Source organism: Pseudomonas sp. ChxA (assembly GCF_030263855.1).
Lineage (GTDB): Bacteria > Pseudomonadota > Gammaproteobacteria > Pseudomonadales > Pseudomonadaceae > Aquipseudomonas > Aquipseudomonas fluorescens_CB.
Map to the genome: position 1 here is coordinate 1,202,672 of NZ_JARPMK010000001.1, position 922,746 is coordinate 2,125,417.

Genomic DNA, 922,746 nt, shown 5'->3' on the forward strand with positions numbered 1-922,746 from the left:
CGCCAAACATGCCGCCGATGAACAGCACCATGAAGATCAGCGCTGCACGTTTCTCGATGCCTTGGGGGATGGCCATGAAACCTTCGACCAGCGACACCGGGCGGGCCACGGTATCGCCGGCCTTGCGTGGCTCCAGCGCGAACAGTTGGCCAAGGCTGTCGTGTTTCTCCAGTACCTGATAAGAGCCGGGTACGACCAGCCCGTTCTGGCGCTCGAACTTGCCCGAGTTCACGGCGTAGGTGAAGGCCACGGCGAGCAAGACGATGCTCAGCAGGATGATGGCCGGGTTGATCTGTTTGCGTTGCGTGGGTTTTTCCACCGCCGCCGCTGTGGAGAAATGCTGTGATTCGCTCATGCTGGCTGCCCCGGCGTTTGCCGTTGTTGTTATGGGGGAGTGACGCGTGTGGAGCGGACACTAGGGCAAAGTTTTGGCGGCGACAACGTTATGCGCAGGGTGGGTCGGGCTATGCGTTTTGTGCGTTCAAGCGCTGCTTGAGGTGCTCGGCAAACGCTGTGACTACTTGTGGGCGTGGCTCATTGGTGCGATAGGCCAGGCCGAAAGCGTAAGGCAGTGCAGGGCGAAAAGGCCGGGTCACGATCGGCAGGTGCAGGAAGTGGCTGGCGAGCAAACCGTTGACGATCGACACCCCGAGGCCTTCGGCGACAAAGCTGCACGCCGCGCCTACCGAATGCACTTCGACCCGCACTTGCGGCGTGAGGTTGGCAGCGCGGAACACCTGGTTCAACTCAGCCCGTAAAGCCCGTTGTCGGCCCAGCATCACCAACGGCACATTGCGCAAGTGCTGCACCTCGATACAGGCGTGGCGAGTCAGTGGGTGGTCGGCGGGCATCACGCATACGCCTTCGGTTTGCAGTACGGGCTCGATGTCGAAGTCGGGAATTTCCGTCGGCAGGCGCACAAAACCCAGGTCGGCGGACCGGTCGAGTACGGCGCGCTCGATCATGTCGTAAGAGCCGGTCAGCAACTCGACCACGATGTCGTCATGGCTCTTGAGAAACTCCGCGACGATCCGTGGCAAAAGCTCTTGGGTCATGCTGGTGGGCACCCCGACTTTGAGCAGACTTTTGCGCGAGCGGCCCACGCGCATTTCGTCTGCCAGGCGTTGGATGCGCTGCATGCCGTCTACCAGGCCAGCGACCTCGGTCAGCAACTCTTCCGCTTCTGCGGTGGCCATCAGGCGACCTTTTTTGCGCAGAAACAACACGAAACCCAACGCTTCTTCCAACTGACTCAACAGACGGCTGACGGCCGATTGCGACAGGCCCATGCGGGTTGCTGCGCCGATGGTCGAACCGGTGGACATGATCGCCTTGAAGGCTTCGAGCTGCTTGAGATTCACCGTGATTTTCCTGTCGGTTGCGAGGGGCAAACGGCGCTTTTCACATAGCCCAATGCGCATCTCGCATAACGTTGTGGGGCTTTCGACGAGCCGTTAGTGTCCGCTCCAACGCGAGGTGCCGTCCAGTGTGTCGCGCGGTGGAACTGCCCATAAAAAACGACAATAAGGCATAGAGGGAACAGCGATGCATAAACTTTTCAATCGGGGAAAATTGGCCTCGGCGTGCCTGTTGGCAGGTGCGTCGCCCATACTCCTGGCCCAGGGTTTCTGGGAGGATTCAAAGGGTCGCCTGACTTTGCGTAATTTCTACTTCAACGACGATTACCGCGACGGCGGCGAGGATCGCAAAGAGTGGGCACAAGGTTTTTTACTCAACCTGCAGTCAGGCTATACCGAAGGCACGCTAGGGTTTGGCCTGGACGCGTTGGGGCTGGCGGGGCTGCGGCTCGACTCCAGCCCCACTCACGCGGGCACGGGTTTGTTGCCGGTGCATGACGATGGCCATGCCGCCAGTGAATTCTCCAGCCTGGGCGTCACCGCAAAGATGCGTTGGGGCGACGCGGTGGTGAAAACCGGCACCTTACTGCCGAAGATTCCAGTGCTGGTGCACAACGATGGACGCCTGCTGCCGCAGACTTTTCAAGGCACTCAAGTAGAGTACAGCGGTATTCGCGACCTCTACCTGCACGCCGGGCACCTGGATAAATTCAAGCAGCGAAACTCCACCGACAGCGTGGCTATTTATCCCCAGGGCTACAGCGGCAAACAGGGCAGTGATTTCGATTTTGCCGGCGCTTCTTATGCCTTCACGCCGCAGCTGCGCGGCACTTGGTATTACGGCGAAATGCGTGAGTTCTATCGTCAGCAGTTTTTTGGCCTTGTGCATAAACAGCCGGTGGGTAACGGCACGCTGACCAGTGATTTGCGTTATTTCATCAGCAGCGATGCGGGTGAGGCGCGCAACGGCAAAGTCGACAGCGACATGTTCAGCGGGTTGTTCACCTATCGCCTGGGCGCACAGGCGCTGGGCGTCGGTTATCAGAAGGTCAACGGCGACACTGCGCTGCCTTATGCCAGTGTCTCGACGGTGTATTCCTTCACTAACGCCGGTGTGGGCAAGTTCATCCAGGCCGGTGAGCAAACCTGGATGCTGCGCTACGACTATGATTTTGAAGCCGTGCTGCCCGGCCTGAGTTTCATGACCCGCTATTACAAAGGGCGCAACGGTGATTACAGAGGGCGTGAGGCGCGGGAGTGGGAGTCGGACACTAACCTGCGCTATGTCATCCAGAACGGTACCGTCAAAGGCTTGGGTGTGGAGTTGCGCAAAGCGACCTATCGTTCCACCTACGCCAGCGACCGCGATAACTATCGGCTGTATCTGACCTACGACCTGGCGCTTTGGTAGTGGGGCAGGGGGCTGATCAGAGGCGGGGCTTGTGTGCTAGTCTGCGGGCCCTTTTAGTTTTGGATGACACGGGAAACCGTGCTGTCCTACAGCGGAGCCTCTTCATGTCCGAAGTTAATCTGTCCACCGACGAAACCCGCGTCAGCTACGGTATCGGCCGTCAGTTGGGCGACCAACTGCGCGACAACCCGCCACCGGGCGTGAGCATCGACGCCATCCTGGCCGGCCTGACCGACGCGTTCGACGGTAAGCCAAGCCGTGTTGACCAAGAGCAAATGGCGGCCAGCTTCAAAGTGATCCGTGAAATCATGCAAGCCGAAGCGGCTGCCAAGGCAGAAGCGGCTGCTGGCGCTGGCCTGGCGTTCCTGGCAGAAAACGCCAAGCGTGATGGCATCACTACCTTGGCTTCCGGCCTGCAATTTGAAGTGCTGACTGCGGGTGACGGCGCCAAGCCGACCCGTGAAGACCAAGTGCGTACTCACTACCACGGCACCCTGATCGACGGCACCGTGTTCGACAGCTCCTACGAGCGCGGCCAACCTGCAGAATTCCCGGTAGGCGGCGTGATCGCCGGCTGGACCGAAGCCCTGCAACTGATGAATGCCGGCAGCAAATGGCGCCTGTACGTGCCGAGCGAACTGGCCTACGGCGCTCAAGGCGTTGGCAGCATCCCGCCGCACAGCGTTCTGGTGTTCGACGTTGAGCTGCTCGACGTTCTGTAAGACCTGTTGATGGTTGCGCCGGGTCCTATGTGGGAGCCGGGCTTGATGTGGCGAGCAAGCTTGCTTGCGCTGGGGTGCGAAGCGCCCCTAAAGGCCTGCGACTGCTGCGCAGCCGAGCGGGAGCAAGCTCGCTCGCCACAACAAATCCAGCTCCCACATAGAGCCGGTGCATTCAGGTTTTGCGCGGTGGTTCATGGATGGAACTTGCCATTGAGCTCTGTGGCCGGGCGCAACGCTCGGGCATAGCAAAACAGGAACAAGTTACGCACCACCTCTTTCAGCACGCCGGGTTCACTTGAGCTCAGGCCGTTCACGTCCAGGTCGCCCTGGTCCTGCAGTTCGCTCAGCGCTTCTTCTTCCAGCACCGCACAGACTTCGCCGGTTTCCCGATGCAGGATCCGCAGGTAAGGGTGTGGGCGGTCCAGCCAGGCATCTATCAAATAAGTCATGGTCGTTCTCCTTGATAAGTTTCAATGAGAATAATTCTTATTCGTAGAATAGCAAGTGCCTATTGGCGGTTTCCTGGTTTTTCTGTGTGGATATTGAGACAGGTCAGCGCAGAGGGCAAAACGCCACCCCGCGGCGGGCGCGGGATGGATGCGGCAGGTTCAGACTTTGCGCACGAACTCGGACTTGAGTTTCATCGGGCCGATACCGTCGATCTTGCAATCGATATCGTGATCGCCGTCGCACAGGCGGATGTTCTTGACCTTGGTGCCGACCTTGACCACCAGGGACGTGCCCTTGACCTTGAGGTCCTTGATCACGGTGATGGTGTCGCCGTCTTGCAGGACATTGCCCACAGAGTCTTTCTTCACGGTTTCGTCGCCCGCCACTTCGGCCTCGCCATTGGCGGACCACTCGTGGGCGCATTCCGGGCAGATCAGCTGGGCGCCGTCTTCGTAGGTGTACTCGGAATTGCATTTCGGGCAGGGTGGCAACGTGCTCACTAAAGCTCCTTGAGAGTCAGGATGGCTAAAAGTCGCACATTATATAGGGTTTATTGCAGGTTGGGGGGGCTTGGAACCTTGTGGGAGTCGGGCTTGCCCGCGATGCAGGCACCGCGGTGTGTCAGCTATACCGAGGTGATGCTATCGCAGGCAAGCCAGCTCCCACACAAGCCAGCTCCCACACGAGCCAGCGCTCGCAGATAGTGCTCAGTGCGTGCGGGCTACCGCAAACTCACTCAGCTCAACCAGGGCATCCCGGTATTCGCTGGGTGGCAGGGCTTCCAGGCACTGGATGGCACGGGCCACATAGTCACGTGCCAGCTGCGCGGTGTATTCCAGGGAACCCGAGGCTTCAACCGCAACACGGATAGCTTCGAGGTCTTCAATCCCGCCTTTCTGGATCGCCTTGCGCACCAGGGCGGCCTGTTCCGGCGTGCCTTCTCGCATGGTGTAGATCAGCGGCAAGGTCGGCTTGCCCTCGGCCAGGTCGTCACCGACGTTCTTGCCCAGGGTTTCGGCGTCGCCCTTATAGTCGAGCAGGTCGTCCACCAGCTGGAAGGCCACGCCCAGGTGATCACCAAAGGTGCGCAGGGCTTCGGCCTGTTCGGCCGTTGCGCCACACAGAGCGGCGGCGCTGTGGGTCGAGGCTTCGAAGAGCATCGCGGTTTTGCCGCGAATCACTTCCATGTAGGTTTCTTCAGTGGTGCTGGCGTCGCGGACCTTGGACAGCTGCAACACTTCGCCTTCGGCGATGATGCGCGTGGCTTGTGAAAGAATCTTCATCACCGGCATCGAGCCCAGTTCGACCATCATTTCGAACGAGCGCGAATACAGGAAGTCGCCTACCAGTACGCTGGGGGCATTGCCCCACATCGCATTGGCCGTCTCGCGGCCACGGCGCATGCCGGACATGTCGACCACGTCGTCATGCAGCAGGGTGGCGGTGTGCAGGAATTCGATGGTGGCGGCCAGCAGGCGCAGGTCATCGCCTTCGCGGCCCAGGGCCTTGCCACACAGCAACACTAATAAAGGTCGCAGGCGTTTACCGCCCGCCGACGTAATGTAGTCGCCAATTTTGGAGACCAGCGGCACTTTAGACGTGAGCTGCTGCTTGATGATGCCGTCGACGGCGCTAAAATCGTCCGCGACCGTGCGGTAGAAAGCTTGGGGTTGCATCAGCGACAGTCGCTCCAGAAGGGTTGCGCGGCATGCTAGGACCCTGACCCGGCAGTGTCAAGGCGCGCCCAGTCACCATGAAAGCTACTACGCTCTGGAATCCTGCGTCAAAAACAGGCTCGGAATGCTCATTTACAACCCGTAAACTCCGCTTCCTCGCCTGTGTTTTTCTTGTCTTCCCTTCGCTCGCTACGCTTTCAAGGCGACTGGCGGCCCCTTGCAAGGCATCTATAGCTTGCGTACAATCGCGCACCCTGAACTTCCTGGGCAGCACCTGCCTTACGCAATTGCATTCGGGACGTCCATCCCATGCAGCCATGCCAGCCAATACCTTTTCTTATAAAGCGCTGGGTGAGCAGGATTATCGGAGAAATACCATGTCGTACGCAGTAATTGTTACTGGTGGCAAGCAATACAAGGTCGCCCCAGGTGAATACCTGAAGATCGAAAAACTGGAAGTCGCTACTGGCGAATCCGTTACCTTTGATCGCGTTCTGTTGGTCGCTAATGGCGATGACGTGAACATCGGCGCTCCAGTTGTTGCTGGCGCTACCGTTGTGGCTGAAGTGATCTCCCAAGGTCGTCACGATAAAGTCCGCATCATCAAGTTCCGTCGTCGTAAGCACCACATGAAGCGTATGGGCCACCGCCAGTGGTACACCGAGATCAAAATCACCGGTATTCAGGCTTAATTTCAGCCTAATTCCTCACTAGGAGAATTGACTCATGGCACACAAAAAAGCTGGTGGTAGTACCCGTAACGGTCGCGACTCAGAAGCCAAACGCCTTGGCGTTAAGATGTATGGCGGCCAGAAAATCATTCCGGGCAACATCATCGTGCGTCAGCGCGGCACCCAATTCCACGCCGGTTACGGTGTTGGCATGGGTAAAGATCACACCCTCTTCGCTAAAATCGAAGGCGTGATCAAGTTTGAAGTAAAAGGCGCGTTCAACCGCCGTTACGTGAGCGTTGTCGCCGCTTAATTGCGCGATCGCTGGAAAAGCCCTGTCTCGCGACGGGGCTTTTTCGTTTGTGGAGTGAGTCTCTTGCAAAGCTGTTTGTGATGGGCTCAGGCGCTGGATGTGCGGTCGTTTTCTGAGGTCGCTGCGCTCATTTTTGCAAGAGTCTTATGTCTTGGTTTCTTAAGCTCGTCCATGCGACGAGAGGCGTTTTGTTATGAAGTTCGTTGATGAAGTTTCCATCCGAGTAAAAGCAGGCGACGGCGGTAACGGTTGCATGAGTTTCCGTCGCGAAAAATTCATCGAAAACGGTGGCCCAAACGGCGGTGACGGCGGTGACGGCGGTTCCATCTACATGATGGCCGACGAAAACCTCAACACCCTGGTCGACTACCGTTACACCCGGCACTTCGATGCCGAGCGTGGCTCCAACGGCGGCAGCACCGACTGCACCGGTAAAAAAGGTGAAGACCTAGTACTGCGCGTACCGGTCGGCACCACGATCATCGATTCCGCTACCCAGGAAGTGATTGGCGACCTGACCAAGGCCGGCCAGAAGCTGATGGTTGTGCAGGGCGGCTGGCACGGTCTGGGTAACACCCGATTCAAGTCCAGTACCAACCGTGCGCCACGCCAGACCACGCCGGGCAAGCCGGGTGAGCAGCGTGACCTCAAGCTGGAGATGAAAGTACTGGCGGATGTGGGCCTGTTGGGCTTGCCGAACGCCGGTAAAAGTACCTTCATCCGCTCGGTCTCGGCCGCCAAGCCGAAAGTCGCCGACTACCCGTTCACCACCCTGGTGCCAAACCTGGGCGTGGTCAGCGTAGACCGCTGGAAAAGCTTCGTGATCGCCGACATTCCTGGCTTGATCGAAGGTGCTTCCGACGGTGCCGGCCTGGGGATTCGCTTCCTCAAGCACTTGTCGCGTACCCGTTTGCTGCTGCACCTCGTCGACATGGCGCCGCTGGATGACACCAGCGCACCGGACGCCGCCGAAGTGATCGTCAGCGAACTGACCAAGTTCAGCCCGGCCCTGGCCGAGCGTGACCGCTGGCTGGTACTGAACAAGTGCGACCAGATCCTCGAAGAAGAGCACGAAGAGCGCGTCAAGGAAATCGTTGATCGCCTGGAGTGGGAAGGCCCGGTCTACGTGATCTCGGCCATCGCCAAAGAAGGCACCGAGCGCCTGACCCGCGACATCATGCGCTACCTCGAAGACCGCGCCGACCGCCTGGCGGCCGACCCGGTCTTCAAGGCCGAACTCGCCGAGCTCGACCAGCAGATCGAAGACGAAGCCCGCGCCCAGTTGCAGGCCCTGGACGACCAGCGTGCCCTGCGCCGCAGCGGCGTGAAGTCGGTCCATGACATCGGCGACGACGATTGGGACGAAGAAGACGTGGATGATGAAGACGGTCCGGAAATCATTTACGTGCGCGACTGATTCGTTGCAGTAAACTTGAACGCCGCTCCCTATGGAGCGGCGTTTTAGTATCCGGGTATAACGTTATGGGGCGCGCTGGGTCGCGCGGCCCTCACTCTAAGGTTGAAGATGATGCGGAGCAAAGTGACAGGTGCGCAGCGCTGGGTCGTAAAGATCGGAAGTGCGTTGCTGACGGCGGATGGCAAAGGTCTGGATCGCGCAGCCATGAGCGTCTGGGTCGAGCAGATGGTGGCCTTGCATGAGGCCGGTGTTGAGTTGGTGTTGGTCTCGTCCGGGGCTGTTGCCGCCGGGATGAGCCGCCTCGGCTGGACCGCGCGACCCAGCGCGATGCACGAACTGCAAGCCGCCGCCGCCATCGGCCAGATGGGCCTGGTGCAAGCCTGGGAATCGAGCTTTGCCGAGCATGGCCGCCATACAGCGCAGATCCTGCTGACCCACGACGACCTGTCCGACCGCAAGCGTTACCTCAATGCTCGCAGCACCCTGCGCGCACTGGTTGAGCTCAAAGTCATCCCGGTGATCAACGAGAACGACACGGTGGTCACCGACGAAATCCGCTTCGGCGACAACGACACCTTGGCAGCGCTCGTGGCCAACCTGGTGGAAGCCGACCTGCTGGTGATCCTCACCGACCGCGACGGCATGTTTGACGCCGACCCGCGTAACAACCCCGACGCCCAGCTTATTTATGAGGCGCGCGCCGATGACCCGGCGCTGGACGCCGTGGCCGGCAGTGTCGGCGGTGCCCTGGGCCGTGGCGGCATGCAGACCAAGCTGCGTGCCGCGCGCCTGGCCGCGCGCTCCGGCGCGCACACCATCATCGTCGGCGGGCGCCTGGAGCGTGTGCTGGACCGCCTCAAGGCCGGAGAGCGCATTGGTACGCTGCTGTCGCCGGAACGCGGCATGCTCGCGGCGCGCAAACAATGGCTGGCCGGTCATCTGCAAACCCGTGGCACGCTGGTTCTGGACGACGGTGCTGTGTCAGCCTTGTCCCAAGGCAACAAGAGCCTGCTGCCGGTCGGCGTCAAGCTGGTGCAGGGCAGTTTCCGCCGTGGCGAGATGGTGGTGTGCGTGGCGCCCGATGGTCGTGAGATCGCCCGTGGCCTGGCTAACTACAGTGCCCTTGAAGCGCAGAAGATTATTGGACAATCCTCCGATGCAATTGTCGGACTCTTGGGTTACATGGCCGAACCGGAACTGGTTCACCGCGATAACCTGATCCTGGTCTGAATAAAGGAAATACACGATGCGTGTCATGAAAGGATTACTCGGCCTGCTGCTGGCCATGCCGTTGCTGGCCTCGGCCGAAGAAATCGGCCAGGTGTCGACGGTGTTCAAGTTTGTCGGCCCCAACGACCGCATAGTGGTCGAGGCGTTTGATGACCCCAAGGTTGACGGCGTGACCTGCTACCTGTCGCGCGCCAAGACCGGCGGCGTCAAAGGCGGCTTGGGCCTGGCCGAAGATCGCGCCGAAGCATCGATTGCCTGCCGTCAGGTTGGCCCGATTCACTTCAAGGGCGAACTCAAGGATGGCGACGAAGTGTTCAAGGAGCGTACCTCGCTGGTGTTCAAGACCATGCAGGTGGTGCGCTTCCTCGACAAGAAGCGCAATACCTTGGTGTACCTGGTCTACAGCGACCGTCTGATCGAAGGCAGCCCGCAGAATGCGGTCACCGCGATTCCGATTTTGCCCTGGCCGACCGCGCAGTAACCGGCGGGCGAGTTTTTCAATCGGCGTCTATGATTGCAGGCTTGTGGTCTGTAATCTCGAACTGCCGCAACGCGAAGAACATGGGATATCTGGAGTTCGTCATGAGTGCTTTCCACGACCTGAAACTCAAAGCTTTGGACGGACAAGAGCTGCCGCTGGCGCCCTTCAAGGGGCAAGTGGTGCTGGTGGTCAACGTGGCCTCCAAATGTGGCTTGACCCCGCAATACGCCGCCCTGGAAAACCTCTACCAGCAGTATAAGAGCCAGGGGTTTACCGTACTCGGCTTGCCGTGCAACCAGTTTGCAGGCCAGGAGCCGGGCACCGAAGAGGAAATTCGGGAATTCTGCAGCCTGAACTACGGCGTGACCTTTCCGTTGGGCAGCAAACTCGACGTCAATGGCCACGATCGCCATCAGCTGTATCGCTTGCTGGCGGGCGAGGGCGCTGAGTTTCCCGGGGATATCACCTGGAATTTCGAGAAATTCCTGCTCGGCAAGGACGGCCGTGTACTCGCGCGATTCTCGCCGCGCACCGCACCGGATGATCCGACGATCATACAGGCCATCGAAAAAGCCCTGGGCTGAGTGCTGGCGAGGGGAGTTGATAGTGCTTCTTGTGGCGAGCGGGCTTGCCCCGCGTTGGGCTGCGTAGCAGCCCCAGTAAGATCCCTGCATTCCTCCAACCGAAAATGCGCTGCCTGGAAGAGGGGCTGTTACGCAGCCCAACGCGGGGCAAGCCCGCTCGCCACAGGTTGGCGGCGCTTAACCGCTCTCACTTTTACCCCTTAATCACCCAGATCAATAGTGCTACCCAGCACGCGGCACAGCTCATATTATCCACATCATAAATCCCTCTTATGTGGAGTGCTCCCATGCCCGTCCAAGCTTTGTTCAAACCCTTCCAGCTCGGTGCACTGCAACTGTCCACCCGTGTGGTCATGGCGCCCATGACCCGTTCGTTCTCGCCGGGTGGCGTACCCAATTCCAAAGTCATCGAGTACTACCGCCGCCGCGCCGCTGCGGGTGTGGGCCTGATCATCACCGAAGGCACGGTGGTCGGCCACCAGGCCTCCAATGGCTACCCGAACGTCCCGCACTTTTACGGTGAGGCCGCATTGGCCGGCTGGAAGAAAGTGGTCGACGCGGTACACGCCGAAGGCGGCAAGATCGTCCCGCAGCTCTGGCACGTGGGCAGCGTGCGCCGTATCGGCACCGAGCCTGACGCCAGCGTGCCGGCCTACGGCCCAATGGAGAAACTCAAAGACGGCAATGTCGTCGTCCACGGCATGACCCAGCAAGACATCAAGGACGTGATCAACGCGTTCGCTCAGGCCGCCAAGGATGCCCAGCGCATTGGCATGGATGGCGTGGAGATCCACGGCGCCCACGGCTATCTGGTCGATCAGTTCTTCTGGGAAGGCAGCAACCAGCGCACTGACGAATACGGCGGCAGCCTGGCTGACCGTTCGCGTTTTGCCATCGAATTGATCCAGGCCACCCGCGCCGCCGTGGGCCCGGATTTTCCGATTATCTTGCGCTTCTCTCAGTGGAAACAGCAGGACTACACCGCACGCCTGGTGCAAACCCCCGAGGCGCTGGGTGAATTCCTCAAGCCGTTGTCCGACGCCGGTGTGGATATTTTCCACTGCTCCACGCGTCGTTTCTGGGAACCGGAATTCGAAGGCTCCGACCTCAACCTGGCCGGCTGGACCCGCCAGCTCACCGGCAAGCCGACCATCACCGTGGGTAGCGTGGGCCTGGACGGCGAGTTCCTGCAATTTATGGTCAACACCGACAAGGTCGCGCAACCGGCCAGCCTGGAAAAACTGCTGGAACGCCTGAATAACGACGAGTTCGACCTGGTTGCCGTGGGCCGTGCCCTACTGGTAGACCCGGACTGGGCCGTGAAGGTGCGCGAAGGTCGTGAGGGCGACATTCTGCCCTTCAGTCGTGAGGCGTTGACGAGCCTGGTGTAACAGGCGTTTGTTCCGACGCCATCGCGGGCAAGCCCGACTCCCACAGGAAAATGCGTTCCAATGTGGGAACCGGGCTTGCCCGCGATAGCGATCTAACGGCCAACACTGGCGTTAGATCAAGCGCGACTGTCCTGCAATCACCGGCCGCTCGCCGCACACCCCGCGCAATTGACGTTCAAACTGCTCGATAATCGCCGGCCAACCCTGGCGGCTTGCATGTTGGCGAGCATTCAAACGCATGCGGCGCAAACTCTCCCCATCCTCCAGCAGCCAGTTGGCGGCGTCACAAAACGCATCCTCATCGCCTGGCATTGCCAGCACGCCGTTGTAGCCATGGCGAATATGCTGGGTAGCGGCTGCCTGGTCGTAAGCCACCACACCCAATCCCGAGGCCATGGCTTCCAGCACCACGTTGCCGAAGGTTTCGGTCAGGCTGGGGAACAGGAACACATCGCCGGACGCGTAGTGCCGCGCCAGTTCTTCACCGCGCAGGGTGCCGCAGAAAATCGCCTCGGGCAGTTCCTTTTCCATCGTCGCCCGTTGCGGGCCGTCGCCGACGATGATCAGTTTCATCTGGCGCAGTGGGTAGGTGTCCTGCAAGGTTTCGAAGCAGCGCTTGAGCAGTCCCAGATTTTTTTCCTGTGCCAGGCGGCCCACATGCAATACGGCGATCTGGTCGCTGTTGAGCGCCCAGCTTTCACGCAGTGCATGATCGCGCTTGGCGGGGTGGAACAACTGGCTGTCGACGCCGCGGGACAACATGCCCAGGCGCTGGAAGTGGCGACGTTCCAACTCCAGGCGCTGGCTGGCGCTCGGCACCAGGGTCAGGGTCGAGCGGTTGTGAAACCAGCGCAAGTAATGGGTGACCATGCGGCTGAGCAGGCTCAAGCCGTACTGGTTTGAGTACTGCTGAAAGTTGGTGTGAAAACCACTGACCACGCTGATCCCCAGACGCCGCGCCGCACGTAGCGCCGACAGCCCCAGCGGCCCTTCAGTGGCGATGTACAGCACGTCCGGACGCTGGCGTGTCCAGCGCCGCAGCAACTTGTGCATCGACGACTGGCCCCATTGCAGCCCCGGGTAACCTGGTAGCGGCCAGCCGCGACACAGCAGCAATCCATCGTCGCTGGGCCGGCTTTGATCGATGCCCTGGCGTGGGCGCACCAACTCGACCTGATGGCCACGCGCGCGCAAACCCTCGCACAGGCGGCCAAGGGTATTGGCCACCCCGTTGATTTCCGGCGGGAAGGTTTCGGTAATCAGGGTGATGTGAAGCGAGGCTGTCGTCATGACCCACAGTGTCACCGTGGGCCATGTCGTCATTGTGACTCTAGGATGATGGATTTATGACTTGGCGACCGCCTGCCGCGCCATCGCCTCGGCACCTTGCTCACGCACCCAGAACAACGTGGCTCCCGCCACCGCCGCCGGCATCATCAGCAGGTTGACCACCGGCACCAGCAGCACCAGATAAACAATGCCGCCAAAGCTCATGCTCTGCCAACGCTTCTGACGCAGCCAGGCGAGCATTTCGTTCCAGCCCAGCTTGTGGTTGTCTGCCGGGTAGTCGATGTATTGGATCGCCATCATCCACACGCCGAACAGCAGCCACAGCGGCGCGGCGATCAGGTTGACCACCGGAATGAACGACAGGATAAACAGGCCGATGGCGCGTGGCAGGAAGTAACCCAGCTTGCGCATTTCCCGCGCCAGGGTGCGCGGGACCATGGCCATCAACTCGCCCCAGCTGAAGGCGGGGAAGTCGTCTGTGCCGCGCACCACTACCTCGACTTTCTCCGAGAGAAAACCGTTGAATGGCGCGGCGATGATATTGGCGAGCATGGTGAAGGTGAAAAACACCATCAACACCACCAGCACCACAAACAAGGGCCACAGGATGTAGCTGAGGAAACTCAGCCAGCCAGGCAGCGTCGGCATCAAGGTGTCGACCCACAGGCTGAACTGATGGCCGGCGAAATAGATCAAACCGACGAACAGCACCAGGTTGATCGCCAACGGCAGCAGCACAAACAGACGCAGGCCAGGGCTCAACACCAGTTTGAGGCCTTCACGCAGGTATTGCGGGCCAGAAAGAGCAGGGGCAGGCATGGAGAACTCCGAGCAAGAAGACGAACGCGCCGACCTTACCGGCTTTGCTTCTTCGGTGAAAGCGGCGACATCAGCGGTAACAACTAGGCAACCAGGGTGTCGATTAACCGCGGCGACTGCATAGAGACCACCTATGAGCTGGATTGTTATTCCGTATTTCCTTAATCTTGCCCCCCTCTATACGCTGCACCCATTATTTTCAGGGCCTGCGAGTTCAAGCCTTCCCCAAGTGCTTCGCGGTCCTTTTTTATTCCAGCTGCCTTGTGGTCCGGGCGGTCGATAGGAGTGAGTCATGTCTGATACCCGTCATTCGCGAGTGATTATTCTCGGTTCCGGCCCTGCCGGTTACAGCGCTGCCGTCTACGCTGCCCGGGCCAACCTCAAGCCGCTGCTGATTACCGGCATGCAGGCAGGCGGTCAGTTGACCACCACCACTGAAGTCGACAACTGGCCGGGCGACGTGCACGGCCTGACCGGCCCAGTGCTGATGGAGCGTATGAAAGAGCACGCCGAGCGCTTTGAAACCGAGATCGTTTTCGACCACATCAACCAAGTCGACTTCTCGAAAAAGCCTTACAGCCTGACCGGCGACAGCGGTGTCTATACCTGTGACGCGCTGATCATCGCTACCGGCGCCAGCGCTCGTTACCTGGGCCTGCCATCGGAAGAAGCGTTCATGGGTAAAGGCGTCTCCGCCTGTGCGACCTGCGACGGTTTCTTCTACCGCAACAAGCCGGTCGCTGTGGTCGGTGGCGGCAACACCGCGGTGGAAGAAGCGCTGTACCTGGCCAACATCGCCAGCACCGTGACCCTGGTTCACCGCCGCGAGACCTTCCGCGCCGAGAAGATCCTGATCGACAAACTGCACGCCCGTGTGGCTGAAGGCAAGATCATCCTCAAGCTCAACGCCACCCTGGATGAAGTCCTGGGCGACAACATGGGCGTGACTGGTGCTCGCCTGAAAAACAACGACGGCAGCTTCGACGAGCTGAAAGTCGACGGCGTGTTCATCGCCATCGGTCACACCCCGAACACCTCGCTGTTCGAAGGCGTGCTTGAAGCCAAAGACGGCTACCTGGTTGTACAGGGCGGCCGTGAAGGCAACGCCACTGCGACCAACATCGAAGGCATCTTCGCCGCCGGTGACGTGGCTGACCACGTGTATCGCCAGGCCATCACCTCTGCCGGCGCCGGTTGCATGGCGGCGTTGGACGCTGAGCGTTACCTCGACGGTTTGAAGGACGCTTCGTTCTAAACCCGTTGAAATGAAAAAACCGGCTGAGAGGCCGGTTTTTTTATACGCACGATTCAAGCCGCACCACAGTGCTGATGTGCCAACCCAATCACTGTGGGAGCTGGCTTGCCTGCGATGGCGGTGTGTCAGTCAACACCGCCATCGCAGGCAAGCCAGCTCCCACATTAAACCGGGGTGGCAGATTAAATCAGCGGCGGGTCAGGGGCTGTGCGGTGAACTTCACGCCGGCCAAGCCGTTCGCAATCAGCGCTCGGATATTGCCGTGATCACTGCCCTCTGGCGTTGCCACCACCGAACGGTAATGCTCACCAAACGCCAGCAGCGCTTCCTGGTCGCTCAAGCCTTCCAGCAACGCCAAGCCCAAGGTCTTGCACGAGCCCTCATTCTGGCCGGCAGCATTTTCTACGCCGCCATTGGTGAAAGCCTGCGGTTGGTAGTCGTAACCGGCAGCCACAAAGGCCAGCGTGTCGGCGAAAGCATGTTCGCCGCTGTTGAGGCTGGCGCGCAGGGTGTTCAAATCAGTCATGGGGTTTTCCTTTGGCGAACGCCGCCTGTTGGTCGGCGCTGGCTTCTTTCTGGTATTGGGCTTTCCATTCGGCATACGGCATGCCGTACACCACTTCGCGGGCGTCATCGAGGCTCAGTTCGATGTGGCGCTCGTCGGCCTCGGCCTTGTACCACTTGGATAAGCAGTTGCGGCAAAAGCCCGAGAGGTTCATCAGGTCGATGTTCTGCACATCCTTGCGGCTGTCCAGGTGGGCCACCAACCGGCGAAAGGCGGCGGCTTCGAGTTCGAGGCGTTGTTGATCGTTCATAAGGCTCACTTAACTATCAGCGGCTGGCTGCGAGGGTTATCGACACCGACTCGGCAAAGCGCAGCGCATGGGGCTTGTCCACTTCGACTTCGGCGTACAGCACCGATTCATTACTCATCACCAGGTCCAGCAACTCTTGCGTCAGGCGTTCGAGCAGCGCAAAGCGATTGCCTTCGACGTGGGCAATGATCGCCTTGGTGATGGTGCGGTAATTCAGTGCGTGGTCGATGTCGTTGTCGCGCACGGCTTCCTGGGCGGCATACAGGATGGTCAGGTTGATCAGCACGTCCTGCTTGTTGTTGATCTCATCTTCATTGATGCCAATAAAGGTGCGCAGGCACAGGTCCTTGACCCGGATGCGCGCCATGCCTGGTTGAAGTTGTGGCATTGCTACTTGCTCCGTCCAATCAGTTGCAGGAACTCCATGCGCGTGGTGTTCGACTCGCGGAACGCGCCGAGCATCACCGAGGTGTTCATGGTTGAATTCTGTTTTTCCACGCCGCGCATCATCATGCACATGTGCTTGGCTTCGATCACCACCGCCACGCCTGCGGCCTGGGTGACCTGCTGGATCGCGTCGGCGATCTGCCGGGTAAGGTTTTCCTGGATCTGCAGGCGCCGCGCGTACATGTCGACAATGCGCGCCAGCTTCGACAGGCCCAGCACCTTGCCGGTCGGTATATAGGCCACGTGGGCCTTGCCGATAAAGGGCAGCAGGTGGTGCTCGCACAGCGAATACAGCTCGATATCCTTGAGGATCACCATCTCGTCGTTATCAGAGGCGAACAATGCGCCGTTGACGATGGTTTCCAGGTCTTGCTCATAGCCATGACACAGGTACTGCATGGCCTTGGCGGCACGTTTGGGGGTGTCGAGCAAGCCTTCGCGCTCCGGGTCTTCGCCCAGGCCTTTGAGGATTTCGCGGTAGTGTTGGGGCAGGGATAAGGTCATACAACATCCTCACAAACGGCTTACTTGATATGCCGCCCGCCGTTGACGGTCAGGGTGGTTCCGGTGACATACGGGTTGTCCAGCAGGTAACGCACACTCTGGTAGATCACCGCAGGCCCAGGCTCGATGCCCAGCGCCGACTTGGCCAGTACCTTGGCGCGGTAAGCCGCATCGTCGCCGGCGTTGAACATCACCATCGCCGGCGCGATGCCGTTGACCTTGATCAGCGGCGCGAACTGCGCGGCAAACGACAGCGTGAGGCTGTCGAGGCCGGCCTTGGTGGCGCAGTAGGCGATGTGCTGACGGCTGCCCTTGCGCACCACGTCATCGCTGATATGCACGATATCGGCCGGTGTCGAGCGTTGCAGCAAAGGTGAACAATGCAGGTTGATCAGGTACGGCGCAAGCATGTGCACGCTGAACATGTCGGTAAAAGCGCGGCTTTCGTCGCCGGGTGTTTCGGCAACCCACGCCGACGCGTTGTGGATGATCGCGCGCAGGCTGTCGGTATGGGTTTTCAGCTCGGCGATAAAGGCCAGAATCCCGGCTTCAGTGGAGAAGTCGGCAAACACGCCGAGCGCGCCACGTTTGCGCAAGGCCTCAACGCCCGGGCGCTCACTGCGGTAGCTGAAAATCACCGCGTGGCCTTCGTCCAGCAGGCGCTCGGCACAATAAAGGCCGACACGCTGGCCGGCACCGGTGATCAGGATCGGGGCGTTGGTTACCGTCATGGGAGGCTCGAGTCGCTGGCAGGGTGAAACTATACCAGCGACCGGCCACAGCTGTACTCAAGCAGCGGCTTGGGTAGCCTTGGGCGTCGGCGTTGGATGCAACCAACTCGCCAGCAGATGGGTCGAGAGCGGGATAAAGAAGTAAACCATCAGCGGCGTGAGTGCCAGGGTACTGACCAGCACACGCGCGAACATGTCCAACTCGCTGAGCAGCGGCCCCAGGCCGAAGTTGAACAACAGCGACACCGGGAAAAATGCCAGCCAGATCGCCACCGCCTGTTTCCAGCGCGGAGGTCGTGCGCCCACGGCGCCGAACCAGCCATCGATGCCACTGACGCGATGCTCGGACGGGTCGGCAAACAGTTCGCTGCCACGGCTTAGCCAGGCGCTGCGCGAAGCCGAGAACTCCCAGGTGTGCAGGGTTTTTTCATCGGCGAAGCGGAAGATGATCTGAAATTCATCATCATTGGGCGGCGGTGCGAGCACGCCGGAACCCAGGTAGCCGGGGAAGTCAGTGGCCAATTGCTCGCCTTCACGCAGCCAGGCCATCAGTTCTTCATAGCGCCCTTTGGCCACGCGGCGCGCAACCATCAAGGTGACGGGAGAGGTAGACATTGTGTATCTCCAAGTAATCAGGTGCGCTGAGCCGGGTAGGCGGCGCACGTAGGTGTCGACCGGGTAAGGTCATCACCAAAAAACAGGCAAGGATTATTCCTGTTTTTAAGAAATACACCAGTGGCATTGGTCTGACAGGCCAACCCTTGAAAAGGACAAGTCTAAAAGCGTTAAATGGGATTCACACTTGGATGGACGTTTCCGATCTCTGATGCCTGAAATAACTGCTCAAACTCTCGAAATGACTCAGGCTCAGGTCTCTGACCCGGATGAGCTGTTCCCGATCCGTGATGTCTCGAGAATGACAGGTGTCAACCCGGTCACCCTGCGTGCCTGGGAGCGTCGTTATGGGCTGATTCAGCCAACGCGCACCGAAAGCGGGCATCGCCTCTACTCCAACGCCGATATTGTGACCATCAATCGTATTCTCGATTGGATCGAGCGCGGCGTGGCGGTGAGCAAGGTCGGCAAGATCCTCGCACGTGACGATCTACAGGCTTTGGCTATCCATGGCGAGGGCAATGGCGTCGATGAGCAGGAGTGGTCACAGTGGCGGGCGCGGTTGATGCACGCCGTCAGCGCCTTTGACGACCGTCAGTTGGAAAGCCTTTACGGGCAGATTTTTGCCACCTACCCATTGAGCGTGGCATTCCAGGACATCCTGATGCCGCTCTGGAGTGACCTGCTGCGCCACCAGGGCCGTTTCGGCCAAGCCAGTGAGTGGCTTTTTTATGACACCTTCCTGCGCATGCATACGTTTGAGCGCTTAAGGCTTGCCAGCAGTTCACTGGCGCCACGGGTGTTGCTGGTGGCCATGCCGGGCGAATGCCGTAAATTGGAACTGCTGGTGGCGGCGCTGATGCTCAGTCACCAAGACACGCCGGTGAAAGTGCTGGGCATGGGCCAGCTCTTTGATGAACTGACACTGGTGTGTGAAAAGATCCGCCCCAGGGCGCTGGTGATTTTCTCCAACCACTCGCACAACCATGAGCTGGCAGCGCGCCTGAGTCGCCTGGCGCTGACCCTGGATTGCCCGCTGTTCCTGGCCGGTGCTGCTGCGGACCTGGCCGAGGGTGACCTGGCCGGTTCGCCCATCGGTTGCCTGGGCAGCGAAGGGCGCCAGATGCAAAGCCGCTTGCAGCAGTTTCTTACAGGCCGTCTGGATAGCTGATTTCAGGCGTGTACGTGTGGGTGGACCAAGCGGTGCTGATGCAGGATGAACTGGCGTAACCGTTCGATCTCATCTGCGTCACTCTGGCTCAGGCGATAAGCGAACAGGCCTCGCGCGGTTTCCCGCTCCAGCGTGCCGCGCAAGGCAATACGCTCGTAACCGGAAGGGCTGAACCACAGGGAAAAGGTTTTCGGCGGTTTGACCCGGCCGCGAATCTCCACCAGCACACCCTTGAATGACACCTCATGCACCCATAACGCAGCAGGGTTGCCCCTGACGTTCTCCAATGCGACGGGTGTTTCAAGGGCCAGGCGCCATGGACGGATCATCGGCCCGTCTTCAAAAATGCTTGGCACGCCCAAGCGCAGATGCACCGCATGAAACTCGTCTTCCACCAAGTGCAGCGGGAAGGTCAGTTGCTGGTTGTCGAACTGCGCCTGGATGGTGACGTGGTCGTGAGCGGCCAGCCGCGTGAGCAAATCGCGAATCTGCGCACCGCCATTAACCGTCAGGCTCGACCAGGCATCCCGCACGTTCAACTGCGGGTTGTGCTGCATGTCCTGGATAAAATCCAGCTCGTCCTGTGTTAGTAGAGCGTCGCGGTGCATTGATGTAGCTCAAGGATGAGGCATTAAAAAGCCATTATCGCTCTAAAGACTGCATTTTTTACATTTTGTTAATTCCGCTCGTCGCCTTGAGTGCTGCCAGCTCGTTTTCAAGCTTGGTCACCTGGGCTTCCAGCTGGGCGACGCGTTGCTGCGCCTTTACTTGCAGGGTGACGTCTTTTTGCACGCCGACGAAGTAGGTTTGCTTATCGGCCGCGTTGTAAACCGTAGAGAGCGACAGCTCATTCCAGAAGTGCGTGCCGTCCTTGCGGTAATTGCGCAATATTTCCCGGCAGGCACCACCGCTGTCGAGGGCTTCACGAATGGCGATCAGCGCCGGTTGGTCACGGTCACCCGCCTGCAGGAAGCGGCAGTCCTGATACAGGATGTCGTCCAGGGCGTAACCGGTCATGCGCTCGAACGCCGGGTTCACGTAGATCACTGGCTTGTCCTGGCCCTCACGTTCGGCGACGACGATGCCGTCGTTGGAGGCGTTAATCACCAGTTGCATGAGATTGGCGTTGATCATCGAGCAGTCCATGGCGCGTTTTTAGAGTCTGAATTCTATGGCAACTTTTGAATGTTGCACGGTGTGCGCTGAAATATTTACATCAGCTGCTAATATCCCACGCTTTCGCTCAACTACAGGATCAGATTGATGAAAGTCGCCATCCTTTCCGGCTCGGTCTACGGCACCGCTGAAGAAGTCGCCCGCCACGCAGCCGGTATCCTCAACGCCGCCGGTCTTGAAGCCTGGCACAACCCACGCGCCACCTTGGCCGAGGTGCAGGCCTTTGCCCCAGAGGCGTTCCTGGCGGTCACATCGACCACCGGCATGGGTGAGCTGCCCGACAACCTGCAACCGCTGTATTCGAGCATTCGCGACCAACTGCCAGCCGCTTGGCGCGGCCTGCCCGGTGCGGTGATCGGCCTGGGCGACGCCAGCTATGGCGACACGTTCTGCGGTGGCGGCGAGCAAATGCGCGAACTGTTCGGTGAGCTGGGCGTACGCGAAGTGCTGCCGATGCTGCGCCTGGATGCCAGCGAAAGCGTGACCCCGGAAGCTGACGCTGAGCCGTGGCTGGCCGAGTTGGTCACTGCACTGCGCGCTTGACCGGGAATTCACGCAGCAATGCCAGCCACGCCTGGGCGGCTTTCGACAGATAGGCGCCCTCACGCCAGATAAAGGCGATGTCCCAGCGCAGGAAATCGGGCGCCTTGAGTGTCAGGCGCACCACGCCCGGTCGTACCAGCCCTCGGGCGACTACGCTGGGCAACAACACCACGCCTTGGCCGGCCGCGACCAGGGCGACCAAAAAATCCGCCTGGCCGCTGCGCCCGATTTCCCTGGGCGTGAAGCCCAGTTGCTGGCACGCCTGCATCAGCCGGTCATTGAGCACAAAACTGCGCTGGTACATCAGGAACGGCGTGTCCGCCAATTCTTCCAGGCGCACTTGGGCGTTGTCGGCCAGCGGGTGGTCCATCGGTAGCAAGGCATCCAGCGGTTCATCACAGAAGAGTTGCCAGGCGAAAGCCGGGTCGCTGGGCATCAAAGTGCCGCCCACGTCCAGCTCACCGTTCAGAATGGCCTGCTCGATGGTGCGACTGCCGCCTTCTAGCAACTGGATGGAGACCTTCGGGTAGCGACGGCGGTACTCGGCGAACAACCCGGCGAACAAGGTATCGCCCGCGAGCAGCGGCAAGCCCAGGCGCAACTCACCGCGCGTCAGTTGTTGCATGTCATCCAGCTCACTAAGCAGCTCGGTCTGCAGGCGCAACATGGCCTCGGCGCGCTGTAATACCACCTCGCCGCTGGCAGTCAGGCGGATGTGTGAACCGGTGCGCTCCAGCAGCGGTGTGCCGAGGCTTTGCTCCAGTTGCGCGACTTGCTTGCTCACCGCCGATTGGCTGATGTGCAGGGTTTTACCGGCTTGGGTAAAGCCCCCGCGGTGGACCACTTCGACGAAGCTGCGCAGCTGTTTGAATTCCATAGCGTGATTCCAGTTTGGAATAGTATGCAGTCTAACAATTCGCTGTGGGTATGGGGGCGCTCTCATTAAAATGAGCGCCTGCGAGGACCCAAAGCCCATGAAACGTTTCACCTTCAAACATCTCGGCCGCCTGCTCACAGAGTTGGTGGTATTGCTGGCTATCTATCTGCTCGGCACCCAGTTATCGGTGTGGTTCGCGTGGCCGATTCCGGGCGGTGTGGTGGGGCTTGGCCTGTTGCTGGCGACTTTCGCCAGTGGCCTGGTCAAGCCTGCGGCCCTGCAACTGGGCGCCGGCGTGTTGATGGCGGAGATGCTGTTGTTCTTTATCCCGGCCCTGATGAGCCTGCTCGACTACGGTGGCCTGGTGCGTAATGACGGCTGGCGCATCCTGCTGGTGATTGGCTTCAGCACACTGGCGGTGATGCTGGTGACTGCGTTCACCGTGGAGATGGTCTGCCGCTGGAGCCTGCGCCGTGAAGCTTGAACTGATGCCGGTGTTCTGGCTTGCCCTGACCTTGGCCGCCTATGTTTTCAGCCGCTGGATCTATAGCCGCACCGGCCGCTACTTGTTGTCTCCCTTGATTCTGGTGCCGGCGCTGCTGCTGGCGGTGGCGGTGCCGATGAAAACCGCCTATGCCGAATATGCCACCGACACTCACTGGCTGATGCTGGTGCTGGGGCCGGTTACCGTGGCGTTCGCCGTGCCGATCTGGCAACAGCGGCGCTTGTTGGCGCGCCACTGGTCGGCATTGTTGCTGGGCATGGTGGCGGGCAGCGCAGCCTCCATCGGCACCTCGTTCGGGCTGGCCAAGGCGCTGGCGTTGAACAGTTCGGTAACGATGTCGCTGTTACCTCGCTCGATCACCACACCGTTTGCCATGCCGGTGTCCTCGGACCTTGGCGGCGTGCCGGAGCTCACGGCGGTGTTCGTGATGTTCACCGGTGTGTTCGGCGCCATGCTCGGCGGCGTTTTACTCAAATGGTTGCCACTGCGTACACCCTTGGCCCGTGGCGCATTGTTCGGTGTGGGCGCGCATGGCGCGGGCGTCAGCCGGGCGCGTGAAGTCGGCGGTGAAGAGGGCTCGGTGGCGGGCCTGGTGATGGTGCTCACAGGCTTGCTCAACTTGTTCGCCGTGCCTTTATTGGCGGCACTTCTCTGACACCGTTTGTACTATTCTCATGACTGACTCGCTCAGTCATCAAGCTGGCTGCCAAGGCAACTCCTTGCGTCGCGGCGTCTGACTAGACTGGCCCCTCATCCAAAAAAATAATAATAAAGCGAACCAAGGAGGTTGTTGCCGTGAGCCTAGCCCCTGTTCTATCGCCACAGAATGTCAAAGACCAAGTCAGCGCTGCCGAATGGCAGACCCGCGTCGACCTGGCGGCCTGCTATCGCCTGGTGGCGCTGCATGGCTGGGACGACCTGATCTTCACGCATATTTCCGCCAAGGTGCCGGGCACCGATGATTTTCTGATCAACCCCTATGGCCTGATGTTCCATGAGATAACGGCGTCGAGTCTGGTAAAGGTCGATCAGGCCGGCAACAAGCTGATGGACAGCCCTTACGAGATCAACCCCGCCGGCTACACCATCCACAGTGCCATCCATGAAGTGCGCCACGACGTGGTCTGTGTGCTGCACACCCACACCGCCGCGGGCGTTGCGGTATCGGCGCAGAAGCAGGGCGTGCTGCCGATCAGCCAGCAATCCACCTTTGTCTTGTCCAGCCTGGCCTATCACGCCTATGAGGGCGTGGCGCTCAATCCTGAGGAGAAGGCCCGCTTGCAGGCGGACCTCGGTGGTAACAATTTCCTCATGCTGCACAACCACGGCTTGTTGACCTGCGCCGGCTCCATCGCCGATACGTTTTTAATGATGTTCACCTTCCAGCGCGCTTGCGACATCCAGGTGCTGGCGCAAAACGGCGGCGCCGAATTGATTGCCATCGAGCCGCAGATTCTGGCGGGGGCCAAGGCGATGGTGGCGGCTGTCACAAAAAGCGCCCAAGGTATGGGGGGCGCGCTGGCATGGCCGGCGCTGTTGCGTAAATTGGACCTGCAAGATCCCGGGTATAAAAGCTGATGCCACTCGCCGAGATACCGCTCAGAGCCTGGCGCAAACGTGGCCAGGAATTCCTCTTTCGTGGCCACGTGATCCGTTACTGGGTGGCGGGGCAGGGTGAGCCTTTGCTGCTGATTCATGGCTTCCCTACCGCCAGTTGGGACTGGCATTACCTGTGGCAGCCCCTGGCCCAGCGCAACTTGGTGATCGCCTGCGACATGCTCGGTTTTGGCGATTCGGCCAAGCCGTTGAACCACGATTACTGCCTGCTGGAGCAAGCTGACCTGCAACAGGCGCTGCTCGAACACTTGCGCGTGGAGCAGCCCGTGCATGTGTTGGCCCATGACTATGGCGACAGCGTGGCCCAGGAATTACTGGCGCGCCATTACGACGGTCGCTTCCAGATGGCCAGCTGTGTGTTCCTCAATGGCGGGCTGTTTCCCGAGACCCATCGCCCGGCGCTGGTGCAGAAACTCTTGCTCAGCCCGCTCGGCTGGATGATCGGCCGCGCCTTTGGGCGCAATGCCTTGTCGAACAGTTTCAGCCAGATTTTCGGGCCGAACACGCGGCCCAGTGAAAGTGCTCTGGATGACTTCTGGAGCCTGATCGACTGCAATGATGGCCCGCGCATCCTGCATAAGTTGATTGCTTACATCCCCCAGCGCCGGCGTATGCGTGAACGTTGGGTGGCGGCGATGCAACGCGATGAGGTGCCGTTGCGGGTGATCGACGGCGAAGTCGATCCCATTTCCGGCGCGCACATGGTGGAGCGTTATCACCAGTTGGTGCCCAATGCTGACTCTGTATCGCTGGCCAATATCGGCCACTACCCGCAGATCGAAGCGCCGGTGCTGGTGCTCAAGCATTACCTGGGGTTTCGTGAACGCATTGGTCAGCGGGCGCCGCGCTTAGCTTACTCCTGAGGCCAATCCGGGGCAGCTGCGCAGCCCAGCGGGAGCAAGCGCCCTCGCCACAACAGCGATTTAATCATCCCGCTGCCTTATCGAGCACCATTCAGCCTCGGCCGTGTTTATTGTGACCAACGGCTGCGTGCGTGACACTCAACCCATTGCCAATGTCGCCAACGGAGTTCGGTATGAGTGAGTCAGTGCAGTTCCAGGATAAGGTCGTGATCGTCACCGGTGCCGGCGGCGGGTTGGGCCGTGCCCATGCGCTGCTGTTTGCCAGGCACGGGGCCAAAGTGCTGGTCAACGACCTCGGCGGCTCGGCCCAGGGCGAAGGCGCGAATGCCTCGGCCGCCGACCGTGTTGTGGCTGAGATCCGTGAAGCGGGCGGTACGGCCGAGGCCAACCATGACTCCGTAACCGATGGTGACAAGATCGTCCAGCATGCCCTCGACGTGTTCGGCCGTGTCGACGTGGTGGTCAACAACGCCGGCATCCTGCGTGACAAGACCTTCCACAAAATGGACGACAGTGATTGGGACCTGGTGTACCGCGTACATGTCGAAGGTGCCTACAAAGTCACCCGCGCCGCCTGGCCGCACATGCGCGAGCAGGGTTATGGCCGCGTGATCTTCACCGCGTCCACTTCGGGTATCTATGGCAACTTCGGGCAATCGAACTACGGCATGGCCAAGCTGGGCCTCTACGGCTTGACCCGCACCCTGGCGCTGGAAGGGCGCAAGAACAACATCCTGGTCAATGCCATCGCCCCCACCGGCGGCACGCGCATGACCGAAGGCCTGATCCCGCCGCAGGTATTCGAGCGACTCAAACCGGAACTGGTCAGCCCATTGGTGGTGTACCTGGGTAGCGAGGCCTGCCAGGACACCTCCGGGTTGTTTGAAGTTGGCGGCGGCTGGATCGGCAAGACCCGCTGGGAGCGTAGCCTGGGCGTGGGGTTTGACCCTGAGGCCGGGTTCTCACCGGACGACGTGGCGGCGCACTGGGCGCAGATCTGCGACTTCGAAGGCGCCGCGCACCCCAAGGACAACATCGAAGCGTTGAAAGAGATGATGGCCAATCTGCAGAAGTTCAGCCTCTGATCGTTGCTTGAACACGCTTGAATGCTACGGGGCGCTACAGGCGCCCCGTTTTATTTTGTGCATAAAAAAGGCCGCTGCACAGGCAGCGGCCGAAGTAAGACGTTGGATCAAGGAGCGACAAATCAACGTCAGTGAACAGCGGTAATAGATTGAAACATTGGGCCAATCTATGGAATCAGACTTTTCCTGCGATTACGCAAGCGGGCCATCTGCCCTGAAAGTGCGCTAAGAATAGTCGCTTGTAACAAAATGAGTAATAGCAGTTCAGGACAAGGACTGTTGCAGTTTCAGTAACGATCGCTTGCGCCTATCCATCCTCCTGATAATCCGCCATCTACCTAATCCATGGTCGCGCGCAAACCCCGGCCAGAGCGGCTGCTCATCCTTTCGAGCGACACCACGAATACCCCTTTGGTGCGCTTATCGCTCCCGACGGGCGGCAGTAGGGTGGGGCCTTCTGTCACTCACCGGGGAAGACGCATGACAAAAACAACAATGCGCGCCATCTTCACGCCACAGGCGCTGGCCACGGCGGTTGCGCTGGGTTTCTGCGCCCAGGCACAGGCTGTTTCATTCAACATCGGCGAGATCGAAGGGCAATTCGATTCCTCGCTGTCGGTCGGCGCCAGCTGGGGCATGCGCGATGCCGACAAGAAGCTGGTGGGGATTCCCAACGGCGGCACTGGGCAGGCGTCCACCGGTGATGACGGGCGGTTGAACTTCAAGAAGGGTGAGACCTTCTCCAAGATCTTCAAGGGCATTCACGACCTGGAACTCAAGTACGGCGACAGCGGCATCTTTGTGCGCGGCAAGTACTGGTACGACTTCGAACTGCAGGACGAAAACCGCGAGTTCAAGCAAATCAGCAACAACCACCGTGACGAAGGCGCGCGCTCGTCCGGCTACGAGCTGCTGGATGCCTTCGTGTACCACAACTATTCCATCGGCGATTTGCCGGGCGCCGTGCGGGTCGGCAAACAGGTGGTGAGCTGGGGCGAAAGTACGTTTATCGGTAACTCGATCAACAGCATCAACCCCATCGACGTCTCAGCGTTCCGCCGTCCGGGCGCTGAGATCAAGGAAGGCCTGATCCCGGTCAACATGCTGTTCGCGTCGCAAAGCCTGACCAACCAGCTGTCGGTAGAAGGCTTCTACCAACTCAACTGGGAAAACACCGTGGTGGATAACTGCGGCACTTTCTTCGGTAACGACGTGGTGGCACACGGCTGCAACGGCAACTACACGGTCGGCAGCCCGGCGATTGCGCCGTTGCAACCGGTGGCCGCAGCGTTCGGCCAGGGTTTTCAGGTGACCCGCGAAGGCGTGGTGGTGCAGCGCGCCAACGACCGCGAAGCGCGCGATGGCGGCCAGTTCGGTGCGGCCTTGCGCTGGCTCGGCGATGACACCGAGTACGGCCTCTACTTCATGAACTACCACAGCCGCACGCCAACGGTGGGCACGATTACCGCCAATACCAACCTGGCCACCATCGGCCGTATCGTCAGCACTGCCAACGCTATTGCGCCCGGCAGTGGCTCGGGCCTGGCCCAGAGCACCATGCTCGGGCGTGGCCAGTATTACCTCGACTACCCGGAAGACATCCGCCTGTACGGCGCGAGTTTTTCCACCACCTTGCCCACCGGCACGGCCTGGACTGGCGAAATCAGCTACCGGCCGAATGCGCCGGTGCAACTCAACACCACCGACCTGACCCTGGCGCTGGTCAACCCGATTGCCGGCCAAACCGCCTCGCCGATCCGCAGTTCGTTCGGCTCGGATAACTCCGGCTACCGCCGCAAGGAGATCACCCAGATCCAGAGCACCATGACCCAGTTCTTCGACCAGGTGCTGGGTGCCGAACGCCTGACGCTGGTGGGCGAGGCGGCGTATGTGCACGTCGGTGGGCTGGAGGCCAAAACCAAACTGCGCTATGGCCGCGATTCGGTGTATGGCGCCTATGGGTTTGGCGGCGATACCGACGGCTTCGTCACCGCCAACTCCTGGGGCTACCGCGCCCGCGCGATCCTCGACTACAACAACGTGTTCGCCGGGGTGAACCTCAAGCCCAACCTGTCCTGGTCCCATGACGTCAGCGGCTACGGCCCCAACGGCATTTTCAACGAAGGCGCCAAGGCGATCAGCGTCGGCGTGGATGCGGACTACCGCAACACCTACACCGCGAGCCTGAGCTACACCGACTTTTTTGGCGGTGACTACAACACCCTCACCGACCGCGACTTTATCGCCCTCAGCTTCGGCGTGAACTTCTGACTTGGTTTAAGGAAGGACAACAACCTATGCGTAAGCTATTTGCAGTGATGGCCCTGAGTGTATTGGCCGCCCACGTCATGGCCGCGGTCTCGCCCGAAGAGGCGGCCAAGCTCGGCACTACCCTGACGCCAGTGGGTGCCGAAAAAGCCGGCAACGCCGACGGCTCGATCCCCGCCTGGACCGGCGGCATCCCGAAAAACGCTGGCGCGGTGGACAGCAAAGGCTTTCTGGCCGACCCGTTCGCCAATGAAAAACCGCTGTTCGTGATCACCGCCGCCACGGTCGACAAATACAAAGACAAGCTTTCCGATGGCCAGGTGGCGATGTTCAAGCGTTACCCCGAGACCTACAAGATCCCGGTGTACCCAACCCATCGCACGGTCAACCTGCCGCCGGATATCTACGAGTCGATCAAGCGCAGCGCGCTGAACGTGCACGCGATCAACGACGGTAACGGTCTGGAAAACTTCACCGGCAACCGTTACTACGCGTTCCCGATCCCGAAAAATGGCGTGGAAGTGCTGTGGAACCACATCACCCGTTACCACGGCGGTAACCTCAAGCGCATCATCACCCAGGCTACTCCGCAAACGAATGGCAGCTACACGCCGATCCGCTTCGAAGAAGAAGTGGCGGTGCCGCAAGCCATCCCGGATATCGACGCGGCCAAGGCGGCCAACGTGCTGAGCTTCTTCAAGCAATCGGTGACGGCGCCCGCGCGCCTGGCAGGCAACGTGCTGCTGGTGCACGAGACCCTCGACCAGGTGAAGGAGCCGCGCCTGGCGTGGATCTATAACGCCGGCCAACGCCGCGTGCGCCGTGCACCGCAAGTCTCGTATGACGGCCCGGGCACCGCCTCCGACGGCCTGCGCACCACCGACAACTTCGACATGTTCTCCGGCGCGCCCGACCGTTACGACTGGAAACTGGTCGGCAAAAAAGAGATGTACATCCCCTACAACAGCTACAAGCTCGACTCGCCGACCCTCAAGTACGACGACATCATCAAGGCCGGGCACATTAACCAGGACCTCACCCGCTACGAGCTGCACCGCGTGTGGGAAGTGGTCGGCACGGTCAAGCCGAGCGAGCGGCACATCTACGCCAAGCGCCATATGTACATCGACGAAGACAGCTGGCAGGTCGCGCTGGTGGACCACTACGACGGGCGTGGCCAACTGTGGCGCGTTGCTGAAGGCCACGCGCAGTTCTACTACGACCATCAGGTGCCGGCCTACACCGTGGAAACCCTGTACGACATCATCGCCGGGCGCTACATCGCCCTCGGCATGAAGAACGAGGAGAAGCGCAGTTTCGTCTTCGGCTTTGCGGCCAAGGCGGCGGATTACACGCCAGCAGCGTTGCGGTCCGAGGGCGTTCGCTGATCTCCATCTGAAATGCAATCAACCTGTGGGAGCTGGCTTGCCTGCGATAGCATCACCTCGGTATGCCTGTTTGACCGAGGTGTCTGCATCGCAGGCAAGCCAGCTCCCACACAAGCCAGCTCCCACATTTAGTTTTACGCATGCCCCTCAATCACCCCGCTGAATACTTCTTCAACAACCGCCAACCACAGGACTAGGGTGGCGTCAGGTTGCATAACAATAAAAACGCAGGATGCAGCAATGACCGCCATGACCCGCTGCCTGGACCGTCCTGGATTCATGCCACGGCTGTCCGCCCATCACTTATTACGCCCGCAATTGACCGAGCCGCTGCTCGCGGCGCCCGTGAGGGTGAAGTTGCTGTGCGCGCCGGGCGGCAGTGGCAAAAGCGCGTTACTGGCCGAGTGTGCCTTGCAGGCGCCCAAGGGTTGCCAGGTCTATTGGCTGCCACTCAATGGCGCGGCCTTGAGCCCCGACGAGTTGTGCCAACGCTTGGCGCACAACCTGGGGCTGGCGTTTGTCGATGAGGCTACTTTGTTGCTTGACCTCAGCCGCTGGCAGCCCACGGCGTGGTTGTTCCTGGATGATTACTGCCGCCTGCCTGCGCCCGAGCTGGATGCTTTGCTCGACCGCTTGCTCAGTGTCGCCAGCCCGGCGCTGACCTGGTGGCTGGGCGCGCGGCGGCGACCGGCGTGCAACTGGCCGCGCCTGTTGCTCGACGACGAGCTATTGGCACGCAGCGACCTGGACTTCAACCCGGCGCAGGTCCAGCAACTGCTCGGCCCCCAGCAAAGCCTCGACAGCGTGATGCAGTTCAGCGGCGGTTGGTGCGCTGGGGTGCGCATTGCCTTGCTCGGTGATGGCCACCCGGACAAGACCTTGCTCGACTACCTGCAACACGAACTGCTGCGCACCTTGCCGGTGGAGTTGGCTGAGGCCTGGCGGGTACTGGCGCACCTGCCGCGTTTCAACCCGGGCCTGTGCGAGCACCTGTTCGGCGCTGGCGACGGTGACCGCTACCTGCGCGAATTGCAGGCATTGGGCGCCTTTATCCAGCCCTGGGAAGACACCGCCGATTGGCTGCAGGTGTTCCCGCCGCTCGCACGCTTGCTGCGCGATGAGCCCTGGCCGGCCAAACGTTCCTGGCATCGGCGCGCCTGCCAATGGTTTACCACCGAGTGCGATTGGCAAGCCGCGTTTGAGCAGGCCTTGCTGGCCGAAGCGTTTGAGGTGGCGGTGAGCCTGTTGCAACACTTCAGTTTTGAAGACTTGTTCCGTCAACAGAATGCGCAACTGCTGCTGCGTCTGCATGAGCAGCATGGCGATGAATTGCTGCTTGGCTCGGCGCAACTGGTGGGGCTGGTGACGGCCGCATTGCTGTTCGCCGGGCGCTTTGAGCAAGCCGGTGTGTGCATCGACCAGCTTGCCCGGTTTGCACCGCAGCCGACGGCGGCGAAACAGCGGCATTTATTGGCGCGCTGGCAGGCGCAATGGGGCTGGTTGTTGCACCTCAATGGGGATGCCGAGCGCGCCCGCGAGCATTTTCTGGAGGCCTTGCAAGCGTTGCCCGACAGCGCCTGGACATCCCGGCTGATGTGCCTTTCGGGCCTGACCCAGCAAGCCCTGCTGCGCGGCGAGTTGGACGTCAGCCAAGCCTTGAACCGCGAAGCGCTGTGCCTGGCGCGTGCCCATGGTTCATTGGTGCTGGAGGCGCTGCTGGAGCTGGACCACGCGCAATTGCTGGAGCAGCGCGGTGCACCGTATCGGGCGCAAAGCCTGCTGGAAAATGTGCAGGCGATGCTGGCGCGCCAGCGCCTCAAGGCGGGGCCACTGGTAGGGCGCATCGCCCTGCGGCGCGGGCATCTGGCGTTGCGCCAAGGCCAGGACTCGCTTGCTGGTGAATGTTTCGAGAGCGGTTTGAGCCTGTGCCTGCACAGTCAGGACAAGCGCGTGCTCTATGGGTTTCTCGGCCTGGCGCTGCTGGCGGCCAACCAGGGTGATTACGCCCAGGCGTTTATCCAGCTGCGCGAGGCGGAGCGCTTGATGCAGCAGCGCCATGTGCCGGACTCGGTATACCGCGCGGTGCTGCTGTTGGTCAGTGGGCACTTCTGGTTGCAGCAGGGCCGTGCCGAACTGACTGTGGAGGCAGTGCGCCGCGTGCTGCGCCATTTCCGTGGGCCACAGGCCCGGCAGGCGCCACCGGCCACCTTGGAGCTGATTCCACGGTTGGAGTACCTGTTAGTGCTGGCTGAGGTGAAGCTGGGTGTGGCCGTTCAGCCCCTGGAGCGCCTGTATGCCTTGCTCGACACCACCCAGCAACGCGGCATGCTCTGCCTGGAAACCGAACTGCACCTGGTGTTGGGCGAAGTTGCCTGGCAGTTGGGCGACTCGGCCATGGCCCGCCGCGCCCTGCAAACCGGGCTGGAGCTGGCGCAACGCTGCCAGGTGCAGCAGGCGATTCGCGAGCTGCGTTTGCGTGCGCCGGGGCTATTGATTGAGCTGGGCCTGGAAACCCCGGCGGCGCCCAGTGGCGTGGTGGAAAACCCGCTGAGCCAACGCGAACTGGAAGTGCTGCAGCTGATCGCCCAAGGCAACTCCAACCTGGAAATCGCCGACCGGCTGTTTATCTCGCTGCACACCGTCAAGACCCACGCGCGGCGCATCCACAGCAAGCTCGGCGTGGAGCGGCGCACCCAAGCGGTGGCCAAGGCCAAGACATTGGGCTTGATGGTCTAGGCGCAGAACGCCTGGCGGTATTCCCCGGGCGTGGCGCCCATGGCCTGGCGAAAGCGATGGGTAAAGTGGCTGGCGCTGGAGAAGCCGCACCGCCACGCAATCTCGCCAAGGGGCAGGGCGCCGCCGCGCAGCAAGGCTTGCGCACGTGCCAGGCGACGCGCCAACAGGTACTGGTGGGGCGGCAGGCCGAAGCTTTGGCGGAACATCCGCGCAAAGTGGTATTCCGACAGCGCGCACATACCCGCCAGTTGCCCGAGGCTGATCGGGTCTTCCAGATGGTGGTCGATAAACTCCACCAATAGCCGCCGCTGATGCGCCGCCAACCCGCCTTTCAAACGCAGGCCGTCGCGTGCGCCGACTTGGCTGAGCAAGGTGTGGCTGAGCATCTCGTGGGCCAGGCTGCTGGTCAGCAGGCGCTCGGCGGGCTCCTGCCAGTTGAGTGCGATCAACTGGTGAAAGCGTTGGGCCTGGTTGGCGTCTTCGAGGAAGGTGCTTTCACGCAATTGCAATTCGCGCGGCTCGCGGTCAAGCAGCGTGACGCAGCCGAGGGCAAATTGCTCCGGGCTGAAATACACATGGGCCAGGCGAATCTCGCCGTTGATCACCCAGGCCGACTGGTGTTCGGCGGGCAGGATGCAGAGTTTGTCCGGGCCGCCCTTGGTGCCCGGCTGATCGCGCCGAAAGGTGCCGGTGCCGCCGCCGATGTAGCAGGACAAGGTGTGATGGGTCGGCGCCTGGTAGTCCTGCGAATCGTGATGGTTGCTCCACAAGGCCGCAGACAAGCCGTCACCGAGCTCGGCGCAGGCTTCCAGGCGTGCGTTGGGCGAGCGGTTAAGGGCTTGAAAGACTTGCAGGGATTCCAGATCTGGCATGGTTGTGCTCTCCGACGCCTTGCATCCTACTCCCGCCGGCGATGGCTGTGATCCATGCGCCCGACAAAAGCGCAAGAATGTGCAAGAGCGCCGACCGGCTGCCAAGGGACACTGTGGCTCAATCGACGGAGCCCGCTATGAACCTTTTCCTGTATTTACTCACCGTGTTGATCTGGGGCACCACCTGGATCGCCCTCAAGTGGCAATTGGGCGTCGTGGCGATTCCCGTATCGATTGTCTACCGCTTCGGCCTGGCGGCGCTGGTGCTGTTTGCGCTGTTGTTGCTCAGCCGCAAGTTGCAGGTGATGAACCGGCGCGGGCATTTGATCTGCCTGGCGCAAGGGCTATGCCTGTTCTGCGTGAACTTCATGTGCTTCCTGACCGCCAGCCAATGGATCCCGAGCGGTCTGGTGGCAGTAGTGTTTTCCACCGCCACATTGTGGAACGCCCTCAATGCCCGGGTGTTTTTCGGCCAACGCGTAGCGCGCAACGTGTTGATGGGCGGCGCGCTAGGGTTGCTGGGGCTGGGCTTTCTGTTCTGGCCGGAGCTGGCAGGGCATACCGCCAGCCCGCAGACCTTGCTCGGCCTGGGCCTGGCGTTGCTGGGGACCATGTGTTTCTCGGCGGGCAATATGTTGTCGAGCCTGCAACAGAAGGCTGGACTCAAGCCGCTGACCACCAATGCGTGGGGCATGGCCTATGGCGCGACGATGCTGGCGACTTACTGCGCGGTACGCGGCATTCCCTTCGACATGGACTGGAGTGCGCGGTATATCGGCGCTTTGTGGTATCTGGTGATTCCGGGGTCGGTGATCGGCTTTACCGCCTACCTCACGCTGGTTGGGCGCATGGGGCCGGAGCGGGCGGCGTATTGCACGGTGCTGTTTCCGGTGGTGGCGCTGAACGTCTCGGCGTTTGCCGAGGGTTACCAATGGACCGCCCCGGCGCTGATGGGGCTGGTGCTGGTGATGTTGGGGAATGTGTTGGTGTTCAGAAAACCTCGGTCGGTTCACCCAATCTTGAAGGCGAAGGCAATCTAATGTGGGAGCTGGCTTGCCTGCGATGCAGGCACCTCGGTGTATCAGGCACACAGAGTTGATGCCATCGCAGGCAAGCCAGCTCCCACAGTTGCCCTATTTGAGGCCCAGGCGCCTGGCCATGCGGCCGAGGTTGGCGCGGTCCAGGCCGAGTTCGCGGGCGGCGCTGGCCCAGTTGTGCTGGTGGCGTTCCAGGCAAGTGCTGATGATTTGGCGTTGGTAGTGCTCGGTGGCCTGGCGCAGGTCGCCGGTCGCGGCCAGCGGCGCTTGCAGCGGTGCTTCGATAGCCGGCGCGCTGACGTCCGGCAGGTCCAGGTCCTGGGCGCTCAGGCTCAGAATCTTCGGCCGCTCGCGGCAGTTGCCCAGGGCTTTGAGTGCGCTGCGCCCGATCAAATGTTCCAGCTCCCGCACATTGCCCGGCCAGTTGTAGGCCAGCAGCGCGGCCTGGGCGTCGCTGGTCAGGCGCAGGCTGCCCAGGCCCATGCGCGAACGGTTCTGCTCCAGGAAGTAGCCCGCCAGCAGTAACACATCCCGCCCGCGCTCGCGCAGCGCCGGCACTTGCAGCGGGTACACGCTCAGGCGGTGGTAGAAGTCGGCGCGGTAGCGGCCATTGCGCACTTCTTCGGCGAGGTCGCGGTTGGTGGCGGCGATCAGGCGCACATCCACCTGGTGTTCCTTGTCCGAACCGAGGCGTTGCAACTGGCCGCTTTGCAGCACGCGCAGCAATTTGGCCTGCACGGTCAACGACAGCTCGCCGACTTCATCCAGGAATAGGGTGCCACCATTGGCCAACTCGAACTTGCCGCGGCGTTCATTCAACGCGCCGGTAAAGGCGCCGCGCACGTGGCCGAACAATTCGCTTTCCACCAGGGTTTCCGGCAGCGCGGCGCAGTTGAGGCTGATCAGCGGCTTGTCCGCACGCGGTGACGCGGCATGGATGGCTTGGGCGACCAGTTCCTTGCCGACCCCGGTTTCGCCGGTGATCAGCACGGTCAGGTCGCTGCCGCCCACCAGCTTGATCTCCTCGACCAGGCGCTTGTGCGCCTTGCTCTGGCCGATCATTTCCTTGTGCTGCTGGCCGCTGGCCTGGCGGTAGATTTCGGCGCGCTGATGTTCGTCTTCGGCGCGCAACGCCAGGCGCTCGATGCGTTCGGCGACATTGACCGTGGCCGCCGCCAGGCTGGCGAAGGCTTGCAAGGCATCCAGCTCGACGCGTTCGAAACGCTCGGTGTCCAACGCATCGAGGGTCAGTAAGCCCCAGGGCTGGTCGTCGATAAACAGCGGGCAGCCCATGCAGTCGTGGACTTCCAGGTGCCCGTGCAGGCCTTCGACCAAACCGTCGTAGGGGTCGGGCAGTTCGCTGTCGCTGTCAAAACGGGTAGGGCCGGGGCTGCTCAGCAACACTGCAAAGCGCGGGTGTTCGCTGACCTTGAAGCGCCGGCCCAGGGTATCGGCGCTTAAACCGTCCACTGCCAGCGGCACCAGCCAATCGCCGTCCAACCGTAATAACGCGGCGGCATCGCACGGCAGCAGTGCGCGCATGGCTTGCAACAGGCGTCGATAGCGCTCGCCCTCGGGCAGCTCGCGGGACAGGTCGGCCACCAGGGGCAGCAGGGTGGTGAGCAGCGATTGTGCAGTCATAATGACTCCTTGTAGTCCTTATGACTATAAATCCTAAGGAGTCATACTGACTACATAATATTTAACTCGTTGATATATATAGATTAATTAGTTGGCACGAATACTGAGTAGGTAAAGGTAATCAGTAAAAAGACTCAGGAGTCTGCCATGCTTAGTGCCCAAGACCGTGCCATCGTCAAATCCACTGTGCCCTTGCTGGAAAGCGGCGGCGAAGCGCTGATCACGCATTTTTACCGCATGATGCTCAGCGAATACCCAGAAGTTCGCCCGCTGTTCAATCAAGCCCACCAGGCCAGCGGTGACCAGCCTCGTGCCCTGGCCAATGGCGTGCTGATGTATGCGCGGCATATCGATCAACTGGACCAACTGGGTGACCTGGTCGCCAAGATCATCAACAAACACGTGGCCTTGCAGATCCTGCCGGAGCATTACCCGATTGTGGGTGCCTGCCTGCTGCGCGCCATCTCTGAAGTGCTCGGCAGCGAGATCGCCACGTCTGAGGTGATGAATGCCTGGGGCGCTGCCTACGGCCAGCTGGCCGATATCCTGATCGGTGCCGAAGCCGCGATCTACGATGAAAAAGCCCAGGCGCCGGGCGGCTGGCGCGGTGCGCGGCCGTTCCTGCTGGTCAAACGTGTGGAGGAGAGCGACGAAATCATCTCGTTCTACTTTGCGCCTGTGGATAACGGCCGGATCCTGCAAGCCGCGCCGGGCCAGTACATTGGCATGAAGCTGCTGCTGGACGGCGAAGAAGTGCGCCGCAACTATTCCCTGTCGGCCTTGAGCGATGCGGGCCTGTACCGCATCAGCGTCAAACGCGAGGCCGGTGGGCGGGTGTCCAACTACCTGCATGACCAGATGCACGTCGGTGCAACCATCGACCTGTTCCCGCCATCGGGTGAGTTCACCTTGGCGGCCAGCGATAAACCGCTGGTGCTGATCAGCGGCGGGGTAGGCATCACCCCGACATTGCCAATGCTTGAAGCGGCCCTGGCAACTGAGCGCCCGGTGCACTTTATCCACTGCGCGCGCAACGGCGGCGTGCATGCGTTCCGTGATTGGGTCGATGCCCTGGCGGCCAGGCACCCGCAGCTCAAGCGCTTTTATTGCTATGCCGAGGACGATGGCGTGAGCCCGGCGGCGGACAAGGTTGGGCTGTTGAGCCAGGAGCAATTGGCGGCGTGGTTGCCCGAGGAGCGCGACCTGGATGCGTACTTCCTGGGGCCGAAAGGTTTTATGGCGGCGATCAAGCGCCATCTGAAGGCGCTGGGTGTGCCGGAGCAGCAGGCGCGCTACGAGTTCTTCGGCCCGGCGGCGGCGCTGGAATAAGTACATCTACCCTGTGGCGAGGGAGCTTGCTCCCGCTGGATCGGGCTGGCGCTCCAGAGCGCAGCGCTCCCAGGAATTTTGGGGCCGCTTCGCAGCCCTGCGGGAGCAAGCTCCCTCGCCACAACAAGCCCGGCTCCCACATCGGAATGCGATTCCCTGTGGGAGCCGGGCTTGCCCGCGATGGCGTCCGCTCAGCCACAACATTTATCCCGATTAATCCGCAGTTAACCCCTCTCTGTTTTAACCATGCTCTGTGTGTAAACTTGCCGGCATTGGCACAACGACAAAGGGAAAATGGGGATGAGTGACGAATTGCGTTTAGGCAGGGAGCGGCGCTTTCTGGTGTTGCTGGGCATCATCTGCCTGGCGCTGATCGGCGGTGCGCTGTATATGCAAGTGGTGTTGGGCGAGGCGCCGTGCCCGCTGTGTATCCTGCAGCGTTACGCTTTGCTGTTGATTGCGATCTTTGCCTTCATCGGCGCCGCCATGCGCCGCAAAGGTGCGGTCACTCTGTTTGAAGGGCTGGTAGTACTCAGTGCCCTGGGCGGCGTCGCTGCCGCAGGCCACCACGTCTACACCCAGTTCTTCCCGGAAGTCAGCTGCGGCGTCGATGTGTTGCAGCCGATTGTCGATGAACTGCCACTGGCCAAGGTGTTTCCACTGGGCTTCCAGGTCGACGGCTTCTGCAGCACGCCGTACCCGCCGATCCTTGGCCTGTCCCTGGCGCAATGGGCGCTGGTGGCGTTCGTGCTGACGGTGATCCTGGTGCCGCTGGGCATCTATCGCAATCGCCAACGCCAGGCCTGAGCCTGTTCCCCAAAACGCCCCGGTCTTCCTTGAAGGAAGTCCGGGGCGTTTTTGGTTGTAGGGATTTGTGAAAGGGCCGTGACGAGGGGCAACAATAGGTGCGCGCAGCGTGCGACATGTTGTCACACGGACGCTGTCGCAGGACATTTCTGACCCATCAAACCGCCGCCTAAATTTGCACCCGAAGGCTAAATTGTGCTGTCAGTTCATCGTTTGGGCGATGCCGCGAATGTCACGCCGCCCGAGCCATTGGGTGATGTCCGAATGCCTTGTTTTATGGGGGCTTGGATCCGTTTTGCAAGCCCTTACAAGGTGTAAGGGAAGTGGCGTTATGCCCAATAACACGGCAATTTTTGTGGTTTTTGTTGAGAATCGAACACGATAAGATCGCGAACCATTGCAGGTTTAGTGAAGGATTGTTGCTGTAATCGATAAAAATTATTTCTTTATAAGACATGGTTTATACATCGCTAGCTAACTACAATCGCCCGCACTGAATGTCCTGTGCTGTTCAATATTTGAGCACTGGAGCGGTCGAGGGGCAGATGGACGGCTCTGTGCGACCCCAAGGTTCCGGCAGCCTTTCAACTATCCGCACCAAATGGAATTGGTCTGTAACAAGGCCTTTAACCACGAAATCGAATAAGAACTCACCGCAGGTCCGTGAAACGTACAGTTATGGCGTGACGGGCAGGCTCTTATTCAATCGAAGAGAAATGCCAACCCTTGGCAGGGTGAAGTGTTGGCGATCAAAACCCAACTGCATTGCGCAAGCTGCTTTAGAGGTCGTGAGATGAGTAAAAACAGGTACCCCCGATTACTAGGCTTTTTGCCGCTGATTGGCATGCTGTTAATGCTGGGAGGCTGCAAGTGGACCTTGATGGACCCAAAAGGACAGATCGGTCTGGATCAACGAAACCTGATCATCACCGCTACCCTGCTGATGCTGCTGGTCGTGGTCCCTGTGATCATCATGACCTTCGCCTTCGCCTGGAAATACCGCGCGTCGAACACCAGCGCTACCTACGCGCCTAAGTGGTCGCACTCCACCAAGATCGAAATCGCCGTGTGGCTGGTGCCGGTCCTCATCATCATCGCCCTGGGTTACATCACCTATAAGTCGACCCACGAGCTGGACCCGTACCGTCCGCTGGAATCCAACGTCAAGCCGATTAACATCGAAGTGGTCGCGCTGGACTGGAAGTGGCTGTTCATCTACCCGGACCTGGGTATCGCCACGGTTAACGAGATCCAGTTCCCGGAGAACACTCCGCTTAATTTCCGAATCACCTCCGATGCCGTGATGAACTCGTTCTTCATCCCTGCACTGGGCGGCCAGATCTACGCGATGGCAGGCATGCAGACTCGCCTGCACCTGATCGCCAACGAGAAAGCTGAAATGGAAGGCATCTCCGCGAACTACAGCGGCGCTGGCTTCACCGGCATGAAATTCAAAGCGATCTCGACGAGCCAGGAAGACTTCAACGCCTGGGTAGCCGCAGTCAAGGCCGCACCTAAACAGCTTGATCAAGCTGAATACGACGCCCTGACCAAACCAAGCCAGAACAACCCAGTCGCTCTGTACTCCGCGTTTGAGCCGGACCTGTTTCAGAAAATCGTCGACAAGTACGAAGGTATGAAGCCAGGCAAGCCGGTCAAGCACGAGAAGAAAGAAGTGGCCGTGGTTGAAGGTTCTGACACGGGCTCGCATTCAACTGCTGGGGCAGAGGAGTAAACGATGTTTGGTAAATTAAGTTGGGATGCGGTCCCGTTCCACGAGCCGATCGTAATGGTGACCATCGCCATGATCGCGCTGGGTGGTCTGGCACTGTTTGCTGCAATTACGTATTTCAAGAAGTGGACCTACCTGTGGACCGAGTGGCTGACGTCTGTCGACCACAAGAAAATCGGTGTCATGTACGTCATCGTTGCCATGGTCATGCTGCTGCGTGGTTTTGCCGACGCCATCATGATGCGTACCCAGTTGGCCATGGCCACCGAGGGTTCGCCGGGCTACCTGCCGCCTGAACACTATGACCAGATCTTCACCGCTCACGGTGTGATCATGATCATCTTCATGGCGATGCCATTCTTCACCGGCTTGATGAACCTTGCCTTGCCGCTGCAGATCGGTGCGCGTGACGTTGCCTACCCGTTCCTGAACTCCCTGAGCTTCTGGCTGCTGGTTTCCGGCGTGGTGCTGATCAACCTGTCCCTGGGCGTCGGCGAATTCGCCAAGACCGGTTGGGTTGCGTATCCGCCATTGTCGGGCATTCAATACAGTCCGGGCGTGGGTGTGGACTACTACATCTGGGCGCTACAGTTATCAGGACTCGGGACGACATTGACGGGGGTCAACTTCCTGGCCACCGTCCTGAAAATGCGCGCCCCTGGCATGAAACTGATGGACATGCCGATCTTCACCTGGACCTGCACCTGGGCCAACGTCCTGATCGTGGCTTCGTTCCCGATCCTGGCCGCTACCATGGCGCTGCTGTCGCTTGACCGTTACCTGGATTTCCACATTTTCACCAATGAACTTGGTGGCAATCCAATGATGTACGTGAACCTGTTCTGGGCATGGGGTCACCCTGAGGTGTACATCCTGATCCTGCCAGCGTTCGGTATTTTCTCTGAAGTGATCTCGACCTTTACCGGCAAACGCCTGTTCGGTCACCACTCGATGGTTTACGCATCGGGCGCGATCTCTGTACTGGGCTTCATGGTTTGGCTGCACCACTTCTTCACCATGGGCTCGGGGGCCAGCGTCAACGCCTTCTTCGGCCTGGCGACGATGCTGATTTCTATCCCGACGGGGGTGAAGCTATTTAACTGGCTATTCACCATCTACCACGGCCGTCTGCGTATCACCAGCCAGGTTCTGTGGACCCTGGGCTTCATGGTGACCTTCGCCATCGGCGGCATGACCGGCGTACTGCTGGCCATCCCGGGTGCTGACTTCGTACTGCACAACAGCCTGTTCGTGATCGCTCACTTCCACAACGTCATCATCGGCGGCGCGGTATTCGGCTACATCGCAGGTTTCAGCTTCTACTTCCCGAAAGCGTTCGGCTTCAAGCTGCACGAAGGTTGGGGCAAGGCTGCATTCTGGTTCTGGATCTCGGGCTTCTTCGTCGCGTTCATGCCGCTCTACGCTCTGGGCTTCATGGGCATGACCCGTCGTCTGAACGCCACTACCAACCCTGAGTGGGTGCCGTACCTGTACGTCGCCATGTTCGGTGCGTTGATGATTGCTGCCGGTATCGCCTGCCAGCTGATCCAGCTGTACGTGAGTATCCGTGATCGCAAGCAGAACGCCTGTGACTCCGGTGACCCATGGAATGGCCACACCCTGGAATGGTCGACTTCGTCGCCACCACCGTTCTACAACTTCGCCGTGATCCCGACTGCGAACACCATTGATGCGTTCACCGAAGCCAAGGAAGACGGTACTGCGTACCAGAAGCCTAAGCACTACGAGCCGATCCACATGCCGAACAACACCGCCACTGGCGTGGTGATGGGCGCGCTGTTGACCGTGTTCGGTTTCGCGATGATCTGGCACATCTGGTGGCTGGCAATCGTGGGCCTGGTAGGCACCATCGGTTACTTCATCATTCACGCTGCCCGTGATGATCAAGGCTACATGGTGCCGGTCGAGACGATCGAACGCATCGAAGCCGAGCAACACGCTCGCCTGGTAGCCGAGAAGAAAATTCCGGCCAACCGTGTAGAAACCTCGTTGGAACAGGCTTAAACCATGTCGAACTTAGTGACCAATGCTGGACACGCCCATGTCGATGACCATGGGCACGATGACCATCACCACGACTCGGGGCCAATGACCGTATTCGGTTTCTGGCTCTACCTGATGACCGACTGCATCTTGTTTGCGTCGATCTTCGCGGTGTACGCGGTACTGGTAAACAACGTAGCGGGTGGCCCGTCGGGCCACGACATCTTCGAACTGCCTTACGTGCTCGGCGAAACCGCCTTGCTGTTGTTCAGTTCGATCACCTACGGCTTCGCCATGCTGGCCTTCTACAAGGGCAGCAAGAAGGGCGTACTGAGCTGGTTGGCACTGACCTTCCTGTTCGGCCTGGGCTTCATCGGCATGGAGATCAACGAGTTCCACCTGCTGATCTCCGAAGGCTACGGCCCGCACCGTTCCGGCTTCCTGTCCGCGTTCTTTACGCTGGTAGGCACCCACGGTCTGCACGTATCTGCCGGCCTGCTGTGGATGGCGGTGATGATGTATCAGGTCAATAAGCACGGCCTGACCAACACCAACAAGACTCGCCTGAGCTGCCTGAGCCTGTTCTGGCACTTCCTGGACGTGGTCTGGATCTGCGTATTCACCGTCGTTTACTTGATGGGGACTCTGTAATGGCTAATGCACACTCCCATGACCATGACAGCCATGATGCGAGCCACGGCAGCGTAAAGTCTTACGCTATCGGCTTCATCCTGTCGGTCATCCTGACCCTGATCCCATTCGGCCTGGTGATGTACCCAACCTTGCCGAAGTCGATCACCTTGATGATCGTCCTGGCGTTTGCGGTGATTCAGGTTCTGGTTCACCTGGTGTACTTCCTGCACCTGGATCGCTCGAAAGAGCAGCGCGATAACGTGATTGCGTTCGTGTTCGCAGGTCTTGTGATCCTGCTGCTGGTTGGCCTGTCGATATGGATCATGTTCAGCATCCATACGTTCATGATGGCGAAGTGAGGTAAGACCCGATGTCGCTTAAGCACTTTATCCAAATCACCAAACCGGGGATCATTTTCGGTAACGTGCTTTCTGTGGCAGGCGGTTTCTTCCTGGCCTCCAAGGGGCATGTCGATCTGGCCATTTTTCTGGCTGCGATGATCGGCACGTCCCTGGTGGTAGCTTCCGGTTGTGTGTTCAACAACTGCATCGACCGTGACATCGACTTGAAGATGGAACGCACCAAGAATCGTGTGCTGGTGCAGGGCCTTATCTCCCTGAAACTGGCACTGATCTACGCGACCGTCCTGGGTGTTGCCGGTGTGGCCCTGTTGTACAAGGTGGCCAACCCGTTGGCGGCGCTGTTTGCCGTGATCGGTTTTGTTATCTACGTCGGCCTTTACAGCCTGTACCTCAAGCGCAAGTCGGTTCACGGCACGCTGGTGGGCAGTCTGTCGGGGGCGATGCCGCCGGTGATTGGTTATGTGGCTGTGACCAATAGCTTCGACATGGCTGCGCTGGTGCTGCTGGTGATGTTCAGCCTGTGGCAGATGCCGCACTCCTATGCCATCGCGATCTTCCGCTTCAATGACTACCTGGCTGCGTCGATTCCGGTTCTGCCGGTTAAGCGTGGCATTCAGGTGGCCAAGAAACACATCCTGCTCTACATCCTGGCCTTCCTCGTGGCAACCTTGATGTTGACCTTCAGTGGCTACGCCGGCATGAGCTACCTCGCTGTCGCTGCCGCCATGGGCATGTACTGGTTGTACATGGCCTGGACCGGCTACAAGGCGGTGGATGACACCGTCTGGGCGCGCAAGCTGTTCGTGTTCTCGATCTTCACCATCACCGCGCTCAGCGTGATGATGTCCCTGGATTTCCAAGTGCCGAAAGAGCTGTTGCTGACCTACGCACACTGAGTCATCGAGCAACAAAAAGCCCCGCCTTCGCAAGAAGCGCGGGGCTTTTTATTGAGTGGCCTTTAAACTATTCCCACATTCTACAAATGCAGGAAGCAACGTGATGACTAAAAAAGCCGTGATGGTATTCAGTGGCGGGCAGGACTCGACCACCTGCCTGATCCAGGCGCTGGGGCAGTATGACGAAGTGCACTGCATTACCTTCGATTATGGCCAGCGCCATGTCGCCGAAGTTGAAGTCGCGCAGAAGTTGGCCAAGCAGCTGGGCGCCACCGTTCACAAGGTGATGGATGTGTCTTTGCTCAATGAGCTGGCGATCAGCAGCCTGACCCGCGACAACATCCCGGTGCCGACCGTGAACAGCTCGGGCGAAAGCCTGCCGAGCACGTTTGTGCCGGGGCGCAATATTCTGTTCCTGACCCTGGCGGCGATCTACGCCTATCAGGTCAAAGCTGAAAGCGTGATTACCGGTGTGTGCGAGACCGACTTCTCGGGTTACCCCGATTGCCGCGATGACTTTGTCAAAGCGCTTAACACGGCGCTCCAACTGGGCATGGACTACACGCTGCGCCTGGACACGCCGTTGATGTGGCTGAACAAGGCTGAAACCTGGGCATTGGCTGATTACCACAACCAACTGGAGCTGGTTCAGCACCAGACGCTGACCTGCTACAACGGCATCATCGGCACGGGCTGCGGTAATTGCGATGCCTGCAACCTGCGGGCGCGGGGTTTGAATGAGTATTTGCAGGACAAGGCGGGTGTGATGAGCAGCCTGAAGCAGAAGTTGCAGTTGAGCTAGGGACTAGGGAACGTACTCGCTCAACTGTGGGAGCTGGCTTGCCTGCGATAGCATCGCTGCGGTGTTGCAGATGTACCGAGGTGTCTGCATCGCAGGCAAGCCAGCTCCCACATTTAGAGCGCATTACATCAGGCAGCGCTACCGGTAATCCAGCGTTTGAACAACGCACGCGCGCCATAGGCCGGCAGGATATTAAAAAACGCAAAGCCGACTTTGATCGCGATCTGCACGTAGATCATGCTCAAGATGTCGCTGGTCTGCATCGCGCCATAGAACGCAATAAAGCAGAACAGGAAACTGTCGATAATCACCGCAAAGAACGTACTGAGGAAAATCCGCAGGTACAGGTATTTGGAGTTGGTCAGTTCCTTGATCTTGCACAGCAAGTAGGAGTTTATGTTCTCCGACACCAGGAACGACACCGAGGACGCGACCAGTACCGAGGACACCTGAATGATCACATCGTTGTAAGGTCCATCGAGTTTCCAGCCCGGCAACCCTGGCAGAAACGTCGAGCCGTAGAGCAGGATGATGATCATCGCATTACTGGCAAACGCAAACAAAATGGCGCGTCTGGCCAGCCGCAGGCCGAATTGCTCATTGAGCAGATCCACGATCAAAAACGTCAGCGGGTACAGAAACGTGCCCGGTGTGACGATGATGCCCATCGACTCCAGGTAAATAGGCTTGGTCGCGGCAATACTGGTGAAGATATAAAACGTGAACAGCAACAGGTTCAGGATGATGTAGATCATCCAAGAGTTTTCGTTGCGGTCGTTGATGTCGTAGGCCGTCAACGTCCCTCCCTGTGAATAGAACTTCTTGTACATGTTCTTAACTTCCATTTTATTGAGGTTATCCATGATTTCGCTGTTGATGACTTCACTCAGCTTCATCTTGATGACCTTGCCGGTGGCGATCACCATGATCACCGCCAGGCTCTTGTCATTCTCAAAGCCCAGCAGTTTGTATGTGCTGTTTTCGATGCCCGCTTCATACGTTGTCATTGAAGCGCTCCTCAATGATGTCGCCGATCACACACAGGCGCTCTGAGCCGGCGCAGGCTTCAAGGGTGATAAACATCTTTTGGGTGGCCCGGTCGTACACCAGTTTTTCCTTGCCCAGCGTTGACGCGCCTTTTTGCACGATCAACAAATCGCCCGGCTCGTTGATGCCGGGAATACTCCTTTCCAGGCGCACACCGATCAGGTTGTAGGAAGAACCGAAGTAGTAGGTCAGCGGATACAGCGTGGCCAACTCGCCAATGCGCTTGCCCAGGTTTTGGATAACCAGGCTTTCCTTGAGCACCGGCACGGCGGCCGGGTTCATGTTGCCCTGTGGGGAAACACTGCTCTCGATGATTTCCTTGGCTTCAAAATCGAGGGTCTCGATTTCATCGTAAGAGACGCCAAAGAAGTCCGATATTTTGCGCACAGTGGACTGCTGCACGTTGACGACCTTGCCTTCCAGGATGTTGTAGATGGTGGTCCTGGTCAGGCCGGCGGCACTGGATAACGACAGCTGCGTCTCGCCGCGGCTTTTGATCAAGTACTTGATGTTGCTCTTCAAGTGCTCGGTTTTTTCGCGTCTGTGTATCACGTGCTCACCACTTCCTTTTAGTCGTTAACGTCCGTTGTTTGCGCAGCCACAACAGGAGAGCGCCCGTTCCGGGGGCGCTTCTGGTTTTGCGGCGGCGGGAGTGTTGCACGCGACGGGCCTAACAATAAAGTCCGGATGCGCTACTCGCGTGCTTTTGATGGACTTGGCGCAGGAGGAATGAACATTTGATTTGGAAAATGTTTAATTTCCTGTTTAATTAACCCTCTCGGTTCAGGACGGACCGGCACGCAACGCCCAGGAAGGGACCCGCACTGATGGCATTCAATACCGTACCTCTGAAAGACCAGGCCGACCTGCTGCGTCGTGGCCTGGCGGATCTGCGCGCAGAAGACTTCGAACTCGCCAGCCTGCTGGATGCTGAAGTCACTCGCCAGCATCGCACCCTCTCGCTGGTGGCTTCTTCGTGCGCGGTCAAGCCACGCACCTTGGTCGCCTGCGCTTCTGCACTGGTGAACGTGAGCGCCGAAGGCACGCCCGGCAAACGCTATCGCACCGGCTGTGAAAATGTCGATTTGGTGGAGTCCCTGGCCATCCGCAGAGCGCGGGAATTGTTCGACGCGCACTACGCCGGCGTGCAGCCTCATTCGGCGTCCAACGCCATATCCCAAGTGCTGTCAGCGCTGCTTGAGCCAGGCGATACGCTACTGGGCATGGCCCACGACCATGGCGGCGAACTCACCCTTGGCAGTCCGGCGGTATTCACCGGGGCCTATTACAAGGCCATTCGTTATGGCACCACTGGCGCAGGCCTTATCGACTATGAGCAAGTGCGCAGCCTGGCCCTGGCCCATCGCCCACGCATCATTATTTGTGGCGCGGGCGCTTACTCAAGGGTGGTGGATTTTGAGCGGTTTCGCGCGATTGCCGACGAGGCGGGCGCCATCCTGCTGGCAGACATTTCCGCTATCGCCGGGTTGGTGGTGACAGGGCGCCATCCGAGCCCGATCAACGCCGCACACGTCACCATTACCTGCACGCACAAGCAATTGGGCGGCCCACGTGGTGGTTTGATCCTGTGCGGCCGCGACGCCGAGACCAAGGTGCCGGGCCTTAAATCAACGTTCAGCCGCGTGCTGGATCAAGCCGTGTTCCCGCGTATGCAGGGCGCGCCAGCGATGAATATGATCGCGGCAAAAGCGGCGGCTTTGGGGTATGCGAAGTCAGCAGCGTTTGATGCCTGTATGGGGCGTGGCCGAGCGCTTGCCGATGAGGTGGCCCGTGCGTTTGCGGCCCAGGGTTACGACGTGGTGGGCGGGCGCAGTGAGAACCATACGGTGCTGATCCGGTTGCAGGGCGCCATGACTGGCGCCATCGCCGAGGCGGCCCTGGAGTCTTGCGCCATTGTGGTGAGCAAGCACCGCGTACCGGGCGAGACACGTTCGAAGTTGGTCACCAGCGGCCTGTGTATCGGCACTGGTTCCATGGCGCAACGCAAGCTCGACACCGACGGCTGCCGGCAGGTGATTGAGCTGATTGGTCGGGTGTTGGAAAATGTCACCCCGCTGGGCGAACAGGACTATCGGCTTGCGCCTGAGGTGCGCGAGCAGGTGCGCACGGCGGTGGAAGCCTTGTGCATGAATTACCCGATCGCCGACTACCTGGAGGGTTGATCACCGCGCAGGTGGCTAAATCAGCTGAGTGCCTTCTCGTCATACTTCTTTGTACGAACCGTGAGAAACCATCACCCGTCTACAAGGAGTCGCGCCATGTTCAGCGTAAGTCGTCGGTCTCTTCTCGCCTTTGGCGCGGCCCTGCCGGTGCTGGGCCGCCTGGACTGGGCGGTCGCCAGCCCGCCACCGGCCCCGGCGGACACGGTGCGACTCAACTACAACGAAAGCCCCTACGGCCCTTGCGCCTCCGCCCGCGAGGCGATGCAGCGTGGCATCGCCCTTTCCGGGCTGTATCCCTATGGCTACATGTACGGCTTGGCAGAACAGTTCGCCAAAGCGCAGGGGCTTGCCGAAGAACAGGTTGCTGTATTTGCCGGCTCCATGGCCGCGCTGCGCTACGCCGTGTTGGCGTTTACCAGCCAGACCCGTGGTCTGGTGATGGCCACGCCGTCCTATGAAGTGCCACGCCAGGCTGCCGAAGCGTGGCAGGCACCAGTACACGAAGTGAGCCTTAATGCCGAGCATGCCCATGACGTGCCGGCCATGCTTGCCGCCGACCCTCAGGCGGGCATGCTGTACCTGTGCAACCCCAACAACCCGACCGGCACGCTGACGCCCACCGAAGCAATCCGCCAGGCGCTGGCAAACAAACCCAAAGGCTGCGTACTGGTGGTGGACGAGGCCTACATCGACTTCTGCGATGCACAAAGCTGCGTGAGCTGGGTCAAGGACCACGACGATTTGCTGGTGCTGCGCACCTTCTCGAAAATCTACGGCATGGCCGGCGCGCGCCTGGGCCTGGCGATCGGTCACCCGACGTTGCTGGAGCGGCTGGCGGTGTTTGGTGGCGACAATGTGCCGGCGGCGTCCACGTTGCTCGGTGCTCGGGCGAGCCTGCAGGACCTCAAGCTGGTGCCGCAACGCAAGGCGCTCAATGCCCAATTGCGAGACGAAACCGTGGCTTGGCTCAAGGCGCGGGGTTTTACCTGCACAGCGTCGCAAAGCAACTGCTTCATGATTAACGTGAAGCAACCGGCAGAACAGGTTATCGAGAAGCTGGCGGCACAGGGCGTATTGGTCGGGCGGGTATGGAAGGATTGGCCGCAGTGGGTGCGGGTGACGGTGGGCAATAAACAGGAGATGGCGCGGTTTCGCGAGGTGTTCGCGAGTCTTTAAAGCAACACATAACCCAGGTGGGAGCTGGCAAGCCAGCTCCCACCTTTTGAGTACTGAATTACTGCTGCGCGATGCTGTACCCATCAAACGCCGTCTGCTGCTGCAGTGCAGTAATCACACTCTTGCGGCTCAACGGCTGCTCGGCGCCGGCGTTATCCACAAAGCTCTCGGTTTCAAGCTCAGCCTCATCACCTTCACCCACAAAGTTGAAGCCCAAAAACTCGAACGCCTCGCGGTCGACGTTGAGCTTGGAGCGCGGGGTGCGCAGCGGCAGGGTGACGCTGATGCCATCCTTGCTGATCACAAACACTTCGGCTTCTTTCTTGGCCCGTGCAGCCTTGCCCTTGCCGGCGCTCGGGTTGCTGATGGCCTGGTGAGACTGGTTCAGCACTTTGAGGGCCAGGCCGTAGACCAGCTCCTGGAACTCAGGGTCGTCCTTGAAACTGGAGAGGATGCGGCTGATCGAGAATTTACTGCTCAGGTCTTCGAGGGCGATGTTGTCGGCCGCTTCGGCATCCTTGAGTTGCTTGAGCTGGCCCATCAGGTCGTAGGCCTTGTCGTCGTCGAAAGCGTCATGGGCCTGGCGGATGGCCACGCGCAGTTCGCGGATCTGGTCGCTTTCCTTGGAGGTGTGGAACGCGTCCAGCACCATCTCGCTGATGATCTTGGCCGCAGGCACATGCTGTGAAAGATTGATGGCGTTTTCGTACTCGGCCTTCGAGTGCAGGGCGGCTACGGATTCTTCGGCGGCGTGTTCGGTGTAAGAATCAGACATTGAAATTTCACTACTTCAGTAAGCGGGAACAAAAAAACGTCGCGCATTTTCGGCGGCCACGCAGGTCAGGTCAAGGCAGCACACTGCCCTTATCGCGGCGCAATGCGCTCAGCGCCCGCTGCAAGCGCACGGCCCGCCCGCAGAACAGACCAACGGTAAACCCCGACACAGCGCCTACGGCCAGCAACATCTCAGGCGTGCTCAACAGCAGCGGGTGCACGGCCTGCTGATAGCCGAAGTAGTACTTCACCGCAAAGAACAGCTGCGAGATCAGCAGGGTTTTCCAGGTGCCCGCCAGCACCAGTGTTTCGCCATTGGCATCGAGCCGGGCGCCGTCGGCGTTGAACAGCAACATCCCCAACAGGCTGCCCGCCAGCGCACCCGCAACCCAGGCGCCGCTCGACAGGATCGAGGGCGCCAGCGACATCAGCGACCACACCACCAGCACCACCGGCAAAATCATCAATGAGCGGCGATTCTCACGCCCGCCCAGGCAGGCCTTGATGCCGTAATAACAAATCCACAGGTAGATGGCGTACACCCACAGGGGCGTGCCTTGGAGGATATCGAGCATGGGTGCTTCCTTGCGGGGTTTGGTGGCGCTGATAGTCGTTGAGCCTTCATCGTTTTGTCCATCGATTTGGCGCTGACCCACATCAACACCCGCCAGCGCAAAAACCGTTACAACACAAAGGCCTGATGAACCCATAAAAACAACCGCTGGCCTGCGCCGAGGGGACGACTCCACGCCAGGTTATTAAAGGATTAATGCGATGGCCTTTTCCCTTTCCCGCCTGGCCTTGCTGGGGGCGACGCTGTGTCTTGCGCTACCTCTGCACGCCGCCCCAACCCAAATCGAACAGGGTAAATACGTTGCCCAACTGGGCGACTGCATCGCCTGCCATACCGCCAAGCAAGGCCAGGTGATGGCCGGCGGGCTGGAGCTGAGCACGCCGATGGGCACGATCTATTCGAGCAATATCACGCCGGACCGCGACACTGGTATCGGTAATTACAGCTTCGAGCAGTTCGACAAGGTGATGCGTGAAGGCGTGACGCCGGCGGGCATGAACCTATATCCGGCCATGCCGTATCCGTCTTACGCGAAGATGAGCGCAGAGGACATGCGCGCCCTGTACGCCTACCTGATGCAAGGCGTGGAGCCGGTGCAACAGGCCAACCTTAAGGCGGACATGGGCTTCCCGTTCAATCAGCGCTGGGGCCTGGCGCTGTGGAATTTTGCCTTTCTCGACAAGCAACCGTTCCAACCTGACCCGCAACGTAGCGCGGTGCTCAACCGTGGTGCCTATCTGGTCCAGGGCCTGGGGCACTGCGGCTCGTGCCACACGCCACGGGGCATCGCCTTCCAGGAAAAAGCCATGAGCGATGCGGGCCGCAGCGGCCGGCATTACCTGGCCGGTGAAACCGTCGAGCACTGGCGCGCCCTGAGCCTGCGCAACCTGTGGACGGTGCCAGACACCGTGCAACTGCTCAAGACCGGGCAGAACCGCTTTGCCACGGTCGCCGGCAACATGGCCGATGTGATCCACCACAGCACCCAGCATTTCAGCGATGACGACCTTACGGCCATCGCCAGTTACCTCAAGTCCCTGCCGCCGGGCAAAGACGACCTGCCAATGCCATCGGTCGCCCATGCCCCTGCCGCACCGCCAGCCGACCTGTTCACCAGCCGTGGCGGCCTGGGCTATATGCAGTTTTGCAGTGATTGCCACCGCAGTGACGGCGCGGGCGTAAAAGGCCTGTTTCCACCCTTGGCCGGTAACCCGAGCATTGCCTCGAACAACCCGACTTCGCTGTTGCATATCACCCTGACCGGCTGGGAAACCGTGCAAACCGCTGCCCACCCGAGGGTCTACACCATGCCCGGTTTCAGCCGGCTGGCCGATCAGGAAATCGCCGAGATCCTGACCTTTGTACGTACCCGTTGGGGCAACGCAGGCACGCCCATCAGCGCCGCGCAGGTGAAGACACTGCGCGACCAGCTCAACCCTGCCACCACCGATTCGTCGGCCTTCGAAACCCCAAGGCTGGCGGATTTGCTCGCCGCACCGAACGCCGACCAGGTTGTTCGCGGCATGCGCCTGCACCTGCAAACCAAGGCGCTGCTGCCGGATAACGTCGGCAATTCGCTCAACTGCACCAGTTGCCATCTCAACGCCGGCACCGTGGCCGACGGTTCGCCCTTTGTGGGCGTGTCGGCGTTCTTCCCCAGCTACGCGCCGCGTGCGGGCAAGGTGGTCACGCTGGAGGAGCGCATCAATGGCTGTTTCCGCCGTTCCATGAACGGCAAGCCACTGGCGCCGCAGTCGGCGGATATGCAGGCGATGGTCGCGTATTTTGACTGGATGAAAAACAACACCCGCCCTGCAGATAAAGTCGCCGGGCGCGGCGTGGGCAAGATCGACCCGGCGATCAAGCCGGACCTGGACAACGGCAAGCAGGTGTATGCCAAGCAATGCGCGGTGTGCCATGGCGATAACGGCCAAGGCCTGGCGCGTGCCGACGGCGAGCTGGTGTACCCGCCACTGTGGGGCGAGCAGTCGTTCAATATCGGCGCTGGTATGGCGCGGCCTTACACCGCGGCGGCGTTTGTGAAGCGCAACATGCCGATCGGCTTCCACGAGAAATTCCCGTTGGGGCAGGGCGGCTTGTCGGACCAGGAAGCGGTGGACGTGGCGGCATACTTCTCTAGCCAACCGCGCCCGGATTTCCCGGACAAGGTCAAAGACTGGCCCAACGGCGGCAAGCCCCTGGATGCGCGCTATTAAGCCAGCTGCTTAAGGCAGGCCTCGAGTATATCCAGGCCTTGCTCCAGCACCGCAGGCTCAGTGGTCAGCGGTGCCAGCAGGCGGATGATATGCCGCGATTTGCCGCTGGGCATCAGCAGCAAGCCGGCATCGCGCGCCAGGCTGAGCAGTTGGGTCAATTGCTGGGGCGCGGGCGTGCCGTCGGCATGGGCCAGCTCGATGCCGCGCATGGCACCCACGCCGGTCAGGCGGCCCAGATAGGGCGACAGCTGCTGCTCGCGCCAGGCGGTATAACGGCGGACGATGGCGGCCTCTTGTTGTGAACCCCAGGTTTTCAATTGCGCGTCGGTCATCGCATCCAATGTTGCCAACGCCGCTGCGCAGGCAATTGGGTTGCCGGAGTAGGTGCCACCCAGGCCGCCTTTGGGCAAGTTGTCGAGCAGCGCCTTGCGCCCGACCACCGCGCCCAATGGCACGCCCCCGGCGATGCTTTTGCCGAGCAGGATCAGATCCGGTTCAATGCCCAGGCGCGAGAAGGCAAAACGCTGGCCGGTACGCCCGAAGCCGGACTGGATTTCATCGGCAATCAGCAGGATGTTTTTATCATCACAGAAGCGGCGCAGGGCCTGGGCGAACTCGATGTCCAGGGCCAGAAAGCCGCCTTCGCCCTGCACCGGTTCGATGATGAAACAGGCCACATCGTTTACGTCGATTTCCACACTGAACAGGCGGTCCATGGCCTTCAGGGCTTCGGCGCAGGTCACGCCGTTATCGGCGCTGGGGTAGGGCAGGTGATACACCGGGCCAGGCAGCACACCGACCTTTTGCTTGTACGGCGCTACCTTGCCATTGAGGTTAAGCGTGGCCAGGGTGCGGCCGTGGAAGGCGCCGTCAAAGGCGATCACTGCCGTGCGGCCGGTGGCGCCGCGCACGATCTTCAAGGCGTTTTCCGCCGCTTCCGCGCCGCTGTTGGTGAGCATGCCGCTCACCGCGTACTCCACCGGGATAAACGCACAAAGGCGATCCATCAGCTCGATGTAGGGCGCGTGCGGCGCGGCGTTGAAGGCATAGTGGGTAAGCCGCGTGGCTTGTTCGCGAATCGCTTCCACCACGCCCGGGTGACAGTGCCCGAGGTTGAGCACGCCAATCCCACCGACAAAATCGATATAGCGCTTGCCCGTGGTGTCCCACACCTCGGCATTTTTACCGTGGCTGAGGCTGATGGGGTGAACGATGGAAATCGACTGGCTGATGCTTTCGCGGCTCATGAATCGGGGACTCGGCAATGGCGGGCGTGTATTTATCTAAGCCGCGCGCCCGGCCTTGCCGCAAACGAAATAAAGTCGCCGGGTCATTCCAAATCGGAAGGAGCTGTTGCCTAAAGGTCGTTTGTGGCCACGCTGCAAACCTGACAATACTGCCGGACAACCTCAGAAACCGGCGCGGGCAGTGCGGCGCCGAATAATAAAAGATACACAGGGAGTGCCTCGCATGAACCACCTTAAAACTATCCTCGCCGCCACGGCCGTTGCGCTTGCCGGCAGCGCCCACGCGGGTGTGACCCTGGACGCGATCCAGAAAAAAGGTTTTATCCAGTGCGGCGTCAGTGACGGCCTGCCGGGCTTCGGCGTGCCCGACAGCCAGGGCAAGATGACCGGCCTCGATGTAGACGTGTGTCACGCCGTCGCCGCCGCCGTGTTTGGTGATGCGTCAAAAGTGAAGTTCACCCAGTTGACCGCCAAGGAGCGATTCACCGCGCTGCAATCGGGCGAAATCGATCTGATTTCGCGCAACACCACCTGGACCAGCTCGCGCGATTCCGGCATGGGCCTGGTGTTTACCGGCGTGACCTATTACGACGGCATCGGCTTTCTGGTCAACAACAAGCTGGGCGTGACCGCCGCCAAGCAACTCGATGGCGCGACCGTCTGCATCCAGGCCGGCACCACGACCGAACTCAACGTTTCCGATTATTTTCGCACCCACGGCCTGAAGTACACGCCGATCACCTTCGACACCGCCGATGAGAGCGCCAAGGGCCTGGAAGCTGGGCGTTGCGACGTACTCACCACCGACCAATCAGGCCTGTATGCCCAGCGCATCAAGATGGCCCACCCGGATGAGTTCCTGGTGCTGCCCGAGGTGATCTCCAAAGAGCCGTTGGGGCCGCTGGTGCGCAAGGGCGACGATGAGTGGTTCAGCATCGTCAAGTGGACCCTGTTTGCCATGCTCAATGCTGAAGAAATGGGCATCACCTCGCAGAACGTCGAAGAACAGGCCAAGACCACCCAAAACCCGGACGTTGCACGCTTGCTCGGTGCAGACGGCGATTACGGCAAAGACCTGAAGTTGCGCAAGGATTGGGTGGTGCAGATCGTCAAGCAAGTGGGCAACTACGACGAAGTGTTCGAACGCAATATCGGGCAAGGCAGCGTGCTGAAGATCAAGCGCGGGCTCAATGCGTTGTGGAGCAATGGCGGCATCCAGTACGCACCGCCGGTGCGTTGACTGAGCGCTGCCTTAGTGGGAGCTGGCTTGTCTGAGATGCAGACACCTCGGTGTATCAGGTAAACCGAGTGGGTGCCATCGCAGCGGTGCGACGATTCGACAAGCCAGCTCCCACAGTTGACCGAGTATGGCTCTGCTTTTGCTTTTGCTGTTGCTCCGGCCCTTACATCCTTTTCGATGACGAAGTCAGCGGTCTTTTGATCTGCGCTTTTGACCTTGATCTGAAATCGCCCCGTCAAACACGATGGCCGCAATTCGACAGGGATTTGGGGGGTAAACCGGCAGGGATGCCGGTTTAGCCGCGCTGGGCCAAGGATGGCCCATCGCGGCGGCCCCCCAAATCACTGGCGGATTGCGGGCATGCCGAGCCTAAGCGAGGCACCGAGTGTTGGGGCGAAGACTTTTTGGTTACTTTTGTGTCTTTACAAAAGTGACCCGCTGTAAGAGCGGAACCATAGGCCGCCGTTACCTAAATAACGGATATACACACCAACACCAACACCAACACCAGCACCAAAAGCCCGCCATCGCAGGCAAGCCAGCTCCCACATCATTCCGAGGCCACATCCTTGCCCGCCGCCTTGGACCGATACAGCGCTTGATCGGCACGTGCCATCAGGGCGGCGGGCGTTTCGCCCATCCGCCGCTCCACTACGCCCAGGCTCAGGGTGACTTTGAAGTCGCCCACGGCGGGCATCTCGGCGATGGCCTGACGGATACGTTCGGCCATTTGCCTGGCGATGTCCAAGGTGCTTTTGGGCAGGACCACCATAAACTCATCGCCGCCCCAGCGTGCGAGCAAGTCGCCTTGGCGCATACAGACTTGCAGGCTGTCTACCACGCTCACCAGGGTCTGGTCGCCGACGCCATGACCATGTTTGTCGTTGATCGGCTTGAAGTCATCGATATCCATGGCCACCAAGGCCAGTGGTACACGGAAGCGCTCGGCACGGTCGCACTCCTCCAGCAGCACCTTTTCCAGGCGATAACGATTAGCGATGCGCGTCAAGGCGTCCTGTTCGGCCAGGGAACGGTTTTCGTCCAACTGCAATTGCAGTTGCTGATTGACCCGTGACAATTCAAGGGTGCGTTCGGCCACCAACGCTTCCAGCGACTGGTTGCGCTGTTGCAGCTGTTCGATGGAAATTTTGCGTGTATGGATATCGTGGTGCGCGCCGACCATGCGCGCCACCGAATTGTCGGGGTTACGGGCAATGACGTAGCCACGGTCTTCTATCCACAGGTAAGTGCCATCAGCCTTGCGGCAACGATACTCGGCCTGGTAATGGGGCGCGCGTTGGCTGATGTAGTCATCAAAAACGGCCATGACGCGTGGATAATCTTCGGGGTGGATCACGTTCTCCCAGGTGAACACGCTGTTCTCCAGGGAGTGGCGGGGGTAGCCAAGCATCATGTACCAGCCGGGGCTGCGGTACACGAAACCGGTGTTGGCATTCCAGTCCCAGATGCCGTCGCTGACCAGTTCCATCACCGTATGCAACATGTCGGCGTTGAGTTCGGAAAAGTTATTGAGCTGCGGTTTATTGCCGGATGTATCGTTCATCTGTGCGCTTCCCTGCCGATGCTGGCTCCTACGGCCAGTCTTCATTGACGCCGGTACACCGTGGCTGAGGTTACTCTACATTGCGGCTTGCACGCTTTGAATAGGCTGGATGTGCTGCTTTAGTGGTGTGGCGATAGGCCATTAACCGGCAGCCGTAGAGATATACATCGTGCTCGCCTGGCTCGGTCTTTCACACCGTGGCGGGCCTTGCTTGCCTGTTCGGTACCAGGCGTACTTCGACATGTTGACCCAATGCCCTTGCCGCACTGGCCAGGGTGGACAGCGTCATGCCCGCGTCGTTTTGGTCCAGCGCTCGATCGACGGCGGTACGGCTGGTATGCATACGTTCTGCCAGCGCTTTCTTGCTGACCTTCTGCACCTTCATCGCCTCTGCCAACTGCCAGGCAATAACACGCTTCAACGCCCCAGCAGAGACTTCTTCTATGAGCCCATCATCGCTGAGAAAATCATCAAAGTTGGAGCCGATATGCTTATTCATGGAATGTTCCTCAGAGCAACCGCCATTCACGCACGGGCTCGTTGCCAGCCTCGGTTCGGTAAAATGCGACGTGCAACACGAGAGGTAGGTCGTTCACCGAGTGCACCAAAATAGGTTCATTGCGCAATCGGCGATTGAGAAGTGTTTTCGCGAAGATTGCTCAGAGCCTGGCACTTATTTTGTGAGTTGCTGAGGTTGAATGGTTTCAAAAAAAAATCAGTAAAAATATAGAGTTATGAGTTTTCTGAAAGGTGGGTACGAGAATGGTTTGCCGTACGTAAGAAAACTTACTCAGGAGCCACCATGCGCGTTCGCGGCTTGCCATCCGCATTGTGCTGGTAAATCCCTTCCGGCTGGCCCTGCGCATTGAAAAACACTTGGCCGATGCCCGCCGAATTCCACAGCCGTTCACCCGCCTCGGCATGCTCCGGAATATGCGGTACTACCTGCATGGTGCGTCGGCGCGTGAAGCCGTTGAGGGGCGAGCGCGGTGAGTAGAGCCAGCGGTTGAGGCGGTCGAACCACTCCAGCAAGCGTGCCGGGAATTGGTTCTTGATGCCGCTGCTGGTGATCTGCCAGATTTTGGGGCCGGCGCTGCGGTGGCGAATCAGCACCTCATAGACGAACGAGTAATGCACATCGCCCGACAGGATCACGTAGTTACCGGGTGTGCGCGAGTGGCGGAAGATGTTGAGGATCACCTGGGCGGCGCCGCGATGGGCCATCCAGTTTTCGGCGTCTACCAGCAGTGGGTAGCCACACCAACTGAAGACTTTCTGCACCGTCTCGATCAGCTTGACGCCGAAGATCGGCGCGGGCGAGACGATGATGGCCGAGGGGTGGTCCAGCAGGGCCTGCTGCAGTTCGCTCAAAGCTTCCCAGTCCAGCAGGCCGGAAGGTTGCTTGAGCGCAAACTCACTGCGCCAGCGCCTTGTGCGAGTGTCGAGCACTACCAGCGCGGGCGTGGTGGGCAGTACGTAATGCCAGTGCTGAAATTTCAGCAGGGTTTGCAGTAGTTCATCGTGGGCACTGGCGTGCAAGTGGTTGTCTTGAACGTGCGTGGTCAGCGTCTGGGTGTGTTCCAACAGTTTGCCAAACACATCCGGCTGGTTGCCCCAGCCCTGGCACAGCATATAAGCGAGCAGGGCATTGCCGATGATGCGGTTGGAGAATGGATGGCCGTAGGCGGTGGCTTCCCATTGGGCGCTGAGGTTCCAGTCGTCGGTGATGTCGTGATCGTCAAAGATCATCAGCGTCGACAGGTGCGCGAAAACCCGCGCAACGCCGGGCAGGCCGTCACGGAACCGATCGACCTGCACTTGCTCGTGGTCATAGCGCAGTTGTTCCGGCGCGCTTAATGACGGCAGCAGTGGCGCGATCAGGGTCCAGGGTGTGGGCGACCACACCAACAGGTACATCGCCAGTACTTCGGCAAAGGTCACCAGGTGGTTGTCGGCGGTGCTGCTTGTAAAGATCGGTTTTTTCACACCGCCGAAAAACCGTTCGCGCAGGGTCTCATTGCTGTCCAGTGCGGGCAGCAGATCCGCGCGGTGGTAATAGCTGGCGCGATGCCCGTAGAGGCTGGCGCTGTCATCCACCACGGCGCCTTCCAGGTATTCGTCGAACAACCCTAGACGTGCGATCAGCGCATGAATCGCCCGCAGCATGGGCCCGGCCACATCGTCGGCGTAGACTTGGTCACCGCTCATCATTAACAGCGCCGGGCGTTCGGCCGGTGTGCACGCGTCAGCCAGCAGGCGGTCGATGCACAGCAAACCGTCATCGGCGTGGTGATGGGGTTTGCGGCAGGAACCATGCACCAACTGGTGAATGCGGCTGTGCAATACGAAATTTGCAAATGGGGCATCGAGATACAGCAGGTGCGGCGCCCATTGCGCGATGCCACAGCCGTCGACCAGCAGGTCGTAGTCGATGCTCACGTCCAGCGGCAGGGCTTCACTCAGGGTAACGTCGATCAGGTGGATAAAGGCGTGGCGCCCAACGGGCACGACTTGGCACTGCTGGGTGTCCAGATCGATCGTCAGCGTCTGGCCTTGAGGCGCTTGCAGCTTTAAGCACAATGGCAGGACACGGCTGCCCACCAGCCAGATCACCAGGCGCTGGGGTTCCAGGCGCCTGAGCAGTGGGCCGGCAATGACGGCGGGCAGTGTGTCGGATGGCGGCATGAAGCAAGCAGCTCATACAAGGTAGGACTTAAAAGGGTAACGCAGAGGATGTCAGCGTTTTGTTAAAGGCGTGCCGCAGATACCTTGCAGCCGATTACCCTTGTTGTGTTAGAGCAGATGGCCTTGTCCCAGGGATTCCAGGGACGTTCGATAAGGCTTGGGCTTGGGCGGTGCGTTTTGCATCATGGGGTTACTGTCAGGACGTGAGGGCTTTTCAGCGGACTGGATGGCTATTTCAGCCATTTGGTTGGCCAGTTGGAAAGCTATGTTGTACTGAAAGCCGGGGAGCATGTGGACGATATTCATGGGAAAAACCTCTTGCTCAATTGGAGGGATGTTCTCGCATCAATACTCCCTTTGACTGCGCACCCACTCAGTGGCGCTGGCCGGGTTAACGTTCCCGGCCATGGGTTTCTGCATGTTTAATATCCGTAGGACTGAATGCGTTTCAGACAGACTTGGGTACCGTAAACCTGAACTCACTGCCACGCCCCAACTCACTCTCAGCCTCAATCCGCCCGCCGTGGGCCTGCACGATTCCTTGGGTGATATACAGCCCCAATCCGCTGCCGGTGGGGTTGTTTTCGGTCTGGGTCCAGTAGCGATCAAACACATGGGGCAATTGCTCAGGCGCAATGCCCTCGCCGGAGTCACGCACCGAAAACACGATGTCTTCGCCATTGCTCATGGCGCTGATGCCGATATTGCCCTGGCGCGGCGTGAACTTGATGGCATTGCCGATCAGGTTCGACAGCACCTGGAACAAGCGCTCCGGGTCGGCATGGATCAGCAGGCCGGGCTCGGCGTTGAACGACAAGTCGATGCCTTTCTCCATCGCCAACGGTGCGAGCAGCGAATAGGCCTCTTCGAACATCTGGCTAACGTCCAGAGACACCGGTTTGACCACATAACGCCCGGCCTCGATTTTCGAGGTGTCGAGCAGGTCTTCCAGCAGCACATTCATACGCCCGGCGGCCTGTTGCATAGTGTCGATGGCCGAGGAAATGCGCCGCGAGGTATGTGGGCCGTCGGAGCTGAAGGCTTTCTGCATCATGCCGCAGAGCATCGAGATAACTGTCATCGGGTTGCGCAGGTCGTGGGACACCACCGCCACCAGCTCATCACGCGCACGCACGGCTTGCTGTTCGCGCAGCACTTGGCGGGCCAGGTCATTTTCCAGGGCAGAGCGGCGCAGGTCGTTGGCGGCAAACCGGTCGCCGTGGCTCCACTTGGTGGAGATGCCGGCCATCTCGACTTTCCAGATTTCAAACGAGGTGCGTGGGCGCAGGCGCAAACCGGCGTCGGAGCTTTCCAGGTTCAGCGGTTTGTTCGGGTCGCCGCTCCAGTTGATGTTCTCTTTGACTTCCGGGCGAAACCACAACACGCCGTTATCCACAGGCTTAGGCAGGCTCATGGCCAGAACACCGCTGGCCACTGGCTGGAACTCGGCGGCAGGCGGGTACACCGATGTCAGGTTATGGCTGGAAAACACCGGCTCGCCGCTTTCTTGCAGCCACTTATGCAGCGCACGAATCTGCGCAGGCTCGGGGCAATTGCCGTAACGGTGCAGTTGTTTGTCTTCGATGATTGCCACGCCGCCCGACAGGGTCAGGTCCATCAGCACTTGCGGCTGCTGGGCCAGGCCATCGAAGACGTTTTGCTCCGAGGCTTTCATCGCCCGGTCGAGCAGTGCCAGGGCTTCGACTTTCTCTTCGCGCTGACGGCTCAAGTCCAGGGCTTCCATGGCGCTGATCTGCAGCGACAACACCTGGCCGATGGTCTGGCAGGCAACACGCAGGTCGTTGGGCACCAGCAAGGGCTCGCGGTTGCCGCAACTGATCAAGCCCCATAGCTTGTCGCCGGCCATCAACGAGATGCTCATGGACGACAGCACGCCCATGTTCTGCATGTATTGGCAGTGAATCGGCGACACGCTGCGCAAGGTGGCAAAGCTCAAGTCCAGCGGCTGGTCAGTACCCGGACGCAGCTTGGGTAGCAGCGGCACCGGCTCGTAGGCAGCGTTCGGGATGATGCGCAGCCAGTTGGTGCGGTACAGCTCGCGGGCCTGTTCGGGAATGTCGGACGCGGGGAAGAACAATCCGTTGAACAGCTCCATGGACGGCGCCGACGCTTCGGCAATCACCTGGCCGTGGCCTTCTTCTTCGAAGCGATAGATCAGCACCCGGTCGTAACCGGTCATGGCCTGGATCTCAGTCACGCTGATTTCGTACAGCGCCTGCAGGGTTTTCGCCGACTGCAAGCGTTGCAACATCTTGCCCAGGTCACTGGTGCGACCATTCAGGGCGCGAGGTTTGAAATCTTCAAGGCGCGGTTCGAACTCCAGCACCAGCACGTTCTGATGGCGATGCAGCAGGCCTTCATATGGCGCGCCATTGAGCGTGACATGCAGCGCCGGCGCGTCGAGAAACGCGTTGTTTTGAGCGATTGCTTGCACGGCTTGGGCAGGCTCAGCGCCAATTAACTGATGCAACGGCTGGCCCAACAGGGCTTCGGGTGCGTGGCCGAACAAGCTGGCCACGTTGGCGCTGACCTGAGTGATGTGCAGCTCAGGCTCCGACAACGTCAACAGCACACCGTGGGGCTGGATCGCGCCCGGAAAGCGAATGGGTTCGTCGGCACAGTTGGCAAGCAGTTCTTCGAAATCTTCGGTTTTCATAGCAGTACCTCCTGGCTGGCGAGCCATAGCTCAAAGCCACTGAATGTAGAACGGGCCGCATCGACCGCGCGCTGTTTTGCGTCAGCATCCAGCGGCAGGCGGCCCAGGTAATCGAGAAAGTCCTTCCAGCGTCGACCGGTATCGGCGCCGTATACATCCAGGAACGCTGCGCCGTTGTCAGCGTGTATGCCCAGGCGCCGGGCCATTTCCCGGCGCAGTACTTGGCCGCCCAGGGTGGCGCCTTCCAGTACATACAGGGCACCGAGGCAGGCGGCGGGGGTGTCGAAGTTCGGGTGTTGGGTGCAGCGGGGCAGGGCGTTGATGGCGTAATCATTCAAGCCAATGGCGCGCAAGTCGCCCAGCAGCGTGGGTGTTTTCACACGCAGTACGGAGTCATATCCGTCGGGGATCAAGCCACTGTCGTACAGCGCCGCTTCCATCGGCGCATAAAACCCGTAGTACGCCTGGAGCAAGCGCCGATACCAGCCAGCATCCAACTCATCGGAAAAAAACGGCAGGCGCTTTTCCAACGCCACATGCAGCAAAACCGTGCCTGTGCGCAACGCTTCCAGCAATGAGGGCGCACTAACGTCATGGGCCTGTGAATGCATTCAATAAGCTCGAACTGTGGGCCTTAAGGCCATGAATGACGCGTGAAATGGGCGACGATTCTACACAACTCATTGCCGTCAACTGTACGCACAAGGCGAAAAGACTGACCGGCGGATCAGAAAAGTCGCTCCTTGCGTAATGAATGACCACAAGGCACTGCAGCAAGTTCGGTTTAAGTGATGTCGCGGCGCTATTAGTGCATGGAAGCGCCTTGCTGGGTCAGTGCCGTTTGTACGCACTCAACCAAGTGTTCCGCACTCCAGGGCTTGGGTAAAAACCGCACCGAGCCGCCGAGTTGCGCCGCCAGCTTGGTATTGCCAGAAGTGAGCACAACCGGCACCGACGGCCAGCGATGCGCGACCACCTTGCTCAAGTCATAGCCATTGAGTAACCCCGGCATCTGGATATCACTGACGATCAGGTCTACCGGGTCATCGCCACGTTCCAGGTAAATCATGCCTTCATCCGCCGAAGGAAACGACGTCACATGTGCGCCGAAGTCCTCCAATACATCCACCATTAACGCACGAATGATTTCGTCGTCTTCCAATACCAAAATCGATGGCTGAGCCATGATCCTTACTCCTCCATCAGGGTTCAGTAGGGTGGAGTGGGCGCTGATTGAATAGGTTCGATTGGATGTTTTTTAAACGATGGGTGGTCGTTTTAGAGCGGTTGCGCGGGGTTGCCCGCAGCGGCACGCCCAATCGGATACAGGCATAATTGCCGCATCGTTGCCCGCTGTGGAGCCCTGCATGAAGTACGCCTTACTGACCCTCGCCCTGATCCTCAACACCGCCCCGGCCTTGGCGGCCGGCGATGCCGAGGCGGGCGGCAAACTGTTCAGCAAGACCTGCGGCGGCTGCCACAGCATCGGTGAAGGCGCACGCGGCGGCTTCGGGCCTGAGCTGAACGGCATCATCGGTCGACCTGCCGGCACCACCACGGACTATCAGTATTCCGACGCGATGAAAAACTCCGGCGTGGTCTGGACCCGCGACAAACTCGCGGCCTATATCGAGGCGCCGAAGAAGGTGGTGAGCGGTACGCGCATGATCTTCTGGGGTATCAGCGACCCGGAAAAGATCGAAAACATCCTGGCCTACCTGGAAACCTTCCAGCCCAAGTAATCATTCGCGCACGTTCCTGAACAGCATCAACCGCGCACTTTCATGCAGCCCACGGGTCAGCCCCTGCAGGCGCTGAAACTCTTCGGGATGCTGCTCGGCCACATCTTCGCGCGGTGTTTGCGACGCCAGGTCATGCAAGGTCGGTGAGCCGCCGTCGTGCTGCATCTGCAACAGGAAGTGCTGGGTCACGCCGCCGATAATCGGGAAGGTGCCTTCGTGCAGCACCAGTGGCACCACACGTTCGCCTTCCGGTGCCGGCTGCTGGATATCGCGGCCCATCGCGCCGTTGCGAAACGGCACACCCGCCATGCCAGCCACGGTCGGCAGCAAGTCCGCCAACCCCACGGCCTCCTCAATAACGCGTGGCTCAAGCCCCGGCGCGTGGATCAGCAGCGGCACGTTGTTGCTTTCCAGGCCCAGTTGCTCGAAGGCAGGCGCCATGTGCGGGATCTGGCTGATGCGCGTGTTGTGGTCGCCAAAGAACACAAAAATGCTGTTGTCGTACCAGCCACCGGCCTTGGCGATGTCCATCAGGCGGCCGATGTTGTAATCCAGCAGGCGCACCGCGTTGTATTGCTCGACACTGCGTGAGCCGGCGGCCTGGGCTTGTTCCAGCGTTACGTTGTTTAACTGAAAACCGTCGTTTTGTTTTGGAATGGTGAACGGCCGATGGTTGCCGGAAGTTTGCAGGTAGGCAAAGAACGGCTGGCCTTTGGGCGCGGCGCGCAATAACTGGTCGCCTTCCTTGAACAGGTCCAGGTCAGAGATGCCCCACACGTCCACCCGGGGCGAGCGCCAGTGGCTTTCGTCAAACAGTTGCACGCCGTCGATGCTCTGGCGGATCAGTGCGTTGATATTCGCCCAGCCGGCGTTGCCGCCGATCATGTAGAACTTCTGGTAACCCTCGAAGGCGTTGATCAACGTGTGTTGCCGCGTGATCAACGGGTTGCGCGTGGCGGTCTCCTGGCGGGTCACGTCGGGCACGCCGGTGATGCTCGCCCACACGGTTTTGGCGGTGCCGGTGACGGGCACATAGAAGTGTTTGAAGAACCAGCTTTGTGTCGCCAGCTTGTCCAGGTTCGGCGTGGGGTTCAGTGGGTTGCCATAGGCGCCGACCGCGCTGGTGCCCAAGGACTCGAGCATAACGAAGACCACGTTGGGCGGGCGTTCGCCTGCCAGTTTGTAGGGCTGCACACCTTGTTCACGGCTGAAATTCAGCTGTTGCGCGTCAGGCCGCTCAACGCCCAGGTACTCGGCCACTTGCGGGTAATGCCTGCGCACCTGGGCTTCATCGAATTGTGACTGGCCAACCTTGAGCGTGTCGTACAAAAACAGCACAGGATTCAGGCCTACGGCGGCGACCTGGCTGTTGCCGGAGAAGAACGCATCGCTCCAGCGCAGCGGCACCGGGTTTTCCAGGTTGAGATTTGCCACGCGGCCCAGCAGGGCCAGCAGCACCATGACTACACCGATCACGGACAACGACGTCACTGTAAGTTTGCCGATGGTTTTTGGCTCACGATCCAGGGTCAATCGCTCCAGGCACACCAGCGCCCACACCCACACAGCCACTGCCGCCAACCAACAGGCAGTTATCCACAGCACCGGGTAGGTTTCCCACACCATCTGTTGAGAAATCTGCGCGTCTTGCAGGTAGCGCAGCACCGTCGCGTTGATGCGTACGCCGAGGTAGGCATAGTGGCCGAAGTCGATGATGTAGATGAGGCCAACCACGGCCAGTGCAATCAGCAGATAGCCGCGTGCCAGCCAACGCAGGGCGGGCAGGGTGATGAGGTTCCAGCGCGGCAGCCAGGCGAGCACGGCCACGGGTAGCAGGAGCAACACCGCCAGGCGCAGGTCGAAACGCAAGCCGATGCCGAGGGTTTCCAGCAAGCCCTCGGTGTTTAAATCCAGGCCGGAAAAACTGATTAAAAACACCAGCCGCAACGCCGCCAGCAACACAAACACCAACCCGATCGCGCCCACGCCGTAGCGCAGGCGGCGTGATTGCAACGCAGTCATCGTTAACCTTCCCCATTTCAAAAAAACGACGCAGACCCACTGTGGGAGCTGGCTTGCCTGCGATAGCGGTGTGTCAGTGGCTGATGTACTGCCTGAGGCGGCGCATTCGCAGACAAGCCAGCTCCCACAGTTTGAGTTGCATTAACCCGGCGACTGCGCAGTAACCCATCAACAGCGGGTCGACCAGGTAATCCCAATAGTTCTCCGACGCCTTGAGCCGCAGCGCAAATGCCAACGTGCCCACTGCAAGCATCCACACGGCCAACCTGTTGCGCAGCGCCAACATCAACAGTGCCAGCGCACCTACCAATACAATCATTGGCCGAGGGTTAAACCCCCAACGGTATGGATCGAAATACGTCAGCCCCATCGCCGCCGGGTATAGCACCAGGCACAGCCCGCCAAACAGCACCAACAGTTGCACTTGATGTGCCCGGGCAAGCGGTTGCACCAGCCCCAACCGGCACACCGCCACCCACGCCAACAACACCAAGGTGCTGATCGCCAGGTCATCGGTAAAACTGCGCACATACGCCGCCAACGGCAGTTCATTCACCGGGATAAAACTCAACGCCACCAACACCGGCAACAACCATGGCCGCCAGGGCGCGGTAAACCGCAACGTGCTGAGCAGCACAAACCCCAGCAATACAAAACTCAAATGGGCTTGCCACAACGCCATCATCACAAGCGCTCCGCCAGCCAGGCTTCGTTGAAGCTGACATGTTTGATAAAGGTGTTATTCCACGAGTAGACCAAGTGGTACATGCCGTCCGGGCTGCGGCTGAAATACGGGTACTCATACTCAAAATCGCAGCCACGGGGTTTGCACACGCGGTAATCCAGGTTGCTCAGAAAGCGCTGTTCCAGCGGCAGGCGCTTGGCACCGCTGGAGGCGCGGAAGCCTTCGCCGATGATTTCTTTATAAGCTTCGGGAGAGAACGGTTGGCCGAGCGGGTCCGGCGACTCATCCAATTGCACCACCGTGCGCCATTGCGTCATTTGCGCGTCGGTGCCGTAGAGGCTGAGCTTGAAGCGGCCGTCTTGCAGGTCGTTGAGGGCGACGAGTAGGCCATCGTCTTCAGTCCCTACGGCCGCCAGTGATGAATTGGGGTTGGCCGGTTCCAGCGGGAACGGCTCGCTCCAGGTTTGCCCGGCATCCTCGGTTCGGCTGGCGAGCACGCGGTGATGGGTTTCACCGGCGTAACGCAACATCGCCACGGCACGCTGGCCGTCCTGCGCCACGATGGTTGGCTGCAGCGAATGTTTGCCACGGCTGATGCGGAATTTGTCGATCACCGCACCGTCGGCACTCAAGTACAGGTACTCGGCAAATTTGCCCATGAACTCGTGATACACCGGCAGGCCAATCGAACCATCGGCATGGAACACGGGCGCGGCGCGCACCAAGGTGCTGATATTGAAAAACGGCGACGTCACCAATTGCCGAGGCGCCGACCAGTTCGCGCCGAGGTCATCGGAGACCATCACGTTGATCGCACTAGTGGCCCAGCCACCGACTGACACCGACACGTAAAACATCCACAGGCGTTTATCCGGGCCCAGGGCAATTACCGGGTTGCCCAGCTTGCGAATGTAACGCTGGGTGCCGTCGCGGGTGCTTTCCCGCGTGGCCAACACCTGTTCGCCGCCCCATTCGCCACTGCGTGCATCAAACCGCGCCGTGCGCACTTGCACATCGGCGGCGCCTTCGCGGCTACCTGCAAACCACACGGCCATCAAGTCGCCGCCGGGCAGGGCGGTAACGGAGGAGGAGTGTACAAAGTCGGTGAGCTGTGAGGACACAAAGCGGCTGGTGTATTGCGGAGCTGCCGCCACCTTCGCAGGGTTCGGGTTCGCCTGGGCAAACGGCGCCAGTACGTGGGGCGGATGGCTCAGCCAGGCGGCGATAAAGACGCCTAGCAGGCTGAAGATCAGTAAGGCGCAGCGCATAGGGAACCTGTGAGAAGAAAGGATGACGGCGCACGTTCACCCGGCAGGCGCTTCCTGCGGCCGGTGAGCATGCATAACGACAGGTGGTCCCGTACCTGCCGGCACAGTGCAAAACCAACCTTAGTGCAACCTTAGTTGGCAACGAGCCGTAACATCTTTGCCGGAATAGCCCTGCGTAGAACCGGCATGATTCCGCCGTTTCCCACAGAGATTCTGCTATGCGCCTACTCCTCGTCGAAGATGACCGCGCCCTCGGCCAAGGCATTCGCGTGGCATTGGGCGCCGAAGGCTACACCCTGGATTGGCTGCAAGATGGCCTCAGCGCCTTGCACGCCCTGCGCACCGAAAGCTTCGACCTGCTGCTGCTCGACCTCGGCCTGCCGCGCCTCGATGGTCTCGACCTGTTGCAGCAACTGCGCGCCGGGCAGCATGACCTGCCGGTGCTGATCCTCACCGCCCGCGATGGCACCGCCGAACGCATCGCCGGCCTGGATGCCGGCGCCGACGACTACCTGATCAAACCCTTCGACGTCGAGGAACTTAAAGCCCGCGTGCGTGCCCTGCTGCGCCGCAGCCAGGGCCGCGCCCAACCGATGCTCGAACACGCCGGCGTCAGCCTTGATCCGGCCACCCAGCAAGTGCGCTACCAGGGCGATGAGATCATCGTCACCCCTATGGAATACCAACTGCTGCACCAACTGATGGTGCGCCCCGGTAAAGTTGTGACCCGCGAGCGGCTGTCTCGCGCCCTGTATGGCTGGCAGGACCGGGTGGAAAGCAATACGTTGGAGGTGTTGATCCATAACCTGCGCAAGAAGTTATCCACAGAGCTGATCCGCACTGTGCGCGGCGTGGGCTATGTGCTGGCGCTCAAACCATGAGTTCGGTACGCGCACGCATCATTATTCCGGTGCTGGTATTGATCCTGCTCGGCGACGCCCTGATCAGTTGGCTGGTGCTGCGCGACAGCCACCACGAAATCGAAGAAGTCTACGACGCCCAGCTCGCCCAGAGTGCCCGCCTGCTGCAAGGCGTACTGCGCCAGCGCGATCCTGGCGACGCAGACTGGGGCCGCCTGTATGAGGCGTTCGACCAAGCCATGAGCCGCGTGGGCGAGGAGGGCGTGGCCCATCCCTACGAGACGCGCCTGACCTTCCAGGTCTGGCGCAGCGACGGGCAACTGCTCATGCGTTCTGCCGAAGCACCTGTCCTCACAGCACCGCCCACTACACTCGGCGCCCATGACCTGATGGACAACGGTAACGAGTGGTGCGCCTTCCTTCTCGCCGACCCGCAACAAGGCCTGCTGATTTGGGTGGGCGAGCGCGACGACATTCGCCAGAGTGTGATCGAGCGTATCGTGCGCCACACCCTCTGGCCTAGCGTGATTGGCGTGCCACTGCTGACCGTGCTGATCTGGCTGGCCATCGGCTGGGGGCTGACGCCCTTGCGCACCATGGCCCGCAAGCTGCGCGGGCGTAACACCAACGCCTTGCAACCGCTGCACGTGAACCCACTGCCGAGCGAGCTGGAGCCGATGCAAACCGCACTCAACCGGCTGCTGGTGCAGATGGACGACCTGCTGGAACGCGAACGCCGCTTCATCGCCGACGCCGCCCATGAACTGCGCACGCCGTTGGCGATTCTGCGCATTCACGCGCAAAACGCGCAAAACGCTGCGACCGAAGAACAACGGCGTGAAGCCCTGGACTTTTTGGTCAACGGCGTAGACCGCGCCACGCGTATTGGCAGCCAACTGCTGACCATGGCCCGCATCGAGCCACAACTGAGCAACCCCGTGCACAAGCCCGTGCAACTGACGGAACTGGTGCGCGAAGAACTCGCCGAACTTACGCCATTGGCTATGGAAAAAGGCGTGGAGCTGGTGCTGGAAGGCGATGAAGAATGTTGGGTGCAAACCGAGCCGGTGGCGTTGGCGATTGCGTTGCAAAACCTGGTGACCAATGCGCTTAACTTTTCGCCGGTGGGTGGCGAGGTACGGGTGGTGATCGGCGTTAATGGTTTGCGCGTGGAGGACCAAGGGCCGGGGATTGATGAGGCGCAGATGGGGCGCTTGTTTGAGCGGTTTTACAGCCGGGATAACGCCAATGGCGCCGGGTTGGGGTTGGCGATTGTGGAGATGATTGTGGGGAAGATTGGCAGTACGTTGAGCCTGCGAAATTTGGAGCAGGGCGGCTTGTGCGCGCAACTGAGCTTCACGGCTTGCGTGGAAGCACCTGCGGAAATACCACACCGTTGAACGTGTGGGTGCAGCAGTCACAACTGGGCTTCATCTGTTCGGGCGTCAATTTAGGGTTAACCTTTTGCAGCAGGCCTGCCTCGTCGACCCACAAGCCGCTGTAATAGCTGGACTCACCTATTCGCACGTATTCGTCTTTGTCATTTTCATGCAGCGCAACCATCCAGAACACGGGCTCTGGGCGATCCAGGCGGGCGTTGGCTTCACTGAACACTTTGTCCCATGGCTGACCGACTTTGGCTAAGAGAAACCGAAATAGTGGCGTGTAATCGAAGCCGTGTCGTTGATGGCTATGCATTGAGCCGCGGGTGCACAGTGAATTCTTTGCGCTTTTGGTGTGGCGCTCATAGCGATAAGCGAAACAGCCGCCGTGGTGCACACCCTGGGTCCGGGTGTTGACTGAGCGGTAGAGGAGGGGCTTTTTCTCTGAAAGTGGAAGCCTACGCATGAAATTCGGACTCTTTGAATGATTAGCGCAGAATGGCCATTACGCGTCGCATGCTAAATATAGCGACGCATTTTTTGGAAAGACCATTGAGGTAAGTTTTTCGATGCCTTCGATTTGCAGAGGAGTAAGCAGGTAGTCATAGACACATTCGTGTTCATTTTCCCAACCCATGATGGGTAACAAATCGGCAGCGTTCAGGCTGAGTGGAATTTCAGTCGAAATAGTGTCGCTTCCCGTCGGGACTACGTAGATAAGGTGTTTCATGGGTCTATCCTTCTCTTGTCGTTTGCGTCTTTAGTTCGTTCACCTGTTATAGGGTCGAACTCTCCCAGGTGTTTACCTCGCTTGTTGTACATCTCTACCTTGCCCCGTTCGAAGTCCCATTCGTAGATGTAGCCATGTGGCTCTTTCCACCGAGGCCTAAGCTTGCCTCCTCCCTGGACTCCGGATTTGGAGGGAGCACGTACAGCATCTGGAAAGGCGGTTAAAAACTTTGGACTCGGGTGATACTTGTGATCCCCAGCCCGAACACTCACCACCACATAGAGCGGCCGAACCCCCGACTCCACCGGGAACACCAGAATAAAATCCCGATACTCTGGTGGATAAATCGGGTTTACCAGAATCTGCGCCGCCTTCTCCGTCGGCGGATAAATCCAGATCACCGGCGCTTGCGGCGCAGCCTCCAACGCCGGGATCCCCAGCGTGTCACCCGGATCAACCGCAGGCGTCCAGATCAGCTCCACGCCCTCACCCAAATCCGCCACAAACTGATCGCCACGGCTTTGGAACTGCACCACATCAATCATCTGCCAATCGGGGTTGTTGCCCGTGTAAAACCCATATCCCTTGAGTGTGCCGTCCTCACGCTGCTCGACATGCAAACGCATCTGCGACCGCGCCCGTTGCAGCGAGCGTAATTGCTCCTCGCTGTAGAGCGCGCTATCGCCCAACTCAGATGGCCATAACAACGCGACCAACCCACTCAACAGCCCACCGGCGACAGTGCCAACCGCAGTCGCTGCCGACTCCACTGCCGCCGATCGCAACGCCAATTGCCCCAAGCCGACAGGCAGGGCACTGCCGCTGATCTTGCGCAAGGCAACCGCGCCACGGCTGTCTACCTCGTGGCCACCCAACAGGCTGAAATGGCCGTAGTCCTTGATCAACTCCAGCGGTACGTAGCCGGTGGGGTCGTTGTAGCGAATGATGCCGTTGGGCAGTTGGCAGGGTTTTGTGAAGACGCAGCCTGGCGGTTTGGCGGGTGTTGGCGCTGGGGCGGGAGGCGGCTCAAATAAATCAATCGGCGGTGAATAGGGCACGCGCTTCGGCTGCGGCGTCAGGATCCGCCGTTTGAGTTGTTCTTCTTCGGTGATGGGGTACGCGCGTTCTGACATGACTGGCTCACTTCCTTGTGTGGGAGTGAGCCTATGGGGTGGGAGCAGTGGCTGATGTCGGCTTCGTTCGATGGTTGGTGTGGGAAAAGGAGACTGGCGTTTGGTTAGCCATGACTGTTTCGATTATTGCGATTTTCGTTTGTTTCGTTTAGCTTTGGCTCAACCGAATTGCGTAACACCGGAGCTGCATCATGATCACCAATCAACTCCCCAAAACGATCCTGCCGCTGGAAAAGGAAGTCGAAGCCGCCGTGCAAGGCCAGCGAGAGCTGGCATCTTTGCTTTCGACCAAATTTGAAACCCAGCGCATCGACATCTTCGACAAAGAAGACAAACCCCACACACTTGTACTCCCGACCTCAGCCCTGCGCCTGCTGGTCGATATCCTGGGCGAATTGGCTATCGGTAATGCCGTCAAGGTTGTACCGGTGCATGCCGAATTGACCTCGCAGGAGGCTGCCGACCTGCTCAACGTTTCGCGCCCGCACCTGGTCAAGATGCTGGAGGAAGGCGCCATTCCTTTTACAAAAACGGGCCGGCATCGGCGAATCCGGTTTTCGGATCTGATGGCGTTCAAGCAGCGCCGTGACGAAGAAAGCCAAGAGGCAATGGAAGCGCTGGCGCAACAAGCTCAGGTGTTGGGAATGGGGTATGACGGATGAGGTGTTCGCCGTTTACTGCGGTATACGATGCGTGTGTTCTCTACCCGGCGGCACTCCGGGATTTGCTGATGTGGCTTGGTTTGTCGGGACTGTACGGGGTGATGTTGTAGTTTCGAATGCTCGGGCCTATTTGTTGGGCATCACTCTGGTTGGCTTACTTATCTTCTGCCTCCTCGAAAGAACGGGGCCGCTTCGCAGCCCAACGCAGGACAAGCCTGCTCGCCACAACAGCCCACCTACCACAGACTTCGTTTTAACCGGTTGTGTAGATACCTATGGTCATCGCAGGCAAGCCAGCTCCCACATCGGTCGGTGTACATCTGTTGAAGCAGCGTTAGCAATAAAAAAGACCTTGGGACGCCAGGGTCTTTTTTTTCCTGCAGAATCCAGATCAAACGTGTGCGATGTTTGTGTACGGCAGCGAGGCGAAGTCGATCATGTACCTTACCGTGAGTGGTGTATGACGTTTTGCTCGCGGATCTGTATCTAACGCCCTGCTTTTCAACGCCCTACCATGGCACCCAGCACAATACTGCAGGAGTGACACCATGCCCGAACTGTCCAGCTGGCTTGCTTATGGCCTGATCTCCCTCGGCATGGTGCTGACGCCTGGGCCGAATATGATTTACCTCATTTCCCGCTCGATCTGCCAGGGGCGCACGGCCGGGTTGATTTCCCTCGGTGGCGTTGCCTTGGGTTTCCTTGTTTATATGTTCTGCGCAGCGCTGGGGATTACCGCATTGGTGATGGCGGTGCCTTTTGCCTACGACGCGCTGCGGCTCGGTGGTGCGTTGTACCTGGTGTACCTGGCCTGGCAGGCGGTGAAGCCGGGTGGCCGGTCGCCGTTTCAAGTCCGGGACTTGCCCCAGGACAGCCCGCGCAAGTTGTTCATGATGGGCTTGGTGACCAACCTGCTCAACCCCAAAGTGGCGGTGATGTATTTGTCGTTGTTGCCGCAGTTTATTGACCCGAATGGGCATGGCAGTGTGCTGATGCAATCACTGATCCTGGGCTTTACGCAGATTGCTATCAGCGTGAGCGTCAACGCGGTGATTGCAATGATGGCGGGCTCCATCGCCGTGTTCTTCGTCACACGGCCAAGCTGGCAGGTGGTGCAGCGTTGGGTGATGGGCTCGGTGCTGATGGGGTTGGCCGTGCGGATGGCGGTTGAGGGGCGGCGGTAAGAGGGTGGTTACAACGTTGTAGCCAGGGGCAGTCAATAGGAGGTTGCATGCTTGAGGTATGGGGGCGACGTTCATCATTCAATGTTCAGAAAGTCATGTGGCTTATCGGTGAGTTAGGTCTGGCCCACCAGCATATTCCCGCGGGTGGCCAATACGGCATCAAGGATTCGCCAGCGTTTTTGAGCATGAACCCACATGGCCGCGTGCCTGTCATCAAGGATGACGATGGGACAGTGGTGTGGGAGTCGCACAGTATCCTCAGATACCTTGCGGCGCGGCATGGGGAATCTGGTTTCTGGAGTGAGGACCCTGCTCAGCGCTCTCAAGTTGACCGTTGGATGGATTGGTCTCAAACCAGCTTGCAGCCGGCGTTTTTAAATGGTGTGTTTTGGGGCTTTTACCGAACCCCTGAGGCGTTGCGGGATCCGCAAGCTATCGAAAAAAGCATCAGTCTCTGCGCTCAATATTTTGAGTTACTTGACCAGGTCTTGAGCGAGCAGCCCTTTCTGGGTGGGGAACGTTTGTCGTTGGCAGACATTACTGTTGGCACACATCTGTACCGTTACTTCTTTTTAGCTATTTCCCGCCCACTCATTCCTCACGTTGAGGCGTGGTATCAAAGACTCCGGGAGCGTGAAGCTTATCGCGAACACGTCATGATCCCCTTCGAAGAGCTTTTCGGTCGGTTGGATTATTAGCCGAGGGGCATCAGAAGGGGGGGTGAAATTCAGCGCGCCATGACGTTGACGATTACATGCAGGATGAACGCGGGGCTGTAGCAGGGCTGGCCGTGTTCGTCCTCAATTCGCCATATGGAAGTGACTGTACACGTCTCCTTGGGCGCGGCGAATTCCACCGTGATATGCACCGGCTGGCCGGGCAGTGTTTCTGCAATGGGGATTTCGCTGCTCAGGCTGCGTAGGTGTGTGTCCATCACCACTTCCAACGGCGCGCCCGAGGCGGTGCGTCGGGCGATGACGTATTCGCCGTCCACGCGCACCAACTTTCGACCGCGCCAGGGGCGGGTGCCGAGGTTTTGAAGCTCCCAGGTTTTTTGAAAGATTTCACCGGGCAGCACAACGGTTTGGTCGGGGGTGGTCACGTCAGCGTTGAAGACGGCGATGTCACTCGTGTCACGCAGGCCGATTGCTCGGTTGGTGATGGCCATTGAGTTGGCGTCCGTCGGCGCGCCCGCCAGGTCAGCGAAATAGCGGAACAACAGCAGCGGTGAAACCTGTAGCGCTTTGGCCAGCTTGATTAGCGTCCGTACCGAGGGATCTTGTGAAGCGCCGCCCGCCAACCCGTAGAGGTAAGTTCTGGAGATGCCGGCTTCCTTGGCCAATGTGGTCATGGGTTTGCCCAGTTCTCGGCTGCGCCTTACGACTAGAGCGCGGAGGGTGTCGCGAGTCTTGATGCTCAATTTAATTGTTAATCCCTGTCCTTGATGTGTCGTCACTTTGTTCGCCAAAAAGGACAACATGCTCGTCGTCAAGTGTATTCGGCAATGCACACTCACACTTCTGCTGGCGACGTTGTGACGGACATGGAAAGGTCCCTTTTGGGTTGGCTGTATCCAGTGTCGCGGTTTCTCACATGCTTGCGAACCTTGTGTGTGTTGCATTCCTTTACATCAATCTCTGGATATAGCTATGACTCAAATAAAAGCGTGCTGTGAATCCATTGCTCGGTCAGGCTTTGGCACCCTACAAATATCTGATGCGATGCTGCAGGACTACAGAAAAATCGTTGAGGGTTACGCGGCAATTTCTCAAGGCACCAAAGAGTCATTTTCCTTTGCCTATGAAACGGACGGCTTTTTCCCTTTTGGCGCCGAGTATTCGTGTAACGAAGATCACCCTGATCTATGTGAGCGGTTTTGCTACTGGCCCGCGCACGCGCCGAAACGAAAGGCTTTCGAGTTCACTCGAAGCCCTTTCTTCATGGCAGTGGATAGTTTTGAGAGACAGATCAGTGAGGTGGCTCAGGAGTTAATGGATGGCATTTGTCGAGAGTTTGGAGTCGCGCCATTGGCGTCCTTTCGCTCTGCGTCCTACCTGCAGCTCTGTGTCTATGGTGCGCAGGCAACAAATTGCGTGCGTCGATTCGCTCAGGACCCTCATGAAGATGGTCATATGTTGTCGTTTATCAAACCTACCCGCGAGGGGCTGGTTTTGGTGAGGGGGCGTTCATTAGAGCCTGTTCGCCTTCTGGAAGGTGAGATTGCAGTGTTGGCGGGTTCCTTGCTCACAGAACTTTCCGATCATGCAATTCCTGCGGCCTACCATGCTGTTATTGCGCCGCATAAACCTGTTGCTAGAAGCTCTTTGATTTACTTTGCTAATCCGAGCCCGGAGCAGTTGCTGACGAGTTTTTTTCGCAGGCAAGCAATCGATCTTGCCGGTGCTGTGAATGCTCGTCATACCGGCTTCGGTAATCAGCCTATTCAACCCAGCTAGTATCCTTGCGGACACGAACACTCCATGTTTACTAATGTTAGTGCCCTTTACGTCGAAGGCTTGCTTTTGGGCATCGGATTGTTCGCCGCTCCTGGCCCCAAGGACACTTTGGTCATACGCCAAGGTGTCAGCCGTGGCCCTCTCTGGGGAGTGGTCACCATCTGCGTGCTCGCCGACATCCTTCTCATTGCTTTTGGCATTTCAGGATTAGGTTCGTTGTTGGGACATCGCCCAGTGATAATGGCGTTTCTACTGCTATCAGGCGCCGCTTATCTGCTGTGGTTCGGTACCCAGCGCTTACGAGCGTGCATCCGCAATCAATCTATGCCGGACACGCAATGTGGCAATTCGCAACGCGGACTTTTACGCACGGCGATAGTCCTTGGTTTTGCCAACCCCTACGCCTGGCTCGACACAGTGGTGCTGATCGGCTCTATCGGCGCAGCCAAACCCGCAGGCCAACAAGCACTGTTCGCGACAGGTGCCATGACGGCGTCATTAATCTGGTTTGTGCTGTTGGCGCTGGGATGTCAGCAGCTGGCGTGGCTGTTTCGCACGTCCGTGGTCTGGCGATGCCTGGACGCTGGCGTTGCTGTACTGATGGTGTATCTGGCCGGTATGTTGATCACCGACTCACTGGATATCTTTCAGATAGTCTTTGAGAGTAATCAGCGGGGTACTTAGCTCATCAAGGCTGCTGGCCTGTTGCACATCTGTAAACAGTTTGAGCAGTTCACGGCCCAGCACCGTGTCGGCGCAGCCTAGTGCATTTAATGCCTGGGCAATGCACTCATTGAGCTTGCGTTGAATCGTCGCCAAATCCCCCTGGCGTACCAGCAACCCAAACACTTCGCACTCATATCCATCCATCACCAGGTCATCGCGCAGCAACGGGCTCGCGCCGTCCGTCTCATGCACCAGCTTGAGAGCAAAAAGCGCAACAGCTTCCAGCGTCAATTCCATGGTTCCGTTTCCTCGATGTCTGCGTTAGCCCGCACATACTCACTTTTCTGCAGGCGAAAAAAAAGCCCTTGAATTTCAAAGGCTTTCTTCGAGCCTGTGTAAAAGCGGGTTTGAACCGGTTTGATAGTCATGGCCTGAAGGGGCATTGCGCGGCTACGCAAATGTCAGGTCTGTTGATTCGCCGGCCTTTGCTCGTCGCCGATTGCAAACCGGAACGCCTGGGCCAGGTCGCGCGTTTGGAATGGGGCGCGTTGTCAGGCGATCGAGCACTCTATATAGCTGCAACCCTGGCACTGTGGATTAATCGAAAAGAATTTCAGGAAGGGGGTTGACCACATATTTGAATACTGTACTATTCGCCTCCCGCTGACGAGCAGCTTGAAGCCGGTTCTGGTTCAAGTAGTTGATTTTGATAAAGAAATCGCTTGACAGCAAATGAGGTCGCTGTAGAATGCGCGCCTCGGTTGAGACGAAAGATCTTAACCAACCGCTCTTTAACAACTGAATCAAGCAATTCGTGTGGGTGCTTGTGGAGTCAGACTGATAGTCAACAAGATTATCAGCATCACAAGTTACTCCGCGAGAAATCAAAGATGTAACCAACGATTGCTGAGCCAAGTTTAGGGTTTCTTAAAAACCCAAAGATGTTTGAACTGAAGAGTTTGATCATGGCTCAGATTGAACGCTGGCGGCAGGCCTAACACATGCAAGTCGAGCGGTAGAGAGAAGCTTGCTTCTCTTGAGAGCGGCGGACGGGTGAGTAATGCCTAGGAATCTGCCTGGTAGTGGGGGATAACGTTCGGAAACGGACGCTAATACCGCATACGTCCTACGGGAGAAAGCAGGGGACCTTCGGGCCTTGCGCTATCAGATGAGCCTAGGTCGGATTAGCTAGTTGGTGAGGTAATGGCTCACCAAGGCGACGATCCGTAACTGGTCTGAGAGGATGATCAGTCACACTGGAACTGAGACACGGTCCAGACTCCTACGGGAGGCAGCAGTGGGGAATATTGGACAATGGGCGAAAGCCTGATCCAGCCATGCCGCGTGTGTGAAGAAGGTCTTCGGATTGTAAAGCACTTTAAGTTGGGAGGAAGGGCAGTAAATTAATACTTTGCTGTTTTGACGTTACCGACAGAATAAGCACCGGCTAACTCTGTGCCAGCAGCCGCGGTAATACAGAGGGTGCAAGCGTTAATCGGAATTACTGGGCGTAAAGCGCGCGTAGGTGGTTTGTTAAGTTGGATGTGAAATCCCCGGGCTCAACCTGGGAACTGCATTCAAAACTGACTGACTAGAGTATGGTAGAGGGTGGTGGAATTTCCTGTGTAGCGGTGAAATGCGTAGATATAGGAAGGAACACCAGTGGCGAAGGCGACCACCTGGACTAATACTGACACTGAGGTGCGAAAGCGTGGGGAGCAAACAGGATTAGATACCCTGGTAGTCCACGCCGTAAACGATGTCAACTAGCCGTTGGAAGCCTTGAGCTTTTAGTGGCGCAGCTAACGCATTAAGTTGACCGCCTGGGGAGTACGGCCGCAAGGTTAAAACTCAAATGAATTGACGGGGGCCCGCACAAGCGGTGGAGCATGTGGTTTAATTCGAAGCAACGCGAAGAACCTTACCAGGCCTTGACATCCAATGAACTTTCTAGAGATAGATTGGTGCCTTCGGGAACATTGAGACAGGTGCTGCATGGCTGTCGTCAGCTCGTGTCGTGAGATGTTGGGTTAAGTCCCGTAACGAGCGCAACCCTTGTCCTTAGTTACCAGCACGTAATGGTGGGCACTCTAAGGAGACTGCCGGTGACAAACCGGAGGAAGGTGGGGATGACGTCAAGTCATCATGGCCCTTACGGCCTGGGCTACACACGTGCTACAATGGTCGGTACAGAGGGTTGCCAAGCCGCGAGGTGGAGCTAATCCCACAAAACCGATCGTAGTCCGGATCGCAGTCTGCAACTCGACTGCGTGAAGTCGGAATCGCTAGTAATCGCGAATCAGAATGTCGCGGTGAATACGTTCCCGGGCCTTGTACACACCGCCCGTCACACCATGGGAGTGGGTTGCACCAGAAGTAGCTAGTCTAACCCTCGGGAGGACGGTTACCACGGTGTGATTCATGACTGGGGTGAAGTCGTAACAAGGTAGCCGTAGGGGAACCTGTGGCTGGATCACCTCCTTAATCGACGACATCAGCTGCTCCATAAGTTCCCACACGAATTGCTTGATTCATGCGTTTGTCAAAGTACAGAGCTAACTATTCGAGTCGAATAATTAGCTCTGATCTTTTTCAGAACCGTTCTTTAAAAATTTGGGTATGTGATAGAAAGATAGACTGAACGTTACTTTCACTGGTAACGGATCAGGCTAAGGTAAAATTTGTGAGTTCTCTTAATTGAGAAATTCGAATTTTCGGCGAATGTTGTCTTCACAGTATAACCAGATTGCTTGGGGTTATATGGTCAAGTGAAGAAGCGCATACGGTGGATGCCTTGGCAGTCAGAGGCGATGAAAGACGTGGTAGCCTGCGAAAAGCTTCGGGGAGTCGGCAAACAGACTTTGATCCGGAGATGTCTGAATGGGGGAACCCAGCCATCATAAGATGGTTATCTTACGCTGAATACATAGGCGTAAGAGGCGAACCAGGGGAACTGAAACATCTAAGTACCCTGAGGAAAAGAAATCAACCGAGATTCCCTTAGTAGTGGCGAGCGAACGGGGACTAGCCCTTAAGTGGCTTTGAGATTAGCGGAACGTTCTGGAAAGTACGGCCATAGTGGGTGATAGCCCTGTACGCGAAAATCTCTTAGTCATGAAATCGAGTAGGACGGAGCACGAGAAACTTTGTCTGAATATGGGGGGACCATCCTCCAAGGCTAAATACTACTGACTGACCGATAGTGAACTAGTACCGTGAGGGAAAGGCGAAAAGAACCCCGGAGAGGGGAGTGAAATAGATCCTGAAACCGTATGCGTACAAGCAGTGGGAGCCCACTTTGTTGGGTGACTGCGTACCTTTTGTATAATGGGTCAGCGACTTATTTTCAGTGGCGAGCTTAACCGAATAGGGGAGGCGTAGCGAAAGCGAGTCTTAATAGGGCGTCTAGTCGCTGGGAATAGACCCGAAACCGGGCGATCTATCCATGGGCAGGTTGAAGGTTGGGTAACACTAACTGGAGGACCGAACCGACTACCGTTGAAAAGTTAGCGGATGACCTGTGGATCGGAGTGAAAGGCTAATCAAGCTCGGAGATAGCTGGTTCTCCTCGAAAGCTATTTAGGTAGCGCCTCATGTATCACTGTAGGGGGTAGAGCACTGTTTCGGCTAGGGGGTCATCCCGACTTACCAAACCGATGCAAACTCCGAATACCTACAAGTGCCGAGCATGGGAGACACACGGCGGGTGCTAACGTCCGTCGTGAAAAGGGAAACAACCCAGACCGTCAGCTAAGGTCCCAAAGTTATGGTTAAGTGGGAAACGATGTGGGAAGGCTTAGACAGCTAGGAGGTTGGCTTAGAAGCAGCCACCCTTTAAAGAAAGCGTAATAGCTCACTAGTCGAGTCGGCCTGCGCGGAAGATGTAACGGGGCTCAAACCATACACCGAAGCTACGGGTATCACGTAAGTGATGCGGTAGAGGAGCGTTCTGTAAGCCTGTGAAGGTGAGTTGAGAAGCTTGCTGGAGGTATCAGAAGTGCGAATGCTGACATGAGTAACGACAATGGGTGTGAAAAACACCCACGCCGAAAGACCAAGGTTTCCTGCGCAACGTTAATCGACGCAGGGTTAGTCGGTCCCTAAGGCGAGGCTGAAAAGCGTAGTCGATGGAAAACAGGTTAATATTCCTGTACTTCTGGTTATTGCGATGGAGGGACGGAGAAGGCTAGGCCAGCTTGGCGTTGGTTGTCCAAGTTTAAGGTGGTAGGCTGGAATCTTAGGTAAATCCGGGATTCTAAGGCCGAGAGCTGATGACGAGTTAACTTTTAGTTAACGAAGTGGTTGATGCCATGCTTCCAAGAAAAGCTTCTAAGCTTCAGGTAACCAGGAACCGTACCCCAAACCGACACAGGTGGTTGGGTAGAGAATACCAAGGCGCTTGAGAGAACTCGGGTGAAGGAACTAGGCAAAATGGCACCGTAACTTCGGGAGAAGGTGCGCCGGTGAGGGTGAAGGACTTGCTCCGTAAGCTCATGCCGGTCGAAGATACCAGGCCGCTGCGACTGTTTATTAAAAACACAGCACTCTGCAAACACGAAAGTGGACGTATAGGGTGTGACGCCTGCCCGGTGCCGGAAGGTTAATTGATGGGGTTAGCTAACGCGAAGCTCTTGATCGAAGCCCCGGTAAACGGCGGCCGTAACTATAACGGTCCTAAGGTAGCGAAATTCCTTGTCGGGTAAGTTCCGACCTGCACGAATGGCGTAACGATGGCGGCGCTGTCTCCACCCGAGACTCAGTGAAATTGAAATCGCTGTGAAGATGCAGTGTATCCGCGGCTAGACGGAAAGACCCCGTGAACCTTTACTATAGCTTTGCACTGGACTTTGAATTTGCTTGTGTAGGATAGGTGGGAGGCTTTGAAGCGTGGACGCCAGTCTGCGTGGAGCCAACCTTGAAATACCACCCTGGCAACTTTGAGGTTCTAACTCAGGTCCGTTATCCGGATCGAGGACAGTGTATGGTGGGTAGTTTGACTGGGGCGGTCTCCTCCTAAAGAGTAACGGAGGAGTACGAAGGTGCGCTCAGACCGGTCGGAAATCGGTCGTAGAGTATAAAGGCAAAAGCGCGCTTGACTGCGAGACAGACACGTCGAGCAGGTACGAAAGTAGGTCTTAGTGATCCGGTGGTTCTGTATGGAAGGGCCATCGCTCAACGGATAAAAGGTACTCCGGGGATAACAGGCTGATACCGCCCAAGAGTTCATATCGACGGCGGTGTTTGGCACCTCGATGTCGGCTCATCACATCCTGGGGCTGAAGCCGGTCCCAAGGGTATGGCTGTTCGCCATTTAAAGTGGTACGCGAGCTGGGTTTAGAACGTCGTGAGACAGTTCGGTCCCTATCTGCCGTGGACGTTTGAGATTTGAGAGGGGCTGCTCCTAGTACGAGAGGACCGGAGTGGACGAACCTCTGGTGTTCCGGTTGTCACGCCAGTGGCATTGCCGGGTAGCTATGTTCGGAATAGATAACCGCTGAAAGCATCTAAGCGGGAAACTAGTCTCAAGATGAGATCTCACTGGGACCTTGAGTCCCCTGAAGGGCCGTCGAAGACTACGACGTTGATAGGTTGGGTGTGTAAGCGCTGTGAGGCGTTGAGCTAACCAATACTAATTGCCCGTGAGGCTTGACCATATAACACCCAAGCAATTTGTTTCTCGAGAGAGCATCAGATTGCGGTGTGTGAAGACGAGATGAACCGAAAGTTCGACGCTCACAAAACACCGAAAGCTGTCACATACCCAATTTGCTGAAGCGAAGCCAGCTGGCTACGACTCAGTACCCGAATTTCTTGACGACCATAGAGCATTGGAACCACCTGATCCCATCCCGAACTCAGTAGTGAAACGATGCATCGCCGATGGTAGTGTGGGGTTTCCCCATGTGAGAGTAGGTCATCGTCAAGATTAAATTCCGAAACCCCATTTGCGAAAGCAGATGGGGTTTTGTTTTGGGCGCTCGAAAATAGTCCCGCAAGCTATTCCGCGAAAAAGCCCCCATCAATGCGCACTAACGGGTGCACAGCACGCGTCAAAACGCCTCCAGGCGCTCGCCTCCTCGCCCTTCCAAAAGACTGGCTCACTGGTTATCTCTACATGAAAGCCGACACTCTGCTGCCTCCCAGGCTCATCAGGTCGTGAAAGGTGGTTATACAGGTCGAGGGCAGTAGGATAATCGCAATGCTCTGGCGGCCTCTGAAGGCGCTCACGAGGTTTTGAAAGGGGTTATGGTCGTGGGGCTTCTTCTGTAACGATTTTGCCTTCTGGGCGCCATTGCGGCGGCCAGCGCTGGAATCTCACTTTTCTACAGGCGAAAAAAAAGACCTTGAAATTCAAGGTCTTTCTTTAAGATGGTGCCCCGAGGGAGACTCGAACTCCCACTCCTTTCGAAAACGGATTTTGAATCCGCCGCGTCTACCAATTCCGCCATCAGGGCTCAATGGCGGCGAAGTATAGAGATGAGATTACCGTTGGTCAATCACGTTTCATGGTCTATTTTCACTATTTCCGCTAGACTCCCCGGCCCTGCTAGACGAACCCTATCATGCGCGTTGCTGACTTTACTTTTGAGCTCCCTGATTCGCTGATCGCTCGCCACCCTTTGGCCGAGCGTCGCGCCAGTCGACTGCTGACCCTGGACGGGGTGAGCGGTGCCCTCGCACACCGTCAATTCACTGATTTGCTTGAGCATTTGCGCCCAGGCGATTTGATGGTGTTTAACAATACCCGGGTGATTCCGGCACGGCTGTTTGGCCAGAAAGCGTCCGGCGGCAAGCTGGAAGTTCTGGTAGAGCGGGTGCTGGACAGCCATCGCGTGCTGGCCCATGTGCGCTCCAGCAAGTCGCCGAAACCGGGTTCGAGCATCCTCATCGATGGCGGTAGCGAAGCCGAGATGGTTGCGCGCCATGACGCGTTGTTCGAACTCAAGTTCGCCGAAGAGGTGTTGCCGCTGCTGGAGCGCGTCGGCCATATGCCGCTGCCTCCTTATATCGACCGCCCCGACGAAGACTCGGACCGCGAGCGCTACCAGACGGTATATTCACAGCGCCTCGGCGCCGTGGCCGCGCCAACGGCCGGCCTGCACTTCGACCAGCCGCTGCTGGATGCAATTGCCGCCAAGGGCGTTGAAAGCGCCTATGTGACCCTGCACGTGGGGGCCGGCACGTTTCAGCCGGTGCGTGTGGATAACATCGAAGACCACCATATGCACAGCGAGTGGCTGGAAGTCAGCCAGGAAGTCGTGGATGCGGTGGCTGCGTGCAAGGCGCGCGGCGGTCGTGTTGTCGCGGTGGGCACCACCAGCGTGCGCTCGTTGGAGAGTGCAGCGCGAGATGGTGTGCTCAAACCGTTCAGTGGCGACACCGATATCTTTATTTTTCCGGGCCGGCCGTTCCATGTGGTCGATTGCCTGGTGACCAATTTTCATTTGCCGGAATCCACGCTGTTGATGCTGGTGTCGGCCTTCGCGGGTTATCCCGAAACAATGGCTGCGTATAAAGCCGCCATCGATAATGGATACCGTTTTTTCAGCTACGGTGATGCGATGTTTATCACCCGTAACCCTGCGCCGACTGCTCCTAAAGAAGCGGGCCCTGAGGAGCAACTATGAGTCGTATGTCGTTTGAACTGTTGGCCACGGATGGCAAGGCTCGTCGTGGTCGCCTCACGTTCCCGCGTGGCACCGTCGAAACCCCGGCCTTTATGCCCGTGGGCACTTACGGCACGGTAAAAGGCATGCTGCCGCGTGACATCGTCGCTACCGGCGCCGAGATCATTCTGGGCAATACCTTCCACCTGTGGCTGCGCCCGGGTACGGAAGTGATCAAGAAGCATGGCGACCTGCATGACTTCATGAAGTGGCAAGGCCCGATCCTCACCGACTCCGGTGGCTTCCAGGTGTTCAGCCTGGGCGCCACGCGTAAGATCAAGGAAGAGGGCGTGACCTTCGCCTCGCCGGTGGACGGTTCCAAAGTGTTCATGGGCCCCGAAGAGTCGATGCAGGTGCAGCGTGATCTTGGCTCTGACATCGTGATGATTTTTGACGAATGCACGCCTTATCCAGCGGATGAAGACGTGGCGCGTATTTCCATGGAGCTGTCGTTGCGTTGGGCCCAGCGCTCCAAAAACGCCCACGGCGACAACACCGCTGCGCTGTTCGGTATCGTCCAGGGCGGCATGCACGAAAGCCTGCGCAAGCGCTCGCTGGAAGGCCTCGACAAGATCGGCTTTGACGGCCTGGCTATCGGCGGTCTGTCGGTGGGTGAGCCCAAGCACGAGATGATCAAGGTGCTGGATTACCTGCCGGGCCTGATGCCTGCTGACAAACCTCGTTACCTTATGGGCGTTGGCAAACCGGAAGATCTCGTAGAGGGTGTGCGCCGCGGTGTGGACATGTTCGATTGCGTGATGCCAACCCGTAATGCCCGCAATGGGCATCTGTTCATCGATACGGGCGTGCTGAAGATCCGTAACGCGTTCCATCGCCATGATGATTCGCCGCTGGATCCCACCTGTGACTGCTACACCTGCCAGAACTTCTCGCGTGCTTATCTGCACCATCTGGACAAGTGCGGGGAAATGCTGGGTAGCATGTTGAATACCATCCACAATTTGCGTCACTACCAAGTCCTGATGGCTGGTTTGCGCGAGGCTATTCAACAGGGTACATTGGCCGCCTTCGTCGATGCCTTCTATGCCAAGCGCGGGCTCCCTGTGCCGCCCTTGGACTGAGTTTTCCGACCCTAAGATTCACTATTTGCAACTGGAGTGCTAAATGAGCTTTTTTATCTCTAACGCCATGGCTGACGCCGCTGCGCCTGCCGCTGCCGGCCCAATGGGCGGTGGTTTTGAGTGGATTTTCCTGGTCGGCTTCCTGGTCATCTTCTACCTGATGATCTGGCGTCCACAGGCCAAGCGTGCCAAAGAGCAGAAAAACCTGCTGGGCAGCCTGCAGAAAGGCGACGAAGTTGTGACCACTGGCGGCATCGCCGGCAAGATCACCAAGGTTTCCGATGCTTTCGTGGTTCTGGAAGTCTCCGACACCGTAGAAATGAAGTTCCAGAAGGGCGCCATCGCTGCCACGCTGCCAAAAGGCACGCTCAAAGCGATCTGAGTAACAACTTTTACCAATCGACGGGGCGCGCAAGGCGCCCCGCGTTATAAGCGGGCGGCGTGATGCTGAACAAATACCCTCTGTGGAAATACGTACTGATCCTGGCGGTGCTGGCGATCGGTTTTATTTATTCCGCTCCCAATCTTTATCCTGATGACCCGGCGATCCAGATCACTGGCGCCAGCACTACGCTGCAGGTCAATCAGGCTGATCTGGACCGTGCGAGCAAAGCGCTCACCGACGCCGGTATCCAGGTAAAAGCGGCAACCTTGGCGGCTGATGCGAAAGGCGGTTTGTTGCGCCTGACCAAGGCAGAAGACCAATTGCCGGCCAAAGACGTCGTGCGCAAGGCCCTGGGTGACGACTACGTTGTCGCGCTCAACCTGGCACAGACCACGCCAAAATGGCTGCGCAGCATTGGCGCGCACCCGATGAAGCTGGGTCTGGACTTGTCCGGTGGTGTGCACTTCCTGCTGGAAGTCGACATGGACAAAGCCCTCGACGCGCGTCTGAAAGTTTATGAAGGCGACGTGAAGAGCCTGCTGCGCAAAGAGAAGGTGCGTTATCGCAGCCTGCCGCAGCTCAACGGTGCCATCCAGCTGGGCTTCTCTGATGAAGCGACCCGCGAACAGGCCCGTGCCCTGGTTCGCAAGAACTTCAATGATTTCGACATCGTACCGGCTGACCTGAATGGTCAGGCTGTACTGCGTCTGGCGATGAGCCCGGCCAAGATCGCGGAAATCCGCGAATACTCCATCAAGCAGAACTTGACCACGGTACGTAACCGCGTCAACGAGCTGGGTGTGGCTGAGCCGATCGTGCAGCGTCAAGGCGCCAACCGCATCGTGGTTGAGCTGCCGGGCGTACAAGATACTGCTGAAGCCAAGCGTATCCTGGGCAAAACCGCCAACCTGGAATTCCGTCTGGCGGCTGAGCCGGGTGCGACTCGCGCGACTGCTGAAGAATTCGAATTCCGTGAAGGCAACCGTCCTCCAGCGCTGATCGAACGTGGCTTGATCATCACCGGTGATCAGGTAACGGATGCCAAGGCGGGTTTCGATTCGCAGCACGGTACGCCGGAAGTGAACATCCGTCTGGATGGCCATGGCGGTGACCTGATGAGCCGCGCCACGCGCAGCAACGTCGGTCGCAGCATGGCGGTAATCTTCATCGAGCAACGCCCGGTCACCACCTACACCAAGCAAATGGTCGACGGTGTCGAGAAAGACGTGCCGGTGCAGACCTTCAAGGAAGAGAAGAAGATCATCAGCCTGGCGACCATCCAGTCGCCGCTGGGTGCTCAATTCCGCATCACTGGCCTGAACGGCCAGGGCGAATCGTCCGAGCTGGCACTGCTGCTGCGTGCTGGTGGCCTGGCGGCGCCGATGTACTTCGCTGAAGAGCGCACCATTGGCCCGAGCCTGGGTGCCGACAACATCACCAAGGGTATCGACGCTGCCTTGTGGGGCATGCTGTTCGTATCGCTGTTCATCATCGCCATCTACCGCTTCTTCGGCATCATCGCCACCGTGGCCCTGGCGGGCAACATGGTGATGCTGCTGGCCTTGATGTCGCTGCTGGGCGCAACGCTGACCCTGCCAGGTATCGCCGGTATCGTACTCACCATGGGTATGGCGGTAGACGCCAACGTACTGATCTTCTCGCGTATTCGTGAAGAGATCGCGGCGGGCATGACCGTACAGCGTGCAATCAACGAAGGCTTCGGCCGGGCATTTACCGCGATTCTCGACTCCAACTTGACCACTCTGCTGGTCGGCGGGATTCTCTTTGCCATGGGCACCGGCCCCGTCAAAGGTTTTGCGGTGACCATGTCCCTCGGTATCTTTACCTCGATGTTCACGGCCATCATGGTGACCCGCGCAATGGTCAACCTGATCTTTGGCGGGCGTGACTTCAAGAAGTTGTGGATTTAAGGGGCTGCCATGTTACGTACAATCAACTTCATGGGCGTTCGCAACGTTGCGTTCGGCGCCACAGTGCTCCTTACCGTTCTGGCGTTGTTCAGCCTGTTCCATAAGGGCTTGAACTACGGTCTGGACTTCACCGGCGGTACGCTCATCGAGCTGACCTACGAGAAGCCGGCTGACGTTACCCTGGTGCGCGGCGAGCTGGTCAAGGCCGGTTATCACGAAGCTATCGTGCAGAGCTTCGGTGCTACTACCGATCTGCTGGTGCGTATGCCAGGCGAAGACCCGCAGTTGGGTCATCAGGTAGCCGAAGCCTTGCAGAAAGTCGGCGGTGACAACCCGGCGTCGGTCAAGCGCGTCGAGTTTGTGGGCCCGCAGGTGGGTGAAGAGCTGCGCGACCAGGGCGGCCTCGGCATGCTGATGGCGCTGGCCGGCATCATGATCTACCTGGCGTTCCGCTTTCAGTGGAAGTTCGGCGTCGGCGCCATTGTGTCGCTGATCCACGACGTTATCGTCACCGTGGGTATCCTCGCGTACTTCCAGATCACCTTCGACCTGACGGTGTTGGCGGCGGTGCTGGCGATCATTGGTTACTCGCTCAACGACACCATCGTGGTATTCGACCGGGTTCGTGAGAACTTCCGTGTACTGCGCAAGGCTACGCTGGTCGAGAACATCAACATCTCCACCACTCAGACCTTGCTGCGGACCATGGCGACGTCGATCTCCACCTTGCTGGCGATTGCTGCACTGATGATCTTTGGTGGCGACAACCTGTGGGGCTTCTCCCTGGCGCTGTTCATCGGCGTTCTGGCGGGTACCTACTCGTCGATCTACATCGCCAACGTGGTGCTGATCTGGCTGAACCTCAACAGCGAAGACTTGATCCCGCCTGCCGCTACCGGCAAGGAGGTCGACGACCGTCCTTGATGGGTGTTCGTTGATACGCTGTTACAAAGAAGGCACGAGTATTGAACTCGTGCCTTTTTTTTTGCTCCAAGGCTGGGTATAGCGCGGACGTTTCGGTCCGCTTGTGATGGTCAGGAGGTTCACGTGAACAAGTCGTTACTGGTTGGTGCGGTATTGGGTGCTGTCGGTGTGACTGCCGGGGGTGCTGTTGCCACCTACAGCCTGGTAAAAAGCGGCCCTGAGTATGCGCAAGTGCTGGCAGTGCAGCCGGTGAAAACCCAGATCAAAACCCCTCGTGAGGTCTGCAAGGACGTCACAGTGACTCGGCAGAAGCCGGTGCAGGATCAGCATCAAATCGTCGGCACCGTGGTCGGTGCGCTGGCCGGTGGCTTGTTGGGCAACCAGGTCGGTGGTGGTAATGGCAAGAAGCTGGCTACTGTAGCGGGTGCTGTCGGTGGCGGTTATGCCGGTAACAAGGTGCAGGAAGGTATGCAGAACCGCGATACCTATACCACCACCCAGCAGCGTTGCAGCACCGTCAATGACATCAGTGACAAGGTGGTCGGTTACGACGTGCGCTACAACCTGGACGGTAAGGAAGGTTCGGTGCGTATGGATCGTGATCCGGGCGGCCAGATTCCAGTAGATAAGGAAGGTCGTCTGATCCTGGGGCAGAACCAGCAATAAGGCTGAATTCAAGCCAGCTCCCACATTGGATTGTGTTGGCTGCTGAGATACCAAATCCCAGGCATAAAAAAAGCACCCATTAGGGTGCTTTTTTGTGCTCGCTCGCTTAGCGCTTCAGCGAAGCCGGCAGGTGCGGCTGGATCGCCGTCAGTACTGCCTTGAAGCATTTGGTGTTGCCCGCAACTACGTGGCCTTTCTCCAGGAAGTCGTGACCACCGGTGAAGTCGCTCACCAGGCCGCCAGCTTCCTGGATCAGCAAGGCGCCCGCAGCCATGTCCCACTCGGACAGGCCCGACTCCCAGAACGCATCAAAACGACCGGCGGCAACATACGCCAGGTCCAGGCTGGCAGCACCGGCGCGGCGGATGCCGGCGGTCTGGCCAACCAGGGCGCGGAACATGCCCAGGTAGTTTTCCAGGTTGTCCATCTGGTCGTCACGGAACGGGAAGCCAGTGCCCAGCAGGGCGCCGTCCAGGCTGGTACGACCGCTGACACGCAGGCGACGACCGTTCAACTGGGCGCCACGGCCACGGCTGGCGGTGAATTCTTCCTGGCGAACCGGGTCGAGTACGACGGCGTGTTCCAGGCGGCCACGGTATTTACAGGCAATGCTCACTGCAAAGTGTGGGATGCCGCGCAGGAAGTTAGTGGTGCCATCCAGTGGGTCGATGATCCACAGGTAGTCTTCGCCTTCGCCGCTGCCTTTGTGCAAGCCGGTTTCTTCACCGAGGATGCCGTGGGTAGGGTAGGCCTTGCGCAGCGCGTCGATGATTTTTTGCTCGGCGGCGCGGTCCACCTCGGATACATAATCCTTGGCGTCTTTTTCGTCGACCTTGATGGTATCCAGGCGCTCGATGGAGCGGAAGATCAATTCACTGGCGCTGCGGGCGGCGCGCAGCGCGATATTCAGCATGGGCTGCATGGATGTGTCACCTAAGGTTGTTAAAGAAAGCCGGGCATTCTAGCAGAAACTTTCTTCAGGTGAAGGACGACGTTAGCTTTCATGGCATAACCTTAGGCTGTTCTGTAAGATTTGCTCCCCTTTCCCGTGTCCGAGAGCGCCTCCCTTGCTGCATAACATCCGTGTCGTCCTCGTCAATACCAGTCATCCCGGCAACATCGGCGGGGTGGCGCGAGCCATGAAAAACATGGGGCTGACGCGCCTGGTGCTGGTCGAGCCGCGTGTGTTCCCGCACCACGAAGCTGATGCCCGAGCGTCCGGCGCCAATGACATCCTTGAAAAAGCCCAGGTCGTCGCCACGTTGGAAGATGCCTTGGTCGGCTGCAACCTGGTGCTTGGCACCAGTGCGCGCGACCGGCGAATCCCCTGGCCATTGCTGGATCCGCGCGAGTGCGGCACCAAAGTGGTGGAAGAGGCTGCAGGCGGCGCTGAAATCGCCTTAGTGTTTGGCCGTGAAGACTCCGGCCTGACCAATGAAGAGCTGCAGCGATGTCATTACCACGTGCACATCCCATCAGACCCTGAGTTCAGCTCGCTGAACCTCGGGGCAGCGGTGCAGGTGTTGAGTTACGAAGTGCGCATGGCCTGGCTGGCTGCACAAGGCCAGCCGAGCAAGTTCGAGAAGGATGAAGTCGCATCGACCAAGAGTGGCGAGTTGGCCACCATGGACGAGCTGGAGCGATTCTATGAGCACCTGGAGCAAACCCTGGTGGCCATTGAGTTTCTCGATCCGGAAAAACCCCGGCACTTGATGGCACGTCTGCGTCGCTTGTACGGCCGTAGCTCGGTCAGCCGGGCAGAAATGAACATATTGCGTGGCATCCTCACGGAAACCCAGAAAGCGGCCCGTGGTGAGCTTCTTAAGCGGAAGGATTAAAAATGTTCGAGCGTTTGCGAGAAGATATCCAGAGTGTTTTCCACCGTGACCCGGCGGCGCGCAACGCCTTCGAAGTGCTGACCTGCTACCCAGGCATGCACGCGATCTGGATTCACCGCCTGTCCGCAGTCTTATGGGGCATGGGCTGGAAGTGGCTGGCACGGCTGGTGTCGAACTTCGGGCGCTGGTTGACCGGAATCGAGATTCATCCTGGCGCCAAGGTGGGTCGTCGGTTCTTTATCGACCATGGCATGGGCATCGTGATCGGTGAAACCGCCGAAATCGGTGATGACGTGACGCTGTATCAGGGCGTGACCCTGGGCGGCACATCGTGGAATAAAGGCAAGCGTCACCCGACATTGGGCGACGGCGTAGTGGTGGGGGCGGGCGCCAAGGTGCTTGGCCCGTTCACTGTCGGTGCGGGTGCCAAGGTGGGTTCCAATGCTGTGGTGACCAAGGCTGTACCGGCTGGCGCGACGGTGGTGGGTATTCCCGGGCGCATCATCGTCAAGCCGGAGCTCGGCGACGAGCAGGAAGCCAAGCGCAAAGCCATGGCTGAGAAGATCGGTTTCGATGCCTACGGTGTCAGCGAAGACATGCCCGACCCGGTGGCGCGTGCCATTGGCCAGTTACTCGACCACTTGCAGGCGGTAGACGGCAAGCTGGACGGTATGTGCGGCGCGCTCAAAGAGCTGGGCAGCAACTACTGTGCAAAAGATCTGCCTGAACTGCGCGAAGAAGACTTCGCCGAGATCAAGGTTGAAGCGGCCACCACCAAGGCTGGCTAAACCTTAAGCTCGATAAGGTCTCCTGTGGGAGCTGGCTTGCCTGCGATAGCGGTCTGCCAGCTTCCTTAAAGGGTGCCTGCCCACCGCTACCGCAGGCAAGCCAGCTCCCACATTTGGCCTCCATTGGTCTTGAGATTGAGTCGTGACCCCGTTCCCGCTGTTCGTCCCCACCCCACCCTGCTATGATTCGCGCGCCCTTTTTACGGGTAATCCTGACTAAAGTACTAGGTCTTATAGTTGACTTAAATACTCGGGAATCGCATACTTGCTCCCATTCTGAAACACCTTGGTACTTGTCCATGAGACTGACTACAAAAGGCCGATACGCGGTGACCGCCATGCTTGACCTGGCCTTGCACGCGCAAACTGGGCCGGTGTCCCTGGCCGATATCTCCGAGCGCCAAGGCATTTCCCTGTCCTATCTTGAGCAGCTGTTCGCCAAATTGCGCCGTAGCAACTTGGTCTCCAGCGTGCGTGGGCCGGGTGGTGGCTATCAATTGTCGCGCGATATGCAGGGCATTCAGGTAGCCCAGGTGATCGACGCGGTGAACGAATCCGTCGATGCCACCAAATGCCAGGGTTTGGGTGACTGCCACGCCGGCGACACCTGCCTGACCCACCACTTGTGGTGTGACTTGAGCCTGCAGATCCATGAGTTTTTGAGTGGTATCAGCTTGGCTGATCTTGTGACTCGCCGTGAGGTACAAGAAGTAGCCCAGCGTCAGGACCAGCGCCGTTGCAACACCAAGGCGCCGCGTCTGGACAAGATTGAAGCGTCCGCCGTCGAGTGACAGCCGAAGAGCTAACGGCACGCCAGCCAGCCTGATTTAGGAGAAAGTCCATGAAATTGCCGATTTACCTTGATTACTCAGCGACCACCCCGGTTGATCCGCGTGTCGCGCAAAAGATGAGCGAGTGCCTGCTGGTTGACGGAAACTTCGGCAACCCAGCCTCCCGTTCCCACGTATTCGGCTGGAAAGCCGAGGAAGCGGTCGAGAACGCTCGTCGCCAAGTTGCCGACCTGGTGGGCGCCGATCCACGCGAAATCGTCTGGACCTCCGGTGCTACCGAATCCGACAACCTGGCAATCAAGGGCGCGGCGCATTTCTATGCGACCAAAGGCAAGCACCTGATCACCACCAAGATTGAGCACAAGGCTGTCCTCGACACCATGCGCCAACTGGAGCGTGAAGGTTTCGAGGTCACCTACCTTGAGCCAACCACCGACGGTATCGTCACCCCGGCCATGATCGAAGCGGCTCTGCGTGAAGACACCATCCTGGTTTCCGTGATCCACGTGAACAACGAAATCGGCACCATCAACGACATCGCAGCCATTGGCGAGCTGACTCGCTCCAAAGGCATCCTGCTGCACGTCGACGCTGCTCAGTCCACCGGCAAGGTCGACATCGACCTGTCCAAGCTGAAAGTCGACCTGATGTCGTTCTCTGCCCACAAGACTTACGGCCCTAAAGGCATCGGCGCGCTGTACGTGAGCCGCAAGCCTCGGGTGCGCATCGAAGCCACCATGCACGGCGGCGGTCACGAGCGCGGCATGCGTTCCGGCACCCTGGCGACTCACCAGATCGTCGGCATGGGCGAAGCCTTCCGTGTAGCCAAAGAAGACATGGCTGCCGAAAACATTCGCATCAAGGCGCTGAGCGATCGCTTCTACAAGCAGGTCGAGAACCTTGAAGAGCTGTACATCAATGGCAGCATGACCGCCCGTGTACCGCACAACCTGAATTTGAGCTTCAACTACGTCGAAGGCGAGTCGCTGATCATGGCGCTCAAGGACCTGGCGGTTTCGTCCGGTTCGGCCTGTACCTCGGCGTCCCTAGAGCCTTCGTACGTTCTGCGCGCCTTGGGCCGCAACGACGAACTGGCACACAGCTCGATCCGCTTTACCTTCGGCCGCTTCACCACCGAAGAGCAAGTCGACTACGCCGCGCAGAAAGTCTGCGAAGCCGTCAACAAGCTGCGCGTTCTGTCGCCGCTGTGGGACATGTACAAAGACGGTGTCGATATCTCCAAGATCGAGTGGGCGGCACACTAAATATAGAAGCCGCCACCCAAGCTCTGTAAGAACGTGGCGGAAAACGCAGGCGTTTTTACAGGGTTCCAGAGCGGCCCTGATGAGTGAGGATTCAGTACCATGGCTTACAGCGAAAAGGTCATCGACCACTACGAAAACCCGCGCAACGTCGGCAAGATGAACGCGGAAGACCCTGATGTCGGCACCGGCATGGTCGGCGCTCCGGCGTGCGGCGATGTGATGCGCCTGCAGATCAAGGTCAACGACGCTGGCGTTATCGAAGACGCCAAGTTCAAGACTTACGGCTGCGGTTCCGCCATTGCCTCCAGCTCCCTCGCTACCGAGTGGATGAAGGGCAAGACCCTGGATGAGGCTGTCACCATCAGCAACACCCAGCTGGCTGAAGAACTGGCCCTGCCACCAGTGAAAATTCACTGCTCCGTACTCGCAGAAGACGCCATCAAGGCGGCCGTTCGCGACTACAAGCAGAAGAAAGGCTTGATCTAAGCATTTGGCGACGAGTAAGGAGTCAACGATGGCTATCAGCATGACAGAAGCGGCTGCGCAGCACATTCGCCGCTCCCTGAATGGGCGCGGTAAAGGTGAGGGGATTCGTCTGGGTGTTCGCACCACAGGCTGTTCCGGCCTTGCCTACGTGCTGGAGTTTGTCGACGAGGTGGTTGAGGAAGACCAGGTGTTCGAAAGTCACGGCGAGAAAGTGATCATCGACCCTAAAAGCCTGACCTACCTGGACGGCACCGAACTCGATTTCGTCAAGGAAGGGTTGAACGAAGGCTTCAAGTTCAACAACCCCAACGTGCGCGGTGAATGTGGCTGCGGCGAAAGCTTCAACATCTGAGGCTATTCGTGGGTACTCCTTGTCATTTCGCTTTATTCGAGCTGCAGCCGAGCTTTCGGCTGGACCTTGAGCAGCTTGCCGCGCGCTACCGAGAGTTGGCGCGCGGGGTGCATCCGGACCGCTTTGCTGACGCATCCGAGCGTGAGCAACGCCTGGCGCTGGAGCAATCGGCCAGCCTCAACGAAGCCTATCAGACGCTGAAAAACCCGCCCAAACGCGCGCGCTACCTGCTCGCGTTGAACGGTGGTGAGTTGCCGATCGAAGTCACGGTGCACGACCCGGACTTCCTGATGCAGCAGATGCAGTGGCGCGAAGAACTCGAAGACTTGCAGGACGAGGCGGATATAGCCGGTGTCGCGGTCTTCAAGCGTCGTCTGAAAGTGGCCCAGGATGAGCTCAATGAAAGCTTCGCAGCCTGTTGGGATGATGCAGCGCAACGTGAACAGGCCGAACGCCTGATGCGGCGCATGCAGTTCCTCGACAAGCTCACCTACGAAGTGCGCCAGCTAGAAGAGCGCCTCGACGATTAACCCAGTGCTGCCCGTGATGCACGCCTGATAGACAGATAAGACCTGATTACCATGGCCCTACTGCAAATCGCCGAACCCGGCCAAAGCCCTCAACCGCACCAGCGTCGCCTGGCGGTCGGGATTGACCTGGGCACTACCAATTCCCTGGTTGCTGCCTTGCGCAGCGGCCTGTCCGAACCGCTGCCCGACGCCGATGGCCAGGTGATCCTGCCCTCCGCTGTGCGTTATCACGCTGATCGCACCGAAGTCGGTGAGTCGGCCAAGCTGGCAGCGTCCAGTGACCCGTTGAATACCGTGCTGTCGGTTAAACGCCTGATGGGGCGCGGTCTGTCCGACGTCAAGCAATTGGGCGACCAGCTGCCGTACCGCTTTGTCGGCGGCGAATCCCATATGCCGTTCATCGACACTGTCCAAGGCCCGAAAAGCCCGGTGGAAGTGTCGGCCGACATCCTCAAGGTGCTGCGTCAGCGCGCAGAAAATACCTTGGGCGGCGAACTGGTCGGCGCAGTGATCACCGTGCCTGCCTATTTCGACGACGCTCAGCGTCAAGCCACCAAGGACGCAGCGAAGCTTGCGGGCCTGAACGTGTTGCGTTTGCTCAACGAGCCGACTGCAGCGGCGGTGGCCTATGGCCTGGATCAGCACGCTGAAGGCCTGGTGGCAATTTATGACCTGGGCGGCGGCACCTTTGATATTTCGATCCTGCGTCTGACCGGCGGCGTGTTTGAAGTTCTGGCCACTGGTGGCGACAGCGCTTTGGGCGGCGATGACTTTGACCATGCGATTGCCGGCTGGATCATCACCAGCGCTGGTTTGTCGGCTGATCTGGATCCGGGCGCGCAGCGTAATCTGCTGCAAACCGCCTGCGCGGCCAAGGAAGCCCTGACCGATGCCGCTGCTGTTGAAGTTTCCTACGGCAACTGGGCGGCTCAACTGACTCGCGAAGCCTTTGATGCGCTGATCGAGCCGATGGTCGCCCGCAGCCTCAAAGCCTGCCGCCGTGCAGTGCGCGATTCCGGTATTGAGCTCGAAGACGTGGCCGCGGTGGTCATGGTCGGCGGTTCGACGCGCGTCCCGCGCGTTCGCGAAGCGGTTGCCGAGGCGTTTGGTCGCCAGCCACTGACAGAAATCGACCCGGACCAAGTGGTCGCCATCGGCGCCGCCATCCAGGCCGATACCCTGGCCGGCAATAAGCGCGAGGGTGGCGAACTGCTGCTGCTCGACGTGATCCCGCTGTCCCTGGGCCTGGAAACCATGGGCGGCCTGATGGAAAAGGTGATTCCACGCAACACCACCATCCCCGTCGCACGCGCCCAGGACTTCACGACTTACAAAGATGGCCAGACGGCCATGATGATTCATGTGCTGCAAGGCGAGCGTGAGCTGATCAGCGACTGCCGCTCCCTGGCGCGCTTTGAATTGCGCGGCATCCCGGCGATGGTCGCGGGCGCGGCGAAAATACGCGTGACCTTCCAGGTCGACGCCGATGGGCTGCTCAGCGTGGCAGCACGTGAGTTGGCCTCGGGCGTTGAAGCCAGCATCCAGGTCAAGCCGTCCTACGGCCTCACCGATGGCGAAATTGCCAAGATGCTCAAGGATTCGTTCCAGTATGCCGGTGACGACAAGGTTGCCCGCGTGCTGCGCGAGCAGCAAGTCGATGCCCAGCGCCTGCTTGAAGCCGTGCAGGGCGCTTTGGAAGCCGACGGCGAGCGTTTGCTGGATGCCGAAGAGCGCATGGTTATCGACCTGCAAATGCAGGAACTGGCCGAACTGATGAAAGGCAACGATGGTTACGCCATCGAGCAACAGACCAAGCGCCTGTCGCAAGTGACTGATGCCTTTGCCGCCCGCCGCATGGATCAGACGGTGAAAGCCGCACTGGCCGGGCGCAACCTGAATGAAATCGAGGAATAATTAATGCCGCAGGTCATTTTTCTGCCACACGCCGAGCATTGCCCGGACGGTATGGTCGTGGAGGCTGAGACCGGCAAGTCCATCCTCGAAGTTGCCCATGACAACCACATCGAGATCGAAAGTGCCTGCGGCGGTGTCTGCGCCTGCACCACGTGCCACTGCGTGATTCGTGAGGGTTTTAACTCTCTCGAAGAAGCGGACGAACTGGAAGAGGACTTTCTGGATCGCGCCTGGGGCCTTGAAGCGACTTCTCGCCTAAGCTGTCAGGCAAAGGTCGGTACGGAAGACATCACCGTCGAAATTCCGAAATATTCCCTCAACCATGCGGCCGAAGCGCCGCATTGATTCAAGGAAATGTCATGAGCCTGAAATGGGTTGATGTACAAGAAATCGCTATACAACTTGCTGAAGCCCACCCGGAGGTCAATCCTCTGACGGTCAACTTCGTCAAGCTGCGCAATCTGGTGATGGAGCTGCCGGACTTCGACGACATCCCTGACCGGGGTGGCGAAAAGGTTCTGGAGGCGATTCAAGGCCTGTGGATCGAAGAAGCAGACTGAGCCGCCTTTTTACGCAGTTAGGCAATACCCAATAACCCGCGTATAATTCGCGGGTTTAATTTTTCGTAAATTACCGTTTCTGGAGTTACACCATGGCTGTTCAACGTACTTTCTCCATCATCAAGCCTGACGCTGTTGCAAAAAACGTCATCGGCGAGATCACCACTCGTTTCGAAAAAGCCGGCCTGAAGGTTGTAGCTTCGAAACTCAAGCAACTGTCCAAAGCTGAAGCTGAAGGCTTCTACGCTGAGCACAGCGCGCGTGGCTTCTTCGGCGACCTGGTTGCCTTCATGATCTCCGGCCCTGTTGTTGTTCAGGTTCTGGAAGGCGAAAACGCTATCGCTCTGAACCGTGAGCTGATGGGCGCTACCAACCCTAAAGAAGCGGCTGCCGGCACCATCCGTGCTGACTTCGCTGAGTCCATCGACGCCAACGCTGTTCACGGTTCGGACTCCGAAGCCGCTGCTGCTCGCGAAATCTCGTACTTTTTCGCTGCTACTGAAGTAACCGCTCGCTAAGCATCGGCTTAAAGAGTGAGGGTGAATCCATGACTACATCGACTGTTAAAACCAACCTGCTGGGTCTGACTCAACAGGAAATGGAAAAATTCTTCGACTCAATCGGGGAGAAGCGTTTCCGTGCCGGTCAGGTAATGAAGTGGATTCACCACTTTGGTGTCGACGATTTCGACGCCATGACGAACGTCAGCAAGGCCCTGCGCGACAAGCTCAAGGCCATTGCTGAGGTCCGTGGTCCCGAGGTTGTCAGCGAGGACATCTCCACCGACGGCACCCGTAAGTGGGTGGTGCGCGTGGCGTCCGGCAGCTGCGTCGAGACCGTCTACATTCCCCAGGGCAAGCGCGGCACTTTGTGCGTTTCGTCCCAGGCAGGCTGTGCCCTGGACTGCAGTTTCTGCTCCACCGGCAAGCAAGGCTTCAATAGCAACCTCACCGCCGCCGAAGTCATCGGCCAGGTATGGATTGCCAACAAATCCTTTGGCAGCGTCCCGGCGACCGTCGACCGTGCCATCACCAACGTGGTGATGATGGGCATGGGTGAGCCGCTGCTGAATTTCGACAACGTCGTTGCCGCCATGCATTTGATGATGGACGACCTGGGCTACGGCATCTCCAAACGCCGCGTGACCCTGTCGACCTCCGGCGTGGTGCCGATGATCGATGAGCTGGCGAAGCACATCGACGTGTCCCTGGCGTTGTCGTTGCACGCACCGAATGACGCATTGCGTAACCAATTGGTGCCAATCAACAAGAAGTATCCGCTTAAGATGCTGCTTGAATCTTGCCAGCGTTACATGGCGACCTTGGGCGAAAAGCGTGTGTTGACCATTGAGTACACCATGCTCAAGGACATCAACGACAAAGTTGAACACGCGGTCGAAATGATCGAGCTGCTCAAGAACACCCCGTGCAAGATCAACCTGATTCCGTTTAACCCGTTTCCCCATTCTGGCTACGAGCGGCCGAGCAACAACGCCATCCGCCGTTTCCAGGATCAACTGCACCAGGCCGGCTACAACGTTACTGTGCGCACCACCCGTGGTGAAGACATCGACGCCGCCTGTGGTCAACTGGTCGGGCAAGTGATGGATCGCACCCGCCGCAGTGAGCGTTATATCGCCGTGCGCGAACTTAACGCCGCCGAAGATTTGCCGCAAATTGCTGTGAATCGAATCTGAGAGAGGACCTCTATGCCCTTGCGCCTCGCGCTGCTGTTGCTTTTTACCGGTCTCGTGGCCGGTTGTGTTTCATCGGGCCATGACAGCCCCATGCAAACCGGCAAGGGCCGTGACGAGGCGCGAATTGCCTATGTGCAATTGGGCTTGGGTTATTTGCGCCAAGGCATGAGCGAACAGGCCAAGGTGCCGTTGAAAAAAGCCCTTGAGCTGGACGGCGACGACGCCGATGCCAATGCCGCACTGGCGCTGGTATTCCAGGCCCAGGCCGAGCCTGAACTGGCCGACGCGTATTTTCACAAGGCCCTGGCCGTACGCCCTGCCGACCCGCGGCTGCTGAACAACTACGGCAGTTTCCTGTTTGCGCAGCAACGTTACGACCAGGCGTCCCGCTATTTCCAGCAAGCCAGTACCGATACCCTTTACCCTGAGCGTTCGCGAGTGTTCGAAAACCTTGGGGTGACCTCGATACGCCTTGGCCTACGCGACAGCGGTCGTCAGCAACTGGAAAAAGCCTTGCACTTGAACAGTCGCCAGCCACGGGCGTTGCTCGAAATGGCTGAGTTGTCTTACGAAGACAGGCATTATGTGCCGGCACGTGACTTTTACGAGCGTTTTAGCCTGCTCAGCGGGCAAAATGCACGTAGTCTATTGCTCGGTGTGCGCCTGGCGACGGTTCATGAAGAACGCGACACGGCCGCACAGTTTGGCCAGCAACTCGAACGACTCTATCCCGGTACGCCGGAATATCAGCAATACCTGTCGGAGCAATGATGAAAGCGGCGCACCCGGAAGTTGTAGCAGCTAATCGCGTAAACCCAGGCGAGACCTTGCGTCAGGCCCGCGAAAGCAATGGTTGGTCGCTGGCAGAAGTGGCCCTCAAGCTCAATTTGACCGCCACGTCCCTGGGCAACCTGGAAGCCGGCGCATTCGACAAGCTGCCTGGGCATACCTTCGCCCGCGGCTATATCCGCGCCTACGCCAAATTGCTGGGCATCGACCAGACTGTATTGGTCCAGGAGTTCGACCAGTTCACCGGCACCGACTCCCAGGGCAGTAACGTGCATGGCCTGGGCCGCATCGAAGAACCGGTACGGGTTTCCCACACGATTTTGCGGATTGTCAGCCTATTGCTGCTGATTGCCGTGGTGGGTGGCGGTTTCGTCTGGTGGCAAGACCAGGCTTCCCAGCGCACCAAAGACCTGACCAGCAACGCCATGGAGCACGTCGAAGTCGAAAGCGCCGACGGCACCACCCAGATTCATCCGCTGGATGAGCCGGAAGACCAGGCCGTTGCCCAAGGCCAAGCCGCCTCGGAGACGCCGGCCACCACCGAGCAACCGACACCGGAGGCGGGCACTGCACCTGCTGCCACCGCTGCGGTGCCGGCTCCAGCCGTACCGGCTGCCCCGGTTGCCCAGGCGCATACGCCGGCTGTTCCGGCGGCTCCTGCGCAGTCTTCAGCGATCAACGCACCAGTGGCCCCGGCCCCGGCTGCGATTTCGCCTCCCACCACCCCGGCATTGATCGCCGGCGACGGGCATATCCAGATTACCTTCATCGCTGACTGCTGGACGCAAGTCACCGATGGCAATGGCAAAGTGCTGTTTAGCGGTCTGAAGCGTAAGGGAGATACACTTGACCAAGGCGGCAAGCCTCCTTTGACGCTGCGTCTGGGCTTTGCCCGTGGCGCGCAAGTGGCCTATAACGGCCAGCCTGTGGACGTGGCGCCGTTCACCAGTGGCGAGACCGCTCGCCTCAAGTTGGGACAATAGTCATGCACGGCGAATCTCCAATCAAACGTCGCGTATCGCGCAAGATCTGGGTCGGCTCGGTGCCGGTAGGTGGCGATGCCCCTATCGCGGTGCAGAGCATGACCAACAGCGACACCAATGATGTTGCCGCCACCGTCGCCCAGATCAACCGTCTGGAAGCGGCCGGCGTAGACATCGTGCGGGTTTCCGTGCCGGACATGGACGCTGCTGAAGCCTTTGGCCGCATCAAGCAACTGGTCAAGGTGCCGTTGGTCGCCGACATTCACTTCGACTACAAAATCGCTCTGCGTGTGGCCGAGCTGGGTGTGGACTGCCTGCGCATCAACCCAGGCAACATCGGTCGCGAAGACCGTGTGCGCGCCGTGGTGGACGCGGCCCGTGACCGTGGGATTCCCATACGCATCGGCGTCAACGCCGGTTCGCTGGAAAAAGACCTGCAGAAAAAGTACGGCGAACCGACCCCAGCCGCGCTGGTTGAGTCGGCATTGCGCCACGTCGAGCACCTTGAACGCCTGAATTTCCAGGACTTCAAGGTCAGCGTAAAGGCCTCCGACGTGTTCATGGCGGTAGAAGCCTACCGCCTGTTGGCCAAGGAAATCGTGCAGCCGTTGCACCTGGGTATCACTGAAGCGGGCGGTTTGCGCTCAGGCACAGTGAAATCTGCGGTGGGTCTCGGTATGCTGCTCGCCGAAGGGATTGGCGATACTATCCGCATCTCCCTGGCGGCAGACCCCGTAGAGGAAGTGAAAGTCGGCTACGACATTCTCAAATCCCTGCGTTTGCGTTCCCGTGGCATCAACTTCATTGCCTGCCCGAGCTGCTCGCGGCAGAACTTCGACGTGGTGAAAACCATGAACGACCTGGAGTTGCGCCTCGAAGACCTGCTGGTGCCGCTGGATGTGGCGGTGATCGGGTGTGTGGTCAATGGGCCGGGTGAAGCCAAGGAAGCCCATGTGGGCCTGACTGGCGGTACACCGAACCTGATTTACATCGACGGCAAGCCGTCGCAGAAACTGACGAATGAGAATCTCGTGGATCATCTGGAAAAGCTGATCCGCGAGAAAGCAGCTGAAAAGGTTGCGGCTGACGCAGCGCTGATCGCGCGCGGCTAAGAACGAATTTAAGGATTAGATGTGAGCAAGTCTCTGCAAGCCATTCGTGGCATGAACGACATCCTGCCGGAGCAGACGCCACTGTGGCGCTACTTCGAGAGCACGGTCGCGCGCCTGTTGGATAACTACGGTTACAAACAGATCCGCATGCCGATCGTCGAGTTCACCGAGCTGTTCAAGCGCTCCATCGGTGAAGTGACCGACATCGTCGAAAAAGAGATGTACACCTTTGAAGACCGCAACGGCGACTCCCTGACCTTGCGTCCGGAAGGCACTGCTGCGTGCGTGCGGGCCGTGCTTGAGCATGGCCTGACCGGTGGTGGTCAGCCGCAGAAATTGTGGTACATCGGGCCGATGTTCCGTCACGAGCGTCCGCAGAAAGGCCGTTATCGCCAGTTCCACCAGATTGGCCTTGAGGTGTTCAACCTCGATGGTCCGGACATCGACGCCGAGCTGATCGTGCTGACCTGGCGCCTGTGGGGCATGCTGGGTATTCGCGATGCGGTCAAGCTTGAACTTAACAGCCTGGGCACCAGCGAGTCCCGTGGGCGCTACCGTGAAGCCCTGGTGGAATTCCTGTCTGCGCGCCTGGACAAGCTGGACGAAGACAGCCAGCGCCGTCTGAAAACCAACCCGCTGCGTGTTCTGGATACCAAGAACGCCGACACCCAGGCCGTACTGGTCGACGCCCCGAAAATGGCCGACTACCTGGATGACGAGTCGCGCGCGCATTTTGAGGGCCTCAAGGCTCGCCTGGATGCGGCCGGTATTCCCTACGTGCTCAACCCCAAGCTGGTGCGTGGTCTCGACTACTACAGCAAGACCGTGTTCGAGTGGGTCACCGACAAACTCGGCGCCCAGGGCACCGTGTGTGCCGGTGGTCGCTACGACGGCCTGGTTGAGCAAATGGGCGGCAAGCCGACCACGGGCGTAGGTTTCGCCATGGGCATCGAGCGGCTGATCCTGCTGCTGGAAACCCTGGAGCAGATCCCGGAAGAAATCTCCCGTCAGGTGGACGTGTACCTTTGCGCCTTTGGCGAAGCTGCCGAACTGGCAGCTTTGGCCCTGAGCGAAAAAGTGCGCGACCAACTGCCGAACCTGCGCCTGCAGATCAATGCCGGCGCCGGCAGCTTCAAGAGCCAGTTCAAGAAGGCCGACAAGAGCGGTGCGCTGTATGCGCTGATCCTCGGCGATGACGAGCTCGCCCAGCAAGTGATAGGTTTCAAACCCCTGCGTGGCCAGGGCGAGCAACAGAACATTGCCTTTGATGCGCTCGCCGCGCACTTGGCCACCTGCGTCGTGCAGGGTTGAAGCTGTCGAACAGCCGAATTTAGCGATTAAGGAGTATTGGGGTGTCGAGTACTGATGATGAGCAAATGGCCGAGTTCAAGGACTGGTGGCAGCGTAACGGCAAGCCCCTGGTTACTGGCGGTCTGCTGGCTTTAGTGGTGGTGTTTGGCTGGCAAGCCTGGCACAAATATCAGGCCAACCAGTCCCAAGGCGCCTCGATCCTCTACCAGCAATTGCTGGAAACCACGCTGACGCCGGACGGTAAGCCCGATCCAGCCCAAGTGGCGGACCTGGCCGGCAAGCTGAAAAACGAATTTGGCGGTAGCACCTACGCCCAGTACGGCAGCCTGTTCGTCGCGAAAGTGGCGGTCGACACCGGCAAGCTGGATGACGCCGCCACCGAGCTGAAGGCTATCGCCGACAAGCCGACCAACCCGACCCTGGGTGAAATCGCACGTCAGCGCCTGGCTCAGGTATTGGCGGCACAGAACAAGGCTGACGAAGCACTCAAACTGCTCGACGGCGATGCTGACAAAGCATTTGTGGCCACTCGTGAAGAGCTCAAGGGCGACCTGTTGGTCCAATTGGGTCGTACCGACGAAGCCCATGCTGCGTACCAAAAAGCCAAGGCGGCGCTGTCTGATGAAGCGGCGGTCGGTGGCTTACAAATCAAGCTGGACGACTTGGCCAAAGGGGATGCGTGACGTGATCCGTTGGAAACATGCAGCATTGCTGGCTCTGGCCGTTCTGGCCGCGGGTTGCAGCAGCAACAGTAAAAAAGAACTGCCTCCTGCCGAGCTGACCAGCTTCAAGGAAGAAGTGGTCCTGCAAAAGCAGTGGAGCCGCTCCGTCGGTGATGGCCAGGGCGACCTGTACAACCTGCTGCAGCCGGCGATCGACGGCGACAACATTGTCGCCACTGACTCCACTGGCGTAGTCATGGCCATGGATCGCATGAATGGCGACGTGAAGTGGAAGAAAGACCTCGAACTGCCGGTTTCCGGTGGTGTAGGCGTCGGCTACGGCATGGTGCTGGTCGGTACGCTCAAAGGCGACGTAGTGGCTCTGGACTCGGCAACGGGTGAAGAGAAATGGCGCGCTCGCGTGACCAGCGAAGTGCTCGCAGCGCCAGCTACCAACGGCGACGTGGTCGTAGTGCAGACCCAGGATGACCGTGTAATCGGTCTGGATGCCGCTACCGGCAACCAGCGCTGGTTGTACGACAGCACCCCGGCGGTGTTGACCCTGCGCGGTACCAGTGGTCCGATTGTGACCAACAACCTGGCCGTTGCTGGCCTGTCGACCGGTAAAGTGGTCGCCCTGGATACCCAGAACGGCGTGCCGGCCTGGGAAACCCGTGTGGCCATCCCGCAAGGTCGCTCCGAACTGGACCGCGTAGTGGACATTGACGGCGGCCTGCTGCTGTCGGGTGAAACCATTTACGTGGCCACCTACCAGGGCCGTGTTGCGGCACTGGACCTGCAAAGCGGCCGCATCAACTGGCAGCGTGATGCTTCCAGCTACGCCGGTGTCGCCCAAGGGTTTGGCAGCGTCTACGTAAGCCTCGCTTCCGGCACCGTTGAAAGTGTCGACGAGCGTTCCACCACTGCACTGTGGAGCAACGACTCCCTGGCCCGCCGTCAATTGTCGGCACCAGAAGTGTTCTCCAGCTACGTAGCGGTAGGTGACTTCGAAGGTTACCTGCACCTGCTGAGTCAGGTAGACGGTCGATTTGTCGGCCGCGAGCGTATCGACAGCGACGGTCTGCGTGCGCGTCCGCTGGTTGTGGGTAACATGCTTTACGTGTTTGGCAACAGCGGCAAGCTGGAAGCCCTGACCATCAAGTAAGCAACTATGCTTGGGGTAAAACCCAGGCGGCCCCGCTTCGGCGGGGCATGCGGCATTTGACTATGCTGCCCCGAGCACCAGCCGCTGCCTTGCAGCGGCTTTTGTATTTTCTGAAATAACGAAGTGGAGAGCCGCATGGTTCCCGTAATCGCCCTGGTGGGCCGACCTAACGTCGGCAAGTCCACCTTGTTCAACCGCCTGACCAGGACTCGTGACGCCATCGTTGGCGACTTGTCCGGTCTGACCCGTGATCGCCAATACGGTGAGGCAAAGTGGCAAGGGCGCTCCTACATTATTGTCGACACCGGTGGTATCTCCGGTGACGAGCATGGCATGGACGAAAAGATGGCCGAGCAGTCGCTGCTCGCTATCGAAGAAGCCGATGTCGTGTTGTTCCTGGTGGACGCCCGCGCGGGCTACACCGCTGCCGACCAGATGATTGGCGAGCACCTGCGCAAGCGCAACAAGCGTTCCTATCTGGTTGCCAACAAGATCGACAACATCGATCCTGAGGCGGCCCGTGCCGAATTCAGCCCGATGGGCCTGGGCGATGCGATCCCGGTCGCCGGTGCCCACGGTCGCGGCATCACCCAGATGCTGGAAATCGCCCTGCGCGACTTCCCCAAGGATGACGAAGAGGAAGAAGAGGGCGAGGAAGAGATCGTTGCCGAAGGTGAGGAAGCCAAGCGCATTCCTGGCCCGAGCGAAAAAGACGGTATCAAGATCGCCATCATCGGCCGTCCCAACGTCGGCAAGTCGACGCTGGTTAACCGCATGCTCGGTGAAGACCGGGTCATCGTGTATGACCAGCCGGGTACTACCCGCGACAGTATCTACATCCCGTTCGAGCGTAACGACGAGAAGTACACGCTGATCGACACCGCCGGTGTGCGCAAGCGCGGCAAGATCCACGAGGAAGTTGAAAAGTTCTCGGTGGTCAAAACCCTGCAAGCGATCAAAGACGCCAACGTAGTGATCTTCGTGATGGACGCCCGCGAAGGCGTGGTGGACCACGACCTCAACTTGCTGGGCTTTGCCCTGGAAGCCGGTCGTGCCCTCGTAATCGCGATCAACAAGTGGGACGGCATGACGCCGAGCGAGCGCGATTTCGTCAAGATCGAGCTGCAGCGTCGCCTGTTCTTCGTTGAGTTCGCCGACATCCACTTTATCTCGGCACTGCACGGCACCGGCGTGGGCAACCTCTACGCGTCCGTACAGAACTCGTTCAAGTCTGCGGTGACCCGCTGGCCGACCAACCGCCTGACCCAGATCCTCGAAGATGCGGTCGGTGAGCATGCGCCGCCGATGGTCAACAACCGCCGGATCAAACTGCGTTACGCCCACTTGGGTGGTGCCAACCCGCCGATTATCGTGATCCACGGTAACCAGATCGAGAAGGTGCCCAAGTCCTATGTGCGTTACCTGGAAAACACCTACCGCCGTGTCCTGAAACTGGTCGGTACGCCGATCCGTATCGAGTTCAAGGGTGGCGAGAACCCATACGAAGGCAACAAGAACACACTGACTGACCGTCAGGTGAACAAGAAGCGTCGTTTGATGACTCACCACAAAAAAGCCGACAAGAAGCGCCGCGACAAGAAATAAGCGCCGCTTCAAGTTGTAAGCGACACGCTGCAAGAGAGGGCTCCTTTGGAGCCCTTTTTTGTGCGCGTTAGTTTGTCGCTTGACCTGCTTGTAGCTTGCAGCTTAAAACTTGCAGCTCACCCGAAGGGGGCTTCCATGATCACCAGTAAGCTGCCGAATGTCGGCACCACCATTTTCACCACCATGTCGCAACTCGCTGCCGAAACCGGGGCGTTCAACCTGTCCCAGGGCTTTCCCGATTTCAACGGCCCTCAGGGCTTGCTTGATGCGGTGGGCAAGCACATCGCCCTCGGCCATAACCAATACGCACCCATGACCGGCCTGCCGGTACTGCGTCAGCAAGTGGCGGCCAAGATCGCCCGCAGCTATGGCGCCACCGTTAACACTGACAGCGAAGTGACCATCACCCCGGGCGCAACCGAGGCGATTTTCTGCGCGATTCAAGCCGTGGTTCACAACGGCGATGAAGTCATCGTGTTCGATCCCTGCTACGACAGCTACGAGCCGTCGGTCGAGCTGGCCGGTGGCCGCTGCGTGCATGTGCAACTGAGCCTGCAAGGCTTTGCGCTCGACTTCGACAAGATCAAGGCCGCGCTCTCACCGCGTACGCGCATGATCATCCTCAATTCGCCACACAACCCCACCGGCGCGCTGATCAGCCGTGCCGAACTGGACCAATTGGCTGAACTGATCCGCGACCGCGATATCTACCTGGTCAGCGATGAGGTCTACGAACACTTGGTGTTCGATGGCGTGCCCCATGTCAGCGTGCTGGCCCATGCAGAGTTGTATCAGCGTGCATTCGTGGTCAGCTCCTTCGGCAAGACCTACCACGTCACTGGCTGGAAAACCGGCTACGTGGTCGCACCACCGGCCCTGACCGCTGAGCTGCGCAAGGTGCATCAATATGTCAACTTTTGCGGTGTGACCCCTTTGCAGTACGCTTTGGCTGACTTCATGGCCGAACACCCGGAACACGTCGAAGAGCTGCCGGCCTTTTACCAGGCTAAGCGCGACCTGTTCTGCGACCTGCTGGCGCCGTCACGCTTCAGCTTTACCCGGGTGGCCGGCACTTACTTCCAACTGGTGGATTACTCACAGATTCGCCCGGACCTGGATGACGTCGCCATGTCACTGTGGATGACCCGCGAACATGGCGTGGCGACGATCCCTGTCTCGGTGTTCTATCAGAGCCCGCCGCAAGGCCAGCGCCTGGTGCGCCTGTGCTTTGCCAAACGCGAGGAGACGCTGCAACAAGCGGCGGAGAAACTATGCGTGATTTGACTGCATTACCCGACCTGAATATCGCCTTGGTCCAGACCAGCCTGGCGTGGCATGACCGCCAGGCCAACCTTGAACATTTCGAGCTGTTGCTGGAGCAGGCCAAAGGCGCCGACCTGATCGTGTTACCGGAGATGTTTACCACCGGCTTCTCCATGGAGTCGAAAACCCTCGCCGAGCCTGAACGTGGCCCGACTCATCACTGGTTGCAAACCCAGGCGGCCAAGTACAACGCGGTGATCACCGGTAGCGTGATCATCCAGGCAGCCGACGGCAGCCACCGGAACCGCCTGCTGTGGGCGCGCCCGGACGGTGAGGTGTTGCACTACGACAAGCGTCACCTGTTCCGTATGGCGGGCGAGCACGATCACTACACGCCCGGCGAGCGTCAGGTGCAGTTCGAGTTGAAGGGTTGGCGCATACGCCCATTGATTTGCTACGACCTGCGCTTTCCGGTGTGGAGCCGTGATGCCCAAGACACCGACCTGCTGCTGTACACCGCGAACTGGCCGGGTGCGCGGCGTCAGCACTGGAACCGCCTGCTACCGGCGCGGGCTATCGAGAACCTGTGTTACGTGGCGGCAGTCAATCGCGTCGGTACGGATGGCAAAGGCTTTGCCTACACCGGAGACAGCCAGGTGCTGGATTTCCAGGGTGAGACCTTGCTCAGTGCGGGGGAGGCGGACGGGGTGTTTCAGGTGTGCCTGAATGCGGCAGAGCTGGCGATGTATCGCGAAAAATTTCCAGCGAATCTGGATGCCGATAGGTTTCAGTTTGTCTGACAGACCGCTATCGCGGGCAAGCCCGCTCCCACAGGTGAATGCATTCCAATGTGGGAGCCGGGCTTGCCCGCGATGGGGCCCTACAGATCGTTCCCACGCTCCGCGTGGGAATGCAGCCCCGGACGCTCTGCGTCCGCTTTCAGAATTGTGACGCAGAGCGTCACCGCAGGCATTCCCACGCAGAGCGTGGGAACGATCAGGCCCCTGGATTCTCACCCAGGGGCCTTTTGCATTACCGCGACAGTGCTTACGCCGCCTTCGCTTCCAACTGACTCAACGAGCGGTTCAGCGCACTGAACACCGCCTTGAAGCTCGCCGTGGTGATGTTTTCATCGATCCCCACACCATGCACCGGGCGTTCGCCGTTCACACGCAACTCGATGTAGGCCGCCGCCTTGGCATTGGTGCCGGCGCCGATCGCGTGTTCGTTGTAGTCCATGATCTCAACCTTGATCGGCAGCGCGGCAACCAGCGCTTCCAAAGTGCCGTAACCCTTGCCGTTCCAGCGCAGGTTGGTTTCGCCCTGGCCCTTGCCCGAGACTTCCACTTCCACGGTGCTATTACCGTTTTCTTCCTGCAGGCGATGGCTGACCAGCGCGTAAGGCGTGTTGGCTTGCAGGTATTCACGCTGCAACAAGGCGTAGATCTGTGGTGCCGTCATCTCCAGGCCCACGCGGTCGGTTTCGGCCTGTACCACTTGGCTGAACTCGATCTGCATGCGGCGTGGCAAGCTGATGTCGTATTCCTGCTCCAGCAGGTAGGCGATGCCGCCTTTGCCCGACTGGCTGTTCACGCGGATCACCGCCTCGTAGCTGCGGCCGATATCCGCCGGGTCGATCGGCAGGTACGGCACTTCCCACAGCGCGTCGGCTTTCTGCTGGGTAAAGCCTTTGCGGATCGCATCCTGGTGGGAGCCGGAGAACGCGGTGTGCACCAGGTCGCCGACGTAGGGGTGACGTGGGTGAACCTGGATCTGGTTGCATTCCTCGACGACTTTGCGCACGCCGTCGATGTCGGAGAAGTCCAGCTGAGGGTCGAGGCCTTGGGTGTACATGTTCAAGGCAACGGTCACGAGATCGACGTTACCGGTACGCTCGCCGTTGCCGAACAGGCAGCCTTCGACACGGTCGGCGCCGGCCATCAGGCCCAGCTCGGTGGCAGCCACGCCAGTGCCACGGTCGTTGTGGGTGTGCAGGCTGATGATCACGCTGTCACGACGGTTGATGTGGCGGCCGAACCACTCGATCTGGTCGGCATAGATGTTAGGTGTCGCGCATTCAACCGTGGCTGGCAGGTTGAGGATCATCTTGTGCTCAGGCGTCGGGTTCCACACCTCGATCACCGCGTCACAGACTTCCTTGGCGAACTCCAGCTCCGTGGCGCTGAAGGTCTCCGGGGAGTACTCGAAGGTCCACTGGGTTTCCGGCTGCTGGGCAGCGTATTTGACGAACAGCTTGGCCGCGTTGACCGCGATGGCCTTGATGCCGTCTTTGTCCTGGTTGAACACGATGCGGCGGAACGACGGCGACGTGGCGTTGTACAGGTGCACGATGGCCTTTTTGGCACCGCGCAGGGATTCGAAAGTACGTGCGATCAGGTCTTCACGGCCCTGGGTCAGCACCTGGATGGTGGTGTCCTCGGGGATGTGGTTGTCTTCGATCAAGGTGCGCACGAAGTCGAAGTCGGTTTGCGACGCGGCTGGGAACGAGGCTTCGATTTCCTTCACGCCTACAGACACCAGGGTCTTCCAGAAACGCAGCTTTTTCGCGGCGTCCATCGGCTCGATCAGCGACTGGTTGCCATCACGCAGGTCGGAGCTGCACCAGATCGGCGCTTCGGTGATGGTCTTCGACGGCCAGGTGCGGTCCGGGATATCGATGGTCGGGAACGCGCGGTACTTCGAAGACGGGTCTTTGAGCATGCTCATCGGGAAATCCTTTGTAGTAGGGGCCGAGAAAAGGCGGCCTGCCGTAAAACTGTTATTGGGGACGAAACTTGGGACGAGGCAGATCGATTCAGCCTGGCAGTCGTGCGCTGACGAGGCACAGGCTGCGGTGCTGGCGGAGCTGAATGAGGGTGTGAGAGGTTTTCATAAGCTCAACCCTAACCGCAGGGGTGAAAGATGGCAAGCAGTCGGGAAAAATTGAGATAAGTTCTCCCAACTGGCGATGGAGCGAGATTTTATGGCGCTTATCGAAGTTCGCGTTGCTTTTAATTGCGCAGCCTCTCTCGGGCGCGCAATTGTGCTGGCAGACCTGACGCCATCGCGGGCAAGCCCGGCTCCCACAGGGATTCTCGTTTACCTGTGGGAACCGGGCTTGCCCGCGATGAGGCCAGTAGATTCAATATTAATATCAGGGCTGGAACGCACCGATAAAGATCGCCGGGTCGACCCGTGCTTCGTTGAGGCTGATGTTCCAGTGCAGGTGAGGCCCGGTCGCTCGCCCGGTTGAGCCAACCTTGCCGACCACGTCACCGCGTGCCAGCGCTTGGCCGGTCTTCACATCGATCTTCGACAAATGGCAGAACATGCTGATAAAGCCCTGGCCGTGATCAACGAATACGGTATTGCCATTGAAGAAGTAGTTGCCGGTGAGAATGACTTTGCCGGCAGCCGGCGACTTGATCGGTGTGCCGGTGGGTACTGCGAAATCAAGCCCAGCGTGGGGGTTGCGTTCTTCTCCATTGAAAAAACGGCGTACGCCGAACTTGCTGGAGAGCGGGCCATTGACGGGTTTGTCCAGCAGCAGGTTGCTCGGTGTGTTGGGGCTGAAGATGCGATAGGCGCCCAGTTGTAAGGGGATCTCGCTTTCGATGCGTTTGACGTCCGCAGGGTTCGGGTTGACTTGGCGTTTGTTCTTCAGGGTGATGCGTTGTTCGGGGTACTTCTTGTAGCCGACGACAAACGGCAAGGTTTGGCCGCCACTGCTGATGCGTTCGTTGCCCGGTTTGACGGTCAATGGAATGCCGACAATCGCCAGCCAAGTGTCCTGTTCCTTCACCACCAATACCGGTTTGCCCTGGTAGGTGGCTTTCGGGGCAGCAGGCGAGGCGCCCAGGTCAACCACCGCAACGCCACCCGGCACCGGTTTGTTCAGCATCCGGGTGATATAGCTGTCGGCCTGCGCGTTAATGGACAGGCACAACAGCATCAGCAAGCTAAATAAACGTGGCATCAATCAATCCAGTAGCGAAAGGGTGACGGGCGTGAGGTGGTTGTCTTCCACCCGTACCTGCAATTGACCCTCACCCAGGCGTGCGGTCAGGCGCTGGCCGGTGTGGGTTTGCGCGGCGTTGCGGATCGCCTGGCCACGCTCGTCCAGCAGGATGCTGTAGCCACGGCCCAGGGTCGCAAGCGGGCTGACCACCTGCAGCGTCTGCACCTGGCTTTGCAACTGTAGGCGGCGCGCCTTGAGGCCTTCGCGCATGGCGCGGGGCAGGCGTTCGGCAAGGCTATTCAGGCGTTGGCGCAACAAGGCCAACTGGCGGCCGGGGTGTTGGCCGGCGAGGCGGGTTTCCAGGCGGATCAAGCGTTCGCGACGGGTGTTAAGGCTGCGCTCGAAAGCGCGACGCAGGCGCATGTCCAGGTCATCCAGGCGTTGAGCTTGCTGGCGCAGACGTTCGCCAGGGTGGCGCAGGCGGCGGGCCATGCCCTCAAGGCGCAGGCGGTCGTGGCTCAGGCGGTTGCGCATCAGCATCACCAGGCGGCGGTGCAGGTTTTCGACCTGGCGCACCAGGTGGCTGGCGTCCGGCGCGAGCAATTCAGCGGCGGCGGAGGGCGTAGGCGCGCGTACGTCCGCCACAAAGTCGCAGATCGACACGTCGGTTTCATGGCCGACGGCGCTGACGATGGGTGTTACGCAAGCATCTACCGCACGGGCTACGGCTTCTTCGTTGAAGCACCAGAGGTCTTCCAGCGAACCGCCGCCACGGGCCAGGATCAACGCATCGAAGCCACGCGCGTCGGCCAGTTTCAGTGCGCGCACAATTTGTGGAATGGCTTCGCGGCCTTGTACGGCGGTGGGAATCAGTGTCAGTTCAACGTTCGGTGCACGACGGCGGAACACGCTGATGATGTCGCGAATCACTGCGCCCGTCGGCGAGCTGATAATCCCAATGCGCCTTGGGTGCGCCGGCAGCGGCACCTTGCGCTCGGCACTGAACAGGCCTTCGGCGCTGAGCTTTTCCTTCAACGCGTCAAAGGCCAAACGCAGCGCGCCATCGCCAGCAGGCTCCACGGTATCGAGGATCAACTGGTAGTCGCCACGGCCTTCGAACAGCGAGACCTTGCCGCGCACCTTCACCGCCAAGCCGTCCTTCAACGCCTGGCGTACACGTGCGGCATTGTTGCGAAACAGCGCGCAACGCACTTGGGCGCCGCTGTCCTTGAGGGTGAAATACACATGGCCGGAAGCCGGGCGGGCAAGGTTGGAGATCTCGCCTTCGACCCAGATATTGGTGAACACGTCTTCCAGCAACACCCGCGCGCGGCCGTTGAGCTGGCTGACAGTCAGGACTTCGCGGTCCAGGCCCAAACGGGCAAAAGGATCTTTAATCATGGCGGCAGTTTATAGGCATTCGCGTAAGGTTTGGCAGAATTGCTCCACCAGTGCGCTCGGCGCCTGCGCGCAGGCAAGGGCCACGGTACTCAAGCAGTCCGGGTCCGCCAGGGACAAAAAGTGCAGGTTGGCGGGGGCAATTTCTTGCATGGATTTTGGTAACAAGGCAATTCCGAAGCCGGCCTGAATCAGTTGCAACTGCGTGGTTTTGCGCGACATCACCCGCGCGGCCTTGGGGAAAAATCCGGCGCGCATGCACAGTTCAGCTGACAGATAACTCAGGCCACCCCGCTGGGGATGAGGGATTGAAATAAACGCTTCGTCCTTGAGCTGTGCCAGCTCGACGGCTGTATCACTGCGTGCCAGAGGGTGATTGGGCGGCACCGCCAACACCAGTTGTTCGCTATATAAAGGCACCACGCGCACGCCTTCACGCTGGCGCAGCACCGGCAAACGTAAAAGGCCTACGTCCAGGCGTCCGTCGGCAATTTCTTCAAGCTGCGCTTCGGAAGACAGCTTGACGATATCCATCGTCACGCCGGGGCAACGCTGCAGCCAGGTACTGATGCCGTGCAGCAATGGCCCGCTCATCGGCACGGTGCTCGAATGGCTCAGGCGCAGGGTGCCAAGCTGGCCCTTGCCAACCTGGGTGGCCATCTCGCTGGCCTTGAGCAGCTCGTTCAGCAGGTTGCGCGCCCTTGGGTAAAAGGCTTCGCCCGCCGCCGTCAGCCGGGGTTGGCGCGCGGTGCGTTCAAACAGAGGGGTTTGCAGCTGGGTTTCCAGCTCCTTGATCTGTCGGCTCAGGGCCGATTGCGCCACGAACAAACGCTCGGCGGCGGCGCTGAAGCTGCCGCTGTCGGCAATTTCGACGAAGTAGCGCAGTTGGCGAGTGGATATCACGCGTCATGCCTTTTCGAGATGAGTAGAGGGCTTTGAAGATATTAGTCGCAACGCTCGGCGATGGCTAAAGTGATGACTATCTCTTTCAAGGAATACGACATGAGCCCGGTTGAGCTGATGAGCCAGTGGTCGTTCAGTGGTGTCGATTGGCTGGTCATCGGCCTGGGTGTGGTGCTGGCCTACATCGTCTTCGGCATCGCAGGTTTTGGCACGGCGTTGGTGGCGGGGCCGATCCTGATTGTGTTTATGCCGCTGTCGAAGATTATCCCGCTGCTGGTGCTGCTGGATTTTGTCGCGGCCTTTGGCAATCTGCTGCAATCGCGGCGAGAGGTGAACAAGCCCGAGCTGCTGCGGTTGCTGCCGTGCATGGCCATCGGTTGCACGCTAGGCGTGATCTTTCTGCTCAACCTGCATTCGGATCTGTTGCTGCTGCTGATGGGGGTGTTTATCAGCGCCTATGCGATCTACAGCTTGTCGGTGAAGGCGCGTCCCGCTCAACTTTCCAAAAGTTGGTCGATTCCCATGGGCACCGTCGGCGGGCTGTTCGGCGCTTTGTTCGGCAGTGGCGGCTTTTTGTACGCGATCTACCTCAACAGCCGTTTGCCCAAGGACGCGGCGCGGGCCACGCAAAGTGCGTTGATCAGTTGCAGTACGGTGGTGCGCCTGAGCCTGTTTCTGTTCGCCGGGGTGTATGCGGACTTGCCGTTACTGTTGTTGGCACTGTGCCTGTTGCCGGCAATGGCCCTGGGGCTGTGGTGTGGGCGCAGGTTGACGCTGCGCATGTCCCGCGAAGCCTTTGTGCGCTTGGTGACGTGGTTGGTGCTGGCCAGTGGTATTGCATTGATTGGGCGGTATTTGAGTACTTGACCTGTGTGGGGCAGGGATTAAGCTGCCAGGCTTCAAGGCCTCATCGCAGGCAAGCGAGCTCCCACAGGTGAATGCATTCCAAATGTGGGAGCCGGGCTTGCCCGCGATGGCGGCAGTCGCCACACCGCAGGGCTCCCAAGCACCATGAACTCCCAAAGCATCCTTGTCCCCAAAATCTCCACCTTGCCCGTCCACGAACCCCGCGCTCGGGCCATCGTGCGTTGGCTGGTGCGCAAGAACATCATCAAGGAAGAGCTGACCACCTGCGGGCGCACCGGCAACCGCATGGGCTACGCCCTGGCTGACGGCGCCCGCGCTGTGGTGCTGCACCCCGAAGCGCTGCCGTTCAATGAGCCGGTCAATGGCCTGGAAATCATCTACAAGCGCTGCATCTACACACCCGCCAAGGGCTTTCTCGAAGAAGCCGGCTGCCCGGAATGCCTCAAAGAAGTCGGCGAAGCACTGTTCGAAAGCCTCGAAGACTGGATGCCCGGCCACACCGACAACTTCACTTGCCCGTTGTGTGGGCATGAAGATGACATCAATGGGTTTCTATTCCTGCAGGAATGCGGGTTTTCCAACCTGGGGTTTATCTTCAATAACTGGGCGGAGGCAGGGTTCAAGCAGAGCTTTATCGACGAATTTGCCGACTGGCTGGACCAGAAGATGAGTTGGGTCAAAGTCGAGCTTTAATCCGATCGTTCCCACGCTCCCGCGTGGGAATGCATCCCGTGACGCTCCGCGCCACCATTGCGCAATGGTTGAAGCCTTGCGCTGACCCCGGACGCGGAGCGTCCAACGAGGCATTCTCACGCGGAGCGTAGGAACGATCAAGCCGTGAGTTTTATCCATCTATCAGTATTACCAAGTTTGTCAGAGTTTTACATTGAGCCCGACAGGGTGCATGTATATAATGGCGCGCTTCCATTTTCCCGCTCGGGAGCCCCCGCGATGCTGCGTATCAGCCAAGAAGCTCTGACATTCGACGACATTCTCCTAGTGCCCGGTTATTCCGAGGTGCTTCCTAACGAAGTCAGTCTCAAGACCCGCCTAACCCGTGGCATCGAGCTGAATATTCCTCTGGTTTCCGCTGCCATGGACACCGTCACTGAAGCCCGTTTGGCAATTGCCATGGCTCAGGAAGGCGGCATTGGCATCATCCACAAGAACATGACCATCGAGCAGCAAGCTGCCGAAGTGCGCAAGGTCAAGCGTTACGAAGCCGGTGTGGTGAAAGATCCAATCACCATCGAAGCCGACGCCACCGTGCGTGATCTGTTCGACCTGACCCGCCTGCACAACATCTCCGGCGTTCCGGTACTGCACGATGGCGACCTGGTCGGCATCGTCACTTCCCGTGACGTGCGTTTCGAGAACCGTCTTGAAGTCACCGTCCGTGAAGTGATGACGCCTAAAGAGCGCCTCGTCACGGTCAAGGAAGGCGCCGACAAGAACGACGTGCGCGAACTGCTGCACAAGCACCGCATCGAGCGCGTGTTGATCGTCGACGACAAATTCGCCCTCAAAGGCATGATGACCGTCAACGACATCGAAAAAGCCAAGGCATACCCGCTGGCCAGCAAGGACGATCAAGGTCGTCTGCGCGTCGGCGCTGCGGTCGGCACCGGTAAAGACACCGGTGACCGCGTTTCGGCCCTGGTAGCTGCCGGTGTTGACGTGGTGGTGGTCGACACGGCCCACGGTCACTCCAAAGGCGTGATCGACCGCGTGCGCTGGGTCAAACAGAATTTCCCTGACGTACAAGTGATCGGCGGCAACATCGCCACTGGCGCTGCCGCCAAGGCCCTGGCCGAAGCTGGCGCCGATGCGGTCAAGGTCGGTATCGGCCCTGGTTCCATCTGCACCACGCGTATCGTCGCCGGTGTAGGCGTGCCGCAAATCAGCGCCATCGCCAACGTTGCTGCTGCCCTTGAAGGCACTGGCGTTCCGTTGATCGCCGACGGCGGCATCCGTTTCTCCGGTGACCTGTCCAAGGCCATCGTTGCCGGTGCTTCCTGCGTGATGATGGGCTCGATGTTTGCCGGTACCGAAGAAGCGCCGGGCGAGATCGAACTGTTCCAGGGCCGTTCGTACAAGGCTTACCGCGGCATGGGTTCGCTGGGCGCCATGTCCCAGGCGCAGGGCTCTTCCGACCGTTACTTCCAGGACTCCTCGGCAGGCGCCGAGAAGCTTGTACCGGAAGGCATCGAAGGCCGTGTGCCGTACAAAGGCACCCTGAGCGCGATCATCCATCAACTGATGGGCGGCCTGCGTTCCTCGATGGGCTACACCGGCAGCGCCGACATCGAAGAGATGCGCACCAAGCCAGAGTTCGTGCGGATCACCGGCGCCGGCATGGCTGAATCCCATGTCCACGACGTGCAGATCACCAAGGAAGCGCCGAACTACCGCGTAGGTTGAGGCTTCCAGCAAAACGTTAAGTAACCGGGGCTGTTCTTTCAGCCCCGAGTTGTTTCTGATTCATTAGACGAGACTGACTTCATGGCCCTCGACATTCACGCCCACCGCATCCTGATCCTCGACTTCGGTTCCCAGTACACCCAGCTGATCGCCCGCCGCGTGCGTGAAATCGGCGTGTACTGCGAACTGCATCCGTTCGACATGGACGACGAAGCGATCCGCGAATTCGCACCTAAAGGCGTCATCCTTGCCGGTGGCCCCGAGTCCGTGCACGAAGCCAACAGCCCGCGTTGCCCACAAGCCGTATTCGACCTGGGCGTGCCCGTCTTCGGTATCTGCTACGGCATGCAGACCATGGCCGAGCAACTGGGCGGCAAGGTTGAAGGTTCCGAACTGCGTGAATTCGGTTATGCCCGTGTCGACGTGGTCGGCAAGAGCCGCCTGCTGGACGGCATCGAAGACCACATCGACGCCGACGGCCTGTTCGGCCTCGACGTGTGGATGAGCCACGGTGACAAGGTCACCAAGATGCCGGAAGACTTCCACATCCTGGCCAGCACTCCAAGCTGCCCGATCGCCGGCATGTTCAACGACGAGCGCGGCTACTACGGCGTGCAGTTCCACCCGGAAGTGACCCACACCAAGCAAGGCGGGCGCATCCTGTCGCGCTTCATTCTCGACATCTGCCAGTGCGAAGCCCTGTGGACTCCGTCGAAAATCGCTGAAGACGCCATCGCCAACGTGCGTGCCCAGGTCGGCACCGACAACGTACTGCTCGGCCTGTCCGGCGGCGTTGACTCCTCCGTGGTTGCCGCGCTGCTGCACAAAGCCATCGGCGACCAGCTGACCTGCGTGTTCGTCGACAACGGCCTGCTGCGCCTGCACGAAGGCGAGCAAGTGATGGCCATGTTCGCCGAGAACATGGGCGTCAAGGTGATTCGCGCCAACGCCGAGGACCAGTTCCTCAACAACCTGGCGGGCGAAAGCGACCCAGAGAAAAAGCGCAAGATCATCGGTCGTACCTTCATCGACGTATTCGATGCCCAGTCCAACAAACTGGACAACATCAAGTACCTCGCCCAAGGCACCATCTACCCTGACGTGATCGAGTCGGCCGGCGCCAAAAGCGGCAAGGCCCACGTGATCAAGTCCCACCACAACGTGGGTGGCTTGCCGGAAGAGATGAACCTCAAGCTGGTAGAACCGCTGCGCGAACTGTTCAAGGACGAAGTCCGCCGTCTGGGCCTGGAACTCGGCCTGCCGTACGACATGGTCTACCGCCACCCATTCCCAGGCCCTGGCCTGGGCGTGCGGATCCTGGGTGAAGTGAAGAAGGAATACGCCGACCTGCTGCGTCGCGCCGACCACATCTTCATCGAAGAACTGCGCAAAGCCGACTGGTACCACAAAGTCAGCCAGGCCTTCGTGGTGTTCCAGCCGGTCAAGTCTGTGGGTGTTGTCGGTGATGGCCGTCGTTACGCCTGGGTTGTTGCGCTGCGTGCCGTCGAGACCATCGACTTCATGACCGCGCGTTGGGCACACCTGCCGTACGAGCTGCTGGAGACTGTCAGCGGCCGTATCATCAATGAAATCGAAGGTATTTCGCGCGTGACGTATGACGTGTCGAGCAAGCCGCCGGCGACCATTGAGTGGGAGTAATAGGGCACTCGGGCACTGACCAGAGTGCAGCGCTAGATTCGTACTAGCGCAGTAAGGGGGGTTGCCAATGCCAGTCAGTTAAGCTGACTGGCATTTTTGTTTTTTGGGCCGAAAGCTTCGAAGCAAGACCTCTCGTTTCGGTGAGCGGAAAAGGCTGGCACAGGGGTTATAGAAACTGTGATCGAATCAAATCCGTATCGAACGGTGTTATCCCTTGGTCCGGTGCAAACACCGATTGTGCCTTCTGCGGTGACGTTACGCGTTCCCCCCGTGCTCGAACGTGTAAATCGAACAGGGTTTCCATATCCGGCCTGGGTGTATGTACCAGAGCCCGTAGCATCAACGAAACTCCACTGAGGTTGTTCTCGACGTTATTCCACCAGGGAGAGGATGTGAGTCCCAAATCGGCCCAAATCATGCGCCGTTCCTGCAAGTCCATCACAAACGGCAGACAGATCCTTGTGTTTGACGCGATATCGATACGGTCGAATACAGAGCGCGGCTCGAAGACTTCACCCGAAGCCGTGTCTGCGCGAGCCATCCAGCCAGCGAAGCATTCTGGAAGATCGCAGTACGGCTGCTCGGTGTATGAGTTGATAGACGTAACGACATACCGGATACCCTTCTCGACAAGAGCATCAAGGTCGAGGTCGATAAACTCCGAAGCCCCATCGGGTGCATCGACGATGTCACCGCTGTGATAGCCGCCGTACCCCCTCAAGTTGTAATACGCGACCGTTTCCATGAACACGAATTTGGCGTCGAAAAAAGCAGCGGACAAGTCGATGTCCGTGCGTCCAAGGCCGTTCTTCCACCACAGGAACAGGCGAATGAAACGAGTGTCAGGCATAGGCAACCGACTGCCCCGTACCAGCGTACGTAGCGACTTCGAAGAAGCACGCTGCGCCAACGGCACCCTGTATTCGCGTAATGCTGGATCGATAAAGCAGCGGCCTAGTGGCGGCAGCGATGCAAAGCGCTTTACGAGGGCGTCCTCGCAGATTCTGGCGGTACGTTCCAGCACGTCGGGGGTGAGAAATCCGCGTCGATCCTTGATGCCATAAACCTTGGCGAACGAACCTTTCGGCGTGAAGGCTCGCAGGGGGAGGGGGCGTGGTGCACGTACCTGGGCCAACAACTGCAGCAGGAGGGGAGAGGACACCTGTGTTGCAACTGCCTCGAACGCGTCGAGAACCGACTCTGTTTCTGCCGCGCGCCGCAGTGTCGCGTCCAGCCGTCGTGCGAACTCGCCAGGACGGCTCTGTAATAGGGGGGTAAGCGTGGCGATATGACGCTGTGCAAGCAATGTTTCGACACGTGATCCAAATGACTCTGGCGCATCGTTGCGGCGAGCTGCGGTGATGGCGGCTAGCGCTCTTGGGTACTTATCGGCGTAGTCGCCCGGATGCAGTACTTCGGCAAGGCGTTTCCATCGCTCAGCGTGGCGCATCACGTCTTCTGCTGCGTTGGGTATGCGGTTGAGGAGGCGCAATAGCACGCGGCGGATCGAGCGCTTCATCGCTTTGAAGCGTGTCAAAGCTGTCGTCAGTGACACGTCTCCTCTATTCAGCGCAACCGCGAGTCTTAGCACGTCGGTCGCCGTTTCGACGTTTCGCTCCAGGAATGCATCCACTCGTGCGTCGCCGGCTACATGCAGGATTAGTGCGCTGCCAACCTGTGCACGGATCTCCCGGAACGGAATGGCCTCAGGCAGCAGACGGAACGTATCGCTTTTGTACTTTCGGATAAACCAGAGGACATCGGCAGTTTCCTCTTCGGAAAGCGAGGTGCGCGAAGAAACCAGCGGTTCGAGCAGTGACTCAAATTCAGAGATGCTTCCCGGTTCGATTACACGGGATATGAAATTGCCTTCAAGCATTGCAGGTCGAGCATGTTCAGTCGGGGGTAAACGCCAAAGCGTGAGGTAGTGTATGACGGCGTTAAGGTACAACTGTGCCTCTGAGGCTGTCATAACCTGCTCTGGAAAGTCCGGGTAAAACGGCCTGTGGTGTACATGAGCGCCAGTTGCCCGTCGCAGAACTCCGATAATTTCGCGCAGCCATCGCTTGAGCTCTGTCGCTGACAACGTGCCAATTTGTTCAATCAGAGGCTCTGACAGCACGCATCGAAACGCCGCGACTTCCCGAACAGCCGACGCGACCTGAGCGCGTGTGGCACCGCCAGTGCCTATCGGGATGTAAACTTTGCTACGGCGGCGTAGGAACAGGTCCTGATTCATACTTGAATTCTCCTTAGGCCACCGACGTGGATGAGCTGCTGCGTCGTTCTACAACTGATGTAAAAACGCCTGCAGGAAGCAGGCGCAGTGTGGAGAGCGAAACCCCTAGGTCATAGGAGGTTAGAAGGAAGGTGTTCCATAGCCACGAAGGGATCCTACGTCAGGCTGCAGCTGTTTGTCAGGTCGTTGTGTGTCTCAACCGTTACAAGCTGCTTCGCCAGAATAATAGGGGAGATGTAGCAGATGAGTGCCGGATAACAAAAAAGCAGCCCTACGCCGGGAAGTTGTATTTTTTCGTTTAGTAGAAGGAGGGGTTGGAGAATAATCTGCTCTTGCCCATAATCGATTTGAGTAGCAGTGCACCTTTTAAAATTACTTGAGCGAGTTGATGCCGGAGGCCTGTACATGAAGCTGGAAAAACGTATGCAGGCCGCAATCCGTGGCATGCAGGGAAACGTAGTCCTGCGCATTGACGTTGCGGCGCTGGGGGGGCATTCGCAGGTTTCTGTTGCGCTCGATGAGCTTATGCGCAAGGGCGTGATCGTCCGAATGGGAATCGGTATATACGCAAAGGCTTCTCGTAACCCGCATACAGGCGTTGTCACCCCCGCCGCTGATCTTGAAGCTCTGGCCGTTGAGGTGTTTCAGCGACTGGGCGTCAGCGCTTCGGTGCAGATTGCCAAGTCCGGAGCCGGGCATTCGATTGTGTCAAAAGACGCAAAAATCTGCGTAAAAGGCCGCCGCCGAATTCGTCGCAAGCTGTCACTGGGCGGTCGTTCGGTGGTTTACGTCAATGAAGTTGTACCTCCCAGGAAGGTAAAAAACTCCTTTAGGCGCCACCCGAAAACGGGCGCGTTGATCATTCCAACGTCTGGCTTGCGGCGATATGTAATGGACCTGGCGGATGCGTGTCAGGTGGCTTATGTCAGAACTTACGCGGACGAGTGGGCGGAAAGTGTTTCCCGGCTAGCCGGAGACGATGTCCGCACCGATGTCGTCGAAAACCTGGTCATTGCGCTGAAGAAAGAGAAAAAAGTGACCGGTCTTGAGGCGGTTCATTTGCTGACTAATTACTTGAGGGAAAAGCAGCGTGTTTGATCCATTCAAGGATTTTGATACGAGGGGTTACCTCAGGAATGTTGTAGGTGAAAAGGACCTCAATATTGTCAAGCAACTGGAGCATGATCTGTTCACCGCCAACCTTGCAGATGCGATGGATTACCTGGCTAATAAAAGAACGATCACGTATCGCGATTTTCTTCAGGTTCACGGGCTTTTGTTTGGTGACCTTTACCCTTGGGCGGGTAGCGACAGGATGACGACCTCTCCTGACTTGGCCATCTCAAAAGCGGGCACCTGCTTTTGCCTGCCTCACGAGGCCAAAAGAGCGGTTGGAGAGGGACTTCGCCTTGGTCAGGGTAAGGTTTTGCTGAGAAAGTCGCCTGGCTTGGTGATGGGCTTTTTCGCTTACGGCCACCCGTTCCTTGATGGTAACGGGCGAACGATGCTGGTGGTTCACTCAGTCCTCTGTCATCGCGCAGGGTTTTCGATCAACTGGAGCAGAACTGATAAGTCCGACTATCTCTCTGCACTGAGTCAAGAGATCGAGACTCCTGACAAGGGCATCCTGGATGATTACTTGAGAGGTTTCATTGAGCCGCCGCTGGAACCTGGTGCCTGGGAAGCGGCTATTCATTCTGTCAGGGGACTCAACGGCTTGGCGATGACTGACACTGTTGAGGGGCGTTCCGACGATCCTGCCATCTCCCAAAAATATCAGGACTTCGACCAGCGACGAGGTTACACCATCGATTAAAGGGCAGCTTCAAGTCTCAGGCCTTTTATCCCCCAGCACTCTGCGTATGCATCTCACCGCCGCGCAATATCCGAAAAGTAAAACTTATCCAACGTATGCCGCGACTCGGTGTACTCGAACTGCCGCCCATCCTGCAAAAACGTCTGGTTGCTCACCACGATCACATGGCTCTGACCTTCGAGGTCGAGGTGTGTCTGGTCGTCCTTGCCCCGCGGCAACGCCTCGATGGTGCGTTGGGCGTAGGCAATTTGCAGTTGCAAGGTCTGTTCGATAAACGCGTAGATCGACTGCTCGGCAATCGAGCGATCCAGGCCGGGGATCAGGTCAGCCACAAAGTGGTTGATGTCGAGAATCACCCGTTTGCCGCCGATGCGCCGTACCCGTTTGATGCGGGTAATCAGCGTGCCGGGTTCGGCTTCGATGTGCTGCAGCAGCGAGCCTTCCAGTGGGAATTGGCTGAAATCGACCACCTCGGTGCTTACGTCATCGCCCAGGTCGGCGTGGGTTTCGTGGAAGCTGACGATGCCGCCCAGTTGGAACTCAATGGGGTTGGGCGACAACACAAATGTGCCCTTGCCGTGAATTTTTTGCGCAAACCCACGCTCCTGCAACTGCTCGATGGCGCGGCGCACCGTGCCACGGCTGGCCTGGTAGGCGTCCATCAATTCGGTTTCGGAGGGAAGGCGCGTACCGCGTTGCAGGCGTTCGGTAGTGATGCTGGCAAGCAGATCCGTATAGATCTGGTTGTATTTGCTCATGGGGATGGCTCTGTGCCCGGCTTGATGAAGGTGATCGGCGCGTTCAAGGCAGGAACCTTAGTGGCAGAGGTGGGCTTTGTCCATTGGACCTGCGTGGAATTAGGGAAATCTCTGACTTCAAATTCAGAAAAATAAACTTTATGTAACTCGTACAGACGAGTTATTGATTTAACTCGTACATACGAGTACTTTTGCCCACGGCGTGCTGCCAATGACTGCCCTCAAATAAAAAAACCAAAGTGGAAACCAAGCATGAGCCACGACTATTCGAATACTGCCCGCGAGATTCTCGAGAACCTCGGGGGCAGCGACAACCTTGAGCAAGCCGCCCACTGCGTGACCCGCTTGCGCCTGGCGCTCAAGGACCCGAGCCTGGTCAACAGCAGTGCGTTGAACCAGGTCGATCTGGTCAAGGGCTCGTTCTTCACCGGCGGCCTGTTCCAAGTGGTGATCGGCCCCGGCGAAGTGGAAAAGGTCTATGCCGCCCTGCGTGAGCAGACGGGGCTCGCCGCAGCCACCATCGCCGACGTCAAGCAGAAGGGCGCCGACAAGACCAACGCCATGCAGCGTCTGGTGCGGGTATTTTCCGATGTATTCATGCCGATCCTGCCCGCGCTGATCATCGCCGGCCTGCTGATGGGCGTGAACAACCTGATGGGCGCCAAGGGCATGTTCATCGAGGGCCAGACGCTGCTGGAGGCGTATCCCAACCTGGATGGCCTGTGGAGCCTGATCAACCTGATGGCCAACACCTCGTTTGTGTTCCTGCCGGCGCTGGTGGGCTGGTCGGCGGCCAAGCGCTTTGGCGGCAGTGAAATCCTCGGCATCGTGCTCGGCCTGATGCTGGTGCACCCGGATCTGCTCAACGCCTGGAACTACGGCAAGGCCGTGGCCGGGCTCGATGGCCAGAGCCTGCCGTACTTCGATATTTTCGGTTGGTTCAAGATTGAGAAGGTGGGTTATCAGGGGCAGATTCTGCCGATCCTGATGGCGGCCTATGTGATGAGCGTGATCGAGAAATGGCTGCGGGCACGCGTGCCAAATGCCATCCAACTGCTCGTGGTGCCGATCACCACCATCGTCGTCACCGGCGTGCTGGCGCTGGCCATCATCGGCCCGGTGACCCGTCACCTCGGCATCCTGATTACCGAAGGCGTGGTCACCCTGTTTGACCTGGCGCCGATGCTTGGCGGGGCGATTTTCGGCCTGTTGTATGCGCCGCTGGTGATCACCGGCATGCACCACATGTTCCTCGCCGTCGACCTGCAGTTGATCAGCACCCAGGGCGGGACCTTTATCTGGCCGATGATCGTGATGTCCAACCTGGCCCAGGGCAGCGCCGCACTTGGCGTGTTCTACATGACCCGCAACGCGCGGGACAAAAGCATGGCCTCGACCTCGGCGATTTCCGCTTACTTCGGCATTACGGAACCGGCGATGTTCGGCGTGAACCTGCGCTTCAAGTTTCCGTTCTATGCCGCGCTGCTGGGCTCTGCGCTGGGCAGCATCTTCCTGTCGATGAACAAGGTGATCGCCTCGGCCATCGGCGTGGGTGGCTTGCCTGGCTTTATCTCGATCATTCCGCAGTTCATCCCAAGTTTTGTGATCGGGATGGTGATTGCGATGGTCGTGCCGTTTGTTCTGACCTGTGCGTTGAGCATGAAAATTGTTCGGCCTGGATACCGGGTCGCCTGATCAATCGCTATCGCAGGCAAGCCAGCTCCCACACTTGAAATGCGTTCCCCTGTGGGAGCCGGGCTTGCCCGCGATGAGGCCCGTACGGCCAGTACACAATTTAATTGAAGGAACCCACCATGCAAGACTGGCAACGCTCGGTGATTTACCAGATCTACCCTAAAAGCTTCCACAGCCACGCGGGTAACGCCACCGGTGACCTGCTGGGCATCGTGGACAAGCTCGATTACCTCAAGTGGCTGGGCGTGGATTGCCTGTGGATCACCCCGTTCCTGCGCTCGCCGCAACGCGACAACGGCTACGACATCAGCGACTACTACGCCATCGACCCCAGCTACGGGACCATGGCCGACTGCGACCTGCTGATCAGCGAAGCGGCCAAGCGCGGTATCAAGCTGATGCTCGACATCGTGGTTAACCACACCTCCATCGAGCATGAGTGGTTCCAGCAGGCGCGCAGCAGCCTCGACAACCCTTACCGCGACTTCTACATCTGGCGTGACCAGCCGAACAACTGGGAATCCAAGTTCGGCGGTTCGGCCTGGGAGTATGAGGCGCAAACCGGCCAGTACTTCCTGCACCTGTTCGACCACACCCAGGCTGACCTCAATTGGGACAACCCCAAGGTGCGCGCCGAGGTGTTCAAGTTGATGCGCTTCTGGCGTGACAAAGGCGTAGGTGGTTTCCGCCTTGACGTGATCAACCTGATCTCCAAACCCGCCGATTTCCCCGAAGACCACAGCGACGGCCGGCGCTTCTATACCGACGGCCCGAACGTGCATGAATACCTGCAGCAAATGCACCGCGAAGTCTTCGAAGGGCACGAGCTGATCAATGTCGGCGAGATGTCGTCCACCAGCCTTGAACACTGCATTCGTTATTCGAATCCGGCGTCCAAAGAGCTGTCGATGACCTTCAACTTTCATCACCTGAAAGTCGATTACCCGAACCTGCAAAAGTGGGTGAAGGCCGACTTCGACTTCCTGCAACTCAAGCAGATTTTCTCCGACTGGCAACTGGGCATGCAGGCCGGTGGCGGCTGGAACGCGCTGTTCTGGTGTAACCATGACCAGCCACGCGTGGTCTCGCGGTTTGGTAACGACGGCGAGTACCGCGTGGTCTCGGCCAAGATGCTCGCCACTGCGCTGCACTTTCTCCAGGGCACGCCTTATGTGTACCAGGGCGAAGAGCTGGGCATGACCAACCCGGGCTTCAACAAGATTGAGCAGTACCGCGATGTCGAGACCCTGAACATCTTCCGCCTCAAGCGTGATGGCGGTGAGTCCGAAGCGTCGAGCATGGCGGCGATCATGCAGAAGTCCCGTGACAACAGCCGCACGCCGATGCAATGGAACAGCCAAGCCAATGCCGGTTTCACCAGTGGCGAACCGTGGATCGGCATTCCCGCCAACGCGGCGCAGATCAACGTCGAAAGCCAGCTGGATGATCCCGATTCGGTGCTGCATCACTACCGCGCACTGATCGCCCTGCGCCGCCACGAACCGCTGATCCAGAGCGGCGTTTATCGCCAACTGCTGCAAGACCACTTGCAAGTCTGGGCGTACCTGCGCGAAGGCCAGGGCGAGCGCTTGCTGGTGCTGAACAACTTCTATGGCAAGCCCTGCGAAATCCAACTACCCGAAGGCGTCATCAGCGCGGCGACCGAGCAACGCCTGCTGATCAGCAACTACCCCGACTGCCCTGTGCGTGCGAGCACGCTGCTGTTGCGTCCGTATGAGTCGTTTGTGCTGCACCTCAAGGACTGAGACCCGCTGCAACCCCCGTATGGGAGTGCGGGGGCGCTTCATCCAAAAACATAATAAAAATACCGGAGTGCTTCATGAAAATAACAATAAAGCTGGGCCTCATTGCTTCATGTCTTACCGCACCTTTTGCCGTTCAGGCCCTGGAGTTTGCCGGCTACTTGCGCAGCGGTGCGGGGACTTCAACAGGCAGTGGCAAACAGCAATGTTTCCAACTGCCGGGGGCGCAATCCAAATACCGCCTGGGTAACGAATGCGAGCAGTACGCCGAACTCGAGTTGCGCCAGGACCTGCTGACCCTCGACGACGGTTCGGTACTGAGCGTCGATGCCATGGCATCGCTGTACAACAAATACGACCGCGGCCTGAAGTTCCAGGGTGAAGACAACGGCTCGGCGCGCATGCCGCAGATGTATGCGCAGTGGTCCAACCTGCCCAGCCTCAATGGCGGCTCGGTGTGGGCGGGGCGCCGTTACTACAAGCGTAATGACATCCATATCTCCGACTTCTACTACTGGAACCAGAGCGCCACGGGCGGCGGTGTCGAGGACGTCAAAATCGGCGACCTCAAATACAGCTACGCGCTGTCGCGCAAGGACAACCTGTACCAGAAGGAATACGCCACCCGTCACGATTTCAACGTGGCAGGCTTCAAGACCAACCCCGGCGGTGAGCTGGAATTTGGCTTGAGCTACATCGAAAAAGCCGGCGGTCGTGAGGCCAACAGCGGTTGGGCGATCACCGCGCAACACGTGCAAAAACCGTTTCTTGGCGGCAAGAACAAATTCGCCTTGCAGTACGGTGAAGGCCCCGGCACTGGTTTGGGCTATACCGGCGATACCGCCTTGGACAAGAGCAGCAAAAGCTACCGCGCCGTGGAGTTTTTCGACTGGCAGGTAACGCCGCGTTTCGGCGGGCAGGTCGAGGCGGTGTATCAAAAGGATATTCGCCCAGGCAGCCAGGACCAGACCTGGATGTCCATCGGTGTACGCCCGGCGTATGCCATCAGCGAACAGTTCAAACTGGTCACCGAGCTTGGGCATGATCAAGTCGAGGCTGCCGGTGGTACACGCAAGCTGAGCAAATTTACCTTCGCCCCGACTTGGTCGCCCAACGGTCCGGATTTCTGGGCGCGGCCGGAAGTGCGGTTGTACTACACCTATGCAACCTGGAACGAAGCGGCCAAGCGTGCGGCGAATGAACTGGCGGCGGGCTCGGCGTTGTCCGACACCGGCGCCTACGGCACGGCGCGGCATGGCTCGAATGTGGGTGTGCAAGTCGAATACTGGTGGAAATAAACCTTTGGGTGTACGCGACCCAAATGTGGGAGCGGGCTTTTGTGGCGAGCAAGCTTGCTTGCGCTGGGGGGCGAAGCGCCCCCAAGAGCCGGAGACTGCTGTGTAGTCAACGGGAGCAAGCTCCCTCGCCACAGCAAGCCAGCTCCCACACTGGACCGTCGTTCGCCCTATGATTTTTACAGAACAAAACAGCAGGTGAAGTCATGACCACAACTCAACCCCTGGAACTGCTGGCGCCCTTGTCCGGGGTCCTGCTGGCGCTGGACCAGGTGCCTGACCCGGTGTTCGCCAGCCGCATGATCGGCGACGGCCTGTGCATCGATCCCACCTCGCAGACCCTGTGCGCGCCGTTGACCGGGGTGATCAGCAATATCCAGGACACCGGGCATGCGGTCAGCGTCACCGGCGACAACGGTGTGCAGGTGCTGATGCATATCGGCCTGGACACGGTGCAGCTGGCAGGCAAAGGCTTCACCCGCTTGGTCGAGGAAGGCCAGCGAGTCGAGGTCGGGCAGCCGTTGATCGAGTTCGATGCCGACTACGTGGCGCTCAATGCGCGCAGCTTGCTGACCTTGATGCTGGTGGTCAGCGGCGAGCCGTTTGTGTGGCTGACACCGGGCAGTGGCGCGGTGGAAGTGGGCCAGCCGCTGATACAGGTGTCACCCGCAGAGGCCCCTGAAACCGTGGGTGAGGAGGAGGGCGATGCACTGTTCTCCAAACCACTGACGTTGCCCAATGCCAACGGTTTGCACGCCCGTCCGGCCGCCGTGCTGGCCCAGACGGCCAAAGGTTTTAACGCCAGCATTTACCTGCACAAACAAACCCAGAGCGCCAACGCCAAGTCATTGGTGGCGATCATGGCGTTGCAAACCGTGCAGGGCGATACCTTGCAAGTGAGTGCGGCGGGAGAGGACGCCGACGCCGCCATCAAGGCGTTGGTAACCCTGCTGGCGCAAGGTTGCGGTGAGACCGTTGCAGCGTCTGCGGCGCCGGTTGAAACACCAGCCCCCGAGTCGTCGGCAACCTTGTTGCGCGGCGTGTGTGCCTCGCCTGGCTCCGCGTTTGGCCAGGTGTTCCAAGTGGCGGAACCTGAGCTGCACATCGAGGAAAAAGGCGCGGGTGAATCCGTTGAACACGCTGCACTGACCCGCGCCTTACTGGTAGCCACCGAAGCGCTGCAAGTGTTGCAGGACAAAGCGGTTGGCAGCGCCCAGGCGGAAATCTTCCGCGCCCATCAGGAGCTGCTTGAAGACCCGACCCTGTTGGAGCAAGCCCATCGCCTGCTTAGCGAAGGCAAGAGCGCTGCCTTTGCCTGGAACAGCGCCACGGCCGCCACCGCCAAGCTATTTCTCGGCCTGGGCAATGCGTTGCTGGCTGAGCGCGCAGCGGATTTGGCCGATGTTGGCCAGCGAGTGCTGAAGTTGATCCTTGGTATTGAGGACAGCGCCTGGGCGTTGCCGGATCGTGCGATCGTGATTGCCGAACAACTGACCCCCTCGCAAACCGCCGGCCTCGATACGCGCAAAGTGTTGGGGTTCGTCACCGTCGGCGGTGGCGCCACCAGCCATGTGGCGATCCTGGCGCGTGCCCTTGGTTTGCCGTCGCTGTGTGGTGTGCCGTCACAGGCGCTGGCGCTGGCCAACGGCAAGCAGGTGCTGCTCGATGCCGACAAAGGCGAGTTGCACCTTGAGCCCGACCTGGCCGCTGTCGAGCAACTGGCCGCTACGCGCAAGCAACACATACTGCGACGTGAGCGTGAAGTGGCGCAGGCCGCCTTGCCCGGCATCACGCGCGATGGTCACCACGTCGAGATAACGGCCAATGTCGCCTCGTTGCAGGAGGTCGAGCAATCCCTGGCCTTGGGCGGTGAAGGCGTTGGTTTGTTACGTTCGGAGTTTCTCTACCTGGATCGCAATCGCGCGCCCAGCCCTGAGGAGCAAGCCGGCACCTACAGTGCCATCGCCCGCGCCTTGGGCGCCGACCGCAATCTGGTGGTGCGCACCTTGGATGTCGGCGGCGACAAACCCTTGGCCTATGTGCCGATGGAGCGCGAGACCAACCCATTCCTCGGCTTGCGTGGTATTCGCCTGTGCCTGGAGCGCCCTGAATTGCTGCGCGAGCAGTTCCGCGCGATCCTGGCGAGTGCCGACTTTGCACGGTTGCATATCATGCTGCCGATGGTCAGCCTGCTGTCGGAGCTGCACCTGGCGCGCAAGATCCTTGAGGAGGAAGCCACGGCGTTGGGCCTGACCGAGTTGCCAAAGCTGGGCATCATGATCGAGGTGCCGTCTGCGGCCTTGATGGCGGATGTGTTTGCGCCGCACGTGGATTTCTTCTCCATCGGCACCAATGACCTCACCCAATACACCCTGGCCATGGACCGCGACCACCCGCGACTGGCCAGCCAGGCCGACAGCTTTCACCCGTCGGTGCTGCGCCTGATTGCCACCACCGTCAAGGCCGCCCATGCCCATGGCAAGTGGGTCGGCGTGTGCGGCGCCTTGGCGTCCGAAGCACTGGCGGTGCCGGTGTTGATCGGGCTGGGGGTGGATGAACTGTCGGTCAGCGTACCGCTGATCCCGACCATCAAGGCCACCGTGCGCGAGCTCGACCTGGCCGACTGCCAGATCATCGCCCGCCAGGTGCTCGGCCTGGAAGAAGCCGCCCAAGTCCGCGAGGCCCTGCGCCTGTACCACGCGGCTACCGTTGAAACCTCACCTGTCGTGGAGCACTGAGCATGTTCGAGAAATTACAGCGCGCATTCTGGAAAGCCCTGACCCCGGATCTGATAGCCGAAACCGTGGTGGCGCCTGCGCAGGGGCTGTTGTCGACCGAGGTGCTGAGCGCATTGGGCGGTGTGGATAACCTCAAGTCGCAACAGCGCGTGGCACTGACGCGGGTGCGGGTGCAGTTGCAGGATGCAGGGCGGCTGGATGCGCAGGCGCTGAAGGCAGCGGGTGTACCGGCAGCTATGGTATTAACGGGTGGTGTCGTGCATCTGCTCACCGGCCTATAAAACGACGAGGATCAACTGTGGGAGCGGGCTTGCCCGCGATAGCGGTGTGTCAGGAAACGAATATGTTGACTGGCTAGCCGCCATCGCGGGCAAGTCGAATCGTCGCACCGCCGCTCCCACAGGGATATGGGTCGTTTGGGCGGTTGGGTTTACAGCTGCGGGTTATCTTCCGGCGGCTTGGTCTTGTCGATACCCGGCACGTGCAAGTTGCCTTCCACCACCTGGTTGCCTTCCAACTGTGGCTGGGTCACCCAGGTGAGAATGTCGTAATACCGCCGGATGTTCGCCACAAAGTGCACCGGCTCACCACCGCGTGCATAACCGTAGCGGGTCTTGCTGTACCACTGCTTCTGCGACAGGCGCGGCAGCATCTTCTTCACGTCCAGCCACTTGTTCGGGTTCAGGCCGTCTTTCTTGGCCAGCGTGCGCGCGTCTTCCAGATGGCCGGTGCCGACGTTATAGGCGGCGAGGGCGAACCAGGTGCGGTCCGGCTCGGCAATGCTGTCGTCCAACTCATCCTTGATCTTGGCCAGGTACTTGGCACCGCCCATGATGCTTTGCTTGGCATCCAGGCGGTTGGACACACCCATCGCCTGCGCGGTGTTCTGGGTCAACATCATCAGGCCGCGCACGCCGGTCTTGGAGGTGACGGCCGGTTGCCACAGCGATTCCTGATAGCCGATGGCCGCCAGTAGGCGCCAGTCGACCTTTTCTTCCTTGGCATAGGTGCGAAAGTGTTTCTCGTACTTGGGCAGGCGTTGCTGCAAATGCTGGGCGAAGGTGTAGGCGCCGACATAGCCGAGTACATCGACGTGCCCGTAGTAACGGTCTTTAAGCCGCTGCAGGGTGCCGTTTTTCTCGACCTTGTCCAGGTAGCTGTTGATCTCGTTGAGCAGGCTGTTGTCTTCCCCCGGCGCCACGGCCCAGCTCTGGTTGCTGGCATTGCCGAGGTCGAAGGCCACGCGCACGTTGGGGAAATACACCTGGTTCATTGCGACTTCGTTGGAGTCCACCAGGGTCAGGTCGATCTGGCCCTCATCCACCATGCGCAGCAGGTCGACCACCTCAACGGCGTCGGACTCTTCGTATTCAATCGCAGGGTTCTGTTTTTTAAGCGCCGCCAATTGCTCTGCGTGGGTGCTGCCCTTGAGCACCATGATTTTCTTGCCTACCAGGTCTGCCGGGCCGGTGGGGCGCGACTGGCCGTTGCGGTAGATGATCTGCGGCGTGACTTCCAGGTATGGATGGGAGAAACGCACCTGTTGCGCACGTTGCTCGCTGCTGACCAAACCTGCGGCCGCCAGAACCGGACCATTGGGTTTACCCAGTTGGCCGAACAGATCATCGAGGTTATCGGCAGTCTCGATTTCCAGCTTCACGCCCAAGTCATCGGCAAAGCGCTTGACCAGTTCATACTCGAAACCGGTTTCACCGTTACGGTCCTGGAAATACGTGGCCGGGCTGTTTCGGGTAATCACCCGCAATACGCCATCCTCCTTGATTCGCTCGAGCGTGCTGGGCTTATCAACACAGGCGCTGAGCATCAGGAAGAGTCCGGTTGCGATCAGCCATTTGGCGCATCGCGGGCGTAAAGCAGTAGGGGAGAACATCTGCGCAGTATACGCAAACGACCCTCGGCGCCATATCTCGACAGCAGCGGACTTGTCTGCTAGCACCCGCAAAACCGGGCTGCAGCCCGCAGAAACGTGGGTTAGCGAGGGTTTGTGACGGTTAAAATAACTGCAGGCTAACCCCAGTATTTCGCCCCGAAAGCGTGCAATCCCTGCCAACTGACGTTCGGCAGCGGCCAGCCGTGCCGTTTCGGGTGCCGTTGGCGCAGGTTTACGCTAGAATGCACGGCCTCAAAGCACACCCCCTTCCCGAGGCTGTCCCGAAGATGTTGATCCTGCGCGGCGCTCCTGCCCTTTCTGCCTTTCGCCACAGCAAACTCCTTGAGCAACTGAGCCAAAAGGTTCCAGCTGTTACAGGCTTGTATGCTGAATTTGCTCACTTCGCCGACGTAACCGGCGTCTTGACCGCCGACGAACAGCAAGTGCTCGCACGCCTTCTGAAGTACGGCCCCAGCGTTCCCGTTCAAGAGCCGACCGGCCGCTTGTTCCTGGTTCTGCCGCGGTTCGGCACCATCTCGCCCTGGTCGAGCAAGGCCAGCGACATCGCCCGTAACTGCGGCCTGTCGAGCATCCAGCGCCTTGAGCGTGGCATCGCCTTCTACGTGGCTGGCCAGTTCAGTGACGCCGAAGCCGAGCTGATCGCCAGCAGCCTGCACGACCGCATGACCCAGATCATTGTCAGCCAGCTGGAACAGGCTGCCGGCCTGTTCAGCCACGCCGAGCCCAAGCCGCTCACCGCGATTGACGTGCTCGGCGGTGGCCGCGCCGCTCTCGAGAAGGCCAACACCGAACTGGGCCTGGCGCTCGCCGAAGACGAGATCGACTACCTGGTCGACGCCTTCAATGGCTTGAAGCGCAACCCGCATGACATCGAGCTGATGATGTTTGCGCAGGCCAACTCCGAGCATTGCCGTCACAAAATTTTCAACGCCAGTTGGGACATCGACGGCGAAAGCCAGGAAAAAAGCCTGTTCGGCATGATCAAGAACACCTACGTGATGCACAGCGAAGGCGTTCTTTCTGCTTATAAGGACAACGCCTCGGTGATCGTCGGCTCCGTTGCCGGCCGTTTCTTCCCGGACCCCGAAACCCGCCAGTACGGCGCGGTGCAGGAGCCGGTGCACATCCTTATGAAGGTTGAGACTCACAACCACCCGACCGCGATTGCCCCGTTCCCGGGCGCAGCCACAGGTTCGGGCGGCGAAATCCGTGACGAAGGCGCCACCGGCCGTGGCGCCAAGCCCAAGGCTGGCCTCACCGGTTTCACGGTGTCCAACCTGCAGATCCCAGGTTTCGAACAACCGTGGGAAGTGCCGTACGGCAAGCCTGAGCGCATCGTTACCGCACTCGACATCATGATCGAAGGCCCGCTCGGCGGCGCCGCGTTCAACAACGAATTCGGGCGCCCGGCACTCACCGGTTACTTCCGTACGTTTGAACAATCCATCACCACCCCGCGTGGCGATGAAGTACGCGGCTACCACAAGCCAATCATGTTGGCTGGCGGCATGGGCAACATCCGCGAAGAACACGTCAAGAAAGGCGAGATTCTGGTCGGCTCCAAGCTGATCGTACTCGGCGGCCCGGCGATGTTGATCGGCCTGGGCGGCGGCGCAGCTTCCTCCATGGCCACCGGCACCAGCTCGGCGGACCTGGATTTTGCTTCGGTACAGCGCGAAAACCCAGAGATGGAACGCCGCTGCCAGGAAGTCATCGACCGTTGCTGGCAGTTGGGTGGCAAGAACCCGATCAGCTTCATCCACGACGTCGGCGCCGGCGGTTTGTCCAACGCCTTCCCCGAGCTGGTCAACGATGGCGACCGTGGTGGCCGTTTCGAACTGCGCAACATTCCAAACGACGAGCCGGGCATGGCCCCGCACGAAATCTGGAGTAACGAATCCCAGGAACGCTACGTACTGGCCGTTGGCCCTGAAGACTTCGCGCGCTTCCAGGCCATCTGTGAACGTGAGCGTTGCCCATTTGCCGTGGTCGGCGAAGCCACTGCCGAACCGCAGCTGACGGTCACCGACAGCCACTTCGGCAACAGCCCGGTCGACATGCCGCTGGAAGTGCTGCTGGGCAAAGCCCCGCGTATGCACCGCTCCGCCGTGCGCGAAACCGAGCTGGGCGATGACTTCGACCCAAGCACGCTGGAACTGGCCGACAGCATCGAGCGCGTGCTGCACCACCCAGCCGTGGCGAGCAAAAGCTTCCTGATCACCATCGGCGACCGCACCATCACCGGCCTGGTTGCCCGTGACCAAATGGTTGGCCCATGGCAGGTTCCGGTGGCTGACGTTGCCGTCACTGCCACCAGCTTCGATGTGTACACCGGTGAAGCCATGGCCATGGGCGAGCGTACGCCGCTGGCCCTGCTGGACGCCCCGGCGTCGGGTCGCATGGCCATTGGTGAAACCCTCACCAACATCGCCGCTTCGCGCATCGGCAAGCTGTCCGACATTAAACTGTCGGCCAACTGGATGTCCGCCGCCGGCCACCCGGGTGAAGATGCGCGCCTGTACGACACCGTCAAGGCTGTCGGCATGGAGCTGTGCCCGGAGCTGGGTATCACCATTCCGGTGGGCAAGGACTCCATGTCCATGGCCACCCGTTGGAACGAAGACGGCACCGACAAGAGCGTCACCTCGCCGCTGTCGCTGATCGTTACCGGTTTTGCCCCGGTCACCGACATCCGCCAGACCCTGACCCCGCAATTGCGCATGGACAAGGGCACCACCGATCTGATCCTGATCGACCTGGGCCGTGGCCAGAACCGCATGGGCGCCTCGATCCTCGCGCAAACCCACGGCAAGCTCGGCAAGCACGCGCCGGACGTGGATGACGCCGAAGACCTCAAAGCCTTCTTCGCCGTGATCCAGGGCCTGAACGCCGACGGCCACCTGCTGGCTTACCACGACCGTTCCGACGGCGGTTTGCTGACCAGCGTTGTCGAGATGGCGTTTGCCGGTCACTGCGGCCTGAACATTGTGCTCGACAGCGTTGCCGAGGATGCTGCCGAAATCAACGGCATCCTGTTCAACGAAGAGTTGGGCGCGGTGATCCAGGTTCGCCAGGACGCCACCCCGGACGTGCTCGCCCAATTCAGCGCCGCTGGCCTGGACGACTGCGTGGCGGTAATCGGCCAGCCGATCAACAACGGTGAAATCAATATCTCCTTCAATGGCGATACCGTGTTTGCCGGCCAGCGCCGTCTGCTGCAACGCCAGTGGGCTGAGACCAGCTACCAGATCCAACGCCTGCGTGATAACGCCGACTGCGCCGAGCAGGAATTCGACGTGATCCTGGAAGAAGACAACCCGGGCCTGAGCACCAAGCTCAGCTTCGACGTCAACCAGGACATCGCCGCGCCTTACATCAAGAAAGGCATTCGCCCACAAGTTGCCGTACTGCGTGAGCAGGGCGTCAACGGCCAGGTGGAAATGGCGGCCGCGTTCGACCGCGCCGGCTTTAATGCGATCGACGTGCACATGAGCGACATCCTCGCCGGTCGTGTTGACCTCAACGAGTTCAAAGGCCTGGTCGCTTGCGGCGGTTTCTCCTACGGTGACGTGTTGGGTGCCGGTGAAGGCTGGGCCAAATCGGCCCTGTTCAACAGCCGTGCCCGCGATGCGTTCCAGGGCTTCTTCGAGCGCAACGACAGCTTCACCCTGGGGGTGTGCAACGGTTGCCAGATGATGTCCAACCTCAGCGAACTGATCCCGGGCAGCGAGTTCTGGCCGCACTTTGTGCGCAACCGTTCCGAGCAGTTCGAAGCCCGTGTCGCCATGGTGCAGGTGCAGGAATCCAACTCGATCTTCCTGCAAGGCATGGCCGGTTCGCGCATGCCAATCGCCATCGCCCACGGTGAAGGCCATGCGGAATTCTCCAGCGAAGAAGCCTTGCTTGAAGCCGACCTGTCCGGTTGCGTCGCCATGCGTTTTGTCGACAACCACGGCAAGGTCACCGAAAGCTACCCGGCCAACCCGAACGGCTCCCCGCGCGGGATCACCGGCCTTACCAGCCGCGACGGCCGCGTGACCATCATGATGCCGCACCCGGAGCGTGTATTCCGCGCCGTGCAAAACTCGTGGCGCCCGGAAGAGTGGAACGAAGACGGCGCGTGGATGCGCATGTTCCGCAACGCTCGCGTGTGGGTGAACTAAGGCGGTGTACAAGCTCGCCTTCTTTGTGCCCGCCAGCCATGTGGAGACGGTGAAAACCGCCGTCTTTGCAGCCGGTGGCGGGCGCATCGGCAACTACGACAGCTGTGCCTGGCAAGTGCTGGGCCAGGGCCAATTCCGCGCGTTGGACGGCAGCCAGCCGTTTCTCGGGCAGGTGGGCCAGGTTGAAGTGGTTGAAGAATGGAAGGTTGAGCTGGTGGTGGCCGATGAGTTGATTGTGGCTGTTGTGGCTGCGCTCAAGCTGAGCCATCCGTATGAGACACCGGCTTATGAGGTGTGGCAGCTGGCGGATTTTTGATTCGCAGATTGCAAAAACAACAAACCCGCTGCGCCATAAAGGACAGCGGGTTTTTTGTGCCTGGAATAAAGCATTGTGGGTAGGGGGATTTGAGCAGAGAAACCGGAAAGCCCTACAGAGGTGTTGTCGCCAGGAAAGATAGTGTGCCGCTGGGCTGGAGAGCCACAGACAGCACGCCCACATCCGTGTGCGTGTGGATGTCCAGGGCCTAGACCCAGCAGCAAGGTGTCCTATCATGAAGATATTGCAGTGGGTTACAGTCGGTGTTCTGTCAACCATATTGGTTGGCGTCGGCGGCGCGTGGGCCGGTAAGCCCGAGGCCAAGGGCAACGTCCAGTTCTATGATTCGGGGCGTTTTAGCCTGCCGTTTTCCGACGGCGTGCGTGTCGGCAATGTGTTCTACACCGCAGGTGAAATCGGCGACGCTCACGGCTCCGATAAAGTGGTGCCAGGCGGTATCGTGCCGGAATCGCGCCAAGCCATTGAAAACATCAAAACCACGCTTGCGGCCAACGGTTACGAGCTCAAGGATGTGGTCAAGTGCACCGTTTTCCTGGCCGATATCAAAGAGTGGCCAGCCTTCAACGAAGTGTACAAAGAGTATTTCAAAAAGCCGTACCCGGCTCGCAGCGCCTTCGGCGGTAACCAGCTCGCCTGGGATGCCCGCATGGAAATCGAGTGCATTGCGGCGAAGTGATGGATGAGTTTTGAACACAAGAAACCCGCTGGGCCATAACGGACAGCGGGTTTTTTGTGTCTGGAATAAAACATTGTGAGTAGGGCGATTTGACCAGAGAAACCGGAAAGCTCCTACAGAGGCGTTATCACCAGGGAAGATAGTGTGCTGCTGGGCTGGAGAGCCAGAGACAGCACGCCCACATACGTGTGCGTGTGGATGTCCAGGGCCTAGACCCAGCAGCAAGGTGTCCTATCATGAAGATATTGCAGTGGGTTGCAGTCGGTGTTTTGTCGGCCATATTGGTTGGCGTTGGCGGCGCGTGGGCCGGTAAGCCCGAGGCTAAGGGCAACGTCCAGTTCTATGATTCGGGGCGTTTTAACCTGCCGTTTTCCGACGGTGTACGTGTAGGCAACGTGTTCTACACCTCTGGCGCACTCGGCGACGCTCCCGGCACCGACAAGGTGGTGCCTGGCGGTATCGTGCCGGAATCGCGCCGGGCCATCGAGAACATAAAAACCACGCTTGCGGCCAACGGTTACGAGCTCAAGGATGTGGTCAAGTGCACCGTTTTCCTGGCCGATATCAAAGAATGGCCAGCCTTCAACGACGTGTACAAAGAGTATTTCAAAAAGCCGTACCCGGCTCGCAGCGCCTTCGGCGGTAACCAGCTCGCCTGGGATGCTCGCATGGAAATGGAGTGCATTGCGGCGAAGTGATGGGTGAGTTGTGCATACAAGAAACCCGCTGGGCCGGTTTGGCCAGCGGGTTTTTTGCTGCCTGCAAGGGCCAATCGCAGGCAAGCCAGCTCCCACAGTTGGTCGAGCAGTCTGTGGGAGCTGGCTTGCCTGCGATGGCGCCGGGGCAGGCGGCTCAGATATTTTCCACAGGATTTTCAGGTTGTCCCTCGGAACTGGCGGCACTAGTCTTCTCGGGTCGCCGCCAATGTGGCGACCGGGGCTGCAAGCCTGAAATTTATGTAGGAGCCTATTTCTGTATGGAGCTGCGTCCCACCTAGCAGGCGATCAACCAACCGATCAAATCTTCTCCGTACTCTCCAACCTGAACAGCGAAACCCTGCTCGCCAATGCCTCCCAAGACCTGGCATCACTTCAAGCACTGGCAGGCAACTTGGCTTTTGACATCGACGGCCCGCAGCGTGATGCGGTGCTGGGGATTCATCGGATGCTTGTTGGATCTACAAGAAATCCCCATCAGCCACTGAAGACACCCACTCTGTGGCGAGGGAGCTTGCTCCCGCTGGGGTGCGAAGCGCCCCCAAAACCTGCCACAGAGTTCTTTCTGAAAGAATGTGTAGGCTGGGCAAGGGGCTGCTGCGCAGCCCAGCGCAAGCAAGCTCCCTCGCCACAGTGGTTGATCGGTCACAGTGGTGGTCAGGCGTTGATTGGGCGGGTAACCAACCGCTCCAGTGCCTCACCCAGTCCAGTGGCCTTGTCACCAATCAACAAATGCCAAACCCCGCTGTCCAGCTGGCTCACACCTTGGCAACCCAGCGCAGTCAGGTCCGCTTCAGACAGCACTGAATCATCGCCCAATTCCACCCGCAACCGGGTCATCGCCACCGCTTCCAGCTGGCGCACATTCGCCCGACCGCCTAAAGCATTCAGCCACTTCTCGGCTTCCTGCACATTCACCGCAACCGGCTTATCCACAGGCTGGGCGGCCACCGGCGCACTGGCAACAAACGACGGCATCGCCAGGCGAATCTCATCGGCAATGCTGTCGGCCATCGGCCCAACCACCACCTGCAAACTCCCGCCGTTACCCGGCCGAACCACAGCCATGGCGCCGAGTGCTTTCAACTGCGCATCCACCGCCTTGTTGCGATCAACCATGTCCAGGCGCAGACGTGTAGTGCACGCGCCGACACTCAGCAAATTCTCTGCACCGCCGAGTGCGCGGATGTAGGCACTGGCCCGCTGGTTATCGGTCATCACCTCAGCCTGCACCACCTGGATGTCTTCACGCCCCGGTGTCTTCAGGTTGAACTTGCGAATGCAGTAGTTGAACACGCTGTAGTAGATCACCGCATAAGCCAACCCCACCGGGAACACCAGCCAGCCGTTGGTGGACTTGCCCCAACCGAGCACCATGTCGATAAAGCCACCGGAGAAGGTAAACCCGAGGTGGATATTCAGCATGTTGGTCACGGCCATCGACAGGCCGGTGAGCACCGCGTGGATCAGGTACAAAAAGGGTGCGAGGAACATAAACGCGAATTCGATCGGCTCAGTCACGCCGGTCAAAAACGAGGTCAGCGCCATCGACAGGAAAATTCCGCCCATGACCTTGCGCCGTTCCGGCAGTGCATTGCGGTACATCGCCAAGCACGCGGCGGGCAGGCCGAACAGCATGACCGGGAACATACCGGTCATGAACTGGCCGCCTTTCGGGTCGCCGGCAAAATAGCGGGTCAGGTCGCCGGTGACGATGGCGCCGGTGGTTGGGTCGGTAAAGCTGCCGAACACAAACCACGCCATGTTGTTGAGGATATGGTGCAGGCCGGTGACGATCAGCAAGCGGTTGAACACGCCAAACACGAACGCGCCAAAGCTGCCGCTTTCCATCAGCAACACGCCGAAGCTGTTGATGCCGTGCTGGATCGGCGGCCAGATCAAGCCAAAGATCACCCCCAGGGCGACCGCCGAAAACCCGGTGACAATCGGCACAAACCGTCGCCCACCAAAGAAGGCCAGGTACTCCGGCAGCTTGATGTCCTTGAAGCGGTTATACAGCCCACCGGCCATCAAGCCGCTGGCGATACCGGCGAGCATGCCCATGTTGATGGTGGTGTCCATCACCTTGAGCGTGGAGATCATCACCAAGTAACCAATCGCCCCGGCCAAACCTGCCGTGCCGTTATTGTCGCGGGCAAAACCCACGGCAATACCGATGGCGAAGATCAGCGCGAGGTTGGCGAAAATTGCTTGCCCGGCATCGTGCATCACCGCGATGTTCAAAAGATCGGTGTCGCCCAGGCGCAGCAAGAGGCCGGCGATCGGCAGAATCGCGATCGGCAGCATCAGCGCGCGGCCCAGGCGTTGCAGGCCTTCGATGAAATGTTGGTACATGGCGTGTCTCCCTATTCTTGTTGTTTTCAGCTCAGCGGCCAGTGGTGTTGACAGGCTTGGCGAACGGCCTTGGCACTGCTCAGGTCGAGCAGGCCTTGGCTCAATTGCCGGCATTGCGCCGCGTCCAGGTTGCGGACGCGGTCCTTGATTTCTCCGATTTGCGGCGGGCTTACCGACAGTTCACTCACACCCAGGCCAACCAGCACCGGCGTGGCCAGCGGGTCGGACGCCAGGGCGCCGCATACACCCACCCAACGCCCATGCTTGGCGGCGCCGGCGCAGGTTTGCGCGATCAAGCGCAGCAGCGCCGGGTGCAAGGCATCCACCCGTGCGGCGAGGCCCGCGTGGTCGCGGTCCATGGCCAGGGTGTACTGGGACAGGTCATTGGTGCCGATGGATAAAAAGTCTGCGTGTTTGGCGAGTTGCTCGGCCATCAGTGCAGCGGCGGGCACTTCGATCATCACGCCCAGTTCCGGGCGCTGGGTCAGTTCCAGCTCGGCACACAGTTCATCCAGACGCTGACGGATCTGCAGCAATTCATCCACCTCGCTGACCATCGGCAGCAGGATGCGGCAGCGCGCCAATGGGGACACTTGCAGCAGCGCGCGCAGTTGCTGGTCGAGCACGTCCGGGCGCACTTGGGCCAGGCGAATGCCGCGCAGGCCCAGCACCGGGTTGGCCTCAACCGGCAACGGCAGGTAGTCGAGCTGTTTGTCGCCGCCTACGTCGATGGTGCGGATGATCACCGACTTTTCGCCCATGGCATCCAGCACGGCCTGGTAGGCCTGGCGCTGCTCTTGCTCGTCCGGCGCGGTGCGACGGTCGACAAACAGGAATTCGGTACGCAGCAAGCCCACGCCATCGGCGCCGTTTTCAAACGCCACTTGGGCCTCGGCACTGGAGGCGACGTTGGCCGCCACTTCAATGCTCACGCCATCGCGGGTTTGCGCCGCTTGCTGGGCTTGGGCCTGTTGTTGCTGACGGCGCAGTTTCTGCGCATCGCGAATCTGGTGCACTTCGGCGTGGCGCGCATCGCTGGGCGCCAGTTCCAGGCGACCGTTGGCCGCGTCCAGCACCACGCGTTGGCCTTGGGGCACGTCGAGCACTTCGGCGCCCAGCGCGACCACACACGGCAAGCCTTTGCCTCGGGCCAAAATCGCGACGTGGGACGTTGCGCCGCCTTCGGCCATGCAAATGCCCACGGCGTTTTGTGCGCTCAGTTGCAGCAGGTCGGAGGGGGTCAGTTCATGGGCGCTGACAATCGAACCGGCGGGCAATTCGAAGTGCCAGGTTTCGCCCAACAGCGCACGCAGCACCCGTTGTTGCAGGTCGCGCAGGTCGTTGGCGCGCTCGGCAAACAGCGGTTTGCCCAATGCCAGCAACACCGCGCATTGCGCCTGGATCGCATCGCGCCAAGCGTGAGTGGCGGCGCTGCCTTGCTCGATGGCGCCGGTGGCGGCGTCCAGCAGCGTGGGGTCTTCCAGCAGCGCCAGGTGGGCGGCGAAGATGTCTTCTTCTTCAACGTTCTTGCGTTGGCGTGCCTGCGCCAGGGTGCTGCGAATTTCGCCGCGCACTTGCTCCAGCGCGGTGTCCAGGTGCTGCAGTTGTTCGTCGGCGATATGGCTGCCCGTGTCTTGCGGCAGTTCGATACCGGTGAGGCGAAACAGCGGCCCACAGACCAGGCCGGGCGCGGCGCACACGCCTTGCAACACACCGGCTTCGGTATTCGCCCGACGCGGTGCCACGGCTACCGGCGCGTGGTGTTCTTCACTCGCAGCAACCGAGAGTGCGGCCACCAACGCCTGCAACGCCGCCTCGCAATCTTTGCCACGACAGGTGATGCGCACTTCATCACCTTCACCAATGCCCAACCCCATCAAGCCAATCAGGCTATCGCACGGCGCCGACTTACCGGCGAAGTGCAGCTCAGCATGGCTGCTGAAGCCCTGCGCGGTCTTGCGCACCAGCGCGGCGGGGCGGGCATGCAAACCGCCACGGTGGGTAATGCGCACGCTGGCGCGCACTTCGGTGACCGAGTTATCCACAACCGCCTGCAACGGCGCTGCCGAACGCGCGGCAATGTGCAGCAACGGCTCACCGACCTTGACGGTTTTTCCCGCTACCGGCCGTAGCTCAAAACCCTCGCCATTGGTCAGGATGATCAGGCTGACCAGGCTTTTGCACTGGCGCGCAATGCGGTCCAGATCAAATTGCACCAGCGCCTGGCCCTGGCTCACCCGTGCGCCATCCTTGACCAGCAGGGCAAAGCCTTCGCCGTTCAATTCCACGGTGTCGATGCCTACGTGCATCAACACTTCGGCACCGTTGTCGGCGCGAATGGTCAGCGCGTGCCCGGTGCGCGCAACGTGGATGATCACGCCATCACACGGCGCGTGCAGGCAGTCGTTCAGCGGGTCGATGGCAATACCGTCGCCCATGGCACCACTGGCGAACACTTCATCGGGAACGTTGCCCAGGCTCAGCACCGGGCCACTGAGTGGGGCGCTTAGGGTCAATTCATTATTGTTGTAGGACATGGGCACGGTACTCATCAGGAAAACGCGACTCAGTGAGTGCGGGTAACTTTGCTCAGGTGGCGCGGCTGGTCCGGGTCCATGCCGCGGGCCTCCGCCAGGCCTGCGGCCATCACGTAGAAGCTTTGGATCGCCAGGATCGGGTCCAGGCTCGGGTGTTCGGCGCGGCTCAGGGTCAGGTCGCGTTCAACGATATCGTCCGGCGCGGCCAGCAAGACGCGTGCGCCGCGTTGGCGCATATCGGCGGCCAGGCTCAGCAGCCCGGCTTGCTCGGCGCCGCGTGGGGCGAATACCAGCAGTGGGTAGTTCTCATCGATCAAGGCCATCGGCCCGTGGCGCACTTCGGCGCTGCTGAAGGCTTCGGCCTGGATCGCCGAAGTCTCCTTGAGTTTGAGCGCGGCTTCCTGGGCGATGGCAAAACCGGCGCCACGGCCGATCACAATCAGGCGTTGGCTGCTGCGCAGGGCTTCGATGGCTGGCGCCCAATCCTGGGTGGCGGCTTCGCGCAAGCCGTCGGGCAGGGCCTGGCAGGCTTGCAGCAGCAACAGGTCCTGGTTCCAGTGGCCGATCAACTGCGCGCTGGCGCTTAAAGTGGCGATAAAGCTTTTGGTCGCGGCGACACTCTGCTCCGGCCCGGCGCACAGCGGCACGTGGAATTCACACGCGGCTTCCAGCGGTGAGTCTTCGGCGTTGACCATCGAAATGCTCAAAACCCCGCGTTTGCGCAGCAGGCGCAGGCTGTTGACCAAATCCGGGCTTTGCCCAGACTGGGAGAAACCGAACGCCACCTGGCCGCTGACCTTCAACGGCGCTTGCAGCAAGGTCACCACCGACATCGGCAACGACGCCACCGGTATGCCCACGTGCTGCATGGCCAGGTAGGCGAAGTAGCTGGCGGCGTGGTCCGAACTGCCACGGGCAATGGTCATCGCCACTTGCGGCGGCTGACGGCGCAGGCGCCCGGCCACTTCCTCCAGCATCGGGTTGAGGCGCTGCAGTTGGGCCTCAACGGCGTCACAGGAGGCCAGGGCCTCTTCAAGCATTTTTGAAGTCAATGGTTTCTCCTTCGACCATTACGTCGGTGAGTGTCAGGGAGCGGTCCAAGCGCACGCAGTCGGCAAAGCTGCCGGGTTGCAGGCGCCCGCGTTCTTCCAGGCCCAGATAGTCCGCAGGAAATTGCGACAGGCGTTGTGAGGCTTCGCTGATCGGCAGGCCGATCTTCACCAGGTTGCGCAGCGCTTGATCCATGGTCAGGGTGCTGCCGGCCAAGGTGCCGTCGGCCAGGCGCACGCCGCCCAGGCATTTGGTGACGGTGTGGCTGCCCAGCTTGTATTCGCCGTCGGGCATGCCGGCGGCGGCGGTGGAATCGGTGACGCAGTACAGGCACGGGATCGAGCGCAACGCCACGCGCATGGCGCCGGGATGCACGTGCAGCAAGTCCGGGATCAATTCTGCGTACTTGGCGTGGGCCAACGCGGCGCCGACGATCCCCGGTTCGCGGTGATGCAACGGGCTCATGGCGTTATACAAATGCGTGAAGCTGGTGGCGCCGGCGGCGAGGGCGGCAACCCCTTCTTCATAGCTGCCCAGGGTGTGGCCGATCTGCATGCGCACGCCGCGTTCGCTGAGGGCGCGGATCAAGGCATCGTGGCCGGCGATTTCCGGAGCAATGGTGATCACCCGGATCGGCGCCAAGCGCAGGTAGGCTTCCACTTCGGCCATCAATGCGGTGTGGGCAAAGTTGGGTTGCGCGCCGAGTTTTCCCGGATTGATGTAGGGGCCTTCCAGGTGCACGCCGAGGACCCGGGCGCTGCCTGTAGGACGTTGCTCGCAGAACGTGCCGAGTTCGCCGAGCACGCGGGAGATTTCATCCACCGGTGCGGTCATGGTGGTAGCCAGCAGCGAGGTCGTACCAAAGCGCACGTGGGTGCGGGTGATGGTTTCGAAGGCGTCGGTACCTTCCATGATGTCTTTGCCGCCACCGCCGTGAACGTGCAGGTCGATAAAGCCCGGCAGCAAGTAGGGCAGGTCATTGTCGCTCGGGTCGCACGGCGTGCCGTCGATGGCGACTACCTTGCCGTGTTCGTGCACCAGGCGGCCGCGAATCCAGCCGCCGGGCGTGAGGATGTTGTCTTCGGACATGGGCAGTTCTCTAAACTCGCAGTTCAGCGGAGTAGTCATTGCGGCGCAGCTCTGCGACGAAGTCGTAGTAGTCGTTGCGGCAGTAGGTGTCGGTGATTTCAATTGGCGTGTTGTCGGCGGTGTAGCCGACTCGGGTCATCAGCAGCATGGCGGTGCCGGGGGCGATGCCGACCAGCTTGGCGAACTCATCGGAGGCATTGATTGCCTGGATATGTTGCAGCGCACGCACTACAGGTTTGCCAATGCTTTCCAGGTATTCGTACAGCGAGTTGCCGATGGCTTGCGGGTTTGGCAGCACGGAGGCGGGCATGGCGGTCATTTCAATTGCCATTACGGTGTCATCGGCCTTACGCAGGCGTTTGAGCCGCGCCACTTTGTCGGTCGGCGACAGGCCCAGGCGGATCAGTTCTTCGTGGGTCGGCGGGGTGATGTCGCGCTCCAGCCACTGGGACGTGGGCACAAAGCCCTTGAGGCGCAACATCTCGCTGAACCCCGACAGGCGCGACAGCGGCTGTTCCAGACGCGGGGTGATAAAGGTCCCGGAACCCTGGCTGCGGCGAATCAAGCCTTGGGCAAACAGCACTTCCAGGGCTTTACGCGCGGTGACCCGGGAAATACTCAGTTGCTCACTAAGGACCCGTTCCGACGGCAAGGCCTGCTCGGATTTCCACTCGCCGGCATGGATCGCCGCTTCGAGCTTGCGGGCCAATTGCAGGTACAGCGGCGTGGACTGTTTGTCGTCGGGGCGCAGCGCCAGTATGGGATTCATCTGTCAGGTTTCCGATGCGTTATTGGAATGTTGTCGCCCGGTATTGAGCGGAAATTAATACCACTTAAATACCATGTCAATGCAGCCAAAACAGTGCCGACGCCTGTTTTAACGCGCAGTAATGGTGCCTGGTATCAAGTGGTATTAGAGAGGTCTTTAGTGCGCGCACAATTGCGCAGCCCGCGCAGTGAACTGGTATTCACCGGCAGGCGCCGCCATGGGCAGGATTTTTTTTGAATTTTTTTTGACTTATTTTACGAGCGGCAGGCGATTACGGACGAATCTCGATCATGGTGCCGTCTTTGACCAGGTTCCAGACCTCGCGCATGTCCACGTTGCGCATGCCGATGCAACCGTCGGTCCAGTCCAGGGTGTGAAACCACTGTTCCGGGTATTCCTCGGTGTCGGGGGTGCCGTGGATCATGATCATGCTGCCGGGTTTCACGCCTTCGCGGCGCGCGCGGGCCGAGTCACTGATATTGGGGTAGGAGATGTGCATGGCCAGGTTGAAGCGGTCGCTGGTCTTGCGCCAGTCGATCCAGTAGAAGCCCTCTGGCGTGCGACGGTCGCCTTCCATCAGTTTGGTGCCCTTGGGGTTTTTACCGAGCGAGATGCGATAGGTTTTCAGCGGTTTGCCGTCGTTGATCAGTTGCAACTGATGGGCGGACTTGAGCACCAGGATTTTCTCGACCGGTTTGCCACCGATGATTTCCACCGTGGAGGCCCAAGACAGGGTGGCGAACGACAGGCAGATCAGAGCGAGCAACCAACGCATTAAAACGGTTTCCCTTGTAGAAGGTGCTGCCTGGAATTGTTATTTGGCTGGCCGCGTCATCGGCGGCACCGACTCGCTGCGCACCGGGAACAGCTGTTGACTGCGGTCAGCGAAGAAGCATTCTAAGGTACGCCCGACCGTGCGGAAAGCCAGCTCGGACCAAGGGATGTCGGCCTCATCAAACAGCTTCACTTCAAGGCTCTCGGGGCCTGCGGCGAATTCCAGGTCGACCAGTTCGGCGCGGTAGAAGATATGCACCTGGCTGATGTGCGGCACATCGATCAGCGTATAGATGTTCAAGTTGCGCACGCGGGCGCAGGCTTCTTCCAGGGTTTCACGGGCGGCGGCCTGTTCGACGGTTTCGCCGTTTTCCATAAAGCCTGCGGGCAGGGTCCAGTAACCCAGGCGCGGTTCGATGGCGCGGCGACACAGCAGCACTTTATCGCCCCACACCGGCACGGTGCCGGCAACGATATTGGGGTTCTGGTAGTGAATGGTCGAGCAATGATCACACACATAGCGCAGGCGGCCGTCGCCTTCGGGAATGCGTTGGGTAACCGGTTTACCGCACTGGCTGCAGAAGTTCATGCTGGGGTTCCTGGAAAGTGCGTCTATCTTGGCGTGGCGGGCAGGGCGCTGCAAGTTGTCGTTTAGCGACACGCCGGTGGTTTTGGGGTTGGGCGCCTGCCAGCTTTGGTGCATGATGCAAGGTAGCCAACAGACCGAGATGACTCATGCTGGACGAGCTACTTCGCCGGGTAAGCAATCACACCCCCCACACCTTGGAAACTGACGGGCGTTTCCCCGAGGCCGCGGTGTTGGTGCCGATTACCCGCTGCGACGAACCCGAGCTGATCCTGACCCTGCGCGCCAGCGGCCTGTCGACCCACGGTGGCGAAGTGGCGTTTCCTGGAGGGCGGCGTGACCCCGAAGACCCGGACCTGATCTTCACCGCGCTGCGCGAAGCCGAAGAAGAAATCGGCCTGCCGCCCGGCTTGGTGGAAGTGATAGGCCCATTAAGCCCGCTGATTTCCCTGCATGGCATTCGTGTAACGCCCTATGTCGGTGTGATCCCCGATTACGTCGAATACCTGGCCAACGATGCCGAGATCGCCGCCGTGTTCAGCGTACCGCTGGAGTTTTTCCGCCAGGACCCGCGCGAACATACCCACCGCATCGATTACCAGGGCCGCAGTTGGTATGTGCCCAGCTACCGATTTGGCGAATACAAGATCTGGGGGCTGACGGCAATCATGATCGTGGAGCTGATTAACCTGCTCTATGACGACGCCAAGATCAGCCTGCACCAGCCGCCTAAAAGCTTTATCAATATCTAAGCCATCGCTTGAATGGCCAGCCGTGAGGACAAACCATGAAATACCGCCTGGGCGATGCCCGCGTCGAGACGCATCCACAAAGCTGGGTGGCACCGAATGCCACGCTGGTCGGCAAGGTCAAGCTGGAAGAGGGCGCCAACGTCTGGTTCAACGCGGTGTTGCGTGGCGACAACGAACTGATCCTGATCGGCAAGAACAGCAATGTGCAGGACGGCAGCGTGATGCACACCGACATGGGCTACCCGTTGACCCTGGGCACCGGCGTGACCATTGGCCATAACGCCATGCTGCACGGCTGCAGCGTCGACGACTACAGCCTGATCGGCATCAACGCGGTGATCCTCAACGGCGCCAAGATCGGCAAGCATTGCATCATCGGCGCCAATTCGCTGATTGGCGAAGGCAAGGAAATCCCCGATGGCTCGCTGGTAATGGGTTCGCCAGGCAAGGTGGTACGTGAGCTGACCGAGGCGCAGAAGCGCATGCTCGAAGCCAGCGCCGCGCACTATGTGCATAACGCGCAGCGCTATGCGCGTGACCTGGTTGAGCAGGAACAATGAACCCTGTTGAACGCCCCGTCGCCTCGCCCTGCGTGAGCATTTGTGCGCTGGACGATGACGACATTTGTACCGGATGCCAGCGTACTGTAGATGAGATTACGCGCTGGAGCCGCATGGATAACGCTGAACGCCGGGTGGTGTTGGGGTTGTGCCATGAACGGGCGATGGCGAGTGGGTTGGTGTGGATGATGCCCGGCAAATCTGGCGCCTGAACTGTTGGAATGCTTCTTTTTGTGGCGAGGGAGCTTGCTCCCGCTGGGCTGCGAAGCAGCCCCACATCAGGCGACTGCATTTCTTCGGGTACGCCGCAATCACCTGTATAAGGGCCGCTTCGCGCCCCAGCGGGAGCAAGCTCCCTCGCCACAGTGATTGTTTGTGCATTAACCTGTGCGGCATTACCCATAGGTCCTCGCCCCATGCTCTTCCTGATCGCCTACATCAGCAGCGTCGTGCTGATCAACTTCGCATTTTCCACCGCCCCGCACCTGGATGTGATCTGGTCCGCCTGGGGTGGCCTGGTGTTTATCCTGCGCGACATGGTGCAAACCCGCTTCGGCCATGGCGCGATCATCGCCATGCTGGCGGCGCTGGTGCTTTCGTATATCACCTCCGACCCGTCCATCGCCCTGGCCAGCGCCACGGCGTTTGCGGTGTCCGAGTGCATCGATTGGCTGGTGTTCAGCATCACCAAGCGCCCGCTGCACGATCGCCTGTGGATAAGTTCGGCGCTGAGCATTCCCCTCGATACCTTTATCTTCTTCGGCTTGATCGGCGCGCTCACACCGGCAGTGGCCGGCACCGCACTGGTGTCGAAATTTGCCGGGGTCACGGTGGTGTGGCTGATCATGGCCTGGCGCATGCGCAAACGGGCTGTCGTCAACTGAGGCCAATTTTTACAGTTCATGTAAAATGCCGGCCTTTCTCCCCATGATCCGCTCCCCTGAGGACCTGAGATGACCCGAATCGGAACTCCATTGTCGCCAACCGCGACCCGCGTTTTGCTGTGTGGCTGCGGTGAGCTGGGCAAGGAAGTGGTAATCGAACTGCAACGCCTGGGCGTTGAAGTGATTGCCGTGGATCGCTACGCCAACGCGCCGGCCATGCAGGTGGCGCACCGCAGCCACGTGATCAACATGCTCGACGGCGCCGCCCTGCGTGCGGTGATCGAGGCCGAAAAGCCGCACTTCATCGTGCCGGAAATCGAAGCCATCGCCACTGCAACGCTGGTGGAACTGGAAGCCGAAGGCTTCACCGTGATCCCGACCGCGCGTGCTACCTCGCTGACCATGAACCGCGAAGGCATCCGTCGTCTGGCCGCTGAAGAGCTGGACCTGCCGACTTCGCCGTACCACTTCGCCGACACCTTCGAAGACTACAGCAAGGCCGTGCAAGACCTGGGCTTCCCGTGTGTGGTCAAGCCGGTGATGAGTTCGTCGGGCAAGGGCCAGAGCCTGCTGCGCAGCACCGATGATGTTCAAAAAGCCTGGGATTACGCTCAGGAAGGCGGGCGTGCCGGCAAAGGCCGCGTGATCATCGAAGGCTTTATCGACTTCGACTACGAAATCACCCTGCTGACCGTGCGACACATTGGTGGCACCACCTTCTGTGCGCCAGTGGGGCACCGTCAGGAGAAGGGCGATTATCAGGAATCCTGGCAGCCACAAGCCATGAGCCCGATTGCTCTGGCCGAATCCGAGCGCGTTGCCAAAGCCGTGACTGAGGCGTTGGGCGGCCGTGGCCTGTTTGGCGTGGAGTTGTTCATCAAGGGCGATCAGGTGTGGTTCAGCGAAGTGTCGCCGCGCCCGCATGACACCGGTCTGGTGACCCTGATTTCTCAGGACCTGTCGCAGTTCGCGCTGCACGCGCGCGCCATCCTGGGCCTGCCGATTCCGTTGATTCGCCAGTTCGGGCCTTCGGCTTCAGCGGTGATCCTGGTGGAAGGGCAGTCGACTCAGACGGCATTCGCCAACCTGGGCGCGGCCTTGAGCGAGCCGGACACGGCATTGCGTCTGTTTGGCAAGCCGGAAGTGAATGGCCAGCGCCGCATGGGCGTGGCGTTGGCGCGGGATGAGTCGATTGAGGCTGCCCGAGCTAAAGCGACCCGAGCCTCCAAGGCTGTTGTTGTAGAGCTGTAACCCCAACCCGATCGTTCCCACGCTCTGCGTGGGAATGCAGCCCGGGATGCTCTGCGTCCCAAAGCCCAAAGCGTGACGCGGAGCGTCACAAGAGGCATTCCCACGCGGAGCGTGGGAACGATCGGCTTCAGGCCACCTTGTTCAGATCATTATCCCGCGTCTCTTTCAGGCACAGCACAGCAATCAAGCTGAGCAACGCTGCCGCCGACACATACCCACCGACATAACTCAGCCCACCCATCGCCACCAGCTTGGTTGCGAAAAACGGTGCGGCCGACGCGCCGACAATCCCACCGAGGTTATACGCCGCCGACGCGCCGGTATAACGCACGCGGGTCGGGAACAGCTCCGGCAGCATGGCGCCCATCGGGGCAAAGGTCACACCCATCAGGAACAGCTCCAGCGCCAGGAACAACGCCACCGCCCAGGTTGAACCGTGGGTCAGCAGGGGCTCCATGGTGAAACCCGACAAAATCGCCAGCACCGCGCCGACGATCAGCACCGGCTTGCGCCCGTAGCGATCGCTGGCCAAGGCCGCCAGCGGCGTGGCCAGGCCCATGAACAGCACCGCAAAGCACAGTAAACCGAGGAACATCTCACGGCTGTAGCCCAGGGTCGAAACCCCGTAGCTCAGGGAAAATGCGGTGGTGATGTAAAACAGCGCATAGCACACCACCATGGAAGCGGCGCCCAGCAGTACCGGCAGCCAATGCTGGCTGAACAGCTCTACCAGCGGCACTTTCACCGGCGCCTCTTTGGCCACGGCGTTGGCGAACACCGGCGTTTCATGCAACTTGAGCCGCGCATACAGGCCGACCATCACCAGCGCTGCGCTGAGGATGAACGGGATGCGCCAGCCCCAGCTGCGGAACTGCTCGTCGTTGAGGCTCATGGCCAGGATCAGGAACAGGCCGTTGGCCGCCAAAAAGCCGATCGATGGGCCGAGTTGCGGGAACATGCCAAACCAGGCGCGCTTGCCCTTGGGTGCGTTTTCGGTGGCCAGCAACGCCGCGCCGCCCCATTCGCCGCCAAGCCCCAGGCCCTGGCCGAAGCGCAGCACACACAACAGGATCGGCGCCCAGGCCCCGATGCTGTCATAGCCCGGCAGCAAGCCAATCAGCGTGGTACACACGCCCATCAGCAGCAGCGAGGCCACCAGCGTGGATTTGCGCCCGATGCGGTCGCCAAAGTGGCCGAACAGCGCCGAACCCAGCGGGCGGGCAATAAAGGCGATACCGAAGGTCAGAAACGACGCCAGCATTTGCGCGGTGCCGGAGGTCTGCGGGAAGAACACCGGGCCAATCACCAGTGCCGCAGCGGTGGCGTAGATATAGAAGTCGTAGAACTCGATGGCGGTGCCGACGATGCTCGCCGTGGCGACCCGTGCGGTCGAGTTGAGCGGGGCGGCGGTGGCGGCCTCGTTGTAGGTGGTGCTCATTGAGGTATCCCTGGCGGTCATTGCGCGTTTTTACGCGGATTTTTATTGGTCGAACACCCATGGATCAGGGTTGTAAGCGGGGCGGCTCGGGATGGGAGCAAACACCGGTCAGACACGGTAAGGCGGTGCCTGGACGCGCTGAGTGCGGGTAGCACGCGGTCGGGCGGGGCTTGGGTAAGCCGAGCCGATTATAGGAAGGGGTTTGCGGATCCAACAAGGGGGCGTTGGCAGGCAAATAATCTAAATGTGGGAGCTGGCTTGTGTGGAGACTGGCTTGTGTGGGAGCTGGCTTGCCTGCGATTGCATCACCCCGGTTTAGCTGAACGACCGAGGTGCCTGCATCGCAGGCAAGCCAGCTCCCACATTGGACTGAGTAGTGTCAGGGGCGGTTATGCGGCCACCGGCACGCGGCTGGTATGCCAGATCAGCACCTTGCTCACGCGGTTGTCCTCGGTCTCGAGGATTTCCAGGCGATAGCGGCCGATTTTCAGGCAGACCGCGCAGTCCGGAATAGTCTCCAGCGCCTCGGTGACCAGGCCATTGAGGGTCTTGGGGCCATCGCTGGGCAAGTGCCAGCCCAGGCTTTTGTTCAGTTCGCGGATCGAGGCGGCGCCGTCGATGATGTAACGGCCATCAGGTTGCGCTTCAATGTGCGGGTTATCCACCGCCTGATCGCTTTCGAATTCGCCGACGATTTCTTCGAGGATATCTTCCAGGGTGACGATGCCCAGCACCTCGCCGTATTCGTCCACCACCATGCCCAGGCGCCGTTGTTGTTTATGGAAGTTCAGCAACTGCAATTGCAGCGGCGTGCTTTCCGGCACGAAGTAGGGTTCGTGGCAGGCGGCGAGCAAGGCTTCTTTGGTCAGGCTGGCGTCGGGCAGCAAGTGCTGGATCTGGCGAGTGTTGAGCACCGCTTGCACCTGGTTGATGTCGCTGTGAAACACCGGCAGGCGCGTGCGCTGGGACGTGCGTAGTTGCTCGATGATGGCTTCGACCGAGTCATCCAGGTTGATGCCATCCACTTCACTGCGCGGCACCAGGATGTCGTTGACCGTGATGTTGTCCAGGGCGTGGATGCCGGGCAGGCCGGGCGTGCGATTGTCGTTGGCCTCGGGCTCCGGTTCGTCGTCATGCTCGGGCAACGGTTCGTCGCTTTTCTTTACCACGCCGGATTTACGTGCAAACGGGCGCAACAGCAACAGGCTGATGCCGTTGAGCAGCCAGGCCAGCGGAGCGAGGATTTTCAGCGGCACGCCCAGCAGCGTGTTGCCAAAGCCCAGGATGGTGTGAGGGTGACGGACGGCGAGGGCACGGGGCAGGTAGTCGGCGAGCACCAGCAGCATCGCGCAGGAGATCAACCAGCCGAGCCACGGGCCGTTTTGCGCCCAGGCATAAATCGCCAGCAACGTACACAGGATCACCACAGCCGCGCGGCACAGGCTGTTACACAGGATCAGGCTGTTACGTGGGAAGTTCAGGCGGGCGGCGGCCTTGTCGCCTTGGCGTGTGCCAGGGCGTATGGCCAGCAGGTGCTGTTGTGCAGCCTCAATGGCGGTAAACAGCGCCGCCCATAAAATCAGCAGGGCGATTACCGCGAGCATCGGCCCAAGGGGCAAGTTGTCCATTATTGCTGCCCGTCAGATATGCAGGATGTATTCGCGAACCAGCTTGCTGCCGAAGTAGGCCAGCATCAGCAGGCAGAAACCGGCCAGGGTCCAGCGGATCGCCTTGTGCCCGCGCCAGCCGAGACGGTTACGCCCCCACAGCAGCACGCTGAACACCACCCAGGCCAGGCACGCCAGCAGGGTTTTGTGCACCAGGTGCTGGGCGAACAGGTTCTCGACGAACAGCCAGCCGGAGATCAGCGACAGCGACAGCAGCGTCCAACCGGCCCAGAGGAAGCCAAACAGCAGGCTTTCCATGGTTTGCAGCGGCGGGAAGTTCTTGATCAGCCCGGACGGGTGCTTGTTTTTAAGCTGGTGATCTTGCAGCAGCACGAGCAAGGCCTGAAACACCGCAATGGTGAACATGCCGTAGGCCAGGATCGACAACAGGATGTGCGCAAGGATGCCCGGCTCTTCGTCGATGACCTGCACGGTGCCGGTGGGCGTGAATTGCGCCAGCAACACGGTGAGCATTCCCAGCGGGAATAGCAGCACCAGCAGGTTTTCAACCGGGATGCGGTAGCAGGCCAGCAGCGTCAGCGCGATGACGGCAGCGGCGATCAGGCTGGCGGCACTGAAAAAGTCCAGGCCCAGGCCGACCGGCGTCATCAGGTGGGTGAACAGGCTCGCGGCATGGGCCAGCAGGGCGACGACGCCCAGGCCTGCCAGCAGACGTTTGTCCGCTTTAGCGCCTTGGGCCAGACGAGTGCCCTGATAGAGAGTCGCAGCGGCATATAAAAGGGCGGCGGCGAGGCTGGGTAGCAAACTGGGTGACAAGGGGACCATAAATCCTGATAGACAAGCCCGAAAGGCGCTGAGTTTGGCACACACCTGCGCTGCACGAAAGACTCCCGGGCCAGACAGCGCGTGTGCAGCGGCGCAGTCTTCGCTATAATCCGCGACCTGCCCACGCCGCAGGCTTGCTGAGCGCTGTTTTTAATAGCGATTTACCACAGCCTGGGCCGCCATTACCTCGGTCACCACTGCATTTCGATGAATAGGGCCTGAAAGGATCGCGCATGTTTGAAAACTTGACTGACCGTCTCTCGCAGACGCTGCGCCATGTCACCGGCAAGGCCAAGCTGACCGAGGACAATATTAAAGACACCCTGCGTGAAGTACGCATGGCGTTGCTGGAAGCCGACGTGGCCTTGCCTGTGGTCAAGGACTTCGTCAACTCGGTCAAAGAGCGCGCTGTGGGCACCGAAGTGTCCCGCAGCCTGACGCCGGGCCAGGCTTTTGTGAAGATCGTCCAGGCCGAACTCGAAAGCCTGATGGGCGCCGCTAACGAAGACTTGAACCTCAGCGCCGTGCCGCCGGCCGTCGTGCTGATGGCCGGTCTGCAGGGCGCGGGTAAAACCACCACCGCCGGCAAGCTGGCGCGCTTCCTTAAAGAGCGCAAGAAGAAGTCGGTCATGGTGGTATCGGCTGACGTCTACCGTCCGGCCGCGATCAAGCAGCTGGAAATGCTCGCAGGCGAAGTCGGTGTGACCTTCTTCCCGTCCGACCTGAGCCAGAAGCCGGTCGACATTGCCAACGCGGCTATTAAAGAAGCCAAGCTCAAATTCATCGACGTGGTTATCGTCGATACCGCCGGTCGCCTGCACATCGACGAAGAGATGATGGGCGAGATCAAGGCGCTGCATGCCGCGATCAACCCGGTCGAGACGCTGTTCGTGGTCGACGCCATGACCGGCCAGGATGCGGCCAACACCGCCAAGGCCTTCGGCGACGCACTGCCGCTGACCGGTGTGATCCTGACCAAGGTCGACGGTGACGCCCGTGGCGGTGCCGCGCTGTCGGTACGCGCCATCACCGGCAAGCCGATCAAGTTCATCGGTATGGGCGAGAAGAGCGAAGCGCTCGAACCGTTCCACCCTGAGCGTATCGCCTCACGCATTCTCGGCATGGGCGACGTGCTCAGCCTGATCGAGCAGGCCGAAGCCACGCTCGACAAAGACAAGGCCGATAAGCTGGCCAAGAAGCTGAAGAAGGGCAAGGGCTTCGACCTCGAAGACTTCCGTGACCAGCTGCAACAGATGAAGAACATGGGCGGTCTCGGTGGCCTGATGGACAAGCTGCCGAACATCGGCGGTGTGAACCTGGCGCAAATGGGCAATGCCCAGGGCGCCGCAGAGAAGCAGTTCAAGCAGATGGAAGCCATCATCAACTCCATGACCCCGGCCGAGCGCCGTGACCCTGAGCTGATCAGCGGTTCGCGCAAACGTCGGATCGCCATGGGTTCCGGCACCCAGGTGCAGGACATCGGTCGCTTGATCAAGCAGCACAAGCAGATGCAGAAGATGATGAAGAAATTCTCCGCCAAAGGCGGAATGGCCAAGATGATGCGCGGCATGGGCGGTATGTTGCCCGGCGGCGGCATGCCAAAAATATAGTGACCTGCTTCGAGGATAGCTGCTCAATTATGGCGGCGTCTGTTGTCCTCATGCTGCGTTGCCGCTCCTCCCCATAGCTAGCTATGAGTCGTCGCGGCGCCTTGCCTGAGAACAACAGCCACTCGCCAAAATCGAGCGCTATCCACGAAACAGGCCACAAGAATTCGAGCGCAAGCTTGCTTGCGCTCCGACCCACAAGGACGTGGGATCTCCAGCAAACCCGCGGTTAGCGGGAGCTGACTCGCCGTTTTAACCGACGGCTCTATAGCAGATCTGAGTGGCACGCTGATAGGCGCCAGAAAAAGACATTTGCAAAAGTCCGGATATTCCTTAGAATATGCGGCCTTTCGGGCACCTATGCCCGCTGTGCATTTAGATTTGCAGCACCGACTACAGGAACGATGTTCACATGCTAACAATCCGTCTTGCCCTTGGCGGCTCCAAAAAGCGCCCGTTTTACCACTTGACCGTAACCGACAGCCGCAACCCGCGCGACGGTTCGCACAAGGAACAGGTTGGTTTCTTCAACCCTGTTGCTCGTGGTCAAGAAGTTCGTCTGTCCGTGAACCAAGAGCGCGTAGCCTACTGGCTGAGCGTTGGTGCACAGCCATCCGAGCGCGTTGCAAAACTGTTGAAGGACTCGGCTAAGGCCGCAGCCTGAGCAATATGAACGCGACGCCAGCTGTTGCTGATGATTTGATCGTTATCGGCAAGATTTACTCTGTTCATGGCGTTCGCGGCGAAGTGAAGGTGTATTCCTTTACTGATCCGACTGAAAACCTGTTGCAGTACAAAACCTGGACGCTCAAGCGCGAAGGTAGTGTGAAACAGGTCGAGCTGGTCAGTGGACGCGGGAGCGATAAGTTCCTGGTCGCAAAGCTCAAGGGTCTTGATGATCGTGAAGAAGCTCGTCTTCTGGCCGGTTATGAGATCTGCGTGCCGCGCAACCTGTTCCCTGAATTGACCGACGGCGAGTACTACTGGTACCAGCTGGAAGGTCTGAAGGTTATTGATCAACTGGGGCAATTGCTCGGGAAAATCGATCATCTTCTGGAAACCGGCGCCAATGATGTAATGGTGGTCAAGCCTTGCGCTGGCAGCCTGGATGATCGTGAACGCCTGTTGCCGTATATCGAGCAATGCGTGTTGGCCGTCGACCTGGCCGCGGGCGAGATGAAGGTGGAATGGGACGCGGACTTCTAAGCGTGGCTAATTTGCGCATTGAAGTGATCAGTTTGTTTCCCGAGATGTTCTCCGCCATCAGCGAGTACGGCATCACCAGTCGGGCGGTGAAACAGGGGCTGTTGCAGCTTACCTGTTGGAACCCGCGAGACTACACGACGGATCGACATCACACTGTGGACGATCGCCCATTTGGCGGTGGCCCGGGCATGGTGATGAAGATCAAGCCCCTGGAAGATGCGTTGGTCGAGGCCAAGGCAGCAGCCGGGGAGAAGGCGAAGGTAATTTACCTGTCCCCTCAAGGCCGTCAGCTGAAACAGGCTGGCGTGCGCGAACTGGCGAATGAGGAGGCCTTAATCCTGATTGCCGGTCGCTATGAAGGCATTGACGAGCGTTTTATTGAAGCGCATGTCGATGAAGAGTGGTCGATTGGGGACTATGTCCTGTCTGGCGGCGAGCTGCCGGCGATGGTCCTGATAGATGCGGTTACACGACTGCTGCCTGGAGCTTTAGGGCATGCGGACTCCGCGGAGGAAGATTCCTTCACGGATGGTTTGCTGGATTGCCCGCACTACACCCGACCGGAGGTGTATGCGGATCAGCGTGTTCCCGACGTATTGCTAAGTGGCAATCACGCACACATCCGGCGTTGGCGTTTACAGCAGTCCCTTGGTCGGACCTATGAACGACGCGCCGATCTTCTGGAAAGCCGCTCGCTTTCTGGAGAAGAGAAGAAGCTGCTCGAGGAATACATCCTCGCGCGGGACGATAGTTAACAACGTATCGATGGTAGGTCCATTGACTTACCTTAGGAGCACAGCATGACTAACAAAATCATCCTTGCACTCGAAGCAGAGCAGATGACCAAAGAGATCCCTACCTTTGCCCCGGGCGACACTATTGTCGTTCAGGTGAAAGTGAAGGAAGGCGACCGTTCGCGTCTGCAAGCGTTCGAAGGCGTGGTAATCGCCAAGCGTAACCGTGGTGTGAACAGTGCTTTCACTGTTCGTAAAATCTCCAACGGTGTTGGCGTAGAGCGTACTTTCCAGACCTACAGCCCGCAAATCGACAGCATGGCCGTTAAGCGTCGCGGTGACGTACGTAAAGCCAAGCTGTACTACCTGCGTGACCTGTCCGGTAAAGCAGCTCGCATCAAGGAAAAACTGGCTTAAGTCCAGCTTCCCGATGCAGAAAAAAGCAGCCTACGGGCTGCTTTTTTGTGCCTGAAATTTGTCTATTTGCCGGTATTTGTCCATGACCACACGCCTCGAAGAAATCCAGCGCCGCACCGACCTGTCCGTCACCCACGTGACCAAAGCCGTGTTCCCGCCGACCACCAACCACCACAACACCCTGTTCGGTGGCACCGCGCTGGCGTGGATGGATGAGGTGTCGTTCATCACCGCCACACGCTTTTGCCGCTTGCCACTGGTGACCGTGTCCACCGACCGTATCGACTTCAACCACGCGATCCCGGCCGGCTCCATCGTCGAGCTGATCGGCCGCGTAATCAAAGTGGGTAATACCAGCCTCAAGGTCGAGGTTGAAGTATTCGTCGAGAGCATGAGTGCCGATGGTCGTGAAAAGGCGATCCAGGGCGTGTTCAGCTTTGTGGCGATTGATGCTGACAAACGCCCGGTGCCGGTATTACCGGGTTATGCCGACTGAATTATTCGGCTGCGTTGTTTTCTGGTTGAATCACGGCCAGCAAGGTCCAGCCCGCTAAGGGCTTCAAGCTGCTGTCCGGGGTCACCACGTGTACCCAGCCGCCGGTATCGCGGGCAAACAGCAGGGTCGCGCGGTCACCATGCAGCGCCTGGTACTGTTCCCAACTGAAGCCTTCGGTCAGGTTAGTGCTATACAGCTCTGCACCTTGGCCCAGCAGGCTCGCGAGTTTGGTGTAACTCAAGGGTTGGCTGCCCAGCAAATGGCCACGGTGCTCGTGGCTGGCCCGGTGTTTATCGGTGCGACGGCTTTCCTGGCTGCTGGCCAGGGCGAACAGACGGTGCCCAAAGTCATGGCGAAAGCGCATGGCGGCCAGGGTGTTCAGCTCGCCTGAAGGTGAGAGCGCCAGCAAATGCCCAAGGCCGACCAGATCCAGATGCGATTCGGCATGCTGTGATGCCGGGTTGCCGAAGTAGGTGGGCAGCCCTTCCATTCGGCTGGCGCGGATGTTTTCCCAGCTGGAGTCGGTCAGCAGCACTCGACTGCCCAGTTGTTGCAAGGCTTTGCCCAGGATGCGCGCCGGGCCGTTCGCGCCGACGATCAGGAAGCCGCTGGGCGCAGGCTCGGCGACTTTCAGCAGGCGTGCCAGCGGGCGCGCAGTGGCGCTTTGCAGGACAACGGTGCCGATAATCACGGCAAATGTCAGCGGCACCAGTAACAGCGCGCCTTCATGACCGGCCTCATCCAGGCGAATGGCGAAAATCGCCGACACGGCTGCGGCCACGATCCCGCGAGGTGCAATCCAAGACAGCAGGGCACGTTCACGCCAGTTCAGGCCGGAACCAAAGGTCGAAAGCGCGACGTTCAAAGGTCGCGCAATAAATTGAATGATCAGTAGCAGGATCAATACGAACGGCCCCAAGGCAATCAGGGCGTTCAGGTCCAGGCGCGCGGCCAGCAGAATGAATAACCCGGAAATCAGCAGGACGCTGAGGTTTTCCTTGAAGTGCAGGATGTGGCGTACGTCAACGCCCTTCATATTGGCCATCCACATGCCCATCAGCGTCACGGCCAACAGGCCGGACTCATGCATCACCTCGTTGGAGGCGATGAAGATTCCCAGGACGCCCGCCAGCGTCGCCAGGTTATGCAGGTATTCCGGCAGCCATTGCCGGCGCATGATCTGCCCCAACACCCAACCACCGGCGACTCCGAACAGGCTGCCGCACAGGATCACGCCGCCAAAGGTCAGCAGGCTGTGACTCAAGCCGTCGCCTGACGCGCGAGCGATGATAAAGCTGTAGACCACCACGGCGAGCAGCGCACCAATCGGGTCAATGACAATGCCTTCCCAGCGTAAGATATTGGCGATCGAGGCTTTTGGCCGCACGACACGTAACATGGGCACAATCACGGTAGGCCCGGTCACCAGTGTCAAAGTGCCGAAAAGCAGGGCGAGCATCCAGTCAAAACCCAGCAGCCAGTGGGTAGCCAGGGTAATGACGGCCCATGTCGACAGGGCGCCGACCGTGACCAGGCGATGCACGACGCTGCCGATCTCCTTCCATTCCGAAAGGTGCAGCGTGAGGCTGCCTTCAAACAGAATCAGTGCCACGGCCAGGGATACCAACGGCATCAGCAGCGGACCGAACATTTCCTGAGGATTCAGCCAGCCCAGCACCGGCCCCGCCAGGATGCCGCTGACCAACAGAAACAGAATGGCGGGAAGTTTCAGGCGCCATGCCAGCCATTGGCAGGCCAACGCGGCCACGCCAATGCCACCAAATGCCAGCAGAATCTGTTGTTCGCTCATTGAAGCTTCCTGTTCCGTGAAATAGCGGGCTATGAAAGACTAGTGGTCGTTGTCACAGTTCACTAAATAATTTGCGCGAAGCCCTGTGCTGCGCTGCTTGAGTGCCCATGCCCGCCATTGACCACACCCTGATCGACCGCTTCCTCGACGCCCTGTGGCTGGAAAAAGGCCTGTCGGATAACACCCGCCAGGCCTATCGCAGTGACTTGGCTTTGTTCAACGGCTGGTTGCAGGACAAAAACCTTGAACTGATCAATGCCGGCCGTGAGTTGATCCTCGATCACCTGGCCTGGCGCCTGGAGCAGAACTACAAGCCGCGTTCCACGGCGCGATTTCTCTCGGGCGTGCGTGGGTTTTATCGCTATTTGCTGCGGGAAAAGCTGATAGCCGTCGACCCGACCCTACAAATCGATATGCCCCAGCTCGGTAGGCCATTGCCTAAATCCTTGTCGGAAGCTGACGTAGATGCCTTGCTCGCCGCCCCCGATCTGAGCGAAGCCATCGGCCAGCGCGACCGCGCCATGCTTGAGGTTTTGTATGCCTGCGGCCTGCGCGTGACCGAGCTGATCAGCCTGACCCTGGAGCAAGTCAACCTGCGCCAGGGCGTGCTGCGCGTGATGGGCAAAGGCAGCAAGGAGCGGCTGGTGCCGATGGGCGAGGAGGCGATTGTGTGGGTGGAGCGCTATATGCGTGACGCCCGCAATGAGCTGCTCGGCGGGCGGCCCAGCGATGTGCTGTTCCCCAGCCTGCGCGGCGAGCAGATGACCCGCCAGACCTTCTGGCACCGTATCAAGCACCAGGCCAAGGTCGCCGGGATCGGCAAGGCGTTGTCGCCGCATACCTTGCGCCATGCGTTCGCCACGCATTTGCTCAACCACGGCGCGGATTTGCGCGTGGTGCAAATGCTGCTGGGGCACAGCGACTTATCCACCACTCAGATCTATACCCACGTGGCGCGCGCACGCTTGCAGGAGATGCACGCCAAGCACCACCCACGCGGTTGAAAGCCGCCAATTTGTGCCGCCACGGGCTGCCCTGGCGCCCAACTGTGGTAGGCTTTGCCGGTTAGCAAAGGGGACGGCCACTGCCCGCGTTTCCAAGCGGTGTTCCACAGCCGTCCCTGCATCTGCCTTCAGGAGTTCCCATGCGCTTGACCCAGATTATTGCCGCCGCAGCGATTGCGTTGGTTTCCACCTTTGTTGTCGCCGATGACGCCGCCGAACAAACCATTCGCAAGAGTTTGGCGGACCTGAAGCTCGACACCCCGATCGAAAGCATCAGCGCCAGCCCTATGGCCGGCCTATATGAAGTCAAGCTCAAGGGCAGCCGTGTGCTGTACGCCAGTGCCGATGGCCAGTACATCGTGCAGGGCTACCTGTTCCAGCTTAAAGACGGCAAGCCGGTCAACCTGACCGAAAAAGCCGAGCGCCTGGGCGTGTCCAAGCTGATCAACGGCATTCCGGTGGCTGAAACCGTGGTTTACCCCGCCATTGGCGAGACCAAGACCCATATCACCGTGTTCACCGACACCACGTGCCCGTACTGCCATAAGCTGCACGCCGAAGTGCCTGCGCTGAACAAGGCCGGTATCGAAGTGCGCTACGTCGCGTTCCCGCGCCAGGGCCTGGGTTCGCCAGGTGACGAGCAACTGCAAGCCGTATGGTGTTCGGCCGACAAGAAAGCGGCCATGGACAAAATGGTCGATGGCAAGGAAATCAAGGCGGCCAAATGTGCCAACCCGGTTTCCAAGCAGTTCGCCCTCGGCCAGTCGATTGGCGTGAACGGTACACCGGCCATCGTTTTGGCTGACGGCCAAGTGATTCCGGGCTACCAGCCGGCGCCACAAGTTGCCAAACTGGCGCTCAGTGCCAAGTAAACCAGCATCGTCGAACCTTTGACGATCATGGCCCGCCGACCGATCGACGGGCCATCAAATTGAAAGCCGCAGTTGTGCGGCTGTTTTCCACGGCCGACCTAGCGTCGGCCGTTTCATGGGGAGTTCTTCAGTGAAACCGGTCAAAGTAGGCATCTGTGGGTTAGGGACCGTCGGTGGCGGCACCTTCAACGTACTTCAGCGTAATGCTGAAGAAATTTCCCGCCGTGCAGGGCGTGGGATTGAAGTGGCGCAAATTGCCACGCGTACGCCAAAGCCTCAGTTCCAAACGACCGGTATTGCGATTACCAACGATGTCTTCGCCGTCGCCACCAACCCTGAAATTGATATCGTCATCGAGCTGGTCGGCGGCTATACCGTAGCCCGCGACCTGGTGCTGCTGGCCATCGAGAATGGCAAGCACGTGGTCACCGCCAACAAGGCGCTGATCGCCGTACACGGCAACGAGATCTTCGCCAAGGCGCGTGAAAAGGGCGTGATCGTCGCGTTCGAAGCCGCCGTGGCCGGTGGCATTCCGGTGATCAAGGCGATCCGTGAAGGCCTGTCCGCCAACCGTATCAACTGGGTGGCCGGCATCATCAACGGCACCGGCAACTTCATCCTCACCGAAATGCGCGAGAAGGGCCGCACCTTCGAAGACGTGCTGGCCGAAGCCCAAGCCTTGGGTTACGCCGAAGCCGACCCGACCTTCGACGTAGAAGGCATCGACGCGGCGCACAAGCTGACCATTTTGGCGTCCATCGCTTTTGGTATCCCGCTGCAGTTCGACAAGGCCTACACCGAAGGCATCACTAAGCTGACCACTGCCGACGTGAACTACGCCGAAGCCCTGGGCTACCGCATCAAGCACCTTGGTGTGGCGCGCAGCACCCCGGCGGGTATCGAGTTGCGTGTACACCCGACGCTGATCCCGGCGGACCGCCTGATCGCCAACGTCAATGGCGTGATGAACGCCGTGATGGTCAACGGTGACGCCGCCGGCTCCACCCTGTTCTACGGCGCCGGCGCCGGCATGGAGCCGACTGCTTCGTCGGTGATTGCCGACCTGGTGGACGTGGTTCGCGCCATGACCAGCGACCCGGAAAACCGCGTACCGCACCTGGCCTTCCAACCGGATTCGCTGTCGGCGCACCCGATCCTGCCGATCGAAGCCTGCGAAAGCGCTTACTACCTGCGTATCCAGGCCAAGGACCATCCAGGCGTGTTGGCCCAGGTGGCCAGCATCCTCTCGGAGCGCGGCATCAACATCGAGTCGATCATGCAGAAGGAAGTCGAGGAACAAGACGGCCTGGTGCCGATGATCCTGCTGACCCACCGTGTGCTCGAGCAGCACATCAACGATGCCATTGCCGCGCTTGAAGCGTTGCAGGGCGTGGTTGGGCCGGTGGTGCGCATCCGTGTTGAACACCTGAACTAATCGTTTAGCGGCAAGGGCCCCACACGTTCGGCGGCCCTTGTTCAGAATGCTCTAGAGGAGCCAGTCATGCGTTATATCAGCACCCGCGGCCAGGCACCGGCCCTGAACTTCGAAGACGTTTTGCTCGCCGGCCTTGCCACTGACGGCGGCCTGTACGTGCCGGAAAACCTGCCACGTTTCACTCAGGAAGAGATCGCCTCGTGGGCCGGCCTGCCGTACCACGAACTGGCGTTCCGGGTGATGCGCCCGTTTGTTACCGGCAGCATCCCCGATGCGGATTTCAAAAAGATTCTGGAAGAAACGTATGGCGTGTTTTCCCACAGCGCCATCGCACCACTGCGTCAGTTGAATGGCAACGAATGGGTATTGGAGTTGTTCCACGGCCCGACCCTGGCGTTCAAGGACTTCGCCCTGCAACTGCTCGGTCGCCTGCTCGATTACGTGCTGCAAAAACGCGGTGAGCGCGTAGTCATCATCGGTGCTACCTCCGGCGATACCGGCTCGGCGGCCATCGAAGGTTGCAAGCACTGCGAAAACGTCGACATCTTCATCTTGCACCCGCACAAGCGCGTGTCGGAGGTGCAGCGTCGCCAGATGACCACCATTTTCGGTGAGAACATCCACAACATCGCCATCGAAGGCAACTTCGATGACTGCCAGGAAATGGTCAAGAACAGCTTCGCTGACCAGAGCTTCCTCAAAGGTACGCGTCTGGTGGCGGTGAACTCGATCAACTGGGCGCGGATCATGGCCCAGATCGTCTACTACTTCCACGCTTCCCTGCAGTTGGGCGGCCCGGCGCGTTCGGTGTCGTTCTCGGTGCCGACCGGCAACTTTGGTGACATCTTCGCCGGTTACCTGGCGCGCAACATGGGCCTGCCGATCAACCAGTTGATCGTCGCCACCAACCGCAACGACATCCTGCACCGCTTCATGAGCGGCAACCAGTACGTCAAGGAAACCCTGCACGCCACGCTGTCGCCGTCGATGGACATCATGGTCTCGTCGAACTTCGAACGCCTGTTGTTCGACATGCACGGTCGCAACGGCGCAGCCATTGCCGGTTTGATGGACACCTTCAAGAGCGGCGGTGGTTTCAGCGTTGATGAAGAGCGCTGGACCGAAACCCGCAAGTTGTTCGACTCCCTGGCTGTGGACGATGCGCAAACCTGCGAAACCATCGCCGAAGTCTATGCGCAGACCGGCGAACTGCTCGACCCGCACACCGCCATCGGTGTGAAGGCCGCACGCGAATGCCGTCGCAGCCTGGACATCCCGATGGTGATTCTGGGCACCGCCCACCCGGTCAAATTCCCGGAAGCGGTGGAGAAGGCCGGCGTTGGCAAGGCACTGGAATTACCGCAGCACTTGGCTGACCTGTTCGAGCGCGAAGAGCGCTGCACCGTGCTGGCCAATGACCTGAAAACCGTGCAGGCGTTTGTCAGCCAGCATGGCAATCGCGGCAAGCCACTCTGATTCATCAATAGCTGCGTGGCAGAAAAAGCCCGTCTTCGTGACGGGCTTTTTCATTCCGGCGAGCCATACTTGCGCAGGCGCTGGATCCGCACACTCAAGGAAACCCAATCGGTGCATGCAGTAATCCAATGGATGGTGCGTTTGGCATGTGTGCTCTTGCTTGGCCAAGTGCCAATGGGCCTGGCCGCCGTCAGCTTGCCTTTCAAACTGGTACCGGCGTTTATCCCGCTGGAGCCGTTGCCGCTGGCGCCGGCGCAGCAGCAGTGGCTGGCAGCCCATCGGACCTTGAAGGTGGGGATTTCCATTGATGACTATCAGCCGATTGATATCACCCGCGACCGCAATCGCTACCAGGGCATCAGTGCCGATTACCTGAGCCTGGTCGGTGCGCGCCTGGGTGTGTCGATGCAGGTGCTGGGTTTTGCCGAGCGCGCCCAGGCAGTCGAAGCATTACGCAGCGGCGCTATCGACATTCTCACCAGCGCCAATGGCTATGAGCGCGATGTACCCGGTTTGCAGTTTACCCGCGACTACATGCCCGACCGTTCGGTTGTAGTACAGCGTCGCGACGATAGCCAGGGCGACGACCTGACCGGCAAGAAGCTGGTGTTGCTCGACGGCTATGCCAGCGTCAAGAACGTGCATGCCGCTTACCCAGGCAGCCACATCATGCTTGCGCCCAACCTTTACAGCGGGCTGGAGGCGCTCAAGCAGGGCGACGCCGATGCGTTTATCGGCAACGAAGTCATCGTGCGCGCCTACAAGTCGCTGCGGCCTTACCTGGGCTTGCAGATTAAAGAAGAAAGCCGCTTGCCCCCGATCGGCTTCGCGTTTGCCACCCGCCAGGCCGACCCCTTGCTTGGCACCCTGCTGGACAGCGCGCTGGCGAGCATCGATGAGTCGGTGCAGCGCGAAATTCTCGCGCGCTGGACCACCGGGTTGGGAGTCGGTTTTGGCGTTGAGCGCATTGCGCTGTCGGCCTCGGAGCGGGCGTGGGTGTTGCAACACCCGCATGTGGTGGTGGCGGCCCAGCAAATGTCGCCTTACGTGTTCAGGGACAAGGACGACCGTTGGGTGGGCTTGAACGTTGACCTGCTCAACCGGATTTCGCGCATGACCGGTTTGCAGTTTGTCTTCGAGGAGGCGCATTCCACTGCGCAAACCCTGAGCTGGCTGGAAACGGGCAGGGCGGACATGAACACCACCTTGGCCGAGAATCAGGAGCGCCAGGCGCTGCTCAACTTCAGCCACAGCTTCGGTGGCTCTGGCTGGGTGTTTGTCGAGCCTGCCGATGCGCCGCCGCTGAGCGGCCTGGATCAATTGGCCGGCAAGGTGCTGGTGCTGCCGGCGCGGCATGTGTTGGAACCCTACATTCGCCAGGCGTACCCGCAGATCAACCTGCGGTTGGTCACTGATTACACCCAGGCCCGTGACAGAGTAAGACGCGGCGAAGCGGCCGCCACGCTGCAGACCGAAGTGGAAGTGCAGAGTTACCCACAGGATGGCCTGCGCATTGGCCGCAGCGTCGATGGCAAGTGGTCGGCCAATAGCCTGTCGGTGCGCAAAGACCAGCCTGAACTGCTGAGCATTCTGAACAAGGCGCTGGAAGCCTTGCCGGTCGCCGAGTTGAGCGCCTTGCGCCTGCGCTGGATCGGCGCGGTGGCGATTCCCGTACCGGCTTGGCAGCGTGTCCCCGCCTGGGCTTACTGGACGGTGGCCATGGCGATCCTGTTTGTGCTGGTGTCGCTGGTGTGGAACAGCCGGCTCAAGCGCCAGATCCGCCAGCGGCTGGAGGCTGAACGTCGGCTCAACGACCAGTTGGCTTTCAAGCGTGCCTTGCTCGACGGCATGCCCAACCCGCTGTTTGTGCGCGACCTGGCCGGGCGTCTGGTGACCTGCAACAAAAGTTATGAACAGCAGTTGGCAACTCGCCTTGAGAAGATCCAGGGCCTGACCTTGATGGAAAGCGCGGTGATGCCCGAACTCACCGCCGCGCGCCTGCACGCAGGCCATATGGTGCAACTGGCCACGCAACAACCGTTGTTTGTCGACCGGCAACTGGAGTTCAACGGCGGCAGCGTGCATGTGTACCAATGGACTGTGCCGTTCTATGACGCCGAGAACCGTTTGCGGGGGTTGCTGGGTGGCTGGATCGACATCAACGAGCGCAAGGTCCTGGAGCATCAATTGATGGACGCGCGTCAGGCCGCCGACGAAGCGAACTACGCCAAAAGTGCGTTTCTCTCCACTCTGAGCCACGAGATTCGTACACCGATGAACGCCATCATCGGCTTGCTCGAACTGGAGCAGGAACGCTGCCTGGCAGCCGGCCAGCCGGTGTCCGATGCCTTGCAGGTAGCCCATCGCTCGGCCCGTGAACTGATTGCGTTGATGGGCGACAGCCTGGACCTGGCCAAGATTGAGTCGGGCCATATGCAACTGGCACCGCAATCGACTGAGTTGAAGGGCTTTTTCGAAGGTATCCAGCGCTTGTTCGAAGCCACGGCGCAAAAAAAGGGTCTGCACCTGACCCTGGCGTTTGACCCGGCAGCCCAGGGTTATTACTGGTTCGACCCGCTGCGCTTGCGCCAAGTGATGCACAACCTTTTGGGCAATGCGCTCAAGTTTACTCAGCACGGCGGGGTGCGTATCAGTGTCGATTGCCGGCACGATAAGGCTGGCGCCGAATACCTGCATCTGTGCGTGGAAGACAGCGGTCCGGGGATTGGGGCGGATCAGCAAGCGAGGATGTTCAAGCCGTTTGTGCAGATGAGCGCCTCGACCGCAGCCGAGCATGGCGGCACTGGCCTGGGTTTGAGTATCTGCCAACAGTTGGCGGAGTTGATGGGCGGTAGCATTCACCTCAACAGTGTCGTGGGCGCAGGGACGGTGGTGTGCATCGACCTGCACCTGGCGCGGATCAGCACTGACGATGTACCGGCACCTGTGGGTGTTGCATTGCCGCCTGCCGCTGGCAGCCTGTCGGTGCTGGTGGTCGATGACCTGGCGGCCAACCGTCTGGTGTTGGTGCAGCAGTTGGAGTTCCTCGGCCATCAAGTGGTCGCCGTCGACTCAGCGCAAGGCGCGTTGCAGGCGTGGTCGCAGCAACGCTTTGACGTGCTGGTCACCGATTGCCAGATGCCGGGCATGTCCGGCTATGAGCTGAGCCAGGCGATCCGACGGATGGAAGCCAGTGAGCAGTTACCGCGTTGCGCAGTGATCGGTTGCACCGCAAATGCCATGCAGGATGAACAACAGCGTGGTAGGGACGCCGGCATGGATGAGCTGTTGGTCAAGCCGATCACGTTGCAGCGCTGGGCTCAGGTGCTGGCAGAACGGGCGGCGCCACGCTCTTTTGATATCCAGACCCTGCGCACCATGACCCAGGCTGAAGGGCCGGTGCTGCAGAGCATGCTGCAAGAGTTGGCCAGGAGCCTGGACCGCGAGCATGAAGTGATGGGGTTGGCCTTGGGCGAGCAAGACATGGCGCGCCTGAATGCGTCGTTGCATCGGCTCAAGGGTATTTGCTCGCTGGTGGATGCGCTGCCGCTGGCCAAGGCGTGCATGGCCTTGGAAAGTTGCGCACGTGAGGCGCGCGGCCGCGAACTTGAGGCGCCGTGGTCAAGGCTGTCCCAGGCGTTGATGGTGTTCCGTCGCGACCTGCAACCCTACCTGGACGCTCGCATTTAGGGTCATGGCTTTCAGCTGTTTGGCTAATCCCCTCCATTCGAGGACGAACCCTTTCACTGTGGCGAGCAGGCTTGCCCTGCGTTGGGCTGCGCAGCAGCCCCAGCCCGCTACGACTGACGCACCGGATAGCCTGAATGGGGGCGGCTTCGCCACCCAACGCAGGGCAAGCCTGCTCGCCACAGGTTGCCTTTTGCCGGTTCCATTTCTCAATTGCCTTACTTGACTGCGTCAGCCCAAAGACCTTGAACGGCATAACGTTTAGGACACGTCCTATGGGGCGCCCGGCAGCTTTTGGTTACTGTGCCGGTCTTTGCCCGCTGCCGACAGAGTTGCCCATGCGTTCCCTCAAAGTGCTGATCCTTGAAGACAACCCGTTTCAACTGATGGCACTGCACCAGATGCTCAATGCCAACGGCGTATTCAACGTGCTCATCGCCGAAACGGTTGAAGCCGCGCGCCAGTCCCTGGACAGTGCCGGCCCGGTCGACATAGCCATCTGTGACCTCTACCTGGAGCAGGGCGATGGCCTGGAGTTGATCCGCGAACTGGCCGAGCGCAGCCTGGCCCAGGTGCTGATCCTGCTCAGCAATGCCGAACCGGACGTGCTCGAAGGCGTGGCTAATATGGCGCGGCAACAGGGGCTGAATGTGTTGGCGTGCTTGCCCAAGCCGGCGTCGGCCAAGCTGATCGGGCAAGTGTTGACGGATTGCCAGGCGCGCTTGCGAGCGGGGCCGCCGGTGACCTCATGGGCGCGGGTGCGTCACCTGCTCGACCTCAGCGAGCGCGAGCCGTTGCCGCCCTCGGCGGACACAAGCCAGGCCAGCATCGCGCGCTGTGGCAGGGTCTGGTATCAGCCTATCGTCAGCCAGGCGGGCGCGCTGCAACGGGTCGAGGCCCTGGCCCGCTGGCAATCGAATGACAATGAGCTGCTGTTGCCTGACGATTTTTTGCCGGTGCTGGAGTTTGCCGGCATGGAAGAGGCCTTTACCTGGCACGTGCTGGAGCAGGCGCTCGGCCTGGCTGGCCAGCTTATGGGCCAGACCGGCCAACTGCTGCCGGTGGCGGTGAATATTCCTGGGCGCATGCTTGAGCGTGCGCACTTTCCCCAAGTACTCCAAGGCCTGCTGCAACTGCATGGCGTGCCGGCCCATGGGCTGACCCTGGAGCTGGTGGAGACCTCACGGTTGAAAACCGACAGTGCCCACCTCACCGGGCTGCTGCGCCTGCGGATGATGGGGTGCAAGTTGTCCATTGGAGATTTCGGCGTCGGTGGCACCAGCCTGCAGAGCCTGTTGGAGTTGCCCTTCACTGAGCTGAAAATCCCCCCGGCGTTTGCCAGTGGCATGGCCGAGGATGATCGCAAGGCCGCTGTGGTGGCGGGGGCCATGAGCATGGCCGCGCACTTGGGCATTGGCGTGGTGGTGACTGGGGTGGAAAGCGCCGCCGATTATCACGCCGTAGGAGAACTGGGCGCAGCCTGGCTGCAAGGCTGTTTTATCGCGCGGCCGATGGAGGTCGAGGCGCTCAAGCAATGGATCGCGTTTCAGGCTATGCCAGCCCGTGTTCCTGCACATAGATAAACAGCGCGGCGTCGTTGCCCAGGCCCAGCTTGCGCATGGCGCTGACCTTGTGCGCGCTGACCGTCTGCTTGCTGCGATGCAGGTGCGCGGCGATCTCGCCCACCGTCAGCCCGGCGGCCAACAGGCGGATCACCTCCAGTTCCCGAGGTGACAGTTGTTGCTGGGACTGCAGGCGGTCGGCGCCGACTTCCCCGGCCAGGCTCAGTGCCTGGCGAATGGCGTGGGCCACATAAGGGCGGCGTTGGCGCACGTGGTCAATCGCTTGCGGTAGCTCATCGGCCAAGCTGGCCTTGCTCAGCAGGCCCATGACGCCCAGTTCCAGGATGGAGTGAAACAAGCCGGCGTTATTGAGCATGGTCACCACCACAATCGGCAGCTCGGGATGGTGCCGGCGCAGTTGTTCTATCAGGCGCAGCCCGTCGGCCTGGGGCTCGGCGGGCATCATGAAGTCGGTTACCAACACATCACAGTCACAGGTTTGCAGCTGTTCAATCAGGGCTTGGGGTGAATTGGCCTCGGCGACGATGCGCACCCGCTCGTCACGCTCCAGCACGGCGCGCAAGCCAATCAGAAAAATCGGGTGGTCGTCGGCGAGGACGATGCGCAGTGGTGCTTCAGACGCGGCTTTCAAGGCAGGCTCCCAGGATAATCCAGGGATTCTAGCCTGTTGGTGGCTGTTTTCTCTCTGTCATCTTCGCCGTGCATGCTCGGTAGACTCGGGCAGGCGACCACACAAAAGGTCGAACTTTCTGCTGCGGGCACGGGTCACTTGAATGTCAGCACCTTAGTGACATTTGTGTTTTTCGAACCTTTTCGAATGATTGAGTGGTGATCGAGATGGAAAGTATCAGCCTATTGCTCGAAGAAGCACTGAGCCCTTATCAGGTTACGTTGACCACCTCGGGTGTGCAGGGCGAGTGCCTGGTGACCGTGAAGAGCCCGGCTGGCGCTATTGTCGTCGAGCGGGAAGTCGATCGCGCGCAATTGACCGATAAGCGCGTGCTGGTGGATGTGGTCGATTGCCTGCTGCGCGACCTGAAAATCGCCGAAGGGCGCCTGGAACCCTCGGTTATCGCCGCCTTGCGCAACGCGGCACAGACTCGCGGCAGCGCGATCGCATGAAGAATTGTTTAATTGGCGAAACTTCCTACTGCATGCCCGGTCAGATTTTTTAACAGCAAGAGCAAACATTGTGCTCCGGTGTTTGTGGCTTGTTGTACTGGTCTTTGTAGGCCACGTTTAACCCCGAAGTGTCTCCCCACTCTTCGGGGTTTCTTTTTGCCTGGGATTTGCCCAGCGCAGGCTCAAGGCTCGGGTGCGTCCAGGAAAAAGCTCGAGTTATCCAACAAATACTGTTCACGCATTGCCGGGTCCAACCACGAGGCGTAGGACTGTTGCACCTGCTCCTGTGGGATCTCGCTCAGCGCCTGATCGATTCGCTGTATGGCCTGGCGACCTTGCGGCGTGTTGGAGCAGCCGATATGCGTGCGCTGGTAAGGCGCTGAACCCTTGATGGGCAGGAACAGCAGGTCCTGGGCCGCAATCCCTTGTTGCTGGGCGTGATAGAGGATTTCCGGCGGGTAGCCCAGCACCGCCTCCAGCCGCCCCAGGCGCTGCATCTGCAACAGGCTGCCCAGGGCGTCATTGCCATAATGCAGGGCCACGGTGTGCGGGTCGGCGTGCTTTAGCTGTTCATCGACGGCGGGGCCGTAGCTGCGTTCGGCCGTGGCGCCGATGCGCGCCTTATGGGCTTTGAGAAAGGCTTGCAGGTCAAACTGACCCTCGACGATATAGGGCGCCATGGCCGCCTGTTGGCTGCGCTGGATCGTCACCCCATTGCTGACCGTCACGAATGCCTGGGCGGAAAACACCACGTATTGGGCGCGCTCCGGCGTCCATAGCAGCGATGGATCACAGGTCAGAGATTGAGCACGCAGCATTTGAATGCCGCGCGCGCGATTGACGTGCATCACTTGATGCCGATAGCCCGGCAGGCGCTCCCTGAGCAGGGGCAGCAGTTGGTCGAGTGCTCCCTGGTTTTTTTGCGGGCCTGCGAAGATGGTCATTGGCGGCAGGTCGCGCAGCAGCCAGGTCAGCGTGTCCTCGGCCCGCGCCGGCAGCGACCAACTGCCGAGCAACGTGCATACAAGCAGCCAGCGGATGTACGGGCGAACCATCAGATTGCGCCATCCTCACGCAAACGGGTGATGGCGGCGGCGTCGTAACCCAGTTCGCTGAGCACTGTGCTGTTGTGCTCACCCAATTGCGGCCCAACCCATTCACAACTGCCTGGCGTCTCGGAGAGCTTGGGCACGATGCCGGGCATCTTGAAGTCCTTGCCTCCTGGCAACTGCGCCTTCAGGAACATTTCCCGCGCCAGAAACTGCGGGTCGCCGAGCATGTCTTCGGCGCTGTAGATACGGCTGGCAGGCACTTCGGCCTTGTTCAACTGCTCGATCACTTGCTCCAGCGGCAGCGAGTTGACCCACCGATCAATCACCCCGTAAATCTCGTCACGGCGGCTGTCACGCCCGTCATTGCTGGCCAGGGCCGGGTCATTGGCCAGGTCGTCGCGACCGATGGCGCCCATGAAGCGCTTGAAGATGGCATCGCCATTGGCGCCGATCTGTACATGCTTGCCGTCGGCACTGGTATGAATCGAAGACGGCGTAATGCCGGGCATGATGTTGCCGGTGCGCTCGCGGATAAACCCGAACACGTCGAACTCCGGGATCATGCTTTCCATCATCGCGAAGATGGCTTCGTACAGCGCCACATCCACCACTTGGCCGAGCCCGCCGTTGACCTCACGGTGACGCAACGCCATCAGCGCGCCGATCACTGCCCACAGGGCCGCGATGGAGTCGCCGATGGAAATCCCGGTGCGCACTGGCGGGCGGTCTTCGAAGCCGGTGATATAGCGCAAACCGCCCATGGACTCGCCCACCGCGCCAAAGCCCGGCTGGTCTTTCATCGGCCCGGTCTGGCCAAAACCGGAGAGACGCACCATCACCAGCTTGGGGTTCAGCGCGTGCAGGGTTTCCCAGCTCAAGCCGAGTTTTTCCAGCACGCCGGGGCGGAAGTTTTCGATCAGGATGTCGGCGTCCGCCAGCAGTTGCTTAAGAATCGCCAGGCCGTCCGGGTGTTTGAGGTTCAGGGTCAGCGACTTTTTATTGCGCGCCTGCACAAACCACCACAACGACGTGCCTTCATACAGCTTGCGCCACTTGCGCAGCGGGTCGCCGCCGTCGGGGGATTCGACCTTGATCACCTCCGCACCGAATTCGGCGCAGATACGTGATGCAAACGGGCCGGCGATCAGTGTGCCCAGTTCGATGACTTTCAGGCCGGCGAGCGGTTTGGCATTAAACGACATGAGGATCCTTAGCGAGCAGGGGCGGTGGTGTGATGCCTTTTAACATAGGCGAGCGGCCCAGGGATAAGCATGATGCAGCGCAGTATTCGTTCAATGGCTGCCCCATCGGTTAGACTGGCCGCCTTTCCCTGTCTTTAGAAGCCCGTTCATGGCCCAGCCGTCCACGACCTACAAATTTGAACTGAACCTCACCGACCTCGATCGCTCGGTGTACGAGAGCGTCAAGCAGACCATCGCCCGCCACCCTTCGGAAACCGAAGAACGCATGACTGTGCGGCTGCTGGCCTACGCCCTTTGGTACAACGAGCAGTTGGCGTTTGGGCGTGGCCTGTCAGATGTAGACGAGCCAGCCCTGTGGGAAAAAAGCCTGGATGATCGGGTTCTGCACTGGATTGAAGTCGGCCAGCCCGACGCCGACCGCCTGACCTGGTGCTCACGCCGCACCGAACGCACCAGTCTGCTGGCTTATGGCAGCCTGCGCGTATGGGAAGGCAAGGTGGTGCCGGTGGCCAATAACCTCAAGAACGTCCACATCGCCGCCGTGCCGCAGGAAGTCCTTGAGACCCTGGCCAAGGACATGCCGCGCGTGATCAAGTGGGACGTGATGATCAGCGAAGGCACCATTTTTGTGACTGATGATCGTGGCCAGCATGAAGTGCAACTGCAATGGCTGGTCGGCGAACGCGGCTAAAAAGTAAAACTGTGAAAAGCTGGCTTCTGTGAAAGCTGGCTTCTGTGGGAGCTGGCTTGCCTGCGATAGCATCACCGCGGTATGTCTGATGGACCGAGGTGCCTGCATCGCAGGCAAGCCAGCTCCCACACAAGCCAGCTACGCAAACAGGTTCCAGCGTTGATCTGTGTTGATTGCTCAATCGTCGTTTAACCGTTGTATCTGAAGAGAAGCTTCCGTTACCCCATGCGTATCGATCCTCGCCCGTTGCCCGCCGTCCTGCCGTTTCTCGGTGAATTGCCACCGCTGTTGACCCGTCTCTACGCCGCACGCGGGGTGCAGTCGGAGGCTGAACTGGACAAGAGCCTGGCGCGGTTGATTCCCTACCAGCAACTCAAGGGCATCGACGCGGCGGTAGACCTGCTGGTGACGGCCCTGGAGCAGCGCCAGCGTATTCTTATCGTCGGTGACTTCGACGCCGATGGCGCCACGGCCAGTACCGTGGGCACCTTGGGCCTGCGTTTGCTGGGGGCGGCGCATGTCGATTATCTGGTGCCTAACCGCTTCGAATATGGCTACGGCCTGACCCCGGAAATCGTCGCTGTGGCGCTGCAACGCGAGCCGCAGCTGCTGATCACCGTGGATAACGGCATCTCCAGCGTTGAAGGCGTGGCGGCGGCGAAAGCCGCCGGGTTGCAGGTATTGGTCACCGACCACCACTTGCCGGGCGATGAATTGCCGGCGGCGGATGCCATCGTCAACCCGAACCAGCCTGGCTGCGAGTTTCCGAGCAAGGCGTTGGCCGGCGTCGGTGTGATCTTCTACGTGCTGATGGCCCTGCGCGCGCGGTTGCGCAGCCTGGGCTGGTACGACAACAAGCCCCAGCCGAACATCGGCGAGCTGCTCGATTTGGTCGCCCTGGGCAGCGTCGCTGACGTGGTGCCGCTGGATGCCAACAACCGCATTCTCGTGCATCAAGGCCTGGAGCGGATTCGTGCCGGGCGTGCGCGGCCGGGGATCAAGGCGATTCTCGAAGTGGCCAAGCGCGATGCGGCGCGTATCACCTCCACCGACCTTGGTTTTATCCTCGGGCCACGCCTCAATGCGGCGGGGCGCCTGGATGATATGAGCCTGGGCATTGAATGCCTGCTCACCAGCGACGTGGCGGCGGCACGGGAAATGGCCGCGCAACTGGACGGCATGAACCAGGACCGCAAATCCATCGAACAAGGCATGCTGCGCGAGGCCCTGGCCCAGCTCAAGGACTTGCCCGTGGAGTCGATGCCTTACGGCTTGTGCCTGTTCGACCCTGAATGGCACCAAGGCGTGATCGGTATTTTGGCCTCGCGGATGAAAGAGCGGTATTTCCGCCCGACCATCGCCTTTGCCGATGCCGGTGATGGCCTGCTCAAGGGCTCAGGGCGCTCTGTGCAGGGTTTTCATATCCGTGATGCCCTGGCGGTGGTCGCCAGCCAGCATCCCAACCTGATCGCCAAATACGGCGGCCACGCCATGGCGGCCGGCCTGACCTTGCGTGAGGAAAATTTCCCACTGTTTGCCGAAGCCTTTGATGCCGAAGTGCGCCGGCAACTGCGTGAGGAAGACCTCACTGGTCGCCTGCTGACCGACGGCACGTTGGCGGTGGAAGAGTTTCACCTGGAACTGGCACGTGCCCTGCGACATGCCGGGCCATGGGGCCAGCACTTTCCCGAGCCGTTGTTTCACGGGGTGTTTCAGTTGGTGGAACAGCGTGTGGTTGGCGAGCGGCACCTTAAAGTGGTGCTCAAGAGCGAGTGCGGGTCAGTGAAGCTCGACGGCATTGCGTTTGGCGTGGACCGTGAGGTGTGGCCGAACCCGACAGTGCGTTGGGTGGAGTTGGCCTACAAGCTGGATGTGAACGAGTTTCGTGGCAATGAGACTGTGCAGTTGATGATTGCGCATATCGAACCGCGCTGAATCTGAGCCACACCACAAAACAACTGTGGGAGCTGGCTTGTTGTGGGAGCTGGCTTGCCTGCGATGCGCACGCCTCGGTCTATCAGACAGACCGAGGTGATGCTATCGCAGGCAAGCCAGCTCCCACACAAGCCCGCTCCCACATTTTTACTCCGCGAACAGGTCGGATTACTCAGCTTTGTCTTTAGCCTGGTGCTTCACAATGATATCCACCAAGCGCTGAGCCAGCGCCGGGTAGTTCTCATCAAAGTGATGCCCGCCTGGCAGCTTCACCGCCTCGCCCACCGCAGTGGTGTCGGTGCAGCCACTCTCGTTGACTTCTTCAGCACCGTAGATGCACACCACTTTGTCCGCCGGCAGCTTGGCCATTTCCGGGCCGGTGGCGGCTTCTTTGCCGGCATTGCCCAGCCAGCCTTCCACTTCGATTTCAAAGCTGCCGGTGCGTGCGAATGCGAGCAGGATAATCGCGTCGACACGCTGCTGTTCGCTTTCCGGCATGCGGTTGTAGATCGCTGGCAACACGTCGGCACCGAACGAATAGCCGGTCAGTACGAAGCGCTTGGTGCCCCACTTCTGACGGTAGTGCTGCATCAGCTCAGTGAGGTCTTTGGCGCTTTGTTCCGGGGTCTTGTGCTGCCAGTAGTAGCGCAGGGTGTCGATGCCGACCACCGGGTAGCCGATCTTGGCCATTTCACCGGCCACATCGCGGTCCAGGTCACGCCAGCCGCCGTCACCGGAGAGGAACAGGGTAACGGTGTCTTTGGCTTGGCCAGCCGGTACTTCGACCACGGGAATCGCCAGGCCGCCGTTATCCGAACCGACCAATTGCTTGCGCAGTTCGTTGTTCAGCACTTGCGGGTAGTGGATGTCGTAGTCGCTGATGCTGGTAGTCGCGCGCGGTGTATCGCGTACGAAACTGGCGCTTTCATCGTCAGGGTTATCGTTCCACGCCACCAGCCAGTTGCCATGGGCGGAGGTTTTCGGCAGTGGGTCCTTGCAACCTTCCTGCACCAGCGCAAAACCGACGGAGATGGCGTTGGCCTTGTCGTCGTTCTGAGTGGCCAGCCAGCGCCAGGCGAGTGCGGCGCCAGGGCCGATGCCGCTGACCAGCGTCGCCGGGCCTTTAAGCTGGGCCAGGGCGCTTTGCAGGGCTTGTTCCTGCAGCTTGCAGTCATCTTTTGGCAGGATCACTTGCACGATCTGCGCAGAGCCGCCCTGGCTCAGGGCAATCAGCTGGCTGTCGCTCAACGTTTCGTCGGCCATTACAGCCACGGCCACGCGGGCCTTGGCCGAGCCATTAGGGGTCACACGGGTCATCACCGAACCGTCGGCCTGGGGCAGTTGTTCCAGGGTCGGTTGCGGGGCAGGGCGGTTCCAGTACCAAAAGCCACCCGCCGCGATCAGCGCGAGCAGCACTACTAAGGCCAATACATACCGCCAGGAGCGTCGAATCATCAGCGTTTCACCAATCCAGTCAAGCCGCCCGCAATCAGGGCGGCGGTATCGGCCAGTGCCACCAGCGGATCAAGTCCTGCGGGCACGGCCATATAACGGGGTTCCCAGTCAGGCTGGAACTTGTCTTTGAAGCGGCGCAAACCTTGGAAGTTATACAACTGCTCGCCACGGCGGAACACCATCGAGCCCAGGCGTTGGGTCAGCGGTGCACCACGGCGCGGTTGCAGGCCCGACAACGGCACCATACCGAGGCTGAAGCGGGCGTAGTCATGGTTCTTATAATGTTGAATCAGGCCAACCATCATGAATTCCATGGTCAGCTTCGGCGCGTCCGGGTGCGCACGCATCAGGTCGAGACTGGCCAGGTCATGGTTGTAGGTCTCGAGCAGGTTGGCGAAGGCCACCGGGCGCCCTTCGAAGCGAATGATCGCGATGCGAAAGTGCTTGAGGTAGTCGTCGCTGAAACGTCCGAGGGAGAAGCCTTTTTCCCGCACGTTCTTGCCGGTCAGCCAGGCATCGGAGATGACTTTGAGCTCATCCATCGGCGCCTGGCCCGGGTCGCAGATCTCCAGGGACAGGCCGTCCCGGGTGCCACGGTTCCAGGTGTAGCGCAGGTCCTTCATCTCTTTGCCCTTGGCTTCCAGGTCAAAGCGTTTGAGGTCGACGCGGGCTTCTTCGCCCAGCTTGATCGCGGTGAGGCCAATGTCCATGTAGTACGGCAGGTTCTCGGCGCGTACTTGATAGAAGACTGGGCGCGCGTGATGGATATCGCACAGGTCGCGGAACTGCCAGATCATCTCCGCGCGGGGCTGAGTCGGGCCGATCGGGTCGTACAGGGCCACCAGGCTGCGCCCACGACGGGCGTACATCAGGAAGGCTTCATCGTTGGGGTGGAACAGCAACGCCTTGTCGCCGGTCAGCGCAAGGCCGCCGTCGGGTTGCGAGGAGGCCATCAGGATCTTGGTAGCACGCTCCAGTTCATCCGGCGTCGGCAAGTGAATGACCGGGCGTGCGGTGCGCAACAGCCAGGTCAACGACACGATCACCAGCAACACCGCCGCACCCAGCAACGAACGCAGGCCTCGTGGGGCGTTGGCGTCCAGGGTGAACTGCCACCACAGCTGATGGCTGTACGGCACGTCTTGATAGGCAAACAGCAGCAGCCAGATCGAGGCGCCCAGCACGCAGACGCTGGCCACCAGGTACAGCGGCGAGAACGGTAGTTCAGTCAGGCGGCTGGCGCGGTAAAACGAGCGACGGAAGATCGCCAGCAGCACCGCCGTCATGATCATCAGGCTGGCTTCTTCCCAGTCGAAGCCTTTGAGCAGCGAGAGCAGGGCGCCGGTCAGCAGCAACACCATGGTCAGCATCCAGGCCGCCGACAAGCGTCGACGCAGGCCTTGGGCGAGCAGCAGGCACAACACGCCGATCAGGCTGGCACCGAAGTGCGAGGCATCAATCAGGCGGTGGGGAATCAGGAAGCCGATGTTTTCCAGGCGTGAGTCGATTTCCGGCGTGGCGCCGGAAAACAGCAGGACCACGCCGGACAAAAAAACCAGTACGGCCAGCACCGGCGCCGCCAGGCCCGATGCAACCCGCAGGCTTTGCTGGGTCTGGAACAGGCGCTGGGCTTCATTGACCAGCAGAAAGATACAGGCGATCAGCAGTGGCAGCACCACGTAGATCATCCGGTACAACAGCAGGGCGGCGGCCAATGGCGCGGCGCCGAGTTTGTCGGCAAACGCGGCCAGCAGAATTGCCTCGAACACGCCCACGCCACCCGGCACATGGCTGAGTACACCGGCAGCCAGGGCCAGCAGGTACACCAGCAGGAACGGGCCGAACGGCGGCGCTTCCGGCAGCAGCATATAAAGGACGGTGGCGGCAGCGGCCACATCCAGTGCGGTAATGATCAGTTGCAGGAAGGTCAGGCGGCGGCCAGGCAGGCGTAGCGTGCGGCGCCCGGCCTTGACCAGCAGGTTGTCCGGGTAAGGTTGTTCCGGCAGGCGACGGCGATAAATACCGATGCACAGCGCGACCGACAACAGCAATACCGCGCCGGCAATGCCACCGAGAACACCCTGGGACAAATGCAGGTAGGTCGAGGCCGCCGGCAAGTTGCTCAAGGTGGCCAGTGCCGCCAGTGGCGGCAGGGCAGTGCCCAGGGCCAGGCTGGCAAATACGGTCATGTGCGCCACTTCCGAGGCACCGATGCCATGGCGTGCATATAAACGGTAACGTACCGAGCCACCCGAAAGCATCGACAGGCCAATGGCATTGCCGATGGCAAAGGCGGTGAAGCCACCCATGGCCAGGGTCTTGGCCGGCAGCTTCACGCCGGCATAACGCGCGCCGGAGAATTCATAGCCCAATAGAATGATGAAACCTGCGACCGCGGCGGCAAATGCGCCCAGCAAGGCCGGCTTGGGCACTTCCAGGATCGAGTCGTGGAGCGCGTAAAGGTCCAGTTCCAGCAGCAGGTGTCGGCAGGCAATCAGAGCGATAGCGAACAGCAACAGGGTGACGGCCAGCCCAATGGGTTGACGGTATTTGCTCAACAGATCCAGCCAACGCAAACGGGTGGGAGTGATCGGTTGTTCCGCTGTGACGGTGTCTTGTGGTTCAGACGAGTTGGCGCGCATCAATCACCTCGTGGATTGTGCGCGACAGGATGGAGGTATCCAGCCAAGTTACCAATCCCTATGGACAAAATAATTACAAATATTAACGCTTATCGCCGGGTGCGGCGACAGCGGCCATTGGTCGTAGAGGGTCGTGCTTGAGTACTGAGCATAGCTTGCAATGACATGGACTCTACAAACCGTATACGGTTTCATGAAAGATGCCATGCCATTGTTTCAGAAGAACTTTTTCACCGGATACAAAAAAGGCCACTCTTTCGAGTAGCCTTTTTTGATGTTTGGTTGCGGGAGCCGGATTTGAACCGACGACCTTCGGGTTATGAGCCCGACGAGCTACCAGACTGCTCCATCCCGCGTCTGTGGGCGGCATTCTACAGCCCAGCGGCGAGGTGTCAACCGTTAATAGGCTGATGGGTCAAATAAGTGGAAATTAGCCGTCCTACGCCCACCCTGTGCGGTAAGTACAGGGTAGGCAACGCTTTTTCTGTCTTACAATTTTTGTACACGGCTAAAACAGGCACGCACAAAAAAGGCCACTCTTTCGAGTAGCCTTTTTTGATGTTTGGTTGCGGGAGCCGGATTTGAACCGACGACCTTCGGGTTATGAGCCCGACGAGCTACCAGACTGCTCCATCCCGCGTCTGTGTGTCGGCATTCTACAGAGGAACGCAGGTGTGTCAACCTGTGAATTGAAGAAAAGCGCTTGTGGTTCAATCGGTTAGCTCTCCAAGGCGGGCGTAAAACGGTCTCGGAGCCAGTCTGGCCAAGGGTTTCAGCTCTATTGGCGGGCCGATTTCGATTGAGAAAATAAATTTACCTTGGAAATTTCCTACCGCTCAAACGGCAAATTCAAACTACTGGTGCTATATACAGGAGTGAGTGCGATACTGGTCGCCCGTTGGATTACACCCTCTGTTTATATGACGCAGCGCAAAATCATCCACGTCGACTGTGATTGTTTCTACGCCGCCATCGAGATGCGCGACGACCCGAGCCTGGCGCAAAAGCCCCTGGCGGTCGGCGGCTCGGCAGACAGGCGCGGGGTGATTGCAACCTGCAACTATGAGGCACGGGCCTATGGCGTGCGGTCGGCCATGTCATCGCGCCACGCCTTGAAGCTGTGCCCGGACCTGACCATCGTCAAGCCGCGCATGGATGCCTATAAAGAAGCCTCGAAGGAAATCCAGTCGATCTTTCGCGACTACACCGACCTGATCGAGCCGTTGTCGCTGGACGAAGCCTATTTGGATGTGTCCGACAGCCCGCATTTTGGCGGCAGTGCCACGCGCATCGCCCAGGACATACGGCGGCGCGTCTCTAACCAGTTGCACATCACCGTGTCGGCCGGTGTGGCGCCGAACAAGTTTCTGGCCAAGATCGCCAGCGATTGGAAAAAACCCAACGGTCTGTTCGTGATCACCCCGGATCAGGTCGAAGACTTTGTGTCGCAGTTGCCGGTGAAAAAGCTGCACGGTGTCGGCAAGGTCACCGCCGATAAGCTGGCGCGCCTGGGCATCGAAGACTGCCTGCAACTGCGCGAGTGGAACAAGCTGGCGCTGGTGCGTGAGTTCGGCAGTTTTGGCGAGCGGCTTTGGGGCCTCGCCCGTGGGATTGATGAGCGTGTGGTGCAGAACGATAGCCGTCGACAGTCCATCAGTGTGGAAAATACCTACGACGTGGACCTGCCGGATCTTTCAAGCTGCCTGGCGAAACTGCCTGAGCTGATGGAAACCCTGGCGGGGCGCATGGCGCGTATCGACAGCAGTTACCGTGCTGGCAAGCCGTTCGTTAAGGTGAAGTTCCATGACTTTACCCAGACGACGCTGGAGCAGGCCGGGGCAGGGCGGGATCTGGAGAGTTATCAACAGTTGATGACCCAGGCGTTTAACCGGGGCGGGAAGCCGGTGCGGTTGTTGGGGATTGGCGTGAGGTTGCTGGACTTGAGCAGCGGTAACGAGCAGCTTCAATTCCCCTGGTAGAAACCGGATCAAAAAACTGTGGGAGCTGGCTTGCCTGCGATAGCGGTGTGTCAGTCATTGATGCTTTAACTGATACACCGCCATCGCAGGCAAGCCAGCTCCCACATTTAGATCTATAGCGTTTACAGAATCTCAGCGTGCCCCGGGATCTGCGACGAGCCGCCCTGCATCCTTGGTCAGTGCCTGCAGAAATTCCTGCTGCAACTCCGGATCATTGCGCGTCAATTCGATCAGGCTTTGTTCCAGTTCGCTGGCTTCTTCTTCCAGGCCCAGCTCCGACAGGCGTTTGACGCGGTGGACCCACTGGCTCACTTCGTCATCTTCCAGGTCGTCGTAGATCAGGCCATGGGCTTCGAGCAACTTGCCGCGCAGGGTGTTGCTGACCGCCAAGGTCGAGTCGGAATGCACATCGTCCTGGCCATCTTCCACGCTGATCTTCAAGGTGCTGACGCGGTTCAGGTCCTGCTCAGCAAAAGGGCTGTCCAACAGGTTCAGGCGCAGTACGCCGTCGCGGTCGGTGGTCAGCTCATGGGTCTGCTTGCCGGCGGTGACCTGCACCGGGCGTTCGCTCCAGGGCAGGCTCGAATACTCCGTGCGCTTGTCGCGCTGGACTTCATCAATGCCGGCCAGGTTCTGTTGCGCACGGCCGTGGGATTGCACGTTCATGAACGGGTTGATGCCGTCCACGCCATAGCTCAGCCAGTCGCGCGTCATGCTGGTGGGCAGGTTGCCGAGGGCGAAGACATTCACCACGTTGGCGCCCGCACCCGCTACCAGTGCAACGGCACCCAAAGGCATCTCATAGAGTTTGCGCCAGGGTTGGTAGGGGGTGTAGCGATCGTAGCGGCGGGTGACTTCGAACTCGGTGACCTCAAAGGTCTTTTGCTCGTGAATGCGAACCCGGCGTTGCGGCAGTTCGAGCACTTTGGGTTCGCCTACATCGATTTGCAGGCTGTGATCGAGCAACTTTCGCTCTACCCGCTCCTCGTGCTCACTGCGTTGCGACATTTGATTGGCGCAGCCGCTGACCAGCAGGGCGCCGCACAAGGCGGCGCCCCCCAGGGCTCTGGTGTTTCGCTTGAACATGACTTCTCTTGATCTGGTTTTCAGCGACGAATACGCGCCTGAAGGAAAGACAGCACGTCAGCCACCGGCAACGGTTGGGCTTCGGCTTCGGTCCGGCTCTTGTATTCCAGATTGCCATCGGCCAGGCCGCGGTCACTGACCACGATACGGTGCGGGATGCCAATCAGTTCCATGTCGGCGAACTTGATGCCAGGGCTGGTTTTCTTGTCCCGGTCATCGAGCAGCACTTCAAAACCGGCAGCCGTCAGTTCGGCATACAGTTTGTCGGTGGCTTCGCGTACTTGCTCGTTGTCATAGCGCAGCGGTACCAGGGCAATTTGGAACGGTGCCAGGGCGTCGCTCCAGATGATGCCTTTCTCGTCGTTGTTCTGCTCGATGGCAGCCGCAACCACGCGCGATACGCCAATGCCGTAGCAGCCCATGTCCAGGGTGATCGGCTTGCCGTTCTCGCCCAGCACTTCGCACTTCATCGCCTTGCTGTACTTGTTGCCCAGCTGGAAGATGTGCCCGACTTCGATGCCGCGCTTGATTTCCAGGGTGCCTTTGCCGTCCGGGCTTGGGTCACCGGCCACGACGTTACGCAGGTCGGCCACGGTCGGAACCGGCAGGTCACGCTCCCAGTTCACGCCGAAGTAGTGCTTGTCATCGATGTTGGCGCCGATACCGAAGTCGCTCATCAGCTCGACCGAACGGTCGATGATGATCGGCAGCGGCAGGTTCAGCGGGCCGAGCGAACCGGCACCGGCGCCAATGGCGTCGCGCAGTTCGGCATCGGTGGCCATGACCAGCGGGCTGGCCACGCCAGGTTGCTGGGCAGCCTTGATTTCGTTGAGTTCGTGGTCGCCACGGATCACCAGGGCGATCAGCTTGCCTTCTTCTTCGGCGCGCACGATCAGGGTCTTGATGGTCTTTTCAATCGGCAGATTGAATTTTTCCACCAGGGCGGCGATGGTCTTGGTCTCTGGCGTGTCCACCAGGCGCAGTTCTTCAGCCGGTGCTGGGCGGGACGTTTCCCGTGGCACGGCTTCGGCTTTCTCGATGTTCGCCGCGTAGTCGGAACCGTTGCTGAACACGATATCGTCTTCGCCGGACTCGGCCAGCACGTGGAACTCGTGGGAGCCGGCGCCGCCGATGGAGCCGTTGTCCGCTTCAACCGGGCGGAATTTCAGGCCCAGGCGCGTGAACACGTTGCAGTAGGCCTGGTGCATGCGGTCATAAGTGGCCTGCAAGGACGCCTGGTCTGCGTGGAACGAATACGCGTCCTTCATGATGAACTCGCGGCCGCGCATCAAGCCGAAGCGCGGGCGGATTTCGTCACGGAACTTGGTCTGGATCTGATACAGGTTCAGCGGCAGCTGCTTGTAGCTGCTCAGCTCGTTGCGCATCAGGTCGGTGATCACTTCTTCATGGGTCGGGCCTGCGCAGAAGTCGCGGCCATGACGGTCCTTGAAGCGCAGCAACTCAGGGCCGTACTCTTCCCAGCGCCCGGATTCCTGCCACAGCTCAGCCGGTTGGGTGCTCGGCATCAACACTTCCAGAGAGCCGGCGGCGTTCATTTCTTCGCGAACGATGGCTTCGACCTTGCGCATCACCTTCAAGCCCATGGGCAGCCAGGTGTACAGGCCGGAGGCCAGTTTGCGGATCATGCCGGCGCGCAGCATCAGCTGATGGCTGATCACAACCGCGTCGGAAGGCGTTTCTTTCTGTGTGGCGAGCAAATATTGACTGGTACGCATGGTAGGCCGTTGTCGGTTGCTTGGACTTGAAATGACTTGGGATTGTACGGGCGGTTGTCGCTGGAGTACAGGCGTGAGGTCGTGGCGGTGTTTCTGTTGGAGTTGAGCGGGTGTGGGAGCTGGCTTGTTGTGGCGAGGGCGCTTGCTGTGGAGTCACCGGCTTTTTGGGGGGCGCTTCGCACCCCAGCGCAAGCAAGCTTGCTCGCCACAGGGTTACGCGCCGTCGCAACCGTTGGCAAATGGCTGTGCGCTTTGTGTGGCGAGGGAGCTTGCTCCCGTTTGACTGCGCAGCAGTCACCGGCTTTTTGGGGGGCGCTTCGCACCCCAGCGCAAGCAAGCTTGCTCGCAACAACAAGCCGGCTCCCACATTGACTGAGGTGTGTCAGTCCTCAGTGGGAGGATTCAACCGCGCCCGTCGGCTTTCCTGAAACCAGTGCAGCGCAATCAGGAACAGCGTCGGCACACCCAGCAGGCAGGTGATGATGAAGAAGTTGTGATAGCCGAACTTTTCCACCATCACACCCGAGTAACCACCGATCAGGCGCGGCAGCAGCAGCATGATCGAGCTGAGCAGCGCATATTGGGTGGCGGAAAACTTGAGGTTGGTCAGGCTCGACAGGTAAGCGACAAACGCCGAAGTGGCCAAGCCTGAGCTGAAGTTATCCAGGGAAATGGTGAATATCAGCATCTGCAGGTCGGGGCCCATGTCGGCGAGCATCACGAACAGCAGGTTGGTGGCCGCCGAGGCAATGCCGCCGATAAACAGGATCGGCAAGATGCCAAAGCGCACGATCAACAGGCCGCCCATGCCGGCGCCGAGCAGGGTCATGATCAGGCCGAAGATCTTGCTGACCCCGGCGATCTGGTCCTTGGTAAAGCCTTGGTCGATGTAGAACACGTTGGCCATCACGCCCATCACTGTGTCGGACATGCGATAGGTCGCAATCAGCCCGAGCAGCAGCAGCGCCTGCCAGCGGTAACGCAGGATAAAGTCGTTGACCGGCGTGAGCACCGGCGCCAGGCCACGGCGGCCCATGGCCGAGAGGCACAGGGTGGTGAGGATGATGTACAGGATGGCGCGTAGGAACGCGCGGTCTTCCATCAACAGCTCCCACAGGCTCACGCCGTGGAACAGCACGCTGGCGAAATCGGTGTTGTACAGCTGGGTGAACATCGCCGGGACCGACACCAGCAGCACGATCAACACAAATACGGAGACAAGCTGATGCGCAAAGCTGTAGCGCCCGGCCTGCAATTGGGTGCGCAGTGGCACATCGGGTTCACGCATGAAGAAGGTGGTCAGCAGCGCCGGGATCATCAGCACGCCGAACAGCACGTAAGTGCCGGTCCAGGCCGAGTGCTTATAGTTGAAGCCGGTGGAACCGAAACCTTCGGCAAAGAACAGCGCGCCGGCGGTGGCCAGCAGGGCGGCGATGCGGTAGCCGGACATGTAGCTGGCAGCCAGCGCAGCCTGGCGGCTGTCGTCGGCGATTTCCAGGCGATAGGCGTCTACTGCGATGTCTTGGGTGGCCGAGGCGAAGGCTACGATGACGGCAATGGCGATCAGCCAGGACAAGTGCTTTTGCGGGTCGCAAAAGCCCATGCCGATCAACCCGAGGATCACCAGCGTCTGGGCAAGTACCAGCCAGGAGCGACGTCGTCCCAGTTTACCGAGCAGCGGCAGGCGCCATTGGTCGAGCAGCGGTGACCAGACCCATTTGAATGCGTAGGCCAGGCCGATCAGGCTCGCATAACCGATGGTCTCGCGGGCCACACCGGCCTCGCGCAACCACACAGAAAGCGTCGAAAACACCAACATGTAAGGCAAGCCGGCGGCGAAGCCGAGCAACAACAGGACTAACGTCGAAGGGCTGGCATAGGCGGCGAGCGCGGCGCGCCAGGTTTTACGGGGCATGGGCTGGAGTCTGCCTCAGATTTGCGGAAACAAAGCGCGCACTCTAACCGCTGTGCTCTACCGGGCGCCAGCCATGACGCTGAATATCAACGCGATTATTCAGGATACTGACGCCTTCACTGCGCAAACGCGCACGTTGTTCGTCGCCTGAAGCACTGCCCACCGGCAGACTTATCCGACCACCGGCAGCCAACACTCGGTGCCAGGGCAGGCGGGTGTCCGCGGGAAGCTGGCTCAATGTACGCCCGACCCAGCGAGCGGCGCGGCCCAGCCCAGCCAGGTGCGCCAACTCGCCGTAACTCACCACGCAGCCTTCGGGCACTTGCGCCAATGTCAGGTACAAAGCCGTGCGGCGCATTTCTGCGGGGCTTTGGGGGGCGTCTTCGGGTGGGTGGGTCGTGGGCATCGCCAGTGTCTTTATCCAGTCTCTTTATTAAGAGACGTCTTTGTAAGAAATGTCTGTAATCATTCGGGTGAGAATTGAACTCAATATAAATCCTTGAGTCAGTCCAAGCTATCTAACACGATAACGCCCCTTTTTCGCCATTTTCGAGCCTCGAATTCGCTTATGTTGTCCAGAACCCTGCTCTGCCTTGCTGTTTTCAGCGCCTCCACGCCCCTGCTCGCCGACACCGTCTGGTTGAAGAACGGTGACCGCCTGACCGGCAAGATCAAAGTCTTCGACGGTGGCAAATTGCTGATTCAGACCAACTACGCAGGGGCCATCCCGGTGGACTGGAAACAGGTCAAGACCCTGGAAAGCGACCAGGAGTTGCTGGTCAAGCAGGACGCCTACACCGGTGAAAAGGCCAAATCCCTGAAAGCGGCGGAGGATGGCAAGGTCACCCTGGCCAATGGCGAAGCGCCGAAAACCGTGGACTTGGCCAGCATCCAGCAGATCATCAAGCCCAAGCCTGTGATCGAAGACCTGGTGTGGAAGGGCAATGTCGACCTGGCGCTGGACTACAAACGCGCCGACAAAGACACCAACGACTATGACATCGACTTCAAGACCACCGCGCGTCACGGCCAATGGCGGCATACCGCCCAGGGCGAATACAACCGCGAGTTCCAGGATGACGTGACCACCACCGACAACTGGGCGCTGGAATATGACCTGGACCGCTTCATCACCGAGCACTGGTTCTGGCAGGGGCGCCTGACCTACAAGCGTGACAAGGTTGAAGACCTGTCCCGCCAGCGCACTGTCGGTACAGGCCCTGGCTACCAGTTCTGGGACGACGAACTGGGCGCGTTCTCCCTCGGTTCGCTGGTCAACCGCACCGATTACCAATATTCCGACGACCGCAAGACCAACTTCTATTCCCTGGCCATGAAGTGGAGCTACAACCGCTATCTGGTAGGCAAGACCGTGGAGTTCTTCACCAACGGTGAATTGGGCAAGCCGCTGGCCGGGCCGTCCGATTACTCCCTGGATGCGGAAATGGGCCTGCGCTACAAAGTTACAGAGTGGGCGTCGCTCAACCTCAAGGCCGAGCGCGACCTCATTAATGGCGAATCGCAAAGCAGTTTGAACAAGACCCGCTACACCGCAGGCTTCGGCGTGGCTTGGTAATATGGTCTGGTAAATCCTGCATCGGGCACTCTGGCAACCTGCGCGGATATTGATTACCTTGTGTTGAGATTCATTCCCATAGACGCCATAGGCTGTGGGCGGCTGAACACCCGAGGAGTCATACCGTGAGCACGCAGGTTGCCAAGAACGCCCGAGAGCTGTTGCTCAAGGAATACCGTGGAGCGCTCTCCACATTGTCCAAAGCCATGCCGGGCTTTCCCTTCGGCTCAGTGGTGCCGTACTGCCTCGACGCGCAGGGCCAGCCGATTATCCTGATCAGCCGCATCGCCCAGCACACCCACAATTTGCAGAAAGACCCCAAGTGTTCGCTGCTGGTGGGTGAACGCGAAGCCGATGACGTGCAAGCGGTAGGGCGCCTGACCTATCTGGCCGAAGCCGAAAAGCTTGAGGATGAGGCTGCGATTGAAGCCGCCGCCGAACGGTATTACCGCTACTTCCCGGATTCGGCCAACTACCACAAAGCCCACGATTTCGATTTTTGGGTGCTCAAGCCGGTACGTCACCGCTACATCGGCGGCTTTGGCGCGATTCACTGGGTCGACCAACTCGCCTTGGCCAACCCGTTTGCGGGCAAAGCCGAGCGCAGCATGATCGAGCACATGAACAGCGACCACACCAAGGCCATCGCCCACTATGTCGAGCTGACCGGCCTGCCGACCACCGAACCTGCGCAATTGGCCGGTATCGACAGCGAAGGCATGCACCTGCGTATCGGCCAGTCCTTGTATTGGTTGCCGTTTGCCGAATCTTGCAACACGCCGACACAAGTGCGCGAAGCCTTGGTTTCATTGGCTCACGCCGAGGTCTGGCCGAAAAAAGAAGCCGTCAGCGCTTGAATTCACGAAACGGCGACGTCATCTAAGGTGAACTGGCAAGGCATTCTTGCGTTGAGGAACCATTTGATGCGCCCTTTTTTATTGCTCTTTCTGCTGTTCCCGGTGTTGGAGCTGTTCGTATTCGTTCAAGTCAGCAGTGCCATCGGGTTTTTCCCGGCGCTGCTGTTGATTATTCTCGGCTCGATGCTCGGCGTTCTGGTGCTGCGCGTCGCCGGCCTGGCCACCGCGCTGCGTGCGCGTGAAAGCCTGAACCGCGGTGAACTGCCTGCACAGACCATGCTTGAAGGCCTGATGATGGCCTTGGCCGGTGGCCTGCTGATCCTGCCGGGTTTTATCAGCGATGTGGTCGGCCTGGTCATGCTGCTGCCGTTCACCCGCAAGTTGCTGGCCGGCAAGATGCGCCAGCGTGCCGAAGAAGCGGCGATCCGCCAGCGCGCCTTTGCCGCTGACCTGCAACCCCGTGGTGGCCCGGCTCCACGCCAGCCGTTGGGGCGTGAAGGCGATGTGATCGAAGGCGAGTTCGAACACCGCGACAGCAAATAACCGCATGACCTGCACGGCGCCTTTGGGTGCCGTGCTGCTTTTGTCGCCCGGCACTCGTAAAAAATTTCCGTCGCGGCCTCTTGTAATAAGCTTATGCGCCCTTATGTAACGGTCACCGCAAGGTTTCTGGTGGCGACACCAGACAGACTTCCGCGTCTTGCTTGGCGAGGCGCGACCGGCACCGCCGGAATACAACTTGCCGGTATCGATACCGGCCGATGAAAAACACAATTAGGAGAGATCGACAATGAGCAAGCTTCGTCCTCTGCACGACCGCGTCGTAATCCGTCGCAGCGAAGAAGAAAAGAAAACCGCTGGCGGTATCGTTCTGCCAGGTTCGGCTGCAGAAAAAGCCAACCACGGTGTGATCGTCGCTGTAGGCCCAGGCAAAACTCTGGAAAACGGTGAAGTGCGTGCTCTGGCCGTTAAAGTCGGTGAAAAGGTTGTTTTCGGTCCTTACTCCGGCAGCAACACTGTGAAAGTTGACGGCGAAGACCTGCTGGTCATGGCTGAGAACGAGATTCTCGCCGTTCTGGAAGACTGATTCCCCGCTCATTTTCCCGTTACTACAAAGTATTTAAGGAATATCGATCATGGCTGCTAAAGAAGTTAAATTCGGCGATTCCGCCCGCAAGAAAATGCTCACCGGTATCAACATCCTGGCTGACGCAGTAAAAGCGACCCTGGGCCCTAAAGGCCGTAACGTGGTTATCGAGAAGAGCTTCGGCGCTCCGACTATCACCAAGGACGGCGTTTCGGTAGCCAAAGAAATCGAACTGGAAGACCGTTTCGAAAACATGGGCGCGCAGCTGGTCAAAGACGTTGCCTCCCGTGCCAACGATGACGCAGGCGACGGCACCACCACCGCTACCGTACTGGCTCAGGCCATCGTCAACGAAGGCTACAAGGCCGTCGCTGCCGGCATGAACCCGATGGACCTCAAGCGCGGCATCGACAAGGCGACCATCGCCATCGTTGCTGAGCTGAAAAAGCTGTCCAAGCCATGCGCCGACACCAAGGCTATCGCTCAGGTAGGCACCATCTCCGCCAACTCCGACAACTCCATCGGCGACATCATTGCCGAAGCCATGGAAAAAGTCGGCAAAGAAGGCGTGATCACCGTTGAAGAAGGCACTGGCCTGGAAAACGAACTGTCGGTTGTAGAAGGCATGCAGTTCGACCGTGGCTACCTGTCCCCGTACTTCGTCAACAAGCCTGAGACCATGGTTGCCGAGCTGGACAGCCCGCTGATCCTGCTGGTCGACAAAAAAATCTCGAACATCCGCGAAATGCTGCCAGTGCTGGAAGCCGTTGCCAAAGCCGGCCGCCCACTGCTGATCGTTTCCGAAGACGTTGAAGGCGAAGCCCTGGCGACTCTGGTTGTTAACAACATGCGTGGCATCGTTAAAGTCGCCGCCGTCAAGGCGCCAGGCTTCGGCGATCGTCGCAAGGCCATGCTGCAGGACATCGCCGTTCTGACCGGCGGTACTGTTATCTCCGAAGAGATCGGCCTGAGCCTGGAAAGCGCCACCCTGGAAAACCTGGGTAGTGCCAAGCGCGTGACCATCTCCAAAGAAAACACCATCATCGTTGACGGTGCTGGCGTTGAGCAGGACATCCAGGCTCGCATCACTCAGATCCGTGCCCAGGTTGCCGAAACCTCGTCCGACTACGACCGTGAAAAACTGCAAGAGCGTCTGGCCAAGCTGTCTGGCGGCGTTGCAGTGATCAAGGTTGGCGCCGGTTCCGAAGTTGAAATGAAAGAGAAGAAAGCCCGCGTTGAAGACGCCCTGCACGCAACCCGCGCAGCCGTTGAAGAAGGCGTGGTACCTGGCGGTGGCGTTGCGCTGATCCGCGCTCTGGAAGCCCTGGCTGACCTGACCGGCGACAACGCTGACCAGAACGTCGGTATCGCTGTTCTGCGTCGCGCTGTTGAAGCACCGCTGCGTCAGATCGCTGCCAACTCCGGCGACGAGCCAAGCGTTGTGGTCAACGAAGTCAAGAACGGCAAAGGTAACTACGGTTACAACGCTGCGACTGGCGAATACGGCGACATGATCGAAATGGGCATCCTGGACCCTACCAAGGTGACTCGTTCCGCGCTGCAAGCAGCAGCTTCCATCGGTAGCCTGATCCTGACTACCGAAGCTGCAATCGCCGACAAGCCAAAGGCTGAAGGCGCTGGCGGTGGCGGTATGCCTGACATGGGCGGCATGGGTGGCATGGGCGGCATGATGTAACCCAGCCTTACCCGGCTATTAAAAAGCCCCGCCTGCAGTGATGCAGGCGGGGCTTTTTTATGCAGTACTAAAAATGCAGAAGATCCAATGTGGGAGCTGGCTTGCCTGCGATGGCATCACCTCGGTGCACCAGGCATACCGAGTCGCCTGCATCGCGGGCAAGCCCGGCTTCCACATTTTGACCGAGTACAGCTCTGGCTGCCTATGTGGGTCTCAGCCCAATGTACGGCGCCGCAACAGCTTCCTGAAGGTCATGCCCCGTGCCAGGGTTACTTGGGCAGCCGGCACAAGTGCCACGGGTTGCGGTGCAGCAGCTTGGTTGAGTGGGCCAGGGCCAGACAGGTGCGTGAGTTTCTCAGCGCCGGCGGCTCGGGGCCACCTCCGGGATGGTGGGGTGAGGAGCGCATCCTGCGCCGTTGGCCGAGGTGCTGTATGGGCGGTGTGATCGCCAGCGTGTTTGTCTTCCATCCTTGGTGATGGCTTGTCCGTAACCGCCAGGCGCGAGGCCGACGCATTACCCGGCACGAACGCGCCGGTAACGATGCACAGCGACAGCATCAAGGTGGGCAAATGCTTCTTACGGGGATGCATGAACGGGCTCTCCAACCGGGGGATTCAGTTGGCGAGGTTACGGGCGATGCGCAGGCTGCGCTGTCACAGGCTGTAACAGCGCTACAACCGGCGATCCCCTTCAATAAGGACGAACACTGCCACTGTGGCGAGCAGGCTTGCCCTGCGTTGGGTGGCGAAGCCGCCCCAAATCAGGCGACTCGGTGAGCCAGTTATAACGGACTGGGGCTGTTGTGCAGCCCAACGCAGGGCGAGCCTGCTCGCCACGGATTACTGTTCTCCAGTTCTATTTCTGACTCGGCTTACTTGAGCGCATCAGCCCAAAGACCTCGAAAGGCATGGCTCTAAAGAGGCCGCAACGGCAGGATCAGGCTCATGCGGGCGCCGCCCAATGGGCTGCGGGTGACTGACAATTGCCCGTTGTGCCACTGGGTTGCGCGCTTGGCCAGCGCCAGGCCGAGGCCGAAGCCACTGGGTTCGTCGCCGCCCATAGCAAGCCGCACGAAGGGCTCGAAAATCTTTTCACGGTTCTCCGCCAATATACCGGGGCCGTCATCGTCGACGTGCAGCACCAAGTGCTGCTCACCCTGATAAGTGGCGCTCACGCACACTCGATCACGCGCATAGGTGATGGCGTTGCTCAAGAGGTTGCGCACTATCAGGTGCAGCAGGGCGCGGTCGCCGATCAGTTCAAGCTGTGCAGGCTCGGTTTCCAGGCTCAATTGGCGATGGTGCCCATCCAGCAACGCGAACTCCTGGTGCAGCCAGTCACGCAGGTTGATCGGCTCATGCTGCAAATCCGTCGGCGCACCGGCCATTCGCGCAAAGGCCAGGCTGGCGCGAACCAGGGCTTCGAGTTCTTCGACATCGGTTTGCAAGCGCTCTTGCAGGCGCAGGCGGGTCGGCGGGTCTTCGCTTTTGCTCAGTAACGTCAGGGCAAAACGCATGCGCGCCAGCGGCGTACGCAGTTCGTGGGAGACGGCCTGGGAGACTTCGCGATGACGTTCGCTCATGGCGCTGATATCCCGCGCATGCTGTTGCAAGGTCAGCAACAACGGCGTCCATTCCTTGCCCAGGGCGGGCAGCATCACGTTTGGGCTGCGTGCCAGCGTACCCAGGCAGGTGTTGAGTGTGTCCAGGTCCTTGTTATGCCGCCGGTGCGCGCGCAAACCGATGCCGAGCAGCAGCAACACCGGCAAGCCGGCGACGCAGGCGGTGATCCAGAAAATCGGGAATTTGAGCAGGTCCTTGATCTCGGCACTCCCCCACATGGGGCCGAAGCGGATCACGGTATCGTCGTCCAGCGGGAAGTAGCTGATGTCTTCGTCGCTGTTGAGCGCTGGCTGCTGGTGTTCGAGCATCACCATGGCTTCGGGCGGCAATTCGACGTCGTCGTACGGGATAAGCTCTACCGGGTACTGGAAGTGCGCGCGCAGGATGTCCATGCGCGCTTCACGTTTCTCAGCGGGCAAGCCTTTGAGCTGTTCGGCCACCAGGTAGCCTGGGCCGGCCATCAAGCGCAAAAAGCTGTCCTCGCCGACAAACACCGAGGCGTTGGTACACAGCCACAGCAGATAAAGGGTCAAGCTGGTCCAACCCGCGCCCGCCACGGCCACCATCCAGGGGCGCAGTTTAGACATGCTGGGCCTGCTGGGGGATTTCGACAAACAGGTAGCCTTGGGCCGTGATGGTCTGGATGGTCACCGGGCAGGCCAGGCTCATCAATTTTTTACGCAGGCGCGACACACGCATATCAATCGAGCGGTTAAGCCCGTCATATTCCAGGCCGCGCAAGCTCTGCAGGAGTTTTTCGCGGGTCAGCAACACGCCGCTATGGCGGGCGAAAATCGCCAGCAGTTCGAACTCGGCCACCGAGAACTGTAACGGCGTACCGTCGAGCCAGGCGAAATGACTATTGAGGTCCAATCGAAACGCGCCCCACTGATAAGACGCATTGGGCGCCTGGCGGTGACGGCGCAGTAACGAGCGCACCCTGGCCAGCAACAGCAACGGGTCGACGGGTTTGACCACGTAGTCGTCGGCGCCGACGTGGAAACCGGTCAATTGCTCGGCGTTTTCATCCAGTGCGGTCATCATCAGGATCAACCCGGGGTAGCTGTCGCGGATCTGGCGGCACAGGGTAAAACCGTCGATGCCCGGCAACATCACATCGAGGATCAACAGCGCCGGTTTTTCCTCAAGAATGCGCTGTGCGGCGCGATCACCACGGTGCTCTACGGCAACGGTAAAACCTTCGGCGCGCAGGAACTCGGCCGTCAGTGCGGCCAATGGGCGGTCGTCTTCAATCAGCAGCAGGGAGTCGGACATGCGAGGGCGCCATCGCCGGAGAATGGCGCAAGTGTTGCGCCCTTGCCCTGTGGTAGGCAAGGGCCAGAGCGCAGCCGTCAGCGTAGGCTGATCGTCGGGGGCACTTCCTTCGGCCCCTTCCAGCTCAGCAATTGTTGTGTGTAGCCATAGCTGGCCGCTTGGTAGTAGGTGATTGCGCGTTGGATCAACGGATCATCACTGCCCACGCGTAACTCCTGGCTCTCGCCCAGGGCTTGATCGTGGCGACGCAGGCCCTGGCGTGGGCTTAGAATGGCCAAGTCCTTGCCGTCAAACAGCCCCAGATATTGGTAGTTGCCGACCACCACGCGCGGTGGCAACGGGTTGTCCTGCAACAGGTTGCGGCCGAAAAAGGTCGACTCGTAGCTCAGGTTGATCAGGCCCAGCAAGGTCGGCGCAAGGTCGATCTGGCTGGCCAGTTGTGCGGTTTCCCGGGCTTCGATCAGCTTGGGGGCATAGATGAACAGCGGGATCTGGTAGTTGGTGATCGGCAGGTCTTCCTTGCCTGCGCTGCCGGCGGTGTGGTCGGCGACGAACACGAAAATCGTGTTATCGAACCAGGGTTTCTGGCGTGCCGCTTCGAGGAACTCACCGATAGCGTGGTCGGTGTATTTGACGGCGCCGTCACGGCCTTTACCGGACTTGATATCAATGCGCCCGTCCGGGTAGGTGTAGGGGCGGTGGTTAGACGTGGTCATCAGTTGCAGCAGAAAGGGCTGCTGCTTGGCGTAGTCGGCGTCGGCGAGTTTCAGGGTTTGCCGGTAGAGGTCTTCATCAGCCATGCCCCAGGCGTTCTTAAACGAAATTTCCGCTTCAGGCACACTGCTCTGGTCGACGACCCGATAACCGTTACCGCTGAAAAATGCGTTCATATTGTCGAAGTAACCGCGCCCGCCATAGACGAACACGCTGTCGTAACCGACGGCACCGAGTTGTTGGCCGAGGCTTGCGAAACCGCTTTCACGGCCAATGCGCTTGACGATCGAGCGGCCGGGCGTGGGGGGAATCGCCAATGTGATCGCTTCCAGCCCGCGGTCAGTGCGGGTGCCGGTGGCATAGAAGTTATTGAAGTACAGGCTTTGTTTACGCAGCGCATCGAGGTTGGGCGTCAGGTTGTTCTCATCGCCATTGCTGCCCATGTATTTGGCGCTGAAGCTTTCGATGGTCACCAGCACGATGTTGGGTTTACGCAATGTGCCTGGGTTGTCGATAGTGCGGCGGATATCCAGCGGGTCTGTGCCGATAAAGCGCGCATTGGGTTCGCTGAGTTCTGCGCGCAGTTGTTTGGCGACAACATCGGTTGGCAGGCTTTTGTAGAACTGCGTGTAATCGAGTTCGTTATTGCGAAAGGCGGCAAAAAATTGGTAGGGGCCGTTGCTCGCCAATTCGTTCATATAGGCATTGCCGCCTTGGGCACGCGGGCTGTTCTGGCTGATCAATTGCAAACTGAGACCGGCGGCTACCAATAGGCACAGGGCATTCAGCAAGCGGCCGCGCATTGGCGGGAGCGGGGCGTGCATCGCTGCATTGAACGGCTTGCGCAGGGCCAGGCTCACGACTATCGCCAGCATCGCTAACAAACTGAGCAGCTTGCCGATCGGGTAGGACTCCAGCAGGTTGTTCAACACCTCTTTGGAATACACCAGGTAATCGACGGCGATAAAGTTGAAGCGCACACCGAATTCATCCCAGAACAACCATTCAGCGACCGCAGTGAACAGCATGGCGAAGACGCTAACGGTGAGCACCGCTTGCAGGAACCAGCGGTGGCCGCGACGGCGCCACAGCGCGGGCGGGCACAGCAGCAGGTACAGGCCCAGCGGCAAGGCGGCGTATACCAGAAAGCTCAGGTCATAGAGCAAGCCGACGCCAAACACCGGCAGCAAATTGCCACCGACTTCATCCAGATGGGTGATCAGCAGCACGCTGCGGGTCAGCAGGAAAATCACCAGCCAGGTGGCGGTGACGAGCAGCAGAAAGCGCATAGGCGCTGTTTTGAAAAACCCCATGTCCATATTCCTTATATCGATGGGCGCGATGTTCGACCTGACACTGTAGTTAGATTGTGAAGCTATAGTGAAAAACTTGTTGGAATATGTAATTGGTTGAAAACCTTTATCGACGTGGCTTCAAGGTCTATCCCTGAGCCACACTTGGCCTTAAGCTGCGCGAGCCAACAAGGCCGTTACCGCGTACGGAGACACTGCCCATGCGAATTCTATTGGTTGAAGACAACCGCGATATTCTGGCCAACCTGGCCGATTACCTGGGGCTAAAAGGCTACACCGTGGACTGCGCGCAGGACGGCTTGTCGGGCCTGCACCTGGCCGCCACCGAGCATTACGACCTGATCGTGCTCGACATTATGCTGCCCGGTATCGATGGCTACACCTTGTGCAAACGCCTGCGTGAAGACGCCCGCCGCGACACGCCGGTGATCATGCTCACCGCCCGCGACCAATTGGATGACCGGCTGCAGGGCTTCAAGTCCGGCGCCGATGACTACTTGCTCAAACCGTTTGCCTTGTCCGAGCTGGCCGCGCGCATCGAAGCCGTGCTGCGCCGTGCCCAGGGCGGCGGGCGCCGGGCCCTGCAAGTCGGTGATTTGAGCTACGACCTTGATACCTTGGAGGTGACCCGCGAAGGGCGCCTGCTCAAGCTCAACCCGGTGGGCTTGAAGTTGCTCGCGGTGCTGATGCAAAAAAGCCCGCACGTACTGCGCCGCGAAATCCTCGAAGAAGCCCTGTGGGGCGACGACTGCCCGGACAGCGACAGCCTGCGCAGCCACGTTCACCAATTGCGCCAGGTAATCGATAAACCCTTCGCCAAGCCGTTGCTGCAAACGGTGCACGGTGTGGGTTATCGCCTGGCCGAGGGCCGTGATGGAGTTTAAGCAAAGCCTTGCCCAGCGGATCATCATCGCCTTTGCGTTGATGAGTGCGTTGGTGGCGGGGGCCTTCGCCATGGGCATCGTTGCAACCGTGCACCTGGTGGAAGAAAAGCTGATTTCGGCCGGCCTGGGCGGCGACTTGCAGCGCCTGTTGCTGATGGACAGCGTTGAGGACTGGAGCCACCGGCCCGAGCCCGACCAGCTGTTTTACTTCAGCGGCGGGCCTGGAGATTTCGAGCTACCCAAAGACCTGCGGCACCTGGAGCCGGGGTTTCACGAAGTATTCCGCGAAGCGCTGTCGTACCACGCCATGGTTGAAGTGGTGGATGGCCGACGGTATGTGTTGCTGCAAGACCAAAGCGATTTCGAAGAGCGTGAGCGCGTGCTGTTTGCCGTGGTGCTGGTGGGTTTTGTACTCAGCCTGGCGCTGGCGGTGTTCCTCGGTTGGGTGCTGGCCCGCAAGGTGATGGCACCGGTGGTGCGTCTGGCTCGCCAGGTGCGCCATCGTGACCAATTGCTGGGCTTGGCGCCGCCGCTGGCGCCGGACTACGCCGCCGATGAAGTCGGCGAACTGGCCGTGGCCTTCGATGCCACCCTGGGCCGCCTGCGTGCGGCGTTGTCCCGTGAGCAATTGTTTACCAGCGACGTCAGCCACGAACTGCGCACGCCCTTGATGGTACTGGCCAGCTCCTGCGAACTGCTGCTGGAAAACCCGGCCATTGACCAGCGTGGTCGCAACCAGGTGCTGCGAATCGCCCGCGCGTGTGAAGAAATGCGCGAACTGGTGCAGACCTTCCTGATGCTGGCGCGTGCCCAGCACGATGATTCCGGCATGTCGGCTCAAGTCAACCTGACCCAGGTGGCCGAAGATCTGCTCGGCATCTGGCGCGGCCCCATCGAGCAAAAAGGCCTTGAGCTGATCTATAACCCCGGCAATCCCCTGGACACCCGCTACAACACCACCTTTTTGCACGCGGTGATGGGCAACCTGCTGCGCAATGCGCTGCACTACACCGAGCAAGGCTTTATTCGCCTCACGCTCGAACCGAGCGGCTTTATCGTCGAGGACTCGGGGGTCGGCATTCCCGAGGACAAACGTGAAGCGATGTTCGAGCCGTTTGTGCGCGGCAGCGAGAAACGCGGAGAGGGCCTCGGCCTGGGCTTGTCGCTGGTGCAACGCATCTGCGAGAGCCAGGGCTGGAGCGTCAGCCTGAGCACCATGGAGCCCAACGGCTGCCGTTTTCATGTCGAGTTGAGCCAGGTCAAACCCTGAGGGTGGACCTGGCCGTTATCCTGCCAGAGAACCCGCTAAATCGGCGAAGATGGCCCCATGCTATTGCTTGTATCTGTAAAGTCTTGAAATGTATGGGATTGGACAGGACAAGTTTTTCACAACGGGTTGACCTGTTGATCACAGTTTGCTGCTTAAGGTTGTAGGCATCAGCTACTGGAGATCCGTTGATGTCTACCCCGATCAAGCTCGATTTTTCCGAAAAGTACGACGATCAGCACGCGCAGAATTATTTGCTCAAGCATCAGGACAATCTGGCTCGCCGGCTGTCCCACAAACGCGACGAGCAATTGGCGCGCGGCGCGTTGGCCATGGCTGGCGAGCCGGGCCTGGTGCTGGACCTGCCTTGCGGTGCCGGGCGGTTCTGGCCATTGTTGGCGGAGAAGCCCAACCGTGTGATTATCGGGGCCGACAATTCGGCCTCTATGTTGAAAGTCGCCACCATCGCTCAACCGGCGGAGGTGGTGAAGCGGGTACGGCCTTTGCAGACATCAGCCTTTGATATCGATTTACCTGATAACTCGGTCGACAGTATTTTCTGCATGCGCTTGATGCACCACATTGGTGATCCGGCGCACAGGTTGGCAATTCTGAAGGAGTTTCAGCGGGTTACCCGCGACAGCGTGATTATTTCGCTGTGGGTGGATGGCAATTTCAAGGCTTGGAAACGCAAACGCGCCGAAGCCAAACGTCGCAAGAAAGGTGAGCAGGAAGGTTACCAAAACCGGTTTGTGTTACCGGCTGCTACTGTCGAGGCAGAATTTGAGCAAGCCGGTTTCCGGGTCCAGGAATCCCTGGACTTCATGCCGCTCTACGCCATGTGGCGAGTCTATGTATTGCGTAAGAGGTAACAGGATGGCAGTTGAGTGCGTATCAGGCAGTCACGTAGCTCCCGAAGAACGATTTGATTTTTTCTGGCGCCAGCAGGGCGAATGGGTCGAGGAACCCAACCGCCGACGCGGTGGTGAAAGCGGTGTGCAGCGGGTGGTCAGCCCTAATGGCCGCTTGCTCTACAGCAAGCGCCAGACCGGGCATATCTACCGCAGTTGGCTTCACCCATTTGGCCGCCCGACCGTGTTGCGCGAACGTGACGCCCTCAAAGGCCTGCGTTCGCTGGATGTACGCGTACCGGAACTGGTGTTCTGCGGCGCGCGCCGTGACCCCGAGCACCAATGGAAAGCCTTGTTGGTGACGGCGTCCCTCGACGGTTTCGATGAGATCGAAAACTGGTACGCCGCCGGCGGTCGTGAGCAGTACGGCGAGTTGGTTCACGAGCGCATGCTAAAGGAATTGGCGGGCACCCTGGCGCGTATGCACAAGGGCCGCTGGCAACATGGTTGCCTGTACATCAAGCACATTTTTGTACGCGTGACCGGCGAAGGCGACTCGGCCAACGTGGAAGTGGCGCTGCTGGATTTCGAGAAGTGCCGCCAGCGCTTGACCGCTTATCGGGCCGCTTCCCATGACATGCTGCAACTGCGTCGCCATTCGTCGTGGAGCAGTGCCGATTGGGAAAAACTCAGCTACTTTTACGAGACGGCGTTTGGCAGCGCTATCAAGGGTTTAAGTAGATGAAGCTAGAAATAGCACGAGGTGTGTTCCTGGTCGGCGCTTTGGGCATTGCAGCCCTGGCGCTGGCTGCGTGGGAACAACCTCGCACACAAGTGCTCAGTGCGGTGCAGGGCAGCGGGCAATGCCTGCTGCCACGCGTTGCCAAGGCCAGTATGGCGGCCAAGCCGGATCATGATTTGCTGTTGTTCATGTTCGGCATGTCCCAAGGGATGAGGCCGCAGAGTTGAAAAGATTCCACCCCCGACAAAAGGGCCTTGCGATGCGAGGCCCTTTTTTTGTCTCAAATTATCAGGTGCAGATGGTTATCCCAAAGCCCGGAAGGCAACTCCAACGGCTTGGCCACCAACTGCGGCTGGCGGCAATCGTAGAAGCGGCAACGGCCTTGGCCTGAGGTGACGACAAAGCCGTCCGCCACCGCGCCTACACCGGCGCAGTCGGGCAACGGCCCATCCAGACGCAGCGCACCGCTGTCCATGTCCCAGATAAAAAACCGATTACCCCGAGGCGCTGTCAGTGCGACCAGACGCAGTTCGCTGTGTACGGCGACGCTGGCGGTGTAATGCCCCATGGCCTGCAGTTGCTCATCGGCCACCGGGAATGCCACGAATGACTGCCCTGGGCGTTTGATCGCGAGCAACTCGGAGCGCTCCTGGGACGGCCCCATGAACTGCTGCCCGGTGAGGATGGTGCCATCGCTGGCAATCCCCATATGCCGCACGCTGTTCATCTGTTGGCCCAGGGTTTCCTTGCTGATCAGGCTGCCGTCGCGGTGCATCAGCACCAGGCTCGGTTCCATGGCGTTGAGGTTCATCTCCACACGGCTTTCTGCTTCGGTGCGAATGCCGCCGTTGGCCACCACCAGGGTTTCGCCGTCGGGCATCCACGACACCTGATGCGGGCCGATGCCATGGGTGGGGATTTCGCCACTGTGCACCAGCCGCTCGCCTTCGAACTTGTACACACCGAGCAGTCCACGGCCGGGGTCGGAGGTGTCGTTCTCGGTGGCGTACAGCCAGTCGCCGCTTTTGTGGATGACCGCGTGGCCATAGAAATGGCGGTTAGCGTTGGACGTGATGGTTTGCAGCAGCGTGCCATTACGCAGGTCGATCAGGTAACTCTCGGTGCCCGGGCGACGGGCAACGAACAGTGCAATCGGCTGTGTCGGGTGGTTGATGATGTCATGGCAGCGCTGGCCGACCTGGGTGGCAAACACTTGCGTGCCGTCCAGGCGAAAACCCACGGCATAGTGTTTGCCGTCCGCATCATCGCGGGCCGACAGCAGCAGCGGCCCCTGCTTTTTTTGCTTGAACAGCGTCCAGCCACCCAACGTCAGTGCGCTGAGCAGCACACTGCCAACCGCCAAAGCCTGTCGCCTGAGCATCATCAGTCACCGTCGTTGGCGTTAAAGCCCAGTTGGATGCCCAGCGCCTTGGCCAGATCACCTTCGTGCAGGCGATGGACGACGTTGAGGCTGTCGTAAATGTCGTTAAGTTGCTGGCGCCCGGCATCGTCGGCCAACAATTCGTTGAGCGTGCGCTGGTTGCTGGCGAACAGTTTGAGCGAGGCGGCGTAAGCGGCGTCGATCTTGTCGGCCAATGGCTTCTGCTCGGACGGCAACAGGCCGCGCAGGCCCTTGTTGTCGACGCCCACCCACACAGTCTGCGCTGCCGCAAGGCTAGCTTGCAGGCTTTGCAGGGACGACTGGCTGCGCCAGGCATCGGCCTGGAACGGCTGCGCAATACCCTTCGTCTGGCGGCCCATCGGCGTGCCGAGTTTTTTCTTCAAGGTATCCAGTGCGGTGACCTGCACGCGCAGCAGATCAGCGATGGCCTCGTGGGAATCGGCGTAGCGCTGGTTAGGGAACTTGGTCATCTGCGCGAGCATGCCGTCGGTGCTGTTCCAGCTTGCCAGGATCTCTTCGGCCAGGGTTTTCTGGCGCTCACCAATGGCCACCAACAGCGGGCAGTAACGGGCTTTCTGGGCGTCGTCGGCGACGTCGGGCTTGGCGTCGTAGAGGATGTATTCGTAGGCCGACAGGCCTTGCACCACCACGCTGGACTTGGCCAGGGCGGCGCCGTCGATCTGCGGCTGGGCGCTGACCAGTTGTTCGACCTGGCGGCCCACCAGGTTTTTCTTGTCCGGCCAGAACTGCACTTGCCACGAGCGGTTGCCTTCGGCCAGCGGGCCGATCAGCAGCGGTTGCAGTTCAGCCCAGGCTTTTTGCGCGTGCAGGAAGTCGGCGCGGGCCGTCTCCAGGCTTTCCTTGCCCTGGCAGTAGGCGAGGGCGCTGACGGCCAGTTGGCGGTCGGCTTCAACCCAGCGGCTGTAAGTGGGCAAGATCACTTGCTTGGCGATGGCCGCCGAGGTCACCGCTTGCGGGTCCTGGGGCGAGCAGGCGCCGAGGGCAAGGGCGGCAAGGCTAGTGAACAGCAACTTGGGACGGAACATGTCGAGCTCCCTTCTGTAAGTGTGGCAATGCTTATAAAGAATTCAGGAACGCCAGCAACGCAGCACGCTGCTCGGCATTAAAAGACAACACATGCTGCTGCGCCGCCTGTGCTTCACCGCCATGCCAGAGCACGGCCTCGAGCAGGTTGCGGGCGCGGCCGTCATGCAAAAACTGGGTATGACCACTTACGGCCTGCGTCAGGCCAATGCCCCACAACGGCGGCGTACGCCAGTCGCGGCCGCCGGCCTTGAACTCGCTGCGGTGGTCGGCCAGGCCTTCGCCCATGTCGTGCAACAGCAGGTCGCTGTAAGGGCGAATCACTTGGTTGGCCAATTCAGGTTCGGCGGCTGCGGCGGCCGTGGTGAACGTCGGCTTATGGCAACCCTGGCAACCGGCCTGGTAGAACAGGTTTTTGCCGGCAAGCACCTGCGGCGTGTTGACGCCACGGCGCGCCGGCACGGCGAGGTTGCGGGTGTAGAACAGCACCAGGCGCAGGATGTTATCGCTGACTTCCGGCTCGCCATCGGGGCCATTGCCGTTGGGCGCCTGTTTGCAGGCGACTTGGGCATCGGTGCAGTCATCAAAGGGTCTCAGGGACGTGGTGAGACCCATATCACCAGAAAACGCGTGAACATTTTGTTGATTGAGGTTGGGCTGCCCGGCTTTCCAGCCAAAACGCCCGAGTACGGTTTGTTGCTGCGCGTCATCCCAGACCCAATTGGCGCGACCGACGAGGGCTTCCTTGTCGGCGGTTTTCGCGTCGGTGTTGCGCAGAATATCGGCGTCGCTGATGGCTTCGAGCAGACCCAGGCCGATCATCGGTGGCGCAATCCGCGCCGAGAAAAGTGTTTCGGGATGCATCGGGCCGTAGCCCAACTGGGTGATTTGCAGGTTTGGCTTGCGCAACTCGACCACGCTGCCGTCCTTGAAGGTCACGTTGACGGGCGTGTAGTCGACCCGCACTTTGCCTTCAGGCGCTACGCCCGGCACGGCCATGTCCTGCAGTTGCCCACCGTAGACGGGCTCGGGCACCACGCCGATCTGCTCGATGAGCCGGGCATCGACAGGCGCAGGCGGGATCGACAGGCGCACCAGCATCGACACCGCATTCGGCGCGTCGGGCAGCGGCGGATGGCCGCGGCCGTCCTTGATATGGCAGTTCTGGCAAGCATTGGTGTTGAACAGCGGGCCAAGGCCATCACGCGCGGTGGTGGTGGACGGTGCAATCACCCAGGGGCTGCGAAAGAAGCTGTTGCCGACGCTGAAATCCAGACGGCGGGTGGGTGCCAGGTTGGCCGAGGGCAGGGAAAACGCATTCTGGTCGCGCTTGTTCACCGTCGTCGCGCCGCCCGCCCGTGATTCACCTGGCTCAGCCTTGGTAAACCTGGGGGCGTCATCGCAGGCAGTCAGGCTCAAGGCCAGCAATGCTGCGCACAGACGAAGAGGGGAACGGAACATCGAGTTTCCTGCGGCTAAGGCGAAAAATAAAGTCGCAAAGTCTAACAGGGCAGGGCGGATTGAATAAGAGCAATTATCGTTTGGTGGAATCCGATTCATTCCCGCTAGAATGACCGCACATTTTTTTCTGGAGGTGGCCAATGCAGGCTCTCGACGCTTTGCTCAACCGTGTTTCCGTGCCGCGTCTGCTGGAACCGGCGCCGACCCAGGAGCAGCGCGATGTGCTGTTCGCCGCCGCCATGCGCGCGCCCGACCATGGTCAACTGCGCCCATGGCGCTTTCTCACCGTAGAAGGCGTCGCCCGTGAGCAGATGGGTACGCTGCTGGCCGAAGCTGCACGCCTGCAGGACGCTGATGCGCCGCAAGCCGCTATCGACAAGGCTCAGAATGGGCCGCTGCGTGCGCCGTTGGTGGTGGTGGTGATTGCCCGCCTGCAAGAACACTTTAAAGTGCCTAAATCCGAGCAGTTGCTGGCGGCTGCGTGTGCGGCCCACGGTATTTTGCTGGCGGCTTATGCACAGGGGATTGGGGCGGTGTGGCGTACCGGTGAGTTGTCCTATTCGGCCCATGTGGCTAAAGGCTTGGGGCTGACGGCGGATGAGGAGGTGATTGGCTTCCTCTATTTGGGTACGCCGCAGAACCCGCCGCGTACGGCGGCTAAGGAAGATGTGGCGGCGTTTGTTCAGGCTTGGACTGGCCTCTGAATTGGCGCGGGTGTGATTTTTGTGGTTTGCCTAGCGATTAGTCGGTTGGTGTGCATATCCGTTGCTGCGGTAACGGCTACTTAGGGTTCCGCCCTTACGGCGGCTCACTTTTGGAAAGACCCAAAAGTAAGCAAAAGGTCTTCGCCCCACCACTTGGTGCCTCGCTTAGGCTCGGCATGCCCTCACTCCGGCTTGAATCCGTGGGCCGCCGCGATGGGCCATCCTTGGCCCAGCGCGGCTAACCCGGCGTCCTGCCGGGTTACCCACGGATTCAAGCCTGCGTTCGGCCATCGTGGTTAACGGGGCGTCTCAGATCAAAATCAAGATCTACAGCACGGCGGCCTGAAAGCCGACCTGAGTGGTTGAATCAAAAGCTAAAGCGGATTTGCATACACTGAAGAGCTGCTTTTCTGTGGGAGCTGGCTTGCCTGCGATGCAGACACCTCGGTACATCAGGCACACCGAGTTGATGCCATCGCAGGCAAGCCAGCTCCCACCTTTGACCGAGTATGGCTTTGCTGTTGCTCTGCTGTTGCTCTGCTGTTGCTCTGCTGTTGCTGTTGCTGTTGCTGTTGCTCTGGCCCTTACATCCTTTTCGATGACGAAGTCAGCGGTCTTTTGATCTGCGCTTTTGATCTTGATCTTGATCTGAAATCGCCCCGTTAAACACGATGGCCGGAATCTGACAGGGATTTGGGGGGTAAACCGGCAGGGATGCCGGTTTAGCCGCGCTGGGCCAAGGATGGCCCATCGCGGCGGCCCCCCAAATCACTGACGGATTGCGGGCATGCCGAGCCATAGCGAGGCACCGAGTGTTGGGGCGAAGACTTTTTGGTTACTTTTGTGTCTTTACAAAAGTGACCCGCTGTAAGAGCGGAACCCTACTCAGCCGTTACCGCAGCAACGGATATGTACACGGCCTAACATCACTCACAGATGCATCGGCTGACCCACCGCTATCGCAGGCAAGCCAGCTCCAACACGGGATCTTCATTGTTTTGAAAATCGGGTTTATACCTTGAACTGATCCATCAACTTCATCTGCTGGGTCGCCAGCGCATTCAGTTGGCTGCTAATGGCCGCCGACTCGGTGGCCTGGCCGGTGAGGGTTTCGGTCACGGTGCGGATCGCCGAAACGTTGCGGTTGACCTCTTCGGCCACGGCGCTCTGTTGTTCGGCCGCGCTGGCGATCTGCAGGTTCATGTCGCTGATCACTGTTACCGCGTCACTGATCTTGCCCAGCGCCTGCACCGCTTGATGGATCTGCCCGGCATTGCTCTGGGCCTGGTGCTGGCTGGAATGCATGGTCGCTACCACGCCACGGGTGCCGCTCTGGATGCGTTCGATCACCAGGCGAATTTCTTCTACTGAGTCCTGGGTACGTTTGGCCAGGTTGCGCACCTCGTCGGCCACTACCGCAAACCCACGCCCGCTTTCCCCGGCGCGTGCGGCTTCGATGGCGGCGTTCAGCGCCAGCAGGTTGGTCTGTTCGGCAATGCTGCGGATCACTTCGAGCACCGAGCCGATCTGTTCGCTGTTGACCGCCAGCGCTTCAACTTCGGTCACGGCCTTGCTGACTTCTTCGGCCAAGGTGGTGATGTCGCGGGTGCTCTGCTCGATGATCGACATGCCGTCGCGCGCCGACTGGTCCGCGCCACGGGCGGCGCTGGCAGCGTTGGAGGCGCTGTTGGCCACATCATGGGCGGTGGCGCTCATCTCGTTGGAGGCAGTGGCCACCTGGTCGATCTCGCGGAACTGCACCTGCATGCCTTCGCTGGTCTGGCGGGCAATGGCTGAGGACTGGTCCGCCGTGCCACGCGCTTCGGTGATGCTCTGCTTGATCTGCGCAATGGTCGGTTGCAGCTTGTCGAGGAAGCGGTTGAACCAGTTTGCCAACTCGCCCAGTTCGTCCTTCTTGGCGTAGGCCAGGCGCTGGGTGAGGTCGCCTTCGCCGCTGGCGATGTTCTTGAGCATCGCCGCAACGGTGTTGATCGGGCGGGTCACGCCGGTGGCGGTCAGCCAGATCAGCAGCAGGCCGAGCAGGGCAGCGGCGGCGCCGACCAGCAAGGCTTTGAGCGTGGAGGCATTTTGAGCTTTATCGAGTATGCCTTGCAGTTTCAAAGCGTCGGCGAGCATGACGTCCTTGGGCAGCTTGATCACCACGCCCCAGGATTTGGCCTCGGCAATCGGTTTGACTGGATACACGGCGCGAATCGTGTCGTCCTGTTCGCGGATCATGCGCGTGTCACTGGCCAGTAGTTGCACGATGTCTTTGCCTTCGGCGCCGATGGTGTCAATCAGGTTTTTACCGACCTTGTCCGGCTGGCCACTGAAGGCCGCAATCAGGCCGGTACTGGAAAGAATTTCCAGGTAGCCGGCACCGTTGAACAGGTCTTTTTGCGCCGCGTCGGTGGCGGCTTGCAAGGCATTCAAGGCCTGGTCGATACCGACCACACCAATGACTTTGCCATCAACGATCAGCGGCAGCGAAATAGTGGTCATCAGCACTTGCTTGCCGGCCACTTCATCGGAATACGGGTCGAGCAGGCACACCGTGCGCGTGTCTCGTGGGCAGGTGTACCAGATGTTGTAGGGCGTGCCGCTGAGGTTGAGAGTCGTTTTGGTCAGGTCATCCTCGACCATCACGGTGTTCAGGCCTTCGCCGCCAGCGCGGCTCCAGTAACTGGAGAAACGGCCTTTTTCATTGGAGACGCGGGTTTTGTCGTTGACGAAGTCGCTGTCTTTGCCATCCAGGCCATTGGGTTCGAATGACAGCCAGATGCCCAGTACCTTGCTGTTGCGCTCAAAGGCGGTTTTGACACTCTGGTTGAGCTCTTCTCGCAATGCGCCGGGCTCCAGCGCTCGTTTGTTGGCAAGGGCACGCAGGTCTTTGACGTGATCGGCCAGCGCGGTTATCACTACCAGGCTTTCGCCAAAGGTTTTCTGCAGTTGCACGGCTTGTTCGCCGGCCTTGGCCTGCAACAGGTTCTGCACGCTGTTAGTGAGCATTCGCGAGCTTGAATCACTGACCAGGCGGTTGTTCTGATCGGCCTCGTAGAGGTTGATGCCGACGATCAGCGCGATTACCCCCAAGAGGCAAAGGCCCGACAGCAGCACGATTTTCAAGCGGATGGAGAGGGTGTCGAACATAGGTTCACTCGCGATTGGACTTGTTGAAATGCAAGCAGGGCGAGCCAAGTCCATTCGGCGCTATGTCCGGAACATCGGCGTAACGGGATGTTTCATGAGGGAAAGGCGATGAGCGGTAGGAAAAGGACTACGCGCCGCGTTATACGGGGGCTGCAAGCCGTTCCGGGCGTGACCAGATCCACAGGTTGCCCAGGCTCATCCCGGCAATCGCCAGGTAGATCGGCCAGCCGTGATCGAGCATTACCAACATCAGCACGGCGCACAGCAGCATGCTCACGGTGGCGCTGACTTTGGCCCGGCGCGCGATGATCTTGCCATTGCGCCAGTTGAACAGAATCGGCCCGAACAACCGGTGGTTTTCCAGCCAGGCGCTCAGGCGCGGCGAGCTTTTAGTCGCCGCCCAGGCGGCCAGCAGGATGAATTCGGTGGTGGGCAAACCCGGTATGACAATCGCCACCAACCCAATACCCAGGCTGACGTAGGCCAGCAGGCCGAAGAGCAGTTGGGCGATTTTTGAGGTGGATTGGGTTTTGCCGGTCATGCTGAAGTTTATCTGTTGGGGGGTTACACATTATTCGAACTGAAATCCGCTCAAATGTGGGAGCTGGCTTGTGTGGGAGCTGGCTTGCCTGCGATGCGGTCACCTCGGTCTACCTGTCAGACCGAGTCGATGCTATCGCAGGCAAGCCAGCTCCCACACAAGCCAGCGCCCATCGTGGCCTGTTACGCCAGTTCAGGAGCGCTAGCGTACGCCTGTTCCAGCAGTACGGTGAAGCGCACAAACGCATCGATTGCACCTTTCTCCACGGCTGCTTCTTCTTCGGCGTTGAATTCCAGGCCGTCGAGGGTACGGGTGAAGCTCTTCCAGCCTTCCGCGCGGCCACCGGCCGGCTCGCCGAGGTGACGGGCACCGAAGGTTTCGCTCAGGCCCAGGCCCACAGCGCGCTTGATCAGGAACGCCGCGCCCAGCTTGGAGCCTTCGGACACGAACAACCAGCCCAGGGCTTCGGCTTTGCTCGGGTTCTTCACGGCGCCGGCAACCGGTGCAGGCACTTCGGTTTCCAGGTCGGCGAGGTCCAGCTTGGCGGCGTCGGCGCGGCAGCGTGCGGCCAGGTCCGGGACAATCTTGATCAGCTCGGGGTCGTTGTACAGCGCCACCAGTTCCGACTGGAACAGGTACTGCGCCACCACAAAACGCGCGAAATTGGCTGGGGTTTCAAATGGCGCGTGGGCTTTGACCAGCGCGTCGAGCTTGGTGTGTGGCTCGTTGGTGATCTGGTTCAGGCGCTGGGAGCGCAGGCTTGGGCGTTCTGCGGTAGGAGAAGCGGTCATCGAAAAAATCCTTGAGAAGGGGAGCGCCTGGGTGCTCTAAAGAGAGCTGTTATCAACTAGACGAACAAGAAGACGCGGCACAGTAAAAAAACCTCACCTCGCCGCTGATAAAGGGCGGCGAGGTGAGGGCGGCTGTCAGATGTCCCAGATCAGGTTGATCGCGAAGTTGCGACCCGGCTGGGTCAGGCGGTCGAGGTTGGCCGGCGCGGTCACGCCCGCTTCGCCGACGGCGTCGTAGCTGCGCACGTCATCCCAGTTCCAGTACTTCTTGTCGGTGAGGTTGTAGAGGCCGCCGTTGATGGTCACGTCGTTGGTGACTTTGTAGAAACCGGTGAGGTCGACAATGCCAAAGCCTGGGGTCTTGAACGGAGCGCTTGTGCTGCCATCCGGTGCGTGGAAGGTGGTGCTGTCGACACGGTTCTGTTTCTTCACCAGCGTCCAGCTGACCAGCGCGCCGTATTGCTCTTGCTCGTAGCCCAGGCCGAATACGCCTTTAAGCGGGTTGACGCTGTTGAGCGGCTCGCCGTTGTCGTCGTTGCGGCCGTAGGTGTAGCCCACCGAACCCTGGGTGTAGAGGCCTTGCGGCGCACCGAACGCGTCGAGGTTCAGGCGGCCTTTGGCCTCAATCCCCTTGATGGTGGCGTGCTTGATGTTGTTGGCTTCGAAGGTTTGGATATCGCCGCCGGCGACCGAGGCGTCTTCGTCGATAAAGTCGCGGTACTTGTTGTAGAACACCGCGATGTCGAAGGAGCCCTCATCGAACTGGCCACGAATCCCGGTCTCGATGCCCTTGCTGGTTTCCGGCTTGAGGTTCGGGTTTGGCTCGACGGTGTAGCCCAGGTTGAGGTTTTCAAAGCGGCCATACAGCGCCTTGGCCGACGGGGTGCGGAAGCCCTCGGCGTATTGGCCGAACCAGGTGTACTGATCGGTCAGCGCATAGGTCAGGCCGAATTTTGGCGTGACGCGGTGCCAGATTTTTTCTTTGTCGCTGACCGGGTAGGCGCCGGTCGGGTTCACGGTGTTGAGGAATTCCTGGGTCAGCTTGGGCTTGAGCCGGGTGTAGTCATAACGCACGGCAGGCAGGAAGGTCCATTTGTCCCAGCTGATCTGGTCCTGGGCGAACAGCGAGTAGGTGTTGATGGTCGGGTCCGGGAAGTCGCTGGACTTTTTCACGCTGTCGCCGGCAGACGGGCTGGGCGCGCCGATCGCCGTGCAGCCTGAGCCGACGGCGAGGCAGTAGGCCGAGCCTTCGCGCGAGCCGCTGACTTTCTGCTGCTTGAGGGTGGTGCCGTAAGTCACTTGGTGATCGGTTTCACCGAGGCTGAACGCCTTGTCCAGCTGTGCGTCGAACACCCACTGTTTTTCTTCGTACAGGGTGTCACGGGTACGCATGACGCGACGACCTGCTTGGTAGATTTCGGCGGTGGTCTGGTCGGTCTTGGCGATCTGGTAATTAAGGCTGGTCTTGATCTGATCGGCAATCGGCGAGTCGAGGGCGAAGCGGTTTTCGATGCCGAAGCGTTCACGGGTGATGGTGTCGTTACCCGAGCGAGCGCGGTACAGATTCATTCCGCGACCACCGATGAACGGGCCACCGACCGCGTTCTTCAAGTCGACATCGCGATCATCCTTGAACTTCTCGTAGGTCAATCCCAGCCGATTGTCATCGCCATAATTCCAGCCCATTTTCGCCAGGATATTGGTGGTGCGCGCATCTTCCGGGTTGGCGCCGGTGCGGGCCAGGCCGGTGGCGTTGTTGCCGTCGTAGGACTCCATTTCATGACCATTGCGCTGGCTCAAGTGCAGCAAGCCGTCGAAGTCCTGCACGCGGCCGGCGACGGTGCCGGAGGTCAGCCAGCTGTCGTCGGCGGAGCTGTAGCCGGTTTTGAGGCGGGCGCCGACGTCCTGGCCGGGCTTGATGATGTCGTCCGGGTCGAGGGTGAAGTAGCTCACCGCGCCGCCGATGGCGCTACTGCCGTACAGGGCCGAGGCTGGGCCGCGCAGGATCTCGACGCGCTTGACGATTTCCGGGTCGACGTAGTTACGACGGGTCTTGGCGTAAGGGCCGTTGAAGAAGTTGTCCGGCACTTCCACGCCGTCCACTTGAGTGAGGATGCGGTCGCCGTCGATGCCGCGGATGTTGTAGCCGGCGTTGCTGGCGCGGGTGCCTGCGCCGCCGACCGACACGTTGGGCTCGTAACGCACCAGTTCACGGATGGTGTTCACGTTCTGGCGGTCCAGTTCCTCACGTGCATGCACGGTGACGGTGCTTGGCACGCTGTTGACGTCCTGCTCACTGCGGGTGGCGCTGATGGTCACCTGTTGCAGGTTGAGCGTGCTGCCGGCCGGGCGCTTTTCCAGCACGATGTTGTTATTGCCCAGTTTGCGGTAGCTCAGGTTGGTGCCCAGCAACAGCCGGTCCAGGGCTTTCTCCGGCGAAAGTGCGCCGCGCACGCCAGGGGACGACACACCCTGGCCGAGTTCTGCCGGCAGGCCGACTTGCCAACCGGTCACGCTGGTAAAGGCATTCAACGCCGACACCAAGGGCTGCTGTTCGATACTGAAGCTGTAATTGCCGTGGCTGCGCGCGGCAGGTTCGGCGGCAGTGGCGGCCATCACCGGCGCGCTGGCCAGCAGGATGGCGGCGGTCAGCAAGGACAGGACGGGCGAAGAGGACCGGCGGTTGAAACGAGAGGACATCGAGAGCGCTCCGGGGATACGAATCTTATAGTTGCGAACCGAATCAAATAGGAATCAGTTGCATTGGCTATAACGAGACGAACCACCGGTTACTATCGAGTAAAAATAATTCTCATTTAGTTCAAGATGACCAGCGCCGGGTATTCGGAGAGCTTGGCCGAGGTGATGTGCGCCAGGGAGCGCACCACATCCAGCGGTTGGTCGAGGCGGTAATTGCCGGTAACGGCCACGCTTGCGAGCCTGTCGTTGGTGTTGACGATCCAGCCGGGGTAATAGCGACGCAACTCGGCGAGCACTTCGCTCATCGGGCAGTTTTCGAATACCAGGCGGCCCTGGACCCACGCCAAGTCTTTACTGGCATCCAGTTTGGCCGGTTGGCCGAAGCCTTTGGGGCCGATGCGGATACTCTCTCCGGCGCTCAGACGCACGCGGGCATCGTCGAAGGTGTTGCTCAAGTCGACGTCACCGCGCTGCACCTGCACCTGGGCTTCGCCATTGAGGTAGCGCACGGCGAAGTCGGTGTCGCGCACGCTGGCGCGCACCGGGCCGGCGTCAATCTCCAGCGGCAGGCCACGGCTGGGCGCCACCTCAAAAAAAGCTTCGCCCTGGAACAGTCGGGCGACGCGCTGGTGGTCCTTGATGCTGCTGGAAAACGCCGAGTTGGTGTTGAGCAACACTTTTGAGCCGTCATCCAATTGCAGGCGCTGGCGTTCACCGACGACGGTGAGGTGGTCCGCTTGCAGGCGTACCGGCAGGTTGCTGAAGCTGAACAGGCCGATCAGCAGCACAGCGGCGGTAGCCAGGGGTTTCCAATGCGGCTTGATACGTCGCCACGCGCTGGGTTTGCGCGGCACTGCCAGGGCCACTGCGGCGCTGTGTACTGGCGCGCCGCCCCAGGCAGCCTGGGCCTTGCTGAAGGCGAGCAGGTGCGCCGGGTCGCTGGCAAGCCACGCATCGAACTCGGCTTGTTGCCCGGGTTGCGGGCATTGCAAGGCGATCAGCCAATCGAGGGCTTGGTCCATGGCCGTGTCTTGCAACACCTCATGAGCCAGCTCATGGGGGCGCAGTTTATTCGGGTCCGTCACGGTGTTCCTCGGGTCTTCGCCACGTTCTATTCATCGTTCCTACAGGCAGTGTCGACACTTCTGTCGGGTGAAGCTTAAGGCTGATCCAGCCGTTCGGCCACTCCTACACAGATAGCCATGATCAATTTCAGTTCCTTTTGCACCGTGCTCAAGGACACCTGCAACTGATCGGCGATCTCCTGGTAGCTGCAGCCATGCAGGCGGCTGAGGATGAAAATCTGCTGCTGGCGGGCGCTCAACTGGCCAAGGCTGACGCTCAGGTGTTCGAGCAATTGCTCGGCCTGGGTGGCGTCTTCGGGCGTGCTGATCGGCGCGACGACGCTCTGCAGCACGTCCAATGGCACGTCTTCTTGCAGTGTGCGGGCCTGGATGCGGCGCGAGCGCAGGTGGTCCAGCGCCAGATTGCGCGCGGTTTGGTAGACGAAGGGTTCGAGGTGGTCGATGGGCCGCTCGCTGAGCGCCCGCGTGACGCGCAGGTAGGTTTCCTGCAACAGGTCCTCGGCGGTGCTGTGGTTATTCACCATCCGCTGCAGAGTGCGTAGCAGAATCACCCGTTGGGTGAGAAAGACTTGGTTGAAGCGAGATTGGCTCACAGTGATACCAGACCGGTTTGCAGTTAATGATAATGCTTATCATCAACTCAAATGGCAAGTGGCACTTTGAGATGCTGCGTCGACTCCTGTGGGAGCTGGCTTGTGTGGGAGCTGGCCAGCTCCCACACAAGCCAGTCCACACAATGGAACAACCGGGTCGGCTTACTCGGCGTTGCACAGTGCCAGGCAGTTATCCAGCATACGGTTGGAGAAGCCCCACTCGTTGTCGTACCACGCCAGCACTTTGAGCAACTTGCCACTGACCTTGGTGTGATTGGCATCGAAAATCGACGACAGCGGGTTGTGGTTAAAGTCACTCGAAACCAGCGGCAGGGTGTTGTAGCCGAGGATTTTCGAGTGCTGGCTGGCGTCTTTGAGCAGCGCATTGACCTGCTCGGCCGTGGCCTCTTTTTTCAGTGTCACGGTGAGGTCCACCAACGACACGTTGATTACCGGCACACGCACGGCCATGCCGGTCAGCTTGCCCGCCAGTTCCGGCAGTACCAGGCCGACCGCTTCGGCGGCGCCAGTCTTGCTCGGGATCATGTTCTGGGTAGCCGAACGCGCGCGGTACGGGTCGGTGTGGTACACGTCGGTCAGGTTCTGGTCATTGGTGTAGGCGTGAATCGTGGTCATCAAGCCGCTTTCGATGCCCAGTTCGCGGTGCAGCACCTGAGCCACAGGCGCCAGGCAGTTGGTGGTGCACGAAGCGTTGGAGATGATCTGGTGGGATTGACGCAAAATGTCATGGTTTACCCCGTAAACCACGGTGGCGTCCGCGCCTTTGGCCGGGGCCGAGATGATCACCTTGCGCGCACCGGCGGTAATATGGGCGGCAGCCTTGTCGCGGTCGGTGAACAGACCGGTGCATTCGAACACCACATCGATCTTGTGCGCAGCCCACGGCAGGTCGGCCGGGTTGCGAATCGCACTGACGGCAATCCGGTCACCATTGACGGTCAGGCTTTCCTGATCGTGGGCGACCTCTGCTTCGAAAGTGCCATGCACGGTGTCGTATTTGAGCAGGTGGGCATTGATCGAGCTGTCGCCCAGATCGTTGATGGCGACGATCTGCAAATCCTGGCGATAGCCTTGGGTATACAGTGCGCGCAGGACATTACGGCCGATGCGGCCAAAACCATTGATTGCGATACGAAGAGTCATTGGAAAGTGCCTGTCGTCGATTTGTTGTAAGAATTACAAGATTATTCGCATAAAAATAGAAAACAAGCCTTTTTAGTGGCAATATTTTGTTCAATCTACAACGAGTGACCTGAATCAACTGGTCCGATGATTCAAACGACACCCTGCCATCCCATGAGCTGCGGGCGTTTGATCAGCATAGACTCTCAGGTCGCCACATCCGTTAGCCTGGAGTTCTATACATGCATCCCCGCGTTATTGAGGTCACCGAACGGCTTATCGCCCGCAGCCGTGCAACCCGCGAGGCTTACCTTGCGCTCATTCGCGGCGCGGCCAGCGACGGCCCGATGCGCGGTAAGCTGCAATGCGCCAACTTTGCCCACGGCGTGGCGGGTTGCGGCACTGAAGATAAAAATAGTCTGCGCATGATGAACGCCGCCAACGTGGCAATTGTTTCTTCATATAACGACATGCTCTCGGCGCACCAGCCGTACGAGCATTTCCCTGAACAGATCAAGAAAGCCCTGCGCGAAGTCGGCTCGGTCGGCCAGTTCGCTGGCGGCACCCCCGCCATGTGCGACGGCGTGACCCAAGGCGAGCCTGGCATGGAGCTGAGCCTGCTGAGCCGCGAAGTCATTGCCATGTCGACGGCGGTAGCGCTGTCCCACAACATGTTCGATGCTGCGCTGATGCTGGGCATCTGCGACAAAATCGTGCCGGGCCTGATGATGGGCGCGCTGCGCTACGGCCATCTGCCGATGATCTTCGTACCGGGCGGCCCTATGCCATCGGGCATCTCCAACAAGCAGAAAGCCGACGTGCGCCAGCGTTACGCCGAAGGCAAGGCCACCCGCGAAGAGCTGCTGGAATCGGAGATGAAGTCCTACCACAGCCCCGGCACCTGCACCTTCTACGGCACCGCCAACACCAACCAGTTGCTGATGGAAGTGATGGGCCTGCACCTGCCGGGCGCTTCGTTCGTCAACCCGTACACGCCGCTGCGTGATGCGCTGACCCGCGAAGCCGCGCACCAGGTCACGCGCCTGACCAAGGCCAGCGGCGACTTCACGCCGATTGGTGAGATCGTCGACGAGAAGTCCATCGTCAACTCCATCGTCGCCCTCAATGCGACCGGCGGTTCCACTAACCACACCCTGCACATGCCGGCCATCGCCATGTCGGCGGGCATCATCCTCACCTGGCAGGACATGGCCGACCTCTCCGAGGTGGTGCCGACCCTGTCCCACGTGTATCCAAACGGCAAGGCCGACATCAACCACTTCCAGGCAGCGGGCGGCATGTCGTTCCTGATCCGCGAACTGCTCGAAGCCGGCTTGCTCCATGAGGATGTGAACACTGTGGCGGGCAAGGGCTTGAGCCGCTACACCCAGGAACCGTTCCTGGTCGACGGCGAACTGGTCTGGCGCGAAGGCCCGATCGAAAGCCTCGACGAAACCATCCTGCGCCCCGTAGCCCGTGCGTTCTCGCCCGAAGGCGGCTTGCGCGTGATGGAAGGCAACCTCGGCCGTGGCGTGATGAAGGTCTCGGCCGTGGCGTTGGAGCATCAGATCGTTGAAGCACCGGCGGTGGTGTTCCAGGATCAGCAGGATTTGGCCGATGCGTTCAAGGCCGGCCAGCTGGAAAAAGACTTTGTCGCGGTGATGCGCTTCCAGGGGCCGCGCTCCAACGGTATGCCGGAACTGCACAAGATGACGCCGTTCCTCGGCGTGTTGCAGGACCGTGGCTTCAAAGTCGCGTTGGTAACAGACGGGCGTATGTCCGGCGCCTCGGGTAAGATCCCCGCCGCGATTCACGTCAACCCCGAAGCCCAGAGCGGCGGGCCGCTGGCGCGGGTCAAAGATGGCGATATCATTCGCGTCGATGGCGTGAAGGGCACCTTGGAGCTTAAGGTGGACGCCGAAGAATTTGCAGCGCGCACACCTGCCACGGGCCTGTTGGGCAACAACGTGGGGGCCGGTCGCGAGCTGTTTGCATTTATGCGCTTGGCCGCAAGCTCCGCAGAGCAGGGCGCCAGCGCCTTTACCTGTGCCTTGGAGACGCTTAAGTGAAGCTTGCGCTGGTCGGTGATATCGGTGGTACCAACGCCCGTTTTGCGTTGTGGCGGGATCAGGAACTGCATTCGATCCGCGTGCATGCCACGGCGGATCACCACAGCCCTGAGGAAGCCATCAAGGTTTACCTCAAGGAGGAAGGCCTGGAAATCGGGGACATCGGCGCGGTGTGCCTGTCGGTCGCCGGGCCTGTGAGTGGCGATGAATTTAAATTCACCAACAATCACTGGCGGCTGAGCAAAACTGCGTTTTGCAAAACCTTGCAGGTCGATGAATTGCTGCTGGTCAATGACTTCACGGCCATGGCCCTGGGCATGACGCGGCTCAAACCCGATGAGTTTCGCGTGGTCTGCCAAGGTACGCCGGAGCCGTTGCGCCCAGCCGTGGTGATCGGCCCAGGCACGGGCCTGGGCGTCGGTACCTTGCTGGATTTGGGCGAAGGTCGTTTTGCGGCGCTGCCGGGGGAGGGCGGCCATGTCGACCTGCCGCTGAGTAGCCCGCGTGAAACCCAGTTGTGGCAGCACATCTACAGCGAGATTGGCCACGTCAGCGCCGAGACCGCTTTGAGCGGTGGCGGCCTGCCACGTGTGTACCGCGCCATTTGTGCGGTCGACGGGCACACGCCAGTGCTGGACACGCCCGAAGCCATTACGGCAGCGGGACTGGCCGGCGATCCTGTGGCGATTGAGGTGTTGAACCAGTTCAGTATCTGGCTGGGCCGTGTGGCCGGTAACAACGTGCTGACCACCGGTGGGCGTGGTGGTGTGTACATCGTGGGCGGGGTGATTCCGAGGTTTGCCGACTTCTTTATCAACAGTGGTTTCGCCAAGAGTTTCAGCGACAAAGGCTGCATGAGCGACTACTTCAAAGGCATTCCTGTGTGGTTGGTGACGGCGCCGTATTCCGGGTTGACCGGGGCCGGTGTGGCACTTGAGCAGGCTTTTGCGTAGGGGCTGATGGCCTCATCGCAGGCAAGCCAGCTCCCACAGTTGACCGGGTTCCAACCTTGGAATGCAGTCAACTGTGGGAGCTGGCTTGCCTGCGATAGGGCCTCAAACGCAACAAATGATTTAAGCTTGGCCATAACAACAAGGAGGACCCCGTGAGCGTAATCAGTAAATCGATTCTCCTCGTCGACGACGACCAGGAAATCCGCGAATTGCTGCAGACCTACCTCAGTCGCGCCGGCTTCCAGGTACGTGGCGTACCGGATGGCGCGGGGTTCCGCCAGGCGATGAACGAGGCGCCGTGCGACCTGGTCATCCTCGATGTGATGTTGCCGGACGAAGACGGTTTCAGCCTTTGCCGCTGGATTCGCCAGCACCCGCGCCAAGCGCAGGTGCCGATCATCATGCTGACCGCCAGTTCCGACGAAGCCGACCGTGTGATCGGCCTGGAGCTGGGGGCCGACGACTACATCGGCAAACCCTTCAGCCCTCGCGAGCTGCAAGCGCGGATCAAAGCCTTGTTGCGTCGCGCCCAGTTTGGCCAGGAGCGCACGGGCGGCGGCGATGTTCTGGTGTTCGATGAATGGCGCCTGGACATGATCAGCCATCGCCTGTTTCACGTGGACGGCGAAGAGGTGATCCTCTCTGGCGCCGACTTTGCCCTGCTCAAGCTGTTTCTCGATCACCCACAACAGATTCTCGACCGTGACACTATCGGCAACGCCACCCGTGGCCGCGACCTGATGCCGCTGGACCGTATCGTCGACATGGCCGTGAGCCGCCTGCGCCAACGCCTGCGCGATACCGAAAAACCTCCAAGGCTGATCCGCACCGTGCGTGGCAGCGGTTATCAACTGGCAGCCAGCGTGGTTGCCGGCAATGCCCACTGAGCCGCTGACCGAGCGCCGCCGGCGTTTTCCGGTGCCGCGTTCGCTGCTTGGGCGCATGTTGCTGCTGACCTTGCTTGTGGTGCTGTTTGCCCAGGCGCTGTCCAGCGTGATCTGGGTTTCGCAGCTGCGAGCCACCCAGCTCGAGGGCTTGGTGACCAGCGCGCGCAGCCTGGCGCATTCGATGACGGCCAGCGTCAGTTATTTTCGCTCGCTGCCGGTGGCCTATCGCCCGTTGGTGCTCGACCAACTGCGCAGCATGGGCGGCACGCGGTTTGTGGTGACCCTCAACGACCGCCCATTGGACATGCAGATTCTGCCGCAGACCCCGCGCAAGCAGGCGGTGCTGCAAGCCGTGGACGAAGTGCTGCGCCAGACCCTGGGCAGCGACGTGCATATCTCGGTGGAGTTCGTCAGCGCCGAGGACCTGCGTATTTTCAACGCGGGCCTCAAACTCGATGAACTGCCGCGTTCCTGGGCGCATTACGCCCTGACCCTGGAGCCGGTGAACCCGCCGGTGCTGGTCACGCAAATCCAACTGGCACCCGGCGAATGGTTGTACATTGCCTCGCTGCTGCCCGAGCCCTACACCAGTTTGGAAGAGCAAGGCCTGCCGTCGCAGCAAGTGTGGTTTATCGTACTGACCAGCGGTTTCCTGCTGCTGTTTATCGGCCTGCTGGTGCACTGGCAGAGCCGGCCGCTCAAGCGCCTGGCCCGCGCGGCGCGGGACATGTCCCTGGGCGCCGATGTGGAGCCGGTGGCCGAAGGCGGCGGCAGCGAAGTGGTCGAAGTGGGCCGTGCGTTTAATGCCATGCGCGAACGTATCAGCCGCTACCTCACCGAGCGCAGCCAACTGTTCAGCGCGATTTCCCACGATTTGCGCACGCCAATCACGCGCCTGCGCTTGCGCGTGGAGTTGCTGGAAGACGAAAACCTGCAAGCCAAATTCGGGCGCGACCTGGATGAGCTGGAGTTGCTGGTCAAGGGCGCGCTGCAATGCGTCAAAGACACCGACATCCACGAGAACATCGAGCCGGTCGACCTCAATCACGTGCTCGATTGCCTGGTGGAACCGTACCTGGCGCCGAACGGGAACGGCCGTATCACCCAGCACGGCCGGGCGCTGACCCCCTATCCGGGCAAACCGCTGGCGCTCAAGCGCTGCATCGGCAACTTGATCGACAATGCCTTGAAGTATGGGCAGAACGCGCATTTGTATATTGAGGATGATGGCGTGGAGTTCATCCTGCATGTGGATGACGAAGGCCCGGGCGTGCCGGAGCAGCGTTTGGAGCAAGTGTTTGAGCCGCACTTTCGCCTGGCTGGGCAGCAGCAAGGTTATGGCTTGGGCCTGGGCATCGCGCGCAACATTGCCCACAGCCATGGTGGGGAAGTGAGTTTGCAGAATTTGCGCGAAGGCGGGTTGCGCGTGACCCTCCAGTTGCCCCGAACCCTGGACTGACCAACACCATTGATCAAATGTGGGAGCTGGCTTGCCTGCGATGCAGGCACCCTGTTCTTTCAGTCAGACCGCGGTGATGCTATCGCAGGCAAGCCAGCTCCCACACAAGCCGCTCCCACATTTTGATCCCGGTTGAGTCAGATACTCTGGCGCAGCCGGGCCAGATCCCGCAGCGGCGGTGCCCCGAACAACCGGCTGTATTCCCGGCTGAACTGCGAGGGGCTTTCATACCCCACCCGATACCCCGCCGCCGACGCCTCCAGCCCTTCGGCAATCATCAATCGCCGCGCTTCCTGCAGGCGCAGCTGCTTCTGGTATTGCAGCGGACTCATCGCCGTAATCGCCTTGAAGCGATGGTGCAAGGTCGAAACACTGAGGTTCACTTCCTTGGCCAGGTCGTCTATGCGCAGCGGTTGTTCGAAGTTGCCGTTCAACCATTTGATGGCCTGGCTCACGCGATGGCTCTGACTGTTGGCCACGGCGATTTCATACAGCCGATAACCCTGCGGGCCGCGCAACAACCGATAGAGAATCTCGCGATTGATGAGCGGCGCGAGCATGGCGATGTCTTTGGGTGTGTCCAGCAGGCGCGCCAGGCGTAGCACGGCGTCGAGCAGTTGGTTGTCGATGCGGTCAACGTACATGCCACGCGATGTCGGCCGCGAGGGCACGCCCATCGGGCCCGCCTCGGCGATCAGCGCGGTAAGTTGGGCCGGGTCGATATTGATGCGTACCGACAGGTTGGGGTCTTGCGGCGTGGCGTCGATGATCCGCCCGGCGACCGGCATCGCCACCGAGAACACCAGATAATTAAGCGGGTCGTAGGCAAAGATTTCGTCGGCCAGGCGCACTTCCTTGCTGCCGCTGGCCAGGATGCACAAGGCGGGTTCCACCAACACCGGCATGAAATCGCGGGGCGTGTTGTGGCGGTTCAGATACAGCGAGGTGATTGCCGTGCCGTAGGAGCCATCTTCCCAGGTATGACGGTGAACAATGCTGGCCAGCTCGGCGCGTTGTTTTTCCATCTCTGCATCGAGGGGCATTGGCTTGGTTTCGGGCGACGACATAAGGCGTCCTCTGCTGACTGCATGGGTGGGCCAAGCTTAGCGGCGGCTTTTCAAAAAGTGTTACGTCGATTCTGCACAATCCTTGCCTGATCCTGCGGTAGGGCGTGAATCAGGCAAGTGCAGGGCCTGTCATCTGCCTGAAACACTGAGTATGCGCCTGGAATAAATCCTGGGGGCCAGACGTCTTATCTACGCTTCTCGCAGGATTGTGCAATAAGCCTGCAGGAATCGACTAACTGCGCCCGCCTTCGCGCCGCTATCTTTGATCCTGTGGCAACACGCCCTCACAGTGCTTGCCGAGCATCACTTCTCAACGGGAGAGTCGAACATGTCCACCCCCATTCCCGCGAGCCATATGGCCTTTATCCGTGCCCGTACCGGGTGCAGCACCGAACTCGGTGCACGCTTGAGCAGTTTGATCGAACCGGGCCGTCAGGCTCAGGGCTGTCTGCAATTCTCGTTGCAGCATTCCCAGGTCGACCCCGATGTATGGCTGGTCTCGGGCTTCTGGAGCAGCGAGCAGGCGATGAGCGCCTACTTCAGTTCCCCTGCCTTGATGATCTTTACTGAGCTGTTGAACGACATGGTAGTGCGCAGCATGGACTTCCAGACCTTCACCGACGCATCCGCCGCACACGCTTACGGTGAGTACCTGCAACTGGCCGGTTAGCGGTTAGAATGGCCGACTTTCCATTGGCCAGGACCTGCAACATGGCACGTAAACAATTTGCCCACCACGAAGCCGTTTCCGCCGTAGTACCGGGTGAAGGGGGCTACAGCGCTGCCGTCGCCGTCAAGGCACTCGATGGCATGGGCGTCCCGCAGTTTCACAAGATCCTGGATGGCCAGAAGTTCAAGACCGCCTCTGACGCCGACGATGCAGCGACGCTGCAACTTGAATGTTTGGTTGATGTGGACGAGGAAGGTCAACTGACTTGGGCAACAGCCGCAAACTGAAGCCGAACACTTAATATCGCTCAACAAAAACCTAATGTGGGAGCCGGACTTGCCCGCGATAGCGCAGTGTCAGCCACCTGATCAATTGGCTGTCACGCCCTCATCGCGGGCAAGCCAGGCTCCCACAGGGTTTTGTTGTGTGTGTTGGGCAGTGAATCAGCGCGGGCGATGCATCTTGAACAACGCCTCCGGCCCCAACTGGAAATAATCCGCCGGGCCACCGCCGCGCAAAATCGGCTCAGCGGCCGCCGTGTCGTAAACCCCATCCTTGAGCAGCCACTTGGCAATGTGCACAGCAACCACCTCACCGAGCACCAGCCAGCTCGGCACCAGTTGCTTGTCGGCGCGTTGCAGTTGAATGATCTGCGTCACCTTGCATTCAAACGACACCGGGCTTTCGCCCACCCTTGGCACCGCGACGATTTTCGAGGCCACCGGCGTCAGGCCGGACAACTCGAATTCATTCACGTCTGGTGATACGGCCGCGCAGCTCTGGTTCATCTGCTCGGCCAGCGGGCGCGTCGCCAGGTTCCACACGAACTCGCCGGTCTGTTCGATGTTGTTCAGGCTGTCTTTGCGCCCGACACTGGAAAACCCAATGATCGGCGGGATGTAGTTGAACGCATTGAAAAAACTGTAGGGCGCCAGGTTCAGGCGGCCCTCGCCGTCGTGTGACGAGATCCAGCCAATCGGCCGTGGGCCGACGATGGCATTGAACGGATCATGCGGCAGGCCGTGGCCGTTGGCGGGTTCGTAGAAGTGGATATCGTCGGACATGGGCCAGGGTTCCTGCTGCGCGTTGGAGGAGGCCGTCATAGTGCAATCCAGGGCGATGAATTTCCATCGCGCGTATGGAATTTTCATTGATTGCCCACCTATTTTTCACAGCCCCGCGTTCAGTCTGCGCGCCAGGTCGGCACCCCTTTAAGTCGGCCGATTGAAAGACTGAGCTTCGGAGCCTTCTCGCACATGAACAAACTTCCTCAGATCACCCTGGCGTTCTGGGTCATGAAAATCTGCGCAACGACCCTGGGCGAAACCGCCGGGGATTTGCTCTCGATGACCCTTAACGTCGGCTACGCCATCAGCTCGATGATCCTGATCAGCGTGTTTCTCGTCACGCTGCTGACACAGCTCTGGTCGAAAACCTACAACCCGGTGCTGTACTGGATCGTGATCCTGTCCACCAGCACGGCCGGCACCACCATGTCGGACTTTATGGACCGTACGTTGGGCCTGGGCTATGCGGCAGGGTCGATGATCCTGATTGTGATCCTGATGATCATCTTTGCACTGTGGCGCTTGAGCGGCGACTCGCTGAACGTGAACAAGGTCCAGACCTTTCGCGGTGAGCTGTTTTACTGGATGGCGATTCTGTTTTCCAACACCTTGGGCACCGCGTTGGGCGACTTCCTGGCGGACGATTCGGGTTTGGGCTTTGCCGGTGGCGCCTTGCTGATCGGCTCGGCGATTGCGGTGGTGGTCGCACTCAAATACTTCACACAGATTTCGTCGGTGTTGTTGTTCTGGGTGGCGTTTGTACTGACCCGCCCGTTTGGTGCGACCCTGGGCGATTTTCTGACCAAACCCCCTGAAAAGGGCGGGCTGGATTTCGGCACCGTTGGCTCATCGGCGGTGCTGGCAGCAGTGCTGGTGGTGATGATTGCCGGGGCGGCATATGCGCAGCGTCGGTATGGGCGTAGCGCAATAGCGGACGTTTCCTGACACCAAGTGTGGAGCTGGCTTGCCCGCGATAGCGGAATGTCAGCCACTGAATCAAGGACTGATAAACCGCCATCGCAGGCAAGCCAGCTCCCACATTTTTTACCGCGCTAAACCCTTAGTCGGTGGTGATGCGTGAGTGTTTACGGGTGTCTTTCATGGTCACGTAAACCACCAGCGACACCGCGATACACGCGGTCACATACCAGTAGTAACCCGTCTCCATGCCGATGTTCTTGAACCACAGCGCAATCACTTCAGCCGTACCGCCGAAGATCGACACGGTCAGCGCATACGGCAGGCCCACGCCCAGCGCACGGATCTCGGTTGGGAACAGTTCAGCTTTCACCACCGCGTTGATCGAGGTATAGCCACTGACAATGATCAGCGCCGCCATGATCAGGAAGAACGCACCCCACCAGCTTTGGACGGTGTGCAGGGTGGTGAGGATCGGCACGGTAAACAGCGTGCCGAGGATGCCGAAGGCGATCAGGATCGGCCGGCGGCCAACCTTGTCCGACAGCCCGCCAACCAGCGGTTGCAGGCACATGAACAGGAACAGTGTGGCGGCAGAAATGGTGGTGGAATCGGAGATGCTCATGCCGACCGTGTTCACCAGGTATTTCTGCATGTAGGTGGTGTAGGTGTAGAAGGCCAGTGTGCCGCCCATGGTCAGACCGACCACGGTCATCACTTCCTTGGGGTGACGCATCAAGGTGCGCATCGCGCTTTCCTTGGCTTTTTCCTTCTTGGTGAACGACTCGGTTTCTTCCATGCCGCGACGCAGGAACAACGCGACCACTGCGCACAGCGCGCCGATGGCGAACGGGATGCGCCAGCCCCAGGCATACAGCTGCTCGGTGGTCAGGGTTTGTTGCAACACGATCAATACGGCAAGGGCGATGAGCTGCCCGGAGATCAGCGTCACGTACTGGAAGCTGGAGAAGAACCCGCGACGCTCTTTGGTCGCCATCTCACTCAGGTAAGTGGCCGAGGTGCCGTACTCGCCACCGACCGACAGGCCCTGCAGCAAACGTGCAAACACCAGCAGGATTGGCGCGCCGATACCGATGGTGTCGTAGCCCGGCGTCAGCGCGATCAGCAGCGAGCCGAAGCACATCAGCAATACCGAGAACATCAGCGCAGCCTTGCGCCCTTTGTAGTCGGCATACAGGCCCATCAGCCAGCCACCGATCGGGCGCATGATAAAGCCCACGGCAAAGATCGCAGCGGTGTTCATCAACTGAGCGGTTGAGTCACCGGCGGGGAAGAAGGTCTTGGCGAAGTACAGCGAGAAGGCCGCGTAGACGTACCAGTCGTACCACTCGACCATGTTGCCGACGGAGCCACTGAAGATCGATTTGATGCGGCTGGAAGTGGTGCGCTCTTTAGCCGGCGCAGCCGCCGACCCCAGAGGCAGGGCGTTGGAGTTATCCATTGAAGGATCCTTCATCTAGTTGTTTTTATGAAGCCGCACGAACGCAGCCTGGTTGTGGCTATAGCAGGAGCTGTGCCAAACAGATAAAGGCCCGGAATAGAAGGGTTACAAGATTTTTTTGAGCGGAAAGTCGCTGATGGTTTTGCGGTGGTGAGCGGAAATCCGCTTATGGCAGCTGACGTCATCGCAGGCAAGCCAGCTCCCACACGAACGCGCATTCCAACTGTGGGAGCTGGCTTGCCTGCGATGGCGCCTTCGAAAGCGCCATCGAAAATAACTACAGAAACATCTCCCGCACCAACCCATGCCGCTGCATCTTTTCATTCAAGGTGCGACGCGGCAGTTGCAGTTCGGCCAGCACCGCCTTGATATCGCCTTTGTGCCGCGTCAACGCAGCCTTGAGGCAATGCGCTTCGAAAGCTTCCTGCTGCGCCGCCAGGGATTGCCCGGCCTCGATGCCTTCCGGCTCCGGTTCACCCAGGCCCAACACTTGGCGCTCGGCGACGTTGGCCAGCTCGCGCACATTGCCCGGCCAGTCATGGCTGAGCAGGCGCCCCAGTTGCGCGCCGCTCAACGGTTCGACGCTGCGGCCCAGGCGCTCGCCAGCACTTTGGGCAAAGTGGTCGAACAATAGCGGAATATCTTCACGACGCTCGCGCAACGGCGGCAGGCGCAGTTGCGCGACGTTCAAACGGTAAGCCAGGTCTTCGCGAAAACGCCCGGCGCGGGCCTCTTCGAGCAAGTCGGGCTTGGTAGCGGCAATGATGCGCAAGTCCACATGGATACTTTGGTTGGAACCCAGGCGCTCCAGCTTCTGTTCCTGCAATACCCGCAGCAGTTTGACTTGCTGGGCCAGCGGCATGCTTTCGATTTCATCCAGGAACAACGTGCCGCCGTGGGCATATTCCAGCTTGCCGATGCGTTTGCCCTGGGCGCCGGTGAACGCGCCGCTTTCGTGGCCAAACAGCTCGGCTTCAAACAGCTGCTCGGGGATCGCCGCGCAGTTGAGCGCGACAAAGGGCTTTTTGGCCCGTGGGCCAAAATCATGCAGGCAGCGGGCGACCAATTCCTTGCCGCTGCCGGTTTCGCCACGAATCAGCACATTGACCGGCAAGCTGGCCAGGTCCAGCACCTGGCGGCGCAGGGTCTGTAAACCCCGCGACACGCCCAAAAGGCTCGATTCCAACTGCGCTCGATGGTCGGCCTGTTGATGCAGGCGACGGTTTTCCAGGATCAACCCGCGTTTGTCCAAGGCGCGGCGCAGGCTGTTGAGCAGTGCGTCCGGGCTGAAGGGCTTTTCCAGAAAGTCGTAGGCACCGTCACGCATGGCTTCCACGGCCATCGGCACGTCGCCGTGGCCGGTGAGTAAGATCACCGGCAAGTCGGCGTCACGCCGCTGCACTTCGGCCAGCAGCTCAAGGCCGCTGAGGCCGGGCATGCGCACGTCGCTCAAAATGACGCCAGGAAAGTCTTTGGGCAGATGTGCCAGGCATTCTTCAGCGCGGCTGAACAGCTGCACTTCAAAACCCGATAGGCTCAACCACTGTTCGACGGCGGTGCGAATACTCGCCTCGTCATCCACCACAATCACCGCGTTCAACATAGGTCGGGCGTCTCCAGCGCGATAGGCAAGGTCAAGGTGAATACCGCGCCGTCGCCACGGTTGCCGGCGAGCAGGCGCCCGCCCAGTTCATGCACGATGGCATAGGACACGGCCAACCCCAAGCCAAGCCCGTCGCCCACAGGCTTGGTGGTGAAGAAGGGATCGAACACGTTGTTCAAATGGGCTTCGGCAATCCCGCCACCGCTGTCGCTGACGGTCAGTTGCCACAGTTGCTGGTCGGCGTGCAGGCGGATTTCCAGGCGTTTACGCGGTTTGTCGGCCATGGCGTCCAGCGCATTGCGTAGCAGGTTGATCAGCACTTGTTCCAGGCGGATCGCGTCACCGCGTACCCAGGCGGGGCGGCTCAGGTCCAGCACCACACCAATGGCTTCGTCGCGCAGGCGGGCGTCGAGCAGGTGCAAGGATTGGTCGACCACCGTGGCCAAGTCCAGCCGTTCACGCAGGCCGCTGGGGCTCTTGCGGGCGAAGGTTTTAAGGTGGCCGGTGAGCGCCGCCATGCGCGTGAGCATGTCGTCCAGCGGGGTGAGCGCTTTATAGGCATCGTCCACGCGGCCGTGATCGAGCAGCAGGCGCAAGGTCGCCAATTGCATGCGTTGGGTGGTCAGCGGCTGATTGATCTCATGGGCGAGGGCGGCGGACATTTGGCCCAACGCCGCCAGCTTGGCTGACTGCACCAGGCCATCCTGCGCGGTGCGCAGCGCCTGTGTGCGTTCTTCGACAAGCTGTTCCAGCTCTTCGCGGCTGCGCTGGCGCAAACGGGCCAGGCGCCAGCGTTGGTTCAGGAACAGCACCAGAAACACCAGCGCCAGCCATGAACCGGCGGCGGCAAGGCCGGCATTACGTTGATCTTCAAACGCGAACTGCGGTTTGCGCAGCAGGTGCAAGGTCCAGCCTTCGGCCTTGAGCGGCAGGGACTCCCAGATGTAATTGGCGTTGCCGTCGGGGCCGTTGACACGCATCAGGTGGCTGTTTTCGTCAAAGCGCTGCAGCGTCTGCGTACCCAGCGGCTGCAGCTGTTTCTTGTCGTATTGGCGAGTCGCCTTGAGTTCGGCAAGGTCACTGGCCGACAAAGGGCGCAAGTTACGGTAACGCCAGCCTGGCTGATTGGCGATAAACACGATGCCCCGCGCATCGCTGACCAGCAGCAGGTCGTTGCCCTGAGCCCATTCGCGCTCAAGTTCGGGGAACTCCAGCTTCACCACCATGGCGCCGAGGAACTGTTCGTGCTCATCGACCACGGCGCTGGAGAGGAAATAACCCGGAATACCGGTGGTCACCCCTACCGCATAAAAACGCCCGGTGCCCTGGCTCAAGGTCTGGCTGAAATAGGGGCGAAACGCGTAGTTGTGCCCGACATAACTGCTGGGCAGGTTCCAGTTGCTGGCGGCCACGGCCAGGCCGTTACGGTCCATCAGTTCGAGGGTGGAAGACTGTGCGGCGCCGTTGATGCGTTCCAGCTTGCGGTTGAGCAGGTCCTGGGTGGCGGTGTCCAGCGGGGCTTTGAGGGCGCTGATCATTTCCGAATCCAGCGCCAGTACGGCGGGCAGGGCGCGGTAACGTTCGATCAGGGTGTGCAAGGAATTGGCATACAGCGCCAGTTGCTGATTGGCGCGAGCGGCGTCATCCACCAAGGCCTGGCGTTCTGCATGGCGGGTGGCCAAGGCGGCGGCCAGCACGGCGCCGGCGATGATCAACAGCGAGTAGAAAGTCAGGCGCAGAGGGCGAGGGATCACGATCATACGGTGATGAACAGGCACGGTAAGGGCGAGCACCATAGCATGAGCCGCCGCAAACTTGTGGCAAGTGGAATTTCTGTGGGAGCTGGCTTGCCTGCGATGGTTTCACCTGGGTTTAACTGAAAAACCGCGGTGCGGCCATCGCAGGCAAGTCAGCTCCCACCTGAGCGCGGACACAATAAAAAAGGCGACTGGGGCATTAGCCGCAGTCGCCTTTTTCCTTGCGGGGAAGTGCTTACTGCACTTCTACCGCCAGGCTTTCACTGATCTTTTTCTGCCAGATGGCAGGACCGGTGATGTGTACGGATTCGCCCTTGCTGTCCACCGCAACGGTGACCGGCATGTCTTTGACGTCGAACTCGTAGATCGCTTCCATGCCCAACTCGGCGAAGGCAACAACGCGCGACTTCTTGATGGCTTGTGCCACCAGGTAAGCAGCGCCGCCCACGGCCATCAGGTACACGGCCTTGTGGTCCTTGATCGCTTCGATCGCAGTCGGGCCGCGCTCGGATTTGCCGATCATGCCCAACAGGCCGGTTTGCTCGAGGATCTGACGGGTGAACTTGTCCATCCGCGTGGCCGTGGTCGGGCCAGCCGGGCCAACCACTTCTTCGCGCACCGGATCAACCGGGCCGACGTAGTAGATAAAGCGACCCTTGAGGTCTACCGGCAGGGTTTCGCCCTTGTTGAGCATCTCGACCATGCGCTTGTGCGCAGCGTCGCGGCCGGTAAGCATCTTGCCGTTGAGCAACACGGTTTCGCCCGGTTTCCAGCTTTGTACTTCTTCCGGGGTCAGGGTGTCGAGGTTGACGCGGCGGGCCGACGGGCCGGCTTCCCAGACGATTTCCGGGTAGGCGTCCAGCGGTGGTGCTTCCAGCGACGCCGGGCCTGAACCATCGAGCACAAAGTGTGCGTGACGGGTGGCAGCGCAGTTGGGGATCATGCACACCGGCAGCGAGGCTGCGTGGGTCGGGTAGTCCATGATTTTCACGTCGAGCACGGTGGTCAGGCCACCCAGGCCCTGGGCGCCGATGCCCAGTTGGTTGACCTTCTCGAACAGCTCCAGACGCATCTCTTCGATACGGTTCTGCGGGCCGCGCTTTTTCAGCTCGTGGATGTCGATGGATTCCATCAACACTTCCTTGGCCATTACCGCAGCTTTCTCGGCGGTGCCGCCGATGCCGATGCCGAGCATGCCCGGTGGGCACCAGCCGGCGCCCATGGTCGGAACGGTCTTGAGCACCCAGTCGACGATCGAGTCGGACGGGTTGAGCATGGCCATTTTCGACTTGTTCTCGGAGCCGCCGCCTTTAGCCGCCACGTCCACTTCCACGGTGTTACCCGGGACGATGGAGTAGTGGATCACCGCCGGGGTGTTGTCCTTGGTGTTTTTACGCGCGCCTGCCGGGTCGGCCAGGATGGAGGCGCGCAGAACGTTTTCCGGCAGGTTGTAGGCGCGACGCACGCCTTCGTTGATCATGTCGTCCAGGCCCATGGTGGCGCCGTCCCAACGCACGTCCATGCCCACGCGCACGAACACGGTGACGATACCGGTGTCCTGGCAGATCGGGCGATGGCCGGTGGCGCACATGCGCGAGTTGATCAGGATCTGGGCGATGGAGTCACGGGCTGCCGGCGATTCTTCGCGCAGGTAGGCTTCGTGCATGGCCTGGATGAAATCAACGGGGTGGTAATAGGAAATGAATTGCAGGGCGTCGGCAACGCTCTGAATCAGGTCGTCTTGCTTGATCACGGTCATGAGTCGCGCTCCTCTATAAGGGAACATTCAATAAAGGTGGCTTCAGTGTTGCATCGGTCGGCTGAAACCACCTTTCCAAGGCACGCCAATGGTGCAGGCGCGACGCTAAAAAGGCGCGGCAGTATAACCCGACGCGGTGGCCGATACACCCGACTATGGTCAAACTGTCGCAGGCATGATTCCCTGTGCGGGTCCCTTCTGATTGAGCCTTTATATGCCTGAACTGCACGTCGGCGAACGCCACTGGTCGGTAGCCACCGGCAGCAACCTGCTGGATGCCTTGAACCAGGCGGGTGTGGCCGTGCCTTACAGTTGCCGGGCGGGCAGTTGCCATGCGTGCCTGGTGCGTTGCCGTGGTGAGGTGGGTGATAAGCAGCCTGATGCCCTGAGCCCGGCGCAGCGTCAGGACGGTTGGCGTCTGGCCTGCCAATGTGAAGTTGTCGCAGATTTACAGGTTGAAGCATTTGACCCGCTGCATGATGGTTTGCCCGCGCAAGTGGTAGGCGTCGACTGGTTGAACCCCGAGGTACTGCGCCTGCGTCTGCAACCCGAACGTGGCCTGCGCTATCGCGCCGGGCAACATCTGGTGCTGTGGGCAGGGCAAGTAGCGCGCCCGTATTCGTTGGCCAGCTTGCCCCAGGAAGACCCGTTTCTGGAGTTTCACCTCGACTGCCGCCTGCCGGGCGAATTCAGCGATATTGCCCGGCAGCTACAGGTGGGCGACAGCCTGCGCCTCGGCGAATTACGCGGTGGGGCACTGCAATACGATCCTGACTGGCAGTCGCGGCCACTTTGGCTGCTGGCGTCGGGCACCGGCCTCGGGCCGTTATGGGGCGTGCTGCGCGAGGCGCTACGCCAGGATCACCAAGGCGCCATCCGCGTGATTCACCTGGCCCATGATGCCGATGGGCATTATCTGGCCGAACCCTTGGCGCAATTGGCTGCGCAGCACGCGAACCTGACTGTGCAGCTGTGGACGGCGGCTGAGTCGGCCCAGGCATTGGCGCAACTGCGGCTTGTTTCGCGGCAAACTCTGGCCTTACTCTGCGGGCACCCCGCCAATGTTGAAGCGTTTTCCAAACGCCTGTTCCTGGCGGGGTTGCCGCGCAATCAACTGCTGGCCGATGTGTTCCTGCCGCGTGGTTGAGCGCTGACTTTTCCAGCCGCGAGATTCGCCATGACCGACGCCATCCTGCTGCAACGCGAAGGTGGGCTGCTGACCCTGCAGCTCAATCGCCCTGACAAGAAAAATGCCCTGACCCGCGCCATGTATACGCAACTGGCCGAGGCGCTGGAGCAGGCTGATGCGGACTCAGGCATCCGTGCGGTGCTGATCCAGGGCAGCAATGCGTGTTTTACCGCCGGCAACGACATCGCCGACTTCCTCGAACAGCCGCCCAGTGATCTGGACAGCCCACCATTCCACTTCATGAAAAGCCTGCTCAACTGCCGTAAACCGGTGATCGCGGCAGTGGCGGGTGCGGCGGTTGGTATCGGTACGACCCTGTTGCTGCATTGCGACCTGGTGTATATCAGCCGCGATGCACGCTTGCGCATGCCTTTCGTCAACCTGGGGCTGTGCCCGGAATTTGGCTCCAGCCTGATCCTGCCTCGGCTGTTGGGGCATGCGAAAGCGGCTGAATTGTTGCTATTGGGCGAAGGCTTTACCGGCGAGCAGGCGGCGGCGTGGGGGATTGCGACTGAGGCGATGGGTAGCGGTGAAGCGGCGCTGGCCAAGGCTCGGGAGGTTGCGCAGCGTTTTGAAAGCCTGGCGCCGGGAGCGGTGCAGGTCAGCAAACAGTTGATGAAAAGTGTCGACCGTGAACAGTTGCGGCAGGTGATCGAGGAAGAGGGGGCTCTGTTTGTGCAGCGTTTGAAGTCGCCGGAGGCGATTGCGGCGTTGTCGGGGTTTATCACCCGGCGCTGATGACGCTATCGCAGGCAAGCCAGCTCCCACATTGGAATGCGGTCACGTGTGGGAGCAGGCTTGCCTGCGATGAGGCCCTTTGATTCCACACATTCCCAGGCCTTTAAATACAAAAAGCCCCGCCATTCACATGGCAGGGCTTTTGTTTTTCAGCGTGTCACTCAGAACTGCGGGTCGCCCACGTGCAGGATCTTCATGCCATTGGTGCCACCGGTGGTGTGGTAGCTGTCGCCCTTGGTCAGGATGACCCAGTCGCCTTTCTCTACGACGCCACGCTTGACCAGTTCGTCGATCGCCTTCTGGCTCACTTCGTTAGGGGCCAACGAAGCTGGATCGAACGGAATGGTGTAAACGCCACGGAACAATGCCGCACGGGCCTGGGCTTCGCGGTGTGGAGTGAACGCGTAGATCGGTACCGACGAACGGATACGCGACATGATCAACGGGGTGTAGCCACTTTCGGTCAGGGCAATGATCGCCTTGACGCCCGGGAAGTGGTTGGCGGTGTACATGGCAGCCAGGGCGATGCTCTGGTCGCAGCTTTCGAACACTTTGCCGATACGGTGGCTGGAGGTCTTGCTGGTCGGGTGCTTTTCGGCACCGACGCAGATACGCGCCATGGCCTGTACGGCTTCCAGCGGGTAAGGGCCGGCAGCGCTTTCAGCCGAGAGCATCACCGCGTCGGTGTAGTCGAGTACGGCGTTGGCCACGTCGGACACTTCGGCACGGGTCGGCATCGGGTTCTGGATCATCGACTCCATCATCTGGGTCGCCACGATCACGGCCTTGTTGTGGCGGCGTGCGTGCAGGATGATCTTCTTCTGGATACCGATCAGCTCGGCGTCACCGATTTCCACGCCCAGGTCGCCACGGGCAACCATCACGGCGTCGGATGCATTGATCAGGGCGTCGAGGGTTTCGTCATCGGCCACGGCTTCGGCGCGTTCGATCTTCGCTACCAGCCAGGCGGTGCCGCCGGCTTCGTCGCGCAGTTTACGGGCGTATTCCATGTCGGCGGCGTCGCGCGGGAAGGACACGGCGAGGTAGTCCACTTCCATTTCGGCGGCGAGCTTGATGTCGGCCTTGTCTTTTTCAGTCAGGGCTGGCGCCGTCAGGCCACCGCCGCGACGGTTGATGCCTTTGTGATCGGACAGCGGGCCACCGATGATCACGGTGCAGTTCAGCTCTGTCGAGGAGGCCGTGTCGACGCGCATGACTACGCGGCCGTCATCCAGCAGCAGTTCGTCGCCGACGCCGCAGTCCTTGACCAGGTCCGGGTAGTCGATACCGACGACTTCCTGGTTGCCTTCGGTCAGCGAGTGGCTGGTGGAGAAGGTGAACTTGTCACCGATCTTCAGCTCAATGCGCTTGTTGGCGAATTTGGCGATACGGATTTTCGGGCCTTGCAGGTCACCCAGCAGTGCCACGAAGCGGCCGTGCTTGGCGGCCAGGTCACGCACCAGCTTGGCGCGAGCCTTGTGCTCGTCCGGGGTGCCGTGGGAGAAGTTCAGACGGGCAACGTCCAAACCAGCCAGAATCAGCTGTTCGAGGACTTCCGGCGAGTTACTGGCCGGGCCAAGGGTGGCGACGATTTTGGTACGACGGACGGACATGCACAGACTCCTGAGTTCAAGCGCTGGGGAAGGCTACTATGCTCTTTGGTTGTAGTCATTGTTCGTTTGCACTACTTATCGAAGATTCGCTTGTTTTCGCTCCAATTGAATAGATGAACACCCTTGAAGATTTTTGACGCGGGGTCGATACACTGCACAAGACAGGAGAACCCCCATGCGAATTTTGCTCATTGCTGCCCTGGCCGTCAGTGTTGTCGGCTGTACCCGCTGGTCGATGGACCATCATTTGAACAACGCTTACCGCGCCTATGGGGTGGGTGATTGCGAGCGCGTTACCCTGGAATTGTCCCAGGTGGACCGCGAGAGCCGTACCCGTCGGTATGTGCAACCGGAAGTTTCGATGCTCCGCGGGCAATGCCTGGAGCGCCAGAAGCTGTTTGTCGACGCGGTGCAGACCTACCAGTTCATCATTAATCAATACCCGTCCAGCGAGTATGCCTACCGCGCCCGCGCCCGGCTCGACACGCTGCAGCAACTGGGCCATTACTCCGGCGCGAGTGTCGCGCAGCCACGGCCCGCATCACTTTGATGATATTTGCCATTCTATAGCTGGCCCGTCGCCAGTCTTAAGCTATTCTTTAAGTGTCCGTTTGTACAAGTTTATGTCCAAACGAATGGAGTGCTTGGGATTGGTAGCAGTAGGGCGATCAAGCGCACGCTGGATTCGCACCAATTTCGAGGGAGAGCGAACATTTAGTGTTCGTTCCGAATAACTGGCGCGGCCACTGATATGGCCAATGGATGGCGATTTCATCATGTTTACCGACCGAAGGATTCAGCGGCATCAGTTGTCTGGTTTCTTGAAAGTGTTCAACCGGCTTACGGATAAGCCTATTGGCTACTTAGGGAACGTGTCCGAAGACGGGCTGATGTTGATCAGCCAATTACCCATGATGATTGACGTAACGTTTGAGCTACGTTTGAAAATACCTACGGCAGATGGTGACTTCCAGGCCATTGACCTCACGGCGATGTGCTTGTGGAGCCACGAAGATGTCAACCCACAGCACTATGACTCAGGATTTCGCGTGGTCGAAGCGCCCGGGGCGTACGGGCAATTGATCAGTGCCCTGTGCCATTACTTCAGCTTTGATCCTCTGCAGGCTTCCGCCTAGGCCTGGCGCGCTGTCGACCCGGCTCGGATGGGGTAAGCCGAGCGTGTGGTCGTGTGCTTGAGTCATAAAACACCGGCCTTTTTCCAGTTCAGATAACGCGTCACCAAGGCGGCTCCCAGCCCCGACGGTGGCGTATCCAGCACCGATAAACCGTGGGCACTCAAGCGCTCATGCAGATCGTTTCTCTTATTGAGATAGTCGACAGTCCCGCTGTAGGCCAGCGCTTCAGGCAAGGTTTGCACGGGGGACTGGCGCAGTTGGTCGAGTACCTCTTCGCGCAGGCTGGCGACCAGCACCCGGTGTTGCCGGCTGATGCGCTTAACCGCTGCGAGTAATTCCTCATCATCTTCATCGCGAAGATTGGTCACTACGATCACCAATGCCCGACGTTTTTGCCGGGCCAGTAATTGGCTGGCGGCGGCCGCATAGTCGGCAGTGCGTCGGGTGGTATCGAGGTCGTAAACGGCATTGAGCAACACGTTCAGTTGGCCGCTGCCCTTGACGGGCGCCAGGTAGCGCGGCTGGTCGCAGGCAAAGGTGCACAGGCCCACCGCATCGCCTTGGCGCAAGGCAACGTAACTGAGCAACAGGCAGGCATTGAGGGCGTGGTCGAAGTGAGCGAGCTCCGCGTCCTGACTGCGCATGCGCCGGCCGCAATCGAGCATGAACACTATCTGCTGGTCGCGTTCGTCCTGATATTCCCGGGCGATGGGCGTGCGCTGGCGTGCGGTGGCCTTCCAGTCGATCTGGCGCAGGCTGTCGCCTTCGCGAAACTCGCGCAACTGATGAAACTCCAGCCCCAACCCGCGCCGTTGGTGTTGACGAACACCCAGTTGGCTCAACCAATTGTCCACGCCCAACAGCTGTGCGCCGTACAAGCGGGCGAAGTCCGGGTACACACGGGTTGTATCGCGGGCCTCAACAAAACGCCTCGCAGACCACAGCCCCAGAGAGCTGGGCAGGTGAACCTCACAGCGACTGAAAGTGAAGTGCCCACGCCGCAAGGGCCGCAATCGATAGCCCAGTTCGCTTCGCTGGCCTGGGAGCAGTTCGATGGACTGCGGCATATTCTCCACGCTCAGCCCGTCAGGTGCGTGGTCGAATACCTGCACGGTCAGCGGCTGCGGGTAGTCATGTTCAAGGGTCAGGCGTACCTCACCCCAGCGGCCTAGGGCCAGGCTGCCGGGCATCTGCCGTTGCACCCGTGGGCACGCAAGGCGCCGCAGGCGCAGGGCGTCCAGCAGCGCCAATACAAACAGCGCCAGCAGCAGGCCCCACGCCACTTTATGCAGCGTGTCGGGCACGTTGAGCTGGAGCGCCGTAGCCGCGCCCAAGAGGATGTTCAAACCCGCGAGGACACCGAGCCAGATCAGCAGCAGGCGAGTTGGCTTCATGGCCGGGTCACTGCCGAGGTGCCGAAATCTGGTCCAGCAGTTGCTTGAGCACCTGATCCACTTCCAACCCGTCAATGTCCAATTCGGGGGCGATACGCACCCGATGGCGCAGCACCGCCAAGGCGCAGCCCTTGATATCGTCCGGGGTGACGAACTCGCCGCCGCGCAGCAAAGCCCGTGCTCGTGCGCCGCGCACCAGGGCAATGGAAGCGCGTGGGCCGGCGCCGATGGTCAGCCCTGGCCAACTGCGAGTAGCCCGGGCCAGGCGCACGGCGTAGTCAAGTACTTGCTCATCCAGCGGCAGCTCGCTGGCAATTTGCTGCAGCTGCAACACGTCCTCTGCCTGCAGCACCGTGCGCAGTGGCTGCACATCCAACATGTCGGCCCTGGAAGAACGGGTGACTTCGCGGACCATCTCCAGTTCCTGCTGCGCATCGGGGTAGTCCATGCGCACTTTGAGCATGAACCGGTCCAGCTCGGCCTCGGGCAGGGGATAGGTGCCCTCCTGTTCGATGGGGTTCTGGGTCGCCAGCACCATGAACGGTTGGCCAATGGGCAGCGCTTCGCCCTCGAGGGTAACTTGGCGTTCCTGCATGGCTTCAAGCAGGGCAGCCTGGGTCTTGGCGGGCGCGCGATTGATTTCATCGGCCAGCAACAAGTGGGTGAACAGCGGCCCCTTGCGCAGCTTGAACTGCTCACTGTGCAGGTCGTACACGGCGTGGCCGGTGACATCGCTGGGCATCAGGTCCGGGGTGAACTGGATACGTGCAAAGTCGCCACCAAAACAGCGTGCCAGCGCGCGCACCAACAAGGTTTTGCCGAGGCCTGGCACACCTTCGAGCAGTATGTGGCCACCGGCGATCAACGCGGTGAGCACGTCGTCGATCACCTGGTCCTGGCCAATCACCGCCTTACGCAGTTCAACACGCAGAGCCTGTGCCTGCTGGCTGGCCTTTTGAAGGTTTTCGGCAGTCAGGGCGGTGGCCGTTGGAAATTCGCTCATAGGGCATTCCTGAGGGTTTGCAGGCTCGCCACTTGACGGCTGAAATCGGCGCTGGTGAGCCGTTTTGCCGGGAGTGGGTCGATGGCCTGGCGGATGACGTGGGAGGGTTGGCGCGTCAGGCGTTCGAGGACCTGCCACTGTGCGTCGCTGTCGAGGTGTTCAAAGCCTGGGTGACGGCGCCCCGCCGCCCGCTGGATATCACGCTGCAAGGCGCGCAGCAGCGTACCTTGGCCGCTGCGGCGCAGCAGGAAGTCGGCACTTGCGTTCACGTGTTCCTGTAACTGGCGACGGGCCTTTGGGGCGGCCGCCTGGGTCGGCCCCTGGCGCATGCCTGCATGCCAGAGCGCCAGGGCAATCAATGCGCAGAGCGCCACCAGCGCCTGGGGGAAGTTGCGCATTAACAGGGTAAGCAGGTCGTCCACGTCGCTGTTGAACAGCAGCGTTACCTCCGTCCCCCGGTTGAGATACCACAACAGCCAGGCGTTATCGTGTTTGCCGATGCCTGGGGTTTTCCACAGGTCTCTGTCGGTCACAACCGTTACGCTGCCTTGCCCGAAGTTGCGTTGCATCAAATGGCTGGATTTGGCGCTGTTGGCGGAAAACTGTGCCAGGTGCCTGGGGTCGGTGAGGTTGAAGTCGGTATCGAAGCTGAAATAGGCCGGGGCGGTCTCATTGTCGACGTAGAGTTTGGTCAGGTCCGGTACTTTCTTTTTGCGTGGGGAAGCAAGCTCGTCAAGGCCCACGCTGAGTGTTTGGTGGAAGTCCAGTCGATCCAGCAGCAGGTCGCCGCTTTTGCCGGTTTCCTCATCCCAAAGCGCTTCGGCAACCAGCAGCAGATGGCCGCCGGATTTTGCCCAGTCCAGCAGTTGCTCAGCCTGGCGTGGGGTCATGTTGCTGCGCTCGCCCAGCAACACCAGGCTATGTCCTATGGCTGGCAGGTCGGCCAGGTGTTCAAGGCTGTTGGCGTGTTCCACTGCCAGACCCTGCTGGCGCAGGAAGTATTCGGCCGCAAGGTAGGGGTTGGCCGTGGCTTGTGGGGATGGGCCGCGATCGACTATTTCGTCGTAGGGAATCGCTTTGTGCCAAACGTAAAGGCCACCGGCCCCAAGCAGGCAGGCCAGTAGCAGCCCGACCCATAGCAGGGGGCGCTTCATTGGGCGACTCCGGTATTGAACAAGGCGCGCCAATCGCTGCACAGTTGCTGGTGTACCAACGCCGGCGGAAGGCGGTGGCCATAGGCGAGGTTTTGCCAGTGGTGTGTCAGTGCGTCACTGAAGGCCTGCAGTTGTGGTTGTTGCAGCAGGTGGATGCGCTCCAGGACCTGGCCTTCGGTATCGGCGCTTTTCAGGGGCAGGTTGAAGTCGTGCAGCAGCCGGTTGAGCAGCCCGCGATACAGCAGACCGAGGGCTTCCCTGGGGTGGGTGGGCCACAGTTGTTCGGCGGTGCTGGCGATGTCGTCAGGCAAGGTGTCGCTGCCCAACGCCAGGCCGAATAATTGCGCCGGGGCCGCCTTGGCGGTTTTGGCTTTGGCGGGGCCGCGTCGACTGACAAAGGTGTGCAGCCACTCCCTATAGCGCCAGACCACCAGCGCCAGGCCAGCCGCCAACAGGCTCCAGAGCAGTACCTCCAGGCCGAGGGCGGCGTTTCTGAAGGTATCGCTGTTGAATCTGTCCAGTAGCGCCTGAAGCCAGGCCGGAAGTTTACCGTCACCCTTTACCTTGGGTTTCGCGACGTTTTTTTCGTCACCAAAACGATAGCGTGTGACGGTTTCCGGGTTCTTGAACGGGGGGCTGTCCAGCAGCGTCTTGATCGATTGGCTGGCGGCCTGGGTGGTGACCTGCTTGGCCGGCTCGGGTTCGTCCGCCATGGCCGGGTGGCTGAATGGTACGAGTATCAGCACAGCCACCAGCAGCAACGGTGCGACGCTGGTCAGGCGTTGGCGTAACCGGCGGAACACCAGTTCAAGGTCCCAGGCTTCCAGCACGGTGCGGCGGTTGAGGTACAGGCTGAAACCGCAAGCGACATAGATGGGCTCCCAGAACACCAGAATCAGCGCGTAGAAGGCGTTACTCAAATGCTCCAGCCACAAACCCTCTGAGCCGCTTGCCAGTGCCAACCGTTGCCAGTCCCAATCCAGTTCCAGTTGCTGTGGGATGAACAGGTAAAACAGTGCCATGCAACCGAGCCACAGGCCGATTTCCATATGCACGCCAATCGTGGTCAGCCAGCGTGCAGCACCCGCGTTGCGTTGCAGCAGCATCCCCAGGCGTTTTTGACGGGCATCGCCATCCAGGCCTTCGAGCTGGCTCACCGGCATGACAAAGCTGCGGCTCAGGCTCAGTCGCCTCCAGGTCAGGCTGGCCAGCAGTTGGCCTTTGAGCAGGCGCGGCCATTGGCGCACAGCCTGCTTGAGGCTGGGTGTCTCGCCAAACAAGGCCTTGGAGAGGATGTACAGTGGCAATCGGTCAAAGGCCGGTTTTAACCACCAGAACACAAACATGGCCATGGACGGGTAGCGCCACAGCAGCACGGTCAGCAAAATGAATATCGGCAACGTCACCATTGCCCAACTGCTCATTAACAGCAGTCGATATTCCTGGGCCATCAGCACACCCAGGTCCATGGCTTCCCAGGAAGTGCGGGGCCGAATCACTACGCTGGCCTCACTCAGGCGCATGCTGAGTCCGCCCGGCAAGCGTGAGGTAGGCGGCAACCAATAGCCACAGCCCGGCGCCCGTCAGGTATTTGATCCAGGGAGCGATGGTGGTGGAGGAAGACCAGTAGGCTTCAATAAACGCCGCGATCAGCAGCAATAGCATGACGCCGCAGAGCATCCGCACGCTTTTGCGTGCCGCCAGCTGCAGCGATTCGCCGCGTGTCAGGTGCCCGGGAGCAATCACCGCCCAGCCCAATTGCAAGCCTGCCGCCCCGGCCAGGGCGATGGCGGTGAGTTCGAACGCACCGTGGCCGATGACAAACGACCAGAAGGTCTGGCCATAGCCGATCTCGGTGAGATGGCCGGAGATCGCGCCGATGATCAGGCCGTTGAAAATCAGAAAGAACACGCTGCCCAGGCCGAACAGCAAACCGGCGGCAAAGGTCTGGAAAGCAATCCCGGTGTTGTGCATCACGTAGTAGCCAAACATCATCCAGTCTTCACTGGACGCGCGGTCGGCAGCACGCCCCAGGTGGCCAGCATCCGGGTTATACATACTGTGCATCTCGGCCACCTGCGCGGGGCTCACGATGCTGTAGATAAGGTCAGGGAACAGGTAGACCAGCAACGCAACCCCTACCAGGCTGCCAAAGAACAACACACCGGCGATTAACACGAAGCGCGACTGTTCGCGCACCAGGCGCGGGAAACCCGCCAGGATGAAGCCCAGCACATTCGCGCCCAATTGGCTGCGGTGGCGGTACAACTGCTGGTGGCCGCGCAGTGCCAGTTGTTGCAGGGGATCTATCAGGTAGCTGCTGTAGCCACGCTCCTGGGCCAGGGCGAGGTGCTGGCATAGGCGTCGATAATGATGGGGGAAGTCAGACATGTCGCCGGCCTTGGCCTTGCCTTGCTCCAACTGCGTGAGCTGTGCGGCGAAGGCTTGCCACTGCGGCTGATGACGGCTTTCGAACAGGCTCTGCTTCATGTCGGCCCCACTAAACCGCGCGCCACGCCATTGAGTTGCTCTACCGCGCGAGCCGGCGATACGTGCAACGGCGTTGCCAGGATGGAAGCCAGTTCGTGTACCCGATCGGCGGACAACTCAGCTTGGCGCTCAGCGAAAGCCAGTATGGCGCGTTGTTCGCTCAGTTCCAGCGTAAAGGGCAGGCGCAGGGCGGCGGCTTGAGGCACCTTGGGGCGCGCCAGTGGCTGTTCGCGGTAAACCACCAGCGTGCCCGCTGCGAGGTCGCCAAGGCGTTTGAAGTGAGGGTGTTGCAGGCAACTGATGGCGCCGAGGAAGTAGCCAAAAGGCAGCATGTCGACAAAACGCAGCAGGTTGCGGATGAGTGAGGCGGGCCAGCCGATGGGGGTGCCATCGTCCTGAATGACGCGCAAGCCCATCACCTGCTTGCCCGGAGAGCAGCCCTGGTTAAGGACTTCGAACAGCACCATGTACCACCAACTGATCAAGAACAGCAGCAGCGAGCCCAAGCCAATCCCGATATTGCCAAGCAACGCCAGCGGCACGAGCAGGATGCCCATGATCAAGCCGCGCACACCCAGGTCGAAAGCAAACGCCAGTGCCCGTGGCATCAGGCCGGCCGGGCGCAAGGGCAGGTCTATGCCCTCGGGAGTCTCGATCGGGTAGTGGGTATCCAACGGAACTGATGGCATCGCGATCCTTGGCAGTGCGGGTGGCTTGAAGACACGGATGCTAGCAGTGTCGACGATGGAAGCAACCTTTCAAGGTTTTGCTGGATATTTGTACAGCAATCTATCGCTGGCCCCGGGCGCCTTGCAGCGCCTAGACTTTGCCAATCTTCAGTACAGGAACAGCCCGTGACCACCATTTTCTGGTACGACTATGAAACCACCGGCATCAACCCGCGCAGCGATCGCCCGTTGCAGGTCGCTGGTATTCGTACCGACCTCGAGCTCAACGAGGTCGGCCCGCCGGTCAACCTTTATTGCCAGCCAAGCGACGATATCCTGCCGCATCCGGCTGCCTGCGCCATAACCGGTATCACTCCCGGCATTCTGGCGGAAAAAGGCCTGGCCGAAGCCGACTTCATGACCCGCGTGCACGCCGAGCTGGCTGCGCCAGGGACCTGCGGTGCCGGCTACAACACGTTGCGCTTTGACGATGAAATGACGCGCTACAGCCTGTACCGAAACTTTTTTGACCCGTATGCCCGAGAGTGGCAGGGCGGCAACAGTCGCTGGGACTTGATCGATGTGGTTCGCACGGCTTACGCACTGCGCCCCGAAGGTATTGAGTGGCCGCAGCAGGACGGGCGAGTCACCCTCAAGCTTGAGCGTTTGACCCAAGCCAATGGCATTGACCATGGACAAGCTCACGATGCCCTGTCGGACGTGCGTGCCACCATCGCCCTGGCCCGTCTGATCCGCGAGAAACAGCCAAAACTGTATGACTGGCTGTTTCAACTGCGCAGCAAGCAGCGGGTGATGGATCAGATCCGCCTGTTGCAGCCCATGGTGCATATTTCCGGGCGTTTCTCCGCCGAGCGTCATTACCTGGGTGTGGTGCTGCCCCTGGCCTGGCACCCGCGCAATCGCAATGCGTTGATTGTCTGTGACCTTGGCCTCGACCCGCAGGGCTTGCTCGACCTGGACGCAGAAACCTTGCGCCAGCGGCTCTACACGCGCCGTGATGAGTTGGCGCAAGGTGAGTTGCCAGTGCCGCTCAAGTTGTTGCATATCAACCGCTGCCCGGTGGTCGCGCCATTGAGTGTGCTGCGCGCACAGGATCGCGAACGCTTGAACTTCGATATGGACGTGTGTCAGGCACGGGCACTGCGACTAACTGACGCACAGGAAGTTTGGCGCGACAAGTTGGCCGCCGTTTATGCCGAGGAAGACTTTGCGCCGAGCACCGACCCGGAGCAGCAGCTCTATGACGGTTTTATCGGTGACCGCGACCGACGGTTATGCGAACAAGTCCGAGTGGCTGAACCCTCACAGTTGGCTCGTCAGCAGTGGCCTTTTGATGATCATCGATTGCCGGAATTATTATTCCGTTACCGCGCTCGTAACTTTCCTGACACCTTGGACAACGATGAGCAACAACGCTGGAAACTTTTCTGTCAGCAACGTTTGTCGAACCCGGAGTGGGGCGCACCCAATACCCTGTTGGCATTTAAACAGGCGCGTGAGGAGTTAGCGGTTAGTGCTACATCGTTTCAGTGCCAGGTGCTGGATGAATGGCAGGAGTATGCCGACTCTTTAGCCGCTCGCCTGGACCTGTAGTCAGGCACTTGCAGAGTATTCGGACAATAAAAAACGCCAGCAAGCTGGCGTTTTTAATGTGTTACCTAGCAGGCCGTAGCCTGATCAGGCTTAGCCCAGCAGGGTAGCCCAACCTTCAACCACGTCGCCGCCCCACTTGGCTTTCCACTCTTTCAGAGTCTTGTGGTTGCCACCTTTGGTTTCAATCACTTCGCCGTTGTGCGGGTTTTTGTACTGCTTGACCTTACGAGCACGCTTGGTGCCGGTAGTTTTCACAGCGCCACGCGGGGCTTTAACTTTAGATTCCGGATCCAACAGCGCGATGATGTCACGCAGGGATTTGGAGTACTCACCCATCAGGGTGCGCAGTTTGCCTTCGAATTCCAGCTCGGTTTGCAGCTTGTCGTCTTGCGACAGGTTCTTCAAGCGGGCTTGCAGTTCTTTGATAGCTTCTTCGGTGGCGCGGTATTCGTTGATCAGGGACATGTGGACTACCTTATGTAGAGCGCTGATTGACAGTGAGTGGCCTAATAATAGTCAGGCAATTTCCGCAAGTAAACATTTAAGCAAGCATTTATGTGAATTACGTCGAATGTTTGTGGCCCTGCTATGCAATCGAGTTAATTAGTAGGTGGTAGGCATAAAGATAATTCTGTTTTATTTCGGATAATTGCCTGCGTGTGACGGGGGCGCTCATATAACGGCGGTAAAACCTTACGCTATTAAGGGGTGTCACCCGCGCCGGGCGACAGAATAAGGTGCAAGGAATACTGCAGTTTTTCTGCGTAATCGCTAGAATGGCGGCCTTTGCGAAGTTCTGGAGTTTCCCCCTAATGCGCACTTTTCGGCTGGTGATTGCTTGCCCGGACCGGGTTGGCATCGTTGCCAAAGTCAGTAACTTTCTGGCCTCCCACAACGGCTGGATCACCGAGGCGAGCCATCACTCGGACGATCTCAGCGGTTGGTTTTTCATGCGTCACGAGATACGTGCCGACACGCTGCCCTTTGGTCTTGAAGCGTTTCGCGAGGCGTTTGCGCCGATCGCCGAAGAGTTTTCGATGACTTGGCATATCACCGACACGGAGCAGAAAAAGCGTGTTGTGCTGATGGCCAGCCGCGAGTCCCACTGCCTGGCCGACCTGTTGCACCGCTGGCACAGCGATGAGCTCGACTGCGAGATAGCCTGTGTGATCTCCAATCACGATGACCTGCGCAGCATGGTCGAATGGCATGGCATCCCGTACTACCACGTGCCGGTCAACCCACAGGACAAGGAACCGGCATTCGCCGAAGTCTCCCGCCTGGTCAAACAGCACGAAGCCGATGTGGTCGTGCTGGCGCGTTACATGCAAATCCTGCCGCCGGAACTGTGCAGTGAGTACGCCGGCCGAGTGATCAACATTCACCACAGCTTCCTGCCGTCGTTTGTGGGTGCCAAGCCCTACCACCAGGCCTCCCTGCGCGGTGTGAAGTTGATTGGCGCAACGTGCCACTATGTCACTGAAGAGCTCGACGCCGGTCCGATCATCGAACAGGACGTTGTACGCGTCAGACACAGCGACAGCATTGAAGACATGGTGCGTTTCGGCCGTGACGTCGAGAAGATGGTGCTGGCCCGTGGCCTGCGTTACCACCTGGAAGATCGCGTGCTGGTACACGGCAACAAGACTGTGGTGTTCTGATAGCCGCGTTTAAGTTGTAGAAAAAAGGGCCTGGGCGTTAAATCGTCCCAGGCCCTTTTTTTGTCCGCTATGAAGGATTAAGCGATGAGCGATCCACTCGATAAAGCCACCTCCAAAGCCCCGGCGACGCTGGGCGAGGGGTGTTTGAGCCGTTTTGACCCGGATGACCTGGACGCTGAGGACGGCACCGAGTTTCCCGGTGCCGCCGAGTTGTGGCGCCAGGAACACACTAAAACCGATCCCGAGCAAGCCTAGCGGCCCGCCGCCTTAACGCTCGGCGGGCGCAGGGGTCAGATGCGGAAGCTGCCCACCAACTGTTTCAAGCGTGCGGCCTGTTGTTCCAGGTCGGTACAGGCGCGTAGGGTGGATTGCAGGTTTTCCACACCTTCCTGGTTGAGGGTGTTGATCTCGGTGATGTCCATGTTGATCGACTCCACTACCGAGGTCTGTTCCTCAGTGGCGGTGGCCACGGACTGGTTCATGCCGTCGATCTCGCCAATACGCTGGGTCACGCTGTTGAGACGCTCGCCGGCCAGGTTGGCGATCTCGACGCTCTCCAGGCTGTGGCGCTGGCTTTCACTCATGGTGCTGACCGAATCACGGGCACCGACTTGCAGTTCCTCAATCATCTTTTGCACTTGTTGCGCCGACTCCTGAGTGCGGTGCGCCAGGTTGCGCACCTCATCGGCCACTACCGCAAACCCACGCCCGGCTTCCCCGGCCCGCGCGGCTTCGATGGCGGCGTTCAGCGCCAGCAGGTTAGTTTGCTGGGAGATGCTGGTGATCACTTCCAGAATTTGCCCGATGTTCACAGTCTTGCTGTTGAGCGCTTCGATATTGCTGCTGGAGGCGCTGATCATCTCGGACAGCTGGTTCATTGCCTTGATATTACGCTCGACCACTTGCTGGCCGTCTTCGGCCAAGTGCCGGGCATCGCTGGCTTGATGGGACGCCTGGGCGGCGTTACGCGCAATTTCCTGTGCAGCGGCGCCCAGTTCGTTGATGGCGGCGGCCACACTGTTGGTGCGGTTGGCCTGCTCGTCAGAGTTGACCATCGACGAGTTGGAGGCGCTGACCACACGCAGGGCCACTTCATTGACCTGCTCGGTGGCCGAGGACACCTCGCGAATCGAGGTATGAATACGTTCCACGAAGCGATTGAAAGCGTTACCCAGCGTGCCGAACTCGTCGTGATTCTGAATGTTCAGGCGGCGGGTCAGGTCACCCTCGCCATCGGCGATGTCCTGCATGGCGCGGGTCATTACGTGCAGGGGTTGCAGCAGCACACGGATCAGCATGCCGAGCAGCGCGATGATGATCACGACCGCGATAATCGTGGCGATGACGGCCGAGGTGCGAAATTTGCTGAGCATGGCGAAGGATTTATCTTTATCCACCGAAATGCCCAGATACCAGTTCACCGACGGCAGGCCTTTGATGGGGGTAAAGGTCACGATGTTGTCTTTGCCATTGGCCTCGACTTCGCTGAAATCACCACTGATCTTCGGGGTGTTTTTCGGGTACATGTCGGCGAGCGTCTTCATCACCAGGTTCTTGTCCGGGTGCACCAGCACTTTGCCGTCAGCGCTGACCAGGAACGCGTAGCCCATGCCGCCGAAGTTCAGCGCGCCGATGTTATCCACCAGAGTTTGCAGGCTCAGATCGCCGCCGACCACGCCGATGGTTTGCCCGGCTTTGGCGCTGGGGGTGGCGACGGAAATGATCAACTGGCCGGTCGCCGCGTCGATGTAAGGTTCGGTCAGGGTTGAGCCGTTGCTGCTTTGGGCGCCTTTGTACCAAGGGCGCACCCGTGGGTCGAAACCGTCCGGCATCTTGGTGTCAGGGCGAATGGTGAAGGCGCCTTTGCTGTCGCCCACGTAGGTGGCCATGAACGAGGATGTCAGACTTTTCTGTTCGAGCAGGCCAGCAACTACGGCGGGTTCAGGGTTAATGGCGATGTTCTGTGCCGCGTTTTCGACCAGGGCAATACGCCCGGTGAGCCAGGTTTGAATGTTGCTGGCGGTGACATCGCCCATTTCGTGCAGGTAATTATTGAGGTCGTCGCGAATCGCGTTGCGTTGCAGGTAGTCGTTGTAGAGGGTAAACAGTGCAAAAGCGGCGATGACGATAAGGGAGGCTGCAAGCAGGATTTTGTGGCTGAAGCGCAGGTTTTTATTCATGGCTTGTAGGGTCCGCTATGGTCTTAATATCCGAAGCGCGTCCTCGTGGGACGCGCAAAATGACAGCGTCAAAAAAGGTGTGATACTGCTTGTGATAATTCCGGTGGTCCCTGTGAGAACTATCTGACCTATTTTTAGACTTTGTGGGTCTTACCTCTGTCTGTATCGACCTGACGGCACTAAAGATTAACCAAAGGTGACGAAATGCCTGATTCCTCGCAACTCCTTATCGGCGCCGGCCTGGACGGCCAGCCCATTGCCCAGGCCATGCGCCTGGCCAACCGTCATGGGTTGATTGCCGGCGCCACCGGCACAGGTAAAACCGTCACGTTGCAGCGCTTGGCGGAAGCCTTCAGCGATGCGGGTGTGGCCGTGTTTGCCGCTGATATCAAGGGTGACCTGTGCGGCCTTGGCGCTGCGGCCAACCCGCAAGGCAAGGTGGCCGAGCGCATTGCTGGCATGCCCTTCCTTAATTACACGGCCAAGGCGTATCCGGTAACGCTGTGGGATATCCACGGGCAGTCCGGTCATCCATTGCGCACTACCATCAGCGAAATGGGGCCGTTATTGCTTGGCAGCCTGCTTGAGCTTACCGACAGCCAGCAATCGGCACTCTATGCGACCTTCAAGGTGGCCGACCGCGAAGGCCTGTTGCTGCTGGACCTCAAAGACCTCAAGGCCTTGCTCAACCACCTGCGTTATCACCCGGAGCTGCTGGGCGACGACGCGGCGCTGATGACCACCGGCTCCAGCCAGGCGCTGTTGCGGCGTTTGGCGGTGCTGGAGCAGCAGGGCGCCGAAGCCTTGTTCGGCGAGCCGGCCCTGCAACTTGAAGATATCTTGCAGCCGGCCAGCGATGGTCGCGGGCGCATCCACCTGCTGGACGCAAGCCGTCTGGTGCATGAGGCGCCCAAGGTCTATGCGACCTTCCTGCTGTGGCTGCTGGCCGAGTTGTTCGAGCAACTGCCCGAGCGTGGCGATGCCGACAAACCGCTGCTGGCGCTGTTTTTCGACGAGGCGCATTTATTGTTCGCCGATACGCCCAAGGCATTGCAGGATCGCCTGGAGCAAGTGGTGCGGTTGATTCGTTCCAAAGGCGTGGGTGTGTACTTTGTCACTCAATCCCCAGGGGATTTGCCCGACACGGTATTGGCGCAACTGGGCCTGCGTATCCAGCATGGCCTGCGGGCGTTCACCACCAAAGAGCAGAAATCCCTGCGTGCGGTGGCGGACGGTTTTCGCCCCAACCCGGCGTTCGATACCTTGTCGGTGTTGACCGAGTTGGGCACCGGTGAGGCATTGGTAGGTACGTTGCAGGAAAAGGGCACGCCGGAAGTAGTCCAACGCGTACTGGTGGCGCCGCCGCAATCGCGGATCGGGCCGCTGAGCGAAGCCGAGCGCGCCGCGATCATCGCCAGTTCGCCTTTATTGGGGCGCTACGACAAGCCGATTGACCGTGAGTCGGCCTATGAAGTGCTGATGGCGCGCAAGGAGCTTGGCCCGACGGAGGAGGCCAAGCCGATCGCCGAAGAACCGAGCTTTACCGACAAGGCTGGGGCGTTTCTGGGGACTACCGCGGGCAAGGCGCTCAAATCCGCCATGCAGCAGGCGGCCAATCAAATGGGACGGCAGTTGGTGCGCGGGTTGTTGGGCTCGTTGCTGGGCGGCAGCAAACGCAAGTAGCGGATCAGGGCTTGGGCCTGGCGTGGGCGGCCAACCGCTCCAGTGCTGCGCGCAAGCCCGGATCGCTGATGCCGTCGGCCGTGGCTTGAATGGTTTCGGCGGCGTTCTGCGACAGGTCCATGGTGTGGCCCACTGCACCTTGCTGCACGGTGGGCGGCTGCACCTTGAACTGGATGCGGGTCAGGCTCGCAAACTCATCAAATGCCATTAATTGCCGCTGCAAGCGTTTTTGCTGGTAGCGCAGGCGGGTTGCCCAATGCCCGTCGGTGACAATTAACAGTAAATTGCCTTCGCGCCACGACGCCACATGGCAATGTTCGCGTGCGGCAGGTTGCAGTTGGCTCTCTACAAGGCGTTGCAAATGGCCCAAGCGTTGCGCGTGGCCGAAGATGGCTTTCAACGGTTTAGCTTCGCGGAGCAACACGCTGGGCGCGCGGGCTGTAAGTGGGCGAAACGCCATGTCTAGACACCTTAAGTAACAGAGCTGCCATCTTAGCAGAAAGCGCCTGTGCGGCCCCAGGCAAAGCGATAGCAGGGCAATGCGAGTGAAATCAATAGGTAACTTCTGCGCTTGATGGGTTGAAGTTCCGGCAAAAGCCCTTATTTTAAACAAGCCCTCTCACAGCGCCATGCCAGCATCGGGGAATAACGCCACTTTCCTCACCCACGATTCCGGGTAGAATGCGCGTTCGCATGCGGCCGTGAGGGCTGCTCGGGCCACTCACGGTGCGCCCTCCATCCCTATGTGTGGAAGAACCTGCCGATATGTTTGCGCCTTTGTTAAAGAAACTTTTTGGAAGCAAGAATGAGCGCGAAGTCAAACGCATGCTCAAGACGGTGCAGCTGGTCAATGCCTTCGAAGAGCAGATGGTTGCCCTGTCGGACGAGCAATTGCGCGCCAAGACCGAAGAGTTCAAGGCCCGCATAGCCAAAGGTGAAACCCTCGACAAGCTGTTGCCTGAAGCCTTTGCGGTCGCCCGTGAAGCCGGTAAGCGTGTCATGGGCATGCGCCACTTCGACGTACAGTTGATCGGTGGCATGACCTTGCATGAAGGCATGATTGCCGAAATGCGTACCGGTGAAGGCAAGACCCTGGTGGCAACCCTGGGCGTTTACCTCAACGCATTGTCCGGCAAGGGCGTGCACGTTGTGACGGTGAACGACTACCTGGCTCGCCGGGACGCCAACTGGATGCGCCCGCTGTATGAATACCTCGGCCTGACCGTCGGCGTAGTCACACCGTTCCAGCCGCCGGAAGAAAAGCGCGCCGCCTACGCGTGTGACATTACCTACGGCACCAACAACGAATTCGGTTTCGACTACCTGCGCGACAATATGGCGTTCAGCATGGAAGAAAAATTCCAGCGCGAACTCAACTTTGCCGTGATCGACGAAGTCGACTCCATCCTCATCGACGAAGCGCGTACCCCGCTGATCATCTCCGGCCAGGCCGAAGACAGCTCGCGCCTGTACACCGAGATCAACAAGTTGATCCCGCGCCTGGTGCAGCACGTTGAGGAAGTGGAAGGCGTGGTGACCAAAGAAGGTCATTTCACCATCGACGAGAAGACCCGCCAGGTCGAACTCAACGAAGCCGGTCACCAGTTTGTCGAAGAGATGCTGACCCAGATCGGCGAGCTGGCCGAGGGCGAAAGCCTCTACTCGGCGCACAACCTGAGCCTGTTGACCCACGTGTATGCCGGCCTGCGCGCCCACAAGCTGTTCCATCGCAACGTTGAATACATCGTCCAGGACGGCCAGGTCGTACTGGTTGACGAACACACCGGCCGTACCATGCCGGGTCGCCGTCTGTCCGAAGGCCTGCACCAGGCTATCGAAGCCAAGGAAATGCTCAACATCCAGGCCGAGAGCCAGACGTTGGCTTCCACGACTTTCCAGAACTACTTCCGTCTGTACAACAAACTGTCCGGCATGACCGGTACAGCCGACACCGAAGCGTTCGAGTTCCACCAGATCTACAGCCTGGCCGTGATGGTGATCCCACCGAACAAGCCGCTGGCGCGTAAAGACTTCAACGACCTGGTGTTCCTGACGGCCGAAGAGAAGTACGCGGCAATCATCAACGACATCAAGGACGGCATGGCCCAAGGCCGTCCGATCCTGGTGGGTACTGCCACCATCGAGACTTCCGAGCACGTGTCCAACCTGCTCAACAAGGAAGGTATCGAGCACAAGGTCCTCAACGCCAAGTTCCACGAAAAAGAAGCCGAGATCATCGCCCAGGCCGGTCGCCCAGGCGCACTGACCATCGCGACCAACATGGCCGGTCGTGGTACCGACATCCTGTTGGGCGGTAACTGGGAAGTGGAAGTTGCAGCACTGGAAAACCCAAGCCCTGAGCAAATCGCCCAGATCAAGGCTGACTGGCAGAAACGCCATCAGGCGGTGCTGGAATCCGGTGGTTTGCAGGTGATCGCGTCCGAGCGTCACGAATCGCGCCGTATCGACAACCAGCTGCGTGGTCGTGCCGGTCGCCAGGGTGACGCCGGTTCCAGCCGTTTCTACCTGTCGCTGGAAGACAGCCTGATGCGTATCTTCGCCTCTGATCGGGTGAAGAACTTCATGAAAGCCTTGGGCATGCAGTCCGGTGAAGCGATCGAGCACCGCATGGTGACCAACGCCATCGAGAAGGCCCAGCGTAAAGTTGAAGGCCGCAACTTCGACATTCGTAAGCAACTGCTTGAGTTCGATGACGTCAACAACGAACAGCGTAAAGTGATTTATCACATGCGTAACACGTTGCTGGCCGCCGACAACATTGGCGAAACCATCGCTGACTTCCGTCAGGACGTGCTCAACGCCACCGTCAGCGCACACATTCCGCCACAATCCCTGCCTGAGCAGTGGGATGTTGCTGGCCTGGAAGCCGCGTTGAAGAGCGACTTCGGTGTGGACTTGCCGGTTCAGCAGTGGCTGGACGAAGACGACCACCTGTACGAAGAAACCCTGCGCGAGAAGCTGATGACCGAGCTGCTGGCCGCGTACAACGAGAAAGAAGAGCAGGCGAGTGCCGAAGCACTGCGCACCTTCGAGAAGCAAATCGTTCTGCGTGTGCTGGATGACCTGTGGAAAGACCACCTGTCGACCATGGACCACCTGCGTCACGGTATCCACCTGCGTGGCTACGCCCAGAAGAACCCGAAGCAAGAGTACAAGCGTGAGTCGTTCACGCTGTTCTCCGAACTGCTGGATTCGATCAAGCGCGATTCGATTCGCGTGCTCTCCCACGTTCAGGTGCGTCGCGAAGACCCGATCGAGGAAGAAGCTCGCCTGCGTCAGGAAGCCGAAGCACTGGCTGCGCGCATGCAGTTTCAGCATGACGAAGCACCGGGTCTGGAAGCGCCGGAAGTCTTGGGCGAAGAGGTCGATGTGGCCTTGGCTCAAACCCCGGTGCGCAATGACCAGAAGCTGGGCCGCAACGAGCTGTGCTGGTGCGGTTCGGGCAAGAAGTTCAAACACTGCCACGGCGAAATCAACTAAGATTTTTGCCTGACGCTGCAACACCCTGCGCCGCGACCGGCCTTTGCCGTCGCGGCGTTTTGCCATTAATTTCACCGTCGATCACGACGGCACAGACATCACCTATTTTTAAGGAGCGCATTCATGGCTGTTGGTCTTGGTCCTTTGCCCACTTTGCACCCGGTCGCCGGTTTTGAACTCGGTATCGCTTCGGCCGGCATCAAGCGCCCAGGGCGCAAAGATGTAGTGGTGATGCGCTGTGCCGAAGGCTCGACGGTTGCGGGTGTGTTCACGCTCAACGCGTTTTGCGCCGCACCGGTAATCCTGGCCAAGCAACGCGTTGCAGGCTCGATCCGTTACCTGCTGACCAACACTGGCAATGCCAACGCCGGTACCGGCGAGCCAGGCCTGGTTGCCGCTGCGCGCACCTGCGCCAAGCTGGCCCAGTTGACCGGTGTGGATGCCAGCCAAGTGCTGCCGTACTCCACCGGTGTGATCGGCGAGCCGCTGCCGGTGGAAAAAATCGAAGGCGCGCTGCAAGCCGCTTTGGACGACCTGTCTGTGGATAACTGGGCGGCTGCGGCCACCGGCATCATGACCACCGACACCCTGCCCAAAGGCGCGAGCCGCCAGTTTGTACACGATGGCGTGACCGTTACCGTGACCGGCATCAGCAAGGGCGCGGGCATGATCCGCCCGAACATGGCCACCATGCTCGGCTACATTGCCACCGACGCCAAAGTCTCCCGCGACGTGTTGCAGCGCCTGATGCTCGACGGCGCCAACAAGTCGTTCAACCGCATCACCATCGATGGCGATACCTCGACCAACGACTGCTGCATGCTGATCGCCACCGGCCAGGCCAACCTGCCGGAAATCACCTCCACCGAGGGCGCGCTGTTCGCCGCGCTGAAGCAGGCGGTGTTCGAGGTGTGCATGGACGTGGCCCAGGCCATCGTGCGTGACGGTGAAGGCGCAACCAAGTTTGTTACTGTTGAAGTCAACGGCGGCGGTAATCATCAGGAATGCCTGGATGTCGGTTACACCGTGGCTCACTCGCCGCTGATCAAGACCGCACTGTTTGCTTCCGACCCGAACTGGGGCCGTATCCTCGCCGCCGTCGGCCGTGCCGGCGTGCCGGACCTGGACGTCAGCAAGATCGACGTATTCCTTGGCGACGTGTGCATTGCCAGCCGTGGCGCTCGCGCCGAAACCTACACCGAAGCCCAGGGCTCGGCGGTGATGCAGCAAGAAGAAATCACCATCCGCATCGAGTTGGGTCGCGGCGACTGCAGCGAAACCATCTGGACCACCGACCTGTCCCACGAGTACGTGAAGATCAACGCGGAATACCGCACCTGATACCCAAGAGGAGCGCGCGGTGAAACGAGTACATGTAGCAGCAGCGGTGATTCGCGGCGTCGACGGCAGGATTCTGCTGGCGCGCCGCGCCGACACCCAGCATCAAGGCGGCCTCTGGGAGTTTCCCGGCGGCAAGGTGGAGGCTGATGAGTCGGTCGTTGCCGCGTTGTCCCGCGAGTTGCAGGAAGAACTGGGCATCCAGGTCACCACGGCGCGCCCGCTGATCAAGGTGCAGCATGACTACCCGGACAAGCAGGTGTTGCTGGATGTCTGGCAAGTCTCGGCCTTTACCGGCGAGCCCCACGGTGCCGAAGGGCAGCCATTGGAATGGGTGACGCCGCGGGACCTGCTCAACTATGAGTTCCCGGCGGCGAACGCACCGATTGTTGCGGCAGCGCGTTTGCCCGCTGAATACCTGATTACCCCGGGTGAGCTGGAAACCCCAACCTTGTTGCGCGGTATCCAGAAAGCTATTGCCGGTGGCATCAAGCTGATTCAACTGCGTGCGCCCAACGGGTACGACCCTAAATACCGCGACCTGGCGGTGGACGCGGTGGGCCTGTGTGCCGGCAAGGCGCAACTGATGCTTAAAGGGCCGTTCGAATGGCTGGGGGATTTCCCTGCCGCCGGCTGGCACATGACCTCGGCGCAGCTGCGTAAGTACGCGAGCAAAGGCCGACCGCTGCCGAAGGATCGCTGGTTGGCGGCTTCTTGCCACAACGCTGAGGAGCTGGCACTGGCAGAGATGATGGACGTGGATTTTGTCACGCTGTCGCCGGTGCAGCCGACCCAGACTCATCCTGATGCCCAGCCTTTGGGTTGGGAGCAGGCAGCGGAGCTGATCCGTGGGTTCAGCAAACCGGTGTTTCTGCTGGGCGGGGTTGGGCCGGCTGAGCGGGAACAGGCTTGGGAAGCCGGGGCTCAGGGTGTGGCAGGCATTCGCGCGTTCTGGCCTGAGATCTGATGCTGTTCTGACTGGCCTCTTCGCGAGCAAGCCCGCTCCCACATTTAACCGAGTTCCACCTTTGGAATGCAGTCAAATGTGGGAGCGGGCTTGCTCGCGAAGGCGGCAGACCAGGCACCGCGTTTTTTCAGTGGGGCTTCGCCGCCGCCTGCCACAACACTTCCGCGACACCCTGGCGCTTGGCAATCACCCGCGCCGCCACAAACAACACATCCGACAACCGATTGATATACGCAAGCCCCACGCCTTCCAACGGCTCAATCGCATTCAACTGCTGACACCGCCGCTCCGCACTGCGCGCCAGGCTGCGGCACACATGGGCCTGGGCAATCAGCGCTGAACCACCGGGCAAGATAAAGTTCTCCAGCGGCCCGACTTCCTCGTTCCAACGGTCAATCGCTGCTTCCAGTCGGTCGACCTCTGCGGCATTCAACGCTTTGTACACCGGCATCGCCAACTCACCGCCCAAGTCGAACAAGCGGTGCTGGCACGGCGTAAGCACCTCGATCACTTCCTTGAGCTGCGGGTGCTGGCCGCTCTGTTCTTCAAGGTTGGCCAGCAGCAAACCCAACTGGCTGTTCAGCGTATCCACCTCGCCAATGGCTTCCACGCGAGGGTGGTCCTTGGGCACGCGACGGCCATCACCCAGGCCCGTCTCGCCCTTGTCGCCGGTGCGGGTGTAGATCTTCGACAGGCGAAAGCCCATGGTCATTGCTCCAGTTGAGTCAGTTCATAGGGTGGCATCTGGCTGCCTGCCAACGGCAGGCGCAGGGTAAAACAGGTGCCCTGGCCGAGTGTGGAATGCACTTCCATCTGGCCTTTGTGGTTGTTGGTGATGATGAAGTACGACACCGACAGCCCAAGCCCGGTGCCTTGGCCAATCTCCTTGGTGGTGAAGAACGGCTCGAACGTGCGTTTGCGCACGTTTTCGCTCATGCCGATGCCATTATCTTCCACCTGGATCTCCGCCCACGGCGGGTTGAGGCGCGTGCGCAGGATGATGCGCCCTGGCTCGCTGTCGTCTTCACGCAGGTGAATGGCTTGCGCGGCGTTTTTCAGCAGGTTGAGCAGCACCTGTTCCAGCTCGTTGGCGGTACCGGGCACCGGGCCCAGTTGTGGGTCGAACTGGCGGATGATCGCCTGGCCCTTGAAGTCGAAGCCGATGGTCAGGTCGAAGTCGTTACCGGCAATTTCCACGGCCTGATCGATCAGTGCCGGCAAGTCGCACGGCGCCATCTGGCGGTTGCTGCGGCGGCTGAAGCTGAGCATGTGGGTGACGATTTTCGCCGCCCGCGCGCCGGCTTGCTGGATGCCATCGAGCAATTGCGGGACTTCGCGGCTTTGCAGGTAGTGGTTGACCGTCTCCAGCTCGATACCGGCCTGTTCGGCGTGTTCCAGGTTCTTCGGCAGGTCGGGGGACAGGCGCCGGCGGATGTTCTGCACGTTATGCAGGATCGCCCCCAGCGGGTTGTTGATTTCATGGGCCATGCCCGCAGCCAGGCCACCCACGGAGAGCATTTTTTCCGACTGCACCATCATTTCTTCCAGGGACAAACGCTGGGTAATGTCGTCGATACGGATCACCACGCCGCGCCCGGCACCGCCCATCAATGGGTAGAAAGTCAGGGCGTAATGCTTGGGTTCATCATCCTTGACCCAGGTGACACGCTCAATGCGCTCCACCGTGTGCTGCTCCACCGTGGCTTTTATCTGCGGCAGGTACGGTTTGAGCGGCTGGAAGGCGAGGAAGATCGGCTGGTTCAGCGCTTCATCCAGGCGCGTGCCGGAAAGTGCCGTGGCTTCCTGGTTCCATTGGGTGACGTAAAGTTGTTCATCCAGGGCGATCAGCGCCGACGGCATGGAGTCGATGATGCTGTTGAGGTAGTTCTGGAAACCGGTGAGCTTTTTCTCAATCTTGCTGCGCACCTGCACTTCCAGTTCCAGCTTGCGGTTGGTGTGGCGGGTTTCCTCGGCCAGGCCCTGGGCCTGGTCGTAGGCTGCCTGAGAGTCGTCGCGCGCACGTTTGAGCTGTTGCTCGCGGGCTTCGATGCGCGACAACATGGTGTTGAAGGCTTCGGCCAGGCTGCCGATTTCATCATGGTTGCCGCGCCCGGCACGCAGGGCGTAGTTCTCTTCGCGCGTGACCTGGCGTGAGAGTTCTTCCAGCTCATGGATCGGGCGCGTGATCAGGCGTTTGATCTGGCGGGCGATGACCAGCCACAGCAATACGCTGAAAATCAGGATGCCGAGGCTGGCGGTCAATGTGCCGGTATAGAAGGCCACCGGCAACTCACTGCTGGCCACTAACAGCAAATGCCCGGACGGCTGGCCGGCGCGGGGCAGGGTGATGACCTGGTTGCTGCGAAATTCGGTGAGGCGCCAGGCTTCGATATGCCGGTAGTTTTCCGGCAGGTGCAGGCGGTTGCCGTGCTGCATCTGCGCCAGCAAGGTGCCTTCGCCGTCGTACAGCGCGGCGGCACGCAAGGGTGAATAGCTGGTCAACTCATTGAGCAGGGCGTCGGCGTTGGCCGGGGATTCAAGGGCTTCGGCGGCCAGCGACGGGTTAGAAACCAATCGACCGATGGCCTGCAGCGCCTGGGGCGCCATGCTTTCCTGGGAGATCCAATAGGCGGCGCTGATAAACGTCAGGTTGGCCACCAGCAATACCGTGGTCAACAGCACCAGCAGGGCGGCCAGCAGTTTCTGCCCTACCGGTAGGTTTTCTAGACGCTGGCGCAGTGGCATCAGGTTTTTTCCAGGTAATAGACAGGTAGGCAGGGTAGCGCGTGCCTCAGTCGCTGGCCAATCCGCGTGTGTGCAAGTCGTCGACCAGGCGCGCCTGCAACTGTTGCAGATGCGGCAGCACCAATTGATGGCGGGCCGCCGCCTGGCACGCGTAGCCGAGCAGGTAGCTGATTTCGGTGCGGCGGTTGTTGGTCACGTCCTGATACATGGAGGAATAGTTGGCCGCGGTGGCCTGGATCACCCGTTGCACTTCGCTGTGCAGATCCTGGGCGGCGGCAGGTTGGCCGCAGCATTCGAGCAGTTCACTCAGTTCGGCGCACAAGGTCGCCACTTCACAGTGATGGGCTTGCAGGCCACCGTTGCGGCACTGGTAAAGCACGGTCAAAGGGTTGATGGCGCAATTGAGCGCCAGCTTGCGCCACAAGCGCGTCAGGATGTCGGTGCTCCACTCATGGGGAATGCCGGCGGCGTGCAGGTCGTCCAGCCACAGCGCAGAAGTGGGGTGGCGCGCATCCCCCAGCCAGGTGAAGCCATGGCCGGCAAAGACCACGCGCCAATCGCCGTCGCGAAACGCGCCTTCGGTGCTGGAGGCAAAGATACAGCGGGCCTGGGGTAATTGAGCGGCCACTGCGTCCTGGCTGCCAAGGCCGTTTTGCAGCAGGATCAGTTCAGCGTCGGGTGCCAATCGGTGTTGCAGCTGTGCGATGGCGCTTTGGGCGTCGTAGGCTTTGCACGCCACCAGCAGGCGATGAATCGCCCCGGGGCTGTCAGGTGTTTCGCCGATCACCGGGTAAGTGTTTTCTATGCCGTGCTCCACCAGGGTCAGGCCGCCCGTCTTGTGATAGCTGGCCAGGCGCGCGGCATCCCGCACTATCAGCCGCACCGGCAGGCCCGCGCGTGATAGACGCGTGGCCCAGAGAGTGCCCAGGCTGCCCGCGCCGAGAATATGCCAGGTGGTCGACATCAGTTTGTGCTCCGTAGGGTCGCCTGCGATGAATGGTGCGAAAGAACCGCTATAATGCCTCGGCATTTTAGCTTGGGCGCGCTCCATCTCTACTGAGCCCGCCCCTTATATTGGAGATATGACATGCCTTCGTTCGACGTGGTATCCGAACTGGACAAACACGAAGTCACCAACGCCGTCGAAAACGCCGTCAAGGAACTGGACCGTCGCTATGACTTGAAGGGCAAGGGCAGCTTCGAGTTCAAGGAAAAGGAACTGACCGTCAACTTGACCGCTGAAGCCGATTTCCAGCTGGAAGCGATGATCGAGATCCTCAAGCTGTCGTTGGTCAAGCGCAAGATCGACGCACAGTGCCTTGAAATCAAGGACGCCTACGCCTCCGGCAAGCTGATGAAGCAGGAAGCCGTGCTCAAGGAAGGCATCGACAAGGAGCTGGCGAAGAAGATCGTCGCTCACGTCAAAGATGCCAAGCTAAAGGTCCAGGCCGCCATCCAGGGCGAGCAGGTACGTATCACCGGCAAGAAGCGTGACGACCTGCAGGAAGCCATTGCTGCCCTGCGCGCCAAGACCTTCGACATGCCGCTGCAGTTCAATAACTTCCGCGACTGATGGCACATTGGGGAACCTGTGGGGGTTTTTGACGTCCCACGCCCCAGAAACAGTGCCTACACTTGAGCCCTTCGGGGCTCATTTGCGTTTTAAGGCAGTCAATTAAGCCGCACATCCGCGCAACAGGAGAAGATAGATGGATTTAAACGCTGAAGTGGATCACCTGATCAAGACCTCTGAGTCTTGGCTCCCGATGATTATGGAATACGGCAGCCGGTTTTTGCTGGCCCTGGTCACGCTGGCCATCGGTTGGTGGCTGATCAACGTGTTGACCCACCGCGTGGGGCGTTTGCTGGCGCTGCGTAATGCCGACCTGGCGCTGCAACATTTCATCACTAACCTTGCCAACATCGCGCTCAAAGTCATGCTGGTGGTCAACGTGGCCTCGATGATCGGCGTGGCCACGACCTCGTTTGTGGCCGCGATTGGTGCCGCTACTCTGGCCATCGGCCTGGCATTGCAAGGCAGTCTGGCGAACTTCGCCGGTGGCGTACTGATCCTGTTGTTCCGTCCGTTTCGCATTGGTGACTGGATCGAAGCACAAGGCACTTCCGGTACCGTCGACAGCATCCAGATCTTCCACACCGTGCTGCGCACCGGCGACAACAAAACCGTGATCATCCCTAACGGTAGCCTGTCCAACGGTCTCATCACCAACACCAACCGTCAGCCGACCCGCAAAGTGGTGTTTGATGTGGGTGTCGACTACGAAGCCGATCTGCAGAAGGCCCGTGAAGTGCTGTTGGAGCTGGCAAAAGATCCACGTGTGCTGGCAGATCCTGCGGCAGTCGCAGTGGTGTCAACCTTGGGTGACAGTTCGATCACTGTGTCTTTGCGCTGCTGGACCAAAACGTCAGATTACTGGGACGTGGTGTTTATGCTCAATGAAATGGCGCGTGATCGTTTGAAAGGCGCGGGCATTGATATTCCGTTTCCACAGCGAGTTATTCGCGTGATGCAAGAACCGCTTGCCAAATAACTAAGCGACAGGCTGTCGAACTTGGCCAATAGGTCAGGTTCGACGCCTGAGGTAAGTTTAGTTACTTAGCTTGCTAGTTATTTTTGCATTGTAATAAAGCTGAAACAAAAAAGCCGCTCCCTTGCAAAACAGGGGAGCGGCTTTTTAATTAAGGCCCAGACCTTAAATCATCGTTGTAATTAAGTGGCTAATTACAAGATGTTCAGCGGGTATTGCGCGATCAGACGCAGTTCGTCGATCGACGCCGAACCGTAGTACACGCCATCAGACGAACGATAGGTCGCTTGACGAACGCGCAGGCTCAGGTCTTTTGCCGGGCCGCTCTGGATCACGTACTTGGCTTCGATGTCGCGTTCCCACTCTTTGCCGTTCGACGTGGTGGCGGTGTTGGCGCCGCTACCCGACACGTAACGTGTCATGAAGCTCAAGCCTGGCACGCCGAAAGTGGCCATGTTCAGGTCGTAGCGAGCTTGCCAGGATTTTTCGTCTTCAGCGTTGAAGTCGGAACGGGCAATGGAGTTGGCCAGGAAAATCGTGCCGCCGCCGTCTACGCCGTAGCCGTAGTCACCGTCACCGCTGACTTTCTGGTAGGCCAGGGTGAACGTGTGAGCCTGGATGGTGTACGCGCCTTGCAAGCTGTACGCACGGTTATCCAGTTTGGTGGTGTTGTCTTTTTCTGCGCGCTGCAGGCCAAGACCATCGCTTTTGGTGCTGTAGATGTTGAAGTCAACGGCCAGGGACTGTTCGTTGCTCAGCGCGTGAGTCCAGTTCAGGTTGGCGTAGGTTTTCTTCCAGTAGTCTTCAGTCTTCGCGTAGTAGAGGCTGGCGCTGACTTCCGGCGTCAGGGCGTAGACACCACCGATAAAGTCGGTTTTGGTCAGGCCCAGGCTGTCATGGAACGTCTGTGCTTGTGCCACGCTCGAGGTGAAGTGACCGCCTTCGAGTTTCAGGCCCTTGATCTCGTTGCTGGTGATCGAGATACCTTGCGGCAGCTCTGGCAGCAAGCGGCTGTCGTCGGAAGCGAACACCGGCGCGGTGGTGTACTGGTCGCCGACTTTAAGCACGGTGTCGGAGATACGGAACTTAACGGCGCCGCCGCCTTTGGAGTAGTCGTCTTGCGAGCGACCGTCGGCACCGGTAGGGAACAGGCCAGTGCCCGAGCGACCCTTGCCGCTGTCCAGTTTCACGCCCAGCAGGCCGATCACGTCAACACCGACACCGATGGTGCCTTGGGTGTAGCCCGATTGGAACAGGCCGTTGAAGCCCAGGCCGGTTTCGTTGACGCGGCTTTTGCCGGTGTCATTGTTACGGAAGTCGCGACCGAAGTTCAGGAGGCGAGTGTTGATGCTGAAAGTGCTGTCTTCAACAAAGCCCTTGGAATCGTCCTGGGCGGACGCCATTGCGAACTGCGAGGTGCCTGCTGATACAGCCAGGGCGATCATGCTCCACTTCATCACGCGCATCGTGATTTGCTCCTTTGGTTTTAGGAAGAGTACTGCCGTCCCACCTGTATTTTTATCTGGGCGGCTCTTTCTTTTTTGTGTCGGCGCAAAGTTATATCACGCAGACCCTATTGACGATACTGACTCATCTATCCTTTCAGCTTCTTTACGAGGCTGTCGTAAATTGCTATTTCCCTGTCGCAAATTCACAGCCTGAGTGTCACCAGGCTGACAACTAAAGTGCAGTATTCATCCCCCTTGCGAAGTTTGAACTCATCCTTGAAATGCACCTGAACGCTACTGTTTCTTATCGCGTAACACCTGTATCCAAACGGGTGCCGTTGCCGACGATACGGGTGTGAATGCAACAAGCGTGCACAAAGCGGTAACCGAATGTCATTTTTTCGTGAAAAACGTTACGGCCGTGTAAAAACCGCATAAGCACGGGCTTTTTACGTCGTTTGGTTTGGGCTTGACCCACCGTTGAAACACCCGTTGGGAGGTACAAAAATCCTGTGCCAGGGCAAAGCGTTACCGGTTCACCCCTTGAGTGGGTAATTGGCGGATCCCTTTGAGGCATGGGTGGGTCATTTTGGTGCATCCCGCTGAGGCCCGATTTAGCGTAGCTCAAATATTTGGCTGCCTCGAAAGGGTGCGTGCTTTTTTGCCCGGTTGCCTCAACGCTCCCGCATTCGCCGTGAAGCCGTGGGCATTCGAAGGTATGCTGGGCACCTGAAATTGACCTGCCGAACGGAGTGCCGCGTGTTCGCCTTAGACCAACGCCTGCAACAAGACACACTGGCCATTGGGGACTTCCCGCTCTGCCGCCTGCTGCTGTCCAACGACGCCAATTACCCTTGGTTCATTCTGGTGCCGCGCATCGACGGTATCAGCGAAGTGTTTCAACTGGATGTCGCCGATCAGCACCGCTTGTGGCAAGAGACGACCGCCCTGGCGCAGTTGCTCAATGAAGGGCTGGCGGCCGACAAAATGAATATCGGCGCATTGGGTAATGTGGTCAGCCAGTTGCACGTGCATGTGATTGTGCGCAAACGTCACGACGCGGCCTGGCCGGCACCGGTCTGGGGCAAACACCCGGCCCTGCCCTATACCGAAGAGCAAGTGGCGGCGATTCGCAGCCAATTGCGCGGGTTATTGCCTGCCGACTTCATCTTTACCCAGGACTGAATCATGGACCTGCAAGACCGCGTTACCGATCTGGAAAGCCGCCTGGCCTTCCAGGACGACACCATCGAGACCCTCAATGACATCCTGGTCACGCAGCAGCGTGCGGTGGAGCGCCTGCAAATGCAGATGACGGCGCTGCTCAAGCGCCAGGAAGAAATGGGCGGGCAATTCGAGACCTCCGAAGAAGAAGCGCCGCCGCCACATTATTAATCGGCCCTTCGTTAAACAGCCGCGCATAAAAAACCGCGATCCAGCTCAGCCGGATCGCGGTTTTTTTATGCGCTGCGGGTAGGAATCAGCGACGCGGCAAGGCCGCAATCACGTCTTCGGCTTGCAGGCCTTTGTCGCGGTTCATGACGGAGAACTCCACGCGCTGGCCTTCGACCAGTACGCGATGGCCTTCGCCACGGATGGCCCGGAAGTGGACGAAGATATCGTCGCCCGAGTCGCGGGAGATAAAGCCGAAGCCTTTAGAGGTGTTGAACCACTTGACGGTCCCGGTATCCCGGTTGGTCATGTCGTAGTTTTGCGACGCCGCGGCAGGCGACGAACGGTAGAAGCTGATGGCCAGGTGAAGAACGATGGCGACCACAGCAATCACCAGGCTGAGCAGGATGGCCGGGTGGCCGCCCACTTCAGGCATAGGTGCCAGGAGGGTGAGGGTTTGCACGACAACGGTCAGTACCAACAGCGCGCTGACCAGGTTTTGCAGTTGATGACGCGTGCCTTTGTTCCAGTAAGGGATTACCGGTGCGAGCGTCAGGTTAAGAAGGCCCAACAAGGCCAGGTACAGGGCGTCGTGTTGTTCCAGGTACGGCAGGCTTTCAGGTTGCAGACTCGGAATAAAGGACAGCAGCAACGCTGCAACGCCCGTCAGGAGGTGGACGATTTTCAACATTTTGATTAACTCACGTTAAGACGGATCACAAGGAAGAGCTGACTGGCACGGTTCGCTTCTGAACAATGGGAGGCGTTGGGCACGTGCGCGGGTATCAGCCTATGTGGTGCGCCGCAGAAATAAACGGCAACCACACGCCACCTATTTAACAGCAAAGGCTGTGCCTACTCAAATCAAGCATTTCGGGGTGTTGCCAGCGCCATGGCATTTCTGCGTCAAACGCTTGTCCTAGACACTGGCGGGCGTTGTGAGCGGTAATTTTAGCGTTTTCCGACTCGTCCAAAGGTTAGCCCGTTGCTGACGGGCGCAGCCGTGGAGAGGGGCGATATGTCGCACGCTGGCTGCCTGTGCCGGGCTGCACACCGCCCGCACTCTTGCTAGAGTGGTCTTGCACCTGATCAATGAATATTCATCAATTGAAGGGGAAAAACATGGCAATCGATATTGGTATCAGTGAAGAAGACCGTAAATCCATCGTCGATGGGCTTTCGCGGCTGCTCTCCGATACCTATGTACTGTATTTGAAAACCCACAACTTCCACTGGAACGTCACGGGCCCCATGTTTCGCACGCTGCACTTGATGTTCGAGGAGCAGTACAACGAACTCGCGCTGGCGGTGGACTCCATTGCCGAGCGTATCCGCGCCCTGGGCTTCCCGGCGCCGGGCGCCTATTCGATCTATGCGCGGCTGTCTTCGATCAAGGAAGAAGAGGGCGTGCCCAGCGCCGAAGAGATGATCAAGCAACTGGTGGCCGGCCAGGAAGCCGTCACCCGCACCGCGCGCGGTATTTTCCCGTTGCTCGACAAGGTCAGCGACGAGCCGACCGCCGACCTGTTGACCCAGCGCATGCAGGTTCACGAAAAAACCGCGTGGATGCTGCGTTCCTTGCTTGAAAACCAGTAAAAGCACCTCCTGAGTGGCGCCTCCCTGGCGCCGCTTGCTTGTTTCTCCGCACTTCCTGGCGTTGTCCTACAACTTTCCAATCCGCGTCTTCTGGCTGCCCCTCTCGCCCTGCTGTTTTATAGGCTCACTGCCCAATGGGAGAAACCCATGGGCTGCTGTTTGGCAATGGAGTGTCAGGTGTATGTCACGCGGAGTGGGTAATGGAGTGATGGAAACCGCTGGTTTTCACAAGATAAAGGTCGACCCCTTTGCCAAAGGGTTCGACATGGGACTGGCCAAGCCATTGTCCCGGTCGGTCAGGCTCAATGGGTTTTCCACCTGCCTGCGTCTGGAGCAGATCTATTGGAATATCCTTACGGAGATAGCCAGGATCAATGCCTGTTCAGTCAGCGCATTGCTGTCGTATGTCGATCGGGAAGTGCATTTGCGTTACGGGGGAGTGAAGAACTTCAGCGGGTTGGTGCGGGTCGTGTGCGTGGTCCACGTATTAAAAGATCGTGCCAGCGCCACGGGCCTGGATTAAACCGCCGGTTATGAAGCAGGCCCGCCGTCAAGGCGGGCCTGGCTTGGGTCAGAATGCCGGCTGCGCTGTGTCGATTTACCAGATATAATCCCGCGCTTTGCTGCGCGTCCCTGGCTTATCCACAGGGTGGGCGTGGTGCAGTTACGATCTGATCGCCGAGACATCTCCATGCCCATGTACGACTATCAATGTGCTTCCTGTGGTCATCAGTTGGAAGCCATTCAGAAGATCAGCGCCGCGCCGCTGGTCGATTGCCCAGCCTGCCAGGCACCTGAGCTGAAGAAGATGTTGTCCATGCCGGGCTTCCGCCTGAGCGGTGGCGGCTGGTATGAGACCGACTTCAAGACCGGCGCCAAGAAGAATCTGGCGGGCGGCGACAAAGCAGACTGAGTTGAACTCTACGCGCAGGCTCCTGCATTATCCGTCCCCTGCTTAACTGTACGGTGACGAGGCGAGCCTCCACCGAATTTCGAATTACGAGAAGTGAAACCACTACCATGATGCGCAGCCACTATTGCGGCCAACTGAACGAGACCCTGGATGGTCAGGAAATCACCCTTTGCGGATGGGTTCACCGTCGCCGCGACCACGGCGGGGTGATTTTCCTCGATATCCGTGATCGTGATGGTCTGGCCCAAGTGGTGTTCGACCCGGACCGCGCCGAGAGCTTCGCCGCCGCCGACCGCGTGCGCAGCGAATACGTCGTTAAAATCACCGGCAAGGTGCGCCTGCGCCCGGCCGGTGCTGTAAACGCCAACATGGCCTCCGGCGCCATCGAAGTGCTGGGTTATGAGCTGGAAGTGCTGAACGAGTCGGAAACCCCGCCGTTCCCACTCAACGAATACTCCGACGTGGGCGAAGAAACCCGCCTGCGCTACCGCTTCCTGGACCTGCGTCGTCCGGAAATGGCCGAGAAGCTGCGCCTGCGTTCGCGCATGACCACCAGCATCCGCCGCTTCCTCGACGAAAACGGCTTCCTTGACGTCGAAACGCCGATCCTGACCCGGGCCACCCCGGAAGGCGCGCGTGACTACCTGGTACCAAGCCGCACCCACGCCGGCTCCTTCTTCGCCCTGCCGCAATCGCCACAGCTGTTCAAGCAACTGCTGATGGTCGCCGGCTTCGACCGTTACTACCAGATCGCCAAGTGCTTCCGTGATGAAGACCTGCGCGCTGACCGCCAGCCTGAATTCACCCAGATCGACATCGAGACCAGCTTCCTCGATGAAAAAGAGATCATGGGCCTGACCGAGCAAATGATCCGCAACCTGTTCAAGGAAGTGCTGGACCTGGAATTCGGCGAATTCCCGCACATGACCTTCGAAGAAGCCATGCGCCGCTACGGTTCCGACAAGCCAGACCTGCGCAACCCGCTGGAACTGGTGGACGTGGCCGACCAGCTCAAGGAAGTCGACTTCAAGGTGTTCAGCGGCCCGGCCAACGACCCTAAATGCCGTATCGCCGCCCTGCGCGTGCCTGGCGGCGCGAGCATGCCGCGCAAGCAGATCGACGACTACACCAAGTTCGTCGGCATCTACGGTGCCAAAGGCCTGGCGTATATCAAGGTCAACGAGCGTGCCAATGGCGTTGACGGCCTGCAATCGCCGATCGTCAAAAACATTCCGTTGGACAACCTGAACGCGATCCTGGACCGCGTCGGTGCAGTCGATGGCGACATCGTGTTCTTCGGTGCCGACAAGGCCAAGATCGTCAGCGAGGCCTTGGGCGCGCTGCGCATCAAGCTCGGTCACGACCTCGACCTGCTGACCTGCAAGTGGGCGCCGATGTGGGTCGTCGACTTCCCGATGTTCGAAGAAAACGAAGACGGCAGCTTCAGCGCCTTGCACCACCCGTTCACCGCGCCGAAGTGCTCGCCTGAAGAGTTGGAAGCCAACCCGGCCGGCGCTCTGTCGCGCGCCTACGACATGGTGCTCAACGGCACCGAGCTGGGTGGCGGTTCGATCCGTATCCACCGCAAAGAGATGCAACAAGCGGTGTTCCGCCTGTTGGGCATCAACGAAGCGGAACAGGAAGAGAAGTTCGGCTTCCTGCTCGACGCCCTGAAGTACGGCGCACCGCCGCACGGTGGCTTGGCGTTCGGCCTGGACCGTCTGGTAATGCTGATGACCGGCGCCCAGTCGATCCGTGAAGTGATCGCCTTCCCGAAAACCCAGAGTGCTGCGGACGTCATGACCCAGGCTCCGGGCGTAGTGGATGCCAAGGCGTTGCGCGAACTGCACATCCGTCTGCGCGAGGCGCCGAAGGCTGAGTAAGGCTGCGGCGTGAAAGCGCAATAAGGTTTTACGCAGTCAAAAAGGCGCATCTTCGGATGCGCCTTTGCGTTTAAAAGAGGGAACTCCTGCCTGGGGCGGGATTGATAAGGTTTCTAGAGAATTTCGGAGTTGTGTTATGGCTGGCCATTCCAAGTGGGCGAACATCAAGCACCGCAAAGAGCGTCAGGATGCCAAAAAAGGCAAGATCTTCACCAAGTGGATTCGCGAACTGACCGTCGCCGCCCGCCAAGGCGGTGGTGACCCAGGTTCCAACCCGCGTCTGCGCCTGGCGCTGGACAAGGCCTTGGGCGCCAACATGAGCCGCGACATCATTGATCGCGCCGTGGCCCGTGGTGCCGGCGCTGCCGATACCGACGACATGGTCGAGCTGAGCTACGAAGGCTACGGCCCAGGCGGCGTGGCCGTGATGGTCGAGTGCATGACCGACAACCGCAACCGCACGGCGGCCGCTGTGCGCCATGCCTTCAGCAAATGTGGCGGCAACCTGGGCACCGATGGTTCGGTGGCTTATCTGTTCGAGCGCAAGGGGCAGATCACTTTTGCGCCTGGCACCGACGAAGACGCCTTGATGGAAGCCGCGATGGAGGCGGACGCCGACGACGTGGTGACCAACGAAGACGGTTCCATCGACGTGTTCACCTCGTTTGCCGGCTTCTATGCGGTGCGTAACGCGCTGGAAGCCGCTGGTTTCAAAGGCACCGACGCGGAAATCGTGATGCTGCCGACCACCAGTGCCGAGCTGGACCTGGACGGCGCGCAGAAAGTGCTGAAGATGCTGGACATGCTCGAAGACCTGGATGATGTGCAGAACGTTTACTCGAATGCCGACATCCCGGAATCCGTAGCCGAGCAACTCACCTGAGCACAATGAAAATCCCCTGTGGGAGCTGGCTTGCCTGCGCTAGCATCACCTCGGTTGTGCACAAGTACCGAGGTGTCTGCATCGCAGGCAAGCCAGCTCCCACATTTGATTATTGTTGGCCGCAAGAATTGTGTTTACCCAACCCGCAGGCGTTATGACTTTAATCCTTGGTATCGACCCCGGTTCGCGCATCACCGGTTTTGGCGTGGTGCAACACACCCCGCGTGGCTGCATCTACGTCGCCTCGGGCTGCATCCGTACCGGCGCGGGCGAGTTGGCCGGGCGCCTGCAGATTGTGTATCGCGGCGTGCGTGAAGTGATCCAGACCTACGGGCCGGTCACCATGGGCATCGAAAAAGTCTTCATGGCCAAAAACGCCGATTCTGCATTAAAGCTCGGCCAGGCGCGTGGCGCTGCTATTGTGGCCGGTGCGGAGGAGGGCATGGAAATCGCCGAATACACCGCGACCCAGGTCAAACAGGCCGTGGTCGGCACCGGGGCGGCAAATAAAGAGCAGGTGCAGATGATGGTCATGCATATGCTCAAGCTCACCGCAAAGCCGCAAATCGACGCCTCCGACGCCCTGGCCATTGCCATTTGCCATGCGCATACGCGTTCCAGCCTCTTGCCGCATGGCTTGGGCACCGCACGCAGTCGTGGCGGGCGGCTGCGTCTCTGATAGCATCAGCGCAATCGTTATTTCCGGTCAGGCCGTGTTCTGACCCCAAGCTTTAAGGATCTGAACCGTGATTGGACGCTTGCGCGGCACCCTGGCTGAAAAACAGCCGCCGCACCTGATTCTGGATGTAAATGGGTTGGGGTATGAGCTGGAAGTGCCCATGACCACCCTGTATCGCCTGCCATCGATTGGCGAGCCGATCACCCTGCACACCCATTTGGTGGTGCGCGAAGATGCGCAATTGCTCTATGGTTTCATTGGCAAGCGCGACCGCGACTTCTTCCGTGAGCTGATTCGCCTCAATGGCGTGGGCCCTAAGCTGGCGCTGGCGTTGATGTCGAGCCTGGAAGTGGACGAGCTGGTACGCGCAGTTTCGGCCCAGGACACGTCAGCGTTGACCAAGGTGCCCGGTGTCGGCAAAAAAACCGCCGAGCGCCTGCTGGTCGAACTCAAGGACCGTTTCAAGGCCTGGGAAGTGGTGCCGAACATGTTTGCCCTGGTACCGAACCAGCCGGACATGCCGGCCGGCCAGGTCGCCAGTGCCGAAAGCGATGCCGTCAGCGCGCTGATTTCCCTGGGCTACAAACCCCAGGAGGCGAGCAAAGCCGTATCGGCCATCAAGGACAAGAACCTGAGCAGCGAAGACATGATCCGCCGAGCCCTGAAGGGAATGATTTAAGTGATTGAAGCTGATCGTCTGATCGCGGCCACCGGCCCGCGCGACCGAGAAGAAGTCCAGGACCGCGCCATCCGCCCCGTCAGCCTTGCCGACTATATCGGTCAGCCGACCGTGCGCGAGCAGATGGAGTTGTTTATCCAGGCGGCGCGCGGGCGCAACGAGTCCCTCGACCATACGCTGATCTTCGGCCCGCCGGGCCTGGGCAAGACCACCCTGGCGATGATCATCGCCCAGGAGATGGGCGTGTCGATCAAGTCCACCTCCGGGCCGGTACTGGAGCGTCCGGGCGACCTGGCCGCGCTGCTGACCAACCTTGAGCCGCACGATGTGCTGTTTATCGACGAGATTCACCGGCTATCGCCGATCGTCGAGGAAGTATTGTACCCGGCCATGGAAGACTTTCAGCTCGACATCATGATCGGCGAAGGCCCGGCGGCTCGCTCTATCAAGCTCGACCTGCCGCCGTTCACGCTGGTCGGCGCCACCACGCGCGCCGGGATGTTGACCAACCCGCTGCGAGACCGTTTCGGCATTGTTCAACGTCTAGAGTTCTATAGCACGGCGGATCTTGCGACGATTGTCAGCCGTTCGGCGGGCATTCTGGGGTTGCCGCTGGACCCGGAAGGTGCGTTCGAAATCGCCCGCCGCGCCCGTGGCACGCCGCGTATCGCCAACCGCTTGCTGCGTCGTGTGCGCGATTTTGCCGAGGTGCGGGCGAAGGGGCATATCACCAAGGCCGTGGCGGATTTGGCCTTGAACCTGCTGGATGTGGATGAGCATGGCTTCGACCACCAGGATCGACGTCTACTCTTGACCATGATCGAGAAGTTCGACGGTGGCCCGGTCGGTGTGGACAGCCTGGCCGCGGCGATCAGTGAGGAGCGCCATACCATTGAGGATGTGCTGGAGCCGTACCTGATCCAACAAGGTTACATCATGCGTACGCCAAGGGGCCGCGTGGTCACGCGCCACGCGTATTTGCACTTCGGGTTAAACATTCCGTCACGATTGGGCGAGATGCCTGTAGTAGACGAATTCCTCGATGCAGTGGACGATTAATAACTCCACGCCAGACGATTTATCTGAAGTTTGTGCTGTCCTAGTGGCTGGTGTCGTCATTCAGTCGTTAGAAATGCTGAATAGAATGCAAAAACAGTTGCCCAGCCGGATTGGCAACCTGAGGAGTAAGCACTAGAGTATGCGCGCGCAAAACGGGGATCAGTCGTTCGCACATCGCTGTCGCGTTTATTACGAGGACACCGATGCCGGCGGCATCGTTTATTACGTCAACTACCTCAAGTTCATGGAGCGGGCTCGAACCGAGCGGCTACGGGAGCTGGGCTTTGCCCAATCCCAGCTGGCAGGGGAGGACCTGTTATTCGTCGTGCATTCCAGCGAGGCGCGCTACCACGCACCGGCGCGACTGGACGACGAATTGCTGGTCAGCGCTGAAGTTATCGAATTGAACCGTGTCAGCCTGCGCTTTAAACAGCAGGTCAGGCGGGCAACGGATGCAACGCTGCTCTGTGAGGGGCAGTTCCTGGTGGCCTGTGTGCGCACCAATAGTTTGAAACCCCGGGCCATTCCCGAAGCTCTACGTGCGGCCTTTGCCGACGTAAGCGGCGCGGGTAAACAATCAAAGCAGGAGATTTAGCGTGGAACCTACCGTCGTCGACCATTCCTCCATGTGGAGCCTGGTCAGCAATGCCAGTGTCGTGGTTCAACTGGTGATGCTGGTCCTGGTAGCCGCATCGGTTACCTCTTGGGTCATGATTTTTCAGCGCAGCAACCTGCTGCGTGCCGGTCGACGTGCCCTGGAGAGCTTCGAAGAGCGCTTCTGGTCGGGTATCGACCTGTCCAAGCTGTACCGTCAGGCTGGTAGCAACCCGGACCCGGATTCGGGCGTTGAGCAGATCTTCCGCGCCGGTTTCAAGGAGTTCTCGCGCCTGCGCCAGCAACCGGGCGTTGACCCGGAAGCGGTCATGGAAGGTGTGGCCCGTGCCATGCGCGTTGCCATCTCACGCGAAGAAGAAAAGCTCGAGCAAAGCTTGCCGTTCCTCGCCACTGTAGGCTCCGTGAGCCCGTACATCGGCCTGTTCGGTACCGTGTGGGGCATCATGAACTCCTTCCGTGGCCTGGCCCAGGCGCAACAAGCGACCCTGGCCACCGTGGCCCCGGGTATCGCTGAGGCCTTGATCGCCACTGCGATCGGCCTGTTTGCCGCTATTCCCGCAGTAATTGCCTACAACCGTTTTGCCGCTCGTGGCGAAACCTTGATCAGCCGTTACTACACCTTCGCCGATGAATTCCAGGCGATCCTGCACCGTAAAGTGCACACCAGCGAAGAATAAGCAGGTAATTTCCAATGGCTTTAATCGCTCGAGCTCGCAAAAAGCGCAAGCCGGTCGCCGAGATGAACGTAGTGCCTTACATCGACGTGATGCTGGTGCTGCTGGTTATCTTCATGGTGACCGCGCCGATGCTCAATCAGGGCGTGAAGGTTGATCTGCCCAAGGTTTCCAGCGAAGCCTTGCCGCAAGACAACAACACTCAGGTCCTGACCATTTCGATCAAGGCTGACAAGACCTATTACTGGAACCTTGGCAGCGAAGTCGACACCCAGAAACAGCAGGACAAGGCCATGACCTTGCCGCAGATGACGGACGCCGTGACCAAGATCATCCGATCCGGCAACGAAGGCGGCAAGCACACGCAGGTGTTCATTCGCGGCGACAAAGTGGTCGACTATGGCTCCGTCATGGGCGCCATGGGCGGGCTGCAGAAGGCCGGCGTGGGTAACGTTGGCTTGATTACCGAGGCGCCCTGATGCAGCAACAGCGAGAGCCGTCCGCCTCGGAAAGCTACTTCTGGCCTAGCGTCTGGGCAATTGCCCTGCACGTCCTGGTGTTTGGCATGCTGTTTGTCAGCTTTGCCATGACCCCGGACCTGCCGCCAGCCAAGCCGATCGTGCAGGCGACCCTGTATCAGCTGAAATCGAAAAGTCAGGCCACCACCCAGACCAATCAGAAGATTGCGGGTGAGGCCCAGAAGTCGGCTGCGCGCCAGACTGAAGTCGAGCAGATGGAACAGAAGAAGGTCGAGCAGGAAGCGGTGAAGGCTGCTGCGGAACAAAAGAAAGAAGAGGCGGCTCAAAAGGCCGAGGAATCGAAAAAGGCTGACGAAGCCAAGAAAGCTGACGAGGCCAAAAAGGCTGATGAAGCCAAGAAAGCCGATAAAGCTGCCGAAGCTAAAAAGGCTGAAGAGAAACAATTGGCTGATATAGCCAAGAAGAAATCTGAAGAAGAAGCCAAAAAAGCTGCCGAAGAAGAGGCCAAGAAAAAGGCCGCTGAAGACGCCAAGAAGAAGATAGTCGAAGACGCGAAGAAGAAAGCCGCCGAAGACGCCAAGAAAAAAGCTGAAGCAGACGAGGCGAAGAAGAAAGTCGCCGACGACGCGAAGAAGAAAGCTGCCGCCGACGCCAGCAAGAAAAAGGCCCAGGAAGCAGCGCGTAAATCCGCCGAAGAGAAAAAGGCCCAGGCCTTGGCAGATTTGCTTTCCGACACGCCGCAGCGTCAGCAAGCCTTGGCCGATGAGCGTGGCGATGAAGTCGCGGGCAGTTTCGACGACCTGATTCGGGCACGGGCAGCGGAAGGTTGGACACGTCCACCTTCGGCACGCAAAGGCATGACAGTAGTGCTGCAGATCGGCATGTTGCCGGACGGTACGGTGACTTCGGTCAGCGTGTCCAAGTCCAGTGGTGACGGTTCGTTCGACAGTTCGGCGGTTGCCGCGGTCAAGAATATTGGCCGGTTGACCGAGATGCAGGGAATGAAACCAAGCGACTTCGCTCCCTATCGTTCATTCAAGATGACATTCACACCTGAGGATCTAGCCTTGTGAGAAACCTTCTTCGAGGAATGCTTGTCGTTATTTGCTGTATGGCAGGGATAGCGGCGGCGGATGAAAAGAACATCCTGGTCACCAGCGGTAGCGATCGGGCCACCCCGATCGCAGTAGTACCGTTTGGTTGGCAGGGCGGCAGCGTGCTGCCGGACGACATGGCCCAGATCGTCAGCGACGACCTGCGCAACTCCGGCTACTACGCGCCGATTCCAAAAGGCAACATGATCAGCCAGCCGACCCAGGCCAGCGAAGTCATCTTCCGTGACTGGAAAGCCGTAGGCGCCCAGTACCTGATGGTCGGCAGCATCACGCCGGCCGGCGGTCGCCTGCAAATCCAGTACACGTTGTTCAACGTGGCCACCGAGCAGCAGGTCTTGACCGGCAGCGTATCGGGCACCGCCGAACAACTGCGGGACATGGCGCACTACATCTCGGACCAGTCGTTTGAAAAACTCACCGGTATCAAGGGTGCGTTCTCGACACGTCTGCTTTATGTAACGGCTGAGCGTTTCTCCGTAGACAACACGCGTTACACCCTGCAGCGTTCGGACTACGACGGTGCTCGCGCCGTGACCTTGCTGCAATCGCGTGAGCCAATCCTGTCGCCGCGCTTTGCGCCGGACGGCAAGCGTATTGCCTATGTGTCGTTCGAACAGCGCCGCCCGCGCATCTTCGTGCAGCACATCGACACCGGTCGTCGTGAGCAGATCACCAACTTTGAAGGCCTCAACGGTGCGCCTGCGTGGTCGCCGGATGGTTCGCGCCTGGCGTTCGTGCTGTCCAAGGACGGCAACCCGGACATCTACGTGATGAACATGGCTTCGCGCCAGATCAGCCGTGTAACCAGTGGCCCGGGTATCAACACCGAACCGTTCTGGGGTAAGGATGGTTCGACCATCTACTTCACCTCCGATCGCGGCGGTAAGCCTCAAATCTATAAAACAAGCGTAGGTGGCGGTGGCGCAGAACGCGTGACCTTTATTGGTAACTACAATGCCAACCCTAAGCTTTCGGCCGATGAAAAGACGTTGGTAATGATTCACCGTCAGGATGGTTTCACTAATTTCCGGGTTGCGGCCCAGGATTTGCAGCGTGGAACGGTAAAAATCCTCACAGATACCAACCTTGATGAGTCAGCCACTGTTGCGCCCAACGGCACCATGGTAATCTACGCCACCCGCCAGCAGGGCCGGGGAGTCTTGATGCTCGTGTCCATTAATGGACGCGTAAGGCTCCCGCTTCCTACCGCACAAGGCGAAGTCAGAGAACCATCCTGGTCCCCTTACCTGAACTGACGCGGCGCTACAAAAAGAATTGCTTAACACACTGGGGTTCATTAGGAGTTTCACGATGGAAATGCTGAAGTTTGGTAAGTTTGCTGCTCTGGCTCTGGCTCTGTCCGTAGCCGTTGGTTGCTCGTCTAAAGGCGGCGACAATGCCGGTGAAGGCGCAGCTGTTGATCCAAACGCTGGTTACGGCGCTAACACTGGTGCAGTTGACGGCTCCCTGAGCGAAGAAGCTGCTCTGCGCGCTATCACCACTTTCTACTTCGAATACGACAGTTCGGACCTGAAGCCAGAAGCCATGCGCGCTCTGGACGTTCACGCGAAGGACCTGAAAGCTAACGGCGCTCGCGTTGTTCTGGAAGGTAACACTGACGAACGTGGTACTCGCGAGTACAACATGGCACTGGGCGAGCGTCGTGCGAAAGCCGTTCAGCGCTACCTGGTACTGCAAGGTGTTGCTCCAGGCCAACTGGAACTGGTTTCCTACGGTAAAGAGCGTCCAGTTGCTACTGGCCACGACGAGCAGTCCTGGGCTCAAAACCGTCGCGTCGAACTGCGTAAGTAATTCGTCATGCGAACGTGCCGTCGTGCTCTAACTGTATTGGCTCTCAGCCTCGCACCGCTTGCGGTGTGGGCTGCGGTTCCTGTGGAAGATAGCAACTCTGGCTATAACAATAGCGGGAGCAGTTATCCGCCAGCGGGTTATGGCACGAACGGCGCCTATGCTGGGGGGCCGGCAACTGCCGCTCCCTCGGCACAGGGCGAACTGTTCAACCAGCTGCAACGTATGCAGGATCAATTGTCGCAGCAACAAGGCACCATTGAGATCTTGCAGAACCAAGTGAACCAGCTGAAGCAAGAAGGCCTGGAGCGTTACCAGGATCTTGATCGACGTATTGGAGCCGGCGTAACACCTGCCGCAACTCCTGATAATTCTTCTGCCGGTGGTGCGCCAAGCGCCGCCGCCGGTGGTGCAGCAGCAGGCGCAGCGGTGGCTAGCCAAGCGCCTGCCGCCAGCAGCGAACCGGGTGATCCGGCCAAGGAAAAGCTGTATTACGATGCAGCTTTCGACCTGATCAAAGCCAAGGACTTCGATAAGGCCAGCCAGGCCTTTACCGCATTCCTGCGCAAATACCCTAACAGCCAATACGCGGGCAATGCCCAGTACTGGCTGGGTGAGGTGAACCTGGCAAAGGGTGATTTGCAAGCGGCAGGCCAGGCCTTTGCCAAGGTCAGTCAGCTCTACCCAAAGCATGCCAAGGTGCCTGACTCGCTGTATAAACTGGCTGATGTAGAGCGCCGCCTGGGTCACACCGACAAGGTCAAAGGCATTCTGCAACAGGTGGTTGCCCAATATCCGGGTACCTCCGCAGCCCAGCTGGCCCAACGGGATCTGCAGCGCTTGTAAGCGATGCCCCCCGTTTAGAAGAAACCCGCGCCTGGCGCGGGTTTTTTCGTTAGAATCCACGCCCTTTTATGAAACACGCTTTTTGGGGCCTACGCGTTGGCGGGGTTCCTTGAAGTGCCTGACGGAGGCGGACAGCCTGTTTAGCTGTTACGCCCGTGGCGACTATGCAAGACACATTACGTATTACCGAAGTTTTTTACTCGTTACAGGGTGAAACGCGCACCGCTGGCCTGCCTACCGTATTTGTGCGGCTGACCGGCTGCCCGTTGCGTTGCCAATACTGTGACAGCGCCTACGCCTTCAGCGGCGGTACCGTGCGCACCCTCGACGACATCATCGAACAGGTTGCCGGCTTCAAGCCGCGCTACGTCTGTGTGACCGGTGGTGAGCCCCTGGCCCAGCCCAATGCCATTCCGCTGCTCAAGCGGCTGTGTGACGCCGGTTACGAGGTGTCACTGGAAACCAGCGGCGCCCTGGACATCTCCGCGGTCGACGCGCGGGTGAGCCGGGTGGTCGACCTCAAGACCCCAGGTTCCAAGGAAGCGCACCGCAACCTCTACGACAACATGGACTTGCTGACGGCCAACGATCAGGTCAAGTTCGTGATCTGTTCGCGGGATGACTATGATTGGGCGGCCTCCAAGCTGATCCAGTACAACCTCGACCGCCGCGCCGGCGAAGTGCTGTTCTCGCCGAGCCACCATGACCTCAATGCCCGCGACCTGGCCGATTGGGTGGTGGCGGACAACCTGCCGGTGCGCCTGCAATTGCAGTTGCACAAATACCTGTGGAACGACGAGCCGGGGCGCTGACATGACCGAGCAAAAGCGTGCGGTCATCCTGCTCTCTGGCGGTCTCGATTCCGCCACGCTGGTGGCCATGGTCCGTGCCCAAGGCTACAGCTGTTACACCCTGAGCTTCGACTACGGCCAACGCCACCGCGCCGAGCTGAATGCCGCCGAGCGTGTCGCCCGTGAGCTGGGCGTGGTCGAGCACAAGGTGATCGGCCTCAACCTCAATGGCATCGGCGGCTCGGCCCTGACTGACAGCAGTATCGATGTGCCCGAGGCACCCAGCGCAGGCATTCCGTTGACCTACGTGCCGGCGCGCAACACCGTATTCCTGTCCCTCGCGCTTGGCTGGGCCGAAGTATTGAAAGCCCGCGACATCTTCATCGGTGTTAATGCCCTCGACTACAACGGCTACCCGGACTGCCGTCCGGAGTACGTTGAGGCATTTGAGCGTATGGCCAACCTGGCAACCAAGGCCGGTGTAGAAGGGCAGGGCTTTAGCATTCAGGCGCCGCTGCAGAACATGAGCAAGGCAGACATCGTGAAGGCTGGCGTAGGACTTGGCGTCGATTACGCGCTGACTGTTTCCTGCTACCAGGCAGACTATTCCGGCCGCGCCTGTGGGAAATGTGACGCTTGCAGACTGCGAGCAGAAGGCTTCAAAAACGCCGCAATTGCGGACCCAACGCGTTATTTCTGATTTATTTAAAATAAGGTGTTGAATAATCCTTAGAAATCAGTATTATACGCGCCACCACACAGCGGGTCGTTAGCTCAGTTGGTAGAGCAGTTGGCTTTTAACCAATTGGTCGTAGGTTCGAATCCCACACGACCCACCATTTTTGGCGGTTTAGAAAATCCGGAAGGCCCACGCAAGTGAGGATTTCCGGGTTTTTTTTTGCCTGCAATTTGGCGCTGATAAAAAGCCGCCTCCAAGAGACGGCTCCTTGTCCTGCCTCAGCCAAACCGCCCGGTAATGTAGTCCTCCGTCTGCTTCATCTTCGGCGTGGTAAAGATCTGATCGGTCTTGCCATGCTCAATCAATTCCCCCATGAACATAAACGCGGTGCTGTCCGACACCCGCGCGGCCTGCTGCATGTTGTGGGTCACGATGATCACCGTGTACTGCGCCTTCAATTCCGTAATCAACTGCTCGATACGCCCGGTGGAAATCGGGTCGAGGGCCGAGGTCGGTTCGTCCAGCAGCAGCACTTGCGGGCGCAGCGCGATGGTGCGGGCGATGCACAAGCGTTGTTGCTGACCACCGGAGAGGCTCTGGGCGCTTTGGTTGAGTTTGTCTTTGACTTCATCCCACAGCGCGCCGCCACGCAGGGCTTGTTCGACGCGGTCATTCATTTCGCGGCGCGAGAGTTTTTCGTGGTGGCGCACTGCGTAGGCGATGTTGTCGTAGATCGACATGGGAAACGGCACCGGCTTCTGGAACACCATGCCCACGTGGCTGCGCAGGCGGTTCATCGAGTAGCCGGGGGCGAGGATGTTTTCGCCGTTGAGCAGCACTTCGCCGCGCGCTTCCTGCTTGGGGTACATCGAGTAGATGCGGTTGAACACCCGCAGCATGGTGGATTTGCCGCAGCCCGAAGGCCCGATGATGGCGGTAATGCGCTTTTCCGGGATATCCATGTTGATGGATTTGAGCGAGCGTTGGTTGTTGTAGAAGAACTCCAACCCACGCACCTGGATTTTGGTTTTGTCGGGAGCGATGCCAGTGGCGTCCATCAGTGAGACCTATTGCGTAAAAGAATCAGGCGGGATGCCAGGCTGAGTACCAGCACGAACAACGTCAGGACCAGTGCACCGGCCCAGGCGAGTGCATGCCAGTCGTCGAACGGGCTCATGGCGTACTGGAAAATAACCACGGGCACGCTGGCGATCGGCTTGAGCAGGTTGCTGCTCCAGAACTGATTGCCGAAGGCGGTGAACAGCAGCGGCGCGGTTTCGCCCGTGATGCGGGCCAGGGCGAGCAGGATGCCGGTGACCACGCCGGCCTTGGCCGCCCGCAGCACGATTTGCAGCGTCAGTTTCCACTGCGGCACGCCGAGTGCCAGGGCCGCCTCGCGCATGGTGGACGGTTGCAGTTGGAGCATTTCATCGGTGGTGCGCACCACCACCGGAATCACCAGCAGCGCCAGCGCCAGCGCACCGGCGATGGCAGAGAAGCCGACCTGATGATTGGTCAGCAGGTTCAGCGGCAGGATGACCCCGGTGTAAATGAACAAGCCCAGCACAATCGAGGGGGCGGATAGCAGGATGTCATTGATGAAACGCACCGTAGTCCCCAGGCGCGAGTGGCGTGCGAATTCTGCCAGCCAAATGCCGGCCATCAGCCCGATGGGCGTACCGATCACCAGCGCGATAGCTGACATCAACGCGCTGCCATAAAACGCGTTGGCCAGGCCGCCTTCGGTGCCGGGTGGTGGGGTCATCTGGGTAAACAGGCGCAGGTTCAGAGCCTGGAAGCCGTTGATGATGGTAGTCAGCAGAATCCACGTCAGCCACAGCAGGCCGAAGGCGGTGGCGCCGCAACTGAGGAGCATGGCCACGCCATTTTTAAATGCGCGTTTGCGATACAGGCGTTCGTTGGCGTTCATAACCCTTCCTTGCGCGACAAGCGCATCAGCAGCAGCCGCGCCAGCGCGAGCACGACGAAGGTCACGATAAACAGCAGGAAGCCCAGGGCGATCAGCGCAGAGCGATGCAGGTCGGTGTAAGCCTCGCTGAACTCGTTGGCGATCACCGACGCGATGGAACTGCTGGGCATCAGCAACGAGGCGGAAAACTGTTGCGCGTTACCCAATACGAAGGTCACCGCCATGGTTTCGCCGAGGGCGCGGCCCAAACCGAGGAAGATGCCGCCGACCACCGCCGAGCGGGTGTAAGGCAGAACAATGTCCCATACCACTTCCCACGTCGTGCTGCCCAAGGCGTAAGCGGATTCTTTCAACTGCGTGGGCACACTGCGGAACACCTCATGCATCACCGAGGTGATAAACGGCATGATCATCACCGCCAGCACGATCCCGGCGGTGAGCATGCCGATCCCCAGTGGCGGCCCCTGGAACAGCGAGCCCACAAAGGGCAGGGCGCCCAGGTAATCATTGATCAACGGCGACAGATGTTCGGCCATAAATGGCCCGAACACGAACAGGCCCCACATGCCATAGATGATCGATGGGATACCGGCGAGCAGCTCAATCGCCGAGGCCACCGGCATTTTCAGCCAGGGTGGCGCAACTTCAGTCAGAAAAATCGCGATGCCGAAACTCACCGGGACGGCAATCAGCAAGGCGAGAAAAGAGGTGACCAGGGTGCCGTAGATCGGCACCACGGCACCAAAGTGGTTATTGACCGCATCCCACTCGGTGCTGGTGATGAAACCGAAACCAAACGTCTTGAACGCCAGCCCGCCGCCCCACAGGGTCGAGGCGGCAATGGCGCCCAGCAGCGCCAGTACCAGCATGGCGGCGCCGAACATCGAGCGTTTGAACCACAGGTCGTGGCGTTGATCGCGGGCGGCGCGGCGGTCGCCCCCGGTGTCGCTCGCGTGAGTAGTCATAACCAGGGTGTGGACCGTGTCGTTCATATCAGGTGCTCACCGCCTTCCGCGGTTGCCGAGGAAGGCGGTCGTAGGGCGAATCAGTGGGCGAAGTCAGACTTCCAGTAATCTTCGATTCGCGACACCAGGGAGCCCGGCAATGCGACGTAGTCCAGGGCTGCAGCCTGTTCCTGGCCTTTTTCCAGCGACCACTTGAAGAAACTGAACGCCGCCTGGCTCTGCTCGGCATTCTTGGGCTGCTTGTACATGATGATCCAGGTGGTGGCCGTGATCGGCCATGCGCCTTCACCTGGGGCGTTGGTCATGATCAGGTTGAAGTCTTTGGCACTCGCCCAGTCGGCGGTGTCGGCGGCGGCCTGGAACGCCTTGGCGTTAGGCTCGACGAACTTGCCGGACGCGTTCTTCAGTGAGGCAAAGGTCATTTTGTTCTGCAGCGCGTAGGCGTATTCCACAAAGCCGATCGAGTTCTTGATCTGCTTCACGTAGGCCGAAACGCCTTCGTTGCCCTTGCCGCCCACACCGACCGGCCACGGCACGGTGGTGCCGAAACCAATCTTGGTTTTCCAGCTGTCGCTGACTTTGGCCAGGTAGTTGGTGAAGTTATACGAGGTGCCGGAGCCGTCCGAACGGTGCACCACGGTGATGTTCGCGCTTGGCAGTTTCACGCCAGGGTTGAGTGCGGCGATGGCTGGGTCGTTCCAGGCCTTGACGTCACCGAGGAAGATTTTTGCCAGGGTGTCGCCGTCGAGTTTCAATTGGCCTGCGGCCACGCCTTCGACGTTCATCACCGGCACGATGCCGCCGATCACGCTGGGAAACTGACCCAGGCCGCCGGCTTTGAGATCGTCGGCTGACAGTGGCGCGTCGGAGGCGCCGAAGTCAACGGTGGCTGCCTTGATCTGGGCGATGCCGCCGCCGGAACCGATCGACTGATAGTTGATGCGGTTGCTGGAATTCTTGCTGTAGTCCTGCGACCACTTGGACAGCACCGGGTAGACGAAGCTGGAGCCGGCACCGGTAACGTCGGTGGCGTGGGCCATACCGCTCAGGCACAGGGCGCTCAACAAAACAGACAGACTTTTTTTAGTCGGCAACATCACGACAACACCTCAAGGGAAGGGGTAAGTGGGTAGGCCCACCTGTCTAAGACGTGACGATTTAATTCCTGATATGTTGCTGTTTAATGACGGTTTGGCTTTATGAAGAAACATTTAGAAATGTTTGCCTGGGTGGCAGCGAGCCTGGCCGCTGCCACCCAAGCGTTGCTACTTAGCTGCCTTTTTGATCAATCCCCGCCTGTAATTCCTGGCTATCACTGTGCCCGCCAACCCGCAGCGGCCCAAGGTTGAAAGCCTGGTCCTTACGTGTGGCGTCGTCCTGTTTCTGGGTCAGTTCGTCCTTGGCGCCCAGCGCCAGGTTGACCGGCGATTTCGACAGGTTCAGCCCGACATCGGCGCGATAGTCGCTGCCCGCCAACGTGGTTGCCGTCACCTTGGAGCCGCCCAACTCGACCTTGCCGCTTTCGGCGCTGATCCGCGCGCCGGTCAGCCGAGTGTCGCCAGCCACCTCGAGGTTTACGCCCTGAGTACCACGAATGCCCGAGGCCTCAGTCACGCTGTCTTTCACCACATGGCTGACGTCCAGGTTCAGTGTCGGCGTGTAGCTGGTGTTGCCGCTCTTATCACCGAACAGTACGTTTTGCGCGGTATCAGCCACCTTGCTGCCAGTGGTGTCCTTGCCGCTGACGGTGTAGCTGTCGCTGGTTTTTGGCCAGACTTTGTCCTTGAAGCTGGACAAGCGTGTGCCCAGTGCATCTTTCTTGTCCGCGAGGTAGGTCTTGGCCTGGTCTACGCGGGTGCCGATGGCGCCACGGGGTTCAGGATTTACGTCATAGCTGCCACTGCGGCTGAGCTTTTCGCCCAGGCGCTCCTTGGCGTTGACCACGCTGTCCTTGGCCGAAGCGAGGTGCTCTGTGCCCTTGTCGACGACGTTCTCCAACTTCTCCCGATGCTTGTCGAACGCGCCCTCGGCCTTGGCTTGCACTTTGTCCTTGAGCGGCCCGGTGGTCTTGGCGAGCTTGTTGACCACGCCGGGTTGGTTTTTTTCGACGTCAAGCTTGGCGTCGACATTGACCTTGGTGCTGCTGACCTGGTCTTTGCGGCTCTCGACCACAAGATCGCCGCCGACTTTACCGCTGACCTGATCCGCCTCGATCCGCGCACCCGCCAGATGGGTATCACCGGCACTGTTGATCGCCACGCTATCGGCCTTGATCAGGCTGTCGTGCTGGGTGGTGCCTTGCACGTGGTCCACATCGACCTTGGCGCGGGCATTGATGCCGAGTTGGGTCTTGGGTACGTCGTGTTCACCGGCGTCGGCCAACTTGGTTTTACCGCCGCTGCCACCCGCGCCCAGGGTTACGCCCCAGCTGTCGTGAGCCTGGGTGGATTGCGCCGACTCTTGCAGGATGCCGCCGTTTTGCGCATCGAGGGTGACCGTTTTGGCGGCAATCTGCGTACCTTGCAAATGCAGATCATCGGCGCTGGTGAGGCTCACATTACCCTTGCTGTGCAACTGCCCGACGACCACGGCCTGATCGTTTTCCGCCACCTTGCCGAGGTTGAAGTTGGCGCTGAGGCTACCGGTCTTGCCGCTGCTGTCGGCGCTGCTGGTTTTGCCGGCACCGACGCTCAGGCCGCCGCCGAGGTTGCTGCCATTGCTGACATGCGTGCTGGTGGCCGCTTGCAGGTCCAGCTTGCCGCCGGCGTTGAGGCTGATATCACCGCTGCTGTCGATCTGCGTGCCTTGCAGGGTCATGTCGGCGCCGCTGCTGAGCTGAATCGGCCCGCTGCCTTGAAGCGTCGCCACTCGCGCCTGGCTGTCCTGGGTGGCCAGTTGCTTGTTATCCAGTTGCCCACCGGCGCCGAGGTTGACGTTGGTGCCGTTGGTGCCCGGTGCAGTACCCACGGTCAGTGAACCATTACCGCGCAGGCTGTTGCTGGAGGTGCTTTGCGTGTCGTTGGCCTGATCAAGCGCCAACGCGCCGCCCGCCTTGAGGTTGACGCCCGCCTGGCCGCCGTTGAACTGGCTGCCCGCGTAACGCGCATCGCCCTTGGCCGTGATATTCACGCCTTGAGTGCCCGCGTAGCTGCCGACCACTGCCGTGCTGCTGGATTCGCGCACATCGCTGCTGCCGCCTGCGCCGCTACCGCGCACGTTCACGTCTTCACCGGTGGTGGTGTAGACCCGCACGCCCGCCTTGGCGTCCACGCTGTGTTCGCTGCTGCTGTGGGTGTTGGCTGCGGCACTGGCGATATGCTCGCCGGCATCGATCTTCAGCCCGCCATCGGTGGCACGGTACTGAGTGCCTGCATCCTGCAACTTACCCACGACATCGACCTGCACCGTGGCGCCACTGAACTGGCTGACCACCGCCGTAGTGTCCTGCTGGGTGCGGGTCTTATTGGTGTGGCCGACTTCCACGTCCAGCCCGACATTTGGCTGCTCGAAGGCATCGAGCAAACCGGGCTGATGGAATTTGGCCTGGGCCACACCTTCGACGGCTTTTTCGATCGGCCGAGTAATGCCTTTGTACTCGACATTGGCGCCGACATCGGCGGTCCAGCCGTTCTCCTTATGGGTGCTGGTCTGGCTGTTATGCGCCGCCTGGTTATCGACGGTGCCGGCGTTGACCTGCAATTCGGAGCCTGCCTTGACCTGCGCGCCCTGGCTGGTGAGGGTGTTGCCGGCGTTGATGGTCAGTTTGCCGGCCGCTGCGACGTTGCTGGTTTGCGCGGTGGTTTTGCTGCTGCTGTCGTGGCTGCTTTGATGGCTGAACTGTGCGCCGTTGCCGGCCTTGTCCAGACCGCCGGTGTAGTACACGCCACCGCCGGTGGTGGTCTTGTCGGTGGTGTTGCGCGTGCTGTTATCGGTCGCCAGCAACTCGACGTTTTTGCCGCTCAAGGTTGCATCGCCCTGGGTGGCTTGGACGTCGGAACCCTTGATGCTCACATTGCCACCGGCCGTGACCGCCACACTGGCGCCGCTGAGGCTGGAAGCTTGTTGTTTGGTGGTGTCGGTCTTGCTGGTTTGCTGCTGGTCCGCAAAGCTCACGCCAGCGCGGTACTGGCGGGTGCCTTCGGCGTTTTCCTTGGCATAGCCATCAAATCCACGGGTGTGAGTGCTAGTGGTGTCGTGTGTGGTGTTGTCAGCCGAAGCAATCTTGATGTCGCCCTTGGCGTCTGCCTGCAATTGACCTGCGGCCGACACCTTCGAGCCACTGACTTGAATGTCCATGGCGCTTTGCAGCTTGAGGTTGCTGTCCGAGCGCAGGTCGCTGGCCACGACGGTGCTGTCCTTGAGGTTCTTGCGGCTTTCATCCTTGGAGATGCCAAAGAACTTGCTGTCGTTGCTGTAGCTATTGTCGTGGGATGTGTCTTTTACGCCGTCGATCACCAGCGAGCCTTTGTCGCTGATCACACTGGCCTGCTTGCCGCCGCGCGCCTGGCTGCCGCTGATGCGCACGTCGTCGGCCTTGACGAGCAGTTTGCCGTCGGCGTTGACCTTGCTGCCGGTGTTCAAGGTTTTGCCTTTGTCGCCGTCGCCGCTCTTGCCAAAGAAGCTGCCGCCGGTCAGGTCGCCGGAGTAAGCGTTGTCGCGGCTAAGCTGGGTGCGGCTGGCGCTGCTGATCTCCACTTGGCGGCCGGCCAATTGAATATCGCCGGGTGTTTTCAGTTCGGCGCCCTGCAACTGCAGTTTCTGCTGGCTGGTCAGCTCAAGGGTTTTGCCAGCCTTGAGGCTGCTGGTGATGCTGCGTTGTTCACTGCTGGACTTGTCCCAGTTGGCTTTCCACAGATGTTTGCGATGGTTGCCCTGATCGCGGGTTTCATGGGTTTCGGTGGCGGCGTTCACCTGCAGGTCGGCGCCGCTGTTGACACGTAAGGCATTGCCCGCTTCGATTTGGCTAGCCTTGATCTGGGCCTTGGCGCCGGAAGACAGCGTTGCATCCTGTTGCGCAACGACCTTGTTACCGTGCTGGCGCGAATCGTTCTCGGTGGTGGTGCGGTCGTAGGTTTCATAGGTGAACAGGAAGTTGCTGTTGTTCCACTGTTCACGTTTTTCCTGGAGCTTGCGGCTTTCCAGGCTGCTGAGGGTCAGGTTGCGACCGGCGTCGAGCTTGACGTTGCGCCCGTTGACGTCGGTGGCGGCCAGGTTCAAGTCCTTGGCGCTGTGCAAATCCACATCGTCGTGCTGGCTTTGCACGCCGGCGCGGGTGGCTTCCAGGCTGTTGGCGTGGACCTGGCCGCTGATGTCGAGGTCGCCGGCCGAGCTGACGTTGACCCCGTCACGACCTTCCACTTGCACGGCGCCTACGCGCACGCCAGCCCCTTCGGCGGTGCTAATGATATTGATGCGCCCAGCCTGCATCGCGCCGAACAGGCTGGCGTCGATGCGCTGGTCCTGGGTCTTGCTGGCCGGGTCGACCTGGCGCACTTGCCCACTGGCGAAGTCGACCTGGTTGCGGCCTGCGGTGAGGTTCAACTGATCGCGGGCACTCAAGCGTCCGTCGCTGTCGATGCGCGGCGCGATCAGGTTGATCGAGCCTTCGCGGTTTTGCAGGCCCTGGCCGTGTACCGTCAATTGACCGCTTGCGTCGCGGGTGTTCAAGGCTTGCAGCTTGCCGTCATTGAGTTCGGGGCGGCCCACTACCAGGTTGGCGTTCGGCGTGTTGATGAAACTGCCGCCATTCACCGAAATACCGTTGGGGTTGGCCAACACATAATCGGCCGCCTTGCCGAAAATCTCCTGGGCGCCGTTTAAGGTCGAGGCGTTGCGGCTGATCACTTCGTTGAGGATCACGCTCGCCGCCTGGCCCTGGAACTGCGGGTTCGCCGCCAGTTGCCCGGCGAGTTGCGACTGGCCGGCCTGCAGGGCGTTGTTCAGCACTACGCCCTGGCGGTCGACGTTGTAGTCCAGGAACTGGTTATGGGACAGGCCGCCCGCATTCGGCGCGACGATATTGACGATGGGTACGCCTTGCTGGTTTTGCAATTGCGGTATACCGCCAGGCCCTTCGACCACGGTGATGCCGGCGGCCAGTACCAACTGCGGCAGCAGGAACAGGCTGGCGATGGCCCAGCGCAGTTTGCCCTGGGGTGAAAGGTGAAACGTGTGGGTGTCAGTCGGCATAAGTAAGTTCGCTCTGTGTTGGCTGAGCCGCCTCGTGCGTTGTTCGTTGCAACGCTACTGGGGTGGTCAGGTACGGCGGTTGTTTCAGGCTAATCGGGTGTTGGTTTAAATCTGCAAGCTAAGACGTGTCAGCCAGACCTGCGGCTCCGGGCCAAAGCCGGTTGGCGTGTGCAAATTGCGTTGATAATCGACGTCGAGCTGCACGTTCTTCCAGCTCAGGTTGAGCCCGGCACTCGCGCCGCTCAGGCGTTGGCCTGGGGCGCCGTGTTCGCGCTTGACCCAACCGTTGTCCAGGCCCAGGCGCGGGGTGATTTTTACCGGCAGGTCGCTGTTGAGCGGCAGGCGCAAGGTATTGCGCCACACCGCGCCGATGGCGCCCGAGGCACTGTTTTCGCGGTAGCCACGCACAGCGGAATCGTCGGTGCCCAGCAGTTGCTCAATGGCGGGTAAGCGGTCCGGGCTGTATTGCGCAGACAGCTGGCTCTGCCACTGCCAGGGTTGCGTGCGCCATTGGCCGTTGCGCCATTGAGTGAGGTTGGCGCGGTACTTGTGAAACTGCGCCTGGGGCAGGTTTTTCTGCACTTGGTCTGCATCGCGATCAGCGCCGAACCAGGTCAGGCCCTGGGCGTAATTGACGTCCAGGTTCCACACCGCGCTGTTGAGCCAGAACAGATTCAAACCGGCCTCGGCCACGCTCAGCGTTGGGCTCTGAATGCCCAAGCGGACCTTTTGCAGGTAGCTGTCGACGTCCTTGTAGGCCAGTTGCAGGTTGGCGCTGAGTTGATGGCTTTGGTCGCGCCACAGCACGCGGTCGGTGCGCAGGCTGACCTGATCGGTACGGCCGCTGTTGTACAGCGTGGTGCTGCTGACCTTGAGTGGAGAGCGGTATTCGGCATGGCTGGCGAACAGGCTGTAGGTCCAGTAGCCGTAGGGGATCGAATAAAACAGGCTGTTGCTGCGGCTGTAACGCGGGCCGTGGTTGAGCGTGTCGCTGAAACTCAGGTTGAGTGAATCGTTGAGCTGCAGCGGGCTGTCCAGGCTCAGGCTGATGGCGTTGCGATCACGCCCGGTGCCGGCGCTGCCAAGGTTATCCACCCCCAGGCCCAGCCCCCAACGTGAGGCGCTACTGCGCGAACGCAGGATGATGCGCGAGGCACCCGGTTCACTGCCGGGGGCGATATCGGCGGTGAGGTCCACCGAGCGCAGGCGGTTGAGCTGGTCCAGGCCTTGCTCCAGGTCGCGCAGGTTCAGTGGCTTGCCGAGCAGCCCGGGGAAGGCGCCGGCCAGGGACACGGGCAAGCTTTGGTCGGCCAGTTCGATGGCTTCGAGGTAGCCTTCTTCGACATGGATATCCAGCGGTTGCCCGGCGGCCGGGGTGCTGATCAGGTACGGGCGGCTGGCGATATAACCGGCCTCGACGTACAGGCGAGTGATCTCGGCCAGCAGGCGGTTGATCTGGGTGACGCCCATGCACGCGGCCACGTAGGGTTTGATGTGTGTGTTCAGTTCGGTTTTGCTGAACAGTGTGACTCCGGCGACGCGTGTGCCGTTGAGCGGCCAGCAGCGCTCATCCTTGCTGATGTCGGCCGGCAGGGCTGGCGTAATCGGTTGTGTGCCGAAGCTGCCTCGTTGCATTTGCCGCTGGCGTTGTTCCAGTTGCAATTGCTGCAGGTCGCGTTGCTGTTGCTGCTGCAAGCGCAGGGCTTCCTGGCCGGGTTGTGGGCCGTCGGCGGCGGCCACTGGCAGTGTGCAGAGGCAGAGCAGGGCGAGGCCCAGTGTGCGGGTTGGGCGCAAGCGTGCGGTTGAGGGCTGATTCGACACTCGACATCCTTAACGTAGAAATACACATGATTCATGCCGCTGGGCCAGACCGTGGACTCAGTGACTTGCCGCTCTTGAGTCATGTTTAAACGGATTGTTACATCGGCTGTAGGATTTATTACACAAAACGTGATGAATGACGCGTTATTCAGCAAATAAATGCACGGAATTGGTGCGGGATGATGGGCGGCTACTGGGTGAGCCTTGTTTTGCTGGGTTTTGGGGTGGGCGATGTGATGAGAGATGGTTTTGATTGTTGCAGTGGAATCGCTTAATCGGTGTGTTTATGGGGGGGTATTTGTGGGTGGGGGCGCTGGGGGTATATCCGTTGCTGCGGTAACGGCTGAGTAGGGTTCCGCCCTTACGGCGGGTCACTTTTGTAAAGACACAAAAGTAACCAAAAAGTCTTCGCCCCAACACTCGGTGCCTCGCTTAGGCTCGGCATGCCCGCAATCCGACAGTGATTTGGGGGGCCGCCGCGATGGGCCATCCTTGGCCCAGCGCGGCTAAACCGGCATCCCTGCCGGTTTACCCCCCAAATCACTGTCGAATTCCGGCCATCGTGTTTAACGGGGCGATTTCAGATCAAGATCACAAGCGCAGATCAAAAGACCGCTGACTTCGTCATCGAAAAGGATGTAAGGGCCAGAGCAACAGCAACAGCAACAGCAGAGCCATACTCGGTCAAAGGTGGGAGCTGGCTTGCCTGCGATGGCATCAACTCTGTGTGCCTGATGTACCGAGGTGTCTGAATCGCAGGCAAGCCAGCTCCCACAGAAAGGCAGCTCCCAAAGAAAAGCAGCTCTTCAATGCCTGCAAATCCGCAGCCGACCTCATATTCAAAACTGCATGCGATCAACTGTGGGAGCGGGCTTGCTCGCGAATACGGTGGGTCAGTCAATTCATCTGTTTCTGACACACCGCATTCGCGAGCAAGCCCGCTCCCACACTTAAACCGCGTTGCATCAGGTAGACAGGCTTTTGCTTCGCACTTGATCTGGCTTTTGATTCAACCACTCTGGCCGAGCCTAGGCGAGGAACCGAGTGGCGGGGCGACGGAGTTTTCGACTATCGCTACGGCCAATAAGTATTGGAGCCCGTAAAGCGCAAGGGTGAAACTCACCAGTCACGATCAGGTTAAAAAGTCATAAAAGGACACGGAAAATCGGGCAAAGTCTTTGAAAATCCTGAGATTGTCCGACAATCCAGAGCATGAAAAACTCTTCATAAACGCTCCGCTCGAACGTTGGTAGTTTCCCCAGCGCTGCCCAATAATTCGAGTCCTAATAATGAATAACAAAACTCTTAAAAGCGCCTTGGCGCTCTCCATTTCGCTCGCCTCCACACAACTGCTCGCCGGTGGTTTCGCACTCAACGAGCAAAGTATCAGCTCAATGGGTACAGGCTACGCCGGGCGTTCTTCCTCGGCCGACGACGCCAGCACGGTGTTCGGCAACCCGGCCGGCATGTCGCGCATCAAGCACAATGAAGTCAGCATCGGTGCGACCTACCTGGATGCCAAAACCAACATCAAGGACGCCAGCTCCTCTCAAGGCGGCGCCGACAACCCAGGCACCAACAAAGGCGACATGGTCCCCGGCATTGCCGTGCCGATGGGTTATCTGGTGACGCCGATTGATGAACACTGGGCCTTTGGCCTGGGGGTCTACGCGCCGTTTGGCCTGGTGACCGACTATGAACACAGCTTCCAGGGCAACGGCTTTGGTAACAAGAGCAAGGTTCAGGTCCTCACCGTGCAGCCGACGGTCAGCTATGCGTTCAACGACAAGGTCTCGGTAGGTTTCGGCCCGACCTTCAACAAAATCACCGGCGAGCTGGACTCCAAAGTCCCGGCGTTCGGCTTGGGCACCGAGACGGTCAAGATCAAGGGTGACGACACCGCGATGGGCTTCAACGCCGGTATCCTGGTGCAGGCCCTGGACAGTACCCGCGTCGGCGTTACTTACCACTCGCAAGTGGTCTATCACCTGAGCGGCCATACCAACGCCTCGGGCGTGCTCTCCGATTTGCTCGACGGCGGGGCGCAGAAGTACGACGCCAAGCTGAACGTCACCACGCCGTCGTCCGTGGACTTCTCGGTCACGCACCAACTGACCGACGCCTTGACCCTCTACGTGGGCAGCACCTACACGCGCTGGAGCCAGTTGAAGAAGATCACGGTCAACAACTCCGGTGTGTCGGACATTACTGCCGAGCTGGCCGGCCTGGGTTCCATCACCGAAGAGCAGCATTGGCACGACACCTGGTCTCACGCGATCGGCCTGTCGTACCAGCTCAACAAGCAGCTGGTGCTGCGTACCGGTTTCTCGGTGGACCAGACGCCCACCAACAACACCGACCGTTCGGTGCGCATTCCGACGGGCGACCGCACCGTCTTCAGCCTGGGTGCCGGCTGGACGCCCGTCGACAACCTGACCTTCGACGTGGCCTATTCCTACCTCAAGGAAGAGCCGATCAAGGTGCGTGACAACAACCCACAGTTGGCGCTCACCTACGACGCCAAGTATGAAAACAGTGCCAATGGTTTTGGTGGTTCGGTGACTTACCGCTTCTGACCTGTGGATAACGGCAAAGGGCCGTTTTTTTGGCGTGGTCCTTTGCCGTAAGTTTTGACCTCAATGCTGTCAATCGCGGCGTGTCTTGGTTAGATTGAAGGCTAATCAGCTTTTAGGACACGGACTGTCATGACTACACTAACGCCGATCATCGCGACCAATCCCCTCATTCTTCGCGCCGCCACGACCTCACCGCCGGCAGCGCTTGCGAACACCCTCGACGTCTCACCGGCCCGGCCGTCTTCCGTGGTCAGCCTCGGAAATCCCGTGGCCGACGTTATCGATCTCTATTCCAAAAACGGGCAGCTCCCCGGCCGCGAAACCGTGTGGGCCTGGGAAAACGATAATCAGGACGCAGTCACCCAGGCGATCAGCCAACGCTTCGGTTCAATCTCCACGGCTAGCCGTTACGGCGGCCTCGGTGCTGCGTTGGTGGATCAGTTCACCGGGGGCGGCGGGGCGGGGATTTCACAATCGGTGCTCAACACCACGGCAGAGCGTGCCGGTGATATGGGCGGGATCAAGGCCGACCAGGCGGTGTTGCACAGCAAGGCCGACAACCAAATCAGCCTCAGCATCAAGACCGCCAGCGGTAAGACGGTGACGTTCAGCCTGTTCAGTCAGAAAGACGGCTTGGGCGTGCAGGCCACCGTCGACGGCGGCGATTTGACCGCGGATGAACTCAAAGCCGTCGGCCAATTGGGGGCGGCGTTCCAGGCTTCGGTCGATGGGTTGACCGCCGTACCGCCGAAACTCGACCTGAGCAAACTGACCCAGTTCGACACCAGCGTGTTGGCGTCGGTGGACCTCAACGCCAAAGTCAAAACCCAGGGGGGCGAGGACATGAGCCTGGCGTTCCACGCCGACAGCCAAAGCCGCACCACACGTATGAGTGGCCCGGCCGGCGACGTCGACCTGTCTGTGGACCTGAAAAACCGCGCAATCCTGGGTGACTCCAAACAGCAGGCCAAGGCGATGAAAACCTACCTCGCCCAGTTCGACCGGGTGCAACAGCGCGGTAGTGCCAATGCTGATTTGATGGCGATGTTCAAGGATGCGTTCAGCGCCATGAACAGCAACTATCCCCAAGGCGCTGGCGCAACGAATGCATTGAGCAACAACCCGACCGACAAAGGTTTGCTGACAGGGCTGGCGGACTTCAAGGCTTCGATCAAGCAGGCCGTCGGTGCGTCCAACGCAATGCGTCCTACGGAAGTCGACAGCTTCTCCTACACCGTGTCGCAGAAGACCCAGGTCAATGGCCGCAGCAGCGCGGACCGCAGCGTGACCCAGAACCAGCAGTCGGTGCTGTCGGCAAACTTCCACAAAAGCCTCACCGGTGGCGAGCCACCGGTGTTGGATGGCACCCGCGAATCGCAGAACTACCTGTATGTGCAAGTGCAGGACAAGGCCAGCAGCACCGCGAGCTTCTCCTATAAGGATGGCCAACTGGCGAGTGCTTCTGTGTCGCAGTCGGCGGTGCAGAACACCCGGACCCAGAAGTACGAGATGGCCCAGTTGGTGTCAGACACGGTGGTGCCGAAAGAAGGCTCGTCCAAACGCGACTACCTGGCGTTGCTGGAGCACGCAGCCCAGGAGGTTAAAAAGTCCAAGGACGCGCTGGAGCAATCAACCTTGAAGGACGCCCTGGCGGCCATGCAGGATTCGGTGCTGCTAAAGGACTATCCCGCTGTACTGATGCGCTGAGGTTGCGCGCCATGAAAGCGGGAAGGCTCATCACGGGGCCTTCCCGTTTTTTTTGCCCGACAGGCGTGCGCCTGGATGCCAGATTAGGCTTTTGAATCGATTCGATATTCTGTAGCCTTGCGCAGCTTTACCCGTGCTTGATGAACACAATCACTTCGTCCGGCGGCGCCCGAAGGGCTCCAGAGCCGGTGGTACACTCGACTTTCGCGCTTACTGCGCTTGCAGGTCTTGCGAACATGACGCAAATTTCCGAACGCCTACTGGTTCAAGCCCACCTCGACGCCAAGCAGCCCAAGGCGCTGAGTGCCGATGAAGAGGCGAGCCTGCGCAGCGCCATTGCCGCCGAGCTCAAGGCTCAGGACGCGGTGCTGGTGGCCCACTTCTATTGCGACCCGGTGATTCAGGCCCTGGCTGAAGAAACCGGCGGCTGCGTCTCCGACTCCCTGGAAATGGCCCGCTTTGGCGCTGCCCATCCGGCCAAGACCGTGTTGGTCGCCGGCGTGCGTTTCATGGGCGAGACCGCCAAGATCCTTACCCCCGAAAAACGCATCCTCATGCCCACCCTGGAAGCCACTTGCTCTTTGGACCTGGGCTGCCCGGTGGATGAGTTCTCGGCGTTCTGCGACCAGCACCCGGAGCGCACGGTGGTGGTGTACGCCAACACCTCGGCGGCGGTCAAAGCCCGTGCCGACTGGGTGGTTACCTCCAGCTGTGCGCTGGAAATCGTCGAAAGCCTGATGGACAACGGCGAGACGATTATCTGGGGGCCGGACAAGCATCTGGGCACTTACATTCAGCGCCAGACCGGTGCGGATATGTTGCTGTGGGACGGCGCGTGCATCGTCCACGAAGAGTTCAAGTCCAAGCAACTCGAAGACATGAAGGCGCTGTACCCGGACGCTGCGATCCTGGTGCACCCGGAATCGCCGACGGCAGTGATCGAGCTGGCAGATGCGGTGGGTTCCACCAGCCAGCTGATTGCCGCAGCCCAGCGTTTGCCGAACAAGACCTTTATCGTGGCCACCGATCGCGGCATCTTCTACAAGATGCAGCAGCTGTGCCCGGATAAAGTCTTCGTTGAGGCACCGACCGCCGGCAACGGCGCGGCCTGCCGCAGTTGCGCGCACTGCCCGTGGATGGCGATGAACACACTGGAGCGCACGCTGCAGTGTTTGCGTGAGGGCAGTAATGAGATTTTTGTAGAGCCGTCGGTGATCCCGCACGCCGTGCGCCCGCTCAAGCGCATGTTGGACTTCACCCAGGCCGCGCGCCTCAAACTGGCTGGCAACGCCTGAGCCTGAGTTGAACACATAACAAATGTGGGAGCTGGCTTGCCTGCGATAGCGGTCTTTCAGTCACAGCAATATTGACTGATAGGCCGCCATCGCAGGCAAGCCAGCTCCCACACTGTAACTGCGGTGCTCTTGGGTTACTTCTTCTGCTTCGGGATCCGCACCCAGGCCGCGCGCCTCAAACTGGCTGGCAACGCCTGAGCCTGAGTTGAACACATAACAAATGTGGGAGCTGGCTTGCCTGCGATAGCGGTCGTTCAGTCACAGCAATATTGACTGATAGGCCGCCATCACAGGCAAGCCAGCTCCCACACTGTAACTGCGGTGCTCTTGGGTTACTTCTTCTGCTTCGGGATCCGCACCAGCTGCGTATCCGAGTAGATGTCATGCCAGCTACGCTTGCGCTTATCAAACACCGACCAGATAAACCCCAGCCCCACGCACAACCACGACGCAATCGCCACCACAAACCGCAGCAGCGCCTGCCACAGGCTGATGCGCGAGCCGTCGGCGTTCTGTACGCGCACGCCCCACACCTGCATGCCCAACGTCTGCCCCGAATGGGTCCAGAACTTGGCGAAAAAACCAAACAGTACAAAAAACAGAATCGTCGACAGCAGCGGGTCGCCGTCGAGCGCGCCGGACTCGGTGAGCGTGCGCATCCTGGCTTCGCCGATAAACGCCATCCACACCAGCTTGTAGATAAACGCGGTGACGATCAGCAGGGCGGTGCATAACAGGAAGTCATAGAACATCGCTGCCAGACGACGGCCCAGGCCAACGGCGGGGAATTCGCCTTGGGGGCTCAACAAAGGTTTGGGCATGGCCGTCTCTCTTGAGAAAAAAGCCATTTTACGAGCAAACGCACATAAAAAAGCCCCTGATGTCACCATCAGGGGCTTTTTGTCGCAGTAAGGATCAGCCTTCTGCTTGTACTTCGTCAGCCTGCATGCCTTTCTGGCCTTGCACGGCAAGGAAGGTGACTTTCTGGCCTTCTTTCAGGCTCTTGAAGCCGTTGCCTTGAATAGCGCGGAAATGCACGAACAGATCCGGACCGCTTTCTGGAGTGATAAAACCAAACCCTTTCTCGTCGTTAAACCACTTGACGGTACCGCTCTGACGATCAGCCATTTTCTTCTTTCCTTTGACGCTAAAAATTAATGACAGCCCCTTTCACATGAAAGAGTACTGGGCTGGGTTGCAGGAAAGTAAGAGACGTCGAACGGGTTGTAGCAAACTTATGGCTACTGCCCAGGTCCAGGTTCAAAGCGACCCATGCAAACACAGTGGCTAAACTCTACGTCAACTAATACAGAAAAAACAAGCCCCGCAAACCCCCAGGTTTTGCTCGGCCATATGACACTTCGTTGACTAAAAGTGGATCCCACATATTCGATAGCGTTGCTCACTTGTTATAGGCTGGCGCCTAGTAAAAAGACTATCGTCAATGCACTATTTTATGGCGGTTGCGTTACAAATTAGTGCGCGTTAACGCAACCGCGTTACTTATTGGAACAGTCAATCAGCCACGGTAGTAACGTTGCGGTACAAATGGCATTTTACTTACACGTAGTGGCACCTTTTTCCCACGTACCAACGCAGACACTTCGGTGTCCAGTGCGACAAATGCGCTGTCCAGGTAACCCATGGCCAGCGGGCCGCCCAAGGTCGGGCCAAACCCGCCGCTGCACACGCTGCCGATCACCGTGCCATGTTCGTCGACGATTTCTGCACCTTCACGCACCGGGGTCCGTTCCTGTGGCAGCAGGCCCACGCGCTTGCGGCTTACACCGGCTTGCTGCTGGGTGAAGATGCGGTCGGCGCCCGGGAAGCCACCGGCACGTGCGCCATCGGCACGACGGGCCTTGGAGATCGCCCACAGCAGGCTGGCTTCAATCGGCGTGGTCTCGGTGTTCATGTCATGGCCGTAGAGGCACAGGCCAGCTTCCAGGCGCAGGGAATCGCGGGCGCCCAGGCCGATGGCTTGAACTTCGGCTTCGGCCAGCAGGCTGCGTGCCAGGCTCTCGGCATTGGCCGCCGGTACGGAAATCTCAAAACCGTCTTCACCGGTGTAGCCCGAGCGGCTCACGTAGCAGTCCACGCCCAGCAAGCGCAGGGTGGCGAACTGCATGAAGGTCATCTTGGTCACTTCCGGCGCCAGGCGCGCCAGCACTTTCACGGCTGCCGGGCCTTGCAGGGCCAGCAGGGCGCGCTCTTCGAACAGCGGCTCGATACTGCACTGCTCGCCAATGTGTTTGCGCAGGTGGGCCAGGTCCTGGTCCTTGCAGGCCGCGTTGACCACCAGGAACAGTTCGTCGTTGCCCAGGTTGGCCACCATCAGGTCGTCGAGGATGCCGCCCTGGTCATTGGTGAACATGGCGTAGCGCTGCATGCCGACTGGCAGGTCGATGATGTCGACCGGCACCAGGGTTTCCAGGGCCTTGGCGGCATTCGCGCCGGTCAGGCGGATCTGGCCCATGTGGGACACGTCGAACAGCCCGGCTTGATCACGGGTGTGCAGGTGTTCCTTCATTACGCCCAGCGGGTATTGCACCGGCATGTCGTAGCCGGCGAAGGGCACCATGCGTGCGCCCAGCTCGATGTGCAGCGCGTGCAATGGGGTTTTCAACAGGGTTTCGGTGGACATGTTCAGCTCCTGAAAAACGTGCGGACGCGCTGGTGGGCGTCAGCACTCGATAATGTTGACGGCCAAACCGCCACGGGCGGTTTCCTTGTATTTGCTTTTCATATCGGCGCCGGTCTGGCGCATGGTGCGGATGACTTTATCCAGCGAGACGAAGTGCTGCCCGTCGCCGCGCAAGGCCATGCGCACCGCATTGATCGCCTTGACCGAGCCCATGGCATTACGCTCGATGCACGGCACCTGCACCAGCCCGCCAATCGGGTCGCAGGTCAGGCCGAGGTTGTGTTCCATGCCGATCTCGGCGGCGTTTTCCACTTGGGACACGCTGCCGCCCAACACTTCGCACAAAGCGCCGGCAGCCATGGAACAGGCCACGCCGACCTCGCCCTGGCAGCCGACTTCGGCGCCGGAAATTGACGCGTTTTCTTTGTACAAAATCCCGATGGCGGCGGCGGTGAGCAGAAAGCGCACCACGCCGTCCTCGTTCGCGCCCGGGATAAAGCGCATGTAGTAATGCAGCACCGCCGGCACAATCCCGGCCGCACCGTTGGTAGGTGCGGTGACGACGCGCCCGCCGTTGGCGTTTTCTTCGTTGACCGCCAGCGCATACAGGTTGACCCAATCGAGCACCGACAACGGGTCGCGCAATGCCGATTCGGGGTTCTTGCACAGCTGCCGATGCAGCGCCGCCGCACGGCGCTTGACCTTCAAGCCGCCGGGCAAGATACCTTCGTTGCGACAACCGGCATCCACGCAGTCCTGCATCACCTGCCAGATGTTCAGCAAGCCGGCGCGAGTCTCCGCCTCCGGGCGCCAGGCACTTTCATTGGTCAGCATCACCTGGCTGATGGACAACCCGTAAGTGGCGCAATGGCCAAGCAAGTCCTTGGCATGTTTGAAAGGGAAGGTCAGCGGCGTGGTGTCTTCGACAATCCGGTCAGCGCCGGCAGCGTCTTCATCCACCACAAACCCACCGCCGACCGAGTAATACTCGCGGCTGCGGATCTGGATACCGGCGGCGTCGAAGGCACGAAAAATCATGCCATTGGGATGGTAGGCGAGAGGCTTGCGAATCATCGCCAGGTGTTCTTTCTCGTTGAACGCAATGCTGTGTTCGCCGAGCAGGTTCAAGCGACCGTCCCCGCGCATTTGCGCAAGGCGTGCGGCGACGGTTTCGGTATTCACGGTGTCCGGGTGTTCGCCTTCCAGGCCCAGCAACACGGCCTTATCGCTGCCGTGACCTTTGCCGGTGGCGCCCAGTGAACCATAGAGTTCCACCTTGATACCGCTGGTGGCGCTCAGCAGGTTGTCACGTTTGAGGCCTTCGACGAATCGAGCCGCCGCACGCATCGGGCCGACGGTGTGGGAGCTGGAGGGGCCAATGCCAATCTTGAACAGGTCGAACACGCTAAGGGACATGGTTGTTCTCCGGTTTCTTATTATTTTCTGGATGTACTCGGCCTGACTGTGGAAGAGATCCATGTGGGAGCTGGCTTGCCTGCGATAGCATCACCCTGGTCTACCTGATAGACCGAGGTGCCTGCATCGCAGGCAAGCCAGCTCCCACAAAAGCCATCTCCCACATGGACCGAGTTCAGTCAGGTTACGCGTAGCTCTCGATCGACGGGCACGCGCACACCAGGTTGCGGTCGCCAAACACGTTGTCGACGCGGCCAACCGGCGGCCAGTACTTGCCTTCGATCAACGACGCAACCGGGTACACCGCCTGTTCACGGCTGTATGGGTGGCTCCATTCACCGACGATTTCAGCCGCCGTGTGCGGGGCGTTTTTCAGTGGGTTGTCGTCCTTGTCCAAGGTGCCGTTTTCGACTGCGCGAATTTCCTCGCGGATGGCAATCATGGCGTCACAGAAGCGGTCCAGTTCTTCCTTGGATTCGCTTTCGGTCGGCTCGATCATCAAGGTGCCCGCCACCGGGAACGACATGGTCGGCGCATGGAAACCAAAGTCGATCAGCCGCTTGGCCACGTCATCCACGCTGATGCCGCTGCTGTCTTTCAATGGCCGCAGGTCGAGGATGCATTCGTGCGCCACCAGGCCGTTGCTGCCGGTGTAGAGCACTGGGTAATGCTCTTCGAGGCGACGGGAAATATAGTTGGCGTTCAGGATCGCCAACTGCGAGGCGCGCTTGAGGCCCGCGCCGCCCATCATGCTGATGTACATCCAGGTGATCGGCAAAATGCTCGCGCTGCCAAATGGCGCCGCGCACACTGCGCCTTCCTTGCGCTCCATGGCCGCGTGGCCTGGCAGGAATGGCGTGAGGTGGGATTTAACCCCAATCGGGCCAACGCCCGGGCCGCCACCGCCGTGCGGGATGCAGAAGGTTTTGTGCAGGTTCAGGTGGGAAACGTCGCCACCGAACTTGCCCGGTGCGCACAGGCCGACCATCGCGTTCATGTTGGCGCCGTCGATGTACACCTGGCCGCCGTTGTCATGAATGATCGCGCAGATTTCGCGGATGCCTTCTTCGAACACGCCGTGGGTGGACGGGTAGGTGATCATCAGCGCAGCGAGGTGCTCGCGGTGCTCGATGGCCTTGGCGCGCAAGTCTTCGATGTCGACGTTGCCGCGTGCATCGCAGGCGGTGACCACCACGCGCATACCGGCCATGTTGGCGGTCGCAGGGTTTGTGCCGTGGGCCGACGATGGGATCAGGCAGATGTCGCGGCGTTCTTCACCACGGCTCTGGTGGTAAGCACGGATGGCCAGCAGGCCTGCGTATTCACCTTGGGAACCGGCGTTCGGTTGCAGCGAGATCGCGTCGTAACCGGTGGCCGCGCAGAGCATGGCTTCCAGGTCAGAGGTCAGCTCCAGGTAGCCGGCGCTTTGTGCGGCCGGTGCGAACGGGTGCAGGGCACCGAATTCGGCCCAGGTCACCGGGATCATTTCGCTGGCGGCGTTGAGTTTCATGGTGCACGAACCCAGCGGGATCATGGTGCGGTCCAGCGCCAGGTCCTTGTCGGCCAGCTTGCGCAGGTAGCGCATCAGCTCGGTTTCGGAGTGGTAACGGTTGAACACCGGGTGGCTGAGGATCGGCGACTGGCGCAGCAGCGCGGCGGGCAAGGTGCTTTCAGTCGCAGCAAAGGCCGGCAGTGCCTGGCCGTCGGCGAAGATCGCCCACAGGGCTTCGATATCGGCCTGGGTGGTGGTTTCGTCGACCGACAGGCCAACGCGCTCGGCATCGACTACACGCAGGTTGATGCGCTGGGCGCGGGCCTTGTCGTGCAGGGCGGCGGTGTTGGCGCCCGTGTTGAGGGTGATCGTGTCGAAGAAGTTTGCCTGCTCAACCTTAAGGCCCAGGGCGGTCAAGCCTTTGGCCAGGATCGCGGTCAGTTGGTGAATGCGCTGGGCGATCTGGGTCAGGCCTTTAGGGCCGTGGTACACGGCGTACATGCTGGCAATGTTGGCCAACAGGACCTGCGCGGTGCAGATGTTGCTGGTGGCTTTCTCGCGACGGATATGTTGCTCGCGGGTCTGCATGGCCAGGCGCAGGGCCGGCTTGCCGAAACGGTCGACCGACACACCGACCAGACGGCCCGGCATATCGCGCTTGAACGCATCCTTGGTGGAGAAGTACGCCGCGTGCGGGCCACCAAAGCCCAGCGGTACGCCGAAGCGTTGCGCGCTGCCGATGGCCACGTCGGCGCCGAACTCACCCGGCGGGGTCAGCAGGGTCAGGGCCAGCAGGTCGGCGGCCACGGCCACCAGTGCGTTGGCGGCGTGGAAACGCTCGGTCAGTTCGCGGTAATCAAACACGTCACCGTTGCTGGCGGGGTATTGCAGCAGGGCGCCGAAGAACGCGCTGACGTCGGTCAGTTCACGCTCATCGCCCACCACCACGTCGATGCCCAGCGGCTCGGCGCGGGTGCGCAGCACGTCGAGGGTTTGCGGGTGGCTGTGGATCGAGGCGAAGAAGGCATTGCTGCCCTTGTTCTTGCTCAGGCGCTTGCAGAAGGTCATGGCTTCGGCGGCGGCGGTGGCTTCGTCGAGCAAGGACGCGTTGGCGATGGGCAGGCCGGTGAGGTCGCTGATCAGGGTCTGGAAATTCAGCAGCGCTTCCAGGCGGCCTTGGGAAATTTCGGGTTGATACGGGGTGTAGGCGGTGTACCAGGCCGGGTTTTCCAGCAGGTTGCGCAGGATCGGCGACGGCGTGTGGCAGTTGTAGTAGCCCTGGCCGATGTAAGTCTTGAACAGCTGGTTCTTGCCGGCGATGGCCTTGATCTTGGCCAGGGCCTGGGCTTCGCTCAGGCCGTCTTCCAGGCCGAGCACGCTGGTGCCCTTGATGCTTTCCGGGATCACGCTGGCGCTGAGAGCTACGAGGGAATCAAAGCCTAAGCTTGCGAGCATGTGCTGCTCATCTTCCTGGCGCGGGCCGATGTGGCGGGCGATGAATTCGTTGGCGGTGCTGAGATTGATGGTCATGGCGCGCTCCTCAGGCTTCAGCGTTGGCTTTGATCAGGCGGTCGTACGCATCCTGATCCAACAGCTTAGCCACTGCATCGGCGTCGGCGGGTTTAAAGCGGAAGAACCAGCCTTCGCCCATCGGGTCTTCGTTAACCAGTTCCGGGCTGTCGCTCAGCTTGTCGTTCACTTCCAGCACTTCACCGGTCAGCGGCATGTACACGCCGCTGGCCGCCTTGACCGACTCCACGGTGGAGGCTTCGGCGCCCTTGTCGTAAGCCTGCAACTCCGGCAGTTGCACGAAAACCACATCACCCAGCGCATTCTGCGCGAAAGCGGTGATACCCACGGTGACGCTGCCATCGGCTTCGGCGCGCAGCCATTCGTGATCTTCAGTGAAACGCAACTCGCTCATGGAAACTCCTCAGGGCCAGATTCGTCTGGTGGACGGGATTGGAATAATGAGGAGTTACTTAGCAATATCGCGGCCAATGTTATTAAATCTTTATAAATCAAAGGCTTAGTTATTTTGGTTATGATGATATGATTTTCAGCTGTAGCGATTTCGCTACACTCAGGCACACCAAAAAAAGCCTATGTGGATCAAAGCCTTGCATGGCGCGTAAAAAACAGGGTTGTAGCGATATCGTTACGCTGTAGCGCTTTCAGTACACTGGATGTCGTTCTCAGACCAAAATCTGGACGCCTTCCATATGGGAACGGGCTTGTGTGGAAGCTGGCTTGCCTGCGATGCAGGCACCTCGGTCTTTCAGCCAAACCAGGGTGATGCTATCGCAGGCAAGCCAGCTCCCACACAAGCCAGCTCCCACAGGTTGATAGTGTTTAGTCAGGGCTTATTGGGAATGCCGTACTTGCGCAGGCGATGGGCAATTGCCGTATGGGATGTCTGCAAGCGGCTCGCCAGTTGGCGGGTCGAGGGGTAACTGGCGTAGAGGGTTTCCAGCAGGTTGCGCTCGAAGTCTTCCACCGCCTGTTCCAGGCTGTCGACTTCGCCGTCGTTCTGGCGCGCCACCGAGGTGCCGGCGATGTCGAGGTCGCCAATGTCCACCAAGCTGCTTTCGCAGATGGCGGCGGCGCGGAAGATCACGTTCTGCAACTGGCGCACATTGCCCGGCCAGCGGTTGCCGAGCAGCGCCGGGTAAGTGCCGGGCGCCAGGCGGCACACCGGGCGCTGGATCTGCGCACAGGCCTGCTGCATGAAGTAGCGGGCCAGCAGCAGAATGTCCTGGCCGCGCTCGCGCAGTGGCGGCACTTCGACGTTGAGCACATTAAGGCGGTAAAACAGGTCTTCGCGGAAGGTGCCTTCGCTGACCATTTTTTCCAGGTCGCGATGGGTGGCGCTGAGGATGCGCACATTGACCTTCACTTCGCGGTCGCCGCCCACCCGGCGAAAGCTGCCGTCGTTGAGAAACCGCAGCAGCTTGGCCTGCAAATACGGCGACATCTCACCGATCTCATCAAGGAACACCGTGCCCTGGTTGGCCAACTCCATCAGCCCCGGCTTGCCGCCACGCTGTGCGCCGGTAAAGGCGCCAGGCGCATAACCGAACAATTCACTTTCGGCCAGGTTCTCCGGCAACGCCGCACAGTTCAAGGCCAAAAACGGTGCACTGTGCCGCGCGCTGATGGCATGGCAGGCACGCGCGACCAGCTCTTTGCCGGTGCCGGTTTCGCCCTGGATCAACAGCGGCGCATCCAGCGCCGCCACCCGTTGCGCCCGCGCCTTGAGGGTGCGGATCACCGGGGACTCGCCCAGCAGCGCATCAAACCCTTCGGCATGGTCGTGATGCAGCGCCGACAGTTGCTCGCCGATGCGGTTGGGCTGGTACAGCGTCAGCAAGGCGCCGGCGTCGGTGATCGGTGTGGCGTCGAGCAAAAAGGTCTGGCCGTTGACGCTGATCTCGCGCAACGGCAAACGAAAGCCCTGTTCGAGCAAAGTCTCCAGCAGCGCCGGGTCGTTGAACAACGCGCTGATGCTTTCACCCGCCGGTTCGCGGCCATACAGCGCGATCAGCGCCGGGTTGGCCAGCAGGATCTTGCCCGCGCTGTCCAGGGCCAGCACCGGGTCGGTCATGGCCGCCAGCAGCGCGTCAAGTTGCAGGTGGCGGCGTTGGCCGGGGAGGATATCCACCACGGTGACAGCCTGCACACCGTGCACGCTGAACAGCGCATCGCGCAGCTCTTCGAGCACCTCGGCGCTCAGGGTCGGCGCGTCGATGTACACGTTGGGCGGCACCATTTCCACCGCATCCAGGTTGAGATTGCGCCCACCGAGCAAGGCCAGGACTTCCTGGGTAATGCCGACGCGGTCGATGAAGCTGACGTGGATACGCATGGGGCTAGCAATTCTGGGGAACTGGAGGCGGCAAGTATGCCTTGGAGCGCAGGGAGATCAAAATGTGGGAGCTGGCTTGCCTGCGATAGCATCACCGTGGTCTACCTGATACACCGAGGTGACCGCATCGCAGGCAAGCCAGCTCCCACACAAGCCAGCTCCCACATTGGACTTACGGGGTTGTTACTCCAGGTGCTCGGGCTTGACCGGATCGCCAGGCTTCACATCCAGCTGATGCCGTACATCTTCAAACATCAAGTCGTATTGCTTATGCATCTGGCCGTTAAGCGTCGCAACCTTCGGCATTCCATATTTCTGCGCGATGTTCATCGCATGCCGGGCAAAGTCGAAGGCCTGGTCCTTGGGTAAAAAGAATTCCTCCTTGAGGTCCTTGCCCTGCACCGAGCCGTGCAGCTTGAAGAGCATTCCCTTGCCTTCCTTTGGATCCTGGCTGACCTCGTAGTCGATGCACAGGTTGTAGCTGTAGTCCTCCTTGTTGAGCGCGTGGCGTTCGATGTGCAGGTGACCGGGTTCAAAGGTGGCCATAGGCGTTTCTCCTCTACTTCACAGGTAGGTGATGCCAGGTTTTGCCGTGCTGATGCGCGTGCCGGCGCTGCCCTGGACGATGGCTTCGATGTCCGAGAGTGAACCGATGACGGCAGTTTTGCCAGTCTGGCGGGCGAACTCGCAGGCGGCTTGCACCTTCGGCCCCATGGAGCCGGCGGCGAAGCCGAGCTTCTCCATGTCGTCGGGATGGGCCTGGCCGATGGCCTTTTGGGTCGGCTTGCCGAAGTCGATAAAAGCCGCATTGACGTCGGTGGCGATCACCAGCAAATCGGCGTCCAGTTGCGAGGCCAGCAAGGATGAGCACAGGTCTTTGTCGATCACCGCTTCAATGCCGCGCAGCTTGCCGTCGTCGCCATACATCGTCGGGATGCCGCCACCACCGGCGCAGATCACAATGGCGCGTTTTTCCAGCAGCCATTTGATCGGGCGGATTTCAAAGATGCGTTTGGGGCGTGGGCTGGCCACCACACGACGGTATTTGTCGCCATCGGGCGCGATGGCCCAGCCTTTTTCAGCGGCAAGTTTCTCGGCTTCGGCCTTGGAGTACACCGGGCCGATGGGCTTGGTCGGGTTCTGGAAGGCCGGGTCTTTGGCGTCGACTTCCACTTGGGTGAGCAAGGTGGCGAACGGCACCTCGAAGTCCAGCAGGTTGCCCAGCTCCTGTTCGATGATGTAGCCGATCATGCCTTCGGTCTCGGCGCCGAGCACGTCCAGCGGGTAGGGCGAAACCTGGGTGTAAGCCGCTGCCTGCAACGACAGCAGGCCGACTTGCGGGCCATTGCCGTGGGCGATCACCAATTCGTTGCCCGGGTGGATTTTGGCGATTTGTTCGGTGGCGATGCGGATATTGGCGCGTTGGTTGTCCGCCGTCATGGGTTCACCACGGCGGAGCAGGGCGTTGCCGCCCAGGGCTACGACGATGCGCATAAAAATGTCCTTCTAAAAGCGTGGCTGAAGGAACGCGGTTCATGTGGGAGCTGGCTTGCCTGCGATAGCGGTGGATCAGGTATACCGCCATCGCGGGCAAGCCCGACTCCCACATGGGAGCGCATTACCAGCTTGATGGGTTAGATATCCGCCAGCGCCGACACCAGAATCGCCTTGATGGTATGCATGCGGTTTTCCGCCTGCTCAAACGCGATGTTGGCCGGCGACTCGAACACTTCCTCAGTCACTTCCACACCATTGGCCAGGTTCGGATAACGCGCGGCGATGTCCTTGCCCACTTTGGTCTCGCTGTTATGGAATGCCGGCAGGCAGTGCATGAATTTCACACGCGGGTTGCCCGAGGCTTTCATCATTTTGGCGTTGACCTGGTACGGCAGCAGTTGCTCGATACGCTCGTCCCATGCCTCCACCGGCTCACCCATCGACACCCAGATATCGGTGTGGATGAAGTCCACGCCTTTCACGGCTTCTTTCGGGTTTTCGGTGATGGTGATGCGCGCGCCGCTTTCTTCGGCAAACGCCTGGCACTGCTTGATGAAGTCTTCGTGTGGCCACAGCGCTTTCGGCGCGCCGATGCGCACGTCCATGCCCAGTTTGGCGCCGATCATCAGCAACGAGTTGCCCATGTTGTAACGTGCGTCGCCCAGGTACGCGTAGCTGATGTCATGCAGCGGCTTGTCGCTGTGCTCGCGCATGGTCAGGGTGTCGGCGATCATTTGGGTCGGGTGGAATTCGGCGGTGAGGCCGTTGAATACCGGCACACCAGCGAACTTGGCCAGCTCTTCGACGATTTCCTGTTCAAAGCCACGGTACTCGATGGCATCGAACATGCGGCCCAAGACGCGGGCGGTGTCTTTCATGCTTTCTTTGTGGCCGATCTGCGACGACACCGGGTCAATGTAGGTGACGTGGGCGCCTTGGTCATGGGCCGCCACTTCGAACGCGCAACGGGTGCGAGTCGAGGTTTTTTCGAAGATCAGCGCGATGTTCTTGCCCTGCAGGTGCGGACGCTCGGTGCCGGTGTACTTGGCGCGTTTGAGGTCGCGGGACAGGTCCAGCAGGTAGTGCAGCTCGCGGGTGGTGTGGTGCATCAGCGACAGCAGGCTGCGGTTGCGCATGTTGAAAGCCATGATGGATCTCCTTAGGTTTCGGTTATCCCCCTGGCCGCTGCTGGATAAGCAGCGGCCAAGGCCAAAAAATTAATAGTCGATGGGGTCGCGGATGATCGGGCAGGTCATGCAGTGGCCGCCGCCACGGCCTCGGCCCAGTTCACCGGCGCTGATGGTGATGACTTCCACACCGGCCTTGCGCAGCAAGGTGTTGGTGTAGGTGTTGCGGTCGTAGCCGATCACCACGCCGGGCTCCACGGCCACCACGTTGTTGCCGTCATCCCATTGCTCGCGTTCGGCAGCGAAGCTGTTGCCGCCGGTCTCGACCACACGCAGTGCTTTGAGGTTGAGGGCTGCGGCCACGGTTTCGAGGAAGTTGGTTTTCTCGCGCTGGATGTCGATGCCGTGCGGCTTGCTTTCATCCGGGCGCAGGGTGAAGGGCACGATCTGGTTGACCACTTCGGGGAAGATGGTCACCAGGTCGCGGTCGCAGAAGCTGAACACCGTATCCAGGTGCATCGCCGCGCGGGATTTCGGCAGGCCGGCGACGATCACGCGTTCCACGGCTTTGTTCTTGAACAGGTTGCGCGCCAGTTGGCCAATGGCCTGGTGCGAAGAGCGCTCACCCATGCCGATCAACACTACGCCATTGCCAATCGGCATCACGTCGCCGCCTTCGAGTGTGGCGGCCCCGTGTTCCTGGTCGGGGTCGCCGTACCAGATCTGGAAGTCGGCGTTGGTGAACTCGGGGTGGAATTTGTAGATGGCGCTGGCCAACAGGGTTTCCTGACGTCGCGCCGGCCAGTACATCGGGTTGAGCGTCACGCCGCCGTAGATCCAGCAGGTGGTGTCGCGGGTGAACTGGGTGTTCGGCAGCGGCGGCAGGATGAAGCTTGAGTGGCCGAGGAAGTCGCGGAACATCTCGATGGTCTTGCCACCGAAGCTGCTCGGCAGGTCATCGGCCGACACGCCGCCAATCAGGTACTCGCTGATTTTGCGCGGCTCCAGGCTGCGCAGCCACGAGCCGACTTCAGCGACCAGGCCCAGGCCAACGGTGTTGGCGGTGATCTTGCGTTCCAGGATCCAGTCCAGCGCTTCGGGGATGGCGACGATATCGGTCAGCAGGTTGTGCATTTCCAGCACATCAATGTCCCGCTCGCGCATCTTGGTCACGAAGTCGAAGTGGTCGCGCTTGGCCTGGGCCACCCACAACACGTCATCGAACAGCAGTTCGTCGCAGTTGTTGGGGGTCAGCCGCTGGTGGGCCAAACCTGGGGAACACACCATGACTTTGCGCAGTTTGCCGGCTTCGGAATGTACGCCGTACTTCACTTTTTCCGTGGTCATTACAGATCCTCCAGTCAGAATTACAGAGTCAGGAAGCCGTCGTAGAGGCCATAGGCAGCCACCAGGGCGCCAATGACAACTGCGGCAAAAATCAGCTTCTCAACGTTGGTGAAAATCGGTTTGCCCAGTTCATGCTTGGCCTTGGCGAACAGGATTGCGCCGGGTGCATAGAGCAGGGCGGACAGCAGCAGGTATTTGGTGCCGCCGGCGTAGAGCAGCCAGACCGCGTAGATCAGGGCGATGGCGCCGATGAACAGGTCTTTCTTGCGCTCGCGCAGGGCGTTTTCGTAGGTCTCGCCGCGCACCGCCAGCAGCAGCGCATACGCCGCCGACCACAGGTAAGGCACCAGGATCATCGAGGTGGCGAGGTAGATCAGCGACAGGTAAGTGCTGGCCGAGAACAGCGTGATGACCAGGAATACCTGCACCATCGCATTGGTCAGCCACAGGGCATTGACCGGCACGTGGTTGGCGTTTTCCTTACGCAGGAACTCCGGCATGGTGTGGTCCTTGGCGGCGGCGAACATGATCTCCGCACACAGCAGCACCCATGACAGCAGCGCACCCAACAGCGAGATGATCAAGCCGACGCTGATCAACACCGCGCCCCAGTGGCCCACCACATGCTCCAGCACGGCAGCCATCGAAGGGTTCTGCAGTTTGGCCAGTTCCGGTTGGGTCATGATGCCCAGGGACAGCACGTTCACCAGCATCAGAAACAGCAGCACGGTGATAAAACCGATCACGGTGGCCTTGCCGACGTCGCTGCGTTTTTCTGCACGGGACGAGAAGATGCTCGCGCCTTCGATGCCGATAAACACCCACACGGTGACCAGCATCATGTTGCGCACCTGGTTCATCACGCTGCCCAGGTCGGGGTTTTTCACGCCCCAGATATCGGCGGTGAAAATGTCCAGCTTGAACGCGAACAGCGCGATCAATACAAACAGCACCAGCGGCACCACTTTGGCGACGGTGGTCACCAGGTTGATGAAGGCTGCTTCCTTGATCCCGCGCAGTACCAGAAAATGCACGGCCCACAGCAGCACCGAGGCGCCGATTACCGCCGCTGGCGTGTTGCCTTCGCCGAAGATGGGGAAGAAGTAACCGAGGGTGCTGAACAGCAACACGAAGTATCCGACGTTGCCCAGCCAGGCGCTGATCCAGTAACCCCACGCCGATGAGAAGCCCATGTAGTCGCCGAATCCGGCCTTGGCGTAGGCGTACACGCCGCCGTCGAGGTCAGGCTTGCGGTTGGCCAGGGTCTGGAACACGAAAGCGAGGGTGAGCATGCCGATGGCGGTAATGACCCAGCCGATCAACACCGCGCCGACATCGGCGCTGGCGGCCATGTTTTGCGGCAGTGAGAAGATCCCGCCACCAATCATTGAGCCCACGACCAGCGCAACCAGTGCGCCGAGTCGAAGTTTTCCGGGAGTTTCAGACATTGCATGACTCCAATGCAGGAGAAGAGAGACCACAGAATAATTCCGTGCGCTAATCAAACAGCTGACTCAGATCACTTCATTGGCACATTCCATTGTGAATTAATGACTTAGGGGTAAAATCCCGAGGCAATAGTTTGCCCCGCAAAGGCGCTGTCCAGAGCGGCTCCTGCGTTTTGATTAATCATTTAGTCCGAGGTATGGACGTTTGACGCTAGCCCGTTTTGCAGAATGTGCAAACTTTTCTCAATTAAGTGTCTAGAGCTGCACAAACTGGCAAAGTGCCTGCTCTATTTAAATTCTAAATAAGCCTAAACTTTATAAATTGTCATGCCATTGCGTTATGAGCGTGGCGGTTTTATCGCGGTCTTTAATAAACGCTACACTCGCTGAGTTAATTAGTTGAGTGCACGCGTGTTATCTCAAACTATTTTATTTCAGGAGTTTTCATGTCCCAACCGGCCGAGAAACTGCGTCTCAGCGCGTTGATTGCCCTGGTGGTGGGTTCGATGATCGGCGGCGGGATTTTCTCACTGCCGCAGAACATGGCCGCACGCGCCGAAGTGGGCGCGGTGCTGATCGGCTGGGCAATCACCGCCGTCGGCATGCTCACCCTGGCGTTTGTGTTCCAGACCCTGGCCAATCGCAAACCCGAACTGGATTCCGGCGTGTACGCCTATGCCAAGGCCGGGTTCGGTGACTACATGGGGTTTTCGTCGGCCTGGGGTTATTGGATCAGTGCGTGGATGGGCAACGTCGGTTACTTCGTGTTGCTGTTCAGCACCCTCGGCTACTTTTTCCCGGTATTCGGCCAAGGCAATACACCAGTCGCCATCGGCTGCGCCTCGCTGCTGCTGTGGGCCGTGCATTTTCTGGTGCTGCGCGGCATCAAGGAGGCGGCGTTCATCAACCAGATCACCACCGTGGCGAAGATCGTGCCGTTGCTGATGTTTATCGTGATCGCCGCCGTGGCGTTCAAGGCGGATATTTTCACCCGCGATATCTGGGGCCTGGGCAACCCGCAATTTGGCAGCGTGGTCGATCAGGTGCGCAACATGATGCTGGTCACCGTGTTCGTGTTTATCGGCATCGAGGGCGCCAGCGTGTATTCGGCGCGCGCCGAGAAGCGCTCGGACGTGGGCCGCGCCACCGTGATCGGTTTTCTTGGCGTGCTGGCGCTGTTGGTGCTGGTGAATGTGCTGTCCCTGGGCATCATGAGCCAGCCGGAGCTGGCGCAATTGCAAAACCCTTCACTGGCGGGTGTGCTGGAACATATCGTCGGGCCGTGGGGCGCGATGGCGATCAGCATCGGGTTGGCCGTGTCGTTGCTCGGCGCCTTGCTGTCATGGGCGCTGCTGTGTGCGGAAATCCTCTACGCCACCGCCCATGACAAAACCATGCCGGCCTTCCTGAAAAAGGAAAACCCCAACCGGGTGCCGGTCAACGCGCTGTGGCTGACCAACGTGATGATCCAGGTGTTCCTGGTGATCACGCTGTTTTCCCACAGCACCTACACCACCCTGATTTACCTGGCCTCGTCGATGATCCTGGTGCCGTACCTGTGGTCGGCGGCCTATGCGGTGCTGTTGAGCGGGCGCGGCGAAACCTATGCCGGTGCCCAGCGCCAGCGTTATAAGGATTTGCTGGTCGGCCTGATCGCTCTTGGCTATGCCGTCTGGCTGCTGTACGCCGGTGGCTTGAAGTACCTGCTGCTCTCGGCATTGTTGTATGCGCCCGGCGTGATCCTGTTTGCCCTGGCCAAGCGCGAACAGGGCCAGCCCTTGTTTACGCACATGGAAAAAGGCATTTTCAGCTGCGTGATCGCGGGCGCGGGGCTGGCGGCTTATGGGCTGTATAGCGGGGTGTTGTCGTTGTGAGATTGGCGTATGAGCCGCCCTATGACTGGGCGGCAATGCTGGGTTTTTTATCGGCGCGGGCCATCACCGGGCTGGAGACCGTGGAGGCGGGCGTGTACCGGCGCAGCATCAGCGTGAACGGGCTGCACGGCTGGATCAGCGTGGCGCCGGGCGCGGGCGATTGGCTGGAGGTGGGCGTCGAGTTTCCCGACACGGCGGCGCTGCCTGAGATCGAGCGGCGCCTGCGGGCGATGTTCGATCTGGACGCCCGGCCTCGGTTGATCAATGCGCAACTGGCCGCCGACCCGTTGATGGCACAACTGGTGGCTGCCCGCCCTGGCCTGCGTGTGCCGGGGACGTGGGACGGTTTGGAACTGGCGATTCGCGCCGTGCTGGGCCAGCAGATTACGGTGGCCGCCGCTATTCGCCTGGCGGGTAAGTTGGTGGCGCAGTACGGCCAGCCGCTACACACGCCGTATGCCGGTATTACCCATGTGTTTCCGGTTGCCGAAGCCTTGGCGGCGGCGGACCTGGCGACCTTGGGCATGCCCAAGGCGCGGGGCCGTACCTTGTCGGGTGTGGCTCAGGCGTTGCTGGATGATCCAAAGGTGTTTGAGCCCAAGGCCAGCCTCAAGGACGGCATTGCGCGGCTGGTAGCCTTGCCGGGAATCGGCGACTGGACCGCGCAGTACATCGCCATGCGTCAGTTGCGTGAGCCGGATGCGTTTGCGTCGGGGGATATTGGCTTGATCAACGCACTGGCGGCGCTGGAAGGTGGGCCGGTGTCGGCGCGGCAGTTGTTGGCCCGTGCCGAGGCGTGGCGGCCTTTAAGGGCGTATGCGGCGCAGCATTTGTGGACGTCGTTGAGCAGAATGGATTGATGACGTCTTTTAGGGCCTCATCGCAGGCAAGCCAGCTCCCACATTCGACTGTGTTCACACTTTCAAGTGTGAGAGCCAGCTCCCACATTCGACTGTGTTCACACTTTCAAGTGTAAGAGCCAGCTCCCATATTTGACGGTGTTCACACATCCAATGTGGGAGCTGGCTTGCCTGCGATAGCGATCTCAAATCACCACTGAGCCCGGTGCGAGCCCAATTCCCCGGCGGGCAAATCCCACTGCAACGGCGTGCCACTGATGCTCACCGGCGCCAGCAAACGGTGCGCCTGGCCCCAGGCCGTCTGCTCCACCACCAAGCCCTGATCGCCCGGTTCTTCTGCCCGCAACGCCGGCTGCTCGGGCACTTGCCCGGCGTCCACCAGCAACTTCGCCGTGCGCGCCAATGACAAGCGCGCCGAACCACCACGGCCGGTTTTCAGCCGCTCACTCAACGCTTGAATCGCACTGGCCGCCATCAAATACCCGGTCCCATGATCCAGCGCCTGCAACGGCAGCGGCACCGGTTTATCCGCCTGTTTCCAGGCCATGCCGGCGTCGGCAATCCCGCTGCTCATCTGCACCAGGCTGTCGAAGCCGCGCCGGTTACGCCATGGGCCGCTCCAGCCGTAGGCGTTGAGGCTTACGTCGATCAGGCCGGGGGCGAGGTTTTGCAGTTCAGTGGCGGTGTAGCCCAGTTGCTCCAGTGCGTCGGCGCGGTAGCCGTGGAACAGGATATCGGCATCTTTGAGCAGGCTTTCGAACACCTGGCGGTCTTCGGCAGTTTTAAGGTCCAGGCGTGCGCAGCGTTTGCCCAGGGTCATTTCCGGTACTACACCGGGCTCGTTCCAGGTCGGCGAGTCGATGCGCAGTACATCTGCGCCCAAGCCTGCGAGAAAACGGCTGGCCACGGGGCCGGCCAACACACGGGTCAAATCCAGCACCTTGATGCCTGCCAGTGGGCGTGTCACCGAGCCGAGCCAAGGTTTGTCGCAGGGGGTGTCGAAGGTCTGGCGCTGCACCAATGCCTCGGCGTTCACCGCCAACCCTTGCGGATGGGTTTGCCAGGCCTGCCATGTGCGCATCTGCGCCGCGCAACCGCCGGCATCGACGATCGCCTGTTCCAGTTCGGCGGCGTTCCAAGTGGCGACTTTACTGGCCATCTCGGCGCGGTCATTGGCCTTGCCCAGTACGCGCTCGGCGGCGGCACGGTGATGGGGCGCATTAGTGTGCAAACGGATCCAGCCGTCGGCGCTGGCGTAGTCGCCGGCCACCGGGTCCCACAGCGGTGGCACTTGCCAGCCCACCGGGCGAATCGAGGAGGAGAACCAGAAGGAGGCGAGGCGCCGGTCCACGCTCACGCTGGGCAAGCGCCCGGTTTGTTGCTGGATAAGTTGAGCAACCGCCTGGCCGGCAGCGCCGAGGCTGGCGCTGGCCAGTTCGGTCACGGCAAAGGTCGAGGGCAGGGCGCCGGCCTCGGTAAACGTCAGCGGGGTTTGCGGTAAATCGAGTGCGGCTTGGATGGGTGTCAGCAGGTCAGTCATCAAAGGCCCTCCGTTAGAGAAGGGCCACTATAGAAGATCCTCACACGGCTGTGACCACTCCCGGCTCCAACGGCAAGTCGATGCTGGCGATAAAACCGCCGTCCGGGTGATTGCCCAGGATCAGGCTGCCGCCATGGCGTTCGGCGGCGCGACGGGCAATCGCCAGGCCCAGCCCGTGGCCTTGGGCGGCTTGGCCGGGCGCGCGATAAAACGGCTCGCCGAGTTGGCTCAGGTGTTCGGCTTCAACGCCGGGGCCGTGGTCGCGCACGCTGATCAGGATGCGCTCGCCCTGGTGCTGGGCGCTTAGTTCGATCGGCTGGCCCACGGGGTTAAAGCGCTGGGCGTTACGCAGCAGGTTGTCCACGGCGCGCTCGATCATGGTCGGCCAACCCTTGAGGTGCAACTCAGGCCCGGCGCTCAGTTGCACCACCTGTTCCGGCGCACTGAGTTGGGCATCCTTTTGCAAGGTCTTGAGCAGTGGGGTGAGGTCGACGTCTTCGGCGCTGGCGTTGTCGGCATCCACGCGGGCCAGCACCAGAATCTCGCTGATCAGCGCTTCCAGACGGTCGCACTCGCGGGTCAGGCGCGGCCACAGCCGTTCGCGTTCTTCGGGGCTGGCACGTTCGGCCAGGGCCAGGGCGATGCGCAGGCGGGCCAGCGGTGAGCGCAGTTCGTGGGACACATCGCGCAGCAACTGGCGCTGGCTGCCGATCAGGCTTTGCAGGCGCGCGCCCATGCGGTTGAAGTCGGTGGCGAGCACGCCGAACTCATCGCGGCGGTTGGCCAGTTGCGCCAGGCTGTTTTGCTGATAGGTGGTCTGGCCCAGGTCATGCACCGCGCCGCGCAGGCGACTGAGTGGGCGGGTAATGGACAAGGTCACCAGCAGGCTGAACAACGTCAGCACCACCAGGGCAATCGCCAGCGCGCTCAACGGCCACAAAAGGCTGCTGCGGTGCCAGGCTTCCAGTTCCGGGTTGGGGATGCGGTAGATCAGCAGGTACGTGTCCCCGGTTTTTTCACTGGTGTACTCGGCGGTCAGGCGGCGCCAGGGCAGGTGGCTGTCCTGGTTGTCATTCTGGCGGGCTTCGAAGGCGGCGGCGCGACGCGGGAACGTGCCGCGTACCACCGGGTCGCCGCTTTCGTTGAGTACCTGCACGTCGATGTGGTACTGGCGTTTGCGCTGTTGCAGCAAATCCTGGGCGGCGTCCTCACCTTGGGCTTCGTAGAGTTGCGTCCACTCTTGCGCCAGGTTGTTGAGGCCGGGATGACGGCTGAGAATCCAGGCATCCTGGTTAAGCATGTGCCCAAGCAGGATCGACAGCCCGGCAACCAAGGCGATGGCCAGCCAGAAACTGGCCAGGATGCGCCAGAACAATGAACGCACAGGAAACCCTCAAGCAAGAAAAGCCCAGCGGCGCGAACCACTGGGCTGGGGAGGTAACGCTAGAGCATTATTGCGCTTTTTGCGGCTGTTGCGCTTTCCAGGCCTGGAATTCCTTCCACTCGGCGCGGCGCTCGGCTTGCTTCTTGACGATCTCGTCGAATTTCTTCTGTTGATCGGGTTTGAGCACGGCACGGATGTCAGCCTGGGTTTTCTGCTTGGCGGCGGCCATTTCGTTCTTCATGGCCTGCTGGTCGGCGGCTGGCAGCTTGTCCAGGTATTTGCGCACGATCTCTTTGCGGCCGTGCCATTGTTCGCCCATCAGCTTGCCGATTTGCTCGCGCTGTTCGCGGCTCAGGTCGAGCTGGCTGAAGGGGCCGCCTTTGCCACGCGGACCGTGTTCACCGCCGTGGCCAGGGCCACCCATCATATGGCCTTCAGGGCCACCCATCGGGCCTGGGCCTTCTGGCGCTGCAGCCATGGCGATGGTTGGCAGGGCAGCGGCGAACATCAGAGCGATAAGGGTCTTGCGCATGGTGATTCTCCTGTCTCTATTCCGGTGAGTCCGGATGTGAGTAGGTTACGCAGCGCAAGGTCAGCGGCGGTCAGGGGAGGGTAAAGCTTGGGTAAAGAGGGTTTTGATGTGAACTGACAAAACTGTTGGATTGATGCGATCAAGTGTGGGAGCAGGCTTGCCTGCGAATGCGGCGGGTCAGCTACATAGATGCAAGCTGACCCTGCGCTATCGCAGGCAAGCCAGCTCCCACAGAGTAATTCATCGTTCCCCCGCTCTGCGTGGGAACGATCTTTAGAGGCTGTAGTAGTAGCCGCGGCTGCGCAGCGCCACGATCCGTGGACGGCCATCCGGGTGTGGGCCGATCTTTTTGCGCAGGTTGCTCACGTGCATGTCCAGGCTGCGATCGTAAAGGGTGAGCTTGCGGCCCAGGGCGATCTGCGCCAGTTCCTGCTTGTCCAGCGGCTCGCCGGGCTGGCGCAGCAACGCTTCGAGCAGGCGGCTTTCGGACACGGTGAGGGTGAATTCCTGCTCATCGATGCTGACCACGCCGCGCACCGGGCTGAAGCACAAATCGCCCAGTTCCATTTGCGTCGACACGGCCGCCGGGTGGCTGCGGCGCAGCACGGCGCGCAGGCGCGCTGTCAGCTCGCGTGGGTCGCAAGGCTTGGCCAGGTAATCGTCGGCACCCAGTTCCAGGCCGAGGATACGGTCCAGCGGTTCGCCACGGGCCGAGAGCATCACCACCGGCAATTCCGGGTGGTCATTGCGCAATTGCTTGAGCAGCTCCAGGCCGCTGCCATCTGGCAGCATCACGTCAAGCACAACAGCGGCGGGTGCGGCTTCGGCCAGGGCTTTGCGCGCGCTCAAGCCGTCGTGGCAAGCGCGCACCTGGAAACCTTCCTGGCTCAACCAACTGGTCAGCAGCTCACAGAGCTCCTGGTCATCATCTATCAGTAACAGCTCGCTCATGACTCACTCAATTTAGCCATTGTCGACGGCGACGGTGCCCACCGCTGGCGAAGATCCCGCACAGCAAGGCGATCAGTGCGACCGCCGCGCCCGTGACAAACCACTGTTGTTGTTCGGTCAGCCAGCGGGTCAATGCGCCGCCCTGTGTCTCTTTGAGTTGCTGGGCCAGGCGTTGGTTCTCCTGGCGCAAGCGATTCAGTTGAGCGCTTTCACGGGCGGCCTCTGTGCTTTGCAGTTGTTTACTCAGTTCTTCACGCAGCCGTTCGCTTTCTTTCAAGCGTTGCTGCAATTCGGTGATCTGGCTACCGGCACTCAGGGACAAGGGCGTGGAGCTGCCGGTGTTCGAGGTTTCTTCAGCGTGGGCGGTCGCCCCGATCATTAACACTGCCAACAGACACAACGGACGTAAGCGCATCGGAACTCCTGATTCCACACGAATATTCAGAACGTTGTCGGCAGGTTACCGAGAATAATGAGCAATTAGGAGCGCGCCGAACCGATTAGGTTCAGCGCTGCCGGGCTTAAGGCAGGACTTGCTTGAACGGCTTGATCACTACATCAGCGTAGACGCCTGCGCCGATGTACGGGTCGGCGTTGGCCCAGGCCTTTGCGTCGGCAAGGGAGGCGAACTCGGCAATGATCAGGCTACCGGTGAAGCCGGCGGCGCCTGGGTCATTGCTGTCGACGGCCGGGTGCGGGCCTGCAATCACGAGGCGGCCTTCGGCTTGCAGGGTTTTCAGGCGCTCAAGGTGCGCCGGGCGCACGCTCAGGCGTTTTTCCAGCGAATCGGCAACGTCGGTGGCAATGATGGCGTAGAGCATGTCAGTCCTCGGTTTTCGGCGTGGTTGGGGCGGTGTCATGCAGATGGCGCGACAGGTAGATACCTTGGCCGATCAGGAACAGTACGGTCATGCCCAGGCTGCCGAAGACTTTAAAGTCCACCCAGTAATCCTGGAAGGTAAAGGCCACGAACAGGTTGGCGGCGCCGCAGAACAGGAAAAACACGATCCAGGCCACGTTCAAACGCACCCATACCGGCTCCGGCAGGGTCAACGCATGGCCCATGATGCGCTTGATCAACAGGCGGTCACCGATGAAGTGGCTGCCGATAAACACCAGCGCGAACAGCCAGTTCACCACCGGCGCTTTCCATTTAAGGAAGGTTTCGCTGTGAAAGGCCAGGGTCAGGCCGCCGAACACCAGGCAGGCAACCAGGGTCAGCCATTGGCTTTTTTCCAGTTTGCGCTGGGAAATGAAAATGGCGCCGTAGACTACGATAGAACTGACGATCAGCACGGCGGTGGCGCTGTAGATGCCCCCGAACGAGAGCTGGTGACCGGCGATATCAATGACCCTGGGGTCGAGTTTGGTAACGATGAAAAACAGCAACAGCGGGATGAAGTCGATGAATTGTTTCACAGTAAGAGCCAGAAGCTGGATGTGGCGGCATAATAACAAACATCCTTGGTAGCGAAAGCGCCAGCTGACTTGAGGTTACACACTCCCGTGAATGTTGATTTGCACTGCCACAGCACGGCCTCCGACGGCGCCCTGGCGCCCGCGGTACTGGTTGCGCGTGCGTTTGAAAAAGGCGTGCGAGTCTTGTCGTTGACCGACCACGACACCCTCGAAGGCCTCGACGAGGCCCGCACGGCGGCGCATGCGCTGGGCATGCAACTGGTCAACGGGGTGGAATTGTCCTGCACCTGGGGCGGCGCCACTATTCATGTGCTCGGCTACGGTTTCGATCAAAACGCTGCGCCTTTAGTGGCGGCCATCGCCCAATTGCACGATGGCCGTTGGCTGCGGTCCGAAGAAATAAGCCGCAAGCTCAGCCTTAAAGGCATGCCCAATGCCCTTGATGGCGCCCGCGCCGTCCAGCAGGAACTGGGCGACAGCGGCAACGCACCGGCCCGGCCGCACTTTGCTGACTGGATGGTGCGTGAAGGTTTTGTTAAGGACCGCGCCGAAGCGTTTCGCAAATGGCTGGGCGCCGGCAAGTTGGGTGATGTGAAGCAACACTGGCCGACCCTGGAAGATACGGTCGGCACATTGCGCGCCTCCGGAGCCTGGGTCAGCCTGGCGCATCCCTGGCATTACGATTTCACCCGCAGCAAACGCCGCAAGCTGATTGCCGACTATATTGGAGCGGGCGGCCACGCAATCGAAGTGGTCAACGGGCATCAACCCGCTGATCAGGTGGGCAGCCTGGCGATTCTTGCCCGCGAATTTGGTCTGCTGGTCAGCGCCGGCAGTGATTTTCATGGCCCAGGCGGCTGGTCCGAGATTGGCGAGTACCGCCAAGTCCCGGAAGACTTGCCGCTGTTGTGGGGGCGATTCAAGCATGACCCCATTATTGCCACCGTCTGAACAGGTAGAACACGTGAGTCAATTCTTCCAGATTCATCCGGAAAACCCTCAAGCGCGCCTGATTAAACAGGCCGTGGAGATCATTCGCGCCGGTGGCGTGGTGATCTACCCGACTGATTCGTCCTACGCCATTGGTTGCCAGATCGGCGACAAAAGCGCGGTTGAACGGGTCAGACGCCTGCGTGACCTGGACAAGAACCACAACTTTGCACTGATCTGCAGCGATTTGTCGCAACTCGGCTTGTTCGCCAAAGTCGACACCGGCACCTTCCGCCTGCTCAAGGCCCATACGCCGGGGCCGTACACCTTTATTCTCAATGCCACCCGCGAAGTGCCGCGCCTGTTGCTGCACCCCAAGAAGCGCACCATCGGCCTGCGTGTGCCCGAGCATCCGATTGCCCTGGCATTGCTGGCTGAACTGGGTGAGCCGTTGATGAGCGTGTCGCTGATTTTGCCCGGTGAAGAAGAGCCGCTGTACGACCCTTACGAGATGCGCCGTCTGTTGGAAAAACACGTCGATCTGATCATCGACGGCGGCTACGGCGGCAACAAGGCGTCTACCGTGATCAACCTGGCCGACGGCGAGCCGGAAGTGGTGCGCGTGGGCTGCGGCGACCCGACGCCGTTTATGGTTGAGGCCTGAATGTCGGCCGTGGAAACCGCTGATCCCCAGGCCGGCGCCCAGCAGGAACTGCCCTTTGCCATGGTCTATGGCCAGGCCGTCATGGAAATGCCGCTGGACCTGTATATTCCGCCGGATGCGCTGGAAGTCTTCCTTGAGGCCTTCGAAGGCCCGCTGGACTTGTTGCTGTACCTGATCCGCAAGCAGAACATCAATATCCTCGACATCCCGGTAGCGGAGATCACCCGTCAGTACATGGGGTATGTCGAGTTGATGCAGTCGGTACGCCTGGAACTGGCCGCCGAGTACCTGGTGATGGCCGCCATGCTCGCCGAGATCAAGTCACGCATGCTCTTGCCGCGCGCCGAGACCATCGAGGCCGAAGAAGACGACCCGCGTGCCGAACTGATCCGCCGCCTGCAAGAATACGAACGCTTCAAGGCCGCCGCCGAAGGCATCGACGGCTTGAGCCGCGTGGGCCGTGATGTGCTGGTGCCCAAGCTTGACGCCCCGGAAGCTCGGGCGCGCAAGCTGTTGCCGGACGTAAGCCTGGAAGAATTGCTGATGTCCATGGCCGAGGTGCTGCGCCGTGGTGACATGTTTGAAAGCCACCAGGTCAGCCGCGAAGCGCTGTCGACCCGCGAGCGCATGAGCGATGTGCTGGAGCGCCTCAAGGGCGGCGGCTTTGTGCCGTTTGTCGAGCTGTTTACCAAGGAAGAAGGGCGCTTGGGAGTGGTGGTGACTTTTATGGCCATCCTCGAACTGGTCAAGGAATCCTTGGTCGAGCTGGTCCAGAATGAGCCTTTTGCGGCTATCCACGTGCGGGCGCGAGCCGAATAAAGAGCTGAATCGATGAATCTGACAGAACCCCGCGAACTGGCACCCTTGCTGGAAGCCTTTCTACTGGCCTCGGGAAAACCGCAGTCTCTGGAACGCCTGTTCGAGTTGTTTGAAGAGGCCGAGCGCCCTGAACCGCCAGTGTTCAAGAAGGCGCTGGAGATTCTGCGCAAGTCCTGCGACGGTCGCGCGTTTGAGCTGCGCGAAGTGGCGTCAGGTTATCGCCTGCAGATCCGTGAGAAATTTTCCCCGTGGGTCGGCCGCTTGTGGGAAGAGCGCCCGCAGCGTTATTCCCGCGCGATGCTGGAGACCATGGCACTGATTGCCTACCGCCAACCGATCACGCGGGGCGAGATCGAGGATGTGCGGGGCGTGGCGGTCAACAGCCATATCGTCAAGACGCTGCTGGAGCGCGAGTGGATCCGCATCGTCGGCTACCGCGACGTGCCCGGCAAACCGGCGATGTTCGCCACCACCAAGGTGTTCCTCGATCATTTCAACCTGAAAAACCTCGACGACCTGCCGCCGCTTGCTGAACTGCGCGAGATGGAAGCCGAGCCGGTGCTCGACTTCGACGACGCGCCGGTGCCCGCCAGCCTGCAGGAATTAGCCGACGCCACCGCCGAGCCGGAAGAGCCGAAGGACGAAACCAGTTTCCATACCTTGCTGCTTGAACTGGATGACATGGAACAGGGCATCAAGACTGACTTTGATGATTTGTTGCGTGATGGCGGTGCCGAGTCGGAAAACCAACTGAACATTGAAGTCACGCCTGAAGTCGAACAGCCAGCGCCTGAAGAACCAGAGCCAGAGCCTGAAGAAGACATCCTTGGCGTCGCGCAAGCCCGCGAGAAACTTCTGGCAGCCGTCGCCGCACTTGAGCAACCGCCCTTGAGCGACGAGGAAGACGAGGCCCGTGCGTTGGCTGAGGCCATTGAAAACGAGCGCCGCTCGTTTGAGCCCTGATCAGTAAACGGGCCTTGTTATACAGGTCCTACCTGTTAGTTCTGACAGTTGCGTGATGTTGAGTCTCGGCATTAACTCGCTGAACACCATTGAGGCTGAGCTGTTTGATCCGTGGTGGTGTGATCCCTTTTCTTTGAATATGGATGACTCATCATGAAAAGCACTCTTCAACGCTTCTCCCATTCAGTTGGGGTAGTGGTATTGGCAGGCTCGGTGGTTTTTGCCGCTGGTTATGCGGTGGCCACCGTTTATGCACCGCTGGACGGCGATCAAAGCGTGAGCATTGTTGCTGGCGCCGACCCCACCGGCGCTATCGGTATAAGCAAAGGGACGGCGGGCGAGCGCCCCGTGTACTACCGGCCTGCTTCGTCGAAGGCGTTATCGATTGGCGCCTCCAACGCGCTGCCGGTGGGCTGCAAGCCCACGCAATTCACGGACGATGACGGCACGAGTATCCCGGTCCAGGTCAAACTCGACTGTAACGGGCAAAGCTGGCAGGCCAAGCTGTCGCGGACCGGTGAAAAATTCAGCGTTAAACGCTTGCCCTGAACCCAAACGATCGTTCCCATGCGGAGCGTGGGAACGAGAGTAGTATTGATGAGTTCAACCAAAGACCCCTGCATCAGCATCTGCAAATTCACCGACGACATTTGCGTCGGCTGTGGCCGCAGCAAGCGCGAAATCCGTGCCTGGAAGAAGCTCGACAAAGCCGACAAACGCACCGTTCTGGCCGAAGCCGAGCTGCGCCTGCTGGCCCTGGGCGCCACCGGTCGGCGGAAAAGCAAATGACTTGGGCCTTATCGACTAGTCTGTGATGCGAAACCCGCGCCATGCGCGTATGATTCGCGACCCTTTGCCGACCTATTCGGCCAAAGCCCCGCTTTCAATACTCTTCAGGCCACGCCTGAATCGACCCACCGGGAGGTGCTTAAGATGAACGACCAAGACCAGAACGACAGCCAGGAAATCGGCCCAGCAGGCGAAAAACTGCAAAAGGTGCTGGCGCGTATCGGCGTGGGCTCACGCCGCGACGTCGAAGCCTGGATCACCCAGAAGCGCATCAAGGTCAATGGCGTCGAGGCTACCCTCGGCCAGCGCGTCGACCTGCACGATGCAATCACCATTGATGGCAAAGTCATCAAGCGTGAAGAGGCCGCCGAATCGGTGCGCCGCGTGATCATGTACAACAAGCCCGACGGCGAGATCTGCACTCGTGACGACCCGGAAGGCCGTCCGACCGTGTTCGACAAGATGCCCAAGCCCAAGGAAGGCCGCTGGATCAATATCGGCCGCCTGGACATCAACACCACCGGCTTGCTGATGTTCACTACCGACGGTGAGCTGGCCAACCGCCTGATGCACCCGTCCTACGAGATGGACCGTGAGTACGCCGTGCGTGTACGCGGTGAAGTCGATGACGAGATGATCGAACGTCTCAAAGCTGGCGTGGTGCTGGAAGACGGCCCGGCCAAGTTCACCGACATCAAGCAGGCGCCCGGTGGTGAAGGTTTTAACCACTGGTACCACTGCGTGGTGATGGAAGGCCGTAACCGTGAAGTCCGTCGCCTGTGGGAATCCCAAGGCCTGGTGGTCAGCCGCCTGAAGCGCGTGCGTTTCGGCCCGGTGTTCCTCAACTCCGACCTGCCGATGGGCCGCTGGCGCGAAATGAGCCAGTACGAAGTCGACATCCTCAGCGCCGAAGTCGGCCTGACGCCGGTGGCCATGCCGCAGATGAACGCCAAGAGCAAAGACAAGCTTGAGCGTATGCAGCGTAAATCTTCGCGCCCTGTTGCGCGTACTGAGCGTGTTGCCCGCACACTGCGCCCGGCGCTGAATGCACCGGCAACCGGCGGTCGTATCTCGCGCGAGCCGCACATCGAAGGCGAGCGTCGCCCAACCGCGCCATCGCGTCAGGAAGGCGAGCGTGCGCCACGCACCCCGCGTCCTGCCCGTGGTGAAGCGCCAAGCGGTGGTCGTAGCAACCGTGGTGAAGCGGACCGCCCAGCGGACAACGCCAGCACCAAGCGCCCAGCCAAGCCAGCGGCGAACAAGCGCCCCGGCCCGAAACTGGTCGCCGACGAGCCGTCGGGCAAGCGCCGTGGTGCGCCGGCCGGTTCCGGTCAGCGTCCGGGTTTTGGTCGCAAGAAGCCGCAGTGATTTAACCGCTGCATAAAAAACGCCAACCTTAGGGTTGGCGTTTTTTTTGCCCTTGATTTGAAATGCTTTCAAGTGTGGGAGCTGGCTTGCCTGCGATGCAGACACCTTGGTTTACCAGGCAAACCGCATTGATGCTATCGCAGGCAAGCCAGCTCCTACAGGGATCCGCGTTGTTTCAACGAGGTGTGTTTAGAACGCAAATCTGCCATCAAACACCGGCTTGTCATCCAGCGCCAACACACCACTCTCAAAAATAAGATCCAGGTGATGGCTGCCTTTTTGCCCGCCGCCCAAGCCCAGGTGCAACCCGCAATGGCGCTCCTCAAAGCCGGCATTGCGCGCATATAAGTCTTTTACGCCTTCATTGGTGCCAATCCCCAATTCCTCCACACGCCGATTGGACGGGTTGGCATTCAGGTACTTGTTGAAGTCATCCGCCAACCCCGGCACGTCACTGGCCACGCTGCAAACCGTCGAGTTCTCGATCCACAGCTCCAGCGGTGATTGCAGCACGCCGTATTTGCGCGCAAACGGGATGGTGCTGAGGAAGGTGCCAACAAACCGCACCTGGCCATTGATGGCTTCGCTGTGGGTGGCGATTTCGCCTGGTGCCAGGTCGTGGTTGCCGACCCCGTTGATATTGGTCCATTTCTTGATGCTGCTCAGCGGCGCCTCAAGGCGTGAGCCGTGCTTGTCGGTAAAGCTCAGCACGTTGGCCTGGGACATACGCCGGATCAGCGTGGCGTTGAGGTCGGCGATGCGCTGTGGCTCGACGCTGAAAGTGTCGTAAAAATAGTCGCCATAATCCTTGAACAGCAGGGATTTCTTCCAGTGCTCGGCCATTACGCCTTGCAGGGCGCGGATAAAGTCCGGGCCTTCGGCGCGTGGGTTGGGCAGGGTCGAAGAGTCATACAGAAACAGGTACAGGTCGCAGGCTTCGATGGCGTTGGCCAGGGTGTCGCTGGGCGTGAGGTCCAGCCGCTGGCATTGGAAGTTGAAGCGTGCGGCGCTGCTATGGGTAATCGCTTCGGCGATGGCGTCGTAGCGCTCGGTATGGCCCAGCAACACAGTCGGGCGGCTCAGGCCGTTGAGTGCCGGATGGTGTGCGAGGTAGTAAAGAAAGTGTTCGACGGCGCGGGCCTTGTCCATGACGGGTGTCCTTCTGTGCCTTGGGTAAGGGGGCAGATGCAGTGCACTGCATCTGCCGGATGCCTGCCGGGTATTAGAAAGGCCACATCGCGGTGCCAAAGGGCACAACGGCATCGGCTTGCATCATTTCAACGGCGGCCTCATGGGTCGGCGCTTCAAACCAATCGTCGAGTTGCAGTTCGGTTTCCAGGTCGTTTTCCAGCGCTTGCATGGTGTATCTCCTAGAGGACGTTGTTTGAGAACGGCTTGCCAGCGGGCTTCGCTGGCAAGTGAATGAACCTAGGAGAGAGTGTTTCAAAATGCAAAATATTTATTGACACGGTTTCATTTGGATTTTTTCTTCTGTTTTTTCGGAGTGATTTTTTATCCAGAAAAAACAGCACATTGGCTGAACCGATTATTCAGATGCGCCTCACTGACAGCTTTCCGTTAGCTGACGAAAAAGTCTGGCTGTAACGCTGGCTTTCCGGGGTGTAACGATAGTTTTACGGGTTTGCCCCGACATTCCTGAGTGCCGTTGCGCTGTAAGGATTAGCTGACAGTTTGTCGCGTGCACTCTGTTGGGGCGTGCTGAAGCTGTCGAGCGGTGTACAATGCGCCGCGTTTTACTGTGACCCCCTTGCGTATCCACGCAAAAGGCCAAGACCTCAGGGTTTACCCACCCTGATCACTCCGTCCGGCCACGAGTCGGACGGGTTCGATTTCGTCACAGATAAAAACAAACAGGTGACGCATGACCGTTAGAAAGACGCTGTACTCCTGGTGCCTGCGCTGGGGTTTGAGCGGCGCTGCTTGAGTCGGTAATTCAAGGCAGCAGCCTGCATTCGATATTCTCAAACCTTGCGTGAGACCCTTTTCATGAGTGGACCCCAATCTTCTTCAGGCGAGCTGAAACGCGGCCTGAAAAATCGGCATATCCAGTTGATCGCCCTCGGTGGCGCCATCGGCACCGGCCTGTTCCTGGGCTCGGCCGGCGTGCTCAAGTCCGCCGGCCCATCGATGATCCTGGGTTATGCCATCTGCGGCTTCATCGCTTTCATGATCATGCGCCAGCTTGGCGAAATGATCGTCGAAGAGCCGGTCGCCGGTTCCTTCAGCCACTTTGCCCACAAGTACTGGGGCGGTTTCGCCGGCTTCCTGTCGGGCTGGAACTGCTGGATCCTGTACATCCTGGTGGGCATGTCGGAGCTGACGGCCGTCGGCAAGTACGTGCACTACTGGTGGCCGGAGATCCCGACCTGGGTCTCGGCCGCGGCATTTTTCGTGCTGATCAACGTGATTAACCTGGCTAACGTCAAAGTCTTCGGTGAAGCCGAATTCTGGTTCGCCATCATCAAGGTCGTGGCTATCGTCGGCATGATCGCCCTGGGCAGCTACCTGCTGGTCAGCGGCAGCGGCGGCCCGCAAGCCTCGGTGAGCAACCTGTGGGACCACGGCGGGTTCTTCCCCCATGGCGTCGGCGGTTTGGTGATGGCCATGGCGATCATCATGTTCTCGTTCGGCGGCCTGGAAATGCTGGGTTTTACCGCCGCTGAAGCCGACCAGCCACGCACCGTGATCCCCAAGGCGATCAATCAGGTGATCTACCGCATCCTGATTTTCTACATCGGCGCGCTGGTGGTGCTGCTGTCACTGACGCCATGGGACAGTTTGCTGGCGACCCTCAATGCGTCCGGCGATGCTTACAGCGGCAGCCCGTTCGTGCAGGTGTTTTCGATGCTGGGCAGCAATACTGCCGCGCATATCCTCAACTTCGTGGTACTGACTGCAGCGTTGTCGGTGTACAACAGCGGCACCTACTGCAACAGCCGCATGTTGCTGGGCATGGCCGAGCAGGGTGACGCGCCTAAAGCCTTGGCGAAAATCGACAAGCGTGGCGTGCCGGTGCGCTCGATTCTTGCGTCGGCGGCGGTCACTCTGGTGGCGGTGTTGATGAACTACTTTATCCCTCAGCACGCGCTGGAGTTGCTGATGTCGCTGGTGGTGGCCACCTTGGTGATCAACTGGGCGATGATCAGCTTCTCGCACCTCAAGTTCCGCCAGCACATGAACCGCAGCGGCCAAGTGCCGTTGTTCAAGGCGCTGTGGTATCCGTATGGCAACTTCATCTGCATAGCGTTTGTGGTGTTTATCCTCGGGACCATGCTGATGATTCCGGGTATTGACCGTTCGGTGTACGCGATTCCGGTATGGGTAGCGTTCATGTGGGTGTGTTACGTGATCAAAAACAAACGCAGTGCACAAGCAACCTTGGACACAGCGAGGGCGGTTGTAGAGTAGGACGCTTCCCGTAAACAGAAAACCCGGCGCCCTGCCGGGTTTTTTGTTGGCGAGGGCGGGTTAGACTCGCCCCCACCTTTTTCATCGAACCTTGCCCGGAGGCCCCATGCAGTACACCGATATCGACGGCGGCAGCTTGCAGCGCGATGATCTGGAAGACCTGATCAACCAGCACAGTGGGCCCTTGCGCTTGATTGGCGTTGACTTGAGCGGCGCCGATCTGTCGCGAATGGCGCTGGACCACTGGGTGTTCGAGCGCTGCATACTGGCACAGGCTTCCTTGCTGGGGTCGCGCCTGGAAGGCACGCAGTGGAAAAGCTGCCGCGCCGGTCATGCCGTGTTCGAGGCGGCAAACCTGCTTGAAGCGCAGTTCAACAGTTGCGACTTGAACAACACCCGCTGGCAGCGCAGCAAGCTGTCTCAAGCCAATTTCACGCAGTGCAAGCTGACCGGTGCCAACTTCACCCATTGCGCGTCGTTGGGCCTGAGCTTCAGTGAAAGTTTGCTTAACAGCGCGTTTTTATCCGGTTTGTCGTTTGCCCGAACCGTGCTTAATAACCTGGATTTTTCTGACAGCGACTTGTCGGATGCCGACTTTCGCAAGGCTGAACTGATCGACTGCAGCCTGGCCCATGCTCGCATCAACGGTGCCAATTTCGCCGGTGCCGACCTGCGGGGCGCTGATTTGAGCGGGTTTCGTCTCAATGATGCCAAACTGTTCAAAGGCGCTGTGATTTCCAAAGCCCAGGCGTCAATGTTGTTGTCCGAGTTGGGCTTGTCCGTAGCTTAAGGTTTTTGATTGATGCTGGTTATTTCCAACAACGTGCACTTGCCCGATGCCGAGATCGAGCTGACCGCCATTCGCGCTCAGGGCGCCGGTGGGCAGAACGTCAACAAAGTATCGAGCGCGGTGCACCTGCGGTTTGATATCCCGGCGTCGTCGCTGCCGGAGTTCTACAAAGAACGGTTGCTGGCGTTGCGTGACAGCCGTATCACCAGCGAAGGCGTGCTGGTGCTCAAGGCCCAGCAATACCGGACCCAGGAACAGAATCGCGCCGATGCGCTGGAGCGCTTGGTGGAGTTGATACTCAGCGCCACCAAGGTTGAGAAGAAGCGCCGTCCGACCAAACCCACACTCGGCTCGAAAAAGCGCCGGCTGGAATCCAAGACCAAGCGCGGCAATATCAAGGCTGGGCGCGGCAAGGTCGACTTCTAAGCGTCACGTGCCTCGCGCGCCTTGGGCGCTTGGCGGTACAAGTACACACTCAGCAGCAAGCCCCCGACGGCTGCGAGGGCGGCGAACAGGAAGATCGACGCAAAGCCGAAGCCTGCCGCCACCGCGCCCGCCAATGGGCCGGTGATCCCCAGCGACAAGTCGATAAACAGCGAGTACGCGCCTACCGCCGCACCACGGCTAGAGGCTGGCACCAGGTTGACGGCTTCCACGCCCAATGCCGGAAATACCAACGAAAAGCCAAACCCGCTCAACGCCGCACCGGCCAGCGCCCAGTGCGCGTCAGGCGCCAGCCACAGTAGCAGCAAGCCGAGAACCTCTACCGACAGGCAAGCAATTGCCACACGAAAGCCGCCGATCCGGTTGATCAAATTGCCGAACAGCAAGCGTGCGCCGATAAAACTGGCGCCGAACAGGCTGAGTGCCCACACCGCGTTGTCCCAGTTCTGGGTGGTGTAATACAGCGTGATAAACGTAGCGATAGTGCCGAAGCCGATTGAACCCAACGCCAATGCGCAGCCATGGGGCAGCACCCGGCCCAATACATTCATGAATGGCAGGCGCACGCCCACCACTATCGGCGCGGCTTCCTTGTTCCAGGCCAGCAGCAAGCCCAGCACCGCCAGCAAGATGATGCTGGCGCCCATGCTCCACAACCCGAATTGACTGACCAGCAGCACCCCGAGCGGCGCGCCAACGGCCAGCGCTCCGTAACTCGCGATGCCGTTCCACGAGATAACCTTGGCCGTGTTGGCGGCGCCAACCCGCCCGATGCCCCAACCGATTGCGCCAGAGCCCACCAGGCTTTCCGCGCTGCCCAGCACCAGCCGGCCTATCAGCAGGCTGACCAGGCTGACGCTCGGCAGGCTGGAAAACCACGCCGCCAGCAACATGAACACGCCGCTCAGGCCGCAACCGAACAAGCCGATCAGCACCGCGCGCTTGCTGCCCAGGTTATCGATGATTTTGCCGGCATACGGACGGCTCAGCAGCGTGGCCAGGTATTGCACGCTGATCACCAAGCCCGCGATAACCGCGCCATAGCCCAGTTGGCTATGCACATAGCCCGGCAATACGGCCAGGGGAATGCCGATATTGAGGTAGCCGATAAAGGTAAACAGCACGATGGAAACAACTTGCAGCGTGACCGCCATGGGGCGCTGGGTATCTGGCATGGGAGAGGTCCACCGTCGCAGCAGGTAAAGATAGGCTGCTAATGATACCGATGCTTTGGCTTGCGCAGGGCGGTAAAAAGCAAAACGTCAGCTCAAAAACACCTCAGGCTTGAGGTGGAGCCAGCATTTGCGTGGTCACCAGGGCGGCGAGGGCATTTTCCTGGGTGCCGAAACGCTTGAGCAGCAGGGCTTGTTTGTCGGCGCTGAGGCGGTTCCAGACTTCGATCATCTGCAAGGCAGCGTCCAGTACCGCGGCGTCTGGGGTGTCGGGGAGGGTGTCGGTCATGGCGGGGGTCTCGGTGATTCAGGCAGTGTGGAAAGCGCTGAAGGTGCGCTTTCCACACGGTCTGGTACGGCGTCAGTCCTGGCTTTTGCTGTCGACTGGTTGTGCTTCTTTGGCCTCAGGCTGCTTGTCACTGGCCTGCTGCGGTGTTGGCTGCTCAGTTGGGTGCAGGCTTGGGAAGGGGAGATTAGGTATCTCGTGCATCGTCGTCGCTCCTCGCAAGATCTGTTTTATCAATCGCAGGTGATTCCGCGCTCTCAAAAAGCCTTGGCAGGATACAGCACTGAAAATGACAAAAAGAATTTTATGTGGGTGGATGTACGAATTTTCATTTTTTTGCGCAAGTGGCATGGGGTCGCAGGGTGGGTGGCTGTTGGGTTTGGGGGCATATCCGTTATTTGGGTGATGGCTGATATTGGTTCCGCTCTTACAGCGGGTCACTTTTGTAAAGACACAAAAGTAACCAAAAAGTCTTCGTCCCAACACTCGGTGCCTCGCTTAGGCTCGGCATGCCCGCAATCCGCCAGTGATTTGGGGGGGCGCCGCGATGGGCCATCCTTGGCCCAGCGCGGCTAAACCGGCATCCCTGCCGGTTTACCCCCCAAATCACTGTCGAATTCCGGCCATCGTGTTTAACGGGGCGATTTCAGATCAAGATCAAAAGCGCAGATCAAAAGACCGCTGACTTCGTCATCGAAAAGGATGTAAGGGCCGGAGCAACAGCAACAGCAAAGCCATACTCGGTCTAATGTGGGAGCTGGCTTGTCGAATCGTCGCACCGCTGCGATGGCATCAACTCGGTGTGCCTGATGTACCGAGGTGTCTGCATCGCAGGCAAGCCAGCTCCCACAGAAAAGCAGCTCTTCAGTGTATGTAAATCTGCTTTTCGCTTTTGATCTAACCACTCAGGTCGGCTTTCAGGCCGCCGTGCTGTAGATCTTGATCTTGATCTGCTTTTGATTTTGATCTGAGGCGCCCCGTTAACCACGATGGCCGAACGCAGGCTTGAATCCGTGGGTAACCCGGCAGGACGCCGGGTTAGCCGCGCTGGGCCAAGGATGGCCCATCGCGGCGGCCCACGGATTCAAGCCGGAGTGAGGGCACACCGAGCCTAGGCGAGGTGCCGAGTGGTGGGGCGAAGACTTTTTGGTTACTTTTGTGTCTTTACAAAAGTGACCCGCCGTAAGGGCGGAACCCTAAGCCGCCGTTACCGCAGCAACGGATATGTACTCATCGGCCCCCCAAAAACCCACAAAAACCCCGCAGACACCTCAAAAAGGCACCTTCCCCAAAATCATGTCGCGATACATCACAAAATCCCCCAACAAACTGTAAAACGGATGTTGAAACGTCGCCGGCCGGTTCTTTTCGAAGAAGAAGTGCCCGATCCAGGCAAAGGTGTACCCGGCGACCGGTAGGGCCAGCAGCAACCCTATTGAGCCACGGCCAATGGCATAGGCCAGAATCCCAATCACCAAAGTGGTGCCGATAAAGTGCAGCCGCCGACAGGTGCTGTTGGCATGCTCACTCAAGTAGTAAGGGTAAAACTCAGCGAAGCTGTTGAATTGTTTAGCATTTTCCACAGTGTTCGGCCCTTGGGTGGTAATGCCGCCCAACAGATGTTCGGCGGGGAGCTTATTTGAGTCTAGAGTGATCAGTGGTAACAGCCAGTGACAATAGATGCCACTTTAGTATCCTTGGCTTCCTGGCTGCCGTTTAAGCCTGCCTTTTTCAAGAAGACGCCATGAGCGAACGAACAACTTCTGCAAGCTGGGCAATGGGCATCGTCAAGGCATTGGAAATGGACGGCCTGGATTGCCGTGTCTTGTTCAAGCAACTGGGCCTGGACTACGCCGCCCTCAGTGACCCCGACGCACGTTTTGCGCAAGACTCCATGACCCGGCTGTGGCAACGCGCTGTCGAGCTGTCAGGCAACCCCGCGATTGGCCTGAACATGGGCAAGGTAGTGCGCCCGGCGTCGTTTCATGTGGCCGGTTACGCCCTGATGTCCAGTAACACCCTGGCCGAAGGTTTTATGCGCCTGGTGCGTTACCAACGCATCATCGCCGAAAGCGCCGACCTGAGTTTTCGCCTGTTACCCGAAGGCTATGCGCTGATTCTGACGGTGCATGGCGATCACCTGCCGCCGACTCGACAAAGCGCCGAAGCTTCGCTGGCCAGTGCCCTGGCCTTGTGCGGCTGGCTGACCGGCCGCACCCTGCAGCCGCGCAAGGTGGTGCTGCAAGGCGATCAACCGGCCGACCTGGCGCCCTATAAGCAGGTCTTCCACGCGCCGATGGAGTTCAATGCGCCTTACGATGCGCTGATTTTCGAGCAGGCCGACATGGATGCGCCGCTGCCGACTGCCAACGAGGCCATGGCGTTACTGCATGATCGGTTTGCCGGCGAATACCTGGCGCGGTTTTCCGAGAGCCGCGTGACCCACAAGGCGCGTCAGGTGCTGTGCCGCTTGCTGCCCCAAGGCGAGCCCAAGCGCGAAGTGGTGGCGCAAACCCTGCACCTGTCCCAGCGCACATTGCAGCGGCGTTTGCAGGAGGAGGGCACCAGTTTCCAGACGCTGCTTGACGACACGCGTCGCGAACTTGCCGAGCAGTACTTGGCGCAGCCGAGCATGACCTTGCTGGAAATTGCCTACCTGTTGGGCTTTGCCGACCCGAGCAATTTCTTTCGCGCGTTTCGCCGCTGGTTTGATGCCACGCCCGGTGAATACCGGGCGCGGTTGCTGCAAGTATCGACGGTCAGTGGCGCCAAAACGCCGGAATGCACAGAACAAACACTGTAATAATTTCCAGCCTTCCCAACAGCATGCCGAATGACAAGATCCACTTGGCCGCATCCGGCAGGCTGGCGAAGTTACCGGCCGGGCCGATGGTTTCGCCAAGGCCTGGGCCGACGCCGGACACGGTGCTGGCGGCGCCGGTCAAAGCGGTCATCCAGTCCAGCCCCAGCAGCGACAGGGCCAGCGCAATGGCGCAGATGGTAATAGCGAAGAAAAACGAAAAGGTCAGGATCGAGCGCACGATCTCTTCGTCGAGACGGTGGCCGTTGTACTTCTGCTTGATCACTGCGCGAGGGTGGATCAACTGGTTCAAGTTGGCCTTGAGCAGGATATAGGCGACCTGGAACCGGAAGATCTTGATCCCACCCGCCGTCGAGCCCGAACAGCCGCCAATAAAACCCAGGTAAAAGAACAGCATCAGCGAGAAATTACCCCACAGGCTGTAGTCCCCCAGCGCAAAGCCGGTGGTGGTCACCACCGAGGTAACGTTCAGGGCGACATGGCGCAGGGCGTCGAGCCAATGCAAATTGGTGGTCCACCAGTACCAGGTGCCGAGTACCAGCCACGTCACGATCAGCAAACCGAGCAAGCCTTGCACCTGCTGATCCTTGATCAGCGCACGGCGGTTGCCACGCAAGGTGGCCACATACAGGGTAAACGGCAAGCTGCCGAGGATCATCACCACCACCGCTACCCAGTGCACCGCTGGCTGTTTCCAGTGGGCCAGGGATTCATCGGAGGTGGAAAACCCACCGGTGGAAATCGCTGACATCGCATGGTTGATCGCATCAAACAAGCCCATGCCGGCCCACCAGAACGCCAGGCTGCCCAGGATGGTGATGCCCACATAAGCCGCCACGATCAGGCGCGCCACCATGTGCGAGCGCGGCATGACTTTTTCTGAGCGGTCCGAGGATTCGGTCTGGAACAGGCGCATGCCACCAACGCGCAGCAGCGGCAGGATCGCCACCGCCATGCCGATAAAGCCGATGCCGCCCAGCCAGTGCAGCAACGAGCGCCACATCAGGATGCCGGGGGACATGCTGTCCAGCCCGCTCAGCACAGTGGAACCGGTGGCGGTGATGCCCGACATGCTTTCAAAGAACGAGTCGGTGTAGCTGATGTGCTGGGTCAGCAGAAACGGCAGCGCAGCGAAGATGCACACCACCAGCCAGCTGGTGACGGTCAGCAGGTACATGTCCCGGGGCCGCAGGTGTACGTGTTCAGGGCGGCCGGGGATGACCAGCGCCAGGCCGGCCAGGAAGGTGATCATGCTGGCCCACAGGAACGAGGGCAGGTCGCTGGTGCGTTCGAAGATCACCAGGGTGGCCATCGGGATGACCATGGCGATCGCGAGGGTGATCAGGAAGATGCCGATGATGAAACCGATGATGCGTAGGGTCGGCAACGCCATGAAGAAAGCTCGGGTTTTGAGAGAGTGGCGCCATTCTACCTGCGGTGCAGGTCTTGTAAACCGAGGTGTACAAGGCGATGCAGTTCGATTGTGGGAGCTGGCTTGCCTGCGATGGCGACCTGTCATCCAGCCGCTCTGTTGCTGACCCACCGCTATCGCAGGCAAGCCAGCTCCCACCTGGGGCATGGGCGGTCGACAGAGCGTACAAAAAAGGCGACCCGAAGGTCGCCTTATTCAGCGCAGGATCAATCAGAACTCGTGATCAGCGTTATCCGGGTTCAAATCACTGATGCCCAGCTTGCCCGCGGCGGTTTCGATCGCGCCGGTCTGCTTGACCAGTGCCGCAATCGCGTCACGCACGATCTGGTTGCCCTTGTCGTTACCGGCAGCGATCAGTTGGTCGTAGTGCTCACCGGCGTTGGCCTGGTCAACCATGACCTGGATCTTGGCTTCGGTCGACGCCAGGTCGGCCTTAAGGGCCGAGTCGGCGGCTGGATCGGCCTTGGCCACCAGCGACGACAGGCTTGGGCCGGTCATCTTGGTGCCGTCGGTGCGGGTGTACTCGCCCAGGTAGACGTTGCGGATGCCCTTGGCGTCGTAGAAGTGCGAGTTGTGGGTGTTGTCGCTGAAGCAGTCCTGTTCGTCTTCCGGCGAGTTGGCTTCCAGGGACACCTTCATGCGCTCACCGGCCAGTTCGCCCAGGGACAGGCTGCCCATGCCGAACAACATTTTGCGCAGGCCGTCGGTGGCAGGTTCTGCTTCCAGGGTGGCGCGGTAGTTGTCGTCAACCTTGGGTTTCCAGTTGCCGACCATTTCTTCCAGGTCGCTGACCAGCAGTTGGGTCACAGCGCGCAGGTAAGTGCGACGGCGCTCGTTGTTACCGCCGGTGGCACCGTCGCCGGTCATGTAGTCGGATGCCGGGCGGTTGCCTGCACCTGGGCCGGTGCCGTTGAGGTCTTGGCCCCAGAGCAGGAATTCGATGGCGTGGTAGCCGGTGGCGACGTTGGCTTCGGAACCGCCCAGCTCATTGAGGCTGGCGAGTTTTTCCGGGGTGATCTCCTTGACGTCGACCTTGTCTTCGCCCACCTGGATCTCGGTGTTGGCGATGATGTTGGCGTTGGCGCCTGGGTTACCCAGCGCGTGCTCGTAGGATTTGTCTACGTAGTCGATCAGGCCTTCGTCCAGGGGCCAGGCGTTCACCTGGCCTTCCCAGTCGTCGATGATGGTGTTGCCGAAACGGAACACTTCGCTCTGCAGGTACGGCACACGGGCTGCGATCCAGGCGGTGCGGGCGGCTTTGAGGGTGTCGTCGCTCGGGTTGGCGAGGAAGGTGTCGATTGCGGTTTGCAGGGTCTTCGCGGTGGATTCGGCGTCGCTGTACACCGCGAATACCATGTCGGCGTAATGCGCGACAACGGCCTTGGCGGCGGCTTCGTCGACCTGGCCGGCAGGTGTGGCAGCCGCTGGAGCGGTAGTGCTGGCAGCCGGGGTCGGCGCTTGAGGCGCGGCAGCCTTGTCTTTACCTTCGCCGCAACCGGCGAGAGAAATGGCAATGGCCAGCAGACTGGCGGTGGCCAGGGGCATACGAATCATGGCGAACATCCTGCTTCGGTTGTTTATAGGGCGCGCGGGGGAGCGCAAAAACTGCGACATAATGCGAAAGATTTGCATTTTGTGTAAAGGTTTATGCGAGGGAAATATTTAGTATCGATTTGTCGGTTCAGAGAATCGCCGCGTTGTTGCGCTCGGACTGTTTCAAAAACGCCGCCAGCTCACGGGCCTGCAGCGGTTTGCTGTAGTGGTAGCCCTGGCCCTCGTGGCAGCCTTCGGAAATGATGTAGGCCTCCTGCTCGGCGGTTTCCACGCCCTCGGCAATCACCTGCATGCCCAGGCTTTTGCCCAGTTGGATGATGGCGCGCACGATGGTTGCGTCGTCGTCATCATCCAGCAGGTCCTGGACGAAGCTCTTGTCGATCTTGATCTTGTCCAGCGGCAGGCTCTTGAGGTAGCTCAGGGATGAATAGCCGGTGCCGAAGTCATCAATCGCGATCAACGCCCCGGAGCGCCGCAGGCTCAGCAAGTGTTGGGCGGCGGTGCTGATGTCTTCCATCAGGCCGGTCTCGGTGACTTCCAGTTCCAGGCTGCGCGGTGGCAGACGGTAGATCTGCATCAAGTTGTTGACCACCCGCGGCAGCTCGGTGTGGTGCAACTGCACGGTGGACAGGTTGACCGCCATGCGCAGCTCGGTGAAGCCCAGGTCATGCCATTCGCGCAATTGTCGGCAAGCCTGGTCCAGCACCCATTCGCCAATCGCAATAATAGTGCCGTTCTGTTCCGCCAGCGGGATGAACAGGTCCGGCGGCACCAGGCCGTGTTCCGGGTGCTGCCAGCGAATCAGCGCCTCCACGCCCACCACGCGGTGGTCGCGGTAGCTGATCTGCGGCTGGTAGACCAAGTGGAACTGGTCGCGGCTCAGGGCATCGCGCAGGTCTTTTTCGAGTTCGCGGCGGCGGCGCATTTCGCTGTCGACGCTGGCGATATAGAACTGATAACGGTTGCGCGAGCGGCTTTTGGCCAGGGTCATGGTCTGTTCGGCTTTTTGCAGCAGCTTCTCGGTGCTGTCGCCATCTTCCGGGAACAGGGTGATGCCGATGGTGGCGCGCAGGCGGATCTGGTCCTGGTCGAGGGCGAATTCGGCTTCCAGGTCATCGAGGATACTTTGCGCCAGCTCGGCGGCCTCGTAAGGCTGGTCGATATCGGCCTGCACCAGTGCAAACTGGTCGCCGCCCAAGCGGGCGAGAGCGCCAAGGCGGCCGCTGTGGGCGCGTAGCCGGTCGGCCAGGGCCAGCAGCAATTTGTCGCCCGCCTGATAGGTGAACTGTTCGTTGACGCTTTTGAAGTCGTCCAGCCCTACGCACAGCACCGCCACCCGACGCTGCCGGCGGCCGGCGTCGGTGAGGATCTTGTCCAGTTGTTCCTGCAGCTTCTGACGGTTAGGCAGGCCAGTAAGAAAGTCGTACTGGGCCATGCGCAAAAGGCTCGATTCCGCTTCATGCCGCAGGTGCGTATTGCGTTCGATGGACTCGAGCAGCTGGTTGGCGGTGTTGATCCACAGCCCCAGTTCGTTGCGTTCATGGCCCTTGAGCTGGGGGATCTTGTGTTCGCTGGGGCGGTCCGGGTTGATCGAGGTCAAGTGCTCGATAATCCGCGACAGCGGCTTGGTCAAAAGCCAGTGATACACCAGGTACAGCACCAGGCCCATGGCCAGAGCGCGCAGCACGCCGGAAATAAATATGATCACCGAGCTGACAATAAAGCCTTTGCCGTAGGTGGCGGTGTCAAGGGTAATGCTCAGGTCACCGTAATACTCGCTGTAAGGCCCTTTGCCGACCAAGGCAGTGGTGAAGGTGCGTTCCTGGCCAAGAATCAGGTCGGTCAACCAGCGGGTGGAGGACTGCTGCAAGGCGCGGCTTTTTTCCGCCAGCATGGTTTCGTTGGGGTGGCCGATGGAGGCCATGCGCACGGCGTCGTCCTGAAACAGGCCTTCGATGACCTGCATGCCCATCTCACGGTCCAGGCTGTAGACAGCCTGGGTCGAGGGGTCGCGAAACATGTCGAGGATCCGCTGGGCATCACTGGCCACGGCCTGGCGCGTCTTGTAGGCATCAAACACAATCTGCGCAACGCTCAGTGCGACGCCCACGATCAATGCCGAGAGCAGCACAACCCGGAGCAACTTCACCGACAAGCTGTTTTTGAGTTCCAGCTTCAAAGGGTCATTCCTTGTTCCATGCGGGTAGCCTCAATATGCCATGAGTATTGGCAATCTCGTGATGGCAGTCAAAGGAACATTAGGGCATCGGCTGGTGTGAGAACGAACTTGAGGCGGGGCGATGGATCTGGGGCGAGTGGCAAGGCGGATTTAAGTCCGCCTGCCGTTGACAGCGCCCTTGGCTCACAAACAGCGCTTATGGCCGGCGCTGTCCATTTTTAAGCGGCTTTGGAACAGGAACTGGCGCTGATGCTGATGTGGTTTGTCGCACTGCTACTGGAGTTCGAGAAGTTCACTTGATTTTTGTTGTGCATTTGCTCGTGAGCGATTTTGTCTTTTTCGCAGCCATTTTCCTTACCACCGCCAACGCCACCGCCACCGCCTTTATTCGATTGCGATTTGGCCATTTGAGCACCCATTTTAACGAGTTCAGTGCCCATTTTTAATGCTTCGCCAACAAGGCCCATGGCTGGGCCAGCGAGACCAGCTAATGCTCCAATGGTCATATGTAAAATCTCCGACAGGTAAGAGAGGCGAATTCCTCACTGACTACGTGGCAAGATCTGCGCACTGAGTTCCAAGGACCTGAGCACAATTGACGGTCCACAAAAAAGCCCGGCAAATAGCCGGGCTTTCTCTTACAGCAAGCGGTACTTATGCAGTAAAGGCCTTGCCTTCAAACTGCTCAGCCACGAACTTCCAGTTGACCAGGTTCCAGAACGCTTCCACATACTTTGGACGCACGTTGCGGTAGTCGATGTAGTAGGCGTGTTCCCAGACGTCGCAGGTCAGCAGCGGGGTGTCGCCGCTGGTCAGCGGGTTGCCGGCGCCGATGGTGCTGGCCAGGGCCAGGGAACCGTCAGCTTTTTTCACCAGCCAGCCCCAACCGGAACCGAAGGTGCCGACGGACGTCTTGGTGAACTCTTCCTTGAACTTGTCGAACGAACCGAAGGCTGCGTTGATGGCCTCAGCCAGCGCGCCGGTAGGTTGGCCGCCGGCGTTTGGCGCCAGGCAGTTCCAGTAGAAAGTGTGGTTCCAGACCTGAGCGGCGTTGTTGAAGATGCCGCCCGAAGAAGACTTGACGATTTCTTCCAGGGTCTTGCCTTCGAACTCGGTGCCAGGCACCAGGTTGTTCAGGTTCACGACGTAGGTGTTGTGGTGCTTGTCGTGGTGGTATTCCAAGGTTTCCTTGGAAATGTGCGGCTGCAGGGCATCGTGTGCATAAGGCAGCGGCGGCAATTCGAAAGCCATGATGATTCTCCTAATCAGGTCAGTTGCGGTGAGCGCAAGGCCGATCACGGGCGGCCAAACAAGCGCCGGGGAGTTTGTACTCTTTGCGGCGCAGGGTCCGGATCATAGCACCGGGGGTGCGGCAAAACCACGCAACAACTGTGTGGGATAGAGGTTCCAGAGCGTTTTGGAATATTCATCCGGCACTGATCAATTGGTAGGCGACGCTGAACATCATCACCGCAACCAGAAGGTCGAGCAGACGCCAGGTCGCCGGGCGTGCCAGCCAAGGCGCCAACCACGCCGCGCCAAGTGCCAGGGTGGCGAACCACAGGAACGAAGCGCTGGCAGCACCAGCGACATACGCGCCGGGCTCGGTCTGTTGTGCGCCCAGTGAGCCGATCAGCAGCACGGTGTCCAAGTACACATGGGGATTGAGCAGCGTTACCGCCAAGGCACTGAGCAGCACGGCGCGCAATGAGCGTACCTTGAGGTTGGCCCCTTGTTCCAGACTTTGTCGGGAACACGCCCGGCGCAACGCCAAGGTGCCGTACCACAACAGGAACGCCGCGCCGCCCCAGCGGGCAATGGCCAGCAGCAGTGGGTTTTGCGCCAGTACGGTGGCCAGGCCGAATACCCCGAGCGCCACCAGAATTGCATCACACACGATGCACAGCGCCGCCACCGGCAAGTGGTGTTCACGGCGCAGGCTTTGCGCCAATACAAACGCGTTCTGGGTGCCGATCGCCATGATCAGGCCAAGAGCCACCAGCAGCCCGTTTACATAACTTTGCCACATAGCCATTACTCCGCGTTTGTTGCCAGTTGGCGCAATACATCCATGGCTCGCTCGGCATCGGCGCGGCCCACGAACAGGTGGTCGTGATAAAACCCGGCGATGACGTTGCAACTGATACCGGCGCTGCCCAGCGCGCTGGCAAACGCCGCCGTCAGGCCCACGGCTTCAAGGGCAGAATGCACATTCAGGGTGATCCACGCGGCCACATACTCGAAGGCCAGCCCGGCTTGTTCCGCCTGCTGACGCTCCACAATCAGGGTCAAACCTTCCTGCTCGCGAAAGCTGCCGATGATCTCGCAACCTGCCGGGATGCGTTGGTCGGGCAGTGTGCAGAACACGTAGTCGCCCTCATTCAGATGAGGGCTCATGCTGCGCAGCAGGGTTGCCAGGGCGGTTTCGCCAGCCATATGTGAATTCCTTAAATAAAGAGAAGCGATGCTGGTCATTCTCATGTTCATGGATGTATAAGAAAAACAAATATTGCTGATCGCTCATTAGAGAAACTGATGTTCGACTATAAATTGCTTTCCGCCCTGGCGGCGGTGGTGGAGCAGGCCGGCTTTGAACGTGGCGCCCAGGTGCTGGGCCTGTCGCAGTCGGCGATTTCCCAGCGCATCAAGTTACTGGAGGCGCGTATTGGCCAACCGGTGCTGGTGCGGGCCACGCCGCCCACGCCCACCGATATCGGCCGGCGCTTGCTCAACCATGTGCAGCAGGTGCGTTTGCTTGAACGTGACCTGCAAAGCCAGGTGCCGGCGCTGGACGAGGAGGGCATGCCCGAGCGCCTGCGCATCGCCTTGAACGCTGACAGCCTTGCCACCTGGTGGGCCGAGGCCGTCAGCGACTTCTGCGCCGAGCAGCATTTGTTGCTGGACCTGGTGGTGGAAGACCAAACCGTGGGCCTCAAGCGCATGCGCGCCGGTGAAGTGGCGGCCTGTATCTGCGCCAGCGAACGCCCGGTGGCCGGGGCGCGCAGTCTGCTGCTCGGTGCCATGCGCTATCGTGCGTTGGCGAGCCCTGCCTTTATTGCGCGGCATTTTCCCGAGGGCGTGCGTGCCGATCAGTTGGCACGCACGCCGGCGTTGGTGTTCGGCCCGGATGATTTCCTGCAGCACCGCTACCTGGCATCGCTGGGCGTGGACGGCGGTTTCGAGCACCATTTGTGCCCGTCTTCCGAAGGTTTTATTCGTCTGACCGAAGCCGGGCTGGGCTGGGGCCTGGTCCCGGAACTCCAGGTGCGCGACCAGATGAAAACTGGCGAATTAGTCGAGTTGTTGCCAGATAAGCCCATCGACGTGCCGCTGTACTGGCATCATTGGCGCAGTGGTGGGCAATTGTTGGGCCTGCTCACCGATCATTTGGCCCAGGCCTGTGGCCAATGGTTGGTGCCGTTGGAGTGATGGCGGGCGTCAAGGCAACAGCGATGAAAAACGAAAGAACATGGGGTAACAAATGAAAATTCTGGTCACCGGCGCAAGCGGCTTCATCGGCGGGCGTTTTGCGCGTTTCGCCCTGGAGCAGGGCCTGGACGTGCGGGTCAACGGGCGGCGCGCCGAAGGTGTGGAGCACCTGGTAAGGCGCGGCGCCGAGTTTATCCAGGGTGATCTCAATGATGCCGAGCTGGTGCGCGAGCTGTGTCGCGATGTCGAAGCCGTGGTGCACTGTGCCGGCGCCGTCGGGCTGTGGGGCAAGTACCAGGACTTCCATCAGGGCAATGTGCTGGTCACCGAAAACGTCGTCGAAGCCTGTCTCAAGGAGCGCGTTGGGCGCCTGGTGCACTTGTCGTCGCCGTCGATTTACTTTGATGGCCGCGACCACCTGGGGCTGACCGAGGAACAAGTGCCCAAGCGCTTCAAGCATCCTTATGCCGCCACCAAGTACCTGGCGGAACAGAAGGTGTTCGGCGCCCAAGAGTTCGGCCTTGAAGTACTGGCCCTGCGCCCGCGTTTCGTGACCGGTGCCGGCGACATGAGCATCTTCCCGCGCTTGCTTAAAATGCAGCGCAAGAACCGCCTGGCCATCGTCGGCGACGGTTTGAACAAGGTCGATTTCACCAGCGTACACAACCTTAATGAAGCGCTGCTCAGCAGCTTGCTCGCCACCGGCTCGGCGTTGGGCAAGGCTTACAACATCAGTAATGGTACCCCGGTGCCGGTGTGGGATGTGGTCAATTACGTGATGCGCCAGATGGATATGCCCCAGGTCACGCGGTATCGGTCTTACGGTTTGTCCTACAGCGTAGCGGCGCTGAACGAGGCATTCTGTGCGATGTGGCCGGGGCGTCCGGAGCCGTCGCTGTCGCGCCTGGGTATGCAGGTCATGAACAAAGATTTCACCTTGGACATCAGCCGCGCCAGGCATTATCTCGACTACGAGCCCAAGGTCAGCCTGTGGACGGCGCTCGATGAGTTCTGCAGTTGGTGGAAAGCTCAGGATCCGGGGCTGAAATAAGCTCACAACCAGCAACACATCGGGAACCGAATTCAGGGTTCCGGGTCGATCAATGCGGCGCGAACGGGGTTTATACTCCGCTCGCTCGGCTTCTCAGGTCGCCATCTCACCGATTCAGGGTTGATTCATGCGTAACGATGCCAAAGACGATTTCGACAACGTTCCCAGCCTGCGGGCTGACGTCGGGGACGATGATGATTTCGAGCCGACTCCCGCCACCTCCGTGCGCTCGCGCACAACCAAGGTGGTCAAGGTCAAGAGCGCCAGCACCGGCCCCCTGTGGGCCTTGGTCGGCGCGCTGCTGATCGCCTTCGCCGGCCTTGCCTGGTGGAGCTTCCAACAGATTTCGCTGATGGGCCAGCAATTGGTTGCCACCCAGGAAAGCTTTGCACGCATCAGCGAAGAAGCGGCGGGGCGCCTGCAGGACATTTCCGGCAAGGTGGTGGCCAGCGAAGCCAATGTGAACAATGGCAGCGAAGCCCTCAAGTTGCAGATCAAGCAGTTGGAAACGCAATTGCTGGAGCAAGGCAAGCAGCAAGTCGGCGTGGCCGGGCAGGCGACCGAACTCGACCAGCGCCTGGCACAGATGAGCGCCAGCACCACCGAACTGTCGAACGCGAATGCCAGGCTGCAAGGCCAGGTGCAGGCATTGACCGATGCCGTGGCCACGCTCAAGGCGGCGCAGGGTGACGTCAAGGAGCTGTCCGCAGATGTGGCGGCCCTTAAAAAGCAAGGCAACCCGAGCGCGGCCATCGCGCGCCTGGAACAAGACCTGGTAGTGCTTAAAAGCGCGCAGGAAAACCAGCCCGCCAATAGCGATTCGCCGACCAATAAAGAGTTCGACGTGTTCCGTATCCAGACCACGCGCAACATCACCACCTTGCAGAGCCAGGTACAGAACCTTAACCAAAAGCTCAACGCGCCCGCGCGGATTACCCCACTGGGCCAATGATCGTTCCCACGCTCTGCGTGGGAATGCCGCCACGGACGCTCCGCGTCCCGCTCTGGGGCGGTACGCGGGTGGCGCAGAGCGCCACAGGCTGCGTTACCACACGGAGCGTGGGAACGATCAATGTCACAGCTTTGTGACATTTCCCATCCCCTTCGTTACTTGCCCATCCCTCGCCCTTGTTTAGACTCCGGTCATCCCACAAATAATAAAAAGGGCTACCCATGACCACGCAACCACTGCCTGCCAGCAGTTGGCTGAACGCACCTGCCCATCACGCCTGGCTCGCCAGCGAAGGCCAACGCCTGCTGGCATTCGCCAAAGCCTCACGCCTGCCGGACGGCTTCGGCAACCTTGACGACAAAGGCCAACTGCCGGCCGATGCTCACGCCGAAACCATGAACACTGCGCGCATGACCCACAGCTTTGCCATGGCCCACGCCATGGGGTTGCCGGGTTATGCCGACCTGGTTGCCCATGGCGTTGCCGCCCTCAGTGGCCCACTGCGTGATAACGAGCACGGCGGCTGGTTTGCCGCACCCAACGCCCTGGATGGCAACCGTGGCAAAGCCGCTTACCTGCATGCTTTTGTTGCCCTGGCTGCCAGCTCTGCGGTGGTGGCCGGTGCGCCCGGTGCGCAAAACCTGCTCAACGACGCCGTGCATATCATCGACCAGTTTTTCTGGAGCGAGGAGGAGGGCGTGATGCTTGAGTCCTTCGCCCAGGACTGGAGCGGCGTCGAAGCGTATCGCGGCGCCAACAGCAATATGCACGCCACCGAGGCCTTCCTGGCATTGGCCGATGTCACTGGTGAAACACGCTGGCTGGACCGCGCGCTGCGCATTGTCGAGCGCGTTATCCATACTCATGCTGCCGGCAACCAGTTCATGGTGATCGAGCATTTCGACACGCATTGGCAACCCTTGCTTGGCTACAACGAAGACAATCCTGCCGATGGCTTCCGCCCCTATGGCATCACCCCCGGCCACGGTTTTGAATGGGCACGGTTGGTGCTGCACCTGGAAGCCGCACGCCTGCAAGCCGGGCTGGCCACGCCGGACTGGCTGGTGAGCGACGCCCGTGGCCTGTTCGCCAGCGCCTGCGAATACGCGTGGGCCGTGGACGGCGCTCCCGGCATCGTCTACACCCTGGACTGGAAGCACCAGCCAGTGGTGCGCGAGCGCCTGCACTGGACCCACGCCGAAGCCAGCGCGGCGGCCCAGGCCTTGCTCAAACGCACCGGCGAGCTGCATTACGAAACCTGGTATCGGCGCTTTTGGGAGTTCTGCGAAATCCACTTTATCGACCGTATCAACGGCAGTTGGCACCACGAACTCAGCCCGCACAACCAGCCCAGCAGCAAGATCTGGGGTGGCAAGCCGGACCTGTACCATGCCTGGCAAGCGGTTGTACTGCCTGTACTACCCTTGTCACCGAGTATGACCAGCGCGTTGGGCCAAGGGCGTTATGTCACCAAGTGGTGACATTTGTGCGTCCCTTTGTTACCTGCGCGCTAAAAATCCATGTTTAAACTCCGTGCAGCGCAAGCTCTAGACTTGCATGCATAACAACAAGAAAAGGTATTCAGATGAACGCGATTAATCGCCTCGCCGTTGCTATTTCCATTGCCTCGTTGTTTCCCCTCAGTGCATTTGCCGCCGACTCGAAAGGGACGGTTGAAGTTGTGCATTGGTGGACCTCCGGCGGTGAAAAAGCAGCAGTAGACGTATTGAAGGCTCAAGTTGAGAAAGATGGCTTCGTCTGGAAAGACGGTGCCGTAGCCGGTGGCGGTGGCGCCACTGCAATGACTGTGCTGAAAAGCCGCGCAGTCGCTGGCAACCCGCCAGGCGTTGCCCAGATCAAAGGCCCGGACATCCAGGAATGGGCGTCCACTGGCTTGCTCGACACCGACGTGCTCAAAGACGTCGCCAAAGAAGAAAAGTGGGACTCGCTGCTCGACAAGAAAGTCTCCGATACCGTGAAGTACGAAGGTAACTACGTTGCCGTACCGGTCAACATCCACCGCGTTAACTGGCTGTGGATCAACCCGGAAGTCTTCAAGAAAGCCGGTATCACCAAAAACCCGACAACCCTCGAAGAATTCTACGCAGCCGGCGACAAGCTCAAAGCCGCTGGCTTTATCCCGCTCGCCCACGGTGGCCAGCCTTGGCAGGACAGCACGGTATTCGAAGCCGTCGTTCTGTCGGTGATGGGTGCAGATGGCTACAAGAAAGCCCTGGTTGACCTGGATAACGACGCGCTGACCGGCCCGCAAATGGTCAAGGCCCTGACTGAGCTTAAAAAGGTCGCGACCTACATGGACGTCGACGGCAAAGGCCAGGACTGGAACCTGGAAGCCGGCAAAGTCATCAATGGCAAAGCCGGTATGCAGATCATGGGTGACTGGGCCAAGTCCGAGTGGACTGCCGCCAAGAAAGTTGCCGGCAAAGACTACGAATGCGTAGCCTTCCCGGGCACCGACAAAGCCTTTACCTACAACATCGACTCCCTGGCGGTGTTCAAAGTTAAAGACAAAGGCACCCAGGAAGGTCAGAAGGACATCGCCAAAGTTGTACTGGGTGAAAACTTCCAGAAAGTCTTCAGCATCAACAAAGGCTCGATCCCGGTTCGTACCGACATGCTCAATGAAATGGACAAGCTCGGTTTCGACTCCTGCGCCCAGACCGCTGCCAAAGACTTCCTGGCGGACGCCAAGACCGGTGGCCTGCAGCCAAGTATGGCCCACAACATGGCCACTACCCTGGCGGTGCAAGGCGCGTTCTTTGATGTCGTGACCAACTACATCAACGACCCGAAAGCCGACCCGGCCGACACCGCCAAGAAACTTGGCGCTGCGATCAAGTCTGCCAAGTAACGGTTAGCACTGCGTGTCCTTGTGAGGGGAAACCCCCTGACCCCTCACAAGGCTTGCTCCTGTAGTCCTTTTTCCCTGTACTGGATTTTCCCATGAGTTCTGTTGCTGTGTTCAGCAAGGCCTCGCCGTTCGATGCGCTGCAACGCTGGCTGCCTAAACTGGTGCTGGCGCCGAGCATGTTCATCGTGCTGGTGGGCTTCTACGGCTACATCCTGTGGACATTCGTGCTGTCGTTCACCACGTCCACGTTCCTGCCCAGCTACAAATGGGCCGGCCTTGCGCAATACGCGCGGTTGTTCGACAACGACCGTTGGTGGGTGGCGAGCAAGAACCTGGCGGTGTTTGGCGGCATGTTTATCGGCATCACTTTGGTGATCGGCGTGACGCTGGCGATTTTCCTCGACCAGAAGATCCGCCGCGAAGGCTTTATCCGCACCATTTACCTGTACCCGATGGCGCTCTCGATGATCGTGACCGGTACGGCCTGGAAATGGCTGCTCAACCCGGGCATGGGCCTGGACAAACTTCTGCGTGACTGGGGCTGGGAAGGCTTCCGTCTCGACTGGCTGATCGACCCCGACCGCGTCGTGTACTGCCTGGTGATTGCTGCCGTGTGGCAAGCCTCGGGGTTCATCATGGCGATGTTCCTGGCAGGCCTGCGTGGCGTCGACCAGTCGATTGTGCGCGCCGCGCAAATCGATGGCGCCAGCCTGCCGCGTATCTACTGGAGCGTAGTGCTGCCAAGCCTGCGCCCGGTGTTCTTCAGTGCCGTGATGATCCTCGCGCACATCGCGATCAAGAGCTTCGACCTGGTAGCGGCCATGACGGCTGGCGGCCCGGGCTACTCGTCCGACCTGCCGGCGATGTTCATGTACTCGTTCACCTTCAGCCGTGGCCAGATGGGCATGGGCTCGGCCAGTGCAATCCTGATGCTCGGCGCGATCCTCGCGATCATCGTGCCTTACCTGTATTCCGAGCTGAGGACCAAGCGCAATGACTAGTCTCGCCTCCAAACCTGCCATCAGCCTGAGTCGCATCGCGATCTACGCGGTGCTGATCCTCGCCGTGCTGCTGTACCTGGTGCCGCTGGTGGTGATGCTGCTGACCAGCTTCAAAACCCCGGAAGACATCAGCACCGGCAACCTGCTGAGCTGGCCGACCGTGGTCACCGGCATTGGCTGGGTCAAGGCCTGGGCCACTGTGGATGGTTACTTCTGGAACTCGATCAAGATCACCGTTCCGGCGGTACTGATTTCCACCGCCATCGGCGCGCTGAATGGCTACGTGCTGTCGTTCTGGCGCTTCAAGGGCTCGCAGCTGTTCTTCGGCCTGCTGTTGTTCGGCTGCTTCCTGCCGTTCCAGACCGTGCTGCTGCCGGCGTCGTTCACCCTTGGCAAGATGGGCCTGGCCAGTACCACCACGGGCCTGGTGTTTGTACACGTGGTCTACGGGTTGGCGTTTACTACACTGTTCTTCCGTAACTACTACGTGAGCATTCCTGACGCGCTGATCAAGGCGGCACGACTGGATGGTGCAGGATTCTTCACCATCTTCCGTCAGATCATTCTGCCGATGTCGACGCCGATTATCATGGTCTGCCTGATCTGGCAATTCACCCAGATCTGGAATGACTTCCTGTTCGGTGTGGTGTTCTCCAGCGGCGACTCGCAGCCCATTACGGTGGCGCTGAACAACCTGGTCAACACCAGCACCGGGGCCAAGGAATATAACGTGGATATGGCGGCGGCGATGATCGCCGGGCTGCCGACCCTGCTGGTCTATGTGATCGCAGGCAAGTATTTCGTGCGCGGCCTCACGGCCGGCGCGGTCAAGGGGTAATCATGGCTACGCTTGAACTTCGCAATGTAAACAAGACCTATGGCGCCGGCCTGCCCGACACCTTGAAGAACATCGAACTGTCGATCAAAGAGGGTGAGTTCCTGATTCTGGTCGGCCCTTCGGGGTGCGGTAAATCGACCTTGATGAACTGCATCGCCGGCCTTGAGACCATCACCGGCGGCGCCATCATGATCGGCGACCAGGACGTGAGCGGCATGAGCCCCAAGGACCGTGACATCGCCATGGTGTTCCAGTCCTACGCGCTGTACCCGACCATGAGCGTGCGCGAGAACATCGAGTTCGGCCTCAAGATCCGCAAGATGCCCCAGGCCGATATCGACGCCGAAGTGGCGCGTGTGGCCAAGTTGCTGCAAATCGAACACCTGCTTAACCGCAAGCCGGGCCAGCTCTCCGGTGGCCAGCAACAGCGTGTAGCCATGGGCCGCGCCCTGGCTCGTCGGCCGAAGATCTACCTGTTCGACGAACCGCTGTCCAACCTCGACGCCAAACTGCGTGTCGAGATGCGCACCGAAATGAAACTGATGCACCAGCGCCTGAAAACCACCACCGTGTACGTCACCCACGACCAGATCGAAGCGATGACCCTGGGCGATAAAGTAGCGGTGATGAAGGACGGCATTATTCAGCAGTTCGGCACGCCCAAAGACATCTACACCAACCCGGCCAACCAGTTCGTGGCGAGCTTTATCGGTTCGCCGCCGATGAACTTCGTGCCGCTGCGCCTGCAGCGCAAGGACGGCCGCCTGGTGGCGCTGCTCGACAGTGGCCAGGCGCGTTGCGAACTGGCACTTAACGTCAGCGATGCCGGCCTGGAAGACCGCGACGTGATCCTGGGCCTGCGCCCGGAGCAGATCATGTTGGCCAACGGCGAGGGCGACACTGCATCGAGCATTCGTGCCGAAGTCCAGGTTACCGAGCCGACCGGCCCGGACACCCTGGTATTCGTGCAGCTCAACGACACCAAAGTCTGCTGCCGCCTGGCCCCGGACGTTGCACCGCAGGTCGGTGAGACGCTGACCCTGCAATTCGACCCGGCCAAAGTATTGCTGTTCGACGCCAAAACCGGCGAGCGCTTGGGCACTGCTGCTTCACTGCCATCACAAGGGCATGCCGATAATGTGGCCCAATTCAAAGGCCGCTGAAGCAGATAACGTGTTGTTTTAGTTAAAAAAAGTAAACCGCGTTAGATAAAAACAGTTTAATAACAATAAAGACGAGGATGTAGGGATGAAAAAGCAACACAACAACACTCGGCTGATCTGCCAACTGTCAGCAGCAGCAGCCCTGGTATTGTCCGCCAATGCGATGGCAGACGATGCGTTCAGTGCCGATTCCAAGTGGATGACCGGCGATTGGGGCGGCGAGCGTACCAAGCTGATCGAGCAAGGTATCGACATCAAGGCTGACTACGTTGGGGAAGTCGGTGGCAACCTGCACGGTGGCTATAACAACGACAAAACTGCCCGTTACGCTGACCAGTTTGGTCTGGGCGTAGCACTGGATCTGCAAAAGCTGTGGGGCTGGGATAACACCCAGGCCAAGATCCAACTGACCAATCGTAATGGCGCGAACATCTCCAATGACCGTATTGGTGACCCGCGTGCCGGCACCTTGAGTTCGTCTCAAGAAGTCGATGGCCGTGGCCACATGGTGCGTCTGACCCAGTTCTGGATTCAGCACCAGATGTTCGACAACAAGCTGGACGTGAAACTCGGTTACTTCGGCGAAGGCGAAGACTTCAACACCTTCCCGTGCGACTTCCAGAACCTGTCGTTCTGCGGCTCGCAAGTCGGTAACTACGTAAACACCTGGTACAACTGGCCGGTCAGCCAGGCGGCGATCCGCGTGAAGTACAACATCACGCCTGAGCTGTATGCGCAAATCGGCGCGTACAACCAGAACCCGTCGCAGCTGGAGCACGGCAACGGCTTCAAACTCAGCGGCAGCGGCACCAAGGGCACCGTATTGCCGGTGGAATTGGTCTGGTCGCCGAAGGTCAATGGCCTGCCGGGCGAATACCGTGTGGGTTACTACAAGAGCACCGCCGACGCTACCGATGTGCGTGAAGACGTCAACGGTAACGATGCTGGCACCACTGGCGCAGCCTTCCGCGTTCGCAACAGCAAAAGCGGCTACTGGGGCGTTCTGCAACAGCAGCTCACCACCCACAATGGCGACGCTTCGCGCGGCTTGAACATTGCGGCCAACGTGACTTTCCACGACAAAGACACCAACCTGGTCGACAACTACCAGTCGCTGATGCTTGTGTATAAAGGGCCATTTGACGCGCGTACCAAAGATGACGTGGGTATCGGTGTTTCGCGTATCCATGCCAACAGCGACGTGAAGAAAACTGCTGAACTGCTGAATGCTTCAGGCGGTTTCACCGATTACGACCAAGCGGGTTTCTCCCCGCTGCGTAACACCGAGTACAACGTCGAACTCAACTATGGCTTCCACGTCACCAACTGGCTGACCGTACGCCCGAACCTGCAATACATCAAAAACCCGGGCGGTGTGAAAGAAGTCGACAACGCGCTGGTAGCAGGCCTGAAAATTCAGTCTACGTTCTAACGCTGTTGCGATAAGCTCCTTCTCTCTGTGCGCATTTTGCGGGTAGCCATGGCTACCCGCTTTTTTTGGGCAGCACTGCACAACCTTTGTGGGAGCTGGCTTGCCTGCGATCGCATCGCCTCGGTCGTTCAGACAAACCGAGTCGCCCGCATCGCAGGCAAGCCAGTTCCCACAAGGGGAACCAAGGTTTGAGCGACATTGAATTCCAGGACCGTGGCACATGCATGAGCATCCGCTGCAACGCTTTTTCAAATCCCTGCGTGAACAACCGGTGTTCGCCTGGGAGCGCTTTCAGATGCGCGACGTGTTGGTAATCGACCATCCGCTGTGCCAGGCGGTGTTCAGTCGCCAGGGCGCGCAATTGCTGCACTTTCAGCCCCGTGGCCAGAAACCCTGGCTGTGGTGTGCAGCCAAATGGCCGCAGGTCGGTGCCATCCGTGGCGGCGTGCCGGTGTGCTGGCCGTGGTATGGGCGCCATCCGAGCGAAAACGCCTGGCCGTCCCATGGCTGGGCGCGATTGATCGACTGGAAACTGCTCGACAGCAGCACCGACGACGACGGTGTGCGCCTGCACTGGCAATTGCAGCTGTGCGACTGGCAGGTCGACCTGCACGCGCACCTGGGTGAAACCCTTGAGTTGCGTCTGAGTACCGAACACCAGGACGAGTTGCCCTGCCAATTGAGCCATGCTTTGCACGCCTATTGGCGTATTGGTCACGTCGACGAGATAGCGCTGTCTGGGCTGGACGGTGCGCAAGGTTATGACCAGCTCAGTCGCCAGGTTTGCCAGCAGGAAGGTGAGTTGCGGGTGGATGGTGGGTGCCAGCGGGTGTTCCAGCATGACGGTGAATTGCAGCTCAAGGATCACGCCTGGCAACGCGAATTGTGCATTGATACCGGTGACAGCGCCGACACCGTGGTGTGGCATCCAGGCAGCCGGCCGTTGTTGGGCGTGAGCTTTAACGAGGCGTCGGGGTTTGTGTGCGTGGAGTCGGCGATGGCCGGGGCCAGCCTGGCGCCGGGGGAGCGGGCGCATTTGAGTTTGCAGGCGCGGGCTGGGGTTTAGCGGTGGTGCTTATGCTGCCATCGCAGGCAAGCCAGCTCCCACAGAGGAATGCATTCCAAATGTGGAACTCGGTCCACTGTGGGAGCTGGCTTGCCTGCGATAGGGCCGGTACTGCTGGTGGAGATTGCTGCTAGTTAAATTCATCCCCAACCGGATACCGGCTGTCATTCAAGCTCTCTTTGATCTTGCGCAGATGCGGCTGGAAATCCACGCCACGGCGCAGGGTCATGCCGGTGGCCAGCACGTCCAGCACCGTCAACTGAATGATCCGCGAGGTCATCGGCATATAGATGTCGGTGTCTTCCGGCAATGGAATGTTCAGGCTTACGGTACTGGCCTTGGCCAACGGCGAGTTCTCGGCGGTGACGCCCAGCACCGATGCACCGTTTTCCCGGGCTATACGCGCCACTTCCACCAGCTCGCGGGTACGCCCGGTGTAGGAAATGATCACAAACAGCTCGCCGGTGTGCGCCACAGACGCGATCATGCGCTGCATCAGCACGTCGGCATGGGCGGTCACGGCCAGGTTGAAACGGAAGAACTTGTGCAGCGCATCCATGGCCACCGGTGCCGAAGCGCCGAGGCCAAAGAAGTGGATCTGTCGCGCCTGGATCAACAAATCCACGGCCTTGCTGATCAGTGCCGGGTCCAGGGCCTGGCAGGCGCTGTCCAGGGAGGCAATGGCGCTGCCAAAGATCTTCTGGGTGTAGGCCTCAGGGTTATCATCGGCCTCCACGGCGCGGCTGACATACGCCGCACCACTGGCCAAACTTTGCGCCAGCTGCAATTTAAGTTCAGGGTAACCGCTGACGCCGAACGAACGGCAGAAACGGTTGACCGTCGGTTCACTGACCGAGGCGGCTTGGGCGAGGGCGGCGATCGAGAAGCGGGTCGCCTGCTGTGGGTTCAGCAGGATGACCTCGGCGACTTTTTTCTCGGCCTTGTTCAATTCTTCGAGGCGGTTCCGGATCTGTTCCAGAAGATTTCGCACGCGGTCCATTCAGTCTTTCCTTCGGGCGACGATGCAAATAAAGGGCGGTAACCAATCGACGAGTGGCCCTTTGCGGTGGCCTATCCTACTGAGGGTAGCTGAACACCACCACTCGGAATGCGTATTTCGGGAAAATGTTGTGGTTATTACTACATTTTTCCTTGAGTGATGCCTTGAAAAAAGGTATTTGTAGCTTAACTTGATAAAAGAACAAACATCATGCCTTCGATAACCGTAGAACCCTGCACCTTTGCCCTGTTTGGCGCGTTGGGTGATCTGGCGCTGCGCAAGTTATTTCCTGCCCTCTATCAACTCGATGGCGCCGGGCTGCTGCACGAGGATACGCGCATCCTGGGCCTGGCCCGTGAAGCCGGGACCGAGCAGGAGCACCTGGCCCATATCGAAAAAGAACTGCGTAAATACGTCGGCAAGGAACTCGATGAGGTCGTGGTTGCGCGCTTCCTCGCGCGCCTGGCCTATGTCCACGTCGACTTCATGAAAGCCGATGACTACATCGCCCTGGCCGAAAAGGCCGGCAGCGACCAACGCCTGATCGCCTACTTCGCCACCCCGGCGGCGGTGTATGGCGCGATTTGCGAGAACCTCGCCAAGGTCGGCCTGGCGGACAATACCCGCGTGGTGCTGGAAAAACCGATTGGCTCGGACCTGGAGTCCTCGCGCAAGGTCAACGACGCCGTGGCGCAGTTTTTCCCGGAAAACCGCACCTACCGCATCGACCACTACCTGGGCAAAGAAACCGTACAGAACCTGATTGCGCTGCGTTTCGCCAACAGCCTGTTCGAAACCCAGTGGAACCAGCACTACATTTCCCACGTGGAAATCACCGTGGCCGAGCAGGTCGGTATCGAAGGCCGTTGGGGTTACTTCGACAAGGCCGGCCAGCTGCGCGACATGATCCAGAATCACCTGCTGCAGCTGCTGTGCCTGATCGCCATGGACCCACCGGCCGACCTGTCCGCCGACAGCATCCGTGACGAGAAGGTCAAGGTGCTCAAGGCCCTGGCGCCGATCAGCCCGGAAGGCCTGACCACCCAGGTGGTGCGCGGCCAGTACATCGCCGGCTACAGCGCCGGCAAGCCGGTGCCGGGCTACCTGGAAGAAGAAAACTCCAACACCCAGAGCGACACCGAGACGTTTGTCGCCCTGCGTGCCGATATCCGTAACTGGCGTTGGGCCGGCGTGCCGTTCTACTTGCGTACCGGCAAACGCATGCCGCAAAAGCTGTCGCAGATCGTCATCCACTTCAAGGAACCGTCCCACTATATCTTCGCCCCCGAGCAGCGCCTGCAGATCAGCAACAAACTGATCATCCGCCTGCAGCCCGACGAAGGTATTTCCTTGCGCGTGATGACCAAAGAGCAAGGCCTGGACAAGGGCATGCAACTGCGCAGCGGCCCGCTGCAACTGAATTTTTCCGACACCTATCGCAGCGCACGGATTCCCGATGCCTACGAGCGGCTGTTGCTGGAAGTAATGCGCGGCAATCAGAACCTGTTTGTTCGCAAAGATGAAATCGAAGCCGCGTGGAAGTGGTGTGACCAGTTGATCGCCGGGTGGAAAAAATCTGGAGATGCGCCCAAGCCGTATGCGGCAGGGTCCTGGGGGCCGATGAGCTCGATTGCACTGATCACGCGGGATGGGAGGTCGTGGTATGGCGATATCTGAATTGAAACTGCCTCAGGGCGTGACAGCCCATGAGTACCGCACGCCTGTGTTGCTGGCCGATGGCCTGGCCAATGACGTGGCCGAGCAACTGCGCGCGGCCATCAGTGCCCGTGGCGAAGCCACGCTGGTAGTGTCCGGCGGCCGCAGCCCCGTGGCGTTTTTCCAGAACCTGGCCAAGCAAGGCCTGGACTGGTCCAAGGTGACCATCACCCTGGCCGACGAGCGCTGGGTGCCGGTGGAACACGCCGACAGCAATGCCGGCCTGTTGAAGAAGTATTTGCTCCAGGGCCCGGCGGCCAAGGCTAAATTCCTCAGCCTGTACAACGTTGCCGCGAACCTTGAAGACGCCGCCGAACTGGCCGATCGCCAGTTGGCAGAGCTACCCGCTATCGATGTGCTGGTACTCGGCATGGGCGATGACGGCCACACCGCATCGCTGTTCCCCAACAGCCCCAACCTGGGCGAGGCGCTCAAGCCCGACGGCAGCCGCCGTTGCTGGCCGATGCTGGCGCCGACCGTGCCGCACCAGCGCCTGACCATGAGTCGCGCGCTGCTGGCCACGGCCCATTACACCGTACTGTCGATTTCCGGCAGTTCGAAATTGACCACTTTGAGCGCTGCGCTGGCCAGTGACGACGTTGCTGCCATGCCGATTCGCGCGTTTTTGCAACCTACTTTAGAGATTTACTGGTGCCCATGAGCCAAGGATCAGCCGCTATGAAAAGCCCTCAACCGACCGTGTCCATGGCGGATAAAGTTGCCCTGATCGACAGCCTCTGCGCCAAGGCGCGGATCCTGCCAGTGATCACCATCGCCCGCGAACAGGATATCCTGCCGCTGGCCGATGCCCTGGCAGCCGGCGGTTTGACCGCATTGGAAGTGACCCTGCGTTCCGAGTTCGGCCTCAAGGCTATTCAGGTACTGCGCGAGCAACGCCCTGAACTCTGCACCGGTGCCGGCACCGTGCTCGACCGCCACATGCTCGAAGCGGCCGAGGTGGCCGGTTCGCAATTTATCGTCACGCCCGGTATTACCCGCGACCTGCTCGAAGCCTCGGTGCACAGCCCGATCCCGCTGCTGCCCGGCATCAGCAATGCCTCCGGCATCATGGAAGGCTATGGCCTGGGTTATCGCCGCTTCAAGCTGTTCCCGGCGGAAGTCAGCGGCGGCGTGGCAGCGATCAAGGCCCTGGGCGGCCCGTTTGGCGAAGTTAAATTCTGCCCGACTGGCGGCGTTGGCCCGGCCAACATCAAAAACTACATGGCGTTGAAAAACGTGATGTGCGTGGGCGGTAGCTGGATGCTGGACCCTGAATGGGTCAAGAACGGCGACTGGGCGCGTATCCAGGAAGTCACCGCACAGGCGCTGGCGCTGCTGGACTGATCTGATTTACCGAATCGTTGTTGCTGTGCTTTAACGGCATTTTTGCGGTGCACTTGGTCGGTGTACCGCTTTTTTTTGCCTGCAAAAAACCTTGAGGTTCACACAGGTCCAAGTGTGGGAGCCGGCTTGCCTGCGATGGCGGTGGGGCTGGGCGGTCGGGGGGCATATCCGTTGCTGCGGTAACGGCTGAGTAGGGTTCCGCTCTTACAGCGGGTCACTTTTGTAAAGACACAAAAGTAACCAAAAAGTCTTCGCCCCAACACTCGGTGCCTCGCTTAGGCTCGGCATGCCCGCAATCCGCCAGTGATTTGGGGGGCCGCCGCGATGGGCCATCCTTGGCCCAGCGCGGCTAAACCGGCATCCCTGCCGGTTTACCCCCCAAATCCCTGTCAGATTCCGGCCATCGTGTTTGACGGGGCGATTTCAGATCAAGATCACGATCAAAAGCGCAGATCAAAAGACCGCTGACTTCGCCAGCGAAAAGGATGTAAGGGCCGGAGCAACAGCAACAGCAACAGCAACAGCAACAGCAACAGCAACAGCAGGGCCATACTCGGTCAAAGGTGGGAGCTGGCTTGCCTGCGATAGCATCAACTCGGTGTGCCTGATGTACTGAGTTGTCTGCATCGCAGGCAAGCCAGCTCCCACAGAAAGGCAGCTCCCACATTTTTAGTCCGTGCTTAACTCAGTTATTGCGTTGACCAACACATCCATGTCCGCAGCTGACGTCACCAGCCCAGGCGTCACCCGAATACAGCTGCCAAACGCCGCACCCGTGCGGGTGGTGGTAAACAGGTCGTAGTCCTTGAGCAACCGATCCGCCATCGCCGTCTGATCCCGCCCAGTAAACTTGAACCCCGTAATCGCGCAATACAGCCGCGGATCATCCGGCGTCAGCACCTCAATCCCCTGCAACCCACGTACCTGGCTTACCCAGCGATCCCGCAGGTAATTGACCCGCGCGCCCTTGGCCGTCGAGCCGCCGAGGTTGCGATGTTCCTCCAGCACCAGCGGCAAGGTCATCAGCGCCGGAAAATTCGGCGTGCTGTAGGAGGTGCGCGCACGCACGTCGCTGGCCGGGTAGTGAAACTCGCCCATGTCCGGGTCGATATCGGCCAGGCGCTCCGGGGCGATATACAGGAAGCCCAGGGTCAGCGGCGCACCGATCCATTTATGCAGGTTGAACCCGGCGAACTGAATGCCCAGCTCGGCCAAGTTGAATTCAATCTGGCCCAGCGCATGGGCGCCATCCAGAATCACGTCTACGCCATGCTCACGCGCCGCCTTGGCGATGGCCTTGACAGGCATCACCAGGCCGGTGCGGTGGGTGACATGGGTCAGCGGCATCAGCTTGAGGCGCGGGTACTGCACGAACGCATTGCGATAGGTTTGCACCAGGCTGTCGAAACTGGCCGGGTGGGCGTGGGCAAGTTCGACGACTTCCACGCCACGAACACCGGCCAACCAGCGCATGGCGCCTTTGACCGTGTCGTACTCCAGATCACTGATCAGCACCTGATCGCCCGGCCGCAGGCCGTTGTAGTTGCGGATCAGCGATTGCAGAGCCTCGGTGGCGTTGCGGGTGAAGGCGATCGCCTCCGGGTCCGCATCGATCAGCCCGGCCAGTTGCCGACGGATCTCGACGTTTTCACCTTGCTCGAAGCGCTGACGCACATACAGCGAGTTGCTGCGGTTGATAAAGGCTACATGCTCCAGATACTGCGCCCGCACAGCACGGCTCATGCGCCCGAAGTAGCCGTTTTCCAGATTGATCGGGCCGGGCTCCAGCTCATAGCGCTGGGCGATGGCGTGCCAGTGACGTTCGTTGTCTGCATTCCTTGGCATAGCGGGCGCTCTTTAATGACGGGGGGCAGGTTTGCCGTGTTTTACGCGCAGCGGCTCCAGCAGTTCGGACAGGCCGTTGTGGTCGATTTCCTGCATCAAAGCGAGCAAACCGCCCAGCTCGCCGTGAGGAAAACCCTCACGGGCAAACCAATTCAGGTAGGGGCCGGGCAGGTCGGCAATGATCCGTCCCTTGTACTTGCCGAAGGGCATTTCGCGGGTGATCAGCAATTCGAGTTTTTCGGGGTTCATGATCTTCAAGGGCTGGAGTCGACACCTTGGAAAATACAGGCATTCTGCATGAAGGCCAAATGACAGATCATGCAAATAACGTACATACAGATGGTTCAATATTTCGTAAGTTACTGAAATATATAAATAAAATAGTTTTTCAAAAACTGGCACGGGCGCTGCAATCATTAAGACAACCTTCTTAACCCGCACAAGGAATTGAAAAATGACTGACATCAATAAAGAATCGATCTCCGTACTCAACGACCTGATCGAGACCAGCAAAGACGGCCAGAAAGGCTTCGCGACTTGTGCTGAAGACATCAAGCATCCAGAGCTCAAAGCGCTGTTCCAGAAACGCTCCGCCGACTGCGCCACTGCCGCAGCCGAGCTGCAAACAGCCGTGCGTGCCCTGGGTGGCGATCCGGAAGAATCCGGTTCGGTTGCCGGCGCTCTGCACCGTGGTTGGGTCGACGTTAAGTCGCTGGTCACCGGTAAAGATGAAGAGGCAGTACTGAACGAAGCCGAGCGCGGTGAAGACCACGCCCTGAAGGCTTACAAGGAAGCGATCGAGAAGATCAACAAGCACAACCTGCTGGGTATTCGTGACCTGGTTGAGCGTCAGTTCCACGGCGCACAACGCAACCACGACCAGGTAAAAGCCCTGCGTAACCAGGCTCGCGCTAACTCGTAAGCACATTGCTGTAATTGCTTATGCTGTAATTGCTTATGCTGTAACTGCCTATGCTGTAACTGAATGTGGGAGCTGGCTTGCCTGCGATAGCATCACCCCGGTGTAACTGATACACCGAGGTGTCTGTATCGCAGGCTAGCCAGCTCCCACATTTGCTTTGTATTGATTTTGAGATTTCTATCAGCCAATGCTGATCGGCGGCAGCTCAGTCAACGTAACAACCTGCTGCTTGCGCGGCGCAAGAATTTCCGCCTCACCGTCCACCACCAGCTCGTCGCGCTGGTTGAATACGCGGGTGGCGATGCGCACACGAAACTTGGGCAACTTCTCCAGAATTTCCAGGCGCACGGTCAAGGTGTCGCCGATTTTTACCGGCTTCTGAAAGCTCATCTGCTGGCCGATATAGATGGTGCCCGGCCCAGGCAGCTCGCAGGCTACCGCCGCACTGATCAGTGCGCCGCTGAACATACCGTGGGCGATACGCTCCTTGAACATGGTCGCCTTGGCGTACTCGGCATCCAGGTGCACCGGGTTGTGGTCGCCGGACATCGCCGCGAACAGCTGGATATCGCGCTCTTCGACGGTCTTGCTGTAGCTGGCGGTCTGGCCGACTTCGAGGGCTTCGTATGGGGTGTTGGTAACCTGGGTCATCTAAGGGTGCATCCTGTGGCTAATCGGTAATTTAATAGGCTGATTTTAAAGGAAAAAGCTATTCGCAGCGCGCCGGCCTGCGTAACGTCAAGGCCTGGTCGAGCCACTTCAGCACATCCGCTGTCACTTCATCGCGGTTGGTTTCGTTGAATACTTCATGACGCGCCTGCGGGTAGATAGTCAATTGCAGGTTCTGGCAGCCGGCGTCACGCAGCGCATGGGCCAGGCTTTTGAGACGTTTGCCTTCACTCACCGGATCACATTCGCCGCCCATCACCATAATCGGCAGGCCCGGATCGATCTGTGCGAGGTTGGACGCTTTGCTGATCTGCTGCAAGCCGCCGAGCAGGTCTATCCACAGTTGGTTGGTGCAGCGAAAGCCGCACAGCGGATCGTTGATGTACTTGTCGACCTCCAGCGGGTCGCGGCTGAGCCAGTCAAACGCAGTACGGTTGGGCTTGAATGCCTTGTTGAATGAGCCGAACGACAAAAAGTCGATCAATGCACTGCGCCCGCGCAGGCCTTGGCGCGCGCGCTCCAGTCGGGCAATGACGCCGGCGGCGCGGTACAGCGCCACCGGCTGGAAATTCGAACCGCTGAGAATCGCCCCATTCAGGCTCGCGCTATGGTGCAGCAGGTACGCCTGGGCGATATAGCTGCCCATGCTGTGGCCCAGCAAGATGATCGGCAGGCCCGGCTGCTGCTGGCCGATGTGCTGGTTGAGGCTGGCGAGGTCGCCCACCACTTTATTCCAGCCATCCTTTTCGGCGTACAGCCCCAGCGTGCCTTCGTCGGCAGTGCGGCCATGGCCACGTTGGTCCGGCGCGTACAGGCCGTAGCCGGCTGCGCACAAAGACTCGGCCAGGCGTGCATAGCGCGCGCTGTGTTCGGCCATGCCGTGGGACAACATGATCATGGCCTTGGCGGCCCCGTCCGGCAGCCATTGATTGACGTACAGGCGGCTGCGGTCATTCGCGGTCAGCCAGAAGGTGCTGTGGTTCATAGCGCTTCCTTTGCTTAGGGTCGTTGCAGTGTATAGCTCATCTGGCCGGGGCTGGTGTATCTGCCTACACGTTAGGGGCAAGATTCATACAATAAATGACACAGTTGCGCGTATTTGCCTGTTTGGCCATAGCTGCTAACGTCCCCAAAGCTCCGCTTTTTATACCAATGAGAAAGCGGCCGGACACACTCAGGTACGAGGACAAGAATAATGCAACCTGATTTCTGGAATGACAAACGCGCGGCGGGCGTTCCCAATGATATCGACCTCACTACCTACAAATCGGTGATCGAGGTCTTTGAACGCTCCTGCAAGGCCTTTGCCGACCGTCCGGCATTCAGCAACATGGGCATCACCCTGACCTATGCTGAGCTTGAGCGCCAAAGTGCCGCGTTCGCCGGCTACCTGCAAAACCACACCGACCTTAAGCCTGGCGAGCGCATCGCGGTGCAGATGCCCAACGTGCTGCATTACCCGATTGCGGTGTTCGGCGCGTTGCGCGCCGGGTTGATCGTGGTCAACACCAACCCGCTGTACACCCCGCGTGAGATGCGCCACCAGTTCAAGGATGCCGGCGTGCGTGCGCTGGTCTACCTCAACCTGTTCGGTTCGCGGGTGCAGGACGTGTGTACCGACACCGAGATCGACTACCTGATCGAAGCCAAGATGGGCGACTTCATGCCCGCCGCCAAAGGCTGGCTGGTCAACACCGTGGTCGACAAAGTCAAGAAAATGGTCCCGGCCTACAACCTGCCACGTGCGATGTCGTTCAAGCGCGCCTTGCGCATGGGCGCGGGCCAGGCGGTGGTTCGTCATCCGGTGACCCTGGATGATATCGCCGTGCTGCAATACACCGGCGGCACCACCGGCCTGGCCAAAGGCGCGATGCTCACCCACGGCAACCTGGTGGCGAATATGCAGCAGGCGCGGGCGTGCATGTCCCAGGTCACCGATGACGGCCAGCCGCTGGTGAAAGAAGGGCAGGAGGTGATGATCGCGCCGCTGCCGCTGTACCACATCTATGCTTTCACCGCGAACTGCATGTGCATGATGGTGACCGGCAACCACAACGTGCTGATCACCAACCCGCGTGACATCGGCGGGTTTATCAAGGAGTTGAAAAAGTGGCGGTTCTCCTGCCTGCTCGGGCTGAACACGCTGTTCGTGGCGCTGATGGACCACCCCGATTTCAAGAGCCTGGATTTCTCCCATCTGAAGATCACCAACTCGGGTGGCACTGCGTTGGTCAAGGCCACGGCCGAGCGCTGGAAGGCACTCACCGGTTGCTCCATCGGCGAAGGCTACGGCCTCACCGAAACCTCGCCGGTGGCCAGCACCAACCCCTACGGCAGCCAGTCGCGGCTGGGCACCGTGGGTATTCCGGTGCCGGGTACGGCGATGAAAGTGATTGATGATGAAGGGCGCGAGTTGCCCTTGGGCGAGCGCGGCGAGCTGTGCATCAAAGGCCCGCAGGTGATGAAGGGTTATTGGCAGCAACCCGTGGCCACTGCTGAAACCCTTGATGCCGAAGGTTGGTTGAAAACCGGTGATATTGCGGTGATCGACACCGATGGTTTTGTCAGCATTGTCGATCGCAAGAAAGACCTGATTATCGTCTCGGGCTTCAATGTGTACCCCAACGAGATCGAAGACGTGGTGATGGCGCATCCAGCAGTGGCCAATTGCGCGGTGATCGGCGTACCGGACGAGCGCACCGGCGAGGCGGTGAAGCTGTTTGTGGTGGCGCGCGCCCAGGGTGTGAGCGTTGATGAATTGAAGGCGTACTGCAAAACCAACTTCACCGGGTACAAGGTGCCCAAGCACATTGTGTTGCGTGAGTCGTTGCCGATGACGCCGGTGGGCAAGATTTTGCGCAGGGAGCTGCGCGACATCGCCTGAGCTTGAATTAAAATGCAATTAAACATGTGGGAGCTGGCTTGCCTGCGATAGCTATGTATCAGTCACAAGATTTATCGACTGATTCACCGCTATCGCAGGGCAAGCCAGCTCCCACATTGCTATTTATCGCTCCGTAAAGCCCATTCCAGAGCCATTTCTTGGCTTATAGAATCTTTGCTCTAAAAATGACCATTAGATATTCTTGAGTCATGTTTATGACTGTAGGGCCTTCTTTTGGCTCTAGGCGGCCCTTGGCAAAGCTGCTACTCTCGGCGCGCTTTGTGACTTCTCGGCCTGCTTGAAAGCGCCAGACTCACCTAAAAAAACATACACCAATAATAATCGCATCAAATGCGATGATGAATTCGCGTCGCTGAGGAGTGGGCTTCCATGAACGAAGACTTTTGGAAGGATAAGTACCCCGCCGGGATTGCTGCAGACATCAATCCAGACGAGTATCAGAATATTCAGGCGGTACTGAAACAGTCCTGCCAGCGCTTCGCTGACAAACCGGCATTCAGCAACCTGGGCAAGACCATCACCTACGGTGAACTGTACGAATTGTCCGGCGCCTTCGCCGCCTACCTGCAACAGCATACCGACTTGAAGCCTGGCGATCGAATCGCCGTGCAACTGCCCAACGTCCTGCAATACCCGGTGGCCGTGTTTGGCGCCATCCGTGCTGGCCTGATCGTGGTCAACACCAACCCGCTGTACACCGCGCGGGAAATGGAACACCAATTCAATGATTCCGGGGCCAAGGCCCTGGTTTGCCTGGCGAACATGGCGCACCTGGCTGAAAAAGTCGTGCCCAAGACCGCTGTCAAGCACGTGATCGTCACCGAAGTCGCTGACCTGTTGTCGCCGTTCAAGCGCCTGCTGATCAACAGCGTCATCAAGTACGTAAAGAAAATGGTCCCGGCCTATCACTTGCCCAAGGCGATCAAGTTCAATGAAGTATTGGCCAAGGGGCACGGTCAACCGGTCAACGACGCCAGCCCCGCCAGCGGCGATGTGGCTGTGCTGCAATACACGGGTGGCACCACCGGCGTGGCCAAGGGCGCGATGCTCACCCACCGCAACCTCGTCGCCAACATGTTGCAGTGCAAGGCGCTGATGGGCTCCAACCTCAACGAAGGCTGCGAGATCCTGATCACGCCGCTGCCGCTGTACCACATCTATGCGTTCACCTTTCATTGCATGGCGATGATGCTGATCGGCAACCACAACATCCTGATCAGCAACCCGCGCGACCTGCCGGCGATGGTCAAGGAACTGTCGAAATGGAAGTTCAGCGGCTTTGTCGGCTTGAACACCCTGTTCGTGGCGCTGTGCAATAACGAGGCATTCCGCAAGCTGGACTTCTCTGCGCTCAAAGTCACCTTGTCGGGCGGCATGGCCCTGCAACTGGCGGCTGCCGAGCGCTGGAAGGCCGTGACCGGCTGTGGCATCTGCGAAGGTTACGGCATGACCGAAACCAGCCCGGTGGCCACCGTCAACCCGATCCAGCATATTCAGATCGGCACCATCGGCATTCCGGTGCCATCCACAGTGTGTAAAGTCATCGCCGACGACGGCACCGAACTGCCGTTGGGCGAAACCGGCGAGCTGTGTGTGAAAGGCCCGCAGGTGATGAAGGGCTACTGGTTGCGCGACGACTCCACCGCCGAAATGCTCGACAGCGAAGGGTGGTTGAAGACCGGTGACATCGCGATCATCCAGCAAGATGGCTACATCCGCATTGTCGACCGCAAGAAAGACATGATTCTGGTCTCAGGTTTCAACGTCTACCCCAACGAGCTGGAAGACGTGCTGACAACCCTGCCGGGCGTGCTGCAATGTGCGGCCATCGGTGTGCCGGATGAAAAATCCGGTGAGCACATCAAGATCTTTATCGTGGTCAAGCCAGGGGCGACCCTGACCAAGGACCAAGTGATGGAACACATGCGCGCCAACGTCACCGGCTACAAGGTGCCCAAGGCCGTGGAGTTCCGCGATGCATTGCCGACCACTAACGTGGGCAAGATCCTGCGCCGTGAGTTGCGTGATGAAGAGCTGAAGAAGCTCGGTCTTAAAAAGTAACCGATAAAAAACCCCGCTGATGCGGGGTTTTTTATTACCTGGATTGGAATGCAATCCAAGGTGGGAGCTGGCTGGTTGTGGCGAGCAAGCTTGCTTGCGCTGGGGTGCGAAGCGCCCCCAAAAAGCCAGCTCCCACATGTTTTAATCGAGTTGTTACAAGGCGAACTGCGCAAAACCCACACCAGCACCCGCCGGGCGCACATCCTTCAAGAACGAATCCTTATCGGCGCTCAGCTCCAGGGTAATCTCAGGCTTGCGCTTGCCCGCATTGCGCACCACCAGCCCTTCGATGTGTTCGCGCAGGAACGCAGTCGGCACCTTCAGGTGCAGCAACTGGTCAGTCTCGGCGTTGTGCATCAACAAGTGAACCCACTCGTACTGGCCCACACCAATGCGCACCAGCGGCAGGTCGAACCACCAGATGTTGCGTTTGCTGTCCAGGTCGGTGAAGTGGCAGTTGTTGACGCCGAGTACGGCACCGCCCAGTTCCTGGTTTCTGCGGGCGATGGCCTGTGCTTTATTGAGTTTCATAACCTTCCTACGGGATCTGTTATTCAGCGTTATAGCCTGAATGTGCCGGGCATTCTCGTGGGTTGGCGGCAAAACATAAAGCCAAACCTGTCGCCGGCGATGAAATGCGTGATTAAAATAATTGAAACTCTGCCGAACGGCCTCGGGTCAATCTTTAGGTAGTGACCAAAACCCTTGATTGTTCTTTCGGAGAAATACCATGAGCAGCACATCGGATAAGGCAAAAGGTTTGGCCAATGAAGCCGTTGGTAACATCAAGCAAGGCGTTGGCAAAGTGACTGGCAACGACAAACTGCGCGCTGAAGGCGTGGTTCAGGAAAAGAAAGGCGAAGTGCAGAAAGCTGTCGGCGACACCAAAGATGCGGTAAAAAAAGCCGTCAAGTAAGACTGAATCGCCGGCTGGATTCATGCAGCCCGACGGCCATCCACGGATGGCCGTTTTTGTGTAAAACGTGCAACTAAAGTTTGGAAATTGTTTCAAAGTCGCCAAATGGGCTACTTTGATGTAGAAAACGGCCCCTGAGTCGCCCACGACCTCACCCTTTTGCGGCGAAAGGAGACGCTATGATTTTTCCGGTACTAGACGGCCTCAAGCTCCACAAAGTGCTGGTGCGCACCGTCAAGGAATTCGTCGATGACGAAATGCCCACCTACGCCTCGGCACTGGCCTACCAGATGCTGTTCTCGCTGTTTCCCTTCCTGCTGTTCCTCATTGCCCTGATCGGTTTCCTGCACCTGCCGGACTTTTTCACCTGGCTGCGCATGCAGTCGGAACTGGTGTTGCCGCCCCAGGCGCTGGAGCAGGTCAACCCGGTGATCGACCAGTTGCAGCAGTCCAAGGGCGGTTTGCTCTCGGTGGGTATCGTCATCGCGCTGTGGACCGCCTCGGCCGGCGTGCGCCTGATGATGAGCGCGATGAACGCCGCCTATGACGTGGTTGAAGGCCGGCCGATCTGGAAGCGCTTCCCGCTGTCGATTTTCTACACCGTAGGCATCGCCGGCATGCTGCTCGCTGCTGCCGCACTGATGGTGCTCGGGCCGCAGGTGATGGAATGGCTCGCCGGGCAGATCGGCATGCAGGAATTCGTGGTCACCTTATGGACCATCCTGCGCTGGCCCTTGATCGTGATTCTGCTGATGTTCGCCGTGGCCCTCATGTACTACGTGATGCCCGATGTTGAGCAGAAATTTCGCTTTATCACCCCGGGCTCGGTGTTGGCCGTGGTGGTGTGGATCATCGCCTCGCTGGGCTTTGGTTATTACGTTAAAACCTTTGCCGACTACAACGCGATGTATGGCAGTATCGGTGCGATCATCGTCCTGCTCCTGTACTTCTATATTTCCGCCGCCGTGTTGTTGCTCGGCGCGGAGATGAATGCCGTCATCGAACACATGTCGGCAGAAGGCAAGGACCCAGGGGAAAAGGAATTCGATGAAGACAGCCACACGGATGAAAAACAGCACGTCTCAGGCCTAGGCCGGGACCACTCCAAGCCCACTACCGATGAAGTCTGATCGATGATCCGTGAAATCCTGAAAATGGGCGACGAGCGCCTGCTGCGTATCGCGCCACCGGTTCCGCCCGAAATGTTCGACAGCCCTGAGCTGTGGCAATTGATTGATGACATGTTCCAGACCATGGAACACGTCGGCGGTGTCGGCCTGGCTGCCCCGCAGATTGGTGTGGACCTGCAGCTGGTGATCTTCGGCTTCGAGGCCAGCGAACGCTACCCGGATGCGCCGCCGGTGCCGCAGACCATCCTGATCAACCCGCTGATCACGCCGCTCAGCCCGGTGCTGGAAGAAGGTTACGAAGGTTGCCTGTCCGTGCCGGGCCTGCGCGGCGCGGTGGACCGTTACCAGCAGATTCGTTACGAGGGTTTTGATCCCAAGGGCGAGCCGATCGTGCGCGTCGCTGACGGCTTCCATGCGCGGGTGGTGCAACATGAGTGCGATCACCTGATCGGCCGGTTATACCCCTCGCGGATTACCGACTTCAGCAAATTCGGGTTTATCGAAGTGATGTTTCCGGATATGGATCCAAACGCTGACGAGTAACCCTCAGGCACACTGAGATAAAAATGTGGGAGCTGAGCTTGTGTGGGAGCTGGCTTGCCTGCGATAGCATCGCCTCGGTGACACTGATAAACCGAGGTGCCTGCATCGCAGGCAAGCCAGCTCCCACACAAGCCAGCTCCCACATTAGTTATGCGTTGAGTCAGACTATTTAGCCGGTTTGATAAACCGCAACGTCATCCGATCCGACTCGCCAATCGCCAGATACTTGGCCTTATCCTGCTCCCCATACCGCAACGACGGCGGCAACGTCCACACGCCACCCGGGTAATCCTTGGTGTCCTTGGGGTTGGCATTCACTTCGCTCTGCCCAGCCAGCTTGAACCCGGCGTCCGTCGCCAGCTTCACCACTTGCGCCGTGGTCAGGTAGCCGCTGTCCTTGATCGCTTCCAGGTCCGCGCCGTCTTTGGCCCGGTGATCTTCCACGCCCAGCACACCTCCTGGTTTTAGCACCGTGTAGAACGCACTGAAGGTCGCCGGTGCGGTGCCTGCGTCTACCCAGTTATGCACATTGCGAAAAGTCAGCACGGCGTCCACCGAAGCCGGTTTGCCGAACACCGGGGCCTTAGGGTTGAACTCGACGACTTGGGCCTTGGCATAGCGCGCAGGGTCGGCGGCGAATTTGTTTTTCAGGTTCTGTTCGGACGTCGCAGCATAAGCACTGCTGCTGGCCGCTTGCACGGCGGCGATGTAATGCCCGTGGTCCTTGAGCAACGGCGCGAGAATTTCGCTGAACCAACCGCCGCCCGGGGTGATTTCGATCACGCTCTGTTTGGCGCTCAGGCCAAAAAACTCCAGGGTTTGCTGCGGGTGGCGGTAACCGTCACGCGCGCTGTTGGCCGGGTCGCGCCAACTGCCAGCCAACACGCTGGCGTATTGCTCGGCGGTAATCGGCGCATCCGCTGCCTGGCTGAATGCCGGAAAGAGCAGGGCGGTGAGGGACAGAGCTGCAAGCGTGTTTTTCATGATCATCCTGTAAGGGGCCACTGTGCTGTCGAGGCTAGCACGGGCCTTGCACGGGTCGATCACACATTATCCGCAGTGGTCCTTCCTAAAGGTTCTAAGCCCATGGCGATCATTGGCTTGTTGCGTTTGTAGCGCACCAGGCGTTCACCCAGCGATTGAGGCAGGGTGGTTTCCTGGGTGAAACCCATGCGCTGATACACGCTTTCCAGCTCGGGATGACACAGCAACCACACCGTGCCTTCCACATCGGCCACTGCCGCAGCAACCAACCGCGCCGCCAGCCCGTGGCCACGATACGCTGGGTCGACAAACACGCCGGTCAACCATTGCCCACCCACCACCGGCGTCAGGCACAGCCCGGCGACAATCTCGCTGTCGCGCGCCACCCACAAGCGGCCGCCCTTGAGCGCCTTCATCGACGAATGATGGCTGCGGTAAAACTTGTTCAGCAGCGGCCACAGTGGCTCTGCCAGCAATTGGAGGTGCAGATCGGGCATGGTGTGTGGGCAACGTAATCAAGGGCCGCCGATTATAAGCGCCTTCTGCCGGGCAATAGGTGGTATACCCAGTGTTACATCCCCTTCACGTGGAGCATGCATCATGGCCAAAGGTATGGATTCAAAGAAAGCCGCGAAGAAAAAACCGGCAAAGACCGCCGATGAAAAACGCGCCGAGAAAAAAACCAAGAAGTCCGAAGCCGGCCTGTTCGGTCACTGAGTTACAAGCTTAGAACCAAACGATCTGCAAGATTTTTGCGCCTCACTGCACAGAGCAGGAAACACCTGCTCTGAGCTGCCGATGGCCAACTACCTTGATCCGACCCAACGCCGGGAAATCGAAGCCCTGGCACGCAGTTTTACCGCAATCACCGAATGGCCGACCTGGCTATTGCTGGTCGGCGTGTATGCCGGCTGGTTCGCCGTGATCCTCGCCAGCCACTGGCTGGGCCTGTGGCTGAGCACTGTGTTGCTGATTCCGCTGGTGACGCTCTGGCTGTCGGTGCAACACGAATTGCTGCATGGCCACCCCACCCGTTCGCCCCTGATCAACAAACTGCTCGGCTACGCGCCTTTTGCCGTGTGGTATCCCTACACGCTGTACCGCGACAGTCACCTGTTGCACCACAACGACGAAGACCTGACCCTGCCGGGCATCGACCCGGAAAGCCGCTACCTCAATCAACACCAGTGGGATAACAGTTCGTTGCTCAAGCGCGGGGTGCACTGGCTGACCAAAACCCTAGTGGGGCGTTTTCTGCTGGCATCGCCGCTGGCCATCGCCCGATTGGCGCGTCATCAACTCCAGCGCCTGCCCCAGGTGTGGCCGATGTGGCTGGCCCACGGCGGCGTGACAATCCTGATGCTGAGCTTTATCGCTCACTACAGCGCCATTCCGGTATGGCATTACCTGCTGCTGGTGACCGCGCCAGCCTTGTCCCTGGCGTCGATCCGTTCCTACTATGAACACCGCCCGCACCCGCAGCCGGAACAGCGTACGGTGCTCAACGAAGCGTCCTGGCCGTGGACCTGGCTGTTCCTCAATAACAACCTGCACCTGGTGCACCACGACTTGCCCAAGTTGCCCTGGTATCTGCTGCCCACGGTCTACCGGGCACGACGTGAACAATGGCTGGCGCGCAGCGGTGGTTTCCTGGTGCAGGGTTATGGCCAGTTGATCAGCCGCCACGGCCTCAAGGCCATCGACAGCCCAAGGCACCCTTTTGCGTGAGAGACGACCATGAGTGACCACTACGCGGAGTTGTTGATGTACGTCGCGCCCGCAGCCGTGCAACAGGCCAACCAACAATGGCTGGCGCGCATTTTCGAGCGCCTGGGCCTGACGCGCCGCAACGCTGACCACCTCGACCTGCACGGCCTGTGGCTCGCGCCCGAGCTGCTGGTGACGCAAACCTGCGGCTACCCGCTGATGACCCAACTGCGCGGCAAAGTGCGCGTAATCGGCCGCCCGCGCTACGAGCTGGCCCACAGCCGCCAGGGCGAACACTGCAGCCTGCTGCTGACCCGCGAGGACAACCCGCTTAACGAACTGGCGGATTTCTACGACAGTCGCGGCGTGATCAACGGCCACGACTCCAACAGCGGCATGAACCTGCTGCGTGAACGCCTTGCACCGCTGCAACGCGACGGCCGTTTCTTCGCCAGCGTCGGCATCAGCGGCGCCCACCGCGAAAGCCTGCGCTGGCTGCGCGTAGGCCGCGCCGACCTTGCCGCCGTCGACAGCGTGACCTACGACTACCTCGCCCGTTTCGCCCCTGAAGAAGTGGCGGGGCTGCGCATCGTCACGCACAGCGCGCCGAGCCCGACCTTGCCCTTTATCGGCCCGCTGCACTTGAACGATCAGCAAGCGGCGCACATTCGTGAGGTGATGAATCAGGCGTTGCAGGATTTACCGCACGTGGTCGCAACCCTGGGCATCCAGGCAGTTCTGCCTGCCAGCGAAGACGACTACCAAGTCCTGCTGAACTATCAACAAGCAGCCGCCACCGCCGGTTACCCACACCTACGCTGATCGACGCTGATCGTGCGAACAATTGGTTATATAAGAATGCATTTTAAATATTATTAAAGAATAAGCCGCCTTGCTAGGATCGCTCCACCGGAACACCGGACATAACGTGCAACCAACTCAGATGGAGCCACTATGTCCGGCGCCGACACTTCTCACAGCGATTACGTGGGCGGATTGTTCCGCAGTCATTACGACTGGCTGTGCAGCCGTTTGCACCGCCACCTCGATTCTCGCGCACATGCCGAAGACATCGCCGCCGACACCTTTGTCCAGTTGCTGAGTTCGCCCGGCGTGCTGCCGATCCGTCAGCCTCGCGCCTTGCTTACCACCATCGCCCAGCGCTTGATGTACCAACTGTGGCGTCGCCGTGACCTGGAACGTGCCTACCTCGACGCCCTGGACAACGACGAAACGTGCAACGCACCGTCGCCCGAAGACCTTGCGCAAATGCTCGAAGCCCTGCAGGCCATCGACCAACTGCTCGACGGTTTGCCCGCCAAGGTCAAGGCGACCTTTTTGCTCTCGCAACTCAATGGCCTGACCTATCCCGAGATCGCCGCCGAGCTGGGTATTTCCCAACGTTCGGTCAGCGACTACATGGCCCGCGCCCTCAACCGTTGCCTGCGGCTGTGCCTGGAATGAACGACGCCCTGATCGACAGCGCCACGCGCTGGTACGTGCTGTTGCGTTCGGGCCAGGCCACGGCGGCCGACTGGCAGCGCTATCACCAGTGGCGCGCGGCCGACCCGCGCCATGATGCGTTGTGCCAGCAACTGGAAGCGCGCCTGGGCGTGTTTCAGATTCCCCAGGCTCAGGGCATCAGCGGCAAGGTCTTGCAGCAGGCGCTGGATGCGCCTTCCAGCCGTCGCCAGGTGTTGCAGATCGCGTTGGCGGGCGCAGGCGTGGCCATCGGCGCCGTGCTGCTGGCCAAACCCGTAGGCTTGTCGGAACTGACCGCCGACGTCCGCACCGGCACCGGTGAGCGTCGCACCGTCACCTTGGCCGATGGCAGCGAGTTGCTGCTCAATGCGCAGAGCGCGGCGGATATCCAGTTCAACCCGCAGCAGCGCCTGGTGCGTCTGCGCGAAGGCGAGTTACTGGCCAAGGTTGCCAGCGACCGCAACCGCCCCTTTTTGCTTCAGACCGACCAAGCGCGCCTGCACGCCTATGGCAATCGTTTTTTGGTGCGTGAGCGCGACGGGCAGGGCCAAGTCGTTGCGCTCAATGGCGCGGTACATATCGACAGCCAGCGCGGCGAGCGCCTGCAACTCGCCGCCGGCCATGCCGTGCATTTCGACCGTGGCGGTTTCGGCCCGGTGCTGGCCAGTTCCTCCGGCGCCACTGCGTGGGTCGATGGTTTCCTGCAAGTGCGCGACCGCCCGCTGGCGGAAGTCATCGACGCGTTGCGGCCCTATCACAATGGTGTGCTGCGCCTGGACCCTGGCGTAGCCGGGTTGCGCGTCAGTGGTCTTTATCGGCTGGACAACCCGCAGCAAATCCTCGACACCCTGGCGCGCACCTTGCCGATCCACATCACCCGTCGCACCGGCCTGTGGGTGACCATCAATGCCGCCTGACGGATTCACTCAGTCCGTGTGGGAGCTGGCTTGCCTGCGATGGCATCGACTCGGTTCAACGGTCAGACCGAGTCGCCTGCATCGCAGGCAAGCCAGCTCCCACATTGACCGGGTTTTTATTTCTAAACCGGGTTCTAAGGACATAACCAAACGGTCTGCAAGTTTTGCCCCCGCCAACCCACATCACTCCCGTAAGCGCTGCGGGGAGCAGCGTTCTCGAGTTTCCTTGGGGGGAGCCAAAGTGAATCAGTTCAACCGTGTGCCGCTTCGAACCTTTGCCCTGGTGCCGTTGGCCAGCCTGTTTTTGTCCTTTGCCGCCAGCGCCGAAGACGCGCGTCAGGTCTACCACATCGCCCCTGGCCCGCTGGATGAAGTGCTGCTGAACATCAGCCGCCAGAGCGGTCAGGTGATCTCTTTCACGCCGCAACTGGGGCATTATTCGTCGGCTCAGGTTGACGGCTCATTGTCGGCGCAACAGGCAGTGGACGCCGCACTCAAAGGCACCGGCCTGCAAGTGCAAGTCAGCCCGGACGGTGCGTTTATCATCAAGGAAGGCGCGCCGGCCGGCAGTAGCGTGAAGGCCCAAACCAGCGCCGCCCAGGCACCGACCCTCGACCGCGTGGTCGCCATCGGCACCCGGCGCAGCGACGCCACGGCCCTGACCAGCAGCGCCCCGGTGGATGTGATCAACGCCGAAGAACTCAAGCAAACCGGCGCCACCAGCCTCAACCAGGCGCTGTTCCAGTTGCTGCCGTCGTTCAACTTCCCGCAGAACAACAGCGCCACCCGTGGGCAAGACCCCAAGGGTGCGTCGCTGCGTGGCCTGTCGCCCGACCAGACCTTGGTGCTGATCAACGGCAAGCGCCGTCACACCTCGGCGGTGGTGAATATTTCCGGTGGCGTGCCGTTTATTGGCGCGCAGCCGGTGGACCTGGACATGATCCCCATCAGCGCCATCGACCACGTCGAAGTGCTGCGCGATGGCGCCTCGGCGCAGTACGGCTCCGACGCAGTGGCCGGGGTGGTCAACATTGTGCTCAAGGAGCGCGACAGCGGTGGCGGCATCAACACCCAACTGGGCAAATATGCCCAGGGCGATGGCTTCAGCAAGACCACCGACGGCTGGTACGGCATTGGCCTGCCGGGCGATGGTTTCCTGACCCTGAGCTTCAACACCCTGAACAACAAGCCCGACGATATCGGCGACAAATACGTCGCCGACGGCCAGGTGCAAGACCCACGCTGGGGCGGTGCCGGGCGCGATAAATACAACCTGGCCGCCAACGCCGAAATCGGCCTCAATGACCAATGGCGCCTCTACAGCTTCGCCACATTCGGCCAGGACACCTCGGTCAACAACACGCCGCCCTTGCTGGCCAGCAGCCCCAACAATGTGGCGTCGATCTACCCCGGCGGCACCATTCCCAAGTACCGCTATCGCTATGAAGACGGCGCCATCACCGTGGGCACGCGCTATGAAGATGAGTCCATCGGCCGCTTCGACCTGAGCGCCACCTATGGCCGCGACGAGCACGACGAGCTGGCCTTCAACACCGTCAACCCGAGCTACGGCGCCAACAGCCCGACCAAATTCAATGTCGCCACCCTGGTCAACGACCAGACCAACATCACCCTCGACTACGCCAAGGACCTGGACGTGAACTGGTCCAGCCACCCGCTGACGGTTTCGGCTGGTGTGGCGTATCGGCACGAACAATATCGCCTCGAAGCGGGCGATTACGACTCCTACTCGTTTGGCGGTATTGATGGCGTGCAGGTCGGCGCCGTACAAGCCTCCGGCCTGACCCCGGACGATGCCGACACCTTCAAGCGTGATGTAGCCGGCGTGTATTTCGGCCTCGAAAACCAGGTCACCGACAAGCTGCAAGTCGGCGTCGCCGGGCGCACCGAGCATTACTCGGACTTCGGCTCGGCCACCACCGGCAAGCTGTCGGCGCGCTATGACTTCACCCCGCAAGTGGGCCTGCGTGCCACGGTCAACAATGCCTATCACGCACCCAGCCTGGGGCAGATCGGCACGTCATGGACCACCACCACCAACCTCGACGCCAACGGCAACCCGGTGTTGACCCGCATGTTGCCCGCCGACAACCCGGCCGCCCGTGCCCTTGGCGCGCAACCACTCAAGCCGGAGAAGTCGACCAACTATTCGTTGGGCCTGGTGCTGCGACCTGCCGACAACGCCTCGCTGACCATCGATGCCTACCAGATCTCGATTCGCGACCGCTTGCTTTTCAGCGGTGGTATTTCCGGGCCTTTGGCTGAGCAGATTCTCACCAATGCCGGCTATGGCCAGTATTCCTGGGCGCAGTTCATGACCAACGCCGCCGACACCCGCACCCGAGGTGTCGACATTGTCGGCAAGTACAACCTGGACCTCGCGCAGTTCGGCAACCTGGCCCTGTCGGCCGGCTACACCAAAGCGCGCACCACGATTGAGAAGGTCCACGAAAACCCCAACGGTTTTGAAGTGCTGACCCGCGAAGCGCGTGGTTTTGTCGAGCATGGTTACCCCGAAGACAAACTGGTGTTCGGCGCGGTGCACAAAATCAGCCAATGGACCATCGCCCTTAACCAAACCCGCTACGGCAAATACCGCAAATACGCGGCCAGCGAGACCAACGCCCAGTACGACCAGGTCTTCAGCGCGCAATGGACCACCGACCTCGACGTGAACTACGCGTTCACCAAGCAACTGCGCGTGTCAGTGGGCGTGAACAACCTGTTCGACAGCAAACCCGACGACTTCAACAGCCGCCTGCGCCAGACGCCAGGCCAGCAATACAGCTACCTGTCACCGACCGCGCCGGAAGGGGCGTTCTACTACACACGGCTCAGTTATGACTTTTAAAACCTGATCTCGATTGCGGTGCAGATCAACTGTGGGAGCTGGCTTGCCTGCGATGGCATCACCTCGGTACCACTGGAAGAACCGAGGTGCCTGCATCGCAGGCAAGCCAGCTCCCACATTGACCATGCCCACTTTGAGTTTGTTGTGAATCGAATCACCACGAGGCTACGCATGAAAAAACTAAAAAACCTGCTCGGTGGCTCGCTGCTGGCACTCGCTGTCCTGACGCAGCCTACCCAGGCCGCCGAGGCCATCAAACCCATCCACTTCGGCGACATCACCTGGGAAAGCGGCAGCCTGATCACCGAAGTGCTGCGCCTGATCGTCGAGAAAGGCTACGGCCTGCCCACCGACACCTTGCCCGGCAGCACCGTGAGCCTGGAAGCCACCCTGGCCAAGGACGACATCCAGGTGATCGGCGAAGAATGGGCCGGGCGCAGTCCTGCGTGGGTCAAGGCCGAGGCCGAAGGCAAAGTATTCGGCCTGGGCGACACGATCAAAGGCGCCACCGAAGGCTGGTGGGTGCCCGAATACGTGATCAAGGGCGACGCTGAGCGTGGCATCAAGCCCTTGGCGCCGGACCTGAAATCGGTGGCCGACTTGGCGCGCTACAAGGACGTGTTCCGCGACCCGGAAGACCCGAGCAAAGGCCGCTTCCTCAACAGCCCCACCGGCTGGACCTCGGAAATCGTCAACAGCCAGAAACTCAAGGCCTATGGCCTGACCGACACCTTCGTCAACTTCCGCACGGGCTCCGGCGCGGCACTGGATGCTGAAGTGGCCTCCTCGATCCGCCGTGGCAAACCGGTGCTGTTCTACTACTGGTCGCCAACGCCACTGCTGGGCCGCTTCAAGCTGATCAAACTCGAAGAACCACCGTTCAACGCCGAAGCCTGGAAAACCCTGGCCGACGCCAACAACCCGCACCCCATTGGCACTCGCTCGATGCCTGCGCATCTGGCGATTGGCGTGTCGGCGCCGTTCAAGGCGCAGTACCCGCAACTGGTAACGTTGTTTGAAAAAGTCGACCTGCCGATCGACCTGCTCAACGGCATCCTTGCGCAGATGAGCGAGAAACGCGAACAGCCACGCCAGGTCGCGCTGGCGTTCCTCAAAGAGCAGCCGCAAGTGTGGCAGCAATGGGTGCCTGCGGATGTCGCGGCCAAGGTCAAAGCTGGCCTGTAGCTGATCGTTCCCACCCTCCGCGTGGGAATGCATCCCGTGACGCTCTGCGTCACGATTTTAGAGCGGGACGCGGAGCGTCCCTGGCGGCATTCCCACGCAGAGCGTGGGAATGATCGGAGGTAACAATGATGGTTAAGTTTTTCAGTGTGGTCCTGGCTTCACTTGTGTTTTCGGCAGCGGTGTCTGCGGCCGAACCGTCCACCTTGCGCATCGGCTACCAGAAAAGCTCGGTGAGCATGGTGCTGGCCCGCGAACACAAACTGTTCGAAGAGGCGCTGCCCGGCACCCAGGTGCAATGGACCGAGTTTCTCGGTGGCCCGCCGCTGATCGAGGCGCTGAACGCCGGCAGCCTGGACATCGGCAACATCGGCGACATCCCGCCGATCTTCGCCCAGGCCGCCGGCATCGACTTGCAGTACTTCGCTGTCGAGCCCAATGAAGGCAAGACCGAAGCGGTGCTGGTGCCCACAGCCAGCAGCATCCAAAGCGTGACCGAACTCAAAGGCAAGCGCGTGGCGCTGCTCAAGGGCTCCAGCGCGCACAACCTGTTCCTCAAAAGCCTGCTGCGCGCGGGCTTGCAGTGGAAGGATGTAAACGTGGTGTACCTGTCGCCGTCCGATGGCCGCGCGGCGTTCGAGCAAGGCAAAGTCGACGCCTGGGTCGTGTGGGACCCGTACTACTCGGCGGCCGTGGTCGATGGCTCCGCCCGCGTGCTGGGAGACGGCCAGGGCCTTAACCCGGCTGGCAGTTTCTTTGTGGTCAACAGCCCATTTGCCAAACAGTACCCGCACGCCGTCGCCACCATCATCAAGACGCTCGGCAAGGCCCAGCGCCTGTCCCTGGACCAGCCCGAAGACAGCATCGCCTTGATGGCCAAGACCTTGGGCCTGCAACCGGCGGTGGTCAAAAGCTACTTCGAACACCGCTCGCCGGAGCCGATTCGCCCGCTGCAAGCCATCGACATCGCCAACCAGCAACGCACTGCCGACCTGTTCTTCGCCAACGGCCTGATCCCGAAAAAGGTCGATGTGCAGCAAATCGTGTTCAAAGCGCCATAAGCACCTATTTCCTGTGGCGAGGGAGCTTGCTCCCGCTGGGTTGCGCAGCAGCCCCAGAACCATTCACCGCGTACCGCCTGCGAGAACGCGGTGGTCATGATTGGGGCCGCTTCGCAGCCCAGCGGGAGCAAGCTCCCTCGCCACAAAAGCTACCAGTGAGCAGACTATGCAACCGATCTACATCGACTTTCTCAACGGCCTGGACATTGACGAACTGGGTCTCACCAATGACGAAATCCTCAGCGCCATCGAAGCCAGCCTGGGTATCCAGGGGCGCGGTGAGGCCGTCATCGAGCCGCGTACGCACCTGATTCCCGGTGGTGATATCAACGGCCACTTCAACGTGTTGCGTGGCGTACTCGGTGGCGATATCGGCTACGCCGGGGTCAAGGTGGTGGGCGATTTTGTCGATAATTACCGCAAAGGTTTGCCCTCGGAATTGGCGATCCTGAACCTGCTGGACCCGGCCACCGGCATTCCCAAAGCCATCCTCGACGCCTCGGCCATTACCGACATGCGCACCGGCGCCGTCACCGCCATCGGCGCCAAATACCTGGCCCGGCCGGGCAGCAAAGTGCTGGCGCATATCGGCGCGCGCGGCACGGCCTATTGGAATGTGCGCCTGCTCGACCACCTGTTCGACTTCGAGGAAATCCGCGTGCATTCGCGCCGCAGCGAGAGCCGCGAAGCCTTTGCCGAACGCCTGCGCCAGGACCTGGGCAAGCCAGTAATTGTCACCGACGATTGGGAAAGCACCGTGCGCGGCGCCGACATCGTGGTCGAGGCCTCGCGCCTGGATCAGCCCGAGCCGTTGTTGCGCACCGACTGGATCAAACCCGGCGCCTTTGTGGTGCCCTACGGCACCATGAGCGCGGTGCAATTGTCGCTGACCGACATCATGAGCAAGCTGGTGGTCGATGATTGGGGCCAGTGCAAAGGCGGCATGTTCGGCGCCTTGCGTGCCCACGTCGACGCCGGAAAACTCAGCGCCGAAACCCTGCACGCCGAGCTAGGGCAGATCGTTGCCGGTTTAAAAAACGGCCGTGAAAACCCTGAAGAAACCATCCTGTTCTGGCACCGTGGCCTGAGCCTCAGCGACATCGCCCTGGGCCACGCGCTGCTGGAAAAAGCCAAGCGTCTAGGCATCGGGCAGCGGTTGCGTTGGGCATGATTCACTTCGACCCCGAAGGTTTGACGCTGGATGATTTGCTGGCCATTGCCCGCCAAGATGCACCGGCAAACTTCACCGCGCAGGCGCGCCAACGCATCGACGCAGGCCACCGGTTGCTGCTGAAACTGGCCGCGCAAGGCACGCCGATTTATGGCCTGACCACCGGCCTGGGGGCGGCTGTGGATACATCGGTGGCGCCAGTTCAGGCGAGCATTCCGTTGGGGCGTGCAGTGGGCGTTGGGCGTTTGGCCAATCGCCAGGAATTACGCGCGATTACGGCTGCACGCCTGGCTGGATTAGCACAGGGCCGCTCGGGTATTTCACTGGTGGCGGCCGATGCACTGTTGGATTTGCTTAATTCAGGCGCCGAACCCCAAGTGCCATTGCTCGGCTCATTGGGTGAGAGTGATCTGGCGCCGCTGGCGCACCTGAGCCTGGCGCTGAATGTGCGATTGACCGGCAAGGATGGCCTGGCGCTGGTCTCTGCGAACTCCGCGAGCGTCGGCCTCGGCGCTTTGCTGGTTGCCCAGGCGCAGCAAGCAATGCAAGCGTTATTGGCCGCGCTGGCCTTGTCCTGCGAAGGCTATCGCGCCAACCTCAGCCCGTTCCAGCCCTGGGCTTCACGCTTGCGCCCGGCGCCTGGGCAAACCGAACAGTCGGCGGCGTTGTTGCAGTTGCTGGAGGGCGGCGAATTGGCGGAAAGCCCACGGCGCTTGCAGGACCCGTTGAGCTTTCGCTGCGCCACCGTTGTGCAAGGCGCGGCGCAACAGGCGTTGCAGCGATTGCATGAAGTGGTCGAGCTGGAGTTGCGCAGTGGCGCGGATAACCCGGCGTTGATCAGCGAAGAATCAATGGTACTGGCCACTGCCAATTTCGACAGCACGCATTTGGCCCTGGCCGCCGAAGGGTTGGGCTTGGCCCTCAGTCGAGTCGCCGCCTGTAGCGCTGAGCGCATTTCCAAGTTGCTGTCGCCTGCCTCCAGCGATTTGCCACGTTTTCTGATCACCCAACCGGGGCATGTCGGCATGGCGGCCTTGCAGCGCACCAGTTCGGCGTTGGTGGCAGAGATCGGGCATCTGGCCAACCCATTGCCCGCCGTGAGCGTGCCCGTGGCGGATCGGGTGGAAGACTATGCCGGGCAGGCGCTTGCTGTGGTCGACAAGACCCGACGCTTGACCGAGCGTGTGTTGTGGTTGGCCAGTATCGAACTGATTGTGGCTGCGCAGGCGGTGGACTTGCGTGGTGTGGTGCGGCTGGGGCAGGGCGCTCGGCAGATTCATGCGGCGGTGCGCAGTCAGGTGGCGCATCTGGATCAGGATCGGTCGGGTTCGGTGGATGTGTTGGCACTAACTGCCTTTATCACCGATGGCCACCTGAAACCCTTTCTCTAAACCAATGCAGATCTAATGTGGGAGCTGGCTTGCCTGCGATAGCGGTGGCCCAGACAGCACATCATTGCCTGACACACCGCCATCGCAGGCAAGCCAGCTCCCACAGTTAATTGCATTTCAGGTCATGCGGATTCGGCCGCCAGTGCGGCAGTCACCGCAGCCCGTGCGCCCACGCGCTGCATAAACGCTGCCAGCGCTGGCCACTGCTGCAAATCGATGTCATGAAACCCCGCCCAACGCAGCACCACAAACAAATATGCATCCGCCACCGAATAGCGCTCGCCGAGCAAATAGTCCTGACGCTCCAGCGTCTGCACCAGAATCGCAAAACGCTTGTACAACGTAGCCACAAACATCGCCCGCACATCGCCTTGAATCGCCGGGTTGAAGAAAATCGCCAGCCCGCCATGAATCTCGCTGGCGATAAAATTCAGCCATTCCTGCAAGCGCACACGTTCCCAACTGCCGTTGGCCGGGGCCAAATGGGCGGTGGGTTGCAGGTCGGCCAGGTATTGCAGGATCGCACTGGCTTCGGTCAGCACCTGGTCGTTATCCAGTTGCAGCGCGGCCACGTAGCCCTTGGGGTTGATCTGCAGGAAGTCTTCGCCATTGGCGGTGGTTTTGGCCTGGTTATCGACCAGCACCAAATCGAAGGGCAAGGCCAATTCGCGCAACACGATATGCGGGGCGAGGGAACAGGCATTCGGGAAAAAATACAGTTTCATGTTGAGGCGCTCGGTTGAATTTGCGCCAGTCTCACGGGCATGGCACCGTGGGTAAAATTAAACCTTCAGACCCCACCCATAAGGACAGCTACTGCCATGATGAACCTGATGCACTGGCGATTGCTGGTGGCCGTGGCCGATCACGGCAGCATCACGGCGGCCGCCGAGCAGGTGGGCATGACCCAATCCGCCGCCAGCCAGGCCATGGCGTCCATGGAGGCCACCCTGGGTGCGCAACTGTTCACCCGTGAGCCGCGCAAGACCTTGCCCACAGCGCTCGGGTTGAGTGTGATCGAGCAGGCGCGGGTGATGATGGGCGCGTTACAGGCCATACGCACAACCGTCGACGAAGCCCGCCCGTTGTTGCGCGGCAGCATTCGCATCGCCAGTTTCCCGATGGTGCTGGCGACCTTTCTGACGCCGTTGTTGCAGCGTTTCCGTCAGTTGAACCCCGGTATCGAGGTCACCACCCTGGATGTCACCGACAGCGAGGTGCTCACCTTGCTCAACGCCGACCTGATCGACCTGGGCGTGGTGCTCAACCCCAAACCAGAGCGCAACGCCACGGTGTTGGGGCGTGATTACTGGATGGCCGTGCTGCCGGCTGATCATCCCATCGCGCAGCGCCCGGCCAATGCCAGCGTGTCGCTTGAAGAGCTGCTTGAACAACCCTTTGTACTCGCCACCGGCGGTTGCACTGCCAATGCCCGCAGCCTGGGCGCGGCTGCCGGCTTGAGCTTGCGCGATATCCGCGTAGAGGTACGCGAATGGAACAGCGCCTACAGCCTGGTACGCGAGGGCGTCGGCGTGACGCTGGTACCAGAAATGGCCTTGCCGGCCCAGCGTAATGGCCTGCGGGTAATGCCGCTGACGGTGCCGCTGCACCGGGAATTTGCCATGGTCGGCTCCACCACCCGGGCGCCTTCAGCCGCAACCTGCGCATTGTTAAAAATGCTGGCTGACTAGTGGCCTTGCATAGCGCCAAGCCCTGTCTATGCTCACTCAGAACCGTTGATGACGTTTGGCATATAAAGCGTTTCGGATGGTTATTTCCCCATGAAGGTTAGCCAGTACTATCCAAAAAATGAATGGAATGCGCCTTCCAGGCGCCGGGAATCAAGGGTGATCTGACCATGTTCAACCGCCATCACAAATCCGACCTGCAACAAATCGAACGTTTCTCCTGTGCCCTCACCGAAGCCAACGCCAAACTCGCTGCCATCAGCCGGTCCATGGCGATGATCGAGTTCGACCGCAATGGCGTGATCCTCGATGCCAACGACAACTTCTGCAAAGCCATGGGCTACAACGTGGAGGAGATTCGCGGCAAACATCACCGTATTTTCTGCGAAGAGGCCTACACCCACACCGAGGCCTACACCAAGCTGTGGCGTGACCTGGCGCGCGGCGAAGCCCTGAGCGGCACCTTCATGCGCCTGAACAAGCGTGGCGAAGAAGTATGGCTGGAAGCCAGTTATATGCCGGTGGTCGACAGTAACAACCAGGTGCAAAGTGTGATCAAAGTGGCCTCGGATATTTCGGCGCGGGTCCACCATGAGCATGAGAACCAGAGCCTGATCGACGCCATCAGCCGTTCCATGGCGGTGATCGAGTTCACGCCCCAGGGCCAGATTCTCAACGCCAACGACAATTTCTTGCGCACCGTGCAGTACTCGCGTGAGGAAATCATCGGCCAGCACCACAGCATGTTTTGCCACCGCGCCGAGGTTGAATCGCCTGCGTACAAGGCATTTTGGGCCTCGCTCAACCGTGGCGAATACCACTCCCACCGCTTCGAGCGTAAGAACAAGTACGGCAAGACCCTATTTCTGGAAGCGTCCTACAACCCGATTTTCGACACCAACGGGCGCCTGTACAAAGTGGTGAAGTTCGCCAGCGACATCACCGATCAGGTCACCACCCTGCGTACTGCCGCCGATTCGGCGCATGCCACCTCGGTGCAGAACGACGCCTGTGCGCGCAAAGGTTCGGAGGTGGTGCAGCAAACCGTGCAGATCATCGAGGCGATCTCCAACGACCTGAACCAGGCGGCCCAGAGTATCGACGCGATGAGCAAGCAATCGGACATCATCGGCTCCATCGTGCAGACCATCCGCAGCATTGCCGAACAGACCAATATGCTCGCGCTCAACGCAGCCATTGAAGCGGCGCGGGCCGGTGAGCATGGGCGTGGTTTTGCGGTGGTGGCCGATGAAGTGCGCAGCCTGGCCGCACGCACCAGCCAGGCGACGGTGGAGATTGTGGATGTGGTGCGCAAGAACCACGACCTGTCGCTGAGCGCGGTGTCGAGCATGCAGTCAAGCTTGAGCCGCACCGGGCTGGGGGTGGAATTGGCGAATGAGGCGGGGCAGGTGATCCTGGAGATTCAGGAAGGCTCGCGGCATGTGGTGGATGCCATCAGCCAGTTCAACTCGACGTTGCAACTGCAGTAAGGCTGGGGGCTCAAGATCGTTCCCACGCTCCGCGTGGGAATGCCTCACTGGACGCTCCGCGTCCGCTCTTGGGACGCGGAGCGTCCTTGGCTGCATTCCCACGCGGAGCGTGGGAACGATCATCCGATCATCAGGGGTGTCGGTTAGATCGCGGCCAGGGTTTCTTTCACAGCCTGCGCCGGATCAGTGGCTTTCGCCGCTACCTGCTGTTCTTGCTGCTGCTTCACACGGTCTGCCACTTCTTTGGCAATCGCGTCCTGCTTTTCCTTCGGCATCGCCTGCACTTGCGCCTCGGTCAAACCCTGTTCCTTGAGCAACTGCTCGCGGATGCGTTCGGCCGGGGATTTGTTCATGTAGTCGGTGAAGTCGGCGCGTGCGGTGCTGGTGCCCGAACCGGCTGCCGGCACATCCGTCGAGGCCGTTGGGGCTGCGGTGGTGGCTTGCAGCTGCACACGGGTCTTGGCAAAGGCTTCGTCGATACGGTCGTTGGCCTTGTCCAGGTCCTTCTGTGCGGCCGGCACGGTCACACTTTGCTGCGCGGCTTGCAGGGCCCCGCTGTACAGCGTGCTGGCGGCAGCGTTGGCTGGGTCCATGTCGGGACGCTTGAGCTGCTGCACGGTCGATACGGCTTGGGTGTTGTTGTTAATCAGCATGATTGCGCACCTGGGATGTGTTCGGTGCGTCAGCTGGAGCAAATAGCATGCCGGGTGCACAACCCCCAGTTTTATTGGGGATGGCGTGGCCGTCGCGGCAAACTTTGTCCCGCAGGCGGCCAACCGTTGCCGTCAGTGGGCGATATTTTCCAGCGCCAAATTGCGTGTGCGTGGCCCGAACCAACTGATGGTGATCATCACAATCAACATGCTGCTGGCGATAAACGCCAATACACCCGGCGTGCCCAGGTGCTCCAGGATAAAACCGATCAACAAACTGCTGAACACCGTGGACAAGCGGCTGAACGAATAACAGAACCCCACCGCCCGCGCGCGGATGTTGGTCGGGAACAGTTCGCTTTGGTACGAGTGGTAACTGAAACTCAGCCAAGCGTTGCAGAAGGTGATCATCACCCCGCAGATCACCAGCCCCACCGCCGTGGTTTGCAGGGCAAACAGGCTGCCGAAGATCATTGCGCCCATGGCTGAGCCGACGATTTGCCATTTGTTTTCAAAGCGATTGGCCACTTTTACAAACAGCAACGGCCCCAGCGGATAGGCGAGGGTGATGATAAAGGCGTACATCAGGCTGTGGGTCACGCTCACGCCCTGGCCCGACAGCAACGCCGGCAACCAATTGCCGAAGCCGAAAAAGCCGATAGCCTGGAACACATGGAACACGATCAGCATCAACGCACGGCGCCGGTACGGCGGTTGCCAGATATCGGCAAAACGGCCGCTGCCTTGCACGCTGACGGCCTGCGGTTCAGGTTCATCCAGTGGTTTGCCGTGATCCTTCTGGCAGCGCGCCTCCAGGTTGTCCATGATCTGCCCGGCCTCATCAAAGCGACCTTTTTGCGCCAGCCAGCGCGGTGATTCCGGTAAGCGTTTGCGCAGTTGCCAGATAAACAGCGCAAACACTGCACTGCTGAGCACCACCCAGCGCCAGCCGGACACCCCGAACGGCGCCTGGGGCACCAGCCACCATGACATCAACGCCACCGCCGGCACCGACAGAAACTGGATAAAAAACGCGAAGGCGAACGCCGAGCTGCGCATGCGTTTGGGCACCAGTTCCGACAGGTAGGCGTCGATGGTTACCAGCTCGATCCCCAGGCCAATGCCCACCAGAAAACGCATGCCGATAATGCCCAGCGCCGAGGTTTGAATGCCCATCAACACCGTGGCGACCGTGTACCAGATCAACGCAAAGGTAAAGATCGCCCGGCGCCCGAAACGGTCGGCGATGGGACTGAGCAGGCTGGCGCCGAGGAACAGGCCCAGAAAGGTCGCCGAGGCGAACGCGGCCTGGTCCGAGAAGCCGAACACGCCTTCACTGCCGGTGTGGAAGATCCCGTCGCTGATCAAGCCGGGGCTGATATAGGCGGTCTGGAACAGGTCATACAGCTCGAAAAAACCACCGATCGACAGCAGCGCCACCAGGCGCCAGACAGTGGCGACGGCGGGCAAGCGGTCAATGCGCGCGCTGATATGGGCAGCGCGGATCGGGTCGATGCCGTCGGCGGTGGTGAGTGCGGGCATGGGCAGAACTCAATAAGTAATCGGGATTTCAAATGCTTGGAACGCATCGTCGACCGGATGGTAACCCAACACTCGCGTGGTTTCGCTCAGGTCCAGGCGCTTGAAACGGTTATTGGAAATGCCATGGGCGATCAGGTGTTTCACACCTTCGGCTTCCACCGAACGTTGCAGCAATTGCACTGCGTCACGCGGGCTGAGCCAGGCGCTGAGGTCGCGGGCGTTGTTGAGGTCGTGGGTTTCGGCGAACTCAAAGGCGCCGATGCGCAGGGCAATGGTCGACAGCGGGGTTTTCGCTGCGTAGTAGCCGCACAGCGCCTCGCCGTAGCATTTGCTCACGCCATACAGGTTGGCGGGCATTACCTGCATGCCGGGCGTGATCTGCCGGTCCACCGGGTAGCCTTCGATGGTTTGTGCGCTGCTGGCGAATACCAAACGCTTCACGCCGGCGGCTACGGCAGCTTCGAACAGGTAAGTCGTGGCGAGGATATTGTTCGGCAGCAATTCGTCGAACGAAGCGCTGGCGTGAGGGATGCCCGACAGGTGCACGACCACGTCGATGCCGTCGAGCAGCGCGGCAAGGCTGGCTTTGTCGCTGAGGTCGGCGTGGACGAAACGGTGCTCGCCCAGGTCGAACGCCGGCGCGATGCGGTCCGTGAGGGTGAAGCGGTAGCGGTCTGTCGAGGCTTCGAAAAATGTCTTGCCGATTCTGCCGCAGGCGCCGGTAAGCAGTACGTTGAGTCCTTTCACAGTGAGTCCTTGTTTTAGTTATGGCCGTCGAGGGCAAAGGTTTTGAAGCCCTGGCGCTGGCCAAGGCGTTGGTAATACGCCGCAATGGCAGGGTAGGGCGGGCGCTCCATGGGCGTGTTCTGCCAACGGTGCACCGAAAGGCCGATCAGGATATCGGCGAGGGTGAATTCATCTCCGGCCACATAGGCGCCGGTTTTGGCCAACTGTTGTTCCAGCAGGCCCATCTTGTCATTCCAGCGCTGCACGGCGGCGGCAATCTGCGTTGTGTCGAGGTTGTCAGGGTTATTGCGCACCAGCGCGGTGAAGGCGTCGCCCCAGGCGCGGTTAAGTTCCACGGCTTGCCAGTCCACCCATTGCTCGACCCGCGCCCGTGGCGCCGGTTCGGCGGGCAGCAAGTCAGTGCGTTGGTACAGGCCGACAAGGTAGCGGCAGATGGTGTTGGACTCCCACAACACGCCGTGGTCGTCGATCAGCACCGGCACCTGGGCGTTGGGGTTCAAGGCCAGGAATTCGGCTGACTGGGTGGGCTTGAAGCCGATGCCCCAGTCTTCACGCACGTAGTCGATGCCCAGTTCCTGGCAGGTCCAGAGCACTTTGCGCACGTTGATAGAGGACGTGCGGCCGAGGATTTTCAATGAGTGTCCCATGGTGCTTCCCTGACGATGGCGAGCGGTCAATCTAGCAGGGGCAGGACTTTACGGCGATATCTTAAGTGGGCACGGACAACATGTGGGAGCTGGCTTGCCTGCGATAGCGGTGTGTCAGGCAATGATGTGCCGACAGGTCTACCGCCATCGCAGGCAAGCCAGCTCCCACATTTTTAACCGAGTAAGGCTTTAGGTGCGTGGTGTTTGCTGGTCCATGGCTTTGCCGACCATCAAGACTGATAACTCGCTGAGTTGATGAATGGCGAGGGCCACGTCGCGGTGTTTGCCGGTGAGGTCATTGGACAGGTCGAGCAGCAAGGTGCTGACGGAACACACGGTTTCGTAGCTGTTGATCAGTAGGGATTCGATGGGTGTGTCGGGTGTGAGAGTGAAGAGCGTAGTTGGGGGATTGACGCTTTGCATGGTTGAAGTACCTGGTTTGTGCCAACACCCGCATCGCTACTAAACAAGTTGGGTGGCAGCTGTGCGCAGGTTAGTAGACCGGTAATCCCACACAAACCCGGCGCGCCCGAAGGCGCCCTACGCACAGCCGCCATAATTGGCTTGTGCATATTGTGTTGGGAAGTTCGGGCTACTAAACCCGATCACCGAGAAATTCAGTGACCGACCAACCTTAGAGACCACCCCCCAAGCGCACAAGCCGGCGGATTCTGACGTAAGCGTAGGCAACCGGGCAAGGCGCTTACGGCAATGTCAGCCGCTTCCTACAGGCGTCCCACACCACTCCGATCGTTCCCACGCTCCCGCGTGGGAATGCAGCCCAGGACGCTCTGCGTCCAAAGCGTGACGCAGAGCGTCACAAGAGGCATTCCCACGCAGAGCGTGGGAACGAGCACGTCACGTGCTCTCGCGCACCTGCAAAGTCTGTCGCAAGTGGGCTGTTGTGGCGAGCAGGCTTGTCGAATCGTCGCACCGCCTGCGTTGGGCTTCGAAGCAGCCCCAAATCCAGACGCTGAGTTCTTTCAGGAAAATTGCAGTGTCTTTACTGGGGCCGCTTCGCAGCCCAACGCAGGGCAAGCCTGCTCGCCACAGGAGAAAGTGGCTGACTTCAAAAAAGTTGTGTAGATACCTATGCTGCGATAGCGGTAGATCAGTCGGCACTTCATTGGCTGACACACCGCCATCGCAGGCAAGCCAGCTCCCACAGTTTGTTTGTGTTTGGGCTTTGAAAGGTTAAGTACTTTCGCGCACTTGCAATTCAAACCCCATGTCCACCACCGGCTTGGCGATCTTGTTGCCCGCCATGATGGTCAACAAATGCTCCGCCGAGCGCCGCCCGATCGCTTCACGTGGCGTGCTGATGCTGCTCAAGCGCGGCACCATAAAGGAGGACGCCGGCAAATCATTAAAGCCCAGCACCGCCACGCGCTCCGGGACGTTGATGCCGTGGCGCATCGCCTCCAGCAGCGCGCCTTGGGCCAGGTCGTCGTTACCGAAGAAAATCGCGTCCACATCCGGATGCGTCGCCAGCAGTTGCAAAAACAACTCGCCACCCAAGCCCACGGAGGAGGGGCGCGGTGTCAGCAATTCCAGCGCCGGGTCGTACATGCCGGCGTGTTGCAGGGCGCGGCGGAACCCTTCACCGCGCAGCAATGTGCGTTGGTCCAACTGCGCGCCGATATACGCCAGGCGCTTGCGCCCGCGGGAGAGCAAATGCGCTGCCGCTGTCTCGCCTGCGCTCAGTTGCGAAAAGCCCACGCAGTTCACACCGGCATTAGGGTCCAGATCCATCATGTACACACAGGGCACGTTGCTGGCCTCGACCATTCGCCGTGCGCTTTCGGTGCGGTCAAACCCGGTCAGCAGTAAACCGCGTGGCTGGTAAGCCATATAGTTACGCAACAGGTTTTCTTCTTCATCGCGTGAATAGTGCGAGTTGCCGATCAGCACTTCAAAGCCCTTGGGCCGCAGCACTTGGTGGATGGCTTCGAGAGTTTCGATAAACAGCAGGTTGGACAGCGACGGCACGATGACCACCACCGAATGGCTTTGCGCCGAGGCCAGGGCGCGAGCGGCGGGGTTGACGACGTAGTTGAGTTCGGCAGCGGCCAGTTGCACTTTTTCCACCAGCTCGGTAGCAACCGTGCTGACGCCACGCAGTGCGCGGGAGGCGGTAATGGGGCTAACGCCCGCCAAGCGGGCCACTTCATTGAGGGTCGGGCGACCCGTGGTGCGTAATTTTTTATCGTTCTTGGAGGTCATCAGGCTGTTGCCAAACAAAAATCGAGGCACTAAGGTAGCGCTGTCTCCAAACGGCTGCAAATACTTGAACGTTGGGTTGCCTGATCCTGTTCAAACGGTTGGAGAGGATGCACGCGTCACTCCATAAAAATGACAAGTCGGCGCGGGAAAAGCCTGTTTTTGCACTAGCCTTACAGCGTGCAAAGGTAGCGCTATCTGCGTCCTGAGGTGTTTCATGAGTCAACCTGTTACCGCCCTGGTCATCATGGGTGTTTCCGGCTGTGGCAAGTCCAGCGTCAGCGAAGCCCTGTGCCGCCTGAACGGCGCCACCGCGATTGAAGGCGACAGCTTTCACCCTGCCGCCAATATCGAAAAGATGAGCGCCGGCCACCCACTCAACGACGACGACCGCGCCGGCTGGCTCGACATCCTCTGCGATGAACTGCGCCGCTCGCTCAAAGCGGGCGAGCATCCGGTGCTCACCTGCTCAGCCCTTAAAAAGAAATACCGCGACCACCTGCGCGAAGCCGCGCCGGGCCTGGGGTTTGTGTTCCTGGAGCTGACCCGCGCCGTGGCCGCTGACCGCGTGTCCCATCGCCCCGGCCATTTCATGCCGGCAAGCCTGATCGACAGCCAGTTCGCCACCCTCGAATCGCCCGTGGGCGAGCCGCTGACCCTGGCGCTCAATGCCAGCGAAGACAGCGTTGAGGACTTGGCCGAGCAAACCAATGCCTGGTGGCTGCAACACGGCTTTGAACCTACTCATTAATTTTTTGCCGGAAAAGGTAGCGCTACCCCCGGCGAAAGATTCAATACCCGCTTTAATAACAACAACAAACAGGAGAGACCCCCCATGTTTGGCATGTCCCACGAGTCCTACCTGCTGCTAGATGCAGTGGTCACAATCATCGGGTTGATCGTTCTGATCACCAAATTCAAGGTGCACCCGTTCATTGCACTGATCATCGCGGCCGGCTTCCTCGGCCTGACCTCGGGCATGCCCGTGGACAAGATCATCAAGGCGTTCCAGGACGGTTTTGGCGGCGTGCTCGGTTTTGTCGGCATCATCCTCGCGCTGGGCACGATGCTCGGCAAAATGATGGCCGAATCCGGCGGTGCCGATCAGATCGCGCAAACGCTGATCCGCGCCTTTGGCAAAGAAAAAGTCCAGTGGGCCATGATGTTCGCCGCGTTCCTGGTGGGCATCCCGCTGTTCTTCGAGATCGGTTTTGTGCTGCTGATCCCGCTGGTATTTATCGTCGCGCGCCGCACCGGCGTGTCGCTGATCAAGATCGGCATCCCGCTGCTCGCCGGCTTGTCGGCGGTACACGGCCTGGTGCCACCGCACCCTGGCCCGCTGCTGGCCATCGGCGTGTTTGGTGCAGATATTGGTAAAACCATCCTGTACGGCCTGATCGTCGCACTGCCGACCGCCATTATTGCCGGGCCGATTTTCGGTACGTTTATCGCCAAGTACATTCCGGGCAACCCGTCCCAGGAACTGGTTGATCAACTGGCCCGCGAGCCGGAGTCAAAAAGCCTGCCGAGCTTCAGCATCACCCTGATCACCGTGCTGCTGCCGGTGTTCCTGATGCTGCTCAAGACCTTCGCAGACGTCGCGCTGCCGGACGGCCACGCCATCCGCAACTGGATGGACATGATCGGTCACCCGATCACAGCGCTGCTGCTGGCGTTGCTGCTGTCGCTGTACACCTTTGGCCATCGCCAGGGCATTCACTCCAAGCAAATTCTCAAGCTGCTCGACGCCAGCCTGGCGCCGACCGCTGCAATCATCCTGATCATCGGCGCCGGTGGTGGCTTCAAGCAGATGCTGGTGACCAGCGGCGTGGGCGACGTGATCGGCCATATGGCGGTGAACGCGCAGATCAACCCGATTCTGCTGGCGTGGCTGGTGGCGGCGGTGATTCGTGTGGCCACAGGCTCCGCGACGGTCGCGACCATTACCGGCGCAGGCATTGTGGTGCCGGTGGTCGGCATGATTCCAGGGGTTAACCGTGAGCTGCTGGTGTTGGCGACGGGGGCGGGTTCGTTGGTGTTGTCTCACGTCAACGATGCGGGGTTCTGGCTGGTGAAGCAGTACTTCAATATGACCGTGGTCGAGACGTTCAAGACCTGGACGGCGATGGAGACCATTCTGTCGGTGGTGGCGCTGATCTTTATCATGTTGCTGTCGTTGGTGGTCTGACAGGCGCACCACAAAACCTATGGGGTAACCCAATCAAATGTGGGAGCTGGCTTGCCTGCGATGGCGGTGTTGGATTCACCATCGCCATCGCAGGCAAGCCAGCTCCCACATTGATTCGGTTTCTTCAGGTCGTTCAGGATCAGGCTTTATCCGCCCTGAACATCCCGCGAATCCCGCGTACCGCCTGGCGAATCCGGTCCTGGTTCTCGATCAGCGCAAAGCGCACATGATCATCGCCATACTCACCAAAGCCGATACCCGGCGACACACACACCTTGGCCTCCAGCAGCAACTTCTTGGCAAATTCCAGCGAACCCATGGCGGCATACTGCTCGGGAATCTTGGCCCAGACGTACATCGACGCCTTGGGGTTTTCCACCATCCAGCCCAGCTCATGCAGGCCTTTGACCAGCACGTTACGGCGCTGGCGATACTGTTCGGCAATGTCTTTCACGCACTGCTGATCGCCTTCCAGCGCCGCAATCGCCGCCACTTGCAGCGGGGTGAAGGTGCCATAGTCGTGGTAACTCTTGATCCGCGCCAGGGCGTTGACCAGTTCCGGGTTGCCGACCATAAAGCCGATGCGCCAGCCGGCCATGTTGTAGCTCTTGGACAGGGTGAAAAACTCCACCGCAATGTCTTTGGCGCCTGGCACTTGCATGATCGATGGGGCTTTCCAGCCGTCGTAGACGATGTCGGCGTAGGCCAGGTCGTGTACCACCAGCACGTCGTACTGTTTGGCCAGGGCGATTACGCGTTCGAAGAAATCCAATTCCACGCACTGCGCGGTGGGGTTGGACGGAAAGCCCAAAATCATCATTTTCGGCTTGGGGATCGAGCCACGAATCGCCCGTTCCAGCTCGTCGAAGAAGTCCACGCCCGGCACCAGCGGTACCGAACGCACCTGGGCGCCGGCAATCACGGCACCGTAGATGTGAATCGGGTAGCTGGGGTTGGGCACCAGCACGGTGTCGCCCTGGTCCAGGGTCGCCAGCATCAAGTGCGCCAGGCCTTCCTTGGAACCGATGGTCACGATGGCTTCGGATTCCGGGTCGATATCCACTGCATAGCGGTCTTTGTACCAGCGCGAAATCGCCCGGCGCAGACGCGGAATGCCTTTGGACGTGGAGTAACCGTGGGTGTCTTCACGCTGGGCGACGGTGACCATTTTTTCCACGATATGGGGAGGCGTGGCGCCGTCAGGGTTACCCATGCTCAAGTCGATGATGTCTTCGCCGCGCCGACGCGCAGCCATCTTTAGCTCGGCAGTGATATTAAAAACGTAAGGGGGGAGTCGATCTATGCGCGCAAAGCGGCGCGGCGAACCTTGGTCTGCCATTGTTGCCTCGAGGTACGTAAGCGCCCGGAACCGTCCGAGCGACGTCGGCCACTGCGGTGGCCTGCGGGGCAGACAATACGGTCGATGATGGCCAGTTGTCCAGATGCGTAGGAAAAATTTCTACTTGGAGTGCAGCGTGGATATGCCCCTATACTCGACGCGGGTTTGTTCCCTCATAAGAAGGAGACTGTTCGTATGGATCAGCAGACAAAACAACCGTTAGAGCCACGCATGGAAGCCGGTAAAGCCTTGGTAATCGCTGGGGTACAAGGGCGTTATTCAAAGGCCACAGTGGGTGATATCCCAAAGCTGTGGGAGTTATTCAACACCTGCATCAAAGACATCAAAAAACGCGTCGGGGGCGTGACCTATGGTGTGTGCCATAACCCTCACCATGGCGAATTCGACTACATGGCCGGGGTGGAAGTCCCGACTAAAAGCGACGTGCCGAGCAACTTCGAGTTCATCGAAATTGCGCCGCTTAACTATGCCGTGTTCCCGCATTACGGGCCGGTGCAGGCACTTGAGCAAACCTACGAGCGCATCATGTTCGAGTGGTTACCGCACTCGGGCTACAAGGTGATGGGCGCGGATTTCGAGCGCTACAGCGCCGATTTTGACGCGCACAAGGGCACGGGGACGGTGGAGATCTGGCTGCCGGTTGGCGAAAAGGGCTGACGGCGGTGCTGGCGGCGCGGGCAAGCCGGCGCCGCCAGAGGCATCAATACAGCGTGTTTTTGACCCGCTCCGGCATTTCTCGGTCATAGGCCTCGGCATCAAACTGCCCAGCATTGAGCCGCTTGTGAAACGCACCGGCCGACGGCAGTGCCGAGCGGTCCAGGTGCTTCTCGGGGTTCCAGCAATCCGAGCGCACAAAGGCTTTGGAGCAGTGGAAATACGCCGACTCCACTTGCACCAGAATCACCGAGCGCGCCGGTTTGCCATTTACCGCAAAACTCTCCAGCAGTTCGGGCTCGATGGAAATCTGCGCGCGGCCATTCACGCGCAACGTCTCGCCAATGCCCGGGATGATGAACAGCAAGGCAATCCGTGGGTCTTGCAGCAGATTGCGCAACGTATCGACCCGGTTATTGCCCGGCCGATCCGGGATCGCCAGGGTGCGCTCATCCACAATCCGCACAAACCCTGGCACATCACCGCGCGGTGAGCCGTCAATGCCGTCCGGCCCGGATGAACTCACCACCACCAGGGGCGACGCCCGCACCATGGCCTGGTAATCCTCGTTGAGAAACGCGATCTCCTTGCGCACCGCCCGCTCGTGGGGCAGGCCGTAGAGGGTTTCGAGTTGTTCGAGGGTTGTCAGCATATTCACCACCTTGTCCTTGGATGAGTACAGAAGCGTTCAGCCACCGAAGCTCTGCTGGTAGCTCTGGGCGGATTGTCGAATGGCTTTTGCAACGTCAGGCGCTAACCGGCAGTATTCGTCTTCGCGCTTGAGCACGACCTCAAGGGTTTGAAGCAGCGCCTGAATACGCGCCTGAGGTTCTGCAATTTCGCAGGTTCTTGCAAACTCAAGGATGCCCAAGCGTGAGGCAAACATTGATTTGTTGCCGGACAGATCCAGCGCAAGTGTGTCTTCAGGTATATAGGCGGTGGTATTCACGATGTCGTAAGCCGGGGCCAGGCGCGCGTCAAATTTAATCGGGTCACTGTAGAGCACACCGAAGTTTTTCAGGTGAGCATCGCCATTTCCCACGATGCAACTCAAAGCCACGCTATCGAACAATTGGTCCAACGAGCTGCGTTGGTTTTCTGGTGAGCAAAACGCGCGTACAGCCTTGGCGATGGCGGCATAGCTCTTGGTGTATTTCTGTTCGGCAGACAGGCCCATCAGTGTAGTCATGTCTTCGAAACCCAGCGGGTTGAGCTGCGCGTCGCGATCAAAGCGCCGCATGATGAATAGCTTATGGTTCTGCGACAGATAAAACGGCGGCACGGGCAGGCCTGCATCCCGCGCAATGGACATGCACAGGTATTCATTGATGGCCAAGCCCGGAAACTCATCGCGCCCGCTTTTGATAATCAGGTCGTTGGTTTTTGAGGTGAATTTTTGCTCGGGAGTTTGAGGTTTTTCTGGCACGAGCACTTTGGGCTGTACGCCAGAAATGCCCGCTCGCAGAATGTAACGGTCCACCAAGTCGGCGAACAGGTCTTCTGCTCCATCCCACGCGAGAATTTCTGCCAGGTTCTCTCCGTTTGCGGGCGGACCGTTGCGTTGGATCAATTCGTTTATCTGATCGGAAATCACGAAAACCCGGCCAATCGGTGCACTGCTACCTGATAAGGCCAGTAACAGCATCGGATCCACTTTTACCGTTTTAGCCAGACGGTTACGCAATTGTTCCAGTACGTAGCCTTCGGGCAAATTCATTTGAAAGATTGGATGCAATTCGCGGCGGCGATATTCTTCTGCGCGCACGGGCATGGTAAGGCTGATGGCGCTTTGGGCCTGTGCCTTAGCGTCGTAGCGAAACAGGTAATCATCAGCGCCCACCAAGACGCTGCCGCTGTCGCCCTGAGGCGTATGAACGCTAAGAGCGGGGCTATTCATTGAACAAGTCCTCTAACTCTTCAAGTGTCGGCAGAGTCACTGGCACTAATTTGACCTCACTGCCCAGGGCGGCAATCACGCGAGCATAGGCATTCATGGAAACAGAGAGGCTGCCCTTCTCGATTTCGATCAGTTTTTGCCGGGTAACGCCCGCAAGTTTCGCCAGGTCCGCTTGTGTATAGCCACGGTTGAGGCGCATGGAGCGAACTTGTTGGCCTAAGCGTTGGGTGATAATAGAAGTGTCCATGTCACGTATTCATTACTTTTGATTATTTAAGTCATATATACGTTACATTTTTAAGCTGTCAATGCCATCCCGACCAAACACCCAACTCAACCTGCGCTCATACCCAACCCGCCCCTTATACGCCTCCCCGCTGTCCACCCACCCAGCCGCCAGATACAACCCCATCGCCGCCACATTGTCGGTGTCCACCGACAACTCCAGCGCCTTGATCTGCGGCCACGCCTGCAGGGCTGCCGCCGGCAATCCCTGCAAACACGCTTTGCCAAACCCGCGCCCTTGCTGGTGCCGGTCCACCTGCAATGCATGCAGCGTGGCGCTGTGTTCATCGGCCCAATGGGGCAGGCAGGGCGGGCGTTTGAGCAGCAGGAAGGCCACGGGCGTTTCGTCGGCCAGTAGCGCAAAGCCTTTGATCGCACCGGGCTTGGGGTTGACCAGCAGGCTGTTGAGCGCGCAGTAGATATCGCCGGAATACGCCAGTTGCTCGGGGTGTACTTGCAGGGTGTCGAGTTGCTGTTTCTGCACAAGGCTCAGCGTCTCATAGGCGACGAGGCGGGTTTCCATCGGGGGCGCATCCGAAATCCTACAAAGAGGCGGGGATTCTAGCGGGTTTGGCGCAGGCGAAATTATTTTTCAACGGTGTGTCGATTTGCCCAAAGGCCATTCGACTAGGGGTGTCCTTTGTGATTTCCAACCCCCAGGAGTATCGCCATGAGCACTGCAATCAACCGCCTGATCGAGCAATGGAAGCAAGCCGTACTGGCCCGTGATATCGACAAAATTGTCAGCTATTACGCCGACGATATCGTCTCGTTCGACGCCGTTACCGCACTGCAATTCAAAGGTAAAGCCGCCTACCGCGCCCATTGGGATGAATGCATGAAGCATTGCCCCGGCCCGGGTATTTTCGAGTTTCATGAGCTGCATATCGTCGAGGCGCCAGACAGCGCGTTTGCCCACTGGCTGGCGCACTGCGGCGGCGCCGGGCCGGATGGTGTGGTGAAGGCGTGCTGGATGCGCGTGACCGCCTGCTACCAGCGCATCAACGGGCAGTGGAAGGTGGTGCATGAGCACTGGTCGGCGCCTTTCGACATGGAAAGCGGCACGGCATTGTTCGACCTGAAACCTTGACCGCCACGAACTATAGTCAGTAGTCCGAAAACGGAGAGCACCATGAAATACCTCTGCCTGATCTACAGCAACGAAGAGGTGCTGCACACCTCGCCCGACAGCCCTGCGGACCCGGAGTGTCTTGCCTACGCCGAGGCCATCCAGGCCAGCGGCCGGATGCTCGCCGCCGAGCCGTTGGAGTCGGTGAGCACTGCCACCACCGTGCGCATGCGTAATGGCAAGCTGTCGATCACCGACGGGCCGTTCGCCGAAACCAAGGAGCAACTCGCCGGGTTTTACCTGATCGAGGCCAAGGACTTGAATGAAGCGCTTCAGGTGGCTGGCGGTATACCGGCGGCGCGGGTCGGCAGTGTGGAAGTGCGCCCCGTGCGTGAATTGAATCTCTGAACACAACAACCACAAGACAGGAGGTTTACCCATGAATACCCAACCCGCTGAATTTGAACTGTCCATCAGCCGTCTGATCGACGCACCGCCAAGCAAGGTGTTTCGCGCCTGGACCACGCCCGAGCTGTTGCAGCAATGGTGGGGGCCACACGGCATGACCACGCCGGAGTGCGAAATGAACCTGTGGGTCGGTGGCCTGTTTCGCACCTTGATGCGCGCGCCGGATGGCGCCGAGTACCCGACCTCTGGCGTGTTCCTGGAAATCGAAGCGCCGAGTCGGCTGGTATTTACCGATGCCTATGCGCCGGGCTGGGTCCCGTCGGGCAAGCCGTTCATGACCGCCGAAGTGACCTTCGAAGCCGTCGACGGCAAGACCCAGTACACCGCCCGCGCCATGCATTGGAGCGAAGCCGATAAGCAGGCCCACAAAGCCATGGGTTTTCATGATGGCTGGGGCCAGAGCCTCGACCGCCTGGTGACGCTGGTGACCCAAGGCATGCCCGATTGACCCCGCAGGTCGAGGCGATTTACCGCAGCGAATCACGCCGCGTACTGGCCACGCTGATTCGCTTGCTGGGTGATTTCGACTTGGCTGAAGAGGCGCTGCACGAGGCGTTTTTTATTGCGCTGCAAAGCTGGCCGCAAGACGGCGTGCCGGCTAACCCACGGGCCTGGCTGGTTTCTACTGGCCGCTTCAAAGCCATCGACCGCTTGCGCCGACAGGCACGTTTTACCCCGTTACTGCAGGAGCAGGCCGACGCGCTGGAAGCGGCTGACTGGAGTGAGGAAGACGTGGAAGACGACCGCCTGCGCCTGATTTTTACCTGCTGCCACCCGGCGTTGGCGCCTGACGCCCAGGCGGCGCTGACCTTGCGTGAGATCTGCGACCTTACCACCGAAGAAATCGCCCGCGCCTTTCTGGCCACGCCCACCACCATCGCCCAGCGCATCGTGCGCGCCAAGGGCAAGATCCGCGAAGCGAAAATCCCCTACCAAGTGCCTACCCTGGACGCGTTGCCCGAGCGTCTGGACAGCGTGCTGCGCGTGGTTTACCTGGTGTTCAACGAAGGCTATTCGGCGTCCATGGGCGCCGACCTCACCCGCGAAGACCTGACCCGCGAAGCCATTCGTTTGGGGCGTTTGCTGCTGGAGTTGCTGCCAGAGCCGGAAGTGATGGGCTTGCTGGCGCTGATGCTGTTGCATGAATCGCGCCGAGCAACGCGCACCTCGGCCGACGGTGAGTTGGTGTTATTGCATGAACAGAACCGCGCAGTGTGGGACGCGTCCTTGATTGCTGAAGGCTGCGCACTGGTGGAGCAGGCGTTGAACACACGGCGTTTTGGCCCGTATTGCCTGCAGGCGGCGATCGCGGCGGTGCATGCCGAAGCGCCCCAGGCTGAGGACACGGACTGGCTGCAGATTGTCGGGCTTTACGATGTGTTGCTGCGCGAAGTGCCGTCGCCGGTGATCGAGCTGAACCGCGCTGTGGCGGTGGCGATGGGGCAGGGGCCGCTGGCGGGGTTGCAGTTGGTGGAGGGGCTCTTGCAGCGCGGGGAATTGTTGGATTATCACCTGGCGCATTCGGCACGCGGGGAGTTTTGCCGGCAGTTGGGGCGGGTTGAAGAGGCGCGGGAAGCTTACGAAAAAGCCCTGTCACTCACCCAGCAAACGCCGGAAAAACGCTTCCTCGAACGTCGCCTGGCCGAGCTCAAATCCTCCACACAATGAAGATCAAAACTGTCGGAGCTGGCTTGGCTGCTGTGGCGGTTTGTCGGTGTACATATCCGTTGCTGCGGTAACGGCGGCTATTGGTTCCGCTCTTACAGCGGGTAACTTTTGCAAGGACGCAAAAGTAACCAAAAGGTCCTCGCCCCACCACTCGGCACCTCGCTTAGGCTCGGTGTGCCCTCACTCCGGCTTGAATCCGTGGGCCGCCGCGATGGGCCATCCTTGGCCCAGCGCGGCTAACCCGGCGTCCTGCCGGGTTACCCACGGATTCAAGCCTGCGTTCGGCCATCGTGGTTAACGGGGCGTCTCAGATCAAAAGCAGATCAAGATCAAGATCTACAGCACGGCGGCCTGAAAGCCGACCTGAGTGGTTGAAGCAAAAGCCAGATCAAGTGCGAAGCAAAAGCCTATCTACCTGATGCAACGCGGTTTAAGTGTGGGAGCGGGCTTGCTCGCGAATGCGGTGGGTCAGTGACAGATGAGTTGACTGACCCACCGCATTCGCGAGCAAGCCCGCTCCCACAGTTGACGGCATGCAGTTTTGAATATGAGGTCGGCTGCGGATTTGCATGCACTGAAGAGCTGCTTTTCTGTGGGAGCTGGCTTGCCTGCGATGCAGACACCTTGGTGTATCAGGCACACCGAGTGGATGCTATCGCAGGCGAGCCAGCTCCCACCTTTGACCGAGTACGGCTCTGCTGTTGCGGTTGCTCTGGCCCTTACATCCTTTTCGCTGGCGAAGTCAGCGGTCTTTTGATCTGCGCTTTTGATCGTGATCTTGATCTGAAATCGCCCCGTTAAACACGATGGCCGGAATTCGACAGTGATTTGGGGGGTAAACCGGCAGGGATGCCGGTTTAGCCGCGCTGGGCCAAGGATGGCCCATCGCGGCGGCCCCCCAAATCACTGTCGGATTGCGGGCATGCCGAGCCATAGCGAGGCACCGAGTGTTGGGGCGAAGACTTTTTGGTTACTTTTGTCTGGGCCGGCATTCCGGTCTTTACAAAAGTGACCCGCTGTAAGAGCGGAACCCTACTCAGCCGTTACCGCAGAAACGGATATGCCCCCCAACCGCCCAGCCCCAAGACCGCCTCAACGTTAACGTTGTGTAGATACCCATGCTGCGATGGCGGTGGGTCAGCAATAGAAAAGTCGGCTGACAATCCGCCATCGCAGGCAAGCCAGCTCCCACAGTTTTGATCTTCATTGTTTGGAGGTCATCACTCCAGCATCTTGCCCAGCAACCAACTCCCCGCCGGCCCCGGCGGATGGTGCCGTGACCACAGCGCATCCACCGCCACCGAGCGCGGCCAGCTGCGGGCCTTGAGTTCGACCAAGTGGTCGCCGCCAAAACGCTCCACCAACCAGCGCGGAATCGGTGCCCAGCCAAACCCAAGCTGCGCCATCTCCATCAGCATCAAGTAACTGGGTGCCGACCATACCCGCCCGCTCGGGCGGGTTTCAGTCGGGTTGATGATGCTGGCCAGGCGCAGTTCACGGTGTTGCTGCAAGGTCTGCGCCGGGATGTTCTTCAGCTTGGCCAACGGGTGCGTGGGCGCCGCGAACAGGGCAATTTCGGTACGTTCTTCGACCGGGGCACCGGTCAGGTCGGGTGGGTAAGTGTCTTGTTTTTCGATAAACGCAATCTGCGCCCGGCCGCTTTGCACCAGGGCGATCAGGTCTTCGCATTCGGCGATCAGGCATTCCAGCTCAAGGTCCGGGTGGCGCTGTTCAAAGGCTTTGAGGGCGACTTCAAAGCGGTCGGACTGGTAAGTATCGGACATGGCGATGGTCAGCTTGGGTTCCAGACCCTGTGACAACTGACTGGCCGCCAGCTCCAGGCGGCTGCTGGCCTCCAGCACCTGCTCGGCGCGTTGCAACAGCACATGGCCGGCTGGCGTGAGCGTCGGCTTGCGGCTGCTGCGATCAAACAGCACCACATCCAGGTCAATCTCCAGGCTCGCCACCGCCGCGCTGACGGTGGACTGGCTTTTACCCAGCTTGCGCGCCGCCGCCGAAAACGAGCCTTGGGTAGCCGCCTGCACAAACGCTTGCAGCACTTCATTGGAGGCCATGTCTATCGCCTTTATCGATGGTTATTAGTTATGAAGTATCGAGTCAAAGGGTAATCATGGCAACCATCGTCACTCAAGGAGCCGGGTCATGAACCCTACCAAGTCGATTACTGAACGTGTTTGCCAGGCCATTGGTTTTGAAGGGCTGGCCTTATTGATCTGTACACCCTTGCTGGTGTGGATCACCGGCCGGCCGGCCCTGGAAATGGGCGCGGTGACTCTGGGCATCAGCCTGTTGGCGCTGAGCTGGAACGTGATTTTCAACAGCCTGTTCGACCGCCTCAAAGCCCGCCTGCAATGGACCGACGGCGGCTGGACCCGCGTGGTACATGCGCTGTTGTTCGAAGGCGGCCTGATCATCCTGGCGGTGCCGTTGATTGCCGCGCTGATGAAGATCAGCCTGTTGGAAGCCTTCATCCTCGACATCGGCGTGCTGTTGTTCTTCCTGCCGTACACCTACGTGTACCACTGGGGGTATGACGTGCTGCGGGAAAAATTCGTACAGCCCCGCGTGCCTAGCCAAGCTTGAGCGAGGCGACAAACTCCAGAAATGCCCGCACTTTGGCTGCGGGCAAGTGCCGCGACGGGTAATAGGCGTACAACGGGAAACGCTCGTCCGGCCAGTCGGGAAACAGCTCCACCAGGCTGCCGGCCTTGATCGCCGACTCCAGGCCGAGGTCGAGCATCTGCGCCACGGCATGCCCGTGTTCACACACGCTGTATAAGGTGCTGGCGTCGTTGACCACCAAGCGGCCGCTGGTGCGCACAATCGCCTGCTCGCCGGGCCGGTGGAATTCCCAGGCAAACGGGCGACCGGTTTGCGAGTCGCGAAAATCCAGGCACATGTGCCCGGTTTCCAGGTCTTGCGGGATCGTGGGTCGGCCGTATTGCTCAAGGTAGGCAGGGGAGGCCACGGTGAGCACGCGCACTTCCATCAGTTTGCGTGCGATCAGCGAGGAGGATTGTGGGATGCCGAAGCGAATGGCCAAGTCAAAGCCATCGGCCACCAGGTCGCCGAGTTGGTCGCGGGTGTGCAGGTCGAGTTGCAGTTGCGGGTATTGGCGCATGAAGTTGCCCAGCACCGGGCCGAGTACCAGCCGCGAAAAATAAGGGTCGATGTTCACGCGCAAACGCCCGCGCACGGTGAGGGCGCTGTCGGCCGCCGAATGGGCGGCCTCTTCCAGCCCGGCCAACAGCGGGGCGATTTGCTGGTAGAAACGTCGCCCTTCGTCGGTCAATTGCACCGAGCGGGTGGTGCGGTCGAACAGGCGAATGCCGAGGCGTTTCTCCAGGCGGGAAATCGCCCGGCTGACCCCCGAAGGCGTCATCTCCAGGCTGTTGGCGGCGCGGGCAAAGCTGCCGCTGTCGACCACGGCGGCCAATACGCCCATGCCGCCGGCCAAGCCTGGATCAAAACTCATCGGTGATTGCCCGTCAGTGATCTGAAGGCATTGATGCTAACGCAGAATGCTTACAGAAACATGCCGCCCGAGGCTTCAATGCGTTGCCCGGTGATCCAGTTGCTGCCATCGGCCAGCAGAATCGAAATCGCGCCGCCGATATCGTCCGGCAAGCCGGCACGGCCCAAGGCAGTATTGTTGGCAACCATCGCATTCAGCTGTGGGTTATCGCGCACTGCGCCGCCGCTGAAATCGGTGGCAATCGCACCGGGTGCGAGGGTGTTGACGGTGATGCCACGCGGGCCGAGTTCTTTGGCTTGATAACGCGACAGCACTTCCACGGCGCCTTTCATCGACGCATAAGCGGCGTAGCCAGGCAGGCTGAACCGCGCCAGGCCGCTGGAGATGTTGATGATGCGCCCGCCATCGCTGATCAGCGGCAGCAGTTTCTGGGTGAGGAAAAACGGCGCCTTGAAGTGAATGGCCACCAGCTTGTCGAACTGCTCTTCGGTGGTTTCGGCAAAGCTTGCGTGAGCGCCGATGCCCGCGTTGTTGATCAGAAAATTGAGATGTTGCTGGGCGAAAACGTCCTTGAGCACCGTAGCGATTTGCCCGACAAAAGCATCGAAGCTGCCGCTCTGGCTGACGTCCAGTTGCAGCATGGCGGCGCGGCCACCCAGCGCTTCAACCTGTGCCACCACCGCTTGGGCCTCGGTTGCGGCGCTGTGGTAGGTGCCGATGATGTCCACGCCTTGTGCGGCAAGGTGCAAAGCGGCGCTTTTGCCAAGGCCACGGCTGGCGCCGGTGATGAGTGCGATTTTACGAGTCATGCGGTAGTCCTCATGGGTGATCAGTGGGACTGAGTGTATTTGTCCGCCCATAACGTGATAAACAGGCTGATATCGGAATCACTGGCCGGATAAGGCGAACAATCCCATGAACAAACTTGAGCTGTTGCGCACCTTCGTGCGCGTCACCGAGCTGTCGAGTTTTACCCAGGCTGGCGAGAGCCTGGGCCTGCCGCGTTCCACCGTGTCCGAGCATGTGCAGGCGCTGGAAACGTTGCTGGGCGCGCGCCTGTTGCAGCGCACCACGCGCACTGTGCAAGCCACCCAGGACGGCCGCGTACTGTATGAACGCAGCAAGGATTTGCTCGCACACATGGAAGAGCTCGAAGGCCTGTTTCGTCAGGATGAAGCGCAATTGGCCGGGCGCATTCGGGTGGACATGCCCAATGCCATGGCGCGCGGCCTGGTGATGCCGCAACTGCCCTCGTTCATGGCGCGCCACCCGCTGGTGGAGATGGAAATCAGCAGTTCGGATCGCCAGGTCGACGTGATTGCTGAAGGCTTTGATTGCGTGGTGCGCGTGGGCGCGCAACCCGATCAAAGCGTGGTTGCGCGCAAGGTGTGCAGCATGCCGATGGTCAACTGCGTAAGCCCCGCGTACCTGCAACGTTATGGCGTGCCCGAAACCATTGCCGATCTGGCGCAGCATCAACTGGTGCACTACGTGCGCCCGCTCGGTGCGCGCTCGGCCGGGTTTGAATACCTGCAAGGTAACAAGGTGCAGCGCGTGGCTATGGCCGGGCGCGTGACCGTCAGCAGCACCGATGCCTACCAGGCGGCGTGTCTCGGCGGTTTGGGGATTGTCCAGGTGCCGCTGCTCGGTATTCGCGATTTATTGGCCAGTGGCGAGTTGGTTTCGGTGTTGGGGGACTACCTCGCACCGCCCCTCGACGTCTCCATGCTCTACGCCGGCCAACGGCATTTGCCGTTGCGGGTGCGAGTGTTTATGGAGTGGCTGGCGGCTACCTTGCAGGCGCGGATTTAACGCCGCGCCGACAACTGCTGCGGCGCCAGGAAGGCGTCGTGGAAGTAGTCACGAAACGCCTGCATCGCCGGGGTAAATGCACGCTCGCGGTGCCAGGCCAGGCCGACGCTCATGGGCGTGACCGGGTCGGTGACGGTCAGGGTTTCGATGCGTTTGCCTTCCAGTGACCACGGCCGGTGTACCAGGTCCGACAAAATCGCCACGCCGCTGCCATTGGCGACCATGCTGCGCACCGCCTCCACTGAACTGGTGCGCAGCCGCACGTTGGGCGTTTGCCCGGCCTGTTCCCAGTAGCGCATGGCACTGTGCTCGGCTTCGTCGACGGTCAGCAGGATATAAGGCTCTTGCGCCACATCCGCCAGGCTCACGGCACCGCGTTCGCACAACGGGTGATGGCTGGGCAGCCATAGGCGGCGTTCGGAGTTGAACAGGATTTCCGAGACGATATCCGCGTGAGTCAGGTTGGCGGTGAGCACCACGGCCATGTCGAACTGGCCGTCGAGCAGGCCGTGTTCGATGGCCTGGCGCTCCTGCTCGAAGACGTCAATCGTTACGTCCGGGTGCCAGTGTTGCATGCGTTGCAAGTGATGCGGCAGGAAGTAACCCAGCACCGTGTAGCTGGCCGCTACGCGCAATACGCCGCTGGCGCGGTAGTCGGGCAGTGGGCTGTTGAGGGCGTCGTCCACGCTGCGCACGATCACATAGGCGCGGTTGAGAAAATGCCGCCCGGCGTCCGTGAGGTTCATGCCCTGGGCCGAGCGCACGAACAACTGCACGCCGAGCATGGCCTCCAGTTCCTTGATGGCAGTGGTCACCGCCGACTGGGAGATGTTCAGGTGAATGGCGGCCTGGGAAATCTGGCCGATTTCGGCGGTGGCGACGAAGTAGCGCACTTGGCGCAAGGTCAGGGACATGGCTTTCTCCGATCGTTCCCACGCTCTGCGTGGTAACGCCTGTTGTGACGCTTTGGGACGCAGAGCGTCCTGGGCTGCATTCCCACGCAGAGCGTGGGAACGATCTTTACGCTCTTTGGGTATCTGATTTTCAGAAGATGGGCCATCTGATAATAGATCTTCCCAAGGGGTCAAGCCCCAGCCTACTTTCAGCCATCACCTTTTGGCGGAGCAACCTCGATGCGGGCAGTGGATTTCAATTCGGACATGGGCGAAGGCTTCGGGCCCTGGACCATCGGAGATGGCGTCGACTTTGACCTGATGGCCTATATCAGCTCGGCCAATATCGCCACCGGCTTCCACGCCGGCGACCCCGGCACCATGCGTCGCACGGTCGAACGCGCCAAGCAACTGGGCGTGGGCATTGGCGCGCATCCGGGCTTTCGTGACCTGGTAGGGTTCGGTCGTCGGCACATCAACGCCCCGGCCCAGGAACTGGTGGACGACATCCTCTACCAACTCGGTGCCCTGCGCGAAATCGCGCGTGCCCAAGGGTTGGTCTTGCAACACATAAAGCCCCACGGCGCACTTTATATGCACCTGGCCCGCGACGAAGAAGCGGCGCGGCTGCTGGTGCAGAACCTGCAAATCATCGAACCGACGCTGTTGCTGTATTGCATGCCCAACTCGGTGATCTGGCGCGTGGCCAAGGAACTGGGGCAACCGGTGGTGCGCGAGTTTTACGCTGACCGTGAGTACGACCTGAGCGGGTCCATTGTGTTTACTCGCAATGTGCGTGCACTGGACCCTGCAACGGTAGCGGCACGCGTCCTACGTGCTTGTCAGACTGGGCGGGTGCGAACCGTAGAAGGCGAAGACCTGCTGATCGAATTTGATTCCATCTGCCTGCACAGCGACACGCCCGGCGCGCTTGAGTTGGTAGAAGCCACCCGCGAAGCCCTGGATCAAGCGGGCATTGTGGTGACCAACGAGCGCTCCGTGTTGAACGGGCATGTTGGGTGAGTGGGCTTTCTGTGGTTAGCAGACTTGCCCTGATGGGTGGGCTTTCTGTGGTCAGCAGGCTTGCCCTGATGGGTGGGCTTTCTGTGGCGAGCAGGCTTGCCCTGCGCTGGGGCGCGTAGCGGCCCTGAAACCATACGGCCTAGGTTTACCAGTAATTGCACGGTTGGCTGTGATGGGGCCGCTGCGCAGCCCAGCGCAGGGCAAGCCTGCTCGCCACAACAAGCGTGCTCGCCACAACAAGCCTGCTCACCACAATAAGCGTGCTAACCGCAACGCAATAAGCTGACCATCCATTTGATTTTTTGCCTGCCTTTCTACAATGATTCCAAGAGGAACAGACATGGCTGAAACCACCCCCATCCGCTACAGCTTCGGCGGTGATGAACATCTGTTTGCCGAGGTCAGCGACAGCATGTCCCTGGAGGCCTTTTTCAAAGGCATGGCCGTGACCCGCGCCGTGGAGCGCCTGGCGTTGGAGGGCGTGCTGGATGTGTGCCTGGCCAATGCATCGTTCCAGATTCGCTTCGACCCCGACCGTATCGCGCCGCATGTGCTGCTCGACGCGGTGCAAAGCGCCGAAGCCCAGGCGGTGGCCGAGCGCACCTTGCACACGCGCATCATCGAAATCCCGGTGCTCTACAACGACCCCTGGACCCACGAAACCCTGATGCGCTTTCGCGACCGCCACCAAGACCCCAGCGGCACCGACCTGGAATACGCCGCACGTATCAACGGCCTGGCCGATGTAGACGCTTTTATCGCCGCCCACAGTGGCGCGCCGTGATTTGTGTCGATGGTCGGCTTCGTCGCGGGCTTACCGTTCATGTTCCAGATGGTCGAGCGCGAGCGGCAATTGCAGGTGCCCAAGTACCTGCGCCCGCGCACCGACACACCCAAACTGACCCTCGGCCATGGCGGCTGTTTCGGTTGCATTTACTCGGTACGCGGCGCGGGTGGTTACCAGATGTTTGGCGTAACCCCGGCGCCGATCTACGACCCGGCGCAGCAGTTGGCTTACCTCAAGGAACACATGGTGTTCTTCCGCCCCGGTGACATCGTGCAGTTCAAACCGATGGACCGCGACGCCTTCGACCTGGCGGTGGCCGAAGTGGAGGCCGGGCGTTTCGACTTGCGTATCCGCCCGGTGGAATTTTCCCTGGATGCGTTTCTTGCCGACCCCATCGGCTACCCGAAAACCCTGCAGGAGGCGCTGGCATGATCAAGGTGCTTAAACCCGGCCTCGCCACTTCTGTGCAGGACTTGGGCCGTGAAGGTTATTACCACTTGGGCATCCCGCCTTCGGGCGCCCTGGACCAGTACGCGTTGAGTGCGGCCAACCATTTGGTCGGTAACCCAGCCGGTGCGGCGGGTCTGGAATGCACGCTGATCGGCCCGGAACTGGAGTTTCGCCAGGATGCATTGGTGGCGCTCAGTGGCGCGCTGATGTCGCCGCGCCTGGACGGCGAGGTGGTGCATCAGGACACCGCCTTCCAGGTGCGTGCCGGGCAGGTGCTGCGCTTTGAGTTTCCCAAGGCCGGCGCGCGCACGTACCTGGCGGTGGCCGGTGGCATCGACGTGCCGCTGGTGCTCGGCAGCCGCTCGACGTACACCCTTGGCGCGCTCGGTGGGTTTGAAGGGCGGCGCTTGCAGGAAGGCGATGAACTGCCGATCGGCGACGCCAGTGGAACAGGCCGCGCGGGCAATAGCTTACCGATGGCCTTGCGCCGTTCGGTGGGTGGCGATGTGACCTTGCGCGTGGTGCCAGGGCTGTATTACGAGCGCCTGACGGATGCGGCAAAAAGCAGCTTTTTCGCCGAGCCGTGGACAGTAGGCTCCGAGGCGGATCGCATCGGCTATCGCTTCAAGGGCGGCAGCGCCTTGAGTTTTCAGCCGCGCGAACAACCGTTTGGTGCGGGCTCGGATCCGTCGAATATCGTCGACAGTTGCTACCCGATCGGTTCGATCCAGGTGCCAGCCGGGTTGGAACCGATTGTGCTGCACCGCGATGCGGTGTCGGGTGGCGGCTACGCGATGATCGGCACGGTGATCAGTGCGGACCTGGACTTGATCGGGCAGATGCAGCCGAACCAGCGGGCGGGGTTTGTGGCGGTGACATTGGAGGAAGCATTGGAGGCGCGGCGGATCTACAAAAAGCGCTTGAAGGCCATGGCTGGGCTCTTCAACCACTGACATATCCTAAAACCCATGTGGAAACAGGTTTGTGTGGGAGCTGGCTTGCCTGCGATGCAAGCGCCTCGGTCTGTCAGTTGAACCGAGGTGATGCCATCGCAGGCAAGCCAGCTCCCACCGAGGTCAGAACAGTTTGGTGAACAGCCAGTACAGGCTGCCCGACAGCAGAATCGCCGCCGGCAAGGTCAGCACCCAGGCCATCAGCAGATTGCGGATGGTCTTCATCTGCAAGCCGCCGCCATTGGCGACCATGGTCCCCGCCACACCGGACGACAATACATGGGTGGTCGACACTGGTAATCCGAACATATCCGCCGCACCGATGGTCAGCATTGCCACCGTCTCGGCTGAAGCGCCCTGGGCGTAAGTCAGGTGCGTCTTGCCGATTTTTTCGCCCACCGTGACCACGATACGTTTCCAGCCGACCATGGTGCCCAGCCCGAGCGCGATGGCCACGGCGATCTTCACCCACAGTGGGATAAAGCGCGTGGACGCGTCGATCTGGTCTTTGAACAGTTTGAGCTTGCCTTGGGTGTCGGCGTCGAAGTTGCCGAGCTTGTCCTTGTCCATCAGGCGGATGGTTTCACTGGTCAGGTACATGTCGTTGCGCACGTTGCCTACGGCTTCAGCGGGGACTTTGGCCAGGGAACCGTAGCCTTTTACTTCGTCACCAATCTGGCCGGCGAGGGCGGCGAGGGCCGGCACCAGTTCCGGGGTGGCTTCTTTGGTGCGTACATAGGTCGAGAGAATCGGCCGTGGGTCGCCCGATAATACTTGTGGTGCGCTTTTCACCAGTGCCACTTGGGTCACTTCAGCCACCGCAGCAAACTGCAATGACTGCTCGGCGGGCATGGTGCGGTTCAGCGCGTAGGCCATCGGCAGCGTACCGACCAGGATCAGCATGATCAGGCCCATGCCTTTTTGCCCATCGTTGGAGCCGTGTGCGAACGACACACCGGTGCAGGTGGCGATCAATGCACCGCGAATCCACCATGGCGGCGGGGTGTCGCCCTTGGGAGCCTTGTACAGCGAGCGGTTTTTGACAAAGGCGCGCAGCGCCAGCAACAGCAGGGCGGCAAACGCAAAACCGATCAGCGGCGACAGCAGCAGGGCATAACCGATCTTGGTGGCCTGGCCCCAATCCACACCGCTGGTGCCATCCCGTCCGTGCATCAGGGCATTGGCCACGCCGACGCCGATGATCGAGCCAATCAGGGTGTGTGACGACGAGGCTGGCAGGCCCAGCCACCAGGTGCCGAGGTTCCACAGGATCGCCGCGATCAGCAGCGCAAAGATCATGGCGAAGCCAGCCGAGGAACCGACCTGCAAAATCAGCTCGACCGGCAACAAGGCGATGATGCCGAACGCCACCGCGCCGCTGGAGAGCAGCACGCCGAGGAAGTTGAAAAAGCCCGACCACACCACCGCAAAATGTGGCGGCAGCGAGTTGGTGTAGATCACCGTCGCCACGGCGTTGGCGGTGTCGTGGAAACCATTGACGAACTCAAAGCCCAGGGCGATCAACAGCGCCACACCCAGCAGCAGGAACGGCGTCCAGGTGGTAACCACCGTGCCCAGTTCGTGCATGTCATGCATCAGGCTGTAGGCGGTGAACAACAGGCCCATGGCGAGCACGGCGAAGAAAATGATCACCGTGAGCAGGCCGGGTTTTTTATCCAGCCGGGGTTTGGGGTCTGCGTGTGAGGCGGTGTTGGAAGCGGTCAGGGAAGGGGTGGCCATGCCGGAGCATCCAGTGTGGGGAGGATGCTCCTGATGATCATTGCAGAATGTTACAGAGATGCTGCGGTAGGTCAGTGTTTAGGGAATTGAGGCTACCGCTGATCTATAAAACACCAGAAGGCTAATGTCAGAGTGCAATCAATGTGGGAGCTGGCTTGCCTGCGATAGCCATAAGTATCTACACAACCGGTTAACACCAAGTCTGTGGCAAGTGGGTTGTTGTGGCGAGCAGGTTTGTCCTGCGTTGGGCTGCGAAGCGGCCCCCAACCCAGACACTGAGTACGTTCAGGAAAATTGCGGTGTCCTGACTGGGCCGCTTCGCAGCCCAACGCAGGACAAGCCTGCTCGCCACAGGAGAGTGTGGTGGCCTTCAAAAGGCTGCGATAGCGGTGCATCAGGCAATAAAAAGTTGGCTGGTAGATAGCTATCGCAGGCAAGCCAGCTCCCACATTTTGACTGCATTTCAGGGTTAGTAGTCTTTGCGTTTACGGAATGCCCAGCGTCCGGCGATCAAGGTAAACGTCGCCACCAGCGCCACCAGGATCCAGAACCCTTCCGGGTCGGTGGAAAGCGGCACGCCGCCCACGTTCATGCCAAAAAAACCGGCGATGATATTGATCGGCAGCGCCAACACCGTCACCACCGTGAGGGTGAACAGCGTGCGGTTGCTTTGTTCGTTGAGGTTGGCGGCGATTTCTTCCTGCAACAGCTTGATGCGCTCGCCCAGGGCCATGAGGTCGTTGATGATCAGCGCAAACTCCTCGGTGGATTTGCGCAACTCCTTCACGTCCTCTTTTTGCAGCCACTGCGGCGGGCGGTTGAGCAGGCGCAGCAGCGAGCCCGGCTCCAGTGCCAGCAGGCGTTGCAGGCGCACCAGCACCCGGCGCGCAGCCCCCAGTTCAGCGCGGTTGGTGGACAGGCGTGAGGACAGTAACTGGTCTTCGATATGGTCGACGCTCAGGCTGGTCTTGCGCACGATCTGCGTCAGCACTTCACCTTGGTCGCGCAACAGATGCACCAGCAGTTCCAGTGGCGAACGGAAGCGTTCACCGGCCTTCACCGACGAGCGCAATTTATCCACCGAGTGCAACGGTTGCAGGCGTGCGCTCACCAGCAAACGGCTACGGGCGCAGACCCACAGCGTGGAGATATCCGAGGAAACCATGCTGCTGAAATTGAACACCACGTCGTTTACCACCGCCAGCAAGGCCGAGTCGACGTGTTCGATACGCGTGGAGCGCGAGCCTTCATGCAGAGCTTCGAAAAACTCGTCCGGCAATGCGAGGTTGGCCTGCATCCAGCGCTCGCAGGCGGCGTGGGCCAGGTTCAGGTGCAGCCACAGGAACTCATCCGGGTCTTGCGGTGCTTTTAACGCGGCCAGCGCGGTCGCTGAATCAATCTGCTCGCCCTTTTCACCGGGCCGGAAACGAAAACCGTAAAGCAAGCCAAACAGATCTGGATCCTGGTGGCTGTGGTCGATGCTGTGGTTCATGGAGGCTCGCAGAGAAAGCGCCTGTAGGACGTTTCACAGGTTCGCGTGGGCGAATCATTGCAAGGCGGGATGACGATTTTGTGACAGTTTGAAAACTTGCTCAGCGTATTTTCAAACTGAAGGTGAACTGGGTGCCGGTTTGCTCGCAGGACGACACCGTAAGCTGCCCGCCGTGGGCATCGGCAATCTGCTTGACGATATATAAACCCAGGCCCAGGCCGGCTTGCGGGGTGTCTTTAAGCGGTCGCGCATAGGGCTCAAAGAGGCGGGGCAGGGCGAGTGCGTCGATCTGGCCGGGGTTTTTGACGGCCAAGGTGAACTGGTCATGCTCGATCTGCGCCGTGACATGCACCGGGCCGTCATGGCTGCCGTGATGAATGGCGTTGGCCACCAGGTTGGAGAGCAATTGCGCCAGTCGATCGCGGTCACCATACACGCCACGCAGGTCACCGATATCGGCCTGGATCAGCCGCTGCGGGTGAACACTTTGCACTTCGGACACCACATGCTGCAAAGCGGCCTGCAGGTCCTGGCAGTCTTTGAGGTGCAACGGGATGCCACTGCCCATGCGGCCACGGGCGAAGTCCAGCACATCCTCGACCAATTGCGCGGCGCGCCGGCCACTGCTGAGGATATGGCGTATGAGCGTGTCGGTGGCGGGGTCCGGGTGTTTGCGCAGCAAGCGCTCGGCGCCGAAATTGATCGCGAACAGCGGGTTGCGCAGGTCATGCCCCAGCACAGCGATAAATTGCTCGCGCAACTCGGCGGTGCTGCGTTCTTCCTGCAGTTGCGCTTCGGTGTGCTGCAAGGCCTCTTCGGCTTCAATCTGCAGCGACAGTACGCGGGCAAACGACTCCATGGTCGATTGAATACTGCTGCTGCGCAGCGGGGCCGGGTTGGGGTCGAGGGCGCAGATGGTGCCGAAAAAACGCCCGTCGGTGCGAAATACCGGCACGGAGATGTAACTTTCAAAGTGGTACATGCGCGGGGTGCGGTGGTCGTGGTAAAGCGGGTCTTCGCTGGCCTTGTCGATCACCACCGACACGTGGGAGCCACGAATTTCATGGCAAATGGTGGTGGTCAGGTCGAGTTCGCCGCCAACGCCCAGGCCGAACGCCAGTTGGTCGAGCACGGCGCAGGCGGTCCAGGTGTCGTCGGTCACCCGGGCCACGGCGGCAAAGCGCAGGCCGGTCATGTCACTGATGACTTGGAGCATCGCAGGTACCGCACTGATGCGGCCGATGGTGGCGATGTCGGCGGCTTTTTGCCCCATGCAGCGATCTCGATACGAAAGGTGGTGAGCGTTCGGCTCAGGTTAATTAAAGGGATTCTAGCGACCTTGTGCTTTGTAGGTGTAATTTCATTAACTATCTGGATACCTTTTCTGCATTTGGCAGGCGAGCAGGCATAAAAAAACCGCGCCACCCTGAGGTGGCGCGGTTTTTTTCGATCAAATAATCAAGTGTCCAGCTTGTCTTCCAGCACGGCGCCGGTCTTGGCGTCGAGCTTCACTTCAAACCGTTTGCCGGCGGTGTCGGTCAGGTCAACTTCGTACACCAATACACCATTTTTGTGGTCCAGCTCGGTGTCAGTGATGCTGGCACCGGCGTGCTTGGCCACGGCGGCGGCGTTGAGTTTTTCGAACGGCATCACGGCGCCGGACTTGAGCAAACCTTCAATGTGATCCGGGCGAACATCCGCCTGGGCCAAGCCGGCAGTCAGGGTCAGGGCGGTGGCGGCAAACAGGGCAGTCAGGGTTTTCATGGTGTGTGTCCTTCTTCGGTGAGCTGTTTAAGTGGCCTCAGGTTATCCAGCGCAACTTAATTCACCCTTAATTATTTCAAACGGTTGCGCCGTTTGTTCAATTCGCCGCGTGCGGAGGGTTTCATGCTGGGGGCTCACTGGAAGGGAGACTCGGATGAAACGTTTAGTGGCTTGGCTTTATGCGCCTGTATTGCTGGTGGGCTTTTTAGCCTGGGGGCTTTGGCAACCCGGTTGGCTGGTGGTGGTGTTTGCGACAGCCGTCGCCGTGTCATTTGTGATGGAACAATGGCTGCCCTATGAGCCGCAATGGAATCGCAGCCTCGGGGATCGGCGCCGGGATACGCTCCACGCGTTGGTCAACGAGAGCCTTAACGCCCTGGGCCTGTTGATTCTGCCGGGGCTCACGGCCCTGCTGGCGTTCGAAGGCATTTGGCCGCGCAACTGGCCGGTGTGGGCACAACTGCTGCTGTCGATCGTATTGGCTGATGCCGGCATAACCCTGATGCATTACGCCAGCCACCGTATTGCGCCGCTCTGGCGCCTGCATGCGGTACACCACAGCGTGCAGCGGCTCTATGGGTTCAATGGGCTGATGAAACACCCTTTGCATCAGATGCTGGAGGCGACGGCGGGCTTGTTGCCGCTGGTGCTGCTGGGGATTCCTGTTGAGGTCGCGCAGTTGCTGGCCCTGGCGATTGCGATCCAGCTGTTGTTGCAGCACTCCAACGTCGATATGCGTTTAGGGCCACTACGTTGGGTGTTCGCCTGGGCGCCGGTGCATCGCTTCCATCACATGAAGTACGGGCGGGCCGGGGATGTGAATTTCGGTTTGTTCTTCAACCTGTGGGACTGGCTGTTGGGCACGGCGTTTTATCGCGAGCACTATCACATGGGCCCTGGCGACCTGGGCATTGGCAGCCGGCCGGATTTCCCGGTGGCCTATGCGGCGCAGTTACGTGACCCGTTCATGCCGACGCGTCTGAGCCAGGAACCGCGGTTGCCGGACGCGCTACGTTAGCAGCCGCACGTCCAGCTGACGTAATGTCGCGCCGGCCGTCACGCCAAACAACTGCTTCATGGTCCGAGAAAAATGCGCCGAGTCGGCGAACCCCGCAGCGTGGGCGGCCTCGGTCAACGTGCTGCCGCCGAGGGCCACTTGCAGCGCCACACGCAGGCGCCGCCATACCACCAGGCGGCGCACGGGTACGCCCAACTGATGGGTGAACAATCGTTCCAATTGGCTTAATGAAAGGTGCGCGGCGTGGGCTAATGCCTGGGCTGAAACCTTGCCGGCAAGCTGTTGATCCAGGGCCGAGAGGGCACGTTCCAGGCGCGGGTCGACGAGGGCGCGCCGGGGTAACTGGCCCAATTGCAATTGCAGTTTCTCCAGGCACGGCTGCGCATTGAGCAACAGATGCTCAAGGGGCTGGGCCGCAAAGGTGGCAGGTTCGGCATACAACACCAGCACGTCGCCGTCGCTGGCGAGAAGGGCGTGGGGGTGGCGCGAGGGGATAAACAGGCGATGGGCCGTGGTGACACGGCCATCGAGGCTGACCGTGACCGGCTTGCCGGGGCACAGCATCAACTGATGGGCATAGTGCGCATGGGGCGCGGTGCGCCCCAGCTCGCCGAAGATCAGGCCGTAGTCATGCCCCAACCACAGGCGACCTGACCATTCGGGTTTCACTCAGTAGCCGTTGTCCTTGAGCAGGTCTTGCACGCTCGACGAAGGCCAGCGCTTGTAGAACTTCAGCAGTTCGGCGGCGCGGTTGGTGAAGATGCCGTCAACGCCGGCCTTCATGACTTTTTCGAAGTCCACCGGCTCATCGACGGTGTAGACGTGCACCAGCAGGCCTTTGTCGTGGGTCAGCTTGTTCATTTCAGGCTTCACCAGGTCGGTGTAGCTCTGGTCGCCATGGTTGGTCAGCTCGGCCGAAGGGCCGGTGCCGATGGCGCCGAGGCTCTTGGCTTCGTCCACCCATTTTTCGAACTCGGCGGCGTCTTTTGGCTCTTGCTTGGCGTAGTAGGCGGCCTTGGTCGTTTCGCCGGACTCAGCGAAGGTTTGTGCCGATTTAGGCTCAATGCTGCCTGGGCCAACCCACAACAGCAGGATTTTCGGGGTGTTGGGCATTTCTTTTTGCAGCTCTTTCAAGCTGTCTTTTTCAAACGTTTGCAGCACCACGCGGCCTTTGCCCTGGCCCACGCCGGTGTTGCTCTTGCCCAGCTTGGAACCGGCGGAGCTCAACCAGCCTTTATCCAGCAGCTTGTTTTTCAGGTCGGCTTCGATGCCCGGGAACTGCTTGGGCTCCTTGGTCTCGATGTACAGGCCTGGTTTGTGCTGCGGGTTGCCTTCGGCGATCTTGATGATCTCGTCCAGGCTCTGGATTTTCAGGCCAACAAACGCCGGGCGGGCGCGGTCCGGGTAAGCGGCGTTGAACCAGCTGCCGGCGTCCAGGGTGCGCAGTTCGGCCCAGGTGAACTCGTTGGCCGGGGCGTCTTTACGCTCGGGGAACTTGGTGGCCACGTCGGTGGTGCGTTGCAGGTTGTTGTCGTGCAAGGCGAACAGCACGCCGTCTTTACTGCGTTGCAGGTCCATTTCCAGGTAGTCGGCACCCAGGTCGCGGGCGAGCTTGTAGGACGCGGCGGTGGATTCGGGGGCGTCGTAGGATGCGCCACGGTGAGCAATGACAGCCGGGTACGGAATGCCTTCGTTTGTCGCCATTTCAGCCGGGCTGATCGGGTCGGCAGCCTGTGCCTGACCAAGGCCGAGCATCAGAGCGAGCAGCAGGGCGCTCTTGGTAAACGTGACAGGCATATGCGAAGTCCTTTCGTGGAGGTAACTTTGAGAAGGCGTCCTTTTTAACAATTGATTGCGAAAGGCGCTATCACCAAACCGACATTAAGGTACTCACGAGGCATTTTTGTGGGTTTTTTTGTGCTGCGTTGCAGTATTCTTGGCCGAAGCTGCCCCGTTAGAGGGCAGCAATTTCTGCCACGCGTGTAAACCATCTTTCCAGTCCCCATGGGACTTTTCAGTGAGGTTTACCATGCGCATCACTTCCGAGCTTATCTGCCAGGCCGCCGACCAACTCCAGGGTTTTGTCGGCCTGAACCGCAAAACCGGTCACTACATCGTGCGTTTCAGCGAAGACGCCTTCGGCATGGACGTGGCTGATGACGGCATCATCCCCACCGCTGAATTTGTCTGGCTGCCGGCTGCTGACCACACCATGACACTGTCGCGCGAGCGCCTGCAGTTGCTGCTGGATCAGAATATCGATGACCGTATTAACATCACCGAGCCGTTGCGCGTGTATATGCGCCGGGTGGAGATCCCGCAGATCAGTGCGTTGCGCAGTTTGGTGAGCTAGTTCCAGGCGATTGGAGGTCAACCTGTGGGAGCTTGGGTTGCCTGAGATGGCGGCTTGTTGGTGGTGTACATATCCGTTGCTGCGGTAACGGCGGCTTATGGTTCCGCTCTTACAGCGGGTCACTTTTGTAAAGACACAAAAGTAACCAAAAAGTCTTCGCCCCAACACTCGGTGCCTCGCTTAGGCTCGGCATGCCCGCAATCCGCCAGTGATTTGGGGGGCCGCCGCGATGGGCCATCCTTGGCCCAGCGCGGCTAAACCGGCATCCCTGCCGGTTTACCCCCCAAATCCCTGTCGAATTCCGGCCATCGTGTTTGACGGGGCGATTTGAGATCAAGATCAAAATCAAAAGCGCAGATCAAAAGACCGCTGACTTCGTCATCGAAAAGGATGTAAGGGCCAGAGCAACAGCAACAGCAACAGCAACAGCAACAGCAAAGCCATCCTCGGTCAAAGGTGGGAGCTGGCTTGCCTGCGATAGCATCAACTCGGTGTACCTGATACACCGAGGTGTCTGCATCGCAGGCAAGCCAGCTCCCACAGAAAAGCAGCTCTTCAGTGTATGTAAATCTGCTTTTCGCTTTTGATCTAACCACTCAGGTCGGCTTTCAGGCCGCCGTGCTGTAGATTTTGATCTTGATCTGCTTTTGATCTGAGACGCCCCGTTAACCACGATGGCCGAACGCAGGCTTGAATCCGTGGGTAACCCGGCAGGACGCCGGGTTAGCCGCGCTGGGCCAAGGATGGCCCATCGCGGCGGCCCACGGATTCAAGCCGGAGTGAGGGCACACCGAGCCTAAGCGAGGTGCCGAGTGGTGGGGCGAGGACCTTTTGGTTACTTTTGCGTCCTTGCAAAAGTGACCCGCCGTAAGGGCGGAACCCTAAGCAGCCGTTACCGCAGCAACGGATATGTACACCGACAAACCGCCACAGCAGCCAAGCCAGCTCCCACAGAGTTGCGCAGGGATCGCCTGAGGCTGCGTTTCAACGCTCGAAGGTGTAAGCCCGCTCGACCTTGCACACGCGGGTGTGAAACGCCGAATACCAATGGGCGCGGCCTTGCTCGCGCACTTGGCTATGTTCAGCCTGTTGCTTCCAGGCCAAAATCGCCGCTTCGCTTTCCCAGTAGGAAACGGTAATGCCCAAGCCGTCCTCGCGCGCTGACTCAACACCCAGAAACCCCGGTTGTTCGCGCGCCAGTTCCAGCATGCGGTTGGCGGCCTGGCCATAGCCTTGATCGCCTTCGGTACGCAACGAGCTGAATATCACTGCGTAATAGGGTGGGGCGGGTGTGTTGGCGATCATACCGATTGCGCCTGGCAGGCTTTGAGCAGGGCAACCGCCAGTGGCGGCGTAACCCCTTTAAGTGCTGCGCGTTCGGGCTGAAACAGGGTGGCGACGAAAAACGGATGGTCCAGCAGTTCGACGGCGCGCAGATCGCCCGTCGAATCGTGGCCGCAGGGGATCAGGTCGGCTTCGAGCAAGGCGTGGGCGAACGCAGGGTTGATGCCGTAGCTGCAACGGTAACCTTCGTGGGTGTCCAGGCTGGCGTAAGCCTCGGCGATACGCGTGTAGGGCGCCAGGCGGATGCTGCCGGTGGCCTCGACCAGTGAACACGCAAGCGGCGTAATCACCGCGCGCTTGGCCTCGGGCGCCAGTTCGCCATGCTCCGCATCCGTCCAGCACAGCACGTTGCGGGCATATTCGATGACCGCGTGTTGAACCCCCCCGCAAGTGCCCAGGAATGGGCGTTTTTGCTCGCGGGCAAAACGAATCGCCCGCAATGCGCCGTCGGCATCACGGTAGGGGCTGGCGGGCACGCACCAGAAGCCGTCGAAGGTGTGCAGCTCGGTGGCCGGGGTGATCGAGTCCGTATCCAACCAATGCCATTGCACGCTCAGGCCCAAGGCGTCGGCAGCTTGTTGCAGCGCCACGGGGATGGCCTGGTGGGCCGTTACGTCAGGGTTGTAATCACCGATCAGGGCGAGGTGCAGGGTGGTGGCTTTCATCGCGTATATCCCATGGCTTGTGGTGTCCTGGGGCGCACTATAGATTGGCGCTCACGCAACCAAAATTGGCGTTTGCCCACATGCTCAATGCAGCCACGCACTATCAACTCGATTACCCGGACCTGTCGCTGATTCTCGCGCTGGTGCGTGGCGGCACCTTGGCGCGGGCGGCGGCGCTGCTGCGGGTGGACGTGTCCACGGTGTTCCGTGCGGTGCGAAGGCTGGAGGCGGCCCTGGGCCAGACCCTGTTCGAAAAAAGCCGCGCCGGCTACCTGCCCACCAGTTTGGCCAGCCACTTGGCGCAGCAGGCCGAACAAGCCGAGCAGGCGCTGGAGGCCGCGCGCATCGGCGTGGAGCAGGGCGGTGAAGTGATCAGCGGCACCGTGCGCCTGACCTGCACCGACTCGGTGCTACAGGGTTTGCTGTTACCGGCACTGGCGCAGTTCATGCCGGCCTACCCGGCGTTGACCCTGGAATTGAGCACCTCCAATGATTTTGCCAACCTCAGCCGCCGTGACGCGGACATTGCCCTGCGCCTGACCAAGACCCCGCCGGAGCATCTGGTGGGCCGCCGCCTGGGCACCGTGGCCTATCAGGTGTGCGCCAGCGCGGCGTATGCCCGCCAAAACCAAGGGCGCGAGTTGGCCGAACTGGCGTGGATCGCGCCGGATGACTTTTTGCCCGATCACTCCACCGTGGCCTGGCGGCGTGAGCACCTGCCGGGCGTACGTCCCAGTTATCGCTGTAACAGCATGTTGTCGGTCGCCGAGTTGGTGCGGGCAGGGTTGGGCGTGGCGGCACTGCCGGACTTTCTGTTGCAAGCGGGTTTGCAACCGCTCGGCCCCGCACTGGCGGGGCGTGATACGGCGCTATGGCTGCTGACACGCCCGGATTGCCGGGCACTGCGCTCGGTGGTGACGTTGTTCGATGAGTTGGGGCGGCATATTCGGCTGCCCTGAACCGGGCAGCGAGCCAAGGATGAACCGGATACCTGTGGCGAGGGAGCTTGCTCCCGCTGGGGCGCGCAGCGGCCCTGCTTTGGGTGTTAAAGAGCGCGCCTGCTGCGCAGTCCAGCGGGAGCAAGCTCCCTCGCCACAAGAGCTTATTGGCCGGTTTTCAGGGCTTGCGCACAAACTGCTCATGCATCTCGCACGTCAACGTCTCGATACGCTCGGTCAGTTGTTTGGTCATTTCCGTCAGCCGAGTGTTCTGCTCCAGCAGCTCCAGCAACTGTTTGGTGGTTTGCGCGGCCTGGGCCTGGCGTTCGGTATTGGCAATGGCCAGGGCTTCGCGGTGTTGCGCATCAGCGTCGGACTGGGCTTTGTCGCGGGCGGCCTGGCGTGTCTGGGCCAGCAGGATCAGCGGCGCGGCGTAAGCCGACTGCAGGCTGAAGGCCAGGTTGAGCAGGATGAACGGGTACACGTCAAAATGCGTGACGCCGGTGATGTTCAGCACCACCCACAACACCACGATCGCGGTTTGCGCGCCGAGAAAGGTCGGCGTGCCAAAGAAGCGCGCAAAGGCTTCGGCCTTGAGGGCAAAGGTGTCGTTGCCAAAGGTCGGCGCCAGATGGGCGTGGCCGCGGTGAAAGCGCAGGTGATCGACAGGTACGGCTTCTGGCTTGTCGGGGGTCATGGCGGGCTCGAATCCTAAGCGTTAAGACAAGCTAGCACTATAGACCGAGCCCCCCGCCGGGCACATGAAGAACCGGTCAGTTGCTGCCGCGCTCGTTGGCAAATGCGCTCACCGCTTGCACGGCCTCAGTCGTGCCCTCGCGAATCTGCAAAATCACCGTGCCTGCGCGGTTGGCCAGGTCGACCCCCAGCGCCGCGCGGTCGCGGGTGTTATCCATGCTCTCGATGGCTTGGCGGGTTTCGTCCTGGATCATCGCGATCATGCTGGAGATTTCCGCCGTCGAGCCGCTGGTACGGGCTGCCAGTTGCCGCACTTCGTCAGCCACCACGGCAAAACCACGGCCTTGCTCACCCGCGCGTGCCGCCTCGATGGCGGCGTTGAGTGCCAGCAGGTTGGTCTGGTCGGCAATCCCGCGAATGGTGTTGACGATGGCGGTGATCTGCTGCGAACGCTCACCCAGCTTGGCGATCAGTTGCGAGGAGGTGTCGATGTCGGCGGCGATTTCGCGCATGCCACTGGCGGTTTGCTGAATCACCTCGGCACCTTTTTCGGCCACATCCCGGGTATTCAGGGAGATATGGTAAGCCTGGGCCGCGCTGGCGGCGTCAGCAGCGTGCTGTTGCACCCTGGCGGTGACGTCAGAGGCGAACTTGACCACTTTGCACAGGCGCCCGCTGGCGTCGTACACCGGGTTGTAGTTGGCTTCGAGCCACAGGGTCTGGCCGTGTTTATCGACGCGCTCGAACTGGCCGTTGAACAGTTCGCCCTGGTTCAAGCGTTTCCAGAACTCGGTGTATGCCGAGCTGTTGGCCAGCTCCGGCTTGCAGAACAGACGATGATGTTTGCCCTGGATCTGCGCCAGGCTGTAGCCCATGCGCTGCAGGAAGTTGTCATTGGCGGTGATGATGGTGCCGTCGAGGTTGAACTCAATCACTGCCATGGCGCGGTCGATGGCACCGAGCTTGGCGTTGGCTTCGCTTTCGGCTTGCAGGCGTGGGGTGACGTCCATGGCGTACTTCACCACTTTGATCACTTGGCCGGCCTCATCGCGCACCGGGTTGTAGCTGGCTTCCAGCCACACTGACTGGCCATTGCCGGCCACCCGCTCAAAGGTGCCGGACTGGAACTGGCCATTGCGCAGTTGCGTCCACAACTGGTTGTACTCGGCGCTGCGGGCAAACGCGGGTGTGCAGAACAGCCGATGTGACTGGCCCAGGATCTGCTCGGCGCGGTAGCCCATGGTCTTGAGGAAGTTGTCATTGGCACGCAGCACAGTGCCTTGCAGGTCGAACTCAATAACAGCCATGGAGCGCTCAATCGCGTCGAGAAGGCTGGCTTGCTGGGCGTTGGTGTGTTGCAGGGCACTGATAGTTTTTTTATGGGCGTTAAATAGCATGTTCGAGGGCTCGGGGAAGCACGCGTCAGAGGTATCCATGAATAGGCGCCTGACCCCGTATGGCCCTGGGCCTTACGGTTGACTTGCTCATTGTCAGCTTCCTGGTGCTGACAGAGGGGGGCGGAACAAGGGGTTCAGAGTGATCAGCCTGCCAAGAAGTTCGCTGTTAGGGGAGGACCATTATTGGGCAGGCGACCAGTGGCGGCATTATGCTATCGCTGCGAGGCGCGGGCGGAAGATTCAGACGAGGTGTTATCGGACAACTCAAGCGGAATGGGCGACCACGAAATCGCTGACATTCACCCGGTTACGCCCGGTTTCCTTGGCTGCGTACAGGGCGCGGTCCGCCGCGTTGAGCCACATCGCGGCATCGCTGAACAGCGGTTGGAAGTCTGCCAGGCCAATGCTCAGGCTCACGCGCAGTTCGGGAATCTGCGTATTGCGATAGTTGCTGAATGTTTCGCGCATCCGTTCCATGACCTGCGCGGCGTCTGCCAGCGGCATTAACGGCAGAATTACGCAGAACTCATCGCCGCCATAGCGGCCGGCCAAGTCGTTTTCCCGCAGGTGCAGGCGCAATTGCTGGCTGAGTTGGCGCAACACCGCGTCACCGACAATATGACCGTAGGTGTCATTGATCTGCTTGAAGTGGTCGATGTCGATCAGCGCGATGGTGGCGTGGCTGCCTTGCTGCTGGCACTTATGGAACTTGAGGTGGAGCAGGTCTTTCCACGAGCCATGGTTGAGCAGGCCGGTGAGGCTGTCGATACGGCTCAGGGCGCTGAGGGCGCGTTTGTGTTCCGAGAGCTTGATCGCCAGTTGGTAGCAGACCATACCAATGGCCATCGGGTAGAGCGTCAGCATCGGCAGGCAGGTGTAGACCTGGCTGAGGCTGACGTTGGGGTTGAACTTGACCCCGAACAAACCCCACGCCACCGCGATACCCGCCGCTTGCGCCAGCAGCCCGCGCAGAAACAGGCGCCTGCCGCCGGCGGCGACGTTGTTCATGGTCATCATCGACAGCACGGTCACCGCCGTCAGAGGCGTGAACTGGGTGGCAGCGGCCCAGAAGCCACCGAACAACGAGTCATAGAGCAGGTTGCGCTGTTCAGCCTGATAGGGAAACTGCGAACGGGCTGAAAGCTGATACGCCACATGCGCCCAGGCAAAGCCATTAAACAGCATGAACGCCCATACCCAGCCCGGCATCGCCAAGGGGTAAAGGGCGCCGGCCACACTGATACAGCCGATACCCAGGCCGATGATCCTTGGCTTGTAGATACGTCTGGCAAATGAAAGCCCTTTGCCTCGTCTGTTTTCCATAGTGTTCCGGGTCAGCTCTGTTTTGCGGGTACGACAGCGTGCGTCAGCGGGTAAAACCGTTGATCGGATATTAACGGTGAATATTGTCAGTTATTCGCGTGGGAATAATCAGTGTCCTTCCAGGCCATTTGCGCAGCACAGCGTGCGAATACGCCAAAAGCGACCTGGAATGTCGCGCCTGCAACAGGCTTTACTGCGGCTCAGGTGCGCGCACTTCGTAACCGGCCAGGAACAGGTCGATGGCCGATTCAATCACGCTGGCCTGGCAGGCGGCGTCCAGCACAGGTTGGCCGAGGGTGATCTGCGGCCAGAACGCGAAAGCTTTGAGCAAGCTTTGGATCTGGTGGGCAGCGAAGGCGGGGTCGGTGCAGGACAGCCGCCCGTCTTCCTGTGCGGCGCGCACCCACTGGGTAAAGCCTTCTTCGCGCTTGCTCAGGCGGTTGACCATGTCTTGCGCGCGTTCCGGCGAATGGATGGTGGCTGCAATCGCGACACGGGCGAGGTCAAGGAAGTTGGCGTCCGACATCATCAGCATCTTGGCCGCCAGCAGCCCGCGCAATTGCTCGCGCAGCGGGCGGTCGCTGGCGTAGCTGACGTCCAGTTGGGCCACACTGCTGGCCCATAACTGGTGGAGGATTTCGGCAAACAACTCTTCTTTGCTGGGGAAGTGGTTGTACACCGTGCGCTTGGAAACGCCGGCGGTGGCAGCGATTTTGTCCATGCTGGTGACCTCGAACCCATTCGCGCGAAACTCGGCGATAGCGGCTGCCACAATGGCTTCGCGTTTACGGTCGGTGAGGCGCAGAGGTGCAGTCATGGTCGGCTCTAAAAGGAAATTACACTCGGTAGTTTACTTGCTCAGGGTTTTGTTGCAATCTAGAAACTACACTGTGCAGTGTAATTGGTTTGCGCGGTGTATTTTATGAGCCGACCCTGGAGTCACTCTGCAATGGCCACGATTTCAACCCGTCTCGACCCTGCGCCTGCTGCGCCCAAGACTGCGGAGCAGGCGCCAGGGCATTTCAGTAATGATGCCCCGGTGCAGCACGGTGGCTTTGGCAAAACCTTGCGCATTTTCTGGAATATGCTGTTTAACAAGCCGCGCAGCACGCGCCCGGTGGGGAAGATCCCGGTGCAACCGCTGACGCGTGAGCTACTGTTGGCAGCCCCCGACCACAGTGTATTTCGCCTCGGGCATTCCACCGTGTTACTGAAAATGCGCGGCAAGTTCTGGGTCACTGACCCGGTGTTTGCCGAGCGCGCTTCGCCTTTCAGCTGGGCTGGGCCAAAGCGCTTTCATCAGCCGCCGATCAGCCTTGAAGATCTGCCGCCGCTCGAAGCGGTGATCCTTTCCCACAATCACTACGACCACCTTGACCGCAATGCGGTGACCCAACTGGCCAACAAGACCCGCTATTTCCTCGCGCCGCTGGGTGTGGGCGACACGCTGGTCAAGTGGGGTGTAGAGGCCAGCAAAGTCCGGCAACTGGATTGGTGGGCAGGCACCGAGGTTGATGGCATTCGGTTTATCGCTACGCCGGCCCAGCACTTTTCCGGGCGTGGCTTGTTTGATGGCAACCAGACCTTGTGGTGTTCTTGGGTGATGATCGACGGCGCGAGGCGGATCTTTTTCAGCGGCGACACCGGTTATTTCGACGGCTTCAAACGGATCGGCGAACAGTACGGCCCGTTTGACCTGACGCTGATGGAAACAGGTGCTTACAACGTCGACTGGCCTCATGTGCATATGCAGCCCGAGCAAACCCTGCAAGCGCACATCGACCTCAAAGGCCGCTGGCTGCTGCCGATTCACAATGGCACCTTCGACCTGGCCTTCCATGCCTGGCACGAACCGTTCGACCGCATCATGGCCCTGGCCTGGGAGCGCAACGTGTCGATCACCACGCCCGCGATGGGACAGGCGTTCAGCCTGCATCAGCCGGAGCGCGGGCACGCGTGGTGGTTGGAGGTGGAAACTCAAGGCGCGAAAGAACACGCAACGGGTTGAAACGTTGCCGCCTGGAAAAAGGCTTTTGCAGGGTGTTTCAGGGTCGCGACAAACGCCAAAAGAGAGTGCGATGATCCCGGGCAATCAATTGTCGGGGACGGGTTCTGATGGAAAAAGACTGTAGGGAACACTGGCGGTTGGGGATGCCGTGTCGCCTGGGACTTTCCTTGCCCGTGACGGAGGAGGCGGGCAGCGTAGAGCACGTTGCCGAGTCCGTTCATGCTAAACCCGAGAATCTGAGCCGCGCAGGTATCGTCTTCGGCGCGGCGCAAGCGGTGGGCGCGGCGCCCATTCCCGGCTACAACGCGCCGGCCCTACCAGCAAGACCAGCGCGGGATCCCGCGTTATCGCTCGCGGCGTTAAGTGGTATCGACCCCAGGGGGCCGGTCATGGTGGAAGTCCCCCTGGTGCTCAATAACACCAGCTTTACGGCTACCCAGTGGTTATCGGGTTGGCGTATCGGTTTTGCTGACCGCTATGTGCAAGGCGATCATCGCGAAGCCGCGGAACACAGTGAAGTCTTGTGCGCAGCCTTCGACCTGCTGCGCCAGGCCGGTGCGCAATTGGTGCCGGTGGACGCGCGTCGTGAAGACAGCAGCCTGCAATTTTCCCTGCAAAGCAATGAAATCGACGACCTCGTGACTGCGCATCGCCTGGATGCGCTGGTCTCTGACAGCGAGAGTGGCGCGTTTCATCGTGCCTGCGTCAGCGGGTATCCCTCACTCAGCGAACCATTGGGCGATGGGACGACGCTGTGGTTTTACGGTGCTCGGTGGTCGCGTGATGCATTGCCGCTGTTGTTGCATGCCTACCGCCAGGCCGGCGTTTGAACCACTACGGAGCGTGCTGAACCCTCCTACGATGTGAGTGGACATGACCTAAGGCTTTAAGCGACTGGGATTCATAAAATCCATGCAAGGGTCGACCTTGATCCTGCATGATTTCTGAGCCTAGGAGAGGCCTTATGAGTGTTGCTTACGGTATGTATTCAATCATCCGGCAAGCTGTGCAGTCCCTGCCAACGGAGGCGCAGCAGCCAATAGTTGCGAACCCCGTCGCGCCAGGCACTGAGTACGCCAGTGTTCGCGAGCTTGGCGAGCAAATGGCTCGGCCAGGAGGCCTGACCTCGGTTGACCTGGTCAGTTTTCTGCAAGAACGAATCCGAACACTGGACCCTCAATTGCGCTCTGTCATCGAGCTCAACCCCAAGGCGCTTGAAGTTGCACGCGACCTGGACCGCGAGCGTGCCAGTGGCAAGGTGCGTGGCCCGTTGCATGGCATTCCCATTTTGCTCAAGGACACCATCGAAACCACGGGCATGCAAACCAGTGCCGGTGCTATTGGGTTGGTCGGGGTGGCTGCGGGCACGGATGCTCCGATTGTCGGTAACCTGAACGAGCAAGGGGCGGTGATTTTGGGTAAAACCAATCTGACCGAACTGGCCGGTTTTCGCGGGAGCCCCGATGGCTGGAGTAGTCGAGGAGGGCAAACACTTAACCCGCACCGTGCGGGTGCCGATGTCGGCGGCTCCAGTTCGGGGTCTGCCGCAGCGGTAGCGGCCGGGCTGGCACCCCTGGCAGTCGGTGCAGAAACCAATGGTTCGATCATCGTACCGGCGGCGCTCAACGGGGTGGTTGGGCTCAAACCCAGTGTCGGCTTGTTGGATCGCAACGGGATTATTCCCGCCAGCCGCCGACAAGACACACCCGGCCCCATGGCTCGCTCGGTGTATGACGTTGCGTTGATGCTCAATGCCATGTCCGGCAGTGACCCTGGCGATCCTGAAAGCCTGGGCGCGCCTCAAGGCATCGACTACACCAAACTGCTGGTGCCTGGCGCGTTGAAGGGCAAGCGTATTGGTTATCCCGCGACCTTTACCTTCAATGGTGAAAATTTGCCGGTGGACAACAGCCCGCACTTTAGCAGGGCACTGCAAGTACTTCGTGAGCAAGGCGCTACGTTGATACCGATCAACCTGCGGCTGGCAGACGCTTCACGTTACGACGAACTGTTGCTCTCGGATGTGAAGGAAGAACTGAATGCCTACTTGGCCAAGCGTCCCGGCCTGCCGGTCACATCAGTGGCCGAGTTGATAGCATTCAATGAAACCCGTGATGGTACTGAGACGGATCACCAAACTGTACTCAAGGAGGTCAACGCTGCCGCCCTCACGCCGCAGCGCCGCAAAACGCTGTGGGACGCGCTCATCCAGGATTTTCGCAACAGCGTGGATGACCCTATCAAGGCGCAAAACCTGGATGCCATAGTGTCGGACTACGATACCAACAGCTACTTCGGGGTTGCCGCAGCAGGTTACCCAGGTATCACCGTGCCTTCTGGGACGAATGAAGAAGGCTTGCCTACCAGTGCCTACTTCTTCGGCACCCGCTGGGCCGAACCAACCTTGCTGGCAGTGGCTTATGGGTACGAGCAGGCGGCCCAGGCGGCTTCAAAACCTGTGCTTTAACGGATGCGCTGCGCACTGCAAACCTGACCGATTACACTCACTGCCATGGAGGGCAGGCATGGCCTACAAAATTCACATCCTCGGCGCTGCGGGCGCCGGTACCTCGACCTTGGGCCAGGCTCTGGCCAAACGCCTGGGCGTCGCCTATTTCGACTCTGACTATTTCTACTGGCAACAAACGTCAGAACCTTTCACGGTCGCCCGGCCCAAGGATGAACGCATCCGCCTGTTGCAGGAACAGAGTGCCGGCCTTGAGGGCTGGGTACTGTCCGGCTCACTGTGCGGCTGGGGCGATGCGATGATCGCGCAGTTCACCCATGTGGTGTTCCTGCGCCTTAACCCACAGGTACGGCTCAAACGCTTGCAACTGCGCGAAGTGCAACGCTACGGCGAACAGATCCTGGAGGGCGGCAGCCGCCACGCCAACAGCATCGCATTCCTGGCCTGGGCCGCCCGTTACGACGGCGGCAACCACAGCCTACGCAGCCTACGTCGGCATGAAAGCTGGTTGAAACCGCTGACCTGCCCGGTGCTTCGGTTGGACTCTACGCACCATTCGGCTGAGGCGTTGGTGAGTCATTTGATGCCGCTGCTGAGCCCATCAACCGCGAGATGAGGCCAGGTGCGGCGGGCTCGGCTGGGGCGGCCTCAAACCTGCGTGCGCTCATCCCCCAGCCCGGCGCAAACCCTGGAAAAAACACCAGGCCTTCAGCCTCCAGCCGGAACGCGAGGGCTAACCGAGCTTCATCCTCCACCTCACCCAGGCTTTCAAAACGCTGAACCACCTCTACCGTCAACCCGGCCTGGCGGGCCAGGTCTTCACGGCTCCAGCCCAGCATCACACGGGCCTGTGCGCTGTGTTTGGCGGTAAATTGGTGCAGGACGATCTGCTGTTCTACGTAAGAGCTCATTGCCAGAGAGGACATGGGGTTTCTCCAGGTTCGACGGGGGAAGGCAAACTATACTGTGTTTTTGTACAGTTGTTTGTACCGCTCATCAACTGGATTTTTTTGATGGCTGCCAAGCGAGCCATTACTCCAACCCCGGCGCCTCACGAATGATCAAGTGGTCCAGGTTCTCGATATTGGCGCTGAACACCCCGAATGTCTGCTCGGGGTTCTTCTTGCTGGGCACTTGTTTGAGCTCCGGCGTCACGCCGTAAAAGAAGCAATACAAGGCCCGTTCGCTACTCGCTGCCGCCTTGATCTGCTCCAGGAACGCCGTGCGCTTGCGGTAGTTCTCGATGAGTTTTTTGCTCAGGTAGACATTGACTGAATAAGGCTTTTTGTCGAGCCACACCTTTTTTTCGAAGTCGATGCGAAAGCTGCTGGTGTAATCCTTGATCGCTTTGATCTTGCCCCAGTAGATCAGGCCTTTGTTGTCTTGCAGGTATTCGATCTTCTTGAAAAACGTCCAGTACGTCGCGGTGTGCTCACCCACCTTCAGCGGCATGGTCTTGAGCTTGTCCTTGTCGTCGATATTCGACACATAGCACTCGACCGGGTGTGCGAAGACACTGGTTTTGTCCGGGGTAGTGTCGCTGCTGACGTGGGATGAGCGGGTACTTGTTGAAGGTGCTTTCGCCGAATCTTGTAGGGCGCTTCCCTCGCTGCCGACAAGCGCAGTGTTGCGCGCGTACTGACGCCGCGTCAGTACAAATTCCGATGGGAAATTGTCTTCGCGTTCGTCGTCACTTTCACCCGTTGCAGACTTGTGCGTGCTGGCATAGCGGCAGCCGTCGATATGCCGGGTGCTGGTCTTGTTCTTGAAGTGCGGTGTGCGCTGGTAGTTGACGTTTTTCGCGTTGAACGTGCTCAGCGTATTGCCTGCCTCGAAGGCCGCGCGGCACTCATCGTTGGGGCACAGGAAGCTGTCCTTATCGGAGTCGAAGTCTGCGGTTTCGTCGAAATTCAGCTCTCGAACGTCGTAGATCGACAGCTTGTCGTCGAGACTCAGGCTGTAGGCCGTGTCGAATTTCATGGGGCTCGGGTCCGTGAGATGAATGGCTGGATACTACGCAAATACCAGACATTACGGAGAGCAAAATGTGGGAGCTGGCTTGCCTGCGATAGCGCCGTGCCAGTTTGAACATCCTAACCTGACACACCGCTATCGCAGGCAAGCCAGCTCCCACATTAGGTAAGCGGTGCGCCAGCTACACGTCGGCCGCTCAAGAAACACAAAGTGCCGCCCATCGCAGTCAATGCGCCCAACGCATAGAACATGCTGGTTGGCGCAGCGTTGATCAGCAAGTAGCCGCAAATAACCGGGCTCATCGCTCCGCCAAACGCGGCCAGGTTTTGTGCACCGTAATAACTGCCGCGCAATGCGTCTGGGGCGATGGTGTCGATAAACAGGAATTCCGACGGGTAAATGATCATCTCGCCCAGGGTAAACACGAACATCGCCAGGCACCACGTGAGCAGGCTGTCGGCCTGGCTGAAACCGACCAGCCCGGCAATGAACAGCAACGTGCCCAGCACGATCCAGTAACGCAACTGTTCGCGCTTGAGAAACCGGCCAATCTGGTACTGCATCACAATCACCGTAATGGCGTTGCAGGCCAGCACTGCCGATAAAATCTTCAGCGCCTCGGCGGGTTTGTAGGCCACCAGCAGAAACTGCGACAGATACAGGGTGTAGCGCCCGTGGACGATGGTGCTCAACAGGCTGCCACTGGTGAACAGGATCAGCGTGCGGTCACTGCGCAAGGTGCGCAGGGTGCTGAGGAAGCTCAAGGGTTTGTGGCTGTCATCGCGCTGGGTCGGTGGGATGCCGATCATCAGGAACAGGCTGCCAAACGCAATGGCGCTGGCGATCAAGAACGGCGCCAGTTGCATATGCCCGGCAATCACTACGCCGACCATCGGCCCGGTGGCGTAGCCGACGTTGGTCAAGGTGTAACGCAGGGAAAACACCTTGGCGCGATCACCCACGGGCAAGTTCTCGCTGATGATGGCTTTGGAGCCAATCAGGAACAGTGCCGAGGCGGCTTCGGTAATGACCAGAGTCAGGGTGGTGAGATAGAGGTTGCTGGCGAACGTCAGCAATAGAAAACCGATGGAGCTGGAGAGCATGGCCAGGATCAGCAGCTTGCGCTTTTCCAGGCGATCGATGATGTAGCCGCCATACAGGCCCAGCAACGTGGCGATGAACACGGCAATGCCCATCAGCAACCCGATGTCCTGTTGGTTGAGGCCCAGTCGGGTACTCAAGAGCAAGGCCAGCAATGGGCTGGTCATGGCGCGGCTGACCACGATGGTCACCGAGCAGATCATCAGGCGGCGGATTACCAGAGAGTAGGTGGCCACGGTGGGGGCGATCGTCCTTGTTATTTCTTTAATACAACGCAGATCAACTGTGAAAAGAGATCAACAGTGAACACAGAGCCAATGTGAATACAGAGCTAATGTGGGAGCTGGCTTGCCTGCGATAGCGGTGGGTCAGCTTGAATATTTCTTACTGGCCCACCGCTATCGCAGGCAAGCCAGCTCCCACATTCTAGATCGTGTATTTACTGGCCTGCATTGATGGAGATTTTTTCCACCGCACCCTGCTCCAGATCCCACTTCTTGAGGATCTTGCCGTAGGTGCCATCATCAATCATGCCCTGCAGCGTTTCACTGATCGCCGTCACCAGCTCAGTGTTGTTCTTCTCGATCCCCAGCCCCGTGAACTGCTTGGAAATCGCCAGACCCACCGGCTTGTACTTGCCCTTATCCAGCGACATCAAATAAGGAATGGTCTCGCTGCCCTGCATCGCCGCATCCAGACGGTTCTGCTGCAACTGCGCGCGTGCATCTGCCGAGCCTTCGGTGCCGATCACCACAATGGCTGGCTTACCGGCTGCTTCGCAGTTTTCCTTGCTCCATGCGGCAATTTCCGACGGCCAGGTAGTACGGCGGCTGGTGCCGACTTTTTTACCGCACAGGTCAGTCAGTGCCTGAAGGTCTTCACGCTTGGCCAGGGTGTACAGCTGCGGGCCGCTGGTAAAGTAGTCGATGAAGGTCACGGCCTTCTGGCGTTCGGCGGTGTCGCTCATGCCCGACAGCACAATGTCGACGCGCTTGGTGGTCAGGCCGCTGAGCATCTGCTCGAAGCCGGTTTCCTGCCATTTGATCTTCACACCCAGGCGCTCAGCCAGGGCATTGCCCAGGTCAAAGTCCAGGCCGGTGAGTTTGTTGGTGGCGGTGTCCTTGAAATCCATCGGTGGGTAGTTCGGCACGATGGCCGCGCTGATCTCACCCTTGTCCTTGATTGCCGCCGGCAATGCCGCGAACACAAACGTGGAGGCCATCAGGCCTGCGAGCAACGTTGGGATAAATAATTTTTTCATGGGGGCGTTCTCGTTAGTTTTTTAGTTAAGTGCGAACGGCAGAAATAAAGCTTTGGGTACGCGGGTTTTGTGGGCTTATTAGAATTTCTTCGGGGCTGCCGGCTTCCACAATCTGGCCGGCATCCATAAACACCATGCGGTTGGAGACTTCGCGGGCGAAGCCCAACTCATGGGTGACCACGATCATGGTCATGCCGGTGGTGGCCAAATCACGCATCACCGACAGCACTTCTCCCACAAGCTCTGGGTCGAGGGCTGACGTGGGTTCGTCAAACAGCATCAACTTGGGGCGCATCGCCAAGGCGCGAGCAATAGCCACACGTTGTTGCTGGCCACCGGACAATTCCACCGGGTAGGCATTGCGCTTGTCCGCCAGACCCACGCGGGCCAGCAACTCCAGCGCATCTTCGATGGCTTCCTTGGGCGAGCGCTTGAGCACCTGCACCGGGCCTTCGATGATGTTCTGCAACACGGTCATATGCGGGAACAAATTGAAACGCTGGAACACCATGCCGGTGGCCAGGCGCTGGCGGGCAATCTGCGATTCATTCATCTCATGCAGCTTGTTGCCCACCACTCGGTAACCGACCAGCTCGCCGTCGACCCACAGGCCGCCCTTGTCGATTTTTTCCAGCTGGTTGACGCAACGCAGCAGCGTGCTTTTGCCCGAACCGGACGGGCCAATGATGCACATCACTTCGCCTTGCTCGACCTCGATATTGATGTCGCGCAGCGCGTGATACTGGTCGTAATACTTGTTCAGGTTGACGGCCTTGACGATGCTTCTCATGGGGCAAATCTCCTCAACCCAAACTTACGAACGCTTGCCGGCGCCGCGGGCAAAACGACGCTCGAGGCGGCTTTGACCAAATGAAAGAACAGTCACCACCGCCAGGTACCAGATACCGGCCACAATCAGCAGCTCCATGACCCGCGCGTTGGCGTAGTAGATGTTTTGCGCGTTGTGCAGCAGCTCCGAGTACTGGATCACGCTGGCCAGGCTGGTCATTTTCACCATGCTGATGAACTCGTTGCCTACCGGTGGAATGATTACGCGCATGGCCTGCGGCAGAATCACCCTACGCAGTGCTTGCAGGCTCGGCATACCGATAGACTTGGCCGCTTCATATTGGCCGGTGTCCACCGAGAGCAAACCGGCACGCACCACTTCGGCGGTGTAGGCGCCCTGGTTGATGCTCAGGCCAAGCAGGGCGGCCACGAACGGGGTCATCAGGTCGACGGTGTCGATGCTGAACACGCCGGGAATCGCGATCACCGGGAAAATCAGCGCCAGGTTGAACCACAGCAGCAATTGCAGAATCAGCGGCGTACCGCGGAACAGCCAGGTGTAGGTGATGGCCACATAGCGCAGGATCGGGTTGGCCGACATGCGCATGATCGCCGTGATCACCCCGATCACCACGCCCAGCGCCATCGCCAGGATCGACATGACAATGGTATTCACCAGCCCCCAGAGGATGGCTTCAGACGTGAGGAACTGGCCGATGTAGGACCATTCGATCTGGCCATTGGCAAATGCGCGCAGTAGCGCGGCCAGGGCGATCACGATCAACGTGGCAAAAAACATCCGCCCGTAATACCGCCGCGGTACGTGCTCGTATTGCGTGATATCGAACTGGTTCTCGGACAACTTGCGCTCAGCTTCCAAGCGCTCCGCCGGGGTTTGGTTCATGGTGATTCTCCAAAAAATACGTGTTGCTTGATCGTTCCCACGCTCTGCGTGGGAATGTCGCCTCGGACGCTCCGCGTCCCGCTGTTAGTGCGTGGCTTGGCGACGCGGAGCGTCACAGGATGCATTCCCACGCAGAGCGTGGGAACGATCGTCAAAAAACGACTACCGCTGTACTCGGTCCCACGGTTGAAACCCGATGCAATGTGGGAGCTGGCTTGCCTGCGAAAGCGCCAGTCAGCTCACCACACCTACCCAGGCTTAAATCCGAAACCCCTGATAACGCTCAACCCACTGCTGCTGCTCAGCCAACGCCACCTTCAACCGCCCAATCTGCTCGCGAATCCGCTCCGGCGCCGTGCCACCCCAGCCACTGCGCGCCGCAATCGCCGCCTCCAGGGTCAGGCACTCACGCACCTCAGGCAGCAACCGCGCATCCACCTGCGCCAACATCGCCGGCGAGGCTTCCCACAATTCAATCTCATGCTGCTCACAGGCCTGCACCAACGCGCCGGTAATCTCATGCGCCTCTTTAAACGGCACACCACGGGTGGCCAACCAATCCGCCACCTCGGTCGCCAAGGTAAAGCCCATCGGTGCCTGGCGCCGCAGTTCGTCCACCTGCACCTTCATGGTCGCAACCATCCCGGCCATCGCCGGCAGTACCAGCAGCAAAGTGTCGACGCTGTCCAACACACTGTGCTTGTCTTCACTCAAATCGCGGTTGTACGACAGCGGCAAGGATTTAAGCGTCGACATCAACCCGGTCAGGTTGCCAATCAAACGCCCGGCCTTGCCCCGCGCCAGTTCGGCAATGTCCGGGTTCTTTTTCTGCGGCATGATCGAGCTGCCGGTGGCGTAGGCATCGTCCAATACCACCCAGCGAAACTGGCGCGACGACCACAGGCAAAACTCCTCCGACAGCCGCGAAATATTCACCCCGAGCATGCCCGCCACAAACAGAAACTCCGCCACATGGTCACGGCTGGCTACGGCATCAATGGAGTTTTCGCACGGCCCGGTGTAGCCCATTTCCTTGGCCGAATGCTCGGGCTGGCGTGCAATGGCAGAACCGGCCATCGCCGCGGCACCCAACGGCGACAACGCCGTGCGCGCATCCCAATCCACCAGGCGCTGCACATCGCGCAGCATCGATTGCGCGTGCGCCAGCAAGTGGTGGGCGAACACAATCGGTTGCGCCTGCTGCAAATGGGTAAAGCCTGGGCAGATGCTGTCGATGTGCTGCTCAGCCTGCTCCACCAGCGCCTGCTGTAAACCCAACACCTCGCTGGTGATGGTGCGCGCATGGTCGCGCAGGAACAGGCGCAGGTCATTGGCGGTCTGGTCGTTACGCGAACGCCCGGCGCGCAACTTGCCGCCCAAGGCGCCCAGGCGCTCGGTCAATACGCGTTCGATAAAAGTGTGTACGTCCTCGTCATCCAGGGTTGGATGCAGGCGGCCGGCGGCGAAATCGTCACCGATACGGTCCAGGGCTTCCAGGGTGCGCAGGGTTTCCGACTCATCCAGCAAACCGGCGCGCTGCAACTCACGGGCATGGGCACGGGAGCCGGCCAGGTCGTAGGGCGTCAGGCGGAAATAGCGCTCAGGGCAACGCGACAACGCGGCCAAGGCAGCAGACGGGCCGGTCTTGAAACGAGCGCCCCAAAGGCGGTCAGTGGGCTGGGACATCGGTATTCCTCACGCTTGTTTTTAGAAGAGTCGGAGGCAGTAAAAAGCTAAAAAGACCTGATCGTAATGTCAGGTTTTTACGGGTGTTAAATCAGCCTCTGTGTGCTGTTCAACCCGCTATATTCAAGGTTGCCAAGGGCGGATGTTTGCAGCCATTATCGCCGCCTGGCTATGTTCAAGGATTGGGTTGAAGCCTGTTGAATATGGCACTTGAGGTCAACGCGTATTATGGAAACCCCACTTTCCACTTCTGGAAACATGCCGCCAAAACCCGGCACACGACCGCCGCTGCAACTGAGCGGGCTGGACTTCAAACTGCTGCGCGTGTTCATGGCCGTGGTCGAAGCCGGCGGCTTCAGCGCCGCGCAAAACGAGCTGAACGTGGGCCTGGCGGCCATCAGCAAACAGATCTCCGACCTTGAAATTCGCATCGGCATGCGCCTGTGTACACGGGGCCGCGAAGGGTTCGGCCTGACCGAAGAAGGCAAGTTGGTGTATCAAGCGTCCATCGAGTTATTTACCTCGGTAGACAGTTTTCGCGACAAGCTTAGTTCGGCGCAAAACGAGCTGATTGGTGACCTTAGTGTCGGCGTTATTGATAACACCGTGTCCGACGTTAATTCCCCGCTAATTACCGCGCTGGGGAAATTACACAGCGAATCGCCAAAAATTAGATTGCGTCTACATGCCTCGCAACTCGACGAAGTTGAACGCGGCGTGGTGGAAGGGCGGCTGATCGTCGGCATCGTGCCGGTGTACCAACGCCGCGAAGAATTCGACTATTTTCCTCTGTACGAAGAAAAAGCCCACGCCTACTGCGCCGTAGGACACCCGCTGTTCAACGCGAGCGACATCACCCCAGAGGTGCTGCGCCAATACGAAGTCGTCAACCACCGGTACGCGATCCATCGCGACAAGGCCAACTTCGTCACCTACGACAGTCAGTCTGCCTCGGCCTCACAGGTGGAAGCCGTCGCCATCCTGATCCTCACCGGCCGCTTCTTAGGCTTCCTGCCGGAACATTACGCAGCGCCACTGGTAAGGGAAGGGCGCCTGCGCGCACTGTGCCCGGAACAGGTTCACCTGAGCACGGCATTCAACCTGATCCTGCGTCATAACGCCCCGAGAAGCCCGATGGTAAAAGCCTTCGCAACAGCGCTGGGTGTGGACCTGAAGACGCCGGCCTAAGCGTCAACAAAGCTCAAATGTGGGAGCTCTCGAGCCCCAGCGAGGCAGCGATGGGATCGCCTCGGTCCAGCCTCCGAGCACATCCATCTGCATCGACCCCTAGCACCCCATGCTAGTGAGCTTCCCAGCTTGAAGCCGATCCCAATGTGGGAGCTCTCGAGCCCCAGCGAGGCAGCGATAGGATCGACTCGGTTTCCCCGCCGACCCCACCCACCCGCATCACCGCTGCAACTTGCCCTGCTTCTTCTTCGAATGAAAATGCCGAAAATGCGCATCCTGCGCCGCCGCCAGCAACTCCCGATCACCACGCGTATCACCCCAGGCGCGTAACCGATACTCGCCCAAATCCCCATACACCGCCTCAAGGCGCAGCACCTTGTTCTCACAGCGGCAGTTATTCCCCGTGAGCTTGCCCGTCAACACGCCGTCGACCACCTCAAGCTCAGTGCCGATCAACTTGATGCCCAGCCGATTCGCAAACGGCTGCAGCACCAACGCCGGCGACGCCGAACACAGCGTCACCACCGCCCCGGACTTCACCTCATCTTCCACCGACTGCAAGCCCTTGGGGCGCATCAACTTGGTCCAATAACGCTGACAATACGCCTCAGCCTGCTGCTGCACCCACGCCTTCTCCACCCCGGTCATAAAGGTGCGGATCAACTGCGCCTTCAACTCATCCCGGCTGATCTGCTGCAGCAAAAAGCGCAACCCCGGCACGGCGAGTTTGACCATCCGGCCATAAAACTCAACGGGGCCGAAGGCAAATTTGAGGAAGGGCACGAAACTGTCGTGGTGGGTGAGGGTGCCGTCGAAGTCAAAGACGGAGAGTACTTTGGCGTCGATGGGGCCGGCTTCAAGCATGTCTGGGTTCACGGGTTGGCCTCGGTCCTATCTAGTATTTTTTGAGCGTTCATCAGGTGTGACAGCGGGAGTTTACTCTTCTCTCAACCTTTCGATTTTCGAGTAAAGCCCTTGGGTGAACTCTTCCCGATCACTCGACCGGTGACAACGCTGATGGCAATTGGGGCACAAGGCTACAGCATTGGTCGTGCGATCCGAACCCTTCTGGGCCAGGTGCTTGACGTGATGTACTTCAAGAAATGGCAAACCGTCGACTTCGAAAGGTGCGTTAGAGCCGCAGCCTTCGCAAATGCCTTTGGCTTCTTTTAGTACCCAGGCGCGTACCTTTGGATCGCGGACAAAGGCGGTGCTGATGGTCGACACTTTCTGCGGGTTGGCGATACCATCCGGTAGCTTTTGGAAAGGTTGCTGCTGCAGTTTGGATGCGCGGCGGATAAGCGTTTGCTCATCTGCCGTTTGTGCTGCGTCTTCGGATTCGAATACACCCTGCTCGGCAAGCGCTTGGCGGATGCGTTGCTCCACGCCCGTACCCACGTTCTTTGCAGGCTTATAGCCTTCGATACGGTCCCAGCCCATACGCACAAGCACGGTGGAGATGTTTTGCATGCGAAATTCAATGGAACCCTTCGCGCGACCCGCCACCGGGCCTTCGCGCAGGATGCGGTTTTCGAGGGCTTTGTTAAAAGGCTGGCCGTTTTTCTCCCAGGCCAACATCTTCAGGTACGCCTCGACCGCCGCTGCCAACTCCGAGTCGCTCCAGTCCGTTTTGTCTTTCGCAATATCCATACAGCCGCCGAGGGTAGAAAACCCTCGGACGATACTGAGTAGCCATTACTGCGTCTACGAAATCTCCTACGAATCGGTGGGATTTACCGTTCGTTATCTTCAGTACAGTCGCTGCTTAATTCGGAAAATTTGGGTGAGCTTTCGCCACCACGGAGTCTTTGCTGACCCCCTCAGATAGGTCCGATTAACCAGCAAATACGGCATGTCCCGAAGCCGTATCCAGCCCTCATCCTGCCAATGCAGCAGGTTCAACGACATCTCCGGCCAATCCAGCATGCTCAACAGTGGGCGCTCCACCGTGCGTGGCTGCCCCGCGTCCCGCAACGTTGGAACCACTTCATGAGTGAGCCAACTACGCAGAAGGCGATTCCCCGGTGTGTAGTGATAAACCAACAGCGCGTAAGCCCCGGATTCGCTGATCATCAGCATTTCTTCCGGTTGACCGTGGAACAGCAGTTTTAAAGTTCTTCGTTGGTCTTCATCGAGCTTGCGAGTCGTGCGCTCATCCAGAAACCACCCCATCAAACGCCCAAGGTCACGCGCACAGAACCACGCTTGGTTTTCTAGAAGGAGGGCATGTAAATGAAGATTATGACGAGTAAAAACTAAGGCGATTGAAAGCTCGGATGCGGCCATGTCTTTAGCGTCAGGTAAGTTGAGCAGATATTGGCTAGACATTTCCTATGACCTCTACGTGATTTAAGGAAGGGAGTGAACCCAACGTAGAGAGCGGATTTAAGAAACTCCAACTTGCTAGGCCTCGATACAGCATTCATTCCGCATAATTAGTCTGCGGTTTCTTGGCTGTTTGAGTGAGGCTAGCAGCTACGTTGGGCGTTTCTTAGGCACCGGTAGACGAGAATATTTAACATCGAAATTCGTATCAACCTTTCTATGGATGATCCTGGTGTAAGACGGTTCCTAAACAGATCAAGAGGGCATAAAAAAGCCCTGAACAAGTCAGGGCTGATTAAAGACGCTTGGCTAAGGAATCAATCCCAGCTCAGCGCGCCGCCGGTCTGGTACTCGATCACACGGGTTTCGAAGAAGTTTTTCTCTTTCTTCAAGTCCATGATCTCGCTCATCCACGGGAACGGGTTAGTCGTCCCTGGGTACTCTTCTTTCAGGCCGATCTGCGACAGACGGCGGTTCGCGATGAACTTGAGGTAATCCTCCATCATCGCCGCATTCATGCCGAGAACCCCGCGCGGCATGGTATCGCGCGCGTATTCAATCTCCAGCTGCGTCCCCTGCAAAATCATCTGGGTCGCTTCTTCCTTCATCTCGGCATCCCACAAGTGCGGGTTTTCGATTTTGATCTGGTTGATCACATCGATACCGAAGTTCAGGTGCATCGACTCGTCACGCAGGATGTACTGGAACTGTTCCGCGACGCCGGTCATTTTGTTGCGGCGGCCCATGGACAGGATTTGGGTGAAGCCGCAGTAGAAGAAGATGCCTTCCAGGACGCAGTAGTAGGCGACCAGGTTGCGCAGCAGTTCTTTGTCGGTTTCGACGGTGCCGGTTTCGAACTTCGGATCGGAGATCGAGCGGGTGTACTTGAGGCCCCAGGCGGCTTTTTTGGCGACCGATGGAATCTCGTGGTACATGTTGAAGATCTCGCCTTCATCCATGGCCAGCGATTCGATGCAGTACTGGTAGGCGTGGGTGTGGATCGCTTCTTCGAAGGCCTGGCGCAGGATGTACTGGCGGCACTCCGGGTTGGTGATCAGGCGGTACACGGCCAGCACCAGGTTGTTGGCAACCAGGGAGTCGGCGGTGGAGAAGAAGCCGAGGTTGCGCATGACGATGCGGCGTTCGTCGTCGGTCAGGCCTTCGGGGTTTTTCCACAGGGCGATGTCGGCGGTCATGTTGACCTCTTGCGGCATCCAGTGGTTGGCGCAGCCGTCGAGGTACTTCTGCCAGGCCCAGTCGTACTTGAAAGGCACGAGTTGGTTGAGGTCGGCGCGGCAGTTGATCATGCGCTTTTCGTCAACGGCGACGCGGGCGGCGGAGCCTTCGAGCTCGGCGAGGCCTTCGGCGACGTCGAGTTTGTCCAGGGCGGCCTTGGCGCGCACGATGGCGGCGGAGTCGTTGGCGGTGACGGCGCGGGCTTCGATGGCGGCGGCAGCGCCGGCACCGTCGAGGCGGTCCATGTTGGCTTCGGTGGCGTGGCCGGCGTTGGCGCCTACTTCGCCTTCTTCTTCTTTGTCGAATTCGTCCCAGCTCAGCATGACGTGTCGTCTCCTGCGTGAGGGCTCAAAGGTGCCCGTGTGAAACCGGATGGTTGGGTGTTCACACGGCCCTGAGGCCGCGGTGGATCTTAAGGAATCGTTTGTTGCAACAGCTCGCGCAGGCAAATAAACGGAATAGGGTTACGGGTTCTGCTTGAGGCTTGAGGTGCGCAGCAACAGATGCAGGCTCGCGCGGAGGCCTCAGGTCTGGCTCTTCATCCCAGTGTAAAGGGATATTGCAGGCCCGATTTACCCGCGCATTATAGGGAAAAAATCGGCTTTGTGTTGCGGCGGATGGTCACGATTGAGCGCCAAAATGGTGTGGTTTTCGGCCAGAGCGTGTGTTTGCAAGGCTTTGCAGGGGTAGGAATTTTTTGACAGGCGGTGGGATAGTTTTTGTAGGGCTGGGGAGGGGGAATTGGGAAGGGCTGTGTGGGATAGGTTTGGCTGGGATCGCCATCGCAGGCAAGCCAGCTCCCACATTGGGTCCGGGGTGGACATGAGGGCGGTTCTTGGCCGCAAGAACGATTTCTTGCGGCGACCAAGATCCGGGTTTAGATCTGACTGAACAAGTTATTACCCGTTAGAACAACCATTGCCCATGACTTGATATTGAAGAATGTGCCGCTGACCTTGCGAATCTTCATATTCCATTTGTACCGGTACAACCTGGCACACTTCCGGGACGCTGCTCATGGATAAAACTTTGGCGACATCCAAGTGTGTGCTGTAAGTGTAATCCTCAACTACCGGTGCGTTGTGTCCAGCCAGCTCAGTCGGGGCTTCGTCGGCCAGGGCGGCGGTGGCGCACAAGCTGCTGAGGGCCATAACTACTAAAGCTTTCATTTGTGTATTTACCTTCTTCAGGGCGAAAGGGGTCACGGGGCCCTTATGAGGCCGCGTGTGTAACTTAAGAGTTGGGAAGTTCGGATTAACGTTGCCTTCGTGGGGGCTGTTACGGTGTTAATCACAGTGCCGTGTTGGCGGAGTTGATTTTAGGCCTGCGGGTTATATTCATATACCCGTGCTTTTGATAAACACTATTGGCGGTTTTTGTAACAATCCCTTGGTAAAGGTTTTTTCATCAGGCGCCAAAGCCGTGCAGGCCGTGGGCCAGAGCCCTGAAAAGGCATAGCAGGGCAATTTGTAGGGGCTTGTTACTACCATCGTCGAATGGTTCTATGGGGCTGCCCCGGCTACAACAGGGGCCATACAACAACAACTATGTCACCGAGGTAAGAAAGATGAGTGCGGCTTCCCTGTACCCCGTTCGCCCCGAAGTAGCAGCCAACACGCTGACCGACGAGGCGACCTACAAGGCCATGTACCAGCAGTCGGTGGTCAACCCCGATGGTTTCTGGCGCGAGCAAGCCAAGCGCCTTGACTGGGTCAAGCCTTTCACTGCGGTCAAGCAGACTTCTTTCGACGACCACCATGTCGACATCAAATGGTTTGCCGACGGCACCCTCAACGTTTCCTACAACTGCCTGGACCGCCACCTCGCCGAGCGTGGTGATCAGGCGGCGATCATCTGGGAGGGCGATGACCCTTCCGAAAGCCGCACCATCACCTACCGCGAGCTGCATGAAGAAGTCTGCAAGTTCGCCAACGCTCTGCGCGGCCAGGATGTGCATCGCGGCGACGTGGTGACTATCTATATGCCGATGATCCCCGAAGCCGTGGTCGCCATGTTGGCCTGTACCCGCATCGGTGCGATTCACTCCGTGGTGTTTGGCGGTTTTTCGCCGGAAGCCCTGGCCGGTCGCATTATCGACTGTAAGTCGAAGGTGGTGATCACCGCCGACGAAGGCATCCGCGCCGGTAAGAAAATTCCGCTGAAGGCCAACGTCGACGACGCGCTGACCAACCCGGAAACCAGCAGCATCCAGAAAGTCATCGTGTGCAAGCGCACCAATGGCAACATCAAGTGGAACCAGCATCGCGACATCTGGTACGAAGACCTGATGAAAGTGGCGGGCACTGTGTGTGCGCCTAAGGAGATGGGCGCCGAAGAAGCGCTGTTCATCCTTTACACCTCTGGCTCCACCGGCAAGCCTAAAGGCGTGCAGCACACCACTGGCGGCTACTTGCTGTACGCGGCCCTGACCCACGAGCGTGTGTTCGACTACCGCCCAGGCGAAATCTATTGGTGCACCGCCGACGTCGGTTGGGTCACCGGTCACACTTATATCGTCTATGGCCCGCTGGCCAATGGTGCGACCACGCTGTTGTTTGAAGGTGTGCCGAACTACCCGGATATCACGCGGGTCGGCAAGATCGTTGACAAGCACAAGGTCAATATCCTCTACACCGCGCCGACCGCGATCCGCGCGATGATGGCTTCAGGCACTGCTGCCTGCGAAGGTGTGGACGGCAGCAGCCTGCGCTTGCTCGGGTCGGTGGGTGAGCCGATCAACCCGGAAGCCTGGGATTGGTACTACAAGAATGTCGGCCAATCCCGTTGCCCGATCGTCGACACCTGGTGGCAGACCGAAACCGGCGCCACCTTGATGAGCCCGCTGCCGGGTGCCCACGCGCTCAAGCCGGGTTCGGCGGCGCGCCCATTCTTTGGCGTGGTGCCGGCGCTGGTGGACAACCTCGGTAACATCATCGAGGGCGCTGCCGAAGGCAACCTGGTGATCCTCGATTCGTGGCCAGGCCAGGCGCGCACGCTGTATGGCGACCATGACCGCTTTGTCGACACCTACTTCAAGACCTTCCGTGGCATGTATTTCACCGGCGACGGTGCGCGTCGCGATGAAGACGGCTACTGGTGGATCACCGGGCGTGTGGACGACGTGTTGAACGTGTCCGGACACCGCATGGGCACCGCCGAGATTGAAAGCGCGATGGTTGCGCACCCGAAAGTCGCTGAGGCAGCGGTGGTCGGTGTACCGCATGACATCAAGGGGCAGGGCATCTATGTGTATGTCACGCTCAAGAATGGTGAAGAGCCGAACGAAGCGCTGCGCCTGGAGTTGAAAAACTGGGTGCGCAAAGAGATTGGGCCGATTGCCTCACCGGATGTGATCCAGTGGGCGCCGGGCTTGCCGAAGACGCGTTCGGGTAAAATCATGCGCCGGATTCTGCGCAAGATCGCTACGGCTGAGTATGACGGGTTGGGGGATATCTCCACCTTGGCCGACCCAGGGGTGGTGGCGCATTTGATTGAGACGCACAAGACCATGAACGTCGCATAAGGCGGGCTGGGTCAGATAAAGCCCCGTTCGGCGTGAGCCGGGTGGGGCTTTTTTGTGGGGCTTGGTCCGACCTCTGCGGCGAAACCGGATCACTGTGGGGGCTTGCCTGCGATGAGCATGGGTATCGAGACAACTTTTGAAGGCAGCCATTTCTCCTGTGGCGAGCAGGCTTGTCCTGCGTTGGGCTGCGAAGCAGCCCCTGACCCAGACGCTGAGTTCTTTCAGGAAAACTGCAGTGCTTTTACTGGGGCCGCTTCGCAGCCCAACGCAGGACAAGCCTGCTCGCCACAACAGCCCACCTGCCACCTAACCGGTTGTATAGATACCTATGCTGCGATGAGGGCGTATCAGGCACAGGTGGGTTAGCTGACAGGCCGCTATCGCAGGCAAGCCAGCTCCCACATTTGGAATGTGTTTCATGGCCGGAGTCTGATCGTTCCCACGCTCCGCGTCCGTTCTTGGGGCGTGACGCAGAGCGTCACAGGATGCATCCCCACGCAGAGCGTGGGAACGATCTGTGCGTAGGCCAATAAATATCGGTTTCTCTCGTAGGAGGTTTCTGAATGTTACCGGCCACCCTAAATGTGTAACCCCACGCCCAATCCTGAGGCAATGTGCTACGCCTGTGCCCCGAAAACCCGCGTTTTAGACACCCTCAGAAATAAGATTAAACGCCAGACTTGCCGTGCTAGAAGGGTTTGCGAATAATAGGCCCGCAATTTGCAGCATCAACAGGTTTAATATCTTTTGTCTCTGCATAAAATTCAGAGGCTGTCAATGTGCTGGAACCGCTTTCTCGGTGCTTCTGTAAATTGTTGTCGCATTGAGGAAATATCGGCTTCCGGCCTGTCGTTAGAATGCCGATCACTCGCTCGTCGTCTCCTGTATTGATTCGGGGTAGGACGCAGCACCGCTATTCGGTTTCACTTAAGTCGCATCGTGGGCCACGGCTCATTCTGCTTTTTGCCCTATACCGATGGAGTCCCAAGATGAAGAAACTTGTGCTGTTGGGCGCCCTGGCGCTGTCCGTGCTGTCCATGCAGGCCTTCGCTGATGAAAAGCCTCTGAAAATTGGTATCGAAGCGGCTTACCCTCCGTTTGCCTCGAAGGCGCCGGATGGCAGCATCGTCGGTTTTGACTACGACATCGGCAACGCCCTGTGCGCTGAGATGAAGGTCAAGTGCGTATGGGTTGAGCAAGAATTTGACGGCCTGATCCCTGCGCTTAAAGTGCGCAAGATCGACGCGATCCTGTCGTCCATGTCCATCACCGAAGACCGCAAGAAGTCTGTGGACTTCACCAACCGCTATTACCTGAGCCCAGCGCAGCTGGTGATGAAGGAAGGCACCACCGTCAGCGACAGCCTGGATGAATTGAAGGGCAAGAAGATCGGCGTGCAACGCGGTTCGATCCACGATCGTTTCGCCAAGGAAGTCCTGGCCCCTAAAGGCGTCACGGTTGTGCCTTACAGCTCGCAGAACGAAATCTACCTGGACGTGGAAGCCGGTCGCCTTGACGGCACCGTGGCCGACGCCACCCTGCTGCAAGACGGCTTCCTGAAAACCCCGGCCGGTAAAGGCTACGCGTTCGTGGGCCCACAGTTCACCGACGCCAAGTACTTCGGTGACGGCATCGGTATCGCTGTGCGTAAAGGCGACAAGGCCGACCTGGACAAGATCAACGCGGCCATCGCGGCGATCCGTGCCAATGGCGAATACAAGAAAATCCAAGACAAATACTTCGACTTCGATATTTACGGCGCTGACCCTAAGTAACTCGTCGCAGCTGTCTGTCCTAAATGGCGCAAGCAACAGAATTCCTGAGGTTTGCGCCATTTTTTCATCCCCCTTTTCGAGGACCTGAATCATGTTGAACGGCTACGGGGCTGTCATCCTCGATGGCGCATGGTTGACGCTTCAGCTCGCCCTGTCGTCCATGGCCTTGGCCATTGTTCTGGGTCTGATCGGGGTCGCGTTACGCCTGTCGCCGGTGCGCTGGTTGGCTTGGCTGGGTGACTTGTACTCCACGGTGATCCGCGGGATCCCCGACCTGGTGCTGATTCTGCTGATTTTCTACGGCGGCCAGGACCTGCTTAACCGCGTCGCGCCGATGCTCGGCTATGACGACTATATCGACTTGAACCCCTTGGCCGCCGGTATCGGCACCCTGGGTTTCATCTTTGGCGCCTACCTCTCGGAAACCTTCCGTGGCGCCTTCATGGCCATTCCCAAGGGCCAGGCCGAGGCCGGCCTTGCGTATGGCATGAGCAGTTTCCAGGTGTTTTTCCGGGTGATGGTGCCGCAGATGATCCGGCTGGCGATCCCTGGTTTCACCAACAACTGGCTGGTACTCACCAAGGCCACCGCGCTGATTTCGGTGGTGGGCCTGCAAGACATGATGTTCAAGGCCAAGCAGGCGGCAGACGCCACCCGCGAGCCTTTTACCTTCTTCCTCGCAGTGGCGGCGATGTACCTGGTGATCACCAGCGTGTCGTTGCTGGCCCTGCGTTACCTTGAGAAGCGCTACTCGGTAGGCGTAAGGGCGGCTGATCTATGATCTTCGACTACAACGTCATCTGGGAAGCCATGCCGCTGTACCTTGGCGGCCTGGTAACCACCCTGAAATTGCTGGCCATCTCGCTGTTCTTCGGCCTGCTTGCTGCCTTGCCCCTGGGCTTGATGCGCGTGTCCAAGCAGCCGGTCATCAACGGTGCGGCCTGGCTCTACACCTACGTGATCCGCGGCACGCCGATGCTGGTGCAGCTGTTTTTGATCTACTACGGCCTGGCGCAATTCGAAGCGGTGCGTGAAAGCTTCCTGTGGCCGCTGCTGTCGAGCGCCACGTTCTGCGCGTGCCTGGCGTTTGCGATCAACACCAGCGCCTATACCGCCGAAATCATCGCCGGCAGCCTCAAGGCCACACCGAACGGTGAGATCGAAGCGGCCAAGGCCATGGGCATGTCGCGCTACAAGCTGTACCGCCGCATCCTGCTGCCGTCGGCCCTGCGCCGCGCGCTGCCGCAGTACAGCAACGAAGTGATCATGATGCTGCAGACCACCAGTCTGGCGTCCATCGTCACCTTGATCGACATCACCGGTGCCGCACGCACCGTGAACGCTCAGTATTACTTGCCGTTCGAAGCCTATATCACCGCCGGCGTGTTCTACCTGTGCCTGACCTTTATCCTGGTACGCCTGTTCAAGTTGGCCGAGCGCCGCTGGCTGAGCTACCTGGCTCCACGGAAGCATTGATATGGAACGTATCGATCACCTGTTGCCCTGGGGGCACCTGGGCTGCGAGCGTCAGCTGAGCGTATTTCGCTTCGGCAGTGGCGAGCGCAAGGCCTATATCCAGGCCAGCCTGCACGCCGACGAATTGCCGGGGATGCGCGCGGCGTGGGAGCTGAAAAAGCGCCTTGCCGAGCTTGAACAGCAAGGCGCCCTCAACGGGGTGATCGAGCTGGTGCCGGTGGCCAACCCGATGGGCCTGGGCCAACTGCTGCAAGGCAGCCACCAGGGGCGTTTCGAGGTGGGTAGCGGTAAGAATTTCAACCGTGATTTTGTCGAGTTGAGCGCGCCGGTCGCCGAGTTGCTCAAGGGCAAGCTGGGTGATGATGCTCACGCCAATGTGCGCATGATCCGCCAGGCGATGACCGACGCACTCACTGCATTGCCCGCGCCGAGCAGCCAACTGCAAGGCATGCAGCGCATCTTGCTGAGCCACGCCTGCACCGCCGATATCGTCCTTGACCTGCATTGCGACGCCGAAGCCGCGTTGCACATGTATGCGTTGCCGCAGCACTGGCCGCAGTGGCGCTCGTTGTCGGCGCACTTGGGTGTGAAAGTCGGCCTGCTGGCGGAAGACTCCGGCGGCAGTTCGTTTGATGAAGCCTGCTCGCTGCCGTGGTTGCGTCTGTCGCAGGCGTTCCCGGACGCGCAGATTCCCCTGGCGTGCCTGGCGACTACCCTGGAATTGGGCGGCCAGGCCGACACCGGCCGTGATGAAGCGATTTTCCATGCCGAAGGCATCCTCGCGTTCCTCGCTGAGCAGGGCTTGATCACCGGCCAATGGCCGGCGCCGCAATACGAGGCGTGTGAAGGCCTGCCCTTCGAAGGCACCGAATTGCTGTTTGCGCCCCATGCCGGTGTGATCAGTTACCTGCGTAAAGCCGGTGACCGGGTAGACGCGGGCGATGAGATTTTTGAAGTGATTGACCCTCTGACCGACCGCGTCAGCATTGTCTGCGCGGGGACGTCCGGGGTGTTGTTTGCCGTTGAACGGCTACGTTATGCCCAAGCGGGTTTCTGGCTGGCCAAGGTGGCGGGGCGCGAAGCGCTGCGTCACGGGCGCTTGCTCAACGACTGACCACCTGTTTTTGTGAGAACCGACCGCATGTACAAACTTGAAGTCCAAGACCTGCATAAACGCTATGGCAGTCATGAAGTGCTCAAAGGCGTGTCCCTGGCCGCCGCGGCCGGTGATGTGATCAGCATCATCGGTTCCAGTGGTTCGGGCAAAAGTACCTTTTTGCGCTGCATCAACCTGCTGGAGCAACCTCACGCCGGCAAGATTCTGCTCAATAACGAAGAGCTGAAACTGGTGGCCAACAAGGACGGCGCCATGAAGGCCGCCGACCCGAAACAACTGCAGCGCATGCGTTCGCGCCTGTCCATGGTGTTCCAGCATTTCAACCTGTGGTCGCACATGACTGCGCTGGAAAACGTGATGGAAGCGCCGGTGCATGTGTTGGGCATGTCGAAAAAAGACGCGCGTGAAAAGGCCGAGCACTACCTGGCCAAGGTCGGCGTGGGCCATCGTAAGGATGCGTTCCCCGGCCACATGTCCGGTGGCGAGCAGCAGCGCGTGGCCATCGCCCGCGCCCTGGCGATGGAACCTGAGGTGATGCTGTTCGACGAACCGACCTCGGCCCTCGACCCGGAACTGGTCGGCGAAGTGCTCAAGGTGATGCAGGACCTGGCCCAGGAAGGCCGCACCATGGTGGTGGTCACTCACGAAATGGGCTTTGCCCGTGAAGTCTCCAACCAACTGGTGTTTTTGCACAAAGGCATCGTTGAGGAACGTGGCAACCCGCGCGAAGTGCTGGTGAACCCGCAGTCCGAGCGGTTGCAGCAGTTCTTGTCCGGTAGCTTGAAATAATCAAGACTGCTTTTGTGCACCGAGTTAGTGCATGCTGCGCAGCTTTAAGGTTGGCCTCGATCCCCTGTGGGAGCTGGCTTGCCTGCGATAGCGGTGGGTCAGTTTGCCTCTCTGGCGCAGACACGCCGCCATCACAGGCAAGCCAGCTCCCACATTAGATCTCATATGGTTTGAGATTTGTGTTGGTTTCCGGGCTAGCATTGGCCCTTGTCTTCATCACCGTTCTTCGTTTCGGATAGCACTCCATGACCGCCCATAAAATTGGTTTCCTGATTTGGCCCAGCACAAAAGCACTCACGCTTGCGCTGGCTGAGGAGGCTTTGCGCGTTGCTCAGCGGGTGCATCCGGATGTGGTGTACGAACTGTCGTTTTTGCAGGCCGAACCGCGCACCGAAGGTGCCTGGCAATTACCGGGCGAACCGTGGGCCGGCAAGCTTGAAGGCTTTCAGAAGCTGTTCCTGTTGGCGGACGAACCACCTACCGTCATTGCGTCCCAACTCAGTACTGCACTCAAGCAGTTGGTGCGCGCCGGGTGCGTGATCGGCGGGTTGTCGGCCGGTGTGTATCCCTTGGCTCAGTTGGGTCTGCTCGACGGCTACCGCGCCGCCGTGCACTGGCGCTGGCAGGATGACTTCGCCGAGCGCTTCCCCAAGGTGATCGCCACCAGCCACCTGTTCGACTGGGACCGCGACCGCCTGACCGCCTGTGGCGGCATGTCGGTACTCGACCTGCTGCTGGCGGTGTTGGCCCGTGATCACGGTGCCGAACTGGCCGGTGCGGTCTCCGAAGAACTGGTGGTGGAGCGCATTCGCGAAGGCGGCGAGCGCCAGCGTATTCCACTGCAAAACCGCCTGGGCTCCAGCCATCCGAAGCTGACCCAAGCGGTGTTGTTGATGGAGGCCAACATTGAAGAGCCGTTGACCACCGACGAGATCGCCCAGCATGTGTGCGTGTCGCGACGACAACTGGAACGCATTTTCAAGCAATACCTCAACCGCGTCCCCAGCCAGTACTACCTGGAACTGCGCCTGAACAAGGCCCGCCAGATGCTCATGCAAACCAGCAAGTCGATCATCCAGATCGGCCTGTCGTGCGGCTTCTCCTCGGGGCCGCACTTCTCCAGTGCTTACCGTAACTTCTTTGGCGCCACCCCACGTGAAGACCGTAACCAGCGGCGCAGCAGCAGCCCGTTTGAATTGTCGTCGGTGCCGTCCGAGCGCGGTTGAGTAGTCTTTATTGTTCGGTTTCTTCTTCTGATACGTCGGTTGACGACGTTGGGCTTAGTTGCGCGTGCTGCCTGACTTCTGGGATACCGAAGTCCACAGCGGTGCGGTCGTAGTAAGAGGCCAGCAGGCTGATCGTTTCAGGCGAGAACGTGTTGCCACTGAGAACGAAACCATCGGCCCTGTCCGGCTCCACCTCAAACAGGTCGCTGGGCAGCTCAGTTATCCGGTTGTTTCTCAAGTCCAGTTGGTTGAGGGATGCCAAATTGAACGTTCCGTTGGGCACCTCGGTGATGCCGGCGTTCTGGATCATCAAGGTGCTCAGGCCGGACATCTTGCTGACATCGGGTGTGATTCCCAGTGGGTTGTCGCTCAGGTCCAGGTATTCCAGGCCTATCAGGTCACTCAGCGCCGTGACGCTGGCGGGCGTTAGCTCAATACGGTTTTGCCTGAGGATCAGGGTCTTGAGTTTCGACAGGTTGAATGTGTCGACAGGGATATCTTGCAAGGCATAGCGGTAAATCAGCAGGCTTTGCAGGTTGGGGAAGTGCTCGAGAAAGCCCTTGGGGATCGATGCGCTGTCCTCGGCCGTGAGTTCCATTTTTGAAATGTGTTTGAAGTCCACCTTCAGCACCGGTAGATCGCCCAGCAGCGGCACGGCCAGCTTCATTTGGTGGGAGGTCGAGATTGGCCCCAACTCCAGGTTCAGGCTGGTTTCTCGCCGCCAGGCTTGCTCGAGTAAATGCCTGAACGTCTGTCTGAGTCGGCGTTGCTGCCGACTCACCGCGTCGCTGAGCGCGGGGTCCGTGGCCACCTCCACTACCCATTCCTGCAGGTCGGCTTGCAGCCGCTCGTAATCGGCTTTCAGGCGCACGAGTTCAGGTATGGCGTCATCGAGCCCGCCGGGCAGCCGGAAAATAAACTGATTGGCCTCCCCAACGGTGTAGGTGGGGTAAAGCTCCTGGGACAGACGAACTGCTTCAGGGTTGGCAGGCACAGAAAAGTGTTCGCCGGTTTTCTGGCAATAGCTTTTTATCTGCTCAAGGGTAGCCCGTGACAGTGGGTTGCCTGAGAGGTTATAGCCGCTGGCGACCTCGCCCGGCAGGTCGAAGAGGGCGCTGGGCAATCTGCGCAGGTAGTTGTTGCTGAGGTTGGCGCTGGTCAGCCGCGGGCCTCCAGGCAGGCCGCTGGGAAATACGGAAATGTTGGTCTGGCGCAGGTTCAGCGTTTGCAGTTCGGGCATGTTTCTAAGATCGGGGGCGAGCGCCAGGGGGTTGTTGGCAAGGTCGAGGGTTTTAAGTCGGGTCAGTGCGGCAAGCTGCGCGCGGCTCTCAGTGGTCAGGGAAAGGGCGCAGTTACTCAGCGTCAGCGCAGTGAGGTGTGGCTGCGAGAGAATTTCTGCGGGCAGGGTTGTGAGGGGAATACCGCTGATGTCCAGGGCGTTCAGCCTGGGGAAGCGCGCCAAAAAGGCGGGTGCATTGCGGGTGGTCAGGTCGCCCTTGATTTGCAGGTCGCAAATGTGATCGAAGTGGGCCGTCAGCGTTGGCAGTTCACCGTATAACGGGTGGTTGAGCTGCAATTCGCGGCCGTAGGCCACGTCGGGTGACTCAGCGGTTTCATGGCGCCAGGCGCGGATCAGCTGTTGTTTCCAGAACAAGCGATTGCCCTGCTCTGCGAAGAGCCCGGCGTAGCTCAATGGTACTGGGTTAAGCAAAGTGGTTCGCGGGGAGGCTGCAGCCCAAGTCGACAGGTCGAATTCCAGCTGGCGAAATTCGTTCTTCAAATATTCCAGCGTTTGCGCAGGCGAGCCGGGGTGCGAGGACATGGCGTTCAGCGTTTGAGTCACGGCCTCCTGGCTCAGGCTTGGGTACAAGTCGTGAAGTTGCTGCGCCAACGTCGGAGGCCCGCTACTGCTGCTGCCCGAGGTAGGCGGGCTGGCGTCGTAGCCTTGCATGCCGCCTGGCAAGCGCATCACGTTCGGGTCATAGAAAGGTTTACGCACAGGGGCCTGGGCCAGTAGTTGGCCAACGGTTTCGCGGTCGGGGACGTGTTGGCGCAAGGTTTGGCGCAACAGCGGGCCTTGGCCGATATGCAGGTTCAGCGCATCGCGTTGCGCGTCGGGGAGGGCCTGGAGAACGGCGGTGAAAAAGTTGGTTTCACCGAACAGGGTGCCTTTGTCGTCTTCAGGGATATAGTCGCCTTCGATGGTGCGCACCAGTATGCGTTGGATCGGCGCGTCAGGTTCACCAATGCTGTCTCGCAGGCTGCCCGTGCGGTTGAAGTCGCGCACCTCCAGGCGCACCTGCGGTGACCAGCCCGGCAGGTTCTGCAACCCGTGCAGGGCGAGCCGCTGGGTGTCGCTGCTTTCCAGCGAGTCCATGTACAACCCTTCATGTGCCCGGCTGATTCTGACTTCATGGGCAGCCCAGTCTGCACGGTCACGCAGCGGCTGGGGCACGCGGCCTTGATCGATTTCCAGCAGCTCCAGATCGGTGGCGCCGTTCAAGACTTCCTCGGCGGCACTCACAGGCAGGCCGGGCACGGTGTCGATGATTGTTTGCACGCCAGCGTTATCGGTAATCTCCAGCCCTCGGTAGCGCGAGTCAAACATCGCCGCGCGCTTTTCCCCGGCTCGCTCTGCCAAGCGTTTGCGCAGGTTGCCGGCGCGCACGTGGAGTTGGGTGCTGGGCGTGCCGAAGTCTTCTTCAAGCAAGGTTTTACGTTCTGATTCGTCCAGGGTTTCCAGCAGCGTTTCCAGCAGATCGCCCTTGTGCATCTGCGCTTCGTGTATTTGTGCCACGGCCGCGTTTTTTCGGCCTTTGTGCTCCCAGATGGTTTCGCCCTTTGCGTTCAGAAAACGCAGGGTCTTGGATTCGGGCCACAGGCTGGTCTGGCTCAGGAGCCACAGCTGGGTCTGGGGGTCGGCTTTTTTATAGCGTGCCGGGTCGTCGCTGTTCATTTGATCGATGAAGTCTTGCAGTTGCTGATCGATCTTGACGCGCTTGAGTGTGTCGGCCAACAGGGGCGGCGGCGCCTGGCGGTCCATGTACATCTTGCGCAGGTTGGCGTCGTCGGTGCCGCTGATCGTTTGGGCCTGCTCAAGGCGAGCGGCGCTGAGGCCATCGGCTGCCGGCCCGAGGCGCTCCAGCAGTGTGGTGCGATCCCAGGTCAGGGGCCGATCCACCGGCGTCACCCAGGCGCCATTGCCATTGCCCATGACACTGGGGCGATAGGCGTGCGTACGGGTGGGGTGGCGCAGAAAGGCGCTGCCAGCCTGCTGCTCGACGGCAAAATGCTGCCCCCGCAGTGGAAGGATCAGTTGGTCGGCGTGGGTGTGCAAGCCCTCACGATTGGGGCGTGATGCCGTAGGCAGTTGGATGTCATGGGCGTAGGGGCTCAGGTCGGGGTTCCAGAGCCGGGTTTTACCGTCAGTGGTGACCGGCGTGAGCGTTTCGAAGAAGTCCTTGGCGGCCTGGGGCAAGGCCTGTCGCAGCAGACCTTCGGCAATCGGCGCACCGACCGCAAACATGCCCAGTTGGACCATTTGCTCAAGGATCGACATCACATGCTCGACCGCCTGCCTCTTGAGCCCTTCGGCCCAATCCACGATGCCTTCGAAGGTTTCATCGAGCAGCTGATAGGCGGTGTAACCCAGCATCAGCGCGCCCAATGGCGGGATAAACGGGGTGGCGATAAAGGCGGCTACTTCGAGAATGGCTTTACCGATTTTTTGCAGAATGGCCCAACGCTGCCAGCGCGCCTTGCGATCCGCATCGGCGGTGGACACCGCTGTCATGCGTGCATCGTTGAGCAGTTGGTTGAGTTTGCTCTGGTACAAGTGTTCGTACAGGTCACCGGTGATTTTTGTCGCGCAGAACTGCAGGTTGGGGCGCGACACAGGCTCTTCGCGCCAAACGGGGCGTGGATCGCCGGGCACCGGCTGGTGCCAGGTCACCTGTGTCAGGCGGCTGTTGAGGTCTGCGAAAAAGTAGCCACGATGTTCTTGATTGACGAAACGGCTGAAAAACGTTTGGTAGTCAGCGCTGCGCAGCTTGTCGGCCAGGTCCCGCATGAACGCAGTGCCGTTGGCGTAGTATTTGAGCGGTGCCTGCGGATCGCCGGGAATGTAGGCCGCGATGGGCACTGTTCCAGCGTGTGCTTCCAGGTCCGGGGCGATCAGCACAATACCGGTCAGCGGTGCGTTCATCAGGCTCAGGTCATGACTGAACAGTGGCTGGTCGTCGAAACTGATGCCACTGATGCCCTTCAAATGATTCTTGAGCGCCGAAAATACCGAGGTGCTCACATCTTTTTTCAGGTGTGCGAGGAATACGTTGGCTTGCGCCTCGGCTTTCAGGTGCGTAATGAGCTTGTGGCGCAAGGCCGCCTTGACGGCTGCATCTTCGCAACCAAAAAACTCCGTGAGGTAGCGTTGGTAGTGTTTTCCAAGGTCCAGCTCGCGGCATAGCCTCACAAATTGCGCGATGCTGACTTTGTTGCGCACGGCCGGCAATGTGTTGAACTGCCCATCGGCGGATGGCTGGGTGATGAAGGTTGACTCTGACGTGTAAGCATCCGACGCGCTCTCGGCGGCGTCGAAATTATGCAGCGCCGCGTCTACCAGCGACACGGTCCAGGTGCTGTAACCGCCGGTAGGTACGCCGAACAGGGCGGTTGATGGGGTGTACAGGCGCAGGTAGGTGGTGCTGGCATCCGCTTCCACGCCAAAGCGCGTCTGCAGGGCCTGTTGCAGCAACGGTGCAGCGAACTGTTGCGGCGTGTTCAGCGTTGCCAGGGCCGCATCGACCTGGTTTTGCGCCACCCAGTGAGCGTTTATGGTCTGTTTGAACGGGGCTTGTTGTTCGCGACTGGTGTTGGCATACCAATCGGCAAACGTCAGGGGCGCGTTTTTAATCCCCTGGCGCCTGGCATTCGAGGCCTTGCCCAGCCATTGCGGAAGGTTGCCGTAAACCTCGCTCGGTACGCGACTGGCGCTGAGGCTGAGGTGTTGGATGAGTGGGGTTGAGGGGGGAGTGGGCATGCGTCTGATCCTTCAGTGGTTGGGTTCACTGTTATCAGAGCAAGCGAGTTGGCCGAGCAGGCTGCAGATAGTTAATGCGTCTGTTGGCAACTCAGTTGCCCATTCAAGCCTGCCTTTGCAGCGACACACGGTTTAAACTGCGCCATTGCGACGCTATTTGTCGCATTGGCGTAAACCCGCCAAAAACGCGGGTTGGCGCTATAAGAAGTTGTCGCTTGGCGGCAAGGCCGCGCCGAAAACTGTCCTTACAATCCCTGCATCGCCCGCCAGTTCCAGGCAGGCGTTCCTCTTCAGGAGACTCCGATGTCCGTTGAGCAAGCCCCGGTGCAACGTGCCGATTTCGACCAGGTGATGGTGCCCAACTACGCACCTGCCGCCTTTATCCCCGTGCGTGGCGCAGGTTCGCGCGTTTGGGACCAGGCCGGTCGCGAGCTGATCGACTTTGCCGGCGGCATCGCGGTCAACGTATTGGGTCACGCACACCCGGCGTTGGTCGGTGCACTGACCGAACAGGCCAACAAGCTGTGGCACGTTTCCAACGTGTTCACCAATGAGCCGGCCCTGCGCCTGGCCCATAAGCTGATCGACGCCACCTTTGCCGAACGCGTGTTCTTCTGCAACTCCGGCGCCGAAGCCAACGAGGCCGCATTCAAGCTGGCCCGTCGCGTGGCGTTCGACCGTTTCGGCACCGAGAAGTACGAGATCATTGCTGCGCTGAACAGCTTCCACGGCCGTACCCTGTTCACCGTCAACGTCGGTGGCCAGTCCAAGTACTCCGATGGTTTCGGGCCTAAAATCACCGGCATCACCCACGTGCCTTATAACGACCTGGACGCGCTCAAAGCGGCCGTGTCGGACAAGACCTGCGCCGTGGTGCTGGAACCGATCCAGGGCGAAGGCGGCGTATTGCCGGCCGAGCTGGCTTACCTGCAAGGTGCCCGCGAACTGTGTGACGCCAACAACGCGCTGCTGGTGTTCGACGAAGTGCAAACCGGCATGGGCCGCAGCGGCCACCTGTTTGCCTACCAGCATTACGGCGTGACGCCAGACATCCTCACCAGCGCCAAGAGCCTGGGCGGTGGTTTCCCGATCGCGGCCATGCTGACCCGTGAAGACCTGGCCAAGCACCTGGTGGTCGGCACCCACGGCACCACCTACGGCGGCAACCCGCTGGCGTGTGCGGTGGCTGAAGCGGTGATCGACGTGATCAACACCCCGCAAGTATTGGCCGGCGTGAACGCCAAGCACGATCTGTTCAGGGCGCGCCTTACGCAGATCGGCAAGCAATACGGCATCTTCACCGAAGTGCGCGGCCTGGGCCTGCTGATCGGTTGCGTGTTGAGTGACGCGTTCAAAGGCCGTGCCAAGGACGTGTTCAACGCGGCCGAAAAAGAAAACCTGATGATCCTGCAAGCCGGCCCCGACGTGGTGCGTTTCGCCCCGAGTCTGGTGGTGGAAGAGGCGGATATCAACGAAGGCCTGGACCGCTTCGAACGTGCTGTGAAGACGCTGACGCAAGCTTGATGGACCGCTTGGCGTCTGGTGATCAGACGTCGAGCACATATTTCAAATGCCGGACCAGAATCCAATCTGGGAGCCGCTTGTGTGGCGAGGGAGCTTGCTCCCGCTGGAGTGCGAAGCGCTCCCAAAATCTTGGGGCCGCTACGCAGCCCAGCGGGAGCAAGCTCCCTCGCCACACACGTGCGCTTACACCCTGTGTTGATTCAAAACCTGTCCGGCATTTTTCCCTCTGTGAGTTTTTCGAGTTAAGGAGTGACACCATGCTGGTGATGCGCCCCGCGCAAATGGCTGATCTGGGCGAGGTACAGCGTCTGGCTGCGGACAGCCCGATTGGTGTCACCTCCTTGCCGGACGATGTGGAACGCCTGAGCGACAAGATCGCCGCCAGCGAAGCGTCCTTCGCGGCCGAGGTGAGTTTCAACGGTGAAGAAAGCTATTTCTTCGTGCTCGAAGACACCGAGACCGGCAAGCTCGCCGGCTGCTCGGCCATCGTCGCCTCGGCCGGTTACTCGGAGCCGTTCTACAGCTTCCGTAACGAGACCTTCGTGCATGCTTCCCGCGAGCTGAAGATCCACAACAAGATCCACGTGCTTTCCCAGTGCCACGACCTCACCGGCAACAGCCTGCTTACCAGTTTTTACGTGCAGCCTGCACTGGTCGGTTCGCCGTGGTCGGAACTCAATTCCCGTGGCCGCCTGCTGTTCGTCGCCAGCCACCCCGAGCGCTTTGCCGACTCGGTGGTGACCGAAATTGTCGGCTACAGCGATGAGAACGGTGACTCGCCGTTCTGGGACGCCATCGGTCGCAACTTCTTCGACCTCAACTACGCCGCCGCCGAGCGCCTGTGCGGGCTTAAAAGCCGCACCTTCCTCGCCGAGCTGATGCCGCATTACCCGATCTACGTGCCTCTGTTGCCGGACGAAGCCCAGGAAGCCATGGGCCAGGTGCACCCGCGTGCGCAGATCACCTTCGACATTCTCATGCGCGAAGGTTTTGAGACCGACCACTACATCGACATCTTCGACGGTGGCCCGACGCTGCACGCACGGGTCTCGGGCATTCGCTCGATCGCCCAGAGCCGTGTGGTGCCGGTAAAAATCGGCGAGATGGTCAAGGGTGTCGGTCGCCAGTACCTGGTGAGCAACGCGCAGTTGCAGGATTACCGTGCGGTGATGCTGGAGCTGGACTACGCGCCGGGCAAGCCCGTGACCCTGGACCTGGAAGCGGCCGAAGCGTTGGGCGTTGGCGAAGGCGCGAGTGTGCGTCTGGTAGCGGTTTAAATAGAGTTTCGCGGGTGGCTGACAACAGCGGCCCGTTCGAGGAGATAGCATGATCGTTCGTCCCGTACGCAGCAGCGATTTACCGGCCCTGATTGATCTGGCGCGCAGCACCGGCACTGGCCTCACCACCTTGCCGGCCAACGAAGAACGCCTGACCCACCGGGTGGGCTGGGCGGAAAAAACCTTCCGTGGCGAAGCCGGGCGCGGCGATGCCGACTACCTGTTCGTGCTGGAAAACGACGAAGGCCGCGTGGTGGGCATTTCCGCCATCGCCGGTGCCGTCGGCCTGCGTGAGCCTTGGTACAACTTCCGGGTCGGCCTCACGGTCAGCGCTTCCCAGGAGCTGAACATTTACCGCGAGATTCCGACGCTGTTCCTGGCCAACGACCTCACCGGCAATTCCGAATTGTGCTCGTTGTTTCTGCACGCCGATTACCGCACCGGCCTTAACGGCCGCATGCTGGCCAAGGCGCGCATGCTGTTTATCGCCGAGTTCCCGCAGTTGTTCGGCAACAAGATCATTGCCGAGATGCGTGGCGTGTCCAACGAGGCCGGGCGCTCACCGTTCTGGGAAAGCCTGGGCCGGCACTTCTTCAAGATGGAGTTCAGCCAGGCCGACTACCTCACCGGCGTGGGCAACAAGGCGTTTATCGCTGAGCTGATGCCCAAGTTTCCGCTGTACAGCTGCTTCTTGTCTGAAGACGCGCGCAATGTGATCGGCAAGGTCCACCCCGATACCGAGCCGGCGCTGAGCATGCTCAAGAGTGAAGGCTTCAGCTACCAGGGCTACGTTGATATCTTCGACGCCGGCCCGGCGGTGGAATGTGAAACCAGCAAAATCCGTGCGGTGCGTGACAGCCAGTCGCTGGTGTTGGCCATCGGCACGCCGGGGGACGACGCTACGCCGTTCCTGATCCATAACCGCAAGCGCGAGGAGTGCCGCATTACGGCCGCTCCGGCCCGGCTGGCGGCAGGCACTTTGGTGGTCGATCCGCTCACCGCCAAACGCCTGCAACTGGTGGTGGGTGATCAAGTGCGCGCTGTTGCGTTGTCTGCTGCTCGGGAGTCGAAATAATGAATTCGCTGTATATCGCAGGTAGCTGGCTGGCTGGCCAGGGTGAACTGTTTGAGTCGCGCAACCCGGTGACCCAGCAGGTGCTGTGGACTGGCAATGGCGCCACGGCCGAGCAGGTCGAGTCTGCCGTGCAGGCGGCGCGCCAGGCCTTTCCAGGCTGGGCGCGTCGCTCGCTGGAAGAACGCATCAGCGTGCTGGAAACCTTTGCCGCTGCGCTGAAAACGCGCGCCGATGAAATCGCCCGCTGCATCGGTGAGGAAACCGGCAAGCCGCTGTGGGAATCGGCCACCGAAGTCACCAGCATGGCCAACAAGATTGCCATCTCGGTGCAAAGCTACCGCGAACGTACCGGCGAGAAGAGCGGCCCATTGGGTGACGCCACGGCCGTATTGCGTCACAAACCCCACGGTGTGGTGGCGGTGTTCGGCCCGTACAACTTCCCGGGCCATTTGCCCAACGGGCATATCGTGCCGGCCTTGCTGGCGGGTAACACGGTGCTGTTCAAACCGAGCGAGCTGACCCCAAAAGTCGCTGAGCTGACTGTGCAATGCTGGATCGAAGCCGGCTTGCCGGCGGGCGTGTTGAACCTGCTGCAAGGTGCGCGGGAAACCGGCATAGCGCTGGCGGCCAACCCAGGCATTGATGGCTTATTCTTCACCGGCTCCAGCCGCACGGGCAATCATCTGCACCAGCAGTTCTCCGGGCGTCCGGACAAGATCCTCGCGTTGGAAATGGGCGGCAACAACCCTTTGGTGGTCGACGAAGTGGCCGATGTGGACGCGGCGGTCTACACCATTATTCAGTCGGCATTTATTTCGGCTGGCCAGCGTTGCACCTGCGCCCGTCGCTTGCTGGTGCCCGAAGGCGCCTGGGGCGATGCCTTGCTGGCGCGTCTGGTGGCGGTGAGCGCGACCATCGCAGTCGGTGCGTTTGACCAGCAGCCGGCGCCATTCATGGGGTCAGTGATTTCCCTTGGCGCGGCCAAAGCCTTGATGGACGCCCAGGAACTGATGCTGGCCAATGGCGCGGTGGCGCTGCTGGAAATGACTCAGCCGCAGGCTCAAGCGGCCTTGCTGACGCCAGGCATCATCGACGTGACCGGCGTGACCGAGCGCGAAGATGAAGAACTGTTCGGCCCCTTGCTGCAAGTGATCCGCTACGCTGATTTTGCCGGGGCGATGGCCGAGGCCAACAACACTCAATACGGGCTGGCGGCGGGTCTGTTGTCGGATTCCGAAGCACGTTACCAGCAGTTCTGGCTGGAAAGCCGCGCCGGTATCGTCAACTGGAACAAACAGCTGACGGGCGCTGCCAGTACCGCACCGTTCGGTGGTGTGGGTGCTTCGGGCAACCATCGCGCCAGTGCGTATTACGCGGCGGACTATTGCGCGTACCCGGTGGCGTCGCTGGAAACCCCAAGTTTGGTGGTCCCGGCAACGCTGACCCCGGGCATTACGCTGATCTAAAGGTGGGCGCGGGCTTGTGTGGGAGCTGGCTTGCCTGCGATGCAGGCGACTCGGTCTTTCAGTCAAACCGAGGTGATGCCATCGCAGGCAAGCCAGCTCCCACAATTGACCGGGTTAACAGATACAGATCTGCACCAGATGCCTATAAAAACAGATGTTCGTGGAGCCTCGCCGATGAAATCCTATGAAGTCAATTTTGACGGTCTAGTGGGGCCGACCCATAACTACGGCGGTTTGTCCTACGGCAACGTCGCGTCCCAGAGCAACAGCCAGCAGTCTTCGAACCCCAAGGAAGCGGCGTTGCAGGGCCTGCAAAAAATGAAAGCCCTGATGGACATGGGCTTTGTGCAAGGCGTGCTGGCGCCGCAAGAGCGCCCGGATGTGGCCGCCTTGCGCAACTTAGGCTTCAGCGGCACTGACGCCCAAGTGATCCAGCAGGCCGCCAAACAGGCGATGCCTTTGCTGGTGGCCAGCTGCTCGGCGTCGAGCATGTGGGTGGCCAACGCTGCCACGGTCAGCCCGAGCGCCGACACGGCGGATGGTCGCGTGCATTTCACTGCTGCCAACCTCAACTGCAAATACCACCGCAGCATCGAGCACCCGACCACCAGCCGTGTGCTGGGGGCGATGTTCGCTGACGGCAAACACTTCGCCCATCACGCCGCGTTGCCGGCGGTGGCGCAATTCGGCGATGAAGGTGCGGCCAACCACACGCGTTTTTGCCGTGACTACGGCGAGGCCGGGGTTGAGTTCTTCGTGTTCGGCCGCAGTGCGTTCGACACCCGTTACCCGGCGCCGCAAAAGTACCCGGCGCGCCAGACCCTCGAAGCCTCCCAGGCGGTTGCACGCCTGCATGGCTTGAAAGACGACGGCGTGGTGTACGGCCAGCAGAACCCGGCGGTGATCGATGCCGGCGTGTTCCACAACGACGTGATCGCAGTGGGCAACGGTGAAGTGCTGTTCTACCACGAGGACGCGTTCCTCAATACTGAGCAGATGCTCGCCGAACTGCAGGGCAAGCTCGGCAAGCTGGGCGGTAACTTCCAGTCGGTGTGTGTGCCACGCGCCCAGGTCAGCGTCGAGGACGCGGTACGTTCCTACCTGTTCAACAGCCAGTTGCTGACCCGCGCCGACGGCTCGATGCTGCTGATCGTGCCGGAAGAATGCCGCGCCAACGAGCGTGTCTGGCAGTACCTGCAAGGCCTGACCGCCTCTGGTGGGCTGATCCGCGAAGTGAAAGTGTTCGACCTCAAGCAAAGCATGCAGAACGGCGGTGGCCCGGCGTGCCTGCGCTTGCGCGTGGCCTTGAATGAAACGGAACTGGCGGCGGTGAACCCAGGCGTTATCATGACCGCGCCGTTGTACGAGACCCTGACCCAATGGGTCGACAAGCACTACCGCGACAGCCTGCGTGAAAGCGACCTGGCTGACCCGCAATTGCTGCTTGAGTGCCGGACGGCACTGGATGAACTGACGCAAATCCTTAAACTGGGCTCGGTTTATCCTTTCCAGATCAATTAACGCCACCTCTTTTTACACCCTATGGCTGAGAACTATTTATGACCACCGACACCCTGAAACTGATCCTTGAAGACACCGACGGCACCCAGCTGGAAACCTCCTGCACCCGCGTTGCCGTGGTGTGGCAGGGCAAGGAGATCTGGATCCAGCACGACGGCCGTGGCCAACTGCTGATCGGCGTGGACGTGGAAGAAGGTGACGCTGAATACGCCAACCTGCTGATGCGCCCGCTGGCCACCAACCTGATGAGCCTGCAATTGGAAATGGAACCGGCCGACGTTGAAGGTGATGACGACGATCACGTTCACGGTCCTGGCTGCAACCACTAAGGAAGCTGCTTATGCTCGCCCTCGGCAAACTGCTTGAACTGACCCTCGCCGGTCGCGAACCGGCGCAAAAAATTCAACTGACTGTCGACGGCGTGCAGATGCGCTGGCTCAGCGAGGGCGCGCTTGAAGTGCGCCCTCCGCAGGCATTGGACAACGGCAGCGACCTGCTGCTGTCGTCCGGCATCCATGGCAACGAAACCGCGCCGATCGAATTGCTCGACCGCCTGTTGCATGGCATCGCCCGTGGGGAGATCAAACCCCGCAATCGTATTCTGTTCCTGTTCGGTAACCCCGAGGCCATGCGCCGCGGCGAGCGTTACCTGGAACTGGACGTCAACCGGCTGTTCAACGGCCGTCACGAACAAAACATCGGCCCGGAGGCCATGCGCGCCGCCGAGCTTGAGCAATTGGCCCGCAGCTTCTTCAGCCTGCCGGGTCGTTCGCGCCTGCATTACGACCTGCACACGGCCATTCGCGGCTCGAAGATCGAGCAGTTCGCGCTGTACCCGTTCAAGGACGGGCGCCAGCATTCGCGCCATGAGCTGGCGCGCCTGAACGCTGCCGGTATGCAGGCGGTGTTGCTGCAGAACAAAACCTCGATCACCTTCACCGCGTTCACCTATGAGCAACTGGACGCCGAAGCCTTCACCCTGGAATTGGGCAAGGCCCGGCCATTCGGGCAGAACCAGGGCGTGGATGTGTCACGCCTGGAGACGCGCCTCAAGCAGATCATCGAGGGCAATGAACCCGAAACCGAGAGCCTTGATGGCCTGCAACTGTTTGCCGTTTCCCGCGAAGTGATCAAGCACAGTGATGCCTTCCTGCTGCACCTGCCGGCGGATGTGGAGAACTTTTCGCCATTGGCCAAGGGCTACCTGTTGGCCGAAGACGTGGCCAAGACCCGCTGGGTGATCGAGGAGGAGGGCGCGCGCATCATCTTCCCGAACCCGAAGGTGAAGAATGGTTTGCGGGCGGGGATATTGATTGTGCCGACCACGGATGCAGGGTTGGTATAGGTCCCAAGGCGGCCTAGGTCAAATGTGGGAGCTGGCTTGCCTGCGATGGCGGCGGCACAGGCAACAGTGATGTTGACTGACCTGCCGCTATCGCAGGCAAGCCAGCTCCCACACAAGCCAGCTCCCACAGAAAACCCGGCTCTGAGGCCGGGTTTTGCAGTGTTGCTTAGACCGCTACAGCACGCGGCTCGCTACGGCGGATCGCACGCACCTTGTGCAGTGTGTCGGCGCAAGTGCGCGCGGCTTCCTGGCCCTTGTGCACGAAGTGCTCGTAGAAGAAGGTGTGGTGCTCGCTGCCCGCGTGGAAGTGATGCGGGGTCAGGGATACCGAGAACACCGGCACTTCGGTTTCCAGCTGCACCTGCATCAGGCCGCTGACCACTGACTGGGCGACGAATTCATGGCGGTAGATGCCACCGTCCACCACCAGCGCAGCGGCAACGATACCGGCGTAACGGCCGGTCTTGGCCAGCAGCTTGGCGTGCAGGGGCATTTCAAAGGCGCCGCCGACTTCGAAGAAATCGATGTCCGATTCCTGGTAGCCCTGGGCGATCATTTCGGCGAGGAAGCCTTTGCGCGATTGATCGACAATATCCTTGTGCCAGCAGGCCTGGATAAACGCGACGCGCTCGCCGTGGTGGTTTTTGCTTTTGCTGTCGATTGCGGTGGGTTGCATGTTCTGACTCCTGTTTAAGAAAAAAACAGGGCGTTATGAATCGAATGGGATTTCAAGGGTACGAACAGCGGCGTCATGCAGGCATGAGTTCAGCGCGCGGCCCTTGGGTGCCAATCCCGTTCTCTCTTCATCCGGACTATGACCGTCGGCCCCGGGATCACACCGGGTCTGCTGACCTTGTCGCCGTCCTGCGTGAGCAGTTCGAGGCGCCAAGCGCTCGCGGGCTATGCACATTGCGTGCAATTACCGCCGGTGGGGAATTACACCCCGCCCTGAGAACGTTGCCGCCAGAACCCTGGCGGCGGAGAGTTTTTAACATGGTTTTTCAAAAACTGCACGATTGCCGTATCGATAACCTATATCGGTTTGTTTGGTTGGTATTCGATTGAATGCACATGGGGCTTGATATTGCGTGGCTTTGCCCGCAGTAATCGTCACTACGACAACCCTATTCAGAGGCCCCCGGATGACCGTCATAGACCTGCGCAGCGACACCGTGACCCAACCCACCCCCGGCATGCTCGACGTGATGGCCACTGCCGTCAGCGGTGATGACGTCTACGGCGAAGACCCGAGCGTCAACCAGTTGGAAGCCGAGTTGGCCAAGCGCCTGGGCTTCGCCGCCGCGCTGTTCGTGCCGACCGGCACCATGAGCAACCTGCTGGCGCTGATGGCCCACTGTGAGCGCGGCGAGGAATACATCGTCGGCCATCAGGCCCACACCTACAAATACGAAGGCGGTGGCGCGGCGGTGCTTGGCTCGATCCAGCCACAGCCGCTGGAGGTGCAAGCCGACGGTTCGCTGGACCTGGACCACGTACTGGCGGCGATCAAACCGGATGACTTCCACTTCGCGCGCACCCGGCTGTTAGCGTTGGAAAACACCATGCAGGGCAAGGTGCTGCCGCTGGCGTACCTGGCGAAGGCGCGGGCGTTTACCCGTGAACATGGCCTGGCGTTGCACTTGGATGGCGCGCGACTCTACAACGCTGCCGTAAAGCTCGGGGTGGATGCGCGGGAGATTGCTCAGCATTTCGACTCGGTGTCGGTGTGCCTGTCCAAAGGCCTTGGCGCGCCGATCGGCTCGGTGCTGTGTGGCTCCACGGCGCTGATCGCCAAGGCGCGGCGCCTGCGCAAGATGGTCGGCGGTGGCATGCGCCAGGCCGGCTCGCTGGCGGCGGCGGGCTTGTATGCCCTGGATCATCAGGTGCAGCGCTTGGCGGATGACCACGCCAACGCCCAATGGCTGGGGGATGCACTGCGCGACGCCGGCTTTGAGGTGGAACCGGTGCAAACCAACATGGTGTATGTGCAGATTGGCGATCAGGCCCAGGCGCTGAAGGCCTTTGCCGCCGAACGCGGGATCAAGTTGAGCGCCGCGCCGCGTCTGCGCATGGTCACTCACCTGGATGTCAGCCGGGTGCAGATGGAGCAGGTGGTGCAGACATTTGTCGAGTTTTCCCGAAAATGATCGTGCAGACCGTCTAATTGACTGTTTCTATCGCATAAACACGCTGTACCACCGGCAAAGGGCCGATATAATGCGGCCCTTTGCCGTCGCTCCGTCTGATGATGTTGCGCACTGGCCTTTGGCCGCAGACTCCGTGGAAGAACCTAATGAAAAGCGCAGAAATCCGTGAAGCCTTCCTTCGCTTCTTCGAAGAGCAAGGCCACACCCGTGTAGCCTCCAGCTCCTTGATCCCAGGCAATGACCCAACCCTGCTGTTCACCAACGCGGGGATGAACCAGTTCAAGGACTGCTTCCTGGGCCAGGAAAAGCGCGCCTACACCCGCGCCACCAGCAGCCAGAAGTGCGTACGCGCCGGCGGCAAGAACAGCGACCTGGAAAACGTCGGTTATACCGCCCGCCACCACACCTTCTTCGAGATGCTGGGTAACTTCAGCTTCGGCGACTATTTCAAGAAAGATGCGATTACCTTCGCCTGGACCTTCCTGACCGGCGTGTTGAAGCTGCCCAAGGAAAAACTCTGGGTCACCGTCTACGCGACCGACGACGAAGCCTACGACATCTGGACCCAGCAAATTGGTGTGCCGGTCGAGCGCATGATTCGCATCGGCGACAACAAGGGCGCGCCTTACGCTTCCGACAACTTCTGGACCATGGGCGATACCGGCCCTTGTGGCCCGTGCACCGAGATTTTCTATGATCACGGCGCCGACATCTGGGGCGGCCCACCGGGCTCGCCGGAAGAAGACGGCGACCGTTACATCGAGATCTGGAACAACGTGTTCATGCAGTTCAACCGCACCGCCGATGGCGTGTTGCATCCGCTGCCGGCGCCGTCGGTGGACACCGGCATGGGCCTGGAGCGGATCAGTGCGGTGATGCAGCACGTGCATTCCAACTACGAAATCGATCTGTTCACCAATCTGCTGAGCGCGTCGGCGGCCGCCATTGGCTGCGCCAATGACAACCAGTCTTCGCTCAAGGTGGTGTCGGACCACATCCGTTCGTGCGGCTTCCTGATCGCCGACGGTGTGCTGCCGTCCAATGAAGGCCGCGGCTATGTGCTGCGCCGCATCATCCGCCGCGCTTGCCGTCACGGTAACAAGCTGGGCGCCACCGGCAGCTTCTTCTACAAGATCGTTGCCGCGCTGGTGGCCGAGATGGGCGATGCCTTCCCGGAACTCAAGCAGCAGCAGGCCAACATCGAGCGCGTGCTCAAGGCTGAAGAAGAGCAGTTCTCCAAGACCCTGGAGCACGGCCTGAAGATCCTCGAGCAGGACCTTGCTGAACTCAAAGGCACCGTGGTGCCGGGCGATGTAGTGTTCAAGTTGTATGACACCTACGGTTTCCCGATGGACCTGACCGCCGACATCGCCCGTGAGCGCGAGCTGACCATCGATGAGGCGGGTTTTGAGCGTGAGATGGAGGCCCAGCGCGTGCGTGCCCGTTCCGCCAGCTCCTTTGGCCTGGACTACAACACCCTGGTCAAAGTTGACGTGCCCACCGAGTTCACCGGTTACGCGGCGACCGTTGGCGCGGCCAAGATCGTGGCCATCTACAAAGACGGCAAGTCGGTCGACGTATTGAGCGAAGGCGACGAAGCGGTGGTGGTCCTGGACCAGACGCCGTTCTACGCCGAATCCGGTGGCCAGGTAGGTGACTGTGGTTTCCTGAGTTCGACGTCCGGGCGTTTTGAAGTGCTTGACACTACCAAGACCGGCGGCGCGTTCCTGCATCACGGTGTGCTGGTGTTGGGCAACCTGACGGTCGGTGCGCCGGTCGACACTCAAGTCGATGCCGACGTGCGGCATGCAACTGCTTTGAATCATTCTGCCACTCACTTGCTGCACGCTGCGTTGCGCCAAGTGTTGGGTGAGCATGTGCAGCAGAAGGGGTCGTTGGTCGATAGCCAGCGCCTGCGTTTCGACTTCAGCCACTTTGAAGCGATCAAGCCTGAGCAGATCAAGGCGTTGGAAGACATCGTCAACGCCGAGATTCGCAAGAATACCCCGGTTGAAACCGAAGAAACCGACATCGAAACCGCCAAGAAGAAAGGCGCCATGGCGCTGTTTGGCGAGAAGTACGGCGACGAAGTGCGCGTACTGAGCATGGGCGGCAGCTTCTCGGTGGAGCTGTGTGGCGGTATCCACGCTAACCGTACGGGCGATATCGGCCTGTTGAAAATCATCAGCGAAGGCGGTGTAGCCTCTGGTGTACGGCGTATTGAAGCGGTCACCGGTGCTGCGGCCCTGGCCTACCTCAATGCGGCTGAAGAACAACTCAAGGAAGCGGCCGGCCTGGTCAAGGGCAGCCGCGACAACCTGATCGACAAGCTGTCGGCCGTGCTGGAGCGCAACCGCGCACTGGAAAAACAGCTGGAGCAGTTGCAGGCCAAGGCGGCGAGCGCAGCGGGCGACGATCTGTCGGCCTCCGCGCTGGACGTCAAGGGCGTGAAGGTGCTGGCTGTGCGCCTGGATGGCCAGGACGGCAAGGCGCTGTTGGCCTTGGTCGATCAGTTGAAGAACAAGCTCGGCCGCGCAGTGATCCTGCTCGGCGGTGTCCATGAGGAAAAGGTCGTTCTGGTTGCTGGTGTAACCAAAGACCTGACTGGCCAACTCAAGGCCGGTGATTTGATGAAGCAAGCCGCTGCGGCAGTGGGCGGGAAGGGCGGTGGTCGTCCGGACATGGCGCAAGGCGGTGGTGTAGACGCAGGCTCCCTGGACGCGGCCCTGGCCCTGACCGTGCCATTTGTCGAGGCCGGCATTTAAGGCACCGTTAATGAGCCCATGGTCTAGTCATGGGCTCGTTTGGGTGCTGGAAGATTTGTTTATTGGGCGCCCCTTTACGGGCTGAGGCGGCTTAGAAATGGCTTTGATCGTACAGAAATTCGGAGGCACCTCGGTCGGTTCTGTCGAAAGAATCGAGCAGGTCGCCGACAAGGTTAAGAAATTCCGCGACGCCGGCGATGACCTGGTGGTGGTGCTGTCGGCCATGAGCGGCGAGACCAATCGCCTGATCGATCTGGCCAAGGCAATCAGTGGCGACCAACAGCCGCTGCCGCGTGAGCTGGATGTGATCGTGTCCACCGGCGAGCAGGTGACCATTGCCTTGCTGGCCATGGCACTGAACAAGCGTGGCGTGCCGGCAGTGTCCTACACGGGCAGCCAGGTGCGCATTCTCACCGACAGCGCGCATACCAAGGCACGCATCCTGCAGATCGATGATCAGAAAATCCGCACAGATCTGAAAGCCGGCCGCGTGGTAGTAGTAGCTGGCTTCCAGGGCGTGGACGAGCAGGGCAACATCACCACCCTCGGGCGTGGCGGTTCGGACACCACCGGCGTGGCGCTGGCAGCGGCTCTCAAGGCCGATGAATGCCAGATCTATACTGACGTGGACGGCGTGTACACCACCGACCCGCGTGTGGTGTCCGTGGCCCAGCGCCTGGACAAGATCACCTTTGAAGAGATGCTGGAAATGGCCAGCCTCGGTTCCAAGGTGTTGCAGATCCGCGCGGTGGAGTTCGCCGGCAAATACAACGTTCCGCTGCGCGTATTGCACAGCTTCAAAGAGGGTCCGGGCACCCTCATTACTATTGATGAAGAGGAATCCATGGAACAGCCGATCATTTCCGGCATCGCTTTCAACCGCGATGAAGCCAAGCTGACGATCCGTGGCGTGCCAGACACCCCGGGCGTGGCCTTCAAGATCCTCGGCCCGATCAGCGGTGCGAACATTGAAGTCGACATGATCGTGCAGAACGTTTCGCACGATAACACCACCGATTTCACCTTCACCGTGCACCGTAACGAGTACGATGCGGCTGAGCGTATTTTGCAGAACACCGCGAGCGAGATTGGCGCCCGTGAAGTGGTCGGCGATACCAAGATTGCCAAGGTCTCGATCGTAGGCGTGGGCATGCGCTCCCATGCCGGTGTTGCCAGCCGTATGTTCGAGGCGCTGGCCAAGGAAAGCATCAACATCCAGATGATCTCCACCTCGGAAATCAAAGTCTCGGTGGTGATCGAGGAGAAGTACCTGGAGCTGGCGGTACGCGCGCTGCACACCGCTTTTGAGCTGGACGCGCCGGCGCGACAAGGCGAGTAAGGCAATGCCAGGAAGGCGCGGTTTACCGCGCCTTTGATTTTTTTGTGGGGCGCATGGTCTTTTGCGTGGGCTCGACAATACTTAGGCCGTTAGGGCTGCGGCCGTCAGGTTGTGGGCCGAACGCCTTTTTTTTGCAGACTGTTGTTCCTGAACTGAAATGCGTGAGGTGAAAGGTATGCTGATTCTGACTCGTCGTTGCGCAGAAAGCCTGATTATCGGTGATGGCGAAATCACCGTTACTGTGCTCGGCGTCAAAGGCAATCAAGTGCGTATCGGGGTTAACGCTCCGAAAGAGGTAGCGGTCCACCGCGAGGAAATTTACCTGCGGATCAAGAAAGAGAAGGACGAAGAACCAAGCCTTTAATTTTTATCGTTTTTTATGTTTGCAAACGGGGATGAACGTGGTTAATATACGCCCCGTGTTGCGGAGAGCTGGCCGAGTGGCCGAAGGCGCTCCCCTGCTAAGGGAGTACACCTCAAAAGGGTGTCGGGGGTTCGAATCCCCCGTTCTCCGCCATTATTTGCTTAGTACGTTGCAATCTGGTTTTTTCGCTAAGTTGTTGAAATTAAACGAAAAAATAGCTTTACATAGAGATTGAACGGCCTATAATGCGCGGCAACAAATGCACTCGTAGCTCAGCTGGATAGAGTACTCGGCTACGAACCGAGCGGTCACAGGTTCGAATCCTGTCGAGTGCACCATTTAAGAGTCAGTTGCAGCAATGCAGGTGACTTGGCTTCAACCAGTTGTGATCTGGTCTAAAAACACAATCTGCACTCGTAGCTCAGCTGGATAGAGTACTCGGCTACGAACCGAGCGGTCACAGGTTCGAATCCTGTCGAGTGCACCATACAAACAAAAAGCCCGCCTAGTGCGGGCTTTTTGCCGTCTGGGGTTTGTGTAGGATTTCATCTTTTCTCGCGCGCCCATGTGTTTTCCTTTCCGCCTGCGTCGTCGCAGTTCATAGATGCAGCCACTGCTCAGCTTTGGCTCGCAAGCGCTTGTTCTTTCCAGTTTTTTAACGTTTAAAGCGCGCGCAGCGTGTATCATTGCGCCCGTCAGCCCCGCCGGGGCTTGTGGAATACCTCCATGGACTTACCCAGTAGTTGCTCAGTACCCCGTTTTACCAATCATGAATTGACTGATTGATCCTTCCGGCGTGCCCCGCTGCTGGGAGTGGAGTTCGCCTATGACCGAAGTAGAAGTAAAGAAAACACAAGACAGCCTGCAGGATCGCCTGGCTCAAGTCATCGAGCTGCTGCAGCGTCAGCGCGTGGTCGAAGACCTCACGCACCGCCAGGAAGGTCCGCACCACGACCGCGTCGAAAACCTGGTTCACCGGCAAAACCTCGTTGAGCTGCAGCGCAAGCTCGACGACCTGCACTCCGCCGACGTCGCCTATATTCTTGAAGCCTTGCCGCTCGATGATCGACTGACCCTGTGGCAGTTGGTCAAGGCTGACCGCGACGGCGACATCCTCCTTGAAGTATCCGACTCGGTTCGTGAAACCCTGATCGCCGACATGGATGATCACGAGCTCCTGGCCGCCGCCAAGGAGATGGACGCCGACGAACTGGCTGACCTGGCACCTGAGCTGCCGCGTGATGTTGTCCATGAGCTGATGGAAGCCCTCGACAGCCAACAGCGTGAGCGTGTGCGCTCCGCGTTGTCTTATGACGAGGATCAGGTTGGCGCACTGATGGACTTCGAGATGGTCACCATCCGCGAAGACGTCAGCCTCGAAGTGGTTTTGCGTTACCTGCGTCGCCTCAAAGAGCTGCCGGGTCATACCGACAAATTGTTCGTGGTCGACTACGAAGGCATTCTTAAAGGCGTGTTGCCGATCAAGCGTTTGCTGGTCAATGATCCCGATAAGAAAGTTGCGGATTTGATGGCCAGCGATACGGTGAGCTTTCATCCGGACGAAGATGCTTACGAGGCAGCGCAGGCGTTTGAGCGTTATGACTTGATCTCGGCACCGGTGGTCGATAAGAACGGCAAGCTCATTGGTCGTTTGACCATCGATGAAATGGTCGACCTGATTCGTGAAGAGAGTGAAACCGAAGTCCTCAACATGGCAGGTCTGCGTGAAGAGGAAGATATTTTTGCGTCAGTCTGGCGCTCCCTGCATAACCGTTGGGCGTGGTTGGCGGTCAACCTGATCACGGCCTTCATTGCTTCGCGCGTGATCGGTCTGTTTGAGGGGTCGATCGAGAAGCTGGTAGCGCTTGCGGCCCTGATGCCGATTGTGGCCGGTATTGGCGGTAACTCCGGTAACCAGACCATCACTATGATCGTGCGTGCCATGGCGCTGGACCAGGTGAGTACCGCCAACTCCTCGCGCCTGTTGCGCAAAGAATTGGCCGTGGGCCTGATCAATGGCTTGGTGTGGGGCGGCGTGATTGGTGTGGTGGCTTACTTGCTGTATGGCAGTTGGTCGCTGGGCGTGGTGATGACGGCTGCCATGACCCTTAACCTGCTGTTGGCGGCGCTGATGGGCGTATTGATCCCCATGACGCTGGCACGCCTGGGGCGCGACCCCGCCATGGGTGCCAGTGTGATGATCACGGCCATGACCGACAGCGGTGGCTTCTTCATCTTCCTGGGCCTGGCAACGATCTTTCTGCTCTGATCCCCCTGTGGGAGCGGGCTTGCTCGCAAATGCGGTGTAGCAGTCGAAATGTCTGCTAACTGATCCACCGCATTCACGAGCACACCCGCTCCCACACAAGCCCTGCGCGGTGCCCCTCAAATTTCACGCAAAAAAAAGCCAGCATAGCGCTGGCTTCGGCTTTCAGTTGCAGATCAATTGGCTTCTGCGGCCGCCTCAACGTCGTGCGCGATAAGCGAGACGAGAGCATTTTGCTGGCGGTGGGAGAGCTGACGAAAACGCTGCAGCAGTTCGCGTTCGTGCAGTGACAGCTCAGGGCTGTCCAGGCGCATGCTCAACTCTTCGCCCAACGCACCTTCCTGAATAAGGCTTTGCTCCAGGCGCGCGATGATTTCGGAGTTCATGCTGCGGTGATGATTGCGAGCCACCTCGGCAATGCGTTCCCGCATTCCGTCTGGCAGACGTACGACGAACTTGTCAGCCGTACGGCTGGAATAAATTGCCTGTTTCAATGGGCGCATATATTTAACCGGTTAGTTCAGGGGAGCGGTTTTTGGAATTGGCCGCAAGATGAGTGTTAAGACAAGGCTCACGACCAAAGTTCAACCCGAATTGCAAAGAGGCCGCATCATGCCTCAGATTTGACAGTTCCTTGGCGTCAATTCTGTGACAAATATTGAACTGCCTAAAGGCGTAATGCCAGCACTGATTTGTATTTTTGCGGACTGGTTGGAAAACTTTTCAACGCGTCATTCCTCAAGGGAACTTCCCGTAAGTCTTGGCCCGCACAGGGGGTTGAGGCCGCACATCCTAAAGCAAAGTGGCCTTTTGCCCTTATTTTTAAGACTAGTGGCAATTTGCCGATTTGCTAGTGCGGGGCGACATAAGGTCGAGGGAGGAGGTGCAGCGCAGGGGTCAGCGTAGAACAGGGTCGAATTTGATTTTGCGGCCCATGAAAAGCGTCAGCAGAAGCAGGCTCGTAAACACGCCGGCAGCAACCATTGCAGCGGTTTGCCCCTCTTCAGAAGTGACGCCCAGGCCCAACACGGCAGTGACGACAGTCAGGCACAAAAATAGCCAGGCGGATTTGCTCATGAAAGGCGTCCTTAGAAAACCCAATGTTCGGATGCCGGTGCAGTCTGGGTGCCCTGGGTCAGGCGTACCGGCGATTGCGCGTTAGGCGTCATCACCGCCAATTGCGGGCGTTGTTGCAGATGGTGCGGCACGGCCTGGCTGAGTTGCGCAGGATCATTACTGCCGGTGGATTGGAAATGAAACATCACCAGTGCAGCCAAGGCTATGGTGTTGAGGGCTAACAGAAGGGCACTGTTCATGGTCATGTTCTCCGCTAAACGCCGTGGCTGAATGGGTTTGTAGGAGAAGTATTGCAGGTCCCGTGCCAATCTATTATTTCATTAAAATCAATGGCTTGAGTCTACTTTAAAGCACCGCCGGGTTGCAATTTGCAATGATGGCTTTTTGGGGTAATGCATTTTGCACGACGGCGCTCAAGCCCCGTCGTTGCTAGGCAAAGCGGGCCTCGGCGGAACAAGGATCGGCCTACACTCAAAAAGCCCACGGACGACATGACAAAACCCACCTCGGCCGTTAACATGCACGCCGTCCGTCGCTGTGCCCCGTGCCCGATGGCTGTCATTTGTCCCAGTAGCTCAATTGGATAGAGCATCCCCCTCCTAAGGGGAAGGTTGGCCGTTCGAACCGGCCCTGGGACACCATCTTCAAAAGCCCTGCACAGGTTGTCCTGGCAGGGCTTTTTCGTGCTTGCCTGCAACGTCGGTCGAACCTTGCCGCCTGTCAGGGTTCACAGCAGGTGCGCAGTGTGTTTCTCGTCGCTTTTGTACGTTGCATATGTACCTTGCGTGCGGCCAGGCAGCGTCTGAACGATTAAGCAAAATATTCCCCGGAAAACGGCCCGCTGCGTCTGTCCGCTCCCGGCAACCCCGGACTATCATGCTGATAGCCCTGTCCCTCACTGCAAGGAGCCGCTCGGAACGCCGATGCGCCAAATCTGGAAATCTTTTCGAGCCCTTTATTTCGCCTCCTTGATGATGTTGATCGGGTCCGGCCTGCTCAGCACTTACCTGGCCTTGCGCCTTGCAGCCGACCACGTCGACAGCCTGTGGGTGGGTGCGCTGATGGCGGCCAACTACTTCGGCCTGGTGCTGGGCGGCAAGATCGGGCATCGCTTGATTGCCCGCGTCGGGCATATTCGCGCGTATGCCACCTGTGCCGGGATTGTCGGCGCGGCGGTGTTGGGCCATGGCCTCATCAACTGGCTGCCGGCCTGGATTGTGCTGCGGATGATCGTAGGCCTGGGGATGATGTGCCAGTACATGGTTATCGAAAGCTGGCTCAATGAGCAGGCGGACGCCAAGCAACGTGGCGTGGTGTTCAGCGGCTACATGATCGCCTCCTACCTCGGGTTGGTATTGGGTCAGTTGATCCTGGTCATGCACCCGCAGCTTGGCCTTGAATTGCTCATGCTCGTGGCGCTGTGTTTTGCCTTGTGCCTGGTGCCGGTGGCCATGACCCGACGCATTCACCCGGCGCCGCTGCATCCTGCGCCTATGGAGCCGCGCTTCTTTATCAAGCGTGTGCCGCAGTCGCTCAGCACGGTACTGGGGGCGGGGCTCATAGTCGGCTCTTTCTACGGCCTGGCGCCGCTGTATGCCTCGCAGCAAGGTTTGAGTACTGAGCAGGTCGGTCTGTTTATGGGTAGCTGCATTTTTGCCGGCCTGTTGGTGCAGTGGCCATTGGGCTGGTTGTCGGACCGTTATGATCGCGCCTTGCTGATTCGCTGCTTTGCCTTGTGCCTGGCAGTAGCGGCGTTGCCGTTGGCCGTGATGACCCACGTGCCGCTGGAAGTGCTGTTCGTGGCTGGGTTCTTGTGCTCGCTGGTGCAGTTCTGTCTGTATCCCTTGGCGGTGGCGTTCTCCAATGACCATGTGGAAGGTGATCGCCGGGTGTCGCTGACGGCCATGTTGCTGGTGACTTACGGCATCGGCGCGAGTGTTGGGCCGCTGTTGGCGGGTGTGGTGATGAAGCTGTTCGGCAGCCACATGCTGTATGCGTTTTTCAGCCTGTGTGCGTTGATCCTGGTATGGCGGATCCGGCCGAAGGCGGTGACCAACCTGCATCAGGTGGACGATGCGCCGCTGCACCACGTAGCGATGCCGGACAGCATGTCCAGCTCGCCGCTGGTGGCGTGCCTCGACCCACGGGTGGATGAGGCGGTGGTGCAGGAACAAATGCAGACCGTGGTGCCCGACCCGGAACCTGAAGCCGACCCGCAACAACCCGCAGAGGAACCTCCTTTCGAGGGACCGCCGGAGCCTCTGGGGCCGGACGAGCATCCCCACGACTTGAGCAGGGCACGCCCCTGAAAGCAAAAACGGGCAGATCCCATCAGGATCTGCCCGTTTTTATTGACGCGGTCTTTAAAGCTCAAAGGTCGTCGTCTTTGTCGAAGCGCCGCGCTTCACGCTGCAGCTGGTACACAAAACGTTCAACCTGGCGCTGTACCAAGCCGCTCATGTTGTGGAAGCGCACGCCGGCGAAGGTGGTGTTGATCTTGTCTTCGAAGTGCAGGTAACGCAGCTCCACCGAGGTGGTCATGCTGCCAAAGGGCAGGGCGGCGATAAAGCGGTCATAGACCTGGCCCAGTTGCAGGCGATCGGAGATGTCGCCTTCAAAGCGCAGCTTGCAGCCGGTGGCGGAGATGTCCAGCAGCTTGCCACTGATAGGTGCCTTGAGCTTTTCGCCACCCAGCTCGATGCTGACCAATTGCGCGAGCTTCAACGCGGCGCGAAAGGCATTGCGACGCTGATGGTAGACCACTTCGTCGGGCATGCTGCCGGTGTAGATGCGGTGGCCACCTTTTTCACTGATGGTCAGTGTGCCGTTGCTTTCCCAGGCGATACGCACGCCGTCATGGAAGCCTTCGATGCGGAACGGTTCGCCATTCTCCAGGTAGCGTTCACCGTCGCGGGGGATCATTTCGTCCAGGGTCAGCGTTTTGCTGTCCCGCTCGATATCCACCAGATAGCTTTGAAACCGCTGGCTGCGTTCATGGAAAGTAATGATCAGCGGGTCATGGCTTTCTTGCAGCATCCGCAACGTGCTGGCGATTTCCAGAGGCGTGGTGAGCACCTTGGGTGGCTGCGGAGCATCTTCCGCATTAAGGGCGTTGAACACGGTTCTTCCATCTCCAGACAAAATACGACTACACGCAAGAACCGGCATTTTGCCAGCATGTAACGCGCCTTGGATAGGGCGCGCAGTAAACCGGTGTCAGGCTTGGCTGCGGGTGCTTGGCTTGACCAGGCGCGAGGTGGAACCCTGGGCGTTGTAAAGAGCCGGAGGCTCTCCGCCGTGGAGTATACGCAACTGGTTGGCGGTCGTAGCCTGCTGCAGTTGGATCAACTGCCCGTTGAGCAGGTTGGTTTCCTGGCACTGGGCAAGCAATTGATTGAGTGCGGTGCTCTGCGCCAGCAACTGATCGCCTACCGAGGAGTGGCTGGCCAGTTGTGCGAGGCCGTCATGGTCAGCCGGCAGGCCCAGGCTGATGAGAATTTCGCTGCGCTTCTTGCCATGCTGCTCCAGCAGCACGATCAGCGACTGTTTACGCGCCAGGATTTCTTCCAGCAAGCGCATATCCCGGCCGTAGAGGGCCAGGGATTCTTCTTTGAGCAGCTCGAGCAAATGTTGCGTCGGCGCCAGATCATCAATGATCAGTTCAAGCAAATGTTCGTCGTGGTGCATGGCTGGCCTTGGGTTTTAAGCGTCCAAAAGCCCTGCGCAGGCCTTTGCCTAGCGCTCGGCTTCGAAGTTAAGCAGCTTGCTGGCGACACGGTTGCTGTCGACTTTATAGCTGCCATCAGCGATTGCCTGTTTCAACTCGGCCACGCGGGCTTTATTGACAACGGGTTGATCGCTCAGCGAGTCAGTGACCTTCTGCAACTGTTGAGCCTCATTGCTCAGGTGTACCGATTCCCCGCTTTGGCTGGCGCTGGCCTGTTCTGTCTTGGCCGCAGGTGCTGGCTGGGACTTGGCTTCTACGCCATCCTTTGCCCCGCTGGTGCGCGTATTGCCCGGCAAAGCCTGGGTGTTATTTAAACGACTGAAATCAATGACCATGTTAAAAAAACCTCTGGGTATTTGGACGCTTGCCATGTTTTCGGCCATACCCGGACAAACTTTAGGCTCGTTTGACAATAAACCTGTACAGGTCGACATCCCACGCACAGTGTAGGAAAAGCTGGCGTTTCACACCAGTGATCTATAGCGCCACCTCAACCTGGCCTGGCGCGGTCACCTGCGCCTTGATCACACGGTTGGAATTGAGGTTCTTGACCCGAATCTGTTCGCTCATCCCGCCGTTGGACAGCGCCTCCCCCGGCATTTTTACCGTCAGCCCACCGCTGCTGGCGGAAATCACCACCTGATCACCCTTGCGAATCACTTCAGCCTGTTCCAGATGCACCAGCGTAATGACCTGGTCGGTGACCATTGGTCGGGTCAGTTTCTGCCCGATGGCTTGATCCACGGAGGTGAGGTAACCCTGGTTGATCAGGCTGATGTCGCGTTCCCGCAGGGCCACGTCTTCAAAACCAATAATGCCGGTGCGTTTGAGCGGGCGCGTGACGACCACGACGTCGCGGAACAGTTTGACCTGCGCCGGCACGAACACGGTCCAGGGTGAAGCGCCCTCACAGCGCACTTTTACCGTCACACGGCCGATCGGTTGGGCCGGGCTTTCCAGGCTGGCCGTCAATTCCTTGTCGCACATGGGCATGCGCAGGCGCGGGTCCAACTGGTTGACCTGGATTTCATAGCGCCCCGGCGTCTGAGTGGTCGCCAGATAATCTTCTACAGTGAACTCAAGAAAGCCTTGAGTGACGCCGATAAGGAGATCAGGCAAGGTGACATTATCTGCGCGAGCCGTGGTGCCTGAGCCCAAGGCAAGCAGCGCCATCGTGACGCAGAGCAATCTGCGGTAGCGTGGGATGCGTCGGGAAACTGTCGTTTTAAGGTTCATAAACCAATAAATAGCAAAGCTCGTGCCGTTTAGCGTTGGGTGAGCGTCGTTGCCCTTGTAGGTATAGCCAAAGGTTTTAGCGTAGGAGTCAAGGCATGGCAGGAGTAATGGACTCAGTAAACCAGCGCACACAGCTGGTAGGGCAGAATCGCCTGGAACTGTTGCTTTTTCGCCTGGACGGCAAGCAGCTGTACGGCATCAATGTGTTTAAAGTGCGGGAAGTGCTGCAGTGCCCCAAGCTGACCATATTGCCCAAATCCAACCCGGTGGTCTGCGGCGTGGCGAATATTCGAGGCGCGACCATCCCGATTCTTGACCTGGCCATGGCCACCGGTTCGGCAGGTTTGCAAGACCGCGAAAACCCCTTTGTGATCATCACCGAATACAACACCAAGACCCAGGGTTTCCTGGTGCGCTCAGTGGAGCGCATCGTCAATATGAACTGGGAGGAGATCCATCCACCGCCCAAGGGCACCGGGCGCGATCATTACCTCACGGCGGTGACGCGGGTGGATAACCAGTTGGTCGAAATCATCGACGTGGAAAAGATCCTCGCCGAAGTCGCACCCACCTCTGAAAGTATTTCGGTTGGCGTGGTAGACGCCGAAACCGCACACAAAGCGGTGTCGCTGCGCGTGCTGACGGTGGACGACTCTTCGGTGGCGCGCAAGCAAGTCAGCCGCTGCCTGCAAACGGTCGGTGTGGAAGTGGTGGCCCTGAACGATGGTCGACAGGCTTTGGATTACCTGCGCAAGCTGGTGGACGAAGGCAAGAAGCCGGAAGAAGAGTTCCTGATGATGATCTCCGACATTGAAATGCCGGAAATGGACGGTTACACCCTCACGGCCGAGATACGTAACGACCCACGCATGCAAAAATTGCATATCATCCTGCATACTTCATTGTCAGGTGTTTTCAATCAGGCGATGGTCAAGAAGGTCGGTGCCGATGACTTCCTGGCCAAATTCCGCCCTGATGACCTGGCATCCCGGGTAGTCGACCGGATCAAGGCAGCAGATCACGGCTAGGGGGCATTCCCTTGGCGGTCACACGATTTAAGAGGCGGTATCATTGTCTACGGGTAATTTGGATTTCGAACAGTTCCGGGTCTTCCTGGAGAAAGCCTGTGGCATATTGCTCGGTGAAAACAAGCAGTACCTGGTATCCAGCCGTCTCAACAAACTGATGGAACAGCAGGGCATTAAATCCCTGGGTGAGTTGGTCCAGCGCATCCAGGGCCAGCCGCGCAGCGGGCTCAAGGAAATGGTGGTGGATGCCATGACCACCAACGAAACCTTGTGGTTTCGTGATACCTACCCTTTTGAAGTGCTTAAGAACAAAGTACTGCCGGAGGCCATCAAGGCCAGCCCTGGCCAGCGCTTGCGCATCTGGTCGGCCGCCTGTTCGTCTGGCCAGGAGCCGTACTCGATCTCGATGTCCATCGATGAGTTCGAGCGCACGAACATGGGCCAATTGAAGGCCGGCGCGCAAATTGTCGCCACCGACCTGTCCGGCACCATGCTCACCAACTGCAAGACCGGCGAGTACGACAGCCTGGCCCTGGGCCGTGGTTTGTCCCAGGAACGCCTGCAACGTTTTTTCGACCCCAAAGGGGCAGGGCGCTGGGCAGTCAAGGCGCCGATCAAGAGCCGGGTGGAATTTCGCTCGTTCAACCTGCTCGACAGCTATGCCAGCCTGGGCAAGTTCGACATGGTGTTCTGCCGCAATGTATTGATCTACTTCTCGGCAGAGGTGAAGAAAGACATCCTGTTGCGCATTCACGGTACGCTCAAGCGCGGGGGCTACCTGTTTCTTGGCGCGTCCGAAGCGCTCAACGGGCTACCGGACCATTACCAGATGGTGCAATGCAGCCCTGGGATTATTTATCAGGCCAAGTGATGGTGGCTTGAGCATAAAAAACGGGAAGCCTCGCAAAGGCTTCCCGTTTTTTATGGGCGGTGGTCAGGGTTTGCGGGTCATGCGGATATTGCCCAGGAATAGAAGATGGTTCCTGCTGGGGATGGTCTCGTTGAAAATACCTAAATGCACAGTGCCGGTACTGCCTGCAGTAAATGTCCCGGTCCCGGTTTGTGTGGATGTGTTGGTTATGTTTTGTACGTTGGCGCCGATTCGGCTGCCGTTAACCGTCAGGTACAGTGTCGAGCCATCTCCGGTGGCTGTACCACCGTGGACCTCAAAACTGAAATCGTAGGTGCGCCCTGCGACGACCGATACGGGTCGAGTGATGATGTGAGCCCTGGTTACCTGGCTGCTGGGCAGGTCAACGGTCACGCTGTGGTTGACGACGTGCAGCACCCCGCCTACATAAACTGATTGAGGTACCCAGCCTTGGAACGTGCCATCGGCGAAATCCCACACTGTGCCAGGAACAGGCACAACAATGCCCCCCGCGTCGATGGATATGGTTGCATCTGGCGCTGGGTAGGACATGCCACGCCGGAGGCGCAACAGTAACTGAACATTATTGCCTGAGTTGGCAACAACCACGTCTTTTGGAAAGTAAATCTTGATTGATGGGGCGTCATGTCCCACCTCGAAGCTCAGATTGTATGAGCCACCGACGACCGAGCTGATCATGTACACGTTTACAAAGTCCAACCGTTGCACGGCGAAATCACAGAGCAACTCAACTACATCACCCACGATCAGGCTGGTTTTCAGGTTTGGAATGGGTTGTGTTCTGTCTTGCAGGACGAATCTGAGGGGTGGAATAGTCAACATGGTGTGCCTCTGCTTTACGCCTGTAGGGGTTACCCGATGAGGCGCGCAAAGGGGTGGGCGCAACAACTGTCAGAAATGACAGTGCAGACGAGCGGTTAAGGTGTTTTGCGCACTGGGCAGCCTGTTGAAGAATTGCCACCGGCTGTAAAAGCGGCAACCGCTGTTGCCGCTTTACTGGCGCCACGCGGAAGCCCATTGCCGCTTTTCTGGCATTGCCGCCGGAAAAACTGGCGCAAACCGTTGTAATACGGGCCTTCAGCGAATTGGCATGCGCCTTGCTATAACCCAGTTACGAACAGCAGGTCAGCCTAAAGGTTTCCGCCATGAGCATCAGCTTCGATAAAGCGCTCGGTATCCACGAACAAGCCCTGGGCTTCCGCGCCCAGCGTGCCGAAGTCCTGGCCAACAACATTGCCAACGCCGACACCCCGAACTACAAGGCTCGGGACCTGGACTTCTCCGCCGTGCTTGCCGCGCAGCAGGACAAGACCAAGAACGGCACCTTCGCCCTGAACATGACCAATAGCCGTCATATCGAAGCGCAAGGCCTGGGCAATGGTGACGAGTCGCTGCTGTATCGCACGCCGATGCAGCCGTCGATCGATCAGAACACGGTCGACGCCCAGTTGGAGCAATCGGCCTACGCCGAGAACTCGGTGAACTTTCAGGCCAGCTTCACCCTGCTTAACAGCAAATTCAAAGGGCTGATGTCAGCCCTGCGTGGAGAGTAAGCCATGTCCCTCGCCAGTGTTTTCAATATTGCCGGCAGTGGCATGAGCGCGCAGACCACGCGTTTGAACACCGTCGCCAGTAACATCGCCAACGCCGAGACCGTGTCTTCGAGCATTGACCAGACTTACCGCGCCCGTCACCCGGTGTTCGCCACCATGTTCCAGGGCGGCCAGGCCGGCCAAAGCGGCAGCGGCGATTCGCTGTTCCAGAACCAGGACGCTGCCGGCCAAGGTGTGCAGGTGCTCGGTGTAGTCGAAGACCAGAGCAACCTGGAAGCCCGCTACGAGCCTAACCACCCGGCCGCGAACGAAAAGGGTTACGTGTACTACCCCAACGTCAACGTGGTCGAGGAAATGGCTGACATGATTTCCGCCAGCCGCTCGTTCCAGACCAACGCGGAAATGATGAACACCGCCAAAACCATGATGCAGAAGGTCCTGACCCTGGGTCAGTGATAAGGGGCGCCAAATAATGGCCATTGTTGATACCACTTCTACACCCAACACGGCGGTTCAGGACCTGTTCAACAGTAAGGTCAAGACCGCCACAGACAACAGCGGCCTCGATAGTGCCGCCAAGGCGGCCACGGGCAACCAGGCGCTGGGCAAGGATGCGTTCCTGCAACTGCTGGTGACCCAGCTGAAAAACCAGAACCCGCTGTCGCCTCAGGACAACGGTGCTTTTGTGGCCCAGTTGGCACAGTTCAGCAGCCTGGAAGGCATCAACACCCTGAACGACTCGGTGAATGCGATCTCCAGCAATTTCAGCTCTTCGCAGGCGCTGCAGGCGTCGTCGCTGGTCGGTCGGTCGATCATTACCCAGACCGACAAAGCCATGGTTGATACCAGCAAAAGCATGACCGGCTCGGTGGCAGTGACGGCAGCGACGGGCAATGTCTCGGTGAAAATCACCGACAAAGACGGCAACGTGGTACGCACCATCGACATGGGCGCCCAAAGCGCCGGTGATTCCAGCTTTATTTGGGATGGCAAGAACGACAAAGGTGAAGTCGCCCCCGCCGGCACTTATACCTTTGCGGCCAGCACCAAGAATGACAAAGGCGACTCGGTTGCCCTGTTGACGTCGCTGCCGGCAACGGTGACCAGCGTGACGCTGAGCAAGACCGGCGGCGAAATGCTGCTCAACCTTGCAGGCGGCATGGGCAGCGTCAAGCTGTCGCAAATCCAGACTATCGGTACATAGAGCCGGCTAAATACGGCAGAAGGAGAGAAACATGTCTTTTAACATCGGCCTTAGCGGCCTCTATGCGGCCAACAAACAACTGGACGTGACCGGCAACAACATTGCCAACGTTGCGACCACGGGTTTCAAATCGTCCCGTGCGGAATTTTCCGACATCTATGCAGCGTCCAAACTGGGCACTGGCCAGAACAGTGTCGGCAGCGGCGTGAACCTGGCGGCAGTCTCCCAGCAGTTCACCCAAGGTGATGTCAACAACACCGGCGGCTTGCTGGACATGGCGATCCAGGGCGGCGGCTTCTTCGTGCAGAAGGGCAGTGATGGTTCGCTGGAATACACCCGCAGCGGCACCTTCCGTTCGGACAAAGACGGCTACATCACCAACAACACCGGCACCTCGCGCCTGCAAGGCTACGCAGCGGACGCAGATGGAAACATCATCAAGGGCGCGCTGACCGACCTGCAATTGAACCTGTCGAACCTGCCGCCCAAGGCATCCACCAAGGTGGACTCCACCAGTAACCTGAACTCGTCTTCGCCGGTAATCGACCAGACGGCCCACCCGTTCGATCCAACCGAATCCAGCTCGTTCAGCACCCAGTACAACACCACGTTGTACGACACCCAAGGCAACGCGCACCCGATGGTGCAGTACCTGGTCAAAACCGACTCCAACACCTGGAAGTCTTACACTCTGATCGACGGCCGTAACCCTGATGGTTCGGCGCCGACCGGCACAGGCTCGACGCCACCGGTGGCATCGACGCTGAGCTTTGACGGCTCGGGCAAGCTCACCGGGATTGTTACCGGCACCACTTCCAGCACCACCTTGCAGCTGAGCGGCTGGGTGCCCGGCACAGTGACCAATGGTGTGTGGACCAAAAACGGTGCGAATGCCAACCCTGGTGGCATCGCCATCAACATGGGCAACATCACCCAGTACAACTCGGCCACCTACCGTAACCCACCGGTCACCGATGGCTACGCCACCGGCCAGATCACCGGCTTGAACATCGACGGTAACGGCGTGCTGTTCGCCACCTTCAGTAACCAGCAGAGCAAGGCCATTGGTCAGCTCTCCCTGGCCAGCTTCAATAACGAACAGGGCCTGCAACCGTCGGGTGGCACCACCTGGAAAGAGACCTTCGCCTCGGGCCAGCCGGGTTACGACGCCCCGCAATCCGGTACTTTGGGTTCGATCGTGTCCAAGTCCCTGGAGAACTCCAACGTCAACCTGACCAATGAGCTGGTGGACCTGATCAAGGCCCAGAGCAACTACCAGGCGAACGCCAAGACCATCTCCACCCAGAGCACCATCATGCAGACCATCATTCAGATGACCTGATGCGTTTGGCCTGACGCGGCTGCAGATGAAAGCCCCTCAAACGAGGGGCTTTTTTTTGCGTGTAATTTGGCTCGAAATAATTCCCACCCAGCGCTCGATTCCCACCCGACGTGCTTTTGCTGGAACTGACTACGCCGTTCTTTCCACTTATCGGACTCAGAGGTGTTGGTTCTTTCGGGGGATGGGTATGTGGGATTCGTCGATGTCTGGTCATGGGGCTGGAGGTGTGCGTTATGACCAGGGCGGCACAGGGCCGAACCTGTGGCGCGTTAGCCGTTCAGAGGAAAAAAAGGGTGACGTAGAGGCCGATAAAAAAACCGTCACCCAACTGCTCAAAGCGCTTGATGAAGCCGAAAAGGGCAACAAAAACCAAACCGCCCAGGACTTGCGGGACAAGCTCAATGAAAAGCGCAAAGAGCTGGGGGACGAGAAGTTCAAGGAGATCCTTGAGCAGTTGAAGAAGGAGGCGTCCACCGATTTTCTCGCGTTGTTGAAGAGGCTGTTTCCGGATTTATTTGCAGATGAGCCGTCTCCAGCGCCCGATCCTGGACCGTCACCCAATTCTGGTGGTGGTGGTGGTGGTGGTGGTGGTGGTGGTGGTGGCAGCAAGGTAAACCCGAAGGATTTCGGCGGTAGCGAACCCATGAGTAATCTGCCGACTACCGAGGGCTCCAAGCATTTCAACTACAAGCCAGATGAAAGCAACCCAGGTAAAAAGCCGGACAATATCTGGAGTGGGTTCAGCCAAGGCCCTGACGGCAATTGCGTCACCGTTGCCGCGATAAAGGGCGCGATGATGAAGTTTGGTGAAAAACCTACCGACGTCTTCAAGGAGGTGAAAGAGACGGCAGAGGGTTACTACGTAGAAATGCGAGACGGTTTCAAGCTTACTTTGTCTAGGGGTGAGTTAAGGCATGCAGCCGCTTACGCGCAGTTCAAGGGCGATAACCCGGGCACGATTACCCACGCAAACTTCATGTATGCCGCGAGCGCCAAGCGGGCTCAAATGGAAGGCAATGGCTACGATGACAAAAACCCCAATGCTGCAAAACAGAGTTTCGCTCATGCGATGCAAAGTATAAACAATGGCGAAGTGGGTTGTGAGGCGCTGGACCGGCTTGGGCTGAAAGACCACTACGAGAAGTCTACGAGTTCTGAGCTGGCAAGGGGCAGGCTGGGGGTTGTGGGTTATGGCGGCCACTCAATGGCGGTGATTGGCGGGCGCGTAGAATTGTGGGGTGGACGCGGCGGCGGGCCCCGGGAAGGCAGCGCCTACGCATTCACGTAGCAAAAAAAAACCGATAAACCCAAATGCAGCCAGGTTTATCGGTTTTTTACATCCTGGGCGTTCAAGCCCAGGACTCACTCAGCTTATTGGCAAGCTTCGCAATCCGGCTCATCAATCGCGCAAGCCTTTGGCACTGGCGCCGGGCCGGCTGGAGCAGCCAGCACCGAATCATCACCGTGGTTGCCGCTGGAAACAGCGTTGAGCTTACCGGTGTTGATGGTCGACTTCTCGGTGCTGGTCGCGGCCAGGGCACGGAGGTAGTAAGTGGTTTTCAGACCACGGTACCAAGCCATGCGGTAGGTCACGTCGAGCTTCTTGCCCGATGCGCCGGCGATGTACAGGTTCAGCGACTGGGCCTGGTCGATCCACTTCTGACGGCGGCTGGCGGCGTCAACGATCCACTTGGTGTCCACTTCGAAGGCTGTCGCGTAGAGCTCTTTGAGTTCTTGCGGGATGCGCTCGATCTGCTGTACCGAACCGTCGTAGTACTTCAGGTCGTTGATCATGACCGAGTCCCACAGGCCGCGAGCCTTGAGGTCGCGAACCAGATACGGGTTGATCACGGTGAATTCGCCCGACAGGTTCGATTTCACATACAGGTTCTGGTAGGTCGGTTCGATCGACTGCGACACGCCAGTGATGTTGGCGATGGTGGCGGTCGGTGCGATGGCCATGATGTTGGAGTTACGAATACCTTTCTGCACACGGGCACGTACCGGCGCCCAGTCCAGGGATTCGTTCAGGTCAACGTCGATGTACTTCTGGCCACGCTGCTCGATCAGGATCTGTTGCGAATCCAGCGGCAGGATGCCTTTGGACCACAGCGAACCCTGGAACGTCTCGTAGGCGCCGCGCTCGTCGGCCAGGTCGCAGGAAGCCTGGATCGCGTAGTAGCTGACCGCTTCCATGGACTTGTCGGCGAACTCGACCGCAGCGTCCGAACCGTAAGGAATGTGCTGCAGGTACAAAGCGTCCTGGAAGCCCATGATGCCAAGGCCGACTGGGCGGTGCTTGAAGTTGGAGTTCTGCGCCTGTGGCACCGAGTAGTAGTTGATGTCGATCACGTTATCGAGCATGCGTACGGCGGTGTTGACGGTGCGTTCCAGCTTGGCGGTGTCCAGCTTGCCGTTGACGATGTGGTTCGGCAGGTTGATCGAGCCCAGGTTGCAAACGGCGATCTCGTCCTTGTTGGTGTTCAAGGTGATCTCGGTGCACAGGTTCGAGCTGTGGACCACGCCCACGTGCTGCTGCGGGCTGCGCAGGTTGCACGGGTCTTTGAAGGTCAGCCATGGGTGGCCGGTTTCAAACAGCATGGACAGCATTTTGCGCCACAGGTCTTTGGCCTGGATGGTCTTGAACAGCTTGATCTTGCCTGGGTATTGGGACAGGGCTTCGTAGTACTCGTAACGCTCTTCGAAGGCCTTGCCGGTCAGGTCGTGCAGGTCCGGCACTTCGGATGGCGAGAACAGGGTCCACTGGCCGTCATCGAAGACACGCTTCATGAACAGGTCAGGGATCCAGTTGGCAGTGTTCATGTCGTGGGTACGACGACGATCATCACCAGTGTTCTTGCGCAGCTCGATGAACTCTTCAATGTCCATGTGCCAGGTTTCCAGGTAGGCACACACAGCGCCTTTGCGCTTGCCACCCTGGTTAACGGCAACGGCGGTGTCGTTCACTACTTTCAGGAACGGTACAACGCCCTGGGATTTGCCGTTGGTGCCCTTGATGTACGAACCCAAGGCACGCACCGGCGTCCAGTCGTTGCCCAGGCCGCCAGCGAATTTGGACAGCATGGCGTTGTCGTGGATCGCGTGGTAGATGCCCGACAGGTCATCCGGCACGGTAGTCAGGTAGCAGCTCGACAGCTGTGGACGCAGGGTGCCGGCGTTGAACAGGGTTGGGGTCGACGACATGTAGTCGAAGGACGACAACAGGTTGTAGAACTCGATGGCGCGGTCTTCTTTGTGCTTCTCTTCAATCGCCAGGCCCATGGCCACGCGCATGAAGAACACTTGCGGCAGTTCGAAGCGGATACCGTCCTTGTGGATGAAGTAACGGTCGTACAGGGTTTGCAGGCCCAGGTAGGTGAACTGCTGGTCGCGCTCGTGGTTGATCGCCTTGCCGAGTTTTTCCAGGTCGAAGGTGGCCAGGATCGGGTTCAGCAATTCGAATTCGATACCCTTGGCGATGTAGGCCGGCAGGGCCTTGGCGTACAGGTCAGCCATCTCGTGGTGGGTGGCGCTGTCGGCCACGCCCAGGAAGCCCAGGCCTTCGGCGCGCAGGGTGTCCATCAGCAGGCGCGCGGTCACGAACGAGTAGTTCGGCTCACGCTCAACCAGCGTACGGGCGGTCATCACCAGGGCGGTATTGACGTCGGTCAGGGCCACGCCGTCGTACAGGTTTTTCAGGGTTTCGCGCTGGATCAGGTCACCGTCGACTTCTTCCAGGCCTTCGCAGGCCTCGGTGATGATGGTGTTCAGGCGGCCCAGGTCCAGCGGCGCAAAGCTGCCGTCGGCCAGGGTGATGCGGATCGACGGGTGAGCTTGCACGGCTGCTTCTTCAGCCGGGGAGCGCACGGCGCGTTCCTTGGAACGGGCATCACGGTAGATCACGTAGTCGCGCGCCACTTTCTGCTCGCCGGCACGCATCAGGGCCAGTTCGACCTGGTCCTGGATTTCTTCGATGTGGATGGTGCCGCCCGAGGGCATGCGACGCTTGAAGGTCGCGGTGACTTGTTCGGTCAGACGGGCAACGGTGTCGTGGATGCGCGACGAGGCAGCAGCGGTGCCGCCTTCAACTGCAAGAAACGCTTTGGTGATGGCGACGGTGATTTTGTCATCGGTGTAAGGAACGACAGTGCCGTTACGCTTGATCACACGCAGTTGGCCAGGTGCGGTGGCGGACAGATCCAGGTTCGAATCAGCGGCCTGCGGCACGGAGCCCTGCGGGTTCTCGCGAGTTGTGTCGGTTTGCATGGGGGGTTGTCTCCACATTCTATATTTATTTGGGCACCATCACGGTGCCCACCGTTCCGTCCTGAAGCACTTACAACAGGCCTGGGCCTGGCATAACAACTTCGGGACAGGAGGAAGGGAGCTATTCGCGCCGCTTCCATGCCGAAGTCTTCGGTTCGGGGCTTGAAAGAGCCCTTGGCCGTATTCCTGGTGGGTGACAGTTGCTCGCTGCAAGCACTGCAACACCCGTACCGTTTTCTGCCAATTGGGCGGGGAAAACGGTTGCCATCCGCGTGCGCGGTTTGGGCTTTTAAAAAATGCTTTGGTTCAACCAAACAGGAGCAAGAAAGCGCTTGAGTTTCTTGTCTGATTTGTGTTTGGTTTTTCGCTTAAAACCCTACATGTAGGGTTTTTTTAGCGCCGAGGTACAAGATAATGCGTTTTGGGGGGCTTAGCAACGCACTACCTGTGGATAACGCTGTGGGTAAAATGTGTATGAAACGTGGAACGCCCGTGTAGGCCGCAGTACTGCTGGATTACGCCGTTTGTCACCGAATATTCCAACGCAAAAACCGTCTGTTGGTTTTTTGAGGGCGCGAACCCTATCACAAAAAAACGCGATCACCGAATGGATTTCCCGGCTTGTGTTTGAGGGCTGGCCCATGGCTACAATCGGCCTGCATATAGAGGCAGCAGTGTGTTTGCTGCACATGACAATAATGAGAACCGAGGTAGCGCATGGAGCAAGAAGCCTGGCAGATATTGATCGTCGAGGACGACGAGCGATTGGCCGAGTTGACCCGTGACTACCTGCAGAGCAACGGCTTGCAGGTGTCAGTGGAAAGCGACGGCGCCCAGGCGGCGGCGCGCATCATCGCCGAACAACCGGACCTGGTGATCCTCGACCTGATGCTGCCCGGCGAAGACGGCCTGAGCATCTGCCGCAAAGTGCGTGAGCGCTATGACGGCGTGATTCTGATGCTCACCGCCCGCACCGACGACATGGATCAGGTACAGGGCCTGGACATGGGCGCCGACGACTATGTGTGCAAACCCGTGCGCCCGCGCTTGTTGCTGGCGCGTATCCAGGCATTGTTGCGGCGCAGCGAGCCGGCAATACCCGCCGCCGTGGAAAACCAGCGGCGCCTGCAATTCGGCCCGCTGGTGGTGGACAACGCCCTGCGCGAAGCCTGGCTGCATGAGGGCAGCATCGAACTGACCAGTGCCGAGTTCGACCTGCTGTGGCTGCTGGTGGCGAATGCCGGGCGCATCCTGTCCCGCGAAGAAATCTTTATCGCCTTGCGCGGGATTGGCTACGACGGCCAGGACCGCTCCATTGATGTGCGCATCTCGCGTATTCGGCCCAAGATCGGCGACGACCCGATTCACCCGCGGCTGATCAAGACCATTCGCAGCAAAGGCTACTTGTTCGTCCCCGAAGCTGCCGCCGACATGTCGCTGTGAACTCGATCTTCCTGCGCATCTACGGCGGCATGTGCGCGGCGCTAATCCTGGTGGCGTTGCTCGGCGTGCTGGCCCTGCACCTGCTCAACGAAGTGCGCAGCGGCCAGTACCGTGAGCGCCTGGCCCACGGCACCTTTGCGCTGATGGGCGACAACCTGCAACCGATGAGCGCAATCGAGCGCCAGCGCGCCCTGGCGGTGTGGGAGCGCTTGCTCGGCATTCCCCTGGAACTGCGTCCCTTGGCGGACGCGCAGTTGGACCTGACCCAGCGCAATCGCCTGCAACGTGGCCAGGTGCTGGTGGAGCAGACCGGCCCGCATGCCGCGCGCGTGCTGCGCCTGGTCAGTGAACAGTCGCAGCTTGTGCTCACCGGTGAAGTGCAGCAGATCAGCGAGCAACTGGCACGTGCGACGATTTACCTGCTGGCGGATGAACTGGTGCGTTTCCCGGTGGCCGAGCAGCCGCAACGCCTGGCGGACATAAAAGAGGCCAAGGGCTTTGGTTTTGAGATGCACTTGATGACGCTGGATCAGGCCGATATGGATGACGACCAACGCCGCCGCGTCGCAGAGGGCGATACGGTAATGGCCCTGGGCAAGGGCGGTGACTCCATCCGCGTATTCGCCGGCATGGTCGGCACGCCGTGGGTGCTGGAAATCGGCCCGCTGTATCAAATGAACCCGTACCCGCCGCAGTGGCTGATCCTGATCGCGTTGATCAGCCTCACGCTGATCGGCTTGATCGTCTATTTATTGGTGCGCCAGCTTGAGCGCCGCCTCAAAGGCCTGGAGGCGGCGGCCACGCGCATTGCCAAAGGCAACCTGGAAGTGCGCGTACCGGCGCGTGGCGCCGATTCGGTAGGGCGTTTGGCCGCCGCCTTCAATGGCATGGCCGAGCACTTGCAGCAATTGCTGGCGATCCAGCGCGAGCTGGTGCGCGCCGTCTCCCACGAATTGCGCACCCCGGTGGCGCGCTTGCGTTTCGGCCTGGAGATGATCGGCGACGCCGCCACCCCAGAGGCGCGGCGTAAATATATGGAAGGCATGGACAGCGATATCCAGGACCTCGACGGCCTGGTCGACGAAATGCTCACCTACGCCCGCCTGGAGCAAGGTGCGCCGGAGCTGAATTTCCAGCGGGTCGACCTCGATGCCTTGCTCGATCAGGTGATCGGCGAATTATCGCCATTGCGCCCGCAGGTCAGTGTCACCCGGGGTATCTGCCTGTCCTCGGCGCATTGGGATCACGCCTGGGTCGATGCCGAGCCGCGCTACCTGCACCGTGCCCTGCAAAACCTGGTGGGCAATGCCATGCGCCATGCCCAGGGCCAAGTGTTGATCAGTTATCAGGTGGGGCAGGTGCGCTGCCGCATCGATGTGGAAGATGACGGGCCAGGCGTGCCGGAAAGCGCCTGGGAGCGGATCTTCACGCCGTTTTTGCGGCTGGACGACAGTCGCACGCGAGCTTCAGGCGGGCATGGCCTGGGCTTGTCGATAGTGCGGCGGATTATTTATTGGCACGGCGGGCGGGCGTTGATCAGCAAGAGCAACAATCTTGGTGGGGCGTGCTTTAGTCTGAGTTGGCCAAGGGATCAAGATAAGACTTGAGACCGCCATCGCAGGCAAGCCAGCTCCCACATTTTGAATGTATTCGCACATCAAAGGTGGGAGCCGGGCTTGCCCGCGATAGCGATCTATCAGGCGCTGACGGCCACCAGGCTCAACAACTGATCCCCCTCCACCGCAAATTGCCCCTCCAGCTCCTTGCCATCACACCACTCTGCCGACAGATCCGTCAGCAACCGCAACCGCACATGCCCGGCCTGCGACCACTCAAGTACCTCGGCATGCTCAAAGTAGAAGCGCTTGTGCACAATCGGATACAGCGCCTTGAACAGGCTCTCCTTGAGCGAAAACGTCAGCGTCACCAGCAAGGCCAACTGTTCGCGCGGCACTAATGCCATGCGCTGCAATTCGTCGGCCGTTAGAATCTCCCCAGCCAAACGTTCGGCTCGCTCCAGTGACAGCAGATTTTCAAGGTCCATCCCCAAACCGCGCCATTGCGCTTTGTGCCCGACAATGGCCGCCGCGTGCCCGGTGCTGTGGGTAATGGAGCCGCTGATATGCCCAGGCCACACCGGCGCACGGTCGTCGCCGATGGCGGGAACGCAATCCAGTTGGTCAAGCTGTTGCAGCGCTGCGCGGGCGCACAGGCGACCCGCCAGGAACTCCGCCTGGCGCTTGGCCACTGAGCGCTGGATGCTGGCGGGCGGCGGCACGGCGCTGCGCTGGAAGTCATCGGCGAGCAGCAAGGCCGGGTCGAATCGCGTGCTCAAGAACACCGTGCCCGGCAGAGGGATGGGCAGTGGCCAATGGGCATCGAGCGGAGTGCAGCAAGCGGGTAGAGGCGTCATGCGCGGTATTTTGCGTCAGTTGGCGCGCCGGTGGATAGCCCGTAACGGTTCAGGCCCGGTTCAGAGCCCGTTCAGGGGGAGTTCAGGGGCGCCTGCGTAGTCTGGCTTCAACAGCCAAAACGCGTAGAGGTAAGCCCCATGACTGCGATCAAAAAGCTGATTCTGGCCTTAAGCATGCTCGGCGCCACCGCTGGGGTTCAGGCTTCGGACGGTGCTTTTGCCGCTTTCGGCAGCGAGAAAACCAAGAAATCCAGTAACCTGATCCAACGTGTGAGCTTCGAAGAAGTGGGCGGCCACACCGCGCCGTGGGGCCAGTCTTTGGGCATGACCCTGCCGCAACCGGCCTACCGTACTGGCTACGAACACCTGACGGGCCAATACAATGGCATTAAACTGCGCCCGCAAGACTTGCAGGGCCGCTATGATATCCCCCTGTCGGACAGTTGAATCGCCTTGGAGAGCCTTATGAAATTGCTGGTCGTGGAAGATGAGGCGTTGTTGCGCCATCACCTGTTCACCCGCCTGACCGACAGCGGCCATGTGGTCGAAGCCGTGGCCAATGCCGAGGAAGCCCTGTACCAGACCGGCCAATTCAACCATGACCTGGCGATTATCGACCTGGGCCTGCCCGGCATGGGCGGCCTGGACCTGATTCGCCAACTGCGCAGCCAGGCCAAGACTTTCCCGATCCTGATCCTCACCGCGCGCGGCAACTGGCAAGACAAGGTCGAAGGCCTGGCTGCCGGTGCCGACGATTACGTGGTCAAGCCGTTCCAGTTCGAAGAGCTGGAGGCGCGGATGAACGCCTTGCTGCGCCGCTCCAGCGGGTTCACCCAATCGACTATCGTCGCCGGGCCTTTGCTGCTGGACCTCAATCGCAAGCAAGCCTCGCTGGATGAGCAACCGCTGGCGCTGACGGCCTACGAGTACCGGATTCTCGAATACCTGATGCGTCACCATCAGCAGGTGGTCGCCAAAGACCGCTTGATGGAGCAGCTCTACCCCGATGACGACGAGCGTGATCCGAACGTGATCGAAGTATTGGTGGGGCGTCTGCGCCGCAAGCTGGAAGGCCCGGCCGGGTTCAAACCGATCGACACCGTGCGTGGCCTGGGCTACCTGTTCAATGAGCGCTGCCGTTGATTCGCTCGCTACGTGTGCGCTTGATGCTCGCGGCCACCACCCTGGCCGTGCTGTTTATGCTGGGCTTGTTGCCCGCCATGCAAGGCGCGTTCAGCCTGGCGCTGCAGGATTCCATCGAGCAGCGCCTGGCCTCGGACGTCACCACGCTGATTTCCGCTGCGCGGGTCGAAAACAACCGCCTGCTGATGCCGGCGCAGTTGCCGGACGAACGCTTCAACCTCACTGACAGTCGCCTGCTCGGTTACATCTACGACCGTGAGGGCCATCTGGTGTGGCGCTCGCGGGCGACCCAGGAAGAAAACATCAACTACAAGCCGCGCTACGACGGGCGCGGTAATGAATTTGCGCGAATTCGCGAAGCCAATGGCCAAGAGTTCTTCGTGTATGACGTCGAGGTCAAGCTGCTGGGCGGCAAGAGCGCGGCGTTCAGTATCGTCGCGCTGCAACCGGTGCGCGAATACCAATTGACCCTCGAAGGCCTGCAGGAAAACCTCTACCTCGGCTTCGGCGCAGCCTTGCTGGTATTGCTGACGCTGTTGTGGCTGGGCCTGACCTGGGGCTTGCAAGCCTTGCGGCGCCTGAGCCAGGAGCTTGACCAGATCGAAGGTGGCACCCGCGAAAGCCTCACCGAAGAACACCCGCGCGAACTGCTGCGCCTGACTGGCTCGCTCAACCGTTTGCTGCACAGCGAGCGCGAGCAACGGGCGCGCTACCGCGACTCCCTCGACGACCTGGCCCACAGCCTGAAAACCCCGCTGGCGGTGTTGCAGGGCGTGAGTGAAGACATGGCCCAACGCCCGGAAGAGCGCGGCCAGGCCTGGGTGCTGCAATCACAGATCGAACGCATGAGCCAGCAGATCGGCTACCAGCTGCAGCGCGCCAGCCTGCGCAAAAGCGGCCTGGTGCGTCACCAGGTGCGCCTCGAACCGGTGCTGCAAAGCCTGTGTGACACGCTGGATAAGGTTTACCGCGACAAGCGCGTGACCGTGACCTTCGAGTTGCCGCCCGAATGTGACGTGCCGATCGAGAAGGGCGCCTTGCTGGAAATGCTCGGCAACCTGCTGGAAAACGCCTATCGCCTGTGCCTGAGTGAAGTGCGCATCAGCCTGGTGGAAAACCTCGAAGGTACTGAGCTGTGCATTGAAGATGACGGCCCGGGTGTGCCGCCTGATCAGCGTGCGCGAATTCTGCAAAGGGGCGAGCGGCTGGACCGTCAGCATCCGGGGCAGGGTATCGGCTTGGCGGTCGTCAAGGACATCATTGAAAGTTACAGCGCGCGGTTGACCCTTGGGGATTCACCGCTGGGTGGCGCAGCGTTCAAGATTCACTTTCCGGCGGCTTGATCTTTATTGCCCTTGCTGGCCTCATCGCGGCATAGGCATCTACACAGATATTGGCGTTTGTGGTGTTGGGCTGGTTTATTTTGGGGGCATATCCGTTATTTTGGTGATGGCTGCCTATGGTTCCGCTCTTACAGCGGGTCACTTTTGGCAAACGCCCCAAAAGTAACCAAAAGGTCTGTGCCCCACCACTCGGCCCCTCGCTTAGGCTCGGTGTGCCCTCACTCCGGCTTGAATCCGTGGGCCGCCGCGATGGGCCATCCTTGGCCCAGCGCGGCTAACCCGGCGTCCTGCCGGGTTACCCACGGATTCAAGCCTGCGTTCGGCCATCGTGGTTAACGGGGCGTCTCAGATCAAGATCAAGATCTACAGCACGGCGGCCTGAAAGCCGACCTGAGTGGTTGAAGCAAGAGCCAGATCAAGTGCAAAGCCAAAGCCTATCTGAATACACTGAAGAACTGCTTTTCTGTGGGAGCTGGCTTGCCTGCGATGCAGACACCTCGGTACATCAGGCACACCGAGTTGATGCCATCGCAGGCAAGCCAGCTCCCACATTAGACCGAGTATGGCTCTGCTGTTGCTGCTGCTGCTGCTGTTGCTGTTGCTGTTGCTGTTGCTCTGGCTCTTACATCCTTTTCGATGACGAAGTCAGCGGTCTTTTGATCTGCGCTTTTGATCTTGATCTGAAATCGCCCCGTCAAACACGATGGCCGGAATCTGACAGGGATTTGGGGGGTAAACCGGCAGGGATGCCGGTTTAGCCGCGCTGGGCCAAGGATGGCCCATCGCGGCGGCCCCCCAAATCACTGTCGGATTGCGGGCATGCCGAGCCTAAGCGAGGCACCGAGTGTTGGGGCGAAGACTTTTTGGTTACTTTTGTGTCTTTACAAAAGTGACCCGCTGTAAGAGCGGAACCAATATCAGCCATCACCCAAATAACGGATATGCCCCCCGGCCCGACCGCCCACGCTCATCGCAGGCAAGCCCAAGCACTACATCTCTAACTCTCCTGCGCGCGGTAAGCCCCCGGCGTCAGCCCTGTCCACTTCTTGAACGCCCGATGAAACGCCGACGGTTCAGAGAACCCCAACTGTTCGGCAATCTCCTGCAACGACAAATCCGCGCGCCCCAAGTGATAAATGGCGATGTCCCGCCGCAACTCATCCTTGAGCGCCTGAAAACTGCTGCCTTCCTCTCGCAAATGCCGGCGCAGGGTTTGCGGGCTGATGTGCAGGTGCTGGGCGACGGCTTCCAGGTCCGGCCAGGGCGTGCGGTCGCGGCTGAGCAGGCGGCGCAGTTGGCTGCTTAAGCTGTCGCCTTCATCCGGGCGCGACAACAGGTCGGCGGGTGAACGCTCGAGAAAGTGCTTGAGGGTGCGCTCGTCCTGTAACAACGGCAGGCTCAGGTAACGGGCGGGAAACACCAGGCTGCTGTTCGGCGCGCCGAATACCTGAGGGCAGGGGAACAGCAAATCATACTCGCCCGCATGGCCCGGCATCGGGTAGCTGAACGTGGCTTGCTGGAGCCGGATACGCTGGCCGATCAACCAACTGCCCAAGCGATGCCAGATCACCAGCAGGCACTCGCTGAGAAAGTGGTCCGGGTCCCACAGCTGCGAATCGTCCAGGCTCAAGCGGGCCATGTCGCCTTCTCTGGTCAGCTGCCAGCGCGGACCCTGCGGGAATAGGCTATAAAATAATAAGCCGCGTTCCAGAGCCTTCTCCAGGGTGCGGCAGTGAATCAGTGCGTGGCACATCATGGCGAAGGTGCCGCGCTTGCTCGGGCCTTCGGCAAACCCCAGGTATTCGTCGTCCAGCGCCAGCCACAGCATCTGCAACAGCCGGGTAAATTGCTCCGGGGCGATGCGGGCGCGGGGTTCGCTCAGCAGCTCCGGGGTGATGCCCACTTGCAGCAGCAGGCCCGAATAGTCGTAACCCGCGCGGCGCGCACCGCCCAGGGCGGCGCGGGCGTAGTGACTGGCGATGGTACGTTCACGCATGTGAGGGCCTCGTCCATGGAGTGGCGGATGTTAGCCATCACCGGCTGGGGCGACAAGGCGGATATCCGCCAAATTGTAGGACGAGATAGGGTGAGCCGGCGGAATTCCGCCACCTCACCCACAGTGTCGATGGCGTGGTGGTGGTTCTCGGCCCTGATGTCTAAAGGCCTTCAAGGGTTTTGAGCAAAGTGGCACGGCGTTTGCGATAAGGATTACAGCGCAGGCTTGTTCCTACAGGCTTCGCAAACAACAAATCCCTCCAGTGCAGGAGGGTTCGCAATTCAAGTGTCGTGGGCAATGGCGGATCTTTGCCACACGGTGCGATTGAGGAACTTTGCAATGACGACTCGTCAGCCAATCTACAAATCCCTGTATTTCCAGGTGATCGTCGCAATCGTTATCGGTATTTTGCTCGGTCACTTCTACCCACAGACCGGCGTGGCCCTCAAGCCACTGGGTGACGGCTTTATCAAGCTGATCAAAATGGTCATCGCCCCGATCATCTTCTGCACCGTTGTCAGCGGCATCGCTGGCATGCAAAGCATGAAATCGGTGGGCAAAACCGGCGGCTACGCGCTGCTGTACTTCGAAGTTGTTTCCACCATCGCTCTGCTGATCGGCCTGATCGTCGTTAACGTTGTGCAACCGGGCGCCGGCATGCACATCGACGTAGCGACCCTGGACGCCTCTAAAGTCGCGGCCTACGTGACCGCCGGTGCAGACCAGAGCGTGGTTGGCTTTATCCTCAATGTGATCCCGAACACCATCGTCGGTGCCTTCGCCAACGGCGACATCCTGCAAGTGCTGATGTTCTCGGTGATCTTCGGTTTCGCCCTGCATCGCCTGGGTGCCTACGGCAAGCCGGTGCTGGACTTCATTGATCGCTTCGCCCACGTGATGTTCAACATCATCAACATGATCATGAAGCTCGCGCCAATCGGTGCCCTGGGCGCCATGGCGTTCACCATCGGCGCCTACGGTGTAGGTTCGCTGGTGCAACTGGGTCAGTTGATGATCTGCTTCTACATCACTTGCATCCTGTTTGTGGTGGTGGTGCTGGGCGCCATCTGCCGCGCGCACGGTTTCAGTGTGTTGAAGCTGGTTCGCTACATCCGTGAAGAGCTGTTGATCGTACTGGGTACTTCCTCCTCCGAATCCGCACTGCCACGCATGCTGATCAAGATGGAGCGTCTGGGCGCGAAGAAATCCGTAGTAGGCCTGGTGATCCCAACCGGCTACTCCTTCAACCTTGACGGTACTTCGATCTACCTGACCATGGCTGCCGTGTTCATCGCCCAGGCGACTGACACCCACATGGACATCACGCACCAGATCACCCTGCTGCTGGTGCTGCTGCTGTCCTCCAAAGGCGCTGCAGGCGTGACCGGTTCGGGCTTCATCGTACTGGCTGCCACCCTGTCGGCCGTCGGCCACTTGCCGGTTGCCGGCCTGGCGCTGATCCTGGGTATCGACCGCTTCATGTCCGAAGCCCGCGCACTGACCAACCTGGTGGGTAACGCGGTTGCCACCATCGTTGTGGCCAAGTGGGTTAAAGAACTGGACACCGACAAGCTGCACAGCGAGTTGGCATCCGGCGGCACCGGTATCTCCGATACCCGTCCGGAAGATGACCTGGGCGTGGCCGAAGGCCCTGCTCCTGCTATCAAGTAAATTGCCCAGGGTGTGAACAACACCCAAAGCCTGCAAACGCCCCGACTGGTTCGGGGCGTTTGCGTTTCTGACGTGGCGCTTTGGGTTTTGCTTGCTTTACAGTAAGTAAATACTTCATCCGCTGTAGGAGACCTGATGGACAGTGTGGATCTGAATGTCCTGCGCAGCGTGCTCGAATGGCGCCGCGCCGGGCACCGAGTGGTGTTGTACAGCGTGGTCCAGACCTGGGGCAGCGCGCCACGCCCGCCGGGGGCGATGCTGGCCCTGCGCGGCGATGGTGTGGTGATCGGCTCGGTGTCGGGCGGATGCATCGAGGATGACCTGATCGCACGCTTGCAGGACGGCCGCTTACCGGCGGATGGCCCGCCGGTGCAGTTGGTCACCTACGGCGTCACCCGTGATGAGGCGGCGCGTTTTGGCCTGCCTTGCGGCGGTACGTTGCGCCTGACTGAAGAGCGCGTGGATGACTTCGGCTGGGTCTCGCAACTGCTGGCGCGTTGTGAAGACCACCAGATTGTCGCGCGTGAGTTGGACGTGAGCAGTGGCAGCGTCACCTTGAGCGGCGCAGCCAAGACCGATGTCGTGACCTTTGATGGTCAGCGCCTGCGGGCTATCTACGGCCCGCGTTGGCGGTTGCTGCTGATCGGTGCGGGGCAGCTGTCGCGCTACGTGGCCGAAATGGCGCGCTTGCTGGATTTTGAAGTGCTGATCTGCGACCCGCGCGAAGAATTTGTCTACGGCTGGGAAGAGCAACATGGCCGCTTTGTGCCCGGCATGCCGGATGAGGCGGTATTGAATATCCAGACGGATGAGCGCACGGCCATCGTCTGCCTGACGCACGATCCTCGATTGGACGATATGGCGCTGCTGACGGCGCTGGACTCATCGGCGTTCTACATTGGCGCCCTCGGTTCGCGGGTTAATACGCAGAAACGTCGGGAAACCCTGGCGGCGCTGGGGTTGTCGGCGGAGGCGATTGCACGTCTGCATGGGCCGATCGGTCTGCATATCGGTAGCCATACACCGGCGGAAATTGCCTTGTCACTGATGGCGGAAATTGTCGCGATCAAGAATGGCGTGGCACCGATGCAGAAGAAACCGCTGCCGGTGGTGGCTGAGTAATGGTCACGGCGATTGTGCTGGCAGCCGGGCAGGGCAGTCGTTTTCGCGCTGAGGCCGGCGCTGATCAAGACAAGTTGCTGGCCGATTGCGTAGGAATCGATGCTGTGACACGCCCCGTAATCGAACAGGTATTGGTGAACTTGCCCAAGTGCATCGTAAAGCGCTGGCTCGTCACCTCGCCGGACCGCCTGGCCGTTATTCGCTTGGCCAAGGCGTATGGCTGTGAAGTCTTGCTGCTGGACTCGCCAGGTATGGGCGACAGCATCGCGGCAGCTGTCGCAGCCAGTGGTGAGGCCGATGGCTGGTTGGTGGTGTTGGGGGATATGCCGTTTATTCAGTCGTCGACCCTTGAGCGGGTGGTTGATGCGGTCCAGGACGATGGCATCAGTGTGCCGGTGCAGGCGGGTAGATACGGGCATCCGGTGGCTTTTGGCCGGGCGCTTGGGCCGCGACTGATGGCATTGAGTGGTGATCGTGGCGCAAAGCCTTTATTTGCCCAGGCGGTGGTGCGGGAAGTGCAAGTGCAAGATCCCGGAGTGCTTTGGGATGTGGACGTACCGCAGATGCTAAGTTTCAGCACAGGCTAACTGTGGGAGCCGGTCTTGCCCGCGATGCAGGCACCTCGGCGTTTCAGTCACGCTGCGGTGATGCTATCGCAGGCAAGCCAGCTCCCACCTTTGATTTTTACAAGGCTTGATCTCTACAAGGCTTGATCTCCACAGGGCTAAAGTTGAACGCCCATAAAAAAGCCCCGCCTGATCACTCAGGCGGGGCTTTTTAGTGGCGGATGGAATCAGACGAGGGGTTTAGGCTCGTGCTCTTCTTCCAAGGCCTTGTGCTCAACCACGGCTTCAACAACCGGGGCTGGCGCTTCGACTACTTCGGCAGCCGGTGCGGCAGCGGCTGCAGCAGCGGCGGCTTCAGCTTCCTTGCGACGACGACGCACTTCACGTGGGTCGTTCGGCGCACGACCGTTTTCGGTCAGGGCGCTAACGGGAGCAGCTTCAATCACTGGTGCTGCGACCTCGGCAACCACGGGCGCTTCAACCACAGGTGCAGGCTCAACCACAGGGGTTGGTTCGGCAACCACTTCGGCAGCCGGTGCAGGCGCTTCTTCTACCACTGGGGCAGGTGCAGGCGCTTCAACCGGTGCAGTTGGCTCGGCAGTCCACTGGAAGGCAGTCTGTTCTTCGCGAACTTCACGCACTACCGGGGCTGCTTCTTCGACAACCGGCGCTTCAACCACGGCTTCAACCACTGGCTGAGGCTCGGCGACCGGTGCAGGCTCGACAGCAGTCACTTCGACTTCTGGCTGAACATCGCGCACTTCACGCACTTCGCGTACTGGCGAGGCAACTTCCACTTCCGGAACCGCTGGGGCTTCGATCGGGGTAGTGGCTTCAACGACTGGCGCTTCAACAACCGGGGCTTCAACCACTGGCGTCTGGGCAATCGGTGCTTCTACAGCCGCTGTTTCTTCAACAGCTGCGGTAGCGCGTTCAGCTTGCTCATGCGCCTGGGCTTCAGCCGGTGCGCTGATCACACTGCTGGCAACTGCGGCGGTCACCGCCAGGCCGGCAGCCAGTTCGGCGCCCGTCGGCTCTGCGGTTGCAGCTTCGCCGTTTTCGTTGGTCTCTTCCGAGCCTTCGATCACATTGCCGTTGGCATCACGCTGACGCTCACGACGGTTGCTGCGACGACGCTGGCCACGGGAGCGGCGGCGTGGACGATCGCCTTCGGCGTTGTCCTGGCCATCTTCCTGCAGTTGCTCTTCACCGGTCAGCACTTCTTCTTCGCTGGCAGCAGCGGCTTGCTCGGCACGTGGCTGACGCTCTTCACGCGGTGGGCGCGGCTGGCGCTCTTCACGTGGGGCGCGTTCTTCACGCGGCTGACGAGCCGGGCGTTCTTCGCTGACGGTTTCGGCAGCGACGGCAGCTACTGCCGGTGCAGCGTCCAGCGGCTCGCGCAGTTCACGCACACGTTCTTCACGCTCGCCACGTGGCTTGCGGTCTTCACGTGGAGCACGCGGAGTACGCGGCGCGCGCTCTTCGCGCGGTGCACGTTCTTCACGGGCTACAGTTGGGGTTTCTTCACGGGCTTCGCGAGGTGCGCGCTCTTCACGAGGTGCGCGTTCTTCACGTGGAGCACGCTCTTCGCGCGGCTTGCGTTCTTCGTCACGGCGACCGTTGCGGTTACGGCTCTGCTGGCGACCGTTGCGACGTTCTTCGTTACGAGCAGGGCGCTCGGCGGCTGGTTTTTCAACCACAACCGGCGCAGCGGGTTCTTCTTTGCTGGCGAACAGGCTGACCAGCGACTTCACCAGGCCTTTGAACAGGCTTGGCTCAGGCATGGCGGCCGGTGCGGCAACCGGTGCAGCCACTTCAGCTGGGACCGGTGCGTTGGCACGCGCCGGTGCCGTCTTCACGGCTGCTTCCTGGCGAACCAGAGTACGGGTCGCAGCGGCTGGCTGGACTTCTTCCACTTCGGCAGCGGCAGCAGCGATTTCGTAGCTGGACTGGCCGCTGTGGGCTTCAGGGCTGTCATCACGCAGGCGTTGCACTTCGAAGTGCGGCGTCTCGAGGTGATCGTTCGGCAGGATGACGATGCGGGCACGGGTGCGCAGTTCGATCTTGGTGATCGAGTTGCGTTTTTCGTTAAGCAGGAACGCTGCCACCGGGATCGGCACTTGCGCGCGGACTTCGGCGGTGCGGTCTTTCAGGGCTTCTTCTTCGATCAGGCGCAGGATCGCCAGCGATAGCGATTCAACGTCACGGATGATGCCGGTGCCGTTGCAACGCGGGCAGACAATGCCGCTGCTCTCGCCCAGGGATGGGCGCAGGCGCTGACGGGACATTTCCAGCAGGCCGAAGCGCGAGATACGGCCGACCTGTACGCGGGCACGGTCAGCTTCCAGGCATTCGCGGACTTTTTCTTCCACGGCGCGCTGGTTCTTGGCCGGGGTCATGTCGATGAAGTCGATCACGATCAGGCCGCCGATGTCACGCAGGCGCAGCTGGCGGGCGATTTCTTCAGCTGCTTCCAGGTTGGTCTGCAGCGCGGTTTCTTCGATGTCGCTGCCTTTGGTGGCGCGTGCCGAGTTGATGTCGATGGACACCAGGGCTTCGGTCGGGTCGATTACGATGGAGCCGCCGGAAGGCAGTTCGACCACGCGCTGGAAGGCGGTCTCGATCTGGCTTTCGATCTGGAAACGGTTGAACAGCGGAACGCTGTCTTCGTACAGCTTGATCTTGCTGGCGTACTGCGGCATCACCTGGCGGATGAAGGTCAGGGCTTCGTCCTGGGCTTCAACGCTGTCGATCAGCACTTCGCCGATGTCCTGGCGCAGGTAATCGCGAATGGCGCGGATGATTACGTTGCTTTCCTGGTAGATCAGGAATGGCGCGGATCGATCCAGCGAGGCTTCTTTGATAGCGGTCCACAGTTGCAGCAGGTAGTCGAGGTCCCACTGCATTTCTTCGCTGCTGCGGCCCAGGCCTGCAGTGCGCACGATCAGGCCCATGTCGGCCGGTGCGATCAAACCATTCAGCGCTTCACGCAGTTCGTTGCGTTCTTCGCCTTCGATGCGACGGGAAATGCCGCCGGCACGTGGGTTGTTCGGCATCAGCACCAGGTAACGGCCGGCCAGGGAGATGAAGGTGGTCAGGGCGGCGCCCTTGTTGCCACGTTCTTCTTTTTCGACCTGAACGATGACTTCCTGGCCTTCGCTCAGGACGTCCTTGATGTTCACGCGGCCTTCAGGGGCTTTCTTGAAGTATTCGCGGGAGATTTCTTTGAGGGGCAGGAAGCCGTGGCGCTCGGAGCCGAAATCGACAAAGGCAGCCTCAAGGCTTGGTTCGATGCGAGTAATACGGCCTTTATAGATGTTGGCCTTCTTTTGCTCGCGCGCACCGGATTCGATATCCAGGTCATAGAGGCGTTGGCCATCTACCAGTGCAACACGCAACTCTTCGGGTTGAGTTGCGTTAATCAGCATTCTTTTCATGTTGTACCGTCGGTTTCCGGGCTGCCGGAAACGGCGTTCGGCACACACGACTTCTCACGGTCGGTGTCAGGTGCGTCAAGAGTGGTTGGCCACTCCAGTGTCCAGCAATAACGAGCCAATTGGGCCGGTATCGCGACGGACGCGTCCTGCTTGTTAGCGGTGGTGACAAAGGCACCACTTCAACAAAAGCTAAGGTCAGGAGGAGGAATCAACCGGCGACTGTGGACGAGATGAAGCGTCTTATAAGCCTAATGCTACACGGTCCGACGGTTGTGCATCTCCACCCTACACGTATCCCTGATAATTCGGGTGCTGCCGCGCGCAGAATCCGCAGCGGGTTGGCATTTACCGTGTACTCCAATGGGGAGTCCACGCTCATGGCTAAACAAGACTAGGTGTGGGCGACTGCGCTCTCACTCAGCTCTTAACAGGCGTTGTTTCCGAAGCATTCGCCATGGTCTGGCTCAAGACTGACTGCACTTTGTGAACTGGCCGTAAATATCGGCGCAGAACGCGAGTATTCACTCTGCTTTCTGCACTCGCTTCAGGCCTCATGTCACCTGCGCTTGTTACAATCCTGAGCCTTCCAAGGTGGCGAAAGCCCCGTAGGACGGCCTCGCGTCCTGATGAATTGCGATGGTCAGGGCCGGCAGTTTGCCGCAAGTCCTCTGTCCAGGCCGCTTTTGGCGGCGTTCGCGACTATAGCAGCAATGATTAAGTGCTTCAATTCCATAAAAAATTGTTATCATCGCCGCCATGACGACTACCGCCCCCCAGACCCCCAGCGTCCAGCTGCTTGAGGTCTCGCCGGAATATGCCGGCCAACGCATCGACAATTTTCTCCTGGCCAGGCTCAAAGGCGTGCCCAAGACCTTGATTTACCGCATCTTGCGTAAAGGCGAAGTGCGCGTGAACAAGGGCCGGATCAAGCCCGAGTACAAGCTGCAGGCGGGCGATATCGTCCGTGTGCCGCCGGTGCGCGTGCCTGAGCGTGACGAGCCGGTGCCGTTGGCCCAGGGCCTGTTGCAGCGCCTTGAAGCCTCGATTGTCTTCGAAGACAACAAACTCATCGTGATCAACAAGCCCTGCGGTATCGCGGTGCATGGCGGTAGCGGCTTGACGTTCGGCGTGATCGAAGCCTTCCGTCAGTTGCGCCCGGATGCCAAGGAGCTGGAGTTGGTCCATCGCCTGGACCGCGACACGTCCGGCCTGCTGATGATCGCCAAGAAACGCAGCATGTTGCGTCACCTGCACACCGCCTTGCGTGGCGATGGCGTGGACAAACGCTACATGGCGTTGGTACGGGGCAACTGGGCCAGCTCGATCAAGAGCGTGCGCGCGCCGCTGCAGAAGAGCAACCTGCGCTCCGGCGAGCGTATGGTCGAGGTGGACGAGGAGGGCAAAGAGGCCCTGACCCTGTTCAAGGTGCTGCGCCGCTTCGGCGACTTCGCCACAATGGTCGAGGCCAAGCCTGTGACCGGGCGTACCCACCAGATTCGCGTGCACACCCTGCATGCGGGCCACTGCATCGCCGGCGACACCAAGTACGGCGATGAGGATTTCTCCAAGGAAATTCGCGACCTGGGCGGTAAGCGCCTGTTCCTGCACGCCTACATGCTCACCGTGCCGCTGCCTGATGGCGGCGAGTTGAAGTTGCAGGCGCCGGTCGATGAAATGTGGGCCAAGACCGTGGAGCGTTTGAGTGTCGCACCCTGACTACAAGCTGCTGATTTTTGATTGGGACGGCACGCTGTGCAATTCCATTGGGCGCATTGTTGACTCAATGCACGCGGCGTCGACCCGTTCGGGTTTCGAGTTGTGCACTGATCTGGCGGTAAAAGGCATTATTGGCCTGGGTCTGCCTGAGGCGATCCGTACCTTGTACCCGCAGATCAGCGATGCGCAACTGGTGACCTTCCGTGACCATTACGCCGATCACTACATAGCGCTGGAGGCCACACCTTCGCCGCTGTTTGACGGTGTAAGGCAAGCCCTGGAGGCCTTTCGCGCCGAGGGTTATCACTTGGCCGTGGCCACCGGCAAGGCCCGTCGCGGGCTGGATCGAGTGCTCAAGGCTCACGGTTTTGAAGATTATTTCGACATCACCCGTGCGGCGGATGAAACCGCCAGCAAACCTCACCCTCTGATGTTAGAGCAGATCCTGGCGCATTGCGGCGTAACGCCGCGTCAGGCGTTGATGGTGGGTGATGCTTCCTTTGACCTGATGATGGCGCGCAATGCCGGCATGGACAGCGTGGCGGTCAGCTATGGTGCCCAGGCAGCCGAAGCCTTGCAGCCATACGAGCCCAGGCTGACGATTGATCATTTTTCTGAACTGCAGGCCTGGCTCAGCCGGGCGTGATAAGTCTTTGCTGGGGTTAATGGCATGAGTGACGAGTGGAAAGCGCCCGAAAAGGCCGAAAGCGGTGATGATAAAAGCTGGAAGCTGTTGGAGAAGACCCTGCTGGCCAGTGTTCAGGAACAGCGCCGTGCGCGGCGTTGGGGGATTTTTTTCAAGCTGCTGACGTTTGTCTGGCTTATCGCCATGCTGGCGTTGTTCAGCCCGCTGATGGACATGGAAAAAAGCGCCACCCGTGGCAACAACTACACCGCCTTTATCGACGTGAACGGGGTGATTGCCGACAAGGAGTCCGCCAGCGCCGATAATATCGTCGGCGGCCTGCGTGCAGCCTTCGAAGACCCCAAGGTCAAAGGCGTGATCCTGCGCATCAATAGCCCAGGCGGCAGCCCGGTGCAGTCGGGCTACGTGTATGACGAGATTCGCCGCCTGCGCGGGCTGCACCCGGACATCAAGCTGTATGCGGTGATTTCTGACTTGGGTGCCTCGGGTGCCTATTACATCGCCAGCGCCGCTGACCAGATCTATGCCGACAAGGCCAGCCTCGTGGGTTCCATTGGTGTGACAGCGGCCGGTTACGGCTTTGTCGGCACCATGGAGAAGTTGGGGGTGGAGCGTCGCACCTACACTTCAGGTGAGCACAAGTCGTTCCTGGACCCGTTCCAGCCACAAAAGGCCGATGAAACCCAGTTCTGGCAGGGCGTGCTCGACACCACCCATCGTCAGTTCATTGCCAGCGTGAAGCAGGGGCGCGGCGATCGTCTGAAGGACAAGGACCATCCTGAGCTGTTCTCCGGCCTGGTGTGGTCTGGTGAGCAGGCGTTGCCATTGGGCTTGATCGATGGTCTGGGCAGTGCCAGTTCGGTGGCGCGCGATGTGATTGGCGAGAAGGAATTGGTGGACTTCACTGTTCAGGAATCGCCGTTTGATCGCTTCTCCAAGAAGCTGGGTGCCAGTGTGGCGGAGAAGTTGGCCTACTACATGGGCTTTCAGGGGCCGACGCTGCGCTGAAATATCAGCTTTGTGGTAGTTCAAAATGTGGGAGCGGGCTTGCCCGCGATAGCGCCGGGTCAGTCGACATTGTAAGTGACTGGCCCACCGCTATCGCAGGCAAGCCAGCTCCCACATTTGTTTTGGTGGTGGGCCTAGGGGATTTGCACGCCTTCAGCCAACAACATGTCCACCAGTCGAATCAGCGGCAGGCCGACCAGGCTGGTCGCATCCGGCCCTTCGGTACTCTGAAACAGGCTCACACCCAGCCCTTCGGCCTTGAAGCTGCCTGCGCAGTCATAAGGCTGTTCCAAGCGCAAATAACGCTCGATGCGTTCTACATCCAGTTCGCGCATCTGCACGGTAAACGGCACGCAATCTACCTGGCAGTGCCCCGTCTCACTGTTGAGCAGCGCCAGGCCAGTTAAAAAACTCACGCGTTTGCCGCTGGCGGTCAGCAATTGCTCGCGGGCGTTTTCAAAGGTGTGGGGTTTGCCGATAATGCGGCCGTCGAGTGCGGCCACCTGATCGGAGCCGATAATCAAATGCCCTGGATGACTGGCGGCGAGGGCGCGGGCTTTCTCTTGCGCCAGGCGCTTGACCAGCTCTATGGCCGATTCATTTGCGCGATGGCTTTCGTCGATATCCGGCGAGCTGCAGATGAACGGTAGGTGCAGGCGGGCCAGCAATTCCCGGCGATAAACCGAGCTGGAAGCGAGTAATAAAGGCAGCATGGGGGTCTCCTCGAGGCAGCCGCCGATTCTAGCGGGGCGACCAGCTGACGCACAGGGCTGAATTTCCTTTGACATGGCTGGGTGCATCCCTATAATGCTGCGCCTATGTTGAATGACCCGATTCCACCTCACGTTGACCCGCGCAAATTGGCTGATCGTGGCACCACCCTTCAAGGTGAAGTGCTGCTGGCCGATTTGGAGAGACTCTGCGACCCGCTTTCCGACACTGTCGGTACGGTGCAGGCTAAATTCGTTTTTGAACGAGATGAACGTAAATCTGTGGTAATTCACAGCTTTATCGACACCGAAGTCAAAATGGTTTGCCAGCGTTGTCTTGAGCTGGTCACCCTGCCGATCCACAGCGAATGCAGTTATGCTGTGGTGAAAGAGGGTGCGAATACCCAGTCGTTGCCGAAAGGTTATGACGTGCTGGAACTGGGCGAAGATCCATTGGATCTGCATGCACTGATCGAGGAGGAGCTTTTGCTCGCCTTGCCCATTGTGCCTGCTCATCATCCGGAAGAATGCCAGCAGCCGGAGGGTCTCGATGACGAGGCCGAGCCGAGCGAGGACGAGGTAACGCGGTCCAACCCGTTCAGTGTATTGGCGCAGTTAAAGCGTGACCCAAACGTTTAGGAGTTAATCAATTATGGCTGTTCAGCAGAACAAAAAATCCCGCTCTGCCCGTGACATGCGTCGTTCGCACGATGCCCTGACGGCAAGCACTCTGTCCGTAGAAAAAACCACCGGTGAAATTCACCTGCGTCACCACGTATCGCCAGAAGGCGTATACCGTGGCCGTAAAGTGATCGACAAGGGCGCTGACGAGTAATCACTTGTCTGCTCAAGTCATCGCGATTGACGCAATGGGCGGGGACTTCGGTCCCCGCAGCATTGTTCAGGCTTGCATTGCCAGCCTGTCTGCTACGCCCTCGCTGCACCTGACCCTCGTCGGTCAACCCTCCTTACTTGAAGAATTGATTGCCAGCCATCCGGCGGTGGATCGCGCGCGCCTGACTGTTACTGCGGCCAGCGAAACCATCGGCATGGATGAAAAGCCCGCGGCGGCCTTGCGTGGCAAGCCCGACTCTTCAATGCGCGTGGCCCTGGAACTGTTGCGTGATGGCAAGGTGCAAGCCTGTGTCAGTGCCGGCAATACCGGGGCGTTGATGGCGTTGTCGCGACACGTGCTCAAGACGTTGCCGGGGATTGATCGGCCGGCGATGGTGGCGGCGATTCCAACGCAGAAGGGCTATTGCCAGCTGCTGGACCTGGGTGCAAACGTTGATTGCAGCGCCGAGCACCTGCTGCAATTCGCCGTGATGGGCTCGGTCGCCGCTGAAGCGTTAGGTGTGGCCCGGCCACGCGTGGCGTTGCTCAATATCGGCACCGAGGACATCAAGGGCAACCAGCAGGTCAAGCTGGCTGCTGCCTTGTTGCAGGGCGCGCGGGGCTTGAACTACATCGGTTTTGTCGAAGGTGACGGTTTGTACCGAGGCGAGGCGGATGTGGTGGTGTGCGACGGGTTTGTCGGCAATATCCTGCTCAAGTCCAGCGAAGGCTTGGCGACTATGATCGCCACGCGTATCGAAGCCTTGTTCAAGCAGAACCTGGCCTCACGCCTGGTCGGCGCGCTGGCGTTGCCGTTGATGCGCCGCCTGCAGGCTGACCTTGCGCCGGCACGGCATAATGGCGCGAGTTTTCTGGGGCTGCAGGGCATTGTGGTAAAAAGCCACGGCTCGGCTGGTGTGCAGGGCTTTCAAAGTGCGATTGCGCGGGCGTTGATCGAGATCCAGGAAAACCTGCCGCAACGTTTGCACGGGCGTCTTGAGGATCTGTTGCCTTAGGCGAATCGGCCCGGGAGTGCTTAAATGTGACCGGCCAGTTCAATTGACCATCCAATCTGTCAGTTTCGTTCGCGCCCACCGTCGGTGCGAGCATTTTTGACGACCAGATCATTAGGGGCTTGTTACATGTCTACATCCCTCGCATTCGTCTTTCCAGGGCAGGGTTCGCAGTCCCTCGGCATGTTGGCCGAGCTGGGCGCGCAACATCCGCTGATCCTGGAAACCTTCAAGGAAGCTTCCGATGCCCTGGGTTACGACCTGTGGGCACTGACCCAGCAGGGGCCGGAAGAGCAACTCAATCAAACCGATAAAACCCAGCCGGCGATCCTGACCGCTTCGATCGCCCTGTGGCGCTTGTGGTTGGCCGAAGGTGGCGCACGCCCGGCTTACGTGGCCGGTCACAGCCTTGGCGAGTACAGCGCCTTGGTGGCCGCCGGTAGCCTGACCCTCGCTGAAGCGGTCAAGCTGGTCGAGCGCCGTGGTCAGTTGATGCAAGAGGCTGTTCCAGCCGGGCAGGGCGGCATGGCCGCTATCCTCGGTCTGGACGATGCTGTAGTGATCGAAGCCTGTGCCGAAGCGGCCCAGGGCGAAGTGGTCAGCGCGGTGAACTTCAACTCCCCTGGCCAGGTGGTCATCGCAGGCGCCAAAGCCGCTGTCGAGCGCGCCATTGAGGGCTGCAAGGCGCGTGGTGCCAAGCGCGCCTTGCCGTTGCCGGTGAGCGTGCCGTCGCACTGCGAGCTGATGCGCCCGGCTGCCGAGCGTTTTGCCGAGTCTATCGCCGCCATCAATTGGCAGGCGCCGCAGATCCCGCTGGTGCAGAACGTCAGCGCGGCCGTTGCCGCCGACCTCGACACCCTCAAGCGCGACCTGCTGGAGCAGCTCTACAAGCCGGTACGCTGGGTTGAGTCGGTACAGACCCTGGCTGCCAATGGCGCCACTGAGCTGGTCGAGTGCGGCCCGGGCAAAGTCCTGGCCGGCCTGAACAAGCGCTGCGCCGATGGCGTGTCGACTGCCAACCTCAATACCCCGGATGCCTTCGCTGCCGCGCGCGCGGCACTGGCCTGAAACCCTTTAGGAGAAGCCTGCATGAGTCTGCAAGGTAAAGTTGCACTGGTTACTGGCGCAAGCCGTGGCATTGGCCAGGCGATCGCCCTGGAACTGGGTCGTCAAGGCGCGGTTGTGATCGGCACCGCCACTTCCGCTTCGGGCGCTGAGCGTATTGCTGCGACCTTGAAGGAAAACGGCGTACAAGGCACCGGTCTTGAGCTGAACGTGACCAGTGATGAGTCTGTTGCTGCTGTGCTGGCTGAAATCACTGCACAGTTCGGCGCACCGGCTATTCTGGTGAACAACGCCGGTATCACCCGTGACAACCTGATGATGCGCATGAAAGACGACGAGTGGTACGACGTGGTCGATACCAACTTGAACAGTCTGTTTCGCTTGTCCAAGGGCGTTTTGCGCGGCATGACCAAGGCGCGTTGGGGCCGAATTATCAATATTGGCTCCGTAGTGGGTGCCATGGGCAACGCAGGCCAAGTAAACTATGCAGCGGCCAAGGCCGGTCTGGAAGGTTTCAGCCGTGCATTGGCCCGTGAAGTCGGTTCGCGTTCGATTACGGTCAACTCGGTGGCCCCAGGGTTCATCGACACCGATATGACCCGCGAACTGCCGGAAGCACAGCGTGAAGCGTTGCTGACCCAGATTCCGCTGGGCCGTTTGGGCCAGGCTCAAGAGATCGCAAATGTGGTCACTTTCCTGGCATCCGACGGTGCGGCATACGTGACTGGGGCTACAATCCCGGTGAACGGCGGGATGTACATGAGTTAAATTGTGACGGATCGCTTCAAAAAAATGTCATACGAGCTGTCTAAAATCCGTTATAAAGCTGCAACTTAATTTATAGGCAGGTGGCCGGTCGGGTACGAGGGTGAAGCTTTCAGTTGAAAAGCTGAAAAGGCTTTCTATACACTTACCCACTGGCCAGCTGCCTGAATTTGTCCATTAGGAGTTAAACAAGGTATGAGCACCATCGAAGAGCGCGTCAAGAAAATCGTTGCCGAGCAACTGGGCGTTAAAGAAGAAGAAGTGACCAACTCCGCTTCCTTCGTTGAAGACCTGGGTGCCGATTCCCTTGACACCGTTGAGCTGGTGATGGCTCTGGAAGAGGAATTCGAGACCGAAATCCCGGACGAAGAAGCTGAAAAAATCACTACTGTTCAAGCTGCTATCGACTACGTTACTGCCCACCAGGCGTAATAGTTTGTAGTCGTCGCTTGCTGTCAGGGAAAAACCGCACTGCTGTAACGGCGTGCGGTTTTTTCTTTAAGCGGTGATGAAAAAGTAAGCTGCGAAGCAAAGTGTCGTCATTAGAAAAAGGAGAGTGCTGTGTCGCGTAGACGCGTCGTAGTCACCGGTATGGGTATGTTGTCGCCACTGGGTACGGATGTGCCGAGCAGTTGGCAGGGCATTCTGGCTGGCCACAGTGGTATCGGTCTGATCGAACACACGGACCTTTCTGCCTATTCCACCCGTTTTGGCGGCTCGGTAAAGGGCTTCAATGTCGAGGAATATCTCTCGGTCAAAGAATCCCGCAAGCTCGACCTGTTCATTCAATACGGCCTGGCAGCCGGTTTTCAGGCGGTGCGTAATGCCGGCCTGGAAGTCACCGACGCCAACCGTGAGCGCATCGGCGTGGCCATGGGTTCGGGTATTGGCGGTTTGACCAATATCGAAGAAACCAGCCGCACGCTGCACGATTCCGGCCCCCGTCGAATTTCACCGTTCTTCGTGCCGGGCTCGATCATCAATATGATTTCCGGTTTCCTGTCCATCCACTTGGGTGCCCAGGGACCTAACTACGCCATTGCCACCGCGTGCACCACCGGCACGCACTGCATCGGCATGGCGGCGCGTAACATTGCCTATGACGAAGCCGACGTGATGATCGCCGGTGGCGCCGAAATGGCTGCCTGCGGCCTCGGCATGGGTGGCTTCGGCGCGTCCCGTGCGCTGTCGACGCGCAATGACGAACCGACTCGCGCCAGCCGTCCGTGGGACAAGGGCCGTGATGGCTTCGTACTGTCTGACGGCGCCGGTGCGCTGGTGCTCGAGGAACTGGAGCACGCCAAGGCGCGCGGTGCCACCATCTACGCCGAGCTGATCGGTTTCGGCATGAGCGGTGACGCCTACCACATGACCTCGCCGCCGTCCGACGGTGCCGGTGCCGCGCGTTGCATTACCAACGCCTTGCGCGATGCGAAGGTCAACCCCAACCAGGTGCAGTACATCAACGCCCACGGCACTTCGACCCCGACTGGCGACCTGGCGGAAGCCGAAGCCATCAAGTCTGTGTTCGGCGAGCACGCCTACAAGCTGGCGGTCAGTTCCACCAAGTCCATGACCGGCCACCTGTTGGGTGCGGCGGGCGCGGTTGAGGCGATCTTCAGCGTCATGGCCATCAAGGATCAGGTCGCTCCGCCGACCATCAACCTCGATGAGCCGGACGAGGGCTGCGACCTCAACTTCGTGCCTCACGAAGCGCAACCGATGCCGATCGACGTGGTGATCTCCAACTCGTTCGGTTTCGGTGGCACCAACGGTTCCCTGGTGTTCCGCCGGTTCGCCGAGTGATGCACAGCTGGGTCGACGGTCAGCCAGCGGACAGTGTGCCGCTGAAAGATCGCGGCCTGGCGTATGGTGATGGCCTGTTCGAGACCATCGCCGTCAAGGCCGGGCAGCCGGTGCTGCTCGAGCGTCACCTGCACCGCCTGGAAGAGGGGTGCAGGCGCCTCGCCCTGGTTGCGGACCAGCCGTTGATCCGCAGCGAAGTGCTCGCCTATGCCGCTGCCTTGGGCGATGGTGTACTCAAATTGATCCTTACCCGTGGTGACAGCCTGCGCGGGTATGGCATCAATCCCGGCGCTCCGGTGCGCCGTATCTTGCAGGGCAGTCCGCCCGCTGCTTATCCCCTGGCCCATGCAGCCGATGGCATCCGCCTGTTTGCCTGCGCCACTCGCTTGGCCGAGCAGCCGTTGCTGGCCGGTCTCAAGCACCTTAATCGTCTTGAACAGGTGATCGCCCGCGCCGAATGGCAGGATGCCGAACATGCCGAGGGCTTGATGCTGGATAGGTCCGAGCGCGTCATCGAAGGCGTGTTCAGCAACCTGTTCCTGGTGCGCAATGGTTTGTTACTAACCGCTGATCTGAATCGTTGCGGGGTTGCCGGCGTCATGCGCGCGGAGATTCTGGCGCAGGCGCAAACCCTGGGCATCCCGGCGGCCGTGGCCGACATTAGCCTGGCGCAGTTGCAGCAGGCCGATGAAGTCTTCGTGTGCAACAGCGTTTATGGCATTTGGCCCGTACGTGGTTGTGCTGGGATGAGCTGGTCGGTTGGGCCGCTCACCCGTAAACTGCAGGGCATTGTTCGCGCGCTATTGGAAATTTGAGTTGATACGAAAACTGGTTTTACTGCTGCAGATCGGCCTGGTCTCGGCAGGCTTGCTGCTGGGCTTCTCGGCCTGGAAGCTCGACTCTGCGCTGAAGCAGCCCCTGAATCTGACCCAGGAACAATTGCTCGATGTACCTGCCGGGGCCACCCCGACGGGCACCTTCAATCGCCTCGAAACCGAAGGTGTGCTGGAGGGCGCCTTCTGGTTGCGCCTCTACTGGCGCTTCAACCTCGACGGCCAGCCGCTGCACAGCGGTGAATACCGCATGACCCCAGGCCTGACTGCCGAAGGCCTGATCGGCCTGTGGCAGCGTGGTGAAGTGGTGCAATACAGCCTGACATTGGTGGAAGGCTGGAACTTCCGCCAGGTGCGTTCAGCGCTGGCCAAACACGAAAAGATTGTGCAGACCCTGTCGGGCCTGAGCGACAACGAAGTGATGGATAAGCTAGGCCACCCGGGCGTGTTTCCCGAAGGGCGATTCTTTCCTGACACCTATCGCTTCGTGCGTGGCATGACCGATGTCGAATTCCTGAAAAAAGCCTACAACCGTCTGGACGAGGTACTGGCCCAGGAATGGAGCCAACGCGCCGCCGATGCGCCGTACACCGACCCTTACCAGGCGCTGATCATGGCCTCCCTGGTAGAAAAGGAAACCGGCGTGCCGCAAGAGCGCGGCCAGATCGCCGGGGTGTTTGTGCGTCGCCTGAAAATCGGCATGCTGCTGCAGACCGACCCCACGGTGATCTACGGCCTGGGCGAGCGCTACACCGGCAAGCTGACCCGCGCGCACCTCAAGGAAGCCAATCCCTATAACACCTATATGATTGCCGGCCTGCCGCCGACGCCGATTGCCATGGTCGGCCGCGAGGCCATCCATGCCGCCTTGAACCCGGTGGCCGGTACTAGCCTGTACTTCGTTGCCCGTGGCGATGGCAGCCATATTTTCTCCGATGACCTGGATGCGCATAATGCCGCCGTGCGTGAGTTCCAACTCAAGCGCCGCGCCGATTATCGTTCCAGCCCGGCACCGACGGTAAAGCCGCCGGAAGACGCGGCACCACCGGCCGATGCTGCGCCGCTTGAAAAACCCGCCGAACCTGCGCCGGACACCGCTACGCCGCAAAGCCCGCAATGACTCTGACTAAGGACTGCCTGTGACTGGCTTGTTTATTACCCTGGAAGGCCCGGAAGGCGCCGGCAAAAGCACCAACCGCGATTACCTGGCCGAGCGTTTGCGCGCTGAAGGCGTCGAGGTGGTGCTGACCCGCGAGCCCGGCGGTACGCCGCTGGCCGAGCGCATTCGTGAAGTGTTGCTGGCTCCGGGTGAGGAACAAATGAATTCGGATACAGAGTTGCTGCTGGTGTTTGCTGCCCGCGCCCAGCATTTGGCCGAGGTGATTCGCCCTGCGCTGGCACGGGGCGCCGTGGTGATTTGCGACCGTTTTACCGATTCCACTTATGCTTACCAGGGAGGCGGGCGCGGCTTGTCCGTTGAGCGCATCGCCAGCCTGGAAGCTTTCGTCCAAGGCGATTTGCGCCCAGACTTGACCCTGCTGTTCGACCTGCCGGTGGAAGTCGGCATGGCCCGCGCCAGTGCCCGTGGCCGGCTGGACCGCTTCGAGCTGGAAGGCTCGACATTCTTTGACGCAGTACGCAGTGCGTTCCTGCTGCGCGCCAAGGCTGAGCCTGCGCGTTATTCCTTGCTGGACGCAGCCCAACCCCTGGCGCAGGTGCAGCAGGCCATCGATGCTCTGCTGCCCGAACTCTTGGAGCGCGCCCGTGGCTGAAGCCTACCCGTGGCAAGACAGCCTCTGGCAGCAATTGGCCGGGCGCGCTCAGCATGCCCATGCCTATTTGCTGCACGGCCCCATCGGTATCGGCAAGCGTGCCTTGGCCGAGCGCCTGATGGCGAGCCTGCTGTGCAAGCAACCGGTCAACCTGGAAGCCTGCGGCGAGTGCAAATCCTGCCTGCTGCTCAAGGCCGGCAGCCACCCCGACAACTACCTGCTTGAGCCTGAAGAGGCCGACAAGGCGATCAAGGTCGACCAGGTGCGTGACCTTGTCAGCTTCGTGGTGCAGACCGCGCAGATGGGCGGGCGCAAGGTGGTGCTGATCGAGCCGGTGGAGGCGATGAACATCAACGCCGCCAACGCCTTGCTCAAGAGCCTGGAAGAGCCGTCGGGCGACACCGTGCTGTTGCTGGTGAGTCACCAGTCCAGCCGCTTGTTGCCAACCATCCGCAGCCGTTGCGTGCAGCAGGCCTGCCCGCTGCCGAGCGAGGCCATGAGCCTGCAATGGCTGGCGCAGGCGCTGCCGGAATGTTCTGCCGACGAACGGGTCGAGTTGCTGACCCTGGCTGCGGGTTCACCCTTGGCGGCGGTGAAGCTGCAGGCCCAAGGCGTACGTGAGCAACGGGCGCTGGTGGTCGATGGCGTCAAGAAGCTGCTCAAGCAGGAACAGTCCGCCACGCAACTGGCTGAGGGTGCCTGGAAGGATATCCCGTTGCTGCTGCTGTTCGACTGGTTCTGTGACTGGTCGAGCCTGATCCTGCGCTACCAGTTGACCCAGGACGAAAGCGGCCTGGGCCTGCCGGACATGCGCAAAGTGGTGCAGTACCTGGCGCAAAAAAGCGCCCAGGACAAGGTGCTGAACATCCAGGACTGGATCCTGGCCCAACGCCAGAAAGTCCTCGGCAAGGCCAACCTCAACCGCGTGCTGTTGCTCGAAGCACTGCTGGTGCAATGGGTTGGCTTGCTCGGCCGGCGTTAATTTCCGTGGCCGACGGGTGTATCGTCGGCCAGACACTTCCCATGAATTAAGTCGTACTTTCCTATGCTCGTAGATTCCCACTGCCACCTTGATCGCCTCGACCTCGCCCAGCACGGCGGCTCCCTCGACGCTGCCCTGGAAGCGGCACGCCAGCGTGGGGTAGGGCACTTCCTGTGCATCGGCGTGAGCGCCGACAACGCCGCCGACGTCAAGGCCTTGGCTGATCGCTATGCCGATGTCGACTGCTCGGTCGGTATTCACCCGCTGGACCTCAAGCCCGGTGAAGCGCCGGCCCTGGATTGGCTGTTGGCTGAGCTCAATCACCCACGCGTGGTGGCGATTGGCGAAACGGGCCTGGATTACCACTACGAACCTGAAGCCGCCGAGTTGCAGCAAGCCTCCTTCCGCCTGCACCTGCAAGCCGGCCAGCAGACCGGCAAACCGGTGATCGTCCACACCCGAGGCGCCCGCGCTGACACCCTGACGCTATTGCGTGAAGCGGCCTTGCCCCAGGCCGGCGTGCTGCATTGCTTCACCGAAGACTGGGACATGGCAAAGGCCGCGCTGGACCTGGGCTTTTACATCTCTCTGTCAGGTATCGTCACCTTCCGCAACGCCGACGCTTTGCGCGACGTGGCGCGCCAGGTGCCCGCCGACCGCCTGCTGGTGGAAACCGATTCGCCTTACCTCGCGCCGATCCCTCATCGCGGCAAGCCGAACCTGCCGGAATACGTGCGCGATGTGGCCGATTATCTGGCGATGCTGCGCGGTGAATCCGTTGAGCGCTTTGCCGAGCAGACCACCGAGAACTTCAAGCGTCTGTTCCCGCTGGCCCACGTAGCCGGCTGAGACGGCCAAATCGCAGGCAAAAAAAACCCGGGTTCTGGGGGGTGAATCCGGGTTAAGACCATTAGGAGTAAAACAAGGGCACACAGTCCGTCGGTACCCAGGTCGACGCGTCACTTGGGGGAGATGCCACGTCGACAGTTCAAGTATTGATCAGTATCCGATTCAGTCCAGTCGCGATTGGTCGTTTTTTAAACAGATTTGGAATACGCGCGCTTCGCTTGAGTTCTCATTGAGCAGATGCACGGCTGCAGTTGTTGCGTATTATTTCTGACTGATAGCCCCTCATTCGTTGGCGCGCTGAAACTAAAACGCGCGCTGGGTTCACATAGGCGTTGCCCAACGACCGTTCAGTCGGGATAATCCCTCGCATCGGGTAAATCGTATCGCCACGTATCTGTGGCCCTGCGTAACCCTCCCTAATTCCGACCTCTGCAGACCTCTTCCTCATGCACAAAGAACCCCGTAAGGTCCGTGAGTTTCGCCGCCGTGAGCAGGAAATTCTCGACACCGCGCTCAAGTTATTCCTCGAACAAGGTGAAGACAGCGTCACCGTCGAGATGATTGCGGATGCCGTGGGTATCGGCAAAGGCACGATCTACAAACACTTCAAATCCAAGGCCGAGATCTACCTGCGGCTGATGCTCGACTACGAGCGCGACTTGAACGAGCTGCTGCATTCGGCCGATGTGGACAAGGACAAGGAGGCGCTGTCACGCGCCTATTTCGAGTTCCGCATGCGTGACCCGCAGCGCTACCGCCTGTTCGACCGCCTGGAAGAAAAGGTGGTCAAGGGTCATCAAGTGCCGGAAATGGTCGAGGAACTGCACAAGATCCGCGCCTCGAACTTCGAGCGTCTCACCCTGCTGATCAAGGGTCGCATCAGCGAAGGCAAGCTGGAAGACGTACCGCCGTATTTCCATTACTGCGCCGCCTGGGCGTTGGTCCATGGCGCGGTGGCGCTGTACCACTCGCCGTTCTGGAGCAATGTGCTGGAAGATCAGGAAGGTTTCTTCCAGTTCCTGATGGACATCGGCGTGCGCATGGGCAACAAGCGCAAGCACAGCACTGAGCTGCCGAGCGCTGAGCCCAAGAGCAGCGACGCTCCCGCTGTTTAAGCTATTCCCGACAGTGATGGCGCAATGATTTGCTGCCGCTTGCAGTACCCCAGGAATATACTCAGGCAAGGACGCTTGCTAAAAGCTGATTTTTCAGTCAGTTTTTAGCGCGCCAGAACCATCCTCTGCCGGAGTGATCCATGATCGTTGATCGTCAAGGCAGGCGATTTCGCAATTTGCGGATCAGCCTGACCTCAGCCTGCAATTACGCGTGTACCTACTGCGTGCCAAACGGCAAGCGGCTGGTGGCTGCCCAGGACGAACTCTCGGCCGAGGCCATGGCGCGTGGCGTGGCGTATCTGATCGAAGCGGCCGGCATTGAGCGCCTGCGCATTACCGGCGGTGAACCGTTGGTCAGCCCCAAGCTGGAAGCCTTCATGGGCGCCGTGGGCGGCATGGGCCTCAGTGATATCAGCCTGACCACTAATGGCCAACTGCTCGCGCGCAAGCTACCGCTGCTGGTGGATGCGGGTATTCGGCGCATCAACGTGTCCCTTGATACCTTGGATACGGACGCTTTCCGCAGTATCGCCCGTGGCGGCGACCTGGCCACCGTGCTCGATGGCATGGACCAGGCCCGCGCCGCCGGCATCAAGATCAAAGTCAATATGGTGCCGTTGCGCGGGCAGAACCTCGACCAGGTGATGCCGCTGCTCGACTACTGCCTGGAGCGCGGCTACGAGCTGCGCTTTATCGAACTGATGCGCATGGGCCACCTGGCCAAGGATTCCAATGCCTTCCTGCAGCAGTTCGTCAGCTTGCAGCAACTGCTCAGCCTGATCGGCGAACATCACGAATACCTGCAAGCCAACGCGCCGATTGATGCCACGGCGGTGCGTTATGAAGTGCCGGGCAGGGGCTTCTTTGGCGTGATCGCCAACGAAAGCGTGCCGTTCTGCCGCACTTGCTCGCGCCTGCGCTTGTCGTCTACCGGTTGGTTGCATGGCTGTTTGTCGTCGAGCAACCGCCACTATGTGGGCGACCTGCTGGACCAACCGCGCCATCAGGCACTGCCGGCCCTGCAAGGTCTGTTGATGAAGGCCCTCGGTGACAAACAGGAAGTGGCCTTCTCGGGCGGCGCCACGGTCATGAAGATCATCGGCGGCTAATACCGCACACAATCGAATGTAGGAACAGGCTTTTTGTGGGAGCTGGCTTGCCTGCGATTGCATCACCTCGGTGTACTTGATGTACCTGGGTGTCTGCATCGCAGGCAAGCCAGCTCCCACATTTGCTTTGCATCGTTCTTGAATGGCGCGGATTCTGCATTAAGTGCCCATTCGCCGGTTTTCCGTCACCGGCTTCTGGAGGATTAGGATGCGTAGTCTGGTTTTGTTGCTGGCGTCAGTGGCGCTGAGTGGCTGCATGACCGTCAGCGATATGGCCGAAGGCACCCGCTATCAGATGAGCGACGCCGGGCTGCTGGACCACAGTGATACCCGCCGTACCGCCTCGGTGCGCATACAGCCGGACTCCTTTGTGTTTATCGCCCAGGGCGCCTTTGTGCCGCCAGGCAGCGCCTATCCGCGACCTAACGTGGTGGCCGAAGAAGCCTTTAACGGCTTCGTCGAATATTTCCCGATGGTGCGTCGCGCCCGTAAGCCGGAAGGCCTCGAACAGGCCATGGCCGAAGCCCGTGCGGCGGGCGCTCACTACCTGCTGTATTGCCGCTTTGCGGCAGCCGATGACCGGATCGGCAATGCCGATGAGTGGACCGATCAGCAAGCGTTGGACCGTGTCGGCCTCGACAGCGGCGTAATCCAGATCATGTTGATCGAGACCAGCACCCAGTATTTGATTGATACTGCACGCATTCGCAGTCGTGGCGGTTTACTGACGTTCCACGACAACAAGCCAGAAGACTTGATTGCCCGCCCGTTGGCCCAATACGCCCGCGGCCTGTTGGGAATGGGTGATCAATAAAATCCAGAGGAGAACCCTATGACCGATTCCGCCAAGGCCAATGATCTATTGGCCCAACTGCCCAAGGGCAAGGGGCCGGCGCCGGTACACCTGTGGAACCCGGATTTCTGCGGCAACATCGACATGCGCATCGCGCGTGACGGCACTTGGTTTTACCAGGGCACGCCGATCGGACGTAAGCCGATGGTCAAGTTGTTCTCCAACATCATTCGCCGCGATGGCGATGATTACTTCTTAGTCACTCCCGTGGAAAAGGTCGGTATCAGCGTCGATGATGCGCCCTTTGTCGCGGTAACGCTGGAAGTCGAAGGGCAGGGTGAAAGCCAGGTACTGCGCTTTACCACCAACGTCGACGAGGACATTGAAGCGGGCCTTGAACACCCCTTGCGCGTGGTAATCGACCCGATCACTCAAGAACCCGCGCCCTACCTGCGAGTGCGCACCAACCTTGAAGCCCTGGTGCACCGCAACGTGTTTTACCAATTGGTCGAGTTGGCGGTCAGCCGTCCGATCAACGGTCAGAACTGGCTTGGCGTATGGAGCGGCGGGGAGTTTTTCCGCATTGGCCTGGAGCCCTGAGGCCGATTTTTTCATCATCCTGAAATAATTTTGCTTGCTGAGATCGGGCGCTTTCGGTTATCAATTTGTACATGATTAGACATGTCCGATTTGATAAGAAAAAACGCGTCGTCGACGAGCTTATCCGCCGTATCGAGGCTGGAGTGATGGCCGATGGTTTCCTGTTGCCGGGCGAACATCAACTGGCCGAGGAGTTTGCGGTCAGCCGTGGCACCTTGCGCGAAGCCCTGGCGGAGCTCAAACGGCGCAACTACATCGCCACGCAAAGCGGCGTCGGCTCCATCGTCACCTTTGACGGCATGGTGCTCGACCAACGCAGCGGTTGGGCACAGGCGCTGGCCGACACTGGCGCATTGGTCATCACCGACATCCTGCGCCTGGAAGCCGTGACCCGACCGGACCTGCTCAGCCGTTTTGGCAGCGACCAATTTATTGCCCTCGACCGCCGTCGGCGCACCCCCGATGGCACCGCCGTGTCCCTGGAACGTTCGCTGATGCCCGCCACCGGCGGCCTGGAAAGCTTGCCGCGCGTTGGCCTGATCGACAATTCCCTCACCATCACCCTGGCCGCCTACGGCTATGTGGGCGCCGAAGGGGACCAGTGGATAGGCGCCGAGCCCTTGAGCGATGAAGACGCCGAGCTGCTCGGCCGCCCAGCCGGTACGGTGTTTCTCAAAGCCTCGCGCACCACCTACGACCGCCGCGAACGTTTTATGGAGCATGTCGAAAGCTTGCTCGACCCTTTGCATTTTCGCCTGCACCTGCAGTTTGGAGCTTCGAAATGACCGCGCAAAATCGTGCCCTCGGTGCCTTTTACGGCCTGGCCCTGGGCGATGCATTGGGCATGCCCACCCAGTCATTGAGCCGTGAGCAGGTGCAGCAGCGCTTCGGGGCCATCACCGCTCTGCAAGAGGCTGGCGCCGATCAACCCATCGCGCCGAACATGCCGGCCGGCTCCATCACCGATGACACTGAGCAGGCGATTCTGGTCGGTGAGTTGCTGGTGCAGGGGCAGGGCAAGATCGAACCCACGGTACTCGCCCAGCGCCTGATCGACTGGGAAGCGGCGATGCGCGCCAAAGGCTCCCAGGACTTGCTGGGGCCATCGACCAAACGCGCCATCGACATGATCCTCGCCGGCCACACCCCGGAAGAATCCGGGCGCTACGGCACTACCAATGGCGCCGCGATGCGCATCACGCCAGTGGGGATTGCCGCCGACGTCAGCGACCCGGCGCAGTTTATCCAGGCGGTGATCCAGGCCTGCCAGGTCACCCATAACACCAACCTGGGCATCTCCAGTGCGGCGGCGGTGGCGGCAGTGGTCTCGGCGGGTATCAACGGTGTGGATTTGGGCGAAGCGCTGAACATCGGCACTCAGATTGCCCAGCAGGCCGAAGGCCATGGCCATTGGATTGCCGGTGGGCGGATTTCCACGCGCATCAGTTGGGCGCGCACCTTGAGCGTCGGCAGCGGCGACAAAGCCCTGTTTGCCGACCTGCTTTACGAACTGATCGGCACCTCCGTCGCCTCTCAGGAATCGGTAGTGGTGTCGTTTGCCCTCGCCCAGCAAGTGGCGGTGGGTGACATGAATGCCTTCGAGGCGCTGTGCCTGGCGGCCAGCCTTGGCGGCGACACCGACACCATCGCCGCCATGCTGGGTGCGATGTTAGGCGCGTGCCTGGGGATGCAGTGCTGGCCTGAGGCGATGATCGAGCAGGTCAAGCAGGTCAATGGTTTGGATTTGCAGCCACTGGTGCAGGGGCTGCTGCAATTGCGCTGATCACCACCGATCAAAAAATGTGGGAGCTGGCTTGCCTGCGATAACGGCGTGCCAGCCACTGATGCACTCACTGAAAGACCGCTATCGCAGGCAAGCCAGCTCCCACATTAAATCGTGTTTGAGTCAGGACGACCGGTTAAAGCTTTGACTATCTGCCACAACCACAACAATACAGGCACCAGGAGCACCCCTCATGAGCAGCACTTCTTCCGGCCAAAGTGCCGGGCAATTGGAAACACGCGGCATCGAACCGGTCCCCGAAGGCGAGTGCAACGGCCACCCGCTGCAACTGTTCTGGGTGTGGTTCGCGGCTAACATCAGCATCCTTGGCTTGCCACTTGGGGCGACCCTGGTGGCGTTCCGTGGCCTGGCGATCTGGCAGGCGATCATTGTGGCGATCCTCGGCGCCGCCGGCTCCTTTGCCGTGGTGGGCATCATCTCGATTGCCGGCCGTCGTGGCCGCGCACCGAGCCTGACGCTGTCGCGCGCGATCTTCGGTGTGCGCGGCAATATCGGCCCCACGCTGGTCTCGCTGATGTCGCGCCTGGGCTGGGAAACCGTCAACACCACCACCGCCGCCTTTGTGCTGCTGTCGTTGTGTTCGATCCTGTTCGGCTCGCCGGTCGAAGCCAAAAGTGCGCCGGTACTCACGCTGATCTTTATCGCCATCTTCGTGCTGCTGACCCTGTCCGTATCCGGCCTCGGCCATGCAACCTTGCTGGTGATCCAGAAGTGGGCCACCTACGTATTCGGCGCGTTGAACATTCTGGTTGGCGGCTTCCTTTGCGCCACCATCGACTGGAGCGCGGTGTTCAACGCCACCCCGGCGCCGCTGAGCGCCATGATCATCGGCGTCGGCACCATGGCGGCCGGCACCGGTATCGGCTGGGCCAACGCTGGTGCCGACATGTCGCGCTACCAGCACCGGAGCGTCAAGGCCGTGCGCCTGGTGGCGTCTGCCGCGTTTGGTGCGGGCATCCCGCTGGTGCTGTTGATCACCCTCGGCGGCCTGCTGTCGGTGGGCAACAACGACCTGGCGTCGGCCACCGATCCGATCATCGCGATCCGCGACATGCTGCCGACCTGGATGGCCGTGCCGTACTTGATCACCGCGTTCGGCGGGCTGTTGCTCTCCAATAACCTCTCGGTGTACTCGGCCGGTCTCACCACCTTGACCTTGGGCCTCAAGGTCAAGCGCGTGCATGCGGTGATCGTCGATATCGTGGCGATCTTCGCCGGTTCGATTTACTTCATGCTGATTGCCGACAGTTTCTACGGCCCGTTCATCACCTTCATCTCACTGCTGGCTGTGCCGATCACCGCCTGGGTCGGGATCTTCGTGGTCGACCTGATTCACCGTCACTACTACAGCCCCAAAGACCTGCTGGACGTAAGCCCAAGCAGTGCCTACTGGTATCGCGGCGGCGTGGAATGGCGTGCATTCGGCGCCTGGGCCGTGGCGATCGTGTTGGGTTTCAGCTTCACCACCATCGGCACCACCGCCGAAAACATCTGGTTCGCCGGGCCTTTGTCCGACTCCTGGCTGGGCCACAACGGCCTGGGCTGGATCGTCACCTTCGTGGTGGCCGGTGGGATTTATGCGGTACTGGGCGGCGCAGCTGACCGTCGCCCGGCTTTGGTAGAGCGCGCTAATGTCTAGATTGCTGCACACCGGCCAGGTCATCGTCGACCTGGTCATGGCCCTCGACACACTGCCAGCAACCGGCGGCGACGTGCTGGCGCAATCCGCCAGCTTCGAAGCCGGCGGCGGCTTCAACGTGCTGGCCGCCGCACGGCGCAATGGTTTGCCGGTGGTTTACCTCGGCCGCCATGGCAGCGGGCGCTTCGGCGACCTGGCGCGCGCCGCCATGCAGGCCGAAGGCGTGGAGATGGCGCAGGCGGCCAGTACGGGCAAAGACACCGGTTTGTGCGTGTCGCTGACCGAGGCCAGCACCGAACGCACCTTTATTTCGCATATCGGTGCTGAGGGTGACTTGAGTGCCGAGGACCTCGCAGGCGTCGTGCCGCGCGCAGACGATTATGTCTACGTCAGCGGCTACAGCCTGTTACTCGACGGCAAGGCCCAGGCATTGCTCGATTGGTTGCTGGCGCTGCCGCGGGAGATCACCGTGGTGTTCGACCCGGGGCCGTTGGTCAAGGCGCCGGATTCGGCATTGATGGCTGCCTTGCTGCCACGCATCGACATCTGGACCAGCAACGGCCCCGAAGCCCTGGCGTTTACCGGGGCCGGAACGCTGGCCGAAGCGCTGCGCGAACTCAATCGTCACCTGCCGGCTGAGGCATTACTGGTGGTGCGCGACGGGCCGAATGGCTGCTGGGTGAGTCGCCAGGGCAAGGCCGAGCATGTGCCGGGTTTCAAGGTGCAGGCGGTGGATAGCAATGGTGCGGGTGATGCCCATGCCGGGGTGTTTCTGGCCGGGTTGGCCAAGGGTTTGGAACCTGCAGCGGCAGCACGTCGAGCCAATGCGGCGGCAGCGTTGGCGGTTACACGCTGGGGACCGGCAACGTCGCCGGGCACTGCTGAAGTCGACGCATTGCTGACTGACTAAACACAAATAAAAATGTGGGAGCTGGCTTGCCTGCGATGGCGGTGCGCCAGCTAGTACATCTTCTGCTGACACACCGCCATCGCGGGCAAGCCCGCTCCCACACTTGATCTTCGTCCAGCTTAAACCGTGCCTTCGCCTTCCAGCTTGCGAGCCTCATCAACGCCCGAGGCGGTCAGCTTGATCGGCAAGTTCAACGAATATTCACCGGCGTCGTCGGTGGTCACATGCCCATCCTTGATAAACCCACGGTCCTGCAGAAACGCCAGCACACTGGCGACCTCTTTTTCGCCGCGGTAGTTATCCAGCACCTCCTTGCCCAAGCCGTTAGGGTGGGCATGCAGCAGGCGGGTGAGGACTTCTTTCTCAAGGTTTCTATCGACGTTCATGCGTACCTCTTCACTGGGAAATGATCGGGTGTTGGTGCTGCTATCGATGCATCAAGGCGCAGGTTGTTTTGGCGCGCCTGGGATGTTGTTGTCATCGCCCTTGTTGATGGTGGGCTCTTTATTGACGCCAGGGCCCATTTTGCCATTACCGACTGCAGCCGGTGCCTGGCGTTGGGTATCGGCACCTTTGGTGCGCGGGTCTGCACCGTTATCAATAATCGCGCCACCGTTGGTTTCCATCCCTGTGCCCATCGAATCCTGAGACTCCTTGGTAGCAGGGTTGGTGGTGCCGGTAGACGAGGTGGCGGCAACGGCACTCAACGAAGCGGCAGACAGCAGGCCGGTGAGGGCGAGGGCAGCAAATTTGGAATTCTTCATGAGGGTGTCTCCATATGATTAATGTCCTTACCCTTTATTGGTCCGCCCTCATTTGCAGTTCGTGCCTTGATGGCGACGAACGGTCTTATCTCACCTGTAAGATTTTGTGTGCCGAACGCTGGCGCCAGATCAACCGCGCCACCGTGATCAACCAGTTGAACAAGCCCACGCCCAGCACACTTGCCAGCAGCGTCGGCAAGCCGTAATCGACGATGAGCTTGCCCGCCAGCAGCGGAAAGCCGAACACCCCGACAAAGTACGCCAGGCTGAACAACAGCAAGGCTTGTGACGTCGTACCGGGCGGTGCTTCATTGGCCACCAGCCCATTGATCACCGAGTACGTCAGGCCATAACCCACGCCCAGCGTGCCGGCTGCCAACAGGTAACTGAGGTTGCCACTCACGCCAAACGCAAACAGCGCGATCGAGCCGAGCATGATCCCGGACAGCACGCAGGCAGCCCAGTACGCGTCGCGTTTGACCACGTGGCCGGCGATCAACAGCCGGCTGGTAATGGCGGCGCTCAGGAAGCCGCCAAAGAACAGCGAATAGTCCAAGCCATGCGCAGCGGCATAGCTGGTCTGAAACGATGACAGCCCACCAAACACACAGCCGCCCAGGCCGACCATCAGGATCGCAAACGCGGCTTTGGATGACAGCACGCGGCGGCTCGATGCCCAGGAAATCTTCGAGGTCGGCGCATTCGTGTGATGCTTGAGCTGTGCGCCCATTCGCCAGAACATCAGCACGCCGACCAGGCTGGCCAGGCCGGCGATAGAGAAGGCTGCCGTCAGAGGCAGGTCCAGCGCGCCGGCGGCTCTGCCGAGCAAAGGCCCGGCACCGATCCCGCTCAACATACTGCCCGACAGCAGCGCAAAATACCTGGCCCGCTGCGCCGGTTGCACCAGTAGCGTGACGATGATCGGCCCCAAGGTGTAGAACACACCCCAGCCCAACCCCAGCGACAGACCAAACAGCATCAACCCCAGGCCAAACCCCGGCGTCAGGGCAAAACCCAGGCACGCCACCACCAACAACACGCCCATGCCCGCAATCGCGCGCGCTGCACCCACGGCATCGGCCAAGTGGCCGCAGAACACTACCGCCACGAACGTACTGAGCATCGCCATGGAAATCACGCTGCCGGCATCGTGCTCATTGCCGCCGCGCGCGTGGATCAGCAGCGACAATAAAAACGTCGAGCCGTAGGACAGCGACAACAAAAAGCTGGCGAGGCAGAACAGGGCGAACAGCCTGGTGTTTACGGCAGGTGTGGAGGGCATGGGGTAACCTGGAATTTATTAGCGTGAGTTATTGGCGTTATGACGACTGTTTACCATGCCCGCGCGCAGGGTTTGTTCTGTGGTTGGTGGCGCTTGCTTTACGCCAGGCCGGAGTAAACAAATTGCACTGCAATCAGTCATCAAAGCGCCTTAGTATGTGGCCTTTGAAATTGCCCAAGGCCCGCCCATGACCATCGAGATTCGCCCTGCCGTGCCCAGCGATGCTGCGCAGATCCTGACCTTCATCACCGAGCTTGCCGAGTACGAAAAGGCCCGCCATGAAGTGATCGCCAGTGTGGTGGATATCGAGCGCAGCCTGTTCAGCGAGGGCGCCACCGCCCATGGCCTGATCTGTTCACGGGATGGCCTGCCGATTGGCTTTGCGGTGTTCTTTTTCAGTTACTCCACCTGGCTGGGCAGCAACTGCCTGTACCTCGAAGACCTCTACATCAACCCCGAGCAACGCGGCGGCGGGGCGGGTAAGAAGCTCTTGCGCCACCTGGCCAAGATCGCCTGCGATAACGGTTGCGGGCGTTTTGAATGGAGCGTGCTGGACTGGAACGAACCGGCGATTGCCTTCTACAAGTCCATCGGCGCGCAGCCGCAGGAAGAGTGGGTGCGCTATCGCATGGAGGGTAATGCACTGCGCGACTTTGCTCAGGGCTGAAACCGTCATTCAAAAACACTGAAGGCCCACTGTGGGGGCGGGCTTGTGTGGGAGCTGGCTTGCCTGCGAAAGCATCACTTCGGTGTAACTGAAATACCGAGGTGCCCGTATCGCAGGCAAGCCAGCTCCCACAGAGATCGGCACTCACATTTTTTTGCGTCATGTCTCACTATATGGGATGCAAATTTATATATTGAGATATTTTAAAAGATGGGTTTATAGTCGCCTGCATCAGCACTCACTACCAAAAATAAAACAGGTGAAGCGATGCAGTCCCAACCGTTGTCATTACCCGCCGTGCCCGAACCCACCTATGGCGAGCGGCTGAAAAACAAAGTGGTGATCATCACCGGTGCCGCCCAAGGCATTGGTGAGGCGATCGTCGCCTGCTTCCAGGCCCAGCAGGCACGGCTGGTGATTGCGGATATCCAGGCCGAAAAGGTCGAGCAAGTCGCCGCCCATTGGCGTGAGCGCGGCGCTGAAATTGTCGCGCAGGCCGTCGATATCACCTCCAAAGAGCAATGGCAGGCGCTGGTCAATGTGGCCATCGAGCGCTTTGGCCGTGTGGATGTGTTGATCAACTGCGCCGGCGTCAACGTGTTCCGCGACCCGCTGCAAATGACCGATGAAGACTGGCGCCGCTGCTTCGCCATCGACCTCGATGGCGCCTGGTTCGGTTGCCGCACGGTGTTGCCGCACATGATCGAGCAGGGTATAGGCAACATCATCAACATCGCCTCCACCCATTCCAGCCACATCATTCCCGGCTGTTTTCCCTATCCGGTAGCCAAGCATGGCCTGCTTGGTCTCACCCGCGCCCTCGGCATCGAATACGCGCCCAAAGGCATCCGCGTAAATGCCATCGCGCCGGGCTACATCGAAACCCAACTCAACGTCGATTACTGGAACGGTTTCCCTGACCCGCATGCCGAGCGCCAGCGCGCCTTCGATTTGCACCCGCCCAAGCGCATCGGCCAACCGGTCGAGGTGGCGATGACGGCGCTGTTTCTGGCCACCGACGAGGCACCCTTTATCAATGCAACCTGCCTGATGATCGATGGCGGGCGTTCTGTGATGTACCACGACTAACAACAATCAAGAGAGGTGGTTCATGTTCAAGAAGACGTTAGGCGCCGTGGCGCTGGCGATGGCCTTCAGCGGTTTTGCGGCGGCCGAAGAAGTGAAGATCGGCTTTCTGGTCAAGCAGGCCGAAGAACCCTGGTTCCAGACTGAATGGGCCTTTGCCGAAAAGGCCGGTAAGGACCAGGGCTTCACCGTGATCAAGATCGCCGTGCCCGACGGCGAAAAAACCCTCTCGGCCATCGACACCCTCGCGGCCAACGGCGCCAAGGGTTTTGTCATCTGCCCGCCGGACGTGTCCCTCGGCCCGGCGATCATGGCCAAGGCCAAGCTCAACGGCTTGAAAGTGCTGGCGGTGGATGACCGGTTTGTCGATGCCAAGGGCAAGCCCATGGAAGACGTGCCTTATGTGGGCCTGGATGCCTACAAGATCGGCCAGAAGCAAGGCGAGGCCATGGCCGCCGAAGCCAAGCAGCGCAACTGGGACTGGAAGGAAACCTACGCCGTCATCAACACCTTTGACGAGCTGGAAACCGGCAAGAAACGCACCGACGGTTCGGTCGAAGGCCTCAAGGCTGCCGGCTTGCCTGCTGACCACATCCTGTTCAGCGCACAGAAAACCCTCGACGTGCCAGGCAGCATGGACGCCACCAACTCGGCGCTGGTAAAGCTGCCGGGCACCGCGAAAAACCTGATTATCGGCGGCATGAACGACAGCACCGTACTGGGCGGCGTGCGCGCCACCGAAAGCGCCGGTTTCAAGGCGGCCAATGTGATCGGCGTCGGCATCAACGGCACTGATGCGATTGAAGAGTTGAAGAAAACCGACACTGGCTTCTACGGCTCAATGCTGCTCAGCCCCGATGCATCCGGCTACAAAACCGCCACGGCGATGTTCGAGTGGGTCACCAAAGGCACCGAGCCTGCCAAGTTCACCGCGCTGGATAACGTAACCCTGATCACTCGCGCCAACTTTAAGGAAGAGTTGAGCAAAACCGGTCTGTGGAAATGACCGGCGCGGCCTTGCGTTTCAACGGCATCGGCAAGGAATTTCCCGGGGTCAAGGCCTTGGCGCAGATCAGCTTTGAAGCGCGGCCGCACTCGGTGCATGCGCTGATGGGCGAGAACGGCGCGGGCAAGTCCACGCTGCTCAAGATCCTTGGCGGTGCCTACACGCCGAGCAGCGGCACGGTGCAGATCGGCGAGCAGGTCATGGCGTTTAAGAACGCCGCCGACAGCATCGCCAACGGCGTCGCGGTGATTCACCAGGAGCTGCATCTGGTGCCGGAAATGACCGTGGCCGAGAACCTGTTTCTCGGGCACTTGCCGTCGCGTTTCGGCGTGGTCAACGGCGGCCAGCTGCGCAAGCAGGCGTTGGCGTGCCTTAAAGGCCTGGCCGATGAAATCGACCCGCAAGAGAAGCTTGGGCGCTTGTCGCTGGGCCAGCGCCAACTGGTGGAAATCGCCAAGGCGTTGTCCCGTGGTGCCCATGTGATTGCCTTCGACGAACCCACCAGCAGCTTGTCGGCGCGGGAAATCGACCGCTTGATGGCGATCATTACGCGGCTGCGCGATGAGGGCAAAGTGGTGCTGTATGTGTCGCACCGCATGGAAGAGGTGTTCCGCATTTGCGATGCGGTGACGGTGTTCAAGGATGGCCGTTATGTGCGCACTTTTGAGGATATGGCCACCCTGACTCACGACCAGTTGGTGACCTGCATGGTCGGGCGCGATATCCAGGACATCTACGACTATCGCCCGCGCGAACGCGGCGAAGTGGCGCTCAAGGTCAACGGTTTGCTTGGGCCTGGCCTGCGCGAAGCGGTCAGCCTGCAGGTACACAAGGGCGAGATTCTCGGCCTTTTCGGGCTGGTGGGCGCTGGGCGTACCGAGCTGTTTCGTTTGCTCAGTGGGCTGGAGCGCGCAACGGCCGGGCAGTTGGAATTGTTTGGGCAAACTCTGCCATTACATTCACCACGCGATGCCATCGCCGCCGGTGTGTTGCTGTGCCCGGAGGACCGCAAAAAGGAAGGCATCATTCCGCTGTCCAGCGTGGGCGAGAACATCAATATCAGCGCACGCGGCGCGCATTCCACTTTTGGCTGGCTGTTGCGTGAAGGCTGGGAGAAGGGCAATGCCGACAAGCAAATCAAGGCGATGAAGGTCAAGACGCCGAACGCCGAACAGAAAATCATGTACCTGTCCGGTGGCAATCAGCAGAAGGCCATTCTCGGCCGCTGGCTGTCGATGCCGATGAAAGTGCTGCTGCTGGATGAGCCCACACGCGGTATTGATATCGGCGCCAAATCCGAGATTTACCAGATCATCCATAACCTCGCGGCCAGCGGCATTGCCGTGATTGTGGTGTCCAGCGACCTGATGGAAGTGATGGGCATCTCTGACCGCATCTTGGTGATGAGTGAAGGCGCGTTGACTGGCGAGTTGATCCGCGACCAGGCGGATGAAGCGAAGCTGTTGCAACTGGCTCTCCCGCGTTCGCGGGCTTGAAGAATTCGAGGGTGTAGGTATGTCACAGGTAAAAACTGCAAAGGGCTTTTGGCCGGGTTTCAACCAACGTAAATTTCTCGATGATTGGGTAATGCTGCTCGCGGCATTGAGCATCTTTGTGCTCAGCGCGCTGTTTATCGACAACTTCCTCTCGCCGCTGAATATGCGCGGGCTGGGCTTGGCGATTTCGACGGTGGGCATCGCTGCGTGCACCATGCTGTTCTGCCTGGCGTCGGGGCATTTCGACTTGTCAGTCGGCTCGGTGATCGCCTGTGCCGGTGTGGTCGCGGGGATTGTGATTCGTGACACCGACAGTGTGGTACTCGGCGTGTCCGCTGCGTTGGCCATGGGCCTGGTGGTGGGGCTGATCAACGGCATTGTGATCGCCAAGCTGCGCATCAACGCGTTGATCGCAACCTTGGCGACCATGCAGATCGTGCGCGGGCTGGCCTATATCTTCTCCAACGGCAAAGCCGTCGGCGTGATGGACGAGCGCTTCTTTGTGTTCGGCAACGGCCAACTGATGGGTGTGCCGGTGCCGATTATCATCACTGTGTTGTGCTTTGTGTTCTTCGGCTGGCTGCTCAACTACACCACCTATGGGCGCAACACCATGGCCATCGGCGGCAACCAGGAAGCGGCGTTGCTGGCTGGGGTGAATGTCGACCGCACCAAGATCATCATCTTTGCCGTGCACGGCTTGATTGGCGCACTGGCCGGGGTGATCCTCGCCTCGCGCATGACCTCGGGCCAGCCAATGATCGGCCAGGGCTTTGAGCTGACGGTGATCTCGGCGTGTGTGTTGGGCGGTGTGTCGCTGAGTGGTGGTATCGGCATGATTCGCCATGTGATTGCCGGGGTGTTGATTCTGGCGATCATCGAGAACGCGATGAACCTTAAGAACATCGATACTTTTTACCAGTATGTGATCCGGGGTTCGATCCTGCTCTTGGCGGTCATCATCGACCGCATGAAGCAACGCTGAACGCTCGCCCTATGAAGATCCAAATGTGGGAGCTGGCTTGCCTGCGATAGCGGTGCATCAGCCTACAAATAATTAGCTGACCCACCGCCATCGCAGGCAAGCCAGCTCCCACAATGGATCTCCTCTGTTCAGCAGGGCTGCATTTGCCATAATGGCGCCGTTTTCGTACTTCCTAATAGGCCCGATATGCAGGAAAACGCCCACATCCCCGTCAAAGACGCCGCTCCCACCGGCACCCAGACCCTGCTGCGTGGCCTGGGCGTGGTGCAAGCGGTGGCGGCAGGTGCGCGCGACTTGAAAGAGATCGCCAAGCGCATCGGCACCACCCGCAGCACCACTCACCGGCTGGCCAGCTGCCTGGTGGAGGAGCGTTACTTGCGCGTGGTGCCGCAAGTCGGTTACCTGTTGGGGCCCAAGCTGATCGAACTGGGTTTTCAGGCCCGCGACGAGCTGCCATTGGTGACCCTGGCGGTGCCGTACCTGGATGAGCTGTCGGCGCTCACCGGCGACACCATCCACTTGGCGATTCGTGAATACGACGACGTGCTCTACCTGCACAAGAACCCCGGCCGCTACGGCCCGGAAATGCGCTCGCGGGTCGGCCATCGCATGCCGCTGGCGCGCACCGGTGTGGGCAAGGCAATGTTGCTGGATGACTCTGTGCAGGAGTGGCAGCGCCTGTATGAAGCCAGCCTGCCCGCCGGGGGCAAGAGCCAGCAATGGCCGTCGCACCCAGAGCAATCCTGGGCGCAGTTCGAGCAGCGCATGCGCGAATACGTGGAGGGCGGGTATGCGTTCGACCTGGAAGACAACGAACCGTCGATCCGTTGTGTGGCGGCACCGGTGCGTGATGCCAGCCGGCGCATCGTCGCCGGCATCAGCATCGCCAGTACCGTGCCCTACATGCCGCTGGAAAAGATGGCCGAGCTGATCCCTGTGATCAAACAGGTCGCAGCGCGGCTGTCAGCGGAGTTGGGCGCTAAGGCCTGATCAGGCCTTCAAGGTCGCCATGTCGATGACAAAGCGGTACTTCACATCGCCGGCGATCATGCGAGTGTAAGCCTCGTTGATCTGGCGGATATCGAGCATCTCGATGTCGCAGGTGATGTTGTGTTCGGCGCAGAAATCCAGCACTTCCTGGGTTTCGGCAATGCCACCGATCAAGGAGCCGGCCAGCACTTTACGGCCCAGCACCAGCTTGGCGGCGTTCACCGGCGGGTCGACCGGCTCGATCAAGCCGACCAGGATATGCACGCCGTCAAAGCGCAGCACGTCGAGGTAGGGGTTCAGGTCGTGCTGCACCGGAATGGTGTCCAGCAGGAAGTCAAAGCTGCCGGCGGCGGCTTTCATCTGCTCGGCATCGGTGGACACGATCACGTGGTCAGCGCCCTGGCGACGGCCTTCTTCAGCCTTGCTCGCGGAGCGGGTGAACAGCGTAACTTCTGCGCCCATGGCCTTGGCGAACTTGATGCCCATGTGGCCCAGGCCGCCCATGCCCAGCACGCCGACTTTGTCGCCAGCCTTGACGCCGTAGTGCTTGAGTGGCGAGTAGGTGGTGATGCCTGCGCACAGAATCGGCGCGGCGCTGGCCAGGTCGAGCTTGGCCGGGATCTTCACCACGAAGTGCTCGCTGACCACGATGCTGTCGGAGTAGCCGCCCATGGTGTTGCTGCCATCTACCCGGTCCGGGGTGGCGTAGGTCATGGTCGGGCCTTCGAGGCAGTATTGCTCCAGGTCCGCGTGGCAAGCGTCGCAGTGGCGGCACGAATCAACCATGCAGCCCACGCCCACCAGATCGCCGACTTTGTGCGCAGTCACGCTGGCGCCGACGGCGGTGACTTTGCCGACGATCTCGTGGCCCGGCATCAGCGGGTACACGGCGATGCCCCACTCGTTACGCGCCTGGTGGATGTCGGAGTGGCACACGCCGCAGTAGAGAATCTCGATGGCTATGTCGTCGGCGCGCGGGCTGCGGCGTTCGAAAGACATGGGGGCGAGGGGAGTGGTGGCCGACTGGGCGGCATAACCGATGGCGGTGTACATGTAGAAACCTCGCAAAAGGATTGACTAGGGAGGCGGCGCATTTTCCGCGCAAGGCCTGGATGCGGCCATGGCGATTGCTCCGAACCTCATGCCTATTCGTCCGGGAGTGCCTGGTGTTTGGATCCATGGGGCGCCAGACCTGCGATGATGGTCTCATCCCTTTTTTACGAAGTTTTTTGCCATGTTGTTGACCCGCCATCTCGATGCCAACGCCACGCTGGTTGCCTTGATTGAGGACCTGACGCCCTGCGACGGTTTCTCCGCGACGCACCTGCCCGGCGTAAAGGTTTTGCGCGCCAGTTGCGACGTGGCACGCGGCCCGCAGATCTACGAACCGAGCCTGATGTTCGTGGCCCAAGGCAGCAAGGTCGCCTATTTGGGCCCGCGCACACTGGAGTATGGCGCCGGGCACTACCTGATCCAGGCGATGCCCGTGCCGTTCGAATGCGAGACCTTTGCCATGGCGCCCGACGCGCCGTTGTACGGGGTCACCGTGGGGATTGACCGTGTGGTACTCGGTGAACTGGTCATGGCCATGGGCATGCAGGCCGGGCCGCCGCCCACGGCGCAGACGTTGGAATCCATGAGCTCGGTGATGCTCGATGATGCGATGCGCGGCAGTGTCGAACGGTTACTGCAGTGCCTGCACGATCCGCTGGAAAGCCGGATCATGGGCCCGGCACGGGTCAGGGAAGTGTTGTTTACCGCGTTACGCGGGCCACAGGCGGATGTGCTGCGGGCGTTGGTAGAGCAACAGGGGCAGTTTTCGCGCATCGCCACCTCACTGCATCACCTGCATGCCCATTACGCCGAACCGCTGAACATTGAGACGTTGGCCGGTTATGCGCATATGAGTGCGTCGACCTTTCATGAGCATTTCAAGCGTTGCACGCTGTTGTCGCCGGTGCAGTATTTGAAGCGCTTGCGGTTGTTGAAGGCCCAGCAGTTGCTACTGGTGGAAGGCTTGGGCGTGGCGCAGGCGGCGCACAACGTGGGGTATCAGAGTACGTCGCAGTTCAGTCGGGAATATAAGCGTTACTTCTTGCGTAACCCGGGTGAAGAACGGGCGGCATAGGTCAGGCAACACACTCTCTAAATGTGGGGGGTGGCTTGCCTGCGATAGCGGTGGGTCAGTTGAAAACTTATTGACTGATACCCCGCCATTGCAGCATGGGTATCTACGCAACGTTAATGGGCTGACCCGGAGGGTGGGCGTTCGGGGGCATATCCGTTATTTGGGTAACGGCTGCCTATGGTTCCGCTCTTACAGCGGGTCACTTTTGTAAAGACACAAAAGTAACCAAAAAGTCTTCGCCCCAACACTCGGTGCCTCGCTATGGCTCGGCATGCCCGCAATCCGCCAGTGATTTGGGGGGCCGCCGCGATGGGCCATCCTTGGCCCAGCGCGGCTAAACCGGCATCCCTGCCGGTTTACCCCCCAAATCACTGTCAGATTCCGGCCATCGTGTTTGACGGGGCGATTTCAGATCAAGATCAAAAGCGCAGATCAAAAGACCGCTGACTTCGCCAGCGAAAAGGATGTAAGGGCCGGAGCAACAGCAACAGCAACAGCAGAGCCATACTCGGTCAACTGTGGGAGCTGGCTTGCCTGCGATAGCATCAACTCGGTGTGCCTGACACACCGAGGTGTCTGCATCGCAGGCAAGCCAGCTCCCACAGAAAAGCAGCTCTTCAGTGTATGCGGACCCGCTTTTGCTTTTGATTCAACCACTCAGGTCGGCTTTCAGGCCGCCGTGCTGTAGATCTTGATCTGCTTTTGATCTGAGGCGCCCCGTTAACCACGATGGCCGAACGCAGGCTTGAATCCGTGGGTAACCCGGCAGGACGCCGGGTTAGCCGCGCTGGGCCAAGGATGGCCCATCGCGGCGGCCCACGGATTCAAGCCGGAGTGAGGGCACACCGAGCCCAAGCGAGGTGCCGAGTGGTGGGGCACAGACCTTTTGGTTACTTTTGGGGCGTTTGCCAAAAGTGACCCGCCGTAAGGGCGGAACCCTAAGCAGCCGTTACCGCAGCAATGGATATACACACCGACAAACCGCCATCGCGGGCAAGCCAGCTCCCACAGTTGATTTATGTTGTGGCCATAAAAAAAGGCTCCCATCTGGGAGCCTTTTTGGTTCAAACAGCTGACTTACATATTCGGGTAAGTCGGCCCACCCGCGCCTTCCGGTGTCACCCACGTAATGTTCTGCGAAGGGTCCTTGATGTCACAGGTCTTGCAGTGCACGCAGTTCTGGGCGTTGATCTGGAAGCGCTTCTCACCGTCTTCCTTGGTGATCACTTCATACACGCCGGCCGGGCAGTAGCGCTGCGCCGGTTCATCGTAGAGCGGCAGGTTGGTGCCGATCGGGATGCTTGGGTCTTTGAGTTTCAAGTGGCACGGCTGCTCTTCTTCGTGGTTGGTACCGGAGATGAACACCGAGCTCAGCTTGTCGAAGCTCAGCTTGCCGTCGGGTTTTGGGTAGTCGATCTTCTTGCTTTCCTTGGCGAGCTTCAGGCAGGCGTAGTCCGGCTTGGTGTCGTGCAAGGTGAACGGCATTTTGCCGCCGAGGATATTCTGGTCGAACCAGTTGAAGCCGGCGCCGATGATCGGGCCGAACTTGTGCATCGCCGGGCCGAAGTTGCGGCTGGCGAACAGTTCTTCGTAGAGCCAGCTGGCTTTGAAGCTGTCGACGTAGTTGGTCAGTTCGTCGCCGCCTTCAGACTCGGCGAACAGGCGCTCGGCCACGGCGTCGGCGGCAAGCATGCCGGACTTCATCGCGGTGTGGCTGCCTTTGATCTTGGCCACGTTCATAGTGCCCAGGTCGCAACCGATCAATGCACCGCCCTTGAAGACCATCTTCGGCAGCGAATTGATGCCGCCTTTGGCCAGAGCGCGCGCGCCGTAACTGATGCGCTTGCCGCCTTCGAGGTACTGGGCCAGCACTGGGTGATGCTTGAGGCGCTGGAACTCATCGAACGGCGACAGGAAGGTGTTGCTGTAGGACAGATCGACGATCAGGCCAACGACTACCTGGTTGTTCTCCAGGTGATAGAGGAACGAACCACCGGTGTTCTCGTTGCTCATGATGTCCAGCGGCCAACCGGCGGTGTGTACCACCAGGCCTGGCTGGTGCTTGGCCGGGTCGATTTCCCAGATTTCCTTGAGGCCGATGCCGTAGTGCTGGGCGTCGGCGTCGCTGTCCAAGTTGAAGCGCTGGATCAGCTGCTTGCCAATATGGCCACGGCAGCCTTCGGCGAACAGCGTGTACTTGCCACGCAGCTCCATGCCTGGGGTGTATACGCCTTCTTTTGGATGGCCTTCGCGGTCGACGCCGAGGTCACCGGTGATGATCCCGCGCACCACGCCGTTTTCGTCGAACAGCGCTTCCTGGGCGGCGAAGCCTGGGTAGACTTCCACGCCCAGGTTCTCGGCCTGCTGGGCCAGCCAGCGGCACAGGTTGCCCAGGGAGATGATGTAGTTGCCTTCGTTGTGCATGGTCTTGGGCACAAAGAAGTCCGGCACCTTGGTGGAGGCGTCGGGGCTGCGCAGTACATAGATGTCGTCACGCACCACCGGGGTGTTGAGCGGGGCGCCGAGTGCTTTCCAGTCCGGGAACAGTTCGTTCAGGGCGCGTGGTTCAAACACGGCACCGGAGAGGATGTGGGCGCCGACTTCGGAGCCTTTCTCGACCACGCAGACGCTGATTTCTTTACCGGCTTCGGCGGCCTTCTGCTTCAGTCGGCAGGCGGCAGACAGGCCTGCCGGGCCAGCGCCGACGATGACCACGTCGAATTCCATGTATTCGCGTTCCACAGGCTATCTCCTACTCAAGGCTCAACAGGCTTTTTTTTCTAATGGGTGGAGGTTCGGTATCGTCTTGCAGCAACGGCAAGACCCACCTTTCTCTCTAGGTGGCGCATTATATCTACACCACCGGCAGCGTCCAATACAAACGTTTGTTTGAATTGCCCGCAGGCTAGGTAAATCAAAGCAACGCGGCTTATGACTGGCTATTTTGGCGTATTGACCAGAATAGGCGTTCCGGTCAATATACGGTCGGTTTCGCGCTTACCGTAGGCAGACTGCAGGTTTCAAGAGCACGTCCAAAAGCAAGACAGGTGACGCGCGCCCAAACGATGGCGCGCAGTTTACACGCTGCGATAAAGAATGACCTCTCAGTCACCCCTGACGAACGGTCATCATTTCCCGTGAGCAAGGTCATCCGCCGAAGTTTTTGGAGGTGCCCTTGTGTGCCGATGAGCATCAACCGCCAGGTTCGCCTAGGCGACTTTCTTTTCACCGGAGAGTAACGAGGAATCCATGAAGGTTCTTGTAGCTGTCAAACGCGTTGTCGATTACAACGTGAAAGTTCGCGTCAAGGCGGACAATTCCGGCGTCGACCTTGCCAACGTCAAAATGTCGATGAACCCTTTCTGCGAAATCGCTGTGGAAGAAGCTGTACGCCTGAAAGAGAAAGGCGTGGCGACTGAAATCGTGGTGGTTTCCATCGGCCCGACCACTGCTCAAGAGCAGCTGCGTACCGCCCTGGCCCTGGGCGCCGACCGCGCCATCCTGGTGGAGTCGGCTGAAGACCTGACCTCCCTGGCCGTTGCCAAGTTGCTCAAAGCCGTTGTCGACAAGGAACAGCCTCAGCTGGTGATCCTCGGCAAACAAGCCATCGACAGCGACAACAACCAGACTGGCCAGATGCTGGCTGCGCTGACCGGTTACGGCCAGGGCACCTTCGCTTCGAAAGTCGAAGTGAGCGGCGACAGCGTCGCTGTGACCCGTGAAATTGACGGCGGCGCACAGACCGTTTCGTTGAAACTGCCGGCCATCGTCACCACCGACCTGCGTTTGAACGAGCCGCGCTACGCGTCCCTGCCAAACATCATGAAAGCCAAGAAGAAGCCGCTTGAGTCGGTCACTCCTGAAGCTTTGGGCGTTTCCACCGCCTCTACCAACAAGACCGTCAAGGTTGAAGCACCGGCTGCACGCAGCGCGGGCATCAAGGTCAAGTCGGTGGCTGAACTGGTCGAGAAACTGAAAAACGAAGCGAAGGTGATCTGATCATGGCTATCCTCGTAATCGCCGAACACGACAACAAGGTGCTGGCTCCGGCCACCCTGAACACCGTGGCCGCTGCCGCTAAAATCGGTGGCGACATTCACCTGCTGGTAGCAGGTCAGGGCGCTGGCGCCGTGGCTGAAGCCGCTGCGAAAATCGCGGGCGTGAGCAAAGTCCTGAACGCTGACAATGCTGCTTACGCGCATCAGTTGCCGGAAAACGTTGCCCCGCTGGTTGCAGAGCTGGGCGCTGGCTACAGCCACATCCTGGCTGCCGCCACTTCCAACGGTAAAAACATCCTGCCACGCGTTGCTGCGCAGCTGGACGTTGACCAGATCTCCGAGATCATCTCGGTCGAAAGCGCTGACACCTTCAAGCGCCCGATCTACGCCGGTAATGCCATCGCCACCGTACAGTCCAACGCTTCGGTAAAAGTCATCACCGTGCGTGCCACCGGTTTCGACCCGGTTGCCGCTGAAGGTGGTTCGGCTGCCGTTGAAGCTGTTGCTGCTGCCCACGACGCTGGCACTTCCAGCTTTGTTGGCGAAGAGCTGGCCAAGTCGGACCGCCCTGAGCTGACCGCTGCCAAAATCGTCGTTTCCGGCGGTCGTGGCATGCAGAACGGTGACAACTTCAAGCACCTGTACGCCCTGGCCGACAAGCTAGGCGCTGCGGTCGGCGCCTCCCGCGCGGCCGTCGACGCAGGTTTCGTACCCAACGACATGCAGGTCGGCCAGACCGGCAAAATCGTTGCGCCACAGCTGTACATCGCCGTCGGTATCTCCGGCGCGATCCAGCACTTGGCCGGTATGAAAGACTCCAAAGTGATCGTTGCGATCAACAAGGACGAAGAAGCGCCAATCTTCCAGGTGGCTGATTACGGCCTGGTTGCGGACTTGTTCGAAGCCGTACCCGAGTTGGAGAAGCTGGTCTAATCCAGTTGCTTCACTTATAAAGAGCCCGGTCTTGTGACCGGGCTTTTTTTTGCCCGGCTTTTTTGAACATCGGAGAAACCGCCATGGATCTGCGTCCCGTATTGCTGGCACTGACACTTGGATTGGCGCTACCGCCCGGCCTCGCGCTGGCCGCCGGCAAGTGTGAGCGCCTGGTGATTACCGGCAGCCCGGACGCGCCGCCTTTGCTCTGGCGCGACCCTCAAGACCCAACGCACCTGATCGGCGCCACTGCCGATGTACTGCAACAAGTCGGCAAGGACCTCGGCGTTAAAATCGACCTGCTTTACGGCGGCAAACGCTCCCTGGCCCTGGATGAAGTGCGCAGCGGGCGCATGGACATTCTCGCCGATGCGCCGCTGAACCTCGGCGAGCTGGAAACCCTCGACTACATCCACCCGGCGCTGGTGCAAATCGACTACCTGGTGTGGACGCGCAAGGATTCGCCGCTGGTCTACACCACTGCTGACGACTTGCACGGGCATAAAGGCGCGGTCTCCGAACGCGCGCGCTTGAGTGCCGGTTTCGACACCTTCGCCGGTCAACAGCTGAACCTGCAACGCCTGCCCAGCCTGACGCCGGCGTTCCAGAAACTGCTGCTGGGGGAAGTCGACTACGTACTCGCCGGGCGCTACTCGGGCATGGCCATGGCCCAGACGCTGGGCATGAGCAATGACCTGATCGCCCGGGAAATACCCGTCGACCAGCCCGGCCTGTACCTGGCAATTTCCCACAACTCCGCCTGCAACGATCCTTGGCTGCGCGGACAGCTGGCGAAAAAGATGACAGAATTACCCGCGTCCGGAGTCGCGCAAGCCGCTTTGCAGCGCAACCTCGAACGCTGGAAAGCGCAATTGCAGCAACCCGTCGGCACCCCAGCAAAGTAAGGATTTTCAGTGACTCTTCGACCTCTTTTCGCGGCCCTCGCCGTTGTCGCTCTGGCGGGATGTGCAGCTGATCCTGCGCCGAATGAACAAATACGCCTCACCCAGCAAGCCTTGGAACAGGCCAATGCCGTGGGCGCCAACACCGATGAATCGCCTGAACTGAAACTGGCTGAAGACAAGTTCGCCAAAGCCCGGGCCGACATGGCCGACCAATCCTACAAAGATGCGCGCATGCAGGCCGAACAGGCCGAGCTGGACGCGCGCCTGGCTGAAGCGCGGGTATTGACGCGTAAAAGCCAGGAACAACTGAACGTGCTCAACACTCGCATCGCCCGACTGCGCAAACAATTGCAGCTGGGAGAAGCCCAATGAGCGCGCTGATCCGTGGTTTGAGTTGCGTGTTGCTGCTGGGCAGCGCGGCGTTGGGCGGTTGCGCCAGCCATCCCAACAGCGAGCAGGCGCTGCAACAAGCTGGCAGCGACTTCCAGAAGGTCAAGGAAGACGCGAATGTGCTGCGCTTTGCGCCCAAGGACGTGATTCGTGCCGGCGAATCCCTGGCCCGTGCCGATCGCTTGTCCAGCTACTGGGGCAGCGGCCCCGACGTGGTGCACTACGCCTACCTGAGCCAGCGCTACAGTGAAATCGCCCGCGAGCATACCGAGCAGGGGCTCAACGCCGAGCGCGGCACCAAGCTGGAACTGGAACGCCAACGCCTGCAACTGGCCCTGCGTGAAAGCAAATTGGCCAGTGTGCAGCAGCAGGGCAAATGGCTCGAAGAGCAAATCGCCAGCCTGACCACCACCCAGACCAATCGTGGGCTGGTGATGACGTTGGGCGATGTGTTGTTCGACACCGGTGACGCCGAGCTGCAAAACTCGGCCAACCGCACCGTGCTGAAAATTGTGCAGTTCCTGCAGTTGAACCCCAAGCGTGTGGTGCGCATCGAGGGTTATACCGACAACACCGGTGGCGAGCAGGAGAACCTCAAGCTGTCGCGCGACCGTGCGCAATCGGTGGCCGATGTGCTGATGGACCTGGGGATTGATGAGAAACGCATCCAGGTTGAAGGGTATGGCGACCAGTACCCAGTCGAGGCCAACGCCTCCGAGCGCGGCCGTGCGCAGAACCGCAGGGTGGAAATTGTGTTCTCCGACGAAAAAGGCCAACTGGGCGCCGCCCGCTAAAAACCTGCATCGATCAATGTGGGAGCTGGCTTGCCTGCGATGCAGGCGCCTCGGTATGTCAGGCAAACCGAGGCGATACTATCGCAGGCAAGCCAGCTCCCACAGGTTGCCGTGTACACACAGAACCGATCATTGATCGGTTTTTTTATGCACCTTGCCCCTACAGTTTTCTCTATCACTGCCGCCCGCGCTCGACTATTGTGGCAACTGTCCCCGTACACTTCTAAACTGTGCCGGTATGTTTCACACAAAAATAAAATACCCGTGAAATCGAGTGCTGCGTCATGACCAATCTGTTGCTTTACCAACGTATCGCCCAGCAACTGGCTGAGGACATCCGCCGCGGTGTCTATCAACCGGGCGAGCGCGTGCCTTCGGTGCGCAAGATGAGCTCACAGCTCAACGTCAGCCACGCCACGGTGTTGCAGGCGTATGCGAACCTGGAAGACCAGGGGCTGATCCGCGCGCGGCCGCAGTCGGGTTATTACGTGCACCAGACGCCTGCGCTCACGGCGCCGACGCCGGATATCGCCCGGGTTGAGCGTCCTGGGTTGGTCACGCGCAGCAGCATTATCCAGCAGGTGTTGGTCGAGTCGCGCCGCGAAGGCGTATTTCCGCTGGGTGCGGCCGTGCCGAGTGTTGATTATTTGCCGGTGCGCGCGTTGCACCAGCAACTGGCCAAGGTCACGCGCTTCCAAAGCCCGCGGGCCTTCAGCTACATGTTCAGCCCGGGTTTTGAACCATTGCGCCGCCAGGTGGCGATTCGCATGCGCGATGCTGGCGTGGTGGTGGACCCCTCTGAAGTGGTGATCACCCACGGCTGTGTCGATGCGTTGCAGATGTCGTTGCGCGTGCTGACCCGCCCGGGCGACCTCATCGCCGCTGAGTCGCCGACCTATTATGGCTTGCTGCAACTGGCCGACCTGCTGGGCCTCAAGGTCATCGAGATCCCCAGCGACCCGTCTACCGGCATGAGCCTTGAGGCGCTGCAATTGGCGGCCAACCAATGGTCGATCAAGGCCTTGGTGCTGACCACGCGCCTGAGCAATCCGCTGGGCGCGACCATGCCCGAGGAGCGCCAGAAACAGTTGCTGCGCCTGGCCTCGGATTTCGATATTCAGATCGTCGAGGACGATATCTACGGCGAGCTGATGTTCGAACTGGGCCGCACCAAGGCGCTCAAAGCCTATGACCGCCTGGACCGGGTGATCTACTGCTCGAGTTTCTCCAAGACCCTGTCGCCCGGCGTGCGCATCGGCTGGATGATTGCCGGCAAGTACCAGCAGGAAATCCAGCGGCTGCAGATGTTCAGCACCCACTCGGCGTGCAGCGTGACGCAGATGGGCGTGGCGGCGTACCTCGAGAACGGTGGCTATGACCGGCACCTGCGCTACATCCGCCAGGAATACCGCAAGAACCTCAGCGCGTTCCAACTGGCGGTGCAGCAGTATTTCCCTGAAGGCACGCAGATGACCCGCCCGACCGGCGGCTTTATCCTGTGGGTCAGTTTGCCGGGCAGGGTCAATACCCAGGAACTGCACGTGCGGGCGTTGCAGCAAGGCATCAGCATCGCACCGGGAGTTATCTTCAGTAATACGGAACAGTTTAACCACTGTATTCGCCTTAACTGCGGCACGCCGTGGAACCGCGAGGCAGAGCGGGCGCTGATGACGCTGGGGATGTTGGCCAGCCAGTTGTGCCAGGAAACCGCAGCGGGATTTTAAGCCTGAGCTGAGGCGCGTAAAGGGGACACTCATGTTGACGGGCTGATCACCAGGCTTGTCATGCTGCGCTCAAAAAGCGAGCATATGGCCCTCTGCCGTTAATGCTGTAGGCAATATGACCTCTATTTTTCGCGCTGTTGTGGTGATTGGCCTGTTAAGCCTGGGTAACGTCGGCACCGTCCTGGCGGCAGCCCCCGTGACTGAAAGCAAGCCCGCAGCCAGCACCGAACAGAAGACTCCCGCGAAGAAGCCGGCGCCGGCTAAAAAAGCCCCGGCGGCCAAGAAAAAGCCCGCCGCCGTAAAAAAACGTGCACCGGTAGCGAGCAAATCCAAATCTGCCCACGAAGTGGCCCAGACCAAACTGCCACCGGCACAGTTGGACCTGTCCCTGCCCACCGAAATGGTCAGGCACTTACAACCCATCGGCACCATGCCTAAACCCAAGAGCGTGCCGCTGTTGCCGCCGATGTTTGCGGAAAAACCGACCGACAACAGCGCGTTCCAGATCAATGGCCGCTTGCTCAGCAACCAGATGCAATTGCAACTGCGCAACGAAGAGCGCCGCGACATTGAAGGCGCTGCGCTGGATTTCGAATTCAAGCAATAAAATTGCGCGCTTAAGTGACGCACGCCCTCGACCATCTGTCGCAGACTGGTCGGTCACTTTTGTTTTGTGCGAAAAACCCCTGTTAGACCATTTTAAAACGGCTGTTTAAGGGCGTACTCTAGCCCGGCCATCCACATTGAGTCGTCGAGGACCTGCTGGTCATGAAATGCCGTGAAGGCTGTGGCGCATGCTGCATTGCCCCCTCCATCAGTTCACCGTTACCGGGAATGCCCAATGGCAAACCGGCGGGAGAACGTTGCCTGCACCTGTCGGTCGAACAGCTATGCCAGCTGTTCGGGCAACCGGAGCGGCCGGCGGTGTGCAGTGATTTCAAGGCTGACCTTGAGGTGTGCGGCAACGATCAGGCCGATGCGATCCGGCTGATCGGCTGGTGGGAGCAGATGACGGCGGCTTGATGGGCTTTACTATCAGAACTTCAAAAATAAGGAATACAACAATGGGTTCGCTGAAACGATTGGCTGTGTTGTGCGGTTTTACGGTGTTGTTTGCTGCCACTGCCCAGGCTGAAGATTGGCAAGTTGCCAAGGACGAAGACGGTATCAAAGTGTCCTTGAGCGAAATCGCCGGCTCCAAGTACAAAGCTTATCGCGGTGTCACCGTGATCAAGGCCCCTGTCGCCAAGATCCAGGCCCTGCAGGAAGACGTGGCCGGCGCCTGCGCCTGGATCCACGAATGCAAATCGCAAAAACTGCTCAAGACCGAAGGGGACAAGAGCTGGACCTACACCCAGTTCAAGGCGCCGTTCCCGGTGACCGACCGCGACTCGATCCTTGAGATCACCACCTCCAAGGCCGCCGATGGCACCGTGACCCGCAAACTGCTGGAAGTGCCGACCTACCAGCCCGAAGTCAAAGGTTACGTGCGCGTAGCTCAGGTGGACGGCTACTGGAAACTGGTGCCAAAAGGCGATAACCAGACCGAAGTCACCTACCAGGTGCACACCGAGCCAGGCGGCAGCGTGCCATCGTGGCTGGCCAACAAGTTCGTGGTGGACGCACCGTTTAACACCTTGAAAGCCTTGAAAGAACACGCTGAAAAATAAGCGCAGCTGATCCGGTGCCTCAGGCCTTGAGTGGAACGTTTGCCGGCCGCTCAAGGTCCAGATAGATGTGAGCCCACACATGGGCTTTATCGAGGAGGCACCGATGCAAAAGTGGCAAATTACTTTCGTTGATGATCACGGCGAAACGTCCGTTGAGCAGTTCACTTGCGAACAAAAGCCTAGCCTCGAAGATGCGGCACACATGATCCGCAACAAGCTGGTGCCCGTGGCCGCCGAACTTGACCTCAATGACCTGGAGGGCCGCAAGCCCGAGCCTACGGTCAAAATCCTCAAAGATCAGAACAGCATCCAGATCCTCGACATCTCGCCCGCCGCCTGAACATTCCCTGTAGGACTACGAAACCCCTCTGGTGGAGGTGATAGCTTCGCGCTACTCTGCAATTGAGATCAGCGAATGAATCGCTAAGGTCTGGTCTTGTCAGCTACATGCTTGTTTTCCAGCGGTGTTGTATTTGCCGTAGTTCCCGCGCCAGTAGGGCGCGGGCTTCGGGAAGCACGGAAAGTCTATCCATCGGTTTGAGGAGGACGTTTCATGAGCACAGCCTATCAAGAAGACATCAGCACCAACGTACTGCGCCGGATGAAAGAAGGCGGGTTCGACTTCTCGCGTTTTCACCCCATCGAGTTCTACGCCATTTTCCCGGATGAGGAACGTGCGCGCAGGGCTGCGGGTCGCTTTCGTGGGGAATCCCTGAATGCCCAGGTCAGCGCGCGCGATGACGGCGCCTGGTACCTGGAACTGAGCAAAATCATGTTCGCAACCTACGACGGTATAGGAGACTTCGAGCAAGACTTTGAAGCGGTGGTTGAACCGTTGGGCGGCATCATCGAAGGATGGGGCGTCAAGCAGGAGGTGCGTGGGTTACCCATGTAGTGCAATTTTTTATGAGTAAAGCAGCGTATCGGCTGACCTTCGGGTCGGCCGATTTTGTTTCTGCTGTCTGAAGTTTCTCAATCCCGCGGCGCACTTTTCTTGCACCAAAAAAAAGCCACCCAAACAGGGTGGCCCAAAGGGAAGAGCGGTTCGCTGAAGCTGTAGGACGCGTCCTGTTCAGCCGATGGAAGTGATTATCCGCAAGGGTGGGCGGGCAGTGAAATCAACTCTGACTATGCTGTTGATAGTCAAAACCCGCATTAGGATGAAGCGCGAGGCTTGACGACGGGCATTCTGCGCACCAGGAAGGTGCGAGCGGATTCCGTTGTTTATTCAACTCACTGATTTTCAAGTGTTTATGCCGATGGCGCGGGCCTTGCAACACTGCATGCGTCCGAGTGACAAGGAGTACGGCATGACCCGCACTTATTACGATGAAATGTACGACGGGGCAGGGCAGGTCCGGCCCCATTACCGCGAGTTCGCCCGCTGGTTGGCCGACACGCCGGCCGAATTGCTGGCGCAGCGTCGGCGTGAGGCCGATTTGCTGTTCCACCGCGCCGGCATCACCTTCACGCTGTACGGAGACGAGCAGGGCACCGAGCGCCTGATTCCGTTTGACACCATCCCGCGCAGCATTCCCGCGAGTGAGTGGCAGATCATTGAGCGTGGCTGTATTCAACGGGTCAAGGCACTGAACATGTTCCTGGCCGACCTGTACCACGAGCAACGCATCATCAAGGCCGGCATCATCCCCGCCGAACAAGTGCTGGCCAATGACCAATACCAACTGGCCATGCAGGGCTTGAACCTGCACCGCGATCTGTATTCGCACATCTCCGGTGTCGACCTCGTACGCGATGGTGACGGCACGTACTACGTGCTGGAAGACAATTTGCGCACGCCAAGTGGCGTCAGCTACATGCTCGAAGACCGCAAGATGATGATGCGCCTGTTCCCAGAACTGTTTGCGGCCCAGCGCATTGCGCCCATCGACCATTATCCCAACCTGCTGCTCGACACCCTCAAAAGCTCAAGCCCACTGGATAACCCCAGCGTGGTGGTGCTGACGCCGGGGCGTTTTAACAGCGCGTTTTTCGAGCATGCTTTTTTAGCCCGTGAAATGGGCGTGGAACTGGTGGAGGGCGCCGACCTGTTCGTGCGTGATGACCGTGTGTTCATGCGCACCACCGACGGCCCCAAGGCGGTGGACGTGATCTACCGTCGCCTCGACGATGCATTCCTCGACCCGCTGGCCTTCAACCCCGACTCGATGCTCGGCGTGCCCGGCCTGCTGGCGGCGTACCGCTCGGGCAATGTGGTGCTGGCCAATGCGATCGGCACTGGGGTGGCGGATGACAAATCGGTGTATCCGTTCGTTACCGAGATGATCCGTTTTTACCTGGATGAAGAACCGATCCTGCAGAACGTGCCGACCTTTCAATGCCGCAAGCCCGATGAATTGTCCCACGTGCTGGCCAACCTGCCGGATTTGGTGGTCAAGGAAACCCAAGGCTCCGGCGGCTACGGCATGCTGGTGGGGCCGGCCTCTACGGCGGCTGAAATCGAAGCCTTCCGCGCGCGCATCAAGGCCAAGCCCCACGCTTACATCGCCCAGCCGACCCTGTGTTTATCCACCTGCCCGACCTTTGTTGAAAACGGCATCGCGCCACGGCATATCGACCTGCGCCCATTCGTGTTGTCCGGCAAGGAAACCCGCGTGGTCCCCGGTGGCCTGACCCGCGTGGCGCTGCGCCAAGGTTCGCTGGTGGTCAACTCGTCCCAGGGCGGCGGCACCAAAGACACCTGGGTGGTCGAGGATTAAACCATGTTGAGTAGAACTGCCTCGGATTTGTACTGGATGTCGCGCTACCTGGAGCGTGCGGAAAACCTCGCGCGCATGCTCGATGTCAGCTATTCGCTGTCGCTGATGCCCCAGGACGGGCGCGGTGATGGCTTGCATGAACTGGCCATGCCGCTGCTGATCACCGGCACTCTGGACGATTACCACGCGCGTCACGGCGAGTTGCATGCCGAGCGCCTGCTGCACTTTTTCGCGCTGGACGCGGCCAACCCCGCGAGTATCTACAGCTGCCTCGGCGCCGCGCGGGCCAGCGCCCATGCCGTACGTGGGCGGATTACTGCTGACATGTGGGAAAACATTAACGCCACCTGGCTGGATATTCGCGATATCGCCCGGCAAGGGCTGAGTCGTTACGGCATGAGCCGGTTTTGTGAATGGGTCAAGGAGCGCTCGCACCTGTTCCGCGGCGCTACCTACGGCACCATCATGCGTAACGACGCGTTTCGCTTTATTCGCCTGGGCACCTTTATCGAGCGTGCCGATAACACCTTGCGCCTGCTCGATGCGCGCTACGAAATGGCCGGTGACCAAGCCGCCGCCGTCACCGACGGCACGGCCCACGCCTACTATCAGTGGAGCGCCTTGCTGCGCGCCCTGTCGTCGTTCGAGGCCTATACCGAAATCTATCGCGACGCGCCCGGCGCCCGGCAAGTGGCTGAACTACTGTTGCTGCGCGCCGACGTCCCGCGCTCACTAAGGGCGTGCAGCGAAGAGATCGACCAGATCCTCGCCAGCCTGCCTGGCATCAATGGCCGTCCGGCCCAGCGCCTGGCCGCCGAAATGGACGCGCGCCTGCGCTTTACCGCGATTGACGAAATTCTCGAGGAAGGCCTGCACGCCTGGCTGACCGACTTTATCCCCTTGGTGCGCCAGTTGGGCGACGCCATCTACAGTTCCTACCTGGAGGCCGCATGAGACTCTCCATCAGCCACGAAACCACCTACCACTACGAAGACCAGGTGCGCGCCAGCATTCAGTACCTGCGCCTTACGCCCCACGACAGCGAGCGCCAGCATGTGATCAGTTGGCAGTTGGATTTGCCGCGCCCGGTGCGCGCGCAAGTCGACCCGTTCGGCAATATCCTGCACGTGCTGACCCTGGATGAGCCCCACGATGCAATCATCATTGGCGCCCGTGGCCAGGTGGATATCGACGAGTTGCGCGAGGCGGAACACGAGAGCCAGTCAGCGTTTCCGTTTCTGCGCAGCACGCGCCTGACAGAACCTGATGAGGCCTTGCTTGGGTTTGCACAACAGCACTGCCATCAACGTCGCGACCGCAGCGCGTTGATCGACCTGATGCACGCGCTCAACCATTCCATGGTCTACACGCCGGGCGCCACCGAAGTCGACACCTGCGCCGCCCAAGCCTTTGCCGGTCGGGCGGGCGTGTGCCAGGACCACACCCACGCGTTCCTGGCCTGCGCACGCAGCCTGGGGATTCCTGCGCGGTATGTGTCGGGGTATTTGTACACCGAAGACAGCACGCACCTGGCCAGCCACGCCTGGGCCGAAGCCTGGCTGGATGACGCCTGGTACAGCTTTGATGTGACCAACCAACTGGCCCGACCGGAGCGGCATTTGAAGCTGGCGGTGGGTCTGGATTACCTCGACGCCTGCCCGGTGCGCGGCATGCGCAGAGGCGGTGGGCATGAGCAGATGCATGCCAAGGTGTTTGTTGCGCCGACGCCGGTGATTTCGGTGCAGCAGCAATAGGCACAGCACTTTCAGTGTGGGAGCTGGCTTGCCTGCGATAGCGGTCTGCCAGCCAGCACAGGTGTAGCTGACCCACCGCTATCGCAGGCAAGCCAGCTCCCACATTGGATTTGTGATGGGCTTAGGGTTGCTGTTTACGCCCCGCCATATGCTTCAAGTACCCCACCAGCAAATCCAACTCGCCATCGGGCAACACACTGGCGCTGAACGCCGGCATCTTCGCCTGTGGCCAATGCCGCAAACTCTGCGGGTCGCGGATATAACGCTTGAGGAAATCCGCGCTGAAATACTCGGTGGGGTTGTAGGGAACATTCAGGTCCGGCCCCACCTGCGCGTCGCCGGCGCCATTGAGCCGATGACACGCCAGGCAATTCTTCTGGAACAGCGCAAAGCCCTGGTTCACCGGGTCGTTCGCCGCCAGTTTCGGGTCTGGCAACAGCGCCGGGAAGCGTTCAGCCACCGTCTTCAATTGCTTGATCGCGGACACCTGGAACGGCCACTGTTCAGGGCTGATATGCCCGGCCTGCGGGTCGGTCCATACCAGATAGAACGGCCCGGCACTCGGTTTGCCGTCTGCCAGCGCTGGCCACGGCTGGGCCGGGTCCTCCACTGCCAACCAGGCGCGGGCGCCGTGTTTTTCCAGCAGCGGCGCGGCTGTCAGTTCTGCGGCGAACCCATCCAGGGCCACGGCTTGCAGATGGTTCTCGGGCTTGAGGCCCGGTAGGAGAGAGGCCAGTGGCACGGCGCGATAGGTCATAGTGCGTTTGTAGGAAACGTCATCGACGATCTGCACCGTCTGCGCATCCGGGTGCTTGAGCAGGTCAGCGGTCTGCCAGGTCTTGCGGGTGTGCTCGAGTTCGATGGTCAATTGCGCGGCCGTTGCCGGCAGGGCTAACAGCAAAGCGAGGAAGGCAAGGATCGGTTTCAAGGGAGAGCCCGGTTCAAGGTGGCGGTGGCGCCCACGATACCGGAAATCTGCGCGCAAAAAGACAGCCCCTGCAACAGGACCGCTATGCGCAATGTCCCGGCAGGTGCTGCCAAAAGCTGCAGTCCTGGTGCTGTGTGTGCACGGAATCTGGAGGCTGAATCGTCACCCGATAACCTTGGTTAAATTGGGCAAGATCAGAATCAGTGTGGTGGCGAACAGAATAAGTCCCGCCTGACGTACTTTCGAATGTTTAAACATGGCTGACTGCCTTTTGTTGTTATTCCTGAGCGTCAAATGCGTGCCGATGTATTTCAGTATCGCGACGTGACGTTGCACTTTTCTTACAGTTGCTCCAGCAAAACCCGGCAGCAACTTCCTACTGATTCAACCTTAGAGCCCTCGTTCTTTGCGGCTTAGATCCATTTCATATCAGCTAATCATTATTTGCGCTAAAAACGGCATGAGGCTTATTGCCACCTTCGCGCCAGCCCCGAAGCTAGACAGCTAAAACGATTAATCAGCGGTTTCCCATAGCTGCCTACCGTTCGTCCGAGCGAGGGGGTCAAAAGCAATGAGCGCATCGGTCATTGAAACCGTGTCAATCGGGCCTGAAGGTAGGCACACACGCACTGGCTGCTCGAGGATGTCATGACCCAAGCTTTGATCTTTGATGCGATACGTACGCCCCGTGGCAAAGGCAAGGCCGATGGTGCCCTGCACAGCGTCAAACCGGTCAACCTGGTGGCGGGCCTGCTGACGGCGCTGGCGCAACGCAGCGACCTCGACACGCGCCAGGTGGATGACATCGTCCTCGGCTGCGTCACCCCGGTGGGCGACCAGGGCGCCGACATCGCCAAGACCGCTGCGCTGGTGGCCGACTGGGACATCAGCGTCGCTGGCGTGCAGATCAATCGCTTCTGCGCTTCGGGCCTGGAAGCGGTGAACCTTGGCGCAATGAAAGTGCGCTCGGGGTTCGAAGACCTGGTGGTGGTCGGCGGTGTCGAGTCCATGTCCCGCGTGCCCATGGGCAGCGACGGCGGCGCCTGGGTGCTCGACCCGCAGACCAATCTGCACAGCCACTTCACGCCGCAAGGCATCGGCGCGGACCTGATCGCGACACTCGAAGGCTTCACCCGCCAGGACGTCGACACCTTCGCCCTACATTCCCAGCAGAAAGCGGCCAGGGCTCGTGCAGACGGTTCCTTCAACAAGTCGCTGATTGCGGTGCAGGATCAGAACGGCATCGTGCTGTTGGACCATGATGAATTTATCCGCGGTGACTCCACCCTCGAAGGCCTCGGCAAGCTCAAGCCAAGTTTCGAAATGATGGGCCAGATGGGTTTCGACGCCACCGCGCTGCGGGTCTACAGCCATGTGGAGCGAATCCACCATGTACACACGCCGGGCAACAGTTCCGGCATTGTCGACGGCGCTGCGTTGATGCTGATCGGCTCCGAGGCCAAGGGCCGTGAACTGGGCCTGCAACCACGGGCGCGCATCGTCGCTACGGCGGTGACCAGCACCGACCCGACCATCATGCTCACCGGCCCCGCACCGGCGACGCGCAAGGCCTTGGCCAAAGCTGGTCTGCGCGTTGAAGACATCGACCTGTTCGAAGTCAACGAAGCGTTTGCTTCTGTAGTTCTCAAGTTCATCAAAGACATGGGCATCGACGCCGCCCGAGTCAACGTCAACGGCGGCTCCATCGCCATGGGCCACCCGCTGGGCGCCACCGGCTGCGCGATCCTCGGCACCCTGCTCGACGCGCTGGAAGTGCGCCAGCAGCGCTACGGCCTGGCCACCCTGTGTGTCGGCGGTGGCATGGGCATCGCCACCATCATCGAACGCCTCTGAGCCCAAGGAATTTGTCATGACCGAAGCCATTCGTTACGAAAAAGGCCAGGACCAGATTGTGGTGCTGACCCTCGACATGCCCGGCCAGAGCGCCAACACCATGAACGGTGTGTACCGCGAGGCCATGGCGGCCACTGTCACACGTCTTGAGGCGGAAAAGGCCGACATCGCCGGCGTCGTTATCACCTCAGCGAAGAAGACCTTCTTCGCCGGTGGCGACCTCAATGAACTGATCAAAGTCGACAAAGCTCAAGCCAAGGCTTTCTACGACAGCGTGCTGGTGTTGAAGGCGCAACTGCGGCGCCTGGAAACTCTCGGTAAACCGGTGGTGGCCGCGATCAATGGCGCAGCGCTGGGCGGCGGTTGGGAGATTTGCCTGGCGTGTCATTACCGCGTTGCGCTGGATGACAAATCTACCCAGCTTGGCCTGCCGGAAGTCACCCTGGGCCTGTTGCCGGGCGGTGGCGGCGTAGTGCGCATGGTGCGCATGCTCGGGCTGGAAAAGGCCTTGCCGTACTTGCTGGAAGGTAAAAAAGTACGCCCGCAGCAGGCATTGCAGGCGGGTTTGATCAATGAGCTGGCGGCGGATCGCGATGAGCTGCTGGCCAAGTCCCGCGCCTGGATTTTGGCCAATCCCGAGGCCAAACAACCGTGGGACAACAAGGGCTACCAGATCCCCGGCGGCACGCCGTCAAATCCAAAAGTTGCGCAGATGCTGGCCATCGCGCCGTCGATTTTGCGCAGTAAAACCAATGGCTGCTTCCCCGCGCCGGAGAAAATCCTCTGTGCGGCGGTAGAAGGCGCCCAGGTCGATTTCGACACCGCGCACCTGATCGAAACCCGCTACTTCACCGAGCTGGTCACCGGGCAAGTGGCGAAAAACATGATCGGCACCTTCTGGTTCCAACTCAATGAGATCAACGCCGGCAGCTCACGGCCCAAAGGTTTTGCCCCTTATGTCACGCGTAAGGTCGGCGTGCTGGGCGCCGGGATGATGGGCGCAGGCATTGCGTATGTGAGTGCCTGTGCGGGCGTCGAGGTGGTGCTAAAGGACATTAATCAGGCGGCTGCCGAGAAGGGCAAGGCGCATTCTGCCGCGCTGCTGGACAAGAAAGTCAGCCGTGGGCAATTGACCGCCGAACAGCGCGAAAGCACCTTGGCGCGGATTCATCCTACGGCCTCCGATGCCGACCTGGCCGGCTGCGACCTGATCATCGAAGCGGTGTATGAGGACCGTGAACTCAAAGCCAAAGTCACGGCGGCGGCGCAAAGCGTGGTCGGCAGCGAGGCGGTGATCGCCTCCAACACCTCCACCTTGCCCATCAGTGGCCTGGCGACAGCGGTGCCCGATCAAGGCAAATTCATCGGCCTGCATTTCTTCAGCCCCGTCGACAAGATGCCGCTGGTGGAAATCATCAAGGGCGCCCAGACCCGCGACGAAACCCTGGCCCGAAGTTTTGATTTCGTACTGCAAATCAAGAAAACCCCGATCGTGGTCAACGACAGCCGCGGCTTCTTCACCTCGCGGGTGTTCGGCACCTTCACCAATGAAGGCATCGCCATGCTCGGCGAAGGTGTGGCGGCGCCGATGATCGAAACCGAAGCGCGCAAGGCCGGCATGCCGGTGGGGCCGTTGGCGGTGTCGGATGAAGTGTCCCTCAGCTTGATGAGCCATATCCGACAGCAGACGGCGAAGGATCTGCAAGCCGAAGGCAAGCAAGTTCCGGCTCACCCGGCGACGGCTGTGATCGATCTGTTGGTGAATGAGTACAAACGCACGGGCAAGGCGGCAGGGGGCGGTTTTTACGACTACCCCGCAGGCGGGCACAAGCATCTGTGGCCCGAGCTGAAAACTCGCTTTGAACAACCCGGCAAACAGATCTCAGCGCAGGATGTGCGCGACCGTTTACTGTTTATCCAGGCGATTGAAACCGTGCGGTGCGTGGAGGAGGGCGTGTTGATGTCCACGGCGGATGCCAACGTCGGCTCGATCTTCGGCATTGGCTTTGCCGCGTGGAGTGGCGGCGCGCTGCAGTTTATCAACCAGTATGGCCTGAACGACTTCATTGCCCGGGCACGCTATTTGGCGGAGCAATATGGCGAACGGTTCTCGCCGCCAGTGTTGTTGCTTGAGAAGGCTGCACGGGGTGAACTATTTGCCTGATCAAACCGCCCTGTTTTGAATGATGGAGAACCCCTGTGGGAGCGGGCTTGCCCGCGATAGCGTCATATCAGCCGATATTTGCAGTGGCTGACACACCACTATCGCGGGCAAGCCCGCTCCCACAGGTAGTCACGCGGCGGGACTTGCTTTGCTGGGGTGTTTCAAGGCAGGCTCTGGGCTGTGCATTATTCCCATCACCGTGTCAGGTATTTTTTATGTCGCTACGCGTCTGTATCCTGGAAACCGATATCCTGCGTCCAGGCTTGATCGATCAATACCAAGGGTACGGGCAGATGTTCAAGCGCCTGTTCTCCAAGCAACCGATTGCCGCCGAATTCGTCATCTACAACGTGGTGCAGGGCGAATACCCGCCTGCTGACGAGGTGTTTGACGCCTACCTGATCACCGGCAGCAAGGCCGACTCCTTCGGCACCGACCCATGGATCCAGATCCTCAAAACCTACGTGCTGGAGCGCTATGAGCGTGGCGACAAGCTGCTGGGCGTGTGTTTCGGCCACCAGCTACTCGCGCTGCTGCTCGGCGGCAAGACCGAACGCGCCAGCCAAGGCTGGGGCATGGGCATCCACGACTACAAGCTCAACGCCAAGGCGCCATGGATGAGCCCGGTGGTGGAAGAACTGACCTTGCTGATCAGCCATCAAGACCAAGTCACCACGCTGCCGGACAACGCCACCGTGATCGCCTCCAGCGATTTTTGCCCGTATGCCGCGTACCACATCGAAGACCAGGTGCTGTGCTTCCAGGGCCACCCGGAGTTTATCCACGACTATTCCCGCGAGTTACTGGAGATTCTTCAGACAACCCTGGGCGAAAAGGTCTACACCCACGGCGTGGCCAGCCTGGCGCGTGACCACCACGGTGCCACCGTGGCGGAATGGATGATGCGCTTTGTCGCCCACAAGCCAGAGGCTGCGGTTTAAAGCCAGCCCGAGCGTTTAAAGCTGGCCCACAAACTCGTGCAGCCCACCGCAATAAACCCGAGCACCGCAAAATAGCCGTAGTGCCATTGCAGCTCGGGCATGTTCTGGAAGTTCATCCCATAAATCCCCGCCACCGCCGTGGGGAATGCCAGAATCGCCGCCCACGCAGCGAACTTGCGCTGCACCACGCTTTGCCGCGAAGCCTCCAGTAACACACCGATTTCGATGGTCTGGCTGGCGATGTCGCGCAGGGTGGTGAGGTCTTCCATCTGCCGCGTCACGTGGATCTGCACATCACGGAAGTACGGGCGCATATTCTTGTCGATAAATGGGAAGCTGAGCTTCTGCAGCTCCTGGCTGATCTCCACCATCGGCGCCACATACCGTTTGAGCCGCAGCACATCGCGGCGCAGGCCGTGCAGGTTCTGGATATCGCGCTCGCTCAGGGAACTGCACAGCACGTTGCGTTCCAACTCATCAATCTCGGCGTGGATCGCTTCGCTCACCGGCTGGTAGTTTTCGGTGACGAAATCCAGCAGCGCATAGAGTACGAAATCTTCCCCATGCTCCAGCAACAACGGCCGCGCCTCACAGCGCTGGCGCACAAAACCGTAGGACGCCGAGTGACCGTTGCGCGCGGTGATGATGTAGCCGTTGCCGGCAAAGATATGGGTCTCGATAAACTCCAGCTTGCCGTTCTCGCGCACCGGTGAGTAGGTGACGATAAACAGCGCATCGCCGAAGGTTTCAAGCTTGGGGCGGCTGTGTTTTTCCAGGGCGTCTTCGATGGCCAGTTCATGCAGGTTGAACTGGCGTTGCAGGTTGGCCAGCTCCTGGGCGCTGGGCTCTTCCAGGCCGATCCACACAAAATGGTCGGGTTTGGCGGCCCAGGCGGCGCCTTCGTCGAGGGTGATATCCGTGACTTTCTTACCGGCGCTGTAAACGGCTGCCGCAACAACTCTACCCATGGTGCTGATCGCTTCTTATTAGGAGGACAGGTGTTGGGCAGCTTAGCCTGAATGGCGTTCCCTTGTTGCGGTGCAGAGGTCGGCTTTTTGTGGTGAGCAAGCTTGCTTGCGCTGGGGGCGAAGCCCCCATCAATCACAAAGGCGCAGGTGCCCAAGCGGTTTGCAGTTCACGGTCCATCTCGGCAATGCATGCCTCCATCTGCACCTGACACGTCTGCATCAACGCGGGGATGTCATCCGAAGTCAGCCCGACGGTAGGAATCGGCGGCAACGAGCGTATGAGCACCTCACCGCTGTTCCAGCGATTGAGTTGCATATGCTTGACGTAAGTGCTGGCGCACACCTGCACAATAGGTACGCCAGCCGCAATCGCCATATGGAACGCGCCCTTCTTGAACGGCAGCAAGCCGTTACCCAAGTTGCGTGTGCCTTCGGCGAACACCCAAATCGAGGTGTCCTCATGCTGCAAGGTCTGTGTGGTCGTAAGCATCGCCCGGCGCGCCTTGTGCGCATTGCCGCGGTCAATCAACACATTGCCCGCCAGCCAGAACAACTGGCCGAACAACGGCACCCACTTCAGACTCTTTTTAGCGATACACACCGTGCGATGGGGCACCACATTGCCGAATATAAACAGGTCATAGTTGGACTGATGGTTGGCGATGACCACACAGGTGCCGGGTTTGTTACGCAGTGAGTCGACATCGGCCTTCAGGCTCAAACCGAGGATACGCATGGCAGGCAGCGCATACAGGCGCGCGCACAGGCGGCTGTTGTCCGGGTTGAACGGCCGACAAACACCCAACAGCACGCCCAATAACCCGGCGACCATAAAGTGCAGGCCCATCAACAACATACGTAACAGAAAAAGCATCGACACAGCCCATCGGGACAAAAGGTGGCGCAGTGTACGGATGTGCACTGTATTCGGCAATTGCCCCTACAGACGTAGGAGATGGGCGATGTTTAAGCACATGTTTCAACGTATGCCGACATAGCCCGACTAGAGCGGCTAAAGACGTTTCGGATTTATTTGTAAGAAAAAGCCCGACTCAAGGTCGGGCTTTGGCACATCAGCTGTGGGTATCTACACAATTATTGATGGGGCCACCTATTTCTGTGGCGAGCGGGCTTGCCCCGCGTTGGGCTGCGAAGCAGCCCCAAAACCAGGCACCGCGCTCTTTCAGGCGAAACCTCAGTGCCTTTACTGGGGCCGCTACGCAGCCCAACGCGGGGCAAGCCCGCTCGCCACAACAGCCCGCTCAGAACGGATGTTGCCTATAGCTACTCAGCTATAGGGTATTAGCCCAGGTTGTGGCCCTGATCCTGAATGATTGCATCATCCAAGGCTTCCAGCAGTGCCTTACGTACCTTCAGCTTGGTGTGCTTGTGGGCGTTCATATTGATCTTCTTCAACTGCCGCGCAGCCTCCAGGGCCGCTGCGTGCAACTCCTCCGGCGCCACCACCTTATCCAGGAAGCCAGCGCCCAACGCGCCCTGCGGATCAAACATCTCGGCATTGATCACCGAACGATGAAACGCCGATTTACGCAGACGATCCCGCGCCAACTCGATACCGGCGTGGTGCATGGTCATGCCGATCGCCACTTCGTTCAGGCCAATGCTGAACGGACCTTCCACACCAATCCGGTAGTCCGCCGACAACAGCAGGAACGCACCCTTGGCCACCGCATGCCCAGGGCACGCCACAATCACCGGGAACGGGTGCGACAGCAGACGCCGCGCCAACGTCGAACCCGACGTCACCAGGCCAATGGCTTCTTTAGGCCCGGCGGTCATCACCTTCAAATCATAACCACCCGACAGAATCCCCGGCGTGCCGGTGATGATCACCACCGCCCGATCCTTCTCGGCCTGATCCAGCGCAGCGTTGAACTCAGCAACCACTGCTGGAGAAATGGCGTTTACCTTGCCGTTGCTCAAGGTCAGGGTCGCGATACCGTCTTCGAGGTGGTAGGCAATCAACTCACTCATGACGCGGTTCCTTGTAGGAATTGTTATTGATAGGCTGTTAATAGAAGCGCATGCGCAGACGTTACCCACCACGCCCGTCCCGGTAAAGCGCCGTGACTGACTACACAGTCAGACTTTTCCCGCATTCCCAAGGGTAGACGGCCCGCAGCAGCGCACAGCCGCCGCGCCAGACGCCCGCAACCGATGCCCAAGAATGGCAGATTCACCGCCCCTCACCGAGCGAGTCACGGCATAACCTTCTAAGCGCATGAAAATTCTGAAAAAAACCTTTGCCATCAGAAAGGCTTTCGACTACATTAGCGCGCCTCGACAGACTGAACTGGTTTGACGAGATACGGTGAAGTGTCCGAGTGGCTTAAGGAGCACGCCTGGAAAGTGTGTATACAAGAAATTGTATCGAGAGTTCGAATCTCTCCTTCACCGCCACATTAAGTACCTAAAGGCCCCGTTTATCGGGGCCTTTTTGCATTCAGTGGTTTCTATTTCCTCACTCATTTTTTGCGTAGTTTGAGCCTGGAACCCTTAGGGCTCCAGGCTTCATCGTGCAGACTAGTTTTTACCCTGTTCTGCTTCTTCTGCATTGTTATCAAAAGATCAGTTGTCTAAGCTCGTTTCGGCTCATGCTGTTTCGCGAGTTGAGCAAGCTACAACCAGCCCTCCATTCACGTGTTACTCATCCAGCGCGAATGCGATTACGTAATCTCCCCGATCAGGCGAACCACGAGATCCACTGGCGGTTAACACTACAAATTGCTTACCTGACTTTTTGGATAAGTAAGACATTGGGGTGCTTTGACCTCCAACAGGCAGCTTTCCTTTCCAGAGCAAGCGCCCTGTATCTGTGTCGAAAGCTCTTAGGTAGTAGTCCAGCGTGCCACTGTAAAAGGTTATCCCGCTGCCGGTCGTCAAGGAGCCGCCGACTGAAGGCATTCCTGTTTCCATCGATAGGTGCGTCTTCAGTCCTAGCGGGCCGGTGTCAGCCGGCGTGCCAAGTGGAACCTGCCAAGCGATTTTGTGGGTGCTAAGGTCGACTGCGGTCAAGGTGCCCAGCAATGGCGCGTTGCAAGGCACGCCCAGCGGGGAAACGAGGTATTGGTTAATTACGCCGAAAGGCGTGCCTGTCTGCGGGGCATAGCCCGTGTGACCGTCCCCAGCATTTAGTGGCGTCTGATCCCTGGGGACCAGCTTCGATAACATGACGATACGGGTGTCGTTAAGAATCAAGTAGTGGCGCTTCTCATCTAGAGAGGCGCCGCCCCAATTCATGCCCCCTGTATTTGCCGGATATACGAGTGTGCCCTCTACGGAGGGGGGAGTGAAATCACCCTGGTATCGATATTTCTTGAATTCGATCCGGCACAATAACTGATCGAACATCGTCATTCCCCACATGTCCGCTTCCCGCAGTTTTCCTCCACGGATCTGCGGCATCGCTACGGAGTAGGGTTGCGTCGCAGAGAGGCGCTCTCCTTGCGCAGGATCGTTAGTGGGAACGGGTTTCTCTTCCACTTGCGACAACGGCACGCCTGTTCTGCGGTCCAGCATGAAGATCTCACCGCGCTTGGTGATCTGGATGAGTGCGGGAATGTCAGGAGCGCCCTGTTTACCCGGTATGTCGTACAAATTCGGATGCGCGGGCACATCGTAGTCCCACACATCGTGGTGGGTTGTTTGAAAATGCCATCTTTCTTTTCCCGTACGATAATCAACCGCGACAACAGAAGAGCTATATTCATCCGACGCCGCGGTTCTTTTTCCTCCCCAGTAATCTGGAGTCGAATTGCCCGTAGGAAGGAACACCAAGCCCAATTTTTCATCGACGGTTGGAAAAGCCCAAACGTTTGGAGTACCTCGTGTGTAGCTTTCACCTGCGGGTGGAAGTTTGTCGATGCGCGCGTTACCCAAATCCCATGCCCATAAAAGAGCACCGTCTACCGCATCGAACGCCCTGACCACTCCAGAGGGCTCGTCAACCGACATGTTGTCCCACACCCAGCCGGCGATAATTATCATGCCGTTTTCGACCAGAGTAGGCCCTGAGGTTTGCATGTAATAACCAGGTGAGACTTCTCCCATACCAGTCTTGAGGTCAACGCTTCCCTCGTTACCGAAACCGCTGCATGTAGTGCCTTTTTCAGCGTCTAACTCAATAAGGCGATTATCGTAAGTTGACAATACAATTCGGTGAACACAGTTAGCATCGGTTGGCACTGATGCAGGTGCTCGTAAAGTGTTTTTTGAAGTGTCCACGTACGCCAAGCTTCTGCACCGGTGCCAAATGGGTGATTTTGCTTCGCTCTTGAATTCCCATTTTTTTAATCCGCTGTCAGCATCCAGTGCGATAACGTTATCGTCAGGCGTGCAAACATAAACAGTGCCGTCTACTTCCAGTGGCGTATTCTGATCTTCTGCGCCATCTTTAGCGATATCTCCAGTGCGATACATCCAAGCGATCTTGAGATTTTTTACGTTCTTACGATTGATTTCGCTATAAGGGACGTGACCGTATCGCGCGTTGGAGCCTGCAAACTGTGTCCACGGTTGCCCGGCATCGCTGAGTGATTCATCGGCCACAGGGTTGGTATCTTTGGCAATTCCATGGACGATGAACAGACTGCCGAAGTTGAGGCACATAGCAACTGTCAAGACAGAGGCCAGAGCAACGTGAGTGCGCGACCTATACGCTTTAGGGCCCATGCGAGGAAGCCATAAGTGAAGCAGTACGATGGCTAGTGTGGCCGCGATGGGGGTGAATATGCGTGGGAAAAGATACCAGGCATTATTTCCTGATTCCCAGAGGGCCCATGCAACTGTCGCAACGGTACCCACCAAAGATACTTTTACAGTCATGTCAGAGCGTCGTATCAATAGCACAGCTATCGCTATCATGAATACGCCATAAAGCGCGTAATAGTAAGCACCTCCGAGATCAATGAGTTCAAGCCCGAACCAAACCAAAAAAAAGCCCATGGTCAGGAAGGTGAAGCTAACCAGCCCTGCTACGAAAGCTTGTATTCGTGTAGGACTGCTTGACAGTGCAGGCATATGGTTACCCCTAAGGTTGGACGTAAGGCGTCGGAGACCGATCGCGCCTTAGTGAACTTGCGCTTTAGTAATCGAGTGTTGTAATGCGATGAATAGGTTGAGTTTTAGTTTATTAAGCTAACGAGCGTTCAAGCCGTATCGAGTAGTGGGTGATTGCAGAAATGGCTATTTGACATTTGCATTGTTTCACGGCTGAGGATTAATTAGCGGGTTCTCGTCGTTTCAATTATGAAACTCTGCGTTTCGAATTCTTGCTGATCAAGATGTGTTTTGTCGGGTTGTGTTTGGAATATACTGCGATGGCGGAATTGCGATAGGCAGAGGTCGAGCTTGGGCCAGCGCTTCAACTATTATGGTTATTTAAATTAGGCGTTACGGTTTTGTTGTGGTTGGGCAATTTTCGATGATAGGTCTGAAAGTTCTTGTTGTTTGCTGAAGGTGAGGGCATCGACGCCGACTGTCAGGTTTTCTATTAGGTCCGACGTATATTTTAAAGAGGTTTTCAATGTGGGTTATGCTGGATTAAGGCTTTTTTCAATGTTCGCTATGTGTGTAAGCTACTGTTCGGAAGCTTATTTTTTTGTTCCTCAGGAGCATCTTGGCCGAGGTGCTGAAGATATAGGGTTTAGCGAGTTTGTTTTCGCGAAGAATGTTGAATGCAATAATTTTAAAGGTCTTGATTTTAAAAACCGAAAATATAAGGATGACGTCTATTTTTTTGACCGTGCTGGTATTGATGAGAGGCCTTTAAAAGGAGTGGGTGGGCTGTTTAAAAATCACTATCGTGAGTGTGAGACCTCGTTTTCAAATGTTACCTATTTGCGCGGATTTGATTGTAGCAACTGTAAGTTTGCTGAGTGTTTTATTAGTTGCAGTCATTATGATAAGGCCCGTTGTTATTATGAGGGTTTGGTCACGTGTCCGACTGCCCGGCCTGCCGTCTCTTATAAAATAGGCGATCAACTGATCAATGCTGAAGAAATCAAAAAGAGAAAGTGCTTTTTTGAGATTGGCCGTTTGAGCGTAATCAACGTTTTGTGTGCGGCGTGTAACCATAGCCGATCGTCATTGAACGCGTAGACCGCACCCAGCAATTGTCTTGTATGACCGTCGGCGGAACTAGCGTTCTGTACGCGAAAATCCCGATCAAAAAAATCGGCAGTAATGAGCGATGGAGCAATGAACAAAAAGAGCTGGGCAATATGCGAGCACTGCGATGCTGTCTATCCATCCATATTTCTAGAACAGGGGCAAAAAACTTACTGCTTGCGCTGCGGTTCCGTTCTTGAGGTGGCTGGGCGGTTGAACACACAACAAATGCTGGCTCTTTCCATCTGCGCTTTGATTGTCTTTTGCGTAGCTAATGCGTTTCCAGTGATGTCAATCAGCGTGCAGGGCTTAAGTAATGAAGCGACCTTGTGGCAGTCGATAAATGCCCTGGCTCAAGGCCAAATTAGTGTGATCGCTGCCGTAGCCGGCCTGACGATCATATTGGCACCCTTGCTTCAAATATTGTTGCTGTGTTGGGTGCTGAGCTTTGCCGTGGCAGGTGTTGCCGCACCTGGCTTTAGCATTTGTATGCGCGCGCTTGAATACCTTCGTCCGTGGAGCATGCTGGAAGTATGTTTGCTGGGGATTTTAGTAGCAATCATCAAACTTGGAGGGCTGCTCGATGTGCATCCTGGCCTGGGACTTTGGGCATTGACGATGCTGACGTTGTTAATCATCCCTATTTCCGGCAAGAGCATTCGCCGTCTTTGGGAAGAATTTGAAGGTGGGCCTTCGTGAGAAAGTTTAATAATGCCATCGATATGAATTTAATATTATGCCATCTCTGCGGTAATGCCTGCGGTGATGGGGTTCTTCGTTGTCCGCGCTGCCGTTCAACATTGCACCGGAGGAAACCCGACAGTCTGGCACGTACCGCCGCGTTTTTTTTCGCTGGACTGATTTTTTATATACCCGCCAATTTGCTGCCGATGATGTACACCGACATGTTCGGTAGTGGTAGCGAAAACACAATATTGAGCGGAGTGATCGAATTTTGGGAAAGCGGATCATGGGATATCGCACTGTTAATTTTCATCGCTAGCGTGCTGGTGCCGTGTCTGAAATTTCTGGTACTTGGCACGTTGCTAGTGACTTGCCGGCTGCGCAGTCGGTGGGCTATGCGGGAACGCTCAAAGCTCTACCGTCTGATTGAAGTGATCGGTTATTGGTCAATGCTCGATGTACTGGTCGTTGCGTTGGTAGCGGCCCTTGTACAGTTTCGTTCGCTCAGTAGCATCGAACCTCGTGAGGGCATTTTATTTTTTGGTTTAGTGGTGGTGCTAACCATGTTAGCAGCCATGAGTTTTGATCCCCGACTTATCTGGGATGCAGAGGTAGAACATGCCTGATCATCAACGCTCCCATTCAACGCTTTCGAGTCCAGAAGTGAATAGCCGACGCTTCAATGTTTCCATTGTCTGGCTTGTGCCTATCGTTGCTGGCTTGATCGGCTTGTCGATGGTGGTGCACAAAGCCATGTCAGCAGGGCCAAAAATTGTGGTGACTTTTCTCACCGCGGAGGGGCTAGAGGCTAATAAGACACAGGTCAAATACAAGAATGTGGTCATCGGCAAGGTGGTTTCAATTGCCCTAAGTGACGATCGGGCACACGTGGATGCGAACATTGAACTGGATCAATCGGCAGATGCGTTCAGCTCCCGTGGCACGCGCTATTGGGTGGTACGCCCGCGTATCGGTGCCAGTGGCGTGTCGGGTGTGGATACGCTGTTGTCTGGGGCTTTTATCGGCGCCGACCCTGGAGAGTCTGAGGCCCGGGATAAAACATTCATTGGCCTGGAAAATCCGCCTGCGATCATTTACGGAAAAAAAGGCAAGCGCTTCACTCTGCACTCCGCAGATCTGGGGTCGTTGGACATAGGCTCGCCCGTCTATTACCGTCATATACCGGTCGGCCAGGTAGTTTCATATAACCTTGCCGGCGAAGGAAAAGGTGTAGATATCGATATCTTCGTCAATACTCCAAATGATCAGTACGTGCGAAAAAATAGCAGGTTCTGGAACGCTAGCGGAGTGGACGTCAGCCTTGGTGCCAACGGTTTAAAGGTAAATACTCAATCGGTGGCCTCAATTTTAGCGGGCGGTATAGCGTTTATCGAGCCTAATTACAGTGAGGATAAATCTACTGCCGACGAGCGCTCCGAATTCACCTTGTTTGATGATATGGACACCGCCTTGGCCCGGCCAGATGGCCCAGGGTTTTATGTACAGATGCGTTTCGACCAGTCTTTACGTGGCCTGACGGTAAACTCGCCGGTAGAGTTTTTGGGGGTGAATGTTGGTCGCGTGGTTTCGGTGGATCTGGATTACGACGTTAAGGAGGAATCCTTTCCAACGATTATCGGTGTCGTTATATATCCTAATCGTCTAGGCAAGGCTAACGATAAGTTAGTCCAGATGAAAGGTGCAGATGATGCCAAGGGTGCTCATCTCATCTCACAGATGGTCGCGCACGGTCTTCGCGCCCAAGCTCGAAGCGCTAACCTGCTCACGGGGCAGTTGTATATATCAATGAACTTTGCATCGAACGCGAAGCCTGTAGCGTTTGATGCGTCTGCGCAACCGCTGCTTATCCCGACTATCCCCGGAAGCCTCGACAAAGCCCAAGAGCAATTACAATCCCTTCTCGACAAGCTTAGCAAGGTACCCATCGATCAGATCGCAAATAACTTTAATGGCAGCTTGGGACAGTTGAACAAAACCCTGGTTACCTTCAACGGCCAAGTGCTTCCGGAAATGCACGAAACGCTTGTGCAAACTCGAAAAACCCTGGCAACTGTAAATAATAGTTTAGACGATGATTCCCCTCAACGTCGGCAACTTGGCCAAGCGATGTATGAAGTGCAGCGTACTGCGCGTTCGATTCGCGTACTCACCGATTTCCTTGGGCGCCAGCCAGAATCTTTGATCCGAGGGCGCTTGAAAGAGGGTAAACCCGACGCCTATCAGCCAACCTCTTCAGGTTCTCATAAGTTTGATCAGGAATGACCGACATGATTCTGCGTTCTATTGCCCTGTTTTTTATACTGGCTTTATCGGCATGTGGTTCACCGCCGATACGATACTACACGCTGATGCCCACGGCGCCTGAGCAACGCCAGGTAATGAACGCACCGTCAATTCAATTTGAAATGTTGGATGTACGGGTGCCGATGCAGGTAGACCAACCGCAAATTGTGGTGCGCAAGAGCGCAGACGGATTGATGTTATTGGAAAGCGCACGCTGGAGTGCGCCTTTGGCCGATGAATTTCATGACGCAGTGGCCGGGCAACTGGAGTTGAAGTTGGGGGGGCGTAATATCACAGGCTTTACCAAAGCGACCAACACACCGCTTATTTTGGTACAACTCGATATTCGACGATTTGATTCCCTGCTGGGAAATTACGCGTTAGTTGACGCGGTCTGGGGTTTGAGTAAACACGGCGAAGGCAACAAGCTTTTCACTATTACCTGTGCGAGCGTGATAAGGGCGCCAGCAGGCTTGACATTGGACACCCTTGTATTAGCGCATCAAAAGAATATTGGCCACTTAGCCAATGATATAGCACAGTCTTCAAAAACGTGGACCTGCCCAACGTCGTAAACATTAAAAAGTCTAGTAGTAAAAAGATCGCGAATGATAGGGCAGTCAGAGGGCTGAGAGATTTACCAACAAGGAAGCAGTGGCTGGTTTTACCCTAACGCTTAGCTACAAAACTCAATAATAAGATAGCGGAGAAAAGATAATGAAAGGCTTGAGCACAGTCTCTAAAAGCGCTGCAGGACACAAAGAGGGTCCTGTTTATGCTATGGACTCGGCAGTTCTTCTCTGGTATCGTTCAGATTTACCGCGGGAGGCGGCGCGATCCTACTGGAGGGGAGGGCATGCACAAATTGTCGCTCGTAATCCTGCACTGTCAGACTATCGGCAACACCATTTTGCTTACGATTCTAATGGGCTGTGGCCAAATACGGATGCTGTCGAAACAATTATTCCACTTTTTCGAAGAGTTGACGGCATGCCGGAAGTCCGCCTTAAAGGAAGAGTTTCGTTATTTCTCAACAATCAATACAGTAAAAAGATACTGAGTGATGAGGTTAATGTATTCGCTCGTACAATTCTATATATCACATCGAATAGAGGAGGGGCATGGTACAAAAGCGGCTATGATGAACCTGTCGGTTTTCGATGTGTTGCACTCATCAAACGTAAAAAAGGTATTAGCGGTGAACAGTTTGAACGGTTTATCAGCCAGGAGCTCTGTACTGTTTTAAATCAGTCGATGGATATTTTGGAGCTGCGTAGCCAAGTATTTTTGGAATGGAACCAGCGTCAGTGGGATTCTCCCGGTGTTGCGCATGATAACGCAGAAGATGACCAATATCATGCCGCAGTGATTATAGGCGCTCGTTCCAAGGCCGACCTGTTGCACGCTCTGGACCGCGTAACAGATGGCGATTTTCCTTCCAGACAGGCTTGGTTCTGCTCTGCTATCCATGCCTATGAGGTCGAGAGCACTTATACCTATTGCCGCGAAGGCCGTCCGACCCTCCCGCAACTTGCACCAGCGCGAAAAGCCACGATTGAGCCCCTGATGCGGGCTATTACTCCGGCCACTGAGCGCGCCGCGAAATCATCATCCGAGCAGAAAATCACAAAGGCTATAAAATTACCCATATCCGGGTCTACTCCTGAGGACGTCATTGTTGATACTCAAGGTCGACTCATATGTGGAGTGTCCGACGGCCGGATACTACGAATTGACCCTGTAACGCGTTTGGAAGTAACCCTGTGCAGTACGGGAGGACGCCCACTTGGTTTAGAGCTCACTACAGATAACAGGCTGATAATATGCGATGCACACAAGGGCCTGCTTTCTTTCGATTTTCAGACGCAAGTGTTGGTGCCTTTGGTTGAGTTTGTTAATACGTTTCCCCTCAGGTTTTGTTCAAATGCAACAATAGCTAAAGATGGGACCATTTGGTTTACCGAGTCGACCTCCCGTTTTGACTTTGAACAAGCTGCTGGAGCGTTCATCGAGCACCGACCATCAGGACGCCTGCTGCGTCGTGATCCAAACGGTGAAGTTACCGTTGTTTTATCGGAGCTCTATTTTCCGAACGGGCTCAGTTTGAATGATGATGAGAGTGCGGTGCTGTTCGTTGAAACTGCCGCTTACAGGCTCAGCCGTCTTTGGGTGCGGGGCGAACGCGAGGGAGATTGTGAAGTGTTGGCAGATAATCTTCCGGGACTACCCGATAACATGTCGCGTATAAAAAACGGGCGTTTTTGGGTGGCCATGGTTAGCCCGCGTATTGCCGCGCTGGATTCATTTGCGAACGCTCCAGTGCTATTTCGTAAACTCATCTGGGCACTGCCTCAAAAAATTCAACCCAAGCCCGCGCACACAGCGTGGGTGATGTGCTTTGATCAAGAGGGACGACTACTCGAAGATTTGCAAAGTTCCGATTTGAGCTATAGCGAGGTAACGAGTGTTGCGGAGCTGAATGGGCGACTGTACCTGGGGACTGTCGCATCTAATGAAAGGTCGTTGTTGGAAATTGGGCTGGAGTCGTGTGCGTCAAATCAAATAAACAAGTAAACAGGTAAGTATAGCTCATAAGGAAATGTGTTTTTCTGAGTTAATACTGTTTTTTGTATATTTTGAAGTACGAATTCTGTTGGGCGATGCCGGAGGAATTTATAGGGTTGAGTGGATGTGCGTTGCTCATTCAATCGGCTAGACTTATCGAGAGGCAGTCTTGGTGTGACGCATTATGCGATTTTTTGCAATGAGGGTGTCGGCATGACTTCAGATAAGCAAGATGGGTTTGTCATTTTTGCAACGGTCGGTGATGTCGAGTCAATTTCAGGTGCCGCGAGGGCTTTGGGGTTGCCCAAGGCTACTGTTAGCCGCGCGGTTTCGAATTTAGAGTCGGTATTTAAAGTTAAGCTGATTGAAAGAACGGCTCGCAAAAGTCAATTAACTGAAGCGGGAAAGATAATGTATGCTCGATGCTGCAAGATACGTGAAGAGATCGCTGACGTAGGTTCTGAAATTGCCGCCTATCGCGGTGAACCCATGGGAACTCTTAGGGTTGGTTGTCCGAGTGATATTGCTCGAATCATATTGACGCCCTATCTGCATAAATTTCTGGACAGGTATCCTGATATCGATCTGCGTATAAATGTGGGCGAGCGGTTAATGCCGGAAGCGACATCCCTTGATGTTGTACTGCACTCGGGATGGTTGTCTGACTCGCGTTTAGTTGCACGAAAAATGACAGAGATACAAACTATATTGGTGGCCAGCAAGCAATACGTTTCGAACAAGGGCGTGCCACGTTCACCAGAAGAGTTGTCCGAGCACGCGCTAATAGGTAATTATTATCTAGACAGTGATTCAACCAATCCTGGGCGGTTACCCGCCTATGTGCCTAAGCTTGAGCTCATTCAGGGTGATAAGAAGTATGTTTTACCAACATGGAAGCGGTTCGCTTCAACAGACCATCATCAGATTTTGGAGTTGGTAAAAAACGGACAAGTTATTGCACCATTGCCAATAGCGTCAATGATAGAGGGCATTCTTAGTGGTGATTTTGTCCATATTTTGCCTGAATACAAGATCTCAAGCTGCCCAGCGCTCTATGCGCTATACACTGATCGTGTTTCAATGGTGCCGAAATTGCAAGTGTTTCTAGGGTTTGTTGAAGATGTAATCGCCGACCAAAAAGAACGCGCTGGTCGAGTAGTCGACAATTATCTAAAGCAGCAAACTTGATGGTTTAAAGTGCTCTATCGTTTCATTTTTGAAACGCTTCGTTTCTATAGGGCGTCTTTTCCTGCGAGGTCTTAAAGGTGATAGTAGGTCCTGCATAAAAAGGATAATCACTATGACCACTCTGAATATTTCCTCTCGCGCGTTTGTTCGGTTGTCCGAATTGATTGAATTGCACGCAAGTGAATTTCCGTCCAAAAAAGCAATCATTTTGGGCCAGGAAGAAATTGACTATGGGCAATTACATGACAGCGTACTGAAAATCGCATCCGCTCTTGAGCAGGCTAAAATAGCCCGCGGAAGCGTCATTGCAGTAGTCTCAAATACAAATGTTTCGTCGCTATTGGTTTTTTTGGGCGTCGTGACCGCGGGTTGTGTTGTAGCTCCGATTGCGCCGTCAGGCAGCGTTGAGCAGATCGAAGCAATGATTGAAGATTGTGCTGCACCTATCGTGTTTATCGATTCATTTGCGAAAGATAGACTTTCCATAAAAGGTGTGCAAGTCGTTGAGTTGGAATTGCTGGAAGATTGGATTAATACCTGGCCCGAGAATCGGGATTATGTAGCGCCAAGCGTTAAATCCGGTGAGGCTTTCAATATAATTTATTCGTCGGGTACCACGGGTGTTCCCAAAGGGATCGTTCAAACCCACGGTATGCGCTGGCGCCAAATTGCAGGTTACGCCATTGCGGAGTTTTGCGACGCGGTGACGTTGGTCGCTACACCTTTGTATTCAAATACGACCCTGGTTAGCTTGCTACCGACCCTCGCATATGGCGGTACGGTAGTGCTCATGGAAAAGTTTGACGCAAAGACGTTTCTAATAGAGGCCGAGCGAACGTCTGCAACCCATACGATGCTAGTGCCCATCCAATACCAAAGAATCATGAACTTAACTGACTTTGATAACTTCAATCTCGACAGTTTTCGTTTCAAGTCCTGCACGAGCGCGCCCTTTTCGGCTGAGCTGAAAAGAGATGTTGTCAATCGCTGGCCTGGCGTTTTGGTGGAAGTTTATGGCATGACCGAGGGCGGCGGTGCCTGTCTTCTATTTGCTAACGAGTTTCCGGAGAAACTTCATACGGTCGGACGGCCAGCACCTGGACACGATATTCGTGTTATCGATGAGAACGGAAAAGAGTGTGCGAAGGGAGTGGTTGGAGAGGTCGTTGGTCGATCTAATATTATGATGCAAGGTTATCACGGTCGCGCGGACACTACTGAAGCTGCTTTATGGACCGATTCTCACGGGGATATATTTATTCGTCATGGAGACTTGGGTCGATTTGACGAAGACGGGTTTTTAACGCTCCATGGGCGCTCCAAGGACATGATAATAAGTGGTGGGTTTAATATTTACCCGCCTGATATCGAATCAATAATTCGGCAACATCCAGCTGTCGAGGATTGCGCTGTCATTGGTGTGCCTAGTGATGTTTGGGGAGAAACGCCATTTGCTTTTTTTGTTCTAAAAAGCAGAGTGATTGATTCGTTGAGTCTTATTGAGTGGGTTAACTCGAGAGTAGGTAAAACACAGCGTCTGTCTGGAGGCGAGGTCATCGATGAACTGCCGATCAGTCCGATAGGTAAGGTACTCAAACGGGCGTTGCGCGAGCGATATACAACGCGTGTGATTTCAAGCAAAGGGGTTTGATTTTAATGAGTGCAGAGTTGAAAGGTCGCGTTGCTATCGTCACGGGTGCTGGCGCAGGTTTGGGCCGAGCTCATGCCCATTTCCTAGCTCATCGGGGCGCTCGGGTTGTTGTAAATGATGTGGGCGCTGCGGCGCAAAAAGTTGCCGATGAAATTAACGCGCAGGGTGGCGAGGCTATCGCTTTTTTAGGCTCGGTCACTGATGAAGCAAAGATTGCTGAAATGGTTTCACTTACGGTGGAACGATGGGGCAGCATTGATATTTTAATTTGCAATGCGGGCATTTTGCGTGATCGTTCGTTTGCAAAAATGACGCTGGACGACTTCAAAACTGTGCTTGAAGTTCATTTAATGGGAAGTGTTGTTTGTACAAAAGCAGTGTGGGATGTGATGCGTAAGCAGAACTATGGACGCATCGTATTTACAACGTCGTCCTCCGGCCTGTACGGGAACTTTGGTCAAGCTAATTATGGTGCTGCGAAAATGGCGCTGGTGGGGCTGATGCAAACTCTGGCCCTGGAGGGTGTAAAAAACAATATTCTGGTGAACTGTCTCGCTCCTACCGCTTTGACATCAATGACTGATGGACTTCTAGGTCCGCAGGCAAAGCGCGTGCTCAAACCGGAGGCTGTTAGCGCCGTTCTTCTCTCTCTCGTACGCAATGATGCGCCTACTAAAACAATCGTATGTGCGGGTGGAGGCAATGTCGCCCGCGCTTACATAACACTGACACCGGGTGTTTACGTAGGTCACTCCGAAGACGCAGCTGATCGGGTAATCGCCAATTGGGCCGAGATCGGTGATCGCGAAAACCAGTTCGTCCCGGAGTCAGGTTTAGAGCAGTCGCAGCAAGAGCTGATTGCGGCATTCCGCCCAAGAATTGTGTGAAGAAAAAAGGATAATTTTTATGCGCGAAGCCGTCATTGTGTCGACTGCTCGAACTCCAATGTATCCGCTCCACGAACCCCACATTCCAAACGAATAGCTGACAGCTGATGCTGTGCTCCCGATTTCCCTCAGGAGCCCGCAACCATGATGCGTCCCGACGCCAAGGTCGAAAAAGTCTATCTCTACCCCAAACCTGTCGACTTCCGAAAATCCATCGACGGCCTCGCCGCCTTGGTCGAATTGGATATCAAAGTGGCGGTGTTCGACCCCGTGCTTTTTGTTTTTCTGAATCGCCCCCGTAATCGGGTGAAAATACTTTATTGGGAGCGCAACGGCTTCTGCCTTTGGCTCAAGCGCCTCGAATCCGAACGATTCAAAACGTCCCCTGACGATACGGATGAAGCCATTGTCCTGACGGTTCAGGAACTGAACTGGCTGCTCGACGGTTTTGATCTCTGGCGCAACCGTCCGCATCAGGTTTTGACGCCGCGATTCGTCGCTTGATTGGGTATAATCCGGGCCATGATTTCCATGCCCGACGACCTCCCCGATGATCCGGTTCTGCTCAAGCAAATGCTTGTGCAGATGCTCAGTGAGCGTCAGGTGGACAAAGACCAGATTGTTGATCTGAAAGAACAGATCCGGCTATGGCGTGAACGTTTTTTCGGGCGTAAATCAGAACAAACCGTCGATCCGCAGACGCCACAGCTCGCGCTCTTTAATGAACCTGAAAGTCTCGCTGTTCCGGTCTGCGACGAGTCTGACGAAGAAGCCGTTGCGCCTACCAAGCGCCGTGGCAAGCGCAAGCCGTTGTCGACTGACTTGCCGCGCATCGAAGTTATCCACGAACTTCCAGAGCACGAACTGACCTGCGCCTGCGGCTGTCGCAAACACGTCATTGGCGAAGAAACCAGCGAACAGCTGGAGATCGTGCCGATGCAGATCCGCGTACTCAAACACATCCGCAAAGTGTACGGTTGCCGCAGTTGTGAAACCGCGCCGGTCACCGCTGACAAACCCGCTCAGATAATCGAAAAGAGCATGGCCAGCCCCAGTGTGCTGGCGATGTTGTTGACCACCAAGTATGTCGATGGTCTGCCGCTGCATCGTTTTGAAAGTGTACTGAGTCGACACGGCGTCGATATTCCACGGCAAACCCTGGCGCGTTGGGTGATCCAGTGCAGTGAACACTTTCAGCCACTGCTGAACCTGATGCGTGATCGATTACTGGAAAGTCCGGTGATCCACTGCGACGAAACCCGCGTCCAGGTACTCAAGGAACCGGATCGAGACCCGACCAGCCAATCCTGGATGTGGGTGCAAGCCAGCGGCCCGCCAGAGCGGCCAGTGATCCTTTTTGACTACACCACCAGCCGAGCGCAGGAGGTGCCGTTGCGCCTGCTCGGCGACTATCGCGGCTACGTGATGACCGATGATTATGCGGGTTACAACGCATTGGCGTTGCAACCCGGAGTTGAGCGTTTGGCGTGTATGGTCCATGCGCGACGCAAGTTCGTCGAAGCGCAGAAGGTACAGCCCAAGGGCAAGACCGGTCGCGCCGATATCGTGCTGGCGATGATGAGCAAGTTGTATGGCATCGAACGCGAGCTCAAGGATGCTTGCGATGAACAGCGGTTTATCGGTCGGCAGGAGAGAAGCTTGCCGGTACTCGCCGAGTTGAAAAGTTGGCTGGAGAAAACACAGTCCCAAGTCACGCCGCAAAGTGTGCTGGGCAAGGCGGTGAATTACCTGGCGAACAACTGGAGCCGGTTGGAGCGCTATGTGGAGGCCGGCCATTTGCCGATCGATAACAACTTGGCGGAGCGTGCGATAAAGCCGTTTGTTATTGGGCGCAAGGCGTGGCTGTTCAGTGACACGCCTAAAGGCGCCACGGCCAGTGCGCAGATCTACAGTTTGGTCGAGACAGCCAAGGTCAACGGCCAAGAGCCCTATACGTGGCTGCGCCACGTACTGGAGCGATTGCCGCACGCCTCGTCAGTAGAAGATTACGAAGCGCTGCTGCCGTGGAACTGCTCGCCACAGATGCCACGGTAAACCGAGGTTACATCTTGTGGTAGGTGGGGTTTGTGGATCGCACTCACTCCAATCGGTAAGGCCTATCGGGGCGCTTTCAACGCAACACCCTCTGCGACCCTGGCAGGGCATGCGATCAAGCACGCTGTATTAAGAGCCGGTATTGAGGGCGGGGAAGTAGAAGACGTCATTATGGGATGTTCATTGCAACAGGGCGTTTCAGGCTTGAATATTGGTCGTCTTGCTTCCCTCAGGGCAGGTTTGCCGGTTCAAGTTTCCGGAATGTCTATTGATCGTCAGTGTGGTTCTGGCCTTATGGCGATCGCGACTGCTGCAAAACAGATTATTGTTGACGGAGTTACGATAGCAGTTGCCGGCGGTGTCGAATCCATCTCCATGGTACAAAATGAACACCTGCGAATAGAACCGGATATGGAGCTGTTTGCGTTAAAGAAGACCGCGTACATGCAGATGGTCGAGACTGCGGATATCGTTGCCAGGCGGTATGGTATTAGCAGAGATGAATGCGATGAATACGCTCTTCTATCGCAGATGCGGACTTCGGCAGCTCAGAAAAGTAATTTATTTGACGACGAGATTGTGCCCTTCACTTCCATGATGGCGTACCGAGACATTGAAACGGGCGACGTGTCCTACAAGGAAGTCTTTCTTCAGAGAGACGAAGGCAATCGACCCAACACGACGTTGGAAAGTCTCCAGGGGCTCTACCCTGTCAGCGGACCTGGGAAGAACGTTACTGCCGGAAATGCAAGCCAGCTCTCGGACGGTGCTAGCGCACTTGTACTGATGGAGAGACTTGAGGCTGAGCGCAGAGGCCTACAGCCGTTGGGGCGTTATGTGGGAATGGCAGTCTCTGGGTTGGAACCCGATGAGATGGGAATAGGGCCTGTTTTGGCCATACCAAAGCTATTGAGTCTCAACGGCTTGAAGATGGATGACATCGGCTTGTGGGAGCTTAATGAAGCATTCGCAGTACAAGTGTTGTATTGCCGCGAAAGGCTAAGTATCCCGGGAGATAAACTTAATGTGAATGGAGGCGCTATTTCAATTGGCCATCCGTACGGAATGTCGGGTGCAAGAATGACCGGTCATGCACTGATCGAAGGGCGTCGGCGTGGAGTTAAATACGCGGTAGTTACAATGTGTATTGGCGGTGGCATGGGGGCGGCCGGTTTGTTCGAGGTTTTTTAATTGGGTGAATGTCGCGTGTATATAGGGTGCTACTGCCGGTTGTCTTGTGTGGGGTTTATATGCTGAAGCGGAAAACTAAGAGTAAACGAGTAAGTCTTTTACTTTACCTCGCGCGCATTGTTTTTGGTTGGAAAACAAAAGTCATTTGCGACGCCGTAACGGTGTCCAGGCTTGTTGCGAACCGACAGTATCCGAGTGCCGCGCAAATGCCCTCGCAGTTACGTTCAGCGTGCATAGTGGACGAGTGGGAATTTGATGGGCAAAAAGTGCTTACACTCACGCCCAAGTACGGACATTTCAGGGGCGGGCGTATTATCTACTTGCACGGTGGTGCTTATATAAATCCTTTGATGAAGGCGCATTGGGATATTATAGCGGCGCTTATTGATGTTACTGGATTTAGCGTAACCGTACCATTTTACGCCCTTGCACCCGAAAATGACGCGCGTAGGGGAATGTTACTAGTTGATGCTGTTTATGAGAGGGTGTTAGCGAAGTGGCCCGGCGAGCGTATTATTGTTGCGGGTGATAGTGCGGGAGGTAATTTTGCATTAACGCTTGCCATAAGGCGGCGTGATGCCGGGCTTGTGTTGCCTGACAGACTTGTTCTATTTTCGCCGTGGCTGGATCTTGGACTAAGCGACAGCCGTGCTTATGCGTTAGAGGAAAAGGACATTATGTTGAGGGTCGATGCATTACGAGAATGCGGGAAGTGGTGGGCAGGGTTGGAAGATCCATCTTCTGCGCATATGAGCCCTTTATATGCGAATCTTTCAGGGCTGCCGCCCATTAGCCTGTTTCAGGGGGATTACGATATATTTGTGATTGATGCACGGACGTTTTCTGCAAAAGCGACGTTTGCCGGCGTGGAGTTAGTGTATGAAGAGTATCCCGGGGCTTTTCATGTTTTCGTGGCTGCCACCTTCACACGAGAAGCAAAGCACGCGTTTCAGAGTATCGCAGCATCTGTTAAAACAATGCGTCGCGTTAAGTTATAAACAAACGTAACTCCATCTAAAGTACTGATGGAATCGAAATGGTTTAATCTTCGAAGATGATGGCACTGTCGCGCACTGTGTTTACTTGGCATGGGCTACTGTGCCTTCACTGCGGAGGAGGCGATTTGATTCGACTAATCCTTAAAAAAATGCTCTGTCATGCGTTATTGATTATCGCCATGGTAGTTAACGTATCAGCCTGGGCGGGTGAGGTCGATACTGTAAGGCCTGTTATGGGTTTGACGGGGCCGTCTTCCCTGCCAGAAGACGCTGACTTGACGGAGCTTGGACAACAGCTTGACCTCATCCGTCAGAGCGTGCCCCTAAGTACCAGCGACGAAACCCTTGCGGAGTTTCGACGAGGCGCTATACAGGTGCAGGAAAAGGCCGAAACGCTGTTTAAGGTACTTTCTGTCGAGATCGAACGGCTTGATGATCAACTGAAAGTGCTGGGCGAAGCGCAGCCTGAGGAAGCACCTAGTATTAAGGTCCAGCGTGATGCCTTAGCCCAACGAAAGAATAGTTTGCTAGGCAATGGGCGCGAGGCCAAACAACTGGGTCAGATGAGCAGGGAACTCGCTGAACAGATCGTCAAATTGCGACGCAATCTATTCAACTCCCAGGTCACCTCGCGTGCAAATTCGCCTCTTACCCCTTCGTTTTGGTCAATTTTGATTCGTCCCACGGATGAAGATCTCAAGCGACTCGATAGTTTGAAGGATGAGGCCCTTATAGCCCTGCAGAGTGCCGTTATTGCTGAGCGCCGCTGGGCCTTGTTCGGCGTTCTACTAGCGGCTGTAGTCATCTGGAGTGTAGGCAGACGTTTGCTTGAACATGTGCTTACCTGGGCGATGATCAGGTGGCTGCCCGAGGGACGACTGCGGCGCAGTACACTCGCGTTGGCTATTGGTTTGTCGTCCATCCTGACGGTAATGGGGGCCGTCTCACTGGTGCATTGGGGAGTGGAAGGCAATGTCGTTTTAGGCGACACGTTAGCCCGTTTGTTGGACAGCCTCGTTACGGTGGCAACTTTCTGTGCGTTTATTTCGGGCTTGGGGCGCGCCTTGCTGATGTTGCCGCGACCTTCTTGGCGACTGGCGGCCATTCCGGATGAGATAGCCTCCGCTCTAGGGCCGTTTCCAGCGATTCTCGCGGCGGCGCTTATGGTTATGGCCACCGAAGAACGAATAAACACTGTCACCGGCACCAGTTTGGCATTGACTGTAGCGCTCAATGGCTTGACGGCGCTCAGCACGGCGTTGATCTTCGCAGCTGCGCTCTTGCGTTTACGTTATGTACGCAAAACGCACAAGTTGAAACCCCATAGCGGGCTGGCCAGTATTTTGCCTTTTGTTACTTGCGTTTGGATCGTCGCTATTGTCCTGACGCTACTGACAGGGTACCTATCCCTGGCGTACTTCCTTACCCTCAAACTGCTGTGGATCAGTGTTGTGGCGGGCACTGCTTTTATACTCATGGCCTTTTTTGGCGACATTTGCGAAATTCTTCTCTCACCTAAGCAGCCTAGTGGACTGGCGCTAGCCAACGCGCTCGGATTATCGCCGCGGCATCAAGCCCAAGCTAGCACTGTGCTTGCTGGTGTCGGCCGTACCGTGTTGCTGCTCACTGCCATCATGGCTGCACTGCTACCCGCTGGAGCCAGCCCAAGTGACATGCTCCAGAGCGTCGGCCAATTGGGGGAGACGAGTAAAGCGCTGGGTAATTTGCACATTATCCCGCGAGATATCCTCATTGCGCTGGTGACCATCGTTGCTGGTTTATTTGCTGTGCAGACGTTGAAACGCTGGCTGAGTGAGAGGTTACTGCCGGAGACCAACATGGACGCTGGCATGCGTTCATCGCTGGTGACACTGGTGGGGTACATCGGCTTTGTCTTGTTGTCGCTATTGGTGATGTCCACCCTCCAAATCAATCTAACAAGCCTGACCTGGGTGGTCAGTGCGTTATCGGTGGGCATTGGCTTTGGCTTGCAGGCGATTGTGCAAAACTTCATTTCTGGGTTGATTCTGTTAACCGAGCGACCCGTTAAGGTCGGCGATTGGGTCAGTCTGGCGGGGGTTGAAGGGGACATTCGCCGAATCAATGTACGCGCTACTGAGATCCAGATGTCCGATCGCTCAACTGTGATCGTGCCTAACTCACAGTTCATCTCTCAAAACGTGCGTAACGTGACAATGGGGAATGCTCTCGGTGTGGTTGGCATCACTATCACGGTGCCGCTCGATACCGATGTGATAAAAGTTCGCGAATTGTTTATGCAATCGTTTACAGCACACGAGTCAATTCTTGATACCCCCGCACCTTCAGTAACATTCAAGGATTTAGCCAGAGAAGGGCTGATTATCGGTGTCAGCGGTTATGTGAATAGCCCACGTTCGGTGTCTGCTATTCGTAGCGACTTGTTATTTATCCTGCTGGCTCGCCTTCAAGAAATGGGTATTGGATTGTCATCGCCCCAAAGTGTGATGTTGGTCCAGGCGGAAAATAGCCTATCGAGCCCAACTATGCCGTAACGTCCTGCGTGAATAATTGTTCGGTCCAATTATTGGCCGAGTTTGCAAATTTTCAAGGGCTGGTGTCCGCGTATTGTCAAGCTTACGCGATCAGCCTGGTACACGTGTCGTTCACCTCAAGTAAATCAGAGGCAAGGCAATTATCGCCGCGGCTGAACGATGCCGTTTCGAAGTGAAATCACCCTAAATAAAAACAAAAGCAAGGTGTAAGTGTATGGAAAAAGAATCCCTGTGGCATTGCAGTAGGACTAAAAGTGCGCGCTTCTTAACCGGCGCCGCCGCTACTCTTGTTTTGACGGGAGGGCAGGCGGCAGAATTCAAATTAATGGAAAATGAGATTTCTGGCACCCTCATCACGACCGTTTCCTACGGTGAACTTTGGCGCGTACAAGGTCGCGATAAAAATAACAGAGATTTAAATGCGGATGATGGAAGCCGCAACTTTAATACAGGGTTGGTTTCCGAGGTCTATAAAATCACGTCTGACTTGGATGTCGCCTACAAAAACTATGGTGTGTTTGTGCGTGGCTCTGCCTTCTACGACACCCAAATAATGAGTGGTCATAACGATTATTATGACAACAATACCCCAGCCGAGCGCAGCCAACGTTATCCGAATGACAACACGTTTGGCAACGCGGTCAGGAACAAGGCAGGGCGCGATGTCGAACTCTTGGATGCTTACGTGTATGGTAAGTGGGATGTAGAGGGAGTGCCTGTCACCGCGCGCTTTGGTCGCCAGGTTATTGCCTGGGGCACGAGCATGTTTTATGCCGGTGGGGTAAACATTGCTAATCCCTTTGATGTCATTCGTTATAGGCTCCCGGGATCGCTGAATAAGGAAAATTGGACGCCGGTAAATGCGTTGAAGTTCGGGGTGGGGTTGTCTGAGCACTTATCGATGGAGGCTTTTTATCAAATCGATTGGGCAAAAACCCAGTTCAGCCCGGTAGGCACCTACTACTCCGAAACGGATTTGTTTTCGGATGGTGGCAAGGTCGCCTATAGCTCCAACGCAGCTCTTGCACCTGTGCTCGGTGCCTACTCTGCACTCGGCTCAGGGACCGTAGGGAATACCAGCCAGTTGAACGCCGTCAAGGCATCTGGGCTTTACCAGGGGGCTGGAGGACAGAACTATGCCTCCGGGAATGATTTTCGAGTAGCGAGCATAGCGGGTGATCGTAACGCTAAAGACAATGGTCAGTGGGGGGTGTCATTTAAATACATAGCTCAACATCTGCATTCGACAGAATTTGGCGCTTACTTCGTCAACTACCATGCCAAACTCCCTACCGTACGAGGCGAGTTTCCGGGCTACCAAGGTGTTGATATTCAGCAACTGGCCAAGTCACTAGGCGGAGCATCAGGAGGCACACCACTCTGTGCTGGAACAGCGTGCGGCGCCTTGGCGGGTGGAATGGCAACTGTGGATGTTTTGGGCAATCTTGTTGCAAGCCGTGCGTATGCTGAGAACATCCAGATGTATGGCTTCAGCTTCAAAACCAAACTTGCAAGCTCACTATTGTTCGGTGAAATAGCCTATCGTCCCAATAATGTAATCGGCGTGGCCGCGACCGATGATGCTATAAGCGATATAGCCGCGCAAGGGGCTCAGTTTGCTGACAACTCGGGGGCCTTTGGTGCAAAAAGCGGGACGGCACTGGTCGCAGGCCGTTCGCTCACTCGAGACGGTGTGATCGACAACTCTACTCGTGTTCAGACATATAATACTTCATTGGGGGCGATGCAGTTCTTTGGGCCAGTGTTCGGTTTCGATTCGAGCTATGCGGTATTTGAACTGGCCTCGGAGCACTATCGTGGAAGTGACCTGACCTATACAGCGTACGATGGATCTACCCGCCATTATTCCGGACGCCAGAATGTAGGGTATCCTGTTGGCGGTCGGAAAGCACAAATCTACCGAGATGCGTACGGGTATACATTGATGTTAAGTGGTACATGGGATGAGGTTTTTGCCAAATTCAGCCTATCCCCTTTTATAGTTTACAAAAATGATTTCAAGGGTAACTCTAGTCAGGCTGGTAACTTTATTGAAGGTCGTCAAGTCTACACGGCCGGTCTCAAAGGTAAGTATTACAACAGTGTAGAAGGTGAGCTGGCCTACAACAAATTTTGGGGGGCTGGGCAACAAAACGCGTTGCGGGATAGGGATAACGTTGTGATGAGTGTGAGTTACACATTCTAATACGAGTTTGATAGATGGCTCGCACGCTCGATAGGTGCGGCGGTATGAAAGCCGTCGCTTTCTCGTTGAGTGCAAGCTGGTTTATTTTTCTGTTTTTTTTTGTGCGGTTTTTGCACATGTATTGTTTGGCTATGTGCGTTATTCAAACATAGAAGTCTCCTTAAACTCGACGCCACTCACCCCGTCACGGTTTAAGGAAACGCACAAATGACCAACCCCTCTAAACAGACCATCCGCGCAATGTCTGGCGCAACACCCGTCACCCAGCTTGACCCAGCCACCACCGCACTGCTGGTCATCGATTTCCAGAACGAATATTTCAACGGCAAAATGCCGATCCCCGACGGCGGCGCCGCGTTACATAACGCCCAGTTTCTGATCGAATTCGCCGACCAGCACAAGATCCCGGTCATTCACATCCAGCACCTCGCGCCAGCCGGTTCCGCAGTGTTTGCCCAGGACGGCAACACCGTCGATTTCCACCCACTGATGCAGCCGCGCGCTCAAGACACACTGGTGCAGAAGACCAGTGTCAGCGTGTTCGCCAGCACTGACCTGCACAACCAACTTCAGCACCTAGGCATCCGTACCCTGATCATCTGCGGGTTGATGACTCACGCCTGTGTCGCGGGTGCGGCCCGTGATGGTGCGGCGTTGGGCTACGCCATCGTGGTCGCGAGCGATGCATCGGCGACCCGGTCGATTACTCGCGCCAACGGTGAGTCGGTGACCCAGGACCAACTGCATGCCTCGGCACTCGCCGAAATTGAAGACACTTTTGGTGACGTGCTGACCACGTCCCAGGTCATCGGCTTGTCTGTGCGCTAACGGTCGGTCTTTCAGCACCCTAATTCAACTCGTCAAACAGGACTGCATCATGACTTGCACATTCGCCACTCCATCGAGCCGCCTTCTGCCCAAGCTGCTCAAATCTGCCGTCATCGGCCTGGGCTTGATAATGGGCCTCGGCCAGTTTGCTGCCGCCGCCGAGGCACCGGCTAACCCACACCCAACCATTCGCGCCATGTTCGGTGCCAAGCCAACTGACAAACTGGACGCCAAGACCACCGCACTGTTGGTGATCGACTTCCAGAATGAGTACTACACCGGCCGCATGCCGATCCCGGATGGCATGAAAGCCCTGGAAAACACCCAGCGCCTGATTGCATTCGCAGACAAGGAACACATCCAGGTGATCCACGTGCAGCACATCGCTCCAAATGGCGCCGCAGTATTTGCCAAAGATGGCAAGACCGTGGATTTCCATCCGCTGATGAAGCCGCGCCCACAAGATAAGGTGATTCAGAAAACCACCGTCAGCGTGTTCGCCAGCACCGATATTGATGCCCAGTTGAAGAACGCCGGGATCAAGACGCTGATCATTTCCGGCCTCATGACTCACGCCTGTGTCGCCGCTGCAGCCCGCGACGCCACGCCGTTGGGCTACGACGTTGTGGTAGCATCGGACGCTACGGCAACCCGCGCCATCACTCGCGCTAATGGGCGTTCGGTGACCAAGGACGAGCTGCATGATTCGGCGCTGGCCGAGATCGAAGACACTTTCGGTTCAGTGCTGACCACCGCGCAAATCGTCGCCTTGCCGGTTCACTGATCAGCCTGATCACTCATTGGAGTAACGCCCGCTTCATGAACCAGCTATCTGCCATGCGCGCCTTCCGGTGCATTGTCGAGGCCAAGGGCTTCTCTGCTGCGGCAGAGCGGCTGGACACCACCCACTCGACGATATCTCGGCAGTTGCAGCAGTTGGAACTTGAACTGGGCGTTCAGTTGATCAACCGCAATACCCGACGTTTCAGCCTGACCGGCCCTGGGGAGCAGTACTTCGCAGCCTGTGTCGATATTCTTGACCGCCTCGATGCGGCTACCCAGGCCATGGCACAGGGGCATCAGCGCCCCGAAGGCCTGTTGCGGGTCAGTGTGCCGCTGGTGGTGGGCACGCTGGATGTGCCGCACTGGCTGCCGGGGTTTCAGAAGCGTTATCCCGATATCGAACTCGAGCTGTGCTGCGACGACAAATTCGTTGACCTGGTGGCCGAGGGCTTCGATGTCGCCATCCGCATCGCCAGCGCTTTGGGCGATACCACGCTGATCGCCCGCACCCTCACCGTTTCAAAACGCGTGCTGGTGGCGTCGCCTGCCTACATCCACACCCACGGTTTACCGCGCACCGCCCAGGAACTCGACGAGCACCGCTTGCTGAGGTTTGTCGGGGAGGCGTCAGACTGGCAACTCACCTCGGCCCGTGGTGCAACCGTGAGCGTCACGCCCAAAGGCCAATTCAAGACCAACACCATCACTGCCTTGCACGCCGCCACACTGGCCGGCGCCGGCATCGGCTGCTTCACGCATGCGACGGTGCGCAACAACCTGGCGCAAGGGCAACTGGTGCCCATCCTGCCCAACTACTCGATGGGCGAGTGGCGTTATTACGCGCTGTACCCGCAATCCCGGCACTTGGCGCCCAAGGTCAGAGCGTTTGTGGATTACATGGCGGATTTTTACCAGGTGGATGCTAAAGCCGCCGTCTGAGAAAGGAAAAGGACAGATTTATTTGAGTCTCGTCACGCACTCCGTGCGAGGCAATCGAACCCCTGATTTCGGGAGAAACCAGGGGTTTTGTGATCTCTGGAGTTTGAAAATGTGCCGTTTCTAGATCAAGCGCCGGGCATATCCATGCGTCGGCCTATGACGTCCAGCAAATCGCAGCCGTCGCGCAATGGGATTGAACACAGCAAGGCAAAATCACTGAGAACAACGGCATCACTACTGATCTCGCTGCGCAGTGCAAGGTTCTCAAGGACTTGGGTGACGGCACGCAGCCGAAAACTCGCGGCATCGAGGAGGATTTCCAGGGGGACGGTGGTATCGACAAAAAGGGCAGGGGTGGCGCTGTCGTTGCTGGTGAGGGCTATGTATTGGTTCATGCGTTAAGTCCGTTCACTTAGAGGAATATGAGCCACGCATTTGTCGCCAAACAAAAGGTGGCCGCTGTACGCAGGTTGGCGAACCGGTATAAGAACGGACAAAGACCGGCAGACCCGAAGGTCTCCCACGCACAGCAGCCGTTGAGCAGCTTATTGCGTGCAGGCGCATCCCGCAAATCTGCCGGGAGACTTCTGCCGTCTTAATAGTCGAGTCGCCAAACCCGTTCGCCCTGTGGGCGACCGAGTGACTATAGGCTCGACGATTTTGAAGTGCGAGGCCGACGCTTCTGAACGGTTTGTAGGACGTTGCCTGGATTGCTGGGCATGGGCAGTCCTACCTACGAACCCTGCAACCTCGGGAGTGGCAAATCGAGTAAACGTTTGAAATTACAATTGTGCTAGGGAAATTTTTTCTCTAGCGTCCGTCTCCATGGCGACCCTTCGCAGTGAACGAAGCTGGAAATAAAAATCTATCCCGACGACCACGCGCCGCCGCACTTTCACGTGCAGACGCCGGATGGCGAGTCGCTGGTTCAGATAGAAGGGCTTGTTGTGCTCGGTACAGGGGCAGAAACAAAGGCCTTGAAAGCCGCCCTGCTTTGGGCAAAAGCTCATATCGCGGATCTCAAGCGCGTATGGGATGAACAAAACCGGAGGAACTGACTTATGACCAGCAAGCTTCGCATCTCTGCTGTGCAACCAGTTGCCGGCAAGCGTGCCTTACAGATCGAATGGAATAACGGCAAGCGGCATACCGTTGATCTTCTCGATCATATAAATGCCTTTCCGATCCTCAAACCTCTTCTGGATTTGGCTCGATTCGGCCAAGTAGAAGTCGGTGAGTGGGGGTTTGATGTGACGTGGGGTAACGACCTCGAACTGTCAGCTGTCACGCTGCACCGTCTAGCATTGGAGCAATCCGGTGAGGTGATGCTGACACAGGATTTCAGGCAGTGGATGCTCAGTAACAACCTGTCCCTTTCCGTAGCGGCTGTGGAGTTGGGGTTCTCTCGCAGGACCATCACCGCCTATAGCAGCGGCGCTGCTTTGATTCCCAAGCATGTGGGGCTGGCGTGTAAGGGCTGGGAGTACGAGCATAAAGGTTATAAAGGGCACTACGCCTGAACGTAACCGTATTTCGCTAAAAGGGCGGCCAATTAAGCCGCCCTAATACATTTTGTGAACTGCCGGCCCTCAATGCCGATGCCGATGATGCACATCCGGAAAATGCGCATGGCTATGCCGCATCACACTATGAACATGCACATGACTGTGCGGCTGCGCCGGGTCCCACTCAAACCCGTGCTCATGTTGATGATGTTCATCATGCACATGCCGATGCCCATGTTCCGTGGCGTCATGCAGATGCTCATGGGCATGCCGCTCCGTCAGGTGCAGCCACACGCCCACGGCCATCAACGCTGATGCAATCCAGAACGCCACCGTTACCGATTCCCCAAATGCCAGCAGGGCAACAGCCGCGCCGAGGAACGGCGCCGTCGAGAAGTAGGCGCCCGTGCGCGCACTGCCCAACCCGCGTAACGCCAGCACGAACATGACCAGGCTGATGCCATATCCCAAAAAACCAACCAGCAGGATAGGCGCCAGTTGTGCCACACCCGGAATCTGCGCGCCGAGGTAAAGCGCCAGGCCGCCATTCACCAGCCCGGCTATCAATCCCTTGGCGCCGGCGATGAACAGCGCGTCCGAGGCCGAGACTTTGCGCGTCAGGTTGTTATCAATCCCCCAGCATGCGCACGCCAATGCCACGGCAAACGGCCCAGTCCAGTCGTGGCTGGCGCCGCCGCCGTCGGGCCAGGACAACACCACGCCGCCCAGCACGATCGCGAGCATGCCGAGGACGATGCGGCGGTCGGCGTTTTCTTTGAACACCAGCCAGGCGATCACGGCGGTCAGCACCGACTCAAGGTTGAGCATCAGGGAGGCGGTCGCGCCGGCGGTGCGGGTAAGTCCGAACATCAGGGCAACCGGGCCGAGGATGCCGCCGAAGGCGATGGCGCCGAGCAGCCAGGGCCATTCAGGGCGGGTCAGCCCGCTGGGTTTCCAGCCGCGATCACGGATAAGACGCACAAAGGCCAAACCAATGCCGCTGCCGAGGTAGAGCAAGCCGGCAAGGAGTACGGGTGAAAGGTTCAGGCCGAGGCTTTTAGCGAGCGGAGTGCTGGCGCCGAACAGGGCGGCGGCGGCGAGTGCACAAAGAATACTGAGGTTCATGGGCCGTCCTCGAAAGGTTGACCCATGATACGTCGCTTGCGAGGGTCAGCGCCCTGACAACTTGATACTTACTGCGCGGTTTTCAACTTGATCACATCACCGGAAATCTTGGTGGTGTAACCATTCAGTACCCAGGCCCAGAACCATTTTTCCTGCACTTGGGTGTTGATCAGCGCATCGCCGCCTTTGGCCTTGATGGCGGCATCCTGGGCGCGCACGAAGCGACTGTTCTGGCCGATCGGGATGATGCCGAGCAACATCACGCCGGTGGCGCTGCCTTCACTGTGGCCCAAAACGGTGTATTGGCTGCTGTCGTACTGCGGGGATTTGATGGCGGTGCCGGTGCAGCCTGCGAGGGTGAAACCGAGAACAGCGGCTGCAACTACTTTACTGGCGTACTTCACTGTGTAACTCCATGGACTGACCCTCGGGATTCAATTCTCGAGGGGGGGGCTACTTTAATTCCTGCATTGGCAGATTGAAATGAATTACCCGGATGTTTCATTTTCAGGCCGGGCTGTAAGCCCAAGCCGTCAGCCCGAGGCCAACGCCGCTGGCATGTACTGATGACCCGTCACTGTGGCTGCCTGAGCAACGATTGAAAAAAGGGAACCGACTTAGCCACCTGTTCACTCACTCTTTCAGACTTCGATGCGTTCCATCCCAAGTCTGACCAATCAAAATGATGAGCAAGGTGGCTAACGTGTTGCAAGTAAACGCTAATGCAGTATCCCGCTCTGATGGCCTGGGTCACAGTGCCGACGTGAGCGCGTCTAAATTCCATGCTATCGCGTCGTTAGGTGTGAAGCTTGGGACCGGAAGCCAGAAAGATGTTTATCACTCTCAGCAGGATGCCAGGCAATGTGTCTGCCTGATTCGCCCCGGTACGACGGGAAACATCCCTGCGAGTGATTATGCAGAAAAAGAAATGCAACTGACCAAGCAGCTTAAAGACCTGGGCTTTCCAGTGGTCGATGCGCATGCGTTGGTGGCCTATAACGGCCAAGTGGGCCTTACCAAAGACTATATTCACCATGCGCTGGATTCTGAGGATGTGATTCATAACCGCCAGAGCCTTCCGAGTGATGAGAAGTTTAATACCAACGTTCAAAAGGACTGCGATTTTATAATCAACAAGCTCAAAGCTCACCACGTACATATTGAGGACTTGCAGTTCATCATCGATGGTTACGGGCGGGTGCGCATCAATGATCCCCGGGAGGTGGTGAGATCTTCGCCGGACAAAAGTATCAATAAGGTTCGCGAGTTACGGGCCGTTGCATTGAATAACTTGCTCGACGACAGCGACTGACCCACTTGGTGCATGCGCAAGGCAATGCTTGGGGTCATGGCCCGCCCTCGCCAGGTGGCCCATGCTACAACGGCAGGCGGGTTATTGAGCTTGCACGTAAACCCAAGCCGTCAGCCCCGACGCCAGCGCCACGGACACGCGCTTATAGTCCGACACCTCATACGCATCCGCTGCCGCCAGTTCCTGCGCGTTGATCTGAAAGACCATGCCTTCAACGCTGGCAGACTTTTCCTCGGTGGGCGCGACAATCGGGTGGTGGGTCTTGCCGCTGGTGGCCAGCACTTGCGGGTCGGTAATTTCTACCCAGCTTTGCGCATAGCCGAGCATCGCGTCGTGCTGGCCGACCAGTTCCCGGCCGAAGTTGGCCAGTTGCACGGCCTTGTCCTGCAAAGTGCCGTAGGAAAACAGCAGCACGGGAAATTGGGTGGAGAGTTCCATTGATGTTCCTTAAGCGAGTAGGTCTTCGTAAAAAGCGCCGTAGGGCTTGCTCGGGTGGGCGATCTGGATTTCCAGAATCCACAGCCCGGCGTTCGGATAGTGCTCGAAATCGCCCAGGTCGCCGCCGCGATGGATGGCATGGGGGAAGTCGCTGACGCGGTGGCCCTTGATGTCGAGGTTCAGTCGCCAGCCCATGGCTTGGGCTTGCTCTTGGGCATAGCGGTAAAGCTCAAGGCCTGCGACGTGGTCATTTTTCCAGCGCGATTGTACGCGGTCGAACAGCGCTTTGGCGGCGTTGGCGCAGGCGATCATGTCCGCGTCGTCGCCAACGGTAAAGGTGGCACCGGCGTCGCCTTCATGGCCTTGCCACACGGCGCCCATGTCGATGAAGAAAATATCGTTTTCGGCCAACACCGGGTCGCCGTCAGAGCGCTGGTTGAAGGCTTTGAGGGTGTTGGCGCCGAAACGCACCAGCAGCGGGTGCCAGATGCGTTGCATGTCGAGTTCGGCGAGTACCTGTTTGCCCTGTTCGCGGGCTTGGGATTCAAGCATGCCGGGGCGGATGCGTTGGGCGAGGTGTTCGATGGCTTGCCAGGTCATGGCTTGGGCGTAACGCATGGAGTCGATGCTGTAGGCGGCGCCCACGGCTTCATTGGGTTGTGCGGTCACCGGTGTTCCCTCGCATTCAGGCTGTGCTGGTCGTTATGCGTTTTACTATATAGCGATGCGATGGCACAGCCCAAACTCAAAAACACCACAGATCAAATGTGGGAGCAGGCAAGCCAGCTCCCACATGCTGTCAGAAATGCAGCCAGGCCAGGCTACCCAGCACCACCGCGACTCCACCTGCGGTGTAGGACATGCGCTTGAGCCACTCCTTGCGTGTCAGCAGCGTAATCGCCGCCAACGAAATTGCGATCTGAATCGCGGTCATTGCCTGCGCCCAGCGGTGATGCTGGTGCAGTGCTTCTTCGGATTTCTGGTCCCAATCCTTGGATGTCGCCTCAAGCTTCTCGGCCTGTTTGCGCACCTCTTCCTTCTGGCCCTTGTAGCGCTCGATCTCATCCTTGTAATGCGCCGCATCCACTCCCGGAATATGCGTGGCCAGCTCCGCCAGGTTCTGGCGGCTGGATTTGGCCTGGTAGTAGTTCCACTGGTTGGCGGCTTCGGTCTTGATGATGGCGGCGTTGTTCTTGTCCATCGCCGCTTCGCTTTCGGTGGAGCCGGCCTGGTAGCTGAGCATGGCGCCCAGGGTGGCCATCAAGGCGGTCATTACGGCGATGCGGCTGGCGAAATTATCACCGCGCCCGTGCGCATGTTCGGTGGTGTGTTCAATGTGTTTTTCGTGGGGGCTGGGGACTTCGAAGGCTTCGGACATGGGGGCGTCTATGAAGGGACTGAGGGAGACTGATTCTTTACCAGTGAAGCTGTCTCAATCCTGTACGTAACGCTGCAAACCCTGCACCAGCGCGTCGAATGTCACGCGGCAGCGCGGGCTGTTGCGCAGGTCTTCGTGCATGGTCACCCAGGTGTCCAATTTGAGCGCAAAGCCATCGGGCAATACCCGACGCAAACGCGGGTCGCGCTTGGCCAGTTGCACCTGGCAGCCGCCGATACCGGCACCGGCGCGGATCAGCGCCAATTGCGCCAGGTCGCTGTCGCTGCTGATGGCGAAGGCGCTACGTTCAAAGCCCTTGATGGCGAGGCTGCGGATAAACGCGTTTTGCTGGTCGAAACCGATCACCGAATGGCCCGCCAGATCCTCCATGTGTAGCGGCATGCCTTGCAGTTGCAGGTAGTCATCGCGGGCGTGCAGGCCCACTTCGATCAGGCCGATACGCTGCGCCAGCAGTTGCTCTTGGCTGGGGCGGACCATGCGTACGGCGATGTCGGCTTCCAGTTGCAGCAGGTCGCTGAGGCGGTTGGTCAGCACCAGCTCAACCCGCAGGTGTGGGTGTTGGCGGCGCAACTGGGTGATGATCGGCGGCAGCACTTCCACGCCGACCACTTCGCTGGCGGATACGCGCACCACGCCGCGCACTTCCTCGCCGTGGGCAGACGCGGCGCGCTCCAGGGCGGCGGCGGTGCGTTCCATGGTTTCGGCATGGGCGCGCAAGGTATGGGCCACGGCCGTCGGCAGCAGGCCGGCAGGCGAGCGGGTAAACAGCACCACGCCCAGCTCGGATTCCAGCGCAGCAATATGCCGCCCCACTGTGGGCTGCGTGATGCCAAGCTGCCGTGCGGCCCCTGACAACGATCCTTCCTTGAGTACGCCGAGGAATGACCGGTAAAGCTCCCATCCAATTGTCGATGCCATGCATAAATGTATAGCTGCTGGCTGGTCTTCGGCAATTTATCTATAGCGCGTTGGCTCACACACTGGCCTCCATCAACTCACTGCGGGAGGCCAGGCATGAACACGGTATTGGTACTGGGAGCGACAGGCGGGATTGGCGGCGAAGTGGCACGTCAGTTATTGGCCGACGGTTGGCAGGTAAAAGCACTGGCCCGCGATGTGGAAAAAGCCCGCAAGCAAAACACCGATTTCACCTGGGTGCAGGGCGACGCGATGAACCGTTCGGACGTGCTCGCCGCCGCCAAAGGTTGCTCGGTGATTGTGCATGGGGTTAACCCGCCCGGTTATCGCCGCTGGGCCGAACTGGTGGTGCCGATGATCGATAACACCATTGCAGCGGCGATCGCCGAAGGCGCAACGATTGTGCTGCCGGGCACCGTCTATAACTACGGCCCGGATGCGTTCCCGCGGGTCAGCGAAAGCTCGCCCCAACACCCGCACACCCGCAAAGGCGCGATTCGGGTACAGCTGGAGCGGCGCCTGCTGGATGCATCACGTAGCGGTGCGCGCGTGTTGATTGTGCGGGCCGGGGACTTCTTCGGCGCCAAGGCCGCGAACAGTTGGTTCTCCCAGGGCCTGGTCAAACCGGGCAAACCGGTGACTCGCGTAAGTTACCCGGGCGCGGTGGGCATGGCGCATCAATGGGCGTACCTGCCGGACGTGGCGCGCACGATGGTGCAGTTGCTGGCGCGCCGTGAAGGGCTGCCAGCGTTTGCAAGCTTTCATATGGCCGGGCATGTCGATACCGATGGTACCCAGATGGTTGAAGCCATTCGCCGTGTCATCCTGCGTCGGGCAGGCAGCACGCCCGCCGTAAGCGCGTTCCCCTGGTGGCTGCTGAAGCTGGCCGCGCCCTTTGTCGTCACCTTCCGCGAACTGCAGGAGATGCGTTACCTGTGGCAAACCCCGCTGGTGCTGGATAACCGTGAGTTATTGCAAACCCTCGGCAGCGAACCCCACACGCCGCTGGATGAGGCGGTTGAGGCCACTTTGATTGGCATGGGTAACCTGCCTAGCGCCGTCTGATCAGGCGCACATACACCGCGATATTCACCAGCAGCACCACGGCGCCCAGCCCCAGCTGAATCTGCGGGGTCAGCCCGGCCGGGTAGATCAGCGTAAGGAGGTAATGCTCGATAAAACCGCCGCCATAACCGTCCTGCCCGGCGAGGTGGCGCAGCAGGTTTTCCCAGCGGGTCAGCGGGCAGGGCAGGTGGAACACTTCCACCGCCACGCCCCAGGCTGCGGCCGGCAGGTGCAACCACATCACTGGCCGCCACTTGAGCGCCAGCAACCCGCCGAACAGCACGAACAGGATAAAACACAGGTGGAACAGCACCAGGCTGTCGGCGGCAATGCGATAGAACATGAAGAGGTTCGCTTTTATCAGGGCTGCAGTTGTGCTTGCAGGTAGTCGATAAACACCCGCAGTTTTTTTGGCGTGTTACTGCGGTTGAAGTAATACAGATACAACGCGCTGTGGGTGATCCAGTCGCCCAATACTTCTACCAATTCGCCAGTATGCAAGTAGGGCTCGACACTGGAGCGCGCCACGTAGGCAAAGCCGAAGCCGTCGAGCGCGCCGCGAATCATCAATTCGATGTCATTGGTGGCCAGCCGGCCCTTCACAGTGACCCGCATCGGCTTGCCGTCTTTTTCAAAATCCCAGCGGTGCATCAGGCCGGTCTGTGCGCTGCGGTAGTTGACGCACTCATGTTCAAGCAAGTCATGAGGGTGAGTGGGCAGTGTGCGCCCGTGTAAATAACCCGGCGTGGCGACGATCACGAAGCGCAGTTGCCGGGCCACCGGGATCACCACCATGTCTTCGGCCAGCACGTGGTCGTAGCGGATGCCTGCGTCAAAGCCCTGGGCGACGATGTCCACCAAGGCGTTATCCACGGCCACTTCCAGGTTGATCCCCGGATGCTGGCGCAGGAACCCTTGAAGCAGCGGCTGCAGCACCATCCGGCTGGCGGTGGAAGGCACGTTCAGGCGCAAGGTGCCGCTGGCCTCGACGGTGGCGGCGGCGACACTGTGCAGGCTGGTTTCCAGTTCTTCGAGCAGTGGCGTGATTTTTTCCAGCAATTGCGTACCGGCTTCGGTAAGGCTGACGCTGCGGGTGGTGCGATTTAGCAGGCGCACGCCGAGCTGTTTTTCCAGTGCGCCAACGCGCTGGCTCACGGTGGAGACCGACAGGCTCACGGCATCGGCCGCCTGGGTAAAGCTCTTGGTGCGGGCGACCTGCAGGAACAGGCGCAATTGTTGAAAATCAGGCGTGTCCATTGTGTGGTTTTTCCGGAAGGGGCATGTGGATTATGCATCTTTTTCACAGGAACGCCCGCGCGCATACTTTTTTCACACCCACGAGGAAGGCCATTTCATGACCGATTCAACTGCAAAACCTGTCTGGTTTATCACCGGCTGCTCCACCGGTTTTGGTCGCCAATTGGCGGTGCACACTTTGAGTCTCGGCTACCCGACGGTGGTCACTGCGCGCAACCCGCAGCAGGTGGAAGATATTGTTGCGGGCCATGAAGACATCGCCCTGGTGCTGGCGCTGGACGTGACCGATCAGGCCCAGGTCGACGCAGCGGTGCAGGCCGCGCAAGCCCGTTTCGGGCATATCGATGTGCTGGTCAACAACGCCGGTATCGGCTACTTCGGCGCGTTTGAAGAAAGTGACCTGGACGAAGTGCGCCGCATGTTCGAGATCAATGTGTGGGGCCTCAGCGCCATGACTCGCGCTGTGCTGCCGGGTATGCGCGCACGTCGCTCGGGCAGTGTGGTGAACATTTCGTCGGTGGGCGGGATTGCCGCGTTCCCGTCCTTGAGTTTCTACAACGCCACCAAGTTTGCGGTGGAGGGCTTGTCCGAAGCGCTGGCCCAGGAAGTCGCGCCGCTGGGCATCAAGGTGTTGCTGGTCGAACCAGGCCCGTTCCGCACCGACTGGGCCGGGCGTTCGGCCAATGAAGCTCCGCAGGCTATCGACGATTATCGCGATACAGCGGCGGCCCGCACCAGCCGAGTACGTAGCTACAGCGGCAAGCAACCGGGCGATCCGGTGCGTGCAGCGTTGGCCATCGTCAAGGCCGTGGAAGCCGAGCACCCGCCATTGCGCTTGCTATTGGGCAAGGCCGCGCTGGGCTTTGCACGTACCAAAGTCGAGGCGTTGAGCGCCGATTTTGACGCATGGGCCGAGGTGACCGAGGGCGCGGATTTCCCTGAATAGCGCCGCAGGGGAAGGGCCGCAACGGTTGCTTACACAGGCTGTAGGCCGTTATTGTGCTGAATCCTTTTAGTCCTTCCCCCAAGGTTCTGTTGCGATGAATGTACCGCGTACCGCAGTCGGTCCAATCAAGGCCGTGATTTTCGATATGGACGGGTTGTTGCTGGACACTGAAGGCATCTACACCGAAGTCACACAGATCATCGCCGAACGCTACGGCCGCACCTACGACTGGGGCATCAAGCAGCACATTATAGGCCGGGGCGCCCAGGACCTGGCTGACTATGTGGTGAAGGCGTTGGACTTGCCGATCACCCCGGCGGAGTTTCTGGAAATTCGCGAGCCTTTGATGAGCGAGCGTTTCCCCAAAGCCTTGGGCATGCCCGGTGCCGAAGCGCTGGTGCGGCACTTGAAGGCGCACAACATTCCGATTGCCGTGGGCACCAGTTCCTCGCGCAATTCGTTTGGCCACAAGACCACCTTGCACCGTGAGTGGTTTGGCTTGTTCGGCACTATCGTCACGGCCGATGACCCTGAAGTGGGGGCCGCCAAACCCGCGCCGGATATCTTCCTCACCGCCGCGCGCCGCTTGGGTGTCGCGCCCGAGGATTGCCTGGTGTTCGAAGATTCGCCGTTTGGCGTGACCGCCGCCAAGGCCGCCCACATGACCGCCATCGCCGTGCCCGATGAAGCCATGGCCGACAGTAAGTACCAGCATGCCGACCAGATCATCCGCCAGCTGGCGGACTTTGACCTGGCGGCCTACGGCTTGCCGCCAATGTCCTGAGCAAAATACGCTCAAAAAAATGTGGGAGCTGGCTTGCCTGCGATAGCGTCCTCAGATCGCCATCGCAGGCAAGCCAGCTCCCACATTTGGTTTTGCGGTGCGGCAGAAGTTTTAAGCGCTGAAACCACCATCGATGGTCAGGCTTGCACCTGTGATGTACCCGGCTTCCGGGCCAGCCAGATACGCCACGAAGCTGGCAATCTCCTCCACATGCCCATACCGCCCAACCGCCATCAAGCCAATCAAACTCGCTGCAAACTCACTGTCCGCCGGGTTCATATCGGTATCCACCGGCCCAGGCTGCACATTGTTAATGGTGATGCCACGCGGTCCCAGATCCCGTGCCAAGCCCTTGGTCAACCCCACCAGCGCCGCCTTGCTCATTGCATACGGCCCGCCACCGCCAAACGGCATGCGCTCGGCATTGGTGCTGCCGATATTGATCACGCGGCCGCCTTCGCCCATGTGCTTGGCCGCCTCCTGAGTGGCGATAAATACGCTGCGCACATTGATCGCCAGGGTCTGGTCGAAGTCTTCCAGCGTGAAGTCTTCCAGTGGCGCGATGGCCAGCACACCGGCGTTGTTCACCAGGATATCCAGGCGCCCAAAGGCTTTGACGGTGGCGTTGACGGCGTTGCGAATCGCCGAGGCATCGGCACTGTCGGCCTGAATGGCCAAGGCTTTGCCGCCTGCGCTGATCACGCTGTTTTGCAGTGCCTCGGCCTTGGCGGCGGAGCTGACGTAGGTAAAGGCGACGGCTGCGCCTTGCGCTGCCAGGCGCTTGACGATGGCAGCGCCAATGCCGCGGGAGCCGCCCTGGATCAATGCAACTTTGCCGCTGAGGGTGTGTGTGTTCATGTCGATCTCCAAGTAGTTGATGAGCCGAGTATCGGCCTCACCCACCCAAGCCGGTAGACCGTGATTGCTATAGTCTGTGTAAACCAAAAGTTTAGAGTGGTCGGTATGGAGAGCTTTGGCAGTATCGAATGTTTCGTGCGCAGCGCCGAAGGTGGCAGCTTCGCCGAAGCGGCCCGGCACCTGAGTTTGACCCCGGCGGCAGTCGGTAAAAGCGTCGCCAAGCTGGAAGCACGCCTCGGGGTTCGGCTGTTTCAGCGCAGCACCCGGCGGCTGACGCTGACCGAAGCCGGCAAGCTGTTCCTCGAAGAAGTCAGCGCCAGCCTCACCACCATCCAGAATGCCGTGGCCAACCTTGCCAGCGCCGAAGGGCGGCCGGTGGGAACCTTGAAAGTCAGCATGAGCACGGTGGTCGGCTGTTTATACATCGTGCCGTTGTTGGGGGAGTTTCTAAAACGTTTCCCCGATATCAGCCCCGACTGGCATTTTGACAATCGCCAGGTCGATCTGATTGGCCAGGGCTTCGACGCCGCACTGGGCGGCGGTTTTGAACTGCCTCAGGGCGTGGTCGCGCGAAAGCTCGCGCCGGCGCATCGGGTGCTGGTGGCCTCACCTGATTATCTGGCGACACGTACGAGGGTGTTGCAGCCTGAAGACCTTGAGCACTGCGATGGCATCCTGATTCGCTCGCCACAAACCGGCCGCGTGCGCTCCTGGCAACTGACCGGTCGCCACGGTGAGCACGGCCCGTTGAACCTCAAGGCACGTATGACGATGAGCGATTCCCAGGCGGCCTGCGTCGCGGCAGACCAGGCGTTGGGCATTGCGCTGGTGAGCATGCCATTTGCCGTGCCTTGGCTGGCGAGCGGCAAGTTAGTACGCGTACTGCCCGATTGGTATGTCGACGACGGCAACATCTCCCTCTACTACGCCGAACACAAACTGCTGCCCGGCAAGACCCGGGCGTTTGTGGACTTCATCATCGAGCAGTTTGCCGAGCAGAAACTGGGGCAAGCATTCAGCGCGATTTGATCAAGGCGATCTACCGGGTCGCGGCCAACGTCTGTGGTAAGGCGCCCGTTGTGGCGAGCAGGCTTGCCCTGCGTTGGGCTGCGGAGCAGCCCCAAATCCAGGCGCTGAGTACTTTCAGAAGGAACTTCAGTGTGTTTACTGGGGCCGCTGCGCAGCCCAACGCAGGGCAAGCCTGCTCGCCACAGGAGAATATGGATGCCTTCAGCGGTGGCCTGGCCAGCCGATCACTTTCTTCGGCCTTGGCGTTGCATAAGTCCTGATCTTCGACGTCGACAACCCCAGGCGCACCAGCGATTCGGCAATGGTGACCGCCGCCGTGACGCCATCCACCACCGGCACGCCGGTGCGCTTGCGGATCTGCTCATCCAGCCCAGCCATACCACCGCAGCCCAGGCAGATCACTTCGGCCTTGTCGTCGCGGATGGCCAGCTCCGCCTCGCGCACGATGGCTTGCATGGCGGCCAGCGGGTTTTCTTCCAGCTCCAGCACCGCCATGCCGCTGGCGCGTACCGAGGCGCAGCGTTGATACAGACCGGCGAGTTTCAGGCGGTCTTCAATCAACGGTACGGTGCGGTCCAGGGTAGTAACCACCGAATAGGCATGGCCCAGAAACATCGCCGTGCTGGCCGCCGCCTCGGTAATGTCCACCACCGGCACGTTGAGCAATTCCTGCAAACCTTCACGGCCATGTTCGCCGTAACCGGCCTGGATCACCGCATCAAACGGTTGGTCGTAGGCCATCACCCGGTCCATCACGGCGATGGCGGCCAGGTAGCTTTCAAAGTTGCCTTCCACTGATTCCGCGCCGAAGAACGGGGTGAGCCCCACGATCTCTGTGCCCGGTGACGCCACGGCCCGCGCCTGCTGGGCGATGGTTTCTGTGATTGACTCGGTGGTGTTGACGTTGACCACGAGGATGCGCATGGAATGTCCTTGATTAATGACTGACGTTATCGACTGCAATGCTTTCGCCGCTGACATCGGCGTAGAACGCTTGGCGCTTGGCGATCAGCAAGTACAACAGCCCTGCAATACCGGCGCCAAACAGCCAGGAAAACGGTGCGACGCTGGCAAAACCCGGCAACAGCGCCAGCAGAATGGCGATGACCGCCGCAGGAATAAACGCCGCGACCGCGCGTAAATTGACCCCGCGGCTGTAGTAATAAGCGCCATTCGGGTCTTCGCTATACAGCTGCAATACATCCACTTGGCTTTTACGGATCAGCCAGTAATCGACCATGATCACGCCATACAACGGCCCCAGCAGCGCGCCCAGCCCGGAGAGGAAATACACGATCACCAGCGGGCTGTTGTAGAGGTTCCACGGCAGGATCAGCACCGCCACGGTGGCGCTGATCAGCCCGGCACGCCGGAAGTTCAGGTACTTGGGCGCCAGGTTGCTCAGCACAAAGGCCGGTGCGACAAAGTTGGCCATGATGTTCACCGCCACGGTAACGATCAGGAACGCCAGGCAGCCGAGCACGAGGAAGAAGGTATTGGGGATGGCCGCGATGATTTCGGTCGGGCTTTCAATCACCCGGCCATTGAGCTGGAACTGCCCGCCGCAGAGCAATACGGTGATCGCGGCAAACACCAGGATATTCACCGGCAAGCCCCAGAAGTTGCCGACCAGGATGGTCTTGCGGCACGGCGAGGAGCGTGCAAAGTCGCAGAAATTGAGGATCAACGTGCCGTAGATACTCAGCCACAGCGCGCCACCGGCAAAAATGTTGCGCCACATCTCGCCGCCGCTCAAAGGCTCGCGGATCGACCAGGCGATATTGCCGCCGACCTGGAAGTACATCCAGCCGGCCAGCGACGCTACAGTCACCAGAATCACCGGCCCGGCGAAGGCTTCATAGCGGCGCACCATTTCCATGCCGTACGCCAGGATCGCCAACTGCACAAACCAGATCGTGATGAAACACGCCCAGCCCAAGGTCGACAGGCCGAGGATCGAGTTGTGGTCATAGTCGGCAAACCCTGGATGAATCGCCGACAGCAACACACGGAAAACCACCGAGGCCAGGTAGGTCTGGATACCAAACCAGGCAATTGCAATCACGGCGCGAATCAACGCCGGAATCTGCGCACCGTGAATGCCGAAACTGATACGGCTGATCACCGGGAACGGCACTCCAGTCTTCTGGCCCATAAACCCCGACAGGTTCATGAAGAAGTACACCAGCGCCGCGCCGATTCCCAGGGACAGCAGAATCTGCCAGCCGCCGAGGCCCAGTGCATACAAGCCAATGGCAAACGAATAGTTGGCGATGTTGTGCACGTCGTTGGTCCACAACGCAAAGATGCTGTAGCGCCCCCAGCGTCGGCCTTCGGCTTTAGTGGGTGCCAGGTCCTTGTTGTGCAAGCGTGGGCTGAGCACCAAGGGGCCAGGGCTTGTGGCCTTGGGGTTCAGGGCGGAGGAGGGCAGATCCAGTGCGATGTCATTCGAGAGGCTTGTACGCATTCCGGCAGGCTCCGGCGCATCTGCAGGTGCGCTGCAGATGGCAAAGTGTATGTATGTTTTGTATTTATTGTATACAAAGCGTCATTCACCTTAAGCCACATGCGTGCCAGTTTTGGATCTATGAAAATCAGGGTTAATTTCGTTTTTATAGGTCTGTTGAATAAATTGCTGAATTAAAAGCAATATAAATTGACCGGTTGAACAGGTATTTATTTTTTGATGGAGAGGCGCGCTAGTGAAGCGTCGAATAGCGTGGGGAAATGGGTGTTACGTTTTGGTGCGGATGACCCTGGATTGCACACATAAATGGCACTTATGGTTACATTGGTGTGTACATTTTTTATGGGGTCGCGCAAAACAAAATGTGGGAGCGGGCTTGTTGTGGCGAGGGAGCTTGCTCCCGTGCGACAGCGCAGTTGGAGTCGGCTTTTTAGGGCTGCTTCGCACCTCAGCGCAAGCAAGCTTGCTCGCCACAACAAGCCCACATTGACTAATTGCCCGCCAGGGAATCAAGCCTTGCTGATGATATTCCCCGCATGCAGCCCGCATTCCTTCTGCGTTGCCTCTTCCCACCACCAACGCCCTTCGCGCTCGTGCTGGTTGGGCAGTACCGGGCGGGTGCAGGGCTCGCAGCCGATGCTGATAAACCCGCGCTCATGCAGGCTGTTGTAGGGCAGCTCCAGCATGCGGATGTAACCCCAGACTTCCTCGCTGGTCATCTGCGCCAGCGGGTTGAATTTGTACAGCGTACGTTCCGGTGTCGAAAACGCCGTATCGATCTCCAGCGCCGCTACCTGGCTGCGAGTGCCGGGGCTCTGGTCGCGGCGTTGGCCGGTGGCCCAGGCGTTTACACCGGACAGTTTGCGGCGCAGCGGTTCGATCTTGCGCACGCCGCAGCATTCACCATGGCCGTCTTTATAGAAGCTGAACAGGCCCTTTTCCTTGACGAAGGGTTCCAGCTTGCTCTGGTCCGGCGAGATCAGCTCGATGTCGATTTTATAGAAGTCGCGCACCTGCTCGATAAACCGGTAGGTCTCCGGGTGCAGGCGGCCGGTGTCGAGGCTGAACACCTTGACGTTCTTGTTCAGCTTCCAAGCCATATCGACCAGCACCACATCCTCGGCACCGCTGAAGGAAATCCACAGGTCATCACCGAACTGGCTGAATGCCAGCTTGAGAATGTCCTGGGCGGATTTGTTGGCATAAGTCGCGGCGAGTTCAGCGACGTCGAAGGCTTGGTTCATCAGGACGGTTCCTACAGGTCAGTGGCGCTGAGCGCTCTATAGGGGAGCGATGGTATCAAAATCCGCTCTGCGTTGCGGCGCCGCGCTTGAATCGCTAGAGTTCGGCAGTCCTTTTGCTCGCTCAACTAACAACATCCAATAGGAGTGTCTTGTGGAAATTGCCTGTCTCGACCTGGAAGGGGTGCTGGTTCCGGAAATCTGGATCGCCTTCGCCGAAAAAACCGGTATTGAATCCCTGCGGGCCACCACCCGTGACATTCCCGACTACGACGTGTTGATGAAGCAGCGCCTGCGCATTCTTGACGAGCATGGGCTCAAGCTCGCCGATATCCAGGAAGTGATCGCCACCCTCAAGCCGCTGGACGGTGCCATCGAGTTCGTCAACTGGCTGCGCGAACGCTTCCAGGTGGTGATTCTGTCGGACACCTTCTATGAGTTCTCCCAGCCGTTGATGCGCCAGCTCGGTTTCCCGACCTTGTTGTGCCACCGCCTGATCACTGATGAAAATGATCGAGTGGTGAGCTATCAACTGCGTCAGAAGGACCCCAAGCGCCAGTCCGTGCTGGCGTTCAAGACGCTTTACTACCGCGTGATCGCCGCTGGCGACTCCTACAACGACACCACAATGCTGGGCGAAGCTGATCGTGGGATTCTGTTCCATGCGCCGGAAAATGTGATTCGCGAGTTCCCGCAGTTCCCAGCGGTGCATACCTTTGAGGACTTGAAGAAAGAGTTCATCAAGGCGTCGAATCGGCAGTTGAGCCTGTAAGTGACTCAGCGCTGTTGACGGCCCCATCGCAGGCAAGCCAGCTCCCACACTGAATGCGGTCAACCTGTGGGATCTGGCTTGCCCGCGATGAGGCCCGTGCGGCCACTGCCTAAACCCCGGCCAGTAACCGCTCATATGGAATGCTCAAGCCTTCATGCAGCCGCTTGATCATCGACAGGCTCAGCTTGCGCTTGTGGTTCAGCACCTCTGACACCCGCCCACTGGTGCCGATAAAGGGCTCCAGATCACGGGCAGTCATGCCTAATTGCTCCATGCGAAATCTGATCGCCTCCACTGGGTCCGAAGGCGGCATGGGAAAGTGTTCCGCCTCGTATTTCTCAATAAGCACGGCGAGAATTTCCAGCTCGTCACCCTCTGGCGAGCCGATGTCTGCGCCCCAGAGCTGCTCCACACGCACAAGCGCAGCGGTCAGGTCTTCCTGGGAATGAATAGGTTTGATGTTCATCACACGGTCTCCGCGTTTATCTGGTCGTACTGCATATGGGTTCCCACGAAACGCACAAACCCCAGCTGTCGTTGATAGTCGATCGCCATGATCACTCGATACTTGTTGCCGCCCACGTTGAAAACAACCCTGCTGCCCTTGAGAATGCTCGCCGTTCTAAGCTCCGCCTTGAGCGCCTGTGGCGTTGTGTAAGTGGTCCTCTCCATATGGCGATACAGCTCGACCAGCGGTGTCTTGGCATCGGTATAAGCGCGATGGCTTTCCCAGAATGTCCGTAAGGTAGAGAGGGCGATTATCCGCATCGTTGCTCCCTCCCAATTTGGGAGATATTAGGTGGGGTTGGTGTGAGATGCAATCCCGGAAATAATTTCTGACGAGTAGGCATTCGCTTCATGTGATCCTTCACAGGTGGCGGGTGGACGGTCTGAGCCGGACGCTATCCGCCCGCTCATACTGCGTCCACAGCCGTTCTGATTCAGGTTTTTTCAGTCGCTGGGCGCCGGGTGCGAGCGCCAGGAAAGGCGGGGTGCTACAGGTTTTCCAAAGTGTGTAACAAGACCTGCACCTTGGTCAGCGACTCTTGGTACTCCGCCTCCCAGTGCGAATCCGCCACGATCCCGCCACCGCCCCAGCAGTTCACGTGCCCATCCTTGACCAGCAAACTGCGGATGGCGATGGAGCTGTCCATTTCGCCGCGTACATCCAGATACACCAGCGAGCCGCAGTACAACCCGCGCCGGGTCGGCTCCAGCTCATCGATGATCTGCATCGCGCGGATCTTCGGCGCGCCGGTGATGGAGCCGCCAGGGAAGCTGCCGGCGATCAGGTCGAGGGCGTCTTTGTCGTCAGCCAGCACGCCCGTCACGCTGCTCACCAAATGGTGCACATTGGGGTAGCTTTCCAGGCTGAACAACTCCGGCACTTTCACCGAGCCGGTGCGGCAAGTGCGGCCCAGATCGTTGCGCAGCAGGTCGACGATCATCAGGTTTTCGGCGCGATCCTTGGGGCTGGCCAGGAGTTCAGCGGCGTTAGCGGCGTCTTCTTGCGGCGTCAAACCTCGCGGGCGGGTGCCTTTGATCGGGCGAGTTTCGACCTGGCGCTCGCTGATCTGCACGAAGCGTTCTGGCGACAGACTGAGTACCGCGCCGTCATCGGGCAGGCTCTGAAACCCGGAAAAAGGTGTAGGGCAGGCCTCACGCAGTGCGCAATACGCGACCCAGGGATCGCCGGCACAGGGCGCGCGAAAACGTTGCGCAAAGTTGACCTGGTAGCAGTCGCCTGCCTGGATGTAGTCCTGGATTCGCACGATGGCCTGTCGGTAGGCCTCGGGCGTGAGGTCCGGCGCCATGGGACCGTTCAGCTTGAACGTGTCAGACGATTGAGCCGCAGGTTGCTCAAACAGGGCGATCAACCGTAGGCGTTCACTGTTTGCGAATGCGGGGTGAAATACCAACTGGCTGGTCTGCGCCTGGTGATCGCTGATCAGTGCCCAGGCATACAGCCCGAAACGCGCATCCGGCAGGTGCAGGTCATCCACGGCCCAATCAGGCAGTTGCTCCAGGTGCCGGCCAAAGTCGTAACTCAAGTAGCCAATCAAGCCGCCAGCAAACGGTAGCGCATAACCTGCAGGCAGATGCGCTTCGCCTAACTGCGTCAGATTTGTCCGTAAGCGTTGCAGGAAATCACCACCACTTTCGTCAGGCGCTACCGTCAATGTCGCTTGCGGCCAGGCGCTGAGCAGGTCATAACGCCCGCGTTCGGCAGCCGGGCGACCACTGTCGAGCAGCACTGCGCCGGGGGCATGACGAATTGCCGCAAAGTAGTCGGCGGGGTTGGCCCGGTAGGGCAGCGGGTGTACGGAGCAGGTCGACATTGCGGGGTGGATCAGCCGGTGGCGTGGGGGAGGCGATTGTAGTCCCCTGAAGGATTTGGTCCTAGAGGGGATGTCGGTGATAGCTCGATAGAGGTGCTGCGTGTCAGAAAGCTATCGCAGGCAAGCCAGCTCCAACATGATAACGCGATCAATCTGTGGGAGCTGGCTTGCCTGCGATAAGGCCATTAGCCTTCTACCGCAGGAATATGCCCAAACATTTCCTGCACAAACTTCACCCGTTCTTCCGGGGTTTCGGTCACGCCAGCCGCTTTGAGCGCGTCCAGTCGTGCTTCTACCGCGTGGGTACGCAACGTTAAACCGCAGTCGTTGGCGATCTGGATATTCAGCCCAGGCCGCGCATTCAGCTCCAGGATCAACGGGCCTTTTTCCTGGTCCAGCACCATATCCACGCCGATATAGCCTAGCCCGCACAGCTCATAGCAGCCGGCCGCGAGCGTCATGAACCCGTCCCAGTTGGGCAGTTGTACGCCATCCACCGCGTTGGTGGTGTCGGGGTGTTTGGTAATGATGTTGTTCAGCCAGGTGCCGCGCAGGGTCAGGCCGGTGGCGAGGTCCACGCCCACGCCAATCGCGCCTTGGTGCAGGTTGGCCTTGCCGCCGGACTGGCGGGTCGGCAGGCGCAGCATGGCCATCACCGGGTAGCCCATCAGCACGATAATGCGGATATCCGGCACGCCTTCGTAGCTGATGCTCTTGAAAATCTGGTCGGGCACCACGCGGTATTCGATCAACGCGCGGTCGCGGTGGCCACCCAGGGAATACAAACCGGTGAGGATGCTGGAGATCTGATGCTCGATTTCTTCATGGCTGATGATCTTGCCGGACACCGTGCGGTAGCGCCCTTCAAAACGGTCGGCCACCACCAGGATGCCGTCACCGCCGGCGCCCTGGGCCGGTTTGATCACGAAGTCGCTGCGCCCGCCGATGATCTCGTCGAGCTTGTCGATTTCTTTTTCGGTGGAAATGATCCCGTACATTTCTGGTACATGCAGCCCGGCAGCCAGGGCACGTTCCTTGGTGATGATCTTGTCATCCACCAGCGGGTACAGGCTGCGCTTGTTGTACTTGAGCACATAGTCGGCGTTTCGCCGGTTGATGCCCATGATCCCCCGCGCTTCCAGGGCCTTCCAGGTTTTCCAGAAACCAAACATTACGAGTCAGCCTTGAGGAAGGCCTTGAAACGTACCAGTTCGGTCAGGCGATAGCCGCGATAGCGACCCATGGCCAGCATGAAACCCACCAGGATCAACAGGATCGCCGGGAAGGTGAACACAAAGTAGACCAGCTCCGGCACGCTCATGATGATGTGCGCCAAGGCGGCGGCGAACAGTGTGCCCACGGCCACTTTCAGCGCATGGTTGGCACCGCGTTCTTCCCAGGTGATCGACAGACGCTCGATGGTCATGGTCAGAATCACCATCGGGAACAGCGCCACCGACAACCCGCGCTCCAGGCCGAGCTTGTGGCTGAACAGGCTGATGGCTGCAATCAGCACCACCACAAAGGTCAGCACCACCGAGAGCCTTGGCAGCATCTGCAATTTCAGGTGTTCCAGGTACGAGCGCAGCGACAGGCCCAGCGCCGTGATAATCGTAAACAGCGCAATACCGAAGCCCAATTGCGTCTCGCGAAACGCCAGGGCGATCAGCACCGGGGTGAAGGTGCCCAGGGTTTGCAGGCCGATCAGGTTACGCAGGATCAGAATCACCAGCACACCGATGGGGATCATCACCATGATCATGAAGGTCTGCTGGGTTTGCAGCGGCAGGCCGTAAAGCGAGTATTCGAGGAAGTTGGCGTCGGTGTTTTCGTCGGTCAGCTTGGCTAGGCGAATCGCGTTCATCTCACTGTTGTTGAGGCTGAAGGTCACCATGGCTTTCTTGCCGCCCTCCACCGAAATCAGGTTTTCATCACCGGTCCACCACAGCAGGCGGTCGGACGGCAGGCCCTGCTCGCCGGTTTCCGGGTTGAAGTACAGCCAGTCATTGCCATTGAAGCTGCGCAGCCACAGTTCCGGGGTTTGCGGCTGGTCGGCGACGAGCCGGATGGTGTGGACTTTTTCCACCGGCACATGGGCGATGGACAGCAACAGTTCGACGATCTTGGCTTTGTGCGGCGTGGACGGGTCGCCCGCCAGCAGCAGCTTTACATTGTCGTCGTTGAGGTTGTTGGTGCGCTTGATCGCTTCGGTGATAAAGGTCTCGACGTCGGCCGAATGCTGGCGGATCGGTGCCAGCAGGGCTTCGGCGGCGATTTTTTCCGGGCCTTCGACGGCGATGCTGTCGCGAAAGGTCGGGCCTTTGACCTTGACCTTTTCGCCGCTGTAACGCTTGGTCAGCACCAGGCGGTAATACAGCGTCTGGTTGCCCTTGGCGCGGCGCGCCGACCAGGTGACCTTGCGGTTGCCGTCGGTGCGGTTGACGCTCACGCCGTAGTTATTGGAAATAAAACTCTCGTTAAGGCTGACGAAGTCGCGGCTCAGGGGCGGCACGAACATCGAAATTTTTACCGGGTCCTTGGGGTTGGCGACGAACTCGACCTTGGCGTCGATGTTCCACAAGTCGTCGGTGGCGTCTTCGGTGACGGGGATTCCCAGCACGAAAATCTGATAGGCGGTGACCGAAATACCCAACACCACCAAGATGGTGATCAGGATTCTCAGGTGCAGGGTCAGAGAGCGCATTCGGTTTACTCGGCGGTATGAGCGTCGGCGGCGCAGGCGGGTTTGCCCGCTGCGTATTTAAGACTGGGGTCGACCAGCGCATCAAAGCGTTTCAACGCTTCGGAGCCGATCAGCAGCGGGTATTGGAAGGCGCTGCGGTCAGTCAAGTTCACTTCGATGCTACGTAAAGCAGTGCCCATGCAGATATCCAGGGCAATCACTGGGCGGGCGGTGTAGTTCTTGTCCTCATCGGGGTCGTAGTCACCGGCGCGGCGCTTGATCTTGCTGACGCGAGCCAGGGGGCGTTCGATGGGGTGGGAATGGGCGGTGTCGATGGCGAGATAAAAGCGTACCCAGGATTCGCCGTCGCGCTTGAAACGCTTGATATCGCGGGCGCTCAACGAGGCGGTCTTGGCGCCGGTGTCGAGTTTGGCGGCGACTTCCAGGTCGATGCCGGCCAATTTGGCGTATTCATTCAGGCCATACACGGTCTTCTCGGCGGCAACGCCAAGGCCTGGTATGCACAGTAGGCAAATAAGAAGGAAGGGCTTGAGTCTCATAGATCCTGACGCGGTGCAGTGCGATGTTTAATTCAAGGCGACTGGCATTGCTGCGCAAACTCCCTCGTGCGCCGTTTCATCAAGTGATGTCAGGCAAAAGCGGCGGGCATTCTAACATGATGCTTTTCTGGCGCCAGCGCTGGCAGGCGGCCATGCTCCGCGAAGGTGCAGAAGGGGTTATTAGACGATTGTCGACAATGTGGATTTATTCTTTGACTATTAAGGCTTGATTGGCTAGTTTTTGCGGCATTGCTTTTAAAGGTGTCGACAATATGCTGGGTCAGCTGGAAACGCCGCTGGTGTCGCAAGACGATTCCCAGACCATGTCAGAGAACGTCTTTCGGCGTATCCAGGCCGCCATCGTCAAGGGTGAAATCGCTCCCGGCAGCAAGATCTCCGAACCGGAACTGGCGCGCACCTACGGCATCAGCCGTGGCCCGTTGCGTGAGGCTATCCACCGGCTTGAAGGCCAGCGCCTGCTGGTGCGCGTGCCTCATGTCGGCGCAAGAGTGGTGTCCTTGAGCCACGCCGAGCTGATCGAACTGTATGAAATTCGCGAATCCCTGGAAGGCATGGCCTGCCGCCTGGCCGCCGAGCGCATGACCGACGCCGAAATCGAAGAGTTGCGCCAGGTGTTGCACACCCATGAGCGCGACGAAGCATTCCAGGCGGGCCTGGGCTACTACCAGCAAGAGGGCGACTTCGATTTTCATTACCGGATAATTCAAGGCGCCGGTAACCGCACCCTTACCCAAATGCTCTGCGGCGAGCTGTACCAATTGGTGCGCATGTATCGCATCCAGTTCTCCGCCACCCCTAATCGTCCACGCCAGGCCTTTGCCGAGCATCACCGCATTCTTGACGCGATTGCCGATCGCGACGGTGAACTGGCCGAGTTGTTGATGCGCCGGCATATCGGCGCTTCCAAACGCAATATTGCCCGTCACTTCCCGGACGGCGCTCCTTCATCACGAGGTGAGTCATGAGTTCCAACAATAAAACCACTCCAGGCCAGCGTTTTCGTGACGCCGTCGCCAGTGAACAGCCCTTGCAGGTGGTGGGCGCCATCAACGCCAACCACGCGCTGCTGGCCAAGCGCGCCGGTTTCAAGGCGATTTATCTGTCAGGCGGCGGCGTAGCAGCCGGTTCCCTGGGCGTGCCGGACTTGGGCATCACCGGCCTGGACGACGTACTTACCGACGTACGCCGCATCACCGATGTGTGCGACCTGCCGCTGCTGGTAGACGTCGACACCGGTTTCGGCTCCTCGGCGTTCAACGTGGCGCGCACCGTCAAGTCGATGATCAAGTTCGGCGCCGCCGCCATCCACATCGAAGACCAGGTCGGCGCCAAGCGTTGCGGTCATCGCCCGAACAAAGAAATCGTGTCCCGGCAGGAAATGGTCGACCGTATCAAGGCCGCCGTGGACGCCCGCACCGACGACAGCTTTGTGATCATGGCGCGCACCGACGCGCTGGCGGTTGAAGGTTTGGAGTCGGCACTGGAGCGTGCCGCCGCCTGCATCGAAGCCGGTGCCGACATGGTGTTCCCGGAAGCCATCACTGAGCTGGAGATGTACAAGCTCTTCGCCTCAAAGGTAAAGGCCCCGATCCTGGCTAACATTACCGAGTTCGGCGCAACCCCTCTCTACACAGTCGATCAACTGAAATCTGCCGATGTTTCCATCGTGCTGTACCCGCTCTCGGCTTTCCGCGCCATGAACAAGGCTGCCGAGAACGTCTACACCGCGATCCGTCGCGACGGTACGCAACAGAACGTCATCGACACCATGCAAACCCGCATGGAGCTTTACGATCGCATCGACTACCACACCTTCGAGCAGAAGCTCGACGCGCTGTTCGCCGCGAAAAAGTAACGAACGCGCCTCCCTGAATAACTACAAAATTGGAGAAGAACCATGGCTGAAGCAAAAGTACTGAGTGGCGCCGGCCTGCGTGGCCAGGTGGCCGGGCAGACCGCACTGTCCACCGTGGGCCAGGCCGGTGCCGGCTTGACCTATCGCGGCTATGACGTGCGCGAACTGGCCGCCGATGCGCAATTTGAAGAAGTCGCCTACCTGCTGCTGTACGGCGAATTGCCGAGCAAAACCGAATTGGCCGCCTACAGCGCCAAACTCAGCAAGCTGCGCGACTTGCCCCAGGCGCTTAAAGAAGTACTGGAACGCATCCCCGCCGACGCCCACCCGATGGACGTGATGCGCACCGGTTGCTCGTTCCTGGGCAATATCGAACCCGAGAAAGATTTCAGCGCGCAGCACGATGTCACCGACCGCCTGCTCGCCGCTTTCCCGGCGATCATGTGCTACTGGTATCGCTTCAGCCACGACGGCAAGAAGATTGACTGCGTGACCGACGAGCCAAGCATCGGCGGCCACTTCCTGCACCTGCTGCATGGCAAGAAGCCGAGCGCGCTGCATGAAAAAGTCATGAACGTGTCGCTGATCCTCTACGCCGAGCACGAATTCAACGCCTCGACCTTCACCGCCCGCGTATGTGCTTCAACCCTGTCCGATCTGTATTCCTGCGTGACCGCCGCCATCGGCTCGCTGCGTGGCCCGCTGCATGGTGGCGCCAACGAAGCGGCGATGGAGATGATCGAGCGTTTCGGTTCGGCCGAAGAAGCCGTCGAAGGCACCCTCGGCATGCTGGCGCGCAAAGACAAGATCATGGGCTTTGGCCACGCGATCTACAAAGACAGCGACCCGCGTAATGAAGTGATCAAGGGCTGGGCGAAAAAACTCGCGGATGAGGTCGGTGACAAGGTGTTGTTCCCGGTTTCGGAAGCCATCGACAAGACCATGTGGGAACAGAAAAAACTGTTCCCCAACGCCGACTTCTACCATGCCTCGGCGTACCACTTCATGGGCATCCCGACCAAGCTGTTCACGCCGATCTTCGTGTGCTCGCGCCTGACCGGCTGGGCTGCGCATGTGTTCGAGCAGCGCGCCAATAACCGCATCATCCGCCCAAGCGCCGAATACATCGGCGTAGAACAGCGCAAGTTCGTGCCAATCGAACGTCGCTGAGTGGGCTGAACCCGGCACATTGGCCAATGTGCTTTTCTGTGGGAGCTGGCTTGCCTGCGATCGCATCACCCTGGTGTACCTGTCACACCGCAGTGATGCCATCGCAGGCAAGCCAGCTCCCACAAAGAGCCAGGCCAGTGTCGACAGTTCGCCTTGTGAACCTACCGTGACCGAGTCCTGACGATGAACACTGAATTTCGCAAACCGCTGCCCGGCAGCCGCCTGGATTTCTTCGACGCCCGCGCGGCTGTCGAGGCAATCACCCCCGGCGCCTATGCCACCCTGCCGTACACCTCGCGCGTGCTCGCCGAAAACCTGGTGCGCCGCTGCGACCCGGCCACCCTCAACGCTTCCCTGAGCCAACTGATCGAACGCAAACGCGACCTGGATTTCCCGTGGTTCCCGGCGCGCGTGGTGTGCCACGACATCCTCGGCCAAACCGCGCTGGTCGACCTTGCCGGCCTGCGCGATGCCATCGCCCTGCAAGGCGGTGACCCGGCGCAGGTCAACCCGGTGGTGCCGACCCAACTGATCGTCGACCACTCGCTGGCCGTCGAAGCCGGTGGTTTTGACCCGCAGGCGTTCGAGAAAAACCGCGCCATCGAAGACCGTCGCAACGAAGACCGTTTTCACTTTATCGAGTGGACCAAAAAGGCCTTCAAGAACGTCGACGTGATCCCGCCGGGCAACGGCATCATGCACCAGATCAACCTGGAGAAAATGTCTCCGGTGATCCAGGCGCGCGATGGCGTGGCCTTCCCCGATACCTGTGTCGGCACCGACAGCCATACCCCGCACGTAGACGCCTTGGGCGTGATCGCCATCGGCGTCGGTGGCCTTGAAGCCGAGAGCGTGATGCTCGGCCGCGCCTCGTGGATGCGCCTGCCGGAAAGCGTCGGCGTGGAACTGACGGGCAAGCTGCAACCGGGCATCACCGCCACCGACATGGTGCTGGCGCTGACCGAGTTCCTGCGTAAACAGAAAGTCGTGGGTGCGTGGCTGGAGTTCTTTGGCGAAGGCGCTTCGGCACTCACCCTGGGCGACCGCGCGACCATCTCCAACATGGCCCCGGAATACGGCGCTACCGCCGCGATGTTTTACATTGACCAGCAGACCATCGCCTACCTGAAACTCACCGGCCGCGAAGACGAACAAGTCACGTTGGTCGAGCAATATGCCCGCCACACCGGCCTGTGGGCCGATGACCTCAAGGGCGCGCAATACGAGCGTGGCCTGACCTTCGACCTGTCCAGCGTCGTGCGCAACATGGCCGGCCCGAGCAACCCGCATGCGCGCGTGGCGACCAGTGATCTGGCGTCCAAAGGCATCTCCGGTCAGTGGGATGAAGTGCCGGGGCAAATGCCCGACGGCGCGGTGATCATCGCTGCCATTACCAGCTGCACCAACACCAGCAACCCGCGCAACGTGATTGCCGCAGGCTTGCTGGCGCGTAACGCCAACCAGCTTGGGCTGACGCGCAAACCGTGGGTCAAATCCTCGCTGGCGCCGGGCTCGAAAACCGTGGCCATGTACCTGGAAGAAGCCGGCCTTGGCCATGAGCTGGAAAAGCTCGGCTTCGGCGTGGTGGCGTTTGCCTGCACCACTTGCAATGGCATGTCCGGCGCACTCGACCCGGTGATCCAGCAGGAAATCATCGACCGTGACCTGTACGCCACGGCCGTATTGTCGGGCAACCGTAACTTCGACGGGCGTATTCACCCGTATGCCAAGCAAGCGTTCCTGGCGTCGCCGCCATTGGTGGTGGCCTATGCGATTGCCGGCACCATCCGTTTCGACATCGAAAAAGACGTGTTGGGTCTGGATGCCGACGGCAAGGAAATCCGCCTGAAAGACATCTGGCCGAGTGACGAAGAAATCGACGCGGTGGTCAAGGCCTCGGTCAAGCCGGAACAGTTTCGCGCCGTGTATATCCCGATGTTCGCCATCCATGAAGACACCGGTCCTAAAGTCACGCCACTGTATGACTGGCGTCCGCAAAGCACCTATATCCGTCGCCCGCCGTACTGGGAAGGCGCGTTGGCCGGTGCCCGTCCGCTCAAGGGCATGCGCCCGCTGGCGGTACTGCCGGACAACATCACCACCGACCATCTGTCGCCGTCCAACGCGATCATGCTCGACAGCGCCGCGGGTGAATACCTGGCGAAAATGGGCCTGCCGGAAGTCGACTTCAACTCTTACGCGACCCATCGCGGTGACCACTTGACCGCGCAGCGCGCAACCTTCGCCAACCCGAAGCTGTTCAACGAAATGGTCGTGGAAAACGGCAAGGTCAAGCAGGGTTCCCTGGCGCGTATCGAGCCCGAAGGCCAGGTCACGCGGATGTGGGAAGCCATCGAAACCTACATGGAGCGCAAGCAGCCGCTGATTATCATCGCCGGCGCCGACTACGGCCAGGGCTCGTCCCGCGACTGGGCGGCCAAGGGCGTGCGCCTGGCCGGTGTGGAGGCGATTGCCGCCGAAGGGTTCGAGCGCATCCACCGCACCAACCTGGTGGGCATGGGCGTGTTGCCGCTGGAATTTTTGCCGGGCACCGACCGCCACACACTGAAGATCGACGGCAGCGAAACCTATGACGTGGTCGGCCAACGCACCCCGCGTGCGCAACTGACGTTGGTGATCAACCGCAAGAATGGCGAACGTGTCGAAGTGCCGGTGACGTGCCGCCTGGACACCGCCGAAGAAGTGTCGATCTACGAGGCGGGAGGCGTGTTGCAACGTTTTGCCCAGGACTTCCTGGAATCGGCAGCGACCGCTTAAGGGGATAACCATGGCACACGCAGCGCAAATCAAAATCCCCGCCACCTACATGCGTGGCGGCACCAGCAAGGGCGTGTTTTTCAGCCTCAAGGACCTGCCCGAGTCGGCGCAGGTGCCGGGTGCTGCTCGCGATGCCTTGCTGTTGCGGGTCATCGGCAGCCCCGACCCCTACGACAAGCAGATCGACGGCATGGGTGGTGCAACCTCCAGCACCAGCAAAACCGTAATCCTGGCCAAAAGTACCCGTGCCGATCACGACGTGGACTACCTGTTTGGCCAGGTTTCGATCGACAAGCCGTTTGTCGACTGGAGCGGCAATTGCGGCAACCTCTCGGCGGCGGTGGGCTCGTTCGCCATCAGCGCCAGGCTGGTTGACCCTGCCCGCGTGCCGCACAACGGTGTGGCGGTGGTGCGGGTGTGGCAGGCCAATATCGGCAAGACCATCATCGCTCACGTGCCGATCACCGACGGCGCGGTGCAGGAAACCGGCGACTTTGAGCTCGACGGCGTGACCTTCCCGGCCGCCGAAGTGCAGCTTGAATTCATGGACCCGGCAGCGGAAGAAGAGGGCGGCGGTGGCTCGATGTTTCCCACCGGCAACCTGATCGATGATCTGGAAGTTCCAGGTGTCGGTACCTTCAAGGCGACGCTGATCAACGCCGGCATCCCGACCATTTTTATCAACGCCGAAGACCTCGGCTACACCGGCACCGAGCTGCAAGGCGCAATCAACAGCGATCCTAAAGCGCTGGCGATGTTTGAGACCGTGCGGGCCTATGGCGCGTTGCGCATGGGCCTGATCAAACACCTGGACGAAGCTGCCCAGCGCCAGCACACGCCGAAGGTCGCGTTTGTGGCCAAACCCTTGGATTACGTGGCCTCCAGTGGCAAGGCAATCAAGGCCGGTGATGTGGATTTGCTGGTGCGCGCACTGTCCATGGGCAAGCTGCACCACGCGATGATGGGCACGGCGGCGGTGGCGATTGGTACGGCGGCGGCGATTTCCGGCACCTTGGTCAACCTCGCGGCCGGTGGTGTCGAGCGCAATGCGGTGCGGTTCGGGCACCCGTCCGGCACCTTGCGCGTGGGCGCCGAAGCCACCCAGGTGAACGGCGAATGGGTGGTGAAAAAAGCCATCATGAGCCGCAGCGCACGGGTGTTGATGGAAGGCTTCGTGCGCGTGCCCGGCGACGCGTTCTAACCCTTGCGGGAGCTGGCTTGTGTGGGAGCTGGCTTGCCTGCGATGGCATCACCTCTGTGTTTCAGATGAACCGAGGTGATGCCATCGCGGGCAAGCCCGGCTCCCACAGGTGATTCTCTATTTCAAGGCAGACACCCAAGATCTGCTTTCCAATAACCGTAAGCCCGAGGACTAACCCCAACCCACTTTGGAGTACTGCCATGAGCGCCAACGTCGACCAGAACAACCGCCCCGACTACGATCAGGTCCTGCAGGACATTGCCGACTACGTCCTCAATTACCGCATCGATTCGCGCGACGCGTTGGACACTGCACGCAACTGCCTGATGGACACCCTCGGCTGCGGCCTGCTGGCCCTGCGCTTTCCCGAGTGCACCAAGCACCTGGGGCCGCTGGTGGAAGGTACCGTCGTGCCGTTCGGAGCCCGTGTGCCGGGCACTTCATTTCGTCTGGACCCGGTCAAGGCCGCCTGGGACATTGGCTGCATCGTGCGTTGGCTCGATTACAACGACACTTGGCTCGCCGCCGAATGGGGCCACCCTTCGGATAACCTCGGCGGCATCCTCGCCGTGGCCGATCACCTGTCGCAAAAACGCGTGGCCAACGGCGATGCGCCACTGACCGTGCGTGCGGTGCTGGAAGCGATGATCATGGCCCACGAAATCCAGGGCGTGATTGCCCTGGAAAATTCCTTCAACCGCGTCGGCCTCGACCATGTGTTACTGGTGAAAGTCGCCTCCACGGCGGTCACCGCCAAGCTGATGGGCGCCAACCGCGAACAGCTGCTGTCGGCGCTGTCTCATGCGTTTGTCGATGGGCAGGCGCTGCGCACGTATCGCCATGCGCCGAATGCCGGCTCGCGCAAATCCTGGGCGGCCGGCGATGCATCGAGCCGTGGTGTACGCCTGGCGGATATCGCGCTGCGTGGCGAGATGGGCATCCCCGGTGTGCTGAGCGCGCCGCAATGGGGTTTTTATGACGTGCTGTTCAGCCACACCAACAAAGACCTGGCGCTCAAGCCTGAGGACAAGCGCGCGTTCAGCCTGCCTCAGCCGTATGGCACCTATGTGATGGAAAACGTGCTGTTCAAAATCAGCTTCCCGGCCGAGTTCCACGCGCAAACAGCCTGTGAAGCGGCAGTGACCTTGCACCCGCTGGTCAAGGATCGTCTGCATGAAATCGAACGCATCGTGATCACCACCCACGAGTCGGCGATTCGCATCATTTCCAAAGTCGGGAAGCTGGCCAACGCCGCCGACCGTGACCACTGCCTGCAATACATGACTGCCGTGCCGTTGGCGTTCGGCAATCTGGTGGCCGAGCAGTACGAAGATGAGTTCCACGCGGCGCACCCGATCATCGATGAGCTGCGCGACAAGATGGAGATCGTTGAAGACCTGCGCTACAGCCGCGAATACCTGGAGGCAGACAAACGCTCCATTGCCAATGCCGTGCAGGTGTTTTTCAAGGACGGTACCCACACTGAGCAGGTCGCGGTGGAATACCCGATTGGCCATCGCCGGCGTCGGGCAGACGGGATTCCGTTGCTGGAGGACAAGTTCAAGGCCAACCTGGCCACACGGTTTACCGCGAAGCGCAGTGGCGAGATTTTTGCGTTGTGCAAGGATCAGGCGCGGCTTGAGGCCACGCCGGTGAATCGGTTTGTGGACTTGTTTGTGATCTGACAAACACCTCGTACCCACTGTGGGAGCGGGCTTTTGTGGGAGCTGGCTTGCCTGCGATAGCATCACCTCGGTGTAGCTGAAAGACCGAGTTGTCTGCATCGCAGGCAAGCCAGCTCCCACAAAAGCAGCTCCCACACTTGGGCCATTACATGCTGCCTTCCACATCATCCAGGCTAAACGTCTCGGTATGGTCGTCATAGGAGAAAATCTCCGCATAACGCCCCCACGCAATCACGCTCTCCAGGGTTTTTTCTACGAATGCTTCGGTCATTGAGTCTTCCAGCTCCTGCTCAAAACGCACCCGTGGCGCGCGGTGCCCGCTGCGCTCAAGCAACACTTGATGAATCCGCGCAGCCAGCGGCACGTGTTTGATCAAATGCTCGGCGAACAGGGTTTTTCGCTCTTGGGTGCCGTAGTCGGCGAACAGCTTGCCGGCGTCGGTGAGGGTGATGTCCGCACCCTTGAGTTCGGCAAAGCCCAAGTGCTCGAGCATCTCGGCCACCGGGAACAGGTCATCGACTTCGAGCAAGCGCCGTTCGGCCACGGTGGGCAAACCGGCGTGGCCGTTGTAAGGCTCGGCGGCCAGGGTTTCGATCAGGCCGGCCATCAAGTTGGTGGACACCTCCGGCAGCAGGCTGCCCATTTTCAGCTCGGGTATGCCACGGCTGGCATCGGCGCTGCGTCGGTCGGTCATCAGCGCGTAGATGTCATCGACCATTTGCCGGAACGTCGGGTCAAGGCGGTTGCGCGGGTGCGCGAACGGCACTTTGATCTCGGCGACCACGCGGCCGGGGTTGGATGACAGCACCAGGATGCGGTCGCACATCAGCACTGCTTCTTCGATGTTATGGGTCACGATCAGGATCGACTTGATCGGCAGCTGTTTGCCGCTCCACAAGTCCAGCAGGTCGGTGCGCAGGGTTTCGGCGGTGAGCACGTCGAGGGCCGAGAAGGGCTCATCCATCAGCAACAGCGTCGGGTTGACCACCAGGCCACGGGCAAACCCCACGCGCTGGCGCATGCCGCCGGACAGCTCGCGCGGGTAGGCGTTTTCAAAGCCGTCGAGGCCGATCAAGTCGATGGCGGCCAAGGCGCGCCGACGGGTTTCCTTGCGCTCGACTTGCAGGGCTTGCAGGCCGGCTTCGACGTTTTCCAGCACGGTCAGCCAGGGGAACAGCGCAAAGGTCTGGAACACCATGGCCACGCCTTCGGCCGGGCCGTTGAGCGGTGCGCCGTTGTAGCGGACTTCGCCGGAGGACGGCTGGATCAGCCCGGCGATAATGCGCAGCAGGGTGGATTTGCCCGAGCCGGAGCGGCCTAGCATGCCGACGATCTCACCCTCGTGCAGGCTCAGGTCGACGCCGCTGAGCACTTGCAGCTCGTCTTTACCTTTACCGAACACTCGGTTGACGTTTTTCAGCGAGTAGATTTGCGGGGTATCGGCAGTGTTTTCGGTGTAGGTAGTCATCACAGCGAATCCCATCAATTCAGACGAAGTTTGTTTTCAGCGATGGCGTACATCGGCCGCCAGACCGCGCGGTTGAACGCCACCACGAAGATCGACATCACCACCACGCCCAAGGCAATTTTCGGGAAGTCGCCGGCAGCGGTGGTTTGCGCAATGTAGGCGCCCAGCCCATGGGCGACCACGTTGTCCTGGCCCCAGGACACGTACTCGGAGACGATACTGGCGTTCCAGGCACCGCCCGAGGCGGTAATGGCGCCGGTGACGTAATAGGGGAATATCCCCGGCAGCATCACCTTGCGCCACCACAGCCAGCCGCGGATGCGGAAGTTGGCGGCGGCTTCCTTGAAGTCATTGGGGAAGGCACTGGCGCCGGCAATCACGTTGAACAGGATGTACCACTGGGTGCCCAGCACGATCAGCGGGCTCAGCCAAATATCCGGATTGAGGTTGTAGTGCAGGATCACGATCACAAAGACCGGGAACAACAGGTTCGCCGGGAAGGCCGCGAGAAACTGTGCCAACGGCTGGATTTTTTCCGCCAGCGCAGGGCGCAAGCCGATCATCACGCCCAACGGCACCCAGATCAGCGAGGCGATCAGGATCAGCCCGGCCACGCGCAGCAAGGTGATCAGGCCCAGTACAAACACATGGCCGACTTCGGCGAAGGTCACTTCGGTGCCGACGTATTGCACGATGTGGTACAGCGCATACGCGGCCAGCAGCGCAATCAGCGTGCCCCACACCCAGTCGATCACTTTTGACGCCGCCGGCGTTTCGGCCGGCAACGCCTTGAACGCACCGCCCGCCAGGCTGAAGCGTTTGTTGCCGATCCGGCTGAAGGCACGGGTAATGGGGCGCAGGATGCGCTGCACGATGCGCGTGCGCTGGATCAGGTTCAACAGCCAGGATTGTGGCGCAGCGCCCTGGGACGCGGTGGTTTCCATGCGGAACTTGTCAGCCCAGGCCACCAGTGGGCGAAACAGCAACTGGTCGTACAGCAGGATCACCACAATCATCGCCAAAATCACGTAACCCACGGCGTGCAGGTCTTTCTGAGCGATCGCCAAGGCCAGGTACGAACCTACGCCCGGCAGGGTGATGGTCTTGTCGCCGACGGTGATGGCTTCGGAGGCAACCACGAAGAACCAGCCGCCGGACATGCTCATCATCATGTTCCACACCAGCCCCGGCATGGCGAATGGCACGTCGAGCTTCCAGAATTTCTGCCAGCCGGAAAGCCGCAGGTTGGTCGACACTTCGACCAAGTCATGGGGCAGCATGCGCAGCGACTGATAGAAGCTGAACGTCATGTTCCAGGCCTGGCTGGTGAAGATCGCAAAGATCGCCGCGAGCTCGGCGCCGAGTACGCGCCCAGGGAACAGCAGCAGGAAGAACGTCACCGTGAATGAGATGTAGCCGAGCACCGGCACCGATTGCAGGATATCGAGCACCGGCACCAGCAGCTTTTCAGCGCGCCGGCTTTTGGCGGCCAGGGTGCCGTACAGCAGGGTAAACACCAGCGCCGCGACCATGGCCGCGAGCATGCGCATTGTGGTGCGCATCGCGTATTCCGGCAGGTTGGCCGGGTCCAGGGAAATGACTTCACTCTGCAACGTGGCGATGGGCGCCCAGGTTTCCCGAGCCGTGAGGGAGAAAAACAGCAGAAAACCGATCACCAGCGGCAGCGCGACCAGGTCCCAGCGGTTGGGCAGCAAGCGCAGGGTGGATGCCGGTAGGTAATCGCGGAACACTTTGTTCATAGGCATTCAGTCCTGCAGCGTTCAGGTTCAGAGGCGTGGTGGGAGTGAGCTTAGCTGCTGCACGAATGCCCCACCGAGAAGGACGGGCGCTGTTTTCGTGAGTCAGGGGCAACGAGACGTTGCTGGCGGGATTGTACGTTTCTGAATGTTACAAGCACATAAATTTGCTGTCAGTTTCCTGTACGAACTGCGGCTTGGGCATCGGTTTTGCCTGCGTTGATCAACATTCAGGAAAAGACTGATTTTACTGTCGACATAATTAGCTACCCACACATCCTGTATCCCAGGAACCGCTTTCAGATAAATGCCAATCAATGGGTCAGATCACTTGCCGCAGCAAGTCTCTGCCACCCCCCAACTCAGCACTATCTGGATTTGAGTAAGCACCCTATGACTAGCGTAAATACCCGGCCACAAACGAACTATCCTATGGGCTATGAGGCGTCCCAGCATTCGAAGGCACCCCTTCAGGAACACAATGCCGATACCTCAAGTAGTGTCGGCACACAGGGCGATGCTGCAGCTCCTCGGCCCCCCGTAACGCCAGAGCAGCGCGGTCAGTTTTCTAGCCACAACACCCTCGTCAACCAGCCGCAATCGCAAAAGGTCGGCCCACAGGCTGAAACGCTGGAATTGGTGGGCAAAAATACCCAGTTTCTGATTGACTTCAAGGCGTTTATCACCGAGTGCCAGGAGAAAATCGTTAAACTCAAAAATGAGATAGTCGAACTGCGTGAGCAACTGAGTGCTCCGCGCAAAGGTACCCACGAAGCTCCCGCCGCATTGCCTCAAACACCTCAAGAGCCGGTTGAGCCGGTGGTTCAAAACGCTCAGACTTCTGAAGTTGCCCAGGGTCAAGATCTTGAAGATGCAATTAAGCTAAATACGCAGTTGCGCGCAGATATCAGCCAGCTGATGCAGCAGATGACGGAGGCCTTTGAAGCGTTGAGCAAGGAGCTTCAAAATATGACTGAGCACGTCAAGACAATGACCAAACCTGAAACCCAGACGCCAACGGCGCCGGCGCCGGCGGATAAGTCCCTTTTGACCACCAGCGATGAGCCGGCATACCCGACCAACGAGTCACCCACGCAGGCACTGCCCACCGCTGATCAATTCAGGGTAGACAACGCTAACATCGAAGCGGGTATTGCTGAGATGAGGTCCTACTACGGCACCCAGATTTCAATGCTTGAGGAACAGGTTCAGGCGTTGAGAAAACACATCAGTGAGGCGAAGCAGTAGGCCTTAGCTTCACTTCGGCAAGCGTGGGTCTCCAGTGCTCACGCTTAGCCGACGCGCGTACTTTACCCCTCAAACCGCAGGATCACCCGGCGGTTGTGTTTGCTCTTCTTCTCGATTTTTTCGCAGAACACCCGGCCGATTTCTTCGGTGTTGATCACATGGGTGCCACCGCACGGCTGGATATCAATTCCGGCAATTTCAATCACCCGCACCGAGCCCTGGATGACGGGGGGCGCCACCGCCTGGGTACGGGTGATCTGCAGCAAGGTCGAATACTCCGAGGCGGGCATCGACAGGGTCTTCACCGCATGGGCTTGTTCGATCAAGGCATTGAGGTCGCGGGTGATGCTGTCCTTGTCGAGGGTCATTTCCGGTAAATCGAAATCCAGGCGGCCTTTGTCTGCGCTGATGCTGCAGCCGGTGACGGGCGCATCAATGATCGAGCACAGCAGGTGCAGGCAGGTGTGCATCTTCATGTGCTGGTAACGCCGTTCCCAATCCAGGCCGGCATCCACCTGTACGCCGGCCGTCAATTGCTCGGGGCAGTGTTCAACCTGGTGCCAGATAATTGAGCGCAACACCGGGTCGCGCACGGTGCCGGTCACGTTGACCCGTGTCCCGTCGGCCAGGGTCAGGTGGCCGGTGTCGCCTGGCTGCCCACCGCCTGTGGGGTAGAACAGCGTGTGTTCCAGGGCCACGCCCTGTTCGCTGACGGCAATGACTCGGGCGCTGAAGGCGTTCTGGTACGGCGCGCTGTCAAACAGCGCCAGGGTTTCCATGGTATGCACGGACATGTTCAACCTCCGACGATCAGTGGGCTGGCTTGCAGCAGGTGACGCACCATTGCGCTCAAGCCAGGCGGGGAGAGCAGGGTGATTTCAAATTCGGGGCCACAGACTTTCAGGTTCAGCGGCAAGCGTGGTAGATGGTCGCCGGTATCCAGGCGACGCAGGCGAAACTGCAAGTGATGGCGCTCCTTCACCGTGGGCTCCAGTAGCAGCCCGTGCAGGGGATGAAAGTCGGCATCCAGCACGGTGACCTTATGGCTGGCGCTGACTTCGCCGACTACGTGCAAACGCTCATCCAGCGCGAAAGCCCCCAGGTAGTTGCTGTGGTCCGATTCGGCGTTCTTCTGTAATTGAATCTGGTTGACCACCTTGACCTTGGTGCCCGCCGGCACATCCTGGGTGATGACACAGGACGGGCTGATAAACACGTTGTCGCCGATCAGCACATAGCCCAACACTCGGGCGCCGGAGCCGACTTCGACATTGTTGCCCAGGCGCGGGTGGCGTCTGCCGTCCGGGTTATTGGCAATGCCCCGGGCGCCGAGGGTTACACCGCAGAGGATGTAGCAATCGTTGCCGATCTCGCAGGTTTCTCCGATGACGGTGCCAAAGCCGTGGTCCAGCACAAAGCGCCGGCCAATGCGGGCTGCGGGGTGGATTTCGGCGCCGGAGAGGATTTTGCCCTGGTTGCTGAGCTTAAGGGCCATGCGTGAAAACATACCGTCGGCCTGGTCGGGGAAATTCCACACCAAGTGTGCCAACCGGTAGAACAACACGGCCTTGAACGACGCATAGGATTCCAGGATCAACTCGCCACGCCCACGGGACGCCGGGTCGCGATAGGCGTAGGCAATCAAGTCCTCTGCCACGGCCTGGGCGGCATTCTGGATCAATGGCGCCAAATGCGGTTCCAACTGCTTCATCTGCGCAGGCGTCAGGGTCTGGATGAGGTGGGTCAGCAACTCATCGTGCAGCTGTTGCATGTCGATAAAGCCCCCCATGGAGGCACCCCCACAGTCTGGATGGTTGAAAAACCGGTTATTCGAAATTGGGCAGGTAGCTGTCGGCATTGTCGTAGACCATGGTCAACACCACCGTTTCGGGCGGGAGTTCGGGGGCGAGTTGGGCGATGGCCACCATGTTGGCGGCCGAAGACAAACCCAGGCTGATAGCGTCGGTGCGCATGATGCGTTTCATCATGTCGATGCACGCCAGGCGCGAGACCTTGAGCATGCCGTCCAGCACACCCACGTTAAGGATGCTCGGGATCAAGCCGATCGACAGGCCCTGGATGTGGTGCGGTGCGTGCTGGTCCTTGAGCAGGTCGCACTCCTCCGGTTCCACACCCATGACGCGCATCGCGGGCCAGGCCGCCTTGAGGGTTTCACCGATGCCAGTGATATGGCCACCGGTGCCGATGCCGCTGACGAAGTAGTCCACACGCTGCTCGCCGAACGCGCGGAGGATTTCCGGTGCGGTGGTGTCGCGGTGAGTCTGCGGGTTGGCGCCATTACGCTGCTGGTTGAGCATCACGAAGTTGGGGTTTTCCAACTGCAGTTCCATGCACTTTTCGCCGTGGGAATTGTTGCCCAGGCGGCTGTCGGACAGCACCACTTTGGCGCCGTATAAACGCAGCAGTTTCTGCTTTTCGGGGCTGTAGTTATCAGGGATCACCAGCACCACTTTGTAGCCCAGTACATTGCCGGCCATCACCAGGCCAATGCCGGTATTGCCGCCGCTGGGCTCGATGATGGTTTGCCCGGAGTCGCGAATCAGTACGCCGCGGCGTTCTGCGTCGAGGATCATGCCCAGGGCGATGCGCGCCTTGTGGCTGCCGCCAGGGTTGAGGGATTCGAGCTTGGCGTAGACCTCGATGCCGAGGTCTTCGGAAAACTGCGCCAGGCGCACGATCGGCGTATGGCCGATCACGTCGAGAATGGAGTTATGCAACATCGTTCAGCCCCCGGATCAGTACAAAGGCATGTCGGGTTCGACGTCGCGAACCCAGTGTTTCATGCCGCCCTGCAGGACTTTGGTATTGGCGAATCCGGCTGCCAGCAGGGTGCTGGCCGCTTGCTCGGCGCGGGTTCCGGCGTAGCAGATCAGGTAATGGGTATTGTCGCGACTGAGGCTGCCCAATTGCCCGTCCAGTTCGGCCAGGGGGATATGCACCACGCCCGGCAATTTGCACACTTCCAGCTCGCTGGCGTCGCGCACATCCAGCAACACGTCGGCGCTGCGTGGGTGTTCGAGCAGTTGCTTGAGCACGCGTGGTTTGATGTAGCGCTCTTCGGCCAAAGCGGGCTGAGTCGGGACAGCATCCGCGCAAACGGCTGGCGCGACGTTTTCGCTGTGGCGCAGGTCTGAGCAGCATGGGCAGTCGGCACGGCGTTTGAAGCGGATCTCGCTGAACTTCATGGCCAGCGCGTCGAAGCGCATCAGGCGGCCCGACAGTGGTTCGCCGATGCCGATGAGCAATTTGATCGCTTCAGTGGCCTGGATCATTCCGACCACGCCCGGCAGTACGCCGATCACGCCTCCGGCGCTGCAATTGGGCGCCAATTCGGCAGGCGGTGCCGAAGGAAACAGGCAGCGATAGCACGGCCCACCTTTGTAGTTGAGCACGCTGATCTGCCCATCGAAGCGATAGATGGCGCCGTACACCAATGGCTTGCCCAACTGCACGCAGGCATCGTTGACCAGGTAGCGGGTGTCGAAGTTGTCAGTGCCGTCGATCACCAGGTCATAAGCCCCGACCAGTTCCAGCGCATTGTCGGCATTGAGCGCAGTGTCGTGGGCGTTGATCTGGATATGGCTGTTGAGGTCTTGCAGCCGCCGCTTGGCCGACTCGACCTTGGGCATGCCCAGGGTGCTGTTGCCGTGCACGATCTGGCGTTGCAGGTTGCTGCTCTCTACCACATCGAAATCCACCAGGCCCAGGGTGCCGATGCCGGCTGCCGCGAGGTACAGGCTGATGGGCGAGCCCAGGCCACCGGTGCCGATGATCAGCACCTTGGCTTTTTTCAGGTTCAACTGGCCTTCCCGGCCGACGCCGGGCAGGGTGATGTGGCGCACGTAGCGCTGGACTTCTTCGTTGCTCAGTTGCTCGACGTCCATGCCGCCGGAGGTGGCCAGCAGCACTTCTATTTTGGCTTTTTCCGGCAGCGGCTCATCGGCGCCGATCAGTTCTTCCTGGGCGGTGAACAGGAAGTGCTCCTTGAGCTGGTTGTTGTTTTCGTGGAACAGATGCGTGCGCAGCTGTGGGTGGCTGCTGCAGAGGTTTTCAATGACTTCGCGCAATGTCGATCCAGTGCCCTCAAGGGTCGATTCCGGCAGCTTGGCCACGCGAACCAGAATATCGGGGAAAGAGACAGCGTTCATGGACAACTCCGTGTGCAGGTCGTTGAAGGGTTTAAGGGCGAATTGCTTGCCATCCCAGGCAAACAGCTTTGAGCCCAGGGCCTGGCCCTGGCGCGCGTCCACCACCAAGTAGCTGACGGGGTGGATCGGCTCACCCAGGAACAGTGCCTTGTCCTGGTCTTCATCACTGAAATAGGCGCCGACGTCCGGGTGTGAGTGATAGATCACCACCACCGGGTTGTCGCTGCGAAACGCCTTGTTCATCAGCAGGGTGTCGGCCACCGAAAAGGTATAGCCATTGGCCGCGCTGCGCGGGTACATCTCGGGGTTCTTGCGGTGCAGCTCATTCTGGATATTGTTGCCCAGGTACACAGTGCCATCGGCGAAGACAAAACCGCAGCATTCTTCCGGGTAGCTGCGGCTGGCGTGGGCATAGATCTGTTCCAGAGCGGTGGGGCGGAGGACTTCCATGTTTCTCTCGCGTTGTTGTAGTTGTGGTTTAAGGGTCAATTTTTCTTGGCCAGAAGTTTTTCAACCGGCAACTTGGTGATCGCAAAACCGGCGAGCAGGATCGCCGAGTACAGCATCAGGTCACGGGAAATTTCCACGCCCTCGTACCAGGCACCGATGATCACCGCGAACACCGGGAAGATGATGAACACGAACGACAAAATGATCGGGCTCAAACGTTTGAGCAACATGAAGTACACGATAAACCCGCCCACCGAGGCCACCAATCCCAAGTAGAACAAGGCGCTCCACGAACGCAGGGTAATGTTTTCGAACGTCGGTGTTTCAAACCACAGGCCGGCCACGAACAGCATCAGCCCGGCGATGCCGATGGGAAGTGTGTTGTAGGTGATCACACTGATGGCGCTGCCTTTTTGCTTGGTAATGACGTAGCACAAGGCATGCATGATCGCAGCGGTCAGAATCGCCAGCACGCCGAAGAATTCGGCGTGATCCAGGTGCAGGCCCTGGCTCTTGATGATCATGTAGAGGCTGCCGAAACCGATGCCGATGCCGACCACCTGGGAAAAGTAGATGCGCTCGCGCAAAAACAGCGCGGAGAAAATCAGGATGAACACCGGCATGCAGCTGAACAGCAGCGCGGTGAGGCCGGACGACACATGCATCTCGCCATAGTTGAGCAAGTAGTAGGGAATGCTGAAGTACGACAGGGTCACGAATACGAAGAACCAGCGGCTTTCACGCGGGAACAGGATCGGCTCGCGGCGTACCAGGGCAAAACACAAAAACAGCGGGAACGCGATCAGAAAGCGCAGCCCGGCAGACGTCAGCGGCGGCACGCTTTCGACGGCGATCTTGATGCCCAGCCAGGTGGTGCCCCAGCTCAGGCACACGATAAGAAACATCACGCTGGTGACCAGACCGGCCAACCACTGTTTCTGAGTTTTTGTTTTTGTAGTGTTTTCAAGAACGGCGGACATTGGCATCGTTTATTGCTTCCCTGAGCCGGAATTGAACTCTATATTGACTGTGTATTAAGTTGTTTCATTCGGTGATTGAACCCGTAAAAGCACACTATTAGGGCGAATGATGGCTGTCAAAACAAATATTGACATGGTGTCAATTATGCGTGAAGGGTTGTCCAGCGGTCAGGGCGTCAAGTACAAACGCCTGTCCGATGTGATGGAGCGGGGCATCCTTGAAGGTTTGATTGAGCCGGGATGCAAACTGCCGCCCCATCGGGTTCTTTCCGACAACCTCGGTGTGACCATCGGCACCATCAGCCGCGCCTACGGCGAGCTGGAACGCCTGGGGCTGGTGGTGGCGCGTGTCGGTGACGGCACGTTCGTGCGCAAGCGTGGGATGGAGCGCCAGCGCGATGAAGGTTTTCGCAACGTCAGCGAAGAGCCGCGCCAGTACTTCGATATGAGCCGCAACATGCACATTCCTGGGCAAGAGACGGTGTTCCTGGCCCAAAGCTTCCAAACCTTGTCGACCAACGCCAAGTTCCTTCAGGACATCAGCGCCTATACGCCGGACGCCGGTTTGCCGCGCTACCGCGAGGCCGGAGCGCAATGGTTGGTGCAGCGCGATTTCCATCCGATTCCCGAGCAGGTCATCTGCGTCAATGGCGGCCAGCATGGTCTGCTGTGCGCCATGATGGCGCTCTTGCGGGCCGGGGATACGGTGGTCACTGAGCAACTGACTTACCCAGGGCTTATCACCGCCGCACGGATGCTCGGTGTACGGCTGATAGGCCTGGAGATGGATGACGAAGGCGTGCTGCCGGGTGCGCTGGATGAAGTCTGTCGTAATCACCGGGTTTCGGCGCTGTACTGCACGCCGACGATCCAGAACCCGACCACGGCCGTGCTGTCGGTCGCACGCCGGGAAGCGCTGGCCAAAGTGTGCCGCGAGCATAATCTGCTGATTTTGGAGGACGAAGCCCACGGCGTGTTGGTGGAAGACCGCCCGCCACCACTGAGTTTTTTCGCCCCCGAGCGTACGATTTTGATCAGCAGCCTGAGCAAGGCCGTGTCTGCCGGGCTGCGCGTGGGGTATGTGCATGCGCCACCGGCATTGGTCAGCCGTATTTCGGCGGCCTTGCGCTCGACCTGCTGGATGGCCACGCCGGTGACGTTGGAGTTGGCGACCCAATGGATCGAAAATGGCACGGCGGAATACCTGCTGCGCCAGCAAATCAACGAGATCAGCCGGCGCAAAGCCTTGGTGCGCGACCTCTTGGTCGGTTTGGAATACCGCACCCACCTCAACAGCCCGCACTTCTGGATTGAAGTACCTGAGCCCTGGCGGGCGTCGGAAATCGAGGCAGAGCTCAAGCAGAATAATTACCTGATCGCCACCGCTGAGGCATTTGCCGTAGGGCAGACGGCGGTGCCGCAGTTTATTCGGGCGAGTATCTGTAATACGTCAGGCGATGATCAGTTGCTGCGTGAGGGCTTTGATGCGTTGGCCACTGCGCTGGGGCAGGGCGGTGACAGGTTTCAGCTGTAGGCAGGTTTACCGCGTTATCGTTCATCGCAGGCAAGCCAGCTCCCACATTTGGAATGCATTCCCCTGTGGGAGCTGGCTTGCCTGCGATGGGTCCCGTACAGGCGCCGACTATTTGAAGCGGCGCTCCACACCTTTCTCCACCAGAATCTTCGCGGAAATCTCTTCCACCGAAAAATGCGTGGAATTGATGTGTGCAATATTCTCGCGACGGAACAGATTTTCCACTTCGCGCACTTCGAACTCGCACTGGGCGTAGCTGGAGTAGCGGCTGTTGGGCTTGCGCTCGTTGCGGATGGCGGTGAGGCGGTCCGGGTCGATGGTCAGGCCGAACAGCTTGTGCTGGTGCGCACGCAGGGCGGCAGGCAGCGTCAGGTGCTCCATGTCGTCTTCGGTAAGCGGGTAGTTGGCCGCGCGGATACCGAATTGCATGGCCATGTACAGGCAGGTCGGGGTCTTGCCGCAGCGAGACACGCCCACCAGGATCAGGTCGGCCTTGTCATAGTAGTGGGTGCGAGCGCCGTCATCGTTGTCGAGGGCGAAGTTCACCGCCTCGATACGCTCCATATAGTTGGAGTTGTGGCCAATGGAATGGGACTTTCCCACAGAATAGGAGGAATGTTCACTCAGCTCTTGTTCCAATGGCGCCAGGAACGTGGAGAAGATGTCGATCATGAAACCATTGGAGGTTGCCAGGATCTCACGAATGTCTTGATTGACGATGGTGTCGAAAATGATCGGGCGAAAACCGTCTTTTTCAGCCGCCAGATTGATTTGTTGTACCATGGCCCGCGCTTTATCCACGCTGTCTATATACGGCCGCGTAAATTTGGCGAAGGTAATGTTTTCGAACTGCGCGAGCAGGCTCTGACCCAATGTTTCGGCTGTGATGCCGGTGCCGTCGGAGATAAAGAAAGCAGATCGTTTCATTTGAGCCCTGGGCCTTAAGCTGATGGCGAATCTTGGATATGATAGGCGCGATTTTGCCGTCCCGCAGTGGGCCGCATTCTCACTTATTTTCCAGGTCCAGGCCACAAGCGCTGGCGTTTGCTCCTACTGAGCCGCCGGCGTCCTGAGCTTTTCCAACACAGAAAGTGGAGAGATCACCTTGGTAGAGTACGTAGTTTCCCTCGATAAGCTCGGCGTCCATGATGTAGAGCATGTGGGGGGCAAGAACGCATCCCTCGGCGAGATGATCAGTAATCTTGCAGGCGCTGGAGTCTCGGTGCCCGGTGGTTTCGCCACCACGGCCCAGGCGTACCGCGATTTCCTCGAGCTGAGCGGCCTCAACGCCCAGATCCACGCCGCGCTGGACGCCTTGGATGTCGATGATGTCAACGCCCTGGCCAAGACCGGTGCCCAGATCCGCGAATGGATCATGGACGCCGAGTTCCCCGAGAAGCTCAACGAAGAAATCCGTACCGCCTTCGCAGCACTGTCGGCCGGCAACCCGGACATGGCAGTTGCCGTACGTTCCTCGGCCACCGCTGAAGACTTGCCGGACGCCTCTTTCGCTGGTCAGCAGGAAACCTTCCTGAACATCCGCGGCGTTGAAAACGTGATCCGCGCCGCCAAGGAAGTGTTTGCCTCGCTGTTCAATGACCGCGCTATTTCCTACCGCGTACACCAGGGTTTCGACCACAAGCTGGTGGCTTTGTCTGCCGGTGTGCAGCGCATGGTGCGTTCGGAAACCGGCACCGCCGGCGTGATGTTCACTCTGGACACCGAATCCGGTTTCCGTGACGTGGTGTTTATCACCGGCGCCTACGGCCTGGGTGAAACCGTCGTACAAGGCGCGGTTAACCCGGACGAGTTCTACGTCCACAAACACACCCTTGAGGCCGGCCGCCCGGCCATCCTGCGCCGCAACCTGGGCAGCAAGGCCATCAAGATGATCTACGGTGACGAGGCCAAGGCCGGTCGCTCGGTGAAAACCGTTGAAGTCGACAAGGCCGAACGCGCGCGTTTCTGCCTGACCGACGCTGAAGTCAGCGAACTGGCCAAACAAGCGATGATTATCGAAAAGCACTACAAGTGCCCGATGGACATCGAGTGGGCCAAAGACGGTGACGACGGCAAGCTGTACATCGTGCAAGCGCGTCCGGAAACCGTGAAGAGCCGCACTTCGGCCAACGTCATGGAACGCTACCTGTTGAAAGAAACCGGCACTGTGCTGGTGGAAGGCCGTGCCATCGGCCAGCGCATTGGCGCCGGCAAAGTGCGGATCATCAAGGACGTATCCGAAATGGACAAAGTCCAGCCCGGTGACGTGCTGGTCTCCGACATGACCGACCCGGACTGGGAACCGGTGATGAAGCGCGCCAGCGCCATCGTCACCAACCGTGGCGGGCGTACCTGCCACGCGGCGATCATTGCCCGAGAGTTGGGGATTCCCGCAGTCGTCGGTTGCGGCAACGCCACCCAACTGTTGAAAGACGGCCAGGGTGTGACCGTGTCCTGCGCCGAAGGCGACACCGGCTTCATCTTTGAAGGTGAGCTGGGCTTCGATATCAAGCAAAACTCCATCGATGCGATGCCGGACCTGCCGTTCAAAATCATGATGAACGTCGGCAACCCCGACCGTGCGTTCGATTTCGCGCAGTTGCCGAACGCCGGTGTGGGCTTGGCCCGCCTCGAGTTCATCATCAACCGCATGATCGGCGTACACCCCAAGGCGCTGTTGAATTACGACGGCCTGCCACTGGAAATCAAGGAAAGCGTCGACAAGCGCATCGCCGGCTACAACGACCCTGTGGGTTTCTACGTCGAGAAGCTGGTGGAAGGCATCAGCACCCTGGCGGCGGCGTTCTACCCGAAAAAGGTCATCGTGCGCCTGTCGGACTTCAAGTCCAACGAGTACGCCAACCTGATCGGCGGCAAGCTCTACGAGCCCGAAGAAGAAAACCCGATGCTGGGCTTTCGTGGCGCTTCGCGTTACATCAGCGAAGCCTTCCGTGACTGCTTTGAGCTGGAATGCCGTGCCCTCAAGCGCGTGCGCAATGAGATGGGCCTGACCAACGTCGAGATCATGGTGCCGTTTGTACGCACCCTGGGCGAAGCGAGCCAAGTCGTCGACCTGCTGGCTGAAAACGGCTTGTCCCGCGGCGAGAATGGCCTGCGCGTGATCATGATGTGCGAACTGCCGTCCAACGCCATCCTGGCCGAGGAGTTCCTGGAGTTCTTCGACGGCTTCTCCATCGGTTCCAACGACCTGACCCAGCTGACCCTGGGCCTGGACCGTGACTCGGGGATCATCGCGCACCTGTTTGATGAGCGTAACCCTGCGGTCAAGAAGCTGCTGGCCAACGCCATCCAGGCCTGTAACAAGGCCGGCAAGTACATCGGCATCTGCGGTCAAGGCCCTTCCGACCACCCGGACCTGGCCAAATGGCTGATGGAACAGGGTATCGAAAGTGTCTCGCTGAACCCCGACTCCGTGCTGGAAACCTGGTTCTTCCTGGCGGAAGGCCAAGCGTCCGCCTAAGGTCGTGACGTCAAAAGTGCCGGTCACCCAGCCTGGGTGACCGGCATTCTTATCTGTACAGGGCGGAACTCCATCCGGACGCCGCCCTTTTTTGTGCAAGAGCATTATGCAAAGCAGCAGCAACCTATTTCCCGTCGCCTTGATCAGCGCTGAACGTCGTGGCGACCTGAGTGAAGATGTGTACCGCCTCAAACCCGGCAACAGCCCCGACGGCACCGTCGAGCTGGCTGTGACCCGTTTGGGCCTGGCGGATGTCCCGCAAAACCGGGGCACGCCGGTTATTTTATTGCACGGCAGTTTTTCCAATCGGCGCTTCTGGTATTCGCCCAAAGGTATCGGCCTGGGTGCTTACCTGGCGCGTCAGGGATTTGATGTGTGGATCCCGGAAATGCGCGGCCATGGCCTGTCCAAGCGCAATCAGGATTACGCCAGAAACCGCGTCGCCGATTATGCGCGTTACGATTTGCCGGCGATCGGTGCATTTGTCCGTGAGCAAAGCGCACAAATCCCGCACTGGATCGGCCACTCCCTGGGCGGCACCGCCTTGGCAGCGGCCCTGGGCGGTCAGCACCTTGGCGCGCCAGCCGTGGCGTCGGTAGCGCTGTTTGGTTGCCAGGTCAGCCGCACCCACTGGCCGCTGAAAATTCCGCCGTTGGAGTGGACCGGCCGTCTGCTCTTGAAACGTTTTGGTGAAGTATCCGGCGTACGGCTCAAACGCGGCCCCGAGGATGAGCCGGCGGGCGTGATGATCGAAGCGATGCGCTGGAACGGCCTGTTCGGTCGTTTTGGCGAAGGCAAGCAGGACTGGTGGAAGGGGCTGGCCGACGTCGACGTGCCGCTGCTGGCCGTCAGCGCTGCTGGCGATCAACAGGACCCGGACTGGGCCTGTCGAAAGTTGTTCGAACAAGTCGGCTCTGAACATCGCCAATACCTGTGCCTGGGGCGCAAGCAAGGCTTCAGCGGGGATTTCGGGCACGTCGAGATGCTCGTCAGCAAGGCCGCGCAGACTGAAGTGTGGCCGTTGGTGGCGCAGTGGTTGAAAGACCCACTGACACCTTTACTGGCGGCAGAGCCGCAGGTGGTTGCAACGGTTTAGCGCAACCGCTCTGCCAAGGGCGTTTCACTCGGCAGAGGTTGCGGCTAAGATATGACGCATCAAACGCTTCTGGTCATATTCAGTCGCGCAGTCGCTATTGCGTTGCGGTGGTGTGAGTCTGATCATGGCCGCCGCTAACGGGGGAGCGCTTAAAGATCAGCCGTTGTGACGCGTTTTGCTGATGTACACCGTGGGATTGTTCGACCTCTTCTTTGACGACAGGAGTTTCTCGATGAACCATTACGTGACGCCCGATCTGTGCGACGCCTACCCGGAGCTGGTGCAGGTAGTTGAGCCGATGTTCAGTAATTTCGGTGGCCGAGACTCCTTTGGCGGTGAAATCGTCACCATCAAGTGCTTCGAAGACAATTCGCTGGTCAAGGAACAGGCCGACCAACCGGGCGCCGGCAAGGTGCTGGTGGTCGACGGCGGCGGTTCCCTGCGCCGCGCGCTGCTGGGCGACATGATCGCCGAGAAAGCCGCAAAAAATGGTTGGGAAGGCTTGGTGATCTACGGTTGCGTGCGTGATGTCGACGTCCTCGCCCAGACTGACCTGGGTGTGCAGGCGTTGGCGCCTCACCCAATGAAGACCGACAAACGCGGCATTGGCGACCTGAATGTGGTGGTGACGTTTGCCGGCGTGACATTCCGCCCTGGTGAGTACGTCTACGCCGACAATAATGGCGTGATCGTTTCGCCAAGCCCGCTGAAAATGCCTGAATAAACCGCAGTAGCCGAAAGGGGTGAGGATGTTCGAGGAAGAAAACGCGCAATGGGGGCTGGTGCATGCCCTGGTGCTGGACGGTAAAGGCGGTGCGCGTTCGATTGCCCGGACTGAGCTCGACGACTTGCAACTGCAACCCCAGGAAAGCCTGTGGCTGCATTGGGATCGCAGCCATCCACAGACCCAGACCTGGTTGCGTAAATCCAGCGGTCTGAGCGAATTCGCCTGCGACTTGTTGCTGGAGGAGAACACCCGCCCGCGCCTTTTGCCGCTGCCGGACAGCGAATTGCTGTTGTTTCTGCGCGGGATCAACCTCAACCCGGGCGCCGAGCCGGAAGACATGGTCTCGGTGCGTATTTTTGCGGCAGCCAGTCGCGTGATTTCCCTGCGCTTGCGCCCATTGCGGGCTACCGATGAGCTGCTGGTGCAACTGGCTGAGGGCAAAGGGCCAAAAACCGCTTCTGAACTCATCCTTTATATGGCGCAGTACCTGACCAATAAAGTGCAGGATCTGGTCACCGACCTGTCCGAAGTCGTCGATTTAGAGGAAGAAAAACTCGATGCCGACGAACGGTATACCCCGGAGCACGGCAACGTCTTGCAGATCCGTCGACGGGCTGCCGGATTGAAGCGTTTCCTGGCACCGCAGCGGGATATTTTTGCGCAACTGACGCGGATCAAATTACCGTGGTTTTGTGATGACGATGCTGACTACTGGAACGAACTGAACAACAGCCTGACTCGCTACCTGGAAGAGCTAGAACTGACCCGGGAGCGCGTGGGGCTGGTACTTGAGGCCGAAGACCGGCGCTTGAGCGTACGCATGAATCGCACCATGTACCGCTTCGGGATCATCACCGGCATCTTCCTGCCGATGAGTTTTCTGACCGGTTTGCTGGGTATAAATGTGGGCGGGATTCCGTTCTCCGCCAGCCCCTATGGATTCGTGATTGCCTGCCTGTTGATGGTCTCGGTAGCACTGGGGCAATGGTGGCTATTTCGACGATTGCGCTGGGTTTGACCTGAATATGAACTGAACGTAGTCAGGGGTACATGTGACCCCAAGAATTTAACCCTCGTCTTTTAACTCACTTGCGAGAGGTCTTTATGCACGATCCGTTCGAACAGTCTTTGCGTGACATGCTCAATGCGTCGCCATCCAACCGTGATGACGATGCCTGCCTGGGCCGCGTGTTGAAAACCGCCAACCGTCAGGTAGGGGCGGGCGACCTGTTCGGTCTGCTGGGTCGTTGGTTGCCGGCATTGATGATGGCCTTGAACAATGGTTCGGCCCACGTATCGCCGGTTTCGCGTCGTAAACCTCTTGCTCGCACTGCTGATAAGGCTGATTGAATATGGAACTTGATCTCTGGACCCAGAGCCTGGTCACCGCGATGACCGCATTGTGGACCAAGGTGGCGAATTTTATTCCCAACCTGTTTGGTGCTCTGGTTTTGGTGTTGCTGGGCTTTGTCGTGGCCAAGTTGCTCGACACCCTGCTGTCCAAATTGCTTGCAAAATTGGGGCTGGATCGCTTGATGGCGGGCACCGGCCTGACGAAGCTGCTGGGCCGTGCAGGGCTGCAAGTGCCGATCTCAACGCTCATCGGTAAGATCGTTTATTGGTTCGTTCTGCTTATTTTTCTGGTTTCTGCGGCTCAATCCCTTGGACTTGAGCGAGTTTCAGCTACGCTCGACATGCTGGCGCTGTATTTGCCGAAAGTTTTCGGCGGCGCGCTGGTATTGCTGGTAGGTGTTTTGCTGGCGCAACTGGCCAACGGGCTGGTGCGCGGTGCTGCTGAAGGCGTGGGGTTGGACTATGCTGCGGGCCTGGGGCGAATTGCCCAGGGGCTGGTGATCATCATCAGTATTTCCGTCGCGATCAGCCAGTTGGAGGTCAAAACTGACCTGCTAAACCACGTGATTGTGATTGTTTTGATTACCGTTGGTCTGGCAGTTGCGCTGGCCATGGGTTTGGGAAGCCGGGAAATTGCCGGCCAGATTCTTGCGGGAATCTATGTGCGTGAGCTGTATCAGGTTGGGCAACAGGTGCGTGTGGGCGAGGTCGAAGGGCAAATCGAGGAGATTGGCACGGTCAAGACGACGGTGCTGACCGATGACGGTGAGCTGGTATCGCTGTCCAATCGGATTCTCCTGGAGCAGCAGGTCAGTAGCCGCTAACCCGGCAAATCCTGCTAATGTACGCCGCCGCAAACCCGGGAGACCGGGCTGTAGCGGACATTGACCTGACTGTCGGCACGACTTGTTTTGAATAAAGCCCAAACGCTGTCCACGCGCTATGACCCCCGTGAGCTCTCTGATGAGGAGTTGGTCGCGCGCTCGCACACGGAGCTGTTTCACGTAACACGCGCGTACGAAGAATTGATGCGCAGGTATCAACGCACTCTGTTCAACGTTTGTTCAAGGTATTTAGGGAACGATAGAGATGCGGATGATGTCTGTCAGGAAGTGATGCTCAAGGTGCTATACGGCCTGAAGAACTTCGAGGGCAAATCGAAGTTCAAGACATGGCTCTATAGCATCACGTACAACGAGTGCATCACGCAGTATCGTAAGGAACGGCGAAAGCGTCGCTTGATGGACGCTTTAAGTCTGGACCCCCTTGAGGAAGCGTCTGAAGAGAAGGCGCCGGTACCCGAGGAAAAGGCCGGACTTGATCGCTGGTTGGTGCATGTGAATCCGATTGACCGTGAAATTCTGGTGCTACGATTTGTCGCAGAGCTGGAGTTTCAGGAAATTGCTGACATCATGCACATGGGTTTGAGTGCTACAAAAATGCGTTACAAGCGTGCTCTTGATAAATTACGTGAGAAATTTGCGGGCGAGACTGAAACTTAGTGCGTGGCAAATATCTCTTACGTGTAGGCAAGTTCTGTTAGACTTGTCGCCGAGTTGTCCCCCGGTTTGTGGGACTGCTTTACAATCACCAGATGGGGATTTAACGGATGAAACTGAAAAACACCTTGGGCTTTTCCATTGGTTCTCTTATTGCGGCCACTTCTTTCGGCGCTCTGGCACAAGGCCAAGGCGCAGTTGAAGGCCAGCTGTTCTACAAGAAGCAGTACAACGATAGCGTTAAGCACATCGAAGACGGCTTCAACCCTGGCGCAAGCATCGGTTACTTCTTGACCGACGACGTGTCGATCAACCTGAACTACGACACCACCAACCACACCCGTTCGAACGACGGTACTGGTTCCCAGAAGATCAAAGGTGACACTGGCAGCGTAACTGCTCAGTACCACTTCGGTCAGGCTGGTGTTGATTCCCTGCGTCCATACGTAGAAGGTGGTTTCGGTCACCAGAGCCGTACCAACGTACAGGCTGACGGCCACAGCGGTCGCGACCAGACTACTCTGGCAATCGCTGGCGCTGGCGTGAAGTACTACTTCACCAACAACCTGTTCGCTCGTGCTGGCGTTGAAGCTGACTACGGCATCGACAACGGCAAGTGGGACTACTCCGCACTGGTTGGCCTGGGTGTGAACTTCGGCGGCAACGCCGGCGCAGTCGCTCCAGCTCCTACCCCAGCACCAGCTCCAGAGCCAACTCCAGAGCCAGAAGCTCCAGTTGCTCAGGTTGTTCGTGTTGAGCTGGACGTTAAGTTCGACTTCGACAAGTCCGTTGTTAAGCCTAACAGCTACGGCGACGTGAAAAACCTGGCCGACTTCATGAAGCAGTACCCACAGACCACCACCGTGGTTGAAGGTCACACTGACTCCGTTGGTCCAGACGCTTACAACCAGAAGCTGTCCCAGCGTCGTGCTGACGCTGTTAAGCAAGTCCTGGTCAAAGACGGTATCGCTCCTAACCGTGTAAGCTCGGTTGGTTATGGCAAATCCCGCCCAGTTGCTGACAACGCAACTGAAGCTGGCCGCGCTATCAACCGTCGCGTAGAAGCCTCGGTAGAAGCTCAAGCTGCTCAGTAATTACTGAGTGGTAAAAAAAAGCCCGGCTTAGGCCGGGCTTTTTTTCGCCTGTAATTTGCCTTAGGCGCTCGCTGACATGCCAATGCAGGCCGCCTGCTCTGCACCAGCAACACTGCCGATCACCAGGATCGCCGGGCTTTTGAGAGCAAATGCCTGTGCATCGGTATGCATGTGCGCCAGAGTGCTGCGGCATTCGCGTTGCTGAGGCAATGAGGCGTTCTCGATCATCGCCACCGGCATATCCGCTGCCATTGCGCCGTTGAGCAATTGCTGACGAATCTCCTCCAGTTTCGCTACGCCCATATACACCACCAATGTCGTCCCGCCCTCGGCCAAGGCGCGCCAGTTAAGGCTGCTGTCGTCCTGGGTATGCGCGGTGACCAGCGTGACGCCGCGGCTGACCCCGCGCAGCGTCAGTGGAATATCGCAGTTGGTTGCACCTGCCAGGCCCGCAGTAATCCCGTTGACCAACTCCACTTCAATACCACGGTCACGCAACCACAGCGCTTCTTCGCCGCCCCGGCCGAAAATACACGGGTCGCCGCCTTTGAGTCGCACCACGCATTTGCCCTGGCGCGCATAGCGCAGCATCAGGCGGTGGATAAAATCCTGAGGTGTAGACCGGCACCCACCGCGCTTGCCCACGGTGACCACACGAGCGTGCGGGCAGTGTTCGAGCACCACCGGGTTGACCAAGTCATCGATCAGCACCACATCGGCTGCGTGCAGGGCGCGTACCGCCTTGAGCGTCAGCAGCTCCGGATCACCGGGGCCTGCGCCTACCAGCCAGACTTTTGCGCTCATGTTTATCCCCTTACACACTGATTGCGATTGGCAGCGACGCGCTGGCCAAAAGACGTTTGATTTCCGGTACACAGGAGCCGCACTGCGTGCCGCACCCCAGTTCCTGTTTAAGCCCTGCCAGGTCCAGGCCACGGGCGATACCGGCGCATACCGCGCTTTCGCTGACGTTCTTGCAGTTACACACAATCTTGCTGCTGGCTGCCGCGCCGCCCGGTGGTGCACTGAGTGGGGCCAGCAGCCAGCGGCGTAGTTGATCGTCGGCACGGCCTTCCAGCCACAGGCTCTGCAGCCAATGCCGCGCCAGGGTTTCGCCGGCCAGGCGCAGCGCGGTAATGCGGCCTTTTTCGATTTTTACCCGCTTGCCAATCGAACGGCGCGGATCGTCATAGGCCATGACTGGGCCGTCATTGAGGCCCAGCAGTTCGTCGATGCGGGTTAACAGTTGCAAGTCGGGCGCTTCGGTATGGGCTGCGCGCACCAGAAGTGCCGGCCGTTCACGCCCGGCCAGGCTCAAGCTGACGTAGGCAAAGCCCTCACACAGCGGGCGTAGGGCGTCAAAGTGTTGCTGCACATTTCCTTCGATCAGCGCGAACAACTGCCATGGCAGTTGCACAGGCTCCAGGCGCACGCTGCTGTGTTTGAGTTCGGGCTGTTTCGACAAGGGGTCGAACGCCGGCTGGGTAAGGGCATTAACACCGCCCTTGAGAAAGCGATCACCCCAATGCATGGGCAGGAACGCCTGGCCGGGGCGCACGCTGTCATCACTGCTGACAGCGACAATCACACTGCCGCGACGGCTTTTCAGGCTGACCAGATCGCCCTCTTTGAAACGGTGCCGACGCAGCTCATCCGGGTGCAGGCTCAACAAGGCTTCATTGACGTGACCGAACAACTGCGCGGCGGTACCGGTGCGGCTCATGCCGTGCCATTGATCGCGCAGGCGCCCGGTGATCAGGGTCAGTGGGAAGCGCGCGTCACGTTGCTCTTTAGCGGCACGGTAAGGGTCAGCGATAAAGTGCGCGCGGCCGCTGTCTGTCGGGAACACGCCCTCGGTGTACAGACGTGGGGTGCCCGCTTGTGCGTCCACGGGAAATGGCCATTGCTGCGGGCCGAGCTGGTCGAGCAGGGCATGGCTGATACCCGATAGGTCGAGGTCACGGTCGCGGGTCAGTACCTTGTATTCATCAAAGATCTGCGCCGGTTGTTCGAAGGCGAATAAGCTCGGCAACCCCGGGCGCAAGCGTTGTTCCAGGCGTTGTGCGAAATCCACGGTAATCGCCCAGTCCGGCCGCGCTTCGCCGGGTGGGGCGACGGCGCGGCGCACGTGGGAAATCCGCCGTTCGGAATTGGTCACCGTGCCTTCTTTCTCGCCCCAACTGGCGGCGGGTAACAGCAGGTCGGCATAGGCGGCGGTTTCGGTGGTGCGAAAAGCCTCCTGCAACACCACGAACGGGCAGGCCGCTAATGCGGCACGTACGCTGTTCTGGTCTGGCAAGGATTGCGCGGGGTTGGTACAGGCAATCCACACAGCCTTGATCTTGCCGGCCTGGATCTGTTCGAACAGTTCGATAGCGGTCAGCCCGATAGGCGCCGGCAACGCTTCGACGCCCCAATACGCCGCGACTTCGGCCCTGTGCTCAGGGTTGGCCGCCTCGCGATGCCCCGGCAGCAGGTTCGACAAACTGCCGGTTTCGCGCCCGCCCATAGCATTCGGTTGGCCGGTCAGGGAAAACGGCCCGCAACCCGGCCGGCCAATAGTGCCGGTGGCCAAGTGCAGGTTGATCAGCGCACTGTTTTTGGCGCTGCCGGCGGTGGACTGGTTAAGCCCCATGCACCACAGCGAGAGAAAACTGCTGGAGGTGCCGACCCACTCTGCGCACAGGCGCAACTGCTCAACGCTGATGCCGCACAACTGCGTGACCATCTGCGGCGTGTAGTCATGCACCAGTCGCTTCAACTCGACCAACCCATCGGTATGCGCCTGGATAAAGTCGCGGTCGATCCAGTCTTCCCACAGCAACAGGTGCAAGATCCCATGGAACAGCGCCACATCAGTGCCCGGCAGGATCGCCAGGTGCAGGTCAGCCAAGTCGCAGGTGTCCGTGCGCCGTGGGTCGATCACCAGCACTTTCATCTGCGGGCGCCGCGCCTTGGCTTCCTCAAGGCGTCGGAACAGTACCGGATGGGCGTAGGCCATGTTGCTGCCGACGATCATCACGCAGTCACTCGCCTCCAGGTCTTCATAACTGCACGGCGGTGCATCGGCGCCCAGGCTGCGTTTGTAGCCGACCACTGCCGAAGACATGCACAGCCGCGAGTTGCTATCGATGTTATTGGTGCCCACCAGCGCCCGCGCCAATTTGTTGAAGCTGTAGTAATCCTCGGTCAGCAATTGCCCGGAGATATAGAACGCCACGCTGTCCGGCCCATGTTCGGCGATGGTGTCGGCGAACACATTGGCCGCGTGTTCCAACGCGGTGCTCCAGTCGGTACGGGCGCGGGCCAGGTCTTTGCCCAGGCGCAGTTCCGGGTACAAGGCGCGGGCGGCCAGGTCGCCGGTCAAATGCAGGCTGGAGCCCTTGCTGCACAATTTGCCGAAGTTTGCCGGGTGGCTCGGGTCGCCCTGCACACCGAGGATCTGCTCGCCGTCATGCTCGATCAGCACGCCGCAACCCACCCCGCAGTAACAGCAGGTGGACGCGGTGGTCTGGCGGTTCATCAACCGGCGTCCCGCAGGGCCAGCATCACTCGGCCGTTTTCGACGCGGGCGGGGTGATGGTGGGCGCAGCCTATGTCCGGCGCCTGGGCTTCACCCGACGCCAGGTCGATCTGCCAGTTGTGCAGCGGGCAGGCCACGCGCTTGCCGTAGATCAAGCCTTGGGACAGCGGCCCGCCTTTGTGTGGGCAGCGGTCATCAAGAGCGAAAACCTCATCGTCACTGGTACGAAAAATCGCAATATCGCCTTTTGGCCCAGTGATGATGCGCGAGCCCAGGGCGTTGATTTCATCCAGGGCGCAGATATCCAGCCAGTTCATGCCGACACCTCCAGCTGTTTGACGGGGATGACCTCGAATTCCTTTTTCAGCAGCGGCTGTTCCAGGCGTTCTTTCCACGGGTCTTGTTCAAATGACAGCGAGAATTGCAGGCGCTCGTTGAGCGCCTGGCGCCGGGCCGGGTCTTCCAGAACGGCTTTCTTGATGTGCTCCATGCCTACCCGTTGCAGGTAATGCACGGTGCGCTCGAGGTAGAAAGCCTCTTCGCGATACAGCTGCAGGAACGCGCCGTTGTATTCACGCACCTCTTCGGCAGTTTTCAGCTTGACGAAAAACTCCGCGACTTCGGTCTTGATCCCGCCGTTGCCGCCGATGTACATCTCCCAGCCGGAGTCGACGCCGATAATGCCGACGTCCTTGATGCCCGCTTCCGAGCAATTGCGTGGGCAACCGGACACCGCCAGCTTGACCTTGTGCGGCGACCACATATTGAACAGGTCGTGCTCCAACTCGATACCCAACTGCGTGGAGTTCTGCGTGCCGAAGCGGCAGAACTCGCTGCCCACGCAAGTCTTCACGGTGCGGATGGATTTGCCGTAAGCGTGGCCGGAGGGCATGTCGAGGTCCTTCCACACACCGGGCAAATCCTGTTTCTTGATGCCCAGCAGGTCGATACGCTGGCCACCGGTGACCTTGACCATTGGCACGTTGTACTTGTCGGCCACATCGGCAATGCGCCGCAGCTCCGACGGATTGGTCACACCGCCCCACATCCGTGGTACTACGGAGTAGGTGCCGTCTTTCTGAATATTGGCATGGGCGCGCTCGTTGATCAGGCGCGATTGCGGGTCGTCCTTGGCCTCGCCGGGCCAGGTGGAGATCAGGTAATAGTTCAGGGCCGGGCGGCAGGTCGCGCAGCCGTTGGGGGTGCGCCAGTTCAGGTAGCTCATGGTGCCGGCGATGGTCAGCAGGTGCTGGTCGCGGATCGCCTGGCGGATTTGCCCGTGGTTGAGGTCGCTGCAGCCGCAGATGGCTTTTTCGCTTTTGGGTTTTACGTCGGCGGCGCCGCCCACGGTGTTGATCAGGATCTGTTCCACCAACCCCGCGCAGGAACCGCAGGAGCTGGCGGCCTTGGTGTGTTTTTTGACGTCATCGACACTGAACAGCCCGTGTTCCTGAATCGCCTTGACGATGGTGCCTTTGCACACGCCGTTGCAGCCGCAGACTTCGGCGTTGTCGGCCATGCTCATGGCTTTGTCCTGGCCTTGGTGGCCGACATCGCCTAAAGCATTTTCGCCAAACATCAGGTGATCACGAATCTCGCCAATCGCGTGGTTCTCACGGATCTGGCGGAAATACCAACCACCGTCGGCGGTATCGCCGTACAGGCACGCGCCGACCAGGATGTCGTCCTTGATCACCAGCTTCTTGTACACGCCGCCAATCGGGTCGGAGAGGGTAATGGTCTCAGTGCCTTCACCGCCCATGAAATCCCCGGCGGAAAACAGGTCGATACCGGTGACCTTCAGCTTGGTCGAGGTCACCGAGCCTTTGTAAGTGGCAAAGCCCAGTTGAGCCAGGTGATTGGCGCAGACCTTGGCCTGTTCGAACAGCGGCGCCACCAGGCCGTAGGCGATCCCACGGTGGCTGGCGCACTCGCCGATGGCATAGATGCGCGGATCGTAGGTTTGCAGCGTGTCATTGACCAGAATCCCTCGGTTGCAGGGGATGCCGGATTTCTCCGCCAGTTCGGTGTTGGGGCGGATGCCGGCGGCCATCACCACCAGGTCGGCGGGGATGATGTCGCCATTCTTGAACTGCACCGAGCCGACGCGACCGTTGCCGGCGTCGTGCAGCGCTTGGGTTTGTTCGCACAGGCGAAACACCAGGCCACGGCTTTCCAGTTCGGTTTGCAGCAATTGCCCGCTGGTTTTATCCAGCTGGCGCTCCAGCAGCCATTCGCCGATATGCACCACGGTCACGTGCATGCCGCGCAGCATCAGGCCATTGGCCGCTTCCAGGCCAAGCAGGCCACCGCCGATGACCACCGCGTGTTTGTGGGTCCTGGCGGTGTCGATCATGGCCTGGGTGTCGGCGATGTCGCGGTAGCCGATCACGCCCTGCAAGGTGTTGCCGGGGATTGGCAGGATAAACGGCGTCGAGCCGGTTGCGATCAGCAGGCGATCATACTCGGCCTCGCTGCCGTCCTCAGCGATGACGATGCGTCTTACGCGGTCGATCTGCACCACTTTGCGGTTGAGCAACAGCTTGATGTGGTTATCCAGGTACCAATCGAGGTCGTTGAGCACGATCTCTTCGAAAGTCTGCTCACCGGCCAGCACCGGCGACAGCAGGATACGGTTGTAGTTGGTGTGGGGCTCGGCGCCGAACACCGTGATGTCGTACAGGTCGCTGCTCAGCTTGAGCAATTCTTCAAGGGTGCGAACCCCGGCCATGCCGTTGCCGATCATCACCAATTTGAGTTTCTTCATGTCGTTCTCCGCAATGGCTCGACAAATCGTGCGCAAACAAAAAAGGCGTCCCCACCAGTTACCTGGCGAGGACACCTTTGTCCGGTCCCGTTCTCTCGGGAAGCTTGGCCCTTCGACGTTGAAGGGGCGGCTATATGTGAGTTGTTGATGAAGCTAATGCAGCGGTTGTGCCAAGTCGGCAGGCGCCGGTTTTATTGGGATTCCCATCAATATTGTGTGGGAAATTGCCCTTTAGTGGTGCAGCAGCCAGTACAACAGCACCAGATTGACCAGCAGCGACACGGTCGCCAGGGTTTGCCAGACCTTGAGCGGTTCGCGTTCCAGCAAGGGCTTGGGTCGCACGCTCAATTCACGGCGGTCGGCCTGTTCCAGCACCAGCAACCATTCTTCGGCGGTTTCGTAACGCGCTGCGGGCTGTGCGGCCACGGCGCGTTCCAGGCTCAAGGGCAACCAGTCCGGTAAATCGGGGCGGTAACGACTGGCGCTGACGGGCTGGGTGAAACGTGGCCGCTGGAAGGCTTCGATTTCTCCGTAGGGGTAATGACCGGTCAGCAGGTAATAGAGCGTGACGCCGACACTGTATAAATCCTGTTGCTGCGTAGGACGTTCGCCACTGAAAGCTTCGGGCGCGATAAAGCTCGGGGTGCCGGGCAGCAAATGTGCGCGGTCCTCGGAAAGCCCGGGGCAGTAGGCCAGTCCGAAATCCAGCACACGCAATTCGCCATCATCGCCCAGCAGCAGGTTTTCCGGTTTGATGTCGCGGTGCAGGATCTGCCGTCGATGCAGCAGGCCCACCGCCCGCAGCAAACGCTCGGCAATCAACTGCCATTGCGCCAGGGGCAGCGGGCCTTGTTGCTGGAACAGCTGCGCGAGGGTTTGCCCCGAATATTCACGCATCACGTAGTACAAATGCTGACGCCCACTGGCCGCATGCACTTCAGGAAATGCGCGGCCGGCCACTCGCCGCAGAAACCATTCTTCCGACAGCAAGGCTTGGCCGGCGTCGTTGTCATCGTCGCGGTTGAGCGGCAAGGTTTTCAGCAGCCAAGCTTGCTGCTGGGCATCACGCACGCGGTATAGCAATGACTGTCGGCTCTGCGCCAGCAGGCTTTCAACCTGCCAGCCTTCAAAGCGTTGCCCGGCCTTCAGGAGCGGTGGCAGCGGCCATTGCTGCAACTGCACCAGCGCATCGCCCAGGGTCGCGGCGCCGAGCTGGTCGATACGCACCAGCAGCGCGCTGGCATTGTCCTGGCTGGCGGCCAGGTGTGCGGCATTGACCAGCGTGTTCACCGCCGCGTCGAGGTCGGTTTGTTCGCGCAGGATCGCGCTGATGCTGTGGTCGCCCAACGTGGCCCACACGCCATCGCTGAGCAGCAGGAAGCACTCGCCTTCGCGCAGTTCACCGTCGAGAAAGTCCAGCACCAGGTGCTGATCCAGGCCGAGGGCGCGCTTGAGCACATGCTGCATGCCCGGTTGTTCCCACACATGATCTTGCGTGATGCGCTGCAACTCGCCATCCAGCCAGCGATACACCCGGCAATCACCCACATGCGCCAGGGTGAAGCGTTGGCCGCGAAATACCAGGGCGCTGAGGGTCGTGAGCAATGGCTGTCCACCGCCGTTGGCCTGCAGCCAGCGGTTCTGCGCCAGCAACAGTCGCTCCAGTGCCTGGGCCACGCCCCAGGTTTGCGGCGTGGCGTAGTAGTCCAGGGCCAGCGCCTGCAAGGTCGAACGGGCGGCCAGGCCACCGTCGGCGCATTGGCTGACGCCATCGGCGATGGCGCACAGGTAACCCTTGCTCGCGGCCAGTTCCGGCATGGGCGTGACCACCCGCAGGGCGTCCTGGTTTTCTGCCCGCGGGCCGATGGCGCTGGCCTGGGCGACGCTCAGTTGCAGGCTCATCAGACGCGTGCGGCGGTCACGGCGGCCGAGCCCCAAGTGGTTCTCCAGCGACGCTTGACGCCGTGCAGGCCGAACCAGGCCAACACGCCAAGGCTGGCAAACAACCATAAGGCCAACTGATAACTGCCGGTGCTCTGTTTGATTGCGCCCATGCCTGCTGCCAGGGCAAAACCGCCAATGCCGCCAGCCATGCCGATCAGGCCGGTCATCACACCGATCTCACGGCGAAAACGCTGGGGCACCAGTTGGAACACCGCGCCATTACCTGCGCCAAGGCCGAGCATGGTGCAGACGAAAAGCGCCAGTGCGGCGTAGGAACTTGGCAGGTTGAAGCCCACGGCGGCGATGCAGATCGCTGCCACGCCGTACATGCCAAGCAGGGTGCGAATACCACCGAAGCGGTCGGCCAGTGCGCCGCCCAAGGGGCGCATCAGGCTGCCGCCAAACACACAGGCGGCGGTGTAGTAGCCGGCGGTCACCGGGCTCAGGCCGTATTGATCGTTGAAGTAGCCGGGCAGGGCGCTGGCCAGGCCGATAAAGCCGCCGAACGTCACGCTGTAGAAGAACATGAACCACCAGCTGTCGCGGTCGCCCAGGGCTTTGAAATAGTCGGCCATGGATTTGGCTTTCGGGCGCTCGGGCGCATTGCGCGCCAGCCAGGCGAACACGATCAATGTCAGCACCAGTGGGATCAGCGCGAAGCCGAACACATTGCTCCAGCCAAATGCGGCGGCCAATACCGGCGCCAGCAAAGCGGCAAACACGGTGCCGGAGTTGCCGGCGCCGGCGATACCCATGGCTTTGCCCTGATGCTCAGCGGGATACCACTGGGAGGCCAAGGGCAGAGCGACTGCAAAGGATGCACCGGCCATGCCCAGGAACACGCCCAGCAATAGGGCTTGTTCGTAGCTATGGATACCGAGTTTCCAGGCGCCGAACAGGGCTGCGATCACAATCACCTGGCCAATCAGCCCGGCGGTCTTGGGCGACAGCTTGTCGGCCAGCATGCCCATCAAAAAGCGCAGCAGCGCACCCGCCAGAATCGGCGTAGCCACCACCAGGCCGCGTTGCTGGGTGGTCAGGTGCAGGTCGGCGGCAATCTGCACCGCCAGTGGCCCCAGCAGGTACCAGACCATGAAGCTCAGGTCGAAATACAGGAACGCGGCAAACAGGGTCGGGGTGTGCCCGGATTTCCAGAAGCTTGATTTCATCACGCACCTCAACGGTTGGGGGTCTTGTCAGAAGGCCTGTTGGCCCCTATCGCCGGGGCCAAAACGAAAAAAAACGCCGCCATCGAGTTCGCGAGTGCAAACCGGATGGGCGACGTCTTTGTCGTAGAAGGGGCAACCGCCGTTGGCTACCTGTGATGAATGCTTAGCAAGAGCTGCGCCAGTTCAGCCGAGCAGCTCACTCATGGCGATGATCTGCTCGGCCACCTGGATCAGTTTCTGCTGGCGGCTCATGGCCTGGCGGCGCATCAGGGTGTAGGCCTCTTCCTCATTGCAGTGCTTCATTTTCATCAGCATGCCCTTGGCCAACTCGATGCGCTTGCGCTCGGCCAACTGTTGGTCGCGGGCCTGGAGCTGGGCGCGCAGGGCCTGGTCGCTTTCAAAGCGGGCCATGGCCACGTCGAGGATCGGCTGCAGGCGTTGGGCTTGAATGCCTTCGACGATGTAAGCGCTGACCCCGGACTTGATCGCCTGCCGCATCACGTTCGGGTCGTGTTCGTCGGTAAACATCACGATCGGGCGCGGCTGATCGCGGCTGACCAGCACCACTTGCTCCATCACATCGCGGCCGGGTGACTCGGTATCGATCAGGATCACGTCCGGGCGCACCGTTTCGACGCGCGCCGGCAGGTCGATGGTCAGGCCGGACTCATCGATCACCTCGAAACCGGCCTCGGTCAAGGCGGCTTTGAGGCGCCCGACCTTGCGCGGGGTGTCGTTGATCAACAGGATTCGTAACATAGTCGTGGTCCTGTCAGCGCAGTGCCTGGCGGCTGGTGGCATCCGCCAAGGCATGCAGGCGGAAGCTGCGGGCATAGGCGGCCGGGTCGGAGCCGTCCCAGATCTTGCCGTCGATCAACTGGCTGCTGCGCATGTTCTGGGCGGTAGCCGGGACGCCAACGGCAGCAGCGGCTTGGCGATACAGGTCCAATTGCTGCACTTGGCGAGCCACGCCCAGGTAGTCCGGGTCTTCGCGCAGCAGGCCCCAACGTCGGAACTGAGTCATGAACCACATGCCATCGCAGAGGTACGGCAGGTTCACCTCGCCATCAGCAAAAAAGCGCAAGGCGTGCGGGTCTTTCCACTGGTTGCCGAGGCCGTCGTCATAATTCCCGAGCAAGCGGGGTTCGATGCAGTCGAGCGGGGCATCGAGGTACTCGCGGGCGCTGAGCAGTTGTGCGGTGGAGCGGCGGTTTTCCTGGCTTTGTTCGATGAAACGGCTGGCCTCGAGGATCGCCATGACCAGTACGCGGGCGGAGTTTGGGTATTGGTCGACGAACGCCTGGGTGCAGCCGAGCACTTTCTCTGGGTGATTCGGCCAGATCGATTGAGTCGTGGCCAGGGTGAACCCCTGGTTTTGCTGGACCGCACTGGCGCACCAAGGCTCACCGACACAAAAACCGTCAATGCGCCCGGCTTGCAGGTGCGCGATCATCTGCGGCGGTGGCACCACCACACTGTCGACATCTTGCAACGGGTGAATGCCTTGGCTCGCCAGCCAGTAATACAGCCACATGGCGTGGGTGCCTGTGGGAAATGTCTGGGCGAAAGTCAGCTTTGTACGGCTTTGGTGCACGTGGCGGTCGAGTGCCTCAGGAGTGGTCACTCCCTGCTGTTGCAGGCCGTGGGAGAGGTTGATGCTCTGGCCGTTCTGGTTGAGCCCCATCAGCACCGCCATGCCCGTTGGCGCTACGCCGCCAATGCCCAGGTGTACGGCATAGATCAACCCGTACAGGCTGTGGGCGGCGTCCAGTTCACCGCTGACCAGTTTATCGCGCAGGTTGGCCCAGGAGGATTGGCGCTTGAGGTTCAGTGTCAGGCCGTAGGGTTGGGCAAACCCCTGGGTCGCGGCGACCACCAGTGAAGCGCAGTCGGTCAGTGCCATAAAACCCAGGTCCAGGCTGCTCTTTTCCGGGGCGTCACTGCCGTTGACCCACGCCAGCGGGTTATTCACCGGGCTGTTGCCGACCGAATCGTTCATCAACACCTACCTTTTCTTTCAAAAAAAAAGCATCGCTCCTTCGCATGGCCGTGCAAGCCATTGCCGGGTAACGACGCCTTTGTCTGCAAGCCTGCTCCGACGTTGGCGCGGGCTCTGATGCAGAGTCCTTAGCAAGGCACATGCCACGGGGCAGGCGGATGGAGCCTGCCGTCACCTTTCCATCAAGATTGAAACTCGCGTGCCTTTCAGTATGGCCGCTTCTTTGCGCCCGACTGCCAGGAACCCCGACGGTGTGTTTCGATTCCACGAGCATCATGCACGATCATCAAGAGCGACCCCCGATGAGTTACCCACGGCTATGCCGCTGGCTGCTGTGCTGTGCCGTGCTGTGGGCCAATGTTCCCGCCTGGGGGGAGAGCTACCAGGCGCGGGATGAAAGCCTGCATACCTTTTTTACCGCGTTGTCGTTGCCCCTGGGGTTGCCGGTTGTCGTCAGTCGTGAAGTGGCGCGTAAACGCCTCACGGGCACCTTCGATCTGGAGGCCGCGCAGCACACGCTGGTGACAGTGGCCGAGCAACAGGGCCTGATCTGGTACAGCGACGGACAGGTGCTGTACGTGTATGGCGCGGGCGAAGCTAAAAGCTCGGCGGTGGCGCTGCGACACATTCCGGTTGAGCGCTTGCGCGGGTTCATGTGCCGCTCGGGGCTCGATGAATCACGTTATCCCCTCAGGGAGAGTGGTGCGCGCACGTTCTACGTGTCCGGGCCACCGAACTATGTGGATCAGGTGCTGCACCTGGCTCAACTGATGGACCGGCCGCGCTCCGAAGTACGGGTGGGCAAGCAGGCTTTCGGCGTGGTTCAGGTGTTCAACACTCACGTGGCCGACCGTCAGTACGTCATGGGGGACGAGCAGGTCAATGTGCCGGGAATGGCAACGATTATCGAAAACCTGCTGGCCATCGAACAGCGGGACGCCACGCAGCGCCCCCCAGGTCTACTGGCTGACAAGAGCCTTTTGGTGATGGCCTATCCTGACTCCAACAGTTTATTGATCAAGGGCAGCCCTGTTCAGGTCAAGGCGATCGAGGAACTGGTGGCGGAATTGGACAAACCCAAGCGGCCGATCGAAGTATCGCTGTGGCAGGTTGATGTTGACCGCCGAGAATTCGACAAGATGGGCGCGGCCTGGGCGCAGGAAACCAGCACTGGGGCCGCCGTGACGCGCGTATTGGAACCCTTGGACGACAGCCGTTTGATGGCGCAACTGGGTGTGCTGGAGCGTCGGCGCAAAGCCCGGGTCACTGCGTTCCCGGTGATCCTCACCCAGGAAAATGTGCCGGCGGTTTTCCAGGACAACCATACTTTTTACCTGCCCAGTCCCGGCGCCGACAGTAGCGAATGGCAGCCGGTGGGGTATGGCACCGAAGCCAGCGTGTTACCCCGCTTTGCGGCAGCCAATCAGATTGAAATGCAGCTGACCCTTGAGGATGGCCGTCAACTGGGCAGCGCACTCAAGCCCGGCTCGGCGGGGGCAGTGGGGCGAGTAGGTATCAGTACGGTGGTGCGGGTGCCCCAAGGCAGGCGGCTGTGGCTGGGTGGTTTTCCACGTGATGGCGACGCGAGTCAAAGCCGACGAGCCGAAGTCCGGCTATATGTGATCCAGGCCCGAGCGGTTGGGGGTGAACCACGGATGTTGGCCGGTGCCGTTGGGCCGCCGCCACTGACACAAAGCCAGCATGCGCGTGTGCAACGCGCATTCGTGCGTGAAGCCCCTGAAGCCCCTGAAGCCCTTGAAACCCCTGATAGCAACTAACCCTTTTAGCGCCCATCAATGCTTTAACAGGCCTTGGCTGCCGATAGCCAAGAAAAATCCTACGCACTTCCCGCCGAAAGCTTCGATTTCATAGGTTTTTTCCTAACGTTGTTCTGGTGCCGGCTTTTTATAGTCGCGGGGTTGGCGTATCGGCCGTTTCTGGAAGCAAGGAATTCAATGTTAAGTAGTCAGGTGCAGAGGTGGGTATGACCCTCGTGGATGAAGGGTTGCCGGCCGCATGGTTTTTTGCCGGATGGACCTTATATGACGATGGCCGGTTGACCGGGGAGGGTGTGGACATTCAACTGCCGCCCAAGGAAGGCCAGGTGCTGCGGCTGCTGTTGGCGTCCGATGGCGTGCTGATGAGCAAGGATCGGTTGCTTGAGCAGGCCTGGTCCCGAGGTGAGGTCGCGGAGGAGTCGCTTACCCGTTGCATTTATGAACTGCGCAAGCACTTGCGCAAGGACAAAGCCTTAATCAAGACGGCCTACGGCAGGGGCTATCGCTTTACCTGTGACGTTACCGTTCGGCCACGTGCCCAACGAACAGGCCGGGAGCGCGGGCAGCGCATCTGTTCGGCCTGTGGCCAGGTGCAACATGATTAGGCGGCTGGGCAAGGGGTTAGTGTTGAGCCTGCTGATGGGCAGCCATCAGGCCTGGGCCAGTTGCTGGGAGGATGCCGCCCGCCGTTACGACATCGAGCCGGAGCTGTTGCAGGCCATTGCTGTCGTGGAGTCGGGCGCACGCGTTGGCTCGATGAACGAGGTCAATAGTGATGGCTCACGGGATATTGGCCTCATGCAGATCAATAGCATGCACTTGCCTCGTCTGGCCAAGCAGGGGATTACCGAGGAAAGGCTGCTGACTGAGCCATGTTTATCGGTAGAGGTGGGCGCCTCGATCCTGGCCGACTTCATCCAGCGCTTCGGTTACAACTGGACAGCCGTGGGTTCCTATAATGCCGGGCCGGCACCTGGGCGTGAGGCATTGCGCCTGCGTTATGCAGAAAAAATCTGGGCGCAGTATGAAGCGTTGGTTGCACATCGCCAGTGACGAATGGACAGCACGCCTCGCACCCGGCGTGCCACCCCGGCTATAATCGCGCCACCTTTCGCCGCCATCCGAGTCTAGCCCGCCCATGTATACCCTGGCCCGCCAGTTGTTGTTCAAACTCTCCCCGGAAGCCTCCCACGATCTGTCCCTGGACCTGATCGGTGCCGGTGGCCGCCTGGGGCTCAATGGCCTGGTATGCAAGGCACCGGCAAAAATGCCGGTGTCGGTGATGGGGCTCGATTTCCCCAATCCGGTCGGGCTGGCTGCCGGCCTGGACAAGAACGGCGCGGCCATCGACGGTTTTGCGCAACTGGGTTTCGGCTTTGTTGAAATCGGCACCGTGACGCCACGGCCACAGCCGGGCAACCCGAAGCCGCGTATTTTCCGTTTGCCCGAAGCCGAAGCAATCATCAACCGCATGGGTTTCAACAACCTGGGTGTTGATCACTTGCTGTCGCGGGTTCAAGCCGCGAAATACAAGGGCATTCTCGGCATCAATATCGGCAAGAACTTCGACACGCCGGTCGAGCGCGCTGTGGATGATTACCTGATCTGCCTGGACAGGGTCTACGCCCACGCCAGCTACGTCACGGTCAATGTCAGTTCGCCCAACACACCGGGCCTGCGCAGCCTGCAGTTTGGTGATTCGCTCAAGCAATTGCTCGAAGCCTTGCGCCAGCGCCAGGAAGACCTGGCCGTGCGCCATGGCAAGCGCGTGCCGTTGGCCATCAAGATTGCCCCGGACATGAGCGACGATGAAACCGTTTTGGTTGCCCAGGCCCTGGTGGATTCGGGCATGGACGCGGTGATCGCCACCAACACCACCTTAAGCCGCGTCGGCGTCGAAGGGCTGGCCCATGGTGACGAAGCGGGCGGCCTGTCGGGCGCGCCGGTGCGGGACCAGAGCACCCACATCGTCAAGGTACTGGCTGCTGAGTTAGCGGGGCGTTTGCCGATCATCGCCGTGGGCGGTATTACTGAAGGCAAGCATGCAGCCGAGAAGATCGCTGCCGGCGCAAGCCTGGTGCAACTCTATTCCGGCTTCATCTACAAAGGCCCGGCGTTGATCCGCGAGTCGGTGGATGCCATCGCGGCTTTGCGCTGATAGATCAGCCAATTTCCGAGCATTAAAAAGGGCTCCAAAAGGAGCCCCCTGGGCCGAAGCCCGCCGCCCGGATAGGACGTGCGTGGTTAAGTCGTTACAAAATCTTCAAGGTGGTTGTCGGATTAAGTGCCCCGTGTCAGCCGACGGCGTGAAGTTCGTTGAGTCTGTGGATTCCCGCAGTGCCAGTCATACCGTCCCAGTTGTCGCCGCGTCCTTCTCGCCAGCCGTTGATCCAGGCTTGGCGTACCGACGGTAGAGTAAATGGGCAAAGCTCACGGGATTTACCATGAACGCCATATTGATATCCGCGTAAAAATGCTCTTTCCAACGGATCACGCTTAAGTCTTCTCATAGGGTGTTTCCCTCACTTGTTGACTGTCTAGATATCCTTCGGCCCCGCTTGGGGCCGGGCAGGGTTTTCCTGCCGTTGGTGGGCTCGCTGCCGGCGTGGCGAGCCTATGTGTCGGCGTCGTTACGGCGCCAACCTGTGTTGAGTTCTAACCAATAGGTCACATGGATTCAATGATCGTTTTGTCATAAGCACGTAACGATAACGATGCTATAGCCATAAGCTGGGATGGCTTTTCGCCCCATTTATTAGGCAAACCCAGCTATGATGTGCCCTGCATAGAGGATGGGTTTAATCCTTTAGTGAGAATGCCGCCCGTTGCAGTCGGTTATTATTCGACGAAGGGTCGGAATATTTCTTTTTGTTGCACACATTTATCTATCTGCCCCGGCAATTCAGGCTCAAAAGCCCGGCAGCCGGGGTGGAACGGCACATTCGTGCCACGCGAGCACTCTTCAAGAAAAGTGCTTGATTGAAAACCGAGCTGGCGATGCGTCGCCCGTTCATTTATTGCTGAAAAGCCTGGAATGCCCCATGTCGGACCGTTTTGAACTCTTCCTCACCTGCCCCAAGGGCCTCGAAGGCCTGCTGATCGAGGAAGCCGTCGGGCTTGGCCTTGAGGAAGCCCGCGAGCACACCTCGGCCGTGCGCGGCATGGCCGACATGGAAACCGCCTACCGCCTGTGCCTCTGGTCGCGCCTGGCCAACCGTGTGCTGCTGGTGCTCAAGCGCTTCCCGATGAAGGACGCCGAAGACCTCTACCACGGCGTGCTGGATATCGAATGGGCCGACCACATGGTCCCGGACGGCACCCTGGCCGTTGAATTCAGTGGCCACGGCTCTGGCATCGACAACACCCACTTCGGCGCGCTGAAGGTCAAGGATGCGATTGTCGACAAGCTGCGCACCCCGACTGGCGAACGTCCGTCCATCGACAAGATCAACCCGGACCTGCGCATTCACCTGCGCCTGGACCGTGGCGAAGCCATCCTTTCCCTTGACCTGTCCGGCCACAGCCTGCACCAGCGCGGTTATCGCCTGCAGCAGGGCGCCGCACCGTTGAAAGAAAACCTGGCCGCCGCGATCCTGATCCGCGCCGGCTGGCCGCGCATTGCAGCCGAAGGCGGCGCGCTGACGGACCCGATGTGTGGCGTGGGCACCTTCCTGGTGGAAGGCGCGATGATCGCCGCCGACATGGCGCCTAACTTGAATCGTGAGCTGTGGGGCTTCACCACCTGGCTCGGTCACGTGCCGGCGCTGTGGAAAAAGCTGCACACCGAGGCCACCGAGCGTGCCGCCATCGGCATGAACAAACCACCATTGTGGGTACGTGGCTACGAAGCTGATCCGCGCCTGATCCAACCCGCGCGTAACAACATCGAACGCGCAGGCCTGAGCCACTGGATCAAGGTGTACCAGGGCGAAGTCGGCACCTTCGAGCCGCGCCCGGACCAGAACCAGAAAGGCCTGGTGATCTGCAACCCACCTTACGGCGAGCGCCTGGGTGACGAAGCCAGCCTGTTGTACCTCTACCAGAACCTCGGCGAGCGTCTGCGCCAGGCGTGCATGGGCTGGGAAGCGGCGGTGTTCACCGGTGCGCCGGACCTGGGCAAGCGCATGGGCATCCGCAGCCACAAACAGTATTCGTTCTGGAACGGCGCATTGCCGTGCAAGTTGCTGCTGATCAAGGTCAACCCGGACCAGTTCGTCACCGGCGAGCGCCGTACCCCGGAACAGCGTCAGGCCGAACGTGAGCAAGCCGCTTACGATCAGGCCCCGACCGAGCCGGTCGAGCGCCAGTACAACAAGAACGGCAACCCGATCAAGCCGGCTCCAGCCCCGGTGGTTGAGCAGGCGCGTCTGAGCGAAGGCGGGCAGATGTTCGCCAACCGCCTGCAAAAGAACCTCAAGCAACTGGGCAAGTGGGCCAAGCGCGAAGGCGTGGACTGCTACCGTGTGTACGACGCCGATATGCCGGAATACTCCATGGCTATCGACCTGTACCACGATTGGGTGCATGTGCAGGAATACGCCGCGCCGAAATCCATCGACCCGGAAAAAGCCTCCGCACGCATGTTCGATGCGCTGGCGGCGATTCCCCAGGCGCTGAACGTCGACAAGAGCCGCGTGGTGGTTAAACGTCGCGAACGTCAGAGCGGCACCAAGCAGTACGAACGTCAAAGTGCCCAAGGCAAGTTCACTGAGGTCAGCGAAGGTGGCGTGAAGCTGCTGGTCAACCTCACCGACTATCTGGATACCGGCCTGTTCCTCGACCATCGCCCGATGCGCATGCGTATCCAGAAGGAAGCGGCCGGCAAGCGTTTCCTCAACCTGTATTGCTACACCGCCACCGCGAGTGTGCACGCAGCCAAGGGCGGCGCGCGCAGCACCACCAGCGTCGACTTGTCCAAGACTTACCTGGACTGGGCACGTCGCAACTTCTCCCTCAACGGTTTCTCTGACAAGAACCGCCTGGAGCAGGGTGATGTGATGGCCTGGCTGGAAGCCAGCCGCGATGAGTTCGACCTGATCTTCATCGACCCGCCGACCTTCTCCAACTCCAAGCGCATGGAAGGCATCTTCGACGTGCAGCGTGACCACGTGCAGTTGCTCGACCTGGCCATGGCGCGCCTGGCCCCGGGCGGCGTGCTGTACTTCTCGAACAACTTCCGCAAGTTCGTGCTCGAGGACAACCTCAGCGAGCGCTATGCGGTCGAGGAAATCAGCGACAAGACCCTGGACCCGGACTTCGCCCGTAACGCGAAGATTCACCGGGCGTGGAAAATCACCGCACGCTGATCGCCATACTCAAGCTGCACCAAAAAGCCGCAAGCCCGGACTAATCCGGGCTTGCGGCTTTTTTGCGCTGGTCAAACGCCGGCCTCATGGCTATAACTTAACGCCTAGCCAAAGTGACACCCCCCGCACGCTGGCGTTGTGAGTGTTGCCTATGCCGATGCAAGCCGTTCGCCCGAAAATACTAGGCTTTATCAGTGAGCAGGCGTCGGCTTGGCTGGTGGCATTGGTGGTGTTATTGGCAGGTGGCGCGCTGACGGGTATCGTCGCCTGGGCGGCCTCCGACCTCTATCAGCAGCAAGTGCGCCAGCGTTTCCAGTTGTTGGTCAACGAGCGCTACACCCGCCTTCAGGAGCGTTTCGAGGACCAGGAGCAACGCCTGGCCAGCCTGCAGCGCTTCTTCGTCAATTCCAGTGATGTGTCCCGCGCCGAGTTCGATGGCTTCGCCAAGCCTTTGCTTCTGCGCGCCCGTGCCTATGCCTGGGCGCCACGTATATTTCGCGAACAACGCAACGCTTTTGAACAAGAAATCTCGCGTCAGCGTGGTACACCTTTCGTCATTCGAGAGCTGAACGCGTCGGGTGAGCTGGCGCCTGCGCCTGAGCGCGACGAGTATGTGCCGGTGTTGTACAGCCAGACGCAAAGCTTGTTGGGGTCGCCCCTGGGATTTGATCTGTTGGCCCAGCCGCTGCGCCGTTCGGTGCTTGAACGGGTGCAAAAAAGCGGCCGGCCTGCGGTGTCTCAACCCATGCAACTGGTGGGCGTGGAGCCGGCTTATGCCGCCGGCGTTTTGCTGGTGGCGCCGGTGAGCAAGCCTGCCGACACCGAGCCCCATGGTTATGTGATGGCAGTGATCAGCATGCGCCAATTGGTCGCCGATGGTTTGCCCAAGCCCAACCGCGACAACCTGGTGATGCAAATTGTCGACACCTCCGACACGCAACAGCGTGTGCTGTACGCGTCCAGCAACGCGGTAGGCGACAGCAACCTTATCGCCACGCGCCGGCTCACCCTCGGCGACCATGTGTATGCCTTGAGCATTCGCGCCAGCCAGATGTTCGACCAGGCCAATCACTCGTCGATGCACACCATTCTGGCCATGGGCGTGCTCCTCAGCCTGCTGCTCAGTGCGTTGCTGTATGTGTTGGTCAGCCAGCGCCAGCGCGCGCTCAAACTGGTGGAGCAACGCACGCAGCAGTTGCATTTGCGTGAGCAGGAGCTTCGCGCGGCCCACGGGCAATTGCGCAGTGTGCTGAACGCCGCCACCCATGTTGCGATCATTGCCACTGACCTGCGGGGTGTGATCAACACCTTCAATGCCGGTGCCGAGAAAATGCTCGGGTTCAAGTCCGAGGCGGTGGTGGGGCGGCTGACCCTGGAAAGCCTGCACCTGGGCCTGGAACTCGAAGCGCGCGCGGCCAGTTTGAGCGTGACCTTGGGCAAACGTATTCCGCCGAGCCAGGCGATGCTGGTGGAAAGCCCGGACAATCTGCACGAGGCGCGCGAGTGGACATTACTGCGCGAGGATGGCAGCTACCTGACGGTGAATATGCTCACCACCGTGTTGCTGGACGACTATGGCCTGTGGATCGGGCACTTGGCTATTTACCTGGATGTGACCGAACAAAAACGCGCCTACGAGGCGTTGGCCGCGCGCGACCGCCTACTGAAAAAACTCAGTGCCCACGTGCCTGGCGGGATCTTTCAGTTCACCCTCGAACCCAAGGGGAAGGGGCGTTTCATCTATGCCAGCGATGGTATGCGCGATATTTATGAGATCGATACGGGCGTATTGCAGCAAGACGCGGACACCGTGTTCGAACGCATTCATCCGCAGGACGTGGAGCGGGTGCGCCAGTCTATCCGGCTGTCGGCGTTGCAGTTGAGTCATTGGCGCGAAGAGTATCGGGTGGTGTTGCCGCAACGCGGCCTGCGCTGGATACGCGGTGAAGCCACGCCGGAGGAGTTAACCGGCGGTGGCACGTTGTGGCATGGCTACGTGTCGGATATCTCCGATCTGAAGCGTGTCGAGGAGGAGTTGCGCGCGCTGTCGATTACCGACTCGCTGACGGGCATTCATAACCGCCGTTATTTTCAGGATCGGCTCAAGGCCGAAATGCTCCGGCTCAACCGAACCACGGGCACGCTGTCGTTGATCATGCTTGATATTGATCACTTCAAGCGCATCAACGACCAGTTCGGGCACGCCGTGGGCGACGGCGTGTTGCAGGAGGTGTGCGAGCGCATCGGCCAGCGCCTGCGCCGCACGGATGTGTTCTGTCGTTTGGGCGGGGAAGAGTTCGTGGTGCTATGCCCGCATACCGATGCCGAGCAGGCTTACAGCCTGGCGATGGAGTTGTGGCAGTCGCTGCGCACCGAACCGATGGAGGTGGTGGGCGTTGTGACCGCGAGCTTCGGTGTGGCCAGCTGGCGCATCAATGAAGGAATTGACGGGCTGCTGCTGCGCGCGGACTCGGCGGTGTATGTGGCCAAACAGGCGGGGCGCGACCGCGTGGAAGCGGAGCGCCTGCGCGCCTGAAGGTGGCTTATCGTTGCCTGATCGTTGCCTGATCGTTCCCGCGCTCTGCGTGGGAATGCCTCTTGTGACGCTCTGCGTCACGCTTTGGGACGCGGAACGTCCCAGGCTGCGTTCCCACGCGGAGCGCGGGAACGATCAGTTAACGATCAGTTACAAGACGGGTGCAGCGGCTGTCAGCTTCGGCTGGCGATACAGGTCCAGCAGCACCTGATCGAGCACCGACGAAGCACCCCATGGCTTCGAATCGTTGAGGATCGCCACCACTACCCAGGTGTTGCCGTTGTTGTCGCGGCTGAACCCGGCAATGGCGCGCACAGTGTTCAAGGTGCCGGTCTTGACGTGAGCCTCACCGCGCAGGGCCGTGGTTTTCAGGCGCTTGCGCATGGTGCCGTCGGTGCCGGCAATCGGCAGCGAACTGATGTATTCCGCCGCATACGGGCCTTTCCATGCGGCCTGCAGCATGGCCGCCATCTCGCGGGCGCTGACGCGTTCGGCGCGGGACAGGCCGGAGCCGTTTTCCATCACCAGGTGCGGTGCGGTAATGCCTTTTTTCGCCAGCCACTGGCGCACCACGCGTTGCGCGGCCTTGGCGTCGTCGCCATCGGCATCGTTACGGAACTGCGCGCCGAGGCTCAGGAACAACTGCTGGGCCATGGTGTTGTTACTGTATTTGTTGATGTCGCGGATGATTTCCGCCAGGTCCGGCGAGTACGCACGGGCCAGCACTTTAGCGCCATTGGGCACGGGTGCCTGGATATCACGGCCCTGGATGGTGCCGCCCAACTCCTGCCAGATCGCGCGCACGGCGCCGGCGGTGTAAGTGGCGTGGTCGAGCAGCGACAGGTAGGTCTGCGAGCTGCACCCATCACCCAACTGGCCGCTGACGGTCACGGTGACACTGCCATCGGCGGCGGTAACCGGGCTGTAGCGCACGTCGCCGGTGCATTGCTTGGCGTTGGAGACTTTGACTTGGTTGTCGATGCGGATGCTCGCAATCGGCGGCTCGACCGAAACGATCACTCGGCCAGCGTCATTGCGGGTGACAAAACGCAGGGCCTTGAGGTTGACCAACAGGGCGTCCGGCTTGACCAGGAACGGCTTGTTCTCGTCGTTACCGTCGTCATTGAATTCAGGCAATTGCGGCTGGTTGAAGAAGCTGCGGTCCAGCACCAAGTCGCCGGTGACTTGCTGCACGCCATTGGCGCGCAGGTCGCGCATCAGCAGCCAGAGTTTTTCCATGTTCAGCTTGGGGTCACCGCCACCCTTGAGGTAAAGGTTGCCGCGCAACACGCCACCGCTGAGGGTGCCGTCGGTGTAGAACTCGGTCTTCCACTGGTGGTTGGGGCCGAGCATTTCCAAGGCCGCGTAGGTGGTGACCAGCTTCATGGTGGACGCCGGGTTTACCGAGACATCAGCATTGAATACGGTCGGCGTGCCGGGCCCGGTCAGCGGCAGCATCACCAGGGACAGCGAAGTATTGGGTATTTTGGCTTTCTGCAGGGCCTGCTGAACATTCGGCGGCAGAGTGTTGTTGATCGGGGCAGCGGTGACGGAAAAGGCCAGTGGTAGAAGAAAACCGGCAAGTAACACTGAACGAAAAGAATTGATCATAAGAAGTAGAACCCTACTGCTGAGAAGGGTGAAAAAGGCGAGGGGTATGGAAGAAAATCCCTCATTGGTCACGAAAGTGTCGGCATTATGCCCCAAGGTGCATCCAGTTGTAGCTGAACCATAGCCAGTATTACGGGTTTTTTTGCAGACCAATGGCCGCCTGTCCCATAGAGTCGGGCAAAGGTCGCCTTAAACTGCTAAAGTGCCGGCCGTTATTACTTAAGAGGATTGTTCCAATGGCGACTAACCGTTCCCAGCGTCTGCGCAAAAAACTGTGCGTTGATGAATTTCAAGAGCTGGGTTTCGAACTGAACCTGGACTTCAAAGAAGACCTGAGTGAAGAAGCTACCGATGCTTTCCTCGAAGCATTCATCAAAGAAGCCATGGAAGCTAACGGTCTGGGCTATGTCGGCGGCGATGACTTCGGTCTGGTTTGCCTGCAGAAGCGTGGCTCGGTCAACGAAGAGCAACGTGCAGCTGTTGAAAGCTGGCTCAAAGGCCGCAGCGAGCTGAAAAGCGCTGAAGTCAGCCCACTGCTGGATGTGTGGTATCCAGAAAAGCCGATCAACGCGGCTAAGTGATACTAAAAAAAACGGCGACCTTCGGGTCGCCGTTTTTTTATGCCTTGCGCCAGTTCAGAATCAGCAGCGTCAGCACCCCCGCCACAATCCCCCAGAACGCCGAACCGATGGAAAACAGCGTCAAGCCAGACGCGGTTACCATAAAGGTGATCAGCGCCGCTTCCCGCTCCTTGGGTTCATTCATGGCGATACTCAAGCCATTGATGATCGAGCCAAACAACGCCAGCGCTGCAATCGACAGCACCAGTTCCTTGGGCAGTGCCGCGAACAATGCCGCCAAGGTTGCGCCAAACACCCCGGCAATTCCGTAGAAAATCCCGCACCAGACGGCCGCGGTGTAGCGCTTGTTACGGTCTTCATGGGCATGTGGCCCGGTGCAGATCGCCGCGCTGATGGCCGCCAGGTTGATGCCGTGGGAGCCAAACGGCGCCAGCACCAGCGAGGCCAGGCCGGTGGCGGTAATCAATGGTGAGGCGGGTACGGTGTAGCCGTCGGCGCGCAGCACGGCGACGCCGGGCATGTTTTGCGAGGTCATGGCCACTACGAACAGCGGGATGCCGATGCTGATGGTCGCCGCCAGCGAGAAGTGCGGCGTGGTCCACACTGGAGTGGCCACTTCCAGGTGAAAGCCGCTGAAATCCAGCAAGCCCATCAGCCCCGACAACAGGGTGCCGATCACCAACGCAGCCAGCACGGCATAACGCGGTGACAAGCGCTTGATGATCAGATAGGTAAAAAACATCCCCAGCACCAGCCCGGTGCGATGTTGCGCGGCGACGAAAATCTCGCTGCCGATCTTGAACAGAATCCCCGCCAACAGCGCCGCCGCCAACGAGGCGGGAATGCGCTTGACCAGTTTTTCAAAGCTGCCGGTCAGCCCGCAGAGCGTGACCAGCACGGCGCAGGTGATATACGCGCCGATAGCCTCGCCGTAACTCACACCGCCCAGGCTGGTGATCAGCAGCGCGGCGCCGGGCGTGGACCAGGCAATGGTGATCGGCGTGCGATAGCGTAACGACAGGCCAATGCTGCACACCGCCATGCCGATGGAGATCGCCCAGATCCACGAAGAAATCTGCGCCGTGGTCAAACCGGCGGCCTGGCCGGCCTGGAACATCAGCACCAGGGAACTGGTGTAGCCGGTCATCATGGCGATGAAGCCGGCGACGACGGCCGACGCAGAAGTGTCGGCCAATGGGCGCAAGGGCGCTTGAGTGGCGTCGGTCATGGCGAGGTGTTCCTTTTACCTGGGAAAAAGCGAATTCAAGCCTAAACTCAAACGTAACTACTCATTGCAATACAGCCGCCGCCGCAAATAGCCGTACAGTGTGTTGGCGCACTGGGTTGTGTACAATGTGCCCTGTTTTTAGGTGATACTTGCCAGCGACACGCTGTTGACGTATTACCGTTAATTCGCCGCCGTTCTCTAAACCCGAGTGCCCATGAACGAACAGTTGCAACCTCTCAAGAAACAACCGCGAGCCGGCAAGGCTGGTCGCAGCGGAACCCAGGACGATATTGTCTATGCGCATATCTTCGAGGCCATCCTCGAACAACGCCTGGCGCCCGGAACCAAATTGAGTGAAGAAGCACTGGGCGAAATCTTCGGCGTCAGCCGCACCATCATCCGTCGCGCGCTGTCGCGCCTGGCCCATGAAGGCGTGGTACTGCTGCGGCCCAATCGTGGAGCGGTGGTGGCAAGCCCGAGTGTAGAAGAAGCCCGTCAGGTATTCCTCGCCCGGCGGCTGGTGGAGCGAGCGATCACTGAGCTTGCGGTGCAGCACGCTACCGCCGAGCAATTGGCCGAACTGCGCCAGATGGTCAACGATGAGCGCGACAGTTTCTCACGCGGCGATCGCGGTGCCGGTATCCGTCTTTCCGGCGAATTCCACTTGAAGCTTGCCGAAGCCGCAAAGAATGCGCCGCTGATCAGCTTCCAGCGCAGCCTGGTGTCACAAACCTCGTTGATCATCGCCCAGTACGAAAGCGGCAACCGCTCGCACTGTTCCTACGATGAGCACACCCAACTGATCGATGCGATCGAAGCACGCGACGCGGCACTGGCAGTGAATTTGATGATGCACCACATGGATCACATCGACAGCAAGCTCAACCTCGACGAGGAAAGCGCGTCGGACGATTTGCACGCGGTGTTCTCGCATTTGTTGCAGACCAAAAAGCCGGGGCGTTCTTCAGTCAAACTGTAATTCTCCAGGTTCGCCTGGGACTAAAAATGTGGGAGCTGGGCTTGTGTGGGAGCTGGCCAGCTCCCACAAAAGCCCAGCTCCCACATTTGTTTTGTGGTGTTGCTGAAGTTAGCGCTGGTGCACCAACTGACCCGCTGCATATGTCTGCAACACCGTCCGGTCATCCCCCAGCGTCATCAACACAAACAACGTCTCGGCAATGTTATTGGCCTGCTTCAAGCGATAGCTGAGCAGCGGCGTAGCGTTGTAGTCCAGTACCAGGAAGTCCGCATCCGTGCCCGGTTGCAACGTGCCGATCTTGTCTTCCAGGCGCAGCGCCCGCGCGCCGCCCAAAGTGGCCAGGTACAGCGACTTGAACGGGCTCAAACGCGCGCCCTGCAGTTGCATGACCTTGTAGGCTTCGTTCAGGGTTTGCAGCAGCGAGAAGCTGGTGCCACCGCCCACGTCAGTACCCAGGCCGACATTCAGCTTGTGCTTCTCGGCCATCGGCAAGTTGAACAAGCCACTGCCGAGGAAGAGGTTCGAGGTCGGGCAGAACGCCACGGCTGAACCCGTCTCCGCCAGCCGTGCGCACTCGTCATCACACAGGTGCACGCCGTGGGCAAACACCGAGCGCTCGCCCAGCAGCTTGTAATGGTCGTACACGTCCAGGTAGCCGTTGCGCTCCGGGAACAGCTCTTTTACCCACTCGACTTCCTGCTTGTTCTCACTGATGTGAGTCTGCATGTACAGGTCCGGGTATTCGCCCAGCAGTTGCCCGGCCAGCGCCAGTTGCTGCGGGGTGCTGGTCGGCGCAAAACGTGGCGTGACGGCATAGTGCAAGCGGCCCTTGCCGTGCCAGCGTTCGATCAGCGCCTTGCTCTCCTGGTAGCCGGATTCGGCGGTGTCGGTCAGGTAGTCCGGCGCGTTGCGGTCCATCATCACCTTGCCGGCGATCATGCGCAGGTCGAGTTTCTCGGCCGCTTCAAAGAATGCATTCACCGACTGCGGGTGCACGCTGCCGAACACCAATGCGGTGGTGGTGCCGTTGCGCAGCAACTCCTTGATGAAGATGTCCGCGACTTCTTCGGCGTGGGCCTTGTCGGCGAACTGGCTTTCACACGGGAAGGTGTAGGTGTTGAGCCAGTCCAGCAACTGCTCGCCATAGGCGCCGACCATGCCGGTTTGCGGCAGGTGGATATGGGTGTCGATCAAGCCGGGCGTAATCAGCGCATCCTGATAATGGGTCACGTCGATGTCGGCGGGCAGGGTCGGCAGCAAATCGCTGGCATGGCCCAGGGCGCTGATCTGGCCGTTATCGATCACCAGCAGGCCGTCTTCGAAATACTCGTAAGAGGCTTCGATCCCCACTTCGGCGGGGTCGGCGATGCTGTGCAAAATGGCGGCACGGTAGGCTTTGCGAGTCAAAGGCATGGTGATCTCAATATTTTAGATAGCTTGGCTGCGACGCGAGGCCGGCAGCAGTTTGGCAATAGGTTCGGCGCTCGCACTGTGCTGGCCGAAATTCGCGTTATAGGTGGCGATGATTTCGCCGGCGATGGAGATGGCGATCTCCACCGGCAGTTTGCCCTTCACCTCGGTGAGGCCCATGGGGCAGCGCATGCGTTGCAGTTGCGCGGTGTCGAAGCCGCGATCACGCAGGCGGTGTTCGAACTTGACCCGTTTGGTTTTTGAACCGATCAGGCCGAAATAGGCGAAGTCATTGCGCTTGAGCAGCGCGGCCGTCAGTTCCAGGTCCAACGCGTGATTGTGGGTCATCACGATGCAGTAACTGCCCACCGGCAGGTCGGCAATTTCGTCGACCGGCTCTTCGCTGATGATTTTACGCACGCCCTGAGGGATGTGTTCCGGAAACTCCTGATCACGCGAATCAATCCAGCGCACCCGGCACGGCAGGCTCGCCAACAACGGCACCAGCGCGCGGCCGACATGGCCGGCGCCAAATACCGCGATCTGCGCCTGCACCTGGCCCATGGGTTCGAACAGCAACACCGTTACGCCGCCGCAGCACTGGCCCAGGCTGGCGCCGAGGCTGAAGCGCTCCAGGTGCGTATTTTGCTGGCCGCGCACCAGCATGTCGCGGGCGATTTGCATCGCTTTGTATTCCAGGTGCCCGCCGCCGATGGTGTCGAAGGTCTGCGTGGCGCTGATCACCATCTTGGAACCGGCGTTGCGCGGCGTGGAGCCGAGCTCTTCGATGATGGTCACCAGCACGCAGGGTTCACCCTGGTTCTGCAGGTCGGCGAGGGCGCTGATCCAGTTGTTCATAGTCACCTCTTGTGGTGTCTGTGAGGCCGCTATCGCGGGCAAGCCCGCTCCCACATTTGAAGGTATTCACACATCAAAATGTGGGAGCTGGCTTGCCTGCGATGGCAGCACCTCGGTCCTAAAGCGAAGCCATCTCGGTTTCAGTCTCAACGGCTTTTGCAGTGCTCAACTGCCGCATCTGCTCACAGCCCCACAACACCCGCTCCGGCGTCGCCGGTGCATCAATTTTCGGTTGATGGCGATAGTCACCCAGGCTCGCCACGGCATCCTTGATTGCACACCACGAAGCAATCCCGAGCATGAACGGCGGCTCGCCCACGGCCTTGGAATGGAACACCGTGTCTTCCGGGTTCTTGCGGTTTTCCACCAGCTTCACGCGCAAATCCAGGGGCATGTCCGCCACGGCCGGGATCTTGTAACTGGCCGGGCCGTTGGTCATCAGCTTGCCCTTGTTGTTCCACACCAGCTCTTCCATGGTCAGCCAGCCCATGCCCTGGATAAAGCCGCCTTCGACCTGGCCGATGTCGATGGCCGGGTTCAGTGAGGCGCCCACATCGTGAAGGATGTCAGTGCGCAGCATCTTGTATTCGCCGGTCAGGGTGTCGACGATCACTTCGCAGCAGGCCGCGCCGAACGCGAAGTAGTAGAACGGCCGACCCCGCGCCTGGCTGCGGTCGTAAAAGATTTTCGGGGTCTTGTAAAAGCCGGTGCTCGACAGCGAAACCTGGGCGAAATACGCCTGCTGGATCAACGCCTCAAACGTCAGGATCTGATCGCGCACGCGCACGTGGCCATTGTGGAACTCCACGTCCGCTTCACTCACGTCGTACTTGCGCGCGGCAAACTCAACCAAGCGCTGCTTGATGGTTTCGGCAGCGTTCTGCGCGGCCTTGCCGTTCAAGTCGGCACCGCTGGAGGCGGCGGTCGGCGAGGTGTTGGGCACCTTGTCGGTGTTGGTCGCAGTGATCTGCACGCGGTCGATCTCGACCTGGAATATTTCAGCCACCACCTGCGCGACCTTGATGTTCAAGCCCTGACCCATCTCGGTGCCGCCGTGGTTCAGGTGGATGCTGCCGTCGGTGTAAATGTGGATCAGGGCACCGGCCTGGTTCAGAAAGCTTGCCGTGAACGAAATACCGAATTTCACCGGCGTCAGCGCCAGGCCTTTTTTCAGGATCGGGCTGTGGGCGTTGTACAGGCGGATCGCCTCGCGTCTCTCGGCGTATTGGCTGCTGGCCTCAAGCTCGGCGGTCATTTCTTCGAGCATGTTGTGCTCGACGGTCTGGTAGTAGTGGGTGACGTTGCGCTCGGTCTTGCCGTAGTAATTGACCTTGCGCACCGCCAACGGGTCCAGTGCCAAATGGCGCGCGATCGCATCCATGACTTCTTCGATGGCGACCATGCCTTGCGGGCCACCGAAGCCACGATAAGCCGTATTGGACGCGGTGTTGGTCTTGCAACGATGGCCGTTGACTGTGGCGTCGCCCAGGTAATACGAGTTGTCGGAGTGAAACATGGCGCGGTCGACAATCGAGTTGGACAGGTCCGGCGAACAGCCGCAGTTACCTGCCAGGTCCAGATTGATGCCGTGCAGGCGGCCGTTGTCGTCAAAGCCCACGTCGTATTCGATATAGAACGGGTGGCGCTTGCCGGTCATCAGCATGTCCTCCACACGCGGCAGGCGCATCTTGGTCGGCTGGCCGGTCAGGCGCGCGACCACCGCGCACAGGCACGCGGGGCTGGCGGCCTGGGTTTCCTTGCCGCCAAAACCCCCGCCCATGCGCCGCATGTCCACGACGATTTTGTTCATCGACACGTCGAGCACTTCGGCCACCAGCTTTTGCACTTCGGTGGGGTTTTGCGTGGAGCAGTAGACAATCATGCCGCCGTCTTCGGTGGGCATTACCGAGGAAATCTGGGTTTCCAGGTAGAAGTGTTCCTGGCCGCCGATATGCAGGGTGCCCTGGATACGGTTTTTCGCGGTGGCCAGCGCACCGGCAGAATCACCGCGCTGGTGGGTGTGGCTGTCGAGCACAAAGTGCTTCTTGCGAAAGGCCTCGACCACGTCCAGCACCGGTTCCAGGTCTTCGTATTCGATCACCGCCGCCATGGCTGCTTTGCGTGCGGTTTCCAGGTCGCGGGCGGCCACCGCCAGCACCACTTGGCCGACAAACTGCACGGTGTCGATGGCCAGCAACGGGTCGCCGGGCATCAGCGGGCCGATGTCTTTAAGGCCCGGTACGTCTTCGTGGGTGATGGCAATGCGCACGCCTTCAAAGGCGTAGCAGGGCGCGGTGTCGATGCTGATGATGCGCGCATGGGCGCGGTCGGACATACGCGCGTACAGGTGCAACTGGTTAGGAAATTCCAGGCGGTCATCGATGTACTGCGCTTCACCGCTGACGTGCTTGGCGGCGCTGTCATGCTTGACGCTGCGGCCGACCCCGGTGGTCAGGTCCTGGGCAAACAGCTCGGCGAGTTCGGCCTGGGTTTTAACGACGGCGTGATGGTTAGACATAAGCGGTCACCCGAGTCTCGATGTGCGGTGTTTGCAGTTCGATGAAGTATTTGCGCAGCAGGTTCTGCGCGCTGAGCAGGCGGTATTCCTTGCTGGCGCGGAAGTCTGACAGCGGGGTGAAATCCTGGGCGAGGGCGGCACAGGCTTTCTCCACCGTGGCGGCGTTCCAAGTGGCGCCCACCAATACGGTTTCGCAGCTTTTCGCGCGTTTGGGCGTGGCGGCCATGCCACCGAACGCCACGCGGGCGTCGCTGATCACGCCATTGTCGAGCTTCAGGTTGAAGGCGGCACACACGGCGGAAATATCATCGTCCAGGCGCTTGGAAACCTTGTAGGCGCGGAACAGCGCGTGGCCCTTGGGCACGATGATCTTCTCGATAAACTCACTGTCCTGACGCGCAGTGACGCGGTAATCGATGAAGTAATCTTCCAGCGCCAGGGTGCGACGGGTGTCGCCCTTGCACAGCACGATCTGCGCGCCGAGAGCGATCAACAGTGGCGGCGAATCGCCGATGGGCGAGGCATTGCCGATATTGCCGCCCAGGGTGCCCTGGTTGCGGATCTGCAGCGAAGCGAAGCGGTGCAACAAGTCGCCGAAGTCCGGGTACTCGTGGTGCAGCGCGCTGTAGCAATCGGACAGCGGCGTGGCCGCACCGATTTCCAGGCGGTCGTCGAACGACTCGATGCGCTTCATCTCTTCAATGTTGCCGACGTAGATCATCACTGGCAGCACGCGGTGAAACTGCGTGACTTCCAGCGCCAGGTCAGTGCCACCGGCCAACAGCCGCGCCTGCGGGTAGGCGTCGTAGAGGTCGGCCAGGTCGGCCACGGTGAGCGGGACCAGGCAGCGTTTGTCGCCGCTATTGAGTTCACCGGTTTGCGTGGGCGCGATGGCTTTCAGGCGGGCGATGGTGTCGGCCTGGCGGCTGTCGAACTGATCCACCGGCTTGTTGCAGCAGGCCTGTTCGGCGGCGGCCAGAATCGGTCGATAACCGGTGCAACGGCACAGGTTGCCGGCCAGCGCTTCATGGGCTTTTTGGCTGTCGGGAGCGTCGCTGTTCTTTTGCAGGGCAAATAGCGACATCACAAAGCCTGGGGTGCAAAAGCCGCATTGCGAGCCGTGGCACTCGACCATGGCTTGCTGCACGCTGTGCAGTTGGCCTTGATGCTTGAGGTCTTCGACGCTGATCAGCTGTTTGCCGTGCAATGACGACACAAAGGTCAGGCAGGAATTGAGGCTGCGATAGCGAATCTGCTCCGCGCCTTGATCATCGGTGTGCAATTCGCCGACGACCACGGTGCATGCACCGCAATCGCCGCTGGCGCAGCCTTCCTTGGTACCGGATTTGCCCAAATGCTCGCGCAAATAGTTGAGCACGGTCAGGTTGGGGTCCAGGGCGTGCTCGCTACGGAGTTCCTGGTTAAGTAAAAACTGGATCACGGAAGGCCTCGCAGACTCATTATTGTTGTTAACCGCTTTGCGCCGAATCTAGTCATGTCTGACTTTTCGGTCAACGATTTTCTGACCAGAAGGTCAAGAAATTGCGATCACAACCCTTTCAATTATGGTTCACGCTTCTGGAACCGGTGTTTTTGCTGGCTTTTGGCTTTTCAGCGTTGCTTATTTCATGCCAAATTCGCGCCTGTGGGCGTAGCGCCATCAGCCAGCCAATGCGCTACACTGCCGCGCTTGTACCGATAGAAGATTTTGAAGGGAAAACATGACGTTCAAGGCGCCGGACAGTCTCGCCGAGCAAATTGCTCACCACCTCGCCGAACGTATCATTCGCGGCGATCTCAAGCCTGGGGAGCGGATCCAGGAACAGAAAGTCACGCTGGCACTCAATGTCAGCCGTGGCTCCGTGCGTGAAGCTTTGCTGATCCTCGAGCGCCGCCACCTGATCGCGATCCTGCCGCGCCGTGGCGCCCATGTCACCGAACTCACCGCGCACAAGGTGCAGAGCCTGTGCACGCTGATGGGCGAGTTGTACATATTGCTCGGCAATTCGGTGGCTGAGGGCTGGAAGGTCCAGGCCGATATGGCGCCGTTCCTGCAGATCCAGCAACGCCTGATGACCAGTTTCGAACGTGAGGACGTGCGTGCCTTCGTCGAAGAAAGCTTCAGTGTGATGCGCGCCGCGTACCCCTTTGCCAACAACCCGTACTTGCAGGAAACCGTCGAAAACCTGCAGCCGGCGATGAACCGTGCCTATTACCTGGCCCTGGACCAGCGCAAGGCGGAGATGAGTGAGTACCTGGCGCTGTTCGAGCAACTGCTTGCGGCGGTGCTCGCCCGTGATCTGCCGCAGATCCGCCAAGTGCTGTCGGCCTACTGCGAGCGCAGCAGCTCGCTGGTCATCGCTGCGTTGGCGGACGCCTAAACGTGCGGCTCAAGTGCATCAAACTGGCGGGGTTCAAATCCTTCGTCGACCCGACCACGGTGAACTTCCCCAGTAATATGGCAGCGGTGGTCGGGCCCAATGGTTGCGGCAAGTCGAACATCATCGACGCCGTACGTTGGGTGATGGGCGAGAGCTCGGCAAAAAACCTGCGTGGCGAGTCGATGACCGACGTCATCTTCAACGGCTCCACCAGCCGCAAGCCGGTGAGCCAGGCCAGCATCGAACTGGTGTTCGATAACTCCGATGGCACCTTGATCGGCGAATACGCGGCCTACGCGGAAATCTCGATTCGCCGCAAAGTGACGCGCGACAGCCAGAACAGTTACTTCCTCAACGGCACCAAATGCCGTCGACGCGATATCACCGATATTTTCCTTGGCACCGGCTTAGGCCCGCGCAGCTATTCGATCATCGAGCAGGGCATGATTTCCAAGCTGATCGAAGCCAAGCCCGAAGACCTGCGCAACTTTATCGAAGAAGCCGCCGGCATCTCCAAGTACAAGGAGCGCCGTCGCGAGACCGAAAACCGTATCCGCCGTACCCACGAAAACCTTGCCCGCCTGACCGACCTGCGCGAAGAACTGGAGCGGCAACTCGAACGCCTGCATCGCCAGGCCCAGGCGGCCGAGAAGTACCAGGAATACAAGGGCGAGGAGCGCCAGCTCAAGGCGCAGCTCTCGGCCCTGCGCTGGCAGGCGCTGAATGATCAGGTCGGCCAGCGCGAAGCGATCATCGGGACCCAGGAAATCAGCTTCGAAGCGCTGGTGGCCGAGCAGCGTAATGCCGACGCCAGCATTGAGCGCCTGCGTGACGGCCACCATGACTTGTCCGAGCGCTTCAATCTGGTGCAGGGGCGTTTCTACTCGGTCGGCGGCGATATTGCCCGGGTCGAGCAGAGCATCCAGCACGGCCAGCAGCGCCTGCGCCAGTTGCAGGATGACTTGAAGGAAGCCGAACGCGCGCGCCTGGAGACCGAGTCGCACCTGGGCCATGACCGCACCTTGCTGCTGACGCTGGGCGAAGAGCTGGACATGCTCACGCCCGAGCAGGAAATCACCAGCGCCGCCGCCGAAGAGGCCGCCGCCGCCCTCGAAGAAGCCGAAACCACCATGCACGGCTGGCAGGAGCAGTGGGACGCTTTCAACCTGCAATCCGCCGAGCCGCGCCGCCAGGCTGAAGTGCAGCAATCGCGCATTCAGCAACTGGAAACCAGCATGGAGCGCCTGGCCGAACGCCAGCGCCGCATGCAGGAGGAGCGCGCGTTGCTCGCCGCCGACCCGGAAGACGCGGCAATCATGGCGCTGAGCGAGCAACTGGCCGAAAACGAAATGACCCTGGAAGAACTCGAGGCCAGCGAGGAACAGCAAGTGGAGCGCCTGGAGCAATTGCGTCAGCAACTGCAACAGGCGACCCAGGCCCAGCAGCAGGCCCAGGGCGATTTGCAGCGGCTCAACGGGCGCTTGGCGTCGCTTGAAGCCTTGCAGCAGGCCGCGCTGGACCCAGGCACCGGCACCGCCGAATGGCTGCGTGACCAGCACCTGGCCGAGCGTCCGCGCCTGGCCGAAGGCTTAAAAGTTGAAGCGGGTTGGGAGCTGGCGGTCGAGACCGTGCTGGGCGCCGACCTGCAAGCCGTATTGGTGGATGATTTTGGCGGTTTCGACCTGGCCGGCTTCGCCCAGGGCGATTTACGTTTGCTCAGCCCCGCAGCCGATGGCACGCGAGTGCCGGGCAGTTTGCTCGACAAGGTTGAGGCCGCGATCGATCTGGCGCCGTGGCTGGGCCAGGTCAAACCGGTTGAATCATTGGAGCAAGCCTTGTCCCAGCGTGGCCAATTGGGCGCCGGTGAAAGCCTGATCAGCCGAGACGGTTACTGGGTTGGCCGGCACTTCCTGCGCGTGCGTCGCGCCAGTGAGGCCGAGAGCGGCGTATTGGCCCGTGGCCAGGAAATCGTCAACCTGAGCGCCGAACGCGAAGAACGCGAGGCCACCCTCGAAAGCCTGGAAACCGAACTGCAAACCCTGCGTGCCACTCAGCGCCAACAAGAGACTGGCCGCGAACACCTGCGCCGCCTCTTGCAGGACGAAGCGCGCCAGCAAGGCGAATTGAAAGCCCAACTGTCGGCGAGCAAGGCCAAGGCCGAGCAACTGACCCTGCGCCGCACCCGCCTTGACGAAGAAGTGGCCGAGATGGGCGAGCAGCGCGCCCTCGAACACGAGCAGATCGGCGAAGCGCGCCTGCACTTGCAGGAAGCCCTCGACAGCATGGCGCTGGACACCGAGCAGCGCGAACTGCTGCTGGCCCAGCGCGACAGCCTGCGTGAGCGCCTCGACCGCGTGCGCCAGGAAGCCCGTCAGCACAAGGACCATGCCCACCAATTGGCCGTGCGCCTGGGCTCGTTGCAGGCCCAGCACACCTCCACGCGCCAGGCGCTTGAGCGTTTGGAGATGCAGTCCGAACGCCTCACCGAAAAGCGCGAGCAATTGAGCCTCAACCTGGAGGAGGGCGAAGCGCCATTGGAAGAATTGCGCCTCAAACTCGAAGAGTTGCTCGACAAGCGCATGACCGTCGACGAAGAGCTCAAGACCGCGCAGATCGCCCTCGAAGACGCCGACCGCGAACTGCGCGACGCCGAGAAGCGCCGGACCCAGGCCGAACAACAATCCCAGCTGATTCGCGGCCAACTCGAACAGCAACGCATGGAATGGCAAGCCCTGACCGTGCGCCGCAAGACCCTGCAAGACCAGTTGCTCGAAGACGGCTACGACCTGCACGGCGTGCTCAATACCTTGACCGCCCAGGCCAATGAAAAAGACGCCGAAGAAGAACTTGAGCGCATCGCCGCGCGTATCCAGCGCCTCGGCGCGATCAACTTGGCGGCTATCGACGAATACCAGCAGCAGTCCGAACGTAAACGTTATCTGGACGCCCAGGACGCCGACCTGGTCGAAGCGTTGGACACTCTGGAGAACGTGATTCGCAAGATCGACAAGGAAACCCGTAATCGTTTCAAAGATACCTTTGATCAGATTAATGGCGGTTTACAGGCGTTATTCCCGAAAGTTTTCGGTGGCGGCAGCGCCTACTTGGAACTGACGGGCGAAGATCTACTCGATACAGGGGTGACGATCATGGCGCGGCCGCCGGGCAAGAAGAACAGCACCATCCATTTGTTGTCCGGTGGCGAAAAGGCCCTGACCGCATTGGCCCTGGTATTTGCGATCTTCAAGTTGAACCCCGCGCCGTTTTGCATGCTCGACGAAGTTGACGCGCCGCTGGATGACGCTAACGTTGGACGCTACGCTCGGTTGGTTAAAGAGATGTCCCAGACCGTGCAGTTCATCTATATCACCCACAACAAGATCGCCATGGAAATGGCCGACCAGTTGATGGGTGTGACGATGCATGAGCCGGGTTGTTCGCGATTGGTGGCGGTGGATGTCGAAGAAGCGATGGCGATGGTGGACGCCTAGCGGCGAGTTGCAAGCTGCAAGTGTGTGAGGCTATAGCTTGCAGTGTGTAGCTCACAGTTGGCGGCTGGTGTAAGAGATCTTCCAGGTCGCTGAAAGATGGCAAATCGACACATTTCGCGCCAACTGTGTAAAGTTATCGAAGGTCGTGCTAGTTTATTGTCAATTCCTCGTATGCGTGGGCAAAACGTCAGTCAGAACATAGAGTTGGCGCCACGTTTTAAAGCGGTTTGGACGTTGCTAAACCCCTTATTTTTCAGCATTTTTTATTAGAGGCACGGGATTACATGGAAATCGGTCTGCGCGAGTGGCTGATCGTCATCGGCATTATTGTCATTGCCGGTATTCTTTTTGATGGCTGGCGCCGCATGCGCGGTGGCAAGGGCAAGCTCAAATTCCGTCTGGACCGCAACCTGTCCAACTTGCCCGACGACGACGGCAGCGCCGAGCTGCTGGGGCCGCCCCGTGTGCTGGACAACCATAAAGAACCGCAACTGGACGAGCATGACTTGCCGTCGATGAGTGCGCCGGTGCGTGAAGCCCGCGAGCCTTCCTCCAAGCGTGGCAAGCGCGCGAGTGCCGCCGTCGCCGAGCCGCATCAGGGCGACCTGAACCTCGACGTGGATGAAGGCCCGAGCTTCAGCAGCCGCGACGACGATTTCCCGGATGAAAATATCGGCAAGTCATCCAGTGCGCCACGCCAATCGGTCAACGACCAGCCAGCTGCCGAAGAAGTCTTGGTGATCAGCGTGATCTGCCGCGACGCCGCCGGCTTCAAAGGCCCGGCGCTGTTGCAGAATATCCTCGAAAGCGGCCTGCGTTTTGGTGAAATGGATATCTTCCACCGTCACGAAAGCATGGCCGGCAACGGCGAAGTACTGTTCTCCATGGCCAACGCGGTCAAGCCGGGCACCTTCGACCTGGACGATATCGACCTGTTCAGCACCCCGGCGGTGAGCTTCTTCCTCGGTTTGCCAGGCCCGCGTCACCCGAAACAAGCGTTCGATGTGATGGTGGCCGCCGCGCGCAAACTGTCCCAGGAACTCAACGGCGAGCTCAAGGACGATCAGCGCAGCGTGCTCACTGCGCAGACCATCGAGCATTACCGTCAGCGCATCGTCGAGTTCGAGCGTCGCGCCCTGACACAGAAACGCTGAGGATTGGTCTTCAGCGTTGTCAGTAGAATAAGCGCACTAACATATTGAGCAGCTTCGGCTGCTCTTTTGCTTTATGAGAGAACACCCATGACCGCCGCCCACACCCGCATCCTCGAACTGCGCGCTGAACTGGATCAGCACAACTACCGTTACCACGTCCTCGATGAGCCAAGCATCCCGGACGCCGAGTACGACCGGTTATTCCATGAGTTAAAGGCTCTGGAAGCCGAGCACCCGGAACTGGTGACGCGTGACTCACCGACGCAGCGGGTCGGCAGTGCGGCGTTGTCGGCGTTCACCCAGGTCAAGCACGAGATTCCGATGCTCAGCCTGGGCAACGCCTTCGATGAAACCACCATGCTCGAATTTGATCGCCGGGTGACCGAAGGTCTCGACCTGCCGGTGGGCGATCTGTTTGGCGGCGGCGCAGCGGTGGAATACAGCTGCGAGCCCAAGCTGGACGGCCTGGCGGTCAGCCTGCTGTATCAGGATGGCGAGCTGGTGCGCGGCGCCACGCGTGGCGATGGCACCACCGGCGAAGACATCAGCGTCAATGTGCGCACCGTGCGCAATATCCCGTTGAAGCTGCATGGCAGCGGCTGGCCGGCGACCCTGGAAGTGCGCGGCGAAGTGTTCATGTCCAAGGCCGGCTTCGAGCGCCTCAATGCCTCGCAACTGGAAGTGGGCGGCAAGACTTTCGCCAACCCGCGTAACGCCGCCGCCGGCAGTCTGCGTCAGTTGGACTCGAAGATTACCGCCAGCCGTCCGCTGGAATTCTGCTGCTATGGCGTGACTACCGACATCAGCGACACCCATATCGGCAACCTGCAGCAACTCCAGAAGTGGGGCATGCCCATCAGCCATGAGCTGAAGCTGGCCAAGGGCATTCAGGATTGCCTGGCGTACTACCGCGATATCGGCGAGCGGCGTAACAGCCTGCCGTATGAGATCGACGGCGTGGTGTTCAAGGTCAACAGCATTGCTTCCCAGCGTGAGCTGGGCTTCCGCGCCCGCGAACCACGCTGGGCCATCGCGCATAAATTCCCGGCCATGGAAGAGCTGACCGAACTGCTCGACGTGGAATTCCAGGTTGGCCGCACCGGTGCGGTAACGCCGGTGGCGCGTTTGAAGCCAGTCAAGGTCGCCGGTGTAACGGTGTCCAACGCCACCCTGCACAACATGGACGAAGTCGCGCGCCTGGGCGTGATGATCGGCGACACCGTGATCATTCGCCGCGCCGGTGATGTGATCCCGCAGGTGGTGTCGGTGGTGCTCGAACGCCGCCCGGAAAACGCCCGTGCCGTGCCGATCCCCGAAAGCTGCCCGGTGTGCGGCTCCCATGTGGAGCGCACGCAACTGGTCAAGCGCAGCAAGGGCAAGGAAACCGTCAGCGAAGGCGCGGTGTACCGCTGCGTCGGGCGTCTGGCCTGTGGCGCGCAGCTCAAGCAGGCGATCATTCACTTCGTCTCACGGCGTGCCATGGACATTGATGGCCTGGGCGACAAAACCATCGAGCAGTTGGTGGATGAAAAGCTCATCGGCTCGCCAGCTGACCTCTACAAACTCAAATACGAGCAGATCATCGACCTGGAAGGCTTTGCCGACATTTCCAGCAAGAAGCTGATCACCGCCGTCGAAAACAGCAAGACTCCGACCCTGGCGCGGTTTATCTACGCCTTGGGCATTCCGGACGTGGGCGAAGAGACCGCCAAGGTACTCGCGCGCTCGCTGGCGTCCCTGGAGCGTGTGCAGCAGGCCTTGCCCGAAGTGCTGACGTACTTGCCGGACGTGGGTCTGGAAGTCGCCCACGAGATTCACAGCTTCTTTGAAGACAGCCACAACCAAGAGGTGATTGGCGCGCTGCTGTCGCCGGATGAGTGCGGCTTGCAGTTGCAGGATCAGGGTGACCTGAGCGCCGAATTCGCCGCCAGCACCACCTTGGGCGGCTTGCTCGACAAGCTGCACGTACCCAGCGTGGGGCCTGGCGCCGCGCAAAAACTGGCGGACAAGTTTGTAAGCCTCGAAGGCGTGATCAAGGCTGACTGGCTGGACATGCGCCAGGCACTGCCCGAGAAGCAGGCCAAGGCGGTACGCGAGTTTTTTGATAACCCGGACAATGCCAGCCATGCCCTGGCTATCGAGCAGCAGCTCAAAGACTTCGGTATGCATTGGCAGAGCGAGAAAAAGGTCGTCGAAGGCTTGCCGGAAGCGGGGCATACCTGGGTGCTGACCGGCTCCCTGGAGCTGATGAGCCGCGACGTGGCCAAGGACAAGCTCGAAAGCCTGGGCGCCAAGGTCGCGGGTTCTGTCTCGGCCAAGACCCACTGCGTGGTCGCCGGGCCGGGTGCGGGTTCCAAGCTGGCCAAGGCCACCGAGCTGGGCCTTAAGGTGCTGGACGAAGAGGCCTTCGTCGCCTTCCTGGCCAAACACAACATCACTGTCTGACAGCTTTTGTGGCGAGGGAGCTTGCTCCCGCTGGGCTGCGAAGCAGCCCCAAAGCCATTGGAACGATCTTTAACGGTAAATGATCTAGTCTTGGTCACCCAGGGAGAGATCGCCATGTTCCGCTACTTCGAGCAACTCAGCACGCGCATCGCCGCACCGTTCATGGCCGGATCCTCGCGCAGCAGCAAGGTGTGGCAGTGCCGGTGTGGCCAGTCGCTGTTCTTTCGCAACAGCCAGTGCCTGGCCTGCTCGGCCCTGCTGGGCTATCAGCCGCAGCAAAGTCGGTTGTCGTCTTTGCAGCCCGGCCCCGTCGAAGGCACTTGGCTGCAAGACGATAACCTCGACGCCGGCGCCTTCCGCCGCTGCGCCAACCTCGACACCCCGGCCGCCTGCAACTGGCTGATTCCTGCCCACAGCACCGCGACGTTGTGCGTGGCCTGTAGCCTTAACCGCACCATTCCCGACCTGTCGATCCCGGAAAACCCCGAACGCTGGCGCAAAGTCGAAACCGCCAAGCGCCGGTTGGTGGCGCAACTGATCAGCCTGGGCCTGCAAGTGGTGCCAAAAAGTGTTGATGAAGACAGCGGCCTGGCCTTCGATTTCGTCGGCATCGACCTGCAAGGCAACGCCCCCACCACTGGCCACGCCAACGGCCTCATCACCCTCGATATCAAGGAAGCCGACGACGCTCACCGCGAGAAAGTCCGTGTGCAAATGCGCGAGCCGTATCGAACGTTGCTCGGCCACTTTCGCCACGAAGTCGGTCATTATTACTGGGACCGGCTGATCGCCAACAGCCATTGGCTTGAACCGTTTCGACGCCTGTTCGGCGACGATCGCGCCAGTTACGCCGAGGCCCTCGACCAGCACTACCAGAACGGCCCGCGCCCCGACTGGCAGCAAACCTGTGTCAGCGCCTACGCGACCATGCATCCCTGGGAAGACTGGGCCGAAACCTGGGCTCATTACCTGCACATGATGGACGCCGTCGACACCGCGCTGGGCTTTGGCATGAGCGCCCGCGAGATGGACCTGGATTACCAGCCGTTCCCGCTGACCACGCTCTACGACCCCGAACACCCTGGCGGCCCGGCGTTCCTGTCGTTCGTCAACGCCTGGATCGAACTGGCCGGCATGCTCAACGAACTGTCACGCAGCATGGGCCAGCCGGATTTCTACCCCTTTGTGTTGCCGCCGGCGGTGATCGCCAAGCTGCACTTCATTCATTTGGTGATTCAGGAGGAGGGCGGCAGGGCCGATGAAGTCGTACACGCACAGTAATCTGCCCGAGGTGGGAGCTGGCTTGCCTGCGATGGCGGTCTTTTGGCGGTGTACATATCCGTTGCTGCGGTAACGGCTGAGTAGGGTTCCGCTCTTACAGCGGGTCACTTTTGTAAAGACCGGAATGCCGGCCCAGACAAAAGTAACCAAAAAGTCTTCGCCCCAACACTCGGTGCCTCGCTTAGGCTCGGCATGCCCGCAATCCGCCAGTGATTTGGGGGGTCGCCGCGATGGGCCATCCTTGGCCCAGCGCGGCTAAACCGGCATCCCTGCCGGTTTACCCCCCAAATCCCTGTCGAATTCCGGCCATCGTGTTTGACGGGGCGATTTCAGATCAAGATCAAAAGCGCAGATCAAAAGACCGCTGACTTCGTCATCGAAAAGGATGTAAGGGCAACAGCAACAGCAACAGCAACAGCAACAGCAACAGCAACAGCAACAGCAACAGCAACAGCAACAGCAACAGCAACAGCAACAGCAAAACCATACTCGGTCAAAGGTGGGAGCTGGCTTGCCTGCGATGGCATCAACTCGGTGTGCCTGATGTACCGAGGTGTCTGCATCGCAGGCAAGCCAGCTCCCACAGAAAAGCAGTTCTTCAGTGTATTCAGATAGGTTTTTGCTTCGCACTTGATCTGGCTCTTGCTTCAACCACTCAGGTCGGCTTTCAGGCCGCCGTGCTGTAGATCTTGATCTTGATCTGCTTTTGATCTGAGGCGCCCCGTTAACCACGATGGCCGAACGCAGGCTTGAATCCGTGGGTAACCCGGCAGGACGCCGGGTTAGCCGCGCTGGGCCAAGGATGGCCCATCGCGGCGGCCCACGGATTCAAGCCGGAGTGAGGGCACACCGAGCCTAAGCGAGGGGCCGAGTGGTGGGGCACAGACCTTTTGGTTACTTTTGGGGCGTTTGCCAAAAGTGACCCGCCGTAAGGGCGGAACCCTAAGCCGCCGTTACCGCAGCAACGGATATACACCCAAGACGCCAATATCTGTGTAGATGCCGATGCTGCGACTACGGTGCATCAGCCATTGAATGCCCCAACTGATACACCGCAATCGCGAGCAAGCCCGGCTCCCACAACGTTCTGCCCGCTTATCGCGATGGTGGACAAGTGCTTGAGCCCCCTCATATTTTTAATCCGGAACAACAGTTGTAACTTCCGACGAGATCGGTACAATGGCCCCGCTTGCCGAGAGGCCAGCGTCGTTATGGTGACCCCATCGGTCCCCCCGCAACGATTACCCGTGAACCTGGTCAGAGCCGGAAGGCAGCAGCCACAGCGGGAACATTGTGTGCCGGGGTGTGGCTGGTGGGGTTGCCTCCATAACGCTCTTCCTTGTTTTTACCCTCCCTGTTTCAAATCAAACACGTTTTTACGCGCTCATCTGCGATTTTTGCGCAGCGATGACGGCTTTGTGCTGGAAAACCTTCAGCCGCCTGCTAGCTTCAATCATGCAAGCGACACAGTGCTGGAGTAGTAAAGAAGTGATGGCACTCCTTTGATCAACAAGGATGATTGCCATGTCCAGCCTTCCAGTTTTACCCGGAATTATCAGTGCTTCAGTCGGCCCCCCAGGCAAGGCGCAGAATGTGCCCGCTGATGTTCGCTTTATCCAGCATCTGTTTAATCTGATCACACCAGAACCCGCTTCGCGCCTTGCGGAAGACGGAAAGTGCGGCCCGCTGTTGTTGCAGCGCATCAACGACTATCAGGCCAATCGTCTCAAGGTCAGCAAGCCTGATGGTGTGATTGACCCAGCAGGTCGGACGTTCACTAGCCTGGTCGACGATGCTGGCAAAGGCAAAGACAATGCCGTTGTCCCTGCCGACTCACCGTTAGTCACCAGCCCCACATGTGACGGTCATACCGCCCTCACCGAGGCTGACTTTCAGAACGCGGCTGCAGTGCTGGGCAACGGTATTTCGGCGAACCTGATCAAAGCGTTCGCCTCGGTCGAGTCCGGTGGGCGTTCCGGGTTCGGGCCGGCCAACATGCCGGTTATCGCCTTCGAGGGCCATATCTTTCGCAAGTACACTCAACATAAGTACGACAGGGCCTACCCCCTTTTGTCCTACCCCTTCCTGGTCAATGCCGGCCCGCAATGGAAAGCCAATAACAAAACCCAGGCGACTGCGTGGCGGACTCTGGTCGATGCTTACAAGTTGGATCAGGCCGCAGCGCTGATGTCGGCGTCCTACGGTATGTTCCAGGTCATGGGCTTTAACTTTGCCGCCTGTGGTTATAAGGACGTGTTTGAGTTTGTCGCTGCACTGAAGCTTAACGCCAGCCAGCAATTGATGGCGTTCTGCGGCTTTTGTCGCAAGAATCCGGCCTTGCTCAGAGCGATGAAAAGCAAGGACTTTGCCGGCATGGCGCGCAATTACAATGGCTCAAGCTATGGCGACTACGACAGGCGTATCCAAAAAGCCTTTGAGGCGCTGGAAAGGAAAAGGTAGCGGCGTGTGTTGGCTGCTTCACAGCGTTGAGCGTGCGCACTGGACAACCTAAAACCATCTTGTTAGTTTCGCGCAGCCACTTGTTTCAAGTTATGACAAGTGCGCTGCGCTGATATTGAAGTGCTATCGCTTCTTTAATGAACAAGGATGTCCACGATGAAAAGCCTGCAAGGGTTGCCCCGTCTGATCAGTGCTTCAGTGGGCGCGCCGGGTAAAGCGCGCAACTTGCCCACGGATGTTCAGTGCATCCAGTATCTATTTAATCTGATCATTCCCAATATGGGTTTTACGCTGGCCGAAAACGGTAAGTGCGATGGTCAATTGGTGCAGTGCATCAGCCAGTATCAGTTCCGGCATCTCAAGTATGCGCACCCCGACGGCGTGGTCGATCCTACCGGCCGAACCTTCAACAGCCTGATCGAAGAAGCCGTGAAGGTGCCGGTAAAAGCCTTCCCCGGGATGCGCATTCCGAGCTTTCTCAACGTGTTCGGCAATAACGGTGGCGATGCGGTACAGGCCACGGTCAATGTGTACTTGGACCGCATGCGCGCCATGATCGAAGCCGAGCGGCGCAACCGGCAGTTGATGCTCCAGGCTACGTGTGACGGCGGCATGACATTGACCGACACCGACTTTCAGAGCGCCGCCACGCAGTTGGGCAGCGGTATTTCGGTGAATATCATCAAGGCGTTCGCCACGGTTGAGTCCGGCGGGCGTTCCGGATTCGGACCGGCCAAGTTGCCGGTGATTGCCTTTGAAGGGCACTTGTTTCGCAAGTACACCAAGCACATCTACGACCAGGCGCACCCGCTGCTGTCCTATATCTACGTGAGAAAGGCCGGGCCGCAGTGGCAGGTTAATAACAAGGACCAGACCAAGGCCTGGGAGACCATGGCCACCGCGTTTGCGCTGGATCAGGAGGCTGCATTGATGTCGGCGTCCTGGGGCATGTTCCAAATAATGGGTTTCAACTACACCTCCTGCGGTTACAAGACAGTGTTTGAATTCGCCGCCGCCCTGAAGATCAATGCCGGTAACCAATTAAAAGCGTTTATCGGCTTTTGCAGCCAGAGCCCGGCATTGATCAAGGCCATGAAAGATAAAGACTACGTGGCCATGGCGCGTAACTATAACGGCAAGGATTACGGCGACTACGACAGCCGTATCAAAAAGGCCTACGAAGCATTGGAAGGGAAGAAATAAGATGAGCCGTTTTCTAGCGATGAGCGTGTTGTCGTTGTGCGCCTTGGCGCCTACGTTGGCAGGTGCGGCCGAGCTGCATTCCGGCAAGTACGAAGGGCTGATGCTGGCGGTCACGCCTGAACATCAAGTCGAAGGCTACTACGCAGAAGAGTTGGGCGAAGGCGTGACCCGCAGTTGTGCGTTCTACTTGCAAGGCCCGCCCGAAGCGCTCACCACCTGGCTCGACAATGCCTACCCCGGCAGCGTGGTGCCTTCCTCCGACGGCGTGACCTTGACGGTAGAGCAGGGGCGCGAGCACCCCGGCTGCCTCAGTGTATTGATGCCGGAAATCGCCACCGGCCTGGAGTTGACCGAGACGGCCAACACGCAATGGATTGGCCTGGTGACGGTTTCAGCCGACAAGGCCTATCTGTTGGAAGAGCCTGACGCCGACGCGGCCAAACGCCCGTATATCGTCAAGGATGATGTGGTCGGCGTTCTGGCGTTCAAGGACGGCTGGGCCAAAGTCGAGTTTACCAATGCCAAGGACCATACCTACACCGGCTGGATCAGCCAGGACCAGTACGCACGCTTGGCTGCGCCGCAAGCCGACTAACCAAACGTCTCCCGCAGCAGCCCGGCAAACGCATCCCGCGCCAGGTGGCGCTGGGTGTCTGTGTGCCAGAACAGCAGGTTGTCGACGGCCTGCAATTCCTCGAACCGGTAGGACGCCAGTTGATTGGCCTGCTCATAGCGGGCCAGGATGCCTTCCGGCGCCAAGGCCACGCCAATCCCCGCACTGACGCAGCCAATGATCGTGCCCCAACTGGCATAGCTGGCGATGCTCGGCTTGAAGGCGTGCGGTTTGATCCAGTGCTCCAGCGCTGCGCGGTAGGGGCAGCCCGGCGGCCACACCAGCAAGGTACGGCCTGCCAAGTCTTCGGCACTGTGGATTGGCGCGCTGGAGGCGCTGGCGATTAGCACCAGGCGTTCGCTGTAGACCACGCTGTGTTCGAGCTTGGCGCGCTTGCCGCCCGAGGCCACCAGCGCCACATCGAGGCGATGGTGTTGCAGGTCGTCGAGCAGTTGCGCCCAGGCGCCAGTGACCAGCTCCAGGCTGAGGTCCGGGTAGCGCCGGTGGTATTCGGCCAACAGCGGCGGCAGGCGGCCGCTGGCGCTGGATTCCACCGCGCCGATGCGCAAGGTGCCACGCGGAATCGCGTTGGCATCCACTGCGCGTTTGGATTCATCCACCAGCGCCAGGATGCGTTCGCAGTAATCGAGGAAGATCTCACCGGCGGCACTGATGGCCAGCCCACGGCCTGCGCGGATAAACAGCGGCGTGCCCAACTCGCTTTCCAACTGCTTGATGCGCGTCGTGATGTTGGATGGCACGCAGTGCAATTGCAGCGCGGCCTGAGCCACGCTGCCGGTTTGGGCCACGGCGCGCACCATTTTCAGTTGGGCCAGTTCCATTGCTCAGTTCCAATGATTTCAGAAGTCAGAAACGCTTAATTGTCCTACGCCTTGCGCGGCTCAAGACTGTCGGCATTCCCTCTCAGTATCTGGATGCCTTCGATGAATGCCCCGTCACCCGTAAAGCTTACGCTAGTCATCGCCGGCGTGATCCTCTGTTGGGCCTATTCGCCGATTGGCGTGCACATGGGGCTGCACAGCTACAGCCCCGGCCAACTGGCACTGCTGAGGTTTCTGATCGCGTCGGTGTTCATGGGCGGCATCGCCCTGGCGGTAGGCATCGGCCGCCCGCGAGTGCGGGATTTGCCGTGGTTGCTGGTATTGGGCTTTTTCGGCGTGTTCCTGCACCACACCAGCCTCAACTACGGGCAGCAGTGGGTGACGGCGGCGGCATCGAGTGTGCTGGCGCAGTCGGCGCCGCTGTTCAGTGTGGTGATCGCGTTTTTCTGTTTGAAAGAGCGGGTCAGTTTCTGGCGTTGGGGCTGTGTCTTGCTGGGCTTGCTCGGTGTGCTGGTGGTGATCTGGGGCGATCAAGGCGTCGGTGATATCGACCCGCGCGGCTTGCTGATCCTGCTGGCCGCCGTGTCGTGGAGCGTGTATTTCGCCATCCAGAAACACTACGCCCATCGCTATAGCCCGCTGACCATGGCGTGTTACATGGTGTGGGCGGGCACCTTGATGCTCTGTGTAAACCTGCCGGGCTTGCCGGCTGCTGTGGCCCAGGCACCGTTGCCGGAGAACCTCTCGGTGCTGGTATTGGGGATTTTCCCCAGTGCCCTGGCGTACTTGGCCTGGGGTTATGTGCTCAAGCATGTGGACGTCAGCCGCGCTTCGGTCGCGATGTACCTGATTCCGCCGGTGGCGATGTTGATGGCTTCAACACTGCTGGGCGAGCACATTGCCCTGCAAGTGATACTGGGCGCGGTGATCGTGCTGGCCAGTGTCGCCGCCATCAGCCTTGAAGGGCGCTGGCGCTCAATCGCTCAGGCTGAACGCGCGCAGGCGGTGACCGTCGAGGTCCTCGGCGACAAAGGTGTAGCCGAAGTCCAGGTGGGTCGGTGATTGGGTGATGGTTGCGCCGCGCTCTACCCATTGAGCATGCAGGGCGTCCACAGCGGCTGGGTCCGCCAGCGAAAAACCGACCTCACCGCCGCCGCCGGTCAAGTGAGCCGCAGGCTCTACGGTGTGACGCGACCACAGCCCCAGCTTGACGCCGTTGTCGAGAATGAACAGGGCGAACGTCGGGTTCAGTTCCACCGGCGGCTTGCCCAGCAAGCGGCTATAGAAGTTGGCGCTGGTGGCCGGGCTGTCGACGTAGAGCAGGAAATAATGGGCGACGGTGTGCATGCAGGCTCCTTGAGAACGGGCGGTTAACTGAGCCCAGTCTAGGGGACGGCCCTGTCAGTTCTTGTCAGGAGTGTTCTTGTAAGGAGTCTGCAACGGTCGCGCATTCTCCCCGGTGTAGAGTTTGATCAGGTCGTCGATCTCGCCCGACATTTTCATCCGCAGCAGCGTGCGCAAGATCCGTTGCACCGGCACGTCAGGGTCATTGCGCACGATGCAGCCCAGGCTTTGTTCGTCGATCACCGCGACTTTGTGCAGCCGCAGGCTTTCGGGCACTTTCAGGTTAAAACGGTCCAGGGTCCATTCGTTGATCACGGCGTATTCGAAACGCGCGGCCACCAGCTTATGCAGCACCAACTCTTCGCTGCGCGAATCGTCGCGGGTCAGTTGGCCGCTGGCGAACAGCGGTTCGAGCACGGCGTAGCGGTAGTTGAGCACCGTGCCAATGGCCTGCGGTGCCAACGTGGCCACCTGAACCGGCGGTGCGTGGGCACTGGCCAGCACATTGCGCTGCACCATCAAGGGCACGCTCCAGGTGTAGTCGCCGGACAGGTTGCCGACCCAATCCTGGGCGACATAGCAGCGCACATCGACCTCGGCGCGGGCCATGGCGCTGGCCAGACGTGCCCGCGCAAGCACGTGGAACTCGGCCGGCCGCCCGACCTGGGTGGCCAGGCTCAACATCAAGTCATACAAAATGCCCTGGGTGGGCTGGTCGCCATCTATTTGGGCCATGGGCATTGCCCAGCTGTCGGAAACCGAAAAACGCAACGGCGCGGGCGCCGCAAGGCTGACAACGGAAACCATCCATAAAGCGCCCAGGACTACGCGCATACACTCTCCGGGTTCAGGCCTTTGCGGGGCCATTCGTGCAAGCTTAGTCAGATTAGACGAGCGTGCCGGATGCAATTTCCCCCTTGCTCCGCTAGCATTACCGGCTTCCGCTTCCCAGTTGCGACGGTTTTCGATGAGTTATCAGGTTCTTGCACGTAAATGGCGTCCGCGCTCGTTCCGCGAAATGGTCGGCCAGACCCATGTGCTCAAGGCTCTGATCAATGCCTTGGACAGCCAACGGCTGCACCACGCTTACCTGTTCACCGGTACTCGGGGGGTGGGCAAGACCACTATCGCGCGCATTATTGCCAAGTGCCTGAACTGTGAAACCGGCATCACGTCGACACCTTGCGGTACCTGTTCGGTATGCCGTGAGATCGACGAAGGGCGTTTTGTCGACCTGATCGAGATCGACGCCGCGAGCCGCACCAAGGTCGAAGACACCCGCGAGCTGCTCGACAACGTGCAGTACGCGCCGAGCCGTGGGCGCTTCAAGGTCTACCTGATCGACGAAGTACACATGCTCTCCAGCCATTCCTTCAACGCCCTGTTGAAAACCCTGGAAGAGCCGCCGCCCTACGTTAAGTTCATCCTGGCCACCACCGACCCGCAGAAACTTCCTGCAACGATTTTGTCGCGGTGCTTGCAGTTCTCCCTGAAAAACATGACGCCTGAGCGCGTGGTCGAGCACTTGACCCATGTACTCGGCGTCGAGAACGTACCGTTCGAAGACGACGCGTTGTGGCTGCTCGGCCGCGCCGCCGATGGTTCGATGCGCGATGCCATGAGCCTCACCGACCAGGCCATCGCCTTTGGTGAAGGCAAGGTTATGGCCGCAGATGTGCGCGCCATGCTCGGCACGCTGGACCACGGCCAGGTGTTCGACGTGTTGCACGCGCTGATCGAAGGTGACGCCAAGGCGTTGCTCGAAGCCGTGCGCCATTTGTCGGAGCAAGGCCCGGACTGGAACGGCGTGCTCTCGGAAATCCTCAATGTGCTGCACCGCGTGGCCATCGCCCAGGCGTTGCCCGAAGGTGTCGACAACGGCCATGGCGACCGCGACCGCGTGTTGGCGCTGGCCCAGGCGTTGCCGGCCGAAGATGTGCAGTTCTACTACCAGATGGGCCTGATCGGCCGTCGGGATTTGCCCTTGGCGCCAGACCCGCGTGGCGGCTTTGAAATGGTCTTGCTGCGGATGCTGGCCTTCCGGCCCGCCGACTCGGCAGACGCACCGAGACAGCCGCTAAAGCCAGTGGGGATCAGCCAGGCCACAGTTGATTCCGCCAAACCAGTGGCTGGCGCGGCGGTAGTCGCGCCAGTAGTTGCTGCACCTGAACCTGCACCGCCTGAACCTGCGCCAGTTGCGTCGGCGTCGGCGTCGGCACCCGAGCCTGTGGTTGCCGCGCCGGTGGTTGAACCTGCGCCCGTGGTTGAGCCTGAACCTGCTCGCGCGCCGGTGGTTGACCTGCCTTGGAACGATCCGGTCGACGCAGAACCTGAGCCTGAACCTGAAGTCGAGCAAGTACCCGCCGTGGAGCCCGTGCTGGAAACCATCGGCGAGCAGCCCGAACTGACGCCGATGCCCACGCCGACCCCGGACAGCGCGGTGCCGGACGCGCCGGAATGGGTGTCGGCACCGGTTCCCGAGCCGACTGTCGCGCAGGTAGACGCGGCCACGCCGGGCATCGACCTTGATGACGAGCCGCCGCTGGACGAAGATTACATCGAGCCGGACATGGACTCGGCCTACAGCTACTTGGACGACTTGGCCAGCGAGCACACCGCCGAGCCGGCCCCCGAGCCCGAAGCGGAACCCGCTGCCGCCCCGGCCACCGGCCTGGCGTTGCAATGGTTGGAATTGTTTCCGAAATTGCCAATCTCCGGCATGACCGGCAGCATCGCCGCCAACTGCACCTTGATCTCCATCGAGGGCGACCACTGGCTGTTGCACCTGGACCCGGCCCACAGCGCCCTGTTCAACGCCACCCAGCAACGCCGACTCAACGATGCGCTGAACCAGTACCATGAACGCACGTTGACCATCGCCATCGAACTGATCAAGCCTGAGCAGGAAACCCCGGCCCAGGCGGCGACCCGTAAGCGCATCAACCGTCAGCGCGAGGCTGAAGACTCGATCCATGGCGATCCGCTCATCCAACAGTTGATGCAACAGTTCGGCGCGGTGGTGCGTCACGATACTATTGAACCTGTCGAAGCCCCGGTGTCCCAAGCGTCATAAAGCCGGGCTACTAATTGATTGATCCACGTACTTTGAGGTGATTCCCATGATGAAAGGTGGCATGGCCGGCCTGATGAAGCAGGCGCAGCAGATGCAGGAAAAGATGGCCAAGATGCAGGAAGAACTGGCCAACGCCGAAGTCACCGGTAAAGCCGGTGGCGATATGGTCAGCGTGGTGATGACCGGTCGTCACGACATCAAGCGTGTGAGCATCGACCCAAGCGTGTTGCCAGGTGTCGGCGAAGATGACCTGGAAATGCTCGAAGCGCTGTTCGCCGCGGCCGTCAACGACGCCGTGCGCAAGATCGAAGCCAACAGCCAGGAAAAAATGGGTGGCGTGACCGCTGGCATGCAACTGCCGCCGGGCATGAAGCTGCCGTTCTGATCGTGCAGCGTTAGCTAGACTCAAATGCCAGGCATCGCGCCTGGCATTTTTGTTTGTGCTGTGATCGTTCCCACGCTCTGCGTGGGAACGCCGCCCCAAGACGCTGCGCGTCTAATATGAACCCTGGCACGGCACGCAGGGTCTGCACCCTATACCGAAAGATTCGTTAAAGGAGCCCCCATGCCTCAAGAGCCCATTCTTAACCAGCGCATTGTCCTGGTCTCGCGCCCGCAAGGCGCACCCACGCCGGAAAACTTTCGCCTGGAGCGGGTGAACCTGCCGGAATTGGCCGATGGCCAGGTGCTGCTGAAAACCCTGTACCTGTCCCTCGATCCCTACATGCGTGGACGCATGAGTGATGCGCCGTCCTACGCAGCTCCGGTGGAAATCGACGAAGTGATGACCGGTGGTGCCGTTAGCCGTATCGAACAATCGCGTAACCCGAAGTTCGGCGTAGGTGACCTGGTAGTAGGTTCCACCGGCTGGCAGAGCCATAGCATATCCGACGGGCACAACCTGATCCCTGTGCCCAAAGGCCTGGCCAGCCCCTCGATGGCACTGGGCGTCTTGGGCATGCCCGGTATGACCGCCTACATGGGCCTGATGGATATTGGCCAGCCTCAGGCTGGGGAAACACTGGTGGTGGCGGCTGCCTCTGGCGCGGTGGGTTCGGTGGTCGGGCAAGTGGCCAAGCTCAAGGGCTTGCGCGTGGTGGGCATTGCCGGCGGTGCGGACAAGTGCCGTTATGTGGTCGATGAGCTGGGCTTTGACGCCTGTATCGACCACAAGAGCGCCGATTTTGCCCATGAGCTGGCGTTGGCCTGTTTCAAAGGCGTGGACATCTACTTTGAAAACGTCGGCGGCAAAGTTTTCGATGCAGTGCTGCCGCTGCTCAACCCCAAGGCGCGCATTCCGCTGTGCGGCCTGATCGCCGGCTACAACGCCCATGAAGCCCCCAGCGGTCCTGATCGGCTGCCGGCACTGCAACGCACCTTGTTGACCAAGCGCCTGCGCATCCAGGGCTTTATCGTGTTCGACGACTATGGCGATCGCCAGCCTGAATTCCTCAGCGCCATGGCGCCGTGGGTGCGCGACGGCAAGATCAAGTTCCGCGAAGACGTGGTCGACGGCCTGGAACAGGCACCCGAAGCCTTTATCGGTTTGCTCGAGGGGCGCAACTTCGGCAAGTTGGTGGTGCGCGTCGCGCAGGATTGAGCATTTGACGCTAATCCGAGGCGCGGGTATAAACCGCGTCTCGTTGTTTTGTCGGACCCTTCGCCCATGAGCTTCAGCCCCCTTATTCGCCAACTGATCGACGCCCTGCGCACTTTGCCGGGCGTGGGCCAGAAAACCGCCCAGCGTATGGCGCTGCAACTGCTCGAGCGTGATCGCAGCGGCGGCACGCGGTTGGCCCAGGCCTTGAGCCAGGCCATGACCGGTGTCGGCCACTGCCGCCAGTGCCGCACACTGACCGAAGAAGATCTGTGCCCGCAATGCGCCGACCCACGTCGCGACGACACCTTGCTGTGCGTCGTTGAAGGGCCGATGGACGTGTACGCCGTCGAGCAGACCGGCTATCGCGGGCGCTACTTCGTGCTCAAAGGGCACCTTTCGCCGCTCGATGGCCTGGGCCCGGAAGCCATCGGCATCCCGCAACTGGTGACGCGCATTGAGGAGCAGGGCACGTTTACCGAGGTGATCCTGGCGACCAACCCAACGGTGGAAGGCGAGGCGACCGCGCATTACATCGCCCAGTTGCTGACCAACAAAGGTTTGATCACCTCGCGTATCGCCCATGGCGTGCCGTTGGGTGGCGAGCTGGAGTTGGTGGATGGCGGCACGCTGGCGCACTCTTTTGCCGGTCGCAAACCGATCGCGCTTTAAAATGTGGGAGCTGGCTTGCCTGCGATAGCGGAGTGTCAGGCGACATCAATGTCACTGATCCATCGCCATCGCAGGCAAGCCAGCTCCCACAGTAGCTTGTGTTGTCAGGGATATGTTGATAACCAAGCAAGCGCTTGGTAAGTTCTCTCCACCTCACCGTGGAGCTTGCCGATGTCTGCCTATCAGGACTACTTCGACCCCAGCCACCAATTGGTCCGCGACAGCGTGCGGCGTTTCGTCGAGCGCGAGATGTTGCCGGGTATCGAGCAATGGGAGGAGGCGGAGAGCTTTCCCCGCGAGCTGTACCTCAAGGCGGGCGCGGCAGGGATCTTGGGCATCGGCTACCCCGAAAGCCTGGGCGGCAGCCACGAAGGCGACCTGTTCGCCAAGGTCGCCGCCAGCGAAGAGTTGATGCGTTGCGGTTCTGGTGGCGTGGTCGCGGGCCTGGGTTCGCTGGATATCGGCTTGCCGCCGGTAGTCAAGTGGGCGCGCCCCGAGGTGCGCGAACGCGTTGCGCCTCAAGTGCTGGTCGGTGAGAAGATCATCGCCCTGGCCGTCACCGAACCCGGCGGCGGCTCCGATGTGGCGAACCTGCAAACCCGCGCCATTCGCGATGGCGACTGTTACCGCGTCAGCGGCAGCAAAACCTTTATCACCAGCGGCATCCGCGCCGACTTCTATACGGTAGCCGTACGCACCGGCGGGCCGGGCTTCGGCGGCATCAGCCTGTTGCTGATCGAAAAGCACACGCCAGGTTTCACAGTCGGCCAACCGTTGAAGAAAATGGGCTGGTGGGCGTCGGACACGGCTGAGTTGTTCTTCGACGATTGCCGCGTGCCGGTAGGCAACTTGATCGGCGTCGAGAACATGGGCTTTGCCTGCATCATGGGCAATTTCCAGAGCGAGCGCCTGGCGCTGGCGCTGATGGCGAACATGACCGCGCAGCTCGCCCTGGAAGAAAGCCTCAAGTGGGCGAGCCAGCGCGAAGCCTTCGGCAAACCTATCGGCAAATTCCAGGTGCTCAAGCATCGGCTGGCGGAAATGGCCACCGCAGTGGAAGTCTCCCGCGAGTTCACCTACCGCCAGGCCGCCAAGATGGCGGCCGGCAAGAGTGTGATCAAGGAGATTTCCATGGCCAAGAACCTGGCCACTGATACGGCTGATCGGGTGACCTATGACGCGGTGCAGATACTGGGTGGGCAGGGCTATATGCGTGGCAGCCTGGTGGAACGGCTGTATCGGGATAACCGCATTTTGTCTATCGGCGGGGGCACTCGTGAGGTGATGAACGAGATCATCAGCAAGCAGATGGGGTTGTGATTAGTGGTGTTCTTTCAGGCGCTATCGCAGGCAAGCCAGCTCCCACATTTTGATTTGCAAACACAGTCAAAGGTGGGAGCTGGCTTGCCTGCGATAGCGCCGGCCCAGGCAACTTTTAAACTTCGGTCAACCCAAACTGCGTCAGGCAAAACGTCGCAATGCCCATATCCTGCAGGCGCTGCGAACCACCCAGCTCCGGCAGGTCAATGATCGCCGCCGCTTCGAAGATCTTCGCGCCCATGCGCCGCACCAGGTTAGCCGCAGCAATCAAGGTGCCGCCAGTGGCGATCAAGTCATCGAACATCAGCACCGAGTCGCCGTCACACAGGCTGTCGGCGTGCACTTCGAGAAACGCTTCGCCGTATTCGGTCTGGTAACCCTCGGCCAGCACGTCAGCGGGCAGCTTGCCTTGTTTGCGGAACAGGATCAGCGGTTTGTTCAACTGGTACGCGATGATCGAACCGATCAGGAAGCCACGGGCATCCATCGCGCCGATGTGGGTAAAGTCGGCCTCGACATAGCGCTGGGCAAAACTGTCGGCCACCAGGCGCAGGGCGCGGGGCGATTGGAACAACGGGGTAATGTCACGAAAGATCACCCCAGGCTTGGGGAAGTCGATGACGGGGCGGATCAGGGATTTGATGTCGAACGAATCGAAGGTCATCGTCGAAGAGTCCTGGGAGCGGAAAACGGACTCGAAGTATACCTGCGGCCTTGCCGATTGGCGCGGCCGCAAGCGTCTGCCTCAGACTTCCAGCGAGCCCCCGGCCAGCGCGCACAGCTGGATCGGGTCGAGGATATGCACTTCCTTGCCTTCGGCGGCAATCAGCTCGTTTTGCTGGAAACGGGTAAACACGCGGGACACGGTTTCCACCGCCAAGCCCAGGTAATTGCCGATTTCGTTGCGCGACATGCTCAGGCGGAACTGGTTGGCCGAGAACCCACGGGCACGGAAACGTGCCGACAGGTTGACCAAAAACGTGGCGATGCGCTCGTCGGCGGTTTTCTTCGACAGTAACAACATCATCTGTTGGTCGTCACGGATCTCGCGGCTCATCACCCGCATCAACTGGCGGCGCAGTTGCGGCAGCTGCAAAGCCAATTCATCCAGGCGCTCGAAGGGGATTTCGCACACCGAGGTCGTCTCCAGGGCCTGGGCCGACACTGGGTGAATCTCGGTGTCCATGCCAGACAACCCGACCAGCTCGCTGGGCAGGTGGAAACCGGTGATCTGCTCTTCGCCGCTATCGCTGAGGCTGAAGGTCTTCAACGCGCCTGAACGTACTGCATAAACGGAATCGAATTTGTCGCCCTGGCGAAACAGAAACTCGCCTTTTTTCAGCGGGCGACCACGTTTAACGATTTCGTCCAGCGCTTCCATGTCTTCCAAATTCAACGAAAGTGGCAGGCAGAGGGGGGCCAGGCTGCAATCCTTGCAGTGAGCCTGGCTGTGAGCGCGCAGTTTAACTGGCTCGGACATTTCTTAAATCCTTGTGGGAAAACACACATAAGACGTAAGGGTAACGCACCGAGGGTGGCTGAGGCCAGCGTGTACAAAAAAGCAGCAGCGGTATAAAGCTCTGTGTATCGGTGCCGATACATAGGTGTCTCTCTATGAGCTGGAGCTCAGATCATGTCAGTCAGCACAGTCCAAAACCCGCATATCAATTCGCCAGCGGTGTCAGTTTGGAAGGCCGCCGATGCAGCCAGGGATAAAGACGCTGCGGCCAAGGCGGCAACCGAGACCAAGGCGGCTGAACCCACGGTCACTGAAGGTGTGAAGGTGGTCATTTCCGGTGCGGGCATGGGCATGGCCTCGGCTGAAAAGTCCTCCAATAGCGATATTGATGAAAGCAATCTGAAAGACAGCATCAAACAGTTGCTGAAGATGATCCGCGAACTGAAAAAGCAGCTTGCCGAAAAGATGGCTCAGCTTACGGCGGCCATGAATGACACCACGCTGAGCCCGGAAGCACGCCAAGCCAAGGTGGCGGGTTTGCAGGGCGACGTGGCGACGATACAGGCCGGTTTAATGACCGCTCAGGGGCAACTGAGCAAGGCGCTGAAAGATGAGTCGCCTGAGGCTCAGATGGAAGCTATGAGCCTGATGGCGAAATAAAGCCTTTAGATCACCCGCGAGAATCGCTGCCTGTTCTGGTGCTCCAGGTAGGCATCGAACACCATGCACACCGAGCGCACCAGTAAGCGCCCGGCCGGCAAAACGCGAAGGCCGTGCGCATCCAGTTCGATCAGGCCGTCAGCGGCCATTGTCTCCAGCTGTGGCCATAATTCGTCGAAATAGCCGCGAAAATCGATGTTGAAGGCCTGTTCGATCCGCTCGAATGCCAGGCTGAAATTGCAGATCAATTGCTGAATCACTTCGCGGCGCAAACGGTCGTCTGTGGTGCAGACCAGGCCGCGGCTGGTGGCCAGTTGTGCGCCGGCCAGGGCGTTCTGATAGTGATTGAGGTCGCTGCTGTTCTGGCAATACAGGTCGCCGATCTGGCTGATCGCCGACACGCCCAGCCCAATCAAATCGCAATGCCCGTGAGTGGTGTAGCCCTGGAAGTTACGCTGCAGCGTGCCTTCTTCCTGGGCCACGGCCAGTTCGTCATCCGGCAGGGCAAAGTGGTCCATGCCGATGTAGCGGTAGCCTGCGCGGGTCAACTGCTCGATGGTGGTTTGCAGCATCAGCAGTTTTTCTGCCGGCGAGGGCAAGTCGTCGGTGTTGATGCGCCGCTGCGGCATAAAGCGCTCGGGCAGGTGCGCGTAGTTGAACACCGACAGGCGATCCGGTTGCAGGTTGATCACCTCTTCGACGGTGCGCGCAAAATTCAGCGGCGATTGCTTGGGCAGTCCGTAGATCAGGTCGATATTGATCGAGCGAAATTGCAGGGTACGCGCGGCGTCGATCACCGCACGGGTTTCTTCCAGGCTTTGCAGGCGGTTGACCGCACGCTGCACCTCGGGGTCCAGGTCCTGCAGGCCGATGCTCACGCGGTTAAAGCCCAGTTCACGCAGCAGTCCCATGGTCGCCCAGTCGGCTTCGCGCGGGTCGATTTCGATGCCGTAATCGCCGGAATCATCATCGAGCAAGTTGAAGTGCTGGCGCAGGCGGGTCATCACCTGGCGCAGTTCGTCGTGGCTGAGAAAGGTTGGGGTGCCGCCGCCGAAGTGCAGTTGCTCCACGGGCTGCTTCGGGTCCAGATGGCAGGCCACCAGCTGGATTTCCTGCTCCAGGCGTTGCAGGTAGGCCTGCGCACGGCCACGGTCCTTGGTGATGACCTTGTTGCAGGCGCAGTAGTAGCAGATGTTTGCGCAAAACGGCACATGCACATACAGCGACAAGGGCCGCACGGCCTTGCGGCTGTCGCGCAGGGCGTGGAGCAGGTCGAAGGTGCCGACCTGGCTGTCGAATTGTACGGCGGTGGGGTAGGACGTGTAGCGCGGCCCCGCCAAGTCGTAGCGGTGAATCAGATCTGTGTCCCAACGAATGGCGTCGAGCATGCGGGCGGTCCCCCGGATTGGCTAGTGGGCCGAGTCTAGGGGTGCGCTGCAGGTGCCATCTTGATTTGCATCAACGGGGAGCGGCGCTATGCCACATGGCGCTTTAATGGCCCATTAGCCAGTGTTGATGCGGGCCTGGCAACGTCCAAACGCCGAAGAGCATAACCAGCATGCCACCGGCCACACGCACGCTGCGTTTGCGCAGCACCGCAGTGACACGTTCTGCCGCCAGACCAGTCGCCAGTAGTACTGGCCAAGTTCCAAGCCCGAAGGCCAGCATCAGCAATGCACTGTCCAGCGCATTACCCTGGCTCGCCGCCCACAGCAGCGTGCTGTAGACCAACCCGCACGGCAACCAGCCCCACAGCGCGCCCAGCAGTAATGCGCGTGGGAGGCTGGATACCGGCAATAAACGGGTGGCGACCGGCTGTATGTAGCGCCACAGGCCGCGCCCGAGGCTTTCGATACGGGTGAGGCCGCTCCACCAACCGGCCAGGTACAAGCCCATGCTGATCAGCAACAACCCGGCGAGCACGCGCATAAACATCGCCGCCGGGCTGTTGGCCACAGCCCAGCCGGCCAGGCCGATCAGTAACCCGGCAGCGGCGTAGCTGAGGATGCGCCCCAAGTTATAGGCGAGCAGCAGGCGAAAACGGCGGCTGCGTTGTTCTTTGGGGATTGCCAGCGTCAGCGCGCCCATCAGCCCGCCGCACATGCCCAGGCAATGGCCGCCGCCCAGCAGCCCAAGGATCAAGGCCGAGACCAGCAGTGGCGCCAGCTCAAGCATGGGGTGGGTCTTTGGGCGGTTGCTCGGCCCGGTTGGCTTCGTCGACGCCCGCCAGGTGGTTCGGGTCCTGGTCGTCGAACAGCACGCTGTGGGCCGGGCCGTCGAGGTCGTCGTACTGGCCGCTGTCCACCGCCCAGAAGAAAATGTAAATGGCCACGCCGACTAACAGCAGCGCGGCCGGAATCATCACGTAGAGAGCTGGCATCTGTACTCCAGGCCCGCGCGGCTCAAGCCGGCAGCAGGCGGGTGACTAAGGTGGCACTGTTGACCTGCGGGCTTGGCAGGCGGGTCAGGCGCAAGGCGTTGAGCACCACGGTCAACGAACTGAGCGACATGCCGATCGCGGCCCAGATCGGAGTGATCCAACCGAGGGCGGCAAACGGCAGCATAAGGCCATTGTACAGCCCGGCCCACAGCAGGTTTTCAAGGATAACCCGCCGTGTACGTCGCGCCAGGGTAAACGCCTGCACCAACGCGTCCAGGCGGTTGGACAGCAGCACCGCATCGGCGCTGGTTTTTGCCAGGTCGGTGGCCGAACCCATCGCCACGCTGATATCGGCGGCGGCGAGCACGGGCACATCGTTGACGCCGTCGCCGAGCATCAGCACCTTGCGGCCTTGCTGGTGCAATTGTTGCAGCACCTGCAGTTTGTCGTCGGGGCGTAAGCCGCCTTTGGCCTCGTCGATACCAAGCTCCAGCGCGACACTGGCGACCATCGGCGAGCTGTCGCCCGACAGCAGCAGCGTGCGCCAGCCTCGCGCTTTGCAAGCGGCCAGCAGGGCGGGCGCATCGCTGCGCAGGCGGTCGTCGAGCACGAACCAGGCGAGCGCGCCGTTGCCATCGCCCAGCAGCAGCCATTGGCCTGCTTCGTGCGGCGAAGCGGGGATTGCGCAGCCGCTTAATTGGCATACAAAACCTGGTTGGCCGATGCGCAATTGACGCTCGCCTACACGACCTTCCAGGCCCAGGCCGGGAAAGCTCAGGACTTCCTCGGCGGCCAGCGGTGCACGCCCGAAGGCACGCGCAATCGGGTGTTCGGAGCGGTTTTCCAGCGCAGCGGCGAGGCCCAGGCAGTCGTCGCTGTTCAGCGCGCTCAAGGGGTGGATGGCGCGCAGGGCCAAGCGACCTTCGGTGAGGGTGCCGGTCTTGTCGAAAATCACCGTGTCGATCTGATTCAGGCCTTCCAGCACATGGCCGCGGGTCAGCAGCAAGCCGAGTTTGTGCAGCGTGCCGGTGGCCGCGGTGAGGGCGGTCGGTGTGGCCAGGGACAACGCGCAGGGGCAGGTTGCCACCAGCATCGCCAGCACAATCCAGAATGCGCGTGACGCGTCCAGCTCCCACCACAGCAAACCGATCAGCGCGGCCGCGATCAGCGAGCACAGCAGAAACCATTGCGCAGCGCGGTCGGCGATTTGCGCCAGGCGCGGTTTCTCGGCCTGGGCCCGTTCCAGCAGGCGCACGATGGCAGACAGGCGGGTGTCATGCCCCAAGGCGCGCACCTCGACGGTCAGCGCACCTTCGACGTTGAGTGTGCCGGCGGTGACCGCGTCGCCGACGTTGCGCGGCTGCGGCAGGTATTCGCCGGTGAGCAGGGATTCATCAATGCTCGACTGGCCATCAAGGATCAGCCCGTCGGCCGGCAGCACGGCGCCTGGATGCACCAGTACGCGGTCGCCCACGGCCAATTCGCTGAGCAGGATGCGCTCGCTCTGGCCGTCATCTTTAAGCCGTAAGCACGAAGCAGGCAGCAGGTTGACCAACTGCGCGGTAGCGGCGGCGGTGCGCTCACGTGCCCGACGCTCCAGGTAGCGCCCGGCGAGCAGGAACAGCGCAAACATGCCCACCGCGTCGAAGTACAGCTCGCCCGTACCGGTAATCGCGGTCCAGATACCCGCCAGGTACGCGCCGCCAATCGCCAGGGACACCGACACATCCATGGTCAAGTGGCGCGTGCGCAGGTCGCGCAGGGCGCCTTTGAAGAACGGCGCACAGCTGTAGAACACGATGGGTGTGGTCAGAAACATCGCCACCCAGCGCAGGATCACGTGCAGCTCCGGGCTCAGGTCGATATTGAATTCCGGCCAGGTCGCCATGGTCGCCATCATCGCCTGGAACCACAGCAGCCCCGCCACGCCCAGTTGGCGCAGGGCTCGGCGGTTTTCGCTGGCCAATTGTTCGGCGGCGCGATCGGCCTGGTAAGGGTGGGCGGCATAGCCGATATGGCGCAGCTCGCTGAGCACTTGGCTCAGCGGCAATTGGCCGTCGGCCCAGCGCACGTGCAGGCGGTGGTTGGACAGGTTCAGGCGCGCCTCGGCGACGGCGGGCAGGCTGCGCAGGTGCTTCTCGATCAGCCAGCCGCAGGCGGCGCAGCTGATGCCTTCCATGAGCAGCGTGGTTTCAGCCAGTTCGCCCTCATGGCGCACAAAGGGTTTTTGCACGTCGGCGCGGTCGTACAGCGCCAGTTCGTCGACCAGTTGCACCGGCAGCGCCTCGGGGTTGGCCGAGGCTTCGCTGCGGTGCTGGTAATAGCTTTGCAAGCCGCCGGCCACAATCGCCTCGGCCACTGCCTGACAGCCCGGGCAGCACAGTTCGCGGCGCTCGCCGAGGATGTCGGCGGTAAACCGGCTGCCGGGCGGGACGGGCAGGGCGCAGTGGTAGCAGGGGGTTGGGCTGGTCATGGTGTGAAATCTATATCGGCTGGGAGGGCCTCATCGCGGGCAAGCCCGGCTCCCACAGGAGACCGCGATCCACTGTGGGAGCGGGCTTGCCCGCGATGCGCGAAGCGCAAGGGTTTTACTTTTTCAGGTCTTCGGCACCCTGCAACGGTTCATCACCCAGCAGCAAGTCCTTGTCGTGGCTGACCTCTTCTTCTTCGAACAGGCGCCAGGTCTTGTCGCCCTCCACGCCGAGCAATTCCACGAAGCGCCGGCCCTCTACTTTGTCTGTCACCTGGCCGATGTAGCGCCCAGGTTCGCTGTCACTGCGGGTCAGGTTGATCTTGCGATCCTTTTCCGGCTGGGTCGGGGAAATCAGGTTCAGTTCCAGAGTGTTCGGGTTGCTGTAGCCCGTCAGTTGCAACTCGACTTCACCGGTCAACTCGTCCAAGTGCAATTTGCCGCGCAGTTGCAGGGTCTGGGCCAGCCGCTCACGGTCCAGGGAGCGGTTGATGCCTTTGCCAGCCTCGTAGTAGTTGTCGTTGACCAGGTTGTCCGGGTTCTTCACCGCAATGGTCACCATGGACAAGGTCAAGGTCACCGAGCAGGCCAGGATTCCAATGATGATCCAGGGCCAGAGGTGCTTGTACCAAGGGCTTGCGGCAGTAGCTGCGGGCATTGTTGTGCTCTCTTTTATTAGCGGACTTGTGGGCCGATGAATCGGCTCTTGGCTTCAATGTGGACGCTGTCGTCATCGGCATCCTTGAGAATGAATTTGACCTCGTTGGTGCTCGACGGCAACTGCTCGGGTGCGCTGGAAAGCTCTACCGGCATAGTAAAGATTTCCCCGGCGGCAACCTTGATTTCGCGCCGGCCTTGCAGCTTGAGGTCGGGCAGGCCCGAGGCGTCGAGCACGTAGGTGTGGTCGCGCTGGTCCTTGTTCATGATCTTCAGGCTGTAGACGTTTTCGATGCGGCCTTCGGCGTTTTCGCGGTAGAGCACGCGGTCTTTGCTGACGTCGAAGCCGACCAGCGAGCGCATGAAAAATGCGCCGGCCAACAGGCCGATCATCGCCAGCAGCACCAAGGCATAACCGATCAGGCGCGGGCGCAGTTTATGGGTTTTCTGCCCGGACAGGTTGTGCTCGGTGGTGTAGCTGATCAGGCCGCGTGGGTAGTCCATCTTGTCCATGATGTTGTCGCAGGCGTCGATGCACGCGGCGCAGCCGATGCACTCGATTTGCAGGCCATCGCGGATGTCGATGCCGGTGGGGCACACCTGCACGCACATCGTGCAATCGATGCAATCGCCCAGGCCCTCAGCCTTGTAGTCGATGCCCTTTTTACGTGGTCCACGCACTTCGCCACGGCGCGGGTCGTAGGACACTATCAGGGTGTCTTTGTCGAACATCACACTTTGAAAGCGCGCATACGGGCACATGTAGATGCACACCTGTTCGCGCAACCAGCCGGCGTTGCCGTAGGTGGCCAGGGTGAAAAAACCGACCCAGAAATACGACCAGCCATCGGCCTGGCCAGTAAAGAAGTCGAACACCAGTTCGCGGATGGGCGAGAAGTAGCCGACGAAGGTCATGCCGGTGACAAAGCCGATCAGCAGCCACAGCGTGTGTTTGCTGAACTTGCGCAGGAATTTGTTGGCGCTCATCGGCGCTTTGTCGAGTTTGATGCGCTGGTTGCGGTCGCCTTCGGTGACCTTTTCGCACCACATGAAGATCCACGTCCACACGCTTTGCGGGCAGGTATAACCGCACCACACGCGCCCGGCGTACACGGTGATGAAGAACAAGCCAAACGCGGCGACGATCAAGATACCTGAGAGCAGGATGAAATCCTGAGGCCAGAAGGTCGCACCAAAAATGAAGAATTTACGTTCCGGCAGGTTCCACCACACCGCCTGGTGGCCACCCCAATTCAGCCACACGGTGCCGAAGTAGAGCAGGAACAAACCGGCGCCACCAACCATACGCAAGTTGCGGAACAAGCCGGTAAAGGCGCGGGTGTAGATTTTCTCGCGCGAGGCGTAGAGATCGACAGTCTTGGTGTCAGAGCTGCTCGCGTTTTTGGCAGGCGGGCTAACGTCATGTACCGGTATTTGGTTGCTCATCATTGCATCCCACGGCGGTGGAGATTTGCCTCGGCCAGTACGTGCCAACCGGGGTCAAATTGGGGGTGTTGCAGTGGCGTAATGATACGCCCCTGATGCTGCTTAACGGGTGCGACCTTTGGTCGCGTTGGGGAATATCAATCGATGGTATATGTGATCTGGATCAATTGACTTGGCAAGTATGGCCGGTTTTTGCCGGTAAGCAGGTCATTCGTCCCATGGGTTAAGCAATGGAACCCCGCTGGACTTGAAGTCACTGACGTTGCGCGTCACCACGGTGAGCCCATGCACCAGAGCGGTTGCGGCAATCAATGCGTCACTCTCGTTGGCCTGCTCCGGCACATGCAGATGCGCGCAACGCAGCGCAACGGCGGCATCAACCGGCAATATCCTGGCATCGAACGCTGGCATCACATGGCGTTTGAGCCATGTCCGTAACGCTTTCCCCTGAACCGGGTCTCGGCGTTCCATCCGCAGTACAGCGGTTTCCAATTCCTTCAGCGTAATGGCCGAGATGAACATGCGCGCAGCGATAATACTTTTTGCCCAGGCCACTACCCTGGCGTCGGCGTGGGGTTTACGCAGTTCAGAGATTACGTTGGTGTCGAGTAGATACATCAAGAGAGGTCCACGGGTCGGTGAGTGATCACGGCACGTTCGGTTTCGAAATCGATTTCGGCCGCTTCCGGCATCACCAACAGGTCAACGATGTCGACATTCAGACCTGTCAGTTTCTGGTAGTCCTCAATGCTTAGCAGCACATGGGCGGGCTTGCCGCGATCGGTGATAAAAACCGGGCCTTTATTGGCGGCTTTTTTGGCACCGCTTGTGTCCTGATTGAATTCACGACTGGAAATGGTGGTGATGGTCATGGGGTACTCCCCTTGGGTGAGTTCGATGTAGTTACGTTACTACTTGGCGATAACAGGCATCAAGCTTGTCGTTACCAGCGGTCATGCGTCCATTCGGGATTAATCAGTGGAACGCAGCCTGACTGAACATCTGTCTCACCCACTACAGGGCGGTCCGGGCCAGAGGTGTGGCGGCGTGACGCAGTGTGTAAGTCCGTATGTGAGAGCGGAACTGAGGCGTTGAGATAGAACACTCATGCGTCATCCAGCACCCGTGTCGGGTGTGGGATTGCTTACTACTAATGAGATGAAAACTTGAATATTTCTTCGACGCTTCCAACTTATAACGCCTCAGCACCTTCGGCTGTAGACGCCCAATATGCACGTGCAACGCTGCGAGAGATGTCCACTGTGTACGCCAACATGGACAGGTATGAGCTGGGCAAGCTATTGGGTAACCAATTTGAGCGATTTGAAGACCCTGAAAACAGGGGTTTTTTGACGGTAGAATTTTTGGGTTACATCGCCATGGGTATGGCCGGAAACAAATTTACCTCGGCGGACCAAGTGCTCGCTTTGGAAGTGCTCAAGCGTGGCGGTTTCACCGCGTCGATTGATATGGATGACAAAGGCGAGCGCGACGGCAAGTTTGACCGGCAGGACATCCGTGCCTACATGGACGTGTTGTTGAGGGAGCATGAGGAAACAACAGCTGGCGCGGAAGCTCGATAAGTCATATATGGCCGCTGCGTGAGGGTGCCTGATCCTCACAATACAAAAAAGCCCTGCGGATTCAACATCGGCAGGGCTTTTGTGATTTTAACGTATCACTCCGGACTGGCTGGCTCATCGCCATGGGACAAGCTGTAAACATACGCCGCCAGCAGGTGCACCTTGTCATTGCCTTGCAGCAATTCCTGCGCCGGCATCTGGCCCTGACGGCCGTAACGGATGGTCTGCTGCAGTTGCGCAAAGCTCGAACCGTAGATGAATGCACCCGGATGCGTCAGGTCGGGCGCGCCCATTGCTGGCGTGCCTTTACCGGCCGGGCCGTGGCAGGCCACGCAGTTGGCGGCAAAGAGTTTCGCGCCGTTGGCCACGTCGGCCTTGGCGCCTTCCGGCAGTTTGCGGCCATCGAGGTTAGTCACCACAAAGCCCGCCACGTCGGCCACGCCTTGTTCGCCAATGACCTCGGCCCAGGCCGGCATCACCGCATGGCGGCCTTTCATGATGGTTTCCTTGATGGTGGCCGGCTCGCCGCCCCAGCGCCAGTCGGCGTCGGTCAGGTTGGGGAAGCCGTAGGCGCCCTTGGCGTCGGAGCCGTGGCACACCGAGCAGTTGGAGGCGAACAGGCGGCCGCCCATCTTCAAGGCTTGCGGGTCCTTGGCAACTTCTTCAATCGGCATCGCGGCGAATTTGGCGAAGATCGGACCGAACTTGGCATCCGACTTGGCCATCTCCTTTTCCCATTCGTGTACGCCGGTCCAGCCGGTCTGGCCGTTGGCGAACGGGGTTTGCTTGTCGTTGTCGAGGTAGTTGTAGCCCGGCAGCAGGCCTTTCCAGTTGCCAAGGCCGGGGTACAACGCCAGGTAGCCGAGGGCGAAGATGATGGTGCCGACAAACAGCATGAACCACCATTTTGGCAGCGGGTTGTCGTACTCCTCGATGCCGTCGAACGAGTGGCCGACGGTCTCGTCCGTTTGCTCGCTGCGCTGGCCCCGGCGGGTCGACAGCAGCAGCCAGGTCAGGGCGAAAATGGTACCCAGACTGAGGACTGTGACGTACAGACTCCAGAACGTAGTCATTCTTTGTTACTCCTAGAAGCTTGCTCGACGTGCTTGATGGCTTCGGGATCATCTGCAAAGGGCAGCATGGTCGCGTCGTCAAACTCCGACTTGCGGCGCGGGCTGAACACCCACAGCGCCAGGCCGACAAAGGCCACCATCACTACAACGGTGCCCAGGCCACGAATCATCCCGATATCCATGAAGATCACCGTTTGCTTTTGATGATGGTGCCAAGGCCTTGCAGGTAGGCCACCAATGCGTCCATTTCGGTCTTGCCCTTCACAGCAGCGGCTGCACCGGCGATGTCTTCATCGGTGTAGGGCACGCCCAGGGTGCGCAAGACTTCGAGCTTCTTGGCGGTGTCCTTGCCGTCGAGCTTGTTTTCCACCAGGAACGGGTACGCCGGCATTTTCGACTCAGGTACCACGTTGCGCGGGTTGTACAAGTGCGCACGCTGCCAGTCATCGGAGTACCGCCCGCCAACACGGGCGAGGTCCGGGCCGGTACGTTTGGAACCCCACAGGAATGGGTGGTCCCACACGCTTTCACCGGCCACCGAGTAGTGGCCGTAACGTTCGGTTTCGGCGCGGAACGGACGGATCATCTGCGAGTGGCAACCCACACAGCCGTTGGCGATGTAGACGTCGCGGCCTTCGACTTCAAGGGCGGTACGCGGCTTCATGCCTTCGACCGGCTTGTTGGTCACGTCCTGGAAAAACAACGGAACGATCTGGGTCAGGCCGCCGATACTCACGGCGATGACCATGAAGAAGGCCAGCAGGCCGATATTCTTCTCGACTACTTCATGCTTCATCAGTGAGCTCCCACAACGGCGATCTTGGCGGCGGCTTCGGCTTCTACCGGGTCGGAGGCACGCACGGTGCGCCAGACGTTGTAGGCCATCAGGAACATGCCGGAGGCAAAGAATGCACCGCCCAGGGCGCGCACGATGTAACCCGGATGGCTGGCTTGCAGCGCTTCGACGAAGGAGTAGGTGAGGGTGCCGTCATCGTTGATGGCGCGCCACATCAGGCCTTGGGTGATGCCGTTGACCCACATCGAGGCGATGTAGAGCACGGTGCCGATGGTGGCCAGCCAGAAGTGCGCGTTGATCAGCCCGACACTGTGCATCTGCACACGGCCGAACAGTTTGGGGATCATGTGGTACAGCGCGCCGATGGAGATCATCGCCACCCAGCCGAGCGCGCCGGCGTGTACGTGGCCAATGGTCCAGTCGGTGTAGTGGGACAGCGAGTTGACCGTCTTGATGGCCATCATCGGCCCTTCGAAGGTCGACATGCCGTAGAACGCCAGCGATACCACCAGAAAGCGCAGGATCGGGTCGGTGCGCAATTTATGCCAGGCGCCCGACAGCGTCATCATGCCGTTGATCATGCCGCCCCAGCTGGGCGCCAGCAGGATGATCGACATGGCCATGCCCAACGACTGCGCCCAGTCCGGCAGTGCGGTGTAGTGCAAGTGGTGCGGACCTGCCCAGATGTACAGGGTGATCAGCGCCCAGAAGTGCACGATGGACAGGCGATACGAGTAGATCGGGCGTTCGGCCTGCTTGGGCACGAAGTAGTACATCATCCCCAGGAAACCGGTGGTGAGGAAGAACCCCACGGCGTTGTGGCCGTACCACCATTGGATCATCGCGTCAGTCGCCCCGGCATAGGCCGAGTAGGACTTGAACCAGCTCACCGGCAAGGATGCGTGGTTGACGATGTGCAGCATCGCCGTCACCAGGATGAAGGCACCGTAGAACCAGTTGCCCACATAGATGTGCTTGGTCTTGCGCTTGACGATGGTGCCGAAGAACACCACGGCGTAGGTCACCCAGACGATGGCGAGCAAAATCGCGATCGGCCATTCCAGCTCGGCGTATTCCTTGGTGGTGGTGTAGCCCAGCGGCAGGGTGATGATGGCGCCGAGGATCACGGCTTGCCAGCCCCAGAAGGTGAAGGCGGCGAGGCCATCGGAGATCAGTCGCGTCTGGCAGGTGCGCTGCACGACATAGTAGGAAGTGGCAAATAACGCACAACCACCGAAGGCGAAAATCACCAGGTTGGTGTGCAGCGGGCGCAGGCGGCCGAAGGTCGTCCAGGGCAAACCGAAATTCAATTCCGGCCACACCAGTTGCGAGGCGATAAACACCCCGAGCCCCATGCCAAGGATCCCCCAGACCACCGTCATGATGGCGAACTGGCGGACGACCTTATAGTTATAAGCAGTCGGACTGATTGCTGTGCTCATTCTAAGGTTCCACGGTTTAGGTTTTTTTATAGGTAAAATCGGCCGCAAGTATGTAGAAAGCGAGGGGCCATTGCAACGCAATGACTGACCTGTATCAATGCGTTCCGAGCCAGATTCTGCGCCCTTTCCATGTTTTGCGTAGGGACAAAATCGGAAATGGAAAGCTGATCAAGTGGACAGGAATTTTAAGGGGCGCAACGGATACCGTCGCGTAGGCCAGGATTGGTCCACTGTGGGAACAAGCGTAGACCCGAAAGTGAGGAGGGGAAAGTTGGACTTGGGAAGGGTGCGACACTTGGTCGCGTAATTTCGAGAACGAACGCTGAACCTGTGGCGAGGGAGCTTGCTCCCGCTGGAGTGCGTAGCGCTTCCAGGATTTTGGGGCCGCTTCGCAGCCCAGCGGGAGCAAGCTCCCTCGCCAGAGTTAAGCGGGCCTCCCCTGATCAGGGGAGGCAGTCAGCAGTTACTCAGGTTGGCTTTCTGGCGTTGCGCCATCAGCGGTGTGGGACAGGCTGTACACATAGGCCGCCAGCAGGTGCACCTTGTCATTGCCTTGCAGTACATCCTGCGCCGGCATCTGCCCTTGGCGACCATGGCGGATGGTCTGCTGCAACTGGGCCAGGCTGGTGCCGTAGATGAAGCCGGCGGGCTCGGTCAGGTTCGGCGCGCCCATGGCTTCCATGCCGTGGCCTTGTGGGCCGTGGCACGCCACGCAGGTGGTGTTGAACGCGGCTTGGCCGGCCACTAGGTCAGCAGTGTTGTCGGCCGGCAAAGGCAGCTTGGCCAGGTCATGCCGCACATAAGCGGCGACGTTCTTAACGCCGTCCTCACCGAGGATTTCACCCCAGGCCGGCATTGCCGCGTGCCGCCCGCTCATGATCGTGGCCTTGATCGCTTCAGCCGAGCCGCCCCAGCGCCAGAGGTTGTCCGCCAGGTTCGGGAAACCATACGCGCCCTTGGCATCCGAGCCGTGGCACACCGCGCAGTTGGAGGCGAACAGGCGCCCACCCATTTTCAGCGCCTGCGGGTCTTTGGCCACTTCTTCCACCGGCATGGCCGAGAATTTGGCGAAGATCGGCCCGAACTTGGCGTCCGCCCTGGCCATTTCCTTGTCCCATTCCTTGGTCTGGGTCCAGCCGTCTTCATAACCCGGCAATACGCCTTTCCAGTTGCCCAGGCCTGGGTAGAGGATCAGGTAGCCGACCGCAAACACCAGGGTGCCGGCGAACAGCATGAACCACCACTGGGGCAGCGGGTTGTCGTATTCCTCGATGCCGTCGAAGGCGTGGCCCATGGTCTGGTCCACGCTGCCTTTGGTTTCGCCCTTGCGGGTGCCGACCAACAGCCAGGTCAGCCCGATCAGGCTGCCGAGGGTCAATACGCAGATCCATGTACTCCAGAAGGTAGTCATGGCTGGGTGCTCCTTGTTGCAGGCTCTTCTTGAGCGTCGGACGGGGAAGGTTCATCGGCAAACGGCAGCAGGCGGGCCTGCTCGAAGTCCGCGTTGCGCCGGTTGTTGAACACCCACAGCGACAGGCCGATAAAGGCGATGGCGACCACCAGCGTGCCAAGGCCGCGGATCGTGCCCGCATCGAATTCAAATCCCATGGCTCACCTCTTGCTCTTGATGGCAGTGCCGAGCACTTGCAGGTACGAAACCAGCGCGTCCATCTCGGTCTTGCCCTTGAGGCTGGCGACGGCGCCACTGATGTCGTCGTCGGTGTAGGGCACGCCGAGGGTGCGCATCACTTTCAACTTGGTCTCGGTGTGGCTGCTGTCGACCGGCGCGGTGACCAGCCACGGGTAGGCCGGCATTTTCGACTCCGGCACCACGTTGCGCGGGTTGTACAAGTGCGCGCGGTGCCAGTCGTCCGAGTAGCGTGCGCCGACGCGTGCCAGGTCCGGCCCGGTGCGCTTGGAACCCCACAGGAACGGGTGGTCCCACACGCTTTCGCCCGCTACCGAGTAGTGGCCGTAGCGTTCGGTTTCGGCGCGGAACGGGCGAATCATCTGCGAGTGGCACTGCACACAGCCTTCGCGGATATAGATATCGCGACCTTCCAACTGCAGCGCGGTGTAGGGCTTCATGCCTTCCACCGGTTTGTTGGTCACGTCCTGGAAGAACAGCGGGACGATCTGGGTCAGGCCGCCGATGCTTACGGCAAGCACCATCAGCAGCATCAGCAGGCCGACGTTTTTTTCAATCGTTTCGTGTTTCATCATCGACTCCTCAGGCCAGTTGCGCAGTGGCAGTGGCTTCGACGGGTTGCGCCGAACGCACGGTGCGCCAGGTGTTGTAAGCCATCAGCAACATGCCGCTGAGGAAGATCGCACCGCCCACCAGCCGCACGATGAAGCCAGGGTGGCTGGCCACCAGGGTTTCGACGAAGGAGTAGGTCAAGGTGCCGTCTTCGTTGACTGCACGCCACATCAGGCCCTGGGCGATGCCGTTGACCCACATCGAGGCGATGTAGAGCACGGTGCCGATGGTGGCCAGCCAGAAGTGCGCGTTGATCAGGCCAAGGCTGTACATCTGCTCGCGGCCGAAGACTTTCGGGATCATGTGGTACAGCGCGCCGATGGAAATCATCGCCACCCAACCCAGCGCCCCGGCGTGTACGTGGCCGATGGTCCAGTCGGTGTAGTGGGAGAGGGCGTTGACCGTCTTGATGGCCATCATCGGCCCTTCGAAGGTCGACATGCCGTAGAAGGCCAGGGAGACTACGAGGAAGCGCAGGATCGGGTCGCTGCGCAACTTATGCCAGGCGCCCGAGAGGGTCATCATGCCGTTGATCATGCCGCCCCAGCTGGGTGCCAGCAGTACCAGCGACATCACCATGCCCAGCGACTGTGCCCAGTCCGGCAGCGCGGTGTAGTGCAAGTGGTGGGGACCGGCCCAGATGTACAGGGTGATCAGCGCCCAGAAGTGCACGATGGACAAACGATAGGAATACACCGGACGTTCGGCCTGCTTGGGCACGAAGTAGTACATCATCCCCAGGAAACCTGCGGTGAGGAAAAAGCCTACCGCGTTGTGCCCGTACCACCACTGCACCATCGCATCCGTCGCACCGCCGTAGGCCGAATAGGACTTGGTCCAGCTCACTGGCAAGGACGCGTGGTTGACGATGTGCAGAATGGCCACGGTGATGATGAACGCACCGAAGAACCAGTTGCCGACATAGATGTGCTTGGTTTTGCGCTTCATCACGGTGCCGAAGAACACTACACCGTAGGCAACCCAGACGACGGCGATAAGAATGGCGATCGGCCATTCCAGCTCGGCGTATTCCTTGGAGGTGGTGTAGCCCAGTGGCAGGCTGATAGCGGCCAGTACAATTACAAGCTGCCAGCCCCAGAAGCAGAACGCGGCAATTTTCGGCGCGAACAGTTGGGTTTGGCAGGTGCGTTGCACCGAGTAAAACGAGCTGGCGAACAGTGCGCAGCCACCAAAGGCAAAGATCACCGCGTTGGTGTGCAGCGGGCGCAAACGGCCGAAGCTGGTCCAGGGTAAATCGAAGTTGAGCGCAGGCCATACCAATTGGGCGGCGAGAAAAACCCCGAGCCCCATGCCGACGATGCCCCACACCACCGTCATAATGGCGAATTGGCGGACCACCTTGTAGTTATAGGCGGTACTTAAAGTAGTGTTCATGGTTCCCCATCCACGGTTCAACCCAAGCAAATGCGGCACTTGGGCTGGAGTTATAGGCAGACTAAAAAGCGAGGCAAGCATGGGCAAAGAGCACAAGGCCAGTATTGACGGGGATCAATGGGCGCAGTGTGTGCGCGAGCGCGGCTGGTTGTGGGATGCAGCGACCGTGGCTAGCGCACGTATACCTGTGACGCTGATCCTGGCCCACGGGGCTGGCGCCCCGATGGACTCATCCTTCATGAACGATATGGCTGCACGCCTTGCCGGGCATGGCGTGAACGTGTTGCGCTTTGAATTTCCGTACATGGCCCAGCGCCGTTTGGACGGCGGCAAGCGCCCGCCGAACCCGGCACCGAAACTGCTTGAATGCTGGCGTGAGGTGTATGCCGAGGTGCGACGTCATGTCGCTGGGAAATTGGCGGTTGGCGGCAAATCCATGGGTGGGCGCATGGCCAGTTTGTTGGCGGATGAACTGGGTGCGGATGGGTTGGTGTGTCTGGGCTATCCGTTTTATGCGGTGGGCAAACCGGAGAAACCAAGGGTTGAGCATCTGGCCGGCCTGAAGACGCCGACGTTGATTGTGCAGGGCGAGCGCGATGCGCTGGGTAACCGGGCGGCGGTGGAAGGGTATGCGCTGTCGCCGAGCATCGAAGTGTTGTGGCTGGTGGCGGGGGATCATGATTTGAAGCCGTTGAAGGCTTCGGGTCTTAGTCATGAGCAGCATTTGGAGGCGGCTGCGGTGAAGGTGGCTGAGTTTTTGGGCGTTCACTGAAACCGTGGCGAGGGAGCTTGCTCCCGCTGGGCTGCGAAGCGGCCCCAAAATCTTGGGAGCGCTTCGCCCTCCAGCGGGAGCAAGCTCCCTCGCCACAAGGTTCTACCGGTTAAAACGCTCTACCAGCGAATACTGGGTATTCGCCGTATGCGTCAGCTCTTCACTCAATTGCGCCGAGTTCATGGCCTGTTCCGAGGTCTGATCCGCCAACAGCGCAATCGTGCTGATGTTACGGCTGATCTCTTCGGCCACTGCGCTCTGTTCTTCGGTCGCGGCTGCAATCTGCGTGGTCATGTCGGTGATATTGGCCACCGCCTCACTGATGCCCACCAGCGCCTGATCCGCCTCCATCACCCGCGCCACCCCTTCTTCGGCCTGGCGATGCCCCGCGTCCATGGTTTGCACGGCCGCCGCTGCGGTGTGTTGCAGCTTGGCGATCAGCGTATGGATCTGCCCGGTGGACTCCGCCGTGCGCTGCGCCAGTTGGCGAACTTCGTCGGCCACCACCGCAAAACCTCGGCCCATCTCACCGGCACGCGCCGCTTCGATGGCTGCGTTCAGTGCCAGCAGGTTGGTCTGGTCGGCAATGCCTTTGATCACATCGACGACGCCGCCGATTTCATCGCTGTCCTTGGCCAGTTGGGTCACGGTTGCACCCGTCTCGCCCACAGCCACCGACAGACGCTGGATCGCCTCGCGGGTTTCCCCGGCGATGTCGCGGCCGCGACCGGTCAGGCGGTTGGCTTCCTGGGTAGCATCCGCCGTGCGCTGCACATGGCTGGCGACTTCCTGAGTGGTCGCGGCCATCTGGTTGACCGCCGTGGCCACCTGTTCGGTCTCGACACGCTGGCGTTCCAGGCCGCTGGAGCTTTTATGCGCCAGGGTGTTGGACTGCGCCGCTTGGTCGTTGAGGTGTTCAGCCGTGTCTTGCAAGCGGGTCAGACAGGTCTTCAGGCGCGCTTCCTGGCTGAGGATCGACATCTCCAGCCGCGCCTGCGCGCCACGGCTGTCGGTGTACATCTGCGCGATCAGCGGGTCAGACGTGGTCTGCTCAGCCAAACGCAGCAAACGCTTGAGGCCACGCTGCTGCCAGCTCAGCCCCAGCAGACCCAGTGGCACCGACAAACCCGCCGCCAGGGCAAAACCCCAGTGGGAATTGAGCGATGCACCGATCATGAAGCTCAGCTGGCTGACCAGGATAAACGGCAGCCAGTCCTGCAACACCGGCAGCCACTTGTCGCGCTGCGGCACGGCCGACTTGCCCTGGTTGATGCGTTGATAGAGCGCTTCGGCCCGGCGGATCTGCTCGGCGGTGGGCTTGATGCGCACCGATTCGTAACCGATCACCTGGTTGCCATCGAAGACTGGCGTCACATAGGCGTTAACCCAGTAGTGATCGCCGGTCTTGCAGCGGTTCTTGACGATGCCCATCCATGGCAAGCCTTGTTTGAGCGTGGACCACATGTGCGCGAACACCGCAGGCGGTACATCCGGGTGACGCACTAGGTTGTGCGGCGCTCGGACCAGTTCGTCGCGGGTGAACCCACTGATTTCGACGAAAGCGTCGTTGCAGTAGGTAATCACACCTTTGGCGTCTGTGGTGGAGATCAACCGTTGCTGAGCGGGGAAGGTACGTTCGCGCTGGGTAACGGGCTGGTTATTACGCATGGTTGTTCAATCCGCAAGGCTTTCAGGGGTTATCGGCGCTTGCGGGCTTTTATTTAACTTATTTTTGCAATAATCAGCCGGCCAGCATCGGGTAGGTGAACAACCCGAAGTGAAGCAGGTTCAGCCCAAAGTGCGTGGCGATTGCAGCGCCCAACCCACCAAAGCGATACGCCAAGCCATAACCGACACCCGCGATGCTTGCCAGCAATACCCAATGCCAACCTGCGCCCAGGTGCACCAAACCGAATAGCAGCGAGGCCAGCAGCAGTGCCACGTTTTCGCCGTAAGGCAGGTGTTTGAAGCGCTCGCTGAGGCCGCCCTGGATGTAGCCACGAAATAGCGCCTCTTCAATCAAGGTCACCAACAGCAGGTTGTTCAATACCCACAGCCACGCTTGTTCCGGCCATTTGGGTGCCCAACTGATCATCCCCAGCGCCATGGCGCCGCCCAACGCTGCGACTGCCGTCAGGGTCAACGCCAGCGCCGTCACGCATATCGACAGGCGCAAGGACCTGCGCGCCACGATCCAGGGGCAGGCCAGCAGCAGCCAGAAGCCGATCAACGGTTTGTCCTGGTTGAGGTACATCGAGAAGGGCACCGAATCAGGCGTTAAGCGTTGAGGTGCGATGCCACGGCCGTTATAGAAGCCTGGCAACCAATGCATCGCCAGGCCCAGCGCCAGCACGATAAACAAGCCGTGCCCGAGGTAACGCGCCCACGGGTTGCGTTGCTGGCGAACGGCGTAACCCGCGATCAGCAGCATGACCACGGAGACCGCCGCCAGCATGCCCAACTGCCCGTAGGTCAAGGCCAGTACATAGCCAATGGAAAGAAGCACCAGGTACAGCCAGGGCAGAGCAATCATGTGAAATCCTTGAAAAAAACCGGCCAGCATTATAACGACCGGTTTTCGTTGCAGGCATGAAAACTCTTCCACGCAAAACGCCTGGGTGAAGTGATTGCAAAACCGGTTGGCGGCTGGTTATAGTTTGCCGGCCTTAATCCTTTCAAAAAGATCAGCACATGCCAGCTTCCCAGCGCATAGCGGTAGTCGATTCAGCGGTCAACGCTGTGGTCGTGCCGTGCGCGAATAAGCAGCCTGCGCAGATCAGTCACTATCCCCCACCTGTCAGTAGCACGCCGGTGTACGCAGTCGTATCACCGCCGGGTGTTGGCATTACGGGCTGATCAGCGAAACGCTGCTCCCGTCTGCCCGCCTGAAAAAACCTATTGAATCTCAGCGTCTGCTGAATCGGCTTTTTTTGCCTGATGACAGGTGGTAACCATGTCTGTTTTTTCGAAACAATCCGCGGCCGCGGCGGCCTCGACGAGCCTGTTTGTCCTGCTGTGGAGTAGCGGGGCGATTTTCTCCAAGTGGGGCCTGGCTCATGCTTCACCCTTTGCCTTCTTATTGATCCGTTTTGCCATCGCCCTGGCGGGCTTGGTGATCCTGGTGCCGATCCTCAAGCTGAAACTGCCGCGCACCGGCAAACCCATGCTGTACGCGGCGGCGACCGGCCTGGTGTTGTTGGGCGCGTATCAGATTTTCTATCTGCTGGCCCTGGACCTCAGAGTCACGCCAGGAATGATGGCCACCATCATGGGGGTGCAGCCGATCCTCACGGTGGTGCTGGTGGAGCGTCAGCGCTCGTTAAGCCGGTTGTTCGGCCTTGGGCTGGGGTTGGCGGGGTTGATCATGGTGGTCTATCAGGGCATCGGGCTGTCGGGTATGTCCCTGGCCGGGATGCTGTTCGGCTTGCTGGCGCTGGCCAGCATGACGCTGGGTTCGATCATGCAAAAACGTATCACCGACAACCCGTTGGGCACGCTGCCGGTGCAGTACGTGGCAGGGCTGCTGCTGTGCGCGGTGTTTGTGCCATTCCAGCCGTTCCACTTTGAGCAAAGCGCGAGCTTTTACCTGCCGGTGCTGTGGATGGGGTTGGTGGTGTCGTTGCTGGCGACGTTGCTGCTGTATCGACTGATCGCGCGTGGCAATCTGGTGAATGTCACCAGCCTGTTTTACCTGGTGCCGGCGGTGACGGCGGTGATGGATTACCTGATCTTTGGCAATCGGCTTGCGCTGTTGAGCGTGCTGGGGATGGGGTTGATCATTGTCGGCTTGGGGTTTGTGTTTCGTAGGCGCTGAATAAGGCGCTGAGCTGACTGTAACTGGTCAAGTTAATTGTTCCATAAGCGTGCGACTAATTGCCCGTTGCACCTAACAGGTGCAACGCCTCGCTTTAGAGCGTTTGGTGAGCCCTGTGTGGTCGACCATCGGTCACAAGTAAGATTGCTCTTACAGGCCAATCCTGTAATAATTCCGACCTTATTGTGGCCTATATCCTACCTCCCTGCAGGATATGTAGTACGCTCGCAAAGGGATATTGTGTCTATATTCGCATCGCGCAGTCTTTCTAATACTCTCCCGAATGACGTTAGCTTGGCGAACGTTGCGGTGCTGATGTGCTCGTACAATGGTGAGACGTTTCTTGCGGAACAGCTCGACTCCATTGAGCGGCAGAGTCACCATGGCTGGAGATTATTCATCTCCGATGATGGTTCCAAAGATGGCTCGCCAGCGATTTTTCAGCAGTACTGTAATCGTTGGGGCAGCGATCGTTTGAGTGTGGTATCTGGCCCTCAGAAAGGCTTCGTGGCAAATTTCCTCTCGTTGACTTGTCGTTCTGAGATTCAGGCGGATTATTTTGCCTGGTGTGATCAGGACGATATCTGGAACGATGAGAAACTGCAGGTGGCTGTCGACTGGTTGCAAAACCAGCCTTCGAATGTGCCAGCACTTTATTGCGGCCGGACTAAGTTGGTCGGCGATTCGGGCACTGCGCTTGGTTTTTCTCCCCTTTTCGCGCTACCTCCACATTTCTCGAATGCATTGGTCCAGAGCATTGCGGGCGGCAATACCATGGTTTTCAACCAAGCCGCGCGCGAACTGATCATCGAGGCAGGTGCGGATGTCATTGTGCCCTCCCATGATTGGTGGGCGTATCAACTCGTTACAGGCGCGGGAGGTGTCGTTCACTACGATGCTGTGCCTAGAATGCAGTACCGTCAGCATGATGAAAATCTGATTGGCAGCAACTCCAGCTGGGCAGCGCGTCTGGTTCGGCTGCGGATGATCTTTCAAGGACGTTTTTACGAGTGGAACGAACAGAATATTCGAGCACTCGAAGCCATGGAGCATCGTCTTTGCGAAGAGCATCGAACGACCCTCGCACGCTTTAAAAGCGCACGGAGTCAAACGTTATTTAGACGAGTGCTGGGGTTCTGGTCTGCCGGTTTATATCGGCAGACGTTCATGGGGAACCTCGGGCTAATTTTTGCAACACTACTGAAAAAGATCTGACTCAATGACTATCTTAGTAACCGGCGGTGCTGGCTTTATCGGTGCAAACTTCGTATTGGACTGGGTAGCTCAGACAGATGAGCCGGTCATTAACCTGGATAAGCTGACGTACGCTGGCAACCTGGAGAACCTCGTCTCGCTCGAGGGTGACAAGCGCCATGTGTTCGTACAGGGCGATATCGCCGATACCGAACTGGTGCAGCGTTTGCTCGCTGAGCACCAGCCACGCGCGATCCTGAACTTCGCTGCCGAGTCGCACGTCGACCGTTCTATCCATGGCCCGGAAGACTTTATCGAGACTAACGTCGTCGGTACTTTCCGTCTGCTGGAAGCGGTACGTGCCTACTGGAAAGGCCTGGAAGGCGAAGCGCAGCAGTCCTTCCGTTTCCTGCACGTGTCGACTGACGAAGTCTACGGCTCCCTGGCCAAGGACGACCCCGCGTTTACCGAAACTCACCAGTACGAGCCAAACAGCCCGTACTCGGCGAGTAAGGCCGCGAGCGATCACCTGGTCCGCGCCTATCACCATACCTATGGTCTGCCGGTGCTGACGACCAACTGCTCGAACAACTATGGTCCGTACCATTTCCCGGAAAAACTGATTCCGCTGATGATCGTCAACGCACTGGCGGGTAAAGCGCTGCCTGTGTACGGCGATGGCCAGCAAATTCGTGACTGGCTGTACGTGAAAGACCACTGCAGCGCCATCCGTCGTGTACTGGAAGCCGGCACTGTGGGCGAGGTCTACAACGTCGGTGGCTGGAACGAGAAGCCGAACCTGGATATCGTCCACACCGTGTGTGCGCTGCTCGACGAACTGCGCCCTCAAGCGGACGGCAAGCCTTACAGCGATCAGATCGCTTACGTGACGGATCGCCCGGGCCATGACCGCCGCTATGCCATCGACGCGCGCAAACTGGAGCGTGAGTTGGGCTGGAAGCCGGCTGAAACATTCGAAACCGGTATCCGCAAGACCGTCGAGTGGTACTTGGATAACCAGGGTTGGGTCAGCAATATCCAATCCGGCTCGTACCGCGAGTGGGTTGAAAAGAACTACGCCGAGCGTACGGCATGAAGATCCTTCTGCTTGGCAAAAATGGCCAAGTGGGATGGGAACTCCAACGCAGCTTGGCCCCTTTGGGCCAAGTGCTTGCGCTCGACTCCAAAAGCCAGGACTACTGCGGCGACCTCAACGACCTGCAAGGTTTGGCCGCGACCGTGCAGCGCTTCGCGCCTGACGTAATTGTCAACGCCGCTGCCTACACCGCCGTCGACAAAGCCGAGAGCGAGCCCGCCCAAGCCCTGCGTGTGAACGCAGAAGCCCCGGCAGTGCTGGCCGCCGAGGCGCTGAAGCTGAATGCGTTGCTGGTGCACTATTCCACCGACTACGTGTTCGCCGGCACCGGCCACACGCCGTGGCTGGAAAGCGACCCGGTCGGCCCGCTGAGCGTCTACGGTTCGACCAAGCTGCAAGGCGAGCAGGCCATTCAGGCCAGTGGTTGCGCGCACCTGATCTTGCGTACCAGCTGGGTCTATGCCGCGCGCGGCAACAACTTCGCCAAGACCATGCTGCGCCTGGCCAGCGAGCGCGACAGCCTGAACGTGATTGACGACCAGTTTGGCACGCCGACCGGCGCTGACCTGCTGGCCGACATCACCGCCCACGCTATCCGCACGCTCGGTGTGAACCCGCAACTGAGCGGGGTTTATCACTTGGCAGCAGCGGGCGAGACCACCTGGCACCGTTATGCCCGTTTCGTGCTCGAACAGGCGCAAGCGGCCGGCGTGCAGCTCAAGGTCGAACCGGCAAACGTAGACGCGATCACCACCGCCGCGTACCCCACGCCCGCCAAGCGCCCCGGCAACTCCCGACTCAACACTCAAAAACTGCAGAATGCCTTCTCACTGCGCTTGCCTCAATGGCAGGACGGCGTGGCACGGATGCTCGTAGAAATTCTAGAGAAATGAACATGCAAAAACGTAAAGGCATTATTTTGGCCGGCGGTTCAGGCACCCGTCTGCATCCTGCAACCTTGGCGATTTCCAAGCAATTGCTGCCGGTCTATGACAAGCCGATGATCTATTACCCGCTGACCACGCTGATGCTGGCGGGGATTCGCGACATCCTGATCATCTCCACGCCGCAGGACACCCCGCGCTTCGAGCAGCTTTTAGGTGATGGCAGCAAGTGGGGCTTGAACATTTCGTATGCCGTGCAGGCTTCACCGGATGGCTTGGCGCAGGCATTCATCATTGGCGAAGACTTCATCGGTAATGATTTATCTGCCCTGGTGCTGGGTGACAATATTTATCACGGTCATCATTTTGATCAGTTGCTCAAAAGTGCAATGGTCCGCGAGGAAGGCGCGAGCGTTTTTGCTTATCACGTGAACGATCCGGAGCGCTATGGCGTGGTGGAGTTCGATAAGCAGGGCAAGGCAATGAGCCTGGAAGAGAAACCGCTCAAGCCGAAATCGAACTACGCGGTCACCGGGCTGTATTTCTATGATCAGCAAGTAGTTGATATTGCCAAAAGCATCAAGCCTTCGCCTCGTGGCGAGCTGGAGATCACAGACCTCAATCGCGTTTACATGGAGCGAGGCAGTCTTTCTGTCGAGATCATGGGGCGGGGTTACGCCTGGCTGGACACCGGTACCCACGAGTCTCTTCTTGAAGCAAGTCACTTTATCGCCACTCTGGAGCATCGCCAGGGTCTTAAAGTTGCCTGCCCTGAAGAAATTGCGTTCCGTCAGAAGTGGATCGATGCTGAGCAACTTGAACGTCTGGCGGCTCCACTGGCCAAAAACGGTTACGGGCAATACCTCAAGCGGCTGTTGAGCGAGACCATTTACTAATGAAAGCAACGCCATTAGCTATTGCTGAAGTAGTGCTATTTGAACCCAAGGTATTCGGCGACGATCGGGGTTTTTTCTTCGAAAGCTTCAATCACCAACAGTTTGAAAGTGCTATCGGTCGCCCTGTGCAATTTGTCCAGGACAACCATTCGCGATCGGCAAAGTGTGTATTGCGCGGGCTGCATTACCAAATCCAACAGGCCCAAGGGAAGTTGGTACGTGTAGTCCAAGGCGAAGTATTTGATGTGGCTGTGGACATTCGTCGTAGCTCCGCGACTTTCGGCAAATGGGTAGGGACCTATTTGTCTGCCGAGAACAAACACCAGCTATGGGTGCCGGAAGGCTTCGCGCATGGCTTTGTTGTGCTCTCTGAGACGGCGGAGTTTCTCTATAAAACCACGGATTACTACGCTCCTGAGTATGAGCGTAGTATCCGTTGGAATGATCCCGCGCTGGCTATTGATTGGCCATTTGAGGGGGATGTGATATTGGCTGCGAAGGATGCAAGTGCCAAATTCATCGCAGATGCTGAGGTGTTTGAATAAGCATAGGCAATTGTCAAAGGAGAGACGGGTGGGCGTAAACTGAAGTTTTTTAATTCTATTTAAGAGTGAAAGATTAGGTTTTTCCATTCCTCTTTCCGTTCCAGCGCTGCACGTCAATTTGCAGTAATCGAGAATTCCGCAGGCCCTTCGTTCTCCCTCCCTGAAGTTTAAAATTATGTTGGCTGGCTATAATTAAATAGGCAGAATGGCTTTTAAATACGCCTAGAATAAATCCGATACAACATTAATTAGGTTGTTATCCAGGGTTGCCGATTTTTTGATAACCTGCCTTGTTACGCAGTAGGGGGCCGGAATGCATACGGTGAAATACTCTTGTAAAGCTTAGAGGCGGAGTGTACTTGAGTTTAAGTACACCCTCTTTCTTTGCGGAGGTCTGGTCAGCGACCAAGCAGAAGTAAAAAAGCGAAGCCAGGTGCGCGGACTGGATTTTACCGAAGAGATGCTGTTGATATTACTAGCCTTTTCCCTCCCCAATCCGACGGTCCTTCAGCGATCTCATTCAATTTGTTTACATCTTGAAAGTTGGCAATGCCAATTGAAACTGCATTTTTCAAATCAGCTTCCCTAACAGTTATCGTGTTCATCCATGAAAAACCTTTCGCGTGCGATGAACTAGACCTATCAATCACAATATCCCCTACCACGGTGATAATGTTTCCCCCGGCATCGTTAAGGTGGATACCCAAGTGACGATTGAGAGAGATATCGTCGTGGATTGTAAAGTAAAACTTGAGAGTGATCAAGCCGTCTTTAGGCACAGACGAAGTAATGTCGGTCAAGCTAATACCGTTTGCGAAACGGTTAGCAGGAATTACGCTCCCTGCGCCCTCAATGGTATTTTGAGGTCGACTAACGCCGACCACCGTGCTTGGTTGGTAATTAGAGGCCACGGCAGCCCCTGCAACGAGAATAATCAGGCTTAGCCACTGCGGGACACGATAAAGTTTCTTGATAGTGATACGTGGCTTTTTGTCCCACCAGTTGACGATCAGGCGTCTGCACGGATCTTCTACAGTCAAGTGTAGGGCGGCAGCGCTTGTAATACAGATAAGCCAGAAGATGGGCATCCCTAGGTTGCCCAGTTCCTTGAATAAGGGGGAGTTCAAGCTTGCCAAGTTAAAGACGATCATGTGTACGAGATAGAGTGCAAAGCTGATTTCACCCAGAAACACTAGCGGTCGGGTTGATAGAAGCCTCGCCACAGGGCCTTGGCTAGAAGCAAAGACGAGAATCAAGGCGCCCCACAGTAGCCAGATACCTTCCTTGTAAATGTAGTAGCCGAGTCCTGCGCCTGTGTATTGAGATATGACAGCTGGTCTGGCGACCACGTAGAGTGCGTAGCCAATAGCGGCGAGAGCAGACAGCTCAATTAACAGCCAAGTCCAAGGCGAAATATTATTTGTCGCAGGCGATTTCAATTTGTACAGTTTTGCGCAATAAACTCCGAATAAGAATTCCAGCAAACGGGCGAGCGGGTTAGTGTAAAGGGCACCAAACATGCTCACGCCCGGGGCGCCGTCATCTGATGATAACGGGATTGTGGTCGCGGCAAGAATCAGCGCCGCTGTACAAATAGCGCTAAAGGCAAGGCTTATCGGTAGCCGCTTGCTCGGGCTTAAAGCGACAAAGACAAAAACCACATAGAAGAATGCTTCGGTGGAAATGCTCCAAGCCACGCCGTTAAATGAGAGCACGTAAGGCGCGGTAAAGGTCCAAGATTGTAACAATGTCACGTTGGCCAACAGTTTAAGCATTGCCCCCGGGGCAGAAAATTCCATGGAAACTCTAGGCGTTATGAGCAGTATCCATAACAGCAACGCTGCAATGTGCAGCGGCCAAATACGAGCAAACCTCGAGACTATGAACCGCTTTGCCGAATTCCAATCCGGCAGGCTCTCGTAGTTGTAGGCTAAGATGAAGCCACTCAACGTGAAAAAAAACGAGACACCTTGAGAAAGGGAGAAGTTATTGGCAATGCCAAAGGAGCCGAATAGCGGATGGCTATGGCCCAATACGATCATCGCCGCCGCGAAAAATCGTAAGGAGGTTAAGGCGTCAAGCTTTTTCATTGTGTTCAATCACATGGCCTATCAATAAAAATGACTAAAATAACTTGGTGCTAGCGCACCGCCCGCTTTTAAGTTCTACAAAGCCATTCTTTTAAGAGTCTGCCTGTAGGCGGCTGCAAATTGTATACCATCAACCAGACCAATCCTGGCCGATCGCTGATGCAGCGCATTTCCCGCGAGAGTTTGGCTGACTCAAGAGAGGGCACGTTTTTCAGCCGGTTTTAGGTTTATTTTCCATTTGTTTTAGGTACCACGCAATAGTGCTGGTAAGGCCGTCTGCCAGATTATGTTGAGCAGACCAGCCCAATTCCTGTTCGGCTAGGCTGCAGTCCAACACGTTCACGGGTACGTCGAAGGGGCGACCGGGTTTGTACGTGCGCTCAATCGGTTTGTTGACGATTTTCTCAATAACATTAATAAGCTCATTCAACGAAGTACCGGTGCCGGAACCCAAATTGAAAACTTGATGTTTGCCGGTATAACGCAATGCTTTGACGAAAGCGTCGGCGAGATCTTTGATATAGATATAATCACGGGTCACGCTGCCGTCACCCCATATCTCGATGGGGTTGTTAGCTACCGCACGATTGATAAAGGCAGCTACTGCGCCTTGGGCGGTCTCGATACGCTGACGCTCTCCATATGGATTGGCAACCCGCAAGGTAATAGGCTCGATGCCGTGAAGTTGGCTATAGAGGTATAAATATTTTTCGATAGTCAGCTTGCTGATACCGTAAGACACTTCCGGCTCAGTGGGGTGGGTCTCAGGAATCGGCATCTGATGTGGACGACCGTAAACAGTTCCGCCCGACGAAATAAACACAATTTTCTTGATGTTTAGCTCAACCATGGAGTCGAGCATATTCAAGGTGCTGACGACATTGGTTTGAATGTCGTAAATGGTATCTTCGTTGGAAGACTTGGGCAGGGTGGTGGATACCAGATGAAGTATCCCGTCGGTGCCCTCCATGGCACTGTGAAGATTGTGCTTGCTCTGGAAGTCACCGGTGATCCACTCAACCGATTCGTCGTCCGTAAATTTGCGGTAAGGCTCCACACGGGGGCGCTCAAAAATACGCAGGCTGTGCCCTTCTTTCAGCAGTTGATCCGCGATTGTGGAACCAATAAAACCACCGCCACCAAAAATCACATATTTCATAAAATCTCCGTTTTTTCATGAGGCCTTTTAATCAGCCCTATATACGCTTTGTCCAGAGCCTTGGCGTATATTTTTAAGGTAGAGCCTGCAACTCTTGGCGTTCGATGTAGGCCAGTGGTTCCAGACTTGAATGCATTGAGATGGTTTTTCAGCACTTGAGCGAGTGCATGACTGTTACCTGCTGGAAACAATTCAACGGTGTCTTCGCTATTGAGGTACTCCGTGATGCCCGTAACGTCACTGGCGATCACAGGAAGGCCGCTTGCCAAGGCATTCAGGAGCACCAAGGGTGCGTTTTCTCGCCAAATTGATGGAATGACAAGAGCGTCGAGATCGGCCATGACGTCACCGATCAAATCGGGGGCGAAGGTGCCGACGAAATGAACCCGCTGGTCTTCTGCGCACTGTGCCCGTAGTGAAGCTACATAGTCTGGATAATGTTCGGTATCGCCGTAGATTCGGATGTCGATATTTTTGTTGTCGATCATCTTGATGGCGTCCAGCAACACATGGCAACCTTTATGGGTTACTAGCGTGCCTATAAAGCCGATGGTATAGCTGCCTGACTTCGAGTGCTCTCTGAGTATCAATTCCTGCGTAATGACAGGAGGTTCGACCGCGTACTTAAGCGGCTGTATTTTTCTTCCGGAAATTTGATTGGCTTCAAGTAAGGATTCAATTGAGCGCGTCGGCGGCAGGATCAAGTCTGTTCTTGATAAATAGCCAATAATAATTGACTTGCGAATTTTTAGATCGATATACATTCTTCGATATCGAGCCAGCCTTGAAAACGGGAGATATGAGAGGATCTGGAAGAGCAAAGCAATCATCTTTGCGGGTACTATTTTTACCGAGTCCACCAACACTCTCTTATTGGTATTCATCAGAAGATGCTTCAGGCAATTTCCCGCATGGCTGACCGGGCCATTGCACTCCGGAGTTCCCCAAGGTTTCAGCAACTGACAGGTCCTGCACGTCAGCCAATAATCGGTAGGCGTAAATACAGTGGGTATATTTCGCTTAAGGCAGGATTGCAAGCACGATAACGTGAGGTTTTTAAAATGAAAAAAATGCACCAGATCTGGTTCAAATGACTCAAGTATCGCCTCAAACTCAGGCACAATATTTTGATTGTCATACTCCTCCACGACCGTCTCGGCTGTGAATTTCCCCTGCCGATAGGGCGTCCAAATACGATGGACGGTAAAACCTTGAAGCTCGTAGCTATCGCTGGAATAGATCTGAGCTTGAGTCAGGGCGCCCGTCACCACACGCACGTCATAGCCAAGGCTACGCAGCGCTTTAGCGGTAGATAGAGTGAGCACTTCGGTGCCAGCACTGAACGTCGGAAAAAATTGATGGACGCAAAGCAGAATGCGTGGGGCGCTGGAGGGCAAGGATAAGCTGCTCATATGGCCTCGGAGGAAATCGCCATTTACGGCCCTTGCCTTGAATACGGGGTCGACGGAAGGAAAAGCATGCTGCGTGATAACGTACTTCATTTTGGCAACGGCCTGCCATCAAACCTTGCGCGGTGTTGATGGCAGTCGTCGGTTCAATGATCAGACGCCATACATGGCAAAGGTTTCCTTGGCCATCGTTTCCGGGGTCCGATCATAATTTGTGGTAGTGGACATGCCATAGAGTGTGGCCGGCGCCAACACCAAGCTGGACAGCTTTTTATACAAGTCGTCGGCACTTCCTCTGGCAAACGCTAGCCCGTTGACGCCTGGCTCTAGGAACTCGGTCATACCTTGTACATCGGAAACGAGCACAGGAGTGTGTGTTGCCAATGCATTGAGCAATACCAGCGGGCTGTTTTCGTACCATTTTGACGGCACGACGAGCAGGTCAAGATCCTTCAGGATATCGACCATGTCACCTTTGTCAAAGGTGCCTAGGAATTCGATGTCACCACCCGCTGCTTTCGCTCTGAGGTCAGCCATGTAGGCTGGGTCCTGATCCGCTGGGCCATATATCTTCAAGCGCGCAGAGTTTTTTGGTAGCCGTTGGAAGGCGTCTACCAATAGGTCCGTGCCCTTGTGGGGAGCGATCTGACCGATAAAGCCTATGGTCGGGACATGATCGGACGAACGCGTTGGCTTGGCCGTACGATCAATATCAATGCCGAACCAGAGTGCGTGCATAGGCACTTTTACTTCGTTGGCCAAGTAGGCTTTTTTCAGAAACGCCGTAGGCGCGACGGCCCCTTTGTAGCCTTGGTTATAAAGCGAAATCAGTGTATCGGGGCGGCGTGCAATGTCTTCAATAGTGCCGTCAATTTCACCATTTTTGAGCCCTGGCATTTTGCGCAAAAACGTAGCTGAGGTTGCAATGACCTTTGCTGCCGTGGCTGATTTGGCATACCCCATCCAGCCCCCAACCTTGCCGCGAGCAGCTTCTTTTATGTAGCAGGCTACACAGTTGGATCGGCTCCGGGACGGGCCCGCGCAGAGCGCGCCATCTGCGGCTTGCAGTTTATTGTTGAGGCAAAAACCAAAGAAGTCGGTGAATGTGGCGTAAGTCGGAATACCCAGCGCCGTCGTCGCTTCGAGCAGCACAGAAGTGTGATTGATCAAGTGCGTGACATGCACCACATCTGGTTGCAGCTCAGACAGCAGCGACTTGAGAATTTCGCGCATTTCCGGCTGATAGTACGTTTCTTTGATACGGCTGTGCGGAACCTTGTTCTTGTCCAGACAGATAACCTTAATGCCCTCATACTCAAAATGAGAGAGAAGATTTTCTGTTGCGGGCTCGCCCTGAAAAATCGCGCTCACGACAGTAACGTCATGGCCCCAGGCAGCATAATTTTTCGCCAGCTCCAGGGTATAAGTTTCCGTCCCATAGAAATGGTCGGGGAAGAAACAATGTACAAAAAAGACGATTTTCATTTTTTCTTTTCAACCATGATGTCGCTGTAAATATTTTGATAACCCTTAATCATTGCTTGAATAGAGAAATTATTCTGGGCTCGTTTTCTGTGGAGTTCAGCGATTTTCAGGCGACGAGGATCATCTTCAAGCAACGACACAATGATATCGGACAGCGCATCAGAGTTGCCTGGCGGTGCGAGCAGAGAATCGTCTTCAACGATTTCTCCAATAGCGCCGATATCGAAGCCCACCACCGGCACACGCATGTTCATCGCGAACGGGCTGACCTGACCGAAGCTTTCCTTCCAGACGGGAGCGACGAAAATCTTCATGCGGTCGTAAATGGCAGGCAGGGTGTCGTAAGGGACGTAACCGGTGAACTCAAAGTTTTCCGCAACACCGGCCTCTTCAGTAGCCTTCATAAAAGGCTCCATCAGGCTGCCTCCACCCACGATCAATACTTTGATCGATGGCTTTTTCTGGGCGGCGAGAATGAAAGGCATAATGGATTCGGAGTTGAGTTTGTCGCCCTCGAGGCGGTAAACCATACCGATACAGTCTTCCTTAGGCTTGCGGCTATTACGCGACTGGAACATGGCGAAGTCAGAGCCGGGGTAAACCGTGACGTGGTTGGATTGATCTTTCCCGAATACACGTCTTACGTAATCGCTGACGTACACGTAGCGTTTGATCGCTTCCGAATAGTAGGGTGCAACCGGGGTGTTGATGTTTTGAATGACAGGGATGCCCATCACCTCGGCCGCCTGTACCGCCTTCGCGTACCATGGCTCATCACAGTCACCCCAATAGTGCATGTGGATAAAGTCTGGTTGAATGTCTTTAAAAAGGTTTACGAACGGTGCTTCATCGTCGGGGAAGCGAACTTCTTCAACGGGAATTCCAACATATGCCGCTGGTTGAGGAGCGTAGCTGGTGACTATCCTCTGGTCGTACTTTCCGCCCAGATATTCATAAATATCGACTACTAATCGTGATGAGCCGCCGGTCATAAAGTTAGCAATGACATGCACCACAACCGGCCGGGCCGCGGCCAGTTTTTTCGGCTGTTTTACCAGATAGCCGGTCTCAGGAGTCGTACTGACGGCGGTACCCACTTGTTGATTACGCAACCGGTGTACCGCTGGGAGCAGTGCAACACGCAGTCGGTTTCTCAGTGCGGACGGCATGACCAGACTACCACTCAGGTAGATGATTTTGGCTATCCCTCGTAGTGATACGGGGCGTGCCGCGATCGCATCCCGCCAGCGCAGCAGTCGAGTTTGGCGCAATTGGTTAAAGCGAGATTTTTCTTGCTCGATCGCATGAGACCAATTTTTTTGTTCTTCCGATAATTGCACTGCGGACCGTTCCAGCTGTTCCTTCAGTAGGTTGATGACATTATCCTTTTCGTTAATCGCCGCGTTGAGACGATTAACTTCCGTGCTCAGCTCATCTAGCTGAGAGTCATTCTGGCGGATTTGCAAATTGGCCTCGAAAATTTCCTGGTGAGTGTTGGCAAGCAATGAGTCTTTTTCCAATAGCATGAGGTTGAGCTGTTCAACCTCCAGCCCTTGTTCGCTCAATTGGTGTTCCTTATCCTCGCAATGAGCGTTGAGCCGGGATATTTCCCGACCGGTCTCATTGAGTAGCAAGTCTTTTTCGACAATCGCCAAATTCAAGCGGTTTAGCTCAAGCGCCAATTCGCTAAGGTGATTGTCTTTTTGCTCATACTGTTCGTTAAGGTTGGAGAGGGCGTCGCCCAGCTCACTGAGACGCGAATCTTTCTCTGTCATCATCAGTTGCAGACGGTGTACCTCTGCGCCGAGTTCGCCTAGCTGAGTACTTTTTAATTCACTCTGTTCACTGAAAACAACGATTTCGCTACCCAATTCACTGAGGCGTAAGTCTTTCTCTTTAATCATCAGTTGCAGGCGGTGCACCTCGGTGCCGAGTTCGCCTAGCTGGGTGTTTTTTAATTCATACTGTTCACTGAAGCTGGCAAATTCGTTGCCCAGTTCACTGAGCTGAGAGTCTTTCTCTGTAATCATCAGTTGCAGGCGGTGCACCTCGGTGCCGAGTTCGCCTAACTGGGTGTTTTTTAATTCATACTGTTCACTGAAGCTGGCAAATTCGTTGCCCAGCTCACTGAGCTGAGAGTCTTTCTCTGTAATCATCAGTTGCAGGCGGTGCACCTCGGTGCCGAGTTCGCCTAGCTGGGTGTTTTTTAATTCATACTGTTCATTGAAGCTGGCAATTTCATTGCCCAGTTCATTGAGGCGAGAGTCTTTCTCTGTAATCATCGATTGTAGGCGGTGCACCTCAGTGCCTAGTTCGCCTAGCTGGGTGCTTTTTAATTCACTCTGTTCACTGAAAAGAGCAATCTCACTGCCCAGCTCATTGAGGTAAGCGTCTTTTTCGGTCAACAGCAGGTTCAGACGATTGATCTCGATGCCCAGCTCATTGAGTTTAGATTCCTTGTGACTGGTTGTTGAGCTTAGCGAAGCAATTTCCTGACCAACTTCATTCAGGCGCAGGTCTTTTTCAACAATAACATGATCCAAGTGGTTGAGTTTTTGACCGATCTCATTCAACAGGCCGTTTTTAGCCTCGATCAATAAATTCAATCTTTGTAGTTCTAGACCAGATTGGTTGAGTTTCTGATCTTTTTCTACGGTGTGGCTATAAAACGCGTTAACTTCGCGCTTCGCCATTTCAGACACTTCGCCCATTAAAATGTCTTTATTAATGAGGAGCTTATTCAGTCGATCAATTTCAACGCGCATTTTATCGAGCTGGCGCAGCTGTGAGATCCGATCGCGTTGTAATTGGTGCCACCATTGTGGAGTTTTCTGCTCGGCATTTTCTACGTACCTCAAGGCATACGCGCAGGAGGTTGCATACTCAACGATAGCGCCTAGTTCATACAGGCCAAAGTCGCTTGGGTTTTCCAGCGATCCATAGGCGGCTTTCCAATCGAGTTTCAATGCTGCTTCGGCTGCGATTAAGCCTTGTTGCCAGTAGTCTATAGCGGCCTGAGTGTGAGAGCAGCCGGACTCTATCAGCCCGAGATTCAAGAATGCATGAATCTGTTTGGTGATGAGCGTTGGGCTGTAATCAGCACAGTTGAAGGCGGTGCAGGCTACGTAATAAGAGATAGCTTTTTGGCTCTCACCGTATTTTTGCCAGAGCTGCGCAAGCAGATAGCAAAGGGAGACCTGCCATCTTAGTTGCTGAGGCGTTGAAGCGGTCTCTTTCAGGTAAGGCTGGCACTGCCCTTCAAAGAGCTCAACATCAAGCCAGCCACATTCAGCGCTGGCGTACAGCTGATAACCCGACACGCATAGCGCCGCGCCCTGGTCTGGTGTGGTCGCTGGTGCCTCCAGCGCTACCTGCTTGCTGAGGGCGCTGAGTAGTTGGGCATTACTGATGCGATGCCCGATCGTGACCATACCTTTGACCAGCCAAGGGTTGTCGTATTCTTCGAATCGCGTTACGTGCCATTCCGGGTTCTCCGGATACTGGTCATAGGTTGTTTCCGTGTAAGGCACATCAGCGCCTTTACTCGGTGCTTTCATTCCAACCAGCAAGCACCACTCGCACTCTGGATCTTCTGTGGCGAGCGCGTCGACGCTGGTTTGGAAAAGTTGGCGTGTGCCCACCGCCCATTGTTTGTTTTTCTTATATTGATCGGCCGTTTGCCCGAACGCAGCCTCCACCAAAAAGTGTTGTTGTGTTTCCTGGAGGATTTTTTCCCATGTGTAGACATGAAAGTGAAAGGGGTTGGGGTCTTCTCCGGTCTCATCGGACCAGTCCCTGGGAACGGACAACACGATGCGCCCAGCGGGCGTAAGCACCCTGTGGAACTCTGCCATCAAGGCTTTCGGATCCTGGACGTGCTCCAAGGTTTCAAAAGACGTGACCAAGTCGATCGAGTTGTCAGGGATATCAAAGAGTGCTTCTGGAAGCCACCCTTCTTTGAAACTCAGGTGGGTCGACTGCGCTGCGAAGTTTAGCTTGGCGTATTCAATAGCGTATTCGCTGCCGTCAATACCCAACACGCTAGCGGCATCAGAGCACTTGCGTAAAAGGTAGGAGCCGTAACCCAGCCCGCATGCAGCGTCGAGCACGCGATCACCCGGACGTATATAGCGGCTGGCTAAAACGTAGCGAATGATATGAGCATCAGAGCGACTACCTGGCTCACGGGTCATATCCATGTGCAAGTCGCGCTCTTCGACCAACGCAGTCAATGGGTATTTAAGTACGGCCTCGGTGGGAATTTTCTCCAGCGGGATGGCGACCTTGCCTTGTTCCTCTTGAAGCGCCTGGTAGTCGTTTACTCTGTAGTAAGCCGGATGCTTACGCATTCCGGCTTGAAAAAACTGAGCTTCACAGTATTTGCGGAACGCAGAAGCCTGCGAGGGTTCTGGATGGCCCAGATACAAAAATACGTTAGCATTGGAGACACGAATAATCTCTTCTATAAACCGCGTCTCCAGAACGCCCGGTTGAGGGAGTTCGGTGACCAAAACAGTGTTGAACTGGTTATTGGCGAACGGAAACTGCTCACCCTCAAGCTGTTGAAAACGACCGTTTAGCCGGTGTGCACAATAGTCAGTTCGGGCGGGGTCCATTCCCAGGCTGATGACTTGAATACCGCTGGCCAAAAAATACTGAATAAGGGGCAGGTCAGAAAGACCGATATGCAAAAGCGGACCGTTACCGCAACTCCCAAGCAGCTGCTCGGCAACTTTGGACATTTCATCGGACGACATGAAAATCGGTGCGCAGGTTGAGCTGTATTCAATAAGATCAGCAGAATTCAAAGTCATCTGTTCAACCCTTAATCGAAATGGCTTTCATGCGGAGGTCCATTACACCGCCAAAATGGTATTCACGAGGCTTGGTCGCAATCGAGAAAAAAGCAGCCTCATCGCGCCAGTGGATGATGCGCTGTTCTGCATAATAAGGTTTACCTTCGTGCGAAATGGCCGCCTGCACCTCATAAAGGTTTACACCCAGGCTGCAGACAAATTCGAAATCTACGGTAAAAGTTTCGCCCGCGGAGAAACTTTTACCCCAAAAGTGCTCGCCCTCGCAGAGGTTCGCATCAATAGCCATGTCCTGATTCAACGTGCCCCAGGAGTAAATTTTCACGCCTTCTTTGTTGCGCAACCGAATCCCGACGTTGAGGTTGCTAAGGTCTGAGTGACTGACGCACTCTACGCGCAGTACCGCGGTCTCGGTAGGGTAGAAAACTTGTTTCTCCGCGCCGTCCGTATCAAGTACTTTGACCGAAATGACTTCTGCGTCGAAATTGCCGAATGAGAACTTGTCAGGGGCTTTGCCTTTGACGGAGGGCGCTGCCTGAGTCTTGTTTGAAACAACTTTCGTCAGGTGCGCAAGGTAGGCACTTTCTTGGGCGTGCAGGTCTCTCCGGTAATCCAGAATGACTTCTGCCGAAGGCCCAGCGCTTTGAATTCTGCCATTGGACAGGAAAATTGCGCGCTGGGTGAGTGTGCGCACCGACTCCTCATCATGGGATACAAAAAGCAGAGTAGTGCCACTGCTGGTCAGCATTTCGATGCGTTCGTAACAACGCTTCTGAAAGAGGGCGTCACCGACGGCAAGCGCCTCATCGACGATCAGGATATCCGGTTTCAGGTTAGCCTGTACGGAGAACGCCAGCCTAACGAACATGCCACTGGAGTACGTTTTTACGGGCTGATCGATAAACGTACCGATATCGGCGAAAGAGAGAATGTCATCCATCAATTCATCGGTTTGTTGGCGATTCAAGCCGTGAATAGCACAATTAAGGTAGACGTTTTCACGACCGCTGAAGTCTGGATTGAAGCCAGACCCGAGTTCAAGCAAGGCGGCAATCCTTCCGTTCACATTTACTGTGCCAGAGGTGGGGGTTAACGTTCCGCAAATAATTTGTAGCAGCGTTGATTTGCCTGAACCATTCTTGCCAATGATGCCGACCGATTCGCCGCGTGCGATTTCAAAGTTAATATCGTTAAGCGCCCAAAACTCTTTGTGCGTCTTCAACGAGGGTAGAAACATTTGCAACAGACGATCTTGAGCTTTTTCATACATGTTGAAACGCTTGGACAGACCGCTGACACTGATAGCAACATCGTTAGAGTACATCTGCGAAACCTGCGCGAGTTTTTTGAAAGAAGGCGTAGCCCAAGGCGCAAGTGATAACTCCAATCCCGAAGCTTATTGCCAAGCTGTGCCAGTCTGGTAGTTGTCCAAATAGCAAGGTCGCTCTTCCGTTTTCAATAATGGCTGTCAGTGGGTTCAGATACAGCCAGCCTTGATACTGTTCAGGCAGTGCCGATATAGGGTAAAAAACCGGCGATAAAAAGAGTAGCGCCGTCACCGCCATGCCGGTAATTTGCCCGATGTCTCTGATATAAGTACCGAGTGCAGCCAGTAACCATGAAATGCCCATCATCATAAATACCAGTGGTATTATAATTATTGGGAAGTATAAGGCCGTTAGCGGGACCGTATGGTTGAAAAATAGCTGAGTGGCGAGCAGTACGCTTAGGCTAACGGTAAAGTGAAACAAGGCATTCAGTACTGAGGTCATAGTAAGCACTTCAATAGGGAATACCACTTTTTTGACGTAGTTGACGTTGCTCAGAATCAGCTTGGGTGCCGAGTTGATGCATTCTGCACAGAAGCCATGGATGATCAATCCGGCGAATAGCACCAGCGCGAAGTCGACTTTTGACTCAGAACCCAAGCCAGCGCCCCACCGTGCCTTGAAGACCGTCGAAAATACAAATGTATAAATGGTGAGTAGCAGAAGCGGGTTGATAAATGACCACGCCACGCCCATGACGGAGCCACGATAGCGCGAGGAGATTTCTCGTTGGGTCAATTGGGATATCAACTGACGATGTCTAAAACCACTTTTCAGCATCTGCCAAGGGGAAAGTGGTTGAGCGGTATGCATTTCCATTAGTTGATTCTAACCTGATGTAAATTTAGAACGTATTGCTGAATACGGTCATTAATAGAATAGGATTGACCATCGTCCACTACTACTTGTTCAATAAAAACGGTATCGGGTATTTGAATGGACGGCGCTTTCATAGCAGATGCTTTCTCTTCATCCGGGAAAATTGGGTTTTGAGCAGGTATTCAGCAATTAAGAATGAAAAGCGGGTGCAGAGCAGCGTGCGTCCCATAAATTGACCTTTGTCGAGTGCCAAAGGGAGGGGCGATGATCTCTGCAGGCGTCTGATTGGGCCCTTTGACGCTGCCTCTCCAGATCTTGACGTTATGGCGTTCATCGAAATATTTTTGCTTTGGCGGACTCATTCAGACGTTGCTCGGTCGTGTCAAAAAGCGGTACCGATGTCGGCTAAAGCTTCAAAGCGTAGAGTTTAGCTTTATTGGCATTATGGGACTAGCGATAATTTTTTGTGGCCATTCGTCTGGTCCATGGAGCAGTAAGCGGAAGCGCTTGTGCCTGAATTTTGCAACGCTAAGCATCTCGGTACACGCAAACCTCAAGTGAGATGAGGCTTTGCACCCTCCGATCGGTTTCGTCCACGGGCAGTCTTAAGGCCGCGCCTTCCTTGGATCCTCATGTTGCAGTGATCCGACAGGTGGCTGTCCTGGCGAAGGATAAACTCAGGCGGTTGTGTGTCAAAGGCCGGTAATAAAGCTTCCCAGGTCTCGAGATCAACGTGGCGGTGGGAATTTAATTCAACGAAGGGTGGGCAAGGAGATGCAAACGAGAGTGGGTAGCCTTTGGGGGGAGGGGCGCGCAGGCGTTTTCGTTGCTCACTTGCCCTACCAAAGCTGGCTGTACAAAGTTATGATACCGGCCCGTCAAAATGCCGGCCTATAGAGTGTAGAGAAGGCTTTGCAAATGATGCTTTCGAATTCATAGGACCTCTGTCCTTGAAGTAGCCGGTAGTGACCTCGGTGTTCATGCTTCGGGTTAGGCTGTTGATAGATGGTAATAGCCGCGTCAGTTGTTCTTATGGAAGGTCGTAAAGTCATCAAGCAATGGCAGCCAATCCGGTCAAATCTTTTTATGTAAGAGCCGTATTTGTTGCTATCACACTGCCTTTCCTCGGCGTGGGGTTGTTGTAATGCCCCCTGGGGTAGTCGCAGCGTGCCTCCCCTATAACGTGTATTTGTGTCCACTGAATTGTTGTATCCAACTGAATTGAAAAGGAACGTAGCATGAGCAAATTTTGGATTATTCCTGCGGTAGCGGTTGCTGCAATCGTAGCTGGCATCATTTACACGTCGACCGCTACGCAAAGCCCAGTGGCGTCCAAAACAACTGTATTCGCCGATGGTACGACCATCTCGGATCTGCGGTTCGACTCAACCGATTCGTTGGATAAGCATAAGCTTGCTGTGATGAAGGTGGCCCGCGGCAAGGAAAGCGGTCTGTCGTTTGCGGTTCATTTGAATGATGACAAGCAAACTATCGCGGAAAATGTGGGTGATTTTGAGTTGGCTAAATTTTGTACGGGTACTGACGTATTGACTTGTTCCATTCCTCTCTCCCTGAGTGGTTTCGAGCACTCCAAATCGCTGGGCGTTGTCGCCTACAGTACGCCAGGTGTTCAATTGGTAGTGAAGGAAGGCCGTTCGGACTGGGATGGTCATCGCGCTATCTTCCCAACGAACTGAGATAGGGCTTGCTCGGGATACCAGGCCTGAGCATTCTTCATGAGCTGCAAAAGCGTCTATTTTGAAGCACTGGTCCAATTTCGTTGCTGCTTAGGCCGCGATTAGAAGTTCAGAGGCGGATACTGATCCGCCTCTGAACTGTTCGCGGGTAGCGATTTATTAGCGACGCCTTGATTCATCGGGTAGATGTTTCAGGTCTAAAGCGGGCGGCAATCGCTGTATCGATTCACCCGAACCTTTATAGATCAGCTGCGATCAAGCCTGTGGGGGCTAGCTTTTTTCTCCCTTGCGTTGTCCAGCTTCCCAATCCGCAACACCAGCCACAACGCCCCCGCAATCAACACCCCGCCATACAGATGCGCCATCGACAACGGCTCCCCCAGCAACAACGCCCCCCACAACACCCCAAACGGCGGAATCATAAACGTCACCGTCATCGACTTCACCGGCCCAATCGACGACAGCAAACGGAAGTACAGGATGTAGGCAAACGCCGTACACACCAGCCCCAACCCGAGCAACGACGACCATACCTGCCAGCCACCCCAGCTCGCCGGTGGGTGGCTGATGGCGCTGTAGGCAAAGAACGGGAGTAAGAACAGGGTAGCGCCGAGCATGCTCCCTAACGCCGAAAGTCGGCTGTCCAAGCCGCCGCGCTGATCGAGCCAGCGCCGCGCCAGGAACCCGGCAAAGCCGTAGCATGTGGTGGCCAGCAGGCAGGCCAATGCGCCCATCAACAAGTCCCTATCAAAGGCTACCGGCCCGGCTCGGGTCAGGACTCCTACGCCAAACAGGCCCAAACACACACCAGCGATTTTCGAAGGCGTCAGGCGTTCACTGAAGAACAGCCCACCAATCAACACGCCCATCAACGGCGTGGTGGCGTTGAAGATCGCCGAGTAGCCTGCCGGCAGCACCTGGGCCGCCACGGAGTACATGGTGGCGGGAATCCCGGAGTTGATCACGCCGAGCAGTAGCACGGTCTTGAACTTGCCCTGGAAGTTCCAGTTCACGCGCATCACGGTGAGGATGACCAGCAGGCCGGCTGCCGCAATCGACACGCGAAAAAACGCAGTCGGCACCGTGCCGATTTCCGGCGCAATGATGCGCATGAACAGGAAGCTCGCGCCCCAAATGGCAGCCAGCCCCAACAGGTACAGGGTGTCGACAGGTCTCACGGAACACTCCTACATCAATAAGGCGGGGAGTGTTGCCCAGTGGCCTGCACGACACAATCGCTAATTACAGGACAAACCGCGTGACCATGCCGTTGAGGTCCACCGCCAGGCGTGACAGTTCCTGGCTGGCCGCCGAGGTCTGGGTGGCACCGGCGGCGGTCTGGGTCGACAGGTCGCGGATGTTCACCAGGCTGCGGTCGACGTCGCGGGCCACCAGCGCCTGTTGCTCGGCAGCACTGGCGATCACCAGGTTGCGTTCACTGATCTGCGAGATGGCCGCGGTGATTTTTTCCAGGGCGCTGCCGGCGCTGTTGGCTCGCTGCAAGGTCTGGCCGGCGTGCTCGGCGCTGCTGTTAAGCGCTTCGACGGTGCCTTGGGTACCTTGCTGGATGCCGTTGATCATCTGCTCGATTTCTTCGGTGGAGTCTTGGGTGCGTTGCGCCAGCGAGCGCACTTCGTCGGCCACCACTGCAAACCCACGCCCGGCCTCGCCTGCGCGGGCGGCTTCGATGGCGGCATTAAGCGCCAGCAGGTTGGTTTGCCCGGCGATGCCGCGGATCACTTCCAGCACTTTACTGATGTCCTGAGCCTGCACGGCCAAGCCTTCGGCCTTGCTGGACGCGCCGAGCACTTCGTCCACCAGGTTCTGGATCGAGCTGATGGTTTCGCTGATCTGGTAATGACCGTGCTTGCTGTCTTCGTCGGAGGCCTTGGACGCCTCGGCGCTGGACACCGCATTGGCCGCGACTTCGTCCACCGCCGCGCTCATCTCGTTAACGGCAGTGGCGGCCTGTTCGATCTCATCGTTCTGCGCTTGCAGGCCACGGGTGCTCTGTTCCATCACCGAACTCATCTCTTCGGCGGCGGACGCCAGTTGCTGCGCCGACTCGCTGATGCCATGGAGGGTGGTGCGCAACTGGTCCTGCATGGTCGCCAGAGCCGTGAGCAATTGCGCCGGTTCGTCGCTGCCTTTGACCACGACGGGCTGGCTCAAATCGCCACCGGCAATGGTGCGCGCCACGGCCAGGGCCTGGCCGAGCGGGGCGGTGATGCTGCGGGTCAGCAGCCAGGCAAGCAACAGGGTCGCGATCAGTGCACACACAATGATCAGGCCGACCACCCACTGCGCGCTGGTATACATCTGCGCCGCTGCGTCCGCTGCGGTTTCCACGCCTTTCTGATTGAAGGTAATCATGTCCTCCAGGCTTTTATTCAGGACCGTGCCCTGAGGGCCGATGCGTGTGTTGAGCAGGTCGATGGCGTCTTGCTGCTGGTCCTTGTCGACCAACTCCATCATCTGGCTGACGATGCTGTTGTAGGTGTTCACATCGCTGTTGAGCTGCTTGAGCATGGCGCGTTCATCGTCGCTGCTGAGCAAGTCTGTGTGGTGCTCAAGCAGGGTTTTTAGTTCGCTGCGCTGGCTGGCGATCAGGCTTTTGCTGGTGTCGCGGATGCGTGATTCGTCGGTAGTCGCCATGCGCATCGACTCCAGGCGGATGCTGGCGATGCAGGCAGCCGCGTCGTGGATATTCTCGATGCTCGGCATCCACGACTCTTCAATCACCAACGCGCTTTCGCGCAGCTTGGCCATCTGCCCCAGGCCAAACATTCCGACGATCACCAGCATGCTGGCCAACACCCCAAAACTCAGGCTGGCGCGCAGGCCGATCGGCATATTCCTCAATGACATCTTAGTGCTCCTTAGGCGGTTTGAACCGGTTCCCGGGTCGGTCTTCAGACCTTGTTAGGTTGGGAAAGGGCGCGCTATATATCAAAGTGCCATCAAGGTAGTAATCGGGGTTTCCCCTAAGTGGTATCAAGGGTGTTACATAAGTTGTGAATTCACAGGTTGATGCGGTTTCTGCTCGGTGAGCGTATAGCCACGCGGTTTCAAGCCTGTAGCGGTGGTGCCAGTGACTTTTTGGTGTGTTTATTGACCGATTGGTCGAATTGTGAAAACTGAAAACAAATCTACAAATTGGATGATGTTGTACAGTCAGGCCGCGCAAATCATCCTTCTCCTGCCTCGATTCACTGGCTAAGCTCAGGCATCCAGATACCCCTTCGAGGTTGCCCGCATGTCGTCATCCGCCCCTGCCATTGCCCGCATGATCCTCGATGGCTTCGACGATTACCGTGAGCACTTTCGTCAGATCACCGACGGTGCCCGCGAACGTTTCGAAACGGCTCAGTGGCAACAAGGGCAGGCGGCGTCGGCGGCGCGGATCAATTTGTATGAAGAGAAGGTTGCTGAAGTCACGGCGCGCCTGCGGGCTAACTTCGATGCGGCGACATTGCTGGCGGTGGACCTGTGGCCGTTGGTCAAGAGCGCGTACATCGGCCTGATCGACCTGCGTTTTGACGATGAGCTGTCCGAGACCTGGTACAACTCGATCTTCTGCGGGCTGTTCAGCCATGACCTGATCAGCGACGGCTGCATGTTCATCCACACCACGCGGCCCAGCCTGCGCCGGGCGCGTGCGGCGCAAACCCGCACGTATCAGCCTGCGGGCGACCTGGCGGCGACGCTGGCGCAGATCTTCGCCGACTACCGCTTCAGCGAAGCTTACGCCGACCTCGACGGCGACCTGCGCCGCCTCCAGGCGCAGTTGCGTGAAAACCTGCCGGATTGGGTGTGCAAAGACCCAGAGCTGAGTATCGAGCTGTTCTCTTCGGTGCTCTACCGTAATAAAGGCGCCTATCTGGTCGGCCGCATTTACACCCGCGATGAGCAGTGGCCACTGGTAATTCCGCTGTTGCACCGCGAAGGGCGCGGTATCCAGATCGACGCGCTGATTACCGATGAAGCCGACGTGTCGATCATCTTCTCCTTCACGCGCTCTTACTTCATGGTCGATGTGCCGGTGCCGGCGGAGTTTATCGGCTTTCTCAAGCGCATCCTGCCCGGCAAGCATATTGCCGAGCTGTACACCTCGATCGGGTTTTACAAGCACGGCAAGTCGGAGTTCTACCGCGCGTTGATCAACCACCTGGCCACCACCGATGATCAATTCATCATGGCACCCGGCGTGCGCGGCATGGTCATGAGCGTGTTCACGCTGCCGGGTTTTAATACCGTATTCAAGATCATCAAGGACCGCTTTTCACCGTCGAAAAACGTTAACCGCGCCACGGTGATCGAGAAGTACCGGCTGGTTAAAAGCGTTGATCGCGTGGGGCGCATGGCCGACACCCAGGAGTTCGCCGACTTCCGTTTTCCCTTGAGCAAATTCGAGCCCGAATGCCTGGCCGAACTGCTCGAAGTGGCCGCTGGTACGGTGCAAGTGGAGGGCGATACGGTACTGATTCGCCACTGCTGGACCGAGCGGCGCATGACCCCGCTCAACCTCTACCTCGACAACGCCAACCCCGCCCAAGTGCGTGAAGCCCTGGAAGACTACGGCCTGGCGATCAAGCAACTGGCGGCGGCGAACATCTTTCCCGGCGACATGCTGCTGAAGAACTTCGGCGTCACCCGCCACGGTCGTGTGGTGTTCTATGACTATGACGAGATCTGCTTTCTCACCGAAGCCAACTTCCGCCACATCCCCGCACCGCGCACGCCCGAAGATGAAATGGCCTCGGAGCCTTGGTACTCCATCGGCCCGCTGGACGTGTTCCCGGAAGAGTTCCCGCCGTTCCTGTTTGCCGATGCCGGTCAGCGCAAGCTGTTCGACGAGTTGCATGGCGAGTTATACAACGCCGACTACTGGAAAGGCCTGCAGGAAGCGATTCGCGCGGGCAAGGTGATTGATGTGTTTCCGTATCGGCGCAAAGACCCGCTGTAAACGCATATACCGTTTGGGAGGAGGCTTGCTCCAATTTAACAACGTCTGTGCGAAGTGGGCTGTTGTGGCGAGCAGGCTTGCCCTGCGTTGGGCTGCGCAGCGGCCCCAAAAACAGACTCAGAGTTCTTTCAGGAGTATCTCGGTGTCTACAATGAGGCTGCTGCGCAGCCCAACGCAGGGCAAGCCTGCTCGCCACAGAGGAGCGTGGGTTAAGACAGTTGCTCCCACATTTGATCCGGTTTACTTAGCCGTCTGCCAGATCAGCTGCTTTTCTGCCACACTTGCCGGCCGTGCATAAATAGACGACCTGCAAAGTACCTGATGACTGACCAAGCGCCCGCTATCGACCAACTGCTCAAAAACCTCGATCACGCCATGCTCGCCGACCGCCACCGCTTGCGGCGCCAGTTGCTTGAGCTGCGCAAGAAGCCCGACGAGCAGAAGCTGGCGCAGTGGGTTACGCGTATGCAGGCGTCCTGCGCCCAGGTCACCGCGCGGCGTGCCAGCCTGCCGGTGATTCGCTATGACGACAGCCTGCCGATCGCGGCCAAGCGCGACGAGATCAAGGCCGCGTTGCTCAAGCATCAGGTGCTGATCATTGCCGGCGAAACCGGTTCGGGTAAAACCACCCAGTTGCCGAAGATCTGCCTGGAGATCGGTCGCGGCCAGTACGGCCTGATCGGCCACACCCAGCCGCGCCGGATTGCTGCGCGCAGCGTTGCCAGCCGGGTTGCCGAAGAGCTTGCTACGCCCCTGGGCGCGCTGGTCGGCTATCAGGTGCGTTTCGAAGATCAGAGTGACTCCAACACGCTGATCAAGCTGATGACCGACGGTATCTTGCTGGCGGAAACCCAGAACGACCGTTATCTGGAACGCTACGACACGATCATCGTCGACGAAGCCCACGAACGCAGCCTGAACATCGACTTCCTGCTCGGTTACCTGAAAACCCTGCTGCCGCGCCGCCCGGACCTTAAAGTCATCATTACCTCGGCGACCATCGACCTGGAGCGCTTTTCCAAGCACTTCGACGATGCGCCGATTGTCGAGGTCTCGGGCCGCACCTTCCCGGTCGACACCTGGTATCGCCCGCTGACGCTGGAGCAGGACGAGGAGGGCAACCGCGTCGAGGATGACTTGACCGTCGACCAGGCGATCCTCGCCACCCTCGACGAAATTGCCGCCTATGAGCGCAGCGAACGCCGCAGCCCCGGCGATGTGCTGGTGTTTTTGCCGGGCGAACGCGAAATTCGCGACGCCGCCGACATGCTGCGCAAGGCCCAGCTCAAACACACTGAAATTCTGCCGCTCTACGCGCGCCTGTCGCCGGCCGAACAGCAGCGGATTTTCCAGTCCCACCCAGGCCGCCGCGTGGTGTTGGCGACCAACGTCGCGGAAACCTCGCTGACCGTGCCGGGCATTCGCTATGTGATCGACAGCGGCACCGCGCGCATCAGCCGCTACAGCTACCGCGCCAAGGTGCAGCGCCTGCCGATCGAGGCGATTTCCCAGGCCAGTGCCAACCAGCGTAAAGGCCGCTGCGGCCGGGTTGAGCCGGGCATTTGCATTCGTTTGTACAGCGAAGAAGATTTTATCGGCCGCCCGGAATTTACCGACCCGGAGATCCTGCGCACCAACCTCGCCGCCGTGATCTTGCAGATGCTGCACCTGCGCCTGGGCGAAATCACTGACTTCCCGTTTATCGAGCCGCCGGATGGCAAGGCGATCAGCGACGGTTTCAACCTGCTGCAAGAACTCTCGGCAGTCGACCGCAACAGCCAGCTCACGCCCCTGGGCCGTCAGTTGGCGCGCCTGCCGGTGGACCCGCGCATGGGCCGCATGCTGCTCGAAGCGGCCAAGCTTGGCAGTTTGCAGGAAGTGTTGATTGTGGCCAGTGCCATGTCGATCCAGGACCCACGCGAGCGTCCGCCGGAGCGCCAGCAAGCCGCCGACCAGGCCCACGCGCAATGGAAGGATGCAGATTCGGACTTCGCCGGGCTGGTCAATCTGTGGCGCGGCTTTGAAGAACAGCGCCAGGCACTGACCGCCAGCCCATTGCGCAACTGGTGCCGCAAGAACTTCCTGAATTACTTGCGCCTGCGCGAGTGGCGTGACTCCCATCGCCAGTTGAGCCTGATCTGCCGCGATATGCAGCTGACGATCAACAAGGAGCCGGCCGACTTTGCGAAACTGCACAAGGCGGTGCTGTCCGGTTTGCTCAGCCAGATCGGCCAGAAAACCGAAGACGGCGATTACCTCGGCGCACGGCAGCGGCGCTTCTGGATTCACCCATCTTCGGGCATCGGTAAAAAACGTCCGCAATGGCTGATGACCGCCGAACTGGTGGAAACCACCAAGCTTTATGCGCGCATGGTGGCCAAGATCGATGCCGACTGGATCGAGCCGCTGGCCGGGCATCTGATCAAGAAAAACCACTTCGAACCGCACTGGGAAAAGAAGCGCGGCCAAGTGGTGGCGTTTGAGCAGATCACCCTGTTCGGGTTGATCGTGGTCGGACGCCGGCCGGTGCATTACGGGCCGATTGACCCGCTGGTGTCCCGCGAGTTGTTTATTCGTGAGGGTTTGGTACGCGGCGAGATTCAATCCCGCGCCAAGTGCCTCACGGCCAACCAGCAACTGCTGGAACAGCTCGATGAGCTGGAGGCCAAGGCCCGTCGTCGTGACATTCTGGCGGATGAAGAAACCCTGTACGCCTTCTATGACGCGCGCTTGCCGGCAGAGATCCACCAGACCGCCACGTTCGACAGCTGGTACAAGGTCAACAGCCAGAAAGACCCGCAACTGCTGATCATGCGTGAAGAAGACGTGCTGGCCCGCGAGGCCAGTGAAGTCACCGCCGCGCATTACCCGGACACGCTGCATTTGGGCGACCTGGAACTGGCCCTGAGTTACCACTTTGAACCCAACCACCCGCGCGACGGCGTAACCCTGCGTGTGCCGGCGCCGCTGTTGCCGGCGTTGCCGCCTGAGCGTCTGGAGTGGCTGGTGCCGGGTGTGATCGAAGCCAAGTGCATTGCACTGGTGCGCAACTTGCCCAAGGCGCTGCGCAAGAACTTCGTGCCGGTGCCGGATTTCGTCAAGGCCGCCTTGCAACGTATCGAATTTGGCCAGGGTTCGCTGCCCCAGGCGCTGGGCCGCGAATTGCTGCGCATGACCGGCGCACGGGTCAGCGATGAGGCCTGGGCCGAGGCGGCGCAGCAGGTGGAAAGCCACCTGAAGATGAACCTGGAGGTGGTCGACGGCCAGGGCAAGTTCCTGGGCGAAGGCCGCGATCTGGCGGAACTGACCGCACGTTTTGCCGAAGCCAGCCAGGCTGCATTGGCCGTACCGCAAACCGCGAAAAGCCAGCAACCGGTGGAAGCCAAAGTGTTTGCCGCCGTGGCGCAAAAGACCCAGCAAAAGATCGCTGGCCTGTCGATGACGGTCTATCCGGCACTGGTGGAAGAAAACGGTACGGTCAAGGAAGGGCGTTTCTCCACCGCCGCCGAAGCCGAGTTCCAGCACCGTCGCGCCTTGCAGCGCCTGCTCATGCAGCAATTGGCGGAGCCGGCAAAGTTCCTGCGCGGCAAGTTGCCTGGGTTGACCGAATTGGGCCTGATGTACCGCGATCTAGGGCGCATCGACGCGCTGGTGGAAGATATCCTGCTGGCCAGCCTCGACACCTGCGTGCTCGAAGGCGAAGCCAGCCTGCCGCGTGACGGTGCCGGGCTGGCTGCGTTGGCCGAACGCAAGCGCGGCAGTTGGGCCGAGCACGCCGAGCGCCTGGCGCGCTTGACCCTGGACGTGCTGAAACTCTGGCATGGTTTGCAGAAACGCTTCAAAGGCAAGATCGACCTGGCTCAGGCGGTGGCGCTGAACGACATCAAGCAGCAGCTCAGCAACCTGGTGTATCAAGGTTTTGTGCGCGAAACCCCGGCGCAGTGGTTCAAGGAATTGCCGCGTTTTCTCAAGGCCATCGAACTGCGCCTGGAGAAACTGCCGAGCCAGGTGCAAAAAGATCGCGTGTGGAGCACTGAGCTGGGCGGCTTGTGGGCGCAGTACCAGAATCGCCTGAACAAACACGCCCAGGAAGGCAAGCGCGACCCGCAACTGGAGCTTTACCGCTGGTGGCTGGAGGAATACCGGGTGTCGCTGTTTGCCCAGCAGTTGGGCACCAAGGTGCCGATTTCGGATAAGCGTTTGAGCAAGCAGTGGAGCCTGGTCGAGGCCTGAATAACGTAGATCAGCGGCTATTGTGGCGAGCGAGCTTGCTCGCGCTGGGCTGCGAAGCAGCCCCAGCCTGGGCACTGAGGTATTTGTGTTGAAACTCGGTTGCCGGCAATAGGGGCCGCTGCGCGCCCCAGCGCGAGCAAGCTCGCTCGCCACAGGGTTTGTGTACAGCCATTACAGCGGGTGGCGCCAAATCTGCAGGGTTGTGGCAAACTTCGCAGTCATAAAGACCGGTAACGCCGCGAAACACTGTGGCGCGCCGGGATAAAGCGTTGCCAGTTTGCTGCCCGCTGGAGGGCACCGAACGACTTAAAGTTTGGTACGACGGTACCAATTTCTTCTCTGCCTGACAGATTTAGAGGAACGACCGTGCATAACGTCGTCATCAGCGGCACTGGCCTGTACACCCCGGCCAACAGCATCTCCAACGAAGAGCTGGTGCAGTCTTTCAATGCTTACGTGCAACAGTTCAACAGCGACAATGCGGCGGCCATCGAGCGCGGTGAGGTGCAGGCGCTGACCGAGTCCAGCGCGGCCTTTATCGAGAAGGCTTCGGGCATCAAGAGCCGCTTTGTGATGGACAAGGACGGCATCCTCGACCCTCAACGCATGGCCCCGCGCTTGCCTGAGCGCAGCAACGACGAGTGGTCGGTACTCTGCCAGATGGCCATCGGCGCCGCCGAACAAGCTCTGCAGCGCGCCGGCAAGACCGCCGCCGACATCGATGGCGTGATCGTCGCCTGCTCCAACCTGCAGCGCGCCTACCCGGCCATCGCCATTGAAGTCCAGGAAGCCCTGGGCATCCAGGGTTTCGGCTTCGACATGAACGTGGCGTGTTCTTCGGCCACCTTCGGCATCCAGAACGCGGCCAACAGCATCCAGCTGGGCCAGGCCCGGGCGGTCCTGATGGTCAACCCGGAAGTCTGCACCGGCCACTTGAATTTCCGCGACCGCGACAGCCATTTCATCTTCGGTGATGCGGCCACGGCGGTGATCCTCGAGCGCGCTGATCTGGCGTCCTCCGAGCATCAGTTCGACGTAGTGAGCACCAAGCTGCTGACCAAGTTTTCCAATAACATTCGTAACAACTTCGGTTTCCTCAACCGCACCGCCGAAGAAGGCATCGGCGCGCCGGACAAGCTGTTCGTGCAGGAAGGTCGCAAAGTCTTCCGTGATGTCTGCCCGATGGTTGCCGAGTTGATCGGTGTACACCTGCAAGAAAACCAACTGAACGTGACCGACGTGAAGCGCTTCTGGCTGCACCAGGCCAACTTGAGCATGAACCACCTGATTGTGAAGAAACTGCTGGGCCGCGAAGCCTCGGTGGAAGAAGCGCCGGTGATCCTTGATACATACGCCAATACCAGCTCGGCGGGCTCGGTGATCGCGTTTCACACCTATCAGGACGATCTGCCCAAGGGTTCTGTTGCAGTGCTCAGCTCGTTTGGTGCGGGTTACTCGATTGGCAGCGTGATCCTGCGCAAGCGCTAATCTTTGGATCTGGCCCGATTTAATGTGGGAGCTGGCTTGCCTGCGATAGTATCGCCTCGGTGTATCTGAGCTACCGGGGTGTCTGCATCGCAGGCAAGCCAGCTCCCACATCGACCGTATTCCAAGGTAATTAGAGGTAAACAATGGCCGCAGCGGACGACGCGCACCTGCTTGAACGGCTGCTCAAGGGCGAGCAGCGGGCCTACAAGGAACTGGTCACCACCTACCAGAGCGCCATGCGCGCGGTTGCCTATGCCATTGTCGGCCAGCGCCATGCCGATGAAGTGGTGCAAGACGCCTGGCTGTCGGTGGTGCGTAACCTGGCCAAGTTCGAAGGGCGCTCCAGCCTCAAGACCTGGCTGCTGACCATCACCGCCAACTCCGCCAAGGGCCGCTACAAACAGAACCGTCGTGAAGTGTTGCTCGACGATTTGCCTTCGCCCCACGGCACCATTGGTGATGACCGCTTCGTCCCCGACGACGGCCACTGGGCTGTTGCGCCTTACGCCTGGCACCAGGACACCCCGGAAGCGTTGCTGACCGAGGATGAGCTGCGTAAATGCCTGGAGCATACAATTCTGAGTTTGTCGGAGCTGCAAAGCAGCGTACTGGTGCTGCGTGAACGTCAGGGCCTGGAGTTGGAAGAAATCTGTAATCTTCTGACCCTCTCGCTCTCCAATGTCCGTGTGCTGTTGCATCGAGCACGGCTTAAAGTCTTCGCCACGGTGGAGCATTTTGAGGAAACGGGCGAATGTTGACCTGTAAGGAACAAGTGGCGCGGTCCAGTGACTACCTCGATGGGCAATTGACCTTTCGAGAGCGCCTGCTGGTGCGTCATCACTTGATGTTCTGCCCCAACTGCCGGCGATTTATTCGTCAGATGCGCCTGATGCAGGCGACTTTGAAGATGATGCCCGAGGAGCCGGTAAAGGACGCAGATGCACTGGCTGATCGGCTGGTGGCCGAAAGGCTCAAAGATCAGTAACGGCGGGAAAGAGGCAGGCTCGCGTGGGTGAGTCGAACGGATGATGGGGATCGATCCACCTACGCAAGGCTGTTGAAACCACCTCGGGCCGTCCTGGCCCAAGGTTTATTGCACACACATTTAGAACTTGGCTTCAGCATCCAACTGCAGGGTGTTGGTGTTGGCATCACGCTGCGTGCGGCTGGCGTAGTCAGCCTTGGTCAGGAAGTACGTGGCGCCGAGGGCGAAGTTCTTGTCGATGTCGTAGCTGACTTTGAGCTTGTGACCGCGCGAGCCGGTGGTGCCGTTGGCGAAGTCCGAATCGGTGAAGGCGCCGACGACCGCGTCACGCTGAGTATCGCGGTAGTTGTAGTCCAGGTTGAAACCGAACACCTTGGACTTGGCACCGATCAACCAGGCGGTGTCTTGGTCGGTCACTGCATCGTTGTTTTTCACGTACTGGCCGTAGAACGCCAAAGGCACGGCCAGGCCGCCGATGTCGGCTTGGGCAAAGCCTTCATACAGGCGGAATTCGTTGTTGGCCGAGTTGCCGTTGACCGCCAGCGCGCATGGCGTAGTGGTGGTCGTGCAGCGGCTGTCCTTGTCGTTCTGGTAGGCGTAGACGCTGCCGCCCAAGGTCATTTTCAGGTTGTCGGTGAGCGAGAAGCGCGTGCCCAATTGGCCGGACGTCAGGCGCAGGTCGTGGCGAAATTGCACGCCGTCGCCGTCAACGTTGTCCTTGAGGTTGTAGTTACCCAGGCTGCCGAACAGCTCGGCGCTGCCGCCCAATGGGTACTTGTAGGTAACTGCCAGGCCTTCAGGGTTGATGTCGCTATCCCAGATCACATCGCCCATGTTTACCCACGGCTGCAGCATCTTGCCGCCGATCACGTGCAGGTTCTTGATCTGGTCCGGGTGGTAGTCGATGTAGCCCAGGTCCAGCCAGATCGACTTCTTGTCGAAGTAGTTGTCCTGATCCTGGTTGGTGGAGCGCGCGTCGTCGCTGCTGCCGGTGGCCACCCGGATACCAGTGTCGACCTGGGAGTTGATCTCGGTGTAAGCGCCCAGTCGGGCACGGATACGCTGACGGTCTTTGTCGCGGCCGCCATTGTTGGATTCGCCCTGGATTTTCACGGTTTCCTGACGGAAGCGCACATCGCCCTTGAGCTGAGTGCGTGCGGCCCAGGCCAGCTTCTGATCGAAGACGCTGAGGTCGTTGGTTTTTTTCGCGGTGGCCGCGATCTGCTCGTTGGTCTCTTGTTGAGCTTGCTGTGCGATCTGCTTTTCTTTCTGGTCCTTGGCTAATTCCGTTTGCAGTTCAGTGTACTGCGCAGCGGTGATCTGGCCGTTGGCCTTGAGCATGTCGAGCAATTTAGCGTCGACTGCAGCGCTGGCCGGAACGCTCAGGGCCAGCAACAGGCCGCCACACAGGGCCGCCGCAGTTTTAGTGGAAGCAAGACGCATATCAATCTCCGAAAGTGAGGAGGGATGGCAAACCATCCAGGACACAACCGACCGATGGCGGACGGAAAATAGCCGTCTGGTAGAACCAGACGCTCTAAAAACAGGCGTCAGTATCGCGATCGTTTATGACGGAGTAGTGGCTAAGTGATTTCATCTAGATGACAAATTATTTAAGTTGGAACTAATTGTTTCGAGGTTTGTCTCGCTCGTTTCGAGGTGTGCCTCGCGCCGCGATAGGCGATACTCGCCAGGCTTTCACGCCAAGAAACAGTGAGGATGTCGATGCCGCTGCAACGCCTGGACAGCCTGTCCACAATCGCCCCGGAGGTCTGGGATGCCCTGGTGCCGCAAGCCCAACCCTTTGTGCGGCATGCCTTCCTGGGTGCGCTGGAAGACAGCGCCAGCCTGGGCCCACAATCTGGTTGGCAGCCCGAGCATTTGTTGCATTGGGAGGGCGAGCGACTGGTGGCAGCCTTGCCCAGCTACCGCAAGTGGCACTCCTACGGCGAGTACGTGTTTGATCACGGCTGGGCGGATGCCTGCGCGCGTGCGGGCATCGAGTACTACCCCAAGTTGCTGACGGCGGTGCCGTTCAGTCCGGTGAGTGGCCCGCGCCTGTTGGCCAGGAATGCCGAGGACGGGTTTGAACTGCTGGGTAGCCTGCCCGGTTATCTGGAAATCGAAGGGCTCTCCAGTGCCCACATCAACTTCACCGACCCTTTGGCCGACATGGCGTTGGCTGGGCAAGCGGGTTGGTTGCAGCGCCTGGGCTGCCAGTTTCACTGGCAAAATCGCGGCTATCGTGACTTCCAGGACTTCCTCGACGCCTTGAGTTCACGCAAGCGTAAACAGATGCGCAAAGAACGCGAGCAAGTGGCCGGGCAGGGCATCGATTTTGAATGGTTGCAAGGCCATGAGTTAAGCGAGGCGCAGTGGGATTTTGTCTACGCCTGCTACGCCAACACCTACGCGGTGCGTCGCCAGGCACCCTACCTGACCCGCGCCTTTTTCAGCCTGCTGGCCGAGCGCATGCCCGAGGCGATTCGCGTGGTGCTGGCCAAACAAGGCGCACGCCCGGTGGCCATGGCCTTCAGCCTGATTGGTGGTGAGAGTTTTTATGGCCGCTACTGGGGCTGCCTGGCCGAGTTCGACCGCCTGCATTTTGAAACCTGCTTCTACCAGGGCATGGACTATGCCATCGCCCACGGCCTGCAACGTTTCGACGCCGGCGCCCAGGGCGAACACAAGTTGATTCGCGGCTTTGAACCGGTGATCACACGGTCCTGGCACTACCTGCGCCATCCGGGTTTGAAGAATGCTGTCGAAGACTTCCTGGAACGTGAGCGGGTTGGGATTCTGGCGTATGCCGAAGAAGCGAGGGCAGCCCTGCCTTATCGGCAGGGCTGAACCCGTTTGCCTCAGGCTGGCTGCTCCTTGCCCAGCCATCGATAGGTCACGCCGCCGACTACAGCACCGAGGATCGGCGCCAGCCAGAACATCCACAACTGCTGGATCGCCCATCCGCCGACGATCAGTGCCGGGCCGGTACTGCGGGCCGGGTTGACCGAAGTGTTGGTCACGGGAATGGAGATCAAGTGGATCAAGGTCAACGCCAGGCCGATGGCGATGGGTGCAAGACCCGGCGGAGCACGACGGTCGGTGGCGCCGAGGATGATCAGCACGAACATCGCCGTCATCACCAGCTCACAGACAAACCCCGCAGCCATCGAGTAGCCACCCGGCGAATGCTCGCCGTAGCCGTTGGAGGCCAGGCCCGAAGCCAGTTCGAACCCCGGCTTGCCACTGGCAATGAAGTACAACAGCGCAGCGGCGACAGTCGCACCGATTACCTGCGCGACAATATAAGCCGGTAACTCCCTGGCCGGAAACCGCCCGCCCACGACCAGCCCCACTGACACTGCCGGGTTGAGGTGGCACCCGCTGATATGTCCGATGGCAAACGCCATGGTCAGCACTGTCAGCCCGAAGGCCAGGGCCACACCGAGGAACCCGATCCCGACGGCGGGAAACGCTGCGGCCAACACCGCACTCCCGCAACCGCCCAACACCAGCCAAAACGTACCTAACCCCTCTGTGATTGAACGTTTGAACAAAGACATGCGACACGTCCTTGATAGATAGCTCTACCGAATCAGTAAATCAGTGATGCTCCCTGCAGATTTACTTCAGCGCCCTTCTGGGCACTGCACTGATTACAGCACGCTTTTGATACAAATCCAGGCCATAAAAAAACGCCAGGGGCCCGTGTATGAGGGCTTGGCGCTGATTAAAGTTGAGAGCCGGCTTGCCTGCGATTGCGATGTGCCAGATAACCGATTCGGTATTGACGGTGCGCTATCGCAGGCAAGCCAGCTCCCACACTGTTTCGCAGTGGGCTTTTAGTCGATGCCGACAAACCCGCCGGTCTGGTGCTGCCACAACCTGGCATACAAGCCGCCATGGGCGAGCAATTCGGCATGGCTGCCGGTCTCGGCAATCTGGCCTTTCTCCAGCACCACCAGGCGGTCCATGCGTGCAATGGTCGACAAGCGGTGTGCAATTGCAATCACTGTCTTGCCCTGCATCAGGGTTTCCAGGCTTTCCTGGATCGCCGCTTCCACTTCCGAATCCAGCGCCGAAGTCGCTTCATCCATGATCAGAATCGGCGCGTCCTTGAGCAGCACCCGCGCAATGGCAATGCGCTGGCGTTGGCCGCCCGAGAGTTTCACGCCGCGCTCGCCCACGTGCGCATCCAGCCCTGTGCGCCCTTCGGCATCCGACAGCAGCGGGATAAACTCATCGGCGCGGGCTTTGTGGATCGCGGCGTGGAGTTCCTCATCGGTTGCATCCGGCTTGCCGTACAGCAAGTTGTCACGGATCGAGCGGTGCAGCAGTGAGGTGTCCTGGGTGATCATGCCGATCTGTGCCCGCAAGGACTCCTGGGCAACTTCGGCGATGTTCTGGCCGTCGATCAGGATGCGCCCGCCTTGCAGGTCGTACAGGCGCAGCAGCAGGTTGACCAGGGTGGATTTGCCCGCACCGGAAGGGCCGATCAGGCCGATTTTCTCACCGGCCTTGATCTGAAGGTTCAAGCCGCCAATGATCCCGCTCTTTTTGCCATAGTGGAAATCCACCTGCTCGAAACGGACTTCGCCGTGGGGCACTTGCAGGCGCGGCGCGTTTTCACGGTCGGTCACCGCCAGCGGCGCAGCGATGGTTTTCAGGCCGTCCTGCACCATGCCGATGTTTTCGAAAATACCGTTGACCACCCACATGATCCAACCGGACATGTTGACGATACGGATCACCAGGCCAGTGGCGAGGGCGATGGCGCCCACGGAAATCAGCGACTGCGTCCACAACCACAAGGCCAGGCCGGTGGTGGTGACGATCAACAACCCGTTCAGGATCGCGATGGTCACGTCCATGCTGGTCAACACGCGCGCGGCCAACTGGGTTTTTTCAGTCTGCTCGATGATCGCTTCCTTGGCGTATTCCTGCTCATTTTGCGTATGGGCGAACAGCTTCAAGGTGGTGATGTTGGTGTAGCCGTCAACAATGCGGCCCATCAATTTGGAGCGCGCCTCGGAGGAAATCACCGAGCGTTCTTTCACGCGTGGCACGAAGTAACGCAGCGCCAGGCTGTAAAGAACGATCCAGGTAATCAGCGGGATCATCAGGCGCCAGTCCGCCTCGGCAAACAGCACCAGGGCGCTGATGGCGTAGATCGACACGTGCCAGATGGCTTCCGCCGTCGCCACCGCCGAATCGCGCAAGGAGTTGCCGGTTTGCATGATGCGCTGGGCGATGCGCCCAGCGAAATCGTTCTGGAAAAAATTCAGACTCTGCTTGAGTACGTAGCTGTGGTTCTGCCAGCGGATCAGGCTGGTCATGCCGGGGTTGATGGTCTGATGCACCAGCAAGTCATGCAGGCCGTTGAAGATCGGGCGCAGCAGCAGGGCGACCACGGCCATCCAGATCAGCTCGGCGCTATGAATCTGGAAAAAGTTGGCGGGCGGCGTGCCTTGGGCCAAATCGATAATGCGGCTCAGGTAGCTGAACAACGCCACTTCGATCAACGCGCCGATCAGGCCGACCACCAGCAAGGCGGCAAAGCTTGGCCACACCTGGCGCAGGTAGTAGAGGTAGAAGGGCAGGACTTTATCAGGAGGGGCGGCGCTGGGCGCGTCGCGGAAGATGTCGATCAGTTGTTCAAAGCGACGATAGAGCATTCAGTCTGACGCCCGCGCTGCGGGCTCTCCTTTCAAATGCGCACGCGGCGTTGTGGGCCGCGCGCGGAGCTTGCTGCGGACCTCAGTCGATGCGCTTGGCCGACTTGATCACAACAGGATCGATTGGCACGTTTTGCATGCCTTGCTTTGTAGTGGTTTGCGAGTTGACGATAACGTCGACGACGTCCATGCCCTTGACCACTTTGGCGAACACGGCATAACCCGCATCGCGGCCAGGGTCGAGGAAGGCATTGTCGGCCACGTTGATGAAGAATTGGCTGGTGGCCGAATTTGGATCATTGGTGCGTGCCATCGACAAGGTGCCGCGAACGTTATGCAGGCCGTTGCTGGCTTCGTTCTTGATCGGTGCTTCGGTCGGTTTCTGCGACATCTGCGCGGTGAAACCGCCGCCCTGGACCATGAAGCCCGGGATCACGCGGTGGAAAATGGTGTTGGTGTAGAAGCCTTTGTCGACATAGGCCAGGAAGTTCTTGGTACTGATCGGCGCCTTGACCGGGTCCAGTTCGATTTCGATGTCGCCGTTGGTGGTGGTGATCAGGACGTGCGGCGCGCTGGATTTGGCCGGTGCCGCAGGTTTGGCCGGTGCAGCGGCCGTAGCGGCCATCAGGTTGGCGGCGAACAGAAAGGAGCCGGCAAAGAAGGCGATTTTTTTCAGCATGGGTCAGTGATCCTGGGTAGTGGTTTCGACTGTCTTTAGAAAATCGAGCAAGGTAGCGTTAAAGACTTCGGGTTGATCCAAGGGCGTGGCATGGCGGGAATCCTCGATCACCACCAGTCGCGCATCGGGCAGCAGTTTTACATAGTTTTGTTTCTGCGCCACGGGGGTGTAGTCGTGGTCGGCGCTGATGACCAGCGTAGGACAGATAATTCTGTAAAGTTGTTCCTGCACGCCCCAGCCGACAATCGCATCGAAGCTGGCGAGATAAGCACGTTTGTCGTTTTTTGCCCAGCGTTCGGCCATTTTGCGCCGCAGGTCGGCTTGTTCGGGTTTGGGGAACAGCCGATCGCCCAGCGCCTTGCCGATGGTGGCCAGACTGAGCACGCGCGCCAGGCTCCAGCGCTTGGCCCATTGCCAGTAATCATCGGCGCTGCGCACCTTGACCTCGGGCGCGCTGTTGACGATGCACAGACTCTTGACCTGCGCGGGTTCGTCCACCGCCAACTGGAACGCGATCATGCCGCCCATGGACAAACCCACCACATGGGCGGGCGGCAGGTTCAGGTGTTCGATCAACGCCACCAGATCGAAGGTAAAGCCCTGGATGCTGTAGCGCTCGCGGGGTTTGTCGGAGCGACCGTGACCGCGCACATCCACCACGATCAGGCGATAATGCCGGGCCAGCACTGGAATCTGCAGTTCCCAATCCTGGCTGCTGGAGCCCAGGCCGTGGATCAGGATCAGCGGGGCGCCGTGACCGTATTCCTCGTAATGCAGGCTGCAGCCTTCGTGGTCTAACCAGGCCATGGGTGAACTCCGTTTCAGGCTTGCTGGGGGGCCGCGAAAGGGGCGTCCAGGGGAGCGGTGTCAAAGGTGCGCAACAAGTCGATAAGAATCTGCGTGGCCGGCCCCAGGGGTTTGTCTTTGTTCGAGTACAGATAGAAGGTCGGATTGCGGCTGCCGCCTTTTTCCAGTGGCAACTGCTTGAGCAGGCCATCCTTGAGTTCACGTTCGATCAGGTGCCGGGGCAGCCAGGCAAAGCCCAGGCCGCTGCTGACGAAGGTGGCGGCGGTGGGCAAGCTGCCGACGGTCCAGCGTTGTTCGGCGCCGAGCCAGCCGACGTCGCGCGGCTGCTGGCGGCCAGAGTCACGGATCACCACTTGCATCTGGCTTTCCAGGTCCTGGAAGCTCAACTCGCGGTTCAGACGATGCAGTGAGTGGTCAGGGTGGGCCACGGCGATAAATTCCACGTCGCTCATTTCCGTGCCCAGGTAGCCCGGAATGATGAAGCCGCTGATGGCCAGGTCAGCCATGCCGTCCATCAACAGCTCCTCAACGCCCGACAGCACTTCTTCACGCAGGCGCACGCGGCAGCCACGGCTTTGCGGCATAAAGGCGGTGAGCGCACGCACCAGGCGCGCATTCGGATAGGCGGCGTCCACCACCAGCCGTACTTCGGCTTCCCAGCCCTGTTCCATATGGTGGGCGAGGTCTTCCAACTGGCTGGCGTTTTTGACCAGTTGCCGCGAGCGGCGCAACAGCACTTCACCGGCCTCGGTGAGCACTGCCTTGCGCCCGTCGATGCGCAGCAGTGGCACGCCGAGCTGGTCTTGCATGCGGGCCACGGTATAGCTCACCGAGGACTGCGAACGGTGCAGCGCTTCAGCCGCCTGGGCGAAGCCACCATGGTCGACCACGGCCTGCAGTGTGCGCCATTGATCGAGGGTAACGCGGGGCGCTTTCAAGATGAGCTCCTCTTGTCCTAAGCTGGCGGTCCTTATTGGAGACTGCCGAATGAGAAAATTCTGTTGTGTGTTGCTGGCGCTGCTGCCGATGAGCGCGTTTGCATTCAGCACCGATGTGACGAAAGACATTCAGGGTGTGAAGATCGATTACAGCGCGTCGGACGTCGACAGCAATATTAGTTCGATCCAACTGACCAACTACGGCTCAAATGATGCGGAGTGCAAGGTGCGTTTCACCAACGGCCCGGAAGCCCCGCGTACTCGCAAGGTCACGGTTGCGGCGGGGAAAACCACCAACACCACGGTGAATTTCAGCCGCGCCATTATCAAAATGCGTATCGCACTGACCTGCGCCCCAAAATAAACCGGCAGCGGAGCATGCCCACAGCAATACTCCGCTTATAAACAAATTTATAGATGGTTTATAGCAGTTTTTTACGCTTTTTTATCGAATTGGCTCTGTTTAATCTTCACTCCATCGCCTTACAGCATTTACAGATGGAGCCTACCTAGCCATGTCCAATGTTCTGATCATCGAAAGCAGCGCCCGCCAGCAGGATTCGATCTCCCGCCAGCTGACTCAACAGTTCATCAGCCAATGGCAGGCCGCCCACCCGGCGGATCAGATCACCGTGCGTGACGTGGCCCTCAACCCGGTCCCGCACCTGGACGCCAACCTGCTCGGCGGCTGGATGAAACCCGCCGACCAGCGCAGCCGCGTCGAACAGGCTTCCCTGGACCGTTCCAACGAACTGACCGACGAATTGCTCGCCGCCGATGTGCTGGTGATGGCCGCGCCGATGTACAACTTCGCTATCCCCAGCACCCTAAAAGCCTGGCTGGACCACGTGCTGCGCGCCGGAGTGACCTTCAAGTACACCGCCACCGGCCCGCAGGGTCTGCTGACCGGCAAGCGCGCCATTGTGTTGACCGCTCGTGGTGGCATCCACACTGGCGCCACCTCCGATCACCAGGAACCGTACCTGCGCCAGGTCATGGCCTTTATCGGCATTCATGACATCACGTTCATTCATGCCGAAGGCGTGAACCTGAGTGGTGACTTCCAAGAGAAGGGCATCAACCACGCCAAAGCGCTGCTGGCACAGGTCGCTTAACGTTTTAATCGTCACATAATCGCGTGGTGTTTATATCGCTCCACGCAAACCCTTCAAGTACGCGTATCGAACCTCCCTTTGCACTTGTTGCTCCTGAGTGCTCCTACCCGACTGCCGCTATAGCGAGGTCGGGTTTTTTTTGCCTTGAGTTTCAGTAAACGCCGAAAACCTTTAATGTCCCGCCCATTCGAAGCGAGGCGCGCATGGGCTATTTACTGGTTGTCACCCTGATTCAGGCATTTTCCTTCAGCTTGATCGGCGAATACCTCGCTGGTCACGTCGACAGCTACTTCGCCGTGCTGGTGCGCGTGGTATTGGCCGGGCTGATCTTCATCCCGCTGACTCGCTGGCGGTCGGTGGCGCCACCCTTCATGCGCGGCATGTTGTTGATCGGTGCGCTGCAGTTCGGCGTGACGTATGTGTGCCTGTACTTGAGCTTTCGTGTGCTCACGGTGCCGGAGGTGCTGCTGTTCACCATTCTCACGCCGTTGCACGTGACCCTGATTGAAGACACGCTTAACCGCCGCTTCAACCCGTGGGCATTGGTCGCCGCATTGGTGGCCGTGGGCGGCGCGGCGGTGATTCGCTTCGACCAGATCACGCCGAACTTCCTGATGGGCTTCTTGCTGCTGCAACTGGCCAACTTCACCTACGCCGCCGGGCAGGTGATGTACAAGCACCTGGTGGCGCGTTATCCGAGCGACCTGCCGCACTACCGGCGCTTCGGCTACTTCTACCTGGGCGCCTTGATCGTGGTGCTGCCGGCATTTCTGCTGTTCGGGAAAAGCAACTTTTTGCCCGAAGCGCCGCTGCAATGGGGCGTACTGGTGTTCCTCGGGCTGGTCAGCACGGCGCTGGGCATGTACTGGTGGAACAAAGGCGCCTGCCTGGTCAACGGCGGTACTTTGGCGGTGATGAACAACCTGCATGTACCGGTGGGGTTGTTGCTCAACTTGCTGATCTGGAACCAGCACGAGCCGTTGGGGCGCTTGGCGTTGGGAGGTTTGGTGATTCTGGGGGCGGTGTGGGTCAGTCGCTTGGGTGTGCGTCAGCAAGCGGCCTAACGCTGACCCTAATGTGTTAGCGGGATTGCGCTAATGCCAGCCAGTTAAGAGCTAGAACTGACAACCAGTAACCTGTGGCGAGGGAGCTTGCTCCCGCTGGGCCGGGCTGGCGCTCCAGTGCGAAGCGGCCCCTGCTCTTTGCTCTAAAAGCATGGGACTTTAACGCAGTCCAGCGGGAGCAAGCTCCCTCGCCACAATTACCGGCTATGTCTTAACTGACTGACATTAGCGCAAGCCTGCTCCCACAGGGGGTTGATGGCATCAGGCAGATTCGTTTTCCAGCGCCGGTAAATGACTGGCCCCCAACACCGCCGGCAACACTCCGGCACGTAGGTCATTGCCACTCGGCTGCTGATACAGACTCAAGCCGAACTCCGGCAACACCGCCAGCAAATAATCAAAGATATCGCCCTGAATGCGCTCGTAATCGGCCCACGCCGTGGTGCGAGTGAAACAGTAGATTTCCAGCGGCACGCCCTGGGCGGTGGTTTGCATCTGGCGCACCATGCAGGTCATGTTCGGCTGGATGTCCGGGTGGCTTTTCAAGTAGGCCAGGGCGTAGGCGCGGAAGGTGCCGAGGTTGGTCATGCGGCGGCGGTTGGCCGACAGTTGCGCGCTATGGCCCTGGGCTTCGTTCCAGGCCTTGAGTTCGGCCTGCTTGCGGCTGATGTAGTCGGTGAGCAGGTGTACTTGGGTCATGCGCACTTCTTCTTCGTCGCGCAAAAAGCGCACGCCGCTGGCGTCGATATACAGGCTGCGCTTGATACGGCGCCCGCCGGACGCCTGCATGCCGCGCCAGTTCTTGAACGACTCGGACATCAGGCGCCAGGTCGGGATCGAGACGATGGTTTTGTCGAAGTTCTGCACCTTGACCGTGTGCAGGGTGATATCCACCACGTCACCGTCGGCGCCGACCTGAGGCATCTCGATCCAGTCGCCGACTCGCAGCATGTCGTTGCTGGTCAGTTGCACGCTGGCCACAAACGACAGCAGCGTGTCCTTGTACACCAACAAAATCACAGCCGACATGGCACCCAGGCCCGAGAGCAGCAACAGCGGCGAACGGTCGATCAAGGTGGCGACAATGATGATCGCGGCAAACACGAACAGCACCATCTTCGCCAACTGCACATAGCCCTTGATCGAGCGCGTGCGGGCATGTTCGGTGCGCGCGTAGATATCCAGCAAGGCGTTGAGCAGGGCGCTCACGGCCAGCGTCATGAACAGAATGGTGAACGCCAGCGCCACATTGCCGATAAACAGAGTGGCGGTCTTGCTCAGGTCGGGCACCAGGTACAGGCCGAATTGGATCACTAAAGAGGGCGTCATCTGCGCCAGGCGATGAAAGACTTTGTTGTGCCGCAGGTCATTGAGCCAGTGCAGCGCCGGTTGCCGGCCGAGCAGTTTGATGGCGTGGAGGATGAGGTAGCGCGCTACCCGTCCGACCAATAAGGCGACTACCAGCAATATCAGCAAACCCAGGCTGGAATGCAGCAGTGGGTGTTCATCGAGGGCGCCCCAAAGGTCTTGGACGTTGAGCCAGAGCTGTTTGATATCCATGGGTAAAACCGATTCTTCTGTAAGACAACACGGGCCGATTAGAGCATTTATGTGCAACAAAGTTGGTTTTGTGGACAAATCTGCTGACAAAAAAGCAGCTGATTAGCGCCGTTCGCGTAAAGAAACTCGGTTTGAGCGCCCGAAACCGTTACCCTATGCAGCTGATATTTTGTATTTCTTCGAGGTAGCACCCGTGTTTTCCCAATTCGCCCTGCACGAACGCCTGCTCAAAGCCGTGGCCGAGCTTAAATTTGTCGAGCCTACGCCTGTGCAAGCAGCGGCCATCCCGCTCGCGCTCCAAGGGCGTGACCTGCGGGTGACGGCGCAAACCGGCAGCGGTAAAACCGCCGCTTTTGTCTTGCCGGTGCTGAACCGCCTGATTGGCCCGGCCAAAGTCCGTGTGAGCATCAAGACCCTGATCCTGTTGCCGACCCGTGAGTTGGCGCAGCAGACTTTGAAGGAAGTGGAGCGCTTTTCGCAGTTCACCTTCATCAAGTCCGGCATCATCACCGGCGGCGAAGACTTCAAGGTCCAGGCTGCCATGCTGCGCAAGGTGCCCGACATCCTGATCGGCACCCCAGGCCGGATGATCGAGCAACTCAACGCCGGTAACCTCGACCTCAAGGAAGTCGAAGTGCTGGTGCTCGACGAAGCCGACCGCATGCTCGACATGGGCTTTGCCGACGATGTGCAGCGTCTTGTGGCCGAGTGCGTCAATCGTCAGCAGACTATGCTGTTCTCCGCCACCACCGGCGGTTCGACCTTGCGCGATATGGTTGCCAAGGTGCTGAACAACCCTGAGCACTTGCAGGTCAACAACGTCAGCGACCTGAACGCGACCACGCGTCAGCAGATCGTGATGGCCGACCACAACGTACACAAAGAACAGATCTTGAACTGGCTGCTGGCCAACGAGACCTATCAGAAGGCCATCGTCTTCACCAACACCCGTGCAGCAGCCGACCGCATCTACGGTCGTCTGGTGGCTCAGGAATACAAGGCGTTCGTGCTGCACGGCGAGAAAGACCAGAAGGACCGCAAACTGGCCATCGACCGCCTCAAGGCCGGCGGCGTGAAGATCTTGGTCGCCACCGACGTTGCCGCGCGCGGCCTGGACGTAGATGGCCTGGACATGGTCATCAACTTCGACATGCCGCGCAGCGGCGACGAATACGTGCACCGTATTGGCCGTACCGGGCGTGCCGGTAACGATGGCTTGGCGATCTCGCTGATCTGCCACGGTGACTGGAACCTGATGTCGAGTATCGAACGCTACCTCAAGCAGTCGTTCGAGCGCCGCACCATCAAGGAAGTCAAAGGCACCTACACCGGGCCCAAAAAGGTCAAGGCGTCGGGCAAAGCCGTTGGCGTGAAGAAGAAAAAGACCGACGCCAAGGGCGACAAGAAAAAAACCGGCGCCAAGTCGCCGACCAAGCGCAAAATCGCCAACCGGCCGAAGACCGACAACCTGTCGCTCGTCAGCAAGGATGGCATGGCGCCGCTCAAGCGCCGCAAGCCAGAAGCGCCAGCTGCCGAATAAGGCTGCTGATATGAAAAAACCGGACGCTGTCCGGTTTTTTTATGCCCTCATTTAATCGTTCCTGCGCTCTGCGTGGGAATGCCGCCAGGGGCGCTCCGCGTCCCATTGTTGTGGTTAATTTTTCGCTTTGGCGGCCGCCTCATCCAGCTCCTTGAGGCGCTGGTCGATCAGTTGGCACTTGTCCGGCAGATCCGCGCTGGCGGTCTCCAGGTTCATGTGTTGCAACTCATCGTTGATTTCCTTGGCCTTGGCCGGGTTTTGCTGGGTCAGTTTGGTCACTTCCTTGGCCAGTTGCTCGCGTTTGGCCGTGGCCTCTTCCGGTGTGCAGGCCCATGCGGGCAGGGCGCTCAGCAGGGTGGCGGCGATGGCCAGGTTCATCAGGGTTTTCATGGTCGGACCTCCTTGGCAGTGATATTCAGTGGAGGGGGCGAACGTCTGGAAAGTTCAGAGAAATGACGCTCGTCTATTGGGATGAACGGCCAGTGCCCGGTCGTGTCACTACCTATAACGGGCCACTTTTTTAATCTGCCCGCGGGAGGAATCAGGATGACGACTTACAACTGGGATCTGATTGAACGTCTGCTGCATGAAGTGCAGAACGGCGAGGGCAGCTTTGCGCCGCGCAAATACGCCGAGCAGGAAGCCGCCGAGAAGGCTACGGCGGGCGAATCCACCGGTAACTTGGACGCGTTGAAAAAGACCGCCGCCGATTACGAAGCGCTGTTGTTCAAGCGTGGTTTCATTGAATCGCGCCCGGAAGAAGAGGGCGGCAATGGAGAGAACTTCATCCTCACGGCGCTGGGCGCGCAGCTGCTGGCCCTGATCGACAGCTCAATACCGGGCAATGATCACCCGCGCCAAGTACTGGACGAGCAGGCAGACGCGTTGGACCCGGTGACGTTTGCTGAGGTGGCTTCCAAGGCGCAGATTGCGTAAAAAGGCACACCCAGACCAAAATGTGGGAGCGGGCTTGCTCGCGAATGCGCTGAATCAGTCGATGAATCTATTAACTGACACACTGCATTCGCGAGCAAGCCCGCTCCCACATTTTAAGTTGAGGCGGCCTTGAGGCATTTGAGGGCCTTGAAGTCGCTGCGTACGCCGTTGATCTTCTGGGTCAGTTTCAGCCGCTGCTGTTGGGTGCTTTCGGCCATCAAGTCGATGATCAAGCCGCGCGCAGCGGCCTCGGTCTGTGCGTAGGCGGTGCGGTATTGCGGGGTCCACAGGCTTTCCCGATCCACCAGCAATTGCTGGATTTTCTGTGGGAAGTCAGCGCTGTGACGTTGCTGCAAGGCGTCGATAAATTGCGCCTGCCAATGGGCGCGATTACCGATCCATTCCTGATTCTGTTCGCCCAGTGCGATTGACCACGCCGTCACCCGGTTCTGCTGGCTGGCGCTCAACGGTCCCATCCACGCATCCAGGCGTTTGCTCATGCGTTCGGCGCGCTCTTTGATTTGCTGGGCCAGTGGCGGTTTGAGGTATTCGTCCTGGCGCTTGCGCAGGTCTTTGGCCAGCGCATCGACCATGTCTTTGACTTGTTGATCATCCAGGCCCTGCAGCAATTGGATGGCCGACGGCGTAATCTCCCGGGCCACCTCGGCGATTGCCTGATTGGCTTCAACAGTGCGCGCTTGCAGCGCAGCATCAGTGACCTGATTGTTGTCGACCATCTGTTGCAGGCGATCAAGCCAGCCCAGGTAACCCGGTAATTGGGTGGTGCAGTGCCAGGCCAGGTGTTCCTTGAGGGTGTCGTTGAACCAGCTCTTTTGCCCGGCGTTCATGTCCAGGTAGTCGTTGAGCGTCCAGGGGATGATCACATCAAGGTTTCGGTAGGCCAGGCCCACGCGATTGCAGCCGGCGAGCACCAGACTCAACGTCAGTAATACCACCAGTAATTTGAGCCGACGCAGCATGGGCGTGTCCTTGCGCAGAGAGGGTTCATGTATGTGAACCTGCGCGAGGCGCGACAGTTCAGCCCATCAATAAAACGACCGTGCGGCCTTCAAGGTCAACAGGCCGTCGCATTGCGAATTGTGTCCGGAGTAGGCCGAGCAGTCGCCACCACTGAGGCTGGAGCCGCTGTAGATCAGGTCCAAGTCCACGCCTTTCCAGGCGCGCGAGAACTGCACCGACCAGTCGCTGAAGCTGCTGATGGTGCCGCCTTCCACCGCCGCTGGCGTGCCAAGTTGGTGAGTGGTGTACTTCATGCTGACGCCGATGCCGAAAGGCTGTGTACCGCCGAGGTCGGCAAACAGCGTGCTGTCCTGGCGATCGGGGTCGTTGCTGAAGGACACGCCGAAGCGATTGCCCAGCAGGTTCAGGCCGCCGTAGAACTCCTGGCTGTCGAGAGGGCTGAGCTTGGGGTAGCTGTAGTGGATCATGCCCACTTCGTAGCCCAGGGTCTGGTCGAAGGGGCGCTTGAAGCCCATGTAGGAGTCGACTTCGAGGTTGTTGGCCGTGGACAGGCCCATATTGGGCGAAAACTGGCCGAAATACAGGCCGCTGTCGTGGCTCAGGTCCAGGCCGCCATGGAAGGAATCGCTGCCAGGCGAGGTCGGCTTGACCAGACCCTGGGCCATGCTGCGGCTGGGCGTGGTGCCTAATTTGAGGTCGAAGTCACCCAGCTCACGCTGAAAAATCTGCGCGTGTGCAAGAGGGCTTGCCGTAAGGGCTGCGATTAGAAACAAGCAGGGCTTGAGCATGCTTCACTCCATGAAAAGCGAGGAGCAGTTACGAGAAAATCGGACAAATGCCCGTGCTAGACGGGTGCAAGCATACCGGCGAATGCTGCGCGGTGAGCCCCGTTCGTCGATTAGCGCATCAGGAAATGTCGCTGGAGGGTGTTTCAGACTCTAGTCCTGGCGCCTTGGAAGGCAAGACGCTTAGGAGCTAGATGCGACGCGCGGGAGTTACTTTTTACCCAGGCTGATCTGCTTGGACGGGCCGAAAGTCTGGCCGCTCACGCCCTTGGCAATTTGCTGGATTTCGCCGCCGGACTTGAGGAAAGCAGCAATTTGGCTGTTGATCGATTCGCTGGTTTCAACGGCGGGAGCTGGCTTTGCTTTGCTGTTGGATGCTTTTACGCGCATGGCGGCCACTAACCTGTAGAAAATTAACTTGGCCAGGCATCGTACAGGAAATACTTGACAATTGCTTGGCAAATATCCTCCGGGAATAACTCTGGCCGCTGTAATCGGCCAAAGTTTGACCTTGAAATAAGCCGCTAACTTACTGTTTTAACTCGAAACCACAGGGCTTATTCGGCGGCTGGCGAGCAGCAAAATTCGATCGATTGATCAGACGAGCGGGGCGGTGCCATTACGAGGCCACGCCAGCCCGCGATTTTTCCGTCGCACGCGCGTGGCGGGCGCAACTCGGGTAGAATGCCGCCCACGTAACGAAGGTATCTGGAAATGGCTTTAGTCGGGCGCTACAACAGCTTGCAAGTGGTTAAACACACTAACTTTGGTTTGTACCTGGACGGTGCGCAAGATGGCGAAATCCTCTTGCCTAATCGGTATATCCCCAAAGATATTCCCAGCGAAGATGAAGACTGGCTTAACGTTTTCATTTATCTGGACAGCGATGACAAACTTATCGCGACGACTGAAAAGCCGAAAGTTCAAGTCGGCGAATTCGCCAGTTTGAAAGTCGTCGAAGTCAACAGCATCGGCGTCTTCCTCGATTGGGGTTTGCCAAAAGACCTGTTGCTGCCGTATTCGGAAGAAAAACGCCAGATGACCGCAGGTGAATACTGCGTGGTGCACGTCTACCTCGACAAACACACCAAGCGCATCACCGCCACCGCGCGACTTGACCGCTACCTGGATAAGACGCCTGCCAACTACCAAGTAGGCCAGGAAGTCGACCTGCTGGTGGCCGAAGCCACTGACATGGGTTTCAAGGCGATCATCAACAACAAGCACTGGGGCCTGATCCACAAGAATGAAGTGTTCAAGTTCCTGCGCCCGGGCAAGGAAGAGAAAGGCTTCATCAAAGAGATCCGCGCCGATGGCAACATCAGCCTGAGCCTGCAGCCGGTCGGCCAGGAAGCGGCCTCCAGCCTGAACTCGAAGATCCTCGCCAAGTTGCGTGAAAACAACGGCAGCTTGCCGGTCAGCGACAAGAGCGACCCGGCGGTGATCAGCAATTTGTTCGGTGTCAGCAAAGGCAACTTCAAGAAAGCCATTGGTGCGCTCTACAAGCAGGGCCAGATTGTGATTCACGCCGATCGCATTGAACTAAGCTGATCGCGTTTTGCTCTTCTGTAGGTGCCGCTCGGCGCCTACAGAGGCTGCAACCATGACCCGCAAAATACTCTTCGCCTACCTCGGCACCTTGCTCGCATTTCTGGTGCTCGACGGCCTCTGGCTCGGAGTCCTCATGGGCCCGACCTACAGAACCCTACTCGGCTCGCTGATGCTGGATCAGCCCCACCTATTGCCCGCCGCGTTGTTTTATCTGCTGTATGCCATCGGCTGCGTGGTGTTCGTGGTCCTGCCCAGCGGCAGTTGGCAACGTGCAGCACGCCTTGGCGCTTTGCTCGGCCTGGTGGCCTACGGCACCTATGACCTGAGCAACTGGGCCACGCTGAACGGCTGGTCAGCCGGGCTGGCGCTGATGGACATGGCCTGGGGCACCTTCCTGACGGCCGCCTGTTGCAGTGTCGGCTATGTGTGTGCACATCGGGTGCAGCATTGATTGTGTACAGGATTGACGTGCACCGTTGCTGAGCACACCCCTCGCTAATAAGCCCTCCTAAATCCCTTTGGAACACCGTTTCAGAGGGATTGTGTGCCATTGGCACATATTCTGCTGAATACCTCGTATACAAACCAGGCCGCCTCCCGTATGCACACCGTTACGGCAGCGCAGGCCGGTACTTCGAGGAGCAAGCGATGACCGAACAATTGCCCAAAGGCTACAGCCCGCGCCTGTACAACCAGGACCTCGGGCCGCTGCCGCAGAAATGGACCTGGTACAACATTTTCGCCTTCTGGATGAGCGACGTGCACAGCGTCGGCGGCTACGTGTTCGCCGCCAGCCTGTTTGCCCTTGGGCTGGCCAGTTGGCAGGTGTTGATCGCCTTGCTCGCCGGCATTTGCATCGTGCAGTTGATCGCCAACCTGGTGGCCAAGCCGAGCCAGCAAGCGGCCGTGCCGTACCCGGTCATCTGTCGACTGGCATTTGGCGTGTTTGGGGCGAATATCCCGGCGGTGATTCGCGGTTTGATCGCTGTGGCCTGGTACGGCATCCAGACGTACTTGGCATCGAGTGCCTTGATTATCGTAGTGCTGCGCTTTTTCCCGCAGATGGCGGTGTATGCAGAGCCGCACTTTGCGGGCCTGTCCTACCTGGGCTGGTTTGGCTTTCTCAGCTTATGGACGCTGCAGGCAGCAGTATTCTGGGCCGGCATGGAGTCCATCCGCCGGTTTATCGACTGGGCGGGGCCAGTGGTCTATGCGGTGATGTTTGCCCTGGCTGGCTGGATCGTGTGGAAGGCGGGTTGGGCGAACATCAGTTTCACCCTGGCGGAAAAATCCCTGTCGGGCTGGCAGGCGTTTGGCCAAGTGATTGTGGCGACGGCGCTGGTGGTTTCGTACTTCTCCGGGCCGACGCTCAATTTCGGTGATTTCAGCCGCTACTGCCGCAGCATGCACGACGTGCGACGCGGCAATTTCTGGGGGTTGCCGGTTAACTTCCTGGCGTTCTCGCTGGTGACTGTCGTCATCGTTTCGGGCACTTTGCCGGTGTTTGGCGAAATGTTGCATGACCCAATCGCTACGGTTTCGCGCATCGACAACAGCATGGCCGTGCTGCTCGGCGCTTTTGCTTTCGTGACCGCCACAATCGGCATCAACATTGTCGCCAACTTCGTTTCACCGGCGTTTGATTTCGCCAACGTCGCGCCGAGCAAGATCAGCTGGCGCGCGGGTGGCATGATCGCGGCCGTGGCCTCGATCTTTATCACGCCGTGGAACCTGTTCAATAACCCGCTGATGATCCACTACACCCTGGACATTCTCGCTGCGTTTATCGGGCCGCTGTTCGGGATTTTGATTGTGGATTTCTACCTGATCAAAAAGCAGAAAATCGACGTAGATGCCCTCTTCGACGACAGCCCGAACGGCCGTTATTACTACGACGGCGGCGTGAACTGGACCGCCGTCAAAGCCTTGGTGCCAGCGACGCTGGTGGGCGTCGCTATCACCTTCACGCCCGCGTTGCAGGGCATGGCCAACTTCGCCTGGTTTACCGGGTGCTTCCTGGGAGGGCTGTTTTTTCTGGTGCTGGCGCGGCGCGAGCAGGTTCGTGCGCCAACGTCGCTGGTTGCCGGTTGATCAACACCGCGCCCGCCAACACCAAGCCACAGCCGGCGATCACCAGCGCCGGTTGCAGGCCGCCGCTCAAGTGGCTGCTCACCGAGGCCAGCAATGGGCCGCACAATTGGCCAATCGCAAAGCTGGCGGTGAGCAGCCCGGTGCTGCGCTGGTAGCCGTGGGGCGCCACCTCGCGCAAACGCGCCATTACCAGTTGCATGCATGCCAGGAACGGCGCACCACACAGCAACACTCCCAGGGCCAGGCCCCAGCCATTGCCCAGCAGGCAGGCGAATACCCCGGCCGCTTGCAGCCATAACGTCGTCATCAACCAGCGGCGGGTGGTGTCCGGGTCCTTGCGACGCAGGCTCGCCACCACCACACCCAGCGCCGCCGCCAGGCCAAAGCACGGCCAGAACAGGTCGGCTTGCCACGCGCCGTGGAACTGCGCGCTGGCCATCTGCGACAAGAAGGTTGCTGGGATGATGTAGCCCAGGCCATACAAGAAGTAGATCCAGCACAGATGCGCGATGCTGGCGTTGCTGCCCGCGCTAGTGGCATGGGTCACCGTCACGGTCGGTTTCGGTAAAAAGGGTAGGATGGCCAGCAACATCACTAATGCCACCACGCCATAGACCAGCCACAAGGTCGCAGAGTCTTCGCCCAGTAGATTGGAACCCAGTGCCAGCAACCCCGTCAGCAGAATCCCCAAGCCCGGCCCGGCAAATACCAATGCCCCCAAACGTGGACGCCCGGCGGCTATTGCCAGTGGTTGGCTCAAACTGGTGATCATCACCAGCGCCCAGGCGCTCGCCACGCCGGTGCCAAAGCGCAGCAGCAAATGCGGCCAGAACCCATGCGCCCAATACGACCCCAGGGTCAACAGCACGCACAGCCACAGCCCACCATACAACCGCGCTTTTATGTGGTGATGGCTACGGGCAAAGATCGAGTCCACCGCGCCGACGAAATAGCCCAGGTAGTTGGCGGCGGCAATCAGGCCGGCGCCGGTCAGGTCAATCTGCCCCTCGCTGAGCAAATGCGGCATCTGCGGGGTGAGGGCGAAGCGGCCAATGCCCATGGCCATCATCAAAGCAATAAAGCTGGCGGTTAAGCGAATCAGCGGTGACATGTTCAGGTTTCCTACGGGGAAGCGAATGACTTGTAGGCTAAAGCGAATTGACTTTCTGTAAAAATGAATAATAGTGAGTAACTTGTTCAGTTTTGGAGAAAGGTATGGAGTTCAGTCAATTGCGGATTTTCCAGGCCGTGGCGGAAGAGGGCTCCATTACCCGCGCGGCTGAGCGCTTGCATCGAGTGCCCTCGAACTTGTCGACACGGCTCAAGCAGATGGAGGAGCAACTTGGCGTCGAGTTGTTCGTGCGCGAGCGTCAGCGCTTGCAGCTTTCTCCTGCGGGCAAAGTGCTGCTGGACTACAGCACCCGTCTGCTGGCGCTGCATGATGAAGCCCACGGCGCGGTGCAAGGTGGGCAACCGGCGGGCGATTTTGTGCTGGGCAGCATGTACAGCACGGCCGCAGTGCATTTGCCCAAACTGTTGGCGCGCTATCACAAGGCGTATCCGATGGTGAACCTCCAGGTGCAATCGGCGCCCAGTGGCGAGTTGTTGGAAGGCTTGATCACCGGGCGTCTGGATGCGGCCTTGGTGGATGGCCCTATCACCATAGCTTCGCTGGACGGTGTGCCTCTGTGCGAAGAGCGCCTGGTGATCATTTGCGAGGCGGATCACCCGCCCGTGCGTGGCCCCCAGGATGTCGCCGGCCGTTCGGTGTTCACCTTCCGACGCAGTTGCGCCTACCGGGCGCGGCTGGAAACGTGGTTTTCCCACGAGCGTGTGGCCATGGGACGCGCCATCGAGATTGAGTCTTACCAAGGCATGCTCGCCTGCGTGATCGCCGGTTCCGGCGTGGCGTTGATGTCCGAATCGATGCTCGACAGCCTGCCAGGCAAGGACAGCGTGTCCGTTCATCCGTTGACCGGGCCTTTTGCCACTGCCACCACCTGGTTGATGTGGCGCAAGGGCATGCTCGGCGCTAACCTCAATGCATGGATCGATCTGCAACAAGAGGGCAAGGCCAATTTCCTGCAAGACACGCGTGCGATTGCTTGAACGATCCGTCAGGATTCAGATCAATCCTGTAATAGTTCGTTGTGGTTTCGTTCAAGCATTACGTAAGACTTAGAGCTACTATCACTGTAGGAAAAGGCGACAGAACTCCCGCCTAGCCGCATTACCCTCAAAGGGGGCAACCATGAAAGAGAAAATTCAAAACTGGCTCCACGACCTCGGCGTTGCGCTGGGCCTGATTGAACCACCGTTGCAGCCGATTCCGATTCGCACAGATGACGAGCAGCGTCGTCCGCGTTGCCGCTAAGCTCAGGTTGCAACAGGTTTTATAATGTGGGAGCGGGCTTGCCCGCGATAGCAGCGTATCAGTCGATATAAAGTTGACTGACGCACTGCTATCGCGGGCAAGCCCGCTCCCACAGTTGTTTTGTGCAAGGTAAAAAAACGGGCGCGACATCCGACGTTTCTTTCGCGACAACAGCTCTCATAACTCTGAGTGTCGGAACCGGACTACCTGTTCTTCAGAATGGGCTGGCTTATTTCAATCCAAATATGCGCTTAGGTTGCGACCAAGCACGTAGCTTTCCTCGGATTAAAAGTAAGTCAGCGTTCCTGGAGACAAGCAATGAAGCTCTCTTGCGTTCCCCCAGTTGCCGCGTCATTGATCGCCACCGCCGGAAATGTTCTGCACATCGCTCCGGTGTCCAGAGGCTGGAAGGCTGATGCGCCCGCCAACGTCGTATTTTTCCCATCTACACTGACCAAGCAAGCCCTGCTCATGCAGATAGGGCTTTTGCGGCCTTCAACCCTCATTGTCGGGGACCAGATTATTGATGCGGACGTCATCGACCAATGGCGAATATCCCACCCCTTTGGAACCCTCCATTTGGTCCGCAGGGGGACAAGTCTGGATAAGGTGGCACTGGATCTGTGCGCGCTAAACGATATACGGGTGGTCAATACGCCTGGGGTCAATGCGCCGCATGTCGCAGCCTATATCGCCTATTGGTTGACACTGGCTGATGGTTCCATGCCCCGGGATGTTTGCGTGATGGGATATGGCAATGTGGGAAAAGAACTTGTCCGGTTGTTACTTGATCGAGATTCAGATGTTCAGATTAAGGTTATATGCAGACAGGGGCGAGCGCCGGATAACAGCAGCAACACGCTGTGCAAGTCCAGAGTGTCATTTGTCGCAGACTGGCGCGAGGGATTGCATGACGCTTATGCCGTGGCTATTTGTCTGTCCCTGAATGATGAATCTGCTCATCGCATTGATCGGCCTCTCATCCAGGGTTTGCGTAAACACGCTCGCCTTGTCTGCGTCGCCAAGCCGGACGTCTTCAGCGACGATGCCTTGCATAGCCTGGCAACGGGTGAAGATAGGCAACTGGTATTGGACTACGGGCCTAATACACTGGAAGCGTTTCGAATGCGCACCCAAGCGCTCGGCTGCAGTGTCTGCACGTGGCACAAACCGGCGACGCTGACGACCCAGGCCGCAACCACAGAAGCCTGCAAATGCGACCTGGATTACGCGGTCTCGGTTCAGTTGAGCCTGATGGCTCTTCGCGGTTTGGTCAGCCGCAGACTGGCATACTCGATGGCGATCCCCGCCGAGCAGGCAAATGCTGGTGCGCCGCGCGTATCAATCATCGGCCGAGGGATCAACGGCCTGTTCCAAGCCGTGATGTTTCGCCTGGCCAATTATCAGGTTACGGTTTACGGAGGAGATCAGTCCAGTGATGGCGCCAGTCACAAGCCTGTGAACATGCGTCATCTGTCAGCAACCGAGACGACAGCAAAGCCGCTGCATAACGCTTATCTGACGCCCGCTAATCAGCATTTGGCCGTTGAGTGTAATCGCGCAGGCATCGAGCTATTCGAAAAATTCCTGGCCGACAACCCGTCGCTGGCGCAATTCGCGCGGCCGGGGATTGTGCGCGCCTACGGGGATAACGCCAGCGATATAGAGACCGCAATCCGCGAGCAACAGGCTATCGAACATAGGTGCTGGCCAAGCGGCAAGCGGGGAGGTGAAGCTGTCGAGATCAGTCAACGGCAATTTCAGACAAATTATGGAATCCCTGGGATTGGCCGGGCTATTGAAGTATCGGGCTACGAGCTGGAATTTACCCAACTGATGGATGAGTTAGTAACGCTATTGAAGCGCTCTGGGGTTCAGTTTCGACCCGAGTACCTAAATCCTGTCCAAATTGCTGATCTGAGCAGAGAACACTTTGTCGTCACGGCCATGGGCGTAGAGGAACCGGAAGCTATCGCAATCATCGGCTGGTTTTTCAAGCTGCGTGCTGTGGGCGGTGAAGGTGCCGAAATGCATGGACTCAAGCTGCAATACGATCTGCCAATTGGCGTCATGAATTGCCGTCTGGACGAGGGCTGCATTCTTGTCTCCGGCGGGCAGGTTCCTCCCGATTCGACGCCGGAATGCAAGGCGCAGATATTGACGGCATGCCTGGACGCTATTTCTCGGCACTTTCCAGTGTCTTATCGCAGGGCGATCGAAAGAGGCGATTTGCAAATTATCGAATGCGCCAGGCCTGGCACCGCAGACGGTCTCTCAATTGTTCACTGGTCCGCCTACAATCAGATCGTGGCCGGGGCAACGTATGCCGGGGGCACCACGCAGGGATTGTTATGGGCCTCCCTGGTCCAGGAAATTATTCAGGCGAAAGCGCCTGATGGTTGAAGAATAAAAAAACGGGCGCGACATCCGACGTCGCGCCCGCTGAAGAAACCGCTTTAAATCCCGTTACCTGTCAAATCGCCCTGGCCACCGAAGCCTCTGGCCGGGGCGACAACAAACTCACTACTACAAAACTCACCAGCCCAATTGCCAGGCTGTAGTAGATCGGCGTGTTCGCATCCAAGCCGTCTTTGAACATGAACACCAGCGCCGTCACAAAGCCCAATGTCATGGATGCAATGGCGCCGGAGGTGGTGGCGCGTTTCCAGAAAATCGCGCCCATCAGCGGGATCAGCATGCCGCCCACCAGCAGGTTGTAGGCCAGGGTCAGGGCGCTGATCACGTCGTTAACCACCAGCGCGATACCGAGCACGGCGATGCCGGTCAGCATCGTAAACAGACGGTTGATGCTCAGGCTCGATTGTTTGCCGCCGCGCAGGCGTGGCAGCAGGTCTTCGGTCAGTACGGTGGAGGCGGCGAGCAGGCCGGCGCTGGCGGTGGACATCATCGCAGCCAGTGCGGCGGCGATCACCAGGCCGCGAATGCCATCCGGCAGCGAGGCTTTGACGATGGCGGCGAAGGCGTTGTTGACGTTGTCCAGGTTCGGCAGCAGCACATGCGCGGCCATGCCGATCAGGGCACAGGCCAGGCCGTAGAGGATGCAGTAGAAACCGGCGAACGTGCCTGCGTACTTGGCGACCTTTTCGTCGCGGGCGGTGAACACGCGTTGCCAGATGTCCTGGCCGATCAGGATGCCGAAGAAGTAGATCATGAAGTAGGTGATGATCGTGTCCCAGCCGATTTCGGTGAAGCTGAAGTTCGACGCCGGCAGCTTGGCCACCAGTTGATCCCAGCCGCCGACGCGGTACAGGCAGATCGGCAGCAGGATAAACATCAGGCCGACGGTCTTGATCACGAATTGCACGATATCGGTAAGGGTCAGCGACCACATGCCGCCGATGGTCGAATACACCACCACCACGCCACCGCCGAGCAGCACCGAGACCCAGAACGGCAGGCCGAACAGCACTTGCAGCACGGTGCCGATGGCCAGGATCGAGGTCACGCCGATCATCAGCGCGTAGGCCAGCATGATCACTGCACTCGCTTGGCGGGCCATCGGGTTGTAGCGTTTCTCCAGCACCTGGGTGACGGTGAAAATCTTCAGCTTGAGCAGCGGCTTGGCCAGGAACAGGTTCAGCGCGATGATCCCCGCGCCCAGTGCGGCGCACAGCCAGAAGCCGGAAATGCCGTGCACATAACCCAGGCGCACGGTGCCGACGGTGGATGCACCGCCCAATACCGTGGCGGCCATGGTGCCCATGTACAGCGACGGGCCCAGGTTACGCCCGGCCACCAAATAGTCTTCGTGGGTCTTGGCGCGGCGCATGCCGTAATAGCCGAGCACGAGCATGCCGGCGGCGTAGATGAGTACGACGAATAAATCCAAAGCCATGACGGCGGTTCTCCGTTTATTTTTTTAGGCTATTGAGAAGCTTTCTGCAGGAAGGGAGCCTGCTCTGGCGAGGGCGCTTGCTTTGGTGAGGGAGCTTGCTGTGGCGAGGGAGCTTGCTCCCGTTCGACAGCGAAGCTGGAGCCGGCTTTTTTAGGGCCGCTCCGCACGCCATCGGGAGCAAGCACGCCAGCGCGAGCAAGCTCCCTCGCCACAACGGCCGGGCCATAGACTTCGGCCGGTTCCGGGAACACACGCAGCAAGCTCAGGTACACCACCGACGCCAGCCCCAGCGTCACCGGCAGGCTGATATCGATGCCGTCGGCCAGGTTGCCCAGCGGTCCGACAAACTGCCCCGGCAGGTTGACGAAGCACAGGCCCACCAGCGCGCTCGGGATCCAGGCGCCAAGGCCGCGCCAGTTCCAGCCGTGGCTGAACCAGTAGCGCCCACCGGTTTCACCGCGGGTGAACACCTGCAAGTCATCCGGGCAGTAGAAGCCGCGGCGCACGATCAGGCCGATGATCATCATCACCATCCACGGCGTGGTGCAGGTGATGATCAGCACGGCGAAAGTCGACACGCTCTGCACCAGGTTGGCGGCGAAACGTCCGATAAAGATGAAGGCAATCGACATCACCCCGATCAGCAACGTGGCCTTGACTCGCGACAGCAGGCGCGGGAACACGCTGGACATGTCCAGCCCGGTGCCATACAGCGAGGTGGTGCCGGTGGACATGCCACCGATCACCGCGATCAGGCACACCGGCAGGAAGAACCAGTTCGGTGATACGGCCAGCAAACCGCCGACATAGTTGTTGGCCGCGATGTAGTCCGGCGCCTTGATCGCGACGATGGTTGCGGTGGCGAGGCCGAACAGAAACGGGATCAAGGTGGCGATCTGCGCCAGCACCACTGCCAGCATGATGCGCATTTTCGGCGTTTCACGTGGGATGTAGCGCGACCAGTCACCCAGGAACGCGCCGAAGGAAATCGGGTTGCTCATGGCCACCAGCGCCGAGCCGATGAAGGCAGCCCAGAAGCCAGCCTGGCCCATGGCGACGGTGCCGGCGAAGTGGCTGTCGAACGCTGGTGCGAATGCGAAGATGCCCAGCAAAAACAGCAGGCTCGCCGCCCCTACCGCAATGCGGTTGACCCACAGCATGAAGCGAAAGCCATAGATGCACACGGTCAGTACAAGAAGGGCAAACAGGCCATAGGCCAAGCCCAGGGTCAGGTCGGTTTCCGGCAGGCCAATCAGACGTTTCGCACCACCTACCAGCGCATCACCGGAACTCCACACCGACAGTGAGAAGAAGGCAATCGCCGTCAGCAGCGACAGAAACGAGCCGACAATCCGCCCATGCACACCAAAGTGCGCACCGGAAGACACAGCGTTGTTGGTGCCATTGATCGGCCCGAACAAGCCCATCGGCGCCAGGATCAGCGCGCCCACCAACACGCCCAGCACAATCGCCCAGACCCCAGCCTGGAACGACAAGCCGAACAGCACCGGAAACGAGCCCAGCACGGCGGTGGCAAAGGTGTTGGCACCGCCGAAGATCAGGCGAAACAGATCCTTGGGCCTGGCGGTACGCTCGTGGTCCGGGATCTGTTCGACCCCGTTGGTTTCTATTTTGCGAATACTGTTTTCGTTGTTTTTATTATTCATGATCAGCTCCGATCACATTGGCTAAGGGGGCGGCAGCCCTTCCGGCATAGCGGACAAATGTTCGTGACAGGCCAGCCACAGGCCTTGTTGTTCTAGGTGAGACGCTTGCCGCTTGAAGACAATGGTCTCGCGCTCCTGGCTAAAAAATTGCTCCCCGTTCATGCGCAGCTCGGTGGCCACGTCATGAATAAATATCGCCACGTCACCCTGCAGGCTGACAAAGGCGTTGCTTGAGGTGCAGGACAGCACCTCAAACCCCTCGTCCGCACGCCAGCTGTCCCACAACGCCTGGTAGGCATCGCGGCTCAGCAGCGGCTGGGGGAGGGTGTAGAACACGAAGCTGGCATCGGCCGTGAACGCGCCAAAATAAGCCTCGCGGTCATTCGTGGCAAAGGCCGCCACCAGCTCGGCGGCGGCTTTCAATACCTGCTGCGCGCTCATCAGCGGTGCGCCACGCCGGGCAGTACGCAGAGCATCTCGTACAGCAGGTTGGCGCCGAGCAGCGAGGTGTTGCCGGTGGTGTCGTAAGGCGGCGAAACTTCTACCAGATCACAACCAACCAGGTCGAGGCCCTGGCAGCCACGGATAATCTCGATCGCCTGGATGGTGGTCAGCCCGCCGATTTCCGGGGTGCCGGTGCCAGGTGCCCAGGCCGGGTCGATGCCGTCGATATCAAAACTCAGGTACACCGGGCCGCCGCCGACTTTTTCGCGCACTTCGGCCATCAACGGGGCGAGGGAGTGGTGCCAGCATTCTTCGGCCTGGACCACGCGGAAGCCTTGTTTGCGGCTCCAGTTAAAGTCTTCGGCGGTGTAGCCCTGGGCGCGCAGACCGATTTGTACGACGCGGTCGCAATCAAGCAGGCCTTCTTCCACGGCGCGGCGGAAGGTGGTGCCGTGGGCGATTTTCTCACCGAACATATGGTCGTTGACGTCAGCGTGGGCATCGATGTGCACCAGCCCGACCTTGCCGTGCTTTTTATGAATAGCGCGCAGGATCGGCAGGGTGATGGTGTGGTCGCCGCCCAGGGTCATCGGGATTACGTCGTGCTCAAGGATCTCGTCGTAGGCTTCTTCGATGATGCGCACGGCGTCGAGCAGGTTGAAGGTGTTGATCGCCACGTCGCCGATGTCGGCAACCGACAGCGAGTCGAACGGTGCGGCGCCGGTGGCCATGTTGTAAGGGCGGATCATCACCGATTCGGCGCGAATTTCACGCGGCCCGAAGCGGGTGCCGGCGCGCAGCGAGGTGCCGATATCCAGGGGCACGCCGACAAACGCGGCGTCCAGGCCTTTGGCCGTTTGCAGGTGAGGAAGTCGCATCATGGTGGCGATGCCGGCGAAGCGCGGCATTTCGTTGCCGCCCAGTGGTTGGTGGAAAATCTTGTCCACGGGAGTGCCTCATCGTTGTTTTGTTTATTAGGGGCCGATTCTGCGAAAAGCGTTGGGCGGGAAGAATCGGTAGAGGCAAATACTTAGTTTAGATTTTTCTAAACTAATGCTTGGGTTAAACTCGGTCCAAATGTGGGAGCTGGCTTGCCTGCGATGGCGGCGTTGAATTCACTGCTGTCATCGCAGGCAAGCCAGCTCCCACAGGAATTTTGTGTTCCGCGGAGAACAAATGGCCAACGCCTTGCCCGACCTGAAACTCCTGCGCATCTTCGTCAGCGTCGTGCGCCACCAGGGTTTTGCCAATGCCCAGCACGAACTCAACCTGTCGACGTCGGCCATCAGCACCTACATGAGCCAACTCGAATCGGCCTTGGGCCTGGTGCTGTGTCATCGCGGCCGGGGCGGGTTCAGCCTGACCAGCAAGGGCGAGCTGTTCCATCAGGAAACCTTGCGTCTATTAGGTGAGCTGGAGGGTTTTGAGCAATATGCCGCTGCCCTGAAGGGCGAGTTGCGTGGCACGCTCAAGCTTGGTGTGCTGGACTCCACCGTCAGCGACAAGGCTTTGCCGTTCGCCGAAGTGATCGGCGCCTACAGCCTTGAGCACCCGGCCGTACACCTGCATCTGTCGGTGATGAGCCCTTACGAGCTGCAACTGGGCGTGCAGGACAATCGCCTGGACCTGGCCATCGGCGCGTTCTCCAACCGCATGAGCGGGCTGATCTACATGCCGCTGTATCGCGAGCAGCACTGGCTGTATTGCAGCACGCGGCACCCACTGTTCAATGAACGGCGTATTCCTGAGCAGGTGATTACCCAGCAGCGCATGGTCGGTCGTGGTTACTGGAGCCAGGCTGAATTGGCGCGGCATGGTTTCAAACACAGTGCGGCCACGGTGGAAAGTATGGAAGCCCAGTTGATCCTGGTGTTGTCCGGTGCCTATATCGGCTACCTGCCCGAGCACTACGCCCAGGCCTGGGCCGACAAGGGCGACTTGCGCGTTTTGTTGCCGGCAACCTTCGGCTACCAGGCGCCGTTCTCGATGATCATGCGCCGTGGCCGCAGCCGCGAACCCTTGATCCAGACTTTCCGCGATCTGCTCAAAGCGCAGCTCAACCAGGCCTGATAAACCATGTCCAGACCCCAATGCCCTCGCTGTCTCAGGCCCGTTAATCACTGCCTGTGTGCGCTGATCCCCAGCCTCGACAGCCGCACGCGCATCTTGCTGTTGCAGCACCCCAGCGAGGTCAACCACGCGCTCAATACCGCGCGCCTGGCGGCGTTGGGCTTGAACAATGCGCAGTTGGTGGTGGGCGAGGTGTTTGACGACCTGGTCACGTTATTGAATCCACCGGGTTATCAGGCACGCCTGTTGTTTCCGGCGGACGACGCGCAGTCGTTGCAAACCTATACGCCGAGCGATCAACCGCTGTTGCTGGTGGTGCCCGACGGCACGTGGCGCAAGGCGCGCAAGTTACTGCACCTCAACCCGCTGCTGGCCGCATTGCCGCGCGTCACGCTGGCTGGCGAGCGCGTGTCGCGCTATCGGTTGCGCAAGGCCCCCGGCCCCGGTGCGTTGTCGACGGTGGAGGCCATCGTGCAAGCGTTGCAGGTGCTTGAAGCACCGACCTCATTTGAACCGTTACTCAAGCCTTTCGACGCGTTGATCGACGGCCAGATTGCAGCCATGGGCGTTGCGGTCTACGAAAAAAACCACGGCTGACGTCGGGCGATATATAGCTACCGGAGTTGCCCATGCCAGCGGCGTAGGCTGACCTTTTCAGGAATACAGAAATGGTCAGCCCGATTATCAGCAGCGCGCCGCAGGACGAGTTGTCCGACTTCATGGCGGCGCAACCGGGGACATTGTTGGCGGCCCCGCAATGGTCCGCCTTGCAAGCCCTGGATGGGATGCGCGAGAAGTTCGACGGCTTTCTCGACGCGCTCAGCGTGGCGCAAAAGTTTGAGTACGTGCGGTTGCAGCAGGCCTGGATCAATGCGCAGAAAACCCTGGAACAGGCCATCCAGCAACTGACCGAGGACTTCGAGCAAAAGGCCTTGGCGTCATTGTGCGCAGCGTTGAAGACCCTCACCGGGCAGGATATAGACCCAGGCGTTGCGCGCATCCACACTCGCTACCTTCAGGCGCAGTCGCGTGTGCGGCGTGCCGCCGACGGCGACGCGCAGGGCACGATCAAGGTGGCCAGCCTGACCTTGTGGGAAGCGGCCTGCCTCAACTACGACGGCCTCACCGGTTGGAGCTATCCCGGCCGCACCGGTTTGGCTGACGCCAGTTACCTGGACACGGAGGTCAAAACCACGGCGGCCAAGTTTATTGCTTTGGTGCGCCAGCTCGATATCGGTGGGCAACTCAAAACTCAGCTCGATCAGTCACTGCGCGCCAACGCCGCGTTGGGCACCGCCATCATGGGGTTGGCGAGCGCCGAATTTGAATTCGCCTTGATCGAGGCCCTCCGGGATACCTCCGCCAGCCGAGTCGACCAGGCTAAGTATCAGCAGGTAAAACAGGCGCTGGCAGGCGCGCTGCCCTGGGGCGCGATGGAAGAGATGCTGCTGTTCATCCCCCATGGCGTGGACAACATCAGCTGGTTACCCCAACAACTGGGCTTCATCGGTCAACATATGAGCCGGCCGCCGGGGGACAGTCTGAGTGTTCCGCACTTGGTTTTTTCCGTCGATAAGGTCAAGGGGGCATTCAGTTTTTTCCCCGGCCGGCCAGGCGGTGCCTTGCGCCATCATGACAGTCACCGGGAGGCCTGCGAGGAATTTCATGTTGCGTTTCACGGGTTCTACAGCAGGGGGCACGTCGATTGGTTGTACCAGGTCATGTTGCTGCGTGACTGCGCCCGGCTCAAGCAAATCGCCAAGACCACCCCCCCACCACAGGGCCTGGAGGGCCTTGGCGCACTGATTTACAGACTGTCCAGAGCGATTCCCACGCTAAACAATGTTCAACAGATCGGCTACGTGCGCAATCCGGTAACCAAGGCGCCCGTCGTCAGCCTCTGCGATTTTTACCTCAGTCGTTGTCGAGGCAACCTGAAGGAACTGGCCCATCAAACCCCCGGCTTTATGCCGACCATGATCGAGCTGTTCCAGACCGTAATCGGTGAAATCCTTAATGTGTTGTTGATCCCGGTGCCGGGAGCGCTCAAGGGATTGGGGCGGGTACGCACCTTCGCGATGTTCGTTGCCATGGAGCGGGCACTGATCGAGGGCGGCCACCAGGCAATGCAGGGCCAGCCTGGGGAATTGCTCCAGGGGTTTGCTGACCTGGCGGATTTACTCGTCAGCGGCCGGCTACATACGCGCCTGGCCAAGAGTGTGCAGCGTCGCCATCAGCGTTTGTACCACCAACTGTCCCAGCAGCGTAGCGATACGCCAGTGGCCAAGCCTGCGACCAGCGCGGAACTGCTCGAAAGGATGCTCGATGGCCAGGCCATTGCGGCGACGGGATTGGACACTGTGCTTGAGGCAAGCGGCACGTCGCCACAGGCCCTGGATCAGGTCTGGGAGGGCGCGGCGCCGTCGGGCTCGCTGGTGGAGGCGGTGCAGCGGTTCAGGGCCGACAAGCTGATCGAGTGGGTGGCCGCAGCTGGCGAGCCCAGCGCTGTGACTCCAACTGATGCGGTTGCAGTTATCGCGCCTTTGCTGATGCAGTTGGACGCTTGGCCAGCGGACACCTGCTTGAGTATTAATAACCCCCAGGGTGTGCAAATGCGTCGCTACAGCAAGGATGCAGCCCAGCCGACGACGGCGGTGGTCGCGATCACCGCGTTGGAAAACTACCAGTTCGCCTACGCCACGCCACCGCGTATTACCGCACATTTGGCCGAGGCCATTGCGGCGTTGTTGCCGCAGCATTTCCCGCAGGGAGAACCAGCGCTCCGTCAGCAGTTGGCGGAACGCGCCAACGCCTTGAGCATCGACCTGTTTGAGGCCCTCACGCAATTTGCCGGGTCCAGCCGTGCCCTGGCGACCCCCGTAAGGGCGTCGGTACGCAGGTTATTGCCCGACAGTATCAGCGACGGCCAGACCCTTCCGGCGGTGGTTAGCGCACTGCACGCCTTGCACCCCGACGTGAGCCAGGCACGGCTGCTGGCGGTGCTGCGCGAACACCCGTTATCGGCGCACCAGCAGGCGCAGTTGCTGGACTCGAAGCTGCAACCCGAAGCGCTCTACACCGCGCTGCGCAATGCCCGTCAGGCGGCACGCCAAGAGCGCATTGTTGACGCCGTGTTCAATACTCGGCGGTTCAACCGGCAGATCCAGGACTGGGTCAAAGAGTTCGCCGGCCATGTATTGCGGGGCTTGACCGGCCAGGCACTGGTAGTCAGCCCCAAGACGCCCGGCGTGCCTTACATATCACGTGGCGAGCGAGACAGGACCATCGTCATTGTCGATCAGGGCAATGGCGCGTTCTCAGCGTTTAACCACCAGCGCTCCAGCCCGGCTCAGGTGCAGCCTGGTACCCAGGATTTCTATAGCGCTGTCGTGAGCCAACTCGCCGAGGGCGACCTGCATCTGCTGGGGTGGAATGCCCAGCGTGCCAGCACCGAATTTCGTTATGCGGTTGCCAGGGCCTTGCTGCGCAATCGTGCGTCCGATGGCAGGTTTTATCCCTCTCGGCGTGAGATCGCGCACTACGTCAGCACGGCCAATTTACCCGACGCCACGGCCGAGCCCGATGCACGCGGCTTGTACGCGCAGGGTGCGGATCTGTACCTGTTTATCGAGGGGCACCACTTCAAGGTTGTCGCGCCGCAAGGGGCTGAGCCCTGGCGTATTCAACACCCGTTTCTGGACCAGGCGTATGCGCCCGTGCTCACCCACAATGGCGCCGGCGCCTGGCGTCACGAATGGGAAAACCCATTGACCTGGGACGGGCAGCAACCGTTTTATCGCCTGGGGCCTTGGGTACGCGCATTGACACCGGATGCCATCGAGCAGATTCAGCACGTCAGCGGGGTGACGCCGGCGATCCTGCGGCGGGTGCATGTACGTAATGAACGGCCTCCCGTGATCCTGCGCGAAACCGTCGAGCGCTTCACCCTCCATCAGCGGCTCACAACGCACATGGAGGGGATGCAGACGCTAGAGGGCACTGTGGCGGGCCGCGAATTCCTCGATCACATGCTGGAAGAGATAAGCCCGCACAGCGCCGACACCCTGGTCGGGCGTGCGGGGGTTAGCAGGGCGGATCAAGTGTCCGTGCTGGAGAGCAAGGTCATTATCAACAAAGCGTTGATGGAGCGGCTTTTTTTCAAGGCGCTGTGCGAGAAGAACGCGCTGTCGTCGGCGCCTTTTGCGCAGGTGCTGCAGCGAGATTTTCCGGGTCTGACGGCAGCGATTGCCGAAGACTTGGTGAGTAACCTCACGGCTGCCGAGCGAACCAGCCTGGAGGCGGGCCGCATGCCTTTGACGCTCACCCCGTTAGTGCGTTGGTGGCTGCATTACTTGCGCAAGGCGCGGGCGTTGGAAGGGGTCTATCTGCCCGCTGCGGAGAATCAAGACAGCGCGAAATTGATCCTGCACACCCTGCCGGATATCGATGGCTGGCCAAAACACCTAAGGTTTGAGGTGTACGAAAGAGGGCGCCTGATCGACAGTATCGGTGCCATCGACGCACGGCTCAGGCGCGTGCTGGAGGTGTTGGACGGTCAATACCAAGCCTATAACCCTCAAGTTGACGGCGAGCGCCAACCGATCGGCAGTCGCGGTGGGTTCCTGAAGGTTCTACTGGAGGCACTGCCGGCCGCTGAACGCGAAGTATTGGGTTATACCCATGCGGGCGGCGTCCAAGAGTTGACGCAGGAGATTGCCCATCGTCTGGAACCCCAGCAGGCGCTGGGTGACCCCCTGCTACGCATTGGGGAATTGCTCGAAGTGGGGCAACGCCCCTGGTACCGCTTGCCGCAACGCCTGAGTGACGGGCGCGTTGGTTATCCGCTGAGTGGCGTGGGGGCAGTGGGCCGCGCAGAGCGTGGGCAAGTGGCCCGGCTGCGGCTGTTGTTTCCGAGCAAAACCGATGCGCAGGCGCTTGAAATACTCCAGGGCGTGAGCAATTCCGTTCAGGAGTGGAGGGTGGCTATCGATGGCTTATTCCGGGAGCGCAATGCCCTCAATGAAAGCCTTGAGCGTTGGTGCTTGCTGGGCAGACCCGAAAACCTGACGGTACAGCTTGAGGCCGCGACGCGAATTCGGCGCTGCTGGAGTAAAGAGGATTCTACGCGTGGCGTGCCATACGAACTTAATCTGGACGATTTGGCCCTTGAAGATCTTCCGCAGATATCGGCCTATTTTGGGCACGTGCGGGTACTGAGCTGTAAAGGTAATCGCTTATCGGCGATGCCAGAGAACTTCTTGCGAGGCTTTCCCGATCTTCGTTGGCTGCTGTTCGATAACAACAGGCTCGTGCATTTACCCGTGGGCCTGGACGAACTGAGAAACCTTTCATTACTCAACTTGGCGAATAACCAAATCCAGCCCGACCTGTCGGACGTCAGAGGGCTGGCGGCATTGACTGAATTGGTCAAACTCGACCTGTCGGGCAATCCGCTGGGCACCGGGGCCTTACTGAAATTCTACCCATTGAGGGCTCTGAAAGTTCTGATGTTGAGAAATACGGGGCTCAGCCGGTTGCCTTCAGGCGCGGTCACTTTGCGTCAATTGCAAGTTTTTGACGTTCGGGATAACCAGATCAGGGAGTTGGGCGAGCACGATCTTTACATCTATGAAAATGTTCATCGTGCATTGGATCTCAGCGGCAACGATCTTTCCCAGGACACCTATGAGCTTCTAGCGAGCTATCGTCGTCGGCCAAACTATCATGCGGTGGATTTCGGTCTTTCAGCACACTCACCGCTGCCAAAACCCTTCATTGATCGCTGGTTGCCACCGTTGCCGCTGAGCGAAGTGCCGTTGCGCCGAGTGGCCTGGGCAGCGCTGAGTTTCCAGCAAATGGCGGACCGATTTTTCAACGTTTTGTGGAACATCTCAGCGTTTCGGCCGTTGACTGCCCCTGAACATAGCGAGTTGCGCGGCGATATCACTCGCCGCGTCTGGGGGTTGATTGATAACGCCTTGAGTGACGGCCGGCTGCGGCAAATGCTGTTTGATTCGCCCTTGAATTACCGTACCGGGGGTATCGATGGTTGGTTGCTATGTATTAATGACTTGGAATTGCAGATGCTACCGGTACAGATGCTCGCGGGGGATGTGCAAAGTGCCGGGCCGGACTTTATAAACTTCTACCGGGCGCAGAGTCGGCTCGCCTCTATCACCCAAAGGGTTCTGCTAGGGTTTTCCGCCTCTGGCAACGCGACGATTCGCGAGATATGCAGGCATATTTTTGACTATCGAATGGCGCTGGCTGAGACGCTGGATCTGCCTATGCCTTTCCACCAGCGGTTCGACGTGCCAGCTGTGTCGCCTGGCCCTTTTTCGACTAACAGGTTACGCAACTTGATCCTCGCCGAAGAACGTGAGTTCAACTGGCCGGACTTGCTTAAAGGCGCGGAGCATTGGATCGAGTTTCTTGAACTGAAATACCCGAGCCATTTCAAGGCTGCCCTGCATTATTACGACGTTAGAATGACGAATATGTCTCGATTCCTGGATCGTGAAAGCCTTCCAGAGGGGCATTACGTGAAGCTCTTGGACGCACTTAAAGGGCCAAGGGAGGAAGACAGGAAAAGAGTGATAGAGCGATTGACCCAGCTGGAGTGGGCCAGCTTCGCAGCCAGTTGATCCCGTGCTTATGCCTTTAAGCCATAAGCACCACACTTTGCGTGATATGGCCCGCCGGCCTTTCCCGGTATGATGTTCGCCCCCGCAGTCTGGATTGCGAATACGCCATGACCTTGCAGTACCCTACAATCGCCGATTGCGTCGGCAACACGCCCCTGGTCCGCTTGCAACGCATGGCGGGTGAAACCAGCAACACCCTGTTGCTCAAGCTCGAAGGCAACAACCCGGCCGGTTCCGTCAAGGACCGCCCGGCGTTGTCGATGATTACCCGCGCCGAGTTGCGCGGGCAGATCAAGCCAGGCGACACCCTGATCGAAGCCACCTCGGGTAACACCGGCATCGCCCTGGCCATGGCCGCGGCGATCAAGGGTTACAAGATGGTGCTGATCATGCCCGACAACGGCAGTGCCGAGCGCAAGGCGGCGATGACCGCCTATGGCGCCCAACTTATCCTGGTCACCCAGGAAGAAGGCATGGAAGGCGCGCGTGACCTCGCCGAGCGCATGGCCGCCGAAGGCCGTGGCGTGGTGCTCGACCAGTTTGCCAACGGCGATAACCCCGAGGCGCACTACACCAGCACCGGCCCGGAAATCTGGCGCCAGACCCAGGGCAGCATCACCCATTTCGTCAGTTCCATGGGCACCACCGGCACCATCATGGGTAACTCGCGCTACCTCAAGGAGCAGAACCCGGCAATCCAGATCGTCGGCCTGCAACCGATGGAAGGCGCGGCCATTCCGGGTATCCGTCGTTGGCCTGAAGAGTACCTGCCCAAGATCTACAACGCGACGCGCGTGGACCGCATCATCGACATGGCCCAGCGCGAAGCCGAAGACACCACCCGTCGCCTGGCGCGCGAAGAAGGCATCTTCTGTGGCGTGTCCTCCGGTGGCGCTGTGGCCGGTATGTTGCGTCTGTCCAAAGAAGTTGAAAACGCGGTGATCGTCGCGATCATCTGTGACCGAGGCGACCGCTACCTGTCGACCGGCATCTTCGACGAACCCAACTGATGGCCAAGCACGAGAGAGGCCTGCGCTTTCAGCCGACGGGCGGCAGTCGCGCCCCGCAGATTCCGGTGGGCAAGAAACAACGCCTGACCATCGAGCGCCTGGCCAACGATGGCCGCGGCATTGTGTTTTTTGAAGGCCGCACCTGGTTCGTCAATGGCGCGCTGGCCGGCGAAGAAGTCGAAGCACGGGTGCTGGGCGCCCACGGCAAAATCATCGAGGCGCGTACCGAGCGAGTGTTCAAGGCCAGCGAGCTGCGTCGCCCGGCGCCGTGCGCGCACTTTGGCCGCTGCGGCGGTTGCAGCGTGCAGCACCTGCCCCATGACGAACAACTTGCCCTGAAACAGCGCATGCTCGCCGAGCAACTGTCCCGCGTGGCCGGTGTCGAACCGCAAGAGTGGGCGGCACCTTTGAGCGGTCCGGAATTCGGCTACCGTCGCCGCGCTCGCGTGGCGGTGCGCTGGGATGCCAAGGCCAAACAGCTTGAGGTGGGTTTTCGCGCCGTGGCCAGCCAGGACATCGTCGCTATCGATGATTGCCCGGTGCTGGTACAGGCCTTGCAACCGATCATGCAGCGTTTGCCGAACATGCTGCGCCGCCTGAGCAAACCACAGGCGTTGGGGCATGTGGAGTTGTTCAGTGGTTCGTCAATTGCCGTGTTGCTGCGGCACATGGCGCCGCTGTCCGAAGCGGACCTGCAGGTATTGAACGAATTTTGCACCTTCCATGACGCCCAATTGTGGCTGCATGGCGAGGGCCAGCCGGAGCCGGTAGAGCCGGGTCAGGCGCTTGGTTTTAGACTGGCGGCGTGGGATCTGGAACTGGCTTACCGTCCGGGAGATTTTGTCCAGGTCAACGCCGGAGTCAACGATGCGATGGTCGCCCAGGCCCTGGAGTGGTTGGCGCCAAAGGCCGAAGAGCGGGTGCTGGACCTGTTTTGCGGGCTGGGCAACTTTGCCCTGCCACTGGCCAAACAGGTGCGCGAAGTGGTGGCGGTAGAGGGCGTGCAAGCCATGGTCGAGCGGGCGGCGCAGAACGCCGTCAGCAACAATTTGCATAATGTGCAGTTTTTTCAGGCCGATCTGTCCCAGCCTTTGAGCGACGCGGAGTGGGCCAAACAGGGCTTTTCTGCGGTACTCTTGGACCCACCCCGTGACGGTGCCCTGGAGGTTGTGCGCAAGCTCGCCACCCTGGGGGCCAAGCGCTTGGTGTATGTGTCCTGCAACCCGGCCACGCTGGCGCGGGACACGGTTGAGTTGGTCAAGCAAGGCTACCGGCTAAAACGTGCCGGGATCCTCGACATGTTTCCGCAGACAGCGCATGTCGAGGCCATGGCGTTATTTGAAGCGGGCTAGGATGCCCGTTTAATCCGACTGGCCTGTCGTCTCCTGGGCCGTGACCTGTCAGGGAGTGGTACCTAGCCTAATGGTTGCACCGCTAGGGTTACGCAACAGGTCAGCGATGATTTTTGGCGCATTCAAGGTGCGTCGTAGGGAAGGTAAGCAAGATGGTACAGGTGAGAGCACACCAGCCGATCAACACCGACGGCAGTATCAATCTCGAGGCATGGCTGGATCATGCCGTCAGTGTCGACCCGGCACTGGACCGTGAAGCCTTGAAAGCAGCCTGCGAGTTCGCTCGTGAGTCTGAACAGCAAGACAATGCGGCCAAGAACCTGTGGGCCGAAGGCACTTCAAGCTTTCGCACCGGGTTGGAAATCGCCGAGATCCTCGCCGATCTCAAGCTGGACCAGGATTCGCTGATCGCCGCCGTGCTTTATCGTGGTGTGCGTGAAGGGCACATTCCGTTGCCGACCGTCAGCCAGCGTTTTGGCGCCGTAGTGGCCAAGCTGATCGACGGCGTGCTGCGCATGGCCGCCATCAGCGCCAGCCTCAGCCCGCGCCAGTCCATGGTGCTGGGCACCCAGGGCCAGGTTGAAAACCTGCGCAAAATGCTGGTGGCCATGGTCGACGATGTGCGCGTTGCGCTGATCAAGCTGGCCGAACGTACCTGCGCGATCCGTGCGGTGAAGACCGCCGACGACGAAAAGCGCAACCGCGTGGCCCGCGAGGTGTTCGACATCTACGCGCCGCTGGCGCACCGCCTGGGCATCGGCCATATCAAGTGGGAGCTGGAGGATTTGTCCTTCCGCTACCTCGAACCCGATCAATACAAACAGATTGCCACGTTGCTGCACGAGCGGCGGCTTGACCGTGAGCGCTTTATCACCGACGTGATGGGCCAACTGCGTTCCGAGTTGCAGGCCACCGGCGTCGATGCCGACATCAGCGGCCGCGCCAAGCATATCTATTCCATCTGGCGCAAAATGCAGCGCAAGGGCCTGGCCTTCAGCCAGATCTACGACGTACGCGCCGTGCGCGTGCTGGTGCCGGAAATGCGCGACTGCTACACCGCGCTGGGCATCGTGCACACGTTGTGGCGGCACATCCCCAAGGAATTCGACGACTACATCGCCAACCCCAAGGAAAACGGCTATCGCTCGCTGCACACCGCCGTGATCGGCCCCGAGGGCAAGGTGCTGGAAGTGCAGATCCGCACCCATGCCATGCACGAAGAGGCCGAGCTTGGGGTTTGCGCGCACTGGCGTTACAAGGGCACCGACGTCAAGGCCGGGTCCAACCAGTACGAAGAGAAGATCTCCTGGCTGCGCCAAGTGCTGGAATGGCATGAAGAGCTGGGCGATATCGGCGGCCTGGCCGAACAGCTGCGGGTGGATATCGAGCCTGACCGGGTCTATATCTTCACCCCCGACGGCCACGCCATCGACTTGCCCAAGGGCGCCACGCCTTTGGACTTCGCCTACCGCGTACACACCGAAATCGGCCACAACTGCCGGGGCGCCAAGATCAACGGGCGCATCGTGCCGCTCAACTACAGCCTGCAAACCGGTGAACAGGTCGAGATCATCACCAGCAAGCACGGCACGCCGAGCCGCGACTGGCTGAACCCGAACCTGGGCTACATCACCACGTCGCGGGCACGGGCGAAGATCGTTCATTGGTTCAAATTGCAGGCGCGCGACCAGAACGTCGCAGCCGGCAAGACCTTGCTTGAGCGCGAATTGGCCCGCCTGGGCCTGCCGCAGGTGGACTTCGACAAGCTGGCCGAAAAAGCCAACATGAAGATCGCCGAAGACATGTTTGCCGCCCTCGGTGCTGGGGACCTGCGCCTGGCGCAATTGGTCAATCTGGCCCAGCAGTTGGTCGAGCCGGAGCGCGGCAGCGAGCAGTTGGAACTGATCCCACGCAAAGCCACCGGCTACAAGCCCGGCAAGCGCGGCGATATCCAGATTCAGGGCGTGGGCAACCTGATGACGCAAATGGCCGGCTGCTGCCAGCCATTGCCGGGCGATGCCATCGTCGGCTACATCACCCAGGGGCGTGGCGTGAGCATTCACCGCCAGGATTGCGCCTCGGTGCTGCAACTGGGCGGGCGCGAACCCGAGCGCATCATCCAGGTCAGCTGGGGCCCGGTGCCGGTGCTCACCTACCCGGTGGACATCATCATCCGCGCCTACGACCGTTCCGGTTTGCTGCGTGACGTGTCGCAAGTGCTGCTCAACGAGCGCATCAACGTGCTGGCGGTCAACACCCGCTCGAACAAAGAGGACAACACCGCGTTGATGTCCCTGACCATCGAGATCCCGGGGTTGGACGCGTTGGGGCGGTTGCTGGGGCGGATTTCCCAGTTGCCGAACATCATCGAGACGCGGCGTAATCGCACACCTTGATGCGGTCTGAAAATATCTGTGGGCTGCTTTCTGTGGGAGCCGGGCTTGCGCGCGATGCAGGCGACTCGGTCTGTCTGATAGACCGAGTCGAGGCTATCGCAGGCAAGCCAGCTCCCACATTAGATCTTCATTGGTTCCAGACAATGGGCAGAGATTGACCGATGTATTCACTTGAAGACCTGCTGCACCTGATGAATCGCCTGCGAGACCCGCAATACGGGTGCCCGTGGGACATCAAGCAAACCTACGCGACCATCGTGCCGCACACCCTTGAAGAAGCCTACGAGGTTGCCGATGCCATCGAGCGCGGCGACTTCGATCATCTGCAAGGCGAGTTGGGCGACCTGTTGTTCCAGGTGGTGTATTACAGCCAGCTGGCGCGGGAAGAAGGGCGCTTCGAGTTTGCCGGTGTGATCGACAGCATCACGCGCAAGCTGATCCGTCGCCATCCCCACGTGTTCCCGACCGGTGATCTGTATGCGCCGCTGGATATTCCCCAGTTGAGCGAAGAGCAGGTCAAGCAGCGCTGGGAGCAGATCAAGTCCGAGGAGCGCGCAGAAAAATCCGACGCACCCGAGCAACTGTCCTTGCTCGATGACGTACCCACGGCCTTGCCCGCATTATCCCGCGCCGCCAAATTGCAAAAGCGCGCCAGCCAGGTCGGTTTCGACTGGCCGGCTGCCTTGCCCGTGGTCGACAACGTGCGTGAAGAGCTGGATGAAGTGCTCGAAGCCATGGCCGATAACGATTCGGTGGCCATCGCCGATGAAGTCGGTGACCTGCTGTTTGCGGCGGTCAACCTGGCACGCCACCTCAAGGTCGACCCGGAAACCGCGCTACGTGGCGCCAGCGCCAAGTTCGAACGACGTTTCCGATTTATCGAACAGGCATTGCGCGATACGCACAAACCCATAGAAGATTGCACCCTCGAAGAGTTGGACGCCCTGTGGGGCGAAGCCAAACGCCAGGAAAAGAATGTGTCCAGCTGCGGTTGAGCAGTTGCCTAAGTGAGTAAGCACCATGAGCCTTTCCCTTCGCGACCAGTTGCTCAAAGCAGGTCTGGTCAACCAAAAGCAGGCCAAGCAGGTCGGCAAAGACAAACAGAAACAGCAGCGCCTGGTCCACAAAGGCCAGATCGAGGCCGATGACACCCAGGCACGCCTGGCTGCCGAGGCGCACGCCGAGAAGGTCAAGCGCGACCAGGAACTGAATCGCCAGCAGCAGGAAAAAGCCGAGGCCAAGGCCCGCACGGCCCAGGTCAAGCAACTGATCGAAACCTCGCGCCTGCCCAAGCTGACCACCGAGGACTACTACAACTTCGTGGATGACAAGAAGGTCAAGCGCCTGTCGGTCAACACGTTGATGCGCAACAAACTGAGCAACGGCTCCCTGGCGATCGTGCACCACGGTGGCGGCTACGAGGTGATCCCGCGTGAAGCGGCGCTGAAGATTCAGGAGCGCGCACCAGAGCGTATCGTGCAGCTCAATATCCTCACCGAAAGCCAGGTGCCGGATGAGGACGATCCATACGCGGCCTACCAGATCCCGGATGATCTGATGTGGTAAGGCGTTAAAAACAACAAACCCCGCTCAAAAGGCGGGGGTTTGTGTTTTTAACGCGCAGCTTCAGCCGATCACCAATCCACTGCATAACTGACGCTGAAGGTACGCCCTTCAGCGTTCGGGTATGGCGCACGGGCGTTGGCCTGGGCAAACATGTTCTGGTAATTGCGGTTACTGAGGTTGTAGATCGCGCCTTCCAGGCGACCGACTGGCAACCTGACCGAACCGAGCAGGTCGACCAGCGTATAACCTTTGATATCGCGGCCGTTGTTGTCTTTGGCCGCGGCGTCATAGTCGGCCAGTTGCATGCCTTGCAGGCGCAGGCTGTAGTCGCCACGGTCATAGCCGACAAAGGCGGTGGTCTTGGCAGGCGAGATACGTGTGGCGGGCAGGTCGATCCATTTGCCGTTTTGCTGGGTCTCGCCTTTGGCGTAGGCGTAAGTGCCGCCTACCGACCATTGATCGGTGACGTTGTAGGTGAGGCTGGTTTCGATGCCGCGCACGCGCTCCTTCTGGTTGATCAGGCGCAACACACGATCATTGGCATCATAGAACTGGGTGACGTCCGAGGTGTTTTCATACGCGGTGACGTTGGCCAGCCACTTGTCCCAGTTGCCACGCCAGCCGAGCTCGTAGCTGTCGACCTTGAGGGCTTGGGCGTTCAGGTCTTGAATGTCGTACTTGCTGTTGACGTCACGCAGGAAGCGCTGGATATCCGGTAGGGAAAACCCCTGGCTGAAATTGACGAACACATCCTGGTTTTCACTCAGGTGGTACACCGCACCCAGGTTGTAGAGCGTGTCATCGTATTTGAGGGTGCCGCCCGGCAGTGTGGCGCGGTTGCCGGTCTGCACGATCTCGCCGTAGGCAATGCTGTCGGACACTTCGCTTTCGATCCACTCACGGCGTATGCCGCCACGTAAGGTCCAGTCATCGATATTGTAGGACAGCTGACCAAAAATGGCTTTGGTGGCGGTTGCGATGTCCGGGCCCATTTCAAAGGTGGTGCCGGTCTTGGTATAGCTCAGGCCATTGACCCGGTATTGATCGCCGCGTTGGCGCGAGGTTTCGTGGTCATAGTCGGCGCCCCAGACCAGGTTGCCGGTCGCCGCGCCGATGTCCGGCATTTGTGTATCGATCGCTGCCCGCACACCATAGACGTCTTGCACACTGTTGTTGTCCGACACCCCGGCACGACCGCGAGACAGGTCCGGGAAGAACAGTGCATCGGCACGCCGCCAATAACTTTCGACCTGCAAGCCCTGGCCGTAGAAGTCCTTGTCGGCGTAATTGAGGTTGACCGCCTGGTTGTGGGTGAAGGGCTGGTCATCCAGGTCCAGGCCTTTAACCGCGACCGCAGTGCTGGTGATGCGTGGGTTCTTGGTGTAGCGGGTGTCCTGTTCATCTTTATAGTCTTGCAGCGACAGGCTGATCTTCTTGTCGTCATCCAGCTCATAGCCGAAGCGACCTTGCAGGTCGTAGGTGTCGGTGTCCATGTTGCTGCCCTGGGACGTGTCCTGGGGAATGCGTTTGCCGTTACCGTCGAACTGGTCGTTGCGTTGCACCGTATTGCCCGACACGTACCAGTCCACCGGGCCCTTGCGGCCGGTGGCACTTTGGAAGGCTTCGTAGGAGAACCCTTTGTGGCTGAAGTTGTTACCGGCGGTCATGCCGATCTTGCTGCTGAAGGCCAGGTCTTCGCCTTTGTTGCGCTTGGTGATGATGTTGATGATGCCGCCTGACGCGCCGGCGCCATAGACGCTGCTGGCGCCGGAAATCACTTCGATGCGCTCGATGCTTTCCGGTGCCACGCTGTTGAGCTGGCGGAAGTTGTCACGCGTGGCGTTCTGGGACACGCCATCAATCAGGATCAGCGTGTTGCGCCCGCGCAGCGTTTGACCGAAGTTGCTCATGCCACCGCTGGAGGGCGCTATGCCCGGGACCAGTTGCCCGAGGATATCGGCAACCCGACGTCCTGCTGCTGTCTGTTGGCGGATCTGTTCTTCGTTGATGACCTGCACCGAGCCTGGGATCGCGGCAATGCTGGTTTCACTGCGAGTGGCTGAAACGACCGTCGCCTGCAATTGCAGGTTGGTAGCCGCCGCTGGCGCGTCTTCAGTCTGATCAGCCCAGACAGGCACGCTTATCGAACCGAGCAGGGGCAGCAGGACGGCCCATTGTGATTTGTTCATGATCTTGCCTTTGAGTTATTAGAAGTATTGACAGAAAAATCGGTAGTTTCAGGTGTTCGGGTGAACGAACGGATGGCGCGGATACCCAGGGCCGCCAATGCATAGGTCAGTGCCACCAGCCAAAAGCTGTGCGCCAAGCCCACCATTGCCATGCCGAAGCCACCCAACAGCGCACCGCACAACGCGCCACCTTTTGCGGCGCTGTTGCCCAGGCCCAAGGCAAACCCCTGCTGGCTCGGTGCGACGGTATTGGCGATCAACGTGTAGGCGACCGGCAGCAGCGCGCCTTGCCACACGCCCCACAGCAGCCGGCTGGCGAGAAACCCCAGCCATTCGCCGGCCATCGCCGTGAAGGCCAGCGTCAAGGCGCAAAACCAGGTGATCCATTCGATGATGCGTAATGTGTGCGCCGCCGGGTGTCGGTCAAACAGGCGGCCCCATAGCGGCGCGGACAGCGCGAGCGTCAGAGCACTGGCGGCGTAGCTGGCGCCGATCAGCCAGGCAGGGGCGTGCAGAACATCGGCGACGTACAAGGCATAAAACGGTTGGGGCATCATCTTGGCTGCCTGGATCAGCACGATGATGGCGAGCATTGCGCCGAGCCAGCCTTTGGGCAGTGCCGTAGGCGTTGAGGTGCGTGCCGGTCTTGAGCGCGGCGCATCGCTGGGTAAAAACAGGCTGATCAACGCGCACAGCAGGCAAACCGCCGTGGCGCTGTAGCACAGCAATGCGAAGCCGGAAATATCCATCAGCCAGCCACCCAGCACCGGCCCGGCCAGCGAACCCACGGCGGTAGCCGATTGCAGCCGCGCCAGAATGTGCCCGCGCCCACCTTCGGCGCAGTACGCCAGCGCGTAGGCTTGGGCCGCTGCAATAAAGCCGGCCAGCGCACCTTGTGCCACGCGGATGACCACCAGCAGCCACGGATCGGTGGTGACAGCGGCCAGCGCCTGGCATACCGCCAGTGCCAGCAGCGCGCGAATGATCATCGGCTTGTGGCCGGTACGATCACCCAGGCGCCCCCACATTGGCGTGAGGATCATCGCCGCCATCATCGGCCCGGCATACACCAGCGACGACAGCAGGCCGGTGTACTGGGCGTTGGCCACGCCCAGCAGCTTCTGGATCTGCAACGGCCAGAAGGGGCCGCTCATTTCCATGGCGCCCATCGACACCAGCTGAATCACCACCAACAGGCGCAGTGCAGTGTTGTTAGCCGACATTGGCGGCAGTGCTCAGCGGGTTCGGCAGGCGCCCGACGATGTCGGCGTGGCTTTCCATCAGGCGCATGCGCATAAACGACTTGGCTGGCCAGTCCTGCTCCAGCAGCGCGGCACGTTCGGTCTGCCAACGTTGGGGCTCGACCTGGCTGCGCAAATTATCGAAACACTCGCGGACCTGGGCTGACAGCTCGTCCCACAGCAGCGCCTGGGGAATATCGAAATGGCGCGCACTGAGCAATACCAGTTCGCCCAAGTGGCACATGAACACCGTGTGCAGCAACTTGTCGCGCACGAAGCCAGCGTCGTCGTACAAGGTCATCTTCGGGTCGTGCAGTTCGATGTCCAGGCCGTGTGCGTGCAAGGTCTTGCGGTCGATGCGGATATCACCGAAATCACGCAGCAACAGGCGGTTTACTTGCCCGTCTGTGCCCATGACCATAAAGGAGTTCTGCTGATGGGCCTCGAAGGCCACGCCATAACGCAAGTACATGCCCAGCAGTGCCGGCACTGCGATCGATGCATAGTCTTTAAAAAACGCCTGCATGGCCGGCGCGTCGTCGGTGCCTTTGCTCAGGCGTACCCACTGCTTGAGCAGGGGTTGCCCATGCTGATCGATGGCAAACAGGCTACCTACCGGAATGGCCATTTCGCCCGGTTCAAGCAGGCTCTGCGGGTTGTCCCGGTACAGCACGGCCAGGTGTCGCGAGTGTTCGTCATTGGCAGGTTGTGGTTGGAAATGCACGCCGAGTCGTTCGGGCACGATGCTCAGGATTTTTTGAATTTTTGGCTCGCGTGCCAGGATGGTTTGCAGCAGATGGCTGATCCGTGGGCCCATGCGCGCGGAGCGTGGCGACACTGTGCGCTGCACACTGGTCAAGCGCAGCGACACCGGAAGCTTGACCATTGGCGCGTCGCACCGGCCTTCGGGCAACACGGTCCTGAACGACATGGTCGGGTGGGCGGTGAACGCGACGATGTCGGTCAGCACCAGCAGCCGGTCGCCGATTTCATTGGCGAACAGTTGCGGCAGCTCTTGGCGAGCCTGCCAAGGGTGAGCGGGCATCGGCAGGTAGTCGCCGGCCTCAAGGCCTTGAGCGCTTAAGTGCGCTGTCAGTTGGCGGGCGGCCTGCGGGAAGTGGTTTTGCCACCACTGCCAGTAATCTGCAGTACCCGCCAGGCTTTCGACATGGGCGTACTGGCGGTGCAGCGCGCAGAGTAATACCGGGAAACGCGCCTCGAACTCCGGCGAGAATTCAATCACCTGCTCTGTTCCCAGGCCCAGCTTTGTCTTGTAGTTGGGGTGCCATGGATGGCCCAGGGTGCCCCATTGCTCAAGTACTGATGTCGGGTTGGAAATGCTTGGGTTGTTGTTGAGGTAGCTGAGCAAATTGTTTTGATGCGCGGGGGCCATTGCGGCGTGCAGCTCGAGGGTCCACTGCTCGTGGAAAGCGAGGCACAGCGTATCGTTGACAAGGCTGTCATCTATCTCGCTGTTGAGGCGGCTCAAGACGTCGGGGGCGGCAGATGATTCGAGGCTGCTGTTGAGTAATGTCAGCAACTGCGATGGGAATCGGATTGTCTGTTCAGGCTGGCCAGCGCGCAGGGCACTCACCGTGCCGCGCAAATCCCAGCTGGCCATGCGGCCCGGGCGCAGGTGATCGAAGCGTAGGCGGGTGTGGTCGGGCAGCTCCAGCCAGCAGCGATTGTGTTCGTCATAGGTGCGCGTGCCGGGGTTGAGCAGACCTTCACGGAACAATGCCTGGATCAGGCGCTGGAAGCTGCGTTCGGCGGCAGGTGCGAGGGTATCGATCAGGGCATCAAGCGTGACGTGCTTAGCCTGGAATTGGCGAGTGGAAAGTGCTTCACCCCAGCGTTCAAGCAGTAGTTTTTCCGGTGTGGCGACGTGTCCGTGCATCAAGTCGAACTCCTTATCCGTGGGGCTGAGTGAAAAGCGAACGGATACTATCGAGAATCATTACCAAATGTCTATTTGTTGTTACGCTTTTTGCGGAAACGATTATTCAGGGAGTGAAAGGAGGGCGGTTCGAAGACGAAAAGAGCGACCACGCGGGTCCGTAGTCAGGGCTTGAAGCGTCTAAATCAGGCTAGTTCAGTGTCTTTGAGATGACTTGTAATACGCGGCCTGAGGTCTTGTAGGATGTGTCTGTTTTCATACGGTTGTGGCAGAACACGGGAAAACGACGGAGGTGAGAAACGAAAAACCCCGCTCAAAGGCGGGGTTTTTGTGGGCGGGCACACCAGCTGCTGTGTGGGGCTGGGTGGCTACCAGATTTCAGAGTTTCAGGAGCCTTCAGCCTGGCGTTTCATCTCAAGAGATTCGAGCTCGTTTTTATAATTGTGGGCTTCGTTCTCGTTGTGGAACATGCCGACCAGTTGGTCTTGTTGATGTACATCCCAGATGTGAATCCCATGGCCCAGTGCTTCGTGGGACATGTGTGCATCGTCGCGTTCAGTTACTTTTACAGTCATCTGCTTGCTCCAATCTCTGGTTGATCTGCGGCAAGTCGTCGCAGGTCTCTTTTATATGTTTTGTTAGCTTGCTAAGTAAACCGATTTTGCACGCAACTATTTATTGCAGGAAACGCAACAGTGCTGCAGCCCGCGTAAAACGCGACATTGCGTCGCAGGGTGCTGAGTTTTATGACAAAAGTTTCATGTTCGGGTGGGCTTAAAGTCTTGTGGTGACCGTGCTGGCCCCATCGCAGGCAAGCCAGCTCCCACCCTTGAAGTGCATTCCAGGGTGGGAGCTGGCTTGCCTGCGATGGCGGTAGCTGCCTTAACAAAAAACAGCAGGCGAAAAAAAGCCCCGCATTCAGCGAGGCTTTTTTAAATCACATCACGGTATCAGCTACCTTTGATAGCCTGGCCATCAACCGTACCGTCCAACAGCATGATGTTGTATTCCTTGCCGTCGGTTTCCACTTGGCGCAAGGCTACCAAAATGCCACCCAGGTCCTTGGCAAACCACATCTGGGTAATGCGCTTGCTTTGCGTCGGGTCACGTACACGTTCAACCTTGATAGCATCGATGGAGCCGACCTTGGTCTGGACTTTTTCCGGGCCGATTACGCGGAAGTCGTAGGTGTCGGTGTCGGTGCCTTCAACGACGATGTAGCTCATGCTCTTTTTGCCGGCCGCCACGTCACGTTGCAGTGCCAACTGATAGGTCGACTTGTCGAGCATGCCGCTTTGCAGGGGGACATTGACCGGGTCTTTGTTTTCAAAGCCGGTGACTTTCTTGGCCGTCTGGTCGAAGTCCAGGTTGATCTTCTTCGACTTGCCGAGGCCGCCACGCTCGAAGCTGTAGCTCACGGGCTGCAGGGCATCTTTGTCGAGACGGATCACGCTGGTCTCGGTGAGGCTGGCGATCATCATGGATGCCTTGAAATTCAAGGTCCATGAGCCATTGTCATTCTTGACCAGGCTGCGTTCGGCCGAACCACTCATGGGCAACTGTTTCCAGTCGGCGGTGTAGCTGGCGGAGAAAGGGTGAAGGTCTGCCGCTTGCACGGCGGGCAAGGCGAACAGCGCAAAAGCGAAGAGCAGGGCGCGACGCATAAAATCTCCTAGGTTCGAATCAAGTGGCCGCTGGCCGCGAGTAACTGACCGTCCAATAATGCACCCTGTTCGCCGAGAATCAATCGTCCTTCGGCAAACCAGCGAACAGCCAGCGGGTAAATCCTGTGTTCCTGGGTGTGAACCCGTTGCGCAAGTGTCTGCGCCGAATCTGCAGACTCTACCGGAACCACTGCCTGTACGACCAGAGGCCCGCCATCGAGTTCCTCGGTGACAAAGTGCACGCTGCAGCCATGCTCCGTGTCGCCGGCCTCGAGGGCGCGTTGGTGCGTGTGTAACCCTTTGTATTTGGGCAGCAGGGACGGATGGATATTGAGCAGGCGCCCTTGGTAGTGCCGCACGAAATCGGCGCTGAGGATGCGCATGAAGCCGGCAAGTACTACGAGCTTGGGGTTGAAGGCGTCGATCAGTTCGATCAAGGCGCTGTCGAAGGCCTCGCGACCTTCGAAAGCCTTGTGATCCAGCGAGCGGGTGTCGATACCCGCGTCCCTGGCGCGTTGCAGGCCGTAGGCGTCGCTGCGGTTGGAGATCACCGCAGCGATGCGCGCCGGGCTGTCGCCGGTGCGCGTGCTGTCGATCAGGGCCTGCAAGTTACTGCCGGTGCCGGAGAGCAGCACCACGACATCACAGGTCTCAGGCATCAGTGAGCCTTGAGGTTCTTCAGTTCAACCTGGGCCGCGCCTTCCGGGGCGGTCGCGATCTGGCCGATCACCCAAGGCTGCTCGCCCGCTTCACGCAGTACCTTCAGCGCGGTTTCAACGTGCTCTTGCGCCACGCAGATGACCATGCCCACGCCGCAGTTGAGCACGCGGTGCATTTCGGTTTCGTTGACGTTGCCTTGCGCTTGCAGCCAGTCGAACACGGCAGGACGCGTCCAGCTTGCTACGTCGACAATCGCCTGGGCGCCTTTTGGCAGCACGCGCGGGATGTTGTCCAGCAGGCCACCACCGGTGATGTGAGCCATGGCTTTGACGGCGCCGGTGTCTTTGATCAGCTTGAGCAAAGGCTTCACGTAGATACGGGTCGGGGCCATCAGCAGGTCGGTCAGCGGTTGGCCGTCGAGCTGGGTGTTCTCGATGTCGGCGCCGGACACTTCGATGATCTTGCGGATCAGCGAGTAGCCGTTGGAGTGCGGGCCGGACGATGGCAGGGCGAGCAGGGCGTCACCGGCGGCAACTTTGGAGCCGTCGATGATTTCGGCTTTTTCGACAACACCCACGCAGAAACCGGCCAGGTCATAGTCTTCGCCTTCGTACATACCTGGCATTTCAGCGGTTTCGCCGCCGACCAGGGAGCAACCCGACAGTTCGCAGCCGGCGCCGATGCCGGTGACCACTTGTGCAGCGGTGTCCACGTTCAGCTTGCCGGTGGCGTAGTAGTCGAGGAAGAACAGCGGCTCTGCGCCACACACCACCAGGTCGTTGACGCACATGGCAACCAGGTCGATACCGATGGTGTCGTGCTTGTTCAGGTTCAGCGCCAGGCGCAGCTTGGTGCCCACGCCGTCGGTGCCGGACACCAGCACAGGCTGCTTGTAGCCGGCCGGGATTTCGCAGAGGGCGCCAAAACCGCCCAGGCCGCCCATGACTTCGGGGCGCGCAGTGCGCTTGGCGACGCTCTTGATGCGTTCGACCAATGCTTCACCGGCGTCGATGTCTACACCGGCGTCCTTGTAGCTCAGGGAGGGTTGCTTGCTCATGATCCAGGCCTTTAGGGGGGATTTCTGGGTAACGACCGAGCCGGCAGGCGCTTTTGGTAAAAGGCCCAGCCGCTGACGGTCTGCGAAGGCGCGCGATTTTATCAGGCTTGAGGGGCAGCGGCCATCCTCGGGCCGACGGGCAGGGCCATATAGCTTAAAAAAGCCGCTTAAAAAAATGCTAAACGTGCCGGTAATGGCGTGTATTAAGGTATAGCCTTTAACCCGCTATCGTTATGACAGTACAAAAACTGCCATGACCCTGTGAATGTTTTACCGGCTGCTGTGGTCACAGCCTTGCCAAGCCGAGTTCACGCGGTCTGTTCCAGCCGCTAAATTTGTCGTTCGGGAATCTTCCATGCGTCTGTGTAATGTCTTCTTTGTAGGCTGCTTGTCGTTGGTCAGCCTGGCGAGTCATGCCGAAACCCTCAATGGCCTTTATCAAGTACTTGAACCGGTTGCCAGCCAGTCGCCCCAAGAGCGTGACCAGGCCACCCAGCGCGCCGTGCAAACCCTGGTAATCCGCCTGACCGGCGATGCCAAGGCTGCCGACGGCCCAAGCCTGGCGGCGATCCGCAAAGACCCGCAGCAAATCATCAGCCAATACGGCTACGACGCCGGCCCACCGGAAAGCCTGCAGGTGGACTTCGACCCGGTGAGCACCGATCGCGCCCTGCGTGAAGCTGGCCTGTCGATCTGGGGCAGCAATCGGCCGTCGATCCTTGGCTGGTGGCTCAACGATTCCACTGACGGCAGCAGTCTGGTCGGTGATGGCCAGGCGATAGCCGGTGCGCTGCGCCGTGCCGCACAACACCGCGGCTTGCCGTTGCGTTTGCCGTTGGGTGACCTGGATGAGCAAGTCGTCGCCACGGCGCCGAATCTGGAAAGTGCCGATGCCACGCCCTTGCGCGCCGCCTCTGAGCGTTATGGCGCCGACGCATTGCTGGCCGTGCACGCGCGCCAGGAAGGCAACCAGTGGCAGGCCAAATGGCGCCTGTGGCTGGGCGACAAGAGTGAGCAGGGCACCGCCCAGGGCGCTGACACTGGCGCGGTCGCCGATGCCGTAATGTTGGCGGTCAGCCAAAAACTGGCACCGCGCTTTGCGGTCAAGCCAGGTGTGAGTACCGAACAGTTGCTCGAAGTGCAGGGCATGAATCTGGAGCGCTATGCCGCTTTGGGTCACCTGCTTGAACCCTTTGGTGCTCAGCCGCAGCGGGTGGATGGCAATCGCATTGTGTACCGGGTCAACGGTAGTGCCGATCAGTTGCGTACGCAGTTGAGCCTGGCCAAGTTGCAGGAAGTGCCTGCGGGCGAAGCGCCGGTTCAACCGCCGGTAGCCGATGGTACGCAGCCGCCGGCAGCCCCCGAGCCTCAGGCGCAGTTACGTTTTCGTTGGTAGGTGATCTTCCTTCTATATAGATAGAAGGAAGCAAATGAGAGATGGAGTGGTTTATGGCGGATACGCGTCGTTGGGTGTGGCTTGGTGGGGTTGTCCTGCTGTGCGTTTTTGTGTTCTTGCTGCATTCGATCCTGACGCCGTTCCTGGTGGCGTTGCTGCTCGCCTATCTGTTCGATCCCGTGGTGGATCGCCTGGAGAAAGTCGGCATGTCGCGCACCTGGGGTGTGGTGACGGTGTTTGCACTGTTCACGTTGATCATCACGGTGCTGGTGCTGGTGTTGGTGCCGATGCTGGCCAAGCAGCTGTTCCGTCTTTATGAGCTGGCGCCGCAAATGCTCGACTGGCTGCAGCACACGGCTATGCCGTGGGCCCAGGCCAAGCTGGGGCTGGCGGATGGCTTCTGGAAGTTCGATAAGGTCAAGGCTGCGATCAGTGAGCATATGGGCCAGACCACCGATATTGTCGGTGTGGTGCTTAGCCAGGCCACAGCCTCCAGCCTTGCATTGATCGGCTGGCTGACCAATCTGGTGCTGATCCCGGTGGTGGCGTTCTACCTGCTGCGTGACTGGGACATCATGATGGCCAAGATCCGCAGCCTGCTGCCACGCAACAATGAAGAGCGCATCGTTTCCCTGGCGCACGAGTGCCACGAGGTGCTCGGCGCGTTCGTACGCGGCCAGTTGCTGGTGATGCTGGCGCTGGGGATCATCTATGCCGCCGGCTTGATGGCAATCGGTTTGGAGCTGGGACTGTTGATCGGCTTGATCGCAGGCTTGGCCGCCATCGTGCCGTACATGGGCTTTGTGATCGGTATCGGCGCGGCGCTGGTGGCCGGGCTGTTCCAGTTTGGCGGTGATCTGTACCCGATGCTCGGGATCGTCGCGGTGTTCATGGTTGGCCAGGCCCTGGAAGGCATGGTGCTGACGCCGCTGCTGGTGGGGGACCGGATTGGCCTGCACCCGGTGGCAGTGATCTTTGCGATCCTGGCGGGCGGTGAGCTGTTTGGCTTTACCGGCATTTTGCTGGCGCTGCCGGTGGCGGCGGTGATCATGGTGTTGGTGCGCCACGTGCATGATCTGTATAAAGATTCGGATGCGTATACCGGGGTTGAAGACCCGGATCTGTAACCGTTTCGCAACAAACCCGGCCTAAGCCGGGTTTGTTGTTTCTGGGGCGGGGTGTCAAACAATTTGCGCAAATCGCCCCAAGTTAACGCAAACCTTTGATTTTGCTTGTGGTCTGCTGCATTGTGCGCCCGGCTTCACGGGTATAAACTTTGCAAACTTTACACAGAGGCCACTAACGGTTCGTTTGGAGCCGTTCAGTCAGCATGAAACCGATTCAGCTGCCCTTGGGTGTGCGTCTGCGTGACGACGCCACCTTTATCAATTACTACCCAGGCGCCAATGCCGCTGCACTCGGCTATGTCGAGCGGCTCTGCGAAGCCGACGCCGGGTGGACTGAAAGCCTGATCTATCTGTGGGGCAAACACGGCGTGGGGCGTACCCACCTGTTGCAGGCCGCGTGCCTGCGCTTCGAGCAGATGGGCGAGCCGGCGGTATATCTGCCACTGGCTGAGCTGATGGACCGTGGCATCGGCATCTTCGACCACCTTGAGCAATACGAACTGGTGTGCCTGGATGATCTGCAGGCCATCGCCGGCAAGGCGGATTGGGAAGAGGCGCTGTTTCACTTGTTCAACCGCCTGCGTGACAGCGGCCGGCGCTTGTTGATTGCTGCGTCCACCTCGCCGCGTGAGCTGCCGGTGAAGCTGGCTGACCTCAAGTCACGCCTGACTCTGGCGCTGATCTTCCAGATGCGCCCGCTCTCAGACGAAGACAAGCTGCGTGCCCTGCAATTGCGCGCATCGCGCCGTGGCCTGCACCTTACCGATGAGGTCGGGCACTTTATCCTTACCCGTGGCACCCGCAGCATGAGCGCGTTGTTCGATTTGCTCGAACAGCTCGATCAGGCCTCCTTGCAGGCTCAGCGCAAGCTGACCATTCCGTTCCTCAAGGAAACCCTCGGCTGGTAGCCAAGCCTTGTCCAGTGGGGTTTTCGGCAACTTCCAGGCGCCAGAAAACCTGCGTTTGGGCCGGTTTGGCCACGCAACAGGCATGAATAGGGTGTTAAGGGCTTAGATGTCATAGTCCAAACAAGAAGTCACATAGATCACGATTGAATTTGCAAATCGATGTGATAGAGGGCATAGTCTCGACTTCTTTACACATCAGCCACGGTCGTGCCCATGCTAAATCGCTTCGCACCCCTCGTGCCTCTCGCACTCGTTACCCTGTTGTTTGGTTGCGCCACCCACACTCAAAACGTGGCTGAGCAGCACACACCACAGGTTCAAAATCAGGCAAAGTTCGTTGCAGCGCAGTCTTCTACTGTTTATGAAGAAGCTCTTTATAAAGAAGAGCAGGCTACTGAGAAAGAACTGGCTGCCTTCGCCGGCAACAAGCCTTACCAGCTTCCCGTTCTGGCCGACAGCATTCTCGAACGCGGTATGTCCCTGATCGGTACCCGTTACCGTTTCGGCGGTACCTCTGAAGCCGGTTTCGACTGCAGCGGCTTTATCGGCTACCTGTTCCGTGAAGAAGCCGGCATGAATCTGCCACGCTCGACACGCGAAATGATCAACGTGGATGCACCGTTGGTCGCACGCAACAACCTCAAGCCCGGTGATCTGCTTTTCTTTAGTACGGCAGGCCGTGGTCGTGTAAGCCACGCCGGTATCTACTTGGGCGATAACCAGTTTATCCACTCCAGCAGCCGTCGCAGTGGTGGTGTTCGAGTCGACAACCTGGGCGACAGCTACTGGAGCAAAACCTTCATCGAAGCCAAGCGCGCACTCGCCATGGCCCCGACTACGGTTACCGCTAGTAAGTAAAGTTAAAGTGATACTTGAAGTTTGACGTGTAAGCGCTAGAATCCCTGGACATTGTTGTAATCCGTTCGCGCGAGCTTTGCTTGCGCGTTCTGGTTTTCAGCGTTCGGCAGCGAAAGCCGCATCCAGATCAGGATTGTTCTGCCCATGTCGACCTCAGCCCGCCTCATTCTGCTGGTATGTGCCGCGCTCCTCAGCGCCTGCGCAAGCCGTCCACCGCCGCCTGCGCCTGTCGCGGTCAAGCCCAAGCCGGTGTTCAACTATTCCACCCAAAATTTCTCGCCAGCCGCCGAAGACGTGCTCTTCCGTGCGCTGGGCCTGGTCGGCACGCCTTACCGTTGGGGCGGCAATACGCCGGACTCCGGGTTTGATTGCAGTGGCCTGATCGGCTTTGTGTACCGTGACGCCGCCGGCATCAGCCTGCCGCGCACCACCCGTGAACTGATCGTGATGCGCGCTCAGGATGTGAGCGAAAACAACCTGCAAACCGGCGACTTGATCTTCTTCGCCACCGGCGGCGGCTCGCGAGTCAGCCACGCAGGTATCTACGTGGGTGAAGGGCGCTTCGTACACGCCCCGCAAACCGGCGGTACGGTGAAGTTGGACACCTTGTCCAAGGCCTATTGGCAGAATGCCTACCTGAGCGCCAAGCGCGTGCTGCCGGCGAGCCTGGCGCGTAATCCTTAAGTCACTCAGGCCCAAGTGTGGGAGCTTGCTTGCCTGCATTGGTGTACATATCCGTTGCTGCGCTAACGGCCACTTAGGGTTCCGCCCTTACGGCGGGTCACTTTTGCAAGGACCGGAATGCCGGCCCAGTCAAAAGTAACCAAAAGGTCCTCGCCCCAACACTCGGTGCCTCGCTATGGCTCGGCATGCCCGCAATCCGCCAGTGATTTGGGGGGGGGCGCCGCGATGGGCCCGCTGCGATGGCATCAACTCGGTGTGTCTGAGACACCGAGGTGTCTGCATCGCAGGCAAGCCAGCTCCCACAGAAAAGCAGTTCTTCAGTGTATTCAGATAGGCTTTTGCTTTGCACTTGATCTGGCTTTTGCTTCAACCACTCAGGTCGGCTTTCAGGCCGCCGTGCTTTAGATCTTGATCTTGATCTGAGACGCCCCGTTAACCACGATGGCCGAACGCAGGCTTGAATCCGTGGGTAACCCGGCAGGACGCCGGGTTAGCCGCGCTGGGCCAAGGATGGCCCATCGCGGCGGCCCACGGTGAGGGCACACCGAGCCTAAGCGAGGTGCCGAGTGGTGGGGCACAGACCTTTTGGTTACTTTTGGGGCGTTTGCCAAAAGTGACCCGCCGTAAGGGCGGAACCCTAAGCAGCCGTTACCGCAGCAACGGATATACACCCCTACTGCCAGGATAAAACACCCCAACACCCCAGACGCCAATATCTGTGTAGATGCCTATGCTGCGATGGTATCGCCTCGGTTTAACTGAAAGGCCGACGCGATCCCATCGCAGGCAAGCCAGCTCCCACACAAACCCCACATTTAGTCTGAGGCAGGCTCAGGTTCGGCTACTTAGCCGCCGACACCCGCCACACCTTATTCCCCACATCATCGGCCACCAGCAAATCCCCTTGCTGATCAATCACCACGCCCACCGGCCGGCCCATGGCTTTCTCGTCTTTATTGAGGAACCCGGTCAGCACGTCCACCGGCTGCCCCTTGGGTTGCCCACCCTCGAACGGCACGAAGATCACCTTGTAGCCACTGTGCGGTTTGCGGTTCCACGAACCATGCTGGCCAATAAATGCGCCGTTGCTGAACTGCGCCGGGAGTTTGCTGCCCTCGGCAAACGTCAGCCCCAGGGAAGCGGTATGCGGCCCAACGGCATAGTCCGGGGCGATGGCCTTGGCGACCAGGTCGAGGTTTTGCGGTGAGACCCGCACGTCCACATGCTGGCCGTAATAACTGAAAGGCCAGCCGTAGAACGCGCCATCCTTGACCGAGGTGATGTAGTCCGGCACCAGGTCGCTGCCGATCTCATCGCGCTCGTTGACCGCCGTCCACAGCTTGCCGCTCTGCGGTTCCCAGGCCATGCCATTGGGGTTGCGCAGGCCGGAAGCGAAAATCCGGTGCTGGCCCGTGGCGCGGTCGACCTCCCAGATCGCCGCGCGGCCTTCCTCCGCCGCCAGGCCGTTCTCACCGACGTTGCTGTTGGAGCCGACACTCACATACAGCTTGCTGCCGTCCTTGCTGGCCACCACGTTTTTGGTCCAGTGGTGGTTGATGCTGCCGCCCGGCAGGTCGACCACCTTGGTGCCGACCTCCTTGATCGCGGTTTCACCCGGTTGATAAGGGAAGCGCAGCAGCTTGTCCGAGTCGGCGACGTACAGGTCGTTACCCACCAGCGTCATGCCAAACGGCGAATTGAGGTTCTCTAGAAACACCGTGCGCGTCTCGGCCACACCATCATGGTCGGCATCGCGCAGCAGTGTGATGCGGTTCGGGCTTGGCACGCCCGCGCCGGCGCGGCCCATGACTTTCTCCATCACCCAGCCACGAATGCCGGTGGCGTCATCCGGCTTGGGTGGCGAATTGGTTTCGGCGACCAGCACATCACCATTGGGCAACACGTAGAGCCAGCGCGGGTGATCCAGGCCTTCGGCAAACGCCGCCACTTGAGTGCCGGCGGCGGCTGTCGGCTTGGCGCCTTCCGGCCAGCCGATCGCCGGGGCGATGTTGACGGTGGGGATCAGGGTTTTGTTCGGCTCCGGCAGTTTGGGCGATGGCCCGGTGCCGTCCGAGACCTGCAAGGTAGAGCTTTCACCGCAGGCGGCGAGGGTGCCAGCGAGCATGATCAGTAAGGCGAGTCTGGTTTTGTGCATGGTTTTCTCCTTGATACCTGTAAAGGTAGAGAAGCACGGCAGTCGGATGGTTCAAGTGCAAGGCCAGCTTTAATTGACGCTCCACCCCCAACCCACTAACCTTCGCCGCTTGTTCCAGGTGCTCTGTGGCCCATGTGCCGACAGAGTGAAACAGGGAAGCCGGTGAGTGAGCGCGCTTGTACACAGCGCAGCCGCAATTCCGGCGCTGCCCCCGCAACGGTAAATGAGTGAAAACGGTGCATTTTGCCACTGTATCCGCGTGATATGGGAAGGCGCACCGTTGGCCTGCTCGCGCTATAAGCCGAGCGCCACTTATGAGCCCGGAGACCGGCCTGGATCATCCAACAGCATCACGGTGGGCGATGCTTGGCTGTCTGTTTGTGTTTTTCCTGCCCGCCGTTTTTTGTCCAGCCCCAACGGAGAGCTGCCATGACTGATTCCCCCGACCGCGACGAACGCCACCTGGCGCGCATGCTGCGCAAAAAAGCCGTGATCGACGAGCGTATCGCCAATTCCCCCAACGAATGCGGTTTGCTGCTGGTGCTGACCGGTAACGGCAAAGGCAAAAGCAGCTCGGCGTTCGGCATGCTTGCCCGCGCCATGGGCCACGGCATGCAGTGCGGCGTGGTGCAGTTCATCAAGGGGCGCAACAGCACCGGCGAGGAACTGTTCTTCCGGCGCTTCCCCGAGCAGGTGCGCTTCCATGTGATGGGCGAAGGCTTCACCTGGGAAACCCAGGACCGTCAGCGCGATATCGCTGCCGCCGAAGCCGCCTGGGCGGTTTCCCGCGAATTGCTGCAAGACCCGTCAATCGGCCTGGTGGTGCTGGACGAATTGAACATCGCCCTCAAGCACGGCTACCTCGATCTGGACCAAGTACTCAGCGACCTGCAAGCCCGCCCGCCGATGCAGCACGTGGTGGTCACCGGCCGTGGCGCCAAGCCTGAACTGATCGAAATGGGCGACACCGTCACCGAAATGGGCATGCTCAAACACGCGTTCCAGGCCGGTATCAAGGCACAGAAGGGCGTCGAACTTTGAATCAGCCCCGTCATTGCCCAGCCGTATTGATCGCCGCTCCGGCGTCCGGCCAGGGCAAAACCACCGTTACCGCCGCGCTCGCTCGCTTGCACCGCAACCTGGGGCGCAAGGTGCGCGTGTTCAAATGCGGGCCGGACTTTCTCGACCCGATGATCCACGAGCGTGCCAGCGGTGCGCCGGTGTATCAGTTGGACATGTGGATGGTCGGCGAGCAGGAAAGTCGCCGCTTGCTGTGGGAAGCAGCCGGCGAGGCTGACCTTATTCTCATCGAAGGCGTAATGGGGCTGTTTGACGGCACACCGTCAAGCGCCGACCTGGCGCGGCACTTTGGTGTGCCGGTGCTCGGGGTGATTGACGGCACCGCGATGGCTCAGACCTTCGGTGCCTTGGCATTGGGCCTGGCGCGTTATCAGCCGGACTTGCCGTTCGCCGGCGTGCTGGCTAATCGCGTCGGCACCTTGCGTCACGCGCAACTGCTCGAAGGCAGCCTCACTGAAGGCCTGCGCTGGTATGGCGCATTGTCCCGCGAAACCGGGATTGAATTACCGAGTCGTCACCTGGGCCTGGTGCAAGCCAGTGAACTCAATGACCTCGATGCCCGCCTGGATGCCGCAGCCCAGGCGCTGGGCAGCAGCTGCGAAGTGGCGTTGCCGCCACCGGTGACGTTCGCCGCGCCGCAGCTGATTGAAGCTGAGCCGCTGTTGGCTGGTGTACGGATTGCCGTGGCCCGTGATGAAGCCTTCGCGTTCACCTACGGTGCCAGCCTGGACCTGCTGCGGGCAATGGGCGCTGAGTTGGAGTTTTTTTCGCCGATCCACGATCACCAATTGCCCGACGCCGACAGCCTGTACCTGCCCGGCGGCTATCCCGAATTGCATCACCGGGCGCTGTCCGAAAACACCTCGATGCTTGCGGCTATCCGCGCCCATCATGCGGCCGGCAAACCGCTGCTGGCGGAATGTGGCGGCATGCTCTACCTGCTGGATTCGCTCACCGATGTGGAGGGCACCCGTGCCGAACTGGTCGGCCTGCTGCAAGGCGATGCGGTGATGCAAAAGAAACTCGCGGCCCTTGCCCTGCAAAGTGTCGAGTTGCCGGAAGGCGTGCTGCGTGGCCATACCTATCATCACTCCTTGACCAGCACCGAATGGCAGCCGATTGCCCGTGGCCTGAGCCCCAATGGCGGACGCGGGGCGGAGGCGGTGTATCGGCAGGGGCGGATGACGGCTTCTTATGTGCACTTTTATTTTCCGTCGAATCCAACGGCGGTGGCCGCACTCTTTGCGCCTGTCATGAGCAACGCCTTCGCGAGCAAGCCCGCTCCCACAGGAGAATGCATTCCAGATGTGGGAGCGGGCTTGCCCGCGATAGGGCCATGACCAACAACGCCTATCCCCAAGCCGACCGCCAAGCCGTCTACCGCGCCATCGCCGAACGCCGCGACATGCGCCACTTCACCGGCGGCACAGTCGCGCCCCAATTGCTGCACCGCTTGCTCCAGGCCGCTCACCAGGCGCCCAGCGTGGGCCTGATGCAGCCCTGGCGGTTTATCCGCATCAGTGACCGACAACTGCGTGGGAACATCCAGCAGTTGGTGGAGGAAGAACGCGTGCGCACCGCCGAAGCCTTGGGCGAGCGCTCCGATGAGTTCATGAAGCTTAAGGTCGAAGGTATCCACGACTGCGCCGAAGTCTTGGTGGCTGCATTGATGGACGACCGCGAGCGCCACATCTTTGGCCGGCGCACCTTGCCGGAGATGGACATGGCGTCGTTGTCTTGCGCGATCCAGAATCTCTGGTTGGCCGCCCGTGTCGAGGGCCTTGGCATGGGCTGGGTCTCGCTGTTCGAGCCACAAGCGCTGGCCGACCTGCTGGGCCTGCCGCCCGGCGCCAAACCCCTGGCCGTGCTGTGCCTGGGCCCGGTCGCCGAGTTCTACCCGGCACCGATGTTGCAACTCGAAGGCTGGGCCGAACCACGGCCGCTGAGTGACATGTTGTATGAGAATGTGTGGGGAGTGAGTCAATGAGTGTGGCCTTGCTGTGTGTCGCTGCGGTGGCGCTGGATGCGCTGCTGGGCGAACCCAGGCGCTGGCATCCGCTGGTGGCGTTCGGCAATTTCGCCGGGCGTATCGAGCAACGTTTCAACACCGGTGGCCGTGGCTGGCGCAGCCACGGCGTGACCGCATGGTTTATCGCCGTGGTGCCGCTGACGCTGCTGGCCAGTGCGTTGTCATGGGCGCCCTATATCGGCTGGGTCCTGGAAATCCTGGCGCTGTACCTGGCGCTGGGCATGCGCAGCCTGGGTGAACATGTGATCCCGGTTGCGCAGGCGTTGCGCAGCGGTGACCTGGATGAAGCGCGCAAACGTGTGAGTTATCTGGTCAGTCGCCAGACCAGCGAGCTGGACAGCACCGAAGTCGCCCGCGCCGCCACCGAGTCAGTGCTGGAGAACGGCAGCGACGCAGTATTTGCCGCGTTGTTCTGGTTTGTGGTCGCCGGTGTGCCGGGCGTGGTGCTGTACCGGCTGAGCAACACCCTCGACGCCATGTGGGGCTATCGCAACGAACGCTTCGAGCGCTTCGGCTGGGCAGCCGCCAAGATCGACGATGTACTCAACTATATTCCTGCACGGCTGGTGGCGCTGACCTACGCCGTGTTGGGCAAAACTCGCTTGGCGCTCAGATGCTGGCGCACCCAAGGCCCGACCTGGGACAGTCCCAACGCGGGTCCGGTGATGGCGGCCGGGGCGGGCGCTTTGGGCGTCGAACTGGGCGGCGCGGCGATCTATCACGGCGAGCTGCATCAGCGTCCGCAGTTGGGCGAAGGCCCGGCCGCCGATGCCGACGCCATCGACCGTGGCTGGCAACTGGTGCAACGCGGCGTATGGTTATGGCTATTGATCCTCTGCGCGGGGGCGCAATTGTATGCTTGAGCACGGTGGGCGCCTGCGTAAGGCGGTGATTGAGTACGGGATTGCCGAGGCCGATTGGCTCGACCTGTCCAGCGGTCTCGCGCCCTGGCCCTGGCCGATCCCCGAGATCCCGCTGCGGGCCTGGGCGCGTTTGCCGGAAACCGACGACGGCCTGGAAAAGGCCGCCTGCGACTATTACGGCGCCGCCCACCTGCTGCCGGTACCGGGCTCCCAGGCGGCGATTCAACTGCTGCCGCGTCTGCGTCGTTCGGGCAAGGTTGGCGTGTTGTCGCCCTGTTACGCCGAGCACGCCGAAGCCTGGCGCCGCGCCGGCTATGTGGTGCGCGAAGTGCAGGAGCAGGAAGTCGACTTCTTTCTCGACAGCCTCGACGTGCTGGTGGTGGTCAACCCCAACAACCCCACCGGCCTGAGCCTGAGCCCACAACGCCTGCTGGACTGGCACGCGCGGCTGGCCCAGCGCGGCGGCTGGCTGGTGGTGGACGAGGCGTTTATGGACGTTACTCCGCAACTGAGCCTGGCTAGCCACACCCACCACGTCGGCCTGATTGTATTGCGCTCGTTCGGCAAGTTCTTCGGCCTGGCCGGTGTGCGCCTGGGCTTCGTGCTGGCCGAGCGCAGGTTGCTGCGGTTGTTGGCCGAACAGGTTGGCCCGTGGGCCGTCAGTGGGCCAACGCGCGTGCTCGGCCAAGTGTGCCTGCGTGATAGCGCCGGGCAGGTTCGTCAGCGTGAGCGTTGTATCGAAGCGGGTCGGCGCTTGTTTGACCTGCTCGAACGCCACGGCTTTCAACCCCACGGTGGCTGCGCGTTGTTCCAGTGGTTGATCACCCCGCACGCCGAACGCATGCATGAATTCATGGCCCAGCGTGGCATTCTGCTGCGCCTGTTCGTCCACGACAGCAGCCTGCGCTTTGGCCTGCCCGACACCGAGGCAGATTGGCTACGGCTCGACGAAGCCCTGGCTGCCTACAAGGAAGCACCATGAGTACGCTGATGGTGCAAGGCACCACCTCCGACGCGGGCAAAAGTACCCTGGTGACCGCGCTGTGCCGCTGGCTGGTGCGCCAAGGCATCGCAGTGGCGCCGTTCAAACCGCAGAACATGGCGCTCAACAGTGCCGTGACGGCCGAAGGCGGCGAGATCGGCCGCGCCCAGGCGGTGCAGGCCCAGGCCGCCAACCTCGCGCCGCACACCGACATGAACCCGGTGCTGCTCAAACCCAACAGTGACACCGGCTCCCAAGTCATCATTCACGGCCGCGCCGTGACCAGCATGAACGCCGTGGCCTATCACGACTATAAAGCCATCGCGATGCAGGCGGTGCTGGCCTCTCACACACGCCTGAGCGCGGCTTACCCGGTGGTGATGGTGGAAGGCGCGGGGTCGCCCGCCGAGATCAATCTGCGCGCCAATGACATTGCCAATATGGGTTTTGCCGAGGCTGTGGATTGCCCGGTGCTACTGATTGCCGACATCAATCGCGGCGGCGTGTTCGCCCATCTGGTCGGCACTCTGGAATTGCTTTCGCCAACCGAACAGGCGCGGGTCAAGGGCTTCATTATCAACCGTTTTCGCGGCGATATCGCCTTGCTGCAGCCTGGCCTCGACTGGTTGGAAGCGCGCACCGGCAAGCCCGTGGTGGGCGTACTGCCCTACGTGATGGACCTGCACCTGGAAGCCGAAGACGGCATCGACCAGCGCCAGATCGACAAGGCCGCCCAAGTGCTCAAGGTGGTGGTGCCGGTATTGCCGCGCATCAGCAACCACACCGACTTTGACCCGCTGCGCCTGCATCCCCAGGTGGATTTGCAGTTTGTCGGGCCGGGCCAGCCGATTCCGCCTGCCGACCTGATTATCCTGCCGGGCTCCAAAAGCGTGCGCAGTGACTTGGCCTATTTGCGCGCCAACGGCTGGGACACTGCCGTGGCGCGGCACTTGCGTTATGGCGGCAAGGTGCTGGGGATTTGCGGCGGCTTGCAGATGCTCGGCGAGCAGCTGCATGACCCGCTCGGGCTGGAAGGGCCGGCTGGCTCCAGTGAAGGCTTGGGGCTGTTGGCGTTCAGTACGACGCTGGAGGAAGAGAAGCAGCTGCGCAATGTGCGTGGGCGCTTGTTGCTGGAAGATGCCGAGGTCAGTGGCTATGAGATTCACGCCGGGGTGACTTGCGGTGAAGCGCTGGCGAACGCCGCCGTGCGGCTGGATGACGGCCGCAGTGACGGCGCCCAGAGTGCCGACGGGCAGATTCTCGGCACCTACCTGCATGGCCTGTTCGAAAGCCCCGCGGCGTGCAGCGCCTTGTTGCGCTGGGCTGGGTTGCAGGATGTGCAGGAGGTGGATTACCACGCCTTGCGCGAGCGCGATATCGAGCGTTTGGCGGACCTGGTGGAGAACCACCTGGACACCGCGTTGTTGCGCAAGCTATGCGGGCTTTAACAGTGTCCTGCGATCGCGGCCTGACTGACACAACCCGGTCAAAATGTGGGAGCTGGCTTGCCTGCGATGGCGGTTTGTCGGTGTACATATCCGTTAGCTGGGTAACGGCCACTTATGGTTCCGCTCTTACAGCGGGTCACTTTTGTAAAGACACAAAAGTAACCAAAAAGTCTTCGCCCCACCACTCGGCACCTCGCCTAGGCTCGGTGTGCCCGAACGCAGGCTTGAATCCGTGGGCCGCCGCGATGGGCCATCCTTGGCCCAGCGCGGCTAACCCGGCGTCCTGCCGGGTTACCCACGGATTCAAACCTATGTTCGGCCAGCGTGGTTTAACGGGGCGACTGAGATCAAAATCAAAAGCCAGATCAAAAGCAGATCTACCTTTCTGTGGGAGCTGGCTTGCCTGCGATGGCCATGGCTCAGCCACTGCATACCTATCTGACTCACCCCACTCGCCGCTGCACACCCCTACCTCTCCACCCGCCGAACAAGGTGCCACCGCATGCATCAACTAATCCTCGGCGGCGCTCGCTCCGGCAAAAGCCGCCTGGCCGAAAAACTCGCCAGCGACAGCACCTTGCCCGTCATCTATATCGCCACCAGCCAGCCGCTGGATGGCGAGATGAGCGCACGCGTGGCGCATCACCGTGAGCGGCGTCCCGACCACTGGGGCCTGATTGAAGAACCCGTCGAATTGGCCCGCGTACTGCGCGAAAACGCCGCTGCCGGGCGTTGCCTGCTGGTGGACTGCCTGACCCTGTGGCTCACCAATCTGCTGATGCTCGATGACCCTGCGCGCCTGGCGCTGGAGCGTGATCAATTGCTGCAAACCCTGGCAGCACTGCCGGGAGAAATCATTTTTGTCAGCAACGAGACCGGAATGGGTGTCGTGCCGCTGGGCGAATTGACTCGCCGCTATGTGGATGAAGCCGGTTGGCTGCATCAAGCCTTGGCCGAGCGGTGTCAGCGTGTTGTCCTGACGGTTGCCGGCCTGCCCCTGACTTTGAAAGGTACTGCGTTATGACTGACACCTGGTGGCTCAACCCCTGCAAAGCCGTCGACACGGCGGCGCACGAACAAGCGCTGGCGCGCCAGCAACAGCTGACTAAACCGGCCGGTTCGCTCGGCCAATTGGAAGCGGTGGCAGTGCAACTGGCCGGTCTGCAAGGCCAGGTCAAACCATTGGTAGACCAAGTGTGGATCGCCATTTTTGCCGGTGACCATGGCGTCGTCGCAGAAGGCGTGTCGGCGTTTCCCCAGGAAGTGACCGGGCAGATGCTGCACAACTTCGTCACTGGCGGCGCAGCCATCAGTGTGTTGGCGCGCCAGTTGGATGCGCAGCTGGAAGTGGTCGACCTCGGCACGGTGACGCCCTCGCTGAACCTGCCCGGTGTGCGTCACCTGAACATCGGCGCGGGCACGGCGAATTTCGTCAACGGCCCGGCCATGACTGAAGCTCAGGGCCGGCTGGCGCTGCAAGCCGGTCGCGATAGCGCACGCCGTGCATTGGAACGCGGCGCCCAGCTGTTTATCGGTGGTGAAATGGGCATCGGCAATACCACCGCCGCCAGTGCCTTGGCGTGCGCGCTGCTCGACTGCAAGGTCAGCGACCTCACAGGCCCGGGCACCGGTTTGAACGCCCAAGGTGTCAGCCACAAAGTGGCAGTTATCGAGCGCGCACTGGCGCTGCATGCCGGGCAGCGCAATGACGCATTGCACACCCTGTTCAACCTCGGCGGGTTTGAAATCGCCGCGCTGGTCGGCGCCTATCTGGCCTGCGCGCAAGCAGGCATCGTCGTGCTGGTGGACGGGTTTATCTGCACCGTCGCCGCACTGGTCGCCACGCGCCTGAACCCGGCCTGCCGCGAATGGCTGGTGTTCGGCCACGGTGGCGCCGAGCCGGGCCATCGTCACGTACTGCAACACCTTAACGCCGAACCCTTGTTGCAACTCGGCCTGCGTCTGGGCGAGGGCAGTGGTGCGGCGCTGGCGGTGCCGTTGCTGCGCCTGGCGTGTGCGCTGCACGGGCAGATGGCGACATTCGCCGAAGCGGCCGTGGCAGACCGCCCGGCATGACCTTGCACCTGGACCTGTTGCGCCACGGCGAAACCGAGCTGGGTGGCGGTCTGCGCGGCAGCCTCGACGACGCCTTGACCGACAAGGGTTGGGCACAGATGCGCGCCGCCGTCGCAGAGCAGGGGCCCTGGGACCGGCTGATCAGTTCGCCGTTGCAACGTTGCGCGCTATTCGCCCAAGAGTTGGGCGCACGCCTCGATGTGCCGGTGAGCCTGGAAAAAGACCTACAGGAATTGCACTTCGGCGCCTGGGAAGGGCATAGCGCAGCGGCGCTGATGGAAACCGACGCTGAAGGGCTCGGCCTGTTCTGGGCCGACCCCTACAGCTTCACGCCGCCTGAGGGTGAGCCGGTCAGCGACTTTTCCCGCCGTGTCCTCGGCGCCGTCTCACGCTTGCATCAGGCCTACGCCGGTGAGCGCGTGTTGCTGATCAGCCACGGTGGCGTGATGCGTCTGCTCTTGGCGCAGGCGCGAGGTTTGCCGCGCGAGCAGCTATTGAATGTCGAGGTCGGCCATGGCGGGCTGTTCAGCCTGCACGTGGCTGCCGATGGCGTATTGAAGGAAGGAACCTGACGATGCTGCCGTTCTGGATTGCCCTGCAATTTCTCAGCAGCTTGCCGATTCGTTTGCCGGGCATGCCGCAACCTCAGGAGCTGGGGCGTTCGCTGCTGTTTTATCCCGTGGTCGGGCTGTTGTTCGGCCTGCTGTTATGGGCGCTGAACAGCGTATTGATGGGCGCGCCGTTGTTGCTGCATGCGGCCCTATTGCTGACGGCGTGGGTGTTGCTTAGCGGTGGTTTGCACCTGGACGGCCTGGCGGACAGCGCCGATGCCTGGCTCGGGGGTTTCGGCGACCGCGAGCGCACCCTGACTATCATGAAAGACCCGCGTAGCGGGCCGATTGCGGTGGTCACCCTGGGCTTGGTGCTGTTGCTCAAGTTCACCGCGCTGGTGGCGTTGATCGAGCAACATAATGGCGCGGCATTGATCCTGGCGCCGTTGATCGGGCGGGCGTCGATGCTGGCGCTGTTCCTTACCACGCGCTATGTGCGTGCAGGCGGTTTGGGCCAAGCGTTGTCAGACCATTTACCGCGGGTTGTCGGCCAACAGGTGCTGATCCTCAGTGGCCTGGCCTGCATCCTGATCGGCGGTTTCAGTGGCGGCATGGCTGTTCTGACGGCGGCGCTGTGTTTTATCGGCCTGCGCCAACTGATGGTCAACCGGCTGGGTGGCACGACGGGCGACACTGCTGGCGCACTCCTGGAACTGCTGGAAGTCGCGGTGTTGATCGGTTTGGCTCTGTAACACTTTCTTGCATTTCCTTAATCGCGGGTATATACACGTTCGATGCTTGCCTCCCAATGTTTATGCACCAACCTGCGACGTGCCGCCCGTGGCGTCAGCAGGCATTACGACGGCGCTCTCGACGGCTTCGGGATCAACGTCGCTCAGTATTCTTTGCTGTGCAACTTACAGCGTCTCGACCAACCGAGCATTTCCAGCCTGGCCGAAGCCATGGGCCTGGATCGCAGCACCTTGGGCCGCAACTTGCGCGTGCTGGAGGGCGAAGGTTTGGTACAACTCGTCGAAGGCGATGACTTGCGCAACCGCTTGGTGCTGTTGACGCAAGCCGGCGAAGAGCGGCTGGCTGCGGCGTTGCCGGCGTGGGAAGCGGCGCAGCAAAAATTGATTGATCAGTTAGGCGCCGAAAAGCGCGAAACCTTGTTGGCCTTGCTGGATGAACTCGCCTGAGCGCGGGTTTGTTCGACTACAAGCGGGTATATACCCGCGAGCGGAGAATAAGAACATGACCTCGATGTGGCGCACCAGTGGTTGGATCCTTGTGGGGAGTGCGCTGATCCTGGCGTTGTCCTTGGGCGTGCGGCATGGCTTTGGCCTGTTCCTGGCGCCGATGAGCAACGAATTTGGCTGGGGGCGCGAGACGTTTGCCTTCGCCATCGCCCTGCAGAACCTGATCTGGGGCCTGGCGCAGCCGTTTACCGGCGCCCTGGCCGATCGTTTTGGTGCGACCAAGGCGGTGTTTGTCGGCGGTGTACTGTACGCCGTGGGCCTGGTGTTGATGGGCATGTCCGATTCGGCGTGGTCATTGTCGCTGAGTGCGGGCTTGCTGATTGGCATCGGCCTGTCGGGCACCTCGTTTTCGGTAATTCTCGGCGTGGTGGGCCGCGCCGTACCGCCGGAAAAACGCAGCATGGCCATGGGCATCGCCAGCGCCGCAGGCTCTTTCGGCCAGTTCGCTATGGTGCCCGGCACCTTGGGTTTGATCGGCTGGCTGGGCTGGTCGGCGGCCCTGTTGGCGCTGGGCCTGATGGTGGCGCTGATTCTGCCGCTGGTGGCGATGCTCAAGGACAAGCCGCTGCCGGTGGTGACTGGCCAGCAAACCTTGCGCGAAGCCTTGAAGGAAGCCTGTTCCCATTCCGGCTTCTGGTTGCTGGCATTCGGCTTTTTTGTGTGCGGTTTCCAGGTGGTGTTTATCGGCGTGCACCTGCCGGCGTATCTGGTCGACCAGCATTTGCCGGCCACGGTGGGCACTACGGTGCTGGCCTTGATCGGTCTGTTTAATGTATTCGGCACCTACACCGCCGGCTGGCTTGGCGGGCGCATGTCCAAACCACGCCTGCTCACCGGCCTGTACCTGCTGCGTGCGGTGGTCATCGTGTTGTTCCTGTGGGCGCCGGTCACCGAAGTCACGGCTTACCTGTTTGGCATGGCCATGGGCTTTTTGTGGCTGTCCACGGTGCCGCTGACCAACGGCACCGTCGCAACCTTGTTTGGTGTGCGCAACCTGTCGATGCTTGGTGGGATCGTGTTCCTGTTCCACCAACTCGGCTCGTTCCTCGGCGGCTGGTTGGGCGGGGTGGTCTATGATCGAACCGGCAACTACGATTTGATCTGGCAGGTGGCGATTCTGCTGAGCCTGCTTGCCGCCGCGCTGAACTGGCCGGTGCGCGAGCGGCCGGTGGCGCGCCTGCAGGCGCAGATGGAGGCGGCATGAGTGTGACGGTACGGTGTTTGACGGTGGCAGCGCTGGTCGTGCTGGTCGTGCTGATGCTGCTGGCCTGGTGGGGCTGGCAGCGCGGTGGGCTGGCATTGATGCAACTGGGTATGTCGATCTGTTAAGTTCGTGTTCTGAAAATGTTAAGGACTCACGACATGCAGATGCGCTGGCTTGCAGTACCCGTCCTGATGGCCATTGGCAGTGTTGCTATGGCCGCCAATTGCCCGCCGTTGCTTGAGGGCCAATTGCCCAAGCTGCGCGCCAAGGAATCCATCGATTTGTGCCAGCGCTTCGCCGGCAAACCCCTGGTGATCGTCAACACCGCCAGCTTCTGCGGGTTCGCGCCACAGTTCAAAGGCCTCGAAGCCTTGTACCAGCGCTACAAGGGCCAGGGTCTGGAAGTGATTGGCGTGCCATCCGATGACTTCAAACAGGAAGCCAAGACCGGTGAAGAGACCGCCAAGGTTTGTTACGTGAATTACGGCGTGACCTTCACCATGACCGAACCGCAAAAAGTCAAAGGGCCGGACGCGGTACACCTGTTCAAGGTCCTGGCGCAGCAGACCAGCGCGCCGAAATGGAATTTCTACAAGTACGTGGTCGACCGCCAAGGCAAGGTCATTGCCAACTTCTCCAGTCTGACCAAGCCGGACAGCCCGGACCTGATCAAGGCAGTGGAAGAAGCATTGGCTTCCAAACCTTGATCGTCGGCGATTAAAAAGCCCCGCCTCCTGTGCAGGAGAGCGGGGCTTTTTTAGATTCAACTGGCGAGCCGGTCAGGCTCGCGGTGAATCAGAACTTGTAAGTCGCACCCAGGCCGTAACCCCAAGCGCTGTTTTTGTACTCGGCGTTGTAGGCGTTGCCCTTGCCGGTACGGTTGACGTTGACTTCTTCTTCCCACAAGTAGGAGACGGCAGCGTCGATCGTCCAGTCTTCGGTTGGGCTGAAGCCGGCACCAAAACTGACGGCCTTACGGTCGCCAGTCGGGATACGCACCGAACGGTCAGTGTTGTTGGTAGGCGATTGGTCGACCGAGAAACCGGTACGCAGTACCCACTGTTTGTTGACCTGGAACGAAGCACCGATGGCCGAGGCCCAGGTGTCATGCCAGTCTTGTGGCTCGTTGATGCGACCGATCGGGCCAGCCGCGCCACCCAGTGCAGGCGAAACGCCCGAGTTGTTGACGGTGATTTCTTTCAGGCGGCTCCAACGGGTCCATGTGGTACCCGCATACAACGTCCATTGGTCATCCAGCTTGTGGGTGATGGACATGTCGTAGGATTCTGGTGTGGTGATGTTCAACTTGGCGTCAAAACGACCGCCGTTGAAAGGACCAAAGCCCAGGCCGGAAATATCGGTGTGACCGGTGAGGTTGTAGGACACCTTGGAGGTGTACGTCAGGCCGATGTTGGTGCTCGCCCATGGCGTTACCAGGATACCGACTTTGTAGCCCCACGCGGTGTCATCACCCTTGATGTCCACCAGGCCATCATTGCGGCCAAAGGTTTGCGCCAGCGGCGTCGACGAGGTCAGGTTACCGCTGATCTTGTTGAACGTCGGGCCGATACCCACGGACACGTATTCGTTGAACGCGTAGCTGACAGTCGGCTGGATGGTGACGACTTTAACGTCACTCTTCTTGCCGTAGTAACGGCCGCCGAAGCTGTCTTCGTAGTTGGTGATCAGGCCGAACGGCGCATACACGCCCAGGCCGAACGCCAAGTCATCGGTGGCTTTTTTCACGGCAAACAACATCGGGACTTTGGTAAAAGGAACCATGTCGCCGTCGTTGCTGCTGCCGGGTGGGCCACCGCTGGTGTTTTTGATATCGGTCTTGGCGTCGATAGCTGCAACGCCGGCAGTGATTTGATCGCGCTTGAGGCGCGACATGCCGGCAGGGTTGCCTGCGACAGTACTTGCATCATCGGCAGATGAAGAGCGCCCCGCAAAACCAGTACCCATCCCACTGATGCTTTGCTCGTTGAGGGCAAAGCCGCTCGCGAACAGTTGGGTGGAGGCCATTGCAACGGCGAGGCTAAGTGTGGTCTTGAGCATTACTTTTTTCATTATTAGAACTCCGTGGTGATCACCGCTGCGGAAAGTAACAATAAATTTAGGTTAGCGCTATAGGCTGTAATGCAGGAGATAGAGCGGTTTTGTAGGACAATCCGACCAAAATCAACGTATTTAGCCGAATCTTGCAAAACGCCTGATCAACAAGTGACCTGATTCATGGGTGAAACACAGGTTTGCCAGGCTTGGGTAAAATCCCGCAGCCGACCTTGTGGGTGAAAAATTTCTTTCCAGATACGCGCCATCGCCAGTACATCGCCCGGCGCCGGCAGGGCAGGCCGGTGTTGCTCCACCAGCAGCCAGGCAATGGCGGTGGCGTAACGCAGGTTGACGGTCAGCTCAAGCTGGGGCGCACTGAGGAATGCATGCTGGCTGGCCAGCCCGCGTACCAGGCTGGCGCGCTCGGGGTCGCGCGCCAGGTAGTGGTCCCAAAGGGCGCGGTGGCGCGGCTCGGTGATGCTGTACAGGCCGTGGCCACGCCGGTCATGCAGCGCCGAGCCGAGTTCCGACTGGCTGGCCGCAATGCCCAGCAGCAGGGCTTCGGCTGTCGCGTCATGGCGGCCGAGGTAGATCAACGTCGGCCGGATCACATAACGACACAATTCGCTGGCGGCGATACCCATACAAGCCTCGGTCCATGAAAGTGGTCGACGGTGCCTGAGAGGGGGCTTGGCAGCTATGAATCGGATCTCAGGCCCGTCGCAAGCGGATCATGCCGCTTGAGTTGAAGTGTAGTGTCATATTCACGATGTAAAGGACTGTTTTTAAAACATCTTCTTCATTTAGTTATAACGTTTATATCTATTTGAACTTAGCAAAAATGTTTCAACGGCGAATTTCAGGCAATAAAAAACCCTGCTTTTTAAACAGGGTTTTTGTGTTTCAGCGACTCGGGTCGATCAGGCAGTCAGTGCCTGACGGGTACGCTCGATCACGGCCTGCAGCGGTTCTGCGCTGGAGTATTGATCGGGGTACAGGCGTTCGCTGTGACGAGCGATGCCGTGTTCGTTGACCAGGGTGAAGCTGAAGCAGCCTTTGCGAGCGGCCATGATCAGGCAGTTCATTGGTGCAAAAGCGTTGGTGAGGGTGCGAATGGCATCCTGAGTGTGGATTTGAGTGTTCATATTATTGGTGTTCCTACAAATGACACGGATAAGAACCGTGCAGCGTTAAAACGTTCCAGTAACGTTGATCACCATTGATCAAACGAAGAGCCCGACTGGAACAAAGCAGCCAGTTTGAAGCGCTATTAAGTTGGCGCGCTTGGGCTGGCAGGTAGGTACTTAGGAGGGCAGGCAACACAACAGGGGCAAAGGTTCTGGGCCCGGGGTGAAGATCCTGATCAATTTGCAGGTTGGTTCGGTCAGAGTATTGAGACTTCGCGACACCCTTTGCATGTTCAAAGGCTGTGTCGTCGCAAGTGATACCTGGAAACCATCGAGGTGGTCGCTCCCGTGTTGTTCAGGGGATTGGTTCGACCAGAATTGACTTTCAGCTTGGTACTAACGCCGCGGATAGTAACGGATCGAAACCGGGAAGGGAAGCGGCTAAGCAAAAAAGTTTCTTCAGCCGCCGAGCAGGCCACGATAGACCAGCACCGTTGCGGCTGCCGCCAGTGAGCAACCCAGCCCGTAGGCGGCGAGGGTCAGGCGCCAGGAGCGGCCGGCCTCGATCGCCTTCATCACGTCGCGCATGTCATTGATCCGGCCGTCTCCCAGCTCGATGCACAGGCTGACGGCAGTAAAGGCCGCCGATACCAGGATGGCGATGGCGAACAACGCCCCGTCAGGCGAGGGCAGTGCTGCATTGATGCCCAGTGAGGTCGCGCAGATGGCGAGCAGCAACACGGCAAACAACAGGATTCCTTTCATCAGCGCCTACAGGAGGGTTACGTCGATGGGGCATGAGTGTGGCGAGCCGAGGCGGATTTGAAAAGTACTCTGTTCCTGCAGGTCGGTAACATTTTCGAACAGGTTGAAGCAAAAAACCTCGGTGATATAACCGGCGGGTGGGTACTTGTGCACATTAGTTGCGCGGTGTGTAACCACTCTGTCAACTGCCCGAAAGCGCCGTTGTTTGCCTGTAACGAAAATTTAAGTCAATGAAAAACATCACTTTTTTTTATTGGTGAAAAAATCGTCAGTTTGACTGCGGCCCCCGTTTCATGGGCCTTTGCGCGGGTTCAAGGTGGGTTGTCCACTGAGTTATCCACAGCTTCTGTGGATTGTCCCGAGCGCTTGCTCTAGAACGGGCATGTAGGATTTTTCCAGCTTTACCTGCGCGAAAAAAAGAGTAGAGTGGCGCGCCTTCCGATCTGTCCCGCAGTGCTTTATGAAGTTTCGCTCAGTATCACCTTCTGTTACCGATACCCCTCAAACTGTTACCGCACCCAAGCGCTTTTCCTTGAAAGTTGCCTTGTGGCTGCTCGACAGCCCGCGACTGGGGCACAACGTCAACGTCAAGCACTTCGCCGGGCGCTTGCTCAAGCAGCCGGCCCGCGATGGCGTCGTTGCCGCCCAAAGCCGGCTGGGCCAGTTAATGTGCCGCGAGTGCGGCAACGCCCGCGACCGCCGCATCGGCCATGACCTGCTGCGCCTGGCCGCCCGCGCCGGCGACCGCCGCGCCCTGCGCGAGTTGGGGCAGGTCGAAGACTGAGCTGTCCTCAAGCCCCTGGCTTGGTTAACCTTGCTCCTTTTCGGTGATGGCAGAAATGGCTATGGTTTTTGACTGGACCAGTATTGCCTTGGGTCTGGCGGGTGCAGCGGTGCCTTTATTGGCCCTGTGCTGGCAGATTCAACGACGACTGACCGCGCGCATGACCGGCTGGGAGTTGCTCGAAGAGCGCCTGGCGACCGCGCAACTGGCCCAGGAAGGGCTGGCCGCGCAACTGGACGCCAGCCGCGATGAAATCAGCGACCTCAGCCAAGCCAATGCCGCGAAACAGGCCGACCTGGCCGCCATGCGCCGCGAAGTCGAACTGCTGCAAATCGACCGCGATAATGCCCGCGACGCCGCACACGCCTGGAACCTCGACCGCGGCGCCAAGGAGACCGAGCTGCGCCGCCTCGATGCGCTGTCAGCCGCCTTGCGCGCCGAACTGCGCGAGCAACAGGACAGCCATCAACAGCGCCTCACCGACCTGCAAGGTTCGCGCGATGAGCTGCGCGCGCAGTTTGCCGAGCTTGCCGGAAAGATCTTCGATGAGCGCGAGCAGCGTTTCGCCGAAACCAGCCAGGAACGCCTGGGCCAATTGCTTGACCCACTGAAGGAGCGCATCCAGTCCTTCGAAAAACGTGTGGAAGAAAGCTATCAGAACGAAGCCCGCGAGCGTTTTTCCCTGGCCAAAGAGCTTGAGCGTCTGCAGCAATTGAACCTTCGCCTGTCGGACGAAGCCACCAACCTGACCCGCGCCCTCAAGGGCCAGAAAACCCAGGGTAACTGGGGTGAACTGATTCTTGAGCGGGTGTTGGAGCATGCCGGGCTGGAGAAGGGCCGCGAGTACCAGACCCAGGTGAGCCTCAAAGGGCCGGATGGTGAGCGCTTCCAGCCGGATGTGCTGATCATGTTGCCGGGCGACAAGCAGGTGGTGGTCGACTCCAAGGTCAGCCTCACGGCTTATCAGCAATACGTGGCGGCGGATGATGAGGTGATCGGCCAGGCGGCCCTCAAGCAGCATGTATTGTCCCTGCGTAACCACGTCAAAGGCTTGGCCGGTAAGGATTACAAGCGACTGGAAGGCCTGCACAGCCTGGATTTCGTGTTGCTGTTCGTGCCGATTGAGGCGGCTTTTTCCGCCGCCTTGCAGGCTGAGCCGAACCTGTTCCAGGAGGCGTTCGACCGCCATATCGTGATTGTCAGCCCCACCACCTTGCTCGCCACCCTGCGGGTGATCGACAGCCTGTGGAAGCAAGAGCGTCAGAGCCAGAACGCGCGGGAAATTGCCGAACGGGCCGGCTGGCTGTATGACAAATTCGTGCTGTTCATCCAGGACCTGGATGAAGTGGGCAACCGTCTGCAACAGTTGGATAAGGCTTACAGCGCGGCGCGTAACAAGCTCACAGATGGGCGTGGGAATCTGGTCAGCCGTACCGAGCAATTACGCTTGCTGGGCGCGCGTGCGAGCAAAAGCCTGCCGGCGGATTTGCTCGAACGCGCAATGACCGATTCCGACGGCGTGGCGCATCTGCCTGAGTAATGCACGTTCAAATGTGGGAGCTGGCTTGTCGAATCGTCGCACCGCTGCGATGGCATCAACTCGGTGAACCTGATGTACCGAGGTGTCTGCATCGCAGGCAAGCCAGCTCCCACAGGGTACCGAGTACACGCTGTTTAAAGCGGCAAATGCCGACTCAACAACGCCCGCAACGCCGCCGGTTTCACTGGCTTGGCCAAGTAATCCAAGCCCGCCGCATGCACCTCGGCGACCATCTCCGGTCGCCCATCGGCACTGATCACCACCCCGGGAATCGGCTCCGCTAACTGCGCCCGCAGCCAGCCCATCAGCTCCGTGCCCGTCTCGCCGTGGTCCAGGTGGTAATCCACCAACGCCAACTGCGGTCGCACACCTTCAGCCAGCAGTGCCGCGCATTGCGCCTGGTCGGTGGCGGTCCACACCTCGCAGCCCCAGCGCGTCAGCAGGCTGCGCATGCCGATCAGGATGCTTTCTTCGTTGTCCACGCACAGCACCTGCGCGCCGCTTAATGGCAGCCCATTGTCTTGTGCGATCTTGACCTGCGGGCTGGCCTGGTTGCGCGCCAGCGGCACGCGCACGCTGAACACGCTGCCTTGGCCCGGCCACGAGCGCACGCTCAACGTATGCCCGAGCACGCGGCACAGGCCGTCAGCGATTGCCAGGCCCAGGCCCAGGCCTTTCTCGGCGCGGGTCTGGTGGCTGTCCAGGCGCTTGAACTCTTCGAAGATGACCTTCTGTTTATCCAGCGGAATGCCAGGGCCACGGTCCCACACTTCCAGGCACAGTTCGCCCTTACGCCTGCGCACGCCCAGTAACACGGGGCCGTCGGCATAGCGGAACGCGTTAGTGAGAAAGTTCTGCAGAATCCGCCTGAGCAACTTGATGTCGCTGTCCACCCGCAACCGGCTGCCGCGCAGACGGAAACGCAAGCCCTGCTCCTGAGCCAGCGCCTTGAATTCGGCGCCGAGGGTGTCGAACAGCTCGTTGAGCACAAAGGGTTGGCGCTGCGGATTGATCTTGCCGTTTTCCAGGCGGGAGATATCCAGCAAATCGCTGATCAAGTCTTCGGCCGAGCGCAGCGAGCTGTCCAAGTGCTGCACCAATTGCCGGGCGTCGGCAGACAGACCGTCGTGCTGGTGGGAGAGGGCAGCCGAGAACAGGCGTGCGGCATTCAAGGGTTGCATCAGGTCGTGACTGACCGCCGCAAGGAAGCGGGTCTTTGACTGGCTGGCGGATTCGGCCACGCCCTTGGCGTCGGTCAATGCGACATTGAGCTGGGACAGCTCATGGGTGCGCTCGGTCACCCGTTGCTCAAGGCCTTCGTTGGCTTCGGTCAGCGCCTGCTCGGCCTCCCGGAACGCAGTGATGTCGGTAAAGCTCATGACAAACCCACCGCCGGGCATCGGGTTGCCGATCAGCTCAATCACGCGGCCATTCGGGAATAACCGTTCGGAGGTGTGCGCGCGACCTTGGCGCATCCAGTGCAGGCGGCGCGCTACGTGCACTTGAGCCTCACCCGGTCCGCACAGGCCGCGCTCGGCGTTGTAGCGAATGATGTCGGCAATCGGCCGGCCCACGCTGATCAGGCCTTCGGGGTAGTTGAACAGTTCCAGATAGCGGCGGTTCCAGGCCACCAACTTGAGGGACTGGTCGACCACACTGATGCCCTGGGTGATGTTTTCGATCGCGCCTTGCAGCAACGCGCGGTTGAACTGCAACACCTCGGAGGCTTCATCGGCGATGCGTACTACGTCCTCCAGCTGCATCTCCCGGCCTTCAATCGCGGCTTTTACCACTGCGCGTGTCGAAGAAGCGCCGAGCACGCCGGCCAGCAAGCGTTCGGTGTGGGCGATCCAGTCGTTATCTGCGTTCTGGTTCGGGTTAAAGCCTTTGCCTTGGCGATAGGCGAAACGGATAAAGCTCTGCTGGGCGCGTTCCTCGCCGACAAAACGTGCCGCGAGGCTGAGCAGGTCACTGATCTGCACCGACAGCATCGAGCGCGCATTGGCGCGCTGACTGATTTCCTGGCCAATAAAGCGTCCGGCCTGCCAATGCTCGGACACCCGTGTGCGCGACAGCATCGACACCCACACGAACAGCGTGAAGTTGCCCGCCAGGGAAAACACAGTGCCCAAGGTCAACGAGGTGACAGTGAAACCAAAGGGGTGCGAATGCATCCACGTCAGGCCGGGGAAAAGGCTCAACGACCAGCCCAGGCTTTTCGCCGTCACCGGTAGGACCAAGGTGTAGAACCACAGGAAGGTGCCCGCCGCCAAGCCGGCAAACACACCGCGTCGGTTGGCCTGCTTCCAATACAGCGCGCCAAGCATCGCGGGCGCCAGTTGGGTAACGGCGGCGAACGCGATCTGGCCGATGGTCGCCAGGCTCGCGCTGGAGCCGAGCAGGCGGTAACTCACGTAAGCCAGCAACAGGATGATCACAATGCTCACGCGGCGCACCGACAGCATCCAGTGGCGGAACACTTCGAACGGCCGCTCGGCACTGGAGCGGCGCAACAGCCACGGCAACAACATGTCGTTGGAGACCATGGTCGACAAGGCAATGCTCGCCACAATCACCATGCCGGTCGCCGCCGAGGCGCCGCCGATAAACGCCAGCACGGCAAGGGCCGGGTGCGCTTCGGCCATGGGCAGGCTGATCACGTAGGAATCCGGCAATACCGAGGCGGGCAAGAGCATTTTGCCGCCGAGGGCGATAGGGATGACGAACAGCGCGGCAAGGATCAGGTACGCGGGGAACACCCACTTGGCCAGGCGCAAGTCCTGCGGGTCGATGTTCTCCACCACGGTGACGTGAAACTGCCGGGGCAGGCAGATGATCGCCATCATCGCTACGCCGGTCTGCACCACCATCGATGGCCAGTTGATGGTTTCTGTCCAGTATTCTTCAAGGCGCGGGGCGAGCATGGCCTGGCTGAACAGATCGCCAAAACCATCGTACAGGCCGAAGGTCACGAATGCGCCGACTGCCAGAAAGGCGAACAGCTTGACCAGGGATTCAAACGCAATCGCCAGCACCATGCCTCGGTGGTGTTCGGTGGCGTCGAGGTTGCGGGTACCGAACACAATGGTGAACAGCGCCAATACCAGCGACACGATCAATGCGGTGTCCTGGGCGCGGGTGCCGGTGGTGTCGGGGCCGGAGCCGATCAACAGGTTCACGCCCAGCACGATGCCTTTGAGTTGCAGGGCGATATAGGGCAGCACGCCGACCAGGCAGATCAGCGCCACCACCACGGCCAGGGATTGGGATTTACCGTAGCGAGCGGCGATAAAGTCGGCAATGGAGGTGATGTTTTCCTGCTTGCTGATCAGAATCATCTTCTGCAGCACCCAAGGTGCCAGCACCAGCAGCAGAACAGGTCCCAGGTAGATCGGTAAAAAGGCCCACAACTGCTCGGCGGCCTGGCCTACGGCGCCGAAGAAGGTCCAACTGGTGCAGTAAACGGCCAGCGACAGGCTGTATACCCACGCACGCATTCGCGGCGGCAGCGGCGCGTGGCGGCGATCACCGTAAAAGGCGATGGCGAACATAATGGCCATATAGGCCAGGGCAACGGCGGCGATCAGCCCGCTGGACAGCGTCATGGTAACTCCGAGCATAAGAACACCCGGGCATTCCGAGCCCGGTGGGACAGTCTCGCATGATGCTGGGGGTTAGTCAGTGTCGACCAAGGTCGTGTGAGGGCGCGCGCGGGGTGGGGTGTACATATCCGTTGCTGCGGTAACGGCGGCTTAGGGTTCCGCTCTTACAGCGGGTCACTTTTGTAAAGACACAAAAGTAACCAAAAAGTCTTCGCCCCAACACTCGGTGCCTCGCTTAGGCTCGGCATGCCCGCAATCCGCCAGTGATTTGGGGGGCCGCCGCGATGGGCCATCCTTGGCCCAGCGCGGCTAAACCGGCATCCCTGCCGGTTTACCCCCCAAATCACTGTCAGATTCCGGCCATCGTGTTTGACGGGGCGATTTCAGATCAAGATCACGATCAAAAGCGCAGATCAAAAGACCGCTGACTTCGTCATCGAAAAGGATGTAAGAGCAACAGCAACAGCAAATCCATACTCGGTCTAATGTGGGAGCTGGCTTGCCTGCGATGGCATCAACTCGGTGTGCCTGATGTACTGAGGTGTCTGCATCGCAGGCAAGCCAGCTCCCACAGAAAAGCAGTTCTTCAGTTTATTCAGATAGGCTTTTGCTTTGCACTTGATCTGGCTCTTGCTTCAACCACTCAGGTCGGCTTTCAGGCCGCCGTGCTGTAGATTTTGATCTTGAGAGGACCTTTTGGTTACTTTTGACTGGGCCGGCATTCCGGTCCTTGCAAAAGTGACCCGCTGTAAGAGCGGAACCAATAGCAGCCATCACCCAAATAACGGATATACACACTCACCGCCGCGGCAAGGTCTTCTGGCGCAAAATATAAATCGTCACCAACACCGCACTGATCAGCATAAAACCACGTGCCCAAGGCAGCGGCACCAAGTAGCAGGAAAACCCAATACTCAGCCACATCAACCCAATGGCATACACCTTGCCCTTGAGCGGAATACCATTGCCATCCAGATAGTCACGAATCCACGGCCCCAGGCGCGGATGTTCCACCAACCATTGGTAGAAACGCGGGGAGCTTCGAGCGAAGCAGGCGGCGGCGAGCAGGAGGAAGGGGGTGGTCGGCAATACCGGCAGGAAAATCCCAATCACACCCAGCGCTACGCTCAGCCAGCCGATGGCCAGCAGCACGTAGCGCAGGAGCAGTGAGCGGTTGCCCATGGGCGTCATGGGCAAACGACTCAGTGGTGACGTGGCTTGAGGATCGCCGGTTTTTCGTCAGGTGCGTTGCACAGCAGGTACAAGGCGGTGAGGGCTTCCGGGATTTGTACGATCATGTCGTCCATCAGGTTGGCATCGGCGGCGATGTCGGAAAATTCCGGCTGGTCGTCGAACAGGCCTGAACCGACCATGATTGGCAGCAGCATTTCGCTGACTTCTTCCTCGGCAGTTTCGAACCAGGCGGCTTCGCGCAGGAATACACCTTCCATGAAGCCGATGCACCAGCCGCGCAGGTCGGAGTCATCCGGCTCCTCGCCCAGGTCCAGCTCGCATGGCAGCTCGAATTCCTCATCGGAAGCCAGCTGGCGACCAATGTGGGCCTTGAGGGCCAGCAGGGTCGATTCGATTTCTTCGCGTTGGGCGGCGTCGGCGTAGTGCGGTTCTTCGGCGAACAGCGCGTCGATCCATTCACGGTCGGGCACGACGTCGGCGCAGATCGACAGGGCGGTCAGGTAGCCGTGAGCGGCCACGTAGTCCAGCGCCTCGTCATGCAGCTCATCGGCGTCGAGGAAGGCTTGCAGGCGGGTTAGTTGCTCAGCGAAGGACATTGAAGGGCTACCTTGGGAATAAACGATGCTGAATTCTAGGCTTTCTTGAGCGCCCAGGCCAGCTGCAAGGCATATTTGCCGGGTTTTAGAGCGTGATGACTATTCGTCAGTGACGCCCTTTGCAGGGTAACGCTCGGGTATACTGCCGCGTTTTGTGATGCCCCTGCAGGCTAAGCGCCAAGTCGCGAAAACTTCGCTTACGGATTATTTCCCATGAAGCGGTATTTTTTCGGCCAGCCTGTACAGAGGGATTTCGGCACCATTTTGGAGTTTTACATGCTCGAGCAGGCTCAACGCGTCCTCAAGGACATCTTCGGCTACGACAGTTTTCGTGGCCGCCAGGGTGCGATCATTGAGCGCGTGGCCAGTGGTGGTGATGCCCTGGTCCTGATGCCTACCGGTGGCGGCAAGTCGCTGTGCTTCCAGGTGCCTGCGCTGTTGCGCAATGGCTTGGCCGTGGTGGTGTCGCCGCTGATCGCGTTGATGGACGATCAGGTCGCCACCCTAGAAGAACTCGGTGTCGCCGCCGCCGCCTTGAACTCCACCTTGAGTGCCGAACAGCAGCGCGAGCTGGCTGCGCGCATCAAGCGCGGTGAAGTGAAGATGCTCTACCTGGCGCCTGAACGGCTGGTGCAGCCACGCATGCTGGCCTTCCTGCAAAGTCTGGAAATTGCGCTGTTCGCCATCGACGAAGCCCACTGCGTGTCGCAATGGGGCCACGATTTCCGTCGCGAATACCTGCAACTGGGGCAACTGGCGGAATTGTTCCCCGACGTGCCGCGCATCGCCCTGACCGCCACCGCCGACAAGCGCACCCGCGAAGAAATCGTCGAACGCCTGCATCTGCAGAACGCCGAACGCTTCCTGTCGAGCTTCGACCGGCCGAATATTTTTTACCGCATCGTGCCCAAGGAACAGCCGCGCAAGCAGTTGCTGGCGTTCCTGTCCGAGCGGCGCAGTGACGCTGGTATCGTGTATTGCCTGTCGCGCAAGAAGGTCGATGAAGTGGCGGCATTTCTCTGCGAGCAAGGCTACCCGGCGCTGCCGTATCACGCGGGCCTGCCCAATGACACGCGCTCTGCCCACCAGAAGCGCTTCCTCAACGAGGAAGGCCTGATCATGGTGGCGACCATCGCGTTCGGCATGGGTATCGACAAATCCAACGTGCGCTTTGTTGCGCATATGGACCTGCCAAAATCCCTTGAGGCCTACTACCAGGAAACCGGTCGCGCCGGCCGTGATGGCCTGCCGGCGGATGCCTGGATGGTCTACGGCCTGCAAGACGTGGTGATGCTCAAGCAGATGCTGCAGAACTCCGAAGGTGACGAGCGCCACAAGCGCCTGGAGCAACACAAGCTCGATGCCATGCTCTCGCTGTGCGAAGAGACCCGCTGCCGCCGGCAGACGCTACTCGCCTATTTCGACGAGGACATGCCCGAGCCATGCGGCCACTGTGACAATTGCACCGATGGCGTGCAGACCTGGGACGCTACCGAACCGGCACGCCAGGCGCTGTCGACGATCTACCGCACCGGCCAGCGCTACGGCGTGGGGCATCTGGTGGACGTATTGCTGGGCAAGGACAACGAGAAAGTGCGCAGCTTCGGCCACGAAAAACTCTCGGTCTACGGCGTCGGCAAGGCACGCGCCGAAGGCGAATGGCGTTCGTTGTTCCGCCAGATGGTTGCGCGCAACCTGGTGGACATCGACATTGAAGGTTACGGCGGCTTGCGCCTGAACGACAGTTGCCGACCCTTGCTCAAGGGCGAGGTGAGCCTGGAGCTGCGCCGCGACCTTAAGCCGCAGACCACTGCCAAAAGCAGCAGCAGCACCAGCCCGGCCAGCCAACTGGTACGTGGTGAAGAACGCGAGCAGTGGGAAGCCTTGCGCACCCTGCGGCGCAAGCTGGCGCAGGAACACAGTGTGCCGCCTTACGTCATCTTCCCCGACTCCACCTTGCTGGAGATGCTGCGCGAGCAGCCGACCAGCATGGCCGAGATGGCCAAGGTCAGCGGCGTCGGTGCGCGCAAGCTGGAACGCTATGGCCAGGCCTTCCTCGAAGTGCTCGGCGGCCAGGTCGAAGCGCCCAAGGAAGTTGCCGACATCCGCCACGAACTGATCAGCCTGGCACGTGCCGGCATGACCCCGATCCAGATCGCCGGTCAGCTGCAATGCTCGGAGAAAAACGTCTACACCTTGCTGGCCGAATCCATCGGCAAACAGCAGTTGTCGTTGGAGCAGGCCCTTGATTTACCGGAAGATCTGCTCGGTGAAATCCAGGATGCCTTCCTCGACGGAGAAGGCGAATTGCCACCTGTCACGGAGATCGCACCGCTGTTTACCGGGCGTGTTACTGAGGGTGTTTTGTATTGCGTACGGGCCGCTTTGCAGTCGGAATTCGAAATTTAGTGTGCCAATTACGACAATGTAACGAATCAGTACATAGCACCACTTGCCTCCTGGCATGGCTCATGCTTAGCTGACTAATAATTAGCCACATTTTATTTTCAGTCTAAACCATGAGTTTTTTATGCCGTTAACCGAACAACACCGCTTTGGCATGCAGTTGGCGCAAATGTCCCGAGGCTGGCGCGCTGAACTGGACCGCCGTTTGGCGGGGCTGGGTTTGTCTCAGGCGCGTTGGCTGGTGCTGTTGCACCTGGCCCGTTTTGTCGATGCACCTACTCAGCGTGAATTGGCGCAAAGCGTCGGTGTGGAAGGCCCGACCCTGGCACGCCTGCTCGACAGCCTTGAAGGCCAGGGCCTGGTGCAGCGCCAGGCGGTGCTGGAAGACCGTCGCGCCAAACGCATCCTGCTGTGCGACACCGCCCGCCCGTTGATCGATCAGATCGAAACCATCGCCACGGCCTTGCGCCATGAGTTGTTTGTGGGCGTGGATGAAGAAGACTTGCGTGTGTGCATGCGCGTGCATGGCCACATTCTGTCGAACCTGGAAAAGTCCTGAGGCGGACCCATTTAGTGGCAAGCGGGCTTGTTGTGGCGAGGGAGCTTGCTCCCGCTGGGCTGCGTAGCAGCCCCAAAGCTATCAACCTCGTTGCACCTGAATGATCGCATTCACCGCATTGGGGGCGCGTCGCACCCCAGCGGGAGCAAGCTCCCTCGCCACAGTAAGCCAGGCATCCAGCTAGAACGTCTGCCCCAGGTTCAGGTACACCGCCTGCTGCTTGTCATCATTGAACCCATAGCTGAAGTTCAGCGGCCCTAACGGCGTATCAAAGCCCAGGAAAACACTCGCGGCATTGATATACCCGCTGTCGAACTGATTGTCGTTGTTCCAGGCCCGGCCGCGCTCCAACGAGGCGCCGAGGTACAGCGGGAAATCCAGCGGCAGGTACGAGCGCGGTGTCAGCCTGCGGTAGTACACAGCGCGCATCAGCGCGATGTTCTGGCCCGAGATTGAGTCTTCGCGAAAGCCTGATAATTGCCGCGCACCGCCGAGCAGGAAGCTGGAGACCACCACGTCGGATTTATCCAGCGTGCGCCCATATCGACCGCCGAGTATCAAGGTGTCCGGGCCGTGGCTCATGGCCTTGTCCAGCTTGAACTCCCATTGTCGGTAGCGCTGGTCCGAACCCAGGCCGGGCTCGAACTCGCGATAGGCCAGGCCGATGTCTTCACCGGAATGGGGGAAGTACACGTTATCCAGCGAATCGAACGAGTACTTGAGCTCATAGAAACCCTCGCTGAAGCTCACACTCGGCAAGTCGCGCTCGCCAACACGTACATCCGCCTTGCCCCACGCCTCACCGACGCCGAAGCGGATCTCGCCGCTGTTGCCGATCTGGCGCCCCACATTCAAACCAAAACCGTAGCGCTCCAGGCGGTATTCGGCGATAGGGTCGCTGTCCAGCACCAGGTCAACGTTCTGCGCCTGGGCACTGATATAGGGCGCCACGAAGTAGCGTGAACCCACATCCAGTGGCTGGTAGAACTCGCTGTACAGCTCTTGGCGATCACCAATCTGCACGCGCGTCAGCCACTCGGCGCCGAGGCGATTGATACCGTTCATGCGGTAACTGGCACCCAGGTTGTAGGCGCTTTCACCGCGCATGTCATCCGACAGGCTCAGGCCCAGGCGCAAATAGTCGGTGCCGCTGCGTTTGCCACGTGCGCTGATGACCAGGGTGTTGTCCTGGCCCTTTTTCACCACGCGGTATTGCACCTGCTCGAAGTAATCCAGGCCGTACAACGTGCCCATGTCGGTTTGCAGGCGGCCCAGGTTCAGCGGCTCGCCCAGGGTTTGGCGGATGTAGTAGCGAATCACGTCGTCACTGACTTTCGAGTCGTTCTCTACCTTGATGGCGGTGATCACCGGCGTGCGTTCACCTGGGGTGCGGGCCTCCACCAGTTGCGGGTCGATCGGTTCGGCGGGGCGCAGGTGCGCCAGGCGCACGTCGAGGGCGCGGGTGGCGCGGTAGCCGGCGTCGATCATGTCCTTTGCGCGGCCAAAGTCCGTCACACCGTAGGCGGCCAGGGGTGGCTGGATCAGCACATCCTTGGGGTGCAGGGCCTTGAGTTGTTCTTCGGAGTTGCGCCGGGTCATCAGGGTGATGGACTGGTTAAGCACGTCCACCACCGTCGCCAATTGCTTGCGTGTGCGCAGCGGCGTGCCGATGTCCACGACGATGGCGATATCCACGCCCATTTCGCGTGCCACATCCAGTGGGATGTTGTCGGTCATGCCGCCGTCCACCAATAGCCGTCCGTCCAGCTCCACCGGAGCGAACACCGCCGGGATCGACATGCTCGCACGGATCACCTGGGGCAAGTGGCCCTTGCTGAACACCACTTTTTCGCCGGTGGTGATGTCGGTGGCCACGGCGCGGAACGGGATTGGCAGCTTGTCGAAGTTACGCGTATTGCTGGAGTGGGCGAACATGCTTTCCAGCAGCAGCGCCAGGTTCTGGCCCTGGATCACGCCGAGCGGCAGGCCGAGGCTGCCGTCATCGCGGAAGCTGAGCTTTTGTTTGACGAGGAAATCGCGGTCATCCTGTTTGCGTCGAAACGGCACGTCTTCGCGCGGTGGGGCATCGGACAGCGCCTGTTGCCAGTCGATATTCAGCGCGAGCTTTTCCAGTTCATCGATCTTGTAGCCCGAGGCGTACAGGCCGCCGATCACCGCGCCCATGCTGGTGCCGGCGATCGCATCGATCTGGATACCTTGCTCCTCCAGCGCCTTGAGCACCCCGATATGCGCAAGGCCACGGGCGGCACCGCCGGACAGTACCAGGCCGATCTTGGGGCGTGGGCTTTCGACGGCATCGGCGATCAGGGGAAGCAAGCACAGAAACAGGCAGGACAACAGGCGGCGCATCATGAATCTCGAGGCTGGGCGATAAAGGCCGGTATTATAGTCACTCGATCGTCCGTGCCCGTTATGTCAGGAACTTCTCAAATTATGTCTGCCAGCAAACCCGAGGTCGTCATCACCTATTGCACCCAATGCCAATGGCTGTTGCGCGCCGCGTGGCTGGCCCAGGAATTGTTGAGTACGTTTGCCGATGACCTGGGCCGCGTGGCGCTGGAACCAGCCACCGGCGGGGCGTTTCGGATCACCTGCGACGGTGTGCAGATCTGGGAGCGCAAGGCCGACGGCGGCTTTCCGGAGGCCAAGGTGCTCAAGCAGCGCGTGCGCGATCAGATCGACCCGCAGCGCGATTTGGGGCACAACGAGCGCAAGGTCTGAAGGCTACGCGGTGGCTGCCGGCTGTTTGGCCTGGCTGGCACTGCCCATCAAGCCTGAGAGCACGATGGCGACGATGATCAGCGCGCCGCCCAGCAGCATGCGCAAGGTCGGGGTTTCGGCGAACAGCAGCCAGGCCACGGTGATGCCGTAGACCGGCTCCATGGCGAACACCACCGAGGCGGTGCGCGCCTTGATCACCGCGAGGCTGGCGACAAACAGACTGTGCGCCAGGCCGGTACAGAACACCCCGAGCAGTCCGATCCACAGCCAGTCAATCGCGCGTACATCCGCCAGTCCCGGCGCCGCCACTGGCAGCAGGCACGCCGCGACCACCACGTTCTGGCACAGCGCGGCCTGCACCGCCGGAATGCGCCCGGAGCTGGCGCGGTTGTTCAGCGACAGCAGCGAGAACAACAGGCCCGAAAGAATCCCCCACAACAGGCCTCCCGTGGCTTGGCTGGCGAGGTCGAAGTCTGGCGTCACCAGCACCAGGCCCACTGTGACCAGCGCCACCAACAGCACTTCGTTGGCGCGAATGCGCTCCCGGAAGATCAGCCCTTCAAGTATCACGGTAAAGGCCGGGAATGCGGTAAAGCCCAGGGTTGCGACGGCGACGCCGGCGACTTTGACGGCGATGAAGAAGGTCACCCAATGCGCCGCCAGCAGGACGCCGCTGACGACGAGGCGGCGCCAGTCGCGCATCTCGAGGGGTTTCCAGGTGGTGTTGCTGGCGAATCGCGCAAAGATCGCCAGGGCGATCACGGCAAAAGCGGCACGGCCAAATACGATGATGGCCGGCGAGGCGGCCGCCAGCTTGCCGAAGACACCGGTGAGACCAAACATCAGTGCGCCGATATGCAGGGCGCCAAGGGCTGAGCGGGGAGTCATTGCGATCCTTGAACCAACGGGGGTGACAGAATCGCAGTCTAGAGGGTCGAGGGCGCCGGTGTCTGTCGCGGGCCTCGCGAATCTTAGCGCCAGGCTCTCACCAAGATCATCCCTTTGGGCGACGAATTACCTGTGGCGAGCAGGCTTGCCCTGCGTTGGGTTGCGAAGCGAGCCCAAAAAATGGGACCACTGCGCAGTCCAGCGCCGGGCAAGTCCGCTCGCCACAGTGACGGTGTTCGCTGTTGGGATCAGCCGCCCGGGCGGTCAGAGTTGACGCTTACGGTGAGCGGCGTAAGGCGCCGGGGGAGGCGCCAAATTCACGCAACATGGCGGCAGAGAAGGCACTTTGCGAGGCGTAACCGACGCGTTCGGCAATTTCGCCAACGGGCAGCGGCGTCTCGCGCAAGAGTTTCAACGCCATGTGCAGGCGACGGCTACGCAGGTAGTCCATCGGTGTTTGCCCGCACTCGGCCATAAAGCGTGCATGCAGGCGCGCTACCGAGAGATCGGCGATACGTGCCAGGTCGGCAACTTGCAACGGGCGCGCAGCATGGCGTTCGATGTGCGCATTGAGCGCCGCATACGGCAAACGCTTGCCCGGTATCGGTTGGGCCTGCGGATGATTGAGACTGGCCAGCAGCAACACTGCGCCTTGTTGAGCGATCAGCGCGTCGTCCACCGGGCTGTGTGCCAGCCATTGCACCAACTGGCTTTGCCGCGCGTCCAGTGTCAGTCGCGCCGGTTGATCGAGCAGGCGGCGGCTAGTGTCGGCGTGTTCGCCCAACGACTGCGCCACCCAATGCTCGTCGGGCACGTCCAGCACCAGGCAGCGGCTGCCGTCGCGGCTGCCGCAGACGTGGTGGGCCGAGAAGGGCAGCACCATTACGCTGCTGGCGTGCACCTGGCTGCCGAGGCCATCGACTTCCAGGTCCAGATGACCCGACAGCCCAAACACCAGTTGGGCGTGGTCATGGCTGTGGGCAAGCGGCTCTTCAATGTAGTGGCGCAGCGTGAGGGTCGGTCTCATCGCGGTCTCCTGGGCAGCAGGCCTGCAGTCTACAACGCTTCAAGGGTTGCGAGCGCTGTCATCAGACTGACGCACAGTTGTCATGGGCTATTAACCGCTTGGGCGCAAGCTCGCGAAAACACCGTCGAGGGATGCCCATGACCAGTGCCGAGTTCGCCAAGCCCAGCCGCAAACAACGGGTTCGTACCCTGTGGATCTCCGACGTGCACTTGGGCACCCGGGATTGCCAGGCCGAGCACCTGTCGCAGTTTCTCAAGGGCTACCACGCCGACAAGGTCTACCTGGTGGGCGATATCATCGACGGTTGGAAAATGCGAGGCGGCATGTATTGGCCCCAGGCCCACACCAATGTGATCCGCCGCTTGCTGACCATGGCCAAGCGCGGCACGGAGGTGATCTACGTCACCGGTAACCACGACGAATTCCTGCGCCGCTACTCCAAGCTGATCCTGGGCAATATCCAACTGGTGGACGAGGCCGTGCACGTCACCGCCGACGGTCGCCACTTGCTGGTGATCCACGGCGATCAATTTGATGTAATCACCCGTTACCACCGCTGGCTGGCCTTCCTCGGCGATTCGGCCTACGAGTTCACCCTCACGCTCAATCGCTGGCTCAACCACTGGCGTGCGCGGTATGGCTATGGCTACTGGTCGTTGTCGGCGTACCTGAAACACAAGGTCAAGACGGCGGTGAGTTTTATCAGCGATTTCGAAGAAGCGATCGCCCACGAGGTGACCAAGCGCGAGCTGCATGGCGTGGTGTGCGGGCATATTCACCATGCCGAGATTCGCAAGGTGGGCGAGGTGGACTACCTCAATTGCGGAGATTGGGTGGAGTCGTGCACCGCGTTGATCGAGCACTGGGATGGCAGTATCGAGTTGTATCGCTTGGCGGATGCGCAGGCCAAAGAGGCGCTGCTCAAAGCCGAGATGGTTGCGGGCTGAACTGAAGCTAGATGAGATTCTAATGTGGGAGCGGGCTTGCTCGCGAATACGGAGTGTCAGTCAATATATTAGGTGACTGACACTCCGTATTCGCGAGCAAGCCCGCTCCCACATTTAGCTCCCGGTTTCTTCAGTGGGAAACGTCGGCGATAGCCTCGGCCAGTAATGCCAGGCGCGTGGCATCAATGCCGGCCACATTCGCCCGCCCTGAACTGACCATATACACGCTGTGCTTCTCGCGCAGTTGCTTGACCTGTTCGGCACTCAAGCCGGTATAGGAAAACATCCCGCGCTGCGCACCAATATGCGCAAACTTCTCGGCCAGCCCGTGGGGCGCCAGCGCCTCCACCAGCCCGGAGCGCAGTTGGGCAATGCGCGAACGCATGGCTTCGACTTCATCGCTCCAGCGCTTTTTCAGCTCGGCGTCGCCCAGGATGGTCGCTACCACTGCGGCGCCATGATCCGGCGGTGTCGACCACAGGTTGCGCGCGATATTCGCCAGTTGGCTGCGCACGTCCGTGAGCTTTTCGGCGTCTGCCGCGCACACGATCAGCGCGCCGACACGGTCGCTGTACAGGCCGAAGTTCTTCGAGCAGGAACTGGTGACCAGCACTTCCGGCAGCTCGGCGGCAAACAACCGCACCGCCCAGGCGTCCTGTTCCAGGCCGTCGCCAAAGCCCTGGTAGGCGAAGTCGATCAATGGCAGCAATTGCCGTTCGCGCACGATGTGCAACACCTGGTGCCAATCGTCCTGGGACAAGTCAAAACCGGTCGGGTTATGGCAGCAGGCATGCAACAACACCACGTCGCCCTTGGGCACGGAGGCCAGCGTTGCGAGCATCGCGCCCACGTCCAGACGGTTGTCCACGCCTACATACGGGTAATGGCTGACCTTGAGCCCGGCCTTGGCGAAGATGGTTTCGTGGATCGGCCAGGTCGGGTTGCTCAGCCACACGCCACGGCCGGGCAGGTTTTGCGCGATAAAGTCGGCACTCAGGCGCAGCGCGCCAGTGCCGCCTGGGGTTTGCGTGGCACCGGCACGGCGCTCGCGAATCAGCGCGGAATCGGCGCCCAGCACCAGTTGGCTGATCAGCGAGCCGAAGGCCGCATTGCCGTGGCCACCGATGTAGGTCTTGGTGGTTTGCGTGTCCACCAGGCGCTGTTCGGCCAGTTTTACCGAGTGCGGAATTGGCGTCAGGCCTTGGTCGTCCTTGTAGACACCCACGCCCAGGTCGAACTTGTTCGGGTTGGCGTCCTGGGCATACAGGTCCATCAGCCCGAGGATCGGGTCGCCGGGCACGCGGCCAATGGCATCAAAATGCATTACTTGCGGCCCTCGGCGACTTTGGCCACTTCGTCGGTGCGCGCGGCCATGATGAAGTCGTTACGGTGCAGGCCTTTGATCGAGTGGCTCCACCAGGTCACGGTGACTTTGCCCCACTCGGTCAGCAGGCCCGGGTGATGGCCTTCGGCTTCGGAGATTTCACCCATGGCGTTGGTAAAGGCCAGGGCGAATTTGAAGTTCTTGAACAGGAAAACCTTTTCCAGCTGCATCACGCCATCGCGTACTTCGATGTTCCAGTCGGGAATCTGCTTGATCAGTACCGGCAGTTCTTCGTCGCTGACTTGTGGGGCATCGGCGCGGCAGGCTTCGCAGTGGGCTTGGTTCAAGGTGGTCATGGAGGTGTCCTGAATTCGAAAGATTGAGATCAGTGGGCGTTACCCTAAAGCAACGCGCGGCCAGGGAACAGATTCACCTGGCCTCAAAATGTAAGGTTCAAGCCGCTTCGGGTTTGGGCGGGACTGCCTTTGGGGGGAAGAGCGGTGCATGCAGACCCAACTGCATACCGCGCTCGACCATGCCCATGATGTCTTCCTGCGCCACTTCAAACAGGCGCTTCAGCTCGGGCAATACGAAGTACAGCGGTTGCAGAATGTCGATGCGATACGGCGTGCGCATCGCTTCCAGCGGGTCGAAGGCCTGGTGTTTGGGTTCATCCGACAGGCAATACACGCTTTCTTTGGGCGACGACAAAATGCCGCCACCGTAGATGCGCCGGCCTTGCGGGGTGTCCACCAGGCCGAACTCGATGGTCATCCAGTACAGGCGCGCCAGGTACACGCGTTGCTCTTTGGTGGCCGCCAGGCCGAGCTTGCCGTAGGTGTGGGTGAACTCGGCAAACCACGGGTTGGTCAGCAGCGGGCAGTGGCCGAAGATCTCGTGGAAAATGTCCGGCTCTTGCAGGTAGTCCAGTTCTTCGCGGGTGCGAATAAAGGTCGCCACCGGAAACTGTTTGCTGGCGAGCAATTCGAAGAAGGTCTGGAAGGGGATCAATGCGGGTACGCGGGCAACTTGCCAGCCGGTGGTCTCGGCCAACACCTTGTTGATTTCGCCCAGTTGCGGAATGCGGTCCAGGGGCAGGCCGAGTTTGTCGATGCCGTCCAGGTATTCCTGGCAGGCGCGCCCCTCGATCACTTTCAATTGGCGCGTGATCAGGGTGTTCCACACCGCGTGTTCTTCCGGCGGGTAGTGGATAAAACCTTGCGCATCGGGCTCGCGGGCCACGTAGTGCGTCTGCTTCATACGGCTCTCCTGCTAGGCATTCGTTCTTGTTATGTCCTGCGATGAGCCTATTGATACCCCGCAAGGCGTCGGATTCCATCTGGGCAAAGCGCTCACTTGTAGGAAAAGTTACCGCTTTATGTAAAGTTTTCGTTACGGTATGCCGATCTGTCGGTGTCTTGGGCTGTGAAAAGGTCTCAAGCTGTCACATAATCTTGACGACTATCTGCGCCCAGCGGCAAAAAGACGCGGCGCTTTCCCACTTTTCGGGCTTTTTAATGCGTATCAAAGTGCACTGCCAGAACCGTATCGGCATCCTGCGGGACATCCTCAACCTGCTGGTGGAGTACGGCGTCAACGTCGCCAAAGGCGAGGTAGGCGGTGAGCACGGCAACGCCATTTACTTGTTTTGTCCCAATCTGGTGAACATGCAGTTCCAGGCGCTGCGCCCGCAATTCGAAGCGATTGCCGGGGTATTTGGGGTTAAACGGGTAGGGCTGATGCCCAGCGAACGTCGGCATATGGAGCTTAATGCGCTGCTCGGCGCCCTGGAGTTTCCGGTGTTGTCGATTGATATGGGCGGCTCCATCGTCGCCGCCAACCGCGCGGCGGCGCAGTTACTCGGGGTGAGGGTGGACGAGGTGCCGGGCATTCCGCTGTCGCGTTATGCCGAGGATTTCGACCTGCCGGAGTTGGTGCGTGCGAGCAAATCGCGCATCAACGGCTTGCGGGTCAAGGTCAAGGGTGACGTGTTTTTGGCGGACATCGCGCCGCTGCAATCCTCCGAGCACGACGACAGCGAGGCCATGGCCGGCGCCGTGTTGACCCTGCACCGTGCCGACCGTGTGGGCGAGCGTATCTACAATGTGCGCAAGCAAGAGCTGCGCGGCTTCGACAGTATTTTCCAAAGCTCCAAAGTCATGGCCGCCGTGGTGCGCGAAGCCCGGCGCATGGCGCCGCTGGATGCGCCGCTATTAATAGAAGGTGAAACCGGCACCGGCAAAGAGTTGCTGGCACGCGCTTGTCACTTGGCCAGCCCGCGCGGGCAATCACCCTTGATGGCGCTCAACTGTGCGGGCCTGCCCGAGTCGATGGCCGAGACCGAGTTGTTCGGTTACGGCCCCGGCGCGTTTGAAGGGGCACGGGCCGAGGGCAAGCTGGGGCTGCTGGAGCTGACGGCGGGCGGTACGTTGTTTCTCGATGGCGTGGGGGAAATGAGCGCACGCTTGCAGGTGAAATTGCTGCGCTTTTTGCAGGATGGCTGCTTTCGCCGGGTGGGCAGTGATGAAGAGGTGTACCTCGATGTGCGGGTGATCTGCGCGACCCAGGTGGACCTGTCCGAACTCTGCGCGCGTGGAGAATTCCGCCAGGACCTGTATCACCGGCTCAACGTGTTGTCGCTGCATATCCCGCCGTTGCGTGAATGCCTGGACGGCCTGGCGCCGCTGGTCGAACACTTTCTCGACCAGGCCAGCCGGCAGATTGGTTGCCCACTGCCCAAGCTGGCACCGGCGGCGATGGACCGGCTCAGTCACTACCACTGGCCGGGCAACGTGCGGCAGTTGGAAAACGTGTTGTTTCAGGCGGTGTCGTTGTGCGACGGCGGTACGGTCAAGGCCGAGCATATTCGCCTGCCGGATTATGGGGTGCGCCAGCCGCTTGGCGATTTTTCCCTGGAAGGCGGGTTGGAGAATATCGTTGGGCGGTTTGAAAAGGCGGTGCTGGAGGCTTTGTATGCCGAGCACCCGAGCAGTCGGCAGTTGGGTAAGCGCCTAGGCGTGTCGCACACCACCATTGCCAATAAGTTGCGCGATTACGAAATCCTCAAAACCGATAAATAGCCGGCGGATACACCGGGGTTAAAACTGTGGGAGCTGGCTTGCCTGCGATAGCGGTGTGTCAGCTGGCCCATTTATCACTGACCCACCGCTATCGCAGGCAAGCCAGCTCCCACAGTTGATCTTTGTCGTCCTTAAGACCGGTGCTTGCCGCAGGCGGCAGTAGTCCGCCGTTTTTTCGACTCTACCCCTGCCACCTAATCTCCAAGCCTGCCCGCAAACCCCCGCCGTACATGGACTTCAAGCTATTTTCAAAAGTTGGTTCGCAAATTGCTTAAGCCTCATCAGAGCAACGGTGGGCGGCAAGCGTCCGTCAGAAAGAGGATAGAGCGTGGACAAGTACCTTTATGTGGCAATGACCGGCGCCAGCCAGAATGCACTGGCGCAAAAGGCCCATGCCAACAATCTGGCGAACATTTCCACCAACGGTTTTCAACGGGACCTGGAGCAGGCGCGTTCGATGCCGGTGTTCGGTGACAGCTTTCCGGCGCGGGCATTTGCCATGACCGAACGGCCGGGCACCGACTTCTCCCAGGGCGCCATGATTGAAACCGGTCGCGACCTCGATGTGGCGGTCAGCGGTGACGGTTGGATGGCGGTGCAAACCCCGGATGGTGGCGAAGCCTACGTGCGCAGCGCCAGCATGAATGTGGATGCGCTGGGCGTGTTGCGTGCCGGCAACGGCATGCCGGTGATGGGCAACGGTGGCCCGATTGCTGTGCCGCCCGAGCAGAAAATCGAAGTGGGCGCCGACGGCACCATCAGCATCCGCGCCATGGGCGAAGGCCCACGCGTGATGGCTGAAGTGGACCGCATCAAGCTGGTCCAGCCGGACCTCAAGAACATGACCAAGGGCCTGGATGGCGCCATCCATACCAAGGATGGCCAGCCGGCCCAGGCTGACGCAAACGTGCGGCTGACCTCGGGTTTCCTGCAGGCGAGCAACGTCAATGCGGTGGAAGAAATGACCGCCGTGCTGTCGCTCTCCAAGCAGTTCGAGCTGCACATCAAGATGATGAACAGCGCTAAAGAAGACGACCAGGCCATGACCCGCGTTTTGGCAATGAGCTGATTGCAGCGTCACTGAAGACTAATTTTGCAGCACAGCGCCAACAAACAGGCGCACGAAGGAGAACACTATGCTTCCGGCTCTATGGGTTGCCAAAACAGGTTTGGCCGCGCAGGACACCAACCTGACCACCATCTCCAACAACTTGGCGAACGTGTCGACCACGGGTTTCAAACGTGACCGCGCCGAGTTCCAGGATTTGCTCTATCAGATCAAGCGCCAGCCAGGTGCCCAGTCGACCCAGGACAGCGAACTGCCGTCGGGCCTGCAACTGGGTACCGGTGTGCAGATCGTCGGCACCCAGAAGAACTTCAGCGCCGGTAACCTGCAGCAAACCAACCAGCCGCTGGACATGGCCATCAACGGCCGGGGTTTCTTCCAGATCCTGCAGCCGGATGGCACCACCTCCTACACCCGTGACGGTACTTTCCACCTCGATTCCAATGGCCAGATCGTTACCGCCAACGGCTTCGCGCTGGAGCCAGCTGTGGTGGTTCCAGCCGATGCCAAGACCTTTACCGTCGGCACCGACGGCACCGTGTCCATCACCGTGGCCGGCAACCCGGCGTCGCAAGTGATCGGCAACCTGCAAACCGCCGACTTCATCAACCCGGCCGGCCTGCAGGCCATGGGTAACAACCTGTTCCTGGAAACCGCCTCCAGCGGCGCGCCGCAAATCGGCACCCCAGGCCTCAACGGTTTTGGTACCACCCTGCAACAAACCCTGGAAACTTCCAACGTCAGCACGGTTGAGGAGATGGTCAACATGATCACCACCCAGCGCGCCTACGAGATGAACTCCAAGGTGATTTCCACCGCCGACCAGATGCTTTCGTTCGTAACGCAGAATCTGTAATCAAGTCTATGGGGCGCCTTTTGCGGCGCCTGCAACACCGTGAGGTAAGGGTCATGAATCGCTATGTTTCTGTTCTGGCATTGAGTGGGATCGCCGTGCTCGCGGGCTGTGTCGCCCCGTCGCCGAAACCCAATGACCCGTACTACGCGCCGGTGTTGCCGCGCACGCCATTGCCGGCGGCGGCCAACAATGGCTCGATCTACCAGGCCGGTTTCGAACAGAACCTGTACAGCGACCGCAAGGCTTTCCGGGTGGGTGACATCATCACCATCACCCTCAACGAGAAGACCCAGGCCAGCAAGAACGCCAACTCGCAGATCGGCAAGACCAGCAAGACCAGCATCGGCCTGACCTCGCTGTTTGGTGGCGGCCTGACCACCAATAACCCTTTGGGCGATGGCGATCTGAGCCTCAATGCCGGTTACAGCGGCGACCGTGCCACCAACGGCAAGAGCGCGGCGGGGCAGGGCAACAGCCTGACCGGTTCGATCACCGTAACGGTGGCGGATGTGTTGCCCAACGGCATCATCGCCGTACGCGGTGAAAAGTGGATGACCCTCAACACCGGCGACGAGCTGGTGCGTATCGCCGGCATGGTGCGTGCCGATGATATTTCTACCGACAACACCGTGCCGTCGACGCGCATTGCCGATGCACGCATTACCTACTCGGGTACGGGTTCGTTTGCTGATGCGAGTCAGCCGGGCTGGTTCGACCGTTTCTTCCTTAGCCCGCTGTTCCCTTTCTAGGTGGCCATTTTGAACCTCAAACAGCTGATGGCTGCCGCGTTATTGCTGGCCTTGAGCGCAGTGGCCCACGCCGAGCGGTTGAAAGACATCGCCAGTATTTCCGGCGTGCGTTCCAACCAATTGATCGGCTACGGCCTGGTCGTGGGGCTTAACGGGACGGGTGACCAGACTACCCAGACGCCGTTTACCCTGCAGACCTTCAACAACATGCTCTCGCAGTTCGGTATCAAGGTGCCGCCTGGGTCGGGCAACGTGCAGCTCAAAAACGTCGCGGCCGTGTCGATCAGTGCCGATTTGCCGGCGTTCTCCAAGCCGGGCCAGGTGGTGGACATCACCGTGTCGTCCATCGGTAACTCGAAAAGCCTGCGCGGCGGCACCCTGCTGATGACGCCGCTCAAAGGTATCGACGGCAACGTCTACGCCATCGCCCAGGGCAACCTGGTGGTCGGCGGTTTTGACGCCGAGGGCCGTGACGGCTCGAAAATCACCGTGAACGTGCCATCGGCCGGTCGCATTCCTGGCGGCGCCACGGTTGAACGCACCGTGCCCAGCGGTTTCAACCAGGGCAACAGCCTGACCCTTAACCTCAATCGCTCGGACTTCACCACCGCCAAGCGCGTGGTCGACAAGATCAACGACATGCTCGGCCCTGGCGTGGCACAAGCCATCGACGGCGGCTCGATCCGTGTGACGGCGCCGCTCGACCCAAGCCAGCGTGTCGACTACCTGTCGATCCTGGAAAACCTTGAAGTCGACCCAGGCCAGGCAGTGGCCAAAGTCATCATCAACTCGCGTACCGGCACCATCGTGATCGGCCAGAACGTCAAGGTCTCGCCGGCAGCAGTCACCCACGGCAGCCTGACCGTGACCATCACCGAAGACCCGATCGTCAGCCAGCCTGGGCCGCTGTCCAATGGCCAGACGGCCGTGGTACCGCGCTCGCGGGTCAATGCCCAGCAAGAAGCCAAGCCGATGTTCAAGTTCGGCCCGGGCACCACCCTGGACGAGATTGTCCGCGCGGTGAACCAGGTGGGCGCAGCGCCCGGCGACTTGATGGCAATTCTCGAAGCTTTGAAACAGGCCGGCGCCTTGCAAGCCGACCTGATCGTGATCTAAGGCCATGGCCATGGATATGCACAAAAGCGGGTTCACCAGCACGGCGGATTCGGGGTCTTACTCCGACCTCAACCGGCTGAACCAGCTCAAGGTCGGCGCCGACAAGAACAGCGAAGGCAACATGCGCAAAGTCGCGCAGGAGTTCGAGTCGCTGTTCCTGAGCGAGATGCTCAAGTCGATGCGCTCGGCCACCGAGGCGCTGGGCAAGGACAACCCGCTGAACACACCGGCTGCCAAGCAGTACCAGGAAATGTACGACCAGCAGTTGGCGGTCTCCATGTCCCGCGAAGGCGGCGGTATCGGTTTGGCTGACGTGCTGATGCGCCAGATGCAGAAGAACAAGCCGGTCGAGGCGCAGTCCTCGACCTTGCAAGGCCCGGCGGCGGCCGAGCCGGTCAAGGCCAAGAAGGTCGATGTGCCGACTGAAATCGCCGCCGGCACCCAGGCGAATGGCCCGTTAGGGCGCTCCAATGGCCAGCGGCCGTTGTGGGCTTACCGCGTTGCAGAGCCGCAAGGCGCCAGCGCGCACACCAACGACATGGAACTGATGAACCAGCGCCGCATGGCGTTGCCGAGCAAGCTCACCGATCGCCTGCTGGCCGGTATCGTGCCGAACGCCCCGGCCGCTACTCAGGCCGCGAGTGCGCCACTGCGTAACAGCGCCGCCACCGATAACGTGGTCAACAGCACCGCGCGCAACTTTGCCGTGCCGAGCGGGCGCATGCAGGTTTATGGCCGCGCGATTGCGCAGCCACCGCTGGCGCCGGCGAAAAAAGCCTTCAGCTCGCAGGATGAATTTGTCGCCACCATGCTGCCGATGGCCAAGGCCGCCGCGGCGCGCATCGGGGTCGACCCCAAATACCTGGTGGCCCAGGCCGCGCTGGAAACCGGTTGGGGCAAATCGGTGATGCGCGCCGAGGACGGCAGCAGCAGCCACAACCTGTTCGGCATCAAGGCCGGGCAGAGCTGGCAGGGCGGCCAGGCGCGTGCAATCACCAGCGAGTTTCGTGATGGGTCGATGGTCAAGGAAACGGCGCAATTTCGCTCCTACAACTCCTACCAGGACAGCTTCCACGACCTCGTGACATTGCTGCAAAGCAATGATCGCTATAAAGAAGTTGTGAAATCAGCCGACAACCCGGAACAGTTTGTACGCGAGTTGCAAAAAGCCGGATATGCAACCGACCCGGACTACGCCAGCAAGATTTCGCAGATCGCCAAAACGATGAACAGTTACCAGAATTTCGCTGCCGCTGGCGCAACCACACATTTATAAGGTCTGAACCATGAGTTTGCTCAGTATCGGGATGTCAGGACTCAATGCCGCTCAAGGCTCGTTGTCGGTCTTGAGTAACAACATTGCCAACGTCAATACCCCGGGATACTCGCGCCAGCAGACCACCCAGAACGCCAGCGCCAATAACCAGTATGGCGGCGTGTTTATCGGCAGTGGCACAACGCTCGCGGATGTGCGCCGCATTTATAACGACTTTTTGGGCGCGGCCTACCAGAGCAGCACCGCTCTGAACAGCGATGCCAACGCCTATGCGGGCCAGGCGGCAGCGATCGACAAGACCCTGTCGGACAAGTCCACGGGTATGTCAGCCGTGCTCAGCGCGTTTTTTGCCTCTTTGCAGAACGCCGCGGCCACGCCCAGCGATGTGTCTGCGCGGCAGTTGCTGATCACCAACGCCCAGACCTTGAGCAACCGCTTCAACGCGATTTCCACGCAGTTGACCCAGCAGAAAGAAAGCATCAACGGCCAACTGTCGACCATGAGCGATCAAGTCAACAAACTGACCTCGTCGATTGCCTCGCTCAACAGTCAAATTTCGACGGCCCAGGGGTCTTCGACCAGTGCGCCGGCCAACCTGCTGGATGCGCGCAATGAGGCAGTGCGTTCGCTCAATGAGCTGATCGGCGTGACGGCCACCGAGAAGAACGGCCAGTTCAGCATCACCACCGGCACCGGCCAATCGCTGGTAGAAGGCAGCATTGCCAATACCATTTCGGCGGTGCCGAGCAAGAGCGACAACAGCCAGTACACCATCCAGTTGAACATGGGCGACACGCCGATGGACATCGGCAGTGTGGTCAGTGGTGGCAGTATCGGCGGCCTGTTGCGTTATCGCAGCGATGCGCTGATGCCCGCCATCAACGACCTGGGGCGCATCGCGATTGCCACCGCCGACAGCGTTAACAGCCAGTTGGGCCAGGGCCTGGACCTGAACAGTGATTTCGGTTCCTCGCTGTTTGGCGACATCAACAGCGCTGCGGCGATTTCCCAGCGCAGCCAGGCGGCCGCCGGTAACAGCGCAGGTTCCGGCAACCTGAACGTGACGATTGCCGACAGCAGCAAGCTGTCGACCTTCGACTACAAGGTGACGTTCACCAGCGGCAACCAATACAACGTGGTGCGCTCCGACGGCAAAGCCATGGGCTCGTTCGACACCACCACCACGCCACCGCCAGTGATTGACGGTTTTACCCTGGCCTTGGATGGCAAGGGGCCGGTGGCGGCCGGTGACAGCTTCAAGGTCAGCCCGACGGCCAATGGCGCCAGCGGCATCAGTGTCGACCTCAAAGACCCGAACAAACTCGCCTTCGCCGCGCCCTTGGCCGGCAATGCCAGCAAGACCAATACCGGCACCGGCGCGTTCACCCAGCCGACCTTGACCGTGCCGATCGATATCGACGGCGGCGCGGCGACTGCGCAATTGCGCACCGGGATCGAAAACTCGATGCCGGTGAAAATGGTGTTCGGCAAACCTGCGGCGGACGGCACCCAGTCCTATTCGATCAGTGATGCCCAGGGCAACTCGATCGGCACCGGCACCATCATTCCGGGCCAGGGCAACAAGGTCAGCGTGAATGTGCCGATGCGCGATGCCAGCGGTGCGTTGATCCCGGGCAAAAGCTTCAGTTTTGACACCACCGTGTCCGGTTCGCCGGCCAACGGTGACAGCACCACCTTTTCGTTCAACAGCGGCGCCAGCTCCGATGGCCGTAATGCCCAGGAACTGCTGGGGTTGCAGACCAAAGCCACGGTCGGCGCGGTGGACGGCAATGCGGGCGTCAGCCTGGTCAGCGCCAACAGCCGGTTGGTGTCCCAAGTCGGCTCCAAGGCCGCCCAGGCCAACACCGACAGCACCGCCACCGGCGCCTTGCTGGCGGCAAACAAGGCGGCCAGCAACTCGGTGTCCCAGGTCAACCTGGACGAGGAGGCGGGCGACATGATCAAGTTCCAGCAGTACTACACCGCGTCGTCGCAGATCATCAAGGCCGCGCAAGAAACCTTCAGCACACTGATCAACGCCCTTTAAAGGAGTCTGGAACGATGCGTATCTCTACACAGCAGTATTTCGACACCAGCTCCAGCAAGTATCAGGACAACTACTCCGGTGTGGTCAAGGCCCAGGACCAGGCGAGCTCCGGTGTGCGCGTGCAAACCGCTGCCGATGACCCGGTGGCCGCCGCCCAGTTGCTGATGCTGCAACAGCAGAAAGACATGCTGGGGCAGTACAACGGCAACATTACGACCTTGCAGAACTCGCTGAACAACGAAGAAAGCGTGTTGGGGAGCATCAATACCGCTTTGCAGTCCGCGCAGGGTTTGGCATTGCAGGCCGGTAACCTCAAGCTCAGCAACGATGATCGCAAGGCGATCGCGGCCCAGGTCGGCGCGCTTGAAGACCAAGTGTTGGGCTTGCTCAATACTAAAGACGCCAGTGGCAACTACATGTTCTCTGGGGCCAAGACCGATACACCGCCTTACAGCCGCAACAACGATGGCGCCTATACCTACCAAGGTGACGAAACGCCGCTGAGCCTGCAGGTGTCGAGCAACCTGACGATTGCCATGGGCGATACCGGCAAGGCCTTGCTGGAAAGCTCATCCAACACCGGTCGCACGCAAACCTCGATTTTGCCGCCGGCGGTCAATGACGGCAAAGTCGCGATCTCGGCAGGCCTGGTCACTTCCGGCACGGCTTACACCAAGAGTTTTGCCGATGGTCAACCGTATAAGCTGACCTTCTCCAGTAGCACCCAGTACAGCGTGAGCGACAAGGACGGTAACGACGTTACCTCCGAGATCACCGGTAATGGCACGTTTGACTCCACCAAGGAGGGCGCGTCCAGCGTCAACCTGCGCGGGGTCAAATTTGACATCAGCCTGAACCTCGGGGCGGATGTTGCCTCGGGCCCGGCCTCGGATGCGTTGGTGGCAGGCAAGTCGTTTACGCTGGAAAGCAAACCCGACACGTTCAGCAGCTCGCGTACGGCAAGCAACCCCTCCACGGCGCAGTTGACCGGTGGCCGCGTCACGGATCAGGCTGCCTACGCCAGTACCTTTCCCAACTCGGGGGCGGTGATTAAGTTCACCAGCGGCAATGCCTACGAGGTCTATGCCCAGCCCTACAGCGCCAACAGCAAGTCGATTGCCTCAGGCACCATGGCCACCGGCGCGACGTCGATCACGGCGGCTGGCGTGACCTTTGATGTGAGCGGCACGCCAGGTGCCGGTGATCAGTTTTCCCTCGCTGCCACCAGCAACAAGAATATGAACGCCCTGGACACCCTGGGCCAACTGCGCAAGGCGCTGGAAACCCCAGCCGATGGCGACCCGGTTGCCATGAACAAGCTCAAGGATGTGCTCAATACCACGATCGGCAACCTGACTAACGCGTCGGCGCAGATCGACCAGGTCCGTGGCTCCATCGGTGCGCGCCAGAACGCCCTGGATATCCAAGGTCAGGAAAACACCAGCCTGGGCCTGGCCAACACCTCGACCATGTCGTCATTGGCCAACGTCGATATGGGGCAGGCCGCCATTGACCTGACTTTGCAGCAGACCATGCTGCAAGCCTCGCAACTGGCCTTTGTGAAAATCTCCCAGTTGAGCCTGTTCAGCCGCATGTAATCGGCAGCCTTACACACGGCCCACCCTGGCAACAGGGTGGGCCGTTGTCGTTTCTGGTGCCGGGAATGTTGCCGGGTTTTGCATAAAGCGCACAAAATTGAGTGACCTGTGAGTCATAAAGCGCATCTTCACTGTATCGTGTGAAAAGGATAAGTCGCTTGCGAGTCTTTACGCGGCGGCTTTCAGCGATATTTTTACGGGGTTATCCCCTTTATTGTCAGCGCTCCCGGCTCGGTCCGAGGGGTGTTATCCAGCTATTTAGTATTGGGAAGCCACAATGATTGGCATAAAAAGCATCGCCAGTTACGTGCCGGCAGACGGGATCGATAACTACGCCCAGGGTGCCAAATTCGCCAAGGATGAAGAATTCATCATCGGCAAGATCGGTTCGGCGTTCCTGCCGCGCAAGGATGCTGCGCAGGAAACTTCCGACCTGTGCGTCGAGGCGGTCAACGCCTTGTTTGCTGCCAACCCTGAATTGAAGCGCGAATCCATCGACGCTGTGATCGTCGTGACCCAGAACGGCGATGAAGAAGGTTTGCCGCACACGGCCGCCATCGTCCAGGACAAATTGGGCCTGCCCACCCACGTGGCAGCGTTTGATATCTCCTTGGGCTGCTCGGGTTATGTCTACGGCATCTACGCGATGAAGGGCTTCATGGAAGCCACCGGCCTGAAAAACGGCCTGCTGATCACCGCTGACCCGTATTCGAAGATCGTCGACCCTGAAGATCGCAACACCACCATGTTGTTTGGTGATGCCGCCACCGCCACCTGGATGGGCGAAGACGCGCCGTGGCTGTTGGGCAAGTCCAAGTTCGGCACCGACGGTTCCGGCGCGCCGCACCTTAAGGTCAGTGATGGCGTGTTTTTCATGAACGGCCGCCAAGTGTTCAACTTTGCCTTGCTCAAGGTGCCGGCACATTTGCACGAGCTGCTCAATGAGTCGGACCTCAAAGCTGACGAAATCGACGCATTCTGCATCCACCAGGGCAGTGCGGCGATTGTCGACGCGGTTGCGCGGCGTTTCGAAGAGGCGCCGGTAGAGAAGTTCATCAAGGACATGGTCGAGACCGGCAACACCGTGTCGTCGAGCATTCCGTTGCTGCTGGAAAAGCACATGCTGGACGCCGACTGGAAGCGCGTTGCCATCAGCGGTTTCGGCGTGGGCCTGTCGTGGGGCTCGGCGATTCTCTATCGCCCGTAACGCTCTAATAGGCTGCACACAAAAACGCCCAGGCTCAAAAAGCCTGGGCGTTTTTTATTGTGGCGAGCGGGCTTGCCCCGCGTTGGGCTGCGCAGCAGCCCCAAAGATGTCAGCAGCCCATGAATTCAGGACTTTTCAGCCGCTTTAACCCCTTGAATTACAAAGGGTGGCCCCGTGCTAGTAAAAAAAATCAAAAAAGTCCTCAAGCAACCTGCTTTCACGACGATAACTATTACGAAGGTTCTCTAGGCCACACCCGGCGGTTGCCAGGGCCGGAAGCCGCAGTACACCACCCACGAGGATTTCGTCATGGCTTTAACAGTAAACACCAACCTTGCTTCGTTGAACGTTCAGAACAACCTGAACAAGGCTTCCGGCGCTCTGCAAACTTCCATGCAGCGTCTGTCCTCCGGCCTGCGTATCAACAGCGCCAAAGACGATGCGGCCGGCCTGCAAATCTCCAACCGTCTGACCAGCCAGATCAACGGCCTGGGCGTTGCAATCAAAAACGCCAACGACGGCAGCTCGATTGCTCAGACCGCTGAAGGCGCAATGCAGCAGTCCACCAACATCCTGCAAAGCATGCGTACCCTGGCTCTGCAATCCGCCAACGGCTCGCCAAGCGCTGACGACCGTAAGTCGAACCAGGCTCAATACGCAGCACTGACTGCTGAATTGACCCGTATCGCTACCACCACTACTTTCGGTGGCAAGAACCTGCTGGACGGTTCTTTCGGTACCACTTCGTTCCAGGTCGGCGCCAACGCCAACCAGACCATCGACATGAGCATCGGTAACGTTGCAGCCAACAACATTGGTTCGCAGCAGCTGAAGAGCCAAGGCGTTCTCCCAAGCGCAACTGGCGTTGCTGGCGGCGCACTCACCGTTACCGGTGGCGGCCAGTCCAAGAGCCTGACCATCGCTGCCGGTGCTTCGGCCGGGCAGATCGCTGCGCAAATGAACGGCGCTGTAGGCGGCCTGGCTGCTACTGCCAGCACTGTTGCCCAGTTCACCGTTGACTCCGCTGCCATCGCTGCTGCAACCCCTGCCAGCGCCAACTTCACCCTGCAAGTCGGTGGCGGTGCTGCGGTTCAGTTCACTGGCGTGGTCAAAGCTTCTGACCTGGCTGACCAACTGAAGTCCAACGCTGCCAAACTGGGCATCACCGTTAACTACGATTCGACCACTCAAGCGCTGTCGGTCAAGTCCGATACCGGTGAGAACCTGACCTTCAACGCTGGCGACGCTGGTGCTATCGCAGGCGTCAAGGTTGCAACCCTGGATGGTACCGGTACTGCCGGCACCGCCGTTGCCCTGGCTAACACCGCTATCATCGCAACCGGCGCAGTTTCCCTGAACTCCTCCAGCAGCTACTCGCTGAGCGGCGCTGGCGTGACGGGTCTGTTCGCAGCTACCGGTACTGCTGCCAACTCCACCAAAACCACCGTCAACAACACTGACATCACCACTGCTGCCAACGCACAGAACTCGATCGACGTGATCACTCAGGCGATCTCCGACATCGACTCCCAGCGTGCCGGCCTCGGTGCTGTACAAAACCGTTTCGACAACACCGTTGCCAACCTGCAGAGCATCTCCGACAACTCCAGCGCCGCTCGCGGTCAGATCCAGGACGTTGACTACGCTGCTGAAACTGCTCAGTTGACCAAGCAGCAAACCCTGCAACAGGCTTCCACTGCGATCCTGTCCCAGGCCAACCAACTGCCATCCGCTGTACTGAAGCTGCTTCAGTAATAGCCATCGGTAGATGACTGACGGAAGGGCGCGTTTACGTGCCCTTTTGTCTTTTGCGTGATGAGGAGATTGGACATGGACATGAGCGTCAAGTTGAACCTGTCTTATCCAGCAGCGGCGCCGCAGAGCGCGCCTGCCCCTGTGAATAACGACCTGCACAAGACGAAGGTCGACCCCACGGTTGCCGCGGTTCAAACCCAGCAAGACTCGAAACCGTCCGACCTCGAACAGGCCGTCACGGATATTCGCAAATTCGTTCAGGCTGCCCAGCGCAACCTGGAATTTTCCATTGATGACTCCACCCATCAGGTGGTGGTCAAGGTCATTGCGACCGACAGCGGCGAGGTGATCCGTCAGATTCCTTCGGAAACCGCATTGAAACTCGCACAAAGCCTTCACGACGCCAGCAACGTGTTGTTTGACGCCAAAGTCTGAGCTGGCATGAATTTTGTTGCTGTAGCTGCTTTAGGCGTCGTCCGTCAATAAAGCGCCAGCCCCGGATCAGGAGAAGAATCATGGGTGATATATCAGTTAGCGGCCCCGTTACGGGCATTGATACCCAGCAGATCGTGACGGCATTGGTGAACGCGGAACAAGCGCCGAAGCAGTCGCAGATCAACAAGCAGTCGCAAACGTCGACTGCCCAGTTGTCCTCGATCGGCAAGATTCAAGCCGCGCTGGATGCCTTCCGTGGTGCCATGGACAATATGGCCAAGGACGCCAGTATCGGCGGCCTGGCGGCGACGACGTCGGATGCCAACGTGTCTACCGTTACCTTGGGTGCCGGTGCCTCCGCGGGCAGCTACCAGCTTATAGTCAACCAGTTGGCGACCGCCTCGAAGGTGGCTACTCAGAACTACCCCACAGGCGCGAAAACCGTCGTCAATACCGGCACCACCGCGACGACTCTGGAAATTTCCCAGTCGGGGCAGAGCTACGGAGTCAGTGTTCCGCCTGGTGCGACGCTGCAACAAGTGCGCGACTCGATCAATGCGCAATACAGCAGTGCGGGTCTGAGTGCCAACATCCTGACTGACGCCACCGGTTCTCGCCTGGTCATGACCTCGACCAATACCGGCGCCGGTACGGACATTACCCTTGGCGGTAACTCCGGCCTGGAGGCAGGTAGTTCAGTCGTCGGCACCGCCCCGCAGAATGCGAAGTACACGATCGACGGCACTGCTCAGGAATCCAAGAGTAATACCCTGACCGATGCGATCAGTGGTGTGAGCATCAAGTTGACGGCGGTCTCGCCTCTGCCGGCCGGTGTCACTGGGGCGCTCCCTGACGGCGTGACGCGCGTGGCTTCGACCATCACGGTCGCCCGCAGCAACGACACCCTCAAAAGCTCGGTGAAGGGTTTTGTCGACACCTACAACGCTTTAATGACGGCCATGAACACCGAGACTGCGGTGACCAACAACCCGGACGGTACCACCACGCGTGCTGCGCTGACAGGTGATGCCACCATACGCTCGCTGCAGACGGCTTTGCGTAGCGAGCTGAACGCATTGACGGGCACAGGCGCGTTGAAGTCCCTGGCCCAGTTCGGAGTGAACACTGACTCGGGCACCGGCAAGTTGAGTATTGACGACAAGGTGTTCGGGGCGGCCATCTTGACCAACCCTACCGATATCGGCGGTATTTTCAACGGTGACACCGGCCTGTTGGCGCGCATGAAAACCGCGACCGACAGCTATGCGCTGAGCAACACCGGTGTGCTGGCCACGCGTTCGTCGACGCTGTCGGCCAACATCAAGGACCTGCAAAACCAGCAGGACACCCTGACCGCGCGCATGGCCGCCCTCAAAACAAGCCTGACCGCCAAGTACACAACCATGAACAACCTGGTCGCCCAGCTCACCAGCCAGCGCTCCAGTGTGATGAGCACGCTTAACGCGCTGAACAAGTCCAATTCGGACAGTTGATCCGTGTTGCTGCCGCCCGGTGATCCTGCGCCGGGCACGGCCTTCAACGGATCGTCGGGTTAAAGTTTTTTGTCATCGCGTCGACATATTAGTCAGAGCCCATCCTAATTTAGCTGTTGCCTGTCACGAGGTAGAAACATGAATCCCATGAGAGCCCTTCGCCAATACCAGAAGGTCAATTCCCATGCCCAGATCTCCGAAGCCAGCCCACACCGTCTGGTGCAGATGCTGATGGAAGGCGCGCTGGACCGCATGGCTCAGGCCAAGGGCGCCATGGCTCGTGGTGATATCGCGCAGAAGGGTTTGCTGCTGGGCAAGGCGATCGACATCCTGATCGGCTTGCGTGACGGCCTGAACCCGGAAAAAACCGAAGACCCGGCCGCGTTGCAGCAACTCGATAACCTGTATGCCTACATGACCACGCGCCTGCTTGAAGCCAACAGCAAGAGCGATGTCAGCATGATCGACGAAGTAGCCGGCCTGATGATTACGCTCAAGGAAGGCTGGGACGGTATTGCAACACTGTAGGCCTTTGGCCTGAGGATGATGTCATGAGCCACGCCCTGCAACGGATTGACGAGACCCGCGAAGCCTTGGTCGACGCATTGGCGCAACGTAACTGGGACGCCATTGGCGAACTGGACATGGGGTGCCGCGCGGTCATCGACGAGGCGCTCAATAACGCGCCGTTGGACGAGGACGCGCTGCGCGAGAAGCTGGAGAGTTTGCTGGCGGTGTATCAGCAGTTGCTGGAGGTGACGACCGGCGAACGCCAGGCGATTTTCGAAGAGATGTCGCAGATCAACCGCGCGCAAAGTGCGTCAAAGGTTTACCATCTGTTCGGCTGAACTGGCTCAGTTAATCCGAACGGCGCGTCATATATTTGACTGTGCTCGCATTTTTGACTTAACTAGTGCTGTTTTCAGATTTCAGACGTCAGTAAGGTAAGAAGTCTTACAGGCGTCTCGATTGCCCTCACTCTGGGGCAGGAAGTTTTACTAGGGAAGTTGCTATTGCATGTGGCGTGAAACCAAAATTCTGCTGATTGATGACGATAGCGTCCGCCGCCGCGATTTAGCGGTGATTTTAAATTTTCTCGGTGAAGAAAATTTGCCCTGCGGCAGCCACGACTGGCAGCAGGCGGTCAGCTCTTTGTCATCGAGCCGTGAAGTCATTTGTGTGCTGATCGGGACGGTAAACGCTCCTGGCGCCGTTTTGGGCCTGTTAAAGACACTGTCGACCTGGGATGAGTTCCTTCCGGTGTTACTAATGGGCGATATTTCTTCCGTGGACCTGCCGGAAGACCAGCGCCGCCGCGTGCTTTCCACCCTGGAAATGCCGCCCAGCTACAGCAAATTGCTTGATTCGCTGCACCGTGCCCAGGTCTATCGCGAGATGTACGACCAGGCCCGCGAGCGCGGCCGTCACCGTGAACCCAACCTGTTCCGCAGCCTCGTCGGCACCAGCCGTGCGATCCAGCACGTGCGCCAGATGATGCAGCAAGTCGCCGACACCGACGCCAGCGTGCTGATTCTTGGCGAATCCGGCACCGGCAAGGAAGTGGTCGCCCGCAACCTGCACTATCACTCCAAGCGCCGCGACGGGCCATTCGTGCCGGTCAACTGCGGGGCGATCCCGGCAGAGCTGCTCGAAAGCGAACTGTTCGGCCACGAGAAGGGCGCCTTTACCGGGGCGATCACCAGCCGTGCCGGGCGTTTTGAGCTGGCCAACGGCGGCACCTTGTTCCTCGACGAAATCGGCGACATGCCGCTGCCGATGCAGGTCAAGCTGCTGCGCGTATTGCAGGAGCGCACCTTCGAGCGCGTGGGCAGCAACAAGACCCAGAGCGTCGACGTGCGCATCATCGCCGCCACCCACAAGAACCTCGAAAGCATGATCGAGGTCGGCAGCTTCCGCGAAGACCTGTACTACCGCCTCAACGTATTCCCTATCGAGATGGCCCCGCTGCGCGAGCGCGTGGAAGACATCCCGTTGCTGATGAACGAGTTGATCTCGCGCATGGAGCACGAAAAGCGCGGTTCGATTCGCTTTAACTCCGCGGCGATCATGTCGCTGTGCCGCCACGGCTGGCCGGGCAACGTACGTGAGCTGGCCAACCTAGTGGAGCGCATGGCGATCATGCACCCCTACGGTGTGATCGGCGTGGTCGAGTTGCCGAAGAAATTCCGTTACGTCGACGACGAAGACGAGCAACTGGTCGACAGCCTGCGCACCGACCTCGAAGAGCGCGTGGCCATCAACGGCCACACGCCGGACTTCGGTTCCACCGCCATGCTGCCGCCTGAAGGCCTGGACTTGAAGGACTACCTCGGTAGCCTCGAACAAGGCCTGATCCAGCAGGCGCTCGACGATGCCAACGGCATTGTTGCCCGCGCCGCCGAACGCCTGCGCATCCGTCGAACCACCCTGGTGGAGAAGATGCGCAAGTACGGTATGAGCCGCCGGGAAGGTGATGAACAGGCGGATGATTGACGCCTGTTTTTTAAACTACTGAAATATCAGTAGTTTTTTTTCGGCACGGGTATTGCTACAGCCCTCGCAACGTTCCGTTTAACTGACGGTCAGCCAAGCGAGAGAGCATGATGCCCCACGCCGCCCAACATTCTTTGGTCCCTGATGCTCAGGGGCCTGTCCCGACCGTCGAGCAGCTCAGCCGACATGGCCTGGAACAGGCGTTTTCGCTGTTCAACCAGATGTCGAGCCAACTGACTGACTCTTACAGTTTGCTGGAGGCGCGGGTTTCCGAGCTTAAAGGCGAACTGGCGGTGGTCAGCGCGCAGCGTATGCAAGAGCTGGCCGAGAAAGAGCGCCTGGCCAACCGTCTGCAAAACCTGCTGTCGCTGTTGCCCGGTGGCGTGATCGTCATTGATGACCAGGGCCGTGTGCGCGAAGCCAACCCGGCTGCCGTCGACATGCTCGGCCTGCCGCTGGAAGGCGAGTTGTGGCGCGAAGTCATCGCCCGTTGCTTCGCCCCGCGTGAAGACGACGGCCACGAAATCTCCCTCAAGGACGGTCGTCGCCTGTCCATCGCCACCCGTTCCCTGGACGCCGAGCCCGGCCAGTTGGTGTTGCTCAACGACCTGACAGAAACCCGTCACCTGCAAGACCAGTTGGCGCGCCATGAGCGCTTGTCGTCATTGGGGCGGATGGTCGCTTCTTTGGCGCATCAGATCCGCACGCCGCTGTCGGCGGCGTTGATCTACGCCAGTCATTTGACTGATGAGCAATTGCCGGCCGCCACCCACCAACGTTTTGCTGGCCGCCTCAAAGAGCGCTTGCATGAGTTGGAGCACCAGGTGCGCGACATGCTGGTGTTCGCCCGCGGCGAATTGCCGCTGACCGACCGCGTTACGCCCGCTGTGTTGATGCAGTCGCTGCAAGCGGCGGCCGCCACCCATATCCAGGACGCTAATGTACGCTGGCAGTGCGACAGCCATCAGGGAGAGTTGCTGTGCAACCGCGACACCCTGGTCGGCGCCTTGCTCAACCTGATCGAAAACGCCACCCAGGCCAGTGGCCCTGGTGCGCGGCTCAAGGTGCACCTGTACCGCCGCGAGCAAACCCTGCGCCTGTGTATCAGCGACAGCGGCAGCGGCATCGAGCCAGTGGTGCTGCAACGTCTGGGCGAACCATTTTTTACCACCAAGACCAACGGCACCGGCCTCGGGCTGACCGTGGTCAAGGCGGTGGCACGTGCGCATCAGGGAGAATTGCAGCTGCACTCCCGGTTGGGGCGTGGCACCTGTGCATTGATGACCTTGCCGTTGTTTTCCAGCACGGCAAGCGCGGAGTAAAAGGACTATGGCTATCAAGGTTTTATTGGTCGAAGACGATCGCGCCCTGCGTGAAGCATTGGCTGACACGCTGCTGTTGGCGGGCCATGACTACCGGGCGGTCGGTTCTGCCGAGGAAGCCTTGGAGGCGGTCGATCAGGAGTCTTTCAGCCTGGTGGTCAGTGACGTCAACATGCCCGGCATGGACGGCCACCAGTTGCTCGGCCTGCTGCGCGCGCGCCAGCCGCAGTTGCCGGTGTTGCTGATGACCGCCCATGGCGCCGTGGAGCGGGCGGTGGACGCCATGCGCCAGGGCGCGGCGGATTACCTGGTCAAACCCTTTGAGCCCAAAGCCCTGATCGAGTTGGTTGCCCGGCATGCACTCGGCGTGGTTTCGAATGCCGAAGGTGAAGGCCCGATTGCCTTCGAACCGGCCAGCGCACAGTTGCTGGAACTGGCAGCGCGTGTGGCGCGTAGCGATTCCACCGTGCTGATCTCCGGCGAGTCCGGCACTGGTAAAGAAGTGCTGGCGCGCTATATCCACCAGCAATCGAGCCGCGCCAAACAACCGTTCATTGCGATCAACTGCGCCGCCATCCCCGACAACATGCTTGAAGCCACCTTGTTCGGCCATGAAAAAGGTTCGTTCACCGGCGCCATCGCGGCCCAGGCAGGCAAGTTCGAACAGGCCGACGGCGGCACCATTCTGCTCGACGAAATCTCGGAAATGCCCCTGGGCCTGCAAGCCAAGCTGCTGCGAGTGTTGCAGGAGCGTGAGGTGGAACGCGTCGGCGCGCGCAAGCCGATCCAGCTGGATATCCGCGTGGTTGCCACCACCAACCGCGACTTGGTGGGCGAAGTGGCGGCGGGGCGCTTCCGTGAAGACTTGTTCTACCGGCTCTCGGTGTTTCCGCTGGCCTGGCGCCCGTTGCGTGAACGCCCGGCGGATATCATCCCGCTGGCCGAGCGCCTGCTGAACAACCACGTCAAAAAAATGAAGCACGCCCAGGCGCGGTTGTCGGCTGAGGCCCAGGCTTGCCTGATCAGCTACCCATGGCCGGGCAATGTGCGCGAATTGGACAACGCCATCCAGCGTGCGCTGATTTTGCAGCAGGGCGGGTTGATCCAGCCGCAAGACTTCTGCCTGGCGATGGGCAGTGGCAGCGCGCCGTTGCCGAGCCTGGCGCCCGCACCCGTGGCGGCTGCCGAAACCGAGTCCGGCGGTGCCCTGGGCGACGACCTGCGTCGCCGCGAATTCCAGATGATCATCGACACCTTGCGTGCCGAGCGCGGCCGTCGCAAAGAGGCCGCTGAGCGCCTGGGCATCAGCCCGCGCACCCTGCGCTACAAGCTGGCGCAGATGCGCGACGCCGGGATGGACGTGGAAGCCTACCTTTTCGCCACGTGAAAAATTCTCGGGCTGACAGGGTTTGTCGCCTTTTCTTACGAATAGCCACGGAGCTGGCACCCTTGTTGCTACCACCCGTAGTAACCGCTGCGTAGTGTCAAAAAATTGCGGGTCGTCGGAGAGAGAAGGTCATGAGCCAGGGTATTGAGTTCAATCGGTTGATGTTGGATATGCGCTCCATGCAAATGGATGCCATGGCTCAACCGAAATCCGTCGCGCCAGCGCCGGAATTGGGCCAAAGCAGTTTTGCCGACATGCTCGGTCAGGCAATCAACAAAGTCAGCGACACCCAGCAAGCCTCCAATCAGTTGGCCACCGCCTTCGAGATCGGCAAGAGCGGCGTGGACCTCACCGATGTGATGGTCGCTTCGCAAAAGGCCAGCGTTTCCTTTCAAGCCTTGACCCAAGTGCGTAACAAGCTGGTTCAGGCTTATCAAGACATCATGCAGATGCCGGTTTAAGGACGAGATTTAAGTCATGGCAGAAGCAGTCTCCGACAACGTACCCGCCAAGGCAGACGGCAAGCCGCCGCTGTTTGGCCTGTCGTTCCTGGAAAACCTCTCGGAAATGACCATGCTGCGGCAGGTGGGCCTGATGGTCGGCCTGGCTGCCAGCGTGGCGATTGGTTTTGCCGTGGTGTTGTGGTCGCAACAACCCGATTATCGCCCGCTGTACGGCAGCCTGGCCGGCATGGATTCCAAGCAGATCATGGAAACCCTGGCCGCCGCCGACATCGCCTACACCGTGGAGCCCAACTCCGGCGCCTTGTTGGTCAAGGCCGATGACGTGGCCCGTGCGCGCATGAAGCTGGCTGCGGCCGGTGTAACGCCGTCCGACAGCAATATCGGTTTTGAAATCCTCGACAAGGACCAGGGCCTGGGCACCAGCCAGTTCATGGAGGCCACCCGTTATCGGCGTGGTCTGGAAGGCGAACTGGCGCGCACCATCAGCAGCCTGAACAACGTCAAGGGCGCCCGTGTGCACCTGGCGATCCCGAAAAGCTCGGTGTTCGTGCGTGACGAACGCAAGCCCAGTGCTTCGGTGTTGGTCGAACTGTTTTCCGGCCGCTCCCTGGAGCCTGGCCAGGTACTGGCGATCATCAACCTGGTGGCCACCAGCGTTCCCGAATTGAGCAAGTCGCAAATCACTGTGGTCGACCAGAAGGGCAACCTGCTGTCCGACCAGGCCGAGAACTCCGCGCTGACCCAGGCCGGCAAACAGTTCGACTACAGCCGCCGCATGGAAAGCATGCTGACCCAGCGCGTGCACAACATCCTGCAACCGGTGCTTGGCAACGACCGCTACAAGGCTGAAGTGTCCGCCGACGTGGATTTCAGTGCGGTCGAGTCGACCTCCGAGCAATTCAACCCGGACCAGCCGGCGCTGCGCAGCGAGCAGTCCACCAGCGAACAGCGCACCGCCAGCAATGGCCCGCAAGGTGTGCCAGGTGCCCTGAGCAACCAGCCACCGGCCCCGGCGACTGCGCCGCAAACCACCGGTGGCGCGGCCGCTACGGCTGGCGCGATCCAGCCGGGCCAGCCGCTGTTGGACGCCAACGGCCAGCAGATCATGGACCCGGCCACCGGCCAGCCAATGCTCGCACCGTACCCGGCGGACAAGCGTAACCAGTCGACCAAGAACTTCGAACTCGACCGTTCCATCAGCCACACCAGGCAGCAGCAGGGCAAGATCAATCGCCTGTCGGTGTCGGTGGTGGTCGATGATCAGGTCAAGGTCAACCCGGCTGACGGTGCCGTCACCCGTGCGCCGTGGAGCACCGATGAATTGGCCCGTTTCACGCGCCTGGTGCAGGACGCCGTCGGTTTCGACGCCAGCCGTGGAGACAGCGTCAGCGTGATCAACATGCCGTTCTCCGCCGAGCGCGCCGAAGTGATCGCCGACCCGGCGTTCTACACGCAGCCGTGGTTCTGGGACATCGTTAAACAAGTGCTGGGTGTGTTGTTCATTCTGGTGCTGGTGTTCGGCGTGCTGCGTCCGGTGCTCAACAACATCACCGGCAACGGCAAGAAACAGCTGGCCTTGGCCGGTGGCGATGTTGAGTTGGGTGGCATGGGCGGCCTGGACGGCGAACTGGCCAACGACCGCGTCAGCCTCGGCGGCCCGCAAAGCATTCTGTTGCCAAGCCCGAGCGAAGGCTATGACGCGCAGCTGAATGCAATCAAGAGTCTGGTAGCAGAAGACCCGGGCCGTGTGGCTCAGGTCGTGAAAGAGTGGATCAACGCAGATGAGTGATAATCGAGCCGCTGTTGCCAAGCTCACCAAGGTCGACAAAGCCGCAGTCCTGCTGCTGTCCCTGGGTGAAACCGACGCCGCCCAAGTGCTGCGCCACATGGGGCCTAAAGAGGTCCAGCGGGTGGGCGTGGCCATGGCGCAGATGCGCAATGTGCACCGCGAGCAAGTCGAGCAGGTGATGAGCGAGTTCGTCGAGATCGTCGGCGACCAGACCAGCCTGGGCGTCGGCTCCGACAGCTATATCCGCAAGATGCTCACCTCGGCACTGGGCGAAGACAAGGCCAACGGCCTGATCGACCGCATCCTGTTGGGCGGCAACACCAGTGGCCTGGACAGCCTCAAGTGGATGGAACCGCGCGCAGTGGCCGACGTGATCCGCTACGAGCACCCGCAGATCCAGGCGATCGTCGTCGCTTACCTCGACCCGGACCAGGCCGGTGAAGTGCTCGGGCACTTCGACCATAAAGTGCGCCTGGACATCATCCTGCGCGTGTCGTCACTGAACACCGTGCAGCCGGCGGCGCTCAAAGAACTCAACACGATTCTGGAGAAGCAGTTCTCCGGCAACTCGAATGCTTCGCGCACCACCTTGGGCGGCATCAAGCGTGCGGCCGACATCATGAACTTCCTCGACAGCTCGGTCGAAGGCCAGTTGATGGACTCGATCCGCGAGATCGACGACACCCTGTCCGGCCAGATCGAAGACCTCATGTTCGTGTTCAACAACCTCTCCGATGTCGACGACCGTGGCATCCAGGCGTTGCTGCGCGAAGTCTCCTCTGACGTGCTGGTGCTGGCCCTCAAAGGCTCGGACGAAAACGTCAAAGAGAAGATCTTCAAGAACATGTCCAAGCGTGCTTCCGAATTGTTGCGCGACGACCTTGAAGCCAAAGGCCCGGTGCGCGTCAGCGACGTCGAAACCGCGCAGAAAGAAATCCTCACCATTGCCCGCCGTATGGCCGAAGCCGGAGAAATCGTTCTCGGCGGGAAGGGCGGCGAAGAAATGATCTAAGGCGCGTCCCATGTCGAACAAAGATGAGACGCCCAGCGATCTGATTCGCGCACGGGATGTCGGCGGGTTCGACATCTGGTCGCTGCCCAGCTTCGATCCACATGTGCCGGAACCTGAGCCCGAGCCGGTGGTTGAAACGCCGGTAGAGATGGAAGAAGTGCCGCTGGATGAAGTCCAGCCACTGACCCTTGAAGAGTTGGAGGCCATCCGCCAGGAGGCCTACAACGAAGGCTTTGCCGCCGGCGAAAAAGACGGTTTTCGCAGCACCACCCTCAAGGTGCGCCAGGAAGCCGAAGAGGCGCTCAGCGTCAAACTCGCCAGCCTGGAACGGCTGATGGGCACGCTGTTCGACCCGATTGCCGAGCAGGATTCGCAGATCGAAAAAGCCATGGTCGGCCTGGTCGAGCACATCGCCCGCCAAGTCATCCAGCGCGAATTGGTGCTCGATTCCAGCCATATCGAAAGCGTCATGCGCGAAGCCCTCAAGCTGCTGCCGTTGGGCGTGGGCAATGTGCGCCTGTACATCAACCCGCAGGATTTCGAACAGGTCAAAGCCCTGCGCGAGCGCCATGAAGAAACCTGGCGCATCGTCGAAGACGCCAGCCTGCAGCCCGGCGGTTGCCGCGTCGAGACCGAACACAGCCGCATCGATGCCACGGTCGAAACCCGCATCAGCCAGATCATGGCCAAGCTGTTGGATCAGGTGCATGAGCAGGTGTTGAACCCCGCCGAACCTGACCTGAGCGTTGATCTGGACGCCCCCGATGCGCCTTGATCGCACCAGCTTCGCCAAGCGCCTGGGTGGCTACGCCGAGGCCACGGAGTTGCCCGGCCAGCCGATCCTCGAAGGGCGCCTGCTGCGCATGGTCGGCCTGACCCTCGAAGCCGAAGGCCTGCGCGCCGCCATGGGCAGCCGCTGCCTGGTGATCAACGACGACAGCTACCACCCGGTGCAGGTCGAAGCCGAGGTGATGGGCTTTTCCGGCAGCAAGATTTTCCTGATGCCGGTCGGCAGCCTGGCGGGCATCGCCCCTGGCGCCCGCGTGGTGCCGTTGGCCGACACCGGCCGCCTGCCGATGGGCATGAGCATGCTCGGCCGTGTGCTCGATGGCGCCGGCCGCGCACTCGACGGCAAGGGCGGCATGAAGGCCGAAGACTGGGTGCCGATGGACGGCCCGACCATTAACCCGCTCAACCGCAACCCCATCAGCGTGCCGCTGGACGTGGGCATTCGCAGCATCAACGGTTTATTGACGGTCGGTCGCGGCCAGCGTCTGGGCCTGTTTGCCGGTACGGGCGTGGGTAAGTCGGTGTTGCTGGGCATGATGACGCGTTTTACCGAGGCCGACATTATCGTGGTCGGGCTGATCGGCGAGCGCGGCCGTGAAGTGAAAGAGTTCATCGAGCACAGCCTCGGTGAAGAAGGCCTGAAGCGCTCGGTGGTGGTCGCGTCGCCTGCGGACGATGCGCCGCTGATGCGCCTGCGTGCCGCCATGTACTGCACGCGCATCGCCGAATATTTTCGCGACAAGGGCAAGAATGTTCTGTTGCTGATGGACTCGCTCACGCGTTTTGCCCAGGCCCAGCGGGAAATCGCCTTGGCCATCGGCGAACCGCCGGCCACCAAAGGTTACCCGCCGTCGGTGTTCGCCAAGCTGCCTAAGCTGGTGGAGCGCGCCGGTAATGCCGAGGCTGGTGGCGGCTCAATCACCGCGTTTTACACGGTGTTGTCCGAAGGCGATGACCAGCAAGACCCGATTGCCGACTCGGCGCGGGGCGTGCTCGACGGCCATATCGTGCTGTCGCGGCGGTTGGCCGAGGAAGGGCACTACCCGGCCATCGACATCGAGGCCTCGATCAGCCGGGTGATGCCGGCGGTGGTCACGCCCGAGCACATGGCGCGTGCGCAGCATTTCAAACAACTGTGGTCGCGCTACCAGCAGAGCCGCGACCTGATCAGCGTCGGCGCCTACGTGGCCGGTGGTGATCGCGAAACCGACCTGGCCATCGCGCTGCAACCGCAACTGGTGAGCTACCTGCGTCAAGGCCTCAACGACAAGATCAGCATGGGTGAAAGCGAAGCCCACCTGGGCTCGATCTTCGCCCCGGCGCCGGGCGGTTAAGTCATGGCCAGCACCCGCTCTTCCCGCCTGGCCCCAGTGGTGGATATGGCCGAAAAGGCCGAAAAAACCGCCGTGCAACGCCTGGGGTATTTCCAGGGCCAGGTGCGCCTGGCGGAGAGCAAGCTGGGCGACCTGGAGCGCTTTCGCGGTGAATACCAGCAGCAGTGGATCGAGCGCGGCAGCAAGGGCGTCTCCGGCCAGTGGCTGATGGGCTACCAGGGCTTTCTCAACCAGCTTGAGACGGCTGTGGGCCAGCAGCGCCAGAGCCTGGCCTGGCATCAGAACAATCTCGATAGGGCTCGTGAGGCTTGGCAAGCGGCGTTCGCTCGGGTCGAAGGCTTGCGCAAGCTGGTGCAGCGTTATATCGACGAAGCGCGGGCCATCGAAGACAAGCGCGAGCAAAAGCTGCTCGATGAGTTATCCCAGCGACTTCCCCGCCAGTCACAGTACTAACAGTTTCCACTTGCCTACTGTGGGAGCCGGGCTGTGTGGGTGCCGGGCTTGTGTGGGAGCTGGCTTGCCTGCGATAGCATCACCGCTGTATCACTGATACACCTCGTCGCCTGCATCGCAGGCAAGCCAGCTCCCACACAAGCCAGCTCCCACGTTTGAGTATCAGTGTTGCTCACATCTCTATCAGCTGCTAAACCTTGTTGCACATTGCCAATGACAAGGAAGCAGTCACATGTCAGTCGAGTCAGAAGTATCCCTGGATGGGACGAAGTTGACGATCACGGTCAAGGGGCGGTTCGATTTCGGTAGCCACCAAGCCTTTCGTGATGCCTACGAGCGGTTCTACAAAGTGCCCGAGATCTACGTGGTGGACCTGAAGGAAACCACCTACATGGACAGCTCGGCCCTGGGCATGCTCCTGCTGTTGCGTGACCATGCCGGTGGCGATAACGCCGAAGTGCAGGTGATCAACAGCAACTCTGATGTGCGCAAGATCCTCGCCATCTCCAACTTCGACAAACTGTTTGATCTCAGTTGAGCACCCTGGCCCCGGTCCTCGAGCCGCTGACGATCCTGATCGCCGAAGACAGCGCCGCCGATTTGCTGTTGCTGTCGACCATCATCCGGCGTCAGGGCCATCAGGTGCTCACCGCCACCCACGGCGCGCAAGCGGTCGAGGTATTTACCCGCGAGCGGCCGCAGTTGGTGTTGATGGACGCCCTTATGCCGGTGATGGACGGCTTTGAGGCGGCGCGGCAGATCAAGCAGTTGGCGGGCGAGGCGCTGGTGCCGATCATCTTTCTCACCTCGCTGCGCGAAAGCGAAGCCCTGGCCCAGTGCCTGGATGCCGGCGGTGATGACTTCCTGCCCAAGCCTTACAACCCGCTGATCCTGGCCGCCAAGATCAATGCCATGGACCGCTTGCGGCGCCTGCAGGCCACGGTGCTGCGCCAGCGTGACCAGATCGCCCGGCACCACGATTACCTGTTGCATGAGCAACGCGCGGCCAAGGCGGTGTTCGACAAGGTGGCGCATTCGGGTTGCATCAACGCGGCGCCGAACATTCGTTACTTGCAATCGCCCTATGCGCTGTTCAACGGCGACCTGTTGCTGGCGGCGTACACGCCCTCCGGCGACATGCATGTGCTGCTCGGTGATTTTACCGGCCATGGCCTGCCGGCCGCCGTGGGCGCCATGCCGCTGGCGGAGGTGTTCTATGGCATGACCGCCAAGGGCTACGGCCTGGCGCAGACCCTGCGTGAGATGAATGCCAAGCTCAAGCGCATCCTGCCGGTGGACATGTTCTGCTGCGCCACGCTGGTGTGCCTGAGTACCCAGCGGCGCGTAGTCGAGGTATGGAACGGCGGCATGCCCGACGGCTATGTGCATGAGATAGCCACGGGCAAGCGCACGCCGTTGGTATCACGGCACCTGCCGCTGGGCGTGCTGTCGGCACAGGCGTTTGATGACAGCACCGAAGTCTGGCCCATGGCCCTGGGCGACCGGGTGTTCTTGTTGTCCGATGGGGTGTTGGATACCGCCAACGCCAATGACCAGTTGTTTGGTGCGGCGCGCTTGCAGCAGGTATTTGCCAGCAACCGCAAGCCCGACCGTCTGTTCGAAGACATTGAGCAGGCGCTGGCGGCGTTTCGGGGTGAAGCGCGTGATGATGTCAGCATGGTCGAGATCATCTTGCAGCCTGGCCAGCCGTCGCGGGCGGCTGAGCCGCTGTATGCCGACAGTGGCCAATCGTGCCCGCTGGATTGGTCGGTAAGTTTCGAGTTTCGTGCGCGCACGCTCAAAAGTTACAACCCGTTGCCGTACCTGCTGCAACTGTTGCTGGAGATTCATGGCCTGCGTGGGCAGAGCGGGGCGCTGTACAGTGTGATGGCCGAGTTGTATTCCAATGCACTGGAGCATGGCGTGCTGGGCCTGGATTCGCGGCTCAAGCGCGATGTCCAGGGGTTTGCCGAGTATTATCGTCAGCGCAACGAGCGCCTGGCGCAGTTGAGCAACGGTTATGTGCGTGTGCATGTGCAGGTGGTGCCGACTGCGCCGGGCGGCAAAATGACGCTGCGCATCGAGGACAGTGGGCCTGGGTTTGACGTCGAACAGGTGCTGGCGCGGCCGCTGGATATAGACCGTTTGTCTGGCCGGGGGCTGAGCCTGGTACGGCAACTGAGCAGCGATGTACGCTGGACCGATGGCGGGCGCAGTGTCTGCGTGGAGTTTTGCTGGGGGGCTCTGGCATAATCCGCCGATTCTTGATCAAGGAGCGAACAAGTGCTTGAGATTCATCTGGACCCTGATGTGTTGACGGGCCTGCAGGAAGTGATGGAAAGCGAGTATCCGAAATTGCTGGATACCTTTCTGGACGATTCGCAAAAGCGCATCGATGCGTTGCGCAAGTCGCGTGGTGACGCCAAGGCGTTGGGCCGGATTGCGCATAGCTTTAAAGGCAGCAGTGGCAACCTTGGGGCGGTGCGGTTGGCGCAATTGTGTCAGCGGCTGGAGGTGGAGTCCGTCGAGTTGTCGGCGGACCTTGGGGCACTGGTTGATCAGATTGATCATGAGTTTGCGTTGGTGCGGCCGCTGTATGAGTCGGAAAGGCAGCGCTTTCAGCTTTGAATTGAGTCGCCAGGCCGGTCTCGGCCAAATGTGGGAGCTGGCTTGCCTGCGATGGCATCGACTGGTTTTGCCTGATACACCGAGGTGCCGCAAGCCAGCTCCCACAGTCAGCACAATGGATAGACCAGCAAAAAATCCTCACTTGGCCCAACTCTTGCTCTACCTCCCAATACTGCATCCCCGATCCCCAATGCAGTGGAGACCTTTACCTATGCCAGTCGCCCCCAATTCGCTCCTTCAGGCTGCCGCTGCGGCCAAGCCTCAAGCGCCGGCCGCCACACCTGCGGCAACGGCTGCGGCCCCACAGGACAAAGGCCCTGGCTTCGCTCAAGTGTTCGCCAACCAAAGCCCCAAGCCCACGCTGAAGACCGACGACAGCCCGGTAAAAGTCTCGCGTGACAAGCCTTTGGACACCACTACCAAGCCGGTCGCCAGCAACGACAAGCCTGCCGCCAGCGCGCCAGCGGTTGCCGATAGCGGCAATCCCTTGCCTGCCAAACCGGCCAAGTCCGACGACAGCGCCAGCAGTGACGACGACAAGCCCAGCGACCCGGCCCTGGCGCAGCAACCTCCAGTTGATCCGGTGGTCGACCCGGCATTGGTCGCCGCCGTTACGCCGGTGCCTGTTCCGGTGCCAACGCCTGCACCGGTCGCCGCCAACGACGACAAGGCCCAGCCGGTGGTCGCGGCGCCGCTTGCGGCAACCGAAGATGCCAAGCAACCGGCTTTCGACCCTGAAGCCGATCCGCTCGATTCGATGCCCGCCGTGCGCCTGGCCATGGAGCAGGGCGGCCACGTCTCGGCCAGCAGCCAGACGCCGCAGAAAACCGCGCCGACAACGACTCAGGATCAACCCACCGCTGCGCAGAGTTTTGCCGCAGGTCTGGCCAACATGGTTGACCAGCAAGCCACTAAAGACAGCACTGACCAAGGCGGCGACAAGGCCTTCAGTGGGCTGATCGACGGCGGCCTCAAGGATCTGAAAGACGCCAGCAGCGACACCCGCGTGGATGACTTTGCCAACCGCCTGGCCGCGCTGACCCAGGCCGCCACGCCGAAGACCGCGAACGCCTTGCCGCCCGTGGCCAATGCGCCGCTGGCCATGCACCAGAGTGGCTGGACCGAAGAAGTGGTCAACCGCGTGATGTACTTGTCCAGCGCCAACCTCAAGTCGGCGGAGATCCAGTTGCAGCCGGCCGAGCTTGGGCGCCTGGATATCAAGGTCAACATGACCGCAGACCAGCAGGCACAGGTCAGCTTCATGAGCGGCCACGCCGTGGTGCGTGAAGCGCTGGAAAGCCAGTCCGGCCGTTTGCGCGAGATGTTTGCCCAGCAAGGCATGGGGCAGGTCGACGTCAATGTGTCTGACCAGTCCCGTGGCTGGCAGGGTCAAGGCCAGGAGCAACAGCAGCAGAACCAGGCGCGCGGCATAAGCGGCAGTGGCGGGCGTGGTGATGGCGGCGATGCGGTTGACCCTGCTGAAGTGGCAGCGGCGGTCGCGCCGGTGACTCAGACAATAGTTGGCTCCAGCGCCGTCGATTACTACGCCTGATTCCTGTCAAAAACTCGGTCAATGTGGGAGCTGGCTTGCCTGCGATAGCGGTGTATCAGTTACAGAAGTATTAACTGACCCACCGCCATCGCAGGCAAGCCAGCTCCCACATTTGGTTTGTGGTGTTAGTTCTCTCCCTAACTGCCAGACAACTCTGGCATAACACTTGCTCTTGCCTTCCCGTAGATCTATGAATCCCCGAATAGTGACGGATTATTGGCATGGCGAAGAGTGACGACGCAGCAGCAACCCCACCCGCAGGCAAAGGCAAAGGCAAGCTCAAGCTGATCCTGCTGATTGTGCTGGGCCTGCTCCTGGCCATAGGCGCCTCTATTGGCGGCACGTGGTACATCATGCACAGCAGCGCGAGCAAACCGGCCCCCGCCGCCGAAACCGCCACTAACGTCAAGCAACCGGCAATCTTCGAGCCGATGCTGCCGGCCTTCGTCGCCAACTACAATCAGAACGGCCGTCAACGCTACCTGCAGGTGAGCATCACCTTGCTGGCGCGTAACCAAGCGGACCTGGATGCGCTTAAAGTGCATATGCCGGTGATCCGCAACAACCTGGTGATGCTGTTCTCCGGCCAGAGCTTCGACAGCCTGGCCACCCCGGTCGGCCAGGAAATGCTGCGCCAGAAGGTCACTGCCAGCGTGCAGGAAGTGGCCCAGAAAGAGCTCGGCAAAGTCGTGGTCGAGCAGGCGCTCTTCACTAACTTCGTATTGCAGTAGGATCACGACATGGCCGTGCAAGACCTGCTGTCCCAGGATGAAATCGACGCGCTGTTGCATGGCGTCGACGATGGTCTGGTACAGACCGAAATGGCTGCCGAACCCGGCAGCGTCAAAAGTTATGACCTCACCAGCCAGGATCGCATCGTCCGTGGGCGCATGCCGACCCTGGAGATGATCAACGAGCGTTTCGCCCGCTATACCCGTATCAGCATGTTCAACATGCTGCGCCGTTCGGCGGACGTGGCGGTGGGCGGCGTGCAGGTGATGAAGTTCGGTGAATACGTACACTCGCTGTACGTGCCCACCAGCCTTAACCTGGTCAAGATCAAGCCGCTGCGCGGCACCGCGCTGTTCATCCTCGACGCCAAACTGGTGTTCAAGCTGGTGGACAACTTCTTCGGCGGCGACGGCCGTCACGCCAAGATCGAAGGGCGTGAATTCACCCCCACTGAACTGCGTGTGGTGCGCATGGTGCTGGAGCAAGCCTTCATCGACTTGAAGGAAGCCTGGCAGGCGATCATGGAAGTCAATTTCGAGTACATCAACTCGGAAGTGAACCCGGCCATGGCCAACATCGTCGGCCCCAGCGAAGCCATTGTGGTGTCCACCTTCCACATCGAACTCGATGGCGGTGGCGGCGACCTGCACGTGACCATGCCGTATTCGATGATCGAGCCGGTGCGCGAGATGCTCGACGCCGGCTTCCAGTCCGACCTCGACGACCAGGACGAACGCTGGGTCAAGGCCCTGCGCGAAGACCTGCTGGACGTCGACGTGCCGTTAAGCGCCACTGTGGCCCGTCGCCAGTTGCGATTGCGCGATATTTTGCACATGCAACCGGGGGACGTGATCCCTGTGGAACTGCCGGAAGAGCTGATCATGCGCGCCAACGGCGTGCCGTCGTTCAAGGTCAAGCTCGGTTCCCACAAGGGCAACCTGGCGTTGCAAGTGATCGAACCGATCAACCGTCGCTGATCTGCCCCTTCTACCGATGAATTTTTGCTGCGCCGAGGACATGTAATGGCTACCGAACACGAAAACACTTCCGCCGAAGACCAGGCGCTGGCTGACGAATGGGCTGCGGCCCTGGAAGAGACCGGCGATGTGGGCCAGGACGACATCGATGCGCTGCTGGCCGCTGACGCCGCCACCGCACCGGCCGGCAAACGCCTGCCGATGGAAGAATTCGGCAGTGTGCCGAAAAACAACGACCCGGTGACCCTCGACGGCCCGAACCTGGATGTGATCCTCGACATTCCGGTGTCGATCTCCATGGAAGTCGGCAGCACCGAAATCAACATCCGCAACCTGCTGCAACTCAACCAGGGCTCGGTGATCGAGCTCGACCGCCTGGCCGGTGAGCCACTGGACGTGCTGGTCAACGGCACCCTGATCGCCCATGGCGAGGTGGTGGTGGTCAACGAGAAGTTCGGCATCCGCCTGACGGACGTGATCAGCCCAAGCGAACGCATCAAGAAGTTGCGCTGAGATGAAGTATTCGATGGCGGGACTGTTTCTGGCGCTGCCATTGAGCGCCTTGGCGGCTGAGCCGGTCGCCCAAACGGTAGCTGCGGCGCCGGTGGTCAGCAGTGGCATCGGCGGGCAATTGACCCAGCTGGTGCTGGGCCTGTTGCTGGTGGTGGGTCTGATCTTCGTGCTCGCCTGGTTGATGCGCCGCGTACAGCGCATCGGGCCGGGCAATGCCCAGGTGATCGAGATGATCGGCTCGCGCGCCCTCGGCCCGCGTGATCGGCTGGTGCTGGTGCAGGTGGGCGAGGAGCAGATTCTGCTCGGCATCACGCCCGGCCGCATCACCCCGTTGCACGTGCTCAAGACGCCGGTGGAAGCCGTCAAGAGCGAGGCCGCCACACCGGAATTCGCCCAGCGCCTGATGGAGTTGCTGGGCAAGGATCAGAAGGATAAGAAGTAATGCGCGTTTTATTGACGCTCATGCTGTTGCTGGCCGCGCCTTTGGCGTTTGCGGCCGACCCGTTGTCGATCCCGGCGATCACATTGGGCACCAACGCCGCCGGCGCCCAGGAGTATTCGGTCAGCCTGCAGATTTTGCTGATCATGACCGCGCTGAGTTTTATCCCGGCGTTTGTCATGCTCATGACCAGCTTCACGCGGATCATCATCGTGTTCTCGATTCTGCGTCAGGCCCTGGGCCTGCAACAGACACCGTCGAACCAGATCCTCACCGGCATGGCGCTGTTTTTGACGCTGTTTATCATGGCGCCGGTGTTCGACAAGGTGAACCAGCAAGCCTTGCAACCGTACCTGGCCGAGAAGCTTACGGCCCAGGACGCGATCGACAAGGCCCAAGGCCCGATCAAGGACTTCATGCTGTCGCAAACCCGCTCCAGCGACCTTGAGCTGTTTATGCGCCTGTCCAAGCGCACCGACATCGCCACACCGGATCAGGCGCCGTTGACCATCCTGGTACCGGCATTCGTCACTTCCGAATTGAAAACCGCGTTCCAGATCGGCTTCATGATCTTCATCCCGTTCCTGATCATCGACTTGGTGGTGGCGAGCGTGCTGATGGCCATGGGTATGATGATGCTGTCGCCGCTGATTATTTCGTTGCCGTTCAAGATCATGCTGTTTGTGCTGGTGGACGGTTGGGCGCTGATTATCGGCACCCTGGCCAGCAGTTTCGGCGGGGTGTAGTGACATGACGCCAGAAGTAGCGGTCGACCTGTTTCGCGAAGCGCTGTGGCTGACCACCATGATGGTCGCCGTGCTGGTGGTGCCTAGCCTGTTGGTGGGCCTGCTGGTGGCGATGTTCCAGGCCGCGACCCAGATCAACGAACAAACCTTGAGCTTCCTCCCGCGTTTGCTGGTGATGCTGATCACCCTGATCGTCGCCGGCCCGTGGCTGGTGCAAACCTTTATGGAATACATCCTGCAGCTGTACGGCAGTATTCCGCAGTTGATCGGCTGACCGGATGCAATCGGTACTGGCCTTGACCGACACCCAGATCAGTACCTGGGTGGCGTCTTTCATTCTGCCGATGTTCCGCGTCACGGCGGTGCTGATGACCATGCCGGTGTTCGGGACCACCTTGGTGCCGAGGCGCATTCGCCTGTATTTTGCCTTCGCCATCACCGTGGTCATCGTGCCCGGCTTGCCGCCGATGCCGCCGGTGAATGCCCTGGACCTCAGCGCGTTATTGCTGATTGCCGAACAGATCCTGATCGGTGCGCTGATGGGCTTTTCCCTCACGCTGTTCTTCCAGGCCTTTGTGATCGCCGGTCAAATCATCTCGATCCAGATGGGCATGGGCTTCGCGTCCATGGTCGACCCCACCAACGGCGTGTCGGTGGCGGTGATCGGGCAGTTCCTGACCATGCTGGTGACCTTGATCTTCCTGGCGATGAATGGCCACCTGGTGGTATTCGAGGTGTTGACCGAAAGCTTCACCACCTTGCCGGTGGGCTCGGGGTTGGTGGTCAATCACTTCTGGGAATTGGTCGGCCGCATGAGTTGGGTGCTGGGCGCCTCGTTGTTGCTGGTGTTGCCGGCGATTACCGCGCTGTTGGTGGTCAACATCGCGTTTGGCGTGATGACCCGCGCGGCGCCGCAACTGAACATTTTCTCGATTGGTTTCCCGTTGACCCTGGTGTTGGGCATGGGGATTTTCTGGATCGGCATGGCCGACATTCTCAATCAGTATCAACCGCTGGCCACCGATGCCTTGCAGTTCTTACGTGATCTGGCAAGGGCGCGTTGAGCCATGGCCGAGAGCGAGAGTGGCCAGGACAAAACAGAAGACCCCACGGAGAAACGTAAAAAGGACTCCAGGGAAAAGGGCGAGATTGCCCGCTCCAAAGAACTCAATACCCTGGCGGTGATGCTCGCCGGTGCCGGTGGCCTGCTGATTTACGGCGGCGGCCTGGCGCTGGACCTGATGGAGCTGATGAAGCTCAACTTCTCCCTGCCGCGCGAAGTGCTGCTGAGCCCCGGCGCCATGGGCCAGTACCTGCTGCACTCGGGCAAAATCGCGATTCTGGCAGTGCAGCCGGTGCTTATCACCCTGTTGCTGGCCGCACTGATCGGGCCGGTTTCCTTGGGTGGCTGGCTGTTTGCCGCCGGCAGCATGGCGCCCAAGTTCAGCCGCATGAACCCTGGGCCTGGGCTTAAGCGTATGTTTTCCACCAAGGCGCTGGTGGAACTGCTCAAGGCGCTGGCGAAATTCATTCTGATCCTGTTTGTGGCGTTGACGGTGTTGTCATCCGACATCGACGACTTGCTGCGCATCGCCCATGAGCCGCTGGAATCGGCAATTATCCACAGTGTGCAGGTGGTGGGCTGGAGTTCGCTGTGGATGGCCTGCGGGCTGATCATCATCGCCGCGGTGGATGCGCCGATCCAGCTGTGGGAAAGCCACAAGAAACTGCTGATGACCAAGCAGGAAGTGCGCGACGAACACAAAGACCAGGAAGGCCGCCCCGAGGTCAAACAGCGGATTCGCCAACTGCAGCGCGAAATGTCCCAGCGCAAGATGATGGCGGCAGTGCCGGATGCCGACGTCGTCATCACCAACCCGACCCACTACGCCGTGGCGCTCAAGTACGACCCGGAGAAGGGCGGCGCGCCGATGTTGCTGGCCAAGGGCAGCGACTTTACCGCGCTGAAGATCCGCGAAATCGCCGTGGCCAACGACATTCTGCTGCTGGAATCGCCGGAGCTGGCGCGGTCGATCTTCTACTCCACCGACCTCGACCAGGAAATCCCCGCAGGCCTGTACCTGGCCGTGGCGCAGGTGTTGGCCTACGTGTACCAGATCCGCCAATACCGCGCGGGCAAGGGCAAGCGGCCGGACCCGCTCAAAGACCTGCCGATTCCGCCGGAGCTGCGCCGCGATTCCTGATGTGTATGCATCTGTGGCGAGGGAGCTTGCTCCCGCTGGGGCACGAAGCTGCCTCAAAAAATGGGACTGCTCCGCAGTCCAGCGGGAGCAAGCTCCCTCGCCACGAATGAGCCCTCACGCAATATCGCCTTACCTGTCAACTTTGACAGTATTCATTGCACCGCCTTCACTGTTTGATAGAGCGGCGAGGTGCGCCGTCATGCGCGGCTCGGGAGAGCGGTCATGGACAGGGCTACGGTCAGGTGGTTTGACGCCGTCAAGGGCATTGGTTTTGTCGCCCGCGACCGCGAAGGCAAGGCGGTACCCATTCAGGCAGTGGGCAATCCCTGCGGCGAAATCGATACGCCGCCCAAGGCGCGAAAATCCCGTAAGCGAAAAAAGTAACTCCCCCGCCTGCTCGGCAAACAATCACTACCACTGGTCGTTAACCGCCGTCTACCTGTCAACTCTGACAGTAGCCAGTTCGGCGTTCCCGCGGTTTTATGGTGCCAGACACTGTACGCAAGTAGTAACGAGATGCAGGGGAAGGGCGATGGAAGCAGTAACGGGGACGATCACGGTTTACAACCGCAAGACCGGTGAAGGGCTGATTGCGTTGGATGGTGATGATGAGCCGGTGTGTTTGGACCGCTTGAGTTCGGCGTATACCCGATGGCGAGAAGGCCAGCGGGTACAGTTCGCCAGAATTCATCGGCCAAAGGGTGTGTTTGCGTTTTGCATCAGGCTTATTTAGCGAGCCGGGTGCGGATTTTTTGAGCAGGATGTCAGGAGAACGGTAATGGCGACGGGCAAAGTGAAGTGGTTTAACGCGGAGAAGGGTTTTGGGTTTATTACCCAGGATGGTGACGGACCTGATCTTTTTGTTCATTTTTCTGCAATTACAGGTGATGGGTTCAAGACGCTTGAAGAAAACCAGAAGGTGGAGTTCGAGATAGGGCAGGGAGCAAAAGGACCTCAGGCTACGGAAGTGCGACCCGCGTGACGGCTCATTGATCGTTCCCACGCTCCCGCGTGGGAATGCTTCCCGTGACGCTCCGCGTCACCGTTGCGCCGGGTTCAAGTGGGGACGCGGAGCGTCCTAGGCTGCATTCCCACGCAGAGCGTGGGAACGATCAGAAACCGGACCGCGACGCCCGACCACTGCATTTGCAGCGGTGTACGCAGACTAGGGAGCCCGGTTCCTAGGCACCCATCCAACTGTGGGAGCTGGCTTGCCTGCGATGGCTGACTCACAGCTGGCCCTTCAGTGCCTGACCCACCGCAATCGCAGGCAAGCCAGCTCCCACACTGGGAACGATCACACGATCATCATCCAGCTCCCACAGTTGAACCGGTGGCCACTCGACGATCGTCGCCCTGAAACCAAAGTTGGAAGGCTTCTTGCAATACCGCCTCCAGGACGCCCTCCAGCGTCAAAACTTTGCTTCAAGGAACACGAGGAATACCGGTGGTAGATCGCTCTCAAATGCTCAACACGGCCCGTGGCACCCTGACTGATTTGTCGCGGGGCAACCTGGGTGTGCCGTTGTTGTTGCTGGTGATGCTGGCAATGATGATGTTGCCAATGCCGCCGTTCCTGCTCGACGTGTTTTTTACCTTCAACATTGCGCTGTCGGTGGTGGTGCTGCTGGTCTGCGTGTATGCCTTGCGGCCGCTGGATTTCGCGGTATTCCCGACCATTTTGCTGATCGCGACCCTGCTGCGCCTGGCGCTGAACGTGGCATCCACGCGGGTGGTGATGCTCCACGGCCAGGACGGCCACGCCGCCGCCGGTAAGGTGATCCAGGCTTTCGGTGAGGTGGTGATCGGCGGTAACTACGTGGTCGGTATCGTGGTGTTCGCGATTTTGATGATCATCAACTTCGTGGTGGTGACCAAGGGCGCCGGGCGGATTTCCGAGGTGAGCGCGCGGTTTACCCTCGACGCCATGCCCGGCAAGCAAATGGCGATCGACGCCGACCTCAACGCCGGCCTGATTGACCAGAACCAAGCCAAATCCCGCCGCTTGGAAGTCGCCCAGGAAGCCGAATTTTATGGCTCCATGGACGGCGCGAGTAAATTCGTGCGCGGTGACGCCATCGCCGGCCTGCTGATTCTGTTTATCAACCTGATCGGCGGCATGGCGGTCGGGATCTTCCAGCACGGCATGACCTTCGGCGATGCAGGCAAGGTCTACGCCTTGCTGACCATCGGTGACGGTTTAGTGGCGCAATTGCCATCACTGTTGTTATCCACAGCAGCGGCCATCATGGTTACCCGCGCTTCGGGCTCCGAAGACATGGGCAAGCAGATCAGCCGCCAGATGTTCGCCTCGCCCAAGGCGCTGGCCGTGGCCGCCGGTATCATGGCGATCATGGGCATCGTGCCGGGCATGCCGCACGTGTCGTTCCTGAGCATGGCGGCCATGGCCGCCGGTGGTGCCTACCTGTTCTGGCGCAAGCAAAATGCGGTCAAGGTCCAGGCCCAGCAGGAAATCGCCCGCCAGCAAGACTTGCTGCCATCGCCGGCGCGCGCCCAGGAAACCAAGGAGCTGGGCTGGGATGACGTAACCCCGATCGACATGATCGGCCTGGAAGTCGGCTACCGCCTGATTCCGCTGGTGGACCGCAACCAGGGCGGCCAATTGCTGGCGCGGATCAAGGGTGTGCGCAAGAAGCTGTCCCAGGACCTGGGCTTCTTGATGCCCACCGTGCACATCCGCGACAACCTTGATTTGGCCCCCAGCGCCTACCGCCTGACCCTGATGGGCGTGATCCTCGCCGAAGCCGAGATTTACCCGGACCGCGAGCTAGCGATCAACCCCGGCCAAGTGTTCGGCACGCTCAATGGCATTACCGCCAAAGATCCGGCTTTTGGCCTGGAAGCGGTATGGATCGAAGTCAGCCAGCGCAGCCAGGCACAATCGCTCGGTTACACCGTGGTGGACGCCAGCACCGTGGTCGCCACCCACCTCAACCAGATCCTCTACAAGCACTCCCACGAGCTGATCGGCCACGAGGAAGTCCAGCAATTGATGGGTTTGCTGGCCAAAGCCTCGCCAAAACTGGCCGAAGAACTGGTGCCCGGCGTGTTGTCGCTGTCGCAGTTGCTCAAGGTGCTGCAAGCCTTGCTCGCCGAACAGGTGCCGGTGCGCGACATTCGCAGCATTGCCGAGGCCATCGCCAACAATGCCGCCAAGAGTCAAGATACTGCCGCTTTGGTGGCTGCGGTGCGTGTCGGGTTGTCCCGCGCCATCGTGCAAAGCATTGTAGGCATTGAGTCTGAGCTGCCTGTTATCACCTTGGAACCAAGGTTGGAACAAATATTGCTCAATAGTATTCAGAAGGCCGGGCTTGGCCAGGAAGAGGGCGTTCTGCTGGAGCCAAGCATGGCTGAGAAACTGCAGCGTTCGTTGATCGAAGCCGCACAACGTCAGGAAATGGCGGGCCACCCGGTGATTCTGCTGGTGGCAGGCCCGGTTCGAGCGATGTTGTCGCGATTTGGACGCCTGGCAGTACCGAATTTGCACGTTTTGGCTTATCAGGAAATTCCTGACAACAAGCAAGTGACTATCGTCGCGACAGTAGGGCCCAACGGCTGAGGTAGTGGGTTATGCAAGTTAAGCGTTTTTTCGCCGCCGATATGCGTCAGGCCATGAAACTGGTACGTGATGAGCTGGGCGCCGATGCCGCGATTATTGGAAACCGTCGCATTGCCGGCGGTGTCGAGCTGACGGCTGCCCTGGATTACACCCCGTCGGCGCTGGCGCCGCGCGTGCCGAACATGGAACTCGAAGACGAGCTGCGCAAGACCGCCTCGCGCATTGTCTCGGCCCAGGCTGAATTGAGCATGCGTGGCGACAGCGATGCCAGCACCAATCGCCAGTTGTTCGCCGGCCTGCCGCTGACCGCCGCAGAGCCGCTGGTAGAACCGACCTTCAAAGAACCGCCACGTCCTGCAGCGCCAGCCCAGGCCGCCGCTGTCGACCAGCGCGCGCTCGACTCGATGCGTTTTGAACTCAATGGCCTGCGTGAGCTGCTCGAAGTCCAGCTGGGCTCACTGGCGTGGACGCAACTGCAAGGCAGCAAACCGCACCAGGCCAACCTCTGGCGCCGCCTGCAACGCATCGGCCTGTCCGGCCCGTTGTCGCGCGATTTGCTCGCACTGACGGCTGAAGTCGAAGAACCACGCCAAGCCTGGCGCATGTTGCTGGCGCACCTGGCGCGCATGATCGCCACGCCGGAAATCGAACCGCTGGAAGAGGGCGGTGTGATTGCCATGGTCGGCCCCGCCGGCATGGGCAAGACCACCACCCTGGCCAAACTGGCCGCGCGTTATGTGCTCAAGTACGGCGCGCAGAACATCGCGCTGGTGAGCATGGACAGCTATCGCATCGGCGCCCAGGAGCAGCTCAAGACCTTGGGCCGTATCCTCAATGTGACCGTGACCCACGTGGACCCGGGCCAGTCCCTGGCCAATGCGCTCGACCCACTGCTGCGCAAGCGCGTGGTGTTGATCGACACGGCCGGCCTGCAGGCCAGCGACCCGGCACTGCGCATGCAGCTCGAAAGCCTGGCCGGGCGTGGCATCAAGTCGAAAAATTACCTGGTGCTTGCAACCACCAGCCAGAAACAGGTTCTTACCGCTGCCTACCACAGCTACAAACGCTGTGGCCTGGCCGGTTGCATCCTCACCAAGCTCGACGAAACCGCGAGCCTGGGCGAGGTGTTGAGCCTGGCGATCAGTCATGAGTTACCGGTTGCCTACCTGACCGACGGGCCGCGGATCCCGGATGATTTACATCTGCCGCGCCGTCATCAGTTGGTCAGCCGTGCTGTCAGCGTGCAAATGCAAGAAGAGCCTAGCGAGGAAGCGATGGCCGATATGTTCGCCGACCTTTACCACAACCCGGCTAAACGGGTGGGGTGAGGCAGGATGAACACCGTGAAATGTATCTACATCGATGGTCTGCAAGCGATTCACGCGGCCAAGCCATGTAGCCTGCGTCTAAGCAAGACAAGGTAAAGAAATAAAATGGGCAGCATGCATCCCGTACAGGTGATCGCGGTGACCGGCGGCAAAGGTGGCGTCGGGAAAACTAACGTGTCAGTGAATTTGTCCCTGGCCCTGGCAGAGCTTGGCCGTCGCGTCATGCTGCTGGATGCTGACCTGGGCCTGGCGAACGTCGACGTTCTGCTGGGGCTGACACCCAAACACACCCTGGCCGATGTGATCGAAGGCCGCTGTGAGCTGCGCGATGTGCTGTTGCAAGGCCCCGGTGGCATTCGCATCGTGCCGGCTGCCTCAGGCACCCAGAGCATGGTGCACCTGAGCCCGGCGCAGCATGCCGGCCTGATCCAGGCGTTCAGCGACATCGGCGACAACCTCGACGTGCTGGTGATCGACACCGCCGCCGGGATCGGCGAGTCCGTGGTCAGCTTCGTGCGCGCAGCCCAGGAAGTGCTGCTGGTGGTGTGCGACGAACCCACCTCCATCACCGACGCCTATGCCCTGATCAAGCTGCTTAACCGTGACTACGGCATGAACCGCTTCCGCGTGCTGGCCAACATGGCTCAAAGCCCGCAGGAAGGGCGGAATCTGTTCGCCAAGTTGACCAAGGTCACGGATCGCTTCCTCGATGTCGCCTTACAATACGTGGGCGCAGTTCCCTATGACGAGTGTGTGCGCAAGGCTGTGCAAAAGCAGCGTGCAGTCTATGAAGCGTTCCCTCGTTCGAAGTGCGCACTGGCGTTCAAGGCTATTGCCCAGAAGGTCGATACTTGGCCGTTGCCTGCCAACCCGCGGGGGCATCTGGAGTTTTTCGTCGAGCGATTGGTGCATCAGACGAGCGCAGGACCGGTGCTATGACATCCAGCGGCTACAACCTTTACAAAAAGTCGGCACGTGACAGCCAGGGCGAACTGATCGAGCGCTATGCGCCTTTGGTCAAGCGCATTGCCTATCACTTGTTGGCACGCCTGCCTGCCAGTGTGCAGGTTGAGGATTTGATCCAGGCCGGCATGATCGGCCTGCTCGAAGTGTCGACCAAATACGACGCGAGCAAGGGCGCGAGTTTCGAGACGTATGCGGGTATCCGTATACGGGGTGCGATGCTCGATGAAGTGCGTAAAGGGGATTGGGCGCCGCGTTCGGTACACCGCAATACGCGCATGGTCAGTGACGCAATTCGCGCAATTGAAGCAAAAACCGGTCGTGACGCTAAAGATCATGAAGTTGCGGCCGAACTCCAATTGAGTCTCGACGATTACTACGGGATTTTGAACGATACCTTGGGCAGCCGCCTGTTCAGTTTCGACGACCTTTTGCAGGACGGCGAACATGAAGGGCTGCACGAGGACGGCGCGAGTGCACATCTCGAACCGTCGCGTGACCTGGAAGACGAACGTTTCCAGGGGGCGTTGGCGGAAGCGATTGCCAATTTGCCGGAGCGTGAGCGACTGGTGTTGGCGCTGTACTACGACGAAGAGCTGAACCTCAAGGAAATCGGTGAGGTCCTGGGGGTCAGCGAATCGCGTGTCAGCCAGCTGCATAGCCAGTGCGCAGCCCGCTTGCGGGGGCGATTGGGAGAGTGGCGCGCGCGCTGACAGGCAGTGTGGGGACACTGCAGACGCTACCGCGAAGGCTTGATGCTTTTGCGGGTGTGTGCCGTGGTGCCCTGGGCAGTCCTTTTTGTGTAACGCCTGTTGATTGAAATGGCGCGTCCAGGTGCTGGGCGCGTTTAAGACTGCTTGGAGGTCGAATTGGACAAGAACATGAAAATCCTCATCGTTGATGACTTCTCAACGATGCGGCGGATCATAAAAAACCTGTTGCGTGACCTTGGGTTCACCAACACGGTCGAGGCGGATGACGGCCTGACGGCGATTCCGATCCTCAACAGCGGGAGCATCGACTTTCTGGTAACCGACTGGAACATGCCGGGCATGACCGGTATCGACTTGCTGCGTCACGTGCGCGCCGATGAAAAACTGCGCAGCTTGCCTGTGTTGATGGTGACCGCCGAAGCCAAGCGTGAACAGATCATCGAAGCCGCCCAAGCCGGGGTTAACGGTTACGTGGTCAAGCCATTCACTGCGTTGGCCTTGAAAGAGAAGATCGAAAAAATCTTCGAACGCATCCACGGCTGATGTCACCACGGGGGAGCTATGGAGCATAAAGAAACGTCACAGGGAGACTTTGAGTCGACCCTGAAAAAACATGCTCACCAGTTGGTCGAAAGCCTTGAAAAAGGCCACTTCGGCGACGCGGTGCAGTTGATCCATGAGCTTAACCAGACCCGTGACCGCGGCCTGTATCAGGAAGTGGGCAAGCTCACACGCGAGCTGCACAGTGCAATCGTCAATTTCCAGATTGATCCGCACATGCCCCAGGCCGAAGAAATTTCGCAGATCACTGATGCCACCGAACGCCTGTCCTATGTGGTCAGGCTGACTGAGGCGGCGGCCAACCGCACCATGGACCTGGTGGAAAACGCCACGCCGCTGGTCAATGGCATGGCCACCGAAGCACACGCGCTCAGCGTTGACTGGGGCCGTTTCATGCGCCGGGAAGTGGGGGCTGAGGAGTTTCGTGAATTGGCGCGTCGGGTCGACGGCTTTCTGTCGCGCAGCGAACAGGAAAACCGCACGGTGGCCAGCAACCTCAATGACATTCTGCTGGCCCAGGATTACCAGGACCTCACCGGTCAAGTGATCAAGCGCGTGACCCAACTGGTCACCGAAGTGGAAAGCAACTTGCTCAAATTGGTGCTGATGGCCGGCCAAGTCGACCGTTTTGCCGGCATCGAACATGACCGCGCAGCGATCCTCTCGGAAAAAGATCCACAAAAACATCTCGCCAAGGGTGAAGGTCCGCAGATTCATGCCGATAAACGTGAAGACGTTGTGTCAGGTCAGGATGACGTAGATGACCTGTTATCCAGTTTAGGCTTCTAAGGAGCACCCACATGAGCTTCGGCGCCGATGAAGAAATCCTTCAGGATTTCCTTGTAGAGGCCGGCGAAATTTTAGAGCAACTGTCCGAACAACTGGTCGAGCTGGAAAGCCGACCGGATGATGCGAACCTGCTCAATGCAATTTTTCGCGGTTTTCACACTGTAAAAGGGGGCGCCGGCTTCCTCCAGCTCCATGAGCTGGTGGAGTGCTGTCACATCGCCGAGAACGTGTTCGACATCCTGCGCAAGGGTGAGCGCCACGTCGACTCGGAACTGATGGACGTGATTCTCGAAGCATTGGATGCGGTCAACGGCATGTTCAGTGAGGTGCGCGAACGTGCGCCAATCACGGCTGCCACGCCGGAGCTGTTGGCTGCGCTGGCACGCCTGGCCGAACCTGCCGATACCTCGGTTGCGCCGGTCGCCGCGCCTGAGCCTGTGGTTGAAGCCGAGCCGGATGTGACCGACAGCGAGTTCGAACAGCTGCTCAACTCCCTGAGCGCGGTGAAGGCCGAAGCTGAAGCACCGCAAGCGGTGGCTGCGCCTGCCGTGCCGACCAGCGAAGACATTACCGACGCAGAATTCGAATCGCTGCTCGACCAGTTGCACGGTAAAGGCCAGTTTGCGCCGGACGCCGTGGCAGTTGCTGCTGAGTCGGCAGCGCCTGTCGCGCCTGCCGCGTCTACAAGCACTGACATAACCGACGACGAATTCGAAGCACTGCTCGACCAACTGCATGGCAAGGGCACGTTTGCCGCCGAAGCCTTGCCGGAAGTCGCCGCCATCGCGGCCGCACCTGCTGCCAGCGCCGCGCCTGCCAGCGTTGAGCCTGGCGCTGACGGCCTGATCTCCGATCACGAATTCGAAGCGCTGCTGGACGAGTTGCACGGCAAAGGCAAGTTCTCCGAAGTGGCCCCGGCCGCCGCGGCGACCGCCACGCCGATGGCCGCCAAACCTGCGCCGGCCAAAGCCGCCGCGCCTGTGGCTGCCAAGCCTGCACCGGCACCGGCTGCCGCACCTGCGCGTGCCGCAGCGGCGCCGGTAGCGGAAAAACCTGCGAGTGAAGCCGAAACCACCGTGCGGGTTGATACCGCGCGCCTGGACGACATCATGAACATGGTCGGCGAACTGGTGCTGGTGCGTAACCGCCTGGTGCGCCTGGGCCTGAACAGCGGCGACGAAGCCATGCAAAAGGCCGTGTCGAACCTCGACGTGGTTACCGCTGACTTGCAGACCGCCGTGATGAAAACGCGCATGCAGCCGATCAAGAAAGTCTTCGGCCGCTTCCCGCGTCTGGTTCGCGACCTGGCGCGCCAGCTCAAGAAAGAAATCAACCTGGAACTGGTGGGTGAAGAAACCGACCTCGACAAAAACCTTGTCGAGGCCCTGGCCGACCCGCTGGTCCACTTGGTGCGCAACGCCGTCGACCACGGCGTCGAAACCCCGGAAGAACGCGAAGCCGCGGGCAAGTCCCGCAATGGCAAGGTGATTCTGGCGGCCGAGCAAGAGGGCGACCATATCCTGCTGTCGATCACCGATGACGGCAAAGGCATGGACCCGGCAATTCTGCGCAATATCGCGGTCAAGCGCGGCGTGATGGACAAGGATGCTGCCGACCGCCTGACCGACACCGAATGCTACAACCTGATCTTCGCCCCGGGCTTCTCGACCAAGACCGAGATTTCCGATGTGTCCGGCCGTGGCGTGGGCATGGACGTGGTGAAAACCAAGATCAGCCAGCTCAACGGCTCGATCAACATCTACTCGACCAAGGGCCAGGGCTCCAAGATCGTGATCAAGGTGCCGTTGACCTTGGCGATCATGCCGACCCTGATGGTGATGCTGGGCAACCAGGCGTTCGCCTTCCCGCTGGTCAACGTCAACGAGATCTTCCACCTCGACCTGTCACGCACCAACGTGGTGGACGGCCAGGAAGTGGTGATCGTGCGCGACAAGGCGTTGCCACTGTTCTACCTCAAGCGCTGGCTGGTGGCCTCGGCCAAGCATGAAGAGCAGCGCGAAGGCCATGTGGTGATTCTGTCCGTGGGCACCCAGCGCATCGGCTTCGTGGTCGATCAACTGGTAGGCCAGGAAGAAGTGGTCATCAAGCCTTTGGGCAAAATGCTGCAGGGAACCCCAGGCATGTCGGGTGCGACCATCACCGGTGACGGTCGGATCGCGCTGATTCTTGATGTTCCGAGCATGCTCAAGCGTTACGCCGCTCGGCGTATTTGATTCTGGTGGGGCATCAAAGGTAGTGCCTGCCCCGCCTAACGGAGTGTTTATGGCAGTCAAGGTCCTGGTGGTGGACGATTCGGGTTTCTTCCGCCGCCGCGTCTCGGAAATTCTTTCCGCCGATCCAACCATCCAGGTGGTCGGTACGGCCACCAACGGTAAAGAGGCGATTGATCAAGCCATTGCGTTGAAACCGGACGTGATCACCATGGACTACGAGATGCCGATGATGGATGGCATCACCGCAGTCCGACACATCATGCAGCGCTGCCCGACCCCGGTGTTGATGTTCTCCTCGCTGACCCACGAAGGCGCCCGGGTAACCCTGGATGCGCTGGACGCGGGTGCGGTGGACTTCCTGCCGAAGAATTTCGAAGACATCTCGCGCAACCCTGACAAGGTCAAGCAGATGCTGTGCGAGAAGGTCCACAGCATTTCGCGCAGTAACCGTCGCAGCCTGTTCAGTGCGCCGGCGCCTGCGCCAGTTGCCGCGCCAACGCCGAGCACCTCGACGTTTGCGCGCCCGGCACCGGCACCGATAGCCCGGCCTGCGGTGGCGCCGGTGCGTGCCCCGGCTCCGAGCGCACATTCGCCTGCACCCAAACGCAAAGCCTACAAGCTGGTCGCCATTGGTACGTCTACCGGCGGCCCGGTGGCCTTGCAGCGCGTATTGACCCAACTGCCGGCCAACTTCCCGGCGCCGATCGTGTTGATCCAGCACATGCCGGCCGCCTTCACCAAGGCCTTTGCCGAGCGCCTGGACAAGCTGTGCCGCATCAGCGTCAAGGAGGCCGAGGATGGTGACATCCTGCGACCTGGCCTGGCGCTGCTGGCACCGGGCGGCAAGCAGATGATGGTCGACGGCCGTGGCGCGATCAAAATCCTGCCGGGCGACGAGCGCTTGAACTACAAGCCGTGCGTGGATATCACCTTCGGCTCGGCGGCCAAGTCCTACGGCGACAAAGTTCTGGCGGTGGTACTCACCGGCATGGGCGCCGACGGCCGTGAGGGCGCACGCCTGCTCAAGCAGGGCGGCAGCGCGATCTGGGCGCAGGACGAAGCCAGCTGCGTGATCTATGGCATGCCCATGGCCATCGTCAAGGCGGACCTGGCCGACGCTGTTTATAGCCTGGACGACATCGGCAAACATCTGGTGGAGGCCTGCCTCTGATGGATGTCTTGAGCCTGATTGGCATCACCATGGCGTTTGTCGCGATTATCGGCGGCAACTACCTCGAAGGCGGCCACCTCGGCGCCTTGGCCAATGGCCCGGCGGCGCTGATCGTGATTGGCGGCACGGTGGGCGCGGCGTTGTTGCAGTCGCCGCTGAGCTCGTTCAAGCGCGCCATGCAGATTCTGGTGTGGATCATCTTCCCGCCGCGCGTGGACCTGCCGGGCGGCATCGACCGTGTGGTCAACTGGAGCCTCACGGCGCGCAAGGAAGGCCTGCTGGGCCTGGAAGGCGTGGCCGATGCCGAGCCCGACAGCTACGCGCGCAAAGGCTTGCAACTGCTGGTCGACGGCGCCGAACCCGAGGCGATTCGCAGCATCCTTGAGGTGGACTTCTACACCCAGGAAAGCCGCGATATCAACGCCGCCAAAGTCTTTGAAAGCATGGGCGGCTACGCGCCGACCATCGGCATTATCGGTGCGGTGATGGGCCTGATCCACGTGATGGGCAACCTGGCCGACCCATCGCAGCTGGGCAGCGGCATTGCCGTGGCGTTTGTCGCCACCATCTACGGCGTGGCGAGTGCCAACCTGGTGTTGTTGCCGGTGGCCAGCAAGCTCAAATCGATCGCCATGCGCCAGTCGCGTTACCGCGAGATGTTGCTGGAAGGCATCTTGTCGATCGCCGAGGGCGAGAACCCGCGCTCCATCGAATTGAAGCTTCAGGGCTTCATGGATTGATGGCCATGCACATCGACCCGTGGCCAGTGAGCTTTATGCGGCGAGCGAGCTTGCTGTGTCGAGCGAGCTTGTTGTGTCGAGTGAGCTTGTTGTGGCAAGTGAGCTTGTTGTGGCGAGTGAGCTTGCTCACGCTGGGCTGCGAAGCAGCCCCAAAACCATACACCGCAATCCGCCTGAACAAACGCATTGCCTGGAGTGGGGCCGCTTCGCGCCCCAGCGCGAGCAAGCTCGCTCGCCACAGTGAAGCGGGCCACAGTAAAGCGGGCACCAGTGAAGCGGGCCACAGTAAAGCGGGCACCAGTGAAGCGGGCCACAGTAAAGCGGGCACCAGTGAAGCGGGCCACAGTAAAGCGGGCACCAGTGAAGCGGTCCACAGTAAAGCGGCCACCAGCAAAGCGGGCCACACTGAAGTGGCCAATAGGCGTCAGGGAGGTATCTGCCTGTGAGCCGTCGCCGCCGCGAGCCTGAAGAGCACGTCAACCATGAACGCTGGCTGGTGTCTTACGCCGACTTCATCACCTTGCTGTTCGCATTTTTTGTGGTGATGTACTCCATCTCGTCGATCAACGAAGGCAAGTACAAGATTATTTCCCAGGCGCTGGTGGGCGTGTTCAACGACACCGACCGCTCGATCAAGCCGATCCCGATTGGCGACGAGCGGCCCAAGACCGTGACCCCGGCCAAGCCGCTGGTTAACGACAGCGACGAAACCGCCGCCGGCATCGGCGGCACCAGCGACCCGCTCAAAAGCATCGCCGACGACATCAGCGCTGCGTTTGGCGACCTGATCAAATCCAACCAGATGACTGTGCGCGGCAATGAGTTGTGGGTGGAGATCGAGCTTAATTCGAGCCTGCTGTTCGCCAGCGCCGATGCGTTGCCGAGCGATCAGGCGTTTACCATCATCGACAAGGTGGCGGCGATTCTCAAACCGTTTGAGAACCCGATCCACGTCGAAGGCTTTACCGACAACTTCCCGATCAGCACCGCGCAGTACCCGACCAATTGGGAGCTGTCCTCGGCGCGGGCCTCAAGCATCGTGCGTATGCTCGCGATGCAGGGCGTGAACCCTGGGCGCCTGGCGTCGGTGGGTTATGGTGAGTTCCAGCCGGTGGCCAATAACGCCACCGCCGAAGGCCGCGCGCGCAACCGCCGGGTGGTGCTGGTGGTGTCCCGTAACCTGGATGTGCGCCGCAGCCTGACCGGTACCGGTACTGCCAATGCAACACCGGATGCGGCCTTGAAGCGGGCTGGCACACAAACTGCACCGCCAACCGTTAAACCGCCGGTTCGTCAGAGCGCCGTCAATTCTCCGTCACCGGCTCAATAATGTTATGTAATGTCTCGGTCGCGCCTTAGCCTACCGGGAGGAACCAACTGAATGAGAGTCTGGGCAGTTGCCAATCAAAAGGGTGGAGTCGGCAAGACCACCACGTCTATCGCCTTGGCCGGCTTGCTGGCCGAGGCGGGCAAGCGTGTGGTCGTGGTCGACCTGGACCCGCACGGCTCGATGACCAGTTATTTCGGCTATGACCCGGATGCGCTGGAGCACAGCTGCTACGACCTGTTCCTGCACAAGGGCAGCGTACCGGCAGATTTGCCCGGGCAATTGCTGCTGCCCACCAGCAACGAGAGCATCTCGCTGTTGCCGTCGAGCACCGCGCTGGCGACCCTTGAGCGCCAGTCGCCAGGGCAGAGCGGCCTGGGCCTGGTGATCGCCAAGACCCTGGCGCAACTGTGGCAGGACTTCGACTACGCAATCATCGACAGCCCGCCGTTGCTGGGCGTGCTGATGGTCAACGCCTTGGCGGCCAGCCAGCAGTTGGTGATCCCGGTACAGACCGAACACCTGGCGGTCAAAGGCCTGGAGCGCATGGTCAGCACCTTGGCGATGATCAACCGTTCGCGCAAACAGGCGCTGCCGTACAGCATCGTGCCGACCCTGTTTGACCGGCGTACCCAAGCGTCGCTGGGCACCTTGCGGGTGTTGCGCGATGCCTATCCGGAAACCATCTGGAACGGCTACATTCCGGTGGACACGCGCCTGCGTGACTCCAGCCGCGCCGGGCTCACGCCGTCGCAGTTCGACGGCAAGAGCCGTGGGGTGCTGGCCTACCGCGCATTGCTCAAGCATTTGCTGTCCCAGCAACTTGTGGCGCAGGTGGCGTGATGAACCGTCCCGTTGAGCTTAAGACCCGGCCGCAACTGGCACTGGAGTCCTACCTGGACGCCTTGCTGCAGGATGCGACGGCAGAAGAATTGCCCGAGCCGATTCTGGTCCTTGAACCTGCTGTCATTGAACCTGAAAGCACGCTGGATGAATTTCAGTTAGCGGTGCTGGAAGAGCAGGCGCGTGATGCCCATGTGGTGGTGCCCATTGTGCCCGTGCCCGTGGTGGTGACGCCCGCCGTGGTTGAGCCGGTGGTCGAAGTGCACCTGCCGCCGAGCATCACGCCGCCGCCGGCCACCGGTGACGGTCGCCCGTCGTGGGCGGCCGAGCCATTCGAGTGCCTGTTGTTCGACGTCGCCGGGTTGACCCTGGCGGTGCCGCTGGTGTGCCTGGGTTCGATCTATTCGTTGGAAGGCCAGGAGTTGACGCCGCTGTTCGGGCAACCGGAGTGGTTCCTCGGCATCCTGCCCAGCCAGGCCGGCAACCTCAAGGTGCTGGACACGGCGCGCTGGGTGATGCCCGACCGCTACCGCGATGACTTTCGCCAAGGCTTGCAATACGTGATCTCGGTGCAGGGCTACGAGTGGGGGTTGGCGGTGCATCAAGTCAGCCGCTCGTTGCGCCTGGACCCGAATGAAATCAAGTGGCGCAGCCACCGGGGCCAACGGCCCTGGCTGGCGGGCACCGTGATTGAACATATGTGCGCGTTGCTCGACGTCGCCGAACTGGCCGAGTTGATCGCCAGCGGCGCGGTCAAGACGATGCCACAGAACAAACGCAGTTGATTGAACAATAAGGGCCGTGCGGTTGCGCGGTCGAAGAAGCACACACTGAAGGGGTCAGGGGTATGAACAAGTCAGCGTCCGCACAAGGTTTGGATGATCCGATCCTGCAATGGGTTACCTTCAAACTGGACAATGAAACCTACGGCATTAACGTGATGCGCGTGCAGGAAGTGCTGCGCTACACCGAGATCGCTCCGGTGCCGGGTGCGCCGAGCTACGTGCTGGGCATCATCAACCTGCGCGGCAACGTGGTGACGGTGATCGACACCCGCCAGCGTTTTGGCCTGATGCCGACTGAGGTCAACGACAACACCCGTATCGTCATCATCGAAGCCGACAAGCAAGTGGTCGGGATCATGGTCGACAGCGTGGCTGAAGTGGTTTACCTGCGTCAGTCGGAAGTGGAAACCGCGCCGAACGTGGGCAATGAAGAATCGGCCAAGTTTATCCAGGGCGTGTGCAACAAGAACGGCGAACTGCTGATTCTGGTTGAGCTGGACAAGATGATGAGCGAAGAAGAATGGTCGGATCTGGAGAACATCTGATTGTTTCTTGAAGCGGCGGTGATTGTCCTGGCCCTGTTGTGGGCTGGGACCTTGGCATTCCTGCTGCGCTATATGCGCCAGCAACAGGAGTTGGCCGTGCAACAGGCCGAGCGCGATGCTGTGCGTGACCGGCGGATTCTGGATTTGGTCAAGCGTGTGGATCACTTCCAGCAGAGTGCGGTGAAGGTGGGGGATGAGGTGCATGAACTGCGCGCGATTCTTGGGCCGTTGCCGGATAAGTTGGCGCAGATCGAGCAGCGTGATCCTTCGAGTCTGTCGTTTGCCCAGGCGGCTAAATTGGTCGGCATGGGCGCGACGGTGGATGAGCTGACGCAGTCGTGTGGGTTGACCCAGGCTGAAGCGCAGTTGATGAGCAAGTTGCACAAGAGCTGATTGCTGCGATCCTCCTGAGATGCCTTAGTCTAAATGTGGGAGCTGGCTTGGCTGCTGTGGCGGTTTTTCGGTGTACATATCCGTTGCTGCGGTAACGGCGGCCTATGGTTCCGCTCTTACAGCGGGTCACTTTTGCAAGGACGCAAAAGTAACCAAAAGGTCCTCGCCCCACCACTCGGCACCTCGCTTAGGCTCGGTGTGCCCTCACTCCGGCTTGAATCCGTGGGCCGCCGCGATGGGCCATCCTTGGCCCAGCGCGGCTAACCCGGCGTCCTGCCGGGTTACCCACGGATTCAAGCCTGCGTTCGGCCATCGTGGTTAACGGGGCGTCTCAGATCAAAATCAGATCAAGATCAAGATCTACAGCACGGCGGCCTGAAAGCCGACCTGAGTGGTTGAATCAAAAGCAAAAGCGGATTTGCATACACTGAAGAGCTGCTTTTCTGTGGGAGCTGGCTTGCCTGCGATGCAGACACCTCGGTACATCAGGCACACCGAGTTGATGCCATCGCAGGCAAGCCAGCTCCCACATTAGACCGAGTTTGGCTCTGCTGTTGCTGTTGCTGTTGCTGTTGCTGTTGCTCCGGCCCTTACATCCTTTTCGATGACGAAGTCAGCGGTCTTTTGATCTGCGCTTTTGATCTTGATCTCAAATCGCCCCGTCAAACACGATGGCCGGAATTCGACAGTGATTTGGGGGGTAAACCGGCAGGGATGCCGGTTTAGCCGCGCTGGGCCAAGGATGGCCCATCGCGGCGGCCCCCCAAATCACTGTCGGATTGCGGGCATGCCGAGCCATAGCGAGGCACCGAGTGTTGGGGCGAAGACCTTTTGCTTACTTTTGGGTCTTTCCAAAAGTGAGCCGCCGTAAGGGCGGAACCCTAAGCCGCCGTTACCGCAGCAACGGATATGCACACCACTCAACCTGCGATAACGTTCGTCGCCCCAAATTACCAAGCCCGATCAAAAGCGCATCTCATTCTGGCTCTCCTGAGCCAAAATTTTGAGGGCTCACCAGCCGTAGACGCTGCACCATTTATTTTGATGCAGTCGGTTTTAATCGCAGGCTTGGAAACGGGCCTGACCCGCCGACGAATTAATTTTCAAGCGAATGGCTTTTTTCTTCTCGGCAAAGGTCCACATCCTTCAGGAACCCTTGAACCCTGGAGAATGCCCCCATGACCACCCCCAAAGCACTGTTGATCCTGCACGGCAAGCAAGCCCTCAATGAGGACGTGCGCGCTGCCGTGCAGGCCCGGCGTGAGCAGGGTTGGGAGCTGGCGGTACGGGTGACGTGGGAGGGCGGCGATGCCCAGCGCCTGGTCAATGAAGCCTTGGCCGACGGCTATACCCATTTGATCGCCGGCGGTGGCGACGGCACCTTGCGCGATGTGGCCGAGGCCATGGCCTTGGCCAAAACCGACGCCAGCCTGGTGCTGATGCCGCTGGGCACCGCCAACGACTTTGCCCGCGCCGCCGGTGTGCCGCTGGAGCCTGCACGGGCGCTGGCGCTGCTGGATGTGCCGCCCAGGGCCATCGACCTCGGCCAGGCCGGTGGGCAGATGTTCCTGAATATGGCCACCGGCGGCTTTGGCAGCCAAGTCACGGCAAATACCTCCGAAGACCTGAAAAAGGTGCTGGGTGGCGCGGCGTATCTGTTCACCGGGCTGTCGCGTTTCAGCGAGTTGAAGGCGGCGTATGGCGAGTTGGAAGGGCCGGGCTTTCACTGGAAGGGCGACTTGCTTGCGCTGGGCATCGGCAACGGCCGCCAGGCGGGCGGTGGGCATGTGCTGTGCCCCGGCGCGCTGGCCGATGATGGCTTGCTTGATATCAGTATTCTGCCGGCGCCCCAGGAAGTGGTCGGCACGCTGATGACCCTGATGAGTGATGGCTGGGGCCTGGACAATATGTTTGTCCGCGCGCGCCTGCCATGGGTCGAAATCAAGGTGGCCGAAGGGCTGTATATCAACCTTGATGGCGAGCCGTTGAAGGGCGACGACCTGCGTTTTTCAGCGCTGCCCAAGGCCCTGCGCGTGCATTTGCCGCTGGGCTCGCCGTTAGTCGTCCAGGCTGATGATCTGCTCGCGAACGGCGAATAACACCAGGCCCGCCACGTCGAAGATCTGCAGGCGTTTCATGATCTGCGAGCGGTGCGCCTCTACCGTTTTGATACTCAAGCCCAGGCCCTGGGCGATTTCCCGGGTGGACTTGCCGCGCACGATCAGGCGCAGGATCTCCAACTGGCGCGCCGTGAGGTTGTGGCTGTCGGCGGCGGGGGAGATCGGCCCCTGGCTGCGGATCAGCGCCTGGTTGATCACCGTGTGGGCAATCGCAGGGCTCAGGTAGCGCTCGTTGTTACGCAAGGCCAGCAGGGCGTGTTCCAGCTCGTTGGCAGTGGTGTCCTTGAGCAGGTAGCCATGGGCGCCGGACTCCAGCGCGCGCATGATCAGCTCCGGGTCGGTGTGCATCGACAGGATCAGCACCTTGCTTTTGGGGTAGGCCGCCTTGAGTTGCTGTAGCGCGTCGAGGCCGCTGGTGTATTTCATCGACAGATCGAGCAGCACGATATCCGGCTGCAGGGCGCTGAATTTTTCCAGCAATTGCGCGCCATCGCTGGCCTCGCCGATCACGCTGTAGCCTTGGATGTCCTGGATCAGCGCGCGTACGCCGGCCCGGATCAGTGCGTGGTCATCCACCAGGAGTAAGTTGCAAGTCACTCGAGAACCTTAGGGGAATTGGCCCGTTCGAGGGCGCGGGGCGCCCAGGGGAAAAGCGCGTCGATGCGCGTGCCTTTGCCTGGCTGGCTGCTGACAGACAACGCACCACCCAGTTGGTCGATACGCTCGCTCATGCCGGCCATGCCCCGTTGGCCTTCCAGGCTTGGGTTGGGCGCCGGTGAAAAGCCCAGGCCGTCATCGCAGATCATCAGCGACAGGCCTTCGGGCAGGCGTTGCAGGCGTACCAGCAAATTCTGCGCCTGGGCATGGCGCAACATATTGGTCACCGCTTCCTGGGTGATGCGAAAGGCTGCCACGGCCATTTCTTCCGGGATGCCGGTCAGGCGCTGCTGGCATTCCAGGCTCCAGTGCACCGAAGTGTTTTCCAGGGTCTTGAGCAGGTGCGCGCGCAGGCTCGCTTCCAGGCCCAGGCTCGCCAATTGGCGCGGGTTGAGGATGGCGGACACGTCGCGCACTTTGGCCAGGGTTTCGTTCAAGGTATTGCATAACACCGTGCATTGGCTTTGCAGATCGTCGGGCAGGCGGCGCTTGAGCCATTCGCTTTGCAGTTTGGCGGCGGTCAGCAGTTGGCCGATGTCGTCATGCAGTTCGCGGCTGAGGCGGTGGCGTTCGTTCTCCTGGACTTGCAGCAGGCGGTCGGCGAGTTCCTGCGGCTGGAACTTTATCGATTTGCGCGAGCGCCACTGCTGCAGCCCCACCACCAGCAACGTGGCCAGGTTGAGCAGCAGTATCAGCAAGGGCAAGGGCGCTGAGCGGGTGTAGGCCCACAAGCTGACCAAGAGCGAGCAAAGGCACAGGGCGAGGACCAGGCGGCGGGCATTGCTGCGTGCATTGCTGCGGGACACGGACCTTGCGATGAGTGACTTCAGGCTGGCGTACATAGCGGATGGAGCCAATCAAGGTTCGCTGCGGGAAGACCGGTCATGGCGGCTGACAGGGCTCTGTGTGGAATGCGGTGCCGGAACGTTTTTTTATACATGATGAAGTTGAGTCACTTCGAGCGGGGCATAGTACCACCACTATTACCGTTGGTCGCCTGGCGCCTTACTCTGGCCGGTTTAATATCCGCCAAACGCCGTAGAACCTGACTCTGTAGTTCAAAGAGTCCGCAGTCTGCTGTGCGTAGTTATATTAATCGAAGGTGTTTGTATCGATATTGCGTTGATGGCTAATTGATATATTGCGCCCACGCATCATTGACGACCGTTTAAGGCGCGGTCGTTTTTAGATAACTCAACGATCAAGTACGGCCTTGTCAGCCTTCAAGACACGTGATGGACACGCTGTTGTGGTTTATGCGTGAAGTCTTTCTGCGGGATCTGCAAGGTGACGGTCGCGATGAGTGTGGTTTGTTCGCTGTCGTCCAGCGTCAGTTCGCCGGTGCGGATGTCGATCAGCTCCAATTGCCAGGCCAGCAACGTCAGGCAGTCATGCAGGGCATTCAGTGCCTGGTCATGCAGCTCCATGGGGCTGGCGGCGTTGGCGATCAGGCATTGGATATGCCGGGAAAATTCGCTGATTGCCTGCAAGGCCAGGCCTTCGGCTTTTTCCGCCAGCTTGGCCAGGCTGGTTTTCATGCAGTCGATGGCATCGCTGTCGTTGCGAATCAGATGTAAATGGTGCAAGCACTCTTCTGACTTGGCCAAGAGCTTTTCGGCTTCCAGCAGAAACTCTGGAAGTGCAGTTTGCCATTCGTTTGCGCTATTCATCATGCAAGTCTCCGCAACATAAGGTCGGGTGATGAGATGCCGCACCGGGTGAATAGCGTAAAACTACCGCCGAAATATGACTGAGATCTGTAGCCTGCTTCTGAAATTCCAGTAGGACCGTTACTTGAATGAGCCGAGTAGCTGTGGAAGGCCCTGGTCATTCGGGTCATTTGCACAACTTTGGTTGCCGCCACGTATAAGTCTGGAAGACCCGTGGGCCGAGGGCTTGGGATGGCAAACAAAAGCCTGACTCCATTCATGCAATGAGAATGGCGTCACATTAATGGCTATTAGATATCGCGAATATCAGGTCGGGCCTGATTGTGCATAGGGGAATCCCTTACGCAGCGGAACCCTACGTCGATTTGAATGTCGCGCAAGGTCGCTGTACTGCCGCTTGGAGGACGGATTGCAGTAAACCATGATGTCAGTGTGACATCAATGAATTTACATGGCATTTTACCGGGGTCAAGGTCTGGCGCTTGCCGCCGATAACCAGCCTTAAGTGAGCTGCACAATCCCACATCAGGAGCTTTTAATGGCCGGCATTCTCGACACGGTAGATCAACGCACGCAACTGGTGGGTGAGAATCGCCTGGAGATCCTCATGTTTCGCCTGGCCGGGCGGCAACTGTTTGCGATCAACGTGTTCAAGGTTCAGGAAGTCCTGCAACTGCCAAAGTTGACCCTGATGCCCCAGCGTCACCCGTTTGTGTGCGGCGTGGTCAACCTGCGTGGCCAGACCCTGCCGGTCATTGACCTGTCCCAGGCCATCGGCATGCGCCCGCTGGTGCCGGGGCCGAACAGCACGATTATCGTCACCGAGTACAACCGTTCGGTGCAGGCCTTCCTGGTGGGCGGTGTGGACCGCATCGTCAACATGAACTGGGAAGCCATCCTGCCGCCGCCGGCCAGCGCCGGGCGTCAGCATTACCTCACGGCCATCAGCAAGGTCGATGACCAGTTGGTGGAGATCATCGACGTGGAGAAAGTCCTCGCCGAAATCGTGCCGTACAACGCCAAAGTCTCGCGTGAAAAACTTGAAGACCCGGTGCTGGAACGCGCGCGTGGCCGCGAAGTGCTGCTGGTGGACGACTCCAACGTGGCCCTCTCGCAATTGCGCGACACCCTAGGGCAACTCGGCGTGAAGATGCACATTGCCAGCGACGGCCTCAAGGCGCTGAACATGCTCAAGGCCTGGGCCGACAGCGGCCAGGTCATGACCGACAAGTTGCTGATGATCTTTACCGACGCCGAAATGCCCGAGATGGACGGCTACCGCCTGACCACCGAGATCCGCAACGACCCGCGCCTGCGTGGCCTTTACGTGGTGCTGCACACGTCGCTGTCGGGCAGCTTCAACGACTCGATGGTCAAGAAGGTCGGCTGCGACAACTTCCTGTCCAAATTCCAGCCCGACAAGCTGGTAGATGTGGTGCGCCAGCGCTTGATGTTGGACGAAGTGCCCGCCTGAGCAGGCAGCCTGTTGTGGCAGGCAGGCCGTCTTGTTATGGCAAGCAGGCCTGGTTGTGGCAGGCAGGCTTGTTATGGCAAGCAGGCTTGTTGTGGCGAGCAGGCTTGCCCTGCGTTGGGCTGCGAAGCAGCCCCAATAAACACACCGCGTAACTTCAGGCAAATCCGAAGCGCCTGGTTTCAGGACCGCTGCGCGCCCCAACGCAGGGCAAGCCTGCTCGCCACAGTAAGCTTACCGGTCACAACAGCTTCAGCGACCTTTGATTCTGGAAGTCCCGTCCTATAGGGTGGCGCTTTGTCCCCCTCAGGAATGCAGGCCCATGCTTCGTCTCAGCGCGCTGTACCGTTACCCCTTGAAGTCCGGCAAGGCCGAAGCCTTGCAGCACATCGGCCTGGATAAACTCGGGCTGGACGGGGATCGACGCTGGATGCTGGTGGACGAAGCCAGCGGCCGATTCCTCACCCAGCGGGCGGTGGCGAAGATGAGCCAGTTGTCGGCGTTGTGGAACAGCGCCGGTGGCCTGACCCTGAATTCGCCTGGCTTTGCCACGCTGGACGTGGCGCTGCCAGGCAGTGATGCCGAGTTGCGCGGCGTGACGATATGGCGCGACACCCTGCGTGTGCCGGATGCCGGCGATGCGGCGGCGGCCTGGGTCAGTGACTTTATCGGCAAGCCCACACGGCTGGTGCAGGTGCCACTGACCCGTGCTCGTACCACTGAAGCGGGTTATGGCAAGGACGACGACCAGGTCGGTTTTGCCGATGGTTTCCCCTTGCTGCTGATCGGCCAGGCTTCCCTGGATGATTTATCCCAGCGCATCGGACGCCCAATGGAAATGCTGCGTTTCCGTCCCAATCTGGTGATTGAAGGCAGCGAGGCCTTCGCCGAAGATGGCTGGAAACGCCTGCGTATCGGCGCTGTGGAGTTTCGCGTGGTCAAGTCGTGCTCGCGCTGCATCCTCACCACCATCGACCCGGCCAGCGGCGAGCGCAGCGCCGACCGCGAACCGCTGGCGACACTCAAGACCTACCGTGAGCAGGGCGGTGACGTGATGTTCGGCCAGAACCTGGTCAACGATGGCATCGGCGAATTAGCCGTCGGAATGCCCGTGACGATCCTGGAATAAAAAATGCCCGTCTCCTGCGAGACGGGCATTTTTTTTGCGCTGTAACCCTTAGCCGCGGTATTCGCACAGGTAAGCGGTGTCTACGGCGACCTTCAACTGGAACTTGCTGTTGGCCGGCACATTGAACTGGCTGCCGGCGGCGAAGGTTTCCCAGTCGCTGGCGTCTGGCAGCTTGACGGACAGGGCGCCGGACACCACGTGCATGATTTCACGCTGGGCCGTGCCGAATTCGTATTCACCCGGGGCCATCACGCCGATGGTCGCAGGGCCCTCTGCGGTGCCGAAAGCGATCGACTTGACGGTGCCGTCGAAGTACTCGTTGACTTTGAACATGGGTGAATCCTCGGAAAAGGGTCTGGAAAGGTCGGCCAGTATGCCCAAGGCCAGGGGAGCTGCCTAGACCGGCAAAATCAACGGTAGCAGGCGTGCGGTATTGCGCGCGTCTTCGAGTGCCCGATGTTGCTGGCCATGGAACTGCATCCCCGCCAATTGCAGCGCACCGTTGAGCCCCAAGGGCTTGTCCAGGCGCCGGGCCTTGGCGAAGCGCTGCTTGAGGTTCACATGCGCAGTTTGGGTGAGCGCGCTGGTCAGGCCATGGCGTTGCCATTCGAGTTCAAGCTGCGCGCGGTCGTAGTCGCCCCAGCTGGCCCAGCCTTCCAGGCGCGCTTGATGCTGGCCCAGCCAACGCTCGAACAGTGGCCACACCTCGGTGATCGGCGCCGCCGCGTCGATGTTGGCCTGGGTGATATGCGTGAGTTGGCGACAGAACGGCGTCAGCAAGGGGCGGCGCAGCGGCCGCACGAAGCGCTGGAAGTGATCCAGTTCGCGGCCCTGGCGGTTCACCAGGCTGGCGCCGATCTCGATGACTTCCATCTCTGTCACGGGCCAGCCGCCTTCATCCGTTGTGGCTTCAAGGTCAATAATCAGCCAATGGGGCATCGTGCAGGTTCCCGTACTCGTCCTTTCCTGATGGGGATAGAGCGTAGCTGGGCCGTGTAGTTCCGCCTAGGGTGTTATTCGATCTCCAGTAAAACCTGGCGATTACGCACTTGATCACCTGCGACGACCTGCACGCCCTTGATCACACCGTCGATGCCGGCTGTCAGCGGATGCTCCATTTTCATCGCTTCGAGCACCAGCAGCAGTTGGCCTTTGCTGACGATTTCACCAGCGCTCACGCGGATATCGACAATCGCGCCATCCATCGGCGCCTTGACGATGCCGGTGCTGGCGTCGGCCTGGCGGCTGGCGACGTGTTGGGTGCGGTTGACGATCTTCACGCCCGGCAGCCAGAGTTGAGTGTCGTCCAAGTGGTAGGGCAGGCGACGGCGGATCCCGTCGATAACCAGCGTGGCCCAGCGGCCATCGGTGGTCAGGTCGCGGACCTCGATGCCGTTGGCGTGCAGGTGGTTGCCCTCCAGTACACTGACGTCAAGGTCCCGCACCTCGTCGTTCACCGCCAGGCGATAGCGCCAGGGTGCATTGTTGCGCCATCCCGACAAGCCTTGGCGGTGGGCGCTGGCGCTGTGTTGGTAAAACAGCGCGGCGGCCAGGGCAAGCTGCTCATCCGTCGCGACGTGACGCGGGATGTCATGGAAGTGCTCGGCGATAAACCCGGTGCTGAACTCACCTGCGATAAAGTCCGCCCGCTTGAGCAGGTCGACCAGCAAACCCTGGTTGGTGGTGACGCCCAGCAACACCGTGTCTTGCACTGCGCGCAGCAATTTGCGCCGGGCCTCTTCGCGGGTGGCGCCGTGGGCGATGATTTTGCCCAGCATCGCGTCATAGAACGGGCTGATACGTTGGCCTTCCAGCACGCCATGGTCGATGCGTACGCCGCCAGCCGGTTCCCAGCGCAGCACGTCGCCGGTTTGCGGCAAAAAACCGTGGGCCGGGTCTTCGGCGTATAGGCGCACTTCCATGGCGTGGCCGGTCAGGGTCACGTCGGCCTGTTGCAATGGCAGCGGTTCGCCGGCGGCGATGTTCAGTTGCAACTCAACCAAGTCCAACCCCGTGACCAGTTCGGTGACCGGGTGCTCCACTTGCAGGCGGGTGTTCATTTCCAGGAAGTAGAAGTGGCCATTGCGGTCAAGCAGGAACTCCACCGTGCCGGCGCCGACGTAATTGACCGCACGCCCGGCCTTCAGCGCCGCTTCGCCCATGGCTTGGCGCAGCGCAGGTGTCATCACCGGGCAGGGCGCTTCTTCGATGACTTTCTGGTGGCGGCGCTGGATCGAGCAGTCGCGTTCGCCCAGGTAGATGAGGTGGCCGTGGCTGTCGCCGAACAGTTGGATCTCGACATGGCGCGGGTCAATCAACGCCTGTTCGAGAATCAGTTCGTCACTGCCAAACGCGTTGAGGGCTTCGGAGCGGGCGGTGCGCAGTTGGTCGAGCAATCGGCTGGCGTCGTGGACCAGGCGCATGCCACGCCCGCCACCGCCGGCACTGGCTTTGATCATCAGCGGGTAGCCGATGCGCTCAGCCTCTTGCTGCAAGGTCGCGTCATCCTGGGCATTGCCTTGGTAACCGGCGATGCACGGCACACCCGCCTCGAGCATGGCGAGTTTGGACTGGCGTTTGCTGCCCATCAGCTCGATGGCGGCAACGCTGGGGCCGATGAAGGTGAGGCTGGCGTCCAGGCAGGCTTGGGCGAACCCAGCGTTTTCAGAGAGGAAGCCATAGCCGGGGTGGATGGCGTCGGCGCCTGTGCGTCTGGCGGCGTCGAGGATGGCCGCGATGTCGAGGTACGACTGCTGCACTGGCGCGGGGCCGATGTGCACAGCTTCGTCGGCCATTTGCACGTGCAGGGCCTGGGCGTCGGCGTCGCTGTAGACGGCGACGGTGCGGTAGCCCAGGGCTTGGGCGGTGCGCTGTATGCGGCAGGCGATTTCGCCGCGGTTGGCGATCAGGATTTTGGTGAAGGCAGGCATGGGTTTATCCCTTGGCACATTGGGTGAATGTTCGGCCCTCATCGCAGCGATGCGGCGACCCGACAAGCCAGCTCCCACAGTTTGAAATGCATTCCCCTTGTGGGAGCTGGCTTGCCTGCGATAGCGTCATTTGCACCACCCAGGCTTACGCTTCTGTACAAACGCCTGCGTCCCCTCAATCCCTTCCTCACTCGTCACCGCCTCGGCAAACCACTGCGCGGCCTGATCCAACAGTGGACCGACCGGCTGTTCCACACTGGCGAGCAACAGCGCTTTAGTCCGCGCATTCGCCCCCGGCGCACAGCGCAACACCTGCCCCAGCACCTCATCCAATCGTTCCGCCAATGCTTGTGCATCGCGCTCGACGTAGTGCACCAAGCCCAATCGCTCAGCCTCAACCCCATCAAACCGCGCCGCCGTCAGCGCCAGCCGCCGTGCCTGGGTCAACCCGATACGCTTGACCACAAACGGCGCAATCTGCGCCGGCAACAACCCCAGGCTGGTCTCCGGCAGGCCGAACTGTGCCTGGTGGTCGGCAATCGCGATATCACTGACGCACGCCAGCCCAAACCCGCCGCCCAGCACCGCGCCTTGCAGCACCACGATCACCACTTGCGGCACGGCCTCGACTGCTTGCAGCAGGGTGCCGAACGCGCGGTTCAGTGCCTGCAACTGCCCGCCCGCCATGACCATGTCTTTCACATCCGCCCCGGCACAGAAGTGCCCACCGGCGCCGCTGATCACCACGGCGCGCACCTGGCTGTCCAACTGTGCCAATACCGCGTGCAGTTCGTTGACCATCTCCAGGCTCATCGCATTACGGCTGGCCGGACGGTTAAGAGTGATGTGCAGCACGCCGTTATGCGGTTCGAGCAGCAGGGTGTTCATGATTTTTTCCCGGGCAGCGTGCCCATCAATTTGCAGATGATGCCCAGCATGATTTCATCGGCGCCGCCGCCGATCGATACCAGCCGCACATCACGGTAGGCGCGGGCCACCGGGTTGTCCCACATAAAGCCCATGCCGCCCCAGTATTGCAGGCAACTGTCGCTGACCTCACGGCCAAGGCGCCCGGCCTTGAGTTTGGCCATGGAAGCCAGGCGAGTCACATCCTGGCCTTTGATGTATTGCTCGGTGGCCTGGTAGACCAAGGCGCGCAGGCATTCGATTTCGGTGGACAGCTCGGCCAGGCGAAAGTGGATGACCTGGTTGTCGATCAGCGCCTTGCCGAAGGTCTGGCGCTCTTTGCAGTATTCGATGGTGCTGTCGATGCAGTGCTCCAGGCCCTTGATCATATTGGCCGCGCCGAACAGGCGTTCTTCCTGGAACTGCAGCATTTGCATCATGAACCCCGCGCCTTCGTGGCCGATGCGGTTGCGTTGCGGCACGCGCACACCGTCGAAAAACACTTGGGCGGTCTCGGAGCTGTGCATGCCGAGCTTTTCCAGTGGCGGGCTGACGCTGATGCCTGGGGTGGTCATCGGCACCATGATCAGCGATTTGTTGATATGCGGCTTGTCGTCGGAGGTGTTGGCCAGCAGGCAGATAAAGTCGGCGCTGGGCGAGTTGGTGATCCACATTTTGCTGCCGTTGATCACGTAGTCGTCGCCGTCCTTGCGCGCGTGGGTTTTAAGCCCCGCCACGTCGGAGCCGGCGCCGGTTTCCGAGACGCCGATGCAACCCACTTGCTCGCCGCTGATGGCCGGGCGCAGGAATTCGTCGCGCAGTTCATCGGAGCCGAAGCGGGCGAGGGCGGGCGTGCACATGTCGGTCTGCACGCCGATGGACATCGGGATGCCACCGCAGCGGATGGTGCCGAACTCTTCGGCGGCGACGATGGAGTAGCTGTAGTCCAGGCCCATGCCGCCAAATTGTTCCGGCTTGGAAATGCCCAGCAGGCCGAGGTCGCCGGCCTTGCGGAAGATCTCGTGAATGGGAAAACGCCCGGCTTTTTCCCATTCGTCCACGTGCGGGTTGATTTCGCGGTCGACGAAGGCACGTACGGTGCGGCGCAGTTCCTGGTGTTCCTGGGTGAAGATCATTGTTGTTGTTCTCCTTGTTGGGACGCGAAGCGTCCTTGGCTGCGTTACCACGCGGAGCGTGGGAACGATCAGCGCGCTACACCAAAGCTGTTGGGCTGCAGTTGGCGCACCTCGGCCTCATGGCAGATGTCCAGCAAGAACCCTAATAGCGTGCGGGTATCGCGTGGATCTATCAGCCCGTCGTCCCACAGGTTGGCGCTGCCATACAGCGCGGTGGACTGGCTGTCGAGTTTCTGCGCGGTGACCTGTTCGAGCATGTCCAGCACCTTGGGGTCAGGCACCAGACCGTCTTTCAACTGCTTGGCCTCAGTCACGATGCGCAGCACCTTGCCCGCCTGCGCGCCGCCCATCACCGCCGTGCGGCTGTTGGGCCAGGCAAAGATAAAGCGTGGGTCCAGGCCCCGGCCGCACATCGCATAGTTGCCCGCGCCATATGAGCCGCCGACCACTACCGTGAGTTTAGGCACCCGTGCATTGGCCACCGCCTGGATCATCTTCGCGCCGTGCTTGATCACGCCTTGTTGCTCCGACTCGGTGCCGACCATAAAACCGGTGGTGTTGTGCAGGAATAGCAGCGGCGTGCGGCTCTGGTCGCACAGTTGGATAAATTGCGCCGCCTTGCTCGCGCCCTTGGGGGTGATGGGGCCGTTGTTGCCGATCACACCGACGGCGCGGCCCTGGATATGCAAGTGGCCGCAGACGGTGTGGGCGTCGAACTCGCCTTTGAACTCCAGAAAGTGCGAGCCGTCGGCCAGGCGTGCGAGAATTTCGCGCACGTCGTAGGGTTTTTTCGGGTCACTTGGGATCAACCCCAACAACTCGTCGATAGGATACAGCGGCTCCTTGTAAGCTCGTTGTGGAGCGGGTGACAGGCGATCATCCCAAGGCAGCAGGCTGACGATTTCGCGCACGATGCGCACGCCGTCGGCATCGTTTTCTGCCAGGTACTCGGCCGTGCCGGCGGTTTGCGCGTGCATCTCGGCGCCGCCCAATTCCTCATCGGTAGCCACTTCGCCGGTGGCGGCCTTGAGCAGCGGCGGCCCGGCCAAAAACAGCTTGGCCTTGCCGCGCACCACCACCACGTAATCCGACAGCCCCGGTTGATACGCGCCGCCCGCCGTGGCCGAGCCGTGTACCACGGTGATCTGCGGCAAGCCCATGGCCGACATGCGTGCCTGGTTGGCAAAGCTGCGTGCGCCTTCGACGAAAATCTCCGCTGCGTAATTGAGGTTGGCACCGCCGCTTTCGGCCAGGGTCACCACCGGCAGTTTGTTTTCCATGGCGATCTGTTGCAGGCGCAGGGACTTTTTCAGGCCGGACGGCGAAATGGTGCCGCCCTTGATCGCGCTGTTGTTGGCCACCACCAGCATGCGCACGCCGCTGACGTAGCCGATACCGGCAATCAAGCCGCCACCGGCCGCGCTGCCGTCTTTGTCATCGTGGAGTTTGTAGCCGGCCAGGCTGGCCAATTCCAGAAACGGCGCGCCGGGGTCCAGCAGCAGGTTGAGGCGCTCGCGGGGCAACAGTTGGCCGCGTTTGTCGAACTTGGGTTTGGCTTCCTGCGCCTTGTTCAGCAGGGCCTGCTCCAACTGCTGCAATTGCGCGATGGCGGCCAGCATCGCCGCGCGGTTCTGCGCGAACTGTGGGCTGTGGGCGTCGATCAGGCTTTCAATCACCGGCATGGTTTATTGCTCCGTCTTCAGCACATCGGGCAAATACGCGCGGTGGAAACCGTTGAACGGCTCGCTCGGCGGCTGCGCCTTGTGCAGCGGCCAGGCGCGGCTGCCCAGGCTGGCGGCGCCGTCGATGCGCAAGGTACTACCGCTGATAAACGCGGCGGCGGGGCTGAGCAAAAACACGATGGCCGCGCTGACTTCCGATTCGGTGCCGATGCGCTTGAGCGGCACGTGCTCACGCAGGGTGGGGATCACTGCCTTGAACGCGCCTTCGTAGGTGTCCATGCCGCTGGACGCAATCCAGCCCGGCGCCACGGCGTTGACGCGTACACCGGCGTAACCCCATTCGAAAGCGGCGGTCTTGGTAAAGTTGTCCATGCCTGAGCGTGCGGCACCCGAGTGGCCCATGCCGGGCATGCCGCCCCACATGTCGGCGAGCATGTTGACGATGGCGCCGCCGTGTTTGCTCATCGACTGGTTGAACACTTCACGGGCCATCAGGAAACCGCCGACCAGGTTGGTGCGCAGCACGGTTTCAAAGCCTTTTTGATTGATCGACGCCAGTGGCGATGGGTATTGGCCGCCGGCGTTGTTCACCAACCCATGGATCGGCCCGTGCTCGCGGATGATCTGCGTGACCAATGCTTTCACGGCCTCTTCATCGCGAATATCACAGGCTTGCCAGTGTGCAGTGCCGCCGTCTTCGGCGATTTCCGTTGCCACGGTTTGCAGTTTTTGCGGCTTGCGCCCCACCAGTATCACGCTGGCGCCAAGGGCCGCCAGTTCATGGGCGGTGCAGCGACCAATGCCACTGCCGCCGCCGGTCACAATCACGGTGTGCCCCTGGAACAGGTCGGCTTTGAAGATCGAGTCGAAGGCCATGGCGACGGTCCTTTAGGAGAGTTGATCGGCGATGTGTTGCGGCACGGCGATGGGGATTTCCAGTAACTGCTGGGCGAAGGCCTTGCCTTGCGGGTCGATGCGCAGGCTGGCGATGCCGCCGCCGCCCAAGGCGTTTTCCAGCAGGAAATTCAAGCTGTGGCTGCCGGGCAAGTACCAGCGCTCGACACGGCCGTGAAGTGGGTCGAGCACATGGCTCATCCAGTCGACGATCACCTCCGGCGTGAGTGCTTCGGCGATCCATGACAGGTACTCGGGCTGGCGGGCGATCACCCCAATATTGCTGTGGTTGCCCTTGTCGCCAGAGCGCGCCACGGCCAGTTTCACCAAGGGCACACTGGCGTCGGCACGGCCTTCGGGTTTGGGTGGATCAATCGGCGCGTCGGGTGTGCGCATCGGGGCTGATGAAGGCAACGCAACGGCGTGACACACGCCTTGGAAGTCGACCAGTGGTGTACAGGATGATTTGTCGATCAGGAATGAAAACAGCCGAATCAGCGGGTACACCGTCGGTCGCCCGCCGACAATGCCGGTCAAACCGGGTGCCATGCCGGTCGCCGCCTGGGCGATCTCGCGGGCGAACAGCACCAAGGCCTGTTTGCTCGGATGGCGTACCGCCAATTTCACCACCACCTCGCGGCAATCCTGGCGCTGGGCGTGGGCGCCGTAGGTGGCTTCGCTGCCAAGCAGTTCGATATTGACCTCGGTGAAAGGCGCCCAGCCACGTTGGCTGAACAGCTCCGAGGTCTTGTTGATGATCGCCTGGCTGACTCGCTCGGCTTTGGCCACCGCGTCGATACCGGCGATCAGGCAACTGGCGGTGCAGCGGAAACCGTCGGGGTAAGTGGCGCTGACCTTGTACTGGTCGGTGGGCTGCAAACCTTTGGCGCCGTGCAGGCGCACGCAGTTTAGGCCGTGCTGCTGCAGGTTGACCTGGCTGAAATCGCAGATCACATCGGGCAGTAAATAAGCGCGCGGGTCGCCGATTTCATACAGCAACTGTTCGGCCACGCTGAGTTCGCTGATCAGCCCGCCGGTGCCGGCGACTTTATTCACGCTGAATTGGCCGTCGGCGCTGACCTCGACGATGGGAAAGCCGATGTGCTCGTAGTCCGGTACATCGCGCCAATCGGTGAAGTTACCGCCACTGCACTGCGCGCCGCATTCGATGATATGCCCGGCGAGCGCAGCTTGAGCGAGGCGGTCGTAGTCCTGCCACGACCAGTTGAATTCATGCACCAACGCGGCGCTGACCACGGCGCTGTCGACCACGCGCCCGGTAATCACAATATCGGCGCCCAGCGCCAGTGCCTGGACAATGCCGGGTGCGCCGAGGTAGGCGTTGGCCGAGACGCACACCGGCGGCAGGGGCGCACCGTGGAACATATCGCGCACGCCTTGTAGTTGCTTGAGTTGAGGTTGCAGGTCGTCGCCCAGCAGCACGGCGATTTTCAGCGGCACACTGGCCTTGTCGCAGGCCGCTTGCAGGGCGGCGGCGCAGGCGTGCGGGTGGATGCCGCCGGCGTTGCTGATCACGCGGATGCCCTGGCGCTGGATATCGCCCAGCAACGGCGTGAGCACCTCGACGAAATCCGTGGCGTAACCGGCCTGGGGATCTTTCATCCGCGCACCGGCAAGAATCGACATCGTGACTTCCGCCAGGTAGTCAAACACCAGGTAATCCAGGGCGCCGCCGTGCACCAATTGGGCGGCAGCCGTGCAGGTGTCGCCCCAGAAGGCGCTGGCGCAGCCGATACGAACCGTCTTGCTCATGAGAAATCCTTCCTCGAATGGCTGGCGTCGAGACTACCAAGCAAGCGCTTGGTTTGTAAACGGTTGAGATAAGTTTTGCCCAAGCGCTTGCTTGGCTGGCGGCCACGGCCTAAATTGCCGCCCAAGACGTCAGTAGAGATCAAGGAGAGCAGCATGGATGAGCAAAAAGCCCTGCGGGTGATGCGCACCATGGTCGACGGCGGCCAGTTGACCGACCCCGACAGTGCCCGTGGCAAGTTGCTGCAAACCGCGGCTCACCTGTTTCGCAACAAGGGTTTCGAGCGCACCACCGTGCGTGACCTGGCCAGTGCCGTGGGCATTCAGTCCGGCAGTATCTTTCATCACTTCAAGAGCAAGGACGAGATCCTGCGTGCGGTGATGGAGGAAACCATTCACTACAACACCGCGATGATGCGCGCATCACTTGAAGAGGCCAGCAACGTGCGTGAGCGCGTGCTGGCGCTGATCCGCTGCGAGTTGCAGTCGATCATGGGCGGCAGTGGCGAGGCCATGGCGGTGCTGGTCTACGAATGGCGTTCACTGTCGGCCGAGGGCCAGGCCCAGGTGCTGGCGCTGCGCGATGTGTATGAGGACATCTGGTTGCAGGTGTTGGGCGAGGCCAAGGCGGCGGGTTACATCCGGGGCGATGTGTTTATTACCCGGCGCTTCCTGACTGGCGCTTTGTCCTGGACCACCACCTGGTTTCGCGCCGAAGGCAGCCTGACCCTTGAGCAGCTCGCCGAGGAAGCGCTGTTGATGGTGCTTAAAGCCGATTGAGGCGCAAGCTATTAATTTGCCGATGGAAAGTTGTCTCACCTGACAAAAACGCCTAGCTTATTGCCATCAGAGTGTTAAACGGTGTGTGCCTCAATGTTTTCGCCATGGCGGCTGGCTGCAGGACTGACTATATGGGCACTGGGCACCGCGTGGTGGCTGCCGGCGTCGGCCGCGCAATTGGTCAGGATCGGCGCCGCGCACTTCCCGCCCTACACCGTTCGGCCAGAGCAGGGCGCCGACACCGGTTTGTTGCCGCAACTGGTGGAAGCCCTGAATGCTTCACAAGGCGACTACGTGTTTGTGCTGGTGCCTACCTCGATTCCGCGGCGTTTTCGCGATTTTGAGCAAGGCCGGGTCGATATGGCGATCTTCGAGAACCCCGACTGGGGTTGGCAGAATATTCCCCACACCAGCGTGGACATGGGCCTGGAAGATGCAGAAATATTCGTCGCCCAGCGTGAGCCCGGCCGCGACCAAAGCTATTTCACCGACCTCGCCGGTAAGCGCCTGGCGGTATTCAGCGGTTATCACTACGCTTTTGCCGGCTTCAACCCCGACCCCAAGAACATGGCCGAACACTTCAACGCCACGTTGACCTACTCCCATGACAGCAACCTGCTGATGGTGGCGCGCGGGCGTGCCGATATTGCGCTGGTCACGCGTTCGTTCCTGAGCGATTTCATGGTGCGTAATGCTGACATGGCCGGGCAATTTCTGGTCTCGGAGCGGATTGACCAGGTGTATCACCACTACGCGCTGGTACGGCCCAAAGCGCCGATCACCGGCGCGGCGTTTGCCGAGCTGCTCAAGCACCTGCGTGAGAGCGGGGAGATGTTGAAGATCTTCGAGCCGTATCGCATTGATGTGATGCCGGTGCCCTGATTATCTGCGTTGAGCAGGTTTGTTGTGGCAAGCAGGCTTGTTGTGGCCACTTGGCTTGTTGTGGCGAGCAGGCTTGTCCTGCGCTGGGGCGCGAAGCGGCCCCAATAAGGCCACCGCGTTCTTCCAATTAGGACCGAATGTCCGGTTTTAGGGCCGCTTCGCAGCCCAACGCAGGGCAAGCCTGCTCGCCACAATAAGCCTGCTCGCCACAACAAGTTTGCTCGCCACAACAAGCCAGGTGGCCACATATCCCTACAGCTTTACACCCTGCGTGCAAACGTATCGCTATGGCTGCCCGACACCTTGCGGCAATGCACCAGCGCGTCGCGAATCATGAAGTTCACCAGGGTTGGGGAGACGCCTAACTCCTTGGCGATGTCCTTTTGCGGCACGCCGTGCAGGCGGTACATCTCGAACGCGTAGCGGGTGCGCTGGGGCAGCTCCGTCAGGGCGTCGGCGATGTTTTCCAGGGTGTTGAAGTTGATATGCGAGGTTTCCGGTGAAGCGCCGTGAATGACCACATTCAAGCCTTCCTCTTCCGTCCCCGAATATTTGAGCTCCAGGGCCTGCTTGCGGTAGTGATCGATCGCCAGGTTGCGCACGATCTGGAACAGATAACTCAGTTGAGCCTTGAACGACGAGGTGATGGTCGGCGCCGATTGCAGTCGGAAGTAGGCGTCCTGCACAACGTCCTCGGCACGCGAGCGGCAGCCGGTAATACGGGCGGCGATCTTTACCAAAATAAGTCGATTGTCGACGAATGCCTGCAAAAGGGGTGAATCACACCTGCCTGTGGATACTTGTTCCGTCATGGAAATCACCTTGTCGCGAAAGAGTTAGGGGAGGGCGTCCTTGCTGAGGCCTCCTACACATCGGGCAACAAATTATGCTGAATGATAATGATTGTCAAATGAGAAGACGAACTAATCTTATGCTTTCTTGGTCGCTGTGAACTACGTCTCGCTCGCCCCCGGCGACTAATTATTTGTCGGGGCCGTCCGTTCTTCTGGGTGACAGGTCCGTTAGCAAACGGCCAAGGATCAGCACCCGCAGGAGGGCGAAATGGGTTTTTATCGTGCAGGCAGCGTGTTTCAGTTTGGAGACCTCAATCAATGAGTGTTTCCACGCGATTGCGCCTGTTCTGCCTGCCCTATTCGGGTGCCAGCGCGATGGTCTATGCACGCTGGCGCCGGGCGCTGCCTGAGTGGTTGCAGGTGTACCCGCTGGAATTGCCGGGTCGCGGCATGCGCATGGATGAGCCGTTGCAGCGCGATATCAAAGCCTTGGCGGCGCAGCTTGCCGACGAGATCGGGCGTGACCTGGGCGGCCTTAATGCTCCCTATGCACTGTTCGGCCACAGCCTGGGCGGCCTGCTGGCATTTGAACTGGCGCATGCCCTGAAGGCACGGAATCTGCCCGCGCCGCTGGCGTTATTTGCCTCCGGTACGGCCGGCCCGGCGCGCCGCGATGTGAGCGAATACGCCATCGAAAAGACCGATGAACAACTGATCGCCCGCCTGCGCGAACTGCAGGGCACCACCGAAGAGGCGCTGGCCAACCCGGAGTTGATGCAGTTGATGCTGCCGATTCTGCGCGCCGACTTCCTGCTGTGCGGCAGCTTCACCTATGGCGAGCGCGCGCCACTGGGCATGCCGATCCATGTGTTTGGCGGCAAGCAGGACAGTGTGCGCGCCGACCAGTTGCTCGACTGGCAGCTGGATGCCGCCAGCGGCTTTTCCCTGGACATGTTCGACGGCCACCACTTCTTCCTCGTGCAGCACGAAAGCGCGGTGCTGCGCTGCCTGCGTCGCTATGCCGACGAGCACCTGGCCCGCTGGCGCAACGATGTGGCGCGCCAACTGGCTGCCGTTTAGCACGGCCCTAATTCCCGATTTTCCCGTAAGCCGATTTCAGGCAGGAACCCCATGATGGACGCCTTCGAACTTCCCCGCACCCTGGTCCAGTCCCTCCAACGCCGCGCCGCGCAGACTCCGGACCAGGTGGCCCTGCGCTTCCTTGCCGAATCCGCCGCCGACAGCGTTGTGCTCAGTTACCGCGACCTCGACCAGCGCGCCCGCACCATTGCCGCCGCTTTGCAGGCCAATGCGGCGTTGGGCGACCGCGCGGTGCTGTTGTTCCCCAGCGGCCCGGATTACGTCGCGGCGTTCTTTGGTTGCCTGTACGCCGGGGTTATCGCGGTGCCGGCCTATCCGCCGGAGTCGACCAAGCGCCATCATCAGGAGCGCCTGCTGTCGATCATCAGCGATGCCGAGCCGCGCTTGCTGTTGACCATCGCCAGCCTGGAGGACGGCCTGGCGCAGATCGAAAACGCACCACCGGTGTTGAGCGTCGATACCCTGCAGCCTGCCAACCATTGGGTCGAGCCCGAGCTGCAAGCGGACGATATCGCCTTCCTGCAATACACCTCAGGTTCCACCGCGCTACCCAAGGGCGTGCAAGTCAGCCACGGCAACTTGGTGGCCAACGAAGTGCTGATCCGTCGCGGCTTCGGCATTGATCTGAACCCGGATGACGTGATCGTCAGCTGGCTGCCGCTGTACCACGACATGGGCCTGATCGGCGGTTTGCTGCAGCCGATCTTCAGTGGCGTGCCGTGTGTGCTGATGTCGCCGGCGTACTTCCTCGGCCGGCCATTGCGCTGGCTGGAAGCGATCAGCGAATACAGCGGCACCATCAGCGGCGGGCCGGATTTCGCCTATCGGCTGTGCAGTGAGCGGGTCAGTGAAACTGCGCTGGAACGCCTGGACTTGAGCCGGTGGCGCGTGGCGTATTCGGGCTCCGAGCCAATCCGCCTCGACACCCTGGAGCGCTTCGCCGAGAAGTTTGCCGTCTGTGGTTTCACCCCGAATAATTTCTTCGCCTCCTACGGGCTGGCCGAGGCGACTTTGTTTGTCGCCGGTGGCACCCGTGGTCAAGGCATCCCCGCGTTGCGTGTGGATGAGCAGGCACTGGCCGCCAACCGTGCCGAACCGGGGCAGGGCAGCGCGATCATGAGTTGCGGCACGAGCCAGCCGGAACACGCGGTGCTGATCGCCGATCCGCACACCCTCACCGAACTGCCCGACAACCGTGTCGGCGAACTCTGGGCCGCCGGCCCGAGCATTGCCCACGGCTACTGGCGCAACCCCGAGGCCAGCGCCAAGACCTTTGTACAACACGCAGATCGGACCTGGCTGCGCACCGGCGACCTGGGCTTTATCCGTGACGGCGAGGTGTACATTACCGGTCGCCTCAAAGACCTGCTGATCGTGCGCGGCCACAACCTGTATCCCCAAGACATCGAGCAGACCGTCGAGCGCGAAGTCGAAGTGGTGCGCAAGGGCCGTGTCGCCGTCTTTGCCGTGCAGGACCAGGGCCTGGAATGCATTGGCATTGCCGCAGAAATCAGCCGCAGCGTGCAAAAAATCCTGCCGCCCGAGGCCTTGATCAAGGCGATTCGCCAAGCGGTGGCCGAGGCTTATCAAGAAGCCCCGAGCGTGGTGGTGTTGCTCAACCCCGGCGGCTTGCCCAAGACCTCCAGCGGCAAGGTGCAGCGTTCGGCGTGCGCGCTGCGTCATGCCGATGGCAGCCTCGACAGCTATGCGCAGTTCCCGAATCTGCAAGCCCAGGCCAGTGACACGCTGCTTGAGTCCGAGCTGCAAAAGCAGATTGCAGCGATCTGGTGCGAGCAGTTGCAGGTTGCAACGGTGGCCGCCGATGATCACTTCTTCCTGCTTGGCGGTAATTCCATCACCGCCACCCAGGTGGTCGCGCGCCTGCGTGAAACCCTGGGCCTGGAGCTGAACCTGCGCCTGCTGTTCGAAGCGCCGACGCTCTCGGCGTTCGCCGCCAATGTGGCGCAGTTGCAGCAAGACGGCGGCATTGCCCAAGGCGCGATCCAGGCCTTGTCACGCCAGGACGACCTGCCGCAATCCCTGGCACAGAACCGCCTGTGGATCACCTGGCAACTGGACCCGCACAGCAGCGCCTACACCATCCCCGGCGCCCTGCGGTTGCGCGGCGAGCTGGACGAAGATGCGGTGCGCACGAGCTTCCAGCAGTTGATCCAGCGCCACGAAGCCTTGCGCACACGCTTCTATGAGCGCGATGGCCAAGCCTTCCAGCGCGTCGATGTCAACACCGGTTTCGAGCTGCAAGTGATCGACCTCAGCGACCTGCCAACTGCCGAACGCGAAGCCCGCGCGCAGCAGATCCGTGAAGACGATGCGCGCACCCAGTTCGACCTGGAAAAAGGCCCGTTGCTGTGGGTGACGCTGGTGCGCCTGGACGATGAAGATCACCAACTGCTGGTGACCTTGCATCACATCATCGCCGACGGTTGGTCGCTGAACATTCTGCTCGACGAATTCTCGCGTCTGTATGCCGCCGCAACCCAAGGCCAAACCCTGGAGCTGCCACCACTGGCCCTGCAATACGCCGATTACGGCAGTTGGCAGCACCAATGGCTGGCCGAAGGCGAAGGCCAGCGGCAATTGGCGTATTGGAAGGCGCAATTGGGTGATGAGCACCCGGCTCTGAGCCTGGCCACCGACCATCCACGCTCTGCGCAGCATTCCCACAGTGCCTCGCGCCATAGCGTGCGCTTGAACGCGACGCTCAGCGAAGCCATTCGCCAGGCCGCGCAAGCTCACGATTCCACACCGTTCATGTTGTTGCTGGCGGCGTTCCAGAGCCTGCTCTACCGCTACAGCGGCCAGCGCGATATTCGCATCGGCGTGCCCAACGCCAACCGCCCGCGCCAGGAAACCCAAGGCCTGATTGGCTTCTTCATCAACACCTTGGTGTTGCGCGTTGAGCTGGACGGGCGCCTGCCATTCAATCAGCTGTTGGCTGCCACGCGCCAGGCTGCACTGGGTGCCCAGGCCCACCAGGACCTGCCCTTCGAACAACTGCTGGAAGCGTTCCCCCAAGCGCGCGAACAAGGCCTGTTCCAGGTCATGTTCAACCACCAGCAACGCGACCTGAGCGCCTTGCGCCGCTTGCCGGGCATGCTTGCCGATGAGCTGCCATGGCATAGCCGCGAAGCCAAGTTCGACCTGCAACTGCACACTGAAGAAGACCGCAACGGGCGCTTGAGCCTGGCGTTCGACTACGCCGATGAGCTGTTCGACAGCACGACCATCCAGCGTCTGGCTGAGCATTTTGTCAGCCTGCTGCAAGCGGTGTGCGAGCAGCCGCAGCACGCCATCGGCGACCTCAAGCTGATGCACGCAGACGAGCAGCAACCCTGGAGCGAAGCCCCGTGTGCCCCGGCCCAGCAGTGGCTGCCCGAATTGCTCGGCCAACAGACTTCGGACCACACCGCGCTGGTCTGGCAAGGCGGCAGCCTGACCTTCGCCCAACTGCACACCCAGGCCAACCGCCTGGCTCACTACCTGCGCGACAAAGGCGTCGGCCCGGATGTGTGCGTGGCCATCGCCGCCGAGCGTTCGCCGCAGCTGCTGATTGGCCTGTTGGCAATCATCAAGGCCGGTGGCGCCTATGTGCCGCTCGACCCGGATTACCCCGCCGAACGCCTGGCCTACATGCTCAAGGACAGCGGCGTACACCTGTTGCTGACCCAAACCGCACTGCTTGAACTGCTGCCGGCCACCGAGGGCGTGTGCGTGATCGCCATGGACAGCCTGCACCTGGACAGCTGGCCGACCCAGGCGCCGGGCCTGCACTTGAATGGCGACAACCTCGCTTACGTGATCTACACCTCCGGCTCCACCGGCCAGCCCAAAGGCGTGGGCAATACCCATGCGGCCCTGGCCGAGCGCTTGCAGTGGATGCAGGCCACTTACCCGTTGAACGACACCGATGTGCTGATGCAAAAGGCACCCATCAGTTTTGACGTGTCGGTGTGGGAGTGCTTCTGGCCGCTGATCACCGGCTGCCGCCTGGTGCTGGCCGGCCCTGGCGAACATCGCGACCCGCACCGCATTGCGCAACTCGTACAGGAGCATGGCGTGACTACGCTGCACTTTGTGCCGCCGCTGTTGCAGCTGTTTATCGATGAGCCGTTGGTGGCTGAGTGCACCAGCCTGCGTCGTCTGTTCTCCGGCGGCGAAGCCTTGCCTGCCGAACTGCGCAACCGCGTATTGGCGCAGCTGCCGGCGGTGCAACTGCACAACCGATATGGCCCGACTGAAACCGCGATCAACGTGACCCACTGGCATTGCCAGGTTGCGGATGGCGAGCGCTCGCCCATCGGCCGGCCACTGGGCAATGTGATCTGCCGCGTGCTGGATGAGCAACTCAACCCGTTGCCGGCCGGTGTGCCGGGCGAACTGTGCATCGGCGGCATCGGCCTGGCGCGCGGTTACCTGGGCCGCGCCGGGCTGACCGCCGAACGCTTTGTGGCTGACCCGTTGGGCGCACCCGGCACACGCCTGTACCGCACCGGTGACCGCGTGCGTTGGGGCGCCGAGGGTGTACTCGAATACCTCGGCCGCCTTGATCAGCAGGTCAAACTGCGTGGGTTCCGTGTGGAGCCGGAAGAAATCGAGGCACGCCTGTTGGCCCTCGATGGCATCGCCCAAGCCGTAGTGCTGGTGCGTGATGCGCAGTTGATCGGCTACTACACCGCGCAGATGGAGCTTGCCGAGCAGGACGTAAAAGCTGCCCTGGCCGCTGAGCTGCCGGAGTACATGGTGCCCGCCTTGCTGATGCGTCTGGACGCCATGCCCCTGAGCCCCAGCGGCAAACTCGACCGCCGCGCCTTGCCCGAACCGGTATGGCAAACCCGTGAACACATCGAGCCTGCAACGCCGCTGCAGCAACAGATTGCCGCGATCTGGCGCGAAGTGCTGGGCTTGCCACGTATCGGCCTGCGCGACGACTTTTTTGCCCTCGGTGGCCACTCGTTGCTGGCCACGCAAATCATCTCCCGCACCCGCCAGGCCTGCGACGTCGAGTTGCCATTGCGCACCTTGTTCGAAGCCAGCGAGCTGGGTGCGTTTGCCGAGCAAGTGGCTGCGATCCAGGCTTCGGGCCAACGCAATCAGCAAACCGCAATCGCCAGAGTCGACCGCAGCGCGCCGGTGCCGCTGTCCTATTCCCAACAGCGCATGTGGTTCCTGTGGCAGATGGAACCCGACAGCCCGGCCTACAACGTCGGCGGCATGGCACGCCTGCGCGGCGTGCTGGACGTGGGGCGTTTTGAGGCGGCCTTGCAGGCACTGATCATGCGCCACGAAACCCTGCGCACCACCTTCCCGAGCGTCGATGGCGTGGCGTATCAGAAGGTCGCGGCGCAAACCGGCTTACGCATGGATTGGCAGGATTTCTCCGCGCTCACCGAGGTTGAGCGTCAGCAGCGCCTGCAAGATTTTGCCGATCAGGAAGCGCACACGCCGTTCAACCTGGAAACCGGGCCGCTGTTGCGCGCTTGCGTGGTCAAGGCTGGCGAGCAGGAGCACTACTTCGTGCTGACCCTGCACCATATCGTCACCGAAGGCTGGGCGATGGACATCTTTGCCCGTGAACTCGGCGCACTGTACGAGGCGTTTATCGACGAACGTGACTCGCCGCTGGCGCCGCTGACGGTGCAATACCTCGACTACAGCGTGTGGCAGCGCCAGTGGCTGGAGTCCGGTGAGCGCCAGCGCCAACTGGATTACTGGACCGCGCAACTGGGCCATGAGCATCCTTTGCTCGAACTGCCCGCCGACCGCCCACGGCCACCGGTGCAAAGCCATCAGGGCGAGCTGTACCGCTTTGACCTGAGCGATGACTTGGCCGCTCGCGTGCGCGCCTTTAACGCCGAACGCGGCCTGACGTTGTTCATGACCATGACCGCCACACTGGCGGTGTTGCTCTACCGCTACAGCGGCCAGACCGACCTGCGCATCGGCGCGCCGGTGGCCAACCGTATTCGCCCGGAAAGCGAAGGGCTGATCGGCGCGTTCCTCAACACCCAGGTGCTGCGTTGCCAGCTCAATGGGCAGATGAATGTGGCCGAGTTGTTCGAGCAGGTGCGCCATACCGTGATCGAAGGCCAGTCTCACCAGGACCTGCCATTCGATCATCTGGTGGAAGCCCTGCAACCACCGCGCAGCGCGGCGTATAACCCGCTGTTCCAGGTGATGTGCAACGTGCAGCGCTGGGAGTTCCAGCAGAGCCGCCAACTGGCGGGCATGAGCGTCGAATACCTGGTCAACGACGCGCGGGCGACCAAGTTCGACCTCAACCTGGAAGTCACCGACCTCGACCATCGGCTGGGTTGCTGCCTGACCTACAGCACCGACTTGTTCGACGAGCCGCGTATTGCGCGGATGGCCGCACATTGGCAAAACCTGTTGGAGGCGTTGATCGCCAACCCGCAACAGCGACTGAGCGAGTTGCCTTTGCTGACCGCCACTGAGCAGCGCGCATTGCACAGCAGCCTGGGTATCGAGGCGGGTGAACACCGTCTGGATCAGTGCATTCACCCACTGTTCAGCCAACAAGCAGTGGCCCGCCCGGATGCCGCGGCGTTGACCTTTGCCGGGGTTACGCTCAGTTATCGCGAACTGGACGAGCGCGCCAACCGCCTGGCGTGGATGCTGCGTGAGCGCGGCGTTGGCCCTCAGGTGCGGGTCGGCCTGGCGCTGCCGCGTTCGCTGGAAATGGTCATTGGCCTGCTGGCGATCCTTAAGGCCGGCGGCGCTTATGTGCCGCTGGACCCGGAATACCCGCTCGACCGCCTTCACTACATGATCGAAGACAGCGGCATCGGCCTGCTGCTCAGTGATGCGGCGATGTTCGAAGCCCTTGGCGAACTGCCTGCTACCGTGGCGTGCTGGTGCCTGGAAGATGACTTGCCGGTGTTGGCCAATTACCCCGCCGACGCGCTGCCCTTTATCAGCCTGCCGCAACATCAGGCGTACCTGATCTACACCTCCGGCTCCACCGGTAAACCCAAAGGCGTGGTGGTGTCCCACGCTGAAATCGCCATGCATTGCCAGGCCGTGATCGAGCGCTTTGGCATGCGCGCGGATGATTGCGAGCTGCACTTTTATTCCATCAACTTCGACGCCGCCACCGAGCGTTTGCTGGTGCCGCTGCTCAGTGGTGCGCAGGTGGTGTTGCGCGCCCAAGGCCAGTGGGATGCCGAAGAAATCTGCGCGCTGATCCGTGCCCATGGCATCAATATCCTTGGCTTTACCCCCAGCTACGGCAGCCAATTGGCGCAATGGCTGGCGACCCAGCAACAGACCTTGCCGGTGCGCATGTGCATCACCGGCGGCGAGGCGCTGACCGGCGAGCACTTGCAGCGGATTCGTGCGGCGTTCCAGCCCGAGCTGTTTTTCAACGCCTATGGCCCGACCGAAACCGTGGTGATGCCGCTCGCCAGCCTGGCGCCGCAGGTGTTGGAAGAGGGCGCCGCCAGCGTGCCGATCGGCAGCATCATCGGTGCTCGCGTGGCCTATATTCTCGACGCCGACCTGGCGCTGGTGCCCCAAGGCGCGACCGGTGAGCTGTATGTCGGCGGGGCCGGTCTGGCCCAGGGTTATCACGAACGTGCGGGCATGACGGCCGAGCGTTTTGTCGCTGATCCGTTTGCTGCCAATGGCGGCCGTTTGTACCGCACCGGCGACCTGGTGCGCCAACGCGCCGATGGCTTGGTGGAGTACCTGGGCCGTATCGACCATCAAGTGAAGATTCGCGGTTTCCGCATCGAGCTGGGTGAAATCGAAACGCGCTTGCTGGAGCACCCAGCCGTGCGCGAAGCAGTGGTGCTGGCGCTGGATTCAGCCAGTGGTAAACAGCTGGCGGCCTATCTGGTCAGCGACGCCGACCCTGCCAACTTGCGCGAAGCGCTGAAGGCGCACCTCAAGGCGCAACTGCCGGACTATATGGTGCCCGCGCACCTGATCGTGCTCGACAGCATGCCGCTCACGGCCAACGGCAAGCTCGACCGCCGCGCCTTGCCGCAGCCCGATCCTGAGGCCAATCGCCAAACCTACGTGGCGCCACGCAATGAGCTGGAGCAAAGCCTGGCGGCCATTTGGTGCGCGGTGTTGAACGTGCAGCAAGTCGGCCTGGACGATAACTTCTTTGAACTGGGTGGTGACTCGATCCTGTCGATCCAGGTGGTCAGCCGAGCGCGGCAGGCCGGAATTCATTTCAGCCCACGGGATTTGTTCCAGCACCAGACCGTGCAAACCCTGGCCGCCGTGGCCACGCGTACCGAACAGGTGACTGCCGAGCAGGGGCTGCTCACCGGCAGCTCGGGCCTGACGCCGATCCAGCACTGGTTCTTTGATACCGAGATCCCCAACCGTCAGCACTGGAACCAGGCATTGCTGCTCAAGCCGCTGCAGTTGCTTGAGCCGCATCGCCTGGAGCAAGCACTGCTGGCGGTGCTGGAGCATCACGACGCCTTGCGCCTGAGCTTCTCCACGCGCGACGCACAATGGCATGCCGAGCACCTGGCCGTGCCCCAAGGCGGCGTGCTGATGCAGGCGCAAGTGCGCGATATGCAGGCCTGCGCCGCGCTGTTCAGTGACACTCAACGCAGCCTCGACCTTGAGCATGGCCCGCTGTTGCGCGCCTTGCTGGTGGACGGCCCGCAGGGCCAGCAACGCCTGTTGATTGTGATTCATCACCTGGTGGTAGACGGCGTGTCGTGGCGCGTGCTGCTGGAGGACCTGCAAACGGTTTATCGCCAGTTGGGCGACGGCCAGTCCGTCAGCCTGCCCGCCAAGACCAGCGCATTGCGCGATTGGGCTGCGCGTTTGCGCGCTTATGCCGGCAGCGAGTCCCTGCGTGAAGAGTTGAGCCTGTGGCAAGAGCAACTGGCCGGTCCGGCAGTGGCGTTGCCGGTGGAGCACCCACAGGGTTCGCTGCGCAATTGCGATGCCGACACCGTCAGCGTGCGCCTGGGCGCCGAACACACGCGGCAGTTGCTGCAACAGGCGCCGAGCGCGTATCGCACCCAAGTCAATGACCTGCTGTTGACGGCTTTGGCTCGTGTACTGTGCCGTTGGACGGGGCACTCCTCGACCTTGATCCAACTGGAAGGCCATGGCCGTGAAACCCTGTTCGATGAAGTCGACCTGACCCGCAGCGTCGGCTGGTTCACCAGTGCTTACCCGCTGCGCCTGACACCGCAAGCCGAGCAGGGCGACTCGATCAAGGCCATCAAGGAACAACTGCGCGGCGTGCCGCACAAAGGCCTGGGTTATGGCGTGCTGCGTTACCTGGCGGACGATCAGTGCAAGCAGGCCATGGCCGCGCTGCCGACGGCGCAGATCACCTTCAACTACCTCGGCCAGTTCGACCAGAGCTTCGGCGCCGATGCGCTGTTTCATCCGCTGGATGAGTCGGCTGGCCTGGCCCACGACTCGGATGCGCCGCTGCCCAATGAGCTGAGTGTCGACAGCCAAGTGTACGGCGGCGAATTGGTGCTGCGCTGGACCTTCAGCCGTGAGCGGCATAATCAACAGGCCATCCGTGAGCTGGCCGATGCCTATGTGGCAGAGCTGCAAAGCCTGACTGAGCATTGCCTCAACGACGAGGCGGGTGGCCTCACACCGTCCGACTTCCCGCTGGCGCACCTGACTCAAGCACAGCTCGACAGCCTGCCGGTGCCGGCCAACGTCATCGAAGACGTCTACCCGCTGACGCCGATGCAGGAAGGTCTGCTGCTGCACACCTTGCTGGAACCGGGCACCGGCCTCTACTACATGCAGGACCGCTACCGCATCAACAGCGCTCTGGACCCCGAGCGTTTCGCCCAGGCCTGGCAGGCGGTGATCGCCCGCCATGAAGCGTTGCGTGCGTCGTTTTGCTGGAACGTCGGCGAGGACATGCTGCAAGTGATCCACAAGCCGGGCAGCACGCCGATTGAATACCTGGACTGGAACCATGAGCCCGAAGTCGAACAGGAGACGCGTCTGCAAGCCTTGCTCAAGGCCGAGCGCGAAGCCGGTTTTGATTTGCTCAACCAGGCGCCGTTCCGCCTGCGGCTGATCCGCGTGGGCGAGGCGCGCTACTGGTTCATGATGAGCAACCACCACATCCTGATCGATGCCTGGTGCCGTTCGTTGCTGATGAATGACTTCTTCGACATCTACATGGCCCTGGGTGAGGGCCGTGAGGCGCAACTGGCCACGCCGCCACGCTACCGCGATTACATCGCCTGGCTGCAACGCCAGAACCTGAATGAAGCGCGCCAATGGTGGCAACAGAACCTGCAAGGGTTCGAGCGCACCACGCCGATCCCGAGCGACCGGCCATTCCTGCGTGAACATGCAGGCCACAGCGGCGGTATGGTGGTGGGCGATTGCTACACCCGCCTGGATGCCCGCGACGGCGCGCAGTTGCGTGAATTGGCCCAGGCCCATCAACTCACCGTCAACACCTTCGCCCAGGCGGCGTGGGCCTTGGTGCTGCGGCGTTTGAGCGGTGATCGTGACGTGTTGTTCGGCGTTACGGTGGCCGGGCGCCCAGTGGAAATGCCCGAGATGCAACGCACCGTCGGCCTGTTCATCAACAGCATCGCGCTGCGGGTGAAATTGCCGGAAGACGACCAGCCTTGCAGCGTGCGCCAGTGGCTAAGCAACTTGCTCGACGCCAATATGCAACTGCGTGAATACGAATACCTGCCGCTGGTGACTATCCAGGAACACAGCGAACTGCCTAAAGGCCAGCCGCTGTTCGACAGCCTGTTCGTATTTGAAAACGCACCGGTGGAAGTCTCGGTGCTGGACCGTGCGCAAAGCCTGAGTGCCACCTCGGACTCCGGCCGCACCCACACTAACTTCCCGCTGACGGCCGTGTGTTATCCGGGCGATGACCTCGGCTTGCACCTGTCCTACGACCAGCGTTATTTCGATGCAACCACCGTGCAAGGCATGCTGGGCGAGTTCAAGCGCCTGCTGCTGGCGTTGGTGCAGGGCTTCCATGGTGATATGGCCGACCTGCCGCTGATCGGTGCGCAGGAGCGGGCGTTCCTGGTCGACGGCTGCAACCAGAGTGAGCATGACTACCCGCTGCAAAGCAGTTACATCGAGTTGTTCGAAGTGCAGGTGGCGCAACATCCGCAGCGCATCGCCGCCAGTTGCCTCGACCAGCAATGGACCTACGATGAATTGAACCGTCGCAGCAACGGCCTGGGCTACGCGCTGATCGAGGCCGGTGTCGGGCTCGATCAACCGGTGGCGCTGCTGGCCGAGCGCAACCTGGATTTGCTCGGCATGATCATCGGCAGCTTCAAGGCTGGTGCCGGTTACTTGCCGCTGGACCCAGGCCTGCCAAGCCAGCGCCTGAGCCGCATCATCGACCTGAGCCGCACGCCGTTGCTGGTGTGCACTGAAGCGTGCCGCGAGCAGGCGATTGAATTGCTGGACGGTACCGACTGCCAGTTGCTGGTCTGGGAAGAAGTGCCCGGCCGTGGCGAAAACCCCGGCATCTACAGCGCGCCGGATAACCTCGCCTATGTGATCTACACCTCCGGCTCCACAGGTTTGCCCAAGGGTGTGATGGTGGAACAGCGCGGCATGCTCAATAACCAGTTGA

General features: G+C 59.6%; 823 protein-coding genes, 9 tRNA genes, 3 rRNA genes, 1 other RNA gene, 8 pseudogenes and 2 riboswitches (2 of these 846 only partly in view). Of the genes and pseudogenes, 501 read left to right on the plus strand and 343 right to left on the minus strand.

The window, feature by feature from the left end:
• On the minus strand, positions 1-355 hold the 5' portion of the coding sequence (locus tag P5706_RS05275) for a YfcC family protein (RefSeq protein ID WP_285678702.1). 1,073 nt of this gene lie to the left of the window's left edge; 355 of the gene's 1,428 nt are visible here — the first part of the coding sequence; the start codon lies at positions 353-355; the stop codon falls past the left edge of the window.
• Between the two features lie 109 nt (positions 356-464).
• Entirely contained in the window at positions 465-1,361 is an 897-nt protein-coding gene (locus P5706_RS05280; protein ID WP_138451937.1) for a LysR family transcriptional regulator, read from the minus strand.
• Between the two features lie 184 nt (positions 1,362-1,545).
• Between P5706_RS05280 and P5706_RS05285 the strand changes: the two genes are divergently transcribed.
• Both P5706_RS05285 and bamJ read left to right on the plus strand, forming a co-directional pair.
• Positions 1,546-2,769 (plus strand): OprD family porin, encoded by a 1,224-nt coding sequence (locus P5706_RS05285; RefSeq protein WP_285678703.1) that lies wholly within the window; start codon positions 1,546-1,548, stop codon positions 2,767-2,769.
• A gap of 104 nt (positions 2,770-2,873) precedes the next feature.
• Positions 2,874-3,491, plus strand: coding sequence for a BamJ family beta-barrel-assembly machinery protein (bamJ, locus tag P5706_RS05290; protein ID WP_200432536.1), 618 nt, complete (start codon positions 2,874-2,876; stop codon positions 3,489-3,491).
• Positions 3,492-3,682: 191 nt separating this feature from the next.
• Here bamJ and P5706_RS05295 read toward each other — a convergent pair whose 3' ends face one another.
• The 3 genes from P5706_RS05295 to P5706_RS05305 form a co-directional block, all read right to left on the minus strand.
• Positions 3,683-3,940, minus strand: coding sequence for a PA4570 family protein (locus tag P5706_RS05295; protein ID WP_056858344.1), 258 nt, complete (start codon positions 3,938-3,940; stop codon positions 3,683-3,685).
• A gap of 159 nt (positions 3,941-4,099) precedes the next feature.
• Positions 4,100-4,441: a zinc ribbon domain-containing protein YjdM gene (locus tag P5706_RS05300; protein WP_003230858.1), complete on the minus strand. Its 342-nt coding sequence runs from the start codon at positions 4,439-4,441 to the stop codon at positions 4,100-4,102.
• A gap of 207 nt (positions 4,442-4,648) precedes the next feature.
• The gene (locus P5706_RS05305) at positions 4,649-5,617 is read right to left on the minus strand and encodes a polyprenyl synthetase family protein (protein ID WP_200432537.1); all 969 of its coding nucleotides are present in this window, start codon (positions 5,615-5,617) and stop codon (positions 4,649-4,651) included.
• Positions 5,618-5,994: 377 nt separating this feature from the next.
• Here P5706_RS05305 and rplU point away from each other — a divergent pair, with 377 nt between their 5' ends.
• The 7 genes from rplU (at position 5,995) to P5706_RS05340 (ending at position 11,704) form a co-directional block, all read left to right on the plus strand.
• The gene (gene rplU / locus P5706_RS05310; RefSeq protein ID WP_007950961.1) at positions 5,995-6,309 is read left to right on the plus strand and encodes a 50S ribosomal protein L21; all 315 of its coding nucleotides are present in this window, start codon (positions 5,995-5,997) and stop codon (positions 6,307-6,309) included.
• Between the two features lie 34 nt (positions 6,310-6,343).
• Positions 6,344-6,601: a 50S ribosomal protein L27 gene (rpmA, locus tag P5706_RS05315; protein WP_003176049.1), complete on the plus strand. Its 258-nt coding sequence runs from the start codon at positions 6,344-6,346 to the stop codon at positions 6,599-6,601.
• Positions 6,602-6,794: 193 nt separating this feature from the next.
• Positions 6,795-8,018: an Obg family GTPase CgtA gene (gene cgtA / locus P5706_RS05320; RefSeq protein WP_016976186.1), complete on the plus strand. Its 1,224-nt coding sequence runs from the start codon at positions 6,795-6,797 to the stop codon at positions 8,016-8,018.
• 111 nt (positions 8,019-8,129) lie between these two features.
• A complete protein-coding gene (proB, locus tag P5706_RS05325; RefSeq protein WP_026013771.1) occupies positions 8,130-9,248 on the plus strand; it encodes a glutamate 5-kinase in 1,119 nt (372 codons plus the stop codon).
• A gap of 16 nt (positions 9,249-9,264) precedes the next feature.
• Positions 9,265-9,729, plus strand: a complete 465-nt coding sequence (locus P5706_RS05330) for a CreA family protein (protein WP_017137940.1) — start codon at positions 9,265-9,267, stop codon at positions 9,727-9,729.
• A gap of 101 nt (positions 9,730-9,830) precedes the next feature.
• A complete protein-coding gene (locus P5706_RS05335) occupies positions 9,831-10,313 on the plus strand; it encodes a glutathione peroxidase (protein WP_285678704.1) in 483 nt (160 codons plus the stop codon).
• Between the two features lie 287 nt (positions 10,314-10,600).
• Positions 10,601-11,704 (plus strand): NADH:flavin oxidoreductase, encoded by a 1,104-nt coding sequence (locus P5706_RS05340; RefSeq protein ID WP_200432539.1) that lies wholly within the window; start codon positions 10,601-10,603, stop codon positions 11,702-11,704.
• A gap of 111 nt (positions 11,705-11,815) precedes the next feature.
• Here the strand turns inward: P5706_RS05340 and P5706_RS05345 are convergent, their stop codons facing one another.
• Together P5706_RS05345 and cysZ are read right to left on the minus strand one after the other, a co-directional pair.
• Positions 11,816-12,994: a glycosyltransferase family 4 protein gene (locus P5706_RS05345; RefSeq protein WP_285682647.1), complete on the minus strand. Its 1,179-nt coding sequence runs from the start codon at positions 12,992-12,994 to the stop codon at positions 11,816-11,818.
• A gap of 54 nt (positions 12,995-13,048) precedes the next feature.
• Positions 13,049-13,813, minus strand: a complete 765-nt coding sequence (cysZ, locus tag P5706_RS05350; RefSeq protein WP_200432540.1) for a sulfate transporter CysZ — start codon at positions 13,811-13,813, stop codon at positions 13,049-13,051.
• 292 nt (positions 13,814-14,105) lie between these two features.
• Here cysZ and trxB point away from each other — a divergent pair, with 292 nt between their 5' ends.
• The gene (gene trxB, locus P5706_RS05355) at positions 14,106-15,068 is read left to right on the plus strand and encodes a thioredoxin-disulfide reductase (RefSeq protein ID WP_010206474.1); all 963 of its coding nucleotides are present in this window, start codon (positions 14,106-14,108) and stop codon (positions 15,066-15,068) included.
• A 187-nt stretch (positions 15,069-15,255) separates the two neighbouring features.
• Here the strand turns inward: trxB and P5706_RS05360 are convergent, their stop codons facing one another.
• From P5706_RS05360 to P5706_RS05385, 6 genes are read right to left on the minus strand one after another with little or no spacing between them, the layout of a single operon-like run.
• Complete coding sequence (locus tag P5706_RS05360) at positions 15,256-15,594, minus strand: HopJ type III effector protein (RefSeq protein WP_285678705.1); 339 nt, start codon at positions 15,592-15,594, stop codon at positions 15,256-15,258.
• Positions 15,587-15,883 carry a DUF1244 domain-containing protein gene (locus P5706_RS05365; protein ID WP_016971058.1) on the minus strand — a complete coding sequence of 99 codons (297 nt, stop codon included), beginning with the start codon at positions 15,881-15,883 and terminating at the stop codon, positions 15,587-15,589. The genes P5706_RS05360 and P5706_RS05365 overlap by 8 nt, the downstream gene beginning before the upstream one ends.
• Before the next feature lie 16 nt (positions 15,884-15,899).
• Positions 15,900-16,271, minus strand: coding sequence for a dihydroneopterin triphosphate 2'-epimerase (folX, locus tag P5706_RS05370; protein ID WP_017135091.1), 372 nt, complete (start codon positions 16,269-16,271; stop codon positions 15,900-15,902).
• A gap of 2 nt (positions 16,272-16,273) precedes the next feature.
• A complete protein-coding gene (gene folE / locus P5706_RS05375) occupies positions 16,274-16,834 on the minus strand; it encodes a GTP cyclohydrolase I FolE (protein WP_017135090.1) in 561 nt (186 codons plus the stop codon).
• A 20-nt stretch (positions 16,835-16,854) separates the two neighbouring features.
• A complete protein-coding gene (gene folM, locus P5706_RS05380) occupies positions 16,855-17,565 on the minus strand; it encodes a dihydromonapterin reductase (RefSeq protein ID WP_200432543.1) in 711 nt (236 codons plus the stop codon).
• 57 nt (positions 17,566-17,622) lie between these two features.
• On the minus strand, positions 17,623-18,180 hold the full coding sequence (locus tag P5706_RS05385; protein ID WP_285678707.1) for a putative antibiotic biosynthesis monooxygenase: 558 nt from the start codon (positions 18,178-18,180) through the stop codon (positions 17,623-17,625).
• Between the two features lie 211 nt (positions 18,181-18,391).
• On the opposite strand from P5706_RS05385, the gene P5706_RS05390 reads away from it, so the two are divergent.
• The gene (locus P5706_RS05390; protein ID WP_502945433.1) at positions 18,392-19,351 is read left to right on the plus strand and encodes a MerR family transcriptional regulator; all 960 of its coding nucleotides are present in this window, start codon (positions 18,392-18,394) and stop codon (positions 19,349-19,351) included.
• Between the two features lie 2 nt (positions 19,352-19,353).
• Here the strand turns inward: P5706_RS05390 and P5706_RS05395 are convergent, their stop codons facing one another.
• A complete protein-coding gene (locus tag P5706_RS05395) occupies positions 19,354-19,959 on the minus strand; it encodes a hypothetical protein (RefSeq protein ID WP_200432546.1) in 606 nt (201 codons plus the stop codon).
• A gap of 58 nt (positions 19,960-20,017) precedes the next feature.
• Complete coding sequence (locus tag P5706_RS05400; protein ID WP_285678709.1) at positions 20,018-20,485, minus strand: PAS domain-containing protein; 468 nt, start codon at positions 20,483-20,485, stop codon at positions 20,018-20,020.
• Positions 20,486-20,614: 129 nt separating this feature from the next.
• Here P5706_RS05400 and P5706_RS05405 point away from each other — a divergent pair, with 129 nt between their 5' ends.
• Entirely contained in the window at positions 20,615-21,070 is a 456-nt protein-coding gene (locus P5706_RS05405; protein ID WP_285678710.1) for a flavodoxin, read from the plus strand.
• Here P5706_RS05405 and P5706_RS05410 read toward each other — a convergent pair.
• Positions 21,051-21,947, minus strand: coding sequence for a LysR family transcriptional regulator (locus P5706_RS05410; protein ID WP_200432549.1), 897 nt, complete (start codon positions 21,945-21,947; stop codon positions 21,051-21,053). The two genes, P5706_RS05405 and P5706_RS05410, sit on opposite strands and share 20 nt — an antisense overlap.
• A gap of 97 nt (positions 21,948-22,044) precedes the next feature.
• Here P5706_RS05410 and P5706_RS05415 point away from each other — a divergent pair, with 97 nt between their 5' ends.
• The 8 genes from P5706_RS05415 (at position 22,045) to P5706_RS05450 (ending at position 32,409) form a co-directional block, all read left to right on the plus strand.
• Positions 22,045-22,431: a CidA/LrgA family protein gene (locus P5706_RS05415; protein ID WP_138813887.1), complete on the plus strand. Its 387-nt coding sequence runs from the start codon at positions 22,045-22,047 to the stop codon at positions 22,429-22,431.
• Complete coding sequence (locus tag P5706_RS05420) at positions 22,421-23,107, plus strand: LrgB family protein (protein ID WP_200432550.1); 687 nt, start codon at positions 22,421-22,423, stop codon at positions 23,105-23,107. The genes P5706_RS05415 and P5706_RS05420 overlap by 11 nt, the downstream gene beginning before the upstream one ends.
• A 140-nt stretch (positions 23,108-23,247) precedes the next feature.
• Positions 23,248-24,030, plus strand: a complete 783-nt coding sequence (locus tag P5706_RS05425) for a class II aldolase/adducin family protein (protein ID WP_200432551.1) — start codon at positions 23,248-23,250, stop codon at positions 24,028-24,030.
• On the plus strand, positions 24,030-24,932 hold the full coding sequence (locus P5706_RS05430) for an alpha/beta fold hydrolase (protein WP_285678711.1): 903 nt from the start codon (positions 24,030-24,032) through the stop codon (positions 24,930-24,932). Before P5706_RS05425 ends, P5706_RS05430 begins: the two co-directional genes overlap by 1 nt.
• Positions 24,933-25,105: 173 nt before the next feature.
• Positions 25,106-26,017 carry an SDR family oxidoreductase gene (locus P5706_RS05435; RefSeq protein WP_200432553.1) on the plus strand — a complete coding sequence of 304 codons (912 nt, stop codon included), beginning with the start codon at positions 25,106-25,108 and terminating at the stop codon, positions 26,015-26,017.
• 480 nt (positions 26,018-26,497) lie between these two features.
• Entirely contained in the window at positions 26,498-28,288 is a 1,791-nt protein-coding gene (locus P5706_RS05440) for a DUF1302 domain-containing protein (RefSeq protein WP_099549448.1), read from the plus strand.
• A 26-nt stretch (positions 28,289-28,314) separates the two neighbouring features.
• Positions 28,315-29,673 carry a DUF1329 domain-containing protein gene (locus P5706_RS05445; protein WP_219268984.1) on the plus strand — a complete coding sequence of 453 codons (1,359 nt, stop codon included), beginning with the start codon at positions 28,315-28,317 and terminating at the stop codon, positions 29,671-29,673.
• Between the two features lie 240 nt (positions 29,674-29,913).
• The gene (locus P5706_RS05450; RefSeq protein ID WP_285678712.1) at positions 29,914-32,409 is read left to right on the plus strand and encodes a LuxR C-terminal-related transcriptional regulator; all 2,496 of its coding nucleotides are present in this window, start codon (positions 29,914-29,916) and stop codon (positions 32,407-32,409) included.
• Here the strand turns inward: P5706_RS05450 and P5706_RS05455 are convergent.
• On the minus strand, positions 32,406-33,281 hold the full coding sequence (locus P5706_RS05455; protein ID WP_285678713.1) for a helix-turn-helix domain-containing protein: 876 nt from the start codon (positions 33,279-33,281) through the stop codon (positions 32,406-32,408). The two genes, P5706_RS05450 and P5706_RS05455, sit on opposite strands and share 4 nt — an antisense overlap.
• 137 nt (positions 33,282-33,418) lie before the next feature.
• Between P5706_RS05455 and P5706_RS05460 the strand changes: the two genes are divergently transcribed.
• Positions 33,419-34,321, plus strand: a complete 903-nt coding sequence (locus P5706_RS05460; RefSeq protein WP_138453524.1) for a DMT family transporter — start codon at positions 33,419-33,421, stop codon at positions 34,319-34,321.
• 93 nt (positions 34,322-34,414) lie between these two features.
• Here P5706_RS05460 and norR read toward each other — a convergent pair whose 3' ends face one another.
• Positions 34,415-35,959 carry a nitric oxide reductase transcriptional regulator NorR gene (gene norR / locus P5706_RS05465; protein ID WP_285678714.1) on the minus strand — a complete coding sequence of 515 codons (1,545 nt, stop codon included), beginning with the start codon at positions 35,957-35,959 and terminating at the stop codon, positions 34,415-34,417.
• Between the two features lie 147 nt (positions 35,960-36,106).
• Here norR and hmpA point away from each other — a divergent pair, with 147 nt between their 5' ends.
• The 8 genes from hmpA to queC (P5706_RS05505) all read left to right on the plus strand — a co-directional run bounded on the left by hmpA (position 36,107) and on the right by queC (P5706_RS05505) (position 44,524).
• Complete coding sequence (gene hmpA / locus P5706_RS05470) at positions 36,107-37,288, plus strand: NO-inducible flavohemoprotein (RefSeq protein ID WP_285678715.1); 1,182 nt, start codon at positions 36,107-36,109, stop codon at positions 37,286-37,288.
• A gap of 300 nt (positions 37,289-37,588) precedes the next feature.
• Positions 37,589-38,095 carry a disulfide bond formation protein B gene (locus P5706_RS05475; protein WP_056858320.1) on the plus strand — a complete coding sequence of 169 codons (507 nt, stop codon included), beginning with the start codon at positions 37,589-37,591 and terminating at the stop codon, positions 38,093-38,095.
• Between the two features lie 793 nt (positions 38,096-38,888).
• Positions 38,889-39,830 carry a ubiquinol oxidase subunit II gene (gene cyoA / locus P5706_RS05480; RefSeq protein WP_026013527.1) on the plus strand — a complete coding sequence of 314 codons (942 nt, stop codon included), beginning with the start codon at positions 38,889-38,891 and terminating at the stop codon, positions 39,828-39,830.
• A 3-nt stretch (positions 39,831-39,833) separates the two neighbouring features.
• Positions 39,834-41,852, plus strand: a complete 2,019-nt coding sequence (cyoB, locus tag P5706_RS05485; RefSeq protein WP_138813899.1) for a cytochrome o ubiquinol oxidase subunit I — start codon at positions 39,834-39,836, stop codon at positions 41,850-41,852.
• 3 nt (positions 41,853-41,855) lie between these two features.
• A complete protein-coding gene (locus P5706_RS05490) occupies positions 41,856-42,482 on the plus strand; it encodes a cytochrome o ubiquinol oxidase subunit III (RefSeq protein WP_056858318.1) in 627 nt (208 codons plus the stop codon).
• Complete coding sequence (gene cyoD, locus P5706_RS05495; RefSeq protein WP_010206434.1) at positions 42,482-42,823, plus strand: cytochrome o ubiquinol oxidase subunit IV; 342 nt, start codon at positions 42,482-42,484, stop codon at positions 42,821-42,823. The genes P5706_RS05490 and cyoD overlap by 1 nt, the downstream gene beginning before the upstream one ends.
• A gap of 11 nt (positions 42,824-42,834) precedes the next feature.
• Positions 42,835-43,722 (plus strand): heme o synthase, encoded by an 888-nt coding sequence (gene cyoE, locus P5706_RS05500; protein WP_017135069.1) that lies wholly within the window; start codon positions 42,835-42,837, stop codon positions 43,720-43,722.
• 103 nt (positions 43,723-43,825) lie between these two features.
• Positions 43,826-44,524 carry a 7-cyano-7-deazaguanine synthase QueC gene (queC, locus tag P5706_RS05505; protein WP_138813900.1) on the plus strand — a complete coding sequence of 233 codons (699 nt, stop codon included), beginning with the start codon at positions 43,826-43,828 and terminating at the stop codon, positions 44,522-44,524.
• Positions 44,525-44,652: 128 nt separating this feature from the next.
• Here queC (P5706_RS05505) and P5706_RS05510 read toward each other — a convergent pair whose 3' ends face one another.
• The gene (locus P5706_RS05510; protein ID WP_200432558.1) at positions 44,653-45,531 is read right to left on the minus strand and encodes a queuosine precursor transporter; all 879 of its coding nucleotides are present in this window, start codon (positions 45,529-45,531) and stop codon (positions 44,653-44,655) included.
• Positions 45,518-46,123: a helix-turn-helix transcriptional regulator gene (locus P5706_RS05515; protein WP_200432559.1), complete on the minus strand. Its 606-nt coding sequence runs from the start codon at positions 46,121-46,123 to the stop codon at positions 45,518-45,520. Before P5706_RS05515 ends, P5706_RS05510 begins: the two co-directional genes overlap by 14 nt.
• Positions 46,124-46,398: 275 nt before the next feature.
• On the opposite strand from P5706_RS05515, the gene glyA reads away from it, so the two are divergent.
• Both glyA and ptaA read left to right on the plus strand, forming a co-directional pair.
• Entirely contained in the window at positions 46,399-47,754 is a 1,356-nt protein-coding gene (gene glyA / locus P5706_RS05520; RefSeq protein ID WP_285678718.1) for a serine hydroxymethyltransferase, read from the plus strand.
• A gap of 96 nt (positions 47,755-47,850) precedes the next feature.
• Positions 47,851-48,930, plus strand: a complete 1,080-nt coding sequence (gene ptaA / locus P5706_RS05525; RefSeq protein WP_285678719.1) for a pyoverdine biosynthesis transaminase PtaA — start codon at positions 47,851-47,853, stop codon at positions 48,928-48,930.
• Positions 48,931-48,988: 58 nt separating this feature from the next.
• Here the strand turns inward: ptaA and P5706_RS05530 are convergent, their stop codons facing one another.
• Positions 48,989-49,705, minus strand: a complete 717-nt coding sequence (locus tag P5706_RS05530; protein ID WP_285678720.1) for a hypothetical protein — start codon at positions 49,703-49,705, stop codon at positions 48,989-48,991.
• A gap of 70 nt (positions 49,706-49,775) precedes the next feature.
• Positions 49,776-50,279 carry a DUF6622 family protein gene (locus tag P5706_RS05535; protein WP_285678721.1) on the minus strand — a complete coding sequence of 168 codons (504 nt, stop codon included), beginning with the start codon at positions 50,277-50,279 and terminating at the stop codon, positions 49,776-49,778.
• A gap of 199 nt (positions 50,280-50,478) precedes the next feature.
• On the opposite strand from P5706_RS05535, the gene P5706_RS05540 reads away from it, so the two are divergent.
• On the plus strand, positions 50,479-52,494 hold the full coding sequence (locus tag P5706_RS05540) for a c-type cytochrome (protein WP_285678722.1): 2,016 nt from the start codon (positions 50,479-50,481) through the stop codon (positions 52,492-52,494).
• On the opposite strand, the gene P5706_RS05545 is transcribed toward P5706_RS05540, so the two are convergent.
• The gene (locus tag P5706_RS05545) at positions 52,491-53,741 is read right to left on the minus strand and encodes a 2-aminoadipate transaminase (RefSeq protein ID WP_200432565.1); all 1,251 of its coding nucleotides are present in this window, start codon (positions 53,739-53,741) and stop codon (positions 52,491-52,493) included. The two genes, P5706_RS05540 and P5706_RS05545, sit on opposite strands and share 4 nt — an antisense overlap.
• Positions 53,742-53,964: 223 nt before the next feature.
• Between P5706_RS05545 and P5706_RS05550 the strand changes: the two genes are divergently transcribed.
• Positions 53,965-54,981, plus strand: coding sequence for an amino acid ABC transporter substrate-binding protein (locus tag P5706_RS05550; protein ID WP_200432566.1), 1,017 nt, complete (start codon positions 53,965-53,967; stop codon positions 54,979-54,981).
• Positions 54,982-55,531: 550 nt separating this feature from the next.
• Here P5706_RS05550 and P5706_RS05555 read toward each other — a convergent pair.
• From P5706_RS05555 to P5706_RS05585, 7 genes are all read right to left on the minus strand, one after another.
• On the minus strand, positions 55,532-56,545 hold the full coding sequence (locus P5706_RS05555) for a sensor domain-containing diguanylate cyclase (protein ID WP_285678723.1): 1,014 nt from the start codon (positions 56,543-56,545) through the stop codon (positions 55,532-55,534).
• A 190-nt stretch (positions 56,546-56,735) separates the two neighbouring features.
• Positions 56,736-57,044, minus strand: coding sequence for a helix-turn-helix domain-containing protein (locus P5706_RS05560; RefSeq protein WP_200434340.1), 309 nt, complete (start codon positions 57,042-57,044; stop codon positions 56,736-56,738).
• A 287-nt stretch (positions 57,045-57,331) separates the two neighbouring features.
• Complete coding sequence (locus P5706_RS05565; RefSeq protein WP_285678724.1) at positions 57,332-59,230, minus strand: alkaline phosphatase D family protein; 1,899 nt, start codon at positions 59,228-59,230, stop codon at positions 57,332-57,334.
• Between the two features lie 108 nt (positions 59,231-59,338).
• On the minus strand, positions 59,339-59,536 hold the full coding sequence (locus P5706_RS05570; RefSeq protein ID WP_285678725.1) for a hypothetical protein: 198 nt from the start codon (positions 59,534-59,536) through the stop codon (positions 59,339-59,341).
• Positions 59,537-59,678: 142 nt separating this feature from the next.
• Entirely contained in the window at positions 59,679-61,907 is a 2,229-nt protein-coding gene (locus P5706_RS05575; protein WP_285678726.1) for an ATP-binding protein, read from the minus strand.
• Positions 61,904-62,518 carry a biliverdin-producing heme oxygenase gene (locus P5706_RS05580; protein ID WP_285678727.1) on the minus strand — a complete coding sequence of 205 codons (615 nt, stop codon included), beginning with the start codon at positions 62,516-62,518 and terminating at the stop codon, positions 61,904-61,906. Before P5706_RS05580 ends, P5706_RS05575 begins: the two co-directional genes overlap by 4 nt.
• A gap of 194 nt (positions 62,519-62,712) precedes the next feature.
• Positions 62,713-63,093: a response regulator gene (locus P5706_RS05585; protein ID WP_017135414.1), complete on the minus strand. Its 381-nt coding sequence runs from the start codon at positions 63,091-63,093 to the stop codon at positions 62,713-62,715.
• 181 nt (positions 63,094-63,274) lie between these two features.
• On the opposite strand from P5706_RS05585, the gene P5706_RS05590 reads away from it, so the two are divergent.
• A complete protein-coding gene (locus tag P5706_RS05590; protein WP_056858301.1) occupies positions 63,275-63,649 on the plus strand; it encodes a c-type cytochrome in 375 nt (124 codons plus the stop codon).
• On the opposite strand, the gene P5706_RS05595 is transcribed toward P5706_RS05590, so the two are convergent.
• From P5706_RS05595 to P5706_RS05605, 3 genes are all read right to left on the minus strand, one after another.
• Positions 63,650-65,671, minus strand: a complete 2,022-nt coding sequence (locus tag P5706_RS05595) for an LTA synthase family protein (RefSeq protein WP_285678728.1) — start codon at positions 65,669-65,671, stop codon at positions 63,650-63,652.
• A 73-nt stretch (positions 65,672-65,744) separates the two neighbouring features.
• On the minus strand, positions 65,745-66,356 hold the full coding sequence (locus P5706_RS05600) for a hypothetical protein (RefSeq protein WP_285678729.1): 612 nt from the start codon (positions 66,354-66,356) through the stop codon (positions 65,745-65,747).
• Positions 66,356-67,624: a sialidase family protein gene (locus P5706_RS05605; protein WP_285678730.1), complete on the minus strand. Its 1,269-nt coding sequence runs from the start codon at positions 67,622-67,624 to the stop codon at positions 66,356-66,358. The genes P5706_RS05600 and P5706_RS05605 overlap by 1 nt, the downstream gene beginning before the upstream one ends.
• A gap of 218 nt (positions 67,625-67,842) precedes the next feature.
• Here P5706_RS05605 and P5706_RS05610 point away from each other — a divergent pair, with 218 nt between their 5' ends.
• Both P5706_RS05610 and P5706_RS05615 read left to right on the plus strand, forming a co-directional pair.
• Positions 67,843-68,505: a response regulator gene (locus tag P5706_RS05610; protein ID WP_017135419.1), complete on the plus strand. Its 663-nt coding sequence runs from the start codon at positions 67,843-67,845 to the stop codon at positions 68,503-68,505.
• Positions 68,502-69,884, plus strand: a complete 1,383-nt coding sequence (locus tag P5706_RS05615) for an ATP-binding protein (protein ID WP_285678731.1) — start codon at positions 68,502-68,504, stop codon at positions 69,882-69,884. The genes P5706_RS05610 and P5706_RS05615 overlap by 4 nt, the downstream gene beginning before the upstream one ends.
• Here the strand turns inward: P5706_RS05615 and P5706_RS05620 are convergent.
• Genes P5706_RS05620 through P5706_RS05630 form a run of 3 tightly spaced genes read right to left on the minus strand, consistent with a single transcriptional unit; the run spans position 69,841 to position 71,729 of the window.
• Positions 69,841-70,332 carry a hypothetical protein gene (locus P5706_RS05620; RefSeq protein WP_285678732.1) on the minus strand — a complete coding sequence of 164 codons (492 nt, stop codon included), beginning with the start codon at positions 70,330-70,332 and terminating at the stop codon, positions 69,841-69,843. The two genes, P5706_RS05615 and P5706_RS05620, sit on opposite strands and share 44 nt — an antisense overlap.
• A 39-nt stretch (positions 70,333-70,371) precedes the next feature.
• Positions 70,372-70,596: a hypothetical protein gene (locus P5706_RS05625; RefSeq protein ID WP_285678733.1), complete on the minus strand. Its 225-nt coding sequence runs from the start codon at positions 70,594-70,596 to the stop codon at positions 70,372-70,374.
• Positions 70,593-71,729, minus strand: coding sequence for an S-type pyocin domain-containing protein (locus P5706_RS05630; protein ID WP_285678734.1), 1,137 nt, complete (start codon positions 71,727-71,729; stop codon positions 70,593-70,595). The genes P5706_RS05625 and P5706_RS05630 overlap by 4 nt, the downstream gene beginning before the upstream one ends.
• 191 nt (positions 71,730-71,920) lie before the next feature.
• Between P5706_RS05630 and P5706_RS05635 the strand changes: the two genes are divergently transcribed.
• The 4 genes and pseudogenes from P5706_RS05635 to P5706_RS05650 all read left to right on the plus strand — a co-directional run bounded on the left by P5706_RS05635 (position 71,921) and on the right by P5706_RS05650 (position 74,273).
• On the plus strand, positions 71,921-72,391 hold the full coding sequence (locus P5706_RS05635; RefSeq protein WP_285678735.1) for a helix-turn-helix domain-containing protein: 471 nt from the start codon (positions 71,921-71,923) through the stop codon (positions 72,389-72,391).
• A pseudogene (locus P5706_RS05640) lies at positions 72,388-72,486 on the plus strand (PIN domain-containing protein); the annotation flags it as partial. The gene P5706_RS05635 and the pseudogene P5706_RS05640, both read left to right, overlap by 4 nt.
• Before the next feature lie 453 nt (positions 72,487-72,939).
• On the plus strand, positions 72,940-73,575 hold the full coding sequence (locus P5706_RS05645; RefSeq protein ID WP_056858292.1) for a LysE family translocator: 636 nt from the start codon (positions 72,940-72,942) through the stop codon (positions 73,573-73,575).
• A 47-nt stretch (positions 73,576-73,622) separates the two neighbouring features.
• On the plus strand, positions 73,623-74,273 hold the full coding sequence (locus P5706_RS05650) for a glutathione S-transferase family protein (protein ID WP_285678736.1): 651 nt from the start codon (positions 73,623-73,625) through the stop codon (positions 74,271-74,273).
• Positions 74,274-74,302: 29 nt separating this feature from the next.
• Here P5706_RS05650 and P5706_RS05655 read toward each other — a convergent pair whose 3' ends face one another.
• Entirely contained in the window at positions 74,303-75,055 is a 753-nt protein-coding gene (locus P5706_RS05655; protein ID WP_274598018.1) for an NBR1-Ig-like domain-containing protein, read from the minus strand.
• Between the two features lie 169 nt (positions 75,056-75,224).
• Here P5706_RS05655 and P5706_RS05660 point away from each other — a divergent pair, with 169 nt between their 5' ends.
• Positions 75,225-76,031: an isopenicillin N synthase family oxygenase gene (locus P5706_RS05660; protein WP_285678737.1), complete on the plus strand. Its 807-nt coding sequence runs from the start codon at positions 75,225-75,227 to the stop codon at positions 76,029-76,031.
• A gap of 24 nt (positions 76,032-76,055) precedes the next feature.
• On the plus strand, positions 76,056-76,715 hold the full coding sequence (locus P5706_RS05665) for a LysE/ArgO family amino acid transporter (RefSeq protein ID WP_200434354.1): 660 nt from the start codon (positions 76,056-76,058) through the stop codon (positions 76,713-76,715).
• Here P5706_RS05665 and P5706_RS05670 read toward each other — a convergent pair.
• Positions 76,665-76,994 (minus strand): hypothetical protein, encoded by a 330-nt coding sequence (locus P5706_RS05670; RefSeq protein WP_285678738.1) that lies wholly within the window; start codon positions 76,992-76,994, stop codon positions 76,665-76,667. The two genes, P5706_RS05665 and P5706_RS05670, sit on opposite strands and share 51 nt — an antisense overlap.
• A gap of 68 nt (positions 76,995-77,062) precedes the next feature.
• Between P5706_RS05670 and P5706_RS05675 the strand changes: the two genes are divergently transcribed.
• The 4 genes from P5706_RS05675 to rrf all read left to right on the plus strand — a co-directional run bounded on the left by P5706_RS05675 (position 77,063) and on the right by rrf (position 82,623).
• A complete protein-coding gene (locus P5706_RS05675; protein ID WP_285678739.1) occupies positions 77,063-77,326 on the plus strand; it encodes a hypothetical protein in 264 nt (87 codons plus the stop codon).
• A gap of 318 nt (positions 77,327-77,644) precedes the next feature.
• Positions 77,645-79,181 (plus strand): 16S ribosomal RNA (locus tag P5706_RS05680).
• 278 nt (positions 79,182-79,459) lie between these two features.
• A 23S ribosomal RNA gene (locus P5706_RS05685) occupies positions 79,460-82,351 on the plus strand.
• A 156-nt stretch (positions 82,352-82,507) separates the two neighbouring features.
• Positions 82,508-82,623 (plus strand): 5S ribosomal RNA (gene rrf / locus P5706_RS05690).
• Together the 16S, 23S and 5S rRNA genes form the textbook arrangement of a ribosomal RNA operon.
• Positions 82,624-83,067: 444 nt before the next feature.
• Here rrf and P5706_RS05695 read toward each other — a convergent pair.
• A tRNA-Leu gene (locus tag P5706_RS05695) sits at positions 83,068-83,152 on the minus strand.
• A 108-nt stretch (positions 83,153-83,260) separates the two neighbouring features.
• Here P5706_RS05695 and queA point away from each other — a divergent pair.
• From queA to P5706_RS05725, 6 genes are all read left to right on the plus strand, one after another.
• Positions 83,261-84,325 carry a tRNA preQ1(34) S-adenosylmethionine ribosyltransferase-isomerase QueA gene (gene queA / locus P5706_RS05700; RefSeq protein WP_285678740.1) on the plus strand — a complete coding sequence of 355 codons (1,065 nt, stop codon included), beginning with the start codon at positions 83,261-83,263 and terminating at the stop codon, positions 84,323-84,325.
• Between the two features lie 5 nt (positions 84,326-84,330).
• Positions 84,331-85,446: a tRNA guanosine(34) transglycosylase Tgt gene (tgt, locus tag P5706_RS05705; RefSeq protein ID WP_200434214.1), complete on the plus strand. Its 1,116-nt coding sequence runs from the start codon at positions 84,331-84,333 to the stop codon at positions 85,444-85,446.
• Positions 85,447-85,489: 43 nt separating this feature from the next.
• Positions 85,490-85,828 carry a preprotein translocase subunit YajC gene (yajC, locus tag P5706_RS05710; protein ID WP_003175975.1) on the plus strand — a complete coding sequence of 113 codons (339 nt, stop codon included), beginning with the start codon at positions 85,490-85,492 and terminating at the stop codon, positions 85,826-85,828.
• Positions 85,829-85,890: 62 nt separating this feature from the next.
• Positions 85,891-87,762: a protein translocase subunit SecD gene (gene secD, locus P5706_RS05715; RefSeq protein ID WP_285678741.1), complete on the plus strand. Its 1,872-nt coding sequence runs from the start codon at positions 85,891-85,893 to the stop codon at positions 87,760-87,762.
• Positions 87,763-87,771: 9 nt separating this feature from the next.
• The gene (gene secF / locus P5706_RS05720; protein WP_200434203.1) at positions 87,772-88,686 is read left to right on the plus strand and encodes a protein translocase subunit SecF; all 915 of its coding nucleotides are present in this window, start codon (positions 87,772-87,774) and stop codon (positions 88,684-88,686) included.
• A gap of 123 nt (positions 88,687-88,809) precedes the next feature.
• On the plus strand, positions 88,810-89,352 hold the full coding sequence (locus tag P5706_RS05725) for a glycine zipper 2TM domain-containing protein (RefSeq protein ID WP_017135941.1): 543 nt from the start codon (positions 88,810-88,812) through the stop codon (positions 89,350-89,352).
• A gap of 106 nt (positions 89,353-89,458) precedes the next feature.
• On the opposite strand, the gene suhB is transcribed toward P5706_RS05725, so the two are convergent.
• Positions 89,459-90,274: a type III secretion system regulator SuhB gene (suhB, locus tag P5706_RS05730; RefSeq protein ID WP_003175971.1), complete on the minus strand. Its 816-nt coding sequence runs from the start codon at positions 90,272-90,274 to the stop codon at positions 89,459-89,461.
• Between the two features lie 145 nt (positions 90,275-90,419).
• On the opposite strand from suhB, the gene trmJ reads away from it, so the two are divergent.
• From trmJ to P5706_RS05835, 21 genes are all read left to right on the plus strand, one after another.
• Positions 90,420-91,190: a tRNA (cytosine(32)/uridine(32)-2'-O)-methyltransferase TrmJ gene (gene trmJ, locus P5706_RS05735; RefSeq protein WP_285678742.1), complete on the plus strand. Its 771-nt coding sequence runs from the start codon at positions 90,420-90,422 to the stop codon at positions 91,188-91,190.
• 2 nt (positions 91,191-91,192) lie between these two features.
• Positions 91,193-91,978 (plus strand): serine O-acetyltransferase, encoded by a 786-nt coding sequence (gene cysE / locus P5706_RS05740; RefSeq protein WP_200434204.1) that lies wholly within the window; start codon positions 91,193-91,195, stop codon positions 91,976-91,978.
• 299 nt (positions 91,979-92,277) lie between these two features.
• Positions 92,278-92,769, plus strand: a complete 492-nt coding sequence (iscR, locus tag P5706_RS05745; protein ID WP_003194020.1) for a Fe-S cluster assembly transcriptional regulator IscR — start codon at positions 92,278-92,280, stop codon at positions 92,767-92,769.
• 50 nt (positions 92,770-92,819) lie between these two features.
• On the plus strand, positions 92,820-94,034 hold the full coding sequence (locus P5706_RS05750; RefSeq protein WP_017135944.1) for an IscS subfamily cysteine desulfurase: 1,215 nt from the start codon (positions 92,820-92,822) through the stop codon (positions 94,032-94,034).
• 99 nt (positions 94,035-94,133) lie between these two features.
• The gene (gene iscU, locus P5706_RS05755; protein ID WP_003175965.1) at positions 94,134-94,520 is read left to right on the plus strand and encodes a Fe-S cluster assembly scaffold IscU; all 387 of its coding nucleotides are present in this window, start codon (positions 94,134-94,136) and stop codon (positions 94,518-94,520) included.
• A 28-nt stretch (positions 94,521-94,548) separates the two neighbouring features.
• Complete coding sequence (gene iscA, locus P5706_RS05760) at positions 94,549-94,872, plus strand: iron-sulfur cluster assembly protein IscA (protein WP_003209680.1); 324 nt, start codon at positions 94,549-94,551, stop codon at positions 94,870-94,872.
• Positions 94,873-94,880: 8 nt separating this feature from the next.
• A complete protein-coding gene (gene hscB / locus P5706_RS05765; protein WP_200434205.1) occupies positions 94,881-95,402 on the plus strand; it encodes a co-chaperone HscB in 522 nt (173 codons plus the stop codon).
• 51 nt (positions 95,403-95,453) lie between these two features.
• Complete coding sequence (gene hscA, locus P5706_RS05770) at positions 95,454-97,316, plus strand: Fe-S protein assembly chaperone HscA (protein ID WP_285678743.1); 1,863 nt, start codon at positions 95,454-95,456, stop codon at positions 97,314-97,316.
• Between the two features lie 3 nt (positions 97,317-97,319).
• Positions 97,320-97,661 (plus strand): ISC system 2Fe-2S type ferredoxin, encoded by a 342-nt coding sequence (gene fdx / locus P5706_RS05775; RefSeq protein ID WP_015885743.1) that lies wholly within the window; start codon positions 97,320-97,322, stop codon positions 97,659-97,661.
• 14 nt (positions 97,662-97,675) lie between these two features.
• On the plus strand, positions 97,676-97,876 hold the full coding sequence (gene iscX, locus P5706_RS05780; protein ID WP_003238461.1) for a Fe-S cluster assembly protein IscX: 201 nt from the start codon (positions 97,676-97,678) through the stop codon (positions 97,874-97,876).
• 92 nt (positions 97,877-97,968) lie between these two features.
• Positions 97,969-98,394 (plus strand): nucleoside-diphosphate kinase, encoded by a 426-nt coding sequence (ndk, locus tag P5706_RS05785; protein ID WP_003175956.1) that lies wholly within the window; start codon positions 97,969-97,971, stop codon positions 98,392-98,394.
• 29 nt (positions 98,395-98,423) lie between these two features.
• Positions 98,424-99,572, plus strand: coding sequence for a dual-specificity RNA methyltransferase RlmN (gene rlmN / locus P5706_RS05790; RefSeq protein ID WP_017135948.1), 1,149 nt, complete (start codon positions 98,424-98,426; stop codon positions 99,570-99,572).
• A gap of 12 nt (positions 99,573-99,584) precedes the next feature.
• Positions 99,585-100,343 carry a type IV pilus biogenesis/stability protein PilW gene (gene pilW, locus P5706_RS05795; protein ID WP_285678744.1) on the plus strand — a complete coding sequence of 253 codons (759 nt, stop codon included), beginning with the start codon at positions 99,585-99,587 and terminating at the stop codon, positions 100,341-100,343.
• Positions 100,343-101,344 carry a RodZ domain-containing protein gene (locus tag P5706_RS05800; RefSeq protein WP_285678745.1) on the plus strand — a complete coding sequence of 334 codons (1,002 nt, stop codon included), beginning with the start codon at positions 100,343-100,345 and terminating at the stop codon, positions 101,342-101,344. Before pilW ends, P5706_RS05800 begins: the two co-directional genes overlap by 1 nt.
• A gap of 2 nt (positions 101,345-101,346) precedes the next feature.
• Positions 101,347-102,456, plus strand: coding sequence for a flavodoxin-dependent (E)-4-hydroxy-3-methylbut-2-enyl-diphosphate synthase (gene ispG, locus P5706_RS05805; RefSeq protein ID WP_056858733.1), 1,110 nt, complete (start codon positions 101,347-101,349; stop codon positions 102,454-102,456).
• Between the two features lie 21 nt (positions 102,457-102,477).
• Positions 102,478-103,767: a histidine--tRNA ligase gene (gene hisS, locus P5706_RS05810; protein WP_200434209.1), complete on the plus strand. Its 1,290-nt coding sequence runs from the start codon at positions 102,478-102,480 to the stop codon at positions 103,765-103,767.
• Positions 103,768-103,832: 65 nt separating this feature from the next.
• The gene (locus P5706_RS05815; RefSeq protein ID WP_178110808.1) at positions 103,833-104,450 is read left to right on the plus strand and encodes a tetratricopeptide repeat protein; all 618 of its coding nucleotides are present in this window, start codon (positions 103,833-103,835) and stop codon (positions 104,448-104,450) included.
• On the plus strand, positions 104,443-105,594 hold the full coding sequence (bamB, locus tag P5706_RS05820; RefSeq protein ID WP_200434210.1) for an outer membrane protein assembly factor BamB: 1,152 nt from the start codon (positions 104,443-104,445) through the stop codon (positions 105,592-105,594). Before P5706_RS05815 ends, bamB begins: the two co-directional genes overlap by 8 nt.
• A gap of 135 nt (positions 105,595-105,729) precedes the next feature.
• Positions 105,730-107,199 carry a ribosome biogenesis GTPase Der gene (der, locus tag P5706_RS05825; protein ID WP_200434211.1) on the plus strand — a complete coding sequence of 490 codons (1,470 nt, stop codon included), beginning with the start codon at positions 105,730-105,732 and terminating at the stop codon, positions 107,197-107,199.
• Positions 107,200-107,334: 135 nt separating this feature from the next.
• Entirely contained in the window at positions 107,335-108,483 is a 1,149-nt protein-coding gene (locus tag P5706_RS05830) for a pyridoxal phosphate-dependent aminotransferase (RefSeq protein WP_285678746.1), read from the plus strand.
• Complete coding sequence (locus tag P5706_RS05835) at positions 108,471-109,262, plus strand: amidohydrolase (RefSeq protein WP_285678747.1); 792 nt, start codon at positions 108,471-108,473, stop codon at positions 109,260-109,262. The genes P5706_RS05830 and P5706_RS05835 overlap by 13 nt, the downstream gene beginning before the upstream one ends.
• Positions 109,263-109,509: 247 nt before the next feature.
• On the opposite strand, the gene leuA is transcribed toward P5706_RS05835, so the two are convergent.
• From leuA to P5706_RS05855, 4 genes are all read right to left on the minus strand, one after another.
• On the minus strand, positions 109,510-111,189 hold the full coding sequence (gene leuA, locus P5706_RS05840) for a 2-isopropylmalate synthase (RefSeq protein ID WP_200432856.1): 1,680 nt from the start codon (positions 111,187-111,189) through the stop codon (positions 109,510-109,512).
• A 427-nt stretch (positions 111,190-111,616) separates the two neighbouring features.
• Entirely contained in the window at positions 111,617-112,438 is an 822-nt protein-coding gene (locus P5706_RS05845) for a peptidoglycan DD-metalloendopeptidase family protein (protein WP_285678748.1), read from the minus strand.
• A gap of 3 nt (positions 112,439-112,441) precedes the next feature.
• Complete coding sequence (gene xseA / locus P5706_RS05850; protein ID WP_236370013.1) at positions 112,442-113,821, minus strand: exodeoxyribonuclease VII large subunit; 1,380 nt, start codon at positions 113,819-113,821, stop codon at positions 112,442-112,444.
• Between the two features lie 9 nt (positions 113,822-113,830).
• Positions 113,831-114,721, minus strand: coding sequence for a LysR family transcriptional regulator (locus P5706_RS05855; RefSeq protein WP_285678749.1), 891 nt, complete (start codon positions 114,719-114,721; stop codon positions 113,831-113,833).
• A 99-nt stretch (positions 114,722-114,820) separates the two neighbouring features.
• Here P5706_RS05855 and P5706_RS05860 point away from each other — a divergent pair, with 99 nt between their 5' ends.
• The 4 genes from P5706_RS05860 to guaA all read left to right on the plus strand — a co-directional run bounded on the left by P5706_RS05860 (position 114,821) and on the right by guaA (position 119,668).
• Entirely contained in the window at positions 114,821-115,588 is a 768-nt protein-coding gene (locus tag P5706_RS05860) for a sulfite exporter TauE/SafE family protein (RefSeq protein ID WP_285682651.1), read from the plus strand.
• Between the two features lie 144 nt (positions 115,589-115,732).
• A complete protein-coding gene (locus tag P5706_RS05865) occupies positions 115,733-116,281 on the plus strand; it encodes a hypothetical protein (protein ID WP_005791157.1) in 549 nt (182 codons plus the stop codon).
• Between the two features lie 258 nt (positions 116,282-116,539).
• Complete coding sequence (gene guaB / locus P5706_RS05870; protein WP_016977684.1) at positions 116,540-118,009, plus strand: IMP dehydrogenase; 1,470 nt, start codon at positions 116,540-116,542, stop codon at positions 118,007-118,009.
• Between the two features lie 81 nt (positions 118,010-118,090).
• Complete coding sequence (gene guaA, locus P5706_RS05875; RefSeq protein ID WP_017134673.1) at positions 118,091-119,668, plus strand: glutamine-hydrolyzing GMP synthase; 1,578 nt, start codon at positions 118,091-118,093, stop codon at positions 119,666-119,668.
• A 166-nt stretch (positions 119,669-119,834) separates the two neighbouring features.
• On the opposite strand, the gene P5706_RS05880 is transcribed toward guaA, so the two are convergent.
• Positions 119,835-121,907 (minus strand): TerD family protein, encoded by a 2,073-nt coding sequence (locus P5706_RS05880; protein ID WP_285678751.1) that lies wholly within the window; start codon positions 121,905-121,907, stop codon positions 119,835-119,837.
• 405 nt (positions 121,908-122,312) lie between these two features.
• Between P5706_RS05880 and P5706_RS05885 the strand changes: the two genes are divergently transcribed.
• On the plus strand, positions 122,313-123,005 hold the full coding sequence (locus P5706_RS05885) for a hypothetical protein (protein ID WP_285678752.1): 693 nt from the start codon (positions 122,313-122,315) through the stop codon (positions 123,003-123,005).
• Complete coding sequence (locus P5706_RS05890; protein WP_285678754.1) at positions 122,998-123,723, plus strand: Fic/DOC family protein; 726 nt, start codon at positions 122,998-123,000, stop codon at positions 123,721-123,723. The genes P5706_RS05885 and P5706_RS05890 overlap by 8 nt, the downstream gene beginning before the upstream one ends.
• Positions 123,724-123,776: 53 nt before the next feature.
• On the opposite strand, the gene treR is transcribed toward P5706_RS05890, so the two are convergent.
• Entirely contained in the window at positions 123,777-124,481 is a 705-nt protein-coding gene (gene treR / locus P5706_RS05895) for a trehalose operon repressor (RefSeq protein WP_200432849.1), read from the minus strand.
• A 252-nt stretch (positions 124,482-124,733) separates the two neighbouring features.
• On the opposite strand from treR, the gene treP reads away from it, so the two are divergent.
• The 5 genes from treP to P5706_RS05920 all read left to right on the plus strand — a co-directional run bounded on the left by treP (position 124,734) and on the right by P5706_RS05920 (position 132,253).
• The gene (gene treP, locus P5706_RS05900) at positions 124,734-126,176 is read left to right on the plus strand and encodes a PTS system trehalose-specific EIIBC component (RefSeq protein ID WP_285678755.1); all 1,443 of its coding nucleotides are present in this window, start codon (positions 124,734-124,736) and stop codon (positions 126,174-126,176) included.
• A 119-nt stretch (positions 126,177-126,295) separates the two neighbouring features.
• Positions 126,296-127,942 carry an alpha,alpha-phosphotrehalase gene (treC, locus tag P5706_RS05905; RefSeq protein WP_285678756.1) on the plus strand — a complete coding sequence of 549 codons (1,647 nt, stop codon included), beginning with the start codon at positions 126,296-126,298 and terminating at the stop codon, positions 127,940-127,942.
• 74 nt (positions 127,943-128,016) lie between these two features.
• Positions 128,017-129,237 carry a maltoporin gene (locus tag P5706_RS05910; protein ID WP_285678757.1) on the plus strand — a complete coding sequence of 407 codons (1,221 nt, stop codon included), beginning with the start codon at positions 128,017-128,019 and terminating at the stop codon, positions 129,235-129,237.
• Between the two features lie 203 nt (positions 129,238-129,440).
• Complete coding sequence (gene ptsP / locus P5706_RS05915; protein WP_285678758.1) at positions 129,441-131,972, plus strand: phosphoenolpyruvate--protein phosphotransferase; 2,532 nt, start codon at positions 129,441-129,443, stop codon at positions 131,970-131,972.
• 2 nt (positions 131,973-131,974) lie between these two features.
• Positions 131,975-132,253 carry a PTS sugar transporter subunit IIB gene (locus P5706_RS05920; RefSeq protein ID WP_200432844.1) on the plus strand — a complete coding sequence of 93 codons (279 nt, stop codon included), beginning with the start codon at positions 131,975-131,977 and terminating at the stop codon, positions 132,251-132,253.
• A gap of 149 nt (positions 132,254-132,402) precedes the next feature.
• On the opposite strand, the gene mltF is transcribed toward P5706_RS05920, so the two are convergent.
• Entirely contained in the window at positions 132,403-133,863 is a 1,461-nt protein-coding gene (mltF, locus tag P5706_RS05925; RefSeq protein ID WP_058422684.1) for a membrane-bound lytic murein transglycosylase MltF, read from the minus strand.
• Between the two features lie 287 nt (positions 133,864-134,150).
• Here mltF and purL point away from each other — a divergent pair, with 287 nt between their 5' ends.
• From purL to P5706_RS37005, 5 genes and pseudogenes are all read left to right on the plus strand, one after another.
• Positions 134,151-138,047, plus strand: a complete 3,897-nt coding sequence (gene purL / locus P5706_RS05930) for a phosphoribosylformylglycinamidine synthase (protein WP_285682653.1) — start codon at positions 134,151-134,153, stop codon at positions 138,045-138,047.
• A gap of 4 nt (positions 138,048-138,051) precedes the next feature.
• Positions 138,052-138,363: a YqfO family protein gene (locus P5706_RS05935; RefSeq protein ID WP_065930379.1), complete on the plus strand. Its 312-nt coding sequence runs from the start codon at positions 138,052-138,054 to the stop codon at positions 138,361-138,363.
• A 235-nt stretch (positions 138,364-138,598) separates the two neighbouring features.
• Positions 138,599-139,060, plus strand: coding sequence for a Rid family hydrolase (locus P5706_RS05940; protein ID WP_200432843.1), 462 nt, complete (start codon positions 138,599-138,601; stop codon positions 139,058-139,060).
• A gap of 236 nt (positions 139,061-139,296) precedes the next feature.
• The gene (locus P5706_RS05945) at positions 139,297-139,758 is read left to right on the plus strand and encodes a Rid family hydrolase (protein WP_200432842.1); all 462 of its coding nucleotides are present in this window, start codon (positions 139,297-139,299) and stop codon (positions 139,756-139,758) included.
• A gap of 274 nt (positions 139,759-140,032) precedes the next feature.
• Positions 140,033-140,236 (plus strand): annotated as a pseudogene (locus tag P5706_RS37005) (DUF6124 family protein); the annotation flags it as partial.
• A gap of 197 nt (positions 140,237-140,433) precedes the next feature.
• Here P5706_RS37005 and nagE read toward each other — a convergent pair.
• The 7 genes from nagE to P5706_RS05980 form a co-directional block, all read right to left on the minus strand.
• A complete protein-coding gene (nagE, locus tag P5706_RS05950; RefSeq protein WP_285678759.1) occupies positions 140,434-142,131 on the minus strand; it encodes an N-acetylglucosamine-specific PTS transporter subunit IIBC in 1,698 nt (565 codons plus the stop codon).
• Positions 142,132-142,157: 26 nt separating this feature from the next.
• Entirely contained in the window at positions 142,158-144,668 is a 2,511-nt protein-coding gene (gene ptsP, locus P5706_RS05955; RefSeq protein WP_285678760.1) for a phosphoenolpyruvate--protein phosphotransferase, read from the minus strand.
• Between the two features lie 29 nt (positions 144,669-144,697).
• A complete protein-coding gene (locus P5706_RS05960; protein WP_455929623.1) occupies positions 144,698-145,708 on the minus strand; it encodes an SIS domain-containing protein in 1,011 nt (336 codons plus the stop codon).
• Positions 145,701-146,807 carry an N-acetylglucosamine-6-phosphate deacetylase gene (nagA, locus tag P5706_RS05965; RefSeq protein WP_285678762.1) on the minus strand — a complete coding sequence of 369 codons (1,107 nt, stop codon included), beginning with the start codon at positions 146,805-146,807 and terminating at the stop codon, positions 145,701-145,703. The genes P5706_RS05960 and nagA overlap by 8 nt, the downstream gene beginning before the upstream one ends.
• 10 nt (positions 146,808-146,817) lie before the next feature.
• Complete coding sequence (locus P5706_RS05970) at positions 146,818-147,576, minus strand: GntR family transcriptional regulator (RefSeq protein WP_099549346.1); 759 nt, start codon at positions 147,574-147,576, stop codon at positions 146,818-146,820.
• Between the two features lie 271 nt (positions 147,577-147,847).
• Positions 147,848-148,351 (minus strand): L,D-transpeptidase family protein, encoded by a 504-nt coding sequence (locus P5706_RS05975; RefSeq protein ID WP_200432837.1) that lies wholly within the window; start codon positions 148,349-148,351, stop codon positions 147,848-147,850.
• A 39-nt stretch (positions 148,352-148,390) separates the two neighbouring features.
• A complete protein-coding gene (locus P5706_RS05980; RefSeq protein WP_285678763.1) occupies positions 148,391-148,939 on the minus strand; it encodes an NUDIX hydrolase in 549 nt (182 codons plus the stop codon).
• Between the two features lie 146 nt (positions 148,940-149,085).
• On the opposite strand from P5706_RS05980, the gene P5706_RS05985 reads away from it, so the two are divergent.
• The 5 genes from P5706_RS05985 to purT all read left to right on the plus strand — a co-directional run bounded on the left by P5706_RS05985 (position 149,086) and on the right by purT (position 152,383).
• A complete protein-coding gene (locus tag P5706_RS05985) occupies positions 149,086-149,688 on the plus strand; it encodes a CoA pyrophosphatase (RefSeq protein ID WP_285678765.1) in 603 nt (200 codons plus the stop codon).
• Between the two features lie 35 nt (positions 149,689-149,723).
• On the plus strand, positions 149,724-150,248 hold the full coding sequence (locus P5706_RS05990) for a gamma carbonic anhydrase family protein (protein WP_200432835.1): 525 nt from the start codon (positions 149,724-149,726) through the stop codon (positions 150,246-150,248).
• The gene (locus P5706_RS05995; protein WP_138449462.1) at positions 150,245-150,460 is read left to right on the plus strand and encodes a DUF1289 domain-containing protein; all 216 of its coding nucleotides are present in this window, start codon (positions 150,245-150,247) and stop codon (positions 150,458-150,460) included. Before P5706_RS05990 ends, P5706_RS05995 begins: the two co-directional genes overlap by 4 nt.
• A 204-nt stretch (positions 150,461-150,664) precedes the next feature.
• Positions 150,665-151,132: a VUT family protein gene (locus tag P5706_RS06000; RefSeq protein ID WP_138813971.1), complete on the plus strand. Its 468-nt coding sequence runs from the start codon at positions 150,665-150,667 to the stop codon at positions 151,130-151,132.
• A 69-nt stretch (positions 151,133-151,201) separates the two neighbouring features.
• Positions 151,202-152,383: a formate-dependent phosphoribosylglycinamide formyltransferase gene (purT, locus tag P5706_RS06005; protein WP_014719785.1), complete on the plus strand. Its 1,182-nt coding sequence runs from the start codon at positions 151,202-151,204 to the stop codon at positions 152,381-152,383.
• Positions 152,384-152,510: 127 nt separating this feature from the next.
• Here the strand turns inward: purT and P5706_RS06010 are convergent, their stop codons facing one another.
• The 3 genes from P5706_RS06010 to P5706_RS06020 form a co-directional block, all read right to left on the minus strand.
• Positions 152,511-153,821: an MFS transporter gene (locus P5706_RS06010; protein ID WP_138813973.1), complete on the minus strand. Its 1,311-nt coding sequence runs from the start codon at positions 153,819-153,821 to the stop codon at positions 152,511-152,513.
• Positions 153,822-154,210: 389 nt separating this feature from the next.
• A complete protein-coding gene (locus P5706_RS06015) occupies positions 154,211-155,449 on the minus strand; it encodes a transporter associated domain-containing protein (protein ID WP_285678766.1) in 1,239 nt (412 codons plus the stop codon).
• A 12-nt stretch (positions 155,450-155,461) separates the two neighbouring features.
• Positions 155,462-156,274 carry a cytochrome C assembly family protein gene (locus P5706_RS06020; protein ID WP_056858696.1) on the minus strand — a complete coding sequence of 271 codons (813 nt, stop codon included), beginning with the start codon at positions 156,272-156,274 and terminating at the stop codon, positions 155,462-155,464.
• Positions 156,275-156,507: 233 nt separating this feature from the next.
• Here P5706_RS06020 and ffh point away from each other — a divergent pair, with 233 nt between their 5' ends.
• The 6 genes from ffh to P5706_RS06050 all read left to right on the plus strand — a co-directional run bounded on the left by ffh (position 156,508) and on the right by P5706_RS06050 (position 160,734).
• Entirely contained in the window at positions 156,508-157,884 is a 1,377-nt protein-coding gene (gene ffh, locus P5706_RS06025; protein ID WP_200432832.1) for a signal recognition particle protein, read from the plus strand.
• 409 nt (positions 157,885-158,293) lie between these two features.
• Positions 158,294-158,545, plus strand: a complete 252-nt coding sequence (gene rpsP, locus P5706_RS06030; protein ID WP_003175899.1) for a 30S ribosomal protein S16 — start codon at positions 158,294-158,296, stop codon at positions 158,543-158,545.
• A gap of 5 nt (positions 158,546-158,550) precedes the next feature.
• The gene (rimM, locus tag P5706_RS06035) at positions 158,551-159,087 is read left to right on the plus strand and encodes a ribosome maturation factor RimM (RefSeq protein WP_285678767.1); all 537 of its coding nucleotides are present in this window, start codon (positions 158,551-158,553) and stop codon (positions 159,085-159,087) included.
• Entirely contained in the window at positions 159,069-159,842 is a 774-nt protein-coding gene (gene trmD, locus P5706_RS06040) for a tRNA (guanosine(37)-N1)-methyltransferase TrmD (protein ID WP_170875847.1), read from the plus strand. Before rimM ends, trmD begins: the two co-directional genes overlap by 19 nt.
• A 45-nt stretch (positions 159,843-159,887) precedes the next feature.
• Positions 159,888-160,238 (plus strand): 50S ribosomal protein L19, encoded by a 351-nt coding sequence (rplS, locus tag P5706_RS06045; protein ID WP_003175895.1) that lies wholly within the window; start codon positions 159,888-159,890, stop codon positions 160,236-160,238.
• Between the two features lie 82 nt (positions 160,239-160,320).
• Positions 160,321-160,734, plus strand: coding sequence for an acyl-CoA thioesterase (locus tag P5706_RS06050; RefSeq protein ID WP_138813976.1), 414 nt, complete (start codon positions 160,321-160,323; stop codon positions 160,732-160,734).
• Position 160,735: 1 nt separating this feature from the next.
• On the opposite strand, the gene P5706_RS06055 is transcribed toward P5706_RS06050, so the two are convergent.
• Positions 160,736-162,544: a cation:proton antiporter gene (locus P5706_RS06055; RefSeq protein ID WP_285678768.1), complete on the minus strand. Its 1,809-nt coding sequence runs from the start codon at positions 162,542-162,544 to the stop codon at positions 160,736-160,738.
• 107 nt (positions 162,545-162,651) lie between these two features.
• Between P5706_RS06055 and xerD the strand changes: the two genes are divergently transcribed.
• The 6 genes from xerD to P5706_RS06085 all read left to right on the plus strand — a co-directional run bounded on the left by xerD (position 162,652) and on the right by P5706_RS06085 (position 172,601).
• On the plus strand, positions 162,652-163,548 hold the full coding sequence (gene xerD / locus P5706_RS06060; protein ID WP_285678769.1) for a site-specific tyrosine recombinase XerD: 897 nt from the start codon (positions 162,652-162,654) through the stop codon (positions 163,546-163,548).
• Positions 163,549-163,688: 140 nt separating this feature from the next.
• Positions 163,689-164,420 carry a thioredoxin fold domain-containing protein gene (locus P5706_RS06065; RefSeq protein ID WP_200432830.1) on the plus strand — a complete coding sequence of 244 codons (732 nt, stop codon included), beginning with the start codon at positions 163,689-163,691 and terminating at the stop codon, positions 164,418-164,420.
• A 130-nt stretch (positions 164,421-164,550) separates the two neighbouring features.
• Positions 164,551-165,855 carry a homoserine dehydrogenase gene (locus P5706_RS06070; protein WP_056858691.1) on the plus strand — a complete coding sequence of 435 codons (1,305 nt, stop codon included), beginning with the start codon at positions 164,551-164,553 and terminating at the stop codon, positions 165,853-165,855.
• Between the two features lie 66 nt (positions 165,856-165,921).
• Positions 165,922-167,331: a threonine synthase gene (gene thrC, locus P5706_RS06075; protein ID WP_200432829.1), complete on the plus strand. Its 1,410-nt coding sequence runs from the start codon at positions 165,922-165,924 to the stop codon at positions 167,329-167,331.
• Between the two features lie 111 nt (positions 167,332-167,442).
• A complete protein-coding gene (locus P5706_RS06080; RefSeq protein WP_285678770.1) occupies positions 167,443-171,021 on the plus strand; it encodes a transporter substrate-binding domain-containing protein in 3,579 nt (1,192 codons plus the stop codon).
• Positions 171,022-171,356: 335 nt separating this feature from the next.
• Complete coding sequence (locus tag P5706_RS06085; RefSeq protein ID WP_200432827.1) at positions 171,357-172,601, plus strand: EAL domain-containing response regulator; 1,245 nt, start codon at positions 171,357-171,359, stop codon at positions 172,599-172,601.
• Here the strand turns inward: P5706_RS06085 and P5706_RS06090 are convergent.
• Positions 172,570-173,232, minus strand: a complete 663-nt coding sequence (locus tag P5706_RS06090) for a response regulator (protein WP_200432826.1) — start codon at positions 173,230-173,232, stop codon at positions 172,570-172,572. The two genes, P5706_RS06085 and P5706_RS06090, sit on opposite strands and share 32 nt — an antisense overlap.
• A 206-nt stretch (positions 173,233-173,438) precedes the next feature.
• Between P5706_RS06090 and P5706_RS06095 the strand changes: the two genes are divergently transcribed.
• The gene (locus P5706_RS06095; protein ID WP_200432825.1) at positions 173,439-173,723 is read left to right on the plus strand and encodes a DUF3509 domain-containing protein; all 285 of its coding nucleotides are present in this window, start codon (positions 173,439-173,441) and stop codon (positions 173,721-173,723) included.
• A 182-nt stretch (positions 173,724-173,905) separates the two neighbouring features.
• On the opposite strand, the gene P5706_RS06100 is transcribed toward P5706_RS06095, so the two are convergent.
• Together P5706_RS06100 and P5706_RS06105 are read right to left on the minus strand one after the other, a co-directional pair.
• Positions 173,906-174,778 carry a TIGR02285 family protein gene (locus P5706_RS06100; protein ID WP_285678771.1) on the minus strand — a complete coding sequence of 291 codons (873 nt, stop codon included), beginning with the start codon at positions 174,776-174,778 and terminating at the stop codon, positions 173,906-173,908.
• Positions 174,778-175,977, minus strand: coding sequence for a CaiB/BaiF CoA transferase family protein (locus P5706_RS06105; RefSeq protein WP_285678772.1), 1,200 nt, complete (start codon positions 175,975-175,977; stop codon positions 174,778-174,780). The genes P5706_RS06100 and P5706_RS06105 overlap by 1 nt, the downstream gene beginning before the upstream one ends.
• 148 nt (positions 175,978-176,125) lie before the next feature.
• Here P5706_RS06105 and P5706_RS06110 point away from each other — a divergent pair, with 148 nt between their 5' ends.
• Positions 176,126-176,668 (plus strand): YaeQ family protein, encoded by a 543-nt coding sequence (locus tag P5706_RS06110; protein WP_003193952.1) that lies wholly within the window; start codon positions 176,126-176,128, stop codon positions 176,666-176,668.
• A 225-nt stretch (positions 176,669-176,893) separates the two neighbouring features.
• Positions 176,894-178,603 carry a single-stranded-DNA-specific exonuclease RecJ gene (gene recJ / locus P5706_RS06115; RefSeq protein ID WP_285678773.1) on the plus strand — a complete coding sequence of 570 codons (1,710 nt, stop codon included), beginning with the start codon at positions 176,894-176,896 and terminating at the stop codon, positions 178,601-178,603.
• A 168-nt stretch (positions 178,604-178,771) separates the two neighbouring features.
• Here recJ and P5706_RS06120 read toward each other — a convergent pair whose 3' ends face one another.
• The 4 genes from P5706_RS06120 to P5706_RS06135 all read right to left on the minus strand — a co-directional run bounded on the left by P5706_RS06120 (position 178,772) and on the right by P5706_RS06135 (position 183,340).
• Positions 178,772-180,058, minus strand: a complete 1,287-nt coding sequence (locus P5706_RS06120; RefSeq protein ID WP_056858686.1) for a virulence factor family protein — start codon at positions 180,056-180,058, stop codon at positions 178,772-178,774.
• The gene (mprF, locus tag P5706_RS06125; RefSeq protein WP_285678774.1) at positions 180,058-182,700 is read right to left on the minus strand and encodes a bifunctional lysylphosphatidylglycerol flippase/synthetase MprF; all 2,643 of its coding nucleotides are present in this window, start codon (positions 182,698-182,700) and stop codon (positions 180,058-180,060) included. Before mprF ends, P5706_RS06120 begins: the two co-directional genes overlap by 1 nt.
• 279 nt (positions 182,701-182,979) lie before the next feature.
• Positions 182,980-183,056: transfer RNA gene (locus tag P5706_RS06130), tRNA-Met, on the minus strand.
• A gap of 207 nt (positions 183,057-183,263) precedes the next feature.
• Positions 183,264-183,340 (minus strand) — tRNA-Met (locus P5706_RS06135).
• 280 nt (positions 183,341-183,620) lie between these two features.
• Here P5706_RS06135 and dinB point away from each other — a divergent pair.
• Entirely contained in the window at positions 183,621-184,679 is a 1,059-nt protein-coding gene (gene dinB, locus P5706_RS06140) for a DNA polymerase IV (protein ID WP_200432820.1), read from the plus strand.
• Positions 184,680-184,811: 132 nt separating this feature from the next.
• Here dinB and P5706_RS06145 read toward each other — a convergent pair whose 3' ends face one another.
• The 4 genes from P5706_RS06145 to P5706_RS06160 form a co-directional block, all read right to left on the minus strand.
• Positions 184,812-185,765, minus strand: a complete 954-nt coding sequence (locus P5706_RS06145) for a hypothetical protein (protein ID WP_200432819.1) — start codon at positions 185,763-185,765, stop codon at positions 184,812-184,814.
• 20 nt (positions 185,766-185,785) lie between these two features.
• Positions 185,786-187,501, minus strand: coding sequence for a proline--tRNA ligase (locus P5706_RS06150; protein ID WP_056858682.1), 1,716 nt, complete (start codon positions 187,499-187,501; stop codon positions 185,786-185,788).
• 382 nt (positions 187,502-187,883) lie between these two features.
• Positions 187,884-189,416, minus strand: coding sequence for an AmpG family muropeptide MFS transporter (locus tag P5706_RS06155; protein ID WP_200432818.1), 1,533 nt, complete (start codon positions 189,414-189,416; stop codon positions 187,884-187,886).
• A gap of 43 nt (positions 189,417-189,459) precedes the next feature.
• Positions 189,460-189,822: an MGMT family protein gene (locus P5706_RS06160; RefSeq protein WP_285678775.1), complete on the minus strand. Its 363-nt coding sequence runs from the start codon at positions 189,820-189,822 to the stop codon at positions 189,460-189,462.
• A 162-nt stretch (positions 189,823-189,984) separates the two neighbouring features.
• On the opposite strand from P5706_RS06160, the gene P5706_RS06165 reads away from it, so the two are divergent.
• The 5 genes from P5706_RS06165 to groL all read left to right on the plus strand — a co-directional run bounded on the left by P5706_RS06165 (position 189,985) and on the right by groL (position 194,632).
• Positions 189,985-190,992 carry a DUF481 domain-containing protein gene (locus P5706_RS06165; RefSeq protein ID WP_200432816.1) on the plus strand — a complete coding sequence of 336 codons (1,008 nt, stop codon included), beginning with the start codon at positions 189,985-189,987 and terminating at the stop codon, positions 190,990-190,992.
• A 125-nt stretch (positions 190,993-191,117) separates the two neighbouring features.
• Positions 191,118-191,849, plus strand: a complete 732-nt coding sequence (locus P5706_RS06170; RefSeq protein ID WP_200432815.1) for a HugZ family pyridoxamine 5'-phosphate oxidase — start codon at positions 191,118-191,120, stop codon at positions 191,847-191,849.
• A 66-nt stretch (positions 191,850-191,915) separates the two neighbouring features.
• Positions 191,916-192,392, plus strand: coding sequence for an FxsA family protein (locus tag P5706_RS06175; RefSeq protein WP_285678776.1), 477 nt, complete (start codon positions 191,916-191,918; stop codon positions 192,390-192,392).
• Between the two features lie 247 nt (positions 192,393-192,639).
• A complete protein-coding gene (locus tag P5706_RS06180; protein ID WP_200432814.1) occupies positions 192,640-192,936 on the plus strand; it encodes a co-chaperone GroES in 297 nt (98 codons plus the stop codon).
• 49 nt (positions 192,937-192,985) lie between these two features.
• Positions 192,986-194,632: a chaperonin GroEL gene (gene groL, locus P5706_RS06185; RefSeq protein ID WP_056858678.1), complete on the plus strand. Its 1,647-nt coding sequence runs from the start codon at positions 192,986-192,988 to the stop codon at positions 194,630-194,632.
• A 213-nt stretch (positions 194,633-194,845) separates the two neighbouring features.
• Here the strand turns inward: groL and P5706_RS06190 are convergent, their stop codons facing one another.
• The 4 genes from P5706_RS06190 to P5706_RS06205 all read right to left on the minus strand — a co-directional run bounded on the left by P5706_RS06190 (position 194,846) and on the right by P5706_RS06205 (position 199,557).
• Positions 194,846-195,223, minus strand: a complete 378-nt coding sequence (locus P5706_RS06190; RefSeq protein WP_285678777.1) for a hypothetical protein — start codon at positions 195,221-195,223, stop codon at positions 194,846-194,848.
• Between the two features lie 323 nt (positions 195,224-195,546).
• Complete coding sequence (locus P5706_RS06195) at positions 195,547-196,842, minus strand: sensor histidine kinase (protein WP_285678778.1); 1,296 nt, start codon at positions 196,840-196,842, stop codon at positions 195,547-195,549.
• Positions 196,835-197,530, minus strand: a complete 696-nt coding sequence (locus tag P5706_RS06200) for a response regulator (RefSeq protein WP_138813992.1) — start codon at positions 197,528-197,530, stop codon at positions 196,835-196,837. The genes P5706_RS06195 and P5706_RS06200 overlap by 8 nt, the downstream gene beginning before the upstream one ends.
• 77 nt (positions 197,531-197,607) lie before the next feature.
• Positions 197,608-199,557 carry an LTA synthase family protein gene (locus P5706_RS06205; RefSeq protein ID WP_285678779.1) on the minus strand — a complete coding sequence of 650 codons (1,950 nt, stop codon included), beginning with the start codon at positions 199,555-199,557 and terminating at the stop codon, positions 197,608-197,610.
• A gap of 200 nt (positions 199,558-199,757) precedes the next feature.
• Between P5706_RS06205 and colR the strand changes: the two genes are divergently transcribed.
• The 5 genes from colR (at position 199,758) to P5706_RS06230 (ending at position 203,528) form a co-directional block, all read left to right on the plus strand.
• Entirely contained in the window at positions 199,758-200,441 is a 684-nt protein-coding gene (gene colR / locus P5706_RS06210) for a two-component system response regulator ColR (protein ID WP_003175870.1), read from the plus strand.
• Positions 200,431-201,711, plus strand: a complete 1,281-nt coding sequence (locus tag P5706_RS06215) for a sensor histidine kinase (protein ID WP_200432809.1) — start codon at positions 200,431-200,433, stop codon at positions 201,709-201,711. Before colR ends, P5706_RS06215 begins: the two co-directional genes overlap by 11 nt.
• Positions 201,712-201,899: 188 nt before the next feature.
• The gene (locus P5706_RS06220) at positions 201,900-202,580 is read left to right on the plus strand and encodes a class I SAM-dependent methyltransferase (RefSeq protein WP_200432808.1); all 681 of its coding nucleotides are present in this window, start codon (positions 201,900-201,902) and stop codon (positions 202,578-202,580) included.
• A 4-nt stretch (positions 202,581-202,584) separates the two neighbouring features.
• A complete protein-coding gene (locus P5706_RS06225) occupies positions 202,585-203,304 on the plus strand; it encodes a lipopolysaccharide kinase InaA family protein (RefSeq protein ID WP_138813996.1) in 720 nt (239 codons plus the stop codon).
• Positions 203,301-203,528, plus strand: coding sequence for a hypothetical protein (locus P5706_RS06230; protein WP_285678780.1), 228 nt, complete (start codon positions 203,301-203,303; stop codon positions 203,526-203,528). The genes P5706_RS06225 and P5706_RS06230 overlap by 4 nt, the downstream gene beginning before the upstream one ends.
• A 53-nt stretch (positions 203,529-203,581) precedes the next feature.
• Here P5706_RS06230 and P5706_RS06235 read toward each other — a convergent pair whose 3' ends face one another.
• From P5706_RS06235 to P5706_RS06245, 3 genes are read right to left on the minus strand one after another with little or no spacing between them, the layout of a single operon-like run.
• A complete protein-coding gene (locus P5706_RS06235; protein ID WP_285682655.1) occupies positions 203,582-204,682 on the minus strand; it encodes a DUF1513 domain-containing protein in 1,101 nt (366 codons plus the stop codon).
• Between the two features lie 2 nt (positions 204,683-204,684).
• Positions 204,685-205,749 carry an imelysin family protein gene (locus P5706_RS06240; protein WP_200432806.1) on the minus strand — a complete coding sequence of 355 codons (1,065 nt, stop codon included), beginning with the start codon at positions 205,747-205,749 and terminating at the stop codon, positions 204,685-204,687.
• Between the two features lie 31 nt (positions 205,750-205,780).
• On the minus strand, positions 205,781-207,208 hold the full coding sequence (locus tag P5706_RS06245) for a di-heme oxidoreductase family protein (protein WP_200432805.1): 1,428 nt from the start codon (positions 207,206-207,208) through the stop codon (positions 205,781-205,783).
• Positions 207,209-207,348: 140 nt separating this feature from the next.
• On the opposite strand from P5706_RS06245, the gene P5706_RS06250 reads away from it, so the two are divergent.
• Positions 207,349-207,912: an NAD(P)H nitroreductase gene (locus tag P5706_RS06250; RefSeq protein ID WP_200432804.1), complete on the plus strand. Its 564-nt coding sequence runs from the start codon at positions 207,349-207,351 to the stop codon at positions 207,910-207,912.
• A 1,011-nt stretch (positions 207,913-208,923) separates the two neighbouring features.
• Here P5706_RS06250 and P5706_RS37130 read toward each other — a convergent pair.
• From P5706_RS37130 to gap, 8 genes and pseudogenes are all read right to left on the minus strand, one after another.
• Positions 208,924-209,679: a methyl-accepting chemotaxis protein gene (locus tag P5706_RS37130; RefSeq protein ID WP_371318507.1), complete on the minus strand. Its 756-nt coding sequence runs from the start codon at positions 209,677-209,679 to the stop codon at positions 208,924-208,926.
• A 102-nt stretch (positions 209,680-209,781) separates the two neighbouring features.
• Positions 209,782-211,116: pseudogene (locus P5706_RS37135) on the minus strand (methyl-accepting chemotaxis protein); the annotation flags it as partial.
• Between the two features lie 85 nt (positions 211,117-211,201).
• Complete coding sequence (locus tag P5706_RS06260; protein WP_017139762.1) at positions 211,202-211,603, minus strand: YbaN family protein; 402 nt, start codon at positions 211,601-211,603, stop codon at positions 211,202-211,204.
• 182 nt (positions 211,604-211,785) lie between these two features.
• On the minus strand, positions 211,786-212,394 hold the full coding sequence (locus P5706_RS06265; RefSeq protein ID WP_200433064.1) for a biliverdin-producing heme oxygenase: 609 nt from the start codon (positions 212,392-212,394) through the stop codon (positions 211,786-211,788).
• Positions 212,395-212,529: 135 nt separating this feature from the next.
• Positions 212,530-215,094 (minus strand): TonB-dependent receptor, encoded by a 2,565-nt coding sequence (locus P5706_RS06270; protein WP_285678782.1) that lies wholly within the window; start codon positions 215,092-215,094, stop codon positions 212,530-212,532.
• Positions 215,095-215,210: 116 nt separating this feature from the next.
• Positions 215,211-216,179 carry a FecR family protein gene (locus tag P5706_RS06275; RefSeq protein ID WP_285678783.1) on the minus strand — a complete coding sequence of 323 codons (969 nt, stop codon included), beginning with the start codon at positions 216,177-216,179 and terminating at the stop codon, positions 215,211-215,213.
• A gap of 74 nt (positions 216,180-216,253) precedes the next feature.
• The gene (locus P5706_RS06280) at positions 216,254-216,772 is read right to left on the minus strand and encodes an RNA polymerase sigma factor (protein WP_200433061.1); all 519 of its coding nucleotides are present in this window, start codon (positions 216,770-216,772) and stop codon (positions 216,254-216,256) included.
• A 162-nt stretch (positions 216,773-216,934) separates the two neighbouring features.
• Complete coding sequence (gap, locus tag P5706_RS06285; protein ID WP_138814009.1) at positions 216,935-217,936, minus strand: type I glyceraldehyde-3-phosphate dehydrogenase; 1,002 nt, start codon at positions 217,934-217,936, stop codon at positions 216,935-216,937.
• A gap of 221 nt (positions 217,937-218,157) precedes the next feature.
• Between gap and edd the strand changes: the two genes are divergently transcribed.
• From edd to P5706_RS06305, 4 genes are all read left to right on the plus strand, one after another.
• The gene (edd, locus tag P5706_RS06290) at positions 218,158-219,984 is read left to right on the plus strand and encodes a phosphogluconate dehydratase (RefSeq protein WP_200433060.1); all 1,827 of its coding nucleotides are present in this window, start codon (positions 218,158-218,160) and stop codon (positions 219,982-219,984) included.
• Positions 219,981-220,937, plus strand: a complete 957-nt coding sequence (locus P5706_RS06295; protein WP_285678785.1) for a glucokinase — start codon at positions 219,981-219,983, stop codon at positions 220,935-220,937. The genes edd and P5706_RS06295 overlap by 4 nt, the downstream gene beginning before the upstream one ends.
• Positions 220,938-221,089: 152 nt before the next feature.
• Positions 221,090-221,824 (plus strand): response regulator, encoded by a 735-nt coding sequence (locus P5706_RS06300; protein WP_017139770.1) that lies wholly within the window; start codon positions 221,090-221,092, stop codon positions 221,822-221,824.
• A gap of 31 nt (positions 221,825-221,855) precedes the next feature.
• Complete coding sequence (locus P5706_RS06305; RefSeq protein ID WP_455929479.1) at positions 221,856-223,283, plus strand: ATP-binding protein; 1,428 nt, start codon at positions 221,856-221,858, stop codon at positions 223,281-223,283.
• A gap of 137 nt (positions 223,284-223,420) precedes the next feature.
• Here P5706_RS06305 and P5706_RS06310 read toward each other — a convergent pair whose 3' ends face one another.
• Positions 223,421-224,350, minus strand: coding sequence for an AraC family transcriptional regulator (locus P5706_RS06310; RefSeq protein ID WP_200433056.1), 930 nt, complete (start codon positions 224,348-224,350; stop codon positions 223,421-223,423).
• Between the two features lie 328 nt (positions 224,351-224,678).
• Between P5706_RS06310 and P5706_RS06315 the strand changes: the two genes are divergently transcribed.
• Entirely contained in the window at positions 224,679-225,020 is a 342-nt protein-coding gene (locus P5706_RS06315) for an antibiotic biosynthesis monooxygenase family protein (RefSeq protein WP_065930419.1), read from the plus strand.
• A 41-nt stretch (positions 225,021-225,061) separates the two neighbouring features.
• Positions 225,062-225,307, plus strand: a complete 246-nt coding sequence (locus P5706_RS06320) for a hypothetical protein (protein WP_285678786.1) — start codon at positions 225,062-225,064, stop codon at positions 225,305-225,307.
• A gap of 156 nt (positions 225,308-225,463) precedes the next feature.
• Here P5706_RS06320 and P5706_RS06325 read toward each other — a convergent pair whose 3' ends face one another.
• The gene (locus tag P5706_RS06325; protein ID WP_285678787.1) at positions 225,464-226,084 is read right to left on the minus strand and encodes a flavin reductase family protein; all 621 of its coding nucleotides are present in this window, start codon (positions 226,082-226,084) and stop codon (positions 225,464-225,466) included.
• A gap of 192 nt (positions 226,085-226,276) precedes the next feature.
• On the opposite strand from P5706_RS06325, the gene P5706_RS06330 reads away from it, so the two are divergent.
• The gene (locus P5706_RS06330) at positions 226,277-227,032 is read left to right on the plus strand and encodes a COG4705 family protein (protein ID WP_285678789.1); all 756 of its coding nucleotides are present in this window, start codon (positions 226,277-226,279) and stop codon (positions 227,030-227,032) included.
• 115 nt (positions 227,033-227,147) lie between these two features.
• Here P5706_RS06330 and P5706_RS06335 read toward each other — a convergent pair whose 3' ends face one another.
• From P5706_RS06335 to P5706_RS06350, 4 genes are all read right to left on the minus strand, one after another.
• Complete coding sequence (locus tag P5706_RS06335) at positions 227,148-228,467, minus strand: MFS transporter (protein ID WP_285678790.1); 1,320 nt, start codon at positions 228,465-228,467, stop codon at positions 227,148-227,150.
• A 277-nt stretch (positions 228,468-228,744) separates the two neighbouring features.
• The gene (gene mifR / locus P5706_RS06340; RefSeq protein ID WP_285678792.1) at positions 228,745-230,070 is read right to left on the minus strand and encodes a two-component system response regulator MifR; all 1,326 of its coding nucleotides are present in this window, start codon (positions 230,068-230,070) and stop codon (positions 228,745-228,747) included.
• The gene (locus tag P5706_RS06345; RefSeq protein WP_200433051.1) at positions 230,064-231,830 is read right to left on the minus strand and encodes a sensor histidine kinase; all 1,767 of its coding nucleotides are present in this window, start codon (positions 231,828-231,830) and stop codon (positions 230,064-230,066) included. Before P5706_RS06345 ends, mifR begins: the two co-directional genes overlap by 7 nt.
• A gap of 232 nt (positions 231,831-232,062) precedes the next feature.
• Positions 232,063-233,586, minus strand: a complete 1,524-nt coding sequence (locus P5706_RS06350) for a fumarate hydratase (RefSeq protein WP_010208051.1) — start codon at positions 233,584-233,586, stop codon at positions 232,063-232,065.
• Between the two features lie 214 nt (positions 233,587-233,800).
• On the opposite strand from P5706_RS06350, the gene P5706_RS06355 reads away from it, so the two are divergent.
• Positions 233,801-234,733 carry an iron-sulfur-binding ferredoxin reductase gene (locus P5706_RS06355; RefSeq protein ID WP_285678793.1) on the plus strand — a complete coding sequence of 311 codons (933 nt, stop codon included), beginning with the start codon at positions 233,801-233,803 and terminating at the stop codon, positions 234,731-234,733.
• A 30-nt stretch (positions 234,734-234,763) separates the two neighbouring features.
• Complete coding sequence (locus P5706_RS06360) at positions 234,764-235,513, plus strand: enoyl-CoA hydratase-related protein (RefSeq protein ID WP_285678794.1); 750 nt, start codon at positions 234,764-234,766, stop codon at positions 235,511-235,513.
• Positions 235,514-235,674: 161 nt separating this feature from the next.
• On the opposite strand, the gene pyk is transcribed toward P5706_RS06360, so the two are convergent.
• Positions 235,675-237,126 (minus strand): pyruvate kinase, encoded by a 1,452-nt coding sequence (pyk, locus tag P5706_RS06365; RefSeq protein WP_138814023.1) that lies wholly within the window; start codon positions 237,124-237,126, stop codon positions 235,675-235,677.
• 175 nt (positions 237,127-237,301) lie between these two features.
• On the opposite strand from pyk, the gene P5706_RS06370 reads away from it, so the two are divergent.
• A complete protein-coding gene (locus P5706_RS06370) occupies positions 237,302-237,676 on the plus strand; it encodes a tetratricopeptide repeat protein (RefSeq protein WP_017139782.1) in 375 nt (124 codons plus the stop codon).
• 226 nt (positions 237,677-237,902) lie between these two features.
• Positions 237,903-238,262 (plus strand): PilZ domain-containing protein, encoded by a 360-nt coding sequence (locus tag P5706_RS06375; RefSeq protein ID WP_200433067.1) that lies wholly within the window; start codon positions 237,903-237,905, stop codon positions 238,260-238,262.
• Positions 238,263-238,324: 62 nt separating this feature from the next.
• On the opposite strand, the gene P5706_RS06380 is transcribed toward P5706_RS06375, so the two are convergent.
• The 6 genes from P5706_RS06380 to P5706_RS06405 are packed head-to-tail and all read right to left on the minus strand — an operon-like array spanning position 238,325 to position 244,992.
• Positions 238,325-239,656 carry a DUF58 domain-containing protein gene (locus P5706_RS06380; protein ID WP_200433048.1) on the minus strand — a complete coding sequence of 444 codons (1,332 nt, stop codon included), beginning with the start codon at positions 239,654-239,656 and terminating at the stop codon, positions 238,325-238,327.
• 7 nt (positions 239,657-239,663) lie between these two features.
• On the minus strand, positions 239,664-240,659 hold the full coding sequence (locus P5706_RS06385) for an AAA family ATPase (RefSeq protein WP_200433047.1): 996 nt from the start codon (positions 240,657-240,659) through the stop codon (positions 239,664-239,666).
• Positions 240,656-241,813, minus strand: coding sequence for a DUF4350 domain-containing protein (locus P5706_RS06390; protein ID WP_285678795.1), 1,158 nt, complete (start codon positions 241,811-241,813; stop codon positions 240,656-240,658). Before P5706_RS06390 ends, P5706_RS06385 begins: the two co-directional genes overlap by 4 nt.
• Complete coding sequence (locus tag P5706_RS06395) at positions 241,810-243,336, minus strand: DUF4129 domain-containing protein (protein ID WP_285678796.1); 1,527 nt, start codon at positions 243,334-243,336, stop codon at positions 241,810-241,812. The genes P5706_RS06390 and P5706_RS06395 overlap by 4 nt, the downstream gene beginning before the upstream one ends.
• Complete coding sequence (locus P5706_RS06400; protein ID WP_200433044.1) at positions 243,323-244,303, minus strand: stage II sporulation protein M; 981 nt, start codon at positions 244,301-244,303, stop codon at positions 243,323-243,325. The genes P5706_RS06395 and P5706_RS06400 overlap by 14 nt, the downstream gene beginning before the upstream one ends.
• On the minus strand, positions 244,300-244,992 hold the full coding sequence (locus P5706_RS06405; protein ID WP_200433043.1) for an RDD family protein: 693 nt from the start codon (positions 244,990-244,992) through the stop codon (positions 244,300-244,302). Before P5706_RS06405 ends, P5706_RS06400 begins: the two co-directional genes overlap by 4 nt.
• A 165-nt stretch (positions 244,993-245,157) precedes the next feature.
• Between P5706_RS06405 and sbcB the strand changes: the two genes are divergently transcribed.
• Positions 245,158-246,585 (plus strand): exodeoxyribonuclease I, encoded by a 1,428-nt coding sequence (gene sbcB, locus P5706_RS06410; protein WP_219265962.1) that lies wholly within the window; start codon positions 245,158-245,160, stop codon positions 246,583-246,585.
• A 90-nt stretch (positions 246,586-246,675) separates the two neighbouring features.
• Here the strand turns inward: sbcB and mvaT are convergent, their stop codons facing one another.
• On the minus strand, positions 246,676-247,050 hold the full coding sequence (gene mvaT, locus P5706_RS06415; protein WP_005790963.1) for a histone-like nucleoid-structuring protein MvaT: 375 nt from the start codon (positions 247,048-247,050) through the stop codon (positions 246,676-246,678).
• Positions 247,051-247,397: 347 nt separating this feature from the next.
• Between mvaT and purU the strand changes: the two genes are divergently transcribed.
• Together purU and P5706_RS06425 are read left to right on the plus strand one after the other, a co-directional pair.
• Positions 247,398-248,246 carry a formyltetrahydrofolate deformylase gene (gene purU, locus P5706_RS06420; protein WP_285678799.1) on the plus strand — a complete coding sequence of 283 codons (849 nt, stop codon included), beginning with the start codon at positions 247,398-247,400 and terminating at the stop codon, positions 248,244-248,246.
• 84 nt (positions 248,247-248,330) lie between these two features.
• The gene (locus P5706_RS06425) at positions 248,331-248,501 is read left to right on the plus strand and encodes a hypothetical protein (protein ID WP_017139792.1); all 171 of its coding nucleotides are present in this window, start codon (positions 248,331-248,333) and stop codon (positions 248,499-248,501) included.
• Positions 248,502-248,536: 35 nt separating this feature from the next.
• Here the strand turns inward: P5706_RS06425 and P5706_RS37140 are convergent, their stop codons facing one another.
• Positions 248,537-249,301 carry a methyl-accepting chemotaxis protein gene (locus P5706_RS37140; protein WP_370589484.1) on the minus strand — a complete coding sequence of 255 codons (765 nt, stop codon included), beginning with the start codon at positions 249,299-249,301 and terminating at the stop codon, positions 248,537-248,539.
• A 93-nt stretch (positions 249,302-249,394) separates the two neighbouring features.
• Positions 249,395-250,426: pseudogene (locus P5706_RS37145) on the minus strand (HAMP domain-containing protein); the annotation flags it as partial.
• 204 nt (positions 250,427-250,630) lie between these two features.
• Here P5706_RS37145 and P5706_RS06435 point away from each other — a divergent pair.
• Complete coding sequence (locus P5706_RS06435; RefSeq protein ID WP_285678801.1) at positions 250,631-252,109, plus strand: helicase HerA-like domain-containing protein; 1,479 nt, start codon at positions 250,631-250,633, stop codon at positions 252,107-252,109.
• A gap of 4 nt (positions 252,110-252,113) precedes the next feature.
• On the opposite strand, the gene P5706_RS06440 is transcribed toward P5706_RS06435, so the two are convergent.
• Entirely contained in the window at positions 252,114-252,569 is a 456-nt protein-coding gene (locus P5706_RS06440; RefSeq protein ID WP_056858560.1) for a DUF721 domain-containing protein, read from the minus strand.
• Between the two features lie 305 nt (positions 252,570-252,874).
• Between P5706_RS06440 and secA the strand changes: the two genes are divergently transcribed.
• The 3 genes from secA to P5706_RS06455 all read left to right on the plus strand — a co-directional run bounded on the left by secA (position 252,875) and on the right by P5706_RS06455 (position 257,915).
• Complete coding sequence (gene secA, locus P5706_RS06445) at positions 252,875-255,610, plus strand: preprotein translocase subunit SecA (protein WP_285678802.1); 2,736 nt, start codon at positions 252,875-252,877, stop codon at positions 255,608-255,610.
• Between the two features lie 123 nt (positions 255,611-255,733).
• Positions 255,734-256,951 (plus strand): bifunctional glutamate N-acetyltransferase/amino-acid acetyltransferase ArgJ, encoded by a 1,218-nt coding sequence (argJ, locus tag P5706_RS06450; RefSeq protein WP_200433038.1) that lies wholly within the window; start codon positions 255,734-255,736, stop codon positions 256,949-256,951.
• Between the two features lie 19 nt (positions 256,952-256,970).
• Positions 256,971-257,915, plus strand: coding sequence for a Nudix family hydrolase (locus P5706_RS06455; RefSeq protein ID WP_285678803.1), 945 nt, complete (start codon positions 256,971-256,973; stop codon positions 257,913-257,915).
• A gap of 127 nt (positions 257,916-258,042) precedes the next feature.
• On the opposite strand, the gene P5706_RS06460 is transcribed toward P5706_RS06455, so the two are convergent.
• Genes P5706_RS06460 through P5706_RS06470 form a run of 3 tightly spaced genes read right to left on the minus strand, consistent with a single transcriptional unit; the run spans position 258,043 to position 261,624 of the window.
• Entirely contained in the window at positions 258,043-258,621 is a 579-nt protein-coding gene (locus P5706_RS06460; protein WP_200433036.1) for a cob(I)yrinic acid a,c-diamide adenosyltransferase, read from the minus strand.
• A gap of 2 nt (positions 258,622-258,623) precedes the next feature.
• Positions 258,624-260,660 (minus strand): sensor histidine kinase, encoded by a 2,037-nt coding sequence (locus tag P5706_RS06465; protein ID WP_285678804.1) that lies wholly within the window; start codon positions 260,658-260,660, stop codon positions 258,624-258,626.
• 46 nt (positions 260,661-260,706) lie between these two features.
• On the minus strand, positions 260,707-261,624 hold the full coding sequence (locus P5706_RS06470) for a putative 2-dehydropantoate 2-reductase (RefSeq protein WP_285678805.1): 918 nt from the start codon (positions 261,622-261,624) through the stop codon (positions 260,707-260,709).
• A gap of 123 nt (positions 261,625-261,747) precedes the next feature.
• Between P5706_RS06470 and P5706_RS06475 the strand changes: the two genes are divergently transcribed.
• A complete protein-coding gene (locus tag P5706_RS06475) occupies positions 261,748-262,233 on the plus strand; it encodes a YajQ family cyclic di-GMP-binding protein (RefSeq protein WP_003209785.1) in 486 nt (161 codons plus the stop codon).
• A 136-nt stretch (positions 262,234-262,369) separates the two neighbouring features.
• A complete protein-coding gene (locus P5706_RS06480; RefSeq protein ID WP_200433033.1) occupies positions 262,370-263,212 on the plus strand; it encodes a mechanosensitive ion channel family protein in 843 nt (280 codons plus the stop codon).
• Between the two features lie 191 nt (positions 263,213-263,403).
• Here the strand turns inward: P5706_RS06480 and P5706_RS06485 are convergent, their stop codons facing one another.
• Complete coding sequence (locus P5706_RS06485; RefSeq protein WP_200433032.1) at positions 263,404-264,675, minus strand: OprD family porin; 1,272 nt, start codon at positions 264,673-264,675, stop codon at positions 263,404-263,406.
• A gap of 741 nt (positions 264,676-265,416) precedes the next feature.
• Here P5706_RS06485 and P5706_RS06490 point away from each other — a divergent pair.
• Both P5706_RS06490 and P5706_RS06495 read left to right on the plus strand, forming a co-directional pair.
• A complete protein-coding gene (locus tag P5706_RS06490) occupies positions 265,417-265,842 on the plus strand; it encodes an HIT domain-containing protein (protein ID WP_200433031.1) in 426 nt (141 codons plus the stop codon).
• A 3-nt stretch (positions 265,843-265,845) separates the two neighbouring features.
• Positions 265,846-266,052, plus strand: coding sequence for a SlyX family protein (locus tag P5706_RS06495; protein ID WP_017139805.1), 207 nt, complete (start codon positions 265,846-265,848; stop codon positions 266,050-266,052).
• 85 nt (positions 266,053-266,137) lie between these two features.
• Here P5706_RS06495 and P5706_RS06500 read toward each other — a convergent pair whose 3' ends face one another.
• The gene (locus P5706_RS06500; RefSeq protein ID WP_285678806.1) at positions 266,138-266,740 is read right to left on the minus strand and encodes a cold-shock protein; all 603 of its coding nucleotides are present in this window, start codon (positions 266,738-266,740) and stop codon (positions 266,138-266,140) included.
• A gap of 431 nt (positions 266,741-267,171) precedes the next feature.
• On the opposite strand from P5706_RS06500, the gene P5706_RS06505 reads away from it, so the two are divergent.
• From P5706_RS06505 to P5706_RS06590, 18 genes are all read left to right on the plus strand, one after another.
• Positions 267,172-267,645, plus strand: coding sequence for a Dps family protein (locus tag P5706_RS06505; protein ID WP_003193874.1), 474 nt, complete (start codon positions 267,172-267,174; stop codon positions 267,643-267,645).
• A 181-nt stretch (positions 267,646-267,826) separates the two neighbouring features.
• Positions 267,827-268,168, plus strand: a complete 342-nt coding sequence (locus P5706_RS06510) for a ribbon-helix-helix domain-containing protein (protein ID WP_017139807.1) — start codon at positions 267,827-267,829, stop codon at positions 268,166-268,168.
• A gap of 168 nt (positions 268,169-268,336) precedes the next feature.
• The gene (locus tag P5706_RS06515) at positions 268,337-268,558 is read left to right on the plus strand and encodes an FmdB family zinc ribbon protein (protein WP_017139808.1); all 222 of its coding nucleotides are present in this window, start codon (positions 268,337-268,339) and stop codon (positions 268,556-268,558) included.
• 107 nt (positions 268,559-268,665) lie between these two features.
• The gene (aspS, locus tag P5706_RS06520; RefSeq protein ID WP_017139809.1) at positions 268,666-270,441 is read left to right on the plus strand and encodes an aspartate--tRNA ligase; all 1,776 of its coding nucleotides are present in this window, start codon (positions 268,666-268,668) and stop codon (positions 270,439-270,441) included.
• 136 nt (positions 270,442-270,577) lie between these two features.
• Entirely contained in the window at positions 270,578-271,324 is a 747-nt protein-coding gene (locus P5706_RS06525; RefSeq protein WP_017139810.1) for a YebC/PmpR family DNA-binding transcriptional regulator, read from the plus strand.
• A gap of 154 nt (positions 271,325-271,478) precedes the next feature.
• Positions 271,479-272,003 (plus strand): crossover junction endodeoxyribonuclease RuvC, encoded by a 525-nt coding sequence (gene ruvC / locus P5706_RS06530; protein WP_285678809.1) that lies wholly within the window; start codon positions 271,479-271,481, stop codon positions 272,001-272,003.
• Positions 272,004-272,070: 67 nt separating this feature from the next.
• A complete protein-coding gene (ruvA, locus tag P5706_RS06535; RefSeq protein WP_056858571.1) occupies positions 272,071-272,682 on the plus strand; it encodes a Holliday junction branch migration protein RuvA in 612 nt (203 codons plus the stop codon).
• Positions 272,683-273,741 carry a Holliday junction branch migration DNA helicase RuvB gene (gene ruvB / locus P5706_RS06540; RefSeq protein ID WP_017139814.1) on the plus strand — a complete coding sequence of 353 codons (1,059 nt, stop codon included), beginning with the start codon at positions 272,683-272,685 and terminating at the stop codon, positions 273,739-273,741.
• A gap of 139 nt (positions 273,742-273,880) precedes the next feature.
• Positions 273,881-274,336: a tol-pal system-associated acyl-CoA thioesterase gene (ybgC, locus tag P5706_RS06545; RefSeq protein ID WP_015885610.1), complete on the plus strand. Its 456-nt coding sequence runs from the start codon at positions 273,881-273,883 to the stop codon at positions 274,334-274,336.
• A 1-nt stretch (position 274,337) separates the two neighbouring features.
• On the plus strand, positions 274,338-275,033 hold the full coding sequence (tolQ, locus tag P5706_RS06550; protein WP_003209819.1) for a protein TolQ: 696 nt from the start codon (positions 274,338-274,340) through the stop codon (positions 275,031-275,033).
• A gap of 23 nt (positions 275,034-275,056) precedes the next feature.
• Positions 275,057-275,509 carry a protein TolR gene (gene tolR / locus P5706_RS06555; protein ID WP_161630238.1) on the plus strand — a complete coding sequence of 151 codons (453 nt, stop codon included), beginning with the start codon at positions 275,057-275,059 and terminating at the stop codon, positions 275,507-275,509.
• The gene (tolA, locus tag P5706_RS06560) at positions 275,509-276,582 is read left to right on the plus strand and encodes a cell envelope integrity protein TolA (protein ID WP_017139816.1); all 1,074 of its coding nucleotides are present in this window, start codon (positions 275,509-275,511) and stop codon (positions 276,580-276,582) included. Before tolR ends, tolA begins: the two co-directional genes overlap by 1 nt.
• Before the next feature lie 17 nt (positions 276,583-276,599).
• On the plus strand, positions 276,600-277,880 hold the full coding sequence (gene tolB / locus P5706_RS06565; RefSeq protein WP_032865998.1) for a Tol-Pal system beta propeller repeat protein TolB: 1,281 nt from the start codon (positions 276,600-276,602) through the stop codon (positions 277,878-277,880).
• A 55-nt stretch (positions 277,881-277,935) separates the two neighbouring features.
• Positions 277,936-278,436, plus strand: coding sequence for a peptidoglycan-associated lipoprotein Pal (pal, locus tag P5706_RS06570; RefSeq protein ID WP_003209827.1), 501 nt, complete (start codon positions 277,936-277,938; stop codon positions 278,434-278,436).
• A gap of 6 nt (positions 278,437-278,442) precedes the next feature.
• Entirely contained in the window at positions 278,443-279,279 is an 837-nt protein-coding gene (gene ybgF / locus P5706_RS06575) for a tol-pal system protein YbgF (RefSeq protein WP_285678810.1), read from the plus strand.
• 164 nt (positions 279,280-279,443) lie between these two features.
• Positions 279,444-280,091 carry a 7-carboxy-7-deazaguanine synthase QueE gene (gene queE, locus P5706_RS06580; RefSeq protein WP_017139819.1) on the plus strand — a complete coding sequence of 216 codons (648 nt, stop codon included), beginning with the start codon at positions 279,444-279,446 and terminating at the stop codon, positions 280,089-280,091.
• 1 nt (position 280,092) lies between these two features.
• The gene (queC, locus tag P5706_RS06585) at positions 280,093-280,770 is read left to right on the plus strand and encodes a 7-cyano-7-deazaguanine synthase QueC (protein ID WP_285678811.1); all 678 of its coding nucleotides are present in this window, start codon (positions 280,093-280,095) and stop codon (positions 280,768-280,770) included.
• A gap of 63 nt (positions 280,771-280,833) precedes the next feature.
• Positions 280,834-280,909 (plus strand) — tRNA-Lys (locus P5706_RS06590).
• A gap of 118 nt (positions 280,910-281,027) precedes the next feature.
• On the opposite strand, the gene pstB is transcribed toward P5706_RS06590, so the two are convergent.
• The 6 genes from pstB to P5706_RS06620 all read right to left on the minus strand — a co-directional run bounded on the left by pstB (position 281,028) and on the right by P5706_RS06620 (position 291,654).
• Positions 281,028-281,807, minus strand: a complete 780-nt coding sequence (pstB, locus tag P5706_RS06595; RefSeq protein WP_017139133.1) for a phosphate ABC transporter ATP-binding protein PstB — start codon at positions 281,805-281,807, stop codon at positions 281,028-281,030.
• Positions 281,807-282,679: a phosphate ABC transporter permease PstA gene (gene pstA / locus P5706_RS06600; RefSeq protein WP_200433029.1), complete on the minus strand. Its 873-nt coding sequence runs from the start codon at positions 282,677-282,679 to the stop codon at positions 281,807-281,809. Before pstA ends, pstB begins: the two co-directional genes overlap by 1 nt.
• Positions 282,676-283,671, minus strand: coding sequence for a phosphate ABC transporter permease subunit PstC (gene pstC, locus P5706_RS06605; RefSeq protein WP_017139135.1), 996 nt, complete (start codon positions 283,669-283,671; stop codon positions 282,676-282,678). The genes pstA and pstC overlap by 4 nt, the downstream gene beginning before the upstream one ends.
• Positions 283,672-283,724: 53 nt before the next feature.
• Entirely contained in the window at positions 283,725-284,741 is a 1,017-nt protein-coding gene (gene pstS / locus P5706_RS06610) for a phosphate ABC transporter substrate-binding protein PstS (protein ID WP_285678812.1), read from the minus strand.
• 172 nt (positions 284,742-284,913) lie between these two features.
• A complete protein-coding gene (locus P5706_RS06615) occupies positions 284,914-289,833 on the minus strand; it encodes a hemagglutinin repeat-containing protein (protein WP_285678813.1) in 4,920 nt (1,639 codons plus the stop codon).
• A 105-nt stretch (positions 289,834-289,938) separates the two neighbouring features.
• Positions 289,939-291,654 (minus strand): ShlB/FhaC/HecB family hemolysin secretion/activation protein, encoded by a 1,716-nt coding sequence (locus P5706_RS06620; protein ID WP_425540570.1) that lies wholly within the window; start codon positions 291,652-291,654, stop codon positions 289,939-289,941.
• Between the two features lie 1,289 nt (positions 291,655-292,943).
• Between P5706_RS06620 and P5706_RS06625 the strand changes: the two genes are divergently transcribed.
• The 3 genes from P5706_RS06625 to nadA all read left to right on the plus strand — a co-directional run bounded on the left by P5706_RS06625 (position 292,944) and on the right by nadA (position 297,232).
• On the plus strand, positions 292,944-294,230 hold the full coding sequence (locus tag P5706_RS06625; protein WP_200433830.1) for an OmpP1/FadL family transporter: 1,287 nt from the start codon (positions 292,944-292,946) through the stop codon (positions 294,228-294,230).
• 267 nt (positions 294,231-294,497) lie between these two features.
• Positions 294,498-295,937, plus strand: a complete 1,440-nt coding sequence (locus P5706_RS06630) for a lactate dehydrogenase (protein ID WP_285682659.1) — start codon at positions 294,498-294,500, stop codon at positions 295,935-295,937.
• Positions 295,938-296,173: 236 nt separating this feature from the next.
• Positions 296,174-297,232: a quinolinate synthase NadA gene (gene nadA, locus P5706_RS06635; protein WP_056858584.1), complete on the plus strand. Its 1,059-nt coding sequence runs from the start codon at positions 296,174-296,176 to the stop codon at positions 297,230-297,232.
• A gap of 332 nt (positions 297,233-297,564) precedes the next feature.
• Here nadA and P5706_RS06640 read toward each other — a convergent pair whose 3' ends face one another.
• The 12 genes from P5706_RS06640 to arcD (P5706_RS06695) form a co-directional block, all read right to left on the minus strand.
• Positions 297,565-298,053, minus strand: a complete 489-nt coding sequence (locus P5706_RS06640) for an RDD family protein (RefSeq protein ID WP_285678816.1) — start codon at positions 298,051-298,053, stop codon at positions 297,565-297,567.
• Between the two features lie 94 nt (positions 298,054-298,147).
• Positions 298,148-298,360 (minus strand): cold-shock protein, encoded by a 213-nt coding sequence (locus P5706_RS06645; RefSeq protein ID WP_056858586.1) that lies wholly within the window; start codon positions 298,358-298,360, stop codon positions 298,148-298,150.
• A gap of 391 nt (positions 298,361-298,751) precedes the next feature.
• On the minus strand, positions 298,752-299,876 hold the full coding sequence (gene gcvT, locus P5706_RS06650; protein WP_200433832.1) for a glycine cleavage system aminomethyltransferase GcvT: 1,125 nt from the start codon (positions 299,874-299,876) through the stop codon (positions 298,752-298,754).
• 39 nt (positions 299,877-299,915) lie between these two features.
• Complete coding sequence (locus P5706_RS06655; protein WP_017139145.1) at positions 299,916-301,292, minus strand: L-serine ammonia-lyase; 1,377 nt, start codon at positions 301,290-301,292, stop codon at positions 299,916-299,918.
• A gap of 184 nt (positions 301,293-301,476) precedes the next feature.
• A complete protein-coding gene (gene gcvP / locus P5706_RS06660) occupies positions 301,477-304,314 on the minus strand; it encodes an aminomethyl-transferring glycine dehydrogenase (RefSeq protein ID WP_285678817.1) in 2,838 nt (945 codons plus the stop codon).
• Between the two features lie 10 nt (positions 304,315-304,324).
• On the minus strand, positions 304,325-304,708 hold the full coding sequence (gcvH, locus tag P5706_RS06665) for a glycine cleavage system protein GcvH (RefSeq protein WP_078738842.1): 384 nt from the start codon (positions 304,706-304,708) through the stop codon (positions 304,325-304,327).
• Positions 304,709-305,140: 432 nt separating this feature from the next.
• Positions 305,141-306,649 carry a transcriptional regulator GcsR gene (gcsR, locus tag P5706_RS06670; protein ID WP_099486454.1) on the minus strand — a complete coding sequence of 503 codons (1,509 nt, stop codon included), beginning with the start codon at positions 306,647-306,649 and terminating at the stop codon, positions 305,141-305,143.
• Between the two features lie 183 nt (positions 306,650-306,832).
• Positions 306,833-307,195 (minus strand): DUF5064 family protein, encoded by a 363-nt coding sequence (locus tag P5706_RS06675; protein ID WP_138814074.1) that lies wholly within the window; start codon positions 307,193-307,195, stop codon positions 306,833-306,835.
• Positions 307,196-307,213: 18 nt separating this feature from the next.
• A complete protein-coding gene (arcC, locus tag P5706_RS06680; protein ID WP_200433836.1) occupies positions 307,214-308,143 on the minus strand; it encodes a carbamate kinase in 930 nt (309 codons plus the stop codon).
• A gap of 140 nt (positions 308,144-308,283) precedes the next feature.
• Positions 308,284-309,294: an ornithine carbamoyltransferase gene (locus P5706_RS06685; protein WP_285678818.1), complete on the minus strand. Its 1,011-nt coding sequence runs from the start codon at positions 309,292-309,294 to the stop codon at positions 308,284-308,286.
• A 69-nt stretch (positions 309,295-309,363) separates the two neighbouring features.
• Complete coding sequence (gene arcA, locus P5706_RS06690) at positions 309,364-310,620, minus strand: arginine deiminase (RefSeq protein ID WP_200433837.1); 1,257 nt, start codon at positions 310,618-310,620, stop codon at positions 309,364-309,366.
• A 20-nt stretch (positions 310,621-310,640) separates the two neighbouring features.
• Positions 310,641-312,068, minus strand: a complete 1,428-nt coding sequence (gene arcD, locus P5706_RS06695; protein ID WP_110621409.1) for an arginine-ornithine antiporter — start codon at positions 312,066-312,068, stop codon at positions 310,641-310,643.
• A 446-nt stretch (positions 312,069-312,514) separates the two neighbouring features.
• On the opposite strand from arcD (P5706_RS06695), the gene arcD (P5706_RS06700) reads away from it, so the two are divergent.
• Positions 312,515-313,942 (plus strand): arginine-ornithine antiporter, encoded by a 1,428-nt coding sequence (arcD, locus tag P5706_RS06700; RefSeq protein WP_065930455.1) that lies wholly within the window; start codon positions 312,515-312,517, stop codon positions 313,940-313,942.
• Entirely contained in the window at positions 313,939-314,802 is an 864-nt protein-coding gene (locus tag P5706_RS06705) for a DNA-3-methyladenine glycosylase family protein (protein ID WP_285678819.1), read from the plus strand. The genes arcD (P5706_RS06700) and P5706_RS06705 overlap by 4 nt, the downstream gene beginning before the upstream one ends.
• A gap of 190 nt (positions 314,803-314,992) precedes the next feature.
• On the opposite strand, the gene P5706_RS06710 is transcribed toward P5706_RS06705, so the two are convergent.
• The 7 genes from P5706_RS06710 to P5706_RS06740 all read right to left on the minus strand — a co-directional run bounded on the left by P5706_RS06710 (position 314,993) and on the right by P5706_RS06740 (position 320,628).
• Positions 314,993-316,342, minus strand: coding sequence for a CoA transferase (locus P5706_RS06710; RefSeq protein ID WP_285678820.1), 1,350 nt, complete (start codon positions 316,340-316,342; stop codon positions 314,993-314,995).
• 40 nt (positions 316,343-316,382) lie between these two features.
• Positions 316,383-317,726 (minus strand): sensor histidine kinase, encoded by a 1,344-nt coding sequence (locus tag P5706_RS06715; protein WP_200433841.1) that lies wholly within the window; start codon positions 317,724-317,726, stop codon positions 316,383-316,385.
• Positions 317,727-317,793: 67 nt separating this feature from the next.
• Complete coding sequence (locus P5706_RS06720; RefSeq protein WP_200433842.1) at positions 317,794-318,258, minus strand: LTXXQ domain protein; 465 nt, start codon at positions 318,256-318,258, stop codon at positions 317,794-317,796.
• Between the two features lie 273 nt (positions 318,259-318,531).
• On the minus strand, positions 318,532-319,209 hold the full coding sequence (locus P5706_RS06725; RefSeq protein ID WP_056858601.1) for a response regulator transcription factor: 678 nt from the start codon (positions 319,207-319,209) through the stop codon (positions 318,532-318,534).
• 7 nt (positions 319,210-319,216) lie between these two features.
• Positions 319,217-319,624 (minus strand): SH3 domain-containing protein, encoded by a 408-nt coding sequence (locus P5706_RS06730; protein ID WP_200433843.1) that lies wholly within the window; start codon positions 319,622-319,624, stop codon positions 319,217-319,219.
• A 106-nt stretch (positions 319,625-319,730) separates the two neighbouring features.
• The gene (locus tag P5706_RS06735; protein WP_138814082.1) at positions 319,731-320,030 is read right to left on the minus strand and encodes a YciI family protein; all 300 of its coding nucleotides are present in this window, start codon (positions 320,028-320,030) and stop codon (positions 319,731-319,733) included.
• A 1-nt stretch (position 320,031) separates the two neighbouring features.
• On the minus strand, positions 320,032-320,628 hold the full coding sequence (locus P5706_RS06740; RefSeq protein WP_099486471.1) for a septation protein A: 597 nt from the start codon (positions 320,626-320,628) through the stop codon (positions 320,032-320,034).
• Positions 320,629-320,715: 87 nt separating this feature from the next.
• Between P5706_RS06740 and P5706_RS06745 the strand changes: the two genes are divergently transcribed.
• From P5706_RS06745 to rluB, 7 genes are all read left to right on the plus strand, one after another.
• Positions 320,716-321,579, plus strand: a complete 864-nt coding sequence (locus P5706_RS06745) for a PHP domain-containing protein (RefSeq protein ID WP_200433844.1) — start codon at positions 320,716-320,718, stop codon at positions 321,577-321,579.
• 13 nt (positions 321,580-321,592) lie between these two features.
• A complete protein-coding gene (locus tag P5706_RS06750; protein ID WP_017139161.1) occupies positions 321,593-322,222 on the plus strand; it encodes an L-threonylcarbamoyladenylate synthase in 630 nt (209 codons plus the stop codon).
• Positions 322,223-323,041 (plus strand): segregation and condensation protein A, encoded by an 819-nt coding sequence (locus tag P5706_RS06755; protein ID WP_056858606.1) that lies wholly within the window; start codon positions 322,223-322,225, stop codon positions 323,039-323,041. It begins immediately after the preceding gene.
• Positions 323,042-323,053: 12 nt separating this feature from the next.
• Entirely contained in the window at positions 323,054-324,004 is a 951-nt protein-coding gene (scpB, locus tag P5706_RS06760) for an SMC-Scp complex subunit ScpB (RefSeq protein WP_285678821.1), read from the plus strand.
• A gap of 153 nt (positions 324,005-324,157) precedes the next feature.
• Positions 324,158-324,553 carry a hypothetical protein gene (locus tag P5706_RS06765; RefSeq protein ID WP_285678822.1) on the plus strand — a complete coding sequence of 132 codons (396 nt, stop codon included), beginning with the start codon at positions 324,158-324,160 and terminating at the stop codon, positions 324,551-324,553.
• Between the two features lie 48 nt (positions 324,554-324,601).
• Positions 324,602-324,793: a DUF1289 domain-containing protein gene (locus P5706_RS06770; RefSeq protein ID WP_016973229.1), complete on the plus strand. Its 192-nt coding sequence runs from the start codon at positions 324,602-324,604 to the stop codon at positions 324,791-324,793.
• A 144-nt stretch (positions 324,794-324,937) separates the two neighbouring features.
• Positions 324,938-326,161, plus strand: a complete 1,224-nt coding sequence (gene rluB / locus P5706_RS06775; RefSeq protein WP_017139164.1) for a 23S rRNA pseudouridine(2605) synthase RluB — start codon at positions 324,938-324,940, stop codon at positions 326,159-326,161.
• Between the two features lie 189 nt (positions 326,162-326,350).
• Here rluB and P5706_RS06780 read toward each other — a convergent pair whose 3' ends face one another.
• Positions 326,351-327,310, minus strand: a complete 960-nt coding sequence (locus P5706_RS06780) for a CgnE/CgnB domain-containing protein (RefSeq protein WP_285678823.1) — start codon at positions 327,308-327,310, stop codon at positions 326,351-326,353.
• A 73-nt stretch (positions 327,311-327,383) separates the two neighbouring features.
• A complete protein-coding gene (locus P5706_RS06785; RefSeq protein WP_003175756.1) occupies positions 327,384-327,521 on the minus strand; it encodes a hypothetical protein in 138 nt (45 codons plus the stop codon).
• 647 nt (positions 327,522-328,168) lie between these two features.
• On the opposite strand from P5706_RS06785, the gene P5706_RS06790 reads away from it, so the two are divergent.
• The 3 genes from P5706_RS06790 to arfB all read left to right on the plus strand — a co-directional run bounded on the left by P5706_RS06790 (position 328,169) and on the right by arfB (position 330,806).
• Positions 328,169-329,590, plus strand: a complete 1,422-nt coding sequence (locus P5706_RS06790) for an amino acid permease (protein ID WP_285678824.1) — start codon at positions 328,169-328,171, stop codon at positions 329,588-329,590.
• 106 nt (positions 329,591-329,696) lie between these two features.
• On the plus strand, positions 329,697-330,380 hold the full coding sequence (locus tag P5706_RS06795; RefSeq protein ID WP_200433849.1) for a pentapeptide repeat-containing protein: 684 nt from the start codon (positions 329,697-329,699) through the stop codon (positions 330,378-330,380).
• Between the two features lie 12 nt (positions 330,381-330,392).
• On the plus strand, positions 330,393-330,806 hold the full coding sequence (arfB, locus tag P5706_RS06800; RefSeq protein WP_200433850.1) for an alternative ribosome rescue aminoacyl-tRNA hydrolase ArfB: 414 nt from the start codon (positions 330,393-330,395) through the stop codon (positions 330,804-330,806).
• Here arfB and P5706_RS06805 read toward each other — a convergent pair.
• Positions 330,803-331,999 carry an MFS transporter gene (locus P5706_RS06805; RefSeq protein ID WP_200433851.1) on the minus strand — a complete coding sequence of 399 codons (1,197 nt, stop codon included), beginning with the start codon at positions 331,997-331,999 and terminating at the stop codon, positions 330,803-330,805. The genes arfB and P5706_RS06805 overlap by 4 nt on opposite strands.
• A 103-nt stretch (positions 332,000-332,102) precedes the next feature.
• Positions 332,103-332,285: a hypothetical protein gene (locus P5706_RS06810; protein WP_017139170.1), complete on the minus strand. Its 183-nt coding sequence runs from the start codon at positions 332,283-332,285 to the stop codon at positions 332,103-332,105.
• A 195-nt stretch (positions 332,286-332,480) separates the two neighbouring features.
• On the opposite strand from P5706_RS06810, the gene P5706_RS06815 reads away from it, so the two are divergent.
• On the plus strand, positions 332,481-332,858 hold the full coding sequence (locus tag P5706_RS06815) for a hypothetical protein (protein ID WP_285682833.1): 378 nt from the start codon (positions 332,481-332,483) through the stop codon (positions 332,856-332,858).
• A gap of 695 nt (positions 332,859-333,553) precedes the next feature.
• On the opposite strand, the gene P5706_RS06820 is transcribed toward P5706_RS06815, so the two are convergent.
• Complete coding sequence (locus P5706_RS06820) at positions 333,554-333,865, minus strand: Mpo1-like protein (protein WP_200434277.1); 312 nt, start codon at positions 333,863-333,865, stop codon at positions 333,554-333,556.
• Between the two features lie 161 nt (positions 333,866-334,026).
• On the opposite strand from P5706_RS06820, the gene P5706_RS06825 reads away from it, so the two are divergent.
• Entirely contained in the window at positions 334,027-335,085 is a 1,059-nt protein-coding gene (locus P5706_RS06825) for an AraC family transcriptional regulator (RefSeq protein ID WP_200434262.1), read from the plus strand.
• Here P5706_RS06825 and P5706_RS06830 read toward each other — a convergent pair.
• The 7 genes from P5706_RS06830 to P5706_RS06860 all read right to left on the minus strand — a co-directional run bounded on the left by P5706_RS06830 (position 335,042) and on the right by P5706_RS06860 (position 342,704).
• A complete protein-coding gene (locus P5706_RS06830) occupies positions 335,042-336,496 on the minus strand; it encodes a TrkH family potassium uptake protein (RefSeq protein WP_285678825.1) in 1,455 nt (484 codons plus the stop codon). The genes P5706_RS06825 and P5706_RS06830 overlap by 44 nt on opposite strands.
• Before the next feature lie 249 nt (positions 336,497-336,745).
• Positions 336,746-338,089: an imelysin family protein gene (locus P5706_RS06835; protein ID WP_200434263.1), complete on the minus strand. Its 1,344-nt coding sequence runs from the start codon at positions 338,087-338,089 to the stop codon at positions 336,746-336,748.
• A 127-nt stretch (positions 338,090-338,216) separates the two neighbouring features.
• Entirely contained in the window at positions 338,217-340,268 is a 2,052-nt protein-coding gene (locus P5706_RS06840) for a putative bifunctional diguanylate cyclase/phosphodiesterase (protein WP_200434264.1), read from the minus strand.
• A gap of 218 nt (positions 340,269-340,486) precedes the next feature.
• On the minus strand, positions 340,487-340,774 hold the full coding sequence (locus P5706_RS06845) for a hypothetical protein (protein WP_200434265.1): 288 nt from the start codon (positions 340,772-340,774) through the stop codon (positions 340,487-340,489).
• Positions 340,775-340,922: 148 nt separating this feature from the next.
• Positions 340,923-341,519: a superoxide dismutase gene (locus P5706_RS06850; protein WP_043049045.1), complete on the minus strand. Its 597-nt coding sequence runs from the start codon at positions 341,517-341,519 to the stop codon at positions 340,923-340,925.
• 175 nt (positions 341,520-341,694) lie between these two features.
• Positions 341,695-342,297: a LysE/ArgO family amino acid transporter gene (locus P5706_RS06855; RefSeq protein ID WP_056858652.1), complete on the minus strand. Its 603-nt coding sequence runs from the start codon at positions 342,295-342,297 to the stop codon at positions 341,695-341,697.
• A gap of 5 nt (positions 342,298-342,302) precedes the next feature.
• Entirely contained in the window at positions 342,303-342,704 is a 402-nt protein-coding gene (locus P5706_RS06860) for an ACT domain-containing protein (protein WP_285678827.1), read from the minus strand.
• A gap of 99 nt (positions 342,705-342,803) precedes the next feature.
• Between P5706_RS06860 and P5706_RS06865 the strand changes: the two genes are divergently transcribed.
• From P5706_RS06865 to P5706_RS06910, 10 genes are all read left to right on the plus strand, one after another.
• Complete coding sequence (locus tag P5706_RS06865; RefSeq protein WP_200434267.1) at positions 342,804-343,697, plus strand: LysR family transcriptional regulator ArgP; 894 nt, start codon at positions 342,804-342,806, stop codon at positions 343,695-343,697.
• A 52-nt stretch (positions 343,698-343,749) separates the two neighbouring features.
• Positions 343,750-344,748 (plus strand): NAD-dependent epimerase/dehydratase family protein, encoded by a 999-nt coding sequence (locus tag P5706_RS06870; protein ID WP_200434268.1) that lies wholly within the window; start codon positions 343,750-343,752, stop codon positions 344,746-344,748.
• 127 nt (positions 344,749-344,875) lie between these two features.
• Positions 344,876-345,700 carry an ATPase gene (locus P5706_RS06875; protein WP_200434269.1) on the plus strand — a complete coding sequence of 275 codons (825 nt, stop codon included), beginning with the start codon at positions 344,876-344,878 and terminating at the stop codon, positions 345,698-345,700.
• A 221-nt stretch (positions 345,701-345,921) separates the two neighbouring features.
• Positions 345,922-347,181: a D-mannose isomerase gene (locus P5706_RS06880; protein ID WP_285678828.1), complete on the plus strand. Its 1,260-nt coding sequence runs from the start codon at positions 345,922-345,924 to the stop codon at positions 347,179-347,181.
• Between the two features lie 104 nt (positions 347,182-347,285).
• Positions 347,286-348,572: an ABC transporter substrate-binding protein gene (locus P5706_RS06885; protein WP_017139182.1), complete on the plus strand. Its 1,287-nt coding sequence runs from the start codon at positions 347,286-347,288 to the stop codon at positions 348,570-348,572.
• A 92-nt stretch (positions 348,573-348,664) separates the two neighbouring features.
• Positions 348,665-349,573: a carbohydrate ABC transporter permease gene (locus P5706_RS06890; protein WP_138814103.1), complete on the plus strand. Its 909-nt coding sequence runs from the start codon at positions 348,665-348,667 to the stop codon at positions 349,571-349,573.
• Positions 349,566-350,411 carry a carbohydrate ABC transporter permease gene (locus tag P5706_RS06895; protein ID WP_058421424.1) on the plus strand — a complete coding sequence of 282 codons (846 nt, stop codon included), beginning with the start codon at positions 349,566-349,568 and terminating at the stop codon, positions 350,409-350,411. The genes P5706_RS06890 and P5706_RS06895 overlap by 8 nt, the downstream gene beginning before the upstream one ends.
• Positions 350,412-350,413: 2 nt before the next feature.
• Positions 350,414-351,574, plus strand: a complete 1,161-nt coding sequence (locus P5706_RS06900; protein ID WP_200434271.1) for an ABC transporter ATP-binding protein — start codon at positions 350,414-350,416, stop codon at positions 351,572-351,574.
• 85 nt (positions 351,575-351,659) lie between these two features.
• Positions 351,660-353,006, plus strand: coding sequence for a carbohydrate porin (locus P5706_RS06905; RefSeq protein ID WP_200434272.1), 1,347 nt, complete (start codon positions 351,660-351,662; stop codon positions 353,004-353,006).
• A 220-nt stretch (positions 353,007-353,226) separates the two neighbouring features.
• The gene (locus tag P5706_RS06910; RefSeq protein WP_285678829.1) at positions 353,227-354,072 is read left to right on the plus strand and encodes a D-hexose-6-phosphate mutarotase; all 846 of its coding nucleotides are present in this window, start codon (positions 353,227-353,229) and stop codon (positions 354,070-354,072) included.
• Between the two features lie 130 nt (positions 354,073-354,202).
• Here P5706_RS06910 and P5706_RS06915 read toward each other — a convergent pair whose 3' ends face one another.
• Positions 354,203-355,063 carry a MurR/RpiR family transcriptional regulator gene (locus P5706_RS06915; protein WP_170039859.1) on the minus strand — a complete coding sequence of 287 codons (861 nt, stop codon included), beginning with the start codon at positions 355,061-355,063 and terminating at the stop codon, positions 354,203-354,205.
• 219 nt (positions 355,064-355,282) lie between these two features.
• Here P5706_RS06915 and zwf point away from each other — a divergent pair, with 219 nt between their 5' ends.
• Genes zwf through P5706_RS06930 form a run of 3 tightly spaced genes read left to right on the plus strand, consistent with a single transcriptional unit; the run spans position 355,283 to position 358,132 of the window.
• Positions 355,283-356,749 (plus strand): glucose-6-phosphate dehydrogenase, encoded by a 1,467-nt coding sequence (gene zwf, locus P5706_RS06920; protein ID WP_200434274.1) that lies wholly within the window; start codon positions 355,283-355,285, stop codon positions 356,747-356,749.
• A complete protein-coding gene (gene pgl / locus P5706_RS06925) occupies positions 356,736-357,449 on the plus strand; it encodes a 6-phosphogluconolactonase (RefSeq protein ID WP_285678830.1) in 714 nt (237 codons plus the stop codon). Before zwf ends, pgl begins: the two co-directional genes overlap by 14 nt.
• A 17-nt stretch (positions 357,450-357,466) precedes the next feature.
• Positions 357,467-358,132: a bifunctional 4-hydroxy-2-oxoglutarate aldolase/2-dehydro-3-deoxy-phosphogluconate aldolase gene (locus P5706_RS06930; RefSeq protein WP_026013852.1), complete on the plus strand. Its 666-nt coding sequence runs from the start codon at positions 357,467-357,469 to the stop codon at positions 358,130-358,132.
• Positions 358,133-358,801: 669 nt separating this feature from the next.
• On the opposite strand, the gene P5706_RS06935 is transcribed toward P5706_RS06930, so the two are convergent.
• Together P5706_RS06935 and P5706_RS06940 are read right to left on the minus strand one after the other, a co-directional pair.
• Positions 358,802-359,977 carry an aminotransferase class V-fold PLP-dependent enzyme gene (locus tag P5706_RS06935; protein ID WP_285678831.1) on the minus strand — a complete coding sequence of 392 codons (1,176 nt, stop codon included), beginning with the start codon at positions 359,975-359,977 and terminating at the stop codon, positions 358,802-358,804.
• Between the two features lie 12 nt (positions 359,978-359,989).
• Positions 359,990-360,226: a DUF3820 family protein gene (locus P5706_RS06940; protein WP_017139191.1), complete on the minus strand. Its 237-nt coding sequence runs from the start codon at positions 360,224-360,226 to the stop codon at positions 359,990-359,992.
• A 205-nt stretch (positions 360,227-360,431) separates the two neighbouring features.
• Between P5706_RS06940 and P5706_RS06945 the strand changes: the two genes are divergently transcribed.
• Complete coding sequence (locus P5706_RS06945) at positions 360,432-360,899, plus strand: ferritin-like domain-containing protein (RefSeq protein ID WP_017139192.1); 468 nt, start codon at positions 360,432-360,434, stop codon at positions 360,897-360,899.
• A 180-nt stretch (positions 360,900-361,079) separates the two neighbouring features.
• Here P5706_RS06945 and P5706_RS06950 read toward each other — a convergent pair whose 3' ends face one another.
• Complete coding sequence (locus P5706_RS06950) at positions 361,080-361,550, minus strand: MaoC family dehydratase (RefSeq protein WP_003175719.1); 471 nt, start codon at positions 361,548-361,550, stop codon at positions 361,080-361,082.
• A 58-nt stretch (positions 361,551-361,608) separates the two neighbouring features.
• Positions 361,609-362,553, minus strand: coding sequence for an alpha/beta hydrolase (locus tag P5706_RS06955; RefSeq protein WP_285678832.1), 945 nt, complete (start codon positions 362,551-362,553; stop codon positions 361,609-361,611).
• Positions 362,554-362,763: 210 nt separating this feature from the next.
• Between P5706_RS06955 and fadD2 the strand changes: the two genes are divergently transcribed.
• Complete coding sequence (gene fadD2, locus P5706_RS06960; protein ID WP_200433437.1) at positions 362,764-364,452, plus strand: long-chain-fatty-acid--CoA ligase FadD2; 1,689 nt, start codon at positions 362,764-362,766, stop codon at positions 364,450-364,452.
• A 390-nt stretch (positions 364,453-364,842) separates the two neighbouring features.
• Positions 364,843-366,534: a long-chain-fatty-acid--CoA ligase FadD1 gene (fadD1, locus tag P5706_RS06965; RefSeq protein WP_285678833.1), complete on the plus strand. Its 1,692-nt coding sequence runs from the start codon at positions 364,843-364,845 to the stop codon at positions 366,532-366,534.
• A gap of 153 nt (positions 366,535-366,687) precedes the next feature.
• Here the strand turns inward: fadD1 and P5706_RS06970 are convergent, their stop codons facing one another.
• On the minus strand, positions 366,688-367,065 hold the full coding sequence (locus P5706_RS06970; protein ID WP_017139196.1) for a hypothetical protein: 378 nt from the start codon (positions 367,063-367,065) through the stop codon (positions 366,688-366,690).
• A gap of 199 nt (positions 367,066-367,264) precedes the next feature.
• Here P5706_RS06970 and P5706_RS06975 point away from each other — a divergent pair, with 199 nt between their 5' ends.
• From P5706_RS06975 to def, 3 genes are all read left to right on the plus strand, one after another.
• Entirely contained in the window at positions 367,265-367,450 is a 186-nt protein-coding gene (locus P5706_RS06975) for a CsbD family protein (protein ID WP_003213044.1), read from the plus strand.
• Between the two features lie 179 nt (positions 367,451-367,629).
• Positions 367,630-368,580: a YihY/virulence factor BrkB family protein gene (locus tag P5706_RS06980; protein WP_056858638.1), complete on the plus strand. Its 951-nt coding sequence runs from the start codon at positions 367,630-367,632 to the stop codon at positions 368,578-368,580.
• A 3-nt stretch (positions 368,581-368,583) separates the two neighbouring features.
• A complete protein-coding gene (def, locus tag P5706_RS06985) occupies positions 368,584-369,123 on the plus strand; it encodes a peptide deformylase (RefSeq protein ID WP_017139199.1) in 540 nt (179 codons plus the stop codon).
• A 165-nt stretch (positions 369,124-369,288) separates the two neighbouring features.
• Here def and P5706_RS06990 read toward each other — a convergent pair whose 3' ends face one another.
• Both P5706_RS06990 and P5706_RS06995 read right to left on the minus strand, forming a co-directional pair.
• On the minus strand, positions 369,289-370,107 hold the full coding sequence (locus P5706_RS06990) for a class I SAM-dependent methyltransferase (protein ID WP_285678834.1): 819 nt from the start codon (positions 370,105-370,107) through the stop codon (positions 369,289-369,291).
• A 59-nt stretch (positions 370,108-370,166) separates the two neighbouring features.
• Complete coding sequence (locus P5706_RS06995) at positions 370,167-370,604, minus strand: GNAT family N-acetyltransferase (RefSeq protein ID WP_285678835.1); 438 nt, start codon at positions 370,602-370,604, stop codon at positions 370,167-370,169.
• A gap of 301 nt (positions 370,605-370,905) precedes the next feature.
• On the opposite strand from P5706_RS06995, the gene P5706_RS07000 reads away from it, so the two are divergent.
• The 9 genes from P5706_RS07000 to P5706_RS07040 all read left to right on the plus strand — a co-directional run bounded on the left by P5706_RS07000 (position 370,906) and on the right by P5706_RS07040 (position 381,890).
• Complete coding sequence (locus tag P5706_RS07000) at positions 370,906-371,835, plus strand: fatty acid desaturase (RefSeq protein ID WP_285678836.1); 930 nt, start codon at positions 370,906-370,908, stop codon at positions 371,833-371,835.
• Between the two features lie 9 nt (positions 371,836-371,844).
• The gene (locus P5706_RS07005; protein ID WP_285678837.1) at positions 371,845-372,636 is read left to right on the plus strand and encodes a phosphate/phosphite/phosphonate ABC transporter substrate-binding protein; all 792 of its coding nucleotides are present in this window, start codon (positions 371,845-371,847) and stop codon (positions 372,634-372,636) included.
• Positions 372,637-372,768: 132 nt separating this feature from the next.
• A complete protein-coding gene (locus P5706_RS07010) occupies positions 372,769-373,278 on the plus strand; it encodes a sigma-70 family RNA polymerase sigma factor (protein ID WP_200433431.1) in 510 nt (169 codons plus the stop codon).
• Positions 373,275-374,213: a FecR domain-containing protein gene (locus P5706_RS07015; protein WP_285678838.1), complete on the plus strand. Its 939-nt coding sequence runs from the start codon at positions 373,275-373,277 to the stop codon at positions 374,211-374,213. The genes P5706_RS07010 and P5706_RS07015 overlap by 4 nt, the downstream gene beginning before the upstream one ends.
• 241 nt (positions 374,214-374,454) lie before the next feature.
• Complete coding sequence (locus tag P5706_RS07020; RefSeq protein ID WP_285678839.1) at positions 374,455-377,085, plus strand: TonB-dependent receptor; 2,631 nt, start codon at positions 374,455-374,457, stop codon at positions 377,083-377,085.
• 171 nt (positions 377,086-377,256) lie between these two features.
• A complete protein-coding gene (locus P5706_RS07025; RefSeq protein ID WP_285678840.1) occupies positions 377,257-378,270 on the plus strand; it encodes an ABC transporter substrate-binding protein in 1,014 nt (337 codons plus the stop codon).
• 128 nt (positions 378,271-378,398) lie between these two features.
• Positions 378,399-379,328, plus strand: a complete 930-nt coding sequence (locus P5706_RS07030; RefSeq protein ID WP_285682664.1) for an aliphatic sulfonate ABC transporter substrate-binding protein — start codon at positions 378,399-378,401, stop codon at positions 379,326-379,328.
• A gap of 166 nt (positions 379,329-379,494) precedes the next feature.
• On the plus strand, positions 379,495-380,499 hold the full coding sequence (locus tag P5706_RS07035) for an ornithine cyclodeaminase family protein (protein ID WP_200433426.1): 1,005 nt from the start codon (positions 379,495-379,497) through the stop codon (positions 380,497-380,499).
• Positions 380,496-381,890: an aromatic amino acid lyase gene (locus P5706_RS07040; protein WP_285678841.1), complete on the plus strand. Its 1,395-nt coding sequence runs from the start codon at positions 380,496-380,498 to the stop codon at positions 381,888-381,890. Before P5706_RS07035 ends, P5706_RS07040 begins: the two co-directional genes overlap by 4 nt.
• 122 nt (positions 381,891-382,012) lie before the next feature.
• Here the strand turns inward: P5706_RS07040 and gstA are convergent, their stop codons facing one another.
• On the minus strand, positions 382,013-382,615 hold the full coding sequence (gene gstA, locus P5706_RS07045) for a glutathione transferase GstA (RefSeq protein WP_285678842.1): 603 nt from the start codon (positions 382,613-382,615) through the stop codon (positions 382,013-382,015).
• Positions 382,616-382,711: 96 nt separating this feature from the next.
• Here gstA and P5706_RS07050 point away from each other — a divergent pair, with 96 nt between their 5' ends.
• The 3 genes and pseudogenes from P5706_RS07050 to P5706_RS37155 all read left to right on the plus strand — a co-directional run.
• On the plus strand, positions 382,712-383,581 hold the full coding sequence (locus P5706_RS07050) for a LysR family transcriptional regulator (protein ID WP_285678843.1): 870 nt from the start codon (positions 382,712-382,714) through the stop codon (positions 383,579-383,581).
• 167 nt (positions 383,582-383,748) lie between these two features.
• Positions 383,749-384,525 (plus strand): annotated as a pseudogene (locus P5706_RS37150) (PAS domain-containing protein); the annotation flags it as partial.
• A 117-nt stretch (positions 384,526-384,642) separates the two neighbouring features.
• Positions 384,643-385,068 (plus strand): annotated as a pseudogene (locus P5706_RS37155) (methyl-accepting chemotaxis protein); the annotation flags it as partial.
• Between the two features lie 143 nt (positions 385,069-385,211).
• Here the strand turns inward: P5706_RS37155 and P5706_RS07060 are convergent.
• The 6 genes from P5706_RS07060 to gntR form a co-directional block, all read right to left on the minus strand.
• The gene (locus P5706_RS07060; RefSeq protein ID WP_200433421.1) at positions 385,212-385,721 is read right to left on the minus strand and encodes a hypothetical protein; all 510 of its coding nucleotides are present in this window, start codon (positions 385,719-385,721) and stop codon (positions 385,212-385,214) included.
• 132 nt (positions 385,722-385,853) lie between these two features.
• Positions 385,854-387,263 (minus strand): MFS transporter, encoded by a 1,410-nt coding sequence (locus P5706_RS07065; protein WP_200433420.1) that lies wholly within the window; start codon positions 387,261-387,263, stop codon positions 385,854-385,856.
• A 9-nt stretch (positions 387,264-387,272) separates the two neighbouring features.
• Positions 387,273-388,010 (minus strand): NAD-dependent epimerase/dehydratase family protein, encoded by a 738-nt coding sequence (locus P5706_RS07070; protein WP_285678845.1) that lies wholly within the window; start codon positions 388,008-388,010, stop codon positions 387,273-387,275.
• Positions 388,011-388,024: 14 nt separating this feature from the next.
• The gene (locus P5706_RS07075) at positions 388,025-388,657 is read right to left on the minus strand and encodes a glutathione S-transferase family protein (protein ID WP_285678846.1); all 633 of its coding nucleotides are present in this window, start codon (positions 388,655-388,657) and stop codon (positions 388,025-388,027) included.
• Between the two features lie 189 nt (positions 388,658-388,846).
• Complete coding sequence (locus P5706_RS07080; protein ID WP_177024260.1) at positions 388,847-389,080, minus strand: DUF6124 family protein; 234 nt, start codon at positions 389,078-389,080, stop codon at positions 388,847-388,849.
• Between the two features lie 771 nt (positions 389,081-389,851).
• On the minus strand, positions 389,852-390,883 hold the full coding sequence (gene gntR / locus P5706_RS07085; RefSeq protein WP_285682666.1) for an HTH-type transcriptional regulator GntR: 1,032 nt from the start codon (positions 390,881-390,883) through the stop codon (positions 389,852-389,854).
• A gap of 211 nt (positions 390,884-391,094) precedes the next feature.
• Here gntR and P5706_RS07090 point away from each other — a divergent pair, with 211 nt between their 5' ends.
• A complete protein-coding gene (locus P5706_RS07090) occupies positions 391,095-391,628 on the plus strand; it encodes a gluconokinase (RefSeq protein WP_017139216.1) in 534 nt (177 codons plus the stop codon).
• An 84-nt stretch (positions 391,629-391,712) separates the two neighbouring features.
• Positions 391,713-393,065 (plus strand): GntP family permease, encoded by a 1,353-nt coding sequence (locus P5706_RS07095; protein ID WP_138814135.1) that lies wholly within the window; start codon positions 391,713-391,715, stop codon positions 393,063-393,065.
• Between the two features lie 139 nt (positions 393,066-393,204).
• Here P5706_RS07095 and alaC read toward each other — a convergent pair whose 3' ends face one another.
• Positions 393,205-394,404 carry an alanine transaminase gene (gene alaC, locus P5706_RS07100; protein WP_200433417.1) on the minus strand — a complete coding sequence of 400 codons (1,200 nt, stop codon included), beginning with the start codon at positions 394,402-394,404 and terminating at the stop codon, positions 393,205-393,207.
• A 195-nt stretch (positions 394,405-394,599) separates the two neighbouring features.
• Between alaC and P5706_RS07105 the strand changes: the two genes are divergently transcribed.
• Positions 394,600-395,082: a GyrI-like domain-containing protein gene (locus P5706_RS07105; protein WP_200433416.1), complete on the plus strand. Its 483-nt coding sequence runs from the start codon at positions 394,600-394,602 to the stop codon at positions 395,080-395,082.
• Positions 395,083-395,125: 43 nt separating this feature from the next.
• Here P5706_RS07105 and P5706_RS07110 read toward each other — a convergent pair whose 3' ends face one another.
• Genes P5706_RS07110 through P5706_RS07125 form a run of 4 tightly spaced genes read right to left on the minus strand, consistent with a single transcriptional unit; the run spans position 395,126 to position 397,784 of the window.
• Positions 395,126-395,731 (minus strand): pyridoxamine 5'-phosphate oxidase family protein, encoded by a 606-nt coding sequence (locus P5706_RS07110; protein WP_200433415.1) that lies wholly within the window; start codon positions 395,729-395,731, stop codon positions 395,126-395,128.
• 36 nt (positions 395,732-395,767) lie between these two features.
• A complete protein-coding gene (locus P5706_RS07115) occupies positions 395,768-396,976 on the minus strand; it encodes a type II toxin-antitoxin system HipA family toxin (protein ID WP_026013559.1) in 1,209 nt (402 codons plus the stop codon).
• On the minus strand, positions 396,969-397,223 hold the full coding sequence (locus P5706_RS07120) for a helix-turn-helix domain-containing protein (protein WP_017135431.1): 255 nt from the start codon (positions 397,221-397,223) through the stop codon (positions 396,969-396,971). Before P5706_RS07120 ends, P5706_RS07115 begins: the two co-directional genes overlap by 8 nt.
• A 42-nt stretch (positions 397,224-397,265) precedes the next feature.
• Positions 397,266-397,784 carry a GNAT family N-acetyltransferase gene (locus P5706_RS07125; protein ID WP_285678847.1) on the minus strand — a complete coding sequence of 173 codons (519 nt, stop codon included), beginning with the start codon at positions 397,782-397,784 and terminating at the stop codon, positions 397,266-397,268.
• Positions 397,785-397,931: 147 nt separating this feature from the next.
• On the opposite strand from P5706_RS07125, the gene P5706_RS07130 reads away from it, so the two are divergent.
• From P5706_RS07130 to P5706_RS07145, 4 genes are read left to right on the plus strand one after another with little or no spacing between them, the layout of a single operon-like run.
• The gene (locus P5706_RS07130) at positions 397,932-398,351 is read left to right on the plus strand and encodes a YybH family protein (RefSeq protein ID WP_285678848.1); all 420 of its coding nucleotides are present in this window, start codon (positions 397,932-397,934) and stop codon (positions 398,349-398,351) included.
• A 42-nt stretch (positions 398,352-398,393) separates the two neighbouring features.
• Positions 398,394-398,738, plus strand: a complete 345-nt coding sequence (locus tag P5706_RS07135; RefSeq protein WP_200433412.1) for a YciI family protein — start codon at positions 398,394-398,396, stop codon at positions 398,736-398,738.
• Between the two features lie 31 nt (positions 398,739-398,769).
• The gene (locus tag P5706_RS07140; protein ID WP_285678849.1) at positions 398,770-399,246 is read left to right on the plus strand and encodes an SRPBCC family protein; all 477 of its coding nucleotides are present in this window, start codon (positions 398,770-398,772) and stop codon (positions 399,244-399,246) included.
• A complete protein-coding gene (locus tag P5706_RS07145; protein ID WP_285678850.1) occupies positions 399,243-400,466 on the plus strand; it encodes an RNA polymerase sigma factor in 1,224 nt (407 codons plus the stop codon). The genes P5706_RS07140 and P5706_RS07145 overlap by 4 nt, the downstream gene beginning before the upstream one ends.
• A gap of 1,220 nt (positions 400,467-401,686) precedes the next feature.
• On the opposite strand, the gene P5706_RS07150 is transcribed toward P5706_RS07145, so the two are convergent.
• The gene (locus P5706_RS07150) at positions 401,687-402,541 is read right to left on the minus strand and encodes a LysR family transcriptional regulator (RefSeq protein WP_138814147.1); all 855 of its coding nucleotides are present in this window, start codon (positions 402,539-402,541) and stop codon (positions 401,687-401,689) included.
• An 88-nt stretch (positions 402,542-402,629) separates the two neighbouring features.
• Between P5706_RS07150 and P5706_RS07155 the strand changes: the two genes are divergently transcribed.
• Positions 402,630-403,070: a multidrug/biocide efflux PACE transporter gene (locus tag P5706_RS07155; RefSeq protein WP_200434539.1), complete on the plus strand. Its 441-nt coding sequence runs from the start codon at positions 402,630-402,632 to the stop codon at positions 403,068-403,070.
• Here P5706_RS07155 and P5706_RS07160 read toward each other — a convergent pair.
• Both P5706_RS07160 and P5706_RS07165 read right to left on the minus strand, forming a co-directional pair.
• Entirely contained in the window at positions 403,057-403,962 is a 906-nt protein-coding gene (locus tag P5706_RS07160; RefSeq protein WP_285678851.1) for a LysR family transcriptional regulator, read from the minus strand. The genes P5706_RS07155 and P5706_RS07160 overlap by 14 nt on opposite strands.
• A 50-nt stretch (positions 403,963-404,012) precedes the next feature.
• Positions 404,013-404,771, minus strand: a complete 759-nt coding sequence (locus P5706_RS07165; RefSeq protein WP_285678852.1) for an SDR family NAD(P)-dependent oxidoreductase — start codon at positions 404,769-404,771, stop codon at positions 404,013-404,015.
• 106 nt (positions 404,772-404,877) lie between these two features.
• On the opposite strand from P5706_RS07165, the gene P5706_RS07170 reads away from it, so the two are divergent.
• Positions 404,878-405,774, plus strand: coding sequence for a LysR family transcriptional regulator (locus P5706_RS07170; protein WP_285678853.1), 897 nt, complete (start codon positions 404,878-404,880; stop codon positions 405,772-405,774).
• Here the strand turns inward: P5706_RS07170 and P5706_RS07175 are convergent.
• On the minus strand, positions 405,771-406,688 hold the full coding sequence (locus P5706_RS07175; RefSeq protein WP_017137886.1) for a LysR family transcriptional regulator: 918 nt from the start codon (positions 406,686-406,688) through the stop codon (positions 405,771-405,773). The genes P5706_RS07170 and P5706_RS07175 overlap by 4 nt on opposite strands.
• A 219-nt stretch (positions 406,689-406,907) precedes the next feature.
• Here P5706_RS07175 and P5706_RS07180 point away from each other — a divergent pair, with 219 nt between their 5' ends.
• The 3 genes and pseudogenes from P5706_RS07180 (at position 406,908) to P5706_RS07190 (ending at position 409,880) form a co-directional block, all read left to right on the plus strand.
• Positions 406,908-407,690 carry a 5-oxoprolinase subunit PxpA gene (locus P5706_RS07180; RefSeq protein ID WP_200434533.1) on the plus strand — a complete coding sequence of 261 codons (783 nt, stop codon included), beginning with the start codon at positions 406,908-406,910 and terminating at the stop codon, positions 407,688-407,690.
• Between the two features lie 340 nt (positions 407,691-408,030).
• Positions 408,031-408,909, plus strand: a pseudogene (locus P5706_RS07185) (5-oxoprolinase subunit B family protein).
• A complete protein-coding gene (locus tag P5706_RS07190) occupies positions 408,906-409,880 on the plus strand; it encodes a 5-oxoprolinase subunit C family protein (protein ID WP_285678854.1) in 975 nt (324 codons plus the stop codon). Before P5706_RS07185 ends, P5706_RS07190 begins: the two are co-directional and overlap by 4 nt.
• Positions 409,881-410,003: 123 nt before the next feature.
• Here P5706_RS07190 and P5706_RS07195 read toward each other — a convergent pair whose 3' ends face one another.
• The 4 genes from P5706_RS07195 to P5706_RS07210 all read right to left on the minus strand — a co-directional run bounded on the left by P5706_RS07195 (position 410,004) and on the right by P5706_RS07210 (position 414,876).
• Entirely contained in the window at positions 410,004-411,620 is a 1,617-nt protein-coding gene (locus P5706_RS07195) for an inorganic phosphate transporter (protein ID WP_285678855.1), read from the minus strand.
• A gap of 469 nt (positions 411,621-412,089) precedes the next feature.
• Positions 412,090-413,112 (minus strand): transporter, encoded by a 1,023-nt coding sequence (locus P5706_RS07200; protein WP_200434529.1) that lies wholly within the window; start codon positions 413,110-413,112, stop codon positions 412,090-412,092.
• Between the two features lie 100 nt (positions 413,113-413,212).
• On the minus strand, positions 413,213-414,385 hold the full coding sequence (locus tag P5706_RS07205; RefSeq protein WP_285678856.1) for a GAF domain-containing sensor histidine kinase: 1,173 nt from the start codon (positions 414,383-414,385) through the stop codon (positions 413,213-413,215).
• A 185-nt stretch (positions 414,386-414,570) separates the two neighbouring features.
• Positions 414,571-414,876, minus strand: coding sequence for a PepSY domain-containing protein (locus P5706_RS07210; protein ID WP_017137880.1), 306 nt, complete (start codon positions 414,874-414,876; stop codon positions 414,571-414,573).
• Positions 414,877-415,030: 154 nt separating this feature from the next.
• Between P5706_RS07210 and P5706_RS07215 the strand changes: the two genes are divergently transcribed.
• A complete protein-coding gene (locus tag P5706_RS07215) occupies positions 415,031-415,894 on the plus strand; it encodes a sterol desaturase family protein (protein WP_285678857.1) in 864 nt (287 codons plus the stop codon).
• Here P5706_RS07215 and P5706_RS07220 read toward each other — a convergent pair.
• Both P5706_RS07220 and P5706_RS07225 read right to left on the minus strand, forming a co-directional pair.
• Complete coding sequence (locus tag P5706_RS07220; protein ID WP_285678858.1) at positions 415,886-416,563, minus strand: AraC family transcriptional regulator; 678 nt, start codon at positions 416,561-416,563, stop codon at positions 415,886-415,888. The two genes, P5706_RS07215 and P5706_RS07220, sit on opposite strands and share 9 nt — an antisense overlap.
• Positions 416,564-417,691 (minus strand): glycerophosphodiester phosphodiesterase, encoded by a 1,128-nt coding sequence (locus P5706_RS07225; RefSeq protein WP_285678859.1) that lies wholly within the window; start codon positions 417,689-417,691, stop codon positions 416,564-416,566.
• A 232-nt stretch (positions 417,692-417,923) separates the two neighbouring features.
• Here P5706_RS07225 and P5706_RS07230 point away from each other — a divergent pair, with 232 nt between their 5' ends.
• Positions 417,924-418,247 (plus strand): DUF2025 family protein, encoded by a 324-nt coding sequence (locus tag P5706_RS07230; protein WP_056859595.1) that lies wholly within the window; start codon positions 417,924-417,926, stop codon positions 418,245-418,247.
• A 984-nt stretch (positions 418,248-419,231) separates the two neighbouring features.
• Here the strand turns inward: P5706_RS07230 and P5706_RS07235 are convergent.
• A complete protein-coding gene (locus tag P5706_RS07235; protein WP_200433192.1) occupies positions 419,232-419,552 on the minus strand; it encodes an antibiotic biosynthesis monooxygenase family protein in 321 nt (106 codons plus the stop codon).
• Positions 419,549-420,256 carry a CTP synthase C-terminal region-related (seleno)protein gene (locus P5706_RS07240; RefSeq protein WP_285678860.1) on the minus strand — a complete coding sequence of 236 codons (708 nt, stop codon included), beginning with the start codon at positions 420,254-420,256 and terminating at the stop codon, positions 419,549-419,551. Before P5706_RS07240 ends, P5706_RS07235 begins: the two co-directional genes overlap by 4 nt.
• Before the next feature lie 80 nt (positions 420,257-420,336).
• Between P5706_RS07240 and P5706_RS07245 the strand changes: the two genes are divergently transcribed.
• Positions 420,337-421,215, plus strand: a complete 879-nt coding sequence (locus tag P5706_RS07245; RefSeq protein ID WP_200433190.1) for a LysR family transcriptional regulator — start codon at positions 420,337-420,339, stop codon at positions 421,213-421,215.
• 157 nt (positions 421,216-421,372) lie between these two features.
• On the opposite strand, the gene P5706_RS07250 is transcribed toward P5706_RS07245, so the two are convergent.
• The 5 genes and pseudogenes from P5706_RS07250 to P5706_RS07265 all read right to left on the minus strand — a co-directional run bounded on the left by P5706_RS07250 (position 421,373) and on the right by P5706_RS07265 (position 425,427).
• Complete coding sequence (locus P5706_RS07250; protein ID WP_058422233.1) at positions 421,373-421,891, minus strand: DUF1003 domain-containing protein; 519 nt, start codon at positions 421,889-421,891, stop codon at positions 421,373-421,375.
• A 76-nt stretch (positions 421,892-421,967) separates the two neighbouring features.
• Entirely contained in the window at positions 421,968-422,402 is a 435-nt protein-coding gene (locus tag P5706_RS37160) for a methyl-accepting chemotaxis protein (protein WP_502945507.1), read from the minus strand.
• Positions 422,403-422,516: 114 nt separating this feature from the next.
• Positions 422,517-423,326 (minus strand): annotated as a pseudogene (locus P5706_RS37165) (PAS domain-containing protein); the annotation flags it as partial.
• A 225-nt stretch (positions 423,327-423,551) separates the two neighbouring features.
• Positions 423,552-424,610, minus strand: coding sequence for a diguanylate cyclase (locus P5706_RS07260; protein WP_200433188.1), 1,059 nt, complete (start codon positions 424,608-424,610; stop codon positions 423,552-423,554).
• A gap of 190 nt (positions 424,611-424,800) precedes the next feature.
• Complete coding sequence (locus P5706_RS07265; protein WP_200433187.1) at positions 424,801-425,427, minus strand: TetR/AcrR family transcriptional regulator; 627 nt, start codon at positions 425,425-425,427, stop codon at positions 424,801-424,803.
• Positions 425,428-425,559: 132 nt separating this feature from the next.
• Between P5706_RS07265 and P5706_RS07270 the strand changes: the two genes are divergently transcribed.
• From P5706_RS07270 to P5706_RS07285, 4 genes are all read left to right on the plus strand, one after another.
• Complete coding sequence (locus P5706_RS07270) at positions 425,560-426,618, plus strand: MBL fold metallo-hydrolase (protein WP_285678861.1); 1,059 nt, start codon at positions 425,560-425,562, stop codon at positions 426,616-426,618.
• A gap of 107 nt (positions 426,619-426,725) precedes the next feature.
• Positions 426,726-427,448 (plus strand): hypothetical protein, encoded by a 723-nt coding sequence (locus tag P5706_RS07275; RefSeq protein ID WP_285678862.1) that lies wholly within the window; start codon positions 426,726-426,728, stop codon positions 427,446-427,448.
• A gap of 134 nt (positions 427,449-427,582) precedes the next feature.
• Positions 427,583-429,085 (plus strand): amidase family protein, encoded by a 1,503-nt coding sequence (locus tag P5706_RS07280; protein WP_285678863.1) that lies wholly within the window; start codon positions 427,583-427,585, stop codon positions 429,083-429,085.
• A gap of 58 nt (positions 429,086-429,143) precedes the next feature.
• Entirely contained in the window at positions 429,144-429,701 is a 558-nt protein-coding gene (locus tag P5706_RS07285; protein ID WP_200433184.1) for an AAA family ATPase, read from the plus strand.
• On the opposite strand, the gene P5706_RS07290 is transcribed toward P5706_RS07285, so the two are convergent.
• The 7 genes from P5706_RS07290 to argH form a co-directional block, all read right to left on the minus strand.
• The gene (locus tag P5706_RS07290; RefSeq protein WP_200433183.1) at positions 429,631-430,011 is read right to left on the minus strand and encodes a helix-turn-helix domain-containing protein; all 381 of its coding nucleotides are present in this window, start codon (positions 430,009-430,011) and stop codon (positions 429,631-429,633) included. The two genes, P5706_RS07285 and P5706_RS07290, sit on opposite strands and share 71 nt — an antisense overlap.
• A gap of 106 nt (positions 430,012-430,117) precedes the next feature.
• Complete coding sequence (locus P5706_RS07295) at positions 430,118-431,065, minus strand: hypothetical protein (protein ID WP_285678864.1); 948 nt, start codon at positions 431,063-431,065, stop codon at positions 430,118-430,120.
• A gap of 155 nt (positions 431,066-431,220) precedes the next feature.
• Positions 431,221-432,396, minus strand: a complete 1,176-nt coding sequence (locus P5706_RS07300; RefSeq protein WP_285678865.1) for an MFS transporter — start codon at positions 432,394-432,396, stop codon at positions 431,221-431,223.
• Positions 432,397-432,599: 203 nt separating this feature from the next.
• Positions 432,600-433,421 carry an ABC transporter substrate-binding protein gene (locus P5706_RS07305; protein WP_285678866.1) on the minus strand — a complete coding sequence of 274 codons (822 nt, stop codon included), beginning with the start codon at positions 433,419-433,421 and terminating at the stop codon, positions 432,600-432,602.
• A 25-nt stretch (positions 433,422-433,446) separates the two neighbouring features.
• Positions 433,447-434,211 (minus strand): amino acid ABC transporter ATP-binding protein, encoded by a 765-nt coding sequence (locus tag P5706_RS07310; RefSeq protein ID WP_017134648.1) that lies wholly within the window; start codon positions 434,209-434,211, stop codon positions 433,447-433,449.
• Between the two features lie 24 nt (positions 434,212-434,235).
• Positions 434,236-435,114: an amino acid ABC transporter permease gene (locus P5706_RS07315; protein WP_105695533.1), complete on the minus strand. Its 879-nt coding sequence runs from the start codon at positions 435,112-435,114 to the stop codon at positions 434,236-434,238.
• A 258-nt stretch (positions 435,115-435,372) separates the two neighbouring features.
• Entirely contained in the window at positions 435,373-436,800 is a 1,428-nt protein-coding gene (argH, locus tag P5706_RS07320) for an argininosuccinate lyase (protein WP_285678867.1), read from the minus strand.
• A 228-nt stretch (positions 436,801-437,028) separates the two neighbouring features.
• Here argH and P5706_RS07325 point away from each other — a divergent pair, with 228 nt between their 5' ends.
• On the plus strand, positions 437,029-437,988 hold the full coding sequence (locus P5706_RS07325) for a LysR family transcriptional regulator (protein ID WP_285678868.1): 960 nt from the start codon (positions 437,029-437,031) through the stop codon (positions 437,986-437,988).
• Between the two features lie 219 nt (positions 437,989-438,207).
• On the opposite strand, the gene P5706_RS07330 is transcribed toward P5706_RS07325, so the two are convergent.
• The 5 genes from P5706_RS07330 to P5706_RS07350 form a co-directional block, all read right to left on the minus strand.
• Entirely contained in the window at positions 438,208-438,852 is a 645-nt protein-coding gene (locus P5706_RS07330) for an HAD-IB family hydrolase (RefSeq protein WP_285682670.1), read from the minus strand.
• A 72-nt stretch (positions 438,853-438,924) separates the two neighbouring features.
• Positions 438,925-439,638: an HNH endonuclease gene (locus P5706_RS07335; protein WP_285678869.1), complete on the minus strand. Its 714-nt coding sequence runs from the start codon at positions 439,636-439,638 to the stop codon at positions 438,925-438,927.
• 99 nt (positions 439,639-439,737) lie between these two features.
• Entirely contained in the window at positions 439,738-440,274 is a 537-nt protein-coding gene (locus P5706_RS07340) for a BRO-N domain-containing protein (protein WP_285682672.1), read from the minus strand.
• Between the two features lie 356 nt (positions 440,275-440,630).
• A complete protein-coding gene (locus tag P5706_RS07345; RefSeq protein ID WP_285678870.1) occupies positions 440,631-441,872 on the minus strand; it encodes a ribonucleotide-diphosphate reductase subunit beta in 1,242 nt (413 codons plus the stop codon).
• Between the two features lie 576 nt (positions 441,873-442,448).
• A complete protein-coding gene (locus P5706_RS07350) occupies positions 442,449-442,718 on the minus strand; it encodes a DUF2790 domain-containing protein (RefSeq protein ID WP_200433176.1) in 270 nt (89 codons plus the stop codon).
• 398 nt (positions 442,719-443,116) lie between these two features.
• Between P5706_RS07350 and acs the strand changes: the two genes are divergently transcribed.
• The 7 genes from acs to P5706_RS07385 all read left to right on the plus strand — a co-directional run bounded on the left by acs (position 443,117) and on the right by P5706_RS07385 (position 451,455).
• On the plus strand, positions 443,117-445,072 hold the full coding sequence (gene acs / locus P5706_RS07355) for an acetate--CoA ligase (RefSeq protein WP_056861684.1): 1,956 nt from the start codon (positions 443,117-443,119) through the stop codon (positions 445,070-445,072).
• A gap of 989 nt (positions 445,073-446,061) precedes the next feature.
• Positions 446,062-446,847, plus strand: coding sequence for an L-arginine-binding protein AotJ (gene aotJ, locus P5706_RS07360; protein WP_065929365.1), 786 nt, complete (start codon positions 446,062-446,064; stop codon positions 446,845-446,847).
• A 91-nt stretch (positions 446,848-446,938) separates the two neighbouring features.
• The gene (locus P5706_RS07365; protein ID WP_017138431.1) at positions 446,939-447,628 is read left to right on the plus strand and encodes an ABC transporter permease; all 690 of its coding nucleotides are present in this window, start codon (positions 446,939-446,941) and stop codon (positions 447,626-447,628) included.
• Complete coding sequence (locus P5706_RS07370; RefSeq protein ID WP_099548200.1) at positions 447,625-448,323, plus strand: ABC transporter permease; 699 nt, start codon at positions 447,625-447,627, stop codon at positions 448,321-448,323. Before P5706_RS07365 ends, P5706_RS07370 begins: the two co-directional genes overlap by 4 nt.
• Position 448,324: 1 nt before the next feature.
• On the plus strand, positions 448,325-449,437 hold the full coding sequence (locus tag P5706_RS07375; RefSeq protein ID WP_285678871.1) for a succinylglutamate desuccinylase/aspartoacylase family protein: 1,113 nt from the start codon (positions 448,325-448,327) through the stop codon (positions 449,435-449,437).
• A 27-nt stretch (positions 449,438-449,464) separates the two neighbouring features.
• Positions 449,465-450,229: an ABC transporter ATP-binding protein gene (locus P5706_RS07380; RefSeq protein WP_003214336.1), complete on the plus strand. Its 765-nt coding sequence runs from the start codon at positions 449,465-449,467 to the stop codon at positions 450,227-450,229.
• A gap of 245 nt (positions 450,230-450,474) precedes the next feature.
• A complete protein-coding gene (locus P5706_RS07385; protein ID WP_017138427.1) occupies positions 450,475-451,455 on the plus strand; it encodes a GlxA family transcriptional regulator in 981 nt (326 codons plus the stop codon).
• Between the two features lie 7 nt (positions 451,456-451,462).
• On the opposite strand, the gene P5706_RS07390 is transcribed toward P5706_RS07385, so the two are convergent.
• Positions 451,463-456,493 carry a leucine-rich repeat domain-containing protein gene (locus tag P5706_RS07390; protein WP_285678872.1) on the minus strand — a complete coding sequence of 1,677 codons (5,031 nt, stop codon included), beginning with the start codon at positions 456,491-456,493 and terminating at the stop codon, positions 451,463-451,465.
• A gap of 303 nt (positions 456,494-456,796) precedes the next feature.
• On the opposite strand from P5706_RS07390, the gene P5706_RS07395 reads away from it, so the two are divergent.
• The 7 genes from P5706_RS07395 to astE all read left to right on the plus strand — a co-directional run bounded on the left by P5706_RS07395 (position 456,797) and on the right by astE (position 464,701).
• The gene (locus tag P5706_RS07395; RefSeq protein ID WP_200433172.1) at positions 456,797-458,017 is read left to right on the plus strand and encodes an aspartate aminotransferase family protein; all 1,221 of its coding nucleotides are present in this window, start codon (positions 456,797-456,799) and stop codon (positions 458,015-458,017) included.
• 257 nt (positions 458,018-458,274) lie between these two features.
• Complete coding sequence (gene aruF / locus P5706_RS07400; RefSeq protein ID WP_017138424.1) at positions 458,275-459,294, plus strand: arginine/ornithine succinyltransferase subunit alpha; 1,020 nt, start codon at positions 458,275-458,277, stop codon at positions 459,292-459,294.
• Between the two features lie 49 nt (positions 459,295-459,343).
• Positions 459,344-460,369: an arginine N-succinyltransferase gene (astA, locus tag P5706_RS07405; RefSeq protein WP_200433171.1), complete on the plus strand. Its 1,026-nt coding sequence runs from the start codon at positions 459,344-459,346 to the stop codon at positions 460,367-460,369.
• Positions 460,366-461,835, plus strand: a complete 1,470-nt coding sequence (gene astD / locus P5706_RS07410) for a succinylglutamate-semialdehyde dehydrogenase (protein ID WP_200433193.1) — start codon at positions 460,366-460,368, stop codon at positions 461,833-461,835. Before astA ends, astD begins: the two co-directional genes overlap by 4 nt.
• Before the next feature lie 174 nt (positions 461,836-462,009).
• Positions 462,010-463,356, plus strand: a complete 1,347-nt coding sequence (gene astB, locus P5706_RS07415) for an N-succinylarginine dihydrolase (protein ID WP_138814192.1) — start codon at positions 462,010-462,012, stop codon at positions 463,354-463,356.
• Between the two features lie 38 nt (positions 463,357-463,394).
• A complete protein-coding gene (locus tag P5706_RS07420; RefSeq protein WP_003214319.1) occupies positions 463,395-463,685 on the plus strand; it encodes a hypothetical protein in 291 nt (96 codons plus the stop codon).
• Between the two features lie 11 nt (positions 463,686-463,696).
• Positions 463,697-464,701: a succinylglutamate desuccinylase gene (astE, locus tag P5706_RS07425; protein ID WP_285678873.1), complete on the plus strand. Its 1,005-nt coding sequence runs from the start codon at positions 463,697-463,699 to the stop codon at positions 464,699-464,701.
• A 166-nt stretch (positions 464,702-464,867) separates the two neighbouring features.
• Here the strand turns inward: astE and P5706_RS07430 are convergent, their stop codons facing one another.
• Entirely contained in the window at positions 464,868-465,377 is a 510-nt protein-coding gene (locus P5706_RS07430) for a 6,7-dimethyl-8-ribityllumazine synthase (RefSeq protein WP_003233516.1), read from the minus strand.
• A gap of 114 nt (positions 465,378-465,491) precedes the next feature.
• Positions 465,492-465,661, minus strand: a riboswitch (FMN riboswitch).
• Positions 465,662-465,843: 182 nt separating this feature from the next.
• Between P5706_RS07430 and ltaE the strand changes: the two genes are divergently transcribed.
• The 8 genes from ltaE to mgtE all read left to right on the plus strand — a co-directional run bounded on the left by ltaE (position 465,844) and on the right by mgtE (position 473,585).
• Entirely contained in the window at positions 465,844-466,848 is a 1,005-nt protein-coding gene (ltaE, locus tag P5706_RS07435; RefSeq protein WP_285678874.1) for a low-specificity L-threonine aldolase, read from the plus strand.
• Positions 466,849-466,994: 146 nt separating this feature from the next.
• A complete protein-coding gene (gene alaS, locus P5706_RS07440; protein ID WP_285678875.1) occupies positions 466,995-469,613 on the plus strand; it encodes an alanine--tRNA ligase in 2,619 nt (872 codons plus the stop codon).
• Between the two features lie 97 nt (positions 469,614-469,710).
• On the plus strand, positions 469,711-470,952 hold the full coding sequence (locus tag P5706_RS07445; protein WP_056861669.1) for an aspartate kinase: 1,242 nt from the start codon (positions 469,711-469,713) through the stop codon (positions 470,950-470,952).
• A gap of 175 nt (positions 470,953-471,127) precedes the next feature.
• A complete protein-coding gene (csrA, locus tag P5706_RS07450; RefSeq protein ID WP_003175645.1) occupies positions 471,128-471,316 on the plus strand; it encodes a carbon storage regulator CsrA in 189 nt (62 codons plus the stop codon).
• A 62-nt stretch (positions 471,317-471,378) separates the two neighbouring features.
• Positions 471,379-471,469: transfer RNA gene (locus P5706_RS07455), tRNA-Ser, on the plus strand.
• Between the two features lie 108 nt (positions 471,470-471,577).
• Positions 471,578-471,654: transfer RNA gene (locus tag P5706_RS07460), tRNA-Arg, on the plus strand.
• A 72-nt stretch (positions 471,655-471,726) separates the two neighbouring features.
• Positions 471,727-471,803, plus strand: a tRNA-Arg gene (locus P5706_RS07465).
• Between the two features lie 339 nt (positions 471,804-472,142).
• Complete coding sequence (gene mgtE / locus P5706_RS07470; RefSeq protein ID WP_065929353.1) at positions 472,143-473,585, plus strand: magnesium transporter; 1,443 nt, start codon at positions 472,143-472,145, stop codon at positions 473,583-473,585.
• A gap of 173 nt (positions 473,586-473,758) precedes the next feature.
• Here the strand turns inward: mgtE and P5706_RS07475 are convergent, their stop codons facing one another.
• The 3 genes from P5706_RS07475 to P5706_RS07485 all read right to left on the minus strand — a co-directional run bounded on the left by P5706_RS07475 (position 473,759) and on the right by P5706_RS07485 (position 474,898).
• Positions 473,759-474,085: an Arc family DNA-binding protein gene (locus tag P5706_RS07475; RefSeq protein ID WP_003193592.1), complete on the minus strand. Its 327-nt coding sequence runs from the start codon at positions 474,083-474,085 to the stop codon at positions 473,759-473,761.
• A gap of 394 nt (positions 474,086-474,479) precedes the next feature.
• Positions 474,480-474,659 (minus strand): PA3371 family protein, encoded by a 180-nt coding sequence (locus tag P5706_RS07480; protein WP_200433166.1) that lies wholly within the window; start codon positions 474,657-474,659, stop codon positions 474,480-474,482.
• Between the two features lie 11 nt (positions 474,660-474,670).
• Positions 474,671-474,898, minus strand: a complete 228-nt coding sequence (locus P5706_RS07485; RefSeq protein ID WP_099548206.1) for a hypothetical protein — start codon at positions 474,896-474,898, stop codon at positions 474,671-474,673.
• Between the two features lie 325 nt (positions 474,899-475,223).
• Between P5706_RS07485 and P5706_RS07490 the strand changes: the two genes are divergently transcribed.
• Together P5706_RS07490 and P5706_RS07495 are read left to right on the plus strand one after the other, a co-directional pair.
• Positions 475,224-475,300: transfer RNA gene (locus tag P5706_RS07490), tRNA-Arg, on the plus strand.
• Positions 475,301-475,582: 282 nt separating this feature from the next.
• Positions 475,583-476,968, plus strand: a complete 1,386-nt coding sequence (locus tag P5706_RS07495; protein WP_200433165.1) for an MFS transporter — start codon at positions 475,583-475,585, stop codon at positions 476,966-476,968.
• A 61-nt stretch (positions 476,969-477,029) separates the two neighbouring features.
• Here the strand turns inward: P5706_RS07495 and P5706_RS07500 are convergent, their stop codons facing one another.
• The 4 genes from P5706_RS07500 to flgA all read right to left on the minus strand — a co-directional run bounded on the left by P5706_RS07500 (position 477,030) and on the right by flgA (position 479,622).
• On the minus strand, positions 477,030-477,779 hold the full coding sequence (locus tag P5706_RS07500) for a flagellar brake protein (protein ID WP_200433164.1): 750 nt from the start codon (positions 477,777-477,779) through the stop codon (positions 477,030-477,032).
• A 96-nt stretch (positions 477,780-477,875) separates the two neighbouring features.
• Entirely contained in the window at positions 477,876-478,346 is a 471-nt protein-coding gene (locus P5706_RS07505) for a flagellar protein FlgN (RefSeq protein WP_138814210.1), read from the minus strand.
• A gap of 48 nt (positions 478,347-478,394) precedes the next feature.
• Positions 478,395-478,721, minus strand: a complete 327-nt coding sequence (flgM, locus tag P5706_RS07510) for a flagellar biosynthesis anti-sigma factor FlgM (RefSeq protein ID WP_200433163.1) — start codon at positions 478,719-478,721, stop codon at positions 478,395-478,397.
• Between the two features lie 142 nt (positions 478,722-478,863).
• A complete protein-coding gene (flgA, locus tag P5706_RS07515) occupies positions 478,864-479,622 on the minus strand; it encodes a flagellar basal body P-ring formation chaperone FlgA (protein ID WP_138814212.1) in 759 nt (252 codons plus the stop codon).
• 95 nt (positions 479,623-479,717) lie between these two features.
• On the opposite strand from flgA, the gene P5706_RS07520 reads away from it, so the two are divergent.
• Entirely contained in the window at positions 479,718-480,650 is a 933-nt protein-coding gene (locus P5706_RS07520) for a chemotaxis protein CheV (protein ID WP_200433162.1), read from the plus strand.
• 43 nt (positions 480,651-480,693) lie between these two features.
• Positions 480,694-481,521: a protein-glutamate O-methyltransferase CheR gene (gene cheR / locus P5706_RS07525; protein ID WP_017138387.1), complete on the plus strand. Its 828-nt coding sequence runs from the start codon at positions 480,694-480,696 to the stop codon at positions 481,519-481,521.
• A 63-nt stretch (positions 481,522-481,584) separates the two neighbouring features.
• On the opposite strand, the gene P5706_RS07530 is transcribed toward cheR, so the two are convergent.
• A complete protein-coding gene (locus tag P5706_RS07530; protein WP_285678876.1) occupies positions 481,585-482,364 on the minus strand; it encodes a hypothetical protein in 780 nt (259 codons plus the stop codon).
• Positions 482,365-482,687: 323 nt separating this feature from the next.
• On the opposite strand from P5706_RS07530, the gene flgB reads away from it, so the two are divergent.
• The 5 genes from flgB (at position 482,688) to P5706_RS07555 (ending at position 486,929) form a co-directional block, all read left to right on the plus strand.
• Complete coding sequence (flgB, locus tag P5706_RS07535) at positions 482,688-483,095, plus strand: flagellar basal body rod protein FlgB (protein ID WP_003214246.1); 408 nt, start codon at positions 482,688-482,690, stop codon at positions 483,093-483,095.
• 3 nt (positions 483,096-483,098) lie between these two features.
• Positions 483,099-483,551, plus strand: coding sequence for a flagellar basal body rod protein FlgC (gene flgC, locus P5706_RS07540; RefSeq protein WP_017138385.1), 453 nt, complete (start codon positions 483,099-483,101; stop codon positions 483,549-483,551).
• A 16-nt stretch (positions 483,552-483,567) separates the two neighbouring features.
• Positions 483,568-484,299 carry a flagellar hook assembly protein FlgD gene (flgD, locus tag P5706_RS07545; protein WP_200433160.1) on the plus strand — a complete coding sequence of 244 codons (732 nt, stop codon included), beginning with the start codon at positions 483,568-483,570 and terminating at the stop codon, positions 484,297-484,299.
• 31 nt (positions 484,300-484,330) lie between these two features.
• On the plus strand, positions 484,331-485,641 hold the full coding sequence (gene flgE / locus P5706_RS07550) for a flagellar hook protein FlgE (protein ID WP_200433159.1): 1,311 nt from the start codon (positions 484,331-484,333) through the stop codon (positions 485,639-485,641).
• Between the two features lie 187 nt (positions 485,642-485,828).
• Positions 485,829-486,929, plus strand: coding sequence for a hypothetical protein (locus tag P5706_RS07555; protein WP_285678877.1), 1,101 nt, complete (start codon positions 485,829-485,831; stop codon positions 486,927-486,929).
• A gap of 83 nt (positions 486,930-487,012) precedes the next feature.
• Here the strand turns inward: P5706_RS07555 and P5706_RS07560 are convergent, their stop codons facing one another.
• The gene (locus P5706_RS07560) at positions 487,013-489,907 is read right to left on the minus strand and encodes a ribonucleoside-diphosphate reductase subunit alpha (RefSeq protein ID WP_285678878.1); all 2,895 of its coding nucleotides are present in this window, start codon (positions 489,905-489,907) and stop codon (positions 487,013-487,015) included.
• Between the two features lie 717 nt (positions 489,908-490,624).
• On the opposite strand from P5706_RS07560, the gene P5706_RS07565 reads away from it, so the two are divergent.
• Entirely contained in the window at positions 490,625-491,350 is a 726-nt protein-coding gene (locus tag P5706_RS07565; protein ID WP_285678879.1) for a response regulator, read from the plus strand.
• On the plus strand, positions 491,347-492,957 hold the full coding sequence (locus P5706_RS07570) for an ATP-binding protein (protein WP_200433155.1): 1,611 nt from the start codon (positions 491,347-491,349) through the stop codon (positions 492,955-492,957). Before P5706_RS07565 ends, P5706_RS07570 begins: the two co-directional genes overlap by 4 nt.
• 89 nt (positions 492,958-493,046) lie before the next feature.
• Here P5706_RS07570 and P5706_RS07575 read toward each other — a convergent pair whose 3' ends face one another.
• Positions 493,047-493,763 carry a 4'-phosphopantetheinyl transferase family protein gene (locus P5706_RS07575; protein WP_285678880.1) on the minus strand — a complete coding sequence of 239 codons (717 nt, stop codon included), beginning with the start codon at positions 493,761-493,763 and terminating at the stop codon, positions 493,047-493,049.
• Between the two features lie 138 nt (positions 493,764-493,901).
• Between P5706_RS07575 and P5706_RS07580 the strand changes: the two genes are divergently transcribed.
• Genes P5706_RS07580 through P5706_RS07590 form a run of 3 tightly spaced genes read left to right on the plus strand, consistent with a single transcriptional unit; the run spans position 493,902 to position 496,249 of the window.
• A complete protein-coding gene (locus P5706_RS07580; RefSeq protein ID WP_285678881.1) occupies positions 493,902-494,210 on the plus strand; it encodes a hypothetical protein in 309 nt (102 codons plus the stop codon).
• 18 nt (positions 494,211-494,228) lie between these two features.
• A complete protein-coding gene (locus tag P5706_RS07585; protein ID WP_017138377.1) occupies positions 494,229-494,906 on the plus strand; it encodes a response regulator in 678 nt (225 codons plus the stop codon).
• Positions 494,903-496,249 (plus strand): ATP-binding protein, encoded by a 1,347-nt coding sequence (locus P5706_RS07590; RefSeq protein ID WP_200433152.1) that lies wholly within the window; start codon positions 494,903-494,905, stop codon positions 496,247-496,249. The genes P5706_RS07585 and P5706_RS07590 overlap by 4 nt, the downstream gene beginning before the upstream one ends.
• Before the next feature lie 997 nt (positions 496,250-497,246).
• Here P5706_RS07590 and P5706_RS07595 read toward each other — a convergent pair.
• Entirely contained in the window at positions 497,247-498,245 is a 999-nt protein-coding gene (locus P5706_RS07595; RefSeq protein ID WP_200433829.1) for an AraC family transcriptional regulator, read from the minus strand.
• 339 nt (positions 498,246-498,584) lie between these two features.
• Between P5706_RS07595 and P5706_RS07600 the strand changes: the two genes are divergently transcribed.
• The 3 genes from P5706_RS07600 to P5706_RS07610 all read left to right on the plus strand — a co-directional run bounded on the left by P5706_RS07600 (position 498,585) and on the right by P5706_RS07610 (position 501,625).
• Complete coding sequence (locus P5706_RS07600) at positions 498,585-499,916, plus strand: dicarboxylate/amino acid:cation symporter (protein ID WP_017138374.1); 1,332 nt, start codon at positions 498,585-498,587, stop codon at positions 499,914-499,916.
• 135 nt (positions 499,917-500,051) lie between these two features.
• Entirely contained in the window at positions 500,052-501,038 is a 987-nt protein-coding gene (locus tag P5706_RS07605; protein ID WP_200433828.1) for an XdhC family protein, read from the plus strand.
• The gene (locus tag P5706_RS07610) at positions 501,038-501,625 is read left to right on the plus strand and encodes a nucleotidyltransferase family protein (protein WP_285678882.1); all 588 of its coding nucleotides are present in this window, start codon (positions 501,038-501,040) and stop codon (positions 501,623-501,625) included. Before P5706_RS07605 ends, P5706_RS07610 begins: the two co-directional genes overlap by 1 nt.
• A gap of 206 nt (positions 501,626-501,831) precedes the next feature.
• Here the strand turns inward: P5706_RS07610 and rne are convergent, their stop codons facing one another.
• Positions 501,832-505,041 (minus strand): ribonuclease E, encoded by a 3,210-nt coding sequence (rne, locus tag P5706_RS07615; RefSeq protein ID WP_285678883.1) that lies wholly within the window; start codon positions 505,039-505,041, stop codon positions 501,832-501,834.
• A gap of 756 nt (positions 505,042-505,797) precedes the next feature.
• On the opposite strand from rne, the gene rluC reads away from it, so the two are divergent.
• The 3 genes from rluC to P5706_RS07630 are packed head-to-tail and all read left to right on the plus strand — an operon-like array spanning position 505,798 to position 508,411.
• Positions 505,798-506,757 carry a 23S rRNA pseudouridine(955/2504/2580) synthase RluC gene (rluC, locus tag P5706_RS07620; protein WP_071483181.1) on the plus strand — a complete coding sequence of 320 codons (960 nt, stop codon included), beginning with the start codon at positions 505,798-505,800 and terminating at the stop codon, positions 506,755-506,757.
• A complete protein-coding gene (locus P5706_RS07625; RefSeq protein ID WP_285678884.1) occupies positions 506,744-507,403 on the plus strand; it encodes an HAD-IA family hydrolase in 660 nt (219 codons plus the stop codon). The genes rluC and P5706_RS07625 overlap by 14 nt, the downstream gene beginning before the upstream one ends.
• A 24-nt stretch (positions 507,404-507,427) precedes the next feature.
• Positions 507,428-508,411, plus strand: coding sequence for a S49 family peptidase (locus P5706_RS07630; RefSeq protein ID WP_200433823.1), 984 nt, complete (start codon positions 507,428-507,430; stop codon positions 508,409-508,411).
• A gap of 134 nt (positions 508,412-508,545) precedes the next feature.
• Here P5706_RS07630 and P5706_RS07635 read toward each other — a convergent pair whose 3' ends face one another.
• Complete coding sequence (locus P5706_RS07635) at positions 508,546-509,124, minus strand: Maf family protein (protein ID WP_285678885.1); 579 nt, start codon at positions 509,122-509,124, stop codon at positions 508,546-508,548.
• Between the two features lie 105 nt (positions 509,125-509,229).
• Between P5706_RS07635 and P5706_RS07640 the strand changes: the two genes are divergently transcribed.
• The 20 genes from P5706_RS07640 (at position 509,230) to P5706_RS07735 (ending at position 527,010) form a co-directional block, all read left to right on the plus strand.
• Complete coding sequence (locus P5706_RS07640) at positions 509,230-509,760, plus strand: YceD family protein (RefSeq protein WP_005790551.1); 531 nt, start codon at positions 509,230-509,232, stop codon at positions 509,758-509,760.
• A 13-nt stretch (positions 509,761-509,773) separates the two neighbouring features.
• Entirely contained in the window at positions 509,774-509,956 is a 183-nt protein-coding gene (gene rpmF / locus P5706_RS07645) for a 50S ribosomal protein L32 (RefSeq protein ID WP_008152339.1), read from the plus strand.
• 4 nt (positions 509,957-509,960) lie between these two features.
• Entirely contained in the window at positions 509,961-510,971 is a 1,011-nt protein-coding gene (gene plsX, locus P5706_RS07650) for a phosphate acyltransferase PlsX (protein ID WP_285678886.1), read from the plus strand.
• A 126-nt stretch (positions 510,972-511,097) separates the two neighbouring features.
• Entirely contained in the window at positions 511,098-512,036 is a 939-nt protein-coding gene (fabD, locus tag P5706_RS07655) for an ACP S-malonyltransferase (protein WP_138814234.1), read from the plus strand.
• A gap of 21 nt (positions 512,037-512,057) precedes the next feature.
• Positions 512,058-512,801, plus strand: coding sequence for a 3-oxoacyl-ACP reductase FabG (gene fabG / locus P5706_RS07660; protein WP_015885432.1), 744 nt, complete (start codon positions 512,058-512,060; stop codon positions 512,799-512,801).
• 192 nt (positions 512,802-512,993) lie between these two features.
• Entirely contained in the window at positions 512,994-513,230 is a 237-nt protein-coding gene (acpP, locus tag P5706_RS07665; RefSeq protein WP_016973676.1) for an acyl carrier protein, read from the plus strand.
• A 129-nt stretch (positions 513,231-513,359) separates the two neighbouring features.
• Complete coding sequence (gene fabF, locus P5706_RS07670; protein ID WP_200433820.1) at positions 513,360-514,604, plus strand: beta-ketoacyl-ACP synthase II; 1,245 nt, start codon at positions 513,360-513,362, stop codon at positions 514,602-514,604.
• The gene (gene pabC, locus P5706_RS07675) at positions 514,604-515,419 is read left to right on the plus strand and encodes an aminodeoxychorismate lyase (RefSeq protein WP_285678887.1); all 816 of its coding nucleotides are present in this window, start codon (positions 514,604-514,606) and stop codon (positions 515,417-515,419) included. Before fabF ends, pabC begins: the two co-directional genes overlap by 1 nt.
• A 1-nt stretch (position 515,420) precedes the next feature.
• Complete coding sequence (mltG, locus tag P5706_RS07680; RefSeq protein ID WP_200433818.1) at positions 515,421-516,557, plus strand: endolytic transglycosylase MltG; 1,137 nt, start codon at positions 515,421-515,423, stop codon at positions 516,555-516,557.
• Between the two features lie 19 nt (positions 516,558-516,576).
• Positions 516,577-517,209 (plus strand): dTMP kinase, encoded by a 633-nt coding sequence (gene tmk, locus P5706_RS07685; RefSeq protein WP_285678888.1) that lies wholly within the window; start codon positions 516,577-516,579, stop codon positions 517,207-517,209.
• Positions 517,202-518,191 carry a DNA polymerase III subunit delta' gene (locus tag P5706_RS07690; RefSeq protein WP_200433816.1) on the plus strand — a complete coding sequence of 330 codons (990 nt, stop codon included), beginning with the start codon at positions 517,202-517,204 and terminating at the stop codon, positions 518,189-518,191. Before tmk ends, P5706_RS07690 begins: the two co-directional genes overlap by 8 nt.
• 63 nt (positions 518,192-518,254) lie before the next feature.
• Positions 518,255-519,040: a TatD family hydrolase gene (locus P5706_RS07695; RefSeq protein ID WP_200433815.1), complete on the plus strand. Its 786-nt coding sequence runs from the start codon at positions 518,255-518,257 to the stop codon at positions 519,038-519,040.
• Between the two features lie 446 nt (positions 519,041-519,486).
• The gene (locus P5706_RS07700; protein ID WP_200433814.1) at positions 519,487-520,155 is read left to right on the plus strand and encodes a TetR/AcrR family transcriptional regulator; all 669 of its coding nucleotides are present in this window, start codon (positions 519,487-519,489) and stop codon (positions 520,153-520,155) included.
• A 140-nt stretch (positions 520,156-520,295) separates the two neighbouring features.
• Complete coding sequence (locus P5706_RS07705; protein WP_285678889.1) at positions 520,296-521,264, plus strand: GTP 3',8-cyclase MoaA; 969 nt, start codon at positions 520,296-520,298, stop codon at positions 521,262-521,264.
• A gap of 208 nt (positions 521,265-521,472) precedes the next feature.
• Positions 521,473-522,078 (plus strand): DUF4823 domain-containing protein, encoded by a 606-nt coding sequence (locus P5706_RS07710; protein ID WP_017138358.1) that lies wholly within the window; start codon positions 521,473-521,475, stop codon positions 522,076-522,078.
• Between the two features lie 18 nt (positions 522,079-522,096).
• Positions 522,097-522,657 (plus strand): DUF1285 domain-containing protein, encoded by a 561-nt coding sequence (locus P5706_RS07715; RefSeq protein ID WP_285678890.1) that lies wholly within the window; start codon positions 522,097-522,099, stop codon positions 522,655-522,657.
• A gap of 71 nt (positions 522,658-522,728) precedes the next feature.
• Positions 522,729-523,442: a GntR family transcriptional regulator gene (locus P5706_RS07720; protein WP_285678892.1), complete on the plus strand. Its 714-nt coding sequence runs from the start codon at positions 522,729-522,731 to the stop codon at positions 523,440-523,442.
• The gene (locus P5706_RS07725) at positions 523,439-524,440 is read left to right on the plus strand and encodes an ADP-ribosylglycohydrolase family protein (protein ID WP_200433811.1); all 1,002 of its coding nucleotides are present in this window, start codon (positions 523,439-523,441) and stop codon (positions 524,438-524,440) included. The genes P5706_RS07720 and P5706_RS07725 overlap by 4 nt, the downstream gene beginning before the upstream one ends.
• A 193-nt stretch (positions 524,441-524,633) precedes the next feature.
• Positions 524,634-526,100 (plus strand): purine-cytosine permease family protein, encoded by a 1,467-nt coding sequence (locus P5706_RS07730; protein WP_200433810.1) that lies wholly within the window; start codon positions 524,634-524,636, stop codon positions 526,098-526,100.
• Positions 526,093-527,010: a PfkB family carbohydrate kinase gene (locus P5706_RS07735; protein WP_285678893.1), complete on the plus strand. Its 918-nt coding sequence runs from the start codon at positions 526,093-526,095 to the stop codon at positions 527,008-527,010. The genes P5706_RS07730 and P5706_RS07735 overlap by 8 nt, the downstream gene beginning before the upstream one ends.
• Before the next feature lie 119 nt (positions 527,011-527,129).
• On the opposite strand, the gene P5706_RS07740 is transcribed toward P5706_RS07735, so the two are convergent.
• From P5706_RS07740 to P5706_RS07750, 3 genes are all read right to left on the minus strand, one after another.
• A complete protein-coding gene (locus P5706_RS07740) occupies positions 527,130-527,396 on the minus strand; it encodes a hypothetical protein (RefSeq protein ID WP_058420784.1) in 267 nt (88 codons plus the stop codon).
• Positions 527,397-527,447: 51 nt separating this feature from the next.
• Positions 527,448-527,774: a hypothetical protein gene (locus P5706_RS07745; protein ID WP_200433807.1), complete on the minus strand. Its 327-nt coding sequence runs from the start codon at positions 527,772-527,774 to the stop codon at positions 527,448-527,450.
• Positions 527,775-527,859: 85 nt separating this feature from the next.
• The gene (locus tag P5706_RS07750) at positions 527,860-529,056 is read right to left on the minus strand and encodes an MFS transporter (protein WP_285678894.1); all 1,197 of its coding nucleotides are present in this window, start codon (positions 529,054-529,056) and stop codon (positions 527,860-527,862) included.
• A gap of 187 nt (positions 529,057-529,243) precedes the next feature.
• On the opposite strand from P5706_RS07750, the gene P5706_RS07755 reads away from it, so the two are divergent.
• The 6 genes from P5706_RS07755 (at position 529,244) to P5706_RS07780 (ending at position 535,286) form a co-directional block, all read left to right on the plus strand.
• Complete coding sequence (locus P5706_RS07755) at positions 529,244-529,723, plus strand: GNAT family N-acetyltransferase (protein WP_026013792.1); 480 nt, start codon at positions 529,244-529,246, stop codon at positions 529,721-529,723.
• A gap of 267 nt (positions 529,724-529,990) precedes the next feature.
• Entirely contained in the window at positions 529,991-530,812 is an 822-nt protein-coding gene (locus P5706_RS07760) for an SDR family oxidoreductase (RefSeq protein WP_285678895.1), read from the plus strand.
• A 22-nt stretch (positions 530,813-530,834) separates the two neighbouring features.
• Positions 530,835-531,815: a substrate-binding domain-containing protein gene (locus P5706_RS07765; RefSeq protein WP_285678896.1), complete on the plus strand. Its 981-nt coding sequence runs from the start codon at positions 530,835-530,837 to the stop codon at positions 531,813-531,815.
• Complete coding sequence (araG, locus tag P5706_RS07770) at positions 531,812-533,311, plus strand: L-arabinose ABC transporter ATP-binding protein AraG (protein WP_285678897.1); 1,500 nt, start codon at positions 531,812-531,814, stop codon at positions 533,309-533,311. The genes P5706_RS07765 and araG overlap by 4 nt, the downstream gene beginning before the upstream one ends.
• 19 nt (positions 533,312-533,330) lie before the next feature.
• Entirely contained in the window at positions 533,331-534,296 is a 966-nt protein-coding gene (araH, locus tag P5706_RS07775; RefSeq protein ID WP_017138344.1) for an L-arabinose ABC transporter permease AraH, read from the plus strand.
• Between the two features lie 186 nt (positions 534,297-534,482).
• Positions 534,483-535,286, plus strand: coding sequence for an IclR family transcriptional regulator (locus tag P5706_RS07780; RefSeq protein ID WP_285678898.1), 804 nt, complete (start codon positions 534,483-534,485; stop codon positions 535,284-535,286).
• Here P5706_RS07780 and P5706_RS07785 read toward each other — a convergent pair whose 3' ends face one another.
• Positions 535,287-536,339 carry an NAD(P)-dependent alcohol dehydrogenase gene (locus P5706_RS07785; protein WP_285678899.1) on the minus strand — a complete coding sequence of 351 codons (1,053 nt, stop codon included), beginning with the start codon at positions 536,337-536,339 and terminating at the stop codon, positions 535,287-535,289.
• A 181-nt stretch (positions 536,340-536,520) separates the two neighbouring features.
• Between P5706_RS07785 and P5706_RS07790 the strand changes: the two genes are divergently transcribed.
• The gene (locus P5706_RS07790; protein WP_285678901.1) at positions 536,521-537,414 is read left to right on the plus strand and encodes an AraC family transcriptional regulator; all 894 of its coding nucleotides are present in this window, start codon (positions 536,521-536,523) and stop codon (positions 537,412-537,414) included.
• Between the two features lie 1,077 nt (positions 537,415-538,491).
• On the opposite strand, the gene P5706_RS07795 is transcribed toward P5706_RS07790, so the two are convergent.
• Positions 538,492-540,156 carry an electron transfer flavoprotein-ubiquinone oxidoreductase gene (locus P5706_RS07795; RefSeq protein ID WP_285678902.1) on the minus strand — a complete coding sequence of 555 codons (1,665 nt, stop codon included), beginning with the start codon at positions 540,154-540,156 and terminating at the stop codon, positions 538,492-538,494.
• Between the two features lie 507 nt (positions 540,157-540,663).
• Between P5706_RS07795 and P5706_RS07800 the strand changes: the two genes are divergently transcribed.
• The 14 genes from P5706_RS07800 to P5706_RS07865 all read left to right on the plus strand — a co-directional run bounded on the left by P5706_RS07800 (position 540,664) and on the right by P5706_RS07865 (position 552,302).
• Positions 540,664-541,413, plus strand: a complete 750-nt coding sequence (locus P5706_RS07800) for an electron transfer flavoprotein subunit beta/FixA family protein (protein WP_017138339.1) — start codon at positions 540,664-540,666, stop codon at positions 541,411-541,413.
• A 2-nt stretch (positions 541,414-541,415) separates the two neighbouring features.
• On the plus strand, positions 541,416-542,345 hold the full coding sequence (locus P5706_RS07805; RefSeq protein ID WP_285678903.1) for an electron transfer flavoprotein subunit alpha/FixB family protein: 930 nt from the start codon (positions 541,416-541,418) through the stop codon (positions 542,343-542,345).
• 83 nt (positions 542,346-542,428) lie between these two features.
• Positions 542,429-543,250: a substrate-binding periplasmic protein gene (locus tag P5706_RS07810; RefSeq protein WP_285678904.1), complete on the plus strand. Its 822-nt coding sequence runs from the start codon at positions 542,429-542,431 to the stop codon at positions 543,248-543,250.
• Between the two features lie 9 nt (positions 543,251-543,259).
• A complete protein-coding gene (locus tag P5706_RS07815; protein ID WP_200432267.1) occupies positions 543,260-543,622 on the plus strand; it encodes a DUF4398 domain-containing protein in 363 nt (120 codons plus the stop codon).
• A complete protein-coding gene (locus P5706_RS07820) occupies positions 543,619-544,434 on the plus strand; it encodes an OmpA family protein (protein ID WP_200432268.1) in 816 nt (271 codons plus the stop codon). Before P5706_RS07815 ends, P5706_RS07820 begins: the two co-directional genes overlap by 4 nt.
• 284 nt (positions 544,435-544,718) lie before the next feature.
• Positions 544,719-546,158 (plus strand): aminotransferase-like domain-containing protein, encoded by a 1,440-nt coding sequence (locus P5706_RS07825; RefSeq protein ID WP_110622745.1) that lies wholly within the window; start codon positions 544,719-544,721, stop codon positions 546,156-546,158.
• Between the two features lie 115 nt (positions 546,159-546,273).
• Positions 546,274-546,765: a translation initiation factor 2 gene (locus P5706_RS07830; protein ID WP_285678905.1), complete on the plus strand. Its 492-nt coding sequence runs from the start codon at positions 546,274-546,276 to the stop codon at positions 546,763-546,765.
• A 161-nt stretch (positions 546,766-546,926) separates the two neighbouring features.
• Positions 546,927-547,181 carry a YkgJ family cysteine cluster protein gene (locus tag P5706_RS07835; protein WP_017138333.1) on the plus strand — a complete coding sequence of 85 codons (255 nt, stop codon included), beginning with the start codon at positions 546,927-546,929 and terminating at the stop codon, positions 547,179-547,181.
• A 41-nt stretch (positions 547,182-547,222) separates the two neighbouring features.
• Entirely contained in the window at positions 547,223-547,828 is a 606-nt protein-coding gene (locus tag P5706_RS07840; RefSeq protein WP_200432270.1) for an START domain-containing protein, read from the plus strand.
• A gap of 103 nt (positions 547,829-547,931) precedes the next feature.
• Positions 547,932-548,168 carry a hypothetical protein gene (locus tag P5706_RS07845; protein WP_200432343.1) on the plus strand — a complete coding sequence of 79 codons (237 nt, stop codon included), beginning with the start codon at positions 547,932-547,934 and terminating at the stop codon, positions 548,166-548,168.
• A 213-nt stretch (positions 548,169-548,381) separates the two neighbouring features.
• Complete coding sequence (locus P5706_RS07850; RefSeq protein ID WP_003193463.1) at positions 548,382-548,723, plus strand: ribonuclease E inhibitor RraB; 342 nt, start codon at positions 548,382-548,384, stop codon at positions 548,721-548,723.
• Between the two features lie 415 nt (positions 548,724-549,138).
• Positions 549,139-550,548 (plus strand): circularly permuted type 2 ATP-grasp protein, encoded by a 1,410-nt coding sequence (locus tag P5706_RS07855; protein ID WP_285678909.1) that lies wholly within the window; start codon positions 549,139-549,141, stop codon positions 550,546-550,548.
• A gap of 3 nt (positions 550,549-550,551) precedes the next feature.
• Positions 550,552-551,502 carry an alpha-E domain-containing protein gene (locus P5706_RS07860; protein WP_056861611.1) on the plus strand — a complete coding sequence of 317 codons (951 nt, stop codon included), beginning with the start codon at positions 550,552-550,554 and terminating at the stop codon, positions 551,500-551,502.
• Complete coding sequence (locus tag P5706_RS07865; RefSeq protein ID WP_200432272.1) at positions 551,499-552,302, plus strand: transglutaminase family protein; 804 nt, start codon at positions 551,499-551,501, stop codon at positions 552,300-552,302. The genes P5706_RS07860 and P5706_RS07865 overlap by 4 nt, the downstream gene beginning before the upstream one ends.
• A gap of 121 nt (positions 552,303-552,423) precedes the next feature.
• On the opposite strand, the gene P5706_RS07870 is transcribed toward P5706_RS07865, so the two are convergent.
• Positions 552,424-553,230 carry a c-type cytochrome gene (locus P5706_RS07870; RefSeq protein WP_285678910.1) on the minus strand — a complete coding sequence of 269 codons (807 nt, stop codon included), beginning with the start codon at positions 553,228-553,230 and terminating at the stop codon, positions 552,424-552,426.
• Positions 553,231-553,878: 648 nt separating this feature from the next.
• Between P5706_RS07870 and P5706_RS07875 the strand changes: the two genes are divergently transcribed.
• The 3 genes from P5706_RS07875 (at position 553,879) to P5706_RS07885 (ending at position 558,189) form a co-directional block, all read left to right on the plus strand.
• Positions 553,879-555,084 (plus strand): acetyl-CoA C-acetyltransferase, encoded by a 1,206-nt coding sequence (locus tag P5706_RS07875; protein ID WP_200432274.1) that lies wholly within the window; start codon positions 553,879-553,881, stop codon positions 555,082-555,084.
• Positions 555,085-555,100: 16 nt separating this feature from the next.
• Positions 555,101-557,248, plus strand: a complete 2,148-nt coding sequence (locus tag P5706_RS07880) for a 3-hydroxyacyl-CoA dehydrogenase NAD-binding domain-containing protein (RefSeq protein ID WP_285678912.1) — start codon at positions 555,101-555,103, stop codon at positions 557,246-557,248.
• A 215-nt stretch (positions 557,249-557,463) separates the two neighbouring features.
• Entirely contained in the window at positions 557,464-558,189 is a 726-nt protein-coding gene (locus tag P5706_RS07885) for an amidotransferase (protein ID WP_285678913.1), read from the plus strand.
• On the opposite strand, the gene P5706_RS07890 is transcribed toward P5706_RS07885, so the two are convergent.
• From P5706_RS07890 to P5706_RS07900, 3 genes are all read right to left on the minus strand, one after another.
• Positions 558,186-559,157: a magnesium and cobalt transport protein CorA gene (locus P5706_RS07890; RefSeq protein WP_058420797.1), complete on the minus strand. Its 972-nt coding sequence runs from the start codon at positions 559,155-559,157 to the stop codon at positions 558,186-558,188. The two genes, P5706_RS07885 and P5706_RS07890, sit on opposite strands and share 4 nt — an antisense overlap.
• 133 nt (positions 559,158-559,290) lie before the next feature.
• Positions 559,291-560,031: a lysophospholipid acyltransferase family protein gene (locus tag P5706_RS07895; protein WP_200432277.1), complete on the minus strand. Its 741-nt coding sequence runs from the start codon at positions 560,029-560,031 to the stop codon at positions 559,291-559,293.
• Between the two features lie 428 nt (positions 560,032-560,459).
• A complete protein-coding gene (locus P5706_RS07900) occupies positions 560,460-561,152 on the minus strand; it encodes a crotonase/enoyl-CoA hydratase family protein (RefSeq protein WP_017138321.1) in 693 nt (230 codons plus the stop codon).
• A 336-nt stretch (positions 561,153-561,488) separates the two neighbouring features.
• Here P5706_RS07900 and P5706_RS07905 point away from each other — a divergent pair.
• A tRNA-Ser gene (locus P5706_RS07905) sits at positions 561,489-561,578 on the plus strand.
• Between the two features lie 243 nt (positions 561,579-561,821).
• Here P5706_RS07905 and P5706_RS07910 read toward each other — a convergent pair.
• Positions 561,822-564,197 carry a membrane-bound PQQ-dependent dehydrogenase, glucose/quinate/shikimate family gene (locus P5706_RS07910; protein WP_285678914.1) on the minus strand — a complete coding sequence of 792 codons (2,376 nt, stop codon included), beginning with the start codon at positions 564,195-564,197 and terminating at the stop codon, positions 561,822-561,824.
• A gap of 507 nt (positions 564,198-564,704) precedes the next feature.
• On the opposite strand from P5706_RS07910, the gene P5706_RS07915 reads away from it, so the two are divergent.
• The 18 genes from P5706_RS07915 to P5706_RS08000 all read left to right on the plus strand — a co-directional run bounded on the left by P5706_RS07915 (position 564,705) and on the right by P5706_RS08000 (position 586,099).
• Entirely contained in the window at positions 564,705-565,277 is a 573-nt protein-coding gene (locus tag P5706_RS07915; protein WP_285678915.1) for a hypothetical protein, read from the plus strand.
• Positions 565,278-565,376: 99 nt separating this feature from the next.
• Entirely contained in the window at positions 565,377-565,985 is a 609-nt protein-coding gene (locus P5706_RS07920) for a paraquat-inducible protein A (protein WP_138450551.1), read from the plus strand.
• 23 nt (positions 565,986-566,008) lie between these two features.
• Positions 566,009-566,596 (plus strand): paraquat-inducible protein A, encoded by a 588-nt coding sequence (locus tag P5706_RS07925; protein ID WP_138450561.1) that lies wholly within the window; start codon positions 566,009-566,011, stop codon positions 566,594-566,596.
• Positions 566,589-568,253, plus strand: a complete 1,665-nt coding sequence (locus P5706_RS07930; RefSeq protein ID WP_138450553.1) for a PqiB family protein — start codon at positions 566,589-566,591, stop codon at positions 568,251-568,253. Before P5706_RS07925 ends, P5706_RS07930 begins: the two co-directional genes overlap by 8 nt.
• Positions 568,254-568,258: 5 nt before the next feature.
• Positions 568,259-568,849, plus strand: coding sequence for a PqiC family protein (locus P5706_RS07935; RefSeq protein ID WP_285678916.1), 591 nt, complete (start codon positions 568,259-568,261; stop codon positions 568,847-568,849).
• Positions 568,850-568,991: 142 nt separating this feature from the next.
• On the plus strand, positions 568,992-570,848 hold the full coding sequence (locus tag P5706_RS07940) for an SMP-30/gluconolactonase/LRE family protein (protein ID WP_285678917.1): 1,857 nt from the start codon (positions 568,992-568,994) through the stop codon (positions 570,846-570,848).
• A 204-nt stretch (positions 570,849-571,052) separates the two neighbouring features.
• On the plus strand, positions 571,053-572,027 hold the full coding sequence (locus P5706_RS07945; protein ID WP_285678918.1) for a LysR family transcriptional regulator: 975 nt from the start codon (positions 571,053-571,055) through the stop codon (positions 572,025-572,027).
• Between the two features lie 112 nt (positions 572,028-572,139).
• Positions 572,140-573,678: a class I adenylate-forming enzyme family protein gene (locus P5706_RS07950; RefSeq protein ID WP_138453536.1), complete on the plus strand. Its 1,539-nt coding sequence runs from the start codon at positions 572,140-572,142 to the stop codon at positions 573,676-573,678.
• Positions 573,679-573,683: 5 nt separating this feature from the next.
• Positions 573,684-574,565, plus strand: a complete 882-nt coding sequence (locus tag P5706_RS07955) for an SDR family NAD(P)-dependent oxidoreductase (RefSeq protein ID WP_285678920.1) — start codon at positions 573,684-573,686, stop codon at positions 574,563-574,565.
• A 144-nt stretch (positions 574,566-574,709) separates the two neighbouring features.
• Positions 574,710-575,069, plus strand: a complete 360-nt coding sequence (gene tnpB / locus P5706_RS07960) for an IS66 family insertion sequence element accessory protein TnpB (protein ID WP_060766773.1) — start codon at positions 574,710-574,712, stop codon at positions 575,067-575,069.
• 18 nt (positions 575,070-575,087) lie between these two features.
• A complete protein-coding gene (gene tnpC, locus P5706_RS07965) occupies positions 575,088-576,620 on the plus strand; it encodes an IS66 family transposase (protein ID WP_060766772.1) in 1,533 nt (510 codons plus the stop codon).
• Positions 576,621-576,650: 30 nt separating this feature from the next.
• Positions 576,651-577,811 (plus strand): acetyl-CoA C-acyltransferase, encoded by a 1,161-nt coding sequence (locus P5706_RS07970; protein WP_285678921.1) that lies wholly within the window; start codon positions 576,651-576,653, stop codon positions 577,809-577,811.
• 59 nt (positions 577,812-577,870) lie between these two features.
• Positions 577,871-578,809 carry an alpha/beta hydrolase gene (locus P5706_RS07975; protein ID WP_200432281.1) on the plus strand — a complete coding sequence of 313 codons (939 nt, stop codon included), beginning with the start codon at positions 577,871-577,873 and terminating at the stop codon, positions 578,807-578,809.
• A 125-nt stretch (positions 578,810-578,934) separates the two neighbouring features.
• Entirely contained in the window at positions 578,935-581,343 is a 2,409-nt protein-coding gene (locus P5706_RS07980; protein ID WP_285678922.1) for a DUF3772 domain-containing protein, read from the plus strand.
• 214 nt (positions 581,344-581,557) lie between these two features.
• Positions 581,558-583,549 carry a DUF1302 domain-containing protein gene (locus tag P5706_RS07985; RefSeq protein WP_285678923.1) on the plus strand — a complete coding sequence of 664 codons (1,992 nt, stop codon included), beginning with the start codon at positions 581,558-581,560 and terminating at the stop codon, positions 583,547-583,549.
• Positions 583,550-583,756: 207 nt separating this feature from the next.
• Positions 583,757-584,377: a cysteine hydrolase family protein gene (locus tag P5706_RS07990; protein WP_285678924.1), complete on the plus strand. Its 621-nt coding sequence runs from the start codon at positions 583,757-583,759 to the stop codon at positions 584,375-584,377.
• A 49-nt stretch (positions 584,378-584,426) separates the two neighbouring features.
• Positions 584,427-585,161 carry an isochorismatase family protein gene (locus P5706_RS07995; protein ID WP_285678925.1) on the plus strand — a complete coding sequence of 245 codons (735 nt, stop codon included), beginning with the start codon at positions 584,427-584,429 and terminating at the stop codon, positions 585,159-585,161.
• Between the two features lie 35 nt (positions 585,162-585,196).
• Entirely contained in the window at positions 585,197-586,099 is a 903-nt protein-coding gene (locus tag P5706_RS08000; protein ID WP_285678926.1) for a LysR family transcriptional regulator, read from the plus strand.
• Between the two features lie 125 nt (positions 586,100-586,224).
• Here P5706_RS08000 and P5706_RS08005 read toward each other — a convergent pair whose 3' ends face one another.
• Complete coding sequence (locus P5706_RS08005) at positions 586,225-586,494, minus strand: hypothetical protein (protein ID WP_017138315.1); 270 nt, start codon at positions 586,492-586,494, stop codon at positions 586,225-586,227.
• 468 nt (positions 586,495-586,962) lie between these two features.
• Here P5706_RS08005 and P5706_RS37010 point away from each other — a divergent pair, with 468 nt between their 5' ends.
• Together P5706_RS37010 and P5706_RS08010 are read left to right on the plus strand one after the other, a co-directional pair.
• Positions 586,963-587,157 carry a DUF4160 domain-containing protein gene (locus P5706_RS37010; protein ID WP_074854473.1) on the plus strand — a complete coding sequence of 65 codons (195 nt, stop codon included), beginning with the start codon at positions 586,963-586,965 and terminating at the stop codon, positions 587,155-587,157.
• Between the two features lie 3 nt (positions 587,158-587,160).
• Positions 587,161-587,619 (plus strand): DUF2442 domain-containing protein, encoded by a 459-nt coding sequence (locus P5706_RS08010; protein ID WP_285678927.1) that lies wholly within the window; start codon positions 587,161-587,163, stop codon positions 587,617-587,619.
• 69 nt (positions 587,620-587,688) lie between these two features.
• Here P5706_RS08010 and P5706_RS08015 read toward each other — a convergent pair whose 3' ends face one another.
• Both P5706_RS08015 and P5706_RS08020 read right to left on the minus strand, forming a co-directional pair.
• Entirely contained in the window at positions 587,689-588,729 is a 1,041-nt protein-coding gene (locus tag P5706_RS08015; RefSeq protein WP_285678928.1) for a DMT family transporter, read from the minus strand.
• Positions 588,730-588,797: 68 nt separating this feature from the next.
• Complete coding sequence (locus P5706_RS08020; RefSeq protein WP_285678929.1) at positions 588,798-589,133, minus strand: hypothetical protein; 336 nt, start codon at positions 589,131-589,133, stop codon at positions 588,798-588,800.
• 299 nt (positions 589,134-589,432) lie between these two features.
• Between P5706_RS08020 and hopBF1 the strand changes: the two genes are divergently transcribed.
• Entirely contained in the window at positions 589,433-590,041 is a 609-nt protein-coding gene (gene hopBF1, locus P5706_RS08025) for a T3SS effector protein kinase HopBF1 (RefSeq protein ID WP_285678930.1), read from the plus strand.
• Between the two features lie 81 nt (positions 590,042-590,122).
• Here hopBF1 and P5706_RS08030 read toward each other — a convergent pair whose 3' ends face one another.
• From P5706_RS08030 to P5706_RS08045, 4 genes are all read right to left on the minus strand, one after another.
• On the minus strand, positions 590,123-590,479 hold the full coding sequence (locus tag P5706_RS08030; protein WP_285678931.1) for a gamma-glutamylcyclotransferase family protein: 357 nt from the start codon (positions 590,477-590,479) through the stop codon (positions 590,123-590,125).
• A 9-nt stretch (positions 590,480-590,488) separates the two neighbouring features.
• Entirely contained in the window at positions 590,489-591,148 is a 660-nt protein-coding gene (locus tag P5706_RS08035) for a M24 family metallopeptidase (RefSeq protein WP_200432289.1), read from the minus strand.
• Between the two features lie 130 nt (positions 591,149-591,278).
• On the minus strand, positions 591,279-591,857 hold the full coding sequence (locus tag P5706_RS08040; protein ID WP_285678932.1) for a DUF4337 domain-containing protein: 579 nt from the start codon (positions 591,855-591,857) through the stop codon (positions 591,279-591,281).
• 54 nt (positions 591,858-591,911) lie between these two features.
• Positions 591,912-592,796: a LysR family transcriptional regulator gene (locus P5706_RS08045; protein WP_285678933.1), complete on the minus strand. Its 885-nt coding sequence runs from the start codon at positions 592,794-592,796 to the stop codon at positions 591,912-591,914.
• Positions 592,797-592,892: 96 nt separating this feature from the next.
• Between P5706_RS08045 and P5706_RS08050 the strand changes: the two genes are divergently transcribed.
• Positions 592,893-593,861: an SDR family oxidoreductase gene (locus tag P5706_RS08050; RefSeq protein ID WP_285678934.1), complete on the plus strand. Its 969-nt coding sequence runs from the start codon at positions 592,893-592,895 to the stop codon at positions 593,859-593,861.
• Here P5706_RS08050 and P5706_RS08055 read toward each other — a convergent pair.
• Together P5706_RS08055 and P5706_RS08060 are read right to left on the minus strand one after the other, a co-directional pair.
• Complete coding sequence (locus tag P5706_RS08055) at positions 593,848-594,204, minus strand: DUF2784 domain-containing protein (RefSeq protein ID WP_285678935.1); 357 nt, start codon at positions 594,202-594,204, stop codon at positions 593,848-593,850. The two genes, P5706_RS08050 and P5706_RS08055, sit on opposite strands and share 14 nt — an antisense overlap.
• Positions 594,205-594,221: 17 nt before the next feature.
• Positions 594,222-595,118, minus strand: coding sequence for a LysR family transcriptional regulator (locus P5706_RS08060; RefSeq protein ID WP_138814326.1), 897 nt, complete (start codon positions 595,116-595,118; stop codon positions 594,222-594,224).
• Between the two features lie 97 nt (positions 595,119-595,215).
• Here P5706_RS08060 and P5706_RS08065 point away from each other — a divergent pair, with 97 nt between their 5' ends.
• On the plus strand, positions 595,216-596,064 hold the full coding sequence (locus tag P5706_RS08065; RefSeq protein WP_200432295.1) for an oxidoreductase: 849 nt from the start codon (positions 595,216-595,218) through the stop codon (positions 596,062-596,064).
• A 94-nt stretch (positions 596,065-596,158) separates the two neighbouring features.
• The gene (locus tag P5706_RS08070) at positions 596,159-596,848 is read left to right on the plus strand and encodes an HAD-IA family hydrolase (RefSeq protein ID WP_200432296.1); all 690 of its coding nucleotides are present in this window, start codon (positions 596,159-596,161) and stop codon (positions 596,846-596,848) included.
• Between the two features lie 111 nt (positions 596,849-596,959).
• Here P5706_RS08070 and P5706_RS08075 read toward each other — a convergent pair whose 3' ends face one another.
• The gene (locus P5706_RS08075; RefSeq protein WP_200432297.1) at positions 596,960-597,706 is read right to left on the minus strand and encodes a 3-oxoacyl-ACP reductase family protein; all 747 of its coding nucleotides are present in this window, start codon (positions 597,704-597,706) and stop codon (positions 596,960-596,962) included.
• Positions 597,707-597,811: 105 nt separating this feature from the next.
• On the opposite strand from P5706_RS08075, the gene P5706_RS08080 reads away from it, so the two are divergent.
• Positions 597,812-598,735: a LysR family transcriptional regulator gene (locus tag P5706_RS08080; protein WP_285678937.1), complete on the plus strand. Its 924-nt coding sequence runs from the start codon at positions 597,812-597,814 to the stop codon at positions 598,733-598,735.
• A 201-nt stretch (positions 598,736-598,936) separates the two neighbouring features.
• Here the strand turns inward: P5706_RS08080 and P5706_RS08085 are convergent, their stop codons facing one another.
• The 3 genes from P5706_RS08085 to P5706_RS08095 form a co-directional block, all read right to left on the minus strand.
• A complete protein-coding gene (locus tag P5706_RS08085; RefSeq protein ID WP_285678938.1) occupies positions 598,937-599,659 on the minus strand; it encodes an aspartate/glutamate racemase family protein in 723 nt (240 codons plus the stop codon).
• A 13-nt stretch (positions 599,660-599,672) separates the two neighbouring features.
• Positions 599,673-601,202, minus strand: a complete 1,530-nt coding sequence (locus tag P5706_RS08090) for an NCS1 family nucleobase:cation symporter-1 (protein WP_285678939.1) — start codon at positions 601,200-601,202, stop codon at positions 599,673-599,675.
• 509 nt (positions 601,203-601,711) lie between these two features.
• On the minus strand, positions 601,712-602,446 hold the full coding sequence (locus P5706_RS08095) for a phosphoadenylyl-sulfate reductase (protein ID WP_017134733.1): 735 nt from the start codon (positions 602,444-602,446) through the stop codon (positions 601,712-601,714).
• A gap of 151 nt (positions 602,447-602,597) precedes the next feature.
• On the opposite strand from P5706_RS08095, the gene thrH reads away from it, so the two are divergent.
• Positions 602,598-603,215: a bifunctional phosphoserine phosphatase/homoserine phosphotransferase ThrH gene (gene thrH / locus P5706_RS08100; RefSeq protein WP_065929901.1), complete on the plus strand. Its 618-nt coding sequence runs from the start codon at positions 602,598-602,600 to the stop codon at positions 603,213-603,215.
• Positions 603,216-603,324: 109 nt separating this feature from the next.
• On the opposite strand, the gene P5706_RS08105 is transcribed toward thrH, so the two are convergent.
• The 6 genes from P5706_RS08105 to rloA all read right to left on the minus strand — a co-directional run bounded on the left by P5706_RS08105 (position 603,325) and on the right by rloA (position 608,797).
• A complete protein-coding gene (locus P5706_RS08105; RefSeq protein ID WP_017134735.1) occupies positions 603,325-603,681 on the minus strand; it encodes a helix-turn-helix domain-containing protein in 357 nt (118 codons plus the stop codon).
• The gene (locus tag P5706_RS08110; protein ID WP_200432302.1) at positions 603,681-603,983 is read right to left on the minus strand and encodes a type II toxin-antitoxin system HigB family toxin; all 303 of its coding nucleotides are present in this window, start codon (positions 603,981-603,983) and stop codon (positions 603,681-603,683) included. Before P5706_RS08110 ends, P5706_RS08105 begins: the two co-directional genes overlap by 1 nt.
• A 227-nt stretch (positions 603,984-604,210) precedes the next feature.
• Positions 604,211-605,554: an aminodeoxychorismate synthase component I gene (pabB, locus tag P5706_RS08115; protein WP_285678940.1), complete on the minus strand. Its 1,344-nt coding sequence runs from the start codon at positions 605,552-605,554 to the stop codon at positions 604,211-604,213.
• Between the two features lie 185 nt (positions 605,555-605,739).
• Positions 605,740-606,726, minus strand: a complete 987-nt coding sequence (locus P5706_RS08120; protein ID WP_200432304.1) for an alpha-L-glutamate ligase-like protein — start codon at positions 606,724-606,726, stop codon at positions 605,740-605,742.
• On the minus strand, positions 606,726-608,258 hold the full coding sequence (gene rloB / locus P5706_RS08125; protein ID WP_138814334.1) for an osmotic stress tolerance membrane protein RloB: 1,533 nt from the start codon (positions 608,256-608,258) through the stop codon (positions 606,726-606,728). The genes P5706_RS08120 and rloB overlap by 1 nt, the downstream gene beginning before the upstream one ends.
• 5 nt (positions 608,259-608,263) lie before the next feature.
• Complete coding sequence (rloA, locus tag P5706_RS08130; protein ID WP_285678941.1) at positions 608,264-608,797, minus strand: retropepsin-like aspartic peptidase RloA; 534 nt, start codon at positions 608,795-608,797, stop codon at positions 608,264-608,266.
• 47 nt (positions 608,798-608,844) lie between these two features.
• On the opposite strand from rloA, the gene P5706_RS08135 reads away from it, so the two are divergent.
• The 7 genes from P5706_RS08135 to prpD all read left to right on the plus strand — a co-directional run bounded on the left by P5706_RS08135 (position 608,845) and on the right by prpD (position 617,507).
• Positions 608,845-609,027, plus strand: coding sequence for a hypothetical protein (locus P5706_RS08135; RefSeq protein ID WP_202940702.1), 183 nt, complete (start codon positions 608,845-608,847; stop codon positions 609,025-609,027).
• Between the two features lie 42 nt (positions 609,028-609,069).
• The gene (locus P5706_RS08140; RefSeq protein WP_138814336.1) at positions 609,070-609,783 is read left to right on the plus strand and encodes a GntR family transcriptional regulator; all 714 of its coding nucleotides are present in this window, start codon (positions 609,070-609,072) and stop codon (positions 609,781-609,783) included.
• On the plus strand, positions 609,780-610,673 hold the full coding sequence (gene prpB / locus P5706_RS08145) for a methylisocitrate lyase (protein WP_285678942.1): 894 nt from the start codon (positions 609,780-609,782) through the stop codon (positions 610,671-610,673). Before P5706_RS08140 ends, prpB begins: the two co-directional genes overlap by 4 nt.
• Before the next feature lie 42 nt (positions 610,674-610,715).
• Positions 610,716-611,843: a bifunctional 2-methylcitrate synthase/citrate synthase gene (prpC, locus tag P5706_RS08150; RefSeq protein WP_017134743.1), complete on the plus strand. Its 1,128-nt coding sequence runs from the start codon at positions 610,716-610,718 to the stop codon at positions 611,841-611,843.
• Between the two features lie 183 nt (positions 611,844-612,026).
• On the plus strand, positions 612,027-614,621 hold the full coding sequence (acnD, locus tag P5706_RS08155) for a Fe/S-dependent 2-methylisocitrate dehydratase AcnD (protein ID WP_285678943.1): 2,595 nt from the start codon (positions 612,027-612,029) through the stop codon (positions 614,619-614,621).
• A 10-nt stretch (positions 614,622-614,631) separates the two neighbouring features.
• Positions 614,632-615,822 carry a 2-methylaconitate cis-trans isomerase PrpF gene (prpF, locus tag P5706_RS08160; RefSeq protein WP_285678944.1) on the plus strand — a complete coding sequence of 397 codons (1,191 nt, stop codon included), beginning with the start codon at positions 614,632-614,634 and terminating at the stop codon, positions 615,820-615,822.
• 200 nt (positions 615,823-616,022) lie between these two features.
• Positions 616,023-617,507, plus strand: coding sequence for a 2-methylcitrate dehydratase (gene prpD / locus P5706_RS08165; protein WP_285678945.1), 1,485 nt, complete (start codon positions 616,023-616,025; stop codon positions 617,505-617,507).
• 145 nt (positions 617,508-617,652) lie between these two features.
• On the opposite strand, the gene P5706_RS08170 is transcribed toward prpD, so the two are convergent.
• Together P5706_RS08170 and P5706_RS08175 are read right to left on the minus strand one after the other, a co-directional pair.
• Complete coding sequence (locus tag P5706_RS08170; protein WP_065929890.1) at positions 617,653-618,975, minus strand: ABC transporter ATP-binding protein; 1,323 nt, start codon at positions 618,973-618,975, stop codon at positions 617,653-617,655.
• 14 nt (positions 618,976-618,989) lie between these two features.
• Positions 618,990-620,735, minus strand: a complete 1,746-nt coding sequence (locus tag P5706_RS08175) for an ABC transporter permease (protein WP_056861573.1) — start codon at positions 620,733-620,735, stop codon at positions 618,990-618,992.
• Between the two features lie 216 nt (positions 620,736-620,951).
• Here P5706_RS08175 and P5706_RS08180 point away from each other — a divergent pair, with 216 nt between their 5' ends.
• Positions 620,952-621,980: a hypothetical protein gene (locus P5706_RS08180; RefSeq protein WP_285678947.1), complete on the plus strand. Its 1,029-nt coding sequence runs from the start codon at positions 620,952-620,954 to the stop codon at positions 621,978-621,980.
• Between the two features lie 62 nt (positions 621,981-622,042).
• On the opposite strand, the gene P5706_RS08185 is transcribed toward P5706_RS08180, so the two are convergent.
• From P5706_RS08185 to P5706_RS08205, 5 genes are read right to left on the minus strand one after another with little or no spacing between them, the layout of a single operon-like run.
• Positions 622,043-622,774, minus strand: a complete 732-nt coding sequence (locus tag P5706_RS08185; protein ID WP_200432311.1) for an alanyl-tRNA editing protein — start codon at positions 622,772-622,774, stop codon at positions 622,043-622,045.
• Between the two features lie 2 nt (positions 622,775-622,776).
• Positions 622,777-623,769 carry a serine O-acetyltransferase gene (locus P5706_RS08190; RefSeq protein ID WP_285678948.1) on the minus strand — a complete coding sequence of 331 codons (993 nt, stop codon included), beginning with the start codon at positions 623,767-623,769 and terminating at the stop codon, positions 622,777-622,779.
• Positions 623,770-623,806: 37 nt separating this feature from the next.
• Positions 623,807-624,721, minus strand: a complete 915-nt coding sequence (locus P5706_RS08195; protein WP_200432313.1) for a PLP-dependent cysteine synthase family protein — start codon at positions 624,719-624,721, stop codon at positions 623,807-623,809.
• A gap of 15 nt (positions 624,722-624,736) precedes the next feature.
• Positions 624,737-626,599 (minus strand): molybdopterin-synthase adenylyltransferase MoeB, encoded by a 1,863-nt coding sequence (moeB, locus tag P5706_RS08200; protein ID WP_285678949.1) that lies wholly within the window; start codon positions 626,597-626,599, stop codon positions 624,737-624,739.
• A 35-nt stretch (positions 626,600-626,634) separates the two neighbouring features.
• Positions 626,635-627,528, minus strand: a complete 894-nt coding sequence (locus P5706_RS08205; RefSeq protein WP_285682676.1) for a DMT family transporter — start codon at positions 627,526-627,528, stop codon at positions 626,635-626,637.
• A 160-nt stretch (positions 627,529-627,688) separates the two neighbouring features.
• On the opposite strand from P5706_RS08205, the gene P5706_RS08210 reads away from it, so the two are divergent.
• The gene (locus P5706_RS08210; RefSeq protein ID WP_138814347.1) at positions 627,689-629,113 is read left to right on the plus strand and encodes an aminotransferase-like domain-containing protein; all 1,425 of its coding nucleotides are present in this window, start codon (positions 627,689-627,691) and stop codon (positions 629,111-629,113) included.
• Positions 629,114-629,221: 108 nt separating this feature from the next.
• Here P5706_RS08210 and ppsR read toward each other — a convergent pair whose 3' ends face one another.
• On the minus strand, positions 629,222-630,040 hold the full coding sequence (ppsR, locus tag P5706_RS08215; protein WP_058412273.1) for a posphoenolpyruvate synthetase regulatory kinase/phosphorylase PpsR: 819 nt from the start codon (positions 630,038-630,040) through the stop codon (positions 629,222-629,224).
• A gap of 178 nt (positions 630,041-630,218) precedes the next feature.
• Between ppsR and ppsA the strand changes: the two genes are divergently transcribed.
• From ppsA to P5706_RS08255, 8 genes are all read left to right on the plus strand, one after another.
• Complete coding sequence (gene ppsA / locus P5706_RS08220) at positions 630,219-632,594, plus strand: phosphoenolpyruvate synthase (RefSeq protein WP_200432315.1); 2,376 nt, start codon at positions 630,219-630,221, stop codon at positions 632,592-632,594.
• A gap of 106 nt (positions 632,595-632,700) precedes the next feature.
• A complete protein-coding gene (locus tag P5706_RS08225; protein ID WP_200432316.1) occupies positions 632,701-633,690 on the plus strand; it encodes an alpha/beta fold hydrolase in 990 nt (329 codons plus the stop codon).
• Positions 633,691-633,922: 232 nt separating this feature from the next.
• On the plus strand, positions 633,923-634,414 hold the full coding sequence (gene rraA / locus P5706_RS08230; protein WP_200432317.1) for a ribonuclease E activity regulator RraA: 492 nt from the start codon (positions 633,923-633,925) through the stop codon (positions 634,412-634,414).
• A 25-nt stretch (positions 634,415-634,439) separates the two neighbouring features.
• Positions 634,440-635,435: a divalent cation transporter CmaX gene (gene cmaX / locus P5706_RS08235; RefSeq protein WP_200432318.1), complete on the plus strand. Its 996-nt coding sequence runs from the start codon at positions 634,440-634,442 to the stop codon at positions 635,433-635,435.
• A gap of 86 nt (positions 635,436-635,521) precedes the next feature.
• Complete coding sequence (locus tag P5706_RS08240; protein ID WP_005790375.1) at positions 635,522-635,767, plus strand: hypothetical protein; 246 nt, start codon at positions 635,522-635,524, stop codon at positions 635,765-635,767.
• A gap of 2 nt (positions 635,768-635,769) precedes the next feature.
• Entirely contained in the window at positions 635,770-636,594 is an 825-nt protein-coding gene (locus tag P5706_RS08245) for a mechanosensitive ion channel family protein (RefSeq protein WP_003193288.1), read from the plus strand.
• Positions 636,595-636,681: 87 nt separating this feature from the next.
• On the plus strand, positions 636,682-637,272 hold the full coding sequence (gene sigX / locus P5706_RS08250) for an RNA polymerase sigma factor SigX (protein ID WP_017134760.1): 591 nt from the start codon (positions 636,682-636,684) through the stop codon (positions 637,270-637,272).
• 107 nt (positions 637,273-637,379) lie between these two features.
• On the plus strand, positions 637,380-638,363 hold the full coding sequence (locus P5706_RS08255) for an OmpA family protein (protein WP_285678951.1): 984 nt from the start codon (positions 637,380-637,382) through the stop codon (positions 638,361-638,363).
• Positions 638,364-638,423: 60 nt separating this feature from the next.
• On the opposite strand, the gene cobA is transcribed toward P5706_RS08255, so the two are convergent.
• The 8 genes from cobA to P5706_RS08295 form a co-directional block, all read right to left on the minus strand.
• Entirely contained in the window at positions 638,424-639,167 is a 744-nt protein-coding gene (gene cobA / locus P5706_RS08260; RefSeq protein ID WP_285678952.1) for a uroporphyrinogen-III C-methyltransferase, read from the minus strand.
• Positions 639,168-639,177: 10 nt separating this feature from the next.
• On the minus strand, positions 639,178-641,886 hold the full coding sequence (locus P5706_RS08265) for a nitrate reductase (protein ID WP_285678953.1): 2,709 nt from the start codon (positions 641,884-641,886) through the stop codon (positions 639,178-639,180).
• A complete protein-coding gene (gene nirD, locus P5706_RS08270) occupies positions 641,886-642,203 on the minus strand; it encodes a nitrite reductase small subunit NirD (RefSeq protein WP_200432322.1) in 318 nt (105 codons plus the stop codon). Before nirD ends, P5706_RS08265 begins: the two co-directional genes overlap by 1 nt.
• A complete protein-coding gene (nirB, locus tag P5706_RS08275; RefSeq protein ID WP_017134765.1) occupies positions 642,200-644,653 on the minus strand; it encodes a nitrite reductase large subunit NirB in 2,454 nt (817 codons plus the stop codon). Before nirB ends, nirD begins: the two co-directional genes overlap by 4 nt.
• Positions 644,654-644,884: 231 nt before the next feature.
• Positions 644,885-646,555 (minus strand): bifunctional protein-serine/threonine kinase/phosphatase, encoded by a 1,671-nt coding sequence (locus tag P5706_RS08280; RefSeq protein ID WP_285682678.1) that lies wholly within the window; start codon positions 646,553-646,555, stop codon positions 644,885-644,887.
• Positions 646,555-647,766 (minus strand): nitrate/nitrite transporter, encoded by a 1,212-nt coding sequence (locus tag P5706_RS08285; protein ID WP_200432325.1) that lies wholly within the window; start codon positions 647,764-647,766, stop codon positions 646,555-646,557. The genes P5706_RS08280 and P5706_RS08285 overlap by 1 nt, the downstream gene beginning before the upstream one ends.
• 183 nt (positions 647,767-647,949) lie before the next feature.
• The gene (locus P5706_RS08290) at positions 647,950-648,525 is read right to left on the minus strand and encodes an ANTAR domain-containing response regulator (protein ID WP_053257467.1); all 576 of its coding nucleotides are present in this window, start codon (positions 648,523-648,525) and stop codon (positions 647,950-647,952) included.
• Positions 648,526-648,538: 13 nt separating this feature from the next.
• Entirely contained in the window at positions 648,539-649,765 is a 1,227-nt protein-coding gene (locus P5706_RS08295; RefSeq protein ID WP_285678955.1) for a CmpA/NrtA family ABC transporter substrate-binding protein, read from the minus strand.
• 302 nt (positions 649,766-650,067) lie between these two features.
• Between P5706_RS08295 and sctC the strand changes: the two genes are divergently transcribed.
• From sctC to P5706_RS08315, 4 genes are all read left to right on the plus strand, one after another.
• Positions 650,068-651,543 carry a type III secretion system outer membrane ring subunit SctC gene (gene sctC / locus P5706_RS08300; protein ID WP_285678956.1) on the plus strand — a complete coding sequence of 492 codons (1,476 nt, stop codon included), beginning with the start codon at positions 650,068-650,070 and terminating at the stop codon, positions 651,541-651,543.
• 206 nt (positions 651,544-651,749) lie between these two features.
• Complete coding sequence (locus P5706_RS08305) at positions 651,750-652,148, plus strand: winged helix-turn-helix domain-containing protein (RefSeq protein ID WP_285678957.1); 399 nt, start codon at positions 651,750-651,752, stop codon at positions 652,146-652,148.
• Positions 652,141-652,596 (plus strand): transglycosylase SLT domain-containing protein, encoded by a 456-nt coding sequence (locus tag P5706_RS08310; RefSeq protein WP_200432329.1) that lies wholly within the window; start codon positions 652,141-652,143, stop codon positions 652,594-652,596. Before P5706_RS08305 ends, P5706_RS08310 begins: the two co-directional genes overlap by 8 nt.
• Before the next feature lie 85 nt (positions 652,597-652,681).
• Positions 652,682-653,701, plus strand: coding sequence for a quinone-dependent dihydroorotate dehydrogenase (locus tag P5706_RS08315; RefSeq protein WP_285678958.1), 1,020 nt, complete (start codon positions 652,682-652,684; stop codon positions 653,699-653,701).
• A gap of 136 nt (positions 653,702-653,837) precedes the next feature.
• Here P5706_RS08315 and rmf read toward each other — a convergent pair whose 3' ends face one another.
• A complete protein-coding gene (rmf, locus tag P5706_RS08320) occupies positions 653,838-654,053 on the minus strand; it encodes a ribosome modulation factor (RefSeq protein WP_002553055.1) in 216 nt (71 codons plus the stop codon).
• 531 nt (positions 654,054-654,584) lie between these two features.
• Between rmf and rlmKL the strand changes: the two genes are divergently transcribed.
• Both rlmKL and P5706_RS08330 read left to right on the plus strand, forming a co-directional pair.
• Entirely contained in the window at positions 654,585-656,849 is a 2,265-nt protein-coding gene (rlmKL, locus tag P5706_RS08325) for a bifunctional 23S rRNA (guanine(2069)-N(7))-methyltransferase RlmK/23S rRNA (guanine(2445)-N(2))-methyltransferase RlmL (protein ID WP_017134773.1), read from the plus strand.
• Positions 656,850-657,000: 151 nt separating this feature from the next.
• The gene (locus tag P5706_RS08330) at positions 657,001-659,385 is read left to right on the plus strand and encodes a sensor domain-containing diguanylate cyclase (RefSeq protein WP_285678959.1); all 2,385 of its coding nucleotides are present in this window, start codon (positions 657,001-657,003) and stop codon (positions 659,383-659,385) included.
• A 150-nt stretch (positions 659,386-659,535) separates the two neighbouring features.
• Here P5706_RS08330 and dacB read toward each other — a convergent pair whose 3' ends face one another.
• Positions 659,536-660,996, minus strand: coding sequence for a D-alanyl-D-alanine carboxypeptidase/D-alanyl-D-alanine endopeptidase (gene dacB, locus P5706_RS08335; RefSeq protein ID WP_202940703.1), 1,461 nt, complete (start codon positions 660,994-660,996; stop codon positions 659,536-659,538).
• A gap of 236 nt (positions 660,997-661,232) precedes the next feature.
• Here dacB and P5706_RS08340 point away from each other — a divergent pair, with 236 nt between their 5' ends.
• Complete coding sequence (locus tag P5706_RS08340; protein WP_017134776.1) at positions 661,233-661,577, plus strand: YggL family protein; 345 nt, start codon at positions 661,233-661,235, stop codon at positions 661,575-661,577.
• Between the two features lie 37 nt (positions 661,578-661,614).
• Here P5706_RS08340 and P5706_RS08345 read toward each other — a convergent pair whose 3' ends face one another.
• Positions 661,615-662,805, minus strand: a complete 1,191-nt coding sequence (locus P5706_RS08345) for a benzoate/H(+) symporter BenE family transporter (RefSeq protein WP_200432333.1) — start codon at positions 662,803-662,805, stop codon at positions 661,615-661,617.
• Positions 662,806-663,019: 214 nt separating this feature from the next.
• Here P5706_RS08345 and P5706_RS08350 point away from each other — a divergent pair, with 214 nt between their 5' ends.
• Positions 663,020-663,784, plus strand: coding sequence for a GntR family transcriptional regulator (locus P5706_RS08350; protein WP_003175499.1), 765 nt, complete (start codon positions 663,020-663,022; stop codon positions 663,782-663,784).
• A gap of 108 nt (positions 663,785-663,892) precedes the next feature.
• Here P5706_RS08350 and guaD read toward each other — a convergent pair whose 3' ends face one another.
• The 4 genes from guaD to xdhA all read right to left on the minus strand — a co-directional run bounded on the left by guaD (position 663,893) and on the right by xdhA (position 670,011).
• On the minus strand, positions 663,893-665,197 hold the full coding sequence (guaD, locus tag P5706_RS08355; RefSeq protein WP_285678960.1) for a guanine deaminase: 1,305 nt from the start codon (positions 665,195-665,197) through the stop codon (positions 663,893-663,895).
• Between the two features lie 15 nt (positions 665,198-665,212).
• Positions 665,213-666,052 (minus strand): xanthine dehydrogenase accessory protein XdhC, encoded by an 840-nt coding sequence (xdhC, locus tag P5706_RS08360; protein ID WP_200432335.1) that lies wholly within the window; start codon positions 666,050-666,052, stop codon positions 665,213-665,215.
• 118 nt (positions 666,053-666,170) lie between these two features.
• The gene (gene xdhB, locus P5706_RS08365; protein WP_285678961.1) at positions 666,171-668,570 is read right to left on the minus strand and encodes a xanthine dehydrogenase molybdopterin binding subunit; all 2,400 of its coding nucleotides are present in this window, start codon (positions 668,568-668,570) and stop codon (positions 666,171-666,173) included.
• A complete protein-coding gene (gene xdhA / locus P5706_RS08370) occupies positions 668,563-670,011 on the minus strand; it encodes a xanthine dehydrogenase small subunit (protein ID WP_285678962.1) in 1,449 nt (482 codons plus the stop codon). The genes xdhB and xdhA overlap by 8 nt, the downstream gene beginning before the upstream one ends.
• Positions 670,012-670,291: 280 nt before the next feature.
• Here xdhA and P5706_RS08375 point away from each other — a divergent pair, with 280 nt between their 5' ends.
• The 6 genes from P5706_RS08375 to ffs all read left to right on the plus strand — a co-directional run bounded on the left by P5706_RS08375 (position 670,292) and on the right by ffs (position 680,640).
• Positions 670,292-670,951, plus strand: coding sequence for a GntR family transcriptional regulator (locus P5706_RS08375; protein WP_200432338.1), 660 nt, complete (start codon positions 670,292-670,294; stop codon positions 670,949-670,951).
• A 2-nt stretch (positions 670,952-670,953) separates the two neighbouring features.
• Positions 670,954-674,442, plus strand: a complete 3,489-nt coding sequence (gene smc / locus P5706_RS08380) for a chromosome segregation protein SMC (protein WP_285678963.1) — start codon at positions 670,954-670,956, stop codon at positions 674,440-674,442.
• A 284-nt stretch (positions 674,443-674,726) separates the two neighbouring features.
• Entirely contained in the window at positions 674,727-675,596 is an 870-nt protein-coding gene (gene zipA, locus P5706_RS08385; protein ID WP_285678964.1) for a cell division protein ZipA, read from the plus strand.
• Between the two features lie 87 nt (positions 675,597-675,683).
• Positions 675,684-678,041, plus strand: a complete 2,358-nt coding sequence (gene ligA, locus P5706_RS08390; protein ID WP_285678965.1) for an NAD-dependent DNA ligase LigA — start codon at positions 675,684-675,686, stop codon at positions 678,039-678,041.
• A 114-nt stretch (positions 678,042-678,155) separates the two neighbouring features.
• Positions 678,156-679,322: a zinc-binding metallopeptidase family protein gene (locus P5706_RS08395; RefSeq protein ID WP_200432342.1), complete on the plus strand. Its 1,167-nt coding sequence runs from the start codon at positions 678,156-678,158 to the stop codon at positions 679,320-679,322.
• Positions 679,323-680,543: 1,221 nt separating this feature from the next.
• Positions 680,544-680,640, plus strand: an RNA gene (ffs, locus tag P5706_RS08400) — signal recognition particle sRNA small type.
• Positions 680,641-680,698: 58 nt separating this feature from the next.
• Here ffs and P5706_RS08405 read toward each other — a convergent pair.
• Positions 680,699-680,848 (minus strand): hypothetical protein, encoded by a 150-nt coding sequence (locus tag P5706_RS08405; RefSeq protein ID WP_285678966.1) that lies wholly within the window; start codon positions 680,846-680,848, stop codon positions 680,699-680,701.
• On the opposite strand from P5706_RS08405, the gene P5706_RS08410 reads away from it, so the two are divergent.
• The 3 genes from P5706_RS08410 (at position 680,847) to P5706_RS08420 (ending at position 683,580) form a co-directional block, all read left to right on the plus strand.
• Positions 680,847-681,782 carry an N-acetylmuramidase family protein gene (locus tag P5706_RS08410; protein ID WP_285678967.1) on the plus strand — a complete coding sequence of 312 codons (936 nt, stop codon included), beginning with the start codon at positions 680,847-680,849 and terminating at the stop codon, positions 681,780-681,782. The two genes, P5706_RS08405 and P5706_RS08410, sit on opposite strands and share 2 nt — an antisense overlap.
• 156 nt (positions 681,783-681,938) lie before the next feature.
• On the plus strand, positions 681,939-682,985 hold the full coding sequence (locus P5706_RS08415) for an N-acetylmuramidase family protein (RefSeq protein ID WP_285678968.1): 1,047 nt from the start codon (positions 681,939-681,941) through the stop codon (positions 682,983-682,985).
• A 1-nt stretch (position 682,986) separates the two neighbouring features.
• The gene (locus tag P5706_RS08420; protein WP_285678970.1) at positions 682,987-683,580 is read left to right on the plus strand and encodes an SH3 domain-containing protein; all 594 of its coding nucleotides are present in this window, start codon (positions 682,987-682,989) and stop codon (positions 683,578-683,580) included.
• On the opposite strand, the gene P5706_RS08425 is transcribed toward P5706_RS08420, so the two are convergent.
• Positions 683,577-684,440 carry a LysR family transcriptional regulator gene (locus P5706_RS08425; RefSeq protein ID WP_285678971.1) on the minus strand — a complete coding sequence of 288 codons (864 nt, stop codon included), beginning with the start codon at positions 684,438-684,440 and terminating at the stop codon, positions 683,577-683,579. The genes P5706_RS08420 and P5706_RS08425 overlap by 4 nt on opposite strands.
• A 102-nt stretch (positions 684,441-684,542) precedes the next feature.
• Here P5706_RS08425 and P5706_RS08430 point away from each other — a divergent pair, with 102 nt between their 5' ends.
• Entirely contained in the window at positions 684,543-685,502 is a 960-nt protein-coding gene (locus P5706_RS08430) for a DMT family transporter (protein WP_285678972.1), read from the plus strand.
• Here P5706_RS08430 and P5706_RS08435 read toward each other — a convergent pair.
• Both P5706_RS08435 and P5706_RS08440 read right to left on the minus strand, forming a co-directional pair.
• Positions 685,416-685,787: a VOC family protein gene (locus P5706_RS08435; RefSeq protein ID WP_200431948.1), complete on the minus strand. Its 372-nt coding sequence runs from the start codon at positions 685,785-685,787 to the stop codon at positions 685,416-685,418. The two genes, P5706_RS08430 and P5706_RS08435, sit on opposite strands and share 87 nt — an antisense overlap.
• 54 nt (positions 685,788-685,841) lie before the next feature.
• Positions 685,842-686,618, minus strand: coding sequence for a substrate-binding periplasmic protein (locus P5706_RS08440; protein ID WP_285678973.1), 777 nt, complete (start codon positions 686,616-686,618; stop codon positions 685,842-685,844).
• A 133-nt stretch (positions 686,619-686,751) separates the two neighbouring features.
• Here P5706_RS08440 and dnaX point away from each other — a divergent pair, with 133 nt between their 5' ends.
• From dnaX to P5706_RS08465, 5 genes are all read left to right on the plus strand, one after another.
• Positions 686,752-688,857, plus strand: a complete 2,106-nt coding sequence (gene dnaX / locus P5706_RS08445; protein WP_285678974.1) for a DNA polymerase III subunit gamma/tau — start codon at positions 686,752-686,754, stop codon at positions 688,855-688,857.
• 46 nt (positions 688,858-688,903) lie between these two features.
• Entirely contained in the window at positions 688,904-689,242 is a 339-nt protein-coding gene (locus tag P5706_RS08450; protein ID WP_003175481.1) for a YbaB/EbfC family nucleoid-associated protein, read from the plus strand.
• A gap of 180 nt (positions 689,243-689,422) precedes the next feature.
• On the plus strand, positions 689,423-690,457 hold the full coding sequence (curA, locus tag P5706_RS08455; RefSeq protein ID WP_285678975.1) for an NADPH-dependent curcumin/dihydrocurcumin reductase: 1,035 nt from the start codon (positions 689,423-689,425) through the stop codon (positions 690,455-690,457).
• Between the two features lie 66 nt (positions 690,458-690,523).
• The gene (gene recR, locus P5706_RS08460) at positions 690,524-691,126 is read left to right on the plus strand and encodes a recombination mediator RecR (RefSeq protein ID WP_017134798.1); all 603 of its coding nucleotides are present in this window, start codon (positions 690,524-690,526) and stop codon (positions 691,124-691,126) included.
• Between the two features lie 171 nt (positions 691,127-691,297).
• The gene (locus P5706_RS08465) at positions 691,298-692,446 is read left to right on the plus strand and encodes an acyl-CoA dehydrogenase family protein (protein WP_285678976.1); all 1,149 of its coding nucleotides are present in this window, start codon (positions 691,298-691,300) and stop codon (positions 692,444-692,446) included.
• A 115-nt stretch (positions 692,447-692,561) separates the two neighbouring features.
• Here P5706_RS08465 and P5706_RS08470 read toward each other — a convergent pair whose 3' ends face one another.
• Positions 692,562-693,110, minus strand: coding sequence for an adenine phosphoribosyltransferase (locus tag P5706_RS08470; protein WP_056861532.1), 549 nt, complete (start codon positions 693,108-693,110; stop codon positions 692,562-692,564).
• Positions 693,111-693,191: 81 nt separating this feature from the next.
• Complete coding sequence (gene fnr / locus P5706_RS08475; RefSeq protein ID WP_200431944.1) at positions 693,192-693,926, minus strand: fumarate/nitrate reduction transcriptional regulator Fnr; 735 nt, start codon at positions 693,924-693,926, stop codon at positions 693,192-693,194.
• Between the two features lie 153 nt (positions 693,927-694,079).
• Between fnr and P5706_RS08480 the strand changes: the two genes are divergently transcribed.
• Positions 694,080-694,565, plus strand: coding sequence for a hypothetical protein (locus P5706_RS08480; RefSeq protein ID WP_200431943.1), 486 nt, complete (start codon positions 694,080-694,082; stop codon positions 694,563-694,565).
• 5 nt (positions 694,566-694,570) lie between these two features.
• Here P5706_RS08480 and hemN read toward each other — a convergent pair whose 3' ends face one another.
• From hemN to P5706_RS08520, 8 genes are all read right to left on the minus strand, one after another.
• Positions 694,571-695,953 (minus strand): oxygen-independent coproporphyrinogen III oxidase, encoded by a 1,383-nt coding sequence (hemN, locus tag P5706_RS08485; protein WP_200431942.1) that lies wholly within the window; start codon positions 695,951-695,953, stop codon positions 694,571-694,573.
• A 103-nt stretch (positions 695,954-696,056) separates the two neighbouring features.
• Positions 696,057-696,740, minus strand: a complete 684-nt coding sequence (locus P5706_RS08490; RefSeq protein ID WP_285678977.1) for a sulfite exporter TauE/SafE family protein — start codon at positions 696,738-696,740, stop codon at positions 696,057-696,059.
• Positions 696,733-696,945, minus strand: coding sequence for a cbb3-type cytochrome oxidase assembly protein CcoS (gene ccoS / locus P5706_RS08495; protein WP_017134806.1), 213 nt, complete (start codon positions 696,943-696,945; stop codon positions 696,733-696,735). The genes P5706_RS08490 and ccoS overlap by 8 nt, the downstream gene beginning before the upstream one ends.
• Before the next feature lie 22 nt (positions 696,946-696,967).
• A complete protein-coding gene (locus P5706_RS08500; RefSeq protein ID WP_285678978.1) occupies positions 696,968-699,418 on the minus strand; it encodes a heavy metal translocating P-type ATPase in 2,451 nt (816 codons plus the stop codon).
• Between the two features lie 115 nt (positions 699,419-699,533).
• Entirely contained in the window at positions 699,534-700,073 is a 540-nt protein-coding gene (locus P5706_RS08505) for a FixH family protein (protein ID WP_056861526.1), read from the minus strand.
• Positions 700,074-700,090: 17 nt separating this feature from the next.
• Positions 700,091-701,518: a cytochrome c oxidase accessory protein CcoG gene (gene ccoG, locus P5706_RS08510; protein WP_285678979.1), complete on the minus strand. Its 1,428-nt coding sequence runs from the start codon at positions 701,516-701,518 to the stop codon at positions 700,091-700,093.
• A 207-nt stretch (positions 701,519-701,725) separates the two neighbouring features.
• A complete protein-coding gene (locus tag P5706_RS08515; protein ID WP_285678980.1) occupies positions 701,726-702,136 on the minus strand; it encodes a type II toxin-antitoxin system VapC family toxin in 411 nt (136 codons plus the stop codon).
• Entirely contained in the window at positions 702,136-702,390 is a 255-nt protein-coding gene (locus P5706_RS08520) for a type II toxin-antitoxin system Phd/YefM family antitoxin (protein ID WP_285678981.1), read from the minus strand. Before P5706_RS08520 ends, P5706_RS08515 begins: the two co-directional genes overlap by 1 nt.
• A 294-nt stretch (positions 702,391-702,684) precedes the next feature.
• On the opposite strand from P5706_RS08520, the gene P5706_RS08525 reads away from it, so the two are divergent.
• Positions 702,685-703,101: a hypothetical protein gene (locus P5706_RS08525; RefSeq protein WP_285678982.1), complete on the plus strand. Its 417-nt coding sequence runs from the start codon at positions 702,685-702,687 to the stop codon at positions 703,099-703,101.
• A gap of 95 nt (positions 703,102-703,196) precedes the next feature.
• Here the strand turns inward: P5706_RS08525 and ccoP (P5706_RS08530) are convergent, their stop codons facing one another.
• The 8 genes from ccoP (P5706_RS08530) to ccoN (P5706_RS08565) form a co-directional block, all read right to left on the minus strand.
• Positions 703,197-704,174 (minus strand): cytochrome-c oxidase, cbb3-type subunit III, encoded by a 978-nt coding sequence (gene ccoP, locus P5706_RS08530; RefSeq protein WP_200431936.1) that lies wholly within the window; start codon positions 704,172-704,174, stop codon positions 703,197-703,199.
• Positions 704,171-704,356 carry a CcoQ/FixQ family Cbb3-type cytochrome c oxidase assembly chaperone gene (locus P5706_RS08535; protein ID WP_005790274.1) on the minus strand — a complete coding sequence of 62 codons (186 nt, stop codon included), beginning with the start codon at positions 704,354-704,356 and terminating at the stop codon, positions 704,171-704,173. The genes ccoP (P5706_RS08530) and P5706_RS08535 overlap by 4 nt, the downstream gene beginning before the upstream one ends.
• 5 nt (positions 704,357-704,361) lie before the next feature.
• Positions 704,362-704,970: a cytochrome-c oxidase, cbb3-type subunit II gene (ccoO, locus tag P5706_RS08540; RefSeq protein ID WP_056861521.1), complete on the minus strand. Its 609-nt coding sequence runs from the start codon at positions 704,968-704,970 to the stop codon at positions 704,362-704,364.
• Entirely contained in the window at positions 704,970-706,412 is a 1,443-nt protein-coding gene (gene ccoN / locus P5706_RS08545) for a cytochrome-c oxidase, cbb3-type subunit I (RefSeq protein WP_138814388.1), read from the minus strand. The genes ccoO (P5706_RS08540) and ccoN (P5706_RS08545) overlap by 1 nt, the downstream gene beginning before the upstream one ends.
• 463 nt (positions 706,413-706,875) lie before the next feature.
• Positions 706,876-707,823 (minus strand): cytochrome-c oxidase, cbb3-type subunit III, encoded by a 948-nt coding sequence (gene ccoP / locus P5706_RS08550; protein WP_200431935.1) that lies wholly within the window; start codon positions 707,821-707,823, stop codon positions 706,876-706,878.
• Entirely contained in the window at positions 707,820-708,020 is a 201-nt protein-coding gene (locus tag P5706_RS08555; RefSeq protein WP_056861518.1) for a cbb3-type cytochrome oxidase subunit 3, read from the minus strand. Before P5706_RS08555 ends, ccoP (P5706_RS08550) begins: the two co-directional genes overlap by 4 nt.
• Before the next feature lie 3 nt (positions 708,021-708,023).
• Complete coding sequence (ccoO, locus tag P5706_RS08560) at positions 708,024-708,632, minus strand: cytochrome-c oxidase, cbb3-type subunit II (RefSeq protein ID WP_017134815.1); 609 nt, start codon at positions 708,630-708,632, stop codon at positions 708,024-708,026.
• Positions 708,633-708,642: 10 nt separating this feature from the next.
• The gene (ccoN, locus tag P5706_RS08565; protein ID WP_138814392.1) at positions 708,643-710,067 is read right to left on the minus strand and encodes a cytochrome-c oxidase, cbb3-type subunit I; all 1,425 of its coding nucleotides are present in this window, start codon (positions 710,065-710,067) and stop codon (positions 708,643-708,645) included.
• Between the two features lie 79 nt (positions 710,068-710,146).
• Here ccoN (P5706_RS08565) and P5706_RS08570 point away from each other — a divergent pair, with 79 nt between their 5' ends.
• Complete coding sequence (locus P5706_RS08570) at positions 710,147-710,839, plus strand: alpha/beta family hydrolase (RefSeq protein WP_285678983.1); 693 nt, start codon at positions 710,147-710,149, stop codon at positions 710,837-710,839.
• Between the two features lie 102 nt (positions 710,840-710,941).
• Here P5706_RS08570 and P5706_RS08575 read toward each other — a convergent pair whose 3' ends face one another.
• The gene (locus tag P5706_RS08575; RefSeq protein WP_285678984.1) at positions 710,942-712,507 is read right to left on the minus strand and encodes a methyl-accepting chemotaxis protein; all 1,566 of its coding nucleotides are present in this window, start codon (positions 712,505-712,507) and stop codon (positions 710,942-710,944) included.
• A gap of 73 nt (positions 712,508-712,580) precedes the next feature.
• Complete coding sequence (locus P5706_RS08580) at positions 712,581-713,372, minus strand: CPBP family intramembrane glutamic endopeptidase (protein WP_200431934.1); 792 nt, start codon at positions 713,370-713,372, stop codon at positions 712,581-712,583.
• A gap of 420 nt (positions 713,373-713,792) precedes the next feature.
• On the opposite strand from P5706_RS08580, the gene P5706_RS08585 reads away from it, so the two are divergent.
• From P5706_RS08585 to rfbC, 6 genes are all read left to right on the plus strand, one after another.
• Positions 713,793-714,653 (plus strand): DMT family transporter, encoded by an 861-nt coding sequence (locus tag P5706_RS08585; RefSeq protein WP_285678985.1) that lies wholly within the window; start codon positions 713,793-713,795, stop codon positions 714,651-714,653.
• A gap of 240 nt (positions 714,654-714,893) precedes the next feature.
• Complete coding sequence (locus P5706_RS08590) at positions 714,894-715,868, plus strand: glycosyltransferase family 2 protein (protein WP_285678987.1); 975 nt, start codon at positions 714,894-714,896, stop codon at positions 715,866-715,868.
• Positions 715,869-715,872: 4 nt separating this feature from the next.
• Positions 715,873-716,943 carry a dTDP-glucose 4,6-dehydratase gene (gene rfbB, locus P5706_RS08595; RefSeq protein ID WP_285678988.1) on the plus strand — a complete coding sequence of 357 codons (1,071 nt, stop codon included), beginning with the start codon at positions 715,873-715,875 and terminating at the stop codon, positions 716,941-716,943.
• Entirely contained in the window at positions 716,940-717,836 is an 897-nt protein-coding gene (gene rfbD / locus P5706_RS08600) for a dTDP-4-dehydrorhamnose reductase (RefSeq protein ID WP_285678989.1), read from the plus strand. Before rfbB ends, rfbD begins: the two co-directional genes overlap by 4 nt.
• A gap of 2 nt (positions 717,837-717,838) precedes the next feature.
• Positions 717,839-718,723: a glucose-1-phosphate thymidylyltransferase RfbA gene (gene rfbA / locus P5706_RS08605; protein WP_285678990.1), complete on the plus strand. Its 885-nt coding sequence runs from the start codon at positions 717,839-717,841 to the stop codon at positions 718,721-718,723.
• Entirely contained in the window at positions 718,723-719,268 is a 546-nt protein-coding gene (gene rfbC / locus P5706_RS08610; RefSeq protein WP_285678991.1) for a dTDP-4-dehydrorhamnose 3,5-epimerase, read from the plus strand. Before rfbA ends, rfbC begins: the two co-directional genes overlap by 1 nt.
• Before the next feature lie 449 nt (positions 719,269-719,717).
• On the opposite strand, the gene P5706_RS08615 is transcribed toward rfbC, so the two are convergent.
• From P5706_RS08615 to P5706_RS08645, 7 genes are all read right to left on the minus strand, one after another.
• Positions 719,718-721,358 carry an acyltransferase family protein gene (locus P5706_RS08615; protein WP_285678992.1) on the minus strand — a complete coding sequence of 547 codons (1,641 nt, stop codon included), beginning with the start codon at positions 721,356-721,358 and terminating at the stop codon, positions 719,718-719,720.
• Between the two features lie 211 nt (positions 721,359-721,569).
• A complete protein-coding gene (locus P5706_RS08620) occupies positions 721,570-722,517 on the minus strand; it encodes an NAD-dependent epimerase/dehydratase family protein (protein ID WP_285678993.1) in 948 nt (315 codons plus the stop codon).
• Positions 722,514-724,019, minus strand: coding sequence for a glycosyltransferase (locus tag P5706_RS08625; RefSeq protein ID WP_285678994.1), 1,506 nt, complete (start codon positions 724,017-724,019; stop codon positions 722,514-722,516). The genes P5706_RS08620 and P5706_RS08625 overlap by 4 nt, the downstream gene beginning before the upstream one ends.
• Positions 724,020-724,079: 60 nt before the next feature.
• The gene (locus P5706_RS08630; protein ID WP_285678995.1) at positions 724,080-725,411 is read right to left on the minus strand and encodes a glycosyltransferase family 4 protein; all 1,332 of its coding nucleotides are present in this window, start codon (positions 725,409-725,411) and stop codon (positions 724,080-724,082) included.
• A complete protein-coding gene (locus P5706_RS08635; RefSeq protein WP_285678996.1) occupies positions 725,408-730,225 on the minus strand; it encodes a glycosyltransferase in 4,818 nt (1,605 codons plus the stop codon). The genes P5706_RS08630 and P5706_RS08635 overlap by 4 nt, the downstream gene beginning before the upstream one ends.
• Positions 730,226-730,229: 4 nt before the next feature.
• A complete protein-coding gene (locus tag P5706_RS08640; RefSeq protein WP_285678997.1) occupies positions 730,230-731,549 on the minus strand; it encodes an ABC transporter ATP-binding protein in 1,320 nt (439 codons plus the stop codon).
• Positions 731,539-732,372, minus strand: coding sequence for an ABC transporter permease (locus P5706_RS08645; RefSeq protein ID WP_285678998.1), 834 nt, complete (start codon positions 732,370-732,372; stop codon positions 731,539-731,541). The genes P5706_RS08640 and P5706_RS08645 overlap by 11 nt, the downstream gene beginning before the upstream one ends.
• A gap of 1,238 nt (positions 732,373-733,610) precedes the next feature.
• Between P5706_RS08645 and P5706_RS08650 the strand changes: the two genes are divergently transcribed.
• Positions 733,611-734,069, plus strand: a complete 459-nt coding sequence (locus P5706_RS08650) for a hypothetical protein (protein WP_236446757.1) — start codon at positions 733,611-733,613, stop codon at positions 734,067-734,069.
• 245 nt (positions 734,070-734,314) lie between these two features.
• Here the strand turns inward: P5706_RS08650 and P5706_RS08655 are convergent, their stop codons facing one another.
• Both P5706_RS08655 and P5706_RS08660 read right to left on the minus strand, forming a co-directional pair.
• Positions 734,315-735,247, minus strand: a complete 933-nt coding sequence (locus tag P5706_RS08655; protein WP_285678999.1) for a DMT family transporter — start codon at positions 735,245-735,247, stop codon at positions 734,315-734,317.
• A 64-nt stretch (positions 735,248-735,311) separates the two neighbouring features.
• On the minus strand, positions 735,312-736,937 hold the full coding sequence (locus P5706_RS08660) for a methyl-accepting chemotaxis protein (protein ID WP_285679000.1): 1,626 nt from the start codon (positions 736,935-736,937) through the stop codon (positions 735,312-735,314).
• A gap of 388 nt (positions 736,938-737,325) precedes the next feature.
• On the opposite strand from P5706_RS08660, the gene aceK reads away from it, so the two are divergent.
• The 5 genes from aceK (at position 737,326) to P5706_RS08685 (ending at position 745,741) form a co-directional block, all read left to right on the plus strand.
• Positions 737,326-739,035 carry a bifunctional isocitrate dehydrogenase kinase/phosphatase gene (gene aceK, locus P5706_RS08665; protein WP_200431917.1) on the plus strand — a complete coding sequence of 570 codons (1,710 nt, stop codon included), beginning with the start codon at positions 737,326-737,328 and terminating at the stop codon, positions 739,033-739,035.
• A gap of 321 nt (positions 739,036-739,356) precedes the next feature.
• Positions 739,357-743,268 carry an ATP-dependent RNA helicase HrpA gene (gene hrpA, locus P5706_RS08670; protein ID WP_285679001.1) on the plus strand — a complete coding sequence of 1,304 codons (3,912 nt, stop codon included), beginning with the start codon at positions 739,357-739,359 and terminating at the stop codon, positions 743,266-743,268.
• 366 nt (positions 743,269-743,634) lie between these two features.
• Positions 743,635-744,756, plus strand: a complete 1,122-nt coding sequence (locus P5706_RS08675) for a beta-ketoacyl-ACP synthase III (protein WP_285679002.1) — start codon at positions 743,635-743,637, stop codon at positions 744,754-744,756.
• Between the two features lie 143 nt (positions 744,757-744,899).
• Entirely contained in the window at positions 744,900-745,514 is a 615-nt protein-coding gene (locus P5706_RS08680) for an RNA polymerase sigma factor (RefSeq protein WP_016973332.1), read from the plus strand.
• Complete coding sequence (locus P5706_RS08685) at positions 745,508-745,741, plus strand: anti-sigma factor family protein (RefSeq protein ID WP_200431914.1); 234 nt, start codon at positions 745,508-745,510, stop codon at positions 745,739-745,741. Before P5706_RS08680 ends, P5706_RS08685 begins: the two co-directional genes overlap by 7 nt.
• Before the next feature lie 120 nt (positions 745,742-745,861).
• Here the strand turns inward: P5706_RS08685 and P5706_RS08690 are convergent, their stop codons facing one another.
• On the minus strand, positions 745,862-747,184 hold the full coding sequence (locus tag P5706_RS08690) for a putative porin (RefSeq protein ID WP_017134842.1): 1,323 nt from the start codon (positions 747,182-747,184) through the stop codon (positions 745,862-745,864).
• Positions 747,185-747,466: 282 nt separating this feature from the next.
• Between P5706_RS08690 and P5706_RS08695 the strand changes: the two genes are divergently transcribed.
• On the plus strand, positions 747,467-748,591 hold the full coding sequence (locus P5706_RS08695; RefSeq protein WP_285679003.1) for a GNAT family N-acetyltransferase: 1,125 nt from the start codon (positions 747,467-747,469) through the stop codon (positions 748,589-748,591).
• 11 nt (positions 748,592-748,602) lie between these two features.
• On the opposite strand, the gene aqpZ is transcribed toward P5706_RS08695, so the two are convergent.
• The 5 genes from aqpZ to P5706_RS08720 form a co-directional block, all read right to left on the minus strand.
• On the minus strand, positions 748,603-749,304 hold the full coding sequence (gene aqpZ, locus P5706_RS08700) for an aquaporin Z (RefSeq protein ID WP_200431912.1): 702 nt from the start codon (positions 749,302-749,304) through the stop codon (positions 748,603-748,605).
• A gap of 279 nt (positions 749,305-749,583) precedes the next feature.
• Positions 749,584-751,416 (minus strand): ABC transporter ATP-binding protein, encoded by a 1,833-nt coding sequence (locus tag P5706_RS08705; RefSeq protein ID WP_285679004.1) that lies wholly within the window; start codon positions 751,414-751,416, stop codon positions 749,584-749,586.
• A gap of 82 nt (positions 751,417-751,498) precedes the next feature.
• Positions 751,499-752,095 carry a peptidylprolyl isomerase gene (locus P5706_RS08710; RefSeq protein ID WP_200431910.1) on the minus strand — a complete coding sequence of 199 codons (597 nt, stop codon included), beginning with the start codon at positions 752,093-752,095 and terminating at the stop codon, positions 751,499-751,501.
• Positions 752,096-752,098: 3 nt separating this feature from the next.
• Entirely contained in the window at positions 752,099-752,902 is an 804-nt protein-coding gene (locus P5706_RS08715; RefSeq protein ID WP_285679005.1) for an alpha/beta fold hydrolase, read from the minus strand.
• 14 nt (positions 752,903-752,916) lie between these two features.
• Positions 752,917-753,840, minus strand: coding sequence for a PA3225 family LysR-type transcriptional regulator (locus P5706_RS08720; RefSeq protein ID WP_017134847.1), 924 nt, complete (start codon positions 753,838-753,840; stop codon positions 752,917-752,919).
• Positions 753,841-753,889: 49 nt separating this feature from the next.
• Here P5706_RS08720 and P5706_RS08725 point away from each other — a divergent pair, with 49 nt between their 5' ends.
• The 3 genes from P5706_RS08725 to P5706_RS08735 all read left to right on the plus strand — a co-directional run bounded on the left by P5706_RS08725 (position 753,890) and on the right by P5706_RS08735 (position 756,019).
• Positions 753,890-754,204 (plus strand): 3-phosphoglycerate kinase, encoded by a 315-nt coding sequence (locus tag P5706_RS08725; protein WP_200431908.1) that lies wholly within the window; start codon positions 753,890-753,892, stop codon positions 754,202-754,204.
• A 151-nt stretch (positions 754,205-754,355) separates the two neighbouring features.
• Positions 754,356-754,955, plus strand: coding sequence for an FMN-dependent NADH-azoreductase (locus tag P5706_RS08730; protein WP_285679006.1), 600 nt, complete (start codon positions 754,356-754,358; stop codon positions 754,953-754,955).
• Between the two features lie 203 nt (positions 754,956-755,158).
• Positions 755,159-756,019, plus strand: a complete 861-nt coding sequence (locus P5706_RS08735) for a carboxylate/amino acid/amine transporter (protein ID WP_285679007.1) — start codon at positions 755,159-755,161, stop codon at positions 756,017-756,019.
• 261 nt (positions 756,020-756,280) lie between these two features.
• Here P5706_RS08735 and P5706_RS08740 read toward each other — a convergent pair whose 3' ends face one another.
• Complete coding sequence (locus P5706_RS08740; RefSeq protein WP_285679008.1) at positions 756,281-757,579, minus strand: mechanosensitive ion channel family protein; 1,299 nt, start codon at positions 757,577-757,579, stop codon at positions 756,281-756,283.
• Positions 757,580-757,772: 193 nt separating this feature from the next.
• On the opposite strand from P5706_RS08740, the gene P5706_RS08745 reads away from it, so the two are divergent.
• Positions 757,773-759,119: a DEAD/DEAH box helicase gene (locus P5706_RS08745; RefSeq protein ID WP_026013512.1), complete on the plus strand. Its 1,347-nt coding sequence runs from the start codon at positions 757,773-757,775 to the stop codon at positions 759,117-759,119.
• 114 nt (positions 759,120-759,233) lie between these two features.
• Here the strand turns inward: P5706_RS08745 and P5706_RS08750 are convergent, their stop codons facing one another.
• Entirely contained in the window at positions 759,234-759,509 is a 276-nt protein-coding gene (locus tag P5706_RS08750; protein ID WP_200431905.1) for a hypothetical protein, read from the minus strand.
• 156 nt (positions 759,510-759,665) lie between these two features.
• On the opposite strand from P5706_RS08750, the gene P5706_RS08755 reads away from it, so the two are divergent.
• Positions 759,666-760,055 carry a transcriptional regulator gene (locus P5706_RS08755; protein ID WP_200431904.1) on the plus strand — a complete coding sequence of 130 codons (390 nt, stop codon included), beginning with the start codon at positions 759,666-759,668 and terminating at the stop codon, positions 760,053-760,055.
• Positions 760,056-760,168: 113 nt separating this feature from the next.
• Here P5706_RS08755 and P5706_RS08760 read toward each other — a convergent pair whose 3' ends face one another.
• From P5706_RS08760 to P5706_RS08770, 3 genes are all read right to left on the minus strand, one after another.
• Positions 760,169-761,035: a DUF6279 family lipoprotein gene (locus tag P5706_RS08760; protein WP_285679009.1), complete on the minus strand. Its 867-nt coding sequence runs from the start codon at positions 761,033-761,035 to the stop codon at positions 760,169-760,171.
• A 66-nt stretch (positions 761,036-761,101) separates the two neighbouring features.
• A complete protein-coding gene (locus P5706_RS08765) occupies positions 761,102-761,824 on the minus strand; it encodes a TorF family putative porin (protein WP_200431902.1) in 723 nt (240 codons plus the stop codon).
• Between the two features lie 207 nt (positions 761,825-762,031).
• On the minus strand, positions 762,032-762,211 hold the full coding sequence (locus tag P5706_RS08770) for a PFL_1563 family small protein (RefSeq protein WP_003193095.1): 180 nt from the start codon (positions 762,209-762,211) through the stop codon (positions 762,032-762,034).
• Positions 762,212-762,535: 324 nt separating this feature from the next.
• Between P5706_RS08770 and P5706_RS08775 the strand changes: the two genes are divergently transcribed.
• The 3 genes from P5706_RS08775 to P5706_RS08785 all read left to right on the plus strand — a co-directional run bounded on the left by P5706_RS08775 (position 762,536) and on the right by P5706_RS08785 (position 765,463).
• A complete protein-coding gene (locus P5706_RS08775) occupies positions 762,536-763,372 on the plus strand; it encodes a CvfB family protein (RefSeq protein WP_017845295.1) in 837 nt (278 codons plus the stop codon).
• 52 nt (positions 763,373-763,424) lie between these two features.
• Complete coding sequence (locus P5706_RS08780) at positions 763,425-763,823, plus strand: DUF2177 family protein (protein ID WP_200431901.1); 399 nt, start codon at positions 763,425-763,427, stop codon at positions 763,821-763,823.
• Positions 763,824-764,020: 197 nt separating this feature from the next.
• Positions 764,021-765,463, plus strand: coding sequence for an NCS1 family nucleobase:cation symporter-1 (locus tag P5706_RS08785; protein ID WP_236374760.1), 1,443 nt, complete (start codon positions 764,021-764,023; stop codon positions 765,461-765,463).
• Here P5706_RS08785 and P5706_RS08790 read toward each other — a convergent pair.
• Positions 765,375-766,574 carry an MFS transporter gene (locus P5706_RS08790; RefSeq protein WP_285679011.1) on the minus strand — a complete coding sequence of 400 codons (1,200 nt, stop codon included), beginning with the start codon at positions 766,572-766,574 and terminating at the stop codon, positions 765,375-765,377. The genes P5706_RS08785 and P5706_RS08790 overlap by 89 nt on opposite strands.
• Before the next feature lie 104 nt (positions 766,575-766,678).
• On the opposite strand from P5706_RS08790, the gene ptrR reads away from it, so the two are divergent.
• The 3 genes from ptrR to P5706_RS08805 all read left to right on the plus strand — a co-directional run bounded on the left by ptrR (position 766,679) and on the right by P5706_RS08805 (position 770,240).
• Complete coding sequence (gene ptrR / locus P5706_RS08795) at positions 766,679-767,572, plus strand: putrescine utilization regulator PtrR (RefSeq protein ID WP_285679012.1); 894 nt, start codon at positions 766,679-766,681, stop codon at positions 767,570-767,572.
• 142 nt (positions 767,573-767,714) lie between these two features.
• Positions 767,715-767,837: a PA1414 family protein gene (locus tag P5706_RS08800; protein ID WP_285679013.1), complete on the plus strand. Its 123-nt coding sequence runs from the start codon at positions 767,715-767,717 to the stop codon at positions 767,835-767,837.
• Positions 767,838-768,155: 318 nt separating this feature from the next.
• Entirely contained in the window at positions 768,156-770,240 is a 2,085-nt protein-coding gene (locus tag P5706_RS08805; protein WP_285679014.1) for an FAD-dependent oxidoreductase, read from the plus strand.
• 70 nt (positions 770,241-770,310) lie between these two features.
• Here P5706_RS08805 and P5706_RS08810 read toward each other — a convergent pair whose 3' ends face one another.
• The 4 genes from P5706_RS08810 to speB are packed head-to-tail and all read right to left on the minus strand — an operon-like array spanning position 770,311 to position 774,751.
• On the minus strand, positions 770,311-771,693 hold the full coding sequence (locus tag P5706_RS08810; protein ID WP_200431897.1) for a sodium:solute symporter family protein: 1,383 nt from the start codon (positions 771,691-771,693) through the stop codon (positions 770,311-770,313).
• A 29-nt stretch (positions 771,694-771,722) separates the two neighbouring features.
• Positions 771,723-773,360, minus strand: a complete 1,638-nt coding sequence (locus P5706_RS08815; protein ID WP_285679015.1) for a purine-cytosine permease family protein — start codon at positions 773,358-773,360, stop codon at positions 771,723-771,725.
• 21 nt (positions 773,361-773,381) lie between these two features.
• Positions 773,382-773,801, minus strand: a complete 420-nt coding sequence (locus tag P5706_RS08820) for a YybH family protein (protein WP_200431895.1) — start codon at positions 773,799-773,801, stop codon at positions 773,382-773,384.
• Positions 773,801-774,751 carry an agmatinase gene (speB, locus tag P5706_RS08825; RefSeq protein ID WP_056861477.1) on the minus strand — a complete coding sequence of 317 codons (951 nt, stop codon included), beginning with the start codon at positions 774,749-774,751 and terminating at the stop codon, positions 773,801-773,803. Before speB ends, P5706_RS08820 begins: the two co-directional genes overlap by 1 nt.
• A 229-nt stretch (positions 774,752-774,980) precedes the next feature.
• Here speB and P5706_RS08830 point away from each other — a divergent pair, with 229 nt between their 5' ends.
• Positions 774,981-775,874 (plus strand): LysR family transcriptional regulator, encoded by an 894-nt coding sequence (locus tag P5706_RS08830; protein ID WP_017134867.1) that lies wholly within the window; start codon positions 774,981-774,983, stop codon positions 775,872-775,874.
• Between the two features lie 6 nt (positions 775,875-775,880).
• Positions 775,881-776,471: a tRNA-uridine aminocarboxypropyltransferase gene (locus P5706_RS08835; RefSeq protein WP_285679016.1), complete on the plus strand. Its 591-nt coding sequence runs from the start codon at positions 775,881-775,883 to the stop codon at positions 776,469-776,471.
• 17 nt (positions 776,472-776,488) lie between these two features.
• On the opposite strand, the gene P5706_RS08840 is transcribed toward P5706_RS08835, so the two are convergent.
• On the minus strand, positions 776,489-776,800 hold the full coding sequence (locus P5706_RS08840; RefSeq protein ID WP_285679017.1) for a hypothetical protein: 312 nt from the start codon (positions 776,798-776,800) through the stop codon (positions 776,489-776,491).
• A gap of 27 nt (positions 776,801-776,827) precedes the next feature.
• Here P5706_RS08840 and P5706_RS08845 point away from each other — a divergent pair, with 27 nt between their 5' ends.
• From P5706_RS08845 to P5706_RS08870, 6 genes are all read left to right on the plus strand, one after another.
• On the plus strand, positions 776,828-782,518 hold the full coding sequence (locus P5706_RS08845) for a dermonecrotic toxin domain-containing protein (protein ID WP_285679018.1): 5,691 nt from the start codon (positions 776,828-776,830) through the stop codon (positions 782,516-782,518).
• Between the two features lie 107 nt (positions 782,519-782,625).
• Complete coding sequence (gene cysM / locus P5706_RS08850; protein ID WP_017134870.1) at positions 782,626-783,528, plus strand: cysteine synthase CysM; 903 nt, start codon at positions 782,626-782,628, stop codon at positions 783,526-783,528.
• Entirely contained in the window at positions 783,528-784,880 is a 1,353-nt protein-coding gene (gene rlmD, locus P5706_RS08855) for a 23S rRNA (uracil(1939)-C(5))-methyltransferase RlmD (protein ID WP_285679019.1), read from the plus strand. Before cysM ends, rlmD begins: the two co-directional genes overlap by 1 nt.
• Positions 784,881-785,032: 152 nt before the next feature.
• Positions 785,033-787,276, plus strand: a complete 2,244-nt coding sequence (gene relA, locus P5706_RS08860) for a GTP diphosphokinase (RefSeq protein WP_017134872.1) — start codon at positions 785,033-785,035, stop codon at positions 787,274-787,276.
• A gap of 161 nt (positions 787,277-787,437) precedes the next feature.
• Positions 787,438-788,271, plus strand: coding sequence for a nucleoside triphosphate pyrophosphohydrolase (gene mazG, locus P5706_RS08865; RefSeq protein ID WP_285679020.1), 834 nt, complete (start codon positions 787,438-787,440; stop codon positions 788,269-788,271).
• Between the two features lie 25 nt (positions 788,272-788,296).
• Positions 788,297-788,842 (plus strand): DUF2058 domain-containing protein, encoded by a 546-nt coding sequence (locus tag P5706_RS08870; protein ID WP_017134874.1) that lies wholly within the window; start codon positions 788,297-788,299, stop codon positions 788,840-788,842.
• Between the two features lie 68 nt (positions 788,843-788,910).
• Here P5706_RS08870 and P5706_RS08875 read toward each other — a convergent pair whose 3' ends face one another.
• The 7 genes from P5706_RS08875 to purM form a co-directional block, all read right to left on the minus strand.
• Positions 788,911-791,031, minus strand: a complete 2,121-nt coding sequence (locus P5706_RS08875; RefSeq protein WP_285679021.1) for a TonB-dependent receptor — start codon at positions 791,029-791,031, stop codon at positions 788,911-788,913.
• A complete protein-coding gene (locus P5706_RS08880) occupies positions 791,028-792,254 on the minus strand; it encodes an MFS transporter (RefSeq protein WP_285679022.1) in 1,227 nt (408 codons plus the stop codon). The genes P5706_RS08875 and P5706_RS08880 overlap by 4 nt, the downstream gene beginning before the upstream one ends.
• On the minus strand, positions 792,244-794,169 hold the full coding sequence (locus tag P5706_RS08885; RefSeq protein WP_285679023.1) for an IucA/IucC family protein: 1,926 nt from the start codon (positions 794,167-794,169) through the stop codon (positions 792,244-792,246). Before P5706_RS08885 ends, P5706_RS08880 begins: the two co-directional genes overlap by 11 nt.
• Positions 794,170-794,555: 386 nt before the next feature.
• Positions 794,556-794,744 (minus strand): hypothetical protein, encoded by a 189-nt coding sequence (locus P5706_RS08890; RefSeq protein WP_017134878.1) that lies wholly within the window; start codon positions 794,742-794,744, stop codon positions 794,556-794,558.
• A 375-nt stretch (positions 794,745-795,119) separates the two neighbouring features.
• The gene (locus P5706_RS08895) at positions 795,120-795,833 is read right to left on the minus strand and encodes a DUF3108 domain-containing protein (protein ID WP_065929791.1); all 714 of its coding nucleotides are present in this window, start codon (positions 795,831-795,833) and stop codon (positions 795,120-795,122) included.
• A gap of 8 nt (positions 795,834-795,841) precedes the next feature.
• Entirely contained in the window at positions 795,842-796,492 is a 651-nt protein-coding gene (purN, locus tag P5706_RS08900) for a phosphoribosylglycinamide formyltransferase (protein ID WP_236370759.1), read from the minus strand.
• A complete protein-coding gene (purM, locus tag P5706_RS08905) occupies positions 796,492-797,550 on the minus strand; it encodes a phosphoribosylformylglycinamidine cyclo-ligase (protein ID WP_200431885.1) in 1,059 nt (352 codons plus the stop codon). The genes purN and purM overlap by 1 nt, the downstream gene beginning before the upstream one ends.
• A 355-nt stretch (positions 797,551-797,905) precedes the next feature.
• On the opposite strand from purM, the gene P5706_RS08910 reads away from it, so the two are divergent.
• From P5706_RS08910 to P5706_RS08930, 5 genes are all read left to right on the plus strand, one after another.
• Positions 797,906-798,946: a DUF2066 domain-containing protein gene (locus tag P5706_RS08910; protein WP_285679025.1), complete on the plus strand. Its 1,041-nt coding sequence runs from the start codon at positions 797,906-797,908 to the stop codon at positions 798,944-798,946.
• A gap of 53 nt (positions 798,947-798,999) precedes the next feature.
• Positions 799,000-800,073 (plus strand): AI-2E family transporter, encoded by a 1,074-nt coding sequence (locus tag P5706_RS08915; protein ID WP_200431883.1) that lies wholly within the window; start codon positions 799,000-799,002, stop codon positions 800,071-800,073.
• Positions 800,074-800,276: 203 nt separating this feature from the next.
• On the plus strand, positions 800,277-800,981 hold the full coding sequence (gene hda / locus P5706_RS08920; RefSeq protein ID WP_017134884.1) for a DnaA regulatory inactivator Hda: 705 nt from the start codon (positions 800,277-800,279) through the stop codon (positions 800,979-800,981).
• 213 nt (positions 800,982-801,194) lie between these two features.
• A complete protein-coding gene (locus tag P5706_RS08925) occupies positions 801,195-801,839 on the plus strand; it encodes a C40 family peptidase (protein ID WP_285679026.1) in 645 nt (214 codons plus the stop codon).
• A gap of 144 nt (positions 801,840-801,983) precedes the next feature.
• On the plus strand, positions 801,984-802,523 hold the full coding sequence (locus P5706_RS08930; protein ID WP_056861462.1) for a C40 family peptidase: 540 nt from the start codon (positions 801,984-801,986) through the stop codon (positions 802,521-802,523).
• 841 nt (positions 802,524-803,364) lie between these two features.
• On the opposite strand, the gene P5706_RS08935 is transcribed toward P5706_RS08930, so the two are convergent.
• Positions 803,365-804,678 (minus strand): PQQ-dependent sugar dehydrogenase, encoded by a 1,314-nt coding sequence (locus P5706_RS08935; RefSeq protein ID WP_285679027.1) that lies wholly within the window; start codon positions 804,676-804,678, stop codon positions 803,365-803,367.
• A gap of 99 nt (positions 804,679-804,777) precedes the next feature.
• A riboswitch (cobalamin riboswitch) is annotated at positions 804,778-805,028 on the plus strand.
• 79 nt (positions 805,029-805,107) lie between these two features.
• Between P5706_RS08935 and cobO the strand changes: the two genes are divergently transcribed.
• The 14 genes from cobO to P5706_RS09005 all read left to right on the plus strand — a co-directional run bounded on the left by cobO (position 805,108) and on the right by P5706_RS09005 (position 816,877).
• Positions 805,108-805,719: a cob(I)yrinic acid a,c-diamide adenosyltransferase gene (cobO, locus tag P5706_RS08940; protein WP_010208674.1), complete on the plus strand. Its 612-nt coding sequence runs from the start codon at positions 805,108-805,110 to the stop codon at positions 805,717-805,719.
• Complete coding sequence (locus tag P5706_RS08945; RefSeq protein WP_285679028.1) at positions 805,716-807,098, plus strand: cobyrinic acid a,c-diamide synthase CobB; 1,383 nt, start codon at positions 805,716-805,718, stop codon at positions 807,096-807,098. The genes cobO and P5706_RS08945 overlap by 4 nt, the downstream gene beginning before the upstream one ends.
• The gene (bluB, locus tag P5706_RS08950) at positions 807,095-807,745 is read left to right on the plus strand and encodes a 5,6-dimethylbenzimidazole synthase (RefSeq protein WP_285679029.1); all 651 of its coding nucleotides are present in this window, start codon (positions 807,095-807,097) and stop codon (positions 807,743-807,745) included. Before P5706_RS08945 ends, bluB begins: the two co-directional genes overlap by 4 nt.
• Entirely contained in the window at positions 807,742-808,650 is a 909-nt protein-coding gene (gene cbiB, locus P5706_RS08955; RefSeq protein WP_285679030.1) for an adenosylcobinamide-phosphate synthase CbiB, read from the plus strand. Before bluB ends, cbiB begins: the two co-directional genes overlap by 4 nt.
• Positions 808,643-809,632, plus strand: a complete 990-nt coding sequence (gene cobD, locus P5706_RS08960; RefSeq protein ID WP_285679031.1) for a threonine-phosphate decarboxylase CobD — start codon at positions 808,643-808,645, stop codon at positions 809,630-809,632. The genes cbiB and cobD overlap by 8 nt, the downstream gene beginning before the upstream one ends.
• Positions 809,629-811,080: a cobyric acid synthase gene (locus P5706_RS08965; RefSeq protein WP_170039154.1), complete on the plus strand. Its 1,452-nt coding sequence runs from the start codon at positions 809,629-809,631 to the stop codon at positions 811,078-811,080. The genes cobD and P5706_RS08965 overlap by 4 nt, the downstream gene beginning before the upstream one ends.
• A gap of 502 nt (positions 811,081-811,582) precedes the next feature.
• Positions 811,583-812,104, plus strand: coding sequence for a bifunctional adenosylcobinamide kinase/adenosylcobinamide-phosphate guanylyltransferase (cobU, locus tag P5706_RS08970; RefSeq protein ID WP_200431877.1), 522 nt, complete (start codon positions 811,583-811,585; stop codon positions 812,102-812,104).
• Positions 812,101-813,156 carry a nicotinate-nucleotide--dimethylbenzimidazole phosphoribosyltransferase gene (cobT, locus tag P5706_RS08975; protein ID WP_285679032.1) on the plus strand — a complete coding sequence of 352 codons (1,056 nt, stop codon included), beginning with the start codon at positions 812,101-812,103 and terminating at the stop codon, positions 813,154-813,156. Before cobU ends, cobT begins: the two co-directional genes overlap by 4 nt.
• On the plus strand, positions 813,153-813,728 hold the full coding sequence (gene cobC, locus P5706_RS08980) for an alpha-ribazole phosphatase family protein (RefSeq protein ID WP_285679033.1): 576 nt from the start codon (positions 813,153-813,155) through the stop codon (positions 813,726-813,728). Before cobT ends, cobC begins: the two co-directional genes overlap by 4 nt.
• A gap of 2 nt (positions 813,729-813,730) precedes the next feature.
• Positions 813,731-814,459, plus strand: coding sequence for an adenosylcobinamide-GDP ribazoletransferase (locus tag P5706_RS08985; RefSeq protein WP_200431874.1), 729 nt, complete (start codon positions 813,731-813,733; stop codon positions 814,457-814,459).
• 42 nt (positions 814,460-814,501) lie between these two features.
• A complete protein-coding gene (locus tag P5706_RS08990) occupies positions 814,502-814,906 on the plus strand; it encodes a MarR family winged helix-turn-helix transcriptional regulator (RefSeq protein WP_016972443.1) in 405 nt (134 codons plus the stop codon).
• A 64-nt stretch (positions 814,907-814,970) separates the two neighbouring features.
• Positions 814,971-816,170 (plus strand): MFS transporter, encoded by a 1,200-nt coding sequence (locus tag P5706_RS08995; RefSeq protein ID WP_178076253.1) that lies wholly within the window; start codon positions 814,971-814,973, stop codon positions 816,168-816,170.
• On the plus strand, positions 816,167-816,295 hold the full coding sequence (locus P5706_RS09000; protein WP_285679034.1) for a hypothetical protein: 129 nt from the start codon (positions 816,167-816,169) through the stop codon (positions 816,293-816,295). The genes P5706_RS08995 and P5706_RS09000 overlap by 4 nt, the downstream gene beginning before the upstream one ends.
• 33 nt (positions 816,296-816,328) lie before the next feature.
• Entirely contained in the window at positions 816,329-816,877 is a 549-nt protein-coding gene (locus P5706_RS09005; protein ID WP_236370772.1) for a glutathione peroxidase, read from the plus strand.
• Between the two features lie 88 nt (positions 816,878-816,965).
• Here the strand turns inward: P5706_RS09005 and P5706_RS09010 are convergent, their stop codons facing one another.
• From P5706_RS09010 to P5706_RS09025, 4 genes are all read right to left on the minus strand, one after another.
• On the minus strand, positions 816,966-818,240 hold the full coding sequence (locus tag P5706_RS09010; protein WP_200431872.1) for an OmpP1/FadL family transporter: 1,275 nt from the start codon (positions 818,238-818,240) through the stop codon (positions 816,966-816,968).
• A gap of 146 nt (positions 818,241-818,386) precedes the next feature.
• Positions 818,387-818,869 carry a hypothetical protein gene (locus tag P5706_RS09015; RefSeq protein ID WP_200431871.1) on the minus strand — a complete coding sequence of 161 codons (483 nt, stop codon included), beginning with the start codon at positions 818,867-818,869 and terminating at the stop codon, positions 818,387-818,389.
• 276 nt (positions 818,870-819,145) lie between these two features.
• On the minus strand, positions 819,146-819,370 hold the full coding sequence (locus tag P5706_RS09020) for a hypothetical protein (protein ID WP_016972449.1): 225 nt from the start codon (positions 819,368-819,370) through the stop codon (positions 819,146-819,148).
• A gap of 441 nt (positions 819,371-819,811) precedes the next feature.
• Complete coding sequence (locus P5706_RS09025) at positions 819,812-820,117, minus strand: hypothetical protein (RefSeq protein WP_200431870.1); 306 nt, start codon at positions 820,115-820,117, stop codon at positions 819,812-819,814.
• A 460-nt stretch (positions 820,118-820,577) separates the two neighbouring features.
• On the opposite strand from P5706_RS09025, the gene P5706_RS09030 reads away from it, so the two are divergent.
• Together P5706_RS09030 and P5706_RS09035 are read left to right on the plus strand one after the other, a co-directional pair.
• Complete coding sequence (locus tag P5706_RS09030) at positions 820,578-820,901, plus strand: SEL1-like repeat protein (RefSeq protein WP_200431869.1); 324 nt, start codon at positions 820,578-820,580, stop codon at positions 820,899-820,901.
• A 175-nt stretch (positions 820,902-821,076) separates the two neighbouring features.
• Positions 821,077-822,441: a DNA recombination protein RmuC gene (locus P5706_RS09035; RefSeq protein ID WP_285682681.1), complete on the plus strand. Its 1,365-nt coding sequence runs from the start codon at positions 821,077-821,079 to the stop codon at positions 822,439-822,441.
• A gap of 134 nt (positions 822,442-822,575) precedes the next feature.
• Here the strand turns inward: P5706_RS09035 and P5706_RS09040 are convergent, their stop codons facing one another.
• The 3 genes from P5706_RS09040 to P5706_RS09050 all read right to left on the minus strand — a co-directional run bounded on the left by P5706_RS09040 (position 822,576) and on the right by P5706_RS09050 (position 827,833).
• Positions 822,576-826,046: a hybrid sensor histidine kinase/response regulator gene (locus tag P5706_RS09040; protein ID WP_200431868.1), complete on the minus strand. Its 3,471-nt coding sequence runs from the start codon at positions 826,044-826,046 to the stop codon at positions 822,576-822,578.
• A gap of 795 nt (positions 826,047-826,841) precedes the next feature.
• Positions 826,842-827,234, minus strand: coding sequence for a YbaN family protein (locus tag P5706_RS09045; RefSeq protein WP_285679035.1), 393 nt, complete (start codon positions 827,232-827,234; stop codon positions 826,842-826,844).
• An 11-nt stretch (positions 827,235-827,245) separates the two neighbouring features.
• The gene (locus P5706_RS09050) at positions 827,246-827,833 is read right to left on the minus strand and encodes a UPF0149 family protein (protein WP_017134909.1); all 588 of its coding nucleotides are present in this window, start codon (positions 827,831-827,833) and stop codon (positions 827,246-827,248) included.
• A gap of 276 nt (positions 827,834-828,109) precedes the next feature.
• Here P5706_RS09050 and recQ point away from each other — a divergent pair, with 276 nt between their 5' ends.
• Together recQ and P5706_RS09060 are read left to right on the plus strand one after the other, a co-directional pair.
• The gene (gene recQ / locus P5706_RS09055; protein ID WP_285682683.1) at positions 828,110-830,242 is read left to right on the plus strand and encodes a DNA helicase RecQ; all 2,133 of its coding nucleotides are present in this window, start codon (positions 828,110-828,112) and stop codon (positions 830,240-830,242) included.
• A 121-nt stretch (positions 830,243-830,363) separates the two neighbouring features.
• Positions 830,364-830,798: a MarR family transcriptional regulator gene (locus P5706_RS09060; protein ID WP_200433493.1), complete on the plus strand. Its 435-nt coding sequence runs from the start codon at positions 830,364-830,366 to the stop codon at positions 830,796-830,798.
• Positions 830,799-830,978: 180 nt separating this feature from the next.
• Here P5706_RS09060 and P5706_RS09065 read toward each other — a convergent pair whose 3' ends face one another.
• A complete protein-coding gene (locus P5706_RS09065) occupies positions 830,979-833,168 on the minus strand; it encodes a patatin-like phospholipase family protein (RefSeq protein ID WP_285682685.1) in 2,190 nt (729 codons plus the stop codon).
• Between the two features lie 84 nt (positions 833,169-833,252).
• On the opposite strand from P5706_RS09065, the gene P5706_RS09070 reads away from it, so the two are divergent.
• Positions 833,253-833,540 (plus strand): Rdx family protein, encoded by a 288-nt coding sequence (locus P5706_RS09070; RefSeq protein WP_200433494.1) that lies wholly within the window; start codon positions 833,253-833,255, stop codon positions 833,538-833,540.
• 3 nt (positions 833,541-833,543) lie between these two features.
• Here P5706_RS09070 and P5706_RS09075 read toward each other — a convergent pair whose 3' ends face one another.
• Positions 833,544-834,428 carry a DMT family transporter gene (locus P5706_RS09075; RefSeq protein ID WP_285679036.1) on the minus strand — a complete coding sequence of 295 codons (885 nt, stop codon included), beginning with the start codon at positions 834,426-834,428 and terminating at the stop codon, positions 833,544-833,546.
• 277 nt (positions 834,429-834,705) lie between these two features.
• On the minus strand, positions 834,706-835,455 hold the full coding sequence (locus P5706_RS09080; protein ID WP_285679037.1) for an AraC family transcriptional regulator: 750 nt from the start codon (positions 835,453-835,455) through the stop codon (positions 834,706-834,708).
• Positions 835,456-835,592: 137 nt separating this feature from the next.
• On the opposite strand from P5706_RS09080, the gene P5706_RS09085 reads away from it, so the two are divergent.
• Positions 835,593-836,402: a UDP-2,3-diacylglucosamine diphosphatase gene (locus P5706_RS09085; RefSeq protein ID WP_017134916.1), complete on the plus strand. Its 810-nt coding sequence runs from the start codon at positions 835,593-835,595 to the stop codon at positions 836,400-836,402.
• Between the two features lie 130 nt (positions 836,403-836,532).
• On the opposite strand, the gene P5706_RS09090 is transcribed toward P5706_RS09085, so the two are convergent.
• The 3 genes from P5706_RS09090 to phhA all read right to left on the minus strand — a co-directional run bounded on the left by P5706_RS09090 (position 836,533) and on the right by phhA (position 838,986).
• Positions 836,533-837,726, minus strand: a complete 1,194-nt coding sequence (locus tag P5706_RS09090) for an amino acid aminotransferase (protein WP_285679038.1) — start codon at positions 837,724-837,726, stop codon at positions 836,533-836,535.
• Positions 837,726-838,082, minus strand: a complete 357-nt coding sequence (locus P5706_RS09095; protein ID WP_200433498.1) for a 4a-hydroxytetrahydrobiopterin dehydratase — start codon at positions 838,080-838,082, stop codon at positions 837,726-837,728. The genes P5706_RS09090 and P5706_RS09095 overlap by 1 nt, the downstream gene beginning before the upstream one ends.
• A gap of 97 nt (positions 838,083-838,179) precedes the next feature.
• A complete protein-coding gene (gene phhA, locus P5706_RS09100; RefSeq protein ID WP_285679039.1) occupies positions 838,180-838,986 on the minus strand; it encodes a phenylalanine 4-monooxygenase in 807 nt (268 codons plus the stop codon).
• A 257-nt stretch (positions 838,987-839,243) separates the two neighbouring features.
• Here phhA and P5706_RS09105 point away from each other — a divergent pair, with 257 nt between their 5' ends.
• From P5706_RS09105 to P5706_RS09335, 47 genes are all read left to right on the plus strand, one after another.
• The gene (locus P5706_RS09105) at positions 839,244-840,806 is read left to right on the plus strand and encodes a sigma-54-dependent transcriptional regulator (protein ID WP_200433500.1); all 1,563 of its coding nucleotides are present in this window, start codon (positions 839,244-839,246) and stop codon (positions 840,804-840,806) included.
• A 328-nt stretch (positions 840,807-841,134) separates the two neighbouring features.
• Complete coding sequence (locus P5706_RS09110; RefSeq protein ID WP_138814473.1) at positions 841,135-841,875, plus strand: flagellar basal body rod protein FlgF; 741 nt, start codon at positions 841,135-841,137, stop codon at positions 841,873-841,875.
• 67 nt (positions 841,876-841,942) lie between these two features.
• Positions 841,943-842,728: a flagellar basal-body rod protein FlgG gene (flgG, locus tag P5706_RS09115; RefSeq protein ID WP_056859743.1), complete on the plus strand. Its 786-nt coding sequence runs from the start codon at positions 841,943-841,945 to the stop codon at positions 842,726-842,728.
• Between the two features lie 53 nt (positions 842,729-842,781).
• Positions 842,782-843,477: a flagellar basal body L-ring protein FlgH gene (gene flgH, locus P5706_RS09120; protein ID WP_138814475.1), complete on the plus strand. Its 696-nt coding sequence runs from the start codon at positions 842,782-842,784 to the stop codon at positions 843,475-843,477.
• 27 nt (positions 843,478-843,504) lie between these two features.
• Positions 843,505-844,593: a flagellar basal body P-ring protein FlgI gene (locus P5706_RS09125; RefSeq protein ID WP_244657872.1), complete on the plus strand. Its 1,089-nt coding sequence runs from the start codon at positions 843,505-843,507 to the stop codon at positions 844,591-844,593.
• 4 nt (positions 844,594-844,597) lie between these two features.
• The gene (flgJ, locus tag P5706_RS09130) at positions 844,598-845,869 is read left to right on the plus strand and encodes a flagellar assembly peptidoglycan hydrolase FlgJ (RefSeq protein WP_200433502.1); all 1,272 of its coding nucleotides are present in this window, start codon (positions 844,598-844,600) and stop codon (positions 845,867-845,869) included.
• Positions 845,870-845,879: 10 nt separating this feature from the next.
• Entirely contained in the window at positions 845,880-847,916 is a 2,037-nt protein-coding gene (gene flgK, locus P5706_RS09135) for a flagellar hook-associated protein FlgK (protein ID WP_285679042.1), read from the plus strand.
• A gap of 14 nt (positions 847,917-847,930) precedes the next feature.
• On the plus strand, positions 847,931-849,514 hold the full coding sequence (locus tag P5706_RS09140; RefSeq protein WP_285679043.1) for a flagellar hook-associated protein 3: 1,584 nt from the start codon (positions 847,931-847,933) through the stop codon (positions 849,512-849,514).
• Positions 849,515-849,791: 277 nt separating this feature from the next.
• Entirely contained in the window at positions 849,792-850,721 is a 930-nt protein-coding gene (locus tag P5706_RS09145) for a ketoacyl-ACP synthase III (protein WP_200433505.1), read from the plus strand.
• 309 nt (positions 850,722-851,030) lie between these two features.
• Positions 851,031-852,476 carry a flagellin N-terminal helical domain-containing protein gene (locus tag P5706_RS09150; RefSeq protein ID WP_285679044.1) on the plus strand — a complete coding sequence of 482 codons (1,446 nt, stop codon included), beginning with the start codon at positions 851,031-851,033 and terminating at the stop codon, positions 852,474-852,476.
• Positions 852,477-852,551: 75 nt separating this feature from the next.
• Positions 852,552-852,911, plus strand: coding sequence for a flagellar protein FlaG (locus P5706_RS09155; RefSeq protein WP_285679045.1), 360 nt, complete (start codon positions 852,552-852,554; stop codon positions 852,909-852,911).
• An 80-nt stretch (positions 852,912-852,991) separates the two neighbouring features.
• Positions 852,992-854,404, plus strand: coding sequence for a flagellar filament capping protein FliD (gene fliD / locus P5706_RS09160; RefSeq protein WP_285679046.1), 1,413 nt, complete (start codon positions 852,992-852,994; stop codon positions 854,402-854,404).
• Positions 854,405-854,542: 138 nt separating this feature from the next.
• Positions 854,543-854,932 (plus strand): flagellar export chaperone FliS, encoded by a 390-nt coding sequence (fliS, locus tag P5706_RS09165; protein WP_200433509.1) that lies wholly within the window; start codon positions 854,543-854,545, stop codon positions 854,930-854,932.
• A 23-nt stretch (positions 854,933-854,955) separates the two neighbouring features.
• Positions 854,956-855,252: a flagellar protein FliT gene (gene fliT / locus P5706_RS09170; RefSeq protein WP_285679047.1), complete on the plus strand. Its 297-nt coding sequence runs from the start codon at positions 854,956-854,958 to the stop codon at positions 855,250-855,252.
• A 169-nt stretch (positions 855,253-855,421) separates the two neighbouring features.
• A complete protein-coding gene (locus P5706_RS09175) occupies positions 855,422-856,897 on the plus strand; it encodes a sigma-54 dependent transcriptional regulator (protein ID WP_064453465.1) in 1,476 nt (491 codons plus the stop codon).
• Between the two features lie 110 nt (positions 856,898-857,007).
• Complete coding sequence (locus P5706_RS09180; protein WP_285682688.1) at positions 857,008-858,219, plus strand: sensor histidine kinase; 1,212 nt, start codon at positions 857,008-857,010, stop codon at positions 858,217-858,219.
• 7 nt (positions 858,220-858,226) lie between these two features.
• Positions 858,227-859,606, plus strand: coding sequence for a sigma-54-dependent transcriptional regulator (locus tag P5706_RS09185; RefSeq protein ID WP_285679048.1), 1,380 nt, complete (start codon positions 858,227-858,229; stop codon positions 859,604-859,606).
• Between the two features lie 131 nt (positions 859,607-859,737).
• Positions 859,738-860,067 carry a flagellar hook-basal body complex protein FliE gene (gene fliE, locus P5706_RS09190; protein ID WP_016972029.1) on the plus strand — a complete coding sequence of 110 codons (330 nt, stop codon included), beginning with the start codon at positions 859,738-859,740 and terminating at the stop codon, positions 860,065-860,067.
• Positions 860,068-860,083: 16 nt separating this feature from the next.
• The gene (gene fliF / locus P5706_RS09195; protein ID WP_200433511.1) at positions 860,084-861,859 is read left to right on the plus strand and encodes a flagellar basal-body MS-ring/collar protein FliF; all 1,776 of its coding nucleotides are present in this window, start codon (positions 860,084-860,086) and stop codon (positions 861,857-861,859) included.
• Positions 861,852-862,871, plus strand: a complete 1,020-nt coding sequence (gene fliG, locus P5706_RS09200; RefSeq protein WP_010208743.1) for a flagellar motor switch protein FliG — start codon at positions 861,852-861,854, stop codon at positions 862,869-862,871. Before fliF ends, fliG begins: the two co-directional genes overlap by 8 nt.
• A 10-nt stretch (positions 862,872-862,881) precedes the next feature.
• Positions 862,882-863,646, plus strand: coding sequence for a flagellar assembly protein FliH (fliH, locus tag P5706_RS09205; protein ID WP_285679049.1), 765 nt, complete (start codon positions 862,882-862,884; stop codon positions 863,644-863,646).
• On the plus strand, positions 863,636-864,994 hold the full coding sequence (fliI, locus tag P5706_RS09210) for a flagellar protein export ATPase FliI (protein ID WP_017134940.1): 1,359 nt from the start codon (positions 863,636-863,638) through the stop codon (positions 864,992-864,994). The genes fliH and fliI overlap by 11 nt, the downstream gene beginning before the upstream one ends.
• Positions 864,995-864,997: 3 nt before the next feature.
• Positions 864,998-865,447 (plus strand): flagellar export protein FliJ, encoded by a 450-nt coding sequence (gene fliJ, locus P5706_RS09215; protein WP_285679050.1) that lies wholly within the window; start codon positions 864,998-865,000, stop codon positions 865,445-865,447.
• Positions 865,448-865,679: 232 nt separating this feature from the next.
• Entirely contained in the window at positions 865,680-865,985 is a 306-nt protein-coding gene (locus P5706_RS09220; protein WP_200433513.1) for an STAS domain-containing protein, read from the plus strand.
• Entirely contained in the window at positions 865,982-867,700 is a 1,719-nt protein-coding gene (locus P5706_RS09225; RefSeq protein ID WP_200433514.1) for an ATP-binding SpoIIE family protein phosphatase, read from the plus strand. The genes P5706_RS09220 and P5706_RS09225 overlap by 4 nt, the downstream gene beginning before the upstream one ends.
• Positions 867,701-867,730: 30 nt before the next feature.
• Entirely contained in the window at positions 867,731-868,075 is a 345-nt protein-coding gene (locus P5706_RS09230) for an Hpt domain-containing protein (RefSeq protein ID WP_099548879.1), read from the plus strand.
• A 211-nt stretch (positions 868,076-868,286) separates the two neighbouring features.
• The gene (locus P5706_RS09235; protein ID WP_285679051.1) at positions 868,287-869,627 is read left to right on the plus strand and encodes a flagellar hook-length control protein FliK; all 1,341 of its coding nucleotides are present in this window, start codon (positions 868,287-868,289) and stop codon (positions 869,625-869,627) included.
• Between the two features lie 221 nt (positions 869,628-869,848).
• Positions 869,849-870,358 carry a flagellar basal body-associated protein FliL gene (gene fliL, locus P5706_RS09240; RefSeq protein ID WP_285679052.1) on the plus strand — a complete coding sequence of 170 codons (510 nt, stop codon included), beginning with the start codon at positions 869,849-869,851 and terminating at the stop codon, positions 870,356-870,358.
• A 9-nt stretch (positions 870,359-870,367) separates the two neighbouring features.
• Positions 870,368-871,336 (plus strand): flagellar motor switch protein FliM, encoded by a 969-nt coding sequence (gene fliM / locus P5706_RS09245; protein WP_010166091.1) that lies wholly within the window; start codon positions 870,368-870,370, stop codon positions 871,334-871,336.
• A 45-nt stretch (positions 871,337-871,381) separates the two neighbouring features.
• The gene (gene fliN / locus P5706_RS09250; RefSeq protein WP_057700902.1) at positions 871,382-871,849 is read left to right on the plus strand and encodes a flagellar motor switch protein FliN; all 468 of its coding nucleotides are present in this window, start codon (positions 871,382-871,384) and stop codon (positions 871,847-871,849) included.
• A gap of 1 nt (position 871,850) precedes the next feature.
• Complete coding sequence (fliO, locus tag P5706_RS09255) at positions 871,851-872,291, plus strand: flagellar biosynthetic protein FliO (protein WP_200433517.1); 441 nt, start codon at positions 871,851-871,853, stop codon at positions 872,289-872,291.
• Positions 872,291-873,034, plus strand: a complete 744-nt coding sequence (gene fliP / locus P5706_RS09260; protein ID WP_053257296.1) for a flagellar type III secretion system pore protein FliP — start codon at positions 872,291-872,293, stop codon at positions 873,032-873,034. Before fliO ends, fliP begins: the two co-directional genes overlap by 1 nt.
• Positions 873,035-873,038: 4 nt before the next feature.
• A complete protein-coding gene (gene fliQ / locus P5706_RS09265; RefSeq protein WP_003214552.1) occupies positions 873,039-873,308 on the plus strand; it encodes a flagellar biosynthesis protein FliQ in 270 nt (89 codons plus the stop codon).
• A gap of 4 nt (positions 873,309-873,312) precedes the next feature.
• Positions 873,313-874,098 carry a flagellar biosynthetic protein FliR gene (fliR, locus tag P5706_RS09270; protein ID WP_200433518.1) on the plus strand — a complete coding sequence of 262 codons (786 nt, stop codon included), beginning with the start codon at positions 873,313-873,315 and terminating at the stop codon, positions 874,096-874,098.
• A gap of 3 nt (positions 874,099-874,101) precedes the next feature.
• On the plus strand, positions 874,102-875,238 hold the full coding sequence (gene flhB / locus P5706_RS09275) for a flagellar biosynthesis protein FlhB (RefSeq protein ID WP_200433519.1): 1,137 nt from the start codon (positions 874,102-874,104) through the stop codon (positions 875,236-875,238).
• 222 nt (positions 875,239-875,460) lie between these two features.
• The gene (locus P5706_RS09280) at positions 875,461-875,622 is read left to right on the plus strand and encodes a cold-shock protein (RefSeq protein WP_285679053.1); all 162 of its coding nucleotides are present in this window, start codon (positions 875,461-875,463) and stop codon (positions 875,620-875,622) included.
• Positions 875,623-875,770: 148 nt separating this feature from the next.
• Positions 875,771-875,971, plus strand: coding sequence for a cold-shock protein (locus P5706_RS09285; RefSeq protein ID WP_202940716.1), 201 nt, complete (start codon positions 875,771-875,773; stop codon positions 875,969-875,971).
• 45 nt (positions 875,972-876,016) lie between these two features.
• The gene (locus tag P5706_RS09290) at positions 876,017-876,220 is read left to right on the plus strand and encodes a cold-shock protein (protein WP_285679054.1); all 204 of its coding nucleotides are present in this window, start codon (positions 876,017-876,019) and stop codon (positions 876,218-876,220) included.
• 483 nt (positions 876,221-876,703) lie between these two features.
• A complete protein-coding gene (flhA, locus tag P5706_RS09295) occupies positions 876,704-878,818 on the plus strand; it encodes a flagellar biosynthesis protein FlhA (protein ID WP_056861060.1) in 2,115 nt (704 codons plus the stop codon).
• Between the two features lie 11 nt (positions 878,819-878,829).
• Entirely contained in the window at positions 878,830-880,146 is a 1,317-nt protein-coding gene (flhF, locus tag P5706_RS09300) for a flagellar biosynthesis GTPase FlhF (protein WP_200433522.1), read from the plus strand.
• 105 nt (positions 880,147-880,251) lie between these two features.
• Entirely contained in the window at positions 880,252-881,085 is an 834-nt protein-coding gene (gene fleN, locus P5706_RS09305; RefSeq protein WP_003192912.1) for a flagellar synthesis regulator FleN, read from the plus strand.
• Positions 881,082-881,822: an RNA polymerase sigma factor FliA gene (gene fliA, locus P5706_RS09310; protein ID WP_016973417.1), complete on the plus strand. Its 741-nt coding sequence runs from the start codon at positions 881,082-881,084 to the stop codon at positions 881,820-881,822. The genes fleN and fliA overlap by 4 nt, the downstream gene beginning before the upstream one ends.
• 168 nt (positions 881,823-881,990) lie before the next feature.
• Entirely contained in the window at positions 881,991-882,365 is a 375-nt protein-coding gene (locus P5706_RS09315) for a chemotaxis response regulator CheY (protein ID WP_003192908.1), read from the plus strand.
• 18 nt (positions 882,366-882,383) lie between these two features.
• The gene (locus P5706_RS09320) at positions 882,384-883,172 is read left to right on the plus strand and encodes a protein phosphatase CheZ (protein WP_285679055.1); all 789 of its coding nucleotides are present in this window, start codon (positions 882,384-882,386) and stop codon (positions 883,170-883,172) included.
• Between the two features lie 11 nt (positions 883,173-883,183).
• Positions 883,184-885,406, plus strand: coding sequence for a chemotaxis protein CheA (locus tag P5706_RS09325; RefSeq protein ID WP_285679056.1), 2,223 nt, complete (start codon positions 883,184-883,186; stop codon positions 885,404-885,406).
• Between the two features lie 49 nt (positions 885,407-885,455).
• Positions 885,456-886,577, plus strand: a complete 1,122-nt coding sequence (locus P5706_RS09330; RefSeq protein ID WP_169984811.1) for a protein-glutamate methylesterase/protein-glutamine glutaminase — start codon at positions 885,456-885,458, stop codon at positions 886,575-886,577.
• Positions 886,577-887,317 carry a flagellar motor protein gene (locus P5706_RS09335; protein ID WP_005790033.1) on the plus strand — a complete coding sequence of 247 codons (741 nt, stop codon included), beginning with the start codon at positions 886,577-886,579 and terminating at the stop codon, positions 887,315-887,317. Before P5706_RS09330 ends, P5706_RS09335 begins: the two co-directional genes overlap by 1 nt.
• Here the strand turns inward: P5706_RS09335 and P5706_RS37015 are convergent.
• On the minus strand, positions 887,299-887,721 hold the full coding sequence (locus P5706_RS37015; protein WP_352231388.1) for a pentapeptide repeat-containing protein: 423 nt from the start codon (positions 887,719-887,721) through the stop codon (positions 887,299-887,301). The two genes, P5706_RS09335 and P5706_RS37015, sit on opposite strands and share 19 nt — an antisense overlap.
• Before the next feature lie 38 nt (positions 887,722-887,759).
• Here P5706_RS37015 and motD point away from each other — a divergent pair, with 38 nt between their 5' ends.
• From motD to yegS, 6 genes are all read left to right on the plus strand, one after another.
• Entirely contained in the window at positions 887,760-888,647 is an 888-nt protein-coding gene (motD, locus tag P5706_RS09340; RefSeq protein WP_285679057.1) for a flagellar motor protein MotD, read from the plus strand.
• Between the two features lie 51 nt (positions 888,648-888,698).
• Positions 888,699-889,487: a ParA family protein gene (locus tag P5706_RS09345; RefSeq protein ID WP_285679058.1), complete on the plus strand. Its 789-nt coding sequence runs from the start codon at positions 888,699-888,701 to the stop codon at positions 889,485-889,487.
• Positions 889,487-890,272 carry a CheW domain-containing protein gene (locus tag P5706_RS09350; RefSeq protein WP_200433525.1) on the plus strand — a complete coding sequence of 262 codons (786 nt, stop codon included), beginning with the start codon at positions 889,487-889,489 and terminating at the stop codon, positions 890,270-890,272. Before P5706_RS09345 ends, P5706_RS09350 begins: the two co-directional genes overlap by 1 nt.
• A 62-nt stretch (positions 890,273-890,334) precedes the next feature.
• The gene (locus tag P5706_RS09355) at positions 890,335-890,817 is read left to right on the plus strand and encodes a chemotaxis protein CheW (RefSeq protein ID WP_200433526.1); all 483 of its coding nucleotides are present in this window, start codon (positions 890,335-890,337) and stop codon (positions 890,815-890,817) included.
• Positions 890,818-891,210 (plus strand): DUF2802 domain-containing protein, encoded by a 393-nt coding sequence (locus tag P5706_RS09360; RefSeq protein ID WP_285679060.1) that lies wholly within the window; start codon positions 890,818-890,820, stop codon positions 891,208-891,210. It abuts the gene before it with no gap.
• Positions 891,211-892,388: 1,178 nt separating this feature from the next.
• Complete coding sequence (gene yegS / locus P5706_RS09365) at positions 892,389-893,309, plus strand: lipid kinase YegS (protein WP_200434035.1); 921 nt, start codon at positions 892,389-892,391, stop codon at positions 893,307-893,309.
• On the opposite strand, the gene P5706_RS09370 is transcribed toward yegS, so the two are convergent.
• From P5706_RS09370 to P5706_RS09380, 3 genes are all read right to left on the minus strand, one after another.
• Positions 893,268-893,927, minus strand: a complete 660-nt coding sequence (locus tag P5706_RS09370; RefSeq protein ID WP_285679061.1) for a response regulator transcription factor — start codon at positions 893,925-893,927, stop codon at positions 893,268-893,270. The genes yegS and P5706_RS09370 overlap by 42 nt on opposite strands.
• Entirely contained in the window at positions 893,924-894,829 is a 906-nt protein-coding gene (locus tag P5706_RS09375) for a sensor histidine kinase (protein WP_285682691.1), read from the minus strand. Before P5706_RS09375 ends, P5706_RS09370 begins: the two co-directional genes overlap by 4 nt.
• A gap of 381 nt (positions 894,830-895,210) precedes the next feature.
• Positions 895,211-895,660 (minus strand): hypothetical protein, encoded by a 450-nt coding sequence (locus tag P5706_RS09380; protein ID WP_200434037.1) that lies wholly within the window; start codon positions 895,658-895,660, stop codon positions 895,211-895,213.
• Between the two features lie 535 nt (positions 895,661-896,195).
• Between P5706_RS09380 and P5706_RS09385 the strand changes: the two genes are divergently transcribed.
• Together P5706_RS09385 and P5706_RS09390 are read left to right on the plus strand one after the other, a co-directional pair.
• Positions 896,196-897,131, plus strand: a complete 936-nt coding sequence (locus P5706_RS09385) for a chemotaxis protein CheV (RefSeq protein WP_017134971.1) — start codon at positions 896,196-896,198, stop codon at positions 897,129-897,131.
• A gap of 319 nt (positions 897,132-897,450) precedes the next feature.
• Positions 897,451-898,257 carry an MOSC domain-containing protein gene (locus P5706_RS09390; protein ID WP_200434038.1) on the plus strand — a complete coding sequence of 269 codons (807 nt, stop codon included), beginning with the start codon at positions 897,451-897,453 and terminating at the stop codon, positions 898,255-898,257.
• A 48-nt stretch (positions 898,258-898,305) separates the two neighbouring features.
• Here the strand turns inward: P5706_RS09390 and ppnP are convergent, their stop codons facing one another.
• The 8 genes from ppnP to P5706_RS09430 form a co-directional block, all read right to left on the minus strand.
• Positions 898,306-898,590, minus strand: coding sequence for a pyrimidine/purine nucleoside phosphorylase (gene ppnP, locus P5706_RS09395; RefSeq protein ID WP_285679062.1), 285 nt, complete (start codon positions 898,588-898,590; stop codon positions 898,306-898,308).
• Between the two features lie 63 nt (positions 898,591-898,653).
• The gene (locus P5706_RS09400; RefSeq protein ID WP_285679063.1) at positions 898,654-899,196 is read right to left on the minus strand and encodes a 3'-5' exonuclease; all 543 of its coding nucleotides are present in this window, start codon (positions 899,194-899,196) and stop codon (positions 898,654-898,656) included.
• 74 nt (positions 899,197-899,270) lie between these two features.
• Positions 899,271-901,187 carry an acetyl/propionyl/methylcrotonyl-CoA carboxylase subunit alpha gene (locus P5706_RS09405; RefSeq protein WP_285679064.1) on the minus strand — a complete coding sequence of 639 codons (1,917 nt, stop codon included), beginning with the start codon at positions 901,185-901,187 and terminating at the stop codon, positions 899,271-899,273.
• A 126-nt stretch (positions 901,188-901,313) separates the two neighbouring features.
• Positions 901,314-902,075, minus strand: a complete 762-nt coding sequence (locus tag P5706_RS09410; RefSeq protein WP_285679065.1) for an enoyl-CoA hydratase/isomerase family protein — start codon at positions 902,073-902,075, stop codon at positions 901,314-901,316.
• Entirely contained in the window at positions 902,072-903,229 is a 1,158-nt protein-coding gene (gene atuD, locus P5706_RS09415; RefSeq protein ID WP_056861079.1) for a citronellyl-CoA dehydrogenase, read from the minus strand. The genes P5706_RS09410 and atuD overlap by 4 nt, the downstream gene beginning before the upstream one ends.
• A gap of 68 nt (positions 903,230-903,297) precedes the next feature.
• Positions 903,298-904,911 carry a geranyl-CoA carboxylase subunit beta gene (atuC, locus tag P5706_RS09420; RefSeq protein WP_285679066.1) on the minus strand — a complete coding sequence of 538 codons (1,614 nt, stop codon included), beginning with the start codon at positions 904,909-904,911 and terminating at the stop codon, positions 903,298-903,300.
• A 3-nt stretch (positions 904,912-904,914) separates the two neighbouring features.
• A complete protein-coding gene (locus tag P5706_RS09425; RefSeq protein ID WP_285679067.1) occupies positions 904,915-905,787 on the minus strand; it encodes an SDR family oxidoreductase in 873 nt (290 codons plus the stop codon).
• A gap of 12 nt (positions 905,788-905,799) precedes the next feature.
• Positions 905,800-907,578: an acyclic terpene utilization AtuA family protein gene (locus P5706_RS09430; RefSeq protein WP_285679069.1), complete on the minus strand. Its 1,779-nt coding sequence runs from the start codon at positions 907,576-907,578 to the stop codon at positions 905,800-905,802.
• Positions 907,579-907,731: 153 nt separating this feature from the next.
• On the opposite strand from P5706_RS09430, the gene P5706_RS09435 reads away from it, so the two are divergent.
• Positions 907,732-908,355, plus strand: coding sequence for a TetR/AcrR family transcriptional regulator (locus tag P5706_RS09435; protein ID WP_017134980.1), 624 nt, complete (start codon positions 907,732-907,734; stop codon positions 908,353-908,355).
• Positions 908,356-908,448: 93 nt separating this feature from the next.
• Positions 908,449-909,237: a substrate-binding periplasmic protein gene (locus tag P5706_RS09440; RefSeq protein WP_200434045.1), complete on the plus strand. Its 789-nt coding sequence runs from the start codon at positions 908,449-908,451 to the stop codon at positions 909,235-909,237.
• 260 nt (positions 909,238-909,497) lie between these two features.
• On the opposite strand, the gene P5706_RS09445 is transcribed toward P5706_RS09440, so the two are convergent.
• Entirely contained in the window at positions 909,498-910,049 is a 552-nt protein-coding gene (locus P5706_RS09445) for an RNA polymerase factor sigma-70 (protein ID WP_005789991.1), read from the minus strand.
• A 300-nt stretch (positions 910,050-910,349) separates the two neighbouring features.
• On the opposite strand from P5706_RS09445, the gene P5706_RS09450 reads away from it, so the two are divergent.
• Complete coding sequence (locus P5706_RS09450; protein WP_285679070.1) at positions 910,350-911,111, plus strand: thioesterase II family protein; 762 nt, start codon at positions 910,350-910,352, stop codon at positions 911,109-911,111.
• Positions 911,112-911,162: 51 nt separating this feature from the next.
• Positions 911,163-922,746: the 5' portion of a non-ribosomal peptide synthetase gene (locus tag P5706_RS09455; protein WP_285679071.1), read on the plus strand. The gene runs 1,307 nt beyond the window's last position; the window shows 11,584 of its 12,891 coding nt (coding positions 1-11,584); it begins with the start codon at positions 911,163-911,165; the stop codon falls past the right edge of the window.

Coding starts and splice junctions, on each gene's coding strand:
- P5706_RS05285 (WP_285678703.1), top strand. CDS start 1,546: ATGCATAAACTTTTCAATCGGGGAAAATTGGCCTCGGCGTGCCTGTTG.
- bamJ (WP_200432536.1), top strand. CDS start 2,874: ATGTCCGAAGTTAATCTGTCCACCGACGAAACCCGCGTCAGCTACGGT.
- P5706_RS05295 (WP_056858344.1), bottom strand. CDS start 3,940: ATGACTTATTTGATAGATGCCTGGCTGGACCGCCCACACCCTTACCTG.
- P5706_RS05305 (WP_200432537.1), bottom strand. CDS start 5,617: ATGCAACCCCAAGCTTTCTACCGCACGGTCGCGGACGATTTTAGCGCC.
- rplU (WP_007950961.1), top strand. CDS start 5,995: ATGTCGTACGCAGTAATTGTTACTGGTGGCAAGCAATACAAGGTCGCC.
- rpmA (WP_003176049.1), top strand. CDS start 6,344: ATGGCACACAAAAAAGCTGGTGGTAGTACCCGTAACGGTCGCGACTCA.
- cgtA (WP_016976186.1), top strand. CDS start 6,795: ATGAAGTTCGTTGATGAAGTTTCCATCCGAGTAAAAGCAGGCGACGGC.
- proB (WP_026013771.1), top strand. CDS start 8,130: ATGCGGAGCAAAGTGACAGGTGCGCAGCGCTGGGTCGTAAAGATCGGA.
- P5706_RS05330 (WP_017137940.1), top strand. CDS start 9,265: ATGCGTGTCATGAAAGGATTACTCGGCCTGCTGCTGGCCATGCCGTTG.
- P5706_RS05335 (WP_285678704.1), top strand. CDS start 9,831: ATGAGTGCTTTCCACGACCTGAAACTCAAAGCTTTGGACGGACAAGAG.
- P5706_RS05340 (WP_200432539.1), top strand. CDS start 10,601: ATGCCCGTCCAAGCTTTGTTCAAACCCTTCCAGCTCGGTGCACTGCAA.
- P5706_RS05345 (WP_285682647.1), bottom strand. CDS start 12,994: ATGACGACAGCCTCGCTTCACATCACCCTGATTACCGAAACCTTCCCG.
- cysZ (WP_200432540.1), bottom strand. CDS start 13,813: ATGCCTGCCCCTGCTCTTTCTGGCCCGCAATACCTGCGTGAAGGCCTC.
- trxB (WP_010206474.1), top strand. CDS start 14,106: ATGTCTGATACCCGTCATTCGCGAGTGATTATTCTCGGTTCCGGCCCT.
- P5706_RS05360 (WP_285678705.1), bottom strand. CDS start 15,594: ATGACTGATTTGAACACCCTGCGCGCCAGCCTCAACAGCGGCGAACAT.
- P5706_RS05365 (WP_016971058.1), bottom strand. CDS start 15,883: ATGAACGATCAACAACGCCTCGAACTCGAAGCCGCCGCCTTTCGCCGG.
- folX (WP_017135091.1), bottom strand. CDS start 16,271: ATGCCACAACTTCAACCAGGCATGGCGCGCATCCGGGTCAAGGACCTG.
- folE (WP_017135090.1), bottom strand. CDS start 16,834: ATGACCTTATCCCTGCCCCAACACTACCGCGAAATCCTCAAAGGCCTG.
- folM (WP_200432543.1), bottom strand. CDS start 17,565: ATGACGGTAACCAACGCCCCGATCCTGATCACCGGTGCCGGCCAGCGT.
- P5706_RS05385 (WP_285678707.1), bottom strand. CDS start 18,180: ATGTCTACCTCTCCCGTCACCTTGATGGTTGCGCGCCGCGTGGCCAAA.
- P5706_RS05390 (WP_502945433.1), top strand. CDS start 18,392: ATGCCTGAAATAACTGCTCAAACTCTCGAAATGACTCAGGCTCAGGTC.
- P5706_RS05395 (WP_200432546.1), bottom strand. CDS start 19,959: ATGCACCGCGACGCTCTACTAACACAGGACGAGCTGGATTTTATCCAG.
- P5706_RS05400 (WP_285678709.1), bottom strand. CDS start 20,485: ATGATCAACGCCAATCTCATGCAACTGGTGATTAACGCCTCCAACGAC.
- P5706_RS05405 (WP_285678710.1), top strand. CDS start 20,615: ATGAAAGTCGCCATCCTTTCCGGCTCGGTCTACGGCACCGCTGAAGAA.
- P5706_RS05410 (WP_200432549.1), bottom strand. CDS start 21,947: ATGGAATTCAAACAGCTGCGCAGCTTCGTCGAAGTGGTCCACCGCGGG.
- P5706_RS05415 (WP_138813887.1), top strand. CDS start 22,045: ATGAAACGTTTCACCTTCAAACATCTCGGCCGCCTGCTCACAGAGTTG.
- P5706_RS05430 (WP_285678711.1), top strand. CDS start 24,030: ATGCCACTCGCCGAGATACCGCTCAGAGCCTGGCGCAAACGTGGCCAG.
- P5706_RS05435 (WP_200432553.1), top strand. CDS start 25,106: ATGAGTGAGTCAGTGCAGTTCCAGGATAAGGTCGTGATCGTCACCGGT.
- P5706_RS05440 (WP_099549448.1), top strand. CDS start 26,498: ATGACAAAAACAACAATGCGCGCCATCTTCACGCCACAGGCGCTGGCC.
- P5706_RS05445 (WP_219268984.1), top strand. CDS start 28,315: ATGCGTAAGCTATTTGCAGTGATGGCCCTGAGTGTATTGGCCGCCCAC.
- P5706_RS05450 (WP_285678712.1), top strand. CDS start 29,914: ATGACCGCCATGACCCGCTGCCTGGACCGTCCTGGATTCATGCCACGG.
- P5706_RS05455 (WP_285678713.1), bottom strand. CDS start 33,281: ATGCCAGATCTGGAATCCCTGCAAGTCTTTCAAGCCCTTAACCGCTCG.
- P5706_RS05460 (WP_138453524.1), top strand. CDS start 33,419: ATGAACCTTTTCCTGTATTTACTCACCGTGTTGATCTGGGGCACCACC.
- norR (WP_285678714.1), bottom strand. CDS start 35,959: ATGACTGCACAATCGCTGCTCACCACCCTGCTGCCCCTGGTGGCCGAC.
- hmpA (WP_285678715.1), top strand. CDS start 36,107: ATGCTTAGTGCCCAAGACCGTGCCATCGTCAAATCCACTGTGCCCTTG.
- P5706_RS05475 (WP_056858320.1), top strand. CDS start 37,589: ATGAGTGACGAATTGCGTTTAGGCAGGGAGCGGCGCTTTCTGGTGTTG.
- cyoA (WP_026013527.1), top strand. CDS start 38,889: ATGAGTAAAAACAGGTACCCCCGATTACTAGGCTTTTTGCCGCTGATT.
- cyoB (WP_138813899.1), top strand. CDS start 39,834: ATGTTTGGTAAATTAAGTTGGGATGCGGTCCCGTTCCACGAGCCGATC.
- P5706_RS05490 (WP_056858318.1), top strand. CDS start 41,856: ATGTCGAACTTAGTGACCAATGCTGGACACGCCCATGTCGATGACCAT.
- cyoD (WP_010206434.1), top strand. CDS start 42,482: ATGGCTAATGCACACTCCCATGACCATGACAGCCATGATGCGAGCCAC.
- cyoE (WP_017135069.1), top strand. CDS start 42,835: ATGTCGCTTAAGCACTTTATCCAAATCACCAAACCGGGGATCATTTTC.
- queC (WP_138813900.1), top strand. CDS start 43,826: ATGACTAAAAAAGCCGTGATGGTATTCAGTGGCGGGCAGGACTCGACC.
- P5706_RS05510 (WP_200432558.1), bottom strand. CDS start 45,531: ATGACAACGTATGAAGCGGGCATCGAAAACAGCACATACAAACTGCTG.
- glyA (WP_285678718.1), top strand. CDS start 46,399: ATGGCATTCAATACCGTACCTCTGAAAGACCAGGCCGACCTGCTGCGT.
- ptaA (WP_285678719.1), top strand. CDS start 47,851: ATGTTCAGCGTAAGTCGTCGGTCTCTTCTCGCCTTTGGCGCGGCCCTG.
- P5706_RS05530 (WP_285678720.1), bottom strand. CDS start 49,705: ATGTCTGATTCTTACACCGAACACGCCGCCGAAGAATCCGTAGCCGCC.
- P5706_RS05535 (WP_285678721.1), bottom strand. CDS start 50,279: ATGCTCGATATCCTCCAAGGCACGCCCCTGTGGGTGTACGCCATCTAC.
- P5706_RS05540 (WP_285678722.1), top strand. CDS start 50,479: ATGGCCTTTTCCCTTTCCCGCCTGGCCTTGCTGGGGGCGACGCTGTGT.
- P5706_RS05545 (WP_200432565.1), bottom strand. CDS start 53,741: ATGAGCCGCGAAAGCATCAGCCAGTCGATTTCCATCGTTCACCCCATC.
- P5706_RS05550 (WP_200432566.1), top strand. CDS start 53,965: ATGAACCACCTTAAAACTATCCTCGCCGCCACGGCCGTTGCGCTTGCC.
- P5706_RS05555 (WP_285678723.1), bottom strand. CDS start 56,545: ATGAACGATACATCCGGCAATAAACCGCAGCTCAATAACTTTTCCGAA.
- P5706_RS05560 (WP_200434340.1), bottom strand. CDS start 57,044: ATGAATAAGCATATCGGCTCCAACTTTGATGATTTTCTCAGCGATGAT.
- P5706_RS05565 (WP_285678724.1), bottom strand. CDS start 59,230: ATGCCGCCATCCGACACACTGCCCGCCGTCATTGCCGGCCCACTGCTC.
- P5706_RS05570 (WP_285678725.1), bottom strand. CDS start 59,536: ATGAATATCGTCCACATGCTCCCCGGCTTTCAGTACAACATAGCTTTC.
- P5706_RS05575 (WP_285678726.1), bottom strand. CDS start 61,907: ATGAAAACCGAAGATTTCGAAGAACTGCTTGCCAACTGTGCCGACGAA.
- P5706_RS05580 (WP_285678727.1), bottom strand. CDS start 62,518: ATGCATTCACAGGCCCATGACGTTAGTGCGCCCTCATTGCTGGAAGCG.
- P5706_RS05585 (WP_017135414.1), bottom strand. CDS start 63,093: ATGGCTCAGCCATCGATTTTGGTATTGGAAGACGACGAAATCATTCGT.
- P5706_RS05590 (WP_056858301.1), top strand. CDS start 63,275: ATGAAGTACGCCTTACTGACCCTCGCCCTGATCCTCAACACCGCCCCG.
- P5706_RS05595 (WP_285678728.1), bottom strand. CDS start 65,671: ATGACTGCGTTGCAATCACGCCGCCTGCGCTACGGCGTGGGCGCGATC.
- P5706_RS05600 (WP_285678729.1), bottom strand. CDS start 66,356: ATGATGGCGTTGTGGCAAGCCCATTTGAGTTTTGTATTGCTGGGGTTT.
- P5706_RS05605 (WP_285678730.1), bottom strand. CDS start 67,624: ATGCGCTGCGCCTTACTGATCTTCAGCCTGCTAGGCGTCTTTATCGCC.
- P5706_RS05610 (WP_017135419.1), top strand. CDS start 67,843: ATGCGCCTACTCCTCGTCGAAGATGACCGCGCCCTCGGCCAAGGCATT.
- P5706_RS05615 (WP_285678731.1), top strand. CDS start 68,502: ATGAGTTCGGTACGCGCACGCATCATTATTCCGGTGCTGGTATTGATC.
- P5706_RS05620 (WP_285678732.1), bottom strand. CDS start 70,332: ATGCGTAGGCTTCCACTTTCAGAGAAAAAGCCCCTCCTCTACCGCTCA.
- P5706_RS05625 (WP_285678733.1), bottom strand. CDS start 70,596: ATGAAACACCTTATCTACGTAGTCCCGACGGGAAGCGACACTATTTCG.
- P5706_RS05630 (WP_285678734.1), bottom strand. CDS start 71,729: ATGTCAGAACGCGCGTACCCCATCACCGAAGAAGAACAACTCAAACGG.
- P5706_RS05635 (WP_285678735.1), top strand. CDS start 71,921: ATGATCACCAATCAACTCCCCAAAACGATCCTGCCGCTGGAAAAGGAA.
- P5706_RS05645 (WP_056858292.1), top strand. CDS start 72,940: ATGCCCGAACTGTCCAGCTGGCTTGCTTATGGCCTGATCTCCCTCGGC.
- P5706_RS05650 (WP_285678736.1), top strand. CDS start 73,623: ATGCTTGAGGTATGGGGGCGACGTTCATCATTCAATGTTCAGAAAGTC.
- P5706_RS05655 (WP_274598018.1), bottom strand. CDS start 75,055: ATGTTGTCCTTTTTGGCGAACAAAGTGACGACACATCAAGGACAGGGA.
- P5706_RS05660 (WP_285678737.1), top strand. CDS start 75,225: ATGACTCAAATAAAAGCGTGCTGTGAATCCATTGCTCGGTCAGGCTTT.
- P5706_RS05665 (WP_200434354.1), top strand. CDS start 76,056: ATGTTTACTAATGTTAGTGCCCTTTACGTCGAAGGCTTGCTTTTGGGC.
- P5706_RS05670 (WP_285678738.1), bottom strand. CDS start 76,994: ATGGAATTGACGCTGGAAGCTGTTGCGCTTTTTGCTCTCAAGCTGGTG.
- queA (WP_285678740.1), top strand. CDS start 83,261: ATGCGCGTTGCTGACTTTACTTTTGAGCTCCCTGATTCGCTGATCGCT.
- tgt (WP_200434214.1), top strand. CDS start 84,331: ATGTCGTTTGAACTGTTGGCCACGGATGGCAAGGCTCGTCGTGGTCGC.
- yajC (WP_003175975.1), top strand. CDS start 85,490: ATGAGCTTTTTTATCTCTAACGCCATGGCTGACGCCGCTGCGCCTGCC.
- secD (WP_285678741.1), top strand. CDS start 85,891: ATGCTGAACAAATACCCTCTGTGGAAATACGTACTGATCCTGGCGGTG.
- secF (WP_200434203.1), top strand. CDS start 87,772: ATGTTACGTACAATCAACTTCATGGGCGTTCGCAACGTTGCGTTCGGC.
- suhB (WP_003175971.1), bottom strand. CDS start 90,274: ATGCAGCCCATGCTGAATATCGCGCTGCGCGCCGCCCGCAGCGCCAGT.
- cysE (WP_200434204.1), top strand. CDS start 91,193: ATGTTCGAGCGTTTGCGAGAAGATATCCAGAGTGTTTTCCACCGTGAC.
- iscR (WP_003194020.1), top strand. CDS start 92,278: ATGAGACTGACTACAAAAGGCCGATACGCGGTGACCGCCATGCTTGAC.
- P5706_RS05750 (WP_017135944.1), top strand. CDS start 92,820: ATGAAATTGCCGATTTACCTTGATTACTCAGCGACCACCCCGGTTGAT.
- iscU (WP_003175965.1), top strand. CDS start 94,134: ATGGCTTACAGCGAAAAGGTCATCGACCACTACGAAAACCCGCGCAAC.
- iscA (WP_003209680.1), top strand. CDS start 94,549: ATGGCTATCAGCATGACAGAAGCGGCTGCGCAGCACATTCGCCGCTCC.
- hscA (WP_285678743.1), top strand. CDS start 95,454: ATGGCCCTACTGCAAATCGCCGAACCCGGCCAAAGCCCTCAACCGCAC.
- fdx (WP_015885743.1), top strand. CDS start 97,320: ATGCCGCAGGTCATTTTTCTGCCACACGCCGAGCATTGCCCGGACGGT.
- iscX (WP_003238461.1), top strand. CDS start 97,676: ATGAGCCTGAAATGGGTTGATGTACAAGAAATCGCTATACAACTTGCT.
- ndk (WP_003175956.1), top strand. CDS start 97,969: ATGGCTGTTCAACGTACTTTCTCCATCATCAAGCCTGACGCTGTTGCA.
- rlmN (WP_017135948.1), top strand. CDS start 98,424: ATGACTACATCGACTGTTAAAACCAACCTGCTGGGTCTGACTCAACAG.
- pilW (WP_285678744.1), top strand. CDS start 99,585: ATGCCCTTGCGCCTCGCGCTGCTGTTGCTTTTTACCGGTCTCGTGGCC.
- P5706_RS05800 (WP_285678745.1), top strand. CDS start 100,343: ATGAAAGCGGCGCACCCGGAAGTTGTAGCAGCTAATCGCGTAAACCCA.
- ispG (WP_056858733.1), top strand. CDS start 101,347: ATGCACGGCGAATCTCCAATCAAACGTCGCGTATCGCGCAAGATCTGG.
- P5706_RS05815 (WP_178110808.1), top strand. CDS start 103,833: ATGGCCGAGTTCAAGGACTGGTGGCAGCGTAACGGCAAGCCCCTGGTT.
- bamB (WP_200434210.1), top strand. CDS start 104,443: ATGCGTGACGTGATCCGTTGGAAACATGCAGCATTGCTGGCTCTGGCC.
- der (WP_200434211.1), top strand. CDS start 105,730: ATGGTTCCCGTAATCGCCCTGGTGGGCCGACCTAACGTCGGCAAGTCC.
- P5706_RS05830 (WP_285678746.1), top strand. CDS start 107,335: ATGATCACCAGTAAGCTGCCGAATGTCGGCACCACCATTTTCACCACC.
- P5706_RS05835 (WP_285678747.1), top strand. CDS start 108,471: ATGCGTGATTTGACTGCATTACCCGACCTGAATATCGCCTTGGTCCAG.
- leuA (WP_200432856.1), bottom strand. CDS start 111,189: ATGAGCATGCTCAAAGACCCGTCTTCGAAGTACCGCGCGTTCCCGACC.
- P5706_RS05845 (WP_285678748.1), bottom strand. CDS start 112,438: ATGCCACGTTTATTTAGCTTGCTGATGCTGTTGTGCCTGTCCATTAAC.
- xseA (WP_236370013.1), bottom strand. CDS start 113,821: ATGATTAAAGATCCTTTTGCCCGTTTGGGCCTGGACCGCGAAGTCCTG.
- P5706_RS05860 (WP_285682651.1), top strand. CDS start 114,821: ATGAGCCCGGTTGAGCTGATGAGCCAGTGGTCGTTCAGTGGTGTCGAT.
- P5706_RS05865 (WP_005791157.1), top strand. CDS start 115,733: ATGAACTCCCAAAGCATCCTTGTCCCCAAAATCTCCACCTTGCCCGTC.
- guaB (WP_016977684.1), top strand. CDS start 116,540: ATGCTGCGTATCAGCCAAGAAGCTCTGACATTCGACGACATTCTCCTA.
- guaA (WP_017134673.1), top strand. CDS start 118,091: ATGGCCCTCGACATTCACGCCCACCGCATCCTGATCCTCGACTTCGGT.
- P5706_RS05880 (WP_285678751.1), bottom strand. CDS start 121,907: ATGAATCAGGACCTGTTCCTACGCCGCCGTAGCAAAGTTTACATCCCG.
- P5706_RS05885 (WP_285678752.1), top strand. CDS start 122,313: ATGAAGCTGGAAAAACGTATGCAGGCCGCAATCCGTGGCATGCAGGGA.
- treR (WP_200432849.1), bottom strand. CDS start 124,481: ATGAGCAAATACAACCAGATCTATACGGATCTGCTTGCCAGCATCACT.
- treP (WP_285678755.1), top strand. CDS start 124,734: ATGAGCCACGACTATTCGAATACTGCCCGCGAGATTCTCGAGAACCTC.
- treC (WP_285678756.1), top strand. CDS start 126,296: ATGCAAGACTGGCAACGCTCGGTGATTTACCAGATCTACCCTAAAAGC.
- P5706_RS05910 (WP_285678757.1), top strand. CDS start 128,017: ATGAAAATAACAATAAAGCTGGGCCTCATTGCTTCATGTCTTACCGCA.
- ptsP (WP_285678758.1), top strand. CDS start 129,441: ATGACCACAACTCAACCCCTGGAACTGCTGGCGCCCTTGTCCGGGGTC.
- P5706_RS05920 (WP_200432844.1), top strand. CDS start 131,975: ATGTTCGAGAAATTACAGCGCGCATTCTGGAAAGCCCTGACCCCGGAT.
- mltF (WP_058422684.1), bottom strand. CDS start 133,863: ATGTTCTCCCCTACTGCTTTACGCCCGCGATGCGCCAAATGGCTGATC.
- purL (WP_285682653.1), top strand. CDS start 134,151: ATGTTGATCCTGCGCGGCGCTCCTGCCCTTTCTGCCTTTCGCCACAGC.
- P5706_RS05940 (WP_200432843.1), top strand. CDS start 138,599: ATGAAGATATTGCAGTGGGTTACAGTCGGTGTTCTGTCAACCATATTG.
- P5706_RS05945 (WP_200432842.1), top strand. CDS start 139,297: ATGAAGATATTGCAGTGGGTTGCAGTCGGTGTTTTGTCGGCCATATTG.
- nagE (WP_285678759.1), bottom strand. CDS start 142,131: ATGTACCAACATTTCATCGAAGGCCTGCAACGCCTGGGCCGCGCGCTG.
- ptsP (WP_285678760.1), bottom strand. CDS start 144,668: ATGTCCTACAACAATAATGAATTGACCCTAAGCGCCCCACTCAGTGGC.
- P5706_RS05960 (WP_455929623.1), bottom strand. CDS start 145,708: ATGCTTGAAGAGGCCCTGGCCTCCTGTGACGCCGTTGAGGCCCAACTG.
- nagA (WP_285678762.1), bottom strand. CDS start 146,807: ATGTCCGAAGACAACATCCTCACGCCCGGCGGCTGGATTCGCGGCCGC.
- P5706_RS05970 (WP_099549346.1), bottom strand. CDS start 147,576: ATGAATCCCATACTGGCGCTGCGCCCCGACGACAAACAGTCCACGCCG.
- P5706_RS05975 (WP_200432837.1), bottom strand. CDS start 148,351: ATGCGTTGGTTGCTCGCTCTGATCTGCCTGTCGTTCGCCACCCTGTCT.
- P5706_RS05980 (WP_285678763.1), bottom strand. CDS start 148,939: ATGAACTTCTGCAGCCAGTGCGGTAAACCGGTTACCCAACGCATTCCC.
- P5706_RS05985 (WP_285678765.1), top strand. CDS start 149,086: ATGCTGGACGAGCTACTTCGCCGGGTAAGCAATCACACCCCCCACACC.
- P5706_RS05990 (WP_200432835.1), top strand. CDS start 149,724: ATGAAATACCGCCTGGGCGATGCCCGCGTCGAGACGCATCCACAAAGC.
- P5706_RS05995 (WP_138449462.1), top strand. CDS start 150,245: ATGAACCCTGTTGAACGCCCCGTCGCCTCGCCCTGCGTGAGCATTTGT.
- P5706_RS06000 (WP_138813971.1), top strand. CDS start 150,665: ATGCTCTTCCTGATCGCCTACATCAGCAGCGTCGTGCTGATCAACTTC.
- purT (WP_014719785.1), top strand. CDS start 151,202: ATGACCCGAATCGGAACTCCATTGTCGCCAACCGCGACCCGCGTTTTG.
- P5706_RS06010 (WP_138813973.1), bottom strand. CDS start 153,821: ATGAGCACCACCTACAACGAGGCCGCCACCGCCGCCCCGCTCAACTCG.
- P5706_RS06015 (WP_285678766.1), bottom strand. CDS start 155,449: ATGGACAACTTGCCCCTTGGGCCGATGCTCGCGGTAATCGCCCTGCTG.
- P5706_RS06020 (WP_056858696.1), bottom strand. CDS start 156,274: ATGGTCCCCTTGTCACCCAGTTTGCTACCCAGCCTCGCCGCCGCCCTT.
- ffh (WP_200432832.1), top strand. CDS start 156,508: ATGTTTGAAAACTTGACTGACCGTCTCTCGCAGACGCTGCGCCATGTC.
- rpsP (WP_003175899.1), top strand. CDS start 158,294: ATGCTAACAATCCGTCTTGCCCTTGGCGGCTCCAAAAAGCGCCCGTTT.
- rimM (WP_285678767.1), top strand. CDS start 158,551: ATGAACGCGACGCCAGCTGTTGCTGATGATTTGATCGTTATCGGCAAG.
- trmD (WP_170875847.1), top strand. CDS start 159,069: ATGGGACGCGGACTTCTAAGCGTGGCTAATTTGCGCATTGAAGTGATC.
- rplS (WP_003175895.1), top strand. CDS start 159,888: ATGACTAACAAAATCATCCTTGCACTCGAAGCAGAGCAGATGACCAAA.
- P5706_RS06050 (WP_138813976.1), top strand. CDS start 160,321: ATGACCACACGCCTCGAAGAAATCCAGCGCCGCACCGACCTGTCCGTC.
- P5706_RS06055 (WP_285678768.1), bottom strand. CDS start 162,544: ATGAGCGAACAACAGATTCTGCTGGCATTTGGTGGCATTGGCGTGGCC.
- xerD (WP_285678769.1), top strand. CDS start 162,652: ATGCCCGCCATTGACCACACCCTGATCGACCGCTTCCTCGACGCCCTG.
- P5706_RS06065 (WP_200432830.1), top strand. CDS start 163,689: ATGCGCTTGACCCAGATTATTGCCGCCGCAGCGATTGCGTTGGTTTCC.
- thrC (WP_200432829.1), top strand. CDS start 165,922: ATGCGTTATATCAGCACCCGCGGCCAGGCACCGGCCCTGAACTTCGAA.
- P5706_RS06085 (WP_200432827.1), top strand. CDS start 171,357: ATGCGTTCCCTCAAAGTGCTGATCCTTGAAGACAACCCGTTTCAACTG.
- P5706_RS06095 (WP_200432825.1), top strand. CDS start 173,439: ATGGAAAGTATCAGCCTATTGCTCGAAGAAGCACTGAGCCCTTATCAG.
- P5706_RS06100 (WP_285678771.1), bottom strand. CDS start 174,778: ATGGTTCGCCCGTACATCCGCTGGCTGCTTGTATGCACGTTGCTCGGC.
- P5706_RS06105 (WP_285678772.1), bottom strand. CDS start 175,977: ATGTCGTTTAATGCCAAACCGCTCGCCGGCCTGAAAGTCATCGAACTG.
- P5706_RS06110 (WP_003193952.1), top strand. CDS start 176,126: ATGGCCCAGCCGTCCACGACCTACAAATTTGAACTGAACCTCACCGAC.
- recJ (WP_285678773.1), top strand. CDS start 176,894: ATGCGTATCGATCCTCGCCCGTTGCCCGCCGTCCTGCCGTTTCTCGGT.
- P5706_RS06120 (WP_056858686.1), bottom strand. CDS start 180,058: ATGATTCGACGCTCCTGGCGGTATGTATTGGCCTTAGTAGTGCTGCTC.
- mprF (WP_285678774.1), bottom strand. CDS start 182,700: ATGCGCGCCAACTCGTCTGAACCACAAGACACCGTCACAGCGGAACAA.
- dinB (WP_200432820.1), top strand. CDS start 183,621: ATGACGCAGCGCAAAATCATCCACGTCGACTGTGATTGTTTCTACGCC.
- P5706_RS06145 (WP_200432819.1), bottom strand. CDS start 185,765: ATGTTCAAGCGAAACACCAGAGCCCTGGGGGGCGCCGCCTTGTGCGGC.
- P5706_RS06150 (WP_056858682.1), bottom strand. CDS start 187,501: ATGCGTACCAGTCAATATTTGCTCGCCACACAGAAAGAAACGCCTTCC.
- P5706_RS06155 (WP_200432818.1), bottom strand. CDS start 189,416: ATGCCCCGTAAAACCTGGCGCGCCGCGCTCGCCGCCTATGCCAGCCCT.
- P5706_RS06160 (WP_285678775.1), bottom strand. CDS start 189,822: ATGCCCACGACCCACCCACCCGAAGACGCCCCCCAAAGCCCCGCAGAA.
- P5706_RS06165 (WP_200432816.1), top strand. CDS start 189,985: ATGTTGTCCAGAACCCTGCTCTGCCTTGCTGTTTTCAGCGCCTCCACG.
- P5706_RS06175 (WP_285678776.1), top strand. CDS start 191,916: ATGCGCCCTTTTTTATTGCTCTTTCTGCTGTTCCCGGTGTTGGAGCTG.
- P5706_RS06180 (WP_200432814.1), top strand. CDS start 192,640: ATGAGCAAGCTTCGTCCTCTGCACGACCGCGTCGTAATCCGTCGCAGC.
- groL (WP_056858678.1), top strand. CDS start 192,986: ATGGCTGCTAAAGAAGTTAAATTCGGCGATTCCGCCCGCAAGAAAATG.
- P5706_RS06190 (WP_285678777.1), bottom strand. CDS start 195,223: ATGCATCCCCGTAAGAAGCATTTGCCCACCTTGATGCTGTCGCTGTGC.
- P5706_RS06195 (WP_285678778.1), bottom strand. CDS start 196,842: ATGTCTAAACTGCGCCCCTGGATGGTGGCCGTGGCGGGCGCGGGTTGG.
- P5706_RS06200 (WP_138813992.1), bottom strand. CDS start 197,530: ATGTCCGACTCCCTGCTGCTGATTGAAGACGACCGCCCATTGGCCGCA.
- P5706_RS06205 (WP_285678779.1), bottom strand. CDS start 199,557: ATGGGGTTTTTCAAAACAGCGCCTATGCGCTTTCTGCTGCTCGTCACC.
- colR (WP_003175870.1), top strand. CDS start 199,758: ATGCGAATTCTATTGGTTGAAGACAACCGCGATATTCTGGCCAACCTG.
- P5706_RS06215 (WP_200432809.1), top strand. CDS start 200,431: ATGGAGTTTAAGCAAAGCCTTGCCCAGCGGATCATCATCGCCTTTGCG.
- P5706_RS06220 (WP_200432808.1), top strand. CDS start 201,900: ATGTCTACCCCGATCAAGCTCGATTTTTCCGAAAAGTACGACGATCAG.
- P5706_RS06225 (WP_138813996.1), top strand. CDS start 202,585: ATGGCAGTTGAGTGCGTATCAGGCAGTCACGTAGCTCCCGAAGAACGA.
- P5706_RS06230 (WP_285678780.1), top strand. CDS start 203,301: ATGAAGCTAGAAATAGCACGAGGTGTGTTCCTGGTCGGCGCTTTGGGC.
- P5706_RS06235 (WP_285682655.1), bottom strand. CDS start 204,682: ATGCTCAGGCGACAGGCTTTGGCGGTTGGCAGTGTGCTGCTCAGCGCA.
- P5706_RS06240 (WP_200432806.1), bottom strand. CDS start 205,749: ATGTTCCGTCCCAAGTTGCTGTTCACTAGCCTTGCCGCCCTTGCCCTC.
- P5706_RS06245 (WP_200432805.1), bottom strand. CDS start 207,208: ATGTTCCGTTCCCCTCTTCGTCTGTGCGCAGCATTGCTGGCCTTGAGC.
- P5706_RS06250 (WP_200432804.1), top strand. CDS start 207,349: ATGCAGGCTCTCGACGCTTTGCTCAACCGTGTTTCCGTGCCGCGTCTG.
- P5706_RS37130 (WP_371318507.1), bottom strand. CDS start 209,679: ATGCAGGTGCAGTTCCGCGAGATCGACCAGGTGGCCACTGCCTCCAAC.
- P5706_RS06260 (WP_017139762.1), bottom strand. CDS start 211,603: ATGACCGGCAAAACCCAATCCACCTCAAAAATCGCCCAACTGCTCTTC.
- P5706_RS06265 (WP_200433064.1), bottom strand. CDS start 212,394: ATGACCGCTTCTCCTACCGCAGAACGCCCAAGCCTGCGCTCCCAGCGC.
- P5706_RS06270 (WP_285678782.1), bottom strand. CDS start 215,094: ATGTCCTCTCGTTTCAACCGCCGGTCCTCTTCGCCCGTCCTGTCCTTG.
- gap (WP_138814009.1), bottom strand. CDS start 217,936: ATGACTCTTCGTATCGCAATCAATGGTTTTGGCCGCATCGGCCGTAAT.
- edd (WP_200433060.1), top strand. CDS start 218,158: ATGCATCCCCGCGTTATTGAGGTCACCGAACGGCTTATCGCCCGCAGC.
- P5706_RS06310 (WP_200433056.1), bottom strand. CDS start 224,350: ATGTCGTCGCCCGAAACCAAGCCAATGCCCCTCGATGCAGAGATGGAA.
- P5706_RS06315 (WP_065930419.1), top strand. CDS start 224,679: ATGTCCACCCCCATTCCCGCGAGCCATATGGCCTTTATCCGTGCCCGT.
- P5706_RS06320 (WP_285678786.1), top strand. CDS start 225,062: ATGGCACGTAAACAATTTGCCCACCACGAAGCCGTTTCCGCCGTAGTA.
- P5706_RS06325 (WP_285678787.1), bottom strand. CDS start 226,084: ATGTCCGACGATATCCACTTCTACGAACCCGCCAACGGCCACGGCCTG.
- P5706_RS06330 (WP_285678789.1), top strand. CDS start 226,277: ATGAACAAACTTCCTCAGATCACCCTGGCGTTCTGGGTCATGAAAATC.
- P5706_RS06335 (WP_285678790.1), bottom strand. CDS start 228,467: ATGGATAACTCCAACGCCCTGCCTCTGGGGTCGGCGGCTGCGCCGGCT.
- mifR (WP_285678792.1), bottom strand. CDS start 230,070: ATGTTGAACGCGGTGATTGTGGTGGATGACGAGGCGAGTATTCGCACC.
- P5706_RS06345 (WP_200433051.1), bottom strand. CDS start 231,830: ATGATCGTGATCCCTCGCCCTCTGCGCCTGACTTTCTACTCGCTGTTG.
- P5706_RS06350 (WP_010208051.1), bottom strand. CDS start 233,586: ATGACCGTGATCAAGCAAGACGACCTGATTCAGAGCGTTGCCGACGCC.
- P5706_RS06355 (WP_285678793.1), top strand. CDS start 233,801: ATGCCTGAACTGCACGTCGGCGAACGCCACTGGTCGGTAGCCACCGGC.
- P5706_RS06360 (WP_285678794.1), top strand. CDS start 234,764: ATGACCGACGCCATCCTGCTGCAACGCGAAGGTGGGCTGCTGACCCTG.
- pyk (WP_138814023.1), bottom strand. CDS start 237,126: ATGTCCGTCCGTCGTACCAAAATCGTCGCCACCCTTGGCCCGGCCAGT.
- P5706_RS06370 (WP_017139782.1), top strand. CDS start 237,302: ATGCGAATTTTGCTCATTGCTGCCCTGGCCGTCAGTGTTGTCGGCTGT.
- P5706_RS06375 (WP_200433067.1), top strand. CDS start 237,903: ATGTTTACCGACCGAAGGATTCAGCGGCATCAGTTGTCTGGTTTCTTG.
- P5706_RS06380 (WP_200433048.1), bottom strand. CDS start 239,656: ATGAAGCCAACTCGCCTGCTGCTGATCTGGCTCGGTGTCCTCGCGGGT.
- P5706_RS06385 (WP_200433047.1), bottom strand. CDS start 240,659: ATGAGCGAATTTCCAACGGCCACCGCCCTGACTGCCGAAAACCTTCAA.
- P5706_RS06390 (WP_285678795.1), bottom strand. CDS start 241,813: ATGAAGCGCCCCCTGCTATGGGTCGGGCTGCTACTGGCCTGCCTGCTT.
- P5706_RS06395 (WP_285678796.1), bottom strand. CDS start 243,336: ATGCGCCTGAGTGAGGCCAGCGTAGTGATTCGGCCCCGCACTTCCTGG.
- P5706_RS06400 (WP_200433044.1), bottom strand. CDS start 244,303: ATGAAGCAGAGCCTGTTCGAAAGCCGTCATCAGCCGCAGTGGCAAGCC.
- P5706_RS06405 (WP_200433043.1), bottom strand. CDS start 244,992: ATGCCATCAGTTCCGTTGGATACCCACTACCCGATCGAGACTCCCGAG.
- mvaT (WP_005790963.1), bottom strand. CDS start 247,050: ATGTCCCTGATCAACGAATACCGCGCCACCGAAGAAGCTATCAAAGAA.
- purU (WP_285678799.1), top strand. CDS start 247,398: ATGCGCACTTTTCGGCTGGTGATTGCTTGCCCGGACCGGGTTGGCATC.
- P5706_RS06425 (WP_017139792.1), top strand. CDS start 248,331: ATGAGCGATCCACTCGATAAAGCCACCTCCAAAGCCCCGGCGACGCTG.
- P5706_RS37140 (WP_370589484.1), bottom strand. CDS start 249,301: ATGGTCAACTCTGACGAGCAGGCCAACCGCACCAACAGTGTGGCCGCC.
- P5706_RS06435 (WP_285678801.1), top strand. CDS start 250,631: ATGCCTGATTCCTCGCAACTCCTTATCGGCGCCGGCCTGGACGGCCAG.
- P5706_RS06440 (WP_056858560.1), bottom strand. CDS start 252,569: ATGGCGTTTCGCCCACTTACAGCCCGCGCGCCCAGCGTGTTGCTCCGC.
- secA (WP_285678802.1), top strand. CDS start 252,875: ATGTTTGCGCCTTTGTTAAAGAAACTTTTTGGAAGCAAGAATGAGCGC.
- argJ (WP_200433038.1), top strand. CDS start 255,734: ATGGCTGTTGGTCTTGGTCCTTTGCCCACTTTGCACCCGGTCGCCGGT.
- P5706_RS06460 (WP_200433036.1), bottom strand. CDS start 258,621: ATGGGCTTTCGCCTGTCGAAGATCTACACCCGCACCGGCGACAAGGGC.
- P5706_RS06465 (WP_285678804.1), bottom strand. CDS start 260,660: ATGCCACTGCGCCAGCGTCTAGAAAACCTACCGGTAGGGCAGAAACTG.
- P5706_RS06470 (WP_285678805.1), bottom strand. CDS start 261,624: ATGTCGACCACCTGGCATATTCTCGGCGCGGGCAGCCTGGGCACTCTC.
- P5706_RS06475 (WP_003209785.1), top strand. CDS start 261,748: ATGCCTTCGTTCGACGTGGTATCCGAACTGGACAAACACGAAGTCACC.
- P5706_RS06480 (WP_200433033.1), top strand. CDS start 262,370: ATGGATTTAAACGCTGAAGTGGATCACCTGATCAAGACCTCTGAGTCT.
- P5706_RS06485 (WP_200433032.1), bottom strand. CDS start 264,675: ATGCGCGTGATGAAGTGGAGCATGATCGCCCTGGCTGTATCAGCAGGC.
- P5706_RS06495 (WP_017139805.1), top strand. CDS start 265,846: ATGGACCTGCAAGACCGCGTTACCGATCTGGAAAGCCGCCTGGCCTTC.
- P5706_RS06500 (WP_285678806.1), bottom strand. CDS start 266,740: ATGTTGAAAATCGTCCACCTCCTGACGGGCGTTGCAGCGTTGCTGCTG.
- P5706_RS06505 (WP_003193874.1), top strand. CDS start 267,172: ATGGCAATCGATATTGGTATCAGTGAAGAAGACCGTAAATCCATCGTC.
- P5706_RS06510 (WP_017139807.1), top strand. CDS start 267,827: ATGTCACGCGGAGTGGGTAATGGAGTGATGGAAACCGCTGGTTTTCAC.
- P5706_RS06515 (WP_017139808.1), top strand. CDS start 268,337: ATGCCCATGTACGACTATCAATGTGCTTCCTGTGGTCATCAGTTGGAA.
- aspS (WP_017139809.1), top strand. CDS start 268,666: ATGATGCGCAGCCACTATTGCGGCCAACTGAACGAGACCCTGGATGGT.
- P5706_RS06525 (WP_017139810.1), top strand. CDS start 270,578: ATGGCTGGCCATTCCAAGTGGGCGAACATCAAGCACCGCAAAGAGCGT.
- ruvC (WP_285678809.1), top strand. CDS start 271,479: ATGACTTTAATCCTTGGTATCGACCCCGGTTCGCGCATCACCGGTTTT.
- ybgC (WP_015885610.1), top strand. CDS start 273,881: ATGCGCGCGCAAAACGGGGATCAGTCGTTCGCACATCGCTGTCGCGTT.
- tolA (WP_017139816.1), top strand. CDS start 275,509: ATGCAGCAACAGCGAGAGCCGTCCGCCTCGGAAAGCTACTTCTGGCCT.
- tolB (WP_032865998.1), top strand. CDS start 276,600: ATGCTTGTCGTTATTTGCTGTATGGCAGGGATAGCGGCGGCGGATGAA.
- pal (WP_003209827.1), top strand. CDS start 277,936: ATGGAAATGCTGAAGTTTGGTAAGTTTGCTGCTCTGGCTCTGGCTCTG.
- ybgF (WP_285678810.1), top strand. CDS start 278,443: ATGCGAACGTGCCGTCGTGCTCTAACTGTATTGGCTCTCAGCCTCGCA.
- queE (WP_017139819.1), top strand. CDS start 279,444: ATGCAAGACACATTACGTATTACCGAAGTTTTTTACTCGTTACAGGGT.
- queC (WP_285678811.1), top strand. CDS start 280,093: ATGACCGAGCAAAAGCGTGCGGTCATCCTGCTCTCTGGCGGTCTCGAT.
- pstB (WP_017139133.1), bottom strand. CDS start 281,807: ATGGACGCCACTGGCATCGCTCCCGACAAAACCAAAATCCAGGTGCGT.
- pstA (WP_200433029.1), bottom strand. CDS start 282,679: ATGAACGCCAACGAACGCCTGTATCGCAAACGCGCATTTAAAAATGGC.
- pstC (WP_017139135.1), bottom strand. CDS start 283,671: ATGAACGACACGGTCCACACCCTGGTTATGACTACTCACGCGAGCGAC.
- pstS (WP_285678812.1), bottom strand. CDS start 284,741: ATGTTGCCGACTAAAAAAAGTCTGTCTGTTTTGTTGAGCGCCCTGTGC.
- P5706_RS06615 (WP_285678813.1), bottom strand. CDS start 289,833: ATGCCGACTGACACCCACACGTTTCACCTTTCACCCCAGGGCAAACTG.
- P5706_RS06625 (WP_200433830.1), top strand. CDS start 292,944: ATGAATAACAAAACTCTTAAAAGCGCCTTGGCGCTCTCCATTTCGCTC.
- nadA (WP_056858584.1), top strand. CDS start 296,174: ATGACGCAAATTTCCGAACGCCTACTGGTTCAAGCCCACCTCGACGCC.
- P5706_RS06640 (WP_285678816.1), bottom strand. CDS start 298,053: ATGCCCAAACCTTTGTTGAGCCCCCAAGGCGAATTCCCCGCCGTTGGC.
- P5706_RS06645 (WP_056858586.1), bottom strand. CDS start 298,360: ATGGCTGATCGTCAGAGCGGTACCGTCAAGTGGTTTAACGACGAGAAA.
- gcvT (WP_200433832.1), bottom strand. CDS start 299,876: ATGTCCACCGAAACCCTGTTGAAAACCCCATTGCACGCGCTGCACATC.
- P5706_RS06655 (WP_017139145.1), bottom strand. CDS start 301,292: ATGTCCCTTAGCGTGTTCGACCTGTTCAAGATTGGCATTGGCCCCTCC.
- gcvP (WP_285678817.1), bottom strand. CDS start 304,314: ATGACCATCAATCTCAGCACCGCCAACGAATTCATCGCCCGCCACATC.
- gcvH (WP_078738842.1), bottom strand. CDS start 304,708: ATGAGCGAGTTGCGTTTCACTGAAGATCACGAATGGCTGCGCGCCGAA.
- gcsR (WP_099486454.1), bottom strand. CDS start 306,649: ATGCGTATCCACGTCAGCTTCATCGACCGCGTCGGCATTACCCAGGAA.
- P5706_RS06675 (WP_138814074.1), bottom strand. CDS start 307,195: ATGGCCACCTTTGAACCCGGTCACCTGCACATCGAACGCCACGCGCTC.
- arcC (WP_200433836.1), bottom strand. CDS start 308,143: ATGCGCATCGTCGTAGCCCTGGGCGGCAACGCCCTGCTCCGCCGTGGT.
- P5706_RS06685 (WP_285678818.1), bottom strand. CDS start 309,294: ATGGCTTTCAACATGCGCAACCGCAGCCTGCTGTCGCTGATGCACCAC.
- arcA (WP_200433837.1), bottom strand. CDS start 310,620: ATGACCACGGAAAAAGTGAAGTACGGCGTACATTCCGAAGCCGGCAAA.
- arcD (WP_110621409.1), bottom strand. CDS start 312,068: ATGTCTGAAACTCCCGGAAAACTTCGACTCGGCGCACTGGTTGCGCTG.
- arcD (WP_065930455.1), top strand. CDS start 312,515: ATGTCCCAACCGGCCGAGAAACTGCGTCTCAGCGCGTTGATTGCCCTG.
- P5706_RS06710 (WP_285678820.1), bottom strand. CDS start 316,342: ATGACTGACCTGCTGACACCCATCCAAGCCGCACTCGATTTACCGCAA.
- P5706_RS06720 (WP_200433842.1), bottom strand. CDS start 318,258: ATGCGCAAGACCCTTATCGCTCTGATGTTCGCCGCTGCCCTGCCAACC.
- P5706_RS06725 (WP_056858601.1), bottom strand. CDS start 319,209: ATGAGCGAGCTGTTACTGATAGATGATGACCAGGAGCTCTGTGAGCTG.
- P5706_RS06730 (WP_200433843.1), bottom strand. CDS start 319,624: ATGCGCTTACGTCCGTTGTGTCTGTTGGCAGTGTTAATGATCGGGGCG.
- P5706_RS06735 (WP_138814082.1), bottom strand. CDS start 320,030: ATGCTCTACGCCATCATTGCCACCGACGTTGCCGATTCGCTGGAAAAA.
- P5706_RS06755 (WP_056858606.1), top strand. CDS start 322,223: ATGTCGGCCGTGGAAACCGCTGATCCCCAGGCCGGCGCCCAGCAGGAA.
- scpB (WP_285678821.1), top strand. CDS start 323,054: ATGAATCTGACAGAACCCCGCGAACTGGCACCCTTGCTGGAAGCCTTT.
- P5706_RS06765 (WP_285678822.1), top strand. CDS start 324,158: ATGAAAAGCACTCTTCAACGCTTCTCCCATTCAGTTGGGGTAGTGGTA.
- P5706_RS06770 (WP_016973229.1), top strand. CDS start 324,602: ATGAGTTCAACCAAAGACCCCTGCATCAGCATCTGCAAATTCACCGAC.
- rluB (WP_017139164.1), top strand. CDS start 324,938: ATGAACGACCAAGACCAGAACGACAGCCAGGAAATCGGCCCAGCAGGC.
- P5706_RS06780 (WP_285678823.1), bottom strand. CDS start 327,310: ATGGACAAGGCCCGCGCCGTCGAACACTTTCTTTACTACCTCGCACAC.
- P5706_RS06785 (WP_003175756.1), bottom strand. CDS start 327,521: ATGCAAGCGCTGGAAAACGACCTGGAAACCGAACTGCAACTCGACGAT.
- P5706_RS06790 (WP_285678824.1), top strand. CDS start 328,169: ATGAGTGGACCCCAATCTTCTTCAGGCGAGCTGAAACGCGGCCTGAAA.
- P5706_RS06795 (WP_200433849.1), top strand. CDS start 329,697: ATGCAGTACACCGATATCGACGGCGGCAGCTTGCAGCGCGATGATCTG.
- arfB (WP_200433850.1), top strand. CDS start 330,393: ATGCTGGTTATTTCCAACAACGTGCACTTGCCCGATGCCGAGATCGAG.
- P5706_RS06805 (WP_200433851.1), bottom strand. CDS start 331,999: ATGCCAGATACCCAGCGCCCCATGGCGGTCACGCTGCAAGTTGTTTCC.
- P5706_RS06810 (WP_017139170.1), bottom strand. CDS start 332,285: ATGACCGACACCCTCCCCGACACCCCAGACGCCGCGGTACTGGACGCT.
- P5706_RS06825 (WP_200434262.1), top strand. CDS start 334,027: ATGAGCGAACGAACAACTTCTGCAAGCTGGGCAATGGGCATCGTCAAG.
- P5706_RS06830 (WP_285678825.1), bottom strand. CDS start 336,496: ATGGCGTTGCCGACCCTACGCATCATCGGTTTCATCATCGGCATCTTC.
- P5706_RS06835 (WP_200434263.1), bottom strand. CDS start 338,089: ATGATTCGTATGCCCCTGGCCACCGCCAGTCTGCTGGCCATTGCCATT.
- P5706_RS06845 (WP_200434265.1), bottom strand. CDS start 340,774: ATGACCATTGGAGCATTAGCTGGTCTCGCTGGCCCAGCCATGGGCCTT.
- P5706_RS06850 (WP_043049045.1), bottom strand. CDS start 341,519: ATGGCTTTCGAATTGCCGCCGCTGCCTTATGCACACGATGCCCTGCAG.
- P5706_RS06855 (WP_056858652.1), bottom strand. CDS start 342,297: ATGTGGCAAAGTTATGTAAACGGGCTGCTGGTGGCTCTTGGCCTGATC.
- P5706_RS06860 (WP_285678827.1), bottom strand. CDS start 342,704: ATGGCTGGCGAAACCGCCCTGGCAACCCTGCTGCGCAGCATGAGCCCT.
- P5706_RS06865 (WP_200434267.1), top strand. CDS start 342,804: ATGTTCGACTATAAATTGCTTTCCGCCCTGGCGGCGGTGGTGGAGCAG.
- P5706_RS06870 (WP_200434268.1), top strand. CDS start 343,750: ATGAAAATTCTGGTCACCGGCGCAAGCGGCTTCATCGGCGGGCGTTTT.
- P5706_RS06875 (WP_200434269.1), top strand. CDS start 344,876: ATGCGTAACGATGCCAAAGACGATTTCGACAACGTTCCCAGCCTGCGG.
- P5706_RS06880 (WP_285678828.1), top strand. CDS start 345,922: ATGACCACGCAACCACTGCCTGCCAGCAGTTGGCTGAACGCACCTGCC.
- P5706_RS06885 (WP_017139182.1), top strand. CDS start 347,286: ATGAACGCGATTAATCGCCTCGCCGTTGCTATTTCCATTGCCTCGTTG.
- P5706_RS06890 (WP_138814103.1), top strand. CDS start 348,665: ATGAGTTCTGTTGCTGTGTTCAGCAAGGCCTCGCCGTTCGATGCGCTG.
- P5706_RS06895 (WP_058421424.1), top strand. CDS start 349,566: ATGACTAGTCTCGCCTCCAAACCTGCCATCAGCCTGAGTCGCATCGCG.
- P5706_RS06900 (WP_200434271.1), top strand. CDS start 350,414: ATGGCTACGCTTGAACTTCGCAATGTAAACAAGACCTATGGCGCCGGC.
- P5706_RS06905 (WP_200434272.1), top strand. CDS start 351,660: ATGAAAAAGCAACACAACAACACTCGGCTGATCTGCCAACTGTCAGCA.
- P5706_RS06910 (WP_285678829.1), top strand. CDS start 353,227: ATGCATGAGCATCCGCTGCAACGCTTTTTCAAATCCCTGCGTGAACAA.
- zwf (WP_200434274.1), top strand. CDS start 355,283: ATGCCTTCGATAACCGTAGAACCCTGCACCTTTGCCCTGTTTGGCGCG.
- pgl (WP_285678830.1), top strand. CDS start 356,736: ATGGCGATATCTGAATTGAAACTGCCTCAGGGCGTGACAGCCCATGAG.
- P5706_RS06930 (WP_026013852.1), top strand. CDS start 357,467: ATGAAAAGCCCTCAACCGACCGTGTCCATGGCGGATAAAGTTGCCCTG.
- P5706_RS06935 (WP_285678831.1), bottom strand. CDS start 359,977: ATGCCAAGGAATGCAGACAACGAACGTCACTGGCACGCCATCGCCCAG.
- P5706_RS06940 (WP_017139191.1), bottom strand. CDS start 360,226: ATGAACCCCGAAAAACTCGAATTGCTGATCACCCGCGAAATGCCCTTC.
- P5706_RS06945 (WP_017139192.1), top strand. CDS start 360,432: ATGACTGACATCAATAAAGAATCGATCTCCGTACTCAACGACCTGATC.
- P5706_RS06950 (WP_003175719.1), bottom strand. CDS start 361,550: ATGACCCAGGTTACCAACACCCCATACGAAGCCCTCGAAGTCGGCCAG.
- P5706_RS06955 (WP_285678832.1), bottom strand. CDS start 362,553: ATGAACCACAGCACCTTCTGGCTGACCGCGAATGACCGCAGCCGCCTG.
- fadD2 (WP_200433437.1), top strand. CDS start 362,764: ATGCAACCTGATTTCTGGAATGACAAACGCGCGGCGGGCGTTCCCAAT.
- fadD1 (WP_285678833.1), top strand. CDS start 364,843: ATGAACGAAGACTTTTGGAAGGATAAGTACCCCGCCGGGATTGCTGCA.
- P5706_RS06970 (WP_017139196.1), bottom strand. CDS start 367,065: ATGAAACTCAATAAAGCACAGGCCATCGCCCGCAGAAACCAGGAACTG.
- P5706_RS06975 (WP_003213044.1), top strand. CDS start 367,265: ATGAGCAGCACATCGGATAAGGCAAAAGGTTTGGCCAATGAAGCCGTT.
- P5706_RS06980 (WP_056858638.1), top strand. CDS start 367,630: ATGATTTTTCCGGTACTAGACGGCCTCAAGCTCCACAAAGTGCTGGTG.
- def (WP_017139199.1), top strand. CDS start 368,584: ATGATCCGTGAAATCCTGAAAATGGGCGACGAGCGCCTGCTGCGTATC.
- P5706_RS06990 (WP_285678834.1), bottom strand. CDS start 370,107: ATGAAAAACACGCTTGCAGCTCTGTCCCTCACCGCCCTGCTCTTTCCG.
- P5706_RS06995 (WP_285678835.1), bottom strand. CDS start 370,604: ATGCCCGATCTGCACCTCCAATTGCTGGCAGAGCCACTGTGGCCGCTG.
- P5706_RS07000 (WP_285678836.1), top strand. CDS start 370,906: ATGGCCAACTACCTTGATCCGACCCAACGCCGGGAAATCGAAGCCCTG.
- P5706_RS07005 (WP_285678837.1), top strand. CDS start 371,845: ATGAGTGACCACTACGCGGAGTTGTTGATGTACGTCGCGCCCGCAGCC.
- P5706_RS07010 (WP_200433431.1), top strand. CDS start 372,769: ATGTCCGGCGCCGACACTTCTCACAGCGATTACGTGGGCGGATTGTTC.
- P5706_RS07015 (WP_285678838.1), top strand. CDS start 373,275: ATGAACGACGCCCTGATCGACAGCGCCACGCGCTGGTACGTGCTGTTG.
- P5706_RS07025 (WP_285678840.1), top strand. CDS start 377,257: ATGAAAAAACTAAAAAACCTGCTCGGTGGCTCGCTGCTGGCACTCGCT.
- P5706_RS07030 (WP_285682664.1), top strand. CDS start 378,399: ATGGTTAAGTTTTTCAGTGTGGTCCTGGCTTCACTTGTGTTTTCGGCA.
- P5706_RS07035 (WP_200433426.1), top strand. CDS start 379,495: ATGCAACCGATCTACATCGACTTTCTCAACGGCCTGGACATTGACGAA.
- P5706_RS07040 (WP_285678841.1), top strand. CDS start 380,496: ATGATTCACTTCGACCCCGAAGGTTTGACGCTGGATGATTTGCTGGCC.
- gstA (WP_285678842.1), bottom strand. CDS start 382,615: ATGAAACTGTATTTTTTCCCGAATGCCTGTTCCCTCGCCCCGCATATC.
- P5706_RS07050 (WP_285678843.1), top strand. CDS start 382,712: ATGATGAACCTGATGCACTGGCGATTGCTGGTGGCCGTGGCCGATCAC.
- P5706_RS07060 (WP_200433421.1), bottom strand. CDS start 385,721: ATGCTGATTAACAACAACACCCAAGCCGTATCGACCGTGCAGCAGCTC.
- P5706_RS07065 (WP_200433420.1), bottom strand. CDS start 387,263: ATGCCCGCACTCACCACCGCCGACGGCATCGACCCGATCCGCGCTGCC.
- P5706_RS07075 (WP_285678846.1), bottom strand. CDS start 388,657: ATGGGACACTCATTGAAAATCCTCGGCCGCACGTCCTCTATCAACGTG.
- P5706_RS07080 (WP_177024260.1), bottom strand. CDS start 389,080: ATGCAAAGCGTCAATCCCCCAACTACGCTCTTCACTCTCACACCCGAC.
- P5706_RS07090 (WP_017139216.1), top strand. CDS start 391,095: ATGAGTCAACCTGTTACCGCCCTGGTCATCATGGGTGTTTCCGGCTGT.
- P5706_RS07095 (WP_138814135.1), top strand. CDS start 391,713: ATGTTTGGCATGTCCCACGAGTCCTACCTGCTGCTAGATGCAGTGGTC.
- alaC (WP_200433417.1), bottom strand. CDS start 394,404: ATGGCAGACCAAGGTTCGCCGCGCCGCTTTGCGCGCATAGATCGACTC.
- P5706_RS07105 (WP_200433416.1), top strand. CDS start 394,600: ATGGATCAGCAGACAAAACAACCGTTAGAGCCACGCATGGAAGCCGGT.
- P5706_RS07110 (WP_200433415.1), bottom strand. CDS start 395,731: ATGCTGACAACCCTCGAACAACTCGAAACCCTCTACGGCCTGCCCCAC.
- P5706_RS07115 (WP_026013559.1), bottom strand. CDS start 396,976: ATGAATAGCCCCGCTCTTAGCGTTCATACGCCTCAGGGCGACAGCGGC.
- P5706_RS07120 (WP_017135431.1), bottom strand. CDS start 397,223: ATGGACACTTCTATTATCACCCAACGCTTAGGCCAACAAGTTCGCTCC.
- P5706_RS07125 (WP_285678847.1), bottom strand. CDS start 397,784: ATGGAAACCCGCCTCGTCGCCTATGAGACGCTGAGCCTTGTGCAGAAA.
- P5706_RS07130 (WP_285678848.1), top strand. CDS start 397,932: ATGAGCACTGCAATCAACCGCCTGATCGAGCAATGGAAGCAAGCCGTA.
- P5706_RS07135 (WP_200433412.1), top strand. CDS start 398,394: ATGAAATACCTCTGCCTGATCTACAGCAACGAAGAGGTGCTGCACACC.
- P5706_RS07140 (WP_285678849.1), top strand. CDS start 398,770: ATGAATACCCAACCCGCTGAATTTGAACTGTCCATCAGCCGTCTGATC.
- P5706_RS07150 (WP_138814147.1), bottom strand. CDS start 402,541: ATGGCCTCCAATGAAGTGCTGCAAGCGTTTGTGCAGGCGGCTACCCAA.
- P5706_RS07155 (WP_200434539.1), top strand. CDS start 402,630: ATGAACCCTACCAAGTCGATTACTGAACGTGTTTGCCAGGCCATTGGT.
- P5706_RS07160 (WP_285678851.1), bottom strand. CDS start 403,962: ATGAGTTTTGATCCAGGCTTGGCCGGCGGCATGGGCGTATTGGCCGCC.
- P5706_RS07165 (WP_285678852.1), bottom strand. CDS start 404,771: ATGACTCGTAAAATCGCACTCATCACCGGCGCCAGCCGTGGCCTTGGC.
- P5706_RS07170 (WP_285678853.1), top strand. CDS start 404,878: ATGAACAAACTTGAGCTGTTGCGCACCTTCGTGCGCGTCACCGAGCTG.
- P5706_RS07175 (WP_017137886.1), bottom strand. CDS start 406,688: ATGTCCCTGACCTTGCGCCAAGTGCGCTACTTCGTCGCCACCGCCGAA.
- P5706_RS07180 (WP_200434533.1), top strand. CDS start 406,908: ATGCGGGCAGTGGATTTCAATTCGGACATGGGCGAAGGCTTCGGGCCC.
- P5706_RS07190 (WP_285678854.1), top strand. CDS start 408,906: ATGATCAAGGTGCTTAAACCCGGCCTCGCCACTTCTGTGCAGGACTTG.
- P5706_RS07195 (WP_285678855.1), bottom strand. CDS start 411,620: ATGGCCACCCCTTCCCTGACCGCTTCCAACACCGCCTCACACGCAGAC.
- P5706_RS07200 (WP_200434529.1), bottom strand. CDS start 413,112: ATGAACCACAGCATCGACCACAGCCACCAGGATCCAGATCTGTTTGGC.
- P5706_RS07205 (WP_285678856.1), bottom strand. CDS start 414,385: ATGGGGCAAAAAGCCGCCGACATCGCCACCATCGGCCGCATCAGTGCG.
- P5706_RS07210 (WP_017137880.1), bottom strand. CDS start 414,876: ATGAAAACCCTGACTGCCCTGTTTGCCGCCACCGCCCTGACCCTGACT.
- P5706_RS07215 (WP_285678857.1), top strand. CDS start 415,031: ATGAAACGTTTAGTGGCTTGGCTTTATGCGCCTGTATTGCTGGTGGGC.
- P5706_RS07225 (WP_285678859.1), bottom strand. CDS start 417,691: ATGCCTGTCACGTTTACCAAGAGCGCCCTGCTGCTCGCTCTGATGCTC.
- P5706_RS07230 (WP_056859595.1), top strand. CDS start 417,924: ATGCGCATCACTTCCGAGCTTATCTGCCAGGCCGCCGACCAACTCCAG.
- P5706_RS07235 (WP_200433192.1), bottom strand. CDS start 419,552: ATGATCGCCAACACACCCGCCCCACCCTATTACGCAGTGATATTCAGC.
- P5706_RS07240 (WP_285678860.1), bottom strand. CDS start 420,256: ATGAAAGCCACCACCCTGCACCTCGCCCTGATCGGTGATTACAACCCT.
- P5706_RS07245 (WP_200433190.1), top strand. CDS start 420,337: ATGCTCAATGCAGCCACGCACTATCAACTCGATTACCCGGACCTGTCG.
- P5706_RS07250 (WP_058422233.1), bottom strand. CDS start 421,891: ATGACCCCCGACAAGCCAGAAGCCGTACCTGTCGATCACCTGCGCTTT.
- P5706_RS37160 (WP_502945507.1), bottom strand. CDS start 422,402: ATGCGCGAAATCGCCGCCGACATCGACACCTCCTCGCAACTGATCGCC.
- P5706_RS07260 (WP_200433188.1), bottom strand. CDS start 424,610: ATGGAAAACAGACGAGGCAAAGGGCTTTCATTTGCCAGACGTATCTAC.
- P5706_RS07265 (WP_200433187.1), bottom strand. CDS start 425,427: ATGACTGCACCTCTGCGCCTCACCGACCGTAAACGCGAAGCCATTGTG.
- P5706_RS07270 (WP_285678861.1), top strand. CDS start 425,560: ATGGCCACGATTTCAACCCGTCTCGACCCTGCGCCTGCTGCGCCCAAG.
- P5706_RS07275 (WP_285678862.1), top strand. CDS start 426,726: ATGGAAAAAGACTGTAGGGAACACTGGCGGTTGGGGATGCCGTGTCGC.
- P5706_RS07280 (WP_285678863.1), top strand. CDS start 427,583: ATGAGTGTTGCTTACGGTATGTATTCAATCATCCGGCAAGCTGTGCAG.
- P5706_RS07285 (WP_200433184.1), top strand. CDS start 429,144: ATGGCCTACAAAATTCACATCCTCGGCGCTGCGGGCGCCGGTACCTCG.
- P5706_RS07290 (WP_200433183.1), bottom strand. CDS start 430,011: ATGTCCTCTCTGGCAATGAGCTCTTACGTAGAACAGCAGATCGTCCTG.
- P5706_RS07295 (WP_285678864.1), bottom strand. CDS start 431,065: ATGAAATTCGACACGGCCTACAGCCTGAGTCTCGACGACAAGCTGTCG.
- P5706_RS07305 (WP_285678866.1), bottom strand. CDS start 433,421: ATGAAAAAATTATTTATCCCAACGTTGCTCGCAGGCCTGATGGCCTCC.
- P5706_RS07310 (WP_017134648.1), bottom strand. CDS start 434,211: ATGAGAAGCATCGTCAAGGCCGTCAACCTGAACAAGTATTACGACCAG.
- P5706_RS07315 (WP_105695533.1), bottom strand. CDS start 435,114: ATGAACCAAACCCCGGCGGAGCGCTTGGAAGCTGAGCGCAAGTTGTCC.
- argH (WP_285678867.1), bottom strand. CDS start 436,800: ATGTCCCAGCCCACTGACCGCCTTTGGGGCGCTCGTTTCAAGACCGGC.
- P5706_RS07325 (WP_285678868.1), top strand. CDS start 437,029: ATGGAAACCCCACTTTCCACTTCTGGAAACATGCCGCCAAAACCCGGC.
- P5706_RS07330 (WP_285682670.1), bottom strand. CDS start 438,852: ATGCTTGAAGCCGGCCCCATCGACGCCAAAGTACTCTCCGTCTTTGAC.
- P5706_RS07335 (WP_285678869.1), bottom strand. CDS start 439,638: ATGGATATTGCGAAAGACAAAACGGACTGGAGCGACTCGGAGTTGGCA.
- P5706_RS07340 (WP_285682672.1), bottom strand. CDS start 440,274: ATGGCCGCATCCGAGCTTTCAATCGCCTTAGTTTTTACTCGTCATAAT.
- P5706_RS07345 (WP_285678870.1), bottom strand. CDS start 441,872: ATGCTGAGCTGGGACGAATTCGACAAAGAAGAAGAAGGCGAAGTAGGC.
- P5706_RS07350 (WP_200433176.1), bottom strand. CDS start 442,718: ATGAAAGCTTTAGTAGTTATGGCCCTCAGCAGCTTGTGCGCCACCGCC.
- acs (WP_056861684.1), top strand. CDS start 443,117: ATGAGTGCGGCTTCCCTGTACCCCGTTCGCCCCGAAGTAGCAGCCAAC.
- aotJ (WP_065929365.1), top strand. CDS start 446,062: ATGAAGAAACTTGTGCTGTTGGGCGCCCTGGCGCTGTCCGTGCTGTCC.
- P5706_RS07365 (WP_017138431.1), top strand. CDS start 446,939: ATGTTGAACGGCTACGGGGCTGTCATCCTCGATGGCGCATGGTTGACG.
- P5706_RS07370 (WP_099548200.1), top strand. CDS start 447,625: ATGATCTTCGACTACAACGTCATCTGGGAAGCCATGCCGCTGTACCTT.
- P5706_RS07375 (WP_285678871.1), top strand. CDS start 448,325: ATGGAACGTATCGATCACCTGTTGCCCTGGGGGCACCTGGGCTGCGAG.
- P5706_RS07380 (WP_003214336.1), top strand. CDS start 449,465: ATGTACAAACTTGAAGTCCAAGACCTGCATAAACGCTATGGCAGTCAT.
- P5706_RS07385 (WP_017138427.1), top strand. CDS start 450,475: ATGACCGCCCATAAAATTGGTTTCCTGATTTGGCCCAGCACAAAAGCA.
- P5706_RS07390 (WP_285678872.1), bottom strand. CDS start 456,493: ATGCCCACTCCCCCCTCAACCCCACTCATCCAACACCTCAGCCTCAGC.
- P5706_RS07395 (WP_200433172.1), top strand. CDS start 456,797: ATGTCCGTTGAGCAAGCCCCGGTGCAACGTGCCGATTTCGACCAGGTG.
- aruF (WP_017138424.1), top strand. CDS start 458,275: ATGCTGGTGATGCGCCCCGCGCAAATGGCTGATCTGGGCGAGGTACAG.
- astA (WP_200433171.1), top strand. CDS start 459,344: ATGATCGTTCGTCCCGTACGCAGCAGCGATTTACCGGCCCTGATTGAT.
- astB (WP_138814192.1), top strand. CDS start 462,010: ATGAAATCCTATGAAGTCAATTTTGACGGTCTAGTGGGGCCGACCCAT.
- P5706_RS07420 (WP_003214319.1), top strand. CDS start 463,395: ATGACCACCGACACCCTGAAACTGATCCTTGAAGACACCGACGGCACC.
- astE (WP_285678873.1), top strand. CDS start 463,697: ATGCTCGCCCTCGGCAAACTGCTTGAACTGACCCTCGCCGGTCGCGAA.
- P5706_RS07430 (WP_003233516.1), bottom strand. CDS start 465,377: ATGCAACCCACCGCAATCGACAGCAAAAGCAAAAACCACCACGGCGAG.
- ltaE (WP_285678874.1), top strand. CDS start 465,844: ATGACCGTCATAGACCTGCGCAGCGACACCGTGACCCAACCCACCCCC.
- alaS (WP_285678875.1), top strand. CDS start 466,995: ATGAAAAGCGCAGAAATCCGTGAAGCCTTCCTTCGCTTCTTCGAAGAG.
- P5706_RS07445 (WP_056861669.1), top strand. CDS start 469,711: ATGGCTTTGATCGTACAGAAATTCGGAGGCACCTCGGTCGGTTCTGTC.
- csrA (WP_003175645.1), top strand. CDS start 471,128: ATGCTGATTCTGACTCGTCGTTGCGCAGAAAGCCTGATTATCGGTGAT.
- mgtE (WP_065929353.1), top strand. CDS start 472,143: ATGACCGAAGTAGAAGTAAAGAAAACACAAGACAGCCTGCAGGATCGC.
- P5706_RS07475 (WP_003193592.1), bottom strand. CDS start 474,085: ATGCGCCCATTGAAACAGGCAATTTATTCCAGCCGTACGGCTGACAAG.
- P5706_RS07480 (WP_200433166.1), bottom strand. CDS start 474,659: ATGAGCAAATCCGCCTGGCTATTTTTGTGCCTGACTGTCGTCACTGCC.
- P5706_RS07485 (WP_099548206.1), bottom strand. CDS start 474,898: ATGAACAGTGCCCTTCTGTTAGCCCTCAACACCATAGCCTTGGCTGCA.
- P5706_RS07495 (WP_200433165.1), top strand. CDS start 475,583: ATGCGCCAAATCTGGAAATCTTTTCGAGCCCTTTATTTCGCCTCCTTG.
- P5706_RS07505 (WP_138814210.1), bottom strand. CDS start 478,346: ATGCACCACGACGAACATTTGCTTGAACTGATCATTGATGATCTGGCG.
- flgM (WP_200433163.1), bottom strand. CDS start 478,721: ATGGTCATTGATTTCAGTCGTTTAAATAACACCCAGGCTTTGCCGGGC.
- flgA (WP_138814212.1), bottom strand. CDS start 479,622: ATGAACCTTAAAACGACAGTTTCCCGACGCATCCCACGCTACCGCAGA.
- P5706_RS07520 (WP_200433162.1), top strand. CDS start 479,718: ATGGCAGGAGTAATGGACTCAGTAAACCAGCGCACACAGCTGGTAGGG.
- P5706_RS07530 (WP_285678876.1), bottom strand. CDS start 482,364: ATGTTGACTATTCCACCCCTCAGATTCGTCCTGCAAGACAGAACACAA.
- flgB (WP_003214246.1), top strand. CDS start 482,688: ATGAGCATCAGCTTCGATAAAGCGCTCGGTATCCACGAACAAGCCCTG.
- flgC (WP_017138385.1), top strand. CDS start 483,099: ATGTCCCTCGCCAGTGTTTTCAATATTGCCGGCAGTGGCATGAGCGCG.
- flgD (WP_200433160.1), top strand. CDS start 483,568: ATGGCCATTGTTGATACCACTTCTACACCCAACACGGCGGTTCAGGAC.
- flgE (WP_200433159.1), top strand. CDS start 484,331: ATGTCTTTTAACATCGGCCTTAGCGGCCTCTATGCGGCCAACAAACAA.
- P5706_RS07555 (WP_285678877.1), top strand. CDS start 485,829: ATGTGGGATTCGTCGATGTCTGGTCATGGGGCTGGAGGTGTGCGTTAT.
- P5706_RS07560 (WP_285678878.1), bottom strand. CDS start 489,907: ATGCAAACCGACACAACTCGCGAGAACCCGCAGGGCTCCGTGCCGCAG.
- P5706_RS07565 (WP_285678879.1), top strand. CDS start 490,625: ATGGAGCAAGAAGCCTGGCAGATATTGATCGTCGAGGACGACGAGCGA.
- P5706_RS07575 (WP_285678880.1), bottom strand. CDS start 493,763: ATGACGCCTCTACCCGCTTGCTGCACTCCGCTCGATGCCCATTGGCCA.
- P5706_RS07580 (WP_285678881.1), top strand. CDS start 493,902: ATGACTGCGATCAAAAAGCTGATTCTGGCCTTAAGCATGCTCGGCGCC.
- P5706_RS07585 (WP_017138377.1), top strand. CDS start 494,229: ATGAAATTGCTGGTCGTGGAAGATGAGGCGTTGTTGCGCCATCACCTG.
- P5706_RS07595 (WP_200433829.1), bottom strand. CDS start 498,245: ATGCGTGAACGTACCATCGCCAGTCACTACGCCCGCGCCGCCCTGGGC.
- P5706_RS07600 (WP_017138374.1), top strand. CDS start 498,585: ATGACGACTCGTCAGCCAATCTACAAATCCCTGTATTTCCAGGTGATC.
- P5706_RS07605 (WP_200433828.1), top strand. CDS start 500,052: ATGGACAGTGTGGATCTGAATGTCCTGCGCAGCGTGCTCGAATGGCGC.
- P5706_RS07610 (WP_285678882.1), top strand. CDS start 501,038: ATGGTCACGGCGATTGTGCTGGCAGCCGGGCAGGGCAGTCGTTTTCGC.
- rne (WP_285678883.1), bottom strand. CDS start 505,041: ATGAAAAGAATGCTGATTAACGCAACTCAACCCGAAGAGTTGCGTGTT.
- rluC (WP_071483181.1), top strand. CDS start 505,798: ATGACGACTACCGCCCCCCAGACCCCCAGCGTCCAGCTGCTTGAGGTC.
- P5706_RS07630 (WP_200433823.1), top strand. CDS start 507,428: ATGAGTGACGAGTGGAAAGCGCCCGAAAAGGCCGAAAGCGGTGATGAT.
- P5706_RS07635 (WP_285678885.1), bottom strand. CDS start 509,124: ATGCTGCCTTTATTACTCGCTTCCAGCTCGGTTTATCGCCGGGAATTG.
- P5706_RS07640 (WP_005790551.1), top strand. CDS start 509,230: ATGTTGAATGACCCGATTCCACCTCACGTTGACCCGCGCAAATTGGCT.
- rpmF (WP_008152339.1), top strand. CDS start 509,774: ATGGCTGTTCAGCAGAACAAAAAATCCCGCTCTGCCCGTGACATGCGT.
- fabD (WP_138814234.1), top strand. CDS start 511,098: ATGTCTACATCCCTCGCATTCGTCTTTCCAGGGCAGGGTTCGCAGTCC.
- fabG (WP_015885432.1), top strand. CDS start 512,058: ATGAGTCTGCAAGGTAAAGTTGCACTGGTTACTGGCGCAAGCCGTGGC.
- acpP (WP_016973676.1), top strand. CDS start 512,994: ATGAGCACCATCGAAGAGCGCGTCAAGAAAATCGTTGCCGAGCAACTG.
- pabC (WP_285678887.1), top strand. CDS start 514,604: ATGCACAGCTGGGTCGACGGTCAGCCAGCGGACAGTGTGCCGCTGAAA.
- P5706_RS07695 (WP_200433815.1), top strand. CDS start 518,255: ATGCTCGTAGATTCCCACTGCCACCTTGATCGCCTCGACCTCGCCCAG.
- P5706_RS07700 (WP_200433814.1), top strand. CDS start 519,487: ATGCACAAAGAACCCCGTAAGGTCCGTGAGTTTCGCCGCCGTGAGCAG.
- P5706_RS07705 (WP_285678889.1), top strand. CDS start 520,296: ATGATCGTTGATCGTCAAGGCAGGCGATTTCGCAATTTGCGGATCAGC.
- P5706_RS07710 (WP_017138358.1), top strand. CDS start 521,473: ATGCGTAGTCTGGTTTTGTTGCTGGCGTCAGTGGCGCTGAGTGGCTGC.
- P5706_RS07715 (WP_285678890.1), top strand. CDS start 522,097: ATGACCGATTCCGCCAAGGCCAATGATCTATTGGCCCAACTGCCCAAG.
- P5706_RS07720 (WP_285678892.1), top strand. CDS start 522,729: ATGATTAGACATGTCCGATTTGATAAGAAAAAACGCGTCGTCGACGAG.
- P5706_RS07725 (WP_200433811.1), top strand. CDS start 523,439: ATGACCGCGCAAAATCGTGCCCTCGGTGCCTTTTACGGCCTGGCCCTG.
- P5706_RS07730 (WP_200433810.1), top strand. CDS start 524,634: ATGAGCAGCACTTCTTCCGGCCAAAGTGCCGGGCAATTGGAAACACGC.
- P5706_RS07735 (WP_285678893.1), top strand. CDS start 526,093: ATGTCTAGATTGCTGCACACCGGCCAGGTCATCGTCGACCTGGTCATG.
- P5706_RS07740 (WP_058420784.1), bottom strand. CDS start 527,396: ATGAACGTCGATAGAAACCTTGAGAAAGAAGTCCTCACCCGCCTGCTG.
- P5706_RS07745 (WP_200433807.1), bottom strand. CDS start 527,774: ATGAAGAATTCCAAATTTGCTGCCCTCGCCCTCACCGGCCTGCTGTCT.
- P5706_RS07750 (WP_285678894.1), bottom strand. CDS start 529,056: ATGCCCTCCACACCTGCCGTAAACACCAGGCTGTTCGCCCTGTTCTGC.
- P5706_RS07755 (WP_026013792.1), top strand. CDS start 529,244: ATGACCATCGAGATTCGCCCTGCCGTGCCCAGCGATGCTGCGCAGATC.
- P5706_RS07760 (WP_285678895.1), top strand. CDS start 529,991: ATGCAGTCCCAACCGTTGTCATTACCCGCCGTGCCCGAACCCACCTAT.
- P5706_RS07765 (WP_285678896.1), top strand. CDS start 530,835: ATGTTCAAGAAGACGTTAGGCGCCGTGGCGCTGGCGATGGCCTTCAGC.
- araG (WP_285678897.1), top strand. CDS start 531,812: ATGACCGGCGCGGCCTTGCGTTTCAACGGCATCGGCAAGGAATTTCCC.
- araH (WP_017138344.1), top strand. CDS start 533,331: ATGTCACAGGTAAAAACTGCAAAGGGCTTTTGGCCGGGTTTCAACCAA.
- P5706_RS07780 (WP_285678898.1), top strand. CDS start 534,483: ATGCAGGAAAACGCCCACATCCCCGTCAAAGACGCCGCTCCCACCGGC.
- P5706_RS07785 (WP_285678899.1), bottom strand. CDS start 536,339: ATGTACACCGCCATCGGTTATGCCGCCCAGTCGGCCACCACTCCCCTC.
- P5706_RS07790 (WP_285678901.1), top strand. CDS start 536,521: ATGTTGTTGACCCGCCATCTCGATGCCAACGCCACGCTGGTTGCCTTG.
- P5706_RS07800 (WP_017138339.1), top strand. CDS start 540,664: ATGAAGGTTCTTGTAGCTGTCAAACGCGTTGTCGATTACAACGTGAAA.
- P5706_RS07805 (WP_285678903.1), top strand. CDS start 541,416: ATGGCTATCCTCGTAATCGCCGAACACGACAACAAGGTGCTGGCTCCG.
- P5706_RS07810 (WP_285678904.1), top strand. CDS start 542,429: ATGGATCTGCGTCCCGTATTGCTGGCACTGACACTTGGATTGGCGCTA.
- P5706_RS07820 (WP_200432268.1), top strand. CDS start 543,619: ATGAGCGCGCTGATCCGTGGTTTGAGTTGCGTGTTGCTGCTGGGCAGC.
- P5706_RS07825 (WP_110622745.1), top strand. CDS start 544,719: ATGACCAATCTGTTGCTTTACCAACGTATCGCCCAGCAACTGGCTGAG.
- P5706_RS07830 (WP_285678905.1), top strand. CDS start 546,274: ATGACCTCTATTTTTCGCGCTGTTGTGGTGATTGGCCTGTTAAGCCTG.
- P5706_RS07835 (WP_017138333.1), top strand. CDS start 546,927: ATGAAATGCCGTGAAGGCTGTGGCGCATGCTGCATTGCCCCCTCCATC.
- P5706_RS07840 (WP_200432270.1), top strand. CDS start 547,223: ATGGGTTCGCTGAAACGATTGGCTGTGTTGTGCGGTTTTACGGTGTTG.
- P5706_RS07845 (WP_200432343.1), top strand. CDS start 547,932: ATGCAAAAGTGGCAAATTACTTTCGTTGATGATCACGGCGAAACGTCC.
- P5706_RS07850 (WP_003193463.1), top strand. CDS start 548,382: ATGAGCACAGCCTATCAAGAAGACATCAGCACCAACGTACTGCGCCGG.
- P5706_RS07855 (WP_285678909.1), top strand. CDS start 549,139: ATGACCCGCACTTATTACGATGAAATGTACGACGGGGCAGGGCAGGTC.
- P5706_RS07860 (WP_056861611.1), top strand. CDS start 550,552: ATGTTGAGTAGAACTGCCTCGGATTTGTACTGGATGTCGCGCTACCTG.
- P5706_RS07865 (WP_200432272.1), top strand. CDS start 551,499: ATGAGACTCTCCATCAGCCACGAAACCACCTACCACTACGAAGACCAG.
- P5706_RS07875 (WP_200432274.1), top strand. CDS start 553,879: ATGACCCAAGCTTTGATCTTTGATGCGATACGTACGCCCCGTGGCAAA.
- P5706_RS07880 (WP_285678912.1), top strand. CDS start 555,101: ATGACCGAAGCCATTCGTTACGAAAAAGGCCAGGACCAGATTGTGGTG.
- P5706_RS07885 (WP_285678913.1), top strand. CDS start 557,464: ATGTCGCTACGCGTCTGTATCCTGGAAACCGATATCCTGCGTCCAGGC.
- P5706_RS07890 (WP_058420797.1), bottom strand. CDS start 559,157: ATGGGTAGAGTTGTTGCGGCAGCCGTTTACAGCGCCGGTAAGAAAGTC.
- P5706_RS07895 (WP_200432277.1), bottom strand. CDS start 560,031: ATGCTTTTTCTGTTACGTATGTTGTTGATGGGCCTGCACTTTATGGTC.
- P5706_RS07900 (WP_017138321.1), bottom strand. CDS start 561,152: ATGAGTGAGTTGATTGCCTACCACCTCGAAGACGGTATCGCGACCCTG.
- P5706_RS07910 (WP_285678914.1), bottom strand. CDS start 564,197: ATGCCTGCACTGTCAAGCAGTCCTACACGAATACAAGCTTTCGTAGCA.
- P5706_RS07920 (WP_138450551.1), top strand. CDS start 565,377: ATGAACAAAAAGAGCTGGGCAATATGCGAGCACTGCGATGCTGTCTAT.
- P5706_RS07925 (WP_138450561.1), top strand. CDS start 566,009: ATGAATTTAATATTATGCCATCTCTGCGGTAATGCCTGCGGTGATGGG.
- P5706_RS07930 (WP_138450553.1), top strand. CDS start 566,589: ATGCCTGATCATCAACGCTCCCATTCAACGCTTTCGAGTCCAGAAGTG.
- P5706_RS07935 (WP_285678916.1), top strand. CDS start 568,259: ATGATTCTGCGTTCTATTGCCCTGTTTTTTATACTGGCTTTATCGGCA.
- P5706_RS07940 (WP_285678917.1), top strand. CDS start 568,992: ATGAAAGGCTTGAGCACAGTCTCTAAAAGCGCTGCAGGACACAAAGAG.
- P5706_RS07945 (WP_285678918.1), top strand. CDS start 571,053: ATGACTTCAGATAAGCAAGATGGGTTTGTCATTTTTGCAACGGTCGGT.
- P5706_RS07950 (WP_138453536.1), top strand. CDS start 572,140: ATGACCACTCTGAATATTTCCTCTCGCGCGTTTGTTCGGTTGTCCGAA.
- P5706_RS07955 (WP_285678920.1), top strand. CDS start 573,684: ATGAGTGCAGAGTTGAAAGGTCGCGTTGCTATCGTCACGGGTGCTGGC.
- tnpB (WP_060766773.1), top strand. CDS start 574,710: ATGATGCGTCCCGACGCCAAGGTCGAAAAAGTCTATCTCTACCCCAAA.
- tnpC (WP_060766772.1), top strand. CDS start 575,088: ATGATTTCCATGCCCGACGACCTCCCCGATGATCCGGTTCTGCTCAAG.
- P5706_RS07975 (WP_200432281.1), top strand. CDS start 577,871: ATGCTGAAGCGGAAAACTAAGAGTAAACGAGTAAGTCTTTTACTTTAC.
- P5706_RS07985 (WP_285678923.1), top strand. CDS start 581,558: ATGGAAAAAGAATCCCTGTGGCATTGCAGTAGGACTAAAAGTGCGCGC.
- P5706_RS07990 (WP_285678924.1), top strand. CDS start 583,757: ATGACCAACCCCTCTAAACAGACCATCCGCGCAATGTCTGGCGCAACA.
- P5706_RS07995 (WP_285678925.1), top strand. CDS start 584,427: ATGACTTGCACATTCGCCACTCCATCGAGCCGCCTTCTGCCCAAGCTG.
- P5706_RS08000 (WP_285678926.1), top strand. CDS start 585,197: ATGAACCAGCTATCTGCCATGCGCGCCTTCCGGTGCATTGTCGAGGCC.
- P5706_RS08005 (WP_017138315.1), bottom strand. CDS start 586,494: ATGAACCAATACATAGCCCTCACCAGCAACGACAGCGCCACCCCTGCC.
- P5706_RS08010 (WP_285678927.1), top strand. CDS start 587,161: ATGACCAGCAAGCTTCGCATCTCTGCTGTGCAACCAGTTGCCGGCAAG.
- P5706_RS08015 (WP_285678928.1), bottom strand. CDS start 588,729: ATGAACCTCAGTATTCTTTGTGCACTCGCCGCCGCCGCCCTGTTCGGC.
- P5706_RS08030 (WP_285678931.1), bottom strand. CDS start 590,479: ATGGAACTCTCCACCCAATTTCCCGTGCTGCTGTTTTCCTACGGCACT.
- P5706_RS08040 (WP_285678932.1), bottom strand. CDS start 591,857: ATGTCCGAAGCCTTCGAAGTCCCCAGCCCCCACGAAAAACACATTGAA.
- P5706_RS08045 (WP_285678933.1), bottom strand. CDS start 592,796: ATGGCATCGACAATTGGATGGGAGCTTTACCGGTCATTCCTCGGCGTA.
- P5706_RS08050 (WP_285678934.1), top strand. CDS start 592,893: ATGAACACGGTATTGGTACTGGGAGCGACAGGCGGGATTGGCGGCGAA.
- P5706_RS08055 (WP_285678935.1), bottom strand. CDS start 594,204: ATGTTCTATCGCATTGCCGCCGACAGCCTGGTGCTGTTCCACCTGTGT.
- P5706_RS08060 (WP_138814326.1), bottom strand. CDS start 595,118: ATGGACACGCCTGATTTTCAACAATTGCGCCTGTTCCTGCAGGTCGCC.
- P5706_RS08065 (WP_200432295.1), top strand. CDS start 595,216: ATGACCGATTCAACTGCAAAACCTGTCTGGTTTATCACCGGCTGCTCC.
- P5706_RS08070 (WP_200432296.1), top strand. CDS start 596,159: ATGAATGTACCGCGTACCGCAGTCGGTCCAATCAAGGCCGTGATTTTC.
- P5706_RS08075 (WP_200432297.1), bottom strand. CDS start 597,706: ATGAACACACACACCCTCAGCGGCAAAGTTGCATTGATCCAGGGCGGC.
- P5706_RS08080 (WP_285678937.1), top strand. CDS start 597,812: ATGGAGAGCTTTGGCAGTATCGAATGTTTCGTGCGCAGCGCCGAAGGT.
- P5706_RS08085 (WP_285678938.1), bottom strand. CDS start 599,659: ATGCGCATCCTCGTGGTCAACGTCAACACCACCGAGTCAATCACAGAA.
- P5706_RS08090 (WP_285678939.1), bottom strand. CDS start 601,202: ATGCGTACAAGCCTCTCGAATGACATCGCACTGGATCTGCCCTCCTCC.
- P5706_RS08095 (WP_017134733.1), bottom strand. CDS start 602,446: ATGAACCAAGCCTTCGACGTCGCTGAACTCGCCGCGACTTATGCCAAC.
- P5706_RS08105 (WP_017134735.1), bottom strand. CDS start 603,681: ATGAACATCAAACCTATTCATTCCCAGGAAGACCTGACCGCTGCGCTT.
- P5706_RS08110 (WP_200432302.1), bottom strand. CDS start 603,983: ATGCGGATAATCGCCCTCTCTACCTTACGGACATTCTGGGAAAGCCAT.
- pabB (WP_285678940.1), bottom strand. CDS start 605,554: ATGTCGACCTGCTCCGTACACCCGCTGCCCTACCGGGCCAACCCCGCC.
- P5706_RS08120 (WP_200432304.1), bottom strand. CDS start 606,726: ATGTTTGGTTTCTGGAAAACCTGGAAGGCCCTGGAAGCGCGGGGGATC.
- rloB (WP_138814334.1), bottom strand. CDS start 608,258: ATGCGCTCTCTGACCCTGCACCTGAGAATCCTGATCACCATCTTGGTG.
- rloA (WP_285678941.1), bottom strand. CDS start 608,797: ATGAGACTCAAGCCCTTCCTTCTTATTTGCCTACTGTGCATACCAGGC.
- P5706_RS08140 (WP_138814336.1), top strand. CDS start 609,070: ATGCTGGGTCAGCTGGAAACGCCGCTGGTGTCGCAAGACGATTCCCAG.
- prpB (WP_285678942.1), top strand. CDS start 609,780: ATGAGTTCCAACAATAAAACCACTCCAGGCCAGCGTTTTCGTGACGCC.
- prpC (WP_017134743.1), top strand. CDS start 610,716: ATGGCTGAAGCAAAAGTACTGAGTGGCGCCGGCCTGCGTGGCCAGGTG.
- acnD (WP_285678943.1), top strand. CDS start 612,027: ATGAACACTGAATTTCGCAAACCGCTGCCCGGCAGCCGCCTGGATTTC.
- prpF (WP_285678944.1), top strand. CDS start 614,632: ATGGCACACGCAGCGCAAATCAAAATCCCCGCCACCTACATGCGTGGC.
- prpD (WP_285678945.1), top strand. CDS start 616,023: ATGAGCGCCAACGTCGACCAGAACAACCGCCCCGACTACGATCAGGTC.
- P5706_RS08170 (WP_065929890.1), bottom strand. CDS start 618,975: ATGACTACCTACACCGAAAACACTGCCGATACCCCGCAAATCTACTCG.
- P5706_RS08175 (WP_056861573.1), bottom strand. CDS start 620,735: ATGAACAAAGTGTTCCGCGATTACCTACCGGCATCCACCCTGCGCTTG.
- P5706_RS08185 (WP_200432311.1), bottom strand. CDS start 622,774: ATGTCCGTGCATACCATGGAAACCCTGGCGCTGTTTGACAGCGCGCCG.
- P5706_RS08190 (WP_285678948.1), bottom strand. CDS start 623,769: ATGGGGGGCTTTATCGACATGCAACAGCTGCACGATGAGTTGCTGACC.
- P5706_RS08195 (WP_200432313.1), bottom strand. CDS start 624,721: ATGTTGCATAACTCCATTCTCGACGTGATCGGCCATACGCCGATCGTG.
- moeB (WP_285678949.1), bottom strand. CDS start 626,599: ATGGAAGTCCTCCGCCCCACCGCTCTGGAACAGATCTATGCCCACGCC.
- P5706_RS08210 (WP_138814347.1), top strand. CDS start 627,689: ATGGCTGTCAAAACAAATATTGACATGGTGTCAATTATGCGTGAAGGG.
- ppsR (WP_058412273.1), bottom strand. CDS start 630,040: ATGAAACGATCTGCTTTCTTTATCTCCGACGGCACCGGCATCACAGCC.
- P5706_RS08225 (WP_200432316.1), top strand. CDS start 632,701: ATGCAAAGCAGCAGCAACCTATTTCCCGTCGCCTTGATCAGCGCTGAA.
- rraA (WP_200432317.1), top strand. CDS start 633,923: ATGAACCATTACGTGACGCCCGATCTGTGCGACGCCTACCCGGAGCTG.
- cmaX (WP_200432318.1), top strand. CDS start 634,440: ATGTTCGAGGAAGAAAACGCGCAATGGGGGCTGGTGCATGCCCTGGTG.
- P5706_RS08240 (WP_005790375.1), top strand. CDS start 635,522: ATGCACGATCCGTTCGAACAGTCTTTGCGTGACATGCTCAATGCGTCG.
- P5706_RS08245 (WP_003193288.1), top strand. CDS start 635,770: ATGGAACTTGATCTCTGGACCCAGAGCCTGGTCACCGCGATGACCGCA.
- P5706_RS08255 (WP_285678951.1), top strand. CDS start 637,380: ATGAAACTGAAAAACACCTTGGGCTTTTCCATTGGTTCTCTTATTGCG.
- cobA (WP_285678952.1), bottom strand. CDS start 639,167: ATGAGCGCAAAAGTCTGGCTGGTAGGCGCAGGCCCCGGTGATCCGGAG.
- P5706_RS08265 (WP_285678953.1), bottom strand. CDS start 641,886: ATGAACCGCCAGACCACCGCGTCCACCTGCTGTTACTGCGGGGTGGGT.
- nirD (WP_200432322.1), bottom strand. CDS start 642,203: ATGAACTGGCTGGATATCTGCGCCCTGGATGAAATCAACGCCCTGGGC.
- nirB (WP_017134765.1), bottom strand. CDS start 644,653: ATGAAGAAACTCAAATTGGTGATGATCGGCAACGGCATGGCCGGGGTT.
- P5706_RS08280 (WP_285682678.1), bottom strand. CDS start 646,555: ATGAGCCTGCAACTGAGCGTCGCCCAGGCCAGCGCCATCGGCCCGCGG.
- P5706_RS08285 (WP_200432325.1), bottom strand. CDS start 647,766: ATGAAATCAAGCTTCTGGAAATCCGGGCACACCCCGACCCTGTTTGCC.
- P5706_RS08290 (WP_053257467.1), bottom strand. CDS start 648,525: ATGTTACGAATCCTGTTGATCAACGACACCCCGCGCAAGGTCGGGCGC.
- P5706_RS08295 (WP_285678955.1), bottom strand. CDS start 649,765: ATGAACGATTCGGTCGGCAACAGCCCGGTGAATAACCCGCTGGCGTGG.
- sctC (WP_285678956.1), top strand. CDS start 650,068: ATGAGTTACCCACGGCTATGCCGCTGGCTGCTGTGCTGTGCCGTGCTG.
- P5706_RS08305 (WP_285678957.1), top strand. CDS start 651,750: ATGACCCTCGTGGATGAAGGGTTGCCGGCCGCATGGTTTTTTGCCGGA.
- P5706_RS08310 (WP_200432329.1), top strand. CDS start 652,141: ATGATTAGGCGGCTGGGCAAGGGGTTAGTGTTGAGCCTGCTGATGGGC.
- P5706_RS08315 (WP_285678958.1), top strand. CDS start 652,682: ATGTATACCCTGGCCCGCCAGTTGTTGTTCAAACTCTCCCCGGAAGCC.
- rmf (WP_002553055.1), bottom strand. CDS start 654,053: ATGAGAAGACTTAAGCGTGATCCGTTGGAAAGAGCATTTTTACGCGGA.
- rlmKL (WP_017134773.1), top strand. CDS start 654,585: ATGTCGGACCGTTTTGAACTCTTCCTCACCTGCCCCAAGGGCCTCGAA.
- P5706_RS08330 (WP_285678959.1), top strand. CDS start 657,001: ATGCCGATGCAAGCCGTTCGCCCGAAAATACTAGGCTTTATCAGTGAG.
- dacB (WP_202940703.1), bottom strand. CDS start 660,996: ATGATCAATTCTTTTCGTTCAGTGTTACTTGCCGGTTTTCTTCTACCA.
- P5706_RS08340 (WP_017134776.1), top strand. CDS start 661,233: ATGGCGACTAACCGTTCCCAGCGTCTGCGCAAAAAACTGTGCGTTGAT.
- P5706_RS08345 (WP_200432333.1), bottom strand. CDS start 662,805: ATGACCGACGCCACTCAAGCGCCCTTGCGCCCATTGGCCGACACTTCT.
- P5706_RS08350 (WP_003175499.1), top strand. CDS start 663,020: ATGAACGAACAGTTGCAACCTCTCAAGAAACAACCGCGAGCCGGCAAG.
- guaD (WP_285678960.1), bottom strand. CDS start 665,197: ATGCCTTTGACTCGCAAAGCCTACCGTGCCGCCATTTTGCACAGCATC.
- xdhC (WP_200432335.1), bottom strand. CDS start 666,052: ATGAACAACTGGATCAGCGCCCTCGCCGACCTGCAGAACCAGGGTGAA.
- xdhB (WP_285678961.1), bottom strand. CDS start 668,570: ATGTCTAACCATCACGCCGTCGTTAAAACCCAGGCCGAACTCGCCGAG.
- P5706_RS08375 (WP_200432338.1), top strand. CDS start 670,292: ATGACGTTCAAGGCGCCGGACAGTCTCGCCGAGCAAATTGCTCACCAC.
- zipA (WP_285678964.1), top strand. CDS start 674,727: ATGGAAATCGGTCTGCGCGAGTGGCTGATCGTCATCGGCATTATTGTC.
- ligA (WP_285678965.1), top strand. CDS start 675,684: ATGACCGCCGCCCACACCCGCATCCTCGAACTGCGCGCTGAACTGGAT.
- P5706_RS08395 (WP_200432342.1), top strand. CDS start 678,156: ATGTTCCGCTACTTCGAGCAACTCAGCACGCGCATCGCCGCACCGTTC.
- P5706_RS08410 (WP_285678967.1), top strand. CDS start 680,847: ATGTCCAGCCTTCCAGTTTTACCCGGAATTATCAGTGCTTCAGTCGGC.
- P5706_RS08405 (WP_285678966.1), bottom strand. CDS start 680,848: ATGGCAATCATCCTTGTTGATCAAAGGAGTGCCATCACTTCTTTACTA.
- P5706_RS08415 (WP_285678968.1), top strand. CDS start 681,939: ATGAAAAGCCTGCAAGGGTTGCCCCGTCTGATCAGTGCTTCAGTGGGC.
- P5706_RS08420 (WP_285678970.1), top strand. CDS start 682,987: ATGAGCCGTTTTCTAGCGATGAGCGTGTTGTCGTTGTGCGCCTTGGCG.
- P5706_RS08425 (WP_285678971.1), bottom strand. CDS start 684,440: ATGGAACTGGCCCAACTGAAAATGGTGCGCGCCGTGGCCCAAACCGGC.
- P5706_RS08430 (WP_285678972.1), top strand. CDS start 684,543: ATGAATGCCCCGTCACCCGTAAAGCTTACGCTAGTCATCGCCGGCGTG.
- P5706_RS08435 (WP_200431948.1), bottom strand. CDS start 685,787: ATGCACACCGTCGCCCATTATTTCCTGCTCTACGTCGACAGCCCGGCC.
- P5706_RS08440 (WP_285678973.1), bottom strand. CDS start 686,618: ATGCGCGTAGTCCTGGGCGCTTTATGGATGGTTTCCGTTGTCAGCCTT.
- dnaX (WP_285678974.1), top strand. CDS start 686,752: ATGAGTTATCAGGTTCTTGCACGTAAATGGCGTCCGCGCTCGTTCCGC.
- P5706_RS08450 (WP_003175481.1), top strand. CDS start 688,904: ATGATGAAAGGTGGCATGGCCGGCCTGATGAAGCAGGCGCAGCAGATG.
- curA (WP_285678975.1), top strand. CDS start 689,423: ATGCCTCAAGAGCCCATTCTTAACCAGCGCATTGTCCTGGTCTCGCGC.
- recR (WP_017134798.1), top strand. CDS start 690,524: ATGAGCTTCAGCCCCCTTATTCGCCAACTGATCGACGCCCTGCGCACT.
- P5706_RS08465 (WP_285678976.1), top strand. CDS start 691,298: ATGTCTGCCTATCAGGACTACTTCGACCCCAGCCACCAATTGGTCCGC.
- P5706_RS08470 (WP_056861532.1), bottom strand. CDS start 693,110: ATGACCTTCGATTCGTTCGACATCAAATCCCTGATCCGCCCCGTCATC.
- fnr (WP_200431944.1), bottom strand. CDS start 693,926: ATGTCCGAGCCAGTTAAACTGCGCGCTCACAGCCAGGCTCACTGCAAG.
- P5706_RS08480 (WP_200431943.1), top strand. CDS start 694,080: ATGTCAGTCAGCACAGTCCAAAACCCGCATATCAATTCGCCAGCGGTG.
- hemN (WP_200431942.1), bottom strand. CDS start 695,953: ATGCTCGACGCCATTCGTTGGGACACAGATCTGATTCACCGCTACGAC.
- P5706_RS08490 (WP_285678977.1), bottom strand. CDS start 696,740: ATGCTTGAGCTGGCGCCACTGCTGGTCTCGGCCTTGATCCTTGGGCTG.
- ccoS (WP_017134806.1), bottom strand. CDS start 696,945: ATGCCAGCTCTCTACGTGATGATTCCGGCCGCGCTGCTGTTAGTCGGC.
- P5706_RS08500 (WP_285678978.1), bottom strand. CDS start 699,418: ATGACCAGCCCAACCCCCTGCTACCACTGCGCCCTGCCCGTCCCGCCC.
- P5706_RS08505 (WP_056861526.1), bottom strand. CDS start 700,073: ATGCCCGCAGCTACTGCCGCAAGCCCTTGGTACAAGCACCTCTGGCCC.
- ccoG (WP_285678979.1), bottom strand. CDS start 701,518: ATGAGCAACCAAATACCGGTACATGACGTTAGCCCGCCTGCCAAAAAC.
- P5706_RS08515 (WP_285678980.1), bottom strand. CDS start 702,136: ATGTATCTACTCGACACCAACGTAATCTCTGAACTGCGTAAACCCCAC.
- P5706_RS08520 (WP_285678981.1), bottom strand. CDS start 702,390: ATGACCATCACCACCATTTCCAGTCGTGAATTCAATCAGGACACAAGC.
- ccoP (WP_200431936.1), bottom strand. CDS start 704,174: ATGACTACGTTCTGGAGTCTGTACGTCACAGTCCTCAGTCTGGGTACC.
- P5706_RS08535 (WP_005790274.1), bottom strand. CDS start 704,356: ATGGATATCGGGATGATTCGTGGCCTGGGCACCGTTGTAGTGATGGTG.
- ccoO (WP_056861521.1), bottom strand. CDS start 704,970: ATGAAGCATGAAGTAGTCGAGAAGAATATCGGCCTGCTGGCCTTCTTC.
- ccoN (WP_138814388.1), bottom strand. CDS start 706,412: ATGAGCACAGCAATCAGTCCGACTGCTTATAACTATAAGGTCGTCCGC.
- ccoP (WP_200431935.1), bottom strand. CDS start 707,823: ATGACTACCTTCTGGAGTACATGGATCTGCGTATTGACCCTCGGCAGC.
- P5706_RS08555 (WP_056861518.1), bottom strand. CDS start 708,020: ATGGGATTTGAATTCGATGCGGGCACGATCCGCGGCCTTGGCACGCTG.
- ccoO (WP_017134815.1), bottom strand. CDS start 708,632: ATGAAACACGAAACGATTGAAAAAAACGTCGGCCTGCTGATGCTGCTG.
- ccoN (WP_138814392.1), bottom strand. CDS start 710,067: ATGAACACTACTTTAAGTACCGCCTATAACTACAAGGTGGTCCGCCAA.
- P5706_RS08570 (WP_285678983.1), top strand. CDS start 710,147: ATGGGCAAAGAGCACAAGGCCAGTATTGACGGGGATCAATGGGCGCAG.
- P5706_RS08575 (WP_285678984.1), bottom strand. CDS start 712,507: ATGCGTAATAACCAGCCCGTTACCCAGCGCGAACGTACCTTCCCCGCT.
- P5706_RS08580 (WP_200431934.1), bottom strand. CDS start 713,372: ATGATTGCTCTGCCCTGGCTGTACCTGGTGCTTCTTTCCATTGGCTAT.
- P5706_RS08585 (WP_285678985.1), top strand. CDS start 713,793: ATGTCTGTTTTTTCGAAACAATCCGCGGCCGCGGCGGCCTCGACGAGC.
- rfbB (WP_285678988.1), top strand. CDS start 715,873: ATGACTATCTTAGTAACCGGCGGTGCTGGCTTTATCGGTGCAAACTTC.
- rfbD (WP_285678989.1), top strand. CDS start 716,940: ATGAAGATCCTTCTGCTTGGCAAAAATGGCCAAGTGGGATGGGAACTC.
- rfbA (WP_285678990.1), top strand. CDS start 717,839: ATGCAAAAACGTAAAGGCATTATTTTGGCCGGCGGTTCAGGCACCCGT.
- rfbC (WP_285678991.1), top strand. CDS start 718,723: ATGAAAGCAACGCCATTAGCTATTGCTGAAGTAGTGCTATTTGAACCC.
- P5706_RS08615 (WP_285678992.1), bottom strand. CDS start 721,358: ATGAAAAAGCTTGACGCCTTAACCTCCTTACGATTTTTCGCGGCGGCG.
- P5706_RS08620 (WP_285678993.1), bottom strand. CDS start 722,517: ATGAAATATGTGATTTTTGGTGGCGGTGGTTTTATTGGTTCCACAATC.
- P5706_RS08625 (WP_285678994.1), bottom strand. CDS start 724,019: ATGAAGTACGTTATCACGCAGCATGCTTTTCCTTCCGTCGACCCCGTA.
- P5706_RS08630 (WP_285678995.1), bottom strand. CDS start 725,411: ATGAAAATCGTCTTTTTTGTACATTGTTTCTTCCCCGACCATTTCTAT.
- P5706_RS08635 (WP_285678996.1), bottom strand. CDS start 730,225: ATGACTTTGAATTCTGCTGATCTTATTGAATACAGCTCAACCTGCGCA.
- P5706_RS08640 (WP_285678997.1), bottom strand. CDS start 731,549: ATGTACTCTAACGATGTTGCTATCAGTGTCAGCGGTCTGTCCAAGCGT.
- P5706_RS08645 (WP_285678998.1), bottom strand. CDS start 732,372: ATGGAAATGCATACCGCTCAACCACTTTCCCCTTGGCAGATGCTGAAA.
- P5706_RS08650 (WP_236446757.1), top strand. CDS start 733,611: ATGAGCAAATTTTGGATTATTCCTGCGGTAGCGGTTGCTGCAATCGTA.
- P5706_RS08660 (WP_285679000.1), bottom strand. CDS start 736,937: ATGTCATTGAGGAATATGCCGATCGGCCTGCGCGCCAGCCTGAGTTTT.
- aceK (WP_200431917.1), top strand. CDS start 737,326: ATGTCGTCATCCGCCCCTGCCATTGCCCGCATGATCCTCGATGGCTTC.
- hrpA (WP_285679001.1), top strand. CDS start 739,357: ATGACTGACCAAGCGCCCGCTATCGACCAACTGCTCAAAAACCTCGAT.
- P5706_RS08680 (WP_016973332.1), top strand. CDS start 744,900: ATGGCCGCAGCGGACGACGCGCACCTGCTTGAACGGCTGCTCAAGGGC.
- P5706_RS08685 (WP_200431914.1), top strand. CDS start 745,508: ATGTTGACCTGTAAGGAACAAGTGGCGCGGTCCAGTGACTACCTCGAT.
- P5706_RS08690 (WP_017134842.1), bottom strand. CDS start 747,184: ATGCGTCTTGCTTCCACTAAAACTGCGGCGGCCCTGTGTGGCGGCCTG.
- P5706_RS08695 (WP_285679003.1), top strand. CDS start 747,467: ATGCCGCTGCAACGCCTGGACAGCCTGTCCACAATCGCCCCGGAGGTC.
- aqpZ (WP_200431912.1), bottom strand. CDS start 749,304: ATGTCTTTGTTCAAACGTTCAATCACAGAGGGGTTAGGTACGTTTTGG.
- P5706_RS08705 (WP_285679004.1), bottom strand. CDS start 751,416: ATGCTCTATCGTCGCTTTGAACAACTGATCGACATCTTCCGCGACGCG.
- P5706_RS08710 (WP_200431910.1), bottom strand. CDS start 752,095: ATGCTGAAAAAAATCGCCTTCTTTGCCGGCTCCTTTCTGTTCGCCGCC.
- P5706_RS08715 (WP_285679005.1), bottom strand. CDS start 752,902: ATGGCCTGGTTAGACCACGAAGGCTGCAGCCTGCATTACGAGGAATAC.
- P5706_RS08725 (WP_200431908.1), top strand. CDS start 753,890: ATGAGAAAATTCTGTTGTGTGTTGCTGGCGCTGCTGCCGATGAGCGCG.
- P5706_RS08730 (WP_285679006.1), top strand. CDS start 754,356: ATGTCCAATGTTCTGATCATCGAAAGCAGCGCCCGCCAGCAGGATTCG.
- P5706_RS08735 (WP_285679007.1), top strand. CDS start 755,159: ATGGGCTATTTACTGGTTGTCACCCTGATTCAGGCATTTTCCTTCAGC.
- P5706_RS08740 (WP_285679008.1), bottom strand. CDS start 757,579: ATGGATATCAAACAGCTCTGGCTCAACGTCCAAGACCTTTGGGGCGCC.
- P5706_RS08750 (WP_200431905.1), bottom strand. CDS start 759,509: ATGAAAACCCTGATGAACCTGGCCATCGCCGCCACCCTGCTGAGCGCC.
- P5706_RS08755 (WP_200431904.1), top strand. CDS start 759,666: ATGACGACTTACAACTGGGATCTGATTGAACGTCTGCTGCATGAAGTG.
- P5706_RS08760 (WP_285679009.1), bottom strand. CDS start 761,035: ATGCTGCGTCGGCTCAAATTACTGGTGGTATTACTGACGTTGAGTCTG.
- P5706_RS08765 (WP_200431902.1), bottom strand. CDS start 761,824: ATGCTCAAGCCCTGCTTGTTTCTAATCGCAGCCCTTACGGCAAGCCCT.
- P5706_RS08770 (WP_003193095.1), bottom strand. CDS start 762,211: ATGCGCGTAAAAGCATCCAACAGCAAAGCAAAGCCAGCTCCCGCCGTT.
- P5706_RS08775 (WP_017845295.1), top strand. CDS start 762,536: ATGGCTTTAGTCGGGCGCTACAACAGCTTGCAAGTGGTTAAACACACT.
- P5706_RS08780 (WP_200431901.1), top strand. CDS start 763,425: ATGACCCGCAAAATACTCTTCGCCTACCTCGGCACCTTGCTCGCATTT.
- P5706_RS08785 (WP_236374760.1), top strand. CDS start 764,021: ATGACCGAACAATTGCCCAAAGGCTACAGCCCGCGCCTGTACAACCAG.
- P5706_RS08790 (WP_285679011.1), bottom strand. CDS start 766,574: ATGTCACCGCTGATTCGCTTAACCGCCAGCTTTATTGCTTTGATGATG.
- ptrR (WP_285679012.1), top strand. CDS start 766,679: ATGGAGTTCAGTCAATTGCGGATTTTCCAGGCCGTGGCGGAAGAGGGC.
- P5706_RS08800 (WP_285679013.1), top strand. CDS start 767,715: ATGAAAGAGAAAATTCAAAACTGGCTCCACGACCTCGGCGTTGCGCTG.
- P5706_RS08805 (WP_285679014.1), top strand. CDS start 768,156: ATGAAGCTCTCTTGCGTTCCCCCAGTTGCCGCGTCATTGATCGCCACC.
- P5706_RS08810 (WP_200431897.1), bottom strand. CDS start 771,693: ATGGCTTTGGATTTATTCGTCGTACTCATCTACGCCGCCGGCATGCTC.
- P5706_RS08815 (WP_285679015.1), bottom strand. CDS start 773,360: ATGAATAATAAAAACAACGAAAACAGTATTCGCAAAATAGAAACCAAC.
- P5706_RS08820 (WP_200431895.1), bottom strand. CDS start 773,801: ATGAGCGCGCAGCAGGTATTGAAAGCCGCCGCCGAGCTGGTGGCGGCC.
- P5706_RS08830 (WP_017134867.1), top strand. CDS start 774,981: ATGGCCAACGCCTTGCCCGACCTGAAACTCCTGCGCATCTTCGTCAGC.
- P5706_RS08835 (WP_285679016.1), top strand. CDS start 775,881: ATGTCCAGACCCCAATGCCCTCGCTGTCTCAGGCCCGTTAATCACTGC.
- cysM (WP_017134870.1), top strand. CDS start 782,626: ATGACCTTGCAGTACCCTACAATCGCCGATTGCGTCGGCAACACGCCC.
- rlmD (WP_285679019.1), top strand. CDS start 783,528: ATGGCCAAGCACGAGAGAGGCCTGCGCTTTCAGCCGACGGGCGGCAGT.
- relA (WP_017134872.1), top strand. CDS start 785,033: ATGGTACAGGTGAGAGCACACCAGCCGATCAACACCGACGGCAGTATC.
- mazG (WP_285679020.1), top strand. CDS start 787,438: ATGTATTCACTTGAAGACCTGCTGCACCTGATGAATCGCCTGCGAGAC.
- P5706_RS08870 (WP_017134874.1), top strand. CDS start 788,297: ATGAGCCTTTCCCTTCGCGACCAGTTGCTCAAAGCAGGTCTGGTCAAC.
- P5706_RS08875 (WP_285679021.1), bottom strand. CDS start 791,031: ATGAACAAATCACAATGGGCCGTCCTGCTGCCCCTGCTCGGTTCGATA.
- P5706_RS08880 (WP_285679022.1), bottom strand. CDS start 792,254: ATGTCGGCTAACAACACTGCACTGCGCCTGTTGGTGGTGATTCAGCTG.
- P5706_RS08885 (WP_285679023.1), bottom strand. CDS start 794,169: ATGCACGGACACGTCGCCACACCGGAAAAACTACTGCTTGAACGCTGG.
- P5706_RS08890 (WP_017134878.1), bottom strand. CDS start 794,744: ATGACTGTAAAAGTAACTGAACGCGACGATGCACACATGTCCCACGAA.
- P5706_RS08895 (WP_065929791.1), bottom strand. CDS start 795,833: ATGCGTCGCGCCCTGCTCTTCGCTTTTGCGCTGTTCGCCTTGCCCGCC.
- purN (WP_236370759.1), bottom strand. CDS start 796,492: ATGCCTGAGACCTGTGATGTCGTGGTGCTGCTCTCCGGCACCGGCAGT.
- purM (WP_200431885.1), bottom strand. CDS start 797,550: ATGAGCAAGCAACCCTCCCTGAGCTACAAGGACGCCGGTGTAGACATC.
- P5706_RS08910 (WP_285679025.1), top strand. CDS start 797,906: ATGCGTCTGTGTAATGTCTTCTTTGTAGGCTGCTTGTCGTTGGTCAGC.
- P5706_RS08915 (WP_200431883.1), top strand. CDS start 799,000: ATGGCGGATACGCGTCGTTGGGTGTGGCTTGGTGGGGTTGTCCTGCTG.
- hda (WP_017134884.1), top strand. CDS start 800,277: ATGAAACCGATTCAGCTGCCCTTGGGTGTGCGTCTGCGTGACGACGCC.
- P5706_RS08925 (WP_285679026.1), top strand. CDS start 801,195: ATGCTAAATCGCTTCGCACCCCTCGTGCCTCTCGCACTCGTTACCCTG.
- P5706_RS08930 (WP_056861462.1), top strand. CDS start 801,984: ATGTCGACCTCAGCCCGCCTCATTCTGCTGGTATGTGCCGCGCTCCTC.
- P5706_RS08935 (WP_285679027.1), bottom strand. CDS start 804,678: ATGCACAAAACCAGACTCGCCTTACTGATCATGCTCGCTGGCACCCTC.
- cobO (WP_010208674.1), top strand. CDS start 805,108: ATGACTGATTCCCCCGACCGCGACGAACGCCACCTGGCGCGCATGCTG.
- bluB (WP_285679029.1), top strand. CDS start 807,095: ATGACCAACAACGCCTATCCCCAAGCCGACCGCCAAGCCGTCTACCGC.
- cbiB (WP_285679030.1), top strand. CDS start 807,742: ATGAGTGTGGCCTTGCTGTGTGTCGCTGCGGTGGCGCTGGATGCGCTG.
- cobD (WP_285679031.1), top strand. CDS start 808,643: ATGCTTGAGCACGGTGGGCGCCTGCGTAAGGCGGTGATTGAGTACGGG.
- P5706_RS08965 (WP_170039154.1), top strand. CDS start 809,629: ATGAGTACGCTGATGGTGCAAGGCACCACCTCCGACGCGGGCAAAAGT.
- cobU (WP_200431877.1), top strand. CDS start 811,583: ATGCATCAACTAATCCTCGGCGGCGCTCGCTCCGGCAAAAGCCGCCTG.
- cobT (WP_285679032.1), top strand. CDS start 812,101: ATGACTGACACCTGGTGGCTCAACCCCTGCAAAGCCGTCGACACGGCG.
- cobC (WP_285679033.1), top strand. CDS start 813,153: ATGACCTTGCACCTGGACCTGTTGCGCCACGGCGAAACCGAGCTGGGT.
- P5706_RS08985 (WP_200431874.1), top strand. CDS start 813,731: ATGCTGCCGTTCTGGATTGCCCTGCAATTTCTCAGCAGCTTGCCGATT.
- P5706_RS08990 (WP_016972443.1), top strand. CDS start 814,502: ATGCTTGCCTCCCAATGTTTATGCACCAACCTGCGACGTGCCGCCCGT.
- P5706_RS08995 (WP_178076253.1), top strand. CDS start 814,971: ATGTGGCGCACCAGTGGTTGGATCCTTGTGGGGAGTGCGCTGATCCTG.
- P5706_RS09000 (WP_285679034.1), top strand. CDS start 816,167: ATGAGTGTGACGGTACGGTGTTTGACGGTGGCAGCGCTGGTCGTGCTG.
- P5706_RS09005 (WP_236370772.1), top strand. CDS start 816,329: ATGCAGATGCGCTGGCTTGCAGTACCCGTCCTGATGGCCATTGGCAGT.
- P5706_RS09010 (WP_200431872.1), bottom strand. CDS start 818,240: ATGAAAAAAGTAATGCTCAAGACCACACTTAGCCTCGCCGTTGCAATG.
- P5706_RS09015 (WP_200431871.1), bottom strand. CDS start 818,869: ATGGGTATCGCCGCCAGCGAATTGTGTCGTTATGTGATCCGGCCGACG.
- P5706_RS09020 (WP_016972449.1), bottom strand. CDS start 819,370: ATGAACACTCAAATCCACACTCAGGATGCCATTCGCACCCTCACCAAC.
- P5706_RS09025 (WP_200431870.1), bottom strand. CDS start 820,117: ATGAAAGGAATCCTGTTGTTTGCCGTGTTGCTGCTCGCCATCTGCGCG.
- P5706_RS09030 (WP_200431869.1), top strand. CDS start 820,578: ATGAAGTTTCGCTCAGTATCACCTTCTGTTACCGATACCCCTCAAACT.
- P5706_RS09040 (WP_200431868.1), bottom strand. CDS start 826,046: ATGACGCTGTCCAGCGGGCTGATCGCCGCCGTTGCCCTGGCCTATATG.
- P5706_RS09045 (WP_285679035.1), bottom strand. CDS start 827,234: ATGACGCCCATGGGCAACCGCTCACTGCTCCTGCGCTACGTGCTGCTG.
- P5706_RS09050 (WP_017134909.1), bottom strand. CDS start 827,833: ATGTCCTTCGCTGAGCAACTAACCCGCCTGCAAGCCTTCCTCGACGCC.
- recQ (WP_285682683.1), top strand. CDS start 828,110: ATGCTCGAGCAGGCTCAACGCGTCCTCAAGGACATCTTCGGCTACGAC.
- P5706_RS09060 (WP_200433493.1), top strand. CDS start 830,364: ATGCCGTTAACCGAACAACACCGCTTTGGCATGCAGTTGGCGCAAATG.
- P5706_RS09065 (WP_285682685.1), bottom strand. CDS start 833,168: ATGCGCCGCCTGTTGTCCTGCCTGTTTCTGTGCTTGCTTCCCCTGATC.
- P5706_RS09070 (WP_200433494.1), top strand. CDS start 833,253: ATGTCTGCCAGCAAACCCGAGGTCGTCATCACCTATTGCACCCAATGC.
- P5706_RS09075 (WP_285679036.1), bottom strand. CDS start 834,428: ATGACTCCCCGCTCAGCCCTTGGCGCCCTGCATATCGGCGCACTGATG.
- P5706_RS09080 (WP_285679037.1), bottom strand. CDS start 835,455: ATGAGACCGACCCTCACGCTGCGCCACTACATTGAAGAGCCGCTTGCC.
- P5706_RS09085 (WP_017134916.1), top strand. CDS start 835,593: ATGACCAGTGCCGAGTTCGCCAAGCCCAGCCGCAAACAACGGGTTCGT.
- P5706_RS09090 (WP_285679038.1), bottom strand. CDS start 837,726: ATGCATTTTGATGCCATTGGCCGCGTGCCCGGCGACCCGATCCTCGGG.
- P5706_RS09095 (WP_200433498.1), bottom strand. CDS start 838,082: ATGACCACCTTGAACCAAGCCCACTGCGAAGCCTGCCGCGCCGATGCC.
- phhA (WP_285679039.1), bottom strand. CDS start 838,986: ATGAAGCAGACGCACTACGTGGCCCGCGAGCCCGATGCGCAAGGTTTT.
- P5706_RS09105 (WP_200433500.1), top strand. CDS start 839,244: ATGCGTATCAAAGTGCACTGCCAGAACCGTATCGGCATCCTGCGGGAC.
- flgG (WP_056859743.1), top strand. CDS start 841,943: ATGCTTCCGGCTCTATGGGTTGCCAAAACAGGTTTGGCCGCGCAGGAC.
- flgH (WP_138814475.1), top strand. CDS start 842,782: ATGAATCGCTATGTTTCTGTTCTGGCATTGAGTGGGATCGCCGTGCTC.
- P5706_RS09125 (WP_244657872.1), top strand. CDS start 843,505: ATGGCTGCCGCGTTATTGCTGGCCTTGAGCGCAGTGGCCCACGCCGAG.
- flgJ (WP_200433502.1), top strand. CDS start 844,598: ATGGCCATGGATATGCACAAAAGCGGGTTCACCAGCACGGCGGATTCG.
- flgK (WP_285679042.1), top strand. CDS start 845,880: ATGAGTTTGCTCAGTATCGGGATGTCAGGACTCAATGCCGCTCAAGGC.
- P5706_RS09140 (WP_285679043.1), top strand. CDS start 847,931: ATGCGTATCTCTACACAGCAGTATTTCGACACCAGCTCCAGCAAGTAT.
- P5706_RS09145 (WP_200433505.1), top strand. CDS start 849,792: ATGATTGGCATAAAAAGCATCGCCAGTTACGTGCCGGCAGACGGGATC.
- P5706_RS09150 (WP_285679044.1), top strand. CDS start 851,031: ATGGCTTTAACAGTAAACACCAACCTTGCTTCGTTGAACGTTCAGAAC.
- P5706_RS09155 (WP_285679045.1), top strand. CDS start 852,552: ATGGACATGAGCGTCAAGTTGAACCTGTCTTATCCAGCAGCGGCGCCG.
- fliD (WP_285679046.1), top strand. CDS start 852,992: ATGGGTGATATATCAGTTAGCGGCCCCGTTACGGGCATTGATACCCAG.
- fliS (WP_200433509.1), top strand. CDS start 854,543: ATGAATCCCATGAGAGCCCTTCGCCAATACCAGAAGGTCAATTCCCAT.
- fliT (WP_285679047.1), top strand. CDS start 854,956: ATGAGCCACGCCCTGCAACGGATTGACGAGACCCGCGAAGCCTTGGTC.
- P5706_RS09175 (WP_064453465.1), top strand. CDS start 855,422: ATGTGGCGTGAAACCAAAATTCTGCTGATTGATGACGATAGCGTCCGC.
- P5706_RS09180 (WP_285682688.1), top strand. CDS start 857,008: ATGCCCCACGCCGCCCAACATTCTTTGGTCCCTGATGCTCAGGGGCCT.
- P5706_RS09185 (WP_285679048.1), top strand. CDS start 858,227: ATGGCTATCAAGGTTTTATTGGTCGAAGACGATCGCGCCCTGCGTGAA.
- fliE (WP_016972029.1), top strand. CDS start 859,738: ATGAGCCAGGGTATTGAGTTCAATCGGTTGATGTTGGATATGCGCTCC.
- fliF (WP_200433511.1), top strand. CDS start 860,084: ATGGCAGAAGCAGTCTCCGACAACGTACCCGCCAAGGCAGACGGCAAG.
- fliG (WP_010208743.1), top strand. CDS start 861,852: ATGAGTGATAATCGAGCCGCTGTTGCCAAGCTCACCAAGGTCGACAAA.
- fliH (WP_285679049.1), top strand. CDS start 862,882: ATGTCGAACAAAGATGAGACGCCCAGCGATCTGATTCGCGCACGGGAT.
- fliI (WP_017134940.1), top strand. CDS start 863,636: ATGCGCCTTGATCGCACCAGCTTCGCCAAGCGCCTGGGTGGCTACGCC.
- fliJ (WP_285679050.1), top strand. CDS start 864,998: ATGGCCAGCACCCGCTCTTCCCGCCTGGCCCCAGTGGTGGATATGGCC.
- P5706_RS09220 (WP_200433513.1), top strand. CDS start 865,680: ATGTCAGTCGAGTCAGAAGTATCCCTGGATGGGACGAAGTTGACGATC.
- P5706_RS09235 (WP_285679051.1), top strand. CDS start 868,287: ATGCCAGTCGCCCCCAATTCGCTCCTTCAGGCTGCCGCTGCGGCCAAG.
- fliL (WP_285679052.1), top strand. CDS start 869,849: ATGGCGAAGAGTGACGACGCAGCAGCAACCCCACCCGCAGGCAAAGGC.
- fliM (WP_010166091.1), top strand. CDS start 870,368: ATGGCCGTGCAAGACCTGCTGTCCCAGGATGAAATCGACGCGCTGTTG.
- fliN (WP_057700902.1), top strand. CDS start 871,382: ATGGCTACCGAACACGAAAACACTTCCGCCGAAGACCAGGCGCTGGCT.
- fliO (WP_200433517.1), top strand. CDS start 871,851: ATGAAGTATTCGATGGCGGGACTGTTTCTGGCGCTGCCATTGAGCGCC.
- fliP (WP_053257296.1), top strand. CDS start 872,291: ATGCGCGTTTTATTGACGCTCATGCTGTTGCTGGCCGCGCCTTTGGCG.
- fliQ (WP_003214552.1), top strand. CDS start 873,039: ATGACGCCAGAAGTAGCGGTCGACCTGTTTCGCGAAGCGCTGTGGCTG.
- fliR (WP_200433518.1), top strand. CDS start 873,313: ATGCAATCGGTACTGGCCTTGACCGACACCCAGATCAGTACCTGGGTG.
- flhB (WP_200433519.1), top strand. CDS start 874,102: ATGGCCGAGAGCGAGAGTGGCCAGGACAAAACAGAAGACCCCACGGAG.
- P5706_RS09280 (WP_285679053.1), top strand. CDS start 875,461: ATGGACAGGGCTACGGTCAGGTGGTTTGACGCCGTCAAGGGCATTGGT.
- P5706_RS09285 (WP_202940716.1), top strand. CDS start 875,771: ATGGAAGCAGTAACGGGGACGATCACGGTTTACAACCGCAAGACCGGT.
- P5706_RS09290 (WP_285679054.1), top strand. CDS start 876,017: ATGGCGACGGGCAAAGTGAAGTGGTTTAACGCGGAGAAGGGTTTTGGG.
- flhA (WP_056861060.1), top strand. CDS start 876,704: ATGCTCAACACGGCCCGTGGCACCCTGACTGATTTGTCGCGGGGCAAC.
- flhF (WP_200433522.1), top strand. CDS start 878,830: ATGCAAGTTAAGCGTTTTTTCGCCGCCGATATGCGTCAGGCCATGAAA.
- fleN (WP_003192912.1), top strand. CDS start 880,252: ATGGGCAGCATGCATCCCGTACAGGTGATCGCGGTGACCGGCGGCAAA.
- fliA (WP_016973417.1), top strand. CDS start 881,082: ATGACATCCAGCGGCTACAACCTTTACAAAAAGTCGGCACGTGACAGC.
- P5706_RS09315 (WP_003192908.1), top strand. CDS start 881,991: ATGAAAATCCTCATCGTTGATGACTTCTCAACGATGCGGCGGATCATA.
- P5706_RS09320 (WP_285679055.1), top strand. CDS start 882,384: ATGGAGCATAAAGAAACGTCACAGGGAGACTTTGAGTCGACCCTGAAA.
- P5706_RS09325 (WP_285679056.1), top strand. CDS start 883,184: ATGAGCTTCGGCGCCGATGAAGAAATCCTTCAGGATTTCCTTGTAGAG.
- P5706_RS09330 (WP_169984811.1), top strand. CDS start 885,456: ATGGCAGTCAAGGTCCTGGTGGTGGACGATTCGGGTTTCTTCCGCCGC.
- P5706_RS09335 (WP_005790033.1), top strand. CDS start 886,577: ATGGATGTCTTGAGCCTGATTGGCATCACCATGGCGTTTGTCGCGATT.
- P5706_RS09345 (WP_285679058.1), top strand. CDS start 888,699: ATGAGAGTCTGGGCAGTTGCCAATCAAAAGGGTGGAGTCGGCAAGACC.
- P5706_RS09350 (WP_200433525.1), top strand. CDS start 889,487: ATGAACCGTCCCGTTGAGCTTAAGACCCGGCCGCAACTGGCACTGGAG.
- P5706_RS09355 (WP_200433526.1), top strand. CDS start 890,335: ATGAACAAGTCAGCGTCCGCACAAGGTTTGGATGATCCGATCCTGCAA.
- yegS (WP_200434035.1), top strand. CDS start 892,389: ATGACCACCCCCAAAGCACTGTTGATCCTGCACGGCAAGCAAGCCCTC.
- P5706_RS09375 (WP_285682691.1), bottom strand. CDS start 894,829: ATGTACGCCAGCCTGAAGTCACTCATCGCAAGGTCCGTGTCCCGCAGC.
- P5706_RS09380 (WP_200434037.1), bottom strand. CDS start 895,660: ATGATGAATAGCGCAAACGAATGGCAAACTGCACTTCCAGAGTTTCTG.
- P5706_RS09385 (WP_017134971.1), top strand. CDS start 896,196: ATGGCCGGCATTCTCGACACGGTAGATCAACGCACGCAACTGGTGGGT.
- P5706_RS09390 (WP_200434038.1), top strand. CDS start 897,451: ATGCTTCGTCTCAGCGCGCTGTACCGTTACCCCTTGAAGTCCGGCAAG.
- ppnP (WP_285679062.1), bottom strand. CDS start 898,590: ATGTTCAAAGTCAACGAGTACTTCGACGGCACCGTCAAGTCGATCGCT.
- P5706_RS09400 (WP_285679063.1), bottom strand. CDS start 899,196: ATGCCCCATTGGCTGATTATTGACCTTGAAGCCACAACGGATGAAGGC.
- P5706_RS09405 (WP_285679064.1), bottom strand. CDS start 901,187: ATGCCTGCCTTCACCAAAATCCTGATCGCCAACCGCGGCGAAATCGCC.
- P5706_RS09410 (WP_285679065.1), bottom strand. CDS start 902,075: ATGAACACCCTGCTGCTCGAACCGCATAACGGCGTGCTGCACATCACT.
- atuD (WP_056861079.1), bottom strand. CDS start 903,229: ATGATCTTCACCCAGGAACACCAGGAACTGCGCCGCACCGTACGTGCC.
- atuC (WP_285679066.1), bottom strand. CDS start 904,911: ATGCCGGTGATTGAAAGCCTGATCGACGCCCACAGCCCACAGTTCGCG.
- P5706_RS09425 (WP_285679067.1), bottom strand. CDS start 905,787: ATGGCCTTCGACTCGATCTTCAAAGCCGACCTGTTCCAGGGGCACACC.
- P5706_RS09430 (WP_285679069.1), bottom strand. CDS start 907,578: ATGAGCAAGACGGTTCGTATCGGCTGCGCCAGCGCCTTCTGGGGCGAC.
- P5706_RS09435 (WP_017134980.1), top strand. CDS start 907,732: ATGGATGAGCAAAAAGCCCTGCGGGTGATGCGCACCATGGTCGACGGC.
- P5706_RS09440 (WP_200434045.1), top strand. CDS start 908,449: ATGTTTTCGCCATGGCGGCTGGCTGCAGGACTGACTATATGGGCACTG.
- P5706_RS09445 (WP_005789991.1), bottom strand. CDS start 910,049: ATGACGGAACAAGTATCCACAGGCAGGTGTGATTCACCCCTTTTGCAG.
- P5706_RS09450 (WP_285679070.1), top strand. CDS start 910,350: ATGAGTGTTTCCACGCGATTGCGCCTGTTCTGCCTGCCCTATTCGGGT.